We start from the raw sequence: 922,746 nt of genomic DNA, 5'->3' as shown, positions 1-922,746 counted from the left end.
TCCATTACTGCCAGTAACATACAGACTTTATGTGGGCTCTTTTGACCACCAGCACTATTCATTTTTAAATTTTGAAAACGTTCTAAATAATACTCCAGAGCCATCATTTACCTTCCGACGTTTTAATGTTTTCTAAAATCACGCTTTGCCATTTAACTTCCGGTCGATTTAAAGCGTCCTCTCCGTCAACAACATGACAGACAGAGAGCCCGAGTTTTCTACCCATATTTTCTATTTCAGCTACTGATACACCGTATGTCTCGCGTCCATCATCAAAACTCCCTTGACGCAACGTAATCACCAATTTTCCTCTGTCAGATAATAGAAGTGATAAAGCCCTCATCGCCTCAGTTCGCTGCCTAGTAGTTAAATGCATCCAAACTGCAGATAATAAAATAAGGTCGTACTGGTACGGCAATTCACTGACACGAACCAAGTCAGGCAGTGACTCCCCTACCCATACAATTTGCGCCGAGGAGTTTGAAATGGCTAATTGACGGAGATTACTGGCAGGTTCAACAGCAACAACAAAGCAGCCTTGATCAGAAAACCACTGAGCATCCCGACCAGAACCTGCACCAACATCCAAAACATTCGCGCCTTTTTCTGGCCAATACTGTTTCCATGAACGGTGCACTGACTCAAATGAAAGAGAGTCATATTGCTTCGCTAGCTCAACAGCATTTTTATCGTAATAAGAGATATTTGCAGACATGAACCAAGCCACCATCTACCATTCAATGATGATAAATAGCATGGTTGCATAAGGCGATTAAGTATTAATAAATAATGAGTTATTGTGATTTACCTCACAACAGCTAGTCAGAGAAGACAACGAAAAATCACTCGTTGTTTTTGAGATATAAAAAAAGACGTCCTAAGACGTCTTTTTTCAAGAATGTGGCGGTGAGTGAGAGATTCGAACTCTCGATACGTTGCCGTATACACACTTTCCAGGCGTGCTCCTTCAGCCACTCGGACAACTCACCGAATCAAATTGTGGTTAGCATCGTTGGCTAACGAGGCGCTAATTTAATGATTATGTGCCTTATGGTCAAGGCTAAAAATGAAAAAAAGTCCTGTTTTTCTGTTGTTTGCTCACTAAGTAACTAAATTGAACAAAACAGGTGCAGTTAAACACCTTGGTTGTAGCCAGGGACTCGGAACCAACGGCGGCACATGTCTAAGAAGTAGCCGTACAAAACGCCCATTCCACAAGATACAACCGCATTACTCGTAACTGCGGTAATGATTTGATCGGTCGATGCACCAACGGCTAATAGAATACCTGCGTAAACCGGAGATTGAAAAAGCACATAGGCGATAAGGTCAGACACGTTTTTCATAAATGAAGACGGTGAAACTTTACTACCTTGACGTAGTACCCAATCGCGGAAAACACCATAAGGCCAAGCGATAGCAATGTTAACTGGAATCGACAACGTACGTGATGCCAGAGACTGCTCAAACGTCATCCCTGAAATCAAAATCTCGATAATCATCCCTGTGACAAAGCAAAAAACCACCATAGCAAAAGTATCCGCTGCGGCATTACGAATACAAAATGGTCCACGAGACTTCATTTAGCAACCTCTAAAATCAAAAACTGCAATAAACAAAAAAATAAACATGATTAACTATGTAAATAGCAACCAACCAGATTATGTCGCTATTAGAACACAACGTTTGTAGTTTATGGTTCCATATTTAAAATGAAGATGTAAATTTATAACCAAATTTTGAAACTAAAGTAGTTTAATTCACCGATCCGGGCAAAAACTGCACTTTTTCGATCAAAAATGGCGTAAAAAACCAAAAATTTTCGTTATATAAGGAATTTAGAGGAGGAGAAAAGGTAATTTTACAGAACAAAATCTGGCACAATATGCGAAAAATAACTCGCTTATGCTACCTGCAGGGCATAATTCAGAGCTTCCCAATTTCTAGAACAATAGTCTTTACACAACAATGGCTAACGAGTTGGAAAGCCAGGTATGTTAAGGCGTGGCAAGCATGACTGTTAGCGCATCAACATCCGCTTGCTCTGGTGCTTGCTGACGCTGTAATTTACTTTCAATGCGTGCAGTAATTTGTGCAAGTTCCTGATTGGAGTGTGGTGTAATGTGCTTGATGATGTCAGAAAAGACCTCCAGAGCTTGGTGAAGGTTGTCATTATCAAGCGAAATGTAAAAGCTAAGTAGTAATGAGTCCGTGTTTATGTGATACGGATGCTTAGCCTTATTGCTTTTTGGGTCTTGGTACTGATAGAGCAAGTCTGCATGGCGATACAGGGCGTCGTCGAGTTCCGACACGACAACGGGTTTAGCAATGATATGGTCCACCCCAGCTTCCGTCATCAGTTCTTGAGTCTCTTTAAATACATCTGCGGTGCAACCAAAGATGAGAACTGACTTTGTTTCTGAATCCATTGCCCTGATAGCAGATATTGCACCAATACCATCTAGTACAGGCATGTGGTTATCCATCATTATTAGGTCAAACTGCTGCTTTCTCACTTGCTCTACGGCTAACTGACCATTCTCCACTCGTGTACATTCAAAACCCTTGGCTCGTAAAAACGTTTCCATGATCATGGCATTGGTTGTGTTATCTTCTGCGATTAATGCCTGTAAACCATTGCAGTCTAGTTTATGTTTAAGTGCCGTCCCCGTTTGGCTCGGCTCGCACGGTGTCAACTCAATCTCTACGGTGAATGTTGTACCAACATTTTCCCTACTTTCGAGCAAAACACTGCCGCCCATGTTCTCGGCAATTTCTTTTACAATCGCCAACCCTAACCCTGTGCCGCCAAAGCGTCTGGTTGTTGAAGATTCTGCTTGCTCAAACGGACGAAAGATCCGGTTCTGAGCCTCTTTTGGTATCCCAATACCGGTATCTTTAATCGCGATGCTCAGTTTGGTTGCACTTGGAGTAACATGTTCGCTTAATCTAACTTCAACTTCACCCTGTTCGGTAAACTTGACGGCATTATTTAGCAAGTTGAATAGGATCTGGCGCAATCGTGCTTTGTCGTTGTTATACCAGCGTCCGGATGGTACCTGTGAAACGACACGGAAGCGCAACCCCTTCTCTTCACATAAGGTGTGATAAACACTTTTCATGCTGCCAATAATCGATTCAATCGGAAATGGTGAATTAGAAAATTCAACGTGGCCATGCTCTATTTTCGAGTAATCCAGAATCTCGTTAAGCAATGTCATCATATGATCGCCTGATTCATACAGTGTACTTAACTGCTTTCTTTGCTCGTCGGTTAGCTTGGTCTTTAGAAGTATTTGCGCGGTACCCAAAACCCCGTTCATCGGTGTACGAATTTCATGAGACAACGTCGCCAGAAAGGCGGTCTTTGCGTTGGTTGATGCCTGTGCTTTTATCTTTTCATGTTCTAGATAAATGGTCTTTTCATTAAATTTATTGATGAGGTGCCCTATCTCATCTTCACTGTGATATTCGATATCGATGATTCCCCCCGTTTTAGAGTCATCAATTTTTGCCGCTATTTTGACAATGGGCTCAACGATATAACGGTTAAGTAAGTAGTAACCGACCAAAACACATAGAAGTAGAAACGGAATGATGCCGCTCTCAACACTCATCACCTGAGCAAAAACCTGATCGGCCACACGCTCTTTCGCATTCACCACTTCCATTCGCCAGTTGAACTCTCCAAAGTGAAGCTCACTAACATACATCTCATTCCGCAGCTGGAAGTTATGTTCGATAATCACGTTTGAGTTGGCATCTCTAATGTTAACGCCCAGAGAATATTGATTGGTATGCTCTCGAATAAACTGAAACAAAGCTGCCAAAGAGACATCCACAGTCGCTACACCTGCAAACTCACCGTCTCTATAGTAAGGTGCAGAAGCGGTGATCATTTGAACTTGGGTGAAAGTATCGATGTAAACCGAAGACCAGCGAATAGAGCCTGCTGACGCATTGGCAGCAACGACATACCAAGGTTCTTTATCGTATCCAGCCGATTGAGGGTTATTGTACGAATGAATTTGATCGATACTGCCATCCAGATTCTTGTTGAAAAACAGGCTGGTATACTTCCGTTGGTCAGCAAGTTGTTCAGGCTTTGGCCACAAACCACCGCTGACAAGCATGTCACCGCTTAAGCGTAAGATTTGAGGGATAGTCGTACTGAAAGAGCCAGTTTGATTGGGGCTTTGAGCCAGGCCTACGAGGCTGTTAAGGACACTGGTTGACGCAAGCAACGGTTCTTTAATCTGAGAAGCTAGCAGTTGCGTTCGTAAATCGAGGTTTTGTTCTAGTTTTTCACGCACTGGCGGCTCAAGCACAAAGTACACCACCGAGCCAACCGTTGCGATAAAGAAGCAAAGGTAAAGCGTCAGTGCGAAAATACTTTTTCGGCGGAGTGATGAGCGAATTTCCATAGGTGTTAACAAATCTTCCCTAATATCGATTTATCGTTAATTGATTGGTAAGATGGCCGCAACCAACCAGCCCATGAACAAATGGTATTCTATTTTGAAACTACAAGACATTCTTTCTCTTCCAGAACTTGATGGAAAACTACTAAATCTAGCGAAAACTCAAGGCTTTGTCACTGCGATGGCTTCAGCACCAAATGTATTGATGCCTCAAGAGTGGCTACCATTCTTGTGGGGTGGAGAAGAGACAGCACCTTTTAGTGATGGTGAACAATTAGAACTGTACATTGATGGAATTGTACAAATGTGGAACCAAACTCGCCCTGCGTTGCTAGAAGGTTCATGGGGCTGGCCGGAAGGCTGCGCGCTGGATGAAAAAGACATCGTAACCACCACCACTCGTGACTTCTGTGAGGGTGTATTACAAGGCTGGCAGTTGGCTCGTGACGACTGGGAAACACTGATGCCTGAAGAAAGCGAGGATAACGCGCTACTTGGTGGTGTGCTGCTTTCTCTGACTATGCTTTACGATCCAGAAACCACGATCGAAACATTAGCTGAACAAGGCATGGTCGGGCTTGAGCAATTCGAAGAGATCTTCAACGCAATGCCAGTCATGCTTTGTGGTCTGACTCAACGCGGCGTCGCGCTCGCTGAAGAGCAATAATCCTTTCTCATTAAGCCGCTGCCCATCAGCGGCTTTTTGTATTCTTCTTATCCTCCCCGTGAAAACCATTCACCGCATCGACATTTGTTTCAGTAAGTAATTCATCCCAATTACACATGTCACTATTTTGTAAAAACAATATTACAATTCCTTACTTTCTTTGTTAGTATCTGCGCCCAATTTTGGTTAATTGAATGTTGTGATGCAAATAGCGACAAATCGGCAGGTAATACAAAAAGTAATGGCGGTATACGTCATTACTGCTTTGCTGTTTCAGATATATTTGCTGGCGACAATGGCACTTAACCCATCACAAGTTCATAACAAAAACTGGCTCTCTGAAGCACAGGGAGAAAAGATACTTCTTTGTACTGCGGAAGGCTTTAAATGGGTCGACATCAAAGAGCTGATTGAAGATAACACTATCAGTTCACCTTCAAACTCTGATTTTCATGATCCACTTAAATTCAGTTGCCCGCTGTTAGACGTATGTCAGTTCTCAATCTCATTACTTGCGATTGTTATTGCTGCGGTCGCTCTGTGGCTATGCCGAGTAACCGCGCCCTTTGCTAACTACTCGCACATCCATTGCCAGCGCAAAATCTATCTCTCATTAGCGCCCAAGCAATCACCACCAACGGCTTTCCTTGCCTAGTCCGGCTCTCACGCCGCACGCCTAATTTATCTAAAACAAACCACTCTACCCGCCTTTGTTTATAAAGCTGCGGGAGGCATTTGTACGTCTGAATACTCATCGACGTCCAAGGAAAATAATTAGAAAGGAAAGTCCATGTTCAACAAAAAACAAACCCCAAAAGCGCTCATTACTGCACTTAGCTTTGGTTTACTCACCGCTTGCAACGGTGGTTCTGATTCAAGTTCGCCTGCAACAGCCGAACCTGCCATTCAAAATGTTACCCTCGAATTTGCGACGCGGGTTGGCGAGCAAGATATCCAATGCCAGGTGATGGACACTGCGATCGCTGGAGTCAAAAACACTCAGCCTGAATTTACCGATGTGCGTATGTATATCTCTGAAATAGAGCTGCTTGATGACGACGGCGCAGCTACCCCACTTGAACTAATCCAAGATGGTAAGTGGCAATACCAGAATGTCGCACTATTGGATTTTGAGACAGGCACGGATAGCTGCGCGAACGGTAACGAAGCGCTAAACAATCAAATCACAGGGCAAGTACCAAAAGGCAACTACACAGGTATTCGCTTTACGCTCGGCGTGCCTGCGGAGTTAAATCACGTTGGTATCGATGGTGACGATGCAATCTCTCCGCTCGATGTGATGGGGATGAACTGGAGCTGGCAGAACGGGCATAAACACCTGCGCATGGATGTAGCTGGCTGGAATATCCATCTGGGGACAACGGGTTGTGAAGTGATTGACGCCAACACCGAAACCGTTGATTGCGATTCATCACGCCCAAATCGCCCTAGCTACCAGTTCGATGATTTCAACCCATCAACTAACGTTATCGTGTTTGATTACCAACGCCTTGTTGCCAACAGTGATATCACATTTAACACCGCTGACACTCCGCTCGGCTGTATGTCATCCAGTGTTGATCCAGAATGCCAGGGCGTATTCGACAACCTCGGACTGGATTTAGTCACAGGTGAATGTACCGCGGGTGATTGCAGTAGTTCTCAATCCTGGGTATCGGTGGAGTAAGCCTTATGTCAGCAAACCACAAGTTCGGTTTGCTGGCATCGCTCACGATATTCACGATCGTAGGCTGTGACAGCGAATCAAGTTATGACGCCACCCCATCAAACCCGGTGAATGAGTTTGGTTTTGACTTTCAAACCGGCTCTCTTCCTAAGCCGAAAGAACCGTCAGATAACGTGGCAACTGAGGAAAAATTCCAACTTGGCAGACATCTTTTTTATGACACTAAGCTTTCTGGCAACCAAACAATGTCATGCGAATCCTGCCACCAGCAGGCACTGGCGTTTTCTGATGGGGTAAAACTACCAACTGGTTCAACGGGTGAAGTGCTGCATAGGAACTCCCAAACATTAACCAATGTGGCCTACAACGCATCTTACACCTGGGCGAACCCAATCTTGAAAGAGATTGAACAGCAGTTGGTGATTCCTCTCTTTGGAGAGTTTCCTGTCGAACTGGGCATTAACGATTCAAATCGAACCGAGATTCTGGAGCGCTTTGCTACTGATGTCAGGTACCAAAACTTGTTTAATGCCGCGTTTCCCGACCAGCAGGATACGGTGACCTTCCCTAACATCATCAAAGCACTCGGTGTGTTTACTCGCGCATTGATTTCTAAAGACTCTGATTTTGATCGCGGCACGATGAGCAGTGCTGCGATGCGTGGCCAAGATCTGTTCAACAACGAGAAAACGGAATGTTTCCATTGCCACAGCGGGTTTAATTTTAGTGATTCAACTCTGCACGATGATTCTGTGTTTGTCTCTCGGCCCTTCTTCAACACGGGCTTATACAACCTAGACTCGGAAGGGAGCTATCCCACAGAGGACAATGGCCTGTTCACCGTCACGCAAGATCCTAAAGACAAAGGAAAGTTCCGACCACCAACGCTGAGAAATGTCGCTTACACCGCGCCGTATATGCACGATGGAAGCATCGAAACTCTCGGTGAGGTATTGGATTTCTACGCCAATGGTGGGAGAAATATCACCTCAGGTGAGAATCAGGGAGACGGGCGTAATAACCCAAATAAAAGTGAATTTGTTAAAGGCTTCACGTTAAGCCAAGAGGAAAAAGAAGACATGCTGGCGTTTTTAAATGCGTTAAGCGATGAGGTGTTCATCTCCAACCCTCGCTATGCCAACCCATTTGTTGGGGAGGAAGCGCAATGATTCGTTTACTAGCTTTGCTCGCTTTATTGTTTATCGTAAATCCTCTACGAGCGGAACTCGAGGCAGAACCGAACCTACTGGACAAAGTGAATCTCCAGACCAATATTTTTGCTCAGTTTGGTTACTATCAAACGGACAGAGAGTCTGCCTACGCGATTCCCGGCGTGATAACCGACAATAGTGCTTTCCACTATGAAGAAGGCTTACAGTTTATGCATGGTGAACTCGGTTTTTTAGCCAGCTTAGATAACATTCTGGCGACCAAACTGATAATAGGCAGTCATCACGGTGAGTCTATCGAGTTAGAAGAGCTCTGGCTTCAGCCTTACCTACATCAGGATTGGACGTTACGCGTCGGTCGTCAACTCAGTCAAATTGGTCTGTATAACAGTACTCATGAGCATGACTGGCGATTTATAGATACGTCATTGACTCAGCAGGCCTTTTTAGGTAGCCAATATACCGATGACAGCGTGCAAATATCTTATGCTCGGAACAGTTACGATCTCACCTTCTGGGTTGGGCGGGGAAATAACTTCCCAGCGCAATTTGATGACAGTTCCGCTTCACCTTCGGCTTATGGCCTTCATTATCAATGGTTCCATTTTCGAAATGATTACCAACTGAAAATCGTCTCTAGTGCCGCCTACTTTGAAGCAACACAGCGAAGTCAGCAAGACTCCGACGGTCACTCACACTCTCTTCTGGAGACTGACGGGCTGATTTTTGATGGGGATACCACGTTGGTCAGTATTGGTGGCAGCCTGGAGTGGCATGACTTTAATTGGGAGCTTGAGTGGATGGGCCAATCTATTGATTCCACGCTAATCGACTCGCAACAGATCACAACAGAACTCGATGCATTTCAGCATGGTATTACCACACAGGTAAGTTGGCAGTACAACAATCTGGAGCTCGGCGCTCGCTATGACTGGCTTCTTACCGATAACGACGTCACCAATACAAGCGAAGAGATCGAAACAGTATTAAATTCAACAGGCCATACTCCACAGCGATTCAGTGCTATCGCTAACTGGCGTTTTGCCCCTTATCAACTGTTGCGATTGCAAGCCAGCTACGAATCCATTTTACAGACCGAACAAGCTGCGTTTTGGCTTGTGTATCAAGGCGGCGTGACATGGTCAACTCAATAAATCAGCTCAGTTTAGGTTAAATAAAAGAGACAGTTATGAAAAAATACCTCAGCCGCTTCACGTTATGTATCGCAGCACTGCTCACTTCCGCAGCCAGTGCCCATGAATACACGACAAACAGCATTAAAATCGACCATCCTTGGAGCCGGGAAGCGCCACCCAATGCAACCGTAATCGCGGGTTTCTTTCAGCTAAAGAACCTGTCCACCAGAGATGATTTTTTGATCAGCGCGACAACACCAGTTGCTGAGCGAGTGGAGATTCATCAGCATGAAATGAGTGATGGTGTGATGAAAATGAAGAAAATCGAAAATGTCCGGGTAGGCACAATGAAAAGTGTGATGTTTGAGCCAGGCGGCTATCACTTGATGATCTTCAATCCCGAGCAATCATTCAAACAGGGCGAGCGTTTTCCTATGACGCTTGAATTTAGAAACGCAGGAAAAGTAGAAATAGAACTCGCTGTAGAAGTGAATACCTACCTTCATTCACATTAACATTGAAGGAGCCTTTCGGTTGGGAAGGCTCCTTATATCCCTCTTCGTGAATTCGCCTCTTCTCATCCGACGGAGGAGCCTGGCACTATAGAATCACGTGAGGAATATAACGCGCCATATCCTGAGTAACTAAATTGCTGTCCTCACGAATCGAAATACCCGCGGCTCGGTCGTTAATCAGCCAGCTGCCGATAAGCGTATGACTTTGTCCAAACTTCGGTAACGGATGATATTGCTGAACAATGTTTTTGCTCGATTCATAAGGTCCTGGCGTTTTAACCACGCGCTGACCATTTTTCACTATCTCGATATTCGCGCCTTCACGTGAAAATAGCGGCTTTATCACATAGTCTTTTAAGCTTGCCGCTTTGGGATCCTCAGCAAAATAGGCAGGCAGTAAATTGGGGTGATTAGGAAAGCGTTGCCAAAGTAATGGCAGCAAAGCTTTATTCGAAAGAATGGACTTCCACATCGGCTCTAACCAGTTAACGTTCGCAGTTGAGAGATAAGTGCTGTACGCATCCTCAAACATAAACTCCCAAGGGTAGAGTTTGAACATCCAGCGAATAGCTCGGTTGTCCGCATCAACAAATATCCCCTCTTCCGTCACGCCAATGTCTTCAACGTAGACAAAAGCCGTTGATAACCCAGCCTCCCGAGCACAATCTTCAAGATATTGAACGGTACCTTTGTCTTCTTCGGTATATTTGCAGCAACTGAAATGCAGCGTTTGTCCCGGCTGTAGCTTGGCAATCTCAGCAAAGCGCTCGATAAGGAAATCTTGCAGTATATTGAATTGATCTGCACTTTGGTGAATTCGCCCTTTATTCACCACATCTTCAAGCCACACCCATTGCCAGAATCCAGTCTCAAATAATGACGTCGGCGTATCCGCATTGTTTTCCAGAAGCTTCGCTGGCCCAGATCCGTTGTAGGCGAAATCCATTCGTGAATAGAGGGAGGGTTCATTGCGTTTCCATGAGGAAGCGACCTGGGACCACATAACTTCAGGAATCGCACATTTCGTCAGTAACTCTTCACTGCGTACCACTTGGTCAACAATTTCGAGGCACATCTGGTGCAGCTCTTCTGTGGGATCTTCAAGATCCTGTTCGATCTGCGCCAGAGTAAACTGATAATACGCGGTCTCATCCCAGTAAGGTTGGTCGTACATGGAATGGAAGCCAAAACCAAACTGGCGTGCCAGTTCACGCCAGTTTTCTCTTTCTTGTATTTCTCTTCGAAACATAGTGTCTGTTAACCGCCGCGACTACCTGATACCGCTTTGCCAAAGCCGCCTCGAGACATAGCCTGACCAATCGTACCGCCGCCACGCTTGTTCAATCGGCTGCTCGCAACGCTAGTCGGCTGGTTTCGGTACGAGCCATAAAACTGCCCGGCACCGTTGTAATATTTCGACTTATAACGGTACATCGGCTCGGAGTAGTAACTCTTGTTGTATCCGCTCAGATTGCTAAGAGCGCGACTAAAGAAGAACCCACTGGCAAAGGGAACATAGGAGTTGTAGCGAGAACTGTAATAACAGTCATCTTGATAGAAGTCGTTCTCACACTCATGCTCTGTGGTATAGCGTGGTGCATTTTGCTCCGCTCTTTCCTTCGCTTCCTGATAGGCGATGTCACACTGCTCGCTGAACCCGGGTTCCGATGCTTTGCACTCACTGGCGTCAAGGTAAATAGCGCCTTCAGTCGTTGACTCCTGTGTCGCAAGATAAAATATCCCGCCAAAAGCTGCAAAAGGGATAAGGCGACTGACTTTAAAGCTCTTATCCATGGATGAACGTTTAACGTTAGAGCTGCGTTTCATCGTTTCTCCTAATACGTCATACAGGCGGCATTAAGTACACCGACAGAAACGGATACTGCAGCAAGTACAATACCCGCGGGTACCTCGTTGTTTTCAATCCGCTCTGATACTTTTGGCATCAGAATAAAACGAACAATTCCAAACGCAATCAGCTGAGCTAATAACGCGACAACACCCCAAACCATAAAATCAATGATGCTGACTGAGTTTTTCGCCGCGCCTGCAATTGCCAGACAGTAACCAAGAAAAGCACCACTTAACGCCACTGCTGCTGCTGTATTTTGCTCTTCTTTAATGAGTTGCCATTCATCATAAGGGGTCAGTTTTATATAAACGAATTTGAACGCCAAAACGAAAACAATCGACACTGAAAAATAGAGTAAGAAATTGGGAAATCCCGCTAACAAGTCTGCGATGATGTGCATTATTTGTCCTTTATCATTTTGTTCCATGCAAAATCTTCAATACGTTCATCTGCAATATAAAACAGTTTGCTTTTTGGTGGTACGTCAGTATCTAGGTCCGGATTTAGCTCGATGCCCTCACCTAAATCGATGGCAATAAGCGTTGCATGGTGATGCTTTTTAATAAACCCAAACAGGTTTTCAATCTTGGTCGTTGGTTGGTTTTCAGGATAGATCACGGAGTATTGTGTCATACCTCGAGTTGAGGCTAGCAGTTCCTGATGCAACGCACTCGAACCAGGATCCACGGCTGCCTTGGCTAACATTTCAGCCCCAACAGCTGGAATACACTCCGCTTTCGGGCAATGCTGGCTCAGTAAACGACCCAGCGCTTCATCTTTAAAATAGGCAAGCAAGTGTGCGTCAGGGTTCACAGAGGCACAATACAGTGCAGCAGACAAAGTGATATCATCCGATAAGTTATCGACGATGATGCAGCTCGCCTCTGTAATGTTCGCGTTTGACATCTCCTGTGAGTCGGTATAACTGGTTACTTTAATAAAGTGAATTTCACCCGGTAGAGGGTTTTCAATATCTGAGCGACTGCACAGTACTACCGGACGTTTTCCTGACTCTTCATGCTGCAACATACGAATCAGGTGCATGGTTCTTGACCCGTTCCAGCCCAATAATACGATATGGTTTTCCACTCTTACTCTCCGTTTACCGATAATTCCCGCTCGCCAATAATCTACCGCCGCACCTGCCACACGCCCCAAAAGTGCCGCAAACAGGCTCAATCCTCCCGGAATTACAAACAAGACCACAACCCACTTACCTAAATCGGTTACTGGAGAATGATCGCCGTAACCAACGGTGCTCGCCGTCACCATCAAGTAATAGATAAAGCTCGAAAAGTTTTCCGTAAGTTCCGTCTCGCCTGCCAGAACCAATAGCCCCCAAGAGAGGCTGATATATAAAAGGCTAATGACGACAAGGTTGCGGGTACTTAGTTTAAAAAAGTGCGAACTTAACCACTTTTTAACGACCAGCCACACTGCCATAAGTATTCAGTTCCTAAATGCATTACGTCTTTCAATAGTAACCCATTGATTGTAAGACACAAAAAAACCAGCCATATTCGGCTGGTTTTTGAGATTCATCTTAAGATAATGCGAAAAATTTACGCGTTACCCTTTACCTGCATATTAAGCTGTTCTGCAAAATCTAACATGCGGTTTAGTGGGATAAGCGACTTAACGCGAAGCTCTTCATCAACAAAGATTTCATGCTCTGCACCACCTTCACGAAGTGCTTGTTCAATCGCTTTCAAGCCGTTCATCGCCATCCAAGGGCAATGTGCGCAGCTACGACATGTCGCACCAGCTCCTGCTGTTGGGGCTTCGATAAGCTCTTTTTCAGGAACCAGTTGCTGCATCTTGAAGAAGATGCCTTTATCGGTTGCCACGATCATTTGCTTGTGAGGAAGCTCTTTCGCGGCTTTGATAAGCTGACTTGTAGAGCCAACAGCGTCGGCCAATTCAACCACGCTTGCTGGTGATTCTGGGTGAACTAGAATCGCAGCGTCTGGATAAACGCTCTTCATCTTGCGCAGTGCGTCAGCAGAGAACTCATCATGAACAACACATTCACCTTGCCACAGCAGCATGTCTGCGCCAGTCTTATTCGCAATGTACGAACCCAGGTGACGGTCAGGACCCCAGATGATTGGTTTGTCTTCTGCGTCCAGGTGTTCAACAATTTCAAGTGCAATACTTGATGTGACTACCCAGTCAGCACGTGCTTTAACCGCTGCAGATGTATTGGCGTAAACCACAACCGTATGGTCAGGGTGAGCATCACAGAACTCACTGAATTTATCCGCAGGACATCCAAGATCAAGCGAACATTCCGCTTCCAACGTTGGCATTAGAATGCGCTTTTCCGGAGTTAGAATCTTCGCCGATTCGCCCATAAAGCGAACGCCACCGATGATCAATGTGCTTGCCGGGTGACGGTTACCGAACTTCGCCATTTCTAGCGAGTCACCAACAAAACCGCCAGTCTCTTCAGCCAACGCCTGAATTTCAGGGTCAGTGTAGTAATGTGCGATAAGGACGGCATCTTTTTCTTTAAGCAGCTTTTTAATGCGCTCAATGTAAGACGCTTTCTCGTCTTCGCTCAACGGAACAGGTTTTGGAGGGAATGGGTAAACAGTGTCGATTTTATCTAGTATATGGCTCATTGCTCTTGCTCTACGCAACTTCCTTTAATCCGCGTATTGTAACCTCGTTAATTTTCAAAAACCAACCCATAGCGAGGATTTATAGAGCTCTAGCCGTATATCTTTGTTCCAATTAACACTTATTAACTTAATACACAGGCCAATAAAAGAAAAAGGAGCCAGAAGCTCCTTTTAGAAATAATCAAAGACAGTGGTTACAGTTTAGCGCCTGCAATTTTCGCTGAGGCACTATTTGGGTACTCATCGACCACTTGCTGATAAAACTTCTTCGCCTGCTCAGCATTGTTGTTACGCTCAGCGATATCGCCAAGTTTCACCAATGCATCTGCTCGCTTGTTAGAATCTTTGTAAGAAACCACTGCAATAAAGCTTTTCGCGGCTTCTTTATCCTGCTTTTTAGCGTAATACAATTGGCCTAACCAATAATGTGAGTTCGCTGTGTAAGTGGAGTCAGGATAATCCTTCTGGAATTGCTGGAATGCAGCAATTGCGCCAGCGTAATCGCGCTTTTTAAGGATAAGATCCACAGCGTCTTGGTAAGCCGTCTGCTCATCCGCATTCGGAGTGTATTGACCACCCGGTTCTGCTGACTCCGTCTCTTGAACGACGGGCGCTGACTTCATCTCACCACGCATGCGATCAAGCTCAACGAACAGCTCTCTCTGCCTCTGAAGCATTTGCTTCATTTCATGGTTGTTTCGTTCCAACTGACCTCTTAGATCACTGATCTCTCGTGACATTTGGTCAATTTGCTCTTGCATTTGGAACTGAAGACGGCTGCGACTTTGCAGTAGGCGTTCTAATCGCTCGACATCCGTCTCGGATGAACGACTTTTAGAAACTGAAGATGTGCTGTTGAGATCAGATACTGGAGCTGGTGCAGCGAACGCGAAGCTCGCTGCACTTGCCAGTAACGTAAGCGCAACAGCGCGCTTAGTGTTACTGAACAACATGAGGATTCCCTCGAATTAGTATACTAAAACCGCACGACGGTTTTTAGCGTAAACGTCATCAGACTGGCCTAGAAGAAGTGGCTTCTCTTCACCGTAGCTAACGATTGAAATTTGGTCTGCCTGAACACCCAGTGCTTGTAGGTAGTTTGCAACTGCTTGAGCACGACGCTCACCTAGCGCGATGTTGTACTCTGGAGTACCACGCTCATCAGCGTGACCTTCGATAGTTACGCGTAGTGATGGGTTTTTGCTTAGGTACGCCGCGTGAGCCGCTAGCATCTCTTCGTAATCACCAGCAATTGTTGAGTTATCAAATGCAAAGTAGATAGTTTGAGTTTCGCGTAGCGCTTGCTCTTTAAGCTCTTGCTCAGTCAGTTGACCAGCTTGATCGATCGGTGATACGACTGTTGTTTCAACAGCGCCGCTTTGGTTAGTTGCGTCACCTGTACTTGAAGCAGCGTCGTCACTTGAACTACACGCAGTCATAGCCATAACTGGAAGCGCGATAAGTAGCCCTTTTAGAACCTTGTTAAGTTGCATCTTATTTTCCTTTATTAATCTATCTTATTATTACAAAAACGGTGACCACGCAGGCGCTCTTACGCGTCCATTTGTCGCAGGTAATCTCGCTTTAAATCGACCATCAATGGAAACCATCGAAAGTACGTTTTTCTTATTGTACATGGAGCTATATACAACCATGCCACCGTTTGGAGCAATACTTGGTGACTCATCAAGTAAGGTCTTGGTAAGAACTTGAAGAGCACCCGTTTCTAAATCTTGTTTTGCCAAGTTGAAGCCTGAATCACTGCGATTCACCATCACCAGGAATCGGCCGTCAGGTGTGATTTGACCACTCAGGTTCTGACTACCTTGCCAAGTTAAACGATTAGTATCACCGCTGCCCAAATCTACTTGATAAATTTGAGGTTTTCCACCCCTATCCGATGTGAAAACCAACGATTTTCCATCTGGGTGCCAGAACGGTTCTGTATTATTTGATCTGCCACGCGTAATTTGTGTGAGCTGGCGAGATCTCAGGTCGAATGTGTAGACCTGCAATGAACCCGTCTTCGACAGAACAAGCGCAAGTTTGCTGCCATCCGGAGAAAACTTAGGTGCACCGTTGTGACGAGGATAAGAAGTAATCTTTTCTCGTTCGCCAGTGTAGATATTCATGATGTAAATTTCAGACTGACCGTTTTGGAAGCTTACATACGCTAGCTTCTGGCCATCTGGAGACCAAGACGGTGACATCAACGGCTGTTTAGAGCGAAGTACCAAACGTTCGTTGTAACCATCGTAGTCAGAAACACGCAGTTGGTAAGGAAAACGCTCAGTGTCACTCACCACTACATAGGCAATTCGGGTCATGAATGCGCCGCGGTCACCCGTCAGCTGCTCATAAACCAAATCGGAAATGCGGTGCGCGTATTCACGCATGCGAGACGCTTCTACGGTCGCAACTTTGTTGAACAACACATGGTCTTTCGATAGTACGAGTTCACCATCACTGCCTAATGCTTTACCCTGACCGCCGGTTAGCTGACCACGAACGATATCAACAAGCTGGTAGTTAACCACGTAATTACCCTGCTCATTTTGCGTGATAGAGCCTGTCAGTAAGGCATCAACACCAAGATTAGTCCATGAATCAAAGTTAACCTCAGATTCATTAAAAGGCGTCTGTGGCATTTTGTTCGTCGGTACCGGGCTGAATTTTCCACTGCGTTGTAAATCAGAGGCTATCACCGCAGAAATATCTGTTGGCAGCGCCGCAGCACCTTCCCATTTAAATGGAACTACAGCTATTGGTCGTGCTGAATCAATACCGTCGGTAATAACCAACTCTAGTGCAGCGTTCGCTACATTCGTCATACTGCTTAGCAGTACAAACATTCCTAGTAAAAGGCGTTTAATCACGTCTCTGTTCCTTTTAGTCCAAAGCAACCGTTAAGTTGATGTCTTTCAGTTTTTCATTGACCGCAGCTTCTGACGATTTAGGGAACGTCCCAACTTGTGCAATCGCTCTTTTTGCTGCCGCACAAACTCGCGTATCGCCACCCAGTACGGTAACACCAGCAACCATCATATCCGACCCGGTAGGAATCAGTTTGATGTTGACCCTACACTCCTTTCCCAGCAAATAGTCATCCTTAATCAACTTTTGCTGAATACTCTGAGTGTATATCGACGACATACGAGAAAGCTCGTCGTTGATAAATTGGTTACGAGCCGCACTGTTTTGGCTTGCTTCATCTTCTAAGCCAGCAAAAATGTCATCCAATGCTGCTTCTTGTTGTTTGCGTTCACGCTCGGCTTTCTCAGCAGCTTCACGAGCTTTACGTTCGCGTTCAGCCGCCTCTTTGGCTGCTTTTTCTTTTGCGATACGTTCTTGCTCGGCTTTTTGCGCGGCTTCACGTTCACGTTTGGCTTTTTCTTCAGCTTCTTTCGCTGCTTTCTCGCGCGCCACACGTTCTTGTTCCGCTTTTGCAATCGCCGCTTCTTTCGCTAAACGTTCCTGCTCCGCTTTACGTACCGCCTCTTCTTTGACTTTACGTTCTTGTTCAAGCTTAGCAGCTCGCTCTTGCTCTTTGCGAACACGTTCCTCTTCGGCTTTGCGTTCCTGCTCTTTTTTCTTGCGCTCGGCTTCCGCTTCACGCGCGGCTTGAGCATCTTTAGCCTGTTGCTCTTTCAGCTTGCGAATTTGCTCTTCTTCAGCTTTGCGATTTTTTTCCAGCTGCTCGGCTTCCCGTCTTAATTTATCCAGACGTTCTTGTTCCTTCTTAGCGGCCTTTTCGCGTTGCTGACGAATCTCTTTCGCTTGTTGCTGAACAAGCTTTGGATCGATAACAACGGCCTGAACCATCTGTCCTGTTGGTTCAGGTTTTGACATTGTTAGATCAGTACCCCAAAGCAATGCGACTACCAACAGGGCGTGCAAACCCACCGATATCATTATCGGCTTGGAGTACTCTTTGGTCTGGTTCTTTTTTTCTTTCATGAATAGTTGACGTTTATTCCCTGATATCGGTCAGGAGCCCTACTTTAGGGATACCGGCACGACTCAATTCATCAAGTAGAAGGACTACATCTGCATACGGGGTTGCTGCATCGCCACCTACCGCAACAGGTGAATCAGGTTTAAGCGATCGCTCAGCTTTCACACGTACAATCACGTCTTGCAGTGATAGGCCACGCTGAACTTCTTCATCGTTGACACTCAGACCTAAGTTACCATCGCGATCAATTTCGATAATGATGAAACTGCTATCAGTATCTCCGGCTAGCTCCTGAGCAGGGGTTGCGTTTGAGGTCTTTGGTAGCTCAACGTCAACACCTTGCGTCACGAATGGAGCGGTTGCCATGAAAATGATCAACAGTACCAGCATCACGTCGATATAAGGTACAACGTTGATCTCTGCCGTCATTTTGCGCTTTTTAGGTTGGTAACCCGCCATGCTTTATTCCTTATCCGCGCTGTCTCGGCCAGCCATCGCCTGACGATGAAGGATGCTGTGGAATTCTTCTGAGAAAGTCGCGTACGTGTGCTCAAGCTTACTTACTTTGTTGCTTAGTCGGTTGTAAGCCATTACCGCTGGGATAGCAGCAAACAGACCCATTGCCGTCGCGATCAACGCTTCTGCGATACCTGGTGCTACCATCGAAAGGGTTGCTTGTTTTACTTCACCCAGTGCGATAAACGCATGCATGATGCCCCAAACGGTACCAAACAGACCAATGTACGGGCTGATTGAACCTACCGTAGCAAGGAAAGGTAAGCTGGTTTCTAGCTCATCAACTTCACGAGCAACGGCAACGCGCATGGCACGTCCTGTCCCTTCCATAATGTAAGCTGGAGAGTTTGCGTTACTCTTACGCAGACGTGCAAATTCTGTAAAACCGGCGTAGAAGATCTCTTCTGTGCCGATGATTTCATCTTTACGAGCTTTTACTTTTTGGTAAAGCTGAGAAAGATCGGTACCTGACCAGAACTTATCTTCAAATGATTCTGCATCTTTTGATGCGTGTGAAAGCACTTTGCTGCGCTTAATGATCATCGCCCATGACGCAATCGACATACCAAGTAGTGTCAGCATCACAAGTTTTACCAACAGACTTGCCTGAAGAAAGAGATCTAAAATGGAAATATCAGCAGTCACTATTTGTTAGCTCCGAATTAATAAATGCTGGAATAGCTATTGGTTTCATTTTCTTATTATCGACACATGCTACCTTAACAAAGGTACTGCACAATATCCGCCCTTGATCATTGACCAACTCTTGACAGAATTGTAAAGACGCACGTTTTATTTCTGACACTCGGGTCAAGACTGTCAAATGTTCGTCCAGCTTTGCCCCTTGTTTGAAATCGATATCCATGTGTCGGACAACGAAACCGATGTTTTGTTCCAGTAACACTTGTTGAGAGATACCTTTTGCACGCAACATTTCAGTACGGGCACGCTCAAAGAATTTCAGGTAATTTGAATGATAAACAACGCCACCCGCGTCTGTGTCTTCATAGTACACGGTGATCGGCCAGCGGAATGAATTAGATGTGCCTTGCAAGAGAGTACCAATAGAGTCAATTCTTTAAAGTAGTTACTATAACTTAAGCAATATGAATTGGTACCAAGTGAGCGGAATATTTTTGATTTTTGTAGAAAAAATAAAAGCCAGGCAAAGAGCCTAGCTTTTAATCGATGATGAAATAACCGACTTTATTTCAGCTTATTTCAAGCTACATGAAATAGCGTACAGTTAAATACAATAAGATAGTCAGTGAAAAGTATGGGCTGAATAACACCTGCCAATACCAACTTCTCGGCTTGAAGCCAACGCCAAACACCATGCTTGAGCATACTGCCCAAATCAGTGCTGGAGCGATGACGGCGTTAAACCCGCCAATCGCCTGGCTGTAAGCTTCTGGCTCCCACATGACCAATCCAACATGCATAAAGCCGAGGATGAGAGATAAGACCCTCAGCAGAGTCTTATCTGTTGGTTCATGTAACTTCGCTACCTTATCAGCGAGATCACTCACTGTCTTTATCCATCATTTCTGAGTGCTCTAACCAAAGAGCGTTGATGATACCGAATGCACAAGCAAGTAGTACACCTAGAATCCATGCGAAATACCACATAGTGATTGCTCCTTAGTAAAGTGAGTTTTTGTTGTCTTCAATGTACTTATCATCCAAGCGGCCGAACATCTTGTAGTAAGTCCAAGACGTGTAACCCAGAATGATTGGTACCATAACAAACGCAACACCTGTCATTAGGTTAAGCGTCAGCTCAGATGAAGTTGCATCCCACATCGTCAAGCTGTGGCTAGGCACTAGATCTGACGGCATGATGAATGGGAACATCGCAAAACCAGCAGTAAAGATAATACCCGCAACACCAAGGCTTGAAGTGATGAACGAAGTCGCACACTTTTCAAGGCGAGAAGCCAGAACAGTAAGTAGTGGCATCGCAACACCTAGTACTGGTGCAGCCCATAGCAGTGGGTGGGTTTCAAAGTTCTTCATCCACGCACCTGCTTCACGAATCACCTCTTTGTTCAGAGGGTTAGACGCTGCATTGGTATCAATACCACCAACAATTACGTAGCCTTCAATGTTCTGAACCCAGAAACCAGCAACAACAAACGTTACCACAGTTAGCAGACCAGTAAGCTGAGCGACGTTACGCGCACGAGTATGCACTTCGCCAGTAGTCTTCATCTGTAGCCAGCTCGAACCCTGCATCAGAATCATGAACAAGCTTACTAGGCCACACAGCAACGCGAATGGGTTTAGCAGACCAAAGAATGAACCGTGATACGTTGGCATCAGGAAGTCACTCAATTGGAATGGAACACCTTGTAGAAGGTTACCAAAAGCTACACCGAAGATAATTGGCGGAACAAAGCCACTGATTGAGATACAAATATCCCAGTTTCTGCGCCATTTTGGATCTTCAATTTTCGAGCGGTAGTCCAGACCAAGAGGACGTAGCCACAGCGCTGCAAGCGTCAAGATCATCGCTAGGTAGAAACCAGAGAATGACGTTGCGTACACTAGAGGCCAAGCCGCAAACAATGCACCACCCGCAGTGATAAGCCAAACTTGGTTACCATCCCAGTGTGGGGCGATTGAGTTAATCATGACACGACGTTGTGTGTCGCTTTTACCGATAACAGGTACAAGCGCGCCTACACCCATATCGAATCCATCTGTTACTGCAAAACCAACTAGTAGAACACCGATCAGTACCCACCAGATGAATCGCAAGATTTCGTAATCAAACATCTTGTTGTCTCCTTGTCTTACGCTTCTACTTGGCGACTAACTTTGTCTTCAACAGAGTCAGCGTTTTGCTCGAAGTGGTAACGTCCAGTTTTCAGACTACTTGGACCTTTACGAGCGAATTTCACCATTAAGTAAACTTCTGCAATCAGGAATGCAGTGTAAAGCGCCAGAATCGCGAATAGTGAAGTCAAGATTTCACCGGCTGTCAGTGCTGAGGCAGCGACGTGTACTGGGAGAATCTCACCAACCGCCCATGGTTGACGACCAAACTCCGCAACAAACCAACCTGCTTCGATAGCAATCCATGGAAGTGGAATACTGAATAGCGCAGCTTTAAGCAGCCATTTCTTCTGTGTAATCTTCTGACGACACGTTTGGATGAATGCCAAGCCGAATACGAATAGCATAATGAAGCCACACGCAACCATGATACGGAATGACCAGAATAGCGGCCACACGGTTGGGATAGAGTCATCCGCTGCTGCTTGAATCTGCTCTTCTGTCGCATCAACAACATTTTCTGTGTAGCGTTTTAGAAGTAGACCGTAACCTAGGTCACCTTTCACTTCATCGAACGCAGCCATGTTCTCTTCAGACTTATCACCCGCACGAAGCTTCTCTAGCAGCTCGTACGCGTACATACCCGTGCGAATACGCTCTAAGTGTTGATCATGCAGGTCACGTAAGCCCGTGACTTCCTTATCGATAGAACGAGTTGCAATAATACCCATTACGTAAGGGATCTTAATTGCGTAGTCAGTATGCATGTCTTCTTGGTTAGGAATACCAAACAGCGTAAACGCAGCTGGTGCTGGTTCTGTGTGCCATTCAGCTTCTACTGCAGCAAGCTTCACTTTCTGAACTTCACCAAGCTCATAGCCAGATTCGTCACCAAGAACGATAGTAGAAAGAATCGCTGCCATACCGAATGAAGCGGCAATAGCAAATGAACGACGAGCGAATGCAACGTCACGACCTTTTAATAGGTAGTATGAACTGATGCCTAGAACAAACATTGCGCCACAGGTGTAGCCAGAAGCTACCGTGTGAACGAATTTAACCTGAGCAACTGGGTTAAACACAACTTCTGCAAAGCTGACCATTTCCATTCGCATGGTTTCGAAGTTGAATTCCGCGCCAACTGGGTTTTGCATCCAGCCGTTCGCAATAAGGATCCACAGTGCTGAGAAGTTAGAACCTAAAGCCACCAGCCAAGTTACCGCTAAGTGTTGACGTTTAGACAGTCGATCCCACCCGAAGAAGAATAAGCCTACAAACGTTGACTCCAGGAAGAACGCAACCAGTGCTTCGATGGCGAGTGGTGCACCAAAGATGTCACCTACGTAGTGCGAGTAATACGACCAGTTAGTACCAAACTGGAACTCCATGGTAAGGCCGGTAGCCACACCAAGTGCAAAGTTAATACCGAACAGCTTGCCCCAGAACTTGGTCATGTCCTTATAGATTTGCTTATTCGTCATTACGTACAACGACTCCATAATGGCCAGTAGGAAGGCCATACCAAGGGTCAATGGTACGAATAGGAAGTGATACATCGCTGTTAGTGCAAACTGCAACCGCGATAGATCAACTACGTCAATCATGGTAACTCCTATGTGTCGGCTGAATGACACTCTCTACATATTGCAATCCATAATCAAGTGTTATTCACACATGAAATATGTTGAATTGTCACAACTTTTTGTTGCGAAAATGTACTTCGTTGGTTAGTTAATTGTTAAGCATCAGCTAATATAGCTGTGGCTAATATTACTTGTAAAAACACATTGTTTCAAAAGATTTATAGCCAGAATGCGCTTTGATACACATCAATATTTATGCACAGAACGTGGACAAAAATCCATCACCTTGACGCAAATCAAACAACACCTGACGCAAATGTTAAGGCTGGGTAATCAGGGGAGTAAATAACGGGCTACAGGCAAACATTAGCGCAACAACTAGAACTTTTCTGTTAACTAAAAAGGAATTAAAGAAATTCAATAAATGAGACATAGATCACCAAAAGCAAAAAGGCTGAGCAATTTGCCCAGCCTTTTTACTTTCTATTTTTCGATTCCAAAGTGGAGATAAGCCCGATCAGTGGCAATTCTACCCCGTGGTGTTCGTTGTAAATAACCTTGTTGAATCAGATAAGGTTCCAGCACGTCTTCTATGGTGTCTTTTTCTTCACCAATAGCCGCTGCCATATTATCTAAGCCAACGGGACCTCCGCCAAACTTCTCCATAATCGCGAGGAGAAGTTTACGGTCCATATAGTCGAAGCCCTGAGCATCAACATCAAGCATGTTAAGTGCTTTATCAGCGACATCAGCACAGATGTGACCGTTGCCTTTCACTTCCGCATAATCACGCACACGACGTAATAAACGGTTTGCAATACGAGGTGTGCCACGAGCACGACGTGCGACCTCTAAAGCCCCTTCCGGGTCCATAGAGAGACCTAAACAATCCGCACTACGCTGAACAATGTCCTGCAGGTCTTTAATCTTATAAAACTCAAGACGCTGAGTGATACCAAAACGGTCGCGTAATGGTGACGTCAGTGAACCAGCACGTGTCGTCGCGCCGATTAAGGTAAATGGCGGCAAATCGATTTTAATTGAGCGAGCTGCCGGACCTTCACCAATCATAATATCTAGCTGGTAGTCTTCCATCGCGGGATAAAGCACCTCTTCAACCATTGGGCTCAAGCGGTGGATTTCATCGATAAAGAGAACATCGTTTTCTTCTAAGTTGGTGAGCAGCGCGGCTAAGTCCCCTGCTTTTTCCAGCACAGGACCTGAAGTGGTACGAATGTTCACTTCCATTTCGTTAGCAACGATATTGGCGAGTGTGGTTTTACCCAAGCCAGGAGGACCAAAAATCAGCAGGTGATCTAACGCTTCATTACGCAGCTGTGCCGCTTTAATAAAGATCTCCATCTGGCCTCGAACGTGATCCTGACCTTGGTAGTCTTCTAACTTTTTCGGACGGATTGCACGGTCAATGACGTCTTCTTCCTTAAACGCCGGGTTTTCTGGAGCGATTAAACGATCAGCTTCAATCATCTTGTTACCTTGAAAAAATGGTTACCTGAGAGAATAGATTACCTTAAGCAACTTATCGCAATCGGCAAACTGTTACTTTCGGACTGGCGTTACACCATTGATTTTAGCGCTTCACGGATCAGCTGCTCGCTGTTCATATCCGGTTTCGCGATTTGAGACACGACTTTCGAGGCTTGCGTTGGTTTGTAACCTAGAGCAAGCAGTGCACTCACCGCCTCTTCTTCTGCGTTGTTAGATGCAGCCATTGCGGAATCTGCCGGTGCGGCATCGGTAAATGGGGTGAAGAGATCACCAGCACCCCACCCTTTCAGACGGTCTTTCATTTCAACCACAAGGCGCTCAGCCGTTTTCTTACCAACGCCCGGCAGCTTAACGAGTGTTGAAACATCCTCTCGTTCAACGCATGTAACAAACTGACTTGCTGTCATACCAGACAAAATGCCCAAGCCCAATTTAGGACCCACGCCGTTTGCTTTAATCACTTCACGGAACAGCGCACGCTCTTTTACGGTATTGAAACCGTAAAGCAGCTGAGCATCTTCGCGAACAACAAAATGAGTATAAATGATGGCTTCTTCGCCGATGTTTGGCAGCTCGTAGAAACAGCTCATTGGCATCTGAACTTCATAACCAATGCCGTTAACTTCAATTAAAACTTCAGGAGGTTGCTTTTCTAGCAAGGTGCCGCGAAGACGTCCAATCACGATAAATACTCTTTGGAAATGAATTTGCGACAGGATAATAAAGAACTGGATAGACATCCAGTTAATTTTACCGGTAGCGCCCTTTTCGTGCGCTGGTCGCCTTTCCTGCCAATGCCACTAGCGTTTTGTTGGTATTGGCATGACAGATTGCCACACCCAAGGCATCGGCCGCATCGGCTTGCGGTTTTGCTGGCAGCTTCAACATATGTTGGACCATGTGCTGGACCTGAGTTTTATCTGCACCGCCGGTCCCCACAACGGCCTGTTTAATCAGGCGTGCGGCGTATTCATAAACAGGTAAATCCGCATTTACAGCCGCGACGATTGCACTGCCTCGAGCCTGTCCCAGTTTTAGCGCAGAATCGGCGTTTTTCGCCATAAAAACTTGTTCGATAGCGAAGACATCTGGCTGAAACTGAGTAATGATTTCCGTAACACCGGCATAAATTTGTTTGAGTCGACCCGGGAGCTCTTTTTCAGACATGCGGATACAGCCGCTGCCAAGATATTGCAAATGGCGGCCTTGCTGGCGGATGACACCGTAACCGGTAATACGTGAGCCTGGGTCAATGCCCAAAATAATTGACATTAAGTTTCCTAATCAACAACTCATTAAATTTATTAGACTTATTAGAATATATTTCATTAAAACAAAAACTCCCGCAATTGCGGGAGTTTTTCTTCAATTGTTGTGCGCTTATTCTGCGTCTTTTTCTTTTGCTACTGTTACCGCAACTGCCAGCTCTTCTAGCGCTGCAGGGTTTGCAATGCTTGGTGCGTCTGTCAGTAGACACGCTGCTGCTGTTGTTTTAGGGAACGCGATAACATCACGGATGTTCTCAGTACCACATAGCAGCATAACCAGACGGTCCAGACCGAATGCAAGACCTGCGTGCGGAGGCGTACCGAACTTCAGTGCGTCTAGAAGGAAGCCGAATTTTAGTCGTTGCTCGTCTGCATCGATACCTAGGATATCGAACACTGCTGCCTGCATTTCTGCGTTGTGGATACGTACAGAACCGCCGCCCACTTCGTAGCCGTTTAGAACCATGTCGTATGCGTTTGAGTTCGCTGCCGCTGGGTTCGCTTTTAGCTCTTCCGCATTAACACCAAGAGGTGCCGTGAACGGGTGATGCATTGCGTGTAGGTTGCCTTCGTCATCTTCTTCGAACATTGGGAAGTCAACAACCCATAGAGGTGCCCATGCAGACTCGTCCGTAAGTTCTAGATCTTTACCTAGTTTCAGACGTAGTGCACCTAGTGCTTCTGCAACGATGCCTGCTTTGTCAGCACCAAATAGGATGATATCGCCAGATTCTGCTTGAGTGCGGTCTAGAATGCCGTTGATCACGTCTTCGTTTAGGAACTTAGCAACTGGAGACTGGATACCTTCCACCCCTGCAGCGCGGTCGTTAACCTTCATCCACGCCAAGCCTTTCGCGCCGTAGATACCAACGAACTCAGCGTAACCGTCGATTTGCTTACGAGTCAGAGACGCGCCACCTGGTACACGGATTACCGCAACACGACCTTTCTCGTCGTTTGCCGGACCAGAGAACACTTTGAAGTCTACGTCTTTTACAAGATCAGCAACGTCTACTAGCTCTAGTGGGTTACGTAGGTCTGGTTTGTCAGAGCCGAAACGACGAATTGCTTCCGCAAACGGCATTACTGGGAACTGACCCAGGTCTACGTTTAGTAGCTCTTGCCACATATCGCGAACCATGTTTTCAGTCACTTCACGTACTTGATCAGCCGTCATGAATGACGTTTCGATATCGATCTGGGTGAACTCTGGCTGACGGTCAGCACGCAAGTCTTCGTCACGGAAACACTTAACGATTTGGTAGTAACGGTCAAAACCAGACATCATTAACAGCTGTTTAAATAGCTGTGGAGACTGAGGAAGCGCGTAGAAACTGCCCTTATGAACACGGCTTGGTACTAGGTAGTCACGAGCACCTTCTGGCGTCGCTTTAGTTAGTACTGGAGTTTCGATATCCAGGAAACCGTTGTCGTCTAGGAAACGACGAACAAAGCTAGACGCTTTAGCACGTAGCTTGATGCGGTCACTCATTTCTGGACGACGTAGGTCCAGGTAACGGTACTTAAGACGCTGCTCTTCAGAGTTCTTTTGGTTGAAGTCTAGAGGCAAAACGTCAGAACGGTTGATGATTTCAAGACCTTTTGCAAGGATCTCAACTTCACCGGTTGCCATGTCTTTGTTTACTTGGCTTTCTGGACGAACACGAACTTCACCCGTTAGTTTGATACAGAATTCATTACGAAGTGTGTTAGCCACTTCATACGCATCCGCCATATCTGGATCTACAACTACCTGAACGATGCCTTCACGATCTCGCATATCGATAAAAATAAGACCGCCTAAATCACGGCGACGGTTAACCCAGCCGCAAAGTTCTACAGTTTGTCCTGCAAGGGACTTGTTCAGGTGACCACAGTAATGGGTACGCATAATGAAATTCCCAATCTCTCAAAAGTTGTTGACTACGCTCTGTCGGCTTCATTGCCAAGCAGAGTAAAGATTCAGTTATACGCTGAAAGTCTATGAAAATCGACTACTCAGCGTACAATTAAGTGTGTTTTATCATTCATTGGTGCTTTTTAGTACTACAACTGTTCAAAACCGCACCAGAGCGAAAAAATTGCTGCTGATTATAACGTGAAATTACCTATTTCAGCAAAACTCTCGTAAAGTGATCGCAGGATTAAATGTAAAGAAGAATAATGGATAACTTACCCCTTCGACTTGGACTAACCATGTGGTCACATAACCTGTGGCAACAAAGCTTTTATGGTAGTGGCACAAAGCCAGCAGAGCGTTTAGAGAAGTACGCACAGGTATTCCATACGGTAGAAGGCAATACCACCTTTTATGCGACACCGTCACTTAGTACTGTTCAAAACTGGAAATCAGCAACAAACGACGATTTCAAGTTTACCTTTAAGCTACCAAAAGCCATTACTCACCAGCAAATGCTAAGAGGATGTGATGAGCAGCTGCGAGACTTCATGAAAGTGATGGAACCGCTCCATGAGCGAGTCGGTCAGTGGACAATCCAGTTGCCAGCCGCTTTTGGACCTGAATACCTCGACCGTTTAAAAAAGTTCTGCGCCAGCTTTCCACCGAATTTCCCTCTTGGTGTAGAAGTGCGTCATATGGCGTTTTTCTCCAAAGGTGACGATGAACGAGCGCTCAATCAATGGCTGATAGAAAATGGCATCGACCGAATCATTATGGACAGCCGACCTGTGTTTGCAGCTAAACCAAATAGTGAAGCAATCATCGATGCGCAGATGAAAAAGCCCAAAGTGCCAGTACACGCGATTGCCACTGCTTCTCACCCGATGATCCGCTTTATCGGCCACCCGGAGGAACAGCAGAATTATGACTTTTTTAAGCCTTGGCTGAGCAAACTTCCACAGTGGATCAATGAAGGTAAACAGCCTTATGTGATGATCCATACCGCCGACAACATCATCGCACCAGAACTGGCTGCAAACATTTATAAGAATCTACAAAAGCACATTACGCTCCCTGATTTGGAGCCCTTCCCTGCCAATGATGGCAACTCCCAATTACAGATGTTCTGATGCAATCTAAAGCAATGCATGACAGAGGCGCGAATTTCTCATAAAATACGCGCCTTTTTTGATGTCTGACGTTTTTTGAAGACTATATAGTCCCGTCAGCTTGTATGCAGAGATTTGGTTATGAACCCTAAGAGCAATCCAGATACTATTTTTTCGGCTCCAATCGATAAAATTGGGGATTTCACGTTTGATGAACGCGTAGCGGAAGTCTTTCCTGACATGATTCAGCGCTCGGTACCGGGTTACAGTAACATCATTTCTGCGATTGGCATGCTGGCTGAACGCTTTGTTAAGCCGCACTCCAACATTTATGACCTTGGGTGTTCTTTAGGTGCAGCGACACTTTCAATGCGCCGCCATATTAAACAAGAAGGTTGTAAAATCATCGCTGTCGATAACTCTCCAGCCATGGTCGAACGTTGTAAGCTTCACGTAAACGCATACCGCAGCGACACACCAGTAGAAGTCGTTGAAGAAGATATTCGTAATATCGAAATTGAAAACGCTTCGGTAGTCGTCCTGAACTTCACACTTCAGTTTCTTTCTCCAGAAGATCGCTACACGTTGTTAGAGAAAATCTACGCTGGTCTGCGCCCTGGCGGCATTCTGATTCTGTCTGAAAAATTCGTCTTTGAAGATGAAGTGTCTAATGAACTATTGATTGACCTTCACCACGACTTTAAACGTGCAAATGGCTACAGCGAGCTGGAAATCAGCCAAAAACGCAGCGCAATCGAAAATGTAATGCGTCCGGATTCTAAGAAAGACCATAAAGAACGTTTCGCCAAAATTGGATTCTCTAGCTACGACGTCTGGTTCCAGTGCTTTAACTTCGGCTCTATGTTTGCAATTAAGTAACCATTCGGATAAGTAAACATTCGAACTCAAACTCAATTTACTTTTACACCATCAACTCAGCGATTAACTAATTATGTTTAACTTTGCAAATTTCTATCAATTAATTGCCCAAGACACGCGTCTTCAACCGTGGCTAAACGTGTTACCACAACAGCTAACGGACTGGCAAAATGCAGAGCACGGTGACTTTGGTCGCTGGTTGAAAGCACTGAACAAAATTCCTGAGGGCTCACCGAATCAGGTTGACATTAAAAACTCAGTCACCATCAGCAATGACACACCTTTTCATGAAGGTGAACTGAAAAAACTAGAAAACTTGCTGCGTACATTCCATCCATGGCGCAAAGGGCCGTACACAGTACATGGTATTCACATTGATACTGAGTGGCGCAGTGACTGGAAATGGGATCGTGTACTTCCACATATCTCACCGCTCAAGAACCGCAGTGTGCTCGATGTCGGCTGTGGTAATGGCTACCACATGTGGCGCATGCTTGGTGAAGGCGCTCGTCTTTGTGTTGGCATTGATCCTTCCCACCTGTTCCTAATCCAGTTTGAAGCGATCCGCAAACTGATGGGCGGCGATCAGCGAGCGCACCTGCTGCCATTGGGTATTGAGCAACTACCAAAACTAGAAGCGTTCGATACGGTATTTAGTATGGGTGTTCTGTATCACCGCCGTTCTCCGCTTGACCATCTAATTCAGCTCAAAGACCAGCTGGTTTCGGGTGGTGAGCTTGTATTAGAAACCCTGGTGATTGAGGGTGACGAAAACGCCGTTCTTGTACCGACATCTCGCTACGCTCAGATGCGCAACGTATATTTCTTCCCTTCAGCAAAAGCACTCAAAGTGTGGTTAGAGCTGGTTGGCTTTGAAGATGTCCGTATCGTCGATGAGAATGTGACTACGGTAGGTGAGCAACGCACCACAGACTGGATGACTCACAATTCACTACCAGACTACCTAGATCCAAACGATCCGAGTAAAACAGTGGAAGGCTACCCAGCGCCACGCCGTGCAGTACTTGTGGCTCGTAAATCATAATTAACTTAGATTTCTGACATTGCTCTAACTCACTGCTTCTATTAAGACATTACCCTCTCATCTTATCTCTTCAAGGGTGTGGTTCGCACCCTTGATTCTAAGCTTTTCGTCACTATTCCTCACTCTATAAGAGATAGAGAAACATTCTTACTTGTGAGGCTTTGTTGATATAAGCTAAACTCTTAAAAATCAAACAACTTAATCCATCCCAAGGTTTTCAATGTTATTACGATTGACTCCGGTTGTTGCCATCGTCTTGCTATCTGGATGCACACTTACCAAAGGCGAACAGTACCACCAAGAAACGTTAGCCGCTATCCAATCCTCAGAAACGAATGTCAATAATCGTATTGCTACTCTGGAGCAGCAGCTCAGTAACCAATCGAACCATATCGACAACCTTGAAGGCGAAGTGACGACACTAAAAGGCGAGCTTCGTACATTCCGCGATGAAGCCATGGCCGAAGTCAAAAAGCCAAAAGATCCTATCATCGTTCAGGCTCCTACCCCTGTAGAACAGACGCCAACACATAACATTATTCTCGGTTCAATTGAGAAAGTGACCATAGATTCTATCAAGCAGACGTTCGATGCTCGTGTCGATACTGGCGCAGCCACTTCGTCTTTAAACGCTATCGATATTAAAGAGTTTGAAAGAAACGGAAAAAACTGGGTTCGCTTTCATTTGGCCGACAATACAAAGTCTGAAGAAGAAAAGAATATTTGGATTGAAGCTCCTGTCCTACGCTACGTGAAGATACGTCAATCCACGGCAGATGATCTTGATCGCAGAGCCGTTGTCGAACTGTGGGTCAAAGTTGGGAAAATCCATGAAAAAGCGCAATTTACGTTGGCAGATCGTTCCCATATGAACCATCCTATTTTACTAGGTAGAGAATTTATTCGCGACATCGCGTTGGTCGATGTTAGCCGCACATATATTCAAACAGAAGAAAACTAAGAATAATAAGGTAGATTATGACGTCAAAAATACCGTTTTACGTATCCGTCATTTTATTGGTGGTTGCGGGCATCGCTTTGAGTGTTTTCAGACACCAAAATTATGGCGTGCCATGGACTCCAGGTGAAACGCGTCAGGTATGGGATGTAGAAGCTCGTATAGAATTCAACGCTAACGGCAACGAAGTAAAAGCTTCCCTTGCCGCCCCTCATACTCAAAGTGGTTACACACTTATCGGCGAATCCGCTTCTTCTTCTGGTTATGGGGTCTCTTACATCAACTCAGACTCCGGACGTCGCGCAGAATGGTCAATCCGTCAGGCTCGCGGTCCTCAGACCATCTACTACAAAGCACAATTTCTGGTGGACCCACAAGCTCAGGTGACGCCTCTCCCACCAGCAGATGAGATTACCCCTCCAACGCTTTCAGCTCCGCAACAAGCTGCTGCAAACGCTCTGATTGAGCGAGCAATGAGCCGCTCTGCGGACAACGTGACATTTGCACGTGAACTGATCAAAACATTGAACGATCCGGACAGTCAAAACTCTGCGCTGCTACTGAACGATTTTGACCGTACCGATGCGTTACACAATATCCTTCTCTCAGCGGGTGTACAGAGCAAAATAGTGGGTGTTATTGAGCTGGAAGATGGACGCCGACGCCAAACCATTCAACCAATGGTACAAGTATGGTCTGGTAAAGACTGGGTTCTGTTCTCTCCAAACTCAGAGCAAAAGGCCGTGCAACCTAACCTGTTGGTTTGGGATGAATCCAACGTATCGCTGCTCGATTTAGTTGGCGGCAATAATAGCCAAGTTCATTTCTCAATGATCAAGCAGGATATGACTCCTCAACAGGCCACCAACAACAAGATTGAAGCCGATGGCCTGATGAACATTTCTATTCATAGCTTGCCACTTGAAGAACAAGCTATGTTTAAGACCATCATGCTGATCCCAATTGGCGCACTGATTGTGGTATTCCTGCGCGTGATTATCGGCCTGAAAACATCAGGTACCTTCATGCCAGTTCTGATTGCGGTCGCCTTCGTCCAAACGCAATTGATTACTGGTATTGTCGGCTTCTTGCTGATTGTCGGTACGGGCTTGATTATCCGAAGCTATCTGTCGCGACTTAATTTACTTCTGGTCGCTCGAATATCAGCGGTTATCATCACGGTAATCATGATCATCTCGGTATTCACTGTCGTCGCATTTAAGATCGGCCTGACAGAAGGTCTGACGATTACCTTCTTCCCGATGATCATCTTGTCATGGACCATCGAACGTATGTCGATTCTGTGGGAAGAAGAAGGGGCGAAAGAAGTGGCGATGCAAGGTGGTGGCTCACTACTTACCGCAGTACTGGTTTACCTGGCGATGACCAATTCGTACATCCAGCACTTGACGTTTAATTTTATTGGTCTGCAGTTAATCGTACTGGCAGGGATTCTACTACTTGGTACGTACACTGGTTACCGCTTGACAGAACTTCGTCGTTTCAAGCCGCTAGCGGAGGATTAAACGATGTTTGAACGTTATACCACGCCAGCAAAACTTCGCCACAAAGGCATCATGGGGATGAACAAACGCAACCATAGCTATATTGGTCGCTACAATGATCGTTCCAAATATCCTTTAGTGGATGACAAGCTGAAAACTAAAATCATCGCTCAGGCAGCAGGGGCGACCGTCCCTGCCCTCATCGGCGTCATCCATAACCAAGCTGAAGTAAAGACCATCCACAACATGGTTAAAGAGTGGCCAGGCTTTGTAATTAAGCCTGCTCAAGGTAGTGGTGGTAAAGGTATTTTAGTTGTCACCTCACACAAAGATGGCGTATACACCAAGCCTTCAGGTGCAACCATTGGCAAAGAAGAAGTAGAGCGCCACATCAGTAACGCGCTTGCCGGGCTATTTTCTCTTGGTGGCAAAAACGATGTTGCCGTCGTTGAAAACCTGATCAAGTTTGATGACTGCTTTGATGGTTTCAGTTATGAAGGTGTGCCGGATGTTCGAATCATTGTGTTTAAAGGCTACCCTGTAATGGCGATGATGCGTTGTTCGACTGCCGCTTCTGATGGTAAAGCGAACCTTCACCAAGGCGCTGTAGGTGTGGGTATTGATATCGCCACGGGTAAAGCGATCAGAGCTGTACAATTTGACCAACCCGTCACTCACCACCCTGATACGGGAAAGGACCTTTCAACGCTGGAAGTTCCACATTGGGAGCGCTTGCTTGAACTGGCTTCTAGTGCTTGGGAAATGACAGGTCTAGGCTACATGGGCACAGATATGGTGTTGGACAAAGAAGAAGGGCCGATGGTTTTAGAGCTCAATGCGCGTCCGGGCCTGGCTATTCAAATCGCGAATGGCATGGGCTTGCTGCCTCGTTTAAAACATATCGAAAGCCTTGGTACTCCTGCTGAATACCCAAAACCGAAAGAGCGTGTCGCCTACGCAGCAGCTCAGTTCGGCGTTAAACCGCAATTCTGATATCACTTTTGCTCACTGGACCTCGAACATGTGGTTCAGTGAGTGCAACTAGCATAAATTCCTCTGATTGCTAGGTCACCTTTCATATTTGAGCGACATACCTCGTTTTCAATTTAAAGCGCGAAAACGCTAGCCTCAATCAATGATCTATCTAACAAATTAAACATAGATCGTTTTTTTTATACTCAACATCTTGAGTATTATGAGTACTCCCCTTACTCAACTTATGAGGTTGAGACATGTTAACAAAAGATACAAATAATAAAGAACCATCGCTTGTTGACCATGAGACTCTAGACCAGCATTTACAACGCTTATCAGAGATTTCTATCCAGGCACTTGAAGAGCTTGCTGAAATGCTCGAAGTTACACCTGATGTTTCAGAAGATTAGCATTTAGTCTTGCTAAAGCTAAATGCTCAAAAAGCCGAGACTGCCGTCCTACTGTCTCGGCTTTTTTATTTTGGTTTTGGCACCAGTTATTTTCCTAGCGGCCTACCCCACCTTAGATATCGTCGTTTCAGACTCAGAATATCCGGCATATTGTGACTTGATTTGATCGGAGATTTTTTCCGCAATCATGATGGTAGGTGCATTGGTATTTCCACCGATAAGCGTTGGCATTATCGATGCGTCAACCACTCTTAGCCCCTCTACCCCATGGACGACTAAATGCTTATCCACCACCGCCAGTGGATCATCCGCCGTTCCCATTTTACACGTACCCACCGGGTGGTATTGGGTATCAGCCCGGTTACGGATATCCTGCTCAATGGCATGGTCATCGTCAGCATCAACTGGATAAAAATTATCTCCTCGAACGTCATCAAATGCCTGACTTTCCATCATCTGATGTTGCTTCTTCCACGCTTTGATCATGATGCTGATATCATCCGGGTGGTTTAAAAAAGCAGGGTCAATCAGCGGCGCGGCATAAGGGTCAGCACTTTTAAGTTTGACGGTACCCTTACTTTTTGGCCTTAGTAGCGTAACGTGAGAGCTATAACCGTGGCTGAGGTGGATCTTACGTGCATGATCATCAACCACTCCCACCACAAAGACGAACTCCAAATCAGGCACATCAATATTGTCATCAGAGTAAAGAAAGCCAATCCCTTCAGCAAAGTTACTGCTCATTTTGCCACTACGCTGGTTCATCCACTGAGGCAACGCTTTACCCATTTCAGAAACCATTCGTAGCGAGACGCCGAAAGACTCTCTCTTATCAAGGCATTTGTAGCTGTGTACCAAATCAATATGGTCTTGTAAGTTTTCGCCAACACCCGGTAGCTCATGAACTTGCTCAATATTGTGCTTATCGAGATCAGCTTTGGCTCCAATACCCGATAAAAGTAAGATCTGTGGAGAACCAAATGCGCCTGCCGATAGAATCACTTCACGATTGCATTTAATTTGGAAACGCTTCCCTTTCAAACCGTATTCGACGCCAACCGCACGCTTTCCTTCAAACAGAACCTTATGCGTGGTGGCTTTGGTCAGCACCGTAAGATTTGTCCGGCTTAAGTGTGGTGTCAGATACGCTTTTGCTGCGCTGCATCGCTCACCATCTCGTTGAGTCACTTGCGTGTAAGTCGCGCCAAACTGTTGTGCGCCATTAATATCTGCACTGCGGGGAACTCCGATGGACTCACAGGCCGACAAATATCGTTCAACAAGCTTACTCGGAGAACGCAAGTCAGTAACATTCAAAGGCCCGCCCTGACCATGATATTCATTGTGGTGAACCTCGTTGTTTTCCGCTTTTTTGAAATACGGTAAACATTCGTCGTAGCTCCAGCCAGTATTACCAAGACTTGCCCACAAGTCGTAATCGTACCTGTTCCCTCTCGAGTACATCATGGCATTAATAGAGCTCGAACCACCTAACGCTTTTCCTCTCGGTTGATAACCTTTACGACCATTTAATCCGGTTTGTGGCACCGTTTCAAAACCCCAGTTATGTAACTTGGTCGGCAGCATAGCCACCGTGCCGACAGGGGTCTGAATAAACGCACTGTTGTCTTTGCCACCAGCCTCTAACAGACAAACCGTCACCTCAGGATCTTCAGATAAACGCGAAGCTAAAACGCAACCTGCAGATCCACCACCGACAATAATGTAATCGTAGCTTTCCATTACCGGCCTCCCATAGGCAGTAAATGAGCTTTACTCTCTTGCCATTGATGCAGGTAAGTCATGCCTCTTGAAGAAAGACGCAACACGCAAATGCGTAATCCTTTCGCTGATTTCGTCATATTTCATCCTTGAATTGATTAGGTCGTTACAAACGTACGGCGCGGCAGTGCAGCGCCAAGGCGGTAGTCAGAAGGGCAAGGCTTCATATCCAGATGAATCCACTAACTGTCTCCCTCAACACCAAGAGGCGCGGTGTCAGCTATTTTTTATTATTTAATCGCGGGTCCGGCTTGCCGACAAAAACACGCAGTATCAGCTTTTGTACCCAACTTCCGTATGGAGGTGAAAAGAGCTGAACTGGAAACCAGTCTCGCATTTGCAATACAGAACGTGCATGACTCAACTCTCTGAACCCTTCTTCACCGTGGTAATTCCCTATCCCTGAATTACCTACCCCGCCAAACGGCACCGAGTGATTGAGAACATGCCAGCCCCAGTCATTCAAGGTGACGCCACCACTATGAGTCTGTGTCAGCACGGTTTCACGCTGCGTCTCATCGTTAGTAAACAGGTAGCAAGCCAGAGGACGTGGTTTGTCGGTAATGTATTGAATTACTTCTTCAATGGATTGATAGGTATGAACAGGAAGCAACGGGCCAAAGATCTCTTCCTGACAAATACGCATATCTGGTGTCAGGTTGATCGCGATATAGAGCGGCGTTTTACGTCCTTCTCCACCGTCCAGACATTGCGTAATCTCAGCGCCCTTTTCTTTTGCATCATTCAGTAAGTCATGGAATCGCTTATGCTGTGCATCATCCACAAGCGCGGTATAGTCCTGATTCGCTTTAATCTCGCCATACATGGATTGGTGAGCAGCCTTTAGTGCTTCGACAAACTCTTGCTGTTTACCCTCCGGTACAAAAGCGTAATCCGGGGCGATGCATATTTGTCCCGAGTTCATCCCCTTGCCGTGTGCAAGGCGTGCCGCCGCTTTTTTAACATCGTAATCTTCAAATACTATCGCAGGCGATTTACCACCTAGTTCAAGCGTTACCGGAGTTAAATTGGCAGCAGCATTTGCCATGATGGTTCTGCCACTTTTTGGCGATCCGGTAAAGACCAAATGGTCAAATGGAAGGTGGGATATTTCCATTGCTTCAGGATGCGTGCCGTCGACAACGCGCACCAAGTTATCCGGGTAAATCTCCGCTAACATGCGGCGTAGCTGTTTTGTCGTCGCAGGGCAATTGGGTGGCATTTTGATCATGCAGCGGTTACCAGCAGCCAATGCGGTAATCATTGGTCCAATCGACAGGTAAATAGGGAAATTCCACGGACAGATAATACCTACCACGCCTTTGGGCTGATAACGGACTTCAAGCTTATTGCCTTTAAACAACCATTCTGTTGGTCGTCTGCTTGGCTTCATCCAGCTTTTCAGGTGACGGAGCACATGGTTGATATCAAGAATCGGAGCAAGAACATCAGCCATGATTGATTCTGTGTGACTGCGTCCGCCAAAGTCTTCATTCATTGCTTCCGCTAAAACATTCTGATAGCGAGAAAGTTGCCTTTTTAAATCCACTAGCCGCTCCTTCCTAACAGCTAACGTTGCTAGCGGCTCCGCTTGATAGGCGGTTTTAAGTTCAGCGAACCAGGTAGCCAGTTCGCTAGAATTGAGGTTTTCAGGCACGTTCATGCTTTGGTTGTTATTAACCGTCTCATCTTGCTTTGCCAGCATATTCATATTTCTCTCCCACCATGCGATTTATTGCATTACAACATTTTGATAACATTAATCACAGGTTACAAAATGACAAAAACCGGTGATATTCGGACAACTTTGAGAACAACCTGACAGAAAGCCTCGGTCAGACCAGTTAGGATTATATCGAACGTAGAGGGAGAAACGATGGAATACACCGCGGTTTATGAGCCAGATACACAAGCTTTCGGCATTTTAGATTTACAGCTACTTAGGCGTTACTTAGAGCCCAGTGTCAGTGTCGAAACGCTACTTGATGGCAGCGGTATCAGTGCTTCTCAGCTTTATGCACCAGATACCCATATCACCCTGACGCAAAAGCTAATGATCTTCAGTAACGCCCTTAACCACTCAAAACAACCAAGTTTAGGGCTTAGTATGGGTCAACAAGCCAAGTTCAGTGATTTTGGGGTACTCGGCTATGCCGTGTTGAGTAGTAACACACTATTTGATGCGTTAGTGATGGGGTTTAAGTATCTGCGTCTCGCGGGGCCCGTTCTGAAAAAGAAGATGTGGGTTGAAGACAACTTAGGTTATTTCCGTGCCGAGCAATTAATTGACCTTCAATCCATGTTGCCATTTTGCTGCGAATACTGGTTTTCCACCATCCAGAACCTATGCGAAGAAGTCATGCAGCACCCATTCCCGTCCAAAGTCATTCGCTTTCCTTATCCTGAGCCTGAGTACAGCGCGTTATATAAACAAGTATTTCATTGTGACATCGAGTTCGATAGCGAGCGATTGGAATGGCAATTTGATGCGCAGAGCATTTACCAACCACTGCCTGCAGCGAACCCCATCACATTACAAATGTGCCTCAAATCTTGCGATGAGATGCTGGCAAAAGTCAGTGGCAGCAACGGCTTAAAAGACAAAATAACCCAGATATTTATTGAGCGTCCGGGTAACTACCCTTCTGTGGAAACGCTGTCAGCCGAGCTGGGAATGTCGTCAAGAACATTAAGTCGTCATCTTAAGCAGGAAAATACCAGCTATCAGCAAATTCTCGATCAAGTCCGCTTTCATCTCGCACGGCATTACCTTGCATCTACCCAAATCAGTATTGAAGATATCTCCGAACGTGTCGGTTTTTCGGACAGTGCAAACTTCCGTCATGCCTTTCGAAAATGGAGTGGCTGTTCGCCAAGGCAATATCGGCAAACCGCTTCTATAGAAAAAACGCAGGTTTAATTAAAGCGCTGCTGACTTAACTATAAAAAATGCCCGCTATCGTTAGCGGGCATTTAACTTCAAAACGGAAGATTAAGATTCAAATTCTTCTGCCATTTCCTGAGCTTCGCTCTTCGGCTTATCTGTCTTACCGAAGCCGCGCAGACCCACAACGTGTACATGCTCGTGATCTTTAAACACCTTACGCACCAGTTTGTAGGTTGTGCCTTTCTCCGGGCTGATGTTTTCTGGCGCTGCAATCAGAAGCTGCATATCCAGACGGTCACACAGTTCGAATAGTGTCGAGATAGATCTCGCATCCAGACGCGCAGCCTCATCAAGGAACAACAGACGACAAGGAATGATGTCTTTACTACGCAGACGTCGTGATTCTTCTTCCCAACTTTGCACCACCATCAGCAGGATTGACTGACCAGTACCGATCGCCTCACCAGTAGATAGCGCGCCAGATTCCGCCTGTAGCCAACCCTCTGAACCACGGTTCACTTCCACGCTTAGTTCCAGGTAGTTACGGTAATCAAGTAACTCTTCACCAAGAACCTGCGGAGAACGTTGACCCATATCGATATGTGGGTTTACACGTTGGAACAGCTTCGCCATCGCCTCTGAGAAAGTAAAGCGTGAAGACTCAAACAGGTCTTTATGTTGCTCCTGCTGAGAAGAAAGACCATGCAATAGCACTTCGTGGCTTTCGCGGATCTTCACGTTCAAACGAACCCCTTTCACCTGACCAAACGAGATGTTCGACAAGCCTTGGTTCAGCATACGAATACGGTTTTGCTCACGCTGAATCGTCTTCTTAATGATGCTTGCTGCAGACTCAGAACTGATTGCCAGACGGTTTTCACGTTGAGTCAGCTCTTCTGTCAGACGCGCCAGTTCCACTTCCATCTCTTCGATTGCTTCTACCGGATCATCGGTACGGATGATGTCCTGACGAATACGCTCGCGAAGATGCTGGTAAACAGCAATGTAGAACAGAACTTTACGCTCAGGACGTGAGTTATCTTCCGAAAGACGCAGTGAATCACGCAGGTCGTCATTGTTCGCAACCGCGAGACGCAGCGCACCCAACGATTTATCCGACATCGAACGCAGTTCGTCAGCAGACATGTACGCCAGTTCGCGTTTGTGAAGACGACGCTCAACATCGTTTTCACGCGCTAAACGAAGTACCGAACACCAGCCTGCTTTTGCGGCTACGACAAAAGTGCGAAGCTCAGCGTACTCTTTCTGAACTTTCTTCAGACGCTTCGCCAGACCTTTCATCTCTAGCTCCGTCGAAGTGATGGTGCGCTCGTATTCACTCTTACGGCTGCGTGATGAGTGTAAACGCTCGTGCAGCTCGTCACGACGACGCATTGCACGCTCTTCTGCGCCTTCATCCGCATTAACACCGAATTCTTGCAGCTCCTGCTTGAATTCCTGAACCGTTTCCAGTTTCGCTTGGTGTGAGCTTTTCAGCGAAGCCAATACTTGGTTGTACTGGTTCATCTGACCTTGCGCTTGTTTCAGCGCTTCACGAGAACGAGTACGCATTTGCTCAGCCTGAACCAGCTTCGCTTTTAGCTGCTCGCTCAACTCGCTGCTCTTGTTCAGCAGGTCGACCGAATCTGAGTACGCAAAGTAGTGACGACGCTCAACTAAATCGGACAACGCAAAAATTTGTTTCTTCAATTCCTGAAGCTGCTCGTCAGCCGCCTTGTATTCGGCTTCAAGCGCATCAAACTGCTCTGGGTCTGCATCCAGTGCTGAAACAACTTTCTCAAGCTCAGTCACGGCTTTCGCGTGTTGGTTGAGGAACGATTTTGCTTCTGACAGTTGCGAGATTTTCTCTTCCAGCTCGTCAAAACGGGCTTGAAGTGTGTCGTCTTCAATCAGTGCCATGTTTGGTGCAAGTTTGTCCAGTGAAGACAGAGCTTGCTTGCTGATTTGAAGCTGAGAACGTTGCTGTTGTTCTTTTGCTTCCAAATCAGCCAGTACACGTGCGATTTGGTTACGCTTTTCACGTACCTTTGCCAATGCTTGTTCAGGATCAGCTTCAAACGCAACCTGAATATGATGAGCCACAAACTGGTTAAACGCTTGGTACAAACGCTGCATTTTCTGCGAGTCGAATGCCGCCTTGGCATGCTTCTCAACCACTTCTTCACGTTCGTTACGCAGTAGCTCTAAACGTTGCTCGCGTGCCGCACGGCCGAACAGTGGGATTTCCGGGAAGCGTGAGTAACGCATTTGACGATCGTTCATACGAACGCATACAGCGCCTTCTAGCTCTTCTGCGTCGAATGAGCTGTCATCAAAGGCATCAATGTCGCCTTCAATGATGTACAAATCTTCCGGACAGTCGTCCAGCTCAACCAATTTTTCTTCGATGCCGGACAAATCTGAAACCACAATCGCATGACGAGCCGGGCCATACATCGCACTGAAGTATGGCGCGTCATCGATGGTAATGTCGTCGTAGATTTCAGATAGCAATACGCCGCCCAGCGTATCTGCAAGACCTTTAAGGCGGGGATCATTAGAACCACCCGGTGATGCAAGACGCTCGATTTCATTTTCTAGTTGAGAACGACGTTCAGCCAGTTTGTCTTTTGCCAGAGACTGTTCTTTCTCTTGCTCAAGAACCACCTGCATATGGCTCATTACTGCATGACGATCTTCTAGCTCAACACCGCTTTGCTCACGCAGCTTCTCCAATGCATCATTGGCTGCAATCCACGTTGGTGCAATGGCTTCAAGTTTTTTGATTTCTGCTGCAGAATCCTGTTCTAGTCGACGCTGTTCGCTGCGTTGTTCACGCACGTCTTCTTGCGTCAATTCCAGCGATTCAATTTGCATCGCGTGACGCTCACGCTCCTGCTCGAAGGTGATTTCGTCGGTCAGTTCAACATGGAATTGCTTCTTGTAATCGGACACCAACTCATTTGCCTGACGCTGCTGATTTAAGCTGCGCTCAAGATCGCGATGTTGTGCTCGCCACTGTTGCTCATTCTGTGCGATTTGCTGTGAGTCACGCGCTTTAGCGATGACTTTTTTCGCCTGTTCAGACGCATCTTTACGCTCAACTTGGCCAACGATGCTTTGTACTAGCTTCAGCGCCGTTTCGAACTGTTCCGCAGCTGCCGATGACATGTCCAGCTTGTGCTTAACAGACAGTAACGCATTGGTGCTTTCTGTTTCTTTGTTCTTAAGTTCAGCAACTAACGCTTGCGCCGACTCAGCCGTTAGGCTGTCATCACCCAGTAGCTGCTTCGCTTTATCCAGTGCCTGAACCGCTTGCTGGTATTGAAGAGCACGTGTTTGCTGAACGTCCAGCGCTTGCTGGTAATCAGCAAGTTGCGTTTTAAGGCTATCGACTTCTTCTTCAGAAACGGTCGCTTGCTCTTCAGCGTTCATCACGCGTTCTTGAGCTTCTTCAACGACCATCATCTGTTCTTCAAGACGTTCGCTGAGCTCTTCCAGATCTTCCTGGTAACGTTCGATCTTCTCTTGCTGACGAAGTGCATTTTGCACCAGTTGCAAGTGATCCGACGCAGCTTGGTAGTCCTGCTCTAACGCAGATTCTGAGTCAATCAGCAGCTCAAGCTCTTCTTGCACGCGGTTAAGAAAATTATTTTGCTCAATCAAGGTCTCGCGAGAGCCAAATAGCTCAGAACGCAGAGACAACGTTTGTTCTAGCTTGTTGCGACGATCGTTGGCGTGACGCATGTAGTCTGCAGCCACGTAGTTGGTAGACTCGGTGATCAAATGTTTGAATAAGTCACGGTCAGCCTGCGTGGTTTTGATCGCTTCTAACGTCATGCGGTTTTCGCGCAGCGCGGATTCCATATCTTGGAAGGCTTTCTTCACGCCACCGTTTTGTGGCAGAAGGTAGTCACGCAGCGAGCGAGTAATCGCACTCGAAATACCACCGTAAAGTGATGCTTCAATCAGACGGTAGAATTTTGAGCGGTCACCTGAGTTGCGCAGCTTCTTCGGAATCACACCGAACTCAAACATTTGCGCATGGTAATCGACGATAGATGAAAAGGCTTTAAATTGAACGCCTTCAAACTCTGAGATTACGTCTTTAACTTCGTTGATCTGACGCACACGAGCTTGTGTGGCAGAAACGCTCTCAACAAGAACATCCGTCGGTTTCACATGGCTAGGAAGGCCTTGAATAACAAACGGTTTGATGTCTACTTTCTTATCACGACCCGCGACTTGCTGCAGCTTTACTGCAAATAGTAAACGTTGGTTACGTGAGTTAACCACATCCAGCGCCGCATAACACGCGCCTGGTTGCAACTTACCGTACAAACCTTTATCGCGAGACGATTGGCTACTGCCCGCTTCTGTGGTGTTACGGAAATGAAGTAATGTTTGGTCAGGAATCAAAGCGGTGATAAACGCCGCCATCGTGGTTGATTTACCTGCACCGTTACCACCAGAAAGCGTCGTAACCAGACCATCGATATCAAAAGTACGGGCAAAGAAACCGTTCCAGTTGACCATGGTCAGCGATTGATATTTACCGCGTTCAATCATGCTCATGCTTCACCCTCTTCTGTCATTTCTTCTTGGGCTTGTTCTTCTTGATCGTCTTCAGACAACAGACTGCCTTGGCTTGGTTCTTTGGTATGAACCACGGCTTCACCGTCACGGATCAGACGCAGTTGAGCTTCACGCATATCGTCACCAACACGAACGTCGGCACCAAAACGGAATACTGCTTCACTGATACTGAATTTACCGGTTTCACCGATATTGATGATCATACCTAGACGACGCAGACGACGCAGTGAAGTGCGCACTTTTTCAAACAGCTTCTCTTTATCAAGGTCTGAACCCGTCGCGCGGTTGGTCACCAGCTTCATCAACTTGTTTTCATCCGCCAGCGCCAGCATCTCGTCGTAGAGTTCCTGATTGGTAAAGATGCCTTCATGAGCCAGACGCTCCGGGCTCAGGTAAAGGAAACACAACACCTTACCCACCAGCATATCCAGTTCAGACAGGACGCTACGGCCAATCAAAGACGTAGAGCGTGGACGAAGGTAGAAGAAACCTTCCGGTGCTTTCACCAACTCAGTGTTGTAACGCTGGTAGAAAGAAGACAACTCAAGTTCAAAATCCGACAACAATGCGTGGTTGTCCAAATCTTCACTTGAGATATGACGCCCCGCTCGTAGCATGCTGTCTAATGCTGGGAACAGAGGGTTAGAAATTGCTTTTGCCAGTTTATCTGACATGTATTCATTAGTATCGGTCGATGACATTCGCTTGTACCTTTGCCCCAAATTCGTTGATTGATTTCCAGTCTGGCTGAATGGCTTGATAATCCGATTCTGAATAGCCCAGACGAACGGCCTGATCAACAATAATTCGGGCTAAATCAAAGTGATGAGTAAATGGGTGTTGTGCAAGGTAATCTCGCAGTACTACGCTCAAGTCGATTGGTGTGCCCTGATCTTTATGGGCTTTTAGCATGTCACCAATACGCTCTGATAACTCATCATTGACTTGTTGAAATTCTTCGTATTCCACTTCCATCGGAACTTGGCCTGTTACCTCGTCATCACGCAGTACCAGAGCTTCGTCACGCAGGTCGGATAATCGCTCAGCATCTGCATAAGTCAGATACCAAGGCATATCAAAGTAATCTTTAATCGATTGACGCAATCGAGAACTGAACGCACGGTTCTTATCCATATCGATAGCGGTACGGATAAACTTGTGTACGTGTCGGTCGTAGCCAATCCAGAGATCGATCGCTTGCTGGCCCCAACTGGTGATTCGGTCCAGCTTCATTTGCAGACCAAACAGGGCTTCTTCAATAAACTCAAGCTCAGGATCGCCATAAACAAGCTCCTGAATATCGAGGATCTGAGTTTGCAGCTCATCACTTGCTGCCTGCAAGGTATCTTGAAGTTCACGCAGCGTGCTCGACGTTTCTGACAATAACGCTTCACAGTTATTAATCGCTTCGCGCCAATCTTTATTCAGCAGGTCAGCAATCTGCTGTTTTACAGATTGTTGCTGCTCGTCCATAACACGCTGGTTAAGATCGATTTGATCGAAGATCTCGCCTACGGAATATTTAAGTACTCCATACACGTTTTTCTTCCAATGACCCGGTGTGCCACCTTTTTGGGCTGCTTCAATTGCTTTCGCCATTTCATCCGCAACCATAGACAGCTGAATAGAAAGGCGAAGTTTTGAAAACTCACGGTGACGGACGTAATAGTCCGTGATGCCTATCGCCAGTGGCGACAAACGGTAAATACTCGCCCCATCCGTCACCTCGCTGACAAAGCGACTGATCAAACGCTGCTTAACCATCTCATTGATGGCATTGTTTGCTCTGAAAGCAGATGCTTCCCCCGTTTCATCAAATAATCGAGTAACGATAGCGAACGCATCGTGCAGTTCACCTTCACCCAATTCATCGTCAAACCTTTCATTACTTAGTACTGCGATGGCAATCAAGAATGCCAAGCGCTCTGTGGTCAGGTTCAACGAGAAATCTTGCTGCTTAACCCAGCCAACCAATTCATCAATAGGTTGTTCTGCAGCATCGAGAGTCATCTCACTCATTGTTATTCCTGTTTTTCTTTCTTTTTGGCCCACACGTGAATGTAGCGACCTAATGAGAGGTATGGCTCTTGTCGACAAAGTTGTTTTTCTAGCGCCAACACATCTTCAAACTCGTAATCACCCATGTATTGCATATTTCCTATGTAATCACTGAATGAGCGAATACCAGATTTACCACAAATACTGAACCCGGAGTCTTCTATCCATTGGTAAACTTCTTCTGGTTTCAGGCCTTTTTGCGGCTGTAGTTTAAATCTTTTTCGGTGGGGCATACCGTCCAAAATATGAGGAATGTTGCCACAAACCACATTTTTGTAGACTAAACCATGGTGGTTATAGAACATTATCGATGCAATGCCCCCCGGTTTGACTTGTTCCAGAACCGTTTCGAGCGCCGTCTTAGGATCGACCAGCCACTCCATCACAGCATGAAACATGACAAGATCCACCTGGCTGTCCATGTGCTCGCCAATGGACTGGACAGGTGAATGAATCAGGCGATACTGCTCAAGCAAACCATTATTTTCAATATCCTGTTTGGCTAGTTGCAGCATTTCCGAAGATAGATCACATAAAGCGACACGATGTCCGAGCTTAGCAAGCTTTTGAGACATTTGTGCTAAACCACCACCTGCATCTAAAACTTCTAGGGGTTGCTGGTCTGCCTCTAATTCACTTAGAATCTGTAGAAAATCTTCCCACACAATGATTTGGCGGATCTCCCCTTTATCGGAGCCGTAAATATTTTTTGCAAATTTGTGGGCGATATCGTCGAAATTGCGGTCTTCTGTCACTTCTGCTGAGTTATCATATCGGATTGTGTCGCTATTCTGGCACAAGGAAAGCAGGAATAAAGAGGAATACCCTCATTTTTATTTTCAATTGATGTTTTTTCGGACTATTTATGTATGTTTGAGCTGAAAAAAGTAGTGTCAGCTTTGCTCATGCCCCTACCAGCATTGCTGCTGATAGGATTATTGGGCCTGGCTCTCATTAGTTTTACCACTAAGCGTAAAACCGGCTGCTTCGTTGTTTTATTCTCATTTGTCGGCATTTTCCTTGTTGCCTTCCAGCCTGTTTCAAGCAAGCTTCTTATGCCATTGGAACGTGAACACAAAGCGTTTCTACCCGTTTCAGGGACCATCGACTACGTGATGGTACTCGGCAATGGTCATGTTATCGATGACGAAATTCCACCCACATCTCAGTTAAGTCGTGCCGCGCTCATGCGTTTGACCGAGGGAATCCGAATTTTGCGCATGTATCCTGGCGCCAAATTGATTCTTTCCGGCTATGACGGCGGTTCTGAAATCAGCCATGCGCGTATGATGGCAAACGTAGCTCTGGCGCTCGGTGTAGCGAAATCCGATATTATTTTATTGGAAGACGCCAAAGACACGTGGGAAGAGGCACGTCAGGCTGCGGCGTTTGTCCAGCAAAAGGAAATTGTTTTAGTTACCTCGGCGAGCCATATGAGCCGGGCGTTGTATGAATTTAATGCAGCAGGCATAAAACCAATCCCGGCGCCAACAAACTACTTGGCGATTGAGAATGTCAATCAAGCTTGGAATAAATACTCGCCAAAAGCACGTTACTTAGAACAAACGGAGCTTTTCTGGCATGAGTACCTTGGCAGCATCTGGCAACGCTTACGTGATGTCGTCGGCGAAACACCTATGGTTGAGCCACAGTAGTTAATGAGTTAACGCCATTACTCAATGCAATTTTACAGACAAAAAAGGAGAGCAAGCGCTCTCCTTTTTCGTTCTTATCTTGTCTCGTGGTGGTGATTAATCACCAGCAAACATGTAGCCCTCACCATGAACCGTAACAAAAATTTGCGGGTTTTTAGGGTCAAACTCCATCTTCGCACGCATACGACGAATCAAGACATCTATCGTACGGTCATTCGGTGCATCAACACGATGGCTGATCATATTCAAAATACGTTCGCGGCTTAGTACTTGATTCGGGTAAGACGATAACGCCACCAAAAGCTCGTATTCGGCTTTGGTTAGTTTTACTGGCTCACCATTACGACTCAGCGCTCGACGCTGGATATCAAACGTCCACTCGCCAAAACGAACAATATGTTGCTCGTTGGTTTCGTTTGCCTTACTTGATCCATCGCGAGCGATCGAAATGCGCCACAGCAGATTTTTGACACGAACTAATAACTCGCGCAGTTCAAAAGGTTTGGTGACATAATCATCTGCCCCCATTTCCAGGCCAACAATTTTGTCGATGCTATCCGTGCGTCCTGTAACTAATATGATACCAATATCCGATTGGCTACGTAATTCACGCGTAAGCATCAGGCCGTCTTCACCCGGCAAGTTAATATCCAGCATGACAAGATCAACATCACCAGCTTGCAGCACTTCACGCATTTGCGTGCCGCTCTCTGCTTCACTGACTGTATAACCTTCATTTTGGAAATAACCCGCTAGCTTACTACGCGTTACAACATCATCTTCTACGACTAATACGTGATAGCTCATTTACACCACTTTCTGTCATTTTATTATTCGAGATGTATTCTATTCATAACTATTAACATTTCTAGTCATTGGCTGACTAAAAAGCAAGATTTAGTGATTTTGTTGATTCAAGACAAGCTTAGCGAACCCTGTTAATAAATGGACATATTTCGCCATAAAACATCATAGTTATAGTTACTGCTGTTCATTTTAATTGATTACACTTAAAGGACATCTGAATTTGATTTTGTGATGCCAGAAAGAAGGCATCATTCAGGAGCCTAAAATGCAAGAAGTGAAAGCTTTTAACGAAAAACGCGCCGAAATTTATTGGTGGTTTTCTAGCTTATTCGCCAAAGAACTGACAGACAAAGAGCTGGAGGCTTATCACAGTGTTGAAATTCGCAGCTTTTTGGCGGGCTTAGGTGAAAATGAATCTCTCAAACCTTCCATTGATAGCCTCGTTGACGCACTAAATCGCCTGCAAGACCGCGAAGATGCTCAGCTAGAGCTTGCTGCTGACTTTTGTGAATTATTCTTGAAGACAGAAAAGTACGGCGCGCTTCCCTACGCTTCCATGTACATTGGTGAATCTGGTTTACTCAACGACAAACCCGCCGAAGAGATGGAAAAGTTGATGGCTGAGTTTGGTGTCCAAGTGGACGACCGTCTAAAAGAGCCAGCCGACCACTTAGCGGTAGAACTGGACTTCCTGGGTAACATGATCATTCGCTCTAATGAGTTTGAGCAAGAAAAACACATGGAAGAAGCCTTTGTTAAACAAAATGAATTCATCGAAAGCCAACTCATGTCCTGGTTACCAAAGTTCGCTCACAAGTGTCAGCAACTGGATGAATTTGGCTTCTACGCCAGCGTCGCGCAACTATTAATTGCATTTTGTAAACTGGACAGCGCTTACCTTCTTGGTGAATAATTGCCGCCTATTTTAGGGAGCCTGTCTTTTAGGTTCCCTATCTTTTATTCGTTAACTATATAAATCGTTCCAATCGCTCGCTTTTTAGCAATCAAAATGTGACTTATTAGGCACAAAACCATTGCTTAAATTATTGCCAGCTTGCCCGCATAGGGCTAAAATGTGAACGCAAACGATTAAATATGATTTTAATGTAAACCGCTGAAATAAAGCGGTTTTTGTGTTTTCTTAATAGGTTGATAACGATTCTTCATTCGATGGAAGAAATGAGCTTTATCAACCGCTGTCGCTACATACCCTCTACCGACTTCGGAGTAACCACTGCTAAACATACTCAGCGCCATTGTTTTTGTTGCGCTAAGTTTACAAAAGACGAACAGCACAAAGGTTTATCCTCCGCGGTATATTCGTAGCTCGAAACAGGACACCATGTATGGCCACTATAAAAGACGTTGCTAGATTAGCCGGCGTTTCTACAACTACAGTTTCGCACGTTATCAACAAGACGCGTTTTGTTGCAGAAGCAACACAAGAAAAAGTAATGAAAGCCGTTGATGAGCTTAACTATGCACCAAGTGCGGTTGCTCGTAGCTTGAAATGTAACTCAACTCGCACCATCGGCATGTTGGTGACACAATCTACCAACCTATTCTTCTCTGAAGTCATTGATGGTGTAGAGAGTTACTGCTACCGCCAAGGCTACACGCTTATCCTGTGTAACACTGGTGGTATCTATGAAAAACAAAGAGATTACATCCGCATGCTCGCTGAAAAGCGTGTAGATGGCATACTGGTGATGTGTTCTGACCTGACAGAAGAGCTGAAGCAAATGCTTGACCGTCATGCAGATATCCCGAAAGTTGTCATGGACTGGGGCCCAGAGAGCTCACAGGCAGACAAAATCATGGATAACTCGGAAGAAGGCGGTTATATCGCGACCAAATACCTGATTGATAATGGTCATACTGATATTGCTTGCTTGAGTGGTCACTTTGAAAAACTCGCTTGCCAAGAGCGTATTGCTGGTTACCGTCGAGCGATGGCAGAAGCCAATATTCCTGTCAATGAAGACTGGATTCTTGAAGGTAACTTTGAATGTGATACCGCAGTGTTGGTCGCAGACAAAATTACCGCGATGGAAAAACGCCCTACTGCGGTATTCTGTTTCAATGACACGATGGCGTTAGGCTTAATGAGCCGTCTACAACAAAATGGTATTAAGATTCCTGACGATGTCTCTGTTATTGGTTACGACAATATCGAATTGGCAGAGTACTTCTCTCCGCCATTAACAACGATTCACCAGCCAAAACGCCGTGTCGGTAAAAATGCTTTCGAGATTCTGCTTGAACGTATTAAAGACAAGGAACACGAAAAACGTATTTTTGAAATGCAGCCAGAGTTGGTCGTTCGAAATACTGTTAAAAAACTCAAATAGTACTAGGGTCTGTTGACCTTTCGCGGTTAAATTTTGTTCGAGATAAAAGCGTTTTAATCGCGGCGAGAGGTTTGTAGCTTAGTCATTCTAAGCAAAACACCTCTCAACAAAGAGTAAAACGCTTTTAGCCGAACCCTTCGGGCAGCGTTTGTGGCTCCTTTCTACTGCGTTATCGGCTTATCAGGTAGGTCAACTACAGTTCAAAGCCTCTGCCTTGTATAAAAAAACCACAAACCGCTGCAAAAATCAGCTCGAAAGGTCAACAGACCCTAATAAGCGCTCTCCGGAGCGCTTATTTTTTATCCGAAAATTAACTTTTATCGCACTCTTTGTTCACTACAGTCAGTAAACGTTTTATAAGTTACTGTTTTGTATAAACACAACCTATCTCACATAACCTAGCCACTCGCACTCAAACTTCAATCTTAAATATGAAACAAGCACCATAAAAACACAGCGTTTTACTGAAGCAATATCACACTTTGATCTCTAGATTGTGATGTTAATTCAAGATAAAAAGTATTCTCAACATGTCACGCACAGGGCAAACCATCCGAAAGGGTGGGACGCAAAGCTTCCGGCCTTAACCATTTTATAAATGGAAGGTAGCGGGGTTACCGATGGCAAATATGCATATGATGAGTTTACCCTTTAATGACATTGTGCTTGCATGTATTTGCTACTCTCTCGGACCTGACTTTTGGTGGCGTAATAATAATTACACCGAGATAACACATCATGGATAAACCGATACTCAAAGATTCTATGAAGCTATTTGAGGCACTTGGTACGATCAAGTCGCGCTCAATGTTTGGTGGCTTCGGACTTTTCGCTGATGAAACGATGTTTGCACTGGTTGTGAATGATCAACTTCACATACGAGCAGACCAGCAAACTTCATCTAACTTCGAGAAGCAAGGGCTAAAACCGTACGTTTATAAAAAGCGTGGTTTTCCAGTCGTTACTAAGTACTACGCGATTTCCGACGACTTGTGGGAATCCAGTGAACGCTTGATAGAAGTAGCGAAGAAGTCGTTAGAACAAGCCAATTTGGAAAAAAAGCAACAGGCAAGTAGTAAGCCCGACAGGTTGAAAGACCTGCCTAACTTACGACTAGCGACTGAACGAATGCTTAAGAAAGCTGGTATAAAATCAGTTGAACAACTTGAAGAGAAAGGTGCATTGAATGCTTACAAAGCGATACGTGACTCTCACTCCGCAAAAGTAAGTATTGAGCTACTCTGGGCTTTAGAAGGAGCGATAAACGGCACGCACTGGAGCGTCGTTCCTCAATCTCGCAGAGAAGAGCTGGAAAATGCGCTTTCTTAATCTGTAGGTATAAACCTATCGTACGTATAAAAACCGCAGCTTTGACTGCGGTTTTTTTTGAAATTTTTTCCAGGCTCAACCTGTCTATTACTCCATATATCAATCAAATAATATCAAGTAACATATTTCATCAATGGTATCTGTTAACCTTTTAGAACAAGGCTGTCCTTCTGGAGTACGACAATGAATAAAAAACTGGTTTTTGGGTTAATACTGCTGTTAACGATCATTTTATTAGCCGTTAACTTTAGCCAGTACCTCACTTTAGAGAACGCCAAAGCACAGCAAGAGGCTCTTAACGCCTATATTGACCAGAGATTTATCTTGGCGGTTACGGTTTATTTTGCGGCCTATGTGGCTATCACTGCTTTTTCTATTCCCGGCGCAGCGGTCGTCACTCTGTTAGCCGCAGCTCTATTCGGTTTTTGGACTAGCTTACTTTTAGTCTCGTTCGCCAGCACTATTGGGGCAACGCTGGCTTTTCTGAGTAGCCGTTACTTGTTACGAGATTGGGTCCAAAGCAAATTTGGTTCAAAGCTAACCGCGATTAACGACGGCGTCAAAAAAGACGGTTCATCTTACCTACTCTCATTAAGATTGATCCCTGTGTTCCCTTTCTTTCTAATCAACCTACTGATGGGATTAACCCCGATGTCTGTTGGCCGCTTTTATTTGACCAGCCAAATAGGAATGCTTCCAGGCACCGCTGTTTATCTCAATGCCGGTACTCAACTGGCAACGATTGAAAGCCTCTCAGATATCGTCTCACCGAGCGTGTTAGCTTCATTTGCGTTGCTTGGGCTTTTTCCTATCATTGCTAAATGGCTGATGAATAAATTCAGACCCACTCAAGTACAGCCAAATGGAAACCCTTGATGAAGATATTTATAGCGAAAAATCCGGCAGAAGCGCATATCGTTTGTGAGTTGCTGAGAACCGAGCAAATTCTTTGTGAAGTTCGCGGTGAAGGTCTTTTCGGATTGAAGGGGGAACTACCATTCGGGGACGATACCGACCCGTACGTGTGGTTATTGAATCCAGAACAGAAGATGAAATCCTTGGCTATTATTGAAGCCTATCAAAAACAGGCTCAGCCAAACACCTATCAAGATTGGAAATGCCCTCAATGTTCGGAAATCAATGAAGGGCAATTTGGCGCGTGCTGGCGTTGTGGCCACCACATTGAGTAAGCGTAATGGCGCCAGTCACCTAGAAACGTTAAGCAACTAATGTTTGCTGTTTGATAAACTCAATCGAGTACTGATTAAAGTCTTCCGGACGTTCTACATTACAAACATGGCCACAGTTTGGGATCTCACGGAGCACACTCAGTTTATGTGCCGCAACCATCTCTTTAACCGGTTGGATGAACATATAATCTCTGTCACCCATTAAGTAGAGAGTGGGAATCGCTAATTCTCGGTCTTTAAAGTACTTCATTAACGGATTCACATCCGCCGCCAAGATAAACCAGCGCTTAAACTCTTTTTGGCAGAGCTTTTTGGCTTCCCTGATAAACAGGTGGCGAGATTCGCGTTGATTGCGCTGTGGCATCACGATATAAGCGAACAGTTTGTACAGCCACATGTAAGGCAAGATATGTTTGCCAAAGTTGCCCAGCTTGACGAGGATTTGTGAGCGTGTATTGAGACGAGTCACCGCTCCACCTAACACCATTGAATTCACACGTTCAGACGCCAATTCCGCAATGTTTCGAACAATGATCGTCCCTAATGACATGCCGACAAAATGCGCGGATTGGATTTTTAAATGATCCAGCACTTTTAAAATATCTTGGGTAACTTCAGTAAAGGTATAGCGGCTGGTAATGAGTTCCTTTAGTAACTGATTTGACTTCCCATGCCCTCTTAGATCAATGAGTACTAAATTAAAGTGCTGCTTATAGGCTTTAATTTGCTTAAACCAAATCGAAGAACTGCCACCAGCACCATGCACGAAAACAACCCACTCATTACTGGTGGGGTGCAAGTAGGTTTTATGGAAAAGTAGTGGCTCAGTCATATACCAGTAATAATAGTATTGTTATTAATTTAGAGGAAGCAATCCTATCACACTAGAATTGCTCACGATAACAAAGGCACCGAATTAGGTGCCATTTGTTACAATTTTAGGCAAGGCTAATTGACTTTAACGCAGAATGGTAGAGTTCCAAATATTCTTCCGCAGCTTTTCGCCAGCAAAAGTCCTGTTGCATTGCATGCAATTGAACTCGTTTTACTTCGGCATTATTTTGCGTATACAGCAACAGTGCCCTAAGCATGGTTAACAACAAGGCTTGCGGTGTTGGATCATAAAACACAAAACCCGTTGCATCAGACGAGTCAACATCATAATCGTTCACACTGTCTTTTAGGCCGCCTACGCCTCGCACAATCGGTAACGTGCCATAAGCCATGCTGTAAATCTGATTAAGTCCACACGGCTCAAACTCAGACGGCATCAAAAAGAAATCAGACCCAGCCTCAACCAAATGAGCAAGCTCATTGTCATAGGCGTCAACAAAGACAAACTTATCTGGGAACTGTTCAGCGACCTCTTCTAAATGTGTAGCAAGAACTGGATCACCGGTTCCGACCACAACTAATTGCACGTCGTGCTTGAGGAAGTCCGTCAACGCTGGGAGTAAATAATGCAGTCCTTTCTGCATTGTCAGGCGACAAACCATGCCAAACATCGCACAGTCTTTCTCTGCTAAGTTCAGACGTTGCTGTAGCGCTTTTTTACACGCACTTTTGCCTTCAACCATACTTTGGTGACTAGGTTCGTAGTTCAACGGCAAATAAGCATCGGTTTTAGGATTCCAAGCGCTGTAATCACAACCGTTGAGTATACCAACTAAATCTTTAGCTCGTTGTTGGAACTCCCACGCCATGCCATGACTACCAAGCTCTGTCTGTAACTCTTCAGCATAAGTAGGGCTTACCGCGTTGATTTTGTCAGCGTTTAGCACGCCTGCCTTAAGCATCGCAATGTGCGTTGAACTAACCGCTGCGTCGGGTACATTTCTGCTCTGAAACTCTGGCAGACATTGCACCTCATCATAGCTAAATACCCCTTTAAATACTGCGTTGTGAATCGAGATCACGCTGCGAATATTTGCATAAAATGGGTCAGATCCGTATCGATGCTTCAACAAAAACGGCACAAGGCCAGTATGCCAGTCATTGGCATGTACGATGTCAGGTCGGAAATCCAGCTTAGGTAGCATGTCTAAGCAAGCTGCGCTGAAAAAGGCGAATCGCTCACCATTATCTGAATACGCTTCGTTGTTCTCAGCGTACATTGATGGGCGGTTGAAATACGGCTGGCAATCAATCAAATAAACTGGCGTATCACCGAGATACAGCCTTAATACTCGATATTCTGTATGCGGCCACGAGGTTAGCTGCGTTTCTAACAACACCTCCGCTTCAGAAAGCCTTTCAATACCATTGTATGCGGGAATGGTAATACGTACATCTTGCTGAAGTCCGTGGAGCGCTTCAGGCAGTGCCTTGGCTACATCAGCCAAGCCACCACTTTTAATCAATCCTTCGACTTCAGACGCTACAAACAGAATAGATAAGTTGTTAGTAGCCAACTCGTGCTCCTTTAGGAATAACAACAATACCGTCATCCGACACGTGGAAGTACTTCTTGTCTTCCTGAAGGTTCACTCCAATCTGTGTGCCAGGTGCAATATCAGCGTTCTTGTCCACTATTACTCGACGTAAAACACAGCCTTCACCGATTTTAACGTCACCAAGGAGTATACATTCGCTGATATCGCATGCAGATGCAATATTACTTCTGAAACCAAGTACAGATTTTTCTATACGGGAGCCTCGAATGTAGCTGCCATTACACACCAGACTATCGATAATTTGGACACGACCGTTGTCAGAGTCCGTGAACGTTGCAGGTGGTAAAGGCGGGTAATAGGTATGCAGTGGCCATTTGCGGTTATATAGCGAGAATGGTGCATCTTTTTCTAGCAAGTCCATATGTGCTTGCCAGTAGGCATCAATCGTACCGACATCTCGCCAATAAACTTGCTCTTTCTCACCATTGATCTTGTTGGTGCTAAAGTCATAAACAAACACATCCCCACGTGGGAACATTTTCGGAATAATGTCTTTACCGAAGTCATGGGAAGACTCTTCGTTGCTCGCATCTTCGATCAACTCAGAAAACAGTTCTTTCGCTTCAAAGACATAGTTCCCCATTGAGACCAGCGCGTAGTCAGGCTCGCCAGGAATCGACTTAGGATTTTCTGGCTTTTCTTCAAAGCCAATCATGCGCCCTTCGCTATCCACTTCGATAACACCGAACTGAGAAGCTTCTTTTAGTGGCATACGCAGAGCCGATACGGTCAATGAAGCTTGCTTGCTGATATGGAAATCCAGCATCTGCTTAATGTCCATTTTGTAGATATGGTCAGAACCAAAAATACAAACTTGGTCTGGCTCTTCCATTTCCATAAAACGAAGGTTCTGATAAATGGCATCTGCCGTGCCCTCATACCAACGCTTGCCGGTACGCATCTGAGCAGGAATCGGGTCGATGAAACGATCAGTGATGCCGTTGATGTTCCATCCTTTTTTTAAATGATAAAACAGGGATTGCGATTTAAATTGGGTCAGAACGTAAATGCGCATTAAATCCGCATTAACGAAGTTGTTGAGTGCAAAGTCAATTAGACGATAGCTACCACCAAAAGGTACTGCAGGTTTACTGCGAGATTCAGTTAAAGGTCTCAAACGTGAGCCTTCACCGCCAGCAAGAATCATTCCCAAAACACCAGCCATTGTTGTTCTCCGTATCGTTATAGCTTGGAATGGATGCTCACTTAATTGAACGTATTGTGGGGAATCAAGTGAACACATTGTCAGCCACATTCAGTACTTCTCTGAGCACCTATCATGTGGATTAAAAAGTTTCGGCATTGCTCTGCCAAATTACAGGATGTGTTAACTTTTCGTGGAGCGCGTTTGCGTTTTATCTCAGTTCAAAAATTCGTTTTAGTTTTAAACGCGAAAAAGAGGGTTTAAGGGGGCTCTATTCCATTTTCTTTTCAACAAAGAGTCAGCACTTTTTTAGTATAGGTACCTAGCCCACATCCATTGAGCTATCGATATTTGGCAACTCTAAATCGTGATTTGCTTCTCAATTAAAAAATGACAAATCCACGACATTATTTGTATTAATGCCTAATATCGAGATACCGATATCATCACGAAACAACACACCCTAAAATATTCTTATCTGTCGACACCGATTTAAATGCATTTTGTTGCACTTGCTTTGTAATAAACTATCTAATTTGAACCTTAATTACAATTTAAAATACGTCATTCTGTGTATAAGGTAAGCACGACTTACTCGATACGATATTCAGATCACATTAGAAAATGTAATAGATTACACTCTGAAAACAATTTACGAACGAAAACACTACATAGTTAGCGACGTAAATATGCACGGTTTATTCGCGCTGTATCGAACGCTTGTAAATATCATACGATTGTAAGCTTCACGCTACGACACACATGTTGCTAAAAAATGAATGAGACAAACCTGAAGATAAAGATTTGTAAAAATTGTGAGGCGAAAGGTGTGAGGATGAAATATCGCCGGAATCAGAGAAGGTAATTTGGAACCAATAATAAAAAGGCAGCGAATTCGCTGCCTTTTTGTTTACTGTGTACCGTTTAAGCTTTTGCTTTTTTACGTTTGTCGGTGACTTCCCATTTACCATCGACATAAAGCGCAGTCCAACCGCTTGGCTTGCCGTTCTCTTCAGAGCGAACGTAATTCTCTTTCGTTTTACGGCTAAAACGAACCACTGCCGGACGACCATCAGGGTCTTCCTGCGGTGCTGTCGCGAGATATTTGAACTTCTCTGGTAAGCGTTCTTCGTAAAGCGCAAGCTCTGAAACAAGTGGCGCTCGCGTTTCGCGTGATTTAGGGAAGTTGCTGGCTGCCATAAACAGACCAGATGCCCCATCACGCAACACAAAGTAAGCGTCCGAGTTTTCACATGGCAGTTCAGGGAAATGCACTGGATCTTCTTTCGGCGGCGCGACTTCACCGTTCTTTAGAATCTTACGGGTGTTTTTACATGTCTCGCTCGTGCAATCCATGTATTTACCGAAGCGACCATTCTTAAGCACCATGTCAGAACCACACTTGTCACACTCAACAACCGGTCCATCATAGCCTTTCACTTTAAACTCGCCGTATTCAACGATGTAACCTTCACAGTTTGGGTTGTTACCACAAACGTGCATCTTACGTTTATCGTCGATTAGGTACGCGTCCATCGCTGTTTCACAGATTGGACAACGTTTCTTGGCACGCAGCGCTGCGGTTTCTACGTCTTCTTCTAAGACGTTGATGATGCCTTCTTCATCGCCTAAGTTGATGGTGGTTTTGCAACGCTCTTTAGGTGGCAGTGCATAACCAGAACAACCTAGGAATACGCCGGTGGATGCTGTACGAATACCCATTGGGCGGCCACATGTCGGACATTCGATGTCTGTCATCACAATGTGGTTAAGCTTCATACCACCTTCAGACTCATCCAGGTCGGCTTTTTCAAGGTCACCGGTGAAGTCAGTAAAGAAGTTGTCCAGTACTGATTTCCAGTTGACTTCGCCTTCTGCGATTTGGTCCAGCTTTTGTTCCATACGCGCGGTAAAGTCGTAGTTCATCAAATCATTAAAGCTATCGTCCAGACGGTCTGTAACGATCTCACCCATTTTCTCTGCGTAGAATCGACGCTGGTCGACTTTCACGTAGCCACGATCCTGAATCGTCGAGATGATAGACGCGTAAGTCGATGGACGGCCAATACCACGCTTTTCAAGTTCTTTAACCAGTGCAGCTTCTGTAAAGCGTGCTGGCGGCTTGGTAAAGTGCTGTTTCGGGTCAAGTGACTCTAGGTTCAGCTTATCGCCAAGCTGCACCGCAGGAAGGATTGTGTCCTCGTTTTTGCCCATTGGACGTTGTACGCGAGTCCAACCGTCAAACTTCAGGATGCGGCCTTTGGCTTTTAATGTGAACTCTTCGGCTTTGACGCTGATGGTTGTGGAATCGTATTCTGCTGGCGTCATTTGACACGCAACGAACTGATTCCAAATTAATGCGTAAAGCTTGTGAGCGTCTGCGTCGACACCTTGCAGGTCTTCCGCTTTCACATCAACGCTAGACGGTCGAATCGCTTCGTGCGCTTCTTGAGCCCCTTCTTTGCTGCCGTATTTTAACGGTGAAGCTGGAAGGTACTTGTCACCAAACTCAGAACCGATGAAGTCACGGACAGCATCCACAGCTTCTGCACTCAAGTTAGTTGAGTCAGTACGCATATAGGTGATGTAACCCGCTTCATACAAGCGTTGAGCCAGCATCATGGTCTTCTTAACGCCATAGCCTAAACGGGTACTTGCTGCTTGCTGCAAAGTCGAAGTGATGTAAGGCGCTGACGGCTTACTTTTCGTTGGTCGGTCTTCACGCTTGCAAACTTCGTAGCTAGCTTTTTCCAGCACAGACATCGCTGCTTTGGTTTCTGCCTCATTAACTGGCTTAAACGCTACGCCGTCTTTCTGAGCAACCAGCAGTTTGAAATCCGCTTTGTCTTTAGTCTTGGTGTTTGCATGGATGTCCCAGAACTCTTCCGGAACAAATGCATTGATTTCGCGCTCACGCTCTACCAGCAACTTAACCGCAACCGACTGAACACGGCCGGCAGACAAGCCACGAGCAACTTTCTTCCATAGTAATGGAGAGACCATGAAGCCAACCACGCGGTCCATGAATCGACGAGCTTGCTGCGCGTTTACGCCATCCATATTTAACTCACCAGGCGTCTGGAAAGCTTGCTGGATAGCATTTTTCGTAATTTCGTTAAAAACAACTCGTTTGTATCGCTCTTCATCGCCACCGATGATCTCACGAAGGTGCCATGCGATTGCTTCCCCCTCGCGGTCCAAATCGGTTGCGAGATAGACGTAATCAGCATCTTTGGCTAATTTTTGTAATTCGCTAACTACTTTTTCTTTGCCAGGAAGAATCTGATAATTCGCTTCCCAGTCGTGATATGGGTTGATCCCCATTTTTTTGATCAGCGCTTTACGATCTTTCTCTTTTTTGACTCGTGCTTTCTCTTCAGCACTCATCCCTTTAGTTGAAATGGCAGCTGCTTTCTCACCAGTGCTTTGGCCGGCCGTAGGCAGATCACGCACATGACCAACACTAGACTTAACAACAAAGTCTTTACCAAGGTACTTATTTATTGTCTTTGCCTTGGCTGGTGACTCCACTATAACGAGTGATTTACCCATAACTGACTCTAACGTCCTTCATAATAATGCGGGTAAACCCCTGACTTGGAAGTCACCCGCATAATGTTCTATTTCATTGCCTCTTTTTTTACTATTGTGCGAGATGAAAAGAAGATCAACTGCTTTTTTGCAATTCAGATCCGATCGGTTGACAATTCATCGTCTTTATACTTCAAACAGACAGGGCTTTGAAAGGTCTGGTCGGCATATCTAAACAGGCAAAGTTTGCTACTGCTAATCGAATTAAGGAAATTTTGTTACCCATCACAAAATAACTTTTGTCTATTATCCGCAACCTTAGGCGACTACGATGAAAACCCGTCGCTAGAGAGTAACCTTTAATTGCATTCCATTGGGTATAATCCCCTGTTAATAATAGGTATACTTCTTCGCTCTGAGATTGTTATGAATGACGGGAACGTTATGTCTGATAGAAAATTTATTGAAGAATTTGACCTTCTTTTAATCGCTAACCAAATCATCCAAGAGCACGATGATTACATTGAGGGTATGCGCGCGACAAGCGTAGAAGAAAAAGACGACGTTTTAGTCTTTAAAGGGGAATACTTTCTTGATGAGAAAGGATTACCAACGGCAAACACGACTGCCGTTTTCAATATGTTTAAGTATCTAGCGCATCATCTTTCAAAAGAATTTACGCTGAAAAAATAGTCAAACAAGCCCCCTAAAAAAAGAAAAACCAGAGCCACATGACTCTGGTTTTTTATCTGTTTATTTATGTGGAATACTTACTAGCAACTAAGCGATTTAAGCTTGTCGAAGTAGTCCGGGAATGTCTTCGATGTACATTTCGGATCGTTGATGGTCACAGGTGTATCACTCAATGCAACCAGTGAAAAACACATCGCCATTCGGTGGTCATCATAGGTGTCGATCGCAGCATGTTTGAGCTGTGGAACTGGCTTAACGATGATGTAATCCTCACCCTCTTCCACTTCAGCGCCAACTTTACGAAGTTCAGTCGCCATCGCAGACAAACGGTCGGTTTCTTTTACGCGCCAGTTGTAAACATTGCGAATCGCTGTCGTACCTTCTGCAAACAGAGCCGTGGTTGCAATCGTCATCGCCGCGTCAGGGATATGGTTATAATCCATATCAATACCTTTCAGCTTACCCGCACGAGCAATCACATAGTCATCGCCCCATTCAATTTCAGCGCCCATTTTTTCAAGCGCATCTGCAAATTGAATGTCACCCTGAATACTGTTTTTGCCAATACCGGTAACTTTAACTTCGCCACCTTTGATCGCCGCAGCCGCCAAAAAGTAAGACGCTGAAGAGGCGTCACCTTCCACTAGAAAATCCCCAGGTGCAACGTAATGCTGACCGGCAGGTATCACAAATTCCTGATAATCATTGTTGATTACATTAACGCCAAACTGCTTCATGATATGCAGCGTGATATCGATGTACGGCTTAGACACCAGGTCGCCTTCGATATTGATGCGCACTTCGCCTTCAGCGAGTGGCGCAGACATAAGGAAAGCGGTTAAAAACTGACTCGAAATGGAACCATCAATCGATACCGTACCTGACTTCAAACCCGTTCCCACAATTTTCAATGGCGGGTAGTTTTCATTTTCGAGGTATTCGATATCTGCACCAGCATCTTGTAATGCAGTAACGAGGTGACCAATTGGGCGCTCTTTCATACGAGGCTCACCAGTCAAAACATACTCACCTTCACCAAGACACAGCGCAGCCGCTAGTGGGCGCATTGCCGTGCCAGCATTGCCTAAAAACAGCTCTACAGGCTCTGACACTGAGAATGGTTGGCCAAGTCCTTCCACAACACACTCGGTTTTGTCTTCAGACAACTGATATTGAACACCAAGCGTAGTAAGGGCGTTGAGCATATGACGGATGTCGTCACTATCTAGAAGGTTTGTCAGGCGAGTCGTGCCTTTTGCTAAAGCAGCTAGCAAAAGAGCTCGGTTAGAGACGCTTTTTGATCCTGGAAGATTAACTTCCCCTTGGATTTTATTGATTGGTTGTAACGTTAGGCTTTCCATTGAAAGTTGATAATCCTTTGTGCTCTCAGTTCACGTTTTTTTGAGAGCTGAACAATTCTTCGTGGATTCAGACTAACCAAAAAATCAATACAAAACCAGAGCAAATCTACGCTAATTTATGAATAATTAGTCAGCGTATCTATTTGCCTGAAAACTGGGGCCTAATAGACCATATCAACCCGCACACCGTCATCAAAATACAAAATACGAACCTCGTCGCCGCGGCCAAATAACATATTTCTATCAACGTCTTGAATAACATTGATAAGTTTGTCGCCATCAACCTTTATCAAAAGTTCAACCAACTGAGATTCAACCGTGTATTGCTCAGTACTTTGATTTTGTGCAACAGCTGCACCAGTAAGCGCACCAACGGCGGTCGCCACTTCTTTACCTGTTCCGCCACCAAACTGGTTTCCGACCAACCCACCGATTGTTGCACCTAGTAACGTTTTCCAGCCATTATTTTTTGATTTAACAACCTCTTGCTGCGTGATATAACGAACAGAATCCACTTTTCCATAGACAACTTCGTTGACGGGCTTTGCCACATTTCTTTCGTAAGCTGCATTGGCGAAAAATGGTAAAAGCAGTATGATCCAAAACCACAATTTCGCTCTATTTCGTGTTCGCGTCATCATAAACTCCTCTGGCTCAAATGTTGGTAATGACTTTTTATGGCAATCTATTTAACTGAACTTGGTAAGGCATTCACCTTCCCCTCTCCCTATAAAGCACTGAGCGACCCTAATGGGCTCCTAGCTTTTGGTGGCGACTTGGACCCGATGAGAATACTTAAAGGCTATCATCAGGGAATCTTCCCTTGGTACGGACCTGGTGAGCCTATACTTTGGTGGAGCCCTTCTCCTCGTGCGGTCTTTGATCCTTCGACTTTTAAACCATCAAAAAGTCTCAGAAAGTTTCAGCGAAAACATGATTATCAAGTCACCCTGAATCAAGCAACCCAAAATGTGATTCAGCTCTGTTCCTCCACTCGCCCTGAGAGTGAAACATGGCTCAACGAAGACATGCAAACGGCTTACATAGAACTTGCTGAGCTTGGGCATTGCCACTCAGTAGAAGTATGGCATGAAGATGAACTGATTGGCGGCTTGTACGGGTTAAGTGTCGGCCAGGTATTTTGCGGCGAATCTATGTTTAGTTTAAAGGATAACGCATCGAAAGTGGCTTTGTGGTATTTGTGTCATCACCTTAAATCCAATCAAGGTCAGTTGATTGACTGTCAGGTAATGAACTCTCATTTAGCTTCACTGGGCGCATTTGAACTTGATCGGGACGAGTTCATGCAAAAGCTACTATCTTTAAGAGAAAAGCAAATGGCTTCAGGCACTTTTGAGCCACAAGTTCTGCGGAATTCAGCATCATGAGCACGGATCTACAACATATTCGCATAGGATTGACCAACAACCACCCTTGTAGCTATCTACCAGAGCGACAAGAGCGTGTTGCGGTCGCACTTGATGAAAGCTTACATACAGAAAACAACTATCAGCTATTGATGGCTAACGGCTTTCGTCGCAGTGGTGATACGATATATAAACCACATTGTGAGCATTGCAACGCGTGCCAGCCTATCCGTGTGGCGATAAAAGACTTCACTCCTTCAAAAAGTCAGAAACGCCTGCTTAATAAAGGGCAAGGTTTGCGTTGGGAAATGAAACCGCAGATGGATCCCGACTGGTTTGAGCTCTATAGTCGCTACATTTGTAAACGTCATAAGAGCGGTACGATGTACCCACCCAAACGGGATGAGTTCGCTCGCTTTGCACAAACTAACTGGCTTACCACACTATTTTTGCACGTCTACAATGAATCAGAACAACTGGTTGCCATCGGCGTAACGGACGTCATGCCTCATTGTTCGAGTGCATTCTATACCTTTTTCGACCCTGATTACCCTCTATCGCTTGGTACATTAGCGGTGTTGTATCAAATAGAGTACTGCCAAAAAAGCAACCATCAATGGCTATACTTGGGTTATCAGATAGATGAATGTCCAGCAATGAACTATAAAACACGCTTTCAACGCCACCAAAGGCTAGTAAATCAGCGTTGGCGAGGGTAGAATACGCTCCAACTTTACATAATTACTATTTAGCGGCAAAATAAAGCCCGCTAAAATTTGCCTAATTTCTAAAGAGGATTAAATGGCTAAAGAAGACGTAATTGAGATGCAAGGCACTGTCCTTGACACTCTACCAAACACTATGTTCCGTGTTGAACTTGAAAACGGTCACGTTGTGACTGCGCATATCTCTGGTAAAATGCGTAAGAACTACATCCGTATCCTTACGGGTGACAAAGTAACTGTAGAGATGACTCCATACGACCTAACTAAAGGCCGCATCGTCTTCCGTGCTCGTTAATCTCTGATTTTCGGATGCAAATAAAAAACGGAGCCTGACGCTCCGTTTTTTATTTGTGGTCGATAAATCACAAGCAGAGCTATCGCGCATGATTCATGTTGCCCGAGTTTCATTAAAAAAGGATGCTAACGCATCCTTTTTTGTTTCATAGAACCGAGAGTTTATCAGTGCACTGCGGCTTCTTTCTCGCTCAAATACTCAAATTCCAGAGCATCGTTTACGAGTGAAACCTTCACGGTACCACCGTTAACCAAAGAGCCGAACAGAAGCTCGTTCGCCAAAGGTTTCTTAAGCTGCTCTTGGATAACACGTCCCATTGGACGAGCACCCATCGCTTTGTCGTAACCCTTGTGTGCCAACCAGTGGCGCGCGTCTTGAGAGACTTCCATCGAGACACCACGAGCATCCAGCTGCACTTGAAGCTCAACGATAAACTTATCGACAACTTGATGGATAACCGTCTCATCCAGGCTGTTAAACCAGATGATGTTATCAAGGCGGTTACGGAATTCAGGAGTAAATACTTTCTTAATTTCCGCCATCGCGTCATGGCTGTTGTCTTGTTGAATCAAGCCTATCGATTTTTTCTCGGTCTCCGCAACACCGGCGTTGGTCGTCATGACAAGAATCACATTACGGAAGTCCGCTTTACGACCGTTGTTGTCGGTCAGGGTGCCGTTATCCATCACTTGCAATAGCAAGTTAAAGATATCTGGATGCGCTTTCTCGATCTCATCCAACAGAACCACAGAGTGTGGGTGTTTTATCACCGCATCAGTGAGCAAGCCACCTTGGTCGTAACCCACATATCCTGGTGGAGCACCGATTAGACGGCTCACCGAATGACGTTCGCCGTATTCAGACATATCAAAACGCAGTAGCTCAATGCCAAGCAATTTAGATAGCTGAACAGTCACTTCCGTTTTACCAACACCTGTAGGGCCTGCAAACAAGAATGAACCGACAGGTTTATTGTCTACACCCAACCCTGCGCGGGTAAGCTTGATGGCTTCTGATAATGCATCAATCGCATTGTCTTGTCCGAACACCAGCATTTTCATCTTGCGGTCCAGATTCTTCAGAATATCTTTATCCGAAGAAGATACCGATTTTTCTGGAATGCGAGCCATTTTCGCAACCATTGCTTCAATGTCTGCTACACCGACGGTTTTCTTACGTCGGCTTGCTGGAGCCAAGCGGCTGCATGCGCCAGCTTCATCAATAACGTCGATTGCTTTATCAGGTAAATGACGCTCATTAATGTACTTAGCCGATAATTCCACAGCAGCACGAAGTGCTTTGTTTGTATAGCGAACTTCGTGGTGCGCTTCGTACTTCGGCTTAAGACCCATCAAAATCTTAGTTGTGTCATCAAGTGATGGCTCAACAATATCGATTTTTTGGAAGCGACGAGAGAGTGCGCGCTCTTTCTCAAATATGTTGCTGTACTCTTGGTACGTTGTTGAGCCGATACAACGAAGCTTGCCGCTGCTAAGCAGAGGTTTAATTAAGTTTGCCGCATCAACTTGACCGCCAGACGCAGCGCCCGCACCGATGATTGTATGAATTTCATCGATAAACAGAATAGCGTCTTCTTCTTTCTCAAGCTGTTTCAAAATGGTTTTGAAACGTTTCTCAAAATCACCGCGATACTTAGTACCCGCAAGCAAAGAACCAATGTCCAAAGAGTAGATTACGCTGTTTTCAATAACTTCAGGAACCTGCCCTTCAACAATTCTCCACGCCAGGCCTTCTGCAATCGCAGTTTTACCCACGCCAGCTTCTCCGACAAGCAACGGGTTGTTTTTACGGCGGCGACAAAGCACTTGAATAGTGCGTTCGAGCTCTTTGTCTCGACCGATTAGCGGATCAATATTCCCCGCTTTAGCTACCTGGTTTAAGTTGGTAGCAAAGCTCTCCAGACGCTCTTCCGAGTTCGAATCATCCGTACTTTCTGAACTGAAGGAATCTGGTGATGATGGATCTTCACTCGCGCCAGACGCTTTGGTAATGCCGTGGGAGATAAAATTGACGATGTCTAGGCGAGAGATATCATTTTTCTTAAGAAGGTAAGCAGCATGAGATTCTTGCTCGCTAAAAATAGCAACAAGTACGTTCGCCCCTGTCACTTCATTTCGACCCGACGACTGAACATGAAAAACTGCACGTTGTAGGACGCGTTGGAAGCTCAAAGTCGGCTGAGTTTCACGCGTCTCATCGCTTTCTGGGATGAGAGGCGTAGTTTGATCGATGAATATATCGAGTTCGTTACGCAAAGCATCTAAATCCGCTTTGCAGGCTAGAAGGGCTTCCTTAGCTGCATCATTTTCCAACAATGCAAGTAGGAGGTGTTCGACAGTCATAAACTCGTGACGTTTGTCGCGCGCACGAGCAAATGCACTGTTAAGGCTTGACTCTAGTTCTTTGTTTAGCATAAGTACCTCCCGAAAAAACAACTGGGGTTGTTCGAGCAAGTCTTCTTTTTACGCTTGCTCCATAGTGCAAAGCAACGGATGTTCATTTTCCCTTGCGTACATCGTAACTTGCGCTACTTTTGTCTCGGCAATTTCTGCGCTGTACGTCCCACAAACTGCCTTTCCTTCATAGTGTACCTTGAGCATTATTTGAGTCGCTCTATCTATATCATGAGAAAAGAATCGCTCAAGTACCTCTATGACGAAATCCATAGGTGTATAGTCATCATTGTTGAGTACAACGTTATACAGCTTAGGTGGCTGAATTTTTGTACTTTCTCGCTCCAGAAGATCAGAGTCTGGAGTGACCCACTCAAAATTTTTACTCATGGCAATTAAAGATATCGTATCAAAGGGTTGATGTTTTCGACCTATAAAAACAATCTACCACAAGCATGCTGCGCGGTGTAGTGAGAAGTGACACCGAAATAGAACTTTGATAGATAAAAGTTACTACCTATATAGAGACTAATGCACCTCTTGCGGGGGTGCAAATAAAAGATGCTTATCGATACGCTGTGATCTTTTACTTAAAATATTGCCGCTATCAACCCTAAGATTTCTTACTTATACGTTGCGATTGCGATACCAATGCACAGTCCGTATTAGATCACATTTCCCGATTTTTGAGGCGATATTTATCACGAAATCTTCATTTTTTATTCAATCAGAGGATTTCACTAACATAACAAACACAAATAGTATGGCTATTTTTCAACTTGTCATTTAGTAGCTAAAACATCTGAACATCAACGTACAGCCAGGAAAGTGTTTGCAAAATTGTTAATCTCAAAAGTGATTTGTTTTCAATAATGTTTCTGTTTGTTGCGAAACGCTATTGACTGTGTGGACTGATTGACTACAGTGGAAAGTGTTGATGCATAAATCATCATCTGAGCGGAGCTTTTTTATTTCGAAGGCTCGCAGAGTCGAGGATTCACATTGACGCGATGGACGAACAGAAATTCTTCTGTTAGCAGTCGTTAAAAGTTAATAGTAGTTTCAAGTTAAAGGTATAACTTGATTAAAGTAACAACATCAGTAAAAAATGCATGAGGGATGTAAAAGCATGGCTACAGGTACAGTAAAGTGGTTTAACAATGCCAAAGGATTTGGGTTTATCTGTTCTGACGAAGAAGAAGGAGATATCTTTGCCCACTACTCAACTATCCAGATGGACGGTTATCGTACACTGAAAGCAGGCCAACAAGTCTCATACGAGATAGAAAAAGGTCCAAAAGGTTGTCACGCAAGCAGCGTAGTACCGATTGAAGACCAAGCGAAATAATTAGAGCGCTGTAGAAACAAACCATTGCTCTCGTAACATAGATTAAAACACTGTTTATCGTTACGCAGAGAAAAATAAACCCGCCAAGTCAGCGGGTTTATTATTATCTGAACGACACACCGCGCACGGTGTGTCAGATTCACATTACTTATCGATAATTGAGTTCAGGATTGCACTTGGACGCATTAGTTTAGACGTTAACGAGTCATCAAGTAGGTAGTAACCACCTAGCTCGCCTTTCACGCCTTGTGCGTTGTTCAACTCGGCAACAATCGCTTCTTCTTGCTCTGATAGTGCTTTTGCAATCGGTGCAAATTCAGCGGCCAGATCAGCATCCGCTGTTTGCTCAGCCAACGCTTTTGCCCAGTATGATGCTAGGTAGTAGTGACTACCGCGGTTATCCAGCTCACCCACTTTACGTGATGGTGACTTGTTGTTATCCAGGAACTCACCTGTCGCTTTATCCAGTGTATCTGCCAGAACTTGTGCTTTCGCATTGCCTGTAGCTACGCTTAGGTGCTCTAAAGATGCAGCTAGCGCTAGGAATTCACCAAGAGAGTCCCAACGAAGGTGGTTTTCTTTTTCAACTTGCTGAACGTGCTTTGGAGCAGAACCACCAGCACCAGTTTCAAACAGACCACCACCATTCATCAGTGGAACGATTGATAGCATCTTAGCTGACGTACCAAGCTCAAGAATTGGGAACAAGTCAGTTAGGTAGTCGCGTAGTACGTTACCTGTAACAGAAATTGTGTCCAGACCTGCTTTGATACGCTCTAGTGAGTACAGACATGCGTCTACTGGTGACAGAATCTTAATTTCTAAACCGTCAGTATCGTGATCAGGTAGGTATGCGTTAACCTTCTTGATAAGCTCTGCATCGTGTGCACGGTTTTCATCTAGCCAGAACACTGCAGGAACGCCTGTTGCGCGAGCACGAGTCACCGCTAGCTTAACCCAGTCTTGGATTGGAGCATCTTTCACCTGACACATACGGAAGATGTCGCCTTCTTCTACAGCTTGCTCAAGTAGAACCTGACCCGCTGTATCAACAACACGCACTGTACCTGCTGCATCTAGGATAAACGTCTTATCGTGAGAACCGTACTCTTCTGCTTTTTGAGCCATTAGACCAACGTTTGGAACGCTGCCCATTGTTGTTGGATCAAATGCACCATGCTCTTTACAGAAATCAATTACTGCTTGGTAAATACCTGCGTAGCAACGATCAGGAATCAATGCTTTCGTATCTTTTTGCTTGCCGTCAGGGCCCCACATTTGACCAGAAGAGCGAAGCATTGCTGGCATAGACGCGTCAACGATGATGTCGCTTGGTACGTGAAGGTTGGTGATACCACGATCAGAATCAACCATCGCTAGCTCAGGCTGAGTTTGGTAAACCGCTTGAATTGCCGCTTCAATCTCTTCTTTTTGTGCTGCTGGTAGTGATTCGATTTTTGCGTAAACGTCACCAAGACCATTATTTACATCAACGCCAAGCTCTTCGAATAGCTTTCCGTATTTAGCGAATACGTCTTTGTAGTACACTTTTACAGCGTGACCGAAGATGACAGGGTCAGAAACCTTCATCATGGTCGCTTTCATGTGTAGAGATAGCAATACGTCTTGTGCTTTTGCTTCAGCAATTTCTTTTTCGAAGAACTCAACCAGTGCTTTCTTCTTCATTACTGAAGAATCGATTACTTCTTTGTCTAACAGCGGAAATGCTGCTTTAAGTTCTTTAACCGAACCGTCAGCACCAACAAACTCGATTTTTACGTCTGTCGCACCTGAAACGGTGGTAGATTTTTCACTGCCAAAGAAGTCATTGCCAGACATGCTAGCGACATGTGATTTTGAATCCGCAGACCATGCACCCATTGAATGAGGATTTTTCTTCGCATAGTTCTTAACAGAAAGCGGAGCACGACGGTCTGAGTTACCTTCACGTAGAACTGGGTTTACTGCACTACCCTTAATTTTGTCGTAAGCCGCTTTAATCGCTTCTTCTTCGTAAGTCGCTGGCTCATCTGGGTAATTTGGTAGATCGTATCCTTTGCTTTGAAGCTCTTTAATCGCCGCTCGTAGCTGTGGGATAGATGCAGAAATGTTTGGCAGCTTAATGATGTTCGCTTCTGGAGTTTGAGCTAGATTACCAAGCTCTGTCAACGCATCGCCAATACGTTGTTCTTCTTTCAAATGCTCTGGGAAGTTAGCGATAATTCGACCTGCTAGTGAAATATCACGAGTATCTACATTGATGCCAGACGATGCAGTAAACGATTGGATAATTGGTAGTAGTGAATAAGTTGCTAGCGCCGGTGCTTCATCAGTGATGGTGTAGATAATTGTAGGCTTTTCTGTAGGCATGAAATTTCCCTATATTTTAATCAACTTGTTGGTTGATCAACTCAATTTCTGAGTTGGTTTCTTTGACGCACTGCGCTTATGAGAAGTACGATTCAACTCGATAACGCAACATGCGGTGTGCACCCTTTGTTATAGTTTGAAGCGCTGGGCTCTGAATCCATGAGTGCACTGATATAATTAAACAATTAACACGAAATAGTCTATCATTCTGTGCGCGTTTATTAAATTTAGGCGCGCAAATGATATCCGATCATAAGAAAAGTTGAAACTTTCAAACACAGTTCATTTACATTTTTGTAGGGTAGTTAACATGTCATCTCGTACAGGTTATGAAAAAGGTCGTCGTAGTCATCAATCTAAAGAGGGGCATTTTAAACGTTCTGAAAAGTCTGACCGTCCCCGTACCACAACGAGTAATAAGCGCCGCTCTACCCGAGCAGCACAAAGTCAAAAGCCCCGCATCAACCCACAGGACCGCAAAGTGGTTGTGTTTAATAAACCTTATGACACGCTTAGCCAATTTACTGATGGTGATGGACGTAAAACACTCGCTGACTACATTCCGGTAAAAGATGTCTACGCCGCAGGACGATTAGATCGTGACAGTGAAGGCCTGATGGTGCTCACAAACGACGGTATTTTGCAGGCAAAACTAACACAGCCTAAATCTAAATCCCCTAAAACGTATTGGGTACAAGTCGATGGCGCGCCAGAAGAAGCCGATCTTGATAAACTGCGTAAAGGGGTAGAACTTAAGGACGGGATGACGCTACCAGCGAAAGTTGAAGTGATGGATGCGCCCGAGATCTGGGAAAGAACGCCAGCCGTGCGCTTCCGTGCCAATATTCCTACTACCTGGTTAGCGATAACCATCATCGAGGGAAGGAATCGCCAAGTGCGACGCATGACCGCTCATATCGGCTTCCCAACTCTACGTTTAGTACGTTTTTCAATGGGGAATATCGAGTTAGGCGATCTACAGCCAGGAGAGTGGAAAGAAATAGAGCTCTAAAGATTTTAAAGAAAAAAGCCAGTAGCATCAGCTACTGGCTTCCTGAAAGCAGTCATCTATGTTGAGCGATTGCGATTACTGTTGGTCAACCAACCACTTGCGGAAGGCTTTACGCTCGTTTGGAGACAATTTCAAATACGTCATTTTCGCTTTTTGCATTTCCAGGCTATCTGGGCCAGCAGACGTCGCTGCCTGCTGCGTACCGTTTACTATACTCGCGCTGGCAGCGGGTGCGATTGCACTGCCCGCAAAACTAATGCCGTTGGCTGCGTTATAAATAGCAAGTTGCTCATCAAGGTTTGAATAAGGGAACGTGCCCTTTTTTCCCACCATTTTGACTTGGTCGTAGTTTATATCGCTGTCATTAAGGCTGACATTCCAATCAATCTTATCGCCTTCAAACACTCTTTTGGCTTGAGTTAGCTCGTTCAGTTGCGGACCATCGATTTCCAATTCGCCACCATTAACATCCAGAGTAAGAATATAAGGCGCTGAAGTGAAGTTACCACGCTTTTCACCTCGACCTAACATCGTATTCATACGCAATACGATTTGATTCGACCCCGTCGCAAGCATAAATGGTTCATCCATCTGTTTTGCATCTTGGCTATTGATAAATAGCACTTCAACTCCTTGAGCCGCATCTAGTTCCGTCAATGAACTGGTATTCGCATACGCATTAGGGACACTCAGCGCTGAAAGCGCCATTAAAATCGAAGTCCAAATTGTACGTTTCATGATTTAACCCTTTTTTATCATTAAGTTTTATACCCAAATAATCTCGAAGCCTGATATCACCATGCCTATAAGCTCAGTTGGGTATAACGCTTACCTATATAATCAATCCCTATATAACCAAAAAGGCCGCATAAATGCGACCTTTGGATTACATTCAACTTGATATCAAGTTATTAGAATGTGTAGTACATACCAGCTACAGCACCATCAGCTTCTGTTTTGTTGTTGCTGTCTGTTTTGTTTTCGTAATCAGAGTATTCTACGAATGCTGCGATGTTGCTAGAAACTGCGTAGTCTGCACCAACAGTGTAGTAGTTGATTTCTTCGTCGTTGTCACCTTCAGTGAAACCGAATGAAGTGTAAAGACGTGCTTTTTCGATTTGGTAGTCTAGAGCAGCAGAAATTGTTTCTAGGTCAGTAGCGCCATCGATGTCTTCAGACACGTAGTTCACTGCCGCGCCGAAGTTAGCGATGCTCATACGTGCTGCTACACCCATGATTTGGTGATCATCACCATGGCCACGGTTACCTTGATCTTGGTAAGTAGCGCCTACAGTGAACATTTCGTTAAATGCGTACTGAGCAGATACACCGTATGCTACATCTTCATCTTCGTTAGAAGATAGGTAAGAGTCAGCAATTAACTTAAGACCGCCAGTTGTGTACTTAAGTGAAACTGCATGGCCAGCAGACTCTAGAGAGCTAACGAAGTCATCCATGTAACCGAAACCTTCGTTAGTGTTATCGATTGTGATTGCGTCTAGAGAATCACCGAAGTCACCAACTTCACCAGCAGCGATACCGAAGTTTTCACCAACGCTGAAGCCGAAGTAAAGGTCGTCAGTTTTCATTGAATGATCATCATCCAACTTGCCTTCCCAACCGTTGAAACCGTTGCCGTTTTCGATTTCGAAAGAACCGAATGCAGTTACGCTGTCGTTTAGCTTGTGTGTTGCATCGATCTGGATTTTAGCCCATAGGTCTACGTCAAGATCAGAGTCAGATTCAGTAGCTACACCAGCGCTAGTTACTGTTGTTTCAGCAGCACTTAGGTAAGTATCGATTTCACCTTTTACGTTGAACGCTGTAGTACCGTCGTCGTAGATGTTGCCTGCAGCAAGTGCAGAAGTAGATACAGTTGCAACTGCTAATGCTAAAAGAGTCTTTTTCATAATTAATCCACTGCCTTTTCTTAGTTTGGGATATCCTTTCCGAATTCCCTTTTTTTATTTTTTTGAGCGCTAGCGTTAACTGGTTGTTACGCAATGCTTTCCCAAAATCTGAACCTAGAGTGCAAAAGATTGTTCTGCCTGTCAAATTTTCTAAACTCGAATGTAAAAAAACAAAAAAGATCTTATTTAACAACAAGTTGATATTTTACATATCATTTTTTAGATTAACATCTAAACAATAAACTTGATTTTTTCACAATTACACAACCATTAATTACAAATATAAACACCACGTTCGGATTAAAAAATAACCACTAAATTAGATTTTTATTCTTTAATTTTTATAAAATAGAGTATTTTATATATAAATACTAATGAACTCGATTTCATTTAGATTAGGTTCAATCTTTTTTTGTGAAGAAGATCCATATTCCGAACAAAAGCATTCCATTTTGTGAACTACTTTACAGCTAGTGATGTGTGCTACTATTCGCCTCCAACGCATTTGAGGCCCGTATGCTGACCAGTAACATTCAAAAATCGATTCGCCATAGCTACCAGAACTTACAAGCTCAGCTTGATAACTTTGTTCCTAGAAGAGCGCAAAACTATCTCGTTGCTGAAATAGCAAAAACACTTTGTGGCCAATATCATAAATCTAACCGCATGCTGGTCGCAGAAGCAGGGACTGGTATAGGTAAGTCTCTCTCCTACCTGATGGCAGCCATTCCAGTCGCCGTTCACAACAATCGCAAAGTGGTGATATCTACTGCCACTGTCGCGCTACAAGAGCAGCTTATTAACAAGGATTTACCTTTATACCGCCGACTAACGGATAAAGAGTTTTCTTTTATTCTGGCAAAAGGTAGGCAACGTTATTGTTGTGCAGAAAAACTTGCTACGGCGAGCGGGGTCGATGGCGGCCAATTAGCAATGTTCGAAACCAAGCCTAAGAAAAAAGATATTGAGCTGTTGGAGACGATGTATCGCTCTCTAGCTCAAGGCAAATGGGACGGGGATCGTGACTCGTGGCCAAAACCTATTGATGACCAGCTGTGGCAGCTTATTGTCAGTGATAAGCACAGTTGCAATAACAGTTTGCCAGGACATCGTGGTTGTCCTTTTCAAAAGGCTCGCTCAGAGTTAGATAAAAACGACGTCATCATTGCAAACCATTCTCTAGTAATGGCTGATGCCGACTTAGGGGGTGGCGTGATTTTACCAGAGCCCGAAAACACCATTTATGTCTTCGACGAAGCGCATCACTTACCGCATGTCGCGCGCGATCATGCGTCTGCATCAGCGAGTTTGAAGGGTGCTGCCGCGTGGTTAGAAAAGCTCAATCAATCAATCAGCAAGTTTTCCTCGCTAGCGGATGAAAAACGCGTATCTCGATTCCGAAATGATTTACAGGAATCCGTGCAAACCTTGATACCTGAGCTTAGCCAGTTGGCAAAGCAGTTTGACCCTGCCCACTTTGACCAAGACATTTATCGCTTTGAGCACGGAGAGCTGCCGACGTGGTTGGAAAATCAATCAAAAGATCTAAAGCAGGCGAGTAAGAAAGCGAATCAAAGTGTCGCAAAAATCGCCGATCTTATCGCTGAGCGTGTAAAAGATGGGGAACTTTCGACCAGGTTAGCCGAACCTGCGCTTGCGGAGCTGGGGTTCTATATCCAACGTTTAGAAAACCTCGCCCAAGTCTGGCACCTGATGGCTGAACCGACACGTGAAAAAGGCGCGCCTCTGGCTCGATGGTTACAAAAACACCCAGATCGTGAAGGAGACTTCATCGTCAGCGTTTCCCCGTTGGAAATCGGCTGGCAGCTTGACCAACAAATTTGGAGTCGCTGTATTGGTGCGGTATTAGTATCGGCAACGATTAGAGCACTAAATTCGTTCCATTACTTTTGTCATCAAGCTGGCATTGATGGTAAACCAGAGTCTGGCACTCAGTTTTTAGCGTTGGCTTCACCATTTGATTATCAGAACCAGGCTGAGTTACTTATTCCAGCGATGAAATATGAACCGCCTGCACCTCAGTTTACTGAATATCTTATTGAGATATTGCCTAAGTACTTAGAAGACAATAAAGCCAACTTAGTATTATTCTCTTCTTACTGGCAAATGAACCAAGTCGCCGAGGCCTTGTCTACAGACTTTGTTAAGCGAGGCTGGGCGTTGCAAGTACAAGGTGAAAGCTCGCGCCAAGAAATTCTAAAAAAACATAAAAAGCTAATAGAAACAAATAAAACCAGTGTTCTATTTGGTACCGGAAGCTTTTCTGAAGGACTTGATTTACCGGGTGAGCTTCTCGAAAACCTGGTCATTACCAAGATACCATTTGGTGTTCCGACTTCTCCTGTAGAACAGGCTCATTCCGAATACATCGAAAAGAAAGGCGGAAATCCATTTATGCAGATCACAGTACCAGATGCGAGTAAAAAGCTGATCCAAGGCGTTGGTCGGTTACTGCGAAAAGAGCGTGATTCTGGTAGAGTAACCATTCTAGATAGACGCCTTGTCACAAAAAGATATGGGCAAGCGTTAATAGACTCGCTGCCGCCATTTAAACGTAAAATAGAATATTAGAAGAAAAACCATTTATGGAAATGATTGAGCCAGGCATGTTGCTGGTGTTGGCGCTTGTCGCTTTTGTTGCTGGATTCATCGATGCCGTTGCTGGTGGTGGTGGTATGCTAACCGTCCCAACGTTGTTATCTTTGGGGCTTCCTCCCCACATCGCTCTGGGAACAAACAAACTCGCCGCGACGTTTGCCTCTTCGACGGCGGCTTTCACCTACTACAAAAAGCGTTTATTCCGCCCAAGATGCTGGGGAAGAGCCTTCGTTGCCACCTTAATAGGAGCAACCGTTGGTACGCTGTTTGTCGACGCTATCAGTACCGAGTGGTTGGAGAAAGTATTGCCGCTGATCATCTTGGCAGCTGCTCTATATACCGTTTTCCATAAAACGCCGAAAACGACACACCAAAGTCCAATACCAGAGCCGTGTCCTCGACTACATAAAAAGCAATATGCACAAGGCTTTTCACTTGGCTTCTACGATGGGCTGGCAGGTCCTGGAACAGGTGCATTCTGGACGGTGAGTTCAATGGCACTCTATCGACTGAATATCCTACTTGCTTCTGGCCTGGCAAAAGCAATGAACTTTACCAGTAACTTTACTTCCCTCATTACTTTTGCAGTATTGGGGCATATCAACTGGGTGCTAGGCTTAACGATGGGGCTATGCTTAATGGCAGGTGCTTTTGTCGGCGCTCATTCTGCGATTCACTTTGGCGCTAAATTCATTCGCCCGGTATTCGTTACCGTGGTGAGCATACTTGCTATTAAATTGGCCTATGATGCTTGGTTTGTAGGGTTAACATGAACATCGATCAACTTTCAGCACACTTAGAGCAGATGGCAAAACAAGCCGCCATGCTTGATCGTCAAAGAGGCGAACATCATGTGCCGCTTTTTGATGAACGTCTGTTTAGCTGTCGTTCTCGATTACTCACACCATGCGTCAAAGAAGCCAAGTCGACACTGGGTGCCATCGTTCGAGAGCAGAACGAAGGCAAGTTAACCGCCCTGCGCGCTGAATATCTTACTGAACGTTTAGTCGCACAGATTGCCGCCATCCAGCGAGAAATCTCAACAACCAAAATCCGTAAAAACGAAATCAAGCACAGCAGCCATTTTCGAAAACCTATCAATGTTCTGTATCAAGAGCTTGCTCAGCATCAAGAGTGGGCTCGTCGTTTACGAGAAATGGTCCTTGAAAAAGAGAGAGCAGTAGCAACAGCTCCGAGTTTCATGCGCGCAGAAGCGCAGAAGGTTTTACTCGCTACAGAACAACGGCTGGAACGCTGCGAAGCGGCGTTAGTTAAGCTCGAAAACCAAATCACTCACAGGGAAAAACATCAGTAATGTCTGACCAACCAACCTCTCCTCTTGGCGATGCACCAGATGATGTAAAACTGGCCGTCGACCTCATCTACTTACTCGAATCAAACGAAGTTGACCCTGAAGTTGCGTTAAGTGCTTTGAAAATAGTGCAAATAGATTTAGAGAACAAATTAAAATCTAAACAGTAAGCTGGCTTTAACAATTGCCACTACATTTTGTTCGAGACAAACGCTTTTTAATCGCGGCGAGAGGCGGACGGCTAGTTGTTTGCAGCCTAGCCATTCTCAGCAAAACACCTCTCAACAAAGAGTAAAACGCTTTTAGTAGGGGCAGTGTTTGTGGCTCCTTTATACTGCGTCATCGGCTTATCAGTTAGGTCAACAGACCCAGAGCATGGATTATGAAAATACATTAATAAATGCCAACTGGGATTAGTATATGAGGTTTATGACATGATTAGGTTCCAACTGAAAAACCTTATTTACCATAAAAGATGGCCAATAACTGGTGCCAATAACACAGTAATCATACCAGCGAGCATCATCGCAACGCTGGATATGACCCCTTCAGAACTTCCCAGTTGATAGGCTTTTGCAGTACCCGCTCCGTGAGCAGAAGCTCCCAGACTTGACCCCTTACCCAAGCGTGAACGAATGGATAAAACGGTAAGAATTACTTCTCCAACAGCCATTCCGATGACACCAGTCATCACGACAAATAATGCCGTTAAATCTTCTTGACCACCTATCAATTTACTCGCTTCAACCGCAAAAGGCGTCGTAATAGAACGCATTGCTAAGCTTTTCTGCAAAATCGCTGACAGGCCAAAGATTTTGGCCAACAAAACAGAGCTTCCTATGGCTACAAAAATGGACGTAAGAACACCAATTGACATGGATAACCAATGCCGTTGAATAAGACGACGGTTGTCATACACAGGAATAGCAAAAGCAACAGTGGCAGGGCCAAGCATCCACAACAGCCAATGAGACTCTGACATATAAGATTGATAAGGAATATGAAAAGCGAACACGACCACAATCAGCAACAAGGGCGCCAGCAACAAAGGCATCAAAAAAATCGTTTTTTTACGCTGATAAAGTATTTTGCTCAAATAATAAAAAACAACCGTCATCAATAAACACAATATACCCAATCCAAAATCTGTTTCGAACATAGTTAGTGCTCCGTATGTTTTGTCAGTTTTTGGTAGTGTCTGTTGCTTTTTCTCCGGGACAACTGCAACTCAAAACGATAAACACGATCAACAACCGCAGCCGTAATTCCCAAAACTAAAACTGTACTAATCAGTAATACAACAAATATTCGTAATCCTTCCGTTTCCATCAGGGATTGGTATTTCACCACGGCAACTACAGCTGGTACAAAGAACAATAGCATTTCAGCTAACAGCCAAGTTGCACCTTTACGTAACCAGCTTGCTTTGATCACACCAAGAAACAGACACAACAGTAATATCAACATCCCAGCCAAATTAGCTGGCACCGGAAAATTAAACTGTTTAACCAAATACTCGGCAATCCACCATATCGCAGATAACAAGCCAATTTGCAGCAAGGTAAGCAATCCACCAGTAAATACCTTCATGACTTCTTACTCCATTCTGAGATTTTGATCACATTATATCCAGAACAAAAATAGTCATATAGTGAATTTTTATTATCAAAGTCATGCCAAAATGGAATAGTTTTCTAATAGCTAAATTGAGCAAAGCATGGACATTAAATCACTCCGTTATTTTGTCGAACTCATTGATCAAAAAAGTTTCACCCGGGCTTCAGAAAATTTATACGTGACCCAGCCAACAATCAGCAAAATGATACAAAGTCTCGAACAGTCTGTTGCACAACCACTGATACATCGTGAGGGGAGAAAGTTCTGGCTAACGGATGCAGGAGAAATCGTATATCTTCGGGCAAAACAAATATTAGAGACAACGGCACAATTAAACTCCGAACTCATTGATCTCAACAAATTAGAACGAGGTCATCTTCGCTTAGGCATCCCACCTATGGTTGGTCCCCTGTACGCTGGATTAATTCGCCAATATAAACAACTCTACCCGAATGTAGAACTAACGATCGTCGAATACGGAGGCAGGAGGATTGAGCAGGCACTTATCGAAGGCGATCTTGATGTTGCAATCACCATGTTAGCGACTCAGAATAGAGATTGCTTAACAAACCTTGTCCTTGATGAATATCCCATTCATGCCATTTTACCTGACACAACTTCTTGGTCAGAAAAAAGCTCGATCTCATGGGAAGAGCTAAAAGAGGAACCTTTCTATATCTACACAGAAGAATTTACTTTGAGTGATTACATTCTGAGCCAATGCCAACAAGCAGGGTATTCTCCGCAAATTTCAGCCCGTAGTAGCCAGTGGGACTTTCTCGTTGCTCTCGTGAAAAGTGGAGTTGGTGTGACCTTTCTTCCCCAACCTTTATGTAATCGTATTCTTGACGAAGATCTGCTGATAATACCTATTCAGCCCTCCATCAATTGGCAACTTGGCGTGGTTTGGAATCAAGAGAGATATATCTCTAAAGCTGCAGAGGCATGGATTAAACTTTGTCAGGAAAGTGGAAGGAGCCATGCATAGCCTAAAGCAAGGGCTTTCATGCGTAATGGCGGTAATATCCTCGATTTGAAAGCGGCACTAGGTCATGTCAAAATTGAACAAACGATGGTTTACGCCAGATCACCTTTCGTCGGTAGTCAATTTCAACCCGATCAGCGGCCTCAAAGTATAGCGATAAAAATGGCGACAAAGTGGCGGCGTTACTCAACAAACCTCGCCATCATCCATCAAAATACACTTTATTAGTTTTCAAAAACCCTTTAGCCAAAAGGCATTACAAGGGATAACAATAGGTTCAAAAGTATATGAAAGTAATCAGCTTTAACATCAATGGACTCCGTGCAAGACTGCATCAGCTCCAGGCGCTCATCGACAAACACCAGCCTGACGTTATTGGGCTTCAGGAAATCAAAGTCCACGATGAAGCGTTTCCAATAGCAGATGTCGAAGCCATGGGTTACAAAGTGTATTTTCATGGTCAAAAAGCGCACTACGGTGTTGCGATGCTTTGTAAGCAAGAACCTATCAGTGTGCAGAAAGGTTTTCCGACCGATAACGAGGAACATCAAAAGCGCATGATAATGGCGACCTTTGAAGACGAAAATGGTGAAAAGGTAACGGTACTTAACGGCTACTTCCCTCAAGGGGACAATATCAGCCACGAAACCAAATTTCCGTATAAGCGCCAGTTCTACAAAGACCTAATGACGTATTTGAATGATCATCATAGTAACGATGAACAATTAATTGTTATGGGCGACATCAACATCAGCCCAATTGATGATGACATCGGCATTGGCGAGCCAAATCGCAAACGCTGGCTAAAAACGGGCAAATGTTCGTTCCAACCAGAAGAGCGTGAATGGCTGAAAATTTTATTAGACTGGGGCTTTGAAGATACTTTCCGTAAACTGTACCCAGAAGTGAATGACCGTTTTTCGTGGTTTGATTACCGTTCTCGCGGTTTTGATGATAACCGTGGTCTACGAATCGATGTGATTTTAGCGACGCCTTCACTGGCACAGAAATGTATCGAATCAGGTATCGACTATGAACTGCGTGGGATTGAAAAACCATCTGACCACGCCCCTATCTGGTCAACGTTCAAGTAGTCCTTTCTCACCTAAATAAAAAGAGCGCATTGATGCGCTCTTTTTATTTGTTGCTGCCGTTGGTCTTATTGGCTTAGTGGTCGAGAATAGGCCAGCAATCGCTTTTCTGCCTGTTTAAAACACCACAGGATGATAAACGTCAGCGACATATAGAATAAACCCGCCGTTAAGAACGATTCAAATGGAGCGTAGTAACGTGAGTTAACCAAACGAGCTGCGCCGGTTAGATCCATGATGGTTACAATGCCCGCTACCGCGCTACCGTGCAGCATGAAGATCACCTCGTTTGAATATACAGGTAATGCTCTTCGTAATGCACTCGGTAAAATGATACGACGGTAAGTCTTAAATTTACTCATTCCATACGCTTTAGCCGCTTCTACTTCGCCTTTTGGTAAGCCATTAATTGCGCCTCGGATAATCTCCGCCGTGTAAGCTGAAGTATTCAATACAAAAGCAACCAGTGCACAAAACCAAGCGTTTTCCCAAAGGGTATCTTTGACCGGGAAGAACTGGTCCATACCGTAATAAATGAGGTATAGCTGAACCAGTAACGGTGTCCCACGGAAAAAGTAGATAAACGCCCATGCTGGCATGCTTAACGCGTAGTTTTTACTGTTTCTTGCTATCGCCATTGGGATAGACACACTCAGCCCAATGATAAGCGAAATGCCCACCAGCCATACCGTTGTCCAAAGTCCACTCAGATAAATCGGGAAGCTTTCAATAATCAGTGAAAAGTCCATAACTTACCTCGCGTGAATACTGAACTTGCGTTCAACAAGTTTAAGCAAACCTGTAGAAACACTGGTAAAGAATAGAAAGATGATCGCGACGGCCATGTAAAACGTAAATGGCATTTTCGTCGAGCCAGCGGCTAAAGAACTCATTCTCACCATATCATCCAGACCGATGATAGAGACCAGCGCCGTAGTTTTAAGCAGAACCAACCAGTTATTACCAAAGCCAGGTAAAGCATGGCGAATCATCTGAGGCAAAAGAATTCTTCTGAATGATAAAACAGCGTTCATACCATAAGCTTTCGCCGCTTCAAGCTCACCTCTGTCTACGGCCATGATCGCACCACGGAACGTTTCTGCCATGTATGCGCCAAAGATAAAGCCAATGGTCAGTACACCAGCAATAAATGGGCTCACGTCGATGTAATCTGGCAGATATGCCGTCCACTCATGGTTAGGATCACTCGATGCAAACCACTCATTTAGCGTTTCATTGATAGAATAAAGGCTGTTATTCAAAAGTATTTGTCCACCAAAGAAAATCAGCATCATCAGAACCAGATCTGGGATACCACGAATAATGGTGGTGTAGAGAGTGGCAATCGCTCTTGCCCATTTGTAAGGTGATAACTTGGCTAAAGCACCAAGCATGCCCAATATCACTGCAAGCAGCAGAGAAAGCACTGCAACTTCAATAGTTACTAAAGCTCCTGTAAAGATGGAAGCTTCGTATCCTTGTAAATCCAGCATAGGTGAGTTCCTAATCCCTAAACTCAAAAAATCGACCGTTGACTACTTCTAGGAACAGGCCAACGGTCGCTTAATTACGACTTATTCGCCGTACACATCGTAGTTGAAGTATTTACCAGCAAGTTGTTGGTAAACACCTTTCTCACGTAGTGACAGAATCGCAGCGTCTAGTTTTTGCGTTAAATCTTTGTCTTGCTTGCGAACCGCGATACCAAAGCCTTCACCAAACCATTTAGGATCCGTTAAAGATGGGCCAACAAACTCATACGCATCGCCACCAGCTTTGTTAAGAACGCCTTCTTCCAGAGCAGAAGCGTCACCTAGAACAGCAGCTACACGACCGTTAGCAAGATCAAGATAAGCTTCATCAAATGAGCCGTAACGTACGATCTCAACTTTGTCACCGTAGTTGTCAGTCAGGTATTTATCGTGTGTAGTTGCACGCTGTACCGCGATTTTCTTACCGTCTAGTTTGTCAAAGTCTAGATCAGCGCCTTTCTTCGCAATAAATTTGTTTGGAATAAGTGCGTATTTGCCAGTGAAATCAACTTTCTTCTTGCGCTCTTCTGTAATCGACATTGCCGCAATGATTGCGTCGTATTTGCGCGCCAGTAGAGAAGGAATGATGCCATCCCAGTCTTGAGCAACGATTTGACACTTCACTTGCATTTCTTCACAAAGTGCATTTGCCATGTCAACGTCAAAGCCTTTTAGAGAGCCATCAGTTTCAGTCCAGCTAAACGGAGGGTATGCACCTTCAACACCAAAGCGAACGGTTTTCCATTCTTTCGCTTGAACGGCGCCAGATACAGCCGTTGCAGCAAGCGTTGCTGCTAATAACCACTTTTTCATTTCCGTACTCCTGTGATTTCCATTTTATTTAATTTTGTATGTTGTGTTTACATAGGAGGCAAAAAACTGCCTCCCAAAGATCTCTTAATAAATCGATGAGATAAACTGTTGTAAGCGAGGTGAATCTGGATTGGTAAACAACTTGGCAGGATCACCCTGCTCTTCAACCAGTCCTTGGTGAAGGAACATGACGTGGTTCGATACATCACGAGCAAACGCCATTTCGTGCGTCACTACCAACATCGTACGACCTTCTTCTGCCAAATCTCTCATTACCCCTAACACTTCGCCTACTAATTCTGGGTCAAGCGCTGATGTCGGCTCATCAAACAACATGACTTCTGGATCAACGGCTAGCGCACGAGCAATCGCGGCACGTTGCTGCTGACCACCAGATAAATGTCCTGGGTAGTAATCCTTACGCTCATACAGACCTACTTTCTTAAGCAGTACCTCTGCGTTTTCAATAGCTTGAGCTTTAGGCACACCCAATACGTGAACGGGTGCTTCAATGACATTTTCTAGAACAGTAAGATGAGACCATAGGTTAAAACCCTGGAATACCATCGCTAGACGAGAACGAATTCGCTGAACTTGCTTTTCATTCGCGGGAACAGATTCACCAGCTCGGTTATTCTTCATTTGAATAAGCTCACCGTTAACCCAAATCTCACCAGCGGTTGGTGTCTCTAATAAGTTGATACATCTGAGAAAAGTACTCTTACCGGAACCGGAAGAGCCAATGATAGAGATAACATCCCCTTTGTGTGCAGAAAGAGAAATCCCCTTAAGTACTTCGTTTTGTCCAAACGTTTTGTGCAGGTCTTTTATATCTAGCGCTGGTACATCAGTCATGCGCTTTACTCCCTGTGTTTTTTTCACTGCTGTAAGGGACTCCGCCCTATCTATTTCGGAACAAATTAGCACCCCGGCTTGAAAGTTGCAACAAATGATTAACCTAAATAAACCGAATAGTTAGATAGGATAATCAAGTTAATATGCAATATTTAGCACTATATGCTTTATTACTTGAATATTATGTATAAAAAAGCCCCTACAGTGAGGGGCTAAATATATTATAAAAGTGTTAGTTAGTTCTCTCTAACAACAGTGTTTTGGTCTGAGCAACGCGGTTACTAATCGCTCTTACTTCTTGTTCATTCTTCACGATACCAAGTACATCTTCTGTCGTGTCTTTACCCTCACCATTCGCATAAGCTGCCAGAAAATCAGCCACTTGAATATCGCTATTTTCTTCAGTAAAAACATAACTTTGAGAGATTGAAGCACTATCTGAAATCACAAGACTGCTTTCTATATCAGATGGCACACTTGAATAATCAAGTTCAGGTACGATAACTCTATCATTGATGTGTGAGTAAACAGAGTGACGTACAACGTAAGGAGTTGAACCATCCCAAGCACCTTGCTGGTAGCTTACTCGTTGCAGACCACTTTCATTACCCAAACCAATACTGTCACTTAAATAGACCGTACGGTTAGAAACACCAGGTTTGGTATCTTGTGTGTTGCTTACGGCAAAAAGTGAGGTGTCATCAACGTCAATAGTCCAATCGTCGCCTACTACGTCCGTGTATTGCGCTTCCCACCCAGAAGTCACAATGGTTCCATCTACACTGAATGTCCAAACATCGCCATTTAGTTCGTCGGGGTGATAAAACGCGCTCGTTCTCGACACTTCCGCTAAGCGATATGAGAAGTTCTTATAAATCGTGTCAATATCAATGGTTGTAAAATCAATACCAGAGCTACTCACGGATGGCGTAGATGACGAACCCGCAAATACCATTCGGCTATCCGTCCAGTCCTCAAAGCCGTATTGATAAAGAGCAGAACGGGTGGAGGTTCGATACTGCGAAATCATCGTTTTTTCAGTGCTTACGGCTGACAATGTTTCACCTTTCGTGAAGCGTGATTCGTTTGCCGTGACGGTTTCATACTGAGAATCAAAGTAGAAAGTTGAATATGGGTTACCCGCCGCGTCTTCCGCAACTTTGTAGTCCAGGCTGGCCTTGCTAGCGATTTTATCGTTACTGCCCGTCAAACACGTTGTGTTGCTCACATTCGTTTGCGCGGAAAGGTAGACATTGCGTAATGAAGAATCAGACTCTAACAACTGTTTTGAAAATGTCAGCGCGTTAATTATCAAGCCGTTCGCTTCTTGGATCGTCACGCTCCCCTCATCCGGAATATCTTGCAGAGTGATCGTCAACAGATCATTGCTTGCCGTCACTACATCTCCGACACGCTCACCCGATGCATCTGAATAGTAAGCCGTTAGCTGGTTGTCGATCACACCACCTATTGCATGATAATTGAGGACTTGCTCTATACCATTAGTCGTAAACCTGTCGTAAATAGTACAAGAGCCATTGCTGCTTAACGCTTGAGTTTCAGGAGTCACAAAAGTGAATTTATATAGCGTTTTGGGTGTGCTACTGCCGCCACCGCCGCCTCCACAACCGACCATTAATCCCGAAATGATTGCCACTAACGGCACTATTTTAAGCTGTTTCATGTTTTCTTCCTAAACTGAGCGGCAATGATTAGCCAAAAAAGTTGTCTTTTCGGGTTTAAGCAAGATTGAAGCCAGCTTTATATGCATTTGATCGATGACTACATTTCACGTGCCACTAGTGTTATATCGTCTCAATAATTTCTAGTTTTATGCAACTTGTGTAATGAAATTACGTCCTATTTGGCCCTATTATTCGTGGAACTGACACATTTTGTAGTTTTATTTCACATCGATTATTTAAAGTGATCTAAATCAATCACCCAAAATGGCTATCTTGTTAGACTCCAGCCACCATTTGAGGAAAATTTTGTGCCTCAACACAACAAGTTATTAGCTATGCTTAGGCGCAAGGTTAACGTGCAACAAATCTAATAATAGCTAGCATAGGGCGCACCGTATTACGCGGGACAGCGCAACTTAGTTAAGAATTCATAACTTTTAAATATATGAGGAATCTATGTCAGACGCAGTGAATAAAGTGCACTCTGATTCAGATATCGAGACCAAAAGCTACCGTGAGCTTCATCGTCCAGCATCTGAATTCGACAGCCGTTCAGACTATCTAGACCACGAACTGCAAATCATGAAGCCACGTCGTTTTGGCTTAAACTTGCCGGGTCGTGATTTCCGTTTCGAGCTTGAGGATTTTGTTCCTGCGATTGCGGGTACTATCGGCATTATTGCAATGTACTCTGCGGTAATGATGTCTTGGGCTGAAGGTTTAACCCAAGCCTGGGATCATGTGCATTTAACAAAAGAGTTTGCTATCGAAGTCGCTCGTGTAGAAATGCTTATCCCTGCACTCCTTTTCTGTGTCTTAGCTTCAGGCGTCTTTAACCCTAAAGCTAATCTTGCTGGTAACCATGGTCCGATGATTCCATTGATCGGTACTATTGCGCTTGCAGGTGCACACCCTCTCGCACTCGCTATCTTAATCGGTATCTTTGGCCTTCTACTCTCCTTTTTTAAAGGCGGCTCAAAACTCGTCAACCTCACTTCTGAAGGCACAGCCGGTGGATTGCTTATTTTCTTAGGCTTGACGGGTACGATTAGCCAAATTAACTCGATTCAAGCGTGGGCGACTGGCTTACAGTCAGCGGATGTAGCTGCTGGCAGCATGGGCTACGTTGGCTTTGTCGTGCTTGGTATCACTGTTGCGATTTATGCTTACCTTGCAAAAATCAATAAACGCTGGTTAGCAATCCCTGTTTGTGCGTTTACAGGTCTGGCAATTGCTTTGGTTCTTGGTGCTGGCTTCGATATTAAATTCGAAACAGAGATGGGCCTGCCTAACCTAAACCCTGTTTACTGGTGGGGTAGCACGGAAGAAGGTTGGATGCTAGGTCTGCCAAATGCAGAACACTTCATCGCTTCTCTGCCATTCGCTATTCTTGCTGTTGCAATGTGGTCACCAGACTTCCTTGGTCACCGTATCTTCCAGGAAATGAACTACCCTCGTAAGACAGAAAAAGTACTGATGGACGTGGATGACACTATGACCATGTGTTCTTTCCGTCAAATGGTTGGTACTGCAGTCGGTGGTGGTAACATCACTTCATCTTGGGGTACTTACATGATCCCGGCAGCTATCGCGAAGCGTCCGATTCCAGCTGGTGCTATTCTTCTTGGTCTAATCGTTATGACGGTAGCGATTCTTGGCTTCCCAATGGATGTGGCGGTATGGCCACCAGTAATGCGCGTTGCTCTGCTAGTTGGTGTATCTCTTCCTCTACTTGAAGCCGGTATGCAAATGGTTCGTGACACGAAAGATTCACAAGCAGCAGGTATCTGTATCTTTGCATCGATTGTTGCTAACCCAGTATTAGCTTGGGCATTAACTATGTTCTTAGATAACAACGGTCTGATCGGTGATAAAGAGCGTGCATCACGCTTGTCATTCATGGATAAGATTATTATCCCTGTGACTGTGTTTATTATCTGTTTGGTTGCTATGCTAGCAGTTGGTATGCTAGAAGCTCAATATGGATTAAAAGCTTGGCTATAATGCTTAACGCTTAAAAAAATGTGTGGGTAGCGCTTGTCGCTACCCCATTTTTATCCGAAAAGTTGAGCATTTATTGATTTAGTTTAAGGTTTGCAAAAAAATTTTAGTTTAACCTGCAATTGTTGTTTCAAAAGGTAGACGTTTAAAGCAGTGACAATATTTATGGTTTTGTAACCCTAAAAAGTGATTTTAAGACTATAAATATTGTTATTCATAAGAGTGTACTGTTCCCCTTTATTTCTGGGGATAGCTGGCTCAACGGCGAAGCAGTACGTATTTTTTTCTACTAAAAAGGTAGGTATGTCATGGCAGAGCAATTTGCTAAAGCTTGGGAAGGTTTTGCTGCAGGTGATTGGCAAAACGAAGTAAACGTTCGTGATTTCATTCAGAAGAACTACACTCCGTACGAAGGCGACGAATCTTTCCTAGTTTCTGAAGGTACTGAAGCAACAAACAAGCTTTGGGCTAAAGTAATGGAAGGTATCAAACAAGAGAACGCGACTCACGCTCCTGTTGATTTTGATACATCTGTTATCTCTACCATCACTGCTCACGATGCAGGCTACATCGAAAAAGATCTTGAAACTATCGTAGGTCTACAAACTGAAGCGCCTCTAAAACGTGCGATCATCCCTAACGGTGGTATTCGCATGGTTGAAGGTTCATGCAAAGCATATGACCGCGAACTAGACCCACAAGTTAAGAAAATCTTCACAGAATACCGTAAAACACACAACGCTGGTGTTTTCGATATCTACACTCCTGATATCCTTGCATGTCGTAAGTCTGGTGTACTAACTGGTCTTCCTGACGCATACGGCCGTGGTCGTATCATCGGTGACTACCGTCGCGTTGCGCTTTACGGTATCGACTTCCTAATGAAGGACAAACTAGCTCAGTTCACTTCTCTTCAAGAGAAATTTGAGAACGGCGAAGACCTTCACATGACTATGCAACTTCGTGAAGAAATTGCAGAGCAACACCGCGCTCTAGGTCAGATCAAACAAATGGCTGCGAAATACGGTTTCGATATTTCTCGCCCTGCTGAAACTGCACAAGAAGCTATCCAATGGACTTACTTCGGCTACCTAGCTGCTGTTAAGTCTCAAAACGGTGCTGCAATGTCTCTAGGTCGTACTTCTACATTCCTAGACGTGTACATCGAGCGTGATATCGCTGCAGGTAAGATCACTGAAGACCAAGCTCAAGAAATGATCGACCACTTCGTAATGAAACTACGTATGGTTCGTTTCCTACGTACTCCTGAGTACGATGAGCTATTCTCTGGCGACCCAATCTGGGCAACAGAATCAATGGGTGGTATGGGTCTTGACGGTCGTACGCTAGTAACGCGTTCTAACTTCCGTTTCCTAAACAGCCTATACACTATGGGGCCTTCTCCAGAGCCAAACATCACTGTTCTTTGGTCTGAAGCACTTCCAGATGGCTTCAAACGTTTCTGTGCAAAAGTATCTATCGATACTTCTTCTATCCAGTACGAAAACGACGATCTAATGCGTCCAGACATGGAATCAGACGATTACGCTATCGCTTGTTGTGTATCTCCAATGGTTGTTGGTAAGCAAATGCAGTTCTTCGGTGCTCGTGCGAACCTTGCTAAAACTATGCTTTACACCATCAACGGCGGTATCGATGAGAAGCTGAAGATCCAAGTTGGTCCTAAGATGGACAAGATCGAAGGTGAATACCTAGATTACAACGAGCTATGGGAAAAAATGGATCACTTCATGGATTGGCTAGCTAAGCAGTACGTGACTGCACTAAACAGCATCCACTTCATGCACGACAAGTACAGCTACGAAGCGTCTCTAATGGCTCTACATGACCGTGACGTTAAACGTACAATGGCTTGTGGTATCGCTGGTCTATCTGTTGCTGCTGACTCTCTATCAGCAATCAAATACGCGAAAGTTAAACCAGTTCGTGACGAAGATGGTCTAGCAATCGACTTTGAAATCGAAGGCGATTACCCTAAATTCGGTAACAACGACGCTCGCGTAGATGACATCGCTTGTGAACTTGTTTCTGTATTTATGAACAAGATCCGTGAGCTTAAGACTTACCGTGATGCTATCCCTACTCAGTCTATCCTGACTATCACTTCAAACGTGGTATACGGTAAGAAGACTGGTAACACGCCTGATGGTCGTCGTGCTGGTACTCCATTTGCGCCAGGTGCAAACCCAATGCACGGCCGTGATGAGAAAGGTGCAGTAGCATCATTGACTTCAGTAGCGAAACTACCGTTTGCTGACGCTCAAGATGGTATCTCTTACACATTCTCTATCGTGCCAAATGCACTAGGTAAAGAAGAGACTAGCCAACGTGCTAACCTTGCAGGCCTAATGGATGGTTACTTCCACCACGAAGCTGGCATCGAAGGTGGCCAACACCTAAACGTGAACGTGCTTAACCGCGAAACTCTAGAAGACGCAGTTAAACACCCAGAGAAATACCCTCAGCTAACTATCCGTGTATCGGGTTACGCTGTACGTTTCAACTCTCTGACTGCTGAACAGCAAGCTGACGTTATCGCTCGTACATTCACTGAGTCACTATAAGACTGTCGCGAAATAACGTTATAGTAATACAACAAGAGCCGGTGCTGAAAAGCATCGGCTTTTTTTTCATTTCCACCGCCAATCTTGTGATATTTCAAAAGATTTAGTTGCCTTTCTTACGTATGATGCAAAGAAAAATATTCAATGCATTATATGAAATTTAATAAATTATTTATTCTTACTCTTTTGTCGCCAGTTGCTTTGGCATCCAACAAATCCACGGTTTCCTTTACGCTTGATAATGACGGTATCTTTGGTGTTGACCATGATTACACCAACGGCATATTTCTCTCTTACGCGACCGGACAATTAAGAAAAGAAAGTGAATGGAGCTGGCTAAGCCTAAACAACGCCTCCAACACGAATGTCGATAAAATAGAGCTCGTGCTTGGCCATAAGATGTGGACACCGAGTGATATAGAAGTCGATTACCCTCTGGCGAATGATCGCCCATACGCTGGTTATCTGCACACAGAAATCAATTACCTTTCATTAACTCAAGATAAAGCTGTTCGTTATAACTTTACCATCGGAGCAACGGGCGAAAGCGCTCTGTCAGAGAAAGCACAATCTCTGGTTCACAGCATTACTGGCTCTCCAGATCCTCAAGGTTGGGATTACCAAATTGACGACTATCTCGCGTTAAGCGTTGGATACCGCGCATTCAATAAGTTAATGCGCAGTGAAGGGAAAAGCACACAATGGGAGATCACCAACGTCAATGACATTAATGCCGGCAACTTCCGCAGTGATGTGTCTCAAGGAGTCATGTTTCGTTGGGGAACCAACTTAGGCAATAGCATCGGTGCAGCCAACATCAGTGTGGAAAGCCCCTTTTCAGCAAGCATGTTGTCCAATCACGCCAGCAGCTGGTTCTTGTTTACCGGGTTTGAAGGTCGCTACCGTTTTAATGACATCACACTCGAAGGTGATCGTTCCGGCATTCCAGAACCATCTGAGCCTTATGACGTGACATTGGAGCACTGGCAAACAACCGCCGTTGCTGGAGCAACTTGGTATAATCAAAGCTATGGAGCGAGCATAACCTTTACGGTGAAAACTCCAGAATATAAAGAGTCTCCAACCGATATTTATGGTACCGGATCGTTTTCTGTCTTCGCCTTCTTTTAAATAGAAAGCTCAAATGGTCAATAAACAACTCATTGACCATTTGATTAACCGTATTCCCTCACCTTCCTTGCTACAAGACTGTTTTAACCCTGCTTTTTGTAATAAAATAACAGCATTCTTATTTAAGTCATGAGAGCAAAAGATGTCAGCAACTGGTCGAATTCACTCGTTTGAGTCATGTGGTACCGTAGACGGACCTGGTATTCGTTTTATCGTCTTCTTGCAAGGTTGTTTGATGCGTTGTAAGTATTGCCATAACCGCGATACTTGGGATACGCATGACGGTAAAGAAGTTACCGTAGAAGAAATCATTGCAGAGGCGAAATCATACCGTCACTTCATGAAAGCGTCTGGCGGTGGTATCACTTGTTCAGGCGGTGAGGCTATGCTTCAACCGGAGTTTGTTCGTGACTTTTTCCGAGCGGCTAAAGCCGAAGGTATTCATACCTGCCTTGATACCAATGGCTATGTCCGTAAACACACCGATGTGATTGACGAAGTTCTCGATGCCACAGATCTCGTGATGTTGGACATCAAGCACATGAAAGATGAAGTTCATCAGGACTTAATCGGCGTGTCAAACAAGCGTACTCTCGACTTTGCTCGCTATCTGCATAAGATTGGACAAACGACCTGGATTCGCTACGTTGTGGTTCCTGGTTACACAGATGATCCAGAAGCAGCACACATGCTTGGTGAGTTTATCAAAGATATGGACAACATCGAGAAAGTCGAGCTGCTTCCTTATCACAAACTTGGTGCACACAAGTGGGAAGCGCTGGGCCTTGAGTACCCACTTGAAGGTGTGAATCCTCCGTCTAAAGAGACGATGGATGAAATCCAGTCCATTCTTTCTCAGTACCATCCAAATGTAAAATACTAGAGTGGTCCATTTTCTCTGATTAAAAATACCAGCCAAGCGCTGGTATTTTTTTATTCTGTTAAATCAAATAGGTTAAATACCTCATCCGTCCATGTAGAATAGCGCTCGCTGACGAACGTATAAGAAACAAAACAACGTTGTAGGAAATGAGTCATGGATTGGTTTAACTTAGGATCATTAATCGTTATCGCTTGGGTCGTTATTGCTTTTTGCATTCCCGACTGGAGAAAGGCCGTTTGGCCTAAGCTAGAGCAAGAGAAGTCATTTCAGCACATTGTTTTTGCCACTCTTTTTCTGTTAACGATTTTGTGGTCTGCGCAAGCAGGTGTGAAGGAAGGGCTGAAAATACACTTTCTCGCTTTGACGACATTAACCATGATGTATGGGTGGCGAATGGCGTTTTTGCTCAGTATTCCTGCAATGATTGTTAATCATTGGATACAAGGCACCTCGCTCATCCTGTTACCAAGCTCACTGGTACTTTCCGCCCTATTCCCTATTCTAATCAGTTACTTGGTATTTCTGCTAAGTTACCACTATTTGCCTCGTAATATCTTTGTCTTTATTTTCGTTGCGGGTTTCTTCAACGGGGCAATTACCGGCAGCTTGCATCTGCTGATCAATTCGTTCTATCACTTGTCTGTCGGTCATTACGACTGGGAAACGATTCAGCACAACTACTTTATTTTTGTCCCTCTTCTGGCCTTTCCCGAGGGCTTGCTCAATGGTATGTCTCTCGCTGTGCTGACCGTGTTTAAGCCAGAATGGTTGAGAGTTTTCTCCGATAGAGATTACATATACAACCACTATCACAAAAAATAGAGTCCGCTTGATAGAGATGGGGCTGAAAGCTAGATAAATTGAGAATTTGTTGTCATTTTTTCATATTAAATATGTGTTGAGATCATGTTTCACACGTGTCTGAAGCGTTAACCTAAGCACATTAAAAATGTATTAGATTATTTAGTGAGGTCATCATGGAAATGTCAAACGCTCAACGTTTGATTCTATCAAACCAGTACAACCTAATGTCTCAACTCGATCCAAGTAATGCGTCAAAATACAAACGCTTACAGACAATCGTCGAGCGTGGTTATGAACTACAAATGTGCGAATTAAACAAAGACTTTGGCCGTATTACAGAAGCAGAATGTCGTGAAATCATCGACATTATGGAGATGTATCACGCGATGCAAGAGTCTAACAACCTCCTCGACAGTGACGAGAAAGGCAAAGTCGACCAACGTCGCCTACAGTTCTTGGGATTCGATATCGCTTCGGAAGCGCAACAAGTACATTACGTACGTTTTCTAGTTGACTCTGAAGGCCTTTACCCACAATTTGACAAAGCAGATCACCATTTCAACAGCCAAATGCCAATGCTAGAGAAATACCGTCGTATGCTGCAAACATGGCGTAACTGCCCTCGTCAATACCACCTATGTCCTAACGAGCTGGCACAAATCTTCAGTGCCTAGTTATACAAACCATTGAATAGGAGAGCTGTGGCTCTCCTTTTTATTTGCCTTATCGCCCATTATCTTTTTCACGTCAGAGCAATTTTCTCAATCTTTCTCCAAGGCTAACGATGAATCACTAACATTGGCCACCTGATGCCAAACATTTGATTTATCAATACTGAACACACCACACAATCCTGCCATTTATGCAAGAGTGATAAATATGCCACTTTTACAATAAATTCATAATTGTTAAGCAAAATTGCAAATCCCCGACTAGGCTTAAGTAGAGAAAGGCTGTGATTGAATGATTCAAATCCACCGCTCACCGTTGTGATGATAAATCTGTACTTAAAGCAAAGTCTTTGGTGTCGCATAACTTACGTCCTGTACAAACCAAATCAGAGGTCAGTACGTATACATTCAGACAACCAAGAGCATGACAACAGGTGAGTAAGCCTTCATCAACGTTCGTCGGTAGACTGACTATTAAAGGGGAAAGCGACATGAGTATTTTCGACCACTATCAATCCAGATATGAAGCTTCTAAAGATGAAGAGATGTCGTTACAGGAGTTTCTAGCCCTGTGTAAGGATGACAAAAGCGCATACGCTAATGCAGCAGAGCGCCTACTGATGGCCATCGGTGAGCCAGAAGTAATCGATACAGCCAAAGATCCACGTCTAAGCCGGATCTTCTCAAACCGCGTTATAGCGCGTTACTCAACATTTAAAGATTTCTATGGCATGGAAGATGCGATAGAACAAATTGTTTCATATCTAAAACATGCTGCTCAAGGTTTAGAAGAACGCAAACAGATTCTTTACCTACTCGGTCCAGTAGGTGGTGGTAAATCATCACTTGCAGAAAAACTAAAAGCATTGATGGAACAAATGCCAATTTATGTGCTTACCGCGAATGGTCAGCGCAGTCCGGTCAATGACCATCCTTTCTGCCTCTTTAAAGCTTCCGAAGATGGCGAAATCCTGAAAAAAGAATACGGTATTGAACAGCGTTACCTACGCTCCATTATGTCTCCTTGGGCAGCCAAACGTCTGCATGAGTTTGGTGGCGACATCACCAAATTTAAAGTAGTCAAAGTCCGCCCTTCTATCCTCGACCAGATCGGGGTAGCGAAAACCGAACCAGGCGATGAAAACAACCAAGACATTTCATCACTCGTAGGTAAAGTCGATATCCGTAAACTTGAACATTACTCTCAAGACGATCCAGATGCCTACAGCTACTCTGGCGCGCTGTGTAAAGCGAACCAAGGCTTGATGGAATTCGTTGAGATGTTCAAAGCACCGATTAAAGTACTTCACCCGCTACTAACTGCGACTCAGGAAGGTAACTTTAACGGCACGGAAGGCCTGTCTGCGATTCCATTCGATGGCATGATCTTAGCGCACTCGAACGAATCAGAATGGCAAACGTTCCGTAACAACAAAAACAACGAAGCATTCCTTGACCGTGTGTACATTGTGAAAGTGCCGTACTGTCTACGTGTTTCTGAAGAAGTGAAAATTTACCAAAAACTTCTCGAAAACAGTGAACTGTCACAAGCACCATGTTCACCAAGCACGTTAGAAACGTTGGCGCAATTCAGTATTCTTTCACGCCTGAAAGAGCCTGAAAACTCGTCCATCTTCTCTAAAATGCGGGTATACGACGGTGAAACCCTGAAAGACACCGATCCGAAAGCGAAAAGCTATCAGGAATATCGTGATTACGCCGGGGTTGATGAAGGCATGAGCGGCCTGTCCACTCGTTTCGCGTTTAAGATTCTGTCGCGTGTATTTAACTTCGACCAAACCGAAGTAGCCGCGAACCCAGTTCATCTGTTCTACGTCATTGAACAGCAAGTTGAACGTGAACAGTTCCCAACAGAAACGGCAGAAAAATACCTTGAGTTCTTGAAAGGATACCTCGTACCTCGCTACGTCGAGTTCATTGGTAAAGAAATTCAGACCGCGTACCTAGAGTCATACTCTGAGTATGGTCAGAACATCTTTGACCGTTACGTGACTTATGCAGACTTCTGGATTCAGGACCAAGAGTACCGCGATCCAGAAACTGGCCAGCTATTTGACCGCGCTTCACTCAACTTAGAGCTAGAGAAGATCGAGAAAACAGCCGGTATTTCTAACCCTAAAGATTTCCGAAACGAAATCGTCAACTTTGTGCTTCGTGCGAAAGCCACTAACAATGGTCAGAACCCGGTTTGGACCAGCTACGAAAAATTGCGCACAGTTATCGAGAAGAAAATGTTCTCCAACACTGAAGAACTTCTTCCGGTTATCTCATTTAATGCGAAAACCTCTTCTGAAGATCAGAGGAAACATGACGACTTTGTCGCTCGCATGATGGAAAAAGGCTATACCGAGAAACAGGTTCGCCTACTTTCTGAGTGGTACCTACGAGTACGTAAGTCATCCTAACCAAATGTTGAGTTAGGTCGCTTGTGTGAAACATGAAGAGGGCTATTTCATGGCGCAATTTATAGACCGAAGGCTCAATGGCAAGAACAAGAGCGCTGTTAACAGACAGCGCTTCTTGAAGCGCCATAGAGAGCAAATCAAGGAGTCGGTGGCAGACGCAGTGAATCGACGCTCGATCACGAATACGGAAACGGGCGAAGACGTATCGATACCGCATAAAGACATAACCGAACCGATTTTTCATCAAGGTCAAGGTGGGCTACGTGAGCGTGTCCATCCAGGTAACGATCAGTTCATTACTGGTGACAAAATCGAGCGTCCAAAATCAGGAGGCCAAGGCAGTGGCTCTGGCGAAGGTAACGCAAGTCCAGACGGCGAAGGTCAGGATGAATTTGTATTCCAAATCTCGAAAGACGAATATCTGGATATTCTTTTCGAAGATCTCGAGCTGCCGAATTTAGAGAAAAACCAAATAGCAAAAATTACCGAGTGGAAAACACATCGTGCTGGCTTCCAGACTGCGGGTATCCCCTCTAACATTGCTGTTGTGCGCTCACTCCAACAATCTCTGGCTCGAAGAACGGCCATGACAGCAGGTAAAAAGCGACTTCTCAAAGAACTTGAGGATGAGCTCTCACGTATTAAAAATATGGAGCCTGCTCAACCGTTTGAAGAGACCCGGTTGAAGAGGGAAATAACCGAACTGCGTAAGAAAATCGACAGTGTTCCGTTTATTGATACTTTCGACTTACGTTTCAAAAACTACGAGAAACGCCCTGTTCCATCCAGCCAGGCCGTCATGTTCTGCTTAATGGACGTGTCAGGCTCAATGGATCAAGCAACCAAGGATATTGCAAAACGATTCTACGTACTGCTTTACCTATTCCTGACTCGTACCTATGAAAACGTGGAAGTGGTGTTTATTCGCCACCACACACAGGCAAAAGAAGTGGATGAGCACGAGTTTTTCTACTCTCAGGAAACGGGGGGTACCATTGTATCCAGTGCTCTAAAACTCATGGATGAGATAATCAAAGCTCGTTACCCTGTCGGACAGTGGAACATTTATGCAGCCCAAGCATCCGATGGCGACAACTGGGCGGATGACTCACCGAGATGCCGTGACTTATTAGTGGATAAGTTACTGCCTAACTGTCAGTACTACTCATATATTGAGATCACACGTCGTTCTCACCAAACTTTGTGGCATGAGTATGAAAAACTCACCGAGGAATTTCCTAACTTTGCAATGAAAAATATTCGCTCTGTTGAGGATATCTTCCCTGTCTTCCGTGAACTATTCCACAAAGAAACGGCGTAAGGAGGCTAGCGATGAGTACCGCAACGAAAAACCTCTCTGGTAAAGCTCCAAAAAAGCGCAGTAGCAAGTTGCTACCTGATGGTCCCGACTGGACCTTCGAGTTGCTGGAGCGATACCACAAAGAGATAAAACGTGTCGCTGAGCACTATCGCCTCGACACTTACCCAAACCAAATTGAGGTCATCACGTCAGAACAAATGATGGATGCATACTCAAGCATTGGGATGCCGATCAACTACAACCACTGGTCGTTCGGTAAGAAATTCATTCAGACAGAGCAAAACTACAAACACGGCCAAATGGGCTTGGCGTACGAGATAGTCATCAACTCCAACCCTTGTATCGCCTATCTAATGGAAGAGAACACGGTGACTATGCAGGCGCTGGTGATGGCGCATGCCTGCTATGGACACAACTCTTTCTTTAAAGGTAACTACCTGTTCCAGACTTGGACAGACGCAAGCTCTATCATTGATTATCTATTGTTCGCAAAAAAATACCTGGCAGAGTGTGAAGAACGCTATGGTGTTCTGGAAGTTGAAAAACTTCTCGATTCTTGTCATGCATTGATGAACTTCGGGGTCGACAGATACAAACGTCCAGAAAAAATCTCCATTACGGAAGAGAAAGCGCGTCAAGAAGAGCGTGAGGCGTACCTGCAATCACAAATTAATGATCTGTGGCGAACCGTGCCTAGGTCGAAAACCAAAGAAGAGGACATCGTAGAGCGCTTCCCAAGTGAACCACAGGAAAACTTACTGTATTTCTTTGAGAAACATGCACCGCTACTCGAGCCATGGCAGCGTGAAGTCATCCGTATTGTGCGTAAGATAAGCCAATACTTCTACCCACAAAAGCAAACTCAGGTGATGAACGAAGGTTGGGCAACGTTCTGGCATTACACCATTCTTAACCATCTTTACGACGAAGGTTTGGTGTCTGAAAAGTTCATCCTAGAGTTCTTACACAGTCACACCAGCGTAGTAGCGCAGCCTGCGTATAACAGCCCTTACTTTAGCGGCATTAACCCTTACGCGCTCGGCTTTGCCATGTTCCGCGATATCAAACGCATCTGTGAAGAGCCAACTGATGAAGATAAGGAATGGTTCCCAGATTTAGCGGGTACCGACTGGCTAGACGCAGTGCACTTTGCAATGCATAACTTCAAAGATGAAAGTTTTATCAGCCAATACCTGTCACCTAAATTGATACGTGACTTTAAACTGTTCGCTATCAAAGATGATGACCATAAAAACTTCATCGAAATATCGGCGATTCACGATGAGAGCGGTTATAAGAGCATCAGAGAAAAGCTCGCAGCGCAATATAACCTATCGAACCTTGAGCCTAATATTCAGGTCTTTAATGTTGATGTCCGTGGTGATCGTTCATTAACACTTCAATATGTTCCTCACAATCGCATCCCATTGGATGACAGTTATGAAGAAGTATTGAAGCACGTATATCGTATATGGGGATTTGACGTTGTACTCCAAGAAGTGAAAGATACAGGTCATAGAGAAACGCTGGCAACGTGCCCTAAGCGTAACCAATACGACAACAACATCTGATACCGATTCCTTTAACCCCTAAGCAATACCTCAAAAGCAAAAGGCTCCAAGATTGGAGCCTTTTTATTACAGTGAAACTGCAGCGGTTACTTAGCTTCGTTAGCGACTATCGCTCTTACGGCGTCTAAGTCTGCTTGAGTGTCAACACCTGCTGCTGGAGCTTCCTTCGCTACCGCAACATGAATTTTTTCGCCATACCAAAGTACGCGAAGCTGCTCAAGACATTCAATTTGCTCTAGCGCACTTGGTGCCCAGTTGATGTAAGTATTAATGAAACCTGCGCGGTAAGCATAAATACCAATGTGGCGCATCAACGGATTAGCAATGGTTTTATCTTGCTTGGCAAAATTGTCACGATCCCATGGAATCGTTGCTCGGCTAAAGTACATGGCATAGCCGCGCGAGTCCGCCACCACTTTTACCGCATTTGGGTTGAAGACTTCATCTTCGGAGTCAATTTCTACCGCAAGCGTTGCCATTGGAGCATCACAAGCTGCGAGATTATCAGCAACTTGACGAATGATTGATGGTGGGATTAATGGTTCATCACCTTGTACATTAACAATGATGTGATCTGCAGGAATCGCCATTTTCTCAACCACTTCAGCCAAACGCTCAGTGCCTGACTCATGGTTTGGTGACGTCATGCAGACTTTTCCACCAAACTGCTCTACCGCAGAAGAAACACGTTCGTCATCGGTTGCAATAATGACATCTTCAGCACCGGCTTGCATGGCTTGTTCGTAAACCCACTGAACCATCGGTTTACCACCAATATCAGCCAACGGTTTGCCCGGTAAGCGACTAGAAGAGTAACGAGCGGGAATAACGACTGTAAAAGACATTAACGCCCCTCATCCATGCTCATGGTTCTTGCTTCCGGCTCAAGCAGAACAGGAATGCCTTCTTTAATCGGATAAGCAAGACGATCCACTTTGCAGATCAGCTCTTGATTATCTTTATCGTACGTCAGCTTACCTTTACACACAGGGCAAGCTACAATCTCAAGCAGACGATGATCCATAAGTCGCTTTAACCTCTTTTATTCTATTTAAAATTCGCTCTGCATCGCTTGTTGCAAACTGAGCAGATACAGGCAGATACCACCAATTATCTTGTGCGTATTCACGACACTTGACGGCGTCTTTCTCTGTCATGATCACATTGGCTCCTTGTTGAGCCAATGTTTCTAATTCTTGCTGATCAAAATCTTGATGGTCTGCAAACCCTTTGGTGACTTTGACGTCAGCATCCAGCATATCCAGTGTATGAAAAAATCGCGGTGGGTGGCCAATGCCTGCAAACGCTACCAGGTCGTTTAACTCTGAGACTTCAACTTGCTGTTTCGTCTTCAGGTTAATCGCCTTCTCCGGCGCCAGTGACATCGCGATTTCACTTTGTTTAGCCTGACCACCATTCGTAATCACGAAATCGACTTCTTTTAGCCTTTCAACACTTTCTCGCAAAGGACCCAAAGGTATCAGACTTTCGTTACCAAAGCGTCGATTGCCGTCAACGATCACCAACTCAATGTCTCTCGCTAATGCGTAATGCTGGAGGCCATCATCCGTGATCACAATATCAACGCCAGTCGCCAACAGCGCTTTAACCGCATTTGCTCTCACCGGATCAACGGCAACGGGAGCCCCAGTGCGATTATAAATAAGTTTAGGCTCATCACCGCAATGTTTCGCGGGCGTATCAACATCTAAAACGAGTGGATAGTGAGGTGCTTTAGCGCCATAACCGCGTGAGACAACACCCGGCTTGTAACCTAGCTGTTGTAATTGCTCCACCAGCCAGACCACAACCGGCGTTTTACCATTTCCGCCAGCGGTAATATTACCGACTACGACAACAGGTACAGGGGCTTGATACGCTTGTTTGCTCCCTTGCTGGTATTGTTTTCGCTTCGACTGACTGATTGCACCAAATAACAAACTCAGTGGCCACAAAAGCGGCCACAAGAGATATTTTAATGGGTGGTTTTCAAACCAGATTTTTTCAATCACCGCTTAACCGCCAAACTGAATTCGGTGCAATTGCGCATACGCACCGTCTTTTGAGATCAGGTCAGCATGATTACCACGCTCGACAATCGCACCATCATCAACAACGAGGATTTCATCGGCTTTTTCAATCGTCGACAGTCGGTGAGCAATCACTAGCACGGTTTTATCTTTTTGCAGCTCATCTAATGCAGCCTGAATCGCACGCTCCGACTCGGTGTCCAGTGCCGAAGTAGCCTCATCCAAAATCAACACTGGTGCATCACGCAGCAATGCGCGCGCAATGGCAATACGTTGACGCTGACCACCTGAAAGACTCGCACCATTTTCACCAATCATGGTATCGAGGCCGTGCTCCATCTTGCTGACAAACTCCATTGCATGTGCGAGCTCAGCCGCTCTTTCAATATCACTGCGCTGGAAGTTATCTTCGGTTGCGTAAGCAATGTTGTTTGCGATCGTATCGTTAAACAAGTGAACATTCTGGGAAACCAAAGCAAACTGTTCACGCAGGTTTCTCAGCTCGTATTCACGGATATCGTGGCCATCAAGCTCAATCACACCGCTGTCCACATCGTAAAAACGGTTGAATAAGTTCGCGATGGTACTCTTACCAGACCCCGAACGACCGACCAGAGCGACCGTCTTACCCCGAGGAATATCAAAGCTAACATGTTCAAGTGCAGGCTTTTCTGAACCTTCGTAGGTGAAAGTGATGTCTTTTACAGAAATATCACCATTCGCACGCTCAACCTTGTGCTTACCTTCATTCTTCTCAGGTTCAAGATCGATAAGAGCAAACAACGTTTGGCTGGCAGCCATACCGCGTTGGAACTGAGAGGTCACGTTAGTCAGTGCTTTAAGCGGACGCATCAGACCAAACATCGCTGAAAATACTACGGTAAACGTACCAGGAGTCAGTTGCTCTTTAATGGAGTCAATACTCGCCAAGTACAGTACCGCCACAATCGCAACGGATGCGATCATCTGGATGATAGGGTTCGCAGCTGCCTGAGCCGTCACCAGTTTCATGCTTTGCTGACGCATTTGGTTGCTGACTTTTTCGAATCGTTGACGTTCGATATCCTGGCCACCATAGCTCAGTACAACTTTATGCCCTTTCAGCATTTGTTCTGCAGAAGCGGTTACGTTACCCATCATGGTTTGCATATTTTTGGAGATCTTTCTAAAGCGTTTAGAGACAACGCCAATCCCCCATGCGACAACCGGCGCTACCGCAAAAAGAACCAATGATAGCTGCCAACTGTTGTAAAACATCAGCGTCAACAGACCAATAATACTCGCCCCTTCACGAACAATACTCACTAAAGCACGGCTCGTTGCAGCGGAGACTTGTTCTGAATCATAAGTGATACGAGACAACAGGTTGCCTGTCTTTTCTTTATCAAAGTAAGACACGGGCATATGCATAAAGTGGTTGAATACCAGACGTCGTATCTGCATGACGACGTTGCCAGAAACCCAGCTCAAGCAATAATCGGAGACAAATCCACTGGTACCACGAATAAACATCATGGCAAAAATTATCAACGGAAGAGTGCGCAGGAAATCAGACTCAGCGCTGCCAAAACCTTCATCAAGCAAAGGTTTTAGTAAGGAGATCATATAGGTGTCTGAGACAGCATTAATAACTAATGCAATGATAGCAACGATTAGACCAGCTTTATAAAGGCGAATAAATTGCCATAGACGCTTAAACGTCTGCCAAGTCGTTTCATCAGTATTTATCGACATAGAAGTGCTTTATTTTCTTACATTAAGACTCTCATTCTAACCCCTTACGCAGCATCTGCCTATACCAAGGCTCAAATGTATCACTGCGTTTGGTTACAAAATCCCACTTATCTTTCGTTACTCGGATAGTAACTTGTCCACCCTCACCAGTATCAAGCCATAGCGCCCCTGCGTTGAGATACGAGGTCACTACCTTGTCAGCAGGCATTCCCCACTGATTATTTTTCGCCAGTGATGCTACCGCTAATGTTGGAGAGACTGCATGGATAAAAAGAGGATTGGAGGAACTTTTGCTACCGTGATGAGGAACGAGCATCACATCACTAGATAATTTTTCAGGCTCACGAAGAAGTATCCACTCACTAATCGACTCAATATCGCCCGTGAACAGCATGGAAAAATCAGATTCTCGATCTCTGAGTCTAAAGACACACGAGTGAGGGTTGTAGGCTCGAGTGACCATTTGGGGTGGCCAGAGCACTTCGATATCGAGTTGCTGCCACGTCCAATTATCACCGCTCACACAAGGTTGATACCCACTAAAATCTTGGCTGCTGCGTTTATGGCTCGGCTTGAGGTGCGTTTCAATCACTTGCCTCCCTCCTGCGTGGTCATTGTCCGAGTGACTGAGAACCAAGGTATCAACCTCTCTAAATCCTCTGCGATGTAACACGGGTATAATCACCTGCTCCGCAACACTGCCCTCAGGCCAGGATTTTCCAGTATCGTAAATCAGAGCTTTACCCTCTTTTTCTACCAGAATGGCAAGACCATGACCGACATCGAGAACATCGATTCGCCAACTGGTACTTTTTCGTCCATTTAGACCTGAAACGATGATGGTAATAACGCACAGCAATAACCAACCCTGCCAAAGCAATAACCGCTTCAAAACCAAGAAAGTACAGAGAGAAAACAGTATCCACGTAAGTTCTATCGACAATGGTTGCCACGTACCAAAGGCATACTGAAGAGATTCACTTAACGGCCATAAAGAGAAATCCATCAATTGCCAAACTATTGGCGAGAATGCGGGTAGTAATAAAGAAGTAGATAACGCGATAAACATTAAAGGAACGACGACAAACCCAAACCATGGAATAAACACAAGGTTATAAGCGATGGACGATAAGCTGAAGCCAGAGAAAAAATAGCCACTGATAGGTATGACAAATACACTCAAGGCAAGTTGAGTCACAAACAAGGTTCGCAGTTTTCCTCGCCAGCTACTGTTATTGAACCGCACAAAGTTAATGACCAACAGCACCATACCCACAGAGAGATAAGACAACCAGAAACTCATACTAAATGATGCGAAAGGCTGAATAAGTAACTGAAAAGCAACCGCCAGGAGCAACACTCGCCAGGTACTCCAGTGAACCAAAAAGTATTTTAGAACAATGTAGATGACACAAACCGATACGGCGCGAGTGGTTGGCAGAGAAAAATCAGCGAGCCAGGCATAACACAGCGCGACGGTTAACCCCGTGATTGAAGGCACCACTTGATAACGCGGGATAACGGAGCGAACACTGACACCGAGCAAAAAACCAAAGCTAAAAGCCATTCCAATGTGCAGCCCGGAGATAGAGGCCAGGTGCAATAATCCACTGTCTCTCAGCCCTTGCCAGTCATCACCAGAAAGCCAGCTTCTATCAGCAAATACCAGAGCACTGATTAACGGAAAGTGGTCTAGATGGGAAATATCATCCATTACCAGGTTGATTATCGACTGACGTACAGAACTTCCGTTACGAATAATCCAGTGCGCATCGCCAGTCACAATCATTCTGGCTAAAATACCACTTCCCATTGCCTGCTTTTCAGCGTCGAAGCCCGCTTCGTTACGTAACCCAATAATGGGCTTTACCTGAGCCGTGGTCGTAAATTCACTGTTAACAGGGATAGGAAAGGTGGTGATAAAACGGACTTTAGGTTTAAGAAAAGGTAACAGACTTTGATCATCCACTTGTTTTATCGTCACGAGTCCTTCATATCCATGACTTATTTGATTAAAAGAGCTGTCAACTTTGCCAGTTATGGTACTATTCTCCCCTACATTAAAAAGGGCTTGTCGCTGATACTCCAATACATTGCCGTGGATGATGACTACCATTAAGCCCAAAATTACGCCTATGCTAATTAAGCCACGACGTAATTTAATTATTGAACCAGTGGTAATTATTCCCAGCAGCAGCCAGCGCCAATCTGGCATTATCGGCCACCATGCCGATGAGACAATGCTTGCGACAAATAACGCCAAGGTGCAACTTTTTTCTGAGAGAGTCATGCAGTCCTATGCCTAGAAAGCTGATAAAACGCTTCATGCCAGATCACGAGTTGATCAAACGTCAAAAAGCATTAAAAGTCTTCGGCAATGTCCTATATAACCCGAACCTTTGGTGCCTTAACCGTCGCTCTGCGTCTGGCGCGTTTGCCGTTGGTCTTTTTATGGCGTTTGTACCGCTTCCTAGCCAAATGATTATGGCGGCAGGTTTAGCCATTTTAATGGGTGTCAACTTACCGCTTTCTGTTGCTCTAGTTTGGGTTAGTAACCCAATTACGATGCCGGTTTTGTTCTACTTCGCCTACAAGATTGGCGCATGGGCTATGCATGTTCCTCCGCAACCATTTCACTTTGAGCTATCGTGGGAATTTATCATGCAGCAAATGCATACTATCGGACCACCATTCCTGCTCGGCTGTATGATATGTGGCGTCGTCTCAGCTATCATCGGCTACTTTGGCATTCGCGGAGTATGGCGCTACTCTGTAGCCCGTAGCTGGAATAAACGTAAAGTAAGATAAGTCGTCGGCACAAAAAATTCAGCACTCTGATTAGCTGATGAGGGGCAGATAACGCTTAACCTGAAAAGCAATGTCGCTCAGGCATGTTAACCTGATAGCAAATACACAAAAGGACCGAATTCGGTCCTTTTTGTTTTTTGCCTGCTTTGATTTTACTTCGCACTTAAAACCGCAGCTGGGTTTAACTTAGCCGCGCGAGAAGCAGGATACCAAGTCGCTAACAAGCTGAGAACAATTGCCGTAATCGACACCAAAGCGACATCCGGCCAATGCAGTTGTGATGGTAAGAAATCAACAAAATAAATGTCACCAGATAAGAAATGATGTCCTATCAGTCGCTCTAATCCTGTGATAAGCGGCGTTAGGTTTAAGGCGACTAAAACACCAATAACGCTGCCGACCAAACTACCCAGCACGCCAGAAAATACGCCTTGCCAGACAAATATTCGCTTGATCAGGCTGTCTTTTGCGCCCATGGTTCTGAGAATTGCAATTTCTGCCGCTCTGTCTTTAACCGCCATCATTAAGGTCGAGACGATATTGAAACACGCTACGCCTATCACCAGCACCATCACCAGATACATGATCGTCCGTACTAACTGGATATCACGGTAAAGAAAACCAAACTGTTGCTGCCAGCTTTTCAGATAAACATACACATCGATAAGGCCGCCCACTTCACGAACAATTTCCGGTGCGTTAAGGACATCGTTTGTCTTCAGCGAAACACCAGTAACACCATCTCCTAAACGGGCATATTGCTGAGCATCCGCTAATGGCACTAACGCAAGAGAGTGATCAATCTGGCCATTCAAGGTCAAGAAACCTATAACCTGTACACGAACACGCTTTGGTGCCTGAACTTTTGTCCCCGTGCCCGTTTGGGGAATCATTAACGTGACATAGTCACCAACTTCGGCATTTAACTCAGTCGCTACACCCCGGCCTAAAATCACCTGCTGCTGACCCGCGTAAAAGTTCTGCCACGCATCCGGGTCGATAAAGTCAGACATATTGGAGACGGCTTGTTCAAATGAAGGTTCCACCCCGCGTACTTCAACCGCTTTGAGTTTACTGCCCTTCTCTGTTAACCCAGTGAAGCGAACATAGGGTGCAGCCGCAACCACATTTTTATGCTTCAAGGCTTGATTCATGGTCTTGGAGTAGTTCTGCAGCGGGCCATCTACCCCCTCTAACTCACCATGTGGAATCACCGACAATACTCGCGACTGTAATTCTCGCTCAAAACCATTCATCGCAGACAGGCCAATGATGATGACGGCGACACCAACGGCAATGCCAATGGTGGAGGACAAAGAAATGAACGAGACCATCTTGTTACGCTTTTTCGCGCGACTAAAACGACCACCGATCATTAATGCTAAAGATGAAAACAAAATTAGCCCTCCGCCACAGATGCTTGACTCGTTAAACGATCCACCAGCAAACCGTCTTGCATGTGCATTTGGCGATCCATCTTCGCAGCCAGTTCGTTATCGTGTGTCACTACCAAAAAGGCGATGTTCGATTCTTGGTTTAACTCCCGCATCAGGTCATAGATCGACAACGCGGTGTTATGGTCCAGATTACCTGTCGGCTCATCAGCCAGCACCAAGTCTGGCTTGTTGACCAGCGCACGCGCAATCGCCACACGTTGACGCTCACCACCAGACAACTCCGATGGACGATGATCGATACGGTGACCTAGACCGACTTTATCCAACAACGCTTGTGCTGCCGCTTTCGCTTCCGGGGCTTTCGTTCCGCCTATTAAAAGTGGCATTGCTACGTTTTCCAACGCCGTAAAGTCAGCCAACAAGTGATGAAACTGGTACACAAAACCGAGGTGCTTGTTTCGCAATGCAGCTTGCTTATTTGAACCGAGTGACGACAAGTTTTGACCTAAAAAGTCCACTTCGCCGTGCGTCGCATCATCAAGCGCACCAAGAATATGCAGCAAAGTGCTTTTACCCGAACCCGATGAACCAACAATAGAAACCAGCTCACCTTTCTCAATATCAAAGCTGACACCTTTAAGCACTTCCGTATCTAACGAACCCTCTCGGTAGACTTTACGAATATCACGACATTCTAATAGCTTATTCATAGCGAAGTGCCTCAGCAGGTTTAACAGAAGATGCTCGGTAAGAAGGGTAAACTGTCGCGGCCAGGCTCAGAGCAATTGCCAATACCACCACTAACAGAATCTGAAATGAATCAATTAAAATTGGCAGACGGCCACCAAAAGAGAACAACGCGACACCAGCCGCCTCAAGAATCGGATTTAAGTTGAGAGATAACGTCACGCCCGCCAAACCACCAACAATCGCACCAATCACACCACTGCTTGCGCCTTGAACCATAAAGATCGTCATCACTTGCGTTTGGGTCATACCCTGAGTTTTAAGAATCGCGACTTCGGCTTGTTTTTCCATCACCACCATGATCAGCGCAGAAATAATATTAAACGCTGCAACACCAACGATCAGCCCCAGCATTAAGCCCATCATGTTCTTTTCCATTTTTACTGCCTGAAAAAGTTCACCACGCTGGGCACGCCAGTCGCTCCACTGCCATCCCTCTGGCATTGGTTTATCAGAAAAATCCGTCACCATAAACGGATCAGAGAAAAAGACACGCCAGCCAGAAACGGTATCCTGCGGTAATCGCATCAGCTTGGCTGCATCGGTCATATTGACGATCATAAGCTGCCCGTCAACATCAGAGCCGGTATTAAAAATGCCAGCAACCGTAAAGTTACGCTGGCTGGGAATACGGCCAATTGGCGTAAACTGCGTCGCGTTTGTCACCATAAGGCGAACTTTGTCGCCGATAGAAACTTTCAGAGAACGGGCAAGGCTATGTCCCAAAAACACTTGGTATTCGCCTGCTTCTAGAGCAGAGAGTCGACCAGCGATTAAGTGGTTAGCGATTGGGTCTCCCTTTTTAGGCTCAATCCCAATCAAATACCCCGCAGTCAATTGTGCGGAGCTTTGAATAACGGCTTCGCCACGAACGACAGGTTCAGGCTTCGCGACCTTTGAAATGTTCTGAATAAATTCAGGTGCTGTTTCAGTCAATGGTGTATTGCCGTCGCTCTGAGAAATCACAGCATGAGGAAGTACACCAAGAATGCGTTCTTTAAGCTGCGCTTCGAAACCATTCATTACGGACAGAACGGTCACCAACGCCATCACTCCGATTGTGATGCCTGCGGTCGACATATAGGAAACAAATCGGCTAAACCTATCTCCGGAGCGACCCCGAAGATATCTCAAACCAATAAATAATGAGATAGGATGATACATATAAGACAAACCAACCGGCTGTTTTGATATAAGACTAAACTTTGTCGGCTATCTTACCTTACTCTTCTGGTGAAAAAGACAAGATAATCGCTAAATTTGTCAACGACATGCAATAAGTCCGCATTTAAAGCAAAAAGTTCAGGCCAAAAAACCGGTAAACTTGATAACTTCATTCAGTTAGCGATAATCAGTGCCTTACTCTCTGATTTGCAAATCAATCAGAGAGCGCTCGCAGGCCAAAGGACAACCATATGACAGAGCAAGAATATTTCACCGTTCACCACAGCATCACCATCAACGTGGAAGCGTTAGGTACCGATTTTGCTTTGCCAGATGAAGAAACCTTTGTTGCTGAAATTCCGGCGCCTTTCATTGTCGCTTGTGAGTTTAGCCAATTAGACATGTTGTCAGACAACGCTCGCTCGGAACTAAAAAATAAAGATTTAAAGCACGTTATCAGCTTACTCGACACGCAAAATACCAAGCTCAACCTCCTGTTAAGCTTTATGCTGTCACAGCAAGATGACGCCTCCGTCAGATATCAAACCACGCAGTTTGGAGCGAGCCAGCTAAGCTATCATGCCAATAGCAAATTAGACATAGAACAGTTAGTGCGTGTGAAACTGTTCCTCGATAATCCGGCCGCAGCAATATACTGCTACGCTAAAGTCGTAGAATGTGCTTCGTCGGATCAGGGCTTTCTCGTCACGCTGAAATACAAAATGCTCAGAGACGCCGATCAAGACTTACTGATCAAAGCCGCCTTATACCAACAACAAAAACTTTTACGTCAGCGCTCACTGGAGCGAGATAAAAAATAACTCCTATGACAAAAGCAACGATACTTTCCGTCACCAACCCATCTGAGCGTGGCGATAAAAAACAGTTAGGTAATTTACCTGGCGCTGCTCTGCCGCTTGCGATTGCAGAGCTCGCAAAACAGCATACAAGCCATTCACTGCTTGTTGTGCCAGATCCTCAAATCGCCCTGAAACTGCAAGCAGAAATAGAGCAGTTCACCGATCAGCCTGTCAGCCTTTTCCCTGATTGGGAAACTCTGCCATACGATAACTTTTCTCCACATCAGGAGATCATTTCTGATCGGATTGCGCGCTTATACCAGTTACCGACCCAACAAAACGGCATCACGATTGTTCCAGTCAGCACCGTACTGCAGCGTCAATCTCCGCGTGATTTCTTGTTGCAACACACTTTAATGGTAAAAACCGGCGATCAGTTTTCACTCGAAAAGCTGCGTGTTCAGTTAGAAAACTCAGGCTATCGTCACGTAGATCAGGTTTTTGGCCCTGGTGAGTATGCAAGCCGTGGTTCCATTCTTGATCTCTTCCCTATGGGTTGCGATGACCCGTACCGTATCGATTTCTTCGATGATGAGATCGACACCATCCGTACGTTCGATCCAGAGAACCAACGCTCGATAGAAGACATCAAACAGATTCAGTTGCTTCCCGCTCATGAGTTCCCGACCACCAAAGATGCGATTGAAGAGTTTCGTACCCGTTGGCGTACTCAATTTGAAGCGCGTCGTGAGCCTGAATCGATTTACATGCAGGTGACCAAAGGAACGTGGCCGGCAGGGATTGAATACTGGCAACCCCTGTTCTTTGACCATACAGAAACCCTGTTTGATTACTTGCCAGAAGACTCGCAACTGATCACTTATGGTGACATTGAAGCCGCGGTAGAAACTTTCTTAACTGACGTTGAGTACCGTTACGATCAGAAGAAAATCGATCCATTACGCCCACTGCTTGCACCGCATGATCTGTGGCTGAAGAAGGATGAACTCTTCACCCACTTCAAACAGCTTCCGCAAGCACAACTGCATCTGGACAAAATCGTCAAGCGTGCTGGTCGTCAGAATTTGGCGGTGCAGTCGTTAGCAGAACTGGGCGTTCAACAGCAGAACAAAGAACCACTTTCGCGTCTGCGTCAGTTCAGTGAGCAATTCACTGGCAAAATCATCTTCTCTGTTGAATCAGAAGGTCGACGTGAAGCGCTCACAGAGCTTCTACAAGGCATTAAAGTTCGCCCAGTCGTTCACCAATCGTTCTACCAGGCGCTCGATTCTAAAGATCGATTTAGCTTGATTCTGGGTGCGACTGAGCATGGTTTTATCCATGATGAGCTGAACTTCGCCCTTATCTGTGAAAGTGACCTGCTTGGTGACCGCGTCATACAACGTCGTCGTAAAGACAAAAAAACCGTCAACAGCGATACCGTCATTCGCCACCTCGCCGAGCTAAAACCAGGCCAGCCAGTTGTTCATATCGACCACGGCATCGGTCGTTATATCGGTCTGCAAACGCTTGAAGCAGGCGGTATGAAAACTGAGTACGTAACACTTGAATATCAAAACGACGCCAAGTTGTACGTACCTGTATCATCACTGAACCTTATCAGCCGTTATTCTGGTGGCGCAGAAGAGAGCGCGCCGCTGCATAAACTTGGCGGAGAAGCGTGGGTTAAAGCTCGCCGTAAAGCCGCCGAGAAAGTGCGTGACGTAGCAGCAGAGTTACTGGATGTTTACGCCAAACGTGAATTAAAACCGGGCTTTAAATTCGAATTGGATCGAGGTCAGTACGCCACATTCAAAGCAACGTTCCCATTCGAAGAAACCGATGACCAGGCAATGGCTATCAATGCCGTTATGTCTGACATGTGCCAACCAAAAGCCATGGATCGCTTGGTATGTGGTGACGTTGGTTTTGGTAAAACCGAAGTAGCAATGCGAGCAGCATTTGTTGCAACGGACAACAGCAAGCAAGTCGCAGTGCTGGTTCCCACTACCCTACTTGCCCAGCAGCACTTTGAAAACTTCCGTGACCGCTTTGCCAACTTACCGATCCGAGTAGAAGTGTTATCTCGCTTTAAATCGGCTAAAGAACAGAAAGCGATTTTGCAAGATGTAGCGGAAGGGAAAGTCGATATCGTCGTGGGAACACACAAACTGCTTTCTAACGACATTCGATTCAAAGATCTTGGCCTGCTCATTGTCGACGAAGAGCACCGTTTTGGCGTGCGTCAAAAAGAAAAAGTGAAAGCAATGCGTGCGGATGTCGATATTCTGACCCTAACCGCAACGCCAATCCCTAGAACGCTCAATATGGCAATGAGTGGAATGCGCGATCTGTCCATCATCGCTACTCCACCAGCGCGTCGACTAGCAATCAAAACCTTTGTCCGACAGCGTGAAGAGCCGGTTGTACGTGAAGCAGTACTGCGTGAAATCATGCGTGGTGGTCAGGTTTACTTCCTGCATAATCAGGTCGAAACCATTGAAAAGACCGCTGAAGATCTACAAAAACTGATTCCAGAAGCGCGTATCACTGTGGCACATGGACAAATGCGTGAGCGCGAGCTAGAACGCATAATGAACGACTTCTACCACCAACGTTTTAATGTACTGGTGTGTACTACGATCATTGAAACAGGTATCGATGTCCCAACGGCGAATACCATTATCATGGATCGTGCGGATAACCTTGGTTTGGCTCAGCTGCATCAGCTAAGGGGCCGTGTGGGTCGTTCTCACCACCAAGCCTATGCTTACTTACTGACGCCGCATCCAAAAGCGATGACCAAAGATGCCATTAAGCGTCTTGACGCCATTGCCTCTCTCGAAGATCTTGGTGCTGGCTTTACGCTCGCAACACACGATTTAGAAATTCGCGGAGCCGGTGAGCTACTTGGTGATGAACAAAGTGGGCAAATTCAATCAGTTGGCTTTACACTGTATATGGAGATGCTCGAACAGGCGGTTGAAGCATTGAAAGAAGGGAAAGAGCCATCGCTGGATGAGTTGCTGCGCGAGCAGACCGAAGTGGAAATGCGCATTCCTGCACTCTTGCCGGATGATTACATCCCCGATGTTAATACACGTCTTTCAATGTATAAACGTATCGCGAGCGTCACCAACGCCGATGAGTTGTCAGAATTGAAAGTGGAATTGATTGACCGCTTTGGTCTTTTGCCTGACGCAACAAAAAATCTGTTGGCTGTCTCAGAACTGAAATTTGCCGCAGGTAGTCTGAAAGCGAAAAAGATTGAAGCCCATGATAAAGGCGGATTTGTAGAGTTTTACCCTGATGCTGACATAAATCCAGCGTATTTAGTTAAACTCCTGCAATCACAGCCTCAAAAATTTGCGATGGAAGGTCCAACTAAGTTCAAGTTTAGCGTACCATTAACTGACCGACGCAAACGAGTTCAGTTTGTTAAAGACTTACTGAATGATTTTAAACAGAATTTATTACCAACGAGCTAATAGTCGAATGAGAATACTGATCCCGTTATTACTTCTTTGTGTCTCAATGCCCTCTTGGGCACAACGTCAATTTGATATTGAAGTGATCATTTTCAAGCGCACCGTCGACGCGGAAAACACGAGTGAGTCTTGGCCAGACCAACTACCGAAAATCGACATGACCAATGTCGGCAGTTTAGATAGTGACGCTTATCGCTCATCTAAAGGTGTCTCCTTACTGCCTAGCTCTTCGTTTCGCTTAAACCCGCAAGAGGCTGCGCTGAACAGTCACGCCGGATTTAGAGTATTAAAGCATGTAGCTTGGCGACAAGGTGATCAGGGACAAGGCAGTGCACCGACCTTCCGCATTGTGGCTGGCCGTGATTTTTCTGGCTCGTATTATTCCGATGGCAGCCCTATCGATGGTAGCCAAACCACGTTCGCTAGCGATGGTTACAGTGAGTCAAACGTAAATGGCCCGTTGTACGAGTTAGATGGCAAAATTCAGGTCTACGTTCAACACTACTTGTTTGCAGAGACAACCATGGATTTGCGTGCGCCGGGTGTCAGAGAAATTCGTTTTGAGCCTAAACCCGTTGAACAACTTGCAAACGAAATGGGTGAAGCTGACGGAAATGTTCAGGTTGGTAACTTAGCCGATGTATCGCCAACCGTGACTGAAGAGAAGTTTCTTAAGACTTACCGCCTTGATCAAAAACGCCGCATGCGAAGCAGCGAAACACATTACCTGGACAGCCCTTTAATGGGGATGATCATCCAGGTACGCCGTGTAAACTAAACCATAAAAATAATAAAAGCGCAGCTCAGGCTGCGCTTTTGTTTTATAACTAAAAAACGACCAGTAAGGGAGTCATATCAATTCATGAGCCCCGATTTTGAAATTATTACGCCGCGCTTAGCTTTACGTCTTATTCCTGCCGATGATGCAAATGCTCTGCATACGCTGCTTGCCGAATCTCCTTCACTGCATACCTGGTTAGACTGGTGTGGTGAAAACGTGTCACTCAAATACGCACAGGACTTCTTGCTTTCCACACGCTTGAACTGGGTGAAAACAGAAGCTTTTGGTTTTGGTGTTTATGACCGCGAAAGCAATGCCCTTCTTGGCATGGTGGCTATTAATGAGCTCTACCATACCTTTAACATGGCGAGTATTGGCTATTGGATTGCCGACCGTTATCAGCGACAGGGTTACGCACAAGAAGCGGTTTGTGCATTAGCCGAATTCTGTTTCGCTAAACTTAGCCTGACGCGTATCGAAATTGTCTGCGATCCAGATAATACTGCCAGTCAGGCACTGATCGAATCCGTTGGAGCACACCAAGAGGCAATTGCCAGAAACCGCTACATCTTTGACGGTAAGCCAAAAGATGGCATTGTCTATTCATTGCTACCAGAAGATCTAAAGTAACGTTTGGGACGCAACTGCAGAAAAACAAAAAGCCACCGACATGCGGTGGCTTTGTATTTATAACTGCGTATTTATAACTGATCAGAAACTTCGCACAGCTTTCGCTAAGCGAAGTTTACTCTATTAATGCAGCTTCAAATTAGGACGCAATACGCGGTTGATTCTACCAACCAGCATCATCAAACCAGTCTTGAAAAGGCCGTGCAACGCAATTTGGTGCATGCGGTAAAGTGAAATATACACCACGCGGGCGATACGACCCTCAACCATCATTGAGCCTTTGGTTAAGTTGCCCATCAAGCTGCCCACTGTCGAGAACTGGCTCAGAGAAACCAAAGAACCATGATCTTTGTACACATAGTCTTTTAGTTCACGACCGTTGATCATCGCGACAATGTTGCTGAATGCTCGGCTTGCCATTTGGTGTGCAGCTTGAGCTCTTGGCGGTACAAACGAACCATCTTCCTGAGTACACTGAGCCAAATCACCGATCACAAAGATGTTGTCATCACGCGTAGTTTGAAGGGTACTTTTCACCACGAGCTGGTTGATTCGGTTCGTCTCCAGACCCGCGATGTCTTTGATGAAGTCAGGCGCTTTAATACCTGCCGCCCAAACCATGATTTTAGCGGAAATCTTCTCACCGTCTTTGGTCGTTAAGCCGTCTTTCTCAGCTTTTGTCACCATCGTTGCGGTACGCACATTCACGCCAAGTTTCGTCAATTCTTGATGTGCTGCAGTAGAGATTCGAGAAGGAAGCGCAGGGAGAATACGTGGGCCAGCTTCAATCAAGTTTACATTGAGCTTGCTCGAGTCTAAGTCACCAAAGCCGTATGCACGAAGCTCTTTAATCGCATTATGCAGCTCAGCTGAAAGTTCAACACCTGTTGCACCTGCACCAACGATTGCGATATCAACGGTACCGTTACCATTTTTCGCGTGGAGCTTAAGAAACTCATTGTTCATTTCGCTGCGGAATCGATGAGCCTGTTCAGGGCTGTCGAGGAAAATACAGTTTTCACGAACACCCGGAGTATTGAAGTCGTTTGAAGTAGAACCTATCGCCATCACCAGAATGTCATATTCCAGCTCACGGCTTGGCATTAACAGTTCACCATGTTCGTCTGTAAGCTCACTCAACGTGATGACTTTACGCTCACGGTCAATGTCTTGAAGGCTACCCATCTGGAAGTCGAAACTATGATTTTTCGCATGAGCACGGTAGCTCAATGCATCAACACCCTCGTCTAATGATCCGGTTGCTACTTCGTGTAACAACGGTTTCCACAAGTGGCTCGCTTTACGGTCTACCAGCGTAATTTGCGCACGGTTCTTTCGACCAAGTGTACGGCCAAGCTTAGTTGCCAATTCCAGGCCACCAGCACCGCCGCCTACAACGATAATGCGTGTCACAATGATTTTCCTCTACAAAAATGAATAAATGGGTTCAGCTCGACCCTTCACTATCAGTCACACTGATGAGAAGCATCCAACCGATGAATTCTTGGTTCTTAGAGGTGTCTCAAGCTTTTGGGATTAAAATAGATGCTTAATTTTTCTTCATTTTTATCAATTGGTTATTGTGCATCTTTTGCTGAGTCTGATACCTAAAGTTCAGACGAAAATGGGCAAGTTTTTTACCTGCTCTCAATAATTTTTTTGATATTTGTCAAACAATTTTAATCCCGCTCATTATATAGAGCCATGTATTGAAGGCAACCAAAATCCTTGCTCTGAATACGGTTTGCCTACTTTATCGACCAGTCTACAACACCGCCTTCGTGCCACATAGAGCCTCTATGGTAAAACAATAGACAGAACACAATAATTGTTTAAAACAAAGGCAAATTTGGCTAAGTCATAGGTCCATATGGCAGAGCCACAGAAATCATAAATGAGGAGGGTTTGATAAAAAAATAACACTCCGCGGAGTGCCATTTTTTGTTTAACAACTGGATGAAGTAGACCGTATTAGGTGTTTTTAAATTCTTTCACGGCTTGTAAATGATGTGAGATCTTCTTGAACTTGTGTGTTTGAGTCTCATCCCAAATAATTGGGTAATGCTTTTCTAGCTCAGCGGCGGTTTCTTTGTTATCACGCACTTCGTCTTCTTTAGACAAAATAACCAGGCAATGCCCTTTATTCTTTGCTCGAAACTGATCGACACATTTAGTGGCAATGTCCTCGTACTCTTCAGGACGGTCAATACGCCCTGCCATGTTCTTCTCAGGATGCAGGTTCGGGTTGAAGATCACCTGTTTGATACCACATAAAAAACCAATTCGCTCTGACCAATAACCACCGAGACCAACACCACAAATCAATGGATTCGGATCATCGGATTGATCAATCACCTTCGAGACCTCTTTTAGCAAATGCTGCATATCGTGTTTAGGATGAAGCGTACTGTAATTAATAAAGCGAACGTCATCGTCGATAAATTGTAATTGAAGAACTTTTTCGTGGTTACCCGGGCTAGTACTATCAAAGCCGTGCAAGTAAATAATCATCTGTACCTCTCCCTGTATATATCTGGTACTTTTCTTAAAACTAACACTATTTCCTTACTCTTAAAGGGGAATATGTCACGAGTTATTAAAACAGTGATCGTCAATACACAATAAACCTTTAAACTCGTTGGCACTGCTTAAGTATTGTTCATCTCCCCACAATTGATAAGCCAGTAAGTACCAAAGCATTGCCATCACCAATGTTCTTGGCTGCCACGCTATCACCCCCTCCAGCCAGACAGAGACATCTTCGATATTACGAATTTGGCAATAGCGTTCTACCCCATCGTCGATAGGCACATCGGCAACCTGCAGTATCAGAGCCAAGTCTAATCGTGGATCCGCGAGCCCGGCATACTCCCAGTCGATGGCTTTGACACCCTCATCGCCCCGAACCAAGTTGTAGCTACCTAAATCAAAGTGACACAGTGCCAGCGGCAGTGGCTTTATGCTCGGTTCCGTGCGCCACTTTTGATACAAAGCCTCAAACTCTGTTCCTGTATAGCTACCGCCTAATTCTAGCCAATAATGATCGATTCGGGAGAGATAAGAGAACGGAACAACCGGTACGGCCTTAGATGGGAAGGTGTGAATCGTTGCAGCGAGAGAAAGTAACTCGTCCAATTCGATACCAATATGAGTGAGTGTTTCTCCTTTAACCCACTCAACGAGAAGACCTTGTTCATGGATGAATACCGGCTTGGGACCAACGCCAAGAGACCCGATGGCGCTTAGAACTTGATATTCATTGTGACGAGAAATGAGAAAAGCCTGACACACTTTACTCAACGGCCTCCAGACGTAAGCTTGCCCATCAGCCGTTTCTAAGCGCCAACAACGGTTTGTCAGCCCTCCTGTGAGGGTTTGAACTTTCACAGGAGGTTCAATAAAGAAGACATCAAGCGCATTAAGCGTCGGATCCAGCTGTTTAGCCTGCGGCCAAGAGAACAGTGCCATTGATGGCTTCTCCATTACTATCGGTTAGAGACCAAATAAACTCTTCGATTGCGCTTTACGGATTTCTGTTTCATCCGCCCATTCGATCAAGCCGGTTTCGAGATCCATCAGTCGCATTGTCATTTTGTAGTACACGTCTTTGTCACTTCCTGCATTCTTCACAATGCTTGAAAGGTTGCCGTACAGCATGTATTGCGCACCAACCATTTTACCAAACTGAATAGCAGTACTTTGATTGACTAGCTCATCGGTATTCTGGAAGTTCAGCTGCTGACGAACAGACTCAACGCGGTCCATATCGACAAAACGGAACTTACCTGAATTCAGCATCTTAGTTGAAATCGTGTCTGTAATAGACTCAGTATCAATATGCTCGCTGGTCTTATTTTTAATGCGTTCAACAAACACAATAGGACGCTGATCACGAGTAATTGCAGCTACAGAACCAGACATCATCATGCTATCGACCATTTCAGCGGCAATGGTTTGCAGGTCGGTAGAACCAAAATCAATGGTGGTGGTTTCTGTCGCTTGCGCATCACCATAAGAGACCTTGTTAGAACACCCCCCTAAAATGACGGCAAGACCTAAAAGAGCAATAATACTTTTCTTCATGAGAGTTCCTTAGTTTATTCAATACCTACGCACTCTAGGCGCAAGCTAAAAATTAATTGTCTTGTGCTTCTCTGATTTGTACTCGGAATCGAGTGCCATTTGGATTCACTGTCACTTCAGAAAGTGTCACTGATTCAAAACCACGCACGATCGCTTTTCGCCACGGCCCCGGTTTGGTATTCACTTCCAGGCCGTTATTGTCATACCAGTAAAAGCGGTAGAGGATATGCTGATCACCTTGATAGTTACTATTAAGCTGAACCACGCCTCTTGGCCGGTCGTCGACATACGTGGTCGTAATCTTGTCTACCAGTAATCGACTGCCCAACACATTGTCGTTAAAAAAGATTTGCTGCGTCTGACCATCAATTCGGATACCGGCAGTGTTGTCTGCACACCCTGCCAAACCTACGATCAACGCTAAGCCAATAAGCCAAGATCTCATTACAATCTCCCCAGTTGTTTATGCCAAACAGTCGAATGTGCCCCCTGACGTGAAACCCAAACTAATGTCGTTTGCTGCGCAGGCACATCAAATTGATAGACTTGATCACCCAAGTTTAAACGTTGTGTGCCGGGTTTCACGATTTGAGAAGCGGTTTTTACTCTCGCAGGCAGCGTTTGCCAGCTTCGGGTATCAGGCTGCTCGGTTAATGTGTTCCAGACGTTAAAAAGAATGTTACCAACATCATCACCTTTCGCGGCCGCTTCTTTACGAATACGATCTTTTGCCCAAACTCGGATAGCCTGACGAATAACAATCGTCATCAAACGCTCGTTGAGATCGTTTTGTGCCATGGCATTGATATCGGCCAAATTACTGGAATTAAGTTTAGTGTCATTCAGGCTCAAATCACTAAACCTCTGCGACCCTCGGTTGGGGTAATAAGGCAGTGCTAGTGAATAGATCGCCCATCGTTTTCGACTGTCGTAAATGGGCAGATCAATACGCCAGCCTTGTAAAGCTTCAACCACACCCTGCTCATCAAAAATGATCACGCGACCTTGTGACTTACTTAAACCAGAGGCCGCTTTACCATAGCGTTTTTCCAGCAAGCGAAGGTCTTCCCTCATGCCTAGCTTCTTAGCGGCATACAGTGTACTTTCTATCACTTGTTTATTGTCTGGCATTACCGCCAGAGCGCGCCGGTAATCGACATACGCACTATTCAGGTCTCGCGACGCTTCATATAAAAGACCCGAAAGATAAAACAGATAGCCGTTTTGTACCGCACTGAGTTTCCCCCCTGCATCGGGATAGTTTGCCAGTACGCTACCCAAATTAGCTGACATGCCTTGGTTTTTCAGATCTTCTTCTGCGGCTTGTAACGATTTCTCACGTGCTTTTCTGGCAGCTTCCTGTACTTGGTTAGCACGACGAACTTCAACTAACGCGCCTTCCAGATCATTTTTCTTCAGGTAATTTAGACCCAGATATAAGTGCAAAAAGCCAAGCTCATAGTCAGCGGGTTGATAGTCTTTGAGGTTATCATTGACAGCTAAAGCACCGACACTGGTCGTCGTCTCAGACAGTGAGATTGTGGCACGCTCTTGTTGGACGCGGACAGCACTATCGCTTTTTTCCAGCGCACTAAAGCTGGTTGGATAGTCTTGGGCGAGAAATGAAAGTCTGCCTTTTTCGAAATTGCCAAGTATCTCACCACCAACATCACTCGACTGAAGTTGCTTGGCTTTCACATATTCTCCAGCAACCACAGCTTGGTACATTTCTTGGTTTTGATCACTGTAGTGGCTAAACAAATTACCCGCAGACAAATTAGCACAGCCGGTCGCCATAAGAGCCCAACTGACCAGCCCTAATAGCTTCACACCTAATTTCACATTTATCTCCACAAATGTGTGCTCAGAAAAGAGTATAAATTGGGTGGCCAATTCACCACCCAATAAATGCAGGCTAACTCACCACCATTGGCCCTAAAGGACGGCCGCCCAGTAGGTGCATGTGAATGTGATACACCTCTTGGCCACCATGTGGGTTGCAGTTCACGATCAAGCGGTAACCGTCTTCAGCAATGCCTTCGTCTTTTGCAAGCTTTCTCGCGACGGTAAATAGTCGTCCCATCATCGCTTCATCTTCAGCTTCGACATCATTCACTGTCGGGATCAATTTATTTGGGATGATAAGAATATGGCTTGGCGCGCGCGGGTTAATGTCACGGAAAGCGGTTACTAAATCATCTTGGTAAAGAACATCAGCGGGGATTTCCTTACGAATAATTTTACTAAAGATAGTCTCTTCCGGCATGGGTACTCCATTTTATAAGTTGTGTAACGTAGTTAGTATGCGCCAACCCTAAGCAGAGCTCAATAAAAACAGTGTTCACTTAACATTATTCATTAAGGTGTTTAAAACAAAGCCTTTTTTGTAGCCTGCGTCATAAAATGCGCGTCGCATAGTCAATACAATCCGGTTAATTTTGTTACATTTTTAAGACAACTATAAATTATCTCCAAATCACTTATAGATACTGATCAGATATGGACTAAACCATTACGAATCCAGCATTTTGACGTCATTTGGAAACCTTTTTGTCTATTTTTGGGAGAGGACGCTCACGTATGCGAGGTTCAGTAATTAAACGGATGTATGCTGGTTTTGGACTTATCATCATCCTATTCGCCGTCACAATTGCCATAATGATGAGTGGAATGAATGACATTCATGGCAAGTTTCAGACCGTATCCGAGTCATCTTTACCGCTGGTTTCGCTATCGAACCAAACCAGTGTCGAGTTACTTTCAGCAGATAAATCTTTCAAAGACTTCCTGACTACTGAGAATAAACAGCGCATGGACGAGTTGCGTCAGGAATTCGCCAAATCTCAACAACGTTTTGAATCCACCCTGGAGCAATTAAAATCCGCGAGTGAAATCTACCCTTCTCTAGCCGAACCCTTTGCTGAGCTAAAAACATTAGAGCAAAGCTACTTTACAGAAGCTATCGAAGCTATGGATAACTACGAAGCCATGTTCGCAGCCCAAGACGCGGTTCAGAAATCTTCACGACGCTTCCAAAAGCTGAATACTGAGCTCTCTATCGGGCTGAAAGAATACGTTGATGATCAATCCAGTATCTCCGTGAAAGTGATGGCGAAAAGTTACTTCATTAAACTGAAAGACGCGGAAGTCATCACGTCAGATGCGCTGGCCAGCTCAAACTCTGACTTTGTTACTAAAGCCGTCGCTAAAAACCGTAAAGCGATATCGCACTTAAACGACGCGTTCCGTGGGCTGACAGCTCAATTACCAGAACTTAAAAAAGTCTTCGGTGATTCTGTCGAACAGTTCACCCGCGATGTGGGTAAACGTGGTGGCGTTCTGGATCAACACAACAGCTACCTCACCGCTCGCTCTGCGCTGTATGCCAACATAGCGAACCTTACCAGCAAAGTAGACGCAACCATGGCGATTCTTGAGCAGTTTACAACTACCGCCACGGATAAATTAAATGAATCTCTTGCTGACGCGGGCGATATCTACTCGGCAGGGGTTACAAAAGCCATGATCATTGGTGTTGTTGTGGTGCTGTTTGCTGCCGCTATCGGCTATCACATTGCTCACAGTGTGCGCGAACCTCTAACCAAGATCCTCAACGTACTTGAAAGCCTAACCGAAGGCGATATGACACAGCGAATAGATGTTCGTTACAAAAATGAATTCAGTCGGGTAAGCGGCCACATCAATTCGCTCGCGGATAGCCTGCACAACATTCTGGTTAAGTTGAATGATGCGTCTGAAAACTTAGCGTCTACGGCCGCCACTAACGAGCAAACCTCTTCCCTCGCTCAGAGACAATTAAACTCTCAACGTGAACAGACCGCTAATGTCGCGACAGCAATGACTGAAATGTCACATTCCGTTCAGGAAGTGGCACAAAATGCTCAAAGCTCAATGGAGATGGTACAGCGCGTTGAGTCGGCTTCAGAAGAAGGTCGCAATATCATGAGTGGCAATATCAGCACGATTAATCAGCTGGAGACGCGTTTACATGAGTCTGTCAGTGCGGTTTCTGAACTACAGAAGATGAGTGCACAGATTGGCTCTATTCTGGATGTGATTCGTAACATTGCCGAGCAAACCAACCTATTGGCGCTGAATGCTGCCATTGAGGCCGCTCGCGCTGGCGATCAAGGGCGTGGTTTTGCCGTCGTTGCGGATGAGGTACGTGTTCTTGCTTCCCGTACCACAGAATCAACAACCGAGATTGAGTCGATGATCAGCAATCTTCAATCGAGCTCCCAATCGGCTAACCATGTTATTCAAAGCTGTATGAACGATATGGAAGAGTCGGTGGAACAAGCTTCGAAGGCCAATAGTTCGATGGAAGAAATTCAGGCACTTATCATCGAGATTAGTCAAATGAGCACCCATATTTCGCAGGCAGCCGCAGAGCAAAGTGAAACATCGGCAGATATCGCTCGCAGTATTGAAGACATCAACAATATCGCAGATGAGAGCTATCAGGCCATGTCTAACATCGCGCAAACCAGTGAATCGCTGACTCATCTGGCACATCAACAAAACTCGCTGGTGCACCGATTTACGCTATAGCCATAGATAAAGGAACTGGTTCAACCAACTGTGTAAGGGCGACTTTTTATGATGTCGCCCTTGTTTTTTATCCGTCGTGTCTACATATCGTTAGTATGGCCGACTCATCCTCTTGCATATCTATTTTCGAGCGGCCGCATAAAAAGGAAAATCTATGGCTGTTCATGTTGGTATAATTGACCAAGACCCAGTGAGATTGGTTACCCCTCTATTGGATAATCGCACGCTAAGTTCGCATATTGTCTTCATCGGCGACTCTAGCCAAAAAGAAATGTACAACCGACTGAGCTCCGTATTAACGCAGCGAGAGATTACTTCCGAATTCTTTGAGATCCCTTCCGCAGTCAATACCACGTTAATTAAACAATCGATTCAGAAATTAGCGAAGGACCTTCACGATCGCGGCGAAGAAGTAAAACTCAATGCCAGCTGTGGCCTTCGACATCGTTTACTGTCTGTTTATGAAGTGTTCCGCACTTATCACTGGCCAATTTTTGTGGTTGAGCCAAACAGCGACAAATTATGCTGGCTTTACCCTGATGGCCAGGAAGACACTCAGGTAGAAGACCATATTAAGATTGCTGATTATCTGACAATTTTTGGTGCGCGAGGCGAGTTCCAGTACCTTGACCTTCCTCCTCTGCTTGATAAAAAGCTATACGATTTGGGTGAGCGTTGGGCTTCAAACGCCCTTGAGCTTGGTCCTGGCTTAGCCACACTCAACTACCTTGCAACGACGTGTCGTAAAGAGCAGAAGCTGGATGTAGAGCTGTCTGAAAAGCAACAAGGCTATCGCGAACTTAACATGCTGCTCAGTGATCTTGTTGAAGCGCAAATTGCCACCTACGAAAACGGCATTCTGACCTTTGCAAATGAAGATGCTCGTCGTTTTTCTAACGGCGAATGGCTAGAGACCTTGGTACACAGTACCGTTAAGCAGATTCAAGACACGATGCCAACGATTCAAGACCGCTCATTGAATGTTCAGGTCTACCGTAAGCTTGGAGAAAGTGAAGTTCGTAATGAACTGGACGTCGCGACAGTGGTAAACAATAAGCTTCACATCATCGAGTGTAAAACAAAGGGTATGCGTGATGACGGCGATGATACGCTGTATAAACTGGAATCACTTCGCGACCTTTTAGGTGGCTTGCAAGCCAGAGCCATGCTGGTCAGCTTCCGTCCACTACGTCATAACGACATTACTCGTGCCGAAGATCTGGGATTAGCTCTGATTGGCCCTGATGAGCTAAAAGATCTGAAAACACACCTTACTGCGTGGTTTAAAGCGGCAGGTGGTTCAGACGAGGTTTAATCAACACAAAATACAAAAAGCAGCGAAAACGCTGCTTTTTTCATGGTTGGTACAACCAAAAGCAAAAAGCCAGAGGTTTCCCTCTGGCTTTTTCAATTCTATTCCGTCAATGAAAGACGAATTAAAGCATTTTACGCGCTGCTTCTACGACGACTTTGATAGAACGAGCTTCTGTCTCTTTCAGAGTTGAGTGATCCGGGATCTCTTTCTGTGTACGGTTGATAATAACACCTGCAACACAACCCGCTTTCAGGCCAGAACTTGCACACATGGTTAGCAGTGTCGCTGACTCCATTTCAAAGTTCAGCACGCCCATGTCTTGCCACTCTTTCATTGAACCTTGGAAACGCTTAACAACACGGCCAGTAAATGTATCGTAACGCTCTTGACCTGGGTAGAAAGTATCACTTGATGCAGTTACGCCCATATGAACAGTGGCACCAGACTCTTCCACAGCAGCTTTCATCGCTGTTGCAACGTCAAAATCAGCAACCGCAGGGAACTCCATTGGTGCGAAGTGCAGGCTCGCACCATCCAGACGAACAGAACCCGTCGTCACAATCATGTCACCAACGTTTACGTTTGGTTGAATAGCGCCAGTGGTACCAACGCGGAGGAAAGTACGTACGCCAAGCTGAGCTAACTCTTCAACCGCAATAGAAGTCGAAGGGCCACCGATACCAGTTGAACAAACCACAACAGGCTTACCGTCCAACTCTGCACGGTATAGCGTGTATTCACGTTGGCTTGCAAGAAATACTGGGTTCTCCATTTGTTCAGCGATTTTTTGAACGCGGGCAGGATCACCTGGAATAATGGCTAGAGTCGCACCATTAAGATCAGCTTCAGTAACACCTAGATGGAATACAGCTTGAGACATAAGTCGCTCCTTATTGTGGCTTATTTTTTCGGCAATAAGCTCATTAATCTGTGGTTGGGTACAGAACCACTGTAACCAACCTTAAGGGGATATATAGTGATACTAGTCACATCTGCAAAATGTAATATAACCACACTTTCACACAAAATAGATTTGCATCACACTTTTAGTGAAATTTAAATCCAGTTGCATATAAGATAGACAACCATTACCACCCAGCTATCAAGCCGAGCAATACCGAGTGCAAGAAAATAAAAAACCCGAGACACCATCATGTCTCGGGTTAAATATAGTGCAACTTTGTTTCAATACTACATGTGCTTCGACTTAAAACGTAACAGCCTTAACGCATTCAGTGTCACCAATGCTGTCGCTCCACTATCGGCCAATACTGCCATCCAAAGTCCGGTAATACCAAACAGACTCGTCACAAGAAAAACGCCTTTAAGGCCAAGTGCTAACGCAACATTCTGGCGAATATTGTTCATTGTCGCACGTGACAATTCGATCATTGCTGGTAGTTCTGACAGACGATTATGAGTCAGAGCCGCATCTGCCGTTTCAAGTGCCACGTCCGTCCCGCCTCCCATGGCAATACCAATACTGGAAGCCTTCATCGCTGGCGCATCGTTGATTCCATCTCCCAACATTGCAACGGTATGCTGCTTCGAAAGCATTTCAACATAATGTACTTTGTCGGCAGGCAATAAGCTGGCTTGATAATCTAACCCTATTTGGCTGGCGATGGCTTCCGCACTACGAGGGTTATCTCCCGTTAACATCACAGAGCTGATACCTAACCCTTTCAGAGCAGAAACGGTAAGTTGCGCATCTTCACGTAACGTATCCTGCCAGGCAATCAAACCCACGATTTCTTGCTCAAAGCGTACGATAACCACCGTTTTCCCCGACGATTCCAGGTCAGTAACCTGATCTTGTATTTCCTGGGAAAGCTGGAATTCCGCTTTCGACGGGGCTATTACCTGAATTAGCTTACCTTCAACGAGCCCGGTTATGCCCGAGCCAACCTGCACAGTTTTTTCGCTTGCTTCTGGTATTGTGATACCCAACTCTTTGGCCTTATTGACCAACGATACGGCTAATGGGTGGCTTGACCCCACTTCAATCGACGCAGTATGGCTCATTAACTGCTCTTTAGTTACGCCATATGCCAACACATCGGTGACTTTAGGCTTACCCTCTGTCAGCGTGCCGGTTTTATCAAAAGCCACCGACTCCACTTTCCCAAGCAACTCTAATGCGGCACCGCCTTTGATTAATGCACCGCGACGAGCTCCCGCCGCTAAACCTGAAGTAATCGCAGCTGGTGTAGAGATAACCAAAGCGCACGGACAAGCGATCAGCAGCAGTGCCAACCCACGGTAAATCCAAGTCTCCCAAGGCTGAGCAAACAGCACTGGCGGAGCAACAACGACCACCAACGACACTAACATCATTAACGGCGTATACCATCGGCTGAACTTATCTAAGAAACGTTCCAGCGGGGCTTTTCGTGATTCTGCTTCTTCAATCAAATGTAAGATACGATCAATCGCATTATCACCTTGTCGAGAAGTAACTTGTACCTGCACTACCTTATCAACCACGACGGCACCCGCCATGATTTTGCCGCCTTCTTCGTATTCAACGGGTACGGATTCTCCAGTCAGCGCGCTTTCATCAAAGCTGGCCATTGAGTTCATTAGCATGCCGTCGGCAGGCATACGACCTCCGGGCGCGACTTCAATCACATCCCCCGGCTGAAGTTGAGAGGCAGGCACTTCTTTGCGCACCCCCTCTTGAATCAAGATCGTGTTTTCAGGAACCAAATCCATCAGGGCCTGAATGCCACTACGAGCACGCGATGATGCATACGCTTCTAACTTTTCACCAATAAGGAAAAGCAATAGCACCATCGCCGCTTCTGCGGTTTCACCTAAATATAATGCGCCTAACGCTGCAACGCTCATTAGGGTTTCAATCGCAAACGGCGTTCCCCCTTTTGCTAACTTCACCGCTTTGCGTGCGATAGGAAACAGGCCAAGCAGACAGGTGAGAGTGAATATCCATGAGCTCACTTGAGGGCTCACATTGGCAACCACAGCAGCGACTAGCATGGCTACAGAGATAGACAAAATTTGCAAATTGTCAGAAATAACACCACGCCAACCTTTACTTTGATTTTTCTTCGTTGGTTTATCGAGTGACGCAAGTGGAAAGCCCGTCTGACGAGCAGTTTGTTCAATAAGAGAGGTAAGTGAATGGTTGTCGAAATCCACAATCAGTTTCTCAGTAGCAAACAACACTTTTGCATTGCTGACACCGTCTAAACTGGTAATGGCTTTTTCAAGCTTTAAAGCACAGGACGGACAGTCCATATCAGAGACCAGCCAACTATTGCGAATAGAAGCACTGCGGATAGAAGCATTGGACAGTTTTTCGGGGGCCTCTTCTTCGGGAGAATCTGAGCTGCAACCACCACTACTACAGCAGGAGCCTTCTGCCGTATCAACACTCGCTTGCGAAATATTAACTGACGGTTTGGATGACTCACAACAGGAGTCAGTTGCACCTAGCGGCACCGCCGATTTGATTTTGCCTGATTGGCAACCTTGATGTTTCGTACACATAAGTTCATTCCTTACTGGTGAAAAACTCTTCATCTAACAATAAGGATAAGCCTTGGAGTAAGCTCCAAGGTCAAGTTGAATTACTAAAAATCTTTTACCCAAAAGACCAAACACAACCCCATTAAAAAACAAAAAGACGCCAGTGCGCCTTTCTGTTTTCATTTAAAAGTTAACTGACTATACCGGATGCATAAAGCACTCGTTGAGTGTTACACCCAATGCTCTCAAAACATCGCGTCTGGTAATAATGCCAACCAGTTTTCCCTTGTCATCAACAACTGGATATACCTTAGGCTTACCGACTTTCATCATATCCGCCAACTCTATAATCGACATTTCAGGCGAAACAGAAAGTACATCCTGGTGCATGCATTCCTGAACCGTATGCGTGTCTTGGCAGTGATAACTCGCTTTAACCAACTTATCCAACAAGTCCTGTTCTGATAAAAATCCCACTACCTTTTTATTCTCATCGATAACAGGACCACCGAGAGTGACACTTTTTATTACCTTGTTCAAAGCAGCCGAAAGCGACATGTCTTTGGTGAAAGTCACTGCTTGCAACGTCATGTAATCTTTTACTTTTAATGATCGCATTCTTATCTCCTTAGAACCATATTCTTGCGGCCTTAAGATAAGTGTCGTCTAATTTTTTGATTTTACTAAATGGAAAGTGCCAATTTTGCTCATAGGGCTAGACTATTGATCTTTCCACCAATTAACAGAGTGACGAAACCAACAAAAACGCAGTTGCATATTTATGTCATTCACTCCTCTCTTAGCCATTATTTTCCATACGATTAACTAAACCGAATGAACATAAATACGCTGCTTTTTAATGCATGTGTAGAGGTAGTGAACGAGGTCACAGTGCAATTAAACTAAATATAAAAAAAGCCAGTCAGAGAGACTGACTGGCTTTATTCACTTAATCAAGCGACTTAGAAATTAAGCGTTTTCCATCGCAGCAACGATATCACGTGCCACTGCTTCCGCGACTTTGATACCGTCGATACCAGCAGACAAAATACCACCAGCATAACCAGCACCTTCACCTGCTGGGTAGAAACCCTTCAAGTTAATGCTCTGGAAGTCTTTACCACGTTTAATACATACCGGTGAAGAGGTACGCGTTTCTACACCCGTCAACAAGCCATCGTCTGAAGCAAAACCTTTGATCTTACGGTCAAAAGCTGGGATCGCTTCACGAATCGCTTCAATTGCGAACGGTGGTAGTGCTTTCGACAAATCAGTCAGTTTAATGCCCGGTGTGAATGATGGTTCCACATCACCCAACTCACTTGGATCGCGACCTTTAAGGAAATCACCGATCTTCTGCGCTGGTGCATCGTACGTCTCACCACCTAGCTTGTAAGCGCCAGATTCTAGTTCACGCTGCAAGCGAATACCCGCTAGCGGATCACCCGGGTAATCTACCTCTGGCGAGATACCCACTACAATCGCACTGTTTGCGTTACGCTCTGAACGAGAGTATTGGCTCATACCGTTGGTTACTACACGGCCTTCTTCTGACGTAGCCGCAACCACAGTACCGCCCGGACACATACAGAAGCTGTAAACAGTACGACCATTCTTACAGTGGTGCACCAGTTTGTAATCCGCAGCGCCAAGAATCGGGTTACCTGCATTTGGACCAAAGCGCGCTTCGTCAATCATCGCTTGCTTGTGCTCAATACGGAAACCAACCGAGAATGGTTTTGCTTCCATGTAAACGCCACGATCATGCAACATTTCAAAAGTGTCACGAGCACTATGTCCAACCGCAAGAACGATGTGGCGAGACTTAATTTCTTCACCATTTGAAAGCGTGACGCCCGTAATCTGACCATCTTCCATGTGAAGATCATCCACACGTGTACTAAAGCGGATTTCACCACCCAGTTCGATGATTTTCGCGCGCATTTTCTCGATCATCGTAACCAGTTTAAAGGTACCGATGTGCGGCTTACTTACGTAAAGAATTTCTTCTGGTGCACCCGCATCGACAAATTCAGTGATCACTTTACGACCGTAGAAGTTTGGATCTTTTACCTGACTGTAAAGCTTGCCGTCAGAGAACGTACCTGCGCCGCCCTCACCAAACTGCACGTTTGACTCCGTATTTAGAGCACGCTTACGCCAAAAACCGAACGTATCTTTGGTACGTTCACGTACTTCTTTACCACGCTCAACAATGATTGGGTTAAAGCCCATTTGAGCCAGCACCAGACCAGCAAACAAACCACAAGGACCGAAGCCGATTACGACAGGGCGTTCTTGTAGGTTTTCAGGTGCTTTCGCGACAAACTTGTATTCCATATCTGGAGTTTGGCGAACATGTGGGTCTTTCGTAAACTTCTCTAGCAGCGCCGTTTCATCACCTTCAACAATGATGTCTAGCGTGTAGATAAGCTGAATATTCGTTTTCTTACGAGCATCGTAGCCGCGTCTAAAGACGTTAAAGGAGATAACTTTCTCAGCAGGAATGCCAAGCTTTTTAGTGATCGCGTCTAATAGCGCGCCTTCCTCATGATCAAGAGGAAGTCTAATTTCATTAATACGAATCATATCGATGTCTCGGGTAGTTGGTGTCTTAGCCAAAACCCTGCGAAATACAGGGTCAGCTCACAATGGCGCGCATTTTACGAGAAATTGAATTGTCTGTCATACTAAATCAAAGTGAGAGGGGCTATTTAACCTATCGAATGTTGAATTTTACCTTGGGATGAGTATTATCCCCTTTCTTTGATTTTGACTAACTTAAGAGCGGATTATCATGGCATTTGTCGTAACCGATAACTGTATCCAATGTAAATACACTGACTGTGTCGCAGTGTGCCCGGCTGATGCCTTTCACGAAGGGCCAAACTTCATGGTAATCAACCCAATAGAGTGTATCGACTGCGGCTTGTGTGTCGACGAGTGTGACGCTCATGCGATTTTTCAGGAAGATGAAGTCCCAGAAGATCAACAAATCTATACGGCATTAAATGCAGAGCTTGCTGAGATTTGGCCAGTACAGACTGAGGTAAAACCAGCAATGGAAGACGCCGAGAAATGGAATGGCGTGCCAAACAAGCTAGATATGTTGGAAAAATAAAAGCATCCAAAACGGAAAAAGCGTAACAACCGAAGTTGTTACGCTTTTTTTGTGTCTCAATTCAGCTCAATTAGCTGTGTTGACGACGCATGTTGTCCAGAATAATGCCCGTCGCCATGGCAACGTTAAGCGACTCTGCGCCACCAAAAGCTGGAATGGTGATTTTGTCAGTCACGAATTTCGACGCTTCTTCACGCACACCGTGTGATTCACTGCCCATCAGTAAGATACCTTCGGCAGAGAAATCGGTTTTATGTACGCTTTCCCCTTCCAGAAACGCGCCGTAGACTAGCAAGTTCGCTTGCTCTAAGTAGCTTGGCAGGTCAACAAGGCTAACCTGAACTCGGCCAAAGCTGCCCATCGTCGCACTAATGGTTTTAGGGTTGTACGGATCCGCACAGTCCGAACTCGCGACAATGTGCTTAATGCCGTACCAATCCGCTACGCGAATGATGGTACCTAAGTTACCTGGGTCAGACACACCATCTAGTGCAATCATCAGACCTTTTGCCTGAGGCACTTTTGTACTTGGAATTTCTACGACCGCAATTGCCGCGTTGTTACTGACCAGTGTGCTTGCTTTGGTCAAATCATCCAATGATGCTTCGATACAATCGAACTGACCAAGATCTTGGCGGTGCTGTTCAAGAAATTCCGCTGTAGCAAAAATCTGTTTAACCGTTAACGAACTCGTTGCTAGCTCCAGTACGTTCTTTTCACCCTGAACCAGAAATAAGCCGTGTGCTTTACGTTGCTTCTTTTGTCCCAAAGCACGAAGCAGTTTTAATTGGTTTTTTGAAATCATGAAAATATCCCGGGAGAAAATGGTTAAGTACCGAATAAAACGGAGGGATTATAGAGTAAAGACGTGCGCAGCTAAAGAGAGGTTGAAGTGAGAAGTTAAAGATAGCTAGCGAGTTTAAGCAGTTTCTGACTGGAAGGCCTTTGTCGTCATCTGTAACCGACGACATTCGAATCATTAATAATGCTGATATAGAATGCCGCGGTCACAATGGTAAACCATTCGTTATTAGCCGACTTTCTGCATTTCCTCAGAGCCTATCCTTTGCTGATCACGCGTGAAGAACGCATCCATCCAATGCAAAAAAAGCGCGGAATCGTTAGGTTTCTTCAACTGAGCAAACGCATCCTCATACTGACGTTCAGACAACAGATGTTGGCGCTTTCTCACCAGTAGCTCGGTAAACTCGGAGCTGAATTCGGGATGACCTTGTACGGTTAAAATGTGATTGTCTTTGACCAGCATGAAGTTAGGACAAAAATCGTTTCCTGCGATTACGCTCATCTCTTTGGGTACAATCACCACCTGATCTTGGTGGCTTACCAGCATACGCGCACTGTCAATGGCAAGATTCATCCATTTCTTAAGTGCCACGACTTTTACCTCATAACTGCCCAAACCCCAACCTTTCTCAGACTTTTTAACCACCCCACCAAGTGCTCTGGCAATTAACTGATGTCCGAAACAAATCCCGACCAGTGGTTTTCTTCTTGCTTCACAGCAACGAATCCAATCCGCTAAATCCAGAATCCATGGCAAATCGTCATAAGCGTTGTGCACACTACCGGTAATAATAAAACCGTGGCACTCATCAAAACTTGGTAACTCACCTTTTATCGCGTCAAAGTTTTGAAACGTCATCGCGTCATTCACACTAGCAAAAGCGCTCTCAATCATATCTGCATATTGGCCATGGCCATCAGACAAAGGTGGATCGACATATCCGCAGGTTATTATCCCAATTTTCATTATTCACCTATCATCCTTGAATTTACATTTCACTTGATTTTAAACCGTTCGATCACCAAGCGGCGATACTTTTCATTCTAGTATCAAATCGCACGTCATCTTTTCCAAGACCGTTATTTAATTAACGCACCCCAATATTTAACAAGATAGACTAAATACGCAGTTTTTATATCTAAAAATCATAAAATACTGAACACTTTGTTGATTTCTCTACATTCACTATCTACGTTTTGATTAGTTTATTTATCAAACTTTTCGTTCACTGCTATCAATTAGCTCGATTCAAGCACGATTTTTTAACTTTAACGCAATGGAGAGAAAACAGCGTTAAACCTTCTTTGCATATTTAATCGCTAAGCAGGTTTAGCACTTCATCAGGAATACAAAGACATAAAAGGAATAAGGACACAGAATGGACACTACAAACTGGCATGATAAAGCCACTGAGTTGAGGTTTAATACACAAGCCTACATTAACGGAAAACTCACTAACGCTATCAGCGATGATACCTTCGAGATTATTAACCCAGCAACGGGAAAACACCTCGCTCATGTAGCACGTTGCCGTGAGGAAGATGTCGAGATTGCGGTTAAAGCCGCGCGTGATGCCTTTCATTCCCGAGTCTGGGCAGGATTACCACCAGCGCAGCGTAAAACGGTATTACTCAACTACGCCAAGCTTATCGAACAACACCAAGAACAGTTCGCTCTTCTGGAGTCTTTAGATATGGGGAAACCCATTTCTGATGCCATGGGATACGATGCGCCAGCCACCGCTCGATGCATACAGTGGAACGCTGAAGCGATTGATAAAATTTACGATGAAGTCGCTCCCGTGACCGAAGAAGCGCTCGCGCTGGTGACAAGAGAGCCTTTAGGCGTCGTCGCTGCCATTGTTCCTTGGAACTTCCCTACCGTGATGGCGGCTTGGAAAATTGGCCCGGCACTCGCCACTGGTAACTCAGTCATCATCAAACCATCGGAAAAATCGCCTCTCACCGCTATTTTACTCGCAGAATTAGCTTCTCAAGCCGGGATTCCCGACGGTGTACTTCAAGTTCTGCCAGGCTTTGGTCATGAGGCGGGGCAAACACTCGCACTTCATCAAGACGTGGACTGCATTACTTTTACTGGCTCTACGGCTATCGGGAAGAAATTATTGACCTTTGCAGGTGAATCTAACCTCAAGCGAACCTTTATGGAATGTGGAGGCAAGAGCCCTCATATTGTCCATTACGATGTGAAAAACATTGAGAAAGCGGCTGCCACAGCAGCAAGTGCGATTTGCTATAACCAGGGCGAAGTCTGTACCGCTGGCTCTCGTCTTTTGGTTCACTCATCCATCAAAGATCAATTCATCAATCTACTAATGAAGAACATGGACAAATGGCAACCTGGCGATCCTCTTAACGACAGCTCACGTGTAGGCGCGATTGTCGATAAAGCTCAGTTTGAACGCGTACTCGATTATATAGAGGTAGGCAAACAGGAAGGTGCAACACTTCGATTTGGTGGCCAACCCGTTCTTGAACATACAGGCGGCTACTTTATTCAGCCTGCTGTCTTCACAGACGTAACACCTGACATGCGTATATTCAAAGAAGAGATATTTGGTCCTGTGCTTTGTGTGACGACATTCGACACGATTGATGAAGCGATCGAGCTTGCCAACGACAGTGAATATGGCCTAGCGGCTGGCGTGTGGACTTCCGATATTTCCACTGCGGTAAAATGCTCTCGCGCGCTAAGAGCCGGTACCGTATTTGTGAACAACTGGGACGGCGGTGATATGACAATGCCATTTGGCGGGTACAAACAAAGTGGGAACGGCAGGGATAAGTCTTTACACGCCTTAGATAAATACACAGAAATCAAATCGACATGGATCGAACTTGATTAGTCTTTTTGCCTCATAACCGCATTCACCGTGACTAAAAATGCACCGTGATTAAAAATGGCCTCGTAACAGAGGCCATTTTTTCGAAAGCGAGTATTTAAAACGTTGGTGGCGTCGAAGCGCTTATCAACTCACACTCCACTTTTCCCTTGTTACGAAATCGGTGTGGCTTACGCGTCTCAAAATAGTAAGAATCACCGGCTTTCAGCACTTGAGTGCGACTGCCTACCGTGATCTCTATTTCTCCGCGAATCACCACGCCGCCTTCTTCGCCTTCGTGCTGCATGAAATCAGTGCCGGTATCAGCACCTGGCGGGTAGACTTCATGCAATATGGCAAGTTTGCGACCTTCTCGTTTCGCACCCACTAACATCAGGTTAATCTTGCCGTCACCTAAATCCGTCATCTGTTCCGGACTAAAAAAGATGTCATCCTCGGATTCAACGTCTAAGGTAAAAAACTCGCCCATTGAGATGGGAATCGCTTCCAGTATCTTTTTTAGTGACCCAACAGAAGGGTTCACAAGGTTCTGTTCAATTTGAGAGATCATGGAGTTCGTCACACCGCTTCTCTTCGCAAGCTCTCGTTGAGATAAACCACGCATGGTTCGGATCGTCTTAAGTTGCTTGCCTACATCCATGTCTCTATCCATGTATCTCTCCTAGTTTGTCAGCGAATGCCTTTACTGCTGGCTCATTTTCGCCTCTTGTAATCGCCGTTTCTCCGCTTTAGCGAGCACCCACCACGCAATAAAGGTGGCACAGGAGACAGCTAAAATGATCAACGTCGCGAGGGCATTAATTTTAGGACTAACGCCTAGTCTAACGCTGGAGAATACCACCATTGGTAGCGTTGTAGCACTCGGACCAGATACAAAACTCGCAATCACCAGGTCATCGAGTGATAACGTAAACGCCAGTAACCAGCCTGCAACAATAGCAGGAGCAATCGTTGGTAAGGTAATTTGCAGAAATACCTTCCAGGGCGGAGCCCCCAAGTCCATCGCAGCCTCTTCAATTGAGCGATCGACCTCTTGTAATCTGGAGCTAACGACTACCGTAACGTATGCCGTGCAAAACGTAACATGTGCAATCCAGATAGTCATCATTCCACGTTGATTAAATAAATCAAACACTTGCCCCATCGCAATGAAGAGTAACAGTAAAGACAGACCGGTGATCACTTCTGGCATCACCAACGGCGCCGTGATCATAAACGCGAATCCGGTTTCACCTCTAAATTTCCCGAAGCGATTCAGGACAAACGCCGCGATAGTCCCCAGCACCACAGCGGCGCTGGCAGAGAGAAAACCAATTAACAAGCTCAGCTTTACCCCGCCCATTAATAAGTCATCGTCAAATAACTCTGAATACCACTTAAAAGAAAACCCAGACCAAACGGTCACTAAGCGGTTTTCATTAAAAGAATAAATAATCAAAATCAGAATGGGTAAATAGAGGAAAGCAAAACCTAACCCTAAAACCATCCACTTCCATTTGTTGTTGTAAACTGGAATATCGTTCATCCCTGTACCTCCAATTCACGTTTTTGATAACGGTGGAACCAAAGAATTGGCACCATTAGTATGAGTAACATCGTGGTGGCAACGGCCGAGGCAACAGGCCAGTCTCGGTTATTGAAAAACTCTTGCCATAACACTTTGCCGATTAGAATTGAATCTGGCCCGCCGAGCAGTTCAGGAATAACAAACTCCCCTACCGCAGGAATAAAGACCAGCATGGAACCAGCGATAATACCGGCGCGGGTTAAAGGAATTAAAACACTAAACAATGTGGTGATTGGTTTCGCGCCTAAATCACTCGAGGCTTCTATTAGTGAATAATCGACTCGCATCAGCGCGGTGTACAAAGGTAAAACCATGAAAGGCAGATAGGTATACACAATGCCGATATATACGGCGACGTCGGTATGCAATATCTTCAATGGCTCGTCAATCGCCCCAATGGTTAGTAGCACGTTATTAAGTAATCCATTGTTTTTGAGGATACCTATCCAGGCATAGACTCGAATCAAAAAACTCGTCCATGAAGGCAGAATGATCAGCATCAGCAGGACGTTACGCGTCGACGGCGTTGAATGCACAATAGCCCAGGCAATTGGAAAACCGACCACTAAACACAGTAACGTTGAAATGAATGCGATACGTATCGACTCTAAATAGGAAGACACATACAAATCATCTTCCAACAAATATTCGTAGTTACCGATATTCAGCAGTAGCTGCAATTGCTGCTCGGCATAACTGAGCAGTTCAGAATAGGGAGGAATCGAGACCTGAGCCTCGGCGAAGCTGATCTTAAATACGATCAAAAATGGGAGTAAGAAGAACAGTAACAACCATCCATAAGGGACAGCAAGCAGTAAGCACTTTGGCGTGGGTATGACACGCCAGATATCGAGTTTGGCTTTCTTTATCATATTTTAAGTACCACGCAGCTTTCCATTTCCCAACTTAGCGTGACCTTCTGTTCCCACGTCGGCATGTCTTTTCTCAAGCGAGTGGTATTTTGTAAGGTTGCCGTGACTAATTTTCCAGACGGTAAACGCACGTGGTAGATAGATTGATTGCCCATATAGGCAATATCTTCAACGACCCCTGTGCAGCTGTTGACCGAATGATTGCTATGTGTGCTCAACGTCATTTTCTCTGGCCTAACCGCAATCATCACGGGTACCCCTGTCACACCAGAAATGCCTTCATTAATACAAATCGGGTGTTCAAGATCCTGACTGCGCACGGTGCAACTGTCGTTTTGATTATTTTCCAATATGCCTTCAAAGATATTTACCGTGCCGACAAACTTGGCTGAGAATTTAGAATTCGGGTGTTCATAGATCGATTCTGGAGAGCCAATTTGCACAAACTGACCTTTATTCATAATCGCCATTCGACTGGCCATGGTCATGGCTTCTTCTTGATCGTGTGTCACCATCACACAAGTCACCCCCACACGCTCTAAGATATCCACCACTTCGAGTTGCATTTTTTCTCTTAAGTTTTTATCTAAAGCGCCCATTGGTTCATCCAGAAGCAGCAGTTTTGGCTTTTTGGCTAAACTACGAGCCAGTGCAACACGCTGTTTCTGACCACCAGAAAGTTGATGAGGTTTGCGTTTGGCATAGTCAGACATATGCACAAGTTCCAGCATCTGTTTGACGGTTTCATTGATTTCTTGGCGAGACATGCCGTCCTGCTTTAAACCAAATGCAATATTGTCTGCAACGGTCATATGAGGAAACAGCGCATAGGATTGGAACATCATATTGACCGGGCGACGATACGGAGGTATCTCGGCAAGATCTTCTCCATCTAAAATAATCTGCCCAGCTGAAGGTTGCTCAAAACCAGCAAGCATTCTTAGCAACGTTGATTTTCCACAGCCCGATGCGCCAAGCAGGGCAAACAGTTCACCTTGATTGATCGTCAAATCCAAACCATCAACGGCGACGTGACCATCAAAGCTTTTGGTGAGACCTTTGATTTCTAATAAAGGTTTTGGCGGATTGGAATCCACATGCATATGAGGAAGATCATTACAAATTGACATCACTGTCATGGCACTCTCCATAAAAGAGGCGACCCTAGGGTCACCTCTTTGTCTCTATCTAGTTTTTAACAAAATCAGTCCACGCACGAGTCATCGCACGAGCGGTTTTATGAGGTAACATTTTCGCGCTGTAGAGCTTCTCTTGTGTTTCCTCATTAGGGTAGATGCCTGGATCATCCAGAATCTCACTATCAATGAACTCACGTGACGGCGGGTTTGGATTCGCGTACCAAACGTAGTTACTGATTTCAGCGATGATTTCTGGTCTTAACAGGAAGTTAATGAAAAGGTGGGCATTTTCTGGATGCTTAGCATCTTTAGGAATGGCCATCAAATCAAACCAAGCTAAAGCGCCCTCTTTCGGAATTGAGTAAGCAATCTCAACACCGTTATCCGCTTCTGCCGCACGATCTGCCGCTTGAAGAACATCTCCGGACCAACCGATCGCGACACAAATGTCGCCATTAGCTAAGTCATTAATGTATTGCGAAGAGTGGAAGTAAGTGACGTATGGACGGACAGTTTTGAGTAACTCAAGCGCATCCTTTTTGTAATCATTCGGATCCGTACTATTTGGATCTTTGCCAATGTAGTTAAGTGACGCGGCCATGATCTCTGATGGCGCATTCAAAAAGCCCACACCACATTTCGCCAGTTTTTCCATGTTCTCTGGTTTAAAGACTAAATCCCAGCTGTTGACCGGAGCATCCTCTCCAAGTGCCGCTTTGACCTTCTCGACGTTGTAGCCAATACCTGTTGTGCCCCAAAGGTAAGGCACCGAATAAGCATTCTCAGGATCGACGGTGTCTGACAAGATTCCCATCAGTTTTGGGTCTAGGTTTTTATAGTTGCTGAGCTTTTCTTTATCCAGCTTCTGAAAAGCGCCGGCTTTTACCTGTCTGCCCAAAAAGTCGTTACTCGGGACAATAAGGTCGAAGCCAGTGTTACCTGACAGAACTTTTGCTTCCAGAACTTCATTAGAATCAAAAACATCGTAGACAACCTTGATACCTGTTTCCTGCTCAAATTTGGCGATGGTATCTTCAGCAATATAATCAGACCAGTTATAGATATTGAGTACTTTGTCTTCCGCAGCAATTGATGTTAACGGGGCTAACCCAAGAGTCATCCCCAACGCTACCCCACAATAAACCTTCATTTTCTCCATTTGGATCTCCATTCCTTGGTGAGTTTTGGTATTGCTCTCGTCGGCTACTGCTGAACGTCGGCGAGCGTGTTATCTAAAGCCAGTTTTGCAAGTGCAACTAATTCGTCTATTTCTGATTTAGTGATAATCAGTGGTGGTGAACAGATCATTGAGTCTCCGACGGCTCTCAATACCACGCCACTGTTAAAACAATGGTCGCGGCAACGAGTACCTACATCTAACTCTTTATCGAAACGTTGTTTGGTTTGTTTATCTTTAACAAGCTCAATTGCACCGACCAGACCAACGCTACGCGCTTCACCAACCATTGGGTGCTCAGCGAGCTCTGCCCAGCGTTTGGCAAAATATGGGCCGGTCTCTTCTCGTACTTGATTAACAACGCTGAGACGTTGCATCTCTTTAATGTTGGCGATGGCAACCGCACAAGAAGCAGGATGACCTGAGTAAGTAAAACCGTGGGCGAATTCCGTATCTGCATCGGTGAGTACTTTGGCAACATGATCACGAACCATCACACCACCTAGCGGCAGGTAACCTGATGTGATCCCTTTCGCCATACACATAAGATCTGGCTTTATATTGAAGGTCTGACTTGCGAACCATTCGCCAGTGCGGCCAAAGCCACAAATCACTTCATCAACAATCAATAGAATTTCATATTTGTCACAAATACGTTGGATTTCAGGCCAGTAGCTTGACGGTGGAATAATCACGCCACCAGCACCTTGAATAGGCTCTGCAATAAAAGCAGCGACATTTTCTTCACCGAGTTCTAGAATCTTCTCTTCTAGCTGCCTTGCACGCTCTAAACCAAATTCGGTTTCATCGACGCCATTTCCTTCACCAAAATAGTAAGGTTGATCGATGTGCACGATGTTAGGTAAAGGAAGACCACCTTGCGCATGCATCGCAGACATGCCACCGAGACTTGCCCCCGCCATAGTACTGCCGTGGTAAGCATTTTTACGGCTGATGATGGTTTGCTTTTGCGGTTTACCAAGGCTACTCCAGTAGTGACGAACCATTCTCACTACCGTGTCATTACACTCAGAACCTGAGCCCGTATAGAACACATGGTTCATGCCTTCTGGCGTGACCTCGGCCAATAAAGTAGAAAGCTCTACCGCTGGTGGATGTGCGGTTTGGAAAAACAAATTGTAGTACGGCAATTCTTGCATTTGCTTTGTCGCGGCATCAATAAGAGGCTGACAGCTGTAGCCCATATTCACACACCATAAGCCCGCCATACCGTCGAGGATTTTGTTGTCATCCTCGTCATAGATGTAAACCCCTTCCGCGCGCTTAATAATGCGAGAACCTTTGTCATTTAACGCCTTGAAGTTAGTAAAAGGGTGCAAGCAATGTGCACTATCTTGCTCAATCCATTTAGACATAGTTTCATTCCATGGTTTATTAATAACGTGAGCACTACTTTCCCTTTATCCGCAAAGATAAATGGTTCGACGGTAACGTTCGCTAAGAGAAAGTAGCTTTCACTTGGTAATTAAGTTTGACTTATACGTTTAAGAGTAAGAACTCACGCTCCCAAGAGCTGATAACTTGAAAGAACGTTTTGTACTCTTTTCGCTTAATTGCCACGTAAGCAGAAACAAATCGATCACCGAGAATTTCTCTCAGCTCGTTACTGTTTTCCAGCAGCAATAACGCATCTTCCAATGTATGAGGCAGTGAGTAAGGTTCTGTCGTCATGTCACCTGTACTCTGCGGTGTCGGGGTAAGTTTTTCTTTCATACCCAAGTAGCCACAGGCCAATGACAATGCCATCGCTAAGTAAGGGTTCGCATCCGCACCGGCGTAACGGTTTTCAATCCGGCGGGCATTCTTATCAGAGACCGGAACTCGAAGCCCAACCGTGCGGTTGTCTTCTCCCCAAGCTACGTTGGTAGGCGCTGACTCGCCGAAGACCAGTCGACGGTAGGAATTGACGTTTGGCGCAAAAAAGGCAATCGCAGCCGGGGTATATTTTTGCATGCCAGCAATATAATTGAGGAAGAGTTCGCTGTTAGAGCCGTCTTCATTGGCGAACAGGTTCTTGCCGTTCACGTCCACCAAACTTTGGTGAATGTGCATTGCACTGCCTGGTTCATGCTCCATTGGTTTCGCCATAAACGTCGCATAAACATCGTGGCGCAATGCGGCTTCTCGTACCGTGCGTTTAAAGAGAAACACCTGATCTGCCAAATCTAACGGTTCACCGTGATCGAAGTTCAACTCCATCTGAGCGGCACCCGATTCATGAACTAATGTATCAACGTCCAGGCCTTGCGCCTCACAGAAGTCATACATGTCTTCAAAAATAGGATCGAATTCATTCACAGCATCGATACTGAAGGATTGTCTGGCCGTTTCTGGTCTCCCATTTCGACCAATCGGCGGCTCAAGCGGATAGTCCCAGTCCAGATTTTTCTTAACCAAGAAAAACTCTAGCTCAGGTGCCACTATTGGGTTCCAACCCTCTCTTTCGTAGAACGATAAAACACGACGCAACACCGCTCTTGGGGAAACTTCTACTGGCTCACCATCCACTGTGAAACAGTCATGAATTACCTGACCTGTTGGATCTTTTGTCCATGGAACTAACCTGACCGTATTTGGATCTGGCTCGAGATTCATGTCTTTCTCGGTGAGATCAATCATGCTTTCATCGTCTGGCCAGTCACCGTTTACCGTCTGGAAAAAAATCACTTCGGGAAGATGCATCCCTCCTTCTCGAAGAAATTTTTTGGCGGGCATAATTTTGCCTCTTGCGTTACCAGTAATGTCAGGGATAAGACACTCGACTTCAGTAATACGGTTTTCTTCAATCCATTTCTTGAATGTTTCCATAAATCCTTCTTTGCAATAATTTCGGTCCATGAAATACAGCTTTATGTTTACAGCTTTGCGTCCGATCAAAAACGGCGAACAACAAAATAACACTCGTATGTTTTTCTAATCCCAACTACCGAACCAATCGGGTTGAGTACAAAATCGCCCGTTGCTAACCCACATCAAAAATCATGGATGTATCAATAAGCCCTATTTAGCATTGTGCCTAACTCGCCCAAAAGTCAACCAATCTGTTAAATATTTTATATCAAGATATAGCATCGGTGAGGTTAAAGTTACAAATGTGTTGCAATTTTCTAAACAATGTGTGTATGTTTAATAGGCAAGTAAAGCTGTCTGCGGGGCATTCCTGAGCCCATATAGAACAAGGGATTATTACGTTTAACGCCAAGGAGGCACAGCGGATATGACTAGTCTTGCCAATCAACCGATTAACATTGACCGACTAAAAACCAAGCAAGAGCAACAAGAAATTGCTCATTTTATCGAACAAAATCCAAACATCACGACGATTGATTTGATTCTGTTCGATATGAATGGTGTCGTCAGGGGAAAACGAATCAACACCGCCCAACTCAGCAAAGTTCTGGAGCAAGGTATCTGTTTGCCTGCGTCCGTTTTTGCACTGGATATCTGCGGCGAAACTGTCGAAGAAACCGGGCTGGGATTTGAAAAAGGTGATGGTGACCGTATTTGCCGTATTGTGCCAAACTCATTGCAGGTCGTACCGTGGCAAGAGAATAGCGCCCAAGCCATCGTTACGATGTACGAGCCCGAGACGAACCAACCTTTCTTTGCTGACCCCAGACACGTCCTCGATCTTCAAGTAAAAAAACTGAAAAGCAAAGGCTTTCATCCGTGTGTCGCGGTTGAGTTAGAGTTTTATTTGCAGGATCCTGAAACCGATGATACTGGCTGCCCCCAACCCCCTCTGATGCCAGTAAGCGGCGAGCGAATGACACAAACGCAAGTCTATTCACTGGATGAACTCGATGAATTTAAAACTTTTTTGGATGAAATCGTAAGCGCATGTCAAGAACAGGGCATTCCGGCAGAAAACATCACAGCCGAATATGCACCGGGGCAATTTGAAGTAAACCTAAAACATTCCACCGATGTATTACTTGCTTGTGACCATGCCATGCTACTAAAACGTGTCGTTCGTGCGATAGCGAAGAAACATGGATTTCATGCCAACTTCATGGCTAAACCTTATACCGAATATGCAGGCAGTGGTTGCCACGTTCATATCAGCTTGCAGGACGCCGATGGGATTAACGTGCTTGGGTATAATGACGATTTACTGCTCAATGCCATTGCTGGTGTCTTAGAACACATGGATGAATGCATGGCGATTTTTGCTCCTAATGCCAACTCCTATCGACGCTTACAACCGAATATGTTCGTACCAATGCATGCTTCATGGGGGTGGGATAACCGAACGGTTGCTGTGCGAGTGCCCGCCAGCGGAGAAGAAGACAAGCGAATCGAACACCGCTTATCAGGTGCCGATGTTAACCCTTATCTCACTGTATCTGTTTTATTGGCATCCATCCTAGACGGCATTGAAAACAATCTGGTACCGCCAGCGCCAATAGACGGAGACGCAACTCAGCTCGATCTGCCGACTCTGCCAAGCTCTTGGGACAGTGCTTTACATGCCTTCTCAGCAAGTGAATTTATGCAAAACAGCTTTGGAGAAGAGCTTTGCAAAGTTTACCTCGCCAACAAAAAACACGAGCAGGAAAGGTTTTCGGCTCAAGTTTCACCACTTGAATACCAATGGTACCGATAGTATTGAATCAAGATTAGAAGAAAAGGATGTCAAGATGAGTACGAAGCATACCCTCTCTTACTATGCTGCATCAAAAAACCAAGATTTGCGCTTTCCTACGTTGAAAGGAAGCCACGTTGCCGATGTTTGTATTGTGGGATCTGGTATAACCGGAGCAACAGCGGCATTGGAACTCGCCAACAAAGGCTATAGCGTCATCGTATTGGAAGCCAATCGTGTCGGTTGGGGGGCATCAGGGCGAAGTGGCGGACAGGCGATTTTTGGCTGGGCTTCAGAGCAACATACACTTGAAAAGCTCGTCGGAGAGTCTGACGCCAAGAAACTTTGGGAGCTGTCCATCGAGGCGCTCGCTCTGACCAAAAACAATATCAAAAAGTACAATATTGACTGTGATTGGCGGGATGGCATGGTTCATTTGGGCATGAAGTCGCGTCATGACAAAGAGCTAAAAGAATGGTATGCCAACCTGACAGAACGCTATCAATATGACTCTCTTGAACTGTGGGACAAAGAACAAGTCAGAGAGAATATTGATAGCGACAAATACACATCCGGCATGCTTGATCGCAATAGTGGTCACTTACACCCATTAAACTACACGCTTGGCTTAACTAATGCCGCCCAAGCCGCCGGAGCTCAGTTCTTTGAAGAAAGTGCGGTGATTAAAATTGAGCACGGTGATCCTGCGACTCTATTTACCAAGCATGGTGAGGTGAAAGCGAATCACGTTATTCTTGCGTGTAATGCTTATATGGAAGGGTTGGAAAGCTCGCTGGAAAACAAAGTCATGCCCGTGGGTACCTACATCTGTGCCACAGAACCACTTGAAGAAGACCTAACCAATAAACTGATGAAAAACCGTATCGCGGCGAGTGACATCAACTTTGTACTCGACTACTTCCGCTGCTCCGGTGACAACCGGATGCTATTTGGCGGGCGAGTCAGCTACTCTGGGGTTGCACCATTTAATTTAGAAAAGGCGATGCGCAACCGGATGGTAAGCATATTTCCTCAATTAACAAACGCTAAAATCGATTATGCGTGGGGCGGTAATGTGGCGATCACCATGAATCGCGCCCCTCACTTTGGCCGACTTAAACCCAATGTTTATTTTGCACAGGGGTTCTCTGGCCATGGCATTGCGGTAACAGGTCTGGCAGGCACTTTAATGGCTGAATGTGTTGCTGCGACCTCTGAACGCTTTGCCATTTTTGATAAAGTGCCTCATATGTCATTCCCCGGCGGACGTTTACTCCGGACCCCTGCACTTGTTCTGGCTATGTCTTACTACCGGGTTCGCGACTTGCTGTAAATATTGTGCCGTTAAAGGGCTTCAGCTGCGCAATCACTACCGAAGCCCCTGTAACTCATTCTGCCTTTGGTGGAGTCAGCGCTTCACCATTGGTTTGAATCACGTTTTGATACCAGTAAAAGCTCTTTTTCTTTAAACGATTTAACGTGCCTTGACCGTCGTTATCACGGTCTACATAAATCAGGCCGTAGCGTTTTGACATCTGTGCGGTTGAAGCACTGACTAAATCAATCGGGCCCCAGCAGGTGTAACCCATTATTTCGACACCGTCCTGAAGCGCTTCACCAACCTGATACAAATGGTCATTGAGATACTGAATTCGGTAATCATCCTCAATCTCTCCATTTTCATTGACGGTATCTGCCGCACCAAGACCGTTTTCTACGATGAACAATGGCTTTTGGTATCGGTCATAAAGTAAGTTCAAAACAATACGCAATCCTTTAGGGTCGATTTGCCATCCCCAATCCGTTGACTCCAGATACGGATTGCTCCCCATTTTGAAAGCTTCCTGATCCGTCATCTCTAGGTTTTCGTTCTGAACACTGACACAACCCGTCATGTAGTAACTGAATGAAATAAAATCGATGGTTTCTCTTAACGCCTCTTTATCCTCATCCGTGATATTAAGAACAACGCCCATTTCTTTAAATTTGCGCATCATATAGCCTGGGTAGTAACCACGGCTTTGTACGTCTCCGAAAAATAGCCATTCGCGGTTCTGTTGCATTGCTTCAAACACATCATCCGGATGGCTGGTCAATGCATACTGAATTGCGCCTAACATCATATTACCGATCTTGGCATCTGGCAGCAGCTCATGACAGACTTTGACTGCTTTTGCACTGGCCACCAACTGGTGATGTATTCCTTGGTAAAGAGCCTGAGCTTCACTGCCGCGTGGAATTCCGGCCCCCGTGAACGACTCATGTAAAGTGGCATTAATTTCGTTGAATGTCAGCCAGTACTTAACGCGATGCCCGAAGCGGGAGAATACCGCGGTAGCGTAACGCTCAAAGAAGCCGATAAGTTCTCTGCTTGTCCAGCCGTGATATTTCTCAGCTAAATGCAGAGGCATTTCATAGTGAGATAGCGTAACGACTGGTGTAATGCCGTGCTTTTCGAGCTCATCAAAAATTTTGTCGTAATAAGCCAGCCCCAACTCATTAGGCTCTAATTCATCGCCCTTGGGAAAGATTCGGCTCCAGGCAATCGAAAGGCGAAAACACGTAAACCCAAGTTCAGAGAACAGTGCGATGTCTTGTGGGTAACGGTGATAAAAATCAATAGCAATGTCTTTGATATTAAAGTCACCATCCTGTCGATGCTTTAGTTCCCCGAACGAGCCAAAAGGTTGTATATCGGATGTCGACAGTCCCTTCCCATCGGCAGTATGCGCACCTTCAATTTGGTTTGCGGCCGTTGCCCCACCCCACAGAAATTCATCGGGAAAACGAAAAGACATAGCTTGCTCCTTGAAACTGACAATTAAAATCACATAAGACAAGCTAATTAAAAAGGAATGTTTTGATCGTAACAACTCAATTCGAGTACAGTATGAATTAGCTGAACTAATAGATAAGAGCAAGATGGAAAACAAACAGCATGTCGTCTCAAACCTGTATACCTTCAACGTGGCCGCGAAGTGTTTAAGCTTTACCAACGCGGCCGAAGAGTTGCACTTAACTCAGGGAGCGGTAAGTCAGAGAATTAAACAACTGGAGCAGCAGTTAGGCTTCAAGCTATTTATCCGGCTGACCAGAAAGCTGGAGCTGACGGAGGAAGGAAAACGACTATACGAAACAGTAAGCGGCTCTTTTTCTACCATCTTTTCTGACATCGATGACATTCGCTTTAATGAGCTCACCGGAGAGTTATACATCGGGGTCGCACCAACGTTTGCTCAGTCATGGCTTTTACCTAAGCTGGCAAATTTTCAGGATCGCTATCCTAACCTGAACTTAAAGATCCGAGTGAAAGCCAGCTATCTGGACTTTCATCACGAGCCAGTGGATTTAGCTATCTACTACAGCCGCGAACCCCAATCTGATATGCATAACGAAATGCTGTTTGAAGAGTACCTTACTCCTGTTTGCACGCCGTTATACGCAGAAAAGCATAAGATTACGGACCAAGTGAGTAGCTTAACTAACGCCAATTTAATCCATTGCACAGAGTCTATTGATTCAGCCAATTACGATTTTGAATGGCAACATTGGCTCAAACAGCAAACAGAACCGATTACCCCAAACGCCAATTACTATGTCTTCAACCATGGTGAGATGGCGGTATCTGCGGTTAAAAACCATATGGGAGTGGGAATGGGACGTGTCGCGCTCATTCAGCCTTATCTTGATAGCGGTGAATTAATCGCACCATTTGGTGTTATTCCAGCCGACATGAAGTACTTACTTATTTGCCCGAAAGGAATGGAAGAACGCCCACGTTTCAAGGCATTCACATCGTGGTTACGTAGTCAGTTAGTTGAAGATCATTAAACGACTCAACGTTGCAAGAAGCAAAAACGAAAAAAGCCTGCAATGTATTTAAACACTGCAGGCTTTTCAATGTGATGCCTGCAACGTAATTTAGCATAGTCCGAACTAGCTTTCAAACAGCTACAAAACTATTTGCAGCATAAGTTCGCATAAAATTGCATCAAAAGCTTGCATATTTGGCTAACGATTTAAGTTCAACGTTGTTAAATTACCACATTACAATCAGTCCCTCGAGAGACATAGTGGATATGTATGTAACAAACTTTTGGACAAAACCGAGTTATGAACCAAAATACACTCCGGCTGTTCGGATTAGCACTGGTATTGCAACCATGCACTCAGCAGAAAAAGTGGCCAAATTCACTTATCCACTACACTTGACCGTTTACTAACTCCTGTATGTCAGAATAGAGCTGATACAAGCTATGAGCGGACATATCCAAGATTGGTTCATACATGAATGAGTTCAAATGAATGTTCTCTGGAGTCATCAAGTTAACTTGATCAAGCAAGCTAATGGTGTCTTGCTCAGCTTGGTGTAGCTCAATGAATTTATCGTAAAGTGCACGAGTTTGGTTTGAACTAATCCCCTCAACAAAAGCTGGGTCGGCTATTCTGGTGATCATAAAATGCTCAGCTTGTAACCTGATAGCCATAGCCAAAATAACTTTACATTCAAGCTCGGGTGATTCTTGAGGATCAGCTACAAGCGCATCACTATGCTCTATTATCTTATCAAACACCAACGACTCACTGTCTGGCAGCTCTAGTGCAGACTGATCTACAAAGATCTCACTATACATCGCTTGTATATCGCTAACTTTGATGTCTTTGGTACCTGCTTTTAGGTGCAAAAGAGATGTCAAACTACTGTAGTGAGCTTCATGACCACAATACTCTGCAAGATTTCGAGCAAATGGGATACTAGCTAACAGGTAAGCTTCATTTGTAGCTAAGTTTTGCTTCCAAGCATTAAATACATCTTTTTGATATTTTTCTGGCTTTAGAGCAATTTCCGTTGATGACTTTATTGCCATATGACGATTCTGACGCTTCGCACCGAGTCGACTACTCACAATTCGATGAAAATCGAAGTTGTGAGTAAGTAATAGCAAGCTGAAATGAGCCACTTTTGCAATATCACGGAGGTATTCAACAATGGCATACTTGTTCTTGTAGTCAAACGAATCAGCAATATCATCTATCACGACTAAGAGTGGCTGAATATTGTTTCGTTTCACTTCAATTTCAAAAAGTACGTTAAGGATATAAAGTGCACGCTTTTCGCCTTGACTCAAAGCGTCTACCAAACTTGATTGACTAACGAATTCTGACTCACCTCGTCCGTCATCAAATTCGAACTTTATAGCTGGAGCGGCGTTATTTAGAATCACTTCATCCTGATTTTCTACGCTAAGTTTAAATGGAACTTTGAAGCGTTTATTGAAAGTATCAACGACGGTTTCCCAAGTTGTTTTTTGTTGCTGTGCTTGATGGACAATATTTGCTACCAGTTCCTGATTAGACTTATATGTCGCAACTAAGTCATCCCAAGCAGATTGATTAGATTGTAAGTACCCGATTAGAACTTTTCTTTTAAACTCATCAACATCGGTAAATTCACCTAGCAAGTCTTGATGTTCTGAAATTAGATCTCGAAAAGCTTGAGTTTCTTTGTTTTTCAACTTGCTATCAACACGGCTGAACTTTTCTTTTAATTCGGGATTTTGTAGTACTTTATCTTGCTCGGATTGTAGTAACTCATTTAGCTCCTTTTTTGAAGACACCTCTTGCTTAGAACCATCAACCGAAATATTGACACTGTGCGAAGCATTGAAGAAGCCGTTATCTGTTAAACTTTTTGAAACGACATCAGCCTTTTGGTGATTAAAAGTTTTGGATAAAACTGTAGATTTTTCAATCAACTTGTCATAGGTGTCGACATAGTCTGCTAGGTCTTTGCTTAACTCTTCTGAGGCAATGAGCTGGAGAGCTTTTGGATTAAACAAAGTATCGTACTTATATTCTCCATATTGGGTATAGTCGGGGTTTGTCTGCTCAGAAAGTGTTACAAGTAAACCTAAAAGTTCTTTTTGAGGAATCCCAAAAGCTTCATTGAATAGGCTTGGGACATCTCGTTTCCCCGACTTTTTAACAATCCCGTTTATGAGAGTTGAGCGTTTGCCATCAACTTCCTTTAGAGCCGTGTCATATTGTTGTTTCAACTCTTCGTTAACCAATAAAGTTGAAAGTTGTTGAGAGCTATAGCTTTCATTATAAGAGTCAATCACCATCACTTGGGCTGACGTTATATCGGCACCATCAATTTTGATATTTCTTACAGTTGTACGACTTGGAAAGATAAGATCCTTTGTATCCTTGTTTTCTTCCACATCCTTAAAGGTCTTAGCTAGCGAAGTTTTTAGCGTTCCGTTTGGAGCGTAGAGCGAATTAATGCCATCGTTAGTAGCTGACTTTGTAAAGTCTAACTCTTTAGATAGTTGGTTGATGCCATAACAGTTAGCCAAATCAAGCTGAAGTTTCATGAATGATCCTCAATTTATCAGTTACTACCGAACATTTATCGTGGCGCCTTCAATACGAGACATGTGGCATAGTGCCATGTATTGCTCTTTATAACCATAATACAAGTAAGAGAACTTATGGCCCCAAAGGAATATGGTGCTTGTAGTGGGGTAGTAAATTTGGCTACATAGTTAGATGAGAAAAAGGTGGGTCAATCGTCACTTTGGTTGAGTGGGTGTTGAATCAGTCGAAACAAGGAATGGGGCATTTTCGTGTTTCATGCCCCGTCGGCACACCTTTGGACAAAAATGTGCCCGAGCATTTGCTAAATTAGCAAGGGATTGATAATTAAAGGCATGAAAAGTCGCTTAGCTTTAGTATAGATGGTGCAACTTTAACGCTGACGGGTTTTGTTTAAATATCATCGAATATACCTCTACGGATCAGTACAGTACGAAATGAGCTAAATCAAGGAATGACAGGAACGCTGGCTCCTATCAATTACTTTAGGTCGCATAAATAATACTCTACTCCATACAACGAGCAATGAGCTTTTCTACATCGTAATAGCAGAAGAAGTTATCAATTAGTATATATTGATACCGACGCGGTTTGTAGATATCAATACCCAAAAATGACTTTTGAATCTGGCTGACAATAGGAGACGTGGATGCTGTGAAGACAACTTTTTTATTAATATGGTCGGTATCTTCAACTTGATTTGTTTTTGATACAATAAGTCCATTTTTCAAGTACATTTCACCATCGATAGAAAACGTACTGTATTGATTTTCTTTATCGACATCCGTTATGGTAATAATAGAAGTGTATTTCATTTCTTTCGCAAGAAAATCAGCATTGGTATTCAGTTCAATTCGATCTTCTCCTTTAGTGATAATCACCTCACTTCTTTTGAAGTAACCGTCAATAGGCGAAGTTTTTTTGTCTAAAGGGAATAAGGTATAGGTGATAGTAGCTACAAAAAAAATCACGTTTAGCCATTTTAAATAATTCATAACTTACACCCCTTCTCATTCAACTCGCTAACAATCTTCTCAATATCGTCACCTGAGAAAGAAACCAATTGATCATTTACCAAACAATCTATTACTACCCGCTCTCCTGACGAGTTGATAAACAAAATATTCTTATTTTCATGTTTCGCTAACTTGAGGTCTTCTTCTATATCTTGAAATCTAAGAAGCATTGATTCTTGACTACTCTTCACACTTTCCAGCAGAGCCAATACTTGGCTATCACCAGTAAAAACCGCAATATAATCATCGTTATTTATTACATTTACCTTGGGAGGTTCTAATCTGGTATGATTGAAGAAGAGTACGATTAGAAGAAGAGCAATGTTTACAAAAAGAAGTGGGTATAATGCAATTTTAGATACAAACAATTTGGTTCTATTAATCTTGGACTCACTGAAAGCATCCAGTAACTCTGGTGAACTATCTTTCGTGATCGTGTCAGTAGACTTTTCTTGATTAGTGTTAATGTCAATAAATTTAATTTTATCAACTTGAACAACATAGCCTTTGTTTTTCTCATTGGATATAACGTCGATTTTGGTATGGTTCTTAAATATTTTTCTTAGATTAGCGATAGAAACCGGAACTGAGTTTTTTGAGACCAGCTTCCCCGGCCATCCAATTGACGCCAACTCATCTCTAGAGAAGAACTTGCCTTTATTGTTCAAAAAATGGCTTAATATGACCGACTCAGCATAAGAACACTTATACCGGGTCTCATCAACGGTAATAAAGTAGCTTCCTCCTTCTTCACCACAACTGACTTTGATATCGTTAACTTCCATTTCTCTCTCTTCTTTCTTCCATTTGATATAGTGATTTAGCTGAAACTCGAATAGCCTCTACAGACCTATACCATAGCCTATCATTAAGCACTAACTAAATTAGATCAATCGATAACATCGAGTCGTTCCAGCTTTGCAACGCCATCAAGAGTCAAGAGAAGATACGCTTGACCATGAGGGCTGCCGTAATAGCAAGATTATTTAAATGTTGTGTTCTACCACGTTTGGCTTGCTTCCACTGAGGCACCACATCTTTATCAATCAAAAGTGTGTGTGAACCACAATCGCATTGTACAGGCTCCAGTAGTGTTTTTGTCGCAAGATTTCAACAACAACGTACTCCATTTATCAATAAAAACGACTTAACTTAACTATCTGTTTTTATTTGGTTTTAATATTATTAATTTTAATAAAGATACATTATCGAGATACCTATTTAGCATTCACTCCATTGAAGGTGATCAATCAGCTTGTTTAAAAATGATTTTTGATTGTGGCTGGGGAGAACCTGCTAAAAATAATTATGAGTTATTAAAGGTAATGATAATGAAAAAACATTTAGTGATTGGTGCTGCTCTCAGCGCAATGAGCCTTGGTGGAGCTTACGCAGGTGAACTTAGCATCGGACTGGCTGGAGAAGGCTTCTCTTATGATCAGCCTAATGCTGGAGATGTTAGTGTTTCTACATCTGGCGTTGTAGTTCATGGTGATGCAAGCCTAGGTGACACAAACTTCGTAATCGGCGCAGAGACTTTCATCTCAATGCAAGGTGATGTCGAATCTGATCAATGGGATGATACTGGTGACGGTGACCTTCGTACGTTCAAAGCTACTATAGGTTATGATTTTAAGTTCTTCCAAGACACGTTCAAAGTCACCCCTGTGATCGGTTACCAACTCGGAAACGGGAAGTTGGATTACGACAGTTATGAGCTCGACGGTTTCGTAGCAGGTATGCGTGCTGATTATGCTATCGACGAACGTTTATCTGTCAACGCTGGCTTTTTGGTTGGCAAGAGCACCATTGACTTTGATGATGCAGACTCATTCGATGCAACATCAGGTAGCTTGTCATTTGGACTTGGCTACAACTTCTAACACCATACTAAATGTCGTTCTACTGTGTGTCATTTAAGAATACTGTTAACTAAACTCCAATAGGAAATTAATAATGAATAAAAGCCTGTTTACAATTATGTTTTCAATCTTATTTGTTAGTCTTACAGGGTGCTCCGCGCTAAAAGAAAAAGCCGCTAATGCTAGCACAGAGCGTGCCGCTAAGTTCTCGAATGAGGAACTGTGTGAACACTTTAAGGAAGACACCAATATTTACTATATGGAAGCAAACAAAGTCGAAGTAAAGAAAAGAGACCTAACCTGTAATTAATCGATAATCTTGCAGCCCTCAGAGTGGGTATCTCTTTTACGACATGAACAGGATTAATAATAACAAGATAAACCGGAAAACAAAAGCTAAAAACGTACTCATGAACCATTATGAAAATTAGTTAAGTTAACGCCCAGTTTAGTCGCGATTAAATCATTACTTTAGACTGGAAGAGGTATTTTTATCAGGAAAATATCACAAGCATTTATTATTTAATTTTCAAATAGTTTGACACTATCAAGTTATTCTTCTAAAGGTTATTAAGACTTGGTAAACATTGACTTAAATCCGGCATATTAATCTTATTTTAATAGGTTATTTTCTTAAGTCTAACTAATTGACAAAGGTATAAATAATATGAAAAAATTAATTCTCGCAGCGGCAGTTTCAGGTGTATTGGTAGGTTGCGGTTCAGATGATGTAGAGAAAGCTCTTTCCACAGAATTATCTAGTTTCGAAGCTAGAAATGCCGCAGAGGACATTTTAGAGGCAACCAGTTTACTGGTTAAAGATATTTTAGCTAAATGTAACATTACAGCAAGTACAGACACATGTAGTCAAAGCTATGATCCTGATGCACTCGATGACTTTGATGGTAATGAAGCAGGCTTAGAAATCACGACTAGCAACAGTGTCATAATGTTAACCTCAAATGATTCAGGTAAGTATTTTGAATATTCGCCATTTTTAGAAAAGTTGCGTATTTCATATTCAAGTGAGGGTGACTTAGATCACTACCTTAAAATAGATATTAGTAATTATCCTTCGATTAAAGTGGACTTCGACGCTCACAATATTAATGATGATGGCAATTTTGGCTCTTCAGCAGAAACGTTAGATTATGACTTTAATGGTACAAATCAACTTAGTGGGAAAATCAGCGTGTCTAAAGATGACTTTACTTGCTCGGATAACGACTGTTAGGTAATTTTTGCACGGGAGGTTACGATTAACCTCCCTAAAACTTATTTATATCCCTACCCACACTCTCTCTACAATCCGAAGTAGATAACACCATGACTAAGTAATTCTAATGAGTTGTAAAGCATCTGGTAAAGATTGTTTGCTCATTGTCAACCCATTTTGGGGCAGTTCTGCGTTACGATGATCTACCCCGTCAGCAAGCCGTTGGACAAAAGCGTGTTACGTTCTTCGGAACACTTCTACTATTCGGATTACTCCTAGTATTGTAATCATACGCCACCCTACACGTAGCAGGCCAAATTTTTGTATTTATGATTAGTAATGTGTGCAATACCAAAAATACAAAGTTAAGAGTGCTAGCTAGTAAGGTGATACTCCCAAAAACAATCAAGCATTATCTTCTCAAGATCTATAGAGGTTCACCTTTATTTCTTTAAATATATCGCTAATTTTCCAAGAGGAAATTATTTCCCTAGAATCGAGCCAGGAGACCAGTGCCTGATTCTCAGGTGCCTCTTTTAGTCTTGGCGTATGGTAACCACGGGTTATTTCGGAATATGGCTTCGGTAGATTCACCAATACATCACGTACTTCATCGTTACTCAAATGAGAGTGATATTTATTGAAGAGTGAAATTTGCGTTGCTATTGGAGAGGAGTTCTTTATCAGAGCACTAGTTATATCTCCGTCAATGTTTGGTAGATTTGCATCTGAATTGACGATGATTGAACCAACAAGTGCAGAACGCTCTGGAAGATCAACTAACGAATGTAAATCCATCAGTTCGACGACTTTTATCTTGTTTTTCTGCGAAATATCCGACTCAAGCAGTTCTTCCAAGAAATCATCTTCTAATGAAAAGTCTTCTGGCCCAGCCAGAAATGTATCGATATTATTTGCCGCAAACAATACTTGCAACTCTCTTTCGTTGAGCGCGTTTAGACTATCAGTACAAAATTCGATTTTCGCTTCCTGAATTAATATTATAAGCTTTGTTGGTTCAATCCCTTCTGGAAAATGTGTAAATGACTTGGGTAAAGCTCGCACATATTCTTTGTAGCTAATATCAGAAAGAGAATTCGCGTTAAGAAGAAAAGAACGTATAGACTTCGAATCACTATCACTGGGGACCGCTTGTTTCAGGATAACCGATCTAACGACGTCTCGATCGAGATACTCAACCAAGCTTTGTGCTTCAAAACCTTCACTTGCCATAAAGAAAAGGCAATTTTCCCAGTTTGGCACAATCATAGTTAAACTGAAGAGCATAGAATGTAATCTATCGGGTACATCTTCTAACGTCGGTAATTGTTGCGTCTGTTGCTCAAGAAACTCTTGGATCGTATTGAGGTCAATCTCTTCACGGCGAACTACGTCCAAAATAGCGGATGTTTCTTCTTCAGTATTAGTTTGGATAGCCAAAAGAATATTGCGTAAGTAATTGCCAAAATTACTCTCAATTCGATCTATCAAGACAGTACTGTTCGTCGCACGTATTGCCGTGAAGTTCCTTGTATGCAATGGGGTGATATCTTCCTCTCCCAATATCGCTTGATAAGCGAACTCTATGTTCGCTAACGTAAGGTCAAAAAGCCCCTCTTCAAACATTGAGTTCACAATGTCAAAGTGGTCTTTGATTGCTTCGAAGTCTTTAACGTCAAAATTGAGGCAAACGAGCCGCTCTGGATCAAGCTCAGGCGAACTAATCAGAATATCGGAGAGATTCTCTGATACAAAAACGGGGAATTCTTCAAAATCTCTTGAAATGGATTTAAGTGAACGTTCAGTTAATCCTCCAATCAGCTGAACAACATGTACAAGGCTATTTGGGCTAGAAAGTACAGTCAGTACAAAATCACTCCAGACATTAGCTAACTGTTGGAGAAATTTTGGGACATAACTCCCGCTGCTGTAATAAGCCATAAAGAAGTCTTCACAGTTGGAAAACTCTTCCATAATGTACCCTAAAAGCCTCTCTAATTGACTTTGGTAACGGTGTTGAACACTCAACAGAGCGTCAACAAGCGAGATGTTTAAAGCATAACTTTGTCCAAAGTCCTCATCTCTCATCGCCGCAATAACTTCGTTTGGATTATCAATAGGAAAATCTGGCTCTGGCGTAATAAATGCACGTATTTTAATGAGAAATTTATTGTCGTTGGGAGACAATCGACCAGAATGAAAAAGTGAGGTGTATTGGTAATAGGTATCGTCCAGATAACCTTCTAACAGCAGAAACCGAGCAAGCTCTCCATTCTGACCAAACTCCTCGAAAAACTCCCGTAGATGGTCGCCATGCAATCGTAATTGTTCATGGAATTTCGCAGTTCTAAGCCCTGCAACCTTTGGTCTAAGATCTCGTATTGCTAGTAGAGTTTTGGTTTTATTTTCCTCTGCCTTATGTTCTATCTCCTCTTTGCGTTGAAGATAAGTTTTGTGCTGGTCTACATTATCTTGGAGTGCAGAAACATCCAAGCGACTATTTTGACGATGAATGTTTCGAGAATAGATATATCGAGCCTCGATCAGCTCTTCAAACTTTTCAAAGCCTGTCAACTGGGCAGTAGCCACTTGATTATTTTGCTCGATACCCACGCTAATAGTGTATGGTGGCAGCATCTCAATTAGAGCCATCGCATATATTTGACGCAACTCTTTTAAGTCAGCAGGAGTTTGACGTTCAGCGATATCAAGTTGCTTTTCGAGTGAAGTAATTTCAGCTCTAAATTTTTTTTCTCCGTGACTTATTAACTCATCTTGGAAATTCAATATTGCGGCGAGGGTCCCTTCGCCTCGGTGTAATTTTTCGAAATCCCGTGGATAAACATTTTTGTAGATCAAAACGGCAAGGAGTTTATTGGCGTCGAGCAAGTATTCTCCATCTGTTTTCAAATTATCCACATAAATGCTGTATTCATTAAAGATGTTTTGAATCAACCGTAGATCGTTTAAATAACGTGATACCTCTCTAAGAAACTGACGATCAAGGCCTTCGTTAAGCGCAAGTCTCGCTCCAATCTTCAAGACCATGTCAATTGAGTTCGATGAGTTGATGATCGGAATAACTGGAATGATAAATTCGAAAAACTTGGTTCGCTCTGTGTTCGCAAATATGTCATCGCGTAGTGCATATAGGAATCGAATATGACGTTTTACGCCTGAATTTGCGTTAACAAGACCGTTAATTTCACGCAACGTAACGAAAATATCTGTGTTGTCGAATCGGTCTAGATCCTCAATGATTACAAGATCGTAACTAGTTTCCTGGAAAAAGTAGATTATCTCGTCTAAATGACGATTCAGTATTGAGGATTCATCATCACACGCGGGCTTAATTTCTACATTTTTTAGCGAAATCCCCTTGAGCGACAAACCAAAGCTCGCGACATAGAAGTGATGCAGTATCCGCCAGAGGAATGCTGTAGCAAACACAAAGAAACCTAAATTGACAGAGTTTTCCAACGCAATAGGTTTGAAATAAGTACCGCTGATGACTCCCTCCCGCTGCTGAAACACATACCAAAGCGCGAACATCCCCAACAAAATGTACAGTGACTTAAAGATCGACCCAACACCAGGCGACTGAATTCTCTTAAAGCGAGATAACGGGAGTTTGTTTGCATCCGCACCGTAAAGCATCTGCTGTAAAATACTCCTCTCGATCTCCTGACGATCCACCGTTTCTACCTTCGTTTCAGCTTCGGTAATGAAAGTCGCGAGAGAAATATGAAGAACTGGCCGTCGATACGTCTTCAGAAAAGATTGAATAATGCTGCTCTTTCCTGAGCCATAAGGGCCCGTCAGGGCTATATTTGAGATTTTAGAATTATTCGTTGCAAATCGTAACGCTTCTGAGTAGGTGCCTGTTTTATCCGCGTCATCTGTCGGAGCTAGATCTACGAACTTCGATTGCATATCGCTGGCGTTTTTTTGTTCCAACCAAGACACCGTTTTATCAAGCCCCTTGATGAGCCAACGTACAAATGAGGTAATTATTTTATTCATATATGTATAGTTATTAGATTTAAATGAATTGGGAGACACAATGACGGTACATGTATTTAGCTCTCTATATTATGAATCTCTGCTAAATCAAAGGACTTAATCCAATCAACATCATAATGCAATCAGTACGATACTGAATCATTAGGGAAATTTGGTCAAATGCTGATGGTTAAAAATGGGATTATTAGAAACTCTAAATTAAAAAGGGGCATTTATGTGTTACACATCCCGTCAACTCATTTCGGGAAAATTATGTTTCAGATACTACAAAAAACAAACCCACCAAGTATTTACTTAGTGGGTTTAATAAAAACTGCTTGTTCAGCAGGTAGGTTGTTTTCTTCCAGACCTATTCTTAGCTGCCTATGCGGCAGATCACAAAGAAATTGAGCAACATAAGAAACTTAGCCTTTTCTTGACTGCCTATGCGGCAGATACCTGTTAAGCATAGCCCATAGGCTTCTGATTTATTGACTAAGCCAAGTGACTCTTTGAAATTCCCCTTTTTACATCACGTCTTGTAACCTACTGCTTTATAGTTAATTACATTGATTCTTCAAAAAAGGGGTAAATACTAAGGTCTGGGACTGTCCCTCTTTTCTCTTGATTCGTTGCGAGTCCGTAACTATTGAAATTAGCCTGTTCTCTTGATTCAACAAACTCTTTTTGAATATGTAATAGGTATTCCTGACCTGATGAAGCACTTGAAATTGGAACTCGGTGAAAATGATCCACTACTCGCTCTTCTTTAGCGATTGGGGTGTGTTCTGTAGCAGACAAGTCCGCTCTCAACATGCTACGTTTCATCCGTCGTTGTTTAGACGCGATAAAACTCTTTCCGACAATCTGATTACGCACAAACCGTACTTCAGGAGTATTTACCGGAACCTCACACACTCTCGATAGTTCAAATCCCCCCTCTTTCACCATCATTGAAAAATAAGACTGAAAAGAGAGTCCTAACAGCACCTCTTTATCATCCATAACAAATGCAATAGTGTCCCCAATATTCGTCGCATTCCAGCGAGGAAAACAAACTCCCACTTTGTTCTTCGCCAGAGGGTTATTAACAATAAACATATGCATTTGTTGGATACAGCGACCCGCCAATAATCCGAAGTCTGCATGTAGAGGAACGTAACGTATCGAGAAGTAGTATCGTTTACTTATCATGCGTACCTCACTTAGCAGTACTCTTAGAACTATTAAACAACCCACCCTTAATGAGTACCGACATAATAAAATGAACATCATTAGGTATACTTTTCGATTTCTCCATTTCCTCTGTCCATGCTTCGGTACGACGAATCAACTGATAGAAATCGTTCCCTGATTGAGTATGACGCCTGGCAATGACATATTCTCGGTCAGCCCCATATTCATTAACTCTTAACGGTTTATCTGCTTTTTCATGCCACCAATCGTCAATCGACTGCAAAGCTGCACCAATTTTCTGAGCATGAAAGGCGGCAGTTTCTCGGCCATCGGCTAGTCGAACTTTAGCTAATTGTTTGGTCGGGACACCTTCTTGTTTATCATCTAAGAACTCCTGACTAGGGTGCACTTCATCTCCCCGCCCCACAGCCAGTAAGGCCTTCACATCCATATAGAAATATTGTGCACTATCAGACAATGCCCTAGACAAATAACTTGTTAACCTTTCTAAGCTCTCAGTCGATTGTTCATCCCAATGACCATACCAAGATAGCCTTGTAGCATCGCTGATGAGAATAATTTCGCCATCACTTGTTGTCACTTCAATAGCAACACCGCGGCACTCTCTATTTCGCCATAACCAAGTACCCAATAAAATATTTTTTGCATATCGATAGGCAAGCTCTTGGTAACCGTTTAGATCTTTATAAGTAGCGGCAAGTAAAGCGAGTTGTTCACGAACCGAATCATCATTGCAAACTTCAGGGTGCAACGAGTTAGCTTTAACACGAAGCGAAAACTCACAGACTATTTCATCAGTACTTGGGGGAACATAGCACTCCTCGATAAACTGAGGATTTGCATAGGCCAGGTCTTGAGGCGCTACATTCTTTTGATGGAACTGACTCCCTCTATACGCCTCTGAATAACCTCCCTTTGGGGCCCTCAAACGAGTTTTGTCGATAGACAAAGGACACATATCGCCACTTGGCGTTAGATAGTAAAAACACGCCTTACCCGCAGAAAGAGACCTGACATAATTCAGTTGGCTACACAGTTCCATAAGCAACTCATTCCTATAATTTTTTAATAAGGATAGTTGTAGGACTGCATTCTAGCGACCAAAAAGCCTGCTCAAAAAAGGGAGCTCTTCCAGAAAAACGCATTTCTATTGGGTTCACCTGGTTCGCGACGCTTAAGGTATTTTCGACATAAGCGTGCAGATCAGTAAGGGAGTTCTTTCGCTGCGTAGGCACTTCCAACAGGTGATAGCCATTAGAAACTGGAAGGTAGTTTTCATTCTCTAATAACATCAATTCAAGTTCATCAAAGCTTTCTGGTTGCCTCTCACTTGGGTACAACCAGCTTCCATAGGCAGGTAAACCTTTCAAAATATGAAGCAAACTAGAACGGCTACAGAAAGTTCTTAACCAGTCAATTTTGGAAGAAATACGAGGTTGAAACACAGAACCTCCAGCAAACGATACTGGCAGTGCATTTTTAAGTTCTGAAGAACAATCTGATAACCGGCCTCTACTTTGGACACGAATGACTAAATCAATCTCTAAATCAGCCAGCCTATCGCCCCGAATTGTGGAACGTTTTGCATTTGAAAGGGTTCTCGCTTTCGCTAACGAGCAGGGCTCAGTCAACTTGGCGGTAGCAATAATGTTTTGGCTACGTACATAAAATGCAAACCCCGTGAAATCATAAAATGCGTCGCCGTTAGTCAGCGTATTAAAGTCTCGTTGATATTGGTGAACAAACCCCCAAATTGCGGTCAATGAGGGGACGCCACATAAATAAGGGCTACTTACTGCGAGCGCATCTTGTACCCGTAGTGAAGACAGATAGATATACTGTTCCTCTGCACCACAACCGCCCTCTTGTTGTTGAGGCTTACTCAGCACATCTAGAATCCAAACAATCTGAGCCTTTATCAGTTGCATCAGCCTAGGGTGATAAGCAAATTTTCGAGTAAACTTATTGCCTTGCATTACCAAATGTAATTTTTGATTAAGTGATGTTGCCAGCGAAGACAATTCACGTTCAGGTAAAAACAAAAAATCGTGAATCAACTGATCACCATGCATGGTTCGCTCTCGCTCATCATTCACCATACGATCACGTAATTCAATTAAGGGCAGCATCCACAAAGCTATCTGCTTTCTTAATATCTTGCTTTGGTCTTTTCGCGCCTTCACTCTTTGTTTGTGTGTTTTAAGTGGCTCCGCCCCAACCAACCGATTTAGGATTTCACAAATTCTAATGTTCGTAATTTGGTAATCATCAAAATACCGACCATTCCTTTGCCTACTAGCGCCCAATGTCTGCTCAGATGATGCTCTGTTCACTTTAGGGCTGATATCCAATGGATAATTCAGCACTTTCATATAACCGCCTACACTGCCACACAAATTACCAATGCTCGCTGAGTTGGGTAACAACATAGTCACAAACTTCAGATGACTATCTTCAGATCGCTGACGATGCTCTAACTCACTTTGCATTGCATGGCTAACGACAGGAGTAACCGATAAGTAGTCACCATTCCAAGGGAATCGTAACTGTTTAGAGTAGGTGTTTACTTCAGTTGGAAATGTTGTCGATGAAAGCTGTAATTCTATTTCTTCGCTAATAAGATTAAGTGATTTAACACTCAGCCCAAATTCTTGTAGCAAGTCTAGCCAAACCGGATTTTGCTGCTGAATTAATGAAACAATACTGACGGTTCGCGACTGCCAACAAAAAGAACTCAGTAACCAAATGGTGTGTCTATAAGAAGCTGCATTATGCGCCCAGCCTAAACTCGGCGGTAACCCAGAACTTGAAATAAAGGCACCCTCTGCCGGAAGAGGTTCAGCAATAATTCGCTGTGCGCTTACACGGCAATCTGGATACTTCAAATTATGGGTATGAAACCATTTTATCTCCGCGAGTGATAAGTCTACGTTGGCTTCCTGAGACAGATAGCTTTTCGCTCTATCAATATCAAGCCAATCGGTGCACTTAGACCCTTTGTGGTGTGAACTCAAATTAATTAATACCGTTAACGCCTCTCTTTCATGGCCATCGATGTCAATGTTTTGCGAGTAAGGCATGAAAACCTTTTTCAAAGTCGCCTGCTTTACCTCGTCTTTTTCTATTGCTAATACATCGCCGAGTTTTATCATTTTCACCACTCCGGAAGATAAACACTTAAACCATCGTTTTCTGAGCACATTCTCGCTAACTTAGTCTCAACGACACTTCTCAAGGTGAATACTGATTCATGACTGGCAATTTTTACGTGCATTTGGGGTCGAACGGCCGCTTTGATTTCTCCGTATTCATACAAACGGTAGATTTCATCCGTCGTGCACGAAAGTAACGTCGAAGCTTCTAGTGGGCTCAATAGAATATCTGCGATGTTTCCTTTTACTGATGAAGGATGATCAGCAACTAGCCGATTGAAATAACGTAGCAATTCGGCAAGTACAATATTCTTACTCAACTGGCGACTTGGGAGATAACGACACTCTTTCAATAATGTTCCAAATATTTCAGAGAAAAACGTCTGTTTCCATTCCTTGATTCGAACCAATTCTGCTTTTTTGGCGAGCATATCCAAGTCTTGATGCAGTCTTTTGGGCCATATTGCGCAATATTGCACAAACTCATCAAGACTAAAGTCTTCCAATCTACCGTAGCGATTCACATACCAAAGCAACAAGCCATAACGCTCTGAAATGCTCATCGCTTTGCCCATGGGCCCAACCACGTCTAAATGGTCCCCTGTCAGCCAACGAGCAACTATTTGAGCAGATTTTGACGCTGGCTTAGGCAATGCTTCTGGCAAGTGAAAACCACATTCGCACTGAGTAATACTCTCGATTGACTGGTACTCAAGTAAAGCGTAACACTCAGGGCATCGATGAATGAGCTCGCAACCATGCTTCTCGCAAACTTGATGAGGTATCAAGTGCCAATGCTGGCGAATATACGAGGCTTCAGATAGACAAGAAGGACAAACTGGCGTGAAACGTTTACGAAGAAAAGCATAGGGGTAATCAACACCCAAACGATGTACTGCTTTGAAATCAGGAGAGAATTGAGATTTAGAATGAGTGAGTGTAAGGCGAAGCACACCAAAATTACTGAGCTTTAGCTGATTTTCAAGGTAAATGAAAACGCGCACCCGCATTTGGCTTGTCGTTTGTGCGTGGTAAACGTTGACTCGATTGAGCTCTAGTGGGAACGCACCTAACAATCCTGAACTATCATCAAGTGTTTGATACCAAAGTTCTTCCGCGAAGTGAGCGAATCGTTCGTAGCCTTGCTCTTGTGATAGCCGCAACAAAAAGCTTTCGAGTGATTCGTCTCGGTATAATTGGATATTTGAGTTCACATGCCACCACTAAAACTTAGAATAACTAAGTTTTAGTTTGGTATAAGTTTGTGATATTGCCAGTATTGAGGAGCTGAACACGTTATAACTTACAGAAAAGGCGACAAAAGTCGCCAATTAAAAACGCATCGATAAAAAGCTAAATATCAACTAACTCTGCGATCTTTTCAGCAATTTCAGCCATTGTGTCTTCTGAAGTGTCCAAGCCTGACCTAGATGCAAGTAAAGGACTTACATTGCGAAGAGCTTCATATGTCGTATTGTGTACAATAGGGATGAGTTGATTACCTGCTAATAGAGCTGAAAGCTCTTTATCAGCAACACTCTCTTTCGGTAGACGCTCCAACATTGCAGGGGTAACCAACACAAGCCCAACTTTGGAATTTGCTAAACCTTTATCAATGGCGCGCATCATTGGTACACCTAGTCCTAAATCTTTCTCACTAAACCAAACTTTAACACCTGCGGTTTCAAGTAAATCATGCAGTTCTTTGGCTGACTCTTTACGATCTGCCCATGCATGACATAAAAATGCATCACGAAGATCCGGCTGCGCGGCGGCTCGAACTTCAACGGCTTCCCTTATTGGTGTAAGTGATAGAATTTGAGATGAAGTATACGATACAGTCGAGCTAGGTTTAGACCAACGAGGTCTTGAACTTCTGGAAGCGCTACCACTGTTTCTTGGGTAGCTACTCGTACTGCTATACGATGGATAGGGTGAGCTGTAGCCGCTATAGTTACTATATCCACGACTTTTATAACGGCATGCAGGACAGTTTGCAGCCGCTGCTGCTGAACTGTGTCCTCTCACTGGTGCTGTGCATCTTGACATAATATTTGTCCCTTAATTAAATAAATAGTCTTACCGCGATGCGGCGCAAAAATGCTTTAGAACAATCTGTCAGATCAGGTTTATTCGGATACTGACAGATTGATTTGTAGATATTTCTATTTATGCAGCTTTGTTGTCAAAACAACTTTCAAGATAACTCTCTAAGCTATTTATATCTAAAGCATGCAACTTAGGGGCATCATCTTTATGCTCATTAAGGAAACGCACAGCCCTATTCTGTTTCAATAGCTCACCACCACCACAAACAACAATATAATGGTTGTGTGATGTGCGGGCGGCATCAAAAGGGATATAAGCAAGTTTTTCAATAGCAGTTCCGGTAACCTCTTGGAACCTTGCCATAACTTGAATAGTGCCTTTAGGTGTGTGAAGAAGGAAGTTAGCGTAATCGCTCTTTTCCGAAAAAATGCTTGGATACTTTACATTTCGTTGGTAAGTGAATGGCTTTTCAGATTGATTTTCTTCAAAGCCTAAGCCTTCAATAATACGTTGCGTATCTTTCAACAAATCGGTTCTACACATAGTGTTACCCTCATCTCTTTTTATTGGACTGTGAAAGAACTGAACCAGCAAGCGTTTTAGTGTCTTCACTGTATTTACTGCTTTTCAGAACTTTTGAGGCTTTTTCTTCGAGGTCGGCACCAGTCTGTTTATTTGTTGAGGACTGAGCTAATACTGACCCTGCAAGAGTTTTAGCCGTTTCAGATGCAGATGGATCCTGCAACGTTGTTGCCGCTAAAGAGGCAACCTGTTTCGAAGATTTCTTAGTGTTCATATCTCTATTTCCTGTGTCACACTGTAAAAATTCTCAGGTTGCGGAGGTGCCTAACTATGTATACTCTTCTAAGACCGCTCAAAAAAGTCGTATACTAATTAGTTTACTCCTAAACCTATTTTATACTCTTTCCCCTAATCTAAGCCTTAGCTTGGCTTAGGGGTTTTTACTTAAATCTTATCAATCAACATTCCCTCCATTGTGTATAAAGTTACTCACAACCAGAATACTATATATTGTGTTTCGGTTGTAAGCCCGTTCAAGATAGTGCTATTGATCTTTTTGATCAAGTTACAGTTCTAGGATGACTTGTGGATAACTACTCAAAAGAAAAAAATCAGTGAGTAAATACTAACCGATGAGGAAAGGGCAGACTTGAATAAGTAAAATCACAAGTATTGAGATCGGCTTATAAATAACCGCACGGAAAAATATTTTCCTTGATCTTACATGAAATATTTGAGTCAATCCTTGATGGAAATTAATATGAGTAACATCACAAATTAAGTGTAAAGACTGAAAGTAAACAACCTTTTATTTCAGTTATCAAAATAAAAGACACCTTTAAAAACTGCCTGTTCTTCAACATCCACTGCACTTTCACTTCTTCACAGTACACAAAATCATGCTGTAAATCGCAACCATGTTACTTGCCCGTATGAGTGCTTCTATTCTGTTTTCGGTCGAGTAGCAGATAAAGGGAACCAAGAACAAACTGAACCAGCGTCTTCTCGATACTTCAGAGTGCTAACTTTTTTGCATGTAGAAGCCTCAGTCCTCGTAGCATGTATACAGTTAGTCAACGCGTTGATTTTACCTAGTAGTTTGGCAGTTCTATCTTTAGTAGCATCAAACATGGGCTTTAATATCACTGTGTTGCTAGGAAAACGTACTAACAATGATTGATATTCTTCGAGCTCACTTAAGACAATTGATAGCTCCCCCTCATATTGTGTTTTCTCTTGGTTAAGCACACCAATCGTATTTTCTATCTCTTCGCTGCGCGCTGATATTGGTTTTTCCTTACTGCTTTTTCTTGGTTCAAAAGACTGAGAGTGAAATTTCTTTGTCAACAAATAGCGTTTATCTCTCCTAGAGCCCGTGGAAGCCAACCACCCCTTCCTCTCAAATGAAAGAAGTTGTCTGTATACGTACTTACGAGCTTGCTCTTTATCTTCAAAAATCTGAGCACATTCCATCAATGCATCTCTTATCTCTACGACTGAAAAATTATCCATCTCTCTTTCAATCAATAAGTTAAACATATAAGGATTCATTTTGAGTACTTTCTTCATTAGCCTATTCAAACCAGTAAAAACTTAGGATTGCTAAGTATACAAAAATCAGTAAAACTTAGACAATCTAAGTTATCGATAGGTTTGTTAGAAATGAGTAAGTGCAAAACCACAACCCAATCCCAGAGAGGCTCAAAGCTGCACGTAAAAAAGCCAAGATCACCCAAAAAGATCTAGGGGTGAAAATTGGTATGGAGCCGAGTTCTGCTAGTGGTCGAATGAACCACTACGAAAAAGGAAGACATGTGCCGGATATCGGTACTCTACGTCGTATGGCTGAAGAGTTAGATGTACCACTCAACTATTTCTTTTGTGAAAATGAGTTGAGTGCGGAGCTTGCGTGTGTAATTGAAAAGATGAGTGATGAAGATAAGGCGGCCCTGCTTGCGTCTTTAGTTCGAGACTAAACCTTCATACCTCCTTTGCTTAACAACATACTTAAGGGGAAATCGTCTGTAAAACGTGGAGCTAAGATCCTATCTTCTATTGAAATAGCTTTTGTGTTGTAAAATGAATTGGTATCAATTTGGCTCAGTTTGATCTCACTAAGAGAGCAAATAAAAGGGTTCGCCATGTGCGGAAACTTAAAGGCAAAAGTACGAGACAAAGTTTCTTTGTCAATCGTATCTGTACTGTCTTTAAAGCTCATAATCATTGCATCTGACAGAAAGTGTTTCAGTCTCCGGCACTCGCCTCGGCACATTACAAACAACGGATATAGGATGTCATTATTAGTAAGCTTCGGAGGGTTGTCATATCCCATTCTAGATGCTAACCCAGCGACAAATTTAGCAAAATGTTTCTTTTGGGCGACATCGATTTCATATGATTGAGCGGTATTTCTTTCATCGACTTTACTCTTGAACAGCTTAAAATAGTTGAGATTTCTTCTCCAACTCAATCGTGAATCCCATTGCGGCTCTTGTGCTAATACACTCGCATAAGGCATACCGACTAACACAAACGAAACCCTTGCCTCTTCACTTATATATTTAAATGTATTGGCAATAACTTGCCTTTCTTGAGCCGTTGAAAACTCGACCAGCTCTTGCACTTCGTTAACAATTATAAGCTCTACCAATTTACGCTTTAGTTGCGCCACAACCGCTTCCGCTAAAGCAATTTCATTGCGCCGCCGTACACCTCTTCCACCGGATTTTACATCTAAATCGACCAAGAACTGAGTCAACGTATTTTGCTCATTTACTCGGCTAGGAATTCGAGTGCTCAGTATGGTTTGCTGAGACCAACTATTCGCACTGACTTCAAAACGACTAAGATAATTATCGATCAACGCTGTCTTACCACTTCCAGCTTCGCCCGTAAGGAGAAACGACTCCGGCTCTCCACCTAATGATTGATTAAAACGAAGCTGGTCAAAGATTGAGTAGATCTCAGTGATTTCGGGATACTCAATAAAACAGTTCTCATAAGCAGCTAATTGTGCCCTTTGATCTGGAGTAATATTCACTATCAATACCCCTCAATTTCATCAAAATCCTCGTCATCTAAATCGATAACGCTCTCATCGTATGAATTGGTTAAAGGTTCGTTAACTGACTTAGTAATAATGGAGCTTGGCCCTGTAGTTCCAACATCCCTAAACTTCGCCAATTTTGATGTGTTTCCAATCTTGGGTTGCGACCGCTTCTTATTCCCATAATTACGCAGTCGTTCGGTCTCTGCTTCAATCCTGCTTTCCATATAGAGATAGGTATCAGCTAGCGCTTCTTCATCAACCATACGCTTCGTGTTTAGACGGCGAACTCGTTGGATTCGTTCATGTTCAAACAGAGAAAGTCCTTGTGTATAACCGCTATTATCAACTGCAGGGACTCTAATGTAGCGATTTTCAAACTCAAGGTAGACATAAATGGAACTGATATCAGAGGGGTCTGTTTTTGTTTTTACAAACAACTTCCTTTCATATTTTACAGAGCAATATTTCCGATACTCGATTAGCTCGTCTGATTGATAACGTAAGTTATGCAATCTAATACCTGCAAGCCCTATTGTTCGGTGCCGGAGTAACCCAAGCTCTATTTTTAACCTAGATTTCTCCTCACCTTCATAAGTATTAGGACGCCACTTCGATTCATGCCACTTGTGGTATGGGACATCACGTTCTCGTGCGTCAGGAGACATATGGTAATAGTCGATTACCCACTTATGTAGTAGTTCCAAAAATACAGATACTCGAACAACCGACTCTTTTTTAGGGTCGTAATCTTCTAATTGGGTTGGATTTGTAAATGTTTTTCCAGGTAAAGAATTAGTCAAACCTTTATTAAGCTGATCAAAAAGTTTCTCTATACCCGATTTTCGCCATGGCTTAGCGGCTTGACTGTACTGAATGTCTGACACTAGGGGTTTCAGCGAGTCTTCCAAGCTATTACTCCAAAACTCCGCTCCATTATCAACCACCAAGTAATCAATTTTCCCACAGCAAGGCCAATCATTCTTAACTGACGGATACTTGTCCTTAACCCAATTTTTATTTAAAAGAGCGTTAAGCAAAGCTTTTCGAACAGAATCAAAACTAGGTTCTCGGAAATTAACACTCAAACCTACAATACACTTGCTAAACCTGTCGTAGAGCATTGTTAAGTAAGGACGCCCTAATGGCACGTCTAACTCATCATCGATCAATATAACTGGCACCGGAGTATGGTCTATTTCTACGTACTCCATGGGCTTAGTCGCAGGGATTTGCTGACCTACAGAGCGAAATGCCCTATCAGCATAGCGCTTACCATACCTTGCCACTGCTACATCATAAGCAGGTAAACTATTCACCCGATCATAAAAGGCCCGCTGGCTAATCAGGTCTATTTTTCCTTCTACAATCGTTTGATTGGTCTTTATCACACGGCTTTTATAGTACCTGTATGTTTCAGCGACACTTAAACGCTCTCTCGTCAGATACTTTCTTTCAATTGCTTCATCAATAAGGAATTGGGAATCTGTATGAGCAGTTCGATTCCCCTTTTGGGTATGCTTCGGGATTAAAGAGAGCCACTTTTTTCCCGACTCATAATAGTCTTTTTTCCAACTAGCGAGAGTTCGCCAGCTTGGACGAGGTAGTTCTAAAGCATTTTCGACCATATTTAATATTGGGTCGAGGTTCTTTTCTGTCCATCCACCTTTAAGACGGACTTCTACAAACTGAATAATTTTGAGACGACGAAGTACTTCTTTTTGTGTTTTTTCAGGAAGAGAATCAAATGAAGATGAGCGGTCAGTATCACTTTGAAATAACTCAACGGGAATTTGTGACTCCATTTGAGCTTCTGATCTTGAAGCTTCCACTTCATCAAAAAAGCCGACAAAGTTATCAAGTTCTGATGCCACCATTAGCACCAAACATAACTATTTAAGCTAAAATCAGCACTTTTAAAATCCGTCTTAACCTTACCCGATGACAGCCAGCAAAGTGCCGATGTTAATGTTTCATGCTCAGATAACCCAAGGTATTCAGACACTTCATACAGTTTTACTCTTTGCTTACGTTGAATATAACCTAATACGCTTTTTTGTACTTTGGTCACCGAATGAAGACCTGAGTATCGATGCAAGAGCTTCAGATTATTGAATATTGGGTTGATTCTGATTTGTTTCTCGGTGATTAAAATTAGACGTTTATCATGCTCTTCTCGTGCAACACGCTGTTTTTCCGCAAACCTTGCTCTAAAGTCAGGTTTCAGAATTTGGCTAGAATGCTTGATCTCAATAAATGAAGAACGTTCTTGGCGATCAAAGACTAAAAAATCAGGAGTGTAACGACATTTACGATTGTTGAACTGGTAATGATAACCATGTGGTTGAGAAAGGTATTTTTCTACGTCGGGGTTATATTCGAGATGGAAACAAAAGTCGAACTCTAAAATAGAGAGCGTTCGAACAACAGCATCATTCTTCAAGCTCATGAACTTACAGATGTTGTGTACGTGAGATGACTTCTTGGTTTGGTCGAACATAGCAAAATCACTGTTGTTGTAAACCTACAACAAAAAAATAGACTATGAAGACTTATGGTGCAAATATGAAGAAAGCCTGCAATTTATGCGAACATATATTGCAGGCTTCACAATGGGTGGGACCCCAGCCACATCCCGGCACACAAGTCACACGCTGCGGCTGCTTCCTTCCGGACCTGACCGAGTTCACGAGCTATTGTTGCGAGAGGACCAGAGCCCCATAATTCTTTTGTTGAGGACTTGCCTCAAACGATGGGGCGATTATTCAGTATCGGACCTCATAATGCAAGGGCAAAAACCTTTAATTTCACCAATTAGCGATCGTTTGAACAAAACTCGGTCAATCTAGGATCTACTGAGAACTTACAGCTCTGCTTGCTCATCACCACTGCGCAGGATGTAATCCGTCATCCACGCCGTACCCAATAAACAGATCCAAACAACAAAAACGGGCTTAGGCACATCGGTCGCAGGGCTGACAACCAATGCGGCAAAACCAACTGTCGGAAGCGTCCAACAAAGCAGCTTACTCCAGTGAATGGATTGCTTTATCTTTGTCAGTGTCTCCATGGAGGCAAGCATACCGGTCAGACAGAGTGCAACCAATGCGGCATAGGTTAAATCTGCCACCCACAGTGGTAATAACAACAGCAATGGCCACCAGCTGTGCTTATTCGAAGCCTTCCAATGAGTAATTGCCCACCACATGACGATGACAGCAAGCGTCTGCACAACGGTTACTGATGCTGAACCTGCCAATTTTCCACCCTGCTGAGTGACCATAATGCCGACTTGCAAAGTCAATACAATTAACCCGGTGGTGAGCAATACACCAAGAGAACTACGATGAGAGAACACTACCATTAACAGTGGGAATAGAATTAACACCCCAATTGATAACGCAATGGGCTGCATCGAGAGTGTGGCTCCGTATGCCATCATAGCGCCAAGCAGCACCAAACCCGCTAGTCCGCCTTGAGGGAGTAGCCATAATGCAGGGATCATGAGAGCGAGAACAGGGAGCTCACCGCCACTTAAACTCATTGCTCTGGCACACACTACCGCGAGTAGAATCGTGATAAAAAACTGGATTGTAGAAAAAATCATAGCGCCTCCTGGCTTCCCCACCAACTTTGGAACTCAACGACAAATAAGGCACGAACTCGTTCATCGTTAAGTGGGTCTAGACATCATTTTGAATCTCACAGAGTTCACCAATATCGTTACTGCGCTGCGAAAATGTAACGGCGTTCAAACGCGAAAAACTGGGGTGCTACACACGTCAATAACTAATGGCGAAATACTGGCCGTCTGTATTACCATTCCTTGGCAATCCACAACGGACACTTTGAGTATGGACCAATTCTTAGCGCAAATCTTTGCTGTGATTCACCAAATTCCATCTGGGAAAGTCTCAACTTACGGGGAGATCGCAAAAATGGCAGGTTATCCCGGCTACGCTCGGCATGTTGGTAGAGCATTAGGTAACTTACCTGAAGGCAGCAAACTCCCATGGTTTAGAGTCATCAACAGCCAAGGCAAGATTTCATTAAAAGGTCGGGATCTGGATAGGCAAAAAGCCAAGCTTGAGGCAGAAGGGATAGAAGTGTCTGAAATTGGAAAAGTATCGCTCAGAAAATACAAATGGCAGCCTTAACTAAAGCTGCCATCTTTTGTTCGCTTGGTTCTTTTATCGAACGTAAATTAACGAACACCAACCAATCGGATGTCTACCTGATGAGTTTGTGCTTCATCAGTAATAACCGCGTGATGGGTATCGCTGATGAAACGCAACTTACCGTCAACTTCAATACGAGCACGAACGCTGTATCTGTGCTTCGCTTGAATTTCATTGCTGTCGTAGCTAAGTTCAAAAGCAATAGGAACTTGTTTACCTTCAGTATTAAAGGTTTGCTTCGCGATCACTTTTGATGGTGCATCCGCCAGAGACACATCTTCTAGAGATACGCTAACCAAAGCGTTTGGCGGTAAAGCAATACGTTCACGGTAAGCCACTGTACCTGTAATGGTCTTCATTGACACCTCAGCAGAATCCACTTCTGTTGTTTGAGAAGTTTGGCAACCCACAAGAGCAGCACCAAAAAATAAAGATGTAACAAGCAATAGTGTTTTTTTCATATATTCCTCAGGATGAATATTAAGCCAAGGTAAGTATACGGCCGAATCACGAGGCTGTCTTTGATTAGTTACTTGATTTAACAATAGTTTGACGAACTCAAGAGATACCAACCATTTGATTTTGTTTCATATTTGTTACAAGGTATACTCTTAGTAGTTTAAGATCCACTTCACAGACCTGTGGGAAATGGGTTAACTTGATGTTCAACACACACGGTGAGGAGACACAATGAGTAAACCACTAAGAGAGTTGCTCAGCCTGCTACAACTCGAACAATTAGAAGAAGGCTTGTTCCGCGGACAAAGCGAGAACTTAGGTTTACCTCAAGTGTATGGTGGTCAGGTGATTGGACAGGCACTTTCTGCCGCTCGTTACACCGTAGAAGAGACACGCACTGTACACTCATTTCATAGCTACTTTCTCTATCCGGGCGATTCTGAAAAACCGATTATTTACGACGTGGAAAACCTGCGCGATGGGCGTAGTTTTAGTACCCGCCGAGTTAAAGCAATTCAAAATGGTCGCCCTATTTTCTACCTGACGGCTTCCTATCATGGCGATCAACCTGGATTCGACCATCAGAAAACCATGCCTGATATTCCGGGGCCAGAAAACTTTCCTTCCGAAAGCGAGCTGGCAAGCCATATTGCGGAATATCTGCCTGAACGGCTGCGTAAAACGTTTTGTGGTGAAAAGCCGATTGAGACGCGACCAGTTACGGTGATCAATCCGCTAAAGCCCACCAAAGCCGAACCTAAACAATACCTTTGGATTCGCGCTAATGGTGAGATGCCAGACAACCAGCTGATCCACCAGTACTTGTTGGCGTACGCATCGGATTGGGGCTTCCTAGTCACTGCGTTACATCCACATGGTGTTTCTTTAATGACACCAAACTTCCAGGTGGCAACCATCGACCACTCTATCTGGTTCCATCGCCCGTTTAAGATGGATGAATGGTTGCTTTACGCTATAGAAAGCCCAACCGCAAGCCACACTCGTGGACTGGTTCGCGGAGAAATCTACAACCAACAAGGTCACCTGGTCGCAACAGCGGTTCAAGAAGGCGTGATGCGTTACACGAAATAGATTGGCTTTTAAATACGACAAAGGAGCGGCTCGCGCTCCTTTTTAGTAACGGGTTGCCGTTGATTAAATACGGCCAATCGGGAGCTCTGTGGTGTACTTGATCGACTCCATGGCAAACGTAGAGGTCACATTTGAAAGCCCTTTCACACTATTCACCAAACGCTTATAAAACTTATCAAAGCACTTCATGTCTTTGACCAGCACTTTCATCATGTAATCGTACTCACCCGCCATTCGATAGAATTCCATGACTTCGGGGAAATCACTCACAGTAGTGACAAAATGGTGATACCACTCTTCAGAGTGATCGATGGTCTTAAGTTGCACAAACGCAATGAACGACAGATCCAGTTTTTCCGCACTTAACAGCGCAACTCGCTTTTCAATGAACCCGTCGTCCTCCAGTTTCTTAAGGCGCTTCCAACATGGCGTTGTGGTGAGGTTAACCCGTTCAGCCAATTCGTTTAAAGACAGTGTTCCGTCGGTCTGGAGTAAAGCAAGTAACTGCTTGTCAATTTTATCTAAATTATTTTCCATAAAACCTATTTTCAAGAGAATTTATTTCTACAAAATAATCATCATCAAACAAATATAGCAAAGTTTTTCTCCCAGGTTATAGGTAAATTATTTTTAAACAAAACCTAATTTATCACTTCCAAGGAGAGACGCTATGTGTACTGACCACCAGTGGATCAATAATGCAGTACGTAAAATTGAAGCGGATTTTCAACGCTCTGCAGACACTCATCTGTTTAAACTCGACCTTCCTTCTCTTGATGGTATCGATATCTACTTGAAAGATGAGAGCACACACCCTACTGGTTCATTAAAACACCGTTTAGCGCGTTCTCTTTTCCTATATGCGATTTGCAATGGCTGGATTGGCCCTGAGACTACCGTCATTGAAGCCTCTTCAGGAAGCACTGCTGTATCTGAAGCCTACTTCGCGCGTCTGCTTGGCCTGCCATTTATTGCCGTTATGCCAAAAAGTACGGCCCGAAAAAAAATAGAACAAATCGAGTTTTATGGTGGTAAAGCCCATTTAGTCGAACGCTCAGATCAAATCTATGACGAGTCCCGACGTCTCGCAAAAGAGTTAAACGGACACTACATGGATCAGTTCACCTATGCGGAACGTGCAACTGACTGGCGTGGGAACAATAACATTGCAAACTCGATCTTTAGCCAAATGAAATTAGAAGACCATCCCATTCCAAGTTGGGTGGTAATGAGTCCGGGTACGGGTGGCACATCGGCAACCATAGGTCGATTTATCCGTTACCAAAAATATGAGACGAAATTGTGCGTTGCTGACCCTGAAAATTCGGTGTTCTATGAAGCTTTCCAGTCCGGGAATTCGGATTTGAAGTGCGAGAGCGGAAGCAAAATTGAAGGCATTGGTCGCCCTCGGGTAGAGCCTAGCTTTATCGCTGGCGTGGTCGATGAAATGCGCAAAATACCAGATACGGCAAGCGTAGCTACCGCACACTGGGTTTCTCACTTGATCGGTCGCAAGGTAGGTGCTTCTACGGGAACCAACCTGTATGCGGTGCTTCAGCTTGCTTGTGAGATGAAGCTGCGTGGTGAGACGGGATCTATCGTGACCCTGCTGTGTGATTCTGGTGACCGCTACTTGGATACTTACTTCAATATGGAATGGGTTAAGGCAAACATCGGCGATATTCAGCCTTATCTAACCCAGCTCGAAATTATTCAGGCGAAAGGCTGTGTTGAGCCTGCATGCTGTGAGCCGGTCGTTGCCTAGAGATTCTAAACAACGAGATAGGAAAAACAAAACAGCCCGCACGACGCGGGCTGTTATCTATAAATGTCCGTTTATAGCACTATTTTTTCTGACGCGCTTCAAAAGCCGCTAGCTGCTCTGGTGTCGCTGCTGGTTGGTGGTTTTGCTTCCACTCATCGTAAGTCATACCGTAAACACGCTCACGAGCATCATCGATGTCTAAGTCGACACCCAGTTTTTCTGCCTCTGCGGTGTACCACTTGCTAAAGCAGTTACGGCAGAAGCCCGCGAGGATCATTAAGTCAATATTCTGTACGTCTTTATTTGCATCCAAGTGGGCTAAAAGACGACGGAATGTCGCTGCATCAAGTTTATCTTGCTCTTCTTGCGTAAGATTTTTGTATTTAAATTCAGCCACTTTACTTTCCTTCTCGACTATTTTACTTGCTGCTGTCGGCATATGTTGGCGTAGCGTAATCTCATCCAGCGCTAAAGCGAGAACAACAAGTACTATTATTGTAAAAATGAATCGTCACACAGGGTAACGCCAAGTTGCCAAAAACGCCATTGCGTCATACGCAAAACGGGTTTAGACAAAACAAAAAAGCACCGAATGGAAAATCAATCGATGCTTCTTGTCATCAACAACTTAGTCTTTCTAAGGGTGAGCAATACGCCCTTTGGTGTCCTGACTCAATGCTTTATTGAGTTCCGCTTCAACATGACCTGGTGCGCGCGTATTCGCTGCAATCAATCGGTACATTGCCGGAATAACGAATAGAGTAACCATTGTCGCGAAGCCCATACCAAAGAAAATCACCGTACCAACGGCGACTCGGCTTTCATAACCCGCCCCTGTTGACGAAATCAATGGGATAGCACCAGCTAGAGTAGTAAATGCCGTCATCAAGATTGGACGCAAACGGCGAGCCGCTGCATCAATGATGGCTTTTTCAAACTCAACCCCACGGTCACGAAGCTGGTTAGCGAATTCAACGATCAAAATACCATTTTTCGTTACCATACCGATCAACATGACCATACCAATCTGGCTGTAAATGTTCATGCCCTGGCTCATTACGATTAAGCCTAAGAAGCCACCAAATACCCCCATTGGAACGGTAAACATCACCACCAATGGGTTGACGAAACTCTCAAACTGAGCCGCCAGTACGAGATAGGCAACCAGCAAGGCCAGTGCAAAAACAACCGCTACGCTGGACTGATTCTCTTTAAAGTCTTTTGACTCGCCAGAGTAACTTACTGAGATATCACCCGGTAGAGAATCAATCGCTTCTTGGTCAAGGAAGTTCAGCGCTTCACCTAAGGTGTAGCCTTCTGACAAGTTTGCCGTAATGGTGATTGATTTTTGCTTGTTGTAGTGAGACAGACGAATGGAAGCGGCCACCTCCTCTATTTTGGTAACCGTATCAAGCGTCACTAGCTCACCACTATTGGTGCGCAAGTAGATCTGGCTTAGATCTGCCGCATTGTTAAAGCTATTCTCGTCACCGCGCAGATACACGTCGTATTCTTCGCCGCGATCGACATACGTTGTCTCACTTTTACCGCCTAACATAATTTCAAGCGTATCAGAGATGTCTTTCACGCTGACACCGAGTTCCGCTGCACGCTGTCTATCGACGGTCACTAATAGTTCAGGCGTCTTCTCAGAGTAATCAATCTCTGCGCCTTCCATCATTGGTGACTCTTCCGCTTTGTTTTTCAGTGCTTCAGCCCAGACCAGCAGCTCATCATAATCTGAGCCGCCCAACACAAACTGAACGGGTTCGCTTGATCCGCCGCGGAAACCAGGCATGAATGGGAACACACGCACGTCAGGAATTCCGGCTAACGCGCCACGCACTTGACCTAAAGCCTGTTGAGCAGTGATGTTTCGCTCGTTCCAATCTTCCAGAATCATGATGACAAAACCCGTTTGGTCACCCGCCTGACCTCCAAATGCCGGGGTTTGGATACTGAATGATTTGAGGAACCCTTGTCCTAATAAAGGCATTAGTCGGTCTTCGACAATATCCATGTTCGCGGACATTCGGTTGTACGAAGTCGCATCGGCACCACGAACAAAGGCAAAAATCACGCCCCTGTCTTCTTGCGGTGTCAACTGCGCAGGAACCTGATTCATCAGAACATAGCTTCCGCCCATACAAGCTAAGATAACCAAAGGCGCAATCCAACGCACTTTTAACGCGCCTTTTAATGCACCGCGATAACCAGCCTCAAGTTTGGCAAACATTCGATCGACGGTTTCATTGAAACGATTTGGTTTGACGTTCGCTTTTAGAATCTGACTGCCCAATACTGGCGTCAACGTCAGTGCTATCAGCGAAGAGAAAATTACCGACATCGCCAGCAATACTGAAAATTCGGTAAACAGCAAGCCAACCATGCCATCCATAAAGGAGATTGGCAGGAATACCATCACCAGAACGAACGTAGTGGCGACAACCGCAAAGCCAACTTCTCGAGTCCCTTTATAGGCGGCAAGCAACGGAGACTCTCCCCGCTCTATGTGGTGGAAGATATTCTCCACGACCACAATGGCGTCATCGACCACCAGACCGATAGATAGAATCAATGCCATTAGCGTGATCAAGTTGATAGAGAAACCGAAGTAATACGCGGCGATGAAAGACGAGATCAACGAGACTGGCACCGTCACGGCTGGTATTAACGTCGCTCGAGCTTGACCAATAAAGATATACAGCACCAGAATCACCAGACCGCCAGTAATAAACAGCGTGCTATACACTTCTTCTATCGAGCGCTCGATAAACACCGTCGCATCATAGTCAATCGCAAGGCGAGTACCTTCCGGTAAGAATTTCTGGATATTATCCACTTCAGAGCGAACGCGTTCAGCCACCTCCAGCGGGTTAGCATCCGACTGAGGCACTACTCCTAAACTGATGTTTACCACACCATCACTTTTAAACGTCGAGTTTTCGTTTTCTGCGCCGATAAAGACATCTGCAACATCTTTAAGGTAAATTGGCGTACCATTACTCGCGCGCTTAACAACTAGGTACTGAAAGTCTTCTGGCGTTTTATAGGTTCGTGCAGTGCGTACCGACATGACGGTAGAATCATTTCGCACTTCCCCACCCGGACTCTCGAGGTTTTCATTACGCAATGCGGTGGTAATATCCGAAGCCGTCACCGCTCGACCAGCCATAAGATCTGGTTTTAGCTTTACGTACATCACTTTGTACAAACCACCAGAAAGATCGATGGAACTCACCCCAGAAATCAAACTGAAGCGATCCATCAACACGCGCTCTGCATAATCCGTCAGCTGGGTGCGATCCATTTCTGACGAACTAAGGTTGATATAAAGAGAAGCCTCGCCAGAACCATTGTTCTTATAAACAATTGGGTCATCTGCTTCGTCAGGTAATGAACGCTGAGCTCGGGCAACCGCATCACGCACATCGCTGACGCCAGTGTTGAGATCATACCCGAGGTCAAAAGTGATGGTGATTCGTGAGGAGCTGTTACGTGTTGTTGAACTGATCTCATCTATGCCACTGATGCCGGAAAGCTGATCTTCGAGAACCGACGTAATCTGGCTCTCGATGATTGTGGCGGAAGCCCCTTCGTAACGTGTCGTAATTGACACGACAGGGCTTTCGATATCTGGCATTTCGCGTACAGAAAGCTTGCTGAATGACACAAAGCCAAACACGCAAAGCAGCATACTCAATACCAATGACGCGATAGGGCGTTTTACGGAAATGTCAGAAAGTAACATTAGTTTTCTTCCTTATCCGAATCGTTGCTCTGATTAGTAGACGTCATTTTTGGCGACTTGAGCGGAGCGACGATTTCTTCGACCTGAACACCATCACGCATGTTAACGATGCCTTGCACCACGATCTTGTCACCGACTTTTACGCCTGACTCAATCACAACTTCGTTGTCCACGCGAGCGCCAAGCAGCACCTCTGTACGTGTGGCTTTGTTGTTTTCATCAATGACGTATACGTATCGCTTGGTACCAGAATATTCCAATGCCTGTACTGGGATAATCGGCGCTTCAATCGCTGGAAACGCTAAAGATGCATTCACCAGCATTCCCGGCTTCAAGCGATTTTCCGGATTATCAAACTGAATACGAACACGTAAATTCAATGTCGCTGTGCTAATACGAGTATCAATACCTGTCACTTTACCGATAAAAGTTTGATCACCCCATGCGCTTGTCTTGGCTTGGACTTCCATACCAACAGAAAGCTTCGACAAGTATCGTTCTGGTACCTGTAGGTCTAATTCCATCACCGAAAGATCATCCAGCGTTAAAAGTTCAGTACCCGCACTGACCATTTTTCCTCGGCTGAAATCAATAAATCCAACAGTCCCGGAGAATGGTGCTGCAATATGGAGATCGGCAAGGTTAGCTTTTGCAGCATCTAAGCGAGCATCTGCAATTTGAACACTGGCTTTCTGAGCATCAATTTCCGTCGGCGTAATTGCATTTCGTGCGACTAATCGCTGAAACTCTTTGAGCTTACGTTGCTCATCTTTAAGGTATGCCTGAGCCTCAACAAGCGCTGCTCTTGCTTTGTCATCATTTAACTTAATCAACAATTGCCCTTGTTGGACATTCTGATTCGCTTTTACGGCAATTTGCTCGACTTTTCCGGAAACCTCAGAAGCAACAACTACAGACTCTGCAGCTTCTAATTTACCAATAAGAGATAAAGACTGATTGATTTCATGCGTTTCTACTTGCTCAGTCACAACCGTAACAGCAGTTGGGCCGCGCTGCGCTGCTAAAGTAGTTTGCGATGCCAATAATAGAGAAAGCGTTAAAACAGATAAGGATAAAGTGGCTTTCATATTCATATTCTTAGTCAATTAGCGAATAAACTTAGGTCATTAAACTTCATACAGTTTATCAATAGTTACGAGCCTCAACGTCAAGTAGTGTAAATTCCGGAAGAAATGAGGATTTATTCTGTATAAATGACAAACAAAACGCTGACTTTCTAGCATCTTTGCATAAAAAGACAGCATTCGACGTATAAACGCAAGAAAAATACTTTACAGTCGGAGCGAGTTTGCTATGATTCGCTCCGCACTTGGGAGATGAGTTGGGAAAACAGCTTCTAAGTATAAAAATACCCTGGAGGGGTTCCCGAGTGGCCAAAGGGAGCAGACTGTAAATCTGCCGGCACTGCCTTCGATGGTTCGAATCCGTCCCCCTCCACCATATTTCTTCTGATGTTTATTCCTTTTAAACGTTAGAACAACTTGAACGATGTGTTGGGAAATCATCTTTTAAGTATAAAACACCCTGGAGGGGTTCCCGAGTGGCCAAAGGGAGCAGACTGTAAATCTGCCGGCACTGCCTTCGATGGTTCGAATCCGTCCCCCTCCACCATATTCTTCTGATGTTTATTCCTTTTAAACATTAGAACAACTTGAACGATGTGTTGGGAAATCATCTTTTAAGTATAAAAACACCCTGGAGGGGTTCCCGAGTGGCCAAAGGGAGCAGACTGTAAATCTGCCGGCACTGCCTTCGATGGTTCGAATCCGTCCCCCTCCACCATATTCTTCTGGTGTTTATTCCTTTTAAACATTAGACAAACTTGAACGATGTGTTGGGAAATCATCTTTTAAGTATAAAAATACCCTGGAGGGGTTCCCGAGTGGCCAAAGGGAGCAGACTGTAAATCTGCCGGCACTGCCTTCGATGGTTCGAATCCGTCCCCCTCCACCATATTTTTTCTGACGTTTATTCCTTTTAAACGTTAGAACAACTTGAACGATGTGTTGGGAAATCATCTTTTAAGTATAAAACACCCTGGAGGGGTTCCCGAGTGGCCAAAGGGAGCAGACTGTAAATCTGCCGGCACTGCCTTCGATGGTTCGAATCCGTCCCCCTCCACCATATTGAAAAGCCAGCTCATTGAGCTGGCTTTTTTCGTTTTGCCCTTCGTTAACCTACAGACTTATAAACGTTATTTCCCTTCATTCACCTTCTCACTGCTCATTCAGATACTGAGCTCCTTCAACACAGCTAAATACAAAGTAACAGACGGTTATTTATCCCCCTATGGCTAATACCCATAGTCCAAAATAACAGCAAGTTATTGAGCGAGAAAAAGCATTGAGAACAAGGTGTAAATTGCAGTAACGAGTTTATCGCATTACTAGGCATAACGTGGCTAACACCAAGTGTAACCAAACACATCAATGAGAGTTTTCTGGTGCTGGCATTACTAGGCTGGCATTACTAGACTACCCACCAAAATTTAATGGTAACTTTCAGGTACAAAAAATCCCGCTATAAAAGCGGGATTTTATTGATACTAAATTGAACGCTGTTGAAGATTAACCTTGAATACCAACAATCAGCCAAGGTGCGTTAGGTACAGTTAGATCACGTTCAAGGTGCCAGATATCAGTGATATCTTCTTCGATACCTTCGACAGCATCGCGGTAACGGCCACTAAACTGCAAGCTAAGCTCAGCTTTGTTTGCGTCGTAATCCGCACGAACAATCTCTGCATCAACGTACATCACATCAGTGTGCTGTTCGCCATCCAGTTTCGCGCGCTCTGCTTTTAGATCATCAAGTAAGCTCGGAGAAACATATTCTTCAATCGTTTCTAGCTGGTTATGGTTCCACGCACCTTGTAGAATTCGGTAGTGTTCGCGAGCACCATTCACAAAACCTGCCTGATCAAAGCCCGGTGGAAAGTTATGTGGAACATCAGTTTGCGCACCGAAGCCACCAAAACCACCAGCATTTACGTTTGGCTGCTGCTCAAAATTTTGTGTGTTCGGCTGTTCGAACTTCGAGCTGTTACCACCAAATGCAGGCTGCTGACGATGCTGATTCATACTGCCCTGCTTCGCAGCCAACATGCCTCGCATCAGTTTAAAGATCAGGAAGGCAATCAAGCCAATAATAAGGATATCCATAAATTGGATACCTTCAAAAGCACCACCAAAGAATGCTGCCAGAAGGCCACCAGCTAAAAGACCTCCGAGTAAACCACCCATCAAGCCTTTCTTGCTCGAAGATTTGGCGGTTTGATCTTTACCGACGGTACTCGTGTTTGTTGTTTGCTTCTGTGTTGGCGCAGGCGCAGTCTTGTAGCTCTTACCAAAAGACTTACCACCACCAAACTTTTTCGCTTCTGCAATAGGTGTTACAGCAACGGTGAACATTAGCAGAGCAACAATCGAAAATATGCGTTTCATCGTTATCCTTACAATTGACGATAGTTATCCAAGAATGTGCCCAACTGAATCATCATTTCTAGTGTTCAGATAGTGGCACGTCAAAGATGAGTGTTGAATCATCATACTCCGTATGCATGCTCATTAAAACAATCTAACCCGTCTGACATGTATCAGAATATTGCCAAAGTTACACTCGCTGATCATTTCTTATGCAAGTATCAGTAACAACAGACAAATCCACCTCTTGTTATGCTCATTTGGATACAGGATTTATTGACGGTGAATAACTAGCCGACTATCATATTGAACAATGTTCAATAAAGCAGTTTGAAGTATGGCGCGCAGAAACGATCACACCAGAGAAGAGTTAATAAACCTAACCTTAGCAACCGTTAAAGATTTTTTAGAAGAGAACTCTTATCACGAGCTTAGTCTTCGTAAGATCGCTAACATGATCGGTTACGTGCCAAGTACATTAGTTAACATTTTCGGTAACTACAACTTACTACTTTTACATGTTGTTGCTCAGACTCTGGATGAGTTATCCCAGGAGTCAAGAAAAGCGACAAGTGATTGTAAAAACGCAAACGAAGCACTGTTTGAACTGGCCTATTGTTACCACGATTTTGCCCTTAAGCATCCTTATCGCTGGCAGTTGGTCTTTGAGCATAACATGAACGGCGCAGAACTCCCTGAATGGCAAGCAAAACGCATTGATGGTATGACGGGGATATTAGAGTCACTTCTCGCGGAAATTGCGCCTCACCGCACAGACTCTGAAGTAATTCAAGCCAGTCGTGTGTTGTGGTCTGGAGTACATGGCATTACCCTACTCAGCGTAGACGATAAATTTTTCTCGAGTGAACCAGTGGACGGTAAAGTTTTAATAAGTAACCTGCTATCTAACTACCTCAATAACTGGTAATAAAGGATTCGACATGTCATCGGACAGACATCCCTCCTTACTTAGACAAAGAAAGTTCCTGCCTTATTTCATTACTCAGTTTTTCGGCGCTTTCAATGACAACATTTTTAAGAACGTTTTACTGCTTTTTGTCGCCTTTGCTGGTGCGGGTGCCTTACCTATTTCCAGCAACCTGTTCATCAATTTAGCCGCGGGTTTATTCATTCTTCCTTTCTTTCTGTTTTCAGCCTCAGCAGGTGTGTTAGCAGACAAGTACGAAAAGTCCTGGTTTATCCGCAAGGTAAAGTTATTTGAAATTGCGATAATGGCTTTAGGCGCCATTGGCTTTGTTACCGAAAGTTATGGCGTGTTATTACTGCTGCTGTTTTTGATGGGCACTCAGTCCGCATTTTTTGGCCCGGTAAAGTACGCTCTGCTGCCACAAAACCTGAATGACAAAGAATTGGTTCCGGGTAACGCCTTAGTCGAAGCCGGTACCTTTATCGCGATTCTGATTGGGACGCTGGGAGCCGGCATTATTGCCTCATCAGAGAATGCCAAATACCTCGCGGCATTTTGTGTGGTGCTATTTGCGCTGCTCGGTTATTTATCGAGTCGTTTTATCCCATTTTCGGCCGCTAGTGCACCGAACCTGACCTTCCGCTGGCAACCATATCAACAAACTAAGCACACTCTCTCGATCTGTAAGTCTGATCGGGTGGTCTTTCAGTGTATTATGGCGATCAGTTGGTTCTGGTTCCTGGGTGCTGCTTACCTGACCCAATTTCCAAACTTTACGAAAGTGTATCTGAACGGCACAGAAAGCGCGGTTTCCTTCTTACTTGCCCTCTTTTCAATCGGTATTGCGCTTGGGTCATTGCTTTGTAACTGGATTTCCAATCACCGAATTGAAGTCGGCATCGTGCCAATTGGCGCGCTGGGTATCACAATATTCGGTTACTTGATGGCGACCTCGATTCCAGGCGACTTACCTCAATTTCAAACTTTTAGTGAATTCATCGCCTTCCAGGATTACTGGCTTCTGTTTTTCTACCTATTGATGATTGGTGCATCAGGCGGGTTATTCATTGTTCCTCTTTACGCGTTAATGCAGCACCGAGCAAAAGAAACCGAACGTGCTCAGGTCATTGCTGGGCTCAACATCTTTAACTCGTTCTTTATGGTCGGTAGCGCGGTGTTAGGTATTGTCTGCTTAAGCGTGATTGAAATGACGATTCCGCAGTTGTTTGCGTTACTTGCAGTACTCAACCTCCTTGTCACTGTGTACCTATTTATGCAGGTACCTATCTTCGTCGTCCGTTTTGTTGTTTGGATGCTGACTCACACTATTTACCGAGTCAAACACAAGAACCTGCATCATTTGCCAGAAAGCGGCGGTGCCTTGATTGTGTGTAATCACGTCAGTTATATGGACGCATTACTTTTAAGTGCGGTATGCCCTCGCCTAATTCGCTTTGTAATGGAAGAAGATTACGCCAACCTGACGCCGATACGCGGCTTCTTGCGCCGAACGGGTGTGATACCTATTTCAGCCAGTAATCGAAATTCAATCCGAAGAGCGTTCAATGACGTCGAACAAGCATTAGCCGAAGGCGATATCGTGTGTATTTTCCCGGAAGGTAAGCTGACCTCTGACGGAGAGATCCAAGAGTTCATGCGCGGTATTGATATTATTCTGCGCCGCAGTCCAGTCCCTGTTATTCCAGTAGCATTAAAAGGGCTTTGGGGTAGCTACTTTAGCCGATGCAAAGGCAGAGCCTGCAAAGGGCTTCCAACCAGATTCTGGTCGAAGCTGGAAATAGAAGCAGGCTCGCCAGTCCAGCCAAACGACGCAACGGCTCAATTGATGTTTGAGAAGGTGCGAGAATTACGCGGTGATTGGCGCTGATAAGCCCCATTGAATCTATTCATTTGAACACATGTTTAGGATAACTGAACATGTGTTCAAATCATTAAGACAAACTGACCATAAGTGATGCGATATACTCACACTTTCACAAACAATAACGAATAATAAACCTTGAATAAAAAGTATCTTCTTTTTGGATTAGCGCTGCTGTTTTGCCTGACCCCTTTTGTATCCTCACCTATCGCGCTGGTTATTGGCTTTCTACTCGCTAGCTTTGGCTTTGTGCCAGGCGAACTGCCTATCGCGTCTTTCACCAAAAAGCTACTTTCTTATTCCATTATCGGTTTAGGGTTTGGGATTAATTTCGATCAGGCTCTGGCGGTTACGTCTGATGGTATCGGTCTAATCATCGCAACCATACTTGGTACATTGGTGATCGGTTCGCTCATTGCCAAAGCCATCAAACTTGAAACAACGACGGCGTATTTAATTTCTTCTGGCACTGCTATTTGTGGTGGCAGTGCTATCGCCGCCGTTGCGCCCGCGATCAGAGCCAAAGATGAACAGATTGGTTTGGCACTGGCAACTGTCTTCGTCCTAAACTCGGTCGCCCTATTCGTATTCCCCGTAATTGGCCATGCGCTGGAACTAGACCAACATACGTTTGGCACATGGGCAGCCATTGCCATTCATGATACCTCTTCTGTGGTCGGTGCCGCATCGGCTTATGGTGAGGAAGCGCTTACCACAGCAACGACCCTCAAATTAGCTCGCGCGCTTTGGATCATTCCGGTTGCATTAATTAGTGCTGTGATTTTCTCGCGAGATAATGGAGAAGATGGTTCAAGTAAGATTGCGATTCCTTACTTTATTTTTTGGTATTGCGCGGCCATCGCGTTCAGTGACTTTTTACCTCAATTCGAGATGCTCTATCACGGTATCTTTACCGTTGCCAAGCAGGCATTGGTGGTGTGCTTATTCTTGATAGGATGCAGTATTTCTGTTTCCAAGCTGAAGTCTGCTGGTGCTAAGCCATTGCTGTTTGGTGTCAGTTTGTGGGTTTTAGTTTCCGTATCATCACTGATATGGCTATTGATTCACTGAGCCAATCAACCGTAGAAAGTATTAATCAAACGCTTTCTGACTCAGTTCTGCCTGACGCACGATCACTTCGTTGCTTATGAATAAAAACTAAAGCGATCGCGATAAGAAATGCGGTCAGTTCAGCTAAAGAGCGTGCTAACCCTTCACTGTTGAGTGAGATGCCTATTTGTAGCAGAACTGCCGCTACTAACGCAGTCTTGACCATACTGAACCTTATGCTTTTATTCTCTAGAATGAAGCGTAATTATGATTCAGTGTTATAAGGATACAAAATTCCCTTTCTGACTAACACATAGCAAAATTGACTAACCTTACTTAAGATTGGTCAATTCCCCTGCAGCCACTCTTTTACCGCTTTGCGAGAGACCTTTATTCCACCCGCTAATAATGTCTTTGGCATCGAGTGATACGCGATTGGCCACTTGAACTTCTCAAGTTTGGCCTGCAGAAAATGTTCGTAGTACTCTGAACTCATCAACTGGTCGGTTTGAATCACCGCTACAGGTCGATAACCGAACTCCTTATCTTCAACGGGCACCACAATACTTTGCACCACAGTCTCGATCTGGTTCAGAACCGCCTCTATCTCTTCGCAATGAATGTTTTCACCACCAGAGATAAACTGATTATCAGCCCGACCAATAATCTTCAGCTCATTGCCCTGCCACTCTCCTAAATCCTTGCTGTCAAACCAACCTGATTCGTCCACCAACGGCGTAATGTCACCCTGGAAAAAATAGCCAGATGCTAAGGTTTGCCCACCGATAAAAATACGGCCATCCACTATCTTGATGTCGCGATTTTGGAGCACGTGGCCAGCATTGCTGGTTTTGTCGATTTGCTTTGCTGTCACTGTAGACGCCGCTTCTGTCATGCCGTAACCCAGCCAGGTTTCAATCCCCTGACTTGCTGCACGCAAAGCCAACTCATGATCGACATGGCTCCCACCCAGCAAGACATGAGACAAAGACAGCTCTGCCTTGTCATCCAATAATCGTTTAAGTTGTGTAGGCACTAGTGAGGCATGAGAGACACCTAAAATATCCTCTGCCAACTGACCATCACCAACCTTCAGCGTTGCACCAGCAAACAACCAACGATACATAATCGCCAGCCCAGACACGTGATAAAGAGGCAGTGACAACAACCAAGTATCCTGCTGAATGAACGTAAACTCACTCAGCAAACCTTGTGCTGAGGCGTAATGTTGTCGATGAGTATGCACCACGGCTTTCGGTACACCAGTTGAGCCGGAAGTGAAGACAATCGACGCCGCATTGTCATGGCGATAACCGCTCTCTTGCTTGGCGTTTAATGGTTGAGATGTATTATTGGGACAGGTCAGTAATGTGCCGTTCAGAGCGGTTTGATCTTGTTTACAATAAGAGGCCAATACCTCTTCGGTAAACCACATGAAACGCGGCTGTTTTGGCTGGTACAAAGTGTGCAACTTGCCGTTAAGAGCCTCGAACGGCTGTGGCATAGTTAATGCCGCAATAGCGCCTATCTGTTGTGCCGCCAGATATATCAACACCGTCTCAGCTTGATTCTTGCCGACGAGCGTAACAACACTTCCGCATCCTACTCCTTGCTCCCGCAAATAGTGAGCATAATCTTCAATACGAGATTCAAGCTGCTGCCAGGTTAAGGACTCTTCTGGAGTCACTAATGCAGTAGAAAATGGGCTCGTCTGAGCCCAGTAATTCCAAGGTGCAATCGCGCTATTTTCTGTCGCGAATGGCTCTACGCTGATTGCCACACTAATTCCTGCTCAGCGAGAGGAGCAATTGGAAGTTCACACTCTGGCCAACCTTGCTCTAACTGTGATTTAAACAGTCCGATGGTGTCTAATCCCGGAACTTCATCAGGAAGTTGCCATTTCGCAAAACGTGCAAGTTGAGTCAATCCTAAGCTGGATTCGATACTTGAACTGATCACCGCTTTCATGCCCAGAGACTTTGCTTTTTCGATTAGCTTAATACAAAAATCAACGGAGCCAATCAGAGTCGGCTTAATGATGATAGCTTTTACGCCGGTTAGATCTTCGAGACGGAAATCTTCTCGGCGAGACGCATCCTGTAGGGTTTCATCCCAAGCGATCGCAATGCCAGTGTTAATAGCGAACGATAGGCTATCGCCCGGCGAACGGCAAGGCTCCTCTAAGAATGAGATCCGTTGACGCAACGATGGTGTTACATACTTGGCGAACTGCTGAGCTTTTTCTGGTGTCCACGCTCGATTAGCATCAAGTCGCAAAGTGAGCTGAGGAATGGATTCCAGAAACAGGTTCACCAACATACCATCGCGAATAGGCTCATAAAGCCCTACTTTGATCTTGGCGACTTTGTCCCCTTCCATCTCGTTCAATTTTGGAATCAGTTCGTCAGGATCACCAGTACAAAGTGGCGCTGCTTGATATTGACCATCTCGAGGCAACTCTCCAGCTAATTCAAGCTGAGCCATTGATAAGCCGAAAGCAACCGACGGCACCATATTGGCGTAATCAATCGGCAATCCGGCAACCCAACGTTCAGCCTGGTCCTGAAGCTGCATACCCGCCTCATCGCTGGTTTCGTGGCTAAACCCTACAAGAGGGGCCACTTCACCAAGGCCAACCTGCTCACCATCAGTTAACTCAATAACGTAACCGACACGCTCGGTCAATTTGTTATCACGCAGTATTACGCCACTATCCATGGGAAGGCAGTAACGGTAAATTTTAGCTTTACGCATAATCCTCTCCTAGTCGTCCGTATAGCCCAAGCACGCTAAAAGAAAAATCAGCGTCCTCCCAAAGGACAAGATCCTTGGGCTCTAAATTTAATTCAGAGAAGCCCTATGGCTTCTCTTCTATACGGATTAAGGGTTACGAGGGAATTTATCGAAGTCTGGGCGACGCTTCTCGTTAAAGGCGTTACGGCCTTCCTGACCTTCATCGGTCATGTAGAACATCATGGTCGCGTTACCTGCCAGTTCTTGTAAGCCTGCCTGACCATCACAGTCAGCATTCAACGCCGCTTTCAGACAACGCAGCGCCATTGGGCTGTGCTGAAGTACTTCACGACACCAGCGAACGGTTTCTTTCTCAAGATCTTCCAGTTGTACAACGGTATTCACTAAGCCCATATCTAATGCTTCTTGCGCATTGTAGAAACGACACAGGAACCAAATTTCGCGTGCTTTTTTCTGACCGACGATACGAGCCATGTAAGAGGCACCCCAACCGCCGTCAAACGAACCGACTTTAGGACCAGTCTGACCAAACTGCGCATTATCAGCGGCAATGGTTAAATCACACATCATGTGCAGAACATGACCACCACCGACAGCCCAGCCAGCAACAGAAGCAATGACTGGTTTTGGACAAGTGCGGATGTCACGTTGGAAGTCCAGAACATTCAAATGGTGAGTGCCCTGGTCATCTTTGTAACCGCCGTAATCACCACGGATCTTCTGGTCACCACCAGAACAGAACGCATCTTCACCCAAACCGGTTAAAATAATCACACCAACAGCAGAGTCATAACGTGCGTCTGCTAATGCATCAATCATCTCTTTCACTGTTTGAGGGCGGAACGCATTACGCACTTGTGGACGCGCGATGGTTATTTTCGCAATGCCATCTACAGACTTGTGATAATGGATATCATCGTATTTTTCGCTGCAATCTTTCCATTCAACCGGAGCGTAAAGTTCTTCTTCAGAAATGCCTACTGTTTTTGCCATGGTGATTCCCATTGTTATCGTTACTCTCACTTTAAGTGAGATTCAATTATTTGCTTTATATACATCGCAAATTGTTTGGGTTGCTCATGATGGACGTTGTGCCCGGCTCCCTCAATTTGTCGATACATCAACCCGCTATTTGCTGCCAGTTGACAGAATTTTTTATCTTTCGCACCACAAAGGTAATAAACTGGTACTGGTTGCGCTTGTAATGCTGGTAACAGATACGACTGTGTTGCCAGCGATGTCGCACGTAACATCTTCGCGACAGCATCGCCAAGATTAGCACTACGCTTCGCAATCAATGTTTGTCTTTGCTCATGGTTTAGTGAAGAAAACACCGTTTGCTGATACCAATCGCTCAAAACATGTTCAATAGGTTCGATTTCAAAGCGCGACGCCCAGCGATAGTCGTTTTCAAACCTCGCTCGTTTCTCTGACTCTGTTTGAAGCCCGAAGTTTCCCCCCTCAATAAACGCGGCGCAAATATTGAGATCTGGAAAGCAGTTCTTGGCTAATCCATGCATGGCAATTCGGCCACCCATGGAGTAACCAATCAAAACAAGCGGTTGGTGAGAAGAAAATAATAAAGATAGTGTGGAATTAAGGGATTTGCAGCAATCATCTAAATCGGAGCAACAGGTAGCCTGGCTAGCCCCATGGCCGGGTAGGTCTATGGTCACCCGTTCAAACTCGGTCAACTCATCGATACAGGTTTGCCAATCCTCCCCACTTCCTAACAAGCCATGCAAAAACACCAAAGTAGGGAGTTTGACGCTTTGGTGTTTTCCAGTTGCCGTAAAGTATTTAGAACTTAGCATGCAGGTTTTTATTATATATTTTAATCAGTTCCACCGCTTGGCTAGGTGGTGTTTGTACTTCTATTACCAGTGTACCTTGCCCATGCTCAAAGTGATCGGAGACCAGTGCCTGATACTGTTCTAACGTTTTGGGCTGTTGGTAACTCAAGCCAAATTGTTTTGCCGCATGTTCAAACTGATAACCATGAGGCATTTGGTAATAGGTCTGGCGATGTTCCTGTGGCACAGGGAGAATATCAAATATGGCGCCGCCGTCATTATTAGTAATAACAATAACAGCAGGCCGCTTCGAATGAGTAAACAGCGACAGAGAGTTAAGATCGTACAACGCGGATGTATCACCAATATAAACCAGTAATGGATTGTCACGAGAGCGCTGTACGCCAGATGCCGTAGCCAGAATTCCATCAATACCAGAAGCGCCACGATTAGAAAACACCTCACTTTTGCCCAGACGACCAAACATATCGACTAAACGGACGAACAGGCTATTGCCAAGAAAGACGTCTACGTTTTTCGCTCTTTCTTCGATATCAACCGCCACGGCAACTTCATTTAAGTCGAAGGTCGATGCACTTAAAAACGAGTGTCTAATGTGCTGGCTGATTTGCTCAACGTCTGTTTTTAGCTGGCTTGCCCATCCAGACTCAATTGAATTTTCAGCAGAGACACGTTCCACCCAACTTTTTGGCGACTCAACCCAATGCAGTTGCGGCAGATGGCTTTGGTTATTTCGGCCTGGGCGCTGGGAAATATACCAATATTCAGTTTCTCGCTCTTCAATTCCCCGGGTAACCTGAGTTTCAATCCAATGATTCAGACGCTTGGAGATGATGCGACTGCCGAACTGAATTATCAGATCACACAATTCAAGCTGTTGTGCCAGATTCGGCAAGGTCAACCATAAATCGTAGTGTCCCCACTCGGAGCTGACGCCACTTTGCGGATCAGCCAATACTGGCCAACCCATCTTTTGAGCAAATGAAAGCGCAGCTTCGGACTCTTCTAAAGGCAAGCTACCAATGATCACAACACCCTTTTTCTGTTCTAAACAAGGGATGTCGCTGACTGCGAGAGACGAAAAACGCTGAGTGTAAGTACGGCGGCTCTCCCTCCAAGCGGTGACAGAGCTGAGATAGTGCTGATATTCGCGTTTAGAGCCTGTGGAATAGAGAGGCTCAGGGAAAGCACAGTTAATATGTACAGCGCTCCCTTCCAGCAGCTGTGTATACATCACTTCATCAACGGATGTAAGCAACCAGTTAAGCGGCGTAGTTTCTGTCGGACTTGGCAGATTCAAGCTCGCAGACACATGTTGAGAAAAAATGCCCAATTGATTGATGGCTTGATTCGCTCCACAGCCAACCAGTTCTACCGGACGATCTGCGGTTAACAGCACCAGCTTCTCACCGGTTAATTTAGCTTCCGCAATCGCTGGCAGTAAATTCGCGACAGCAGTACCAGAAGTCACAATGACCGCTACCGGACTTTGACTGGCTTTCGCTAAGCCCAACGCCATAAAGCCTAATCCACGCTCATCAAAATGGGTATGAATCGTAAAATTAGGATTATCGGCGGCTTCTAGCGTTAACGGTGTTGAACGTGAACCAGGCGCGATGCACACATGCTCAACACCAAATCGATTCAGCTCTATCAACAGTGTTTCAGACCAAATACGATTTAGTACGGCTTGATCATGACTCATGATGCCACTCCAAGTGGCGGGTGCTCAGAGATGAGCGTTAACAACGTTGACATTTTCTTATCCAGTTCAGCCCATTCATGCTCGGCAACCGAGCCAGGTACGATCCCTGCCCCGGCAAACAACTGAACTTGATCACCAAGTACCAAAGCACTTCTTATCGCAACACAAAACTCCGCGCGTTCGTGACTAATGTACCCCATAGAACCTGCGTACCAACCTCGAGCAAACGGCTCATTTTCAAGTATGAACTGCATAGACTCTTGACGAGGTAAACCAGCAACGGCCGCAGTAGGCTGTAATGCAGAAAGCAGCTGCACACCATTTATGCCAGCTTTGAGGCTTGCGTGGATATTACGTTTGAGATGCTGCACTTTTCTCAGTCGCACCAATCGGGGCTCCGTTTCCACCTCGACTGATTCAGAGTGAGGGGATAAACGCTCAACAATATCATCCACAACATACTGATTTTCTTTCAGGTTTTTTATGTCTTGCGATAGCCAGTTAGCCAGTTCCATATCATGGGTCGCATTATCCCCACGACCAATGGTTCCAGCTAAAGCTTCAGTATGAAGTTCATGCCCCACCCGCGCATAGAGACGCTCTGGGGTAGAGCCCATAAAGCTGTGCTTACGATCCAAACTGAACAGAAAATGGAAGCTATGATGATTTTGGCTGGCACTTGCTTTGAGCAATTGTGCTGCACTCAACTCTCTATCGAGGTGAAGCGTGGAACGACGTGCCAGAACAACCTTTTTGAAGTCATCATTTTCAATACCATTCAGTACTTTGTCTACCAGGTCTCCCCACTCAGGCTGAGTCGGAGTATGCTCTATTAACCGTATGTGAGTAGAAATTGGCGTTAAGGCTGCGACATCACAAGCCAGCTTGTGTAATCCAGCTAATGTACGTGAAGTATCTTCAGCAATATTAACCGCTAAAGACCATTGTTCATCAAAGCGAATCAGTTCTATTTGCGGCAAAAAGAAAAACGAGGTCATGCAGCGACGGTTTTTCTCATGCTGACCGTCAAAAGAGCGCCCGCCCCAAACTCGCTGGCCCTCTCCCAGAATCGTATAGGCTGAACCAGGGTCGACAAAAGAATGCAATTGTCCTAAAGCGACAACTTCTTCACGAGTATCACGGGATTGCCAATAAAACTTGGGAAAAAGAGGTTGCGCATCAAGCCAATCAATCAATGAAAAGTGTGGTTTCTCGCCAAGAGGCTCGACCAAACGCATTGGATTGCCTTGTATTTTCTGAACTCGCTTGATAATTCTTTGTACGGCTTGATGGAACTGTGACAAATCAACCTCGTAGTATGTGAGGATAAAGGGTAACTTATGGCTACTCTAAGTTTAGACCTAAAGCAAATCAAGGCTGTATGCGATCTTTTGCAAACTCGTAGAACAGCAAAGGTGCAAAACAAAGACTATAAACAGATAATTTACAGATATATATTCTATTAAAATACAAATTATTGTATTTTAATAAAGAAATTAACGAATTTTTAGGAATTAAACAATGCAAAATATCGGGATGTCGTCAAAACTCGATAATGTCTGCTACGACATTAGGGGTCCTGTACTCAAACATGCTAAGCGCATGGAGGAAGAAGGGCATAAAATCCTAAAGCTAAACATTGGTAACCCCGCCCCATTTGGTTTTGACGCCCCTGATGAGATTTTAGTCGATGTAATCCGAAATCTGCCAACTTCTCAAGGTTACTGCGATTCCAAAGGGATCTATTCGGCTCGTAAAGCCGTAGTTCAGCATTATCAGCGTAAAGGCATTCGCTCTCTAGACGTAGAAGATGTCTATGTAGGCAATGGTGTATCAGAATTGATCATGATGTCGATGCAGGCGCTGTTAAACAATGGTGACGAGCTGCTTATTCCTGCCCCAGATTACCCATTGTGGACTGCTTCTGTGGCACTATCGGGTGGTAAACCGGTTCACTATATTTGTGATGAGGAATCAGACTGGTATCCAGATTTAGAAGATATCAAGAGTAAAATCACGCCGAAAACTCGCGGCATCGTTTTAATCAACCCGAACAACCCAACGGGTGCGGTTTACAGCCGTGATTTCCTACTTGAATTCATTGAAATTGCACGTCAGCACAATCTTATTATTTTTGCAGACGAAATCTACGATAAAGTTCTTTACGACGGAGCGACACACACCTCTGTTGCGACACTGACTGAAGACGTACTTGTGATGACGTTCAACGGCCTGTCAAAAGCATACCGTGTATGTGGTTTCCGCGGTGGCTGGATGTTCCTTACAGGGCCGAAGCACCTCGCACCTGGCTATATAAAAGGTCTGGAACTGCTCTCGTCAATGCGCTTGTGTGCAAACGTGCCAATGCAGCACGCAATCCAAACTGCACTGGGTGGATACCAGAGTATCAATGAACTGATTTTACCTGGTGGTCGCCTGCTCGAGCAGCGTAATCGCGCTTATGAGCTGATCACGCAAATCCCGGGAGTATCGTGCGTTAAGCCGAAAGGCGCTATGTATCTGTTCCCGAAAATTGATACCAAGATGTACAACATCAAAAACGATCAGCAAATGGTGTTGGACTTCCTGAAACAAGAAAAAGTGCTTTTGGTTCAGGGCACCGGCTTTAACTGGCCAAAACCGGATCACTTCCGCATCGTGACACTCCCACATGTCGAAGATCTTGAAACCGCAATCGGACGATTCGAGCGCTTCTTAACGACTTATAGCCAGTAATGAATCACTGGTAGTAATTAGTACTGATCTCTCATATGCTTAGAGGAACTCCTAGTGAGTTCCTTTTTTACACCAGAAACGGAGAAAGCTATGAAAGAGAGCCATTTTTTCGCCCACTTGGCAAGAATGAAGCTGATCCAACGCTGGCCTTTGATGCGCTCTGTATCACCAGAAAACGTTTCGGAACATAGCTTACAAGTCGCTTTTGTTGCCCATGCCCTCGCGTTAATCAAAAACAAGAAGTTCGGCGGCGCTCTGAACCCTGAACGTATTGCCCTTCTCGCGATGTATCACGATTCAAGTGAAGTGCTTACTGGCGATTTACCAACGCCTGTTAAGTACTACAATCCAGAAATCGCGAAAGAGTATAAAAAGATTGAAGCCGCTGCTGAGCAAAAGCTTCTGTCTATGCTGCCTGAAGAATTTCATGAAGACTTTGCCCCATTTCTTCTCTCTCACTCTGCACACGAAGAAGACGCAAAAATTGTCAAACAAGCTGATTCCATTTGCGCCTATTTGAAATGCTTAGAGGAATTGAGTGCAGGTAACCACGAGTTTGCTTTAGCGAAAAAGAGACTTGAAGTGACATTGCAAGAGCGTCACACACCAGAAATGGATTACTTTCTGACTACCTTTGCACCAAGCTTTGAGTTGTCACTGGATGAAATCAGTTAAGGTCTTAGTCAAAGGAGATATTCGTGTCATTTGAATTGCACTCACAATGGCAACAACGCCATGACGATGAACATAAGATCCGTCGAGATGACCACAGAAGCCCGTACCAACGTGACAGAGCCCGAATCCTGCACTCTGCCGCTTTTCGTCGCCTGCAGGCCAAAACCCAGGTGCACGGTAACAGCCTAGAAGACTTTCACCGCACCCGCTTAACCCATTCACTGGAAGCAGCTCAGCTGGGAACGGGAATCGTTGCTCAGCTCAAAAAGAAACAAGCGGAATTTCGCGATCTATTACCATCAGATAGCCTGATAGATTCGCTCTGTCTGGCGCATGACATCGGTCATCCTCCATACGGACATGGTGGTGAAATCGCGCTAAATTACATGATGCGAGAACATGGTGGCTTTGAAGGTAATGCACAAACTTTTCGCATCGTGACCAAGCTGGAGCCGTATACAGAACACTTTGGCATGAACTTGTCGCGCCGAACTCTGCTTGGCCTAATAAAGTACCCCGCCCTAATAAGCCAGACTCGCTCAACCGTTTTACCTGCGCCAGCAGAACACCAACGAAAACTGAAAGCGCACGAATGGTACCCAGCGAAAGGAATATACGACTGCGACAAAGCGCTGTTCGACTGGGTTTTAGAGCCTCTTACAGACAATGACAAAGCTCAACTTAGCCAAATGCGCAATGAGCCAGAATCCGATTTGGAACACAGCAAAACGCGCTTTAAATCACTTGATTGCTCCATCATGGAGTTAGCCGATGATATCGCTTATGGCGTTCATGACTTAGAAGATGCGATTGTTCTCGGCATGGTAACGCGCCATCAATGGCAAGAAGGTGCTGCCAGCCAATTAGCCGACTGTGGTGACCCGTGGTTTGAGGCACATATCGACTCTATTGGCCAAATGTTGTTCAGCGGTAAACACCATGAACGAAAAGACGCGATTGGCGGTATGGTCAATGCGTTGCTGACCAGTATTTCAATTAAGCCTGTGGATGTCGCCTTCACTAGTCCGCTTCTCGCCTGGAATGCTTGTTTAGAGCCGCAAACAGCAAAAGCCCTCGATGTTTTGAAACACTTCGTTAGCCAGTACGTCATCCAGGTTCCACAAGTGCAAATTGTGGAGTACAAAGGTCAACAAATCATCATGGATATCTTTGAAGCGCTGACGACCGCGCCTGAACGTTTACTTCCGATACACACCAAAGAGCTTTGGTGTCAGGCTGACACTGAAAGCGACAAAATGAGGGTCATAGCTGACTACATTTCAGCTATGACCGACAGCCATGCGCAGAAACTGCATCGACAATTATTCTCGTCGATCGTGCTTTAGTCGTTACTGTCCTTCAGATAATTCTTTTCAAAAACGCCCGGAGGCATCTGGGCGATTTGAAACTCAATCATCTTTTCAAACACATTCAGCAGAGGCGTAAAGTTCTGTTGAGGTTCAAGTATGCTTAGTGCATAAAAGCCCGCTTCTACCGTCGATAAACTGTTCTGAGAAGGTGCTTTTCGAATCGTATACCCGCCTTGAAGGTTTTCAGGCAACTTCACCGTTGGTAAGCCATGTAGATTGGTTGAAAGCTGCCACATCTTGTACGCTTTCTTCCAGGTTCCATCCAACAAGATAAGACGAATTTTCTTGTTGTTTATACGCTTCTCTTCTTCAACTTCAGACAGGCATACGGATTGCTCCGATGGGTAGAGAATCAAATGCTCATAATCGCCATCCGCCAGTAAGTTGTTTAAGGTTTCATCCTGAGAAAAATCTTCACCGATCAAACAAGTACAGTTGTCTAAGCTTAATTTTAGAATCCGTGCCGTACCAAGTGGCCGATGCTCTTCACTACTATGTTGAAGAATGATAAGTTCGACTTCGCTTTCTAGCGGTACAATCCAAGAGCAAATACAAGCTTTGCGCGATTTTCCACACTGAGAACAATAACGAGACATAGAGTGAACCTTTATACTTTGCTGACTATCATCAGCGTTATCTGCGTAGCACTGCAATTTGAACCAATGGCGAGCCTGAGCGAGTGGCACGCCTATAATATTCGCCACGGTGAATGGTGGCGAATCGTAACAGGAAATTTAACTCATACCAACTTTGCTCATTTAGGCATGAACCTGGCCGGACTATGGATTATTAGCTTTGTTTTCCGCCCGAGTACAAAAAACTTCCTCATTGTCTTTCTACTGCTGTGTACTTTCGTCGGTGCTTTGAATTTGTTCACCAACATGAAAGTCTATGTGGGACTTTCTGGTGTGCTGCATGGTCTGTTTGGCTTTTGGGCGCTAAGAGAAGTGTTCGAAGCCAGAAGAAGCAGCTTATTACTCGTTGGCGGTTTGATAGCTAAAGTGGTTTGGGAACAGCTTTACGGCCCATCAACAAGCACGGCAGCAATGATTGGTGCACGCGTCGCAATTGATGCCCACCTATTTGGGACGATTGGCGGGCTGGGCATGGCACTGCTGGAAAAAGGCAGTCGTCGCCGTTTGTTTGGGTAAATAAACTGAGCCAAGAAAAAACTTGGCTCGAAAAACAGTAACCGGATACAAAACTCAATAACACAATGAACAATAGCCGTGGCTAGAGGATGATGCGACCTTCGTTTTTCTTCAAAGTAGCATCTCCGATTCCCTTAACATTCCCCAGGTCACTCACTGTTTTAAATGGGCCATGCTCGGTACGATAATCGACAATATCTTGCGCTTTCTTTTCACCAATCCCTTTCAGCATTGTTGCAATCTCTTCTGCTGTCGCTGAATTGATGTTTACGGTAATTTCAATTCCTTCATATTTATCCGCTGTTGTATCTGCTGCCAACCCAAACGGTGCAAATACGCATAACAATAAAGTTAAAACCCATTTCATATTAAACATATGCTCTCCCTATTAGTTGAGATATAAATTTCAACGATGGTCTCAGTATTGTTGCTGGTAAAAACATCGGAACTAATTTAGGTAAAGCTCGCTATTCATTGAAGTTTGTTGAGCAGAAAATAAAACGGGCCGCTTGCGCGACCCGTTTTAGTTGACATGCAAATTACATTATTAATGCTTAGTTGCTCACAACAAAGTATTCGATGTCGGTATTCGCTCGTAGTACTGCCAGTACAGAAGACAGATCTTGTTGCGAAGATGAACGCTCCATCTGCATTGCTACTTGATCCTCTAGGGCACTATCTAGCTCAGAGTTAACCGCATCCAGTTCAATAACAACAACGTTGCCTTCTAGATCTTTCGATTGAGCGTATACAGGCTTACCTTCAACTGGTTTTGCCATAGCAAATACAGTCTGTGCAAACGGAGAGCGACGATCGACAGTTTCTTTCTCGCCGAACGCTAAGTTATTTTCAGCAAGAACTTCCGTTTTGCCTTCTTTCAGAGCCGCGACAACTTTTGTACCAAGCTCTAATGCACCCTGCTCACCTTTCACTCGTGAAAGTTCAGTAACCACTTGGTCTTTCACTTCGTCAAGAGGAAGAACCGTCTCAGGGCGAGCCTCTTCAACACGAACAACGACAATGTGTTCAGGTGCCACTTCGATCGCTTCAGAGTTAAGGCCGTCTTCTTTAACTTCAGGGCTTAGAATAGCTTGCATCACAGCAGGGTTACGAAGCACTTCTGGTGCATCCGCTTGAGAAACAAAGCCAGTCGTTTTCACTTCTTGATCTACCGCTTTCGATGCGTCGTCCAGTGAATCAGGGTATTCAAAGGCAACACGTTCAAGCTCATTCTGTAGCTCATAGAATTTATCAACCGCTTTCTGATCAACCAGTTCTTGTTTGATTTCAGCAGCTACATCAGCAAATGGTTTTGCAACTGAATCTTTTAGCTCTTCAAGCTTGATAATGTGGTAGCCGAAATCAGACTTCACTAGCTCTGACACATCGCCAACGTTCTCAAGTGCGAAAGCCGCTTCCTCGAACGCCGGGTCCATTACATCACGCTCAATCCAACCTAAGTCACCACCAATTTCAGCGCTGCCAAAGTCATCAGATTTTTCTTCTGCAAGTGTTGCGAACTCAGCACCGTTATTTAACTCATCCAAAATAGCTTGTGCTTTCGCTTCATCATCACCTTCTACCAGAATATGAGCGACACGACGCTGCTCTTCTGAAGAGTATTTATCAAGGTGCTCGTCGTAGTACTTTTGCACTTCTTCATCAGATACTTCGATCTGTGTTTTCAGTGCTTCAGCAGACAGTTCAATGTAAGCCACTTTAGCTTGCTCTGGGCGAGTAAAGTTATCTTGGTTTGCTTTGTAGTAGTCTTGAATTTCTTCATCGGTTAGTTCTACGTTTTTCGCAAACTCTTCGAAATCGATAGCAACAGTGCGGATATCACGAGTTTGAGTGAAAAGCTCACCTTGAACTTGTACTTCACCAGGAAGAGTGAACTCACTGGTTTGTAGAGCATTAAGCAGCTGCTCACGAACGAGCTCACGACGCATGTATTCAGCAAAAGTATCTGGAGAGAAACCTGCGCGACGTAAAGACGCTTGGTAGATTTCCTGATCGAATTGGCCGTTTGACTGGAACTGAGGCATTTCCAGAATCATGCTACGAACCTGCTCATCGCTGATTCGAAGACCAAGTGCTTCTGCTTGCTGATCAAGCAACACATCATTGATCATACGATCAAGAACCGATTTGCGGAAAGATTCAACGTAGGCCGGATCTGCCAGCATTTGAGAGAAGTAGTCACCCAATTGAGCTTGCATGCGGTTACGCTCATTTTGGTAAGCCATCTCGAACTCGCCACGAGGGATATCCGTGTTACCAACTTTCGCTGCTGCGTTGTTAGTGCCACCAACAATGTAGCTACCTACACCTGCGAATACGAAAGACAGGATGATAAGCCCAAGGATAATTTTGACCGCGATGCTATTCACGCCTTCGCGTAGTCGATCCATCATAATTTAATTGCTCTCCACAATTGAAGCCTACTGCTTCTATCTAATAGAAATAATGCCGCAATAGTACCAGAAAAAGAAATGCGCATCAGTATGATGCGCATAATTTAAGAAAGTTCGGCCCGAAGATTGTAAATTTTTGTTCGAAACGAATTGTTTGAGCAAAAGTTATTCAAATAGCCTTTATAGAGTCAAAGCCCTATGAATTAGTTCACTGAATCTTTTAGTGCTTTACCAGCTTTGAATGAAGGCACTTTTGCTTCTGCGATTTGGATTTCTTCACCAGTTTTTGGATTACGACCAGTACGTGCAGCGCGAGTACGAACGCTGAAAGTACCGAAACCAACTAGAGCAACTTGGTCACCTGTTTGAAGCGTACCGCTTACTGCTTCAATGAATGCATCTAGTGCACGACCTGCTGACGCTTTAGAAATATCTGCATTTTCTGCGATTTGTTCAACTAACTGAGTTTTATTCACTGTAATTTCCCCTTTGTGCCATCTGTGATTATTTTTGTGATGACTTTTCGTTCCATAATTAATAAATATGCTTCAACCCTTATACATAAAGGGCTGAGAGCTATCAAAACTAACTTAGCGCCCAAAAAAAACGCTGACAAGCCTTTTTAGGCTTATCAGCGCAAACTTTTACTTATTTTTGCTACACATCACTATTTTTTAGCTTCAAACTCAACGCCCGTCGGGTCTCGCTCGAGTGCAACTTTCAGTACTTCATCAATCCACTGAACCGGGATAACTGTCAGATCTGCGATAACATTCTCTGGAATCTCTTCCAAATCACGCTCGTTATCTTTTGGAATCAGTACCGTTTTAATGCCGCCACGATGTGCCGCAAGTAATTTTTCTTTTAGGCCACCGATAGGCAAAACTTCACCACGTAGTGTGATTTCACCCGTCATTGCCACTTCCGCTTTCACTGGGTTACCAGTTAACGCAGAAACCAAAGCAGTGCACATTGCTGTACCAGCACTTGGGCCATCTTTTGGTGTCGCACCTTCAGGAACATGCACGTGGATGTCTTTCTTCTCGTAGAAATCGGTGTTGATACCCAGCTTTTCAGCACGAGAGCGAACAACTGTCATGGCCGCTTGGATAGACTCTTGCATCACGTCGCCAAGAGACCCCGTCTGTGTCAGTTTACCTTTACCCGGCATAGACTGAGTTTCAATAGTTAGCAAATCACCACCGACTTCAGTCCAAGCCAAACCCGTCACCTGACCAATACGGTTGCTTTCATCAGCTTTACCATAGTCAAAACGCTGAACACCCAGGTACTCTTTCAGGTTGTCCATAGATACGGTCACAGACTTGATATCTTTATCCAGCAGGATATTCTTCACCGCCTTACGACAGATCTTAGAAATTTCACGCTCTAGGTTACGTACACCCGCTTCACGAGTGTAGTAACGAATAATGCCGACAATCGCTGAGTCCTCGATAACAATCTCGTTTGGCTTCAGTCCGTTACGCTTCAACTGCTTATCTACCAAGTGGCGTTTCGCGATGTTCAGTTTTTCATCTTCTGTGTAACCAGAAAGACGGATAACTTCCATACGGTCAAGAAGCGGACCTGGGATATTCATCGAGTTAGACGTCGCAACGAACATTACATCCGACAGATCGTAATCTACTTCTAAGTAGTGATCGTTGAACGAGTTGTTTTGTTCAGGATCCAGAACTTCTAGCAGTGCAGATGCTGGATCACCGCGCATGTCAGAAGACATCTTATCGATCTCATCAAGAAGGAATAGCGGGTTTTTAACCCCAACTTTAGACATTTTCTGGATAAGCTTACCCGGTAGTGAGCCAATGTAAGTACGACGGTGGCCACGAATCTCAGCTTCGTCACGCACACCACCAAGCGCCATACGCACGTATTTACGCCCAGTCGCAGATGCGATCGAACGGCCAAGAGAGGTTTTACCCACACCTGGAGGACCAACAAGACAAAGGATTGGGCCTTTCAGCTTGTTAATACGGTTTTGTACTGCCAAGTATTCCAGAATGCGCTCTTTGACGCGCTCCAGACCGTAATGATCTTCGTTTAGAATCTCTTCTGCCTTAGCCAGGTTCTTTTTCACTTTAGAACGCTTAGCCCAAGGAACGCTCACCATCCAATCGATGTAGCTACGCACCACTGTTGCTTCCGCAGACATTGGAGACATCATCTTAAGCTTTTGTAGCTCTTGCTCTGTCTTTTCGCGCGCCTCTTGAGGCATTTTGGACTCTTCGATTTTATTCTGCAGCGTTTCAAATTCATCCGGCGCATCTTCCATCTCACCTAGCTCTTTCTGAATCGCTTTCATTTGCTCATTCAGATAGTACTCGCGCTGAGACTTCTCCATTTGCTTTTTAACGCGGCCACGGATGCGTTTTTCAACTTGCAGCAGATCGATTTCCGACTCCATTTGGCCCATCAGGAATTCCAAACGCTCGGTAACGTCTATGATCTCAAGTACTTGTTGCTTGTCGACCAATTTCAAAGGCATGTGAGCTGCGATGGTATCGGCTAGACGCGCGGCTTCATCAATCCCATTTAGCGAAGTCAGAACTTCTGGTGGGATTTTTTTGTTCAGCTTGATAAAGCCTTCGAACTGGTTGATCGCACTACGAACAATAACTTCTTGCTCACGCTCATCCAGCTCAGGTGTCACGATGAATTCAGCTTCAGCTAAGAAAAAATCGCTCTCTTTAAAGTGATTAATCTTCGCACGCTGCTGACCTTCAACCAGTACTTTTACTGTGCCATCAGGAAGCTTTAAAAGCTGAAGAATGGTGGCTACCGTACCTACCTCAAATAGGTCGTCAACCGTTGGCTCGTCTGTATCCGCTTGCTTTTGTGCCACAAGCAGAACTTGTTTGTTTGTTTCCATCGCCGTTTCTAGACAGCTAATCGATTTTTCACGACCAACAAACAATGGAATGACCATGTGCGGGTAGACCACTACGTCACGTAGAGGTAGTACCGGGATCTCGATACTCTCGGAACGTTCCAAGTTCATATAATTCTCTCTTCCGCTTTCACGTTTAACGTATTACTTAAGGCAGTATATGGGGGCTAATTGTTTGGATTCAATAAGAGAAATAAAAAAAGGAGGTAATTACTTACCTCCTTTTTATTCATGGCTTGATTTACTCTGCTCCAGCGGCCTGATTATCGGCGTTGCTGTAAATAAGCAGCGGTTCTGACTCGCCATTGATGACTGATTCATCAATAACCACTTTGCTCACATCTGTTGCAGATGGTAGCTCGTACATGGTTTCAAGTAGAACACCTTCCAGAATTGAACGTAGACCACGAGCACCCGTTTTACGCTCCATCGCTTTCTTAGCAATCGCGCGTAGTGCGTCTTCACGGAACTCAAGCTCAGCATTTTCTAATTCAAACAACGCTGCGTACTGCTTAGTCAACGCATTCTTCGGTTCACATAGAATCTGAATAAGCGCTTCTTCATCAAGCTCTGTCAATGTAGTAGTTACTGGCAGACGGCCGATGAATTCAGGAATCAGACCGTATTTCACTAGATCTTCAGGCTCAACCTGAGTAAATAGCTCACCGACAGTTTTGGTTTCATTCTTAGAACGAACTTCAGCACCAAAACCGATACCAGTACCTGTAGCTACACGTTGTTCAATCACTTTATCAAGGCCTGCGAATGCACCACCACAGATGAACAGGATCTTAGACGTGTCCACTTGTAGGAATTCTTGCTGAGGATGCTTACGACCACCTTGAGGTGGAACAGAAGCAACCGTGCCTTCGATAAGTTTTAACAGTGCCTGCTGAACACCTTCACCAGATACGTCACGCGTAATGGATGGGTTTTCAGCTTTGCGTGAAATTTTATCAATTTCATCAATGTATACGATGCCGCGTTCAGCCTTAGCTACATCGTAATCACATTTTTGCAGAAGCTTTTGGATGATGTTTTCTACGTCTTCACCCACGTAACCTGCTTCGGTTAACGTAGTTGCGTCAGCCATTGTAAATGGCACATCCAAGAATCGAGCTAGTGTCTCAGCAAGCAATGTTTTACCACTACCTGTAGGACCAATTAGAAGGATATTACTCTTACCAAGCTCTACACCTTCGCTCGTTGTATCACCATTGCGTAAACGCTTGTAGTGGTTATATACCGCAACTGCAAGCACTTTTTTCGCGTAATCTTGCCCGATCACATAGTCGTCAAGGTGTTCGCGGATCTGTTTTGGCGTTGGTAACGCTTCAGATTCTTTCTTAGGGAGAACATCCTTAATTTCTTCGCGAATTATATCGTTACATAAGTCGACACATTCGTCGCATATGTACACTGACGGACCTGCGATTAGCTTGCGAACTTCGTGCTGACTTTTGCCGCAGAAAGAACAGTACAGCAATTTACCGCTGCCACTTTCTTTGCTTTTATCTGTCATTCGCTAACCTCTTAGCCTTTACTCTTCATGAATGAGTGTATATCAATTTTTGCCAAAATGCGCTGGCAAATTACTCGCCGCGATGGCGTAACACTGCATCCACGATACCGTATTCCACAGCCTGCTCTGCTGACATGAAGTTGTCACGATCAGTATCGCGCTCAATCACTTCAAGTGGCTGGCCTGTATGTTCCGCTAACAACTTGTTTAGCTTCTGCTTGATAGTCAGGATTTCCTGAGCATGGATTTGGATATCAGAAGCCTGACCCTGGAAACCACCTAGCGGTTGGTGGATCATCACACGTGAGTTAGGCAGAACGTAACGCTTACCCGGAGCACCACCAGCAAGTAGGAAGGCACCCATTGAGCATGCTTGGCCCATACATACTGTGCTTACATTCGGTTTGATAAACTGCATGGTGTCATAAATAGACATACCTGCTGTTACGCTGCCGCCTGGAGAGTTGATGTATAGGAAAATATCTTTATCTGGATTTTCAGATTCTAGGAAAAGTAGTTGAGCCACGACAAGGTTTGCCATGTGGTCTTCCACTTGACCTGTTAAAAAAATCACACGCTCTTTTAGCAATCGGGAATAGATGTCGTAAGAACGTTCGCCTCGGGAAGTTTGTTCAACCACCATTGGTACTAGTGCGTCCATAATTGGCGACATTGCATTTTTTTCTTGGTAGCTCATATTCTTATGTCCCTAAAATAAATGGCCCGGATGATGAGTATCATACGGACCATTGTTAGCAGAATAGTTAACGTGAAGTCAACCTTCTACGCAAGATATTGCTTATTAAGCAGGTTGTTGCTGGTTAAGTAGCTCGTTGAAGCCTACTTCTTTCTCAGAAACTTGTGCTTTAGCGATGATCGCGTCGATTGCTTGCTCTTCTAGCGCTACGTTACGCATGTTGTTCATCATTTGCTCGTTTTGCTCGTAGTAAGCAATAACTTCTGATGGATCTTCGTATGCAGTCGCCATTTCTTCGATTAGCGCTTTAACTTTCTCGTCGTCCGCTTTTAGCTCTTCAGACTTGATTACTTCACCAAGTAGAAGACCTACAACTACGCGACGTTTAGCTTGCTCTTCGAACAGTTCACGTGGAAGCTGTGCAGCTGCTTCTGGGTTACCACCGAAGCGTTGTGCAGCTTGCTGACGTAGAACTTGGATTTCTTGATCGATAAGTGCAGCAGGTACGTCGATTTCGTTTTGCTCAACTAGACCGTCAAGAGCTTGCTCTTTGATGCGGTTCTTAACAGCTTGCTTAAGTTCGCGTTCCATGTTCTTACGAACTTCAGCTTTAAGCGCTTCTACACCGCCTTCAGCAACACCGAACTTAGAAACGAATTCGTCGTTAAGCTCTGGAAGTTCACGTGCTTCAACTTTGTTCACTTTGATAGCGAATTTCGCTGCTTTACCTTTTAGGTTCTCAGCGTGGTAGTCTTCTGGGAAAGTCACGTCGATGTCGAATTCCATACCAGCAGTCTTACCTGCGATACCGTCTTCGAAACCAGGGATCATGCGACCAGCGCCCATTTCTAGTGGGAAGTTCTCAGCTTTACCGCCTTCGAACTCTTCACCGTCGATAGAACCAACGAAGTCGATGCTTACGCGCTTGCCGTCTTCTGCTGCTTCTTCAACTTCAGTCCAAGTTGCTTGCTGCTTACGTAGAGTATCGATCATCTCTTCTACGTCTGCATCTTTAACTTCAGTTACAGGCTTCTCTACAGAAATGTTTTCTAGGCCTTTAAGCTCTACTTCTGGGTAAACTTCAAAAGTTGCTGTGAAAACTAGGTCTGCACCTTCTTTGTTTTCTACAGGAGCGAAAGTTGGCGCGCCAGCTGGGTTAATTTTCTCTTTTACGATCGCTTCGATGAAGTGACGTTGCATAACTTCACCAAGAACGTCTTGACGTACTGCTTTGCCGTACATCTGAGCAACCATTTTTAGAGGCACTTTACCCTTACGGAAACCATCGAAACGACGGTTTTTAGCGATGTTGCGTAGTTCAGCTGTTACAGCGTCTTCGATGTTTGCAGCTGGAACAGTAATGTTTAGACGGCGCTCTAGGCCCTCTAGCGTTTCAACAGTAACTTGCATTATATATAAACCTCTAAAGTGGCTCGGTTTTCCGAGCGTATGAGCGTAACTCACCTGAGTTAACGCTTCATCCTTGTGTTGTGTTCTGTCCGAGCACCTAATTTAAATCGAGTATCGATACTGTTCATCAGTACCGGACTAATCAGTGATATCTTCAGCGTCATCACCAAAGGTATCTCCTATTAGCCTCAAGACAGATTTTTAGACGCGACATTCTAGCGATCTGTTACTACCCTGTCGAGCCAATAGCCACTATGTGGACATTGTCTGCACTAAATTCTCGAATGTTGCCTCATTTTTTGTAAAAAATGCGATAAAACACCCGCATCAGAAACATCGGCATATCTAGAATGGGGACAATAGCGACTTTTTCAAGGGAATCGACCGCTTTTTTTATTGAAAAGCGTAAAAAGAGATCTTGCTCTTGTTTTACTCCACAGACTTGGCAACTAAATCCCCAATCTAACCTACAAGCCATTAACATTTCTTAATTACGAAGAAGTAGCAAAGTCAGGAACGAAGGAATGTCACAACGAAACCGTATTCTACTGATTTTTTTCGCCTTATATTTCCTGTGTGCGTTTGTTGGTGCCCACTGGGTCTGGAAAAACAGTTATCAATCGCTACTGGATAAACACCAGTCTCAGCTTGAACAGTTTTCTAGCCATATTAAGAACAAATTGGATAAGTACGCTCATATTCCTAACCTATTGGCAAAAGATGCACCTTTGTTTGAGGCATTGCTGCACCCGAAAAATAGCGCCCAACTTGAAGTAACGAATCGCTATCTGGAATCGGTAAATCAAGTTATCGCCGCTTCCGACACTTATCTCATTGATCAATGGGGAACCACCATCGCCTCTAGTAACTGGCGGCAAAGGCATTCATTTGTCGGGCGCAATTTTGCTTTTCGTCCTTATTTCAAACAAGCTATCATCGGTGAGCAGAGCCAATACTACGCACTTGGGTCAACGTCTGGTAAGCGGGGCTACTACTACTCTTCTCCCATCGTTTACGCAGGCGGCGTGATTGGCGTTGTGGTCGTAAAAATGGATTTGAGTAAAATCGAAGATAACTGGCAGCAACCAGATAGCGTATTTGTCGCCAGTGATCCTAACGGCATTGTGTTCATGAGCAGCAGAACGGACTGGCTACTCAAAAGTTTACAACCGCTTAGTGAGGTAGAAAAAAAACAAGTTTGGGCCAGCCGACAATATCTTGAAACGCAAATTCGTAGTTTAAATTTCGTCGGAGATCTGAGCCTACCTATTAGCGAATTGAAGCAAGGTTACCCATACAATAAAGGCACTCTGGTGGTTTCTTCTCTCGCTCTTCCCGAGATAAAACTGACCATGAGGGTATTGTCACCTAAACAATCTATCGTTTGGATAACCTTAGGTTACCTGCTGGTACTTACTCTCATTTTTACCATTCTATTCCTTATCGGCCAGCTGATTTATCACCGCCAACAGCGCCATTTACAACTCGAGCTGATTCAGCAAGAAGCCAATCAAAAACTGGAATATCAAGTAATGGCTCGTACTGCAGAATTGCAAGCAGAGATCGCTCAACGAACAGAAGCTGAGCAAACACTGCGTGTCACTCAGGATGAGTTAGTTCAGGCCGCAAAGCTGGCTGTACTGGGTCAAATGTCCGCAAGCATTAGCCATGAGCTGAATAATCCCCTTGCGGCAATTCGCAGTTTCGCGGAAAACGGTAAGCTATTTTTACAAAAAGAAAAATTTGAACGAGTCGAAGACAATTTAAGCCGTATTTCAGCGCTCACTGAGCGTATGGCGAATATCAGCCAACAACTGCGCTCATTTGCCAAGAAAACCAGCGGTACTGAGCTAACCAAAACTCGGCTGTTGCCTGTCGTCGCCTCTGCTAAAGAGTTAATGAAGCCTGCTTTCAAGTCAGCCCGCGTAAACTTGTCGACCGATCTAATGGCACAGGATGCAGAGGTTTTTATCAACACGATTCAGCTGGAACAAGTCCTAGTCAACCTGCTGAGTAACGCGATTGAAGCGGTCAAAGATCAAGAGAATAGACAGGTCTGGCTTTCGATAGAACATGACCAGAATCGAAATCAAATCATGGTTCATATCGATGATAATGGCCCAGGGATAGGACAACGCTCCCTCACCGAGCTTTGTGAGCCATTTCTAACTACCAAGAAAAATGGCCTGGGTTTGGGACTGTCGATATCACAGCAAATATTGAGTGGAATGAACGGCCAATTAAGTGCTTACAACCAAGCGCAGGGTGGCGCTCGATTCTCAGTTTGTTTACCTGTTGTAGCAATACACGCTGAAAAAGGTTCAGAGGAATAATTATGTGTCAGGTGTTTTTTATTGATGATGAAGCGGATCTCAGGCTAGCAATAGAACAGACGTTCGAACTGGCCGATATCGACGCACAGTTTTTCCCCGATGCAGAGTCCGCTCTGCTGGCGATGAAAAACGGAGAGGAACCTGGCGTTGTTATCACTGATATTTGTTTACCCGGCATATCAGGAATGAATCTACTTAATACTCTGGTGCAAAGAGACAACCACCTGCCAGTGATCATGATTACCGGGCATGGTGACATCTCAATGGCGGTGAACGCATTACATCAAGGTGCCTACGACTTTATTGAAAAACCATTTTCTCCCGAACAGTTGGTTGAAACGGTCAAGCGCGCGATCGAAAAGCGTCAGCTTACGAATGAAAACGAGAAGTTACGGCAATCACTCAAAGCCAGTCAGGCTCTCGGCCCCCGAATTATCGGCGAAACGGTCAGTATCCAGATGCTACGCGATACGATTTCTCACATTGCCGATACCGATGCCGATATTTTGTTGTTTGGTGAGACAGGTACAGGTAAAGAGCTCGTCGCTCGCTCATTACATGAACAAAGCTTGCGCAGAAATCACAACTTTGTCGCCGTAAACTGTGGTGCGGTACCGGAAAACCTGATCGAAAGTGAACTCTACGGCCATGAAAAAGGCGCATTTACTGGCGCAGAAAGTCGCCGGATTGGTAAATTCGAATTTGCTCAAGGCGGGACGTTATTCCTGGATGAAATCGAATCCATGCCCATTCAAGCACAGATTCGACTACTGCGCGTTCTTCAGGAGCGGGTTATTGAGCGAGTAGGCTCAAACGAACTCCTTCCCCTTGATATTCGTGTGATAGCGGCGACCAAAGTGGATTTAAAACGTGCCGCCGAAGAAGGAACATTTCGCCAAGATCTCTACTATCGACTGAATGTGGTCACGCTGGATTTACCCCCTCTGCGGCTGCGCAAAGAGGATATCCCAGCTCTCTTCCATCACTTTTTGCTCGTGGCGGCCTCTCGATACGGAAAAAGCTCTCCGAGCTTGTCGTCTCAAGATCTGGCAACATTGATGGCGCATGACTGGCCCGGCAATGTACGAGAGCTGAGAAATGCAGCAGAGCGCTTTGTGCTACTTGGGAAATTGATTCAACTCGGAGATACAAGCCCAGTTCCGGCTCCTTCCTCTAGCTTGGCTGAGCAAGTGGCAGAGTTTGAAAAAGCAGCCATTGAGCGCGCATTGCTCGAGCATAATGGCAGTATTAAGCAAACCATGACGCAATTGAATGTTCCTCGCAAAACACTGTATGACAAAATGCAACGCTACCAGATTGATAAAGATCTGTATAAATAAAACCTGACATCACATTTGTCGCCTTAGTCAACCTGTCTCATACTATTTATAGTTCCATGGTTGGTAGTGCTAAGCATGAATGAGAAAACGAAGATACCTGTGATTAGGGAAACAGTGGTTGTCGACGGACATTATCAGGAAGAACGACGCTCCGGTGAGGATCGCAGAAAGAATAAACAAAAATGGCATGGCTACGAGCGAAGAATAAACTCTCAACCCAGAAGACATGACCACAAATCAATAGACGAAGAGGTGTGACATGTCACACCTCTTGTTGCCTTAATGAGTCTGAGCCCGTTATTTGGTAATAATCTCCGGCCCCATCAACATCGTCGGTAACCATGTTGAAACCCAAGGAATGTACGTTACGATAATGAGGAACAGGAACATTACCGCCACCCAAGGCAACGCCGCTTTAACAACACTCATCATCGACATTTTAGCCACCCCTGCAGTAACAAAGAGGTTAAGCCCGACAGGCGGCGTGATCATCCCAATCTCCATGTTCACCACCATCATGATACCCAAATGAATAGGGTCAATCCCTAAAGCAATGGCGATAGGAAATACCAGTGGCGCCACAATGATCAACAAACCAGAAGGTTCCATGAACTGGCCGCCAATCAAGAGCAGAACGTTTACCACGATCAAAAATGTGATTGGACCTAAACCAGCAGAAAGCATCGACTCGGTGATCATCTGCGGGATGCGTTCTTCTGTCAGAACATGCTTCAGTATCAGCGCGTTTGCGATGATAAACAGCAGCATGATCGTCAACTTACCGGCTTCAAACAGCGTTTGCTGAGTGTCTTTGTGAACAAAACTCTGAATGACTTTCACCACGGCAGGCTTAGTATTCTGTTTATCGGCAAACGGCCCCATGTCCTTGTAAACAAAGTTTGCTATTAAGAAGGAGTAGACCGCTGCCACTGCCGCCGCTTCGGTTGGTGTAAAAATACCGCCGTAAATACCACCGAGAATAATGATTACCAGCATTAATCCCCAGATTGCATCCTTAGCGGCTGCGATGGCTTCTTTCCAGCCAACAAAGGGTTGTTTCGGTAAGTTCTTAACTCGGGCAGCAATGTAGATGGCAATCATCAGCATGACACCAGCTAACAACCCCGGAATAACACCACCTAAGAACATACGACCTACCGACACATCTGTCGCTGCTGCATACACAACCATTACGATAGAAGGTGGGATCAAGATACCAAGTGTGCCGGCGTTACAAATAACCCCTGCGGCAAAATCTTTGGAATAACCGTTTTTGATCATGCCTGCAATAACGATGCTACCAATCGCAACTACCGTCGCCGGTGACGACCCTGACAGCGCGGCAAACATCATACATGCCACAACCGAAGCCATAGCAAGACCACCACGGAACCAGCCGACCATTGCAATTGCAAAACGAATGATGCGTTTTGCTACGCCGCCAGTGGACATAAAGCTCGATGCGAGAATGAAAAACGGGATAGCAAGTAAAGTGTAGTGTCCTTCAAACGCATTAAAAAGCGTTTGAGCAACCGATGCCAGAGACGCATCTGAGTGCCACATCAAAAATAAAATACTGGATAGGCCCAGTGAAACCGCGATCGGAACGCCCAACAGCATGAAGCCAATCACCATCAAGAATAACCATAAAATATCCATCGGTTAGTGCTCCTTGTTCTTGTTGTTATCTTGGCTATTGTCTTTGCCCTGCGTGGGTTCCATCACATCACCCGCATCTTTAAGCTCTTCTTTAAGTGCTTCTAACTCTTCTTCACCTTCATGGCTGGAAATCAGACGGTCAAGCTTGCCAGTCAGTATTTGGTAGGCCGCCTGAGCAAAACGAAACGTCAGTAACGCCATACCAATTGGCAGTGCCATGTAAGGAATAAATCGAGGCAGCTTCTCGTAGCGCTCGCCTTCATTGAGCCAGTCAGCCATAAACTGCAACATCTCTGGCATCGGAATATCATCCGTCTCGTACCATGCTCGCTCTGTGGCAAACGGGTACCAGTAATTCCATGAACCAATGAGAAGTAGAATTGAAAACGTCAAACAAAATGACACGGCAAGCAAAGCACAAGCTTTTCTAAACCGTTCAGGTAATAAGTTAATCACCACGTCAACACCGATGTGAAAATGCTTTTTCACGCCGTATGAAGCGCCTACGAGAACCATCCAGGCAAAAAGAAAAACGGTAACTTCAAGCGCCCAAAGAATATTGTCATTGAATAAGTAACGCATCACGACGTTGACAAATGTCAGCATCGTCATCGCTCCGAGGAAGAAAGCAATTAAAGTTTCTTCAACCTTGTCGGTAAACTGACCGACTTTCGAAAAAAATGAGTGTTCCATAACGGTACATCGCTCGAATCAGGTAAGTTTGGCTCCCGACGAACGGGAGCCGCTTATCATTATGTTGAGTTATTTTTGGTTGGCCGCTAATGCCGCTTCAATTAACTCTGAACCAATGTCTTTTTCAAACTTGTTCCAAACTGGTTTAAGCGCTGCTACCCATTCTTCACGCTGTTCTGGCGTCAGCTCGCGAACCACACCACCAGCTTCGATAACGTACTCTTTGTTTTGTTGTTCTACGCGGTTTGACTCCGCATTACGGGTTTGAGTCACTTCTTTAAGAATGGTCGCAAGCTGGTCACGTACGTCGTCTGGAAGTCCATCCCACCACTTGGTAGAAGTAACCACTAGGTAATCCAAAATTCCGTGGTTGGTTTCAGTCGTACCGTCTTGAACCTCGAAGAACTTTTTACCGTAGATATTCGACCAGGTATTTTCCTGACCATCGATAACTTTAGTTTGTAAGCCACCGTACACTTCGGCAAATGACATTTTTTGTGGGTTAGCACCTAATTGCTCAAACTGTGCAACCAATACATCGGAAGCCTGTACGCGGAATTTAAGGCCCTTAGCATCTTCCGGGTGAACCAGTGGTTTGTTGGCTGAGATTTGCTTCATACCGTTGTGCCAGAACTCTAGTCCTCGAATACCACGTCGGTTCATCGCATTCTTAAGCTTTTCACCCGCCTCAGAGTTTTGGAAGCGGTCAACAGCGTCTACGTCATCAAAAAGGAAAGGAAGGTCGAACAAACGGAATTTTTTGGTGAACTTTTCAAACTTAGACAGTGAAGGTGCAGCAAGTTGTACGTCCCCATTCAACATGGCCTCAAGTACTTTGTCATCATCGTAAAGCGTCGAGTTAGGGAACACTTGCATACACGCCTTACCGTTCATCTCTTCATTGACACGCTTTTCAAGCAGCGACGCCGCGATACCTTTCGGGTGCTTATCGGTGTTGGTTACGTGACTGAATTTGATGACCAGCTCACCTGGGTCACAGTTTGCGGCAGCGTTAAAACTGGTAACAGCAAGAATTGAGGCAGTTAGTAGGGTAACAGGCTTAAACATTATTATTCTCCTTGATAAATGAACAACCCCATCACTGGGTATTGATGCATCTACTAAAGCAAGGACCGAACCACTTTCTTTAACTACGTTTTTATTTTTATAAATCAAAAACTTAAAAATATACCATTCACAGTGTATTTACCTAGATCACAAAATTATTTTTGAAATGGGTGAAATCTACCCACGCCAAATGATTAAGTGGGTGGATTTAGACACATTAGTGAATCAGCAAATAAAAATGGCAGCCGCTTGGCTGCCATTTAAAAGTTACGAGTTGTTGATTTGCCTTGCTCTTATCGTTAGTGAAACTCGATGCGTTGCTCAGTTGAAGCGTCAAAGAAAACCGCCTTGGACAAATCAAAATGCAGCGGCGCGACCTGACCGACCTTTACATCAAACTCCGGAGACAAGCGACAAGCGACTTCTTGATCGTTGACCTTAATCATCGCGATGGTATCTGGCCCCGTTGGCTCAAGGACTTCAAGCTGTAAATCAAGCTTGGTAGATGCGGCAGACTCTTGGTTCTCACTGTCCGTAATATGTTCCGGACGCAAGCCAATCACAATCTCTTTGCCGTCTTGTTTTCGCATCGAAGCTGGCAGCTTGATGTGATGCTCCTGCGCGTTACTGCCTGTCACTTTTATTACGGGGTTATCCTGAGCATCCAAATCGACCATGGTTTTAATGAAGTTCATCGAAGGTGAGCCCATAAAACCTGCAACAAACATATTATTAGGCTTGTTGTAGATTTCTTGTGGTGTTCCGAGTTGCTGTAACTCACCGTCTTTCATTACCGCAATACGGTCCGCGAGTGTCATCGCCTCAATCTGGTCATGCGTTACGTACACAATCGTCGTATTCAGTTGCTGGTGAAGACGCTTGATCTGGTGGCGCATTTCAACACGCAGCTTCGCATCTAAGTTCGAAAGTGGCTCGTCAAACAGATACAACTTCGGGCGACGAGCAAGCGCACGTCCCATCGCAACTCGCTGGCGCTGACCACCTGATAATTGCGAAGGCTTACGGTCAAGCAGATGATCAATCTGTAGCATTTCCGCCACTCGCTCCACTTCGGCATCAATTGCCTCTTTCGCCATTTTACGAATCTTGAGACCAAATTCGATGTTGCCTCTTACCGTCATATTTGGATATAGCGCATACGATTGGAACACCATCGCAATATCGCGATCTTTCGGTTCCACATTCGACACATTATTACCATCAATCACGATGTCACCGGAGCTGATGTTCTCTAAACCCGCAATGGTGTTCATCAGTGTCGACTTGCCACAACCAGATGGGCCAACCAAGATAAGAAACTCTCCCGAATCGATACTGATATCGATACCTTTTAACGTCTCTTGTTCCGCTTTTGGATAGGTTTTACGGATTTGTTTAAGTTCGAGTGTTGCCATGATAATTATCCTTTTACCGATCCAGCCGTAAGGCCACGAACAAAGTATTTTCCTGCTAATACATAAACGAGTAGCGTTGGTAACGCCGCAATGATCGCCGCCGCCATATCGACGTTGTACTCTTTCACCCCTGTACTGGTGTTCACTAAGTTGTTCAGGGCAACCGTAATTGGCTGTGTTTCGGAACCTGAATAGACAACCCCAAACAAGAAGTCATTCCAAATAGCGGTAAACTGCCAAATCACCGTCACCATGATGATTGGCGTCGAGATTGGCAGAAGAATTTTAAAGAAAATGGTAAAGAAACCTGCCCCATCCAACTTCGCAGCTTTGACAAGCTCATCCGGAATACTGATGTAGAAGTTACGAAAGAACAGCGTGGTAAACGCCATACCATAAATCACATGAACGATAACCAAGCCAGTGGTGGTATTTGCCAAACCTAATTTGCCGAGCACCGCCGCCATTGGTAACAAAATCACCTGAAACGGAATAAAGCAGCCAAACAGCAGCAAGCTGAAGAACAAGTTTGAACCTCGGAATTGCCACTTAGTCACCACATAACCATTAAATGCGCCCAGCAGCGTAGAGATCGCCACTGCAGGAATCACCATTTGGAAAGAGTTCCAGAAATACCCTTTCACCCCTTCACATTTCACGCCCGTACAAGCGCTGTCCCACGCTTTATACCAGGCATCAAAAACCCATTCGGTTGGTAAACTCATCAAGTTACCGGCTTTAATATCCGGCAGGGTTTTGAATGAAGTCACCACCATCACGAACAATGGCATCAAGTAGAACAAACAAAAAAGCGCTAACCCGAAGTAGATAAACAGCCGAGAGAAATTCACACTGCGCATCATGATTTTTTCTCCCTAAGCTCTGAGTACAAATAAGGAACTAAAATGGCGAGAATACCTGCCAACATCATCATCGCGCTTGCAGCCCCCAAACCTATCTGACCACGAGTAAATGAGTGCGCGTACATAAACAGTGCGGGCAAATCTGAAGAGTACCCCGGGCCACCGGCCGTCATCGCTGTTACCAGGTCGAAGCTCTTAATCGCAATATGTGAAGTGATGATGACTGAGCTAAAGAAGACAGGTCTTAAGCAAGGCATAATGATGCGCCAGTAAATGGTTGGCAGACTTGCGCCGTCGATTTGTGCCGCTTTGATAATGGATGAATCAATGCCGCGCAAACCCGCCAGAAACATCGCCATGACAAAACCAGACGACTGCCAAACAGCGGCTATCACCAAGGTGTACACAGACAGGTCAGAATTTACTAACCAGTCAAATTTGAAATTGGTAAAACCCCAGTCTTGCATCAACTTCTCAATACCCAAACCAGGATTGAGAATCCATTTCCAGGCGGTACCCGTCACAATAAACGAGAGTGCCATCGGATAAAGATAAATGGTCCGAATTGCGCCTTCCTGACGAATATTTTGATCGAGCAAAATGGCTAAGCCCACGCCAAGAACAATAGCGATGAGCATAAACAGCAGCCCAAAAATACCAAGGTTGCTAATAGAAGTGATCCAGCGATCGTTATCCATCAGCTTTTCATACTGAGTAAAACCAACAAAATTAAAGCTTGGCAGAAAACGGGAGTTGGTCATTGATAATGCCGCCGTCCAAAAGATGTAACCATAGATACATACCACAGTTACCAGAACGGTCGGGGCAAGGACGATTTTCGGCAACCAGTGCTGAAGTCTGTCCGCCAAACTAAGTTTCGCGTGGGACTTCTTTAGATACCGATTCACAACATGCTCCATAACGAATCCTTACGTCTTAAAGGAAGGGCGCATAGGCTCCCTACAAGCCTGTACGCCCTTTAGGGTGTGATCTGTCAATGGATTAGATAGCGGCTTTCACTGCTTTCGCTAGCTTTTGTGCTGCTTGTTTCGGATCCGCATTGTCGTCGTTGAAGAAGTTGGTCACAACATCGTAGATTGCACCTTGTGCATAGCTTGTAGTCGACAGGCCGTGTGCCATGCTCGGCACTAAATCACCGGACTGCGCACTGGCTTTGAAGGTTTCCATTGAGTCCAGAGCACATTGGTCAAATTTCGCCATATCCATATCAAGACGAACTGGAATGGAGCCTTTGTTCAGGTTAAAGACTTCCTGGAACTCTTTGGTCAGTATGGTACGAGCTAAGTCTTGCTGTGCCTTCTTGTTCTCTTCGTTGCTGAGTTCAAAGAAAGCAAAGCTATCAATGTTGAACGTAAATTGACCGTCAGTACCTGGCGCAGGCGCACAAATGTAGTCTTTACCCGGCACTTTACCCGCCGCAGTAAATTCACCTTTCGCCCAGTCACCCATGATCTGCATAGCCGCTTCACCGTTAATCACCATCGAGGTCGCAACGTTCCAGTCACGCCCTGGTGAGTTAGCGTCAATGTAGTCGTGGATCTTCTTAAACTTGGTGAAAACTTCGACCATTTTATCGCCAGACAATACGTCCATATCTAGGTCTACAAACGCTTTGTTGTAGTCTTCACTTCCCAGCACGTCCAGTGCGACGGCTTCGAACACGGTCGCGTCTTGCCAAGGCTGTCCACCATGAGCAAGTGGGATAAAGCCGGCCGCTTTAATTTTGTCTGCCGCAGCAAAAAACTCGTCCAGTGTTGTTGGAAGTTCTACACCTGATTTTTTCAGTACTTCAGGGTTTGCCCACAGCCAGTTAACACGGTGGACGTTAACCGGTACAGCCACATACTCATCTTTGTACTTCATCACTTTAGTGACAACTGACGGTAGTAGGTCATCCCACTTTTCCTGCTTCGCCGTACTTTCCAGTGAAGTAAGGAAACCTAAGCTGCCCCACTCCTGAATATCGTGTCCTTTGATTTGAGCCGCAGATGGAGGATTGCCAGATACCGCGCGAGTTTTAAGCACAGTCATCGCTGACTCGCCACCACCGCCAGCAACTGCAAAGTCTTTCCAGGTATGATTTTGTTCTTCCAGCATTTGTTTCAGAACAGCCGCAGATTTTGCTTCACCACCAGCCGTCCACCAGTGAAGCACTTCGACTTCACCCGCGTTAGCCATGTTTGCCGCAGAGAGCAGAGAAAGAGTTAGTAGGGTTTTATTTAGTTTCATTATTATCTTCCGTGTATTGGATTAGACATTCAGGTCGACGACTCGATGACCTCAAGCGTTCATACTTGAACTAAAGTCAGTCTATCCAACGAGAAAATTTTGATTGAAACAAAGCGTAACCTTAACGTAACAACTATGTTACATTAAGATTTTAGTTGATATTAAACAAACACTTGAACACGCAAGCCGCGACTAGGCAAGTTGTCAATTATGAGATCTCCGCCATGACCGTGGAGAATATTACGGCAAATTCCAAGCCCTAACCCGTGGCCCTGATCATCATCAGCCAACCGATAGTACGGCTCAAATACCATGTCGAGCTGATCTTCTGGAATGCCAGGCCCCTGATCACAAATCTCGATTTTGACCCGGCCATCAAAGTTGGTGAGGGTTATTTCCGCTTTTTCCCCATATTTCACCGCATTATCAACCAAGTTGCCGATAACGCGTTTTATCGCCAATGGCTTTGCAACGATTGATTTAATAGGACTAGGCGAAAACGTCACCCGTGTTTGTTGCTGATTATAAGGCTCAATCACGCTAGTAATGACGTCATTCAGGTCAACATTGACCGTATTTTCATGCAACTCTGTATCTCTTACGGTCTGAAGTGCCCCTTTCACCATCATTTCCAGATCATCAAGATCACGGTTAAATTTTTCACGTTTGATATCACTTTCCAGCAGCTCAGCGCGCAGCCTTAGGCGGGTAATGGGCGTTTTTAAATCGTGGGAGATTGAAGAAAACAATTGTTCCCGATCAGAAATATAATGACGAATTCGCTGCTGCATCCGATTAAATGCTCGTGTGGCGGTGACAAGCTCACTCGCGCCCTCTTCTTGTAGCGGAGCCTGCTCTACGTTCATACTCATTTCATTGGCGGCTTTTGCCAATCGCTTTAACGGCTTCACCTGCCTTTTCATCAGCAAATAAGTGAGAACCAATAAAATCGTGGTAGAAAAAATCAGAAACAGGATCTGCTCTCGCTCAATTAAGGTATCGTCTAGATTGACGTAAGGGGCTGGCAGCAAAGCGGCGATATAGAGCCACTCATCTTTGGCTAGTTCGAGTTGCACAACCAACACAGGAGGATCGATTGGGCTCAACGTTAGGGTGTGATGTGCCCACGACTTGGGTAAATCGCTCAAATAGATATCGTTTTTCAGCAAACGTAGGTTTTCGGGCAACGAGAAGTCGACCAAAATCGTGTCTACTTTTGGGAGCTTCTTTTTCAGCACCTCTTCTATCGCTTCGAGAGAAGCCAACTTAAGCGGAGTATCTTTAATTGGTTCAACAATGAGCTGCTCTCGATTAAACGACACAAAAAAGCGCGTCCCGCCCATATTACGGATCTGGTCGAGCACAATATGACGATAGCTGACAGGCAACGACTGAAAGAAGGTTACCGTTGAGGAGAACATATTCGCCATGCTTTGAGACGCATCGCGAATCCCCGCCAGTTCTTTCTGTTTTGACTCGGTATACCAAATGGTTGTTGCCACACCTTGAGCCAAAATCACCGCCAATAACGTTAAGCCTAATGTACGATTAACTAACGAGTTTGGCTTAAATCGCCGGAGAAAACGCCACCATTTATTGTTCATAACTGACTGGCACAGCGAGTAAGTAACCGTTGCCTCGCATCGTCTTTATGTAATGTGGATATTTGGTGCTTTCACCGAGACGTTGACGCAAACGGCTGAGCTGAACATCGATGCCTCGTTCAAAGGGTAACGCTTCTCGACCTCGCGTCTCTACTGAGATCGTATCTCGGTCGATTATTTGATTCGGACGTTTTAGAAAAAGCATCAACAGCGAAAAATCACTGCCGGATAAATCGTGCGATTGTTGGGTTTCTTGGTGGGTTATTCTGTGTGACAAAGTGTCCAACAGCCAATCACCAAAACGAATAGGCTTGGCTGTTAAAGGGCTGACTTGCTCTTCTTTGGTCACTTTCACTCGGCGCAATACGGCTTTAATGCGCGCATTAAGATGACGCGGATTAAATGGCTTGGCGAGATAATCATCAGCGCCGATTTCTAAGCCGATGATCTGGTCGGTGTCATCTGAAACTGCGGTCAACATAATGATTGGTGTAGACGAATGCCGACGAACCGCCTGACATAAAGAAAAACCATCTTCACCGGGTAACATCACATCGAGCAAAATAAGGTCTGGGTACCCATGTTGCTCAATGTGAAGGTGCATTTGCTCACCATCATTCACGGCACTGACGATATATCCTTGTTTCGTCAGATACTCCTGTAGCAATTCACAAATTTCTTGATCATCATCTACGACCAGAATTCTAGCTGACATTTTTCCATCCAATGTATCACTTATATTTCAGAGCAAGTGTAATCGGTACCAGAATTCATATTCAGCGACAATTTATAAATACTTTGAACCTGTCGCGGATAAATGTCACATCTTATTAACAAACCACTAAAATAAATCCCTTATGATGAGCAGCTTATTTCCATTTTTTTGCCCCACTCTGGTGGCAATTTCGCGTACTCTTCAAACTCCGGCTGAGAATCGTAAGGGTGACGCAGTAGTGCGGCCAACCGATTGACTTCACTGAAATCGCCTTCTTCGGCTTTATCTATTGCTAGTTGGGCCAAGTAGTTACGAAGAATGTATTTCGGATTCGCACGACGCATTTGTTCACAACGCTGTTCTGTGGTGACTGGTCTGCCTAGCTCATCGACTTCTAACTCGCATCGTGCCAGATAAAGATCTAACCACGCTTGGGCCGCTTCACGATCAATAAACAAATCAATCACGTCTTGAGGCGACTTTTTGTCTAAGTTAGATAGCGTTCTAAAAAAGCGCGTATAGTCTGTTTTGTTCTGATTGAGTAGCTCAAACATAGATTCAAACAAGCGCGAATCTTCATCGATTCTGTTTTTTAAACCAAGCTTACTGCGCATCAAGCGACTAAATTGCTGGCTTAAACGAACCTCAAACTGGCCAAGTGCAGCTTCTAAATCTGTACGCTCCACCAGCGGAGATAACGCGTGTGCCAGTGCCGAAAGGTTCCAAAGTGCAACTCGCGGCTGCTGGTCAAACGCATAACGCCCCTGATAGTCGGAATGATTACAGATATAGCCAGGATCGTAGTCATCCAAAAATCCAAATGGTCCATAATCGAAAGTTTGACCAAGGATAGACATGTTGTCGGTGTTCATAACGCCGTGGGCAAAGCCAAAAGCTTGCCATTTCGCAATCATGTCCGCCGTTTTCTCCACAATATTGGCAAACATCGCAGCGTATGGTTTTTCGGCTTGAGCGCATTCAGGCAGGTGCCACTCTATGACCTTATCCGCCAACAGCTTCTGCTCTGCCAGTTGATTGGTGTAAAAGAAGTGCTCAAAGTGACCGAATCGAATATGAGTTTCCGCCATACGAATTAACATCGCGCCGTTTTCCGTTTTTTCACGGTAAACCGGCGTATCGCTGACCATCATACCCAGAGCGCGGGTTGTCGGTATTCCGAGCCCTTGCATGGCTTCACTGCACAAATACTCACGAATCGTCGAACGCAGCACTGCTCTGCCATCACCCATGCGCGAATAAGGAGTAAGACCTGCGCCTTTAAGGTGGATATCAAACCAGGTACCATCCTGTCGCTGAATTTCAGCCAGTAACAACCCTCGACCATCGCCTAAATCCGGATTGTAAGTACCGAACTGATGCCCTGCATATTTCATCGCTAATGGACGAAATTCATCAAAGTTTGCTTGGCCAGAAAACACCTCAAGCAACGTTTCATCGGCTATAGGGGGCAAACCAAACTGCTGGGCAAAATCCCCATTCCAAACCACCCATTGAGTGTTCAATAACGGTTGTGGCTCTATGAAAGTGAAAAATGCCGAAGGCAGTTGGCTGTAACGATGGGTGAAATTGACCCCTTGCCAAATGGACATATTGGGTTCCTTATCTAAAAAGACTAACTACTAGTCAGTATACGTCCGATCCCAATCACCATTCAGCCATGAATTAAACATGGGTATTTATGGCTTCTATCGCTCGAAAACAAATAAGCCACTCGAGGTGAGTGGCTTACGTCTAAAACGAAATTGGTATTAGTGACGACGTCTCCAACCTAACAGTGCAAGTAACAGAAGTGACCAGTTACCGACACTTCCGCCGCCACCTGAGCTCTTACCTTTATTACTACTGGCTGCGACAACTTCAACGCTTATAGCACCTTTTGCTGTCGCGCCTGTACCATCAGAAATCACGTACTCCAACGTGACATTATCGGCTGCGCTATCTGGTGCCTGATAAGTCACCTTACCATTTTCAATATACGCAGAACCAATACCTGAAACGTTATCCACACTTTGAACCACAAGGCTGTCGCCGTTCATATCGGTGTCATTCGCCAGTACGTCGATAACAATGCGTTCATTCACCGCTACCGTCACCGCATCAGCTGAGGCAATCGGTGCGCTGTTTTGAACTTCAAGCTCGACCAAAGCGATAGATAAAGCTGCACTCACATCTGTCACCGTCAGTTGGAATGTGAAAACGTCCCCTGCTTTAGCTCCCTTAGGAATCTCGAAACTGGCAGTCACATCACTCGGATTACTCAAAGATAGAGTATCGCCAGCAACCTGCTTCCACTGATAAGTCAAAGCGTCACCATCGGGGTCACTGCTGTTAGCGGCTGATAACGATACACGGTTCCCAGCTTTCAACTCGGTGTTAATGACATCTATAACAGCATTTGGGGCAGCATTGAAACCTATTACTTCAATCGAAACATTGACTGCAGAGGAAGCGAGTGAACCGTCTGCCGACACCAAGCGGTATTGGAAGCTGTCAAATCCGACAAAGTTATGATCAGGTTGGTACTGATTGTCTGTAAAGGTGCCGTGGACAGGCTGTTGAAATACCTCGACCTCAAACTGGTAGTCGGAAGCAACGACGTCGTTAGACATCAAGTTCAGTGACAGTACTGTGTTCTTATCCGTCTGGTAACTATCTGGCTGTGCTTCAACAATCTTAGCGCTTTCGTAGTTCAGCAATACAGCAAACGGAACCGTTGAGAAGCTAGACTCAAGCAAACCTTCAGAATACTGCTCACTGCTCTTGCCAACCCACATCTTGGGTTGAGTTGCTTTCTCCATATCCAATAAGCGGCTAAAGTTGAAGCTTTCTTCGAATTCACCGCCTTCAATTTCAACCACAATAATATGTTGACCAGCACTTAACTGTGTCGCGTGCGGAAATAGAATCCGAGATGACTTCTTGAAACTACCTTGTTGCAATAGTTCCGCATTTTGTTGATTCAATACCAAGCTATATTCATTATTACCCTCGTTAGGGAAGCGCCACACGCGAAAGGTCATATCGCGCTGTGGTGAACTTTTCTCAGCATAGATCTGTAATCCATCCAACTCTGTATCTCGACTTAAATCAAGCAGCACTGCCAACACATTTTCATCATTTGAGAAGACGAATTCTTGATGGAAGGTGTTTAACCACGCCGATTTATTCGCATCATTCAGTTTAGTTAGTAAAAAACTGCCGCCATTTGCACTGCTAGAGATATCTGAAATCGAAACATCAGTGTCGAACCCTGTGATGACATTCAACCCTGGGTTAGAGAAATCAGAAATCTCGCTGCCGCCATTAGGGTATAAATCCCCCTGATCGCTTCGTTCGCCCTTTTCCAATTCACCTCTGCCATCCGCTTGCATCACTTGAACTTGCATATCTCCCAATCCATTGAACTGATTGAGAATGTTGACAGACATGGCAAGTACACCTTCAGCCGCCAAAGCTTGGTCATAATCTTTGAAAGTTCGATTTTCTAAATAAACTCGCGGACCATATTCTTTGAGGTATGGATCAAGGTAGACCAGCTTAACTTCATCATCTGTTAATCCGTGAGGCATGTTACTTTGATGAGCAATTGTCGGCACTACAAAACCAGCGGCATGCCTGCTCCATGCAGTCATATTGACTGGCGTTTCACCAGGATAAGAATCGCCGGGCTTCATCGCCCATGAGCCTGCACCCATGACGCCCCAGGTACCGATCGATGCCTTACTGTATCGAGCGTAAAGATCAGGCAATCCGAGCATTAGGTGCCCTAGTTCATGAACGATAACCCCTAAGGTAGATTGGTGCGTTGCCTGATAGTCAGCAAACAAGCAGTAGTCTTTAATAGTCGTGCCATCGATTTGAACATCGTTATGAAAGTACCTATGAGGCCAGATTGCCGGCTTGTTTAGAACTCCCGTCGAACGGTCACCACCAGCAAACACAAACATGACCGACAACTCTGTCGCATCCACGGTGCCATCCCGATCACGATCGTAACTCGACAAATCTATATATGGGTCAAGCTTGCGATACGCTTCTGCGAACACAAGGTTCATTTTATCTGTACAAAGGCTATCGCTGGTACTGGCATGACAATCTGGATGACGAAGTGGTACAGTCACGTCAATCACACCATCGTTCACCGTGCCGTAGCTTTCAATCGCTGGGATAACCTTATATTTCCCCAAAGAGTTCTTGTCATAGTAGTCAACGACACTTTGCCCGTTTTGATCGAAGACTCGTTGCTCAAAATCATGCTTCATAACCTGATTAGTAAACGAAACCTGGACAACTAAGAGAGGTTGCTGCGTCACTCCAGAGCTACTCATTGCCCTATAAACTACATTTGTATCTGAAGCTGCACGTAATAGGTTCTTACGCGCCATAGGCTCCATGGTTCGTAATGAGGAAAGGTGGGGCTGGATAGATAAATCTGGTCGAGACTTGGAAGATTCGGGCGCTACAGTAGTTTGCGTTTTCTTTATACCAGTAGACACTAATTCTAGGGCGTCTGATTCACGTAAAACTTGCGCAAAAAACCACTCTCCGTCTCTCTGTATAAGTGCGTTACCTTGCTTATCTTCAAACCAGTGAAAATCTGGGGTCCCTCTTAAAATCGCTTCGCTTGACGTTCCGTCAGTTAACTTGATTTCATGCCAGATAGGTGACGGTGGTGTGGTTGCCATGCTCTTTCCTGCCAGTAAAGCAGATAACACGGTTAACGCAACTAGGTTGAATTTCAAAATACGACTCCTTGTTCTCAATTCGCTTTCAGCACGCTACATCAACGCCTATAGTCACAGTTTCCATTGGTGGAGCTTATGCCTGAAAGATAAGTCCGGCCGTTAATATAGATTTTTCGAATGCATGGTACAGAAAGGTGAAAACGATGGCATATAAGGTTCGAAATTTCACAAACAAATTTGCGTGGCAGACCTCGTATTTGATCCAGATGGGAGATCGCTGCTTTTTAAACAGCGATCAAAGTAAGATCCTGATGTTTCTCTTATAAATCAACCGGTCAATACCGTATCTTCAGGGTATTTAATCAGAGTAGGTTCTGGGCGAGCTAACATATAAGCCAAAGTCAAAGGACCGATACGGCCAATGATCATCACCACGATCATGATGTATTTGCCCGGTTCCGATAGTTCTGCCGTCAGACCTGCGCTAAGGCCGACTGTGGCAAAAGCAGATATCGTCTCAAACATAACTCTATCAAACGCCGCATCCTCAGTGATCATCAGTAGAAACATTGCGGTTGTCAGTATTGCTCCGCTCACCACGATAATCGCGAGCGACTTAGTGACAGTTGGCCAGTTGACGGTGCGTTTGAATATCACGACGTGTTTCTTTTGGCGTAAAAAAGTCCAGGTCGCCAAAAAAGCAACGGTAAAAGTCGACACCTTAATCCCGCCGCCTGTTGAGGTAGAACCAGCACCAATCAGCATCAGAATAATCATGATGAGTAAGGCAGGCTGAGAGAACTGAGATAAATCAACACTATTAAAACCTGCAGTACGGGCACTGGCAGATTGGAAAAACGCTGCAAGCCACTGCGCTGACAAAGGTAGCGATTCCATCGTATTCGGATTGCTTCGCTCTAACAGCCAAAACAGTAACGTGCCCACCAACAATAGTACTGGCGTCGCAATCAGCATGATTCGAGTATGAAGATGGAAGGAGTTAAACCCTTTACGCCAGTTTAACCAGATATCCCCGACAACAGTAAAACCTAAGCCACCGAAAATGAACAACCCTGCAAGGGTAAAGATCACCAAAGGGTCATTCACAAATCGGGTCATGCTATCTGAGAATAGGGCAAAGCCTGCGTTATTAAATGCGGAAATTGAATGGAACAACGCGTAGAACATTCCAGTCTGCCAGCCCATTTCCGGCACCCAACGAAAAGACAGAACGATAAAACCCAGCGTCTCTGCCACTAGGGCAAATACCATGATTTTTTTAATCAGATTACGCAGGTTAACATGCCGATCCTGACCAAGCGCTTCTTTGGCCAATGCTTGCTGACGTAAACTCAACCGCATACCGAATAAATAGAGCAGCACAGCAGACAAAGTCATTTGCCCTAATCCACCAATTTGCATTAGGCACATTAAGAGAATTTTACCCGCCAACGTGAAGTGCTGACCGGTATCCACAACGCCGAGGCCCGTTACACTGATCGCAGAAGTCGCCGTAAATAAAGCATCGGTGATTGATAATCCGCTGACAGAAAAGACGGGAAGCGTGAGAAGTATCGCAGAGGGCAATAGCACTCCGAGAAAACTCATTAGGATAATCCGAGGCTCGCTGCCCTTCTCTTTTGTCCTTTGGCTATCTGGAACGTAAAATAAGCCTTTTTGGTGAAAATGCATCATAGTGACTTCAATGTGCGGGCCAGTTTTTCCTCTGGGCCAACCACAATCATAAGGTCGCCAATTTCTAAGGTCACATCCATGCTGGGCGCTTTAGTGATCTCCGGCCCACGTTTAAAGCCAAGAACTTGCACACCTTCAACCTGACATAGAGACAGCTCGCCTAGCTTTTTGCCCATCCAGCGAGAACCAATCACAAACTCGGTCATTGCCAAGTCGCTGCCTAGTGGATGGAAGTCTAGCACTCTTCTGTCGAGCATTTTACGCGCGACGCGAATCCCCATGTCACGCTCAGGCATGATGACATGATCAGCACCAATCTTTTGCAGAACTCTGGCCTGGAACCGGTCGTTGGCTTTGACCCAAATCGATCTGACCCCGGCTTCTTTCGCAATTAAGGTGGCAAGAATACTGGCATTCACATCGGTGCCAATCGCAATCATCACCATATCGTAATCGTCGAGTTTTAGCTCCGCGACGGTCTCTTCATGAGTGCAGTTTGCTACGATAGCCTGACTGACAAACCCAGCAGCTTCTCTTACTTTATCTTCGTCAATGTCGACGGCTAAAACTTGAGAGCCCGCATCTTGCAGCTCTTTACATACAGCCAAACCAAATCGACCAAGGCCGATAACAGCGAATTGCTTATCACCTTTTTTCATTTATGCCTCTTTTATGCATTTAGTAGCAAGAGAAAAAGTCTGCGCCTATTTTTTCCCCTGTGCAAACCAGACGACAGAAAATTAACCAAAGCCTTACCAAGCTTAGGTTACAAATGTTAAGCGTATGACATGATTTGTTTTTTTTCATCGTTATGCTTAACAAAAGATAGATATCTAAAGATCAAGAATATAAAAAAAGCCGCATTAAAATGCGGCTTACTATCAAGAGGTATTTACCCTGCTATCAATCTCTCGTCTGACGTTTATCAGATTGAGAACGGTCTTCCTGAGGTTTGCGCTTATTCTTTGGCACATAGTTAAGAATAGAAATTGGTACTGGTTTTCTTGGTGCAAATCCGTCAATTTCAACACGCTCAAGCAAGTGGCCTAATCGGCTTTCAATCATGCATAAGTTTTTGAAGTCGTCCTTTGATACCAGTGAAATAGCTTCACCTTGCGCACCAGCACGACCTGTACGTCCAATTCGGTGTACGTATTCATCCGCCGGGTAAGGTAAGTCGTAGTTAATAACCACTGGCAGATTATCGATATCGATACCGCGAGCCGCAACGCCTGTCGCGACCAGGTACTGGATCTCCCCGGCTTTAAACTGCTCAATCAGCTCCTGACGCACACGCTGATTACGCCCACTGTGGAACGCTTCTGCAACAATGCCACGCTTCTCCAGCTGGCTGACCAATTTCGCAGCGCCGTGTTTGGTTTCGATAAAGATCAGAACTTGTGACCAGTCATTCTCTTTGAGCATGTGACTCAACAATGACGATTTCATGTCTTTATCGACAGTAGTAATCCACTGCTTAATATTTGATTTAGAAGCACTATGTTTCGCAATCGTAATCTCTTCAGGATCGACAATCGCATTCTTCGCTAGATCACGAACAGGGTTAGAAAGCGTGGCAGAAAACAGCAGGCTTTGCACATCCTCTGGCATGCAATCAACGATTTTATCTATTGCATCGATGAAGCCCATATCCAGCATCTTGTCTGCTTCATCTAAGACCAGCATTTCTACTTCATCAAAGTGAATCGAGCGTTGACCGTACAGGTCAATCAGACGACCCGGAGTACTGACTACAATGTCCACACCGTCAATCAATGCTTGCTTCTGCGGTGCGTACTCAACGCCACCAAACATCGCCATTGAGCGTATTGGCAGGTTCTTACCGTAGGCTTCAATGCTTTGATGTACCTGAAGCGCTAGCTCACGCGTTGGCGTAAGAATGATGGCACGCGCACGTTTTTTACGCTGCGTTTCGCCCTGACTGAGCTTCTCTAAGATTGGTAACACAAAGCTGGCTGTTTTACCGGTACCGGTTTGCGCTGCTGCGATCAAGTTACTCCCGCGCAGTACAATAGGAATGGCTTTTTGCTGAATAGAAGTCGGTTTTTCATAACCTAGCGCCATCACTGCATCAGTGATTGGTGCGCTTAAACCAAGCTTAGAAAATGGCATAGAAACGTCTCAACGGAGGAAATGGGCGCGTAGTGTATCAGTAACAGAGTGATTAATCAGCTTAGCTGTACTGAGAAGTTCTACCCTTTAAATAAAACATAAGCTTAGCAAGAAAACGGGATTTATCCGCTACTTCACATTTACTCAGCCGGAATCTCGCTATGCTACTAACGTGTGGATGACTGGAAGGCTTCATGGATATTTTATTGCTAGTAGGATTGATAGGTTTAATTACGCTCAATGGCGTCTTTGCGATGTCGGAAATTGCATTGGTCGCAGCCAAAACAAGCCGTCTAAAAACGATGGCAGAAAACAGCAAACGCGCAACACTGGCTTTGGAACTCAAGAATAATCCGACACAGTTTTTATCAACGATCCAAATCGGCATCACTGTAATTGGTCTACTAAGCGGCATCTTTGGCGAAGCCACACTCTCCGTTCCTTTAGGACAATGGTTAGTGAGCCAGGGTATAGAAAAAGAGATTGCCAACTTTGTAGCCACGTTTAGTGTGGTTTTGTTGATCACATACTTCGCCATTGTGATAGGTGAATTGGTTCCCAAACGTATTGCGCAAAATAATGCAGAAATGATTGCGATCAATGTGGCTTACCCAATTCATTGGTTAGCCAACTTAGCCCGACCATTTGTTTTTCTTTTGACTTTTACCACCGATACCTTGCTCAGGATATTGGGGCAAAATGAGAGTAAAAGTGAGGTCGTCACAGAAGAGGATATCGTCGCCATCGTCAGCGAAGGTTCCGAATCTGGCGCTATTGAGCCTCAGGAACAATTGATGATCCAAAATCTTCTCCATCTTAACGATCGCCTTGCACTCTCGTTAATGACGCCTCGCTCTGAAATTCATTATCTCGACGCCACACTACCCATTGACGCAACCCTAAAAAGCCTTCGACAAACCCAGCACTCGGTTTGGCCAATATGCAAAGGCGGCCTGGATAACATCATCGGTACGATTTCTTCCAAAGTGCTGCTGGATGAATATGACAAGCTCTCGATCGAACGGCTTAATAAACGTCTAAAGCAACCGCGTTTTGTACCCGAGTCGATGAAAGGGCTGCCTTTACTGAACTATATGCAACAAACCAGTACCGAGATGGTATTTATCGTCGACGAATATGGTGATGTTCAAGGATTAGTGACCTTCTATGACTTACTCAAGTCAATCGCCGGAGAGCTGGGTATGGAGCCTCAGCACATATGGGCCAAACAGCAAAAAGACGGCAGTTGGCTGATGGACGCACTCATCCCATTAAATGAACTCAAAAACAAACTCCAGCTGAGCAACATTGAAGGAGAAGAAAGCGAAGGTTTTCAGACCCTAAACGGCTTCCTCACTTGGTTAATAGACCGTGTGCCTGCTCAAGGAGAAATCATCGAGTACCAGAACTGGCGATTTGAAGTACTGCTGATGAAAAGTAACCGCATCGTGCAGGTTAAAGCATCCCAACAAGTGCCTGCGGAAACACCCGAAGAGCCTGAGACTTAGAAGTAAGCGGCATAAAAAACGCCTCCAGTGGGAGGCGTTCTTTATTGATGTGAAGTCTACTGAATTAGAACAAGTAAGTTGCACTTACGTATGCGCTGCGGCCTTTCTCTGAGTAACCGTAGTAGTCGTCTTCATCATCCAGCTCAACGTCAAAGATGTTGTTCAAACCCGCTTTCAGGTTCACTTGCTGGAGGTCATAAGAAACGCCCAGACCAACCAATGTGTAGCCGTCCACAGTTTTATCTTCGCTACTTAGATTTGTGATCACCTGCTTACCGATGTAGTTGACGCGAGCAAAAGTGGTCAACGAGTCGAATACTTGCCAGTTCACATCCAAGTTTGCTAAGTGTTCAGGCGTATCTGTTAGCTTTTCGCCAGAGCTCTTATCCTCTGCATCCGTGTATGTGTAGTTCGCTGACAAATTGATGTTCTTAGTAATGTCATACCAAGCTTCCAGCTCTATACCTTTGATTTCTGCTCGGCCAATGTTTTGGTAAGTGATGATTGGCATGGTGCCATCCATACCTACCGCAGTACTGGTGTCTCGCTCGATTTTGTTCTTCAGCTTAGAGTAGTAGTAGGTCAAGCCCAGACCTAGCGAGTCCGTCTCGTAAGCCAGGCCCGCTTCATAGCTTTCTGACTCTTCTGGTTTCAAATCATCATTACCGGTTAACCAACAGCGGTTACCACAACTTATCACACGAACTTGGTCGCTACTCTCCATCATACCCGGAGCACGGAAGCCACCGCCGCCGCCCGCTTTTGCAACAAACTCATCAGTAAAACTGTAGACGGCATAAGCACGTGGGCTGAAGTGACTGCCGTAGACCTCATGGAAGTCTTCACGACCACCCAGTGTTAGCGCCAGCTTATCCAAATCGAACTCACTCTGCAGGAATACTGCACCTTGGTGGTAATCGATATCACCAGAAGGAATGTCGCGACTGTTGGTCAGTTCTGAGGTACGGAATTCGCCACCAAACACCCACTCGTGACTGTCTCGCCATAAACCAGACAGTTTGAAATCGGCGTAATTATTCTGCAACTCCACGTCCGCTGAGCCATTGGTGTACGCGGTACTGCCGTCATTCAAATCCATGGTTTCGCCATACAAACGAGCCTGAGAGTCAAACCCCGACCAATTACCTTCATGCGTTAAACCGTAATTCCAGCGCGTAGAATCCTGAGTATTGGTTTGGTCTCCGGAACGAGGGTGCACCCACTCGGCTTTTCGTTCGTCCTTGGTGTACGTTACATCGGCAATCAGCTTTTGCTCGTCTGTCAGTTGCCATGACATTTCACCGAACACGTTTGTGGTATCTTTTTTCTCCAAAGCATCGTAATCAGGCGTCGCATCGGTGCGCCATGGGTCACGAGTCGAGCTTTCAACGATGATGCTACCTGCCAGTTCTGACGTCAATTCGCCACTTGCGTAAGCATGGCCTTTCCAGCCATCGCCGCCATTACCTTCTAGCAAACTTTCATATTCAAGCCCTAGCGAGCCAGCCATCTCTTCTGTTGGTGTTTTTAGAATCACGTTCACTACGCCACCCATCGCCTCTGAGCCGTACAGAGAAGAAACCGGGCCGCGCACCACTTCGATACGTTCAATGGCCGTCAAAGGAATCGTCGATAGATCAAAGTCGTTACCACGAATTAATGCATCTTGAGAATTGATACGACGGCCATTAATCAGGATCAGAGTATGCTTTGACTCAAGACCACGAATACGAATGGTGTTACGACCGTACGCGGCACTGCTTAAAACACTAACGCCTGTAGCACTACGTACTGCTTCAGAGATGTCTTTCACTGGCATCTTTGCGATGTCTTCCGCAGTAATAACCGACACAGATGCAGGAGCAGTAAGCTCAGAATGTTGAGTTAATGACGCGGTAACAACCACGCGTTCCATTTCTGGATTTTCACTCTGCTGCGCTGCATTAGCTTGACCACTAAAAGCAGTCACTACTGCTGCTGCCAAAATGGAAGGCATAAACGAAGGCTTTTTCACTTGAGTATTCACTGCATATCCTTATATCTATTTTTTGTATTAATTAGGCTCGCCAACTTTAATAAATAACTGTATAAATAGCAATAATTATCAGTTGCATTATCATTTATGTTTTTTGGTTGGTTTTTACTGTGAATAAAAAGAGTTTGAAAAATATTAAGTTAGATGAAATTCTCTCCCCTAACTGCTTCCACTTTAGGACAACCAGTCCGCTGATTCAGATGGTGAAAGCCACACCAGATATGTACGCCAAAGCAGGCTTACCTTTAGAAGAGGAACATATCCAGAAATCAGTACGAAAACGGCAGGAAGAATTTAGAGCTGGGCGCCACGCCGCACGTGCCGCAATCAGAAAACTGACTTCAGACAATGCTTTTGCGGATCAATCCCCCATTTTGGTTGGCGCATCTAGAGAACCCGTTTTCCCTAACACTGTTAGCGGTAGTATTAGTCATACAGACTCCCTGTGTTTGGCGGCGTGTGCGGTTAAAAATGATGTGCCAAGTATTGGGATTGATGTTGAAAACAATCAAAATCTTGCCGCTCACCTTCTTCCTGCGATTTACACACCCAATGAACAACATCGCCTACAGAAATCAGACGCCATCCCAAACATTCTTATCTTCAGTATCAAAGAGAGTTTATTCAAATGTCTGTTTCCTTTCGTGAGGGTATATTTCGACTTTTTAGATGCCGAAATTGCGCTGCACCCCGAGACGGAAAACAGCGGGCAGTTTCAGTTTGAGTTGATTGGAGATAACCGAAGTGATCTCCAATCCGCCCTGCCAGATTTAACGTTTCACGGTTATTATTGCTTTACCGAACAAACCGTTTTCTCGCTGTGCTTTTTTACTCCTTAAATTACCAAGAGTCCCTATTCAATCACCTTTTGAATTACCACTCTCTGGCGCTGATTCACAAGCGGTAGCCTCTTCTTTAGCTGCGCTTTCCACTTCTGAGGAATTTCAACGCCAGCCGCACTCAACTGCCGGGTTTGTGGGCCTAAATACCAGTAAGCATCCACCAACTGATCAACGGGTGTCTCAGAGTAAGGATTCACCGTAGGTTTGTTAGGAACCAGATCGGCAAAGTTCATCTGGCTAAACCTTGGCTGTTGGGTGGAATAGATACCCAATTCCAGCGAGTCTTGTTCAAGCGTTGTCGGCAACATATGTGGCCATACCGAAACGTATTGGACACCAAATCTCTGTGCGGCTAACACCCCAAAAGGATGATGGCGAGTTGAGCCAAATGTAGGAGAACGCTTGAGAATATGCCTTGCGCCGACGAGCACGACCACACCTTTGTCATTTTGGCGCTTGATGACTTCAATACCTTCAACCAGAGCCTGGTCTCGCTCTGCATTAAGCTGGGCAAGCTGTGACGGATGACGAAGTTCTTGCCAATCGAACGGAGGCTCGGTCAGTACAACTTTGATAGGAGTGTTACGCTGTGCGTTTGCTTGCTTTAAGCGTCGGAAAAACTCGCCATAGCAAGGGTGCATCCAGGCAGGAAAAGCGATGGAATCTAGCCAGACTGCAGCCAGCTCATCATCAGAAATGTCACCTCCTGACAGATAATCATCCAACATTTTTTGATGCTTGGCGTTACCAAACTCGACAAACAGATGAGTAAACACACCATCCAACGCCTCAGAGAGCAAAACCTGCGTCATTTGCTCAAAAAGGTCTGCATACCAATGCGCTTCACCAATAGCCAAAACAGAGCCAGACTCCAGTTTGCCTTTGAAGAAAGTCAGAGGGGAAATGCTCCCCTCCCACTTATTCTCTGGTAACAACGGATGACCAGAATTAAACATCAAATTTCGCTCTCAGTTCTTCAACCATTCGGGTTCCAATAAGACGTAACATGTCTGGTCGCATCATATCTCGGTGAATACAATCAACATCCACGACATTGATTTCACCATCCATGTAATTAAACCAACCATTGCGATCCAAGAATGACTCTTCTGGTGGCTTCTCAGCATTGAAGAACAACATATCACCCTGATAGCGATAATCTACCGAATCTCGTACGCGATGGTTGTTGTTGATCACCACTTCGATCATCGCAGAGATGGTCTCGGAGCTCAGGTGAGCCATCGACGATCCCGCATCTTGTAAGATGTCGATAACTTCTGGCTTAGTAATGCTGCTATGCGCTGATTCATCAAACTCAACGCCCGCCATTCGAATCAATGCCCCCAGAGCTTGCTCTTCACCAGGTGGATTCATGGTCTGCCACTGCTCTGTAGGGTAGGAATCAAGCAAAGTAAGTAAACCGACTTCTTGTCCTTGCTGCTGCAAGATACCCGCCATCAAGTGCGCAATCATGCCACCAATAGACCAGCCAAGTAGATGGTAAGGACCGAAAGGCTGTTCTTCACGGATAGCAGCGACATAATCTTCTGCCATCTCCTTCATCGTTTTCGGCAAAGCCAAAGAAGGATCGCCAAGGTTACGAGCCTGCACACCATATAGAGGAATGTTAGATGGAATAATTGGCGTCAGCGCCGCATAACACCAGCTTAGACCACCTGCAGGGTGAACACAGAATATGGCGGCTTTACCCTCGCGTTTACGCAGTGGCAATAGCATATTAAGCGCTTCATCACTTTCGCTACCATTTAGTTTGGCTGCAATGCCAGCAACGGTCGGAGACTCAAACACCGCGGCCAGTGATAGCTCAATGCCCATGATCTCTTTTACATGCGCAATAAGCTGCGCCGCTAACAGAGAGTGTCCGCCAAGCTCGAAGAAATTATCTTCAACGCCCACAGCAGGAAGCTCCAATAACTGGCAGAACAGCTTACACAAACGTTCTTCGACCAAATTACTCGGCCCTTTTGTACCGACCTGACCAGATAGATCGGGTTTTGGCAGCGCATTACGGTCAAGTTTTCCGTTTGGCGTTAACGGAAACGCATCGAGCTCAACAAAATAGCTCGGTACCATGTATTCTGGCAGAGGATCTGCGAGATATTTCTGCAGTTGGGCGGCATCAATAGCTTGTTCCGCATCTTCTGCCGTCACGTAAGCCACCAGACGTTTATCGCCATCACTGTATTCTTGAGCCAACACCGCAACTTGTGCCACATCGGGATGGCTGGCTAACGCATTTTCGATCTCTTCTAGTTCAATACGAAAGCCGCGGATTTTGACCTGAAAATCACTGCGACCACAGTATTCTATCGCCCCATCTTCACGCCAACGTGCGAGATCGCCCGATAAGTACATTCGGCTTCCTGTTGGGCCAAATGGATTGTCAATAAACCGCTCTGCCGTCAGTTCTGGCTGACCATGATAGCCGAGCGCAAGCTGACGCCCCGCAATATAAAGATGACCAACCACGCCCGGTGGAACCGGATTAAGCGCATCATCCAGAATGTAGATTTGTGTATTCCAAACCGGGCGACCAATTGGGGTCGAGCTGCCTTGCGTATTGGCTTCACTCGGCCAGTAAGTCACATCGACGGCAGCCTCGGTTGGGCCATATAAGTTGTGTAGCGGCGCATCGAAGGATTGGTAATATTGGTTTACCAACTCAACCGGCAAGGCTTCCCCACTACAAAACACCTGGCGCAAGCTTTGACATAGTTGCGCATCCGCCTGTTGCACAAAAATCTGCAGCATCGATGGAACGAAATGCATTGTGGTGATCTTTTGGTTTTGGATCATTTCCTGCAGATAAACCGGATCTTTGTGCCCATCTGGTTTCGCCACCACCAAACAAGAACCGACGATCATTGGCCAGAAGAATTCCCACACTGACACATCAAAGCCCGCTGGTGTTTTTTGTAACACGCGGTCGTTGGCATCAATCGGATATTGATCGTGCATCCATAGCAATCGGTTCACGATAGCATCATGACTCACTACCACGCCTTTTGGCTTACCAGTCGAGCCGGAGGTATAAATCATATAAGCCGGCGAATGTGGTTCTGGATGAACTTGGGGTGGTAACGGCTCTACATTCTTATAAATAGCAGGAAATGTTTCACCATCGACAAGTTTACTCTCGTACTCGTGTGGCAACTTGGATTGTAATGCCGAAGTCGAGAACACGAGCTTAGGTGCAGAAGATTCCAGCATGTAATGAATGCGACCTTCTGGGTAGTCCGGGTCAATCGGCACATACACCGCACCAGCAGCGAGAATGGCTTGTTGTACAACGATTAACTCTTCACTTCGCGGTACACAAACAGCAATGCGATCTCCTGCTTCCACACCTTGGGCAAACAGCCAGTTCATCAAAGAGTAGACCTTTCGACTTAACTGCTCATAGGTGAGTGTTTGATTCTCAAAAATCAGTGCAGGAGCATGAGGCGTCAAGATTCGTTGTCTTGCCATCAAGGCTGATAAGGAAGTTTCTGGAACAGAATGAGCGGTATCGTTCCAGGTATTGATCACTTTTTCTCGTTCACCAGCAAGCAAAATGCTGACATCACTGATCTTACACTGACTCGCACCCTGCTCACGAGCAGCCGCAAAAAAGTCACTCATAAAATGGAACAGACGCTGCTGGTGTTCTTGAATTTCACGCTCTGAATAAAGCTCGGGGTTGGCATCCATATCCACATGCAACTCGCCGCCAAGATCATAACAGTACAGAGAAATGTCATCCACGGGCCCCGCTGAAAGGTTATGTGCCTTAGAATTTAGCTCTCCAAACTTATGCTCATACTCAAACGGCATAATGTTCACCAGCGGACCAAACAGGTTACGGTTGTCTTTGACCAGATTAAGTTCTCGGTGTAACTCTTCATAACGGTAGCCTTGATGACGACGTACAGAAGAGAACTCTTGGTTGACCTGCTTGACCAAGGTTTTGATATCCAGCCCCTCATCAAAGCTGACTCGTACTGGCAGAATATTCACTCGCATTGCAGGCGTTTGAATTGCCACGGAGCCTAACCGCCCCATGAGTGGCACACCAAGCACCACTTCCTTCGAGCGAGTCATACGATGAACATACGCCGCAATAGAGGCGATAAGAACACTGTACCAGTGTGTACGGCACTGCTTCGCCAATAATTCCATCTGCTGAAAATCGCTGACTGGCATCACACCCTTGAGGCGCAGAAAGTGATCGGAAGTGACCGTTGGCTGACCTGCTAAGTTGACCGTGTCTGAGTGGTCTGCATAGCGTTGTAAGTAAAAAGCGCGATCGTTTTGATATTTCTCTGAGGCTTTGTAGTTGTCGTCTTCTGTTAGCATCGCTTGCTGGTCAACAAACTCAACCTTATCAAATGGTTTGCCTTTGATAAGCTGGCTGTAAATATGCGCGACTCGGGACACAATTAATGACATGCTGTAACCATCAATTGCGATATGGTGCAGTGATAAAAACCAAACGAATTTGTCTTCCGCCAGCTTAAGCAGCGCCATAGAAAAAAGTGGCCCCTGCTCTAGGTTGACGGGTTGTTTCAATTGCACTTTCATCCAGTCAATCGCGGCATTCAAAGGCTCTGATTCAGAAGAAAAATCAAATCGGTCCACTTGCCAAGGCTGTCGCTCTATCACCATGCGAGGCCCTTCGGTCGTCGTGACAAATTTAGCATGCAATGAGTCAACTTCTTCAATAGCGGCTTTGACTGCCTCGACGAAACACGGCTCATCTACCGCACCGTCAATCAGTAGATATTCGCCAGTTTTATAAATTGGGTTTTCTGGATCTCGAAGCTGCGCAAACCAAATCCCTGCTTGCGCATCCGTTAGCGGTAGCAACTGCTCCGCCGTATAAGGTAAATCGTACATTTCCGTTCCTTTACTACTTGTCCTTGCCAGGCACTAGGTGCGCTTCTTCTCAATCAATTGCCACCAGTGAGCCAAACAAGGCTGAGCAGCAAGCTCCATAAAACTTAAATCCAGCCCCGCCTGTTGCCAGTCACCGACCAGAGACATAATTCGAACCGAATCCAGACCGAAATCGAGCAAGCTATCCTTCGGTTCGATTTCTTCAGCAGGAACGTCAAGCAAAGTCGCCAGTTGCAGAGCTAACTCTTGCTCAGATTGAGGAATCTCGTGAGTAATTGGCATATCGCTGACCTGGCTCAGTAGCTGTTGTTTATCCAAGACATAGCCACATCGGCCCGCGACATAATTCAGTGCCATTTCATGCTCGCTCTCTGAAAAGTCCGCCACCGCATCAGAAACCATAAAGGCTTGAATGTCGGTCATGAACGCTTCAGAAGCGGTCTGTAAACAACCAATATGCGCGTATACACCAACGATGATCAGCTGGTCTCGCCCGGTTTCATCCATCATGGATTTAAGCGGCGTGCGCTGGAATGCACTGTAGCGCCATTTGGTATAAACGATATCTTGCTCTGTAGGCGCAAGTGCAGGCATGATTCTCGTAATCGTGTCATCAGCTTTTAGGCCCGGGCCCCAGAAGTCCGTCAATAATGCTCTATCGTCCTGACACTGATCGCCAGGTTGCGCGGTATATACCACTGGAATGCCCACTTCAATACAGGCTTGTTTGATCTGTTGGATGTTCTGCGTCAAGGTTTGAATCAGTTCGCTGTCCAAATCGTAAAAGTTCAGAAAATACTGCTGCATATCGTGGATCAGTAATACGGCACGCTCTGGATCTACCGACCAAGATACGCGATTTTGGGGGATCGCTTTAGATAACGGATAACCCGCAATAGCTGGAATTGCCATGAGGCATTTCTCCTAAAATTCGTAGATAAAAGTCAGGTTTGGTTGAGTGGGTTAAACCAACTCAAGGAGTTTGTTCTTGTTGATCTTTCCGACAGGGGTTTTCGGCAATACATCGACGAAAATGACGCGATCTGGGATCTTAAATTCGGCCAACCCTCGATTTCTCAGGAAGCGCTTTATTTCGATCGGTTTTGGTTTATCTTCAAGACAAACTAATGCGGCACAACTGCGCTCACCCAGATAATCATCTGGTATCGCGATAACAGCCGCATCATGGACGGCGTCATGCACCATCAAATGATTTTCGATCTCTTGTGCTGCGATTTTCTCTCCGCCGCGGTTGATCTGTTCTTTATCGCGCCCGACGACTTGTAAGTTCCCTTCTTTGCTTAACACCACCACATCGCCTGTTCGGTAATAGCCCCCCGCAATAAAGGAACGTTGATTGTGCTCCGGTGCGTTGTAGTAGCCGCGAATCGTGTACGGGCCTCGTGCGCATAACATGCCAGCCGTACCCTGAGGCACAGGTTCGCCCATTTCGTTAACAACGAGTATCTCATCAGCGGGTGACATCGGCCGGCCTTGCGTGGACACAATGACGGAGTCTGGATCGTCCAACCTTGTGTAGTTCACCAGCCCTTCAGCCATACCGAACACCTGTTGCAACGTGCAGTTTAATGTCGGTTTGACACGTCTCGCAGCCGCTTCACTAAAGCGCGCACCACCGACCTGAAGCACTTGTAACGAGCTGATGTCATATTTGGTCCGAGGCGCTTCATCTAGCCACAACAACGCCAAAGGTGGCACCAGTGCTGCTACGGTAATCTGATGGTTTTCAATCAATTGAAATGCGGTCTGTGGACTCGGATCAGGCGAAAGCACCACCGTTCCACCAGCCATAAAACATCCTAGAGCACCAGGCGAGCTCAACGGAAAGTTGTGCGCAGCGGGTAGGACACACAAATAGCGAGTTTGATGTGAAAACTTGCAAACATCATTGCTGGCGCGAACACTGTAGAGGTAATCCGTATGGGTACGCGGAATCAACTTTGGCGTGCCGGTTGTGCCACCAGATAACTGGAAGAAAGCAAAGTCTTGTTCCTGCATCGGCTCGGTTGCCGCGTTCGATAAGAAAAGTGAGTCTAGGTCGACACTACCCGTTGGTTTTAGACTGTTATCACCGGCCCAGACAATGGTCTCCAACGTTGGTAATTCATTCGCGACTTTTTGCGCAATATCGGCGGTATCAACACCTATTTGTGGCGCAGTAATTAACGCTTTTGCCTCAGTAAAATGACAAAAGTATCGAATCTCATAATATCGGTGGGCCGGTAAAGCTAATACAGGCTGAACACCAATTTTCAATAGAGCAAAAAAGCTCAGGTAAAACGCGCCGATATTAGGTAAGTGCAAGACGGCTTTATCGCCAGCCTTCAGTTTCAGCATTTGTTGGAAGCCTGCTGCCAGTTCATCAACCTGAACGGCTAACGCTTGGTAAGTCCATTGCTGGTCACCGGATACAAGTGCAATCTGTTCGGGATATGTTCGAGCGCTGACTTCAAGCATCTCCGGTATAGTTTGCGCCGTCCAATAGCCTGCTTCCTGATACTGGCGTACGGTCTCTTCTGGCCAAGGTGTAAACCCAGCCGCTTTCATGCTTGGCAGTTTCACACCACTACCTCCATGTTGTCCTGAACTTCAATGCCAATTGCATTCAGTACGGTACGCATTTTGTTGCCCGTTTCTTCTAGCTCACTTTGTGGCTCAGAACCACTGACAATTCCCGCCCCGGCGTAAACGCGCAGACGCATTTTTTCCACTTCCGCGCAGCGAATCACTACGACCCATTCACCATTACCGCGGGCATCCACCCAGCCGACCAGGCCAGTAAAGTAACCACGATCAAAAGGCTCAATTTTTTCGATAAAATCGTAGGCCTGAGCAGTCGGATAACCACATACCGCAGGCGTTGGATGAAGTGCACTGGCAAGCTTAAGCACACTGGTGGCAGAGTCCGAAATCGTACCTTCGATGCGAGTCGACAGGTGCAGCATCGCTTTGGTTTCAATAACCGAAGGCACCATTGGCACATAAAGATTGTGGCACCAAGGCTGAAGTGCTTTTTCTACTGCATCAACAACCACTGCATGTTCATGGAGATCTTTACTGCTCTCCATCATCAGTTCGCCTTGTTGCTGGTTCATCGTTTCGTTATCACTGCGTCTGCGTGAACCAGCCAATGGGTTGGCGCAAACATGCGGCCCTTTGCGTGAGACCAATAGTTCAGGGCTCGAGCCCATTAAGTAAGTATCACAACCTTCGCCCCCTAAACGGGTTGAAAAGGTATAACCGCCCGGATTTTGTTTTAGCAGCGTTTTAAGAAATTGAGCCCGATCTATCTCTTGTTCGGTATCCACTTGCATTGTTCGTGAAAGAACAACCTTCTCCAAATCAAACTCTTTTCGGGAACAGGCATTCGCTGCTTGAGCGACACTGCGCATGTATTCTTCAGGAGCTGGAATTGGCTTTATCGAAGACGGAACGCACTGGTTAGAACCATCCACGGTTGCCACTTTGTCCGGACGAATCGGTGATGTCGTACATAGACGTTCAGGCACAATAAAATGCACAGGATTGTGCTCAGAAAACGGGATGACACCAACCGCAATAGGGTTGTCGCTTTCATCTTCCTTGACCGATTCGAGTAGCTGACTAATACAAGAATCTAATTCTGAGAACCTGATTTTTTGGGAAAACTCTGCAGCAATGCCTTGTGTCAGTAACGTCACAGTCGGTGAACTGAAGAAAAACGAAGCATCATCCGAATGAGCGTTAAGAAACTCTGTGAGCATAGTACTGCTCCCCATTGAGTTACGAAGCATAATCATCTCTCAAATTATATTAAACATAGGACCACAAATGAGAATCCCTCTCAATTGCGATGTAAGAGTACACATACTGTTACATTTGATCAAATGCTTTTAATAACTATTATCATTCGTATTATTTACAAATTAGAGGTTTGTTCCATTTTGGTAACATATGAAAAGAGTTCGGAAACCATCATTGAGATATAAGGAGAAACAAAAACGGCTGATGATGTCACCACTCAGCCGCTTGCGTTGGTACTACTTGTATAGATAACAGGGTTGAACACTACCCCTTGCTGGTAAAACCGTACTGTTCATCACTGCGTTCAATAAGCTCATTAAAGCTCTCTTGCATTTTGCCGCCGATGATATCAACTCGGCGCTGCATCTCTTCAACCCAGTCACGATCTGCGACTACGTCACGAGGAAGAACCATGGTTCTCTGGTTTTCGCCTAGATAAAGAAAGGCATCAAACAGGTCACCAACCTGTGCATCCATATCGTCCATTGCGGCAAGTTTGTAACGTGCTTTTGGCAAAAAATCGATCAAACGTAGATCCCGCATTGGTCCCTGATCCACTTCCAATACGGCTGGTGATTTCAGTGAACTAAACGTCTTTACTACCTTTGGGTCAGTCATCGGCCAAATCAAATAAGTGCTGTCAGGAAAGGCTTGCTGCAGACGCGTTGCCAGCGGCCAGTCTGTTTCCTGTGTTTTCTTTACATAATCTGCTGGCGCATTAACCAAATGAAACGCACCAAAAATCATCAATGCTTTTTCATTATTCTTGATTCGTTCAGACGCGACTTGATAGAAATGATCGGTCTTATTCTTCGCTGCTTTCTTCCAGACTGTAACGTCCTGCAAGGCATCCCAGTCAAAAGGCGCTTCAGCCAGATGCACTTGAATTTTCTTGCCCTCAGGTAAAGCTTCGTTGCGCTGCTTTATGGCTTTGAAAAAGTCTCGATAGACATCTGGCATCCAAGCCATAAAGTACAACGAACCTCTTAGCATCGTATTCAATTGGCTCTCACTGACTTCCCCTCCAGCAAGGTAATCATCCAGAATCGATTGGTATTTAGCGTTACCAAACTCCACGACGATATGATTCACCTGCTCGGAAAACTCTGGCTTAGAGACTAACTCGGTCGCATAACGAATAAACGCGTCATTCCAGTGATAATCTCCAATCGCGACAAAGTTATGCGTGTCAAAGGCCTGCAAAATGGCATCATCTGCGGACTTTGCTTGCTTAACCACTTGCGCCACTTCTTTTGGTGGTAAATCAACCTTAGCCGAGTGAGGTAAATACTCACATCCAACTAAACTCACGAGCCCTACACTTAGTAGCCATGGCTTTATTTTTCGACTTAATTTCCTCATGACCTAATCATTTCCTAGTTAACAAGATGACAACGATAACAAAAATAATTATCATTTACACAATTAAAGTTACCCATCTGTATCACGAAAAGGATGTTTAGATGAATGAAAACCGTTCAGAATTCAATGGCAAGTTATGCCTGGTCACTGGCGCTGGTCAGGGAATTGGTCTCGCATGCGCCAAAAGTTTATTAGCACAAGGCGCACAAGTGATTGCCTGTGATGTGAGTGAACAGACGCTAATGAATTTGATGAGTTCGATTCCCGGCGAACAACAGGTCAGAACCACCCTTTTACCATTTGATCTGGCAAGTCCTGAATCTATCCAATCTGCCTGCCAACGTTTAGAAAATGACAAAATCATTCCAGAATATATTGCGACCTGCGCAGGTACCTTACACCTCTCCCCTATTCTTGACCTGCCTTTGGACGCACTCAGTAAAACATTGGATGTAAACCTAAAAGGTACTCTACTTTTAACCCAGCATATAGCTAAGCTATTAGTTAAAAACGGGAAAAGAGGCGCTATCGTAGCGGTCGGTTCAAATGCAGCCGATACTCCAAGAAGCAATATGTCTGCTTACTGCACATCGAAAGCTGGGCTCCATATGTGGATGCAGTGTTTGGGGCTAGAATTGGCTGAGCATGGTATTCGCTGCAATATCGTCAGTCCGGGGTCAACCAGAACTCCAATGCAGGAGCAAATGTGGAATGAGTCTTACGGAGAAAAAGAAACGATTCGCGGCAATCTGGAATCCCACCGAATTGGCATCCCCCTGAATAAAATAGCCGAAACCAAAGACATCACCAATGCGATCGAGTTTCTGCTCAGCGACAAATCAGGACATATCACCATGCATGATTTAAGAGTCGATGGCGGCGCTACTTTTTAGCCGTATAAACGACAAAGCCCCGACAACTCATCGAGTTATCGGGGCTTTTGAATAAATGGCACGCCCTATAGGATTCGAACCTATGACCACATCCTTAGAAGGGACGTGCTCTATCCAGCTGAGCTAAGGGCGCGCTACAGGGAAAGGATTATACGAGTTAAAATGGGTAAATCAACGGCTTTTAGTAACATTCTGATCTGAATGCCTAAAAAAAGGTCACTGAAGCAATGAATGCTCAAAAACACCTCAGAGCAAACGTTTGCGTATGGATGTTAAATAGAAATTCTGCGACAATGCGCCGCAGATTATCTGCCTTCTAAAATTTATAAGGAAAGTCATGACTGCTCAAAATATTGATGGGACTCTCATTTCCCAAACTGTTCGTTCTGAAGTTGCAGCACGAGTAAAAGCTCGCGTTGAAGCTGGATTACGTGCCCCTGGCCTTGCAGTTGTTCTAGTTGGTGAAGACCCTGCTTCTCAAGTTTACGTTGGCAGTAAACGCCGCGCTTGTGAAGAAGTGGGTTTTGTTTCCAAGTCTTTTGACCTTCCGGCATCAACCACTGAAGCAGAATTGCTAGCGTTGATCGATGAGTTGAACAATGACAACGAAATTGATGGCATTTTAGTTCAGCTTCCACTTCCTGCTGGAATTGATAGCACTCATGTTTTAGAACGTATTCATCCAGAGAAAGACGTGGATGGCTTCCACCCTTATAACGTAGGTCGTCTTGCTCAGCGTATCCCTAAACTACGCTCTTGTACGCCGAAAGGTATTATTACTCTGCTCGACCGCTACAACATTAATCTTCGTGGTAAGCATGCTGTGGTTGTTGGTGCTTCAAATATCGTTGGTCGTCCAATGACACTTGAGTTGCTATTGGCGGGCTGCACAACGACGACCTGTCACCGCTTTACTAAAGACTTAGAGAGCTACGTTCGTCAAGCCGACGTCGTTGTTGTCGCAGTAGGTAAACCAAACTTCATTCCTGGCGAATGGATTAAGAAAGGCGCTGTGGTTGTCGATGTGGGTATCAACCGTCTTGACTCTGGTAAGCTGGTTGGCGACGTGGAATACGATAAAGCACGTGAAAGCGCGAGCTTCATTACTCCAGTACCTGGTGGCGTTGGTCCAATGACAGTAGCAAGCCTGATTGAAAACACAATGCTGGCTTGCGAGCAGTTCCATACGGACAAGTAATCTCAGATCGCTAAATACTAAAAAGGCTCCTCTCGGAGCCTTTTTCCTTTATGTTGTGTAAATTTAGTCTAAATCGTTAAAGACTCAAAATCACACCGGCAATGGACGCACTCATCAAGTTCGCCATCACACCTGCGACAATCGCGCGAAATCCATGCTTAGAAACAAACGCACGCTTCTCTGGCACCAATGATCCCAAACCACCAATGAGCATTGCCATGCTTGAGATGTTCGCAAAGCCACATAGTGCAAAAGTCACAATCGCTTGAGAATGTGCACTTAGCTGCGACTTCACTTCTGCAAGTTGAATAAAAGCAACAAACTCATTTACTACGATTTTATTACCGATCAGAGACCCTGCCGTGATCGCCTCTGCCCATGGAACACCTAACAGCCAAGCAACTGGCGCAAATACGTAGCCCAAAACGAGTTCGAAGCTTAATGGTGTGCCAATAAGATCGCCAAACCATCCCAAAATACCGTTAAGCAATGCAATCACACTGATGAAAGCCAACAGCGTGCCACCAACTGCAACCGCGATACGAACACCCGCCATCGCACCATCTGCCAATGCTTCAACTACATTGGTTGCTCGTGGGATTTCAACTTGGCTAAGATCGATTTCCTCAGCTTGGTTTGTGTCTTCCGGCATCAGAATTTTAGCCATCAACAAACCGGCAGGAGCAGACATAAACGCCGCCGCGATCAGGTAATTTAAGTCTACACCCAAAGATGCATAACCGACCAACGTACCACCAGCAACCGAAGCCAAACCACCAGTCATTACTGCAAAGAACTGAGAATCCGTCATGTGCTTTAGATAAGGTTTAACCATTAATGGCGCTTCAATCGTACCAACAAAGATATTGGCTGTAGCAGATAAAGACTCAGCACGACCAATGCCTAACAGCTTTTGGATACCACCACCGATAAAGTTAATCATTCTTGGCATAACACCAATGTGGTAAAGGCCAGCAATAAGCGAAGAGAAGAAAACAATAATGCCAAGTACATTGATAGCGAAAGTGAATCCGCCCGTCGCCAAATTGCCGAATAAAAACGCGATGCCTTCCTGACCATAGTTGATTAAGTTCGATACTACGCTGCTCACTGAGTTTAGAGCGTCTCGCCCTGCTGGTACATACAGAACCAATAGTGCAAACAATACCTGTAAGGCAAAAGCAAGTGAGACGGTTCTGAGCTTTATATTTTTTCTATTTGTAGAAAGTAGCCATGCTACGAAGAGTATGGCTACGATACCAATAAGTGAGTTCATAAATTGGGTCCGACAGAAGGGGAATGGTAAAGGCGTCGGATTGTATAGCGGACTCAAAATGCTGCAACTTGAGGTTGTTAACAGTGTGAAAAGTTTCAGTGGTCAATATTTAAACTAAACATTAAGCCATTGAATTTAATAATGATAAACGTTTGCTTTTTGTTATTATTTCCATATGGAAAAATTGTTTATAGATTCAGAAAAATTTTTGTGACAAAAATCACCTTATGTATACGATCGTCATGACTTAGGAATGGAGATATACGGTGCTAATCTTTGATCCCAATGACATGGGTTACCGATCTTCTGTTTTATAAAGTTGATCACCGCAGATATTTTTTTCGGCATGTGCTGTCGGCTCGGATAAACCGCATAGAATGGCATCGACTGACTGGCTTTCCATTCCGGGAGTAATTGAATTAGCTTCCCAGTTCTGAATTCATCGCCAAGCAAATACGTCGCGAGATAAGCAATTCCCCACCCTGCGATTGCAGCGTCGCGAACCGCTTCCGCCAGATCGACAGAATAGTTACCGGAAACTTTTACGTTGAGTTCCTGCTGATCTTTTGTAAATGCCCATCCGGTGTAATCACGTTCCCAGCTTCTATAGATCAGGCAGTTGTGCAACGATAGATCGTCAGGTTCCACTGGCTTATCATGTTTAAGCAGGTAGTCTGGAGACGCCGCGACAACAAACTGGCAATCCGTTAATCGCTGGGCAATGTAACCCTCGGGCAAGTGTTCGTTGTTGGTTACCCATAAATCCAAGCCTTCGGCTAACATATCCACTTTATAGTCGAACAAGTGCACTTCAACCTCAAGTTGAGGATACCGTTCCCTTAGCTCCTGAATAGCAGGAATGATATGTAGAGTGCCGAATGATTGCGAGATGCCCAACCGCACAAGACCAGCCACTTCATCTCTCTGGCTTTCCATTTCCAGCGTCGCGCTGCTGACAGCCTGAACGACCTGCTCACAATGATGATAAAAGGTTTTGCCCGCCTCAGTCGGAGTAAAACTTCGCGTGGTGCGTTGGACCAGCTTGATACCAAGTGAGTTCTCTAATTGGCTAAGTTGTTTACTCACATGGGAGACGGATACGCCGAGGCTTTTTGCTGCCGCCGTAAAGCTTTTATGTTTGATCAATGCAGAGAAAATGACCATTTGAGCAGCACGTTCAGATAACACGAATTACCTCGATTTAAATGCAGTAAAAACTAAGGGCTCCGAAGAGCCCTTAACAACGATAATTTATTCAGAAACTAGTATGTGATGCGATCAGCTAAGTGGCTAACAGCTAGAGCGAAGTAGTAAGAGCGGTTCCACTTCATCAACACATTGTAGTTATTGTAAACTAGATAAGTTCGACCGTTTTCATCGTCAGGCATAATCAGCCAAGCTTTGATATCGTCATCCAGTTTAGGTAGCGGGCTGCCATCAAACTTGGTGATACCTAATTTGCTCCACTCCTGCAGGTACTTACCTTTCTCTTCGGTTCGACCTTCCAAGTTATGATCAATGCCTTTCGGAACTTTTACCTGACGTCCCCAAGTGTAATTGTCATCCCAGCCGGATTTGCTCAGGTAATTCGCTGTTGAAGCAAACACGTCCGCTTTGGTTTGCCAGATGTCTTTCTTGCCGTCACCATTGCCATCCGCTGCAAAGCGAAGGAATGAGCTTGGCATAAACTGACACTGCCCCATCGCACCCGCCCATGAACCTTTAAAATTCTCCAATTCAATATGGCCTTGATCCAGAATCTGAAGGGCAGCCATGGTTTCTTTACGGAAGAACTCTTCACGGCGACCTTCAAATGCCATGGTAGAAAGCGCGTCTATGACACGGAAGTTACCCGTAAACTTACCGAAATTACTTTCCACGCCCCACAACGCAACAATAAAACGTGGCTGAACGCCAAAGGTCTCACCAATGCGTTTAAGTTCCGTGTAATGCTCTTTGTATAATTCTTTTGCTTGCTTAACCTTCCACTCTGGGACTGCACGCGGAATGTACTCATCCAGCGTCAGTTTTTTCTCAGGTTGGTTTCGGTCTGCTTTCACTGCTCGTGGCTTATATTCAACATTAGCGAAAGCGGCGCTGATGACCTGCTCGGAGATGCCTTGAGCACGCGCTTCTGCACGCAACTTATCCAGGTATTCCTCAAAACCTTCACTACTTGCAAAGGCTGAGGCACACATGCCAACGCTAAGCAGTGTAGCCAGTATTTTTTTCATATTCCCCTCCTTGAGCAAGGCAGAAGTCTCAGCAAGATATGGAATTATTTCCTGTCTTTTTGCTGAGCTTTTTGTTCTTTATATTTTTCTAACAGATTTTCCGGTGGTGGCGGAACCTGCAGGAAGAAACCATCGTTAATTAATGAGGCTTTCACTTTCTCGATATCCACCTGCGCCAATGTACGACCATCAAGTTTAATCGTCATGACAGCGATAGGCTTACCGAACATCTGCATCAAGGTGTCAGGAACCTGTGAAAAATCATCCTTTTTCGGAATATAGAGATAAGTACCTTCTTTTTTAGAGCTTTTATAAATAGAACAAAGCATGACACGCCTTTTATGCTGATTTAGCCGTTTTTATTACGGATTTAGTTGGAAACGTAAAATTGCCGCAAACTTAATAGCAAATTTGAGATTAATTCACCGAATTGCTTGTTAGAGAACTTGCTGCGCCAAAAGATGAAATATAACATGATAGACCTAGTTTAAGGCAACGCTCTTTCAACAGAGGTAAGAAGTCCACGATGACCCATTCACCAGACCTTAAAGGTAGCAGCTTTACTTTGTCAGTTTTACACCTTTCTGACAGCAAGATAGAAAAAACTATCGAATTTTTGCAAGAAAAAGTGTCTCAGGCACCGTCATTCTTTGCATCAGCACCTTTAGTTATCAATATATCGAAAGTCGAAGGCGACATTGATTTTCCTAAACTCAAGCAAGGTATTGCCGACGCTGGGTTCATTCCGGTCGGTGTAACGGGCTGCAAAGATAAACGTGTACAGAACCTTGCTTCTGAAGCTGGCTTCGCCATCATGTCCGCTAGTAAATCGCCGAGCCAGGCACCCGCGAAAATGGCGCCGACTAAGTTCGTTCGTACACCGGTTCGCTCTGGTCAACAAATCTACGCGAAAGACGGTGATTTAGTGGTACTAGCACATGTTAGCGCTGGGGCAGAAGTTATTGCCGATGGTTCTATCCATATTCACGGAACTTTGCGCGGGCGCGCAATTGCAGGCGCTAGTGGGCAGCATGAAGCGCGGATTATTTGCCACGATTTACAAGCAGAACTAGTATCTATTGCTGGAGATTACTGGTTAAGCGATCAAATTGAGAGTGAGTATTGGCAGCAGAAAGTAATGATCAGTAGAGCCGAAGAATCATTACATCTCGAAACACTCACGATTTAGTATAAAAAGGAAAACAAATGGCACGCATTATTGTAGTAACGTCTGGTAAAGGTGGCGTCGGTAAGACCACTTCAAGCGCAGCCATCGCCTCTGGCTTGGCTTTAAAAGGCAATAAGACTGCGGTAATCGATTTCGATATCGGTTTACGTAACCTCGATCTTATTATGGGCTGTGAGCGTCGCGTAGTTTATGACTTTGTGAACGTCATTAACGGTGAAGCGACACTAAACCAAGCGCTGATCAAAGATAAGCGCACAGAAAACTTATTTATTCTTCCTGCATCACAAACGCGCGACAAAGACGCACTCACGAAAGATGGCGTACAGCGTGTATTTACCGAATTGGACGAGATGGGTTTTGATTTCATCATCTGCGATTCACCAGCAGGTATCGAGCAAGGTGCTCTAATGGCGCTCTACTACGCGGATGAAGCCATTGTGACCACCAACCCTGAAGTCTCATCTGTACGCGACTCAGACCGTATTTTGGGTATTCTGGATTCGAAGTCGCTACGAGCAGAGCAAGGTTTAGAGCCTGTGAAGCAACACCTTCTGTTGACTCGATACAACCCGATGCGCGTAAACCAAGGTGAAATGCTGAGTGTTGAGGACGTTGAGGAGATCCTTCACATCCCGCTTCTGGGCGTGATTCCTGAAAGCCAGGCGGTGCTTAACGCATCAAACAAAGGTGTGCCAGTAACGTTTGATGAAGAGACAGACGCGGGCATGGCTTACTCTGACACAGTAGACCGCTTACTTGGTAACAAGGTAGATTTTCGTTTCCTTACAGAGGAGAAGAAAGGGCTCTTTAAACGACTGTTCGGAGGATAGACATGTCACTATTAGAATTTTTCCGCCCACAGAAGAAAAAATCCGCAAGTCTAGCCAAAGAGCGTTTGCAAATTATTGTGGCAGAACGCCGCAGCCAAGATGATCCGGCACCGTCTTATCTGCCTCAGTTAAAAGAGGATATCCTGAGGGTGATCGGCAAATACGTAGACATTGACCCGAACATGGTTGATTTAACGTTTGAGCATAAAGACGATGATATCTCGGTGCTTGAGTTAAATGTAAAACTGCCTGACGACGAGAAGTAATTCGGATTTAGGTGTTTGTGAAGTGAAATCAGTCATTGGTTTACTAACAAACACCTACATTTCTACATTGCACACTGCATAAAAAAGGTTGGCTACATGGCCAACCTTGTTCTATCTACATCTTGCACTACTTAAGCGCTTTATTCATTTTTTCGCCGATAAGTTCAAGACGCCAGTTTTGCATCACATCAGGCATTCTTGCTGGATCACGGTCCTTTTTCCATACCCAACTAAGCAACTGATTGATCTGCTTTTTAGATGCAAGAAACTCAGTCGCTAAGCCAGATTTCTGTGATGCACTTTTCACAATATCTTTCATGTTCTTGAAGACCTGCTTATAGCCTGGGTAGTCCATAAGACGTTCAATTTTCTCAGGGTATTCATCCGCAGGTGTCTGCTTGGCTTTTTTAACGATATCAGCAATCTTTGCACCGTGACGGTTAACGGCTCGGATATCAATGCCTTCCGCTTCCATTTTCTTAAAGCTTGTTAAACCAAGGCGGGCAACCGTTAATAAGTCCCCTTCTTTGAAAACAAAGTTCAGAGCGAGGTCACGTTTGATTGCCTGACGGTAACGCCAAGTGGCCAACGGCTTTAAGATAGCCAACTCTGACGGTTTCAGTTGCCATGCACCTTTGATATCAAGATACGCATTTTCTTCGTTCACTTCACGAATACGCTTCGAAACCAGTAAATCGCTCTCCTGCTGCACCGCATGCCACCAGCCAGCTTCGGTGACTTTATCGAGCAAAATTTCGTAAAGCGGCAGCAAGTAGTGTACGTCAGCCGCAGCATAATCAAGCTGCTTTTGCGTCAGCGGGCGAGCCATCCAGTCTGTGCGAGACTCGCTCTTATCCAGTTCAACACCCAGATATTCTTCCACTAGCGTTGCAAAGCCAGTTGATAGCCCATGCCCAAGAAACGCTGCCATAAGCTGGGTATCGACCATCGGAAATGGCGTGCAACCAAACGCATTCTGGAACACTTCGAGATCTTCACCACATGCATGCAGAACTTTTAATACCGAGGTATCTTTCAAAAGTTCAACAAACGGTGACATGTCCGTCAGTTCTGTCGGATCGATTAAGGAAAGATTATTGCCGTCGAAAAGCTGAATCAAACCTAGCTGTGGATAGAAAGTTCTGATCCGTACAAATTCCGTATCCAGCATAACGACATCTGCGTCTCTGGCTTGAGCGCAAACTTCTTCTAGGTCTTTGTTTTTAATAATAATCTTATAATTCACATGCTTCTCGCTATAAAAAATGCCAGCAAAACGCTGGCATTCTATCATTTTTTAATTCCGGCGACTTCACGAAATCGACTTATGCGCTCTTCTTCGCAAGCTCTGCATCGTTTTCTTCACGAAGAACACGGCGTAGAATTTTACCTACGTTAGTCTTCGGTAATTCTTCACGGAATTCAACCAGTTTTGGCACCTTGTATCCCGTTAAATGTTCGCGACAATGCGCAATCACTTCATCTTTCGTTAAGCTTGGATCGCGTTTAACGACATAGATTTTCACCAGCTCACCAGAAACATCGTTAGGCTGACCAATCGCTGCAACTTCCAGAACTTTACCATGCAACGCGACAACATCTTCGATTTCGTTCGGATATACGTTAAAGCCAGAGACCAGAATCATATCTTTTTTACGGTCAACAATATGCAGGAAGCCTTCGTCGTCAAACTTAACAATATCACCGGTTGATAACCAACCTTCTTGGTTGATGGTGTCTTTGCTGGCCTCCGGACGCTGCCAGTAACCTTGCATCACTTGAGGACCACGAACCTGAAGCTCACCCGTTTCTGTATTTGGCAGAGCATTGCCCTCTTCATCAACGATACGAACTTCTGTCGACGGAACAGGTAAACCAATAGAACCATTATATTCGATAAGGTCATGCGGGTAAGCGGCCACCAGAGGAGAACACTCTGTCAGGCCATAACCTTCTAGCAGATAGCAACCTGTTGTCTTCAGCCATTTTTCCGCAACGGCGCGCTGAACGGCCATACCACCACCAACAGACAGTCGCAGATTGCTAAAGTCCAGCTCATGGAAGTCTTCATTGTTAACCAGAGCGTTAAACAGCGTATTAACCCCGGTGATAGCAGTAAATGGATGCTTTTGTAACTCTTTTACAAAGCCCGGAATATCACGTGGGTTGGTAATCAGCAGGTTACGGCCACCCATTTCGATAAACAGCAGGCAGTTAACGGTTAATGCAAATACGTGATAAAGCGGTAACGCGGTCACAACCAGTTCTCTACCAGGAGTCAGCACCGGGCCATACGCACCTTTCGCCTGCAATACGTTTGCAATCATATTGCGATGGGTCAGAATCGCGCCTTTCGCCACACCCGTCGTACCGCCAGTGTATTGTAAAAATGCAATATCATCGCCAGACATAAATGGCTTCACGTACTGTAAACGACGGCCTTTGCCTAACGCTTTACGCATTGAAATCGCACCAGGCAGGTTATATTTTGGCACCATACCTTTAACGTATTTCACGACAAAATCGACAATCGTACCCTTCGCTCGCGGCAACATCTGCCCAAGGCTGGTCAGCACAACATGTTTTACAGAGGTGTTCTCAACAATTTGCTCTAACGTATTAGCAAAGTTAGAAACAATCACGATCGCTGTCGCACCAGAGTCGTTGAGCTGGTGTTCAAGTTCACGAGGAGTGTATAACGGGTTCACGTTTACCGCGATGCAACCTGCACGCAAAATACCAAACAGCGCAACGGGGTATTGAAGCAAGTTAGGCATCATCAGAGCAACTCGGTCACCCTTTTTTAGCTTTAACTCATTTTGTAGGTAAGCGGCAAATGCACGACTACGCTCTTCCAGCTTTCGGAAGGTCATAACCGAGCCCATGTTCATAAATGCTGGTTGGTCTGCGTACTTTTGTACAGACTGCTCAAACATTTCAACCAAAGACTCATATTGGTCTGGGTTAATGGTTTCAGGTACGTCACTTGGATAACGTGAAAGCCATGGTTTATCCACGATATTACTCCTCGTTCATCGCTGTCTTACGATAACAGCCTTTTTATTTTGAGGGCTATTACAGCACAGCGAAGGTGCTTGAGCACGAAACTCCCAAACACTTGTTTAAATTTTGTTAACTACACCAAGAATTCCGTCTGAAACTTCGAGTATTTGCTCTAAATGACAGTGATGACCTCCCGAGACAGTAATCACTTGTGGTGAATTCTGCCCCCAATCAGCTTGGCTGGAAGGTAAATTTTTGAACCCTTGGTCGCCCAATACGATCAGGTGTGGACAACGTATTTGGCTGGTGATTGAGTCCGCATGCTCTTGCGCCATTCGGTAAAGCGAAGCGCATTTTAACTTAGCGTCATGTCGCCAAAACCAGACATTTTCACGCTGTACTGTTCCGCGTTCTACGATTGGCAGAAGCTGTTCAGCGGTCAGCTGGTTGGCTTGCATGCGTAACTTTAGAGCCAGTTCAAAAGAAGATAGGGATCGTTCAGGCTTATTTTGTTGCCGATGTCGACTCAACACGCCATCACGAAGTCTTTGCAAACTATTGGAAGGCACCTCGGTAAGAGGACCAGCACCTTCGATTTGCACTAACGCTTCGACCTGCTCAGGAAACGCAGCACTATAGCAACTTGCGACTAAAGCACCAAGTGAATGACCTACTAACACCAGCCTGTTTGGCGATAATTCATCCAACAACTCATATAAGTCGGCAATATAATCGTGGAAGAGGTAATAATTGTCGGATGATTTGTGGCTGGACAAACCATGCCCAAAGTGATCAATGGCTAATAAATGGAGAGTTGGGTTGAGCTGATGCATTTGCCCCATCAACGCTTTGAAGCTACCTGCGTTGTCTAGCCAACCATGAAGAAAAACGACTGACAAGTCAGCCGTTTTTTCATTACCTATTTCAAGGGCTGCCATTGTTCCGGCAGCAAGTTCAAATCGACGCTCATGCATAGCAGATTATTTGACCTGTTTGATGATTCTGCCATCTTGCGGGAAATCGTGACGCTCCATACGGCAGTTAATTGAATAGCAAGGGTAAAGGAAAAGTGGTGTATCGTAAGTTCGTACTCGCTCTTCTATCGTCCATAAACGGTAGCCCTGACCTTTCATCAGAGGGAAGATGTATTCACGCTCGCCGATTTTCCCTTCTTCTTCACCCGCACTTTTTCCGACCACTGTGACTAAACGCCCTTTGCTAAATGCCACTGGCTCTAAATAACCATCGAAGTAAACGGCAAAACGGCCTGCTGGTTCAGCACTAATATCGGGCTTGCCCGTCTCGCTAATGGGTAAATTCACGATTTCTACGCGCGTTTTGTCTTTGAAGTTGTCGACTTTAGCGATGATCCCCCCTAAACGGACATCACTATTTACAAGCCCTTGCGACTCAGCAAACGTTTTATAGTCTGTGAGAACTTGCTCAGTTGTTGCATTCAATTCTTCAGGAAGAGAACTGCACGCCGACAGCCCAAACGCAGCTAACAAAACCAGAAAAATGTGTCGAGAAAATGTCATAAGCTACCATTGAAATCTATTTATCGGGAACGAATGAGTTTCGTCCATTACACATAAATATCGACACCAAGCAATTGAGCCAGTTCCTCTTTTTTCGCTCGATTCATGACATCCATGTACTGTTCCATCGCTTTTCGTGCATTTCCCTCGGGAAGATCGTACTGCACTTGTGCTCTGTGAATCTGGGATTCATCCACTTGCTTTATGGAATGCGCGACCGCATTAGCAACTTTAGACGTCTGACCGACAGGTTGCTTAATCTGAGATTCTTTTACCTGCTTCTTTTTACTGACTTTGTTCGTGCGAGTCGAACCTGCTATCAGCGAGGGCGGTAATCCATTAATCGACGCCATAACGTTCCATAAAAAAGCGGGGTAATCCCCGCTTTTATCTCAATCTAAATTATTCGCGGCCCGGAAGTTTCTTCCAGGTCACATTATCGCGCAGATAAACCGGACTTGATTCTTCAACCGGAACCGTGTTTCCTTTTTCTAACTCTTGCTTGGCCAGAATCACGATGTCTTGTGAATCAGGGTAAAGTACGTCACTTGAAGTAACACTGAATGGCAAATTGGCCAGCTCTTCCTGATAAGCACTCCAACCGGTACCTGCCGTTGTCCAGGTTTTATCGTCGGCTTGAGCTTCTTCAACCAGACGTGCTGGAGGAATCACACACTCTTCATCCACACCTGTCCACTCACCATTTTCCTGGCGAGAATAACGCGCCCAGTACACTTCACTCATGCGTGCATCAATCGCAACGGCAACTTCAGTCGAACCATGAAGACGGTAGCTTGCTTGTGCCATCGCAGCGAGTGTTGACACACCAATCATCGGCAATTCAGCACCAAACGCTAAACCTTGTGCAATGCCGATACCGATACGAACACCTGTGAAGCTACCCGGACCACGACCAAATGCCAGTGCATCCAGTTCTTGTAGAGTCAGACCCGCTTCTTTCAACACTTCATCAACCATAGGTAAGACTTTTTTCGTATGGTCACGAGGTGCAACTTCACTGCGTGAAATCACTTGATCATTAACCAGTAGTGCAACTGAACAGTTTTCAGTTGATGTATCGATGGCAAGAATTTTTGCGCTCATTTAACTCTCTACAACTCTATTTGATTTGATTATGCCACAACACAGGTCTGTGGCTGATTATCCTGCTTTAAGGAAAGCTTTGATTCGTTCTAAATCTCGTGTTCTTGGAATCGGCGGTAAGCTTCCCAAGAAGGTGCCACCATAATCTCGGGTCACCAAGCGATTATCACAAATGATCAATGCTCCATGATCTTTCTGATCCCGAATCAAGCGTCCTACGCCCTGCTTTAACGTAATCACCGCATCTGGAATTTGCACTTCAGCAAAAGGCTCTCCACCACGCAGTCGACAATCTTCGATTCGGGCTTTGAGGAGCGGGTCATCAGGGGCGGTAAACGGTAATTTGTCGATGATAACACAGCTCAGTGCATCACCTCTAACATCGATCCCTTCCCAAAACGCACCCGTTGCCACCAGCAACGCATTTCCGAGCTCCATAAACTCTGCCAAGGTTTTTTGTTTACTCATTTCACCTTGCATCAGAACAGGCAAATCCAGTGTTTCACGGAACTGTTCACCCAACTCACGCATCATGCTGTGAGAGGTACACAGAAAGAAGCAGCGTCCCTGGTTCTCTTCAATGACTGGCGCTAACATTCTCACCAGTTTATCTGCGAGTCCCGGACTGTTTGGCTCTGGTAAATAACGAGGTACACATAAGCGCGCTTGTTTTTCATAATCAAACGGCGATGGCAACGAAAACTGCTGTTTGGGCTTCAGACCTAAACGCTCGGTAAAATGTTTAAAATCTCCCGACACCGCCAAGGTTGCGGAGGTAAAGATCCAAGACCCCTGCTTAATTTCAATTTGCTCATGAAACTTATCGGCAACGGAAAGCGGAGTGATGTGCAACGCAAAATGACGGGGTGAAGTGTCATACCAATAGGAATAACCAGTGATGTCGACGTCGCAAACACGGTTGATCCGACCTTTAATTAAATTGGCACGTTCAAATGCGGCATCCAGCAGTTGGCTACGGCCTAATGCAATTTTGAGAACATCAATGGCAAGATCGAGACTGTCGGTTAGCCGAACCAGTTCACGCTTGATAGATTCCGACTGCATCGCTTCTCGCCAGTTGCCTCGAAATCCAGGTTCGCCAAGCACAATTCTCATGTCCATGGCACTTTGCAGTAACTTATCCCCGACCTTCTGCAATTGACGCATGTCTTTCGCTTCGGTTCGGTAAGCAATTTCAATGTCTTTAGCCAGATCATGAATTTGACGGCTAGAGACCGTCTGCCCAAAATATTCACTGGCAATGTCGGGTAACTGATGCGCTTCGTCGAAAATAAAGACGTCCGCCTCTGGGATCAACTCACCAAACCCGGTTTCTTTAATCGCAAGGTCAGCAAGAAACAGGTGATGGTTCACCACAACCACATCAGAATCCATGGCTCGTTTGCGTGCTTTTAGTACAAAACAGTCGGTATAGCTTGGGCATTCTTTGCCCAAACAATTGTCGTTCGTCGATGTAATCGTCGGAATGATCATGCTGTCTTCCGGCAAATCTTCGCAGTCACCTAAGTCACCCGTTTTGGTTTCGGAAGACCACGATCTCACCTTAACTAATTGAGTCAGCAACGTCGGATCCGACTCGTTAGTGTGGCTTTCCACCATCTGACGGCTAAGGCGATCCAGACAAAGGTAGTTGGAGCGCCCTTTCAACAGCGCTACCTGACCATAAAAGCCCAGTGCATTCACCATGAGTGGTAAATCTCGATGGTACAGCTGCTCCTGCAGGTTTTTAGAACCGGTACTGATGATGACTTTCTTGCCGCTTAACAGAGCAGGAACCAGGTAAGCAAAGGTCTTGCCTGTTCCTGTCCCGGCTTCCACCACCAGTTGACTCTGATCTTTGATCGCACTACTGACGGCTTCTGCCATATCAATTTGGGGCTGGCGAGCCTGAAAGCCCGGTATAGCTTTACCTAAAGCGCCCTCAGAGGAGAATGTTTTTGCGATCATATCTGGGTCTGATTAGAAAAATTGCCGAGATTATAACAGACGATTGGCGCAGACATCAGCCTACAATATGACCTGCTTATTACTCATCGTAGATATTTTGTTGAAACCAGTCCCAGAATAGATTATTTATGGTGGAACATTGCGGTACGGTTGGTTCCTGTCAGCCAACGCACTTTTCGTACGCTTCATTTTTATTGCATGGAAGTCCCTAGTTTATGGAAAAGAAAACCCTGTTAACCCATTGTTCAGACGCTCCGGGTTTAATCTCAAAAATCACTAACATTTGTTACAAGCATCAACTAAATATCATTCACAATAACGAGTTTGTTGATAACACCAGCGGGCACTTTTTCATGCGAACAGAGTTGGAAGGTTACTTCAACGATCACACTCTTCTCGCCGATTTAGACCAGGCTTTACCTGCCGGAGCAAAACGCACATTGGTTAGCTCCCGCCGTAAGCGCATCGTTATCTTGGTAACGAAAGAAGCGCATTGTCTGGGCGATATTCTGATGAAAAATTACGATGGTGGCTTAGATGTTGAAATCGCGGCGGTCGTTGGTAACTACGACAAACTGCAAACGCTGACTGAGCGATTTGATATTCCTTATCACTATGTGACGCATGAGGATCTCAGCCGCGAAGAGCACGAACAAAAAATGCTCGAAGTCATCGGCCAATACGATGCGGACTACATCGTTCTAGCGAAGTACATGCGCGTATTAACTCCATCATTTGTTGAGAAATACCACCACAAAATCATCAACATTCACCACAGTTTCTTGCCAGCGTTTATTGGTGCGAAGCCTTACCAACAAGCCTATGACCGTGGGGTTAAAATCATCGGTGCTACAGCGCACTTTGTGACCAATGATTTGGACGAAGGCCCGATCATTAAGCAGGACGTAATTCCTGTCGACCACAACTTTAGTGCACAGGACATGGCGCAAGCAGGTCGTGATGTCGAGAAGAACGTCTTAAGTAAAGCGCTTAATAAAGTGTTGAATGACCATGTATTTGTCTACGGCAACAAGACCGTGATCCTGTAATAACCTCTTCCATCATATACCAGAACGAAAAATAAACCCGCCTCATTGGCGGGTTTTGTCTTTTCAGCACTATCCTGGGCTTTTAGCGTTTTAACGAAGCGATCTGCGCCGAAATTTTTCCATTTACTTACAATCATTTACCTCACGAATAATTTGGTTTATAAATCAATCTCCTTATAATAAACCAATTTAATAACGAGGAATTAAAATGAAAAAAACGTTAGTGGCTTTTCTGATTGGGATGACTTTACCTGCAACCACAATGGCAGATACTGACACTCTTAATCCTTTTCAGAATGATGTATCCACACGAATTATTGGCGGAGAGCCAGCCAATACAACAGACTGGAGATTTATTGCTTCAATCGTACATAAAGACCAGCCAGCCTACCTTGGTCACTTCTGTGGTGGTAGTTTTCTTGGCGGAAAATACGTATTAACCGCAGCGCACTGTGTTGCAGACACCAATGCAGATGATATCGATATCGTGCTTGGCCTCCACGACCAAACAAATGAGTCTCAAGCGCAGCGTATCGCAGTTCAAAATATCTATACACATCACGCCTATAATAGTTATACAACGAACAACGATATCGCCCTTATCGAACTTGCACATAGTGTCGATAGCGCGACTATCGAATTAGCAACGCCTACAGTGTTAGATAGTGTGCAAGCAGGGGACAAGCTCCATGTCGCGGGCTGGGGCAATACCTCGACCACAGGTACAGTATTCCCAACCGTGCTACAACAAGTGGATCTGGAATATGTAGACCGCGCTACGTGCCAAAATCTGGAGGGAAATTATTCCAATGTATCAGATGATGGCATTTGTGCTGGGTACATCTCGGGAGGAAAAGACAGCTGTCAAGGAGATAGCGGCGGACCACTCATTGTCGATGATAACGGCATCAACAAACTGCTGGGTGTGGTTAGTTGGGGTGAAGGGTGTGCTCAACCTGAGGCCTATGGCGTTTACGCCAACGTGGCCCACTTTCAACAAAACGGCTGGATAGATAGCCATCGTAATACCATCAGCTATACCCAGTATCGAGATCTTCGTCTGGTTGACAGAAAAGCTCAACAGGAGACCTTTACCATTCGTAATGACGAGGTAGATTCTCCACTCAACATCACCGATGTTACCCTATCAAGCGGACTAACGATTGCCGAAAACACTTGTATAGAGACCTTGAGTCCTTCTGAAAGTTGTCAAATTACGGTGGGCTACTACCCAACTTATGCTGCTTCAGTAGAAACGATTGAAGTCACCACCGATCACCCGAAACTACCAAAGCTTTCGACCACCTTTGAATATATGGGTGTTGATAAGGCCAGCAACTCGTTGAGCAGTGCCGTTTCGCTGACAAACGCGAAGGTCTTTACTAATGAATATGCTTGGACAGCCGTAAATGGAGAACTTCAATCGGCAGATATGGGGACTTATACCGGTGCATCCATCTTATATCTCACCGATCTACCGAAAGGTAAACTGTCTGCAGATCTAAAAGTTTTGTCTAATACCAGCGACTATTTTGTCGTTTTAATCAATGGCCAGGTGGTCGATTACACCAACCAGCTTCTCGATTACACCGAGGTATCCGCCGATCTTTATAGAAAGTCAAATACGGTTATGTTGGCTTACGTGAAAAACAATGCATCAAGTGGTGGTTATAACGCACAAGCGTATATTCGTAATATCAAAATCGCTGCTAGCGCGGATAACGATGACGATAATAGTGTTAAGAGCAAATCCAGCTCAGGTGGCAGCTTCTCTATTGGTCTGTTAATGCTGCTGGCTGCTGGCTCATTCCTTCGCCGAAAAAGAGGATAATCAGATGAAATATGCATTCAAAACAGTACTGCTAGGTTTGAGTTCTATCGGCTTGGCCGCTTGCTCGGCGAATGCAGAGATGCAAGAAGGTCTCACATCTGAGCACCAAGCAATGATGGTTGAAGCTTACCGAATGAGTGAGAATACGATTTCATTTATCGCCGAATCGACCGGCTGTAGTCAAAACGATGACTTTAGCCTGAGAGTGGAGCAAAATTCTCAAACAGAGGTTCTGGTCACCATCGTCAGAGACAAAATGGATCATTGTAAACGAATGCCGTTTTCAAAGACCTTCACATTACCTTTGGGCGAAGAGTTGCAAGGTAAAAAGCTTTCCATCTCAAACCCAATGGGTAAGTCACTGACTAAGAAATAATTCGCTAATTTAAAGGGAGCCTCAGCTCCCTTTTCATCTTCTACAACAGAGGAGATCACCAACGAACTTGTTGAGACGGCAGTAATAAGCCAACCTCTCAACTCTAACGTTCTTGCTTTTATGCTTCAGACTCGACAATCGCCTTTAGTGAATGCGGATGAAGTTTGATACACACCCCTTGGTATTTAAATGCCACCGTTGGGTTGTTGAGGCGTTCCCCTTCCCCTTTCGGACTCGATAATTTGGTTTTCACGCCAATTTCTTCCAACTTTTCAAACTGCGCACCGAAATCCGGGTAAGTGTGTCTTAGATCAGCGAGAAACTCATCCGCCGTATCCGCATGAGACGGGACGACAAACTCTACATGCTCCCAACCTTCTGTTGGGTAAACTTTACCTTCTGCGGGATACGGTAATTCCAAACATTCAATTTTCCAGCCCCGGCTTTCTAGCATGTTTTCAAACTCAATCACGATGATTGGACGGCCATTGATATGCGCCTGAGAAATGACTTTACCGTACTGAGCCCATGCTTGATGGGCTTGTTGCGCCGTTTGAGTGTCGTTGATACGCAACGCAATATGGTCAGCTTGAGCCAAACTCAAATCCAAGTGGAGCATTGAAGCCAGTGCTTCAATTTTTTCCACAAACGCGTCCAAGTCTTGGAGCATCAATTCGGGTGTTAAGCGTTTTTCTACTAATTCAGTCGTCATCGGTATTCTCTGAAAGGAGGATTTTGTCTTTTATAGAGTCGCAATAGTAAACCTAAAGCGCCTTATACCCAAATAGCTTCACTATGATGGGTTCAGCGAGGCAGGGCTTGTTTGGATGTACATTTCCATTCAGTCGAAAAAGTATAAATTTCCCCAAATCCTCTCTGTATGAAAAGCAATAAAGTTGTTATCATTAGCGCCATTTTTGTGAACTCCAACAGAACTCGACTCCGATTATAACGGGTTCTTAGTCCTCGAATTGAAGGAAACTCGTGTGAATATCCAAGCACTTATTAATGACAAAGTATCTCAGGCTCTAGAAGCCGCTGGCGCACCTGCAGGCAGCCCTGCAGCCGTTCGTCAATCAGCAAAGCCACAATTTGGTGACTACCAAGCAAACGGCGTAATGGGCGTTGCTAAAAAGCTGGGTACTAACCCACGAGAATTTGCACAGAAAGTACTGGATGTTCTAGACCTTGACGGCATCGCGAGCAAAACAGAAATCGCTGGCCCTGGTTTTATCAACATTTTCCTAAGCGAAGAGTTCTTGGCGAAACAAGCAGATGCAGCACTAGCAGATTCACGTCTGGGTGTGGCAGAAGAAGAAGCACAAACTATCGTCGCTGACTACTCGGCTCCAAACGTTGCAAAAGAAATGCACGTTGGTCACCTGCGTTCAACCATCATCGGTGACGCTGTTGTACGTACTCTTGAGTTCTTAGGCCACAAAGTGATTCGTGCGAACCACATCGGTGACTGGGGTACTCAGTTCGGTATGCTTATCGCTAACCTTGAGCGTGTACAACAAGAATCTGGCGAAGTGTCTATGGAGCTGGCTGACCTTGAAGCCTTCTACCGCGAATCTAAAAAACTGTATGATGAAGACGAAGAGTTCGCAGTTAAAGCGCGTAACTACGTGGTGAAACTACAAAGCGGCGACGAGTTCTGCGCAGAAATGTGGAAGAAACTGGTTGACGTAACCATGATCCAAAACCAACGCAACTACGACCGTCTAAACGTTTCACTAACTCGTGAAGACGTTATGGGCGAGAGCATGTACAACGACATGCTACCTAAGATTGTTGCAGACCTAAAAGAGCAAGGTCTTGCGGTTGAAGATGACGGCGCGCAAGTTGTTTTCCTAGACGAGTACAAGAACAAAGACGGTGAGCCTATGGGCGTTATCGTTCAAAAACGCGATGGCGGCTTCCTGTACACCACAACAGATATCGCATGTGCAAAATACCGTTACGAAGAACTGGGCGCGAACCGCGTACTTTACTTCATTGACTCTCGTCAGCACCAGCACCTAATGCAGGCTTGGACTATTGTTCGTAAAGCTGGTTACGTGCCTGAGTCAGTTTCTCTTGAGCACCACGCATTCGGCATGATGCTAGGTAAAGATGGTAAGCCATTCAAGACTCGTGCGGGCGGTACAGTACGTTTAGCGGACCTTCTTGATGAAGCAGAAGTTCGTGCAGCGCAGCTGATCGAATCTAAGAACCCAGAGCTAGATGCAGAAGAGAAAGAGAAGATCTCTAAAACAGTTGCGATGGCAGCAGTTAAATACTCAGACCTTTCTAAGCACCGTACGACTGACTACGTGTTTGACTGGGATAACATGCTTGCGTTCGAAGGCAATACTGCACCATACATGCAGTATGCATACACTCGTGTTGCTTCTATCTTTGCAAAAGCAGGGGTTGCCATGGATGACCTTCAAGGTGATATCCAGGTTACTGACGAGAAAGAAAAAGCGCTCATCGCAAAACTTCTACAGTTCGAAGAAGCGGTTCAATCTGTCGCTCGCGAAGGTCAACCACACATTATGTGTAGCTACCTGTTTGAACTAGCTGGTCAGTTCTCAAGCTTCTACGAAGCGTGCCCTATCCTAGTTGCAGAAGACGAAGCCGTTAAACAAAGCCGTCTGAAGCTTGCTGCACTAACAGCGAAGACCATCAAGCAAGGTCTGTCTCTACTAGGTATCGAAACGCTAGAGCGCATGTAAGCGAATCTTAGCTAACGCTTAAAAACAAAGGCTGACGTGAGAGCGTCAGCCTTTTTGTTTATACTGAATTCAATCAATACAATTAAAAATGAATTGGAAAACAAAATGAGTTTTGAACTGCACCCTCAACTAGCAAAAGACACTACTGTTATTGGTCATTTTCCACTTTGCGTTGCTCTGCTACATAAAGATAATGCCGTACCTTGGGTAATTCTGGTTCCCAAGCGTGCAAACTTAAAAGAGTTGCACCACTTACCCATGCACGATCAGAGACAGTTCTTGTTAGAGTCTCAGGCGGTGAGCCAAGCTCTTGAAGCGACATTCCTTCCAGACAAGCTCAACATGGGAGCACTGGGTAACATGGTGCCTCAACTGCATATTCATCATATCGCACGCTTTAAAGATGACGTCGCTTGGCCCGGGCCTGTGTGGGGCAACACCAAAGGTGAGTTCCGCAGTGACGAAGAGCAAGATGAAGTCCTTGGGCGCATTCAGAATGTATTGTCACTCAGTTCTATTTTCCAAAAAGTATAGATCTGGCGCAGACTCCAGAGACGAAAAAGCCGCCCGTTAATATGGCGGCTTCTTTATGTCCGACGGTTTACATCGTCACTGTCAGTGATAGTCCATCTTGCCGCGTCACCGCATAACGCACGCGAGTCACATGATGCGCTTTATTGGTGTCAACCAAACGGGTAATACGACCTTTGTTAATCCACACACTCAGCATTGCGTCGGCGCCATCTTCACTCATACCAAACTGCTTTGCCAACTCTGACTGCGACACCGCGCCGTTATCTTCAATATATTGATAAAGCTGTTTTAAGATCATGCCACTTGTACCTCCAGCGAACCTTGCTGCTTCTTACCAATGCGCTTAAAGACACGATAAGTACCAAAGAAGATCGCCACGATCACTGCCATCCATATACCGCTTGTAACTGGACTGTCCGCAAAGTGCATCATTTGATGATAGAAAGTAGCCGTTAGGTAAGCCAGCCCCATCGTCCAAACCGCAATAAAACGAGCAAAGTTATTACCAAATTCACGCACATACGCCCCCATTGCAGCAACACATGGCGTGTACAGCAGAATGAAAATTAAGTACGCAAACGCAGCATGGCCAGAAACAAACTGAGATTTAATGTTGCCAAAAATAGAGGCATCAATTTCTTGCTCTTCTGCTACCGCATATGAATCGGTTAAGTCACCAACCTCGATGCCTAATGGATCTGAGTAACTAAGACCAGCAAGGTTCTCAGGTATACTCATTACTGCTTCTTCTAAGCTACCTATTAGGTCGTATTCCGCTTCGTCACCGTCAGTTGGCGTGGTATATAAGCTGTTCAGCGTACCGACTACGGCCTCTTTCGCGAAGATACCGGTAATAATACCCACTGTCGCAGGCCAGTTATCCTTTTCGATACCAATTGGCGCAAACACGGGGGTGACAACCTGTGACGCTTTTGAAAGTACAGATTTCTCGCTATCTTCATTACCAAAGCTGCCGTCAGTGCCAAGTGAGTTTAGGAAGCTAAGTAGCGCCACCACAATAACAATGGTTTTACCTGCCCCAAGTACAAAACGCTTGAGCTTTTGCCAGGTTTTAATCACAACATTCTGCAGTGTCGGTAGCTCGTAGTTAGGCATTTCCATGACAAAACTGTCACTGCTACCCGGGTAAAGGGTATTTTTAAGGAACAGGCCGGTGAAAATGGCAGCCACAATACCAAGCAGGTAAAGCGCAAATACAACGTTTTGACCTGAATCAGGGAAGAACGCTGCTGCAAACAATGCGTAAACAGGTAAGCGAGCACCACAAGACATAAACGGAACCATAGATGCTGCCAGCTTACGTTCACGTTCTTGATCAAGAGTTCGGGTAGCCATAATAGACGGGACATTACAGCCAAACCCTAAAACAAGCGGTACAAAGGCTTTACCTGGCAAGCCGATTTTCTGCATCACTTTATCCAGAACAAACGCCGCCCGAGCCATGTAACCAGAGCTTTCTAGTACTGCGAGGAATAAATATAGACAAGCAATGACTGGAATAAAGGTAGCGACCGTTTGAATACCACCACCAATACCATCTGCAAGCACAGTCACTAGCCATACAGGTAAGTGATCATCAAGTAGGTAATGGCCACCATCAACCAGTAACGCACCGACTCCGATATCAAAGAAGTCAATAAATGCGCTGCCGATGTTAATCGAGAACATAAACATCAAATACATGACAGCAAAGAAAAACGGAATGCCTACCCACTTATTTAAGATAAATTGGTCTAGCTTTTCTGTCACACTGCGACTGAGTTTGCCCTCACTACGGCGAATCTTCTTACACTGCTCATGCAAATGCGTATATTTGATATCCGCAACATGTAAATCAATATCCAGATCAAGCTTTGCAATCGACTCTAAAACCGTGCTTCTATCACTTTCTGAAAGACTGTTTAGAACCAGGGTGTCTTTTTCTAAAGCACGAATAGCAAGCGCACGATGAGAGACGGTTTGATCACTAAATAGCGTTGAGACTTTTTCAATCGCCGCTTCCATTTGTTGACCATAGTTCAACGACATCTCTTTAAGCGCAACACCCTGAATAATGGATTTGTGCAATCGTTCTTTAAATTCTGCGACTTGTTTTTTGTCCGTCGCCGACAAACTGAGAACCGGGCACCCCAATGTCTTCTCTAACTCGGCCACGTTAATTACTTGACGTTCGCGCTTTAGCGCATCCATCTTGTTCAGAACGACAATCATCGGGCGACCGAGCTCGCGAAGCTGCAGCGTCATGTATAGACTGCGCTCCAAACTTGTGGCGTCGACAACATTGATGATCAAATCTGCTGGATGAGTTAGTACCGCACGTGAAGCAATTGATTCATCGATACTATTGCTATCATTTCCGCTGTCTAATGAGTAAATGCCAGGAAGGTCTGTAAGCAAAAACTGGTCACCGGCATGTTTAAATTGACCCGTCTTTTTCTCGACAGTCACACCAGCCCAGTTACCGACCTGTTGCTTTGCGCCTGTTAAACCATTAAAAAGAGTCGTTTTGCCACTATTGGGATTACCTACCGTAAGTACTTGATACTGCATTACACCCTCTCCACTTCGATTTTTTGAGCAATCGTCTCTCTTACTGCAACAGACACACCACGAACTTCAACTTGTAATGGGTCACCCATTGGAGCGCGCCTAATAACTTTGACTACTGTGTTAGGCAATAGCCCCATTACCATTAGCTTTTTTCTTACGTCAGGTGAAAGACCATCTAATAAACGAATAGTCACCGAATCGCCGGGTATAATTTCTGATAGCTTCATTATGGCTCCAACATGATTATTGCTAATGATAAATATTTTCATTTAATAAATTGATGCTGCAATATTACTCCTATGTCTCCATTGATTTATTGTGTGAAATCAAAGTTACCATAATTGTTGTCACCCTCCTTTAAACGTCAACTTCGTCAAGTTTGGACACGTCAATTTCGTCAAAACTATCTTTATTGGCGTTTTTTATCTTTATCAAAACGATAAGAATCAAAGCTGAAAATATAATTATTTCTTATATATCATTAAGTTAAATTAACCACCCAAATATTGTCGCTTTTTTCACATCAATGTGTCGTTATTTTTATAAGAAAAATAAGTAACCCCTCGTATAGTTAACTCATCGAGAGGGCGACCTCTCAAATGTATTCCAGAGGTGGCATGTCTCATGCCACTCCGGCAGCAAGCGAAGGTGTCCTTGACACCCGTGGTATAGTCCCCCCGGCTATACCACGATATTTTTTTTCATTGTTCCCTCCCTATTAAACCACTACTCAAACCACACATTTACTTCCCTAATCGATATAGCTTTACACTAATAGACAAAGACACACGTTAGCTTTAGACATGTCAGCAACTTAAATAATCTGGCACTAACCAAGTGAGCGTTGGAAAGCGTAATGACACAATAATGTCTCTTTCTAAGACAACACCATCCAACGACGACTGCATGATGCCAAGCCGTGAAGACGTTGAGTTGAATTACTAGATAGGGAGAAGCGCTGAGCTTAAAAAAGAAAAATGGGGACAGTTCTGAGAGGCAAAAATTAGCTTTAATTTTCGCCAGAAAAGAACCGAGAGATAAATATCGGCCACTTAACTCAGAGAGCTATCGGGAGCCAAAACGGCAAGTAGCATGACGTGACTTATTGGTTCTCTTGAGTCAGTGCAAACTTAGAAGGAGGCAAGCCAAAATATAATCTGAACTTCTGGCTAAAGTAAGACGGGTCGTTGAAACCACAATTAAATGCAACTTCACTGATTTTCTCTCCGGCGAGTAGCTGCTCACAGGCGGTTTCTAAGCGTACTTCTGTTAGATAATCTTTTAACGTTCTTGACGAGGCTGATTTGAAACGCCTTTGCAAACTGCGTTCCGACATAAATAACATTTTTGCCGCAGATGCAGTACCGAACTCAGCATCGTGGTAATGCTCAGCCACAAGCTGGTAAACCTTTTGCAACCACTCATCTTCCGGGCTAACTAAGTCTTCAAGCTCTTTATCTGGCGCAAACTCTGATAAAGGCTCATCTACATGACTAAGCTCTTGAGCGACTGGCCATGTGATCTCAATTTTGTTCTGCGACTCGGAAGTAAATACCGCTAAATGCCCCCCACTCTCACTGACTAATTGTGAGATGCTGTCTATTCCCAGATCGTTAGCATTCCCACTTGAAGCCCGACTTAACGATACCTTGTTCGTCAATTGGCTACCGTAGTCTATAAAATTTAACCATACCGATTCACTTCCTTCAGACAGCATGATTTTGACCGTTTGTCCGCGATATGAACGCTTAATGATATTGGCAAAAATACTGTTAAAAATGACGTCTAGGTTGAAGCTCTCCAGAGCGATTCTACTCGATTTGTTTTCGTCAATAATCTCAACCAGGATACCCGCTTTCGAAAAGTCTTCTTTCCATACATCCACTACAGATTGGGTTATTTGGCTCAAATTGTAGTTTTGGCTGCCGCCACAAGATTCATCCGGAACACTTCTCAATTCATTTAATTGCCAATAGGCTTTAGCAAAATGATCTTGCGTTAGCGCATCAATTGCCTGGGGATATTTAGAAGCAAGATGATCAACGCTTGATTTGATTGATTGAGCAACATGATCAACCAACAGGTTTCTCACTTGGATCTGCTTGCGAAGTTGTTGGTTACTGGCTAGCAGTACACGGCTTTGGTGTCTGAGCTGATTGGTTTTGAGAGTAACTTGTGCGGCCAATGCACGATTGACTTGCACCATATAGCGAGAGCGCCAATACGTGAGTAAACCCATAATAATGAGCGTGGCCGCTAGGAAACCAAATATCGCCAGAGAAGATAAATACCATGGTTGCTTTACCTTAAAGCGAGACTCTAATCCAATCAGACCCGCAGCAACTTGAGACTGGCTACTTACCTGAAGATGATACTCGCCAGAATTAAGGTGTTCTAAGGTAAGTTGTCCGCCTTCCAATGTTTGCCAAGGCTCACCATCACTCAATCGATAATACAAGTTTTGGCTATCGGGCCTTGGCATGGTGCCAAAGCGGAAGCTTAATGATGAGCCATAAGGTAATTCAACGTCATCAAGGTTGGCACTTCCTACCTGAATAACTTCATTTTCATGCACTACCTGGCTAACGATAAACGTGGACTCAGGGGCGTTGGAGACCCTCAGAGTTGAGGCTTTGGCTTTTACCAGACCATACTTCGAGCCAAGCACTAGCTCGCTATCCTGATTTTCATCTCCCTGTATTACAGTACATATTCCTGGCAGAAACTCATTGTTTATCAAACCGGATGAAGAAGAGAAATGCTTTACCAACTCTCCAGAAAGATGGTAGTAGCTCAACCCGACAGACGAAGCAAGCCAGACACCTTGAGCGTCACTGATCATGCAGGCAGGTTTGGCATTAGAAACGCTCAACTCTACAACTTGCTCTGAATCACCGACATTAACCGTTTTAAATAAACCATAAGACGAAGCAAACCAAAGATTTCCGTCAGAGGCAGTTAGAATATCTAGAGATTCACCGAATTTTTCCGAGAAACGCTTGAAGCGAATTTGTTCATTGTCATATTCATAAACACCGTGATCAGTACCAATCAATAATCGATCTTGTGTATCGTACAAGCTTGTTATTTTTGCAGGTAAGTACTGGCTAACCAACCATTCACTGCCTAGGTTCCTTACCCGTTGATTGGCGATATCAACGTTATACAATTGATAACCGCTTGCAACCCAAAGACGTGAAGCATCATCAGCAGCAAGGTGTTCAACCGCGTGCCCTGCCATTACTTGTAAGTAAGGAAAAGTGACATCTTTTAAACCATCAAGATCGAATACTTTCAACCCTTCCGAGGTTGCGAGCCAAAGCAATCCTTCTTGAAACACGAGATCATTGATTGGAGTGTGAGACTCGAGGATTATTTCGTTTCCGTGCAATCCTCTCCGGTATAGTTTGTAATCATCTGCAAACCACAAGGCACCATCAGGTCCCGTCACTGTTTTTCGGATTCTTCCCGATAGTGTTTGTGAATCGTAACTACTGAAGGTAATTCGCTCAAACTTTTTACTGAACATGGAGTAGTAACGGATCCCCTGTCCCGTTGCTATCCACATCCCCCCCATGTTATCACTCAACAGTGAGAAAATCTTATTACTGTCCAGCTCTAACTCTAGGAAACTCGAGGATTCAACTTCCGTCACCTCCCCAGTCAAAAACGAATATAAGTACAACCCGTGCTCCGTCCCAACCCAATACTCTTGGTTGGTCTCAGCAAACGTTAATACATGTGATCCGCCGACTTGGGTAACTTGCTTATTCGGCTCATTGATATTGAAAACCAACGCTCCCCGAAGCGTCCCAACCAATATTTCCCGTCGTGTAGGAGAGTAGTAGATTTTTTCAATGTAGTTCTGACCAGATTCAGCGACATGATCAAAGGCGTTTCCTTCAGACAGATAGAAGCCCGAAGTCGTGGCAAGTGCCCATTTATTTTCTATAAAAATCGCATCATTAATATAGACGTAACTGTTGTTACTATGATGATAAAGATGGAGTAATGAATACGTTTTTAACTCACTGGTTTCTATATTATAAGTATAAAAGTGTGCACCATCACTAACCCAGATATAGTGGTTAGAAGCGCCGATCTTTCTGATTTGGGAGCCGGGGTTAAGGCTGAACACCAAACGCCGCTCTTGATTTGGATAGGTTTGGTAGACTTCATTCTCAACGAAAGTCCAAAACGCACCTTTATTGTAGGCAAGTTGCTTGACGGGGCTCTTCAAAAAACTGCCTGATTTAGGAAGTATATTCTGGCCATCATAGAATAAAACGCGTCCATGCACGTCGTGTATCCAAAGGCCACCTTGCTCGCCTAAATACAAATTTTCCGCCGCAACAAAAGTCCCCTTAACCTGCGTAGGCAAAGGGTAAAAAATCGCATTGGCTTTATTAAACGCAAATGCATGACATGAAATAGCGGCTCCAACGAGCAAAAGAGCCAGATAGCGTAGCAAGACGAAACCTTTAATATCTAAACTTATGCCGACTCGTCACATTTCATGTCTTCCTCGACATGGTTATTTCGAGTCGCTAATTATTGGATAATAATATCTCAATTGGCTGTTGATAAAAGGCTCGCCTCACCAAAGGTTGCAATTCTTACTGCTGGATCACGTAAAAAAAGAAAATTCCGACAGAGAATAACAACCCTATAACTATTTGTTGCCTAAACACTGCTCGAAGCTATCTGCCATACCTGACAGAAAAGTGAAGTAACTTCCCGGTTTAGATTCAACTGAGCTGCCTAACGGATCTAACTCACCTTTAGCCACATTACTGCCACGCATTACGCTTTCAACGACTGCTGGGGTAAATTGTGGTTCCGAGAACACACAGGCAACATCTCCAGAACTGAGCGCTTTACGTATTTCAATCAATGTTTTTGCACCTGGCTTGCGGTCTGGACTTACAGTAAAGGCACCAAGTTGATTCAGTTGATAGCGCTGTTCAAAGTAGCCGTAAGCATCATGAAATACAAAATAGCCTTTATCTTTTACTGTATCGAGCTTGCGCTTAATTTCACTATCCGTTGCGGCTAATTGCGCTTCGAAATGAGAAAGGTTTTCTCTATATTTATTCGCGTTAGTAGAGTCAATCTCGATAAGCTTTTCCGCCAATGCGTTAGCGACTTGTTTGACTGGTTCAACGCCAAGCCAAAAATGCGGGTCGTAAGAGCCATGGTTATGCCCGTCGTGATCATGATTGTGCTCATTATCAAATTCACGTAATGATAAATTAGGGATATCACTGATCGTCATTGTATTGGCTTTTTCTGCCACGACTTTTTCAAGAAAAGGCTCTAAGTCATGTCCGTACCAAATGACCAGATCAGCTGAGGCGACTTTCTTCACGTCTGAAGGACGCAGAGCGTAATCATGCGGGGAAGTATTTGACTGGAGCAATACCTCTGGCTCCGTCACGCCTTGGGTTAGCTCTGCCACCACCAATTGAATAGGTTTTATACTGGTAAGCACTGTCACCGCCTGCGCAGGTAACGTTAGCATTGCCAAAGCAATAAGAATTAAAGCTCTTTTCATAGTTTTACTTGGGATATCGAGTGGAAAGTGCAATAATGTTACATTATAACATTATTGATTTGCAAACGAGTTTCATTCATGTCCTCATTAGTCCATCTGGAACACTTATGCGTCGAATTCGATGAGCGCAAAGTTCTGGACAACATCAGCATGGAATTAACCAAGGGTAAAATAACGACCCTGATTGGCCCCAACGGCGCTGGGAAATCAACTCTAGTAAAAGTCATTTTAGGGCTCCAGAAGCCAACTAGTGGGAAATTATCTAAAAAAAAGAAATTAAAAATTGGTTACGTCCCACAAAAGTTAAAGCTCAATGACTCTTTACCATTAAATGTCACTCGCTTTTTAAATTTGGCAGGCAAATACAGCAAGCAAGAGTGCATTGATGCACTGAGGCTTGTCGGAGCTGAACACCTAATCAGCAGCAATATGCACAGTCTGTCTGGTGGTGAAAATCAGCGTGTCCTCCTCGCACGAGCTTTGCTTCAGCGTCCTGAGCTTCTTGTTCTTGATGAACCCGCTCAAGGTGTGGATATTCAGGGACAAATCGACCTGTATGATCTAATAGAGAGCATTCGTCACCGCTTTGATTGCGCTATTTTTATGGTTTCCCATGATTTGCATTTAGTGATGGCTAAAACTGATGATGTGATTTGCTTGCATCACCACGTTTGCTGCTCCGGCTCTCCTGCGACAATTACCCAAGATCCATCTTACATCGCCTTATTTGGCAATGCGGGTAGAGAATCACTAGCCTTTTATCATCACGACCATCATCACCATCACGATCTGTCCGGTGATCCGGTTTCCGGTGATGCATCATCTTGCGCCAAGCATAACCACGGACACCATCACCATGATTGAGTTTCTTCTCCCCTCTATTCTTGCCGGTATTGGCATCGCAATTATCGCAGGGCCATTAGGCTCATTCGTCGTCTGGCGAAAAATGGCCTACTTTGGCGACACACTAGCCCACGCCTCTCTAATGGGTCTGGCGCTAGGTTTTTTGCTTAATGTGAACATTTACCTGGCTCTACTCGTGTGCTGTTTGGCGCTCGCCGTACTGCTGGTAACGCTACAAAAACAACAATTGGTCGCCACTGACACCTTACTCGGTATTCTGGCGCACAGCTCACTATCAGTAGGCTTAGTATCGGTTAGCTTTCTGGATAACGTGCGCGTTGACTTGATGAGTTACTTATTTGGTGATTTGCTCGCTGTTTCATTGCAGGACTTGATATTTATTTATGCGGGTGTTGTTGCCGTTAGTGCATGTTTATACATTTTCTGGCGCCCATTGCTATCGAGCACAGTCAGCGAAGAGCTTGCTGCAGTAGAAGGTGTGAATACCGATCTTGTGCGTCTGGTACTGATGTTGATGGTAGGTGTTGTGATTGCAGTGGGCATGAAGTTTGTCGGTGCGTTGATCATGACATCACTGCTTATTATCCCAGCGGCAACGGCTCGAAAACTGTCTTCCACACCAGAACAGATGGCGCTGTTTGCCTCCATTATCGGTTCGATTTCTGTATTGATGGGGTTAAGCCTGTCCTGGCACTTTGACACACCAGCTGGCCCTTCCGTTGTGATAAGCGCAACTTCGCTGTTTATGCTAAGCCAAATCATCCAACGTAAAGCATAAGAATGTTGTCTGTTTGAGTTTGATTATTGCGAAGTTTCACTTGCTTTACTTGTTTTCATTCTTAACCAAACTCCACGATCAAAAAAGCCTGGCAATTGCCAGGCTTTTGTATTCTAACAAGTTGGAAATTACCAGCCTGTTACTTCGCGTAGACCTTTACCGATCTCTGCTAGAGATTTAACTGTCTTAACGCCAGCTTCTTCTAGTGCCGCGAACTTGTCTTCAGCAGTACCTTTACCACCAGAGATGATCGCACCAGCGTGACCCATACGCTTACCTGGAGGCGCAGTTACACCAGCGATGTAAGAAACAACTGGCTTAGTCACGTTCTCTTTGATGAACGCTGCCGCTTCTTCTTCTGCTGTACCACCGATTTCACCGATCATTACGATCGCTTCAGTTTCTGGGTCTTCTTGGAACAGTTTCAGGATATCGATGAAGTTTGAACCTGGGATTGGGTCACCACCGATACCAACACACGTAGACTGACCGAAGCCTTCGTCTGTCGTTTGCTTAACTGCTTCGTAAGTAAGTGTACCAGAACGAGATACGATACCCACTTTACCTTTCTTGTGAATGTGACCAGGCATAATACCGATCTTACACTCATCAGGAGTGATAACACCCGGACAGTTAGGACCGATCATGCGAACGCCAGTTTCTTCTAGCTTCACTTTTACGTCGATCATATCTGTTGTAGGGATACCTTCCGTGATAGTTACGATTAGCTCGATACCTGCGTCAATCGCTTCTAGGATTGCATCTTTACAGAAAGGTGCTGGTACGTAGATTACTGTCGCTGTTGCGCCAGTTGCTTCTACTGCTTCGCGAACTGTGTTGAATACAGGTAGACCTAGGTGAGTTTGGCCGCCTTTACCTGGAGACACACCACCAACCATTTGCGTACCGTATGCGATAGCTTGCTCTGAGTGGAAAGTACCTTGACCACCAGTGAAACCCTGACAGATTACTTTAGTGTCTTTGTTAATTAATACAGACATTATTTAGCCTCCGCAGCAGCAACAACTTTCTGAGCAGCATCTGTTAGCGACTCAGCAGCAATGATATCAACATCAGAATTAGCAAGAACTTCGCGACCTAGGTCTGCGTTAGTACCTTCTAGACGAACAACAACTGGTACGTTTACACCTACCTCTTTAACCGCACCGATAATACCTTCTGCGATCATGTCACAACGTACGATACCGCCGAAGATGTTTACTAGTACTGCTTTCACGTTGTCATCAGATAGGATGATCTTGAATGCTTCTGCAACACGTTCTTTAGTTGCACCGCCACCTACGTCTAGGAAGTTAGCAGGTTTGCCGCCGTGTAGGTTTACGATATCCATCGTACCCATTGCAAGGCCAGCACCGTTAACCATACAGCCAACGTTACCGTCTAGTGCTACGTAGTTCAGTTCCCACTGAGCTGCGTGCGCTTCACGCTCATCTTCTTGTGATGGATCGTGCATTTCACGAAGTTTAGGCTGACGGTATAGTGCGTTTGAGTCGATGTTGATTTTGCCATCAAGACATAGCAGATTGCCTTCGCCAGTAACAACAAGCGGGTTGATCTCTAGTAGAGCAAGGTCGTACTGAGCGAACATCGTGCCAAGACCCATGAAGATCTTAACGAATTGTTTGATTTGGTCACCTTCAAGACCAAGTTTGAACGCAAGCTCACGACCTTGGTAAGCTTGTGGGCCTACTAGTGGATCGATTGCTGCTTTGTGGATTAGCTCCGGAGTTTCTTCCGCAACTTTTTCGATTTCCACACCGCCTTCAGTAGAAGCCATGAAAACGATCTTACGGCTAGCACGGTCAACTACCGCGCCTAGGTAAAGTTCGTTTGCAATGTTTGATGCTTCTTCAACAAGGATTTTTGTAACAGGCTGACCATTTGCATCTGTTTGGTAAGTTACTAGGTTCTTACCTAGCCACTTTTGCGCAAACTCTTTTACGCCATCTTTTGTATCGTGTAGCTCTACGCCGCCCGCTTTACCGCGGCCACCAGCGTGAACCTGACACTTAACGACTTTCTTAGCTGTACTAATACGGCCTGCTGCTTCAAAAGCTTCTTGTGGTGTATCACACGCGTAGCCTTCTGGCACAGGTAAACCGAATTCTGCAAACAGCTGTTTGGCTTGGTATTCATGCAAATTCATTTCGATATTCCGTTTGTTTTTTCCCAAAGGGATTTATTATTTCCATAACGCTGCAGTCTTGGCTGCTTGTACGTCTGTAGGGTCTTCTCAAATCAATCACTTAGTGATTCAGATGAAGGCCAGACGTCGAGCTAGTCTAGCCATTGAAATTTTTAACGTCTAGCTACGCAAGGCAACTAGACGTTTTAGCGATATTAAACGTCTAATAGGAGACGTGCTGGATCTTCTAGTAGCTCTTTAATGGTTACTAGGAAGCCAACTGACTCACGACCATCGATTAAACGGTGATCGTAAGATAGCGCTAGGTACATCATTGGCAGGATTTCAACCTTACCGTTCACAGCCATTGGACGCTCTTGGATTTTGTGCATACCAAGAATCGCCGATTGCGGTGGGTTGATGATAGGCGTAGACATTAGTGAACCGAACACACCACCGTTAGTGATAGTGAAGTTACCGCCCATTAGCTCATCTACTGTTAATTTGCCGTCACGACCTTTAATCGCTAGCTCTTTGATACCTTTTTCGATATCAGCAAAACCTAGCGTGTCACAGTCTTTCAGTACTGGAGTTACCAGACCACGTGGCGTAGATACCGCCATGCTGATGTCGAAGTAGTTGTGGTAAACGATATCATCGCCATCGATAGACGCGTTTACTTCTGGGTAACGTTTTAGCGCTTCAGTTACGGCTTTCACGTAGAAAGACATGAAGCCTAGACGTGTACCGTGACGCTCTTCGAACTGGTCTTTGTACTGCTTACGAAGATCCATGATTGGTTTCATGTTCACTTCGTTAAACGTCGTTAGCATCGCTGTGCTGTTTTTCGCTTCTAGAAGACGGTTAGCAACAGTCTTACGTAGGCGCGTCATCGGTACGCGTTTTTCACTACGTGCCGCTGCAGGAGCTTCAACTACTGGCGCTTCAGCTTTTGTTGCAGCTTTTGCGTTTGCTAGGTGTGCTTCAATGTCTTCACGAGTGATACGACCGCCAACACCAGTGCCTTTCACTTGGCCAGCTTCTAGGTTGTGTTCAGCCAGAAGACGACGAACTGCTGGGCTTAGCGCATCATTGCTCTCTTCAGTAAGTGCCGCTTTGTGACGCTTATCTGGAGATGCTTGTGTACCTTCCGTTTTATCTGCTGTTGGTTCACCAGCAACTGCACCCGGCTTGATTTTAGCCAGAAGCTGTTTTGAAAGTACCGTCGCACCTTCTAATTCAACAATAGCTTCTAAAACACCAGCTTCCGGAGCTGGTACTTCTAGCACTACTTTATCTGTTTCGATATCAACCAGTACTTCATCACGCTCAATAACGTCGCCTGGTTGTTTGTGCCATGTCGCAACGGTTGCATCTGCAACTGATTCAGGTAAATCTGGAACCAGAATTTCAATTGTCATATCTGTTTCTTCCTTTAACTTCTAGTTCTTAATTCGAAGTTTTTGAGTTCACGTTCAGAGCGTCTTCAACCAACGCTTTTTGTTGTTTCAAGTGCACCGACATGTAGCCAACTGCTGGCGAAGCAGAAGCTGGGCGACCTGCGTATTTAAGATCTGCACCTGCAGGAATAGCGGCACGGAAGTTATGTTGACTACAGTACCAAGCACCTTGGTTCTGAGGCTCTTCCTGACACCACACAAAGTCTTCAACATTTGTGTATTGAGCAATAGCGGCTTGTACTTCTTCCATCGGGAATGGGTAAAGCTGTTCAATACGCACAATTGCGACATCTTCTTGCTCGTTGTTGCGACGCTGCTCAAGTAGGTCGAAGTAAACCTTACCAGAACAGAATACAACGCGTTTCACTTTGCTTGCTTCCAGATTATCGATTTCTGGAATAGCCGCCTGGAAAGTACCTTCTGCAAGGTCTTCGATAGTAGACGTACAAAGTGGATGACGAAGCAATGATTTAGGAGACATTACAATCAGTGGTCGACGCATTGGGCGTACAACCTGACGTCGAATCATGTGGTAAACCTGCGCTGGAGTTGAAGGAACAACTACCTGCATGTTTTGCTCTGCACACAACTGTAGGTAACGCTCTAGACGCGCAGATGAGTGCTCAGGACCCTGACCTTCATAGCCGTGAGGCAGAAGCATCGTTAAGCCACATAGACGAGCCCACTTCTGTTCACCAGAAGAGATAAATTGGTCGATAACAACTTGAGCGCCGTTCGCAAAATCACCGAACTGTGCTTCCCAAATCGTTAGGCCGCCTGGCTCTGCGGTTGCGTAGCCGTATTCAAACGCCAATACCGCTTCTTCTGACAATACAGAGTCGAATACCTGGAAAGGACCTTGCTTGTCATGAACGTTTGCTAACGGAATGTATGTGCTTGCGTCTGTTTGGTTGTGAAGAACCGAGTGACGGTGGAAGAAAGTACCACGACCCGAGTCCTGACCAGAAATACGGATACGCTTGCCATCGTCAACCAAAGTTGCGTAAGCCAGTGTTTCAGCCATACCCCAGTCAATCGCTTTTTCACCAGTCATCATTGCCAAACGGTCGTTGTAAAGCTTGTTTACTCGACTTTGTAACTTATGACTTTCTGGGTACTGACATAGACGAGTACCAAGTTCAACCAAACGTTGTTTGTCGTATTGAGAGTCCCATTGCATGTCCCACTCGTGACCTAGGTATGGAGACCAGTCAACAGAGTGCAATGCCATTGGACGCCACTCTTTCACCACAACTTCACCGCGGTCAAGCGCATCACGGTATTCGTTGACTAACTGAGTTGCAGTCTCAATATCTGATTCGTTTTTGTCGATCAAAACATCGGCGTAAAGCTTACGTGGTGTTGGGTGTTTCTTGATCTTTTGGTACATCAAAGGCTGAGTTGCATTTGGCTCATCTGCCTCGTTGTGGCCATGACGGCGGTAACATACCAAGTCAATAACTACATCACGTTTAAACTCGTTACGGTAATCCAATGCGATACGCGTAACAAACGCAACCGCTTCTGGATCATCAGCATTAACGTGGAAAATCGGTGCCTGTACCATCTTAGCGATATCAGTACAGTACATGGTCGAGCGAGTATCACGTGGGTTAGATGTCGTGAAACCTACTTGGTTGTTAACAACAACGCGAACCGTACCACCAACGCAGAAACCACGTGACAGAGACATGTTGAATGTTTCCGCAACCACGCCCTGGCCAGCAACAGCTGAGTCACCGTGAATAGTGATAGGAAGAACTTTACTGCCTTCTTTATCACCCAAACGGTCTTGACGAGCGCGCACAGAACCGATAACCACTGGGTTTACGATTTCTAAGTGCGATGGGTTAAATGCTAGCGCTAAGTGAACATCGCCACCCGGAGTCGCGAAGTCGGCAGAGAAACCTTGGTGGTATTTAACGTCACCCGTTCCCCACGTTTCATCATGCTTGCCTGCAAATTCATCAAACAGATCTTGTGGTTTCTTACCGAGTACGTTCACCAACATGTTCAAACGACCACGGTGTGCCATACCAATAACCACTTCGCGCATGCCACTGTTACCTGCATGACGGATCAATTCTTTGGTCATTGGGATAAGCGCGTCACCACCCTCTAGAGAAAAGCGTTTTGCACCCGGGAATTTTGCGCCTAAGTAACGCTCAAGGCCTTCAGCTGCTGTTAGCTCTTCTAGGAAAGTACGTTTCTCATCGTTGTTGAATGATGGCTGGCCTACGACAGACTCAAGACGTTGTTGAATCCAACGCTTTTGCTCTGTGTCAGTCATGTGCATGTATTCAGCACCGATGGAACCACAGTAAGTTTTTTTGAGGGCTTCGTAAATGTCTCTCAACTTCATGGTTTCTTGCCCAATAGCAAAAGAACCTACGTTGAAAGTTTCTTCGAAATCTTCTTCGGTAAGATTATGAAATGCTGGATCCAACTCAGCAACGGTTGGACGTTGCCATAGACCTAGTGGATCTAATTCTGCAGCCTCGTGTCCGCGGAAACGGTATGCGTTGATTAGCTGTAGAACTTTTACTTGTTTTGCATCGACATCTGGGTCACTAACTTGGACATTGTAATGCTTTGTTTCTTGAGCGAGTCGTCGGAAGTAGTCACGGACACGTGAGTGCGGCTGTTCTGCCACTTCTTTTGAAGGCTTAGGCAAGCCATCAAAAACACGTTTCCACTCCTCACTTACCAGATCGGGATCACTTAGATACAGTTCGTAGAGTTCCTCTACATACGTTGCATTGGCGCCAGCCAAGTGTGAAGACTCGAGCCATGCCTTCATCACGCCGTTGTGCATATTTTCCCTTAACCAGTAGTTTTCACGTTTGCTTCGGTCTACGCCGAGCTATAAATAGCCGACTTAAAAAATCGGCAATTTTAATATTCGTCTACTCGAGTTATGCAGTTGCAGCGCAGTGATGGGGTTTACTTTACACAACACTGCAACTGGTTCATCTACGAGTAAATTACACCGAGCGATTTACCAGCATCGACTTGATATGGCCGATTGCTTTCGTCGGGTTAAGTCCTTTCGGACAAACACTTACACAATTCATGATGCCATGGCAACGAAAAACGCTAAATGCGTCATCAAGATCAGACAAACGTTCATCTGTTGCCGTATCGCGGCTATCAATTAACCAACGGTAAGCCGCTAGAAGACCTGCAGGACCGATGAATTTGTCCGGGTTCCACCAGAATGACGGACAAGAAGTTGTACAACATGCACACATGATACATTCGTACAAACCATCTAAATGAGCACGGTCATCTGGTGACTGCAGATTCTCACGAGAAGGTGGTAATGCACCATCATCGATCAAGAATGGCTTAACTTTCGCATAGTTATCATAGAACTGCGTCATGTCAACAATAAGATCACGTACCACAGGTAGACCTGGTAGTGGACGAATTACGATCTTGTCACCTTGTAGTGCAGACAATGGTGTGATACATGCCAAGCCGTTTTTACCGTTCATGTTCAGGCCGTCAGAGCCACAAACACCTTCACGGCATGAACGACGGAATGCGATGCTTGGATCTTGCTCTTTAAGCAGAATCAACGCATCCAGAACCATCATGTCTGAGCCTTCTTCTACATCAAGTGTGTAGTCTTTCATGTAAGGCTTAGTGTCTACATCCGGGTTGTAACGGTACAAAGAGAAGTTCAGTTTCATAGTCATATCCTCCCTTAGTATGTACGTACTTTCGGCGGGAACGCGTCACGGTGTACTGGCGTCATGTTAACATCACGCTTAGTCATCGCTTCAGTTTCCGGGTTGTAGATTGAGTGGCATAGCCAGTTCTCGTCATCACGATCTGGGAAGTCGAAACGAGCGTGCGCACCGCGGCTTTCCGTACGGTAGTTCGCAGCAACTGCTGTTGAGAACGCTGTTTCCATCAAGTTATCTAGCTCTAGACACTCAATACGCTGAGTGTTGAACTCTGAAGACTTGTCCGCTAGGTGAGCATCTTTTAGACGTTCACGGATAACTTTAAGCTCTTCCAGACCTGTTGCCATCGCATCACCTTCACGGAATACCGAGAAGCTGTTTTGCATGCAGCTTTGCAGATCTTTACGGATTTGTACTGGATCTTCGCCACCTGTGCTGTTTTCCCAACGCATAGTACGCGCCAGAGAAGCTTCGATGTCAGATTCAGTTGCAGGACGAGCTTCAACTTGGGCTGCAAGTGTTTCACCAAGGTGAAGACCTGTCGCACGGCCGAATACCACCAAGTCTAGTAGTGAGTTACCACCTAGACGGTTTGCACCGTGAACCGATACAGAAGCGATTTCACCACAAGCGAATAGACCTTGAACTTCCGCTTCGCTGCCATCAGCAAGCTGTTTAATTGCTTGACCAGAAACCTGAGTTGGAACACCACCCATCATGTAGTGACAGGTTGGGATTACAGGAATTGGTTCTTTAACTGGATCAACGTGTGCGAATGTACGAGACAGTTCACAGATACCAGGTAGACGTGACTCAAGCACTTCTTTACCAAGGTGATCCAGTTTCAGTTTAATGTGTGGACCCCATGGGCCATCGCAACCACGACCTTCACGGATTTCGATCATCATTGAACGCGCAACCACGTCACGACCAGCAAGGTCTTTCGCGTTTGGAGCGTAACGTTCCATGAAACGTTCGCCGTCTTTGTTCAGAAGATAACCACCTTCACCACGACAACCTTCTGTTACAAGAACACCTGCGCCAGCGATACCCGTCGGGTGGAACTGCCACATTTCCATATCTTGCATCGGAACGCCCGCACGTAGAGCCATACCAACACCATCACCAGTGTTGATGTGTGCGTTAGTTGTTGAAGCGTAGATACGACCTGCACCACCAGTAGCAAGAATGGTTGCTTTTGATTTGAAGTAACAGATTTCGCCTGTTTCCATACAAATCGCTGTACAACCCATGATCGCGCCATCTTGGTTTTTCACCAAGTCTAGTGCATACCACTCAGAGAAAATGGTTGTCTTGTGCTTAACGTTTTGTTGGTAAAGCGTATGAAGAAGCGCGTGACCTGTACGGTCTGCCGCTGCTGCTGTACGTGCAGCCTGCTCACCACCAAACTCTTTTGACTGACCGCCAAATGGACGCTGATAGATAGAACCATTGTCAAAACGAGAAAATGGAAGACCCATTTTTTCTAGTTCGATAACAGACTCAGGACCATTCTTACACATGTATTCGATAGCGTTTTGGTCACCAATGTAGTCAGAACCTTTTACGGTATCGTACATGTGCCACTGCCAATCATCCTTATGCGAGTTACCTAGAGCAACGGTGATACCACCCTGCGCAGATACTGTATGAGAACGAGTTGGGAATACTTTAGATAGCAAAGCACATGAAAGGCCTTGCTCTGAAATTTGTAGTGCAGCGCGCATACCTGCACCACCAGCGCCGATTACTACGGCGTCAAACTCACGAACTGGAATAGACACTTACGCACCCCACAAAATAAATAGACCAGAGAAGACATAACCGAATAGAACGGCAATAACACCAAGTTGTAATGCGCCACGAAGTTTCGCGCACTTAATATAGTCGGTGAACACTTGCCACATACCAACCCAAGCGTGAATCAGTACAGAAACAAGAGCCAACATGGTGAATACTTTGGTGAAAGTGCCACCAAAGAATTGGGTCCAAGATGCGTAAGAGATATCTGAGAATGCACAGAAGCTAACCAGATAAATCGTGTATAGAGTCATAATGATGGCAGTAGCACGAATCAGTAGGAAATCGTGTACACCGTTACGACCAAATGAAGAAACGTGTTTTACCATACCATTATCCCCGCCAATAGTGACAATACTGCAGTCGCACCAAAAGCAGCTTTCGCGCTCATCGTGCCTGAATCTAGCTCTTCAAAGTAGCCTAGATCCATCATCAGGTGACGGATACCACCAGCAATGTGATATGCAAGTGCAGTTAAAATGCCCCATAGGATGAATTTTACGAAGAAGCTATCGACGATATCGGCGGCTTCCATAAAACCCATTGGGGATGACAGAGAAATGGACAGTAACCAAAGTAGTATACCTACCGCAACAAACGTGATTACCCCGGACACACGGTGCAGGATGGATGCGATTGCTGTGATAGGAAAGCGGATGGTCTGTAAATCTAAATTAACAGGTCTTGACTTTCTTTCTTTCACGGGCTTGCTCACTCAGCTCCATTGAGCATTTATTGTTATAACCAATTTCAGCGTCCAAATGTACAAAAGTTAACATTTATTTAACAGATACGACCGATAATCACCGAGAATACTGTAAACAAGTTGTTAACACCGGGAGCCATCACCAAACCTCACACTTTGTTATAGCCCCGAATTTATAAGGATTTAACTAAAATTTTCTTTGCCAATATACGGCGAGCAACATTCTAATACAATTGGTGTAACAAATTATGCTACATAGAACAGATTTTTAACGATTTTCAAAGAAAAAATCATAACAAGTGCACACAAAGATGTAGAAAAATTGACTTTACGCCTTAACAACAGTAAAAACATTGCACACAAACATCCTGGACGGATTAAATAATAAACAAAGGAGATTGTTATGGCGGATAAGAAAGCGACCCTTCATGTTGAAGGCAAAGCGCCAATCGAACTGCCAATTATGGAAGGTACTTTAGGTACTCCTGTAATTGATGTTCGTAAACTAGGAGCTAATGGTTACTTTACTTTTGACCCTGGTTTTCTTGCCACTGCATCTTGTGAATCATCAATCACATATATCGATGGCGGCAAAGGTATTCTTTTGCACCGCGGTTACCCGATTGATCAATTAGCCAATAACGCAGATTACCTAGAAGTATGTTACATCCTTCTTTATGGTGAAGCCCCTACCCGAGACCAATACGAGCAATTCAAGAAAACCGTTACTCGTCATACTATGGTACATGAGCAAATCGCAAGCTTTTTCCACGGCTTCCGACGTGATGCTCACCCAATGGCGGTAATGTGTGGCGTAGTCGGTGCATTAGCAGCCTTCTACCACGATTCGCTCGATATTAATAACGACGAACACCGCGAAATTGCGGCGTACCGTCTAATTTCGAAAATGCCTACACTGGCGGCAATGTGTTACAAATACTCTATCGGCCAGCCATTTATCTACCCACGCAACGATTTAAACTACGCGGAAAACTACCTACACATGATGTTTGCAAACCCATGTGAAGAGTATGAAGTGAACCCTGTCGTTGCACGTGCTATGGATAAAATCTTTACACTTCACGCGGATCACGAACAAAACGCGTCAACATCAACAGTACGTCTTGCTGGTTCTTCTGGCGCTAACCCATTTGCATGTATTGCCGCTGGCATTGCATCTCTTTGGGGCCCAGCGCACGGTGGTGCTAACGAAGCATGTCTGAAGATGCTGGAAGAAATCGGCAGCGTCGATAACATTCCAGAGTACGTAGAACGTGCGAAAGATAAAGATGACCCATTCCGTTTGATGGGCTTTGGTCACCGTGTTTACAAGAACTACGATCCACGTGCAACAGTAATGCGTGAAACGTGTCACGAAGTTCTTAAAGAGCTAAACATCCAAGATCCTCTACTAGACGTAGCGATGGAACTTGAGCGTATCGCTCTTTCTGATGAGTACTTCGTTTCTAAGAAACTGTACCCGAACGTAGACTTCTACTCAGGTATCATTCTTAAAGCGATTGGTATTCCAGTATCAATGTTTACGGTTATCTTCGCTCTATCTCGTACCGTTGGTTGGATTGCTCACTGGAACGAAATGCACAGCGATCCACTAAACCGCATTGGTCGTCCTCGTCAGCTTTACACTGGTGAGGCACAACGTGAATTTTCTCCGCTTCATGAGCGTGAATAATCACTGAGTGAAATGCTAAAAAAAGGGTTGAGATGTGAATCTCAACCCTTTTTTATTTTTTCTTATAGTTCTGCGCTAGACCGGATTATCAATATCCACAAACTCGACTTGCAAACCGTACTCATCGGCTAACCACTTACCAAGCGCTTTAATACCGTAACGCTCTGTTGCATGATGTCCGGCGGCGAAGTAATGAATGTCCATTTCTCTCGCAGTGTACGTTGTGCGCTCAGATATTTCACCGGAGATAAAGGCATCTAACCCGTGCTGCACGGCCAATTCAATAAAGTCTTGCCCGCCACCGGTGCACCACCCTACGGTCTCAATCATTTTATCTGCATTTTCTGGTGCAATATGCAGGGGTTCTCTCTCAAGTACTTGATTGATCTTGCTCGCAAAATCAGCACCTGACATCGGCTTTTTCAAACGTCCATACATCGCGACTGACTGCGGATGACCTTCTAGGCCGCCTTCAACGTCAATTTCCAACAATTTTGCCAGCTCAGCGTTGTTGCCAAGTTCAGGGTGAATATCAAGAGGAAGATGATAACCGTACAAATTAATATCATTTTTAATTAAACTGCGGATTCGCTTTCCTTTCATACCGCGAATTGGTTCAGGTTCACCTTTCCAGAAGTATCCATGATGGACAAGCAATGCGTCAGCATTAAGTTCAACTGCTTTATCGATCAAAGCCTGTGAAGCCGTAACACCAGTAACTATGCGGTTTACGGTTGGAATCCCTTCTACCTGCAGCCCATTCGGTGCGTAATCTTTAATTAACTGTGGTGATAGTTTATCGTTAAGAATCTGTTCTAGCTTTAAGTTATTCATCATCACTTCCAATTTCTAATGCATGTTTAAAGTGTATATCGAACCTAGATACTGATGCCAGACATCGTGTCCCCATCGTTGGCAAATTTCGTTACAATAATACTGCTTCGTCACTTTATTGCTAAAGCTAAGGGTTAAAAGGAAACGGGATGAATCAATTGCAACGCTTTTATGATTGGATCGCAACATCGCCACCACTTTTCCAATTGCGTCCACCATTTGCAACACTTGAAGATTTATCCGTAGCGCCGTTATGCGAATCTGAACAATATAGTGGTAATCCAAGACTGGGCTTTTTATATCAGCATTTGTGTACTGCTGTGCTTTCTCATTCCGAACGATACCAAGTTGTCGCAGAGGAGATTCAACTCAATGACCACACTGGAAGAACGATTGGTGCAGTGGATTTAGTGTTGCAAAATACGGAGTCAGGTCAGTTGGAACATTGGGAAGTTGCCATTAAGTTCTACCTGCTTCATCAAGGCGTTTGGTACGGCCCCAATGCCCATGATCAATTACATAAAAAACTGGATAGAATGCTGACTCATCAATTAAAAATGAGCGAAAGGCCTGAATTCCAGCAAATTCTCCCACTAGATACACCACCAAAAGAGCGATTGCTGATGCAAGGCCGTCTCTATATTAATCCGTTTTCTTCGGAGACAACGCCAACGGAGTGTTTGGGTTATGAGCTTAATGCCTCTCAAATAAGCGGATATTGGTGCTACCAAAGTCAATGGGACTTGATTCCAAAGCCGCTTTATCATCTGAGCAAACCTTGTTGGGCGATGGGTACCGATGACTTTTCCCACCCTATTGAGAAACCGTCGGGCCGATTTGAGCATGCACAAACTGAAGATGGTGAGTTCTGGTTTATTGTACCGGATCACTGGCCAAACTAGCTTTGAGGCGCTGAACGCTATCTTCTTTAATCTATGAAAAATCAAAATAAAAAGGGTTGATGCTTACACATCAACCCTTAGCTTTACGATTTAGAAAATTGTCTCATTTACAAGCCAGCTGCTGCAAATACCTGATTAACAATTTCTTGCGCTTCGGCTTCGATTTGTTTTAGGTGCTCTTCACCCTTGAAGCTTTCGCAGTAAATTTTGTAGATGTCTTCTGTACCAGATGGGCGAGCCGCAAACCAACCGTTTTCAGTGGTGACTTTTAGACCGCCGATCGCCGCACCGTTACCAGGAGCGTGAGTGAGGCGTGCCGTAATTGCATCACCAGCCAGTGTTTCTGCAGAGACCATTTCCGGAGACAGTTTTTTCAGTACGTCTTTTTGAGGACCGTTTGCTACTGCTTGAATTCGGTTGTACTTAGATTCACCATGCTTCGCCGCCAGCTCTTCGTAGTACTCTTGAGGGTTTTTACCCGTTACTGCTGTGATTTCTGCTGCTAGTAGACAAAGCAGGATACCATCTTTATCTGTTGACCAAGGAGTGCCATCTTTGCGTAGGAAAGAAGCACCTGCACTTTCTTCACCACCGAAGCCGAACTTACCCGTGTAAAGGCCATCAACAAACCATTTAAAACCAACAGGTACTTCACATAGCTCGCGACCAAGATCCGCCACAACACGGTCGATCAGTGCGCTCGAAACCAGTGTCTTACCAACCGCGACGTCTTTACCCCACGCATCACGATGACGGTATAGGTAGTCGATACATACAGCCAGGTAATGGTTCGGATTCATCAAACCTTTTGGTGTCACAATACCGTGGCGGTCATAGTCTGGGTCATTACCAAACGCCAAATCGTATTCATCTTTCAGCGCCAACAGACCTGCCATTGCGTATGGTGAAGAACAGTCCATACGAACAACGCCATCTTTATCCAGTGACATAAATTGGAATGATGGGTCAATCGCTTCACTAACCAGAGTCAGATCTAGGTTGTAAGCCTTGCCAATTTGACGCCAGTAATCGATACCGCTACCACCTAATGGATCAACACCAATCTTTAGGTTCGCTTTTTGGATAGCTTCCATATCGATTACGTTAACCAGATCATCGATATATGGTTTGACTAAATCGACTTCCACAAACAAGTCAGACGCTTTTGCTTCTTGCAGAGGCAGACGTTTCACACCTTTTAGATCTTCTGCAATCAGTGCATTCGCACGGTCTTCAATCGCTTGAGTCAATTCCGCTTCCGCAGGTCCACCATGAGTCGGATTGTATTTGATACCGCCGTCTTGAGGTGGGTTGTGCGAAGGAGTGATCACAATGCCATCTGCTTTCTCATCGTGTTTGATGTTGTAAGTCAGAATAGCGTGTGAGATACCTGGGGTTGGTGTGTAACCATTGTCTTGCTGAACGATCACTTTTACGCCGTTCGCAATCAATACTTCGATAACACTAGAAAAAGCTGGCTCTGATAATGCGTGCGTATCTTTACCGACAAACAGTGGCCCTGTCGTGCCCTGCTCTGCACGGACTTCTGCAACCGCTTGTGCAATAGCCAATATATGATTTTCGTTAAAGGTATGCTTGTCTGCAGTACCACGGTGACCTGATGTACCGAATTGAACCTTGTGGTCTGGGTTGGTCGAATCAGGTTGAAGTAAGAAATAATTCGCAACTAACGCCGGAATATTATGAAGATCTTCCTGCTGCGCTTTTTGCCCAGCACGAGGGTGCATAGCCATGTCTGACATCCTTTCTATAAAAATCACAAACTAAAAAGCCTCATAATATCCGCTAAATGCTAAACATTATGAGGCTTCTATCAGGTTTCTTAGATTGAACCTGTTACTTTTTCTATCAAGTCCGGTTGGAATCCCATGTGCGCCATCACTTGTTCAACCATTTGTCTCTTGCGGCTGGTATTATTATTTGTGATAACCCAGAACGGTGTTTCTGGAATGGCCTTAGGTTTGGTTGTATTGCCGTTAGCCAGCAGGGTTTCTTCATTATCAGCAAAGTAAACGCGCTTGCGTCCCTTCACATTTGTCGCTTGTGCGAATCCTTCTGGATTTAATTTGTGTAATGTTGATAGAACCAACATGAAGCGATCAATCGCTTTCTTAAGATCAGCAAACTCATCAGATATTAGCAGTGAACGCATTTCTTTCACTGTATCTATTTGCTCTGTTTTACCTGCATCTTTACTTACTACAATCCCTTGTGGCTTCTCTACTACAGGCGCAACTTTTGCTTCCTGCAACTCACCATCAAGGTTTAAAAGGCGTCGCAAAATATCCGAGGCACTTTCGCCGATATGCTTAGTTTGACCAGCAATGTAACGGTATAGATCCTCATCAACCTCAATTGTTTTCATTCGCTTTTCACATTCTCAATGTTTAAACTCTGTGGAATTATACCCAAATAACTTCAAGAAGCTAGGTTCAGCGAGAATGACTTGGAGTCATTTGGCTATACAATGAGATCCTTGCGGATACTCCACGTTAAACCCATCACGAATAAGATAAAATGTCAGCATTACTCAACTATAAGCAGGAAGGCCAAGGCCAAACAGTTGTTTTGATTCATGGATTGTTTGGTAGTTTAAGTAATCTGGGCCTTTTGGCTCGTGATCTTGTCCAAGATTACTCGGTGATCAGTATTGATCTACGCAACCATGGCCTCTCTTTCCACTCGGATACCCACACGTACAGCGATATGGCACAAGACGTTGCCGAGTTGCTTCACCACTTAAACATTGATCCGGCCATCATTATTGGGCATTCGATGGGTGGTAAAGTTGCGATGAAACTTGTCGACATCGCCCCACAATTTGTCAAACAACTGGTTGTATTAGACATCGCTCCGGTCGCCTATACGACGAATCGTCATGACAACGTTTTTAACGGTCTTCAAGCGGTCATAGCCCAAGAACCAACGAGCCGCCAGCAAGCGATGGATGTGCTGGCGCAACACGTTGAGATAGATGGCGTGAGACAGTTTCTGTCGAAGTCGCTATATAAAGACGGTGATAAAATGTCATGGCGCTTTAACGTAGAAGGCCTGTTGAAAAATTACGCGGAAATTATTGGCTGGCAAGAGATAACACCAACCGAGATCCCAACCCTCTTTATTAAGGGTGGAGATTCTGATTATTTAATGCCAGAGCATCAGCCTGCCGTACAAAGACAATTTAAGCGTGCCAAAGCACATATCATCGCCAACACAGGGCATTGGTTACATGCAGAAAAGCCAGCCGAAGTCATGCGAGTGATCAGGAAACACATTTCGGCTTAACAAATTCACCAACAACCATTGATTATTGGAATAACCACTCTGGTATTGCATTAACTTTACTGGTTAACAGTGGTATAGTGCGCGCAATAATTTTCGGCATGAAGGACTACAATGCTCTACGACTACATGGATATGCTCGAATCTATCGGGCTCGATCTTCTTTTTGCTGCTATCTTCTTCTTCATCGGGATGGCAATAAAAGATGTGCTAAAGCAAGGCAATGTACCTGTTTTTGGTCGTCGTATTGTATGGTTAGTCCTTTTTCTAGGCTGCGCTGGTTTTATCGCAAAAGGGATAATTCAGCTAACGTGGGAAGGCTCGGGGTTAGGCTAAACCCTTAGTACCATCGCCAACAACAAACAATGTAAAGGTATAGACTCTATGGCAAGTGTAGGTATCTTCTTCGGTAGCGACACAGGTAATACTGAAGCCGTTGCAAAGATGATTCAAAAGCAACTAGGTAAGCAACTAGTTCACGTTCAAGACATCGCGAAAAGCAGCAAAGAAGACATTGATAACTTTGATCTTCTACTTCTAGGTATCCCAACTTGGTACTATGGTGAAGCTCAGTGTGATTGGGATGACTTTTTCCCAGAGCTTGAGCAAATTGACTTCTCTACGAAGTTAGTTGCTATCTTTGGTTGTGGTGACCAAGAAGACTACGCAGAGTACTTCTGTGATGCGATGGGCACCGTGCGTGACATCGTTGAGTCAAAAGGCGGCACTATCCTTGGCCATACATCAACTGAAGGCTATGAATTCGAAGCGTCTAAAGCGCTTGTTGAAGGCGACGATAGTCAATTCGTCGGTCTGTGTATCGATGAAGACCGTCAACCAGAGCTAACCGATGAACGTGTTGAGAATTGGGTAAAACAGATTTACGAAGAGATGTGTTTAGCTGAGCTTGAAGGCTAATCGCAAAATCTTATTTAAGACCTCCGCTCTGGAGGTCTTTTTGTATGTAACGTTTATGAGGATTCCGTTACGACCTCCTCCTCTCGGTACTGAGGCTTTTTACGAACATAGAGCTTGCGTTTTACCTCCGACACCACGTTCCCATCCTTATCCTTGATATAAATAGTGAACTCGGGAAACCATTTGTCTCCATTACGTGTCTTTTCAAATATATCTTCAATCATCCCTTCTGAGATTTCAAAATCTGCGTACAAGTCACTGTGTCCGGGCTTAATGAAGTTAATGCTGGCTTCTTTATCCCACACATAATATTCCTCCCGCAGAATCCCAATCAGCATCATTGAGTAAATGGGATCTGTAAGAGAAAAAATACTTCCCCCATATTGAGTCCGATTGGCGTTCTTATTCCACCAGCTCAATTTCAAACGTACTTTCACCAAACGAAAGTCTTCAGAAATATGTAAGATTTTAATTCCAGCTCCCCAGAATGGGGGCCAAAGATTGAGCCCAAATTTTATGATTCCTGGTTTGTAAATTTTGGCAATCCGCTTATCCATTGCAATCCCTGCTCTCTGCGCGATTTATGTTACTAAAATGTAACTGGTAAGAGGTCTAATATAATTGACCAATTTCTAATTTACAAAGAAAGAATATATTAACCCTTTGAAGTTCGTGGTTTAATGTTTTTGGCCATTCGCCTATAATGGTAGGAATATTGAATTCTGTTAAATCGCTGCAGATGATCCAACGGGAAAGTATATGTCAGATAATAATCAGGCGCTGAAGGATGCGGGTTTAAAAGTAACCCTTCCAAGGCTAAAAATTCTAGAAGTACTTCAGCAGCCAGACTGCCAGCACATCAGTGCTGAAGATTTGTACAAAAAGTTGATTGATCTAGGTGAAGAAATCGGTCTAGCAACCGTTTATCGAGTACTCAACCAATTCGACGATGCAGGTATCGTCACTCGTCACCACTTCGAAGGTGGTAAATCAGTTTTTGAACTGTCGACTCAACACCACCATGACCACCTAGTTTGTCTAGACTGTGGTGAAGTTATTGAGTTTTCAGACGATCTTATCGAAGAGCGTCAAAAAGAAATTGCGTCTAAATACAACGTTACTCTGACTAACCATAGCCTTTACCTATACGGTAAATGTGGTGATGGTAGCTGTAAAGACGATCCAAACGCACACAAGCCAAAGAAATAATCACTAAATATAAATAAAGCGCTCAATGAGCGCTTTTATTTTAACAGTTATCTCTTCACCAAATATAAAAAATGCCAGTCTCAGGACTGGCATTTTTATTTTTAGCTCAATTATTTAGCTTCAATTTTCGCCCAAGTATCGCGAAGACCAACTGTGCGGTTGAACACTAGATTATCTGCGCTTGAGTCTTTCGAATCAGCACAGAAGTAGCCCATACGCTCAAATTGGTAGCCTTCCTCTGCTTGTGCAGACGCTAGACTTGGCTCAACGAAACCATTAATCACAACAAGTGAGTCAGGGTTAATCGTCGAAGCAAAATCTTCAGCAGCAGCAGGATTCGGAACCGTGAATAGACGGTCGTATAGACGAATTTCCGCTGGTAATGCTTTATCCGCTGATACCCAGTGGATTACACCTTTTACTTTACGGCCGTCAGCAGGGTTCTTACCCAGAGTATCAGCATCGTAAGTACAGAAAATGGTAGTGATGTTGCCTTCTGCGTCTTTTTCAACACGCTCAGCTTTGATCACGTAAGCACCACGAAGACGCACTTCTTTACCTAGCACCAAACGCTTGTACTTCTTGTTCGCTTCTTCGCGGAAGTCTTCACGCTCAATCCAAACTTCACGAGTAAACGGTACTTCGCGCTCACCCATTTCTGGTTTATTTGGATGGTTAGCAAGAGATAAGCTTTCTACCTTACCCTCTTCAAAGTTCTCAATAACAACTTTTACAGGATCAAGTACAGCCATTGCACGCGGTGCATTTTCGTTCAGGTCATCACGAATACAAGATTCTAGTGAGCCAAACTCAATCATGTTGTCTTGTTTTGTAACACCAATACGTTTACAGAACTCACGAATAGATGCTGGCGTGAAGCCACGACGACGTAAACCAGAAACAGTTGGCATACGCGGGTCATCCCAGCCGTTTACTAACTTTTCAGTCACTAGTTGATTCAGCTTACGCTTAGACATTACTGTGTATTCTAGGTTTAGGCGGCTGAACTCGTACTGATGAGGACGACAATCAATGGTGATGTTGTCTAGTACCCAGTCGTAAAGACGACGGTTATCCATGAACTCAAGCGTACAAATTGAGTGAGTGATGCCTTCTAACGCATCTGAGATACAGTGGGTAAAGTCGTACATTGGGTAAATGCACCACTTGTCACCTGTTTGATGGTGAGTAGCAAAGCGAACACGGTATAGTACCGGATCACGCATGACCATGAATGAAGAACCCATGTCGATCTTAGCGCGAAGACAAGCTTTACCTTCTTCAAACTCACCCGCGCGCATTTTTTCAAACAACGCCAGGTTTTCTTCTACAGGGCGATCACGGTACGGGCTAGGCTTACCTGGCGCTTTTAGTGTGCCGCGGTATTCGCGAATCTGCTCTGGACTTAGCTCATCTACATACGCTAAGCCTTTATTAATCAATTCAATTGCATATTCGTAAAGCTTATCGAAGTAGTTTGATGAGTAACATACTTCACCACTCCACTCGAAGCCTAACCAGTTTACATCTTTCTTGATAGACTCAACGTATTCGATGTCTTCTTTTTCAGGGTTTGTATCATCAAAACGTAAGTTACATTGACCCTGGTAGTCCTGAGCAATACCGAAGTTCAAACAGATAGACTTAGCATGACCGATATGCAGGTAGCCATTCGGCTCCGGCGGGAATCGAGTATGCACGCTAGTGTGTTTACCATCCGCTAGATCCTTATCAATGATCTGGCGAATAAAGTTTGATGGACGAGCATCAGCTTCACTCATCTATAGCACCTCAAAATATTAGTATTGTCAGAGAAAACGGCACTCTGCATCCAAGTATGGAAATGCAGAGTGAATTACTTCTAATGATCCACAATTCTAAGCAATTAGACAACAAGAACTCGTGCTAAATCGGCAATATTTATCGAGTTAGCATGAAACCGCAGCAGAATAGAAGCCACAATATAAAAAAAGACCTCCCAAGGGAGGTCTTCTTCGATTCATTCGTACAATGTGATTATGGTAATTTCACATTCGAAAGGTCTTCGTTAGCACCGATTGCTTTCATTTCGCCAGCAACGATTTCTGCTAGAGGACCAAGGATAACTTGAAGGTTGTTCTCACCTAGTTTCACAACACCTTTAGCACCAAGTTTTTTCAGTACAGCTTCATCAGCTACAGAACGGTCTTTCAGAGTCAAACGTAGACGAGTGATACAAGCATCGATTGCCGTTAGGTTCTCGTGACCACCAAGAGCTTTTAGGTATTGGCGAGCCAAGTCACCGCTCTTCGCTTCACCAGATGGCGCAGCTGCTGTCTCTTCATCACCTTCACGACCAGGCGATTTCAGGTTGAAAGCGCGGATAGCGAATGTGAAAGTGAAGAAGTATAGAGCACCAAAGCCAAGACCAACTGCACCAAGTAGTAGAGGTTTAGTTGCTAGACCGAAGTTCAACACGTAGTCAATTAGACCAGCAGAGAATGTGAAGCCGTGTAGCGTACCAAGCATGTTAGCAACAACTAGCGACAGACCAGTGAACACTGCGTGAATCGCGTAAAGTGCAGGAGCTAGGAACATGAACATGAACTCTAGTGGCTCTGTGATACCAGTTAGGAATGCACAGAATGCTACTGAGAACAGTGCACCACCAACTTGGCCACGTTTTTCAGCAGGCGCTGCAAAGTACATAGCAAGTGCCGCACCAGGAAGACCGAACATCATGATTGGGAAGAAGCCGTTCATGAATGCGCCAGCACCTTTGTCGCCACCAAAGAAGCGATGTAGGTCACCAGATTTAATTGTCTCTGTCACTTCTTTCACTGTTGCTGTGATTTCAGGTGTTACTGAGTTAGCAAATTCAAATGTGTGAGTTTGACCAACAACAAGCGTCTTAGCTAGAGCTGGGTCTACACAAAGCTGCTGTACTGTAGGCAGAGCTTGACCTGCAGCAGAAGCACCCGCAATTAGGACTTCCTGACATGAACCCATACCGAACCAGAAGAACGAGTTTAGTACGTGGTGTAGACCGACAGGAATCAGCGCACGGTTAAGCGTACCGTATACAAACTGACCGATAGCACCAGATGTAGAGATAGCGTGAGCAAGTGCGTCCAGACCACCTTGGATCGTTGGCCATACAATACCACCAACAGCACCAGCGGCTAGAGCAAAAAGGCCCGCCATAATAGGCACTAGACGTTTACCAGAGAAGAATGCCAACCACTCAGGAAGACGGGTAGCATGAAAAGCATTGTAAGAGTGACCGGCAATGATACCTGCAATGATACCGCCGAAGAATGACATGTTAACTGAAGCATCAATTGTTGACGCTGTAGCAGTGAGTACGAAGTACGCAACCGCACCAGCAAGACCTGCAGCACCTTGGCCGTCTTTTGACAAACCGATAGCGATGCCGAGACCGAACAGTAACGGAAGGTTAGAGAAGATTGAACCACCCGCTTGCGCCATAAACGCAATATCAAGTACATCAGGTTGGCCCAAACGCAATAACAAACCTGCGATTGGCAAGGTCGCGATAGGAAGCATAAGAGCTTTACCCAACTTCTGCGCGTATCCGAGAATATTCACCTTTAGTTCCCCCTATAGGATTAGATGTTATGTTGAATAACTTATTTTAGTCGTTCAATTTAGTCCTCTTCAGTTTATGACATTAATTTTGCTCCGCAAATTAAAAGCTCACTGTTTGTGATCCTAATCACCAGAATTCACCCTAAAAGGAGGTTTTTGCTAGCGGGATCATAAAACTTATTTTATCATACAAAAAAATGGCATTTGCAAGATAACATCCTCGCACTTTATGTAAGGAAGAATCAGTGTTATTTTAGTCTACAGCGAGTAACCACGGTAACTTCGCTCTGAAAAAGAATCAGTAAAAAAGTTCATTTATCATTTTTCAGTCCGTTATAGTTAGTTACTCCACCATGGTCGAAATAAACACAACTTGCCTTATGTAACTCGTTATCTAATTTCTTGGTAAATACTAAGTAACCACATGACTCAAATCGTCATCCTTTAGATAGCATTACAGACATGAATTCTCACTATAAGGACTAGCTGACTATGTACGCGCTAACTAACTGTAAAATCTATACCGGTAGTGATGTTCTACAAGAACATGCGGTCATCATCGAAAACGACCTAATTCAATCCGTTGTACCAGTTGCCGAACTACCGAAAGGCATCGAGGTGAAAGATCTAAATGGTGCGAACCTAAGTCCAGGATTCATTGACCTTCAACTAAACGGTTGTGGCGGCGTTATGTTGAATGACGACATCACACCAAAAACAATGCAAATCATGCATGAGGCAAACCTCAAGTCTGGTTGTACTAGTTACTTGCCGACACTGATTACCTCTTCAGACGAAGACATGCGTGCCGCGATCACGGCAGCTCGCGAATACCACGATAAATACCAAAATCAATCACTAGGTCTACACTTGGAAGGACCGTATCTTAACGTCGCGAAAAAAGGCATCCACAATGTCGACTTTATTCGCACCTCAGATGAAGACATGATTGATCTGATTTGTGCTAATAGTGACATCATCGCGAAGGTGACGCTTGCACCAGAGCAGAATGACCCTGAGCATATTCGACGCTTAAAAGCGGCTGGTGTGGTTGTTTCTATCGGACATACTAACGCTACGTATAAAGAAGCTCGTCAAGGCTTTGAAGCTGGTATTTCCTTTGCGACTCACCTGTTTAACGCGATGACACCGATGGTTGGACGCGAACCTGGAGTGGTTGGTGCAATTTACGACACGCCAGAAGTTTATGCTGGAATTATCGCCGATGGTTTCCACGTAGACTACGCAAACATCAGAATTGCTCATAAAATCAAAGGTGAGAAGCTTGTTTTGGTGACGGATGCCACAGCTCCAGCAGGTGCTAACATTGATCACTTTATTTTTGTCGGTAAGAAAGTATATTACCGAGATGGTAAGTGTGTTGATGAAAATGGCACACTAGGCGGCTCAGCCCTGACTATGATTGAAGCAGTTCAGAATACGGTTGAGCACGCAGGTATCGCTTTAGACGAAGCTCTACGTATGGCCACATTGTATCCAGCAACCGCTATTGGGGTTGAAGATAAACTTGGCCGAATTCGAACAGGCATGGTAGCAAACCTGACTGTTTTCGATCGTGACTTCAATGTAAAAGCGACGGTTGTTAACGGACAATACGAGCACAATTAAGCATGAATGGCGGACAAATTGGTAATGTAGATTTAGTAAAACAGCTTAACAGCGCTGCGGTATACAGGCTGATAGATCAGCAAGGTCCTATCTCCCGTATTCAAGTCGCGGACGTTAGCCAGCTGGCTCCCGCGAGTGTTACCAAAATAACCCGCCAACTTTTAGAGCGTGGCCTGATTAAAGAGGTCGCGCAGCAAGCTTCTACCGGTGGTCGCCGAGCTATCTCACTGACCACTGAAGTAAAACCTTTTCATTCAGTCGCCGTTCGTCTGGGACGTGACTACATTCAGTTCTGCTTGTACGACTTGGGCGGTACCGCACTTGCCGAAGATCAGCATGAGCTGCACTACACCAATCAGGAAGACTTGATTGCTGGTTTAATCGATTTACTGAAAAGTTTCATGAATCGCAACCAGGATAAAATCGAGCAGTTGATTGCCATTGGTATTACCCTGCCAGGCTTAGTTAACCCATCTACCGGTGTGGTTGAGTACATGCCAAATACGGATGTTGATAACCTGGCCCTTGGTGAAATTGTTAGCGAGAAGTTTAATACCGCTTGTTTCGTTGGTAACGACGTTCGCGGAATGGCTCTAGCAGAGCACTACTTTGGCGCAAGCCAAGATTGTCAGGATTCAATTCTGGTCAGTGTCCACCGCGGCACGGGTGCAGGTATCATTGTTAATGGCCAGGTGTTTCTTGGCTTTAACCGTAACGTTGGTGAAATTGGTCATATCCAAATCGATCCATTGGGTGAACAGTGTCAATGCGGTAACTTTGGCTGTTTAGAAACAGTTGCTGCAAACCCAGCAATCATACACCGTGTAAAGCAGCTAATCGCGCAAGGTTACGAATCCAGCCTAACTGAGCTGGAAAATATCACCATTCAGGATGTGTGCGAACATGCAGTTAACGGTGATGAACTCGCCAAGCAAAGCTTAGTTCGTGTTGGTAACCAGCTAGGTAAAGCGATTGCTATCACCATCAACCTATTTAACCCACAGAAAATTGTTATCGCTGGTGATATTACCGCAGCGCAAGAAATTGTATTCCCGGCCATTAAACGTAACGTTGAAAATCAATCGCTAAAAACGTTCCATAACGCTCTTCCTATTGTTGCCTCACAAATCGACAAGCAGCCAACTATGGGTGCATTCGCCATGATCAAGCGTGCAATGTTAAACGGGGTTTTGTTACAAAAGTTATTGGAAGACTAAGTATATTCCAACAGTTGAGTTACAATCTCGGGCTGTGCTTGCACAGCCCGTTTTTGCATATCAGGAAACTCAACCCAATTACTGCAAATTAGCCTTGCTCTAAGCGATTTTTCCTGCGCAATTACCTGACAATAATTTACTGGCATAGGTATTACTTATCAGTATGGAAATAATTCTAATAACAACGGCATTTTTGGCTGGCTTCCTTGCGCTAAAGTGCTCACTCCCTCCACTCGTTGGCTTCTTACTCGCAGGATTCGGATTACACGCATTTGGCTACCAAAGTAATGAGCTGATCGTTGACCTAGCCGACCTCGGCGTTACCCTTTTATTGTTTACTATCGGCCTAAAACTCGATGTAAAAACACTGCTATCAAAAGAAATCTGGGGAGGTGCGACCGCACATAACATCCTCTCCACAGCGGTGTTCACCATTACACTTGGTGGTTTAAAACTACTCGGCATTACCTCTATGGCGGGTATGGATCTTGGGCAGATTCTTTTACTGGCGTTTGCTTTGTCATTTTCGAGTACCGTTTTTGCAGTTAAAACACTGCAAGAAAAAGGTGAGATGAGTGCCACTTACGGCACCATCGCGATCGGTATTCTGGTAATGCAAGACATCTTCGCAGTTGTATTTCTGACGGCTTCTACCGGTAAAATTCCTGAATGGTACGCCATAGCACTGTTCGGTCTTCCCCTCCTTCGACCAGTTTTTTACAAATTACTAGACAAAGTAGGCCACGGTGAGATGTTGGTCCTATTCGGTATATTCTTCGCGCTTGTCGTCGGAGCAGGTCTATTTGAGCTAGTAGGCATGAAGCCAGATCTTGGTGCCCTGATTTTAGGCATGTTACTGGCTGGTCACCGAAAAGCCTCTGAGCTCTCAAAATCCCTGTTTAACATGAAAGAGCTCTTCTTAGTTTGCTTCTTCTTAAATATTGGCTTATCGGCATCGCTGAGTTTTACTGGCATCGCACTCGCCATTTTATTCATTCTGCTGCTGCCGATTAAGGGCTTGCTGTACTTTTTAACCATTAACTACTTTAACTTTCGGGTCCGCACTTCATTGCTCGCGTCACTATCCCTGTTTAACTACAGCGAATTTGGCCTGATAGTTGGTGGTCTAGCGTATAAAATGGGCTGGATGCCAAGTGACATGCTCGCTGCCATTGCTGTTGCTGTGTCACTTTCATTTATTATCGCTGCGCCACTAAACCGTTTGAGCAATAAAATCTATCAACACTCAGGCAAGTGGCTACAAGAGACCGCCGCGGAGAAACTGAATCAACGTGATCAGTTAATCAATCCAGGGCATGCTCAGGTACTAATCCTTGGTATGGGCCGTATTGGCACGGGAGCTTACGATGAGTTATGCGCTCGTTACGGGAAGATATCGCTTGGGGTCGAAATTCGCGAGGATGGCGCAGTTAAGCACCGTGAAGAAGGTCGTAATGTCATTTCCGGTGACGCAACTGACCCAGATTTTTGGGAACGAATCCTCGATACAGGACACGTCCAGCTGGTGCTACTGGCAATGCCTCACCACCAAGGTAATCAGACCGCATTGGAACAGCTGCAACGTCGTAACTATAAAGGCCAGATAGCCGCGATTGCAGAGTACCCAGACCAACTAGATGGCCTTCTGGAAAACGGCGTACATGCCGCATTCAATATCTATAATGAGGCTGGTAGTGGTTTCGCAAGACATGTTTGTCAGCAATTGCAGCCTAAATTCACACCAATAAAGTAAGCACTAATGTGAATAAGCAATAAAGCCTTCGTTCAAAAAGAAGGCTTTTTTTGTGTTCTTTTTATACCAAACCTTAATTTCATTCATTAAAATGGAGGAATAATTAGAAATTATTCACCAGCAAGGGTCTTTTATAAATTTTTTCATCACAAAGCGTTGCTTTTTTTACTCAAACTGGCAAATTGAAGCCATACCGATTAGAAATTGTTTAGTTTAAAAAGGAAGTTGTATGTGTTCAGTATTTGGCATTTTAGACATTAAAAGTGACGCAGCAGCGTTACGCCCTATCGCATTAGAAATGTCGAAAAAGCTTCGTCACCGAGGCCCAGACTGGTCTGGTATCTACTCTTCAGATAGAGCGATTCTGGCTCATGAACGCTTGGCAATTGTTGGCCTAAATAGCGGAGCTCAGCCACTGTACAGCCCTGATAATAAGCTAATCCTTGCGGTAAACGGCGAAATCTACAACCACAAAGAGATCCGCGCACGCTACGAAGGCAGATATGAATTCCAAACGGATTCAGATTGTGAAGTTATTCTAGCGCTTTACCAAGACATGGGCGCAGATCTTCTTGAAGAACTAAACGGTATCTTCGCTTTCGTTCTTTACGATGAAGAGAAGGACGAGTATCTGGTTGGCCGTGACCATATCGGTATTATTCCTCTTTACCAAGGTCACGATGAGCACGGTAACTACTACGTGGCTTCTGAGATGAAAGCGCTAGTGCCTGTGTGTAAAACAGTGAGCGAATTCCCTCCAGGCAGCCACTACAGCTCTAAAGACGCAGAGCCACAACGCTACTACGTTCGTGACTGGAACGAATACGCTGCAGTTCAAGGGAACAGCACAAGTAAAGAAGAGCTAACTGAAGCGCTTGAAGCAGCAGTTAAACGCCAGCTAATGACTGATGTACCATACGGTGTACTTTTGTCAGGTGGTTTAGACTCTTCTATCACTTCTGCGGTCGCTAAACGTTTTGCGGCGATGCGTATTGAAGATGACGAACAATCAGAAGCTTGGTGGCCACAACTGCACTCTTTTGCGGTTGGCCTTGAAGGCGCACCAGATTTGAAAGCAGCGCGTGAAGTTGCAGACCAAATCGGTACTGTTCACCATGAAATGACTTACACAATTCAGGAAGGTCTTGATGCGATTCGTGATGTGATTTACCACATCGAAACGTATGACGTAACCACAATCCGTGCTTCAACGCCAATGTTCCTGATGGGACGTAAAATCAAAGCGATGGGTATCAAAATGGTACTTTCAGGCGAAGGCGCAGATGAGATCTTTGGTGGTTACCTATACTTCCACAAAGCACCAAACGCGCAAGAGTTCCACGAAGAAACCGTTCGTAAACTGCTTGCTCTAAACATGTTTGACTGTGCTCGTGCAAACAAATCACTTGCAGCATGGGGTGTTGAAGGCCGTGTACCTTTCCTAGATAAAGAGTTCATTGATGTAGCAATGCGTCTGAACCCGGCCGACAAAATGTGTGGCAACGGTAAAATGGAAAAACACATCCTACGTGAGTGTTTTGAACATTACTTACCAGAATCAATCGCTTGGCGCCAGAAAGAGCAGTTCTCTGACGGTGTAGGTTACAGCTGGATTGATACTCTGAAAGAAGTAGCAGAACAGAAAGTAACGGATCAACAAATGGAAACGGCTAAATTCCGCTTCCCTTACAACACGCCAACCACTAAAGAAGGTTATGTGTACCGTGAAATCTTTGAAGAACTATTCCCACTGCCATCAGCAGCAGAATGTGTTCCGGGCGGCCCATCTGTCGCTTGTTCTTCAGCAAAAGCGATTGAATGGGATGAGTCATTCCAAAACTGTGTAGACCCATCTGGTCGAGCAGTACAGGCCGTTCACAACGACGCTTACTAATTAAAAGACACAAATGAAAAGCAAAAGGGCTGGTTTAACCAGCCCTTTTATTTATATATCAACATGTTATTTTAAGTCTAAATCATTATTGTCAATACTGACTGGAACACGTTTGGTAATCATCTGCACGAGCATAATTGAACGCTTCTCCCCATCTTGCTCCTGGAAAATAGCATCAATGCCAGCAAACTGACCACTTTTGACCCGAATCTGATCACCGCGCTTGGGCATGCCTTCACAGGCCACTTTTTCATGAACGCACTTTTCTATTTTCTTCAGTTCAAAAACCAAATCGCCCTGAATTTCTTTTGGCTGAGCGCCAAAGCGGACAAAATCAATAACCCCACGGGTGGAACGAACTGATGTAAAGTTCGGCCCTTCCTCGTAATCAAAACGAGCAAACATATAAGAAGGGAACAGTGGTTCTTCGACTTTCTGTCTTTTACCACGTAATATTTTTTCGACTTCGACAGTCGGATAAAAGCACTCCACCCCTTGATTTTCAAGGTGTTGCTTCGCCCTAACCTGCTCTCCTCGTTTACAATAAAGTAGATACCAACGTTTCATTTTTTACTAGCCATTTATCTTTTTCATGCATCCTAGCATTAAGCCAAAGATGAGTCATGAGCAATTCATTCATCTATATAATTATAAATAAATATCGCTCGCATAACCCAATTTCTCTTTGATGGTTGTATGAATATTACACACAACCAAAAATGAAAAATTAGTTTTAACTACATGCCAATCCTTCAATTATTCCATAAATAAAATTAAAAACAGAGACTTATACAGGTACAGATGCAATTGTATAAAATTTTTTGTTTGTTAATTGTTAAATTTAAAGGTATATATTTTCCCCGAAAAATGTAACAACTATTATTAAAAGATCCTATGACAAACCAACATCAATATTTTGGCCACCCTCGTGGCTTATTTTTACTGTTCGGCACAGAATTGTGGGAGCGCTTCTCTTACTACGCAATGCGTGCCATTCTCGTACTTTATCTCACAGATACCACAATGAATGGCGGTCTGGGCTGGTCGACTAAAGACGCACTAGACCTATACGGCATTTATACTGGCCTTGTTTACATCACACCTCTGATCGGTGGCTACCTGGCAGATAACTACTTAGGCCAACGCCGCTCCATTTTACTCGGTGGTGCATTAATGGCTATTGGTCAATTTACCTTGGCATTGCCAGCCGATGCACTGGGCCTTGGCTCTCTTCACACCTTTTATTTAGGTCTTGCGCTTCTGATCTCAGGTAACGGCTTGTTTAAGCCGAATATCTCAACGATGGTGGGTGACCTATACAACGAAGGTGACAACCGTCGTGATGGCGCATTTACCATCTTCTACATGGGTATCAACCTTGGCGCTCTGCTCGCTGGTGTCGTTTCTGGCTCGGTGACCAACTCATTCGGCTGGAAAGCTGGTTTCGTTGCTGCGGGCATCGGTATGCTTATGAGCCTTGTGATGCAAATAAGCTTCGCTCAATCCTGGCTAGGTGATATCGGCCGCGAACCAGCAGCCAAACGCGCACTAGCAAATCAGAAATCAACCAAGAAGCAGCCACTTACTAAAGAAGAAGTGGACCGCATTAAAGTCATTCTGGTCATGAGTCTTTTCACTATCGTATTCTGGGCTGGCTTTGAGCAAGCAGGTGGCCTGATGAATATCTACACCCAGCAATACACTGACCGTATGATTGGCAGTTTCGAAGTCCCTGCGGCTTGGTTCCAGTCACTTAACCCGTTCTTTATTATCACGCTTGCACCTGTGCTTGCGGTGCTGTGGGTTAAGCTAGGCAAACGTGAGCCAAACTCACCAGTGAAGTTTGCAATGGCGATGTTCTTCCTGGCTCTGGGTTTCCTATGTATGGTTGGTGCGGTACTTGAGCAAGGCGGTGATACCACAGTGAAAACATCAATGCTGTGGTTAGTGGGTGCTTTCTTCTTCCATACACTGGGTGAACTTTGCCTGTCTCCAATCGGCTTGTCTCTGGTAACCAAACTTGCGCCTCTGCGTTTGGCATCATTAATGATGGGTGCATGGTTCGGCTGTAATGCGATTGCAAACTACGTAGCTGGCTATGTGGGATCCCATGTTGGTGAGCTAGGTGCGATGGCTATCTTTAGCGGTATCGCAGCGAGCGCGACGGTCAGTGGTCTAATTTTGCTGTTGTTCTCTAACACGCTCGTGCGCTGGATGCACGGTGCTGAAAGTTCAGCGAGCAACGCGGAACAAGTAGAAGAGCAACAAGTACAAGTTGCTTAATACATCATTCAAACTAAAAAGGGTCGCACTTGCGACCCTTTTTGTTAAGAACATTTCATGACAACGATTAAAGCTTATTGCGAACCAACTCCGCCATCATCTCAATATGTCGCTCATCATCATTCAGGCAAGGAATGTAATTAAACTGCTCACCGCCTGCTTCTAAGAAAATGTGTTTGTTCTCTCCCGCGATTTCTTCTAGCGTTTCCAAACAATCCGAAGAAAATGCTGGTGTCATGATATCAATCTTTTTAATACCTTTGGCAGGCAACGTTTCCAGAGTTTTATCAGTGTATGGCTGTAACCACTCTTCACGCCCAAAACGGGACTGATAAGCCATCCCTATCTGCGTTTCATTCAACCCAAGTGCTTCACCCAGCAAGCGAGTCGTCGTTTCACAATGTTGAGGATAAATGTCACCGTTATCTGCAAAACGTTTCGGTATGCCGTGATAGGAACATAGCAGATACTCCCCTTGTCCATGTTCAGCCCAATACGCTCTTACGGATTGAGCCAAGGCATCAATGAACATTGGATGGTCGTGATAATCACGAATTAAGCTATATGCCGGTATGACGGGTAATTTCTTAAAAGCTTTGGTTATCCCATCAGACACCGCCGCTGTTGTTGTACCTGAATACTGAGGATACAAAGGCAATACGATGACCTCATCGACCCCTTGCGATAGTAAGGCTTCAAAACCCGCGTGTAAACTTGGATTACCATAAGTCATGCCAAGCTCTACGGGCATATCTAACTGCTTAGCCAGTTTCTTCGCTTGGCGCTTTGAGTACACCATCAGAGGGGAACCCTCTTCCATCCAAACGGACTCATAAAGCTTGGCAACTTTTGGCGCACGTATTGGCAAAATAACCCCGTGCAAAATTGGACACCAAAGCCATCGTGTCATGTCGACCACTCGGTGATCATGAAGAAACTGGCTCAAGAAGCGCTTTACAGCAGGAGCAGTTGGTTCATCAGGTGTACCCAAGTTAACCAGAAGCACACCTTGTTTTTTTATTTTTTGCATAGCGTCCCTTTGTTTCCAGCGTGTACCAATGCCAGCTATTTTAACCAGCAAGAATGATAAGATATGACTGGAATTGGTATTATAAAAATGTATAAAAAAAGCGACCTTACGGTCGCTTAACTATAACAAAATTCTTAAAAATTTTGATAATAGGTATTACCTATTATGCTAATGCCTTCTCGATATCAGCACTTACTTCAGAAACTTGCTTAGTACCATCGAATTTTAGGTACGTAGTTTTACCAGCTTCTGCTTCTTTACCGTAGTAGTTGATAAGTGGCGCAGTTTGCTCATGGTAAACACCTAGACGTGCACGTACTGTTTCTTCTTTGTCGTCATCACGAACAACAAGATCTTCACCAGTTACGTCATCTTTACCTTCCACTTTAGGCGGGTTGTAAACAACGTGGTAAGTACGACCTGAAGGAAGGTGAGCACGACGACCAGCCATACGCTCAACGATCACGTCATCAGCAACGTCGAATTCAATAACGTAATCAACGTCAACACCCATTTCTTTTAGGCCATCAGCCTGAGGGATAGTGCGAGGGAAACCGTCTAGTAGGAAGCCTTTTGCGCAATCGTCTTGAGCGATACGTTCTTTGATAAGGCCAAGGATGATTTCATCAGAAACTAGCTGACCAGCGTCGATAACAGCTTTCGCTTGTTTACCAAGCTCTGTACCTGCTTTGATCGCCGCACGAAGCATATCACCAGTAGAGATTTGTGGAATACCGTATTTATCCATGATGAAGTTTGCTTGTGTGCCTTTACCTGCACCTGGAGCACCTAGAAGAATGATGCGCATGATTTATCCTCTTTAATATTTAAGATTTATACCGAAGCTCACAATAGCCTGCCTACTCAAGTTTCAAACCTAAGAAGCAATCGCAACGATAAGTTTCGGTATAACGTTAGGCGGCAAAAATACACGCCTTGTGACTGACATTCAAGTCACAGATTCTACCACAGGTTATGTGAGCAAAGAGTGAATTAAGACTAAAGAATGTTAACAACCGCATCTTTATGCCACTATTGACTATTAACTCAACACCTACAATGCAAATTTATGCGATAACAAACAAAAAGCTCGCGATACGCGAGCTTTTTAATGAGTATTGACTATTAAACCTTAGTCAAAAGCTGATTGATCGCACCTAAGAACTGGGCAGGGTCTTCCATTGAACCGCGTTCAGCAAGCATCGCCTGCCCTAAAAGTACCTCAACCCAGCGGCCAAACGCTTCCTCGTCAGCTTCATCAGCCATGCGTTTAACCAGTTCATGCTCCGGGTTGATTTCGAAGATGTATTTCACTTCTGGCACTGCCTGACCTGCTGCCGCAAGAAGCTTCGCCATTTGAGTCCCCATCTCGTAATCATCCGTCACCACAACCGCCGGTGTTGAAGCCAATTTGAACGTTGTGCGAACTTCTTTTACGCGATCGCCTAAGTAAGACTTAGTGCGTTCCACAACTGACTTAAACTCTTCCTCAGTCTCTTTCTGCTTTTCTTTCTCGGCTTCATCTTCGAAGTTGCTCAGATCCAGACCCGCTTTAGTGATTGACTGGAACTGCTTACCGTCGAACTCAGTCAGGTAGTTCATTAACCACTCATCAATGCGGTCGTACATCAGGATAACTTCGATGCCTTTTGCTTTGAACTGCTCTAAGTGCGGGCTGTTTTTCGCTGCGGCGTAGCTGTCTGCTGTCAGGTAGTAGATCTTGTCCTGACCTTCTTTCATGCGCTCCACGTAGTCAGCCAGTGCGACAGTTTGCTCAGCAGAGTCAACTTCAGTAGACACGAAACGTAACAGACCAGCGATCTTCTCTTTGTTTGCGAAGTCTTCAGCCGGACCCTCTTTCAGTACAAGGCCAAACTCTTTCCAGAATGACTGGTATTTTTCTGAGTCATTCTTTGCCATGCGCTCTAGCATCGTCAATACGCGCTTGGTACAAGCATTGCGCAATGACTGAGTCACTTTGTTGTCTTGCAGAATCTCACGCGATACGTTTAGCGGAAGATCGTTTGAATCTATCAGACCGCGTACAAAACGCAGGTAAGACGGCATAAACTGCTCCGCGTCATCCATGATGAATACACGTTGTACATACAGTTTCAGACCAGATTTATGGTCGCGGTTCATCATGTCCCATGGTGCTTTAGACGGGATGTAAAGAAGACTCGTGTAGTCGTTTTTACCTTCAACGCGGTTATGACTCCAGGTCAGTGGATCCGCGAAGTCATGCGAAACGTGCTTGTAAAACTCTTGATACTCTTCTTCTGAGATATCAGATTTATTGCGAGTCCATAGCGCTTGAGCCTTGTTAATTTGCTCCCACTTTTTCTCGCCAGTTTCATTGCCTTCGTCATCACGTACCGCTGTTTGGATAGAAACCGGGATACCGATATGGTCAGAATACTTACTGATCACTTCGCGCAGACGCCATTCACTCAGGAACTCTTTACCTTCTTCACGCATGTGCAGAATGATGTCGGTACCGCGAGCGTCTTTTACGATGTTTTCAATCGTGTACTCACCTTCACCCGCAGAGTGCCATTGCACGGCCTCTTCTGCTGAAACACCTGCAGCACGAGTGCGAACCGTAACAGCATCTGCCACGATAAACGCAGAATAGAAGCCGACACCAAACTGACCAATCAATTGTGAGTCTTTGCTTTGATCTTCAGACAGTTTTGAGAAGAAATCTGCCGTGCCAGATTTCGCAATAGTACCCAGATGCTCGATCACATCATCACGGCTCATGCCGATACCATTGTCAGAAATCGTTAAGGTATTTGCGCTCTCATCAAATGACAGTTTTACGCCAAGGTCAGCGTTACCCTGATACAAATCTGGGTTAGATAGCGCCTGAAATCGCAATTTGTCTGATGCATCTGATGCGTTAGAAATCAGCTCACGCAAAAAGATCTCTTTGTTGGAATAAAGAGAATGGATCATTAAATGCAGTAGTTGTTTTACTTCTGATTGAAAACCACGAGTTTCTTTATTTTGAGATACAGTTTCGCTCATGTTTGCTCCATAACATCTAATCTAACAAACCATCTCAGGGAGAAAAGTAAACACCTCAACTCCATGAAATAGCGTTTCTAATATGTCATGTAACATGTGGCTGACAAATGTAAATTCAAGGTCAATCCAACTAAAAACAGTGTTTTTTTACAAAAATTTAATTATCCTACCCGGCTAAAAGCATCTAAAACGTCGTGCATATCCTACGCGCATAGCATGAATTTGTGATATAAATCACCATAATTTCAACATCATCCATCTAAGAAGAACTAAATGACTAGCATTGGCACCAAATTTCTACTTGCTCAAAGGTTTACTTTTGACCCAAATAGTAATTCGCTTGCTGACCAACAAAACGACAACGACGTTGTACGTTTAGGAAGCAACGAAAGTCGCATTCTCCTGATGTTGGCAGAAAGACCCAACGAAGTGTTAACCCGTAACGAACTCCACGAGTTTGTCTGGCGTGAGCAAGGTTTTGAGGTGGATGACTCAAGCCTTACTCAAGCGATCTCTACCCTGCGTAAGATGTTGAAGGACTCAACAAAATCTCCAGAGTATGTAAAAACCGTACCAAAGCGTGGCTACCAGTTAATCTGTTCTGTAGAACGATTGAATCCGCTTTCCTCTGTTGTTAACTCAGACTCTGAAGAGCTAGCTTCAGACGTTGAGCCAGACAAAGCGAAAAGCACGGATATTTCTGACGAGCCACCAGCTGAGCCGATCTCCGAAACAAAAGTAGAGCACGAGTTTCGTAGTGAACAAGCTCAGGTTCAGCCGCAAAAGAAACCAAATATGTGGTTGCCACGGCTGATTTTATTGGTAGCTATATTGTTTCCAGTTGGCGTACTGCTATTCACGAATCCCGCGGAGTCCCAATTCCGTCAGGTAGATATTTATCAAAATGTACCTGTGCTAACGCCTGTGAATCACCCGCAAATTAATGACTGGTTGCCGTCTATCAAGCAATGTGTGGAACGCTACGTTGACCATCACACAAAAGATTCATTGCCTGTGCAGGTCATCGCAACCGGTGGCCAGAACAACCAACTGGTGCTGAACTATATCCATGACATCGACCACTCTTATGAGAATGTCACTTTGCGTATAGTTTCTGGTCAAAGTGACCCAGCCGATATCTGTAAATAAGGGGAGGCCATTATGAAGATAAAATTTGCATCTGCGGTTTTGGCCGTATCCATGCTTTTCAGTGGCTGGTTATACTGGGGCAGCGACCTCAAAATTGAACAGGTTCTGACTGCAAACGAGTGGCAATCTGCCATGGTGACACTCATTACTGATAAGTTGCCGAATGACACGGTAGGTCCGCTGCGTAAGGTCAATGTCGAGTCCAACGTGAAATATTTGCCTAATGGCGAATACATCCGTGTAGCGAACATTAAGCTGTTTGCCCAAGGTTCGACGGCGGAATCAACCATCAATATCTCAGAGAAAGGTCGCTGGGAAGTGAGCGATAATTACCTGCTCGTTTCACCGTCTGAATTCAAAGACATTTCGTCTTCTCAGTCGAGAGACTTCTCTGAAGAACAGCTTCGCTTGATTACTCAAATTTTCAGGCTGGATGCCGAGCAAAGCCGCCGTATTGATGTGGTTAACGAGAAAACTCTGTTATTAACTAGCCTGAATCACGGTTCTACGGTACTGTTTAGAAACTGATTTTCTGATTAAAGGGGGCAAAATGTCCCCTTTGTTGTGCACATGGACTGGCTAGATACCCTCACGCTCTTTTTGGGCTCTCTTATCGCAAACACGTTAGCGTCACTTTCTGGTGGCGGCGCAGGTTTGTTGCAATTCCCCCTACTGATTTTTTTAGGTTTGCCTTTTTCTGTTGCTCTTGGCACTCATAAAGTCGCGTCCGTTGCCTTAGGTTTAGGCGCAGCCAGTACGCATTTAAAAGCTGGCACAATAAAACTTCCCGTAGCGCTGTATTTAATACTGGTCGGCAGTATTGGTGTCATTATTGGCGCTAATATCATCGTTCATATTCCTGATGGTATTGCTGAGAAGATGTTGGGCTCCATGATCCTTGCTTTGGGCATTTACTCACGGCTTAAAAAGCAGTTAGGACAATCCGAGGTGAAGATGCATCGCGATCGAGCCGGTTGGATCGTTGGTGGTTTTGGCATCATGCTGATTGGAATCATTAATGGTTCACTCACCGCTGGTTCTGGACTGCTGGTTACTCTATTTTTGGTTCGCTGGTTTGGGTTTGATTATAAACAGGCAGTCGCTTACACCATGATTTGCGTCGGGTTGTTTTGGAATGGCATTGGAGGCGTCGCTGTCGTTCAAGCCGGTGCCCCTATTCACTGGGCATGGTTACCCGTATTGCTGTTAAGTTCCTTTTTAGGCGGAAGCTTGGGTGCTTGGGCTGCCACCCGATATAGTAACCGAGTGATAAAAATTGCGTTTGAAATTCTCACCTTTGCCGTTGGGTTTAAGCTACTGGTTTAATGCCAGGCTTAAGAATTAACGGGCTATTCTAGTTAAAAGGAAAATAAAATGGAAAAAGCTGTGATTAACATCTACTACTGTCGTCAGTGTAATTGGATGTTACGTTCAACCTGGCTTTCGCAAGAGCTGCTACATACGTTCAGCGAAGAAATCGAATCTGTTACCTTGCATCCAGATACTGGTGGTCGATTCGAAATCTTCTGTAATGGACAGCAAATCTGGGAGCGTAAAAAAGATGGCGGTTTTCCGGAAGCAAAGGTATTGAAACAGAAAGTCAGAGACATTATTGCACCGGACAGAGATCTAGGACATTCGGATACAAAATAAGGGAGTGCTGTACTCCCCTAATCATGTAAACAAAACCATTCTCTCAGTCGGATCTCAAACACTATATCTCTGTCTGAGCCAACACTTCGCCCTCTGGCGTCTGTACTGTCAGTGTCTTCCCATTCATCAAGCCGTAGCTTCGAGGTAAGTCATTGCGCGGAAACGTCATAGAACCAGGGTTGAAGATAGTAACGCCATCTTGTAACTCTGCGACAGGTATGTGAGTGTGACCATGGGCGATCACATCCCCTTCTTTCAGCTCTGGGCGATGGCTACTGTTGTATATATGACCATGGGTTAAAAACAGACGCTGACCGGATTCAAGCAACACCCAAGCATAATCCATCATCATCGGAAAGCTTAATAGCATCTGATCCACTTCACTATCGCAGTTACCTCGAACCGCAATAATCTGCTTGCTGTACTGATTTAAAAGCTCAGCCACTTGTGCTGGGTTATAACCTTCTGGAATTGGGTTTCTTGGTCCGTGGTAGAGAATGTCTCCCAACAGAACCAGATGATCCGCTCCAGATTCAACAAACAAATCGATGGTTTCTCTCGTCGCAGGTAAAGAGCCATGCAAATCTGAGGCAAAAAATAGTTTCAAAGCATTATCTCCTCATAAAAACAGAGGCTATTCTACGCCATTCTGACTACAGCTCAACTTACTGGTTACGAACAAAATCGATCAACATTGGCAGTAAATAAACCCACGCCGCATAACCAGCGCCTACAAGTACCAACAACCAAAAAACCATTGAGATAAACTTCGACTTTGCTAAGTGATTCAGCGGATCCGGCTCCCCACACCCAGGACAGGTATGAGCTCGTTTAGAAATCTGTTTCTCACAGACCGGACAAGCAACTAAAGGCATGATAAAAATCCTCGACTATAAGCGTAAGGCACAAAGGATAAGTGCCAACGGACACATATGCAACATCACAAGTAATCAATGCATTATAGATGGATAACTGTCGCCGATCTGAGAGAAGTAAAGCTGAGCCTCGATTTACCTTTCGACTTAATCTCTTACCATGCCATTGATTACGATATTGTTGTAACTGACCATACCAATCACCTCGCCGTCTTCAATAACCGGAGCGCGACTAATACCAAACCGTTCAAACAATCTGGCGCAATATTTCACGTTCATGTCCGGCCCAACACACAGAGCTGGCTTGGTCATAATCTCATAAATATTGGTTCGTTGAGGTGCACGGTTATTCGCCAGCACTTTTTTGGCAATATCATTCATTAATACTATGCCGAATTCATCATTGTCATCGCGCTTTTTAACCACCAGCGCTTTCACTTGATATTTTTTGGCTAGTGTAATCCCTTCGTACACCGTCATCAGCCCATCTACCATAACGTAAGTTGCAGCCATGACGTCTCGAACCCGTACTATCGCCTGATTACTCATAACTCGTCCTCTACAACCTTAGCCAATGTCTCTACCTGATGGGCGACGCCGACCGCATCTTCAATATCAATTTGAATCGCAATGCCCTGTCCGGATTCCTTGTCAAATTCACCGACATCGCTGATGGTTTCTAAAATGTGTCGAGAGAGATGCTCCTCGACCACAAACAGCAGAACATCTTTTTGTACTTCCAAGGTCAATCCAAAAAAAGTTCGCTTCTGGTTTAACCCTTGCCCTCGAGCATTATTAATTACCGTAGCACCCGTTGCTCCAGCTTCCCGAGCAGCATCAAGCACCTTATCTGTTCTGGCATCCTCAACAAACGCAAGTATCAATTTAAAGCGCATTTTCTTCGTCCTCCGAGGTGTCTTTATTAAGCCATTGAGTAATTTGCGCATATCCCATGACGGATATCATCGGAAACAAACTGGCAAAGGCAATCAAACCAAAGCCATCTATCATAGGGTTTCTCCCCGGCACAGTAGACGCCAGGCCTAATCCCAGAGCGGTCACGAGCGGTACAGTAACAGTCGATGTCGTCACACCGCCAGAGTCATAAGCCAAAGGGACGATCATCTGAGGGGCATAAAAGGTCTGGGCGACGACTACGATGTAACCAGCCATGATGTAATAGTGAATAGGGTCCCCGACAACAATCCGGTAGCTGCCCAATGCAATACCAATCGCCACACCTAATGCAACCGCGACACGCAGACCATTCACGCTAATACTGCCACCGGAAACTTGATTCGCCTTGATTGCTACCGCAATTAATGACGGCTCTGCAATCGTTGTACTGAAACCAATAAAAAATGCGAAGGTGTACACCCAATAATAGTCGATCCACTCCAGTTGCTGCCCTACTGATACTTTGAACTCTCTGACAAAATCCGGGGTAGTAAGTTGTACCGCCATGGTTTCGCCAAGCGGAAACAATGCCATTTCCAACCCGAGCAAGAACAGGGATAAACCCAAAATAACGTAGGCAAAACCAAACAGCACTTTTCTCAGGTTATTCACCGGACGGCGAAGTACCGCGAGTTGAAAACCAAAAATGATGGCAGCAATTGGGATAACATCGCGAATGGTGGATAGAAGCGTGTCAAAAAAGTGCTCGAACGAAATCATGCCACGACCATCCCATAAACCATGACAAACATCATTGGCAGCAACGATGCAAAAGCAATCAACCCAAATCCATCGACCATGGGGTTGCGTCCTTTAATTGCTGAAGCGAGACCGACCCCGAGCGCGGTCACCAATGGAACCGTGATGGTCGATGTCGTTACTCCTCCCGAATCGTATGCCACGCCAATAATCGACTCAGGTGCAAACCAAGTTAACACTACGACGCCCACATACCCGCCTATGATCATGTAATGGATAGGCCAGCCTTTCAGAATACGAAGTACACCAACCACAATGGCAATACCGACAGACAACGCCACAGTTACCCTAAGCCCAGTACCATACTCCTGGATCGCCAACTCCGAGTTGTTAATCATTCCTCCCTCGGCCGCCACCCGAGCCGCTTTATCTGCAACGGCAGTCAGTGCAGGCTCGGCGATTGTGGTGCCAAACCCTAAACAAAACGCGAAGACTAAAAGCCAAAAAACGCTGCCTTTTTTCGCAAACGCCTGAGCCATGCTCTCGCCTATCGGAAAAAGACCAAGCTCTAATCCAAAGATAAAAAACGTCAATCCTAGTACGACAAGCAATAAGCCAAAAAGAATAGAGACTAGGTTAGGTAGAGGTTCCTGTAATACCACCAGTTGAAAAAAAGTGATGACAAGAACGATGGGCATCAGATCGCGCGCACTATTAAGGAGGGCTCGAAAAAGAGCAATAAATGCTTCCATATCTTCTCCTTATTGAATGCTTTTGAATAAACTAGCGATAATTAATTGAAATGATTTAACCGACTCATATCAGTCTGACATAAAATTCTTGATGCAAATGTGAAGGAACCAATGTCACCAATAACAACTAGTTACAATTTTTCAATATGTGAAGTTGGTGCGGAGCAAAAGCTTTCTAATCGAATGGTGATTTACGGCGAATACACGGGAGAATATGATCATGCAGCAAACAAAGTGACTATAATGTTTTCATGTTTTTGTCATTCAATGAGACGCCATGAAGATATTATTAACAGGCGGAACAGGATTTATTGGCTCTGAGTTGCTCAAGCTACTCACCACTCATCACGTGGTGCTATTAACGCGTTCACCACAAAAAGCGAAACAGCATCTTCAGCATGCTGATGTCGGTAATATCGACTATATAGACTCTCTTGACCAACTTGCCGATCTTAATCACATTGACGCGATCATCAATCTCGCGGGTGAACCAATCGCAGATAAGCGTTGGACTCAAAAGCAGAAGGACAAAATTTGTAAAAGTCGCTGGAAAATAACCGAACAAATTGTCGAACTTATCCATGCGAGCACAAAACCACCATCCGTGTTCATTAGTGGATCGGCTGTGGGCTATTATGGCGACCAACAAGAGCACCCTTTTGATGAATGCCTTCATGTTAACAGTGAAGCGTTTACTCACCTTGTTTGCGAAAAATGGGAACAGATTGCTAAACGTGCAGAATCCGAGGATACACGAGTGTGTTTATTGCGGACTGGCGTGGTTCTCGGCCCAAACGGTGGCGCTTTGGCAAAAATGTTACTCCCTTATAAGCTAGGATTAGGCGGACCACTTGGAAACGGCAACCAATACCTGCCCTGGATTCATATCCTGGACATGGTGCGTGCCATCATGTATTTACTGAATACCCCTCATGCCCATGGCGCGTTTAACATGTGTGCCCCGCATCCAGTAAGCAATCGCATTTTCAGTGCGACATTAGCAAAAACCCTGAAACGACCGCACATACTGTTCACACCTCAGTGGCTCATGGAGTTGGTGATGGGAGAATCTGCTTGTCTGTTGTTTGACAGCATTAGAGCGAAACCAAAAAAACTGACAGAATTGGATTTCCAGTTCAGCTATTCGAGAATTGAACCCGCACTTAAGCACTTGCTTCATGAGCGAAGCTGTTGAATGATAAACGTTAATATACGTTTATTCTGAGCTTAATTTATGAACAAGTCGATTCTTATCACTGGTTGCTCAACCGGTATTGGTTATGTGTGCGCTCATGCCCTGAAAGCACAAGGCTTTAATGTTATTGCCTCGTGCAGAAACCCTGACGATGTCCAGCGACTGCAGGCCGAGGGCTTAACCTGCATACAACTCGACCTCAATGACCCCATCAGCATCACGCAAGGCGCTGAGCAGGCGATAAGTTTAGCTCAGGGGAAACTGTACGCTTTGTTTAACAACGGCGCATACGGTCAGCCAGGAGCGTTAGAAGACCTTCCAACCGAAGCGCTCAAAGCTCAATTCCAAACCAACTTTTTCGGCTGGCATCAACTGGTACAAGAGATTCTTCCACACATGCGCGCCCATGACGAAGGCCGCATCATTCAAAACAGCTCAGTACTTGGCTTTGCCGCAATGAAATATCGCGGGGCTTATAATGCGTCAAAGTTTGCTCTGGAAGGTTGGACAGATACCTTAAGACTTGAACTGGCCGACACCAATATCAAAGTTGCGCTTATAGAGCCGGGCCCTATAGAAACTCAATTTAGACAAAATGCGCTTGCCGCCTTTGAAAAGTGGATCGACATTGAATCCAGTCCACATCGCGTCGCCTATGAAGCTCAGAAACAGCGCTTGGATAATGACAAATCAAACAATAAGTTTGTGCTACCAGCAGAAGCATGTATTGACCCGGTCCTACATGCACTCACCAGTAATTCACCCAAAATCCGTTACCGTATTACCACACCAACCAAGCTGTTCGCAGTGTTGAAGCGGGTGTTACCAACTCGACTGCTCGATAAAATTTTGCGACAAGCAGCATAAAATTCTTTTGTCGTAGTGTAATTTCATCGTAACAATGTGATGTCATTATGAACATGTAGGTTAAAAAAACCTCACCCGTTCGAATCAATATCTAGGCAAACCTCACGCCAAAATGAATGCATTTTGTGTACAGGTTTGATTAGATTTGGTATCGCCACCCGATCTGTTTTGTAGCAATACTTTGTTCCAATGCGAGACAATAATGACATTAAATCAGCTTAACTGGCTTAGTGTGGGTGTAGTGGTGACCTTGTTCATCCTATTCTGATACCACACCCTGCATAATAAAAACGATAATCACAGTGCAGGAATCGCCACTTTAATACGCTATTAGGACAGCGCTGCTTGGGCAGCGTTTTTCCTTTCTACGCAATCTAAATCTCACCAATTCATACATCTCGATGTTATTTAGCGATACTGCTTGATTTTCCACTAAATCAACTCCATATCTACAAGCAACGACAAGAAACAAAAGCAAGGATACTCTGATGCAATCCCCATTTATCGTTGAGATCACAGAACAGAACTTTCGCGAAACGCTTGAAGGATCAATGAACACGCCCGTTCTGATCCACTTTTGGGCTAATGCTCAGCCAGAAAGCGCACAAATACTCCCTGAGTTACAAACGCTTGCTCAACAGTACAATGGTGCTTTTACCCTTGCTCTACTTAACTGTGAAGACCAGCCAGCCTTAGCATCTCAGTTTGGCGTTCAGGTACTTCCGACGATTGCATTGTTTATTAATGGTCAAGCTGTCGATGGATTAGGTGGCCCTCAACCGATAGACGCCATCGCAGCCATGCTCCAAAAGCACCTGCCAAGCCCAGATGAGCAACTACTTAAACAAGTTACTGAACTATTGCAACAAGGTCAGCACGCAGAAGCTTTGAGTATCATCCACACACTGCCTGCAGAGCTGCAATCTCGTGGTGATGTCAAACTTGCTACGGCAGATTGCTTGTTGGAAACGAAACAGTTTGATGTTGCTCAAGAGCTATTAGGATCTATTCCACTTGAGTATCAGGATAATTACTACAAGGGCTTAATCGCCAAGCTAGAATTGCATCTTCAAGCGGCAGACAGCCCAGAGCTTCAGCGCTTAGAACAAGAGTACGCAGCAAATACAGACAATCTAGAACTGGCCTGTGAGTTAGCGGTTCAGTACAACCAAGTTGGTCGTGATGAAGAAGCATTAGAACTCCTTTGGAACATTCTTAAGGTGAACTTAGGTGCTCAGGATGGTGAAGTGAAGAAAACCTTTATGGATATTCTTAGCGCGTTAGGTCAAGGAAATGCTTTAGCGGGTAAGTACCGCCGTCAACTGTACTCGATTTTATACTAAGTTCGTCAAAATATAGATTTGAGATAAAGGCCGGACTATTTCGGCCTTTATTTTGTCTCACATCAAACTACTTTACCTGTTCTCACTTCTTAAATTGTCTAATCGTGATAAATGAGTAAAAATGAATCAGACTTTATGCATTTAAGGGAATATTCCATGCCAATTGATTCGTTGATTACTATCGGTATTTTTGTTGTCCTTGCCATTATTATTCTTTCATCCGCGATAAAAACCGTTCCTCAGGGGAGCAACTGGACCGTTGAGCGATTTGGACGTTATACCCACACACTCAAACCCGGGTTAAATTTAATCATCCCTTTCATCGATCGTGTTGGTCATAAAATAAGTATGATGGAGCGCGTATTAGATATCCCGGCACAAGAGGTCATTAGTAAAGATAACGCCAATGTCACTATTGATGCCGTCTGTTTCGTACAAGTCGTCGATGCAGCAAAAGCTGCCTATGAAGTTAACGATCTGGAGCATGCGATTAGAAACCTCACTCTTACAAATATTCGTACTGTATTAGGCTCAATGGAACTCGATGAGATGCTCAGCCAGCGCGATATGATCAACTCAAAGCTCCTGCTCATTGTAGACCAGGCTACCAACCCTTGGGGTGTAAAAGTGACGCGTATTGAAATAAAGGATGTACAGCCACCAGCAGATCTAACCGCCGCGATGAACGCCCAAATGAAAGCCGAGCGGAACAAACGCGCAGAAATCCTTGAAGCGGAGGGTGTGCGTCAAGCCGAGATCCTAAAAGCAGAAGGTCACAAGCAATCACAAATACTGAAAGCTGAAGGCGAGAAGCAGTCTGCTATTCTTCATGCAGAAGCTCGTGAGCGAGCTGCACAGGCAGAAGCCAAAGCGACCTACATGGTTTCTGAAGCAATAGCAAAAGGTGACATGCAAGCTGTGAATTACTTTATCGCTCAGGGCTACACAGACGCAATTAAGAGCATTGGACAAGCTGAAAACGGTAAGATTATCATGCTGCCTCTGGAAGCAACGGGGCTAATGGGATCCGTTGCAGGTATTGCTGAAATGTTTAAACAACAAAACAAAGAATAAGACCTGCCTATGGATTTTATAAGCTTACTTGATGGGATCACCTTTTGGCATTGGCTCGCACTGGGGTTTGGTCTACTTGCTGTAGAATTACTCGGAACCGCGGGTTATTTTCTCTGGCTTGGTCTGTCTGCCCTGTTGGTTGGTATTTTATTGTCTCTGATGCCGATTAGCTGGCAGCTACAATGGTTGTCTTTTGCCACGTTCAGTCTTGTCACCACTTGGTTGTGGTGGCGACGTCAATGGAAAAAAGACGAACAAGATGATCTATCCAGAGAGCTAAATCAGAAGTACAAGCAACTGATTGGACAAACTCTCACAATAGATGAAGACTTTTCTGTTGGAGTGAATAGAATCCATGTTGCAGATACCACCTGGTCTGCCCAAAGTGACCAAGCCCTTCCTGCAGGGACCAGAGTAAAAATCGTTGCTGTAAAGGGTATTATTTTAGTCATCGAACCTGTTGATGATTAATTTATGTCAAAATAATGGAGCTTACATGGCTCCACTATTATTCCCCCTCACTACTTCTTTTATTTCATCACCTTAATTTAATTCCCAATAAAAATTAAGTTAAAGGTTACTATTATTATCCTATCTATAAATTAAAAATTAATATTAGTCTATGTTATAAAATCAAATAGATATTAAAGAGTCTCGTAACTATATTTACTCTATTTTAAAATTAAAAAATTAACTAATCATGAATAATTTTTTGATCTTTATTGGTCTACATACATACTTAATGAATAAGCATTGTCATTTAGTGCTTATATTTTAGGTAAGTAAAAGATGTACTATGAAATATGATATTGTTTTAGCTTAACGATGTGTACCACTCGTCACCATGAGCATATACCAATAGCCGTGATAGAAACATCATCACACAAGCACTAGTTCAACCCCTTAATGCAATGGCATGCTTATAGTGAAATACGAATACTTAACATCCTAACGAAGCTATATTCAAGCTTAGTCTTCTTTTAAGAATTAATCTGGTTATAAATTAATAGTATAGAGACGACTCTATACTCATTAATAAGTATGAGGTTTACCATGAAACGAATTATTACTTTAATTTTTGCTTGCTTGGTATTTTCTTCTCCTATTTCGTTAGCTCAAAATGCCGGTCATGTATTTGGTGCAGGTGTAGACTGCACTTTTAGTGACGGCACGGTTAAGCAACTTCCTCGAGAATTGTGCAAGATGTATGGTGGAGTATTTAAATAAAGATGAATGTTAATTATACGAAGTTTATCTAAGAGCAACTAAGGCACTCAGATAAACTTCATCATCCTCGCCAAAAATGCCGCTTCATTGTTAGGAGTAAACTAGAGCTTGTAAAAGTCAGAGCCGATAAAAGCTTCCCAACCTCTCTGCCACTCAGCTTTAATCATGATTTCTTGAGGTTGACCGCTACACTGTCCATCATAGCGGATGCCTTGTCTACCCCTATCAAAAGCTTTAAACGGGTCACAATACTCCGCTTTACCCGCTTTATAGCCATTTTTATATGACTGCTCATCAAAAGCCACCGACTCTTTGAGCGTCTCTAAAATTCCGTTGTCATACGAGTATCCGTTAGCTCCGAATCGCTCGCCTTGACCATACCAGTATTCTTCGGCTGTTTTAGGATTACTGCTGCATGCTTGTAGAGTAAGAACTAAGACTGAAACTAAAAGAACTTTCTTCATAAAACCACCTAATTACATAATGAAGAGGTACAGTGAAAAACTGATGGCTAAGAACAAAAAAAGCTGGGCGATTGCCCAGCTTCTCCTTTATTCACTAATTATTTTACGCCGAATGGCATAGTTAGAATTAGTTTAAAGTCTGTCTCATCGTTAAATGCGTTTGAGTATGGACCCCAATCTGGCGCATCTGAATCATTGTAGAAGTTAGTGTAGTAGAAGCTAATGTTAGCATCTTTAAGCGCGCCACCTTGAATAGCGTAGTTTGCGAAGAAGCTGTATGCGTACTCTACCAACTCATCGTAACCTGAAGCTTTCGCTCCAGCACCGTATGCACCGCTTAGACCCGCGCTAAACCCGTTACCACCGATGTCAGCAAAGTCACGAGAAGCAGATAGGAAGAACGCGTACTCACCATCGTGGTTAAAGTCAGAACGGTTGTTCCACCAAACGTCGTATGAACCGTTTGAACCACCGTATTGCTCAGTCAGACGGTAAGCCATGTTACCTACTTGACCACGCTTGTCATCAGAGTCTGCTGATGTGTATGTTGCGTCAGCACGGAAGCTGTATTGACCCATTGATTTAGACGTTATAAGCGCTACCTGGAATGCAGTGCTGTCGTATTGGTTGTCATCATCAACTACGTACAATTGCGGAGACCAGTATAGACCACCGTCTGTTGTACCTTTCACTTTGAAATGGAAGTTCTTACGGTCGCCATCAGTCAGGGCACCGTAACCTGCGTCAAAAGAAATGCCGTTGTCTAGCGCGTAACGAGCACCGAATGAGTAAGCATCACCTACGTCTTTACCTGCACCACCCCAGAACGTACCTTCGTTGAACTCGTAAGTTTCTTTGAACCATGGAGCCTTGTATTCATCTGCGTAAACAAAGCCTAAAGCAAGTTTGCCAAAGTTCGCGCCAATTTGACCACCACGGTATGTACCTGGAGCAAATGACCAGTTCACACCTAGCGTGCTAGGAACAGATGGTTGGAAATAACCTAATTTAGCGTTAAAGTTTTCACCGAACTTGAATTTCAGTGCCGCTGACGCGAAAGATACACCGTTGTCAGTTTTGTATGAATCACATGAGTCACCAGCACCGTAAGGAGAATCACAGTCAAAGAAGTTCATTTCGTGTTCAAATGAACCACCTGTATCTTCACCAGCCCACATGTCGAATGTAGAGTAAATTACTGTATCGAAACCGATTGTGTCAGCCACGTAGCCAGAGTGGAAGCCGAGGTTGGCAAAAATTGAGCCGTGGTCTAGGTTTGTAACTTTAGAAGTATCATTTCCGTTTGCATCCATACCCGCGCGGTCACGTGCACGCATAAAGAAGTTAACGTTACCGCTGATAGTAGATTCAGAGAAAAACTCTGAAACTGATTCCGCGTAGGCTGGGCCGACTGGATCTTCAGCCATTGCAGGAGCTGCAACTACTGCCCCCATCATTGCCGCAGTTAGGGCAGATACCTTAAAAAATTTGTCCATGGATAAACTCCTAAAAATAGATATAGCTGTTTTTTTATCTCACCTTTAGTTGGCCGCCGAAGGAGAGAAGTAATTTCGTGGTAAAGCTTCGTTATTTCTAACTGGGCTTTTTTTAGTTCCTGCATACACACCGTGTATAACACGTTATTAAGACTAACTTCGCGACTAAAAACATCCAAATGGAACTTATTTTTTTTCTAAAAAAATATGAGCCACAACAAAGTTCCATATAAGTTATTGATCCAGATCTTACTTTTACAACCCTTACGTCAATAAAGAAAAATAGCTTTATAAATCAATAATATAAATACAAACACAAAACTCAACATGAAGTGCCTCGCAGAGTATGAAACAAAACAATTTCAATCCGCAAAGGGGAGATCTTGATCACTGAAAAGATTAAATCATTCTAATAATAGAAATATTAGAACTTAATAAGAGGCATTAAAAATGCCCCAGAAGCTTAGCTACTGGGGCTTATTAGAAAGGTATTTAGGTTTTGGCTAAACTTAATTCATTAAGTCGAGTAAGTCTTGTTCGGTTTTAATTTCAATTCCCAAGTCTTGCGCTTTTGCTAATTTAGAACCCGCATTTTCACCTGCGAATAAAATATCCGTTTTCTTCGAAACACTGCCGGTAACTTTAGCACCCAGCGCCTGTAGTGCCTCTTTTGCTTCGGATCGCCCTAGTTGAGAAAGAGTACCAGTTAGTACAACCGTTTTACCTTCTAACGGCAGTTCAACACCTTGCTCAGGAGCACTAATTTCTGGCCAGTGAATACCTTGCTCTAGCAAGTCTTTCACTACTGCTTGGTTTTGCTCTTCACCAAAGAAAGTGGTGATATGCTTAGCAACAATGACGCCGATGTCCTGAACTTCAATCAACTGTTCTTCTGTCGCAACCTGGATCGCTTCTAGCGTTTTGAAATGCTGCGCTAAGTTAGCGGCTGTCGCTTCGCCGACTTCTCGAATGCCTAGTGAGTATAAAAAGCGAGGCAATGTGGTTAACTTCGACTTGTCTAACGCATTCACAATGTTTTGCGCTGATTTTGGCCCCATACGCTCTAAAACCGTCAAAATGCCTGCAGACAACTTAAACAGATCCGCTGGAGTTTCGACCATTTCTCGATCAACAAGCTGTTCTATCACTTTATCGCCAAGACCATCGACATCTAACGCTTTACGCGACACGAAATGTTTTAGAGCTTGTTTACGCTGCGCTTGGCAAACCAAACCACCCGTACAGCGAGTCACGGCCTCTCCCTCAATACGTTCGACATGCGAATCGCAAACAGGACAGAGCGATGGAAACACAATCTCGCGCGCGTTTTCTGGACGACGCTCGCGGATCACTGAAACAACTTGGGGAATCACGTCACCTGCACGGCGGATCACAACTTGATCACCGATTTTTACTTGAAGACGTTCAATTTCATCAGCGTTATGCAGAGTAGCATTACTTACCGTCACACCGCCGACAAAAACAGGTTCCAGTTTAGCGACTGGCGTAATCGCACCAGTACGCCCTACCTGAAATTCCACATCATTCAATGTGGTGATTTCTTCTTGCGCCGGGAACTTATAAGCAATAGCCCAGCGAGGAGCTCGAGCAACGAAGCCCAGTCTTTCTTGGATCGCAATATCGTCGATTTTTATAACAACACCATCAATCTCATATGGCAAAGCATCACGTCGCTGTAAAATATCTTGGTAGTACGCTTTGACATCCGCCAGGCTATCTACACGCTTAGTCTCAGGGCACATTGGCAGCCCCCATGACTTAATTTGCAGAAAGCGTTCATAGTGACTAGACGCTAATTCCGCTCCCTGAACAACACCCACACTGTAGGCATAGAAACTAAGCGGACGCGAAGCGGTAACACGTGAATCTAACTGACGTAAGCTACCAGCTGCGGCATTACGAGGGTTAACAAAAACTTTGTCTCCCTTTTGACGAGCCAGTTCGTTGAGTTTTTCAAAACCCGCCTTAGGCATGAAAACTTCACCACGAACTTCAAGACGCTCAGGCCAATCATTGCCTCTTAATTTGAGAGGGATGGCGTTGATGGTACGAACGTTTTCAGTAATGTTTTCACCGGTTGTACCGTCACCACGCGTCGCGGCCTGGACGAGAACACCGTTTTCGTACAATAGGCTTACTGCTAAGCCATCCAGTTTTGGCTCACAACAGTATTGTTTAACACTTTGATTGCCAACTCTGTCTTGTGCTCGTTTGTGGAAGCTGTCCAGCTCGCTGTCGTCAAAGGCATTGTCTAACGACAACATCGGAACTTCATGCTGAACTTCGCTAAATTCAGATAAAGGTTTTCCACCAACACGCTGGCTAGGCGAATCTACTGTAACTAGGTCTGGGTGTTGAGCTTCAATATCCAGCAATTCACGCATGAGTCGATCATATTCAGCATCCGGAATCTCTGGGTTATCTTCCACGTAGTAACGAACGGCATGGTAATGCAACGACTCTTTTAATTCTTCTAGTCGTTGAAGTACTGATTCAGACATATTAAAGCCCCGTGTGTTGTCAATCGATGAGGTTGGGAATCGAAGAAAAAGGGCTCCAATCGGAGCCCTTTTAAAAATTGGTGTTAAGATTATGCGTTCGCCGTCTTAAACTCAACTATTTGACGTCGATAAGCCGCTAATCGGTCAGGAGTCATCAAGTTTCTTTGGTCATCAAGAACATTACCTCCCATGTCGTCAGCAATCTGTTGTGCTGTACGAAGCATCAGGTTGAAGTTCTGTTCCGCTTCACCAAAACAAGGTAGCGTCATAAAGAATGAGATGCCTTTAGTCGTAAACTCCGCAGGGTCTCCATGCTCTAAGGTTCCCGGCTGCATCATATTAGCAACGCTGAACAACACTTTTCCGTTACCCGACAGATCAACGTGTCGATGGAAGATATCCATCTCGCCATAAATTAGGCCATTTTGCTTCATGCTATCAAATAGCTCAGTGCCAACGAATGGTTCTTCACCCGCACAATGCACATTGAGAACAATCACCTGCATTTCTGGCTCAGGTTTAGGCTCTTCTTGCGACTCAGAAACTGCTGCAGGTTGCTCTGCGACATGCATTTCAGCCTTCGGTTCTTCAAACGCTGAAGGTACCGTTTCCTCAACTACTGGCTGAGCTGGCTCTTGCATCACAGGTTCTTGAACTACGACGTCGTCATCATGACTCTTCTGCGCAACAAATGAAGGGATCTCTTCCGGCTCTTGCTTAAATGGCTTGTCTTCCGGGACACCGCCAAGCAAAGGATCCGCCTCAAACTTCGAATCAAACGCATTGTCCATACCGAAGTCTGGTTCTTTGCGGTCTTTACGAATAATTTCAAAATCGTCTTCAGGAGCAGAGGCGAAGCTTCGCTCTTGCTCTACTGAATCTGCATCCCCTTGGTCAACCTCTAATTTACCCAGAGGCTTGTTACCAAATTTCGCTTTGCCTTCCTTCTTACTGCTCCATAAACCATGAAACAGTAATGCCGCAATGGCTAAAACGCCAACAACAATGAGTACGAATCGCAATTCCTGCATTATTTACTCTCAATATACTTGTTTGTACTACTCGCAGTTCCTTGAGCAGCAACCCAAGTGTAATTATTCTGAATGATACGTTTACTTTACCAAAACTATATGGAGGTTTAGAACAACTTAATGCAAGAAGTTCACTTTTTTGTTGTGATTCTTGCCACGATTCCACTTTACGAGAGGCCTTTTGTTAAGGCATTGAAAGAAAAGTCGCGACAGGTACAATGAGTTTTCTTTCTCTCAACACGAAATGGATATGACGCTAAATAATCAGCCAAGAACCGGATTCGGTTATTTCCTGTATGGAATAAAGCTAGCACTATCTCCAAAGATCAGACGCTTTGTTGTATTACCACTATTAGCGAACGTTCTCCTTGTCGGTGGTGCCATTTTTTATCTGTTCTCTCACCTAAATGCATGGATTGAGAACTGGATTGGTCAATTGCCAGAGTTTCTATCCTGGCTAACTTATGTGCTTTGGCCTCTGCTCGCGCTAACCATACTTGCCACGTTCTCGTATTTCTTTAGTACTTTAGCAAACTTTATCGCCGCGCCGTTCAACGGACTGCTGGCTGAGAAAGTAGAAGAATACCTGACCGGACAAAAAATCAATGATGACGGCTTCACTGCTGTGATTAAAGATGTTCCTCGAGTCTTAGCACGAGAGTGGCGTAAACTGCTTTATGTGCTGCCTAAAGCGATTGGTTTATTTTTGCTACTGTTGATACCCGCGCTCGGTCAAACGGTTGGTCCAATCCTTTGGTTTATCTTTACAGCCTGGATGTTAGCTATCCAGTACTGTGATTACCCGTTTGATAACCACAAAATTCCATTCAACGATATGCGTTACAAATTGAAACAAAAACAAGGCAAAGCTTATGGGTTTGGCGTTCTTGTTTCTGTGTTCACCACCATCCCAATTTTGAACCTTATCGTCATGCCCGTTGCGATATGCGGTGCGACTGCAATGTGGGTCGTTGAGTTCAAGCACCAAAGATAAGCTATGCTTTCCCTGAAGCACGGGAAAGGCATCTGCTTTTCCCGGTTCCCTAGCTGAAATCTGGACAACCTAATAAGATATAACTTTTTAATCCTTTTCCCTTTTTTTTAGACCGAATATTCTTCTAACTATATTCACAAAACGTGTAATGAAGGAACATAACTATGAGCAAGATCTACGAAGATAACTCTCTTACTATTGGTAACACTCCCCTAGTTCGCTTAAACAAAGTGAGCAAAGGCAACGTTCTAGCAAAAATCGAAGCGCGTAACCCAAGCTTCAGTGTTAAGTGCCGTATCGGTGCGAACATGATTTGGGATGCAGAGAAGTCAGGCAAACTTAAGCCAGGCGTAGAGCTAGTAGAACCAACCAGTGGTAACACAGGTATCGCATTAGCGTTCGTAGCAGCGGCTCGCGGTTACAAACTGACTTTGACAATGCCTGAATCGATGAGCCTAGAGCGTCGTAAGCTACTTAAAGCACTTGGTGCAAACCTTGAGCTGACTGAAGCGGCAAAAGGCATGAAAGGTGCGATTGCTAAAGCAGAAGAAATCGTTGCTAGCAACCCAGACAAGTACCTACTTCTTCAACAGTTCAACAACCCAGCGAACCCAGAGATTCACGAGAAGACGACTGGCCCAGAAATCTGGGAAGCAACTGACGGTGAAATCGATGTGCTTGTAGCAGGTGTTGGTACTGGCGGTACGATTACAGGTACAAGCCGTTACATCAAAGGCGAAAAAGGCAAAGCGATTACTTCTGTTGCTGTAGAACCTGCAGAATCACCAGTGATTGCACAAGCACTAGCAGGCGAAGAAATCCAACCAGCACCACATAAAATTCAAGGTATCGGCGCAGGTTTCATCCCAGGCAACCTAGATTTAGAGCTTTTAGACCGCGTTGAGCCAGTGACTTCTGAAGAAGCGATTGAGATGGCTCGCCGTCTAATGGAAGAGGAAGGTATCCTTGCTGGTATCTCTTCTGGCGCAGCAGTAGTAGCAGCGAACCGCATTGCAGAACTTCCTGAATTTGAAGGAAAAACTATCGTAACAATTCTACCAAGCTCTGGTGAACGTTACCTAAGTACAGCACTGTTTGCTGGCATCTTTACGGAAAAAGAGAACGAACAGTAATATGTGTTCAAATCAATTTTTCGTCTAAAAAAGCCCCGTTCAGGGGCTTTTTTGTTGATCCCTGCCCCACCTTTGGTAATATCAGGGCGTTTTATTTCTAGCTTCAAAATAAAGAAGCAGAACACAAAAAGGTTTCAAAGTGATTACGCACGCAAACAGTTGCGCAATCGCAAATCTTTTGACTAGTATCAGAACTAACGCGCTTTGAACTCTCCCGTGCTAGCGCACAAGGTATAAAGCAGTTAAGCTCAAACTAGTCACTACTAACAAAAAAATACATTTATTGGGGTATATCACATGTACGAGAAGCAAGTAGAAATCACAGCAGAAAACGGTCTTCACACTCGTCCAGCTGCACAGTTTGTAAAAGAAGCAAAAGCATTCGATGCAGACATCACTGTGACTTCTAACGGTAAAAGCGCTAGCGCGAAGAGCCTATTCAAACTACAAACACTAGGCCTAGTAAAAGGTACTCAAGTAACTATCTCTGCTGAAGGCCCACAAGCTCAACAAGCAGTTGATCACCTAGTTGCTCTAATGGACCAGCTACACTAATCGGTGTCACCTACTCCAAAAGCCATTTTGTGAAAACAAAATGGCTTTGTTGGAAATAGGCTCAAAACTAAGCTAAAACTATTCGTTAGCACACCCATTATTCTCCCGTTTTATAAAGTTGACCAAACTTAAGGTAAGGCTATGATTTCAGGCATCCTAGCATCTCCTGGTATTGCAATCGGTAAAGCACTACTACTTCAAGAAGATGAAATTGTCCTAAACACAAACACTATTTCTGATGATCAAGTAGAAGCTGAAGTTCAGCGTTTCTTCGACGCTCGTGAAAAATCTTCCGCTCAACTAGAAACTATCAAGCAAAAAGCGCTTGAAACGTTTGGTGAAGAAAAAGAAGCGATCTTTGAAGGTCACATCATGCTTCTTGAAGACGAAGAGCTAGAAGAAGAAATCCTAGCACTAATCAAAAACGACAAGCTGACTGCAGATAACGCTATCCACACCGTTATCGAAGAGCAAGCATGCGCTCTTGAGTCTCTAGACGACGAATACCTGAAAGAACGTGCAACTGACATCCGTGATATCGGTTCTCGTTTTGTTAAGAACGCACTAGGTATCAACATTGTTTCGCTAAGCGACATCAATGAAGAAGTTATCCTGGTTGCTTACGACCTAACTCCATCTGAAACAGCGCAAATTAACCTGGACTACGTTCTTGGTTTTGCTTGTGATATCGGTGGTCGTACTTCGCACACTTCAATCATGGCTCGCTCTCTTGAGCTTCCTGCGATCGTTGGTACTAACGACATCACTAAGCAAGTTAAGAACGGCGACATGCTGATTCTTGACGCGATGAACAACAAGATTCTTGTTAACCCATCTGAAGCTGAAGTAGAAGAAGCGAAAGCAGTTAAAGCGGCATTCCTAGCTGAAAAAGAAGAGCTAGCAAAACTGAAAGATCTGCACGCAGAAACGACTGATGGTCACCGTGTAGAAGTTTGCGGCAACATCGGTACAGTTAAAGACTGTGACGGCATCATCCGTAACGGTGGTGAAGGCGTTGGTCTGTACCGTACAGAATTCCTATTTATGGACCGTACTGCGCTACCAACTGAAGACGAACAGTACCAAGCGTACAAAGAAGTTGCGGAAGCAATGAACGGTCAAGCTGTGATCATCCGTACTATGGATATCGGCGGCGACAAAGATCTACCATACATGGATCTACCTCAAGAGATGAACCCGTTCCTAGGCTGGCGTGCAGTACGTATAAGCTTGGATCGTCGTGAAATCCTTCGTGACCAGCTACGTGGTATCCTACGTGCATCTGCACACGGCAAACTACGTATCATGTTCCCAATGATCATCTCTGTTGAAGAAATCCGTGAGCTTAAGAAAGCAATCGAAGAGTACAAAGCAGAACTACGTGCTGAAGGTCATGCTTTCGACGAAAACATCGAAATCGGTGTAATGGTTGAGACTCCAGCAGCAGCTGCAATCGCGCACCACCTAGCGAAAGAAGTGTCATTCTTCTCTATCGGTACTAACGACCTGACTCAGTACACACTAGCGGTTGACCGTGGTAACGAGATGATTTCTCACCTATACAACCCACTATCACCAGCGGTACTAACTGTGATCAAGCAAGTTATTGATGCATCTCACGCTGAAGGTAAATGGACTGGTATGTGTGGTGAGCTTGCAGGTGATGAGCGTGCAACACTGCTACTTCTAGGTATGGGTCTGGATGAGTTCTCTATGAGCGGTATCTCAATCCCTAAAGTGAAGAAAGTTATCCGTAACTCTAACTTCGCAGAAGTGAAAGCAATGGCGGAAGAAGCACTTTCTCTACCAACTGCTGCTGAGATTGAAGCAGTCGTTGAAAAGTTCATTGCTGAGAAAGTTCAGTAATACGTAGTACCAAGTAATTCAATACTTAATGGCCATTAGACGGCGAAAAAAGTCGTCTAATGAGCTATATTGGTATACTATAATTCGACAGAATAAAACTAAACCTTAGGAGCATGACACAATGGGTCTGTTTGACAAACTTAAGAAGCTTGTATCTGATGACAGCGCTGACGCTGGTGCAATCGAAATCATCGCACCACTATCTGGTGAAATCGTAAACATTGAAGATGTGCCAGATGTTGTTTTCGCTGAGAAAATCGTTGGTGACGGTATTGCTATCAAGCCAGCAGGCGACAAAATGGTAGCTCCTGTAAACGGTACTATCGGTAAGATCTTCGAAACTAACCACGCATTCTCTATCGAGTCTGACGACGGTGTTGAACTTTTCGTTCACTTCGGTATCGATACAGTTGAACTTAAAGGCGAAGGCTTCACACGTATCGCTGAAGAAGGTCAATCAGTTAAAGCTGGCGACACTATCATTGAATTCGATCTAGCTCTTCTAGAAGAGAAAGCGAAATCAACGCTAACTCCAGTTGTTATCTCTAACATGGACGAAATCAAAGAGCTGAACAAGCTTTCTGGTTCTGTAACTGTTGGTGAAACTCCAGTTCTACGTGTAACTAAGTAATTATTACTTAAGTTCAAACACGGATAAACGCTGCCAAATGGCAGCGTTTTTTATTGCCTGTTATTTACGTCAGGTCTGTAACTCCAGACTACTGGAACAGTAAATGGTCAGCGTCTCGCCCTGAGATCAAACTGCAGATACTCATACCCCATAGCCTCCTCCGCAACCTATCACGCTTTACATTGGTATCGCGACTGACAGAGATGTTAACCAGAGAATAGTACGGACTTGTTTTGATTAGACTTAGAAGAGAGGGAAAAGAAAAAGCCCCTTTTCCTTTGAGAGAACTGGGGCTAGGTTGGTTGCCAGAGCCTATGTGGAGATCAAGAGAAATGAACACATTTCCGGCATACCGGGTGCAACTTTACATTGAAAATGATTGGCAGGTGAGAGATGAGAGAGCCGCTCATTCTGTTATAAAGTTGCTTGCCAAAAGCCCATACTCGTATCCACGTCTGGATATGTTGAATACAGGCTCGATAAACTACTGCAATAGTGTCATTGCAGAGTTTGGCAACTGTTTCGCTTGAGCAAGAATCGATGTACCTGCCTGTTGCAAAATTTGTGCTTTAGTCATTTGCGTGGTTTCTTTCGCAAAATCAGTATCTTTAATTCGGCTGTTTGAAGCGTCAACATTTTCCTGGATGTTCGCCAGGTTATTGATACTGTGGCTCAAACGGTTCTGTTTCGCGCCTAAATCAGCACGTTGCGAGTCGACATACTTCAGCGCAGAATCCAATACAGAAATCGCATTTTGAGAGCCCTGAACCGTCGTCATATCAATATCTTGTACCGATGTTCTAACTGGTTCGCTGTTTAAGCCTAACTCAGATGCGAGACCACCGGAGATAGAAATATCGCCTTGAACATTTGGATGAGCCACAAAAATCTGTAGCTTGCCATCTTCGCTCACTGACGCGTTAATCATATCAGACTGGCCGTTGATATACGTCGCAAGCTCTTCAATGTCATCACCCGCTTTAGCCGTAATGCTAATGTCTAGATCATCAACATTTCCGTTCTCATCCTTGCCCATACCCGGCAGGGTAATGTTGAGATCTGCTTTAGTCGAATCGACACTCCAATCTTTGCCCTTACCAGATTCAGAGAAGAAGGTTACGCCACCCATACGCGTATCGTCAGCACGGATACTGGTGAGGCCCATGATCATGGCTTCACCCGAGCTAGCACCTATCTGGAATGCCGCGTCACCAAATGAGCCGTTAAGTAGACGACGGCCACCGAATGAAGTCGTTTCTGCAATTCGGTTTAACTCATCAATCAGAGCTGAAGATTCTTGGTTAATCGCTTGGCGCTCTGCCGGAGAGTTAGTTCCGTTCGATGATTGAATCGCAAGATCGCGCATACGTTGCATCACGGATGAGGCTTCATTCATCGCACCTTCAGCCGTCTGCGCAATCGAAATACCATCGTTCGCGTTACGCATAGCCACATCCAGACCACGAGATTGCGCAGTAAGACGGTTCGAGATCTGTAAACCAGCCGCATCATCTTTCGCACTGTTAATCTTATGACCTGTAGATAAACGCTCCATCGAAGTATTTAACTCGTCAGTCGCTTTGTTTAAATAACGCTGCGCGGTCATCGCGGAGACGTTAGTACTAACTGTTACAGCCATTTTGCTCTCCTTTTGAGTTCGCAAGCTTTTGCGAAGCGGCCAGCTTTACTCTCATTTGGATAAGCACTGACCGTAAAAATTACCCGCTAAATCTACCTGGATGCAGGGTTTAGAATTTAGAAATCCATACTGACAATCTCAATACAATTTGTATGCCAACTTATAAGTCACATAAAAATTAAACAACAATCCAATTTGAAACAATCAGTTACATCAACAAAGTCGCCTGCTCCATCCACCCAGTAGCGAACACGAGTCACGTATGTTTGCCGCTTTCGGTAACAATATGCCGCTCAAATACTTTAACGCTGGTTGGAAATTTCTCGCACTTAAGGCATGGCACATAAGGCATTAAAAACTTTCCAAACCATTCAGATAAAGCTGAGTATCGCACCTAGATATAATTAAATAACGTCAGGTCTTTGGTTTTACCAAAAGCTTGTTGTGAGGCTTGCAAAGCACGTGAATTCTCACTGAATTCAATCACGGCTTTCGAGTAATCTAAATCTTCAAAATTGCTCTTTGCCTTGGCCAGCGACAGATTAAAGTCTTCGTGGTTTTGCTCCTGAATATCGAGGGTACTTAACCTTGCCCCGACATCGGTGCGCGCCTTGTTGAGATGAATAAACGCCGCCTGAAATTCTTCGGTCATTTGATGTAATTTCGCTGTTGAGGATGTATCCGAAACAGATTGTTCAGACCATGACATGGCTTGCTTAAAGGTGTCGAAAATATTGAAAGATTCACGCTTTTCAATACCAATGCTGTCGCCGGGCGTAATCTGCCCTTTTACCTGCATTTTTAACTCTTTGTACTCAATGCCTTTCTCAGGTGAAAATTCATCCGCTTTAACGACCGAACCATTACGCTCTAACTGATAGCCAAACTTACCGTTATTCATATCAACAAATGTCACCCGGTAAGAAGCCGTATCTTCTGTGTCAGCATTGGTAGCTTTACCTAACAACAACTCTGAACCGTTCTGCAACTCGTAATTCGGCTGATAATCACCAAACGGGTTAGGGATCTCCATAAACAATTTGCTGCCAGGGTCGTTCATCGGCATCTCAAGCATGTTGGATACTTTCATCTTGCGCTGATAGTCATCACCGGCGTACTGCACACTGCCGTCTTTGTCGCGATAAAAAGGCTGACTTTTCGACTTTGTACCGGCAAATACATAATTCCCCGACTCATCTTGCGCATTCACCAAACTCAGAAAGTTATTGGCAATTTCTTCCAGTTCACGCTTTTTGGCTTGTCTGTCCTCGACAGAGAGCGCACCGTTAATCATTTCCATCGTGAGACGTTTTGATTCGTCAGCGAAACTCTCTGCGTTGGCGATGTTCACTTCGTGGTTTTCTAGCCGGTTACGTACCAAAGTTATCGAGCTTAAATACTGCTGTATTTGCTCTTGCTGCTGACCAATATTCTGAACGTAATGCGCAGCCAAAGGGTCATCACTTGGCTTAAGCAACTTCTTACCCGATGCAAGTTGTTCTTGATTGTGATGAACCTTGTTCTCCTGGCGGCGCAAGTCATTTTGTACGGACTGATAGTTATGGAAACTAGAAATTCGGGTTAACACTTATTTCTTCTCCTTACCTCAGTTGTAAAATGGTGTTGAAGGTATCATTCGCCGCCTGCATCACACGTGACGACGCCATATAAGCCTGCTGAAATTTCATCATGTTGGCGGCTTCTTCATCTAAGTTGACGCCAGAAATGGACGCTACACGTTCTTGTGCGGATTCATGTTCCAGCTGAGCAACCGATGCCAAACGGTTAGCCGTTGCCGATTTCAGCCCCACCTCGGTATTTAGATTGTGGTAAACATCAATCAGAGTGCTTGACTGGCCATCCATCATTTTGTCAGTCTGCAACTGCTGCATTTTCCTCAAGTTGCCGTTGCCACCTGGCGAAGGTACTAAGTTGGCCGTAAATTTGTCGTTCAGCAGTGCGCCTTCCGAGAGCTCAAAGATCGTTGCATCACCATTTTTATACAACGGATGGTTCTTTGGCACTGAAATTTCGATGATTGGATTGTCTTTATCCAACGGATAGTCGTAGTTATCGGACAATAAATTGCCTTTGTTATCGGTAATTTTTAGCCACGCTTTGTCATGTTTTTCGTCCGCAGGCTGTACCGTTACCTCAAACTCTCTAACGTCACCGGCTTCATGAATTTTGAATTTGGCGCTGCCTTGAGCAAACGTGGTAGACGCTTCATAGCTTTGCGCCGCAATGGATTTTGCGTCGTTGGTTTCCATTTTAATGATGGCGGCACCGCTGCGGGTAGGACGTAAAAGTACACGTTCGCCAGTGGCAAGGCCTTCACCAATTTGAACGTTCATACCGTCCAACACGAAGGAAGAATCCGACTGATCGATATCAAGCTTAAGCTGCTCACCCTTAGGGGTCGTGACGCTGTACTGGTCGCCATCATAGCGCAACGTATATTCCCCGCCTTTGAGTGCAGAGATATCATCCACATAAACCGCGACTTCTGCCTGAGAGTCAGGCGCGGCGAACACTCGTGATTGTGCGACCAGTTCCGAGTTAATATCGGTAAACACCTCTTTACCAATTTTGCCATTTAGGTCTAAACCTTGGGATTGCAGCTGATTCACTTTGTATGAAAAACCGGTAGCCAATCGGCCCATCTCATCAAGTAACTGTGGAATGTGCTGGTCACGCATATTGAGAAGAGCACCCATTTTTCCGTCGATGTCGTCTGATTGAATCGCCTTGATGCCGCCACCTTCCACCATCGCCAAACGTCTCTGGAGAACGTCTGGATACCCATCAATCATTTTTAACTGACTGGCTTCGGTGCCTGAGACTAAAGTGTGGCCATTACCAATGTGGACGTTAAACCCTTCCGCATTTTTGCGCGGGGTAACCGTGACCTTGGTGTATTCAGACAGTTCCTTAATCAGCTTCTCATGTTGGTCCATCAGATCATTGTGCGGCCCCGGAGTACGCATCATGAGACGATGAGTATCGCGAATCTCCAGCGCGATCTGGTTAATGCGCTCTATCCCCATATCCAACTTTTTGTTGGTTACATCAGACTGTAATCGAACCGTTTCATGGAAATCGTTCAATGTGTCAGAAAAGATCTTTGACTTCTCAAGCACCACTTTACGCGCGCCTAAATCATTTGGGGTGTCAGACATGGTTTTAACTGCATCAAACCATTCATTGAGGTTTTCAGGGATCTTCTTCGAGGCAACCGAGCTCAGCATGCCTGAAAGCATGTCGAGATTATCTTGGGTATCGGTTTTGTTGGCATTGTTGGTCGATGCCATATTGAGTTCATTGACGGCAAACTGATCCCAAGAGCGGCGAACATTTTCCACATGTACGCCCATGCCATAAGTGGCTCCGCCAAACTGACGCGGATCGTTAGTGCCTTGAACCACAGACTGACGGCTATAACCCTCTGTATTAACATTAGAAATGTTATGACCAGTGGTATTCAATTGTCTCTGAGCGGTAAGCACACTTTGAGTACCTACATTCAGAAGATCCGACGCCATACATGCCCCCAAAAACGAAAAAATCGGTAAAAGTCCGATTGCCTACACAAACAAAGCAAAAGGTATGCCAAGCAAAGAAACAAGTAGGAACTATCGATAAAATAAAGGCTTGCACAATGGCAAGCCTTAAAGATGAGAAAAAACAACGAGGGGCTACATGCTTTCTATTTTCTGCTGCACTTGCAGAACTTTATCCGCGTAGTCAGGGTCAGTGGCGTAACCAGCATGTTGAATGTCACGAATGAATGATTCGGAATCGCCACGTCTTTGCAGAGCGACCTCATAACGCGGATTATCGTTTAAGAATCGAACGTAATCGTTGAAGCTGTCTTGGTAGCTTGAGTACGAGCGGAACGCGGCCGTTTCTTTCACTGGCGTATTGTCATGAAACTCTAATGTCTGAGTGGTGACTTTCTCCCCCTGCCAACTGCGATCCGCTTTGATATTAAACAGATTGTTGCTGCTGCCACGTGCGTTCTTAACTACTTTTTGTCCCCAGCCTGTTTCTAACGCGGCTTGAGCAAGAAGCAGAGATGGCTCAACCCCTAACGCTTTAGCTGCCTTTTCTGCATAAGGCTTCATTGAACTGACAAAAGATTCTGGAGAGTCAAATCGAGTCGGTGTTTGAGTGTCAGCTAGAGTACGGTTTGGACGTTCTAACTCGCCAGATTCAATCAAACGCTGCTCTGTTTCACGTGCTTTTTTCGGGTCAACACGGCGATACTCCACGGCATTATTTGCCGCATCACGCACAGCAGTTTCACTCTTATCGCCGCCCTGTCCTGCTGTCAGCTGAGCGACAATCATATCTGCGAGGCCCATTGAGCCCGAAGCACTCAGTTCACTTGCCATCTGCTCGTCCAACATCTGACGGTAAAACTTTTCGTTCTGACTGTTCATGAAGTTCGACTCGAAACCTTCGTTTGCTTCACGCATCGACTTGAGCATCATTGAGGTAAAAATGGATTCGAACTGACGCGCTGCTGCACGCAAGGCTTCGTGCTCACCATCTTTGCCCTCTTTGACGGCTTTTTGTCTTAGAGTATCGAGTGAGCTGATGTCGTGGATAAAACCGATATCGTTAGGATTCTTAATCATTGCCGCCTCCTAACGACTTAGATGATGATCAACTGGCCTTCAATCGCACCAGCTTGCTTTAATGCCTGTAAGATAGCCATCAAGTCTGAAGGCGCAGCGCCGACTTCATTGACTGCGCGAACCAAATCGTCCAGCGTCAGACCCGGCTCAAACTTGAACATCTTGCCCTGCTCTTCGTTCACTTCAATGTCAGAATCCGGAACAACTACCGTCTGGCCGCCCGAGAAGGCATTCGGCTGACTCACACTGAGGTTTTCTTTAATGGATACCGTCATACCACCGTGCGTCACAGCAGCTGGCTTAAGGCGCACATGCTTGCCGACAACGATGGTACCCGTACGGGAATTTACGATGATTTTTGCGGCACTATCCGCTGGGTCGAATTCCAGATTTTCAATCGCAGACAGAAACGCTACGCGCTGGCTCACATCTCGCGGCGCGCGCACACGAACGGATGTCGCATCGACCGGACTCGCCATTTGAGGCCCTAGGAAATTATTAACCGCATCGGCCATGCGTTGCGCCGTGGTGAAATCAGACTCTAGCAAGTTGAAAGTGATGTAGTCGCCACGGCCAAAAGGGTTAGGAATTTCACGCTCTACCGTCGCACCACTAGAGATAAGACCGACGGTTGGGTTATTACCGACAATCTTTGAGCCATCGGCACCTTCCGCACTGAAGCCACTAACGACCAAATTACCTTGTGCAACAGCATACACCTGGCCATCTAAACCTTTTAAGAAGGTTTGCAGTAGCGTGCCACCACGCAGGCTTTTCGCGCTTCCGATGGATGACACCGTGACGTCTACTTGCTGACCTGGCTTAGAAAAAGGCGGCAATGTTGCCGTTACCATCACAGCGGCAACGTTTTTGATTTTTGGCTTGGTACCCGGCGGCAGTTGAATGCCGAAGTTTTGCAGCATGGCCGCGAAGCTTTGTTCCGTAAACGGGTTAGACTCCCCAGTACCCGGCAAGCCTGAAACTAAACCATAACCTACAAGTTGGTTGCTACGTACCCCTGCCACTTGCGCGACGTCTTTGATACGTGCGGCTTGAGCAGCAGTTGAAAACAGCGCAGCGCTCAGTAGGAGTAAAAAGATTTTTTTCATGCTTACCTATCTCTCGCAATTAAATTGCCGCAGTACGGCACCTTAAAGCGCTACATTAAAGAATCGTGCCAAGAAGCCAGGCTCTTGCATATCTTGTTGCAATCCGGTGCCTGAATACTGAATGCGGGCATTCGATACCCGGTTGGAAGCAATCGTATTGTCAAAATTAATGTCGTCAGGGCGAATGGTGCCACTTAAGCGAATGTACTCATCGCCCGTATTCAGGGTCATCCACTTCTCGCCACGGATAACCAGATTACCGTTGGCAAGTACTTCAATCACTTCGACAGTAATGTAACCGCTGATGCTGTTACTCTGTTTCGCTGACGAATCACCCACAAAGCTGTTACTGCTGTTTAAGTCATAAGAAAAGTTGTAATTGCCGCCGATTTGCAGCTCTTGCCCACCAACTGATAACGGGTCCATGGTCGAATCATTACTTTTCGACAAATCCGCGTTAGCACTCTTAGTCGCGCTCGTGGTTTCATCTAACGTTACAGTGATGATGTCACCAATACCTCGAGGTTTGGAGTCGTCGTAAAGATCGGTAATGTGCTCTGGACTGAATAATGACCCGGTTGCCGCAGCATAGTGTTCCGGTTTCTGTTTTGGATGAATTGGAGCCCACGCAGGATCGCCAGCCACCGGATCAGTTCTGCCACGTAAAGTGTCTACAATGCCGCTGCTGTCTTCTGATTTATCGCCTTCAACGGCATCAACCACCGTGGTTGCTTGAGAGACTTCATCGGTTTCAATTGGCTCTAGCATGGCACAACCAGACATGGTGCTAATAAGTGCAAGCAGGTAAATACGTTTCATCATAAGATCCTTAATCTCGATGCTTAAGCGTTACAGCTGCTGGTTCACGAAGCTCATCATCTTATCGACGGATGAAATCACTTTAGAGTTCATTTCATACACACGCTGCGCTTCGATCATATTGACCAACTCTTCGGTCACGTTAACGTTCGAAGCTTCAAGCATGGATTGGCGAATTTCACCCAAACCGTCCAGCCCTGGTACCCCTTCTTGTGGGTCACCACTCGCGCCAGTCGGCAAATAAAGGTTCTGACCAATTGGCTCTAAACCTCCCGGGTTGACGAAATCGGTAATGGTGAGCTGACCGACGACTTGGTTGTCTTGCTGACCACGAACGCGAACTGACACTTCACCGTCCGTACCCACAGTGATTGAGATTGCGTCTTCAGGAATGACGATTTCTGGCTCTACCGGGTAACCAGAGCCTGACGTCACTAGCGTACCTTCACCATTGAGCGTGAATTGACCATTACGCGTATAACCGATGTTGCCATCCGGCAAAGTCACCTGAAAGAAACCATCGCCTTCCACCATCATATCCAGCGCATTCGTGGTCGTTTGCGCGTTACCATGGGTGTGCACTTTTTGCGTGGCAACCACTTTAGAACCGGCACCCAACATCAAACCACTTGGTAATTCTGTGTTCTGAGAAGACTGACCGCCTGGCTGGTTAATGTTCTGATAAAACAAGTCTTCAAATACGGCACGGCTTTTTTTGTAGCCAACCGTTGAGGCGTTCGCCAGGTTGTTTGAAATCGTTGCGATGTTGGTTTGTTGGGCGTCTAAACCGGTTTTACTAACCCATAGTGCTGGATGCATTGTGAACCTCTAACTCTGTTAACTCATACGAAGCAGTGAATCTGAAGACTTGTCCATCTCTTCAGCGGTACTCATCATCTTGACTTGCATTTCAAACTGACGCTGAAGGTCAATCAATGCCGTCATTTCACCCACGGCATTGACGTTACTTCCTTCAATAGCACCGGTCTGGATGCCGATGGTTGCGTCTGCTTCGTAAGGCTGGTTTGGAGTTTTATGGCGAAATAAGCCATTGGTGTCTTTAAATAAATTGCGGTCGTCAGTTTTCACAAGCTTGATACGATCAACCACTTGTAATTCTTCTGCTGGAGCACCTTGTGGAAGTACAGAGATGGTGCCGTCACGACCGATTTCAATTTTAGATAGAGGGATAGGTAAAGTAATCGGGGCGTCATTCTCACCCAATACGGCATGGCCACTCGCATTAGTCAGCAAGCCATTTTGATCGACTTTTAAGTTGCCGTTACGGGTCAACCCTTCTTTGCCCGTGTGGTCTAAAACAGACAACCAACCGCTGCCTTCGATAGTAATATCCAAATCGCGGCCAGTGGTGATCACACTGCCTTGAGCAAAGTTATGTCCCGGACGCTCAGTCATGCTAAACACACGTGAAGGGAGCCCTTCTCCATACGCTTGCATCGAACGAGCCTGTGCCAAATCCGCACGAAAACCCGTGGTGCTCACGTTGGCCAGGTTGTTGGCACGCAATTGCAGAGCCTGCATGTTTTGCTTGGCGCCGCTCATTGCGAGAAACAGTGCGCGATCCATAAATTACTCCCTAAAGTCCTCTGTACTTGAGAGTAAAAGCAATACTTATGCCAAAATAAAATACACTTAATATTCAACGATATGATTTAAAAACGAACCAGATAAAGGAAAATTTTCGAGGATAAATCCGGAAAGAGGCAAGTTTTTGATTCTCTGAGCGGCAATGGCGGCAACGTAGAGATCAAATAATACCTAGCCCAAAGTGAAGACTTTTAGGGCTAAGCATCTGATGAATGTCATAAAGTAATCAAGTGAGCTGCCGAGCAGCGTCACTTGATAAAGCAGATTATCCGGCTCGCGATTTAGCGGATCTGCAGAATATTTTGTTGTAGCTGGTTATGCACTTCTAGCGAACGCGAGTTAGCCTGGAAGTTACGCTGAGCCGAAATCAGATCCACCAGCTCCTGAGTCATGTCAATGTTTGACTGCTCCAGTACGCCGTTATTAAGGGTACCAAACGAACCTTTATTGGATTCGCCCCAGATTTTGTCACCAGAGAACTGAGTTGAATCCCACTGAGTGCCGCCTTTTTTATCCAGACCTTGTTCGTTAGGAACACGGACGAGCGCAACGCGGCCCAGGGTGACGTTTTCACCGTTTGAGTATGTGCCCAACACGCTGCCGTTTTCATCAAAGTCAACTTTGGTCAAGAAACCCGTCGTAGCACCATCTTCATCAAATTTGGTCAGTTCAAATGGCGCCGCAAACTGAGTTGATGCATCTAAACCAAAGTTCAGAGTTTGCATCGGATCAGCGCCGTTAAGATTGATACCGGCATTTTCTGCCGCCGCACCACCTTCACCAACCGAAGCACCTAACGCCACTGAGCGAATAGGGTTGCCACCGTTTAGGCTCGCCAGAGTACCATCATTGTTGAACCTCATCGTGTGACCAACATGGCCAGATGCGGTTGTTGCATCACCTTGAGCAATGTTAACCGGCTTCTCACCATCTTTGTCCGTTACCGTGTAATAGGTATTCCAGGTATTCGGCTGAGTCTGGTCTTTCAGGTAGTAAGTGGTCAACTTGTAAGACTGACCCATTGAGTCGTAAATGGTTGAAGACGTTGAACGGTTGTAAGTATCTGGATCAGAAAAATCAAACTGAGTCGGATCTTTCAAATCACCATTAGCAGGTAAGTTTACGCCCACTTCAATGTTCGCCGTTTGTTTTGGCTTACCAAACTCGGCAGGAATATTGATTGGCTGTGGCTCGTAAGATGACACCTCACCAGAGTCTGGATTTACCTCATAACCAAGCAGAAACTCATCGTTCGCCGTTACCATGTAGTTGTCTCTGTTCAGATGAAATGCACCGTTACGTGTCATTTCATTTTGCTGCGGCACGAGACGATCTTTCGCCACGGCGAAGAAGCCCGTTCCTGATACACGCAAATCCATCGGGTTATTGGTGTAAACACTTGAACCTTCGTGGAATTGCTGAGCAACCTGGCCAGCCTGAACACCACCACCCGGTGTGGTTTTGGCGTTGGTGAACAAAGAGTTTGAGTAGACATCCGCAAACTCGGCACGAGACTCTTTAAAGCCATACGTATTGGCGTTCGCAATGTTGTTACTGGTGGTGTTTAAATCCAATTGAGCGGCGGACAAACCGCTTAAAGATACATATGACATTCCAAAGTCTCCTGATCTCGCGTGTTATGCGTTACGCTTTGCCGACTTCCAATACTTCTGCAAGTCGAACTGGCGATTCAAAACCCGCCAGATTAAGTAATACGTTTCCGTCACCCTTACCGAGTAATACGCTGTTTACATTGGCATAAGTGGAGACTGGGAACTCTTGCGACGCCCCATCAACTAAGCCAGATGCTTTCACTTTGTATTTACCGGCAGGCAATGGATTCCCGCTTTCATCATTACCGTCCCAGAGTACACGGGTGTCACCAGCTGGTTTCGCCCCTACCTCAAAAGTACGAACCAGTTGGCCAGCCTCGTTTTCGACACGAACAAATAAATTGTCGATAGACTGCGAAAGCTTAACCATGGCTGCCATTGGGGCTTCGTCTTGCTTCACACCCGCAGCGCCTGGGACCAACACATCGCGCCCAACCAGAGAAGAAGCCTGTAATGCTTGGTTCGATGTCATCGACGAGTTCAAACTCTCAAATTGAGTGTTCATTTTGCCGATGCCATCAACGGTCGCAAATGACGCCATCTGCGCGATCATCTGGTCATTGCTGACTGGCTTAAACGGGTCCTGCTGAGACAATTGCTTGGTGAGCAAAGATAGGAAGTCTTCCTGTTTCAGGTCCTGCTTACCTGTGCTCTCTTCCGCTTTTTTGTTCTCTTGTAGGCTTTTGAGCTGGTCGATGTAGGACAAGCCGCTTTGACCAACGTTGTTAAATCCGGCCATACGCTACCTCCTTATCCTTATTGACCCATCTGCAGCGTACGCAGCAGCATTTGTTTACTTGAGTCGGCAACTTGAACATTGGTTTGATATGCGCGAGAAGCCGAAATCATGTTTGCCATTTCTTCCATTACATTAACGTTTGGCTTGTAGATGTAGCCTTGTTCGTTTGCAAGAGGATGATCAGGGTTGTACTCCGCATTTAACGGTTTATCACTTTCTACAATTCCCAACACTTTCACTGGTACCGTATTACCGTTACGCATGGCGTTACCTAACTCGGCGCCAAATACAGCATGACGCGCTTTGTAAGTGTCTTTCGCAGAGCTACTGACACTATCCGCATTCGCCAGGTTGCTTGAGGTAGTATTCAGACGAACAGACTCAGCGCTCATTGCGGAACCTGTCACATTGAAAACGTTAAATAAGCTCATCTAAATTAATCCCCTTTGATTGCCTTGGTTAAGTTCTTAAATTTGCCACCTAGAAAGTCGAGTGATGCCTGGTGTCTGATTTGGTTCTGCATGAACAGGTTACGTTCTAAATCCAAATCTACCGTGTTGCCATCACCCGTATCAGGTTGGGTAGGAAGACGATATAGCTTGTCCCCTGTCAATGTTGTAGTGGCAGGAATATGCCGACCATCGGTTCGATTAAGACTAATACTTGCCCCAGATGTTGCCGCTTGTAATTCCTTTGCAAAGTCTAAACCTCTTGCTTTGTAGCCAGGCGTGTTTGCTTGCGCGATGTTGGTGGAAATCACCTCAGCATTGCGCTCACGTACGCCCACCGTGTGTTGGTGGATGCCTAGTGCATTGTCAAAAGATATAGCCATGTTTGCCTCTACAATTAGAACTGACCGGTATAAATAACTAAATAGCAATTACTATGCCAAAAACTGGCACACGTTTACGGCTAAAAGTTATCGATGCTTTGAATTGCAATATGTAAGCCAAGGTGATTGATGGAATGTCAGTGTCAATCCACTCGGCTTAAGCGTAAAGATACCTTTGTTTGAGGGAGTAGGCAAAAATGAAGGGGAAGATCAGGTATTGGGTTAAGAGAGATCCTAGGTCTTGACCCTAGGATCTTTAAACTATTTCAATTTATAAATGATACCCGGATTACAACGCACCATTTCAAAACGATCCGTCAGCCCGGTTAACGACTCAGATGCCCCCAGCAGTAGATAACCACCCGGATTGAGCTGGTTTGCCATTTGATTGAGTACTTTCGATTTCATCTCCGGTGAGAAGTAAATCAGGACATTACGGCAAAAGATAATGTCAAACTTACCCACCAGCGCGTAGCTGTCGAGCAAGTTTTGCGGGCGAAAGTTGACCAGACGTTTTACATTGTCTTTCACTTTCATGCGGCCATCTCCGTTGTCTTCAAAAAAGACTCGACGACGTTCCGGAGAGAGACCACGCCCCAACGCTAAATTGTCATACACGCCAGCGCGACACATCTCCAGCATACTGCTCGAAATGTCGGTTGCGGTGATAGAAACGCTTGGCAACAATCCCGGTTTACGCTGCTGCGTTTCCAAAATCGTCATTGCGATGGAGTACGGTTCTTGACCCGATGAACTGGCGGCTGACCAGATTTTAATTGGCCGTTTGTTTGCCGCGACTTCCGGCAATAATTTCTCAGCTAAAACCGTGAACGGATACGTATCTCGAAACCATAACGTTTCGTTGGTTGTCATCGCATCCACAGCCGCAATACGTAGTTCCCGATTGCGGCCTGAGACCACATCACGCAGTAAATCAGACAACGAAGTGAGCTTAAACTTGGTCACTAACGGACTTAATCGACTGCGCACTAAGTACTGCTTACTATCGCCTAGCACAATTCCACATTGCGCTTCGAGAAAACGGCTAAAGTCACGATACTCTTGATCGCCAATTGTAATAGCAGTCATTCATGTCTCTTTATTGTATTAATGCAGTTTTAACCGCGTTACCCAGTTCGTCTGGATTAAATTTCGCAATGAAGGTGTTCGCTCCCACGCGATCAACCATAGCTTGGTTAAATACGCCACTTAAGGAAGAGTGGAGAATAACATAAAGGTCTTTCAAATCCGCATTTCTGCGAATTTCAGCGGTTAGGGTGTAGCCGTCCATCTCTGGCATTTCGATATCAGAAATCACCAAAGAAATTTGCTCGTAGATGTCACCCTCTCGAGCCATCTCAAGCAAGGTGTTGTATGCCTCTTTACCATCTTTCACCGACAACACCTCGAAACCGATCGAACGGATAGCTCGCTCGAGTTGTTTACGTGCAACAGTAGAGTCATCGGCAATCATGATACGACGTACAATTGGTTTCACCTGCTCTGCCTGAGCGATTTCTTCACCAATCGAAGCGTCCATTGTTTCATCCACTGGCGCAATTTCAGCCAAAACTTTTTCTACATCGAGAATTTCAACGAGCTCGTTATCAATGTTGGTTACCGCGGTCAGGTAATGTGCTTTACCCGCGCCTTCCGGAGGCGGCAAAATCGCTTCCCAGTGCATGTTTATAATACGCTCAACCGACGATACTAAGAACGCCTGAATGGAGCGGTTGAACTCCGCAATCACCACAAAGCACTTATCAATTTCCGTGGTTGGGCGGCCACCAATTGCCAGGCTTAAATCAATAACGGATACGGTATGGCCACGAATATGAGCAACACCTTTTACTAACGGATGCAGATTTGGCATTACTGTCAGCTTTGGACATTGCAGCACTTCCCGAACTTTAAATACGTTAATGCCATAACGCTGCCGGCCCATCAATCTAAAGGTCAACAATTCCAATCGGTTCTGACCGACGAGTTGCGTACGCTGATTCACTGAGTCAAGAATCCCCGTCATATGCTCATCTCCATCTCAAACTTTTTGTTTTTAAATGATACTCTACCACTGGCAAGCATTGTTCCAGGGAGACCTTATGGCGTATTTCACTATCACTTCGACTACATTGACTAAAACAATATGTAGATCGGTATTCACAAAGTACGCTAAGGCTATCGGCATTTTGCTCAGTATATTTAGCTTTTTTGTTCATTCAGCCACTGATAATCAGCTCGAGCAGATAAAAATGGCAGCAGAACAACATGTTTTAGCCACCGTCGAGCAACCTGCAGGCGGTGAGTTAACCGTCAATGCAGCAAATATCGACTCACGGATTAAAGCTACCGACTGCCCAGAACCTCTCGACACTTCGGCTTCAACCACCAACAGCACGCGCAGCAATATTAATGTATTGGTTGAATGCTCTGCTGATGACTGGAAAGTCTACGTCCCAGTGCGTATGTCAGTTTCGGTCCCGATGCTTGTCAGTACTCGCCAACTCGTTCGAGGAGAAATCATCAGTGCTTCAGACGTCACCACGTCAATGATTGAGTTACAACGCTTTCGCAAAGATGGCTTTACCGACCTTTCTCAAGTCGTGGGCGCGAAATTAAAGCGTAGTGTTCGCCTTGGAGATGTCGTGGAGCGAAATGATGTGTGCGTGGTGTGTCGTAACGAGAGAGTGACAATTCAAGCGGTAAAAGCGGGGATGACGATCTCGACCCAAGGCACCGCATTGCAAGACGGCGCAGCAGGTGATCAAGTGAGAGTGAAAAATGATAAGTCACAACGTATAATAGAAGGCATAGTGACTGGCATTGCAGAAATCACCGTCAACTTTTGACCTTCGGCGAACAACAGCACGAGATGAAAATCGATCAATAAAAGTGCACAAAATGATTAAAGTTATTTTGGCGTTGGTCGATAGTCTGAGTACCAGTATTACGATACAAGGCAAAGGTAAAACATGGCAGGTATAGACAATATACGTTCAGGTCAGATAATGACGACTAATAAAAGTCGCGCACCTGCACGTAATGAATCGAATGCGACCAACACAACAGATTCGCATAAAGTGTCAGCGCAACAAGATGCAGTATCTTTGAGCCAACAAAGTAAAGACGTCAATAAACTCCAAAAGGATATGGCAGCTTCACCGGCTTATGACACCGCAAAAGTGGCCGCAATCAAAGAAGCAATCGCAAACGGCTCATACAAAGTTGATCCAGAAAAACTGGCCGACAACATGATTAAGCTTGAAAGCGAATTGCAAGGCAAAATCTAACTGACTTAGGCTCAAGGTAAGTATTCATGGCAGCATTAGTCGATCTCGTAAACTTCCAACTAGAAAATGCAAAAGCACTTTCTGTCGTTTTACGTCAGGAAACACAAGCCATCACTGCGCGTGTTTCTGCTGATATCGAAAGTATTGCCAAACAAAAGATGACACTCATTGATCAATTAAAGACGACTGATCAGCGAATCGCCTCTCACCCGCATGTCAATCAGCTTACCGAAGATGAACACCTAAGTCAGGTGGTAAACCAGATTCAATCTATCGTTATTGATTGCCAACAGGTCAATCAAATGAACGGTGAATCGCTCAATCGAGCGCAGCTGAGCTTCACCAAGCTCAATAACATGCTTCAACGCACCCACGGTAAAGTCGGTATGACTTACAACGCCGGTGGGCAAACCCACACCATTTCGACTTTAGGCACCAACATCAAAGCCTGATTTTTCTCTTCGTGATACCCCTATCGTTTATCTACTCTGACTTATACGCATAAAAAACGACCCATTGTTACCAATGAGCCGCTAAAGAGATTATCTGACGTTATTTAGATGTCAGAACAGGGTCTGCTGACGCTTCTCAGGTACCTGCTGAACTTCACCATAGTCTCGTAGCTTATCCATTTTGCGGATATCCAGACGAAGCTCTGTTACATAACTGTCTTCGACCAAGTAGCTTCTCACCACTTCTGCGCCGCGAATAACGCCGTCAACCGCACCGGTTGTGCTTTCCGTCCCTAAACGCTGATCTTGCAGCTCTGCTCGGCCACTGACACGCATACCATAGACCTGCTCTGCCAGTTCACGGTAAGCATCAATTTTCGATGCGCGCATTGCTCGAACACGTTTTTCTTCTACAGTGCGACCAGTTTGTTCACTCACGCTGGCATAACCTACGGCAACGAGCAGCTCATCCTGACGCATCTGCTGTAATGGTTGGCAACCCACCAGCACCAAGGTGGCGATAATAAATAATAATTTTTTCATGGCTCTGTCCTATGGGCGGAGAATCACAGTGTATGGCTGACGAATCGTCGGGTCTGAACGAATCAGCACGCCATCTTGAGTACGAATACTGTTCAGCGTATCTAAGTCGCGGCCAATACGATCCGCAGGCAAAAAGCCCTGTGCCGTTGCTACAACAATTCGGCTTTGCATCCCAACCACGCGAGCGTTTACAAGCACACCACCTTCTTGGCGTAGCATAGTGCCAGTTAATACGTATTGGATTTCCTGCTCTTGCGCGAGATCGCTCCAGTCTCTGCTCAATGCAAAGTCACCTTGTTGAGTGACCTGGATCGAGCCCGTCGTTTTAAAGTCCACCACTTTAAATCCACGACGCTGGAACTGATGGATGAATCCTTCAGATACCGAGTTCCCCAACCAATTGGTTGCATCCATATTCTGTAAATCAACGAATGATGTGATCGCAATAGGCGTACGCGCAGAGACCGCGACGTTAGAAACCATCAACTCTTCCGTCATGCTTTCAATAAAAAAGTCCATCGTATGACGCGGGCTATCCATCAGCATGAACTGACTGCCTGAATAGGGTTCTTTACCATTGTAAATTGGTGAATACGCGCACGATGTCAAAAGCGTCATCATCGATGCGGCAGCAAGCCATTTTTTCATGGATTGATTCTCCAGATAATCTTGGGTGTCACTGTTCCTTGTCATTCATGACAAGAAACGAAATCTTGGAACAGTCTTTGCTTTTCTTTTGCCTGTCCAAACTAGAAAGCGCTACCAAACTTCACTGATGTTTGTTTTAGCAATATTTATACCTGAACGGTTACAAGCCATGAAAAAAATATTAATCAGCGTATTATCAATCACTTTCGTTCTGCTTCTGCCTTTTCGCGCAGTCGCCGCGTGGTACGAAGTGACAGGCGTTGCCACGATCGTATCTTCGGACGATGCGGCAAGGCTACACGCCTTAGAGGATGCGCTTTTTAAAGCCGTCAACTTTTCGGGGGCAGATATTGGCAGCATCAGTAATTTAATGCCGCTATTGGAAGAAAACCGCAAAGAGTATCAGTTCACTAACCATGAAGTACGCTACATCCTGGTTGAATCAGAGCGAAAGCGAAGTGGTAAGATGGAGATAAAGCTCCGTGTCGACATCTACCCATCGGCAATGGGTTGCCACACGGCTCAATACAAAAAAACCATCCTGGTTGGGAATATTGATGTCGCCTCTCCTCAACAAGCCGTGATGGGACAAATTTATCAAGTTGGTGATGACTTTAGCCACGTTGTGAATCGTCAGCTCGATCAGACCTCGCACAGTTTCGTTTCTGTCGGCACTACCGACTACTCGATTAGCCGCAACTACCCTGCTCGCACTCAGATGATTGCCGAGGACAATGGAGCACAGTACATCATTGGTGGCGTCATTACTGACTTAACCGCGACAATTGAATCTAAAGTACTCAAAGATGACATCATCAACCGGCAGTTTGCCTTAGAGATGAAAGTTTATGATGGCAAAACTGGCCATGAAGTCTTTTATAAAACCTACCGCGAAGTCGCTCGCTGGCCGTTTGCAAAAACCAGTCAGGTCGACACACGAAGCGCGCGATTCTGGGCCTCTACTTATGGTGAAATGATGCTGCGCGTAAGCCGTAACATCATGTTAGATTTGGAATCAGAACTGTCTTGTAAGATAACCTTGCCGGAAGTAGTGGCTGTCTACGGAAACACCGTCACTATGGATTTAGGCCGTATGCACGGTGTTAAAGAGGGCGACAAATTGCAATTGTGGCACACCGCGTCTTTTATCGATCAAAGTGGTTTACCACGTAACAAAGTATCGCAAAGTGAAGTGACCTTAACCGTGTCGCGCGTTTATGAACACGAAGCAGAACTGAGCATCGATCAACCCAACCTGTCATCAAGCGTTCAAATTGGCGATGTAATGAACAAGATACTCTAAAAGACAACATTAGGCCTTGAGATATGCGTACTTTTGAATATTATAGATGACGCATCTTATTTGATTATACCAACTGCAGTAGCTGGTATTACGCCCTCATGGCACAGCTGGATAGCGCAGTCCCCTCCTAAGGGACAGGTCGTAGGTTCGAATCCTACTGGGGGCGCCACATCAGAACCTTAGTTCGCGATTGAACTAAGGTTTTTTTCTTTTCCCTTGATCTGACATCACTTGAGACGATTCATTAGAAGCTCACTCAGCGTCTTTTTCTAGAACATTCACTAACGGCACAAAACCAATTTTAAACGCAGCTATTTACAGTTTTATATTTTATGACTTTAATTATTGATGAGTTTTGCTTACCCTTTTTGGCTATTAATAAGAATATTAGTTAGCACTATGTCTAAGAGCAATTTAATTACAAATACCGGACACCGTTTTATATCCAAAGGCAAAACAGCCTTTAAGATCCACATCCACACCCCAGAGGATACGGTACTTCACCGCTCTGTAGGGTTCGTGCGCATTGGAGAGGAGAAGGGACTAAAGAAAGCCATTAAATTGAGAAATGAATTGGGACAGCAGATGTGGGGCAAGTTTTGGCGGCGCCTTTTGAAAGATCCCTATCTGATGACAAGATTACCGCACAGTGTTGAACCGAAAATCGTTCATAAACCCAATCCAACTCTAGAGAATCCAGACAATCGAGACACTTGTTACATTGCCAAGTGGCGAGAGTTTAACGAACGCGGAGAATATAAGTACAAGACGGTTGTGCGCTCAATCAGTAAATACGGCAAGCTTGCCGCATACATGCAAACCAAAAAAGCACTGCTGGAAGCTCACAAGGAAAATCTGGAAATACTTACGTTCATGGGACGCCTAAACAGTATCGATCTTAAATAACCCAATGTACTAAGTCATTTTAGGCTGTTACTGGTTTTTGCATCGACAGTAGTTATAAAAATGCCCCAAAGCGCTAACGCTTTGGGGCATTTAAATTCAGGACTCTATTTGTTTAAATAGTATCTTATTGCTGAACTTGGTATTCAAATTCAGGAACAATCACTTCTACGCGACGGTTTTGTTGACGACCTTCACGCGTTTCGTTTGATGCGATAGGGTTGTTTTCACCTTCACCACGAGCGTGGATGCGTGATGCATCAATGCCTTTTTCTACTAGCGCGTTAGCAACAGATTCTGCGCGTTTCTCAGAAACTTTTTGGTTGTATGATGCAGCGCCAGAAGCATCTGTGTAGCCTACCACTTCAACATTCGCTTGTGGATGCTCGTTTAGGAAAGCAACCAAGTTGTCTAGTTTAGCTGCGCTTTCAGGTTTTAGTGTTGTGCTGTTTAGATCGAAGCCACCAGTACCGATAGTTTGAGTTTCAAATGTTTTCGTTACAACGACTGGCTCTTCTACAACAACCACTTCTTCAACGATTGGCGCTTCTTCAACAACTGGCTCTTCGCTGCCACCGAATTTGAATGAAACACCTAGGGTCGCTGTATTGCCTGTTGCGCGAACTATATCGTTGTTGATGTCAGTGATAGTTTGGTATTCCGCACGAGCTGTAACATTTTGGCTTAGGTTGAACTCAAGACCTGCCGCACCAAGGTAAGAGTAATCGTCTTTACCATCGAACATTACGTAAGCGCCACCCACTTTACCGTAAAGTGCGATGTCTTCAGTGATTGGTAGGCTGAATTTAGGCGCAAGGGTGATAGCTTCTACGTGACCACCGAAAGAGGTGTTATCAAAATCACCAACATTGTCAAAACCTGCTTCAACTGCAATGTAGTCATTGAATTCGTAACCAACAAAAGCACCAAGAGTCGAGTCATCTTTATCGCAAGATTGACCTGCTACACAAGCATCTTCCAACCAAGATTTACCCATTTTACCGCCAACATAAACTTCGGCTTGAGCCGCTGATGCCATAAGTAAAGATGCTGAAATTACCGCTGCTAGTTTTTTCATTATTGATTCCTATTAAGAATTACTTTTATTAGATCACGAAATGCGTCGCCGACTGACGTTGTATTCCAATTTGATTCATTCCTTGAGCGTATTACCGAAGCCAACTTCGTGCATATACATGCAAATTATTTATCAAAAGTTGCTCGGGTAGCATTCCTGTACAGTATTCGGGACCGCTATTTGGGTCCCACTGACGAGATGAACTATAACGCTAAGAAATCTCGAGAAAAATCCCAAAACTGTCAGTTTAGTGTCATCAAAACCGCAAACATTATGTGATATAGAGCACCAAAAGCCTATCGTGACAACGACGCAAACGTTTGCGCCAAAAGTCACAACAAAGTAACTAATGCAGATATTTGTCTCACTATTGAGATGCCACTTGGGGAACTTTATAGATAGTAGATATTAATCAGAGGGATAGTTTGAAAATCAGCCATTGAATAAGCACTAAAAACCACGATCTTTAATTACAAAAATTTATCAAAAAACAAACATCAACACGCCGACATAGCATGTACATCAGTCAAATCTGTTCACTACTTTCGCTTTTATTACATTCTTTAGACATAAAAAAACCGCGGAAATTACCGCGGTTTTTGAATATCTATGCAATTGAATTATGCATTAGCTTCACGTTCAGCAATAAACGCTAAGGCCATTTTAATACGAGCAATACAACGCTCTTGACCAATTAGAGCCATAACTGCGTCAACAGATGGAGACTGACCACCGCCTGTTACTGCTACACGTAGCGGCATACCAATTTTACCCATGCCGATTTCTAGCTCTTCGCAAACAGCTGTAATTACACCATCTTTGATGCTTTCAGTTGTCCACTCAGTTAACGCTTCTGCTTTTGCAAGTGCAAGCTCTAGAGGCTCTTTTGCTACACCACGTAGGTGTTTCTTCGCAGCGCCCGCTTCAAACTCAGAGAAATCTTCGTAGAAGTAGCGAATCTGCTCAGCCAGTTCAACAAGGGTATTACAACGCTCACCAACCAATTTGATCACTTCAGTGATTGCAGGGCCGTTTGTCACGTCCAGCTTCTGTTGGTCTAGGTGCCATTGTAAGTGCTCTGCAACGTACGCTGGATCAGAGCTCTTGATGTAGTGGTTGTTTAGCCACTGCAGCTTATCTGTGTTAAATGCAGACGCTGACTTAGATACGGCGTCCAGACTAAACAGATTAATCATTTCTTCTTGAGTGAAGATTTCTTGGTCACCGTGAGACCAGCCCAGACGAACAAGGTAGTTGTTTAGGGCAGCTGGTAGGTAACCCATATCGCGGTACTGCATTACCGATACAGCGCCGTGACGTTTAGACAGTTTCGCACCGTCGTCACCCAGAATCATTGCACAGTGAGCAAATGTAGGTACTGGTGCACCTAGTGCTTCGTAAATGTTGATCTGACGAGGTGTGTTGTTGATGTGATCCTCACCACGAACAACGTGTGTGATGCCCATATCCCAGTCATCAACCACAACACAGAAGTTGTACGTTGGTGAACCATCAGTACGGCGAATGATCAAGTCATCCATCTGCTCGTTACGGATTTCGATACGACCACGGATTTGGTCTTCAAATACAACACTACCCTCTTTCGGGTTGCGGAAACGAATTACGCAAGGATCACCATCTTTCGCCGCATCGTTTGCCGCTTTGATTTTAGGATGGTTAGCATCGTAGCGAGGCATTTCTTTGTTCACTTCTTGCTCTGCACGAATCTCATCCAGTAGCTCTTTAGATGCGTAACATTTGTATGCTTTGTCTTCAGCAACCAGCTTATCAACCATTTCGTTGTAACGGTCAAAACGTTGAGTTTGGTAGTAAGGACCTTCATCCCACTCCAGACCTAGCCATTCCATACCTTCCAGAATCGCATCAACCGCTTCTTTAGAGTTACGCTCAAGGTCTGTATCTTCGATACGCAGAACGAATTCACCACCTTGGTTTTTAGCATATAGCCAAGAATACAGTGCCGTACGCGCACCACCAACGTGTAGATAGCCAGTTGGGCTAGGAGCAAAACGAGTTTTAACCGTCATTTGAGTTCCTTAGGGTTAATGTTCAACGAGAGGGTTCTCGTTGTATTGTCAAGGATAAAAGTGGCGACATTTTACCATCGTAAGTCAATACTACAATCCTTCCGTGTTCATATACCCAAATAACCTCTCGATGCGGGGTTCAACGAAATTAACTTCATTGATAACAAACCTTGACCTTACCCTTGCAGTAAGGTTTAAGCTCACTATATTGCGATCAGTGAGGAAAAGTTATGAATCAGTTTGTAGTACCGTTATCAGGGCTTAACTGCATGGGTTGTGCAAGGAAAGTTGAGAAAACTTTACATGCAAACCATAGTGTTGAAATCCTCAACTTGTCCCCGACCTCTGTGGAAGTCAAAACCGATGCCTCTTTAAACGAGATTGTTGAGTCTATAGAATCCTTGGGCTATCAGGCTGGTCACGCCTATGACTTTAACTTGTCCAGATTAAGCTGTGGCGGCTGTGTCAGAAAGCTCTCTACTTTATTAGAGTCAAATGCAGACGTTATCTCATTTGAAGCTTCGACGACGCAATTAAATATCCGAACTCTTCTTTCTGAACAGCAAGTCATCGATCTTGTCGCGAGCTTAGGCTACACCGCGAGTAAAGAAGTCATCACAGGCACCGAAAGTACAGAAGTTAAAAGTGCCGAGCCTGAAGATGAAACCCAACCAGCACAAAGCGAAGCACCAGATAAACCACTGGAAGACATTCCACCAGCCAGCAGCACTCAACTGCAAATGCTAATCCAGGGAATGACCTGCGCAAGTTGCGTTTCTTCAGTCGAAAAAGCATTAACTAAGGTTGAAGGTGTAGAAAAAGCTCAGGTAAATCTTGCTGAACAAAGTGCCTTAGTGTTCGCGATTCAGGATTCAGAAGACTTACACCAAGCGATTGTCGAGTCAGTAAAACAAGCAGGATACCAAGCGGAAATCCTACAAGACGCCGCAACACAACAAGAAAAGCAAGCGCAGCAGCAATTGGCACAGCAAAAACGCTTTAAATTTGATGCCATTGCTGGCTTAGTGGTGGGTGCTCCCTTAATGCTGTGGGGTGTGGCTGGCGGTAACATGATGATTCGCCACACCAGTGATCAGTTCATTTGGGGTGCGGTCGGTCTTTTATGTTTGCTGCTTCTGGCAACTGCTGGTCGCCACTTCTTCAGCAACGCTTGGTTAGCGGCGACTCACAAACGCGCAACCATGGATACACTGGTTGCATTGGGCACAGGTGCTGCTTGGTTCTACTCCATGCTCGTAGTGGTTTTCCCAAACTGGTTCCCGCTCGCATCACGTCACGTCTATTTTGAAGCAAGTGCAATGATCGTTGGTTTGATTTCTCTCGGTCACTATATAGAAGCCAAAGCCAAGGCCAACACGACTCGCTCATTACAAGCTTTAATTAACTTGCAACCACAACAAGCGACGGCTATTACAGAGAAAGGCGATCAGACCATCAGCATTGAGCAAATAACGCTTGGTATGAAATTAAGAATTAAGCCCGGCGAGAAAGTGCCAGTAGATGGCACCGTACGCGAAGGCGAATCCTATATAGACGAGTCAATGCTAACCGGAGAGCCTGTCCCGGTGCTAAAAGGGCTGGATGCAGAAGTCTCTGCTGGTACGCTAAACACCGACGGTAGCTTGGTTATCGAAGCCACTGGCATTGGTACAAATACGATGCTTGCGCGCATCATTCGTATGGTTAGAACCGCTCAAAGCAGTAAACCAGCCATCGCCAAATTAGCCGACCAAATCTCAGCGGTATTTGTACCTGTCGTGGTTGGTATTGCCTTACTTGCTGCGTTGGTTTGGTTTGCAGTAGGTCCAGAGCCTAAAGCCAGCTACATGCTCGTGGTGACAACAACCGTACTCATCATCGCCTGCCCTTGTGCACTTGGCTTGGCTACACCTCTTTCCGTCACAGTTGGCGTAGGCAAAGCCGCCGAGTTGGGCATCTTAATTAAAGATGCTGATGCACTGCAGTTAGCCAGTAAAGTCGATACGGTCGTCTTCGATAAAACCGGCACGCTGACACAAGGAAAACCATCGGTTCAGCAAGTTTTTACTCACGCGACCAGTCAAGATGAGCTGCTTGCTATGGCCTATTCGGCAGAGCGTCAGTCTGAGCATCCACTTGCCAAAGCCGTGTGTGATTTTGCGAAACAACAAGACGCGCGAGAAGTCACGTTAGACAAATTCGAAAACGTCCGTGGACGTGGCATCTTAGCGACTTACCAAGGTAAACCATTGCTGATCGGTTCTTTGCAATTTATGCAAGCCGAGAACATTGACACAAGTAACCTAAAACAAGCGATAGAAGAGAGTGCAAAAAACGCTTGGACGCCTGTCGCTGTGGCTCTGGATAACGAGTTAGTCGGACTGATCGCGATTGCCGATCCAATCAAGTCAGACGCTAAAGAAGCACTTTCAGCTTTAAAAGCTCAGGGAATCAAAACCGTGATGTTAACGGGTGATAACCAGCACGTTGCTGATGCGATCGGTAAAGAGCTCGGCATTGATGAAGTGATTGCACAAGTTTTACCAGATGAAAAAGCCCAGCACATCGAGCAACTTCAATCTAAAGGCCATATTGTGGCGATGGTCGGAGACGGCATTAACGATGCGCCTGCTCTTGCACTTGCCAACCTTGGCATTGCAATGGGAAGCGGCTGTGATGTCGCGATAGAAAGTGCGCAAATGACGATTCTCAACACTTCACCAATGGCCGTGGTGCACGCAATAGAGTTGTCGCGCGCTACACTTAAAAACATGAAACAAAACTTGTTTGGTGCCTTTGTTTATAACTCGTTGGGCATACCTGTTGCGGCAGGTGTACTTTACCCAGCATTTGGCTTTTTACTCAGTCCCGTAGTTGCAGGAGCAGCGATGGCACTGTCTTCAATTACTGTCGTTAGTAATGCAAACCGACTACGACTGTTTTCAGTAAAATGACGACTTCTTTCTGAGGGTATTATGAAATTGAAACTTGTAACTTTTGCAATGCTTGCGACCGTATCCGCCAATGTATTGGCAGCCGATGTCATTAACCACAAGTCGCCATATTGTGGCTGTTGTGGTGACTGGACAAAACACATGGAAGAGAACGGCTTTACGGTCGAAGAAAAACTGCATGATGATATGAATGCCATCAAACGCGAATTAGGCATGAAAAACCAACAGCTCTACTCTTGCCATACGGCAGAAATAAACGGTTATCTGTTTGAAGGACACGTGCCAGCAGCCGATATTAAAGCCTTCTTGGAAAACCCACCGAAGAATGCGAAAGGTCTGACGGTTCCTGGAATGCCAGTAGGCTCCCCAGGTATGGAGTATGGCGATAAAAAGGACAGTTACACCGTTTACGCTTTCAATGAACAAGGACAGGTTTCGGCCTTTAGTCACCACAAAGGTAACGACAAATAAAATAAAGCCCAGCTCTTAAAACAGATGCTGGGCTTTTTCTTAGCAACTTAATGGACAATTAAGACGAAATCGTTAGAAACCGTAAGAAGCACCAAATACAAAGGCGTTGTTCACTAGGCTGTCTCCATTCGCATTTTCTGCGCCATGAGCCTGAGAGCGAAGTTCAAAGTATGGTTGAACACCTTTACGAGTCCATGTCGCACGGAACTCGTGGTCCATTGTATCGGCATCAATCATGTATACATTGTTGTAGCTTAGCGTCACATCTTCATTCATCACGTAACCGATGCGGTTATCCATGCGGTAGTCCGTATCTGCATCTGCGTCTGTTGCATCAATGTGTGCACGCGTGCGGTTGCTCAGAGAAATGCCGTTATCGAAGTTATAACCAATTTTCACCAGTGGACGGTATTGAATGTTTTCGCCCGCTGAGAACAAGTGTTGGTAACCTGCTGCAACCCAAAGACGATCAGTGATGTTAAATGACTGCTCACCCCCTACCGTAATGTAAGGTGTTATGTTCCCTGCGCCACCATTTTTACTTTCTAGTTTGCCAAGTTGAATACCATCAAACTCAGTGTAAACCGTAAAGCCACCAAATGAATTATCGAAAGTATGACCAGCTTCGAGTGTAGAAGTCACGTCCGAGCCGTGAATTCGGCCATCATCGTGAAATTGAACGTTACCTGTTACGTAAGAAGAACCAGCAAATGCGCTAGACGCGAAAGCGAGAGAAAGAGCACTCAGTGCAAAAATGTATTTCATAATTACTGCCTTTATTTATTCACGTTATGTGATGGTTCCAGACTCGTAGGTTCCTTTACATAACAAAATTTGGAATCTGCCTTAGTGGGCGGAGGCAATACTGAAACAATTAATTTTTGATGAAAAATAAATCCTTTAAAAAGGTGATCATGTTCAAAACGGGAAACCAGACAATAAATAAAACCCATAAAATACAGTCAATTACAACTGGACTGAAAAATCTTTCAAAAAATCCATATCCGACCTACATCACAACAAACTACATAAATCAGAACGATTTACCAATTAAGATCACATTATTAATTTAAACTTTCACTCCAATCTTTTTTATCAGAGCGAAATAATTAGATTTCGATCACACTTAATTTACGCATAAAAATAAATAGCACGTCGCAAAATGGTGAGTTTATCGTGACAATTCTATCTGCCCCCTATTAAACGGCTCGTATACACACGAGTTATTGAAAACGTGTTCTATGCTCAATATGGCATCTTGCTCTAGTTTCGGTATAAAGTGATGTGCAGATGCGCTTTCAAGATGCTGGATACAAAATGTTATCCGGGATTCAGTTCGAGGATAATAATATGTTCCGCATAATGACCTTTGTATCATCGTTTTTCGTTCTTTTTACTTCCTTTTCGTCCAGCGCTGAGCCACAACATTGGTTAGCCAAAAAAGGCGAGACAGAATATATGATTATCGGCTCAGTACATGTGGGGGATAAAACCATGTATCCCTTGCCTAAAAACCTACTGGAACACCTTAGCGAAAGTTCGGGGCTGATCATTGAAGCGGACGTAAGAAGTAATGAGGGTGCTGTTTACCCGCCAGTGTCTAAGAGAACCAAAACGATACTGAACAAAACGCAGCGTCAACAACTGATCAAAATAGCAAAAGATTTGCAGATACCAGAAACTCAGCTGCTGAATGCCCCACCATGGAATACCGCTCTCACCATCCAACTCGCTTTAGTGAACAAACTGGGGTATGTCTCAACAGAAGGCGTCGATATGCACTTAATTGGCTTGGCCGACAAAAACGGCATTCCTGTCATTTCACTCGAAACCGTACAGTTTCAAATCGATTTAATTACTGGTCAGCCTGATGAAGGTAAAGAAATGCTGCTGTCATCCATCAATGAATATGAAGCAGGAGAAGAACTCGTCGAATGCCTGATTGAAAGCTGGAAAAGTGGCGATGGTAGCATGTTGGAAGAAGCCTCTTTAACTGACAAAGCAACAGAAGAGTTCAATGAGGCCTTTTTGTATGCACGTAATAAAGACTGGGCAGAAAAGCTCGACATCGGCAGCATACTCCCGCAAAAGCAAGGCCGCTATACCGTTGTTGTTGGTAGCCTGCATCTCGTCGGTAAAGATAACCTAATTGATTTGCTGGCCGAGCGAGGTTTTGAAATTACACCGCTTGGTAATACACGCAAAGCAAAGTGCAATATCCAACAGATGTAGATACAGTAAGCTCAATGCAAAAAGCCGCAACATTTCTGCTGCGGCTTCTTTTAATATGGTCGGTGAAGAGGGATTCGACGCGGCTGGGCTTCCAGACCCCGACCCTCAGATAATGCATACTATAGATGCAAAAAAGCTCTATATTTCTAAAGAGCCTTTTTTAGAAAGTGGTCGGTGAAGAGCCATATTCTAACTTCAGGCGAACCCCCGCTTTGGTTCGAATCCGTTAGTATGAATTTTATGAACTCTAAAACGACGAAAGCCTGCTTTAAAAGCAGGCTTTCTTAATGTGGTCGGTGAAGAGGGATTCGAACCCCCGACCCTCTGGTCCCAAACCAGATGCGCTACCAAGCTGCGCTATTCACCGAGATGTTTAACTGAGGACTTGTCCCCGTCAACGAGGTGGTATATTACGGATTCTGATCCGAGACGCAAGTGCTTTTTCTAAAAAAACGTAATGTCTTAATCCGTTTGGTGAATAACTGAACACAAGCACGCAAAATGTGACTGACAACCCACAATAAAATACAGTTTATTAACCTCAGCAACATAATTGATCCAGATCAGTGTGCGAAAAAACACCAACAATTAATTTGTGTCTATCGGGAATATCTTGGAGGAAACATATGGACTTTTGGCTTGATCTCCTATTTGGTAATGCAGTAGGTCTATCATCGATGATAGTAATCTTCGGAGCGATCGGTCTAATGTTGTTTTATGGCGGTTTCTTCATGTACAAGATCATGAACGATAAATCTCCTCACTAGATCTCGCTTAGCCCTATAAACGCTTTGCACCGGAGTCGGTTACTTGCCTACTCCGGTTTTTTATTGATCTTTTCCCTCATCTCATTGATATAATCACCTGTACCTATCCTGTTCTTTATGAGATCGCCACTATGTCTCACGATGACGATTTTGAGTTGTTCCAACAAATGATGGGTGATGTAAAGCCAATCACTCAAGACACCGCAGAGCACAAGAAAGTTCACCAAGTAACCGATGCACACCTTGCTAAGCGAGAAGCGGCTATATGGTTAACAGAGGACGACCCAGAGTATCTCTCTCTCGAACATGCAGAAATGCTCAAGCCCGACGACTTTGTCGAGTTCAAACGTGATGGTGTGCAAGACGGCGTATACCGCAAACTACGCTTAGGCAAGTACCCGATTCAGGCACGTTTAGACTTGCACAGAAAAACTCTGAAAGAAGCACGTGATGAAGTCGTAAAATTCCTGAAACAATGTATATCAATGGACATCCGCACGGTTGTCATTGTTCATGGTCGAGGTGAACGGTCTAATCCACCAGCGTTAATGAAGAGCTTCGTCAGCAGTTGGCTACAGCAAATTAAAGAAGTGCAGTGTGTTCACAGTGCGCAGCGCTTTCACGGTGGTAGCGGAGCCGTTTACGTATTGTTAAGAAAGAGCGCAGATAAGAAGCTGGAAAACCGAGAACGCCATCAAAAACGGTTAGGCTAAGTTTCTTGTCGGTGCTAGAATGCCCGACCTTATTTTCCCCTTCGCTAGCATTAGCTGGGATACTTTATTCACCGCCGTTGTGAAACGTTAGGAGTACAACATGTCACAAGATAATTCAAAACGCTTAAATAAGTTTATTAGTGAAACAGGCTTTTGTTCACGCCGAGAGGCCGACAGACTGATCGAGCAAGGTCGTGTCACAATTAATGGTAAACAGCCAGAAATGGGGTCAAAAGTCTTACCAGGTGATGATGTTTGTGTCGATGGCAAACCTGTCGCTGCAAAAGAGAAACCTGTTTATATCGCGTTAAACAAACCGACCGGCATTACCTGTACTACAGAACGTGATGTACCGGGCAACATTGTCGACTTTATTGGACATAAAAAACGCATTTTCCCTATTGGTCGCCTAGATAAACCGTCTGACGGTCTGATCTTTTTGACGAACGACGGTGACATCGTTAACAAAATTCTTCGTGCAGGTAACAACCACGAAAAAGAGTACGTGGTGCGCGTCGATAAACCAATCACTGGCGAGTTTCTTAAACAGATGTCGAGCGGTGTGAAAATCCTCGATACGGTAACGCTTCCTTGTAAAGTGACCAAAGAAACCAAGTTCTCGTTCCGAATTGTGCTGACTCAGGGTTTGAACCGTCAGATCCGCCGTATGTGTGAAGCTCTGGGTTATGAGGTATACAAACTACGTCGCGTGCGTATTATGAATATCTCCCTAGATGGTATTCCGAACGGTAAATGGCGTTACCTGACAGATGCGGAAGTCGCTGAAATCATGGCGATGTGTGATGGTTCGGTTGGTACTGAAGAAGCCTCTAAAGTGGATTCTAAAGGGCGTAACATTCGAAAAGCAACAGACGCTAAACTGTTTGACAGTCGTGACGAAAACCAAGATTCAACCGCTCGTCGTAACCAAAAGCCACGTACATTCCGTGGTAATAATGCCGATGAGTTCCGTCATGCACCTAACTCTAAGAAAGGCCAACAAAGACGCCGTCCGGACAATGACAACCCTCGTCCAAACAAAGAGAGCTTTAAAGCGAAAGCGCAGGACTCCGATCGTAAACCGACGAAACAAAAAGTGCGTTACGACAATCCAAACGCGACTAAGCCATCTCAACCAGTAAAACGTAGTGGCAATACATTAAGCTTGAAAAAATAATTTATTGCAGCATGAAGAACAGAAAGGACGCCAGTGCGTCCTTTTTATTTATCTGTCACTCTTAGGTTGCCACTTATAAACACAAAGGTGCAAATTGACCACGAGTTAAGGTCAGCAAATCTTGTGGGGCCAGCTCTATTTCCAACCCACGCTTACCAGCACTCACACAAACGGTTTCTTGCTCTTTGGCGCTTTCGTGTAAAAAAGTGGGGAGCGCTTTCTTTTGTCCAAGCGGGCTAATACCGCCCACCACATAGCCCGTTGTTTTCTGAGCGATGTCTGGGTCTGCCATGTCCGCCTTCTTTCCCTTTGCCGCTTTTGCTGCCAGTTTAAGATTCAATTTCTGGTCAACAGGAATGATGGCTACTGCAAGATTTCTAGGCTCGCCGTTTAAACAAAACAGCAAGGTTTTAAATACTTTTTTTGGATCTTGTCCCAATACTTCAGCAGCTTCCAAGCCGTAGCTATCGGCTCTTGGATCATGTTCATACTGATGTATGGTATGTGGCACTTTTTTCTTTTTCGCAAGATTAATGGCCGGAGTCATCAAGATTCTCCTTATCAAAATAAAAAACGCAGCTTGCGATAAATGAAGCTGCGTTTTTAGTTAATGATATCAGCGATTTTGAGTCAATCGCTTTTTCGCTATCTGGCGTTATTGATAAATAACATTGTCAGTTGCGTATTTGATTTGCCCGGTAGGTGCGTAACGGTTGACATCGATCGGACTGTGAGACTCGAGATAATCTTTTAATACTTCAGCATCGGTAAAGCCCGTATTCACGTAGCCTGCATGGTTATCAATTTTCGGATAACCATCACCACCCGCCGCGTTATAACTTGGTACGGTAAAACGATAGTTGCCATCCAAACGAAGCTGTTGGTCACCAATAAAGACGTTGGTCACCTCGCCATTTTCAATAGTTAAAGCGATGCCTGCAAACTGAGCGTATGCGCCCGAGTCAACAGGTTTGGTCGCGACAACATTCAGATAGTCCAGAACTTCTTGGCCCGACATGTCTACGTAAGTCACCATATTGCCGAATGGTTGAACCGTCAGGACGTCTTTATAGGTAATGTCCCCTTTCTCAATCGAATCGCGAACACCACCCGAGTTCATCACCGCAAAGTCTGCTTTGGCGCGTTCCATATGAGCAGTTGCAATCAGACGGCCAAGATTGGTTTGCTTAAATCGCACCACATCACGATCGCCTTCCAGCTTGCCATTTGACTCTGCAATTTTTACGTTTAGCTGGCCCTGACCTTTCTCTTGATACGGACGCAGGAATTCCAGCATCGATTCATCCTGAGCAATTTCATCTTCAACCAGAACGCGCTCTGATTGCCCATTAATTTCCACTTTCTTCTTCAAGTTGACCGGAATAAGGTCGTAACTCACCATCGAAAGCTCACCGTTACGAAACTCGTAATCTGCACGACCGACATACTTACCCCACTCATAGGCTTGAACGATGTAAGTCCCGTTTTGTTGGTCTGGCTGGCACTCATCACCCGGCTTGAAGTTTTGCTTCATGACGTTTGGGCCTTCCATACAAACAGGCTCTTGCGAGTGGCCGCCGACAATCATGTCCAAATCACCTTCACTTAAATAACGCGCTAACGCTACATCACCCGGCGCATTAATGCCACGGTTGCCGTTTTCATAGTGTCCCATATGAGTGACAGCAAAGATCAAATCAGGATATTCGGTCTTTTTCAGCTCAGCGATCAGTTTTTTCGCTTCCTCTTTTGGATCACGGAAGTCCACTTGACCTATGTATTCAGGGTTACCTAACTTCGCAGTATCTTCTGTTGTCAGGCCAATAACGGCGATCTTAATGCCTTGCTTATTGAACATCGCATAAGGCTGGAACATGCGTTTACCGGTTTCTTTCGAATAGATATTGGCGGACAACATTGGGAAAGTCGCCCATTCCTGCTGCTTAAACAAAACGTCTAACGGATTATCAAACTCATGATTGCCGAGTGCCATCGCATCATAGCCAATTTTGCTCATGCCTTTAAAGTCAGGTTCCGCATCTTGTAAATCTGACTCAGGAACACCCGTGTTAATATCACCACCAGAGAGAAGCAAAAGACTTCCCCCCTCCGCTTCTACCTCTTCACGTAAATCATCAATCAGTGTTTTACGTGCTGCCATACCGTACTCTGCATATTTGTTCTGCCAAAAACGACCATGGTGATCGTTAGTATGCAGTACCGTTAACCGGTAAGTGATATCTGTTTTCCATTCATGGGCGGGTTGGGTTGCACATCCGGCAAGAGTAGCCAGAATGACCGCACTCAAGGCGGTTTTTACCATCAGACGCTGCTTCATTGTTTTACCTTTTCTTTTATGAATCCACTGCTGTTGTACTTTATTAAATACGTTTATCGGCCACTTCACGAAAGTACGAAACGACAAGTGGGCTATTCTAACGTATTGATTTTTAATTATGGCCAATTGTCATCTGATCTCAAATTTAACAATGATAGTTTGAGACTTCTGTTATTCCAGACAAAAAAATAGCCAACATAGAGTTGGCTATTTTCTCGTTTGGTAACATTAATTATTTAATGTCGATGTCCGCAAAGCTCTTGATAAGGTCGTCAAGTGACTTCATTTGCGCCAAGAATGGTTCTAGCTTGTCCAGTGGCAGCGCAGAAGGGCCATCACAACGTGCTTGATCTGGGTTCGGGTGCGCTTCAATGAACAAACCAGCAATACCCGTTGCAAGGCCTGCTTTTGCCAGCTCAACCGTCTGTTCACGACGGCCACCAGATGCCGCACCTGATGGGTCACGCATCTGTAGAGAGTGCGTCACGTCAAAAATGATTGGGCTGCCTTTTGATGCGTTTTTCATTACGCCAAAACCAAGCATGTCTACCACTAGGTTGTCGTAACCATGGCATGAACCACGTTCACATAGAATGATTTTATCGTTACCACACTCTGCAAACTTTTCAACGATGTTACCCACCTGACCTGGGCTCATGAACTGAGGCTTTTTCACGTTGATAACCGCGCCTGTTTTTGCCATCGCTTCAACAAGGTCAGTCTGACGTGCTAGGAATGCAGGAAGCTGAATAACATCCACAACGTCTGCAACTGGCTGTGCCTGAGCTTCAGTGTGAACATCCGTGATAATTTTCACGCCAAAGGTGTCTTTAAGCTCTTGAAAGATCTTCATACCTTCTTCAAGGCCAGGGCCACGGTATGAGTGAACAGAACTGCGGTTTGCTTTGTCGAACGACGCCTTAAATACGTAAGGAATACCCAGTTTTTCAGTTACTTTTACGTAGTGCTCACAGATCTGCATCGCAAGATCACGAGACTCGAGAACGTTCATACCTGCAAATAGGGTGAATGGCTTGTCGTTAGCAACCTGAATGTCGCCAATATTAACGATTTTCTGTTCCATTTTGATTCTCTTTTTCTATTCACGATAAGCTTCAGAGCGCCTATCGGTAACATTAGTGTAGTGTGGTGTGCTTCTCAGTCATCACGTTTACTTGTGATTTTAGTAGCTCTGAAGCCGGATCATCCGGGCACTGGTCAATAAAGTACTGGAAATCAGACGCCGCGACCTGATGGCACTCTAACTGCTGAAAGATAAACCCGCGATCTCGAATCTCATATGGGTCATCTGGTACAAACGTCAGTGCGAGGTTGGTACAACGCAGTGCCAGCGTGTAGCGCTCTTCACGCAGCATGGCACTTTTGATCAGCGCAAGCCAACGGCCAATAACGGTCGGATTGTCCGCTTCTTCGAAATGCTCCGGCTTGAGCTGCGCGAGTGGGCCGTCTTGGCCAATTAGCCAAGCCTGAAGAATTCGCTCACCTACGTATTCGCCGTTAAACGGATTAATGTAATCTGGCGTCTTGTGCATCCAATCAATTTTCAGCAAAAACTGCGTTGGAAAAGTAATGCCTTTTAACGGGAAACCGAGCTTGTTACCCAGATACAATAAAATCGAGCCCAAACTGACTGGAATGCCTTTTTTACGCTCTAACACTTTATCGATAAAGCTGTTGTCAGAGTTAAAATACTCTTGGTCATCGCCTTTAAAGCCCCACTCCTGGAAGAATAGGCGTAAAAACGAATCGAAGCGCTGCTCTTCATTCGTTTCATGAACCAAAGCCACTTCGGCTTCTTGGTACAGGCGTTCCAGCTCTTGTTTTGCCCAATGTACATTCGTCTCAGGATCGACAGACTTGTTAAGCTCTAACGCGCCTTCCACCAACGCCATATTGTCAAAATCTTCGTCAAAAAACTCAACCATGACTGTTACCCAAATAAAGTCGGACTCTTAGACACTGCAATATTAGCGGCCATCACTAACCAGCCTAATGCGCCGAAGAAACCGAAAATTTGTAGTAGTTTGTTTTTGGCTAACTTCAAAGCGAAGAAGCCCAGAGCAATGTACGCTAACACGCAAGTGATCTTGTTGGTTAACCAAGGCGCTGCGTCAGTAAATGGAATGAAGCCAGTTACGAAGATCAGAGCGATACCCGATAGTAGTAGCGCAGTATCAACAATATGCGGGAACACTTTCAAAAAACGGTTGTTACGTTTTGGCGAGTTCATCATCATCAACACAAAGCGAATCGACAACAATGTCGCACTAAGTGCAATGGTCACGAGGTGAATATGTTTTAGAGCTACGTACATTTTTCTTCTCTTAGTTTAAATTTGCTGACTTTCTCGTTATTGTTCAGCGGCAAAACAACCAAGGGTCACCCGGTCATTGCCAGCGTAATCTTGTTCAGTAACGACGTGTTGATAGCCAAAGCTACCCATGATGTCCCTCACCGCTTGCCCCTGATCGTAGCCGTGCTCGAAAACAAGCCAACCACCCTCTTCAAGGTACTGACGAGCAGCATCAGAGATATGACGAATATCCGCCAACCCGCCTTCATCAGCCACAAGTGCAGATTTGGGTTCAAAACGCACATCACCTTGAGCTAAATGCGGATCTTTCTCATCGATGTACGGGGGATTAGAAACAATAAGAGCAAACTTTGTTCCCGGAGCAACAGGTTCGAACCAACTTCCCTGAGCGAACGTCACATTTTTGATATTGAGTTGCTCAGCATTGTACTCGGCTAACTCTTTCGCTTCTTGCTTAAGATCGACACCCATCACCTGACGATTTGGCATCTCAGAAGCCAAAGCTAAAGCGATAGCACCCGTCCCAGTACCCAAATCTAGGATAGAACCACTCTGCTCAAAAGTTTTATCTAAGGCGACTTCCACCAAGCGCTCGGTATCCGGTCTTGGAATCAAAGTAGAAGGGGAAACTTTCAGTGGCAAAGACCAGAACTCACGCTCACCAATAATATAAGCAACCGGTTCACCTGCTAAACGTCTATCAAGCAAAGCATCAAACTGCACTTGTTGTTCAGCTTTTAGGATTCGTTCAGGCCAGGTAAGTAGATAACTTCTTGGTTTGCCAAGGACATGACAAAGCAGGACTGCCGCATCGAGAGAAGGCGACTCTTTGCCGCCCTCTGTCAGTTTTGCTGTGGCACTTTTCAGTGCTTGCTCAATAGATTGAACTTGAGTCATCGATTAAGCGTTCTCAGCTAGCGCCGCTAGTTGGTCTGCTTGGTGCTCTTGAACAACAGGGTCGATCAAGCTTTGTAGGTCACCTTCCATCACTTCATTCAAACGGTAAACCGTCAAGTTGATGCGATGGTCTGAAACGCGACCTTGAGGGTAGTTGTAAGTACGAATACGGTCACTACGGTCACCAGAACCTAGCAAGTTACGACGCGTGTCTGACACTTCAGCCGCGCGCTTCGCTTCTTCAGCCTGAATAATACGTGCAGCAAGAACGGCCATCGCTTTCGCTTTGTTTTTGTGCTGTGAACGCTCGTCCTGACACTCTACCACGGTACCCGTTGGTAAGTGGGTAATACGGATTGCAGAATCTGTGGTGTTAACGTGCTGACCACCCGCGCCAGATGCACGGAAAGTATCGATTTTAAGGTCTGCTGCTTTAATCTCTGGGATTTCAGCTTCAGGAATTTCAGCCATAACCGCAACGGTACAAGCAGAAGTATGCACTCGGCCTTGAGATTCAGTTGCAGGAACACGCTGTACACGGTGGCCGCCTGACTCAAATTTCAATACACCGTAAGCACCATCGCCGCTTACTTTGGCAATCATCTCTTTGTAACCGCCGTGCTCAGCTTCATTTGAAGACATCACTTCAATGCGCCAGCCTTTTTTCTCCGCGTACTTGCTGTACATACGGAACAGGTCACCCGCGAAAATACCCGCTTCATCACCACCGGCACCTGCACGGATTTCTAGGAAACAGTTGCGATCGTCGTTTGGATCTTTTGGCAGAAGAAGAATTTGCAGTTCATCAGCAAGGCGCTCGATAGTAGCTTTCGCCTCTTTGATTTCTTCTTGCGCCATTTCACGCATTTCTTCGTCGTCTTCGTTAGCCATCTCTTCAGCGGCGATAAGATCATCTTGCGCTTGTTGATAAGCCTGGAAGCACTTAGTTACTTCTTCTAGCTGAGAGTACTCTTTAGATAGAGCACGGAATTTATCCTGATCTCCAATTACGTCAGGATCACCAAGAAGATGTTGAACTTCTTCGTAACGTTCTACTAGCGTTTCTAGCTTAGTCAGAATAGAGGCTTTCATAGTGTCGTTTTCTTAATAAAAAGCGTGAGTTATAGATCATCCAAACCGAGTGTTTGGCGGATAATCGTTAATTTTGCTGGTTCGCCTTGCTCCGCTGCACTCTGAAGTGCTCGAGTTGGGGCGTGAATCAGTTTATTGGTGAGTTTATTACTGAGCTCGCGCAGAACTTTTTCCGGGTCTGTGCCAGCCGCCAATGATTGCAGGCTTTTGCTCAATAAATCTTCACGTATATTGTTTGCTGACTCGCGATAATCGCGAATACTGTCGACCGCTTGTAGTGAACGCAACCACGTCATAAACGCAGCACTTTCCTCACTCACAATCGCTTCTGCCTGAATGGCTTCTACTTTTCTCTGCTCAATATTGCTGTCAATAATCGACTGCAGGTCATCAACAGAGTACAAGTAAGCGTCATTAAGCTCACCAACTTGAGGCTCTACGTCGCGCGGTACCGCAATATCAACCAGTAAGATAGGTTGATGACGACGTTTTTTCAGCGCCGTTTCGACCATACCTTTACCAATAATAGGCAACGGGCTTGCCGTAGAACTAATAACAATATCTGCTCTGGCAAGGTGATCAGGAATTTCGTTTAAGCTGATCACCTCTGCTCCAAATTCATCTGCGAGGCCTTGCGCACGCTCTTTGGTGCGGTTAGCCACAATCATTTTAGAGCAGCCGTTAGAGGCTAAGTGTTTGGCAACCAGTTCAATGGTTTCTCCCGCACCAACCAAAAGAACCGTAGAGTCAGACAGTGATTCAAAAATATGTTTCGCCAGTGTACATGCCGCATAGGCCACCGACACGGCATTGCCGCCAATATCCGTCTCTGTACGCACACGTTTCGCAACAGAAAAAGTTTTTTGGAAAAGCTTATCAATCGACGCATCAACCGTTTGGTGTTCACGCGAGTCGGAAAAAGATTGCTTCACTTGTCCTAAAATCTGCGGCTCACCCAATACCAGAGAATCGAGACCGCATGAGACGCGCATTAAATGCTTGATAGCAGATTGCTCTTCGTGCACATACAAACTTGGCATCAGCTCTTCTCGGCTCACGTCATGAAACTCGACCAGCCAATCGATTAACTTGTTACGTGCCCCTTGCTTTACGTCGCAATACAACTCGGTTCGGTTACAGGTTGAAATAATAACACTGCCGTTTACCGCTTCGTGCTTTCTAAGTTGCTCGAGGGCCGGGCCGAGTTTATCCGGTCCAAACGCCACCTTCTCGCGCAAGTCGACAGACGCTGTATTGTGATTAATTCCAATAGCAAGCAAGGACATCTAACGTGGTATCTCTGAGATCGATTATGAAATAGGTTCAGAATTTTACTGTAAGCACGCATTTATTGAAAGGGCAAGCCGGATTTGTTTTCCTAACTGCGACTTTTCAATGCTATAGTTGTGAGCGAATACCGATGAAACTGATTAATAAGCCATCAAACATGACCTTACGCTCCTTTATAATATTTGTCTTGTCGAGTCTGATACTCGCTGGCTGTAGCTCTGTTCCGGAAAGTATCACCAGCGTGGAATGGCAAACACACGAAAAAAAACTTGAAGCGATTCATGATTTTCAAGTAACTGGCAAACTTGGCTATATTGGGCCAGACCAAAGACAAAACCTTAATTTCTTCTGGAAACACTCAACGGCACTCAGTCAACTGCGTTTGACGACGATTCTTGGTCAAACCGCATTAAACCTAACCATCACTCCAGACGGTGCTACGGTAGAGACTTACGATGACCAGGTGCTTTCTGCGCGTCATGCCAACCAACTAATATTCCAATTGACCGGATTAATGATGCCGGTAGAGCATATGCCTGACTGGCTACTCGGTTTACCAACCAACGCAGACACGTTCAAACTCTCCTCAACCAATACACTGCAAGCCTTGAATAAGCAGATTGGCTTAAACGACTGGAACATCGATTACCAACGCTACAGCGATGTAAAATGGCATGAGCAAGCACTGCCGCTACCAAACCGATTAAAGCTGACTACGTCGGACGTTAAAATAAACCTCCTGATCACCAAATGGAACATCACCCAATGATCGACATTTCAACCCGCTGGCCTTCACCGGCGAAATTGAATCTCTTTCTTTACATCAATGGCCGAACTGAAAACGGTTATCACGAACTCCAAACGCTTTTCCAATTCGTGGATCATGGTGACGAACTCACCATTCAAGCCAATAAAACAGGAAACATCACTCTAACTCCGGAAATTGAAGGTGTTCCTCTTCAAGATAATTTGATTTGGAAGGCCGCGACTGCGCTGCAAGAATACGCACAATGTCATTTAGGTGCGCACATTGATCTTAAAAAAGTTTTGCCGATGGGCGGTGGGATTGGTGGAGGTTCATCGAACGCCGCGACAACTCTGGTGGCACTTAATTACCTTTGGCAACTGAATCTCAGTGATGATGAACTTGCTCAAATTGGCTTGAAACTTGGCGCTGACGTGCCAGTATTTGTACGTGGGTTTGCTGCCTTTGCTGAAGGTGTCGGAGAAAAACTTTCTCCGGCTTATCCGGAAGAAAAGTGGTACCTCGTCGTAAGACCTAACGTCTCGATCGCGACCGTTGACGTATTTCGTCACCCAGATTTAACACGAAACACCGCAAAACGAGATCTAGCCACACTTTTGGACACACCAAACGTAAACGATTGCGAAAAAATTGTCCGAATGCTCTATCCGGAGGTTGATAAGCAACTTTCTTGGCTGCTACAATACGCGCCGTCAAGATTGACTGGGACAGGATCTTGCGTTTTTGCTGAATTTTCGAGCAAATCAGAAGCAGAAACTCTCCTTGCGCAACTCTCTGATGATGTCTCGGCATTTGTCGCTCAAGGGCGCAATATTTCGCCATTAAAAGAGACTCTGGCTGAATACCAATCAGCCACACACCGACCTAATTAAAACTGGACGCAAACCCGAGGTTTCCACCGTGCCTGATATGAAGCTATTTGCTGGTAATGCAACACCTGAACTAGCCCAACGTATTGCTGATCGTCTTTACATCTCTCTTGGTGATGCATCTGTTTCTCGCTTTTCTGATGGCGAAGTTGCAGTTCAAATCAATGAGAATGTTCGTGGTAGCGATGTTTTCATCATTCAATCCACTTGTGCACCGACTAACGACAACCTAATGGAATTGGTTGTTATGATTGATGCAATGCGCCGTGCTTCAGCAGGCCGTATCACTGCAGTTATCCCTTACTTTGGTTACGCTCGTCAAGACCGTCGTGTACGTTCTTCTCGTGTGCCAATTACTGCAAAAGTTGTTGCTGATTTCCTATCTAACGTTGGTGTTGACCGCGTTCTGACTATCGACCTACACGCAGAGCAGATTCAAGGCTTCTTCGATGTACCTGTAGACAACATCTTCGGTACTCCAGTACTACTAGAAGACATGCAAGCTCGTGGCCTGGAAAACCCTGTAGTGGTTTCTCCTGACCTTGGTGGTGTTGTCCGTGCTCGTGCAACGGCAAAAGCGCTAGGTGATATCGATATCGCTATCGTTGATAAGCGTCGTCCACGTGCAAACGTTTCTGAAGTGATGAACCTAATCGGTGATGTTGAAGGTCGCGACTGCGTGATCGTTGATGACATGATCGACACTGGCGGCACACTATGTAAAGCAGCAGAAGCGCTGAAAGAGCGCGGTGCTAAGCGTGTATTCGCTTACGCAACTCACGCTGTATTCTCAGGTAACGCGGCACAAAACATCGGCAACTCTGTACTAGACCAAGTGATTGTAACTGACTCAATCACTATGTCTAAAGAGATGGAAGCGACAGGTAAAGTAACTACACTAAGCCTATCTCGCATGCTGGCTGAAGCGATTCGTCGTATCAGCAACGAAGAGTCAATTTCTGCAATGTTCAACTAATTCGGACATTTCAGTTACACTGATTTTTAAAACACCCCTTTTGGGGTGTTTTTTATTTGTGCGCAGGACACAGCCAATGGTAGCTCATTGAGGAAATGATCAATCTCAACCGAGTTCCCCCACTGTCAGTTTTCTGTGCTATCATACTGCGCTTTTTGAGATTCCAGAGAGATCCTAACCTTGAGTCAACCAATCAAACTTCTCGTTGGTCTTGCTAATCCGGGACCAGAATACGCCAAAACTCGCCATAATGCGGGCGCTTGGGTTGTAGAAGAATTAGCACGCGTTCACAACATTACGCTGAAGAACGAACCAAAGTTCTTCGGATTGACCGGACGTATCATGGTCAACGGACAGGATCTCCGTTTGCTTATCCCAACCACTTTCATGAATCTTTCGGGAAAATCCATCGCTGCGATGGCGAAGTTTTACCAAATAAAACCAGAAGAGATCATGGTTGCTCATGACGAGCTAGACTTACCGCCAGGTGTCGCTAAGTTTAAAAAAGGTGGCGGTCACGGTGGTCACAATGGCCTGCGTGACACAATAAGCAAATTAAGCAACAACAAAGATTTTTATCGTCTTCGTATCGGCATTGGCCATCCGGGACACAAAGATAAAGTGGCAGGTTTTGTACTAGGTAAAGCTCCAGCTAAAGAACAAGAGCTTTTGGACGCCGCGACCGATGAATCGGTACGTTGTCTAGACATTCTGATCAAGGATGGCCTATCAAAAGCACAAAATCGCCTCCACACGTTCAAAGCTGAATAAGGTTACTATCATGGGTTTTAAATGTGGCATCGTTGGTCTACCTAACGTTGGTAAATCAACTCTGTTTAACGCACTAACTAAAGCAGGCATCGAAGCAGCAAACTTCCCGTTCTGTACGATCGAACCAAACACTGGTGTAGTTCCTGTGCCAGATCTACGTCTAGATGCACTAGCAAAGATCGTTAACCCACAGAAAGTGCTGCCTACTACAATGGAATTCGTCGACATCGCAGGTCTGGTAGCGGGTGCATCACGTGGTGAAGGTCTAGGTAACAAATTCCTGGCAAACATCCGTGAAACTGACGCGATCGGTCACGTTGTACGTTGTTTCGAAAACGACAACATCGTTCACGTAGCAGGTAAAGTATCTCCAATTGAAGATATTGAAGTTATCAACCTTGAGCTAGCAATGGCTGACCTTGACTCTTGTGAGCGCGCGATCCAGCGTAACGCAAAGAAAGCAAAAGGTGGTGATAAAGACGCGAAATTCGAGCTAACTGTTCTTGAAAAGCTGCTTCCAGTGCTAACAGAAGGCGGTTCAGCGCGTACCGTTGAGCTTGCTAAAGAAGAGCTAGCTGCAATTGGCTACCTAAACTTCCTGACGCTAAAGCCAACCATGTACATCGCTAACGTGAACGAAGATGGCTTTGAAGACAACGCATACCTAGATGCTGTACGTGAATTTGCAGCAAAAGAAAACAACGTTGTTGTTCCTGTATGTGCGGCTATCGAGTCAGAAATGGCTGAGCTAGAAGATGACGAGCGTGAAGAGTTCCTGGCTGATCTAGGTATCGAAGAACCAGGTCTGAACCGCGTGATTCGCGCAGGTTACGAACTGCTAAACCTACAAACTTACTTTACCGCTGGCGTAAAAGAAGTTCGTGCATGGACAATCCCTGTCGGTGCAACCGCGCCAAAAGCAGCAGCGAAGATCCACACTGACTTTGAAAAAGGCTTCATCCGTGCGGAAGTTGTTGGTTACGACGACTTCATCGAATTCAACGGTGAAAGTGGTGCGAAAGACGCAGGTAAATGGCGTCTAGAAGGTAAAGAATACATCGTAAAAGACGGTGATGTTATTCACTTCCGCTTCAACGTTTAATTAAATGAATGAATTTTAAACACTTCATTTACATAAAAAGCCAGCATGATTGCTGGCTTTTTTTATCCCTTCAACAAAAGACCTGAAGTTAACTACCCAGCTGCAAGCGATTTTTTTTCCAGTTTTAGATCATAAACACGCCTCTTTGTTTAAAAAGGAAGCGAACGAGGTTTTTTCCGAGATTTATTTAAAAAAACTGTTGACGGATCTTACTCAACTTCGCATAATGCGCGCCGTTCCCGACAACAAGGCAACGAAGTGTTGAGAACGAAAAATATGGTTTTGGCTACGTAGCTCAGCTGGTTAGAGCACATCACTCATAATGATGGGGTCACAGGTTCGAATCCCGTCGTAGCCACCATTCCTAAATACTCTTTGAAAGAGTGATTAGGAATAGATGCGGAAGTGGCGGAATTGGTAGACGCACCAGATTTAGGTTCTGGCGCCGCAAGGTGTGAGAGTTCAAGTCTCTCCTTCCGCACCATATTTTAAGTAGTTGTAAGACTACTGCCTGCAGGTCTATCGCCAAGCGGTAAGGCAGCGGCTTTTGATGCCGCCATTCCCTGGTTCGAATCCAGGTAGACCTGCCACTATTCAAAGTGGCGATTCCTTGATAAAGGGGTTGTCACTTAGAGCGCGAAGGTTTATATTGTCTCGCTCAAAAAGATGGCTACGTAGCTCAGCTGGTTAGAGCACATCACTCATAATGATGGGGTCACAGGTTCGAATCCCGTCGTAGCCACCATTCTTTCTTTTTGAAAGAACTATCTTTGTGATAAAGAAAAACAACTATTAGTTTTTACCAATTAACTGATGGTTTATAGAGTTCAAGACGCGGAAGTGGCGGAATTGGTAGACGCACCAGATTTAGGTTCTGGCGCCGCAAGGTGTGAGAGTTCAAGTCTCTCCTTCCGCACCATCTTGATTTAACTCTATTGAAGAATATATGCGGAAATGGCGGAATTGGTAGACGCACCAGATTTAGGTTCTGGCGCCGCAAGGTGTGAGAGTTCAAGTCTCTCTTTCCGCACCATATTTTAAGTAGTTGTAAAACTACTGCCTGCAGGTCTATCGCCAAGCGGTAAGGCAGCGGCTTTTGATGCCGCCATTCCCTGGTTCGAATCCAGGTAGACCTGCCACTATTTAAATTATTGAGTTTTCTCAGTAATTATGCGGAAGTGGCGGAATTGGTAGACGCACCAGATTTAGGTTCTGGCGCCGTAAGGTGTGAGAGTTCAAGTCTCTCCTTCCGCACCATATTTAAAGTAGTGAAAACTACTGCCTGTAGGGCTATCGCCAAGCGGTAAGGCAGCGGCTTTTGATGCCGCCATTCCCTGGTTCGAATCCAGGTAGCCCTGCCATATACAACGACGTTGAGATTTTACCAATTATCTTGATGTCTATAGATTAAGTTGCGGAAGTGGCGGAATTGGTAGACGCACCAGATTTAGGTTCTGGCGCCGTAAGGTGTGAGAGTTCAAGTCTCTCCTTCCGCACCATTCTTTCTTATAGAAAGACATAGTCTTAGGACTATACCTGTAGGGCTATCGCCAAGCGGTAAGGCAGCGGCTTTTGATGCCGCCATTCCCTGGTTCGAATCCAGGTAGCCCTGCCATACAAAATGATATTGAGATTTTACCAATTATCTTGATATCTAAAAATCAAGATGCGGAAGTGGCGGAATTGGTAGACGCACCAGATTTAGGTTCTGGCGCCGCAAGGTGTGAGAGTTCAAGTCTCTCCTTCCGCACCATTCTTGATTAAACAATTTGAGTTGGCTACGTAGCTCAGCTGGTTAGAGCACATCACTCATAATGATGGGGTCACAGGTTCGAATCCCGTCGTAGCCACCATTTATAACGTTATTTAGGTTTTACCAATTACCTTTATAACTACAGAATAAGTTGCGGAAGTGGCGGAATTGGTAGACGCACCAGATTTAGGTTCTGGCGCCGCAAGGTGTGAGAGTTCAAGTCTCTCCTTCCGCACCATTTATTCATAATAAGTAGTTGTTGACTATTTATTTGTAGGGCTATCGCCAAGCGGTAAGGCAGCGGCTTTTGATGCCGCCATTCCCTGGTTCGAATCCAGGTAGCCCTGCCATTATTTTCCTTGAAATACAGGAATGATATTGAGATTTTACCAATTATCTGAATATCTAAAGATCAAGATGCGGAAGTGGCGGAATTGGTAGACGCACCAGATTTAGGTTCTGGCGCCGCAAGGTGTGAGAGTTCAAGTCTCTCCTTCCGCACCATTCTTGATTAAACAATTTGAGTTGGCTACGTAGCTCAGCTGGTTAGAGCACATCACTCATAATGATGGGGTCACAGGTTCGAATCCCGTCGTAGCCACCATTGATTAGATTGAAAGCCTAGGCTTACAGTCATGTAGATTTAAGATGCGGAAGTGGCGGAATTGGTAGACGCACCAGATTTAGGTTCTGGCGCCGCAAGGTGTGAGAGTTCAAGTCTCTCCTTCCGCACCATCTTAAACTCATCTACAATATCAAAATATGCGGAAGTGGCGGAATTGGTAGACGCACCAGATTTAGGTTCTGGCGCCGTAAGGTGTGAGAGTTCAAGTCTCTCCTTCCGCACCATTCTTTCTTTTTAGAAAGACATAGTCTCATGACTATACCTGTAGGGCTATCGCCAAGCGGTAAGGCAGCGGCTTTTGATGCCGCCATTCCCTGGTTCGAATCCAGGTAGCCCTGCCATACAAAATGATATTGAGATTTTACCAATTATCTTGATATCTACAGATTAAGTTGCGGAAGTGGCGGAATTGGTAGACGCACCAGATTTAGGTTCTGGCGCCGCAAGGTGTGAGAGTTCAAGTCTCTCCTTCCGCACCATTATCGGAAAACCCAGCATTAGTTTGCTGGGTTTTTTCTTTTTTCTGTTTCTGGACTCGATGAATCTCTGATTTGTCGAATTAAAAAAGCGAGCTCTTGGCTCGCTTTTTTTCTATCTGCTATTTATTTCTGATCACATACCCAACGCGTATTTCAACACTTGCGCTTTAATTGGCCCTGAATGTTCAGCCAACTTTAATGCCGCATTGCGTGCAAGCTTCAAAGGCCCTAAATCATTGCTAAAGCCTTTGTAGAAAAAGTCCATACCCGTTTGCATTAACAGATTATCAGGACGACGTGCTCGCTCATATTTGGCCAAAAGCGGCTCAGTGAGTTCTTCCTGACCTTGTGTAACCGACAACAACACATCAACATCTTTAAAGCCTAGGTTCACACCCTGCCCAGCTAACGGGTTAATGGTATGAGCGGAATCTCCGACGAGTACGCAGCCTCTATTCGAATATGACTGAGCATGACGGCGAGTTAAAGGGAACGAACCAAACTGCAGAACCTCTATATCCCCTAATTCTTTCGGGAAGTAAATTATAATTTCGTTTTTTAATTGTTGCTTGGTCATGGCACCAAGTTGCTTGATGCGTTTTGGCGAATCATACCAAACCAGAGAGCCTTGGCCTACTTCCTGACCATCTTCAGTAAGTGAACATAAAGGTAAGAAAGAGCGGGGACCACTTGGCGTAAACTGTTGCCAGGTAATATCTTGTTGAGGCAACTCGGTCTTTACGTTGATCAGCATACAGTGTTGGCGATAATCCCAAGCCGTGATCCCGATTCCGGCAAGCTGACGCACTTTTGAGTTAGCACCATCGGCGCCAATCACCCATTGGGCCTCAAATTGCTTACCACTCTCTAAAGTCACTCGATTAACGTCACCAAATTCGATTGTTTTTAGGCGTTCAGGACACTCTACAGTGAGGTTGTTATGGTTATCGAAGGCTTGCCATAAACCTAACTGAATCAGGCGGTTTTCAACAATATAACCAAGTTGCTCTAGAGACAGTTCATCGGAATGGAATCGTGTGCGACACTCTGGGTGCTCCCATGTTTCCAAACGACGGTAAGGACAGACACGCATCGCTTGGATCGATGCCCATGCACCTAGTGATTCAAGCAACTTAACGGATTGGTGTGAGATGGCGGATACACGAATGTCCATCGCTTGTGACGGTTCAAACGCCTTTGGCTCTGAGCCTTCGACGACAACAACACTTCTGCCCTGCTGTGCGAACCCTATCGCGATTGCCGCTCCAACCATGCCTCCACCGATTACGGCGATGTCATATCTGTTCATTTTTTGTTCTTCATTATCTTGATTAAATTGCCTTTTCAATTGTACTTTCAGCCAATCCATTTACAAAACGGTTTATTTTCCCTCTTCCTAAAGATGCGGACTCTGCGTAAATTTACCCATTTGTAAACCGAGTGTTTCTGCCTGATTTGCGAGCTAAAAAACCTTGTTCGATATAAGGCAAAAGCCTAGATTTCATCAGGCTTTGCAGAGAATTAGCCAGATCACTAGTCAGGTGCTTTTTAAAGCAGTACAATACGCCGCTTACCGCCGTGATGGCGGCTATAATTTGAGCAATAGCTCTCCGATTTAAGTACAACTGAACGAGCGAAAGTGAGATGAGTAAGAAACTGCTAATTAAAACCTGGGGCTGCCAGATGAACGAATACGATTCATCAAAAATGGCCGACCTGCTTAATGCTGCAAACGGCTATGAGCTGACGGAAGAGCCAGAGGAAGCAGACGTACTTCTACTTAACACCTGTTCGATCCGTGAAAAAGCGCAAGAAAAAGTTTTCCACCAGCTTGGCCGTTGGAAAACACTAAAAGATAAAAAACCTGGCGTAGTCATCGGCGTGGGTGGTTGTGTAGCAACACAAGAAGGCGACCACATTCGTGAACGTGCACCATACGTTGACGTTATTTTTGGTCCACAAACTCTGCACCGCCTGCCAGAGATGATCAAACAGTCTCAATCTGACGATGCTCCAGTCATGGACATTTCTTTCCCAGAAATTGAGAAGTTCGACCGCCTGCCTGAGCCACGCGCGGAAGGTGCAACGGCATTCGTTTCAATTATGGAAGGCTGTTCTAAGTACTGTACTTACTGCGTAGTACCATACACACGTGGTGAGGAAGTTAGCCGTCCGATGGATGACGTATTGTTCGAGATCGCTCAGTTAGCGGAACAAGGCGTACGTGAAGTTAACCTACTAGGTCAAAACGTAAACGCATACCGCGGCCCAATGCACGACGGTGAGATTTGTTCATTCGCTGAACTGCTTCGTCTGGTTGCATCTATCGATGGTATCGACCGTATTCGTTTCACGACTAGCCACCCGCTAGAGTTTACAGACGACATCATTGCTGTTTATGAAGATACACCAGAGCTAGTAAGCTTCCTGCACTTGCCAGTACAAAGTGGTAGTGACCGTATCCTAACCATGATGAAACGTCCGCATACAGGCATCGAGTACAAGTCTATCATCCGTAAATTGCGTAAAGCGCGTCCTGATATTCAGATCAGTTCTGACTTTATCGTTGGTTTCCCTGGTGAAACAGACAAAGACTTCCAAGACACGATGAAGCTGATCAAAGACGTAGACTTTGACATGAGCTTCAGCTTTATCTTCTCTCCACGTCCTGGTACACCAGCAGCGGATTACCCATGTGATGTATCTGAACAAGAGAAGAAAGAGCGTCTATACGAACTTCAACAAACGATTAACCAACAAGCTATGCGTTACTCTCGCTTAATGCTTGGTACAGAGCAGCGTGTACTGGTTGAAGGCCCTTCTAAGAAAAACCTAATGGAACTGCGCGCTCGTACAGAAAACAACCGTGTAGTAAACTTTGAAGGTAGCGCCGACCTAATTGGTCAGTTCGTAGACGTGAAAATTGTAGACGTATTTGCAAACTCATTGCGTGGTGAGCTAGTACGTACTGAAAAAGACATGGACCTTCGTAGTGTGATTTCACCAACGCAAATGATGGCGAAAACACGTCGCGAAGATGAGCTGGGTGTAGCTACTTTTACGCCTTAAGCTCGTACAAATAGCCATGGAGAGCCTGGTCGTTATCAGGCTCTCAGTAAATGGCAAAAATGAGAGGCAACATTGAGCAATAAAATAGTAACTCTAGAAATCAACCTAGAACCTTCAGACAACCGCCGACTAGCTAGCCTGTGCGGTCCTTTCGATGACAACATCAAGCATTTAGAACGCCGTCTGGGCGTTGAAATCAACCACCGTAGTGACCACTTTACCATTGTTGGTAAACCACACACTTCTGCTGCTGCTCTGGATATCCTGAAATCACTTTATGTCGATACCGCACCTGTGCGTGGCGAGATCCCAGACATCGAACCTGAGCAGATCCATTTATCGATTAAAGAATCAGGCGTTTTAGAACAAAACACTGAATCAAACATTGAACACGGTAAAGAAGTGTTCGTGAGAACCAAAAAAGGCGTGATCAAACCACGTACTCCTAACCAGGCTCAATACCTGGTTAACATGGTGACTCACGATATCTCGTTTGGTATTGGCCCGGCAGGTACAGGTAAGACTTACCTTGCAGTAGCGGCAGCGGTTGATGCTTTAGAGCGTCAAGAAATCCGTCGTATTCTTTTGACTCGTCCAGCGGTTGAAGCGGGTGAAAAACTGGGCTTCTTGCCTGGTGATCTCAGCCAGAAGGTTGACCCATACCTTCGTCCACTGTACGACGCACTGTTCGAGATGCTAGGCTTTGAGCGCGTGGAAAAACTGATTGAGCGTAACGTGATTGAAGTTGCACCGCTGGCTTACATGCGTGGTCGTACCCTGAATGATGCCTTTATCATTCTGGATGAAAGCCAAAACACGACGGTTGAACAGATGAAAATGTTCCTGACGCGTATTGGTTTTAACTCACGTGCAGTCATCACTGGTGACGTGACTCAGATTGACTTGCCACGCGGTGCAAAATCAGGCCTTCGTCACGCCATTGAGGTACTGAGCGAAGTCGACGACATCAGCTTTAACTTCTTCCAGGCAGATGACGTTGTGCGTCACCCTGTTGTGGCTCGTATTGTTAACGCGTACGAGAAATGGGAAGCGCAAGACCAGAAAGAGCGTAAAGAGTTTGAAAAGCGTCGTCGTGAAGAGCGTGATGCCAAACTGCTTGAAGCGGCAAAAGCTGAGCTAAGCGCTCAAGTTACTGCGACTAAGGAATAAAGATGGCGATTGAACTTGATCTTCAACTGGCAGTCGAAAACGAAGAAGGCTTGCCTTCTCAGGAAGACTTTCAACTGTGGCTGGATAAGACTATTCCTCTGTTTCAGCCGCAGGCAGAAGTCACCATTCGTATTGTCGATGAGCAAGAGAGTCACACTTTAAATCACGACTATCGTGGTAAAGATAAACCGACTAATGTGCTATCTTTCCCATTTGAAGTCCCTCCGGGTATGGAAATGGATCTGCTTGGTGACTTGATTATTTGTCGTCAAGTAGTTGAAAAAGAGGCGATAGAACAGAATAAACCTCTGTTAGCACATTGGGCGCATATGGTTGTACATGGCAGCTTGCATCTGCTAGGTTATGATCATATCGAGGATGACGAAGCCGAAGAGATGGAGTCCCTCGAAACAGAAATCATGCAGGGTATGGGTTATGAAGACCCTTACATTGCTGAAAAAGAGTAACCTCGGTTGCTCAACAGGGAAAGGCGAATCACCTACATTACCCTCGTGTTCGTCTTTCTACGTGAGCTATCACACTTCTGATAGCGTTACTTAATTGAGAAACAATGAACGAAGATAATTCTCCCTCTTCTAGCGAAGGTAAGAAAGAAAAGGCAGAAGGTCCGAGTAGAAAGTCCTTCTTTGAACGTCTAGGTCAACTTTTCCAGGGCGATCCTAAAGACCGCCAAGAGCTTGTGGATGTTATCCGCGACTCAGAAGAAAATGACCTGATTGACCACGACACCCGCGATATGCTCGAAGGTGTTATGGAAATCTCCGAAATGCGCGTGCGTGACATTATGATCCCGCGTTCGCAAATGGTTACTGTTGAGCGCACTTACGATTTAGATACGCTAATCGCGCTAATCACGGATGCTCAACACTCGCGTTACCCTGTTATCAGCGAGGATAAAGACCATGTGGAAGGCATTCTACTTGCGAAGGACTTACTCAAATACTTAGGCTCAGGCAGCAACCCATTTGATATTGAAGAAGTAATTCGACCTGCAGTCGTGGTTCCGGAAAGCAAACGGGTCGACCGCCTGCTAAAAGAGTTCCGCGAAGAACGCTATCATATGGCGATTGTTGTCGATGAATTCGGCGGCGTTTCAGGCCTCGTAACCATTGAAGATATCCTTGAAGAAATCGTTGGCGATATCGAAGATGAGTTTGACGAGTCGGAAGAGACTGACATCCGTAAGCTAAGCAAACATACGTTTGCTGTCAGAGCTCTGACAACGATTGAAGAGTTTAATGAGACATTCGGCACCAACTTCAGCGATGAAGAGGTGGATACCGTAGGTGGTATGGTAATGACTGCCTTTGGTCACCTGCCTTCTCGTGGTGAACTGGTTGAAATTGAAGGCTATAACTTCAAAGTCACCGCTGCCGATAACCGTCGTGTCATTCAACTCCAAGTGACTATTCCAGACGAAGAAACACTGGTTGAAGCCACTCAAGAGTAACGCGATACCCTACCGGGAATATCAGAAAAATATAATGATGAATGTACTCTTTCATCGCCTCAAGCGGCCTTTAGTGGCCGCTTTTGTTGGCGCTTCCACAACACTGGCTTTTGCTCCTTACCAACTATGGCCTATCGCTATTCTTAGCCCTGCGATACTGCTTATCCTTCTTGCCAACCAAACGCCCAAACGCGCACTTTGGATTGGTTATTCATGGGGCCTTGGCCAATTTGCTACCGGCGTCAGCTGGGTATACGTCAGTATTGCTGGCTTTGGCGGTATGCCGCTGATTGCCAATCTATTCTTAATGGGTCTGTTAGTTGCCTATCTGGCGATCTACTCGGGTCTGTTTGCCTGGCTGAAAAACAAGTTCTTTCCTCAATTCACCTTAACTACCGCACTGCTTGCCGCGCCTGCTCTTTGGTTGATTACCGATTGGCTTCGTGGCTGGGTAATGACAGGTTTCCCATGGCTATGGCTCGGATACAGCCAGATTGACGCCCCGCTGGCGAGCTTTGCTCCAATTGGCGGTGTAGAGCTTCTGACTCTGTTTATTATCATCTCTGCTGGCGCATTGGCATACGCTTGGTTACATAAACAGTGGCTAGTGGTGGTAATACCGGCTGTACTTTTGAGCACAGGTTTTGGTATCCGTCAGTATGATTGGGTGACGCCTCGTTCTCAGGACGTCACCAAAGTCGCGCTGATCCAAGGCAATGTCGACCAAAAACTGAAATGGCTGCCAACACAGCGCTGGCCAACCATTATGAAGTACACCGATCTGACTCGCGAAAACTGGGATGCGGACATCATTGTCTGGCCAGAAGCCGCGATTCCGGCGTTTGAGATTGAAGTGCCTTCATTCCTGCAGAATCTGGATAGTGCTGCGAAAATAAATCATAGCGCCATCATTACAGGGGTAGTAAATCAAGCGGAAGATCGCCAGTTCTACAACAGCATCCTTTCTCTCGGTGAAACTCCTTACGGTGATTACAGTTTTGATTTGAATGAGCGCTACAATAAGCATCATTTGCTGCCATTTGGTGAGTTTGTGCCATTTGAGGACATCTTACGCCCACTTGCGCCTTTCTTTAATTTGCCTATGTCTTCATTCAGTCGTGGGGATTTTGTGCAGCCAAACATCGTCGCGAATGGCATGCATATGGCACCTGCGCTATGTTATGAAATCATTTTTAACGAGCAGGTTCGTCAAAACGTCAACGACGAAACAGATTTCATCCTCACGCTTTCTAACGATGCGTGGTTTGGGCATTCGATTGGTCCACTTCAGCATATGGAAATCGCCCGTATGCGTGCACTGGAGCTAGGCAAGCCTCTGATCCGCTCAACGAATAACGGATTAACTGCCGTCACCGACCACAAAGGTAAGATTATCGAGCAGGTACCGCAGTTTAAAACGGCAGTGCTGCGTGCAGAACTGACTCCAACCGATGGGAAAACGCCCTATCGACTCGTTGGCACCTGGCCATTGTATATTTGGGTAGCATTAAGTTTGATGCTCGCTTGGTGGATACCAAGAAAGAAAAACTAATCAACTAAAAAGAGGCCAAACGGCCTCTTTTTTCATACTTGTTAAGGTTTTAAAGACTGACGACTAAAGCCAGTATGACCACATTTGATACACGGAATAATAACGGTTGGATGGTTATACGTGGTTTTATGACCACATTCATCACACACTAAAGTACCCAAACCAATCACATCACCAGCTTCATACAGGCCTTGATGCTCGAGGTCATCAAATAACTCAACCCATTCAACCTTGGTCCGGTCAGTAATTTCTAACAATCCTTGCCAGATTGAATCTGCAATCGTTAGGTAAAAAGGGCCACTTTTACTGTCTTCGTAATTTTCTGAAAACTCTTTTAAGTCAGATTTGACGTACGCTTTAATCAAAGCCAACTCATCTTTGGTCAGGTCATTCGCGGCTTCCACCACTTTGCCTGACGTCTCTATCGCTTTGTTAACTTCTTCAGGACTGTGCTTCAAGGTTTCGATCACATCCTCGAGCATTTCCTCATAACCTGTTTTACGTTTAGGCATAACTGACCTCCATCTTTCTCCTACCTGCGTGACTTGAGTACGCAAGGGTACAGATTGGCTATTGTTGTGATCCCTAGCTTTAGGTATTCTATGACGATCTATTTAAGTCTGTTCTAACCGAACTCACAAATTCCAAGATAACCGGATATCATCGATGCAAGAGCAATACAACCCACAAGACATTGAACAGAAAGTTCAAAAGCACTGGGATGACAACAAGACCTTTGTTGTAAGTGAAGACCCAAATAAAGAAAAATTCTACTGTCTATCTATGTTCCCATACCCAAGTGGTCGACTGCACATGGGTCACGTGCGTAACTACACCATCGGTGACGTAGTATCTCGTTTCCAACGCCTACAAGGCAAAAACGTGATGCAACCTATCGGTTGGGATGCATTCGGTCTGCCTGCAGAAAACGCAGCAGTAAAAAACAAGACAGCACCAGCGCCATGGACTTACGAAAACATTGAGTACATGAAGAACCAGCTTAAGCTTCTAGGCTTTGGTTACGACTGGAACCGCGAATTCGCGACCTGTACGCCAGAATACTACCGTTGGGAACAAGAGTTCTTCACTAAGCTTTACGAAAAAGGCCTGGTTTACAAGAAGACCTCATCAGTGAACTGGTGTCCAAACGACCAAACCGTTCTAGCGAACGAACAGGTTGAAGATGGCTGCTGCTGGCGTTGTGACACGCCTGTAGAGCAAAAAGAGATCCCTCAGTGGTTCATTAAGATCACTGAGTACGCTCAAGAGCTACTAGACGATCTAGACAACCTTGACGGCTGGCCTGAAATGGTGAAAACCATGCAGCGTAACTGGATTGGTCGCTCTGAAGGCGTTGAGCTTAAGTTCCAAGTGAAAGATCAAGCTCAAGATCTAGAAGTTTACACAACTCGTCCTGACACACTTATGGGTGTGACTTACGTGGGTATCGCAGCAGGCCATCCTCTTGCAGCATTAGCAGCAGAGAACAACCCAGAGCTTGCAGCATTTATCGACGAATGTAAGAACAACAAAGTTGCTGAAGCTGAGCTAGCGACAATGGAGAAGAAAGGTATGGCGACTGGCCTTACTGCGATTCATCCATTGAACGGCCGTGAAGTACCAGTATACGTAGCAAACTTCGTACTGATGGACTACGGTACAGGCGCGGTTATGGCTGTACCTGCTCACGACCAACGTGACTACGAATTTGCAACTAAGTACGGTCTGGACATCGTTCCTGTCATCAAACCAGTTGACGGTAGCGAGCTAGATGTTTCTGAAGCAGCATACACAGAGAAAGGCGTTCTGTTCGATTCTGGTGAGTTCGACGGTCTTGAATTCCAAGCAGCATTCGATGCAATCGCAGCGAAACTAGAAGCAGAAGGTAAAGGCACTAAGACTGTTAACTTCCGTCTACGTGACTGGGGTGTATCTCGTCAACGCTACTGGGGTGCACCAATCCCAATGGTAACGACTGAAGACGGTGAAGTTCACCCAGTACCAGCTGACCAACTACCAGTGATTCTTCCAGAAGACGTGGTGATGGACGGCGTAACGAGCCCAATCAAAGCAGACAAAGAATGGGCGAAGACGACATTCAACGGCGAACCAGCTCTACGTGAGACTGACACGTTCGATACGTTCATGGAATCTTCTTGGTACTACGCGCGTTACTGTTCACCACAAGCAGACGACATCCTGGATCCAGAAAAAGCAAACTACTGGCTACCAGTAGACCAGTACATCGGTGGTATCGAGCACGCTTGTATGCACCTGTTGTACTCACGCTTCTTCCACAAGCTTCTGCGTGATGCGGGCTACGTAACGTCTGATGAGCCGTTCAAGCAGCTACTATGTCAAGGCATGGTACTGGCAGACGCGTTCTACTTCGAGAACGAGAAAGGCGGCAAAGAGTGGGTTGCACCAACTGACGTGAAAGTTGAGCGTGACGGTAAAGGCCGTATCACCTCAGCTACCGATAACGAAGGTCGCAACGTTGAGCACTCAGGCATGATCAAAATGTCTAAGTCGAAGAACAACGGTATTGACCCTCAAGAGATGGTAGACAAGTACGGTGCTGACACAGTACGTCTGTTCATGATGTTCGCTTCTCCAGCAGACATGACGCTTGAGTGGCAAGAGTCTGGCGTAGAAGGTGCAAACCGCTTCCTGAAACGTGTTTGGAAACTAGTGAAAGAGCACACAGCAAAAGGTGCAGCAGAAGCGGTTAACGCAGATGCACTTTCTGGTGATCAAAAAGCACTACGTCGTGACGTTCACAAGACCATTGCGAAAGTAACCGATGATGTGGCTCGTCGCCAGACATTCAACACGGCTATCGCAGCAATCATGGAACTGATGAACAAGCTAGCGAAAGCGCCTCAAGAGTCAGCACAAGACCGTGCTATCCTTGATGAAGCTCTTAAAGCAGTAGTTGCAATGCTTTACCCTATCACTCCGCACATTTCATACGAGCTATGGACTGCACTGGGTGAGACTGACATCGACAACGCGACTTGGCCAACTTTCGATGAGAAAGCACTGGTTGAAGACGAAAAAACAATCGTTGTTCAAGTTAACGGTAAGCTACGTGCGAAACTGACAGTTGCAGCAGACGCAACTAAAGAGCAAGTTGAAGAGCTTGGTCTGAACGATGAGAACGTAACTAAGTTCACCGAAGACAAAACCATCCGTAAAGTCATTTACGTTCCGGGTAAACTTCTGAACATCGTTGCAAACTAATCATAGTCTGCAATTTCTCTCAGCTTAGCGAACTTATTCGCTAACCAAGAGTCATTAAACAGGGTAGTCCTCTACCCTGTTTATTTACCTCAAACCATTCCCACTGAGTGGTTTAAGGTAAATATCCCCCTTATGCAATTTAGGATGAATACAATCAATGCGCTTTTTCTCTTTGATTAAACTACCTGTGGTATTGGTATTAGCCGGACTTCTCTCTGCCTGTGGTTTTCACCTTCGCGGCGAATACTCTGTACCGGAAGAGCTGCACACCATGTCATTCACCAGTTACGATGAATACAACCAGCTAACCCGCTACGTGAAATCTCAGCTCACGCTGAATAAAGTAGAATTAGTTCAACCATCGTCAAGCGTACCAAACTTACATCTGATTGAGACAAGCCTTGAAGAGCGCACGCTATCGCTTTACCAAAACAGCCGTGCGGCAGAGAAAGAACTGACTTACGTTGTACAATACCGTGTCACGATCCCGGGTTATGGCACGAAGAACTACACCACTACAGTCAATCGCAACTATCTGGATAACCCACTGACAGCCTTGGCTAAGTCGGTTGAACGCGACGTGATTAAAGATGAAATGCACTTACAAGCTGCCAAGCAAATGATGCGTCAGTTAGGACGAGTGCGTGCAGAATACGAGTCTGGCGAAATTAACCAGCCAACTGCGAACACGAATTCTTAAGTAACATGCGAGTATATGCTGACAAGCTGGCGGATCATTTAGCCAAGCACATCAAGCCGATTTACCTGATCTTTGGTAATGAACCACTATTAATTCAAGAAAGCCGTCAAGCAATCCAAAAAACCGCATTCCAACACGGTTTTGAAGAAAAGCATCGCTTTGCGGTTGATGCGAGCTTAGATTGGAATCAGGTTTATGACTGCTTTCAAGCGCTCAGCCTGTTCTCCAGCCGCCAACTCATTGAGCTCGAAATACCAGAAAGTGGCATCAACACCGCAATAAGCAAAGAACTGCAGGCACTGTCAGACATGATGCATGACGACATCATGCTGGTCATCATCGGTAGTAAGCTGACTAAGGCGCAGGAAAACAGTAAATGGTTTAAATCGCTCAGCGCGAAAGGTGACTGGGTAAGTTGCCTGACACCAGACCTCCAGCGCCTGCCAATGTTCATTCAGGCTCGTTGTCGCAAACTTGGAGTAAAACCGGACCAGCAATCGCTGCAAATGCTCGCTCAGTGGCACGAGGGCAACCTGTTTGCACTGTCGCAAAGCTTAGAGAAACTCGCTCTACTTTACCCTGATGGCGAACTCACCATCGTGCGTTTAGAGGAAGCGTTAAGTCGGCACAACCATTTTACAACCTTCAACTGGATTGATGCTTTGCTGGCAGGAAAAGCTAACCGTGCCCAACGTATCTTACGTCAGCTTGAAGCTGAAGGCGTGGAGGCGGTGATTCTTATTCGTAGCGTGCAAAAAGAGTTCAACCAACTGCTGAGCATGCATCAGGATTTGACCAAGATGAACATAAACCAAGTGTTTGAAAAATACCGTGTGTGGCAAAATAAACGCCCTTTGTATAACGCAGCCTTGACTCGTCTTTCAGCCAGAAAAATCTTTAAGCTTGTGTCTCTTCTTACTCAGGCAGAGATAAAAGCTAAAACCCAATATGACGAATCCGTCTGGCCAACTATGCATCAATTGAGCCTGGAAACCGGCTCTCCTGATATTAAGCTGGCAATTTAAAAACCAAAGCGTGATATAGTGCGCGACCCGTTTTGCCAGATTAGCGCAAAACTATTTAGAGATAAGAGACAAACCGAGGAAAACCGAGTGCTTCGCGAAGAACTGAAAGACTTTCTAGCTGATAAAGCCGACGATATGAAAGCGGAAGATATCATCATCCTGAATGTGGAAGGCAAATCAAGCGTGACAGATTACATGATCATCTGCACGGGCACATCTAAACGCCACGTTTCATCCATCGCTGATCACGTTGCGACTGAAGTAAAAAAAGCAGGTCTTGAACCTTTGGGCATGGAAGGTGAGAACGAAGGTGAATGGGTAGTTCTGGATATGGGCGATGCCATGCTGCACGTGATGCAAGAAGAACACCGCGAGCTGTACCAACTAGAAAAACTCTGGGGTTAATCTTTTGAAAATTCAACTCATTGCTGTTGGTACAAAAATGCCAAAGTGGGTCGAGGAAGGCTTTCAAGAGTATCGCCGTCGTTTCCCGCACGATATGCCACTTGAACTCGTGGAGATTCCTGCCGGAAAACGTGGCAAGAACGCCGACATAGCGCGCATTCTGCAAAAAGAAGGCGAAGCGATGCTGGCCGCAGTGCCAAAAGGGAGCCGTATCGTCACTCTGGATATCCCTGGCAAAAAGTGGGATACCCCACAACTGGCTGAACAACTGGAAGCCTGGAAACTCGATGGGCGTGACGTATCGATTTTAATCGGTGGCCCTGAAGGTCTGGCTCCAGCATGTAAAGCAGCCGCAGACCAAAGCTGGTCATTATCAGCCTTAACGTTACCACACCCTCTGGTACGTATTGTTATGGCTGAAAGCTTATACCGAGCGTGGAGCATTACCGCTAACCACCCTTACCATCGCGAATAATCGCTGTTTAACTTTAGAGCCAAGCGTTAATGATTCATAGACGCCGCAGTCAAATTCGAGATTATCAAGCCGAAGCGCGCCTGTTTGCCAGCCGCGCTATCGTTGCATTTATCGGTATCGTCATTTTGATGGGAGCCCTGGTCGCCAACATGTACAACATTCAGGTGAACCAGTTCCAAGATTACCAAACTCGCTCTAACGACAACCGTATTAAAATCGTACCAATTGCGCCCAACCGCGGGCTTATTTACGATCGCAACGGTGTGTTACTGGCGGAAAACCGCCCTGTCTTTAACCTGGAGCTGACTCCAGAAAAAGTGAAAGACATTGATGAGACCATCAAAGAGCTGCAAACTATTCTGGAAATCACACCAGAGCAAATTGAACGCTTTCATCGTGAGCGAAAGCGTACCCGTCGCTTTAAATCTGTTCCTCTTCTCACTCAGCTGGATGAAAAGCAGGTTGCCGTATTTTCAGTCAACCAATATCGCTTTCCCGGCGTAGAAATCAGTGCGACCCTAAAACGTTACTACCCATTTAGTGAAGTGCTTACCCACGTGATTGGCTATGTTTCTCGCATCAACGATCGAGACATACAACGCCTGATTCGTGAAGAAAAAGCCTCGAACTATCAAGCGACCCGTGACATCGGTAAGCTCGGTATTGAGAAATATTACGAAGATATTCTCCATGGAACTGCTGGCTACCAAGAGGTCGAGGTGAACAGTCGTGGTCGGGTGATCCGCACACTGAAATATGTCCCACCCGTTCCTGGCAAAGATATTGTTTTGAACCTGGACATTAATCTGCAGCTTTATGTGCACCAGTTGCTTGATGGTCGTCGCGGCAGTGCCGTGGTTATCGACCCAAGAGATAACGGTGTGCTAGCGATGGTATCTAGCCCGAGCTACGATCCCAATGCCTTCGTTCATGGTATTTCTGGTAAGGCTTATCGTGCGCTACTTAACGATAAAAACCGACCTCTGGTTAACCGAACGACATTAGGTATTTATCCACCAGCGTCAACCATCAAACCATTTATGGCCGTTGCCGCGCTGCAAGAAGGCGTTGTGACTCCACAAACAACCCGTAATGATCCTGGCTACTGGCGTATTCCAAATTCCGACACTCGCCCTTTCCGCGACTGGCTGCGTTGGGGACATGGCCGTGTTGATATCATCAAATCAATTGAAGAGTCCGTGGATACCTTCTTCTACCAAGTGGCTTACGATATGGGCATCGATCGAATTTCCAGCTGGATGATGATGTTCGGCTTTGGTGATTACACCGGAATTGATATTTACGAAGAAAGTAAAGCCAACATGCCGACTCGTGAGTGGAAAATGTCTCGCCACAGAACACCTTGGTATAAAGGCGATACGATCCCGGTAGGTATTGGTCAGGGTTACTGGACTGCAACGCCGATGCAAATCGCTAAAGCGACCTCAGTGCTGGTCAACGACGGAGCCGTTACCGCCCCACACTTGCTTAAAGCTTCCATCAACAATGGTGGCGATTTCGACGAGCAGCACTCAGAGGAATACCTGAGTTATCCGCCGATTAAAGACGTACCGAAAAAGTACTGGGATATGGCGAAAGAAGGCATGCGCCGTGTAAACCATGGGGTTCGAGGTACAGCTCGTCGTTCGTTTTACGACATGAGCTACGAAACCGCCGGTAAATCCGGTACCGCTCAGGTATTCGGACTGGCTGAAGACGAAGAGTACAAGGCAGATGAAGTCGCCGAACATTTGCGTGACCACGCCTTATTTACTGGTTTTGCACCGTTTGATGATCCAAAAGTAGTCGTGACTGTGGTTCTTGAAAACGCGGGTGGCGGCTCAAGTAATGGTGCGCCTGTAGCAAGAAAAATCTTTGACCGTGTCGTACTTGGCCCGGAAAAAATCGAGCCTGAAGAAGATGAAAACAACGTTAAGCAAGAGGCAACGCAATAATGAAAATGGATCCCTCTACAGGTAAAAACCGAGCCCTGTTTGAACGCTTCCATATTGACTTGCCACTCTTACTTGGCATTTTAGCGTTGATGGCATTTGGCTTGGTGATCATGTACAGCGCGAGCGGCCAAAGTCTGGCGATGATGGATCGTCAGGCCATGCGTATGGTGCTCTCTCTTGTGGTGATGGTAGTGCTTGCACAACTTTCTCCACGCACCTACGAGAGTCTCGCGCCCTTGATGTTTGCGTCAGGAGTCATCCTGCTTTTTGGCGTGCTGTTTTTTGGTGAAGCGTCCAAAGGTGCCCAACGTTGGCTAAACCTTGGTTTCGTCCGATTCCAGCCATCTGAATTACTCAAGCTGGCCGTGCCGCTAATGGTGGCTCGTTATATTGGTCGTCAGCCACTTCCGCCAACCTTCAAAACCTTGATGGTTGCCTTAGTCATGGTGTGTGTACCGACCATATTGATTGCGAAACAGCCTGATTTAGGCACCTCGATCCTGATCGCGGCATCCGGTATTTTCGTTATCTTCCTTGCGGGCATCAGTTGGAGAATCATTGCGGCTGCGGCTGTTGCTCTGGGTGGCTTTATTCCAATTCTTTGGTTCTTCCTGATGCGTGAGTATCAGAAAACGCGTGTACGAACCTTGTTTAACCCAGAGTCTGACCCCTTAGGTGCGGGCTACCATATCATCCAGAGTAAAATTGCGATTGGGTCCGGTGGTATTTCAGGTAAGGGCTGGTTACACGGGACACAATCTCAGTTGGAATTTTTGCCAGAGCGACACACTGACTTTATCTTTGCAGTAATTGCTGAAGAATGGGGTATGATTGGTTTTCTTTGCTTATTAGCCATCTATCTCTTCATTATTGGTCGAGGCCTGTACCTTGCTAGCCAAGCACAGACCGCATTTGGACGAATGATGGCAGGCAGTATTGTACTTAGCTTTTTTGTGTATATTTTCGTAAATATCGGCATGGTAAGTGGCATCCTGCCCGTCGTAGGCGTACCGTTACCTCTCATCAGTTACGGTGGCACTTCAATGGTGACCTTGATGGCTGGCTTTGGTATTTTAATGTCAATTCATACGCACAGAAAAGCATTCTCTAAGGCGACCTAGACATGCAAAAACGCGCTTTATATTCCTTAGTTTTTTCTGCAGTTATTTTGGCTGGATGCTCATCAACCAGCCAGAAAACTCAGCAAGATGGCCGCTACGAACTTGAGTCTGATGTCGCGCCAGACACACCACTTTCAGTGGATCATATTGAAGACGCCTACCCTAAGTACGAACCATACAGCTTAGGCGGCAACAGAGATTACCATCTCCTTGGTAAGAACTACCAAATTGTACGCGACGCGAAAGGCTTTACCGAACAAGGACGAGCGTCCTGGTATGGTAAGAAGTTTCAGGGTCATTTGACGTCCAACGGTGAGATCTACGACATGTACTCAATGACAGCGGCACACAAAACACTGCCTCTGCCTAGTTACGTCAAAGTGACCAACACCGATAACGGCAAAACAACGGTAGTACGCGTGAATGACCGAGGTCCATTCCATGATGGCCGAATTATTGATTTAAGCTACGCGGCGGCACATAAGTTAGATGTACTTAAAACAGGCACCGCGAATGTCAAAATTGAAGTCATCAGCGTAGATAAACCGACCGACAAAAAGTCTTTGGACGAGCATCCTAAATACGTAATTCAGGTCGCATCTTCAAAAAATGAAAATCGCGCCCGAACTTTAGGCTCAGAACTCGGTCAAAAGCTGGATACGGATACTTTCCTTGAAAATGCGAAAGAGTCGTATCGCTTGTTATTAGGCCCGTTTAGTGACTATTCCCTGACGCAAGCCACACTGGATAAAGTAAAATTGCTCGGCTATTCGTCTGCATTTATTAAAAAACACAACACTGTAAAATGACGTAGGTTCATGGATTTCTCATTGAATCCCCTCTGATTATCGCTGGGGATTCTGATAAGATGTCCGCAGTTAAACCCAAAAATTTGAATTACCATGAATAAAAATAAGTTTGTGAAATCTATTCTCGTCTCATCCGTTGTTCTTTCAGCAACCTTTGCTCAATCAGCTCTTGCCGCACCGATCGTGGTACCAGACTCTCCTCAAATCGCAGCGAAAGGCTACGTACTGATGGATTACCATTCAGGTAAAGTACTGGCAGAGAAAGAGATGAACACAAAGTTGTCTCCTGCTAGTCTGACCAAAATGATGACCAGCTACGTTATTGGCCAAGAGCTAGCGCGTGGTAATATTTCAGAAGATGATGATGTAACCATCAGTAAAAACGCATGGGCGAAAAACTTCCCGGACTCTTCAAAGATGTTCGTCGAAGTTGGCACCACTGTAAAAGTAAAAGACCTGAACCGTGGCATTATCATCCAATCAGGTAACGATGCATGTGTGGCAATGGCAGAGCACATCGCCGGTTCGGAAGATGCTTTCGTTGATCTAATGAACGCATGGGCAAACACGCTGGGTATGAGTAACTCTCATTTTGCCAACGTGCACGGTTTAGATAACCCAGAACTTTACTCAACGCCATACGACATGGCACTGCTAGGTAAAGCGCTTATCCGTGATGTACCAAACGAGTACCGCGTTTACGCTGAGAAGAAGTTCACCTACAACGGCATTACCCAATACAACCGTAACGGCTTGCTTTGGGATAAGAGCATGAACGTTGACGGTATCAAGACAGGCCACACAAGTAACGCTGGTTACAGCTTGGTAAGCTCTGCAACTGAAGGCCAAATGCGTCTGGTTGCGGTAGTGATGGGCACTAAAGATGCTAACGCTCGTAAATCAGAGAGTAAAAAGCTGCTAAGTTACGGCTTCCGCTTCTTCGAGACTGTTGCTCCACATAAAGCTGGCGAAACATTCGTAGAAGAAAAAGTATGGATGGGTAACAAAGACACGGTTGCACTTGGCCTGGATAAAGATACTTACGTAACCCTTCCACGTGGTGAAGCTAAGAATCTAAAAGCAAGCTTCGTACTTGAAAAAGAGCTAGAAGCCCCAATTAATAAAGGTGATGTAGTTGGTAAGCTATACTATCAAATCGATGGTGAAGATATTGCCGAATACCCGCTAATGGCACTGGAAACCGTAGAACAAGGCAGCCTATTCAGCCGTATGTGGGATTACATCGTATTGTTAGTTAAGAGCTTCTTCTAAAGACAGCTAAAGATTAACAAACCGATTCATTAAGCCGCCGATTATGGCGGCTTTTTAAGTCAATAATCCTTGCCTTGAGTTCACCTTAAATTGACTGTACTATTTCGCACCGCAACGAATACCAACTGGAGTTACCGATATGCTAACCATCAACTCTGATGCTAAATTAAAAGACCTGCTTGAGTTCCCTTGTTCTTTTACTTACAAGGTAATGGGTCATGCAAAGCCTGAGCTTCCAGAACTTGTTCTTGAAGTGATTCAGCGCCATGCACCTGGTGACTACAGCCCAACAGTAAAACCTAGTGCGAAGGGCAACTACCACTCGGTGTCTATCAATATCACAGCGACCTCAATCGAGCAGGTTGAAGTCCTATATAAAGAACTGGGCGAAATCGACATCGTTCGTATGGTTCTATAAAAATTTGATAAATTAAATTTTTTTTGAAAGCAGCTTCGGCTGCTTTCTTTTTACATATCAACAAGATAGTAGAAAAATACTTACCTTTGAGTTAAAAAACTGTTACTCAATGGTAGAGTAGAAGGATTATCCAGTTTATAATCCAAACACTTTATATAATCGCGACAGGAAATGCCATGCAACACCAACTTGTTGTAAAACGACTTGGCCGCCAGGACTATGAGCCCGTATGGAAGGCAATGCATGAGTTCACAGACCAACGTACAGAAGAAACACCTGATGAAGTTTGGTTGGTGGAACATAACCCAGTATTTACTCAAGGTCAGGCAGGTAAAGCCGAGCATCTGATCAACACTGGTGATATTCCTGTCGTGCAAAGCGACCGCGGCGGTCAAGTGACTTACCATGGTCCGGGCCAGTTAGTCGCATACTTCCTGATTAACCTGCGTCGCAAAAAATTAGGAGTACGAGATCTCGTTACCAACATAGAGAACCTCGTGATCAACACGCTAAAAGCATACAATATCGACTCTGCAGCAAGACCAGACGCTCCTGGTGTCTACGTCGATAGTAAAAAAATATGCTCTCTCGGCTTACGTATTCGTAAAGGCTGTTCCTTTCATGGCCTCGCCTTAAACGTCAATATGGATTTAACACCATTCCTGCGCATTAACCCTTGCGGGTATCAAGGCATGGAAATGGTTCAGGTAAGCCAATTTGGTGGACCGGACGATGTGGAAGCTGTAGAAAAGCAACTAATAGAAGAACTCGTTACTTTGCTCGACTACGAGCAAGTGGAATTCAGCACAGAAGCACCTTCTCAAGGTAATAAAGCATGAGCAAACCAATCCAGATGGAAAAAGGCGTTAAATATCGTGACGCCGACAAAATGGCATTGATTCCAGTAAAGAACATGCCTACAGAGCAGAAACAAGTGCTGCGTAAGCCTGATTGGATGAAGATCAAGCTACCAGCCGATAGCCAACGAATCCAAGACATTAAAGCAGCAATGCGTAAGAACAAGCTTCACTCTGTATGTGAAGAAGCATCTTGCCCGAACCTGGCTGAATGTTTTAACCACGGTACTGCGACCTTTATGATTCTGGGCGCAATCTGTACTCGTCGTTGTCCTTTCTGTGATGTTGCTCATGGCCGTCCATTACCACCAGAAGCGGAAGAGCCACAAAAGCTGGCGAAAACCATCGCTGATATGAAGCTGAAGTATGTAGTAATCACTTCTGTAGACCGTGATGATCTGCGTGACGGTGGTGCACAACACTTCGCTGACTGTAACCGCGAGATCCGTGCGTTGAACCCTAACATCAAGATTGAAACTTTGGTTCCTGACTTCCGTGGCCGTATGGACGTCGCTCTTGATCTGATGAAAGATAACCCGCCAGATGTTTTCAACCACAACTTGGAAACTGCGCCACGTCTTTACCGCAAAGCTCGTCCGGGTGCAAACTACAAGTGGTCTCTACAACTGTTGAAGAAATTCAAAGAACAGCACCCAGATGTACCGACTAAGTCAGGTCTGATGATGGGTCTTGGCGAGACTAAAGAAGAGATCGTCGAAGTACTGAAAGATCTGCGCGAACACGGCGTAACGATGCTAACGCTTGGTCAGTACCTGGCGCCAAGCCGTCACCACCTGCCAGTAGAACGTTACGTTCCACCATCAGAGTTTGATGAGCTTAAAGAGATCGCGCTGGAACTTGGTTTTACACACGCAGCGTGTGGCCCATTTGTTCGCTCTTCATACCATGCCGATATGCAGGCTCAAGGTATAGAAATCAAGTAATCCATTGATTCTGAAAGTTAAAAAGGTTGGCACTTCGCCAACCTTTTTTTGTGTCTGGCATTTTTTTGTATCTAGCAAATGATGATAAAAAGCCATTCCAAACGCCAGACAAACAAAAAGGCCCTCAATTGAGGACCTTTAATATATCAATGTTCAAAGTAGATGAGTCGAGTTCTAGGAGAACACACGGAGTTTGCGCGAGCAAATGAGTATGTTCGACACCGAAATCGGCTCACTCTATGAAGAACAATTATGCGTAAACTGGTAGACGCTTACAAATATCTAGCACTTTCTGTTTTGTCGCTTCGATAACTTCTTCGTTGTCGATGTTATCAAGAACGTCACACATCCAGTTCGCTAGCTCTTTTGCGTCTTCTACTGTGAAGCCACGGCGAGTGATTGCTGGCGTACCTACACGGATACCAGACGTTACGAATGGGCTACGTGGGTCATTTGGTACTGAGTTTTTGTTTACTGTGATGTTCGCTGCGCCTAGTGCTGCGTCAGCTTCTTTACCAGTAATGTTCTTGTCGATTAGATCAACTAGGAACAGGTGGTTTTCTGTACCGTTAGAAACGATTTTGTAACCGCGCTCTTGGAACTGAGCAACCATTGCTTTCGCGTTTTCAACAACGCGAGCTTGGTATGCTTTAAATTCAGGTTCCATAGCTTCTTTGAACGCTACAGCTTTACCAGCGATAACGTGCATTAGAGGACCACCTTGACCACCAGGGAAAACAGCTGAGTTCAGCTTTTTGTACATGTCTTCGCCAGCGTTAGACAGGATAAGACCACCACGTGGACCTGCTAGTGTTTTGTGCGTCGTTGTTGTTACAACGTGTGCGTATGGTACTGGTGTTGGGTAAACGCCTGCTGCGATAAGACCAGCAACGTGAGCCATATCTACGAATAGGTAAGCATCAACTTTGTCTGCGATTTCACGCATGCGTTTCCAATCAACGATTTGAGAGTAAGCTGAGAAACCACCGATGATCATCTTAGGCTTGTGCTCAATCGCAAGCGCTTCCATCTCGTCGTAGTTGATTTGACCAGCTTCGTCGATACCGTAAGGGATAACGTTGTAGTGCTTACCAGAGAAGTTTACTGGTGAACCGTGAGTCAGGTGACCACCGTGTGCCAGGCTCATGCCTAATACTGTATCGCCTGGGTTCAGAAGCGCCATGTATACTGCGCTGTTTGCTTGAGAACCAGAGTGAGGCTGTACGTTTGCGTATTCACAACCGAATAGTTCACATGCACGATCGATTGCTAATTGTTCCGCTTTATCTACGTACTCACAACCGCCGTAGTAACGCTTGCCTGGGTAGCCTTCAGCGTATTTGTTCGTTAGCTGAGAACCTTGAGCTTCCATTACACGTGGGCTTGTGTAGTTTTCAGAAGCGATAAGTTCAATGTGTTCTTCCTGGCGAAGAGTTTCTTCCTGGATAGCTGCGAACAGTTCCGCATCGTAATCTGCGATGTTCATATCACGCTTAAGCATCTGTATCTCCTGACTCAGATTAGTACTGAAATTGGCAAAAAAACTGTTTAATGACCGAGCGCAAACGTTTCCGTCACCCTAATGGCGCGCATTCTACATAATTTGATCTGGGTCATAAAGAGAAAATTTAAATTTTTCTCATGCAGTTTCTTCATGATGACAAGTAATAAATATCATGTCGATGTTGCAATCATTTAAACAACAGTCATTACTGTCAATTTTGTGCTTTACACCCTGTAAAACAGCAATTACATAGGTTTACCGTAAATTTTAGCCTCTAGCTACCGAAAAGATCATCTTTTTACTATGATGCCAGCCTTATTTCTCACCTATGACTGTAAATTGATGGAAAAACACTCGTTAAAAGAAGACTGGATAGCAATTCTCACAGGTACCTTTTTGGTTGCTCAAGGCGTTTTCTTTCTCCAATCCGCGCAACTCCTTACTGGAGGAACCACCGGGTTGGCTTTGCTCATTAGCCAATTTACACCTTTTACCTTTGGTGTGCTGTACTTTTTAACTAACTGCCCTTTTTATCTGTTAGCTTGGAAACGCTTTGGACGTCACTTTGCCATCAATAGTGTTATTTCTGGTGCTTTAGTTTCAATTTTTGCCGATCATCTTTATTTACTGATTTCATTAGAGTCAGTCAATGAAATCTATTGTGCTGTCGCGGGCGGGCTACTGATGGGGTTAGGCATGCTAATCTTGTTTCGTCATCGCTCTAGCCTGGGCGGCTTTAATGTTTTGTGTTTGTTTATCCAAGATAAATTTGGCATTTCTGTCGGCAAGAGTCAGATGGCGATTGATGTGTGTATTGTATTGGCGTCGATGTTCTTCGTCTCACCTTGGGTAATCGCTTTGTCAGCCTTAGGGGCGTTTGCGCTCAATCTGGTACTCGCCATGAACCACAAACCACATCGATACTCTGTTACCTACGGCTCTCAGTAACCTCTACGAAAAAAGGCTTTGGGGAGCATTCCAAAGCCTTTAGTGGGGGAGATAATCTCAGGAAAATTTAAGTTACTCTTCAATCAATAAAATTCGTGTTTCATACGGACGCAGTGTCTGATGTCGAGAGGCAACCGAACTTACCGAATTATGGTAGTTGGACAACAAACACTTCGCTTTCGCTATCTCAAAACGCTCTGGCAAGACACATTCCACCTCTTCCCCATAGTAATTATTGATACACAACAACGTCTGGGATTCATTCTGGCGAGCGTAAGCAAAAATACGCAAATGCTCTGGCAGCAAATCTTCATAGCTGCCGTCCGTGATGACCGGGATCTGTTTGCGCAGTTCAATCAAGCGCTTGTAGAAATAAAATACGGAGTTTAAATCTGCTACAGCAGACTCGGCATTGATTTGCGGATAATTCTGCGCGACCTCGAGCCAAGGCGTTCCTTTGGTGAAACCAGCATGCGGTTGGCCATTCCATTGCATAGGCGTTCGCGAGTTATCACGGGACTTCTGAGCCAGAATAGCCATCATTTCTTGGTGTGAAACACCATCACGATTCACCATGATGTCGTACATGTTGGTACTTTCGACATCGCGATACTGACTGATCTCCGTATAACCCGGATTGGTCATGCCAATCTCTTCACCCTGATAAACATAAGGCGTGCCCTGCATCATGTGAACAGACGCAGCCAGCATCTTCGCCGATTCAACACGGTAGTGCTGATCATCACCAAGTCGGCTGACCACACGTGGTTGATCGTGGTTACACCAGAACAGCGCTCCCCAACCTTTACCGTTTAACCCTGTCTGCCAGTGATTAAAGATTTGTTTGAGCTGAAGAAAGTCAAACGGTGCTTTGGTCCACTTTTCACCATTGGGGTAATCCACTTTCAAATGATGGAAATTGAACACCATAGAAAGCTCTTTACCGTCTAAAGAGGAGTATTGCTGACAGTGCTCAAGGGTTGTCGAAGACATTTCTCCAACCGTTACACTGCCGTACTTCTGAAATACCGCTTGGCTGATTTCCTGTAAATACTCATGCACTCGTGGACCATCGGTATAAAAACGACGTCCATCGCCACGCTCATCATTCGGGAAGTCTTGCTGTTTAGATATCAGGTTAATGACATCAAGACGGAAACCATCCACGCCCTTCTCTGCCCAAAAGCTGATCACGTCTTTGACTTCTTCACGCACTACTGGGTTTTCCCAGTTTAAATCCGCTTGCTCCTTGGCAAACAGGTGCAAGTAGTACTGACCGGTTGCTTCATCCAGTTCCCATGCGTTTCCACCAAACTTGGATTGCCAATTGTTGGGCTCTGCCCCCTCTACCGGATCTTTCCAGATGTAATAATCGCGATATGGGCTATTTTTATCACCCAGCGCAGACTGGAACCATTTGTGCTCAGTCGAGGTATGATTGACGACAATATCCATGATAATTCGGATACCCAGCTGGTGCGCTTCCACCAGTAACTCATCAAAGTCAGCCATTGTGCCGAAGTCAGGATTGATCGAGTAGTAATCGGATATATCGTAGCCGTTGTCGATCATTGGCGATGCATATACAGGCGTTAGCCAAATCGCATCCACACCAAGGTGTTTTAAATAATCCAGTTTAGAAATGATCCCTTTGATATCACCCGTGCCTTTGCTGTCACTATCGCAAAAACTCTTCGGGTAAATTTGGTAGATTGTTGCGGTTTTCCACCAGCTGTTATCTTGCTTGGTCATTGCCATTTCTAACACCCACTTACCATTAAATTAAAAAGTCACCATGACAGTCATGGTTAAAGATCAAGCACTCCTGAGCTCAAAAGGACGTAGTCAGGAATGGCTGTTTTAAATTGGGAAAAAAGCGATGGCATGACATTCTCCATTGCCATCGCTGATTTAAGTTTGTTATGCGTTTGCCGTTTCAAGTTCACCTTTCGCTTTTGCGCGCTTATAAAGAATCAGCGTCAAGCCAGCTGGGACCACTATCGCCACCAACATTGCTAATGCGAACACACCCCAGAACTGAGGCTGAATAGATAAGATGCCCGGCAAACCACCCACACCGATACCGTTCGCCATTACGCCGGCGCTACCACAAACTGCCGCCGCACAAGCACTACCAATCATTGCGCTTAGCATTGGGAATTTGTATTTCAGGTTGATGCCGTACATTGCAGGCTCAGTCACACCCAGATAAGCGGAGATTGCCGCCGGAACGGAGATTTCACGCTCATCTTGTTTTTTACTGATGATAATGATGCCAACCACTGCTGATGCCTGAGCAATGTTTGAAAGTGCAATCAAAGGCCAGATTGGGGTGCCGCCAAGCTCTTGCATTAACTGTAAATCCACGGCGTTGGTGGTGTGGTGAATACCGGTGATAACCAATGGCGCGTACAAGAAACCGAAGACTGTCGAGCCAATGATGGCAAAGTCTCCCGTCATGGCAGCCTTAGCAGCGAATGCCACACCGTTACCTAACATGCGGCCAAATGGACCGATGATAGAGTGTGCAAGAATCACCGAAATAATGATGGAAACAAATGGCACCACAACCAGATACAAGTAAGACGGAGTGATACGTTTAAGGTATTTTTCGATATACGCCAGTGCGATACCCGCGAGCATGGCAGGAATCACCTGTGCCTGATAACCCACTTTTTCAATCACAAACCAACCGAAATCCCACACTTCCGGTACTTGTTTACCAATCAAATAGGCGTTCATTAACTGCGGAGAGACCAGAGTCACACCGAGCGTGATCCCCAGAATCGGCGTACCACCGAGCTTTCTCACTGTTGACCAACAGACGCCAACAGGCAGGAAGAAGAAGATCGCTTCACCAATCAGCCATAGGAATGAATGGACCGTCGCCCAGAACTGACTGATTTCGGTCAGCGTTTGGCCATCAAACATCTTGATGTCACCAATCACATTACGGAAGCCAAGAATCAGACCACCAGTGATGATAGCTGGTAGCAGAGGCACGAAGATTTCAGCAAGGTGAGAGATGCCACGCTCAACGATGTTCATGTTCTGACGCGCGGCATTTTTTGATTCATCTTTGCTGGCTTCGCTTTTACCCGTCATCTCGATCAGTACCTTGTACACTTCATCGACTTCAGTACCGATAACGACCTGAAATTGACCTGCGTTGGTAAAACAGCCTTTTACTATAGACAGAGCTTCTAACTGCTTGATGTCAGCTTGCTCAGTATTATTAAGTACAAAACGTAAACGAGTTAAGCAGTGACTCACACTTGCAATATTGTCTGGCCCACCGACCAGCTCAATAAGACGCTGTACATCTTGACGCGCAATCTTACTCATAACTTTGCCCACCCTGTATTGGATATGTTTAACTTTTCTTTGTATTTATTATTAATGGGAACATTCCCACGAAGTGGTTTTATATTGCCACCTGAAGATAAAAAACAAAATGGGAACAGTCCCATTAATTGAAAAGGATCACAAACTAAGTCTAGAGCAGAACACTCATTATGCGACTATGGCATATACATCTAGCCGTGGTGGCTGACAGGTTTCTGGGTGAAGTGGAGTAAAGAGTCATTGCCGCTCAACTGATTAATCAGCATGTTAGCGGCTTTTTTGCCTGCATGCGTATAACCAGGATCGACACTGAAGATATTCGGGAAAAGAAAAGAAAGGAGTTCATTGCCGCCCACGCCAGTGACGACAACATCTTCACGTCCTAACTCTTGTAGACGTTTAATAACCCCAAGTGCAAGCGTATCACTGGCACAAACAATGGCTTGGGTGTCTTGTTGTAATACGTGATCGACCAACTGATAAGCACTCTCATGGCTAAGTGCTCCGGTCTTAAAGCAAGGCTGGATATTTCTGCTCTGGCACCACAACTGGTAAGCATTCAAACGGGCAAACCCCGTGGTTCTGTCATCAGAATCTACACCGATATAGGCAATACGAGAAAGCGATTGCTGCTCTAGGTGAGAGAGCGCCATATCGATAATGCCCTGGTTATCATAATTAATAGAGGAAACCTCATTCGTATCCATGGCAATCACCACAATACGACTGCCCCACTCAGCGAGGGCCTTCTCATCGCAACCTGTAAAACCAAATACAATCACGCCATCTACATTGCGACGTCTAAGAACCTCAAGATGCTCAATGGTTTTTTGGCGATCAAACTGGCTTTCCATGATCACCACATCATAACCAGCAGAATATAACTCACGAAGCATGGTGCCTACGGCTTGGTTTTCTGATGGTGAATCTAAACGAGAAATGATCACGCCCACCACCTTTTGACTTCCTCCACGCATCGACTGAGCGGATTTGGAAGGAACATAACCTGAATCACGAATGATTTTTTCAACCTTCTCACGCGTTTCTGGCTTTACCTTGGGATCGTTCGTGAGCACACGACTTACCGTCGACTTACCAACGCCAGCCAGTTTTGCGATATCAAGAATGGTGAGTTTTTTGTTCATAGGTGATCAAATAAAGTGGGTAGAAACTTAGGTAAATGAACTTTAACAACAAATAGAGAAAAGGGAAGCCAGTGCTTCCCTTTAAAAATATAGCGATGATGTTATTTGTTTAAATATGCAGGAACGTCAGCAATGCTATCCAATACTACAGTCGCTAGCGCTTCACCCTGCTCAGTAATTGGTTTGCCGGTACGTACAAGAATCTTGGTCCCTACGCCAGCGGCTTCTGCTGCCATCATGTCTTCCGCTTTATCGCCAATCATGACCGATTTTTCCATGTCGATCTTCAGGAAGTCACGTGCAGAAATGAACATACCCGGCTTTGGCTTACGGCAGTCGCAATCTTGCTTGTATTCGCCAATGCCCTCTTCAGAGTGATGCGGGCAGTAATAGAAGCCGTCAAACTCAACGCCGTGATCAACAAAGTTCCAATCCATCCATTGAGTCAGAGATAAAAATCGGTCTTCACTGAATTTACCGCGTGCGATACCAGATTGATTCGTCACAAGAACCAACATGTAACCTTGGTCTTTCAGCGCTTTCGTCGCTTCAAACACACCGTCAATGTACTCAAAATCATGTTCGTCATGAACGTAACCATGATCGACGTTAATCACGCCATCACGGTCGATAAAAACAGCAGGTTTTGCCAAAACGTATTTCTCTATTAGCTCGGTTTAAGCAGATTATTACATACCTTATAAGCTTCAACACTATCTATTTAGATTGACATTGAGACAAATCAGCACGCTACGTCTCAAGAATCGTTGAATCTCGGGGGCTTTCATCTTATGTTCGAAAATACACCTCTGACAGAACCAAGTTCCGATATCAGAACGTTTGCACATTTAGACGTCTAGACGTAAAAATATCTATTGACTTAAATCATCTTAACCCATAGCATCAACTGAAAATTGAGATAGAGCTCAAAATTAAGTTCTGTCAAAAGCCGTTTTTGACAACGAAGTTCCCCATATCTCTATGCAGGTTGAAACATGATAGAAATAGAAAACGTCAATAAAGTGTTCTACCAGGGCAGCAAAGAAATTCTGGCTCTGAAAGACATTAACCTACATATCGCCAAGGGCACCATCTTTGGGGTGATCGGCTCGTCAGGTGCTGGTAAAAGTACTCTGATTCGCTGTGTGAACATGTTAGAGGCTCCGACCTCTGGCTCCATCATCGTAGATGGCGTTGACCTGACCAAACTAAGCAAAACACAACTAGTAGAAACACGTCGTAACATCGGCATGATTTTCCAGCACTTTAACCTGCTGTCGTCTCGTACCGTTTTCGACAACGTTGCCCTACCTCTTGAACTCGCAGGTAAAGATAAATCGCATATCAATGCGAAAGTCACTGAACTACTGAAACTAGTAGGATTAGAAGACAAACATGAAAGCTACCCAGCGAACTTAAGTGGCGGCCAAAAGCAGCGTGTAGCCATTGCTCGTGCATTAGCCTCTGATCCAAGCGTTCTACTTTGTGACGAAGCCACCAGCGCATTAGATCCGGCAACGACTCAATCAATCCTTGAGTTATTAAAGAAGATCAACCGTAAACTCAACATCACTATTTTGCTGATCACTCATGAAATGGAAGTGGTTAAAAGCATCTGTCACGAAGTGGCGATCATCGGTGGTGGCGAACTGGTTGAGAAAGGCACCGTGGGTGAAATTTTTGCTCACCCGAAAACAGAACTGGCGCACGAGTTCATTCGCTCGACTCTGGATCTGTCTATTCCTGAAGATTACCAGGCTCGACTTCAATCAAGCCGTGTTGAGGGTAGCTACCCGCTAGTCCGTATGGAGTTCACTGGCGCAACGGTTGACGCTCCATTGATGTCTCAGATTTCACGCAAATACAATATTGATGTGAGTATCCTAAGTTCAGATCTTGATTACGCCGGTGGCGTGAAATTCGGCATGATGGTCGCTGAACTGTTTGGTAATGAACAAGATGACAACGCAGCAATCGAATACCTGCGTGAACACAACGTGAAAGTAGAGGTACTTGGTTATGTCCTTTAATACGGCTTCTGAATGGCTGAGCCTAAATAGCAATCTACTTCTTGGGGCAACCTGGGAAACGGTATACATGGTTGCAGTTGCGGGTATTGTCGGCTTTGCTATTGGTATTCCTTTAGGCGTTATTTTGCACATCACTAAAAAAGGTGGTCTGCTAGAGAATACTAAGCTTAATAGCACTCTAGGCGCGATTGTTAACGTGGGCCGTTCTGTGCCATTCCTTGTACTGATGGTTGCGATTATCCCAGTGACTAAAATGCTGGTCGGCACCTTTATTGGTACAACCGCAGCAATCGTACCGCTCACCATTGGTGCCATTCCGTTTGTTGCGCGCCTTATCGAAGGTGCCCTACTTGAGGTACCAACTGGCTTAGTGGAAGCGGCACAATCTATGGGTGCCACACCTGTACAAATCATTACAAAAGTTCTGCTACCTGAAGCAATGCCGACTATTGTTAACTCAGTGACAATTACACTCGTAACCTTGGTCAGCTACTCTGCAATGGCAGGTACCGTTGGCGGCGGTGGTTTGGGAGACGTTGCAATCCGTTACGGTTTCCACCGTTACGATGTGACAATCATGGCTGTTACCGTCGTCATGCTCATTGTTCTAGTACAAATTATTCAGTCTATCGGCGACGCAGTGGTACGCCGCGTGGATCACAGATAAGCATCAAATTACATAAATTATAAGGAGATACCGATGAAATTTAGCCTTAAAGGTCTTTTGACTGTCGTAACAGCCGCTTCTGCTCTAGCACTTACTGGTTGTGGTGATAAAGAAGTTGATGTGAACAAAGTAAAAGTGGGTGTTATTGCTGGCGCTGAAGCACAGGTTGCGGAAGTTGCAGCTAAAATCGCAAAAGAAAAGTACAACCTAGACGTTGAGTTGGTGACATTTACTGATTACGTTACACCAAACGCAGCGCTAGACGACGGTTCAGTTGACGCTAACGCATTCCAACACAAGCCATACCTTGATCAACAGATTAAAGACCGTGGCTACAAACTGGCTATCGCAGGTAACACATTCGTTTACCCAATCGCTGGTTACTCAAAGCAAGTTAAATCTGTTGATGAAATCCAAGATGGCGCGCGTATCGCAGTACCAAACGACCCAACTAACCTAGGTCGCGCACTGATCCTTCTACAACAACAAGGTTTGATTGAACTACGTGACGGCGTTGGTCTGCTTGCAACGGTACGTGACATCGTTGGCAACCCTAAAAACATCGAAATCATCGAACTTGAAGCGCCACAACTTCCACGTTCACTAGACGATGTAACGCTATCTATCATCAACACAACATACGCAAGCTCTATCGATCTGTCTCCAGAGCGTGACGGTGTGTTCGTTGAAGACAAAGAATCTCCATACGTAAACCTAGTTGTAGCGCGTGAAGAGAACGTTAACGCTGAGAACGTACAAAACTTCGTGAAAGCTTACCAAACTGAAGAAGTTTACGAAGCAGCGAAAGAGCTATTCAAAGGCGGCGTTGTAAAAGGCTGGTAATATAACCCGTCTTAGCAAACATCTCTGCTGACCATTGCAGAAAGGGCTGATGTGAAAACATCAGCCCTTTTTCTTTTCGATTCAGCAGGAGATACAAAAACCGTTACTTGAGATGGTCCCAAGAGATATTCGAAACAATTCTGCAGTCATCGCACTTAAAGTAGAAGATGTCATGCAAGGGCTCGTCTAATAGCCAGTCACCACCACACTTAGGACACTTACGTGCTTTTTCACTTTCAAGTGACTGGCCACCAACGCGGTATTGATAGTAGTACGTCGGAATTTTAGTGATGTATTCAATACGGCCACGTAAATCCCAACCACGGCGAAACAGGACACTGTCAGAATCACATATCTCGTGCAGCGCGGCATGCTCAGCACGGCATCCGCCCGCCATTTGAATTTCATCACACGCCTGCCATTCCGTTTGCCACTTAATGACCGCTTTATGGTCGCCGTTGAGTGTTGGATCATTGCGGTACAAAGGGATTGGTAATAAGGTTTCACCGCTTCGCAGTGGCGAACAAGTATGTACGTAAGTGGTATAAAGCACCTGCCAGCTTGGTGTCTCTTCTTCTGCTGCTTGTTCAGAGTTCAGATCACGACCAAGCAAGCGCATTTTCGGCGCGAGCAAAGAGGCTTCCGACAAACGATTCATACACACTTTGACAAAGTCTGAATGGTAACGCGGGTGTAGGCTGTCCTGCTCCGGGCAAACCACACGTACAAAAAACTCGCCATCGCCCATCACAATAGGAAACTCACGACCAAGTACCTGGCCGTTATAACGCAGTGCGTCCATTAACCCATTAATCGCCTTATCAACCGCGCTTACGGTAGTGTTATCAAAACACTCAAACTGCAATTCAACAACGTACATGTTTACACCGCAGCTTCTAAATTGGTCAGGAACTCACTGACATTATCGGCAAGAACATCACGCTGAGAAGTACCCAGACGCTCAAGAATGACATTGCCCGTCAAGTTACAGATAGAAATAACATCCAGCTCTGCGTCTGTTGCAGCAATAAAAACGGTTGGTTTAAGCTTGAGACGACGCTGTGTCACCAGATGACCAAGAATGTTCTCTTGTAGGCGGTCGAAATCGTCGTCGCTCCACACCTGCAACAATGTCAGTTCGTTACCCTTCCAGATCGCTTCCATGTCTGCGCTGTATTGCGAACCATAAAAAGCTTTAATGTCATCATGCAACGTCAGCTCAATCGCATTTTCAACATTGGTGAAATCAGCTTGCTCTTCACGCAGACACGCTTTCCATAAGACCGCCCCATCTCGTTTCTCTTCAACACATGGAGATACAAGATCAGCAAGCTCTTCACTGAATGGCAATTCATTGTGCTTATTTTGCCAAGCTTGTTGATAGCGTAGGCTAAAATCTTGTAGCGCCTGAGTAACGGTTTGGGTCATGAAGGTCTCCTATTCCTTGTTTATCTGCCTGCAATATTTGCCAGATAGCAATTAATCAGCGGATTCAGTAAAATTCTCTCCATTCTAATCGAAAACGACCACAAAGTATGAGCAAATATTCCAACGCTAAAGAGCTTGCAGGGCTGACTCTGGGTAAAAAGACCGAGTACGCGAACCAATATGATGCGAGCTTGCTGCAACCTGTACCGCGTAGCCTTAACCGCGATGACCTTGAGTTAGGTGAATCCCTGCCGTTTATGGGTCATGACATCTGGACCTTGTATGAACTGTCGTGGCTCAATAGCAAAGGCCTGCCACAAGTGGCCGTTGCAGAAGTTTACATTCCTGCGACCAGCGCTAACTTAATTGAGTCCAAGTCATTTAAGCTGTACCTGAACAGTTACAACCAAACTCGCTTTGCAAATTGGCAAGAGGTGACCGAGCGTTTAGTACAAGATCTTTCGGCTTGCGCTGGTGAGCAAGTCATTGTTGAAGTAAATCCGGTCACTCATTACACCAATCAGCCTATCGTCACGATGGAAGGTGAATGTATTGATGATCAAGACATCGAAATCAACAGCTACGATTTTGATGCATCCTTACTGGAAGGCGCTGCTGGTGAAGAGCAAGTCGAAGAGACGCTACATAGCCACTTGCTGAAATCAAACTGCCTGATCACCAACCAGCCAGACTGGGGCAGCGTTGAAATTCGCTATCAGGGTGCGAAGCTAGACCGTGAGAAGCTGCTGCGCTACCTCGTTTCTTTCCGTGAGCACAATGAGTTTCATGAGCAATGTGTCGAGCGTATTTTCACTGACCTGATGAAATATTGTCACCCAAGCAAACTGACCGTGTTTGCTCGCTATACTCGCCGTGGTGGTTTGGATATCAACCCTTACCGCTCCACCGAGAACGCCAAGCCAGAGCACAACCACCGCATGGCTCGTCAGTAATTATTCAGTGGTAAAAACAAGTTCGGCAATCTATTGGATTGCCGAACGTTTTTAATACCTAAGCATGGTATTATCAAAAAATCTAAACCAGTTCGAGGGAACGAAAGGATGTTTTGGGACAGATCGCGTATATTCAAATTGATTGGCTTTTTCTGCTTACTGCTGGCACAGCCGCTTCACGCGACCATTTTATCTTCAACTTTACTTAATGAAGCCCAACAACTGGCGGAAATCGATCCCTCACAAGCAAGACAAGCAGCAACCAACTACCTTTTGCAGCGAGAGTTGATAGAACGCAGTGAAAGTGATGGTCCTTCTGCCATGTCCCGTGAAGAAACCGACCGTAGCATCCGAACCCCAAACAGCACCATCGAAGCACATAAAATTATTGCCCAAGCAAACTTCGCTTTGGGGGATGTCAGTGCAGCAATCAAAAGCCTCAATGAAGCGCAAACTCTGGCACAAAAATACGAGCTTCCATACCTGTATCTGGATGTGCAACTGATCCGAAACCAGATGATCTGGACTGGAAATAAAAATTACGCTGCTGCGGAAGAAGCTCTGGACCAAATAGAGAATACGCTTAATCAAGAAGATGCCGTTTTACAGCGTGCTGATAGCATTCGTTATCGCTTGGTCATGCAACGTGCGCTTTTAGCGTCCTATCGTGGTGATAGTGTCAAAGCAGAAAGTTATTATGCCGAAGCAAAAGAGATGCTGGAACAAACTCGCTCCAGCTTGGCACTCATCGATTACTACACCACGGTTGGCGAGTTTTACCTCAACGAGAAAAAATACAATCTTGCGCTTTCTGAGCTTTTATACGGTTACTGGCAATCGATTGAAAGCGATAGTGGGGCCAGGCTGGCCAAAGTAAACCGATTACTGGCAAGACTATTCCAAGAGCGACGCGTATACGATAAAGCAGTCGAGTACTTATCTCAGGCTGCAGACTTTTACGACTCTTACCCAAACTCACCTATCCTGGCGGATGTGCTTGAGCAGATGGGTGACATTTACTTTTATCAGGGTAAATTTAACTTGGCACTGGTCCACTACTTCAATGTATTGGATCACGAGAGTACGAGTAAAAGTATCAACCGCATGATCAATATTCGTCTGAGCCTTGCCGCGACTTACCTTCAACTCTATAACTACGCTCTGGCGGGGCAATATCTGGATAGCTCGACTGAACTGCTCGAATATGCCGACATTCCAGCGCTTAAGGCCAAAGCTGCCCTGCTTCACTCGGGTCTTGCTTATCATCAGAATGACAGTAAAAGCGTAATTGAAAATGCGCAAAAAGCGCTCATGTTCATTGACGCGACGGCTACAGGAAATAACTTTATCAAGCAGCAGTCTTACCGTTATCTTGGGCTTGGCTACGAGCAAGCCGGTGAATACCAGCTTTCGTTACAGGCATATAAAAAATACACCAACTTAGTAAAACTGGAGCAGGTGCAGTTAAACCAGATCAGCGAAGATGCATTCCGTCAGCAAAAAGAGTTCGCAGAGCAGACTATTCACTACGTTGGCTTAACTGAACGCTTGGCACAAGTCGAAGGAGAACACCGTAAATTCCAAAAAATCTCTTTCGCTCTATTTATTACCGTCTTAGTGATGTTTTTGTTCATCATGCGCCGTGGCGTCATCATTCAGCGCCAGTCAGGTCAGATAGATAAACTACGTAATGACCTGTTCACACACTCACGCTCTCGCCTGAATAACTTGCGCATGTTGAATGTAAAACTGTCGCGCTCTTTGAAGAAATCGAGTGACACCTTCGAACAGTGGCAGCTTGGCGAGTTAATCCACGAGCCTCTCAATGACCGTCTGCGCTTTGTGATGATCGACCTGCCTTTCTTACGCAGTATGTACGTTCAAAATGGTTACAAAGCAGGGCTGGAGTTAGAGCGAGCGTTTGGTGAGTTCCTGGCAGAAAAGATCAAAAAGCCCGCTCGTTTGTATCACTTCTCAGATGCGAACTTGCTTTACATCGAACCCAACGCTGATAGAGACGCGTCAGCAGAAATGATGTTTGATAAGTTTCAGGCTTGGGTGGATGACTTTGCTAATCAGCATAATGTTAATCGTACTATTCGCATGGGAATCAGTGACTACCCGTTCCTGCCACGAGCCTACACGGCAATTAATGATGCAGAGCTGCTGGATTTACTCCTACTGGCAACGCATATTGCGCGAGAAATCAGCTTGCAAGATAAACAAAGCCATTGGGTATTCCTCAAAGCTATTGATAACGCGCCAGCAGCGAGCTTTGCAACCGGCGACATAAGAAAAGCGTGTCAGCACGCTATCAATCAAGGGTTAATCAAGATTCACTCTTCATACAAGAATGAGGATGACATCAAGAAAATATTAAAAAATGGATAATTAAGCGCCACTTAGGATTAATAACTGATGACGCTATAAGGTTTTTTGTTATTATCAAGTGACCGTCATCTCACATGGATTTAAACGTAGTCGTTTCATGGGAATCTTGGAATCCGATATTCAGGCACAGCTGCATCAGTTAAGTTGTCAACTTGATCAACTTAAACTGACACATCGCGATAGTTCGCTGAAGTTTAAACGTGAGCAACAAATCCTTAAACGCGTTCTGGCGTCTTTGTCGTCTGCATGTCCCGGTTCTGATGCGCAACTATCCAGCTACTTATCAGAAATTCAGCAAGAGCTACAGCATAAAACGGATATCAGTGCGTTAATCCCTCGTTTAGCGATATTAGAGAGAAAGCTTAAACAGCAATCCAGAGCCATGGAAAAACAGAGCGACCATCTCGACGAACAGATCAAACGCAGTGGTGAAACGCTGCAACGAGTGACTGGTTTACCCGCCCAGCTAAAGCGCGAACTGCGTAATCTGATGAGCTTTTCTGAAGCGAACTCTGTGACCAATGTCGATCAAGCGACCAAACTGCTCAGTATTTATGAACGTGCGCTGAAAATCATCGCTTCTAACTCACGTTTGCATTTAACTGAGTTTGAGAATACTCCAGAGAAGTCTCAGCTTGAGTCTCTTGCGAGCGATCTGCAGCACACCATTACGGAGCTGGATTTTGAGGGTGAGTGTGGCGAAAAACTACTCGATATCCGCGCTAAGCTCCTGATGGGAGTGAATGCAGAGTCTTTAGTGGAACTAACTCTGGTAACCTTAAAGTTAGTGGTAGAAGCCACTAAATTTGAACGAGAAACCTCCAGTCAATTTCTCGACCAACTCAATACAGCCCTTGCAAGTAACCTGAAAACTATCCATCAAAACGCCGATCAGCATCAAACCTATTTTGAGCACCGCCACGAGCTAAACTCGGAAATGAATAGTTTGGTTGAGCGCAGTCAACGCTCGTTGAATCAAGCTCAGGATTTATCAGAGCTCAAGAAAGAGATGGCACCACTGCTGGCTAAAATGGCATCACTATCGGAACGTTTGGAAATGACGGAAGCTCGTGAACAAGCATTGCAAGAGCGAATGACTTACAGCAAAAACCAGCTGGAAGCCGTCTTTGAAACCACACAAGACTACCGCCGCCGCTTGGATGACCAGACTCAGCGCCTGCTGCTTGATCCATTGACCAAGGTATACAACCGCACCGCATTTAACGATCGCCTCGAACTGGAATATCGACGCTGGGTACGTTCTCAAAGAAACTTACGTCTGGTCATGTTTGATGTCGACAACTTTAAAGCTGTAAACGATAGCTATGGCTATACCGCCGGCGACAAAGCACTCAAAATCATTGCCCGTACCATCAGTAAACGAGTCTCCGAATTAGAGACGGTTGCTCGCTTCGGCGGAGAAGAGTTTATCTTGCTTATTCCGGAGCAGTCGGAAGAGTACACATTAGAATTAATGAAAAGCATCCAGCGTGAAATCGGCCAGCTGCCGTTTAAATTCCGAGAGCAAAGCATCATGATCACCCTAACCGCGGTTTCTACTTCATTTCGAGAGTCTGACTCTCCGGAGCAGGTACTCGGTCGTCTCGGAAAAATGGTACGCGAAACTAAAAAGCTTGGAAAAAACCAGCTCAACTGGAGCTGAATCGTTCAAAATATAAGCAAACAAACAGATTTCATCCCTTAAGTTTACTTATATCCACCATTTTTCAACGAGTTATCACATTTCTTCCATTCCAGTCTGCTAAGCTTCAATTATCCAGCCTTCCAATCACCACTCACAAACGACACGTATAAACCAAAGGTGATGGAGTACTTTACCTCAAATATAATCACAACAAGGAGGCGCTATGATTACCCATATCAGCCCCGCAGGTAGCATGGATTTGCTATCCCAACTGGAAGTTGAGCGTTTAAAAAAGACCGCATCGAGTGATCTTTACCAACTTTACCGAAACTGTACATTAGCGGTCTTGAACTCAGGCAGCCATACCGATAATTCAAAAGAGCTGTTAGACCGATACCAATCCTTTGATGTTGATGTGCTTCGCCGTGAACGTGGCATCAAATTAGAGTTGACCGATCCACCAGAGCACGCTTTTGTCGATGGTGAAATGATTAAGGGGATACAGGAGCATCTGTTTTCAGTCTTACGCGATATCGTGTATGTGAATATGCACCTGGCTGACAGTCAACGTTTAAACCTGACGAATCCTGTTCATATTACTAACCTGGTATTTGGTATCTTACGCAATGCCAGAGCACTTACGCCAGGCATCGCCCCTAATCTGGTGGTTTGCTGGGGCGGACACTCTATCAACGCAGTAGAGTATCAATACACCCGAGAAGTGGGTAACGAGTTAGGCCTACGAGAACTGAATATTTGTACCGGTTGTGGACCTGGTGCGATGGAAGGGCCAATGAAAGGGGCAGCCATCGGCCATGCTAAACAGCGTTATACCGAGCAGCGCTACTTAGGCCTGACCGAGCCGTCTATCATCGCGGCTGAACCGCCAAATCCGATCGTGAATGAGTTGGTGATCATGCCAGACATTGAAAAACGTCTGGAAGCCTTTGTCCGTATGGCACATGGCATTGTGATATTTCCGGGTGGTCCTGGAACCGCAGAGGAGCTGCTCTACATTCTGGGTATTATGATGCACCCAGAAAATGCCGATCAACCAATGCCAATCGTACTGACTGGGCCTAAGGAAAGTGAGGACTACTTCCTTGCGATCGATGAATTTATTCGTGACACGCTTGGAGAAGAAGGTCGTAAACATTACCAGATCGTGATTGATAATCCGTCAGAAGTTGCCCGGATTATGAAGCGCGGCATGGATGATGTTCGCACACATAGAAAAGAAAAAGGCGATGCCTACAGTTTCAACTGGTCACTAAAAATCGAGCCGCACTTCCAGTTACCATTTGAGCCAAATCATGACGCAATGGAACAATTGGATCTGCATATGGATCAGGAACCTCAAGTTCTCGCAGCAAACTTACGTCAGGCGTTTTCAGGCATTGTTGCTGGTAACGTAAAAGCGGAAGGCATTAAAGAAATCGAAGCGAAAGGTCCGTTCACCATCCATGGGGAACCAATACTGATGAAGAAGCTCGACAAATTACTGCAAGACTTCGTCGATCAACATCGGATGAAATTACCCGGTGGCACCGATTATGAACCTTGCTACCGAATCGCTCATCCTGAAAATGATGGTCGATAGTCAGGCTAGCATTCGTTACACTAGGGGCATTACGCCCCTTTTTTACTGCTAAGTCATTATGTCTATTCATCTTGTTATTATTGATGCCCTAAATCTGATCCGTCGAGTGCACTCCGCTCAACCCGATCCCACTGACATAGCAAGAACCATTACCACTACCCAAAGAACGCTGACTCGGATCCTGTCTGAGGCGCAGCCAACCCATATCATTGCGGTATTTGATCATCATGAGCAAGACCGAGGTTGGCGTGCCGAGATACTGCCGGACTACAAACAAAACCGAAAGCCAATGCCGGAGCCGTTAATGCAGGGCCTCGATGCGATTCAGCAAGCTTGGTGGGAACAAGGTATTGACTCATTGTTGTCTGACGGCGATGAAGCCGATGACTTAGTAGCAACACTGGCAACCAAAGTCGCTGGGCATGGAGAAAAGGTCACCATTGTTTCGACCGACAAAGGCTACTGCCAACTGCTTTCTCCGACATTACAAATCCGTGATTACTTCCAGCACCGTTGGCTAGATGAGCCATTCATTGAAAAAGAGTTTGGGGTGAAACCAAGTCAGTTGGCTGATTATTGGGGGCTGGCTGGCATCAGCTCTAGTCAGGTTCCGGGCGTTCCGGGTATCGGGCCTAAAGCCGCAAAAGAAATTCTGACCCAATACGACGATATTGAAGCAGCTTACGCCAGTGACGAATTAGTACCAAAGTATCGAAAAAAACTGGATGAGCATATCGAGTCGGCCCGCCTATGTAAGAAGGTCGCAGCACTAAAATGCGATATTGAGCTTGGCTTCAATCTGCAAGATATTCGCTTTACCGGGCCAAACAAAGCCGAATAAAATTGTTCCAGCCAATAAAAAAGCTCCTGAAAATAGGAGCTTTTTTAATATCCGTTCAACTCGCTTAATTAGTATGGCGAGATGTTCGATAAGCACTGGATGTGAATAGTGATCTCTTCACGGTCATGGTACAGGTGTTTAGCTTGCAGCTTGAACTTCACCTTGTTCTCAATCAGGAACATTTTCAGGTTTTCAAGATCTTGCAAAACCTCGTCATAACGACCTTTCATTGGCAGCTTGAGGTTAAAAATGGCTTCTTTTGCCCAACCTTTTAGTAACCACTGTCCCATAAGATGTGCCACGCGCGCTGGTTTCTCAACCATGTCACACACAATCCAGGTGACATTCTTGCGGTCTGGTTCAAACTTAAAGCCATCCACCATGTGGTGTTTGATCTGGCCAGTTTCCATCAGACTGTCTGCCATCATGCCATTATCAACACAGTGCACAAACATCGAGCGCTTGACCAGTTGGTAGGTCCAGCCACCCGGACACGCACCTAAGTCTACACCCCACATACCCGGAGCCAAACGCTCATCCCACTCTTCACGTGGAATAAATACATGGAAGGCTTCTTCAAGCTTTAACGTTGAACGGCTTGGTGCATCTGCTGGGAACTTCAGACGAGGAATCCCCATGAAGAATTGTGAGTTATTACCCGGGAATGAGTAACCCACGTAACAATGACCCGGTGCAACAAAGCAAATATGTAATACTGGCTTCTTAGCGTTGTCTTTATCCCACATCAGGCCTTTTCCACGCATAGCCTGACGCATCGGCACAGTAAACTTACGGCAGAATTTTAGTAGCTCTTTCGCTTCATTGGTGTCCGGCGTTTCAATACGCAGATCACCACAGCGAGGGAAGTCTTCGACTTCAGACAACGCCTCAAGAATTGGACTGATACGATCTTCGCTTGGCAAAGATTCACATTCGGCTGCAACAGCAAACATTTGGCGAGCAAAGATCAACGAACTGAAGTCGAGACCTTTTACCAGTTTGTCTGCGTCTCCATCTTGGTAACACTCGAAGACAACATAACCTGAGTTTTTCTTCACACGAGGGAAGCCGTACACTTCCAACTGTGTCGCTTTGTCCTGAATTTCACCAGCACACTCTTTCTCAAAGCCTGAACGGCAATAGAGCATTAGTTGTTTCACTTGGAGACCTCTTTGATATTAAACGCAGCAAAAAAGAACAAACACCAGCCGATCATGAACATCAACCCTCCCAATGGAGTAATCGGTCCAAACCATTTAATGCCTGTCAGCGCCAGCGCGTATAGACTGCCGCTAAAACAAAAGATGCCGATGATAAAGCAAATTGCAGCGATGAAAAAATACTTTTGCGCTTTTTGTTCTAAATTCACCAACAGTAGAATGGCACAAAATGCGATCGCTAAAGTATGGATGAACTGATACAGCACACCCGTTTGAAATACATCAAGAAGATACGGCGCAAGTATTGCTTTTAAACCGTGGGCAGCGAATGCCCCTAGCGCAACAGAAACTAATCCAGACAAACCTGTAAAGGAGAGTAACCACTTACTTTTCACTGTACACCTCGTTAATAAAACGCGCTAAGTGTTCAACCGCTAAAGCAATATTGCCCTCTTCGGTATACCCCGAGCGCTTGCGTGGTTTAAAACTGTGGTCACCATCTGGTACAAAAGTGACTGACACCTGATCAGATAACGTGAAGTTTTCAAACTCTTCACGCTTTCCAAAGGTATCTCGCTCGCCTTGAAGAATCAGTGTTGGTTTCTCAAGCGTTGCCAGATGTTCACCTTTGTAGTTTTCTGGCTTGCCCGGTGGGTGAAAAGGAAAACCTAAACAGGCAATACCCGCCACCAGCGTATTTTCAGCCAACAAACTCGACATACGCCCGCCCATAGATTTACCGCCAATAACAACTGGTGTACTAGCAAAGTGAGTGATCAATTCTTCGTAGGCTTCGAGCAGCTTTGGCGCACGATCTGGCGGACGCTTTTTGCCATCTTCGGCACGTTTCATCATGTAAGGGAAATTAAACCGGACGACACGAATGCCCTGTTCGACTAATCCTTTAGCAACTGCGGCCATGAAGTCGTGCTCCATCCCTGCCCCAGCGCCATGGGCAAAAATAAATAACGGTCCACTTTCCGGCCCCTCAACTATCCACTGGCTCATCCAATACTTCCTCTTGTTCTTTTCTCGCTGTTGCAAGCATCCAGTCACGGAACGTTGCGATACGCCCCATGTCCGCTTGCTGCTCATGACAAACCACGTAGAACGCATTCTTCGATATCAACACCTCATCAAATGGTGCGATAAGTCGTCCTGCTTCCATTTCTGGCTGAGCTAACACGTTATTTCCTAGCGCAACACCTTGTCCATGCACAGCCGCCTGTAACACCATTGTTGAATGGCTAAAAATAGGGCCATGATTTACATTGATGCCTTCGATGTTGTAGTGGCGAGTAAACTGCTTCCAATCTTTACGCGAAGTATCATGTAACAAAGTGTGTAATCTAAGGTCATTGAGAGATTCTAACGGCTTCGTCCCCAATAGTAATGAAGGCGAACAAAGCGGAATCAAAAATTCTTGATACAACTTGTCTGCACGTAAACCAGGCCAGTTACCACGTCCGTAATAGATAGCGACATCGACGTCGTCGGTCAGTGAGCCTTCATCCATGTCTACCGCTTTAATCCTGACATCAATGTCTGGCTCCTGAGCGTTAAAGTCGGCCAACCGTGGCACGAGCCACTGAATAGCAAAACTTGGCGGCAAACTGATCGTCAAAGCACCTTTTTCACTACGTTCCAATACTTTATCGGTCGCTTCTGCAATAGAAGTAAAAATATCCTTGATGTCTAAAAAGTAACTTTGCCCTTCTTCCGTGAGTAGCAAAGAGCGGTTTCTGCGGCGAAATAGCTTGAGTGATAGAAACTCTTCCAGCGCTTTGATCTGGTGACTCACTGCAGCTTGGGTGACGAAAAGCTCTTCGGCCGCACGAGTAAAACTAAGATGACGTGCTGCTGCTTCAAATACTCGAAGAGAATTCAAAGGAGGCAATCTGCGAGACATAAGGAACCTCAAATAGGATTAGTTTTTTTTATCTGAAACATTATAAAATCTCCGTTGCCGAACAGCCAGATAAATTCTATATTTCACCCCGCAACACGGGCCTGAACGGCTTGATTTCTCTATAAATCAATTGGCTTCGTTGTTGCGATGTTGTGTTTGCAAACTCGTTTTTCGAGTTAGGTAGATTTCTACCAAAATGTTTTGTCTACTATCCCTGGGACAAAACAATACTTCCTGTATTTATTTTTGACCTGTCTGTCAAATTTCTTACACCGCCTGTTTAGGCGGTGTTTTTTTATCTGAATTATCTAAGTTTAACAAAATAACAAACTAATCCATAAAATAATGTCAGTTTGATTCACTGCTTGGTCAACTCAACCTTGCAAGGCTGCCTTAGTGACACTTCAACTATCCCCACAGCGTCATTACACTAACTAGCATTGTGATAGATACTGAACAACCTAGCATCTCTCCTACCTAGATAAAACTCTCTCGACTTCATCCTTGGAATAGAGCTCATCGTTTTTCGCTCTGTTCGGATTAATTAACGTTATATCAGTAGTCATGATAAAGATTGCGAGTCACTTCAATTTAACGACTCGGAAACCTTTCCAAAGACTGAATAAAAGACATAAAAAAACGCAAACTGATCACTCAGTTTGCGTTTAGAAAGTCTTCTTGTTTTCGCCTTACTATGGGCGGTAAACCTTCACGTTGTTAAAGCCCTGCTCTTGCAAGTAAAGCGCTTGCAGTCGGCTCATCACACCACGGTCACAGTACAACAGGTAAGTCTTGTCTTGGTCCAAGTCACCAAACTGAGTACCCAGTTTGTAGAACGGGATGTGTTTGATATCAACACCGTCGATTTCGAGAGGGTTGTCGTCTTCCTCTTCAGGACTACGGATATCAAGAACAATCGCATGCTCTTCAACAGCCTGAACCTGTTCGACTTCTGGTGCCGCTTTTTCAGATTCTTTCGCGATATCACGAATATCCATAACACGCGCTTCTTTCACCACATTTTCCAAAATGGTGAAATCAAAATTCGCTTCTTCAGCTTCCAGCTTCGCTTTGACTGCTTTAACTGTCGGCTTCTTAGAAATGACACCACAGTATTCAGGCATCGTCTTCGCGAAGTCTTCAGTACCAATTTCACGCGCCAGGTTGATGATGTCTTCTTTGTCCCAGTTAATCAGAGGACGCAGAATCAGAGTGTCTGTCACGTTATCAATGTGGCGAAGGTTTGTTAGCGTTTGGCTAGAAACCTGACCCAATGCTTCACCTGTTACCAGAGCTTCAATCTTGAATTTCTGAGCAACCATACCTGCGGCACGCATGAACATACGCTTCAGAATGACGCCCATCTGGCCATCATCTACTTTCTCAAGAATCTCAGCCACAACAGGTTCGAAATCAATCGAGATAAAGCGAACTTTTGCTGAAGAACCGTACTTATTCCATAGGTAGTGGGAAACCTGTTTAACACCGATTTCGTGCGCAGGACCACCTAAGTTAAAGAAGCAGTAATGTACTTTTGAGCCACGCTTAATGTGCAGGTAGCTTGATACGCCTGAGTCAAAACCACCCGAGATCAGGCTTAACACATCTTCTTGTGTACCTAGCGGGAAGCCACCAAGACCTTTATGGCGCGCAAGAACCTGGTTCAGTTTGTCACCCGACACTTCTACCTTAACGGTTACGTCTGGGTTGCGCAGTTTCACGCTCGCGCTTTCGACAGCTTGGTTCAAACCACCACCAACGTAACGTTCCAGCTCAATCGAGGTAAAGTCATGTTTGCCACGACGCTTAGCGCGAACCACGAAAGTTTTGTTTTCAATCAGAGGACGGCTTAGCTCAAGCACTTGCTCAAAGATATCGTGCAGATCTTTAAACTCAGACTGTTTTACTTCCAGTACATGATGGATACCTGGAGTGTGAGTCAGAATTTCTAGCACTTCCGCGTAGTATTCGTTGCTCTCAGAGGTCACTTCAATGTGATCGCGACGGTTAAATACTGCGACAGATTCCGTACGGCTCTTGACGATATTACGAATGTTACACTCTAAAATCTTTGTGAAGCGCTTACGCACAGATTCACTTTTTACAAAAATTTCTGGATGGGGCTTTACAATAAATTTCATAGTCTTGTTCGCAGGTTAGTTTCGCAATCAACAGAGAGTGATACTCAACTTCGATACTTCATACGCAGTAACACCACGTCTTGGTCACAAAAGATTGTCTGAGCTCACTTCAAAGGCGCAAGATTATATACCCAAATAGCCTCAAGATGCTAGGTTCAGCGAGATTGACTTGGTTCACAGGCGCGGCAACGATTTGAAGATCTAGTGGTTCTAAATCAAAAAGCGTTAACAAAGTCTGTGGACCTAGTCAGCTCGCCCTTCGGGAGCGTGTCACGGACACAATTTCTGTGTCAAATAACTAGGAAAGAGCTCGCTATTCCACTGCGTTATTTTCCTTGAACTTGAGTCAGTGACAACGTTCTGAAACCTGTATCTTGAAGCCATTTGGGTATACACCCAAGCGGTTTGGAAAGACAAAAAAAGCGAGCAATCTGCTCGCTTTCTTATCTCTCCGCTGACTTTAAAGCCAAGCCGAGTTATTGAATAACCGGCACTTCATCGCTGTAGAGTGGTTCACCCTGCATAATGCTGATTTCCACACGTCGGTTAAGGGCACGATTATCATCGGAGTCATTTGGAACCAGCGGTTCAGTGTCAGCCATTCCTCGCACTCGTAAACGTTGATGAGAAAACCCTCTCACCTTCTCCATCTCCTGCGCGACAGAGACTGCACGTTGAGAGGAGAGATCCCAGTTAGAGCGGTACAGTTCAGAATCCAGCACTTGGTTATCGGTGTGGCCAGAGATTCTCACAATGCCCGGTACGTCTTTGACCAGTTCAGCAATTTGGCGTACCAAAGGACGGAATTTAGGTTGTAAGAACGCGGAGCCTTCTGGGAACGCGCCCTTTTCACGCATGCGAATCACGATCTGTTGACCTAAGTTTTCGACTTCGATCGCCCCCTGATCGATCTCTCGCTCTAGCGCTTTCTTGATGCTCTCCATCAAGGTTTCCATCTCTTGCGACATCATCTGCGACTGCTGCTGTTGCACGTCGGATTCTGCTGCCTGGTTGTCTCTTGTCGATGTCTCCGGTGACTGGCCACCGGTTAATTTTCCTTGATCACGCTTACTTCCACCTGAACGATCCGATTCACCTTCATGGAATTCCAATGTTTGCTGCGTGATGTCCATGGTTTGCTGCATAATCACGTCGATCGGCGTTGGTTCTGGACGTCCCGGTCTGAACTCCTGAGCAATAATGCTGGTTCCTTTCGGGATATCTTTTACTTCGAGCTGACTTTGTACCCCAAAGGCGAATTTCATTGAGCCTGCAATCTGCTTAAATTTGAGCACATCCATCTCCGAGAACGAGAGCAGCAGTACAAAGAAACACATCAATAGTGACATTAAGTCAGCGAATGTCCCCATCCACAAAGGAAGTCCTGGTGGCGGACAATCACATTTATTATCTTCATCATCCATCACAACGCTCCTGATTACTCACCTATCTCTAGGGCGCGCTTGCCTTCATTGAGATAGTTCTTCAGGTAACTGTCGATGACTCGCGGGTTCTGACCGTCCTGTATGGCGAGAACTCCATCCATAATAAGACGACGATTCAACGTTTCTTGATCACGTCGTAAAGAGAGTTTGTCAGCTATCGGGAAAAACACCATGTTGGATAAAATAGCGCCATAAAGCGTGGTCAAAAGAGCAACGGCCATCGCGGGTCCAATGGATTTAGGGTCATCCATATTAGACAGCATCGCAACCAGACCCACTAACGTACCAATCATTCCCATCGCGGGCGTAACATCACCAAATGCACGGAATACGCCAGTACCTTGTGTGTGTCGCTCACCAGTCAGCGCAATATCTTTTTTTAAAGCAGCACGAACCACATCAGCATCGTGACCATCCACCAACAGGTCGATGCCTTTTTGCATAAAGCTGTTATTTATTTCCATCTCTTCTAATGCGAGAAAGCCACCTTTACGTGCCGCATCTGCCATCTCTACAATTTTCGCAATCAAGTCTTCTGGCTCATCCGCCTTGAAAAGAAATGCTTTACCCGCAATTTTTGCCGCCCCAAAGAACTGCCCGATGGTGAACTTCATCAGCACGACAAAGGTAGAGCCGCCAACAACGATAAGGATTGATGTTACATCGACGAACATACCGATGCTGCCACCGAGCACCATCGCCATCACAACGAATGCAATACCACCTATCAAACCTATTAGGGTTGCTAAATCCACAAAGCACTCCTCTCGCTCTTTTTATCTATTGCTAACGAATTACTCCTTGTATCGACAACTTGCGGAGAACTTTTAGAAAAATCTTAGCTAGCAGATCACAAATTGATACCAGTAATCTTTAGTAAAATGGGCACTTTCGTCGCTTAGACACATTTAGAGCCAATTTTGTGACAATTATGTAAGGTTAAATTTGACCAAGTTACTAGGCTAAGGTAACTTTCGTGCATCTTATGAGAGGCTGACTTAAGGCAGAGAAGAGATGGCGGTTAAGAAACCAGAAAACATGACCTTCGAAGCAACCATTGAAGAGCTTGATAGCTTGGTTGATCAATTAGAAAATGGCGATCTTGCTCTAGATGATGCCTTACGTAAATTTGAACGAGGTATTGCCTTAGCTCGTGCTGGCCAAACAAAGCTAAGCGACGCTGAACAACGCGTAAGTATTCTTCTCAGCGAAGATGATGAAGCACCACTGAGTGACTTCAATCCAGATTCAGAATAATTATTAGTAGTGAGCGATGTGATGCAACAGACATTGACTTCTTTCCAACAAAGAAACAATCAGCAATTAAACTTGTGGCTAGAACAGCTTCCTTATCAAGAACTTCCATTGATTGATGCAATGAAATATGGCCTTTTGCTAGGCGGGAAACGCGTTCGCCCTTTTCTTGTTTACATCACAGGCCAAATGTTCGGTTGTAAACCTGAAGATCTGGACACACCAGCCGCAGCGATTGAATGCATTCACGCTTACTCACTTATTCATGATGACCTGCCAGCGATGGATGACGATGAGTTACGCCGTGGTCAACCGACTTGCCATATTAAGTTCGATGAAGCGACCGCAATACTGACTGGTGACGCTCTACAAACGCTCGCCTTTACTATTTTGGCAGATGGTCCTTTAAATCCAGAAGCAGAAAGCCAGCGTATCAATATGATAAAAGCTCTGGCTCATTCGTCTGGCTCTAACGGCATGTGTGTCGGACAAGCACTGGATTTAAGTGCAGAGAATCGTCAAATTTCTCTCGAAGAAATGGAAGAAATCCATCGTAAAAAGACCGGAGCCCTAATTGACTGTGCGGTTAAATTAGGCGCTTTGGCCGCTGGTGATAAGGGTATCGCAGTTTTACCTCATTTAGAGCGCTATTCGAAAGCAATTGGTTTGGCGTTTCAGGTTCAAGACGATATTCTTGATATCATTAGTGACACAGAAACATTGGGTAAGCCTCAGGGTTCTGATCAAGAACTCAATAAGAGCACTTACCCTTCCCTGCTGGGTTTAGAGGGAGCGATAGAGAAAGCTCACTCTCTGTTACAGGAAGCACTTCAAGCATTGGAAGCTATCCCATACAATACTCAGTTACTTGAAGAGTTCGCCCGATATGTCATCGAGCGCAAAAATTAACACTATAAGCGCGCATTTATATGACTCTTGATATTTCAAAATACCCAACACTGGCGTTAGCAAATACACCGGAAGAGTTGCGTCTTCTTCCTAAAGAAACATTACCTGCTCTGTGTGATGAGCTTCGAACGTATCTGCTAAATTCAGTGAGCCAATCAAGCGGACACTTAGCGTCTGGCTTAGGCACAGTAGAGCTCACAGTTGCCCTGCATTATGTATATAACACACCAGTAGACCAGTTAATCTGGGATGTTGGTCATCAGGCTTACCCACATAAAATCCTGACCGGACGTCGTGACAAAATGCCGACCATCCGTCAGAAAGGCGGGCTTCACCCATTCCCTTGGCGCTCAGAGAGCGAATACGACACGCTGTCGGTTGGTCACTCTTCCACTTCAATCAGTGCTGGACTTGGCATGGCCATCAGTGCACAGAAAGAAGGTAAAGGGCGTAAGGTCGTGAGTGTTATTGGTGACGGCGCCATTACCGCGGGTATGGCATTCGAAGCAATGAACCACGCTGGCGATGTTCATCCAGATATGCTGGTGATTCTGAACGATAACGAAATGTCGATTTCAGAAAACGTTGGTGCGCTAAACAACCACTTAGCGAAATTACTGTCTGGTAGCCTGTATACGTCGATTCGCGAAGGCGGTAAAAAAGTGCTTTCTGGCGTTCCGCCAATCAAAGAGCTGGTTCGCCGTACTGAAGAACACCTCAAAGGCATGGTTGTCCCTGGCACGCTATTCGAAGAGTTCGGATTTAACTACATCGGCCCAATTGATGGGCATGATGTCAATGAACTGGTTCAGACTCTGAAGAACATGCGTGAGCTGAAAGGCCCTCAATTCCTGCACATCATGACCAAAAAAGGCAAAGGTTATGAGCCAGCAGAGAAAGACCCTATCGGTTACCATGCTGTACCAAAGTTCGCACCATCAAATAACAGCTTGCCAAAGAGCAGCGGTGGTAAACCAACGTTCTCAAAGATCTTTGGTGACTTCCTATGCGATATGGCCGCGCAAGATCCTAAGCTGATGGCGATTACGCCAGCAATGCGTGAAGGTTCTGGCATGGTGCGTTTCTCTAAAGAGTTCCCAGAACAGTATTTCGATGTTGCTATCGCTGAGCAGCATGCAGTGACGCTCGCTACTGGTATGGCGATTGCTGGCAATAACCCAATCGTTGCCATTTACTCGACCTTCTTACAACGCGGTTATGATCAGCTCATCCACGACATCGCAATTATGGATTTGCCTGTCATGTTCGCTATCGACCGAGCAGGTTTGGTTGGTGCTGATGGTCAGACTCACCAAGGTGCGTTTGACTTGAGCTTCATGCGCTGCATTCCAAACATGGTGATCATGGCACCGAGTGACGAGAATGAATGTCGTCAAATGCTATACACTGGTCACAAGCACACGGGTCCGAGCGCAGTTCGTTACCCTCGTGGAAACGGTATGGGAACCGACATCGAAAGTGAATTTACCGCACTTGAGATCGGTAAAGGCCGAATAGTGCGTCAAGGTGAGAAAGTCGCGATCCTGAGCTTTGGTACCTTCTTGGGGAATGCGTTAGAAGCGGCTGAAAACCTTAATGCAACGGTTGCTGACATGCGCTTTGTTAAGCCGTTAGATGAAGAACTGATTCGTCAGCTAGCGAGCGAACACGATGTACTCGTGACACTGGAAGAGAATGCGATTGCTGGCGGTGCCGGTGCAGGTGTTCTTGAATTCATGATGAAAGAAAAAATCATCAAGCCAGTACTCAACCTTGGCTTACCTGATAAGTTTGTTCATCAAGGCACTCAGGATGAGCTGCATGAAGAGCTTGGTCTGGATGCGAAAGGGATTGAACAATCCATCAACGATTATCTGGCGAAGTAATCTTCACTGAAGCATATAAAAACAAAGGGATGCACTATCGCATCCCTTTTTAATTCACTTGCGTTTAATGACTGACTAACTCATCCAACCTGCGTAGTGGGCGACTAAAAACAGTACAATGCCCGCCATAATGCCCGCGACAATGTCATCGATCATGATGCCTAATCCACCATGCACTCGCTTATCAAGCCAGCCGATAGGCCAAGGCTTAACCATGTCGAAGAAACGGAACAAGATGAAACCAGTGAGTAGCCACTTCCATTCGGTTACCGGGATATTCAGTGCCGGCATAATACTCATCGTAATCCAAAAGCCAGCGAATTCATCCCAGACGATCGAACCATGATCGTGAACTTTCATGTCATCAGACGTCACCTGACAGATTTTCACGCCAATTACGCATGATATGAGTACCACGACGACATAAGCAGAAAACGGCAGTTGAGCTAACAACAAAAAGAAAGGTACCGCAGCTAATGTCCCCATCGTTCCCGGAACAACAGGCGACAAACCGCTACCAAACCCTGTTGCCAATAAATGCCACGGATTCTTTAACGAAATAAGAGAAAGAGGGTTGGTCATATCCTTAAACCTATAACTGCTAGTTTGGTTTCAATCGTGGTTACTTAAAGTGGTCGAAACCGCTTAAGTCCCAGTCAAGAGGTTGATTGTTGTCGTGAAGCTCAAAAGTACCATTCGGTCGAATCTGACCAATGCATGTCACCTTACAGCCAATATGGGACAGAGTACTTTGTAACGAGCCATGGTTTTGCTCTGAGACGGTAAAACACAACTCGTATTCTTCACCACTCGATAAAGCATACTGCTGTGCGCTGACCTTATCATCTAAAAACTGCGCCAGATCCGAAGATATAGGCAATTGAGAGACATCGATACTGACACCGACCTGTGACCGCTTCAGTATGTGCTTGATATCGGATATCAAGCCATCGGAGATATCGATAGCAGAAGATGCAAGACCAACTAGTGCTTGTCCCGCTAAAACACGTGGCGTACTCAAGTAATGCGCTTTTTCCAAACTCTCCGCACCTACGCGTGTACGAAGAGAGTTGTCTAAGATAACATCCAGTCCAGCTTTCGCATCGCCAAGACAGCCTGTTACATAAACCCAGTCGCCTACTTTCGCCCCAGAACGAGTTAACGCTTTTCCTTGCGGGACAAATCCCTGCACAGTCAATGTTAAACTCAAAGGCCCTTTGGTGGTATCCCCGCCGATAAGTTGAATACCAAAATAATCAGCAAGTTCAAAGAAGGCATCACAGAAAGGCGCAAGCCACTCTTCGTCAGGCTCCGGCATCGTTAACGCAAAACTCACCCACGCAGGCGTCGCGCCCATCGCGGCTAAGTCGCTGATGTTTGAAGCGAGTGCTTTGTGCGCGACCCAAGCAGGGTTCGCGTCAGGAAGAAAGTGTGTCCCCGCAACTAAGGTATCGGTGCTGATCGCAATATGCACATTATCTGGTGCTTTGACCAGTGCACAATCATCCCCTGCAGCAAGGTGAACATCTTTTCGTTGGTTTTGACGACCAACAAAGTACTTGTCTATTAAGCTAAATTCACCAGACATAATTTGTTTTTCTTTTTATATAAACGCTTTTGATATAAAAAAGGTCAGCATATGCTGACCTTTTTACTGAAGAAATCGTTATTTCTTACGTACGTGAGGTGCTGCTTTATCCAGCACACCATTCACAAATTTGTGACTGTCTTCGGCAGCGAACACTTTTGCAAGTTCAATCGCTTCGTTGATCACGACTTTGTAAGGCACATCTTCGCGACGAGTCATCTCGTACATAGCAAGGCGAAGAAGAGCAAGTTCCATCATATCCAGATCCTGCATTGGACGCGAAATGTATGGACGAATTTTACTATCTAGCTCAGCGTGGCTAAGTACAACACCGCCTAGTAGTTCACGAAAGTACTCTACGTCAGTTTCTGGCGCTGCTAGAGCTGGCTCTGATGCGTGAAGTTCTTCTTCATCGTATTTGTCACCAGACAAAAACTGTTCTTCAATCTTGGCAACATTCTCTTTAGTAATTTGCCATGAGTAGATCGCTTGTAGAGCGAATTGACGTGCATTACGACGTGCGGCTGGTTTCACACTGGCCCCCATTAGGAATCAATTTCAGATAGTACATTAATCATTTCAAGTGCGCTTAGTGCAGCCTCTGCACCTTTATTACCAGCCTTGGTTCCTGCGCGTTCAATCGCTTGATCGATAGTATCAACAGTCAAAACACCAAATGCGACTGGAATGCTGTATTCCATAGACACTTGTGCCAGACCTTTGTTCATTTCACTACAAACATAGTCAAAGTGAGGCGTTCCACCGCGAATAACTGACCCTAAAGATACGATAGCGTCGAATTTACCGGTTTTAGCAACACGTTGAGCTACTAGAGGTAGTTCTACGGCACCTGGACAACGAACAACGGTAATGTTGTCATCGCTTACTTGCCCGTGACGCTTTAGTGTATCGATCGCACCAGAAAGTAGGCTTTCGTTAATAAAACTGTTGAAACGAGAAATAACGATAGCAATTTTTGCATTTGGCGCTGGGAAGCCACCCTCGATCACTTTCATAAGCTTTCCTTTAACTCTATTTTTAAGTGAAATATGTTCATCAAGTGAGAATCGCCGGATTCTAGCACAATTGTGTGAGCAATATCTAATGGAAATTGGCGGGAGCAACGAGTTACTGGCCTAGGACAGCATAAGACTATTCAAGACCAGTTACTTATCGTTCAGTCGTTACTCACAGACGTATTCAACGACATTTAGGCCAAAACCGCCTAACGCGTGGTATTTTTTATTGCTTGACGATAACAGACGCATGTCATTCACGCCAAGGTCAGCAAGAATTTGAGAACCTACCCCTACACGACGAGAAGTGCCTTGTTTCTTCGCAAGCGTCGGAGCTTCACCTTTATCTTGCGCTTCAAACATCTTCACGCGATGGATAAGAAGCTCACTGGAGTCTTCATGACCAAGCACAACTAAAACACCGCCTTCTTCGCCGATGCGCTTCATCGCTTTATCCAGTGTCCAGCTGCGTTCAGCATTGCGGTCACTGCGAAGTAAGTCGGTAAACACATCTTGAAGATGTACGCGAACTAATGGTGTGTTTGCTTTCAAATCGCCTTTACACATCGCGTAATGGACTTGGTTATCAATCGTGTCTTTGTAAGTCACCAGATTAAACTCACCAAATTCGGTCGGCAGCTTACATTCAGCAACACGCTCAATGGTTGTCTCGGTATTGTTGCGGTATTCGATTAAATCAGCGATCGTACCCAGCTTGATGCCGTGTTTTTCACAGAAGATCTCAAGATCTGGTCGGCGAGCCATCGTGCCGTCATCATTTAGAATCTCAACAATAACCGACGCAGGTTCCAAACCAGCAAGACGAGCTAAATCACAGCCTGCCTCAGTGTGGCCAGCGCGCGTTAACACACCACCATCTTGAGCCGCTAGTGGGAAGATATGGCCTGGTTGAACTAAATCCGCTGCTTTTGCATTTGGCGCTACAGCCGCTTGAACAGTGCGTGCTCGATCCGCAGCCGAGATACCCGTTGTTACCCCTTCTGCTGCTTCAATAGAAACCGTAAAGTTTGTCGTGTATTGCGCGTTATTGTCTTGCACCATTGGCGGCAAACCAAGACTTGAGCAACGCTCCTTAGTCATTGTAAGACAAATCAAGCCACGTCCATGGGTAGCCATAAAATTGATCGCTTCCGGCGTGATATGCTCGGCAGCCATGATCAAATCACCCTCATTCTCGCGGTCTTCGTCATCCATCAAGACGACCATTTTACCTGCGCGAATGTCATCAATAATTTCTTGTGGTGTACTGATTGGCATATTCTGTTTCCCGTTATTCTAAATTTATTTTCGGCAACAATTTGTTGGGGCTTGAGTACAAGCAAACTTACGGCAATAGTTTGAGCTTTACAAACGGTAAGTCAATTGCCCCACGGATGTTCTGTGAATACTGTCTTAGGCGAATCCGTTCTGCTGCAAGAAATCCATAGTAATACGCGACTCTTGCTTCTCTTCTTGCTGCCCCTGAAGTAATCGCTCCATATAACGAGCTAATACATCCACTTCTAAGTTAACTTTGCGACCGACCTGAAATTGATCAATCGTGGTTTCTTCGCTCGTGTGAGGAACAATCGTTAACTTGAATGCATTTTTACGTAAGTCATTTACCGTAAGACTAATACCGTCTACGGTGATCGAGCCTTTTCCTGCAACATATTTGCTGATTTCGGCAGGCATCGCCACCCAAAACTCGATTGCTCGACCCACTTGATTACGTTCTACAATTTCGCCAACACCGTCAACATGACCAGACACGATATGTCCACCAAAGCGCGTGGTGGGCAGCATGGCTTTTTCTAGATTAACCTTGTCACCGACTTGATATTGTGCAAAACCCGTCATTTTCAGTGTCTCTAACGACAGATCCGCACTGTAATAATTGCTGCCAAAATCAATAACCGTCAAGCAAACGCCATTAGTCGCGATGCTGTCGCCTAACTTAACGTCAGACATATCTAAATTGCCCGTTTCGACGGTTACGGTGATGTCTTCGCCTTTCGGCGTAATCGCAGTAAGTTTACCTACTGCTTCTACAATGCCTGTAAACATAATTGCTTCTTTTCTATCTATTTTCGTATAAGCGTTGCGGTAATTCGAATATCTAACCCAACCATACGAGCATCGGTAATGTTCAGATCGATAACGTGATCCATTGACGTTAAACCAAGTGCCCCAATCAGCCCGCGACCATCACTGCCCATCAACTTTGGAGCAAGATAAACGATCAATTCATCTACAAGATTAGCCTGTATGAGTGCACTCGCGAGCGTCGCTCCCGCTTCAACCCATAAATGATTGACTTGATGCTGAGTGGCAACGGCTTTCAACATCGTCGCGAGGTCAATCTGGCCATCTTCATTCAATTGAGGGGCGATATCACCGTCTTGACTGACAATGATGCGCTCACCATCGGTATTAAACAACTTGAGATCATCTGTCAGCTGGCATTGGCGATCTAAAATGATGCGTACTGGCTGACGTACAGCTTCAGGTTGATACTGCTCTCGTATCGTTTGAGGCAAATCGTCCCAGCGAACATTCAATGAGGCATTATCGTCGATCACCGTTTTGCTGGTCGATAATATCCCACCACTCATGGCACGATAACGCTGAACATCCTGACGAGCCCGTGGGGAGGTAATCCACTGGCTCTGTCCATTACTGAGTGCGGTTTGACCATCGAGACTGGCCGCCATCTTTAATTGGATGAAAGGCATACCCGTCTGCATAAATTTGATGAATCCTCGATTCAACTCGAGAGCATCGCTTTCCAGTAATCCTACCTGAACCTCGATTCCTGCATCGCGAAGCATTTGAATGCCTCGCCCTGCGACTTTGGGGTTCGGGTCTTGCATCGCGCAAACAACTCTCGCCACCTTCGCTTTAATCAGCCCTTCGGCACAAGGAGGCGTTCGCCCATGGTGAGAACAAGGCTCGAGAGTAACGTAGGCAGTCGCGCCTTCGGCTTTACCTTCAGCCATTCGCAAGGCATGGACTTCGGCATGTGGCTCTCCAGCTCGGAGATGATAACCTTCTCCGACTATCTGTCCATCACGAACGATGACGCAACCAACATTTGGATTAGGAGCCGTGGTATAGATGCCGCGCTTAGCGAGCCTGATGGCGCGCGACATCATTGAGAAATCTTGAGGGGAGAAGGTAATTTGAGGCGTGTTTTGATCCATGTTTAATCAGTCTTCCAGACGGGCAATCTCTTCGCCAAATTCGCGGATATCTTCGAAACTGCGATAAACAGACGCAAAACGGATGTAAGCCACTTTGTCCAGTTCTTTCAGCTGATCCATCACCAAGTTGCCAATCATCTCACTTGGTACTTCACGCTCACCCGTAGCGCGTAGCTGGGATTTAATCATACTGATCGCCAGCTCAATTGCATCAGCGCTGACCGGACGTTTTTCTAATGCACGCTGAATGCCACCGACCATTTTATCTTCGTCAAACGGTTCGCGGTTGCCATTGGATTTAATCACCTTAGGCATCACCAGCTCAGCGGTTTCAAACGTCGTAAAGCGTTCACTACAAGTCAGACACTGGCGACGACGACGAACCTGATGGCCATCTGCAACCAAGCGAGAATCAATAACTTTTGTTTCGTTTTCCGAACAAAAAGGACAATGCATATCACCTCCAATCAATGCGCTCTTAAAAGCCAAACTAGTGTAGCGGAATTGGTATGCGAGAGAAAACAAAAAGGGGCGTTATCGCCCCTTTTTCAATCAATATCGAGTGGAATATGTTAACTACGTACTAAGTAGTTGGCTTTACCTACCCATTTGTAGCTGGTCAGCTCTTCTAAGCCCATTGGACCACGCGCATGAAGCTTCTGAGTAGAAACGGCAACTTCAGCGCCGAGACCAAATTGTGCACCATCGGTAAAGCGTGTTGCCGCGTTAACGTATACTGCCGCAGAACCCACAGAGTTGATGAACAGCTCTGCATTTTCTAAGCTGTTAGTCATGATCGCATCTGAGTGGCTGGCGTTATGTACTCGCATGTGGTCAATGGCATCTTTTACATCATCAACGACTTTCACACCAAGCGTGTAGCTCAACCATTCTGTATCAAAATCACCTTCGCCCGCATCGCGAATTTGCTGCGCGTTTGCCATCAGCGCTTTGGCTTTTGGTTCAGCAACAAAAGTAACCTTCTCGTTCATGCGCTCAACCAGCAAGGCCAAGAATTCAGCCGCCACTTTTTTGTGCACTAATAAGGTATCAAGTGAGTTACATGCCGATGGACGCTGTACCTTTGAGTTTTCAACCACGTTAAGTGACTTCTCAAGATCCGCCGATTCATCAACAAAAATATGGCTGATGCCAAAACCACCAATAATAACGGGAATGGTACTGTTTTCTTTACACATTTTGTGTAGGCCAGCACCACCACGTGGAATGATCATATCCACGTAGTCGTCCAATTTTAGCAATTGAGAAACAAGCTCTCGGTCTGGCTTTTCAATGTATTGAACGGAAGCCGCAGGCAGGTTCGCTTTAGCTAATGCAGACTGGATAACTTTGACCAGCTCCATGTTAGAGAAGAAGGTCTCTTTACCACCACGTAAAATGCTGGCGTTTCCGGTTTTCAGACACAAGGCTGCGATATCAATCGTTACGTTCGGACGTGCTTCGTAAATCACACCAACAACACCAAGGGGAACGCGGCGACGAGCCAAAGACATGCCATTTTCTAGCACTTTACTGTCGATTTCGCTACCAACAGGATCGTTAAGGCTGATCACGTTACGTACGTCATTCGCGATACCCGTTAAGCGCTCTTCATTCAGCAGCAGACGGTCCAGTAATGCATCCGTCAGACCTGCTTCACGGCCAAGTGCGATGTCTTTTGCATTCGCAGCCAGAATAGCCGCTGAGTTTGCTTCCAGCTCATCGGCAATGATAGCCAGAGCTTGGTTTTTCTGTGATGTTGACGCTGTCGCCAATTCAAAAGCTGCATCTTTAGCAGCTTTACCCATGTTCGTTAAATCCACTGTGCTTCCCTTAATTTCTATTCCTGAATGACGACAAGATCATCGCGGTGAATGACTTCTGAGCCGTAATCGTGCCCCAAGACAGTGATGATATCTTTGCTGTGCTTACCAGAGATTTTAGTTAAATCCTCGCTTGAGTAAGCACTAATACCACGAGCCACTAACTTACCATGAGTATTGGTAACACGTACCACCTCACCACGGGCAAAATCGCCACTGACCTTAGTCACCCCTTTGGCTAACAAGCTGCTGCCTGTGCCAATCACTGCGTTTACTGCACCATCATCGATAATAATATCGCCTGATGCAGCAGGACCAGCCAAGATCCAACGCTTACGGTTTTCCAGAGCTTCAGAACAAGGTAAGAAACGTGTGCCATGTGGCTGTGGGCTCAATGAATCAAAAATCACGTTAACGGCACTACCCGCAGCAATGATAACTTCAATCCCTGCGCGACGAGCGATATCTGCCGCTTGAAGCTTAGTCGCCATACCACCAGTACCCAGCGTCGTGCCACTGCCACCTGCAATTTTGCGTAGCGTGTCATCAATCGTCTTAACTTCTTTGATCAGCTCGGCATTTGGGTCTTTACGTGGGTCGGCAGTAAACAGTCCTTTTTGGTCTGTAAGGAGCAGTAATTTATCTGCACCACATAAAATTCCCACTAGAGCCGACAAGTTGTCGTTATCTCCGACTTTAATTTCGCTTGTCGCTACGGCGTCATTTTCATTAACGATCGGAACGATATCGTTTGCGACTAAAGCGTTAATCGTATCGCGCGCGTTTAGAAAGCGCTCACGATCTTCCAGATCTGCACGAGTCAGTAGCATTTGGCCGATCTTGATATCGTAAATACTAAACAGAGACTCCCACGTTTGAATCAAACGAGTTTGCCCGACTGCAGCAAGTAATTGTTTACTCGCCATTTCGTTGGGCAATGCGGGGTATCCAAGATGCTCACGGCCTGCTGCAATTGCACCAGACGAAACCATTACCACTGAATGGCCTTGTTTCTTAAGTTCAGCACACTGGCGCGCCAGCTCAACCATATGAGCACGGTCTAGCGCGAGTGTCCCGCCTGTAAGCACACTTGTACCCAGTTTCACAACGACGGTTTTTGGATGTGAAACGACTGCATTTTGTTGATTCGTTGTCATGATGTCTTCTGAAGTGAAAAACAAATTAAAGGAGAGTTTTAACAATCAAATTGGGATTTAACAAGAGAAAAGGTGCGAAAACGCACCTTTTTGTTTTTCAGCGAAGAAAAAGGGCTGAATCAAGCAAAGTCAAACGACTCTGTATGGTATTCAACCTCTAATTTGAAATGCTCTTCGAGGGTATCGACCAGTTTCTGATGGAAGGTACTTTGTGTTAAGTAAACTTCCTCTACCGATTTTTTAGGCAATGCTTCCGAGTCCCATTGCCCTTCTTTATTGTATTTGCCAATGTGGTATTTGGCAGTAAAGCCCCCTTCGATGGCCTCTAAGTCCATCCACCAGCCCCAAAACTCTCGTTTTTCTGGTGATTTCTTATCGTCGACGCACACCGACAAACAATCAAAATAGTAACGACCTTCTTCTGATTGCGGTTCTCGTAGATAAGGCCCTATCGCCTTTAACTTAGACATCAAGCGAAAGTGAGTTGGCCCCTGAGTCGTCTCTGGCATATGAATCTCCGTTTCCATAATAAAAAGTGAATACTCAAGAATGATTATTATTTGATTATCATGAGCTTAATTTTTGCTCAGGTATTCACTTTAACTCAATGGGAAGGTTTGTCATCTTAATAATTCATCTTCCAACCACTTTATGGCCAAATCGAGGGATTGCTCATAACCTTTTGAAATAGACTTGGCGCTGATTTTTTTCGCCTGCCCATACTGACTAAACAATGCAACTAACTGGTTATCACTATGTGGTGAGACCGGATCGCCTTCCAAGCCCAATGCCAGAATTGGCACCTTCGTTCTACGGTTGGTTAGAAAGCCTTGAACTTTCAACGACCAGGCCTTCATTTGCCCTGCCATGCTGTTGATGTCTACCGCACTCTTGCCTAATCGTGATGCCAATAAATCCAGGTACATTTTCGGCATCTGCTGTAATTTTTGAGACGAGGTAAAAAGATCGTGTACAGGCGCGCCCATCGCAACGCAGGCTTTGATCTTTTCCTGCTCAAGAAATGAGAGACGAACCATTGCATTGCCGCCAAAGCGAAATCCAACTAAACCCACTTTATGGTGATCAACGTAAGGAATCGAATAGAGCTCATTCAAGACTGCCTGATGGATACAGCTTGTGTCTTCAGTTAGAGGCCAGTGTGAACTGTGTCCAATCGAAGGCATATCAACCGTTAGCATCGCAATATCTTTCGGCGCAAAATGATGACGGAACAGTTGCCACATGTCAGTTTGCAGACTATCCAACCCCGCACTAACCATCACCACAGGCAATTGTTTATCCGTTCTAGGCAGATGTAAATTCGCAATAATTTTGCGATTCTGGTACGGCACTTCAATTTGTTTGATCGTGTATTGGGTTTTCTCTGCCCCTTCCGAATACGCTTTGTTGGCCAGTACTTGAGCCTGCAACGCTAAATTATCGTTCTTTAAATGCGGGTAGCCAGCGATACTGAAACACAAAGAGGCAGTAAAAAGCTCATCAGCAGCTGCTTCTCCTTGCAAATTTTCAGAGCGCTTTTGATGCTCCATGCCCAACTTGATCCACTCGAACGTCCAGTTTCCACTGTGGTAACCCATAACGGTATCTAACCATTCATCTTTAGTACGAGAGTGCTTTGATGACGCTATTTTAGATAATACCGATTCTATATCGATAGGAGGTACACCTTGCCATGCCCATTGCAGACGGAGTAAATGACGATACCAGGCACTATCTCCCTGCTCTTCTCTTTCATCGAGGATTTTCTGGCTAGTTGGCATGTACTGAGTCAATGCCGAGGTTTCTTTGGCTTGCTTGTGTTTGACAAACAAAGTTTCGGATAGGTTTTTACTGATATCTTCCGGCATACGAAGCGCTCTAGACTATTTGCAATATTTACAATGATAATAAAAAAAATGCCCCTAAACAGGGGCATTTCTCAATATTCTTTGACTGCAATTATTTTTGCTTGCGGTTTACCGGCTCAACGTACTGGATAGACATATCCCACGGCTGCTCGATCCAAGTATCTTGCTCAATATCAACAACGTAGTCATCAAGAAGCTCTTTACCTGATGGCTTAGCGCATACAGCAATCATTTTTGCTTTAGGGTACATTTCACGCAATTGACGTGCTGTATCACCGCTATCTACTAGGTCTTCAACGATTAGGTAACCTTCACCGTCACCTTCTGGTGCTTTAAGCACAGACATATCACGCTGATGGTCATGGTCGTAGCTTGAAATACAGATAGTATCAACGTAACGAATGCCCAGTTCGCGAGCCAGAATTGCACCAGGAACCAGACCGCCACGGCTTACTGCCCAGATACCTTTCCACTGCTCAGCTGGCATTTGCTTTTCAGCCAGTTCACGACAGTAAGTCTGCATCGCATCCCAAGTGATAATGAATTTTTTACTCATTGTAATAACCTAATAATTTAAAAATATGTATCCCCAATATTCAGTGAAAAAGGCGGATAAACGACATATTCACTAAGCTCTCAAACTAAATTTGAGGCGGGGTTTAAAGCAGCGCAAACGATTATTCTACCGAAAGCTAATATTAATACCAATGGTGATATCAAATTTCTCCACATAGAGCGCAGAAACATCGATTTCGGTGAACAAATTCAAAATAAAAAGCCAGTAAGAACAGATGTCCTCACTGGCTTGGAACCAAATAGAATTAACCTACAAGGTATTTCACGATAAAGATGGCTGACATCACCCAAACACTGAGCGATACATCACGGCCTTTACCACTAAATAGCTTGATAGCAGAGTAAGCGATAAAACCTAGAGTGATACCTTCAGCAATTGAGAAAGTCAGTGGCATAACCAGACAAGTAACAACCACTGGTGACGCTTCAGTCAGGTCGCGCCAATCGATACTTACTAAGCCAGACAGCATTAGGATCGCTACGTAAAATAGAGCGCCTGATGTTGCGTATGCTGGAATCATACCTGCAAGAGGTGAAAAGAATAGAGCCAGTAGGAATAGTACGCCAACAACCACAGCCGTCAGACCAGTACGACCACCAGCAGCTACACCCGCAACACTCTCAATGTACGAAGTGGTGTTTGATGTACCCAGTAGAGCACCTACCGAAGTTGCAGTTGAATCAGCAAGCAAAGCTTTATTCAGGCGAGGAATGTTACCGTTTTCGTCGGTTAGACCTGCTTTTTGAGAAACGCCAACCAGCGTACCTGCAGTGTCGAACAAGTCAACGAATAGGAAAGCAAATACAACGGAGATCATGCCAACTTCAAACAAGCCAGAGAAGTCTAGTTGTAAAAACGTAGGAGCAATACTTGGTGGTGTCGACATCACACCGCCCCACTGAACGTCACCGAAAAGTAGGCCTAATGCAGTCACACCAAGAATGGCAATCATTACCGCACCTTTCACACCACGGTGAACAAGCGAAATCGTCAGGAAGAAGCCGATTGCAGCAAGTACTGATGGTAACGACGTAATATTACCCATCGAAACCAGTGTCGCTGGGTTATCAACTACGATACCTGCATTTTTGAGTGCGATAAACGCAAGGAACAGGCCGATACCCGCTGAAATGCCTGTACGTAGAGAGTGAGGAATTGAGTTGATGATCCATTCGCGGATCTTGAACACACTTAATAGAATGAACAAAACACCAGAGACAAATACGGCAGCCAGTGCCACTTGCCATGTGTAACCCATTCCCAATACTACAGAGTAGGTAAAGAACGCGTTAAGCCCCATACCCGGAGCCTGTGCGATTGGGTAGTTTGCTACCAGACCCATAATGAAACAGCCAATGGCCGCAGCAAGACAGGTTGCGACAAAAATAGCGCCACGATCCATGCCTGTGTCAGATAGGATAGCTGGGTTTACAAAGATGATGTAAGCCATGGTCAGGAAGGTAGTAACACCTGCGATGATCTCAGTGCGCACATTTGTGCCATTTTCACTGAGCTTAAAGAGCCTTTCGAGCATGATCGAATCCTGTTAAAGGTAAAAAGTAAACGGTTGCGTAATCGATTGTGTGAATTATAAAGTTATCAAATAGCAAATTCTAGATAGAATCTTCACTCTAAATGGATTTTTTTGCAGGATATGAAACCCATTCGCTAGGATTCTTCACACGAAAAAAAATTAAGACTTAATAAACAATGACTAGCGAGTTAGGATACAAAACGTACAAAGAATACAAACTGAACAATGTTCTAAACTTTCAAAAGGAAAGCTCGATTTCTAGTTAGCTTTTAGAGCGTATTGCGTGAAGATATCGCATTAGACAGGACAAGCGATAAGGGAATTGGCACTTAGTGATGAATTTTTAGACAAGCCACGAAAAAGAACATAAAAAAACGCCACTCAAAATGAGTGGCGGCGAATCATGTCAGAACTATTACTGAAAAAAAATTCCAAATTATAGGGGTGAACAAACTGTTCAAGTCACATGCGTTGACAACTTACTTAGTAGCCAAAGCTTGTTGGGTATACAAAGTTACCGGTATATACAGATTTGCTATTCCAGAACATTGTACTTGGTAAACCTTTCATAACTATCACCTTCTTAATCAATTAATGCAGTCGTTGATTCTCAGTTCCTTGGAGGCGATTAACGGACTCATCCTTTGAGCATTTTATTCTTCTCTCTGAAGATGGTTATAAATATACCACCAAGAAATTTTATTACAAGATCTTTAGTGACTCAAATCACAAAAATTAGTCCAACACACAGATAAATTGCGATTAATGTAACTAAATTACACTTTTATAAATAAACGTGTGAGGAAATATGACAAAAATCTCATTGTGTCGTGATTCTCATTCATAAACTGTGACAATACTGAAAGAAATCGTGCGGTCACCGACTACTAGTCGCGTTCTTCAGGTGGTATCCTTGGGCTATTCAAGCCAGATGGCACTAGCAGTTTATGCTAACCATATGTAATTTTCACAATGCATATCTGGAAATATAGATAAAAAGGAGCTTTCCGTGTCTGAATTCCATTCTGAAATCAGTACCTTGTCACCCACTCCACTTTGGCGCTTTTTCGATAAGATTTGTTCTATCCCTCATCCATCGAAGCATGAGGAAGCACTGGCACAATACATTATCGGTTGGGCAACAGAGCAAGGATTTGACGTACGCCGTGATCCTACTGGTAACGTCTTCATCAAAAAGCCAGCCACTCCAGGTATGGAAAACAAAAAAGGTGTGGTTCTTCAAGCACACATCGACATGGTGCCGCAAAAGAACGAAGACACTGACCACGACTTTACTAAAGATCCAATTCAACCATACATCGATGGTGAATGGGTAACCGCAAAAGGCACAACTCTCGGTGCTGACAACGGCATCGGTATGGCATCTTGTCTTGCGGTTCTTGCTTCTACCGACATTAAGCATGGCCCGATTGAAGTACTGCTGACCATTGATGAAGAAGCAGGCATGACAGGCGCATTCGGGCTTGAATCTGGCTGGTTAGAAGGTGAAATTCTGCTAAACACCGACTCTGAGCAAGAAGGTGAAGTCTACATGGGTTGTGCTGGCGGTATCGACGGTGCAATGACATTCGATATTACTCGTGATGCGATCCCAGCAGGCTTTGTCACTCGCCAACTCACACTAAAAGGCTTAAAAGGCGGCCACTCTGGTTGTGATATTCACACGGGTCGCGGCAATGCCAACAAATTACTGGGTCGCTTCCTGGCAGGTCACGCTCGTGAATTAGACCTTCGCTTGGTTGAATTCCGCGGTGGTAGCTTGCGTAATGCGATTCCTCGTGAAGCATTCGTTACTGTTGCACTTCCAGCAGAAAACCAAGACAAGCTTGCAGAGTTATTCAACTACTACACTGAGCTACTGAAAGCAGAGCTAGGTAAAGTAGAAACCGGTATTGTTACTTTCAACGAAGAGATTGCAACCGACGCTCAAGCGTTTGCTTCTGCAGACCAACAGCGCTTTATCGCGGCGCTTAATGCATGTCCAAACGGCGTTATTCGTATGAGTGACGAAATTGAAGGTGTCGTAGAAACCTCTTTGAACGTGGGTGTCATCACCACCGAAGAGAACAAAGTAACCGTACTTTGCCTAATCCGTTCTTTGATTGATTCTGGCCGTAGCCAAGTGGTTGGTATGCTGCATTCTGTTGCGGAACTGGCTGGCGCTCAAATCGAGTTCTCAGGTGCCTACCCTGGCTGGAAACCAGATGCGGATTCAGAGATCATGGCAATCTTCCGCGACATGTACGAAGGTATCTACGGTCACAAACCAAACATCATGGTGATCCACGCAGGTCTGGAGTGTGGCCTATTTAAAGAGCCTTACCCTAATATGGACATGGTATCTTTTGGTCCTACGATCAAATTCCCTCACTCTCCTGACGAAAAAGTGAAGATCGATACCGTTCAGCTATTTTGGGATCAAATGGTCGCTCTACTGGAAGCGATTCCTGAAAAAGCATAATCACTTATTGCGTGAAAATAAGATAAAGTCAAAAAAAGGGTGCAATCGCACCCTTTTTTATTGCAGATAATGCTAGCTGATTACACACGCGTTTGTGCGTAGGCTGCCAACTCATCCATTGAAGTCTTAGCTACCACTTCACCATCAATGTAGTAAGTAACAAAGTCGCCTTCACGTACGCCAGTCAACAATGCTTTGTCACCATTACTGTAAGTAATGTCCATTTGAATGGTGTTTTCGTCGATTTGTTCCATTTGGCCTTGCTCAATCACGCGATTATTCGCCAGAGGGCTAATTGGAGCAGTAGTCAGAGACTTATCTAATTGGTGGTTTACATCAATGTAAGTGTCCACCTTAGAATCAAAAATATGCGGCTTACCGTTTAACGGGTTTTTACCTGTCCAAAATTCCAATGAGTTAAATACGATATAATCAGCTGCGATCGCTACACCATAAACGGGTGCCATAAGCATGTTCAGACCACCACGAGCATAACGGTTATCAACAGCTTTTAAGTTAAAGCCCATAACATAACCAGTCACTGCATTACTGCCCACACAACCTGAAAGCGCAACTGCCACAGCAGTCATTACGCCAATTTTAGCTATTGCCTTTTTCATCAAAACCTCAGAGTAAAGTTTATTCGGTCAAAATCCGGCGCGGATATTAGCTAAATAAAAATGAGGAAAAAAGCCATATTTTGTCACTAAAAGTTTTATTATTACTTTTAAGACTCAATTAGTTAGAGGCTAAATAGTTACCTGCCAATATATAGAAATAACAAGATAAAACCGTTATAACTGGCGTCATATTTACAACATAAATCTCACACAAGAGTGATTACTCGCGTTAATTAAAATAATTTGTCGTATCCTTAATCAAAATGATTAGTTTGATTATGACGCGATTGTTACATTGTTGAAAAACTATTGGAAAGAGATGGTTTTATGGTTAGAAGTAAAAGAAGCAAAACCTTTGAGCTCCTCGGATATCAAGTACAACCAGGTCAGCGATTAGAGATCGAATTCGAAGCTGCACAGCTTTATACGCACTCTCCTTTGTCGATTCCCGTAGAAATCATCCACGGAAAACAAGACGGCCCAGTACTGATGGTTAACGCTGCCATTCATGGCGATGAGCTCAACGGCGTTGAAATAGTACGTCAGATGATTAACCAATTAGATCCACAGAAGCTGAAAGGCACAGTCATCGCTGTTCCAATAGTGAACGTATTCGGATTTATCCATAAGTCTCGTTACTTACCAGACCGACGCGATCTCAACCGTTGCTTTCCGGGTAGTGAGAAAGGCGCACTAGCATCGCGAATGGCATATGGCTTCTTTAATAACATCGCAAAACGTTGCAACTATATTATTGATTTACACACTGGTGCTATCCATCGTACCAACCTGCCACAAGTACGGGCGAATCTTAGTAACCCGGAAACATTACGAATAGCGAAAGCCTTTTCCACCCCAGTCATCATCGACTCAGCATTGCGCGACGGATCTTTGCGCAGTGAAGCGGAAAAATGTGATATTCCGGTGCTCACCTACGAAGCCGGCGAAGCGTTACGCTTTGATCCTCTCTCAATCAGTGCAGGTGTGTTGGGTATTCGCCGTGTTATGCAGGCAATAGGTATGCTGCGTGCAAGCCGTAAAAAATTCCCAGAGCCAGTGATCGCGAAATCCACCAGTTGGGTTCGTTCACCAGGAAATGGCATTTTGCGTACTGTGGTGAATTTGGGAGATAAAGTTGAACAAGGTGAAACTCTCGCCTATATCAGTTCTCCCCTTGGGCATATTGAGCTGGAACTCACCGCGCCTAAAAGCGGTCTGGTCATTGGCCAACACACGCTACCTTTAGTAAATGAAGGTGATGCTATTTTCCATCTGTCTTACTTCAAACATGGTGACGATGAAGTTGGTCAAGCCGTGGAAAACTATATTGAAGAGCTGAACGAGTATGATGTTGAACAAGTCACGACTGGTCAAATCCCACTCGACGTTCAGTAAAGTACAAAGTTAGAAAATCGAAGCCTAGTTGTGTTAACGCTGGGCTTTTCCCTCCCAAAAGTAAAACTATGCTTCCTCATCAGATTGCCAAGCTATTAAAACAAAAGTTAGCCTCTGACTAGCTCTCAACTCCCAACAGAGATACCTCGTGCAAAGAAACACAATTGCACAGTGTTTTATTTATTTGTATGATACCTGTATTTGCTTGCATTCATACTATGTACAAAACCTTTTCTATTACTCTGATGAGTTTCGTATTCTCTACGTACAGTTTTGCCCAGTCATCAGACCTTATCGCCCAATACTTACAAGAACAAAACCAGCAGTCATCTTATGACGATCACTACGCCCATCCCGTTGCAGCGCAGTTAGATACAGAGGCTAAATCCACAGGGGTAATCTGGCGCGAAGATGGCAAACCAGATCACTGTCAATACGTTAAAAACCGATCTACAGCTATAGATAATTTTGACTACGGTGAAGCGACCGATCTGTCCGATGGCTTACATCATTTCGATTTACCGCCAGTACATTCACCCAATATAAAAGTATCGCATCGCGTTTATGCCAATTCGCCAAATTTATTGCCAGGCAACCAGCAGTTCTCGACACCATCAGAAGGTTCAATCAGCCTTTCAATCTCATCGGACTGTTTTTGACTAACATAACACCTATAAAAAAGCCCTGAACAATACGTCAGGGCTTTTTAACATCACAAGTTAACTTGTCTAAATCGAAGTCTTATTCTTCGTCAGCTTCTGCTTCAGCATCACGCGCTTTACGAGCTTCTTCTTTACGAACTTTAGCTGCAAGTTGCTCAGCTTCACGCTCTTGACGTTGAGCTGCTTTACGTTCGTTGCGAACTACTTGGTTTTGAACAAAACCAGCCAGCTCTTGTTCAGCCCAAGCTTGAGCTTTCTCTTCACTTTCAAAACCAGTTTCACGCTTTGATACTACAGTTTTACGAGAAGTTACTTGGCGAGTGATCTCTGCGCTCCAGCCGTTACGTTTTTCAGTTACGCGGATAGCAAATTTTTGATTTTTTGACATTTAATTCATTTCCTAAGGGATTAATCAGGGATTCGGTCAACTTGATAACTCCATCTAAGCTGAGCTGTTTAACACCATCCCTTGGTAAGCGCGGTATTAGAGCATAAATCACCGTTGTTGGCTGCAAATTTTTTCCTTACTTTTTAACTTCAGCGATTCATGGGGAATAGCCATGATAACAACGCGACTCAAGCTCATTTGATTTTTTCAAAGAGATACGCCACTCCGCAATTCCGTATACGCCCCGCTTAGAACCCACAAGGTAATTTCACTTTAACCGCTTTAAGTTCTCAGTGTCCATACAGATGCAGTGATGTAATCAAGGGAATATATGCAGAAACGAGTAAGACTGACACGGTTAAATTTAACCCAACCGAGTTAAAGGCAGGTTAAAAATGTGAAGAGAAACACAATAAACCATCATCCATATGGATTAATTACTCTAAAAAACATATATAACCAACCGTAATAAAAACAATTCTCAGTTAGATTATCAAATGAAATTAACAAAGACACTTTTGGCAGTACTCGTTACTGCCCTTGCAGGTTGCGATTCTAATGACGAAGCGACCACTGCTAACTCTGGACCAGATACTCAACTAACCAAATCGTGGGATGCCCATAGTACCTATGCTTCGGAGACAACCGTTTCCGGGACCAGTAGCGACACTGACGGTGTGGAGTCAGTGACCGTTTCAATCAATGGTACTGTTCATTATGCTGACTTCGATGGCCAAAACTTTTCACTGAAGATCAACTTGGTACCGGGCTTAAATAACTACACCGTGACGGCAACGGATTCGCTAGGCAATCAAACATCATTGGAAGATCAAGTCTATTTCGGTCATCAAGTATCTGCTGGCGGCGCTCATAGTGGCGCTATCTTAGACGGAAAACTATGGACTTGGGGTCGTAATAACAAAGGACAAACTGGCCACGGGTATGTCAGTACTCTTGATGAAGAAAACCACCCAACTACTCCAACGGAACTGACCGTTATTAGCGAGGAACAAGCCGTCTCATTTGTATCATTGGCATTCAACCAAAATGCCTCTATTGCACTTGATAGCACAGGTCAGGTTTGGGCTTGGGGTGACGGCGACGGAGGCCAACTTGGTTTGGGTGAAGACGATGACATATTGAGCGAAGAAGATGTATTAAGTCCGCAAAAAATATCCTCTTTGGAGAATATTATTTCTGTCGCTCGTGGATATGACCACACTGTAGTTCTCGACGAACTAGGCCAAGTGTATACCTTTGGTGAAAACGACAAAGGACAATTAGGTAACAACTCGCTAGAGGACTCCGACTTCCCGGTAAAAGTTGAGATATCAGATATTATTCAAATTGAAGCTGGATCAGACAGTACTTACGCACTGGATATTAACGGCAACCTATACGGATGGGGGCAAAACAACAATGGTCAGCTTGGACAGGGACAAGACTATGTTGAAGATATCCTTATCCCTACTCTGATTAACTTACCTGAGAAAATCACCTCATTTTCAGCAGGTAAAGCACATGTCATCGCAATTGGAGAAAGTGGTCAGCTTTATGGTTGGGGTCTGAACGCAAGCAATCAATTAGGTAATGATGAGGACGAATCATGGCCAAGAGAGCTTTATGAAGCAACAGTATTACCTTGGGTTGAAGATGGCGTCATGGTTTGGGCAAACGGCAACCAAAGCTTTGTTGAAAGATCAGATGGCCAAATATACCCGTGGGGTAACAATGGTATGGGTACATTAGGACTAGAAACTGATGAGAGCCCTATCGCTCCGACGGTTGCAATTACAGACCTGTCTTCGGTATTAGACATCGGTGCTGGCGCATTACACACCGTGGCTCTAAGATTTGACAGCGTATTGTTCACTTGGGGCTGGAGCTTTGAAGGGTCATTAGGGATCCCTGATCCAATAAATGCTTGGGGCTACTCTCTGCCACAGAAAGTGAAATGATGAAAAAGTCTTTATTATTTCTGTGCAGTATTTGGCTTTTTGGTTGTGACGGTTCATCGTCACAATCAGAAGATCAGCCAGCATACGTTGAACTTGGGCCTGCAGGTGGCGTAGCCACTGTTAGCTATGATGCAAACAACGGCTTTTTGCAATTTATTCCTGAATTAGACCTCCAAGACTATCACGGGGCCTCTCAAGGCAGGGAGCTGTTTATCGCTACATGGCTTCCTGCTCCCGGAAGCCGTGAACTGCTCGATGGTTTCGGCCCTTTGGCAATAACGGATTCATGTACAGGTTGTCATGAAACATCAGCCAGAGCTGAATCACTGAAAAGTGATGGCAGTACGGGAGACGGCATTTTATTCCGCTTGGCAGATAAAAACGGTGCCGTCGACCCATTCCTTGGTGGACAGTTGCAAACTTTTTCTGCCGATGGGTCTCCAGAAGGCTCCGTGACTTGGACTAAAGGCAGCAGTGACGAAATTCTCTTTCATCTAAATGATGCAATGAATCCTCTAGCGGAAGGGGTGTCTTTAGGGCCTCGCCTCTCACCACAGCTGATTGGCATGGGGTTGCTGGATTTGGTTCCAGAATCAGTCATTCTTGACTATCAAGATATCGAAGACAGTAACTCTGATGGTATTTCAGGACGGGCACATCAGCTAGAAACATGTATCGGACGTTTCGGCTGGAAAGGCGTTCACTGTACTTTAGAAAGCCAAGTAGCAGGTGCTTTCCATCAGGATATGGGACTCACATCCAGCTACAACCCTGCAGAGCCTTGTACTGAACAACAAGAGGTTTGCGAATTGATGCCATCTGGCGGTTCGCCGGAAGTATCCGATGCTTCACTCGAAGCAATTAATGACTTCTTGACCATTCTTGCAGTGCCTGAACGACGCAACGGAAGCAGCATTGCTTTCCAGCAAGGTCGAAAGCTGTTTATGGATGTAGGCTGCAACGCTTGCCATCGAGAGTCACTGACGACAGGTGAAGTCACTCGTTTCCCTATTTTAAGCAATCAAACCTTCTACCCATATACAGATTTGTTATTGCACGATATGGGAGCTGACTTAAGCGATGGTGTGAAAGAAGGCAGTGCAGAACCAGCAGAATGGAAAACCCCACCCTTATGGGGACTTGGTCTTATCGAAGGTGATGGTCAGAGCCGATTTTTACATGATGGTCGCGCCGAAGATCTGCAAAGTGCCATTTTGTGGCATGGAGGAGAAGCGCAATCCGCTAAACAAGCGTTTGTAGAGCTTACTGAAGAAGACAAACAGTTACTCTTAGATTTCCTTCGCTCCATTTAGCTAACAGCCGCGTTTAAATGCCAGTAAGCAATTGCTTACTGGCATTTTTTATTGCGTAACAACTAGAAAATACGCTGTAAACCAGTCACTCATACACAGAAGCAGAAGTCATCACCATCAAAATTGCAACGAAACTATCGAGCATACTATTGGTGAATAGTTTTGTTGGTAAAAACAAAAAGCGCAGACCTTTCGATCTGCGCTTTACGGTTTGTTAGCTGTTTATATAAAAACAGAATTAACCGATGTTCTTACGTGCGTTTTGGAACATACGCATCCAAGCGCCGTTTTCACCCCAGCCTTCTGGAGACCAAGAGTTTGCAACCGTACGGAATACACGCTCTGGGTGAGGCATCATAATGGTTACACGGCCATCTGCTGTAGTCAGACCGGTAATCGCATTTGGCGAACCATTCGGGTTGTTCGGGTATTGTTGCGTTGGGTTACCGTTATTATCAACGTAACGTAGTGCCACAGTACCTGACGCTTCAATTGCGTTTAGGTGCTCACCGTCACGTACTTCTACACGACCTTCACCGTGAGAAACCGCGATAGGCATACGTGAGCCAGCCATGCCGTCGAAGAACACAGAATCAGACTTCTGTACTTCAACCAGGCTAAAGCGTGCTTCAAAACGCTCAGATTCGTTGCGAACAAAACGTGGCCACAAGTCTGCACCCGGGATAAGTTCTTTCAGGTTAGAAAGCATCTGACAACCGTTACAAACACCTAGAGAGAATGTCTCTTCACGATTGAAGAACGCTTGGAACTGCTCACGAGCTTGTGCGTTAAACAGGATAGACTTCGCCCAACCTTCACCCGCACCTAGTACGTCACCGTAAGAGAAACCGCCACACGCTACCAGACCTTGGTATTCATCAAGTACCGCTTGGCCTGTCAGAATATCGCTCATATGGATGTCGGTTGCTTCAAAGCCAGCACGGTCAAAGGCTGCTGCCATTTCAACGTGAGAGTTTACGCCTTGCTCACGAAGAATCGCCATCTTAGGTTTCGCGCCTTTCGCAATGTAAGGTGCTGCGATATCTTCATTCACATCAAAGCTTAGAGATACGTTCAGACCTGGGTCCGTGTTGTCTTTCTTCGCTTCAAATTCTTGGTCTGCACATGCTGGGTTATCACGTAGCGCCTGCATTTTGTGCGTTGTTTCTGCCCAGATAACACGTAGTTCAGTACGTGAACGCTCAAGTACAACTGCATCACCAGACGTGATAACAAAGTCGTCTGAAGCTTCAACAGAACCAATCACATGTGAACATGCTTCTAAGCCATTCGCTGCTAGCGTAGACAGAACTGAATCCAGCTCTTCGTTCTTAACCTGAACAACTGCACCTAGCTCTTCGTTAAATAGAACTGCCAGCGCATCTTTGCCCAGACCTTCGATGTTCGCTTTCACACCACAGTGACCAGCGAATGCCATCTCAGCAAGTGTTACAAATAGACCGCCGTCACCTTTATCGTGGTAAGCAACAAGCTTGTCATCACCAACCAGTGTTTGCATTGCATCGAAGAAGCGTTTTAGCTGCTCTGCGTTGTCTACGTCTGCAGGCTTGTCACCAAGTTGCTTGTAAACCTGTGCCAGTGCTGTTGCACCCAGACGGTTTTTGCCGTTACCCAGGTCAACAAGAACAAGTGAAGAATCACCTTTGTCAGTGCGTAGCTGAGGCGTTACTGTCTTACGTACGTCTTCAACACGGCCAAACGCAGTGATTACTAGCGATAGTGGCGAAGTAACTTCTTTGCTTTCACCATTTTCTTCCCACTTGGTCTTCATTGACATTGAGTCTTTACCAACAGGGATAGTCAAACCTAGCGCCGGACATAGCTCTTCGCCCACAGCTTTCACTGCTTCGTAAAGACCTGCGTCTTCACCTGGGTGACCCGCTGGAGACATCCAGTTCGCAGAGAGTTTAATGCGCTTGATATCACCGATGTCAGTCGCCGCGATGTTAGTTAGTGACTCACCAACAGCCAGACGAGCAGACGCGCCGAAGTCTAGTAGAGCAACCGGAGTACGCTCACCCATCGACATCGCTTCACCGTGGTATGTGTCGTAACTTGCCGCCGTAACTGCACAGTTCGCTACAGGAACCTGCCAAGGACCAACCATCTGGTCACGAGCGACCAAACCTGTTACTGAGCGGTCACCGATAGTAATCAGGAACGTTTTCTCAGCTACAGTTGGAAGACGAAGTACGCGATCTGCCGCTTCGTTGATTTCAATACCGTCACGTGCAATCGCTGGGCTATCTACTTTCAATGTCGTTGCTTCACGGTGCATCTTCGGTGTTTTACCAAGCAAGATATCCATTGGCATATCAATTGGCGTGTTGTCGAAGTGAGAGTCTTCTAGTGTCAGATGACGTTCTTCTGTTGCCACACCAACTACTGCGTAAGGTGCACGCTCACGCTTACAGATTGCATCGAATGCTTCCATATGTTCTGGCGCAACTGCAAGAACGTAACGTTCCTGAGATTCGTTACACCAGATTTCCAGCGGGCTCATGCTCAATTCATCATTTGGTACATCACGTAGCTGGAACTTACCGCCACGCTCGCCATCGTCACAAAGCTCAGGAAGTGCGTTAGAGATACCGCCCGCGCCCACATCGTGGATAAATGCGATTGGGTTCTCTTCACCTAGCTGCCAACAACGGTCGATAACTTCCTGACAACGACGTTCCATCTCTGGGTTTTCACGCTGTACTGAAGCAAAGTCCAGATCTTCTGCTGACTGACCAGACGCCATTGAAGACGCCGCACCGCCACCAAGACCGATGTTCATTGCCGGACCACCAAGTACGATTAGGCTCGCACCAACTGGGATCTCTTTCTTCTGAACGTGCTCGTCACGGATATTACCCATACCACCAGCAATCATGATTGGCTTGTGGTAACCACGAATTTCTTCACCCGCGTGGGAAGTCACTTTCTCTTCGTAGGTACGGAAGTAGCCTAGGAGGTTTGGACGACCAAATTCGTTGTTGAATGCCGCGCCACCCAGAGGGCCTTCAAGCATGATGTCTAGTGCGTTTACGATACGACCCGGCTTACCGAAGTCCGTTTCCCAAGGCTGTTCAAAACCAGGAATACGCAAGTTAGACGTTGTAAAACCAACCAGACCCGCTTTAGGCTTACCACCGATACCTGTCGCGCCTTCGTCACGGATTTCACCACCTGAACCGGTTGATGCGCCTGGCCATGGAGAGATAGCCGTTGGGTGGTTGTGCGTCTCTACCTTCATCAAGATGTGCGCATCTTCATGGTGGTAAGTGTATTGGCGTGATTTAGGATCTGGGAAGAAACGACCCACTTTAGAACCTGTCATTACCGCTGCGTTATCTTTGTAAGCAGACAGAACGTGGTCTGGCGTCGTTTCAAATGTGTTTTTGATCATCTTAAACAGAGACTTCTCTTGGTCTACGCCATCGATAGTCCAGTCTGCATTAAAGATCTTATGACGACAGTGCTCTGAGTTCGCTTGAGCAAACATCATCAGCTCGATGTCGTTTGGATTACGACCTAACTTAGTGAAGTTCTCCACTAAGTAATCAATTTCATCTTCTGCTAGCGCTAAGCCAAGTGAAACGTTTGCTTCTTCAAGCGCAAGACGACCACCAGCTAAGATATCAACGTGCGCCACTGGAGCTGGCTCTGCCACAGTAAATAGTGCAGAAGCGGCTTCAAGCTCGGTAAACACCGTTTCCATCATGCGGTCGTGGATTAGGGCTTTAACTGTGTCGATTTGAGCATCAGAAAGTGTCGCAGACGTTTCTACGTAGTACGCTGTACCACGCTCCAGACGCTTAACATTGTCCAGACCACAGTTGATAGCAATATCGGTAGATTTAGAAGACCAAGGCGAAATAGTGCCAGGACGAGGCGTAACAAGAAGTAGAAGACCTTCAGGCTCGTGCTCTTCGATCGTTGGACCGTAAGTCAGCAACTTTTCAAGCTTTTCTAACTCTTGGTCATCAAGGTCAGATTTTAGATCCGCAAAGTGCATAAACTCGGCGTAAATGCCGGTTACAGGCAGATCTTGTTCACGACAAAGTTCCAATAGTTTGTTAACACGGAACTCAGAAAGAGCTGGGGAGCCACGCAAAATTCTCATGTGCTTAGGTCTCTTATGCAATTGATTAAGGTGATATTGGAATAAATTCAGCCACTTAGGCGTAAAAACCCGAACTTATACCGATTCCACCTCTCCTTTGCGAGCGCATTATATAGCAATTGTTTTTGTGATGTAACACCAAAAGCAACCGTTTGCGTCAATTTTTTTATCAAATTTGAATTATAACCAAAATGTCGATAAAACACGCAATGTCGCACTCTATGTGTGCGATTCCCTTTGCCCCACCACTTCCCTTTGATATAAAGGTAGTTAGAAATTTCTCGAGAAGTACCAATTAATGCAAATTAGCCAGCTCAACCGACTTAAGCGCAGCGTCCTACTTTTCGCTTCTGTGCTACTACTTTCTGCCTGCCAAATTGAGTCGACCCCAAAAAGTGAATTCCAAAAAATCCAGGAACGTGGCGTTCTTCGAGTTGGCACACTGAATAACCAGCTCTCTTATTACATTGGTCCCGATGGCCCTGCCGGCCTGGATTATGAGCTTGCACGTCAGTTCGCAGAAGAACTCGGGGTGAAGCTAGAAATTAAACCCGCTTTTCGCCAAGCCGATCTTTTTCCGGCACTCAAGAAAGGCGACATTGATATTATTGCCACAGGTTTGAACCAGACTTCTCAAGCGGTAAAGCGTTTTCGACCTGGCCCTGCCTACTACTATGTCAGCCAGCAAGTCGTGTATAAAAAGGGGCAGCTGAGGCCTCGTAGTATTGAGCGATTGATAAAATATCAAGCGACTCAGGCTGACGAAGCCGATGCCGATAGCAACGCGGCAGCTAATACACTGCAAATCGTCGAGCAATCACAATATGTTCCGACACTAACGGCATTAAAAAAGCAGTATCCTGAGCTACAGTTCGAAATCGTTGGCAATGCAGATACCAGAGATTTGCTGAAACGCGTATCCACAGGCGAATTGCGCTTCACGGTGACGGACTCAGTTGAGCTTTCACTGGCCCAGCGCCTTTACCCAGATTTAGCTTTAGCATTTGAGTTAACGGAAGACCAACCGGTGTCTTGGTTTACCCGTCGTTCCGAAGATGAAAGCTTATACGCGATGCTGATAGAGTTTTTCGGCAACATCAAGCAGTCAGGTGAACTCGCTTCCTTAGAAGAAAAATACATTGGCCATATTGAAGCCTTTGATTATGTGGATACTCGGGCCTTCATTCGTGCACTGGATGACAAACTCCCTAAATGGTCTCCCCTATTCCAAAAGTACAGCGAAGAGTTTGATTGGCGCTTAATCGCAGCGTTGGCTTATCAAGAATCTCACTGGAAACCAAAAGCGAAGTCTCCAACTGGCGTGCGCGGAATGATGATGCTCACCTTACCTACAGCGAAAAGCGTCGGCGTGACCAACCGTCTCGATCCTGAGCAATCTATCCGTGGTGGTGTCGAGTACCTGCGCCGGATTGTCGCTCGCGTACCCGAAACGATTAGCGATCATGAAAAGATTTGGTTCGCGCTGGCGTCTTATAACATTGGTTATGGTCATATGCTGGACGCTCGGCGCCTGACAAAAGCTCAGGGCGGCGATCCAAATGCGTGGGCGGACGTAAAAGACAGGCTACCATTATTGCGTCAAAAGCGTTTCTACAGCCAAACGCGTTACGGCTATGCCCGAGGAGATGAGGCTCGTAATTACGTTGAAAATATTCGTCGTTACTATCAGTCAATTATCGGCCACGTCAGTCAGAAGCCAGCTACCGATGAAAGCACTGAAGATCTGCAAGTCATCCCACCGCTCAATCCCGACACCCTCACGTCAGGTGCAGTAGAAAGTATCGCTGAGACAGTATCGGGCGCAGTTGAGAGTGTATCGGAACCAACAACAGAGCAGATAGAGGATGAAAAGACCGAGGTTTCAGGCGCTTCTGGTACGACAGAAGAAAACGAAACAGCGTTAGAAGTCATTCCCGAATAAGGCTCAAACATCGAATTAAAAATGGCGAGTGAATAGCTCGTCATTTTTTGTTGAGTCTTTGAACAAACTTATCTAGAATCGATCTTTCCGAGTTCGGTCAGCATCATAAAGTAAGTGCAAACAAACTTAATGACCAATATTGTAACCCCTTAATATTTAAACGTTAGTTAGATATTTTGAGCGCAATATACTCGGCTGGCTACCCTCTCCCGATTAAACATGACGCTGATTATTAGAATGTCAGCTAATGGTTGTCCACTAATCTGAGGTCGGGATATGAACGTCTTTGCGATTGAAAATTTCATCGATGACGCTCGGCCCATTATCAGTGTTGCAATTTCCCATGCCTAACTGGACGCCGACTACACACCACGTTTTGTGTAAGTGGGGTTGATTACGTTGTGCATGAAAAAGTGAATTGTTGCACGTGATAACGATGAGTTTAGGTTAGTTAGACACAATCAGTGTCTACTTGAGGGTGTTCGTAGTCTTGTCTGCTAGAGGTTTAGAATATGAGAAGACGTAAGGTTCAGTCAAAGCGTTTGCATAATACAGTGGCGGCAATTCGTCGTAAGCGCAAACTGACGAGCATGAAAAAGAAAATCAGTGAACGCCATCGTGTTTTCATTCACTTAGTGAATCACTGATACAAGAAGCAAACATCTACCCGAACGTAGATGTTTGCTGAATCTCTCTTCCTTAATTCCCATTCTTTGTCTGATCACTCTGTAACGCTTTTTCAGCCTGCTTCTTTGCCTTAATCTCTTTACGGCGGCGTTTAAAAAAAGCTTGGAGCTGATCTCGGCACTCGGCTTCTAACAGCCCTTTTTCAACCATTGCATAATGGTATGCGGCCTGACTTTCGAACAGGTTTAACACTGTCCCTGCTGCCCCGGCTTTCAGGTCCGGCGCACCGAATACCACTCGCTTAACACGGCTGTGTAACAGCGCTCCAGCACACATCGGGCAAGGTTCTAATGTCACATAAAGCGTAGTATCCAATAAACGATAGTTCTCTAATACTTGTCCCGCTTTGCGCAGAGTCTGAATTTCTGCATGGGCAGTCGCGTCATGAGTACAAATAGAGCGGTTCCAGCCCTCTGCAATAACCTCTCCATCTTTTACTAAGACGGCCCCAACAGGCACCTCTCCTTCCGCTTCAGCCAGCTCAGCCAATTCGATGGCTCTACGCATAAATTGTTCGTCTTGGGGAGTAAATTGAAGGTCTGACAAAGGGACTCCAGATTAGTGAATGTGCGACGGGCCAATATTACCACTAACTTTCGACACGCTACAGTCACGTTAGAGATTACATGTTCCTCTTTCCCCATCAAAAAAGAAAGAATAAAAAAAGCGCAGACCTTGCGATCTGCGCTTTCAAATTTAAGCTGTTGCGACTTACATGGTGTAAGTGTACGGCGCTTGAATACCTAGAGGAATACCAATCATCCAGTAAACAATCAGGAAGATTGACCAGCCGATCAGCATAGCGATCGAGAATGGCATCATTAGTGATGCAAGCGTACCAATACCGGTCGACTTCACGTAACGCTGACAGTACACCACCACTAGTGGGAAGAATACCATCAGAGGTGAAATGATGTTCGATACAGAGTCACCAACACGGTATGCAGCCTGAGACAACTCAGGAGAGATGCCAACCGCCATTAGCATAGGAACCAGAATTGGACCAATTAGAGCCCATTTCGCAGACGCAGAACCAATAAGCAGGTTTACCGAAGCCGTTAGCAGAATCATACCAATGATCGTAGCTTCACCCGGAAGGTTCATTGCTTTCAGACCTTCAGCACCGTATAGCGCCAGCATCGTACCAATGTTTGACTGAGCAAATGCTGATAGGAACTGAGCACAGAAGAAAGACATAACGATGTAAGCACCCATCGTCGACATGGTGTCTGCCATCGCCTTAATGATGTCGTTGCTGGATTTGAATGTACCAGAAACTTTACCGTATACGTAACCAGGGATGATAAACAGAATGAAGATCAGTGGAACGATCGACTTCATGATTGGTGCTGAGAATGCTGTAATCTCGCCTTCAGGTGAGCGTAATGCTGAAGTTTCAGGAATTAACGCCACAACAAGAAGAGCAATACCAGCCAGCATCGACCAACCCGCGTAGCGGAATGCTTTTGATTCAATTTCAGAGAATGAACCTAGGTCAGGAGCGGCTTCTGCATCTTCATCTACTGGGGTTTTCGCTAAACGTGGCTCAATAATTTTCTCAGTAACGTACCAACCGATAGCCACAATGATTACTGATGAGATACCAGTAAAGAAGATGTTTGCTAGAGGGTTAACAACGTATTCAGGATCGAGAACTTGTGCTGCTGTTTGCGTGAAACCAGCCAACAGTGGGTCGATACCAGAAGGAATAAAGTTTGCAGAGAAACCACCAGATACACCCGCGAACGCTGCCGCAATACCCGCTAGAGGATGACGGCCTGCTGCATGGAAAATAATACCACCCAGAGGGATAACCAGAACGTAGCCAGCATCTGCTGCAGTATGCGATACAATAGCAACCAGAATAAGCATTGGAGTAAGAAGCTTCGCAGGTGTAAAGCTCAGCATCTTCTTAAGGCCCGTGGTGATAAAGCCTGAAGAGTCAGCAACACCCACGCCTAACATAGCGACCAATACGATACCTAGTGGTGCAAAGCCAGTGAATGTCGTCACCATATTTGCAAGGAAGCTAGCCAACGCTTCCCCTGTCAACAAGTTAGTGATGATTAAAGTTTCACCAGTTCTAGGGTTTACAAGGTCGAAAGAGACATTCGATAAAAGTGCAGATGCCGCCCAGGTAATGACTAGTGCCCAAAAAAACAAAATCGCAGGATCAGGAATTTTGTTACCTGCACGCTCAATAAAGTTTAGAAAGCGATCCATCCCACTCGGCTTAGAAGATGGCGCCTTATTAATTGCTTGGTTACTCATGGTAACTCCATAATGAATGATGTTGGTGCTATGGCCTTTTGGAATAATTTATTGCGGCCTGTTTTCAGCCAAGTATTCTAGTTAAAACCAAGATAAAAAGTACAAGATGCTAGTATTTTTTCATATTTGGAGACACATTTTGCAAAAATGGCAACCGGATGAAACATAATAAAAACAGCAGCACATCATTCACGTTAACAGTTCTAAAACCCTCCATTAACTGATGGAAATAAACCTGAAAAGGACGTAGGAAAAAAGCGACGATACTTTTTAAAGCGATGATGACGCACTGGAGAAGCGTTATTTATCAAATTCACTATAACGAGAGATCATCGTTTTCAACTGAACAGACTGGGTCTGCCCCATCCTGTCTTCCCAGCTTGAAGTAACAGTAATCGTTTTAAGCGACCCAGAGATTGTTGCGGAAGGCACCTGCCATTGAAGACTGTAAGCGCCTGAAATTGAAGAGCCCGTTGCGATAGAATCGAAATCGGCGATAGGTATTACAGAAACGGCAGAAGATGCACCTCGGGTGCGAAACCATTCGAGTTTGTTTTCGGCCAGACGAAGAGCCTCGATACTTTGAATCGCATAGTCCGATTCGCGCTCTAAGTACACATTTAGCTTTGTTAAACCTAATGCCCCTACTCCGAGAAGCAAAAAAGCAATCAAGACTTCGAGTAAACTAAATCCTTGCTGTTTAGAGATCATTCCAGGAGCCTTTTTTCCAATATACTTTTTTGATCTTTTTCAATGGTTCATCAATCACATCACGATTGTACTGAAAATCTAATGCGGCGTTGAAAAGAGCGAAAGTGCCAGGAGCATCCATTACAAAACCTCCTAGAGGGTTAAAAGAGCCATGTTGGAAGTAGCCGACTCTTTCCTTTTTCATTGGTACGGTAGCAGCAAGTGAAGAAATCACCCCTTTTAAATCTTTATGGTTCTCAAGTTTATCCCAACCAGCAAAGTCCGGAACAACCCCCTTCGGATCAGCATACAGGGGGGAAATAAAGTGATAGAGCATGCCAGTAAAGTCCTGAGTTCCTCTCGTAGATAAAATCCCGTCTTGAACGACTAAAATAATGCCACTACCACTTAAGTGTTTATCAATAGCAGATTTGATGCTGGAAAAGCCCGCCGTATCTATTTCACATCCACCGTAGACCCAAACCAGATCTTTGCCGGCTTTAATGTTGTCTACGATATTTTCCGCACACTTGTCGTTGAAACTAGGCTTAGGTAAATCTTTCTCAGAGTCCAATTTGGCAGGGTTTAATGAGAGTGGCACATAACCAAACAGCGAGTTGTCAGACATCACATCAAACCATTCGCTTCGTGGCACATCAAATACATCCTTAAAAGGATCCATGCTTGAAGATTTTCGATAGTCATCTTCAGAGTTAGCAACGCTCTTTGCCCAACTGTAATGAGTTGTAGCACATTCTTGCAATTGTCCAGGATTGCTATCTGGAAATTTTGCATAAGGCTTTTTAGACATTTGATAGGGATGACGTGTGCTCACGCTTGTAGCATAGAAATAATTGGAGTAGAGAACCGACGTGCATTTCCATAAATTATTTCCGAGACTTTTTCCGGGATCAGCAGAACTCGTATAGGAACCATTAATAACAAGATCAGAAGTAGATTTTATAGCCCCAGCCCCGCCAACAGCTGGAAACTTGATGATTTTCCGAAGCCTTGCGTTTTCTAATTCAGAAGTAACGACACTAAATTCTCCAGCAGAAAAAGTTAATCCATTGAGTTCCATTGCAGTTTTACAATCATCTACCGTGGCGGGTATCTTTTTCTCTAGTTTAGCTTTAGAAAATGCACATTCCAGCCCACCCTCAGCTTTCCAATGTGCCTGTCGAGCTCTTAACTCATTCTGAGCAACTTTGATTTGAAAAAAGATACCTTTTGATGAAGCAAGAACCACAATCAAAGCAAGCAGCAAAAGAATGGAAGTCACCAGCAGTGCGACATAGCCTGATTGATTAGACTTAAATTTCATTGCCAGTTCCTTTGCTTAATTGAGACTGTTTCCACTTTGCTAAAAGAGCCATCAACCGTTTGTAAACCTAATTGGATGTCGGTTAATGCACTTGTCGTTTTTCCATTCGTAACGGTTCCTGAACTCACTGAAAATTGAGTGACGTGCAAAATATCTTCATCAAATAAAGATCGACAAAAATCTATACCATCAAAAGTTAATATTTGAGCTTGTGAAACCACACCTTTTTCGCATATTAAAAGTCGAGTATCGCGCTTCTCATACTTAATATTTCGATAGTCTTTGTTATCCGGAGAGCCTTGTTTGAAATAAACAAAACCAACAGAAGAAGCGCCGCTCAACGTTATTGTATTTATAGAGCCAGATACCTTGAGCGAATTACCGTTTCCGCCATCGTAACCAGCTCGTTGAATATCTTCTTTCATCATTGAAAAAGTAAGGTTAATCCCCTGTAGGAGATGCAACTCCAAACTTTTATCTCTTGCTGTTTTTTGCAAGCTAAGAAAGACCGAGCCAATCACACCTAATAGAATTAAACCAATTAAAGAACTGATCATTAACTCGATTAAAGAGCTGCCTCTTTGATAGCGCAGCCTAACATTTAGAGTAGTCATATAATTTTGCTCCCGACATACTGCAAACTTTAATACGACCAGGAGGGTTAGAAAGTTTGATTTTCAGTTTGGAGTTCTGATTGTTAGTCGAAAAGAACTCTATATTCCCAGAGTTCGGCCTTCCTCTTACTTCTTCAAAGCTAATATATTTCGCGTTATAGTTATGATTTATCGATAGCTCTGAATAAGGTGAACCGGATAAATGTAAAATGCTCGTTCCGCCAGCAACGGAGGAATCCGTCAAGTTAAATGACCAATTGCCTTCATTGATGGTGTTGTCTTTATCCATCGAAAAATGTACATACAACTTTTTATTTCTCATGACCGCTTCTGACCTACTTTGATTCAGAAAACCAAATAGTTCTGTTGCAAGGCCTTGCATCTGTACTGTTTGCGAAACACGACTAAACCTTGGCGCAGCAGCAGCCAGCAAAATACTCAACACCGATACCGTAATAATTAGCTCCAATAACGTAAACCCGCGAGGCATTTCCCAAATTCCTATGCAAACATCTAGTCAACTGTAATTCATCTTGCACAGATGCTATCACCTGCGAAAAATAGCCGTAAAAGTGAAAAGGGAACTACTCGTAATGATTCGAATATATTGTTGTAACAGAGACAAAATAAGATTAAGTGGGATGACATTGATCGAATTACTGATAGCGGTCGTGATTGTCGGGATCATTTCTGCTATCGCTTATCCCTCGTACACAAATCATGTCATTAAGTCGCACCGAACGGTGGCACTGAGCGATATCAGCCGTATCCAACTGGCTTTGGAAACCTCTTATGATGGAGGGTATGACTGGAGCTCTATTATTTCGGGAGGCAATTGCTCGATCTGTGATTCTGCAAATGATCGCTTTACTTTTTCTATCGTGAGTTCCGCAACCACGTCTTATACCATCACGGCAACAGCGAAATCCGATCTTGGCCAAGATGAGGACAGTTGCTTCCCCTCAGGAATCAATGCACTCAAACTTACTGCAACCAATGTTGAGTCACCAAGTACATGCTGGAACTGAGCTTCGTCTAAAAACAAAAAGGCCTGCATCTCTGCAAGCCTTTGTGATTTTGAATTGTGGGTCGCTTTAGCTCGTTAGGTCATCGAAGAACTTTTTAACGCCATTGAAGAAACCTTCTGACTTAGGCTTGTGTTTTGTCGCCGCTTCGCCACCACAAGATTCTTCAAACTCTTTTAGCAACTCTTTCTGACGTGAACTTAGGTTCACCGGAGTTTCTACAACCAACTTAACGATGAGATCACCGATACCGCCGCCACGAACACCTTTCACACCTTTACCGCGCATACGGAACATACGGCCAGTTTGCGTTTCTGATGGTACTTTCAGGCTAACTCGGCCATCCAATGTTGGTACTTCTACTTCACCACCTAGTGCTGCCATGGCAAAACTTACTGGTACTTCACAGTATAGATTGTTGCCATCGCGCTCAAAAATATGGTGGTCTTTTACGTGTACCTGAACATATAGGTCACCTGCTGGTGCGCCCATTTCTCCCGCTTCACCTTCGCCAGACAGACGAATGCGATCACCCGTATCCACACCGGCAGGGATCTTAACGTTAAGTGTTTTAGTTTTCTGTTTGCGGCCCTGACCATGACACTCATTACAAGGGTCTTTGATGATCTTACCTTTACCATGACAGGTTGGACAGGTTTGCTGAACCGCGAAGAAACCTTGACGCATTTGTACTTGGCCGTGGCCATGACAAGTACCACAGGTTTCAGCTGACGTGCCTTTTTTCGCACCGCTACCATCACAAGTATCACAGTGTACCAGTGTTGGAACTTCGATTTCTTTTGTTACACCGCGAACGGCTTCTTCTAGAGTCAGTTCCATGTTGTAACGAAGGTCAGCACCACGTTGTGCACGATGACCGCCACCACCACCACGGCGACCGCCACCAAAGATATCACCGAAAACATCGCCAAAGATGTCGCCGAAATCAGCACCGCCGCCACCAAAGCCGCCGCCACCGAAACCGCCGCCTTGTTCAAAAGCAGCATGACCGTACTGGTCGTAAGCCGCTTTCTTCTGAGGATCAGTGAGAATTTCGTACGCTTCTTTTACTTCTTTAAACTTATCCGCAGCAGAATCATCACCCTGGTTACGGTCTGGGTGGAATTTCATTGCAAGACGCTTATACGCCTTTTTGATATCACGTTCTGATGCATCACGGCTTACGCCTAATACTTCGTAAAAATCACGTTTTGACATGTTCTTCGTCACCAATGTAGTACTGCAAACGGCCGCTGCCGCTTGGTGTTAATATCGTTTTAGATAAAAGCTTTCTCTGAAAAGCGCTTAGCTAGAAAGACTGGGCTATTTACAAACATGCGGGCGTTAGAGTCACCTCAAACGCCCGCAAAGATTCCAATAAGTGTTTCCAACAGGGTAATTTTCTACCAAAGTATCAAATTACCCTAATGTTGAATTACTTCTTATCGTCTTTAACTTCTTCGAACTCTGCATCTACAACATCGTCATCTGCAGACTTTTGAGCGCCAGCTTCAGCACCTTGTTGTGCTTGAGCTTGTTGCTGAGCGATTTCCATCAGTTTTTGAGCAGCAGTCATTAGCGCTTGAACTTTAGCGTCGATAGCTTCTTTATCTTCGCCTTTACGCGCTTCTTCTAGCTCAGAAATTGCAGCTTCAATCTTCTCTTTCTCTTCAGCTGGAAGTGCTTCACCCGCTTCTTCCACTTGCTTACGAGTACCGTGAATCATTTGGTCTGCTTGGTTACGTGCAGTTGCTAGCTCTTCGAACTTTTTGTCCGCTTCTTTGTTAGCTTCTGCTTCTTGTACCATTTTCTCGATGTCTTCGTCGCTTAGACCGCCAGAAGCCTGGATAGTGATCTTCTGCTCTTTACCAGTCTGCTTGTCTTTCGCTGATACGTGTAGGATACCGTCCGCATCAAGGTCGAAAGTTACTTCGATTTGTGGCATGCCACGTGGTGCAGGCTGGATGCCTTCTAGGTTGAATTGACCTAGAGACTTGTTGTACATCGCTTGCTTACGCTCACCTTGTAGAACGTGGATAGTTACCGCGCTCTGGTTGTCTTCTGCTGTAGAGAAAACTTGGTTCGCTTTAGTTGGGATAGTTGTGTTCTTCTCAACTAGCTTAGTCATTACGCCACCCATTGTCTCGATACCTAGAGACAGTGGAGTTACGTCTAGAAGCAGTACGTCTTTAACGTCACCTGCAAGTACACCACCTTGAACTGCAGCACCCATCGCTACTGCTTCATCAGGGTTCACGTCACGGCGAGCTTCTTTACCAAAGAACTCAGCCACTTTCGCTTGAACCATAGGCATACGAGTCTGACCACCAACTAGGATTACATCAGTGATTTCGCTTACTGATAGGTCAGCGTCAGCTAGAGCTACTTTTAGAGGCTCAAGAGAACGTTGTACTAGGTCTTCAACTAGAGATTCTAGTTTCGCACGAGTTACTTTGATGTTCATGTGCTTAGGACCAGTCGCATCTGCAGTAACGTAAGGTAGGTTTACGTCAGTTTGAGTAGTAGAAGAAAGCTCGATTTTCGCTTTTTCTGCTGCTTCTTTAACACGCTGCATTGCTAGTGGATCGTTCTTAAGGTTGATACCTTGCTCTTTGTTGAACTCGTCAACTAAGTAGTTGATCAGACGGTTATCAAAGTCTTCACCACCTAGGTGAGTGTCACCGTTAGTTGCTAGAACTTCGAAAGTTTTCTCGCCTTCAACTTCATCGATTTCGATGATTGAGATATCGAATGTACCACCACCAAGGTCATATACAGCGATAGTGCGGTCACCGCCTTTCTTGTCTAGACCGTAAGCTAGCGCTGCTGCAGTTGGTTCGTTGATGATACGTTTAACTTCTAGACCTGCGATACGGCCAGCATCTTTTGTTGCTTGACGCTGAGCATCGTTGAAGTAAGCAGGTACTGTGATAACTGCGCCAGTTACTTCCTCACCTAGGAAGTCTTCAGCAGTTTTCTTCATTTTCTTAAGAACTTCAGCAGAAACCTGAGGAGCAGCCATTTTTTGGCCTTTCGCTTCTACCCAAGCGTCACCGTTGTCAGCCTTAACGATTTTGTAAGGCATGATTTCGATGTCACGCTGAACTTCTTCGTCTTCAAAACGACGACCGATTAGACGCTTAATTGCAAATAGCGTGTTTTCAGGGTTAGTTACTGCTTGACGTTTTGCTGGCTGACCTACTAGTGTCTCACCATCAGTGTAAGCAATAACCGATGCAGTAGTACGTTCACCCTCTGCGTTTTCAATTACACGAGGTTTGTCGCCGTCTAATACAGCAACACATGAGTTAGTAGTACCTAAGTCAATACCAATGATTTTACCCATCTGGCTATCTCCGAATAAATTCTATTTTCGTTTGGTTATAACCCCAATGTGGGGGGAGGAGAATCGGGTTTCAACCCTTGCTCACAAACAAAAATAATCAATGTTTGCTTCTCTATGCCACATAGATAAGGGCGGTAAAATGCTTTTCAAGGGCAGAATTGAAAAAAAGCGTTTTTTTTCTGATTTAATCGCTTTCTTTCTGATTAGTTAGGATTAGGTCACATCACTGTCGTTCAATAAAGCAACACTAACCAAGAGAAAATGGGCACTCATGGCCCAGAAAACAAGAAAGCGAGCCGTAATAGCTCGCTTTCTTGTTTATTGAGTAACGCTACTATGCATTTGCCTGTACTGGCTCAGCATCAACGCTCTCCTCTTTACCAATCTCACCTTCTGTTTTTGCAACAATAGTGTTGACTGCAGTATCACCCACCACGTTTGATGAGGTACAGAACATGTCATTAATACGGTCAACCGCAGCAATAATTGCCAGGCCTTCTGGTGGCAAACCGAGTTGGTGAAGCAGAACCCCAACCATCACAACACCACCGCCAGGAACGCCACCCGCACCAATCGATAATAGAAGAATCGTCAAGCCTAAGGTGAAAATGTCCGAAGTATTAATTGGCTGGCCAAAAGCGTTCGCGACAAACAATGTAGCCAGAGCAATATAGATAGACACACCTGACATGTTCATTGTCGCGCCTAGTGGCACACCAAAACCAGCAACTGATTTAGACACCTGTAGCTTGTCTGTCAGAGTACGCATCGTTACAGGAATGGTCGCGTTTGAGCTTGCCGTAGATAGAGAAAATAAAATCTGCTCGCGAGTCGCACGAAGAAATGTCTTCGGAGACGTGCCTGTAGCAATACCTACCGCCATTGGATAGAAAACGAAAATCCAGAACACAAGCATAGTCACAACCAAAGCAACATAACCTGCAACGGACATTAGCGTGTTTGCATCCAGCGTCGCACCTAATTGAATCATCAGCGCGAATACACCGTAAGGCGCAAGGCTCATCACCAACCCAACAAGCTTCATCATGATCTCATTAGCCATCTTAAAGGTGCGGATAGCAGGACCACCACGAGAATCCAAAGCTTGAATCGCCAAACCGGTCAGAATTGCCATAAAAATGATTTGTAGCATGTCGCCATTAGCAAATGCCTGAACTGGATTGCTAGGAACAATGTTAACTACGAGAGAAAAGATATCTGGCGTTTCAGTTGTGGTCAGTTTAACGGTTTCAGCAACGGTACCGGCTAAATTAGCACCTGCACCAGGTTGGAAAATAAGGCCGACTGTCAGAGCAGCTGTAATCGCAATAATTGTGTTAACGATATAAAGCGCAAAGGTTTTACCACCAAGGCGACCAAACGCGCTGATATCTTTAAGATCAACAATGCCACATACGATTGAGACATAAACCAAAGGAACAACCAACAATTTAATCAGCGAGACGAACATGCCGCCCACACCTTCTGCCGTTCCAAGTAAGTAAGTGTCAAAAATCGCAACACCGTTAAATAAGTATTGGATTGCAGTTCCCAAAATGAGGCCGGCAAACAAGCCGACAAAAATCTTACTAGAAAGCGATTTATCCATCGTAAATCTCCGATATGTTGTGTTTGCTATTAACGCTTTTGTAGTTATATATGCTTACTTTTAAAGCATTCGTCGCAAATCATACACAGAGAAGTTACAAAATAAAGAGAAAGTTTACAAATTTGTTAACGCTGAATATCAGCAAAAATCACTAGATACTTCCCCAACATCCAGCACAAGCTTTCACAAAGTAAGTAATTACAGGAAGTTATGAAGCTTGAGTTCGAAACACAGAATAAAAACTGAACAAATTTTCACTATAAGAGAAATAATCCCTAATAAGAAAATATTTGAAGAAGATCAACTTTCAATTTCTAGGGGAAAAATAAAACAGTGCAACTGATGGAATAAAAAATGCCCATCATCAATGTGATGGGCATTTTCAAATTGTTTTCAGCGGTAGTAAAAAGCTTACTTAGCAACCATAACCATTGCTGGACGAACAACACGGCCGTTTAGTTCGTAACCTTTTTGCATAACGAACATAACCGTGTTTGATTCGTGATCTGGGCTCTCTTGGATAGACATAGCCTGATGGAATTCAGGGTTGAATGCCTCACCTTCTGGATTAATTTCCTTCAGGCCAAATTTAGAAACCACATCAACGAAGGTTTTGTGAGTCAGTTCCACACCTTCAAGGATCGGCTTAATGACCTCATTTTCTGTGTCTGCCGCCTGAATTGCGCGCTCTAAGTTGTCAATAACAGGAAGCAGTTCCTCTGCGAACTTGTTCAGAGCGTATTTACGCGCTTTATCGATCTCTTGCTCAGTACGACGACGCATGTTCTCGACATCAGCTTTTGCACGCAGAACCGCGTCTTGCTGATCTTTCACTTTTGTCTCGCTAGACAGTAGTGCTGCTTCTAGTTGAGCAATTTTAGCGTCTTTCTCGTCACCAACTTCTTCCAGCTCCGCTTCAGCTTCCTGAGCTGCTGCTTCCACTTTCTCAGCCTCTTCGATGATTTGATCAAGCTCTTCTTCTGTAACTTTGTTTTCTTCGTTGCTCATGATATCTCCAGAATTCAACGTAATGCCCTTCAAGCCATGCGTTTTTTGCGGGCTTTAAACACATAAAAATTCGCATATTTAGGTAACTTGCCATTATTATGGGGATGAAGATTCCTGATTCAAGCCTCTTTAATGCGGAAATGCTATGAAAAATCCATGTAACGTGATCGCGATTATCGGTAAACCTAGAGATCAACAAGCTATTCAGACTCATAGTGAGCTGTACCAATGGCTGACATCAGAAGGTTACCAAGTATTTATTGACGATCGTCTTACTGCAATTTTAGACGAGATCCCGCCAAAGCAGTTTGCGAGCTTAGTTGAGCTAGGACAAAACGCAGATCTGGCGATTGTGGTCGGTGGTGACGGTAATATGCTCGGAGCCGCACGAATTTTATCTCGTTTTGACGTTCCCGTAATTGGAGTCAACAGAGGTAACTTAGGCTTTCTGACGGATTTAAACCCAGACGATTTCCAAGCCGCTCTTAAAGCTGTACTGGACGGTGAGTATATTGAAGAAGAGCGCTTTCTACTTGAAGCTGAAGTGCATCGACATGGCCAAATTAAAAGTCACAACGCCGCTTTAAACGAAGCTGTACTCCACCCTGGCCAAATCGCACATATGATTGAATTTGAAGTTTATATCGATGAAAGCTTTGCTTTTTCATTGCGTGCAGATGGTTTGATCGTATCGACTCCGACAGGTTCTACCGCCTACTCGCTTTCTGGTGGAGGTCCAATTCTTTCACCAAGCTTGAACGCGATCTCTTTGGTACCGATGTTCCCGCACACACTTTCCAGCCGACCTTTGGTCGTCGATGGTAACCGCCGTATCAAATTGCTGGTATCTCCAGAAAACCGTGGCACGCAAGAAGTCAGTTGTGATGGTCAGGTATCTTTGCCTGTTTCTCCGGGCGACGAGATCCACATTTACCAGAGCCCTAATGTGCTAAAACTTGTTCATCCAAAAGACTACAGTTACTACCACGTTCTGAGAAACAAACTAGGCTGGTCGAGCAAGCTCTTTTAACCTCTGTTATTCTATTTACAAACGCAGGTATCCACATGCCTGCTTTTTAATCTCTGTAGTTAGAAAGCATTAAAACCTCCCAATTACCGTCGCCTATCTTCCTAAGTCCTTTTATTCAATATCCCCCTAACTCTTTCAATTTAAATAAGTCGTTGCCTCTCATAGACTCGTTTTTCCTAATCCATCACAAAAGTCCATTTCACCAACAAAAAATTTAAAGACCACCTTTACTGTATGAACAAACAGTATATACTGTTTTCTTATACAGTATTGTTCAGTTATACAGGTAAATAAAAATGCTGGCTCATCTAAGTGTTAATAATTTTGCGATTGTTAAGTCTTTACAACTCGAGCTGTCTAAGGGCATGACCACCATTACGGGTGAGACAGGTGCGGGTAAATCTATTGCTATTGATGCGCTCGGTCTCTGCTTAGGTGGGCGTGCTGATGCAGGCATGGTTCGACAAGGTGAAGAAAAAACCGAAGTGAGTGCCGCTTTTTTACTGGATAACAACTTACATGCAACGCGTTGGCTAGAAGATAATGATCTGCTCGATGGCAGTGAGTGTATTTTACGTCGCATCATTACAAAAGAAGGCCGTTCAAGAGCCTTCATTAACGGCAGTCCGGTACCACTTTCACAACTCAAATCTCTCGGGCAGCTTCTGATCAATATTCATGGTCAACACGCCCACCACCAGTTGATGAAAAGTGATCATCAAATGGCCATGCTGGATCAATATGCGGGTCACCTTAATCTACTAAAAAGTACTCGCAGTGCTTATCAGCACTGGCGTCAAGCTGACAACAACCTCAAGCAACTAAAGGAAAACAGCCAACAGAATCAGGCACAAAAGCAATTGCTTGAATACCAAATCAAAGAACTGAATGAGTTATCGCTAGGTGAAGAAGAATTTGCAGAACTCGAACAAGAGCACAAACGACTGTCCAATAGCGGTGAACTCGCCGCTACCTGTCAACAAGCCATCGAACTTATTTACGAAGGTGAAGAAGTCAATGCGCTTGGTATTTTGCAATCGGCCAATCACTCCCTGATTCAATTAGCTGAGTTAGATGAAAAATTAGCAGAACTGCCAAATATGCTGGCAGAAGCCATGATTCAGTTGGAAGAAACCAAAAACGAACTCCGCAGCTACCTTGACGGCATTGATGTCGATCCGGGTCGCATGGCTTATGTGGAAGAACGTTTCTCCAAAGTCATGTCTATGGCACGTAAACATCATGTTATGCCAGAGGAACTTTACCAGCATCATCAAGACCTTCTGGCCCAAATAGAAGCCTTAGATTGTTCTGATGAACGATTGGATGAACTCGCACAGGAAGTGGAACAAAAGTATCAAAGCTTCTTAACTGCAGCGGAAAAATTACATAAATCACGCAGTCGTTACGCTAAAGAACTGAATAAACTAATTAGCCAAAGCATGCACGAACTAAGCATGGAAAAAGCCGTGTTCAGCATTGCAGTCAATAACGATAATGCCCATCCTTCTCCATTGGGTATGGACAGCGTTTGTTTCCTAGTTTCAACAAACCCGGGCCAGCCACTGCAACCAATCGCTAAAGTCGCGTCCGGTGGTGAGCTATCACGCATATCGTTAGCGATTCAGGTTATCACCGCTCAGAAAGTCGATACTCCAAGCCTCATCTTCGATGAAGTCGATGTAGGTATCAGTGGCCCGACCGCCGCCGTAGTAGGTAAAATGCTGCGTAAATTGGGAGAGTCAACTCAGGTACTATGTGTCACTCACCTTCCTCAAGTGGCAGGCTGTGGACATCAGCAAATGTTTGTAGCGAAGCAGACTAAAAAAGGTCAGACGGAAACCCAGATGCACGCTCTGGATGAACAACAACGCGTGGCAGAATTAGCCCGTCTGCTAGGTGGCAGCCAGATCACCGACTCGACCCTTGCAAATGCTAAAGAGCTACTTATCGCCGCTTAAAAAACATTCCCTGGAGCCATGGAGAAAACATCCATGGCTTTTTGCTTTCTACTCACTTTGAACTTTGGTTTGGTCTTGCATTCAAATTATCTGACAGAATAGACACAAATGAATATCTGCCAATAAATGCAACTCAACTCAAAATTCGTTGTCAGATTCCCTACCATACGACGCATAGCTTTTTACATCTGCGTCGAGCTTGTTTATTATCAGCGCAGTATTTTAAAGGTTAGTAAGAAATTATTATGCAATTAAAGAAGTGGTTAGTTGCCGTACCATTAGCAATGACATTGCTTACAGGATGTTCGGTAGTAGAAAAACTGGTTTATCGCATTGATATCAACCAAGGCAACTATGTAGAACAAAGTGCGGTAGATAAATTAAAGTTTGGGATGACTAAAGCACAAGTTCGCTTCGTACTTGGCTCACCAATGCTTATCGAAAACGGCTATCCAAACACATGGTATTACATATACCACCATACTCCGGGCCATGGCGATCCAGTGCAAAAAGACCTTGTTGTTAATTTTGATGATCAAGGCACACTTGCTGATATTGCTGGCGACTTCCCGAAAAGTGACGCGTTTTACGAGCAAATTCAATAACAAAACCTTTATACAAAAAAACCTCCCATCTGGGAGGTTTTTTAATGTTTGGCATTTACAAGTTAATCGCTTTTACGCATAGCGTTAGGCTTGCCACCTGTAACGGGATCAGCATTACCTGCGGCTTTAGCTTGTTCAGCACGTTTACGGCGAATCTCTTTGGGATCGGCGAGAAGCGGACGATAAATCTCTATACGGTCTCTGTCGCGTACAGTAGCATCCAATTTTACATTTCGGCTAAAGACACCAACTTTATTCTTCGATAAATCAATCTCAGGGTACAACTCAAGTACGCCAGATTGACTAATAATCTCTTCCACCGTTTCGTGTTTGTTCACAACTAAATTGAAAACACGTTGCTCATGCGGTAAGGCGTAAACGACCTCAACATGAATCATGTCTGATTCAATACTCATAACACTCGTATACCTGTTTCGCGCGTTTTGTAAAAGCATTGACCATGTTACTGGTTAACTCATTAAAAATCTTACCAAAAGCCATTTCAATCATTTTACTAGAGAATTCAAATTCAAGCTTAAGTTCAACCTTACATGCTTGCTCATCTAGTGCAGTAAAAAACCAGCCACCACGTAGCGTCTTAAAAGGACCATCGACCAGATTCATCATAATGGACTGACCAGGAATAAGTTCATTAGACGTGGTAAAGGTTTTACTGATCCCAGCTTTCGCGACATCCACAGAAGCCACCATACCATCGCCAGAAGCGTCAATGATTCTGGAACCTGAACAACCAGGCAGAAACTCTGGGTACTTAGCAACATCATTGACCAGATCAAACATCTGCTCTGCACTAAACGACACCAACGCAGAACGGCTGATTTGCTTCATACTTACTCCTATCGATACATGTCCAGATGAAAAGCGAGCCCCAATTTTACTTTTATTCCGCGATTGCGCAAATAAAAGGATTTCCTAACCGATATCCAGGCCGTATAATGACGCCATTATGGCAAAGAAAAAATCAAAACAAAAAGCGGGTAGTAACACTATCGCGCTGAACAAAAAAGCTCGCCACGAATATTTTATCGAAGATGAAATCGAAGCTGGCATGGAGCTCCAAGGTTGGGAAGTGAAAGCCCTTCGCCAAGGTAAAGCCAATATTTCTGAAAGTTACGTATTTATGCGTGACGGTGAAGCCTTTGTGAGTGGCATGACAATCACTCCTTTGAATCAGGCATCGACACACGTAGTGGCGAACCCTACTCGTGTGCGTAAACTACTCATGAGTCGTCGCGAACTTGATAACCTACTCGGACGTGTTAACCGTGAAGGTATGACGTTAACGGCACTCTCTCTGTACTGGTCTCGCTCTTGGGTGAAACTAAAAATCGGCGTAGCAAAAGGTAAAAAGCTGCACGATAAACGTACGGATTTAAAAGAAAAAGATTGGGCAAGAGAAAAAGCGCGCGTAATGAAGAGTTCACTGCGTTAATCTTGACCACTTAAACGCATAGTGCTGGACAGCTAATACTTTTCTGTTACTATGCGAACAATACCTTGGGGCTGATTTAGGATTCGACGGGAATTCAGAAGTCTGAGGTGCATGCCGAGGTGCGGTAGGCCTCGTTAACAAACCGCAAAAAAATAGTCGCAAACGACGAAAACTACGCACTAGCAGCTTAATACCCTGCTCAGAGCCTCTTTGCCCTAGCTTCCGCTTGTAAGACGGGGAATTACAAAGAGTCAAACCCAAACTAGCTAGCCCGGATTCTCCCGCCTGAGAGATGAACGGCGAATTATAATTCAGGATAGTCATTCATTAGCGTGTCGGTTCGCAGGTGGGTGGTGAATTTAAAGATCGACTAAGCATGTAGTACCAATGATGAAAGGTTTTCGGACGGGGGTTCAACTCCCCCCAGCTCCACCAAACGTTTGGAAAGGGCGATAACTCTTAGAGTTATCGCCCTTTTTGTTTTTTTATTATTGTTTTGTGCCAACTGAACTAAAAGGGTTACCGAAATACTTTGCATCCACTGGGTGGCAGCGTTGCTCTCAGTAGCGCCCTTTTCGTTGTTGTTCTTAACATTCCCCCTATTACCAAAAACATCATACTCTTTGCATTAGGAGGGATGATTCACAGCCTGGTACTCACGTTGTTGGAACCAAGAGTTTGTTCTCAATGGCAAAGCGAACAAGATTTGGAATATCTTTAATATTCAACTTCTTCATGATGTTGGATCTGTGTGTTTCAACGGTTTTGATACTAATGCATGTATCGTCAGCTATTTTGTTTGTGGAATACCCTTCGACGATTAACTGAAGTATTTGCCGCTGTCTGCTTGTCAGTAAATCCAAAGGTACTGCATCTTGCGTTTTTCCTAGCAAGTCCTTCAGCATAGGCTTGTCGATTTTTTGGCTGATATAGCTTCCACCACTCATAACGGATCCAACCGCTAGCTCCAGCTCTTCCACTGCAGAATCTTTAAGTAAATAACCTTGAGCACCATTTCTTAAGCACCTTGCAACATACTCAATATTTTTATGCATCGATAGCATAAGGATGTTAATCGGTATCTTGTGCTTTCGGATCATACTAATCAGCTCTATTCCATTAATCCCCTTAATTGAGACGTCCAGAATAAGTAGGTCTGGTTTAGACTTTTTCAGATTTGGGATCAAGTTGAGCCCCGTTCCACTTTCACCAACCACTTCAACACTTGATAAGGTGTTTAAAATACTGCATATACCCGCTCTGACGATATCATGGTCATCAACAATAAATACTCTACTCTTATAGATCATATTTAAATTCCGCCAATATTCTTGTTCCAGTATTTAGCTCTGATTGGATATGGATTTTTCCGTTATGACGCCCAGCCCTTTCCTCCATTCCCAGCAATCCTAGGTGTAGGTTGGTGTTTACTTTGCGTTTTATTTTGGTTATTTCAAAACCATTACCATTATCCGAGATAGATACTGTTACTTTTTCTCTGTCAAAGTCTAAATTAACGAAGATGTTTGTCGCTTTAGCGTGGCGGATTGCATTATTTACGGCTTCTTGGATTATTCTGAACACGTCAACCTTTAATTGTTGACTGACATCAGGGAAGTTATCTCTATATTTAAAATCTATTTTATTCTCTTGAGATATAGACATTTTTTCAAGAAGACGTTTAATTGCATCAATAAAACATAGCTCACTAATAACACCGGGTCTTAACTCGGCAGATTTATGGCGAACTTTCTCTATAATGTCTTCAATTAACTCTATTGAGTCATTGACGTGGTCACTACGATTACAACACTCCTTCCGGTGCAATTGTAAGTTGATTTGAATAGCGGTTAATATCTGCCCGAGATCGTCATGCAGTTCCCTAGATATACTTGCTCTTTCTTCCTCCTTACTGTTTTGTAATTTTTGATTAAGAAAACGTATCCATCTATCTGGATCTTCAAAACTTACACAATCCATGTGGCTCTTACCCCGATTCATAGAACCATTTTACTAGCAAAAAACTTAACACTCTACTAAACTAGTGCGCTAGTACACTTACAAATTATATGTATCTATAGAGTGATGCATTAATCCTTTAATGCATTGATTAACATTTGAATAACACCATTATTTTTTTACATCAACTTAAATAAATAGAAGAAGAACCATTATTGTCACAGCAATAAGTAGTGATAAATCTATTTTTATAGAACTACTATTCCCTGAAATAAATAATTTTTGATAATTCCAACTAATTATAGGGAGAAAAATAGATATTTATAACACTCAAATTTCAATTGGTAATCGCTATTTTATGGAAGCAAGGTCAACACTTGCGTAGAGTAAAATCTGAGCAAGAGCTCTAGCCTTAAAAAGCAGATAAAAAGAGAGGAAAATTCACCATAACGGTTATCCCTTTCAAAAACAAGCATATATCTAATAACAGTGCATATGTAGCCCGTAATATTCCCATCTACCCTTCAAACAATCCCTTTGTAAATAAAGCCATCATGGTTATGTAGTTTTTAAAAAATCAGGGAATCCCTGATATCGCAATTTAATACCATTCGCTATTTTGATTCGATGGTAGAGGATCTACCTGAATAAATTGCTAAAAAATATATAGTCAAGGATAACTAATGAAACTCAGATCAAAGATGGCTGTGCTGCTATCAGCGTTTACGCTGTTTGCACCTATCGCACAAGCAGCCCAACTCCAATCGCAAAACCTTAAGCAACTCATTGCCGAATCTGAAAGCATTATTTCAGGTCAGGTTCAAACCGTCACTGATGGTATTTCTGAGCAGGGCTTACCGTACACAGAAGTTACTATCAAAGTTAGCGACGCGGCATTAGGTAAACACGCCGAAGGTTCTGAATACACGTTTCGTCAATTTGGCTTACTAAAGCCTCGCACTCTGCCAAATGGCAACCAAATGCTAGCGGTAGCGCCAGAGGGTTTCCCTCGCTGGAACCAAGATGAAGTCGTTGTCGTATTTATGCATAAACCAGCATCACTGACTGGTCTTCAAACAACGGCAGGCATGGCTAACGGTAAATTCGTCATCCAAGGTGGCAAAGTAGCAAACGAGTTTGATAACCAAGGCATTTTCGAAAACCTAGAGTTTGCTGAAGGCGCGCTTGCTCCATCTGAGCAACAAATGGTGAATACAGAAGGTGCTTACAACGCAGTGGCTTTCATGAGCCTACTAGGTAAAGCAGTGTCAGAGCAATGGATCAGCAATGGGAAGATGAAATAATGAAACACAGTACATTAACAGTTGCGATTGCCGCTCTACTCTCTGCAGGTGCCGTTCAAGCAGGTGGTCCACTATATACGACCGAGGATGGTAACCCGACTCCTTTCCTATGGGACACGTCTAATGGCTCTATTCCAGTCTATGTTGACGGCGGCGACGCTTTTACTTACGACTACGACGGTTCAGTATTTTTATCGATTGAGCGAGCACAGCAAATAACTCAATTTGCTTTCAGTCAATGGAATAATGTTAAAACTTCTACATTCCAAGCAGATGTAGCTGGCACCATTGAAGAACAAACGGGTATCGCTGACGTAGATGGATCTAACGCCCTTCAGTTTTATACTCAGCAGAATGGCTACGGCTTCTGGATGCTTTACGATACAGATGGCAGCATCCTAGAAAACGTGTTCGGTGTTCCTAAAACAGCAGTACTGGGTATCGCCTTCCCTGAGATTGCGGACGGAAACAACGTGATTATCGAAGCAACCGCGGTAATCAATGGCTGGAACGTGTACGCCAACGATAATGCGGGTCTCCAAATTGCTGGCGTGTTCACTCATGAAATCGGGCACGCAATTAACTTATCTCACTCTCAAACCAACGGTCATATTGGTTACAGAAGTAACCCTTCTACACCATTATTCCCAGGTGTGAAAGGCTGTAACGTAGAAGCAGTTCATGCACATGATACGGGTAACTGGTATTTAGGTGAGATTAACCGCGCCGACCCAGAAGTGATTGAGACTATGTACCCGTTCATCGGTCACCACGGTGCAGGAGCGGTAGCACAAAGTACCGTTAACATCACTGATGACCGCGTGGCTATCTCTAACCTTTACCCTACTCAAGAGTACTTGAGCCAATTTGGCTCTATTGAAGGTACGCTTCGCTTAAAAGACGGCTCTACTGAATACAGCGGTGTAAATATCATCGCTCGTAACATCGATGATCCTTTATTTGATGCGGTATCAGCACAGTCAGGTAACTTGACACAAGGTAAAGTCGGTCCTGATGGCTACTTTAAAATTAACGGTCTGACTCCTGGCCAAAGCTATGTGCTTTACACCGAAGAAATCAACAGCGGTGCTTATCCTACCGCTACATCTGAGATCCTATCGGTAGCAGAATACTGGAACGACAACGAAAGCAGTAACCCAGCGTCTGATGATCCATGTGACGTAACACCAATCGTTGCGGAAGCAGGCCAAACCAAAACCGCGGATTTAGTATTTAACGGCTATCAAGATGGTGTTGACTTCAAACAAGTGGTTTATGCACACCTAAGTGACTTAGCAAAAAATGGTAAGTCTTCAATAGGTATGGCAGGCAGCACTCCATTTATTTGGGATGAAAGTAAAGGCTTTAAGCTTCTTCCTGATTATCTAAGCACTGGCTCAGCCAAAATGAGCGCGAATGGTAACAAACTTCTGGTCAACTCAGATCACGACAGAAACGGGATTAATGCACCAGTTATCTGGACGGATGCAAATGGTGTAATGCCATTAGGTGACCTTACGGGCAATGCGTGTGGTGGTTCAAGTGAGCAAGGTAAATCAGCAGCAACAGGTTGGGATATTGATGCATCAGGAAATACGGTAGTTGGTACCGCTTATAAAGATGCTGATGGTAATGGAACCTGTACTACTTACTTTACCGGTGATGTTGTGCCGTTCATCTGGACACCTAAGGAAGGCATGCGCGAACTAGATACCAGAAATGTTGACTGGTCAAATGCAGCTTGGGCTCGTGCACATGCTGTTTCAGGTAACGGTGAAGTGGTAATGGGCGCTCTTGGCGGCTACAAAGCAGTTGCATGGGTCAATGAAGGTGAAATGATCAACCTTTATGACGCTGTTGGTGCAATGGGCGCGTACACCTCTTCTCACGATGGCAAGCAAGTAGCACTACAAACGAGAACAGGTAACGTTCTGTTGTGGGATCACACTAAAGAAGGCGATGCAGCATTTACTGATATTGGCGGCTTAGAATGGTGTAAAGATGTACCGCTAGTCATGCTAGGCAGTGACTTCTGTGAAACGCGAGGTATTGATTGGGTTCATGCTGCGATTGGTAAATACACTGGATTAATGCCTGCTGACATGAGCGACAACGGCGACGTAATCATCGGCCGTGCTGGTGATATCCGTACTGGATTCACAGGTGCAATCTATATCAAAGGCCTAGGCTGGATGAAACTGGATGAGTTCTACGCAAAACAAGGTGTATTAGAAGCTCAAGACGCCTACATGGATAACCCTATGTCACTTTCTGGCTCTGGCGCAAAAATGACAGGTGGTGTAACTGGTTATTCTGTTGCTTTCCATGTCGATATGTCTCACGTATACGTTTGTGAAAACGGTGCTTCTGTCAAAACAGGCTTCCCGAACGGATTAATTAACAAGATGAACTCTGGCGCGGAATTTGGCCGCTGTGAGCATCTAAACGATTAATTTTACGATGAAATAGCAAGGTGGCTAACAGATTGATAGCCACCTTTTTCAAAAGAAATAATTTCGACGGACACCTTATTACTCCTTAGAAAAGGAGTAATGAATAGAAGAAACACACCAAGCCGCTTTGATTAAAGATCAAGCGGATAACTGGACGTTACAATCTTTAGGGATGATTATGAAAATATTAAATAAGTCGCTAATTGCAATGGGTATTTGTTTATCTTTTAGCGCGCATGCAGCCGATGACCGTTACATCATTCAAGTTGATAGCGCAAATAAAGGCGTTGTTAAAAACCTGGCCAAAAAACTGGGTGCAGATATCAATGTCGAAGGTGAAGAGTTTTTTGCCGCTACCTTCACTGGCAAAGACTTAGAAACCGTTAAAGGGCTGCTTAACAACCCACATATCCAACTTATCGAAGAAGACGCTAAGCGTAAGCTGCTTAGCTACAGCGATGACATCGGTGACGCACGTGAAACTCAGCTAACACCATATGCCGTATACCAATCTCAAGCTGATCAACTCACTTTACAGCCTAATGACTTCATTAAAGTTTGTGTTATTGACTCGGGCTTAGACCGTTCAAACAATGACTTTGAGTGGACAAATATTACTGGCGACAACGACTCTGGCACTGGTAACTGGGATGAAAACGGCGGTCCACACGGCACGCACGTAGCTGGTACTATTGGTGCGGCAGACAACGGCTTTGGTATTATTGGTATGGCACCAGGCGTACCAATGCATATCGTTAAAGTCTTTAACTCTGATGGTTGGGGATACTCTTCAGATCTGGCGTACGCCGCAGAAAAATGTGCGGATGCTGGTTCGAATATCATCAACATGAGTTTGGGTGGCGGTGCGCCAACAACGGCAGAAGAGAATGCGTTCAAAGCCTTCACTAACGACGGCGGTTTAGTCCTCGCAGCAGCAGGTAACTCTGGTAATGATGTTCTTTCATTCCCGGCAGGATACCAGTCAGTCATGATGGTCGGTGCAAACGACAATAACGATCAAATCGCGGCATTTTCTCAGTTCCCTGAATGTACCATCGTGTACAACGGCAAGAAAGGCAAAAACAGCCAGGAAATCATTGATTCTACCTGTGTTGAAGTCACAGCAGGCGGCGTGAACACACTTTCAACTTACCCGGCAAACATGGCCTCTACGTCAGTCTTAGCGGCGGGTGAGCAAATCATTGCTTCCTCTAGTTTTACCTTTTCAGGTCAGGGTGATGTTTCAGGTGAAGTTCACTACATGGGGCTAGGCAACGCGGTTGATACCGACGCTAACGGCAAGATTTGTTTGATGGACCGTGGTGAAATCACCTTTGATGAAAAAGTACTTAACTGTGAAAACTCAGGTGGTATTGGTGCCGTTGTCGTAAACAATGTTGATGGCATGCTTAACGGTACATTGGGTGAGGCAACCACGACCTCTATTCCAGCTGTGGGTACCGACCTAAAAGATCGTGCTCTATTGCATGCATCTTCGACTATTGGTGTTGAGGTTAGCACTTCTGATTACGGCTTTATGAGCGGTACGTCAATGGCGACACCTGGCGTAGCGGGTATGGCTGCGTTACTTTGGTCAAATCATCAGGAATGTACTGGTACTCAAATCCGTGATGCACTAAAACAAACTGCGTTTGATGCAGGTGCGTCAGGCCGAGATAACTACTTCGGTTATGGCATTGTGAAAGTTGCTGATGCTAACGAATACTTGTTAGCGAATGGCTGTGATCAACAGGCAGCAGCGTACATTGAACTGGCTACGTCAACTTACACTGCAAAACAGGGTCAGAAAGTTAACCTAGAATGGTCAAACGCTACAGCACGTAAAGTAGACGTTTACCGTAACGGTGTGATTGTATCTACAACTGGTAATGATGGTTCATTTACAGATACATTAACAAGTGACGCCTTCGGCATGTACACATATAAAGTATGTGACCAATCAAGCGGTAACTGTTCAAATCCGTCAAGTGTCTCATTTGAGTAAAGATACCTGAGCGTCAGGCAATGACGCTCAATTCTATTTTCATTTGATAGTTACCCCGGCTATCACAATCCGCTCCAATTATTTAGCCCACATAAACTAAAGACCACCCTAGGGTGGTCTTTTTATTTGTTCATTGTCTTACATCCGGATTTTATAATTAAGCTCAGGCAATTAGAGGCTAGGATAAAAGATTAATTACCGGAATGGCGCATTCGTGCTTCTCGTGGAGTCTGATTAAAAACTTGCTTGAATTTAGTCGAGAAGTAATTACTGTCCTGATACCCAACCCCAAAAGCAATATCTGTAATAGATTGATCAGTGTATAGAATATCTGAAAACGCTTTGCTGGTTCGCGTATAATGTAAGTACTGATTAAAGTTCATTCCTGTCAGTTTTTTTATACTGTTTGTTAATTGACGCGATGAAAGCTTAACGGCATCCGCTACTTCTTCTATTTCATTCACTCCAGCGTAATGCTGTTGAATATGGGATAAGGCATAAATCACTTTATCATTGTTATTTAACAGATCGACGTCTTTTATTTTTCCTCGCCAAAGCTCAACAATAATCTGCTGGAAAATGAATTGAGCAATCATTCTCGACTCTTCACTATTAATATGAGACTCAATATGCAATCGATCTATTAGTTGACTCACTTGCTGTGCCGTCTTTTGATTAATAAACCAGCCCGTTTCTTTATCTGATTCACTAGGCATAAATCGCTTAAGCTCCGAGCAAACTTGGAGTTTCTCTTTTTCAAACAGGATATTACTCAAATACAGATCATCGACGGAATCAAATAAGTGACGGTCTTCTTTCTTAACAAAGCAGACGTAATTTTTGCTCAGATTCATAGGCACATCATTCATGACATGTGTACCACAACCCTCTGAAACAATAATGATTTCTTCAAAGGAGTGCGCATGCTCAGGATAAGGTTCCTGAGGAGCTCTAAGCTCGGTAGTGACCGGACTATTTGAGTTCATAAAGAACTCTCTCGATTTAAGATAGATCATTTTACACCTCTTTATTCTACGGGCTAAATGTAGAGGCTTAGACTTCTGTTTACCTAGTCTAACATCTCACTTTTGCTCACTCTTTTATTGATATTTTCAAAAGTGTGAAGGCAAAGTTGCTCACCTTAAAAAACTCACCAAAATACCCTCTTATCTATGTTAATTCTCCAAGGTTAAAATTTGCCAGGTTTGTAAGCTGACCTTAATCCTTCTGATGACAAACATTACGAACGTCAGCATTTCAGAGGGAAACGTAAAATAAAAGTTTAAACAATAAATATAAAGACATAAGAAACAAAAGCTTACGAATAGCAAGGAGACAATCATGTCTGAAACTATTACCTCTACACAAACACAAGAAACAGAAGCTGCCTTAAATGAATATGAACAAGAGCGAGTGCCCAAACATAAACTACTTGGTTGGCGGCACTTTCTCGGCTCTTATTCCGGCGAACACGTAGCGGGTACCGAATTTGTTATCGGTGCCGCTTTTGTCGCATGGGGAGCAAGTACCTTTGATATCCTGATGGGTCTGCTGGTTGGTAACCTAATGGCAGTACTTACCTGGGCATTGATCACCGCGCCTATCGCAACCCAATCTCGATTAACAGTTTACGAATATCTGCGCAGAGTGGCTGGCCCTGGATTTAACAAAGTCTACAACGTGGTCAACGCCGTGTTGTTCTGTGCATTAGGCGGGGCAATGATTACCGTGTCAGCCTCTGCAGTACGTATTTTATTTGATATTCCAGCGCAAACTCACTGGTATCCAAATAGTGCTGCGTTTATTGCAGTTGCACTCGCTGTGGGTGCTATCGTTGTCGCCATTGCGGTACTGGGTTTTCAAAAATGTGCTCAGTTCGCAACGGTTTGTTCACCTTGGCTGCTGATTATCTTTGTGACTGGTGGCATGGTCGCCCTTCCAGCACTGAGCAACGTTGGCAATGGTGAAACCTTTACTGGGTTTGGTCAGTTCCTTTCTCTGGCGGATCAATACATCTGGACAGGACAAACACCAGATGGCTCACCATCAATGACGTTCTGGCAGATCGCAGCTTTCGCTTGGGTATGTAACCTGGCAATGCACGGTTCTCTGGGTGATATGGCGCTGCTACGTTTTGCGAAAAGCGCAAAATACGGTTACTTCTCAGCATTTGGTATGTTCTTCGGCCACTACATTGCATGGATTTGTGCTGGTGTAATGGGCGCAGGTGCCATGCTACTGATGCAAACCAGCATGTCTAACTTAGACGCAGGCGGTATCGCGTACGCTGTGCTTGGTTCAACGGGTATTATTGCTGTAATTATCGCAGGCTGGACAACATCAAACCCAACTATCTATCGTGCAGGCTTAGCAATTCAAAGTATCTTCCCGAATAAATCGCGTGCATACATCACGACTATCGTTGGTGTAGTTACTGCGGTTATTGCTTGTTTCCCATTTGTATTTACTCGCCTATTAGACTTTGTAGGTTACATGGGCCTATTGCTTGCACCAGTTGGCGCGATCATCGTTTCGGAGCATTGGGTATTTAAGAAAATTGGTCTGACGCCACTATGGTCAAAATACCAAGGTAACGACCTAAACAAAGCCGCTCTTATCACTTGGGCAATTGGCGTCGTCTTCGCCGTGACTTGTGAACAGTTAGGCTTCTTGCACCTGTTCTTCCTATTCGTCCCAACTTACCTGCTATCGATGGCGATCTACATCATGCTAGCAAAATCAATGGGCGCAGGCGATGACTACACTCAGCAGGAAGCGGAGTACCAAGAAGAGCTAAAACAGCGTGAAACGTACCATGCGGAGCTAGCGAAACGCGAAGAAGCACAGCAAACAGAAGCGAAACCAGCCAGTATGCTGGAGAAGGTATCTGGCGCAGTTGCCCTGGCTTCCTTGGCTGCCATCGTGATTTCTGCGCTGAACGTGTGGGGAGCAGGCGCTGACTATCAAGTCGCCTTCGAATCCTTTAAATCTTTCGCGATTTATCCGACCATCATTTACTTTATCACCGCAACCACCTGGATCACGCTACGTGATAAAGCATAGGAGACTCAGCTAGTGGAAAATCTGATTCGAAAAGCCTTTGTCATGCAGTTAAATGAAGGCTGTAAGGCGGAATACAAAAAGAGACATGACGAGATCTGGCCAGAGTTGGTGGATGTATTAAAAAGTCACGGTGGTCACAATTACTCCATCTTTCTCCATGAAGATACCAACCAACTGTTTGGCTATGTCGAAATCGAGAACGAGGAAAACTGGCAGCAAGTTGCCGAAACAGAAGCCTGTCAAAAATGGTGGTCCTTCATGCAGGACATTATGGCAACCAACCCGGACAACTCTCCTCAATCGATTGAGTTAGATTCCGTTTTCTATCTTGCCTGAGACACACTCTAATAACCAAGCCCCGCAATTCGCGGGGCTTATTATTTTTAGCCAGCCAAATGTTACGCCCTCCCCGTTATTTCAAACAGTAAATAGCTTGAATAAATAAGAAAAACCACACCTTTTACACGCCTACTCCACTTCACTTAAACCCAGGTTTTATCTGGCCTCACGCACGAGTTGTCAAAAGTTTGAATTACCGCAAGAGCTTCTTGAGAAAAACGCATCGAATACGTTTTTTCAGGGGGATTTTTGAAGTTATTTAGTGCGGAAAAACGGTGTAATACCTCTAAAGAACAAGAGGTGTTAATCATGATGAAGGCTGTGATTGCAATAGACCTTGGGGCGTCAAGTGGACGTGTCATGGTCGGTTATCTGAACAACGGAAAAATCGAACTCGAAGAGTTTCACCGTTTTCAAAACCAGCAAGTGATGCATGGTAATGAGTCGTGCTGGGATCTCTACTCAATCTTGGAAGAGATTAAAGTAGGCATCAATAAAGTACTCGCGACGGGTGTAGAAATAACTTCTCTGGGCATTGATACCTGGGGCGTAGATTTTGTCTTGCTGGACAAGTTTGGCCGCCACCTTGGCGAGTTCGTCAGCTACCGTGATGCACGAACTGAAGGTACGTTAGAGAAACTACTTGAAGACAGTCAACTTACCCGTGAGCAAATCTATCAGCAAACTGGGATTCAGTTTTTACCGTTCAACACACTTTACCAGTTAAAAGCGATTGCTGACCAGCAACCGGAATGGTTCTCAGAAATCGATACGTTGCTATTTATTCCAGATTACCTGAACTACAAGCTCAGTGGCGTTAAGCATTGTGAGTATACCAATGCGTCCACCAGCCAATTGCTGGAATGCAAAGATAAGATCTGGAACAAGCCATTACTGGATGCTTGTGGCGCGAAGATGGAATGGTTCCTGCCACCTAAAATGCCTAACCGCATTATTGGCCAATACCATGTAGGCGACGTACAAATCCCTGTGTGTTCTGTAGCAAGTCACGACACTGCTTCAGCGGTGGCAGCAACGCCAATCGCACATGACACCATGGCTTACCTGAGCTCAGGTACATGGTCTCTGGTAGGGATTGAAAGCTTCGAACCGTACACAGGTGAGCTTGCTTATCAATACAACCTGACTAATGAAGGTGGTGTCGACGGTCGTTATCGCGTGCTGAAGAACATCATGGGTTTATGGCTGATTCAGCGTATTAAAGCAGAAAACCCATCACTGACTTTCCCTGATATTGCCAGTCTTGCTCGTCAAGCCGAGCCGTTTAAGTTCATCGTGAACCCAAATGACAACGATTTCTTAAACCCGGCATCCATGACGCAAGCGATTAAAAACTGGTTTAAAAAACGTGACCTTGAAGCGCCAGAAACCCTGTCCGAAGTCATTCGCTGTATCTACGACAGCTTAGTTCTGGCTTACGACAAGGTATTGACTGAGCTATCAGAAGTCACCGGCAAACCAATTACTGAATTACGCATCGTCGGTGGCGGTACACAAGACCAGTTCCTTAACCAACTTTGTGCGGATGTCTGTCAAATCAAGGTTTCGACCGAACCGACAGAAGCCTCCGCATTAGGCAACGTGATTAACCAATTTATCGCGTCCGACATTATTACCTCACTGGAAGAAGGCCGCCAAATTATCGATGCCTCTTCTGATGTGAAGAACTTTACTGCAAACCCTATTGAGGGATTGGAACAAATCAAATCCCAATTCCAACAAATTACTAAATAAGGTACCTGACCATGAGCAAAGAGCAGATCATTTCAGCTTACGAGCAAGCAAAAGCGGTTTTCGAAAAGTACGGTGTGGATACAGACAACGCACTAGAACTACTTAACCAAACGCCAATCTCTATGCACTGCTGGCAAGGCGACGATGTACGTGGTTTTGAATCTCCAGATACGGCATTAAGTGGCGGTATCCAAGCAACAGGTAACTACCCTGGCGCGGCAAAAACACCAGCGCAACTACGTGCGGACATGGAAAAAGCCTTCTCGCTAATTCCAGGTAAAAAACGTGTCAACCTGCACGCTATCTACATCGACGCTGATGAATACGTAGAACGTGATCAAATCAAACCTGAACACTTTGCACGTTGGGTAGAGTGGGCAAAAGAAAAAGATCTGGGCCTGGACTTTAACCCGACTCTGTTCTCTCACCCGAAAGCGGATGACGGCCTGACGCTGTCTCACCCAAATGAAGAGATCCGTCAGTTCTGGATCGACCACGTAAAAGCGAGCCGTAAGATTTCTGAATACTTCGGTCGTGAGCTTGGCTCGGCTTCATTCATGAACATCTGGATTCCTGATGGCATGAAAGATCAACCCGTTGACCGCCTGTCTCCACGTGCTCGTCTACAAGACTCTCTGGATAAAGCTCTGGCTGAGAAAATCGACACGGCATTCCATAAAGATGCAGTAGAAAGCAAACTGTTCGGCATCGGTGCAGAAGCGTATACGGTTGGTAGCAACGAGTTCTACTTAGCTTATGCAGCAACTCGCGGTACGGCTCTATGTCTGGATGCGGGCCACTTCCACCCAACAGAAGTCATCAGTGACAAAATCAGTGCATGTTCACTGTACGTAAACGACCTGCAACTGCACGTTACGCGTCCGGTACGCTGGGACTCAGACCACGTAGTTTCTTTCGACGATGAAACTCAGGCGATTATGCGTGAAATCGTACGTAACAACCTGCTCGACCGCGTCGCTATCGGCCTGGACTTCTTTGATGCATCAATCAACCGCGTCGCTGCTTGGGTTATCGGCACCCGTAACGCGCAAAAAGCTTTGCTAAAAGCCCTGCTAGAACCAGTAGCGCAATTAAAAGCGGCAGAAGAGTCATTCGACTACACCACTCGTTTGGGTCTAATCGAAGAAACACACTCTCTACCATGGGCAGCAGTATGGAACTACCACTGCCTACAAAACGAAGTCCCTGTTGGCTTTGATTGGATCAATGACGTGAAGGACTACGAAGCAACCATTCTGGAAACACGTTAATTCAAATCGCTCAACAACAAACAAGTCAGATTCACTATCTGGCTTGTTTGGTTAACTAGATATAAGAGGCTAATACTATGATTCAATTAAACGATGCAGTAATGCTCGAAATCGAGAAAGTCAGCGAAGTTTCTCAATACCTTTGGCAACGTGAATGGGCAGAGCGCAACGGTGGTAATATCTCTGTTGATGTGACTGATCTGTTCGATGAAATTCCTCAAGTCGACGTGCAAGAAAAAGCACTACCAATGCAGTTACCAATCGAAAGTGCGAACCGTATTTACTACGTAAAAGGTACTGGTCAGCGTATCCGTGAATTACGTGATCCTGCCTACGCGGGTTGCGTGCTTAAAATCAACTCAGCAGCTAACGGCTACCAAATTCTTTGGGGTGGTAAAGCGAGTGAGGATTTCGCACCGACCTCTGAGTTCATCAGCCACATCAAGATCTTGGTTGATAAAATCAAAGCAGGCTCTGACCACAGATCAGTAGTTCACACTCACCCACTAGAGCTGATCGCTTTATCTCATCATCCAGATATCTCTAAGAGCAGCGAACTGTTCACGCATACCTGCTGGAAAATGCTGCCAGAAGTACGCGCATTCGTACCTCGTGGTATCGGTATGATTCCGTACTGCCTGCCTTCTTCAGAAGAGATGGCAGATGGCACAACCGCGTCACTGCAAGAACATGATGTCGCTATCTGGGAAAAACACGGTGCGACCGCTTCTGGCGCAGATGTACTACAAGCATTTGATTACATTGATGTAGCAAACAAAGGTGCCAAGCTGTACCTGATGTGTACCTCAGCAGGTTATGAGCCAGAAGGTGTCACTAAAGAAAACATGGAAATCCTGAAGCAAGAATTCAACCTATAAGGTGTTAAGGTTGGCTCTTGGTGATGTAAGGGGCACAGAGAGCAAACCATCAACATCCGTTGAAGCGTAGGGGGCAAGGTCTGGTATTTATCCAGACCTTTGCTTTTTAGCCTCCCTCATTATTTACCTCTACTGACACTCCAATGTCTGATTCAGTTACTTTGCTTCAACAGACAAATCCTCTACTCTGTGAATAATTACCTCTCAATGGACCTGAAGGCATGTTAAAAGGCAGTGAGTACCCTTCCATCCGAGCATTAAGAGCTTTTATTGCCGTCGCTAACCACCTAAGCTTTTCCAAAGCCGCAGATGAACTGTGTTTGACGCAAGGTGCGGTAAGCAAACAAATCGCCTCGTTAGAGCAGCTGGTGGGATTACCATTGATTAAACGTGGTCTGAGTGGCGTGGAACTCACCGCTGAAGGTAAACGGTACTTACCACAGATAACGGAAGCGCTGGAGATCATTCAGCATGCCACTGCGAGCCTTATTCAGTTCAATACGGAACAGGAGCTGTTGACAGTTGATGTTACGCCTTCTTTTGCCAGTTTGTGGCTCGTGCCCAATATTGACGACTTCCACCAGCAACATCCGAATATAAGAGTCAAAATTCGCACGGGTGATGGTGCCATCACGAATCTCAACAATGACAGCGATCTCAACGTGAGGTGCCTACCGCTTTCAACACACTATGATTACAGCTACTTATTGTGTGAAGAAACCTTACTACTGGTTGGCAGTACCAACATGCCACCGTTGCAAAGCCAACAAGCGGTAAGTGATTATCCGTTTATCCCCCAAACCACTCGCCCTCAGCTTTGGGAACAGTTCAAGATTGAACACGCACTAGAAAACCCGATTACCTATCATTCGGTCGGATTTGAGCATTTCTATTTAGCTTGTGAAGCCGTAAGGATGGAAAAAGGTCTGGCACTGTTGCCTGATTTTATGGCGCAATTTTCTATTCAGCGCGGCGACATTCAGCATATCCAGAACATGACCCTGCAAAGCGGGTACGGCTATTATGTGGTCATTCCAAGTTACCGCTTAAACACCAGAAAAGTGTCGCTGTTCTACGATTGGCTAAAAAGTAAATTGATGCACAACGTCTAAAAGCGAAGGCAGTGATTACATAACCTTAACCGTGGTCGGGTGTATGTATGGTTAAAAATATGGCATTCTCATCCATACTGTTTGAAAAGGATAAATGGAAAGTAGTATATGGACAGCAACACGCCGAAACTCTCTTTACGCACCATTGAGCCTACGGACTACCCAGAGCTCGCGGAATTGATGGACCTGGTATTTCCGGATGTTGGAGGCTCGTGGCCGCGTCTGACCATCATGGATCTTATTCATCAGTTTCCTGATGGGCAAATTTGTATTGAAGATAACGGTAAGATTGTCGGTGCCGCGCTGACGATGAAAGTCGATTACAATCGAATCTCACTCCCTCACCTTTACAGTGACATCATCACTGAAAACAACGTCATTCAAAACAAAGTCACTGGCGATGCCATGTACGGGCTTGATGTGTTTGTCCATCCAGATTATCGCGGATTGCGCTTAGGACGTCGTCTGTATGATGCGCGTAAAGAGTTGTGTCGCAGTAAAAACTTTAAAGCGATATTAGCCGGTGGGCGTATTCCTAATTACCATAAATACGCGGATGAACTCAGCGTTGCCGAGTACATCGATAAAGTTAAGCGACGTGAACTTCACGACCCGATTCTGTCATTCCAACTGGCCAACGATTTTGATGTAAAGCGTATTATGCGTGGTTATCTGCCGGAGGACGATGCGTCCATGGGCTACGCGACGCTACTTGAATGGGACAATTTTTTCTACGAAGAGGATATTCAGTCTGTCCACGATGTCGAAAAAACGCTGATTCGTATTGGTGTTGTGCAATGGCAAATGCGCGCAATGAACGATTTGGAAGATTTGCTGGATCAAGCGGAATTCTTCATCTCTTCTTTGGCTAATTACAAAGCTGACTTTGCGCTCTTCCCTGAGTTCTTTAACGCCCCGCTGATGGGCCTACAAAAAGATCAAAACTCCGTCGAGGCAATCCGTTTTCTCGCCAGCTTCACAGAAGAAATTAAAAATCGCTTCTCACAAATGGCGGTCACCTACAACATCAACATCATTGCGGGAAGCATGCCGGTAATTGAAGAGGACGGAAAACTCTACAATGTCGCCTACCTGCTCCAGCGCGACGGCGAGATCAACGCCCAATACAAAATTCACATCACACCCCACGAGCAAAAAGACTGGGTCATCGACGGGGGTGACAATGTTCAGGTATTTGAAACCGATGCAGGTAAAGTCGGCATTCTGATTTGCTACGACAGTGAGTTCCCGGAATTGGGTCGAATGTTGGCCGAGCAAGGCGCTCAAATCGTATTTGTGCCATTTTGGACGGATACCAAAAACGGCTATCAGCGCGTACGAATTTGTTCTCAGTCTCGTGCGATCGAAAACGAGTGTTATGTGGCGATTGGCGGCAGTGTAGGTAATTTGCCTCGCGTCGACAACGTGGATATTCAATACGCCCAGTCAGCCGTATTTTCACCTTCTGACATTTATTTCCCACACGATGCAACGTTGACAGAAGCAAGCGCGAATACCGAAATGATCATTTTCGCAGATGTAGACTTAACTAAGCTGAAGCAACTCAATACGGAAGGCTCAGTGACGAACTTACGTCATCGCCGACTGGATTTGTACGGTGGTTTTACCAAAGCAAAAGATCAATAACAAACTTACGCCAGCTTCTTTTACTTAAAGCGGCTGGCGGATATTCTCTGCAAACTTTATCGGCCTGTCTTCGAGACGCGATGCCAACACACTATGACAACCAGACGCTAAGGCTTCGCGGCCTTTGTCTTTATTCCGAGACAGTACGGGAAAGCTTTTGGAACAGATTAACGAACTACTCATCTCTATGAAGCCCCTGCTTGAGCAGTATGGTTACTTAGCGCTTTCTGTCAGTATTTTCCTTGAAGGTATCGGAATTCCTATGCCCGGTCAGTCTCTCATGGTCGCGGCTTCGATTCTCTCTTCAGAACAAGTGATGAACCTCACTTTAGTGATGGCGGTATCCTGGCTGAGCTGCTTTATCGGTAATACCTGTGGTTACTTAATTGGCTACTACTTTGAAGGCTGGTTAGATGAAAAAGGCTATATCTCTGGACCAAAAATGCAGAAACTTCAAGGAGCGATACTAAAATACGGGCCTGCTTGTCTGGTCGTCAGCCGATTTATTGAAGGTATGAAGCAGTTTATGCCGTTGGCCTGTGGTATCGCCAAAATGCCCCGTAAAGAGTTCTTACTTGGCAATGCCCTCGCAGCCACCATTTGGGTTATGGTATTTAGCTTGCTTGCGCACTTTGCGTTTGAGCACATGAGTTCACTCAGCCATCTTTACACTCAATACAAGTACTTTGTCTGGGTAATAACTGCCGCCTTATTTGTATGGATGGTACTCTGGATTATTAAACGAAAAAAATCAAAAACTGCTGAATAATTAGACTCATAATTAAAACGAATAGTATCAATAAGATAAACTCCAAATCTTTATGTTCTATTCTCTCTGAGCACACATTTACCCAGCCATTTAGACGTCTAGACGTTGACTTCTCTTGGCTGTGAGATTAGTCTTCACGCCTTTCTCGTTTTAAGATTTGTCGTTTACATGTCCGGTTCTCAGCACACTACTAAAGCAGTTGCACCTTCTGCGGTCGCACTCATTCCACTTCTTGTCTTTCTTGCTCTATTTATTGGTGTAGGTACCTACCTATCGCTACAAGGCGTAGAATTTGCGTTCTACCAACTACCAGCGCCAATCGCTGTGTTGCCAGCGATCATCATCGCCTTTTTGTTGAGTAAAGATAAGCTCAATCGCTCTATCGAACACTTTATGCGTGGTGTAGGTCACCAAGACATCATTGCTATGTGCATGATCTACCTGCTTGCGGGCGCATTTGCGGCGGTAGCTAAAGCCTCTGGTGGTGTTGATGCAACAGTGAATCTGGGGTTGTCAGCGATTCCGACCAGCATGATCTTGCCGGGTCTGTTCCTGATCTCGGCATTCATTGCGACGTCAATGGGTACTTCGATGGGTACCATTGCGGCAGTGGCTCCGGTTGCGTTAGGTATTGCGGAATCGGCGGGAATGAGCTTGCCATTAACGGCAGGTGTCGTACTCAGTGGCGCCATGTTTGGTGACAACTTGTCGATCATTTCTGATACCACCATTGCAGCAACGCGCTCTCAAGGCTGTGAAATGAAAGACAAGTTCAGAGAGAACATCCGTATTGCCCTGCCAGCAGCACTGGTTGCGATTGCGATTTTTGCTTACAACAGCACAGCAACACAAGTACCAGAAGCGGGACCAATTGAGTGGCTGAAAGTGCTGCCATACGTCACTATTTTGGTGTTAGCGGTATCTGGCCTGAATGTATTTGTGGTTCTGACTATCGGCATTTTACTGGCGGGTGGTGTTGGCCTTATCTCTATCGATGGTTATGGCCTGACGAATATGGCGCAAGATGTTTACACTGGCTTCGGCAATATGCAGGAGATCTTCCTGTTGTCGATGCTTATTGGTGGCCTGAGTGAACTGATGCGTCGCCAAGGTGGTCTTGCATTCTTGACTAACTTAGTAAGCAGCATGATCAAGACTTTTGGTTCAAGCCACTCTAAGCATGCAAACAGCCGTGCAAGTGAACTGGGTATCGCCGGACTAGTTTCTCTGGTTAACGGTTGTACCGCGAACAACACGGTGGCGATTATTGTATCGGGTAGCGTTGCACGTCAGTTAGCCGAAGAGAACAATGTCTCTCCTCGCCGCTCAGCAAGCTTGTTGGATATTTTCTCGTGTGTTGTGCAAGGTGTCTTACCTTACGGTGCGCAGGTGCTGCTGCTAGGCTCAGTATTTAATTTGTCACCGCTGGAAGTGGTAGCGAATTCTTACTACTGTTTTGCACTGGCCATTGCCGCTATTGCTGCAGTATTTGTGAAGCACAAAGCTCGACAGCCAGAAGCGCAAACCGAACAATAACGACAAATTCAGAAGAGGCTCCAACAGGAGCCTTTTTTCATTCTGATAGAATATCTTTGCTTAACTGCAGATAGAAGATCTCAAGCTACAGGCATCTTCCAGAGGAATATTCAAGAGTTGGCTTAGTTCGCTGAGCAGGCTGACTTGAGCCGCATTACTCTCGGCCAATCTTCCATTAGCGTCGAGATGGTTATTCTCAAAACCAACCCGAACATCGAGACCAAGCAGCATCGCAGACGTCAAACAATCCAATTCTTTTGCCCCAAAAGCACAAACGGCGCAGCGAATGCTCTCTTGTTTAAATCGCTCTAAATTCAGTCCTCGTAAATCCCACGCTGAAGACTGTTGCTGTTTATGATACCGACCCAGTACAACAAGCGCATGTTGGTTAAAATTAGGCAACGCGCCCAATTTACGTAGGTGAAAATAACGTTCAATATCCGCCTCATCGTAGAGAATAATTTGGCTGAGTATATTTTGCTCAGCAACCCAGTGGAAAAAGGCACTGCCTTCTCTTTCACTCTGCTTGTCAGGAAACAACTCTCTTAATGCAAATGAAGCCGCTTCCGGCTGCACCGCTTTAATCAACGCTATCTGCTGCTTTGGGGAATACTGACCGACCGCTTCTGTGGTTAACTGAACCAGCATTTTCTCACCAACCGCTTCTTTCACGGCATGATAAAGCGGCTCATTATCCTCAACCTCCAAAGAGTGTTTACCGAGACCATCACGCGCATGCAAATGGATCATCGCAGCTCCTGCCGACTGACAGGCTCGCGCTTCAGTAATCAACTCCTCAGTGGTCATCGGCAAACTGGCATGATCTTGCTTGGTCTTTCTCGCGCCATTCGGTGCCACTATTATCGCGACGGCCTCTCGATGAGGTGCTGAATCTATTGCCATGTACTTGATACCTCATTCAACGTGCGGGTCAGTTTTTCTATCAGTTCATCGACGTGAGCTGGCTGAAAAATGAAAGCCGGAGCGAGCAAAATATGGTGTCCGTTTACGCCGTCAATAGTGCCGCCCATGGGATAGCACATTAAGCCATTTTCCATCGCTCGCTGTTTAATTCGCTTATCTGCCATCGTGGCTTTGTTTAAAGGTGCTTTGCTCTCTTTATCCGCCACCAGCTCAATCCCTAAGAATAGACCTTTACCTCGAATATCACCGATAAAAGGCAACTCAGAAAGCGCTAAGCTGAGCTCATTTCGCAATAACGTACCTTGTCGATTCACGGCAGTGAGTAGCTCTTCCTCAAAGATCGTTTTAACCGTCCCAACCGCTGCTGCACAAGCAACGGGATGAGCCATAAAAGTATGACCGTGCTGGAAAAAACCACTCCCCGATTCAATCGCCCGGTACACTCTGTCGTTAGCCACAACAGCACCAATTGGTTGATAGCCCGCACCTAACCCTTTTGCCATGCAGACTAAATCTGGCTCGGCTTGCTCTTGTTCAAAAGCGAAGAAGCTACCACTACGACCAACGCCACACATGACTTCATCCATGATCAGAAGCACATCATATTGGTCGCAGATTTCTCGAATACGTTTGAAGTAACCGTCGGTTGCAGGTACCGCCCCGGCAGTCGCCCCCACGATTGGCTCAGCGATAAACGCCATCACATTTTCCGCGCCCAGTTGAAGAATTTTGACTTCTAACTCGTTCGCAGCGCGCAGTGAATATTCCAGCTCTGACTCATCCGCTTTCTGATAGCGGTAAGCGTAACAAGGCGCAATATGTTGGCCAGAGTGAAGAATTGGCCTGAACGGTTCACGTCGCCACTCATTCCCTCCTACCGACAATGCCCCGAGGGTATTGCCGTGGTAACTCTGTTGGCGGGCAATGAAATATTTTTTCTCTGGCTTGCCGGATTCAACAAAGTACTGGCGCGCCATTTTTAGCGCCGATTCCACCGCTTCAGAACCACCACTAACAAGGTAAACATGGTTGAATTGTTCTGGCATGTGCTGGCAAATTAACTCAGCAAGCTGCTCTCCGCTTTCGCTGGTAAAAAAGCCCGTATGAGCAAAAGGAACTCGCTCTATCTGCGCTAGCATCGCTTGTTTAACCGCTTGATGGCTGTGACCAAGGTTCGATACCGCAGCGCCGCCACACGCATCTAAATATTGTTTACCTTGTTTATCAAACAGGTACACCCCTTCTCCGCGGTCGATTACTGGCAACGTATTGTGACAATGACGATGAAAAACATAAGACATGTGAGTTCCTTCAAGTGAATGTCGTCTCGTCACATCATCTTGAACAAACGAGATTCTCACAAGGGAATAAAATTCGACCGGTATGAGCTTTTGGAATACAGGAAACCAAAAGCCATTAATTCATTGAAAATAAAAAATAAAAACAAAAAAAGGCCAGCTTTATTAAAGGCTGGCCTATGGGTGACTAAAAGCTCTGTTCAGGTACGATGTTAGGCGTTTAGTGCCTGCTCTAAATCGGCCAAGATATCATCAATATGCTCAATACCCACTGACAGGCGAATCATCTCTGGCGACACGCCGGCTTGCTTTTGTTCTGCTTCGCTTAATTGGCGGTGAGTCGTAGATGCCGGATGACAAGCCAGTGATTTGGCATCACCGATATTGACCAAGCGCTTAAAGATTTTTAGTGCATCATAAAAACGAACGCCCGCTTCGTAACCGTCTTTGAGCCCGAACGACAAAATCGCTGAAGGCTTGCCTTTCATATATTTCTGCGCTAGTTCATGGTGCTCTGATTCTGGCAAACCTGCGTAGCTGACCCAACTGACTTTCTCATGCTGGTTGAGATATTCCGCCACTTTCAGCGCGTTTTCGGTGTGGCGCTCCATACGTAAAGATAAGGTTTCTAATCCCTGCATCAACATAAATGCATTCATAGGAGAAAGCGCCGACCCCGTATTGCGCAGTGGTACCGTTCGCGCGCGACCGATAAAGGCCGCATCACCAAATGCTTCGGTATACACCACACCATGATAGGACGGTTCAGGTTGATTAAACACCGGGAAGCGGTTGCTGTGCAGTGCCCAAGGGAACCTACCCGAATCGACAATCACTCCACCTAATGTCGTACCATGACCACCGACATATTTGGTCAGAGAGTGCACCACAATATCGGCTCCAAATTCGATTGGCTTACACAGAACCGGCGTTGCAACGGTGTTGTCCACTATCACAGGTACACCCTGTGCGTGAGCAAGATCGGCTACATGCTCTAAATCAATGATGTTACCGGCAGGATTACCAATGCTTTCGCAGTACACAGCTTTGGTATTTTCATCGATAAGTTCAGCCAGGCTTTCCGGTTTGTCGTCTTTGGCAAACTTCACTTGGATGCCCTGATTAGGCAACATGTGGGCGAACAAGGTGTAAGTGCCACCGTAAAGTTGTGGAGTCGATACGATGTTATCGCCCGCCTGTGCCAAGGTCAGAATCGCATAGTTAATCGCTGCACTGCCTGCGCTCACAACCAAACCTGCAATACCACCTTCCAAGGCGGCCATACGCTTTTCCAGAACATCATTGGTTGGGTTCATAATACGTGTGTAAATATTGCCAGGTACTTCCAGGTTAAAAAGATCCGCACCATGCTGAGCGTTATCAAATTCATAAGCGACGGTCTGGTAAATTGGGGTCGCCACGGACTTAGTGGTAGGATCCGTTTCATAACCAAAATGGATCGATAGCGTTTCGTCTTTCATGTTCTTCCTTGTGCGTTATCTCTAAAAATAGCGGTATTTATCATGCCTATTTTTCGCTCAAAGAACCTCGCTATTGGTCACAATGCATATCATTAACCCTGTCACTGTTATGGTAATGGGCGGCAGAAAATCACTTACCCAGTAGCCACTTGCTGTAGTAGCCAATGACGAAACTTTTCTGTCGAGTCATTTTTGGTATTGGTGATCAAATAGTAACCGGCGTTGGCAGGTATTGGGTCAAAAGGCGATACCAAGCGTCGAGTGTCCAATTCATCTTCGATTAGCGCCATCCTTGCCATTGCGATTCCCACCCCCGCTTCAGCCGCAGACATGGCCATGTCAGTACGGTTAAAAAAGTGTCCGACATCGGTTTTAAAATCGAGCCCCATTGCCGAAGCCCAATAAAGCCACTCATAATCACGGGTCGCCTTGTCCCACGGCAGAGCATCATGCAATAACGTCGCCTCTTTCCACTGAGCACTTGAAGCTAAAGTATTATTTTTATCTGACGTAGCTTTCAGCCATGCATGATCCTCAAGGTATTTAGGGCTCATCACTGGCAATAACTGTTCGTCTAACAGCAATTCAGCGTCTTTATGTCGGTAAGGGTGTAACCCGTAATCGATAGCGACGTCGTAATCTTTCAAATCGCTGTTAACCAATGCCACTTCTGCAAAGATCTGCACTTGGATATCTGGGTGTTCCAGATGGAAACTCTCTAGCTTTGGCACCAGCCATTTGAAGGCAAACGACGGCGTCAGTTTGAGTTTAATTTCATTGTTTTGCTTGTCGACTTTCAACTCATCAAGCAGTTTTCCCAGCTCATTAAAGTGAAACTGAGCCGCTTGTTGCAACTGAACTCCCTTTGCCGTTAAGCGGATACCACGAGAGTGGCGTTCAAATAGATTAAAACCTAATGTCTCTTCTAAGTGAATAATTTGTTGACTAATTGCCCCCGTCGTCAGGTGCAAAGACTTTGCAGCACCAGTAAAACTGCTATGTTCAGCAACTTGACTAAATAACCACAAACCGCTTACTAGATTACCTCTCATACACAACCCTATAGTTTTTCTAAACTCTATATGTAATTTATATCGATTGTTAACAAAAGGTAAGCAAAAGAAACTAGCGACAAATAATTATTGTGTGTGGAGTGCAAAATGGAAGTCATCGTATTAGGCAGCGGCGTTATCGGTTTAACATCGGCTTGGTATTTATCTCAGGCAGGTTACCAAGTAACTGTCATTGACCGTCAAGCAAGCAGTGCTATGGAAACCAGCTTTGCCAACGCTGGGCAAATTTCTTATGGCTACTCTTCGCCTTGGGCTGCGCCGGGTATTCCGCTTAAAGCGATCAAATGGCTAATGGAAGAGCATGCTCCGCTGAAAATAAAGCCAACGCTAAATTCGGACATGATCAGCTGGGCATCAAAAATGGTCGCTAACTGCACTTTGCCACGTTATCAAGTTAACAAAGCGCGTATGCTTTCTATCGCGAATCACAGCCGCGCTTGTCTTGAGCAGCTACGTAAAGACCATGCAATTGAATACCAAGGTCGCCAGTTCGGTACTCTACAAGTATTCCGTACAGAGCAGCAGCTAAAAGCTATTGAAAAAGACCTCAAACTACTTGAGCAAAGCGGCACACGTTTCCAGTTGATGGACGTTGAACAGTGCATTAAACAAGAACCTGGGCTTGCTCTAGTGCAAGAGAAGATCGTGGGTGGTTTGTACCTTCCAGATGATGAGACGGGTGACTGCTTCCAGTTCTGCCAACAGCTTACTGAGCTGGCAAAAGCACATGGTGTTAGATTTGAATTCAATACTGAAGTGAGCAATTGGGTTACTGAAGGCAAAAAGATCACAGGTGTCCAAACGAACCGTGGCCTGTTCAAAGCGGACCAGTTTGTCGTGGCTTCAGGAAGCTATTCAACAGCGTTGCTTAAACAGCTAGATGTGAATATTCCGGTTTACCCAGTCAAAGGTTATTCACTGACGGTTCCAATCGAAAACGAGCAATACGCACCTCGCTCTACGGTAATGGATGAGACGTACAAAGTCGCCATGACACGTTTTGACGACAGAATTCGTGTTGCAGGTACTGCAGAACTTGCTGGTTTTGATGGCTCTATCCCACAGAAAAGAAAGAACACGATTGAAATGGTCATTCGTGATCTATTCCCTCGTAGCGGAGACTTTAGCCAAGCTGAATTCTGGACAGGTTTCAGACCGATGACACCAGATGGCACGCCAATCATTGGAGCAACGCCGTACGAGAACCTGTTTACGAATACCGGACATGGTACATTAGGCTGGACAATGGCATGTGGTTCAGGCCAGCTTTTAGCAAGCATAATGACGAAAGAAAACTCCAAGGTTATTGAACAATCAGAGCTTAACTTATTCCGTTACGCCTGATTAATAAATAGCCTATTAAACCACAATATGCATTTACGTTAGCATAATTAACTTTTGCATTTTTGAGTAAATTTTAATAAAGATATACTGCATACTTAGTCAAACAAGGAATCTTAGCTAGGAAATACATTGAATAAGCAATGGTAACCAGATATGAATGGTAGTCTATCATTCTGTGTTCACCGTCACGCTATCAAGGATTTTAAGCTAAAAAGGTTAACAATTACGTTACAAAAAAAGGTAATGTGTTGTTGGGAAAATAACCGCAAACACAACTAACAGGGAAAATACTCATGCAGTCATTAGTTGATTTTCTGAATGGAATTATCTGGAGCCCAGTACTTATCTACTTGTGCCTTGGTGCTGGTTTATTCTATTCAATCATGACTCGTTTCGTTCAAGTTCGTCATTTCTTCGAAATGTGGCGTTTATTGCTATCAGGAAAGAGTTCAACAAAGGGGATTTCATCATTTCAGGCACTTGCCGTATCGCTATCTGGCCGTGTAGGTACAGGTAACATTGCCGGTGTTGCAGCCGCTATCGGTTTTGGTGGCCCGGGTGCCGTATTCTGGATGTGGGTAGTTGCGTTCTTCGGTGCTGCAACTGCTTACGCAGAATCAACACTAGCTCAAATTTATAAAGAAGAAGACGAAGGCGAATTCCGTGGTGGCCCTGCTTACTACATTGAAAAAGCAATGGGACAAAAATGGTACGCTTGGGTCTTCGCAATCTCGACTATCTTTGCGTGTGGTGTTCTACTTCCAGGCGTTCAATCGAACAGCATTGGTAACGCAGTAGAAGCAGCATTCGGCACTGGTGACATGATCGAAACCGCTATCGGTACCATCAGTTTTGCTAAAATTTTAACTGGTACGGTTGTCTGTGTCATTCTTGCTTTCATCATCTTTGGTGGTGTAAAACGTATTGCAAGCTTTACTCAAATCGTTGTTCCGTTTATGGCACTGGCTTACATCGTTACTGCCTTTGTTATTATTCTTCTGAACATCGGTGAGGTTCCACGCATCTTCGGTATGATCATTGGTGACGCGTTCACACCAATGGCAGGTATCGGTGCAGCTATCGGTTGGGGTGTAAAACGTGGTGTTTACTCTAACGAAGCTGGTCAAGGTACTGGTCCTCATGCAGCGGCAGCAGCAAGCGTAGAGCACCCAGCTCAACAAGGTCTTGTTCAGTCGTTCTCTATCTACATCGATACACTGCTTGTTTGTTCAGCAACAGCATTCATGATTCTTATCACTGGTGCTTACAACGTTCACGGTGCAGTGGAAGGTGCCTTCCTGGTACAAAACCTACCAGCAGATATTGGCGCTAACGGTCCTGTATTTACTCAGATGGCGATTGAAAGTGCGCTTCCGGGCGTGGGCAAATCATTTATTGCTGTTGCTCTGTTCTTCTTCGCATTTACAACGATTCTGGCGTACTACTACATCGCAGAAACAAACATCGCTTACATTCGCCGCACGTTTAAAGTGGATGGTCTAATGTTTGTTCTGAAGCTAATCCTTCTGTCAGCGGTATTCTACGGAACAGTGAAAACCGCAAACCTGGCATGGGCGATGGGTGACGTAGGCGTAGGCTTGATGGCATGGTTAAACATCGTCGGTATTCTGATTATCTTCTTCATGTCTAAGCCAGCACTTAAAGCGCTGACCGATTACGAAAGACAACAGAAAGAAGGCGTGGCTGAATACACGTTCAACCCAGTAGCGCTTGGTATCAAAGGTGCTGATTACTGGGAAGAGAAATACAAACGTAAGACAGGTAAATCTGCTCACACTGCCGCTGTTGAAGCGACACAAAAAACAGCAGAAGAAACGTCTCTATAAATTTACAAAAATAAATACAGCATTACACAACAACAAGGGCCAGCAATTCGCTGGCCCTTTTATTTTCTTCATCAGAAACCGGCAGACTAGAAGTCGGGGTAGATATCTCGCATATCCTGCAAAATGCCATCAAACAGTGCTGTCGCGCTCTGCGTCATAATATCCCTCTTCGGACGTACGACTGAAATGACGCTATCTGGGATATTGTCCAGCAGTGGCACTACCGCAAATTCATTTTTGATGTAATCCAAATCAAGCGATTCCGTAGAAAACAGGGCGGCAAAATCTGCGTTTTGAATCAGTGAACGGGCTAACGTCATCGAAGTACATTCACGAATACGCGATGGCAATGGTAGGCCATTAACGGAAAACAACTGGTAAAAATAGGTACTCGGATCATCGGGAGAGTCCAGCGTCAGCCAGTCACTCTGATGTAATGTCCTCAACGACCGAGTATTACACAGCGGATGGGACTTACGGGTCACCACGACATTAGGGATACGACAAACCGCTTGCCACTCCAGCGCACTATCAATCACCGGTATTTGCGATGTGATAGCAAAATCCACTTCTCCCTGACGCAAATGTGTCAGTAGAGGAGCAGGACGCAACTCTACGATACGCAGAGAAACTTCAGGATAACGCTGCATGAACGTGTTCAAACTGGAAGCCAATGATTTAAGTAGTGAAGCAACGGGTGTCACTCCTATAGTCACGCTGCCGTTGGGAACCCCGCGCATGGTGTCAATCTCTTGCTTGGCTCGTCGGGCGGTTTCGTTCATTAAACGTGCGTATCCCATCAAGCGCTCACCATATGGCGTGAGAGTTAACCCACCAGCAGAACGCTCGAATAGAGCAACACCATATTGCTGTTCCAGTTCTTTAATGGCTTTGCTTAGGGCGGGCTGCGTCAGATGCAGTTGTTCTGCTGCTGCTTTCAGGCTCCCCGCCTGACTCACAGCCAGAAATGCTCTAACTTGATGTAACTTCATCTGTTATATACCCTCATTGTCCTTAATCAAAGCCATTCTACACCACTTATTCGGTGCTCAGGTATTCACTCACCAGCTCAACCCAACAAGCCGCACCAATCGTAACTAGCTGATCATTAAAATCATAGCCAGGGTTGTGTACAGAACAGCCATGCCAGTCGCCTACCCCATTAGCGAGGAAGAAATAACATCCCGGACGTTCTTTCAGCATCCAGGCAAAATCTTCACTGCCCGGAACAACTGGTGCTTCATCGCCAGCAACATTGTCTTCACCAAGCACAGCCTTGACCACTTTGCGAGCTCGAAGAGTTTCCTCTGATGAATTGAACACTGACGGCACCTGACGTAGGTATTCAACTTCTCCCTGGATACCAAACGCCTGACACTGTCCAGCCACTACCTCACGAATTCGCTGCTCAATCAAATCCTGATTCGCTTCACTGAAGTTACGTACTGAAAGCTTCATTAACGCATCATTTGGAATCACATTCGCTGTTTTTCCTGCCTCAATCTGACCAATACTGATAATACTTTGGTCAGCTGGGTTTATATTGCGCGACACAATACTTTGCAACCCAAGAATGATATGACCAATGGCAATGGTGACATCATTTGATAGATGAGGCATTGCTGCATGACCACCTTTACCTGTGAGACGAATAGTCACCTTATCTGATGATGCTAACGATGCTCCACTTCGTACGGTTGCCTGCCCGACCTCGTTGCCCGGCATATTGTGCAAAGCGAAAACCGCATCACAAGGGAAGCGATCAAACAAACCATCGTCAATCATCGCTTTTGCTCCCGATAACCCTTCTTCATCAGGCTGGAAGATGAGGTTAATCGTGCCGTCAAAAGAAACATGCTTCGCGATATAATGGGCAGCTGCCAGCAAGATTGCGGTATGACCATCATGACCACAAGCGTGCATGTGTCCATCTATCTTACTGGCGTAAGGTAACCCTGTTTCTTCCTGAATAGGCAGAGCATCCATATCTGCACGGATACCAATACAGCGTTGCGAAGTGCCCTGCTTTAGCACACCGACCACACCATACCCGCCAATACCAGTATGAGTTTCATAGCCCCACTCTGTTAACAGTTCCGCCACCAGCTTAGCCGTGTTAGGAACTTCTGCTCCCAGCTCTGGATGGGCATGAATGGCATGGCGAGTCTGAATAAATGGCTCACAACTGGCAACAAAATCGGCGTTTTTGAGTAGCGATAATTCAGGTAATGTCATCATCAATTCCTTTTATTAATTCGTTTCTTTTAGCAGAGAGGATTATTGAGGCGCTTTCGCAGGGAAACGCCACATAGCCAAAGAGCTCACCACAATCGCAGTCATCAGATAAAACGCAGGGGCCATTTTATTGCCGCTAAACTCGATCAAAGTAGCGACTAACAGTGGAGTGAAGCCACCGAAAACGGTCACGCCAAAGCCATAAATCATTGAGATGCCACTCGCGCGGTACTGCTGAGTAAAGGCTTCCATAATCAGCACAAGTAGAGAGGCATTAGCCAGAGCAAATAACGTGATTAAACCACCGATGATCAGTAATGCTTTAGGTAGAGAGGCTTCACCACCAAGCAACGCGAACGCAGGATAAATACAGACAAAAGCACCAAACATACCAACCAGCGGCAAGGTTTTACGACTTTGCAAACGATCCGCCCATTTACCAAATAAAGGCATCAGCATCATCAACATAAAACCCGCCATCACTGAGACCGCAAAAGCCGTCGTCGGCGCGTAGCCCAACTCTTTAATCAGGTAAGTTGGCATGTAGAACACTTCAATATACATACATGCAGTACCACCCCAAATCATTAACATGCCAGTTAAGATCGTACGGCCTTGTTTACGCAGAACGGTTTTAAATGGAGTATCATTCGCGTGGGAATCTGCCTGATGTGACTCTTTTAGATGACGACGGATGTACCAACCTACAGGACCGATCAATAAACCAAGGATAAATGGAATACGCCAACCCCAGCTATGTACATCCTCGGGTGTGAGCAGACCATTTACTGCAAAAGCAACGAGTGCACCAAACAGCGCGGCTGCACCTTGGCTTGCGAGCTGCCAACTCACCATGTAACAACGGCGCTTGTAGTTGTTTGACTCCATCAATGCCGCAGACGCAGCGCCAATTTCACCACCAGCAGACAAGCCCTGTAACAGGCGTCCAACCACCAAAATAATGGTTGCGGCTATACCGATACTTTCATAGGTAGGCGTCAGTGCAATCATGCCAGTACCGATCGTCATTAAAGCAATCGTGAGGGTCAGAGCGGCTTTACGTCCATGTTTATCCGCATAGTTACCAATCAGTACCGCACCGAGTGGACGCATAACAAACCCAACACCAAACGTAGCCAGTGATAACAATAACCCGGCCGCTGCACCACCGACGTTAAAAAATAACTCGCCAATAATGACGGCAAAAAAGCTGTAGACCGTAAAGTCATACATCTCTAATCCATTGCCAAGTGAGATGGCAAAGATCGCTTTACGAGGTTCTGAAGAAGACTTATCGGCTTGACCAGCCACGGTGGTCAATTCTGGTTCCAGTGAACTTGATAGTGTGCTACTCATGGTTTCCCTTCCTTGTACTAATGGCGACTCATTCGACATTGACTGTCTAGATAATAGCCAAGACAAGAAGCCTCACCACAAACCAAAAGTTATCCTCATAACCAAACATAAAAAACAAATACTCTTCTAAATGATCGCTCAGTGATCACGCGCTCTTGAACGGTGCAAACCCAATAGAGCAACAGAAGAAAAATCTGTGTAAGCAAAATAAAAACAGCAAAATAAACAAAAACACAAAATAAAAACTAAAGCGCAGTAGATTAACTAAAACTCATACTGATAAAAAAAAGAAAGGGGTTACCCTATGGATAACCCCTTTCTTATACAGAGATAGCACAAGCTATTTCGACGGATATATTTGTACCCAATCATTTTTCATATCCGCAACTAACCAGCCTTTCTCTTTTGCTTCGTCGAGACCCTTATCGAGTTTGCCTACGCTGGACTCACGATCGTACTTCCACTCTCGTTTCTCATCAGTATGGTGAACATACATTGCAAGACGCGGTCCCGGACCAGAGGTGGTCCACTGCAGCATTTGCAGGTCACCATCCGAGTTGCCAAATGAAGCAATTGGACGCTTACCGATGTGTTGATAAATCTGCAGTGGTTTTTCTACTTTGTCATTATTCACCACAACGCCCGGCATTCGCTTAACTTGATAGCTTCCGTCCACATTCACAAACTCAGTTGCAAGTTGGGTCCCAATAATTCGCTCCGACGGAATGTTATAGACATCGGAAGCCCAAGCGCGCATAAAAGCATTTCCTCCGCCGGAAACGATAAAGTTTTTGAATCCATTATCTTCCAAGAAATCTAAAAGCTCTAACATCGGCTGGAAAACCATGTCGGTGTATGGCGCGCCTGTTACTGGGTGTTTTGCCGTATTGATCCAGCTTTTAACCACAGCGGTAAATTCATCACTGATCACACCTGTATGAGTTTGTAGCACTAATTTTATGAGATCGTCTGCCGTCAATTTATCCAACTGGTCGTTCAATACGAGGGAGTAAGGCGTAGTGGTTTTCCACTCTGGATGGTCCGCAGCTTGTGCTTTAATTTGGTCCAGAGCAAACAGTATCTGGAAGTACATCGGCTTTTCGGACCATAGTGTTCCATCGTTATCAAACGTAGCAATGCGATCCGCTGGAGCAACAAAATTAGCAGAATCTGAGTCGGTAACTTCGCTAACAAATTGGATGATAGCTTGTTTTGTCGAACCTTCATTCCAAGAAGGTAATGGATCGCTACTCTGAGCTAAGAGTGGAGATGAGATCACCGCAAAGGCGAATGTGAGAATAACTGACAAATGCTTTTTCATAGAATGTAACTCGTTGTATATGGATACGTAAATAATGAATTATTCTTTGAGAAAAAGCTCGCGTAATGTCACAACAATATATAAATCAGATAATTCCCACTTTGTGCAGTTAAGTTCAGACAATAAAAAAGCGGACCTGAGGTCCGCTTTTGAAATCTGCAAAATGTAGCGTTTAAGCCATTGCAACCGCTTCAACTTTACGAGCGATTTTAGCTTTGCCAACAGGTAGAACTTCACGACCAAACTCATTGTTTAGTACTTGAGCCATTGCGAAGTAAACCGCACTAGCACCACAGAAAATACCTTCAAAGCCAGCAATTGTACCGATCAGCTCGCTACCAGTGAAATCGCGCGCGGCAAGCAAGAAGAACAGAATAGTCAGAGAACCAAACACAACCTGTTTTGCTGTTGGGTAGCAAAGAGAGCCAATGAACATAAAGCCAGTAAAGATACCCCATAGCGCTAGGTACCAACCCATGAAGCTCGCTGGGCTTGCTGGTAGTCCCATGTGAGGCATAACAATCAGACCTACTAGAGTCAGCCAGAATAGGCCGTAAGATGTAAATGCAGTTGTACCGAACGTGTCACCGCGCTTAAAGCACATGATGCCAACGATAACTTGACTAAGGCCACCATAAAAGATGCCCATCGCTAGAATCATTGAGTCCAGTGGGAAAAATCCTGCATTATGAATGTTTAGCAGAATCGTGGTCATACCGAAACCCATTAGACCTAGCGGTGCTGGGTTAGCCAGTTTTGTCGACATGTACAAATACCTTTAAAAAAAGTTGATAAAAAATGCGCGCAAATTTTAATGGAGGCAGTCACAAAAGAGAAAAGCCGTTACTGGAAACTTAGATTTCACAAATACAGTCAAAACTCTGACTAAGCATAACTGTTGGCCGTAAATTGATTTTGAAGGTTTATGATTCAATACTTAATCATTAGATGGAGGTTATACCGTACATTTATATTGAATTACGGAGGGTGGAGATGGCTATATTATGGCGAAGCTGGTTCGCGTTTGTAACTATCCTTGCTGTCATTCTGTCTACTTTCTCGCTGCTCTTCTGTCTTCAATTTAACTCGACTTTATCTGAACTCATTGCACACCGGCTGTCAGTCATTGCCCATACTACAGCAACCACGTTTAAGTCAGTGACAGATCTTGGTTTGCCGCTGGAGATGATGAATAACGCCCAAGCGATCTTAAACCATGCGCAAGAAACTGATGACACTATCAGAGACATTCACACCTTTACTCCTACTGGAAAAATTATTTACTCGACCGCTCAACGGCCTAATACCGTAATTAACGAGCATGTATTACAGACACTACACCATGCAGATCATCAAGAATGGAGACTGGAAACCCAAGATACAATATTCAGTGGTTCTTCAATTTATAATCGCCATTACCAATTGGTTGGAGGTATTGTCCTTGACTACCCCAAACACAACTTTAATTCGAACAATCAGAAGTTAATCATCTTCGTTTTATTCACTTCAATATTGATATTTTGTAGCTTTGCAATCGTTTCATTCGTTATTTTCAAGTTAATGTTATCCAAAGCTATCAGAGGGATGAGATATCTGGATACTATTTCTAAAGTATTGCATTCAGACCGAAGCCGCCGCCCTTTCAGCAGCAGATATGTAAATCATAAAAAAGAAAACTTTGGGCTGTTGGCTCCCATTATTTCCAGTTTGGATGCTCAAATTGAACAAGCTAATGCACACTTTAATTCAACTAGGATCGCTTTAACCACACATAGAAAAACACATAAAAGAGCTCAACCACCGAGTGGTATTAGCCTTGCTCTCCCACATAAAAAAGACGCTCCTGCGATTGATGAAAGTAACCTCAGTGAGACATTCGCTAAAAAACTGCTCCCATTGATAACACTTTTACTGATACTTGCGGTTGCCATACTAGGGACGCTTTCTATTCGATATATGAGTCAATTCATCGAACCAGAAATTATCAATCGAACCCAGTTAATTGGAAAAACCATCAACAGTGACATACAGCGGGCCGTCAACGCGGGTATCCCCATCAGCAAAATAGCCGGGGCCGAAGAGTACCTGTCAGCACTGATTCAGGACTTCAAGGAAGTGTCTTATATTGGTATTTTTAGTGATGGGAATGTTATCGAATCAGGTAACAAAGAAAGTTCTTCTTTCTCCGCGACGAACATTGAACAAACTGACCTTCAATACATTATCAATTATGCTGAAAGAAGTGTGGGAAGGATCATCATCGATATCGATTCTCATTTTATTCGCAAGCAATTCAACGAAGTTTACCTCGATATCTTCGTCATTATCATCGTGACGATAATGATAACGTTTGAGTCGATGGTGGTCATGATCTGGCGAACCGTTACTTCTCCTATTATGAAGTTGCATACTTTGGCCTCTCAGCAAGCTTTGGGCGACTTTTCCAAATTTGTGATAAGCAAAAGTAACAACAGCTTTGAACACATTATGGATGTGCTATCTCAACGCTCATTTGAGTTATATCACCTGTCACAACGGCGAACACTTTCCTCCCAGCCAGAATATCAATACCATCTATCAGCGAGACATGACGGCCAAAACCAGCATTACACAGTACTGACTAAACCACAATTGCTCACGTTCTCGCACCTTAATGATATCCGCTGGCCTCTGTTTCTGTTTATTGTAGCCGATGAATTGCCACTTTCTTTTTTTCCGTTGTTTACCAGAGCGGCAGAAAACCCTTGGGACTGGGTAGATCAAAGTATCATTATCAGTCTTCCGTTAGTCGGTTACTTGATCGCCATATTCATCTGTTCCCCATTTGCCAAACGCCTAACGTTACTATTCGGCTATAAAAAACTCTTATTATGGGCCATGGTACCAGCGATATTTATCCAAATCGGTTTATATTTTTCTACCAGCGTTACAGAGATAATTTTCCTTAGAACACTGTCTGGGTTAGGCTATGCCATCGCCACCTTAACTTATCAAGATTACGTGATCGATATGATCTCCCCACAACGCAGAACTCGGTCACTGGGTAGCTTTACCGCGGTGTTAGTTGGTGGCATTTTTTGCGGTACGGCGACTGGCGCAATCTTAGCTGACAGACTGGGGCAACATTCGGTATTTCTAATCAGTTCTGCACTTGTGGCTCTCGCATGCCTATTAATTATATTTCTACTCCCTGCAAATACGCTATCCACAGTGAACAGACAGCATCACGAGTTCAAACTTTCTTCAATTATTCATCTCGTAACGAACAAAAGGTTCTTCTCATTCGCAGTAGGAATTGCGATGCCATGTAACGTTATCATGCAAGCTTTCATCGCCTTTATTGTTGCTTTATATATGAATCAACTGGGAGCTACCACAGCGGAGACAGGTCGCACACTAATGGGCTACTTTCTTATGACATACTTTATCGCCCCTGCTTCGACAAAGTACTCTGAACATAAAGTATCACCCTCTAATATCACTATTATCGGAGCACTAATTACAGGTATTGCACTATTGTTTGCAGGCATCGCAAATACTCAGCAGGAGTTCCTCCTTGCAGTATTGGGAGTAGGCTTAGGTCACGGTTTAGTTCGTAGTCATCAGCTCCCGGTGTTAATTCAACTTACCGAATCCTCATTGGCTCAGATCAGCCAATATGTAGTACTAGGCGCGACACGAACCATTGAGCGCGGTGGAAGCATCATTGGTTTACTGATTGCAGCATGGCTTTCCGGTGTAATTGGTTACCGAAGTACTATAATCCTGTTAGGCACTTTGTCACTTTGCGGTGTCTTACTGTTCTCATTGACACATCTTATTGAAAAACCAATACACAATGGTGATTAGATGGCTCGTTATCATCTGCATCTTTTGATACTAGTTATTATCAGTGCATACTTTCCTTTATCTGCGCAAGAAAAGACGGCTAATGATGAAGATAACAAACTGATTTATATGGTGCTTTGGAGAGGCTGTGAAGAAGCATGTACCTCGTTCATTGCGTCCCTAAAAAGCAATGACTTAAAAACCAAGATCATTCAGAGAGACGCGAAAGGCGATAAGTCTCAATTCCCAAAGTGGGTCAAAGAAGCAAGAGAACTCAATGCCGACCTTATTGTCACTTGGGGAACGAGCGCGACACTGGGTATGGCTGGTAGAATCAATAAGGAAAAAAAACAAGACTTCATAACTAAAATTCCGCTGGTATTTATGATCGTTTCAGACCCTATTGGTTCGGGTATTATTAAAAGTTTTGCACAGACTGGTCGAGATAATATCACTGGAACTCGAAACAGACCTGATGACATCGTTTATATAAACGCGATTCGCTCCTATCTTCCGAGGTTTAATAAGCTTGGCATGCTTTACAATAGTAATGAGCCAAATTCAGAGCTAAAAGTAAAACAAATTAAAGATCTCGCAAAGAGCATGAATTTTGTAGTGATAGCACTTCCTCTCGCTCTCGATATGGATGGTAATCCCCGCAAAAATGACATTGCTGTCAAAATGGAAAAGCTTAAGTCTCAAGAGGTCGATTTTATTTATATGGGATCTAGTTCATTCTTACGAAGTCACCAGGATTTATTTACTCAATCAGCTATGAACCGGGGGATACCTGTTCTAAGCCCCTATCACAATACAGTCACCGATTCTCATGCATTACTTTCTGTCGCCGCCAGATATAAAGATATTGGCCAGCTAGCAGCCAATCAGGCACTACTCATTCTGAAAGAAGGCAAGAAACCTGGGGATATTCCAGTACGCTCTGTTAGCCATTATAGCTATCTGATCAATATGAAGGTAGCTCGAAGGCTGAGTATCTATCCGTCGGTAGAGATCCTTCAATTTGCCCATTTAATCGACTAGAGCAGAGCGATGATAAACACACTGGTGGTGAACATCTCTTGAAAGAATAAAAAACCCTCTGACTAGCAGAGGGTTTTAACTAAGCGTTAGAGATTAAGAACTGTGTTCTTACTTATTCCCACTCAATTGTCGCTGGTGGCTTACCAGAAATGTCGTAAACAACACGTGAAATGCCATCAACTTCGTTGATAATGCGGTTAGAAACTTTACCTAGGAAGTCGTATGGTAAATGTGCCCAATGTGCTGTCATGAAGTCGATGGTTTCTACTGCACGTAGAGATACAACCCAATCGTACTTACGGCCATCGCCCATTACGCCAACTGAACGTACAGGTAGGAATACCGTGAACGCTTGAGATACTTTGTTGTATAGGTCTGCTGCGTGAAGCTCTTCAATAAAGATAGCGTCAGCGCGACGTAGCAAGTCACAGTACTCTTTCTTGATTTCGCCAAGAACACGAACACCTAGACCAGGACCCGGGAATGGGTGGCGGTAAAGCATGTTGTAAGGAAGACCTAACTCAAGGCCAATCTTACGAACTTCATCTTTAAATAGCTCACGTAGAGGCTCAACCAGACCCATTTCCATATCTTCAGGTAGGCCGCCCACGTTGTGGTGTGATTTAATCACGTGCGCTTTACCAGTTTTAGAAGCTGCTGATTCGATTACGTCTGGGTAGATAGTACCCTGCGCTAGCCATTTTGCGTTAGCCAGTTTCTTAGACTCTTCATCGAATACGTCTACGAATACGTGACCGATTGTCTTACGCTTATCTTCTGGGTCAGACTTGCCTTTTAGCGCGTCAAGGAAACGATCTTCTGCGTCAACTTTGATGATGTTTAGACCGAACTTGTCGCCAAACATATCCATTACTTGCTGACCTTCGTTTAGACGAAGCAGACCGTTGTCAACGAATACACACGTTAGCTTGTCGCCAATAGCGCGGTGAACCAACATAGCAACAACCGATGAATCCACACCACCAGACAGACCAAGGATAACTTCGTCGTCACCTACTTGCTCTTTAATGCGAGCGACTGCGTCTTCGATGATAGATTCAGAAGTCCAAAGACGCTCACAACCACATACACCAAGAACAAAGTTCTCTAGAATTTGTAGGCCTTGTTTTGTGTGCGTTACTTCTGGGTGGAACTGAACGCCGTAGTATTTCTTCTCTTCATTCGCCATCGCAGCGTAAGGACATGTATCTGTCTCACCTACTTTTACGAAGTCTGCTGGGATTTCTACTACTTTGTCACCGTGGCTCATCCATACGTCTTGAGTTGCTTCAAGATCTTTGAATAGTGCAGATTCGCCAGAAACTTTAACTTGTGCGTAGCCAAACTCACGCTCGTTTGAGCCTGCAACTTTACCACCTAGCTGCTCTGCCATGGTCTGCATGCCGTAACATACACCAAGAACAGGAACACCTGAGTCAAATACATATTGAGGAGCGCGTGGAGAGTTTTCTTCCGTTACGCTTTCAGGACCGCCAGATAGGATGATGCCATCTGGGTTGAATTCGCGAATATCCGCTTCTTCTACGTCCCAGCTCCATAGTTCACAGTAAACGCCGATTTCACGTACGCGACGAGCAACTAATTGAGTGTACTGAGAACCGAAGTCCAAGATCAGAATACGTTGGTCATGGATATTTTTAGTCATTTTGAGCAGTCTTTTTAGGCTAAGTGATTAAAACCGAGGCGAGTGTACTCGCCTCTTCTTAATGCTTCAAGGAAAAAGCAAACGTTTACTCTAGGCAATTAGTTACCTAGGCGGTAGTTTGGCGCTTCCTTAGTAATCTGAACGTCATGTACATGAGACTCTTGCATACCTGCACCAGAGATACGTACAAATTCAGCTTTAGTACGCATATCTTCGATAGTTGCAGAACCCGTTAGACCCATGCTTGAACGTAGACCACCCATTTGCTGGTGTACGATCTCTTTCAGACGACCTTTGTATGCGATACGACCTTCGATACCTTCAGGTACAAGCTTGTCTGCAGCGTTGTCAGACTGGAAGTAACGGTCAGAAGAACCTTGAGACATTGCGCCCAAAGAACCCATGCCGCGGTAAGCTTTGTAAGAACGGCCGTTGTAAAGAATCACTTCGCCCGGTGCTTCTTCTGTACCTGCAAACATAGAACCAACCATCACACATGATGCGCCAGCTACGATTGCTTTACAGATGTCGCCTGAGAAACGGATACCGCCATCTGCGATAACAGGAACACCGTATTCATTCGCTACTTCAGCCGCATCTGCGATTGCTGTAATTTGAGGAACACCAACACCAGTTACGATACGAGTCGTACAGATAGAACCAGGGCCGATACCAACTTTTACTGCGCTTACGCCAGCTTCGATAAGAGCTTTCGCGCCAGCACCTGTTGCAACGTTACCGCCGATGATATCTAGATCTGGGTAAGCAGCACGAGTATCACGAATACGTTGTAGAACGCCTTCAGAGTGACCGTGAGAAGAGTCGATTAGCAGTACGTCAACGCCAGCTTCAACTAGTGCAGCAACACGTTCTTCGTTACCTGCACCAGCACCAACTGCTGCACCAACGCGTAGACGACCACGTCCATCTTTACATGCGTTTGGTTTACGCTCTGCTTTGTGGAAGTCTTTCGCTGTGATCATACCAGTCAGTTTGAAATCATCATTTACAACCAGTACTTTCTCTACACGTGCTTCGTGCATTTTTTCCTGCACTTCTTCACGAGTCGCACCTTCTTCTACAGCCGCCAATTTTTCTTTTGGCGTCATAACAGAAGATACTTTCTTAGAAAGGTCAGTAACAAAGCGAACGTCACGGCCAGTGATGATACCAACAAGTTCATTGTGCTCAGTGACAACAGGGAAGCCAGCAAAACCGTGTTTTTCAGTCAGTGCGACTACGTCAGCGATGGTTGCATCAGGGTTTACTGTCACAGGGTCTGTAACAACACCTGATTCGAATTTTTTAACTTTACGAACTTCAGCTGCCTGCTGCTCAATAGACATGTTTTTGTGGATAAAGCCAATGCCACCTTCCTGCGCAAGCGCAATAGCGAGACGAGCTTCCGTCACGGTATCCATAGACGCAGAAATCATTGGAATATTCAGAGCAATATTTTTCGTTAGCTGAGTGCGAAGATCAGCTGTGTTTGGGAGAACGGTGGAGTGTGCTGGCACTAGCAGTACGTCGTCGAATGTCAGCGCTTCTTTGGCAATTCTTAGCATTTGCAATATCTCACAATTAGAGGAGTAAAAAAAAACAATCCAAAGTCTCATCGTTTCGCATAATGAGGGTAACCGTTTTGGTCAACGAGTTACATTTGGATTAGATATTGCGGAGGGATTATACGTTCAAGACAATCGATTGACTACAAGTTTTTTAATTTTTTTCTTGCAATTACCCCCTTGCTATGTATTATATTGCCGCTAATTTCCATACTCACGTCTACGAGATTAGCTGTGCTCTCCCAGACCAATCAAAACATTTTCACCGTTTCTCGTCTTAATGCAGAAGTCCGCCTCCTGTTGGAAAATGAAATGGGGATCGTCTGGCTTGTCGGAGAGATTTCAAACTTCTCAGCCCCTGTCTCTGGTCATTGGTACCTCACGCTAAAAGACTCTCGCGCGCAAGTTAAATGTGCCATGTTTCGTGGCAACAATCGTCGTGTGACTTTCAAGCCAGCAAACGGTAACCAAGTATTAGTAAAAGCACGCCTGTCTCTGTATGAGCCTCGTGGCGACTACCAACTTATCATCGAAAGTATGCAGCCAGAAGGCGATGGTCGTCTGCAGCAAGAGTTTGAAGAACTCAAGATGAAACTGGCAGCAGAAGGTTTGTTTGCCCAAACGAACAAACAGATTTTGCCAGAGCACCCAAAACGCGTGGGCGTAATCACCTCTAAAACCGGTGCGGCACTTTACGATATCCTCGATGTATTAAAACGCCGTGACCCTTCTCTTCCCGTTGTAATTTATCCGACTATGGTTCAGGGAGAAGATGCCGCTATTCAAATCGCACAAGCAATTGGTCGTGCAAACAGCCGTAATGAATGTGACGTGCTTATTGTTGGCCGTGGTGGTGGTTCATTAGAAGATTTATGGTGCTTTAACAACGAGATCCTTGCACGTACGATCTCGGCCAGCCAAATCCCAATCATTAGTGCCGTAGGCCACGAAGTCGATGTAACGATTGCTGACTTTGTTGCCGACGTTCGAGCACCAACGCCTTCGGCAGCTGCGGAGCTGGTGAGCCGCGATAATAGTCATAAAGATCAAGCCCTCGTTACTCGTCAACATAAATTGGCGAGCGCAATGCGTTACTATTTGGCGGAACAAAAACAGCAAGCAGCGCAACTTCTCCACCGTTTAGAGCGTCAACATCCTAGCTATCAGTTGCAGCGTCAATCGCAGCAATTAGATGAACTAGATGTACGACTGCGCAGAGCAATGCAACGCTTCATCGATACTCGTCAGCAAGCGATTGAGCGTAAACACCATCGTCTGCAATTGAATTCTCCTGTCAGGCACTTAGCTCAACAAAAATCGAGACTAGACCGTGTCGAGCAAAAGCTGTTGGACGCCATGGATCGCAAATTACTGACTGTGCGTCATCAATTGGCAATGGCTGCAGAAAAGCTGGAGGCAGTGAGCCCTCTTGCAACCCTCAAACGTGGCTATTCCATCACGCAAACAGAGCAAGGCAAGGTGATTACACAAGCTGAAGATGTGAAAACGGGCGACCGTCTGGTCACCCGTTTAGCAAATGGCGAGATTCGCTCGACCGTGAACTAACCCAGTTTAACGTTAGTCTATCTTTTGAAACTCAAATCGAACTCGAGATTTTGATTTGAGTTCATTACAAGTATTACAGAAGTAATTCGCCGCCCCACAAGCCTGAAGCTTTTCCAGTTCAGCGTCACAATCGGGACAAAACCCTACCTTTTTGAAATCGGACTCACACTGGTTACAGTGATACTGACCCGTCCACTCTAATTCAACGTCACAAGTCGGACAAATATTCTGCTGCATACGCCTTTACCTTACTCATTTCTTAATCTCATTATTCAAAATTTGCCACACTAAACAATGATCGCCGTCACTGCTTTTGAGATCTCGGATTGATGCGTCATTCGTTCAGGCATATAAAGATCTTATTCTGATCGTCGGATATTACCCACTTGATCAGCGATCACCCCCTAAAAGAATATTTATATAACCACACACCGAAAGCATAAGTTACATATTCTGCATTTCAATTTAAATTAGATAAAAAACCCAAATGGAAAGTAAAAAAACCAGATAAAAAGAATTTAATAAAAAGATCTAATTGTCTGAAAACGCTTTTACTTCGGTGTGCATTTCAATGGTTTGTGGGTCACATTCTATTAAGGTTACTTGTATTGAGGCAAACTCATTTAAATGACTGGCATGCGTTCCGCCACAAGGGATCACAGCGATTTCCCCTTCTCCCAGATCGCACTTCCAATAGCGAGAATCGGTAAGATTATCACCATGACACTCTATAATGATCGTCTCTTTGCGCTGAAGCCATTCTGACAACTGAGCATTGACCTTATGTTCTATGTCACTAAGGTCCGACAGCATATCTGCGCTGTTTAGCCCTCTTTTTCGGAGTGTTTTACCTAAACGATACGTATCCACGCACTTGTCCGGCGTAACGAAGCTTGTCTCCTGAGCATAGCTGTTAAAATCATAATAACCATGAGGGTCTTTACGGTCGGCGTCTTTACGCCAATAACCATCGGCCAGTACTTTATTTAATGCTAAGTAAGCAAGATGTCCGGCACTGTGACCACGACTCAGAGAAAGCTGATAGGGTTTATCCACTTGCAAAGCAATCATCATATCTGGCTCAAGTGACTCGACTCTCGGTAGCACATGCACGACAACAAACGTCCAGCCTGCTGTATCTCGTTTTACAGGAATTGCAGTTCCAACATACAGTGTGTTTGTGGCTTGCTCTACCGCACCAACCTGACAGTCGAGAACCGTGAATAACGTTCCGTCTATCTCAATCGAGCCTTTATCAGCAGGGTGATCGGGCCAAATGTGGCTTACGGGATGAAAAGGCGTGGTTTCAGTCACCAGATAGCTTACTTCATCGTTATGCTCGATGAGTTGAACAGGAGATTCTAGCTGCCATGTCTGATGACAGAAGCGAATTTTAGTCGCAGTAATCGTCATAGTTGTTGTTCTGTGTTTTGAAGATAAAAAAATACCCAAGCAAAACTTGGGTATTTTTGAACTCGATTATTTATTACGGTTTTTAACCGCAGACATCATACGCTTGCGCTTACGTTCCTGAGAAAGCGTAAGTTTGTTGGTACGGTTCTCAAATGGGTTCTCACTGTTCTGGAAGTTAATACGGATTGGTGTACCCATGATTTCCAGAGACTTGCGGAAATAGTTCATCAGATAGCGCTTGTACGAATCTGGTAGCTCACGAACCATATTACCGTGAATGACCACGATTGGTGGGTTATAACCACCAGCGTGCGCGTATTTCAATTTAATACGGCGACCGCGAATCATAGGTGGTTGGTGATCATCAACGGCCATTTTCATGATACGAGTCAGCACTGAAGTACCGACACGTGTCGTTGCCGATTTATAGGCTTCCTGAATTGACTCAAACAAGTGACCAACACCAGTACCGTGCAACGCTGAGATGAAGTGAATGCGAGCGAAGTCTACAAAGCCCAGACGACGGTCTAGCTCTTTCTTCACGTTCTCTTTCACATCGTTATCTAGACCATCCCACTTGTTTACAGCAAGTACGATAGAACGACCAGCGTTCAGAGCAAAACCAAGCAGGCTCAAGTCTTGATCCGAAATGTTCTCACGCGCGTCGATAACCAGCAGAACCACGTTGGCATCTTCTACAGCTTTCAACGTTTTAACTACTGAGAATTTCTCAACCGTTTCATTGATACGACCACGACGACGTACGCCCGCTGTATCAATAAGTACGTATTCACGCCCATCACGTTCCATTGGAATGTAGATAGAGTCACGTGTGGTGCCTGGCATATCGTAAACAACAACACGCTCTTCACCCAAAATACGGTTGGTCAACGTTGATTTACCAACGTTTGGACGGCCAATGATTGCAAGCTTGATTGGCTGATCTTGCAAACGTTGAAACTCTTGTTCCGCTTCTTCTTCGCTGTACTCTTCTTCTAGGATTTCCGCATCTTCAAATTCAGTCAGATCTTCAATCTCACCTTCTTCTGACTCGCTGCCCAGCAAGTCATCAAAGAACGGCGCAAGAGCACGCTCAAGAAGAGCAGTCACACCACGGCCATGAGCGGCAGCGATCTGGTACATGTCGTCGACACCCAACTGCCAGAAATCGGCACAAGCAGCATCGGCATCAATACCGTCAATTTTGTTTACTACCAGCATGGCTGGCTTTTCAATTTTACGCAGGTGCGCCGCAATCGCTTCATCAGAAGGCGTAAGACCAGCACGACCGTCAACTAGGAATAGCACAACGTCAGCTTCATCAATGGCCGCTAAAGACTGCTCCGCCATCTTTGTTTCAACGCCTTCTTCCGTACCGTCAATACCACCGGTATCGATGACGATGAATTCGTGCTCTTCACCAAGTTTAGCTTGGCCATATTTACGGTCTCGCGTCAGGCCAGGAAAGTCCGCAACCAAAGCGTCACGAGTGCGTGTCAATCGGTTAAATAGTGTAGATTTACCTACATTCGGACGCCCGACTAGGGCCACAACAGGTACCATAACAACCTCTACAATAATCTTTCTTCTGTAGTTATAGGTAACGACTTGCCCAATGCCAAATCAAACCAGGTTTTACCTATAACCACGTCAGGAATAACTTTTAATAAATAAACAATAATTTCAAACAACAAAACGGCTCCTAACTGTCACCAGCCAGGAGCCGAATGTGAATTATATCACGATATTATTCGTTAATGGTTAGTTTCTTTACATCGCCGTTGCGAGTAGTAAGGACATAACCATCAGACAGCAACGTTGGACCAACAGCAAAACCACTGTCATCAATATATTGCTGTGCTACGAATTCACCAGTTGAGCGATCCATCCAGTGCAGGTAACCCAATGTGTCACCAACAACCAGATAGTTACCTATCACAACAGGCGCCGTCAGTTGACGGTGCTCTAGCAAGCTGTTTTCCCACAACTCAGTGCCACTTCGCGCATCAACGGCGACAACATGATCTTTTTCAGTAATGACAAACAGACGGCTACCATCCGTTGCCATGTCATTCGCCGATGAGTAATTACGCTTCCAAATCGGGTTTGCAGAGCGCAAGTCAACCGCAACTAGCTGACCATTAAAACCGATGGTGAAAAGAGTGCCGCCAAGTACGATTGGTGAAGCGTCAACGTCAACCAGACGGTCGATTTCCGTTGCACCTTTTGGCGTACCGATTGGTTGTTGCCAAATAAGCTGACCACGTTCCACAATCGCTGCTGCCAATCGGCCATTTGCCGTGCCCCAGAAAACACCACCACCAATCGCCACAGGTGTACTGTCACCACGTAGAGTCAGGTTAGGAACTTCAGTGCTCAATGCCCAGCGTTGTTCACCAGTGCTTTCGTTAAGAGCAACAAGCGTGCCTCGGCTGGTATTAATGATGATCAAACCAGAGTCAGCAACCGGTTTTGCGAGTACTTCTCCGCCGACCTTAACACGCCAGTTCACTTCACCAGTCTCTTGGGAAAGTGCAATAACATCACCGTTGTCAGAACCTATGTATAGGCTTCCGTAAGCGGCTGTGATACCTCCAGATAGACGAGCAACAACGCTCTCTTCTAGATCAACTTCCCAAAGCGGCTTGCCGTTTTCTGGATCCAGCGCTTTGACAACACCGTCACGACTTGCAACAAATAAAGTACCGTTGGCATAAACTGGAGACAGTTTAGAGAAGTAATGACCAACGCCATCACCCACCGACGTGCTCCATTCGGTATGAGTCGTAAACTCACTATCGACTTGAGGTAGCGGCGCCATAACAATGGTATCTTCTTCACTCGCACAACCTGCGAGGATGCCCATCGTTAACGCCCCTAACAAGGCTTTTTTAAAGACTCTTTTCATCCAATGCGGTCCTTATTTCGCCAGATCGTCCAATTTCATTTGCAGTGTCGGGCTTGCATCTGTCGCTTGCTGCGCTTCAGTATAAGCGGCATAAGCGGCATCTTCGTCACCTTGACGAAGCGCGATATCACCTCGAAGCTCCGCAATACGACCATTCCATGCGGCATCGGTTACTTTGCTTAGTTCAGACGTTGCTGCATCAAAGTTACCCAGTTCCGCTTCAATACGAGCAATGCGGTAACTGATAAGTGGTGACAATGCGGCATCTTTAGTGCTGCTTTGTGCCCACTTTAGTTGCTCAAGCGCAGCAGAAAGCTCCTGTGCTTCAACTTGTGATTTCGCGAGTTGCAGAGCGGCCAATACTGAATATTCTTTTACTTCGCTTGAATCGATGAATGCCTGAACTTCAGCCTGTGCATCAACACCTTTTTCTTGCAATGCACTAATCGCTGTTGTGTAGCTCTGTGAAGCTGCTTCACTCGCCTGAATCACTGAATCCTGGTAGTAACGCCAACCAAATAGACCACCTAAACCAACAACAGCACCGATGATGACGGCTTTACCGTTCTCTTTCCACCAGTCTTTAATGGCTTCAACTTGTTGTTCTTCAGTATCGTAAAGTTCCACTTCCTGTCCTCTTAAAACATGTAAATGGCAGCAAAGCTGCCATTGTTCCCATCTCGTTTAAAGGCTCCACATGTGGGAGCCTCAAATAACGAACCAGGATAAAATTACTAGCTTACTAAAAGACTTAAATCAGTGCTGCGATCTTTTCAGCAACTTCTGCTTGGTTGTAAGTGTGTTGCTCACCACCAGCCAAGTCTTTCAATACTACGGTGTTATCCGCAACTTCATTCTCACCCAGAACCAATGCTACTACAGCACCAACTTTATCTGCGCGTTTAAACTGTTTCTTGAAGTTACCGCCACCAAAGTGATTCATCACACGTACGCCAGGTACTTCTTCACGAAGCTGCTCGGCAAGTTTCATCCCTGCCATCATGGTACCTTCGCCCGCGGTCACAACGTATACGTCAACGCTACGACGTACTTCCGTTAACTCTAGTGTTTCCAGCATAAGCACTAGGCGCTCAAGGCCCATAGCAAAACCAACTGCTGGCGTTGCTTTACCACCTAGCTGTTCAACCAGACCGTCATAACGACCACCACCACATACTGTACCTTGTGCACCTAAGCTTTCAGTGATCCACTCGAAAACAGTACGGTTGTAGTAGTCCAGACCACGAACAAGACGTTCGTTAACAGTGTATTCGATGCCTGCAGCATCAAGAAGTTCACACAGACCTGCAAAATGTTGCTTAGATTCTTCGTCTAAGTGCTCAGAAAGACGAGGAGCGTCACCTAAAATAGCCTGAACATCAGGGTTTTTAGAATCAAGAACACGAAGAGGGTTAGTGTGCATACGACGTTTGCAATCGTCATCCAGTACATCGATATGTTGTTCCAGAAACGACACTAAAGCTTCATTGTAGTTTGCACGAGCTTCAGGCGAACCAATAGAGTTCAGCTCAAGACGAACGTGCTTGTCGATGCTAAGTTCACGCCACAGACGAGCGGTCATCATAATAAGTTCAGCATCTACATCAGGTCCATTCAGGCCAAATACTTCCACGCCACACTGGTGGAACTGACGGTAACGGCCTTTCTGAGGACGCTCGTGACGGAACATCGGGCCCATGTACCAAACGCGTTGTTCTTGGTTGTACAGTAGACCGTTTTCGATCCCAGCACGTACACAACCTGCAGTACCTTCCGGACGAAGCGTCAGGCTATCGCCATTGCGATCTTCGAACGTGTACATCTCTTTCGAAACCACGTCTGTCTCTTCGCCAACAGCGCGGCTGAATAGATGGGTCATCTCAACGATTGGCATGCGCATTTCGTTGTAACCGTACGCGCTAATTACATTTTTCACTGTGTTTTCTAGCTTTTGCCACAGCGGTGATTGAGTTGGGAGGCAATCGTTCATGCCTCGAATTGCTTGAATTGTTTTTGCCACAATACTTACCGTAATTCTCGTTGAGATTAATCTTGTACTTTTACTTCGATGCGACTTTCGCTGTCCATCATAGACGCTTTCGCACGGATTTTAGCTTCTAGCTGATCCACAAGGTCGTTGTTATCAAAGCGCTCTTTCTGACGTTTACCATCTTCATAAAAAGCACTCTTCTTGTTACTACCCGCCAAGCCTAAATGAGAAACTTCCGCTTCACCTGGGCCATTGACGACACAACCGATAATCGAAACATCCATTGGGGTGATGATATCTTCTAAACGCTCTTCAAGTGCGTTGACAGTCCCGATAACATCAAATTCCTGACGAGAACAACTCGGGCACGCAATGAAGTTGATTCCACGTGAGCGAATGCGTAGGGACTTCAGAATATCGAAACCTACTTTGATTTCTTCGACAGGATCCGCAGCAAGAGAGATACGCAAAGTATCACCAATACCTTCAGCCAGCAGCATGCCCAAGCCTACAGAAGACTTCACGGCACCTGCTCGCGCACCACCGGCTTCGGTAATGCCCAAGTGGAGAGGCTGGTCAATTTTCTTAGCTAACAGACGGTATGAATCTACCGCAAGGAAAACATCAGATGCTTTCACGCTTACTTTGAATTGATCAAAGTTAAGACGATCTAGGTGATCCACATGACGCATTGCCGACTCAACCAACGCTTCTGGGGTTGGTTCACCGTACTTCATCTGCAGATCTTTTTCTAAAGAACCACCGTTGACACCAATACGGATTGGAATGTTTTTGTCACGGGCACAATCAACTACAGAACGAATACGCTCTTCATTGCCGATGTTACCTGGGTTGATACGCAGACAGTCAACACCGTACTCTGCTACTTTAAGCGCAATACGATAATCGAAATGAATATCAGCAACCAACGGAACAGACACTTGCTGTTTGATCAGTTTGAAGGCTTCAGCTGCATCCATTGTAGGTACAGAAACACGGACGATGTCTGCGCCCACTTTTTCTAGTGCTCGGATTTGTGCGACTGTCGCTTCCACGTCAGTCGTGCGAGTGTTGGTCATTGACTGTACAGCAATTGGAGCACCATCACCAATTGGCACATCACCCACATAAATACGCGTCGATTTACGACGAATAATAGGAGATTCGTGTTGCATAATTTTTTATAACGGTAAAGTGAATCTAGCGACTTTGCCTGAAGTATACCCAGAAAGGTCGACAGGTTCACTCGCAAATGTCATTGTAACCCCTTCCGGTGCGCCCAAAATCACTTTAAATGGTGCTTTTCCGGTAAGTTCTACATCCTGACCTGGTTTATGGGTGCCGCTCACCAGAGTTTTGCCATTGGTATCTTTCACCTGAATCCAGCAGTCTGCTTTAAATGTCATAGTGAGAAGGCTCATTCCCTCCGGCACGATGATAGCTGGCTCTTCAACGACCTCAGCCTCTTCAATCACTGCTACAGGCTCTTCAATATCTGTACTTGCCAGTTGATCACTAGGCAATAAGTCCGTTGCTTCAGCAGAACTTAACGCTTCATCTGCTGCTACAGGCTGTTCAGCGGAAACTGTAATATCAGCGGGAGCGCTTGCGATTAATTCATCGGCACTCATCTGATCTATGTCCGCCAACTCTTGTGCGCTAGGCTCTGGCCCTTCTACACTGGAATCCGTCACAACCTGAGTCAGGCTATTATCTTGTTGGTTCTGCCACCACCAGGCAGCAGAGATCCCGGTAATCACGATGGCGATAACCCAGGTCAGGAACATAATACGGCTGTTGTGCTTTTCATGCTTAGTTTTGCGAGAAAAGCTCTGCATTTCGATTTCTTGATCTTTCGGCTGGATATCGGCGGTTTGCTCTAGTGCTGTTAGTACTACTTTTTCATCAAGACCAACCACTTTGGCATACGAGCGCAAGTAACCACGAGTAAAGGTCGCTACTTGTTGTGATTCAAATCGATTGTTTTCAATATCTTCAATAACAGAAACGCGAAGTCTCAGGCGATCAGCAACTTGCTTTTGTGTCATTCCTAAAGATTCGCGTTTGTTTTTCAATAGTGTGCCCGCTTCAATGGAAAGCGGTACTTCATTCGTGTTTTCGTGTTCTGTCATAATGATGGTTTTTAGTCTGTTTTAGTGGCTAACACTGTTATTTATTTTCGTTATTTTTCTTAAGACTCACTTAAAGATAGCCAGCCTAATCGTGTTAACCAAAGTAATAATTTTAAGAAATTCTCTGAGCTTTGAATGTGAATACTCGCCCTGCCGATATCTGCAAAACGTATGAGAGAATAAGCCGAGATTTCCCGATGCTGTCGTAAATGCTATACAACATGATAAGACAATGTATAACAAAGACAAAAACTCTTTCCACTCAAACTAACAGATTGCTCAAGCTTTTGTCCAAACTTTGACACTGTAATTGGAAATTATACGCAATTCCACTCTAAGCACAGGGTTATGATGCGAAACAACCTTCAGTAACCGCCTCAGCATCGTTATTTTCCCACTATTAATGTAGTTGAAAAAACTATGCATCACCTATCATGACAGCTATTTGCTTATCGCAATCTCTCTAAACAAAATAGCCAGAGCAAAAGGCTCTGGCTATTTTAAAATTCACACAGCTTATACTGCTTTGACTTCAATGGTATCCGCGCCACGTGCCGCTTTTAACGCAGCGGTACGCTTGGTACGGTCAATAACGTCACCAACAAGCTGACCACATGCCGCATCGATATCGTCACCACGAGTCTTACGAATGGTAACAGTATGCTCGTACTGCATCAGAGTCTTTTGGAAGCGGTCAATACGAGAGTTGCTTGGCTTCTTATACGGTGAACCTGGGTACGGGTTAAACGGAATCAAGTTGATCTTACATGGCGTGTCTTTCATCAGTTCAGCAAGCTCACGCGCGTGGTCCATGTCGTCATTGACATGATCAAGCAATACGTATTCTACCGTCACTTTGCCACGGTTTGCGTTAGACGAAGCGATGTAACGACGCACAGAGGCTAAGAAATCTTGAATATCCCAACGATCGTTGATTGGCATGATTTCACTGCGCAACTTATCGTTCGGCGCATGAAGAGAGATTGCCAATGCAACATCGATTTTACCTGTCATCTGATCAAGACCAGATACAACACCCGATGTCGATACCGTCACACGGCGCTTAGATAAACCGAAGCCTAAGTCATCCAACATGATTTCCAGCGCAGGGATCAAGTTCTTCATGTTCAGAAGAGGCTCGCCCATGCCCATCATTACCACGTTGGTAATTGGACGACGTCCTGTTTCCTTCTCAAGGCCAACTTCACGTGCAGCACGCCACACCTGACCAATGATTTCAGACACTTTAAGGTTACGGTTAAAGCCTTGTTGAGCCGTTGAACAGAACTTACATTCCAGTGCACAACCAACCTGAGAAGACACACACAATGTAGCGCGATCATCTTCAGGGATGTAAACCGTTTCTACGTCTTGATCGCCAACCTTCATAGCCCATTTAATAGTGCCATCAGAAGAGTGTTGCGCTTCAGCTACAGTCGGTGCTTTGATTTCACACTTGTGCTGCAGTTTTTCACGTAGTTTCTTGTTGATGTTCGTCATGTTGTCGAAGTCATCAACACCGAAATGGTAGATCCACTTCATAACCTGATCAGCACGAAACGCTTTCTCGCCTAGTTCTTCCGCGAAAAATTGACGCATGCCTTTGCGATCAAAGTCGAGTAGATTAATTTTTTCAGTAGTCATGTTGCCTCTCAATGACTGAAACAAGAATAAGGGCGCGAATTGTACAGCCTTTATGCAGCTACAACAAGGGGTCTAAAACCCTGAGTTTGCTAAGGCATTAAAATTATTCTGATTAAAATTTAAACAATTTTACCGTTAAAGCGGGTCTTCCTTCATAAACTAAAAAGCCCCGGAATTATCCGAGGCTTACTATCTTTACGAGCACAGGTTAATCCAAGATTAACGTGGGCAAATCTCCGACTCAGGGAAGAAGAACTCAATCTCACGAGCCGCCGACTCAGGGCTATCAGAGCCATGTACTGAGTTGTGGCGCATGCTTAGCGCGTAATCACAACGAAGTGTGCCAGCAGCCGCTTCTTCTGGGTTAGTTTTGCCCATCAGTTCACGGTAACGTGCAATTGCATTTTCTCCTTCTAGAACCTGAACCATAATAGGACCAGAGGTCATAAACTCTTTTAGAGGAGGGAAAAATTCTTTGCCTTCATGTTCTGCGTAAAAACCGCTCGCCTGCTCTTCAGTCAGATGAACCATCTTTGCAGCCACAATACGCAGACCCGCTTTTTCAATACGATTGTAGATTTCACCGATTAGATTTCGTTCCACAGCGTCAGGCTTAACAATTGAAAACGTTCTTTCTAGAGCCATAAAGTTTCCTTTTTTGTACTTGTAATAATAGTTTTATATCAAAGTGACTGATTAATGCGGCATCGGCAAGCCCAATGCCGCACATTAATTACTTGTCAGCTTGCTCGTTAAGAAGGCGAGCAAGAGTGCGAACACCCATACCAGTTGCACCAGCAGCCCATTTTTCAGACGCTGATTTGCGGTACGTGCCCGCGCAGTCAAAGTGCAGCCAGCCTTTCTTGTAATCTTCAACAAAGTAAGACAGGAATGCCGCAGCGGTACTTGCGCCAGGTGAGTAATCACCAGAGCTGATGTTTGATAAATCCGCGAAGTTTGATGGCAGCATGCCACGGTGGAAATCAGCCAGAGGCAGTGGCCATAAGCCTTCTTTCTCTTGATTTGCCGCGGTCAGTGCTTGATGGGACAGCTCGTCATCGAAGCTCATTAACGCGTGGTAATCATTACCCAGTGCGTTTTTCGCCGCGCCAGTCAATGTTGCGCAGTCAATAATGAGTTCAGGGTTCTGCTCGCTTGCGTAGATTAGACCATCTGCCAATACCAAACGACCTTCCGCATCGGTATTCATGATCTCAACGGTTTTACCATTTTTGTAGGTAATGATGTCACCCAGTTTAAGGGCACGACCTGATACCATGTTTTCCGCACAGCAAAGGATCAGTTTCACACGTTTATTCAAACCACGCAGAATCGCTAGGCCTAAACCACCGGTGATGGTACCAGAGCCGCCCATATCCGCTTTCATTGCGCTCATAAAGTTAGAAGGCTTTAGGCTGTAACCGCCCGAATCAAAAGTGATGCCTTTACCAACTAAACATGCGAATACTGGTGCGTTTTCATCGCCAGTTGGGTTGTAGTCCAATTGCAGCATTGCAGAAGTGCGCTCAGAGCCACGGCCAACGGCATAAATACCTTCCCAGCCTTCTGCTAGAAGATCTTTGTCTTTAACGATACGTGCGGTAACGGTGCCTTCTGGCGCGACAGATTTAATAAATTCCGCCGCCATGGTCGCAAGTTGACGAGGTGCAACCTCTTCGGCTGTTTTGTTGATGATATCGCGAGTGAAATCAGTAGCGGTAATACGCCCCTGAAGCTCAGCTTGATCGTCTTCAGATAACGCAACCCACTCTAGAGAGCCGTGTTTTTTCGGGTTACGGTAGCCTTGATGGAAAGCCCAGATACTCTCCAGATCCCAGTTGTCACCAGAAAGTAGAATCGAATGAATTCCCTGACCATCGAGCTGACGAGCTGCGCGTTGAATTGCACCAAGATCATGGCCTTCACCTAAATGAATAGTCGCGCCTGTCTCGGCGAACGAAAGCAGGGCCTTTTCACCCCAATGTGGAGCTGCAGAATCTTGGCTTAAAAATACAGACATCTGTGTAGACATGGTTTCTCCTTGTCTTATAACGGCGTTGCCTACGCCGCTTGTTTTTTAGTAACTCACGGATGTTAGCATTATGTAGGGCAAAAATGTCAAAATGATAAAAAAACGGACCGAAGGGTCCGCTTTTTTTAGTAAAAATTGTTAACTCGGCTACGTTTTACCGCCGAATTGAGCATCAGTCAGCTTCATCCATCCAGCACATAATAACGGCTTCCAGAATCTTTTCGTTGCAATGGTTTGGGTCATCCTCAAACTCATCCAGCTCCATGATCCATTGATGAAGGTCGGTAAAACGTACGGTTTGTGGGTCCACATCTGGAAACTTGTCACAAAGCTCAATCGCGATATCGCGAGAATCTGTCCATTTCATGCTCATCTTCCTTTTCTTTCCCTTATAACTTAAGGGATAGTTTTTAGTGATCTTCTGACGCGTGGTTTAGCGTGTATTTCGGAATCTCTACAACTAAGTCTTCATCCGCAATTCTTGCCTGACAACCAAGACGAGATTCAGGCTCAAGACCCCATGCTTTATCTAGCATGTCATCTTCTAGCTCTTCACTCTCTTCAAGAGAATCAAAACCTTCACGAATGATCACGTGGCAAGTGGTACAAGCACAGGATTTTTCACACGCGTGTTCAATACCGATACCATTCTTTAACGCTACGTCTAGAACCGTTTCACCAGTATTAGCTTCCAGCACAGCACCCTCTGGGCACAAATCTTCGTGTGGTAATACAATAATCTTAGGCATAACTACTTATCTCTTATATATTGTCTACTGATTGACCTGACAACGCAGCTCGAATCGATTTATCCATACGACGCGATGCAAAGTCTTGGCTCGCTTTATCGGTATCTTTAATGCCCTGCTCTATCGCATCAGCACTATCACCATTGCGCAGCTCAATCAGTGCTTCAATGGCTTTTATTAGATCTTGTTTCTCTTGCTCTGATAGTAGTTCATCACCATCAGCTTGCATTGCAGCGATCAGACCTTCAATAACGCGGTCAGCTTCGACGCGCTGCTCTGCTAACGCACGTGCTTGCATGTCTTCTTTCGCATGACTCATTGAGTCTCGCAACATGTTAGCCACTTCTGTGTCGCTCAAGCCGTATGAAGGCTTCACTTGAATTTCAGATTGCACACCAGTGCTCTTTTCCATTGCCGTAACAGAAAGAAGGCCATCGGCGTCGACTTGGTAGGTTACACGAATGTGCGCCGCACCTGCCGCCATTGGTGGAATCCCTTTAAGCGAGAAACGAGCCAGTGAACGACAATCATCAACCATTTCACGCTCACCTTGCACAACATGCACACTCATTGCCGTTTGACCGTCTTTGAATGTGGTAAATTCTTGTGCGCGTGCAACAGGAATCGTGGTGTTGCGAGGAATGATTTTTTCAACCAAACCGCCCATGGTTTCAATGCCCAATGACAATGGAATCACGTCCAGCAGCAGCATTTCAGAATCTGGCTTGTTACCTGCCAAAATATCCGCTTGGATACCTGCGCCAATTGCAACGACTTCATCCGGGTTAATGCTTGTCAGAGGTGTACGGCCAAAGAATTCGCCAACCATATCGCGAACCAATAGGGTACGAGTTGAACCACCAACCATGACTACTTCAAGTACTTCGTCGGCATCAACGTCAGCATCTTTCAGTGCACGGCGGCAAGACATGAGTGTCTTCTTCACTAGCGGACGGATCAGCTCTTCGAACTGCTCACGAGTCACTGTGCCTTTCCAGCCAAATACATCAACTTCTACGCTGTCTTGCTCGGAAAATGCAATTTTAGTTGCGGTTGCGATGTTCAGCAGTGTGCGGTTTTTCTCTGCAGAAAGAGGCGCTTCAAGACCAGCTTGCTCCATTAGGAAGTCAGCAAACAGATGGTCAAAGTCATCACCGCCTAGCGCTGAATCACCACCAGTTGCCAATACTTCAAAGACACCTTTAGACAGACGCAGGATAGAGATATCAAAGGTACCACCACCCAAATCGTAAACCGCAATCACGCCTTCCTGACCCGAGTCGAGACCGTAGGCGATTGCCGCTGCGGTTGGTTCGTTAAGAAGACGAAGAACGTGCAGACCAGCCAATTTAGCGGCATCTTTGGTACCCGCGCGCTGCGCATCATCAAAGTATGCTGGCACTGTGATCACCACACCAGCAAGCTCACCGCCTAATGATTCTTCAGCACGTTTACCAAGAACTTTTAGGATATCAGCAGAGACTTCAATCGGGTTTTTATCACCTTGAGGCGTTTGTAGAACTGGTAGACCGTTATCGCTCTCTTTAAACTGGTAAGGTAACGACGGGTAACGAGATTGAATGTCTTTCAATGAACGGCCGATTAAACGTTTTACCGAGATAATGGTATTTTCTGGTTCAAACTCTGCCTTCGATTTTGCGTCATCACCTACGATGGTCGCTTCTGCTGAGTAGTTCACCACGGACGGCAGAATGCTGCGGCCCTGCTCATCCTGTAAAGTCGTTGCATCGCCACTGCGCACGGAAGCAACCAATGAGTTGGTCGTGCCTAAGTCGATACCTGCAGCTAACTTATGCTCATGAGGTGCCGAGCTTTGGCCCGGTTCTGCGATTTGAAGTAGTGCCATGATTGGTCCTTGTCACACTAACTAGCCGAGGAGTCTCTCTTCAGCCAGCTCAATTTCGTTCTTTAGTTTGGCAATGAATTTCAGCTTACGGACGCGGTCTGCGGCTTCTGCCCAAAGACCGTCATTGAGCTCTTGCTCGACGCTTGCCAAATGCTGTTTGTACATTTTGCTGACCTTAGAATCGAAGTCAAAGAGCGCTGATTCAGGATCAGAGCCGCCAGCAATATCTTCCAGTTCTTCACGCAGTTCCATTTGCTCCATTAAGAACATAGGATCTTGCATGGTTTGTTGTTCGCCACGAATTTCCGTACCCTGCTCAGCCAAGATGTACTCCGCTCGAGAGATTGGGTTTTTCAGGACTTGGTACGCATCGTTAATCTGCGCCGCTTTTTGCACGGCCATCAAGCGATCACGCTCAGACGCAGTAGCAAAGTTATCCGGGTGGAAACGTTTTTGTAGTTCTCGGAACTGAGAAGAAAGAAGGCTACCATCCAGCTTAAACTGACTTGGTAGCCCAAATAATTCAAAGTGATTCATTAAGTTCGGGTCCTAGTAAAGCCTTCCGGACTCGTTTGCCCAGAAGGACAATCAATTAGACGTTGAAGCTTTCACCACAACCACATTCACTTTTCGCGTTAGGGTTGTTGAACTCAAAACCTTCATTCAACCCTTCTTTCACGTAATCCAATTCGGTACCGTCTAGGTACACTAAGCTCTTTTTGTCGATGATGATCTTTACCCCTGAGAGGTCAAATACTTCATCTTCTTCAGCATTAAGCTCGTCAACAAACTCAAGCACATACGCCATACCGGAACAACCAGTCGTCTTCACTCCAAGACGTAAACCGATACCTTTACCTCGGTTATCCAGGAATGCTTTTACGCGACTTGCCGCTGTTTCTGTCATTGTGATGGCCATACTGCACCTTAGTCTGTCTAAATTTCGATTGGAATGGGAGCGTTAAAGGCTCCCATTATATTACGGAATAATTATTGTTGGTGTTTTTTCTTGTAGTCTGCAACCGCTGCTTTGATTGCATCTTCAGCAAGAATTGAACAGTGAACTTTCACAGGTGGAAGTTCTAGCTCTTCTGCAATTTCAGAGTTTTTGATTGCAGCTGCTTCATCAACAGACTTACCTTTAACCCATTCAGTTACTAGTGAGCTTGATGCGATTGCACTACCACAACCGTATGTTTTGAACTTCGCATCTTCAATGATACCTTCTGGTGTCACTTTGATTTGCAGTTTCATCACGTCACCACAAGCTGGAGCGCCAACCATGCCGCTACCTACTGATGGGTCTTCTTTGTCAAATGAACCAACGTTACGTGGGTTCTCGTAGTGATCAATTACTTTTTCGCTGTATGCCATGATAAATTACCTCGAATCCTCTATCTATCCCTGAGATTAATGGTGAGCCCATTCAACTGTGCTCAAATCAACCCCTTCCTTGTACATATCCCATAGAGGAGACATGTCGCGTAGCTTAGTCACTGCAACGCGGATCTGTTCAATTGCGTAATCAATTTCTTCTTCCGTCGTGAAACGACCGAATGAGAAACGAACCGAGCTGTGAGCCAATTCGTCGTCCATGCCCAGGGCACGTAGAACGTAAGATGGCTCTAGACTCGCAGAAGTACAAGCACTACCAGAAGATACCGCTAGATCTTTTAGCGACATAAGCAGTGATTCACCTTCTACGAAAGCAAAACTGATGTTCAGGTTTTGTGGTACGCGTTGCTCTAGGTCGCCGTTCACTGTCACAGCTTCTAGATCTTTCACACCATTCAGAAGACGGTTGCGAAGTGCAAGTGCGTGATCGTAGTCTTTCTGCATTTCTTCTTTTGCAATGCGGAAAGCTTCACCCATACCAACAATTTGGTGAGTCGCAAGTGTACCAGAGCGGAAACCACGCTCGTGACCACCACCGTGCATTTGCGCTTCAAGGCGAATACGTGGCTTACGACGTACGTAAAGCGCACCAATACCTTTAGGGCCGTAAATCTTGTGAGCTGATAGTGAAATCAAATCAACTTTCATTTCTTGAACGTCGATTGGCAATTTACCAGCAGATTGAGCCGCATCGACGTGGAATACGATTTTACGCTCACGACATAGCTCACCAATAGTTGTGATGTCTTGAATAACGCCGATTTCGTTGTTCACGTGCATGATAGAAACCAGTACGGTGTCATCACGCATTGCTGCTTTAAGTTTTTCTAGATCGATTAGGCCGTTTGATTCTGGCTCTAGGTAAGTCACTTCAAAACCTTCGCGCTCTAGTTGACGACATGGGTCAAGAACGGCTTTGTGTTCTGTTTTACAAGTGATTACGTGCTTACCCTTTTTAGAGTAAAAGTGAGCTGCACCTTTGATTGCAAGGTTGTCAGACTCAGTCGCACCAGATGTGAATACGATTTCGCGTGGATCTGCATTTAGAAGGTCAGCAATTTGCTCACGAGCAGTATCCACTGCTTCTTCTGCCTGCCAGCCGTAACGGTGCGAACGAGACGCTGGGTTGCCAAATGTGCCATCCATTGTCATGTACTGAACCATTTTTTCAGCAACACGTGGATCAACTGGACATGTAGCGGAATAATCAAGATAAATCGGCAGTTTCATTCTCTACTCCAATGTAAAATGCTGACCGCTAAGAGCGGACGTTGATACCGATGGGCGCGGTAGTTGTATTTTTGTTGGAAAGCCCATTAGTCACCGCCAGATCAATATCCTGACGATCAGAAATTTCTAGTACTTCGTTGTCTTTCATCAACTCGCCGAGCGTGATGTTATTCAAGAAGTCACTGATACGAGAGCTTAAGTCACGCCAAAGTGTATGAGTAAGGCAACGAGTACCGCCTTGGCAGTCTCCTTTACCTTGGCATTTAGTTGCATCGACTGACTCATCTACAGCAGCAATCACAGTACCAATTGCGATGTCGTTTGCGTCAGTACCAAGTCGATAACCACCACCAGGACCGCGAACACTGGCAACAAGGCCCGCTTTACGCAATTTCGAAAACAGCTGCTCTAAGTAAGAGAGCGAGATCCCCTGACGTTCTGAAATATCAGCAAGAGGTACAGGGTTTTGTTGCGAATGCAGTGCCACATCCAGCATGGCTGTCACCGCATATCTTCCTTTAGATGTAAGTTTCATACCACACCGTATCCACATGGTTTGTAATGATTATGATTTTTCCATACCCGAGTGTTTTAGTCAAGTATTTATCTGACCATTTTACTCAGGTATTTACCCTTACACTATAGGTGGCTATTTTTCACTCAGCGCTTCTTCTCTATTGAGGTCAGGATGCCTCGAAGAATATTAAGCTCTTGAGCTTCAGGTCGAGCTCGATTGAACAAGCGACGCAGTTTATTCATCACCTGCCCCGGCTGTTCTTTACTAATAAACTGGGTTTCCACGATCACCTTTTCAAGGTGTTCAAAGAACATTTCTAGTTCTTTATGACGTGGGTACTCTTCTTGCTCAGCCGGAGAAAACTGACTTTTTTCCAGATTAAGATGAGCAACGCGAACTTCATAGCTGAGGGTTTGCACCGCCATAGCTAAGTTCAAGGAACTGTATTCCGGATTAGCTGGAATGCAAACATGATAGTGACATTTCTGTAACTCTTCGTTGGTCAAGCCTGTTCTCTCACGCCCAAATACCAGCGCTACTGGGTGCTTTTGACCTTCAATAGCGAACATCTCACCACACTCTCGCGGCTCCAACATTGGCCACTCTAAGGTACGTGAGCGCGCACTTGATCCTACGACCAGTCCACAATCCTGAACGGCTTCATCCAGCGAGCTAACAATCGTCGCATTTTGAGCGATATCACCGGCTCCGGCCGCTAACGCCAACGCTTGTTCATCCACTTCACATTGCGGATCAACCAATACAAGCTGGCTTAACCCCATGACTTTCATTGCACGGGCTGCAGAGCCAATATTGCCTGAATGAGAGGTACCTACGAGTACGATTTTTACTTGATCCAACATCTGTGTTTGCTACCTAATTAAAAACCGCAGGATATTAACATAATTTTTTAACACACCCTAGGGCGAAGCCGTGCCCTATTCGCATTCTCGTTAATTGATGTCGTATACCAAACAATAACAACTCTTCCCTGTTGCTTTTTAGCGCAAAAAATAACCACTTCCTTTTTCGTTTATCTTTGGTATACTCGCCGCCGCTTTTATTCGTTCTTTAACATCCGTTGGGAAATTCGTATGCATCCAATGCTAAACATTGCTATTCGCGCTGCGCGAAAGGCAGGCAATCATATTGCTAAATCATTAGAAAACACAGATAAAGTAGAATCTACACTTAAAGGCACTAATGACTTTGTCACTAACGTAGACAAAGAAGCAGAATACATCATCATCGATACAATCAAGCAGTCTTACCCTGAGCACTGTATCGTTGCTGAAGAACAAGGTCTTATCGAAGGTAAAGATAAAGACGTACAATGGATCATCGACCCACTGGATGGCACTAATAACTTTGTAAAAGGTTACCCACACTTCGCTGTTTCTATTGCAGTTCGTATCAAAGGCAAAACTGAAGTTGCTTGTGTATACGATCCAATGCAAAACGAGCTATTCACAGCTCAACGTGGTGCTGGTGCACAGCTAAACAGCGCACGTATCCGTGTTACTCCGCTAAAAGACCTTCAAGGTACTGTTTTAGCAACTGGTTTCCCATTCAAGCAGAAGCAACACTCTGAGTCTTTCATCAAGATCATTGGCTCTCTATTCACTGAGTGTTCTGATTTCCGTCGTAGCGGCTCTGCTGCACTTGACCTATGTTACGTGGCTGCTGGCCGTGTTGATGGTTACTTCGAGCTAGGTCTAAAACCTTGGGATATGGCTGCTGGTGAGCTTATTGCTCGTGAAGCTGGTGCAATCCTAACTGACTTCTCTGGCGGCACTGACTACATGAAGTCTGGCAACATTGTTGCTTCTAGCGCTCGTGGCGTGAAATCTATCCTTAAACACATTCGCGAAAACGGTAACAGCGCGATCCTTAAGTAATAGATTTTGAAGTCATACTAAGCCCGTCACGCTGATGACTTTGAATAGCCCTGCTCTTTGAGCGGGGCTTTTTTATATCTGAATATCACTATTTAGGGCTGGCCATCTAAAAGCTTCCCCGATAGTTTTTCCTTTAGGTACAAAAAAACCGCTGATTGCTCAGCGGTTTTTAAACTTCGATTCTTAATCTGCCTTATGGCATTTCGTCGAACTCTGCACCTTCTTTTTCTACTTGAGGTGGCATTAAGTGCTCTTTCTGGATGCCCAGTTTTAGCGCTAGTGCCGATGCAACGTAGATAGAAGAGTAAGTACCTACCGTGATACCAAGTAGCAATGCGGTTGCGAAGCCGTGAATCATAGCGCCGCCCTGAACGAACAGTGCGATAACTACGAACAACGTAGTACCAGAAGTAATCAATGTACGGCTCAATGTTTGGGTGATGGAAGCGTCCATAATGTCAGCTGGTTCACCTTTACGCATTTTGCGGAAGTTCTCACGGATACGGTCAAATACAACAATGGTATCGTTGAGCGAGTAACCGACAACCGTTAGTAGTGCTGCAACGATAGTCAGGTCAACTTCGATTTGCATGAACGAGAACACACCAAGCGTAATAATGATATCGTGCGCCAGTGCCAATACTGCACCCGCCGCTAGACGCCATTCAAAACGCATTGATACGTAGATCAGAATACAGATCAGCGACACAAGTATTGCCAGACCACCTGCTTCTGTCAGCTCATCACCAACGTTTGGACCGACGAACTCAATTCGGCGCATCTCTACGCTTTCACCGGTACCATCTTTGATTGCACCAATGATTTGGTTACCCAGCGTTTCACCAGATACATCATCACGAGGACGAAGGCGAACCATCACATCGCGTGCGCTACCAAAGTTCTGTACTGTTGCGTCACCGAAACCTTGTGCATCCAAAGCCGTACGGATTTTTTCCAGATTAGCTGGCTTTTCAAAACCAACTTCAATCAGCGTACCGCCTGTGAAGTCCAGACCCCAGTTCAGCCATTTGGTTGACAACGTGAAGATAGAAGCAGCAATCATAAAGATTGAGAATACGAAGGCTACTTTCGACCAACGCATAAAGCCGATCGTCTTCTCTGCTTTTAGAATTTGAAACATATTAATTCCCAGCCTTAGATCGACAGTTTATCAACGCGTTTGCCACCATACAGTAGGTTCACGATACAACGTGTACCAATGATAGCGGTGAACATTGAAGTTAAGATACCGATGGATAGCGTTACCGCGAAACCTTTCACTGCACCTGTACCGACGGCAAACAAGATGATTGCAGTGATAAGTGTCGTGATGTTCGCATCGGCAATGGTACTGAACGCGTTCGCGTAACCTTGGTGAATCGCTTGCTGCGGATTGCGGCCATCGCGAATCTCTTCCCGGATACGTTCAAAGATCAGCACGTTTGCATCGACAGCCATACCAACGGTTAATACGATACCGGCGATACCTGGCAGCGTCATCGTTGCACCTGGAATCATCGACATCACACCGATAATTAGTACCAAGTTAGCCATCAGTGCAATGTTGGCAATCAGACCAAAACCACGGTAGTAAAGCAGAGTAAATAGCATTACCGCTACCATACCCCAGATACATGCCTGAATACCCATATCGATGTTTTGCTGACCCATTGATGGACCAATGGTGCGCTCTTCAACGATAGAAATAGGTGCAATTAGAGCACCAGCACGCAGTAGTAGCGCAAGGTTGTGAGCTTCTGCCGCAGAGTCGATACCGGTAATACGGAAGTTACGGCCAAGCGCAGACTGAATCGTCGCTTGGTTGATGACTTCTTCGTGCTTAGTCAGGATTACTTTGCCTTCAGGCGTCTTACGACCGCTGTCTTTGTACTCAGCAAACACGGTAGCCATCAGCTTACCGATGTTCTTTTTCGAGAACGCAGACATCTTGTTACCACCTTCGCTGTCTAGCGAGATGTTAACTTGAGGACGACCATATTCATCAACACTTGAGCTTGCATCCGTGATGCTTGAACCACCCAGGATAACACGCTTTTTCAATACAACAGGACGACCATCGCGATCTTGTTTGATTTCGCTGCCAGCTGGCGCACGACCATTGGCTGCCGCTGATAAATCAGCTTTATCATCAACTTCGCGGAATTCCAGTGTTGCTGTCGCGCCCAAAATTTCTTTCGCACGAGCGGTATCCTGAACACCAGGAAGCTCAACCACGATACGGCTTGCGCCTTGACGTTGAACAAGTGGTTCCGCAACACCGAGTTCGTTTACACGGTTACGTAGAATAGTAATGTTTTGTTCTACTGCGTAGTTACGAATCTCTTGTAGACGTTGCTCAGTGAAAGTAGCGACAAGTGCAAAACGACCATTAGAATCAGAATCGACAAAGTTCATGTCAGGGTGATTCTTTTCTAATGTACTTTTCGCTTCAGCCAATTGCTCTTCATTACGAAGTAGTACTTCAACTGATTCATTTCCTGAAGGGCGAATAGCACGGTAACGAATCTTGGCATCGCGAAGTTCGCTACGAAACGCTTCTTCTTGCTGACCAACCAGTTTTTCCATAGCGGCATCCATATCCACTTCCATTAAGAAGTGAACACCACCACGCAGGTCAAGACCCAGTTTCAGTGGAGACGCGCCAATCGCTTCTAACCAGTCTGGAGTAGAAGGAGCAAGGTTAAGTGCAACAATTTTGTCTTTGCCAAGCGCTTCGCTGATGACATCACGGGCACTAATCTGAGTATCAGTGTCGGTAAAACGGACAAGAATTGAACCATTCTCTAGAGCAATGGATTTATGAGAGAGTTGCTCTTTATCAAGAGCAGTAGTGACAGCATCCAGCGTTGACATATCTACAGAGGCGCCACGCGCCCCTGTAACTTGAATAGCCGGATCTTCACCGTAGATATTTGGAAGTGCATATAATGCAGCGGTAATGATGGCAAAAAACACCATCAAATACTTCCATAATGGGTAACGGTTTAGCACAGCGAGGACCCTTTAGCTGTTTTATAGAGACTTAAGCGTACCTTTAGGCAGCACTGCAGTTACGAAGTCTTTTTTGATTACAACTTCATTGTTTGCATTAAGCTCGATTGAAATGAAATCATTGTCTTCAGCAATCTTAGTAATTTTACCTACTAGACCACCGCTTGTTAGGACTTCGTCACCTTTGCCCATTGAAGACATTAGGTTCTTGTGTTCTTTTACACGCTTGCTTTGCGGGCGGTAAATCATGAAGTAAAAGATCACTGCGAACATGCCAAGCATGATTAGCATTTCAAAACCGCCGCCTGCTGGTGCGCCTTCTGCTGCTGCGTGAGCCTGAGAAATAAACATTAATACATCCTCATTATATTTTATTGATAATCCAACAAATTGGGCTTTCGCAGTTAAGATTCAAGTCTGAATGTGACTAATAGAGATCACTCTCTCAAAAATAACGTGCGTTAGCCTACTTTATTAGCAAAAGCCTTTGGCGACATGCCAAAGGCTTTAATTCTTTTAAGCTTTGCTTAGTGGTGGAACTTCGCGGTCACGACGAGCGTAAAACTCTTCAACGAACTCATCGAAACGATCTTCATCAATCGCCTTACGAATACTTTCCATCAAGCGCTGGTAGTAGCGCAGGTTGTGAATGGTATTCAGACGAGCACCCAGAATTTCATTACAACGCTCTAGATGGTGAAGATACGACTTGCTGTAGTTTTGACAAGTGTAACAGTCACAGTGCGGATCTAGCGGTGTTGTATCCGTTTTATGTTTCGCATTACGGATCTTGATCACACCACCAGTCACAAACAGGTGACCATTACGCGCGTTACGCGTTGGCATTACACAGTCAAACATGTCGATACCGCGGCGTACACCTTCTACTAAATCTTCTGGTTTGCCAACACCCATTAAGTAACGAGGTTTGTCTTCTGGCAATTGTGGGCAAGTATGCTCAAGAATACGGTGCATGTCTTCTTTCGGCTCACCAACGGCAAGACCACCAACCGCATAACCATCAAAACCGATTTCTGTTAAGCCTTTTACAGAAACATCGCGCAAATCTTCGTAAACACCGCCCTGAACAATACCGAACAGGTTATTCGGGTTTTCTAGCTTATCGAAATGGTCGCGTGAACGTTGAGCCCAACGAAGTGACATTTCCATCGATTTTTTCGCTTCGTCGTGTGTCGCTGGGTATGGCGTACACTCATCGAAGATCATCACGATATCAGAGCCCAGGTCTTTTTGGATTTCCATCGACTTTTCTGCGTCCATGAAAATCTTGTCACCGTTTACCGGGTTACGAAAATGCACACCTTGTTCAGTGATGGTACGCATTTTACCCAGGCTGAATACCTGGAAACCGCCTGAATCAGTAAGAATAGGACCATGCCAGTTCATGAAATCATGCAGGTCACCGTGCATTTTCATTACTTCTTGACCAGGACGTAGCCATAGGTGGAATGTGTTACCTAGCAGAATTTCTGCGCCTGTACCTTTTACTTCTTCAGGCGTCATACCTTTAACGGTACCGTATGTACCTACTGGCATAAACGCTGGAGTTTGCACAGTGCCACGTTCGAAAGTCAATTGACCACGACGAGCAGTGCCGTTTTTCTTTTTAAGATCGAATTTTAATTTCACGATGCCTCCGGATGTCAGAGAAACAGTCTGACGATATTTTCGGGGTAATCCCCACTAAGGAGCGGTCGCCTTTCCTTGCGAGAGACAAAGCCGATGTTCTGCTTTATTTCCTAGCCTACTGCTAGCACTCGTAAATCTATTTTTAACTACGCAGTTTTCTTCTTGATGAACATTGAGTCACCGTATGAGAAAAAGCGATATTTATTTTCTACCGCATGCTTATAGGCATTCATGGTGTTGTCATAGCCTGCAAACGCACTCACCAACATGATCAAGGTTGATTCTGGTAGGTGGAAGTTAGTGATCAGACAATCTACCAGCTGGTATTCGTAACCTGGGTAGATAAAGATCTCGGTATCTCCAAAGAACGGAACCAGTTCGGTACCTTTTTTCAGCGCATCTTGCGCCGCACTTTCTAGCGAGCGAACTGAAGTCGTACCCACTGCAATGATGCGACCGCCACGAGCCTTAGTTGCATGAATAGCATCCACCACTTCTTGCGGTACTTCTACATACTCTGCATGCATGTGGTGATCATTGATATTGTCGACTTTAACTGGCTGGAACGTACCTGCACCGACATGCAAGGTAACATACGCAAACTCGGCACCTTTTGCTTTGATTTTGTCTAAAAGCACATCATCAAAGTGTAGACCTGCTGTTGGCGCTGCAACTGCACCCGGCTTTTGGTTATAAACCGTTTGGTAGCGTTCTTTATCGGCGTCTTCATCTGGGCGGTCGATATACGGTGGAAGCGGCATGTGGCCGATTTCTTCCAGAATCTCCAGAACCGTCTTATCAGAGTTAAACTTCAGCTCAAATAGTGCGTCGTGACGAGCCACCATTTCAGCAGCATATTCATCGTTCTCGCCAACAATAATGGTTGTGCCTGGCTTTGGTGACTTTGAGCAGCGAACATGCGCTAAGATGCTCTTTTCATCCAGCATACGCTCCACCAGCACCTCTAACTTACCGCCAGACTCTTTACGGCCAAACATACGTGCAGGAATAACACGGGTATTATTGAAAACCACTAGGTCACCCGGTTGAACTTGATCCAACACATCGGTAAATGTGCCATCAACAATCTCACCAGTATTGCCGTCCATTTGTAGTAGTCGGCTGGCAGTACGCTCCGGCTGTGGGTAGCGAGCGATGAGTTCATCTGGAAGGTCGAAATGGAAATCTGATACTTGCATGTTACTTGTCTTATATATTGGTCAAATCACGTCTAATACGACGATAAAATTGCGACGAGTTTTTCGCAGCAGACTAGTATATGGTTAGATGCTGCAATAGCAAGTGAATCCCCAGAATATCGCTGTAAAAGCTGCCCTAAAGAGTGTAATAAACAGTGAAATTAGAAGTTATGCAGGCAATAAAAAAGCAGCGTTCATCGCTGCTTTTCGATTGAAGCTTGAAGAACAAGCTTTAGGTGTTTTGTTGTCTACGCCATGCTAGCAGCCCCAACAAGGATAAGAAGCCAAAGTTTAGACTCCCACCGCCGTCACTCGTGTCTCTGAAGTTACAATTATTGGTCGCAATACCGTCGTTACAGTCATCGGTATTACCGTCTTCGATATCAGTAATAAACTCAGGTGCAATAATGTAACGGCTTGGAGGGCCATCAGCCGTAATGTATGACTGCACCCAGTCATAATACTGACTGACTTTGGTATAAAAGCTCGGAATAGTCAGTGAGCCACAGGTCGGCAAAATCAACGGCGCACCGCTGACAATGCCAATTTGTTTTCCAGTTGTAATATCCACAAGCGGACCGCCGCTATCCCCTTTACACGCCGAATTTCCATATTGAGTGCGGCTCTCCTCTTCCAGAACGTTGTTGAAAGTGGGCAGCGTACAGATTTTTGTAACGTTTTTTCGGGAGTTAATGGTCCCAGGAAAGCTGCTGCCAATTTCCAAACGTTCATAACATTTATCCATTGGCAAAAAGCCAATCGCCGTCTTTTTCAATGTTATTGAAGCTTCATCTGCCATTGGCGTTGTCGCCCCCCAGCCAAAGACTTGCACATTGGCGGTTCGCTGATTGGTTTCATAGTTGTCGTTCCAATCGGCCGTAAGCCGAGCTTCTATGTCGACCATATCTTCTTTGGTCGCCAGTTTCGCAAAGGTGGCGTTGTTAACGGGACGAGTCAGATACAACAACGCAATATCGCTGTCTAATGCGGTCTGAATAGGTTTGGTGTCACCATCACTGTCTATTTCAGCTTTCGCTATACGAGTGTATTTGGGATGCACGACTACGTGAGAAACCGAGTAATAGTTATCGATACTGGTGTCGTTTAGATCATGGACCTTCGCGGTAACGGCGAGTTCTCCTGGCTGAGTAACGTAGTAGCTCGCTTCGTTGGCTCCCTCCCCCATCACCACGCAGTGCGCTGCAGTCAACACCCATTGCTCGGTTAACAGGGTGCCACCACAAATCGGAAACTCAGCCATATTGCTGGCGCGAATTGACACTCGATCAGCCGGATTGGTTTCCTCTTGCCCCAGAATAATGGCATGCGCCGATTGCACACTTAGTGCAGTAGCCACTATCGCAAATAGTTTTTTGTACATAGTCGTCTTCAATTTAGTAAGCCTGAGCTTATCTTCTTCGACAGACCAAACAGGGAACATCGGACAAATACAAATGTGCGATTCAATTCATTGGATTACATTTTCCGCACATTCAATATCAGGTAGAAATGCAAACTCGGTCGCACAGAAATCAACCAACTACAAGTGACAAAATTATAGATAATTCGTCCATTACTTAGCCAAAATATGATGTTATTTCATCGTTCTATTTAATTGATAAAAAACGGGGTGGCTCTCAGATATACAGCAAAATATTCTCTATATTTAAGTAAGGACAATGCTGCTGGAGGTTTCTATGATCAAGGTTGAAGACATGATGACTCGCCACCCTCATACCCTGTCGAAAGCGCATACCTTGCGTGACGCAAAAGAGATGATGGAGGCGCTTGATATTCGACACATTCCGGTTGTTGATGCCAATACACATTTACAAGGCTTGGTAACTCAACGCGATATTCTTGCGGCTCAAGAATCTAGTTTACACCCGGATCAGGCTGAACAATCTTTTACCCTCGATACGCCTCTCGAAAAAATGATGCACACCAATATCATGACTGCTGAACCGCGTGCCGGTTTAAAAGAGAGTGCTATCTATATGCAAAAGCACAAAGTTGGCTGTTTACCTGTTGTGAATAAAGGGCAATTAGTCGGCATTATCACAGACAGTGATTTTGTGACCATTGCAATTAATTTGCTCGAACTTCAAGAAGAAGTTGAACCAGAAGAAATCGAGCCAGACGAAGAAACACAATAACACCTGCATTGTGTCTAAGTTGGTGGGGCTGAGAATCGATCCGCTCATAAATTAAAAAAAAGAGCGGCAATTAATGCCGCTCAATATGCCACTACTGGCGTCGTTTTGGGAAATCGAAATTTTGCCTAAGTAAGAAATTTGCCTAACTAATTAAAATTGGTCTTCTTCAGTCGAACCCGTTAGTGCCGTAACTGATGAGTTACCACCTTGGATCGTATTGGTCATTCTGTCGAAGTAACCTGTACCAACTTCTTGCTGGTGAGCTACGAATGTGTAACCTTTTTCTGCAGCCTGGAACTCAGGGCGCTGTACTTTCTCAACGTAGTGACGCATACCTTCACCTTGAGCATAAGCATGTGCTAGTTCAAACATGTTGAACCACATGTTGTGAATACCCGCTAGAGTAATGAACTGGTACTTGTAGCCCATGTCTGCAAGCTCTTGCTGGAATTTAGCAATTGTCTCTGCATCCAGGTTTTTCTCCCAGTTGAACGATGGCGAACAGTTGTAAGCTAGCAGCTGATCTGGGTACTCTGCGTGAATTGCTTCTGCAAACTTACGCGCTTCTTCCAGACAAGGTGTTGCTGTTTCACACCAGATCAAATCTGCATATGGTGCGTAAGCAAGACCACGAGAGATTGCTTGGTCAATACCAGCACGTACACGGTAGAAACCTTCTTGAGTACGCTCACCTTCGATAAAGTCTTTATCGTATGGGTCGCAATCTGACGTTAGTAGGTCTGCTGCGTTCGCATCAGTACGAGCGATAACGAGTGTTGTTGTACCCGCTACGTCTGCAGCCAGACGAGCCGCAACCAGTTTTTGTACCGCTTCTTGAGTCGGAACCAGTACTTTACCGCCCATGTGACCACACTTCTTCACTGAAGCAAGTTGGTCTTCGAAGTGAACGCCCGCCGCACCTGCTTCAATCATAGATTTCATCAGTTCGTAAGCATTTAGTACACCACCAAAGCCCGCTTCAGCATCCGCTACGATAGGTAGGAAGTAATCGATACCACCTTCGTCTTCTGGAGACTTGCCGCCAGCCCACTGAATTTGGTCAGCACGACGGAAAGAGTTGTTGATACGCTTAACAACAGAAGGTACTGAATCTACTGGGTATAGCGATTGGTCTGGGTACATTGTCGATGCAGTGTTGTTATCTGCAGCAACCTGCCAACCTGAAAGGTAAATCGCTTCGATACCTGCTTTCGCTTGTTGAACCGCTTGGCCGCCAGTTAGCGCGCCCAGACAGTTTACGTAACCCTTTTTCGCGCTACCGTTGACCAGTGACCACAATTTGTCTGCACCACGCTGTGCAATTGTGTTTGCAGGAACCATAGAGCCACGAAGTTCAACAACTTCTTCAGCAGTGTAAGTACGTTTCACGTTTTTCCAGCGTGGATTCGTTGCCCAGTCTTTTTCTAGAGCTTCAATTTGTTGGCGGCGAGTTAATGTCATTGGTCTATCCCTCTTTATAATTTGCACTTTTTGTATGTGCGTTGAGTTCTCGTTCTCAGGCAGTACATCCTTATCTGCCGTCAAATTTCTTCACGTTATTGGTTTTGTATTGTTTTCTGGTATTCGTATTCTTAGTCCAAGTAGTCATAACCTGGAATGGTTAAGAAGTTCGTTAGCTCATCGCTGGTTGTCAGCTTCGCCATCAATTGCGCAGCTTCCTCAAAGCGACCGGCTTGATAACGCTCTTCTCCAATTTCTTGTTTCACAACTTCTACTTCTTCTTTCAGGTAGGATTCGAACAGCTCTTTTGTAACTTGTTGGCCGTTATCCAGCGACTTACCATGTTGAATCCACTGCCAGATCGAAGCGCGAGAAATCTCTGCGGTAGCGGCATCTTCCATCAAGCCGTAGATTGGCACACAACCATTGCCTGAAATCCAAGCTTCGATGTACTGAAGCGCAACACGGATGTTATGACGCATGCCCTGTTCTGTACGCTCGCCTTCACAAGGCTCAAGCAATTCAGCAGCGGTAATAGGCGCGTCTTCAGAGCGGCTGACTTCCAGCTGATTTGAACGCTCGCCAAGGATATTGCTGAATACTTCCATTGCAGTATCTGCCAGGCCTGGGTGAGCAACCCAAGTTCCGTCGTGGCCATTGTTCGCTTCTAATGACTTATCGTTATGAATCTTATCCAGAACCTTCTGGTTCTCTTCCTGGTCTTTTGCAGGAATGAAAGCTGCCATGCCGCCCATCGCAAACGCACCGCGTTTATGACAAGTACGTACCAGTAGTCGTGAGTAGGCATTTAGGAACGGCTTATCCATCGTCACAACCTGACGGTCAGGTAGTACGCGGTCTGGGTGGTTCTTTAATGTTTTGATGTAGCTGAAAATGTAATCCCAGCGGCCACAGTTCAGACCTACGATATGCTCTTTAAGCGAGAACAGAATCTCATCCATTTCAAACACAGCAGGCAGTGTCTCGATAAGCACCGTCGCTTTGATCGTTCCGGTTTCTAGACCAAAGTATTCTTCGGTGAAATGGAACACTTCACTCCACCACTTCGCTTCGTGGTGAGATTGCAGCTTAGGAATGTAGAAGTAAGGGCCGCTGCCTTTTTGTAGTAGCGTTTTGTAGTTGTTGTAGAAGTACAACGCGAAATCAAACAGTGCGCCTGGAATGATCTGACCGTGCCACGTAACGTGTTTTTCTTTTAAATGAAGGCCGCGTACACGGCAGATCAACACCGCTGGGTCGTCTGCCAGCTGATAATGCTTACCGTTGCCAGGATTGGTGTAACTGATGGTGCCATTTACGGCATCACGCAGGTTCACCTGACCATCCAATACCTTGGTCCAAGCTGGAGACATCGAGTCTTCGAAGTCTGCCATAAATACTTTTACGTTCGCATTCAGAGCGTTAATCACCATTTTACGATCCGTTGGACCTGTGATTTCTACTCGGCGATCTTGCAGATCTTGCGGAATCCCTAAGATCTTCCAGCTTCCTTCGCGAATGTCTTGTGTTTCTGGCAAAAAGTCTGGCAGTTCACCCGCATCGATGCGTGCTTGTTTTTCTTCTCGAGCTTGCAGCAGTTGTTCTACACGTCCGGCATATTTTTCACAAAGCAGTGATAAGAAGGTTTGGGCCTCTGAAGGGAAAATTGCCTGATGTTCCGGAGCAAGTGCACCAGTAACCTCAAGCATGCCTTGGGTCTGCTTCGTTGGTTGTGTTTTTTGTTCTGTCTGAGCAAGCATAATCATTCATCCTTAACGTGCTTTATCAATCTTGGGCAGTCAGCGAAAAGCTACATTTGTAAGTTACGAACAACAAACTACATCCTGAATATTTGTGTTCATCTCTTGAGGCCGTGTCTAGAGATTGCGTAAAAATGAGTGCGTTTGCAATCTAGACATAAGTCTTACCGGCCGTTAATTAAGCTATATCAACAAAGGGTTTAGAGGAACCCCCAAGATAAACAAAAGTTGAAATTCGAAGTTTTATTCGGCGCGGATCAAACGGTTGATTTTTGATGGTGTTTTGTAAGTTATTACGTAATTAAATTACATGATTTTTTTGATACAAATGTCACTTCAAACAGGTGTATGAATAGTTTGGTAGGGAGGAGATCCTTGTATTCACAAGGGTGGGCGCTAAGAATTCAAACAAAGATTAAACACTATGCATAAGTAGATGTGTAAAATTAACATTGTAAAATTTCACTATTTTATGAAATCTTCATCAAAGAAAAGCTGTAAAATTTTACAAGTCAAAGTTTACGAACAGCATAAAATGCTAAAAAGCACACCATTTACAGTGTGCTTTTGGAAGGATATCAGGACAGATTAGGCTAATACTAATAGCTAAAGCAGTTCAGAAACGACATCTGCAAGCTGATTAAAGGTGTTCGTACGTGACGAACTTGGACGCCAGACCAAACCAATTTCTCGATAGGCTTGTGTACCTGGTGGGTCGATAACCACTAAATTTTGGTTATGTAGCAGTCCGTGCTCAATGGCCATCTGAGGAATAAAAGTCGTCCCCAGACCGTTAGCCACCATTTGTACCAAGGTATGTAGACTTGTCGCCGTGAATGGATTGATTTTTTCTTTGTCCGTTAATTTACACGCAGAGACCGCATGTTCCGTGAGACAGTGTTCTTTCTCTAGAAGAAATACCGACTCATCTGGCAGATCCGCATAACGAATAGGTACCGGTACTGATGACGCTTGGCTTGCACTGATCACCATGCGGAATGGGTCTTTACCGACCACTCGGCTTTCCATTCCCTCAATTTCTACTGGTAACGCCAATATCAGCACATCCAACTCTCCATGCCTGAGGGCCTGTAACAAGTTGCTTGTCGTATCTTCTCTGAGTAGCAGGTTGAGTTGTGGGAAACGATAATTAACTTCCTGAACCAGATCACTCAGCAAAAAGGGAGCAATGGTTGGGATGCAACCGACTTTTAGCTGCCCCTGCATATCATCGCCCTGGCACATCCGTCCTAGCTCAACTAAGTCCTGTCCTTTCGCCAGCAGTTCACGACCGCGCTTCACGACCATTTCACCGGTTTGAGTGAAAACCAACGGGCTTTTTTTATCTTTCTTTTCATATAAAGGGCAGCCAATCAAATCTTCTAGATTCTGAATGCCTTTACTCAGGGTAGACTGGCTGACAAAACAACGCACCGCCGCATCGCTAAAATGACGTGTTTCATGTAATGTCACCAGATAATACAGCTGCTTTAAACTAGGCCACTTATTCATAATTTTATTACTACCTACCACTACGGAAGTGATCAAGTTAAGAGTTTTGTGATTATCGCTTTTTTCGATTAACTCAATCTATTTAATTCGCTTTTTTCAATACTACAATCTGTACTATAGTTTGTCTCGATTTAATACGGACCAGGACGGCATAACTCTATTCGTCTTGGAACAAACCATACTTTTTAGGAGCAAAAAAATGGTACTAGTAGGTCGTCAAGCCCCTGATTTTACTGCTGCAGCTGTTCTAGGTAACGGTGAAATCGTTGATAACTTCAACTTTGCAGAATTCACTAAAGGTAAGAAAGCCGTTGTGTTCTTCTACCCACTAGATTTCACTTTCGTTTGCCCATCTGAGCTAATCGCATTCGACAACCGTCTAGCTGATTTCCAAGCTAAAGGCGTTGAAGTAATCGGCGTTTCTATCGATTCTCAGTTCTCTCACAACGCATGGCGTAACACTGCAATCGCAGATGGCGGTATCGGTCAAGTTAAGTACCCACTAGTTGCTGACGTTAAGCACGAAATCTGTAAAGCTTACGACGTTGAGCACCCAGAAGCAGGCGTTGCTTTCCGTGGTTCTTTCCTAATCGACGAAGAAGGTACTGTACGTCACCAAGTAGTTAACGACCTACCACTAGGCCGTAACATCGACGAAATGCTACGTATGGTTGACGCTCTTAACTTCCACCAGAAGCACGGCGAAGTATGTCCTGCACAGTGGGAAGAAGGTAAAGCAGGTATGGACGCATCTCCAAAAGGTGTTGCAGCGTTCCTATCTGAGTACGCTGGTGACCTAGCGTAATCAACTAGACCTCACCCAAGCTCAACGGGTGAAATGGTTGGATATATATAAAGCAAAAGCTATAGCGGAAAACCGCAAACGCCAATCAGTCTAAGTAAAGTCTTATAAAAGCCCAGGGCATCTGCTCTGGGCTTTCTTTTTTCACTTTATAAACACAAACGAGGTAATACCCTAGCGCTAACTTTACCTCTATTTCCCGAAGCGACCGTACAGATTCTCGCTCTTGTCCTTGTTACTATTTATCGAGAACATGCATTTGAGAAAACCACATGATTACTCAATTAGAAGTCTGTATCGACAACATTGAATCTCTTCACCATGCCATTTCTGGCGGTGCTACGCGTATTGAACTCTGCTCCTCACTTGCTTTAGGCGGACTAACCCCGAGTTGCGGTTTTATGCAGCAAGCAGCAAAGCTTTCCACGGTTCCCGTCTACGCCATGATTCGCCCGCGTCAGGGAGACTTTCTCTATAACCAACAAGAAATCGAAATGATGCGTTGGGATATCGAAGCGGCATACCAGGCAGGCTTAAACGGGGTGGTTCTCGGCGTACTGACTCAAGACGGTGATATTCATATTCAGTATGCGACAGCTTTGTGTGAATTTGCGCGGGCACTGGGACTAGGCGTTACATTCCACCGAGCTTTTGATCAGTGCCGTAACGCAGAGCAAGCTCTGGAGGATGTCATAAGCTTAGGTTGTGAGCGTATATTGACATCTGGGCTGGCACCATCAGCGCCAGCAGGCAGCGAAGTGATTAAATCATTAGTACGACAAGCGAATGGACGCATTCATATCATGGCTGGCGCTGGCATTAATTCTGATAACGTGCGCGCTTTAGTAGAGAGGACTCTCGTACAAGAAGTGCACCTTTCAGGCAAGAGTACACGCCCAAGTGAGATGAACTTTATCGCCGATCAGAGCAAAATGGGCGCAGCCGATGTTGATGACTTTGCGATTCCTGTCACCAGTACTGCCGCCATTGCCAGCGTGGTCTCAGCTCTCAAATAAAAGCCTAGATACTCCACCACCCGCAATTGAATGCTAACATATTGATAATCAAGGATTGAGGAATAAAGTATGTCTAAGCTGAAAAACAAGGAATACGAAAAAGAGCTCAAAAAGCTGCAAATCGAACTGGTTAAGCTCCAGGAATGGGTGAAACACAAAGGATTAAAAGTCGTTGTCCTGTTCGAAGGTCGAGATGCAGCGGGAAAAGGTGGAGTCATCAAGCGAATTACCGAGAAGCTCAACCCACGTGTATGTCGAGTCGTCGCTCTGCCTGCTCCAACAGAGAAAGAAAAAACACAGTGGTATTTTCAACGTTATGTCACGCATTTGCCTTGCGCCGGGGAGATAGTCTTGTTTGACCGCAGTTGGTATAACCGCGCTGGCGTTGAAAAAGTAATGGGCTTTTGCTCTGCGGATGAATACGAAGAATTCCTGCGTTCTTGTCCTGAATTTGAGCGTATGCTGCAGCGCTCAGGCATCATCTTGATCAAATATTGGTTCTCCGTCTCAGATGAAGAACAGGAGAAGCGATTCCTTGGGCGTATTAACACGCCGATAAAACGCTGGAAGTTCAGCCCGATGGATTTAGAATCCCGTCACCGCTGGGCGGAATACTCAGAAGCGAAAGATAAGATGTTTGCCTATACCGACACTAAAAACTGTCCTTGGTGGGTTGTGCCGTCCGATTCTAAAAAGAAAGCTCGGCTAAATTGCATCAGCCATCTTTTGAGTCAGATTGATTACAAATCGCTCGAATATCCACCCGTTGAGCTTCCTGAGCTCAACAAAGAAGGTTACGTCAGAGCGCCAATCGACGATCAAACCTTTGTGCCAGATAAGTATTAGTCTTTCAGTTAAGATAAAAAAAGACCAGCTCTACGCTGGTCTTTTTTATTTGATTTCATTTACTTCAAGACATCATCAATGCTCTGATCACCAAGGTGTCTCACATCTTTACCTTTTACGAAGTAGATGATGTATTCACAGATGTTCTGACAGCGGTCTCCCACTCGCTCAATAGCACGTGCTGACCACATCACCTGCAGAATATGTGGGATGTTTTTTGGATCTTCCATCATATAAGTCATTAACTGACGGATTACCGCTTCATATTCCGCATCGAGTTTATCATCCTGCTTGTGTACTTCGGCAGCGGCTTCCACATCCATACGTGCAAACGCATCAAGTACCTGATGCAGCATTTGAATCGCCTGACGGCAAAGTGGCTCTAACGACACCTGGAACTGGCGTTCTTTAGACGAAGGGCTTTCGATGGCGACATAAGCAATGCGCGTTGCTACATCCCCAATGCGCTCTAAATCGGTGATCGTTTTGATGATAGCCATGATTAAGCGTAGGTCTTTCGCTGTCGGCTGACGCTTGGCGATAATACGAGTGCACGCATCATCGATAGACACTTCCATCGCATTCACTTTGTGGTCATCACGCACAACCTTTCGCGCAAGCTCGATATCTTCTTTATTTAAGGCTTGAATAGCATACGACAGCTGCTGCTCAACCAAACCACCCATAGTTAAAACATGAGTACGAATCGATTCTAGCTCTACGTTAAATTGTCCTGAAATATGACGTCCAAAGTGCATAATTGTCCTTCTGTTTAATCTCGTCGCAGGCCTTAGCCATAACGACCGGTAATGTAATCTTCAGTCTGAGTCTTGACCGGCGACGTGAAGATTGAGTCGGCATCGGAATACTCTATTAGCTTACCCATGTGAATGAATGCCGTATGGTCGCTAACTCGCGCCGCTTGCTGCATGTTGTGGGTAACAATAACCACAGTATATTGAGTTTTTAGCTCATTGATAAGCTCCTCAATAGTCAAAGTGGAGATTGGATCAAGTGCTGATGTCGGTTCATCCAATAAAAGGACTTCTGGCTCAATCGCGATTGCACGAGCGATGACCAAACGTTGCTGCTGACCGCCAGACAAACCAAATGCGTTCTCATGCAAACGGTCTTTCACTTCATCCCACAAAGCCGCTGAACGCAGAGAACGTTCAACCGCGTCATCCAAAGAGCGGCTATTCTTCACTCCTTGTAAGCGAAGTCCATAGACCACATTTTCGTAGATCGATTTAGGGAATGGATTTGGTCGCTGGAAGACCATACCAACCCGGCGTCTGAGCGTTGCTACATCCACATTAGGATGATAGACGTTCTTGCCATGCAGACGCACTTCGCCAGTGACCTTACAGCCTTCAACTAAATCGTTCATACGGTTAATACAACGCAACAGAGTCGATTTACCACAGCCTGATGGTCCGATAAACGCCGTTACTCTGCCTTTAGGAATGCGCATTGAGATATCATGTAACGCCTGCGTTTGTCCGTAGAAAAGATTAAGGTTCTCTATTGAGATGGCTGTCTGTTCATCCGTCAGGTTATGCACGTCTAACGGCGGCTCATAACCCAATGTATTATCAAAATTAAACATACTTAATCTTGTCCTAACGTTCTGTATTTTTCACGTAAGTCATTACGAATACTGATTGCTGTTAAGTTTAGTCCGACAATCACAGTAATGAGCAGGAAAGAGGTGGCATACACCAGCGGACGCGCTGCTTCAATATTGGAGGTCTGGAAGCCGACATCATAAATATGGAAGCCCAAGTGCATGAACTTTCGGTCTAAGTGTACATACGGAAACTGTCCATCAACGGGTAAGCTCGACGCTAACTTCACGACCCCCACCAGCATCAATGGTGCTACCTCACCCGCTGCACGAGCGATTGCCAGTATGAGTCCGGTAATAATCGCCGGCGTCGCCATCGGTAAAATTACACGCCAAAGCGTTTCAAATTGAGTTGCCCCAAGCGCTAATGAACCATGACGAACTGAGCTTGGAATCCGAGTTAATCCTTCTTCTGTCGTCACAATCACGACTGGAAGCGTTAACACGGCTAAGGTTAACGCAGACCACAACAAGCCTGGCGTACCAAAGGTCGGTGCTGGTAACTTCTCACTATAGAACAGGTTATCGATCGAACCACCGATGGTGTAAACGAAAAACCCTAAACCAAAGACGCCATAAACAATCGACGGAACACCAGCCAGGTTAATAACCGCAATCCGAATGACTCGTGTCAACGCATTGTTCTTGGCGTATTCATGAAGGTATATCGCCGCAATCACGCCCAACGGCATGACGATGATCGACATAATGAGCACTAAGAAAACCGTGCCAAAAATTGCAGGGAAAACACCGCCTTCCGAATTAGACTCGCGCGGATCGTCCGATAAAAACTTCCACACCTGCTTGCCCCAGTGAGCGACTTTTCCTGGCAGCGACATTTGGTTTGGATACCAGTAGTCCAGAATATCTTCGAGTGGAATCGAGACTTGTTCACCAGTCATGTCTTCGACAATCAGAGCATAGCCAGATAGCTGTAAACGAAGACCATCAAGCTGCAAGTCCAGACTAGCCAGCTCTTGCTCTATTTGTTCCTTTTGCTTCTGGTTATCCGCTAAAAACGCATCGGTAATAGAGTTGTTCAGTTCATGTTTGCGCTTGTTCAGGCGCAATTGTTCCAACTGCCAGCCGAGATCCTGGAGTTGATTGACCACCAGCGAATCAATCTCATGACGCAATGTTTCCGCGTCATCTATCTTTTCGTCAAGTATCGTCCGAATATCTTTGTCATATCGCTTGTCTCCATCCTGGAAGGCAAGCATTTTGCCAAAGAAATATCCCCCGCTGCTGCGTTCGATAACCGCTAACTCTTCAGGTGTGGTCGGTTCATCCAACTGCATTTGTAAAACTGAAATGAAGTCCGCTGGATAAAGCTCTCGGTTGGCAATTTTAATACTCAAACGAGTGGCAAAATCCTCATCTTCATCGAGTTTTTGCGCGGCCTCATCTGGTAAGTAACTTTTGGGAACAAAGCTTCGTTCGTAAACCTGACCAATGAGTTTACTGTTTTCCTGCAACACTTCCCCTTGCACAGGTGTCAGCGCCGCTACATTCCATTGATACAAGGGTGCAGGCCAGAAAAAGGTTAACCCTTTCCAGCCTATAAGCAGGAGCAAACCTAAAACGGAGAGCAAACTGATACTCACCGCTCCACCCGTTAGCCATATCCAAGGTGCGCCTGAACGAATCCAATTTAACACGCGATTACTCGCTCTTTGTTCAAACTACTATTACAACGCACGGTACTTATCTCTCAATCTTTGGCGGACAAACTCGGCAAGCGCATTCACCGCAAAAGTAAATAAAAACAATATTAATGCTGCAAGGAACAGCAGGCGGAAATGCGTACTGCCTACTTCTGATTCTGGCAACTCAACCGCAATCGTTGCCGACAAGCTGCGCATTCCCTCTAAGATGTTCCAATCCATTAGTGGTGTGTTGCCCGTCGCCATTAGCACGATCATGGTTTCACCTACAGCACGCCCTAACCCCATCATAATGGCAGAGAAAATACCAGGACTCGCTGTCAGCAGAACCACATAAATCAGGGTCTGCCATGGTGTCGCTCCCAAGGCTAAAGAGCCATCCGACAAGTGCTTTGGCACCGAGAAAATCGCATCCTCAGCAATAGTGAAAATCGTTGGTATAACCGCAAACCCCATCGCAAGCCCGACGACCAATGCATTACGCTGATCAAAACCAACACCATGCTCCGTCAAGAACAAGCGCATATCACCACCGAAGAAACTCTGCTCGATAGTTGGAGATAGCCATACTCCCAATACAATCAGCACTAACAATACCGGCATCAGTACTAAAGCATGCCAACCATTTGGCAGCCTGTTTCTTAGCGACTGCGGGAGTAAAGCCCAAAGCCCACCCATGATCATAGTACTCAGCGGCAATATAAAGAGCATCACCACAACCGTAATCAAATGGTCTTCGACAATTGGGGCAAACCAGAGTCCGGCAAGGAAACCGATGATCACGGTCGGAAGCGCTTCCATTAGTTCTATAGACGGCTTAACCACTCTTCGCATGCGCGGTGACATAAAATAAGCGGTATAAATTGCCCCTAATACTGCCAGCGGCACTGAGAACAACATGGCAAACATCGCAGCTTTAATTGTACCAAACGCGATGGGTACTAAACTGAACTTCGCTTCAAAGTCATCACTTGCCGACGTCGATTGCCAGACAAATTCCGGTTCGGGATACCCTTCATACCACACCTCTTGCCACAGAGAAGAAAGCGACACTTCCGGATATGGGTTGTCTACAACGGCAATATCAAGCTCATCATCTTGCCAAGTAATTAAGTAACGTTCATTACTCGACATCGCGGCTAAAGCGGGCGCTTGCTGATAGGCGCGCTTAAATAACACCAATTTTTCACTGGTGGTGTAATGACTTTGCACGGTGCCATTGGTGTAAAAGCTATAGAACCCTTTGCGGTGAGAGTCTGGTAACAAATACTTGAGTTCTGAAGCCAGCTTAAAACTACGAATGTAAGTCAGCGTTCGATTGTCTCCCTGAAGCGTATCGAACCATTGAGAAACCGTGCCATCATTGTGAGTGACGAGCAAAGAATAGGCGCCAGATAACAAATCGATATTTCGTACCGAATGCTTGCTATCACCTTGTGTCAGGTCAATGACCTCACGTACTACAAACGTGAACTTTTCTTTCTTCAAAATGATCAGCTCTGAACCATCTCGCAGATACAGCGTCTCACCACCCGGTGTTAGCAAAATTTGGTCGGGAGAGTTGAAGCCGGCAGAAAAGGTAAAATCAATCGTAGTTGGCTCGTCACCCAACAAAGAAGATGAGAACTGCCAACGTGCGTGAACCTGACCACTTTGTGTTTGCCAGACAATCGTTGGTGCTTGTTCGGAAGCACTGAAAGCAAACTGAACCACTGGATCGGAGGCGTCGGTTAAAGCCAGATTCATACTGGTGTGGAACGCGACGATCTCTGGTGGACGCGCATTCTCTTTTAAAGTCGCATTAAACTCAGGTTTGAATATATGTGCTTGCCCTTCTTCATCGACCAGACCGTACCAACCTCGGCCCGGCGCTGATTGAGAAAAAGAATTAGGATGAGTGACGAGTTTCTTCGAATACACTGGAGACGATGCACTCTCATCCATCGAGAGGAATTGAGCCACACCATCATCGGAAAGAACAAAAGCCAGTTGGGCATAATCATCAACAGAAATCGCTAACGGCTTACCTACCTGAACGCTTCTGGACGCTTGATTTGTCTCTATTTTCGCATCCGAAAACAGAGGAATAATAACCATAGCGAGATAAACAAAAATCAAAATCAGCGCAGCCAGTACGCCCACTCCACCTGTCGTCACTGCAAGCCTGACCAAACGATCTTTAATCAGTCGCTTCTTATCTTTTTCCTGCAATGAAAACTCGGCTTGTGCCATTTATCTCTCTACCTTTTTTTACTCAGTACCAGAATATGTCTTTTAGATGACAATTATATTACAGATCACATTAACCAACTGAAAAGAAAACAACTCTGGAACCCAACAAGCATGCTGAAATAAAACTGTAACAAAAATCTCATAATGTTCTCATTCAACTATATTTTCCTTGATGAATATGCAAATTTCACCTTTTGGCTAGGTAAGATAATGAGCACTGAAAAACTATATGTAGAAAAAGAGCTTAGTTGGTTGTCTTTTAATGAACGAGTATTGCAAGAAGCCGCAGACAAAACGGTTCCATTGATCGAGCGAATTCGATTTCTGGGGATCTTTTCCAACAACCTTGATGAATTCTATAAAGTCCGTTTTGCGGACGTAAAACGCAGAATCTTAATCAATCAGGAGCGAGGAGGAAATGACAGTTCCAAACGCCTGCTATCAAGGATGCAAGCGAAAGCCTTCAAGCTTAACGAAAAATTCGACGAACTTTACAGTGAATTAATACGAGAAATGGCTCGACGTCGCATTTTCTTGGTGAACGAACAGCAACTTGATGAAGTGCAACAAAAGTGGATAACCAAATACTTCCGTAACGAAGTTATGCCACATATTACGCCGCTTCTGATGAAAGACGAAATCGACGTCCTGCAATTCCTCAAGGACGAATACGCTTATATCGCCGTAGAGTTGCGCAAAGAACAACATTCACAGTACGCACTGATCGAAATTCCAACCGATCACTTGCCTCGCTTCGTGATGGTTCCTGAGCAAAAAGGCAAACGCCGTAAGACCATCATTTTACTCGATAACATTATTCGCTACTGCTTAGACGAACTGTTTAAGGGCTTCTTCGACTATGACGAGTTGAGTGGCTATGCCATGAAGATGACACGGGATGCGGAGTATGACTTACGTAATGAGATCGAATACAGCTTGCTGGAACAGATGTCAGAAGGTGTGAATCAGCGCCTTACTGCAATGCCAGTGCGTTTTGTCTATGAGCGGGAAATGCCCCAGAATATGCTCGACTTTTTGTGCAGTAAGATGAGAATTTCGAGCTACGATAACCTTATTCCTGGCAGCCGTTACCAGAACTTCAAAGACTTTATATCCTTCCCTAACGTTGGACGTGACTACTTAGAAAACAAACCCATGCCGCCAATGAAGTGTGCTGATTTCGAAGGTTATCCCAACAGTTTCGAGGCGATTAAAGCCAAAGATATTCTGCTTTACTACCCGTATCATACTTTCGACCACATCACGGAACTGGTTCGCCAAGCATCGTTCGATCCGAAAGTCATTGGCATCAAAATCAATGTGTATCGTGTCGCTAAAGATTCACGATTAATGAACTCATTGATCGACGCCGTACATAACGGAAAGAACGTTACCGTGGTTGTTGAGCTGCAAGCAAGGTTTGATGAAGAGGCCAACATTGAATGGTCTAAAGTGCTCACAGAAGCCGGCGTGCACGTTATCTTTGGCGCTCCGGGCCTGAAGATACACTCTAAGTTATTGCTCATCAGCCGTCGTGAAGATGACGACATCGTTCGCTATGCACACATCGGTACGGGTAACTTCCACGAAAAAACGGCGCGAATTTATACCGACTTCGCGCTACTTACCGCTGACCAAGAACTCACCACAGAAGTTCGTAATGTATTTGGTTATATAGAGAACCCGTATCGTCCGGTAAAATTCAATCATCTGATGGTGTCTCCACGAAACTCGCGTTCACAAATTTATCGTCTCATCGATGGTGAAATCGCCAATGCAAAAGCAGGAAAAAAAGCCAGCCTGACGATCAAAATTAACAATCTGGTCGACAAGGGCATCGTCACCCGACTTTACGCGGCAAGTAATGCTGGCGTAAAAATAAATATGATCATTCGTGGCATGTGTTCTCTAGTACCGGGGCTCGAAGGAGTGAGTGAGAATATCCGTATCATCAGTATCGTGGACCGTTTTTTGGAACACCCAAGGGTGATCATCGCCCACAATGACGGCGATCCTCAGGTTTACATCTCGTCGGCAGACTGGATGACTCGTAACATCGATCACCGCATCGAGGTCACGACCCCAATCCGCGATCCTCGCTTGAAGCAAAGAATTATTGATATAATTAACATTCACTTTACTGATACCGTAAAGGCACGCTTGATAGATAAAGAGATGAGCAATAGCTACGTACCTCGCGGTAACCGCAAAAAAGTTCGCTCACAAGTTGCCATCTATGACTATCTTAAAAATATAGAAAAGCAAACCAGAAGACAAAGGCCAGATGTCTCAGATACTTGAACAAGATGAACGTTATATTGCCGCGATTGATCTCGGCTCGAATAGTTTCCACATGGTGGTGGCAAAAGTTGTCGGTACTGACCTGCAATTAGTCAGCCGTCACAAACAACGAGTTCGTATGGCTTCGGGCCTGGACAATGAGCTGAACTTAAGCCATGCATCGATGGAGCGCGCTCTTGAGTGCCTGGCTATGTTTGCCGAACGTCTGCAAGGCTTTGACGAGTCTAACGTGCGCATTGCCGCGACGCATACGCTTAGAAGAGCCAAAAACGCACACTTGTTTATCAACCGCGCCAAAGAGGTGATGCCATTCCCGATTGAAATCATCCCGGGAGAGGAAGAAGCACGCCTGATTTATTTGGGCGTGGCACATACTCAGGTCGAGTCAAATTCTAAACTCGTTGTTGATATCGGTGGCGGCAGTACCGAGATGATCATCGGTCAGGGCTTTGAACCTGAGCTGCTCAACAGTAAACAAATGGGCTGTGTCAGCTTTACTGAACAGTTCTTCAAAAACGGTAAGTTATCGGGGAAAAACTTTAGCAAAGCCATGCTGGCTGCTGAACAAAAGCTCGAATCTATCGCGAGTAAGTATCGCAAAAAAGGCTGGGACATTGCGCTTGGTTCATCGGGGACGATAAAAGCCATTCAAGAAGTATTGATTGGTCTGGGCTATGAAGACGGACTAATTACGTTAAAACGTCTCAATAAACTCATTGAGGCTTTATGCGCCTTTTCCTCCATTGATGACATTGAACTCACCGGATTAACTGACGAGCGTAAGCCCGTTTTTGCAGCTGGTGTCGCGATTCTTACCGCCATTTTTCAGGCATTAAAAATCGAACAGATGTTCTTTTCCGATGGGGCACTAAGAGAAGGATTGTTGTATGAGATGGAAGAGCGCTTTGCCCGTTCTGACATTCGCATGCGCACCACTGAAAACTTAGCTCAGAAACATCGAGTCGACCTTGAACATGCGGCACGTGTTAAAGGCCATGCCAGAGACATGTTAGAGCACGTTCATTCCGAGCTGGGTATTAAGAAGAAAAGTGATCTGTTTGACTTATTAGAGTGGGCAGCACTACTACACGAAGTCGGCCTGAGTATTAACCTACGCAGTTTTCATCGCCATTCATTCTATATCCTCTTGCACTCAACACTGCAGGGCTTTAACCGAGAGCAGCAGTTGGTGTTAGCAACGCTGGCTCGCTTTCAGCGCAAAGCTTTAAAGCTCAATGAATTGCCTGAGTTTAATCTTTACAAACAAAGTGATGTGCTTAGCTTGATTAAAATACTGCGGATTTCGATCGTGCTAAATGGCCAACGCAACGACGAGCCACTACCCGACATCACTCTGTCGATCAAAGATGATGTCTGGACGTTAACCTGTACGGATGAAGAGTGGCTGGAAAACAACAAGTTGCTTCATGCAGACTTACAAGAAGAGCAACAGCGTTGGGAAAACGCGAAGTGGGTACTCACCTTTTAAAATAAAGCAAAGTTCATCACTAAAAAGTCGGCTTATAAGCCGACTTTTTTTAACTCTTCTTTTGCAAAATCAGCCGTGATTGGCACGTAACCATCTTTCTCAACTAGCGCCTGCCCTTGAGCAGAGAAGATAAACCGGATGAATTCTGCTTCGATAGGTGAGAGCGGAAAATCCGGATGCTTGTTTACGTAGACATAGAGAAAGCGCGAAAGTGGGTACTTACCCGTCACGATGTTATCCCGAGTTGGACTGATGTAGTCTGTGCCCGTTTTAGCGATAGGTATCAGGCGTACTCCCGATACACGGTAGCCAACACCAGAATAACCGACACCACTTATTGTGGATGCCACAGACTGCACTACAGAAGCAGAGCCTGGCTGCTCATTAACACGGGTTTTAAAGTCACCACCACACAAGGCGTTGCTTTTAAAGTAGCCATAAGTACCCGACACCGAGTTACGACCAAATAATTGCACATTACGCTTGGCCCATTCCGCCTGTACTCCGAGTTGTTGCCAGTTAGTGATGAATTGGCTTTCACCACAACGCAACGTTGCTGAAAACATCGCATCCAGCTGCTTAAAGTTCAGCCCCGATATTGGGTTATCCTGATGGACAAAGATACCAATAGCGTCAATCGCAACACGCAAAGCCGTCGGCTTGTAACCGTGCCCACTTTCAAACGCTTCAATTTCTCTTAAGCGCATAGGACGACTCATCGGCCCAAACTGGGCAGTTTGTTCTGCTAAAGCGGGTGGCGCAGTTGACGATCCTGAAGCTTGAACCTGGGCATTAATGTTTGGATAAATGGACTTGAACTCTTCGACCCAAAGCGTCGTCATGCCCGCTAATGTATCGGACCCAACAGACAACAAATTGCCGACAATACCCGTTGTTTTCTGGTAACTAGGCAACGGCTTATCTTTTGCTAAAGACGCACCTGAGCTCATCAATGCAATTAACGCCACAAGTACTGATTTACTCACTCGGTATACCATTACTTCGCCACCAAACGGCCAGGAAGTACAAACGAGAACTTACTCCCTACGCCGACCTCACTCTGGATTTCTAAATGAGAGTCATGATGGCTGAGAGCATGCTTCACAATCGCCAAGCCCAGGCCACTGCCACCCGTATCACGCGATCGAGCCTTGTCTACACGATAAAAACGTTCCGTCAGTCGGTGTAAGTGTTGAGGCTCGATACCATCACCACTGTCTTCCACTTCCAGACAGGCTCCTTGAGCATTCTGATACCAACGCACATTAATATTGGCGCCTGGAGGGGTATATTTCACGGCGTTATACACTAAGTTAGAAATTGCACTGCGAAGCTGGTCGTCATCCCCGAACACGCGCAGGCTTTCGTCTACATCGAACTTCAGTTTATGATGATCGTCGCCACTTAAGCTTGCCGCTTCTTTTTCCAGTACTTCGAGCATTGCAGGAACATTGACGATATCTTCGAGTTCATGCATCGGTGCTGCTTCGATTTTCGATAACGTTAGTAATTGATTAACCAATGCGTTCATGCGGTTAAGCTGTTCGGTCATAACACCGTGAGCTTTGGTCCACATTGGACCTACGATCATATCTGGATCTTCCGTCATCTCCAGATAACCTTGCAGAACCGTCATTGGCGTGCGCAGTTCATGAGAAACATTGGCAAAAAAGTTGCGGCGCATGCCTTCCAGTTGTTTTAACTGACTGACATCACGCACGACCATCAGGTGCTCGCCTTCAGTGTAAGGTACGATACGCAGCTCTAGCATACGCTCCACATTGATAGGTGAACGCATTTCTAGAGGATCAGAGAAATCTTGTTTATTGAGGTACTTAATGAAGTCGGGCGTGCGAATCAGGTTTGAAATCGGTTGACCGGAGTCTTCTGGCCAGTGAAAACCCAAAAGGTGCTGTGCAAGTTTGTTACACCAGACAATATTGCCTTCCGCACGGAATACCACCACAGCATCCGGCAGTGATTCTGCACCATTTCTAAAACGACGAATGAGGTTAGTTAGCTCTTTGCGCTTACGGCGTTGACGTTGTTGCAAACGGTATAAGCCATTAAAGAGCGACTCCCAATTGCCACTACCAGAAGGAGGCGTAAGACGCTTTTCGTCCCATAACCAAGAGGACAACCGAACTTGATTATGTAAATGCCACACAAGCTGCAACGCCGTCGCTGCTAATAGCAACCACGGCATATAACCGAATATCCAACCTACTATCACCCAGGGGGTGTAAAAAAAAGCCAGCTCCCAGGCCAGCTTTTTCCACGTTAATCTTTCAACCACTCATTACTCCAAAAATGGGACCGATCAGCTGACTACCAACTTATGCCTTAGTCGAGAAACGGTAACCCGCACCACGAACCGTTTGAATCAATTTATCATGGCCTGCGGCTTCTAAAGCTTTGCGTAGACGACGGATGTGCACATCAACAGTACGATCTTCAACATACACGTTAGTACCCCATACGTTGTTCAGTAGCTGTTCACGACTGTAAACACGCTCTTGGTGTGTCATGAAGAAGTGCAACATTTTGAATTCAGTCGGACCCATATCAACAGCACCGTCATTAGCAGTCACACGGTGTGATACAGGATCAAGCTTCAAGCCTTGTACGTCAATTACGTCTTCTAGTGCAGTTGGAGTGACACGGCGGATGACAGCTTTCAAACGAGCGACCAGCTCTTTAGGCGAGAAAGGCTTAGTGATGTAATCATCTGCGCCCACTTCTAAACCACGAACCTTGTCTTCTTCTTCGCCACGCGCCGTCAGCATGACTACAGGAATATTGCGCGTCAGCTCTTCACGTTTCATGTGCTTGATAAAGTTAATACCGCTACCGCCTGGTAGCATCCAATCCAGTAAAACTAAATCAGGGAAGGGTTCAGCCAGTTTGGTTACTGCAGTGTCGTAATCTTCTGCTTCCACCGCTTGGTAACCTTTCTGTTCAAGTACGAAGCAGAGCATTTCACGAATCGGAGCTTCGTCTTCAACAACCAGAATCCTTCTAGACATAATTGAATAACCTTATGTTTGTTGAGCTAATGAATTTTAAGAGACAAAGCGCCCCTCGATGCATAAGCATTATCACTACCAATTATGACACTTTTGTGACCTTTGAAAACAAATTTTCATATAACTTTCTTTTGGGGTTCATCCTGATATTTTTCATTTCTATTAAGACATCAGCAAAAAAATTCCCTATGATTAGTCCCTTGTCATCAAGCCTAGAGAAGATTTATGTGGTTTAAAAACTGTCTGGTATACCGCGTTAACCGCGAGATTAACTTCAATGCAGATCAACTAGAAACTCAACTTGCTGAGTTTCAATTCACCCCTTGTGGCAGCCAGGATAAGCAGAAGTTTGGCTGGGTCAGCGCAATGGGTAGACATGGCGACATGATGACTCACGTATCAGAAAACCGCATTCTGATTTGCGCCAAGAAAGAAGAAAAGATGCTGCCAGCATCCGTGATCAAAGATTCTCTAAATGCGAAAGTAGAGGCGATGGAAGCGCAAGAAGGTCGCCCGCTAAAGAAAAAAGAGAAAGACAACCTCAAAGATGACATCGTGATGGATTTACTGCCTCGTGCATTTAGCCGCAGCAGCCACACTCATGTGTTAATCATGCCAAAGGAAGGTTTTATTCTTGTTGATGCTAGCAGCTACAAGAAAGCAGAGGATGTTCTTGCACTGCTACGTAAAACTATGGGCAGCTTGCCAGTTGTTCCTGCTATTCCAGAAGTAGCAATTGAAACAACATTGACTGAATGGGTGAAAACCGGTGATACGCCACAAGGCATCACTATGATGGACGAGGCTGAGCTGAAATCCGTATTAGAAGAAGGCGGTGTGATCCGTTGTAAGAAACAAGAGCTAACCACGGATGAAATCCGTAATCACATCGCAGCAGACAAAGTTGTTACTAAGCTTGCACTTAACTGGCAAGATCGAATCGAATTCATCATGGCAGAAGATTCAGGCATCAAACGTCTGAAGTTCTCCGATGAGTTGAAAGACCAAAATGATGACATCCCACGTGAAGATCAAGCCGCTCGATTCGATGCCGACTTTTCACTGATGTGTGGTGAATTCAGTGCGTTCCTACCAAGTCTGTATGACGCATTAGGCGGGCTACCAAACCCGAACGCCTAAAATAACCCTACTTTTCACTCGCTACGCCCCTACTTTTTATGGGGCGTTTGTTCACCAAAAGCACAATTCCCCTAGTCACAGTTCACATTTTGACGTAAAATTTGCGCCCCATTTCCATAAGGTGGAATTGGCCTGACTTGTGATCAGATATAAGAGAATTGAGCAATGACAACTGAGAAAGCATTCGTACCCGAGCTACTGTCTCCTGCGGGCAGCCTTAAAAACATGCGTTACGCGTTCGCCTATGGCGCTGATGCTGTATACGCTGGCCAACCTCGCTACAGCCTTCGTGTACGTAATAACGAGTTTAACCACGACAACCTAAAAATCGGTATTGATGAAGCGCATGCCCTAGGCAAAAAGCTTTACGTGGTATGTAACATTCAGCCGCACAACTCGAAGCTAAAAACTTTCATTCGCGATCTAAAACCAGTCGTAGAAATGGGCCCAGATGCACTCATCATGTCTGATCCTGGTCTAATTATGATGGTTCGTGAAGCTTTCCCAGAAATGCCAATTCACCTTTCAGTTCAGGCTAACGCAGTTAACTGGGCAACGGTTAAGTTTTGGGCAGCAAACGGCGTAGAGCGCGTAATTGTATCTCGTGAGCTTTCTCTGGAAGAAATCGAAGAAATTCGTGAGCACTGCCCTGAAACTGAACTCGAAGTATTCGTGCACGGCGCGCTATGTATGGCTTACTCTGGCCGTTGTCTACTTTCTGGTTACATCAACAAACGTGACCCGAACCAAGGCACTTGCACTAACGCATGTCGTTGGGAGTACAAAGTTGAAGAAGGCAAAGAAAACGACACTGGCGATATCGTTGAGAAATTTGATCCGTCTGAAGCGCAGCCTGTAGAAGTTCAAGACGAACGCCCTGAAACCACGATCGGTCGTGGTAAACCAACTGACGAAGTGGTTCTTCTTTCTGAAGCTCACCGCCCAGAAGAAAAAATGGCCGCTTACGAAGACGAGCACGGCACTTACATCATGAACTCTAAAGACCTTCGTGCCATCCAGCACGTTGAGCGTCTGACTAAGATGGGAGTTCATTCTCTTAAGATTGAAGGCCGTACTAAATCGTTCTACTACTGCGCTCGTACCGCTCAGGTTTACCGTAAAGCCATCGATGATGCTGTCGCAGGCAAACCATTCGATGAAAGCCTAATGGGCACGCTAGAAAGCCTGGCTCACCGCGGCTACACAGAAGGCTTCCTTCGCCGTCATACTCATGACACATACCAAAACTACGACTACGGCTACTCAGTGTCTGATGCTCAGCAGTTCGTTGGTGAGTTTACAGGTAAGCGTCGTGGCGACATGGCTGAAGTAGAAGTGAAGAACAAGTTCCTTGTTGGTGATAGCCTTGAGCTAATGACGCCAAAAGGTAACGTTGTTTTCACTCTGGAAGCAATGGAAAACCGTAAGTCACAATCAATCGAAGACGCAAAAGGTAACGGCCACTTTGTATTTATCCCAGTACCAGAAGATATGGACTTAGAATACGGCCTGTTAATGCGTAACCTAAACTCTGGTCAGGATACCCGTAACCCAACTGGTAAGTAATCATGGCATTACTCATTACAGATAAATGCATTAACTGTGACATGTGTGATCCAGAATGCCCAAACGGCGCGATCAGCATGGGAGACAGCATCTTCGAAATCGACCCGGATTTATGCACTGAGTGTAAGGGTCATTATGATAAGCCGACGTGTCAGTCCGTTTGTCCTATAACAAAATGCATTATCACCGATCCGAATCACGTTGAAACAGAAGAGCAATTGCTAGAGAAGTTCGTGATTATCCAAGGGTTGGCATAAATCAATAAGGTTCAACTTTGCTCTCAAAGTTGAACCTTAATTTTAGCCCGATTTTTCGATGGGATAGATATTGCAGAATAACTCTTTCTCAAAATGATACTCTAGCCTCTCACGCCAGTTTTCCGCTTGAGATACCGGAACTAAATAGAAATTCTCTCGGCTCGTATCGGTAACGAAAGCCATCCCGTATTGCATCAGTTCGTAATGCACATCATTAACAAACCCCGGATCAAGACGCTGACGCCCTGTCAGGTGATTCAAATCCTCTCGAGTCAAGAAGACTCCCTTGGTCTCACTGCTAAATCTGTGTCTTAACCACTCTGCAAACTCTTTTGCACAAATCATAGTCATGGTTTTATCCTTGATTAACTCTATTGGTGGGTAACACCACTAGGCCCACCTCAATACAATTGTCTGCGTTGCTATTTTTCGTTTTACCAGCGACAGACATATTGAACAGAAATCAGAGTATCGCGACAAAAGAACTTAAAAAAACAGAGGTACTAGTAAAATCCATAACCCTTTGTTTATTTGAGATTCCTATAACATGCCACCCAAACTAATTAGGTTAATTTTTGTATTCGTATTATTCACTGTAGACAAAAGTATGATGTTTCTCCAGTTTCATAACGGAGATTCGCTCAAGGTCATAAGAAGCTAAACAGTCTTTTAATTAGTGCGAATAAGTGGCTGACATTGCGATGGAATCACTTTTGCCCGTTTTGGTTTTGCCACCACTTTTTTAGCTGAAGGGGTTGCAGGCACTACCGCTTTAGGTTTCCAGCTCGCTAACTCATAGCCACAACCATCGCCAGCTGGCGGAGGAGCTTGGTCAACGCAGTTTCGACTGGAGTCCGGGCAAGATAATCTGACATGAAAGTGATAGTGGTGCCCCCACCAAGGGCGAACCTTGCGCAGCCAAGAGCGATCTTTACCCTCTTCCTGCGAACATAGTTGCTCTTTAATGACAGGGTGTACAAAGATACGTGCAACGCCTTTACTCTGAGCCGCATAACGAATAAGTTCAAAATGTCGTTCATCCCAGCGATGATCAAGTATCGAGTACCCTTGAAGGTCTACCACACTCATTGGCTTGGGAAGTTGTAATTCATTATAAGAAAGCGGCTGGTCGGCTAAACGAAGCCATATATCAATATCTAAGCCAGTTTGATGGCTCGAGTGGCCAGAAGAGAAACGCCCTCCTCGAGGTAACGATAAATCACCGATCAACAAATTAGTGCTTAACTCTTTATTCGCTTTCAAGGCGAGGCTTTCAATAAATGAGATCGTGTTAGGATGACCATAGTAGCGGTTCGTTCTACTGCGCAGGACTTGATACCCAGTTCCCTCTAGAGGTAAGGGATAGGCACCATCCAAACAGCCATTAGCATAGCTGCCTATAGCAGAAGAGGAATTATGCGTGGGAGTCGACACCCGCTCCCACGGAGTTGCATATAGTGATGCTGAGAAAATCAAACTCAAACAGGAAAAAACTCTCAGCTTCATGGAACTCACTCCTTAATAGTGCTCACCATTATCATAGTAAGCCTTAGGAGAGAGTGCTGTGAATATCACTGCGACATCAATATCTTCACCCACGATACCTCTGACTTGCTGAGTAATGGTTTTAGCAACTTTATCCTGAACATTCTGGCCACGATCAAACCAAAGCACTTCTACAAAAGGGTATGCCGCGCTAACTTCTCCCTCACTAAAAAACGTCGTATAGATGTATTCAAAAGTAAAGTCCTCACGTGGACATTCCATCAGAGGTTGCAGTTCATCAGTGAGAGGTTTTGATAGAGCCTGAACCGTTTGAGGCTCTACAGCACGAAATCGAAAATGTGGCATAAACGTACTTTCCATTATTAGAATTAAGCCGTGATCATAACAAGAAGTCCGTTTTTTATCACCCGGCACACACTATGGTCTCATTCAAGCTCCAAGTAGAGCAAAGAATAGACTAAGTTTAGAACTATTTAGGTAAAGGGGAAATGAAACCACCGCGGTATCGATAGTATGGCGAAGAACAAAAAGAAGAAAGGTTGAGATTAAACCGCTAGGACACGATCGGTAATATCTGGTTCAGCTAGTCGGGAAAGAATGCTCTGACAATAGCTATATTCGACATCCCCCTATGTGACTCTACACCCCCCAACCTACAAACGTAAAAAAGCCCCAGACTTTCGTCGGGGATGCCCAGCCAGAGGCTCTTAATAATGGCAGTGAGGGAGATTCGATGGGACTTGCCTCCAAGCTCCCAACATGCGCTGATCTTTTGGTATTGGCGGAATCCACTGCTCTACCAATTGGAGCGACTCTACAATCTCCAAACTACAGATGCAAAAAAGCCCCGTTCTTTCGAACGAGGCTTCTTAATAATGGCAGGGGTGGAGAGATTCGAACTCCCAACACGCGGATTTGGAATCCGCTGCTCTGCCAATTGGAGCTACACCCCTGTAGTTCGTGTTTAATGAGACGACTCTCAAATAAGTGGCGGAGTGGACGGGACTCGAACCCGCGACCCCCGGCGTGACAGGCCGGTATTCTAACCAACTGAACTACCACTCCGCAGTGGTATCATCCGCTTTAAAGCGAACGTCCAAAATTTAAAGCCTGGCGATGTCCTACTCTCACATGGGGAAACCCCACACTACCATCGGCGCTATTTCGTTTCACTTCTGAGTTCGGAATGGAAGTCAGGTGGGTCCAAAACGCTATGGTCGCCAAGCAAATTCTTTAATTCGGAAAGCTGTTTTTAATTCTCGTTTTTACACATTCAACGTTCTTACATTGAGTCCATCAAAACCCCTTGGGTGTTGTATGGTTAAGCCTCACGGGCAATTAGTACAGGTTAGCTCAACGCCTCACAACGCTTACACACCCTGCCTATCAACGTCGTAGTCTACGACAACCCTTTAGGATACTTAAAGTATCAGGGAGAACTCATCTCAAGGCTCGCTTCCCGCTTAGATGCTTTCAGCGGTTATCGATCCCGAACTTAGCTACCGGGCAATGCGTCTGGCGACACAACCCGAACACCAGAGGTTCGTCCACTCCGGTCCTCTCGTACTAGGAGCAGCCCCTTTCAATTCTCCAACGCCCACGGCAGATAGGGACCGAACTGTCTCACGACGTTCTAAACCCAGCTCGCGTACCACTTTAAATGGCGAACAGCCATACCCTTGGGACCGACTTCAGCCCCAGGATGTGATGAGCCGACATCGAGGTGCCAAACACCGCCGTCGATATGAACTCTTGGGCGGTATCAGCCTGTTATCCCCGGAGTACCTTTTATCCGTTGAGCGATGGCCCTTCCATTCAGAACCACCGGATCACTATGACCTGCTTTCGCACCTGCTCGAATTGTCATTCTCGCAGTCAAGCGGGCTTATGCCATTGCACTAACCTCACGATGTCCAACCGTGATTAGCCCACCTTCGTGCTCCTCCGTTACGCTTTGGGAGGAGACCGCCCCAGTCAAACTACCCACCAGGCACTGTCCGCAACCCCGATAAGGGGTCAACGTTAGAACATCAACACTACAAGGGTGGTATTTCAAGGACGGCTCCACAGATACTGGCGTACCTGTTTCAAAGCCTCCCACCTATCCTACACATGTAGGGTCAATGTTCAGTGCCAAGCTGTAGTAAAGGTTCACGGGGTCTTTCCGTCTAGCCGCGGGTACACTGCATCTTCACAGCGATTTCAATTTCACTGAGTCTCGGGTGGAGACAGCGTGGCCATCATTACGCCATTCGTGCAGGTCGGAACTTACCCGACAAGGAATTTCGCTACCTTAGGACCGTTATAGTTACGGCCGCCGTTTACCGGGGCTTCGATCAAGAGCTTCGACCGAAGTCTAACCCCATCAATTAACCTTCCGGCACCGGGCAGGCGTCACACCGTATACGTCATCTTACGATTTTGCACAGTGCTGTGTTTTTAATAAACAGTTGCAGCCACCTGGTATCTGCGACTCTCAATAGCTCCATCCGCGAGGGACTTCACCGTCGAGAGCGTACCTTCTCCCGAAGTTACGGTACCATTTTGCCTAGTTCCTTCACCCGAGTTCTCTCAAGCGCCTTGGTATTCTCTACCCGACCACCTGTGTCGGTTTGGGGTACGATTCCTTACAATCTGAAGCTTAGAGGCTTTTCCTGGAAGCATGGCATCAATGACTTCACACCCGTAGGTGCTCGACATCGTGTCTCAGCCTTAGAGAGAGCCGGATTTACCTAACTCTCAAGCCTACGCACTTGAACCTGGACAACCGTCGCCAGGCCCACCTAGCCTTCTCCGTCCCCCCATCGCAATTGTAAGAAGTACGGGAATATTAACCCGTTTCCCATCGACTACGCCTTTCGGCCTCGCCTTAGGGGTCGACTTACCCTGCCCCGATTAACGTTGGACAGGAACCCTTGGTCTTCCGGCGAGGAGGTTTTTCACCCCCTTTATCGTTACTCATGTCAGCATTCGCACTTCTGATACGTCCAGCATGCGTTACCACACACCTTCAACCGCTTACAGAACGCTCCCCTACCCAATATACAAAAGTATATTGCCGCAGCTTCGGTTTACTACTTAGCCCCGTTACATCTTCCGCGCAGGCCGACTCGACCAGTGAGCTATTACGCTTTCTTTAAATGATGGCTGCTTCTAAGCCAACATCCTGGCTGTCTGAGCCTTCCCACATCGTTTCCCACTTAGTAGTAATTTGGGACCTTAGCTGGCGGTCTGGGTTGTTTCCCTCTCCACGACGGACGTTAGCACCCGCCGTGTGTCTCCCGGATAGTACTTACTGGTATTCGGAGTTTGCAAAGGGTTGGTAAGTCGGGATGACCCCCTAGCCTTAACAGTGCTCTACCCCCAGTAGTATTCGTCCGAGGCGCTACCTAAATAGCTTTCGGGGAGAACCAGCTATCTCCAGGTTTGATTGGCCTTTCACCCCTAGCCACAAGTCATCCGCTAATTTTTCAACATTAGTCGGTTCGGTCCTCCAGTTGATGTTACTCAACCTTCAACCTGCCCATGGCTAGATCACCTGGTTTCGGGTCTATATCCAGAGACTGAACGCCCAGTTAAGACTCGGTTTCCCTACGGCTCCCCTAGATGGTTAACCTTGCCACTGAATATAAGTCGCTGACCCATTATACAAAAGGTACGCAGTCACAGGACAAAGCCTGCTCCTACTGCTTGTACGTACACGGTTTCAGGTTCTATTTCACTCCCCTCACAGGGGTTCTTTTCGCCTTTCCCTCACGGTACTGGTTCACTATCGGTCAGTCAGTAGTATTTAGCCTTGGAGGATGGTCCCCCCATATTCAGACAGGATATCACGTGTCCCGCCCTACTCGATTTCACTGAACACACATCGTCAACTACGGGACTATCACCCTGTATCGTCGGCCTTTCCAGACCGTTCGTCTAACGTGTGTAAAGCTTAAGGGCTAGTCCAATTTCGCTCGCCGCTACTTTCGGAATCTCGGTTGATTTCTTTTCCTCGGGGTACTTAGATGTTTCAGTTCCCCCGGTTCGCCTCCTGCTGCTATGTATTCACAACAGGATACTTACTTATGTAAGTGGGTTTCCCCATTCGGAAATCCCAGACTCAAGTGGCTTTTACTGCCTAATCTGGGCTTATCGCAAGTTAATACGTCCTTCATCGCCTCTGACTGCCAAGGCATCCACCGTGTACGCTTAGTCACTTAACCATACAACCCGAAGGAGTTTCGAATTGAAGTTAAACAACCAAAGTTGCTGTCTCATTATTTGAATGAGCGAGACAGCTTTCGATTTTGCCGGACTCAAATTCCAAGAACACTTGAATGTGTTTTTAGTTGTATTCAAATACATGAATACTTTGAGAACTTTACAAATAATCTTAAAGATTATTTTGTCAGCTTTCCAAATTGTTAAAGAGCTAGATTTTCTGATGAAAACCATTTTTAAAAGCACTATTTCTAATACGCTTAAAGATGGTATCCCGTAGGGGAGTCGAACCCCTGTTACCGCCGTGAAAGGGCGGTGTCCTAGGCCTCTAGACGAACGGGACACAGAAAGTCAGTGGTGGAGCTAATCGGGATCGAACCGATGACCTCTTCGCTGCCAGCGAAGCGCTCTCCCAGCTGAGCTATAGCCCCACATAAAATTGCTTTGCATTTTATGCAGAACCAATTTTTTGCTCTGAATTAAAACCATATCAATCTGTGTGGACACTCATCGTGAGTAATCATCGTATAAGGAGGTGATCCAGCGCCAGGTTCCCCTAGCGCTACCTTGTTACGACTTCACCCCAGTCATGAACCACAAAGTGGTAAGCGTCCCCCCGAAGGTTAAACTACCTACTTCTTTTGCAGCCCACTCCCATGGTGTGACGGGCGGTGTGTACAAGGCCCGGGAACGTATTCACCGTGGCATTCTGATCCACGATTACTAGCGATTCCGACTTCATGGAGTCGAGTTGCAGACTCCAATCCGGACTACGACGCACTTTTTGGGATTCGCTCACTTTCGCAAGTTGGCCGCCCTCTGTATGCGCCATTGTAGCACGTGTGTAGCCCTACTCGTAAGGGCCATGATGACTTGACGTCGTCCCCACCTTCCTCCGGTTTATCACCGGCAGTCTCCCTGGAGTTCCCGACATTACTCGCTGGCAAACAAGGATAAGGGTTGCGCTCGTTGCGGGACTTAACCCAACATTTCACAACACGAGCTGACGACAGCCATGCAGCACCTGTCTCAGAGTTCCCGAAGGCACCAATCCATCTCTGGAAAGTTCTCTGGATGTCAAGAGTAGGTAAGGTTCTTCGCGTTGCATCGAATTAAACCACATGCTCCACCGCTTGTGCGGGCCCCCGTCAATTCATTTGAGTTTTAATCTTGCGACCGTACTCCCCAGGCGGTCTACTTAACGCGTTAGCTCCGAAAGCCACGGCTCAAGGCCACAACCTCCAAGTAGACATCGTTTACGGCGTGGACTACCAGGGTATCTAATCCTGTTTGCTCCCCACGCTTTCGCATCTGAGTGTCAGTATCTGTCCAGGGGGCCGCCTTCGCCACCGGTATTCCTTCAGATCTCTACGCATTTCACCGCTACACCTGAAATTCTACCCCCCTCTACAGTACTCTAGTCTGCCAGTTTCAAATGCTATTCCGAGGTTGAGCCCCGGGCTTTCACATCTGACTTAACAAACCACCTGCATGCGCTTTACGCCCAGTAATTCCGATTAACGCTCGCACCCTCCGTATTACCGCGGCTGCTGGCACGGAGTTAGCCGGTGCTTCTTCTGTCGCTAACGTCAAATCTATACGCTATTAACGCATAAACCTTCCTCACGACTGAAAGTGCTTTACAACCCGAAGGCCTTCTTCACACACGCGGCATGGCTGCATCAGGCTTGCGCCCATTGTGCAATATTCCCCACTGCTGCCTCCCGTAGGAGTCTGGACCGTGTCTCAGTTCCAGTGTGGCTGATCATCCTCTCAGACCAGCTAGGGATCGTCGCCTTGGTGAGCCCTTACCTCACCAACTAGCTAATCCCACCTAGGCATATCCTGACGCGAGAGGCCCGAAGGTCCCCCTCTTTGGCCCGTAGGCATCATGCGGTATTAGCCATCGTTTCCAATGGTTATCCCCCACATCAGGGCAATTTCCTAGGCATTACTCACCCGTCCGCCGCTCGACGCCGTTAACGTTCCCCGAAGGTTCAGTTAACTCGTTTCCGCTCGACTTGCATGTGTTAGGCCTGCCGCCAGCGTTCAATCTGAGCCATGATCAAACTCTTCAATTTAAGATTTTGTCGGCTCAATGAATACTGAACATTACATAAAGTAATGTTTGAATTGACTGTGCTGAATCCGAAGATTCAATGGTCACTTCGTATCATTGAAACCTAATTTGATACCGAGGTATCTAATTGGATTATCATCAACGAGTGCCCACACAGATTGATAGGTTCTTATTTTTAAAGAGCGTTTCGACTGAGGCTTGCTCAAATCGGACGGCCATTTTAGCGAGATAACTTTTGGTGTCAAACACTTTTTTCAGTTATTTCTCTGTGAGTTATTTTTTAACTCAACCGTCTTGTTATCTCGCATTGCTTTGCTAGACAACGGAGGCGAATTATAGGGAGAAAATTTAACTTGGCAAGGGGAATTCAGCCTAAAAAAGACATTTTTAGACTGAACGTTTAAATAAGCATCAATTTGAGGATTGTATAGCCGATTAATGGGCTTATGACTCTAATTTCGCCACTCGTTGATTGAGTTCAGCGATCGAATTTCTTACTTCTTCGACTAAATAGCCGTACTGCGCATCTTGCTCTTGCTGATAGACAATGCGCCCATTGACAAAGCTCACTTTAACCGACGCAGGTTCACCACACATAATTGGAGCCATTAGTGAAGAGTGACAGCCTGACAAACGAGGCTGATTGAGATCATAAAGGACGAGGTCTGCCGCGTAACCTTCTTTTATTTCCCCCACATTGGTAAGACCTAAGATATCAGCTCCTCCTTTACTGCCCCATTCCAGGACTTGTTCCAATGTTGTCGCATCTGGACCATTTTGTGCTCTGTGTATTAACCAAGTCAGGTTGAGCTCTTGCAGCATCGATCCTGATTCAGCAGACGCGGAGCCATCGACTCCCAGTGAAATAGGCATGCCCGCTTTGGCCATATCAATGACTGGTGCGATGCCACTCCCCAGACGGCAGTTAGATGTTGGGCAATGAGCGATTCCCGTTTTCGTCTCCGCTAACCGCTGAATATCAGCCTCACTCGCTTGGACCAAATGAGCAAACCATACATCATCACCCAGCCAGTCACAGCTCTGTGCAAACTCAACCGCACTCATTCCGTACTTAGCGAATGCTTGCTCATTATCAAAGTCCACTTCTAGAAGATGGGAGTGCATTCTCAATTTTTGACTTCTGGCATACTCAGCCATTAATTTGAGATCGCTAGGCGTTGCAGAATGAGCGATTGTGGTTGGTGCAACGACCAGCTTACGCATCGCAGATCCACCTTCTTGATGGTAACGACTACGAGTATGCTCTAAACGTGAAATCATTTGCTCTGCAGATTCTGGAACAACACCAGCTTTCGCTAACCCTTTGTGCGTGCCTTTAACTGTTGCCCCTCCCCGACATAAGACCAAGCGTATTCCCATTTCGTCAGCAGCCTGCCAAAGAACATCTTCTAACTCTTGGCTGGAGCTCGCATGATAAAGATAGTGGTGGTCAGCACAGGTCGTCGCACCAGAGCGAAGTAACTCATAGAAACCCAACTTAGCAGCGGAATACATGATCTCCGGTGTAATTTGAGGCCAATAGCGATATGGAACGCTCGCTAGCCAATCACCTAAGCCATGATTCATGCCTGCCGGGATCCCTTTTAATATGGATTGAGCGATATGGTGATGCGTATTAACCATTCCCGGGTAAACAACACAATTTGTCGCATCGACCAATTTTTCGCTTTCATTAGGAAGTAAGTTCTGTCCCAGCTCAGTAATGACACCATTCTGAATTCGAATATCTTTTACATCTTGTTGAGGAGAAAACACACTATTGGCATTTTTAATTAAGTAGTTCATATAAAGATCCTTTTTAATGAACAATCGGTATCTAAGTTCAAACAACTAGAATGGATTAACCTTTGAGCAATGTCCCAGAGATTCAACTCTTAACCGCTTCTACTCAACTAATAATGAGGGTATGAGAACTCACTCCCCCCTACTCTGTATACAATGCAATAACTGAACCATATTCAGAATATGTAATCCTCAATGTTTAGTACCGTTCAAATGCACCAAAATATTTTTTTTGAGGCCAAAATGCACACCTTTAGTGCAACATAGTCCATATCATCTCCTCGAATTAACATTTATTGTATACAACACTGATTTTGTAATTTCTCACTCAAACCCAAGGTTAATCATTCGTTACTTACAAGTTACATTACGTGGGAAAGCAAGTTATCAACGAATGGCACAGTGTTTGCTAAATGTTAATTGAAAGCGTGAGTAGAAGCGGTTAGATACCTAAACATAAGGTGTCGGGACATTGCTCATAGTTAACCTAAAGATGCGTACCCAACAATACGGTCGCGTCTTTAGGGAAGTGAAAAGGAAGACACGGAGTAACTATGAAAACTATTTCAAAATTCAACAAACTTGCCCTTTCGTTATCTTTGCTATGCGCTTCAGGAAGTAGCCTTGCAGCAGATAAAGTAACTTTCCAGCTCGACTGGTTACCAGGGGGAGACAAAGCACCAGTATTCGTTGGGGTTGAACAAGGATTTTTTGCAGCAGAGGATCTGGATGTCACCATTCTTGGTGGTAAAGGTTCTACAGATGCAATCACCAAAGTAGCGACGGGTACCGCCGACATTGGCTCGGCTGATATTGTTGCTCTGATGGTTGCAAAAGCGAATGATAATGTGCCGGTAAAAGCCATTTACTCAATTTTCAATAAAGCACCTTATGCTTTCTACGCACTGGATGATTCTGGTGTTGAGTCGGTTAAAGATGTCGCAGGCAAAACCATCGTCACCTCTCCCTTCACTTCTGCGAACGTTTTCCTGCCAATCATGCTTAAGAAAAATGGCATCGATGAAAACAGTGTAAAAGTCCTCAAAGCAGATCCAGGCGCACTCAACCCAATGCTGATTACAGGGCGGTCTGATGTGATGATTTCCTGGATGACAGATCGAGTGAAAAATACGGAGCAGGCAGAACAAGCGGGTAAAAAGCTGAATGTACTGCCTTGGTATGACGCCGGCCTTGAGTTCTATTCTTCATCTATTATCGCCAGCGATAAGTTCATGTCTCAAAGTCCTGACGTAGTGAAGCGATTCGTAAAAGCTTACGCGAAAGCCGTTGAATACACCTGGGCAAATCCAGAGCAAAGTGGCGCTGCCGTCAACAAAATCGTTCCAGATGTCGATGCTGCCCAAGCGACCGATACGATTAAATCCATTCGTGGTTTAGTGATGAACGAAGTTTCGGAAAAAGATGGCGTGGGTGTATTTACTCCAGATCGCCTGAGTGAAACATGGGCGTGGACAGCGGAAGCTCAAGGCCTTGATATTGGTAAGTTAGACCCTGAAAGCGCCGTTGCTCGTCAATTTTTCCAAGAGGTGAACTAATGCAGCCATTTGTTTCGTTCAAGAACATAGGGCATACCTATCACTCTGACAAACATTCGGTTACGGTTCTCAACGATGTCAACTTCAATGTTAATAAGCATGAATTTGTTGCCATCGTTGGTCCTTCAGGTTGCGGCAAGTCTACCTTGCTGCGCCTGCTGTCAGGCCTGATATTGCCAACCCAAGGTGAGATTTCCGTTTTTGGTCAGCCAGTGACTGAGCCAAGAGAAGATATCGGTATCGTGTTTCAAAAACCAACGCTATTGCCTTGGAGAAACATCCTCGACAATGTGTTATTTCCGCTCAAGCACAAGTTCAACTATGTCAGTCAAAAAGAAAAGCAGCATGCCGAAGTTCTCTTAGACACGGTAGGTCTGGCTGGCTTTGAAAACAGCATGCCAAACCAGCTTTCAGGGGGGATGCAACAACGAGTCGGGATTGCCAGAGCTTTGCTACTTAATCCGGATATTTTGATCATGGATGAGCCGTTCTCCGCGCTTGATGCATTGACTCGTGAAGAGATGGGCTTTGAGTTGCAAAAAATTTGGATGGAGAAACCGAAAACCGTCTTATTCATTACTCACTCGATCTCCGAAGCGGTGCTACTCGCCGATAAAGTATTAGTCATGGGCCCACGACCAAGTATGGTGTTAGAGGAAATCAACATTGACTTGCATCGCCCACGTGACATTCACACACTGCAAGATCCAACGTTTGGCTCTTATACCAACAAAATTCGCGAATACTTTTATCGTTCAGAGAAAAAGAATGAGGCGGATAGCAAGGATACAGGCAACGTTGAACCAATACGCAGAACGGTTGCGTAATCGAATTTATCTAAAGGAATAGATATGAAACAGTATTTGTCACAATGGTCACAAAACTGGCTTCCGCTCGTCGCGATACTAGCACTCATTCCTATGTGGGAAGCGACGTGCCGGATCTTCTCGGTACCAACATTTATACTCCCCGCGCCATCAGATATTGCACTGGCTTTCAGCCAAGTTCCGATGGAAAGGTGGTTAGACAATTTATGGGCAACACTACGCATCGCCCTGCTTGGTTTTGGAATTTCATTTTTAGTGAGTATTCCTTTGGCCATCATGATGGTGAACTCTAAATTTCTCACTAAAGCGCTGTTTCCAATATTAGTTGTTATCCAATCAACACCCGTAGTGGCGATTGCTCCACTGTTGATTGTTATTTTGGGGACCGGTGATGCGCCGCGTCTCACCATTACCTGCCTGATCACTTTCTTCCCACTTGTGGTATCCGCGACAACTGGAATGCTAGCAACCCCACCGGAGTTGATTGAGCTATCTCGCTCGTTGAGCGTAAAAAACAGCAAAACAATTTGGCAAATTCGCCTTCCTTACGCCATTCCACATATCTTCAGTGGTGTAAAGGTCGCTATTACTTTAGCCGTGATCGGCTCTGTGATTGCTGAATTCGTCGCTGCGGAAAAAGGCTTAGGCTATCTGGTTCAATTCTCTACGTCGTATTTCAAGATCCCTCAAGCTTTTGCTGCACTGGTGTTCTTGTCTTTGGTGAGTATGTTGCTGTTTAAAGCCGTTAGCTGGGTGCAACGAGCTTGCTTCTCATGGAGCCTGACCGAAGAAGAAAAACAAAGATAGAAACCGTAAATAACAACGCAATGGCTTTCACAATCACCGGGCGAGGAAACAAGACGGCGTTTAATAAGAAATTTAACAAGGTGAACTCACTCCAGCTTAGGGTTTGAGTTCATTGAGGTTAACTTAACTAGGAGTAGAAGCGGTCTGTAATAGCGAGCCATTGAGACTCTCAAGCTATTGCTGGACATTGCTCCAATAACAAGCACGTATTTAATTGTTAATTGGAGAAAAACAATGACTCAATCATACCTTTTAGATGAACTTAACTTTGAAACGACCATTGGTGGACAAGGTTTAGAATCAAACGATACCGCTATCCCTTTGATCAACTTACACGATTTTGAAAACCGTCGCGAAGAGATCACAGAACAACTCTGGGAGGCAGCCACTCAAGTCGGTTTTTTCCAGCTGGCTGATCACGGGATCAGCTTAGCGGACATTGAAAAGTCCTTTAAGCTCAGTGAGCAATTCTTTGCCCTGCCAATGGAAACAAAGCAAAACTTCTCGTTGAAAGAAGGCTTAAACGCAGGCTGGGAGTTCAAACAACAAGTTCGTCCATCCACCGGCACAGCGGATCAAAAAGAGTCGTATCAAATTACGTTGCCTCATATGAGTGATTTGTGGCCGAGCAATGCTCAAGTGGAAGAGTTTGAATCGCATCTGTTGTCATTCGAGCATCAGGCGTGGCAGCTCGGGATGAAGATTCTTTCCTGCTTTGCCGATAAGTTGGGGTTTGAACGTGACTTTTTTACTAAAGCACACCTAAGAGAGTCAGAAAACTATTTGAGCACCTTACGTATGTTGCATTACCTACCGATGAAAGAAGTACCAGAAACAGGTACATTCTGGCGCGCTGGTGCACATACAGATTTCGATTGCTTGACGATGGTATTCCAGCAGGAGAATCAGGGCGGCTTGCAAGCTGCTGCTGGGAAAGACGCCAAAAACAATCTGGTGTGGAGCACGGTTGAACCAAAAGCAGGTGTCATCACTTGCAACATTGGCGACATGCTGATGCGCTGGAGTGACGACTTATTAAAATCAACCCTGCACCGCGTGCGTATGCCGACAGCCGAAGAGAACCAAGACTCTCGTTATAGCATGGCGTTTTTCTGCCAAGCGAACCGAGACCAAATCATTCAGGGTCCACTGAAGGTTTACGAGCCGATTACGGCTGAAGACTACTTGAAGATGCGCATTAACGCGAACTTCTCTTAAAGAGTTCGGCAATTGGAATGACAGTTCGAGCCCTGTTATTCCAATACTCCGAAGACGAAAAAGCCATGCAGATGCATGGCTTTTATTTCGTTCTATTGGTGAATCACTATTGGTTGGCGATGATATTGCCGTCTTTGACACCCAGGACAATCGGTTTTCCTGGCAAGAACTGCCCAGAGAGAATCGATTTCGCTAGTGGGTTTTCAACATTTTGTTGAATTGCACGTTTCAAAGGACGTGCGCCATACACCGGGTCAAAGCCGACTTGTGCGATCAACTCTAACGCCTCGTCACCGACTTCCAGATCGTAGTCTTTCTCAGCCAGACGTTTATGCAGACGTTCCAACTGAATGGAGGCAATCGACTTAATGTGCTCTTTACCAAGTGGATGGAATACCACGGTTTCATCAACACGGTTCAAGAACTCAGGGCGGAAGTGTTTGCTGACCACTTCCATCACTTCATTCTTAATGCCTTGATAATCCAGTATTGCGAAGTTTTCCTGAATTCTCGAAGAACCTAAGTTTGAAGTCATGATCACCACAGTGTTACGGAAATCCACCGTACGACCTTGGCCATCGGTCAGACGTCCGTCATCCAGCACTTGAAGCAGAATGTTGAACACATCTGGGTGCGCTTTTTCTACCTCATCCAATAGAATGACCGAATAAGGTTTGCGACGAACCGCTTCTGTCAGATAACCGCCCTCTTCATAGCCAACGTAACCCGGAGGCGCACCAACCAGTCTCGCCACAGAGTGTTTCTCCATAAACTCAGACATATCAATACGCACCATTGCGTCTTCACTATCAAACATGAAGTTTGCCAGTGTTTTACACAACTCGGTTTTACCCACACCCGTTGGACCTAAGAACAAGAAAGAGCCAATTGGTCGGTTTGGATCCGACAACCCGGCACGGCTACGGCGAATCGCATTCGCAACCACTTCAACCGCTTCTACCTGGCCAATAACACGTTGATGCAATACATCTTCCATGCGAAGCAGTTTTTCTTTCTCTGCTTCAAGCATCTTCGAGACCGGAATGCCCGTTTGTTTGGACAGCACTTCCGCGATTTCGTTATCAGTAACTTTGTTACGCAACAACGTCATCTCTTGCATTTCGGCTTGTGCAGCCAAGTCCAACTGTTTTTCAAGCTCAGGAATACGACCGTATTGCAACTCAGACATACGGTTTAGATCACCAGCACGGCGAGCAAACTCCATATCCATCCGTGCTTGCTCAAGCTCGGATTTAATGTGTTGCGTACCCGATAGTGCGGCTTTTTCTGTATTCCATACCTCTTCTAACTCAGCATATTCGCGCTCTTTCTCAGTCAACTCTTCATTTAAAGTCGTCAGGCGCTTTTCACTCGCTTCATCATGCTCGTTACTTAACGCTTGCTGCTCAATTTTTAACTGAATGATTTTACGCTCAAGCTTATCCAAAGACTCTGGTTTCGAATCGATTTGCAGACGAATGCTTGATGCCGCCTCATCGATTAAGTCGATCGCCTTATCAGGTAATTGACGATCAGAAACGTATCGATGTGACAAACTTGCTGCCGCAACGATAGCCGGGTCGGTAATTTCTACATGGTGATGCAGCTCATAACGCTCTTTCAAACCACGTAAAATGGCGACCGTATCTTCAACGGTTGGCTCATCCACCAGCACTTTTTGGAAACGACGCTCTAATGCCGCGTCTTTCTCAATGTACTTACGGTATTCGTCCAATGTTGTCGCACCAACACAGTGAAGTTCACCGCGAGCCAATGCTGGTTTCAGCATGTTACCCGCATCCATAGAACCTTCACCTTTACCAGCGCCCACCATGGTATGCAGCTCATCAATAAACAGAATGATGTTGCCTTCTTCTTTAGCTAACTCATTCAATACTGATTTCAAGCGCTCTTCGAACTCACCACGGTATTTTGCACCGGCAACCAGTGCGCCCATATCTAACGCGAGCACTCGACGACCACGTAAACCTTCTGGCACTTCATTGTTAATAATGCGCTGTGCCAGACCTTCAACGATCGCTGTTTTACCCACACCAGGTTCACCAATGATAACCGGGTTATTCTTGGTGCGACGTTGCAGAACTTGGATCGTACGACGGATTTCATCATCACGGCCAATCACCGGATCCAACTTACCCTGCTCTGCTCTTTCGGTAAGGTCTATGGTGAACTTTTCCAAAGCCTGACGAAGCTCTTCCGCATTCGGATCATCGACCTTTTGACCACCTCTGATCTTTTCGATCGCCTGGCTTACTTTCTGCTCGGTTAAACCGACTTCTTTCAATAATTGACCAAGCGGACCTTTGTCTTCAATGGCGGCTAGGAGGAAGATTTCAGACGAAATATACGAGTCCTGGCGTTTTTGAGCGACTTTGTCACAAAGATTGAACAAAGTCCCCATTGCACCCGAAAGCTGCACATCACCACCAATGCCGCTGACTTTTGGTAATCGATCAAGGATTTCGCTCAACTTAGAGCGTAAATGTGTCACGTCCACATCCAACATTGTCAGCAATGGACGAATTGGACTGCCATTTTGATCAAGCAAAGCCACCATCAGGTGAACTGGCTCTATATATTGATGATCGCGCCCCAACGCTAATGATTGAGCATCAGAGATAGCGATTTGAAACTTACTTGTGAATCTATCAAGACGCATATCGACCTTCCTAACCTCATATAAGAGAATACTAATAACAGTAGAAAGATGGATACTCAGTAGGGGAATTTCAAGGGAGGATGTAAATAAATATAAACAGTGATGCAAACTCAGGGAATGCATCACCCATTTCAATTACTGGTTAAAACCTAATCTTCCAGCCAGATAAAGGTCGCTTGGCGCCCGGTCACCCCGTCACGACGATAAGAGTAAAAATCATCACCGTTTTGGTATGTACACAAACCCGAGTCAAACACTTGGGAGACTCCAGCTTTGTTTAGACGCTGCGTTGCGAGCTTGGACATATCAGCAAACCACTTGCCTTGAATGTCTCGCGGAATAAACGCTTGCTCAGCCTTAGGATCAAAATCAACAAAAGCTTGCAGAACATCTTCACCGACTTCAAATGCTTCTGGACCGATAGCAGGTCCAAGCCATGCCATAACATCGCCAGAAAACATCTCTAAAGCATTTTCGACGATGCCATTGGCTAAACCTCGCCAGCCAGCATGGACTGCCGCAACTTGTGTGCCTTGACTATTGGTTAAAATCACCGGCAGACAATCTGCGGTCATCGCAGAACATACCACGTAACCAGAATTGGTGAACACGCCATCGGCATCGAGCACTTTAGACGTTGGCTCTGAAACCTGAGTGACAACGGTAGAGTGAGTCTGATTCAACCAAACCGGCGCACTTGGCATTTCGGCCTGCTTCATCAACCAGTCACGGTTTTGTTCTACTAATGACAAATCGTCCCCAACGTGAGCGCCAAGATTAAGCCCTTGATAGGCTCCCGTCGAAACGCCTCCCACTCGCGTGGAAGCAAACGCTTTTACATTTTTAGGCGCTGGCCAGTTAGGAACAATGATCTTCATATTAGAATTCGTCCGGTAAACCGTGTTCTTCAGTATCTTTACGCAATGCTTCGGTCATTGCCACCATGTCATCTGGCACTGGAGCATGGAACTCCAACTCTTCACCAGTGACAGGATGTTCGAAACGTAACATCACAGCGTGAAGTGCCTGACGGTCGAAGCCACGGATCATATCTGTCAGCTCTTGCGATGCTCCAGTAGGAATACGTGCGCGACCACCGTAAGCCGTATCGCCCAAAAGTGGGTGCTGAAGGTAAGACATATGAACACGGATCTGGTGAGTACGACCTGTCTCAAGACGCAGGCGAATACGCGTGTGCTCACGGAAGTGTTCCGCAACACGGTAGTGAGTAACCGCTGGTTTACCCATTGGCGCTACTGCCATCAATGTACGCTTAGTCGAGTGACGGCCAATCGGTTGATCGACTTTACCACCCGCAGTCATACGGCCAATAGCAATCGCCTCGTATTCACGAGTGATATTACGCTTTTGAAGTGCACGAACTAAACGCGTCTGCGCTGGTACCGTTTTCGCTACCACCATCAAACCGGTAGTATCTTTATCAAGACGGTGAACAATACCTGCACGCGGTACTTCAGCAATATCTGGGTAATGATGTAGTAATGCATTTAGCACCGTACCATCCGGCGTACCCGCACCTGGGTGTACAACAAAATCACGAGGCTTATTGATTACGATGATGTCATCATCTTCGTAGACGATATCTAGCGGGATATCTTGCGCTTCCCAGCGTTCTTCATCTTCCAGCTCGGCTTGCAATGTAATTTCCTCGCCGCCCATGACTTTGGTGCGAGGTTTGGTGACAACTTCACCATTCACTTGAACTTTCCCCTCAAGAAGCCATTCTTTCAGGCGAGAGCGAGAGAAGTCCGCGAATAATTCTGCGATAGCTTGGTCTAAACGCTGACCTAATTGACTATCTTTTACGGTATTTGTTAATACTATCTGCTGAGCCATATCGAACTTTTTTAAAAACTGTGAGACTAATGCTCACGACTGTGGAAAAATAGACTATTACGTCATTGTATCTGTTACTGGAAAGAAAGTAACGGCAGCTTAAGAAATATTTAGATTCAAGGAACAGACTCCTGATATGAAACGTCAGACTTTAACAGGCCTTTTAGCGGTATCCCTTCTGTTTGGATGTGCAAGCAAAGAAGAAATCGTTCCTGATGTGCCACCTTCGGAACTGTATGCAGACGCACAAACCTCGCTTCAAACCGGCAATTGGCTTACTGCGATTGAAAAACTGGAAGCATTAGACTCACGCTACCCATTTGGTGCGTACTCCGAGCAGGTACAACTTGATCTCATTTACGCGTACTACAAAAACGACGACCTAGCACTTGGCTTGGCAACCATCTCACGCTTTATGCGCCTAAACCCAACTCACGAAAAAATGGACTGGGTGTTGTACATGCGCGGCCTAACTCATATGGCGCAAGATCGTAACTTTATGCACGATCTGTTTAATATTGATCGTAGCGACCGAGATCCAGAGCCAGTTAAACAAGCCTTTGATGATTTCAAAAAGCTACTTCAACGTTACCCAAACAGCCATTATGCGGAAGATTCGCAAAAACGCATGATCGCCTTGAAAAACCGTTTGGCCAATTATGATCTGGCAACGGCAGATTTCTACCTACGCCGTGAAGCGTGGATTGCCGCGATCAACCGCAGCCAAGAACTGCAAAAGACCTTCCCTGATACAGAAGCAGCGCGTAAGTCGCTTGATATACAGCTAGAAGCTTACAAGCAGCTTGGTCTGGAAGACTCTATCGCCAGAACGGAAGAGTTGATTAAGCTTAATCCAGTCGATTAAACCAAACTGCCGCAAAACTTCTCGCCACAGTCTCAACAACTGTGGCGTTTTTCTATCATAGTCACTTCCCCCCGCCCTCACTTGATGGTTTTTTGAGCACAATATATGCTTAAAGCTCCCCCACCATTAACCTGGACGTGAACGTGAGATTATCTAAGCTATGGGCAATATTACTGATCCTGCTGTCAGCATCCGTTTGCGCATTACAAATTTCACCGTTGAAACAGCCACCGTATACCGGTGATTTAGACGTCATAAAAGAGAAGAACTTGCTACGCGTGCTTGTCTCTGCTGACCTGGGTTTTTACTACATTGAAGGCGGAACTCCTAAAGGAATTGGTGCAGAGCTTCTGGCTCATTTCGAGAAAGATTTACGCAAAATCAAACCGAAACTAAACGTACAAATTATCCCTCTTGCTCGTGACCAGTTGATTCCCGCTCTAAACAAAGGCTCTGGCGACTTAATTGTCGCAAACCTGACGATTACTGATAGCCGTAAAGAAAAAGTCGATTTTAGTTCCCCAATAATCTCGGGAATTCAAGAGTGGATCGTTACCAACAAAAAAACACCTGCCATCACAAAGCTAGAGCAACTGAGTGGAAAAGAGATATGGGTCCGAGCTAGCTCCAGTTATTTTGAAAGCATTCAATCTCTTAATAAAACTTTAAACAAGAAAGGATTGCCCCCCGTCATTGTCCACTTCGTTGAAGAAACCCTCCAAGACTACGAACTGGTTGGCATGGTGAATAATGGCTACGTCAAAGCCATCGTGTTAGATAGCCACAAAGCAAGCCTGTGGCTCAAGGTAATGGATGACATTCGGGTACACAAAAAGGTTCCACTGCGTAAAAGTGGCAAAATCGGCTGGGCAATGCGTAAAGACAGCCCGCAGTTGAAAGCTGTGGTCAATAAGTTCATCAAGAAATCACGCTCCGGCACCCTGCTCGGAAACGTCATCTACGGCAAGTACATTGACAATACCAACTGGCTCAATAAAGCGCTCAACCCGAAAAAAATTGCTCAGTTAGAAAAACTGTCCGCGTTGTTTTCGCGCTATGGGGAGAAGTACAACTTTGACTATCTGCTGATAGCGGCCGTCGCTTATAAAGAATCGGGCTTTAATAATAATCTGGTCGGCAGTCGAGGCGCGGTGGGCATTATGCAAATCCTACCCAGTACCGCACAAGATCCGAATATCAACATCAAAAATGTTCGACAATTGGAAAACAACGTTCATGCAGGCGTGAAGTACATGGCGTTTTTACGTCGGCAATACTTCAACGACAAGGCCATATCCGCCGAAAACAAAATCTACTTCACTTTGGCCGCCTATAACGCTGGGCCGGGCAACGTCGAGAGAATGCGTAAGCTCGCCGCCAGACAGGGATATAACCCAAATGTGTGGTTCAATAATGTTGAAGTCGTGATGAGAAAGAACATCAGCGCAACCGTCGGTTATGTCACTACCATCAACCGTTACTACGTCATATACAAACAATTAGAGAGTTTGGACCACGCTAAATCGTTAAAGAATGTTTTGTTGGCTCCGGACGATCCGGTTTTCATGACCCCATTACTCAAGGTGAGTCAAACACCAGAAAGCAAAAAGCCGCTTGTTAACTAAGCGGCTTTTCAAAACTCTCTTTGATTACATACTCTGGCGTGATTTCAATCACGTATTTTGTTCAGTTAATTTTTGACCAAACTAAATTATGGGCTGTACAACGCCCCTAAAAACGAGGTGGTTTTCAGCTGAGTACTCTATCCAATCTAATGATTTGCTAACCGATAACAAGCTATTTAACGATAAATCTCGATACTTCTTGAGTGAGATCACATTCATTTTTCCTTTTAAAAACCTCGAACCAAATAGTGATTTAGATCACATTTATTTATCCATAAAGCAGTAATCTGAACTTAACCCATGAGGGATGCAACAGAGGAAAAATACTTATGACAATGAATATCACTGGCAAAAACATCGAAATCACCTCTGCAATCCGAGCTCATATTGAGAGCAAATTTAAAAAACTGGAGAAATGGCAAGTCGACCTAATTGGATGCCAAGCAACTTTCAGTGAGGAACCAAATAAACAGAAAAAATTCGAAGCGGTTATCAAGGTTCCAAAAGGCCAACTTATCGCCTCAGCGACTCACGAAGATCTTTACGCAGCTATCAATGAAGTGGAGCAAAAACTAGAACGACAATTGAATAAGCTGACCCACAAGCCTGAAGCTCGCAGAGCTACCAAGCCAGAGCTTGAAGTAGAAGAAGAGTAAATAGACCAGATTGAGGAAATAGCGCCGTAAGGCGCTATTTTTTTGCTTGACGCTCTACGCCTGCTTGCTTATTGTGTTTAAACACTCATAAATTGCGCACTAATTATGCATTTAACCCCTCTGTTTATTTTTGACTTCTTTTTCCTCCCATAGATGGAGGGGCGAACTCGTTTGTGAAAGAAAAGTCAAAAACAAACAGAAAGCCTCCCAAACCGGGAGGCTTTTTTATAAGGAAAGAATTGATGACTGACCAACCCATTTCTCTGGAAGATATTCGTGTACGTTTAAACGAACTTGATGACGAGCTACTTAGCTTGTTGTCTGAGCGCCGCAGACTCAGCATTGAAGTCGCCAAGAGCAAAGTACAAACCTCAAAGCCGGTTCGCGATGCTGTCCGTGAACAACAGTTGTTGGTGAAGCTCATTTCTAATGGCCGCGAAAAATATGATTTAGACGCTCAGTACATCACCAAACTTTTCCACACAATTATTGAAGACTCAGTTCTTCTGCAGCAAAGTTATCTCCAGAATCTAGTCAATCCTCAACAAAGCCGTAAACCTCTCGCACGTGTTGCTTTCCTTGGTGCGAAAGGCTCATATTCACATTTGGCAAGCCGCGAATATTTTAGCCGTAAAAATACTGAACTGATTGAACTGAACTGTGAACACTTCAGGGAAGTAACTCAGACGGTAGAATCAGGTCACGCCGACTACGGTGTCCTACCGATTGAAAACACGAGTTCTGGCTCTATTAACGAAGTGTATGACTTGCTGCAGCACACCACGTTGTACATCGTTGGTGAGTTAACGCAGCCTATTGAACATTGCTTGGTTGCGACAAAAGACATCCGTCTCGAAGACATCAAAACGCTTTACTCTCACCCTCAGCCACATCAACAATGCAGTGAGTTCCTTAGCCGCATGAAAGGCGTGAAACTAGAGTCGTGTGCCAGCACAGCCGATGCAATGCAGAAGGTACAAGAGCTAGGCCGAGATGATGTAGCTGCTATCGGTAATGCATCAAGCGGTAAGTTGTACGGCCTACAAGCGATTCAGGGCAACATCGCCAACCAAACAGAAAACCATACTCGCTTTATTGTAGTAGCTCGTAAACCAGTCGAGGTTTCTACCCAAATACCAGCCAAGACGACGCTGATTATGTCCACGTCTCAACAAGCGGGTTCACTGGTTGAAACACTACTGGTACTGCAACGCTATGGCATCAATATGACCAAGCTTGAGTCGCGTCCTATTATGGGCAATCCATGGGAAGAAATGTTCTACGTTGACCTAGAATCTCATTTGGATTCGCAAGAGATGCAGCAAGCGTTACAAGAGCTCACTAAGATCACTAAGCACCTGAAAGTACTAGGTTGTTACCCTAGCGAAAACGTAAAACCAACCCAAGTTAAATTGAGTTAATAGACACCTGTGAGCAAAAAGATCATGGCAACCCAAAAAGTCGTTATTGCCTCTTTAAATCCAGCAAAAATCAATGCGGTTAAGAGTGCGTTTCAAAGTGCATTTCCAAATCAGGCTTTTGAGTTTGAGGGAGTAAGTGTACCCAGCGAAGTTGCGGATCAGCCGATGAGCAACGAAGAAACGTATACAGGCGCATTGAATAGAGTAAAAAATGCCAAAGTCGAAGCTCTAGGCGGGGATTTTTATGTTGGACTAGAAGCTGGTATCGAAGGCAATGTTACCTTCGCCTGGATGGTGATCGAGTCGCAGACTCATCGTGGCGAATCCCGCTCAGCAAGTTTGATGTTACCGCCAGAAGTGTTGGCGCAACTTGAACATGCCAACGAACTTGGCGATGTTATGGACAGCGTGTTTGGCACAGAAAATATTAAACAGAAGGGTGGCGCAATTAGTCTATTGACCCAAAACCAATTGACGCGCAGCTCGGTATATCATCAAGCCTTAATTCTGGCTTTGATTCCTTTTACCAACACAGAGCACTTTCCAGCTAACCTTTAAAGCTGACGTTCCTATTCTAGTGATAATAAAAAAGGGCGGAATCTCCGCCCTTTTGTTTTACTCTGTTGGCTCTAATAATGCCTTGAGCTGGTCTTTCTCTTCATCCGATTTGGATTTCAACTCATTTGAGCCACGTGTGATGGTTGCAATGCCCACGCCCAGCATCTGGCTGATCTGACGTTGAGATAACTCGCCTTTGAGCAGTTCATTAAGAATGTTCACTCGGGCAATTAATGAATCTCGTTCATCAGGCGTCATCAGCATCGTTAAAAACATTTCATGCTGCTGACTATCGACACTTGTTCGAATTAGCTCAAGAATCTGCTGCCAGTCTGTGTACTCGGGTTCGTGTGACATCAAGTTACCTCACTCAATACTTGGTATTGATCTCATGTTGATTCAAGAACGCGCCATCGATACCCAAAAGATCACGGTAGTAAGTTTCAAACATTAAGATGTTCTGAACATAACCACGTGTCTCTTTAAATGGAATCGCCTCGATAAAGGCATAAGCATCCACTTTTCCTTGGGTTCGCTCTCGCCACGTTTTCACTCTGTTAGGGCCAGCATTATAAGCCGCTAGAGCAAAAATACGATTATTATCGTAATCCTCCAATAAACCTTGCAGGTAATGGCTGCCAATTTCGATATTTTTACCGACGTTATACAACTCTTCAGTACCTTGATACTTTAACTTGTACTTACGTGCGGTGTATTTTGCAGTTTCAGGCATTATCTGCATGATACCGCGTGCACCAACGGGTGAACGAGCCTCTACATCCAACGCACTCTCTTGCCTTGCCAAAGACATCATAGTAACCGGGTCGATGTCATGCTTCTTCGCATAGAAATTAAACCACCACTGATGCGCAACAGGGAACCGTAATTCAATATTGTCCCACATTTGAGCTTGAATACTTGCGGTAACAGTCAGGTGATGCCAATGCTTCGAAGAGGCATAAGCCGCTAGCATGGCTTTGTCGTCTTTATTCACTCGACGGAGCAAATGCGCCCATTCGCTTTTTGCTGCAGAAATCTTGTCTGTCGCGATCATCTCCGAAATACGGGCCAGAGCATCGTGATAAGGCTGAACTGCCTTAATGTCTAATTTGATTCGGTGACTTGGATATTTGATCGACTGCCCTATCGCGTTTGCGGCTGCGACACTATAAAAGTTACGCTCTCCAACCAATGTTGCTAAACGCTTCTTACCCGCAATGTCATCTCCCAGTGCAATCTCACTTCGACCCAACCAATATTGCCATCGCAGCGTCGCCTGCTCTTCTTTGTTAAGAACCGCTATCCACTCCTGAACCCCTTTCCAGTCTGCATTTTGCACCGCGAGGCGAATACGAGTCTCGATGAGAGGCAGGTCCTGACTGGTTTTTGTCTTGTCATCTCGCCATTTAGCCAGACTGGCCGACTCTGTACGCGTCAGCCTGAAGGCAATGTAATCCGCCAAAGACTGTGCTTTTTCAGGAGAGAATTTCTGCCCTTTTACCACCGAGTCATACGCTTGTTGTGCCTGCTCGATATTCATGCGAGCTAACTTTTCTAACGCATATTGACTCTGAGCACGATTAAAATCGTTCGCGGGCTTTTTCTTGGCAAATTCAGCGACCGTGGCAGGCTTATCAAACAACGCCTTCATATCTTGGGCTTGTTGTTTCGCTTTGGCCGACTTTGGTAGCTTTTGCAGATAACTAATCAGGCTGCCGTTACGTGCATCAAACGCCAGTAACATTCGCTGTAATATCAAATCGTCAGTTCTTCCGCCCGCTTTATCCCAGGCAGAAAATAGCGGGTCACACTCAGAAGCGATACTTGAACCGCTTAACCACATATCTTCCGCGCCTTTAAACGCCGCAACTTGTTTACCCTGCTTCAAATTCGCCTGGTAAAAAATACACTGGTAACGCTCGCCACTGGGTATCACTTTTTGAAACTCAGTAATGGCCTTCCAATCTTTCTCTTTGTAGAGATGATTCAGATAAGGAGCGCTAACACGGCGAGAAAAAGGAAAAGTCTCGTACTCGGAGATAAAGTCATTAACTTGTTTTGGGGACTTACTCGGTAACTGTCGAATGAAAGTACGGTAGTCCACATAAGGTGTCAGCGGATAGTCCGCAATTTTGGGACGGATCACTAAGTACCCGTTGATGTCATTTTTATCTAATAGATTTTGGGCCTGCTCATACACTTCGCGCTGTTTTTCTAAGCTAAGCGCGGCGTTCGCTGTCAGACTAACCGCACATAAAGCAGCAGCACAGCATACACTTTTAGCCAATTCCGTAACGTTGAATCTCATTTGTATATTTTTCCCCAGACATTTATTGCCTCAAAGCCTAGTTTTCTTAGAGTTTATGTTTCAAAGGCACTTTAAGTATATGCATACATTTACACAGAAATATGCAACCAATGTAAAGTGAATTGATGTATTAAAATTTATACTCGTTAACTTTTGCAGCAATGAGGACGAGAAGTTCATAATGTGCAAAGAAATCCATTCTTCACTTCAAGCGAATAACAAAAGTGTATACCGTAACCATGTAAGTTTCCGGTCAGCTGAGAATAAGAAATCGTATAACAGGTAAAATTCTTGCAGCGCGGTAACAAATAGCCCCAGGTAAACGATTTATGCCAGTCAGTGACAAGGCTCTGAATTGGGTATCCTGAAGTCATTTGGGTATATCAGGCAGTTGGTATAAAATAGTGGGTTTGAATAACAGTTAATTTAGGAACGATCGGCAATGGCTGAATACGTATATACCATGTCGCGGGTGAGCAAAATCGTGCCACCTAAGCGTCAAATTCTTAAAGACATCTCTCTGAGCTTCTTCCCTGGTGCGAAAATCGGTGTTTTAGGTCTGAACGGTGCAGGTAAATCAACTCTGCTACGTATCATGGCGGGTATCGACACGGATATCGACGGTGAAGCACGTCCACAACCTGGGCTTAATGTTGGCTACCTGCCTCAGGAGCCGGTACTTGATGAATCAAAAACCGTTCGTGAGATCGTAGAAGAAGCGGTATCAGACGTTGCAGGCGCGCTTCAACGTTTGGACGCGGTATATGCAGCATACGCTGAACCAGATGCGGATTTCGATGCTCTGGCAAAAGAACAAGGCGAGCTGGAAGCTCTGATTCAAGCGAAAGATGGCCATAATCTTGATAATGCTCTGGAACGTGCAGCGGATGCTTTGCGTCTTCCTGAGTGGGATCAAAAGATTGCCCATCTGTCAGGTGGTGAGCGTCGTCGTGTCGCTATTTGTCGTCTTCTACTAGAAAAGCCAGACATGCTTCTTCTCGACGAACCAACCAACCACTTGGATGCTGAGTCTGTTGCTTGGCTAGAACGCTTCCTGGTTGATTACACAGGTACTGTTGTAGCGATTACCCACGACCGTTACTTCCTTGATAACGCTGCTGGCTGGATTCTTGAACTTGACCGTGGTGAAGGTATTCCATGGGAAGGTAACTACACCTCTTGGCTAGAGCAAAAAGATGCACGTCTACAGCAAGAAGCATCACAAGAAAGTGCTCGTCAAAAGACCATCGAGAAAGAACTTGAGTGGGTACGCAAAAACCCTAAAGGTCGTCAGGCGAAATCGAAAGCGCGTATGGCTCGTTTTGAAGAGCTTCAAAACACTGACCATCAAAAACGTAACGAGACCAACGAACTATTTATCCCACCAGGTGAGCGCCTAGGTGACAAGGTTATCGAAGTGAATAACCTGACGAAATCGTTCGACGGCCGTGTACTGATTGATGACTTGTCATTCAGCATCCCTAAAGGTGCGATCGTCGGTATTATCGGTGCCAACGGTGCAGGTAAGTCAACGCTATTCAAAATGCTAAGCGGCACAGAGCAACCAGATTCAGGCACTATTGAACTGGGTGATACTGTGAAACTGGCATCGGTTGAGCAGTTCCGTGACTCAATGAACGACAAGAACACTGTATTCCAAGAGATTTCTGAAGGCGCTGATATCATTAAGATCAACAACTTCGAAATCCCTGCACGTGCATACTGTTCACGTTTCAACTTCAAAGGCTCTGATCAACAGAAAGTAATCGGTGAGCTATCTGGTGGTGAGCGTAACCGTGTACACCTTGCGAAACTACTGAAAGCGGGCGGCAACGTACTGTTACTCGATGAACCAACCAACGACCTTGACGTTGAAACGCTACGTGCACTAGAAGAAGCGCTACTTGAATTCCCGGGCTGTGCAATGGTTATCTCGCACGACCGTTGGTTCCTTGACCGTATCGCAACACACATCATCGACTACCGTGACGAAGGTCAGGTTAACTTCTACGAAGGCAACTACACCGAGTACATGGACTGGTTGAAGAAGACGCTTGGTCCTGAAGCTGCAGAACCTCATCGCATCAAATACAAACGTATCGCGAAGTAATCTCTACAGATTCATGGTCGCTACCTGAAACAGTCAGGAAAGTCCGATTGTAATTTGAACAAAGGCCGCTATCATAGCGGCCTTTCGTTTTCTGAAGGCTGAACCAACATCACTTTTTAGCTATCCCGACACTTTCAGATAATATTCGCACACTTTTTGTGCTTTTTGATATATGATTCAGTCCGTTCGAGTCATTGGTAAGAAAAATAATAAAGTGGAGAGACGACTTTTTTCATCAATTGTCGACCAAACTCCTCTGCCCATCGAACCAACTAATTAGGCTGATGCTCATTGAAAGTACAGCCAACAAAAGTAATTTTCAGAATTGAATGTAGGCAATAACGAACTTCCATACGAAAGTTAACGCTGCTTTCGCTTTAGGAAATAAATAATCAAATGCCTACTTAAGTAACTATCACTATGTCTAAAAAAATCATCATTCAGATCCCGACAAAAAACGGCGATCAGCAATTTTACTTTGGCCGCATTTCGGTCGTCACAGTGCTGGCTTCGGTCATCGCGTTACCTGCCGTTATTGGTGGTGCATGGTATATGAACCAGCAACAGCGCTATGATCAAGATGTACTGGTTCAAGCCGTCGCTAAACTGGAGAGTGAGAAAAACGAAATCACCGCACTTTACGAAGAACAGCTTGATACCAACCACTCGTTATCTCAATCTTTGACTGACAGAAATAACCAAATTCAGCTGCTGGGTAAACGTGTATTCGATGTCGAGTCGGTACTTGGATTAGCCGACGAAGAGCTGATGCTTGATGAAAACAATTTGGCACTGGAAGAGAGAATTGACGCTGCGGCAATAGATTCTGCCGTACGTGCAACCATGTTCCGCCTTATTCCTAACGACAGCCCAATCACTTATCAGCGCATCTCGTCCTCTTATGGCACTCGAATCAACCCGATTTCAGGGAAAAAACACGTTCATACTGGTATCGACCTAACCTGTAAGCGTGGTGAAGAGGTGCTGGCTCCTGCCGATGGGGTTGTAGAGACGGTTCGTCCGGGTAATCGAGGCTATGGCAACTACCTGACTTTACGCCATTCGTTCGGTTTTATGAGCTCTTATGCGCACCTGCAAAAATTCAAAGTGAAAAGCGGGGAATTTGTCAGTAAAGGGGATGTTATTGCTCAATGTGGTAACTCTGGTAATTCGACCGGACCTCACCTGCATTATGAAGTGCGCTTCCTCGGGCGAGCATTGAATCCTCAATACTTGATGGACTGGACACCAGAGAATTTCAACTACGTGTTTGAAAAAGAGAATAAAGTTAAATGGGGTCCATTAGTTCAGTTGATTGACAACGTTGTTCGTCTGCAAATCAACTTAACTAATTCGCCTTACCGAGACACCAGCATCAACACCGTGTCCAGTGAAGAAGGTAACGAGACAGCCGTTAACTAATTTTCTTCAAATAAAAAAAGAGCAGCCAACGCTGCTCTTTTTTTATATCAGGCTGTTAGCCACGATGAATATTATCATTGGCTTGCTTGAGCAGGTTCTGGCTCTCATTCATAAATTGTTGAGAGTAAGTACCAAACCAATCGCTCACCTGCTTGAAACTTTCGATGAATCGCGCTTTGTCTTTGCTATCCAGGATCGCTACCGCATCACCCAAACGCTGATGGAATCGCTTGATCATGTCAATATTCTCTTGAGAAGAGAAAATGATATCACCGTACAAATTCGGGTCCTGACCAAACAGTCGTCCAACCATCGCCAATTCAAGGCGGTAGATAGGCGAGCTTAGTTTGAGCAACTGATCGATATTCGGGTTCTCTTTACTTAAGTGCATGCCGTAAGCAAACGACGTAAAGTGGCGCAGTGCCTGAATCAGAGTCATGCCATGATCGTGCTCTTCTGCGTCAATCTGACACAAACTTGCGCCCCAAATACCAAATTGTTGGAGTAGCCATTGGTAATGCTCGTTCCCACGGCCATCACAGTACACAATAACCTGCTTCGCAAGGCTAGGAACATCAGGACCAAACATCGGGTGAAGACCAACAACCGGGCCAGCGTGCACCTTGAGCATCGCTTGCAGTGGCTTCGACTTAATCGAGGTTAAATCACACAAAATGCAATCTTCTGGCAAATTACCCAGCTTCTCGATAACACCTTCCGTCAGATGAATCGGTACCGTGACCACGACTAAACCCGCGTTGTCCAGGATTTCATCCGCACGATCCCAATCTTTACTGCCCAGAACTTTGACCTGGTAGCCCGACAATTTGAACATGCGGCCAAACAGACCGCCCAGTTGACCATTACCACCGATAATCACAACTGAGCGTAATTCTGGGTTCAAACACTTAAATCCGGAATCTTTCTCACTGGCATAAGACTCACGCATAGTACGACGAAGAATGTCTTCGATTAGCTGTGGGGGTACCCCAATTTTTTCAGCTTCAGCTCGACGAGACGCTAACATCGCGGCCTCTCGGTCGGGGGCATAAATTGGCAAACCGTGTTCGCTTTTTACTTCACCCACTTTTTCTACCAGCGATAAACGCTGGGCTAGAAGCTCAAGCATTTGCTTGTCGACTGCATCAATCTGATCGCGTAATGCGTTAAGTTCAACTGCCATTGATGTTCCTTTAAATAAGTTCCGTTTTTTAGCCTTTTAGGCGATTCTCTAAGAAAGGCACCAGCTCTTCGTGTGCATGACGTAATAGTGCCTCAGTTGACTCCCAATTGATACATGCATCGGTGATAGATACACCGTATTCCATCTCTTCAAGCTTCAAGTCAGAAGACTGGTTGCCTTCGTTGATGTGGCTTTCAATCATCAGGCCGATAATAGACTTGTTGCCTTCACGAATTTGATGGATCACGTCTTCAGCAACCAGTGGCTGACGGCGGTAGTCTTTACGTGAGTTCGCGTGGCTACAGTCCACCATCAGTGAAGCATCAAGACCTGACTTCGCCATTTCTTGTTCACACTCAGTCACGGATACTGAATCGTAGTTCGTCTGCTTACCGCCACGAAGAATCACGTGACCATTCGCGTTGCCCTGAGTCGTGAGCAGTGCAACTTGTCCTTCACGGTTAATACCCATGAAACGGTGGCTAGATGATGCTGCTTGCATCGCATTGATTGCTGTCGCCAAGCTACCATCAGTACCGTTTTTAAAACCAATTGGCATAGACAGGCCACTCGCCATTTCACGGTGAGTTTGCGATTCGGTAGTACGCGCACCAATTGCAGCCCAACTAAAGGTATCTGCGATGTACTGCGGGCTGATTGGGTCAAGAGCTTCTGTCGCTAGCGGAATTTCCATCTCTGCCAGGTCAACCAGCAGTTCACGGCCAACATGCAGACCATGTTCGATATCAAAACTGCCATCCAGATGCGGGTCGTTAACTAAACCTTTCCAGCCAACGGTAGTACGAGGCTTTTCAAAGTAAACACGCATTACAATATACAGTTGGTCACTTAGTTGTTCTGAAAGCGCTTTAAGACGTTTTGCGTAATCTTTCGCCGCATCAATATCGTGGATAGAACAAGGTCCACACACAACAAGCAAACGGTGATCTTTCTTATGAATGATGTCAGCAATAGTTTGACGAGATTCTTGGATAAAGCGGCGTGCTTTGTCACTCAGAGGCAATTTCGCTTTTAACTCATCTGGAGTGATAAGAACCTGTTCTTCGACGATGTTAATGTCGCTCAATTCACTTTTTTTCATAACCTTGACCTGTATATTATTTTTTACACCCAACCAAATCCTTGGTGAGACAACTAAGCTTTAACGACAAGATAACAGGCTAAACGATAAAAACAAGTGTACATTTTAAAAAACATTTACTGTAAATTTAATTTTACACAAAATAAAAGCCAAACTTAACTTAAGTTTGGCTTGAGTTCGGTGTTTTTAGCAGTTTACGTGCTTACAAGTATTGAAGTTTATGGAGTTAAACGCTTCATCGCTTCGCTGGCTTGTTTCCACTCTTGTGACAACTTGAGCTCACTCAGAGAAAAGCTCTGTTTTTTCAGTAACGCGCTGGCTTGCGGCACTCTCGTGATAGGTAAGTTATCCAGAGCTTCGACCTGAGCCTCTCTTTTATTGCACATCAACAGCATATCGCACCCTGCATTCAAAGCCTGAATGGAGCGTTCTGCAGGACCGCCCATGATAACTGCGCCTTCCATGGTTAAATCATCAGAGAAGATCAAGCCTTTGAAACCAAGTTGCTGACGCAGAATTGTTTTCAGCCAATATTCGGAACCGCTGGCAGGTTGAGAGTCGTAGTTCGGAAAAATGACGTGGGCTGGCATCATGGCATCCAAAATACCCGCCTCGATTTGAGCTTTGAAAATCGCCATGTCTTGCTCAAAAATATCACTGCGCTCGTCATAGGGCGTTTCCAGATGAGAGTCAGCAATCACGCCACCATGTCCGGGAAAGTGTTTGCCTGTTGTCGCCATGCCGATACTTTTCATCCCTTGCATGTAGGCAGTGCTATGACGAAGGATGGTATTGGCGTCTTCCCCAAAGGCTCGGCTACCAATCGCTTTACACTGATGGCCTTTATCCAATACAGGGGCGAAGCTCAAATCAATGTCATGAGCAATCAGCTCCGCTGCCATAAGCCAGCCGCCCATTCGAGCAAGCTCTTCACTATTTTGATGTTTTGCATATTCATCAGCAGCAGGGATAAGAGAAAAGCCCTCACGAAATCGCTGTACGCGCCCTCCTTCCTGATCGACACCAATCAGTAGCGGACGTTTCGCCGCTTTGCGGATAGACTGGGTAAGCGCCTGAAGTTGCTCGCTATCATGATAATTCCGTGTAAACAGAATCAAGCCACCAACCGTTGGATGCTCCAAAATTTCTTTGTCTTCAGCAGTCAGCTCATAGCCTGCAACGTCAACCCATAACGGACCCATGTTTTCTCCTCAAATATCTGGTACCAAATGAGGTTATTCGCTTCAGATTTGCTTTACAATAAGCGAATGAAGAATTGACGAGATCGGCTGTGAATTTTAACGAACTTTACATTGGCGTGATGTCTGGCACGAGTATGGATGGTGTCGATACGGCTTTGGTTGAGATTAAAGGAAACCACGTTCAGCTTATTGCCCACGATGATTATCCAATGCCTGCCCAGCTGAAACAGGCTTTATTGTCCGTTTGCACTGGTCAGGAGACGAACCTGAAAGCCATTGGTGAACTCGACCACCAGCTTGGTCACCTGTTTGCAAATTCCGTTCTCCAGCTGTTGGATAAATCAGGCTATTCCGCTGAGCAAGTTCGGGCTATTGGCAACCATGGTCAAACCGTTTTCCACCAGCCAACTGGCGAGTATCCATTTACCACTCAATTGGGTGATGCCAATATTATCGCGGTGAAAACCGGTATCGACACCGTGGCGGATTTTCGTCGTAAGGACATGGCACTCGGCGGGCAAGGCGCTCCTCTTGTACCAGCTTTCCACAAAAGTATCTTCGCGATGCAAGACTCGACAACCGTGGTTTTAAACATCGGTGGTATTGCCAATGTTTCCGTTTTGCACCCACAGCAACCGGTGATTGGTTACGATACTGGGCCTGGTAATTTGTTGATGGATGCCTGGTGTGAGAAGCATACGACGCAAGGGTTCGATAAAGACGCACAATTTGCACTGCAAGGTACAGTCAATCCGGTACTGCTCAATCAATTACTTCAAGAGCCTTATTTAACACGCGCAGCACCCAAAAGTACCGGCCGCGAACTATTCAATATCAACTGGTTACAATCCCAACTGACAGGGCATTCACTCTCTGCAGAAGATGTTCAGCGCACATTATGTGAATACTCCGCCGTCACCATCGCCAGTGAAGTAGAGAAATTTACTTACGGCACATCTCCGCTACTGCTGGTTTGTGGTGGCGGAGCGAGAAACCCACTGTTGATGCAACGCTTAAGCGAATTAATGCCTCAATGGCAAGTGACCACAACCAACGAAAAAGGCGTTGATGGCGACTATATGGAAGCAATGGCGTTTGCCTGGTTAGCTCAGCGCCATATTCACGGTTTGCCGAGCAATTTACCGGAAGTCACCGGAGCAAGCCGACTGGCTTCACTCGGTGTACTGTATTCAAAAAATTAATAATGAAGGCTTAATTATGACAAACGACGCACTTATTGCCGCTTTATCACAGCTCGTTTCTGAAGGTCGTAACCCAGAAACAATGGATATCGACTTGCTGCCTTCACTGGATATTGTTCAGCGCATTAATCAGCAAGACAAACTGGTTCCTCTTGCCGTAGAAAAGGTCCTTCCTGAGATAGCATTGGCGGTCGATAAGATTACAGCAGCATTTAAAGCGGGCGGCAGGCTGGTTTATATGGGTGCTGGTACCAGTGGTCGTTTAGGCGTTTTGGATGCATCAGAGTGCCCGCCAACGTTTGGGGTATCAGACAAAATGGTCATTGGCTTAATAGCAGGCGGACCAAAAGCTATTCTCAAAGCGAAAGAAGGTGCTGAAGATTCTCCTTTGCTCGGCGAGCAAGATTTAAAGAATATCAACTTCAATAAAAGTGATGTGGTTGTCGGCATCGCAGCAAGTGGCAGAACGCCTTATGTGATTGGTGGATTAGAGTATGCCAATGAGATTGGCGCAACAACAGTAGCACTGTCTTGTAACCCTGACTCTCCTATTGCCGATATCGCTGACATTGCAATCAGTCCAGTCGTCGGCCCCGAGGCATTAACAGGCTCGACCCGCCTGAAGTCAGGAACGGCACAGAAACTGGTGCTGAACATGCTGACAACAGCAAGCATGATCCGCATTGGTAAGAGCTACCAAAACTTAATGGTGGATGTGAAAGCCACCAATGACAAACTGGTCGCACGCGCCGCTCGTATCGTGATGCAAGCGACGGACTGCAGTAAAGATCAGGCAACTGCCGTGCTCAAACAAACAGACTATGAGGTAAAATTGGCGATCTTAATGATCCTGACCGATCTTGATATCGACTCCGCTCGCCAGCAGCTGGCGCATCAGGATGGCTTCCTGCGTAAAGCGGTAGAAAACCACCAGCCGAAATAATCACAAACAGGTAAGCATAAAAAAGGTGACTTCGTGTCACCTTTACTCGTCTATTTAACGTTGATTAATCTTCATAGAGCCATTCATCAAACTGGCGATTGAGCTCATTATTCGCTTTACGTTTAATATGTTCGGGGTCGGTGGCGTTTTTGACGTTTTCCACTTTATTGGTGTACTTGCTCGTCGCTTTCTTGGCCTCACGTTTGGCCTGATTCTGTACGTAGGTGCCACTGGTGATCTCTTCGATATCACGCTTAGTGTTATCAAGCGTATTAGTAATATGGCTTTTGCTATGCTCGTATTTACGTTTAGCTTTAATGGTATCCTTTAGCGCATTAGATGCACTGGCGGTCAGCGGCAATAAAACTAAGGTGAGCAGGAGGTACTTTTTCATCGTCGGAATCACTCTGAATTAAAATTCAATGGCAAAAGTAGACCAAACAAACCCTCCCCATTTGTCAGAAGATTAACAAGTCAGACTGTCGTCTTGATTATGAAACTGCGTTAGTTACTGTATTCGTTCCAGCCACGCTGCCATTCCATTCGGAATTTTTGGGCTTGTTTCGTCCCTTCGCACACCCCTTCGTAATACTGACCAGATAGTCCAATCTGATACGCAAAATCAGGGTTACAGTATTCAGACAAACCTTCGAGATAACCTTGGTCGTAATCTCCTTGTTTTACATTGCCCATGGCGCTTAGCTCTTTCACTGTGCGTGATGTATGACCCGCGATGCCATCCTGATAACCGATTTGATACCAGTCGCCTGACTGAGCGAGATCTTCTGTAGTAGCGGAACACCCTGCCAGTAAAGCCAGCGCTAACCCTAACGTTGCCTTTTTCATATTTCCCCTTAACTCTTTGTTTTAAAAATTTGTTTTCAAAATAAGCTTACCACTAAATTCTCACTTTGACCGTTTATCTGCGTATTTAACCCCTGACAGTGGTAACCACCGCTAACCATGAAATCAGAACCACTCATCCCATCCAAATACCATTCACGGCTAAGAGCAACCACTGAACACTGCCCAAAACCACTCAAAGGCCATATCGACCACTCGTAGTCCTATTCGACCACTTACCGACTAAGCGAATGCAATTAACAAAAGCAGCCCTTAACATGCATCCTGAAATTAAAACAATTACCCTATCCTACTAACCAAGGACAATAGTTATGATGTGGTTTCTAACCTGTGTCGCAGCCCTAATCGGCGGATACTTCATCTACGGCGCTTTCGTCGAGAAAATTTTCGGCATCAATGAAAAACGCCAAACGCCTGCTCACACTAAAGCAGATGGTGTTGACTATGTTCCAATGTCAACCAAGAAAGTTTACCTAGTTCAGCTACTTAACATCGCTGGCGTAGGTCCTATCTTTGGCCCAATCATGGGTGCGCTATACGGCCCAGCGGCAATGTTATGGATTGTTATCGGCTGTATTTTTGCTGGCGCGGTACACGATTACTTCTCAGGTATGCTATCTGTTCGTAACGGCGGTGCTTCTGTACCAACCATTACTGGACGTTACCTAGGGAATGGCGCAAAACACTTTATGAACATTTTTGCCATTGTCTTACTGCTTCTTGTAGGTGTTGTATTCGTATCAGCACCAGCTGGCATGATCACAAACCTAATCAACGATCAAACAAGCCTAAACGTAAGCATGACTACAATGGTTATCGCAATCTTTGCGTACTACATCATTGCGACTATCGTTCCTGTTGATAAGATCATCGGCCGTTTCTACCCACTATTTGGCGCACTACTAATTTTCATGTCTGTTGGCCTGATGACTGCTGTAGCATTCTCTAGCGAGCACACGGTAATGGGTGACTTCCAAGTTTCAGACATGTTCAGCAACCTAAACCCGAATGACATGCCTCTATGGCCAGCACTGTTCATCACTATCGCATGTGGTGCAATCTCTGGCTTCCACGCGACTCAGTCTCCACTGATGGCGCGTTGTATGGAAAACGAGAAAAACGGTCGCTTCGTATTCTACGGTGCAATGATCGGTGAAGGTGTTATCGCACTAATCTGGTGTGCTATCGCACTGTCTTTCTTCGGCTCTCTAGACGCACTGTCAGAAGCAGTGAAGAACGGCGGCCCTGGTAACGTAGTTTACAGCGCATCATTTGGTCTACTAGGTGTGTTCGGCGGTATCATCGCGTTCCTAGGTGTGGTTATCCTACCTATTACTTCAGGTGACACAGCGTTCCGTTCAAGCCGTCTGATCCTTGCTGAATACTTCAACATGGAACAGAAAACACTGCGCAACCGTCTACTAATGGCGCTTCCACTGTTCGTTATCGGTGGTATCCTGACTCAAGTTGACTTCGGTATCATCTGGCGTTACTTCGGTTTCGCAAACCAAACTACAGCAGTAATGATGCTTTGGACTGCGTCGGCTTACCTACTACGTCACAACAAACTGCACTGGATTACTACTATCCCTGCAATGTTCATGACAACGGTGTGTGTAACGTTCATTCTGAACAACAGCTCACTAGGTTTCGGTCTGCCAATGCAAGTGTCGACTATCGCGGGTATCATCTTCTCACTAGTTGTTACGGGTTACGTTATCAAAACCTCTAAAGGTAAAGGCGAAACTGAACTGGCTGACGAAGAGAAACCACAAGCGGTATCTGAAACTGCTTAATATCAGCGCATTTTCATCGACTGATTAAGTTAGAGAGCCTGCCCGATGCAGGCTCTTTTTGTTTTATACCCAAGTGACTTCAACATACTGGCTTAGAGCCTTGTCGCTGAACCAAGCATCTTGAGGTTACTTAGGTATACAATAACAACATTGATTTCAGGTTAGGTTCGCTATGGAACTGGTTATTTCTCTATTACAGCAAATGTGTGTTTACTTAGTACTGGCGTACATGCTGAGTAAAACACCCATTATATTGCCTCTGTTGAGCATCTCTTCTCGCTTAAGCCACCGCTTAATTTGTTACGTACTTTTCTCGGGCTTCTGTATTCTCGGCACCTATTTTGGTCTGCATATTAACGATGCAATTGCCAATACTCGTGCTATCGGTGCAGTCATGGGCGGGCTATTTGGTGGCCCCGTGGTTGGTTTCGCGGTAGGACTTACTGGTGGTATTCACCGCTACACACTCGGTGGTTTTACCGATCTGGCTTGTGCAATCTCAACCACGGCTGAAGGGGTTATCGGTGGCCTGCTTCACGTATACCTAATCAAACGCAACAAAGGTGCCCTGCTATTTAACCCAAGCGTCGTGTTCAGCGTGACTTTTGTGGCTGAAGTTGTACAAATGATCTTACTGCTCGCGGTCGCAAAACCGTTCGACCAGGCTTATGAACTGGTATCAGCGATTGCTGCTCCGATGATCATTGCCAACTCGTTTGGTGCTGCTCTGTTCATGAGCATTCTTCAAGACCGAAAAACCATTTTTGAAAAGTACTCGGCAACCTTTTCACGCCGAGCGTTAACCATTGCCGACCGCTCAGTGGGCATTTTAAGTAACGGTTTTAACACTGAAAACGCAGAAAAAATCGCCCGTATTATTTATGAAGAGACAAAAGTAGGCGCGGTCGCGATTACCGATCAGGAGAAAATCCTCGCCTTTGTTGGTATCGGTGATGATCACCACAAACCCAACACCCCGATTTCATCGCAAAGTACCTTAGACTCGATGGAAAAGAACGACATTATTTATCTGGATGGCTCCGAGCGCCCTTATCAGTGCTCCATTGCGAAAGACTGTAAACTGGGTTCAGCGCTTATTATTCCACTTAGAGCGGGCAAGGAAGTAATCGGTACTATCAAACTCTACGAGCCGAAGCGAAAACTGTTTTCGACGGCAAACATGTCGATGGCAGAAGGGATTGCACAACTGTTATCCAGCCAGATTTTATATGGAGATTATCAGCAACAACAAACCTTATTAGCTCAGGCAGAAATCAAATTGCTGCACGCGCAGGTTAATCCACATTTCTTGTTTAATGCGCTCAATACCATCAGCGCGATTACACGACGTGACCCGGATAAAGCTCGAGAACTGATCCAAAACTTATCGCACTTCTTCCGCAGTAACTTAAAACAGAACATCAACACGGTAACGCTAAAAGAAGAGCTTGCTCATGTGAATTCTTACCTGAGTATTGAAAAGGCTCGTTTTACTGACCGACTCGAAGTCGAGATAGATATTGAACCAGAATTACTGGACATCAAGTTACCAAGCTTTACACTTCAGCCTTTGGTAGAAAATGCCATTAAACACGGCGTCTCTAATATGCTGGAAGGCGGCAAGGTGAGAATATACAGCCAAGCGCATCCACAAGGTCATCTGATTACCGTGGAAGACAATGCAGGCAGTTTTGAGCCACCTAAAGACAACCACTCTGGTTTAGGTATGGAGATTGTCGACAAACGTCTCACAAATCAGTTTGGGCGTGATTCAGCGCTAAAAATTGCGTGCGAGAAGCATCAATTTACTAAAATGAGTTTTATTATTCCCACAACTTCGTAAAGGTCAGTCGCAATACTACAAGGTAAGAATGGATGTTAACCGCACTCGTCATTGATGATGAACAATTTGCTCGTGAAGAATTGGCCGAATTGTTGTCCGAAACAGGCCAGGTAGAGGTGATAGGTGATGCCTCCAACGCCATTCTTGGCCTGAAGAAAATCAATGAGCTTAAACCAGATGTGGTGTTCCTGGATATTCAAATGCCACAAGTCACGGGCATTGAGCTGCTTGGTATGCTTGATCCGGAAACCATGCCCTACGTGGTCTTTGTGACCGCTTATGACCAGTATGCGATTCAGGCTTTTGAAGACAACGCGTTTGATTATTTGCTGAAACCCGTCGATCCAGAGCGACTCAACAAAACAGTGAAGCGTCTGCATAAGACCATTAGCCAGTCGACACTGACTCAACAGCTCTCCGCGATAACGCCTGATACGTTAGACCAAATACCTTGTATTGGTCACAACCGCATAGTGATCATGGCAACTGACACAGTGGAATGCGCCTATAGTGATATCAGCGGTGTACACGTTCGCTCAATTAACCAAACTGCCAGTACGCAGTTAACACTGAAAACAATTGAAGAAAAAACGCCACTGGTGCGATGTCACCGTCAGTACCTGGTCAGTATCAAAGCGATTAGCGAAATAAAATTATTAGAAAATGGCTTAGCGGAAATCATCACTAAAACTGGCTTTGAGATCCCAGTGAGTCGTCGCTATCTGAAAGTACTCAAAGAGATGCTCGGTATCAGCCATTAAGCACCAAGCTATTTAATCAAAAAAGGCGACCCTGAGGTCGCCTTTTGCCTATTCGAAAACTGGATATCAGTCTACTTGCTTGATTTGCAGCTCTTTTGGTACTTCAAAGAACATGTTCTCTTCGCGGCCTAAAACCTCATCCACAGCGCGCGCACCGACCATCTCTTTAATACGCTCAAGGATTTGGTTAACCAGTTCCTCGGGCGCTGAAGCACCAGCAGTAACACCGACTTTCGTTTTGCCATCAAACCATTCAGGTTTAATGTCTTCAGGGCAATCCGTCAAATAGCCCGGTGTACCCAGTTTCTCTGCTAGCTCTTTTAGACGGGTCGAATTTGATGAGTTCTTCGAACCAACAACGACCATCACATCCACTTCACTTGCCATTTCTCGAACGGCATCCTGACGGTTTTGAGTCGCGTAGCAGATGTCGTCTTTTCGCGGCCCCTGAATATCAGGAAATACGCGGCGCAGCTCTTCAATCACGTCTGCCGTCTCATCAACGGAAAGCGTGGTTTGGCTTACGTAATGCAGATCGGAAGGATCTTTAACAATCGCTTTTAGCTTCTCTACATCAGCAGGTGTTTCCACTAAGTACATACCGCCAGTTTCACTCGCGTACTGACCCATCGTGCCTTCCACTTCAGGGTGACCGGCGTGGCCGATCAGTACTACTTCCATATTACGACGGCTGGCGCGAGCCACTTCCATATGAACTTTAGTCACCAACGGACACGTTGCATCAAACACAGTAAGGTCACGTTGTTTGGCTTCTTGGCGAACCGCTTGCGATACACCATGAGCAGAAAAAATCACAATGTTGTTATCAGGCACTTCATGCAACTCTTCTACGAAGATCGCACCACGTTGTTTTAGCCCTTCAACGACAAAACGGTTGTGCACCACTTCATGACGGACATAAATCGGTGGCTGATACATTTCAAGCGCACGCTCTACGATGCTAATCGCACGGTCAACGCCAGCACAAAAACCGCGTGGGTTAGCTAATAGGATTTTCATTTCATTGCTCATGGAAGTTATCTTTACTTGGGTTCGCTATTCTACTGACAAAATCTCAACTTCGAAAGTCACGTCTTGCCCTGCCAGAGGATGGTTGAAGTCAACCGTTACTGAATCACCAGCAATTTCAGTGATGATACCTGGGATTTCCATACCATCAGGGCCACTAAATGCCATGATGGTACCCACTTCCACTTCTGCGTCACCGACAAATTTGGTGCGATCCATGTGGTGGATATGATCTGGGTTTGGCATACCAAACGCATCTTCCGCTTTTAGTTCAATCGCTTTTTGCTCACCAGACTGCAGGCCAACCAGACATTGTTCAAAGTTTTCGCTCAGGCTACCATCACCCATTACAAATTTAGCGGGCTTACCCATGTTATGGGTGCTGTCTGCAACTGAACCATCTTTCATTTTAATGGTGAAGTGTAGAGTTACTACAGATTCTTTAGTAATTGTTGTCACGTTACTGCTTCCTTTTTCTTGGATAATACCAATCCACGGTAAACAACTGGTCACTTATTTACTGTGATCGGTTTAAGCGCTTTTCACTTTATTTATTAAGATGCGCCAGTTTGCGCTCCAACATAATAAAAAGCGCCGCTCGAATCAACGGGCGACGCTTAGGGTTATTTTAATATTGTCGGCAAGCGTTACTTCTCAGCATCTTTTTTACGAAAACCATCAAGAATGATCATCGCAGCACCTATACAGATCGCCATGTCTGCAAGGTTGAATGCTGGCCAATGGTAATTACCCCAGTAGAAATCTAGATAATCAACCACAAAGCCATGAATCACTCGGTCGAAGACATTGCCTACCGCGCCACCAATAATCATGGCATACGCAATATTATTCCACTTTTCATTCGCTGGTAACTTGCTCATCCAGTAGGTCAACAGACCTGACACGATGAAGGCAATGCCAGTGAAAAACCAACGTTGCCAGCCAGCTTGATCACTCAAGAAGCTAAATGCTGCACCATAGTTGTGGACATATAGAAGGTTAAAGAAAGGCAAAATTTCAATGCGGTTTGCCCAACCGAACCCCATGTTGTTCATCACAACGTACTTGATGCCAATATCAGCTAAAAAAATCACAATCGCCAGCCATAGCCAACGTACACCAGATTGCTTTAATGGAATATGACTCATTTCTATCCCTATCTCAATCAACTAACCCATTGCACTCAGACCATCCCCTAAATAGAGAACGAGTACGATAAGGAACCTAATCCGTCATTAATACCAAAGAGTTTTAATTCGCTGGTTATCCTCTTGCAAGGATAATGCGAAATTGGGCAATAAAAATAACCCCAGTAGATACTGGGGCTATAAAATTGTGAAAAAGTTCAGTCGTTACTTTGCTAATTATGCAAACTTACGTACTTCGCCTTCACCTTCAACGTTCGATACACAACGACCACAGATTTTCTCGTGACCAGCGATTGTGCCTACGTCTGGAGTGTGGTGCCAACAACGGTCACATTTCTCAGACTCTGTTGCTTTCACTTCAACGAACAGGCCTTCGATATCTGTCGCTTGTGCTGCGTCTGACTTCTCGCTTAGTGGCTTCACTGTTGCTGCAGAAGTTAGTAGTACGAAACGTAGTTCATCGTCCAGCTTATTGATTTTCGCTTCTAGCGCGTCATCAGCAAACAGCGTCAACTCAGCTTGCAGTGCACCACCGATGGTTTTCTCTGCACGTGCTGCTTCTAGCAGTTTGTTCACCGCACCACGAACTTTCTGGATTTCAGTCCAGAAGTCGTTGTTTAGCTCTTCACCTTCATTCAGACCAAACAAGCCTTCGTACCATTCATCGCAAAGTACAAACTTCTCACGCTTACCTGGCATTTCGTTCCAGATTTCGTCAGCAGTAAACGACATGATAGGCGCCATCCAGCGAACCAAAGCTTCTACGATGTAGTAAAGCGCAGTCTGACAGCTACGTTGCGCATGACCGCCACGTTTTGCTGTGTACTGACGGTCTTTAATAACGTCTAGGTAGAAAGAACCCATTTCGATTGAACAGAAGTGCATTAGACGCTGCATTACCGCATGCGTGTTGTACTCGCCGTATGCTTTTACGATCTCTTCTTGAGCAGCAAGTGCACGACCTACAGCCCAACGATCCAACGCAACCATCTCTTCTGCAGGAACGATGTCTGTTTCTGGGTTAAAGCCGTTTAGGTTAGCAAGGAAGAAACGTGACGTGTTACGGATACGACGGTACGCATCTGCACTACGTTTTAGGATTTCATCAGAAACTGCAACTTCACCAGTGTAGTCTGTAGAAGCAACCCATAGACGCAGGATATCTGCACCTAGCTTGTTAGTTACGTCTTTTGGCGCAACAACGTTACCGATAGATTTCGACATCTTGCGGCCGTGGCCATCAACAACGAAACCGTGAGTCAGTACTTGTTTGTACGGCGCTTCGTCTTTCATCGCGATAGATGAAATCAGAGAAGACTGGAACCAACCACGGTGTTGGTCAGAACCTTCTAGGTATAGGTCAGCACTGTGGCCGTTGTACTCTTCACGAGCATCAACAACTGAGAAGTGCGTAACACCAGAGTCAAACCAAACGTCTAGCGTATCCAGTACTTTTTCGTACTGCTCTGCTTCGTCGCCTAATAGTTCTGCTGCGTCTACATCCCACCATGCCTGGATGCCTTTTTCTTCAACCAGCTTCGCTACTTTTTCGATCAGTTCAAGCGTGTTTGGATGAAGTTCTGCTGTCTCTTTATGTACAAACAGAGCGATTGGCACACCCCAGGTACGTTGACGAGAGATACACCACTCAGGGCGGCCTTCAATCATACCTTCAATACGGCTTTGACCCCATTCAGGCATCCATTGCACGCCTTTGATTGCTTCTAGTGCTTTTGCACGTAGACCAGCCTGGTCCATAGAAACGAACCACTGAGGTGTTGCACGGAAAATGATTGGAGTCTTATGACGCCAGCAGTGTGGGTAGCTGTGCTCGTAAGCGTGGTGATGTAGTAGCGCGCCTTTTTCTTTTAGCGTTTCAACCACAGCATCGTTCGCTTTAAATACGTGCTGGCCAGCAAATAGCTCAGTGTCCGGCAGGTAAACGCCGTTTGAGCCCACTGGGTTTGCTACTTCTAGGTCGTATTTTTGACCAACTGCGAAGTCTTCTTGACCGTGGCCAGGCGCAGTGTGAACAACACCCGTACCTGAGTCAGTTGTAACGTGATCGCCAAGGATCGCCGGTACAGTGAAATCGTAGAATGGGTGTTGGAACTGAGAAAGCTCTAGATCCGCACCTTTAGCAAAGCCAAGGTTGTGGAAATGCTCGATACCAGCTCGATCCATGACATCTTTCGCAAGTTCAGCGGCAACGATGATACGCTCAGGGTTGTCACCTTCAACTTGGATTAGCACGTACTCAAGATCATCACGTAGACATACAGCGCGGTTTGCTGGCAGAGTCCAAGGTGTTGTCGTCCAGATAACAATAGAGATGTCACCTTTACCTTCATGACCTTCAGTCAGCTCAAACTTAGATAAAAGTGCCGCTTCGTCCGCAGTTTTAAAACGTACGTCGATAGACGGAGAAACTTTATCTTTGTATTCCACTTCTGCTTCAGCAAGAGCAGAACCACAATCTGTACACCAGTGAACCGGTTTGAAACCTTTTAGCAGGTGACCTTTGCTCGCGATTTTACCAAGCGCACGAATGATGTTCGCTTCAGTATCAAAATCCATAGTGCGGTATGGTTTATCCCACTCACCCAAGATACCAAGACGCTTGAAGCTCTCTTTTTGACCTTCAACCTGGCCTGCTGCGTATTCACGACATTTTTCGCGGAATTCAGCTGCAGTCACTTTTTGGCCTGGTTTGCCCACTTTCTTCTCTACCATCAATTCGATAGGTAGACCGTGGCAGTCCCAGCCTGGGATGTAAGGTGCGTCAAAACCTGAAAGTGTTTTGGATTTAATAATAATGTCTTTAAGAATCTTGTTTAGTGCGTGACCAATGTGAATGTCACCATTTGCGTAAGGAGGGCCATCGTGCAGTACGAATGACTTTTTGCCTTTCTTAGCTTTACGGATTTCACCGTAAAGATCTTCTTTGTACCAACGCTTAAGCATTTCTGGCTCACGATTGGCCAGGTTGCCGCGCATTGGAAACCCTGTTTCAGGTAAGTTCAGGGTATCTTTATACTCACTCATCGATTCTTAATTCCGTTATATTGGGCGAAAATTAGACATTATGTTGAACGGTGGAATAAACCGCTCAACTCTTAAGCTGACGCAGCCACACCCTTGCTGCTTCAGCATCCAATTCGATTTGTTGTTTAAGTGCTTCAAACGACTCAAACTTTTGCTCATCTCGAAGTTTGTGCAAAAGTTCCACTTCTAATTGCTTGCCATACAAATTGGCATGAAAGTCAAATAAGTGTACTTCTAACTGTTGGCGAACGCCATTTACCGTTGGTCTTTGGCCAATGTTAGCCACGCCATCAATTGGCTTATCACCAATGCCTAGCGCTTGAACAACATAGACTCCGGATACCGGAGATACACAGCGTTTCAAAGGAATATTCGCTGTAGGAAAACCAATGGTTCTGCCTAGCTTTCTTCCATGAGAAACACGACCGCTGATGCTGTAATTTCTTCCCAGCATCTCATGTGCGGAATGCAAATCATCACGAGCCAGGGCTTCCCGAATAGCGGTACTGCTCACTCGTAATCGTTGTAAACAAAAGCTTTGGGTACTGACGACTTCAAAGCCGTACTTTTCCCCAGCTTCCTGCAACATGGCAAAGCTCCCGCTGCGGCCTTTACCAAAGCAGAAGTCATCACCAACGACAAGAAACTTAACACCCAATCGCTCTACCAACAAGTCACGGATAAACTCTTCCGCCGTCAAGCTGGCAAAATGTCGATTAAAATTGACACACAGCAATCGATCAATGTCTAGTTTACTTAACTGGACAAACTTATCGCGCAGTCGTGTCAACCTTGCTGGTGCCTTGCCTTTAGCAAACAGCTCCATTGGTTGAGGTTCAAAGGTCATCACAACCGAAGGTAACGAAAGTTCCTTTGCCTGTTCAGACACTTGTTGCAACACTTGCTGATGTCCTCTGTGGACACCATCGAAATTGCCAATAGTCAGAACACACCCATAGTGACGCGATGTGATATTGTGAATGCCTCTGATCAGTTCCATTGGATACTGCTTTTTGCCTCTGTTTTTACTTTGCACTGTGTGAAACTGACGGATTATATACTAATCACCCTTACTCTGTCCCAGCTTTTAGGTCTTTTAAGCGCACACCTGTTAAAAATAGAACGACAAGGTAAACCGCCGCTCCCAACGCGATCAACATTCCTAACACACCGCTACGGTATGCAAAACTCCACTCGAGCCAGACAGACATATCTTCCAATTGCCACAAAATCGCTGCAACCATCGCAGCCCCGGCAATCACCAAGCGTATAATAAAGAAGACAGTGCGCTTAGTTATCTGATAAACCTCAGCTAAGTGCAAACCTCGGTATAGCAGCACCATATTGACGAGAGCAGATAACGCGGTTGCGATAGCCAAACCAACATAGCCATAGAAATAAGCGAAAATGGCATTAAATACCATGTTCGTCACCATAGCTATGATGCCGTATTTCACCGGCGTTTTAGTATCCTGACGCGAGTAGTAGCCCGGTGCGAGTACCTTGATCAACATAAAGTTCAGTAAGCCAGATGCGTAGGCTAACAGAGAAAGTGAAGCTTGGTGTACGTCCTGCGGCGAAAACTCACCACGCATAAATAGCACCATCAGCATTGGTTTCGCCAACACCATCAACCCCAACATGGCTGGAATACCGAGTAGCGTAACCATGCGTACACCCCAGTCCATGGTATGAGCAAATCCTTCGCTGTGGGCATCAACGTGCTTACGAGAAAGTGCCGGTAGAATCACGGTTGCAATAGCAATACCAAAGAGCCCAAGAGGAAACTCCAGCAAGCGATCTGAGTAATACAGCCAGCTGATTGACCCTGTCTGGAGAAAACTGGCAATAAAGGTATCAAACAATAAGTTGATCTGGCTGACTGAAACACCAAACAAAGCAGGGATCATCAAGGTACGTATCTTTACTACCCCCGGATCGCGCCAACCCCATTTAGGTTTGACCATCACGCCTGCTTTAATAAGGAAAGGAATTTGAAACAGGAACTGAACTAAGCCACCTAAGAAAACACCAATCGCAAGGCCAATCTCAGGCTGTGACATCTGCGGCGAAATAAACCAAGCCGACAGTATGATCATGACGTTCAAAAATACGGGGGTAAATGACGAAACGGCAAACTTACCGAGTGTATTGAGGATCGCGCCAGACAGTGCGACGAAAGTAATGAACCATAAATATGGGAACGTAATTTTGAGCATCATACTAGCGAGCTCAAACTTTTCGGCAGATGGCCCGCCGTTCATCCAATCTAAAAACCAGCCGAAGCCGAATAGTGCGGTGACGACGCCAGAGCCAAGTACGCCAAGCAGGGTCACTACCGAAACGATGACCCCGAGAGTCCCCGCGGCTCGGGCGATGAGCTCCCGTGTTTTGTCCATATCGCCTTGAGCATGGCTTTCGGTTAGTACTGGTACAAATGCTTGAGAAAATGCACCTTCTGCAAACAAACGACGTAAGAAGTTTGGAATTTTATTAGCAAAGAAAAAGACGTCTGCGCTTGCTCCTGCCCCCATTAAATTCGCCACTACCACATCACGGACTAAGCCTAAAACGCGCGAAATAAGAGTCATAGCACTGACGATCATGCCTGACTTGAGTAGTCGTTTACTCACTGTAACCTCGGAATATCACTATAAGACAGCCAACCCTATACCGTTAAGCTTGTGGAGGCTCTAAATAGACGTCAAAAATTTATCCACCTATTGTTAGTTCTGAGTGGATAATTATTAGCATTGGTATAAAAATGCTGTTAGAATCCCCGCCATCTTAACCGCGATGACCTCTCTTACCAAAACTTGTTTTGGTTTAGAACGGTTTTTGCACAAATCATTTGACATTTAAGCGCAAATGAGGGATATTCCTCGCCCTTAAATTGTCACAGAACTAAGTTTTTGGGAGTTAGACCCTTGGCAAATAGTAAATCTGCTAAGAAGCGCGCTATCCAAGCTGAGAAACGTCGTCAGCACAATGCTAGCCGTCGCTCAATGATGCGTACTTACATGAAGAAAACTGTTGCTGCTATCGAAGCAGGCGACAAAGAAGCTGCAACTGCTGCATTCGCTGTAGTTACACCTATCCTAGACCGCATGGCAACTAAAGGCCTTATTCACAAGAATAAAGCAGCTCGCCATAAGTCTCGTTTCACTGCACAAATCAAAGCTCTTTAATAGAGTCCTGATTTTAAAGTGAAGAAAAAACCGACTTTATGTCGGTTTTTTTATATCTGAAATTCGTCAAAATCGATATCAAGATAAAAAAAGCTGGCACTGCCAGCTTTTCTTTTTCTGATGACCAATCTAGTGGCTTCTCAACGCTGCCAGACTGAAATCACCATGTCACATTCTTTAATCAAAATGATTAATTGGCACAGTATAGGCCGTGAAGCGTTTTGATCAGTGTTTTGACCTCGTCACTCTTCAAGGTGTAATACACCGTTTGCGCTTCTTTTCTTGTTGCCACTAACTCATCACGTCGTAGCCAAGCAAGGTGCTGTGACAACGCCGACTGGCTCAGCTCCAATTTTGCACACAGCTCTCCAACAGAAAGCTCTTGGTTATGCAGCATACAAAGAATTTGTAAGCGTCTTTCGTTCGCCATCGCTTTAAGCAATACGACAGCTTTAGCGGAGTTTTTCTCCATGTCTTGTAAATTCATGTGTTGGACCTCTAGCTACAACTTACTCATTCCAACTCGGGCTAGCTAGTTGTGATACAAAAATTTTCTCGTGACATCCAGATAAATAATCAGAGTCTCAATATTGATAACTTTAACCTAGGTTCTCGATTACAGGTAAAGCTAGTAAGTCTTAACCACCAGCGTTCATTCACCCTATCTCGATACGCCATTTGCACGTTCAAAAAACCAGTCGAAGTTATTTAAGTCTCATTTAGATTTAGGTTTATATTTTTGTCGATAGTAATCTATTTATTTGCGCAACGATACGTGTTTATTCAAACATTTGGCTAAAATCAGCGTCACAAACATTCTTTACTGCGGGATGCTGGATCATCCGCTCCGCAAAAATAACATAATACTCTTCTTTTAAATCATCCACATGACCGATTAGTTGTAACTTTCGGTCGTCTTCAATTTCGGACATGTACATGGTCGGAGCCAGAAATATCACATCATCATGGTATCGTGCGAAGGCCTTCATCAAGGCAACATCGTCAAACTCACCTAAAATATCAGGCTGTAAACCTTGTCGGTCAAACCACTGAATGACTTTGCGCCCCATTGCTGTACGACTTGCTGGTATCAACAGTTTTTTCTGTTCCAATATTTCGGGGAAATTCACCTCTCCAATTTCAAACGAGGCAAAGAAACTCATGCGGCTTTCCCCGAGTTTCTTACTATAGAGGCCTGGGCTTTGAGTTGAGTCGACCGGGCAGTCAGATAAGATCATATCCAGTTTGTGTTGAGATAATCTTTCTAATAAGAGTTCATGGGTCGATTCATAACAGCGCAGATGGATACTGTTATCTTCAGGAACGGTTGTCATGAGTACTTTACTAACCAGACGCTTTGACAATGCATCAGCCACACCGACCTCAAACAAAATATTGGAGTGCTGGCTATAATTCACGATATCTAGCATCTCATAGCTCAAACCGAACATTCGGTCGGCGTATTTAAACACCAGCTGACCTAATTCTGTGGGCTCAACGGTTCGCCCATTGCGCTTTGTCAGCTTCCCTTTCATTCGCTCTTCGAACGCTTTAATTTGTCCGGTCACCGTTTGCGGTGTGAGGAAGAGCGCATCTGCTGCTTTAGTAACAGAGCCTTGTTTACAGACCATCCAGAAGTAGTAAAGATGATTATAATTTAGATGTGACATACCCATTTCCCGAAATGATGGTGATGTTTTTATATCAAATGTGACAGGGATAGACAATTAACTCGGCAAAACCGACAAAATAATCATTTAAACTCAGGTTTTACCGAATATGTAATATTCACATTGTCATAAAACTTGCGATAAAACCCATTTTTACGAAATTAGCCCCGCATAACGCCACCAGAAATCAAAAATAAAAACCATTTAAAAACAGCAACTTAAAATAACAAAAACAACCACAAACTTGCAACTGTCAAAAATGACAATAAAAAATCCAAACCGCCATCAATCTGTAATATTACTGAAATATTTCTTCTCTAACATCGCCCTCAGTTTCAACTAAAGACCAAGAAAGAACTGAAAGGTCACGGAGAAAATTATGATGAACCAAGCTACTTCAACAGCGGCGCCGATCTCGAGTACGACTCGCTGGTTACGCTGGGCTAACTTGGCATTCATGCTATACCTGCTTCTTCTAGCAGTATCGATGGTTGGTAGCGGCTTTAAATGGGCCACTGGCGATCAAGCAAAAGTACTGTTTGAATTTGCATCGCACCCTGTAGCTGGTCTTATGATCGGTCTGGTAGCGACAGCCCTAATCCAATCTTCTAGTACTGTAACTTCTATTATTGTGGGCTTAGTTGCGGGCGGTTTGCCTGTAGAGACGGCGATTCCTATGGTAATGGGTGCCAACATTGGTACAACGGTTACTAATACTCTTGTTTCTCTAGGTCACGTTCGTTGTAAAGAAGAGTTCAAGCGTGCATTTGCTAGTGCAACCATCCATGACTTCTTCAACTTACTTGCTGTGGCGATTTTCCTTCCTTTGGAAATGATGTTCGGCATCTTAGAGAAGATTTCTCATTGGCTTGTTTCGCCGTTACTTGCAACTGGCGACATGAGCATTAAAGGCTTTAACTTCATTAAACCAATGACGAAACCTGTTGTGAGTGCAATCAAAGAGCCTCTTTCAACATTCGGTGACACAGTTGGTGGCGTGATGCTTATCATCCTTGGTATTGCAACTATCTTCGTTGCTATCACTGTGATGGGTAAACTGATGAAGAGCCTAATGGTTGGCCGAGCTCGTGACATTCTTAAGAACGCAATTGGTCGTGGTCCAATCCACGGTATCCTTTCTGGTTCTATCGTTACTGTTCTTGTGCAATCATCTTCAACAACCACGAGTTTGATGGTTCCACTAGTGGGTACTGGCGTGCTAAAAGTACGTGATATCTACCCATTTACACTAGGTGCTAACATTGGTACATGTATCACAGCTCTACTGGCAGCAACGGCTGTATCTGGTGAGTTCGCAGTATTTGCACTACAAATCGCTCTGGTACACCTAGTATTCAATATTGCAGCAACGCTACTTATCTTCGGTATTCCGTTCCTACGTGAACTACCACTGAAAGGCGCTGAAATGATTTCAGAGATGGCAATTAAGAACAAAGCCGTTGTTGGTGGCTACTTGATGTCTGTATTCATTATTTTGCCAGGTGCGATTCTTGCTCTGACTGCATAATAATAACGAATTACCATCGCTTTACTTTAGGCTCCACATTGTGGAGCCTTTTTTGTATCCGCCATTTTCACAAGTATTGTTCAATGTTAAAGAGGATGAACAACAAATATTTGTTGTTCAAGTCACGTGCCTGGTGATAATTTGAGCCTTACCACTCGAATCAATCACGATGACGGTTGGTGTTGCCTTTACACGGAGTTAAACAGTATGGCTCAAGCTCACGAATCGATTTCCAGCCAGCTATTAGCAATAGACGAACAACTAACCCAATTGGTTAGTGATATTGATATCCTCAGTAGCGTAAACCCTCTCAATTACGCATTAGAAAGAGAAAGCTTCATCAACAACAAGTATTCTCAAGAGCCTAACTTTGAATACCAAAAGACGCCTCTTATCACCCACCAATCCAAACGTCTTTTGTATGAGTTACCATTAGAAAATATCAAGGATACACAACTGCAAAAACTTTATGCGGACGTGATTCAATCCTATGCCGATAAGCTTGATCAGGTAGATACCATTGGTACCCAAGATTTTCTGTATAACTCGTTGCGTTACTACGGTGAGCCTAGTGCAAAGGATATCGCCAATGCACACTTCATCTTGCACTTACCAACGGAAGAAGAAAGCCAGCCAGAGCATGACAGCCATTCCATCGCTCAGTTCATGGGGAGCTTTGCAGATAGACATGGCTATGATTGTGAAATACAGGTGCTTGATGGCATGCTAGCAAATGCCCTTGTTTCTGGCTTACGCGTAAAAATAAACAGTGCTGCATACATCACGACTGACGAGCTAGAAGCATTGGCTCATCACGAGATGGGGGTTCATTTACTGACAACCATTAACGGCCGTAGACAACCACTTAACGTCTTAAGTTTAGGTTGCCCTGCCAATACCAATACGCAGGAAGGTTTAGCGATTTTATGTGAGTACCTTTCCGGGCACTTTAGCATCAAGCGATTACGTACACTGGCTCTTCGTGTGTTAGCGGTTGAATCAATGATCAAAGAACGTGATTTCCGCCAAACCTTCAGGCTGCTTAAAGAGCAATACCATACTTCCGATACACAAGCCTTCACGATTACCGCTCGTGTTTACCGCGGTGGTGGCCTGACAAAAGACTACTTATACCTACGTGGGTTTCGAGAAGTGCTCAACGCTTACGATAATCTGGGGAACGATTTCTCATTACTCTTGTGTGGTAAAACAGAGCTGAAATACTTCGATATGATTCGCTCACTGGTTAACAAAGGCATCTTTGCCCAACCAGAATTCATCAGCCCTGCACTGTCTCATCCTCAGCAAACTGACCCAATACACCGGTATATAGTCAGCGCGCTAAAATAATTGCCGTAAACGAAAAAAAGCTCCATTCGGAGCTTTTTCATCTTATGACCAACAGAGCAGACTACACAGAGAATGGGTAGCGAATTGCGTCATGATATTCGTAACCTTCGACCCAGAAGTCATCCAGCGTGACCCAAGTTTCCAAATCTTCCAGAGATTTGATTTCAGGATTGATGTGGAAAGTTGGTGCTTTAAGTGGTTCACGTTTTAGTTGCACATCACGCATCAACTCCAGCTGATCTTCATAAATATGTGCATTCACAATCTTATGATACGCCTGACCCGGCTTCTTACCGGTAATTTGCGCCATGATAGCCAGGAAAACATAAACCTGAACCATGTTGAAGTTCAGCCCCAACGGCACATCACATGAACGTTGTGTGCTGTTGAGGTACAACGTGTCACCGAGAAGTGAAAAGTGATGGCTGTACATACATGGACGTAAACAACCCATGTGAAATTCACCAGGGTTGTAAAAGTTAAGGATCTCACCACGGTCGTCTACGCCGCGCGTTAAATCATCAACAATCTTACGCAGTTGGTCAATGTGGCCGCCATCAGGCTTAGCCCATGCACGACCTTGAACGCCGTATACACGGCCCATGTCGTCTTCACCTTTACGGTAAGGGTTATTCAGCCATGCGTCATTCTGGTTAGCATTTGCATCCCAGGTTTTGGTGCCCAATTTGCGAAAGTCTTCTGCGTTGTCATAACCACGGATGTAACCCAGTAGCTCAGCAACAGCCGCTTTCCAGAAGCTTTTACGTGTCGTCACTAAAGGAAATTGGTTGTTCGCAACATCGTAGGTCAAATCCGCGTTGATCACCGTCAGACAACGCTTGCCTGTACGCTCATTTTCAACCCAAACACCTTGGTCAACGATACGCTGACACAAATCTAAATACTGTTTCACACCAATACCTTACTTCGTTTTAATTGGAGCTTTATCTTGGTAAAGACCACGTTTGTACGCCCAAACCATCATCAGGATTCCCAGCACGATCATCGGCGTAGACAGGATTTGTCCCATCGAAATAAAGTCACCAAACAGACCAAGCTGAGCATCCGGTTCACGTACAAACTCTACTAGGAAGCGGAATGTACCATATCCAGCTAAAAATAGCCCTGATACTGAACCGAGAGGACGCGGCTTTTTGATAAACCAGTTCAAAATGAAGAAGAGAACCACGCCTTCCAGCGCCATTTCATACAACTGGGAAGGGTGACGAGGCAGAGGACCACCGTTCGGGAAGATAATCGCCCAAGGCACATCGGTGACACGCCCCCACAGCTCACTGTTCATGAAGTTACCCAGACGCCCCATTCCCAAACCAAACGGCACAAGTGGAGCAATAAAATCGGCCACACCAAAGAAAGTACGGCCGTTTTTGCGTGCGTACCAGAACATTGCGGTAATCACGCCGAGTAAGCCGCCATGGAATGACATGCCACCCGTCCAGACTTTAAACAGGTATAAAGGATCAGCCAGGAACAACTCAAAATTGTAGAAAATCACGTAACCTACTCGGCCACCAATCACTACGCCGAGAAAGCCCGCAAACAATAGATCGGACACCTGCTCTCTCGTCCAGCCACTGTTCGGTTTATCAGCACGGCGGTTCGCCAGCCATAAGGCAAAGATAAAGCCAACCAGATACATTAAGCCGTACCAGCGGATTGAGACAGGACCAATAGAGATTAAAACCGGATCAATATTGGGAAATTCGATGAATCCCTGAGACATAAATCATTCTCTTCTTAATACAAATAAAACGGATAAAATTTACAGTAACATGGTCGCCGCAATGATAATCAAAAATACGGCAAAAACTCTTTTTAATACTGCTGTAGGAAGACGGGTCGCCAGCTTCGCGCCAACTTTGGTGGTGAGCATAGAGGTCATGGCAATCGCTAATAAAGCCGGAAGATAAACATACCCAATACTGTACGCAGGTAAATTCTCAGCTTTGTAGCCGTGCAAGATAAAACCGATCATACCTGAAATAGCGATGACGCAGCCGCACACCGAAGACGAGCCCACCGCTTTTCGCATTTCAACACCATGTTTGTTGAGGAAAGGAACGGACAGTGAACCACCACCAATCCCAGCCAAACTGGACACGACACCAATGCCAGCGCCATACATTACGGTAACCGGGCTGCTCGGCATGGGTTTAGATTTCAGTACTTTTATTGAGCGGAACATTTGTACTGCAAGAAGCAGCACAATCACACCAAAGAGCTTTGGCAAATAATGCGTGGGAATTAATTCAGCTAAACTGGCACCGACAAAACCACCAATTACCACTCCCGGCATCAACCACTTGACCACAAACATATCGACATTACCGAGTTTGAGATGATGCATGGCCGATGAGCCAGAGGTAATAATAATGCTCGCCAGTGAGGTTGCCAGCGCAATATGCATACTCAGCTCAGGCGAAATACCTGCAAAAGGAAGAAGATACAGCAAGGCAGGTACCACAATTAACCCGCCGCCGATACCTAACAGACCCGCCATGACACCGACAAACGCGCCCAATGCCAGCAATAACAAAAATAAAGAGACAGTCACGATTACCTACTACTTTTTGCCTGCCCTAATAAAGCCAGCGAATCCTTGTTGGATAAAGAAATCATGCATCATTTGATGAATTTCTTCTCCATATGAAAGTGTCATAGCTTGTTCCGCTAATTTTTTAAGTTCTTCTTGTTGGCTGTGACGAATCAAATACTTAACCTTAGCGACGTTAGACGTGTTCATGCTCAGACATGTATAGCCCAAGCCCAATAACAAGAGCGAACCAAACGGATCACCAGCTAACTCACCACAGATGCAAACCGGTACGTGATATTGCTGACAAACGTCATGAATCTGCTTTAGCGCCAGCAACACGGCTGGGTGCATGGATTCATAGACATCAGAAACACGGGAATTGTTCCGGTCCACGGCTAATAAATACTGTGTTAAGTCGTTGGTACCCACTGAAACGAAATCAACGCGATGCGCGATGGTCGGTAACAAATACACCATCGATGGCACTTCGATCATAACCCCGACTTTCGGTGCCTGAATACGATCATCAATCAACACGGCTTCAGTATATGCCTGATTAATTAAAGTAATCGCATCATCCAACTCTTTCACACCAGAGACCATTGGCAACAAAATACTTAAGTTACCGCTATCAGCGCTTGCTCTTAACATCGCGCGTAACTGGATAAGAAAAATATCCGGGTGATCTAAGGTAAAGCGAATACCGCGCCAACCTAAAAATGGGTTGTCTTCATCGATCGGTAAATACGGCAGTGGTTTATCCCCACCGATATCTAATGTACGCATTACCACACGCTGATGTGCGTAACTGTTTAGTATCGCTTTGTATTGATGATACTGCTCATCTTCAGATGGAAAGTGATGCTGAAGTAAAAATGCAATTTCAGTTCGATATAACCCTACCCCATCCACACCTGTGTTGATCGCAATATTGCTGTCCGCGCTGAGACCCGCATTGAGCATCACTTCAATCTGGTGGTTATCTTGCGTAATCGCAGGTAGTGCGAGATCTTTGTTCACCATTGCGGCGAGCTCAGTCTCTTCGCTGACTAAACTGCGGTATTCACGTAATAACTGACGGTTTGGCTCGAGGAAAATCTCTCCGGTATAACCATCAACAATGCCCAACTTACCATTGACCACTTCTGTGTTGATGTTTGCGCCCATAACAGCAGGCACACCTAGTGCGCGAGATAGAATCGCCGCGTGAGAGTTTGCTCCCCCTTCTAGCGAAACCACCGCCAATAAGTGTTCTTTAGGAACCGACGCAAGTAAGGTTGCAGTAAGCTCATTCGCCACCATAATGACTGGTCGGTCAATGGCAGAATTCTCTTGTTCACTATTGTGCAAGAAATAAAGCAATCTTTGGCCCAACTCTCTAATGTCCTGCGCTCGCTCGCGCATATACACATCAGACATTCGGGCAAATCGATTTGAATACGACTCCACCACTTGGCGCAATGCCCAATCAGCTCTGTCGCCTTTCTCAATTTGTTTCTTGAGATCACCGCGCAACATCGGATCGTTCAACAAGTGAGTAAACAAATCGAAGATAGCTAACGCGTCTTTATTGATTTCACTATCCAGCTTCTTACGCATTCGGCGGAAGTCATTTAAGGCGCCTTCGATCGCCACCAGCAAGAGTTCATATTCTCGCTCTTTGTCTAACGTAGAGGCAGGAAAAACATCGGACAAGCTAGGTTGAGTATTATCAAACCAGAACTCGCCAATCGCCACGCCAGTAGACGCTGGTACGCCTTTAAGAACAGTAGGTTTAGAAGCTAACTGCCAATGGCCAAGACTTTGCGCATGAGCAATCAATACCGCTAACTGAGCGGAGAGCGTCACGAGGAATGACTCTTCCATCTCGCTGAACAAACGCGGCGTTTTCTGTTGAATAACTAAAACACCCAGAACTTGTTTGCGATGGATAATAGGAGTGGCTAGGAAGGAGTGGAAAATTTGTTCTCCGAGCTGAGGGAAAAATTTAAACTCGGGATGTTTAGACGCTTCAGCAAGGTTGAGCGGCTCAGCGCTACGTTTTACTAACCCGACCAAGCCTTCATTGAAGTTGATATGGATGCTATCACCTTCAAAAGTCAGGCCTTGAGTTGCCATTAACTCAAGGCGCTGCATCTCTTCATTAGCAAGATAAATAGTACAACACTCTGTGCGAAGGGCAGCACAAGTCTCTTTAACCAATATATCGAGAGCCAGATGGACATCGTCGACTCTGGAGACTTTTTCAACTATTTCCCTTAGCTGGCTGAGCATGACTATCCTCTACGTTGCTTTTTTCTTTTCCCTTTCGCTTTTCTTTCTCGAAAAGGCATGGCTAAAGAAGCAAACTCTTTCATTGCTCGACGGTATACGTCTCGCTTGAAAGAAACAACTTGCCTAACCGGGTACCAATAACTTACCCACCGCCAACCATCAAATTCAGGGGATTTCCCACGTTGCATATTAATGCGAGATTCATCGCATTCCAATCGCAACAGAAACCATTTCTGTTTTTGGCCGATACAAACAGGCTTGGAGTCCCAACGCACCAGTCGCTTTGGTAGCTTATATCTTAACCAATGACGACTTGTTGCAATGATTTTAACGTCTTTTTTCGTTAAACCGACTTCTTCATATAACTCCCTGAACATTGCTTGCTCAGGTGTTTCACCTTCGTCAATTCCACCTTGTGGAAATTGCCATGAGTGTTGCCCGTATCGTTTAGCCCAGAAGACCTGACCATGGTTATTACATATCACAATACCAACATTCAGTCGGTAACCATCGCCATCTATCACTGGCTAACCTCTATGAATAATTTTTTATTACCGTGATTTTTCCACATATCCCCATGACTAGCAAACTTACTGATGTGATATGAGCAAGATTTATTACTTTTCCACCATCATTGGATATCTTTTAGCCATAAAATACTTTATCAACACAAGAGTGAGACATTGCCCACATTTATTCACCTTTTCTGTGAATAACTTTGTGAAGAATTCGATAGCAAAAAGTATTTCTGTTCAAAACATTCGCAAACCACTTGGTTAATATTAATGACAACTGAAAATAAATATTTGATTAATATCACTTTAAACCCAAACTCGATGATTAAATGATCAAAAATCAACTGATGATCTTTTCATCAAAAACAGATCGGTTAAAGATCCACCAACCTGCAATTTATCCACACTTATCCAGCGTAGCTTCACGACATCCTAATAAAATCAAGCCTAAAAACCGTTTAAAACCCCTGTTAATTCATCCAGCACCGGCTTAGATCCAATCACTACCCCATCTACCTGTGGATAAGTTATGAATTGATCATTCTTAATCCACCTCGATGAAATCTTAAACAGTGCTTTTTTGCGGAATTTGTTAAACTGTATGTTTTGAAATAATCCCCATTCATTATGAAACCAGAACCACAAACAGAATCAGAGCTTATGGAGCGTGCTCACGATATCGCCGGTCTCAGCTTTGCGGAACTTGCAGCAGAAGCCGATATGATCGTTCCTGAGAATTTAAAGAGGGACAAAGGCTGGGTGGGTCAGTTACTTGAATGGCATTTAGGCGCACCAGCGGGCAGTAAACCCCAACAAGACTTTTCCAAACTGGGGATCGAACTCAAAAGTATTCCAATTGGTTATTCAGGCAGACCGTTAGAAACCACGTTCGTCTGTGTCGCCCCCCTAACTGGCGTGCAAGGCCTGACATGGGAAACAAGCCACGTACGAAACAAGCTCTCTCGTGTACTTTGGGTGCCCGTTGAAGGAGAGCGAGAAATTCCTCTTGCTGAGCGTCGTGTCGGCAGCCCTCTGATTTGGTCGCCCGATGAAGAAGAAGAGCGCATTTTACGTTGCGACTGGGAAGAATTGATGGAAATGATCGTACTGGGCAAATTTGATCAAATATCCGCCAGACACGGAGAGGCACTGCATCTGAGACCAAAAGCCGCCAATGCCAAAGCACAAACAGAAGCTTACAGCTCAAATGGCAAGCCGATAAAAACTCTGCCCCGAGGTTTCTACCTAAGAACACAATTTACCGAGCAGATTTTGTTGAAGCACTACATCAACGCCCAATCGGAGTAAGGCAGCTTACCGACATTTAGTGTGTGATGAGTGACAATTCAATATCACAATATGAAGCGACCTCATCACTGCCGCACTCGTCGTACGCATTGTGCAACCTCAAATATGCTTTGTCGAACCCCAACCTGAGCAGCTCTTCTTTCACCAATTCTAACGATCCGAAATGAATAGGTTCTTCGCCATCTTTGATCGGTTCCAGTTGGTGTTTGTATTCCACTGCTAGCAAATAGTCAGAGACATCAGAGCAACCTATCACAAAGACCTTAGGCATTTTATAGCTGTCTTTGTGCTGACCATGTAACCACATGTCCAATTGATGCTTCTGCATGATTCACCTCCTTTACCACTTGCTCTAAGTGTAGTTACGGTATGAATAGCTTTCGAGTCATCGATATGGTTAAACGTAAATCATTTGCGAGAGCGCCTAAAAATCCCCTATATTGGAAGAACTTATTAAGTCGGTAACTCAAGGAAGTGAAATGCAATACACCAAACTACCGCACTCATCGCTCGAGATAAGTAAGATTTGTCTTGGGACCATGACGTTCGGAGAACAAAATACAGAAAAAGAAGCGTTTGAGCAGCTCGACTTTGCCCTGGATCATGGGGTGAACTTCATCGATACCGCTGAGATGTACCCTGTGCCACCACAAGCATCGACACAAGGACTGACCGAACAATACATTGGAAATTGGCTAGCAAAATCAGGCAAACGAGAAAAAGTCGTACTGGCAACAAAAGTCGCCGGACCGAGAAGCGTTCCCTATATTCGCGACAACATGAGCCTGAATCGTCGTAATATTCACGATGCCATTGATACAAGCCTGGAACGACTACAAACGGATTACGTTGATCTATACCAATTGCACTGGCCACAACGTCAAACTAACTGCTTCGGACAACTGAATTACCCTTACCCAGACAAACAAGAAGAAGTGACCTTAATCGAAACACTAGAAGCATTAACCGAGCTGGTCAATGCGGGTAAGGTTCGCTATATCGGCGTATCAAATGAAACACCTTGGGGCGTAATGTCGTTGCTACGCTTAGCAGAAAAGCACGACTTGCCACGTATCGTATCCATTCAAAACCCGTATAACTTACTCAACCGCAGCTTTGAAGTGGGCTTATCCGAAATTAGCCACTACGAAGGCGTCCAACTACTGGCCTATTCCCCTCTCGCATTTGGTTGCCTGAGCGGTAAATATCTCAACGGAGCGAAACCAGAAGGCGCCCGCTGTACTAAATGGGAGCGCTTTGCTCGTTACTTTACGCCTCAGGGCCTCAAAGCAACCGAAGCGTATGTGAATCTGGCGAGAGAGCACGGTTTAGATCCGGCTCAAATGGCTCTGGCCTTCGTTAATCAGCGTCCGTTTGTCGCTTCAAATATTATTGGTGCCACTAACCTAGATCAGCTAAAAGCCAACATTGATAGTATTGATCTCCAACTCAGTGAAGAGCTGCTAACTGAAATTCAAACCATAGGCACCACTTATTCCAACCCTTGTCCATAAATGCAAACAGGCTGACCATAAAGGTCAGCCTGTTTCGTTCTATTTGGATTAACTCTTTCAAAGTTCTGTATTTATAGCGTGCCGAACTTACGTCTCATAGATAGCAACAGACAAAGCCCAACACGCTATAAATTACGTCGGTATTCGCGCAGTTAAAACACGACGAAGATGACGAACTCGACGCTCAACCATAACAGTGTCAGGAACACTTACGCGTGTAGAGCGACCTTCAGGATCCATACCAATATCCTTCAATAAGTGCACATTAGTCCACGGAATATCATGAGCAGAGCGGCGAACTTTGCGTTGCCATTCCTTTTCTTCACGTCTTAAGTCTGCTTTCAAAAGTAGAGTGGCAAGTTTCAAGTAAATAGAGTGACGCATAATATTTTCTCCAAGTATCAATAGAGGTCGACTGGGAAAAATAGTGCGCAGAGAAACAGATTGAACTGTGGTACTAAACCGCCATTTTTCCGCAGCCTAGTAAAAAATAAGATAGGTTACGGGTTAATTTTTATCTCGTGAGCCAGTGGTAGTATTGGTATCTGCCGATTTTAGAGGTGTCGGTGCGATAGAAATACAATCAGCGCAAGTCATGGTGTTATCAACGTAATGTTTCATCTTGCGCCTCCTAGCTAAAAAATTAATCCGTTTATGAAGTGATATAACTCTTTGAGTTACGGTTAAATTGTAAGCTCTGGTGTTTATTTATCAAACAATTTTTGCCGTCTCGATAAAAAACAAATCAATAACCTGAAATCAAGTTGCATATGTTTTTTTGAATAACATATTCATCTAGGGAATATATAAATCATCGAATTTTATAAATCATAAATATAGAAAAACAAAAGCGACCATTGGCCGCTCTTGTTATTTCAATCTATTCCGAATCAATGAAGACATATGGCTTAGATAGTTTGGTCTGAAATTAAATTATGCTTGTTGAGAAGGCGGTACATGGTTGCACGCGAGACACCCAGCTCTTTAGCAGCATTCGACACTTGGCCTGAGTGCGACTCCAAAACTACAAGCAATGCATCACGTTCGCTCTTTTCGCGAATCGATTTCAGGCTTCGTTTGGAGTCATTGCGTTGAGGCAGATCTAAATGATGCTCGTCAATCACAACGCTGTCAGACATTAATACTGCACGTTTGACTTGATTCATTAGCTCGCGCACATTGCCAGGCCAGTAGTAACGCGTCAGAGCTTTTAGGGCATCTTCTGAGAAGCTTTTCGCTTGAGAGTTGTACTCTTTTGAAAACTCTTGCAAGTAGAAACGCGCCAATAACGCAATGTCGCTGGCACGCTCTTTAAGGCTAGGAACACTAATTCGCAACACGTTAATGTAGTGATAAAGCTCTTCGTTGAAGTCACCGTTAATCAGCGCTTTCTCTACATCAGATGAGTTCGCCGCAAGAATACGAACGTTAACACTTTTCACACCGTCAGCGGTTTCGACAGTGCCTTCTTGCAAAAATCTCAACAAATTCATTTGTTGTTGCTTAGAGATGGTAAGCACGTCATTAAAAAGAACGGTACCACCATCAGCCTGTTCCAGTAAGCTTGGACCTATTGAACTGTTCGCTGCCATACCAAACACTTCCGCTTGGAATCTCTGCTCGTTCAAAGCTCGGCAATTAATCGACATAAACGGTTTGTGAGAACGGGAAGAGACCTTATGAATCGCTCGGGCGACCGCTTCTTTTCCGGTACCGCTTTCTCCAGAAATAAGGATACTGACGTCTGTTGGACCAATACGCTTCACCTGATCTCTCAAACGTTTCATTGGGATTGATTCTCCCAACAGGCCCATATCAAGACTGTTACCAAAACTTGGCCACACTTTCTTTTCTAATTTCAGCATACCAAGCTGGTGACCGATGGTGCTTAATAGTTGCGCGTCAGGAATTGGAGCAGTGAAGAAGTCGATACAAAAGTTGACGATAAACTGGCAGATCGTATCAGCACCCAGCTGAGACTCTCTGATGAATGCCAGCCAACGCACGTGCTTATGAGAGCTCACCAAATTAGCCAAACCGTTTAAGCTGAACTCATCATGGCTAAGGTCTACGATACCAATACAGGGACCAATATCTTCCAACAACGCATTAGCTTTACGTAAATCACCTACCTGGTGACACTTCCAGCCAACTTGCTCTAATACTGATAACCAAGGCTCATACGTGCCGCCAACGACGACAAGCGACCCCGGAATGGAATCCATCTTAAACTGCCCAGCCATTCTCTAACCCTTATTATTTATTGTTGATAAAATATTTGTGAAAAGCCCATCTGTGCGAACGGGTAACATTATCGAGACTCCGATCGCTCAAGTCTGTCTCAATATTAAGACTATGCAATAGATTGAGTTTTGGCGAATGTTTATTTGCATATCCTATAAAGAATTTAATGCAATTGTCTGAATTGGTTTAAATTAAAGGCAAAAAAAAACCACCCTAAGGTGGTTTTTATTTTATTTCTCAATCAATTACGCTTGTGGGCGCATCGCTGGGAATAAAATCACGTCACGAATGGTGTGCGTGTTAGTAAATAGCATTGCCAGACGGTCGATACCGATACCTTGACCAGCTGTTGGCGGAAGGCCGTGCTCAAGTGCAGTGATGTAGTCTGCATCGTAGAACATTGCTTCGTCATCGCCTGCGTCTTTCGCGTCAACTTGTGCTTTAAAGCGCGCGTCTTGGTCTTCAGCATCGTTAAGCTCAGAGAAACCGTTCGCCACTTCACGACCACCGATAAAGAACTCGAAACGGTCAGTGAAGAATGGGTTGTCATCGCTACGACGTGCCAGTGGAGAAATATCCGCTGGGTAGCCAGTGATGAAAGTCGGTTGAATCAGTTGAGGCTCAGCCGTTTCACCAAAAATTTCTTCAAGAAGCTGACCACATGTCCAGAATGTTTCCACTTCAACGTGTACTGATTTCGCAATCGCAACCATCTTCTCACGGTCTTGTAGATCCGCTTCTGTTAGTGCTTGGATTTCTGCATGCTCAGGGTTGTAGTGTTTGATTGCTTCAAACATGCTCATGCGAGCGTAAGTACCGCCAAATTCAACAGTCTCTTCGCCGTAAGGCATTGATGTAGAACCCAGAACTTCCATCGCCACTGTGCTTAGCATCTCTTCAGTCAGATCCATCAGATCTTTGTAGTCAGCGTAAGCTTGGTAGAATTCCATCATTGTGAATTCTGGGTTGTGACGAGGAGACAGACCTTCGTTACGGAAGTTACGGTTGATTTCGAATACACGATCAAAACCACCTACAACCAGACGCTTCAGGTACAGCTCAGGAGCAACACGTAGGAACATGTCGATGTCCAGAGCGTTGTGGTGAGTGATGAATGGACGCGCAGTCGCACCACCAGGGATCACATGCATCATCGGCGTTTCCACTTCTAGGTAGCCTTTTGAGCTCATGAAGTTACGAATCGCAGACACTAGCTTAGAGCGAATGATGAACGCTTTACGTGAATCTTCGTTCACGATTAGATCTACGTAACGCTGACGGTAACGCATTTCCTGGTCAGTCAGACCGTGGAATTTTTCTGGTAGAGGACGCAGCGCTTTAGTTAGCAGTTCGTACTCTTCCATGTTTACGTATAGGTCGCCTTTACCAGACTTGTGTAGGGCACCTTTCACACCGATGATGTCACCGATGTCTAAACCTTGGTATTTAGCTTTAAGCTCTTTCTGTACGTCTTTTGCAGCGTACGCTTGAATACGGCCAGAAGTCTCTTGAATTACTAGGAAAGGACCACGCTTAGCCATGATACGGCCAGCGATTGCAACAACGTGGTTAAGCTCTTCTAGCTCTTCCTTAGTCTTCTCACCGAACTCTTTTTGAAGGTCGCCCGCTAGTGCGTCACGACGGAAGTCGTTTGGGTGGCCGTTTGCTTTGCAGCTCTTACGGATCTCGTCCAGTTTCGCGCGGCGTTCAGCAATCAGCTTGTTTTCTTCTTGTACGTTGTCGTTTTGAACAGCATCAGTCATTTTTCGATGTATCCTGTTTCGATTTGAGTGTCGGTGAAAAGCTTAAAGACCTGACTTCAGGCTAGCTTCAATAAATTTGTCTAGGTCGCCGTCAAGAACCGCCTGAGTGTTACGGTTTTCAACGCCTGTGCGTAAATCTTTGATACGCGAGTCATCCAGTACGTAAGAACGGATCTGGCTGCCCCAACCGATGTCAGATTTCGCATCTTCATTTGCTTGCTTCTCGGCATTCTGTTTTTGAAGTTCAAGTTCAAACAGTTTTGCACGAAGCTGCTTCATTGCTTGATCTTTGTTCTTATGCTGAGAACGGTCATTCTGACACTGAACCACAGTGTTGGTTGGAACGTGCGTAATACGTACCGCAGATTCTGTGGTGTTAACGTGCTGACCACCCGCACCAGACGCTCGGTAAACGTCGATACGTAGATCGGACGGGTTAATGTCGATATCAATGTTGTCATCAATCTCTGGGTAAACAAACGCAGAAGCAAATGATGTATGACGACGGCCGCCTGAATCAAATGGCGATTTACGAACCAAACGGTGAACGCCCGTTTCTGTGCGTAACCAACCGTAAGCGTACTCACCAGAGATACGAACCGTTGCTGACTTCAGACCCGCAACTTCACCTTCAGATACTTCGATCACTTCCGCTTTAAAGCCTTTTGCTTCAGCCCAACGTAAGTACATACGTAGCATCATGTTGGTCCAGTCTTGAGCTTCTGTACCGCCCGAGCCAGCTTGCAAGTCGATGTAACAATCAGAGCTGTCGTGATCGCCTGCGAACATACGACGGAACTCAAGCTGCTCTAGCTTCTCTTCTAGCTCAGCAAGTTCTGGTTCGATTTCGTCAAACGTTTCTTGATCTTCTTCTTCAACCGCAAGCTCCAGAAGACCTTCAACATCTTCCACACCTTGCTCAAGTTGATCAATGGTTTCAACAACCGCTTCTAGCGATGCACGCTCTTTACCTAGTGCTTGCGCACGTTCAGGCTCGTTCCATACATCTGGTTGTTCTAGTTCTGCGTTTACTTCTTCTAGACGCTCTTTCTTAGCGTCATAGTCAAAGATACCCCCTCAGGACATTTGTGCGCTCAGACACGTCCTGTAGACGGTTTTTAATTGGATTGATTTCAAACATGTTTACTCAACATTTTAGAATAGAATTTAACCGAGGAATTCTACTGAAAAATGTGACGGAGATACAGGAAAATTTCGAATGGAAAGGCAGATTAAGTCAAGAAAAAGTACGGTCCCGCGCGTAAAGGAGACCGTACTCGATATCTGAGAAGAACTTAGTTCTTACTTAGCTTCAATGTGATCAATCATAAGTTGCAGAGATTGATTTCCACGGAATTCGTTCACATCCAATTTGTATGCTAAACGCACCGTTTTTACCGACGCATCCGGCCAGCGACGCAAATCGACATTGAACGCGATTCCATCAATCATCACGTTGGTTGGATGACCTTTATGCAGTGGCTCTAACATTAATTTCAGGTGTTTTTCTCCCACCAACTTTTGATGTAATACCTTAAACTCACCATCAAAAACCGGTTCAGGGAACGCCTGTCCAAACGGGCCACCAGCGCGCAGAAGCTCAGCAACATGCATCGAAAATTCTTCCGGCTTAAGTTCGCCGTCCGAAAGGATCACGCCTTTTAACGCGGCGTCATCAAGCTCTTTCTTAACCACTTCATCGAATAAACGGCTAAAGCGCTCAAAATCCTGTTCTTTAATGGTTAATCCAGCCGCCATCGCATGGCCACCGAACTTGATGATCAACCCCGGATTTTGTGTATCGATAAAATCGAGCGCATCACGCATGTGCAGACCAGGGATCGAACGGCAAGACCCTTTGATCGTCCCTTCACCACCGTCGGCAAAGGCAATCACTGGGCGATGGAATTTTTCTTTAATACGCGAGGCAAGAATACCAATCACACCCTGATGCCAGTCGCGCTGAAACAGAGCCAAGCCATAAGGTAACTCACTGTTTTCACCAAACTGCAGGCGCTCACAAAAGGCCATGGCCTCCTGCTTCATTCCTTCTTCGATCTCTTTACGGGTTTGGTTGAGGCCATCAAGTTCACTGGCCATTCGGCGTGCGGCATGGATGTTGTTACACATCAGCAGCTCGACCCCGAAAGACATGTCGTCCAAACGACCTGCCGCGTTAATCCGCGGGCCAAGAGCAAATCCAAAATCCGACGCAACCAGACGACGGGCGTCGCGTTTAGCCACTTCAATCAGCGCTTGAATTCCCGGACGAGCTTTACCAGCACGAATACGTTGCAGGCCTTGATGAACCAGAATACGGTTATTCTCATCCAGTGGCACAACATCCGCCACCGTGCCTAATGCAACAAGATCAATCAGTTCCATCAGTTTAGGCTCTTGCATCCCTTGCTCGGCAAACCAGTTCAGTTTGCGCATGTGAACGCACAGCGCCATCATCAGATAGAACGCAACTCCAACCCCAGCCAAAGCTTTAGATGGGAACGCGCAGCTTTCCAAGTTTGGGTTGACCATAGCATCCACGTCAGGAAGAACTTGCCCTGGCAAGTGGTGGTCAGTGACGAGTACCGTGATGCCATTTTCTTTGGCATAGCGAACCCCTTCAATCGAAGAGACGCCATTGTCCACGGTCATGATCATCTCAGCGCCAAGTTCCAGAGCTTGATCAACCACTTCCGGACTAAGGCCGTAACCGTCTTCAAAACGGTTTGGCACCAAGTAATCCACATTGGCACTGCCCAGCATTCGTAACGCCATCACTGACAATGCGGAACTGGTCGCGCCATCGGCATCAAAGTCCCCTACGACGATAATGCGCTTTTGTTCTTTAATAGCTTGGAACAAAAGTGCAACCGCCTGATCAATACCACCCAGTTTTTGATACGAGTGTAAACCACGTGCTGAGGTTTCCAGCTGTGCCATATCCGTGATGCCACGATTGATATAGATGCGCTTCAAAATCGGGGGGATGGAATCCGGCAGAAGGGAAAGATCCGGTTCCGGACGTCGTTGAATTTCTATCATGCTTGAAAAGAGCCAGCGGTGCGGCTGGCTCTGCTCCTAAAGGATTATTGTTGCTCTAAACGGTTTAGTAGATCAGCAGGAGGCAGATAGCCGCCTACCATTTCACCGCCAGGTAGGAAGATTGCTGGCGTACCAGAAATACCAAGCTGTCGACCTACATTGTAATGTGCCTGAACCGTTTCTTTACACTGATTCAAGTCCTTCGCAGGGTTGTCGAAAGTACGATTTACTTTCGCATTGTGGATAGCGGCTTTCGGATCATCTGCACACCAAATTGTTGCCATTTGATCAGCAACTGGCCCCGTCGCGCCTTGGCGTGGGTAAGCCATGTAGCGGACGGTAATACCTAAATCATTGTAGCCCTGCATTTGGTTATGCAGACGCACGCAGTAACCACATGTAATGTCGGTAAATACGGTCACTGCATACTTTTCATTATCAGCCTTGAACTCAATCATGCTGTCAGAAAATTCTGCAATCTTCGCAGCATTGAGTGGTGCCTGACGCTCGGCCAGCACATCTTTATAACCACCATTTTCATCAATCGCATACAAGGTGCCAGCGATGAAGTGATTGCCATCATTAGACGCGAATAAAATGCCACCATTGGTTTGGATTTCTAACAAACCTGTGACGTCTGATGGTTTGATATCCACAATCGATAAGCCAAGTTTTGAAAACTTTGCTTTTAATGCTGCTTCATCAAAGTGTTGTTGCGCCATTGGGGCAACTTGTTGTGCTGGAGTTTCCGTTTTAGCCTGACTTTCTTCCGCCCCACAAGCGGTAACAAAAAATGGTAAAGTCAGCAGAGTTAGTCGGCGTAATACGCTCATTAAAATCACCTTAAAAATACGTTCTTTCGTCCAATGAGAAGGGATGAATAAACCATCACTATGCTCTTGGGTGGTGTTGACTGTGGATCTGCTTCAGTCGTTCAGTCGCCACGTGAGTATAAATTTGCGTGGTCGATAAGTCACTATGCCCTAGTAGCATCTGTACGACCCTGAGATCTGCGCCATAGTTCAGTAAATGTGTTGCAAAAGCGTGACGTAACACATGCGGCGATAATTGATCGGTATCGATTCCCGCTATCACAGCATAGTATTTAATACGATGCCAGAACGTCTGACGAGTCATTTGCCGTGCGCGTTTACTTGGGAAAACCACATCCGAAGAGGTCTCTCCCAGCAGTGCTGGCCGACCTTGCTGAATAAAAGTTTCAATCCAGTCCACGGCGTTCTCACCCATCGGTACCAAGCGCTCTTTGCCGCCTTTACCCGTCACTCGGACCACGCCCTGACGCAAACTGACGTTTTCCATCGTCAGGCTTACCAGTTCAGTAACACGAAGCCCTGTCGCGTAAAGTAACTCTAACATCGCTTTATCGCGCAATTCTACCGGGTCATTAGGATCAGGCGCATCCAGCAAAGCATCGACTTGCTCTTCGCTGATATCTTTCGGTAAACGCTGCGGTAGTTTAGGGCTAACTAACAATGCACTTGGGTCATCGGCGCGTACTTTTTCGCGATGAAGATACTGAAACAGACGGCGAATCGCCGATAACATTCGTGCACGGGAAGTCTGTTTGTAATCTAAATCGACCAAGTAGCTTTGATACTCTTGAAGGCCAGCTAAGCTTATAAAATCGAGACGGTAACGCTGTTGCTCCATCCAGGTAAGAAGTTTAATTAGATCATTTCGGTATGAAGCTAGCGTGTTCTCAGACAGTCCTCGCTCCATCCACATCGCGTCTAAGAATTGCTCCACAAAAGCAAAATCTTGTTGATTGACAGGCAGCTGTGCTGTCATTCGCGCTTCCTTTTTTGTTTTTTTAATTAACCTCTGAGGGTAAGACAGCCCCTGTTTGAATACCATAAAAAAATAGCTTCGTGCGTTAATCTAACGATATTCGCTGCATTCGCAGGCAGTTTAAGGTTAAAATCCTCTATAACAGCAACATAAAATACGACGAATATAATGAAAATCGGACTCTTTTACGGCTCTACGACCTGCTATACCGAAATGGCAGCAGAGAAAATTCGTTCCATCATTGGAGAAGATCTTGTCGACATTCACAATGTGAAAGAGACACCGCTAGCTTTGATGGCTGACTACGATTTATTGCTCATTGGTATTTCTACCTGGGACTTTGGTGAAATCCAAGAGGACTGGAGTGCTATTTGGCAAGACATCGCAACGACGCCATTAAAAGGAAAAGTGGTCGCATTATTTGGTTTGGGCGATCAAGAAGGCTACGGTGAATGGTATCTGGATGCTATGGGTCTGCTCCATGATGAGCTGAAAGAAACTGGCGCACAATTTATTGGTTACTGGCCTAATGAAGGCTATGAATTCGAAGCCTCTAAAGCACTCACTGAAGATGGCAGCCAATTTGTAGGTCTGGCATTAGATGAAGATTCTCAGTACGACTTGAGTGACGAACGCATTGAGAAGTGGTGTGAACAAGTTCTAGTCGAATTCCACGATACGCTTTAATCGCTATTCGGTTTCCACGCCAAAAATAAAAAGCCCGATGAATCACTTCATCGGGCTTTTTGTTATTCGTCGTTATGTAAACTTACGCCGTTTCTTCTACCAGCTCATTCTGAGGCTTAGAAATGAAGAACATACAAATGATCGCAGCCAGCGTTGGCAGAACCCAACCCATACCGATTTCAAATAGAGGTAGCATGTTGAAAGCCGATACATCCATACCTGCTACTTTTGCTGCATCTAGTAACGCAAACAACAAAGAAACAAGCAGTACTGCGCGGTAAGCAAAGCGAGTGTTAGGCAGTTTGCTACGCACAAACGTTAACGCTACCAATGCAATTGCTACAGGGTACAGTGCGAACAACACTGGAACAGACAGAGAAATCAACTGCGCAAGACCAACGTTAGCAACCAACGCACACACAGAACCGTTAATCAGAACCCAGTGTTTGTAAGACAGCGACGTTTTAGAACTGAAGAAATCAGAACACGCAGAGATAAGACCGATCGCCGTAGTCAAACATGCCAGTAATACGATCACTGAAAGTACGATTTGACCGTAAGGACCAAACAGTGCCTGAACGTATTGGCTCAGAACCAAACCACCATTATCAGCACCCGCAGCTACTGTTGCACTGGTTGCGCCTAAGTAGAACAGCGAAATGTATACGAACGCCAGACCAGCAGCTGCAATACAGCCAGCAAAAATCAGGTATTTTGTTGTTGCCGCGCGCTCTGTAATGCCTTTACCACGAAGCGCATCCACCATCAGCATACCGAACATCAGTGACGCGAAGGTATCCATGGTGTTGTAACCTTCTAGGAAGCCTTTCGTTAGCGGTTGAGTTAAGTACTCGCCTGTTGCACCGATCATTTCACCTTGAGGATCAATAAATACTGCAAGAGCAAGAACAATCAAACCAAGGAACAGGACAGGAGTCAGCACCTTACCAATCAAGTCGATCAAACGTCCCTGGAACCATGAGAATAGCATCGCGACAACAAAGAACAGCACTGAGAATGCCGTCAGGTTTGTTTGAGACGCTTCAATAAAAAATGGTTTAACAGCCATTTCGTAGGCCACAAGGCCAGTACGAGGAGCCGCAAATGCAGGGCCAATAATAATGAAGATCAACGCTGCCATCACAACCGCTGCTTTTTTCGGTAGATCTTGCGTTAGATGATCCCAAGTTCCGCCAGCTACAGCGATAGCAACGATAGTAATAAGAGGTAGACCTACCGCTGTTAGCAAGAAACCGAACATCGCTGGCATTAGGTTTTCACCAGCCAATTGGCCAGCCAACGGTGGAAAGATGATGTTGCCAGCACCTAAAAAGAACGCAAACAGCATAAAGCCTACTGCGATAATATCTGTTAGTTTTAATGTCTGTTTCACAGATAACCCTTGTCTAAAAAATGTGTGAATGTTGTGTTATGCATCGACCACTTTTGGAGTCTTTGTTATTAACAAGTACTCGTGGTTCAATCTATAAAATAGCGCCGCATAATGACGAAAGAATCATCATTTGGCAACCTATGAGAAAAAAACACCATATTAATTTATATATAGAATTAAAAACCAGTTAATCTAACCAATATAAAACAAAAATCTAGAAATTTATCTCGATCAAACAACGATACAATTTACTAACCTACAACACAACAAACCACACAATTAATAAACATTAGATGAAAGAACTGAAATATAGAGCATATATAAAATAAACATGAATAACGAAAAACATAAAACTAAGAGCTTCAAGTTTAAGCAGTTTTTCATCGAAGGTGGTGAAAGTGGCATGCCGGTCAGTACAGATGGCGTGATGCTAGGAGCCTGGGTTGAAAGCCCTGAAGATGCTGAGATACTCGATATAGGCACAGGCACAGGTTTGTTGGCATTAATGTGTGCCCAACGCTTTAGCCGAGCGAAGATAACGGCCGTAGATATTGAAACCACAGCAATCGATGCCGCTCAGAAAAACTTTACTCACTCTCCATGGCAAGAGAGGTTATCTGTTTTTCATGCCGATGTGCTGACCTTCACACCATCTCAGTTATTCCAGCGAATCATTTGTAACCCACCCTATTTCAATAGTGGCGAGCAATCCAAACAGAGTCAGCGAGCGACAGCAAGACACACAGACTCTCTGCGCCATGACGCCTTGCTGCATCGTTGTTACCAACTGTTAGAAGAGGATGGAAAAGCCAGCTTTGTGTTACCTGTCACCGAAGGTGAGCAGTTTATCGAGTTAGCATTACAACAGGGCTGGTATTTATCTCGTCTTTGCCGTGTGCAGCCATCAGAGAGAAAGCCAGTTCATCGTGTGCTGTTTGAGTTAGCGAAGCAGCCTTGTGACACTAAAATATCTCACTTGATCATTCACTCATCAGACGGGTACAGCGACGATTTTGTCCAGCTAACCCGTGAGTTTTATCTTAAGATGTGAAATAACATGTGATCCTTATCACCAATCACTTTATAATGTGCGACCTTTTCGTATTTTAAGCTGTTGCGGCGAACCATTAACCAAGCCTTGCTTGTGGAGAACTCATTGTGATCAGAACCTTTGCTGAACTTGATCTAGACTCAAACTTACTTGATGCCATTGAAGAAATGGGCTTCGAACGCCCAACAAAAGTCCAGGCAGAAGCAATCCCACAAGCGTTGGATGGTCGTGACATTCTAGCGTCAGCACCGACTGGCACAGGTAAAACAGCAGCATTCGTATTGCCTGCTCTGCAATACCTGCAGGATTTTCCACGTCGTAAACCTGGACCTGCGCGTATCCTTATCCTAACTCCAACGCGTGAGTTGGCGATGCAGGTTGCGGATCAAGCCCGTGCGCTGGCGAAAAATACTAAGCTCAATATTTTTACCATCACCGGTGGTGTTCAGTACCAAGAGCACGCTGACATTCTTGCTACCACGCAAGACATCGTTGTTGCGACACCAGGTCGTCTGCGCGAATACATTGAAGCTGAACGCTTTGATTGCCGTGCGATTGAATGGTTAATCCTAGACGAAGCTGACCGCATGCTAGACATGGGCTTTGCGCCAACAGTCGATCGTCTATCGAACGAGTGTCGCTGGCGTAAGCAAACCCTTCTGTTTTCTGCAACATTAGAAGGCAGAGGCGTTGAAGGCTTTACTGCGGACCTGCTGAATGAACCTGCAGAGATCGATGCGAAGTCACCGCTACGCGAACGTAAGAAGATCGCACAGTGGTATCACCGAGCGGACGACGCAGAGCATAAACTCGCGCTACTCAAGCACATCATCACGGAGCAGGCAGAACGTACTATCGTATTCCTGAAAACGCGTGAACGTCTGGCTGAACTGCGTAGCCAGCTTGAAAGCGCACAGATTCCATGTTCATGGATCCAAGGCGAAATGCCACAAGATCGCCGTAATAACGCGATTGCACGTTTCCGTGATGGTACGGTTAACGTTCTACTCGCAACAGACGTTGCAGCTCGTGGTATCGACCTTCCTGATGTGTCACACGTGATCAACTACGACTTGCCACGTACAGCAGATGTTTACCTGCACCGAATTGGCCGTACCGCTCGTGCTGGAAAAAAAGGTAACGCTATCTCAATTGTAGAAGCGCACGACCAGCCGATGATGGATCGCGTCGCTCGTTACGTTAAAGAAGACATCAAAGAGCGTTTCATCAAAGAGATGCGTCCAAAACACAAAAAACCTGTGTTTAAGAAGAAAAAGAAAAAAGACGATAAGAAGAAAACTGCGAAAAAGAAAGTCGCTAAAAAGAAGTAAGCTTGTAAGTCTAAAATAGCGAAAGGGTTGGCAATGCCAACCCTTTTTTGTGTCCGGAGTTTGAGCTTAGTTCTGCTCTTCTCGTTTAAAGACCAGCTCAGTTGGCGTCGACTCTTCTTCAACAAAGTAGTAACCCGCCGTATCAAACTTGGTCAGGTCAGCCACACTCTCAATACGATTTTCGATAATGTAACGCGCCATCATGCCACGCGCTTTTTTCGCGTAGAAGCTGATCACTTTGTATTGGCCATTCTTACAATCTTTAAAAATTGGCGTAATAACCTGAGCGTCAAGGTTCTTAGGTTTCACCGCTTTAAAGTATTCATTTGATGCAAGGTTAATAAGCACATTGTCACCTTGCGCTGAAATCGCCTCATTAAGCTTGTCAGTGATGATATTGCCCCAGAACTGGTACAAGTTAGTGCCCTTGTCGTTCGCAAGCTTAGTACCCATTTCCAGACGGTATGGCTGCATCAAATCCAATGGCTTCAACAAACCGTAAAGGCCAGATAGCATACGCAGATGATCCTGAGCGTAATCAAAGTCAGCTTCAGACAAGGTTTCCGCTTCAAGACCCGTATAAACATCCCCTTTAAACGCGAGGATCGCCTGACGCGAGTTTTCAGTCGTGAAGGTTTCACTCCACTCTTGGAATCGCCCTACGTTCAGATCTGCAATTTTGTCGCTCACCTTCATTAACGACGCAACATCAGCAGGCGTCAATTTACGGCAAACTTCGATCAGCTCTTTGGAGAATTCAATTAACTCAGGTTGAGTAAACTTTTCCGTTGCTAACGGAGACTCATAATCCAGTGTCTTAGCAGGAGAAACTACGATAAGCATGACTTTGACTCTATCCTTTTAATTTTATATACCGTTAAGGGTACAAAAAAAGCCATGCATTGTCTGCATGGCTTTATAAATAGTGCTAATAGCTTTTAACTATGACACTCAGTCTTTTTTGTCGTTGTACCAGATGCCTTCTTCCAGCTGAGATTTCAGCTCTGGGAAATCGTTAGCATCAAATGTTGGTACCTTACCAGCGTCTAGCTGACGGTTGTAGTCTTTAGCCAGCTTGATAACGATGCCCGATAGCAGAATAATCGCCACCAAGTTCACAATCGCCATTAGACCCATTGACACATCAGCCAACGACCAGACCATTGGTAACGAAGCTACCGCGCCAAACATCACCATACCCAGGAAGATGATTCGGAAAATACCGATACCCGCTTTATGGTTATGCTCAAGGAAGACTAAGTTAGTCTCAGCGTATGAGTAGTTTGCAATGATCGAAGTAAACGCGAAGAAGAAGATTGCGACAGCAACAAAAATGCCACCCCAGTCGCCCACTTGCGAGCTCAATGCGCGCTGTGTCAGTTCGATACCGGTAACCTCTGTCGCCTGACCTACGTATTCACCAGACATCAGGATGATCGCTACCGTAGAAGAACAGATCACGATTGTATCCATAAACACACCCAGCATCTGAACGTAACCCTGAGACGCAGGATGCGGCGGGTACGGCGTTGCTGATGCCGCTGCGTTAGGCGCCGAACCCATACCAGCTTCGTTCGAGAATAGGCCGCGTTTTACACCGTTAATCATCGCTTGTGCGATAGCGTAACCTAAACCACCAGCCGCTGCTTCTTGCAGACCAAAGGCACTCTTAACAATCAGAGCAAGTACCGCAGGAAGCTTCTCGATGTTGGCAAACACAACCACTAGCGCGAGCGCAAGGTAAAGCAGTGCCATAAGTGGAACAATCATTTCCGCGACTTTAGCGATACGCTTGATACCACCAAAGATAACCGCAGCAGACAAGGCAACAACACCAATACCAACGTATAAAGAGTTCCAGCCAAATGCCGTACTCATCGCATTAGCAATAGAGTTAGCTTGAACGGCATTGAATACCAAACCAAAAGCGATGATTAGGAAAACCGAGAACAAGACGCCCATCCAGCGCATGCCCAAACCTTTTTCCATGTAGTAAGCAGGACCACCACGGTAGTTGCCATCATCATCTTTGGTTTTGTATAGCTGTGCCAGCGTACTCTCTGCAAACGATGTTGCCATACCCAGCATCGCGATCAGCCACATCCAGAAGATAGCGCCTGGTCCGCCCGCTGTTAGTGCAACTGCCACACCGGCCATATTACCGGTACCAACACGTGCTGCGAGACTGGTACAAAGTGCTTGGAAAGAAGAAATACCAGCTTTGTCTGCTTTGCGACTGTTCTTTAGAACCGAAAACATGTGCCCGAAGTGGCGGAACTGGATGAATCCCAATCGAAAGGTGAAGTAAATACCTACACCAACAAGAAGATAAACCAGAATCGAACCCCAAAGGAGATCGTTCATCAAATTGATTAAGTCTGTCATGCGTACCTCAAAGTGAGTTGCGCCGGTCTATGCATCCTAGCCATCCACCAGATTGCTGCTAAGTGTCAAAGTGTGCTTAGCTAATTAAGTAGTGTTTGTTTTTAAGGGCAATCTAGAATCGTAAATGTCGCTTCATGCATCCATTTTACGTACCAGCGTATTTTTTGACGGGCGGATAATGCAACCTAGAGACACAAAAATCAATATGAAACTTAATGCTTAATGTTGTTATATTTCACTATAAAGTCACCAAAAAATAACATAAATAGAAGACTCAACCATCACATAACGCAACATATCTCTTACCTAAAGATAACAATGATATTCAATTTATAACCAATAGAGTTTCAGTCCATGTTTTCGGTTTAAGGCTAGTATTCATAAGGTGTAACAGAAAGTTACCTCCTTAATAAAATCGTTAGTCGACCACTATTTAACCAAAGTGGTTTTATGCAACTTTTACCTTGGCTTTATGCTCTAATTCCAGCCTTCTCGTTAACACAGAAAATCTCTTCATTTAATCGTTTTCACTGGCTCGTTTGGGCATTTTTTATGCAAGAAAGACAAACTAAAGTGTGATTGTGGAAGTGTTTTTGCACGAAAATGTCATGATACAGACACAAATTCGAAATATGTCATGGCTATTCTCACAATTATTGTGGTAATTAAAAATCTCCACAAGGACTGGTTACAACAGTTTAGATAAACAAGGTAAGGTGGCTTATGGACGGCTTTCAACTAGATGACATTTTTAATCTGGATACTACCTCAACAACCAAATCTCGTGCCAAACCAATGAAACGTAAATGGCGAGAAATTGAAGAGATGAACGACAGACGCAATTTATTAAAAGAGCTGCGTGAACTTGATGTCTGTAACGATTACAACCTAGACGACATCAAACTCTAATTCGAACAAAAGGCACCTTACGGGTGCCTTTTGTTATTTCGAAAAGAGCGATTCATCAAGGGGGCTAAGAGCACTTAGAACGCACTTGGCCTTCGTTCTCATATATTGAGAATTTTGAGCACGTTAAACCTATATTCAGGCTTAACTTTATTTCTCGTTAATTCTTATTAAATAAGAAAAGTAGTGAGAAAACCCGAGCAGATTCCACATTTGCCCGGGCGAATGTTACTTTAGATGTATTCCATATCGCTCTGACGCACACGCTCCGCCAACTGTTTATAGCGGTCAGCAATGGTATCGCCAAATACCGGATCATCCTCATTTTCACTCCAGAGACTTTCTACGTACTGCCAGTCTTCAGTCGTAAACAGCTCTTCTATTAACGGCAGGATCTTCCGCTCTTCAAGTTCGAGGTGGCGTTTCTGTGAATCAATGAAATCTTCGAGATGTCTTACAAACACATCTTGAGGTACCACAGCATCTTGCAGAATCATCTCGATCACCGTTGAGAATTCTTTGGTCTTTTCGGCGAGATCTTTATGTTCCTGCTCTAGGTTCTCCATGGTTCGTTGCTTACCATAATGTTCTAGAAAATGATGGTAGAGGATGTCCTCTTTTGGATGGTGAACTTGTTCTGAATGAGTAGAGAGGTAGTCAACAATCTCCCCCACTAACGCATAGTTAATGGCTCGTTCTTGTTTTATTTCATTAAGTTTGTGGCGCAATATAGCCAACAGGCGAACCATGTAGCCGTGTTCGCGTCGAATTCTTTCGATCATCATAGCGTCTCTCCTTAACACCTGCTTCTAATAAGTGTACATGAGAAATGCATTACCAGCTTGAGCCTGCTCAAAAAAACAGCGATAAGAAAACCTTAATCGCTGTTGTTAGCTTTACACCGTCATCGGCAAATGCCAATTTATCGGCTCTTTACCTTGGGCTGTAAGTAGTTGGTTTGCTTGAGAGAAGTGCTTACACCCCAGAAAGCCTCGATGGGCAGAGAGCGGAGAAGGATGAGGAGCAGTAAGGACATGATGCTTGGAACGATCAATAAATCGTCCCTTTTTCTGCGCGTGCGCGCCCCATAACAGGAACACAACCCCCTGCTGATGCATGTTTATCGCTTCAATCACTTTATCAGTGAACGCTTCCCATCCCGTTTTCGAATGTGAATGTGCTTTGCCCTGCTCAACCGTCAGCACGGTATTAAGCAGTAATACACCTTGCTCGGCCCAACTTTGCAAGAATCCATGTTGAGGGATTTCAAAACCGTCGATATCCTGAGCGAGCTCTTTGTATATGTTCACCAATGAAGGCGGAGTTCTCACGCCTGGCAAAACCGAAAAGCACAACCCGTGCGCCTGATTCGGACCGTGATAAGGATCCTGACCTAAAATCACCACCTTAACATCGCTAAACTCGGTATAGCGAAACGCATTAAACACATCTTTGCTTGGCGGATAGATCGTTTTCCCCGCCGAACGTTCCGATTCAACAAAGTTTAAGGTGTCGACAAAGTAGCTGAGTTTTTTTTCTTCGCCGATCACATCGTGCCATGTCGGTGACTGATTCATAGAAAGTTCCTGTCCGAAAGTGTTGCTCTATTCTAACCAGCAACACTTAAACAGACAAAAACTTCCCCCAACTTGAGAGCGGTAATTCGAATTTAGTGTTTCTGCGGCGTTCGGAAGTGACCTTGGCCCGTGATATGACGGTTAGGTGCAGGTAAACGAACCGAACGTCTGGTATGTGAAAAAGGAGTAAAAGTGTTTGGTCGAGACATAATGCAATCCTTCTTTGTATGGCCCCAGTAACCACTAAGAAAGAAAAGTGCCAACTATGACAACGGCATTAATTTTTGTTGAATTCTTCCAAATGGTAACCACGAAGAGTATCAATTTCTCGATGCCAAATGTCAGGATCAATTGTCTCTAAAATCAGAGGGATACCATCAAAACGAGAGTCTCTGGCAATATACTCAAAGCAGTCCCAACCGATTTCACCTTTCCCTAGAGAATGATGACGATCAACTCTGCTAGCAAATTCGACTTTTGAATCATTTAAATGCATCGCCCTTAAATAGTGCATACCAACGATACGGTCGAATTCCGCAAACGTGTGTTGGCAATCTTCTTTCGTTCTTAAATCGTAGCCTGCGGTAAAAGTATGACAAGTATCGATGCACACACCCACGCGCTCTTTATCGTCCACTTGCTCAATGATTTCAGCGAGATGCTCAAACTTCCAGCCTAGGTTGGTACCCTGACCCGCCGTGTTCTCAATAACAGCAATAACATCTGGTACTGCTTTATGCGCAAGATTAATTGATTCTGCAATCGTCGCTAAACACTCTTGTTCAGATACTTTCTTTAAGTGACTTCCTGGGTGAAAGTTTAAAAGTGTCAGACCAAGCTGATTACAACGCTCCATTTCATCGATGAATGCCGCTCGAGATTTATCAAGCTTCTCTTCTTCTGGTGCACCTAAGTTAATCAGGTAGGAGTCATGCGGTAAAATGCTTTCAGTACCAAACCCGAGCATTTTGCAATTGGCTTTAAATGCACTGATGGTTTTAGCTTCAAGAGGTTTTGCCACCCACTGACGCTGGTTTTTGGTAAATAAAGCAAAAGCATTAGCGCCAATCTCACGCGCACGCAAAGGGGCCTGATCGACACCACCAGCCGCAGAGACGTGAGCGCCGATCATCTTGTTCCCAAACTTGTTTTTCATGTTTGTCATTTAATCACTTCAGACTTTCAGTGTGCGTACCTAAATACAATTAGTTACACATCACAGGTTAAATTCAAATCAACAATATGTAGTAAATTAACAACATAAATGCATTTAAAATATTTTTTATCTTATCAAAAATAGTGTAATCAGTATGTTTTTAAACACTTTATTGATTTACCTCAACAAAACAACCTTAATAAAATTAATGTTTTTGGTTGTTTTTTGACTTAAATCAATATTAAAATAGTGGTTATTAGCTATATAATACTCAGCTCAATAAAAGTTTGAAAACTAACACCAATAAACACCACGTAAGTGGACTAGGAGACAGTGATGATCCAAGGTATCCAAATTACTAAAGCAGCGAATGACGAACTACTAAACTCTATCTGGCTACTAGATGGTGAAAAAAACGAAGCTCGTTGTATTGCAGCATCAGCAGGCTATGAAGCTGACCAAGTTATTGCAATCAGCGACCTAGGTGAATACGAAAGCCGCGAAGTAGCAATCGAAACGGCACCTAAAATTGAAGGTGGTCAGCACTTAAACGTGAACGTGCTTAAGCGTGAAACACTAGAAGATGCAGTCGCTAACCCTGAAAAATACCCTCAGCTAACCATTCGTGTTTCTGGCTACGCAGTGCGTTTCAACTCACTAACTCCAGAACAGCAACGTGATGTAATCGCACGTACGTTTACTGAGTCTCTATAATAAAGAGACACCCCAGTAAGTTTTGAAAGCGGCGCTCACTGAGCGTCGTTTTTTATTGCCTCTATAAAATAAAAAAGGTGGAGACTAAGCTCCACCTTCTCATTTAGCTTGCATTTAGCTTATTGTACGCGACGCAGTACTGTTTTTAGTGCATCAAAATCCGCATCTAAATCTTCAGACAATAGGTCCATCACAGCATGCTTAGCCAGTGGTGCTGGTAGGTCGATATCAGATCCTAAGATATCATCCACCACTTCTTTGAACTTCGCAGGGTGAGCAGTACATAGGAACAAACCAGTCTCACCGGCTTGAAGCTGCTCATCCAGTACGCGATAAGCGATTGCACCATGCGGCTCGCATAGGTAACCCAGTGAGTTCAGCTCTTTTACTGACTCGGCACTTTGCTCATCAGAAACTGCACCTTTGCCCAGCGTTTCCAAGCCCCACTCTTTTACGCGGCAAAGCTCTTCGATACGTGGCCAGTTGTTTGGTTGGCTTACGTCCATCGCGTTAGATGTCGTTGCAACCGTTGGTTTTGGATCCCACTGTCCTGTTTCTAGGTAGCGAGGTACTGTATCGTTCGCATTTGTTGCGGCAATAAAACGTTTAATTGGTAAACCAAGCGCTTTTGCCAGCAAACCAGCGGTTAGGTTACCGAAGTTACCACTTGGTACAGAGATAACCAGGTTCTCACGCTCTTGTTTACTCATTTGCGCTGCTGCTTCAAAGTAGTAGCAGATTTGCGCCATCAAACGGCTGATGTTGATTGAGTTCGCTGAGTTTAGTCCGATTTCTTCACGCAGAGCGGCATCATCAAATGCCTGCTTAACAAGTGCCTGACAAGCATCGAAGTCACCGTTAATTGCTACTGTATGGATGTTCTTACCTAGCGTACAGAACAGCTTTTCTTGTAGCGGGCTGATTTTGCCTTTAGGGTAAAGAATCACAACGTTGATGTCTTCCATACCGTAGAAAGCATGTGCAACCGCAGCACCTGTATCACCGGATGTTGCTGTAAGAATCGTGATCTTACCACCAGTAGATACCGCAGCCAGTGATTGCGCCATAAAACGACCACCGAAGTCTTTAAACGCCAGTGTCGGACCATGGAAAAGCTCTAACGCATAAACGCCATCTTTTACTTGTTTGATAGGCGCTGGGAATTGGAAAGCCGCATCAACCATAGAGTTCACTTGGTCTTCTGTCAGCTCATCACCAATCAATGCAGAAAGAATTTTTGTACTACGCGAGACAAAGTCTTCTTCTAGCAGCGCATCAATATCATCAAATTTTGGTAATTCCGATGGAAAAAACAGGCCTTGGTTACGACCTAATCCTTGGCGAACGGCTTGGCCAAAGGAAACTTGTTCATCATTTTCTTTTATATTGTAAAGCTTCATAGCTCACTTCCTGTTACTTTCGAACCCTGTTTATCCAGACGACAAACGTGGACGAATCCTTCTTCGTTTTGTACGTAGTTTTGTTCTAACCAGCGAGCAACTCGCTCAGCGACATCTTTCTCTTTGCAAATACTGAACAGTGTTGGGCCACTGCCAGAAATACCGGTTGCTAACGCGCCTGCAGATGCTGCGTATTGGCGAGCGTTTGCAAAACCTGGTAGCAGTTTCTCACGATACGGTTCTGCGATCACGTCTTTGATCATTTTCGCCGCAAGTTCCGGTTGACCAGAATGACACGCGTGAATAAAGCCTGCAAGGTGTCGACCGTGAGCTATGATATCTTGTCGACGGTACTGAGATGGTAGGATCTCTCGAGCTTCAGCAGTAGACACTTTGATTCCCGGATAAGCCATTACCCAGTACCAGTCATCAAAACATGGCACTTCCTGGCTAATGATACCAAGCTCTTCAAGCATCAACTGCACGCCACCTAAGTAACAAGGTGCAACGTTGTCATAATGGATACCACCAGAAATTTTACCTTCCATCTCGCCCATTAGCGCTAACAGCTCAGTTTCATTAAGTGGTTGCCCGTGAAAACGGTTCAAAGCATCTAATGCAGCAACAATAGAACAAGCACTGGAACCAAGACCAGAACCGATAGGCATGTTCTTCTCGAGTGTCATTTCCAATGGTTTCAGCTCTGCGCCCTTTCTATCTAGCTCGCGAGCAAATACAACCCAACAGTCGTAAACGATGTTTTCTTTTGGTTCTGTAGGTAACTTCGAGACGAAGTTACCTGCGGTTTTCAAGCTAAATGGCTCAGAACCAGATTTCACTAGGACTCGATCACCCAATAAGGTGCCATCGATAGGAGAGACAGCCGCTCCCAAAACATCAAAACCTACGCTTACATTACCAATTGATGCTGGGGCATAAACCACTACATCCATATCACTTGAACTCATTACTGTTATACCCCTAGTTTCCAACCTAAAGTACGCATCACATCTGAAAATACGCCTGCTGCGGTAACTTCCGTACCTGCACCGTAACCACGAAGTACCAATGGGATTGGTTGGTAGTAACGGCTGTAAAACGCCAGAGCGTTCTCACCATCTTTAATTTTGAACATTGGATCATTTTCATCAACGATAGCAATGCTGACTTTGCACTTACCATCATTGATTTCACCAACATAACGTAAAACTTTACCCTCTTCAGCGGCTTTTGCGACAAGATCTTTAAAGTACGCATCAGCTTCAGGAAGTCTCGCCATAAACTCATCAACACTGCCTGAATCATCAAAGCCCGGTGGCAGCGCTTGATCAACCACAACGTCTTCCAACTCTAGCGACATTCCCGCTTCACGCGCCAGAATAAGAAGCTTACGAGCCACATCCATACCCGATAGATCATCACGAGGATCCGGTTCGGTGAAGCCGTTTTCTTTCGCGATGTTGGTCGCTTCGCTCAAGCTCATGCCTTCGTCTAGCTTACCGAAGATGTAAGATAGTGAACCAGACAAAATGCCGGTGAATCGTTCAAGCTCATCACCCGCTGAAATGAGATTCTGCAGGTTTTCGATAACCGGCAAACCCGCACCAACCGTTGTCTCGTACATCAATTTACGACGAGAGCTGCGTGCTACATCGCGAAGCTGGTGGTAGTAAGCCATGCTTGCTGTATTGGCTTTCTTATTTGGAGTAACAACGTGGAAACCTGCCGCCAAGAAATCAGCGTACTGGTTAGCAATGGCTTCACTCGAAGTACAATCAACCAAAACAGGGTTAATGATGTGGTTACGTTGCACAAGTGCAATCAGGCGCGCTAGGCTGAACTCTTCAGTGGCTGAAGACATGCGGTCGCGCCAGTGTTCCAGTGGCAGCCCTTCACTATCCAGAAGCAGACCCTTACTGTTTGCCAGACCACATACGCGAATGATGATGCCTTTTTCTGCCAGTTTAGCTTGTTGGCGTTCAATCTGATCCACCAGCTCGCCACCAACACCGCCGATGCCTACGACGAAAACATCAAGGAAGTGTTTAGAATTGAACAGGTTCATGTGACAGGCTTTGATTGCTTCAGAGATCTTATCTTCTGGGATTACCGCTGAGATAGCGCGCTCTGAAGAACCCTGTGCGATTGCAACAATGTTGACGTTTACTTCAGCAAGAGATGAGAAGAAACGTGAAGCCACACCACGTGATGTACGCATGCCGTCACCAACAAGGGTCACGATAGCAACATCATCGATAAACTCTACTGGTTCAAGCAGACCATCTTTCAGTTCAAGCTCAAACGCTTCTGCCAGTGTCTGCTGCGCTTTTGCTTTATCTTCTGCTTCGATACAGAAGCTGATGCTGTATTCTGATGATGACTGAGTGATCAGTACGATTGAAACACCCGCTGAAGACATAGCACCAAATACACGGCTCGCCATGCCAACCATGCCTTTCATACCTGGCCCAGAAACGTTCACCATGGTCAGGTCATTCAGAGTAGTAATACCCTTGATAGCCAGGTTATCTTCACCAGTATCTTGGCCAATCAGCGTACCTGCACCTTGCGGGTTAAAACTGTTCTTGATTAAGCATGGAATGTGGAATTGAGCAATTGGAGCGATGGTTTTCGGGTGCAGAACGGACGCACCGAAGTAAGACAACTCCATCGCTTCCTGATAGCTCAGTGATTTTAATAGTCGTGCATCTTCTACCAAGCGAGGATCACAGTTGTATACGCCATCAACGTCAGTCCAGATTTCACAACAATCGGCGCGAAGACAAGCAGCCAAAACCGCAGCCGAATAGTCTGAACCGTTACGACCTAGAGTAACCAGTTCTCCTTTCTCATTGCCGGCAGTAAAACCAGGCATGATGTTGACATGACCTTGAGGAAGAGGCTTTTGGCGGAAGTTTTGTGTAGAAATATCAACATCAACCATCGCTTCAAGATGATCGCCTTGAGCATAAAGGTATTCAACCGGATCAATTAGGCTGGCTTTTTGACCTTTTGCTTCAAGTACCGCTTTCATTAGTTGAATAGAAACACGTTCACCTTTACTGATGATGCGCGCATTCACATTGTTTGGACACATGCCTAACAGGCTGATGCCATGGACAAATTGACGTAATTGAGAGAGCGAGGTTTTAACTTGATTGTCGTAGCCAGTCCCATCCAGATTAGGAACCAAGGCTTGGATATCGGCAAAAAGCGTTTTAAACGATTCTTCTAACTCGTTAATTTGTAATTCTGCTTCACCATTTCGCAAAGCGCCTTCAATCACAGCAACCAGTTTATTAGTTGTTTTACCCGGTGCAGAAAGCACGACTGCGACTTCTTCCTGTTGAGCATTATTCGCAATGATATCTGCTGCTCTTAAAAAGCGATCTGCATCAGCCAATGATGAACCGCCAAACTTCAATACTCGCATCCCTTCCTCCAGTGTATCTTCTTAAACTTGTCTAAATTTTGTATTAAGAAAGCATAAAAAAAGGCCTGTATCTTGTTGGATACAGGCCTTTTTTGTGAATTTCTTTCGCTCAGCAGCCTGCCCCTACAATTGTAATGTCGGTAATAATAATGGTGGTGGTCATTACAACGAGGCTGTTAACTGGCATAAATTAATATTCTACGAATTGTGTGTTTGCTTAACCCTACGTTTACCGAGTTTCTGTAACAGAGTCAACAAAAAAATTGTTTATTTTCCAGTCTTGCAGAGATAAATTCTGCTATATATCACTGAAAACAAAGAAATAAATTAAAATTCAATTTTTTTAATAAATTTATCTTAGTATTTCATTCCCGAAATAGCTTTGCATAGAAAAAGTTACATTCCACCCACATTCATGGCGATCTTGGCTAAAACGGCAAAGATCAAAGAAAATGCAGAGCAACCACTCTTGCACAACAATTTAAGTGTGATCACACTCCACGAGAGTTAATTATTTGGGAAATAAATGAGCTGCATTTCATATTATATGCTTTAATATTGGGAAGCGTTGAGCACATACCAATAAAAAGTTCTGAAACACAAGGAGTGGTGAGCATGAAAAAATGGCTTTTTCTGTTACTTTTTGCCATGCCTGGTGTTTCTTTAGCGACTGAACTACCTACCCTTCCTGGAGCAGCAATAACTTCCCCACACAAGTTATTTATCTCAAGTGACAGTTATCAAACCGATAGCTTCGATGTATGGAACATCGACGGCGGTTACTCGTACGAGTTATTTGATTCGGTTGATCTTTATGTTGGTGCACGCGTCAACAATTCGCCAGTCCAAAATCAAAGCGGCTTTTTGAGTGGCGTTAGCTACCACTTTAATGATCGTGTCACTGTTAAGAGTACGCTGCGTTCTTTCAAAGCTGACACCAACGAGCGTGTCGATGAAGAAGATACGGGCCTTGCTGCCGAGGTGTCTAGTCGTGTGAAAATTACTGACAAGTTAGATATTCACGCAACTCTAGATTATCAAGATTGGCAACAAGGCTTTGAAGTTGGGTTAGGGTTTCGCTTCTAAAAATCCAGTTTCTCTTTTGAGATCAACACCCCATTCCAGTCTGCATAAACATAATGCTTCGGCTGCACTAACTGATTTTGCATCGTTACTGTCACATTGACCTCACCCAGGCCTCGCTTTTCTGTTTTAAACGGACATGTGCCAAGCGCTTGAATGCCAATATCCATTTGTGACATTTGCGCCACATCACGCACCGCACCATAGACAATAATACCTTCCCATCCATTCTCAATACCAAGGATGGCCAATTGATCACCGAGCAGTGCTTTTTGACATGAACCATGGCCATCAACAATTAACACTTTGCCTGTGCCGTCCTGCCCAAGCACCTCTCTTACCTTGGAGTTGTCGTGATAACAGCGCACTGTGACAATTTCGCCAAAAAACGCGGAACGTTGCCCAAAATTCTGTAGTGGCAGATTCAGTAACGTTACTTGGTCTTCAAATTGGTCACATATATCTGGTGTTATATCGTTCATATTTCCTCCGTGAATTTTCTCGTCCGAGTACACTCCAACGAGTAGTATCCTGTTTTCGTTATACGAGTCGCTCACTCATTTTAGCTACTTTGTGTCGATTGCTCGGATCACCGCAGACAATAAGGTAGATGTCGTCATGAGAGATATAATAAATCGCATTCTGCTGAAACTCGTTTGCCAATGTAATCGCGTCGTCTATTGAGATCTCCGCCGCAAAACTCTCTTCGTACCATTCAAAGGTACGGTCACCTACAGTAACTGGCACATAGTTAACGTGTTTTAGGCGCTTTTCTAGCTTTTGATTAATTATGCAGTTATCTTCTTTTGACCGCAAATTACTGTAAGGGTTCCAAGCAGTTATCACAACATAGCTCAAAACATTCCATTTCGTTTCAAAGCGAAAAAAAGAATTTGCATAAGCATTCCATAACGATGCGTCGATGTTCGTATTATTTTTTTCTATCATAACTCTTAAATGATTAATAACAGTTAAATTTCATCAATTGATGTAAATCAACAAACTGCATGGAATTAACATTTGAGCATTGTTAGCATGCTGTTAACAATATAAAATTCGCCCCATATCTAGGGTGTTTACGTTTCCTCCCCCAATAAGAAACTGGAAATGAAAGGTAAATATCCCATTAGAATAAAAGTCACCACGGGATGTAGGTGAGCTGGTAAATCTCCATGGAAGGCGGATAACTGAAAGAAGTGTAATTTTGATTAACTTGATTTATTATCAAAATTTCATTACCTGTATGTTATATTTTTGCCTAGAATTTATTCTATTAGCACAATTTTGTCACAAATTTAGGTACCGCCAATGCAAACCCCGCAGATTCTGATCGTTGAAGATGAGCAAGTAACTCGTAACACTCTTAAGAGTATTTTTGAAGCAGAGGGATACGCTGTTTTTGAAGCCAGTGACGGTGAAGAGATGCACCAAGTATTATCAGACAACTCTGTCAACTTGGTCATTATGGACATTAACCTTCCAGGCAAGAATGGTCTTCTACTTGCACGTGAATTGCGCGAACAAGCAAACATCGCACTGATGTTTTTGACTGGCCGTGACAATGAAGTGGACAAGATTCTAGGCCTTGAGATTGGTGCTGATGATTACATCACTAAACCATTCAACCCACGTGAGTTGACTATCCGTGCGCGCAACTTGTTGAGTCGCTCAATGAGCGCAAGTGCTGTTCAAGAAGAAAAACGCTCGGTAGAAAAATACGAGTTCAACGGTTGGGTGCTAGATATCAATAGCCGTTCACTGGTGAGCCCGTCAGGTGATAGCTACAAACTGCCTCGTTCTGAATTCCGTGCGCTACTGCACTTCTGTGAGAACCCAGGCAAAATCCAAACACGTGCCGATCTTCTGAAGAAGATGACAGGCCGTGAACTTAAACCACACGACCGTACTGTTGACGTAACCATTCGTCGTATTCGTAAACACTTCGAATCTGTATCAGGTACACCAGAAATCATCGCAACGATTCATGGTGAAGGTTACCGCTTCTGTGGTGATTTAGAAGACTAATTCTTCATTCCACGAGAAACATGAAGGGCTTGCTCATTGGAGTAAGCCCTTTTTCTATACCGCTTTTTAAGCAGAATAAGCGCTAGTAGACCTTGTTTACCTTTACATACTTTTCTACCAGCCAACGTTTTTTACCGGCATCATCCAGCAGTATTGCCAGCTCAACCCACTTTTCAGTGTTAAGTTGATTTTGCCAGGTAAACGCGACTTCCCACTGGTTTTCGCTATGCGTCCGAGTTTCTAAAGCGTCTTCGTCCAGCATCCATTGCTCGTCACCTTGTTTAATTATCAAAGCTTCTACTGTCAGATTGGCCGGTAACTCCGTATCACTTTCCAAAGAGAGAGAGCCGTGAAGGTTGGGTTCCTGAGACTCACCTATTGTCGGCATCAGATTTACCCAGAGGTTACTCTTGAGTTCAATATTGACTTGATTAATTGTTATCTGGCTGTCTTGTTTCCAATTCACTTCAGGAACAGCACTACAACCCGACAGCAGTGCAGTAGCAATGGCCACTGATGCAAGTTTCTTCATGTTATTTCCTTTGTTCTAACCAACTTTTTAGTACTTGGATATCGTTGAGGTATTCATTTTTTATTTCTTCAACCCAATCTGAAATATTCTCCCACCAGGCAGGCATATCCGGAGACTGGGCTTTCTGCGCGACACTTTGAATACGTTTCAAACCAATGGAACCTGCTGCTCCTTTTATTTTGTGCGCTTCGGAGACGATGCCATCTTTATCTTTCGCGATCATATTGGAGTCCAGTACTTCAATATAATCTGGCATCATATCTTCAAACATTTTGATGCTGTCATAAACGGGCTTCGCCCCCACAATATCAACGTAAGACTCCAGCATATCGAGGTCAAGCAGATGCGTCTCAATCACTGGTGATGGAGCAGGTTCTTCCTTAACTTCAAGAACCTCAACCGGCTGTGGTTTTTCCACTCTATGCACAAAAAACTTATCAATCACAGACTGAATAGCATGCACAGCCAACGGCTTACTGATTGCATCATCCATGCCGTTTTGCAGATATTCTCTACGGTCTTTCAGTACGTTTGCCGTCAACGCGACTAACGGTGGCAAGTTATCGTAGTGCTCTCGGTAGTATTTCGCCACATCGAAGCCAGTCATATCAGGCAACTGAATATCCAGTAAAACCAAGTCATACTGATCCGGAACGAAATTGACTAACGCCTCTTGTCCTGTCATGGCAACAGTGACTGAATGGCCTAAGCTTTCCAATAGCGATTTCGCCACGGTCACGTTCAGTTCGATATCTTCAATCATAAAGATATTTAAGTGAACATTATCGCGTTGCGCGTCGATAATAGGTTCTTCTAGAGCCACGACTGGAACATGAATAGAAACGGTAAATGTACTGCCGTAGCCCTCTTCACTCGCTACGGAAATATCACCATCCATCATATTAATCAGCTGTTTAGATACAGCCAGTCCAATACCAGTACCAACTGCGTGTAAGTTATCTTTGCCTGACTTCACTTGGTAATACATGGCAAAAATCTTATTCAGCTCTTCTTCAGGAATACCGATACCGGTATCTTCCACTTCGATAATAATCGTCGCGAAATCATCTTCGACATCCGCACTCACCGTCATTACCACACCGCCTTCTTTGGTGAACTTCATGGCGTTGTTGACCAGGTTCCAGATAACCTGACGTAAACGGGTGGCATCAACTTCAATCGCTTTCGGTAAATCGCTCAAACGTTCTAAGTCGAAGCGCAAACCTTTCTGTTCAGCCATCAACGCGGAGATACTCTCTATTTCTGCGACAAAGTCTTCGAAATTAAGTGGCTCAGGTAATAATTCTAGTTTGCGACGGTCAAACTTATCCATGTCGATAATATCGTTGAAAATATTTCCAAGCGTAATCGCGCTGACATTGATGGTTTGCATGTACTTACGCTGCTCTTCGGTCAGTTGAGTATCAAGCAACATTCGGCTCAAGCCGACGATACCGTTGAGTGGAGTACGAAGTTCATGACTGATAGTAGAAATGAAGGTGGTTTTGTCTCGGCTGGCTTTTTCCAGAGACTCCTCATGGCGTTTACGCTCGGTGATATCACGACCAAAACCAACTAGGCCAAGGTGACGGCCGTCCTTACTGTAAAAAGGAACTTTACGCAGTTCGAAGTAGTGTTTACGACCATCCGGGTATTCCAGCCATTGCTCATAGGTAATGGCTTGATTATCAGTGAAAACCTTCTGGTCCGTATCAACGATTGGCTGTGCAATTTCTTTGCTGTAGACGTCCCAAGGGCTCAAGCCCACCAACTGATGCTCTTTCTTACCCGTCAGCTCTTCCATCGCTCGGTTACAACCTGAAAACACACCATCCGCATTTCGGTAGTAAATCAGATCCGGAGACGCATCAATGAAGGAGCGCAATAAGGCGGTTCGCTCCGCAAGCTCTAACTGTGTGCGCTCACGCTGAAAGACCTCATTTTCCAGATCCTTCATCGCTTCTTCGCGAGCTTCTTCGGCTTTAATACGCTCTTCAATCTCTTGATTGAGCTTTTCAATATTCTGTTGTAACTGGAAGTTCAGTTCTTGGTCGCGCGAGCGCATGTCTTTCAGCTTGGAAACCAGCTTAGTTAACCTTTGGCGAGACTCTTCCAACTGATCAACCACCACCGACAGAAAATACACCGCCCAAGGAGTAATCAGCAGACCAAAGAACACAGAGCGTACGATATCAATATCGTCAACTCGCCCCTTAAGTGCCAAGGTAATACCAACTTGTACCACGACAGCTAACGCCACCAGCGCAAGTGCTAGCAAAATTGAAAAACGGACAATCCCCAGTTTCACCAGAAGGTCGACATAATACTGGGCAAGATTTTTCATCGGTTTCATTCACGACTCCACGGCGTAAAGCTAGATATCATCCCTGAACATTAGACATGAACCTTGGTATACAACTTCAGGGTAATAATGGAAAAACACCAAGTACCAGCAGTTTAACGTGTTTGATACGGTGATTTAAACTTCTCACTATCAACTTAGAGCAAGAGGTCACAAAGCGTTGACAATAACTTCTCTTTCATCGTTCGTATGTTTAATAATGAACGATGAAACAGACATTGGAAAAAACTTAAAAAGCGATGAGAAGCGCTAAGGGTAGAATGGTAAACCACAGACCCAAGTAGGAATAAAATACTTGGGCCTGTAGAATTTTATGCTAGCAGTAAGAAATCAGAGATGAGTAGATACTTTAAGTTTAAGCTCAGGCTTTTTATAGATAAACGGCTTACCGGTTAAACTCCCCTGAGAACCTTCTATGTCCAACGCACGACCAATCTCGGTCATCGCCAACCAGCGATTTTCACACCAGAGTGGCGACAACAGCGTCGGGCGACGTGCCGCAGAAGAAACCCTGTGATAAACAATCTCCTCCGGCGTCATGCGGATTAATTCACTGGCAATGGCGACATACTCTTCTAGCTCAGGTGCTTCCAGCTTACCGGCTCGCCACGCTTTAGCCATAGTGCTGCCTTCAACAATGTGCAAACCATGCAATTTGATGCCATCCGTCCCCACTTCAAGAACTTTACTCATGGTTTCCACGTTATGTTGGCGCGTTTCTTTGGGTAAACCAACGATCAAATGCGTGCACACCTTAATGCCTAAAGCACGCGCTCGCTTGGTGATCTCCGCATAACATTCGAAATTATGGCCGCGGTTAATTCGCTTCAGCGTGTCGTCATGAGCTGTTTGTAAACCGAGTTCTAACCATATTTCGTAACCTTGCTTGACGTAATCAGAGAGTAAGTCCAGCACGGCATCAGGAACGCAGTCAGGTCGGGTACCAACACATAAACCTACGATATCCGCCGCTTTGAGCGCCTCTTCATACATGTTCTTGAGAACTTGAACTTCGGCATACGTACTGGTGTACGCCTGAAAATAGGCTAAATACTTTTTCGCGCGTTGGATCTCCCCGGCACGATCACTCAGTTGCTCATGAATGCTTTTAACCTGTACTTCCTCGTCAGAAAAAGACGCAACATTACAGAATGTGCACCCTCCACGTCCGATCGTACCGTCTCTGTTTGGGCAGCTAAATCCACCATGCAATGTTAATTTATGAACTTTTTCACCATATCGGCGCTGAAGATCCTGGCCTAATGTGTTGACCAACTCATGTAACTGCATAAAATTCCACCAAACCAAAATCGTAATCAATATCACTACGATTAGTGTAAATAAATTACATACCTGCAAGAAAAATCACAGAATCTTAATCAATCCAAACGAGTCACAGACTAGTCAAAATCAATAAACCTGCATAAATACATACAAAAACTGGCAATGTTACGTAATTGTTAAACAAAATATGCATAATTAAACAAAAAAAATGGGTCACAACGTCGACTTTTCGTTGCATTACGAAGTAACAAAATTGTAGGATACTTACGTATCCACGTGGTTTTTGTCATTTTGATTACAACACGGACTGCGGGGATTATCGGTGTTATCCCACTCCTACCTATATAAGTCACCAATAAGTGGCAAATAATAAAGAGATAACACCAAGGAATGTTTTTCTCGCAACACTTTTCCTGCGAGATACGGAAAGGAATCAAGACTGGTCAACCTCGACCGGTGGCGAATCATAAATATAAAGGACAAGACGCAAATTAAATTTCGCTAGACAGGCTTAGTCTGTCTGGGGTTTTCGCGTCTACATTGAACTGGAAGGATGTATCTATGGTAGATAGAGAGCACAATTCACAGGGTCTGTACACTCCAGAGCTGGAGCATGACGCTTGTGGTATCGGTTTTGTTGCTCACCTTAAAAACCGTAAATCTCATGAAGTAGTAACGCAAGCATTGGATATGCTGGCGCGTATGGAACACCGTGGCGGTCAAGGTTGTGACCCATGTAGCGGTGACGGCGCTGGTATCTTGCTGCAGAAACCTCATGAATTTCTATTGGAAGAAGCCGTTAAACAGGGCATTAAACTGCCTTCGTTCGAAAAATATGGTGTTGGTGTCGTTCTTTTCCCGAAAGACGAATACAAACGTGAACAGTGCCGTGACATTCTAGAGCGCAATGCCAAGCGCCTGGATCTTGAAGTTATCGGCTACCGCGTACTTCCAGTAGATAACTCTATGCTTGGTGCCGACCCGCTTAGCACGGAGCCGCAATTCGAACACGTATTTATCTCAGGTGGCCCGGGTGTTACACCTGAGGAACTGGAACGTAAACTGTACGTTCTGCGTAACTACACTGTACGTGTCTGCCTGGAAAGCGTATCGAATATCAAAGACGAGTTTTATATCAACTCTATGTCGTACAAGACTCTGGTATATAAAGGCCAGCTGACGACAGAACAGGTACCACAGTACTTCCTTGACCTGCAGAACCCAACCATGGTGACTGCACTGGCACTGGTACACTCTCGTTTCTCTACCAATACATTCCCAAGATGGCGTCTGGCTCAGCCTTTCCGCTACATTGCTCACAACGGTGAAATCAATACAGTTCGCGGTAACCTGAACTGGATGAAAGCCCGTGAAGCGATTATTGAATCAGACCTGTTCACGCAGGCTGAGATCGATATGCTGCTGCCTATCTGTCAAGAAGGCATGTCTGACTCAGCAAACTTTGATATGGCTCTGGAACTGCTGGTTCTTTCTGGTCGTACCCTGCCTCACGCGCTGATGATGATGATTCCTGAAGCATGGCAAGAAAACAAAAACATGGATCCTAAGCGTCGTGCGTTCTATCAGTACCACGCAAACATTATGGAACCATGGGATGGCCCTGCCTCTGTATGTTTTACTGATGGTGTTCAAGTAGGTGCAACGCTTGACCGTAACGGTCTGCGCCCTTCTCGCTACACAGTAACGAAAGACAACTTCCTGGTAATGGCATCAGAGTCTGGCGTAGTCGACATTGCACCAGAAAACGTTGAGTTCCGTGGTCGTCTGCAGCCTGGTCGTATCTTTGTTGCTGACCTTGAGCAAGGTCGTATCATTTCTGATGAAGAAGTGAAAGATACCATTGCTACCTCTCAGCCATACGAAAAATGGGTTGAAGATAACCTTCTCAGTCTGAAAAACTTGCCAGATGCAAGTAACCAGTTTAGCCAACCTTCTCCAGAGCGTTTGTTACACCGCCAACAAGCATTTGGCGTAAGCTCAGAAGAAGTGAACGAAATCATCGTTCCAATGGCAAACGATGGCAAAGAGCCACTATCTGCAATGGGTGCTGACTGGCCGCTAGCCGTTCTGTCTCACCAATCACAGCATTTATCAAACTACTTCAAGCAACTGTTTGCTCAGGTAACTAACCCGCCGATCGACCCGATCCGTGAGCGTATGGTTATGTCCCTGAACACCTACTTGGGTAAAGACCAAAACCTACTGACAGAAACACCGCTTCACTGTCAAAAGGTAGAACTGGAATCTCCAGTACTGGCTAACTCTGAGCTTGAGAAGCTACGTGCTATCGATAACGAGCACTTACAAGCTAAGACACTGGACATCGTATTCCAGGCAAGCGAAGAAAAAGGAAAACTTGAGCGCGCACTTAAACGTATCTGCCAATACGCAGAAGACGCAGTGATCGACGGCTACTCAATCATCCTACTGACAGACCGTGCAGTAAACTCAAACCACGCGGCTATCCCAGCAATGCTGGCGGTTGGCGCAGTTCACCACCACCTGATCCGTAAAGGTCTGCGTGCTAAGTGTGACATCGTGGTAGAGACGGGTGACGCACGTGAAACTCACCACTTCGCGACTCTACTTGGTTATGGTGCAAACGCGGTTAACCCTTACTTGGTAATCGAAAGCATCATCGAACTACAGCGTACGAAAAAGCTCGATCCTGAAGCAAATCCAAGCGATTTGTTCAACAACTACCGTAAAGCCGTTAACGGTGGTCTGCTGAAGATCTTCTCTAAGATGGGTATCTCAACGCTGCAGTCTTACCACGGCGCACAGATCTTCGAAGCGCTTGGTATTCACAAATCCGTTGTAGACAAATACTTTACTGGTACGGTTTCTCGTATTCAGGGTCTGACTCTGGATGACATCGCAAAAGAAGTCGTGGTTCGTCACCGTATTGGCTACCCACAACGTGAAATCCCAATTCAAATGCTTGATGTTGGTGGTGTTTACCAATGGAAACAACGTGGTGAGAAACACCTGTTCAACCCAGAAACGATTTCTCTGCTTCAGCAATCGACTCGTAACAAAGACTACTCTCAGTTCAAGCAGTACGCGAGCGCAGTAGATAAGCAAGGCGACAATGCTGTTACGCTTCGTAGCCAACTAGAGTTCATTAAGAACCCAGCAGGTTCTATCTCTATCGACGAAGTTGAACCAATTGAGAGCATCGTAAAACGCTTTGCAACGGGTGCAATGTCATTTGGCTCAATCTCTCACGAAGCACACTCAACACTGGCTGTTGCGATGAACCGCTTAGGCGCAAAATCCAACTCAGGTGAAGGTGGTGAAGACCCAATTCGCTTCGAGCGTAAAGAAAACGGCGACTGGGAACGCTCAGCAATCAAACAGGTTGCATCAGGTCGTTTCGGTGTGACGTCTTACTACCTGACTAACGCAGAAGAGCTTCAAATCAAGATGGCTCAAGGTGCGAAACCAGGTGAAGGTGGTCAGCTACCTGGCGATAAAGTCGATGACTGGATCGGTGCGACTCGTCACTCAACTCCGGGCGTCGGTTTGATTTCTCCACCGCCACACCACGATATCTACTCTATCGAAGATTTGGCTCAGCTTATCTACGACTTGAAAAACGCGAACCGTGCGGGTCGTGTAAACGTGAAACTGGTATCTGAAGCAGGCGTTGGTACCATCGCATCAGGTGTAGCGAAAGCAAAAGCAGACGTTGTACTGATCGCTGGTTTCGATGGCGGTACAGGTGCATCGCCAATTTCTTCGATTCGTCACACTGGTCTTCCTTGGGAGCTAGGTTTGGCAGAAACACACCAAACACTTCTGAAGAATGGTCTGCGTAACCGTATCGTTGTTCAGGCTGACGGACAGATGAAAACACCTCGTGACCTTGCAATCGCAACTCTACTAGGTGCGGAAGAATGGGGCGTGGCAACAGCAGCATTGGTTGTTGAAGGTTGTATCATGATGCGTAAGTGTCATAAAAACACCTGTCCTGTTGGTATCGCAACTCAGAACAAAACTCTGCGTGAACGCTTTGATGGCCGCGTAGAAGACGTAGTGACTTTCTTCCAGTACATGGCTCAGGGTCTACGCGAAATCATGGCGGAACTTGGTTTCCGTACTATCGATGAAATGGTTGGCCAAGGCCAGAAACTGCGTGTTCGCCAAGACATTTCTCACTGGAAATACAAGAACCTGGATCTGTCTCCTGTTCTACACATCGAGCAGCCACGTGAAGCCGATGGTGTATACAACCAAACAGTGCAGAACCACAACCTTGAATCGGTACTAGACCGCAAACTTATCCAAGCCGCTATTCCGGCGCTTGAGAAAGGTGAAGCAGTGAACGCTGAGTTCCCTATCGTCAACACTGACCGCTCTGCGGGTACTATGCTGTCGAACGAGATCTCGAAAATGTACAAAGACCAAGGTCTGCCACAGCCAATGAACGTGAAGTTCAAAGGCTCTGCTGGTCAGTCTTTCGGTGCATTCCTGGCGAAAGGTGTGAAGTTCGAAGTTGAAGGTGACGCGAACGATTACTGGGGTAAAGGCTTGTCTGGCGGTACCTTAGTACTGTACCCAGATGCGAACTCTAGCATTGTTGCTGAAGACAACATCATCGTAGGTAACGTATGTTTCTATGGTGCAACGTCTGGTGAATCTTTTATCCGCGGTATGGCTGGTGAGCGTTTCTGTGTTCGTAACTCTGGCGCGAAAGTTGTGGTTGAAGGCGTGGGTGACCACGGCTGTGAATACATGACTGGTGGTGCAGCTATCATCCTAGGTTCAACAGGTCGCAACTTTGCTGCTGGTATGAGCGGTGGTGTAGCGTACGTATGGGATAAATCAGGTGACTTCGAGTCCAAACTGAACCCAGAACTCGTTGACTTGGATCCTATCGAACAAGAAGACAAAGATCTGTTACTAGACATGTTAACTAAGCATGTTCAATTCACAGGAAGTGAAGTTGCTCAGTCTTTCCTAGACAACTTTGAAGCTAGCCTAGCCTCTATGGTTAAGGTCATGCCGCGCGATTACAAAGCGGTACTTCAAAAGCGTAAAGCTGAGGCACAACAAACTGAAGCGGAGGCAGTGTAATGGGTAAGCCTACTGGATTTTTAGAGCATGGTCGTGAACTTCCACAGAAGATCGATCCCGCTGAACGTATCAAGAACAACAAAGAGTTCGTTCTGAACGAGGAGTTTGGTAGCAAGATCAATACTCAGGCTTCTCGCTGTATGGACTGTGGCGTGCCGTTTTGTCATAACGGCTGCCCGATTGGTAACATCATCCCAGAATTTAACGATGCGGTTTACCGCGATAGCTGGGAAGAAGCATGGAACATTCTGAGCTCGACTAACAACTTCCCTGAATTTACGGGTCGTGTATGTCCTGCACCGTGTGAAAGTTCTTGTGTACTTGGTATTAACCAAGACCCAATAACCATCTGTAACATTGAGAAAACCATCGTGGAAACGGCGTATCGTGAAGGATACGCCAAACCAAAAACGCCACGCTCTCGTACAGGTAAAACCGTTGCAATCATCGGTTCAGGCCCAGCGGGTCTGGCTGCAGCTGAACAGCTGAACAGCGCGGGTCACTCAGTGACGGTATTTGAACGAGACGAAAAAGTCGGTGGTCTGCTACGTTTTGGTATCCCTGACTTTAAGCTCAGCATGGAAGTGATTGATCGTAAGATCAACCTGATGGCTGAAGCGGGTGTGGAATTCAAAGTGAACCAACACGTTGGTGTTGACGTGAACGCTCAGCAGTTACGTCAAGAATACGATGTGGTACTACTGACTGGTGGCTCTACGGTTCCTCGAGACCTTCCGGTACCAGGACGTGAACTAAACGGCGTTTACTTCGCAATGCAGTTCCTTGGTCAAAACAACCGCCGTGCAAACAACATGGACCTGAAAACTGAAGAAATTCACGCAGCAGGCAAGCATGTGGTAGTTATCGGTGGTGGTGATACAGGTTCTGACTGTGTTGGTACCTCAAACCGTCACGGTGCAGCGAGTGTGACTCAAGTTGAGATCATGCCAATTCCACCAGAAAAACGCCCTGCGAATATGCCGTGGCCTCAGTACCCAATGATCCTTCGTACTTCAACTTCTCACGAAGAAGGGGTAGATCGTCACTGGAACATCCTTACTAAAGAGTTCATTGGTAACGATAAAGGTGAAGTAACGGGTCTGCGTATTGCTGACATCGTATGGGAAGATGCAAAACCTGGCGAGCGCCCAAGCTTCAAAGAAGTCGAAGGCAGTGAGCGAGTAATTCCATGTGACATGGCTTTCCTAGCAATGGGCTTCTTACACCCTGAACCAACAGGTGTGCTGGCTCAGCTAGACATCGCTCTTGATGATCGTGGCAATGTAGCAACTCAGGGCTTTGCGACTAACCAAGAAGGTGTTTTCGCTGCAGGCGATATGCGTACAGGTCAATCACTTGTCGTTCGTTGTATCAACGAAGGCCGTGAGTGTGCTCGCTCTATCGATGAATACCTGATGGGCGGTACACACCTAGAAGCAAAAGCAAACTCGCTGATGCTTTCAGCATAATAGGAGGAGATGCACTCCTCCCTCTTTCTGAGTGCGAGCAGCCAATAATTATATTGTTGGCTGTTCAACAAGAAAGAAAACAATTCCTTCCAGTCTTTTTATTTTGACCAGCATTTTATGCTGGTCTTTTTTATTCCAGCCAGTAGTAAATGTTACTTTATTGTAACAATCAAATTCATATCTAATTGAAATCATTGAATAATTTCAGCCAATTAAATGGTAAATCCCTGATTAGCGTGATTATCCACTAATAACTTGACCTTTTTTACAATAACCTATAGCTTGTGAAGTTGATGAAAATAAAACAGTCAAAAATTGTTAAATATTTCACGCCTTTTATTGAATAAATATACATAAAAACAAAAAAATGACGCATAGTTAGTCATCACTATCAACATAAGCAGTGTTGATGTATCTGTCGGGATGACAGATAAGCAAAGGGAGAATTGCAATGGCTCTTTATGATCCAAGTCTTGAGAAAGACAACTGTGGATTTGGCTTGATCGCTCATATGGAAGGCGAGCAAAGTCACAAGCTGGTTCGTACAGCAATTTCTGCGCTTGACCGTATGACCCACCGTGGTGGTATTGCCGCCGATGGTAAAACTGGTGATGGTTGTGGTCTTCTACTACAAAAGCCCGATTCCTACTTACGCCTAGTCGCTGAAGAAAATGGTTTTAACCTTGGTAAGCAATATGCCGTGGGGATGATTTTCTTTAGCCAAGATCCTATCAAAGCTCAGCAAGCGCGAGAAATCGTTAACAAAGAACTCGCTCAAGAAACTCTGACTGTTGCGGGTTGGCGAGAAGTACCAACAAATTCCGAAGTGCTGGGCCCGATTGCCCTTCACTCTGTGCCAAATATCCAACAGGTATTTATCTCCGCTCCAGCGGGATGGCGCGAGCGAGATATTGAACGCCGTCTATATATAGCTCGACGTCGCATTGAAAAGCAGATCACGGAAGATCCAGATTTTTATATCTGTAGCTTATCAACCCAAGTGTTAGTCTATAAAGGACTTTGCATGCCGGCGGATCTACCGCGCTTCTATCTGGATCTTGCTGATCTTCGTATGGAATCTGCGATTTGTCTGTTCCACCAGCGTTTTTCTACTAACACGCAACCTCGTTGGCCATTAGCCCAACCGTTCCGCTATCTGGCACATAACGGTGAGATCAATACCATTGAAGGTAACCGTCAGTGGGCGAGAGCTCGTGCTTACAAATTCTCATCTCCGCTGTTACCCGATCTGCAAACTGCTGCACCATTTGTTAATGAAACAGGCTCAGATTCTTCCAGCTTAGATAACATGCTGGACCTATTCCTGGCAGGTGGTATGGATATCTTCCGTGCGATGCGCATGCTTGTGCCGCCAGCATGGCAAAACCACCCAGATATGGATCAGGATCTGCGTGCTTTCTACGATTTCAACTCGAAGCACATGGAACCATGGGACGGCCCTGCGGGCATCGTATTATCTGATGGCCGTTACGCTGCATGTAACTTAGATAGAAACGGCTTGCGTCCGGCACGTTATGTGATCACCAAAGACAAGTTGATCACGCTTGCTTCAGAGGTTGGTATTTGGAATTACGCGCCAGATGAAGTGGCGCAAAAAGGCCGTGTAGGTCCGGGTGAACTGCTGGTTGTCGATACCCGAAAAGGTAAATTATGGCAATCAAGCGAGATCGACAACGATCTGAAAAGTCGCCACCCATATCGTGAATGGATGGCGAACAACGTCCGCAAACTAACGCCGTTTTCAGAACTGTCTGAAGATCAGGTTGGTGAACGTAATTTTGATGAAGACTTGCTTAAGACTTATCAAAAGCAATTCGCCATGACCAACGAAGAAGTCGACCAAGTACTGCGTGTTCTTGGTGAAATGGGACAAGAAGCGGTTGGCTCGATGGGTGATGACACTCCGATGGCCGTGCTGTCGTCAAAAGAGCGTCTAGTAACCGATTACTTCCGTCAGAAATTTGCTCAGGTCACCAACCCACCAATCGATCCGCTACGCGAGCAACACGTCATGTCGCTGGCAACCAGCATCGGTCAGGAGATGAACGTCTTCTGTGAAACCGACGGGCACGCACATCGTGTGACGTTCGATTCACCCGTTCTGCTCTATTCGGATATGCAGCAACTGCTGGGATTGAGTGACGATCACTATCGCAATACGATTCTCGATATCAATTACGATCCGGAAGAAAGGGACCTCGAACAAGCCATCAACTTCCTGTGTGATCAAGCGGAACAAGTGGTGCGTGAAGGAACCGTTCTGGTCGTCCTATCTGATCGCGCCTTAGTAAAAGGCAGACTACCAATTCCTGCGGCAATGGCGGTAGGGGCAGTACAAACTCGCCTCGCTAATGCCAATTTGCGCTGTGATGCAAACATTGTCGTCGAAACAGCAACGGCGCGAGATCCACATCAATTTGCAGTACTGCTTGGCTTCGGTGCCACGGCGGTTTATCCATACTTAGCTTATGAAGCGCTAGGTAAGCTGGTTGATGATGGCGTACTAAACAAAGACTACCGCGACGTGATGCAGAACTACCAGTACGGCATCAATAAAGGTCTGTACAAAATCATGTCGAAAATGGGCATCTCGACCATCGCCTCATACCGTTGCTCTCAACTTTTTGAAGCTGTGGGTTTGAGCCAACAAGTCGTAGACCTGTGCTTTAAAGGTGTGACCACTCGAATTGCCGGCGCGAACTTTGAAGACTTCCAGCAAGATCTGACTAACCTTTCCCGTAAAGCTTGGACGAAACGTAAATCACTCGAACAGGGTGGCTTGCTGAAATACGTGCACGATGGTGAATACCATGCCTACAACCCAGATGTTGTCGGTACGCTGCAAACGGCCGTGAAATCAGGCGACATCAATGACTATCATAGTTACGCGAAGCAGGTAAACCAACGTCCGGTTGCGATGCTGCGTGACTTAATGACACTGAAGAAAGCCGATTCCCCGTTATTACTAGATAAAGTGGAACCGAAAAACGACCTGTTCAAACGTTTCGACTCTGCTGCGATGTCTATCGGCGCATTGAGTCCAGAAGCACACGAAGCACTTGCAACCGCGATGAACCGACTCGGTGGTTACTCAAACTCTGGTGAAGGTGGTGAAGATCCTCGCCGTTTTGGTACCGAGCGTAACTCGCGTATTAAACAGATTGCCTCGGGTCGCTTTGGTGTAACGCCACATTACTTAACTAACGCGGATGTGCTGCAAATCAAAGTAGCTCAAGGCGCAAAACCGGGTGAAGGTGGCCAGCTTCCTGGACATAAAGTCACGGCGGAAATCGCTAAGTTGCGTTATTCCGTGCAGGGCGTGACGCTGATCTCCCCTCCTCCTCACCACGATATTTATTCGATTGAGGACTTGGCGCAGCTGATCTTCGACCTGAAACAGGTTAACCCGAAAGCATTGGTTTCGGTGAAGCTTGTATCTGAACCAGGCGTTGGCACTATCGCTACGGGTGTGGCAAAAGCCTATGCTGACCTTATCACTATCTCTGGTTATGACGGTGGTACAGCGGCAAGCCCACTAACCTCGGTGAAATACGCTGGTAGCCCTTGGGAGCTAGGCCTAGCTGAAACTCAACAAGCTCTGGTTGCCAACGGTCTGCGTCATAAAATTCGCTTGCAGGTTGACGGTGGTCTGAAAACCGGTTTAGACGTGGTTAAAGCCGCTATTTTAGGTGCTGAGAGCTTTGGTTTTGGTACCGCGCCAATGGTAGCAATGGGCTGTAAATTCTTGCGTATCTGTCACCTAAATAACTGTGCGACAGGTGTTGCGACTCAGGATGAAACCCTGCGTAAAGAGTACTTCAAAGGCTTACCTGAAATGGTAATAAATTACTTCACTGGTTTGGCTGAAGAAGTACGCGGTCTGCTTGCAGAGCTTGGCGTCGAGAAACTGACTGACTTGATTGGTCGCACTGACCTACTTGAAGCTGTTGAAGGATTCACCGCAAAACAAACCAAACTGGATCTGTCCAATATTCTCGAAGCACCAGTTTCTCCAGAAGGACATCCGCTGTTCTGGACTGAGCCAAATGCACCATTTGACAGAGCAGAGCTGAACCAACGCATCGTTGATGACGCTATTAATGCTGTCAAAGAAGGTCGTTCAGCCAGCTTCTACTACAATGTGATCAACACCGACCGCTCAGTGGGCGCGCGCCTGTCAGGTGAAATTGCAAAACGCTACGGTAACCAAGGGCTGGCGGCTTCACCAATTAAACTGCATCTCGATGGCACTGCAGGTCAGTCATTTGGTGTATGGAACGCTGGTGGTGTAGAACTTTACCTTACTGGTGATGCCAACGACTACGTCGGTAAAGGTATGGCGGGAGGCAAGATTGCCATCAAGCCACATTTAGGTACTGCGTTCAAATGTAATGAAGCGACCATCATCGGTAACACCTGTTTGTATGGCGCAACGGGCGGAAAACTGTTTGCGGCGGGTAAAGCGGGTGAACGCTTTGGTGTCCGTAACTCTGGCACCATCGCGGTCATTGAAGGTGCAGGTGATAACGCCTGTGAATACATGACAGGTGGTATTGTCGCGATTCTTGGTGCGACAGGCGTGAACTTTGGAGCAGGTATGACAGGCGGTTTTGCCTATGTGCTGGATGAAAACCAAAGCTTCCAAGGCCGTGTAAACAACGAGTCGGTTGAAGCCATTTCGCTGTCTGACTTGTATATACATCAAGAACATCTTCGCGGTCTGATTGCAGAGCATTTAGAAGAAACCGGCTCTAGCCACGCAGAGCATATTTTGGCGAACTTTGACGAATGGATTCCGAAGTTCTACTTGGTGAAACCTCAAGCGGCAGATTTGAATACTCTGCTTGGTCACCAAAGTCGTAGCGCTGCTGAACTGCGCGTTCAAGCCCAATAAATCATGGAGGATGTTTGAATCATGAGCCAGAACGTTTATCAATTTATCGATGTTCAACGCGTAGATCCGGCGAAAAAGCCAATTAAAATTCGTAAGATTGAGTTTGTCGAAATCTACGAACCGTTTACTAAACAACAGGCAACGGCACAAGCTGACCGTTGTCTGGATTGCGGTAACCCATACTGTGAATGGAAATGTCCGGTACACAACTACATTCCTCAATGGCTAAAACTGGCCAACGAAGGACGTATTCTGGAAGCGGCAGAGCTGTCACATCAAACCAATAGTTTGCCAGAAGTGTGTGGACGTGTTTGTCCACAAGACCGCTTGTGTGAAGGGTCCTGTACACTGAATGATGACTTTGGTGCGGTAACCATCGGTAACATCGAAAAGTACATCACCGACAAAGCCTTTGAAATGGGCTGGAAGCCGGATATGTCTAAGGTCGAATGGACCGACAAAAAAGTCGCCATCATCGGTGCTGGACCAGCGGGTTTGGCGGCTGCCGATATTTTAGTCCGTAACGGTGTAAAGCCTGTAGTGTTTGACCGTTACCCAGAGATTGGCGGTCTGCTGACCTTTGGTATCCCTTCTTTCAAACTCGAAAAAGGGGTGATGGAAAATCGCCGCCGCGTTTTCACTGAGATGGGCGTCGAGTTCCGCATGAACGTAGAAGTCGGTAAAGACGTGCAGATGCAAGAACTTATCGATGATTACGATGCAGTCTTCCTGGGTGTAGGTACCTACAAAAACATGCGTGCCGGTTTGGAAAATGAAGATGCACCGGGTGTTTATGACGCTCTGCCATTTTTGATTTCCAACACCTATAAAGTGATGAACCTGAAAAATAGCCAGCCTTATATCGATATGGCCGGTAAAAAAGTCGTGGTACTCGGTGGTGGTGATACCGCAATGGACTGTGTACGTACTTCTATTCGTCAGGGTGCATCAAACGTAATCTGTGCGTATCGTCGTGACGAAGCCAACATGCCGGGCTCACGTCGAGAAGTCAAAAATGCCAAAGAAGAAGGCGTGAAATTCATGTTCAACCTTCAACCTCTGGGACTAGAAGTCAACGCATCGGGTAATGTAACTGGCGTGAAAGTGGTGAAAACAGCACTTGGTGAGCCAGATGAAGCAGGCCGACGTCGTCCTGAGCCTGTTGAAGGTAGTGAGCATGTTTTAGCTGCTGACGCTGTGATCATGGCATTTGGTTTCCAACCGCATCAAATGGATTGGTTAACACCTTTCAATGTTGATCTTGACCAGTGGGGCCGAATTAAAGCGCCTCTGAAGCAAGAGTTTCAGTACCAAACCAGTAACGAAAAAATCTTTGCTGGTGGCGATGCGGTACGCGGATCAGACTTAGTGGTAACCGCGATTGACGAAGGTCGAAAAGCAGCCGAAGGTATCCTCGACTACCTGGACGTCTAACGTTCAACACGTTAAATCTCTCAAAAGGACCCGATTATTGGGTCCTTTTTTCTTTTATTACATATAATTACATAACAAAAAATTTTAACGACTAAATTCCTACCACAAGGAATCAATACCATGAAAAAATTCGCTCTCCTTTCTATCGTTCTTTTCAGCTTAACCGCGTGCAGCCAAGGAGTACCAACCATGACCGATCGCTCTCAAACACCATGTGGTAATAAGCCAAATTGCGTATCCACCCAAGATTCTCGTGAAGAGCACTACCTTGAACCTTTCCTGCTGACAGAGTCCGCAACACTCGATGCGATTGAGCAAGCGGCTCTCAAACTGCCGGGGGCAAAAACGGCGGTCAAAGAAGGCGATTACCTACGTATTGAATGTACTTCCAAAATCATGCGCTTTGTTGATGATCTTGAGCTAAAAATTAGTGACGATAAGCTCATCGTTCGCTCTGAATCGCGTATTGGCTACTCCGATTTTGGCGTCAACAGAAAGCGAGCAAAACAATTACGCACTGAACTCTCTGACGCAGGGCTCATCAAATAGAAAACTGACTCTGGTGAGTGTTATACTCTCGCCCGAATGAATATTTTATTACCCAAAGAGAGTGTTATGAAAGTTGGTATCATCGGCGCGATGGAACAAGAAGTGACCATCCTGAAAGAAGCAATGACAAACTGCCAGACGGTTAACAAAGCAGGCTGTACGTATTTCTCTGGTCAAATTAACGGTGTAGATGTAGTACTTCTGCAATCGGGCATCGGTAAAGTAGCCGCTGCTGTGGGTACGACTATCTTACTTGATGAATACCAACCTGACGTTGTAATCAACACGGGCTCTGCTGGCGGTTTCGACTCCAGCCTGAACCTCGGTGATGTGGTCATCTCAACTGAAGTTCGTCACCACGATGCAGACGTAACAGCATTCGGCTACGAAATAGGCCAAATGGCTGGCCAACCTGCGGCATTCAAAGCGGACGAAAAGCTGATGGAGCTGGCAGAAAAAGCATTAGCTAAGATGGAAAACAAACACGCGGTACGCGGCCTTATTTGTACTGGTGATGCTTTCGTTTGCACCGCTGAACGTCAAGCATTTATCCGCGAGCACTTCCCATCAGTGATCGCAGTAGAGATGGAAGCATCAGCAATTGCTCAGACTTGCCACCAGTTCAATACGCCATTTGTGGTGGTACGTGCCATTTCAGACGTAGCAGACAAAGAATCACCAATGAGCTTCGAAGAGTTTTTACCGTTAGCGGCGAAAAGCTCCTCAGAAATGGTGTTCAAAATGCTAGAGCTAGTAAAGTAAGTCGAGTCGGTTAAATAAATCGAACCATTCATGGAAGAAACTTTTCAGCAACTTTACGCCAATGGTGCGCTCCTTGTCATGTGGGGCGCACTGTTGTTTCACCTCGTTTTACCTATCCCTCACTCCGCTCATCCTTTCACTTTATGGCGAAAAATAGCAGAGCAGCTGACCATAAAGGTGAACCGACATCATAGCTATTCGCAAAGCATACTGGCAGGCTGCCTTTCCATTCTCATCATGATATTGCCTTGTTTGGTGCTTTTGATTGCGTTAAAGCCTCTGGTATGGAAAGCGCCACTATACGAGTTAGCATTATTGCTGCTCGCGTTAGATTGGCGAAGCAGCGAGAGGTTAACCAAACAGCTCGTTAGCGCTATGTCCAATGAGGACAAACCTTTATGTCGCCAACGATTAAAACCGTACCTCAATCGTGATACAAACAGCCTTTCTCTGTTAGGGATAGGAAAAGCGGGAGCGGAAACGATCATTATGGGCTACGGCCGAAATGTTGTCTGTGTTCTGTTCTGGTACGCACTTGCAGGTGGTATTGGTGCTTTCCTCTACCGACTTATCGCAGAGCTTGCACGTACCTGGTCACCAAGCCGAAAACAATACTCACCATTTGGCAAACCCGCCATTCAACTTCTCGCTGCACTTGAAATCATCCCGTTGCGCTTGTTCGCTCTGTTTATCGCATCTGGGAAGAGTTTGTCTGCTGTGATGAGCGGAATAAGCCAACAAGCACAATCCTGGCCGTTACCCGGACCAGCGTGGTTACTATGTAGCGTCGGGAACAAGTTACAACTCTCTTTAGGTGGCCCAGCTATTTATCAGGGAACACGAGCAGAGCGAGCTAAAATAGGTGGGCGTATTGCGCCGTCTGCTATACATCTCGCGCAGATCCAAGCTCTCTTGGTTTGGCGTATTTTTGCTTGGATTGTTATCCAAAGCCTTCTTCTAGGACTGATTTATCAAGGATTATGATGTCTAAAATTGCCGTATCAATTTCAATTTTGTTTTCATCAATCGTACTGGCTAACGAGCCAGCGCAACGTGTAATTAGCTTAGCTCCACACGCAACCGAGATTGCCTATGCTGCTGGGCTTGGGGACAAATTAATCGCAGTAAGCGAAATGAGCGACTACCCTGAACAAGCGAATAAGCTGGAGAAAGTCTCCAATTACCAAGGAATAAAGCTCGAACGTATCATTGCGCTTCGTCCGGATTTGGTCATTGCCTGGCCTTCAGGTAATCCAGCCAAAGAATTGGAAAAGCTCGCTCAGTTTGATGTACCCATTTATTACTCTACTTCCAGCTCACTGATGGACATCGCCAACAACATCGAACAATTGAGTCAGTACAGCGAAAATCCACAAATAGGTCAGAAAGCCGCTGATGACTTTCGAACCCAGTTAAATGTTTTGAAAGACAAATACAACACCGAAGACAAGGTCCGTTATTTTTATCAGCTCAGTGAAAAACCAATCATCACGGTCGCAGGAAAAAACTGGCCGAGTGAAGTGTTTAGCTTTTGTGGCGGCGAAAACATATTTTACAGTGCGGGCTCTCCCTACCCTCAGGTCAGCATCGAGCAAATCATCACTCGCCAACCAGACGTCATTTTTACTTCGCGTCATGCAATGAGTAGTGACGGGATGTGGTCTGAATGGAAGAATGAAGTGCCTGCTTTAAAAGATGGACATATTTGGTCATTGAATGCTGACTGGATTAACCGTCCGACACCGAGAACACTTAACGCCATCACAGAAGTGTGTGATTACTTTGAAAGCGTACGCCAAAAACGCTAACGTTTTCGTGGCAAATACCGTACAATTTGCGCCCATTTTTTATCACTTTGCTTAAAGGTACCAAGTAACATGGACTCCATGCTGCTTTACATGATCGACTTATTCGGCACTGCTATATTCGCCATTTCAGGTGTATTACTGGCTGGCCGGTTAAAGATGGATCCATTCGGCGTGATTGTACTCGGTAGCGTCACCGCTATTGGTGGTGGAACAATCCGAGATATGGCACTGGGTGCCACACCTGTATTTTGGGTCACTGACCCGACCTACCTCTGGGTTATCTTTATCACCTGTCTATTAACCATGTTGATAGTCCGCCGTCCCAAGCGCCTTCCTTGGTGGGTTTTGCCCGTTTGCGATGCTATTGGTCTTGCTGTCTTCGTCGGTATCGGAGTAGAAAAAGCCCTGGCTTATAATGCTTCAGGAATGGTCGCTGTGATTATGGGCGTGATAACCGGATGTGGTGGTGGCATCATACGTGATGTACTGGCGCGAGAGGTGCCGATGGTACTGAGGAGTGAAGTGTATGCAACAGCCTGTATTATTGGAGGGATATTCCATACAACCGCGATTGCAATGGGCTATGACCACTCAACAGCGCTGATCGCTTGTGTAAGTTCAACATTGATAATCCGTCTTGGTGCGATCCGCTGGCACTTGTCTTTGCCTACGTTCGCCATCAATCGTTAACTCCCCTTCTCCAAGAACACTTTTAAGAGCCGGTCGTAACATCGGCTCTTTTTATTTGTCCTGTTATGCTCGCTTACTGTTCTATATTTGGTTAAATTAGCTCTACTATTCCTCATTTTCATCAATTGGTATGTTACTAGAAGGCATTGAGACGTTACTTGTTCTGAGTAGAGAAAAAACCATGAGCCGAACTGGCAGTCAGTTGTACATTAGCCAGTCTGCGGTGAGTAAACGTATTGCCAACCTGGAAAAGAAAATCGGGAAAAAGCTTATTGAGCCAAGCGGCAGGCACATCAAACTGACCTCAGATGCACTTGCACTCATTGCTACCATTGAACCAACCTTCAACGAGTTAATCGGTCAAATCCACGATCAACAAGTGCTCGAAGATACGTCGCTGATTAAGCTAGATTGCTCTGAAACGTTAGTTGCGGGCTATCTGAGTTTGATCATGGAAGAGCGATTTTCAGACGATCCCTATCTGCGCATCTCCACCAACCATACGCCAAGAATCATAGAAAATGTAAAGTCAGGCAAAGCAACGCTTGGGTTCTGTGCCGGCTATTTACCCCCTCATCACGGCCTGATGAGCTTTCACCTCGCCGATGAGCCTTTCTCGATCATTAGTAAACATCCACTGACCACTTTACCAACAGCAGTGCTGACTAATGATTTGAGTAATCCGGCCAATACTTATCAGCAAGCAATTCTGTCTAAGTACAATATTGAACCCATCATGGAAATGGACTCCTATACCGCAGCGGCACAATTAGCATTAGCGGGTATGGCACCCGCTTTGATTCCAAAATCCATCATCAACACACTCAAAATCGACGAAAAATACCGCTTTGAGTTCGAACAGCTAGCGCATCTTATCCGCCCAATTCACGTTTGCCTGCGCCATAACACCTATCGAAACCAACGGGTTAAAACACTGATAGAATCCATTGCTGATGTTGTTGCCAAAGAAGTTTTAGTGCCATCAACATCGACATGGTGATCACTAGGGGACGAATCCACTTTTGTCCCTTCGTCACTACCACCTTTGCCCCAAGTTGAGCACCAATAAAACCACCAACAGCCATAGTTAAGCCTATCTCCCATACGGGCAGACCAGCTAGTACAAAAAACAACAGTGCTGCAATATTAGAAGTGAAGTTGAGGATCTTGGTCCGTGCGGTAGCATCAACTAAAGAGAAATGGCCGAGAACAACAAAACAAACCGTAAAGATAGACCCGGTTCCAGGGCCAAAGAATCCGTCATAAAAACCTACGCCACCACCGATACAAAGCGCAAACATTGCCTCTGAAATCCTTGGTTCGCCGCCTGTTTTTTTCGTTGTTGGCGCAAGTAAAAAATAGAGTGAAATAGCAATGAGAAGGACCGGAATTAAGCTGGTCAGCACGCCGGCATCGACAAATTGCACCGCCTCAGCGCCAATTGCAGAACCAACAAAAGTACACAAGATAGCAATGCGCATCTCTTTTAGGCTGACGATGCCATTGCGCACAAAGTACCAACTCGCGGAAAAACTACCGAATGAGCTTTGCAGTTTGTTCGTTGCTAACGCCTGAGTCGGGCTAAGCCCTGCAGCCAGTAACGCAGGAAGTGTCAACAAACCGCCTCCACCCGCCATAGCATCAATAAAGCCTGCTGCAGATGCTACAACAAACAGTGCGACTAAAACCTCAAACGTGATTTCCACTTATGCTTCCTTGTCAATGAGATACCAAAAGGAAGGCAACGGTAGCATTAATCAGACTAAGCGCAAAAGGAAAGGCAAGATACCAACCTATTCCAGATTTTCATCAATTGTAATTGCGTACGTCAAAAATAAAAAAGCCCGCTCGAATGAGCGGGCAATGAGGTTGTCATATAAGCTCTCATTAACGAGCTTACTGATTTTTTATCTATTACGCTTCTAGACTCGCTTTCACTTTAGCGTGTAGCTCTTGAACAGAAGTCACAGACGCTTTTGCATCAGCTGTGTGAGACATACACGTAGCGAACGCTGCGTTCAAAGTCGTTGTGTAGTTCACTTTCTCAGCTAGGGCACCGCGACGCAGAACTTTCGAATCTTCAATTGCTTGACGACCTGCCGCCGTGTTCACGATGTAGGTGTATTCGTTGTTCTTAATACGGTCAAGAATGTGAGGACGACCTTCGTGTACTTTGTTTACTAGACGAGGGTTGATACCCGCTTCGCCTAGAATCACAGCTGTACCGTGTGTCGCATCCAACTGGTAGCCTAGTTTCACTAGCTTAGAAGCCAGGTCAACCACACGCTCTTTATCGCCTTCACGTACTGATAGTAGCGCACGACCACCTTCAGGGTAAACGCTGCCACAGCCTAGTTCTGCTTTTGCATAAGCTTCTGCAAACGTTGCACCAACACCCATTACTTCACCTGTTGAGCGCATTTCTGGGCCCAATAGTGGGTCAACACCAGGGAATTTGTTGAACGGTAGAACCACTTCTTTCACTGAGTAGTAAGGAGGAATAATCTCTTTAGTAAAGCCTTGCGACTCTAGAGATTGACCCGCCATTACACGTGCAGCGATTTTCGCTAGTGGTGCGCCTGTAGCTTTCGAAACGAATGGTACCGTACGCGCAGCACGAGGGTTAACTTCGATTAGGTAAACGTCGTTGCCTTTCACTGCAAACTGCGTGTTCATCAGACCGCGTACACCTAGTTCAAATGCTAACTTCTCAACTTGCTCACGCATCTTATCCTGGATTTCCTGGCTTAGCGTGTAAGCTGGAAGTGAACATGCTGAGTCACCTGAGTGAACACCTGCTTGCTCGATGTGCTCCATGATACCGCCGATAACAACACGCTCACCATCACAGATAGCGTCGATATCAACTTCAGTTGCATCATCAAGGAAACGGTCTAGAAGAACTGGAGACTCGTTCGATACGCTTACCGCTTCGTTGAAGTAGCGACGTAAGTCTTGCTCGTCGTATACGATTTCCATCGCACGGCCACCTAGTACGTAAGATGGACGAACAACCAATGGGAAGCCGATTTCTTTAGATTTCTCAACCGCTTGCTCCATCGTTGTAACGGTAGCGTTTTGTGGTTGAAGAAGGCCTAGACGCTCAACAGCAGCTTGGAAACGCTCACGGTCTTCTGCACGGTCGATTGCATCAGGGCTAGTACCAATGATTGGCACGCCAGCCGCTTCTAGTGCGCGAGCCAGTTTAAGTGGCGTTTGACCACCGTACTGAACAATCACACCTTTTGGCTTTTCAACGCGAGCGATAGACAGTACGTCTTCCAGCGTTACTGGTTCGAAGTACAAACGGTCAGACGTATCGTAGTCAGTAGATACCGTTTCTGGGTTACAGTTAACCATAATAGTTTCGTAACCGTCTTCGCGTAGTGCTAGCGATGCGTGTACACAACAGTAATCGAATTCGATACCTTGGCCGATACGGTTTGGACCGCCGCCAAGAACCATGATCTTGTCTTTGTCTGTTGGGTTTGCTTCACACTCTTCATCGTAAGATGAGTACATGTAAGCCGTGTCAGAAGAGAATTCTGCTGCACACGTATCCACACGTTTGTAAACCGGGTGAATGTCGAACTGTTCACGAGCGCGACGAATTTCGCTTTCAGCAACACCAAGTAATTTAGACAGGCGAGCATCAGAGAAGCCTTTGCGCTTAAGTTGACGAAGAACGTCTTTGGTCAAGCCCGCGTAACCGCCAGCTTTCACTTCTTCTTCTAGTTTCACTAGTTCTTCAATTTGAACCAGGAACCAGCGGTCGATGTTAGTCAGGTTGAAAACACCATCAACAGACATGCCCGCACGGAATGCGTCAGCGATGTACCAGATACGCTCAGCGCCCGCTTCTTTCAGCTCGTGACGAATCTTAGTCAATGCATCTGGCGCTTCTAGGTCAACCATCTCATCAAAGCCAGTCGCGCCAACTTCTAGGCCACGTAGAGCTTTGTGAAGAGATTCTTGTTGGTTACGACCAATCGCCATCACCTCACCAACTGACTTCATCTGTGTTGTCAGACGGTCGTTAGCACCTGCAAATTTCTCGAAGTTAAAGCGAGGAATCTTAGTTACTACGTAGTCGATAGTTGGTTCGAATGATGCTGGAGTTGCACCACCAGTGATGTCGTTTTGTAGCTCGTCCAGAGTAAAGCCAACAGCCAGTTTCGCTGCAATCTTAGCGATTGGGAAACCCGTTGCTTTCGACGCTAGAGCAGAAGAACGAGATACACGTGGGTTCATCTCGATGATAACCATACGGCCATCTTTTGGGTTGATACCAAACTGTACGTTTGAACCACCTGTTTCCACACCGATTTCACGCAGAACCGCTAGCGATGCGTTACGCATTAGCTGGTATTCTTTGTCAGTCAGTGTTTGTGCTGGCGCTACTGTGATTGAGTCACCCGTGTGGATGCCCATTGGGTCGAAGTTTTCGATTGAACATACGATGATACAGTTGTCCGCTTTGTCGCGAACTACTTCCATTTCGTACTCTTTCCAACCGATTAGAGATTCATCGATAAGCAGTTCGTTAGTCGGAGAAAGATCCAGACCACGACGACAGATTTCTTCGAATTCTTCTTTGTTGTAAGCGATACCGCCACCAGTACCACCCATCGTAAATGATGGACGGATGATACAAGGGAAGCCAACCATGTCTAAAACTTTGTAAGCTTCTTCCATGCTCTTCGCAGTATCTGCGCGAGGACACTCAAGGCCGATAGACTTCATTGCTTTATCGAAACGAGAACGGTCTTCCGCTTTATCAATCGCGTCAGCGGTTGCACCAATCATTTCTACGCCGAACTCTTCAAGAACGCCGTGCTTCTCTAGATCAAGAGCACAGTTAAGCGCAGTCTGACCACCCATTGTCGGTAGAACCGCATCTGGACGCTCTTTTTCGATGATCTTGCGTACCACTTCCCATTGGATTGGCTCGATGTAAGTCGCATCAGCCATCTCTGGGTCAGTCATGATTGTCGCAGGGTTCGAGTTAACCAGAATAACTCGGTAGCCTTCTTCACGAAGTGCTTTACACGCTTGTGCGCCAGAGTAGTCAAACTCACATGCCTGACCGATAACAATCGGACCAGCACCAAGAATTAGAATACTTTGAATGTCAGTACGTTTTGGCATTATCTACTACTCCGAATTAAGCGCTGTGTTGTTTGATTAGTTCGATAAAGTGGTCAAAAAGCGGTGCTGCGTCATGTGGACCTGGGCTCGCTTCTGGGTGACCTTGGAAGCTAAATGCTGGCTTATCTGTACGGTGGATACCTTGCAGAGAGCCATCAAATAGAGATACGTGAGTTGCACGTAGGTTTTCCGGTAGCGTTGCTTCGTCCGCTGCAAAACCGTGGTTTTGAGAGGTAATCATTACAACGTTACGATCTAAATCTTTAACTGGGTGGTTCGCACCGTGGTGACCAAACTTCATTTTCACAGTTTGTGCACCAGACGCTAGCGCCAGGATTTGGTGACCCAGACAGATACCAAAGATAGGTAAACCTTTTTCTAGGAACACTTTTGTTGCTTCAATCGCGTAAGTACATGGTTCTGGGTCACCAGGGCCGTTTGATAGGAAAACGCCATCTGGATTAAGAGCCAGTACTTCTTCTGCTGAAGTTTCAGCAGGTACAACCGTCAAGCGGCAACCACGGTCAACCAACATGCGTAGGATGTTTCGCTTTGCGCCAAAGTCGTATGCTACAACGTGGTACGGCAACTCGCTGTCATCTTTCGCTTCAGGCAGTCCACCTTCAAGCGTCCACGAGCCTTGCTTCCACTGGTACGCTTCTTTTGTTGTCACAACTTTCGCAAGATCCATTCCTTTCAGACCCGGGAATTCTTTTGCTTTCGCCAGTGCCAAAGCTTCATCTAAGCTGTCACCAGCAACAATACAACCATTCTGCGCACCTTTCTCACGCAAGATACGAGTCAGTTTGCGCGTATCAATGTCAGCGATGCCAACAATATTTTGAGATTTAAGGTAGTCAGAAAGAGATTGTTCATTACGGAAGTTAGAAGCGATAAGAGGAAGATCGCGAATCACAAGGCCTTGTGCATGAATAGAAGAGGATTCTTCATCTTCGGAAGTGGTTCCGGTATTGCCAATGTGAGGATAAGTAAGAGTAACGATTTGCTGAGAATAGGAAGGATCAGTGAGGATTTCTTGATACCCCGTCATCGAGGTATTGAAAACGACTTCACCGACGGATACGCCATCTGCCCCAATGGACACTCCGCGGAACACTGTCCCATCTTCTAGGACTAACAGTGCTAATTTACCCAAGACAACCTCCAGAATAAAAATGCAAAAAAAATAAATCAAAGTGCAAACATGCCTTCCTTTACCTATAAAATCTACATAAATAGGTACTTCAGACAAATTGGCGGTATTCTAAAGACGGACAGGAAACCTGTCAACAAGCAATTAAAAATAAATTATGCTTTTCTAGCAAGTAAGGACGTTTAGGTAGAATAACCCCCAAAACAACAAGTTTTAGACATCTCTATATGGAAAGGGATGACTTTTTTGTGAATTTTACAAATTTGAACTTTATACAGATCACAAAATCAGATGAGATTTTTACGCAAACGTTAACCAACCAAAAATAACTATACTTTTTAAGCCATATAGACAGCATAGACAACAAAACCGCTAAAAACACCACTAAACTAACGTGAGAATGGTAGCGTTATTAAATCATTTATTTTACATCTATACCTAGAGATATAAAAAAGCCGGCTTACGCCGGCGAATAATTATGTAATTAGAGTTCATTCAAACCCAGTACATCGGTCATGGTATAAAAACCTGCAGGTTTAGCACTCAACCAAACCGCAGCCTTCACCGCACCGTTAGCAAAGGTCATGCGATCCGTTGCTTTGTGTGTAATTTCAACGCGCTCGCCAATATCAGCAAACATCGCCGTGTGTTCACCAACAATGTCACCAGCACGAATAGTGGCAAAACCAATCTCATCTTTAGTACGTTCACCCGTAATGCCTTCACGAGCATAAACCGCTACGTCATTAAGATTGTTACCCATCGCTCCTGCAATCGCTTCTCCCATACCAATGGCAGTACCTGATGGTGCATCCACTTTATGGCGATGATGTGCTTCAACAATCTCGATATCGCAGTAGTCACCCATGACTTTGGCTGCTTTTTCCAGCAGCTTGAAAACTAGGTTAACACCAACAGAGTAGTTAGGAGCCATTACCACAGGAACTTGCTTTGCTGCCTCATCAATAAGTGCACGTTCTTCGTCACTAAAACCAGTGGTGCCAATCACCATGCTTTTGCCATGCTGCTTGCAAAGCTCAAGGTTAGCCAAAGTGCTTACTGGTGCAGTAAAGTCGATAATGACATCAAAGTTATCCACGTCTTTAGCAAGATCATCCGTGAGAACGACATCAAATTTGCCTTCACCACATAGTTCACCGATATCGACACCGACGAGTGATGATTCCGGACGCTCAGATCCCGCTGTTACTGACGCTTCTTGATGATGGTGTGAAGCCTTAACCAAGTTGCGACCCATGCGGCCAGCTGCTCCTGCGATTGCAATACGAACCATTGCGTTTTATCTCCTTCTCTGGATAACGAGACCTATACTCGTTTCTCTCGTTTCGCTCAATCTTTTTAAACTAACAACATACCTTGCGAACCACAAGATGATTAATGTCGAAACTATGAAGAAAACTCTTGTACAACACGCTCAAGGATTGGCACATTGGCTTCCGGAAATGCATATTCAGGCAAGCTCTTGATATCAACCCAGCGCCCTTCCTGACCTTCTTTACCGTATGGTTCATTTTCAAAAGAAGTGACGGAGATAAAATCGAACTTCAGAGATTTGTCTGGATAGTCGTACTCAAGGTGCTCAAACAAAGACTGTTCTGTCACGTTGATCCCGACTTCTTCTTCCAGCTCACGAATCATCGCCTGCTCCACAGACTCTTCCGGCTCTACTTTTCCACCAGGAAACTCCCAAAATCCGCCTTTATGTTTATCGTCAGGACGTTTAGTAATGAAGATCTGCGATTTATCTTGGTTAAAAATGATCGCCGCAACGATGTGAATTCTTTTCATGGAGAACGTTTCCTAAAAATGAACTGCTTCCCGCCCTGCATTAAGATGGCACTATGGGGAGCAATAAAATTTACTTAAAAAAAGAGCCGCCTAAGCGACTCTTTATCAATATGTGACTAAACTCTGTTAGTCAATTTTTCCGTGGCACTGTTTGTACTTTTTACCGCTGCCACATGGACAAGGCTCATTACGACCTACTTTGCGCTCATCACGAACGACAGGTTGGTGTGCGCCTTCAGATTCTTCACCATCAGCAAGCTGGTTTTCTGCAGCCGCATGTTGAGCTTGTGCACGGCGCGCCGCTTCTTCTGCTTGCGCACGACGTTGCTCTTCCATACGCTCAACTTCTTCTTGCTGTTGAACACGTACACGAGATAGAACAGTGATAACATCAGATTTCAACGCATCTAGCAAACCTTCGAACAACTCAAACGATTCACGCTTGTACTCTTGTTTCGGGTTCTTCTGTGCGTAACCACGTAGGTGGATACCTTGACGCAAGTGATCCATTGCTGCCAAGTGTTCTTTCCAAAGCGTATCCAACGTCTGTAGCATGACAGATTTTTCGAAGTTACGCAGTACTTGCTCACCAACGACTTCTTCTTTCGCTTTGTAGACTTCAACAGCCAGTGAAATGATCTTTTCACGAAGTGCTTCTTCGTAAAGTTTGTCATCTTCTTCAAGCCATTGCTTAATTGGAGCATCCAGATCGAAGTCCGCTTTCAGGCGTTCTTGCAGACCTTCAACATCCCACATATCTTCCAGAGATTGTGGTGGAATGTATTCATCAATGATCGCCGTCATCACGTCTTCGCGGTTCTGCTCGATCATGTCGCTGATATCGTCAACGCTCATCAACTCATCACGTAGCTCGTAAACGACTTTACGCTGATCGTTCGCAACGTCATCGTATTCAAGTAGCTGTTTACGGATGTCGAAGTTACGACCTTCCACTTTACGCTGCGCTTTTTCAATCGAGCGAGAAAGCATTTTAGATTCGATCGCTTCGCCTTCTTCCATACCACTTTGGATCAAACTTGCCATGCGGTCTGAAGTGAAGATGCGCAGTAGTGAATCTTCCATTGATAGGTAGAAACGTGAAGAACCTGCATCACCCTGACGACCAGAACGACCACGTAGCTGGTTATCGATACGACGAGATTCGTGGCGCTCTGTACCGATGATGTGCAGACCACCCGCTTCCAGCACTTTATCGTGTACGACTTTCCAATCCGCTTTAATCGCGTCGATTTGCTCTTGAGTCGGATTTTCTAACGTTTCAACTTTAGATTGCCAGCTACCACCAAGCACGATATCGGTACCACGACCCGCCATGTTTGTAGCGATAGTCACCGCTCCCGGCATACCTGCTTCAGCAACGATCTCTGCTTCTTTCTCGTGGAATTTAGCGTTCAGTACGTTGTGCTTAATCTTAGCTTTCTTAAGTGCATTAGATAGCAGTTCAGATTTCTCGATCGATACTGTACCTACTAGTGTTGGCTGGCCTTTTGCTACGCGATCTTTGATATCTTCAATGATTGCGGCAAACTTTTCAGCTTCTGTACGGTACACCACATCCGGCATATCATTACGAATCATTGGTTTGTTGGTTGGAATAACAACCGTTTCCAAACCATAGATAGACTGGAACTCAAACGCTTCAGTGTCGGCAGTACCTGTCATACCTGACAATTTCTCGTATAGACGGAAATAGTTCTGGAATGTAATAGATGCCAGCGTTTGGTTTTCGTTCTGAATCTTAACGCCTTCTTTTGCTTCTACAGCTTGGTGCAAACCTTCAGACCAACGACGGCCTGGCATAGTACGGCCCGTGTGTTCATCAACGATGACAACTTCACCGTCTTCAGTAACGATGTAATCAACATTGCGTTCAAATAGTACATGAGCTCGCAGCGCTGCGTTCACGTGGTGAAGTAGGCTGATATTGGTTGGAGAGTAAAGCGTGTCACCCTCTTCCATCAAACCGTTCTTAACCAGAAGCTCTTCGACAAACTCTTGACCCGTTTCAGTCAGGTAAACTTGTTTCGATTTTTCATCTAACGTGTAGTGGCCATCACCACGGTATTCTTCTGAATCTTCTTGATCTTGTCTCTCAAGATGTGGAATCAGCAAGTTGATTCGAGTATATAGCTCAGAGCTGTCTTCAGCAGGACCAGAAATGATAAGAGGCGTACGAGCTTCATCGATAAGGATTGAGTCAACCTCATCGACTACGGCAAAGAAGCGCTCGCGCTGTACGCGGTCTTCATTGCGGAAAGCCATGTTGTCACGAAGGTAATCAAAGCCAAACTCGTTGTTGGTTCCGTAAAGGATGTCAGCTTGGTACGCTTCTTTTTTCTCTTGAGGTGGCATGTTTGGCACGTTGATGCCAACGCTCATACCTAAGAATTCAAATAATGGACGGTTTGTCTCTGCGTCACGTTTAGCCAAGTAATCGTTCACGGTTACCACATGAACGCCTTTACCCGCTAGTGCGTTTAGGTAAGCTGGAAGAGTTGCAGTTAAAGTTTTACCTTCACCTGTACGCATTTCCGCGATTTGACCTGCATTCAGGACCATACCACCAATAAGCTGTACATCGAAGTGACGCATGCCGTAAACACGCTTAGACGCTTCACGAACGGTAGCAAACGCTTCTGGAAGGAGTTGATCGAGAGTTTCACCTTTGTCCAGACGCTCGCGGAATTCAACAGTCTTTGCTTTTAGTTCTTCATCAGATAGAGCTTCAAATGTCGGCTCATAGTTATTAATTTCTTTTACAATTTTTCTAAGGCGGCGCAGTGTTCGATCGTTGCGACTGCCAATAACTTTTGTCAGTAGCTTAGTTATCATTTTTCGTGAATCTCTCTTTCATCAGACCGTTCCCGATCTACTCGTAATGCCTTCAGTCTCTGCCAGTTTGGTACTAAGAATACTGATATAAATCATTTAACAAATGATATTGAGTCCAAACATCCATATTTCAAGGCTAAATTTAGAAACATTGGGGCTTAGTGTAAGGATTTTTAATCGATACAACCATAAATAGACCTATTTGTTTGAAGCACTCTGTAAATTTTATTGAAAGTGGTGATAGATTAGCCAAATTTTTATTTGTAAGTCTCCAAATCTATCAATTTGCTTTCATTATGCGGCGTCCAAATCAATTGTAATAAAGACGCTAATGTAAACTATACCTAGATAGAAAGCTGCTCTAGAATAGCGGTATATCCACAAAATTAGATTTTACCTATGCGTGATCATCGACCAACCTCAACAGAGGATGTTATTGCTGAATCTCAGTTTAAGAAGATTCAAGAGCATGCTGGAGAAATCTTGCAGCTCAACAAAGCCTTACAGGATATCTTGCCTAAAGGCACGGCTGATCATTGCCGAGTTGCTAATGTCCGTAACGGTCATCTATTGATCGATGTGTCTAGCGCTGCCATCAAGATGAAGATCGACTACGATCGCCTAATGATCCTCAATAAACTACGAACTCAAGGCTATGCAAAGTTGATCAGCGTGGATGTCCGAATTAATCCATCCCTTTATCGCAACCGGTACGAGCAAGACGATAGACCCAAGCGACCGCCGTTAACTGAGTCAGCGGCCAAATCATTAATGATTATTGCGGATATGGCGCCACCTAAAATTCAAGAGCGCCTGAAAAGGCTGGCTGACATGGCTGATAAGTCAAAGTAATAATGCGCTGAAAAGATTGAATTTTGGATAGAAAAAAACCAGGTCGAGACCTGGTTTTTTTAAATTCAGTTTAAGCTTATGCTAATACCATATTTGGCTCTGCAAATGCGACTGGAGAACCCGCTTCTTCTTCGAATGTAGTCCATTCCCATGCTTCCTGATCAGCCAGAACAGCACGTAGAAGTTGGTTGTTTAGACCGTGACCTGATTTGAATGCACGGAACTCACCAATAATTGGGTGTCCACACATGTAAAGGTCACCAATTGCGTCCAATACTTTATGAGTAACGAACTCATTATCAAAACGCAGACCTTCTTCATTAAGAATTCGGTAATCATCCAGTACGATAGCGTTATCAAAGCTACCACCCAAAACTAAGTTCTGAGACTGTAGATATTCAATATCACGCATAAAACCAAACGTACGTGCACGAGAAATCTCGCGAACAAACCCTTTAGATGAGAAGTCAAACAACAGGCGCTGCTCGTCAGACTCAATTGCAGGGTGGTTAAATTCAATCTCGAAGTCCATACGGAAGCCGTTAAATGGAACAAACTCTGCCCACTTATCGCCATCTTCGAAACGAACTGGTTTTTTAATGCGGATAAAACGCTTGGGAGCATTTTGCATTTCGATACCTGCTTGTTGAAGCAAGTATACAAATGGGCTTGCGCTACCATCCATAATTGGAATTTCAGGAGCGTCTACTTCAACAACAATGTTGTCGATACCCATACCAGCGAGCGCAGCATTCAAGTGCTCAACTGTTGAAATACGCACGCCTTCGTCGTTAACTAATGCAGTACATAGCATAGTGTCACGCACAGACGCAGGATCAGCTGGAAAATCTACAGGTGGATTTACATCTGTACGACGGTAAATGATACCTGTATTTGCAGCAGCCGGGCGCAGAGTAAGCGTGACTTTACGACCAGAGTGGAGACCCACACCAGTTGTTTTCACTATTTCTTTCAGAGTACGTTGTCTGATCATCTGCTTGCCTCTCTAAAGTGTGCTACAAAACACGGTCGTCTGTAACGTCGACCGTGAATGCTACCATAATTTTGAACCATGTCAAATTTATGGGTTAAAGATTAATCAGCCTGGCGACGCAAGAATGCCGGAATATCTAAATAACCGCTCTCTTTCTCTTGCTTTGGTGCCGCGGAGCTTTGGCTCGACGAAGCAGGAGCAGAAGACGCTGTATTTGTCGGCTGAGGAGTTACCTGTGGCTTCTCTTGCACTTGAGGTTGCAGAGTTTGTGCCGGCTTCTCTTCAGCTTGAGTTGCCATTGCTTGTTGTTGTGGCTGAGCTTGTGTAGTTGGTGCTACTTTCGCTTTACCACCAGCAACAAGGGTGATATCTGGTTTTCTCTCGTTACCAATACCTGTCGCTACAACAGTTACGCGGATTTCATCCGTCATATCTGGGTCTAGAGAAGTACCGATAACTACAGTTGCATTATCAGAAGCAAATGCCTTAACTGTATTACCCACTGTCTCAAACTCGTCAAGACGCATATCCAAGCCAGCAGTAATGTTAACAAGAACACCACGTGCACCAGCTAGATCGATGTCTTCCAGAAGTGGACTAGAAATTGCCATTTCAGCCGCTTCTTCAGCGCGGTCTTCGCCTTTCGCGATACCGCTACCCATCATTGCGTGGCCCATTTCAGACATAACAGTACGTACGTCAGCAAAGTCGACGTTGATCATACCCGGACGAGTAATTAGTTCCGCAATACCTTGTACTGCATTTTTAAGAACATCATTCGCACTTGCAAACGCTTCTAGCAACGTCACGCCACGACCAAGAACTTTAAGTAGCTTTTCGTTTGGAATCGTAATCAATGAGTCAACGTGTTTAGAAAGCTCATCGATACCTTGTTCAGCAAACGCCAAACGCTTCTTACCTTCAAAGCTGAATGGTTTAGTTACCACTGCAACAGTAAGAATGCCTAGCTCTTTGGCTACTTCAGCGATAACAGGAGCTGCACCAGTACCTGTACCACCACCCATACCTGCTGCGATAAAAACCATATCGGCACCAGTTATGGAATCTTTAATTCTGTCTCTATCTTCGAGAGCTGCCTCACGGCCGACCTGTGGATTCGCACCTGCACCCAGACCTTTGGTGATATCACCACCAATCTGAATAACATTGCCAACGCTTGTCTTACGAAGTGCTTGCGCATCAGTGTTAACGCTGATGAATTCCACACCTTCGATGGATTCACGCACCATGTGTTCAACAGCGTTACCACCGCCGCCACCAACTCCAACGACCTTGATTACTGCATCGTCAGACATTTCCATCATCGGTTCAAACATGTGTTGTCTCCGTTTATCCTGCAACTCAGGTTAAAACTCTTTTTGTATCCAGTTACGCAATTTACCGAAAAAGCCAGTAACAGATGAGCGTTTAGGTTCATTGTAATCGCTATCGTCGCTGGACTGCATGTCTCTTGCGTAATGAAGTAATCCAACTGCCGTAGAATGGTACGGCTCTTTTACATAGTCAGTTAAGCCGCTGACTTCGAGCGGTTTGCCGACCCTTACTTGGTTGCGGAATACGCGTTCCGCACATTCGACGACCCCGTCCATTTGCGCAGCGCCGCCAGTCAGTACTACACCGGCTGCCAGATGGTGCTTAATGCCCTCTGCGCGTAATTTTGCCTGAACGGTATCGATCGTTTGGTTAACCAGTCCCATAAGCTCAGAGTAGCGTGGCTCTATCACTTCTGACAATGTTTGACGTTGCAGACTACGTGAAGGTCGCCCACCTACGCTTGGAACGTTAACCGTGTCATCCTTACTGACCAGTTCACTTAAAGCACAGCCATATTTTACTTTTATTTCTTCAGCATCGCTTACTGGCGTACCAAAAGCAAAAGCAATATCGCTTGTTACCGCATTTCCCGCGTACGAAAATACTTCTGTGTGACGTAGCGCACCACCCGTCCAGATTGCAACATCCATCGTGCCTGCGCCAATATCGACCACACAAACTCCAAGCTCTCTTTCATCCTCGGTAATTACTGCATTACTTGCAGCAAGCCCAGAAAATACAAGTTGCTCTACCTTAAGGCCGCAACGTTCTACCGCCTTAATGATATTGCGCGCCATGTCATTATGGCAGGTGATAAGATGGACACTTACTTCCATTCTTACCCCAGAGAGACCAAGCGGGTTTTTAATCCCTTCCTGGTAGTCGATGGTAAACTCTTGTGGAATCACATGAAGGATTCGCTGTTCATCACCGATTTTAATTGATTTTGCGGTATGGATAGCTCTGTCCATATCCTCTTGAGAAACTTCCTCATCAGATATCGTACCCATACCTTTTTCGATTCGGCTTGCGATATGCTTACCAGACAACGAAATGAATACTCGGCTGATTTGGCACTCGGCCATTAACTCAGCTTGATCAATTGCGCGTTGTACTGATTTTACAACCGACTCCAAGTCATTCACGCCACCTTTGTCCATGCCGCGCGAAGGGCTACTACCCGCACCAATTATATTAATTTGGCCATCTGGTAAAATTTCGCCCACTAGAGCTGATACGGTTGCAGTGCCTATATCAAGACCAACAATAATGTTGTCGTCTGCGGCCTTAGTCATCTGTACTCTCTTCTAACTCTTCTTCAGGAAACCAACCGACTGCAGCTCCTGTATCGTACCTGAGATCGATATAACTGATTCTTTGCGTGTCACTACCAAGCTTGTTATAGAGTGAGAAAAAACGCTCTATACGCTCAAGAAGAGACTCTTTACCGAGCTCTAATCGAATACCGTTTTCAAGGATGATTTGCCAAGCTCGTCGCTCATTTAATACCAGAGACGATATCGCTAAACCTAGTTGCTGAAACTTAGGACTCAAATCACGGTAGGTTTGTAAAACCTCAGGGCCGCTATCTTTAGGTCCATACAGCTTAACTTTATCTTCCTTTACCAGACCAACATCCCCGTCGAATACCAAGCCGTTTTTATCCAACAACTCGTTGCCATTCCAAATGGCTTCAGGATGATGCTCTGTCAAAAAAACTTTTACTGTATCTGGCCATTGCTTTCGAATTGCTGCATGAGCAACCCATGGCAAGGCTTCAACACTTTGCTGTAATACATCGATGTCTTGTGACATAAACGTACCAATGTGGTCAATTCTGCTGAATGCAGTTTGAACATCATCAGCTTTGATATACTCCAACTCTCCTTGGAGCACTATTTTGGATAGAGGAAGTCTTTGGTCATCCCACATCCAACTGATCGCCGAGTACAAAACAGAACTAATTAAAGTCAAAACTACGACAAAAAATAGCGCACCTAAGATTTTATTTTTGCGACCACGATTATTATCTGTGTTCAGTCGCTCTTCATTTAGTGCAATATTCAACAACGTCTTCGTTTCCTGACCTTTGTCGTCTACCTTGCTCATGTTAATAACACACTAACAAAAGCAATGACTTTAACCTTGAGATTATACTGAGCTCTAATAAACTATCAAACACTGATAACAATAAATCACAACGTTGTTGGCGCAAAATCGAGATCTAGGTCTTTATCTTAAAGCTCACAACGAATTTCAGCTTATCCCATCATTTTATTAACATTTAGCTCAAGAGCTGCCAGCTGTTTAGCTACTTTACCAACATCACCAGCACCCTGAGTTAAAATTAGGTCTCCGTCTTGTATAACGTTAGCCAAAACTGACGGTAATTGCTCGATTTCTGGAACAAAAATTGGATCTAGCTTACCTCTACTGCGAATTGTGCGGCATAATGCGCGTCCATCTGCGCCTGCAATAGGCTTTTCACCTGCAGAATAAACATCCAACATAATCAGCACGTCGACCTGCTCAAGTACGTTAGCAAAATCATCATACAAATCACGGGTTCGGCTGTAACGGTGCGGTTGGAAAATCATTACCAAGCGCTTGTCTTGCCAACCACTGCGCGCTGCATTAATCGTTACGCCGACTTCCGTTGGGTGGTGACCGTAATCGTCCACCAGCATCGCATGGCCGTTGCCCGTATCAAATTCACCAAGGTGATCAAAGCGACGTCCCGTACCTTGCGTTCCCGCCATTGCTTTCAGGATCGCGTCATCTTCAATGTCATCTTCAGTTGCAACTGCGATTGCAGCTGATGCGTTGAGTGCATTATGACGACCCGGAATATTAAGAGTGATATTAAGATCAGCTCTGCCTTTACGAACCACCGTAAATTTACCTTGCTGGCCTTCTTGGCGGTAATTCTCGATACGTACGTCCGCGTCTTCAGAGAAACCATAGGTAATCACCTGACGGCTAATACGCGGAATTAACTCGCGAACGACAGGATCATCAATACAAACAATCGCTTGACCATAAAATGGAAGATTATGCAGAAAGTCGATGAAGGTTTGCTTCAGGGTTTCAAAGTCACCACCATAAGTATCCATATGATCGGCTTCGATGTTGGTAACAATACTCACCATTGGCTGAAGGTGCAGGAATGACGCATCGCTTTCATCCGCTTCTGCAATAAGAATACGGCTAGAGCCAAGACGTGCGTTAGTACCTGCACTTTTTACCAAGCCACCGTTAACAAACGTTGGATCAAGACCCGCTTCTGAATAAATTTGCGTCACAAGTGCCGTGGTTGTTGTTTTGCCATGCGTACCAGCCACAGCAATGCCATGACGAAAACGCATCAACTCGGCCAGCATCTCTGCGCGACGAACAATAGGAATACGTAGCTCACGAGCCGCCATCACTTCTGGGTTTTCTTCGTTGATAGCTGTAGAAACAACAACCACACTTGCTTGCTCAACATTGCTTGCCTGATGCCCGATATAGATGGTTGCGCCTTTAGCGGCTAATCGTTCAGTTACCGCATTCTTTGCAAGATCAGAACCGGTAATTTGATAACCTTCGTTTAGGAGCACCTCAGCAATGCCGCTCATCCCCGCACCACCAATACCGATGAAGTGGATTGATTTCACGCGACGCATTTCTGGAACCATGGCGCGAATCTGAGCTAAGTCTTGTGTATGTTCAATAGTCATCTGTTTCTATTCTCGATAATTCATTAACGCTTTTCAGTCAAAGCGACGATGGCTTGTGCGACAGTCTTGTCGGCGTCCAGTTTAGCGGCGCCACGTGCATGTTGAGCCATCTCTAGTAAAGTTTTGCGATCTAACTGCTGGATTTGCTCAGTGAGTGATTCAACCGTAAACACTGGTTGTTCAATCATTTTCGCCGCTCCGCATTCGACTAAGTGATCCGCATTGAGTGCCTGTTGGCGGTCTTTGTGCATAAACGGTACGAAAATAGCACCGACACCAGCAGCAGAAACTTCAGATACCGTCAAAGCGCCTGAGCGACACACTAACAGGTCAGCCCATGCATACGCTTCCGCCACATCATCAATAAATTCGGTCACTTCGGCATTAACCACATTGTGTTTCTGATAGGCGGCTTGCACCTCTTGTGCTGATCCTTTACCCGCTTGATGACGAATACAGTAGTGTTCACCTAAGTTAGCCATAACCTCAGGTAACGTTTGGTTAAGAATACGAGCGCCTTGGCTACCACCCATTACCAAAATCCGAATCGGTCCTTGGCGGCCTTGCATACGAAGTGCTGGTTCAGCCAGTTGAGTCACATCTTCACGTACAGGATTACCGACAACCTCAGCCTTGGGGAAAGCACCAGGAAAAGCCTGAAATACTTTTTTAGCGATCTTAGACAGCCATTGATTAGTCAAACCTGCAACGGCATTTTGTTCATGCAGCACAACCGGAATACCACTTAACCAAGCCGCAACGCCACCAGGTCCACTCACGTAACCACCCATGCCCAAAACCGCATCCGGCTTCCACTGTTTCATGTGAGTACGCGCTTGCATAATGGCATTGATAATTTGGAATGGCGCAGCCAGAAGACGCTTAACGCCCTGACCACGCAAACCTTTCACTTTGATGAAGTCGATTTCAATACCATGCTTAGGTACCAAATCCGCTTCCATTCGATCCGCCGTACCTAACCAGCGAATCTCCCAACCTTGTTCCTGCAATTGCTTAGCAACGGCAAGCCCCGGAAATACGTGACCGCCAGTACCACCAGCCATCACCATCAAACGTTTAGTTTTCTTCATTAGTTTGTTGTTCTGATTGTTGTTGCTCGCGTTTCAAGCGGCATTCGTGATCGATACGCAGCAATATGGATACTGCAACGGACATAATAATCAGACTGGAACCACCATAACTGATTAGCGGAAGGGTCAAACCTTTGGTTGGTACGATACCTGCGGCAGCGCCGACGTTAACCAGTGTCTGGAACGCGAACCAAATGCCAATACCGAACGCGAGGTAGCCACCAAAGATTTCGCCGTCTTCAAAAGCACGCTTACCAATGTAAACGGCTTTCAGTACCAGACTAAATATCAACATCAGCACCAGCACGACGCCGACAAAACCAAGTTCCTCGGCCAAAACGGCAAACACGAAATCAGTGTGCGCTTCTGGTAAGTATTCGAGTTTCTGAATAGAGTTACCCAGCCCTTGGCCAAACCATTCACCACGACCAAACGCCATCAAAGATTGAGTCAGCTGATAGCCACTGCCGAACGGGTCTTCCCAAGGATCGAGAAATGACGTTACGCGTCGCATACGGTAAGGCTCGACCAGAATCAAACCGACGACGGCGCCGATACCAGCGACCATCAGTGCAAGAAACTGGGTTAACTTTGCGCCCGCAATAAACAGCATGCCGAATAAGGTCACAAGCATTACCACAACCGTTCCCAAGTCTGGCTGTCCCAACAATAGTACGGCAAAAAATGCAAACACCATGATTGGCTTCATAAAGCCGCCAAAGAAGGTTTGACGCACTTCGTCTTGCTTTCGGACTAAATAGCCAGACATAAAGATAAACAGGGCCAGCTTCGCGACCTCGGCAGGCTGCAGGTTAAACAGCCCCAGAGGGATCCATCGAGAGGCACCATTTACAGACTTACCCGCTAGCAACACGATGATAAGCAACGTAAAAGAGAGCCAAAGCAAATAGTGACTGCGCTTGAACCACTCTTCCAAAGGAACTTGGAGAATCACCGCTGATGTGATCAACGCAAGCACAAGAAAAGTGGCGTGACGGAACATAAAATGAAAAGGCTGATCAGTCAGGCGTGAGCTTATAGGAAAAGAGGCCGACGTTACCATGATCAATCCCGTCAACATCAACCCCAACGCAATCCACACCAATTGGCGATCAAACAGAGCCTCTGGTGCAGGCTGCCTGAGCCAATTACTGATGTTGTGTTTAACGTTACCTAAACTCACGAAACGAGTGACCTTCAATTGTTATGCGTATTTTTTAGCAAGCGCGGCGAATACATCACCTCTTGCCATAAAGTTGTCGAATTGATCAAAGCTAGCACATGCAGGAGAGAGCATCACCATATCACCCGCTTTTAACTGTGAAGATATTTGCTGAATCACATCTTCCATCGTATCGAAACGAGTCGCAGATGGATGCAATGGTAAAAACTCATCACCATCTTTTCCAAAGCAGCACAACTGTAAATTGAGCGTCGCGAAAATCGGTTCTAATGGAGTGAAATCTGCGCCTTTACCAACACCACCAACCAGTAGATACAACTTGCCAGTCAGCTCCAACCCCGATAGTGCCGCCATAGTGCTCGCAATATTGGTTGCCTTGGAATCATTGACCCATTTAACACCTTGATTATCTTCAACAACCTGGCAACGGTGTGTCAGTCCGGTGTAATTTTTTAGTGTATTCAATGTGTTGTGACAATCAACACCCGCAGCCTTAAGCAGTGCTAATACAACCAGTACGTTCGCTAAATTGTGCTTACCGACAAGCTTGAGTTCATCACTGGCAATCACGCGCTGGCCGTGATCAAGTAACCAGGTTTTCTCACCATCGGTTTCTAAACCAAATGCTTGCTCATCGCAACCAAAGGTAACCCCAGGCATGTCATGATCTGGGAAGGTCTCCTGATCATCTCGATTCACTACCGCAAGCTCAGCATGATTAAAAATACGCAATTTTGCTGATCGGTAGTCGGCCATGCTTTCATAGCGATCCATATGATCTTCAGAAAGATTCAGAAACGCTGCCGCTTTTAACTTGAGGCTAGACGTGGTTTCCAGCTGGAAGCTAGAAAGTTCAAGCACATACAAGTCTGCTTCTTGATCAAGTAGATCGAGTGCAGGAACGCCAATATTTCCGCCAACACCAACGCTTAACCCAGCGGCTTTTGCCATTACGCCAGTCAAATCTGTTACCGTGCTTTTACCGTTTGAGCCGGTAATTGCAACGACGGGCTTAGTGACTGCCCAGGCAAACAGTTCAATATCACCGACAACGGGGGTTCCCTGGCCTAGTACAGACTGAATTTCAGGCGTCGCAAGTGCGATACCAGGGTTCGTCACCACCAAGTCAGCCTCTGCAAGCCACGCGGCATTCCAGCCACCGCTGTGCAGTTCAACCCCTTCAGGAAGGCGTTCAGCCCCCGGAGGATTAGCTCGAGTATCAATGACTTTAACCACCAGCTGTGGTTGATATTTTCTTAGGTGTTTAACGACAGAGAGCCCGGTAATACCGAGCCCTACGACGACAACACTATGTATGTTTTGCCAACGTTCCATATTTGTTCACACTGTAACTCTTGTCTGAGAAGGCGCGATTAACGCACCTTCAGTGTAGCTAGACCAATCAGAACAAGAACAATAGAAATAATCCAGAAACGCACGATAACACGAGGCTCTGGCCAACCTTTAAGTTCATAGTGGTGATGGATAGGTGCCATGCGGAAAATACGCTGACCACGTAGTTTGTAAGAACCCACCTGAAGAATAACCGACAGGGTTTCCATCACAAATACACCACCCATGATAACCAGTACAAATTCCTGACGAACCAATACTGCGATGGTACCTAGCGCACCGCCCAAAGCAAGTGAGCCTACATCGCCCATGAATACTTGCGCTGGGTAAGTGTTGAACCACAAAAAGCCAAGACCAGCACCAACAATCGCCGTACAGACGACTACAAGTTCAGAAGCGTGAGGAAGGTAAGGGATATGCAGGTATTCAGAGAAGTTAACGTTACCTGTCGCCCAAGAAATAACTGCAAAGCCTGCAGCTACCAGAACCGTTGGCATAATCGCCAAGCCATCCAGACCATCAGTCAGGTTTACCGCGTTACTCGTACCGACAATCACAAAATAAGTGAAGATAATGTATAACATGCCCATTTGCGGCATGACATCTTTAAAGAATGGCACCACAAGTTGAGTTGCAGCAGTATCTTTGCCGTAAGCGTAAAGCGCGAACGCCACCACAAATGCAATTAACGACTGCCAAAAGTATTTCCAGCGCGCGATCAAACCATCGGTATTCTTACGCACTACCTTGCGATAATCGTCGACAAATCCGACAGCACCATAGCCGAGTAGGACTGCAAGTACCGCCCAGACATAAGGGTTTGATAAATCGGCCCAAAGCAGAATGGTGATAGAAATTGCAGCCAAAATCATGATACCGCCCATGGTCGGCGTACCACGTTTACTAAAGTGGGATTCAGGGCCTTCGTTACGTACTACCTGACCGATTTGCAGCATTTGCAAACGCTTGATCATGATAGGTCCCATCCAAAGTGACAGGCCTAAGGCAGTTAATACACTTAATATTGCTCGAAAAGACAGGTATTCAAACAAGCGAAAAAAAGAAAAATATGGCTGTAGCAGCTCGGCAAGCCAGATAATCATTAAAAATACTCCTTCAAAGCAGCAGCGACTTCAAACATACGAGCACCGTTCGCTCCTTTAACCAACATAGTGTGGTTGTCAGAAACGGTTTGGTCTAGATGCTGCTTGATGTAGTCAATCATATCTTGATGTGTCTCAAAGTGGGTGCCGTCGCACAGGTCACTGATTACCTTTGCGTCCGCCCCATACGTGAGAACGTGTTCAAATTTTTGTGGGGCAGCATGTTCCCCGACTTGACGATGAAGTGCAAGACTTTCCTCGCCCAATTCAGCCATATTGCCTAAAATCAACCAACGTTGTCCCTTGAAAGCAGCCAATAAGTCCACTGCGGCTTTCATCGCGGGAACACTGGCATTATAGCTGTCATCAATCAGCTTGACAGATTGACTCAGTTGCTCAACGTCTACTCGGCCTTTTACCTTATTAAGATTCAGCAGGCCAGATTGAATTTCTTCAATCGATGCTCCCATTTGTAGAGTAATAATTGCAGCCGCAATCGCATTCGCAACATTGTGTTGACCAATAATACCGAGCGATAGTTCAATTTCTTGTCCATCTTCGGCTAGGTGCAGAGTGAAGCTGGCTTTACCTTCTTCATTCATTACTATATCGGAAGCATAGAAATCAGCTTGAGTGTTACTTTGCGAAAAAGTGATCACCTTCTTATCGGCAAGGACTGATTGCCATAACGCATCACCCTGACTATCCAGGTTAACAATTGCGACTCCGCCAGCTGATAAGCCTTGGTAGATTTCACCTTTCGCTTGCTTAACGCCTTCAATGGAACCAAATCCTTCAAGGTGTGCCGCTGCAACATTGTTGACCAGCGCGATATCCGGTTTCACTAATTGAGTGGTATAGGCAATTTCACCGATATGGTTAGCGCCCAGCTCAATGACGGCATAGTCATCGTCGGCTTGCGAACGTAAGAGCGTTAATGGCACACCGATATCGTTGTTGAAGTTACCAGCCGTAAACAACACCTGACCTTTCAACTGAAGAATGCTCGCCACCATTTCTTTTACTGTGGTTTTACCGCAGCTACCCGTAATAGCTACCGTTGGAGTTTGGCAAGATTGGTGAACCCAGGCTGCGATTTCACCCAAAGCAATTTTGCTGTCAGTGACCACCACTTGTGGGACACTCACATCGAGACGTTTTTGCACCAGCAGAGCACCTGCTCCAGCGTCAACTGCTTGCTGGCAGAAATCATGCGCATCAAATCGTTCACCCACTAATGCAACAAACAGGGAACCACTCTCGATTGTTCTCGTATCGGTTGAAACCGCCGCAATAGTGATGTCTTCACCGACTAATTCACCATGCGTAATTTCTGCAAGTTGAGATAAAGTTACTTTAATCATGATGACAGTCCTAATAGCTGCATTGCAGATTCTCTATCCGAATAATGGATCGTCTCGCCATTACGAATTTGATAGTCTTCGTGGCCTTTACCTGCCAACAAGATAATGTCTTGGGCTGAGGCATTGTCGAGCGCATATGACAAAGCCTTGAAGCGGTCATGCTGAACAATCGCCTCGTCTGGTTTCGATAATCCAGCCAGCATATCTTTAATGATGAGTTCAGGGCTTTCGCTGCGCGGGTTATCGTCAGTTAACACAACCTTATCACCCAAACGCTCTGCAATTTCAGCCATCATTGGACGTTTACCTGGATCACGATCTCCGCCACATCCGACGATCGCCCAGAGCTGACCGTCACAATGCACACGCAGCGCCTGCAACGCTTTTTCTAATGCATCCGGGGTGTGCGCGTAATCAACCACAACTTTGGCTCGGTTATCTGTCTGGAACAGTTCCATTCGGCCTAATACCGGCTGCAATTGATTCGCCGTCGCCAAAAGCGCTTGTTTGTCAAAACCTAAGCTTAGCAAAGTCGCAAACGCTAACATCAAGTTAGCCGCGTTGAACTCCCCAATCAAAGGTGCGTATAAGGTGCCGCTGCCAAACATACCGTCAAAATCGATAGTAATACCAGATTCTGCATACGTGACGTTGCTGGCCCATAATGCGTTTGTAAACTCAGTTGTCGGCACTAAAGAAACTGCAATCGGATTTGGAAGATCTTTAGCCCACGCTGCACCGACTTCATCATCAACGTTAATGATGGCTTTTTCACACTGGTGCTGGGTAAAGAGGCTAAATTTAGCGCTCGCGTAATCTTCCATCGTGCCATGATAGTCGAGGTGATCACGGCTCAGATTGGTAAACACGCCAGCCGAAAATGACAGAGCTTTCACTCGTCCTTGCACTAAGCCATGAGAAGAAACTTCCAGCGCCGTGTACTTCGCGCCCTGCTCAGCTAATGACGCAAGCGTATGTTGAATTTCCACCGCGTTGCCGGTGGTGTTCGCTGCTGCTTGCAAATTATCTAAGAAACCATTTCCTGTCGTCCCCATCACGGCCGCTTTCGAACCGATGAGTTCAATCCACTGCGCAATCAGTTGTGTGATGGTGGTCTTGCCATTGGTTCCTGTAACACCAATAAGATCCATTGTTGGATAGCGATAAAGTTGACCTGCCATTTCAGACAGACACTTATCCAAAGCACTCAAATAAATAACCGGAATGTCATCAACCCACTCTATGGTGCCATGCGTTTTGTTCTCACAGGCTTGTGCAATAACTGCATTCGCACCTTGCTGAATTGCCGCCGGAATAAACTTCCTTCCATCCACGACGTGCCCGACAATCGCAACAAAAGTGGTACCGGGTTGAACTCTTCGGCTGTCGAGTTCCAGTTCAGAGACAAGAACGGACGCTAAACTTGGGCAATCAACCCAAGAGGACAGCAATGCGTCCATACTGATGGCTTTAGTCATATTTGTTCTCCGAGCTTTGGCTCAGGTTTACTCAAGTTATTTGGCAGTAAGCTAACTTTGCTTACTGCTGGAATTTATTTTCATCTGGTGCCACGTTCAGGATCTGTAGCGCCCCTTTCATAATTTCAGAAAAGACCGGAGATGCCACAGAACCACCGTAGTAATCATCACCTTGCGGCTCATTGACGATCACAACGAGTGCGATTTTAGGGTCACTAACGGGGGCGAGACCTGCGGTGTAAGTAATGTACTCATCACTATATCCACCCGCAGAAGCTTTACGAGAAGTACCCGTTTTTGCCCCGATTCGATAGCCCGGCACGGCCGCACGGCGAGCGGAACCACCTTGCTGAGTTACCGTTTCCAGCATATTAAGTACCTGACGCGCATGCTCAGGGCTAACGACCTGGCGAGACATATTGTTGTCGTTACTTTTTATAATATGTATCGGCTCGTATTTACCAAGATTACCCAGCGTCGCGTACGCGTGAGCAAGCTGAATTGGTGTAATGGAAAGACCATACCCGAAAGAAATGGTCGCTCTTTCAATTGGTGACCAACGCGAACGACTAGGGAAAATACCTGTCACTTCACCCACCAGATTCAAGCCAGAAAGCTCACCAAAACCGACCGAACTGTATAAGCCCAGTAGCGCTTCAACAGGCATTTGCATCGCCAGTTTAGTCACACCGACGTTACTGGATTTTTTCAGGATCATCTCCAGGCTAGCTTTACCTACGGGAGAGACATCTTTTACCCGGCTTCCGCCTAATCGAAGCACACCGTTCCCTGTATCAACGATGGTATCAGTATCTGCGATGCCATTTTCTAACGCAGCCAGAATCACAAACGGCTTAATGGTCGAGCCCGGCTCCATCGAGTCGGTAATCACGCGGTTCCGCATTTTGTAACTTTGCCAATCACTACGATTATTCGGGTTGTACGATGGTGCATTAACCATCGCCAGTACCGCCCCCGTTTTTACGTCCAACATCACAACAGAGCCAGAGGTTGCGCGGTGGTCCGCCACGGACTGTTTAATGGCACGATAAGCAATGGCTTGTAAACGCTGGTCAATCGTCAGTTGCAACGACTTGCCTTCTTGCTTGTCCTGCCAGGCTATATTCTCTACCACTCGACCATAACGGTCTTTACGGATAGTTTTTTTACCTTCTTGGCCAGTCAGCCATTCATCATAGCTGCGCTCTACGCCTTCTAAACCATGGCCATCGATACCCGTTACTCCCACTAAGTGAGCACTAACCTCACCTGCCGGATAATAACGACGCGACTCAGATTTAAGCCCTACGCCCGGTAGTTTCAACTCACGGATGTAATTCGCCATGGCGGGACTTACCTGACGCTGCAGGTAAATGAAACGACGCTTTTCATTGCGCTTGATCTTGTCAATAAGACCTTGGCGCTCAACGCCAAGAACGTCCGCCAGCGCGTACCAACTTTGAGTCTGACTCAGAGCATTTTCTTTAAAGATGGTCGCCGGATCGGCCCAAACCGCTTCAACAGGTACACTGACGGCAAGAGGCTCTCCGTTTCTATCAGAGATAATGCCTCGTGCAGAAGGAATCGACTTAACTCGAACAGAACGAAGGTCACCTTGCTTGATCAGGTTATCAGGCTCGATGATTTGAATGTACGCCACACGCCCAATGAGGAGTGCAAACGCACAAAAGACGAAAAACAGTAACAGATGGAAACGCCAACGAATCAAAAATGACTCTTCTACCTCGACTTTTGCCGCTTTTTTTTCGATTTTCTTCTCATCGACTGCAGCTTTTGTTTTTGCGGGAACCTTCCGCTTATTTCCTTGTTTGGTACTGGTTTTCTTTCTAATCATTTTAGTGTGATAACCACTTCTTTATCGCCATCAGGTCGTTTCATTTCAAGCTCCTTTTTTGCAAGGTCTTGAACTCGACTGTGTTCTGCCAGGGCGGTTTCTTCCAACATCAGGTTGCGCCATTCGCTGTCTAGTCGCTCTCGCTCAACCAGAGTATGGTCTTTTTCGGTGATCGCTTGACGCGCATGGTGGGTAGCAAACACCACTCCCATTGCTGATGCCAGAATAAGAAGCAACAACAATAATGGCCAACGACCAACTGTGAATAAGTCCGTGGCAATCAACTTAGCAAGGTTAGGAGTGGATTTCGTCATAATAATTAAAGCTTTTCAGCAATTCTTAACACTGAACTGCGTGAACGAGGGTTTATGTCAATTTCTTGTTTACTTGGCTTAATCGCTTTGCCAATGGGTTTCATGTTCGCACTGCCCAGCTCTTTGATTTGAGCTTCGGTTAGTGGAATACCATGCGGGACTTCCGGCCCTTTGCTCTCTTTGCGAATAAAGCGCTTAACCATGCGGTCTTCCAATGAATGGAAGCTGATTACAGACAGACGCCCTTGTGGAGCAAGAATACTTGCCGCCCCTTTTAGCGCGGTATCGATCTCTTCTAACTCACTGTTGATGTAAATACGGAATGCCTGAAATGCACGTGTCGCAGGGTGTTTTTTCTCTTTAAAGCTTTTTGGCGCAGCTTCTGAAATTAGCTTCGCCAACTGGCCTGTACGAACCATTGGCTCGTTTTCTTCGTTTTCACGGTATTCCACAATCGCGCGCGCAATACGACGGGCGTGTTTGTCTTCACCAAATTCGCGAATAACCCAAGTGATGTCATCCAAATCCGCTTCCATTAGCCACTGAGATACCGGAATGCCCGTGGTTGGATCCATACGCATGTCCAGTGGGCCATCTTTCATAAAGCTAAAACCACGCTCAGCGTCATCTAGTTGAGGAGAAGATACGCCAAGATCTAGCAATACACCGTCTACTTTGCCAACCAGATCGTAGTCTTGTGCGTATTCAGCCATGCCAGAGAATGGACCATGAATAATGGTAAAACGAGGATCGTCAATCTTACCCGCTTCTGCGATTGCCTGTGGGTCGCGGTCAATACTGTAAAGTCGGCCGTTTTCACCTAGCTTAGATAAAATCGTACGGCTGTGACCGCCTCGGCCAAATGTTCCATCGATATAGATACCGTCAGGTTTGATAGCCAGGCCATCAATGGATTCATTTAATAACACGGAAATATGTTGAAAGGTTTCGGTCATAGCTTTCTCGTTGAATAATCTTGAAGCGATTTTTAGGGCGTGTTGTTCTCTCATGCTGATTTAATCAGCGAGTGAATAATAGTTCCTAGTGTACTGATTTCCCACATCATCGCCACCACAAGTCTAGAGTTAGACGTGATTTAACGCCAAGTTTATTGGTAATGACGCAGTCTGAGTCAATAAAATGCAAAAAACCCATCATTACTATAAAGTAATGATGGGTCTCGAATAGTTGGAGCCGACACATAAGCCGGGTTCTGTTCCGCTTGCGCGGCGGTAGCCATTCGTCTAGGCCAGCAATCACTCACTGGCTCGAGCAACCTACCCGCCTCCTTACGCGAGCAACGCAATGTGGAGGCCTATTTGGTCTTGCTTCAGGTGGAGTTTACCCTGCTACGAACTATTACTAGTCGCCCGGTGCGCTCTTACCGCACCCTTTCACCCTTACCTGATCCCTTACGGGCCATCGGCGGTCTTCTCTCTGCTGCACTTGTCGTAGGCTTGCGCCCCCCAGGCGTTACCTGGCACCTTGCTCTATGAAGCCCGGACTTTCCTCCCCTTTGTCAGTCTCCCGAAGGACGTCAACGTCAGTTTCCCGAAGGACCTCAACGTCAGTCTCCCGAAGGACATCAACAAAGCAGCGACTACCCAGTCAGCTCCGGAGCGGATTGTATAGAGTTCTCACTTCAGAGTCTAGTTAGATCACAGATATGATGTAAGGAATGCATCAAGTGGTGCTTTTTTGCTCTAACAACGCCCAGCATGACGTCGGTCCGCAGAAAAAAGGGCTAATGAAAATCATCAGCCCTAATCCATTTTGCTAGGTAAACCTGTTTAGACAGAAGTCGCCTGACTAATCCAGATTTTCTAAACCCCACTTATACAGAGCATTCTTTTTAAGGTTATGGATTTCTGCCACCAACGCTGCCGCCTTTTTGAGTGGCAACTCTTTGGTCAAAATACCCAGTGTGCGCAACGCGTCATCAGGCAAAGAGTCATCCGCAGTTTCACGATGGCCATGAATCAATAACACCATTTCTCCGCGCTGTTGGTTATCGTCGCTTTTCACCCACTCGATTAACTCTCCAAGCGGCATACCTTGAATAGTTTCAAACGTTTTGGTCAACTCTCGCGCCAAAACTACTTCTCGTTCAGGGCCAAGAACGTCTAACATATCTTGTAGAGAGTCTAAAATGCGATGTGGCGACTCATAAAAGATACAGGTGCGTTCTACCGATGCGATTTCTAAGAACTTGTCTTTACGTCCTTTGCTTTTAGGCGGTAGAAACCCTTCAAAACTGAAGCGGTCAGACGGCAAACCAGAAGCACTTAACGCCGTAATAACCGCGCACGCACCAGGAAGAGGCACAACTCTTACGCCCGCTTGACGACATTTTGTCACCAGATGGTATCCTGGATCGCTGATTAAAGGTGTACCCGCGTCAGAAACCAGAGCGATGGACTGGCCTGAAAGTAGCTTTTCTACCAAAACCTGTGCTTTTTGCTGTTCGTTGTGATCATGCAACGCAAAAGTTTTGGTTTGAATATTGAAGTGAGACAGTAATTTACCCGTATGTCGGGTATCCTCAGCAGCAATGATGTCCACATTCGACAGAACTTCGATAGCACGTTGGGTGATATCTGCTAAATTTCCGATTGGAGTCGGTACGATAAAGAGAGTTGGCCCCTCATTCGGCAAATTATTTTTATCTGTCATTTGTTTACCATCACTTCAACGATTAATATAAAGACAATTTTGTACAAAATTATAGAGAACTCACGGCAATGATTAACCATAAGAGACTCAGTGTACCACGCATACTCACTCCTGTTGCACTAGCAATTACACTCGCCGCCTGTTCTTCAGGTCCGAGACAACCTGATGGTGTAGATGTCACACTGGAGCCTACCCAGTCAGTGCAGAGCTACATGATTCAAGCTGACAGTTCGGAAGGCAGCGTGCAAAACGACTGGTTGATCATGGCAGCCAAAGCCGCAATTCAAGCCAACCAATTTGATCAGGCTGACCTGCTGATCACGCGACTTTCTCGCCAACAGTTGTCAGAAGTGCAACAGGCAGAGTGGCAACTGGCGCGAGCGACCATACAGCAAAAGCAAGGCAATTACTCTCAGTTACTTCAACTACTGAACTTTAAGCCTTGGTGGAAACTACCAAACGACCAATGGAAGGATTACTACGCGTTACGTGCAGACGCTTACCAAAGCCTGAACCAGTCATTTGAAGCAAACCGTGAACTGGTCATGCTAGGTCATTACTCTTCGTCTCCTGAGCAACGTGAGATTTCCAGCCGTATTTGGATGAACTTCGGTAGTTACTCAGAAGCAGAATTGTCGTCGCTAAGCACCGCTCCAAACGAAGAAGTTTTGAGTGGCTGGTTGCAACTGGCGATTTACTCTAAAGCCATGTCGGGTAACCTTTCTCAGCTAAGAAATACTCTGGATCGTTGGTTAACGGAAAACCCTTCACACCCGGCTGCGGTTTACACGCCTGAAGAAATTCAAAATATTCTGTCTCTCAACATTGTTAAGCCAAATAATACTGCGTTACTACTGCCGCTGACGGGGAAATTTGCGCCTCAAGCACAGCTGATCCGTGAAGGCTTCATGTTTGCGATGATGAATGATGAGAATCGTGACGAGAGCACAAGCTTAACCGTTATCGATACGCACGCGTACACTCCCGAGCAAATCAAGCAGCGCCTAATCAACGAGAATATTGATTTTGTTGTCGGTCCTCTGCAAAAAGAAAATGTGGAACTACTGCAAACTTCAATGGATGGCTCTGCAGCTGGCCCGACGATTCCAGCCCTAGCTTTGAACATTCCTGAAGAAATCCAACCGGGCAGTAATATCTGCTATCTGGCACTTTCTCCAGAGCAAGAAGTGGCTCAAGCAGCTAAATACCTGTTCAATCAAGGCTACAATTTCCCGCTAATTCTTGCGCCTAAAGGCAGTTACGGCGAGCGAGTAGTTGAAGCGTTTAATGAAGAGTGGAATAAATACAGCTCAAACAAAGTCGCAACCAGCTACTTTGGTGATAAACGCCAGCTGCAAAAAGACATCAATGACGTATTCGGCCTGCAGGAAAGTAAACAGCGTATCGCTCAGATGCAATCGCTGATGAAAATTAAACTTGAAACTCAGCCACGTAGCCGCCGCGACGTAGATGCGGTTTACATTGTAGCAAGAAGTTCAGAGCTGACTTTGATTAAACCATTTATCGAAGTCGCGATTAACCCGGACGCCAAGCCACCACAAATCTTCTCTAACTCTCGTAGTAATAGCGGTGGCGCAACGTACGATGATTTGACTGGCATTATTTACAGCGACATCCCGCTATTGATTGACCCAGATCCGACGGTTGCAGCTGAAATGAAAGAGCTGTGGGCAGAACAATCCAATATGGAAGTTCGCCTAAAAGCACTCGGAATGGATGCCTACAAGTTGATTGGCGAACTGCCTCAGATGAAGCTTGTTCCGGGGCTATCGATACGCGGTCAGACAGGTGTGTTGAGCCTCGACAACAACTGTGTTGTACAACGTGAGCTAAGTTGGACCGAGCGTGGGGCTCTTCAGTAAACGTCAGATAGGTAATCAATATGAAACCCTGGCCAAGCAATACTTGCTTCGCCAGGGTTTACGCTTTGTCGAGCAAAATTTTCTGACAAAAGTTGGCGAAATTGATTTAATCTTCCAACAAGGTGAAACTATCGTCTTCGTCGAAGTCAAATATCGCAACAACGATCGTTTTGGCTCGGCAGCGGAAATGGTCACTCACGCCAAAATGCGTAAGCTGATAAAAACCGCCAACATTTGGCTAAGCCGCCAAAAACAGTCCATACATACAATCGATTACCGGTTCGATGTTATCGCCATTCATGACAGTGGCCGAGATATTAACTGGATACAAAACGCAATATCTGAAGGATAAGCGATGCTAGATAGCATTAAAGACAGCTTTACAGAAAGTATTCAAATTCAAATTGCAGCTGCTGAAGCACTGCCAGACGCTATTACTCATGCGGCTCAAGCCATGGTTTCGAGTTTGCTTAATGGTAATAAAATCCTATGTTGTGGGAACGGTGGAAGTGCCGCAAATTCACAACAGTTTGTCTCTTGCCTTTTAAATCGCTTTGAGACAGAACGTCCAAGCCTGCCAGCGATGGCGCTGACCGCTGATAATACTACCCTTACAGCCGTTGCTAACGACTACCATTATCAGGAAATCTTCTCTAAGCAGGTCCGAGCGTTTGGCCAACCGGGTGATATTCTTCTGGCGCTGTCGACCAGCGGTAATAGCAAGAACATTATCAAAGCAATGGAAGCGGCGGTAACACGCGACATGACCATTATTGCTCTGACAGGCAAAGACGGCGGTGAAATGGCGGGGTTACTGGGTGAAAATGACGTCGAGATTCGAATTCCGTCTCATCGTACGGCACGCATTCATGAGGTTCACATGGTGACCTTACATTGCTTATGTGACCTTATAGACCAAGTACTTTTCCCTGCTCACGAAGAATAACTCAGATTGAGAGTCAGAATCATGCTACGTAGCCTCATCCTTTTACTTACCGTGTTTAATCTCAGTGGTTGTGCGGGTTTGTTCATTGCTGGCGCCGCAACGACAGCCAATATCGTCACGGACACCCGTACTACCAAACAGATCTGGCAAGATAACAACATTGAGTTTGAAGTCGCCGCCATTGGTAATAAACAGCCATTCAAAGGCCAGGCTCGTGTTTTTGCCAGCTCATACAATGGTACCGTGGTGCTGATGGGTCAGGCTCCAACTCAGGACTTAATCAGTGATCTTGAGAAAAGAACTCGTGCAGTCACCGGCGTGAAAGTGATTCACAACCAAATGAAGCAAAAAGAGCCGCTGACAGTAACTCAAATCAGCAATGACAGCTGGATCACCACGAAAGTAAAATCCTCACTGCTTACTGATGAGCAGCTTAATGCTGTTAAAGTGAAAGTGATTACTGAAGATAGTGAAGTTTTTCTGTTTGGCTATGTAACAGAAGCACAGAGTCAGAGAGCAATAGAAATCGCACGTAACGTCTCTGGTGTAAAGCAAGTCATTAATGGGTTCCAGTACGGAAAGACAGAGCCCGTTGAAGTTGACTTACCGAATAGTGGTACACAGCCAATTCAAAGTGACACAGACGAAGATAACGAAGAAAATGTTGAAGTGTTCACGATAACTCAGTGATTACTAAAGCATCAACTCAAGTATCAAGCAATAAAAAAGCAGCGGAATCGCTGCTTTTTTTATTTAATAACTCTTAAGCTTGGTTTGCCTTTCGGACGAGGTGCTTCACTTTCGCTGTCACCTGATTCCGAGTCCGCAACTTGAGCGTCATCACTAACCGTAGTAAACGACGGAGATTGCTCTTCTTCCATCGTTTCTTCTTCGATATTGGTATAAGCCTCTTCAGGTTCAAACATCGTACCTGCACCATTTTCACGTGCGTAGATAGCTTGAACCGCATAAACAGGCACAATTACTGAGTGCGGACGACCGCTAAAACGAGCATGGAAAGTAATCGCATCATTGCCCAACTCAAGATTACCAACGGCACGAGGGGCAATATTCAGGATAATCTGACCATCTTGAATAAACTCAACAGGTACACGTACACCTGGCATGGTTGCATCAACAACCAAATGAGGAGTTAAGTCATTGTCTACCAGCCAATCATAAAATGCTCGAAGCATATACGGGCGGCGGGCAGTCATTTTTGCAATATCCATAATGTATCTAAATCGCTTAACGAACTAGACGCATTTCACGTTCAGCTTCAGTCAAAGAAGCAAGGAATGAATCACGTTCAAATACGCGGTTCATGTAAACCTTGATCTCTTTAGAGCCAGGACCAACAAGCTCAATACCAAGTTGAGGTAAACGCCACAACAATGGTGCCAAGTAACAATCGATCAAGCTGAATTCTTCACTCATGAAGTACTCATATTCAGCAAAGATTGGCGCTAGAGTCAGAAGATCGTTACGAAGTTTCGTACGCGCTTTTTCCGATTCTTCAGCGTTACCTTTCATTACTTTTTCAGCTAGTGAGTACCAATTACGTTCGATACGGTACATCATCAAACGGCTGTTACCACGGGCAACAGGGTAAACCGGCATTAGAGGTGGATGAGGAAAACGCTCGTCCAAGTACTCCATGATAATTTTTGAATCGTAAAGCGCAAGCTCACGATCCACAAGAGTTGGCACTGATTTATATGGGTTTAGCTCGATAAGTTCAGCAGGAAGGTTAGCTTCATCAACAAGCTCAACTTCAACACTTACACCTTTTTCAGCCAGTACAATGCGAACCTGATGGCTATACAAATCTGATGCACTTGAGAAAAGAGTCATCACAGAACGTTTATTGGCAGCTACAGCCATGGAGCCCTCCAGTACACTTACAAATAAAAACAATGGAGGCTAAGCCTCCATTGTACAGTCAATTAAAATTGGGAATTAGCACGATATTTTAGCACAATTAATGCACATCACGCCAATACTCTTTCTTAAGCAACACAACGATGATAGTCAGGATGACTAAGAAGCCCATCACCCACCAACCAATTGCGTGACGCTCTAGTTGTACCGGGTCACCAGAGTAAACCAGGAAGTTAACCAGATCACCCACAGCTTTGTCGTATTCGCCTGTGCTTAGTTCGCCAGTACCATCCGTTTCAGTACCAATAACAACTTTAACTTCTTCACCATCAACGTGGTGAGTCTCGTAGACTGGTGTTGGGATACCTTGCAGCTCTTCGAGAACATGTGGCATACCAACACTTGGGAATACAATGTTGTTTACGCCAAACGGACGTGATGGATCCACATAGAACGAACGTAAGTAAGTGTATAACCAATCCGCACCACGAACTCGAGCAACCAGCGTCAAATCTGGCGGTGGAGCACCAAACCAGTTTGCCGCTTGCTTAGGTGGCATAGAGTTAACCATCAGATCACCGATTTTCGCTTCTGGATTGAAAATCAGGTTCTCTTTCATTAAGTCTGTTGGAATTTCCAAATCTGTTGCGACACGCTCATAACGCTGGTACTGCGTAGAGTGACAGCCGAAACAGTAGTTCATGAATAACTTCGCGCCGTTTTGCAGCGAAGCTTTATCCGACAGGTCCACGTGTGCTTTATCAAGCGGCACACTGGCCCCCGCTGCCATCGCTAGAGATGGCAACATAGCAAATAGAATTACAATCCACTTCTTCATTTGAATGTCACCCTCTCTGGTAATGGTTTAGTTGCTTCATTTTTGCTGTAGAAGAACAGCAGTACAAAGAACATGAAGTAACCCAAACTAAAGATTTGTGCTAGTAGTGTGTATGTTGGCGTTGCTGGTAACGCACCCAAAATACCTAGCGCAATGAAGCTGATAGTGAATTGGATAATATTCAACAGATGAAGTTTGCTACGGTAACGGTAAGAACGCACTTTACAACGGTCTAACCACGGTAGTACAAACAGAACTGCAATCGAAGCACCCATCAGGATTACGCCCAACAGCTTGTCTGGAACCGCACGCAAGATTGCATAGAACGGTGTGAAGTACCATACAGGCGCGATGTGCGCAGGTGTCTTAAGCGGGTTCGCTGCTTCAAAGTTAGGCGGCTCAAGGAAGTAACCACCCATTTCTGGGTTGAAGAACAACACGTAACAGAAGAAGAACAAGAAACCAGCTACACCCACCAAATCTTTTACCGTACCGTAAGGGTGGAACGGAATAGAGTCGATGATGTCGTATTTCTTCGAGTAGTAATCGTGGAACTTGAATTGCGTTTGGTAATCATCGCCCATAGTGCCTTTCGGTAGTTTAGTCTCGATACCGTCAGGGTTGTTTGAGCCAACTTCGTGCAGTGCCAATACGTGAAGTACGATAAGCAGTAGCAGTACGATTGGTAACGCAATAACGTGAAGCGCGAAGAAACGGTTCAACGTTGCACCAGAGATGATGTAGTCACCACGGATCCAAAGAGTTAGATCATCGCCAATAACAGGAATCGCACCAAATAGAGAAATGATTACCTGTGCACCCCAGTATGACATCTGACCCCATGGTAATAGGTAACCCATGAAAGCTTCAGCCATAAGAACCAAGAAGATCAACATACCGAAGATCCACAGTAGTTCACGAGGCTTTTGGTACGAACCGTAGATCAGACCACGGAACATGTGTAGGTATACAACCACGAAGAATGCTGAAGCACCGGTAGAGTGCATGTATCGCAACAACCAACCGTACTCAACATCACGCATGATGTATTCGATAGAAGCAAATGCACCTTCGCCAGAAGGAACGTAGTTCATCGTTAACCAAATACCCGTTAGGATTTGGTTGACAAGAACCAACATAGCCAGAGAACCAAAAAGGTACCAAAAGTTGAAGTTCTTCGGCATTGGGTATTCAGATAAATGCTTTTTATAAGCATTCATGGCTGGAATACGTTTTTCTACCCAGTCTAACATTGCTTGCATTATGCATCCCCCTCATCAACACCAACTATGAGCTTCGTGTCACTCAGATACATGTGCTTAGGAATCACAAGGTTCAACGGCGCAGGAACACCCTGGAACACTCGGCCAGCCATATCAAACTTAGAGCCATGACATGGACAGAAGAAGCCAGATTTCACACCCTGAACTTGCTCTGAGAAAGAATCAGGCAGGTAGCTAGGTGAACAGCCTAAGTGAGTACAGAAACCAACTGCAACAAAGAACTCCGGCTTAATTGAGCGGTACTCATTCTGAGCGTAAGCAGGTTGCTGCTCCATTTCAGACTTAGGATCACGAAGTTTATCGTCGATAGTTTTGAGGTTATCTATCACTTGCTGAGTACGGCGTACAATCCATACAGGTTTACCCTGCCACTCAACACGAACCAATTGGCCCGGTTCGATTTTACTGATATCCACTTCCACCGGTGCACCAGCAGCTTTTGCTTTAGCACTCGGATTCCATGATTTTATAAAAGGAACGGCGACGGCAGCTGCCCCTAACCCACCCACAACTGCCGTTGTAGCGGTTAGAAAACGCCTGCGACCGTTATTTAAAGGCGCGTTGCTCATCCAAACATTCTCCCATTTGCTCCCTTGGATCGTTATTATTCCGCTTATAAGAGCATGGCTAACACATAATGAATTTCGTTATATTTATTGGGAGGAAATGATAAAGAAAACCCTACTTTTTGACAAGATAAAGCTACCTTTTTGTAACATTTGTGAGGCAAATCGCCCGTGTCGTCACAAAAGCAGTAAAATAATAAATGTTTGATGTGATTTGTAACAAGAAAGCGAAAGGAAGAGACACGAAATAACGAGGTTTATCCCTTTTATATCGGTTGTTTTCAGTAAATTAAGTCTGCTGAAGAAGAAATAAAATAGCCGGACTAATGACGAGAGTTATTAAAATTTTGTAGCACATGAAATTAAGAAAAAACTTAATAATGGCTCAGCTAAATATTGCGTGGGTATTAAGTTAGGTCCGGGATAAAAATATCAAATTAATAGCGTATTTTTCAGCCGTATAAAAAACAAAAAGCTCGGCATATAGCCGAGCTTTTGGTGCACAGTATCCAGAATAACTCTGGAAAGCATAATTCCCGTAAGGAAATTAACGCTTAGAGAACTGTGGACGACGACGTGCTTTACGTAGACCAACTTTCTTACGTTCAACGCAACGAGCGTCACGAGTAACGTAACCAGCTGCACGTAGAGCAGGACGTAGAGACTCATCGTATTCCATAAGCGCGCGAGTGATACCGTGACGGATAGCACCAGCTTGACCAGAAATACCGCCGCCTTTAACTGTTACGTAAAGGTCTAGCTTGTCAGTTAGTTCAACTAGCTCTAGAGGTTGTTGTACAACCATGCGTGCTGTTGGACGACCGAAGTATTCGTCAAGGTTACGCTTGTTTACTACAATGTTGCCGCTGCCTGGTTTGATGAAAACACGCGCAGCTGAGCTTTTGCGACGGCCAGTGCCGTAGTATTGATTCTCTGCCATTTTCGAAATCCCCAATTAGATGTCTAGTACTTGTGGTTGTTGAGCAACATGGTTGTGCTCAGCGCCTGCGTAAACTTTAAGCTTACGGTACATAGCACGGCCTAGAGGACCACGTGGAAGCATGCCTTTAACTGCAAGCTCAAGAACCATCTCAGGTTTACGATCGATCAACTTTTCAAAAGTGATAGATTTTAGACCACCTGGGAACTCAGAGTGACGGTAGTACACTTTGTCTTTAGCTTTGTTACCAGTTACAGCAACTTTCTCAGCGTTGATAACGATGATGTAGTCACCAGCGTCAACGTGAGGAGTGTATTCAGCTTTATGTTTGCCACGTAGGCGAGATGCAATTTCACTTGCTAGACGGCCAAGAGTTTTACCTTCAGCGTCTACAACGTACCAGTCGCGTTTTACAGTTTCTGGTTTAGCAACGAAAGTTTTCATGCTAATAATAACCCGTTAATTAAAATTTAAACTTTAAAGGAACACCCTTTTGGTGCTCCCACACTGTCTAAGAGCCCAGTCATCACCCCTTCGAGTCGGTGGTACTCTCGACCTTCATTGTCGAAATAACTTCGATAATCAGGTCTGCAGTAACGGTGGGTCGCAGGATTATAGAGAAGACCGAAGAAAAAATCACCTTTTTTTGCGCCAAATCACTAATTTTTTCTTCAGTTTTTTTGAAACAAGTAGATTTAAGCCAAATGCTCTCTTGCGAGATACTCATGACTCTGCATCTCAGTTAAACGAGATAGACAGCGCTTAAATTCAAATTCAAGCTGGCCTTGAGTATATAAGCTATCCATCGGCACTTCCGCAGAAATAATGAGCTTAACATGTCGCTCATAAAACTCATCGACCAGAGCAATAAAACGTCTCGCTGCGTCGTCTATTTTGCCGCTCATCTGCACAACATCAGCCAGCAATACGGTGTGATAAATGCGTGAGAGTTCTATGTAATCATTCTGGCTTCGAGTCGTTTGACATAACTGAGCAAAAGAAGCATGCAATACACCGTCGCTGGCTTCGATAACCTCGATATTACGGTGGTTAATTTCTATCTGATGCGCCACGTGCTGCCGCTCACCTGTCAGTTGCTGGTAGTACTTATTCAGGTTAATGGTCGCTTGTTCGTCTAAAGGATGATGATAGATTTCTGCCTGCTCGAGCGTTCTTAAACGGTAATCCACTCCACTGTCGACATTCAAAACATCGCATCGAGCCAAAATCATATCGATTGCAGGCAAGAATCGCGCTCGCTGTAAACCGTTACGGTACAAATTTTGCGGTTCAATATTCGACGTCGCAACTAAGATCATCTGACGCTTAAACATTTCTTGTAGCAATGTAGCCAGAATCATTGCATCGGTAATATCAGAGACAAAGAATTCATCAAAGCACACCACGTCCGCTTCTTTTTTAAACTTGTCAGCCACTTTCGATAATGGGTTTTCAACATCACCCAGTTGCTTCAGTTCATCGTGTACTCGGTACATAAAGCGATGAAAATGCACTCGCATCTTTCTTTCTGTTGGCAACGCATCAAAAAAAGCATCCATCAAATAGGTTTTACCTCGACCGACCCCTCCCCAAAAATACAAACCTTTCGGAGGTTCAGGCAATTCAACCTTTTTACCCATGAGTTTTTGCCATTTGGAAAGTTGAGGTACAGGTGCAGACTGAAAATTGACAATAGCGTGGTAGAGCTTATCCAAAGCAGTTACTGCCTGATGTTGGGCTTCATCACGCTGGAATCCATGTTCTGCTATATCTTTTTGATATCGTTGTAGTGGTGTCATCGCATTAAGTCGTTTTAGAGGTACAAAGGAAAGTGTCACCTCGGGGGCAATGTCTGATTACAGAGAATTAGTTATCAGTCCCCGAAGACATACTGCTATTTTTCTTTATCGGCTGTTCAAGCCATAGTAACATGGACGAGCACCGCGTGTAACTAAGTAGTAAAAGACTTGTTAAAACAAATATAAGGAGCAGTTATGCCTTGGATTCATGCCATTGTGGGTTTGCTGGTCGGTACAATCGTAGGCGTAGTCATTAGTAGACTAACCACACCTGAATACAAAAAACAGAAGTCTGTACAGAAAGAATTAGAGTCGGCGAAGTTTGAACTAGAGCAACAACGCCAAGAGCTCGTTGACCACTTTGCCCAAACCGCAGAAATGTTGGATACCCTAGGTAAAGATTACACCAAGCTGTATCAGCATCTAGCGAAGACGTCTTCAGAACTTTTGCCTAATCTACCTGAGCAAGATAACCCGTTTGATAAGAAGACAGCGATGGCTTCAGAGCAGATCAAAGAAGATCAGCCAAATGTCAACGAACAACCTAAAGACTACGCCAATGGCGCAACAGGTCTTTTAAAAGATCAAGAGAAAGAAGTAATTACAGCACCTGAAGCGGTCACCGCCAAAGCATCATAACACCTCTTATCTCCCCTATCAGGCCGATACAAATCTCATTTTGTATCGGCCCTTTTTGAACTTTTCTGAAACAGCCATCTCTAACTTACTTGTGAACTGCTACCCCTTTTGATTATCCCAACTAATCCCTATATTACTAACAGTTAGGATATTTCTTTTTGGCAGACATGTTTCAAGAGGAGTTATTGGATGAAAAAACCACTGCTTGCACTGACCGTTCTATCTCTAAGTTTGAGTTCTATCTTCACGCCAATCCAGGCGACGGCAGCCTTGCCGCTCAGCATGGATGGTCAGCAACTACCTAGCCTCGCACCAATGCTGGATAAAGTGACCCCAGCGGTAGTCAGCATTGCGGTAGAAGGCAAACAGGTGCAAACCAGCCGTATTCCAGAGCAATTTCAATTTTTCTTTGGCCCAGATTTTCCAATGGAACAAACGCGAGAGCGCCCGTTCCGTGGTTTAGGGTCAGGTGTCATCATTGACGCGAACAAAGGTCATATCGTAACGAACTATCACGTAATAAAAGGGGCGGATGAGATTCGAGTACGCTTATATGACGGACGAGAGTATGACGCCGAATTAGTCGGTGGTGACGAAATGGCCGATGTGGCACTGCTCAAATTGGAAAAAGCAAAGAACCTGACACAAATTAAAATTGCCGACTCCGACAAGTTGCGCGTCGGTGACTTTACCGTTGCGATTGGTAACCCGTTTGGTCTGGGTCAAACCGTCACTTCAGGTATTGTTTCCGCACTTGGCCGTAGCGGCTTGAATGTTGAAAACTTCGAGAACTTCATTCAAACCGATGCAGCGATTAACAGCGGCAACTCAGGTGGTGCCTTGGTCAACTTAAATGGTGAGCTGATCGGCATCAACACCGCTATTTTGGGTCCAAATGGTGGTAACGTCGGCATTGGCTTTGCGATTCCTTCCAACATGATGAAAAACCTTACCGAGCAAATTTTAGAGTTTGGTGAAGTGAAACGCGGTATGTTGGGTGTTCAAGGCGGCGAAGTCACGTCGGAGCTAGCAGAGGCACTCGGCTACGAGTCCAGCAAAGGCGCATTTATTGGTCAAGTAGTGCCTGACAGCGCTGCTGATAAAGCGGGCTTGAAAGCAGGTGATATCATCGTTTCCGTGAATGGTAAGTCGATTGACACCTTCTCTGAGCTACGTGCCAAAGTCGCAACATTAGGTGCAGGTAAAAAGATCACGCTCGGTGTGGTGCGTGATGGTAAAAACGAAACCTTTAATGTGACGCTTGGTGAGTCAACCAATATCAAAGCGAAAGCAGAAACCCTGCATGATGGTCTAAAAGGGGCTGAGTTAAGTAACACAAATCCGAGTGACTCCGTTCAAGGTGTGAAGGTGACAAGCGTTGCTGAAAACTCACCTGCAGCTCAATACCAGTTGCAAGAAGGTGACATCATCATCGGAGTTAACCGTCAGCGCGTGAAAAACCTTGCTGAACTTCGAGCCATTGTTGATAAGCAAAAAGGCGTACTCGCACTCAACATTCAGCGCGGAGACCGTACCATTTATCTGGTAATTCGATAACAGTATTGGCCCAAAGGTGGTTAAGTAAAAGTGCTTTGGATACACAACATTCGGTGACAGAGCTCTAATACTTTGACGAACTTTTAGTCGGACAATTAAAAGGACAGCACAATCACGTGCTGTCCTTTTGTTATTTTTCAATGTAATGCTATTCTTCACCTTCTTATGCCACTTTGGCGTTCACATATGGAGAGGATATGCTTAGCTTTTTATTACGTTCTGTCTTTCTAGGCTTGGCAACCGCCGCCGTTGTCCTACTTGCGGTTCCATCTTTACGTAATAACGTAATTCCAGCTGCGCTTGATCCACAACCAAGCAACATCGCCTCTCTTGAACTCTCTTTCAATCAGGCTGTTAGAAAAGCCGCTCCAGCCGTGGTGAATATTTACAGCCGCAAGTATGTAGAAAATGATCGTAGCAAGCTTTCTACACAAGGGCTGGGATCTGGTGTGATTGTCAGTGAGAAAGGCTACATCATTACCAATTACCATGTTGTTGCGCAGGCTGACCAAATCGTCGTAGCACTGCAAGATGGCAGAGCTGCCGCGGCACAACTTGTCGGTACCGACAAACGTACCGATATCGCCGTGCTGCGTGTTGAGGGTACCAATCTCCCCGTGATACCTCTGAACTCAGAATACAAACCTCAAGTTGGTGATGTGGTACTGGCCATTGGCAATCCATACAACTTAGGACAAACCACGACCTTTGGTATAATCTCCGCAACGGGACGTTCTTCTATCAGCGACGGGCGACAAGCCTTCATTCAAACCGATGCGGCAATCAACGAAGGTAACTCTGGTGGTGCACTGGTTAATACCCAGGGTGAGTTAGTCGGAATTAATACCGCCTCCTTCCAGCAAGCAACCGATTTGGAAACTTACGGCATTTCATTCGCGATTCCGGCACCACTCGCGAGCAAGATCATGCAAAAGATCATTGCGGATGGCCGTGTGATCCGTGGCTATATCGGCATTGATGGTCAAGATATTAATGCGGTCACCGCCCGATTATTGGGTAATCAACATGTCGGTGGCATTGTCGTTCTCGGTATCGACCCTAATGGTCCCGCTAGCGCAGCAGGCTTCGAGAAACAAGACATCATAATTAGTATTGATGGCAATAAAGTTCAGGGACGACAAAGTGTGATGGATATTGTCACCGATTTACGTCCCGGTACGACTGTTGAAGTGGGCATTATTCGTAAAGGCAAAGAGATAACGTTAAAAGTCACTATTGCTGAAGACAAACAAGAAGCATAAAAAAGTCCCAGCCACTGGCTGGGATTTTTGTTTTATTCGCTTTCGCTCGATTCTTCAGTGTTGCTCGACTCACCGAGCTCAACGTCGATTCGTGTCACTCGCTGTAAGCCTCTTGGCAGCAGACTGCCTCGACGGCCACGCTCTCCACGGAAGTTATCCAAGTCAGTTGGTTTTAAGCCCAGCTTACGCTTGCCAGCATAAAGTGTCAGAGAAGCTCCCTGTGGCAGAGCCATCAGATGAGATAATACTTCTTCACGATCTTTCGCTTTCGCCGCAGGAATGTTGATGATCTTATTCCCTTTACCTTTGGCTAATTGCGGCAGGTCTTTAATTGGGAACAACAACATACGTCCCTGGTTAGTGATCGCCAGAATTTCATCAGAGTCTAAATCTTCAACTTCTTTAGGTGTCATCACTTCAGAGTTCGCAGGTAAGGTGACCAGAGCTTTACCGCTGCGGTTCTTCGACAACAGATCGGAACCTTTACATACAAAGCCGTAACCCGCGTCAGAACCCACCAGCCATAACTGATCTTCTTCACCCATAATCACCTGGCGAATGCTGCTGCCTGCGGTGATGTTCAGGCGGCCGGTAATTGGCTCACCCTGACTACGAGCAGACGGTAAAGAGTGCGATTCAAGCGAGTAGCTGCGACCATCACTACCAAGGAAAACGGCAGGTTGGTTACTCTTGCCTCGGGCATGCGCCAAGTATTTATCACCAGACTTGTAGTTCAGACCTTCAGCTTCAACTTCGTGGCCTTTCGCGTGACGAATCCAGCCTTTTTCAGACAGAACAACCGTAATCGGTTCACTCGGCACTAGGTCACGCTCAGTTAGCGCTTTCGCTTCTGCACGTTCTACTAGTGGCGAGCGACGATCATCGCCGTATTTCTCTGCATCTGCTTTGATTTCTTTCTTCAGCAATGTATTCAGACGGCGCTCAGAACCTAATAGCAGCTCTAGCTTCTCACGTTCTTTTTCCAGCTCTTCTTGCTCACCACGGATCTTCATCTCTTCCAGTTTGGCAAGATGACGAAGCTTGGTATCCAGAATCGCGTCGGCTTGGATATCGGTGATACCAAAACGCTCCATCAGCACCGCTTTTGGATCGTCTTCAGTACGGATGATCTCAATCACTTCATCAAGGTTCAGGTACGCAACCAGCAAACCTTCTAAGATGTGCAGGCGAGCCATCACTTTGTCTAAGCGATATTGCAAACGACGGCGAACCGTCGTGCGGCGGAACTCAATCCACTCCGATAGAATCTGAACCAGACCTTTAACCTGAGGACGGTTATCCAGGCCAATCATGTTCAGGTTAACGCGGTAGCTACGTTCTAGATCAGTAGAAGCGAACAAGTGATTCATCAACATATCGCAATCGACTCGGTTAGAACGAGGAACGATAACGATACGAGTTGGGTTCTCATGATCCGATTCATCACGAAGATCTTCGACCATTGGTAGCTTCTTCGCACGCATTTGGTTTGCGATTTGCTCAAGTAGCTTAGAGCCTGACACTTGGTGCGGAATCGACGTGATGACGATGTCCGCCCCTTCTTTATGCCAGACAGCACGCATCTTGATACTGCCGCGTCCGTTACGATAGATCTTTTCAATTTCCGCTTGCGGGGAAATGATCTCAGCTTCCGTTGGGTAATCCGGGCCTTTCACGTACTGCATTACGTCCGGCAGTTCCGCTTTAGGGTTATCAATCAGATGGATTGTTGCGTCAGCTACCTCACGTACGTTATGCGGAGGAATATCCGTCGCCATACCAACCGCGATACCCGTTACGCCGTTAAGCAGGATATGAGGCAGACGTGCAGGCAGCATTTGCGGCTCTTTCATCGTGCCGTCAAAGTTTGGCTGCCACTCAACCGTGCCCTGACCTAGTTCACCCAATAATACTTCAGCAAATTTAGACAGTTTCGCTTCGGTATAACGCATCGCTGCGAAGGATTTCGGGTCATCCGGCGCACCCCAGTTACCCTGACCGTCAACCAATGGGTAACGGTAAGAAAACGGCTGCGCCATCAATACCATCGCTTCGTAACACGCAGAGTCACCGTGCGGATGGTATTTACCCAACACGTCACCGACGGTACGTGCTGATTTCTTGTATTTTGCGGATGCCGAGAGACCTAGCTCCGACATCGCGTAGATGATACGTCGTTGAACCGGCTTCAAACCATCGCCAATGTATGGCAATGCACGATCCATAATTACGTACATCGAGTAATTCAGATAAGCGTCTTCGGTGAACTTGCGCATCGGCAACTGTTCAACGCCATCGTAAGTAATTTCTGTAGACATTCGTTAAACCTCTGCCAAATCGCCGTTGTTTTGTAACCAAGAACGACGGTCATCTGCACGCTTCTTACCAAGCAACATGTCCATCATTTCCATGGTCGCTGCAGAGTCATCAATGGTTAACTGAACCAGACGACGCGTATTTGGATCCATGGTGGTTTCACGCAGCTGTAATGGGTTCATCTCACCCAGACCTTTGAATCGCTGTACGTTGATTTTGGCTTTCTTCTTCGACAAGCGCTCTAGTACGCCATCTTTTTCATCGTCATCAAGTGCGTAGAACACTTCTTTACCGCAGTCGATACGATACAGTGGCGGCATGGCAACATAGATATGACCCGCTTCCACTAGTGCGCGGAAGTGACGAGTGAACAGAGCACACAGCAGCGTCGCGATATGAAGGCCATCCGAGTCCGCATCGGCAAGAATACAGATCTTACCGTAACGAAGGCCGTCGAGGTTGTCGTTATCCGGGTCGATACCCAACGCAACAGAAATGTCGTGCACTTCTTGAGACGCCAGGACTTGGTCAGCAGACACTTCCCAGGTATTCAGAATCTTACCGCGCAGTGGCATAACCGCCTGGAACTCACGATCACGTGCCTGTTTTGCCGAGCCACCCGCCGAGTCACCCTCCACGAAGAAGATTTCGGTACGATTTAGGTCTTGCACAGAACAGTCGGTTAGCTTGCCTGGCAAGGCAGGGCCTGACGCAACTTTCTTACGTACGACTTTTTTGCTCGCACGCATACGACGGTGCGCGTTAGCGATACAAACTTCAGCAAGTTGTTCTGCCAGTTGCGGCTTTTCGTTCAGCCATAGGCTGAAGGCATCTTTTACCACGCCTGAAACAAATGCCGCCGTTTGACGAGATGAAAGACGTTCTTTGGTCTGGCCAGCAAATTGCGGATCTTGGATTTTCACCGATAGCACATATGAACAACGATCGAAGACATCATCGCCGGTCAGTTTGACGCCACGTGGAAGCAAGTTACGGAATTCACAGAACTCACGCATTGCGTCCAGCAAACCTTGGCGCAGGCCATTTACGTGTGTACCGCCCTGAGCAGTAGGGATCAGGTTGACGTAACTTTCGGTGATCATCTCGCCGCCTTCTGGCTGCCAGATCACAGCCCAGTTTGCGGCTTCAGTTTCTGCAGAGAATTCACCAGTAAACGGTTCTTCTGGCAGAACGGTGTATCCTTTAACGCCTTCAGCCAGATAGTCTTTTAAACCATCCTCGTAGTGCCACTTGTAGTCTTTGTTGTTCACTTTGTCTGTGAACGTGATTTCTAATCCCGGACAAAGAACCGCTTTCGCACGTAGGTTATTGACCAGGCGCGTCACAGAGAAGTTTGCAGAGTCAAAGTACTTCGCTTCTGGCCAGAAGTGCACACTAGTACCACGATTACGGCGGCCACATGTGCCGGTTACGGTTAGATCCGAAACTTTATCACCGTGCTCAAAGGCAATCTCATAGACCTGACCATCACGGCGAACGGTCACTTCAACACGCTTAGACAACGCGTTTACTACCGAAATACCTACCCCGTGGAGACCACCGGAGAATTGGTAGTTTTTGTTCGAGAATTTACCACCCGCGTGAAGCTTACATAAGATCAGCTCAACACCAGAGACTTTCTCTTCTGGGTGGATATCAACAGGCATGCCTCGACCATCATCGATCACTTCCAGTGATTGGTCAGCATGTAGGATGACTTGTACTTTTGAGGCATGTCCGGCTAGCGCTTCATCGACACTGTTATCGATAACTTCTTGGCCCAGGTGGTTCGGGCGCGCTGTATCCGTATACATCCCTGGTCGGCGACGTACTGGCTCTAAGCCATTCAGTACTTCAATGGCCCCAGCATTATATTGTTCAGTCATAATACGGAATTGTTCTCAAAGTTTATTTGTTACCTGCAAAACACAGTTCAGAATGTGTTTTCTCAGGAAACGAAAAAGCCACCCTGTTAGTATCTTTAAATGTTTGTAAATCTGATACATAACAAAGTAGCCAGAGTCTATGACCCTTAAGATCTTTCAGCAAAATATAGTCGGAAAGCAAACCGCCTATGTCAAGCAACGGTTGGATATATCAGCAAAAACTATGAGCGTATTCCAATCGTTCCTATCCATTACAGTTCTAGAAATTCGATAATCTTTGCAGGATAACGCTCAAAGCCTACAAAACTGTGATCACCGCCTTGTTCTACCGTTTGCTTGGATTGCGCAAACTTATTTACCGCCTGGCGATAGTCCAGAACCTCGTCTTCGGTTTGCTGCAGTAGCCAAAACGCGTCTGGCGATGCGATGCTTTGTACATCAAGAGCTTTCAACTCGTCAATATGGCAAGTCTCAAGTGTATAAGTTTCATTCGTGTAGGGGTTAGTTTGTTCACCTAAATAGTCGACTAGCAACTCATAAGGTTTGACGGCCGGATTGACCACTACAGCTTTGAATCCAAATTGGCTGTTCAACCAAGTAGACATAAAGCCTCCTAACGAACTGCCTACTAATCCAATTCGGTAATCATTTTGATATTGCTCGACGATGTCCAGTAACAGTTGAGCGGCTAGTTGCGGAAAACACGGCAACTGCGGAATGATCACTTTGATGTCCGGGCGATGCTGCTGACAATACTCTCTCATCAGATTCGCTTTCATTGAGAGTGGTGAGCTATTAAAACCGTGGATGTACAGCAATAATGAAGGTTTCATCATAAAAGTCTCACATAAAAAGAAAGCCCGAACATAATGTTCGGGCAGGATTAGTATCCGTTCGAGGAGAAATCTGGTTGGAACTGACCTTCCGGCAATCGATTAACCTGGGTCGTAATCTCGCCAGTCGCATGCAGCTCTAATTCTCGCCAGCCTGGCGAAGTGGTATCTAATGCAAAGTCATCTGAGTTAGGCTTGAATTGCACACACGTAGAAGGTGTCGCCATGACTCGAATGCCTTGATGTAGCACATTCATATCTTGATGAACATGCCCGCACAGAATCCCTTTAACACCATCAAAACGTTCGACAATCTGCCAGAATGCTTCTGCATCTTTCAGAGTGTGTTGGTCTAGCCACGCGCTACCAACAAGAATTGGGTGGTGATGCAATAATACCAGCGTATAACGCTCAGGGTACTCGGCTAATTTTTCTTCAAGCAATGCCAGCTGCTTATCGCTTAAACGACCGTGCGGAACGCCGACTACTTGAGAATCAAGCAGGATCACTTGCCACTTATCACCAAGCAACACATGCTCCGTCGCTTTGATCTGTTGTGATGGAAGTACACTGCCCATATTGGGTTTGTAGTCATGATTGCCCGGCAGCCAGAAACAATCTTTCTCGAGTGGCGCAATACCTGCGGCGAATCGTTGATACGATCCCGCGCTGTGATCTTGCGAAATATCCCCGGTTGCTAAAATGTAATCAAACCCCACTTCGCGGCGCAAAACCTCATCAACCACAGCAGAAAAGCTGTCGGCCGTTTTTACGCTCAGCAAACTTCCCTCATCTGCCTCAAACAGATGAGTATCCGTGATTTGTAAAAGTTTGATGCTGTCACTAGATGATTGCAAAATGAAAACCTGATTCGTCCACTATATTGTTATTTGTTATTTTCCTTTAGCGACGTGACGAGCAATTGAAGGCAAGTGGTGTTCTACTGATTCCACTTCTTAAACAAAACGTCAGCCATTCACCAAGGAACGTGTTTAGTTGATGCTTTTCATCTCGTTGCATCAATTTGTCGTTGGGATAATCATATTTAGCTTTGATACGAGAGAAGTCTCCGCTTGAGCATACTTCCGCTACTCTCGCATCGTGGTAAAGCCTGACAGACATTGTCGGTAAAGGAAACACTGGTGTTTCATCACTCTGACATATCTCAACAACTGTGGTGTATTTTGTGACTTCATTCACGGTCAATTGATAAACCATATGCGCGGCTTGATAACAGCGCACGTCACCAACCTCAGCAGAGACAGGCAGCAGGGCATTTAATTTAGCGTAATTGGTCTCATAGGTTCTCATTAGACCCGCTAAATCAACATGATATCGCTGTTTTTCAGCTATCTGCGCCATTACTTACTCTCCACCGTTATGGGGGCTTACCCACTGTGATTTCAACTCAAGATGGTTTAATTGCAACCATTGCACTGCAATAATTGAAGCAGCATTTTCAAGTTTTCCATCTTTCACCCATTGATATGCTTCTTCACGGCTGATGACGTGAACTCGAATATCTTCATCTTCATAGTCTAAACCATGAATGCCTTCCGCTTTAGAAGCATCGACTTCTCCGACAAAAATATCCAACTTTTCTGAGCATCCGCCTGAAGAGGGATAGTAAGACGTCATCGGAATCACTCGCCCCACCTCAAGCCCCGCCTCTTCGTGAGCTTCGCGGCGGATCACATCTTCAACGGACTCATCTCGATCAATCATGCCGGCAACAATTTCAAGCTGCCAAGGATGATCGTGTTCTAATGCACCAACTCGTATCTGTTCAATGATAACAACCTGATCCTTTATTGGATCATAAGGCAACATCGCCGCAGCGTGTCCACGTTCGAACATTTCTCGCTCGACAACATCACTCCAACCACCAGCAAAGAGCCGATGTTTGAAACGGTACTTCACCATTTTAAAGAAGCCCTTAAAGAGGGTCTCTTTCGAGATGATTTCCACATCTTGTGAAGTAAACTCGTCTTGTCGCTTGTCACACTGTTGCATTAAACACCTCTCTGAGTGAATCTTGTAGTGTACTCATTGTTAATCACTTGCTCAAAGGACTTGGCTCAACTTTTTGTATAATAGTTATAATTTATTTTAAGTATTGTACAAATTTTTATTGCACAACTGGATAATTACGTGTAAAAAAATGCAAAGTTTAGAGTAAATATCGTCCAAATTGAGTTAAACTACTGAGAATTAACCAATCTATTGACCGCGGGAATAGAAAATGAAAAAATTGCTTCCACTTTTTATCAGTGCAGCGCTAGGTAGCATAAGCGTATCGGCTTATGCGGACTCATTAGCTGACATCTACGACTTAGCAAAACAAAACGATCCACAATTGCTTAGCGTAGCAGCACAGCGTGACCAAGCTTTCGAAGCAATCACCTCAAGCCGTAGTGCCCTTCTACCACAAATCAACTTAACAGCGGGTTACGATGTGATCCGCGGTGATATCGATTACGATTCAGCGGGTAAAACGACTTATGATAAGAATGACCTGACCGCTGGTATCAACTTCACTCAAGAACTTTACAACCGCGCATCTTGGATTACGTTAGACACGGCAGAGAAAACAGCTCGTCAAGCAGACGCAACTTATGCGGCAACACAACAAAGTTTGATCCTTCGAGTGTCGCAAGCTTACTTTGAAGTACTACGTGCTCAGGATAACCTAGTGTTTGTCCGTGCCGAAAAAGCCGCTGTTGGCCGCCAACTTGAGCAAACTAAACAACGTTTTGAAGTGGGCCTTTCTGCTATCACCGACGTACATGATGCACAAGCGCAATACGATGCAGTACTTGCTGATGAAGTATTGGCAGAAAACGATCTGATCAACAGCTACGAATCATTGCGTGAAATCACCGGTCAGGAACACAAAAATCTGAACGTGCTTGATACAGCTCGCTTCTCTGCAAGCCGCTCGGATAGCCCTGCTGAAGACCTAATTGAAATTGCAAAAGAGCAAAACCTAAGTTTGCTGTCTTCTCGCATTTCACAGGATATCGCTCGTGACAACATTTCCCTGGCTAGTTCTGGTCACTTACCAACGTTGAGCTTGGACGGTGGTTACAACTATTCTGACCGTGGACAGAGTTCAGCAGACTATGATCTAGACGCATTGAGCGTTGGTATTAACCTATCGGTTCCTCTATACACCGGCGGTAACGTAACTTCGCAAACTAAACAAGCTGAGTACGCTTATGTTGCTGCAAGTGAAGATCTCGAAGCTCAGTACCGTAGCGTAGTGAAAGATGTTCGCGCGCAAAACAACAACATCAACGCATCAATCGGTGCATTGAAAGCTTACGAGCAATCTGTAGTTTCTGCTCGCTCTGCACTAGAGGCGACAGAAGCAGGTTTTGATGTAGGTACTCGTACGATTGTTGACGTACTGGACGCGACTCGCCGTTTATACGATGCAAACCGCAACCTATCTAATGCTCGTTACGACTACATCATCAGTGGTCTGCAACTGCGTCAGGCGGTAGGTACACTGAATGAGCAAGACATTCTAAATATCGATGCGGGTCTGAAAGCTGTAAACTAATCAGTAAACAAGACAAGCAAAACGCCAGTTGCTAAACAACTGGCGTTTTTTATTGCCTGTAAAAAAGCGGAAGATTAGGTATCGCAGGCAGATGCAAAAAAGGCCACCCTAGGCAGCCTTCTCATTACGATTTAGTTTAGATGTTAAAGGACTTAGCCTTTGCCACCTTTAATCGCATTAATAATTTCACTAGTTGAACAACCATCTTCAAAGTTCAGTACACGAACTTCACCGCCAGCAGCAATCACCTCTTTGCCACCTGCAATCTCTTCTGGTTTGTAGTCTCCGCCTTTGACCAATAAGCTTGGCAGCACTTCTGAGATCAAGCGTTGCGGTGTATCTTCACTAAATGGTACCACCCAATCTACCGCACCTAAGCCAGCCAATACCGCCATACGACGATCGGTTGGGTTTACCGGACGGCCAGGACCTTTAAGACGCTTAACTGACTCGTCAGTATTCACGGCTACGATTAGGCGATCGCCCAGTTCAGCAGCATGGTTTAAGTAAGACACATGGCCTGCGTGAAGAATGTCAAAGCAGCCATTGGTCATCACAACCTTCTCGCCTTTAGCACGTGCTTTCTTCACCGCTTCGATCAAAGCTTTTTCTGAAATCACACCAAAGTCGGTATCTTTACTACCATGTACCGCTTCAGCCAGTTCAATTTCAGACAAGGTTGATGTTCCTAGTTTACCAACCACAACGCCGGCAGCCGCATTCGCGAGAGCACATGCTTCTTCAAATGATTTACCCGCAGCAACTGAAGCCGCCAGTACAGAAATAACGGTGTCGCCTGCACCCGTTACGTCATACACTTCTTTTGCTTGTGTTGGCAGATGGAACGGTTCCGCACCTCGGCGAATTAACGTCATACCATGTTCACTTCGGGTAACCAGCAGCGCATCAAAGTCAAATTCTTCCACAAGCGCCAGTGCTTTTTCCACCAGCTCCTGATCAGATTTCACTTTGCCAACCACATCTTCGAACTCTTTCATATTTGGCGTCAGAAGTGTCGCACCACGATAGCGTTCAAAGTCGGCACCTTTTGGATCGATGAAAACAGGAACGTTGGCAGCGCGCGCTTTCTGAATGTACGCCTGTACATGTTCAAGAGAGCCTTTTGCGTAATCTGACATGATCACGGCTTTGACAGTTGGCAGAGCAGAATCCATGCGCGTAAGCACAGGTTCTGGGTCTGTATTTTCGAACTTGTCTTCGAAGTCCAGACGAATCAACTGCTGACCGCGGCTCATTACACGTAACTTAGTGATCGTTGGGTACTCTGGCAGCGGCACAAAGTCACATTTTACTTTGAGCGAGCTGAGTTTTTCTGTCAGAACTTTTGCAGGTTCATCCATTCCTGTCAGACCAACAATGTGAGCGTGACCACCCAATGACGCGATGTTCATCGCAACGTTTGCAGCACCACCCGGACGCTCTTCATTGTTTTCTACTTTTACAACAGGAACTGGCGCTTCCGGTGAGATACGTCCAGTTGGGCCATACCAGTAACGATCTAGCATGACATCACCGATGATAAGCACACCAGCGTTGTTGTAATCAGGTAGAATTGGTTTCATTATTGGTCTCCAAAAATTAAATCGTGCAGAGTTTACCACAGCGCTTGGCGTGGCTAAATAACTCGCCTTAACTGAACCACTGATTCCATGCCTGTTTCACCCACTCTCTTTCCGCAACAAATTTATTCTCGGCAACATCAGCGTCCAGATTGAGTAAGTTTCTATGGTGTATCTCATTACGCATGGAGGTATAGGCGTTTATCAGCTGCATCGCTTGGTCTTCGTCCATCACCTGTTGTGCAATTAACGTTTCAAAAATTCGTACGTTATCGCACCAACGCGTAAGTTTAGGTTTATCATGGCTGTAGTTGAGCACCAGATACTGAGCTAAGAATTCAATGTCGGTGATGCCGCCAACATCTTGTTTAAGCATAAAACGCCCGGCTTTCTTTCCACCGAGATGATCGCGCATTTTCTCACGCATCTCGACGACTTCTTTTTTGAGTGTCGCTTGGTCGCGCGATTTACACAGCACATCATGTCGAGTGTTATGGAAAGCGATAGCCAAAGGTTCGTCTCCATAGATCATTCGGGCACGAACCAAAGCTTGGTGTTCCCATGTCCAGGCTTCCTGATGCTGATATTCGTCAAATGCGTCAGTAGGACTCACCAGTAAACCCGAGGCTCCAGACGGACGTAAGCGAGTGTCCACTTCGTACAGAATCCCTGATGCGGTGCGGGTTGAGAAAATATGGATAATGCGCTGTGCCAAACGAAGATAGAACTGGCGACCATCGATTTCTTTCTTACCATCAGTGTATACGCTGACCGGACAGTCATGCATAAATACGATGTCCAAATCAGAGTTGTAACCCAACTCCCAGCCGCCAACTTTTCCATAGCCAATAACCGCAAACCCTCGGCCTTCACGATCTTTAACATGGGTAGGCTCACCGTACTTTTCTGATACCTGCAACCAGGCCTGACTGACAACCGCTTCCACGATGGCTTCTGCCAGATAAGTTAAGTGGTCACTCACTTTCATGACTGGCAGAGCACCAGCGATATCTGCCGCTGCAATACGCAGAATACAAATTTGCTTGAATTGACGCAGTGCTTCCATCTGCTGTTCCATATCATCTTCTGGAATTCGCGCCAGAAAATCACGCAGCTCAGTTCGGTAACTGTCTAAAGGAATCGGATTATACAGTTGCTGCGGATCAATCAGTTCATCAAGCAGGATTGGATAACGCGATAACTGCTCAGAAATCATCGGACTTGCCGTACACAGCCTCACGAGTTGCACCAGAGCTGCCGGGTGTTCATCCAATAACTCTAAGTACGTGGTTCGGGTACAGATTTTGTGCAATAAATGCAACACTCTAGGTAAACCAAATTGAGCGTCTGGATGCGCGAAAACCGCATCGAAGACTTTAGGCATCAGTCTATTGAGCACTTCTCGACCGCGTGGACCCAGTGTTTTCTTGGCAATGTCTTGCTTGAAATCGATAATGGTTTTTGCGCAGGAGGAAAAATCTTCCACCTGAATATCTTGTTGCAGGATATGCTCTAGTACATCTTGCTTTTTAGCCATATCCCATAGCTCATGGAAATGGCGCGCAACATTACTGCCTTCATCTTCTTCGTCATCGCCAATCAAAGAATCGAATACCTGATGAACCTTGCCCATGTGCAGCTGAGTCTGAGTGATCAACTCATCCCAGGAGTCAAATCGCATTGCAGTCGCCAGCTTCATACGCTCTATGTCGCAATCAGGCAGTGTCTGCGTCTGCTTGTCCGCCATGGCTTGCAGTAAGTTCTCTAGTTGGCGCAAATACTTATACGCGGCTTCCAGACTTTGCACATCTTGTGGTGTTAGCAAGGCAAGTTCTTCAATCCCTCGCAGGGTTTCCAGCAAGCCTCGATTACGCAGAGAAGGCTCGCGTCCGCCGCGGATTAGCTGGAACACCTGAGCGATAAATTCAATTTCACGAATACCGCCCGCACCCAGCTTGATGTTGTTATTCAGCCCACGACGACGCACTTCGCTGCTTATCATCGACTTCATACGGCGTAATGACTGAATCGCACTGAAGTCGATGTAACGTCGGAACACAAATGGACGCAACATCTTACGCAGCTCTTGATACTGTGGGTACATTTCACATCCCATCACACGAGCTTTAACCATTGCGTAGCGTTCCCAGTCGCGGCCTTGTTCCTGATAATAGTCTTCCAGCGCCGCATAGCTCATCACCAAGGGACCACTTTCACCAAATGGACGTAAACGCATGTCAACGCGGTAGCAGAAGCCATCAAAGGTTTGCTGGTCTAATGCTTTAATAATGCGCTGGCCAAGGCGGGTAAAGAATTGCGCATTGGCAATGCTGCGGCGCGCACCCTGAGTTTCACCGTTATCTGGATAGGTAAAAATAAGATCAATGTCGGAAGAGAAGTTCAGCTCGCCACCACCAAGCTTACCCATACCAATGACTAGCATCGGTTGAGCTTCACCTTCAGCATTGGTTGGTGTCCCCCACTCTTTGCAACAAGCCTGATATTGCCATTGGTAAGTTTCGAAGATCAGCGCCTCTGCCAGTTGAGAAAGGTGACTCAGTGACTCTTCCAGTGTCCAGGCATGAAGGAAATCTTTCCACGCAATATAAACCATCTCACGATTACGGAACTGACGTAATACACGATGGCCTGACACTTCATCCTGACAATCTGCCAATAACTCCGCGAGTCTTGTACGGTAAGACGCTTGTCGGCTTGGCTCCGCCACCATCTCAGGCAAGTCCTGAGCGAGCTTTTCATCTCGATGAATAGTTTCGGTTATGAACTGGCTCAAGCCAGATACATAGTAAAATTGCTCTGCGATTTCACTTGGCCACAATTGAAAGTAGCCAGCTTGCTGAGCATTTTGAACGGCAGATTCAGCGACAGAAATCAAAGACGAAGGCAGCTGCATTTTTCTTCCTTGTGAAAAGCACGATGAATGAGCTTTAAGTTATACCAGAGTTGCAGCAAATAAAAACGCCCACAAAAGGTTTGTGGGCGTATTATCAAAAGCTATATGCATTAAACACTGAATGACTTGATTTTCTTGTCTAATTCTCCAGCGTTATTTTGCATGGTTTCAGACGTTTCCAGTAACTCGGTCACCACAATCACAGATGCTTCAACCAGCTCTCTTACGTTAGTCAGGTTTTGGCTCATTTCCTCTGCGACACTACTTTGCTGACCAGAAGCCGTGGCGATTTGGAAGTTCATATCATTGATTTGTGTGACCTGAGTGACAATGCCATCCAACTCTGTGCCAGCATTTGAGACCAGTTCATTGCCCTCCGCGGCCTCAACCACGCTTTTCTCCATCAGTTCAACGGCTGATTCTGCGCTGGTTTGCAGGTGAGTAATCATTTCCTGAATCTCAATCGTCGCCTGCTGCGTGCGCTGTGCTAAGTTGCGAACTTCATCTGCGACTACCGCAAAACCGCGTCCCGCTTCACCCGCTCGTGCGGCTTCAATCGCAGCGTTAAGTGCCAATAGGTTGGTCTGTTCAGAAATGCCCTGAATGGTTCCTACAACACTGCCAATCGCTTCCACGCGTTCTTCCACCTGATTAACAGCCTGAGCAGAAGAGGCAATGTCCTTAGAAAGTTCACTCATCTTAGCGACAGTGCTCTGTAAGAATTGTTGACCAGAAACCGCTTGAGACGACGCCTGTTCGGTGAGAATCGATGCCTGCTGGGCATGTTCTGCCACCGTTTGAACCGTAGAAGACATTTCGCTCATGGCGGTCGCAAGCTGGTCTATTTCATTGAACTCTTCCTGAGCCGACTCTTTGGTTTCTGACATGCTTATTGTCATCACTTCAGTCAGCGCAGAGAGCTCATCTGAGGCGTTGATTTGCATTTGGATTACGTCATGCAATTGGCGACGTGTTTTTTCCAGCTCGCGTGCCACGTCTCCGTATTCATCCTTACAATCCATACCAAATGGTACCGATAAGTTTTTGCTCGCCATCAGTTTTATCGCATCATTCAGGTATTGAGTTTGACGTAACATGACACGTGCTGCGGCTAACAACAAAACAACAAAGACAATGATGAGCAGCGCTGTCTGCCAAACAACCTGAGTCAGGTAGGCCTCATAATGCTGCTGAGCAATATCCGTATTCTGCGTCGCAGCCAACAATGAATCGTAAAACGTGTTGGCATCCCAAAGTTGCTTTGCCACAATCAAAATAGTACTGAAGACCATCAACATGACCATCTTTGGTACCAGTCGAATGTCGGATATGACTCTTTCCCACGGCTTAAATGCCAGTTTTTCCATTGTCAGTTCTCCACCGAGTCTTATATAGTTTTTGTCATTCTGTTACGCGAATTAATTCGAGATTTGTATGAAAAACAACGATATCAAAGACAGTACCCGCCCAATGGGACTTTTGTCATTAGTCCTGTCCTTTCTGGCATTATTTGTGACCTCAGGTCTGTTATTTTTTTCGATCGATCGCGAAACCCGTCAAGTACTTATCGGTCTCGACTTCATAATCTGTAGTATTTTTCTCTTACAACTGACCATTGATTTGATCCGCGCCACAAATCGGTGGAACTTCCTTAAACTACACTGGATAGATTTTGTGGCCAGTATCCCAATGATCGAGCCACTACGCTTTGCCAGAGTTTTCCATATTTTACGCATGGTACTGGTACTGCGCTCTTCTAGATTCATTCTCCATCAACTCAAGGAGAATCGCCGAGAAACAACCGTTGCTTCCATTCTGTTACTAATGGTGATTTTAATAACTCTGGGTTCCAGTACGATGCTGTTCATTGAAGCCAAAGATCCTGCAGCCAACATTCGGACCGGGGCTGACGCTTTGTGGTGGGTGTTTGTCACTATCTCTACCGTAGGGTATGGGGACCATTATCCGGTAACCAGTGGTGGCAAATTTCTCGCCGTAGTGATCATTGTTTGTGGTGTGGGGATCTTCGGCATGATCTCTGGTTTGGTCACGTCAATCGTGACGGCTCCAACGAAGAAAGAAGATCATCGAACCAAGCATACAGAGCATATGTTGAACAAACTCGTTGAACAGCAAGAAACGATCCTTAATCGGATAAATGAGCTTGAACTGCGACAACAAGAGCAACAGAGCCAAAAAGAAAAATAGGGCCTGGAGGCCCTAATTGTTTTCAATACGCAGTTGATGAGGTGCTATCACTCTCGCCAGTAAGGCTGTGTCTCAACGCTGATGGCTCGGGTTTGATCCATAGCATGTAGGATAGAGCGCTCTTGACGGTGCAACCATCGTTCTAGCTGCTCTTTTTCATCAGCTTGTAGCATGTCCACCAGCGGCAACAAATGATTCAGCATCAACAAATCATCGATACCGTGAACCAGATCCGCCCATGGAAGACGGAAGCTATTACGCTCGTCGCTGTTATACAGGCTCGCGAATCCGATTCCGGTGTAGAGATTGCGAAGTAAGCGATAACGCTGGTCAACATAATCCTGCGCAGACAAATCACGCTCTGCGGGGAACGCTTCCATCAACTCTGCCCAAGTGCGATCCAGTTGCGTGACAGAAAATGGCAAGATGTTGCTCGCCATTTTTTCTCGTGCTTTTTCATCCAAAAATGGCTGCCAGCCGCGAGCAAGGATCCAACGGCTCAGATCAAGCAATAAGCCGGTGTAACGAGCTGAACTTAACAGCTCTAGCACTTCTTCACGGCTTGGGAGTTCTTGCAGTTGCTGGGTTAGCTCCGAAACCAAGAACTTGCGGGCATCAAGCTTACGTAACACGTTACCTTTGTCATCAAGTAACTCTTCAAGGTGAGCATGTTCGTCTAACCATGTAAGCTCTTCTTCCAGCCATTTTAGTTCCTGACGCAGAATAGCACTGGCTCGACGTGGGACAACGCCACCAAATATGGTTAAGGTCTGACGAATAAATCGAAGCGCATTGCTGATTTCGCGAAGTGCTTCGACACAATCACGTTCCGAATAGATTTGCTCATGGTAGTGCCAGTGGGACAACGCGTGCTCTAACGAGTTGATCAGACAATATTCCACGGTGTCTGTGCTGCGGCTGTCGACTAACGCCAGCGGTTTTACCTCATCACCCGTGTATCCGGTTGCCAAGCGATAACCTTTGGCCGCTTTGCTTAAATTCCCGAGACGCATGCCACCTTGCTCGCAAAAGCTACGAGCCAATGTAAACAGAGCATCGGTTTGTCCCGATTTGAGTTCCAGTTCGACTTCGCAAATCGGCTCTTGTCTGTCTTCTCCATCATCACCTTTAGCGATAACCATACCTTGGTCAAAGGCCACTTCAACCTGGCTGCCATCAGGCATACCAATTAGCCACTGCTCGCGAGTGAAATTAGTCGAAAATAACGGAGTGAGTTCGGATTGTAAGGTCTCGACATCTTTACCAGCAGGCCAGATATCAGAAGGATGAAGTGTGAGATCGGGCTCATCGCTCGTGTGCTCAGCATTGTATTCTGGTCTTTGGTGTAAACCAGCGACGACGCGTCCTGCGGTTTTCACTGTTTGAACAAATACATCATCAAAACGGCGAATTCTTAAACCAATGTCATGCTTTCTTAACCATTTATCGGCAGTATCAAAGTAGGTGTTACCCAAGTCACGACAACTATGCTGAAGTACTTTTGTCTCAGAAATTTTTTCCTTTAAAGTTTCTGAAAATTCAGGAGAAACAAAAAACTTCAGTTCTATTTCGGTTTCCATAGCTATACCTTTCAAAGCAGATAGAAACAGGATATTGCGTATTTTCTTACACGGCAAGAAAGAAATATCACTCGAATGATGATCTAAAACAGTTTTAAAGAGCGATTTAATGCGTTAACATGCGCGCCTTTATAGCCATCGCTCAACATTTCGCCAAGACCAAAGAAATGGTGTATGTTTTTTTTAGGTTATAGTTATTAGGTTGAATGACCATGCCAGTAAATACAATTATGGGGTTATTTGCAAAGTCCCCTATTAAGCCTTTGCAACGCCACGTTGTGTGTGTCAACGAATGTTGTTCACACCTGGTGAAGTTCTTTGAAGTTTCTTCAAAGGGAGACTGGGAAAAAGCAGCAGAGATCCGTGCTCAAATTTCTCACCTTGAGAAAGAAGCGGATGTTCTGAAACGTGAAATCCGTCTAAAACTGCCTCGCGGTTTGTTTATGCCAGTAGACCGTACTGACATGCTTGAGCTTCTGACTCAACAAGACAAACTTGCCAACTTGGCGAAAGACATTGCTGGCCGTGTATATGGTCGTCAACTTGTCATTCCTGAGGCTCTCCAGCCAAATTTCCTCGCTTACGTTCAACGTTGTCTTGACGCGGCTAATCAGGCGCAAAAGGTAATTAATGAACTTGATGAACTATTAGAAACAGGCTTTAAAGGCCGTGAAGTAACACTCGTTGCTGAAATGATTCATCAGTTAGACGTCATCGAAGATGATACCGATGCTATGCAGATTGAACTTCGTCAACAATTGATGGCGATTGAATCTGACATGAACCCTATCGATGTCATGTTCTTGTATAAGATTCTTGAATGGGTAGGTGGTATTGCCGACCAAGCGCAGCGCGTAGGTGCTCGTTTGGAAGTCATGCTATCTCGATCTTAAAACATAAGTTAACGACATAACGAAGAGCATAATACACACGTGTCATAAGGACGATGACTGTTTTCATCGTCTTTCGATTTGGCGCGCGTAAAATTTTGTTCCGCTTGTTATAAAACAACTAGGTATTACGATGGATATCCTTGCGAACTACGGCACTGTCCTGATTATTGTTGCAGCGATTTTTGGTTTCATGATGGCGATTGGTATTGGCGCGAACGACGTTGCCAATGCGATGGGTACATCGGTAGGTTCAAAAGCGCTAACCGTAAAACAAGCTATCATCATTGCGATGATCTTTGAATTTGCGGGTGCATATCTTGCAGGCGGTGAAGTAACCGACACTATCCGTAAAGGTGTTATCGAAACATCTCTATTTGCTCACCAGCCTGACGTTCTTGTCTTCGGTATGATGTCTGCGCTACTTGCTGCCGGCACATGGCTACTGCTAGCGTCTTACATGGGCTGGCCAGTATCAACCACTCACTCAATCATCGGTGCGATCATCGGTTTTGCGTGTGTATCTGTAGGTACAGAAGCCGTGGACTGGGGCAGCGTTCAGGGCATTGTGGGTAGTTGGATCATTACACCAGTTATCTCCGGCTTCTTTGCATACGTGATTTTTGTCAGCGCACAACGCCTGATTTTTGATACAGAAAATCCGCTATTTAATGCAAAACGCTTTGTGCCTGTTTACATGTTTATCACCACAATGGTGATTGCACTGGTTACTATCAAAAAAGGTCTTAAGCACGTTGGTCTTCACCTGAGCAACGGTGAAGCCTGGATGTGGGCGGCTGCGGTATCGGCAATTGTAATGGCTGGCGGCTACTTCTACATTCAGAAGAAATTTGCTAACCGCGAAGATGACCACAGCTTCTCTGGTGTTGAAGGCATCTTCAGTGTGCTAATGGTTATCACAGCTTGTGCGATGGCATTTGCACACGGTTCGAACGACGTAGCAAACGCGATTGGCCCTCTTTCAGCGGTAGTATCAACAGTTGAGCACATGGGTGAAATCACATCTAAGAGCACAATCGCATGGTGGATTCTTCCACTAGGTGGTATCGGTATCGTTGTGGGCCTTGCGACTCTGGGCCACAAAGTAATGGCAACCGTTGGTACAGGTATTACTGAACTAACACCAAGCCGTGGCTTTGCAGCGCAGCTAGCGACGGCATGTACCGTTGTTCTGGCGTCTGGTACAGGTCTGCCAATTTCAACCACTCAAACACTGGTTGGTGCGGTTCTGGGTGTAGGTTTTGCTCGCGGTATTGCAGCACTAAACCTAGGTGTGGTTCGTAACATCGTTGCTTCATGGATTGTTACTCTACCAGCGGGTGCACTATTGGCAGTGGTCTTCTTCTACGGCATTCAAGCAATGTTTTCGTAATTAAGACATCCGTCAATAGAATGTAAGCGCTTTGTCATTATTGACCCAAACGCACAGAAAGGGAGGCTTTGCCTCCCTTCTTTGTTGCACCAAAGTTTGAAACTGCATACTATTCGTCTAATTCCGGCTCCAATAATTCGGTGCCAACGCTGTATCCAAGAAAAATCGTTAAGGGATTTACTGTGAAAAAACTAATCATCACGGTTTTGTTTACTTTGCTAGCAGCGCCAACGGCCCTAGCTGCAAACCGTTATATTTCTGATGACCTATTCACTTTTATGCACTCAGGTCCAAACAACACTTACCGAATTATTGGTAGTGTCGACGCAGGTTCGCAAGTACAACTACTAAGCGCGAATAAAGAGACCGGCTATACACAAGTTCGTGACTCCCGCGGCCGTACTGGCTGGGTGCAAAGCAAATTTGTCACTAACAAAGAAAGCATGGCAATTCGCCTACCTCGTATTGAAAAAGAGCTTGCTGAAGTGAAAGAACAACTGGCCAATGCTCGCCAGACTTCAGACACAGAAAAAGCGGGCCTTGTGACCTCACTAGAAACGCGTAATCAACAAATCTCTGATCTTGAGAACAAGTATTCAGAGATCAGCGACCAACTGACTTCGATTGAAACAGAAAATCGTGAGCTGCGCGCTAAACTTGATACGCAAAAAGATGACATGCTGCTGAAGTACTTCACCTACGGTGGTGGTGTTGCAGGTCTTGGCCTGCTGTTTGGTTTGGTCTTGCCTCATCTAATGCCACGCAAAAAGCGTTCTCCAGCAGGTTGGGCATAATCGCTCCCTCGCATTGAATACTAAAAAGGCCACATGATTGTGGCCTTTTGCTTATTTGGACTCAGTTACCCTTCCCACTCATAAAGTGCCGGGATCCGAATCTGTTCTCCCTCAAACTCAACAATCACCGCTTGTGGCTGAATCTCTTTCAGTGTGACCTGACCATCCACCACATCACCTTGGTGATATTCCACATTATTGATTTTCACCCAACGTCGTTGGGAATCACTGGCGTACATGTGTGTTTGTAAGTTGAGTGCTGGAAGACGACCCTGCCACTGCTGGGCATTCCCCTCCAAATCGTTAACTGGCGTTGAGCGCTGCGACGTTGCACTTCCGCTCTTGGACAATGCGTTCTCCACCTTCATTGCCAAATCCGGCGACAGTGACGATAAATCGATATCATCCAAAGTGAAGTCTAAATCGTCATCGCTGGCTTGATTTTGTGCCACCGGGGATGCAGTGCCCTGATTGCTGCTGACATACTCTTCTGATGGCATGTAGCTTCCCATATCACCTGATAATTCCGCACTAGGCCACTCTCTTGGCAGTTGCGCCAGTTGGCTGACATCTGGATAGTCCAATACTTCAAACGGCTGTACAACCTCCGCTACGGCAACAGCCACAGGTGTCGCAGCTTGAGTTTTAGGAGTCAGCTTTTCCAGATACCAGGCAGTGCCAAGGGCAGAAATACCTATAGGCAAAAGCAGCAAACTTGCATGCTTGGCTAAAGACATTACGCATCCTCCTTATCTATGCTTGCCAGAGTTGGCGCGTTAGGCTGCACATTTTGCTGTAATCGCTCTAGCGTGCGCTGACCCGCGATACCGTCAACACCAATGCCTTGCCAGCGTTGAAACAGTTCGACGCGTTCTTTCATTTCTGAATCAAAAATGGAGGTGCCTAAAGGTAATTCGCTTACCGCCTCAGCAAGTAGCTGGTCTAAAACTTCTATAGCAGGCCCTTCCATATCTAACCGCAAGGTTTCTTTAAGCGGCGATTGCCACAGCTCGATAATATTTCCCTGCCACATCGGTTTTAACCAGGAGAGAGGGAGGCGCAAACGCTGCTTACCGTTAAGTACTTCGACTTTATCGTTCCCTACCGCGTAGAGAATCACATAACCAATATCGCCTTGATAATTCAGCTCCAAGATCACGGGTCTATTTTGCTTCATCAACAGCGGCCAAGTCGCCATTTTCCTCTCACAAACCATGGTCGATTGTGCCTCAGATAAGCAGAGGTTATCGCGTACCGAAGCTCGGTAGCCCCACAATTTATACAGGTCGTTCACGGCAAGGTTCGATTGTTTTTGTGAAAGCAGTAACTCGCGTTGCTCATTGCTTAGCTGATCGCGCACGACGACAGGTTCAACTGACTCAACCGGCTCAGGAGCATTGATGGCAACGGTCTCTTCGACAAACTGGGAAATGGGCTTCATCGGCATATGATTAATGACCGCCCAACCGACTCCAAGCGCGGCAGCTACCCCAATGGCAGCGGTTCCCCAAGCTGGCCAGCTAAATGAACGACGAGATACCATTTGTCCAGATTTGTTGTCTTGCTGATAAATATCGGCCTGAAATTGCATAACCTCTTCACAAGCGCGCAAAACGGTCTGCTTGTCTACAACTGTGCTGCCCTGGTGATAGCTCATGTTAAGAGCTTTATCGCAAATGAGGTTAATCAGCCTGGGAATACCATGACTGTACTTGGCGATCAGTTTGGTCGAACTACGATTAAATAACTGTTGATTGCCACCCGCCGTATGAAGCCGGAACGCGATGTAATCCTCGGTTTCTTTTTCATCCAAAGGCAAGAGGTGGTAACGACCGGTAATTCTCTGAGCTAGCTGGCGTAGCTGGGTGGTTTGTAATAAGCGTTGTAACTCTGGCTGACCCACCAAAAGGACTTTAAGCAGCTTGCGGGTCTCTGTTTCTAAATTCGTCAGCAAGCGAAGTTGCTCTAACACATCCGCGACCAGATGCTGCGCTTCATCAATAACCAACAAGGTTTGCCAGCCAGCATTATGGTTGTGCAGCAGGTATTGATGAATCACTTGGTTTAACTGTTTTAACGTCGCACCTTGCGGATAGACAATTTTAAATTCATCACAAATCGCCTCCAGAAGATCTCGAGTCGAAAACGTTGGATTAAGAATCAAACCCGCCTTGGTGGTCTCGTCCAAGTTGGCCAACATGGCTTTCGCCACGGTGGTTTTCCCCGTCCCTACTTCTCCGGTCAACATGGCAAATCCGCCCCCATCACCCAATCCGGCTTTGAGGTGCGTAATCGCTTCTTTATGACGTTGACTCAGATACAAATAACGAGAGTTTGGAACAATCGAAAAAGGTTGCTCTACAAACCCAAAAAAGTCCTTATACATAGGATCTCCAGCTAAAAACCCGCCCACTTTGAAACTGCCCCTAATAAACATAGATGCATCTTCTATTGGGAGTAAAGAAAAGTACCATTGCTTGCTACAATGTCCAACGACATATCAGTAAATTAAGAGGTTGTTCGTGCAAGTTTACTTAGTAGGTGGTGCAGTCCGGGATCAATTACTTGGAATTGATCACTATGACAATGATTGGGTGGTGGTTGGTGCCACCCCAGAAATGATGCTTGAACAGGGGTATACCGCCGTCGGTAAAGATTTCCCTGTGTTTCTTCACCCTAAAACCAAAGAAGAACATGCACTAGCACGAACAGAGAGAAAATCAGGCTCGGGTTATACTGGCTTTGAATGCTTCTTCGATCAAAATGTCACCTTGGAAGAAGATTTGATTCGTCGAGACTTAACCATCAACGCCATGGCAATGGATGACCAGGGAAAGCTGTACGATCCCTACGGCGGCCAAGACGATCTCAACAACCGCCTTCTACGCCACGTCTCTGATGCGTTTATCGAAGATCCGCTTCGAGTCCTGCGTGTGGCCCGCTTTGCAGCCAAGCTCGCGCCATTGGGTTTTAAGGTGGCAGACGAAACCATGCAACTGATGCGTGATATGTCTGCATCCGGGGAGCTCGACACACTGACACCAGAAAGAGTGTGGCAGGAATGGCATAAATCTTTGTCTTCTCCTCGACCGGATGTCTTTCTTTCCGTACTGCGTGAATGCGGAGCGCTAGCGGTTGTCCTGCCAGAAATTTACGCCCTGTTTGGGGTGCCTCAACCTGAGAAATGGCACCCTGAAATCGACACCGGTATTCACACCTTAATGGTCGCCGAACAAGCCGCGAAACTCAGCGCGTCTCTACCAGTACGCTTTGCGGCACAAGTGCATGATCTCGGTAAAGGCGTGACGCCAAAGCGTGAATGGCCAAGTCACAAAATGCACTGCCATACAGGCCTCAAGCTGATTAAAAAGCTGTGTGAACGCGTTCGCGTACCCAATGAGTTTCGTGATTTAGCCTTAATGGTCTGCGAACAGCATTCCAACATTCACCGAGCAGCAGAGTTAAAACCGCAAACCATCATCAAAGTTCTCAACAAGTTCGACGTATGGCGTAAAGCCGATCGACTGCAAGACATTTTAATCTGCTGTCAGGCTGACCATGCAGGTAGAAAAGGCTTAGAAGATCAGCCTTATCCTCAAGCGGAGATTTTTACCCGAGCCTATCAAGCCGCAGCAGCGGTGGATGTTCAGGCTATCATTCAGGATGGATTTAAAGGGCCAGCGATTCGAGATGAACAAGAAAAGAGACGGATTGAAGCGGTAAAAATCGCGCTTAATAAATAGCGACCAAACAAAATCGCCCGCTCAACATGGAGCGGGCGCTTGATTAAATAAGAACTCAGGCACTAAGTAAGAAAGCAAATAGGCCCACACCTAGAATCAGACGGTAAATAACGAATGGTGTCATCCCCATACGTGAAATCATCTTGAGGAAGAAGTGGATACAAATGTACGCACTCACAAAAGACGTCACGATGCCCGTCAGTAAAAACCCAATGTGCACGGGTTCGCCACTGGTAACCAGCTTCATACCAAGGTAGCTACCTGCAAGCGCGATAATTGGAATCGACATCAGGAACGAGAAACGCGCAGCGGCCTCACGAGTAAAGCCAAGGTACAGCGCTGCGGTAATCGTCGCGCCAGAACGAGAGGTTCCCGGAATCATCGCTAATGCTTGAGCGATACCAATAAATAGCGCTTTCTTCCAGCCAGTCTGATATTCGTTTGCCACTTGTTTGGCGTGTTTATCCGCCCACCACAGCAATAAACCAAACACGATTGTCGTCGTCGCGATCACATAGGCACTGCGCAGGTACACTTCGATGATATCTTTCATCAGTAGACCAAACACACAAGCCGGAATCGTTGCCAGAACGATCATCCACGCCAGTTTCGCTTCTTTGCCACGATCACCTTTAAAGATAGAGGCAAACAACGCCCGAAATAACGTGATCACTTCATAACGGAAATAGATCACCACGGCCATCAAGGTTCCGACGTGAACGGCAACATCAAATGCAAGACCTTGGTCTTCCCAACCAAGAATAGCGGAAGGCAGGATCAAGTGTGCGGAGCTGGAAATCGGCAAAAACTCCGTCAGACCCTGAATCAGAGCCAAAATAAAGGCTTCCAAATAACTCATGTAAACAACTCAAATTTAAAGTGAAAAAGAAACTGGTTTGAGAGAATCAACTGGTTGCATCGCGTACCATATATCCGCGACCGTGCGTCCATCACCAGGAATAACCAAATGTGGGTTGAGATCATACAAAGGCTTTGTGACAAAAGGATATTTGTAGATATCACTGCGAGGCAGTTCGGGCTTTTGTGTAGAGATGAGCTCACCGAACAACACTATATCGAGATCGAGTGTTCGATCCTGATACTTTTGCGCATTTTCTTCTCGCCCCCACTTAAATTCAATCTCACGAAGGCGATGACTAAACTCTTCTAATGACAATGCAGTGCGAAGAGTAATCACAAAGTTGTAGAAATTCTGGCTGCTGAAACCAATTGGCTCACATTCATATATCGGGGATACAAGAAGATCTTCTCCAAGCTGTTGCAGCTCTTTGTAAGCAACCTTTGCGTGTTGCTCTCTGTCTATGTTCGTACCAACACCGATATAAGCGGTGATCATGCCTGACCTCGCTCAATAACGACGCCAACAGCGCGAGCTTGTGGAACCGCGCCTGGTTTTGCCAAGCGAATTTTAATCCAAGGCACTGAGAAACGTTGCATGATCAACTCTGCAATTTCTTCCGCCACACGTTCTACCAGCAAGAAACGGCCGTTCTCTATGTGATTTAATACCGCTTCACTCACTTGTGAGTAATCTAATGCATCTTGAACATCATCACTTTTGCCAGCTGGCTTATTGTCGTGTGCCATTTCGATATCAAGTACCAGCTTTTGTTTAATTTGCTGTTCCCAATCGTACACGCCAATTGTGGTGATCACTTCTAATTGTTCAATAAACACTTTATCCAGAGCCATCTTATGTCCTTCTATTTCAGAGGTCGGATACCCATTGAGGGTAATTTGATCGTAATATTCTATACCTAAGCAACTTATGATCAGGTCAGCATAAAGTTGCTTAGGTATAAAAACTGCAAAACACCTTTATATACAGGAACTCACATAATGCAAGCTCCTTCGTAGAGAGTGTTTCTGCTAGCAGCAGATTCACGCTATGATAGCAATTACGCTGGAACTGAGCATTAAATTCCAATCCATCAAGGACTTCTATGGACGCACTGGCACTGATAATGACGATGGCCGCCTATTTACTGGGTTCTATTTCCAGTGCGGTGTTGATTTGTCGTCTCTTAAAATTGCCAGATCCGCGCAAAGTTGGCTCTAATAACCCAGGCGCGACCAATGTATTACGCATTGGTGGTAAAGGTGCTGCCCTCTCTGTCTTGCTGTGTGACATGCTCAAAGGCACCATTCCTGTTTGGGGAGGCTACTTCCTTGGGATTAACCCGATCATCCTTGGTGTCATAGCGATCGCCGCCTGCCTTGGCCATATGTACCCTATTTTCTTCCATTTCAAAGGCGGAAAAGGCGTTGCCACTGCGTTCGGGGCAATTGCACCAATCGGGCTCGACCTTACAGTTTTAGTGATGCTGACCTGGCTCTGCGTTGCGGTTATATTCCGCTATTCGTCCCTTGCAGCACTGGTCACTGTATTGCTCACGCCATTTTATACCTGGATGTTCAAGCCCCAGTACACTTTACCTGTAGCGATGTTGTGTTGCTTGATCGTATTCAAACATCACCAGAACATCCGGCGTTTACTGTCCGGCGAAGAGCCTAAAATTGGCCAAAAGAATCTGACAGAAAAAAACTCGGCATAGTGCCGAGTTTTTGTTGAATGCAACTTTAAGAGTAAACTTTGTTTAAAAAGTTCAACAACATCTGATTGACGAACTCAGGCTGCTCAAGAGAACTGATGTGACCCGCTTCTGGAATCTCAACCAGCTGACTGCCTGTAATGCAATCATTCATCAAATAAGATTCGAACACGGGACGAGGCTTATCTTCACGTCCTACGGCAATTAACGTAGGCAAAGCAAACTTCTCCGAATCTTCAATCACATCACGTCGACCGAAGACCATTCGACCAATTCGCGCTACTTCAACCGCACGCTCACCCTGCAGAGCTTGCAAGCTTTGCTTAAATGATGCGATGAGCTCTGGGTTTGCTTGCTCAACATTGTTGGCAAAGAACAGCGGCGCAACCACTTCAACAATCGGCTCAGGTACCGATTGAACTTGAGTGATGGTATCGAGCATTGCGAAGTACTTTTTGTGTGTGACTTCTGGCTCCCAGCCAATAAAAGTATCCAGCAATACTAGCGACTTCACGCGCTGTGGTGCTTGAGCAGTTAACTCCGCGCCCCACATGCCACCAACAGACAAACCAACAATAGAAAACTCTTCCACTTCAAGGTGATCCATCAACGCTATCATATGCTGGGCATAGTCCACTAAAGAGCGTGTTGATGCAGGTGCCGCCTCAGACTCACCATGTGCCCATAAATCCGGCACGATACAGCGATAAAACTGACTAAGAACTTCAACCTGAGGTGCCCACATTTGGTTATCCCACAAATAGCTGTGACCAAATAGCAAAACTGGCCCTTCACCTTTATCCAGGTACGCAAGTTGCTGACCTTCAATTTCAAATTTATTCATTGCTATATCCATTACTTATTTTTCTATCCGATGTTGTCAATGAACTAAGCAGCCCGAGGTTATTGCAAAATACAATCACCTGTTATTGATGTGCTCTGTTATCAAAAACAAAGGCCTCTATGAATAGAGGCCTGTATATACCCAAATGACTTCAAGATGCAGGATTCAGAGCGTTGTCACTGATACTAGTTCAAGGAAAATAATGCAGCGGAATAGCAAGCTCTTTCCAAGTTATTTGACGCAGAAATTGTGTCAGTGACACGCTCCCGAAGGGCGAGTTGTCTTGACTCACAGCCTTTGTTAACGATTTTTGATTTAGAACCACTAGATCTTCAAATCGTTGCCGCGTCTGAGAGCCAAGTCATTCTCGCTGAACCAAGCATCTCGAGGTTATTTGGGTATAAGATAAATACGCTTACGCAATCGGCGTTAGTTGATCGATTGGCCAGCGAGGACGGGCTTCGACTGCCATATCCGATACTTCACCGTTTTTCAGACGCTGCATGCCCGCATAAGCGATCATTGCGCCATTGTCGGTACAAAACTCTGTACGTGGGTAATAAACTTCACCACCGACTTTCTTCGCCAGTTTTTCCAACTCTGCACGTAGACGACGGTTCGCACTCACACCACCTGCGATAACAATACGCTTCATACCAGTCTGATCCAGTGCTCGCCTACACTTGATCGCCAACGTTGCACAAACCGCTTCTTCAAATGCCAGCGCGATATCTGCGCGAGTCTGTTCGTCTTCGCCGTTCGCCGCAATGGTATTCGCCGTGAATGTCTTCAGGCCTGAGAAGCTCATATCCAGACCCGGACGATCTGTCATTGGGCGTGGGAATTTAAAGCGCCCCGGCGTGCCTTTTTCAGCCAGCTTTGAAAGCAGCGGACCACCAGGGTAATCCAGACCCATTAACTTCGCTGTCTTATCAAAAGCTTCACCAGCCGCATCATCAATCGACTCACCCAGGATTTGGTATTCACCAATGCCTTTTACTTCAACCATCATAGAGTGACCACCAGATACCAATACCGCTACAAACGGGAACGGTGGTGGGTTGTCTTCCAACATTGGCGCCAGTAAGTGGCCTTCCATATGATGAACAGGTACCGCAGGCACACCCCAAGCGTAAGCAATACTGCGACCAATGGTTGCGCCAACCAATAACGCCCCAACCAAACCTGGGCCAGCGGTGTACGCCACACCATCAATGTCTTTTGAAGTGAGGTTCGCTTCTTTTAACGCCTCTTTAATAAGAGGAATGGTTTTCTTCACATGGTCACGTGAAGCCAACTCAGGCACCACACCACCATAATCCGCGTGAAGTTTTACTTGGCTGTAAAGCTTGTGTGACAACAGACCCTTTTCATCGTCATAAATCGCGATGCCAGTCTCGTCACAAGAGGTTTCAATACCAATAATACGCATGGTTATCTCAGTATGCTTTCTATATAGAGGAAATTTGGGCGTCATATTACCTTGCCTTGGTGCTGCAAACAAATTTTGTACAGACAATAATCGATAAAAGGCTTTACAAAGCAGTTGTGATCGGATTAAAATTCCGCACCATTTTTGATCAGCTGGTAAGTGACCAAATAATTGTGATTTGGTCTGTTGAATGCCAGCATTAACGAATAACCCCTGAGGTGAAAGGCATATGCCAGTAGTTAAAGTACGTGAAAACGAACCGTTCGACGTTGCTCTACGTCGTTTTAAGCGCTCTTGCGAAAAAGCAGGTATCCTTTCTGAAGTGCGTCGTCGTGAGCACTACGAAAAACCAACTACAGTTCGCAAACGCGCTAAAGCAGCAGCTCAAAAGCGTCACGCTAAGAAGCTAGCTCGCGAAAACGCTCGTCGCGTTCGCCTGTACTAATAACTGAGCTCCGTAGAGGAATTTAGTTATGGCTCTGATTGAACAACTCAAAGAAGAGCAAAAATTAGCGATGAAAGCCAAGGACAAATTGCGCCTTGGTACTATTCGTTTAGCCTTAGCAGCAATTAAGCAACGTGAAGTTGACGAGCAGATTACTCTGAACGACGACGACATTATTGCGGTATTGACTAAGATGGTTAAACAACGTCGCGACTCTGTAACGCAGTATGAAGCAGCGGGTCGTCAAGATCTTGCTGATGCGGAGAAAGCAGAAATTACGGTTCTTGAGGACTTTATGCCTCAACCACTGACAGACGATGAAGTTGCGACTCTTATCGAGAATGCAATTGCAGAATCTGGTGCAGCTGGCATGCAAGACATGGGTAAAGTAATGGGCGTTTTGAAACCGCAAATTCAAGGGCGTGCAGATATGGGTAAAGTAAGCGGTTTAGTTCGCGCTAAATTGGCTTAATACCCCACCCAATTGCAGCAAGCCGTGCTATCCTTTGGAACGCACGGCTTGTTTGTATCTGAATGAAGCAACTCAAAGTCGCACGCAAACTTTCTCAGTAACTCATTCACACCAATCATGATTTTTCTTTTTTGTTAGGTTTTATGGCTGGACACATCCCTCGCAGTTTTATCGATGACCTTCTAGCTCGGCTTGATATTGTCGATATCGTCGACGCACGCGTGAAACTTAAGAAAAAAGGCAAAAACTACGGCGCTTGTTGCCCATTCCACAATGAGAAAACGCCCTCTTTCAGCGTTAGCCAAGAGAAGCAGTTTTATCACTGTTTTGGTTGTGGTGCTCATGGCAACGCCATCGACTTTATCATGGAGTTTGAACGCCTGGACTTTGTGGAAGCCATTGAAGAGCTTGCCTCGTATTTAGGTCTGGACGTTCCTCGTGAGCAGCGCAGTGGCGGAGGCCAGTTTAAATCGGGCCCACAAGCCAGCAGTAGCGAGAAACGTAATCTTTACGATTTAATGGGCAGCATCGCTCAGTTTTATCGTAATCAACTTAAGCAGCCAGCAAACAAAGTTGCTATTGAGTACCTTAAAGACCGTGGCTTATCTGGCGAAATCGTGCAGAAATTTGGCATCGGTTACGTGGCTGACGAGTGGGATTTAGTCCGTAAAAACTTCGGCCAGCAAAAAGACGCTCAAGACATGCTCGTGTCTGGCGGCATGTTGATTGAAAACGACAAAGGCAACCGCTACGACCGATTCCGTGGCCGTGTGATGTTTCCGATTCGCGACCGCCGCGGCCGAGTGATTGGTTTTGGTGGCCGAGTGCTGGGCGACGGTACACCGAAATACCTTAACTCTCCGGAAACGCCTATCTTCCACAAGGGTAAAGAGCTTTATGGCCTTTACGAAGTACTGCAGGCATACCGAGAGCCACCACAAGTTTTAGTGGTTGAAGGTTATATGGACGTGGTCGCTTTAGCGCAATATGGCGTCGATTACTCTGTCGCTTCGCTAGGCACCTCGACCACAGGCGATCACATTCAAATGCTGTTTCGCCAAACAAATACGGTGGTGTGTTGCTACGATGGAGACCGAGCTGGTAAAGAAGCCGCTTGGCGAGCTCTAGAAAACGCGCTTCAATACTTAAAAACTGGTAACACATTGAAATTCCTGTTCTTACCAGATGGAGAAGACCCAGATAGCTTTGTTCGAAAATACGGCAAAGCGGCCTTCGAACAGCAAATTGAACAAGCGACGCCACTATCGAGCTATCTATTTGATAACCTGATCGAATTGCACCAAATAAACTTGGGCAATAATGAGGGTAAGTCAGCACTCAGAGCTTATGCTAGTGCCTTGATAGACAGGATTCCTGATCCATACTTTCAGGAGCTACTCGAAAAGCTACTTGATGAACGTACAGGCTTTGATAACCGCCTGCGTCAATCACGTAAAAAAGTAAACGAAACTCGACCTCAACCGCACAAAGAGATCAAACGAACTCCAATGCGTGAGGTTATTGCTCTACTTATTCAAAATCCGAGCTATGCTCAAATGGTACCGGACCTTTCCACAGTGAGAGATTTATCCATACCAGGCCTCAGTTTATTTGTAGATGTACTTGATAAATGCCAGGCGCATCCCCATATAAACACAGGCCAATTATTAGAGCACTGGCGAAATAGCCAGAATGAGGCACTTCTGTCTCGTCTTGCGAGCTGGGACATTCCACTCGATGAAGACAACCAAGAAGAAATATTTTTAGACTCACTGGACAAAATTATCGCCCAGTGCGTAGAAAAGCAAATTGAAAACCTGCAGGCCAAAGCAAGAAGTGTCGGTTTATCAGCCGAAGAGAAAAGGGAGCTGCTAGCACTTATGCTAGATTTAAAAGCGTAACCCTGTTTAATTAGTCAGCATCAATTTAATTTGTTATAGTTAGTGGTTTGCATTTCGCATACTGATTCCTTCACCAGATTACGAAGTTGGATACCGTCTATGGATCAAAATCCGCAGTCACAGCTAAAGTCACTTGTTATTAAAGGCAAGGAACAAGGCTATCTGACCTACGCCGAAGTAAATGACCACCTACCTGCTGAAATCGTAGATTCAGAACAGGTAGAAGACATCATTCAGATGATCAATGACATGGGCATTAAGGTAGTAGAAACTGCTCCTGATGCTGATGATTTAGCACTAAATGATGACACAAATATTACCGATGAAGATGCAGCCGAAGCTGCAGCCGCTGCACTTTCTAGCGTAGAAAGTGAAATTGGTCGTACTACAGACCCAGTGCGTATGTACATGCGTGAAATGGGTACAGTAGAACTACTGACTCGCGAAGGCGAAATCGACATCGCAAAACGTATTGAAGAAGGTATTAACCAAGTTCAATCATCTGTTGCTGAATACCCAGGAACGATCCCGTACATTCTTGAACAGTTTGATAAAGTTCAAGCAGAAGAGCTTCGCCTTACGGATCTAATTTCTGGATTTGTAGACCCAGATGCAGAAGATACAGCTGCACCTACTGCAACACATATCGGTTCTGAGCTATCTGAATCTCAATTAGAAGATGAAGATGACACAGACGTAGATGATGATGACGAAGACGAAGATGGCGACGACGATTCAGAAGACACTGAAGAAGATGTTGGTATCGATCCAGAACTTGCTCTGGAGAAGTTTAATCAGCTACGTAGTACATACCAAAATCTGCAGTTAGCGATAAACGAATACGGCTACGAAAGCCCGAAAGCAACCGTTGCTAATGAAATGATGCTAGACGTGTTCAAAGAATTCCGTCTAACACCAAAACAGTTCGATCACTTGGTGAATGAGCTTCGTACGTCTATGGATCGCGTTCGTACTCAAGAACGCTTGATCATGAAGTCAGTCGTTGAATACGGCAAAATGCCGAAGAAATCATTCATCGCTCTGTTCACTGGTAACGAATCAAGTGATGCTTGGTTAGATGAGATTCTAGCGTCTGACAAACCATACGCAGAGAAAATCAAACGTAACGAAGAAGAGATCCGTCGTTCAATCACTAAGCTAAAAATGATTGAAGAAGAAACGTCTCTGAGCGTACAAAACGTTAAAGACATCAGCCGTCGTATGTCTATCGGTGAAGCAAAAGCTCGCCGTGCGAAGAAAGAGATGGTTGAAGCGAACTTACGTCTGGTAATTTCTATCGCGAAGAAATACACCAACCGTGGTCTACAGTTCTTGGATCTAATCCAGGAAGGTAACATCGGCTTGATGAAAGCGGTAGACAAGTTCGAGTATCGTCGTGGTTACAAGTTCTCGACATACGCAACGTGGTGGATCCGTCAGGCTATCACTCGTTCAATCGCAGACCAAGCTCGTACGATTCGTATTCCGGTACACATGATCGAAACGATCAACAAGCTAAACCGTATCTCTCGTCAAATGCTACAAGAGATGGGTCGTGAGCCGCTACCGGAAGAACTTGCTGAACGCATGCAGATGCCAGAAGACAAGATTCGTAAAGTGCTGAAAATCGCTAAAGAGCCAATCTCAATGGAGACACCAATCGGTGACGACGAAGATTCGCATCTAGGTGATTTCATCGAAGATACGACGCTTGAACTACCATTGGATTCTGCAACAGCGACAAGCTTGAAAGGCGCGACAAAAGACGTGCTTGCAGGTCTAACGCCACGTGAAGCAAAAGTACTTCGTATGCGTTTTGGTATCGACATGAACACCGACCACACTCTAGAAGAGGTTGGTAAACAGTTCGACGTTACTCGTGAACGTATTCGTCAGATCGAAGCAAAAGCACTACGTAAACTTCGTCACCCAAGCCGCTCAGAAACACTGCGCAGCTTCCTGGACGAGTAAGCAAAGCGCTAATAAGCTTTAAAAAATCAAAAAAGGTGACCCTAGGTCACCTTTTTTATTATCCACTGTGCTAAGTGGATAAAAACTAAGCGCAATTAGCCATGTTGGTATCTAGACACCTCGCAGCGCTTCCCCTATAATCGTTGACCTATCAGGCCCCTTAGCTCAGTGGTTAGAGCAGTCGACTCATAATCGATTGGTCCGCAGTTCAAGTCTGCGAGGGGCCACCATATTCTATAAGGCTCGTAGAGAAATCTACGGGCCTTTGTCTTTTCTGGTTGTGAACTTTGCCAAGTAAGTAGCACGCCCGTCGTATACCAATACCAGCCGTTTAGTAAGCATAAAATCGCACAAGAACAACTAATTCGTTGCTTGGTATTGGCATTCTAAGTTTTCTCATCAATAGATACCCATGTGCATTACAAACACATGAGCAGCCATTGAGATACAAATATCAAGTCACACACTATTAATTCAGCAGGTTCAAAGCTGCATTAGGAATTACTCTGGCTTGAGCTAACATAGATGATGAAGATTGTTGAAGAATTTTAGCTCGAGTCATTTCAGTTGTTTCTTTTGCGAAATCTGTATCAGTACGATTTCCTTTCGATGCACTAATATTTTCATGCATATTAGTTAAATTAGAGAGCATGCGATCAAATCGATTATGAAGTGCTCCCATATCTGCTTGATGTCCATCCACATAATTCAATGCAGAATCAATGACAGCGACCGCTTCGTGGGCTCCTCCTGTACTGGTTACATCGATGTTCTCAACAATCGACTTACGGCCATTGTCGAAGTTCAACTCTTTAGCCAGACATCCAGAAAAACAAATCTCATCTTCTGCAATATCAGAACCAACAAACATTTGCAGTTCACCACTACCCGATACCGATGCTGTAATAAACTCTTGCTGTCCGTTGATATAAGTTGCAAGCTCTTCAATATCATCTCCAATTTTAGCTTCGATGTTAAGGCTCACATCGTTCCCAGATTTGTCGATGAAATCAATGCTGAGCTTGTGGCCATCTTCCCCGACAACCCAGTCTGCACCTTTGGCTTCTTGTGCAACAAATATCTTTCCACCCATCGATGAAGCGCTAGAGCGCATATCCTTTAGCTCAAGGAGAATCGTTTCATTGTTGGAACCCACTTGAAGTGCTTTCTTACCATATGTGCCATCGAGCAAGTTAGTGCCAGCAAAGTTGGCTGAACTCGCGATACTATGAAGCTCATCCTTTAAAGCTTGGACATTTTTTTGAATAGCTTGCCTATCCGCTATTGAGTATGCTCCGTTGGCTGCTTGTAAGGATTGGTCTCTCATATCTTGTAGAATATGAGATATTTCTCTCATAGATCCTTCAGCAGTCTGAACTATGGCTACTCCGTCATTAACATTCTTAGCTGCTACATCTAACCCTCGAGTTTGTACATGTAATCGATTCGAAATTTGTAAACCAGCCGCATCATCTTTAGCACTGTTGATCTTTTTTCCCGAAGAAAGTTTAAGTATTGAAGAATTAAAATCTTCAGATGCATCAGCAACGTGACGTCGTGTTGCTAATGCAGCGGTGTTGTTGTGTAGGCTCAATGTCACGCATGGCCCTCCTTTCCATTATTACTGCTTGAAATTATGGAACTAAAGTCTCATTTTAAATATCGACCAAAACCATCTGCACTTTAGTGACTTTATGCATAATTAGTTGAATAATTTAACTTTATTACATTCGTCGCATAAATGATTAACCAACCTTTAAAGACAGAGAGGCAACTGGTAGGGGATACGCTAGCAGAAGCAAAATTCTCAAAGACGGGAGACATTAGTAGTTGACCGAGCGATCAAACATTGACGGGTTTTATAATTATGATAGATTAGCCGTATAGACGTCCAAAAAATATAAATGGAGTTATTATGGAAAGTTTTAGCCAAATTAAGCAGTTACCTTTTATTTTCATAGCAGCATTGAGCTTAGCGGCGTGCGGGCAAAAAGAAGACTCTGTCATTAAGGTTGGAGCAACCGTTGGACCTCATGCACAAGTTGTAGAAGCGGTCGCCAAAGAAGCAGAAAAACAAGGACTTAAAGTAGAGGTGGTTGAGTTTTCCGATTACGTAACACCAAACGCAGCATTGAGTGATGGCAGTATCGACATCAACAGCTATCAGCATCAACCGTTTCTAGATAACTTCAACAACAGCCACAACGCTCACTTAGTCTCTATCGGCCAATCTATTCTGATGCGTATGGGAGTTTACTCAAACAAGTTCCGTTCTCTTGAAGACCTACCTGAGAATGCGCGCATTGCGATCCCGAATGATCCAACCAACGGTGGTCGCGGCCTACTCCTACTTGCTGATGCGGGCTTAATTACATTGAGACCGGGTGTCGGCCATAAAGCGGCGTTGACAGACATTACGGAGAATCCAAAAGCATTTCAGTTCATTGAAGTTGATGCAGCCCAGTTGCCAAGAACATTAGACGATGTCGATGCGGCAACCATTACGATGAACTATGTGATGTCATCAGGGCTTGATCCTAAAAAACAAGGGATCTATCTAGAATCGAAAGAAGCACCTCTGGCTGTTATGGTTATCGCAACACGCGAAGCAGATAAAAATAAAGAAGAGTACAAGAAGTTTGTGTCGATCTACCAGTCTCAGGAGATTCGTGACTTTTTAGATAAAACCTTTAAGGGCACGATTGAGCCTGCATTTTAAGGATTAGAAACAGCATAACGCTTGATAGTACTCTGCCATCACCTTTCGCATAGGTAATGGCAATATTGAAAAAGGCTCGTGGAAACATCCATGAGCCTTTGTGCTTTTTAGATACTGGCTTGAGGTCAATAGCCAACTGCTCTTAAAGATGATCAGCGTATTGACGACGTTCTGCTTCAAGCTTCATTGCCAAGTAACTTTGCCTAGCGACGACTAGATCTGGGCGATTGATAAGTTTCCAGAGAAAATACGGCGGGATGAAGAAAATAACAAAGTATAAAGACTCATGGAAAAAGACATCAGCAATAGAGTTTTGATGCTCAAAATATGCTGTTAGAGCAAAAACATCCAGCAGTACACCCAATACTCCGAAAACAACACAGACCACAATGGCTAAACCCAATATCTCTCGAAGAAAATATTTGTATATCATGGCACTACTTCCTTTTAGCAGTATGTCTGACCAACATACTCCTCTATCCGAGCCCTTAACTTGATTATAGTCAATTTAGCCTTAATTTAGAGCCGCAAGTAATCAACTCATAGCTCACCTTAAATATTAGAAGTGTCAGTAATAATGATGTGGGTGTACGTCAGTATATTGCTTTCCAAACTGATTCTCTGATAGCAACTTGAGCTTTTTTAATTATTGAAAAAAACTTACATTCAAAGTGCCATGATCTTGTTGACTGGTTTTACAATAATCACAAAGTGGTATTTTTGGAGGGTTATGAGGAGATATTTAGGCTAGCGCTCTAATCTAAATAAATCTCCATAAGATTATTAAATAATATGTGCTTTACATTGTTTAGCCAGGAAAAATTAATCGCCTACTATTGTTATTTATTCATTGCTAGTATCTTTCGGAATTGCCTGGGACTAAACCCATGGGCTTCTTTAAACTTTTTACAAAAATAAGAAGTGCTATTAAATCCAGATTGCATAGAAATCTCATCGACGCTCAAACTCGTATTCGTTATAAGTACCGTTGCATACTCTAAGCGAGCGTTTGAAATTATCTGACCCATGCTTGTTTGGCTGTTTTTGAGTTTTCTAGTGAGAGTGGATTTAGAGGTGTATGTGAGATTGCAGATATCTTCTAGTGACCATTTCCTTTTTAGATCTTTGTTTATAATTTCATTAATCTTTTTTTCTAAAGGCTCATAGTTACATAGAACTTTATTATTCTTTATTTTATCTAACTTTAGGTTTATCAATTCTATTAGTGTGTTTTTATTCTTTAAATCTAGTATGTTGACCTCAATATAAGCATTGATCAGATTCATAGTCTTTTCTTGCCTACAAGACAAATTCATTCCATCAACATGATAAGTGGTTAAAATTAGATCACTTTTAGATATAGACTTTAATGAAAACCTCACTAATACATTAGGTGGAATAAAAATAGCCACATTAGGCTGTACTTTTTTTATCCCTCCATTATAGAAGATTATCCCTTCACCACTGATGCTTATAATATGGCTATTGCGAGTAAATAGAGAACCTTCAATTTTATGACTAAGATTTATTACTCTTTTCCTAATCATTTTTATTCCTGTATATCTTTAATTTATTCTTATTAAAATGATCTGCTGCTAAAGAATAGACTATAAAATGAGACAAAAAGGGTTTTAATTCATTAGCATACAGTAAATTAGAGTCTACAATTATTCATGTGATTAAACAATACTAACACACGAACACTCTTAGTTTGGAATCGGTTACGCGAGGGGATGACCTAGAGGACAAGTGCCAAATCTATCAGATTACACATTCTAAAATGTCAATGATAAGTGTTTGCTTTTGATTTTTTCTTCATTAACTCTGATTCTTGATGATCCTCTCGTTCGTTAGTCACCTTTCTTGGTCTAGAGTAAAAATAACCTTGAGCTAAAATATTATATTTTTTAAGGTATTCATTCTGAAAGTAAGTCTCGACTCCTTCAATTATTAAACCGTGTTTACAATAAGGTCGTAAAACAAAAATAAGAGACTTTAAACAATCATCATCACCAGAATTGTATAATAAGAATGACCTATCTATTTTAATATAGTCCCATTCAATTAACCCTAAAGATAAGTGAGCCGCTATATTTTCTTCATAATAATCGTCAAGAACGATAAACATACCTAACTTTTGAAGTCGTTTTATATTTTTTAGTATTTTACTATATTTAATAGAAGTGCTTATTTCATTTATTTCTATATGAAATTTATTGTAGATGTTTTTATTTATAACCTTCTCTACAAACTCATCATCTTCTAATGCAGATAGATTTAAATTCAAAAAAATACCTTTAGACGTTTTTATGCCACTAAAATATTCCATCTGTAGTAAAAAAACAGTCTTAATGAATTCATCGTCAATATTATCGAAGAAGGATTCACTATTTAATGTCTCTCCTGATTCATTAATTACTCTTGAGAGGCATTCGCAATAGATCGTTTCTCCAGATTTAGGGAGGTATATTGGCTGCAATAAAAACTCTAGGGTTACATAGCTATTTTTGTTGCTTATTGTAACGCCACCACACGTTGAATATTCAACAGTAAACATACGCACTCCTACTTTTACACAGTTTGTAAATATAGTTGAGTTTTTGTTGCAATCCTATAGTTGCGTAATAAATTTAAAAAATATGAGTTTTTTCTTTTATTTAAATTTAATCCGTCAAAAAAATAACATTGTGATGAGAGTAGTAAAGCTATGAATGATTACCTTCAGACTAGTTAATAATGTTCAAAAAAAAAGAAAATTATGACTAAATATTGTCGGGCGAGAGAAGATTCAAGACCCAATATAAACCCACCAAATCGCCTTGGTAATGACATTGATTACACTGATAATTTACCCGCACATCACTCTTTGATGACATTCATTCTCGTTTTTAAGACTACGCTTTGCATTTATCAGCAATGTGAATGAAAGAGGAAATATGAAAAAATACACCTACCCTATCCTCGCGATTTCAGGTGGTCTTTTACTGACTGGCTGTAATGGCGGTGACTCTTCATCCGACACAGAAGCAGCAACTTTTTCTCTTGCGGTTTCAGATGCTCCTGTCGATGATGCAAATAAAGTCGTTTTAGCTTTTGAAGATGTGGTTTTAATCCCGTTTGACCCTGAAACAGGTGATAAGACTGGCGACGCTATCATTATGAACGTCAGCGAAGACGGTGCATTACGTCAAGTAGACCTGATGCAGTATCAAGGTAGCAATGCAGAAACCATCATTAGCGAGCAAACTATCGCACCTGGCGATTATGCGATGTGCTTGTACGCAAAAGATGGCAGACAGCTAAACGACACAACACTTTCTTACGTCGAAAAAACTGACGGCACAGTGAAAGGCCTTGTAGTGAACAGCAAAGGCAGCTGTTATGGAACGAAGCCTGATACCAGCGATCAAGGCCGCCTGAAGTTCTCGCAAAAAGGTCAGTACGTAAAAGTACATACTGGTCATAACAGCTACGTCGTTGAGTTTGATCTACGTAAAGGCCTGGCAGATCCAACGGGTCAGGATCATATGAACATGAACTCGAATGCGGTGAGCTTGGTTAACGCATCAGAGGCTGGCCATATTGGCGGTGTAGTTAGCTCCGTACAGTACAACGCGTGTGAAGCAGACAGTGCAAGTTGGAACGCAATTAACGACGTGCCAGCTGTACACTCAGTTTACCTATATGCTGGTGAGATGGATCGCAGCACGATGGGTGACTTAGGTGCGCCAGCAGAATTTAACACACCAGTTGCGATTGCTGATGTAAATGAGACCGAAGATGAACTTGGCAATTTAACTTACGATTACGAGTTTGGTTTTATTGGTCCAGGAACTTACACCATTGGCTACACATGTACTTCATACATCGACAGCCCGGATACCCATGAAACTTCTGAAGACGGTTTCTTAATGTACCAACACTATACGCCTGTAGAAGTGGTTGAGGGTGAACACACAGAACAAGACATCTACCCGATTCTGTAGTTCTCACACTTAGAATAGAGAAAGCCGCTTACTGGTTTGTAAGCGGCTTTTTATTTTTGGTCTGTCAGACATTAACTGGCGGACAGCTCTGCCAGTCGCTTCGCGGCGCGGCTATGACGAACCATCAAGTCCTGTAAATCCACACCGATCACTTCACCATCATGGACCCGCCATTGGCCAGCTACCATCACTCGGTCAGCCTGTTGTGCGCCACATAGCAGTAAAGCCGCCAGCGGATCATGACTCCCTGAGAAGCGAATATCATCCAGCTTAAACATGGCAATGTCAGCCTGATAACCGATGTTTAGTTCTCCAATATCTTGTCGCCCCATCGCAAGAGCAGAACCTTTTGTCGCCCAGCGCAGAGCATCAAAATGCGTTACTTTTGCTGAGCCATACTGAAGGCGTTGCAGGTACATCGCCATGCGGACTTCAGCAATCATATTGGAGCCGTCGTTTGAGGCAGAACCATCCACGCCAAGGCCAACTTTCACACCGGCCTGTTCAAGCTCCAAGTTTTTACACATACCAGAGGCCAGCATCATATTGGATGTCGGACAATGACTGACCCCAACGCCCGCTTTACCTAATCGTAGAATCTCTTCAGAGTTAAAATGAATACCATGAGCCAGCCAGGTCCGCTCGTTTAACCAGCCAACATCTTCAAGGTAATCGACCGGACGTAATCCAAACTGCTTGATACAGAAGTTCTCTTCATCAATGGTTTCACACAAGTGAGTATGCACCATAACATTCTCATCTTGAGCGATTCGCGCAGTCTCTTTCATCAGATCCGTGGTCACCGAGAATGGGGAACATGGCGCAAGCGCAATTTGAATCATCGCACCATCATGATCTTGGTGATATTCATTGATCAGTCTTTTGCTGTCATCGACTATCGTTTGCTCTGTTTGGATAGTATGCCTTGGCGGTAAACCGCCCTGATCTTCTCCCAAACTCATTGAACCCCGAGTAAAAATAGCGCGTACGCCAAGGCTGTGTGCAGCTTCAACTTGCAGATCGATGGCATGTTCCAGACCATTGGGTAATAAGTAGTGATGATCCGAAGCGGTCGTGCACCCTGAACGCATAAGCTCAACTAAAGCCAATTCAGTGGCGACACTCATCATTTCCTGATCAAGGTTCGCCCACACCGGATAAAGGCTTTTCAACCAGTGAAACAGCTCTTTATTGAGAGCATCGGGATAAGCGCGAGTCAAAGTTTGATAAAAGTGATGGTGGGCATTGATTAGCCCTGGAGTGATAACGTGCTGGCTGGCGTTGACCACCGAGTCGACTTGTACATCAGGCGTGGCATTAAGGGCCACCAGCTCAACAATTTTATTTCCGCGAATCACCAGACCTCCGCGAGCGTCCTGCTCATTGCCAGTGTAAATCGCGAGTGGATTCTTAATCCAGATTGTTTCCATTCATAAATATCCTTAGCCGTTTCAACCATTTCAGGGGAATCGGACTTGTACCAACACCTTCACGTGAGAAGATGTTGAGTGATTTTATTTGATTAATAATACCGATATGACGGCATGTAATAAGCCCATAGAATGAGCTTTAGCTACCATAGCATAAGCTCAACTAAAGCGGATAAAAAACTCCGCACCGACCTCTGAATCTAACCTCAGCGTTCAATAAATCGTCACCCTTTTGTCACCAAAGACTCACTGTTTTGCCGCTGAACTGTCATCTGTAATTCCTACTATCCAGTTAGAAACTTGCACGCTGAGGTAAATATGGATAGCACTACCCCTTTTCGTCTCCCTCGTAAAACGCCATTTGGCATTGGTGAAAATGTCGCTGAGTGGGCTACTGGACTAAGCCAGCTCGATAAGTTCTATGCGCAAAGACCCGTTAATGCAGATATTCAAACCTTCTTACGCTTTACGCTGTCGATTTTAGGTATCGATTACCGAATTGCTCATGGCTCACTCGACGCCGTTCCAAAACAAGGCCCTACCGTCATTGTTGCCAACCACCCTCTCGGCTGCGTCGAAGGCGTCATACTGGCTGAATTACTGCTCATGGTTCGAGATGACATCCAAATCCTGGCGAATCAATACCTTAAAACCGTCCCGGAACTCGACCAGTTATTTATTGGTGTAGATGTGTTTGAAGGTAAGGATGCGGTCAAGTCCAACATGAAAGCACTGCGGGCGGCGAACAGACACCTAGCAAACGGCGGATTGTTGTTAGTTTTCCCTGCGGGTGAAGTATCGCAACTGGTTGACGCTAAGCAGCAGCGTTTAGAAGACAAAGAGTGGAGCCGCAGTGTCAGTAGCCTGATTCGTAAAAATAAGGCGACGACGGTACCCGTATTTATTAACGGACAAAACTCAAAACGCTTCTACATGGCGGGTAAAATTCATCCTTTGCTAAGAACCTTAATGCTGGGAAGAGAGCTGCTCAATAAGAATGCGCAGACGATTGAATTATCGTTTGGACAAGCGATTAAATTTAAAGAGCTGAATAACCTCAGTGATGATCAGGTGGTCAATTATTTGAGGCTCAATACCTACCTGCTTAACCGTGATCCCAGCACTCCTGGGCAAACCACATCGATGAATGCTTTGCTGCCTATTGCGGCAGGGTTACCGATAAGCCAATTACTCGATGAGCTGCACAGCTTACCTGCAGAAGCCAAACTTCTTGAAAGTGGTGAGTTTGAGGTCTACTGCACATCCGCTTATCAGATCCCATCTCTACTGCATGAAATCGGTCGTCTACGTGAATACAACTTTCGTCAGGTGGGCGAAGGCACAGGGCAAGCGATCGATATCGATCATTTCGATCATGATTACCTGCACCTATTTGTCTGGGATCGTGAAAATCAATGTATGGTAGGCGCTTATCGTCTGGGGTTAGTCGATAAATTAATGACAAAATATGGCGTTGAAGGGTTGTACTCCCGCACCCTGTTTAACTATGACCAGCGCTTTATCGACAAGATGGGTAAATCGATTGAGATGGGACGCTCGGTGATTGCGGAGCAATACCAAAAGAGCATGAGTGCGCTACTGCTGCTTTGGAAAGGCATTGCAACATTCGTACATAGAAACCCAGAGTACACGCACCTGTTTGGTCCGGTCAGCATAAGTAACGATTACAGCCAAACCGCACGTCAATTACTGGCTCAGTCCATGACACTACATCACTACGACAATGCCTGTGCTGAACACGTTACCCCATCCAACCCGCTTCCCGAGACTAACCTGAACTGGAACACCAGCATGCTCACCGCGTTAGGCGATTTGCAGCTGCTTTCGCGTGTGATCGCTCGAATTGATGAAGGCAAAGGGGTTCCTGTTTTACTGCGTCAATATTTGAGCTTAAACGGCAAACTGGTCTGCTTTAACGTTGATCCTGCCTTTAACAACGCACTAGACGGATTAATTATGGTGGACTTACGCGAAGTGCCAGAAAAGACACTGGCACGTTACATGGGGCTGGAAAATACGCGAACATATTTAGCACAACACCTCGATAAATAACTTACCAGAGAAATAGTGCATTGCTGATACAAGCAGTGCACTATCCTTTTAATTTGTAAGAAATATAACCGAAATTTTCCGATATTTCTGACATCGCACTCATTTGCCCAGCCAATCAGTCGCTATGTGCTGATATTGCGCAGCATATCTCGTTACAAAATTTCAAAAAACCACAACCAGACGCAGGTCACATTTTTACCAACAACCAAACCAAGACAAAATGTGACATTGATCGATCGAAATATTTAATTCGATCCCAGAAATAAATCATAAGTGATTTTGATCACATTATATTTTCAATTCAAATTTGTAATAAGATCGACATGATCACTAAGATTTTTATTGACAGATTTAAAACCTGCATTTTGTTATTAAGTTACATATCAATAAATTGATCGCCATCACTTAAAAAATGCTTTTTATCTGAAGAAGTGCGGGTGTAGATCACGAAAAGCCCGTTGTCAGTTCTAATTGGAAATTGTGTGATAAATTGATTGGGTACTAAGCAATCAAACAAGCGGTTTTGGCGAACCGTTTACGACAACAATATTCATCAGAACATCGAACGGGGAATTGTTATGATATCACCAGATGCTAAGATCAAGATACAAAATTTTGGTCGCTTTCTGTCTAACATGGTAATGCCTAACATTGGCGCATTTATCGCGTGGGGCTTTATCACTGCACTATTCATCCCAACCGGATGGTTGCCAAATGAGACTTTGGCTTCAATGGTTGGTCCTATGATCACTTACTTGCTGCCACTACTTATCGGTTATACCGGTGGTAAATTAGTCGGCGGCGATCGCGGTGCTGTAGTCGGCGCAATCACCACAATGGGCGTGATTGTCGGTACAGACATCCCTATGTTCATGGGAGCGATGATCGTCGGTCCAATGGGCGGCTTGGCGATTAAAAAATTCGACAACTACATCGATGGCAAAGTGAAAAGTGGCTTTGAGATGTTGGTAAACAACTTCTCTGCAGGCATCATCGGTATGCTGTGTGCCATTCTTGCTTTCTTCCTGATAGGTCCTTTTGTAAAAGTACTTTCTGGTGCTTTAGCAGCAGGCGTAAACTTCCTTGTATCAGCGCACCTTCTACCTCTGACTTCTATTTTTGTTGAGCCAGCGAAGATTCTGTTCCTGAACAACGCAATTAACCACGGCATCTTCTCACCACTAGGCATTCAACAGGCGTCAGAAACAGGTCAATCTATTTTCTTCCTGATTGAAGCAAACCCAGGTCCGGGTCTAGGTATTCTTCTGGCGTACATGGTGTTTGGCAAAGGTACTGCTCGTCAGACTGCTGGTGGTGCTTCTATCATCCACTTCTTTGGTGGTATCCATGAGATTTACTTCCCATACATTCTGATGAACCCACGCCTCATCCTAGCGGCTATCGCAGGTGGTATGACAGGTGTGTTCGTTCTCACTATGTTCAACGCAGGTATCGTTTCTCCAGCGTCTCCAGGTTCTATCTTCGCGGTACTATTGATGACGCAAAAAGGCTCGATCGTTGGTGTTCTAGCCTCTATCGCGGCGGCAGCGGGCGTGTCGTTCACCGTAGCATCTCTGTTAATGAAGACTCAAACATCGACAGAAGAAGACGGCGATAAAGCAGCGCTAGAAAAAGCAACGTCACAAATGAAAGACATGAAATCTGCATCAAAAAACAATGCAGCGGTAAACAGTGAAAGCAAAGGCGACGTAGACCTTGCGACAGTTCAAAGCATTATTGTCGCTTGTGATGCCGGCATGGGCTCAAGCGCGATGGGTGCGAGCATGCTACGCAAGAAAGTTCAGGACGCAGGTCTGAACATCCACGTCACTAACCTTGCTATTAACAATTTATCAGAGAGTGCAGATATCGTGATTACTCATAAAGATTTGACGGATCGTGCACGTAAGCATGCTCCTAACGCACACCACATTTCACTGACTAATTTCCTGGACAGCGAAATGTACAACCAACTCGTCACCAAACTGCTGGCGGCACAAACTTCATCTGCCAATGACGATCAGATGGTAAAAGTATCGGTTCTTGCAGCAAACGACGACAATTTTGAACAACAGCAACCATCTGTATTCCAGATTCAACGTGAAAACATCCACTTAGGTTTAAGCGCGGCTAACAAAGAAGAAGCGATTCGCTTTGCGGGCAACAAGTTAGTTGAACTTGGCTACGTTGAACCAGAATACGTAGAGGCGATGTTTGATCGTGAAGCACTGGTTCCGACTTACCTTGGCGAATCTATCGCGGTGCCACACGGCACGATTGAAGCGAAAGATCGCGTTAAAAAGACTGGCATTGTTATCTGCCAATACCCATCGGGTATCCAATTTACTGAAGACGAAGACGATGTAGCGAAACTGGTTATCGGCATTGCCGCTAAAAATGATGAGCACATCCAAGTTATTACCACCATTACGAACGCACTCGATGAGCCAGAAGCAATTGAGAAGCTAACCAGCACTACGGATGTAGAAGAGATCCTCAACATCCTTGGCCGCGAACAAGCCGCTTAATTACTTCACTTAATTTGCTCCTGAGCAAACCGAGGTCAGCTGTCACCCCCTATGCGGTTGGCCTCACCCTAGATTCGTTAGTCAATATTTCAGACATTGGTAGGTAACAGTTATGAAAAATGCAGTTCATTTTGGCGCAGGTAACATTGGTCGTGGTTTCATCGGTAAACTTTTAGCAGACGCAGACGTCGAGGTCACTTTCGCTGACGTTGATGCCCCGTTGGTAGACCAACTCAGTCATAAACAAGAATACAAAGTTAAAGTGGTGGGCACGGAGTGCCAAATCGACACAGTCACGCATGTCACCGCAGTTAACTCAGCAAGTGAAGACGTGATTGACCGCATCGTAAAAACCGATTTAGTGACAACCGCTGTTGGTCCAAACGTGCTGGACATCATTGCGAAAACCATCGCAACCGGCATCACCAAACGTTTCGAAGCGGGTAATGAATCACCACTGAACATCATCGCCTGTGAGAACATGGTTCGCGGGACGACCCATTTAAAGGGCGAAGTGTACAAACATCTTGATGCGTCACTGCACGCAAAAGCCGATGAGCTCGTTGGCTTCGTCGATTCTGCAGTAGACCGTATCGTGCCACCAGCAGAAGCTGCCAACGATGACCCACTGGAAGTAACGGTAGAAAGCTTCAGCGAGTGGATTGTTGACGAGCAGCAATTCAAAGGGGAAATCCCGGACATCGCTGGGATGGAAAAGACCAACAACCTGATGGCGTTTGTGGAACGTAAACTGTTCACCCTAAATACCGGTCACTGTATTACGGCTTACTTGGGCTGCTTGAAAGGACACCGCACCATTCGAGAAGCGATTGAAGATCCTGAAATTCAGGCAGAAGTAAAACAGGCCATGATCGAGAGTGGTGAAGTGTTGATTCGTCGTTATGGCTTCGACCGCGACATGCACAATGCCTACATCGAGAAGATTCTGGGCCGCTTTGCCAATCCATACTTAGTTGATGAAGTTGACCGCGTTGGACGTCAGCCAATTCGCAAATTAGGTGCAAATGATAGATTAGTGAAGCCATTACTCGGTACAATTGAATATGGCACTGAAAATCAAACACTTTTAAAAGGGATAGCGGCGGCGTTGAAGTACACTAACGACACCGATCCTCAAGCGGTTGAATTACAAACTTCATTAAAAGAAGTCGGCGTGAAGCCAACGCTCGCGAAATACACAGGTCTTGCAGAAGACAGCGCTGAGGTGGCTCATATTGAGGCACTCTACAACCAGCTGTAATTAACTCAGAGGGGGGCAATGCTCCCCTTATAATAACGACTTAACAACTACTCAGTATATGGCAGATAACATCAACGAAACCGAGATCATTGAACGACTCAACGGCGCACCCTCAGTGCGGGGCTTCTTTATTGCCACGGTCGACGTCTTTAACGAGTCGATCGACGGTCTGATACAAAGAATTTTCCGTAAAGATAACTTCGCTGTTCAATCGGTTGTTGGCCCGCTACTACAAGACTCAGGCCCACTGGGCGATCTGTCTGTTCGTCTAAAATTACTGTTTGGTTTGGGCGTACTACCTGACGATATTTACCACGATATTGAAGATATCATTAAGCTCAAAAACCAACTCAACAGCGACGCATCCGACTACGAGTTCACTGACCCAAACATTCTCGATCCGATCAAAAAGCTGCATTTAGTTAAGAAAATGGGCATGGTGCAACTGGAAGTCAATGAACCGGATGACGACATCGATCTGGAGTTCTATCAGCTTCAACTTCAGCGCCAACAACAAATCATCAAATCAGGGCTTTCCCTCGCCATTGTCGAAATCTGCAATGAACTTGGCAAGGAAAGTCCTTTTTAATAGTTAAACATTACTAACGCTATCTTTGTGCAGTACTGACTACTGCTTTGAATTATTGCTACCTCTGCCCACCGACTCCTCGACCGGGTGTTTTGTTTAGAGAATGTCACTTCTCGACATTCTCACTCGTTAATACAACCATTCACTCCCCGTCAAGTCTCCTACCAATAAGTAGTCGAACCACAACAAAAATAAATGAAACATCGTTTTACATATGTGACTCCAATCTATAATCCGTACTATTTAAATTGTCGGAATTCGACATTTAATTATTATCTATCCGTCGATTATCAACGGAGAGAGTTATGAGTGAGTTGTCGTCAACCATTAATAAAGAGCAAAACCCCGAGACAGAGCAGCTGTCCGAGTTGCCATTAATGGAAGTGCTGGAATTACTCAATGCCCACGATGCCAGCGTTGCGGTGTCGATTAATAAAGTGCTGCCAGATGTCGCCAAAGCGGTTGAACTGATTGCCTCGCAGATGAGACAAGGCGGCCGTTTATTCTATGTTGGTGCAGGAACCAGCGGCCGACTTGGTGTTTTAGACTCAGCAGAATGCCCCCCTACTTTTGGTACCGATCCTGCTCTGGTCCAGTCCATTATCGCAGGCGGTCTTGACGCTATGCTCGCGGCTGTAGAAGACATTGAAGACTGCAAAGAGTCCGCTCCTGCCGAACTTCGCCAGCGCCAACTGACTTCGCAAGATGTAGTCGTTGGGATTGCCGCAAGTGGAAGAACGCCCTTCGTCATTTCAGCACTGGATTACGCCAGACAGATCGGCGCGAAAACCATTGCACTCAGTACCCGAGGACCAGGGCTTATTTCGCAACACGCGGATGTGTCTATTGCACCGGATGTCGGCGCAGAGGTACTGGCAGGCTCGACACGGATGAAAAGCGGCTCAGCACAAAAGATGTTACTGGGCATGCTGAGTACCTCGGTCATGCTTCAACTGGGTAAAGTGCACGGAAACCTGATGGTAGACGTCAAAGCGAATAACCAGAAGCTGCGCATTCGTGCCCAGCACATGGTGCAGCAAATTTGTGAAGTGGATGATCTCACCGCCGCCAAGCTATTGGATTCGGTGGAATACAATGTTCGTGCTGCGGTATTGCTGCACACGTTGGACACTTCACCTTCTAAAGCGTTGGCTCTTGCGGCACAACCCTTCCAACCTCTGAAACAGCAGTTACTGCAAGGAAAATAGCATGGCAAATAAGATAGAACATCTGGAACTCATTGCCGATCACATTGAACGGCATATTGGCGGCTTTGATAACGTCGCGACCCTGACCAACTGCATGACACGCGTACGTATCGTGCTTAAAGACCACTCCCAATTTAATATGGATGCACTACGAGAGGTTGAGGGTATTAAAGGTGTCGTTGATGCCGGAGAACAATATCAAATCATCGTCGGCATGGGCACTGCGGCAAAAGTCGCTGGCGTTCTGAATAAACGAATGAAAGGTGCAGGTATTGAGGAAGGTTCGGCGGAGGCCCCTGTCGCGCAACCATTTTCGATTCGTCGCGCTCTCAACACCTTAGCCGCGATTTTTGTGCCGACCATTCCAGCTTTGATCGGTTGTGGTTTAGTTCTGGGGATGGTGAACATCTTCAAACTCGTCGCTCCGGAATTTGTCGCAGCCAACCCAGATATCTTCTCGCTATTCACTGTCGTTGGCAAAGCCGTATTCGCGGTGCTTTCTGTCATGATCGGTATGAATACCGCTAAAGAACTTCAGGCGTCTCCTGCGATTGGTGCGGTGATGGCTGCAGTTTTGGCTGCGCCGGGCCTTGCAAATATCGAGTTATTTGGTAACGCGTTAGTTCCGGGCGGCGGCGGCATGTTTGCTGTATTGTTGGTCTGTGTCTTTTCTTCTAAGTTTGAGCTTTGGTTCCGTAGCCACTGTAAAGAAAGTCTCGACCTTATCTTTACTCCGACCGTAACTATTTTGGTGTCGTCGGCAGTGGCTTTGTTCATCTTGCAGCCTATCGCCCACTCGGTAAACGTGTGGCTAGGCAACTTGGTTTCGGTTGCACTGCTTAATGAATCCGCAGGTTCCGTAGCGGTTGGCGGTGTCCTGGGTGGTGGCTTCCTGTTCCTACTATTAACAGGCTTACACCAAGGTCTTATCCCTATTCATGCACAAATTCTTGAGACTTTTGGTCTTAACTACCTGTTCCCGATTTTAGCGATGGGTGGCATGGGGCAAGTCGGCGCAGCGGCGTACGTCTACCTTAAGTCGAAGAATGAACGCCTGAAGAAGACCATCACTGGAGCTCTGCCTGTTGGTATTCTGGGTGTTGGCGAACCACTGTTGTTTGGTGTGTCACTACCGCTAGGTAAAACCTTTATTGCAGGCTGTATTGGCGGTTTTGCTGGTGGTGCCATGATGGCCGCGTTCAAGATTGGCATCATCATTCCATTTGGTACTGCTGGGCTTTCTCTGATTCCACTGGTTGGCGAGGGGCAGATTCCATCATTCCTTCTTGCGGTGGTGTGTGCATGGATAGTCGGTTTTATCGCGTCGATGCTCTTAGGGTTTACCGATCCAGTCGAAAAGACAGCGAAAAGTCGCTAATATCATCCCGTCGTACGATTCGTTGCGGCGGGACGAATTCACTGTAGAGGCATCAATGGAAAGCATCATCAATAAAGTCAAAGTACTCGCTCATTCCACTAACCTGAACGAACAAAGAATTTCGCACTTTATTATTGAGCAACAGTTTGACCTCTCCAAGTTTAGCGCCACCAAAGTCGGCGCTAAACTGGGTATCAGCGACTCCTCGGTGATTCGCTATGCCAAGAGCATCGGCTGTAGCGGCTTTCCCGATTTAAAACTGAAGCTCGCAGCACTTGCTCCACAAACACAAAAGCTGCCCACTCAATCTGTGTATGCAGAAATCGAAAGCAGTGACTCAACCCAAACCATCATTGAGAAATCAAAAAACTTATTTACCAGTAAGATAGAACAATCTCTAAGCCTGATTGATACCGATACCATTGAGCGCAGTGCTGAGTTACTGCTCAAGGCAAACAAGATTCTGCTCTCGGGTATTGGGGCTTCTGCGGTGGTCGCCGCCGACATCAACCACAAGCTGATTCGCTCTGGTTTTAACGTTCAGTTCAACCTGGATTACCACATTCAAATCGTCCAGGCTTCACTGCTGAAAAAAGACGATGTATTGCTGGTGGTATCGGCGCGAGGCAATACACAAGAAGTGTTGGCCACGATTGAAAAAGCACGCGCCAACGGTGCCAAAGTGATCGCACTGACTCGTTACGGAAAAGGCAAAGTGGCTCAGCTATCGGATTTCGTCATTCCTTATAGCTACACCGAAGAGCACAACCAATTAGGTATGGTCACGCCACAACTGCTGCAGATGATTGCTTTCGACATCCTGTTTTTCAAACTCAATACACTGACCGACTCTGTCAGCATGAACACGGCGTTGGACTCACTTCGTCAAATTCAGCCTTAACGCTGTCCATCGAACAATGTGAGCAAGCAGACTGGGTTTATTCGCGGCAATGTGAAGATCCTTCCCCTATTTTGTCTAATAGCATAAAAGAAAAAGCCACCTATCACGCGCGGCGTAATAGGTGGCTTTGTAATTCACTTGGTAAGGAGTAGTGTTATTCCACGGTAACTGCTTTTGCCAGGTTACGTGGTTGGTCAACGTCAGTACCTTTGATCAGAGCAATGTAGTAAGACAGCAACTGCATTGGAATGGTGTAGTAAATCGCTGCAGTGATTTCGCTTACGTGTGGCATTGTGATGATCTTCATTGTGTCATCGCCTTCAAAGCCTGCATCAGCGTCAGCAAATACGTACAGTAGACCGCCACGTGCACGAACTTCTTCAACGTTTGATTTCAGCTTCTCAAGCAGATCATTACTTGGCGCAACCACAACCACTGGCATGTCGGCATCGATCAGAGCCAAAGGACCGTGTTTTAGTTCACCTGCTGCGTAAGCTTCAGCATGAATGTAAGAGATCTCTTTTAGTTTCAGAGATGCTTCCATCGCGATTGGGTAGAACTCACCACGGCCAAGGAACAGAGTATGGTGCTTATCAGCAAAATCCGTTGCCAGAGCTTCGATCTCTTTTTCAAAAGACAACGCCTGATTGATTTGCTCTGGTAGTGCGTGCAGCGCTTCTACGATCTCTTTTTCTTTCTCTTTGCTGATACGGTTTTGTTGCTTACCAAGCGCAGTAACCAGCATTAACAGTGCAGATAGCTGAGTGGTAAATGCTTTGGTAGAAGCCACACCGATTTCAACACCAGCGCGAGTCATAAAGGCAAAATCAGATTCACGAACAAGAGAAGAACCAGCCACGTTACAGATGGTCATTGCCGCCATGTAGCCTTTCTCTTTCGCAAGACGAAGCGCTGCTAGCGTATCGGCCGTTTCACCAGACTGAGATAGCGTGATAAGAAGGCTGTTTGGACGAGTAACAAACTTGCGGTATCGGAACTCAGATGCGATTTCTACGTCACAGCTTACGCCAGCAATATCTTCAAACCAGTAACGAGCGGTCATACCCGCGTTGTAAGAGGTACCACAAGCTACGATTTGTACGTGCTCGACTTTGCTTAGAATGTCTGCCGCATGTACACCAATCGCATCCGTCACAACAGAATCGGCAGTAATGCGACCTTCCATTGTGTTGATTAGCGCTTTTGGCTGCTCGTAGATTTCTTTCTGCATGAAGTGGCGGTACTGACCTTTATCACCCGCATCGTGCTCAGCATTGGACTCAGTAATTTCACGCTCTACACGCTCACCTTTTTCATCGTAAACGGTCACTTCACGGCGAGTGATTTCAGCTACGTCACCTTCTTCCAGGTACATGAAGCGGCGAGTAACGTTAAGCAATGCCAATTGGTCTGAAGCCAGGAAGTTTTCACCCACGCCAAAGCCAATAACAATCGGGCTACCAGAGCGAGCCACAACAATGCGAGAAGGATCTTTACGATCCAACGCTACAGTGCCGTAAGCGCCTTCCAGTTGCTTCGCTGTTTTTTGTACCGCTTCAAGCAGCGTTTCTGACGTGCGAAGTTCCCACTCAACAAGGTGTGCAATCACTTCAGTATCAGTTTGAGATTCGAATACGTAGCCACGCTCACGAAGTATTTCACGCAGTTCTTCGTAGTTTTCGATGATGCCGTTATGCACAACAGTGATATCACCTGACATGTGTGGGTGCGCATTGATTTCTGAAGGCTCACCGTGTGTCGCCCAGCGCGTGTGCGCAATACCAGTGCCGCCAATCACTTTCTCTTGATCAACCGCATCAGCCAGCTCTTGCACTTTGCCTAGACGACGAACGCGAGTCAGATTATTTTCAGCATCGACGATCGCTACGCCCGCCGAGTCATAGCCACGGTACTCCAGACGACGTAGACCTTCGACCAAAATTTCTGCAACATCTCGTTGTGCCACTGCACCGACGATTCCACACATGTTTTTTCTCCGATTTTAGTTTTGTTCTTCCCTAGCCATGATTTCATATAGAGGCAGCAAGCAAAGGCCCGTACATGAGGGAAGTAAATTTAAAAATGTTAGTTTGAATATAAGTTTGTTAGGCGCAAATGACTTTCACGCCATGCTGTTCAATCTGTGATTTATGCTCAGCTTGTATATCCGCATCAGTTACCAGCACATCGATCTGTTGCCATGCGAGCTCAAGATTCGGAATACGGCGACCAATTTTTTCAGACTCAATCATTACGATGACTTCGCGGGACACTTCTGCCATCACATTACTTAAGCCAACAAGCTCATTAAATGTGGTCGTTCCGCGCTCCAGGTCGATACCATCAGCACCAATAAAAAGCTGGTCAAAGTCATAAGCTCTTAAAACAGACTCAGCCACTTTGCCTTGAAAGGATTCAGAGTGTGTATCCCAGGTCCCGCCTGTCATCAACAAAGTCGGTTCACTTTCCAGCTCATTAAGGGCATTTGCCACATGCAATGAGTTGGTCATTACCACTAAACCACGCTTGTCGTTTAGCTGCTGTATTAATGCTGCGGTTGTACTGCCACTGTCGATAACAATGCGATTGTGGTCTCGGATCAGCGATGCGGCCGCTTTGGCTAAATTTAACTTTCGAGTCGAAACATTTGGACTCAATTCTTCATGGATAACTTCCGTTGGGATCGCGATCGCTCCACCATAACGACGCAAAAGCTGTCCATTTTTCTCTAAAGAAGCTAAGTCCTTTCTAATCGTGACTTCAGAGGTCTCAAACTGATGAGCCAATTCATCTACACTGACTTCGCCCAGTTCAGAAACCAGGTTAGAAATAGCGTGTCTTCTTAGTTGAGTGTTTCGTTTCGACATTTACATTTTGATTTTAAGTTTCGTTTCGAAAGTTATTATAGTCAAATCGAAACTTTTAAGTCCATTTATTTCGATCCAAAAAATTAATATTTCTCGATAAAACCTTGTCCTAAGACAATTCTTAAACAGTGATATTGGATTCATTCGGTGGTAGAATTCGCCACCGAAAAGAAAAAAAATTACAGAAATGACGGCTATTTTTTTGCAACTTTCTGCATATAAAGTGGGATTAGTCACAAAAAGGTAACCAAAATCACCGATCTTTAAGTCATAAAATGACTAAACTTGGTGAAAGACTTTCAGAATCTGAAGTTCAATAATGTGGCGGAAAATCGGTGGGTGACAGGCACAAAATGTCATCAAAAACGCCCTGACTTCAGAGTAAATAACCGACTTTCAAATTGTAACTATACTTACCGGAGAGTATCTTCCATGAAAAAGACCAAAATCGTTTGTACGATTGGCCCTAAAACTGAATCTGTAGAGAAGCTAACTGAACTAGTAAACGCAGGCATGAACGTTATGCGTCTTAACTTCTCTCACGGTGACTATGAAGAGCACGGCACTCGTATTGCGAACTTCCGCCAAGTAATGGAAGCAACTGGCAAACAACTGGCAATCCTTCTTGATACTAAAGGTCCAGAAATCCGTACTATCAAACTAGAAGGCGGTAACGACGTTGATCTAGTTGCTGGTCAAGAATTCACTTTCACAACTGACACTTCAGTTGTTGGTAACAAAGACACTGTAGCAGTGACTTACGCTGGTTTCGCAGCAGACCTAAACGTTGGTAACACTATCCTTGTAGACGACGGTCTAATCGAGATGGAAGTTATCGCGACTACTGAAACTGAAGTTAAATGTAAAGTACTTAACAACGGTGCACTAGGCGAAAACAAAGGTGTTAACCTACCTGGCGTTTCTGTAAACCTACCAGCTCTATCTGAAAAAGATAAGAACGACCTTAAGTTTGGTTGTGAGCAAGGCGTTGACTTCGTTGCGGCTTCTTTCATCCGTAAAGCTTCTGACGTTCAAGAAATCCGTGACGTACTTGCTGCAAACGGCGGCGAGAACATCCACATCATCTCTAAGATCGAAAACCAAGAAGGTGTTGATAACTTCGATGAGATCCTAGAGCTTTCTGACGGCATCATGGTTGCACGTGGTGACCTAGGTGTTGAAATCCCAGCAGAAGAAGTAATCTTCGCTCAGAAAATGATGATCGAGAAGTGTAACCGTGCACGTAAGATGGTTATCACTGCAACTCAAATGCTTGATTCTATGATCAACAACCCACGTCCTACTCGTGCGGAAGCAGGCGATGTTGCTAACGCTGTAATGGATGGCACTGACGCAGTAATGCTTTCTGGTGAAACTGCAAAAGGTAAATACCCTGTTGAAGCAGTAACTATCATGGCGCAAATCGCTAAACGTACTGATTCAGTTCTTAAAGCGGAACTAGGTTCTCGTCTAGACAGCCCACGTCTACGTATCACTGAAGCGGTATGTAAAGGCGCTGTAGACACTGCTGAGAAACTGGCTGCTCCACTTATCGTTGTTGCAACTGAAGGCGGTAAGTCTGCACGTTCAGTACGTAAGTACTTCCCAACTGCAAACATCCTAGCACTAACAACTAACACTAAGACAGCTGCACAGCTTGTTCTTACTAAAGGTGTTACGCCAATCGTTGTTGACTCTATCGAAAACACAGACGCGTTCTACGTGACTGGTAAAGAGCTTGCTCTAGAGTCTGGCCTAGGTAACAAAGGCGACATCGTTGTGATGGTTTCTGGTGCTCTAGTAGCTTCAGGTACTACAAACACTGCATCTGTACACGTTCTTTAATTCGAAACGTTTACAAGATAAATAAAAAGAGGGCTTCGGCCCTCTTTTTTGTTTTTGCTTATCACGAAAATGATTCGCCGGTTGGCTGGTACCAAATTTAAAAAGCCACCGATTTTAACGGTGGCTTTTCTTGGTAGCAAGCTATCGGTTAGCGCTAAGGCTTCAGCGCACGTTCTCCACGCGCAATGCCAACTACCCCACTACGAGCAACTTCCACTACTTCCGTAACTTCCGAAATCGCTTTAATAAACGCATCCAGTTTCTCGCTGGTGCCTGCCAACTGAACGGTATATTGAGAAGCAGTGACATCAACAATCTGTCCGCGGAAGATGTCTGCTGTGCGTTTTACTTCAGCACGAGCAAAGCCACTCGCTTTCACCTTCACCATCATCAGTTCACGTTCAAGGTGCTCAAGCTCTGTTACTTCCTGAACTTTTAGCACATCAATTAACTTATGTAGCTGTTTCTGAATCTGCTCAAGTTGCATCTCGTTTGATGTCGTTGTGATATTCATACGAGAAAGAGTTTCGTCGTCTGTAGGAGAAACCGTCAAAGACTCAATGTTGTAACCACGTTGAGAGAACAAGCCTACAACGCGAGACAACGCACCAGGTTGGTTTTCCAATAGCAATGAAATAATGTGTCTCATATTAAGTTCTCTCCGTTTTGCTTAGCCACATTTTGTCCATACCCTCACCTTTAATCTGCATAGGGTAAACGTGCTCAGTTTCATCGACGTTAATGTCAACGAACACTAAGCGGTCTTTCATATCGAGTGCTTTTTGCAAACCAGCTTCTAGCTGATCTGGCGTTTCGATACGAATACCAACGTGACCATAAGCTTCTGCAATTGCTGCAAAATCAGGAACAGAACTCATGTATGAATTAGAGTGACGACCTTGGTAAATAATGTCTTGCCACTGTTTTACCATGCCTAGGAAACGGTTATTCAGGTTGATGATCTTCACTGGGATGTCGTACTGCATTGCGGTCGACAACTCTTGAATGTTCATTTGAATACTGCCGTCGCCTGTAACCACAACCACTTCTTCTTCTGGCATAGCGAATTTAACACCCAAACCAGCAGGAAGACCAAAGCCCATCGTGCCCAAACCACCAGAGTTGATCCAACGGCGTGGTTTATTAAATGGGTAGTAAAGCGCAGCAAACATTTGGTGCTGACCTACATCTGAAGCAACATAAGCATCGCCATTGGTCAGTTTGTGCAGAGTTTCAATAACTTGCTGAGGCTTAATAATCTCTGAAGAGGTTTCATAGGATAAGCACTGACGATCGCGCCAAACTTGAATGTCTTCCCACCACGCTTTGATCGCTTCTTCGTCGTTTGCACCTTCTTGCTCAGCCAGCAAACCTAACATGGTCGTAAGCACTTTTTCTGCCGAACCAACGATTGGTAAATCTACTTTCACGTTTTTTGAAATCGACGATGGGTCGATATCAATATGCATAACTTTCGCATTCGGACAGTATTTTTCCAAATTGTTCGTCGTACGGTCATCAAAACGAACCCCGATACCAAAAATCAGGTCAGCTTCGTGCATTGCCATGTTGGCTTCGTAGGTACCGTGCATACCCAACATGCCCAGCGAGTTTTTGTGCATGCCAGGGAATGCTCCCAAGCCCATCAAGGTACTCACTACAGGAAGGTTCAGCTTGTCTGCCAGTTCAAAGATATGCTCGTGTGCGCCGGAAATCACCGCACCACCACCGACATAAAGCACAGGTTTTTTCGCTTCAAGTAGAGACTTGAGTGCTTTCTTGATTTGGCCTTTGTGCCCCGAAGTGGTTGGCTTGTATGAACGCATCGAAATGCTTTCTGGATACTGGTAAGGCAGTTTGATTTGCGGATTCATCACATCTTTTGGCAAATCAATCACAACTGGACCAGGGCGACCTGTCGTCGAAATGTAAAACGCTTTTTTGATGGTTTCAGGAATATCTTCCGCTTTCTTTACTAAAAAGCTGTGTTTTACCACTGGGCGAGAGACACCAACAATGTCACATTCCTGGAATGCATCGTTACCAATCAGGTTGTTCGGTACGTTACCTGAGATAACGATCATTGGGATAGAGTCCATATAAGCGGTCGCAATACCAGTAATTGTATTGGTCGCGCCAGGACCTGAACATACCAGTACGACACCCGGCTTGCCAGTAGCACGAGCATAGCCATCGGCCATATGCGTTGCGGCTTGTTCATGTCTTACTAGTACGTGTTTAATTTGGTCGGTTTTGGCGTGCAGTGCGTCATAGATATCTAGAACGGAACCGCCAGGGTAACCAAAGATCTGCGATACATTCTCTTCGATCAGAGATTGCACAACCATCTCTGCACCTGACAACATTGCTGTCATAATTGCTCTCCTTACCCAGTTTCCACACCGTAAGGTCAACGGATAGGTCTGGTTTTACATAGTTTAGGGCTTATTCGTAGCCTAATCGAAATACTTCCACGTTTTCGGCTATGTCTTGCGTTCGTCATAACATCCCGCAAGGTTACCCAACAAATGTAACGTTTTATTATCAACGGGTCTAATGAGATCTAGGTCTCATTTCTTAACAAGATACCAAGAATTGGATTGATAGAAGGAAGAGCAGCCAGAGAAGCGAAAATAGACAGTATGATCAATGAGCGTATTGGTTAAAAAAAGAATATTATTTCATATGCAACTCTATATTTGTCGAAAAATCACCCTTAACCAGGCGAAAATACAGTAGGAACACTGGTAAATAAAAAAGTCCCCAGACATGAACGAGGCATCTCTGGGGACTTTTTAATCAATTTGAAATCTAAGCGAGTTCAAGTTAAGCGAACTAGTGCTTTTCCTTGTACATTTCTTCGATTTCATCTTGGTATTTGTCGTTGATAACTTTACGACGCAATTTTTGTGTCGGTGTCAGCTCACCATCATCCATCGAGAAAGCCTTTGGCAACAGTTTAAACTTTTTAACTTGTTCAAACTTAGCCAGCTCTTTTTGCAGTTCATTAACTCGCTTTTCGAGCATTTCTACGACTTGGTGATGTTTGATCAACTCAACGCGATCGTGATACGCAATGTTCAATTCTTTGGCATACTCTTCCAACGAATCAAAACACGGCACAATCAATGCTGAAACGAACTTACGTGTATCAGCGATAACCGCAATATGCTCGATAAAGTGATCTTTACCGATGGCACCCTCGATCATTTGTGGCGCAATGTACTTACCACCCGAGGTTTTCATCAACTCTTTAATACGATCAGTGATAAAGAGATTGCCGTTTTCATCAATATGACCCGCATCGCCAGTTTTCAGGAAACCGTGCTCATCGAACGTTTTTTCAGTCTCTTCTGGCATTTTGTAGTAGCCACGCATGACCATAGGGCCACGAACCAGAATTTCGTTGTTTGCACCGATTTTTACTTGCGCGCCAGGCATCGATGTACCGATAGAGTCAGGATCGAAGCAGTAATCATCCCAGCATGATACGGTCGCGGTTGTTTCCGTCATGCCGTAGCCTAACTTAACGTTAATGCCCATCGCATGGAAGAAACGGCCGATGGTTTCATCCAGCTTCGCGCCGCCACAAGGCATGAAGTTAATACGCCCACCTAATAGCGCACGTAGCTTACTCAATACCAGCTTATCAGCCAGAGCATGAGCTTTACGTAGTATGATTGAAGGCTGACGCTTTTCCTGATGGCATAACGCCATTTTAGCGCCCATGTTCACCGCCCAGGTAAACATGATCTTACGGTGGATCGGTGCACGAGACACCTTCTCATGAATCGCAGAAAAAATCTTTTCGTAGAAGCGAGGCACTGCACACATCACAGTTGGACGAACCTGACTGAGCGCGTCTCGCACTTGCGCTGTGTCTTTGAGGTAACAGTTGGTTGCGCCTTTATACAGGACATAGAATGTCCACGCTCTCTCGAACACATGAGACAATGGCAGGAAACACAGCGAGACGTCATCCTGAGATAGGCTCAAGCGTTTATCATGACCTTCTAGCTGCGCGGCAATATTGGCATAATCCAGCATTACCCCTTTCGGTTGTCCTGTTGTACCAGAGGTATAAATCAGGGTAAGCAAATCATCTTCACAAGCCTGTGCAACACGAGCGTCCAACTCTTCTTGGTAACCGCTGTTGCCCTTGGCAATAAAATCCTTCCAAGAAGCAACAAATGGATGATCTCCAAGCTCGATATCGTCAGACATCGCCACGATCAGTTCTAGCTGACTGCATTGCTCGAAAATACTGACGGCTGCATCAAACTGAGGCTGCTCACCCACAAACAGAACTTTCACGTCTGCATTGTCGAGGATATACGCCGACTGCGCAGCCGTATTAGTCGGATAGATAGGAACCGTCACACTGCGTACTTGCAGTGCGGCGAAATCAGCAATCGTCCATTGCGGCATGTTATTTGAGAAAATGCCGACCTTATCTTGAACTCTCAATCCCTGAGCCAAAAGTGCAAGCGATAGTTCATCCACTTGCTGACCAAATTGCTGCCAAGTAATACCTTGCCATTCATTGCCCACTTTGTGTTTTAGAGCAACGCGAGTATCACCTTTCGCAATTTGTTCACGAATACGTTTAACGATATGAAAATCTAACTTGGCCATTTTTACTTACCTTTGGCTTACAGGTGTAAGCTAATTGAGCGAGCAAGTGTACTCACAGGGCGGCAAAACGCAACTGACGAATATCAAACTTCTCTTTATTAAGAGATCGGCTTCACTAATGAGTGCGAACCACCCCATCAATAGTCGGATAGAAAAGCACTTAACTTTCTGTTTGTATTAACCATTGTAAAAAATAAAAAGCCCCGAAAGAGCAAACCTTCCGGGGCTTTGTAATTGTAAAATTTGGTGAGTATTTGAGGAATCTACCGCATCAAACACTCAGTACTTACTGAGTTACCGGATTCAACCGGTAGCTCATACTTCACTTATTTTTGTGCGACAACTTCGCCACAGATAATCATCAACTGATCACGAAGCCAGATGTGACCTTTGTCTTTCTCACTAGACTCATGCCAGCTCAGATATCCACTGATTTCTTTACTTGCAAATGGCAGTTCCAGAATTTGCAGCTGATCGCTGTTTACCGCATTTTCTGCCATCCAGCGTGGCGCAATCGTCACAAGCTCAGATTGACTTACCACATAAAGCAGGTTGCTCAGGCTTGAACCTTCATACGCAGCCAGACAATCAAGCTCGCGGTACGCTTGCTCAGAGAAGCTACGTTGACCATGCACTCGTGAAAGTTTCGCGTGTTTTTCGTTAATCAGCTGCTCTTCAGTGACCATGCCCTGAATACGTGAATGCGTTTTAGAAGCAATCACCACCAGTTCATCTTTAAAAATTTCTGTGCTCGAGAAACCTTGCTCATCAAAGCGAGCGTAGTCGATCACAAAATCAATCTCCTGGTAACGCATGCGTTCAGACAGAAGACGGTCGAATTCAGCGTCTAAATGAAGCTGAACGCTCGGTGCCTGTTGCGCCACTTTAGACATAATCTTTGGTGCAAAACGTAAGTCACATGGGCTACAGATCGCCAGTTTAAATAAGCGCGTTGAAGACTCCGGTTGGAATACAGAGCTTGGCAGCTCATTGCGGATCAATTGCAGCGCCTGACGGATGGGACCAAATAGCTGACGAGCACGTTGGGTTGGCTGAATGCCTCGACCCTGACGCATGAATAGTTCGTCATTAAACATCACTTTTAAACGTGCGACTGCGTTACTTACTGCTGGTTGAGACATACCTAAGTTGTGTGCTGCGCGAGTGATATTTTGCTCCTGCATTACGGCATCAAATACCGTTAACAGGTTTAAATCTACACCACGCAAAGTACTTTCCATACGGTAGCTAGCAATTGCGCTCATCGCGTCTTTTTTATCTAACATTGAGTGCGCCTCTTTTGTAATCGTCAATTTGGTTCAATGAATTCATAGCGAATAGAATCCCATCTCGCACAAAAGACGGCGGCTGGATTCAATTATCTCACGAATAGAAAACCTGATTTTTATTATATTTATCGGCCGCATAATTCCGGCTCGAACCGTACTATCAACGAATTGATTAGGGTTTCGCAACTAGATTGACAATTAATCAGTAAATTTTAGCCCTTAATTTATTTATCCTTTAAAAATCAATATATTGATAAAAACATAAAAAAATATAAAATCGCTAAAATCAGGCAAATCAAGCCCATGGGTCGTGTTTTCAACAGTGAGAAAAATGAGCCCAAAACCCATTCACTGAGAATATGAATAAATTTTTTAAGAGAAACACAGTCAATAACCCTGAGTAATTTGGCTTAGAAAAGCACAGTAGCAACGACAGCACGATTGAATCAAAACTAACATAAAGTGAATAAAAATGCAGCAGTAATTATTACACTGCTGCATTAAAAATTTCTTGGTTCTGGCTTTTTAGATATGAGAGACGTAACTCGGAAAGTCCACTTGCTCCCACAACTGCCTGGACAACTCTTCTTGAGAATCCCATGAGCCTTGCAGCACCCAATGAACGATCGCCTGAGCCACATCCGGATACTTAACGCTCTCCGCTTGTTGCTCTTTCAGCCAATGGCGAACCGCTGAAATGTCTAAGCTGTCCATCGAAGAAGCAAGCCCTAAATCTTCAAGTGTTGCGACATTACTTTGCTGTTCAAATTGACCCGCTAATGGTTTCAACAATAACTTCTTGCCGAGAGAAAGCGCCTCTGACGGCAGCTCAAAACCACCATTGGCGATGACGCCACTACAACGATGTAGGTGATGCTGAAAATTGGTATGGCACAGTGGACGCAGCTCGATATTCTCGATCACTTCACTTTCTATCACATCAGGGTGATAACAAATGAATGACTGCTGATTAAAGTGGAACAATAGATCAGCAATGTCCTCAATAGATTCAAAAGGCAAGTAAACCAGCACGAAATTATCGCAGTGTTCCTGACTGTCCAATGTATGAATGATAGGAGGCAGTATGGGCTGATCGAAATGATACCAGTGCAAACCCAGATGATGTTGTGAGGGAGCAAAGTGTTCAATCACTGACTTATCCAGCCAACTTGCGCCTTTAAGCGGAACAGGATAACGGAAGGCATTCTGATGACTGATCCCAATACATGGCTTGTTCTGCTTACGGGCAGCCCATGCCGTCACAGGTTCAAAATCATTAATCACCAGATCATAAGTAGAGAGGTCTAACTGATTCACTTCTTTAAAAAACTGAATCAAATTGTTGTTAAGTGCCGTTTTTGCGTAGTTTACCGATCCTTTTTCGGTCACAAAAGTGAGCCCTCGACGCGTTTGATAATCACCAAACGCTTCCATTGAAAAGTACTTGTTTGGGTCACGACCAGAAAACAGAAAATCGACTTGCACATCTCGCATTCCAAATGCTTTGCTCATGGCTCTGGCGCGAGCAATATGACCATTTCCGGTGCCTTGCACACCGTATAGGATTTTCATCAATTAAACTCCGATCATTGAAATAGCGAGCCCACCACACAAACTTCCCAACAGCGCACCGATGATGATGTCCGTAAAAAAGTGCACCCCGAGGAAGATACGCGCAGAGCCGATCAAGCTCGCCCAGAAATAAGCAGCAAATCCCAGCTGTGGGTAGAAGTGATCAATAAGTGTTGCCATGACAAAAGCGGCAGCAGTATGTCCGGACGGTAAACTGTAGCGATCAGAAGGGGTAATAAAAGCAGGTAATAAAGCGCTCAGTTCTTCAGGACGGCGACGCTTAAAACTGTTTTTCAGCGTCCAATAGATTGGCAGTTCGACGGCAAATGCCAGCAGCCCGGCAAGCAGAAACCATAACCCCTGCTCCTTATCCAGGTACCACGCCAGTACTCCAAGAACTAAGTAAAGATGGCCATCACCACTGTGTGAAATCCCTTTGCTAATATTTGCTACTTGCTGATTAAAGCGGTGTTGTAAACAAACGCTAGAAAGTGCTAAGTCGAACTTAGCGATGGCCGTTATTGGCTGAGTAATTGTCTCTATCGTTCTCATATGACCTTCCCTCACTTTGACAACGCCTTGTACGCAAATTAGGTGTTTTTAGTGACAGCCACATGACGGGAAGTTGGACAATTAATGACAGGCGTAACGTAGAAGTGATTTACCCGGCCTCAAGACAGCCGAACAAATCAATATTTTTACGTGCCATTTATGGACGTATTGGGACATGATGGGGGTTAGGCTTGCGGTGCGTCGATATACCAGACCTTTCTCTTTTTACGACAGGCCCGCAAGGCACCAGTGGTAAACTCACCATTTTTACTCAACTCATAGCTGAGTACCCGGCAAGTGTAGCTTCCCTGAAGCTCATACCGATATTCAAAGTTATCATCGGCAACCTTAGCGGACGCGAGTAAAGGATTGGGTGGTGTAGAAAGAAGATCACGCTCGCCGACATTACTCCGCGCATAATCTTGATGGAGATAGCCTTTGATCACCCCTCGTTTCTCAACCAAATACCATGGCAGGTCGGAGACTTTAGCGACAACATTAAATACTTCCCCTTTACTGACTGAGCTCAGTTCTTCTCCATCCGAACTGGGCTTGGAGCGCAAGTGCAATGTCGACTTTGAGCGATAAGGTACATCCATAAACTCTAATCCCTGGTATACCTCAATGCCCTCTTCCATCGGCCTGACGACTTCAGCCTGATGCAATTCGTTAGGCTGAACATGAATCTTCCACCATGCATAGGTTTCTGGGTCTTTCCCCTTAAACCTATTGCGACTGTCAGACTCCAGCGCAACCAACATCTGATTTAAGAAATACTCTCGGCCTTCGTAGCTCAGGTACATATCCATTTGATCACGAATTATCGCGACGACCTGAGCCTGATCATTCGTAACGGTAGGTGGAACGATCAGAGTTGTTTGTGATTGAAACAGCTGACAACCTGATAAGCTGATCAATGTTAGTGCTAGTGCTGAACATCCAAATTGTTTTGCTTTAGCCATTAATCCTCTGCCTTTGTAACTTTCACTTAGTTCAAGAACTACCTCAGAAACTGAACACAGAGACGCCTCATTGTCTTGTCGAACCAATCTAAGCAATAGGCAGTGTTATCATCACTTCGAGATAGACTATAAACTCTATCTATCGATTCTCAACCAACAATTCAATGCTTGTCTGGATAGCTTGTAAGCCTGATCCCTCTATTTAATGATCAACCTAATGAACCCGTGATCTTTATCGAGAGTTTGACTGAATCATGGAACCCCCTATCAGCTCACTTTTTACGGGATGAAATACTCCTCTTTGCAATCGACTCATCCGATATGAATAAAAAATCGACTTTAGGGTTGACGTAGTTCATGGAGTGCGGTACTAATTTGTTAACTTAATTTTGTGGAAAGCTTAACAATTATGTCAGCTCATTTTTCTATCCTGCTTAGCCTCCTCCTGATCGTGACCAGTTCGCGCGGGTAGGCTGTGGAAGAAAAATAACCACACCAAGTTCTAAGAACCCGCATGCAAATGCGGGTTTTTTTATACCTAAATACCGGAAGTAAACGATTAACTCACACGAAAGTGCAGAAATCATTAAGGAAGCAAACATGAACGATCAAGTCATTATATTCGACACCACTTTGCGTGATGGCGAGCAAGCGTTATCAGCAAGCTTGACGGTTAAAGAAAAACTGCAAATTGCCTATGCGCTGGAAAGGCTGGGCGTTGATGTCATCGAAGCAGGTTTCCCTATCTCTTCTCCGGGTGATTTCGAGTCAGTACAAACCATTGCTAAAAACATTAAAAACAGCCGAATTTGTGCTCTTTCGCGTGCCGTTGCGAAAGACATTGATGCTGCTGCAGAAGCATTGAAAGTCGCTGATCAGTTCCGTATTCATACATTTTTGGCTACATCGACCATTCACGTCGAAGACAAGCTACGCCGCAGCTATGACGATGTGTTAGAAATGGCGGTGAATGCGGTCAAACATGCACGTAACTACACCGATGATGTTGAGTTTTCTTGTGAAGATGCCGGTCGTACACCAATCGACAACCTATGCCGTATGGTTGAAGCTGCAATCAATGCAGGTGCGACAACCGTAAACATTCCTGATACTGTGGGCTACACGGTACCAAGTGAGTTTGGCGGCATCATTGAAACGCTATTTAACCGCGTACCAAACATCGATAAAGCCATCATTTCGGTTCACTGCCATGATGATTTAGGTATGTCCGTTGCTAACTCTATTGCCGCTGTTCAGGCAGGTGCGCGTCAGGTAGAAGGTACAATTAATGGTATCGGTGAGCGTGCGGGTAACTGCTCTCTTGAAGAAATCGCGATGATCATCAAAACGCGCGAAGAACTAATGGGCGTTCGCACTGGCATCAAACACGATGAAATCCACCGTACCAGTAAGTTAGTCAGCCAACTATGTAATATGCCTATCCAGAGTAACAAAGCTATCGTCGGTGCCAACGCGTTTAGCCACTCCTCAGGCATTCACCAAGATGGCATGCTTAAGAACAAGAATACCTACGAGATCATGACTCCTGAGTCGATTGGTCTTAAGAACCAAGCACTTAACTTAACCAGCCGTAGCGGTCGTGCAGCAGTGAAGAGCCACATGGAGACCATGGGTTATAAAGAAGATGAGTACAACCTAGATGCGTTGTACGCTGACTTCTTGAAGCTAGCAGACCGTAAAGGACAAGTTTTCGATTACGACTTGGAAGCGCTAATGCACTTCTCTAACCTTCGTGAAGAAGACGACTTCTACAAGTTGAACTACTTGAGCGTGCAATCAGGCAGCGTGATGGCAACCACCAGCATTAAAATGCAATGTGGCGATGAAGAAATGTGTGAAGCAGCAGTCGGTAATGGTCCTGTAGATGCGCTATACCAGTGTATTTACCGCGTAACAGGCTACGAAATCGTGCTAGACAAGTTCGACTTAACAGCAAAAGGTGAAGGTGAAGATGGTTTAGGCCAAGCTGATATCATCGCTAACTACAAAGGTCGTAAGTACCATGGTACTGGTGTTTCAACGGATATCGTAGAAGCGTCAGGTCAGGCTCTACTGCACGTAATCAACAGCATTCACCGTGCCGACAAGATTGCCGAAATCAAGCAAAAGAAAATTGCGACTGTTTAATAGCTAACGTTACTTCCAAGCACACAACAGAATAACTTCGATATAAAATTTAGCTAAAAATTAGAATATTAAAGGATTAACATGACAGACAAATCATACAAAATCGCCGTTCTACCTGGTGACGGTATTGGCCCTGAAGTGATGGCACAAGCGCACAAAGTTCTTGATGCAATCGAGAAAAAGCATGGCCTTTCTTTTGAGCGTGATGAGCACGATGTCGGCGGTATTGCTATTGATAATCATGGCTGCCCACTTCCTGAAACAACGGTAAAAGCGTGTGAAGAGTCTGATGCGGTTCTATTTGGTTCAGTAGGTGGCCCTAAGTGGGAACACCTACCACCAAACGACCAACCAGAGCGCGGCGCTCTGCTTCCACTGCGCAAACACTTCCAACTGTTCTGTAACCTACGTCCAGCTCAGATTCACAGCGGCTTAGAGGCATTTTCTCCTCTTCGTGCTGATATCTCTGAGCGTGGTTTTGACATTGTGGTGGTTCGCGAACTGACTGGCGGTATTTACTTTGGCCAACCAAAAGGTCGTGAAGGCGAAGGCGCAACAGAGAAAGCGTTTGATACCGAGGTTTACCACCGCTTTGAGATCGAGCGTATCGCTAAAATTGCCTTTGAATCTGCACGTCTACGTCGTAAGAAAGTTTGCTCAATCGACAAAGCGAACGTACTACAAAGCTCTATCTTGTGGCGTGAAGTGGTAGAAGAGATCGCGAAAGACTACCCAGATGTCGAGCTGTCTCACATGTACATCGACAACGCCACCATGCAGCTAATCAAAGATCCAGCTCAGTTCGATGTCATGCTATGTTCAAACATCTTCGGTGACATCATCTCGGATGAATGTGCAATGATTACTGGCTCGATGGGCATGCTACCTTCTGCAAGCCTTAACGAAAGCAAGTTTGGTCTTTACGAACCAGCGGGCGGCAGTGCACCAGATATCGCAGGTAAAAACATCGCTAACCCAGTGGCGCAAATTCTTTCAGCTGCGCTAATGCTACGTTACAGCCTGGGTGAAGAAGCAGCGGCTCAAGACATTGAATCCGCAGTATCGAAAGCACTTTCTGCTGGCGAACTTACCGCAGATTTAGCAAGCGACAAGCCTGCACTGACCACGTCAGAAATGGGTGACAAGATCGCCGAGTACATCTTGAACTCATAAGTTAAACTAGATTGATAATAATTATTCGCCTCTGATAAGCCGTTATCAGAGGCAGCACACAGGATTAGTGATAATGGGCAAAACACTTTACGAGAAGGTCTACGACGCACACGTTGCTGTCGCAGCTGAAGGGGAAAACCCGATTCTTTATATTGATCGTCACTTGGTACACGAAGTTACCTCTCCACAGGCTTTTGATGGCTTGCGTGAAAAGGGCCGTCAAGTGCGTCAGGTAAGCAAAACGTTTGCAACAATGGACCACAACGTTTCGACCACAACCAAAGACATCAACGCTTCTGGTGAGATGGCACGTATCCAGATGGAAACGCTATCGAAAAACTGTGAAGAATTCGGTGTAACCCTTTACGACCTAAACCACAAATACCAAGGCATTGTCCACGTTATGGGCCCTGAGCTAGGTATTACTCTGCCGGGCATGACCATTGTTTGTGGTGACTCTCACACAGCAACACACGGCGCGTTCGGTTCACTGGCTTTCGGTATCGGTACATCTGAAGTTGAACACGTACTAGCGACTCAAACGCTAAAACAAGCACGTGCGAAAACGATGAAAATCGAAGTGAAAGGTAAAGTCGCTCCGGGCATTACAGCAAAAGATATCGTACTGGCGATCATCGGTAAAACGACAGCGGCGGGCGGTACTGGCTACGTAGTTGAGTTCTGCGGTGAAGCGATTACGGACCTTTCAATGGAAGGCCGTATGACAGTATGTAACATGGCTATCGAATTGGGCGCGAAAGCAGGTCTGATTGCACCGGATGAAACCACGTTCGAATACATCAAAGGCCGTAAATTCTCACCACAAGGTGCAGATTTTGACGCGGCAGTTGAATACTGGAAAACACTAAAAACTGACGATGATGCTGAATTTGATGCCGTAGTAACGCTGAACGCAGCGGACATCAAACCGCAAGTAACTTGGGGTACAAACCCAGGTCAGGTTATCGCGGTTGACCAACCGATCCCTTCACCAGAAAGTTTTTCAGATCCAGTGGAAAAAGCATCGGCAGCAAAAGCACTGGCTTACATGGGACTAGAAGCGGGTAAATCACTGTCAGACTACCCAGTTGATAAAGTGTTTGTTGGTTCTTGTACTAACTCACGTATTGAAGACATGCGCGCAGCAGCAGAAGTGGCTAAAGGCCGCAAAGTCGCGTCGCACGTTCAAGCATTGATTGTTCCAGGATCTGAGCAAGTGAAGGCACAAGCGGAAGCAGAAGGCTTGGATGTCATCTTTAAAGAAGCGGGCTTTGAATGGCGTCTACCGGGCTGTTCAATGTGTCTGGCGATGAACAACGACCGCCTAGGTCCTCAGGAGCGTTGTGCATCGACTTCAAACCGTAACTTTGAAGGTCGTCAAGGCCGTGATGGTCGTACCCACTTGGTTAGTCCTGCAATGGCGGCGGCGGCGGCTATCGCTGGTCACTTTGTTGATATTCGTGAACTAGATTAAGGAAAAAACAGATGTCAGGTTTTAAACAACACAAAGGCTTAGTTGTTCCTCTAGATGCAGCGAACGTTGATACTGATGCCATCATACCAAAGCAGTTCTTACAAAAGGTGTCTCGCCTGGGTTTCGGTAAACACCTATTCCATGACTGGCGCTTCCTTGATGATGCTGGTGAACAGCCAAACCCTGAGTTTGTGATGAACGCACCACGTTACCAAGGTGCTTCTATCCTACTTGCGCGTGAAAACTTCGGTTGTGGCTCTTCTCGTGAGCACGCACCTTGGGCGTTAGCCGATTACGGCATTAAAGCGATGATCGCACCAAGCTTTGCGGATATCTTCTATGGCAACTCAATCAACAACCAAATGGTACCAGTGCGTCTGACTGAGCAAGAGGTTGATGAACTGTTCCAATACGTTGAAGCGAATGAAGGTGCACAGATTGAAGTGGATCTTGAAGCGAACAAAGTGCGTGCCAATGGCAAAGAGTACGATTTCGAAATCGATGAGTTCCGTCGCCACTGTCTACTGAATGGCTTGGACAACATCGGTTTGACGCTACAGCACGAAGATAAAATTGCGGAATATGAAGCGAATATTCCAAGCTTCCTGCGCTAAGACGCTTTAGTCAATAAACAAGTAAAAGGCTGACCATTGTCAGCCTTTTTCATTTTTACGTGTCGATAAAAGTAAGAAAACAAACACTAATCCGGTCTACACTAACTACAAACTTTAACCAACGGTATCGCTATGATGCGTTTTTTATTGCTCCTTTGCGCCCTATTTTCTTTTTCCGTATTCTCCGCTCCCAAAGCCGATTTATGGCCCTACTGGAACCACTCAAATGAGGCCAGCCAAACACAGGTCTCTCATCAAGAGTGGCAACAATTACTCGACCGCTATCTTGTCACTCAGGGAGAAAATACGTTATTTCGCTACCGCGCTGTGTCGGCAGCGGATAAAGCAACACTCAAACAGTACATTCAGCGCCTGGCAAAACTCGATCCTTTGCAGTACCGCAAAGCTGAGCAATATGCTTACTGGGTGAACCTGTACAACGCCATCACTGTGGATCTGATATTGGATAATTACCCGATAAAGTCCATCACTAAGTTAGGAGGGCTGTTTAGTTTTGGGCCCTGGGATGAAGACGTCATTACCATTAATAATCAAAACTTAACTCTGAATGATATTGAGCATCGAATTCTTCGCCCCATCTGGCAAGATCCTAGAACACATTACGCAGTTAACTGTGCAAGCCTAGGCTGTCCGAACCTGCAAGCTCAGGCGTTTACCGCTGACAACACACAGACCTTGTTAGACATCGCAGCGAAAACATTCATCAACAGTAAGAAAGGCGTTTCTATAGAAGGAGACACGGCGAAAATTTCTTCAATTTATGATTGGTTTTCGGTGGATTTTGGTGGTGAGAACAACGTGTTTAATCACATAAGGCAATACGCCCCACGTTACAACAGTTTTTCTGGACGGGTGAAATACGACTACGATTGGAATTTAAATCAAGCCAACTGATTTTACTGAGTGGAATAGTTTGAAGAGCTTTGAGTTACCTGTAACCCCAAAACTCAAAAAGGGCACCAAGTGCCCTTTTTACTTTCATCTCTGATAGAACTAAAAAAGATTACTTAAAGCCTTTTACTTTCTTAATCAGATCATAAGCATTTTGAATTTCTTGCGATTTTTCTTTAGCTACATTCATCATTTCTGGAGGCAGACCTTTCGCCATCAGCTTATCTGGGTGGTGCTCGTTCATCAGCTTACGATAAGCACGCTTAACCGTTTTACTGTCGGCATCCGCCGAAACATCAAGGATTTTATACGCATCCGCTAACTGATCAGCTTGAGATGCTTGCTGCCACCCTGCACCAGACGACTGGTACTGGCCTTGATGCTGACCGCCCTGATGCTGGAAGCGAAACGCCGCTTCTTGCATGTGTAGTCGTCGCTCTAGCTGCTCAGAAGAAAATCCTAAAGCGCGAGCAATTTTGTGCAGCACATTGCGTTCACTTGGATGAATCTCGCCATCGGCAAAGGCGGCTGAAATTTGCAACTCCAAGAAAAATTGCAGTAAATCGAAACGACCCGCAGTCGAGATCTTAACCCTAACCAACACCTCTTCCAGCGGGAAATCACTTTCCTTACCTTCACGAAATGCGTCTTGCGCTGCACGGCGCTGTTCACCATGCAGGTTCATGCGGTCCATCATTGCGGACGCAAGCTGAATCTCTTCTTTAGTGACCTGACCTTTCGATTTTGCCACGTGTCCCATGACCGCAAAGGCCGCTTTGAAAAATTCTTCCTGACGTTGCGCCTGACTCGGTCCTTTGCCGAACCCACCAGTAGAGAACCCCGCCTGACTCAAACGGCGTGCTTTATCAAACTGATGGCCAACAAATAAGCCAAATAGCAAGCCGAGTGGCCCGCCAAGTAACAAGCCAAAAAAGGCACCTAATATTTTGCCAAAAATATGCATTATGTGTTCTCTATCAATGAATTTTTATCGACGAAAGCGGTCTTATAGTGCCGTATGCAACGATTTCCTTTATGATAATGGAATTAGTTTTATTTCGGCTAGGCCATTCGCCTGCTTATCTTTGCAGCTACTTTATCTCGATTATGCCACAGCGAGTCAATGAGCTGGGACATTTACGACGATAGTAGTTGATTCATTTGGCTATTACGCTAGGGTACAACGAGCCCTATAGCCATCGAGTAATATCAATTACCGTAAGTAAGTGAGTAGTTATTTACTACGATTGGTATAACAGTGACACAGGAAAGTTCGATTCAATGCAACATTTTTCCCGCACATTTTTAGCGGCCTCTATCAGCACCGCCTTGTTTGTACCTACCACTCAAGCTGACGCGAATATCCATGATAGTGTGCAGGAAATGCCCACCACAGATCAATGTTTGGTCGAAACGAGTGGTGAGCAGGACGCTTTAAATGCACCCGTAGTAGTCGAAGCTGACAGACTGCAAGCCATTAGTGGCGATAAAGCACAGTACTCTGGTAACGTCCAAGTCACGCAAGGTCAAAAGAAAATCACCGCAGATAGCGTAACGCTGCACCAACAAGACAACGTCGTGGTTGCTGAAGGTAACGTCACCTTCAATGACGGTCAGGTCGAAGCCCGATCGGATCGCGTCACCAGCGATATTGATCAAGACACTTTCTCTCTCGAGAACACAGACTACCACTTCATTTGCCAACAAGGCCGAGGAACAGCGGCTTATATTGCGCGTACTGGTCAGTCGATTTATGAACTGGAAGACGGTTCTATCACCTCCTGTCCTCAGGGGGATAACTCTTGGCGTCTGGTTGCGTCGGGTATCGATGTCGACCAGGATGAAGAGACGGCAACACTGCACCACCCTCGTTTTGAAGTTTTAGATGTTCCAATCTTCTACGTCCCTTACCTGACAATGCCAATTGGCAATACACGTAAATCGGGTCTGCTATTCCCTTCTCTATCGTACGGTTCTAGCGATGGTATGGAAGTAGAAGTGCCATTCTACTGGAACATTGCGCCTCAATACGATATGACCCTGACCACGCTCTACATGCAACAACGTGGTACCAAATTCGACACCGATTTCCGCTATCTAACCGATGGTTGGGGAGAAGGTGAAATCAAAGGCGAATACCTAAATTCAGACAGAAAGTACGCCGATGAAACACGCTGGGGCTACCAGTTTAAGCATGAAGGCATTATCGACAAGCATTGGGTTGTCGATGTCGATTACTCAGAAGTGAGCGATATCGATTACTTCCTGGATCTCGACTCTGATATCGGTAACCGTGAAGACGGTCAACTGATGCAGGAAGGAGAAGTCCAGTACCGTTCAGATTTCTGGGACGCCTCATTATCGGTTCGTGACTTCCAGGTCTTGTTGCAAGAAGAAAACAAACCTTACCGTTTGATGCCTCAGTTGGCATTAAACTATTACACGCCAGTGTGGGGAAATTACCTGAACTTTGATGTTAAAAGCCAACTTAGCCGCTTTGACACCAGTGATAACGCAAAGCCTGATGCAACTCGCTTTCATATCGAGCCAGGCTTTACTATCCCACTGTCAAACTCTTGGTCGGCCTGGACCACAGAAGCACGCGTACTTGCGACTTACTACTCTCAAGACTTAAATGGTCTTACCGACTCTGATCTAGAGCTTCAGCTGGATGAAAAAGTGTCTCGTGTGATTCCAGAGTTCCGTAGTAATGCGCAGATTTACCTTGAACGTGATACCAGTTGGGTCGAAGGTTACACCCAAACTCTGGAACCGCAGGTCCAGTACTTGTACGTACCGAAAGAAGATCAAACCAATATCTACAACTATGATACAACGTTGCTGCAAACCGATTACTACGGTCTATTCCGCAGCCGTAAATACAGTAGTATTGATAAGATCGCATCCGCAAACCAGCTAAGCTACGGTGCGAGCACACGTTTCTTTGATGACGATTATAAAGAACGTCTCAATATTTCATTTGGTCAAATCTACTACTTTGATAAAAAGACCAAGCTCAGCAACAACCCAACCGATCCAGATGAAACAACAAACTATTCGTCTTGGGCGATTGAAGCTGATTTCAACTACAACGATTCCGTGTTCTATCATGGCGGTATTCAGTACGACATCGACCTAGGCTCAATGCAACTTGCGAACAGCACGTTAGAGTACCAGTTCGACGGCGGCTTTATTCAAAGTAACTACCGTTATGTCACTCGTGAATACATTGAAGATACGATCATTCTCGAAAACCTGGACACCATTACTCGTAAAGGTATTTCTCAGGCAGGTATTGTTGCCGCTTACGAATTCAACCAGAACTGGTCCGCCAGTGGTCAGTACTACTATGACCTAAATGAAAATAACGACTTAGAATGGCTAGCAGGCTTACGCTATCAATCTGATTGTTGGTATATCGGTTTAACCTATTCTAACCAACTGTTAGGCTGGGAAGACCAGATTATCGGCGGCTCAGGGGCATCAGCAGAATACGAAAGCAACTTCAGTGTTAGCGTCGGTATTCAAGGGTTTGCCACCAACCAAACCAACGGCACTGCTGCCAAAGAATTGGAAGGCTCAGATAACACAATCAAATATGGTCGCCCATTCTATCTGAACAATTAATCGAATTAAGCGTCTTAAAGTAGATAAGACACTAATTAAAAATACTGACGGAATTTTAAATGAAAATTTGGAAATCAATCTTATTTACGACCCTACTCTCTTGCGGAGCCGTTGCAGCACCAGTAGAGCTTGATAAGGTTGCTGTTATCGTTAATGACGGTGTCATTCTACAAAGTGATATCGACACAGCATTAAAAACGCTACAAGCCAATGCTCGCCAAAGTGGTAAAAGCCTACCTTCTGCCCAGGTTTTGCATGATCAAGTAGTAGAAAAACTGATTCTTGATACGCTTCAAGGCCAGGAAGCGGATCGTATCGGCGTTCGTATCGACGATAGCCGCCTTAATCAGGCAATTGCAGAGATTGCACGCAACAACAATCAAAGTGTGGAGCAACTGACGGCATCGATTGCAAGCGAAGGGCTAAGTTACACAGAATTCCGCGAGCAAATCCGTAAGGAAATTGCAGCGTCAGAAGCACGTAACGCGCTTGTGCGTCGTCGTGTAAACATTCTGCCTGCGGAAGTAGACAGCCTTTCAGAACAGTTATCACAAGAAACCAACGCCACGGTTCAATACAAAATCAGCCATATCCAGCTGCGCTTCTCTGATGATCAAGAAAAGTCGGCAGTAGAAGCAGAAGCAAAAGCGCTGGCCAAAAAACTCAATGACGGCGCTGATTTCACTGAAATGGCTTACACCTACTCTAAAGGGCCAAAAGCCTTGCAAGGTGGTGACTGGGGCTGGATGCGCAAAGAGGAAATGCCAACCATCTTTGCCGACCAAATCAATATGCAGAACAAAGGCAGCATCATCGGTCCATTCCGTAGTGGTGTTGGTTTCCATATCCTGAAAATTGACGATGTAAAAGGTCTGGAAACTGTTGCAGTAACGGAAGTTAACGCACGCCACATCCTGATCAAACCAACGGTTATCCTGAGTGATGACGGTGCTAAAAAACAATTAAATGAATATGCTCGTCGCATTAAAGCAGGTGAAGCAACGTTTGCTCAGTTAGCGTCTCAATACAGCCAAGACCCTGGCTCTGCTGCTCAGAACGGTGAACTTGGTTACCAAACTCCGGACCTTTACGTACCTGAATTTAAACATCAGGTAGAAACACTACCAGTGGGTTCGATCAGTGAACCATTCAAAACCGTTCACGGCTGGCATATCGTAGAAGTGCTGGATCGCCGTCAGGTTGACCGTACAGACTCTGCATTGAAGAATAAAGCTTACCGCATTCTCTTCAACCGTAAGTTTAATGAAGAAGCAGGCGCATGGATGCAGGAACTGCGTGCAAGTGCGTTTGTTGAAATCGTGGATGACAGCAATGACAACTAATTTAGTCCGCAGAATTGTCGTGACCGCAGGGGAACCTGCGGGTATCGGCCCTGACCTAGTGCTTGCTCTCTCAAAAGATGACTGGGCACACCAAATCGTCGTCTGCGCAGATAAGAACATGTTAATGGAGCGAGCCAAATTACTTGGTATCGATGTCCAACTCTCTGATTATAATCCAGAAGAAGCGCCACAAGCACAGAAAGCCGGCACGCTTATCGTTGATCATGTTGAAATATCAGAAAGCGCGGTTGCTGGCCAGCTCAATGAAGCGAATGGCCACTATGTATTAAAAACGCTAGAAAGAGCCGCTTTAGGCTGTATGAATGACGAATTTGATGCTATTGTCACCGGCCCTGTTCATAAGGGGGTGATCAATCGCTCTGGCGTTGCATTCAGTGGACATACTGAATTCTTTGCCGAGAAGTCTAATACGCCGTTAGTTGTGATGATGCTGGCGACGGAAGGACTGCGTGTTGCGCTGGTAACCACACATATTCCTTTGGCGTATGTGTCAAAAGCCGTCACTGAAGAGCGATTAGAGAAAATCATCGATATTCTTCATAAAGACCTCGTTGAAAAATTTGCCATCAAGCAACCAAACATCTATGTTTGCGGGCTTAACCCACATGCGGGAGAAGATGGTTGTTTAGGTCGTGAAGAGATCGAAACCATCACTCCGACACTGGAAAAGATTCGACAAGAAAAAGGGTTTAATCTGATCGGCCCATTGCCGGCAGATACCATTTTCAATGACAAATATTTAAACGATGCTGATGCTGTTTTAGGCATGTACCACGATCAAGTATTGCCAGTTTTAAAATACAAAGGCTTTGGTCGTTCAGTAAACATTACGCTTGGTCTACCTTTTATTAGAACATCGGTGGATCACGGTACTGCATTAGATCTGGCAGGGACAGGTCAGGCGGATACAGGGAGTTTCCGAACAGCGCTCACGCATGCGATAGAATTGGTAGAGAAGAAACAATGAGAAATGATGTCCATTTAGGACACAAAGCGCGTAAACGTTTTGGTCAAAACTTCCTGAACGATCCATACATTATTGATGGTATCGTATCAGCGATTAACCCAAGACCAGGCCAGAATCTGGTTGAAATCGGTCCAGGTCTGGGCGCTATTACTGAACCTGTCGGCCGTGAAGTCGACAAGTTCACCGTTATCGAACTTGACCGAGATCTGGCAGAGCGTTTACGTAACCACCCAGAGCTGGCGGACAAGTTAACGATTCATGAAGGCGATGCGATGCGTTTCGACTTCACACAGCTCGTAAAACCGAACAACAAGCTACGTATCTTCGGTAACTTGCCGTACAACATCTCTACCCCGTTGATGTTTCATCTTTTTGAATTCCATAAAGACATTCAAGACATGCACTTTATGCTTCAAAAAGAAGTGGTTAACCGTTTGGCAGCAGGTCCAGGCAGCAAAGCTTACGGCCGTCTGACGGTCATGGCTCAGTACTACTGTAAAGTGGTACCAGTACTGGAAGTGCCACCAACAGCATTCGTACCGCCACCGAAAGTAGACTCAGCCGTCGTTCGTCTGGTTCCTTACGAAGTACTACCATGTCCAGCTAAAGACTTACGCTTACTGGATCGAGTATGTCGTGAAGGCTTTAACCAACGCCGTAAGACCGTACGTAACTGCTACAAATCACTGTTGAGTACAGAAGTGCTGGAAGAGTTGGGAATCAACCCAAGTATGCGTCCAGAGAACCTGACGCTAGAGCAATTCGTCGCGATGGCGAACTGGCTGGCGGATAACCCACAGCACTAAGTAAACCAAACAATAAGCCAAACCCTGTCGGTTTGGCTTATTGCTAATTTTTCCAAGGAGTGTACATGGACGTCATTCAACCCTGCATTAAAATTCAAGTTCACACCAAATACATCGAAGAACAGTCTAATCCCGAGCTACAACGCTACGTTTTTGCCTACACCATCACGATTAAAAACCTGAGCCACCAAACTGTGCAATTGATTAGCCGTCGTTGGTTGATCACCGACTCTAATGGCAAACAGATGACCGTTGAAGGCGATGGTGTGGTTGGCCAGCAACCGTTTATTCCAAGTAACGATGAATACACCTACAGCAGTGGGACTGCGCTAGAAACACCCGTCGGTGTTATGCAGGGACACTATAAAATGCTAGATGAACATGGTCAGGAGTTCATCGCTGAAATAGAACCGTTCCGTCTTGCCATTCCGAATGTTTTAAATTAATAAGATTGGAGAGTCAGTGGCTACCTATATTGTTGGTGATATCCAAGGCTGCTTTGAAGAACTGCAGCGTCTATTAGAACAAGTATCTTTCTCTCCCAAGAATGATCAACTCTGGCTAGCGGGTGATCTCGTCGCCAGAGGACCTAAGTCGTTAGAAACCTTACGTTTTGTTAAATCATTGGGTGACAGTGCGAAAGTGGTACTTGGCAATCACGACCTGCATTTACTTGCCGTCGCTCATGGCGTTAAGAAATTGAAAGATAAAGACAGAACCGCCCCAATCTTTTCGGCCCCAGACTGTAAAAAGTTATTGCAATGGCTCTCTAAGCAACCGCTTCTTGCGGAGCATGATGACTTCGTTATGTGCCATGCCGGAATTTCACCACAGTGGAATTTGGCAACAGCCCGCCAATGCGCACGCGAAGTAGAAAACATCCTGCAAAGTGATCACCTATCGTGGCTACTGCACAATATGTACAGTAACAAACCTGATTACTGGGATGATTCTCTGACAGGGTTAGATCGCTATCGCTATACCATCAATGCATTTACGCGTATGCGCTTTTGTTTTCCGGATGGACGCCTGGACATGGATTGCAAACTTCCGCCACAACAAGTGACAGATGAAGAGTTAATTCCTTGGTTTGATCTTCCACAGAGAGTGGAGCTAGGCAAGACGGTCCTATTCGGACATTGGGCGGCATTACAAGGCCATATCGATGAAGAAGTGATTGGTCTGGATACTGGCTGTGTTTGGGGTGGAGAACTGACCATGATCCGTTGGGAAGATAAACAAATCTTTACCCAACAGGCATTAAGTTAAGCGATTCATTCTCTTAACATAAACCTACACGACAAACAAAAAGCACCGCATTCGCGGTGCTTTTTTATAACCATTATTTTTCCAGAATCGTAAAGCGCATGTTGTAGGCGTTTTTCTCATCCGCTTGATACGCTTCAGAATAAGTTTCTTTAAACTCATTCCCCCAATCAGGGAACTGCGTATCACCTTCGATAGCGGCCTCAATATGTGTCACATACAACTTCGTCGCAAGTGGTAGACAGGCTGAATAAATAGCTCCACCACCAATGATCATCACTTCTTCCACATCACCCGCAACCTCTAATGCTTGATCAATGGACGTCACTGTCGTCACTCCTTCGATACTTAGAGATTCATCACGACTGATAACGATATTAAGACGACCTGGCAACGGACGTCCGATAGACTCATACGTTTTGCGTCCCATGACGACAGGCTTACCCATGGTGCAACGCTTAAACCATACGAAGTCAGCCGGCAAGTGCCATGGCATTTGATTATCTTTACCAATGATACGATTGTCTGCCATCGCGGCAATCATGCTAATGATCATGTTGGGTCCTTATACTATCGGTCTGCGGCGATAGAATAACAGCCCCGGAACAGCAAGGCCAATGGCTAAACCTGCAATAATAAACATGGCCTTAAGAAAATTTTCCATGCACGTCGCAAGTAGCTCAGGTGAGTAACCTAAATGGTTTATCTCTACCATCGCAATCATGGCTTTGTAGGCAAACACGCCGGGAACCATAGGGATCAGAGCAGCAACGGTGAATACTTTTGGGTGGGCCAAAAAGCGACGAGACCAATACACACCAATCATCCCAACTAAGGTCGCAGCGAAGAAGGTTGCCCACTCAATAGGAATCCCAAACTGCATCATTAAATAACGACTACCATGACCAATCGCGCCGCCTACTGCACAATAGATTAATGCTTTATGCGGCACATTGAAGACCAATGCAAACCCCACTGCCGGAATAGCGGCAAAAAACATGTCGTTTAATAATCCAACCAGCAAATCGACAGTACTCATCTGATGCTCCATCCCCAAATCCCGGTCACACTCATCGCTGCCACAATGCCTAAACAGGTCGCAAGCGTTAATAAACTCGCCATGACAAAGCGGGCAATCCCCATATTGATATGACCTTTGAGCATGTCGGCTACTGAGTTAATCAATGGGAAGCCCGGCACTAGCATCAACACTGACGATGCCATCGCGACCGTAGGCAAGTTACCAATCTGATAGATTTCCGCCTGCGCAGAAATTAAGGTCGTCACAAATGCCGTAGCGGCAAAATTGAGTAAAGGATTGAAATGACGGTGGCCAATTTCCTGGCGAACAATCATGCCGACAGCAGAGGCCAAGAAAGTCATGAAAAATATGCTTATATCCCCTCCCGCTAAATGACTGAATGCCGCACACGATAGTCCGATCATAAAGACCACCAGCCAGCGGTTATAGCGCTCAGGACTGATATGATTAAGCTTTTTCTGCGCCATGGTTGAATCGAGCAACCCTCGTTCCATCATGATACAAATACGCTGAATTTGCGTGATAACTCGCATATTGATACCACGATCGACGCAACTTCGTGTCGTGGTAATACAATGCCCATCCATCAGCGTGGTTACAACAAGTGCATTTGCAGAGAGTGCTACCGCGACTTCATGAACACCACAAGCAAGGCCAATGCGGCGCATGATATCGCTCACTAAGGTACTTTCAGCACCATGAGCAAGCAACATCTGTCCAGCTTGAGCAACAAGGCGAGAAATCGCCCTTTGATTTGATACCGATACCTTTGTGGTAGGTATAGTTTCTAATGCCATAGATACATCTAAGTCCTTTTAGGGTCTGCATAATTAATGATACTAGTTCCAGAAATTAATAAATCATTCTTGCTGGACCAAATCGCCTATAGTCGCGTGAGAATATTAGAATTAGAACCACTAAATACCGCACATTCTTCCTTGCTTTAAACGATGTTTCCTACGCAATTTTATGATCACACATTACTGGCATGAGTATTATTGTGCCGTAAATCACATCATCTAAATATGATTAGATACAAAAAAAGCCGCAATAGGCATTGCGGCTTGATTAAATTTTCTTGGTAATTATTACCGGATGATAAAATTAGTCACGAACGTAGACAACGTGACCGTCATCTTCTTCATCGTCCCAGTCATCCCAATCGTCGTCATCATCTTCAGTAACAACGTCTTTACCAGCCATTGCGTCTTTATGGTAGTCATCCCACATGAAGTTAACTTTATCTTCTTCAGCAACTTCTTCCTCTTCACGAGGTAGGTTTTCCATAAAGTCTGCCAGCTTGTAACAAAGTTCTTTCGTACCAGAACGGTTGATTGCCGAGATCTTAAAGTATTCGTCTTCCCAACCTAGCGCATCCAAGATCTCTTGGATCTTTTCATTCGCTTCTTCTTCCGGCATTAGATCAACTTTGTTGAACACCAACCAACGAGGTTTATCAGCTAGCTTTTCACTGTACTGTTCCAACTCATCGATGATCGTTAGTGCGTTTTGCACTGGATCAGACTGATCAATCGGCATGATATCGATCATGTGCAGTAAAACGCGGCAACGTTCTAGGTGTTTCAGGAATCGAATACCTAAACCTGCACCATCCGCAGCACCTTCAATCAGACCAGGGATATCCGCAACTACAAAGCTTTTCTCAGGTACAACACTAACCACACCTAAGCTTGGGATAAGCGTCGTAAATGGGTAATCCGCCACTTTTGGTTTTGCAGCAGATACAGCGCGAATAAAGGTTGATTTACCGGCGTTTGGCAAGCCAAGCATACCAACGTCAGCAAGCAGTAATAGCTCTAGACGAATTTCACGAACTTCACCTTTAGTACCCAACGTTCTCTGACGAGGAGCGCGGTTTACAGAAGACTTAAAGCGCGTGTTGCCCAGACCGTGCCAACCACCTTTAGCTACCATTACTTTTTTGCCGTGTTCAGCAACTTCTGCAACGATTTCGTTAGTGTGAATATCGACTGCACGAGTACCAACTGGCACACGCATCACAATATCTTTACCACGCTTACCAGTACAGTTACCACCGCGGCCATTTTCTCCACGCTCTGCTTCGTAAAAGCGTTGGAAACGGTAATCGATTAGGGTGTTTAGGTTTTCGTCAGCTTGGATATATACATCGCCGCCGTCACCACCGTCACCGCCATCAGGACCACCTTTAGTGATGAATTTTTCACGCCAGAAACTAACAACGCCGCTACCGCCGTCGCCTGCCTGAACTTTTACTACAGCTTCATCTACGAACTTCATCTTTTACTCCGACTACTTCGTGCGTGGATTAAATCTACTTTGTCATCCGACAATTTTAGCAGATGACAGATCTAAACTCCCAGATTCGAATCGCTTTGGATCTACCGAGAAGTTTCGATATGTCGACTGCCTACAAATAAAAAACCCCGCCGATTCGGCAGGGCTTTTGAATTCAGCTTAAAGCTATTAAGTAATTAAGTTAAAAACTAATTACTCAGCTTCGATGCTAACAAACTTACGGTTCTTAGGACCTTTCACTTCGAACTTCACTTTACCTTCAGTAAGAGCGAATAGAGTGTGGTCTTTACCGATACCTACGTTGTTACCAGCGTGGAACTTAGTACCACGTTGACGAACGATGATGTTACCTGCAAGTACAGATTCACCACCGAAACGCTTAACACCTAGACGTTTGCTTTCTGAATCGCGGCCGTTACGAGTAGAACCACCAGCTTTTTTGTGTGCCATTGTTAAACTCTCCTAATAGATTAAGCGTTGATACCAGTGATCTTCACTTCAGTGAACCACTGACGGTGACCCTGTTGCTTACGAGAGTGCTTACGACGACGGAACTTAACGATTTTAACTTTATCGCCACGACCGTGTTGTACAACTTCAGCAACAATTTTGCCGCCCTCTACAAGAGGAGCACCAACTTTGATGTCTTCGCCGTTAGCAACAAGAAGAACTTTATCAAATTCTACAGTTGCACCAGTTTCAACGTCTAATTTCTCTAAACGAAGAGTTTGACCTTCGCTTACACGGTGTTGTTTACCACCAGATTGGAAAACAGCGTACATATTTTACTCCGCTTTTTCCGCACAGCCTTTCGTGAGGGTGTGCGCTAAACTAATCATCAATAGGGCGCAGATTCTACAGAAGAGATGTCCCTATGACAAGCCATATTTTGAAAAAATTGGCGAAAAGCTAATCGCCAAAGAAAAGTGCGGCAATCATGCCCTTTAGTAATGTATTAATCAACGTTTTTTAGTGTATTATTCGACAATTATATAAATCGAATAAGCCTTGCAGGGTCTAACTTCAGCCGGATATACAATGGATTTTAAAACTATCCAAGCGCTTACTGCCAATGACATGGCAAAAGTGAATGAAACAATTCAAGCCCAACTAAATTCTGATGTCTCTTTAATCAATCAGCTCGGTTTCTATATCGTCAGTGGTGGAGGCAAACGCCTAAGACCACTATTGGCGATTTTGTCGGCCCGTGCACTTGGTTATCAAGGCAGCGGTCATACCATGGCTGCTGCCTTTATTGAGTTCATCCATACAGCAACGCTGTTGCACGATGATGTGGTAGACGAGTCAGATATGCGCCGTGGTAAAGCGACCGCAAATGCTGCCTTTGGCAACGCAGCAAGCGTGCTAGTTGGGGATTTTATCTACACTCGCTCATTCCAGATGATGACTGAGCTAGGATCCATGAAGATCCTTCAGTTAATGAGTAACGCCGTAAACGTGATCGCCGAAGGTGAAGTTCAGCAATTAATGAACTGTAACGATCCTGACACGACCGAAGAAAGCTACATGCAGGTCATCTACTCTAAGACGGCACGCCTGTTTGAGTCTGCGACACAAATTGGTGCCATCCTGAATGATGCCCCTGAGCACGTTGAAATTGCATTACAGAATTACGGTAAGTACTTAGGTACCGCATTCCAACTGATAGACGACGTCATGGACTACACATCAGATGGCGAAGACATGGGTAAAAATGTTGGCGATGATTTAGCAGAAGGTAAACCTACCCTTCCTCTACTTCATGCGATGAGAAACACGACACCTGAAAATGCTCAGATGATCCGCGAAGCGATCGAGAAAGCAAACGGAATGGATCGTCTTGACGATATCCTCGCTGTCATGAAAGAAGCAGGTTCTTTAGAGTACACTACTCAAAAAGCCCTCGACGAAGCCGACAAGGCAATCGCGGAGCTGTCTGTACTGCCTGAGTCAGAGTATAAAGAAGCACTCGTTACACTGGCTCATGTAGCGGTTAAACGCACTCGATAAGCACTGCTAACTGGACCAGCAAGGCGATCAATTATAACTACCGACCAACGTTGGTGGTTTAAGGCTGAAAAGAAAAAGGAAGAGCACGCTCTTCCTTTTCTCGTTCCAGTGTTGTTTGCTCAGCTAATAATAACGGTCGCTCCCTCCGTGTAGCTGCGGGTCATCTTCTATCTCGTCAAACGTGACTGCGATTTGCTGGTCAGTTCCCTGTTTAGCCAGTAAAACGGTTTCTGCTTCACGATCAACGACAAGAATCGTACCGACACCTTGTTGGCACTCTACAACCATGCCTTTACGGATTCGACTTGCTTCCATACCCTACTCCTGATTGACATTGTTGGCGTTACACCTTTTACGTCAGACAGAATGAAGGGATCAAAAAAGCCGACCCTAAGATCGGCTTTTTATAAACGTATAAACGCTTAAACTTACTTAGCGAACTCAACACCGATGTTGATATCACCATTTAGCGTTTCTAGCATGTTGTCTAGAGCAGACTTTTCGTAGTCGCTTAGTGCACCGTAGCTTAGTACTTCCTCAACACCTTCTTTACCTAGCTTCACTGGCTGAGCAAAGTATGGTGCGTGCTCACCGTCACCTTCAACGTAAGCACACTCAACAACGCCTTCTTCACCTTGAAGAGCACGTACTAGAGACAGACCAAAGCGACACGCTGCTTGCCCCATAGATAGAGTTGCACTACCGCCACCCGCTTTCGCTTCAACGACTTCAGTACCCGCGTTTTGGATACGCTTAGTCAGTGCTTCAACTTCTTCAGCAGTAAACTCAACGCCTTCTACTTGAGAAAGCAGAGGAAGAATAGTCACGCCTGAGTGACCACCGATAACTGGTACACGAACATCACTTGGATCTTTGTCTTTCAGCTCAGCAACGAAGGTTTCTGAACGAATAACGTCAAGTGTAGTTACACCGAATAGTCTGCGCTTGTCATAAACGCCAGCTTTCTTAAGTACTTCTGCAGCGATTGGCACAGTAGTATTCACAGGGTTAGTGATGATACCAACACATGCTTTCGGACAAACTACAGCAATTTTCTCAGCCAATGCCTTAACGATACCAGCATTAACGTTAAATAGATCCGCACGATCCATACCTGGCTTACGTGCAACACCAGCAGAAATTAGAACCACATCTGCGCCTTCCAGTGCAGGTGTTGGATCCTCACCTGCGTATCCTTTGATCGATACTGGTGTTGGGATGTGGCTCAGATCAGCGGCAACACCTGGAGTTACAGGGGCAATATCATATAGGGCTAAATCAGAACCAGCAGGAAGACGGTTCTTTAGTAAAAGGGCAAGGGCTTGACCGATACCGCCAGCGGCACCAATAACGGCTACTTTCATGTAGTTCTCCTTGAGAGTATTTTTTTATAAATGTATTTGTAGGGTAGTTTTTAACCAACCAAGTAAAGCTATAGGAATCACAACTTGATTACAATCAATTAACGCCAGCTTTGCGACCTCGCGCAAATCCGCATTTTCGTGCTACACAAACGGTTGGATTATTCTTTTATTCATTTGAAATGACAATAGATTACGGGAAATAAAACAGATGTATGATTCACCGTTAAATGGAATACTATTCTGTTTATAATTTACAGTGATGTAACTAGCATTATCTCGGGACTTTTTGGAACTGTCTGAATATATATGCGAGAATATGCAAAATTGCTGATCCGTAATTAAGAGAATCATAATGACTATGCGCAATACTGAAAAACAAGATAACCTAGTTCGAGCTTTTAAAGCCCTATTAAAGGAAGAAAGCTTTGGCTCACAGGGCGAGATTGTTGATGCTCTAAAACTGCAAGGTTTTGAAAGTATTAACCAATCTAAAGTGTCTCGCATGCTGACTAAGTTTGGTGCTGTTCGTACCCGTAATGCAAAAATGGAAATGGTTTACTGTCTTCCTGCAGAACTGGGTGTCCCAACGACAAGCAGTTCTTTGCGTGAACTCGTGTTGGATATCGACCACAATGCTGCGTTAGTTGTTATCCACACTGGTCCTGGCGCTGCGCAGCTTATCGCTCGTATGCTGGACTCTCTTGGCAAATCTGAAGGCATCTTGGGTGTTGTCGCTGGTGATGACACTATCTTTATCACTCCGACGTTGCCAGTATCGACAGAGCAGTTGTTCAAATCCGTGTGTGAACTGTTCGAATACACTGGCTAACAACTGTAGGTTGAAGTCACCTAACTGATTGTGAGCTATAAGATAAATCCTATTCTGTAGCTCACAATTTCCTTCCCCTATCGCGTTTTAAGGTTATTTTTTAATCATTTTTTTGTGATGTATATCACGCTATTAATTTTTCCTTCCTTTCCCCTCATTCAATCGTAAACTACTGTTATAAAAGAAATAAAATAACAACTTAATCACTGGCTATTAACGCAATCTTCAGGTTTATTCGCTATAACTTTTAACAGTCGGATAATTTTCTGCCAATTTTTTGTTATGATTTGTTCGCTTTTTCAAACAATTGGATTGGAAAAGATGCCGTTTCCAAACAGGAAACTCCAGAAGTGATTGATGGTTATTTCCGGGTAAATAATGAAATATAAGGAAGGGAATTTCATGGCATTTAACAAACTACTCAAAGTAGGCGCTATCGCTGCAGCCGTTATGGGTGCAGGCGCAGTTAACGCTCAAGAGTTTATTACTATCGGTACGGGCTCGGTGACAGGTGTTTACTATCCTACTGGCGGTGCTATCTGTAAATTGGTCAACAAAGGTCGTAAAGATCACAACATTCGTTGTTCGGTTGAGTCGACTGGTGGTTCTATTTACAACGTTAACACTATCCGTGCTGGCGAATTAGACTTCGGTATCGTTCAGTCGGATTGGCAGTACCATGGCTACAACGGTACGAGTGAGTTTGCTGCACAAGGCCCGTACAATAAGCTACGCGCAATGTTCTCTCTGCATACTGAACCTTTCAACATCATTGCTCGATCAGACTCTGGCATCGAAAACGTTAAAGACCTGAAAGGTAAACGCGTCAACATCGGTAACCCAGGTTCTGGTGACCGTGCAACAATGGGCGTAGTGATGGACGCGATGGGCTGGACCCTAGATAGCTTCCAGTTAGCTTCAGAGCTTAAAGGTTCTGAGCGTTCTCAAGCACTTTGTGACAACAAAATCGACGCGTTCATTTACATGGTTGGTCACCCAAATGGTTCAATCAAAGAAGCAACCACGTCATGTGATGCGAAGCTAGTTCCAGCGACTGGTCCTGAGATCGACAAGATCGTTTCAAGTACCCCTTACTACGCGTACAGCACAGTACCTGCCGGCATGTATCGTGGTACGGATCAAGATGTGAAGAGCTTTGGTGTAGCTGCAACAATGGTTACTTCAACAGACGTTTCTGATGAAGTGGCATACAATGTTGCAAAAGCAGTATTCGAAAACTTCGACACATTCAAACGCCTGCACCCAGCTTTCGCGAACCTGAAAAAAGAAGACATGGTGAAAGCAGGTCTTTCAATTCCTCTTCATCCAGGCGCGGCTAAGTACTACAAGGAAGTGGGACTGCTAAAATAAGCACCACGGACTCTAAACCAAGGCAGAAACACGTGGTTTCTGCCTGATTAAGTATGCTGGTTGTCGCAGGATCGCCAGCATACTTTGTTTATTACCTAAGGCGCTTCTGGATGCCAAACTTAATGTGACTGACTTGTTCTGATTTTTGAGAGCCTGCAACATTCCAAAGTCATGGTAAGTCACCCGACATTTGTCAGTTTTGCCGTTGATTCATTTCTCCATGAAGACAGCGATAAACCCTGCATCTGGAAATCATCTGGGTATATTCGTCGGTTTTTCTAAAACCTCACACTCATGCCAAGAAAACACTTTAACGCCGCCAATTCAGAGCTTCTAACGAGCCTCATTTAAATTTCAGGCAGCGGAATACTCGACTGCAAACTTCGCTCAGTTCACTACACTGATAGAGGCGAAGTGAGTTTTCGACATATAAAACAGGCAGAACCATCAATAATAAGGAAAAAGTACATGGCGACGAACAAAGCCCCGTCACAAGATGTGCAAGATATGGTGGCTCAGGCAGACACAGGGGCACGTAGCCCATCTGGCATACAAGGACGAATCCTCTGGTTTGTCCCACTGTGTTGGTCACTATTTCAGTTATGGTATGCATCACCATTACCATTTATTTTTAATTTTGGCGTACTTAATGACACTGAAGCTCGTGCGATTCACTTAACGTTTGCGATCTTTCTGGCTTTCACTGCTTATCCTGCAATGAAAAATTCCCCACGCGATCATATTCCGGCTGTCGACTGGATTCTTGCGCTTGCTGGTAGCTTTTCAGCGTCTTATATCTATCTCTTTTATACGGAACTCGCCGGACGTTCAGGCGCGCCAACCACGCCTGACATTGTTGTCGCCGTGATTGGTATGGTGCTTCTTCTGGAAGCAACACGACGTGCACTTGGTCCACCACTGATGCTTGTCGCTGCGGTATTCCTTACCTACACCTTCGCCGGTCCATACATGCCAGACGTCATTGCCCATAAAGGCGCGAGCTTGAATAAAGCGATGTCTCATTTATGGCTAACAACTGAAGGTGTATTTGGTGTGGCTTTGGGCGTTTCGACTTCCTTCGTATTCTTGTTCGTACTCTTTGGTGCGATGTTAGAACGAGCTGGGGCTGGTGCTTACTTCATTAAAGTGGCCTTTTCACTATTAGGTCATATGAGAGGTGGTCCGGCAAAAGCGGCCGTTGTGGCTTCAGGTCTTTCAGGCCTTGTATCAGGCTCTTCGATTGCGAACGTAGTAACTACCGGTACCTTTACGATTCCTTTGATGAAGCGCGTTGGTTTCCCGGGAACCAAAGCAGGTGCGGTAGAAGTAGCAGCATCTACTAACGGTCAGTTGACGCCTCCTATCATGGGTGCCGCTGCATTTTTGATGGTGGAATACGTTGGGATCTCGTACGTTGAAGTTATCAAAGCGGCAATCCTGCCAGCGCTTATCTCGTATATCGCATTGATTTACATCGTTCACCTTGAAGCATGTAAAGCAGGCATGACGGGGTTACCTCGTCGTCATAACCCAACCATGCTGCAAAGCATGTTGTCGTTCACCGGAACCATTTTAGGGCTTTGTGTCATCAGTGCGCTGGTTTACTACGGCGTAGGCTGGACGAAAGATGTCTTTGGTGAGGCTGCAACACCTATCGTGATGGTTGCTCTTCTTATTGCTTATGTTGCTTTAGTTAAAGTATCGGCGAATCACACCAAAGATGGCGCGATCAATATCGATGAAGAGCTGACTGAAGTACCTGAACCGGGGCCAACAGTAAAATCGGGTCTTCATTTCTTACTGCCAATTGTGGTTCTGGTTTGGTGTTTAACCGTCGAGCGATTCTCTCCAGGCTTATCTGCATTCTGGGCGACCGTGTTCATGATTTTCATCCTGTTAACGCAACGCCCGCTGATTGCGTTGCTATCTAAACAAGGTGGTATTGGAGAACAGACGAAAGAAGGCTTTATTGATCTTCTGGAAAGTTTGGTTTCTGGTGCGCGTAACATGATTGGTATCGGTGTGGCGACAGCCGCTGCTGGTACGGTGGTAGGTGTGGTAACACTGACAGGTATCGGTCTGGTCATGACTGACTTTGTCGAGTTCATCTCTGGTGGTAGTGTGTTCCTGATGCTGCTGTTCACCGCAGTGATCAGTTTGGTATTAGGTATGGGCCTTCCTACCACGGCAAACTACATCGTCGTATCGACGCTGATGGCTCCAGTAATTGTCACGCTTGGCGCGGCACATGGGCTTATCATCCCACTGATTGCCGTTCACCTGTTCGTGTTCTATTTCGGTATTTTGGCCGACGATACACCACCAGTGGGCTTAGCCGCCTTTGCTGCTGCAGCCATTGCGAAATCAGATCCGATCCGTACCGGTATTCAGGGCTTCACCTATGATATCCGTACCGCCATTTTGCCATTCATGTTCGTCTTCAATACCCAACTGCTATTGATGGGTATTGACACATGGTGGCATTTAGCCCTGACCATCATATCCTCCATTATCGCGATGCTGATATTTTCCGCCGCTACTCAAGGTTGGTGGTTTACTCGCAATAAGTGGTGGGAAACCGTCCTATTATTGGTACTGACATTTTCCTTCTTCCGCCCGGGATTCTGGTGGGACATGATGTTCCCTGCCAAAGTACTTTCCCCAGGGGTTGAAGTGGCTCAAATTGTCGAGGGACTAAGTGTGGGACAATCAATCGAGCTGCGTGTCGCTGGACAGAACCTAGAAGGTGAGAACGTTGAAAAAACCGTACTGCTGCCGTTTGACGACAATGCAACAACCGCAGAAGAACGTATCTCATCAATGGGTCTGATGCTGGTCGAAAACGACGGCAAAATGATCGTTGATATGGTGGAATTTGGTAGCCCTGCTGAATCCTCTGGTATCGATTTTGACTGGGAGATCAAATCGGTCGTTCAAGACGCTGATCGCCCAATGAAAGAGTGGGTGTTTGTGCCTTGCTTATTGATTCTGCTGGCACTAGCGATGAACCAGAAACGTCGTATGCGCAAAGAACAACTGAGCGCCTAAACGATTCCCCCCGGGAGACCGGGGGCTGAGTGAGAGAAATTGAATGTATAAACAAATTCTTGTTCCGGTAGACCTTAATGATCAAGGCTTCTCAGACCGAGCGGTTGAACTGGCTGTTTGGCATGCGAAGCAAGCGAATGCGGTCATCCATTTGCTGACGGTTGTACCTGGAATCCATATGTCGATGGTCGCGACTTACTTTCCGAAAGATGCTGCCCTAAAGATGAAGCAAGATGTCGAAAAGCAGTTAACGACGTTTGCGGAAGACAACATCAAGGAAGACGTCACCTATAGTATCCACGTGGCAGAAGGTAAACCGTACACGACCATTATTGAACACGCTAAGCGTTTAGGGATTGACCTGATCATCATGCCAAGCCACAAGCGTTCGAAAATCAATAAAGTGATGCTCGGCTCTGTAGCCAGCAAGGTGGTGGAGTATTCTCCCGTCAACGTGATGGTAGTGAAGCCACAAAGCTAAAGTCACTAAACGATCGAGACAAAAGAAAAAGGTTGATGTTTACATCAACCTTTTGTTTTTCTAACCCAATAGAGCTTACCCAGCGGCCCGAACGAAGGCTTGTAAAGCCTCACTTGAATGTGTCACGCAGAGCTGACCTATCTCACCTGCCGCCTCAATTTTTCCACCCGCAACAAACGCAAAGTGACTTGCTATGGCTTTTGCATCATTGAGATGATGGGTCACCATAAGTACGGTAATTCTCCGCTCTGCAGCCAACCTTTTCACTAAGCTAAGCATCTCTTCACGTAGCACAGGATCGAGCGCAGAGAAAGGTTCATCTAACAGCCACACTGGATGAGGCTGGACAAAACAACGTGCTAACGCAACACGTTGGCGTTGACCACCAGAGAGATGCTCAGGCAAGCGTTCGAGGTACTCTGCAACACCAACCTGCTGTGCGGCTTGCTCAACCTGAAGCTTTTGGTCTGCGGTGAGCTTTAAGCCCGGATGCAATCCTAAACTGATGTTGTCGCGCACCGACAAATGAGCAAACAAGTTATGCTCCTGAAACAACATTGAGAATGGACGCAGATAAGGTTCTTTACCGACAATGGATTCGCCATCAACTTGGATATCCCCTTGGTCAGGATGGATAAAGCCAGCGACCAGTGCCAACAATGTCGATTTACCCGCCCCACTCGGCCCCATCAACGAGACAATCTGACCGTGCTCAATGGTCAAATCAAAACGAAACAGTTCACTTTGATAGGTGTATTGCACATCATCTAACACTAACATTGTGCGCTCTCCTTCGTTTTTAATACTTTTTCAATCAGAGTAAAGCAGCCAACACTAAGCAAGAGTAAGGTGACCGAAACCACCGCTGCCGCTTCCATCTGATAACTGCCGAGCAGTTGGAATAAATACAGCGGCAAGGTTCTGAATTCTTGTCCGCCAAATAGCGCAATCGCACTTAAGTCCCCTATCGCAAACATAAAGCTGATTGCGAAAGCGTGAGCAAAAGGTTTACGTAGTGCTCGCCATTCCACAACTTTAAATCGCTGCCAGCCTCGCATTCCTAAGCTGGCACAAACGTATTGATATTGCTGTTCAATGTGTAACATCGGCTGTGCTAACGTCTTAATCACATACGGCAGCGCCATCAAACCGTTGACAAGTATGACGACAAAAAATGCCAGACTGAAAACATCGGTAAAGGAACGGAGCAACAAAAACAAACCAGTGCTGATCACCAGACCCGGCGTTACCAAAATAATGGTACCAACCAACTCAATGTGATCCGCCCGTGAGTTTTTATACTCCAGACGCCAACGCCGACTGGTGAGCAAAATGGAAACGCCAGCAGCCACTGCAAGAGTGCTCGCCATTGCTGCAACTTTTAAAGAGTTAAATAGCGCAGACCAAAAACGTTCGTCATTTAATACCGAGCCAACCTGTTGATTTATTCCGCTTAGAATCACCATCGCAAGTGGTGGGATAACCAGTAAAAATGCACCCATGATCCAAAAGCTATCCCAAGCTTTTGACCACCCATGATCCTTCGTTAAGTATTGCTGTACCGATGTGCTGCCAGAGCTTATAGAAACTGGCTTTGTCAGCTTCTGAACGCCTATCGCGATACCTCCGCACAACAACATTTGCCACAGTGCTAGTAGCGCGCCGGCCTGCAGGTCAAAGTCAAATTTTATCGCTTGGTAAATAGCCAACTCAATGGTGGTTGATTTAGGCCCGCCTCCCAGAGCCATCACCGTGGCAAAACTGGTAAAGCACAGCATAAAAACGAGGCCGCTTACATGTGGCAATTGTTGTCTTAATCGAGGCCACTCAACCCAACGAAACTTATCCCAATGGCTCATGCCGAGATGAGCACATAGCTTATGTTGCTCAGCAGGAATCGACTCCAGTGTTTGCAACAATAACCGCGCAGCATAAGGCAGATTAAAGAACACATGCGCAAGTAAAATACCGTTCAAGCCATAGATAGAAAATGGCAGCTTGGCATCAAGGGTTTGTAACCATTGGGCAATCAAACCGCTGTTGCCATATATCGACAACAATCCAAAAACACCGACTAAAACAGGCAGAACTAAGGTGGAAGCGAACAGTTTGAGCAGTAATGACTTACCGAAAAATTCACGGCGGGAAAGCGAATGGGCGACGGGAATCGCTAAACCCACACTAATCAACGTGGATAAAAAAGCCTGATAGAAGCTGAACTTAGTAACGTGCTGATAATAGGGATCATGCCAAATCAGCAACACATCCAGAGACGGAGCCTGAAAAGCTAAAGCACTCAGCGCAGAAAGAACAAAGGCCGCGATGACTATCGCGACCCCTATGCCTAATTTGGGTACAGTATTCAAAGGTAACTCTTAGAAAGTCAGGGCGCTTTGCCATTCACGAATCCAAGTCTTACGCATTTTCGCCACTTCTTCGGCGCTAAAGCTCAGTGGCTTACTTGGTACGTTCAAGGTTTCAAAGCCTTTTGGAAGCGCAACGTCAGTGACTGGGTACATCCAGTTACCCGTTGGCATTGCTGACTGGAATTCATCACTCAAAATGAAATTCATGAATTCGTCAGCCAACTCAGCATTCTTCGAATCTTTCACTTTGGCAGCAACTTCCACTTGCATGTAATGCCCTTCAGCAAAATCAGCGGTAGCAAACTTAGCGTCTTGCTCTGCAATCAGGTGGTAGGCTGGTGATGTCGTGTAAGAAAGCACTAAGTCAGACTCACCATTTAGGAACATGGAATATGCTTCAGACCAACCTTTAGTCACGGTAACGGTTTTGCCAGCCAATTGCTGCCAAGCTTGGGTAGCATTGTCGCCATAGATTGATTTCATCCACAGCATCAAACCCTGCCCCGGAGTTGAAGTACGAGGGTCCTGATAAATCACTTTAAGATCATCACGCTCTTCCACCAGCTCTTTCATGCTTTTTGGCGGGTTTGCCAATTTTTCTTTATTGTAAACGAACGCGAAATAACCATAGTCGTAAGGCACGAATGTTTTATCGTCCCAGCCCGTTGGTAAAATGGTTTTAGAGGTATCGACCTTGTGCTCTGTAAGTAGACCCGTTTTCTGTGCCTCGACCATCAGATTGTTGTCCAGACCCAGAACAATATCGGCTTTGCTATTACTGCCTTCTAAGCGAAGACGGTTCAAAATCGATACGCCATCATCAAGAGCAACGAAATTTACGTCACAACCACATTTCGCTTCAAAAGCTTGTTCGAGTTTAGGACCCGGTCCCCAATCCGCAGTGAATGAGTCGTAGGTGTAGATGGTTAATGTGTTTTCAGCAGCAAACGCTGAAGTTGTTGTCATTGCAGCAAGGGCAATTAGGCTTAGAGTGGTTTTCACTGCTCGCTCTCCACGTGTATTTCAGAGAAATTAGTTGAGCGGCACAGGTATGAGGTGGCTATTTGGGATTGCTAATATCCAGACTCAATTCCTACGCCAGCATTATCTGGTTCAGGTATTACGGGTCCCCGTAGCCTAACTAGGTTAAGCCATTAGGTCTCAGCGCCCTTAAGTATTGATCAACACAATACAAAATGGGGTTGCTCCCCGATGAGTTGGATGGATTGTATACCCAAACCCCCTCGCGATGCTAGGTTACGCGAGGGGGTTTGGGACTTAGATGAAGATCAGGCTACGTAGCAAGATAACTATTTATGAACGTTGGTCGTATCCCCAGCGCGGAACCAATCCTTGCTCAATCCCCAGATGGTCGAGAATTCGCGCCACCATAAAGTCGATTAAGTCTTCGATAGTCTTTGGCTGATGATAAAAACCCGGCGCTGCAGGCATGATGGTTACGCCCATTTGCGATAGCTTGTGCATATTTTCCAGATGCAGGGTCGAAAATGGCGTTTCACGCACTACCAGAAGTAGCTGGCCACGCTCTTTCATCACCACATCAGCGGCACGCTCAATCAGGTTATCCGACATACCGTGTGCAATCGCCGCGACGCTGCCCGCCGAACACGGACAAACCACCATTTGTTTTGGAGCCGCAGAGCCTGAAGCCACTGGCGAGAACCAATCATCTTTACCACAGACAGTAATGTTGTCAGGGTTACACTTCAGGTGCTCCACCAGCGCTTTTTGCGCCGCTTCAGGACCACTTGGCAGCTTCAGGTCATGCTCGGTTGCCATCACAACCCTCGCTGCGGAAGATATCAACACATAGACGTGATAATCCGCAGCGACCAAACATTCCAGAAGTCTCAAGCCATAAGGCGCACCAGAAGCACCAGTAAGTGCTAGGGTAATGGCTTTTTTTTGTTGATGTTTTTTGTGAGACATAAGGATTAAGCTTTTTGTTTTAATTGTTCGAGAAGTTTACCGTGAATACCGCCAAAGCCACCATTGCTCATAACCAGAATTTGATCATCAGGCTTTGCACGTTCAACGATTTTCGCAACAAAACGGTCCAAATCAGCGTCAACAAAAGCTGGTTGCTGGCATTGGTCTGCAATTTCCTGTACCGACCATTCAATATTGTCTGGCTGGAACAAGAACACTTCATCGGCACTGTGCAATGAGTCCGCCAGCGTATTCTTGTGCACACCACGCTTCATGGTGGCAGAGCGAGGCTCCAGTACTGCTAAGATACGTTTGTTACCCACTTTGTTACGCAGGCCACCAACCGTTAGTTCAATAGCGGTAGGATGATGAGCAAAATCGTCGTAAACCGTCACACCTTGCTCTTCACCCTTAAGCTCTAAGCGGCGTTTGGTATTGATAAAGCGGCCCAATGCCTGACAGGCTAACTCTGGAGTCACACCGACGTGCCTTGCAGCAGCTATTGCCATCAGTGCATTATCCACGTTGTGGTCGCCCACTAAGTCCCACTCAACAACACCGACTTTCTCACCTTGCAGCGATACTTCGAACTTCGAGCCATCGACGACCAGTTTATGCGCTTGCCAGTCGCCATCTTCACCAGAAAACTGCTTTTCTGTCCAACAACCGCGCTCAAGTACATCAGCAAGTGCCTGATCTTGTTTAGGAGACAGAATAAGACCATTGCCCGGAACAGTACGTACCAAATGGTGAAATTGACGCTTAATCGCCTCAAGATCGTCGAAGATGTCTGCATGATCAAACTCAAGATTGTTCATGATTAACGTACGTGGGTGGTAATGGACAAACTTAGAACGCTTGTCGAAAAAAGCACTGTCGTATTCATCTGCTTCAACAACGAAAAACATGCTTTCTCCCAGTCGAGCAGAAACGCCAAAGTTACCCAATACGCCCCCGACCAGGAAACCAGGTTGGTAACCACAGTCTTCGAGTATCCAAGCCAGCATGCTTGAAGTGGTCGTTTTGCCATGCGTCCCAGACACCGCTAGCACCCAGCGATCGTGAAGTAAAAACTCATTCAACCACTGCGGACCGGAGGTATAACGCATGTTGCTGTTGAGTACATGCTCTACGCATGGGTTGCCACGACTCATGGCATTGCCAATCACGACTAGGTCAGGTTCAGGATCAAGCTGAGAAGGGTCGAAGCCTTCAATAATTTCAATACCTTGAGACTCCAGTAATGTGCTCATCGGAGGGTAAACATTCGCATCAGAGCCCGTTACTTTGTGGCCGAGCTGGCGAGCTAAAATTGCCGCGCCACCCATAAACGTGCCGCAGATACCCAAGATATGGATGTGCATAAACTTAACCTTGTAATGCCGTGTTTGATGCTTTCATTATCGCGATAACCACCAGAAAAGCGAGAGACTTTCACCTTGTTCTTACTGTCACTTTCAAAAAAATGACAAGCCTGAACACGGACTGTACAGTCACTGAACTAAATGATGAACTCGTCAGTGACAAGACAAATAAATTGAGATCTCAGACGGTTACTTCATTACCATTAAAAAGATCTTCGACATAAAATTACGTTTAGCGCAAACGTTTAACATCCATAAAGAGATGCCCCGTTGCGCAACACCCCCAATAAATGAAAATGTAAGGATTGACCATGTCTGGATTGCGCACCCTAGGCGAATTCATTGTCGAGAAACAAGCGGATTTCCCCCACGCTAGCGGTGATCTATCATCTCTTTTAGCATCCATTCGTTTAGCTGCGAAAATCGTTAACCGCGAAATTAACGCTGCTGGCCTTGGCGATATTACTGGTGCTGTTGGCACAGAGAATGTCCAAGGTGAAGCTCAGCAAAAGCTAGACGTTTATGCAAACGACAAGTTTAAAGCGGCACTTGAAGCTCGTGACCAAGTTTGTGGCGTAGCCAGCGAAGAAGAAGATGAGGCGGTTGCATTCAATAAAGAACTCAACCAAAACGCCAAGTACGTTGTATTAATGGATCCACTTGATGGTTCATCTAATATCGACGTGAACGTTTCTGTAGGTACTATTTTTTCAATTTACCGCCGTGTATCACCAATTGGTACGCCAGCAACAGAAGAAGATTTCCTTCAGCCAGGTCACAAACAAGTTGCGGCTGGTTACGTGATTTACGGCTCTTCAACCATGTTGGTTTACACAACAGGTAACGGCGTGAATGGCTTCACGTACGATCCTTCTATCGGCAGCTTCTGCCTTTCTCATGAAAACATGATGATCCCTGAAGAAGGCAAAATCTATTCTATCAACGAAGGTAACTACATCCGCTTCCCACTTGGTGTGAAGAAGTACATCAAGTACTGTCAGGAAAATGTACCTGAAGATGGTCGTCCATACACGTCTCGCTACATCGGCTCTCTAGTAGCAGATTTCCACCGCAACTTGCTAAAAGGTGGAATCTACCTATACCCAAGCACGCAAAGCCACCCGCAAGGTAAACTGCGTCTGCTTTACGAGTGCAACCCAATGGCATTCCTAATCGAGCAAGCAGGTGGTATCGCTTCTGACGGCGTGAATCGCATCATGGACATCAAGCCAACAGAATTACACCAACGTGTGCCGTTCTTTGTCGGTTCAAAAAACATGGTACGTAAGGTCGAAGAATTCCTTGAGAAGAATCGCGACGAATAGACCTTTGTCCAACGCGGCAGGTGTTTACCTGCCGTGTTTTTGTCGCTAAAGTGAGTTGCGAATAAATCGTAATAAGATGAGGTTCCCTCATCCTCAATGAAAAGGAAGTTTCAAATGAGCCTAAACCATGTACCAGCAGGTAAATCTCTGCCTGAAGATATCTATGTCGTTATCGAAATTCCTGCAAACGCAGACCCAATTAAATACGAAGTAGATAAAGACTCTGGTGCTGTATTTGTTGACCGTTTTATGTCTGCACCAATGTTCTACCCATGTAACTACGGTTACGTGAACAACACACTGTCTCTAGATGGTGACCCTGTAGACGTACTTGTTCCGACTCCATACCCATTGATGCCAGGTTCAGTGATTCGTTGCCGCCCTGTTGGTGTGCTTAAAATGACTGATGAATCTGGTGAAGATGCTAAAGTTGTCGCGGTTCCTCACTCTAAAATCTCTAAAGAGTACGAGCACATTCAAGACGTCGGTGACATCCCAGAGCTACTGAAAGCGCAAATTACGCATTTCTTTGAGCGTTACAAAGAACTGGAATCCGGTAAATGGGTGAAGGTTGATGGCTGGGCAGACGTGGAAGCCGCAAAAGCTGAAATCCTGGAATCTTACGATCGCGCACAAAACAAATAAATGCGACCAGAATGAAAAAAGAGCTGCAAATACGCAGCTCTTTTTTATGCCTGAACGTCACATAAGCTTCAGTCGATTTGTACACCAACATAGTATGCGACTAACGTCGTAGCCATGATAAGACTCAGCAGTGACACTCGGCCGACCTATACTCTTTGGCACCAATCCCCGGATGCAATCTCTTCCGTCAGCTGCTCGGTATCTTGATAAATGTAAATCCAAGCCTGACCAAACGGCGTGCTAATGCTCTCACGTCGGTACTCTACCGGAACATCTTCCAGTTTATCCAGCGCCGTTAGCGTATCGTCATCAATCAGATAGACTTCACCTTGTATGGTTTGGTGACCTTGAGACACCCCAGGGTATGGACCTAAATCATACAAGGTATATTGAGCATCACTTTCATGCAGCCCCAGGAATTGCCCCGAGCTCAAGTAGTGATGGTTGTACTCTCCTTTGCGTAACGTTCCGTATACAAAGACTAAATGCTGCATAACCACTCCTTAGTTATGAGTTACGCTTTAATCAAACTCGAATTGATAGAGTAGATCAACTGCACTGTCTACACCAGAAACCGCTTCTAAATACAGATCCTGCATTAATCGGTAACGAACAGTAAATTCACCTAGAGAGTTAAAGATACCGACTCCATATTTCACCTGAAGACCCGGGAATATATAACCACTCACCGTCACCTGTGAGTCATCACCCGATCCCGCAGTATCAAGTTGCAAGTCTTGAACGCCAAAGGCTTCACCTATCTGCCCAACAACACGACCACTTTTCGCCAGACTCAAGCCAATCAAGGTAGTGGTCATGGCATTACCACCAGATTCTGCATCGATGTCTTGACCTCGTAATAGGTAGGACAGCGCGTTTGCCTGAGGCATAGCTGGATCTGAGAAGATCTCCAAACTTGGGTCAGATGCAGGGCCAGTAACACGAACACCTGCGGTCACATCATCTTGCGTGTTATCAGGATTACGGATGGCAGAAATCGACAGATAAGGCTCATCCGCTGGGCCATTCATCATGATTTTACCTTCATCAATCACCAAATCTTGGCCAAATGAGCGGTAGGAACCATCGACAATGTTAACTTCACCAACAATAAATGGACCTTTGTCTTTTTGGGTGACATTGAGGTTACCCCTCAGACCACCTTTCAGACCAAATGCCGACAGCTGAAAATCGTCGCCAATCTTAATATTAATATCGGTCTCGACATTAAACGGTACTGCCACAGTGTCATCAACTGGCTGTAAGTTTTCATCCAAAATGACTACGTCACTCGAAACGCCAACCGCGCTTGGTGGTAACTCTTCAACGACAATACGTCCCCAAGGCAGATTAATATTACCTTGTACTTTGGCTAAATTTGGCGTCACCTCAAGCGTCATATCTGGCTCAACTTTGATTTTCACCATCGGAGGCATATCTACTTTCAGCTCTTTAGCGAACACTCGAGCTTTGGTATGCCAGTCCTGTAGGTCTTGCCAGTCCGCATCACCGGTAATTTCCAATTTGCCATCTGGGGTGTTGATGCCAGCGTTGAGGTCAGCTTGATGGCCTTTAAAGTTGATTTCTACCTGACCTGAGTCGATATCAATTGGCGTCACTTCACCGTTCAGTTTAATTTGGTCAATCAGGAACTGGCCGTTCACCCTAGGGTGCATGACATCACCAGATAACGCCAAATCGGTATTCATATTGGCTTTAAACAAGCTGTATTCGCCAATCAATGGCGCTAAGAAATCCAGATGGAGTGTCGAAAGTGACACGTTACCCGCGATCTCAGGAGACTCAGCAGAGACATTAATCAGTGACACATTACCGGAGAGATCACCGTTATCCGCCACATCGACGAGCCACTGAGCATCGAGCTTGTCTTTTGCTAACGCAGCTTTAAAGCTAACACTTTCCCAACCAACCGTAATTGGTTGTTCCAGCGCTTGTTCCACCTGGCCTTGTGGCATATCGACATTCAACGTCACTTCAGGCTTCATGTTTGGAGCCCATTTAGCAAAGGCTTGTGCGTTCACTTCACCTTGCAGTTTCGTTTCTGCCGGCAATAGTGTCTTGATTTGGCTAAAGTCAAAGTTATTCACCGCTAACTTCGCCTCACCACTTTTGCCTACACTAATGTTTTCAGATAAACACACACTTGAATCAGCTTGTAACCAACAGTGCGCCTGAACATCCGCGATCTGCTTGTCGATATTGACCTTCACCGCCGTCGACTTTTCCAGAGCCCAAGGCCCTTGAATGGTATCAAGCGACAAACGAGTTAGCGCACCGTCCCAGATCATTTCAGGCTTCTGAGTAAATGCGCCCTGAATCTCCAGGCTGGTTGAGACGATATCCGAAGCCACATCTAAGGTTAGTTGATGCTGCTTTTCATCACCTGAGACATCGAGGTCAGCGCTATCAATCTTGATGCCGTCATAGTTAATGTTATTTGCTACTAAGCTCACGTTAGCTTTTGGTACGGGTAACGGTGAAACATCCCCTTTCAGCGTGACCGTTTCTACTTTGGCTAACTGCTGCCAGTTCGCTTTATTGACGGCAAGATCCAGGTTGATGTTCGGCTCTTTTAAGCTGCCTCGTACCGCAATTTTACCGTTCATATTGCCGCTAAGATCAGGCACACTTTTCGCAAAATCAGGGAAGTTAACCTCAACGTCCATCAAGATTTGTTTATCGATCTTACCCTTGGCACTCAACTGGTTAGGACCATGAGCCAATACTAAACCTTGAGTTGTAAGCTGGATATCTTCGGCTTTGCCATTTTTATCAGAGGCTTCTAACTGCCCCTTCACTTTTAGTGGGTAACCACGTAAAACACCATCAATATCAAGGGTAGGAAGACTAACCTGCCAGCCGCCTTGCTCCGTCAGCGACCCAGAGGTTGATAAGCTACCGCTGATGTCCCCTTCCGCTTCCTGCCACTGAAGATCCGGCTGGATGTGTTGCAAATTGAGATCGGCTTGCCAGTTGATTGGTGCCGCCCAGTTAGCCATAACCTTGCCCGACAGTTCGCCGCCTAAGGTTTTCACCACAAGACTTTCCAGATCAATTTGCTCTAGGGTGCCCTTTCCGTTTAGCGCCACATCTACCGCAGGAATATCCTTACCAGATGCTTTAGTTTCCAGCGCCACCTCGTAGCCCTCTAACGAACCTTTAGCGGTAAGACTCGGTACAGCAACCTGATAGTCACTTTCTCCCAACAAAGGCCACTGAGCTTCGACATTGTTGAGGGTTACATCAAACGGTAACTGCACTTTCAGTGGCTGAATTTTGGCTTGGATTTCGGCTTTAGTCAGTTCAGACAGTGTTGCCTGCAGCGATAAATCGCCTGCTGAGCCAGATGCTGACAGCGACAACTTCTGTCCTTTCGCTTCGGCATGTTTCACTAGCGCATCCAGTTGGGCACTAAGAGGGTAGTCTGCAGAAAGTGTCACTTGCGTACTCAGCGTAGCCTCAACTTCAGGCATGTCGAGCTCAAGTGTTTGCAAATCAACACGATCACGGCCCGCCTTCGCCACCAAACCGAGATGATGAACAATAACCGGCGTTTCACCAGCTAACTTGAAGTGATGAATATCGAGACGTCGGACATCGACGGTCAACGGAATCCAGACTTCAGGTAAAACAATATCTTGCGGCTCTGCATCGGCTGTTTTTACTATTTCCGAATCCGTTGCGTTAGTTGCATCGGTCTGGGAATCAGCGACTTCAGTATCAGTGCCAGCGACTGGAGCACTCTGGGACTCATCCCCCTCGCTTTCACCCCCTTCGGCTGTAGCTTTCTCGACTTCTGCAACGTCAGTTTCAGTAGGTGCTTGTTCGGTGTCCGTTGGTGCCAATGCAACATTGATCTCATTTAATGCTGTTGGCGCAATGACTAAGCGGTCGCCTTGCATCGATAACGCGGTTGTGAAATCCTGCCAGTCAACTTGATTACCCAAAACATTCAGGTTGATATCATTGAAGCTAACTTTGTTGACGAAAATTGGCACTGGCGTACTGATTGAACGCAGCGGAGGCGTCTCTTCTTCTGGCTCGTCACTCGCAGGTGGCAGTTCCGGCATCTGGAAGTTTACGCCCTGCAATGAAAGCTCATCGACACACACTCTAGGATCGAAAAAGCAACGGAAGTTAACCGCTAAGGTCAGGCGTTCGACTTTCGCATCAACATTCAGTGTTTCATCAACAAAGCTGACGTTTTCCAATGCAAAACGTGGAAATAACGAGCCCTGGACGTTCTCCACTTTCAATTGTGGCACGGCTGTTTCTACCCCCCATATGGCGAGCTTTAATCCAGGGTGAGTAAAGAGAACTGTTGAGACTAAAATGATGATCAACAACAGAAGACCAATCAAACCTAGCGATAGCCATTTGGTCCACTTAAACATCTTTTGCATCATAGTTCAGGCCCCAATGAGAAATGGATACGAAATTCGTTCTTCTGTGGGTCATCCAATCCCCATGCAAAATCAAAGCTGACCGGACCAACCGGCGAAGCCCAGCGGATACCTACCCCGGCACCCGCTTTCCATACGGGGGTATCATCAAATGCATCACCAATATCGTAGAAAGTCGCCCCCCACCAGTTACCAGTAAGACGATATTGATACTCAAGCGTGCTACTCAGGATATATTTTGCCCCCGTTAACGCTCCACTTTCATCGACCGGCGAGATAGATTCATAACCATAACCACGGATGTTATTGTCACCACCAGCAAAGAAACGCAACGATGGAGGCAGCTTATCAAACTCGTCCATAAAGTTAGCGCCGCCTTCTAAGCGGAAAAGTCCACGATGGTTTTCACCAATCCCACGGATCCAAGAGGTTCGGCCCAAAAAGCGAAAGACTCGGGTCGCAGATAAAACGGCCGGGTCACCATACTCAAACGTGATGGTTTGCTTGTCGCCCCACATTGGCATGCTGCCGCCACGACTTCTTGTACGTGAGAACGTTGCGCCAGGAAGCAAGAACTGCACACCGTCTTCCTGTAGACCCTGAGAGAAGTTTTCGTACAAGTGACGTATATACAAAGTCTTACGCCAGCCACCATCAACGATCCAGTGGCGTTCTACCGCTAAATTCGTTTCTAAACTTTCGGTATCACGGTTGTCCAAATGCTTTAAGCCAAACTGGAGCTGGTAGTATTCATGCAAAACGTCATCAAGCGGTATTTTGTAGCCTGCTGTGATGGTTTGTTCCGGTTGGGACAGGGAAAGTGCGGTATCTAGACTGTGGCCACGGGAACTGATCCAGGGCTTTTTCCATTTCAACGTGCCACGTACGCCAGTATCAGTGGAGTAACCAAGACCGGTTTCTATCTGGTTTTTGGCCGCCGGAGCAAGAGAAACCTTAACTGGTAACTCACGTCCTTCCTCCAGCATTGCCAGATCAGGCTCAACAAATACAGACGAAAACCAGTCAGTATTAGACAAGTTCTGGTTGTACTCACCAACACTCGAAACTAAGTACGGTTCGCCCTCCTCAAAAGGACTTAACGAAGCGACGCGCTCATCCCAAATCTGGCTGCCGGTGATATTGATGGAACCAAAGTGATAGCGGATACCACTGTCATAATGCAAACGAATGTTCGCTTCATTGAATGCAGGTACCACCTCCAAACGACTGAGTAGATAATCCCCTTTGAAGTAACCACGCTGCAACGCTAAATTACGTATTCCTGACTTGAGGCTATCGTATTCGCTTTGATTCAGTACCCGGCCAACTTTTAAAGGAGACGCCGCGAGAAGCGCTTCAAATGCTTCATCGTCTTGCGCTTCACCAGTGATCACGACATCCATAACTTTGATCTTGACTGGTAAGCCTTTTGCAATATCGATGATCAGTTCATCATTATTTTCAGTAACAGAATATGAGATATCTGCGTGATAATACCCAAGCGCGTTGAGTGCTTCAGTGATGCTTTCATCTAATCGCGCTTGAAAACGCAACGAAGTCGAGTAATCTTCTTCAGGAATCGAAGTCAGATAAGCGTTGACATTTTCTTCTAACGCGCCGTCTATACCTTGTAGCTTAATAGATACTTTGGCAGAGGCGTTATGGGAAAAGGCAAACAAGCCAACAACAATGATCGGGAGAGCTTTTTTTATCATGCGTTTTAGATGCGTGAGATTCGTGAGATTAAAGAAACTTGTGTCATAATAGCGCCAATTAAAGGCTAAGTCTGTAATATTCATAACTTTACCGCAGCCTTTGTAAATCCGTATTCACATAAAGACGAACTGGGAAAAGTTCGCAAATTTAAGACAAATTTAAAGGACAGATAGCATGCTCAACAAACAGACACTAATCAGTATAGAAGATGCTCTACCAGGTCGAGAGCAGCCAATGCAAATTGAAGATACGCATTTTGTTAATCAATCCAGTTTAACGGCACCATTGCAGTCTAACCAACAGCAAATTCTATTAGGTATGGGTTGTTTTTGGGGAGCGGAGCGCCTGTTCTGGCAACTGGATGGCGTCATCTCAACATCAGTAGGTTACGCTGGTGGGTACACGAAAAACCCGACTTATGAAGAAGTATGTACAGGACAAACCGGCCATGCTGAAGTCGTTAGAGTGGTATTTGATGAGCAAGTTATCTCTCTGGAGCAACTTCTGGCTGCATTTTGGGAAAAGCACGATCCTACTCAAGGGATGCGTCAGGGGAACGACCTCGGCACGCAATATCGTTCCGCTATTTATACTTTTTCGCAAGAACAACAAGACATTGCAGAGCATTCAAAGCATCAGTACCAGCAAGCACTGCAAGAAGAACAAAGAGCTTCTATCACCACAGAAATCCAACCGGCAGGGACGTACTACTTTGCTGAAACATACCACCAGCAATATCTGGCGAAGAACCCTGAAGGCTACTGCGGCCTTGGTGGTACAGGTGTGTGCTTTCCACCAAGTTTACAAAGCTGATTGAGAAACAACTTAAAATCAACAGCTATTAACGAAAAAGAGCGACCTTAGTCGCTCTTATCATAACTTTGCTTTTAACCTGCTCATCGTAGTTTCAACGATGCGATCTCCTGGTTCACTTCTTTGAACACAGAGAGTCTTTTCTGATCTTTCACGTCTGGTAGAAGAACCTTGCCATTATCAAAATCAAAGTTCCCGACGCCTGCGATGAAAAACTGACCTTTAAATAGCGTCTTAACAAAACGAGCCACCTGGAGTGGTCGGTATACCGCGAATTCACGTAGCATAATTCACCTCAATTCCTTTGAGAAAGTACAGATTGTCTATCCTTAACAATCTTGTAGCGCAATTTGCGAACGACTTCATTCTAGCAAATCCTAAAAACAACGCAATATTACATCACCTCAAACGTTAAATAAATGTTAACAAGCTCGCTGTAATTTTACTTGTTCTACTTATATACTGGCGACATCCAGATGGTTCCTATAAACCAAGCTCGTCTGATTGTATCCATCATCCAGAGGTGACTTGGTTATAAAGCTCTCACATATATGGAATATAACAATATGAAAATTAAGACTCTCCTACCACTTCTGCTGGCTATGACGCCAAGCCTTTCATTCGCAAATAATTTAACCATCGGCGAAAATGTTCCAGACGTTCGAGTTGGTGCTTATGGTGAAATTGTCATGCAGGGCGAAGGCGTTGCGTATCAACCATGGGCTGCGCAAAACATGCTGGGCAAAGTACGCGTTATTCAGGCGATAGCCGGACGCAGCAGTGCGAAAGAGATGAACGCCCCGCTAATGTCTGCCATTACTGCCGCGAAGTTTCCTCAAGAAAGTTACCAAACCACAACCATCATCAATCAGGATGATGCGATTTGGGGTACTAGCTCCTTCGTCAAGTCTTCAGCACAAGACAGCAAGAAGGAATTTCCTTGGTCATCAATGGTATTGGATGAAAATGGCTTAGTCGCAAAAGCTTGGGGATTAGAGCAAGAGAGTTCAGCGATCATCGTTCAGGATAAGCAAGGAAAAGTGCTTTTCAGCAAAGAAGGACCTTTAGAACAAAACGAGATCACGCAAGTGATTGAGTTAATCAAACAAAACATCTAACCCATATCAATAGGCTCCTTGTTTCGGCAAGGACAAGGAGTCCGTTCCTCAGCATTGTCTGAATTTTCCCTTAACTGACAAAAGAGTGAACTTTTACCAAAAATGAGTGTTATATTATAACACTCAATTGGGTCTCAGGCGCTATGATGGTTCTCTCCAGGCAAACAACAATTCAACATTGCTATCGTACTGTTGTACTTTTCAGTACGGCTTTGCTGATCGTATGGAATTTTGCCAGCCTATTTCATCAAATGGATGTAACGCCTGAGCATCACACGCACCATCACTGTCAAATGTTTGCCGGGACTCACCATGGTCTGGCAAAAGCTCAACCCACCATACCAGCCCAGACTTACACTCGGCTCAAGTTTCATGATGTAGTTGAAAACTCACTCCACCTAGAAGAAATACGCAGTTCTGCCCGCGCACCGCCTAATTTTGCTCAAGTTTCATTAACCCAAACCATTTAGTGTTATTAACTCGCACATTCGCGATTTTTAATAATGTATTAAAAGACTTAGTATCAATTGGGATGCATAATCATTCAAATTGATAGACGCAAAATTAGGAAAATAAAATGCCATCTAAACACACTTTGGCTCTTGTTATCGGCTTGTCTCTGTCTACTACAGCAATGGCAGAAGAATATCGCCAACACGATGCGCACGAGCATGGCCATGTAGAGTTTAACATCGCACAAGACGGCAAAGATTTGTTAGTTGAAATCACCGCTCCGGGTGCCGATGTGGTTGGTTTCGAACACGCTCCAGAGAACGCAGAGCAAGAGCAGCAATTAAAACAAGCGGTCGCAAAGCTGGAAGACACCAGCAGCCTTTTTACTATCAATTCACAAGCGGAATGTGACATCGCAGATGTACATGTAGAGCATACCCTTGGTGGCGCGCATGACGAACATGAAGGTCATGACCATGATGAACATCATGATGAACATAAAGACCATGATCACAGTGACCATGACGAACATGAACACCACGATGATCATGCAGATCATGCGAACCACGATGACCATGATGATCACGAAGGTCACGACCATGATGCGCACAGCAGCCATGGTGAGTTCTCAGCACAGTACCGCTTCAACTGTGAAAAGGTCAGCGAGCTGAGCACAATCAAAACGGCTTGGTTCAATCAATTCCCAAATACAGAATCAGTCAGCGTTAACCTGTTCACGGATACCACGCAATCAGCGACCAGTTTGAACAAAGACAACGCCGAAATCGTAATCAAATAAACCACATAGCGTGTAAGTACCCACTTACACGCTATTACTTTGGTAACTTTCTATGACTGATTCAATATCAAGCGTTGTTGAACTCAATAACGCCCAGTTTATTTGGCCGAGTTCAGACATCGCTACCATCGATATACCTCACTTACGCATCACGCCCGGTGAACATGTATTCATCAAAGGACCGAGCGGGTGTGGTAAGTCGACGCTTCTCGCGCTGCTAACCGGCATTAATACATTGAGTGCGGGTTCTCTATCGGTACTCGACACCGACTTATCGACTCTGTCTGCCAGCCAAAGAGACAAATTTCGAGCAGACCATATTGGCTATATTTTCCAGCAATTCAATCTGTTGCCCTACCTAAACGTAATCGAAAATGTCTTGCTGCCATGCCAATTTAGCAAAGTCAGACGTAATCGTATTGCAGCGAATGCCAACAATCAGGCGTTAGCTGAACAGGCTTCGGCATTATTAGAAAGGCTGCATTTGCCACAAAGCCTGCATTCGCGTCCGGTATCCGAATTGAGTATCGGCCAGCAGCAGCGTGTTGCAGCAGCCAGAGCTCTGATGGGGCATCCCGCGTTAGTCATTGCTGACGAACCAACCTCCGCTTTGGATCATGACAATAGAATGGCTTTTATTGAGCTGCTCATGGAGCAAGCCAATCAAGTCAACGCGACCTTGGTATTTGTCAGCCATGATCCAACTCTGGAGCCTCTATTCAACCGGACCATTAACCTTCCTGATATTAACCAATGTAGTAGCGCTGGAGGTTTGTCATGACAGCGGTAGTGACACTCGCCTGGAAGAGCCTGATGAACCGTAAGGCGACGGCATTGCTCACCGTGATGACCGTTGCAATTTCTGTGGTTTTGCTACTTGGCGTTGAGCGAATTCGAACACAGGCCAAAGACAGTTTTGCCAATACGATTTCTGGTACCGACCTAATTATTGGTGGCCGTTCAGGTCAGGTAAACCTATTACTTTATTCAGTATTTCGAATTGGTAATGCCACCAACAATATCGACTGGAAGAGCTACCAAGAGTTCAGTCAGCACCGCTCCGTTGATTGGGCTATCCCAATTTCGCTGGGTGACTCCCACAAAGGCTTTCGTGTCATGGGCACCAACCACAGCTACTTCGAGCATTTCAAGTATGGAAGTAAGCAACCACTTACTTTCGAAAAAGGTCGAGAGTTCAATGGATTATTTGAAACCGTTATTGGGGCAGATGTTGCGAAAGCACTGGGTTACCAAATAGGTAGCGAGATCATCATAGCTCATGGCATCAGTGATGTGGGCTTTAGCCGCCATGACAATCTGCCTTTCAAAGTCGTGGGCATTTTAGCCCCAACGGGGACACCAGTAGATAAAACCGTTCACGTATCTTTAGAAGCGATCGAAGCCATTCACGTAGGTTGGGAAAGTGGTGCGAATCTAGGGGCAGCGCCAAAAGCCGAAGTTTTAAAAACCGTCGACTTTCAACCAAAGCAGATCACGGCGATGCTCGTCGGTTTAAAATCACGCATCCAAACGTTCGCCTTGCAACGACAAATCAATACCTACCCGCAAGAGCCGCTCAGTGCCATCATGCCGGGCGTTGCACTGCATGAATTGTGGGGAATGATGTCCGTCGCAGAGCAAGCGTTGATGGCTGTATCCGGTTTTGTCGTCGTAGCCGGGTTACTTGGCATGCTAAGCAGCCTACTGACAAGCTTGCAGGAGAGACGCCGGGAAATGGCTATTCTGCGTGCCATGGGCGCAAGACCACGCCATGTGTTTTCACTATTGATAAGCGAAGCCAGTTTACTGACCGCTGCGGGTATTATCTCTGGAGTTGCGGGGCTTTATTCCATTCTGGCTCTATTGCAACCGATCATGCAGCAACATTATGGTATACATCTGACACTAAGCTTTCTTTCTTCATATGAATGGATGCTACTCGGTTTTGTCCAGTGCGCTGGTATTATGATTGGTTTCATCCCAGCACTACGCGCTTATCGACAATCTCTGAGTGATGGAATGACAATAAGGATATAAACAAATGTGGAAAAAAATACTCGCTAGCTGCTTGCTGGTGATTTCTTTTACGGCCCCGGTAATGGCGAGTGAAGATCCATTGAAGATCGACTGGCTTGATCTGGTTCCAGAATCAGAACGGAAACTGTTTGATAGTGTCGGCATGCCTTCGGCGTCAGAGCATAGTGGTGGCGCAGCACAACAATCTAAGATTGGCAGTGTGAGAACGGAGCTGAATGGCAGTCTGGTAAAAATACCAGGATTTGTCATTCCGCTAGAAGGTGACGCCAACACAGTGACTGAGTTTCTGTTGGTACCCTACTTCGGGGCATGTATTCACGTTCCACCGCCACCACCAAATCAAATCATTTACGTGAAGTTCCCAGAGGGAGCGCCAGTTCAGGAGCTTTGGGATGTGGTTTACGTGGTCGGAACGCTTAAAACCGAAGTCATTAGCCATGAGCTAGCTCAAACAGCGTATTTGATCGAAGGGACAAAAATAGAAAGTTACGACGATATGTAATATCGCGTATTTTCAGGTAAACCCATGGCGTCGCTTAGGCGCCATTTTCATATGTGAAGAGGTACCAGTCTGGATAAATAAGTAGTCAGGCTCTGCGTTGGAAAAATCGCTTAGGTCAAAGTACAACTTGCGGTAACTGGTTATTCTAATGACAAAACATATAACGCAGCTATCAGTGATCTCCACCCGAATGAACAAGCAAATGCTTATTTAGATTGGTGTTACATAATATAGCGAGACAGGTACGCTAGAACGCCCACATAGAGAATCAAAAGAAACGCTATCGACAGGTGCTTTTTCAGTTTGCTTGCTTCCGAGAACTTCATTGCCCCTCCAAAATAACGATAACAATTTTAACAATTTGTTATCATCTTGGATAGCCTTAATTTGATCAAATTTTGATAGTCACTTTCTGGTCGTTAAGCGGATTAAGATGTAAATTGAGGCAAGCGTGACTCGTCGCTACCTGAGTAGGAACATAAATGGCAGAATCAGCAAAGCAACCTAGCGTAATGGTACAACAGCCCAACTCCCAACAACGTCCTAAAAACGACACAAAAAGCAGCTATATCAAAGACAGTGCCAGTCGAATTCAAAACATTGCACAAAGTTATGGGCTCGATGCCTTGCTTCAAGCCGATACTCCAAAGCAATCGACCTTTGAGAGAGCTCAGCTACGCGAGCAACGACGTCAGGAGCAACGGCAACAGAACCTTGAACAGGTATTAAAATTAGCCCACAGCGCCTGCCGAGACGAAACTGCGGGCGAGCCGGAACAGGATTGGTTGTATCGCTTTTTCGATATGGCTCAGGATATTCACAACAGTTCGATGCAAAAGCTATGGGCTCAGGTACTCAAGCGTGAAGTCACGAACCCCGGCTCAACATCGATGAAGGCGCTTAAAGCCCTCAAAGATATGTCACCTAAAGAAGCACAAACACTACAAAGAGCGGCCTCTTTGGCTTGCAGCTTTGGTGGTGATGGCAGCCGTAAGTTGTTGATTGGTTATAAAGCTCAGAACGGTATTTTCAGCTTTGGCAAGCGAGATACCACCAGCAATCTGAACATGGGGACGTTCCAGCTCCCCTACTCCAGTTTATTGATGTTAATTGAGTTGGGACTGCTGCACAGTGCCGAGCTCGAGTCTGGAGAAATCAGTGTTGAAACACCCTTAATTCTCACTTACCAAGGTAAAAACCTATCACTCCACGCCAACACCAAAGGAGTAAGATTGCTTTATTATCGATTTACCTTAACGGGCAACGAGCTGTGTAAGCTGCTTGGCAACAAGCCTAACACAGAGTACTACGACCAATTAATAGCACTTATAAATCATAAGTTTACTGTGAATATAGAATCACACAGTCGCGTAGACCACACCGTTTAGTTATACTTTAAGAGCTTTTGGTCACCTATGTTCCAAAAGCTCTTTAAACACTTTCACGACTTTTTAGTCACCCATGATCTAAATGCTTATTTAGCGGATCACACCACGCTGTTTTAAGTCATTGATACACAGTTCTACCAACTCATCGACACTCTTTTCTCCCGCTGGTAGATCTATTTCTGGGTTTTTAGGTGCTTGATATTCCGAATCAATACCCGTGAAGTTTGGGATTTCCCCAGCGCGAGCTTTACGGTACAACCCTTTAGGATCACGTCCTTCACACACCTCCAAAGAAGCATTGACAAACACTTCGATAAACTCACCTTCCGGTAATAGATCGCGTACCAGTTGGCGCTCAGCTCGATGAGGAGAAATAAAGGCAGACAGCACAATCAAACCTGCGTCGGCCATCAACTTAGCCAACTCCCCGATACGGCGAATATTCTCGCGACGATCCTGCTCAGAAAAGCCTAAATCACTGCACAACCCGTGACGAACATTATCACCATCAAGTAAATAGGTATGGTAACCAAGCTCAGCAAGACGATTTTCCAATGCGCCCGCTACGGTTGATTTACCCGCACCAGATAAGCCCGTAAACCAGAGTACTGCTGGTTTTTGTTGCTTTAAGTCAGCTCGAAACTTTTTATCAACCGAGTGCTGATGCCAAACAATGTTTTCATCTTTTACCGTGGTGTCGGCTGTCATAACGTATCCTTGTAAATATCGGAATTAAAACGGAAAGAAGACCGGAATCAGTGTCAGTACTAATACGGAATACACAATAGAAATCGGCACACCAATTCGCACATAATCGGTCAATTTGTAATTACCTACGCTGTAAACCAACAAGTTAGTTTGATAACCGTAGGGAGAAATAAAGCTCGCACTTGCGCCAAACAGTACCGCCATAATAAATGGCATTGGATCGACGCCATATCCTATCGCCATACTGTAGCCGATAGGAAAAGAGAGCGCTGCAGCTGCGTTATTGGTGACTAATTCAGTTAACACCAGCGTCATGATATACGTCGCCACCAGCGCGCCGAAAACGCCCCAGCCATTAAAGGCCTGGATAAACATCTCACCCATCCTGACGGATAACCCCGAGGAGATCATTAGTTGAGCTATGGAAAGCGCAGAGCCAACAATCACAGCAATGTCGATCGGAAAACGTCGGCGAAGTTCAGAAACTTGCACAATGCCAAATGCCAGCAGGGATAAAATGTAAACCGCCAGCCCTTTTATGATTGGCACCAGATCCAGTAACGCACAGCCAATGACTGCCGCGAAACCAAGCAATACAATAGAAGATTTGTTTGCGTCCAGACGTGCGCTCGAGTCCAAATCATGAACCAATACGAACTCTTTACGATGCGCACGACGCTCAGATTCAAATCGCTTACCCGGAACCAACACTAAGGTGTCACCCGGGGCGAGTTTAATACTGCCCAACCCGCCTTCTAGTCGCTCATGGCCACGGCGGATAGCGACAACAACCGCATCAAAACGGTCACGAAATCGGCTCTCTTTCAGCGTTTTATGACAAAAAGTAGCCGAAGAACTGACGACAACTTCTCGGAAGTTTTGTCCATTCAAGTGCTGATGACCAAACAGCGTCAGGCCAGGGATTTCCTGCAACGTCGCGACACTTTCGACATCGCCACAAAACAGTAAGCGGTCTTTTGCATTAAGCACAAACTCAGGCCCGACTGACGAGACAGTAACGCCATCGCGTATGACTTCTGCCAAAAACAGTTTACGTAACGCTCGTAAATTATTTTCGCTAACCGTGCGCCCAACCAATGGCGAGCCCAGCTCAACGCGTGATTCAAGGAAATAAGGCAGATCTTCCTGAGTTTGATCATCATAATTCGGCAGCAGGTAGCTCAGTGGAATCAAGATCAGTAAGCCACCAGCCAGAACTGCTAAACCAATCAGCGTCGGGGTAAAGAACCCTAAGCTAGGTAAGCCTGCATCTTCCACGAAGCTATTGATGATGAGATTGGTCGACGTACCGATCAAGGTCAATGTGCCGCCCAAAATAGCCGCGTATGAAAGTGGGATTAATAGCTTTGACGGCGCATGCTGCTGGTTTCGTTTGATAGCGCCAATCAGAGATACGACAACAGCCGTATTATTGGTAAACGATGATAGCAACGCCGTAGAGAGTCCCAACTTAGCGATAACACTACCTAATTGTCCTTCTGAGATACTGCGACTGACCCAGCTGATAAGAAGCGTTTTTTCTAAGGCACACGACGCAAGTATTAGTAACACTAAGGTTAGTAATGACGAGTTGGTAAAGTTAGAGGCAATGGATGTCAAATCCATCATACCAGCTAGAAACGAAATAAAGGCTGCACCAGCAAAAACATAACTAGGCTTAATTTTCGTGACAAGCAAACAAGTGATAATGCCAAGCAAAATCGCTAATACAAATCCTTGTTCCCACATAGCCTTTCCTTACCAAATAGCCCGAACAGGGCGAAAACAGCGACTGCACATCAAATGTTGCAGAGCGAGAAAATAAGTAACCAGAGCAAAGCAAGCGAAAAAGAAAGCCAGAATGACTCACACTTCATCGTGCATTCTGGTTTCTGGGGGAAAGAGCCTGACTGCATTTCGCAACTCAGTCGGGCTAAAAACCTGAGCAGAAAAGAGGCAACATTGGCTCCTTCACTGCTCAGGAACAGCAATTACTTTTTAAGTAATTGGCTTAGGTCTTTAGCTTCCCAATGCGGGAAGTGTTTGCGAACCAGTGCATTAAGCTCCAGTTCAAATGCAGAGATGTCAGTCAGATCACGCTCTACCAATGCCAGGCTTTCTTTCACCATACCGGCACCAACAGTAACGTTAGTCAGACGGTCGATAATGATGAAACCACCCGTGTCTGCACAATCTTGGTAATTATCAAGTGCAACAGACTCGTTCAATGACCACTCACACAAACCAATACCATTCAGTGGCAACTCAGCCGCACTATGGCTAGAAAGGTTGTTGATGTCGTATTGATGGCGAATAGTCTCAACGTGACCAACAGTTTTCTTGCCCGCGATCTTAATATCGTAATCACGACCTGGTTGAAGTGGCTGTTCAGTCATCCACACAACGTCTGCAAGAAGATGGTTTGTGGTTTCTACCTGAGCATTTTCTAAAACAATCAAATCACCACGGCTAATATCGATTTCGTCGTTCAAAGTCAGCGTTACTGCAAGACCTGCGCGTGCTTCTTCGATATCGCCATCGAAAGTTACGATTCGTGCAACTGTCGACGTTTTGCCTGATGGAAGCGCTTTGATCTTGTCTCCCACTTTCACTGAACCTGAAGAAATCGTGCCAGCGAAACCACGGAAATCTAGGTTAGGACGGTTAACGTACTGAACCGGGAAACGGAATTCACCGCTGCCTTTCTCGTGGTCAATATCAACGTTTTCCAGTAGCTCAAGCAGTGACGGACCTTCAAACCAATCCAGGTTTTCACCTTTGTCGACCACGTTATCGCCTTCAAGTGCTGAAATCGGAATAATTTGAATATCAATATCACCGGTCAGCTTTTCAGAGAACTCAAGGTACTCATCACGAATCTCTTCAAAACGTGCTTGCGAGTAGTCAACCAAGTCCATTTTGTTGATTGCAACAACGAAATGCTTCAAGCCCAATAGGTTTGAAATGAATGAGTGACGACGAGTCTGATCAAGAATGCCTTTACGTGCATCAACCAGAATCACGGCTAAATCACACGTCGAAGCGCCTGTTGCCATGTTTCGAGTGTATTGCTCATGCCCTGGAGTATCAGCAATGATGAACTTACGCTTCTGTGTAGAGAAGTAACGGTAAGCTACATCGATAGTGATACCCTGCTCGCGCTCTGCCTGCAGACCATCAACAAGTAGGGCTAAATCAGGCTTCTCACCTGTTGTACCTACGCGTTGGCTGTCTGAGTGCACTGCCGCTAGTTGATCTTCATAAATTTGTTTTGAGTCATGGAGTAAGCGACCAATAAGGGTACTCTTACCGTCATCAACAGAACCACAAGTCAGAAATCGAAGTAAAGACTTGTACTGGTGTTGTGTTAAATAGCCTTCGATACCAAGCTCGGCTAATTGAGCTTCAACTGCACTGTTCATTATCTTTCCTTAGATCCTTTAGAAGTAACCTTGACGTTTTTTAAGTTCCATCGATCCTGATTGATCATGGTCGATCGCTCGCCCTTGACGCTCACTCGATGTCGCCACCAGCATCTCTTCAATGATGCCCGTCAGCGTATTGGCTTCGGATTCGATCGCGCCGGTTAACGGGTAGCAACCTAAAGTACGGAAACGAACACTCTTCTCTTCTACTACTTCACCTGGCTGAATTTCCATGCGGTCATCATCAACCATGATCAACATGCCATCGCGCTCGACAACCGGACGCTTGTCAGCAAGGTAAAGCGGTACGATCTCAATATTTTCTAGATAGATGTATTGCCAAATATCCAGTTCTGTCCAGTTTGATAGAGGGAACACACGAATGCTCTCGCCTTTGTTCACCTGACCGTTGTAGGTTTTCCAAAGCTCTGGACGTTGGTTTTTTGGATCCCACGTATGGTTCTTATCGCGGAATGAATACACACGCTCTTTCGCACGTGATTTTTCTTCATCACGACGCGCACCACCGAAAGCCGCATCAAAACCGTATTTGTTTAGTGCTTGCTTAAGACCTTGAGTCTTCATGATGTCAGTGTGCTTTGAAGAACCGTGAACAAATGGGCTACAACCCATCGCAAGACCTTCTGGGTTCTTGTGAACCAAAAGCTCAAAACCGTATTTTTCTGCAGTACGGTCACGGAACTCAATCATCTCGCGGAATTTCCAGTCCGTATCGACATGCAAAAGTGGGAACGGGATTTTGCCCGGGTAAAACGCTTTACGCGCTAGGTGCAACATCACTGATGAGTCTTTACCAATCGAATACATCATGACTGGGTTACCAAACTCAGCCGCAACTTCACGGATAATATGAATACTCTCCGCTTCGAGTTGTTTAAGGTGAGTTAAACGTTGTTGGTCCATGTTTTGTATTTCCTTTTAAGCTTGAAGGCGCATTACGTCTCTAATCTTTGGACTGAAATTATATGGAGTTGGCAATAGCACTTTTGTTGATTTCAGTACTAGACAAAAACCAGTCTAACTTTTGAGACAATCGCACCACTTCACCTACCACGATTAAAGAAGGAGATTGAGCGTCCTTCGATAAATCAGATAGTTGGGACAATTCTCCCGTAAATACTTTCTGTTCTATTTGCGTACCACGTTCGATAATAGCTATCGGTGTTGAGGCTGAGCGACCATGTTTAATAAGCTGACTCTGAATATAGTGTGATTTCATCAGCCCCATGTAGATCACTAAAGTCTGATTGCCGCGAGCCAGTGTCGACCAATCCATCTCATCACTTTCTTCTTTCAAGTGGCCAGTGACAAAAATGGCTGATTGAGCGTAATCACGGTGAGTCAGAGGAATCCCAGCATAAGCTGTTGCTCCAGCCGCCGCGGTAATGCCAGGCACAACCTGAAAGCGCACACCTGCATCAGCCAGAACTTCGAGCTCTTCACCACCACGACCAAACACAAATGGATCGCCACCTTTTACTCGTACAACTCGGTATCCTTGTTGAGCGAAATCTACCAGCAGTTGATTGGTTTTCTCTTGCGGTACGCTATGGTGTCCAGCGCGCTTGCCAACACAAACCAAGATAGTATCGCTTGGGATCAACGCCATGATCTCTTCAGAAACAAGGTAGTCATACAAAACTACATCGGCTTGCTGTAAGCAGTTCAGTGCTTTGACAGTCAAAAGTTCAGGGTCACCCGGACCCGCACCAACGAGTGCAACTTCACCAGGCTGCAGTGAGCGCTTTGCAAATCGCGTTGTCACTGCCGTTGGGTTATCAGAAACCAAACGAGGCTTTGATGTGGGAAAAGTGGTGACTGTATCTTTCGCTGCCATGTGTTTGCTCATCGTCCATAGATTTTGGTATGCGTGCATTATGGCGGGGCGTTTATATTACCTGAAATTCTAAAATTTCATTTTTTATTCAAAAATCTGCTAAGAAGTTTTTGTTTGGTCTCATTCAAAAGCGTGAAAAAGCGGGCGTTTTATATGAAAAGGGTTCAGTAAAATGCGTTTGTTCACAATTTTCTGCACTTAAATCATCATGTTGCAAAGAATTTCGTTACATTTATCTTTTACCCCTTGAATTGGAGCACCTAATGAAATTGGCTGTTAATCCTATTTCCGTCGCGGTTTTGAGCGGAATGTTAACGCTTGCCGGACCAGCAATGGCTGACACGATCAAGCTACGCATCATCGAAACGACTGACATTCACACCAACGTAATGGACTACGACTACTACAAAGACCAGCCGTCTCAGCAAATTGGTCTAAGCCGAGCCGCTACTCTGGTTAAACAAGCTCAATCAGAATCCGTAAACAACGTGTTAGTGGATAATGGTGACCTCATTCAGGGCAGCCCTATGGGTGACTATATGGCGGCAAAAGGGATTGAAGATGGCGAAATTCACCCCGTCTACAAAGCCATGAACCAACTTCATTATGAGGTCGGCAATATCGGTAACCATGAATTCAACTACGGTTTGGACTTTTTGCAAAAAGCGCTCGCAGGTGCCAACTTCCCCTACATCAACGCCAACGTCTTTGATAAAGAAACCGGTGAGCACTTGTTCAAACCTTATCTAATCAAAACCTACACCATGAAAGACACAGATGGTGAAACGCACCAAATCAAGGTCGGGTACATCGGTTTTGTGCCGCCGCAGATCATGGTCTGGGATAAAAAGAACCTGGAAGGAAAAGTCTTCGCCAAAGACATTAAAGAAACCGCGCAGAAGCTTGTCCCTCAAATGAAAGCGGAAGGCGCAGACGTGATTGTGGCCATCCCCCACTCTGGCGTTTCGACAGATCCATATAAGCTAGGGGCAGAAAACTCGGTTTACTACTTAACCCAGGTTGAAGGGATTGATGCGATTGCTTTTGGTCACTCTCATGCAGTCTTCCCAGGAAAAGGGTTTGAAAACCTGCAAGGTGTAGACAATAAGAGTGGCACTATTAATGGTGTAACTGCGGTGATGCCAGGCCGCTGGGGAAGTCATGTCGGCGTCATGGACTTGGTCCTAAAACAAAAAGATGACAAATGGCACGTGGTTGACGGGCAATCTGAAGCACGTCCAATCTTTGATAAGGCCAACAAGGCATCTTTGGCAGAAGCTGACCCGGACATCGTAAAGGCATTAGAAGATGACCATAAAGGAACTCGCGAATTCGTTAATCAACCGATTGGTAAGGCTAATGACGTGATGTACAGCTTCCTGTCTTTGGTTCAGGACGACCCGACGATCCAAATCGTGAATTTAGCGCAAAAAGATTATGTTGAACGATTTATTCAGGGCGACCCGGATTTAGAAGGCATTCCTGTACTCAGTGCAGCTGCGCCATTTAAAGCCGGCGGCCGTAAAAACGATCCCAATAACTTTACGGAAGTGGAATCAGGTCAGCTGACTTTCCGTAACGCTGCCGATCTGTATTTATACCCAAATACGCTGGTCGCGCTAAAAGTGAAAGGCGAACAAGTTCAGGAATGGTTAGAGTGCAGCGCTGGTCAGTTTAATCAGATTGATGTTGCTAACACCCAACCTCAGTCTCTGATTGACTGGGATAATTTCCGTACCTACAACTTCGACGTGATTGACGGGGTTAATTATCAAATCGATGTAACCAAAGCACCTAAGTATGATGCAGGCTGTAAAGAGATAAACCCAGATTCACAGCGTATTGTGAATCTGACTTTCAACGGCAAACCACTCGATCCTAAACAAGACTTCCTTATCGCCACCAACAACTACCGAGCATACAGCAACACCTTCCCAGGTACAGGGCCAGACTTTATCGCGTTTGACTCACCAGATGAAAACCGTTCGGTCGTGGCGGCTTATATTTCACGAGTCAGTGAAGAACACGGCGAAGTCACACCAAGTGCAGACAACAACTGGTCATTCGCGCCAATTAAATCGGACAAACCACTGGATATTCGCTTTGAGACTTCACCAAGTGATAAAGCAGCGAAGTTCATCAAAGACAAAGCGCAATACCCGATGAAGCAAGTGGCGACCGATGAAATCGGCTTTGCAATCTATCAAATTAATCTGAACCAGTAATCAAGGTTCTATAGCTATTAGCGGCTCTTCAGGGCCGCTTTTTTTATTAAGCGACTTTCTGTTGTTGAGCAAGAAACGTTAGAATGTATCAACGACTTTTAGACTTTTCTCCCCTTGATGCCAAACGACGTATTTTCTGACCTGACTAAAAATGGCTTTTCCGAACAAGAAGCCGCACAACTGATAGAGCATGGGCAAGAACTCGAATTGCCGACCAGACATATTCTCTGCAATCAGGGAGAATTTGGCTCGCATATCTATTTCATTCTCGAGGGACTATGCCATGCTAGCTACCTCACTGAACAAGGTAAGGAATTCAGTAAAGAATTCTATTGGGAAAAAGACTGGGTAATTGGTTTCGAAAGCGTCATCAACAACCAGCCTTCTCTCTATTTATTGGAAACACTCACTGCCTGTCGTTTATTTTGCTTACCTATCGAGACACTTCACCGTTGGCGTTCAGACAAGCATTCTATTTATCTCAAACTGCTGGAAACACAGTTGCTAAATAAAGAGCACAAAGAACGCTTTATGCTGCTTTACTCGCCGGAAGAACGTTATCAGTTGTTCTGCCAGCACTACCCCGATTTAGAACAACGAATTACCGATAGCCAAATTGCCGCCTATCTAGGGATTACAGCCATCAGTTTGAGCAGAATTAAAACGCGGTTAGCAAAAGACAACCAGTAAGCCAAAAACAAAAAAGGCTCTTCAAGAGAAGAGCCTTTACTTAAAATTAAATACTTATTTAAGAAGACGAGCTCGGAACTGACGTCCTTTCATCTTACCCGTGCTGATGGTTTGCAGAGCTTTCTTCGCCGCAGACTTCTCTACCGCCACATAAGCACGCATTGGGAACAAATGAATTTTGCCCACTTGAGCTCCCGGAATACCATTTTTCCCGGTTAAACAGCCTAGGATATCGCCCGGACGCACTTTTTGTTTTTTGCCACCGTCGATATTTATCGTCACCATTTTTGCTTGGTAAGGCTGTTGTTTTGATTTCTCTGGCAATGTCGCAGGAAGGATATCCATATCTAAATATTCTTCGATACGTGCAACACGTAAACCATCTTTCTCACCAAAGAAGCTGAACGCCAAACCTTTACTGCCCGCTCGGCCTGTACGACCAATGCGATGCACGTGTACTTCTGGGTCGCGAGACAATTCAAAGTTAAATACTGCATCCAGGTTATCAACATCCAAGCCGCGCGCCGCAACGTCTGTTGCAACCAGAATAGAAACGCTCTTATTCGCGAACTGAACCAAGGCCTGATCGCGCTCACGCTGTTCTAAGTCACCATGAAGATCAATCACACTGAAGCCACGGTGATGCAGCTCATCCGCCACACTCTGCACTTCTTTTTTGGTGTTACAGAATACAACCGCAGATTCAGGTTGATAAGTAAGAAGAAGGTTTGCCAATGCTTCATCACGCGCTTCCGAGCCTTCGACTTTGTAGAAATACTGGGCGATGCTCGAGGTATCGTGTGTCGATTCCACTTTGATCATCTCAGGTGACTGCATGATACGTTGGGCAATTTGCTCGATTTTTTCAGGGAAAGTGGCACTGAAAAGCAACGTTTGACGTTTTTTCGGCGCTGCATCAATGATAGCGTCCAGCGCATCCTGGAAGCCCATGTCTAGCATGCGGTCAGCCTCATCCAGTACCAGCGTATTGAGCTCAGAAAGATCAATTCGGCCTTTCTCAAGGTGATCAAGAATACGCCCAGGAGTGCCAACCAGAATATGAGCGCCATGCTCCAGTGAACCAATTTGTGGTCCCATTGGCATACCGCCACACAATGTCAGAACTTTAATGTTATGGATACCACGCCCTAAAGTGCGGATTTCTTTCGCCACCTGATCAGCCAGTTCACGTGTGGGACATAACACCAAAGACTGCACACGGAATCGCTTCACATTTAGGTTAGATAAAACCCCAAGACCAAACGCAGCGGTTTTGCCCGAGCCAGTTTTACCCTGACCAATCACATCACGCTGGTTCAGGATCGCCGGCAAGCTTAATGCCTGAATTGGCGTCATGTGGGTGTAATTCATTGAATCAAGCGTCGCGAGTAACGCCGGGCTTAGCCCTACGTGGTCAAAAGTTTGTTTGCTCACAGGGGAATATCCTCAGGTGGGATGAAAAAGAGGGCACATTATCGCCAGATTTGTCAGGAAGACCAGTTAAAATTAACCATTGTTAATGAGTATTAGCAGAAAACCGAGTAAAGTCAGTAACACAAAATAAATAACGGAATAGAGAAATGCTTACCTGGATGACTTTGCCTTTCGCTCAACTGACCACACTACAACTCTACGAGCTAATGAGATTACGTGTCGATGTGTTTGTTGTAGAGCAAACCTGCCCATATCCGGAGCTAGATGGCAAAGACACACTGGACGGAGTCTATCACCTGCTCGGCTATCACAATGATGAATTAGTTGCTTGCGCTCGCTTATTACCGGCTGGAACAACCTACGACAACGTCAGTATTGGTCGCGTCGTTACTAAAAAGACGGCTCGCGGCGGAGGATTAGGTCATAAACTGCTCGAAGAAGCACTAACACAGTGTGAAGCACTTTGGCCTGAACAAACCATCGATATTGGCGCTCAGGAACACCTCATTGAGTACTACTCACGCCACGGGTTTAATGTCATTTCAGACAGCTACCTTGAAGATGGTATTCCACATGTCGACATGCGTAGAGAAGCAGCGACGAAGTAACCCGAGACAATGACCTTCCAGCTATCTTCCAACAAAAAAGACGCGACTTGAGCGCGTCTTTTTTACAACATGTCTTTTAGCCGATATAGCTATTTATTGCGTCCGAAGGTTCCATCAGATAAGCGGAAGAACATAACCGAATGGTCGCCCTTTTCGAGCTGTAACATATCAAGCTGACCATCATCAGAGAACTTAAAGCGAATCAACTGTCCCTGCCTGATATGACTCAGTGGCTTGTCGCTACCCTCAATTTTGACCAACGAGCTGAGATCAGCCATAGACAACTGGTTATTACGGAAAACCTGCGCAAGCGTGTCGCCATTCTTCACTTGATACTCTTTCCAATTTTCAGACTTTGGACCAGAGTTCTGGGACGTGCGTTGCTGGCTCAAACTTTGGGTGTTCAAATTAATCGCAACACGTTGATGATCAACAGACTGAGTTTGCTCAACTAACTCTTCGGTTTTCTTTGGCATCGGGACAATTAGAATCAAAAGCAGCAGTGGCACCAACACCATCAATGCTCGTTGATGGAATTTAGGTAGACGTTGCCAAAACGCAGTAACTGGCTGTACGCGTTCTAACCACTTAGTTTTGTCGAACGGCTGCTTCCAGTCGATAGCAGCGTATTTTTGTTTGATCAACTCGACGTAGTCGACTTGCTGCTTTTTCTTTCTGCGACGATTCATTGCGATAGACCCCTTAATGCTTACTGCCAGTATAAAAATACCAGCGCGGAGAGTATATGTTTTTCACTCAAGTAAAATGGAATTTGGATTAAATTAGCAGAAAATTCACTTGGAGTAAGAGATAAGTCACACCCTCAATGGTCAGACGAGACAATCTGAGCCAATCATTTAAACCTTAGCTCGAAACTGATATCCTGTGACCTTTAACACTCCTAATAAGAGCGACATTTATGTCTGAAATTAAATTTGAAACTGCAGAACAAAAAGCAAGCTACGGCATAGGTCTGCAAATGGGTCAGCAACTAGCAGGTTCTGGTCTAGAAGGTCTTAGCGTTGATGCAATCGCAGCAGGTATTGCTACTGCACTAGTTGGTGACATGCCAGCAATTGAAATCGACGAAATCAACAAAGCGCTACAAGAGCTACACACTCGCGCTGAAGCAGTTCGTCAAGAAGCAGCTAAAGCTGCAGCAGCTGATGGCGAAGCGTTCCTAAAAGACAACGCTCTACGCCCAGAAGTTAAAGTTCTAGAATCTGGCCTACAGTACGAAGTTATCTCTGAAGGTACTGGCGAAATCCCAACAGCAGACAAATCTGTACGTGTTCACTACCACGGTGAGCTAACAGACGGCACTGTATTTGACAGCTCTGTTTCTCGCGGTCAACCAGCTGAGTTCCCAGTAACGGGCGTAATTAAAGGTTGGGTTGAAGCACTACAACTAATGCCAGTTGGTTCTAAGTGGAAACTATACGTACCACAAGATCTTGCGTACGGTGAGCGTGGCGCAGGTGCTGCAATCCCTCCATTCGCAGCACTAGTATTCGAAGTAGAACTACTAGATATCCTATAATTGAAATTCATTTCAATTACGGTTTCTAAAGCGGCGCTCTTGCGCCGCTTTTTTTGTTTAAGTTAAAAGTCGTTGTTCTCTTAAACATAAACTGTCACTCTAACGACCTAATAATTAAAAACACGCTCAACCGTTGGAGGTACTATGCGTAAAACACTCCTAACTCTAGCACTGCTATCGATGAATATCGGCAGTGCACATGCTTTCCTTGATTCAGTAGTAGAAAAAAGTAACGAGAGCGGACTGATGGACATGGTCGGTAAAAGTTTAAGTACCGAGTCTTCACCATTAACTGAATTGCTGACAAGTCAATTACCAGTATCCACTGAACAAGCTGCAGGTGGCAGCAGTGCATTACTAGCGCTGGCACAAAGCCAACTGTCTGGTGAAAATAGCAGTGAGTTAGCGTCCCTTATTCCTGGACTATCTAGCCTGAGCGGAGCACAAAGCTTGTTAGGTAATGTCGAAAGCCTAAGTGCGGTACAAAGTGCATTTGATACGCTAGGACTTGATGCTTCGATGATTAGCCAGTTTGCGCCAGTTATTCTGCAATACCTAAGCGAACAGGGCGCAAGCACAGGCTTGCTCGACTCTTTAACTGGTTTATGGTCTGGTGAATAAGTAAGAGTTACGAAGTAATAAGAGCTAAGCGTTGTTATTCAAGATTCTAACTAGAGTGAATTTCTTAACGTCACAAAAGTTATAACGCGCTTAGTTTTTTACTTATTTGAAAAGTTATAGATACAAAAAAGCCGAGCTAACGCTCGGCTTTTTCGTTCTTACGAACTGATTACTCAGCAGCTTCTTCAGCAGCTGGGCGATCTACAAGCTCAATGTAAGCCATTGGAGCTTTGTCACCAGCACGGAAGCCAGCTTTTAGGATACGAGTGTAACCGCCCTGACGAGCAGCAAAACGTGGACCTAGTTCGTTAAATAGTTTTGCAACTACTTCGTTGTCACGAGTACGTGCAAATGCTAGACGACGGTTAGCAACACTGTCAGTCTTAGCTAGTGTAATCAAAGGCTCAACTACGCGACGTAGCTCTTTTGCTTTTGGCAAAGTAGTCTTGATAACTTCATGACGTACTAGAGAGCTAGCCATGTTGCTGAACATCGCTTTGCGATGTGAGCTGTTGCGGTTGAGTTGACGACCACTCTTACGATGGCGCATGACCTAATCCTTCTAACTAGTATCGATTAATCTTCAGCGATTGATGCAGGTGGCCAGTTTTCTAGGCGCATGCCCAGAGACAGACCACGTGACGCAAGTACGTCTTTAATCTCAGTAAGAGATTTTTTACCAAGGTTAGGCGTTTTAAGTAGCTCTACCTCAGTACGTTGTACTAGATCACCGATGTAGTGAATCGCTTCTGCTTTCAGACAGTTAGCAGAGCGAACTGTTAGTTCAAGATCGTCTACAGGACGCAGTAGGATCGGATCGAATTCTGGCTTCTCTTCCTTCTCCTCAGGAACACGTACATCACGAAGATCTACGAATGCATCCAATTGTTCAGCTAGGATAGTAGCTGCACGACGGATTGCTTCCTCAGGTTCTAGAGTACCGTTTGTTTCCATATCGATAACAAGCTTGTCTAGATCAGTACGCTGTTCTACACGAGCTGCTTCTACAGCGTAGGCAATTTTGTCTACTGGGCTGTAAGTAGCATCTACTAGTAGGCGACCGATTGGACGCTCGTCTTCTTCAGTATGGATACGCGCAGAAGCTGGAATGTAACCACGACCACGTTCTACTTTAATACGCATAGCGATTTCAGCATTGTCATCAGTTAGGTGACAAATAACGTGTTCAGGGTTAGCGATCTCTACATCACCATCATGGGTGATGTCACCTGCAACCACAGGGCCCGAGCCTGATTTGTTCAAAGTAATGAACACTTCATCTTTGCCTTCAGCCACACGCACTGCCAAACCTTTAAGGTTTAGAAGGATTTCAAGAATATCTTCTTGTACGCCTTCTTTAGTGCTGTATTCGTGAAGTACGCCCTCAATCTCTACTTCTGTCACTGCACAACCAGGCATAGAAGATAGAAGAATGCGGCGAAGTGCATTACCCAGAGTATGACCAAAGCCACGCTCTAATGGCTCAAGAGTTACTTTTGCGTGAGTCGAGCTGATTTGTTCGATGTCAACTAGACGTGGCTTAAGAAATTCTGTTACAGAACCCTGCATTGTGTCCTCTCTTTAGTTTAAACCTTACTTAGAGTAAAGCTCGACGATCAATTGTTCGTTGATGTCAGCTGATAGATCAGAACGCTCAGGCATACGCTTGAATGTACCTTCCATCTTGCCACCATCTACTTCAATCCAAGTTGGTTTTTCACGTTGTTCAGCAACTTCTAGAGCAGCTTTGATACGAGATTGCTGTTTAGCTTTCTCGCGGATAGAAACAACGTCATTAGCCGCTACTTTGAAAGAAGGAACGTTTACAACTTTACCGTTTACTAGGATAGCTTTGTGGCTAACTAGTTGACGTGCTTCTGCGCGAGTTGCACCAAAGCCCATGCGGTAAACTACGTTATCAAGACGACCTTCAAGAAGCTGAAGTAGGTTTTCACCAGTGTTGCCTTTTAGGCGAGCAGCTTCTTTGTAGTAGTTACGGAATTGTTTTTCTAGAACGCCGTACATACGACGAACTTTTTGCTTCTCACGAAGCTGAACGCCATACTCAGATAGACGACCGCGACGAGCGCCGTGTACACCTGGTGCGTTATCAATTTTACACTTGGTATCGATCGCGCGAACACCAGACTTAAGGAATAAGTCAGTGCCTTCACGACGGCTAAGCTTCAGCTTAGGACCCAAATATCTTGCCATGATTCTTCTCCAATTGTCCTAGAAACGTTATACGCGACGTTTCTTAGGTGGACGACAACCGTTATGAGGGATTGGTGTAGCATCAACGATGTTTGTGATGCGGAAACCAGCAGCGTTCAGTGCACGAACAGTTGATTCGCGACCTGGACCTGGACCCTTAACCATAACTTCCAAGTTCTTTAGGCCGTATTCTTTAGCCATTTCAGCACAACGCTCAGCAGCAACCTGTGCAGCGAACGGAGTAGACTTACGAGAACCACGGAAACCAGAACCACCTGCAGTAGCCCATGCAAGAGCGTTACCTTGACGGTCAGTAATGGTTACGATTGTGTTATTGAAAGAAGCATGGATGTGCGCAACGCCATCTGCAACTTGCTTGCGTACGCGCTTACGAGCGCGAGTTGGTTGTTTAGCCATTGTACTCTACCTTCCCGATTATTTCTTGATCGGCTTACGCGGACCCTTACGAGTGCGAGCGTTGGTTTTAGTACGCTGTCCACGTAGTGGTAGACTGCGACGATGACGAAGACCACGGTAACAGCCAAGGTCCATAAGACGCTTGATGTTCATAGATACTTCACGACGTAGATCACCTTCTACAGTGTACTTAGCTACACCATCACGCAGTTGATCGATCTGCTCTTCAGTTAGTTCACTGATCTTAACATTTTCAGCAATACCCACTTCAGCTAGGATAGCTTGAGAGCGAGTTTTACCGATGCCGTAGATCGCAGTTAGTGCGATTACAGCATGCTTCTGATCAGGAATGTTAATGCCTGCTATACGGGCCATTATTCACTCCTAAGTGTTTCTATAAAAGAATTAGCCGCAGCAAAGCCCGTTATGGATACGCTGCGGAGTACTACTTCTTTTGCACGCAAAAGGTAGGCCGAGGAATATACTCGACCTAACCTTCGTTTTCAAGTAAAAATTTCTGCTAATTAGCCTTGGCGCTGTTTGTGCTTTGGCTCACTGCAAATCACGCGAACGACACCGTTACGCTTGATTACTTTACAGTTACGGCAGATTTTTTTAACGGAAGCACGAACTTTCATTGCTAAACTCCGTAAATGAAACTGAGTCTACCGCCGGATTAACGGCCGTAGCCTTTCAGATTCGCTTTCTTCAACACAGAATCATACTGTTGAGACATCATATGAGTCTGTACCTGTGCCATAAAGTCCATAATTACAACCACTACGATTAGTAGTGATGTACCGCCGAAGTAGAAACGTACGTTCCACGCGACCATCATGAACTCGGGAATCAGACAGATAAAGGTAATGTACAGTGCACCTGCAAGGGTAAGACGTGTCATCACTTTATCAATGTATTTCGCTGTCTGCTCACCTGGGCGGATGCCGGGTACGAATGCACCTGACTTCTTCAAGTTATCTGCTGTTTCGCGAGGGTTGAAAACCAACGCTGTGTAGAAGAAACAGAAGAAGATAATTGCTGCTGCATAAAGCATTACATACAGCGGTTGACCTGGGCTAAGAGCCAAAGACACGTCAGTTAACCAACCGAACGCGCTGCTCTCACCGTTCTGACCAAACCACTGAGCCAGTGTTCCTGGGAACAGGATAATGCTTGATGCGAAAATCGCTGGAATAACACCTGCCATATTAATTTTAAGTGGCAGATGCGAGCTTTGTGCAGCAAATACTTTACGACCTTGTTGACGCTTCGCGTAGTTAACAACGATTCGACGTTGACCACGCTCCATGAAAACAACGAAGTAAATGACTGCAAAAGACAATACCGCGATTAGCAACAGAAGAAGTACATGCAATTCACCTTGACGCGCTTGCTCGATTGTTTGACCGATTGCAGAAGGCAATCCAGCAACAATACCTGCAAAAATTAGTAACGAAATACCGTTACCAATTCCACGCTCTGTAATTTGTTCACCTAACCACATTAGGAACATGGTGCCGGTTACTAAACTTACGGTAGCAATAAGCGTAAACATGGTTTGGTTGATAACAACCAGATTATCGACCATGTTTGGTAAGCCCGTTGCAATACCTATAGCCTGGAAGGTTGCAAGTACAAGCGTGCCGTAGCGTGTGTATTGGCTTATCTTACGACGGCCTGCTTCACCCTCTTTTTTGAGTTCAGCTAACGCTGGATGAACTACAGTTAGCAATTGGACAACAATAGATGCCGAAATATACGGCATGATGCCCAATGCTAATATAGATGCACGCTCAAGAGCACCACCGGAGAACATGTTAAACATTTCTACGATGGTACCTTTTTGCTGGTCGAACAATTCGGCAAGTACAGCAGCGTCAATACCAGGGATCGGCACAAAAGAGCCTGCTCGGAATACTAAAAGTGCACCAATTACGAATAATAAGCGCGACTTCAGCTCACTTAAGCCGCTCTGAGCACTACGAAAATCTTGTCCTGGTTTCTTAGCCATCTGTACCTCGTTCCTCGAGATTATTCCTCGATTTTACCGCCTGCAGCTTCGATTGCAGCTTTAGCGCCTTTAGTCACACGTAGACCTTTTACAGTCACTGCTTTGTTGATTTCACCAGAAAGAACAACTTTTACGAATTCGATGTTCTTAGTGATGATGTTAGCAGCTTTAAGACTGTTAAGATCAACTACGTCACCAGAAACTTTCGCTAGCTCAGCTAGACGAACTTCAGCAGACACTAGGCTCTTACGAGAAGTGAAACCGAATTTTGGTAGACGTTGTTTCAGAGGCATCTGACCGCCTTCGAAACCTGGACGAACGCTGCCGCCAGAACGTGATTTTTGACCTTTGTGACCACGGCCACCAGTTTTACCTAGGCCTGAACCGATACCACGACCTACTCGCTTCGCAGAAGTTTTCGCGCCAGCAGCCGGTGCTAGAGTATTCAAACGCATTCTGATTACTCCTCAACTTTAACCATGTAGTAAACCTTGTTGATCATACCGCGTACGCACGGAGTATCTTCAAGTTCTACTGTGTGGTTGATTTTACGAAGACCTAGACCGCGCAAAGTAGCTTTGTGCTTAGGTAGACGACCAATTGAGCTTTTAGTTTGAGTTACTTTAATAGTTGCCATGGTGTTCTTACTCCGAAATAGATTCAACAGTTAGACCACGTTTAGCAGCAACCATTTCTGGTGACTTCATGCTACCTAGTGCATCGATCGTAGCACGAACGATGTTGATAGGGTTCGTAGAACCGTATGCTTTAGATAGTACGTTGTGTACACCAGCAACTTCTAGTACTGCACGCATCGCACCACCTGCGATAACACCAGTACCTTCTGCAGCAGGCTGCATGTAAACTTTAGAGCCCGAGTGGCGACCTTTCACTGGGTGGTGAAGAGTGCCTTCGTTTAGAGCGATCGTAGTCATGTTACGACGCGCTTTTTCCATTGCTTTTTGAATCGCTGCAGGTACTTCACGAGCTTTGCCGTAACCGAAACCTACACGACCATTACCGTCACCAACTACTGTTAGTGCAGTGAAGCTCATGATTCGACCACCTTTAACCGTTTTAGAAACACGGTTAACTGCGATTAATTTTTCTTGCAAATCATTCGCTTGAACTTGTTGTTCTTTAGCCATCTTCCAACCCTACCTTAGAATTTCAGACCAGCTTCGCGAGCAGATTCTGCTAGCGCCGCTACTCGACCGTGGTATTGGAAACCAGAACGATCAAATGCAACTGCAGTTACGCCTTTTTCAAGAGCGCGCTCTGCAACAGCTTTACCTACTGCTTTAGCTGCATCAACGTTACCAGTGTATTTCACTTGCTCACGGATCGCTTTTTCTACAGTAGAAGCTGCTGCGATAACCTCAGAGCCATTAGCCGCGATAACCTGTGCGTACACGTGACGAGGAGTACGGTGTACAACTAGGCGAGTCGCACCCAGTTCTGCAATCTTACGACGTGCACGTGTAGCACGACGGATGCGAGATGCTTTCTTATCCATAGTGTTACCTTACTTCTTCTTAGCTTCTTTAGTACGCACATTTTCATCTGCGTAACGAACACCTTTACCTTTGTAAGGCTCAGGTTGACGGTAAGAACGAATGTCAGCCGCAACTTGACCAACTAGTTGCTTGTCAGCACCAGTGATCACAATTTCAGTTTGGCTTGGACATTCAGCTTTAATACCCGCTGGCAACTCGTGCTCAACTGGGTGTGAGAAGCCTAGTGTTAGACCTACAGCGTTGCCTTTGATAGCAGCACGGTAACCAACACCTTTAAGAGTTAGCTTCTTAGTAAAGCCTTCAGTAACACCAACAACCATGTTGTTTACTAGTGCACGAGCAGTACCTGCTTGTGCCCAAGCGTTAACAACACCTTCTTTAGGACCGAAAGTTAGGTTGTTTTCTTCCTGAGCGATAACAACTGCATCGTTAAGAACGCGAGTTAGTTCGCCTTTAGCACCTTTTACAGTGATTTCTTGGCCGTTTAGTTTCACCTCTACGCCAGCTGGAATAGCGACAGGTGCTTTTGCAACACGAGACATAGTCTACTCCTTATTAAGCTACGTAGCAGATGATTTCACCACCAAGACCTGCTTTACGTGCAGCGCGGTCTGACATAAGACCCTTGGAAGTAGAAACGATAGCAATACCAAGACCACCCATTACAGAAGGAAGTTGATCTTTCTTCTTGTAAACACGTAGACCTGGACGAGAAACACGTTTAAGTTGCTCGATTACTGGTTTAGCTTGGAAGTACTTAAGTGTAACTTCTAGCTCAGGTTTTGCTTCGCCTTCAACAGCGAAGTCAACGATGTAACCTTCAGCTTTTAGTAGTGCAGCAATTGCAACTTTAAGCTTTGAAGAAGGCATTTTTACAGCAACTTTGTTTGCTGCCTGACCGTTACGAACGCGGGTCAGCATATCCGAAATCGGATCTTGCATGCTCATATGATTTACTCCAAATGATTAAGTGGCAATTACCAGCTAGCCTTACGAAGACCCGGAATCTCGCCTTTCATGCAAGCTTCACGAACCTTAATACGGCTTAGACCGAACTTACGTAGGTAACCGTGTGGACGACCAGTTTGGTTGCAACGGTTGCGCTGACGTGATGCACTTGAATCACGTGGAAGAGATTGCAATTTAAGAACTGCATTCCAACGATCTTCTTCAGATGCGTTTACATCGCTAATGATAGCTTTTAGCGCTGAACGCTTTTCAGCGAACTTAGCTACTAGCTTTGCACGTTTTGCTTCACGTGCTTTCATTGAATTTTTAGCCATAACAGTAACCCTTCACCTTACTTACGGAATGGGAAGTTAAAGGCAGCCAGCAGAGCACGGCCTTCCTCATCAGTACCAGCAGACGTCGTAATAGTGATGTCTAGACCGCGTACTCGATCAACTTTATCAAAGTCGATTTCCGGGAAGATGATTTGCTCGCGAACGCCCATGCTGTAGTTACCGCGTCCGTCAAAAGACTTAGCGCTAACGCCACGGAAGTCACGTACACGTGGAAGAGCGATGTTAATTAAACGCTCAAGAAAATCCCACATACGTTCGCCACGCAAGGTTACTTTACAACCGATAGGGTAGCCTTCACGGATTTTGAAACCTGCAACAGATTTGCGCGCTTTTGTGATAAGTGGCTTTTGACCAGAGATCGTTGCCATATCAGACGCTGCATTTTCTAGCAGTTTCTTATCGTTGATTGCTTCACCAACACCCATGTTTAGGGTGATTTTCTCGATTCTAGGGACTTGCATGACGCTTGTGTAGCTAAACTGTTTGGTCAGTTCAGCGACTACAGACGACTTGTAGTAATCATGCAGTTTCGCCATAGTAGAACTCCAAATTACTTCTAATTAGTTAGAAACGGTTTCGCCGTTAGACTTAAAGAAACGAACTTTCTTACCATCTTCAAAACGGAAACCGATACGGTCAGCTTTACCAGTAGCTGCGTTAAAGATTGCAACGTTAGAAGCATCAATTGCTGCTTCTTGTTCAACGATGCCACCTTGTTGACCTAGAGCCGGAACCGGCTTTTGGTGCTTCTTAACAAGGTTGATACCTTCAACGATAACTTTACCGGTTGCTAGAACCTTAGTTACTTTACCTTTCTTGCCTTTGTCTTTACCAGCAAGAACGATTACTTCGTCGTTACGACGGATTTTAGCTGCCATTTCTACGTGCTCCTTACAGAACTTCTGGAGCCAGTGAAACGATCTTCATGAACTTATCGCCACGAAGTTCGCGTGTCACAGGACCAAAGATACGTGTACCGATTGGTTGCTCTGTATTGTCGTTCAACAATACGCAAGCATTTCGGTCGAAGCGAATGACAGAACCGTCAGGACGACGTACGCCTTTACGGGTGCGCACTACCACCGCCTTCAGAACATCACCTTTTTTTACTTTACCGCGAGGAATTGCTTCCTTCACAGTAACTTTGATGACGTCACCGATATGTGCATAACGGCGGTGAGAGCCACCCAGAACCTTAATACACATTACGCTGCGTGCGCCTGAGTTATCAGCTGCGTCCAGCATACTTTGCATTTGGATCATGTTAGTGCTCCGCTAAATATTAATAACTAGACCCATCACGGGTCGGGCTGCCTCTTTAAAAGGGACGCGAATTGTACCACCCTTTTTTGTGATTGGGTAGTCAAAAAATAAACGGCTCCAAAAAATATTTTGGAGCCGCTTTAGTTTCATAGAATTAACGAGATTAAATCTTCGCCTTTTCTAGAACTTTTACCAAAGTCCAAGACTTAGTCTTAGACAGTGGACGACACTCTGCGATTTCAACTGTGTCGCCTAGGCCACACTCGTTGTTCTCGTCATGTGCGTGTACTTTAGTCGTACGTTTAACGTATTTACCGTAGATAGGGTGTTTTACGAAACGCTCGATAGCAACAGTGATAGACTTGTCCATCTTATCGCTAACAACACGACCTTGTTGAGTACGTTTTACTTCGCTCATTATGCGCCTGCCTTCTCAGTCAAAACAGTTTTCACACGTGCGATATCACGGCGTACAGCTTTCAGAGTATGAGTTTGCTGTAGTTGACCAGTTGCAGCTTGCATGCGCAAGTTGAACTGTTCACGTAGCAAATTCATTAGCTCAGCGTTAAGCTCTTCAACGCTTTTCTCGCGTAGATCTTGTGCTTTCATCACATCACCTGCTTAGTTACAAATGTAGTTTTGAAAGGCAGTTTACGTGCCGCAAGACGGAACGCTTCACGTGCCAATTCTTCAGGTACACCACCCATTTCGTACATAACCTTACCAGGTTGGATTTGGGCTACCCAGTACTCAACGTTACCTTTACCCTTACCTTGACGAACTTCAAGTGGTTTTTCTGTGATTGGTTTGTCTGGGAACACACGGATCCAGATTTTACCTTGACGCTTAACGTGACGTGTCATTGCACGACGTGCCGCTTCGATTTGACGAGCAGTTAGACGACCACGGCCAACAGCTTTAAGACCGAATTCGCCGAAGCTTACATCAGTACCTTTAGCTAGACCACGGTTACGACCAGTCTGAACCTTACGGAACTTAGTACGTTTAGGTTGTAGCATCTGTCGACTCCTTACTTACGGCCTTTACGCTGCTTCTTAGGCTTGTCGCCTTTAGGCTCTACAGCGTTAGCTGCTGGCATACCACCTAGGATCTCACCTTTGAAGATCCAAGTTTTAATGCCGATCACACCGTATTGAGTGTGAGCCGAAGAAGTTGCGTAATCAATGTCAGCACGTAGAGTGTGTAGAGGCACACGGCCTTCACGGTACCACTCAGAACGTGCGATTTCAGCGCCGCCTAGACGACCACTTACTTCCACTTTGATACCTTTAGCGCCTAGACGCATTGCGTTTTGTACCGCGCGCTTCATAGCACGACGGAACATAACACGACGCTCTAGCTGAGACGCGATGCTGTCACCAACAAGTTGCGCATCTAGTTCAGGCTTACGTACTTCAGCGATGTTAATTTGCGCTGGTACACCTGCAATTTTAGCTACAGCTGCGCGTAGCTTCTCTACGTCTTCACCTTTCTTACCGATAACAACGCCTGGACGAGCAGTGTGAATAGTCACACGGATGCTCTTAGCAGGACGCTCGATAACGATACGTGATAGAGACGCTTTTTTCAGTTCACCTGTAAGGAACTGACGTACCTTGAAGTCGCCGTCTAGGTTGTCAGCGAAATCTTTGGTGTTAGCAAACCATGTAGCATTCCAAGGCTTAACGATGCCTAGACGAATACCATTAGGATGTACTTTTTGACCCATTGCTTACTCTCCTAGTCTCTAGCGATCTGCTACAACAACAGTGATGTGGCTTGAACGCTTCAAGATACGATCCGCACGACCTTTAGCACGAGGCATAATACGCTTCATGGTTGGGCCTTCATCTACAAAGATTTTTGCGACATTCAGATCGTCAATATCTGCACCTTCGTTGTGCTCCGCGTTAGCGATAGCAGACTCAAGAACTTTCTTAACTAGTTCAGCAGCTTTTTTGTTGCTGAAAGTTAGGATTTCTAGAGCTTGGTCAACAGATTTACCACGGATTTGATCCGCAACTAAGCGAGCTTTCTGAGGCGAAATGCGAGCAAAGTTATGTTTAGCAATTGCTTCCATTATCTACTCCTTAGCGCTTCTTAGCTTTCTTATCCGCAGCGTGACCGCGGTAAGTACGTGTAGGTGCGAATTCACCCAGTTTGTGACCGATCATTTCATCAGTTACAAATACTGGTACGTGCTGACGACCATTATGGACAGCGATGGTCAAACCGATCATCGTAGGGATGATCATTGAACGACGGGACCAAGTCTTAATAGGCTTTTTGTCTCCGCTTTCCACCGCTTTCTCTACCTTCTTCAGCAAGTGTAGGTCAATAAAAGGACCTTTCTTGAGAGAACGTGGCATGGCGATTCCTCTTTATATAGATTACTTGTTACGACGACGTACGATGTACTTGTCAGTGCGTTTGTTCTTACGAGTCTTGTAGCCTTTAGTTGGCATACCCCAAGGAGATACTGGATGACGGCCACCAGAAGTACGACCTTCACCACCACCGTGTGGGTGATCAACCGGGTTCATTACCACACCGCGAACGGTTGGACGAACACCGCGCCAGCGAGTAGCACCAGCTTTACCAAGTTCACGTAGCATGTGCTCAGAGTTACCAACTTCACCGATTGTTGCACGGCCTTCAGAAAGAACTTTGCGCATTTCGCCAGAACGTAGACGGATAGTTACGTACGTACCGTCGCGAGCAACGATTTGAGCGTAAGCACCAGCTGAACGAGCTAGCTGACCACCTTTACCAGGCTTAAGTTCAACGTTATGTACTGTTGAACCTACTGGGATGTTACGCATTGGTAGAGTGTTACCAGCTTTGATAGGTGCATCAACACCAGACTGAACAACATCACCAGCTACAACACCTTTAGGTGCTAGGATGTAGCGACGCTCACCGTCTTTGTAAAGAACTAGAGCAATGTTTGCGCTACGGTTTGGATCGTATTCAAGACGCTCAACTGTCGCTGGGATACCGTCTTTAGTACGTTTGAAGTCAATTACACGGTAGTGATGCTTGTGACCACCGCCGATATGACGTACTGTGATACGACCGTTGTTGTTACGACCACCATTCTTAGAGTTTTTCTCTAGAAGAGGTGCGTATGGCTTGCCCTTGTGTAGGTCAGCGTTAACAACTTTAACAACGTGACGACGACCAGGGGAAGTCGGCTTACATTTAACAATAGCCATTTTTAACTACTCCTGTTATTCCGCGCCGCCAACGAAGTCAAGATCTTGACCTTCTTTCAAAGTAACGTACGCTTTCTTAACGTCGCTGCGGCGACCTTGGCGTAGACCTTGACGTTTGGTCTTACCCTTAGTGATAAGAGTATTTACAGACTTAACTTCAACTTCAAATAGCTTTTCTACAGCTGCTTTGATCTCTTTTTTAGTTGCATCTTTAGCTACTTTGAAAACGATAGTGTTCGCTTTCTCAGCTGCCATAGTTGCTTTTTCAGAGATGTGCGGTGCACGTAGAACTTTTAGGATACGCTCTTCAGTGATCATGCTAGCATCTCCTCAACTTGTTTAACTGCTTCAGCAGTCATTACAACTTTGTCGAACGCGATTAGTGAAACTGGATCAATACCAGCTACGTCACGTGCGTCAACTTTGTATAGGTTACGAGCCGCTAGGAATAGATTCTCATCTACTTCGCTAGTCACGATTAGAGCGTCAGTTAGCTCAAGCTCTTTAAGCTTAGCAACTAGCTCTTTAGTCTTTGGTGCTTCAACTGAGAAGTTATCAACAACGATTAGACGCTCTTGACGAACAAGCTCAGAAAGAATGCTCTTCATAGCACCGCGGTACATTTTCTTGTTTACTTTTTGGCTGTGATCTTGTGGTTTCGCAGCAAAAGTAACACCACCCGAGCGCCAGATTGGGCTACGGATTGTACCAGCACGCGCACGGCCAGTACCTTTTTGACGCCATGGCTTAGCGCCACCGCCAGAAACTTCTGAACGTGTTTTTTGAGCACGAGTACCTTGACGAGCACCTGCTGCGTACGCAACAACTACTTGGTGTACAAGAGCTTCGTTAAACTCACGTCCGAAAGTAGTTTCGGAAACAGTTAGTGCATCAGCACCTTTAACCATTAGTTCCATTACTTACTCCTGAGACGTTATGCTTTAACAGCTGGTTTAACGATCACGTTGCCGCCAGTTGCGCCTGGGACTGCACCTTTAATAAGAAGCAGGTTGCGCTCAGCGTCAACACGTACGATCTCTAGGTTTTGAGTCGTTACACGCTCTGCACCCATGTGACCTGCCATTTTCTTGCCTTTAAATACGCGACCTGGAGTCTGACATTGACCGATAGAACCAGGAGCACGGTGAGACAATGAGTTACCGTGAGTCATATCTTGAGTACGGAAGTTCCAACGCTTAACAGCGCCTTGGAAGCCTTTACCCTTAGATGTACCAGTAACGTCTACTTTCTTAGTTTCGTTGAATAGTTCAACAGTTAGTTCAGAACCAACTTCAAACTCTTCGCCGTTTTCTAAACGGAATTCCCAAAGACCGCGACCAGCTTCAACGCCAGCTTTAGCAAAGTGACCTGCTTCAGCTTTGTTTACGCGGTTAGCTTTCTTTGCACCAGCAGTAACCTGGATTGCAGCGTAGCCGTCAGTTTCTAGAGTTTTCACTTGAGAAACGCGGTTAGCTTCAACTTCAACAACAGTTACTGGGATAGAAACGCCGTCTTCAGTAAATACGCGGGTCATGCCCACTTTACGACCGATTAGACCAATCATTCTTCTAATCTCCCTTAACCTAGGCTAATTTGAACGTCAACGCCCGCAGCAAGGTCTAGACGCATTAGAGCATCAACAGTTTTGTCTGTTGGCTCAACGATGTCGATTAGACGCTTGTGAGTACGGATTTCGTACTGGTCACGTGCTTTCTTGTTAACGTGTGGAGAGATAAGAACTGTGAAACGCTCTTTACGAGTTGGTAGTGGGATTGGACCACGAACCTGTGCGCCAGTGCGCTTAGCTGTTTCAACGATTTCCGCTGTAGAAGCGTCGATTAGTTTGTAATCGAAAGCTTTTAGGCGGATACGGATACGTTGGTTCTGCATGAGACAGAGCTCCAAATTAAATAAATTACACAAACAATATCGCCACTCAAACTCGTCAAGACGAGAGAATGCCGATTGATTTATGTGAAACCGTAGCATCCAAGATTAGGACGCATTGTCAGTTAATTTTCGATTAACTATCCCTACATACCAAAGTCACCTTTGGGGATAGTTTTTCCGAAGAAAAGATAGCTAATTGTATTAACCGCGAACATAAGCTGAGTCTACATTACCTAATAAATCCTTGGATTTATTAGCTCCTCACTGCTCATTGGTTCACAACTGGCTTAACCAGTGCGCTGCATTATACAGATCACATTTTAGGTTGCAAGCATTGAGTGAAAAATAATCGAGACAATTTTTAACTCACTGATTTACTGCCACCAGCCAGTGTTGCAATAAACAAAAAGGACGCCGAAGCGTCCTTTTCTAAACTGTAATCGTAATAGCAGTCGCTATTATTTCTTACCGCTTGATAGTGCACCGAAACGCTTGTTGAAGCGATCAACACGGCCGCCTGTATCAACGATACGTTGCTTACCAGTGTAGAATGGGTGGCACTTGTCACATACGTCTAGGTGGATAGACTCTTTACCTAGAGTAGAGTTGAACTCGAAAGAGTTGCCGCAAGAACAAGTAGCTTGTACTGCTTTGTATTCTGGGTGGATACCAGCTTTCATGGGATAACCTCAATAGTAGGCCGTGTCGCTATACGAGTCTAAGCCGCACACCACACGTAATTAATATCAAAAGTGCGATACCGCATCAGCATAATGCTGAAGCCATATCTCAAGGCGCGATATACTAATGAATCGCACTGATGGGATCAACACATTTGGCAATTTTTTCGCCACTTTTTTAGCCAGTCTACTGCTCATCGCCTGTTTGAACGGAGATCAGTGAGCTTTACTCGAATTTTCATTCCAACTTTAATAGACTCTAAGCTCCTTTCCCTCTTTATATTACAGCTGAACTTTATGCGTCCATCCATTGCCAGAGTGGCATTACCCGTTCCACTCGACAAACAGTTTGATTATGCCATCCCGGGGCACCTGTTCCCGATCATTGGTGGGCGCGTTTCCGTACCTTTTGGACGCCAGACCTTAATCGGTATCGTTACTGCGATGGTGAATCACTCTGATTTTCCTAAAGAGCAGCTTAAACCAATTAAAGCCGTATTGGACTCACAACCTATCTGGTCAGAAAAGCTGTATTCATTGCTCACATGGTGTAGCCATTTTTATCAGTATCCATTGGGCGATACGCTTCACAATGCGATGCCAGCCGCGCTGAGAAAAGGAAAACCAGCCGATTTTGCCACCTTGCAGGAATGGCAGATTACCGAAGCGGGTAAAGACAAACTGATGCAAGGGCTTGATCGTCGGGCCGTGAAGCAACAAAAAGTTCTGCAAATCCTGGTAGACGGAGCCGTACCGCACCAAGAATTTGTAGAGCAAGAGATCGCCTCAACAGTGCTGAAATCGGTCGAAGAGAAAGGTTGGATTGAGCGAATTGAGAAGATGCCAACGATTTCAAACTGGCCTCAGCAAGTCGAAAACGACGTCGACAAACCCAAACTTAACCATGAGCAGGCGTTAGCTATCGCCAGCGTCAATAGCCAAAGTGGTTTTGCCTGCTATTTATTAGAGGGCGTAACAGGCTCTGGTAAGACCGAGGTTTACCTCAATCTGATCAAGCCGGTGTTGGAAAAAGGACGACAAGCGTTAGTTCTGGTACCAGAAATTGGCCTGACACCACAAACTATCAACCGCTTTAAGCACCGCTTTAACGTGCCGGTTGATGTTATCCACTCAGGATTGAATGATACCGAACGTTTAAACGCTTGGTTATCGGCTCGTGATAAAGCGGCTGGAATTATCATTGGGACACGCTCCGCCCTACTGACGCCATTTGCCGATCTCGGCATTATTATTGTCGACGAAGAACACGACTCTTCATATAAACAACAAGACAGTTTGCGCTACCACGCTCGTGATGTTGCTGTAATGCGTGCGTACAAAGAGCAAGTGCCTATTGTGTTGGGCTCTGCGACTCCGGCTCTTGAAACGCTGCACAATGCGTTGACGGGTAAATATCATCACCTGACACTAACTCAGCGTGCAGGCTCTGCGGTGCCGACCACCAATAAAGTGCTCGACGTTAAAGGTCAGTATTTAGAAAGCGGATTGTCTGCGCCGCTGATTGCCGAAATGCGTAAACACCTAAAAGCAGGCAATCAGGTGATGCTGTTTCTTAACCGCCGAGGTTTCTCTCCTGCCCTAATGTGCCATGAGTGTGGCTGGATAGCCGAGTGTAAACGCTGTGATGCCTACTACACCTTCCATCAATACAGTAACGAAATACGCTGCCATCATTGCGGCTCACAGCAGCCTGTAATTCATCAGTGTCAGGGATGTGGTTCCACTCAGTTAGTAACGGTCGGTGTCGGCACAGAGCAGTTAGAGCATCAATTGGCGCAACTCTTCCCAGAATACAAAGCCATTCGTATCGACAGAGACAGCACCCGCCGCAAAGGTAGCTTAGAAGATGCCCTTGAATCGATTCGTAAAGGTGAATACCAGATTCTGATTGGTACGCAAATGCTTGCCAAGGGACACCACTTCCCCAACGTAACGCTGGTTGCCTTGTTGGATGTGGATGGCTCTTTATACAGCAGTGATTTCCGGGCATCTGAACGCCTCGCGCAGCTTTTCATTCAGGTTGCGGGGCGGGCTGGTCGAGCAAGTAAACCTGGTGAAGTGATTTTGCAGACTCACCATCCCGAGCACAGTTTGTTACAAGCTCTCTTGCAAAAAGATTACCGCCACTTTGCCATGACCGCATTAGAGGAGCGGAAGTTAGCGCAATTGCCTCCCTACAGTTACCTGACTCTATTTAAAGCAGAGGCAAACCAAAGTGAGGTAGTCGAAGACTTCCTGCGCCAAGTTCGTTTTACGCTGGAGTCTCACCCACTATTTGACGACACTTGCATGGTACTTGGCCCGACCCCCTCACCTTTGGCTAAACGGGCGGGCAAATATCGCTGGCAACTCTTGCTGCAAACTCAACACCGGTCATCAATGCAAAAGTTATTAACCAGTGCCAAACCTGCTATTGAGTTGTTACCTAATGCCAAGAAAGTACGTTGGAATTTAGACATAGAACCACAGGATCTCAGCTAGCAAACGATTAGCTATGTAATGAATTACCTTTTAATGTGATACACATCACGTTGTCATTGTGGATTTTGTTAAACAGACCGTAACTTTCGCTATAGAAATGAATAGACTATCCCAATTAGTAAAGTCTTAAGTGCTTTGCAGAAAAAGACTTTAAATGAACACCATAGCGATTCCCCAAATTTGAAGTGTTGTTCTGGTAATAAAGACGTACTTTACTCGGCAAATAAACACCCTAAATGTGATGGTAAAGTGCGAATATATCTGTACTCAATGACAGTAATTTCACTAAAGGGAATAACGTCACCTTGGCGAACAATTTGAGAGGTTAAAAAACTATGGCGACAATGAAGGATGTTGCCCAGCTTGCGGGAGTATCTACCGCGACGGTATCTCGAGCATTAATGAATCCGGAGAAAGTCTCCTCTTCAACCAGAAAAAGAGTTGAAGACGCGGTACTCGAAGCAGGTTACTCACCAAATTCATTAGCGCGTAATTTACGACGAAACGAATCGAAAACCATTGTTACGATCGTTCCTGACATCTGCGACCCTTACTTTTCCGAAATCATCCGTGGTATCGAAGATGCGGCCATGGAGCACGGCTACCTGGTTTTGCTGGGAGACAGTGGCCAGCAGAAGAAACGCGAAAGCTCATTCGTAAACCTGGTATTTACAAAGCAAGCAGACGGGATGCTGCTACTTGGTACTGACTTACCGTTTGATGTTAGTAAGCCAGAGCAGAAAAACCTGCCACCAATGGTCATGGCGTGTGAATTTGCGCCTGAGCTCGAACTGCCAACCGTTCATATCGATAACCTGACTTCTGCCTTTGAAGCGGTCAATTATCTGACTCAGCTTGGCCACAAACGTATTGCGCAAATTTCAGGTCCTGATACCGCGGTATTGTGCCAATTCCGTCAACAAGGTTACCAGCAAGCACTGCGTCGTGCAGGGATCAATAAAGACCCGCAATACAGTATTGTCACCGAGTTCTCTTTTGACGGCGGAGCAAAAGCAGTGCGTAAGCTGCTGGAACTAGCGGAACCACCAACCGCGATTTTCTGCCACTGTGACACGATGGCAATCGGCGCCATTCAAGAAGCGAAAAAACTCGGCTTCCGTGTACCACAAGATCTATCGGTTGTAGGTTTTGATGACATCAATTTCGCGCAGTACTGTGATCCACCGTTAACGACGATCTCTCAGCCTCGTTACGAGATTGGCCGACAAGCGATGCTAATGATGTTAGAGCTTTTAAAAGGCCACGATGTGCATTCTGGATCTCGTCTTCTGGAGACTAACCTGATTGTGCGCGGAAGTGCTGCGCCTCCTCAACGAGCGTAAACTTTTCTCGCTAAGAGCAGTTAAGTTTCTGTCCATTAAAAGCAGCACTCATTTGGTGCTGCTTTTTTATATGTACCTATCAAGATTAGAGAAACAGGGTGTTTTCTCAACTCGTTCTGGATTAACATATTTGGAAGAATTCTTGATGACCAGAAATGACCGTGGCAAACAAAGATTATGTAAGAAGGGGGCGTGGTACCCCAAAAAAGTCGACAAAAAAACAGCCTTCAAGAAAGAAACCTTGGCGTAGTGGTCTACTGGCAATCGTGCTAGTGGGTGGTTTTGGCTATGGGCTATATTTGCTAAACAATGATCCAGAGCCCCAGCCACAAGTTGTGCAGCAATCAACGGCTCCAGTCAGCAAGCCTAAGGCAAAGACAGATTTACCTCCCCCACCCGAAGAGAAATGGGAATACGTAGAATCTCTCCCAAATCGCGAAGTGGAGGTGGTAGCCAAAGAGATTCAAGTATCGAAAATCCCTTACATCATGCAGTGCGGCGCTTATAAGACCCAAGCTCAGGCAGAAGAGCGTAAGCTCGCCATCGCTTTCCAGGGCTTAACCAGCAAAATTGTTAAGAAAGAAGGCAGCTCTTGGTACCGAATTATTCTAGGCCCATACAAATTTAAGCGCGATGCAGAGAAAGATCGCCATAAATTGCAACGAGCTAAAATCGAACCGTGTGCGATTTGGAAAGAGAATTTCTAGCGATAAAGTACAACCTAGGGCCCAGTTTAATCGGCCCTAGGTCACTAGAAACCTACTCCACCGAAACCCCATCCTTTAATTTCCCCTTGAATCCCCTTTTCCTCTCCCCCATATACAATATTACTTCCAAAGAGAAATAATTAAGAGGTCGACTGTGACTACCATTGTATCTGTACGTCGAAATAATAAAGTCGTCATCGCGGGTGATGGCCAGGTATCTCTAGGCAATACCGTAATGAAAGGTAACGCGCGTAAAGTTCGCCGCCTTTACAACAATAAAGTACTGGCTGGTTTTGCCGGCGGTACTGCGGACGCCTTCACCCTTTTCGAGCGCTTCGAAAGCAAACTGCAAATGCACCAAGGCCATTTGACCAAAGCCGCTGTAGAGCTGGCGAAAGACTGGCGTAGTGATCGCGCGCTTCGTAAGCTAGAAGCACTACTTGCTGTTGCAGACGAAACCGCGTCTTTAATCATCACCGGTAATGGTGATGTGGTTCAGCCAGAAAATGACTTGATTGCGATCGGTTCTGGTGGTGCGTACGCACAAGCGGCAGCAACGGCACTGTTAGAGAACACAGATCTGGATGCTCGTGAAATCGCAGAAAAAGCATTAAACATTGCTGGCGATATTTGTGTATTCACCAACCACAATCACACTGTAGAAGAGCTAGAATCAACTGCAGAGCTAACCGCTCCAGCCGAGTAATCGTAACGAAGTAAGGAAAGAATATGTCTGAAATGACCCCTCGCGAAATCGTTCATGAACTGAACCGCCATATTATTGGTCAAGACAAAGCAAAACGTTCGGTTGCGATTGCTCTTCGTAACCGCTGGCGTCGTATGCAACTTGAAGAAAGCCTACGTGTCGAAGTTACACCTAAAAACATCCTGATGATCGGCCCAACTGGTGTTGGTAAAACTGAAATTGCACGCCGCCTCGCTAAGCTTGCAAATGCGCCGTTCATTAAAGTAGAAGCGACTAAGTTCACTGAAGTAGGTTACGTTGGTAAAGAAGTAGAAACCATCATTCGTGATCTTACCGATGTTGCAGTGAAGCTCACTCATCAACAAGCGATGGAAAAAGTAAAATTCCGAGCTGAAGAGCAAGCTGAAGAGCGTATTCTTGATGCACTACTGCCACCAGCTCGTGACAGCTGGGGACAAGCAGAACAGAGCGATGATAGCTCTCACACTCGCCAGATTTTCCGTAAAAAATTACGTGAAGGTCAGCTGGACGATAAAGAGATTGAAATCGATGTCGCCGCGCCGCAAATGGGGGTCGAGATCATGGCGCCTCCTGGTATGGAAGAAATGACCAACCAACTTCAAGGTATGTTCCAGAACCTAGCGGGCGATACCAAGAAGAAGCGCAAGCTGAAAATCAAAGACGCGATGAAAGCCCTTGCCGAAGAAGAAGCAGCGAAGCTTGTGAATCAGGAAGAGCTAAAAGAAGCAGCGATTTACAACGTTGAAAACAACGGTATCGTCTTCATTGATGAGATCGACAAGATCTGTAAACGTGGTGAGAGCTCTGGCCCTGACGTCTCTCGTGAAGGTGTTCAGCGTGACCTGCTACCTCTGATTGAAGGCAGCACTGTTTCAACCAAACACGGCATGGTAAAAACAGACCATATCTTATTTGTGGCTTCTGGTGCATTCCAGGTCGCGAAGCCTTCTGACCTTATCCCAGAGCTGCAAGGCCGTCTGCCAATTCGTGTTGAACTTGAAGCACTAAGCAGTAACGACTTCAAACGTATTCTGACCGAACCTAAAGCGTCATTGACTGAGCAATACATCGCGTTGATGAAGACAGAAGATGTAGACATTGAATTTACTGAAGACGGTATCACGCGAATTGCTGAAGCCGCATGGACAGTAAATGAAACCACCGAAAACATCGGTGCTCGTCGTCTGCATACCGTTATGGAACGTCTGATGGACGAAATCTCTTACGATGCAGCAGAGCAATCTGGCGCTAAGTTTGTGATTGACGCAGCCTACGTGCAAGCTCGTCTGGGCGATACCATTGAAGATGAAGATCTAAGCCGCTTTATTCTTTAATAAGCACCCTAATCAACAAAGCCCAGAGATTCAGTCTCTGGGCTTTTTAGTTCTGCATAGACAATTCAACATCAGTGTATTTGTGCAATCGCCGGGCAATCGTACTTGAAATGCTATTCTCATACTTCAAAGTCCAGAACCTCGCTTTTCAACCAACCCTCCACTTCCTGACTCTCTTTGACTTGCTTTAGGTCAATAGCGCATCTGCTTCTTTATGCTTATACTGGACACATCGGTTACTAGCACGAAATATCCATGAAACAATCTTTACAGATCTGGCTCGACGCCGCTCGTCCCAAAACATTACCACTGGCATTAGTCTCTATTCTTACTGGTAGTGTGCTTGCGTATGCTGCGGGTCAATTTTCTCTGCCTATTTCCTTGATGGCGTTTATCACCGCGACTCTGTTACAGATCCTTTCCAATCTGGCCAACGATTATGGCGACGCAGTAAAAGGAACCGACAATGAAAAACGTCTCGGTCCACTGCGTGCTTTGCAGTCTGGCGCAGTAACGAAAGAGCAAATGAAGCAGGCAATTGGCTTCAACATCGTGCTCACCGTCATTTCCGGCCTGATCTTAGTGTTTTACTCTTTGAGCTCTCTTGAAAGTATTCTCACCTTCATCGGATTGGGTATTTTTGCCATCCTCGCCGCCATCGCCTACACCATGGGCAGCAAACCGTACGGTTATGTCGGACTGGGTGATATTTCTGTCTTTCTGTTTTTTGGCTTGCTTGGCGTATCCGGCACCTATTTCCTGCATACCGGACATGTCGATACCACCCTATTCTTACCCGCTCTAGGATGCGGCTTATTGGCCGTCGCAGTGCTGAATATCAATAACATGCGTGACATTGATAACGACCGAGAGTGTGGAAAAAGGACCGTAGCGGTGCGCTTAGGACAACAGAAGGCCAAGCAGTACCATTTCATCTTATTAGGTGGTGCTATTCTCGCTTTCGCTGTTTACCTACTTATTCAGGACAAACCGGTTTGGATCAGCCTGCCATTCTTATTAAGCATTTATTTTGTCGCCCATCATGGCAAAGCCGTTTGGGAAACCGAAAAGCCTGCACAGATCGCACCTATGATGCCAGTGATCGTAAAATGCTCGCTGGTTACCAACGTTTTATTTGCAACAATTGTGGTAGCTCAAACTCTGGTAAGTTAAAAAAGGATTGTCATTGCATTGACTTAATGCCCAGATATACTCAAAGACAACCAGTTTCTGTTTAGAAAGGTACGCTATGGAATACAATACCTCAGCCCTCTGTGATATTTACCTCGAGCAGGTAGATGTGGTTGAACCAATGTTCAGTAACTTTGGCGGTCGCGCTTCCTTTGCCGGACAAATCACCACCATCAAGTGTTTTGAAGACAATTCTCTGATCCGTGAAACGTTAGAGCAAGATGGCCTAGGTCGCGTGCTGCTAATTGACGGTGGTGGTTCCTTACGCAAAGCCCTTGTCGACGCAGAAATCGCAACCATCGCAGAAGAAAATGAGTGGGAAGGCATTGTCGTATACGGCTGCGTTCGTGAAGTCGACGAACTCGAAGATATGAACCTTGGCATTCAGGCTCTCGCCTCTATTCCTGTCGGCGCATCTAGCCAGGGTATAGGTGAACTCGACGTACCTGTGAACTTTGGCGGCGTTAGCTTTCTACCAGAAGACTACATTTACGCGGACAGCACTGGCATCATTCTGTCTCCAGAACCGCTCAATATCGACCTAGAACTGGACGAGGAAGTTGAGGAAGAAGAGTTAGAGGAACAAGATCCTAGGCTTTAGCGCTTTTCCCGACTCCAAATACACAAACACCCGCTTATAGCGGGTGTTTTCAATTCTGGACAGAAAAGTAGAATTATTCCACTTCTTCCATTTTGCCAAGTAGTGCACGAATGCGCTCTTGCCACTGCGCGTGCTCTTGCTGTGCTTGCTCAGCTTTTTGCTCAAGCTCTTCGCGTTGCGTGCGAAGCTCGTTTGCTTGTGCTTCTAGCTTTACTTTATCTTCTTTCAGCTCTTCAACTTCCATTTGAAGAAGAGTGATTGTGTCAACTGCAGTTTGAATTTTAGATTCTAGTTGTGCTAATACTTCAAAAGACATCTTGGCCTACCTATGTTGTTCCGTTGGGATGATGCACGAGACAGGCGCGCACCTTACCTATATGAGGTTCATTCTACTCAGCGTTGCGACGAGAAACACTCACTATATTCGATATTTTGCATCATTCGGTTAAAAAACCGGCGCAATCTCACTAAATGCTGACTTTTCTGATCACCGAAGCATTTTTGAGCAAGGTATTTGCCTCTCGCCACGAGAAAAACTCACTCAGTATTGATCAAATTCAACTTAACCAAAGTAAAAGCTCGGCAAAAACGCAAACGTTTAACACTCGTTATGGTAAAATCGCCGCGCAAATTCTTCTTCCCTCTTGCTTACTTGGAGACATCATGAAACGTGATTTAGCAATGGCATTTTCCCGTGTTACTGAAGGTGCAGCACTGGCTGGTTATAAATGGCTTGGTCGCGGCGATAAAAACGCAGCGGACGGTGCAGCCGTTGAGGTTATGCGCACACTACTGAACAAAACAGAAATCAGCGGTGAAATTGTTATTGGCGAAGGTGAAATCGATGATGCACCAATGCTGTACATCGGCGAGCAAGTGGGTATTGGTGGCGATGAAGTCGATATTGCAGTCGATCCTATTGAAGGCACACGCATGACGGCCATGGGTCAATCAAATGCTTTAGCGGTTCTCGCGGCCGGTGAAAAAGGCAGCTTCCTTAAAGCGCCTGACATGTACATGGAAAAACTGGTGGTTGGCCCAGGAGCAAAAGGCGTCATCGATTTAGAAAAGCCACTAAAAGAAAACCTAGAGAACATCGCCAAGGCGCTGAACAAAACTCTAGACACTTTAGTTGTGATCACGCTGGCTAAGCCTCGTCACGACAAAGTGATCGCAGAAATGCAGGCAATGGGCGTACGCGTATTTGCTGTGCCAGACGGTGACGTGGCCGCTTCAATCCTGACTTGTATGCCAGACAGCGAAGTGGACGTCATGTACTGCATTGGCGGCGCACCAGAAGGCGTAGTTTCTGCGGCGGTCATTCGTGCACTAGATGGTGACATGCATGGCCGTCTACTTCCTCGTCATGAAGTGAAAGGTAATACCGAAGAAAACCGCATCTACGGCGCAGCCGAACTAAAACGCTGTGAAGAGATGGGTGTGAAGGCAAACGTCGTGTTGAAAATGGACGACATGGCACGCAGCGACAACGTTGTGTTCTCCGCGACAGGCATCACCAAAGGTGACCTGCTAGAAGGCATTACTCGCCAAGGCAATATCGCGACAACAGAAACGCTACTTATTCGTGGTCGCTGCCGCACCATTCGTCGCATCAAGTCGATTCATTACTTAGAGCGTAAAGATCAAGAAGTACGCGATATTATTCTTTAATAAATATCAGAGATTTTAGGGCCTGGATAAACGGCCCTAAAATCTCGGCTCTCTCACCAAAACTAAGTCAACACTTTTCTTTACAAAACCTATCGCGCATAATATGTCATGACATATAAATGGTGGGAATATGAAAACCGTAGATAGGATATTGCAAATCGTTAAGCGTGACGGCTCTGTCACGGCAAAACAACTCTCTTCTGAACTTGGAATGACCACCATGGGTGCTCGACAGCATCTGCAAGGTTTAGAAGATGATGGCATCCTGTCTATCTACGACGTCAAAGTCAAAGTCGGTCGCCCGACCAGACACTGGGCTCTTACTCAAAAAGGCCATGAGCAATTTGCCGATCGCCATGGTGAACTTACCGTACAATTCATCGAAGCCGTCGAACACATCTTTGGTAAAGATGGCCTCGAGAAAGTGACCTCTGAGCGCGAAAAGCTCACGTTACAAAACTATCGTCAACATCTTGATCAATGTGACACGCTGGAAAGCAAATTGAAAACGCTCGTCTCATTACGAGAACAAGAAGGCTACATGGCAGAACTAGAGCAAGATGAGCACGGTTTTATCTTAATTGAGAACCACTGCCCTATTTGTAAAGCTGCTACACGTTGTCCTAGTCTCTGCCAGTCAGAGCTAAGTGTGTTCCAAGCACTACTTGGCGATGAAACTCGTGTGGAACGCACTGAGCATATCATTAGCGGCCAGCGACGTTGCGTATACCGTATTCAAGCGTAGGCAATGATTAGAATCACGCTGCTCCTGCCTACAACTCACCTATGAAAATGCTCTCTTATATCTGAGACTAGAGAGTCATTTCGCCGTTCTCCCCTTCTCCGTGATATACGCTTTTAATATCGAAGTGTAACTATCCGTATGGATTGGGAGACAAACGATGGCCAATCTGCGTACTCACAAACCGCAACCTCTGCCCTCTTTCGACGAACTGATGCAAATGGCACAAGATGACCCGGAAGCTTTTGAGCAATTCCGACAAGATAAGGCCCGCGAAATGATAGAAGGCGCATCGAAAAGCATGCAGTCACGACTTTGGGCGCAGCAAAGCCATATAGACCGAGTAATCAACAACTGTAAAAACCCAAACCATGTCAACGTGTTATTGATGAATGAGTTACAGAAACAAGTGATGAAGTTCAGAGAAGCGTTGCAAGGAACACCACAACCTGAAAAGACACGTAATGTGGTTCAATTCAGGTCAATGAGGGACAATGACGATTATTGTTGATGACTCTCGGATCCTGTAATAATCGCCCTTAAACTTATCAATCCGCTCACTGTCGCCCTAGCGAACGGCATCATTTATCCAACCGGATCAGGGCCGTACTTATTAGGGCCTTTCGTTCCTTTTAATAAACCACATTCAACCAAAATCCATACGCCACAAATTAAAGATATAGAAGCAATGAACAGTTGCGGCGTAGCCGACTCTTGTGAAACTGGACTCGTCGTTGGTGTAGCGAGCCGGCCTAAAACCAAAGGAATATTCAGCGCTAACCAATAAATCGATTTATCACGATCATGCCAGCGCTTCGTTGTGATCGCGAGATCAGGAATAAGCATGACCAAGAGAAAAATAGGCAGCAGAAGGTGAGAAAACGCGGGAAACAGCTGATTGATACCCACACCAAAACCTAAGATAGAAACGTAATAGACAATGTTCCATATCCAAAACGTTTTACGCCCGATGCGCCCTCGAAAAGAAAACAATAGCTCTTTAGTTAGCATTCGCAATTACCCAAAAAAATAAACATGTCATTCAAATAGCACTGGTAGCCTAAAAGTTTGTCTTTACTACTAGCATAGAGCAGACGAGCCTTCATGTTTTAAAATATCAATAAAAATCAGCGATTAGTGATAGAGAAATACTTTTCCAACGTTTTGATACAGACAAGGTCTTCTCTATTTTTATCTTGGAACTGCGCAACATGCTCATGGGCATTATCCAAAATTTTCTTGGCTTCAGCTGGGTTCTTTAAGTAGTAATTGACCTTATCTTCAAAGTCAGACCAATCATCTTTAACTTCTATATAATGTACACCCGGCTTAAGTGCCCCCTCCATAAACCAGGTTTCGAATCGCATTTTCGGCGTGATAACGACTGAGTTTGAAGACATCGCCCATTTTAAGTTAGAAGCCACGTCATTCCCTTCTAGGCAAATGAGAAATTTATATTGCAGCTGCTCCTCAATGGACATAAACGGCTGCTTCCACTCAGGGTGCTCTTTAGACGGGTTTGATTGACCCGCATCTACCAGTGGATGGCCAAACATGGCGTTCATAAAACGAATGCGATGTTTTTGTTTAACAGCGCCGCGGAAAACCGCCATATCTTTCTTATCCAGATATTCTGTTTTGTCTTCAATAAAACGAAAGTGGCGCATTTTATCTAACTTAAACAACACCGACGTTGAGTTGTCACCCTGTGTCGGCCTGGCTTTATACAGAGTTGGCTGTGGCTCGACTTTTACGTGGTCGCCAAAGTAGTACGCGAACTTAAGGTGTTTAGGAAAATAGTGCAGGTACTGCTTTAAGTCATAGAAATAAGCACTCTTGCCACGACGCTGATAGGAGTGTTGCGTGATAGCATCACTTGGTAACTCATGCAATTCATTCGGCTTACAGTAATAATCAACACGAGCCTGAATCGCGTCTTTATCCTGTTCAAAATGGCGCTCTAATTGAGCTTTACGCCGTTGAAAAACAAAGGACGGAACGACGTTGAGTAGTAAGTTGTTAAGATAGTAGAAAAGTTTCATTAAATAGACCTAGAAGTCAATGCCGTGCAATAGGTTAGCAGAATCACAAAACTAGGGGTAGATGAACTAAGGCTTCACTGCGTGAGAAAGGTCACCACGCAGCGAGTTAACAGAAGAAGATGGTCGTTAGTTCACCACTTTCTGAAAACATTCCACATCCATATCGCGAATGTTCACCGTTAAGCTATGAACATGGCTGGCTTGTTCTTGAAGTACAACCATTAAGTCCCGGGATAACGCGCGTTTTTGTTCTGACGTTCTCCCTGCCAGTAACTCAAAGTTTACATGGATAAAATCCAGACTGTCGCCTTCTTCACCTATTAGCCAGTTATGACAGCGGAGTGTTCTTGACTTCACTGATGCCAATTCAAAAAGGCCGCAATCCAACGCTGCTCTATGTAAATCTTCTAGTAAACCTTGAACGTTGACGCGCTCTTCCACTGAGTTCGAATACTCTAAAACCAAATTTGGCATTTTGATTCCTTTCTACAACATTAAAATCCAGTGCGTAGTAATACCAATCCAGGCTGCAATTTCCGAGGAATGAACTATCATTCTGTCTACGTGATCACCAATCGATTGCTTTTGATAGAACTGACAGAAACAAGTGCTACGCTGACCAGATGTACAAAGCCGAACAAGACATGATACCAATCATGATCTGTTCAAATTATTCTGTTATATTCTTTCGTAGATTTTTTACATTAATCATTAATAGATAATACGGAGATATTCCTATGCGTCGTCCTGTAGTTATGGGTAACTGGAAACTAAACGGCAGCAAAGCGATGGTAACTGAGCTGCTAACTGGTCTTAACGCTGAGCTTGAAGGCGTTGAAGGTGTTGACGTAGCAGTAGCTCCACCAGCACTTTACATCGATCTAGCTGAGCGCGTAATCGCAGAAGGCGGTAACAAGATCATTCTAGGTGCGCAAAACACTGACCTAAACAACAGCGGTGCTTTCACTGGCGACATGTCTCCAGAAATGTTGAAAGATTTCGGTGCTACTCACATCATCATCGGCCACTCTGAGCGTCGTGATTACCACAACGAATCAGACGAGTTCATCGCGAAGAAATTTAACTTCCTAAAAGAAAACAGCCTAACACCAGTTTTCTGTATCGGTGAATCTGAAGCACAAAACGAAGCAGGCGAAACTGAAGCAGTATGTGCTCGTCAAATCAACGCAGTTATCGACGCTTACGGCGTTGAAGCTCTAAACGGCGCAATCATTGCTTACGAACCAATCTGGGCAATCGGTACTGGTAAAGCAGCAACAGCTGAAGATGCACAACGCATCCACGCTTCTATCCGTGCACTAATCGCAGCGAAAGACGAAGCAGTTGCTGAGCAAGTAATCATCCAATACGGCGGTTCTGTTAAACCAGAAAACGCAGAAGCATACTTCTCACAACCAGACATCGATGGTGCTCTAGTTGGTGGTGCTTCTCTAGACGCGAAGAGCTTCGCAGCAATCGCTAAAGCAGCGGCAGCAGCAAAAGCTTAATTTTGTTTTTAAACAAGTAAAAATAACAAAGGGATGCGTGATGCATCCCTTTTTGTATTCCTAGATATCTATCTAATCAACCACCAACACTCGCAACTTAGAACAGCTGGTTATTTCAGATATAAAGACTCAAACTCATCAACTTTACGATTGTACGTTGCTAACTCTTCATCCTTATCTCTAATCTGCATACTTAGGTGTAAGTTCTTTCTCAGAAATTTCTTAAACTTACGATTGATTTTTTTACGTGTCAGGTAAGGGATAAAATCAGATATCGGGATAAACTCTGTATTGCCAAATCCATCAATCAGATAAAGTGTGATATCGCTTTCTGCCTGCCTCACCAATATATTTGTCATCACCAAGTCGCTTGGTATGACCCTGTTCTTAAGCAAGTAATCTTTGAGAACTCGAATTGCCAACAGCAACTTATCGATATCAAGATTATCTCCTTGCTGCACAAGATATTGTGCGAGATTCTTTGAGACTGACAAATTGTCATCCAAAACCACTTGCTGCTTAAATCCAACACGTGTCTCTGTTGTGACCTCCCCTAAGAAATTAGGGATATGTGCGAATTGAACGTTTTTCTTTTTTAATCGCTCAAAAAACTCAATTTCTCGATACGTTTGCTTTGCAGCGTCTTTCTGACTTAACTTTACACACTGAGCAGGGTTGCTGGGATTTTGATAACAAACTCGCTCGGTACCCTTACCAATGACCGCCCAGTTTTGGAACTCATGATCTGATTGCATCTTTAACCTTTACATGTTTTCTCTTGTAATCGATAGCAGAAAGCGCTTACGTTGTGTTTACGAGAGGAACTCTTTGAACTTAATGCTAATTGTATCACGAACTTGGAAACTGTGACGAGTCGCTCGGATATTAGGGTTAAAGTTGCTAGGTTTTAGTATCTAGGTCCTTCCCTCAAGAGCATCATTCCGAGGAGCCTAAGCGGCATCAGGAATCTACTAACTGTGAATACATAAACCAAGGCAAATACACTAACGATAAAAACTTTGTACGTAACTCCTAAATCACGCTTCTTTGTCGCTTTTCTCTATTACAGTGTTTATTGATGCTAACTTAATCGCATTTCAGTACTTTTCCAACTTATTACATCTAATCTACTGAAACATAAGCCTTACTCTTTCACAGCCTGCTCGCCTATGCTGAATAGATAAGGAGAAAGCATGACGACACCAATATCAGACATCGCCAGTGTGATCCATCATGGCGGGAAGCATACTGTTACTGGATCCTGTCATGAGCTTAAGCTCGCCAATGGCAGTATTTTGATTGATTGTGGACTCTTTCAAGGCAAGGACCTCAGTTTTGGTGGACGCAATGCCTCACTGAATATCGAGTTTCCTACCGATCAGATAAAAGCTCTCGTTCTAACTCACGCTCATATAGATCACATTGGCCGGCTGCCATGGTTACTGGCTGCTGGATTTAAAGGGCCAATATATTGCACGCAAGCAACGGCGGAGCTCGTCCCTTTAATGCTTGAAGACGGTCTGAAACTGCAACTCGGTTTAAACTACCGCCAGCGACAACAAGTCCTCAATATCATCAAGAAGCAACTCAAACCTTGTGATTATCAGCAGTGGGAAGAACTCCCTGCTCTCGCAAATGTCCGCTTCCAACCTGCTGGGCATATATTGGGCTCTGGGTATGTCGAATTTAAACTGTCAAATAATGAAGTTGTCGTTTTCTCCGGTGACTTAGGGCCATCGAATACGCCACTTTTGCCTGATCCACAATCGCCAGAGCGCGCGGACTACCTATTTATAGAATCCACCTACGGCGATAGACAACATGAAGACATTGCAACACGTACAAAGCGTTTAAACGACATCATTACTCATGCGTTGAAAGATGGTGGTGTGATTCTGATCCCTGCTTTTAGTGTCGGTCGAACACAAGAGCTGCTATTTGATATAGAGCAATTGATTAACCAGCATGAATTGGCATCGTCATTACCCGTCATCCTAGACTCCCCTCTAGCAAGAGAAGTGACAAAAACGTATCGACGTTTTAAAACCTTATGGAGTCAGGAAGCAAAGCAAAGATTAGACAATCAACGCCATCCACTTGCTTTCGACCAGTGTATTACAGTTGAAAGTCACACCGAGCATAAAGCCCTAGTAAACCGACTCGCTTCAACTGATGAACCCGCCATTGTTGTAGCCGCTTCCGGAATGTGTGAAGGCGGCAGAATCGTCAATTATTTAAAAGCACTTCTTCCCGATGAAAGAAACGATGTGCTATTCGCAGGTTATCAAGCTCAAGGTACGTTAGGTGAGGCGATACAATCAGGCAATTCAGAGGTTGAGATAGATGCTCAAGAAATCCAGGTTAATGCTCAGATTCATACTATTTCTGGTTATTCCGCCCATGCAGACAAAAGTGATTTACTCAAGTTTATTACTGGCATTCCCACACAACCAAAAGCTATTCATTTGATTCATGGGGAAGACGAGGCCCAACAAGCATTATGCAAGGAGTTAGAGAAGAAAGGATTTAAGGTGGTTTATTGATGGCGGAGTTTATAAGACCTAAGACTTAAGTACCTAGGCCCTTCCATCGTTACCGTCATTCAATATGCGAAACACGTCGTAATTCAACCGAGTGAATAACAATGCCTAAGCGCTTACAAGGCTATCCACCTTCGTTAAGTTTTCCAATTCGGTTTGGTTAACCTCTGTTTGGCTTACCTGGCTCTGGTTCCAAACTAAATCACTAATCCCATCGGTAGGGTTGAAGTCAGTTGGAGCGGCCAATAGGAGCTCTCGAATACGGACGTGATCCATGTTATGACAAGCAAAATCCAGTTCATCTAGTAAGGATTCATATTCATCAAGAGGTAAGTAAACTTCATGGGCAGTCATGATCCGCTCATGGGAAGTGTTCTTAACGTTATCGCCAATCAGTAATTCCTCGTATAGTTTCTCACCAGGTCTTAGGCCCGCAAACAGAATTTCAATATCACCATGAGGATTCGATTCTGATTTCACTTCAAGACCAGAAAGGTGGATAAGGTTGCTCGCAAGATCGGTAATTTTAACTGGTTCACCCATGTCTAGTACGAAAACATCCCCGCCCTTACCCATGGCTCCAGCTTGTATCACTAATTGAGCCGCCTCTGGAATGGTCATGAAAAAGCGCGTGATTTCTGGGTGTGTCACGGTAACTGGACCGCCACGTTCAATTTGCTTTTTAAACAGGGGAATAACTGAACCAGATGAGCCTAATACGTTGCCAAATCGAACCATACAGAAACGTGTACCATTAGGCTTTTTATTTTCACGCTCCGCGAGTGCCTGTAGCCCAAGCTCAGCCATGCGTTTGGTTGTCCCCATGACATTGGTTGGACGCACAGCTTTATCAGTCGAAATCAGAACAAAAGACTCGACTCCTGCTTTGATCGCTGCGCATGCCGTGTAATAGGTGCCATAGATATTATTTCGTACGCCTTCTACGACGTTGTATTCCACTAAAGGAACATGCTTATACGCAGCGGCATGATAAACGGTTTCCACCTTGAACGATTTCATCGCCGTTTCGAGGCGGTGCTGGCGCTGGACAGAACCTAATAGAGGAATGATATCGCAACTTAAACCATGTTCTTGCTTGAGAAGATTCAATTCCCTGTCGATTTGATACAAACCAAATTCCGAAAGCTCGAACAACACAATCGAGGTCGGTTTCTGCAGCAGAATCTGACGACATAATTCAGAACCAATCGAACCACCCGCCCCCGTTACCATAACAACTTTATCTTTGATGTTTGCTTCTAGCAGCACCTGCTGAGGCGCGACCGGATCACGACCTAGCAAATCTTCAATAGGTACCTCTTTTAGCTCATCGATCTTCGCTTTACCTGACACGATATCAGTCAACTCAGGTACAGTGCGAATCTCGACTAACAGCTTAGACAACTCATCGATTATCTCTTTACGACGAGAACGCTTGGCGCTCGGTACCGCGAGTAATACTTGTGAGACATCGTGCTTGTTGATCATGTTCATCACATCACTCATCGGTATCACTGGTAGCCCTAAAATAACCGTGTTGGTTAACGTCGAATCACCATCAATGAAGGCACGAACTCGGTAATCACCAGAACCACGTAGTGCCATCGCAAGCTGCCTTCCCCCAGAGCCTGCTCCGTAAATCAACACATTTCTACTTTTGTGAGCGTAACTTTTTGCCACAAGAGAACGGATCACAGCGCGAGCCCCACCACATAATAACGCTAAAAATGCGCCATAAATAATCGGTACTGTGCGTGGAAATGGATGACCGCTATAGAAACCCAATGCCGCAAGTAACAGTGCCGATATCACCGCGCCAATAGTGATGACAGACAGGGCCTGAAAGGTAAGATAGCGAAGCACCGCACGGTATAAACCAAGACGAGTAAATACCGCCACGGTCATAATAGCGACACTAACTAAAACACCTAAAACGGTAGGATTAGAAAAGTTCTCGATATTGCCAAGACGTACTAAGAGTGCGAGATGAAAAGCAATGAAGATAATACCTACATCAGTCACCACACTCACGATGCGCTTATTGGCTCGGGATAATTGCCAGAAGAATTGTAGACGTTGCATAATGTTTTTTATTTAATGTTATAAAAGATTTGCTCATCTAGACGATGAAACTATCCCTCAATGTACAAAGGTTTTTAGAATCATTGAGGGGAAGGAAGGTGTTAAACCTGAATAGAAAACCTATAAAAAGGCAAATGATCGCTTTGTGCTAAACACTTGCGTCGCTATCGCACTGAGATGCTCAGTGTGAGCTCAAGATAGCGTATTATTACGCTTGCGCCTGAATCAGTACCTCGCGTAAAACCAGACACGTTTTTTCCATTTCCGCTTCGGTAAGCGTCGGATGCACTAAAAACATCAAACTTGTTTCACCGAGCTGAACCGCATTAGATAAGCGTTCTTTCGGCCTCCAAGGCGTGTTATCAAACGCTTTTTCCAGGTAGACCTCTGAGCAACTGCCTTGAAAAGCAGGTACACCTTTCTCAACCATCGTCTCCACGATGCGATCTCGCGTCCAATCTTGTGCCAAATGTTGTGGTTCAACAAAAAGGTAATGTTTGTATTCTGCATGCTCAGCATAATCAGGAACCTGAACGCGACGCACTACTTTTAATCCCTCTACAGCCTTATCTATTTGGGCAGCATTGGTTTGACGATTTTCTGTCCATTCGGCCATACGCTGAAGCTGAATGCGACCAATCGCACCTTGAATTTCTGTCATACGCCAGTTGGTGCCAAAGCTCTCATGAAGCCAACGAAAGCCCGGCGGGTGCTGACGGTTATAAATTACGTCATAGTTTTTACCGTGATCTTTGTAAGACCACATCTTCGACCATAGCTCTTTATTGTTGGTAGTCACCATGCCTCCTTCGCCGCCTGTTGTCATGATCTTATCTTGACAGAAAGACCAAGCGCCGATGTGACCAATTGTCCCTACACTACGACCTTTGTATTTAGCGCCGTGTGCCTGAGCGCAATCTTCGATCACGTAAAAACCATACTTATCAGACAGTGCCATAATGGCATCCATTTCGGCAGGCATACCGGCAAGGTGTACGACAATCACAGCTTTGGTATTCGGCGTTAGCACCGCCTCAATAGACTCCGCTGTAATGCCTTGGCTGTTTAGGTCCACATCAGCAAACACAGGATTAGCGCCAGCCGTAACAATAGAAGATGCTGAAGCAAGAAAAGTACGAGGAGTAGTGATAACCTCATCGCCCTCGCCTACGTTTAACGCCTTAAGCGCCACATCAAGCGCAAGGGTGCCATTGCTCAGCGCAACCGCATGTTCACACCCAGCCCACACTGCGAATTCTTTTTCAAATTCACGACACTCACTACCGGTCCAGTAGTTCACTTTGTTTGACAGCAGCACTCGGCTCACTGCATCGGCTTCCTCTTGAGTAAAAGAAGGCCAAGGAGAAAATGGAGTATTAAGCACGCTTTCACCTGAATAGAGATTATTTATAGATAGTTTTTTAAGGATGTTTTTTTATTTATTTAAAACTTGCGCAGGCGTACCCACGACAGTTTGGTGATCGGGTACGTTAGCAACGACAGTCGCTCCTGCCCCCACCATTGCACCAGAACCAATCGAAATAAGCTGTCGAACCTGACTGCCAATGCCTAGCCACGCACATTCACCTATGGAAACACCACCGGCAAGGTTGCTGCCAGGGCTAACATGTACGCCGTCTGCTAGTTTGCAATCATGATCGATTGTTGAAGAAGTGTTGATAATGCAGGCATCACCTATATGAGCAAAAGGGTTGATAACCGCATTCGCCATTACAACCGTACCAAAACCTAATTCAGCATACTGGCTAACCGTTGCACGAGGGTGTACTAGCGGAGAAAAACACGCACCAACGGAGATTAACTGTGTCTGCTTTTCTAGCCTTACGTTGTTATTGCCAATCGCAATAATTGTGAGGTCAAAACTCGATGCCGTAGTCAGCAATGATTCTGAATTACCTTGCACGGACCAATGTTCGACGTTTTGTAGTTCTGGCCAGCGGTCATCAAAAAATACAATGTCCTGATAACCGTTTAGTTCGGCAATTTCAGCCACCACTTTGCCATGACCACTCGCACCTAAAATTGCGCAGGTTTTAGTCATTTGCTCCACCTTGCACTGACTGACCAGTAAAGGGCTCGATGGTTACGTGACCATCGGCTGAGATTCCCTCTTTTACAAAGACTTTTTTTACGGTTAGGAATAGAATTTTGATATCTAGCCACAAACTGCGATTATCGACATACCAGACATCTAACTTGAACTTATCTTCCCAGCTAATTGCATTACGCCCATTAATTTGTGCCCATCCCGTTACGCCCGGTCTCACATCATGACGTCTTGCCTGCTCTTTATTGTAGAGGGGCAAGTATTGCATTAACAAAGGACGCGGACCAACTAAGCTCATTTCACCTTTTAATACGTTCCATAACTCTGGTAGCTCGTCTAAGCTAGAGTTTCTTAGCTTATCGCCAAATGGCGTCATACGCTCAGAATCAGGTAGAGGGTTCCCTTCCACATCGACGGCATCCTTCATGCTACGAAACTTAACCATATCAAACGGTTTACCGTTTAAGCCAGGACGTGTTTGACGAAACAATACGGGCGAGCCAAGATTATTACGGATTTTCCAGGCGATCAGCACCATTACTGGAGCAAAAATGATTAAAGAAATAAATGAAGTAAAGAAATCAAATAGTCTTTTTAACATTATTTTGAATCCTTTCAGAAATGTGATTCACAATATCTGCTAGCTTTATTTTATTTTCAACTAGTTCCTTGTCAGAAAGCAACTTCAGCTTGCTTTCCTTATCCTTCAATTTAGATACTTCCAGCTTCAAATCAATTTTTTCGGAGGAACTTGACACTGCGGGATCATTTTTAAATGTTCTTGATAAAATAACAGAATGAGAGTTTAGGCGAACATGTTCTGAAAGTATTAATTCGGCAGGAAGATCTCCTTCACCTAGTTTAGCGATACCACCAAACCCAACAGTACCGCCTGCGCTTTGAATCTTTTCTACCATATATTCTACAAGTCCTCCTGAGAGAACTTCGAACATAAAGTTTAGACCTAAACTAATTTTTAAATCGTTCAATCCAATAAAAAACTCATCAATTCCTTCTACAGAAATTAGATCATCAATTCTCGATAAGGCTTGGGCGGTTTCAATCATTACAATTGTTTTCGCTCGCCCATTAACCATTTCTACAAAATCTCTAGCGTCGTTAGCATCAAACGCCATAGGCAACATAATAATATCGGCACCATTTTCAATCACGCTGTCGATTTCATTTTTAGATGTAGGATTAATAGGATTAATTCTAACAAGTAGATGAGAGTGTCGTAATACAGAGCGTACTAACTTTACATCTTCAATAGTATGATTAGAGAGGACGGTGTTTAGACCTCGTTGTCTTTCAGCTTTATTTAAATGCTCTAGATCAACAAATATTCTATTTACACCAGCTAATTCAGCTTCAAGTGCAAACTTAGGTTCATTAGTAAGAATCATTAATTGCATAGTAATACCTTTATGACGCGATAATTTTTAATCGATCTTCATGAGTTAATCGAAGCATTTTTTCTCTACCGAAATACTTAACACATCGTTTAAAACCATTTTCTGATAAAACACTTCTCATTTCACTATCTAGATATAGAGTTACCATAGCGGCTCTAAGTTGTGCTGAGTCTCGAGGAGCAACTAATAGGCCAGATATATCTTTCACGACTACTTCTGAAGGCCCAGGTATATCCGTTGTTATAACTGGTATTTTAAGAGCCATAGCTTCTTGAAGCACCATACTAAATCCTTCACGGTAAGAAGGATGCACATGTACACTAAAACTAGAAATAAAAAGTGATGTATCCTTTTGCCTTCCGGTAAAGAGCACCTTATCTGATGACTTGGCCCAATCTAATAAATCTTTTTGTATCGGGTCTCCATCGAAAGTACTACCAACAAGCACTAACTTTACATTGTCATATAAACTAGAAATAGTTTTAAAAGCATCAATAAGTTCGTTGGTACCTTTATCTCCTCGTAAGCTACCTACATAACCAAAAATAAAGTCATTCTTATTTATTCTATAATTTTCATAAAACGACGCTTTATGAGATTCTTTCATTTCTATGTTAAATTTTTCCAAATCAACACCAATTGTCCCCCCCTTTCCGACGACATCACTTTTCTCTTTCTTATATAATTTTTCTGAGATTGAAAATTGTCTATTTTTTTCACTGGCAGGCCGTATGTCTGTAGATAAAGAACAAGTAATGAACTCAATAAACTTGAATAACTTTCTTTTAATTCCTACATCAAAGCCAACGTATCTAATTCCCCACTGGCAATATAATCTTTTCGGAACAAGAGCGAAATAGCTAGCTATGGAGGCATAAAATGCAGCATTTGGCGTTGCATACTGAACCATATCAAACTTCTTATTTTTGAATATTTTATATAATTCGTATGTGTTTTTTAAAACATCTAAGACAGAAGAACCTCGATTCATATCTATGTTGATGCAATTAAATTCATCTCTATATTCAGAATAGAAGCCATCGGACATATTACATATTAAAGTAATATTAAAGCCATTTTTTTTGTGAAACCTAGCTGCGTCAATGATAAACGCTGACATTGTCATATCAACAGTTGTCACTATACAATAATTTGTCATATAATTTAAGAATCTATACCAGGGACTTTAATTTTAAGAATACTATCTATTTCATTTTGAACAATTAACTTTTTCTCGTGTTCTTTTTCATCATCTCTAAGTATGCTAGTTTTTATTTTTCCATACATATTTAAACGTGATACAGCTTTCAAGGCTAGCTTCTTTATATTATTTCTATAAAGTATTTTATTTAATTCATTTTTTGATAACACTTTAGCACCATAAGTAGCTATTATTTCATTCCTTTCTTTGAAACTAACATCAATTTGATGTGTGCTTACATTTGCGTCATCTCGATAAAAATACAATGGTTCATTTAATCTCGCGTGGTCTCGTTCAGATAATTCTCCAGACGATATAGCTCTAACCCATAACTCATAATCTTCTGTTCTTTTGTTTTTTGTGGAGTAGATATTATTCTTAGACCATGAAGACTTGGTCATAATTGTCGGGTGCCCGATTGTACTTCCATACTTCAAGTAATTTTTCAAAGTTATTTTGTGATTCGGTGCCCTTCTAAAATTTAAGACTCTATTATTAGAATCTATAACTGCCATTTCAGAAGAAACAATATTAAAGCCATACTCTCTGATAAAACTCAATTGCCTATCTATTCTTCTGGGAGAGCACATATCTCCACTATCCATTCTTACAATGTATTCTGTTTGCGCTCTTTCATTTATTTCATTTAATCTATGCGCAAGTTTTTTGTTCTCTCCATCATGATAAACCTTAACCCTAGGGTCATTGATACTCATAAGAATATCTAAGGAGCTATCTTTAGAACCATCATCAACAGCAATAAGTCTCCAATCTTCGTAAGTCTGTGAAAATATAGACCTTAATGTATCAAGCAAATCCTCTTCATTGTTATATACCGGCAATCCAATCGTAATCATGCTTTCTCCAATGCGTTTATAAATGAAGTAACTTGTTTTTCTAAGGTAAATTTATTTTTTGAAAACCGATATGCACTTTCTATGATATGTAAAGTATCTTCTCGATTATTTTTAACTTTAAATATGCACTCCGATAAAAGCTCATAATTATCAACATCGACTAGATATCCTGTAATACCATTTACTAATGCATCTGGTATTCCACCTACAGGTGTTGATATAACAGGTGTTTTTAAAAGCATACTCTCAATAATAACTCGAGGAAAACCTTCAGTATGCGTAGGAAGAATCATTAAATCTGACGAGTTTATCATATCTAGTATGTCGTTCCGCCATCCAGTAAACTCTATAAGATCTTCAATCTCATAATTTTTTATTAAATTTTTTAACTCTTCAGAGAAGTCACTGGTATGACCTATTGGCACATCTCCCGTTAATATTAGCTTTATATCTCGCCCATATCTCTGTGAATAATCTTTAATAGCTTTTATTGCACAGTCATAACCTTTCAGTTTAGTAGGCCTGGATGCAGGAAGAATTATAGTAAAGATATCATTTTTTTTATGTACTGGTTCTATTTCTAACTCAACCGCGTTTGGAATATAACTTACTTTTTTTTGGGGGAATAATTTTGATAATGTTTTAACACTATCCTGAGCATGAGAAATTATATTTTCACAAAAAAATCTCATTAAAAGTAAATACAACAAGTCAATATCATGTTCTTGAACCCAAACTCTATGATATATAATTATTTTTGCCTTTGTTCCTATTGATGCTATTGCCACAGGTAATAAGGTTTTTTTGTTATTCACTAAAACATAATCATAGTTTTCAGATTTAATCAGCCGTCTTATTCCTAATATTACTTTCACTTGATCTGGAAGATGGGATATAAACTTAAAAAATCTTTTAATTACTCCTCCTTTGCCTAGTATATAATTACGACTATCTTGAAGTAAAACCGTATATGAAATATCATTACTTTCAAGTTCTTTAAGATATTTATCATTTATACCAAAAAAATCACATGCCTTGCATAGATAACCTTTCTGTGAAAGAGAACTCAAAAGATTGATTGTACCCTTTAAAGAGCCACCATAGTTGACATTACTATCTACGAACAAAAATCTATACATAAGAACGCCATTTATTGTAAAGAAAAACTTTTCTGCCTGTCATTTAAAAGCCTTAAATAAAAACCTAGCTAACAATTTAATTATTAAGATTGGAACAAATACAAACAATATTGTTCTTGATATATATGCGTAAAAGCTACCTATATTTAACATAAACACTAATGAGAAAGTACTTGCAAGACTAATATAGATATACTTGTAACCTATATAGTTAATTTTTAATGCGCAGCGCTCAAAATAAAGAGCTATCGTGACAAAAAAAGAAGAGTAAAAAAATAATCCTATATACCCAAAATGGAATAAACCACTTATAGAAAGTGGAATTATTTGGTCTGCATAGTCTCTATGCTGGTAAATAAATTCATTGAATTTGATTGTCCCTTTATAATTGTCATAGGTTAACTTTGATAATATAGGTATATTCTGAAATGTATCATTGACGAGATACAGTATAGAATCATCTATAGTTAATTCATCATAAGCCTCAAACCCTAACGAAACATTACCGACACCAGAAAAATACGCGTTTAATGTTGAAGCAGTTACTATTGAGTTTAGTGTTAACGTATTACCGTATTTTGAAAACTTTGCTAGAGTTGTTATAACGATCATGAACACAAAAATAAACAAAGTAAAAATCAATATTTTCCTAATATCTTTAGGCTCGACCATTTGCGAGATTAATACCACTAATGGAAGCGAGAACAAGACTACACTAAACCTGCTAGTCCCTACTATAAATAAACTCGAAAAAAACACAACTAGTAAGTAATAGTAAGATTTATTTATTACCTTACTTGAATTATATATTATACTTATTGCTAATAGTGATAATATTATTTTAAAAGGAGTTAATAGTACAGCCCCAAATTTATTGCTATTAATTTCATCTTCGCCGGTAACATACTTGCTTACATAATCTCCCAAGTTCCAAATAAAATTCACAACCTCAAATGAACCGGTATAATATAGATAACAAAATATTACCAGTAACAAGAATGATACTATAGTATAATTTTCGACTGGCTGTATCGTTCTATTCACCCGTCTTATAACAGACTCTTGTTTCTTAGAAAAAATCTCAAAAATTAAAAATATTGATACAATTTCCAAAACACTAACTATAATTGCTATATTTGTGTAACGTGACTCAAACCCTACTTTTAAGTATTGATCATGAATGATAAAAATAGGGATAAGTGAATATCTTATAATAGCTTGAAAGACTACTAATTTAAATACAACACTGTTTCTCAATCTATAATACACTCGATTATAGATTAATGTCACTGTTAAAAAAGACAAAGGTAATATAATTAGAAAATTGTATTTATAGCTATCAATTACATATATAGAAAATGAGATAGAAATAACACATAATAGTATAACTATTTTTAGCATTGCATTAACTTTCGTGATTTTCTTTAATAATATTCGATATTATGAACTCTTGTGGATTAAAAAACCCTTCATGCCAGTTCATTTTACTATCCCAATAGCCTGGACACTTATCATAAGAACTTACATGAAAACCATAACTAATCTCGATAATTTTTGGATTTCCTTCTTGATCATACACAAAATCATAAGCCAATGACTGTGAATTTAATTTTTCACTAACCTCAAAAGCGATATTAATTAACTTTTCATCTATATCAAATCTCTCGTAACTAATTATACCACTACCGGAAGCTCTAAAATCATTCTCTCTAACGCTTCTTTTAATTGCAAAAGCTTTATCTCCTATAACAATGACTCGAGTGTCAAATTCATTACCCGGTAGAAACTCTTGAAAGTAAATATACCCTTTATCTCTAGGTCTAGAGTTCGAGTAATTTTTTCCAATAAATAATCGTACTAAACCTTTAAAAACAGCTGAAACACCTTCTTTACCACTCTTAAAATTCCCTAGCCTATATTTAAAATGGGTCATTCTGTCAAACTGAGAAAATCCTCTTCCAAAGGACTTTGAGATAAGTTTCTCAGCTTCCTTTTTAGTTCTAACTAATTTTACATTAGCACTTCCAGAACCACCTCGTAATTTAAAAACCAACGGAAAATCAGCATCTTCTATCCATTCTATAGCGTCTTTTTTTGTATAAAATACATAACTAGGTACTAGAGGTGCTCCTATCGATTCAAGTAAATATTTTTGAGCTACTTTGTCATCAAAATGCCATGTCGTATTTATATTGGGGAATGTTTTTATCCCAGATAAACTTAGAGAGAATAACAATTCGTTAGCAAAGTTAGTATCTCGAGAGTCATCATTATTATGGTGCCACATAAAAACGTCTACTCCATTTAACTTTTTAACTATTCCATTGTCATATGCGTTAACTTCAATATAATTCAAGTTGTTTTTTTTACAATATTCAATCCAACGTTCAGAAAAACTACCAGCACGTTTATGAATTGCAATTAACATTTAAAACCTCCATTTTTCCTTTGATTTTTTTAGCATAAATCATAACAGTTAAGCCAAGCATACTTCTGGTAAGTGCAATCGTAATAGCAGCTCCAATATAGTCATATGCAAAAACTAATGGAAAAGAAATACAAAACCCGAAAGCCGAGACAAAGAATGTAATATTTCTTAAAAGCTTATCCCTACCAATAATTATTAAATAATTTGTACCATACACACTATTCATTGTTAGAAAAAATAGGGATATAGACATTATTTCTATAATAATTTTGGCTTCATAAAACTCTGATGTAAACAATATTCCGACAATAGCCTCAGCTAATAAATACAATGTTAAAGACAGTATAAAAGAAATTATCAAATTGATTTTTTCATATAATTCATGCCCATCAATCCTTCTAGATAAGTAAGGAAAGAAAACTCTAGATATCATATTAACAAAAATTTGCACAATATTAGGCACTTTCATTCCGGCATCTAATATACCATTAGAACCATTTCCACCATAAAATCCTAACAGAACATGAGAAAAACTGTTATATAGATTTGGCACTATATTATTTATAAATACATCTTTACTATCTGAGATGGACTTTATTACTCTTGAATATCGAGGTCTCAATATTTTCAACTTATATTTTCTAATAATTATTATCATTGAGAAAATCCCAACAAAAATATATCCAACTCCAAAAAATAATGGCTGGTAAATATAATCCTCTTTATTAGTTACAAATATAAAAATTAGTAAAGTAAAAATAACCTTAGATATAAATGAAAGATACGTAATATATTTCATATCTTCCACAGCTTGAAAAAACCACTCAGGAAATAGTATATTTCCAGGAATAACAAGGAATGTAAGTAGTAAGATTAACTTGTAATCAGAAAAGTAGCTCACAGTTTCTATCATCAGAAATAGAATCATAAACGATACTATAGCAAGTAAACACCGTGCCCATAATATGGATGAAAATATTTCTGACATTTTATTTACATCGTCTTTATTTCTTGCAATATCTCGCGCACCTGTAAAATTAAACCCCCAATCAGATATAGTTTGAAACCACACTATAATTGCAGCGGAAAATGCTATTTTACCAAACCCTTCAACACCTATAACTCTGGCTAGATAAGGGATTGTTATTAGTGGAAATATGTAGCTAACAACTCTTAAAAACAATAAATAACCAAAATTAGTGACTAAGCTTTTTCTATCTGAGTTAGAAATATGGTTACTCTTCAAAAATCGATTATTAACCTTCATGTTCTACAGTACCAACATACCATGGTAGTGCATATTTAAGACCTCTTTTTATAGAAAATTCCGGTCTGTATTCTAACTTGATCTCTGCCTTATTTATATTTGCTTGAGAATGCCTAACATCACCCGCACGAAAATCACGATATTTAGGCTCGGCTTCTACCTTTACACCATTCTTGTTTAATGCACTTTTAATTGCGTAGTACAGATCATTCAGCGTTGTTCTATCACCAACCGCTACGTTATAGACTTCGTCTTTTGCTTCTTCATCAGCCGTTGCTGCTAACAGGTTCATTTGTACTACATTGTCGATGTAGCAAAAATCTCGGCTTGTTTGTCCATCACCATTAATGTAAACATCTTCACCATTGATCATTGCCGCCGTCCACTTTGGAATTACCGCTGCGTAGGCTCCGTTTGGATCTTGTCTGCGACCAAATACGTTAAAGTAACGTAGGCCAATAGTCTTAAAACCATAAGTACGTGCGTATACACCTGCATAAAGCTCATTTACGTATTTGGTAACAGCATAAGGAGAAAGTGGGTTACCAATATTTTCTTCTACTTTTGGTAGTGCAGGGTGGTCGCCGTATGTCGAGCTGCTTGCAGCATAGGTAAAGCTGCTTACCCCTTCTTCTTTTGCTGCATCCAGCATATTTAAAAAGCCCGTAATGTTCGCAGCGTTTGTCGTTAGTGGGTCAGCGATAGAGCGAGGTACAGAACCTAGTGCAGCTTGGTGTAATACGTAGTCAACGCCTTTTACGGCTTTTTGGCATGTTTTCGGTTCGCGGATATCACCTTCTATAAAAGTAAAACGATCCCACTGGGCCTGGCTTACTAAGCTTTTTACTTCATCTAAATTGTGCTGGTGCCCCGTTGCAAAGTTATCTAAACCCACAACGGTTTGATCAAGCTTAAGTAGTTTTTCAAGTAGATTTGAGCCAATAAAGCCCGCAACACCAGTTACTAACCATGTTTTTGGTGATTCTAGTAACTCTTGTTGGATTTGTTCGTATTTGGTCATTGTGTTTTCCGTGTGGGAAGGGTCTAGGGTCTAGGGTCTAGGGTCTAGGGTCTAGGAGTCATAATCTCCACTATCTTCCCTAACAAAACCTTTCCGGATTTTAATCAAAGCGGCGATCATTGCTGCTATCTCTTTGCATTCTGCAACAATGACTAGCCACTTTCTTTGTCGAAGTAACCTATGTCTATGCCAATATAGGTTTGCGTTAGAAGTTCACCTAAAGAGCCTTTTGCGTAATAGAGAAATCTTGACTCTTCTTTCGAGGTTTCTCTTTCCAGGCCTTCAGCGATATTCGAAGGAACAGATAAAGCCGAGCGAGTTATTTGATCTTTAAATCCATAATCTTGGCAATCGCGCATCAGTTTATAGACATTACTCGCCAAACGTGATGAACGTTTCCAAACATCAAATTGCTCGAATTTCATGGGTTCTTTAGGTTCACTGAGAGATTTCTAGGTTCTAGGTTCTGGGTTCTGGGGCCTAGGATCTAGGACCTTAATTTCTTAAAGACGCATATCTACGCATTCTTTATCTAGGACATATTTTAGGTCGTACAGTACGTGTTCTGGCTTGCCCAGAGTACGAATTTTTTCGACACCCATTTCTTTAAATTCGTTGTGAGAGACGGCCATGATGATGGCGTCGTAGTGGTCTTGCTTTTCTTTTTCACAAAGCGTTAAGCCATATTCATGCTGAGCTTCGGCATTGGAACACCAAGGGTCCATAACATCAACGTTGATGTTGTACTCTTTTAGCTCAGAGATAATATCAACCACTTTAGTATTACGAAGGTCTGGGCAGTTTTCTTTAAATGTTAAACCCATCACTAGGACGTTCGCGCCTTCTACGTGAATACGTTTTTTCAGCATTTTCTTCACTAGCTGAGAAACAACGTATTGGCCCATACCATCGTTTAGGCGACGACCAGCCAAAATCATTTCAGGGTGGTAACCCACCGCTTGCGCCTTGTGCGTTAGGTAGTAAGGGTCAACACCAATACAGTGACCACCCACTAGGCCAGGACGGAATGGTAAAAAGTTCCATTTCGTGCCTGCCGCTTCTAACACCTCTAAAGTATCGATACCAAGTTTGTTGAAGATGATTGATAGCTCGTTGATCAATGCAATGTTTACATCACGCTGCGTGTTTTCAATGACTTTTGCAGCCTCGGCTACTTTAATTGCTGATGCTTTATGTGTACCCGCAGTGATGATCGATTTATATAGTTGGTCTACAAATTCTGCTACTTCAGGTGTCGAGCCACTGGTTACTTTTAGGATGTTTGTGACTCGGTGCTCTTTATCACCCGGGTTGATTCGTTCTGGTGAGTAACCGGCAAAAAAGTCTTGGTTAAACTTAAGACCAGACACACGCTCTACGACTGGGATACAATCTTCTTCTGTCGCACCAGGGTACACGGTCGATTCATAAACGATAATGTCACCTTTGCTAACCACACTACCCAACGCTTCAGAAGCTTTGATCAGTGGTGTTAGATCTGGCTGTTTATGCTCATCAATTGGGGTAGGAACGGTAACAATGTAAACATTGCACTGCTTTAATTCTTGAAGAGAGGAAGTGTAAGAAAGGTATTTTGCTTCTGCTAATTCATTATCGCTGCATTCTAATGTGCTATCACGACCTGCGGATAGCTCATCGATACGTGACTGGTTAATATCAAAACCGATGGTTGGTGATTTTTTGCCAAACTCTACCGCAAGCGGTAACCCAACGTAACCTAAGCCGATAATACCAACGTTAGCATTTGAAACATCAAACTGCATTATACTAATTTCCTTGATTTAATTTGAAATTTCTTTTATTAGCCTCAGACATTTCAGCTCTGAGGCCTTTTATATTCTTTTTTAATTATTCTTATAGAGCCTTGCGCACTATTGTAATTAACGAGAGGCGTGCTCTCGTTCTAATCACATCAACCGGCTCGACATCAACTCTATTTACGCTCAGAGCTTTTAGGAGTTACTGCTTGAGTATTCATAGTTGTAATACCCATAGCCGTAAGCGCTTGAGGCTTTTTTCTCAATCGCGTTAAAGATAACGCCTTTCACCTCAATGCCTGATTGCTGGAATCGGCTACGCGCGACGTCTATTTCTTTTGCTGTATTTTGACCAAAGCGGGCAACCATAAGGGTCGTACCAGCAAAAGCACCGACAATACTTGGGTCTGTCACGGCTAAAACTGGTGGCGTATCGAAAATCACTAAGTCATAGTTTTGGGAAGCCCATTCCACTAACTCTTTAAGTCGTGGGTGCATTAAAAGTTCTGAAGGGTTTGGTGGTATTTGACCACGGGTGATAACGTCTAAGTTCTCAATTTGGGAGTGTTTTACTGCCTGATTGGTATCAATTCTGCCACTTAATAAGTCTGACAGTCCGTTATCCGCACTTACTCCTAACGAGTGTTGTAAGTGACCTTTGCGCATATCCGCATCTATAAGTAATACTCGTTGTCCAGTTTTTGCCGTCACTGCCGCGAAGTTAGTAGAAATAAACGACTTACCAATGCCTGGCGCTGGGCCAGAGATCATCAGTACGTTGTTTTTCGCTTCCATCATTGCAAAATGGAGGCTGGTGCGTAACCCACGTAGTGCTTCAATCGAAAGATCAGCAGGGTTAAGCTCTGCCAGTAATGATTGCTCCTTACTTTGCTTTTTACGCTTAGCGTTATTGGCGATTTCAAGTTGCAGCACCGATTTTGGCACACTGGCGTAAACCGCTAAGCCGATTGCTTCAATCTGATCCGGAGATTCCACACCTTTGTGAAGTGCAGCCTTAACCAGTACAAATGCTACGCTTAGCATTCCTCCAAGCAAAATTGCTAACACAACAATTAATGGTTTTTTCGGCTTCACTGGTGCTGCATAAGCTTGCGCGGTATCGAGAATGCGGACATTACCCACCGTACCCGCTTTAATAATGCTTAGCTCCTGAACCTTATTAAGCAGTTGAATGTAAATTTGTTGGTTTACTTCAACATCACGCGTCATGCGCAGTACTTCACGTTGAGTTTTTGGTAGCTTTTGAATTTGCTGGTTTAAACGGTCTTTTTCGTTTAATAAGGTTACTCGCTTATCGAGTAAAGATTTGTAGGCTGGGTGGTCTTTGGTAAAGCGCTGACTAATCTCGCTCTCTTTGAATGTCAGTTCGTTTAACTGAGCTTCAAGCTCGACCATCACTGTCAATGTTGACTGCGCTTCTAAACCTAAGTCAATCGATTCATTGGCCTGACGATATTGATTAAGCGCGTCTTCGGCTGTCGTTAAGCTGTTCTTGATGTCAGGCAAACGATCTTTTAGAAATACCAGACTCTTTTCTGCTTCAGCCGATTGGCGCTCTACATTTTGTAGAAAGTAAGTTTGGCTAATATGATTCAGAATATCGGTGATTTGGGTACGGTCTTCACCCGTAAAGCTTAGTTGTAAGATACCTGTCTGCTTACCGCGTTCACTAATTGAAAGGTTTTGCTTTAACCACGAAATTGCATCTAAACGGCTGCGCTTAGTGATATTAAATTCTTGACCATTTTTCGCGTGGACGGAGGTGATAAACAGCTCATAGCCGTTGTTTTTAGCTAACTTACCGGCTTCTCCCTCTAGGACTACCTGATCATCTTCACGAACTAACTGATAAGTTTGCTTTTCGGCGTCGACCACCAATAAACGATGTTTTAATCCCATGGCAAAGTCAGGCGTTACAAAACGGCTGACCGCAACCTGATTAACTGCGCCCGACATGCGCGCTAGGCCTTTACCTATCACAGGAAAGTAATCTGGCGTAACAACGGTGGTTAAGTTATATTTATCAACCGTATCGCCTAAGATCATACGCGATTTGATGATCTCTATTTCTGTAGTGGCAGAAGACTCTTGGGTGAAAAGTTCGCCCATGTCCCCGACCAAAGAGCCAATGCCTCCCGAGTTTTTAGACTCAATTTGCAGCAGCGCGTCTGCTTTATAAACGGGCGTAGATAGCAGTGCGACCGCGACGCCGCCGACTGCAAATAAAAAGGTGGTGACTAAGATGGTCCATTTCGCGTCTAACAAGATGCCAAACAGCTTACCTAAGTCGATCTCATCGGAAACGGCTTCGGCTGAAGATCTTTGTTGTGGTGTTGTCATAATCGATGCTAATTCTTATTTTGAAACAATCGCCCCTGGTGGGGCAATTTAATAGGTAACCTTGTGGGTTAAATTCGGTGAGATAATCTTTATTTCAACTTTTCCGCCCAAGATTGGGCAGATTCTTCAATAAGCTTGTAAGCGTGATCAAACGCCTCCCTACTCTGACGATAAGGGTCCGGAATATCACTTTGCCCAATCCATTGACCAAATAACATGGTTTTTCCTCGGGCTTCTGGCGCAATTTCTGTTAACGCTTCTTTATGCGCTTTCTCCATGACTAGGATGAGGTCATATTGAGCACATAGTTCAGAAGTGAGTTGCTTGGCTTGATGTTCTGCTAAGTCCAAACCATGCTCAGCAGCCACTTGCTGGGCCATAGAGTCCGCTGGTTTCCCGACTAAGCCACTCTTTTTGGCCGCAATGCCTGAAGAGTCGACCGATTTATTGGGTAATAGTTTTTTGAGAATCGCCTCGCCTGTTGGAGAACGGCAAATATTCCCAACGCACACGACTAAAATTTTGTTAAACATGACTCACGCCTATAGTAAAAATGGTCTAGAATAATCCGGAACTCAGTCCAATGAAACTTGGAACTACTTTCGCTCTATGGCCAATTTCTAACTCGCAACACACCTTCCGTCAGCTCATTAAAGCCGGAGATTGTTGGGATTAGCTGAGAGACAACGCGGTTCCATCGCGTAATTGGCGCGGCTGTCACATAAACCACATCATAAGGTTTGAGATTAAATTCCGTTCCGACCACAAGCGCAGACGCATCTTGAATGTCTAACTGATAAATATCGGCCATGCGTTCTGACTTATTGTCGGAAGGGCGTATCACAAACACACCTGTCGCATCAGCAGAAAGCTGGTCAATACCTCCAACATTACTCAGTGCTTCGGTCAAACTCATCCCTGCGCGGTCAATTTTGAGAAGTTTAGGACTATTCACTTCACCCATCACAAAGACTTTTTGACCATCGTTACGCGGTACATGAATAATATCTCCCGCCTCTAACAAACGGTTTTGGGTTAAATCACCACGTTGCATTAAGGCATAAAGAGATATGGGTTGCTCTTCACCGTTTCGAGTTAAGGTTACATTTCTCCAATCTGCGTCCTCAGCTAAACCGCCAGCGCGGTTCACGGCATCCAATACCGTTAGAGGAATATTGGTGATCGCCTGCTGACCGGGCTGACCAACTTCACCTGTTACGTAAGCTTTTTTCGATCGAAATGCCGCGACATTCACGTCTACTTGAGGGCTCTCAATATACTTAGCCAGGCGATCAGCAATATCAGCGCGAATTTCACGCACGGTCTTTCCTGCCACTTTAACTACACCAATATAGGGATAGAAGATGGTGCCATCAGCATGTACCCAGTTACCAGCTTCCGACGCGCTACGGTAAGAACCAGCAGGAATGGTTAGCTCTGGGTGGTCCCAAATCGTCACGTTTAGGATGTCACCCGCTCCTACTCGGTATTCATATTGGGCAATCTGTTGATCAAGCTCAGCGTTGGCTTTAGAAGAAAAATGAGTCATTCCACCATAGGTAGCAACTGTTTTAGCGCTGAGCGTATACAGATTAATGACTTGGGAAATGTCGGCCTTCTGATTAGCCTCTATAATAGTTACAACATTTTCACTATTTTCAGACAAGTGTGAGCCTGGCAAAGTACAGCCGACTAATAAAGTGGGTGCTAGCATCACTAGCATAAATTTTGATTTCAGTTCCATGTAAGCCAAATCATCAAGAGTTGAACAGTGTTGGCGGGTAATTTTACGGAAAACACACCAGCATCAGCTATAGTTATGTAAGGGTTAGGGATCCTCTCGAGTTGTGACTTCCATTGCAAGGATCATCACAACAAGGTATAAGCGGTTGATTTATTGGGAAGTAACATTTGCATTGATGCTCACCCGAAAAAGTTAACCAAAAACTGACATTTATTGACATTTTTCAAAATAATGTCAAGTTTCTAGTTTGCAGCTTGAGCACACGTAATCTGTGTGTATTATGTAGTTGAGTAAAGTATTTTTAAGACGCTACCGCCCATTGGCTGTACGCAAACCACATAGCGCTACACTCGCCACAGTTTAAAAATTGGTGATGAGTGATACTGACGTTTTTATCTTTATAAAGACGCGCTTTTTTGCGTCTATTTTTCATAGTTCTCAAACGCAAACATTATCCATATTGGGCTCAAGATCACAATAGTATTATGGGACCAAGCTCGCAAAACCGTTCAAACACGGTAGAAAACAACTCACCCTTCGAACCAAAAGAAGTAATGGCTGTATCTGTTGCAATTTTGCACAAATATCAGAATAAAAAAATATAATGCTGCCAAGCACAGTTAACTCACTCTAAAGGCAACCAAAATTACAGTGGACATTGGGAAAGGTATTTTAGGGAAAGGATTAATGTTCTTTATTGAAATTTCGATGAAGTTTTAAAGTAAGACGAGGCTCTCACCTCGCCAAATTATTTTTAGCCTCAAGTTATTTCACAAAAGGGACTATATTAAGCACCAAGTTAATTAGTGATATATCTATTTAAGAAATAAATTAATCACTACCAAAAAGATCTCGAGTATAAACTTTATCAGCGACGTCAGTTAGCTCTTCCACCATACGGTTCGACACGATAACATCAGCAGTTTGTTTAAACTCATTTAAGTCTTTAACGACACGAGAGTTAAAAAACTCCTCTTCTTGAAGAACAGGTTCATACACCACAACTTCAATTCCTTTTGCTTTGATGCGCTTCATGATGCCCTGAATAGAAGAAGCACGGAAGTTATCAGAGCCAGCTTTCATGATCAGACGGTATATTCCCACTACTTTAGGTTGACGCCTGACGATAGACTCTGCAACGAAGTCTTTTCGTGTGCGGTTAGCTTCCACAATCGCACCAATGATGTTGTTCGGCACATCTTGATAGTTCGCTAATAGTTGCTTAGTGTCTTTTGGCAAACAGTAACCACCGTAACCAAAGGATGGATTATTGTAGTGATTACCAATACGTGGGTCTAAACCAACCCCCTCTATGATTTGACGCGCATCTAAGCCATGAGCTTCCGCATAAGAATCCAGCTCATTAAAGTATGCAACACGCATCGCTAAGTATGTATTTGAAAACAGCTTAACTGCCTCTGCTTCTGTTGAATCAGTAAACAGGACTTGGATATCTTCTTTTACTGCGCCTTCAACGAGCAAGTGAGCAAAGACCTTAGCACGCTCACTACGCTCACCAACAATAATACGAGATGGGTGCAAGTTATCGTAAAGCGCCTTACCTTCACGCAGGAACTCCGGAGAGAAAATGATATTATCACACTCCAACTCTTGCTTGATACGAGCGGTATAGCCGACCGGTACAGTAGACTTAATGACCATTACGGCATCTGGATTAATCGATAACACCTCTTTAATCACCGCTTCAACTGAGGAGGTATTAAAATAATTACTAATTGGGTCGTAATCAGTAGGCGTTGCAATGACTACATACTCTGCATCTTTGTATGCCAACTCTTTGTCCATGGTCGCCATAAAATTGAGGCTTTTATTCACTAGAAAGTCTTCAATTTCCATATCTGCGATAGGCGACTGTCTGTTGTTTAAAAGTTCAACTTTTTCAGGAACGATGTCGACAGCGATGACATCGTGATGTTGAGCCAACAACATTGCATTAGATAGCCCTACATAGCCAGTTCCTGCAACTGCAATTTTCATAAAATTTACCTTGAGACTAAAACTGAAGCGAACTGAGCAGAAATCGCAAGACTGCTCATAATCGTCATACTCTAGCAGATAAGAGTGATAAGCCAACCCCTAACCACTTACTACTAGTATCGCTACTAAATGCACAGATATACAATTGATTGACAGTGAGAATACAACTATCAGACAACCATCCACATAAAATGATTCAAACGAACTATTTCAAACTAAAAGTACATTAATAATACAAAGCTGTTAACAGCAGAAAATAACTTAGATAAGAATTAACACTACCTTCACGATTTGACATTAAAATCATATCAAACTTGCATAAACTGCGGGTTTTGTAGTAATTTTCTCGTTCTTAAATACATGGAAGCATTATCATGTGGAGAAATTAATTTTCTCCACTGAGACGACGAGCTTCATTGAGAAATATATACACTTTAGGACGCCCGGCGTGTTATGGATAGCGCACAACCGTAGGGCGGTAGCGTGTCAAAATGAGATTAATTCTTCCTTCATACAAGCTTATTACTGCAGTTTTATTCACTCTATTTCTTTCTGCCTGCAGCAGTAAACCACGAGAGGTATCAGCCCAAGTACCGTTGGTTAACCCAATCCAACAAAATGTTGAGGGCGAACTTATTCCTGAAAAATATTGGCTTATTCTCTCCAACCCATCATCTTTATATCTACAACACTCTAGCGCAACCGTTTATCTAGGCGAGTTTTATACGTCAGCGCTTGGAAACCGGTGTAGAACGATGGATGTAGTGAAAGGAGAGAAAAAAACTGTATACATCGCTTGTTTACTAAAAAATCAGCAGAACAACGACACTCAGTGGTATATAACAAAAAACATTGTTGAAAATGCCTCTTTTTTAAAACTTTAATGAATGAGTATGATGATAAAAGAATTCAACAAGTGGCTAGGTACAGCGACCCTCTCTTTGGTATCTCTATCAGTCTACTCTAATGACCTTAGTAGCCTCACTTTAAACCAAACTTCTTCAGCTCTAGCGGGAACGAATGTAATTCCAGCAACGCCCAATGAAGAGCTTGAGAATGGAAGCTTTACGAAAAATAACCGCAATAACTTACTATTGCCCGGTGAGACTGATGTAAGACTATTATTACCCTCATCAGGCGAAGCCCTCCCTCCTCCATACGGCGCTAACTTATTTGCTGGCGGATATGAAACCGAACGAACCGATGGTCTGAATGACAACTACCTCGTTGCTCCAGGTGATAAAATTAATATATGGCTTTGGGGAGCAGTAAGTTACTCAGATGTAGTCACGGTAGATAACCAAGGCAATATTTTTGTACCCGAGATTGGCCCAATAAAAGTCGAAAATGTTAAAGCCAGTGAAGTAAATAGCTATGTAGCGAGCCAAATTAAGAAAGTCTACACTAATAACGTCAGTGTATACGTAAACTTACTGACCGCGACTCCAGTGAGTATTTTTCTTTCAGGCCCAGTGATTCGCCCTGGTCAATACGCGGGAATGGCTTCAGATAGCTTGCTCTACTTCCTCAAACGAGCTGGGGGGATCGACCCTGAACGCGGTAGCTATCGCTCCATTCAAATTAAGCGCAATAGTAGTATCATTGCTGACGTAGACTTGTACGATTTTATCCGTACTGGCCAATTGCCTAATGTTAGCTTTAAAGATGGAGATATCATTTTAGTTACTCCTCAAAAGCCAGCCATCACCGTTTCAGGCGGAGTAAGAAACCCATTCCGCTTCGAATTAAAAGAAGCGAAATCATCGGGCTCTAAACTGATTGACTTCTCTAGACCTTTAGCCAAGATCAGTCACGTAGGTGTGATTGGTAATCGTGACAGCGGGCCATTTTCTTTATACATGCCTTACAAAGACTTCCAATCTTTCGAACTTGAAGATGGCGACAAAGTCATTTTCAACGATGACCTTCATGCTCAAGTGATGGATATCCAAGTATCAGGGAGTTATTTAGGTCCATCTTATTTTGCAGTTCAAAAAAGAACCAAATTACATGATCTGCTGAATTATATTCCAGTCGATCCTGTACTCGCTAATACAGATTCCATTTACATTCTTCGCCAAAGTGTTGCTGAGCGTCAGAAACAAATGATCGAGGAATCTCTAGACCGACTGGAACGCAGTGTTTTTACTTCTCCAGCCTCTTCAGATGGTGAAGCGACAATACGAGCAAAAGAAGCAGAAATGGTCTTGCAATTTACCGAGCGTGCCAGAAAAGTAGAGCCTCTTGGCAAAGTTGTAGTATCAGACAAGGGTCATGTAGCGAATATCCTTCTCGAACAAGGGGATGTTATCGTCATACCGAACAAAACCGACCTAATACAAATTGGCGGTGAAGTATTAATGCCTCAAGCCGTTGTCTACAATAAAGATGCCACGATTGATGACTACATTGCGTGGGCTGGTGGTTTTACCGAACGCGCAGAGGATGCACGCATCGCAATCGTACGCGCTAATGGTCTGGTTGAATTTGACAGCGAAGATCCTATTGAAAAAGGGGATCAAGTCTTGGTTCTACCAAAAGTGGACACCAAAACCATGCAGGCAGTTAAAGACATCACGCAAATTATTTATCAAATTGCGATTGCAGCTAACGTTGCGGTCAATTGATGTATAAGCGTCATTTATTCGTAAATTGGGTTAACAAAAACAAATATCGAAAGGTGGATGTGATTCATTCAGCATCCACCCGTTCTTTAGGTCAACATCATGGCTAAGGTACAAAAACGCTCCACTCTTAAGATCTGGGGGGACGTCATTTTCGCAATATTTTTGCGCGAAATTAAGAGTTCTTTCGATGACAAATTTGGCTTAAGCTGGGCTTTAATTAGCCCAATGATCATGATTGTAGTCATGGTGGGTATACGAGGGGCTCTCAGCGGTGGAACGAGCCATGGCATGCCAGTGATATTTTTTGTTCTTTATGGTGTTGTACTTGTGCAGTTTTTCTTGGGTGTACTTGAGAAAACCTCTCGCTCGATCAAAAAGAACAAACCACTGTATGCATTTAGGCAGGTACAACCCATCAGCTCTGTACTGGCCATTTCAGGCTTTGAACTACTAACTAAGTTCTTCCTTATCTTATTACTGGCGGTCATTGCATTCATTGGTCGCATAGAAGTAAATATACATGACCCACTAGAAATCATATTTATTATATTGCGCGTCTGGTTGATAGCTACCTCACTTGGAATGATGCTATCTCTTGCGGCTTGTTATGTACCTGAAGTGTCCAAACTACAACAACTGATCATGAGACCGATGTTTTTCATCTCGGGTATCTTTTTCAGCTTGCAAGACTTGCCACAAGAGTGGTGGCCATATCTGACCTGGAATCCTCTGTTACATGCGGTCGAGCTAACAAGGTATGCTGCGTATCCCGCTTACGGTGATGCTGGCGTGAGCTATTTTTATCTTGATTCAGCTACCATTATCTGTGTGTTTTTTGGGCTGGCGTGTTATCAAGTCAGTTGGAAGCAAGCCATCAGTCGATAATCGACTTAGATAGCGTTATAAAACAGCAAAGCAAGGGTCATTGACCTCCATATTCATTACTTTGGCTTCTTAGGCATCATGATTGAAAAAAAATTTCAACAATTTAGAAAAAGCATTACACCACAGCAATTTAATAACCTTGACTTTCTAAATAGCCAAGCAGATAAATTTGAGGCTGACGATCCTGCTTTGGCAAAAAGAATTCGTTTGCGAATTCAAAACCTGAAAAAGCAGAAACAGCAAGTACCTCCACACCCTCAGGTTAAACCAGAGTCCTCAGCAGAAAAAACCGAGCCTGTATCAACAAGCAATAAGAATACGCCAGAGGTAAGCTCAGAAGGAAACACTCTGCAGTCTAACTGGTGGCAATCAGGACAAGGGGTATGGAAAAAACTCAAAACATCACCATTTCTTGCGTTAGTCGTTTTACCCACGCTGCTTTTTGCATTTTACCAAATAGTTTGGGCGACAGAACGCTACGAAAGCCAAGCAAAAGTAACGGTTCAGCAACCTGATAGCACCGCAACAATGGATGCCTCTATGGCGATTCTGAGTGGCTTAGGTGTATCCGGTTCCAGCACATCGGATACCGAGTTAATCAAAACCTACATTTACTCCAACGATATGTTGAAGTATTTAGAAAAAGAGGTGGACCTCACCAGTCATTACACTAACTCAGACATCGATGTGTTTAGTCGTTTTGAAGAAGATGGCAGCCAGGAAAAGTTGCTTGAGTATTATCTCAAACATGTTTCTGTTGAAATTGATGATAAATCAGGTGTTGTTAGTATCTACACCCAATCCTTCACACCCGATTTTTCACAAGAATTAACAAACAAAATAGTAAATCGAGCTGAATGGTACATCAACTCCATCGGACACCAGCTTGCTCAGGCACAATTAACCTTTATCCGCGGTGAACACGCACTGGTAGAAAACAAACTCAACAAAGCACAAACAGAGCTACTGACATTCCAACAACGTTATAATCTACTCGACCCAACAGCAGAAGGCGCAGCAATGCAGCAAATTGCCTATCAACTAGAGGGGCAGATTTCGGCCAAGGAGGCCGAGTTAAAAGGTTTAAGACACGTTATGAGTGCCAGTGCTCCTCGTGTAATTGCGACTCAAAACGAATTGAACGCATTGCGTGCACAGCTAACTAACGAGCGGGAACGTTTAGCACAATCTGGTGATGAATCACTTCCAGTAAGTGAAATCATGGCTAAATTCGCAGATTTAAAAATCAAGGTGGAGCTTGCACTTCAGGCTTTCACTTCATCTCAGGTTTCTTTAGAAAAGTCACGTATTGAGGCATATCGACAGCTGAAATACTTGGTCGTGGTCGAAGGCGCGACGCTACCTCAAGACAGCAAATACCCAGATGTATTTTACAACATCAGCTTATTTGCCATTTTGGCCTCGATGCTGTTCGCCATTGGCCGCATAGTCCAATCAACGATCCGAGAACTCAAGTAAACGTGATACAAAATAAAACGATGTTAAAGGCTAATCCCATGTTAAACCCAGTAAAACGTAAAGGTATTATTCTTGCCGGCGGTTCAGGTACACGCCTCTACCCACTGACTAAAGTAGTCAGCAAACAGCTCATGCCTGTTTATGACAAACCGATGATTTACTACCCAGTATCTAATCTTATGATGGCTGGCATCACTGAAATTTTGATCATCGCTACACCAGAAGAAATCCATCGCTTCCAACGACTACTTGGTGACGGTTCCGACTGGGGAATTTCATTCGAGTATGTTGTCCAGCCTTCTCCGGATGGATTAGCCCAAGCTTTTATCCTTGCAGAAGAATTTTTAGATGGCGCTCCAGCAGCGTTAGTTCTTGGCGATAACTTGTTTTATGGCCATGATTTAGCAATATCTCTACGTAACGCTAACCAACAACAAAGTGGGGCAACCGTATTTGGCTACCACGTATCCAACCCAACTTCATATGGGGTGGTAGAGTTTGATGCAGATGGTAAAGCTATTTCGATAGAAGAAAAGCCAACGCAGCCAAAATCTAACTACGCCGTTCCTGGATTGTATTTCTTTGATAACAACGTTGTTGAATACGCCAAAAACGTTAAGCCTTCAGCCCGTGGTGAGTTAGAGATCACTGATGTTATTGATCAATACTTATCGACAGGAACACTACAGGTTGAAGTGATGGGTCGCGGTACTGCCTGGCTTGATACTGGTACACTCGACGACTTATTAGATGCAGCTCTGTTTATCCGAGCTATCGAGAAGCGACAAGGTTTAAAAATCAGTTGCCCAGAAGAAATTGCATACCGCATGGGGTATATCGACGAAGCTAAATTGAGAGACATCGCTCAACCTTTGGTCAAATCTGGCTATGGTAAATACCTACTCGATTTGCTAGAGAATAAAGTGTTTTAATTTTTCTCTATTCATCGTGATGGGAAATAAGATTAAACCATACGGCTCCATCACTTATCTAAAGAATAACAATGGTTGATTATGAAATTTATTGAAACGTCTATTCCGGATGTGAAAATTATTGAGCCTCAAGTATTTGGCGACGAGCGTGGTTTCTTTATGGAAACCTTTAGAACCTCTCTTTTCAACGAGCATTGCGGTGAGCGAACATTCGTTCAAGAAAATCACAGCAAATCGAGTCATGGTATTTTACGTGGTCTCCACTACCAGACAAAGAATACTCAAGGCAAACTGGTACGAGTTACAAAGGGTGAAGTATACGATGTCGCGGTAGATATGCGCGCAGACTCTCCCACATTTGGCCAATGGGTTGGCGTTTTGCTTTCTGCAGAAAACAAACGTCAGCTATGGGTACCCGAAGGCTTTGCTCATGGATTCTACGTCACAACTGAAGAAGCTGAATTCGTGTATAAGTGCACAGACTACTATAATCCAACAGCAGAAGTTTCTGTTAAGTGGAATGACCAAGAGCTAGGAATTGACTGGCCATTGGTTAATGACGTTGCACCTAAACTATCTGCAAAAGATGAGTCAGGGCTGAATTTCAAAGACGCTCCTGCGTTTTAATCAATCGCTCTTCCAACGCCATTTTCTGTCTGATATGTTTATCAATTGTAAATGGCATCTGTTTATCCAGTGATTTTGACCATTAAGTACTAATATTGATAACGCCCTCGGTCGAGCAACTTATTTGTGAAATTCTACTTCTCCGTTATATCTCATAAACACCAAGACATTATTATCCGTTTGGGATCGTTGCGACGACTATCGGCGCTAAAACAGGTTACCGTGATTTGTCGTGACAATATAGTGACGCCTAAGTTACGAGAATACTGTAAAAAACATGCTATTCACTACTGCCCCAATACGAAGCTGCATGGATTTTCTACAAACAACAACCTCAATTTTCTTGAAGCAGAATCATTGGGAATGGAAGATCAGGACTACTTTATTTTACTTAACCCTGATGTTCATATCAGCAACCAGATGATAAAGCAGCTCCTGAAAGAGCTAGAACAGAAAGCGTACCCATTTGCGGTACCAAATCTTTTTTTAGACAAACGCTTGTCACTTTTTGACGACAACTTACGTCGTTACCCGAACTTTAAAAGCTTTATCAAAAATTATCTATTTAATGACCGGGCAACGGTAATCGACAAATCTTCCCCAGAACAGTTACCAAAACATTACTGGGCGAGTGGCGCATTTTTAATCGTCAGGGCTTCACTTTATCGGGGGGTCAATGGATTTGATGAACATTACTATATGTATTGTGAAGACATCGACTTTTGCTTGAGAGCACACCGAGCGGGACAAGACCTTAACTTTTTACCAGAAATTAAAGCTGTTCATTACCGTCATCGCTGTAGCCAAAAATTTCTATCCGTCGCTTTTTTCAGGCATGTGTTTAGCGTGTTTCTTTATCACCTAGCGTCTAGAAAGTTAAGGTCGAACAAAAGCTGCTTAGCTCGTTCAAAAAACCGAGAAAATATTGACTCTCCCTGCGCAAAATAACCGCTACGGAAAGACATCAGAATCGACGATACAGAAGATGATAACCTCCATTTCTCGACAAGATATATGTGCAGTCATAGTGCTGTACCGACCAAGCCCATCAGCTCTAGAACATGCGAAACGACTCAGTACGCGTTTACCTGTCATCGCCATCGATAATACAGAAGCGGGACATCAACTATCACACACGAGCTTTGACTTTTGTCATCGCTATTTGGCTAATAACCAAAATTTAGGCATAGCCACCGCGCTAAACATTGGGATAAAGCTTGCTAAAAGACAAGACAAGCATTGGTGTTTACTCCTTGATCAAGATAGTATTATTGACGATGACTTTCTTGATGCAATAAATACCTATCCCTCAGATTCAACCAATATTGCCGCGCTAACCCCCATCTACTACGCACAAAACTTAGATAAGTATGGTGATTTGATTCAGGTGAGATCTTGTTCTATTCATCGTATCAAGCTTGACGACGAATCAACGCAAAAAAAAGCACCTTTTATCCCCGTCTCATATGCCATAACCTCTGGCAGTTTGGTTAACTTATCAATAATGGACAAAGTCGGCTTGCACGACGAAGACTTATTTATTGACTTTGTTGATATTGAGTGGGGGCTAAGAGCCAATAACAAAGGCTATCAGGTTTTAGCCAACACCAATGCGATACTGATTCAGCAGTTAGGTGATAAACCGATCATGCTGATGAATAGGAGAATAGTGAATCACTCCGCCACTCGGCATTATTACTATTTCCGTAACGTGATGTTGATGTTGCGAAAGCCCCACGTTCCTCGGGTTTGGAAAATCTATGAGTTTGCTAAACTACCTGCTCGATTTCTTCTTTACTCACTATTTGCACATCCAAGAACCAAACAGTGTAGATCCATGCTAAAAGGAATATGGCATGGCATAAACAACAAAAAAGGTATAAAACCACAATGAAAGTAATTGTCACGGGCAAAGGTGGTCAACTAGCTTGGGAGCTGGGACAAACCAAACCGGCTAAAGTAGAACTGATCAGTTTAGGCATTCAGGAGTTGGATATCTCGAACGCAGCTCAAGTAAATGAGGTGCTAACGGCTCACTCACCTGACATCGTAATCAACGCTGCCGCTTACACAGCTGTTGATAAAGCGGAGTCCGAACAAGAGGTAGCTTACGCGGTCAACCAAACAGGAAGTGAAAACTTAGCCAATACTTGTAAAGAAATAGGGGCTCGTTTGATTCAAGTTTCAACTGACTTTGTCTTTGATGGAGCAAAGACCACACCATATCAAACTGATGACACACCAAATCCTATTAATGTCTATGGCGATTCAAAACTCCAAGGGGACAAGGCGATTGCGAACATTTTGGGTGACCAAGCGACGATCATCCGTACCGCTTGGGTATACTCGACAAACGGCAATAACTTTGTAAAAACCATGCTGCGTTTAATGACAGAAAAAGACCGACTTGGCATCGTTTACGACCAAGTTGGGACACCGACATGGGCAAAAGGTTTAGCGCAAATGATTTGGGCTTTAACAGCAAAGTTAGCCAAGAATGCTCTAACGCAAGACAGGCAAACTCAAGTCCTACACTGGACCGATGCGGGCGTTGCTTCTTGGTATGACTTCGCGGTAGCGATACAAGAACTGGCAATAGAGAAAGGGATGCTCTCTCACAGAATACCAGTGCGTCCAATTCCAGCGAGCAGCTACCCTACTCCGGCGAAGCGCCCAAGCTTTAGTGTCATCGATAAGTCGAAAGCTGAACTCGCTAGTGGTGTCGAGACCGTTCACTGGCGCGAGCAGCTTTCTGCGATGCTGGATGAACTTTCTTTACACTCACAAAATAGTTAATCTATATCCAAGTCTATCAATCATCTAAATTTAATTTTTACTAACGACAAAGAATAATCATGAAACAACGTAATCTATTAGTGACCGGCGGAGCTGGCTTTATTGGCGCAAACTATGTTCATTACTGGCTAGGACAATACCCAAATGACAAAGTCGTGGTACTGGATGCTCTAACTTATGCGGGTAACAAAGCAAACCTTGATAGCGTAGAAAGCAACCCTAACTTTATATTTGCACACGGCGATATCTGTGACACAGGCTTAGTTGAGCAGCTATTGAAAGAGCACCACCTTGATACCATTGTACACTTTGCGGCTGAATCACACGTCGATCGCTCTATCACAGGCCCTGATGCATTTATCGAAACTAATATTTTGGGCACCTACAGCCTGCTAAAAGCAGCAAAGAAAGTTTGGATTGATGAACCAGCATCGGCAGGTAAATCTCCTCTACAACACCGTTTCCACCATGTTTCAACCGATGAAGTTTACGGAACACTAGAGCCAAACGACCCGGCATTTACGGAAGAAACGGCTTACGCGCCAAACTCCCCTTACTCTGCCTCTAAAGCAGCATCGGACCACTTAGTACGTGCTTACCACCATACATATGGCTTAGAAGTAACCACTTCAAACTGCTCAAATAACTACGGTCCGTTCCACTTCCCAGAAAAACTGATCCCACTCATTATAACTAATATCCTGCATGACAAACCATTGCCTATTTACGGCGACGGCCAACAGATTCGTGACTGGCTATTCGTTACCGATCACGCTCGTGGCATTGATTTAGTACTGAATAAAGGCCGATTAGGCGAAAACTACAACATCGGCGGCCACAATGAGTGGGCCAATATCGATATTGTAAAAGTAGTATGCAAATTAATGAACGAAGCGTTCGCAGTTGATACCACATTGGCTAGCCGTTACCCTCTTGCTCAAGCAGCAATGAAAGGTGAAAGCGAAACGCTAATTACTTACGTAACCGACCGTGCTGGTCATGATCGACGTTATGCTATTGACGCAACTAAAACCAACAATGAACTAGGTTACAAGCCTACTGAGTCTTTTGAAACAGGGATAGCAAAAACTGTGAGTTGGTACCTAAACAACTCAACCTGGTGGAGTAAGTTACTGTAAGGAGTATTCCAATAATGATGGAAAAACAATTAAAAGTAACGCTTTTAGGTGCTACAGGATTCCTTGGTTCAGCACTATCTGATTCGTTGGAACGTAAAGGTATCGAGTGGATCGGCGTCACCGTAGAACCAACTCAACACCCTAAAATAGTTACAATATCACCCAATGATACTAGACGACTTATACAGACTATAAATGACTACCCTATTGTTATAAATGCAACAGGAGCTCTAAAACCCAAAGATTTTGAAAGAAACACAAAAGAGTCATTAGAAAAGTTTTGGAAACTAGTCGAACACTTTTCAGCGATCTATGCCTCATCGAAGCTCGAAAAACTGGTACATATTTCATCTGGTGGAACAGTTTATGGTGAGGGAAGTTTTAATCATTCACATAAAGAAAAAGACATCCTATCGCCTATATCTTGGTATGGTAGAGCCAAGTTATTTGAAGAGCTACATTATGAAAAGCTAGCAAATACTATTTCTGCCGACTACTTGTGTGTAAGGGTTTCCAATCCATATGGCAACCCTAACAAATCTAATCATGGCTTCATCGATGTACTAATTAACAATATATTATCAGGAAAAGATACCGTCATATATGAGGATAGTGACCCCATCCGCGATTTTGTCTATGCTTCTGATATGGCAGATACTATTGTCAATAATTTGATAAAAAATGAATTAGGGACATTTAATATTGCTTCCGGGTGTTCATACTCTTTAATGGAAATAGTAGGCTTTGCTAAGCAGTTCTCTAGTAAAGTAAACGTGATTCGTTCAGGAAAAAAACCTGAATATGATGTTCTTAATAATATGTTAGATATTAGAAAAACAAAGAATAACAATACATATATTAGAACAACAAATGTTGTTAATTATATAGAATCAAAACTTAATTTTGTTGAGAAATTTGAGAATGAAGCAAGCTGATAGTGATAAAGTAAAATTTATTACAAACCAATTATTAAGTAACAAATATGTTGTTGAAAAGCTTAGTCTTAGTAATGAATCCCTAGAGTCTCAAACAACGACCATTAATAACATCATCAATAATGACCTATTGATACCAGGCTATTTTGACTCAGAATTCTATCTATCAGAATATGTTGATGTGTATGATTCTGGCATGCTTGCCATAGAGCACTATCTGCTATTCGGAAGGGAAGAAGGAAGAATTGGATATGAGTCCAGATGGTCTTCAATAGTAGATCAGATGTTTAAAAATGGTGAATGTAAAGCTGTTTTAAACTTTGAGAATGGCGAGAAGAAAGTTAAGTACGAAACCATTTTTGACAATTATACCAAATATGGAAAATCTTTTTATACATGTAAAAAACTGAGCTGCAAATGGTTTCAAGATATAGATTCAGGAACCTTAAGATCACCGATAATTAGTTATACAACACTAGAAAGACATAATATTTATGAAAAAGTCGAAACTTTACTAAATATTAAACGCTTGATGAAAAGAGTTACTTTTTATCATAAGCATGAACTGAACCTTCTATTAGAGCTTGCTTTTAGTTCTGATTGGAACATCAACGAACTAGATAAATCATTAGCTATTTCAGAGTCCAATCATTATGATCTTTTTGATTTAAACTTTGTGCAAAAAGAGTTAAATATAAAGGGTAACTCTATAGTAGAAATATATTCAAATTGGTTTTCCAGCTTTAGAAAATTAACACCAAACAAGTATTTCTTATCTACTTACTATACCTCCGAATATGGTGACTTAAAACAACTAGAGTATCCATTTGAACACTATGCTTTAAATGGAAGGTTTGAAGGAAGAAAACCGAACCAGTTTGTATCAAAGATACAATTTGGCAGTCACAAAACTTGTCAATATAAATCACTATCTATTTTAGATAAATATCCTTTTTTAAGCTATTTTGAAGAAAGCTCGGTAGACTCTTTAAACTTACTCATTGATAATATTAGTGGTCTAGTTAAAAATGAGAGAGATATTAACGCTCTCATATCTTTAATAAACAATCAATTTTTTATTGACTTTTTTAAATCTAATAACTTAAAAGATGCTATTGTTTCATGGAAAGAAAATGATTTCACAGACAAAGCGATAATTCTCTTTGATATAGATTATCTGTCTAAGAAGTTAGATACAAACTTAGTCAACTTTGAAGATGCATTCTTAGCATGGAGAGAAATAGCAAAAGCTGAGTCTATCTCAACAAGCCCTCTATTTGATCAGCATTATTACTTAGACCGATATCTTGACTTAAAATATTCAAATATCAATGCTTTTGAGCACTACCTACATCATGGTCAACATGAGAATAGATCACCATGTAGATATATAGACCCTTTATGGATACGTAACACGTATACTATTGGTACTCTCTCAGGACTAGATTTCTTTGCTTGTAGTGATAAGAAAATAAAACCATCTCCAGGGCTCATGCCTATAGACATTTATGAGCTTCAAGAAATTGCTAAGAGTTCATATGAAAGTTCTTGGTTTGATACCACGCACAATCAAGTTCTTAAAAATCAACTAGAAAAAGCAAATAAAATAGATCCTAGAATAAAGCTTCACGATCCTAGTCGCATTTATACTTTGATGCCATATAATATGGATTTTTATGCTGAAATTAAAGGACTGGAAAGTAAAATACCCAGCGCAGATATACTAATATTTCGTGACTCTATAAACTTTGGTGGAGCAGATGTAGTACTAAGTCACTTATATCGAGCATTGAAAATTATCGAACCAACTAAAAATATAAAAATTATTTCATTTGGCGAAGTAGAAGATAAAGTTGTTTCTAGCCGTGACATTAATCCTAATGACGTCATCAACTTAAAGCAACTAAAAGGTATGATCCCTTTGGAACATCAAGCTAATGTTGTTTATGATATAATAATTGGTACGAAAGCAGATCAGGTTTATAACGTAAATAGTTACGGGGCTTGGGAAGCATTTAAGAAATATGGTAAGAGCCTGACTCAAGAAACAAAACTATTTGGTTATCTTTTTTGTGATGATAGAGATGAGTTTGGTAATATAGCTGGATATCCTGCCTCATACTTCTTCCCAACAATCGAGCATCTGAGTCGTGTATATTTAGATAGTGAGAGCTTGCTTTCAGAGTTAGTAGGTCGTGGTGTTATCATCAATAGATACGCCTCTAAGATCAAAGTATTAAAAACACCATTTGAGCCCTTCAATAACATAAATGATACTATCCAACCTAAAATAAGTAAGAAAATTGCGTGGGCTGGTAGATTTGACGAGCAGAAGAAACCTGAATTATTAATAAAGATCGCAAGATTAATGCCTGAATATGAATTCCATGTTTGGGGTAAGGCTGTATTGTCAAATAAAGAGTATAATTTTTCCAAGTGTAAAAATATTATTCTTCATGGTTTATATGATGATATTAATGAACTACTTCATCAGGATTGTAGTCTTTATCTATACACTTCAGGGTGGGATGGTATCCCAACAATCTTGTTAGATGTAGTTAATCTAGGCCTGCCAATTGTAGCTAGCAATGTTGGAGGAGTAGCAGAAGCAGTCCCATCTTGGTCATTAGTTGATGAAATAGATAATCCAGCACAGTATGTAGATAAAATCAACAGCATTTTAGCTAACTATGAAAATAGTCTTAACCATATGGGGCAGTATAAAGAAATGCTTTTAGAAAAATGCTCTTTTGAAAATTATTGCTTTGAAATAGGAAATAATTAATGACTAAGCTACCATCATTAGATGTCGTTATAACAGCACACAAGGAAGGAGACCTCTTACTGCCAACCTTTATTAGTGCTCAAGACTCTATCAATAGACTAAAATCTGATTTTGATTTAGACATTAATATAGTACTGTACTTAGATAATCCTGATAGTATTACTTTATCTGTTGCTGAAGAATTAGCTAATAAATTCAATCTAAATCTATTCACAGGAAAAAATGGTGACCCAGGCATTTCAAGAAATCAGGCTATATCTCTTTGTCAAAGTGATTACATTGCCTTATTAGATGGTGATGACTTATGGTCAGAGAACTGGTTGCACTCAGTATATTCGGATATTTCAGTTAGACTCTCTCATGGAAAATCTATAACTAATATAGTCTACCACCCTGAATATAACTTAATTTTTGGTGGACATAATGCCTTTGTAAGACAAGGAAATATCAATGACTCCTTTTTTGATACGCGCTTCCTAAGAGCCTCTAACTACTGGGATGCACTTTGCGTTGCACCAAGAAAGCTACTATTAAACTTTCCTTATAAGAAGAATGATCTGAGTAAAGGCTTTGCTCATGAGGATTATCATTGGGTTTGTGTCACTATAGAAAATGGTGTGACACATTTGACTACAGAAAATACCATTCACTTCAAACGTCGTCGCGAGAATAGTGTATCCGTTATAGCGAACAATCAAAATGTTAAATGCTATACTACGGGGCTTCAAAGGTACAGCTAATGAAACGTAAATTAACTCTACATATAGGTACTGAAAAAACTGGTACTACTTCCATCCAAAACACTTTAAAAGCCAATTATGATAATCTTAATCAACTCGGTATACTTTATCCGAAATGTTTCAAGTTATCTAACCATGTAGAAATGGCAGTTTGCTTCCAAACTTACAATCCAGATTCTGAACTTTACAGCGTAGTTGGTTTGAGTAACAATAAAAGTGATGTAGAAAATTTCAAGGTTAATTTTTTAAAAAAATTAGAACGTGAAATTATAGAATCTAATTGCGAGCATGTAGTAATATCTAATGAACACTTACATAGTCGTATTACTAGCTTAGAAGAAGTTGAAAATATATATCATTGGGCATCATCAATTTTTGATGAGATTGAAGTATCACTTTATCTCAGAAAACAAAGTGATTTGGCTATTTCTCACTTCTCTACGGCAATAAAGTCCGGCAGTACAATCACAAATCCTTTCCCACACGATGTAATAGATAGTTATTACTATAATTATCAAATATTAACAGAACTATGGGGAAGTAAATTTAAACAATTAACAGTAAGAGCATTTTCAAGGAACTCTCTAGAGTATGGTGATGTAGTAAAAGACTTTCTCTATAACGTAGTAGTTATTGATGAGCCATCTCTAAATAAATTTGAATATCCTAATGACTCTAACATCTCTTTAGGAATTCGTGCTTTGGCCTTTTTGTCTTATGTAAACCAAAAGATACCACTTATTGAAAATGGCCGATTAAATCCCCTAAGACGAAGACTAGTATCTTACTTAGAAAATTCAGCCAAAAAAGATAAGAACCTAGTCATGCCTTATAATATCATTTCTGAATTTCAAGATTTATTTAAAGAATCGAATAAATCTTGCAAGTATATAAGCGATGAGGTTAGAGATTACCTTTTGTCAAAGGTATCTCGCAAAGAGTCTACGTTTGAAGAATTTTCATTATTACTAAAAGACACTGAATCCCACCAGTTTACTCTTGATCTTTGGCTAGACTCCATAAGATTTTCAAACTTTGCTGAAGTTAGAAACTCTATATTTCAAGCAGAGATAGCACTTCATAACAACAATCGTGAAGAAGCTTTACAGCTACTTAGTTTAGCTGAAAGTATAAATCCACAACAGCCAATTGTAGAAGCCATGCGAAAGAAGTTAACCTCTTAAATAACTTTAATTATAAAACAGTTATCTAACTTTTAAAAACATAGAGGCATTAATATTCTTTTAATAACATTGATGCCTTCTACTCATTTCAAGATAAAAGATATACATATCTATTATCTAATAAACCCAATTATAAATTAGTTACGAACCGTCATGATAAAGAAATGTCTATTCCCTGCCGCAGGCTACGGCACTCGCTTTCTTCCAGCCACTAAATCCATGCCGAAAGAAATGATGCCTGTTGTTAACAAACCACTCATTGAGTATGGTGTTGAAGAGGCCATCAATGCGGGTATGGAAAGTATGTGTATCGTAACCGGCCGCGGCAAGCACACCTTGATGGATCACTTCGATAAAAACTATGAGTTAGAGCACCAAATCGAAGGGACCAATAAAGAAGAACTGCTTGTCGATATACGCAATATCATTGAATCTGCGAATTTTACCTACATTCGACAACGAGAGATGAAAGGTCTCGGCCATGCGATTTTAACTGGTCGAGAACTTGTTGGGGACGAGCCTTTTGCAGTGGTATTGGCGGATGATCTCTGTCTTAACATTGATGGCGATGGTGTCTTACAACAAATGGTCAACCTCTATAAGCAATTCCGCTGCTCTATTGTTGCCGTGCAAGAAGTCCCTAAAGACCAAACCCATAAGTATGGTGTCATCGCTGGCGAAGAGATCAAAGATAATCTAATCCGAATCAATGATATGGTTGAAAAACCAGCCCCAGGCACTGCACCAAGTAATTTGGCGATCATTGGTCGCTACATACTCACTCCAGACATTTTCAAACTCATTGAAAGCACCGAGCCAGGAAAAGGTGGAGAAATTCAAATCACAGACGCACTTATGCAGCAAGCTCAAAAAGGGTGTGTGATAGCATATAAGTTTAATGGTCAGCGATTCGATTGCGGTTCTGTAGAAGGATATATCGAAGCCACCAATTTTTGCTACCAGAATATCTATAAGCAAAACAAAGAAAGCAAAGAGTCTACTCGACTCAATCAGCCGACTATTTCAATCTCGGAACCAGAACTAGCGTAGATAGACACAAATTAGTGGGGAGAAAAACGCCCCACTTTTTGCTATTCCTAGTTAATCACTGAAATACCAAAGAGCAGTGAATAAAACGTTATGGTGTTCTGTATAGGGATGGATCCCGATTAAGTTATAACACCAATCTCTAAAGAAGACTCAGCCTAAGGAAAAGCAGCATGAAACTTTCTGTCAGTAACTTTGCTTGGCCTCAGCATGAAGCGCTTTGGTGCTACGAGCAATTAGCACAGAGAGGCATAAAAGGGGTCGAGATAGCGCCAACCAAAGTCTTTGGTGAAAATTGGGTTATCGATCCAGACACCGTTTTGTCACTCAGGGAAACGTTATGCTCATTTGATCTTCATATCAGCTCTTTTCAAGGTCTTACTTATGCAAAAGAAGATGTAGCACTGTTTGGGGAAGGCAGTGACAATTTCCTTTCGCATATGGAAACCATCGCTCAACTTCTCGTCGAATGTGGGGCAGATTATGCCGTGTTAGGCGCTGTAAAACTCCGTCAGCATCTACCCGCCGATTATCACGAGATGAGTGCACTCTTCGAGGCTGTAGCAAAACGCTTTTCTACCGTATCGAAAGCGTTGGCATTAGAGTCAATTCCACCTGTATATGGCGCACGATTACTTCGCAACCTAACGGAATGCACACATTTAATTAATGATGTTGATAGTGATGGCTTGGTACTCAATTTTGATACCGCTAACCAATTTTTGTGTGGTGACCTACTCTCTGGCAATTATCGGCACGCGTTAGCAAAAGCGAAACATATTCATATATCCGAACCAGATTTATGCTATTTTCATCAACCATCTAAATACAATGTCGAGCTAGCAAGCCAAGTAAAGCGTATTTATCAAGGGAAATGGGGAGTGCTGGAAATGGGTGAAAAATATTTTACGCGCAGTGGATTTCAGCGTTCATTAGATACATTTTTAAAACTGTACGGCCCCCTATCTTATTCAGCAACTTTATAGTGTGGAACCTAGAGTATTTACATTCCTTCGCTTGATCGACCTACAGCAATGAGAAGATCCATGTCTTTCCTAACAATCTTAAGAAAAATCAAAAACAAACTAACTAGCGATGGTGTTCATCCTTCCACACATTATGAATATCACCTAGATGCGTGTTTTAACCACGTAGTAAACGGCTGGGCCTATAAAAAAGCATCACCACAACAACCCGTTCATGTCGCATTTAAAGTGGGTAATCGCACGTTTTGTGAGGTCATGGCGAACGATTTTAGAGACGATCTCATTACCTCGAACCTTCCAAGCAAAAGCTGCGCCTTTTCTGTATCGCCAGACTTACCTCAGGCATCACTAACCCCTACTCTGGCAGACTTATACTTAGATGATGTAAAGGTAAATATAGAACCGATTGTATTTGCAATGGACTATCAACAACTCTTATTAGCTCTGAAAGATCAGGAGCTCCCTAATATCGCTTCAAGTACAAACAAATAACAATGGTTAGTAAGGAATAAATCCT

811 protein-coding genes, 35 tRNA genes, 3 rRNA genes, 3 other RNA genes, 1 pseudogene, 1 riboswitch and 2 other annotated features (1 of these 856 only partly in view) are annotated in these 922,746 nt (G+C 45.0%); of the genes and pseudogenes, 350 read left to right on the top strand and 503 right to left on the bottom strand.

Annotation, left to right across the window (positions count from 1 at the left end):
* The 5 genes from VER99_RS05310 to VER99_RS05290 form a co-directional block, all read right to left on the bottom strand.
* Positions 1–104 carry the 5' end (the start) of an HNH endonuclease gene (locus VER99_RS05310; protein WP_024372721.1) on the bottom strand. 1,024 nt of this gene lie to the left of the window's left edge, so only the first 104 of its 1,128 coding nucleotides appear in the window; the start codon lies at positions 102–104; its stop codon lies off the left edge, out of view.
* Complete coding sequence (locus tag VER99_RS05305) at positions 104–715, bottom strand: class I SAM-dependent methyltransferase (protein WP_024372720.1); 612 nt, start codon at positions 713–715, stop codon at positions 104–106. Before VER99_RS05305 ends, VER99_RS05310 begins: the two co-directional genes overlap by 1 nt.
* Positions 716–901: 186 nt before the next feature.
* Positions 902–989 (bottom strand) — tRNA-Ser (locus VER99_RS05300).
* 144 nt (positions 990–1,133) lie between these two features.
* On the bottom strand, positions 1,134–1,583 hold the full coding sequence (locus VER99_RS05295) for an L-alanine exporter AlaE (RefSeq protein ID WP_014231378.1): 450 nt from the start codon (positions 1,581–1,583) through the stop codon (positions 1,134–1,136).
* A 414-nt stretch (positions 1,584–1,997) separates the two neighbouring features.
* Complete coding sequence (locus VER99_RS05290; RefSeq protein WP_020332905.1) at positions 1,998–4,424, bottom strand: hybrid sensor histidine kinase/response regulator; 2,427 nt, start codon at positions 4,422–4,424, stop codon at positions 1,998–2,000.
* 52 nt (positions 4,425–4,476) lie between these two features.
* Between VER99_RS05290 and VER99_RS05285 the strand changes: the two genes are divergently transcribed.
* From VER99_RS05285 to VER99_RS05260, 6 genes are all read left to right on the top strand, one after another.
* Positions 4,477–5,088 carry a YecA/YgfB family protein gene (locus VER99_RS05285; RefSeq protein WP_024372719.1) on the top strand — a complete coding sequence of 204 codons (612 nt, stop codon included), beginning with the start codon at positions 4,477–4,479 and terminating at the stop codon, positions 5,086–5,088.
* A gap of 241 nt (positions 5,089–5,329) precedes the next feature.
* A complete protein-coding gene (locus VER99_RS05280; RefSeq protein ID WP_020332903.1) occupies positions 5,330–5,743 on the top strand; it encodes a hypothetical protein in 414 nt (137 codons plus the stop codon).
* A 135-nt stretch (positions 5,744–5,878) separates the two neighbouring features.
* Positions 5,879–6,775, top strand: coding sequence for an MbnP family copper-binding protein (locus tag VER99_RS05275; RefSeq protein ID WP_020332902.1), 897 nt, complete (start codon positions 5,879–5,881; stop codon positions 6,773–6,775).
* A 5-nt stretch (positions 6,776–6,780) separates the two neighbouring features.
* Complete coding sequence (locus VER99_RS05270) at positions 6,781–7,944, top strand: methanobactin export MATE transporter MbnM (RefSeq protein ID WP_020332901.1); 1,164 nt, start codon at positions 6,781–6,783, stop codon at positions 7,942–7,944.
* Positions 7,941–9,098, top strand: a complete 1,158-nt coding sequence (locus VER99_RS05265) for a TonB-dependent receptor (protein ID WP_020332900.1) — start codon at positions 7,941–7,943, stop codon at positions 9,096–9,098. Before VER99_RS05270 ends, VER99_RS05265 begins: the two co-directional genes overlap by 4 nt.
* A gap of 35 nt (positions 9,099–9,133) precedes the next feature.
* Entirely contained in the window at positions 9,134–9,595 is a 462-nt protein-coding gene (locus VER99_RS05260) for a copper chaperone PCu(A)C (protein WP_014231371.1), read from the top strand.
* A gap of 85 nt (positions 9,596–9,680) precedes the next feature.
* Here VER99_RS05260 and VER99_RS05255 read toward each other — a convergent pair whose 3' ends face one another.
* The 20 genes from VER99_RS05255 to aspS form a co-directional block, all read right to left on the bottom strand.
* Positions 9,681–10,844, bottom strand: a complete 1,164-nt coding sequence (locus tag VER99_RS05255; protein WP_020332899.1) for a glutathionylspermidine synthase family protein — start codon at positions 10,842–10,844, stop codon at positions 9,681–9,683.
* An 8-nt stretch (positions 10,845–10,852) separates the two neighbouring features.
* Positions 10,853–11,422 carry a DUF1190 domain-containing protein gene (locus VER99_RS05250; RefSeq protein WP_020332898.1) on the bottom strand — a complete coding sequence of 190 codons (570 nt, stop codon included), beginning with the start codon at positions 11,420–11,422 and terminating at the stop codon, positions 10,853–10,855.
* Between the two features lie 8 nt (positions 11,423–11,430).
* The gene (locus VER99_RS05245) at positions 11,431–11,847 is read right to left on the bottom strand and encodes a DUF350 domain-containing protein (protein ID WP_014231368.1); all 417 of its coding nucleotides are present in this window, start codon (positions 11,845–11,847) and stop codon (positions 11,431–11,433) included.
* A complete protein-coding gene (locus tag VER99_RS05240; protein ID WP_020332897.1) occupies positions 11,847–12,890 on the bottom strand; it encodes a potassium channel family protein in 1,044 nt (347 codons plus the stop codon). The genes VER99_RS05245 and VER99_RS05240 overlap by 1 nt, the downstream gene beginning before the upstream one ends.
* 119 nt (positions 12,891–13,009) lie before the next feature.
* Positions 13,010–14,071 carry a quinolinate synthase NadA gene (gene nadA / locus VER99_RS05235; protein WP_020332896.1) on the bottom strand — a complete coding sequence of 354 codons (1,062 nt, stop codon included), beginning with the start codon at positions 14,069–14,071 and terminating at the stop codon, positions 13,010–13,012.
* Between the two features lie 194 nt (positions 14,072–14,265).
* Complete coding sequence (ybgF, locus tag VER99_RS05230) at positions 14,266–15,021, bottom strand: tol-pal system protein YbgF (protein ID WP_024372715.1); 756 nt, start codon at positions 15,019–15,021, stop codon at positions 14,266–14,268.
* Positions 15,022–15,039: 18 nt separating this feature from the next.
* Entirely contained in the window at positions 15,040–15,564 is a 525-nt protein-coding gene (pal, locus tag VER99_RS05225; RefSeq protein ID WP_014231364.1) for a peptidoglycan-associated lipoprotein Pal, read from the bottom strand.
* Positions 15,565–15,594: 30 nt separating this feature from the next.
* Positions 15,595–16,947: a Tol-Pal system beta propeller repeat protein TolB gene (gene tolB, locus VER99_RS05220; protein WP_014231363.1), complete on the bottom strand. Its 1,353-nt coding sequence runs from the start codon at positions 16,945–16,947 to the stop codon at positions 15,595–15,597.
* A gap of 13 nt (positions 16,948–16,960) precedes the next feature.
* Complete coding sequence (tolA, locus tag VER99_RS05215; RefSeq protein ID WP_014231362.1) at positions 16,961–18,028, bottom strand: cell envelope integrity protein TolA; 1,068 nt, start codon at positions 18,026–18,028, stop codon at positions 16,961–16,963.
* Between the two features lie 13 nt (positions 18,029–18,041).
* Complete coding sequence (locus VER99_RS05210; protein ID WP_014231361.1) at positions 18,042–18,485, bottom strand: ExbD/TolR family protein; 444 nt, start codon at positions 18,483–18,485, stop codon at positions 18,042–18,044.
* Positions 18,486–18,488: 3 nt separating this feature from the next.
* The gene (gene tolQ, locus VER99_RS05205; protein WP_014231360.1) at positions 18,489–19,187 is read right to left on the bottom strand and encodes a protein TolQ; all 699 of its coding nucleotides are present in this window, start codon (positions 19,185–19,187) and stop codon (positions 18,489–18,491) included.
* Complete coding sequence (ybgC, locus tag VER99_RS05200; RefSeq protein ID WP_014231359.1) at positions 19,177–19,596, bottom strand: tol-pal system-associated acyl-CoA thioesterase; 420 nt, start codon at positions 19,594–19,596, stop codon at positions 19,177–19,179. Before ybgC ends, tolQ begins: the two co-directional genes overlap by 11 nt.
* Positions 19,597–19,768: 172 nt before the next feature.
* Entirely contained in the window at positions 19,769–20,071 is a 303-nt protein-coding gene (gene ybgE, locus VER99_RS05195; RefSeq protein WP_014231358.1) for a cyd operon protein YbgE, read from the bottom strand.
* The gene (cydX, locus tag VER99_RS05190; RefSeq protein WP_000270284.1) at positions 20,064–20,171 is read right to left on the bottom strand and encodes a cytochrome bd-I oxidase subunit CydX; all 108 of its coding nucleotides are present in this window, start codon (positions 20,169–20,171) and stop codon (positions 20,064–20,066) included. The genes ybgE and cydX overlap by 8 nt, the downstream gene beginning before the upstream one ends.
* 12 nt (positions 20,172–20,183) lie before the next feature.
* Positions 20,184–21,320 (bottom strand): cytochrome d ubiquinol oxidase subunit II, encoded by a 1,137-nt coding sequence (gene cydB, locus VER99_RS05185; protein WP_020332892.1) that lies wholly within the window; start codon positions 21,318–21,320, stop codon positions 20,184–20,186.
* Between the two features lie 17 nt (positions 21,321–21,337).
* Positions 21,338–22,924 carry a cytochrome ubiquinol oxidase subunit I gene (cydA, locus tag VER99_RS05180; protein WP_014231356.1) on the bottom strand — a complete coding sequence of 529 codons (1,587 nt, stop codon included), beginning with the start codon at positions 22,922–22,924 and terminating at the stop codon, positions 21,338–21,340.
* A gap of 462 nt (positions 22,925–23,386) precedes the next feature.
* Positions 23,387–24,391 (bottom strand): Holliday junction branch migration DNA helicase RuvB, encoded by a 1,005-nt coding sequence (gene ruvB, locus VER99_RS05175; protein WP_014231355.1) that lies wholly within the window; start codon positions 24,389–24,391, stop codon positions 23,387–23,389.
* Positions 24,392–24,480: 89 nt separating this feature from the next.
* Positions 24,481–25,095, bottom strand: coding sequence for a Holliday junction branch migration protein RuvA (ruvA, locus tag VER99_RS05170; protein WP_014231354.1), 615 nt, complete (start codon positions 25,093–25,095; stop codon positions 24,481–24,483).
* A 67-nt stretch (positions 25,096–25,162) separates the two neighbouring features.
* Complete coding sequence (gene ruvC / locus VER99_RS05165; protein ID WP_014231353.1) at positions 25,163–25,684, bottom strand: crossover junction endodeoxyribonuclease RuvC; 522 nt, start codon at positions 25,682–25,684, stop codon at positions 25,163–25,165.
* 108 nt (positions 25,685–25,792) lie between these two features.
* Positions 25,793–27,571 (bottom strand): aspartate--tRNA ligase, encoded by a 1,779-nt coding sequence (gene aspS / locus VER99_RS05160; RefSeq protein WP_014231352.1) that lies wholly within the window; start codon positions 27,569–27,571, stop codon positions 25,793–25,795.
* A gap of 272 nt (positions 27,572–27,843) precedes the next feature.
* Between aspS and VER99_RS05155 the strand changes: the two genes are divergently transcribed.
* The 7 genes from VER99_RS05155 to VER99_RS05125 all read left to right on the top strand — a co-directional run bounded on the left by VER99_RS05155 (position 27,844) and on the right by VER99_RS05125 (position 34,461).
* Complete coding sequence (locus VER99_RS05155) at positions 27,844–28,710, top strand: DUF72 domain-containing protein (RefSeq protein WP_014231351.1); 867 nt, start codon at positions 27,844–27,846, stop codon at positions 28,708–28,710.
* Positions 28,711–28,830: 120 nt separating this feature from the next.
* Entirely contained in the window at positions 28,831–29,568 is a 738-nt protein-coding gene (cmoA, locus tag VER99_RS05150; RefSeq protein WP_020332891.1) for a carboxy-S-adenosyl-L-methionine synthase CmoA, read from the top strand.
* Between the two features lie 73 nt (positions 29,569–29,641).
* Positions 29,642–30,613, top strand: coding sequence for a tRNA 5-methoxyuridine(34)/uridine 5-oxyacetic acid(34) synthase CmoB (gene cmoB, locus VER99_RS05145; protein ID WP_014231349.1), 972 nt, complete (start codon positions 29,642–29,644; stop codon positions 30,611–30,613).
* Positions 30,614–30,833: 220 nt separating this feature from the next.
* A complete protein-coding gene (locus VER99_RS05140) occupies positions 30,834–31,574 on the top strand; it encodes an ATP-dependent zinc protease family protein (protein WP_020332890.1) in 741 nt (246 codons plus the stop codon).
* A 17-nt stretch (positions 31,575–31,591) separates the two neighbouring features.
* Entirely contained in the window at positions 31,592–33,097 is a 1,506-nt protein-coding gene (locus VER99_RS05135; protein ID WP_020332889.1) for an inactive transglutaminase family protein, read from the top strand.
* A gap of 3 nt (positions 33,098–33,100) precedes the next feature.
* Positions 33,101–34,069: an alpha-L-glutamate ligase-like protein gene (locus VER99_RS05130; protein ID WP_020332888.1), complete on the top strand. Its 969-nt coding sequence runs from the start codon at positions 33,101–33,103 to the stop codon at positions 34,067–34,069.
* A gap of 239 nt (positions 34,070–34,308) precedes the next feature.
* On the top strand, positions 34,309–34,461 hold the full coding sequence (locus VER99_RS05125; RefSeq protein WP_020332886.1) for a hypothetical protein: 153 nt from the start codon (positions 34,309–34,311) through the stop codon (positions 34,459–34,461).
* A gap of 102 nt (positions 34,462–34,563) precedes the next feature.
* Here VER99_RS05125 and VER99_RS05120 read toward each other — a convergent pair whose 3' ends face one another.
* Together VER99_RS05120 and VER99_RS05115 are read right to left on the bottom strand one after the other, a co-directional pair.
* A complete protein-coding gene (locus tag VER99_RS05120; protein WP_020332884.1) occupies positions 34,564–36,204 on the bottom strand; it encodes a GMC family oxidoreductase in 1,641 nt (546 codons plus the stop codon).
* Positions 36,205–36,463: 259 nt separating this feature from the next.
* Positions 36,464–37,954, bottom strand: coding sequence for a coniferyl aldehyde dehydrogenase (locus tag VER99_RS05115; RefSeq protein WP_020332883.1), 1,491 nt, complete (start codon positions 37,952–37,954; stop codon positions 36,464–36,466).
* Between the two features lie 165 nt (positions 37,955–38,119).
* Between VER99_RS05115 and VER99_RS05110 the strand changes: the two genes are divergently transcribed.
* Entirely contained in the window at positions 38,120–39,163 is a 1,044-nt protein-coding gene (locus VER99_RS05110) for an AraC family transcriptional regulator (protein ID WP_020332882.1), read from the top strand.
* A gap of 72 nt (positions 39,164–39,235) precedes the next feature.
* On the opposite strand, the gene mukB is transcribed toward VER99_RS05110, so the two are convergent.
* The 4 genes from mukB to cmoM are packed head-to-tail and all read right to left on the bottom strand — an operon-like array spanning position 39,236 to position 46,539.
* Complete coding sequence (gene mukB / locus VER99_RS05105) at positions 39,236–43,699, bottom strand: chromosome partition protein MukB (RefSeq protein WP_031779173.1); 4,464 nt, start codon at positions 43,697–43,699, stop codon at positions 39,236–39,238.
* Positions 43,700–43,701: 2 nt separating this feature from the next.
* On the bottom strand, positions 43,702–44,427 hold the full coding sequence (mukE, locus tag VER99_RS05100) for a chromosome partition protein MukE (RefSeq protein WP_014231340.1): 726 nt from the start codon (positions 44,425–44,427) through the stop codon (positions 43,702–43,704).
* A complete protein-coding gene (gene mukF / locus VER99_RS05095; protein ID WP_020332880.1) occupies positions 44,408–45,745 on the bottom strand; it encodes a chromosome partition protein MukF in 1,338 nt (445 codons plus the stop codon). Before mukF ends, mukE begins: the two co-directional genes overlap by 20 nt.
* A gap of 2 nt (positions 45,746–45,747) precedes the next feature.
* Positions 45,748–46,539: a tRNA uridine 5-oxyacetic acid(34) methyltransferase CmoM gene (gene cmoM, locus VER99_RS05090; protein WP_014231338.1), complete on the bottom strand. Its 792-nt coding sequence runs from the start codon at positions 46,537–46,539 to the stop codon at positions 45,748–45,750.
* A 114-nt stretch (positions 46,540–46,653) separates the two neighbouring features.
* Between cmoM and elyC the strand changes: the two genes are divergently transcribed.
* A complete protein-coding gene (gene elyC / locus VER99_RS05085) occupies positions 46,654–47,439 on the top strand; it encodes an envelope biogenesis factor ElyC (protein WP_020332878.1) in 786 nt (261 codons plus the stop codon).
* 96 nt (positions 47,440–47,535) lie between these two features.
* On the opposite strand, the gene torR is transcribed toward elyC, so the two are convergent.
* Positions 47,536–48,246, bottom strand: coding sequence for a two-component system response regulator TorR (gene torR, locus VER99_RS05080; protein ID WP_020332877.1), 711 nt, complete (start codon positions 48,244–48,246; stop codon positions 47,536–47,538).
* A 265-nt stretch (positions 48,247–48,511) separates the two neighbouring features.
* On the opposite strand from torR, the gene torD reads away from it, so the two are divergent.
* The 5 genes from torD (at position 48,512) to VER99_RS05055 (ending at position 53,116) form a co-directional block, all read left to right on the top strand.
* On the top strand, positions 48,512–49,159 hold the full coding sequence (torD, locus tag VER99_RS05075) for a molecular chaperone TorD (RefSeq protein ID WP_014231335.1): 648 nt from the start codon (positions 48,512–48,514) through the stop codon (positions 49,157–49,159).
* A 433-nt stretch (positions 49,160–49,592) separates the two neighbouring features.
* On the top strand, positions 49,593–50,597 hold the full coding sequence (purR, locus tag VER99_RS05070) for an HTH-type transcriptional repressor PurR (protein WP_014231334.1): 1,005 nt from the start codon (positions 49,593–49,595) through the stop codon (positions 50,595–50,597).
* A gap of 533 nt (positions 50,598–51,130) precedes the next feature.
* Positions 51,131–51,219: riboswitch (cyclic di-GMP riboswitch) on the top strand.
* 116 nt (positions 51,220–51,335) lie between these two features.
* Positions 51,336–51,926, top strand: a complete 591-nt coding sequence (locus tag VER99_RS05065) for a TfoX/Sxy family DNA transformation protein (RefSeq protein WP_020332876.1) — start codon at positions 51,336–51,338, stop codon at positions 51,924–51,926.
* Between the two features lie 183 nt (positions 51,927–52,109).
* Positions 52,110–52,802: a TVP38/TMEM64 family protein gene (locus VER99_RS05060; protein ID WP_020332875.1), complete on the top strand. Its 693-nt coding sequence runs from the start codon at positions 52,110–52,112 to the stop codon at positions 52,800–52,802.
* Positions 52,802–53,116 carry a hypothetical protein gene (locus VER99_RS05055; RefSeq protein WP_020332874.1) on the top strand — a complete coding sequence of 105 codons (315 nt, stop codon included), beginning with the start codon at positions 52,802–52,804 and terminating at the stop codon, positions 53,114–53,116. Before VER99_RS05060 ends, VER99_RS05055 begins: the two co-directional genes overlap by 1 nt.
* Before the next feature lie 28 nt (positions 53,117–53,144).
* Here VER99_RS05055 and VER99_RS05050 read toward each other — a convergent pair whose 3' ends face one another.
* The 4 genes from VER99_RS05050 to topA all read right to left on the bottom strand — a co-directional run bounded on the left by VER99_RS05050 (position 53,145) and on the right by topA (position 60,265).
* Complete coding sequence (locus tag VER99_RS05050; RefSeq protein WP_014231330.1) at positions 53,145–53,948, bottom strand: alpha/beta fold hydrolase; 804 nt, start codon at positions 53,946–53,948, stop codon at positions 53,145–53,147.
* Positions 53,949–54,054: 106 nt separating this feature from the next.
* Positions 54,055–55,527 (bottom strand): glycogen synthase GlgA, encoded by a 1,473-nt coding sequence (glgA, locus tag VER99_RS05045; RefSeq protein ID WP_020332873.1) that lies wholly within the window; start codon positions 55,525–55,527, stop codon positions 54,055–54,057.
* Entirely contained in the window at positions 55,517–56,734 is a 1,218-nt protein-coding gene (glgC, locus tag VER99_RS05040; protein WP_014231328.1) for a glucose-1-phosphate adenylyltransferase, read from the bottom strand. Before glgC ends, glgA begins: the two co-directional genes overlap by 11 nt.
* A 903-nt stretch (positions 56,735–57,637) precedes the next feature.
* Positions 57,638–60,265, bottom strand: coding sequence for a type I DNA topoisomerase (gene topA / locus VER99_RS05035; protein ID WP_014231327.1), 2,628 nt, complete (start codon positions 60,263–60,265; stop codon positions 57,638–57,640).
* 423 nt (positions 60,266–60,688) lie between these two features.
* Here topA and VER99_RS05030 point away from each other — a divergent pair, with 423 nt between their 5' ends.
* Positions 60,689–60,937: a YciN family protein gene (locus VER99_RS05030; protein ID WP_014231326.1), complete on the top strand. Its 249-nt coding sequence runs from the start codon at positions 60,689–60,691 to the stop codon at positions 60,935–60,937.
* A gap of 80 nt (positions 60,938–61,017) precedes the next feature.
* Here VER99_RS05030 and aroA read toward each other — a convergent pair whose 3' ends face one another.
* Positions 61,018–62,298, bottom strand: coding sequence for a 3-phosphoshikimate 1-carboxyvinyltransferase (gene aroA, locus VER99_RS05025; RefSeq protein ID WP_014231325.1), 1,281 nt, complete (start codon positions 62,296–62,298; stop codon positions 61,018–61,020).
* A 161-nt stretch (positions 62,299–62,459) separates the two neighbouring features.
* Positions 62,460–62,936 (bottom strand): outer membrane lipoprotein, encoded by a 477-nt coding sequence (locus VER99_RS05020; RefSeq protein WP_014231324.1) that lies wholly within the window; start codon positions 62,934–62,936, stop codon positions 62,460–62,462.
* A gap of 39 nt (positions 62,937–62,975) precedes the next feature.
* Between VER99_RS05020 and aat the strand changes: the two genes are divergently transcribed.
* From aat to infA, 3 genes are all read left to right on the top strand, one after another.
* The gene (aat, locus tag VER99_RS05015) at positions 62,976–63,686 is read left to right on the top strand and encodes a leucyl/phenylalanyl-tRNA--protein transferase (protein WP_020332872.1); all 711 of its coding nucleotides are present in this window, start codon (positions 62,976–62,978) and stop codon (positions 63,684–63,686) included.
* The gene (locus tag VER99_RS05010) at positions 63,683–64,384 is read left to right on the top strand and encodes an arginyltransferase (RefSeq protein ID WP_020332868.1); all 702 of its coding nucleotides are present in this window, start codon (positions 63,683–63,685) and stop codon (positions 64,382–64,384) included. The genes aat and VER99_RS05010 overlap by 4 nt, the downstream gene beginning before the upstream one ends.
* An 82-nt stretch (positions 64,385–64,466) precedes the next feature.
* Positions 64,467–64,685: a translation initiation factor IF-1 gene (infA, locus tag VER99_RS05005; RefSeq protein ID WP_006075347.1), complete on the top strand. Its 219-nt coding sequence runs from the start codon at positions 64,467–64,469 to the stop codon at positions 64,683–64,685.
* Positions 64,686–64,849: 164 nt separating this feature from the next.
* Here infA and clpA read toward each other — a convergent pair whose 3' ends face one another.
* Both clpA and clpS read right to left on the bottom strand, forming a co-directional pair.
* The gene (clpA, locus tag VER99_RS05000; protein WP_014231321.1) at positions 64,850–67,120 is read right to left on the bottom strand and encodes an ATP-dependent Clp protease ATP-binding subunit ClpA; all 2,271 of its coding nucleotides are present in this window, start codon (positions 67,118–67,120) and stop codon (positions 64,850–64,852) included.
* A 48-nt stretch (positions 67,121–67,168) separates the two neighbouring features.
* Complete coding sequence (clpS, locus tag VER99_RS04995; RefSeq protein ID WP_014231320.1) at positions 67,169–67,489, bottom strand: ATP-dependent Clp protease adapter ClpS; 321 nt, start codon at positions 67,487–67,489, stop codon at positions 67,169–67,171.
* A 739-nt stretch (positions 67,490–68,228) separates the two neighbouring features.
* Between clpS and cspD the strand changes: the two genes are divergently transcribed.
* A complete protein-coding gene (cspD, locus tag VER99_RS04990; protein WP_014231319.1) occupies positions 68,229–68,447 on the top strand; it encodes a cold shock domain-containing protein CspD in 219 nt (72 codons plus the stop codon).
* 144 nt (positions 68,448–68,591) lie between these two features.
* On the opposite strand, the gene VER99_RS04985 is transcribed toward cspD, so the two are convergent.
* On the bottom strand, positions 68,592–70,817 hold the full coding sequence (locus VER99_RS04985) for an NADP-dependent isocitrate dehydrogenase (RefSeq protein WP_014231318.1): 2,226 nt from the start codon (positions 70,815–70,817) through the stop codon (positions 68,592–68,594).
* A 310-nt stretch (positions 70,818–71,127) separates the two neighbouring features.
* Between VER99_RS04985 and VER99_RS04980 the strand changes: the two genes are divergently transcribed.
* Positions 71,128–71,829, top strand: a complete 702-nt coding sequence (locus tag VER99_RS04980) for a pseudouridine synthase (RefSeq protein ID WP_020332867.1) — start codon at positions 71,128–71,130, stop codon at positions 71,827–71,829.
* Between the two features lie 75 nt (positions 71,830–71,904).
* On the opposite strand, the gene VER99_RS04975 is transcribed toward VER99_RS04980, so the two are convergent.
* Both VER99_RS04975 and VER99_RS04970 read right to left on the bottom strand, forming a co-directional pair.
* Positions 71,905–72,567: a DUF2057 family protein gene (locus VER99_RS04975; RefSeq protein WP_020332866.1), complete on the bottom strand. Its 663-nt coding sequence runs from the start codon at positions 72,565–72,567 to the stop codon at positions 71,905–71,907.
* Positions 72,568–72,740: 173 nt separating this feature from the next.
* Positions 72,741–73,739 (bottom strand): porin, encoded by a 999-nt coding sequence (locus VER99_RS04970; protein WP_014231315.1) that lies wholly within the window; start codon positions 73,737–73,739, stop codon positions 72,741–72,743.
* A 516-nt stretch (positions 73,740–74,255) separates the two neighbouring features.
* On the opposite strand from VER99_RS04970, the gene dinG reads away from it, so the two are divergent.
* From dinG to rsmS, 4 genes are read left to right on the top strand one after another with little or no spacing between them, the layout of a single operon-like run.
* The gene (gene dinG, locus VER99_RS04965; protein ID WP_020332865.1) at positions 74,256–76,331 is read left to right on the top strand and encodes an ATP-dependent DNA helicase DinG; all 2,076 of its coding nucleotides are present in this window, start codon (positions 74,256–74,258) and stop codon (positions 76,329–76,331) included.
* Positions 76,332–76,345: 14 nt separating this feature from the next.
* On the top strand, positions 76,346–77,131 hold the full coding sequence (locus tag VER99_RS04960) for a sulfite exporter TauE/SafE family protein (protein ID WP_020332864.1): 786 nt from the start codon (positions 76,346–76,348) through the stop codon (positions 77,129–77,131).
* Positions 77,128–77,673: a primosomal replication protein gene (locus VER99_RS04955; protein WP_014231312.1), complete on the top strand. Its 546-nt coding sequence runs from the start codon at positions 77,128–77,130 to the stop codon at positions 77,671–77,673. The genes VER99_RS04960 and VER99_RS04955 overlap by 4 nt, the downstream gene beginning before the upstream one ends.
* Positions 77,673–77,840, top strand: coding sequence for a pleiotropic regulatory protein RsmS (rsmS, locus tag VER99_RS04950; protein WP_020332863.1), 168 nt, complete (start codon positions 77,673–77,675; stop codon positions 77,838–77,840). The genes VER99_RS04955 and rsmS overlap by 1 nt, the downstream gene beginning before the upstream one ends.
* A 293-nt stretch (positions 77,841–78,133) precedes the next feature.
* On the opposite strand, the gene VER99_RS04945 is transcribed toward rsmS, so the two are convergent.
* Entirely contained in the window at positions 78,134–78,829 is a 696-nt protein-coding gene (locus tag VER99_RS04945) for an LrgB family protein (protein ID WP_020332862.1), read from the bottom strand.
* Between the two features lie 2 nt (positions 78,830–78,831).
* Complete coding sequence (locus VER99_RS04940; protein WP_020332861.1) at positions 78,832–79,260, bottom strand: CidA/LrgA family protein; 429 nt, start codon at positions 79,258–79,260, stop codon at positions 78,832–78,834.
* Positions 79,261–79,387: 127 nt separating this feature from the next.
* On the opposite strand from VER99_RS04940, the gene VER99_RS04935 reads away from it, so the two are divergent.
* Positions 79,388–80,275 (top strand): LysR family transcriptional regulator, encoded by an 888-nt coding sequence (locus VER99_RS04935; protein ID WP_020332859.1) that lies wholly within the window; start codon positions 79,388–79,390, stop codon positions 80,273–80,275.
* A gap of 284 nt (positions 80,276–80,559) precedes the next feature.
* The gene (xthA, locus tag VER99_RS04930) at positions 80,560–81,366 is read left to right on the top strand and encodes an exodeoxyribonuclease III (protein WP_020332858.1); all 807 of its coding nucleotides are present in this window, start codon (positions 80,560–80,562) and stop codon (positions 81,364–81,366) included.
* Positions 81,367–81,431: 65 nt separating this feature from the next.
* On the opposite strand, the gene VER99_RS04925 is transcribed toward xthA, so the two are convergent.
* From VER99_RS04925 to VER99_RS04905, 5 genes are all read right to left on the bottom strand, one after another.
* Positions 81,432–82,112 (bottom strand): ABC transporter permease, encoded by a 681-nt coding sequence (locus VER99_RS04925; protein ID WP_014231305.1) that lies wholly within the window; start codon positions 82,110–82,112, stop codon positions 81,432–81,434.
* Between the two features lie 3 nt (positions 82,113–82,115).
* Positions 82,116–82,856: an ABC transporter permease gene (locus tag VER99_RS04920; RefSeq protein ID WP_014231304.1), complete on the bottom strand. Its 741-nt coding sequence runs from the start codon at positions 82,854–82,856 to the stop codon at positions 82,116–82,118.
* Between the two features lie 81 nt (positions 82,857–82,937).
* Positions 82,938–83,708, bottom strand: a complete 771-nt coding sequence (locus VER99_RS04915; RefSeq protein WP_014231303.1) for an ABC transporter substrate-binding protein — start codon at positions 83,706–83,708, stop codon at positions 82,938–82,940.
* Between the two features lie 84 nt (positions 83,709–83,792).
* Positions 83,793–84,563 (bottom strand): ABC transporter ATP-binding protein, encoded by a 771-nt coding sequence (locus tag VER99_RS04910; protein WP_014231302.1) that lies wholly within the window; start codon positions 84,561–84,563, stop codon positions 83,793–83,795.
* Positions 84,564–84,795: 232 nt separating this feature from the next.
* Positions 84,796–86,247, bottom strand: coding sequence for a hypothetical protein (locus VER99_RS04905; protein ID WP_020332857.1), 1,452 nt, complete (start codon positions 86,245–86,247; stop codon positions 84,796–84,798).
* Positions 86,248–86,704: 457 nt separating this feature from the next.
* Between VER99_RS04905 and VER99_RS04900 the strand changes: the two genes are divergently transcribed.
* The 9 genes from VER99_RS04900 to VER99_RS04860 all read left to right on the top strand — a co-directional run bounded on the left by VER99_RS04900 (position 86,705) and on the right by VER99_RS04860 (position 99,641).
* Positions 86,705–88,252, top strand: a complete 1,548-nt coding sequence (locus tag VER99_RS04900) for a DUF3360 family protein (protein WP_020332856.1) — start codon at positions 86,705–86,707, stop codon at positions 88,250–88,252.
* A 305-nt stretch (positions 88,253–88,557) separates the two neighbouring features.
* Positions 88,558–90,834 (top strand): formate C-acetyltransferase, encoded by a 2,277-nt coding sequence (gene pflB, locus VER99_RS04895; protein WP_020332855.1) that lies wholly within the window; start codon positions 88,558–88,560, stop codon positions 90,832–90,834.
* A 153-nt stretch (positions 90,835–90,987) separates the two neighbouring features.
* Positions 90,988–91,965 carry a lipid A deacylase LpxR family protein gene (locus tag VER99_RS04890; RefSeq protein WP_024372712.1) on the top strand — a complete coding sequence of 326 codons (978 nt, stop codon included), beginning with the start codon at positions 90,988–90,990 and terminating at the stop codon, positions 91,963–91,965.
* Positions 91,966–92,107: 142 nt separating this feature from the next.
* Positions 92,108–92,848, top strand: coding sequence for a pyruvate formate lyase 1-activating protein (gene pflA, locus VER99_RS04885; protein WP_014231297.1), 741 nt, complete (start codon positions 92,108–92,110; stop codon positions 92,846–92,848).
* 153 nt (positions 92,849–93,001) lie between these two features.
* Complete coding sequence (locus tag VER99_RS04880; RefSeq protein WP_020332853.1) at positions 93,002–93,670, top strand: energy-coupling factor ABC transporter permease; 669 nt, start codon at positions 93,002–93,004, stop codon at positions 93,668–93,670.
* A 155-nt stretch (positions 93,671–93,825) separates the two neighbouring features.
* Entirely contained in the window at positions 93,826–94,326 is a 501-nt protein-coding gene (locus VER99_RS04875; protein WP_014231295.1) for a YfbU family protein, read from the top strand.
* A 488-nt stretch (positions 94,327–94,814) separates the two neighbouring features.
* Positions 94,815–96,749, top strand: a complete 1,935-nt coding sequence (locus VER99_RS04870) for a PrkA family serine protein kinase (RefSeq protein WP_020332851.1) — start codon at positions 94,815–94,817, stop codon at positions 96,747–96,749.
* Positions 96,750–96,798: 49 nt separating this feature from the next.
* On the top strand, positions 96,799–98,070 hold the full coding sequence (locus tag VER99_RS04865; RefSeq protein ID WP_014231293.1) for a YeaH/YhbH family protein: 1,272 nt from the start codon (positions 96,799–96,801) through the stop codon (positions 98,068–98,070).
* An 11-nt stretch (positions 98,071–98,081) separates the two neighbouring features.
* Complete coding sequence (locus VER99_RS04860) at positions 98,082–99,641, top strand: SpoVR family protein (protein ID WP_014231292.1); 1,560 nt, start codon at positions 98,082–98,084, stop codon at positions 99,639–99,641.
* 86 nt (positions 99,642–99,727) lie between these two features.
* On the opposite strand, the gene kdsB is transcribed toward VER99_RS04860, so the two are convergent.
* The 5 genes from kdsB to VER99_RS04835 are packed head-to-tail and all read right to left on the bottom strand — an operon-like array spanning position 99,728 to position 105,695.
* Positions 99,728–100,486, bottom strand: coding sequence for a 3-deoxy-manno-octulosonate cytidylyltransferase (gene kdsB, locus VER99_RS04855; RefSeq protein WP_014231291.1), 759 nt, complete (start codon positions 100,484–100,486; stop codon positions 99,728–99,730).
* Positions 100,486–100,665: a Trm112 family protein gene (locus VER99_RS04850; RefSeq protein WP_014231290.1), complete on the bottom strand. Its 180-nt coding sequence runs from the start codon at positions 100,663–100,665 to the stop codon at positions 100,486–100,488. Before VER99_RS04850 ends, kdsB begins: the two co-directional genes overlap by 1 nt.
* Positions 100,646–101,653: a tetraacyldisaccharide 4'-kinase gene (gene lpxK / locus VER99_RS04845; RefSeq protein WP_020332849.1), complete on the bottom strand. Its 1,008-nt coding sequence runs from the start codon at positions 101,651–101,653 to the stop codon at positions 100,646–100,648. The genes VER99_RS04850 and lpxK overlap by 20 nt, the downstream gene beginning before the upstream one ends.
* 3 nt (positions 101,654–101,656) lie before the next feature.
* Positions 101,657–103,405, bottom strand: a complete 1,749-nt coding sequence (msbA, locus tag VER99_RS04840) for a lipid A ABC transporter ATP-binding protein/permease MsbA (protein ID WP_014231288.1) — start codon at positions 103,403–103,405, stop codon at positions 101,657–101,659.
* A gap of 31 nt (positions 103,406–103,436) precedes the next feature.
* Positions 103,437–105,695 (bottom strand): DNA internalization-related competence protein ComEC/Rec2, encoded by a 2,259-nt coding sequence (locus tag VER99_RS04835; RefSeq protein ID WP_024372711.1) that lies wholly within the window; start codon positions 105,693–105,695, stop codon positions 103,437–103,439.
* 8 nt (positions 105,696–105,703) lie between these two features.
* Here VER99_RS04835 and VER99_RS04830 point away from each other — a divergent pair, with 8 nt between their 5' ends.
* Positions 105,704–106,213 (top strand): DUF2062 domain-containing protein, encoded by a 510-nt coding sequence (locus VER99_RS04830; protein ID WP_014231286.1) that lies wholly within the window; start codon positions 105,704–105,706, stop codon positions 106,211–106,213.
* A gap of 152 nt (positions 106,214–106,365) precedes the next feature.
* Here VER99_RS04830 and lolE read toward each other — a convergent pair whose 3' ends face one another.
* Genes lolE through lolC form a run of 3 tightly spaced genes read right to left on the bottom strand, consistent with a single transcriptional unit; the run spans position 106,366 to position 109,521 of the window.
* A complete protein-coding gene (lolE, locus tag VER99_RS04825) occupies positions 106,366–107,610 on the bottom strand; it encodes a lipoprotein-releasing ABC transporter permease subunit LolE (protein WP_024372710.1) in 1,245 nt (414 codons plus the stop codon).
* Between the two features lie 2 nt (positions 107,611–107,612).
* Positions 107,613–108,320: a lipoprotein-releasing ABC transporter ATP-binding protein LolD gene (lolD, locus tag VER99_RS04820; RefSeq protein ID WP_020332845.1), complete on the bottom strand. Its 708-nt coding sequence runs from the start codon at positions 108,318–108,320 to the stop codon at positions 107,613–107,615.
* The gene (gene lolC, locus VER99_RS04815; RefSeq protein WP_029791328.1) at positions 108,313–109,521 is read right to left on the bottom strand and encodes a lipoprotein-releasing ABC transporter permease subunit LolC; all 1,209 of its coding nucleotides are present in this window, start codon (positions 109,519–109,521) and stop codon (positions 108,313–108,315) included. Before lolC ends, lolD begins: the two co-directional genes overlap by 8 nt.
* 251 nt (positions 109,522–109,772) lie before the next feature.
* Here lolC and VER99_RS04810 point away from each other — a divergent pair, with 251 nt between their 5' ends.
* The 4 genes from VER99_RS04810 (at position 109,773) to VER99_RS04795 (ending at position 115,220) form a co-directional block, all read left to right on the top strand.
* The gene (locus tag VER99_RS04810; RefSeq protein ID WP_014231282.1) at positions 109,773–110,342 is read left to right on the top strand and encodes a PilZ domain-containing protein; all 570 of its coding nucleotides are present in this window, start codon (positions 109,773–109,775) and stop codon (positions 110,340–110,342) included.
* A 5-nt stretch (positions 110,343–110,347) separates the two neighbouring features.
* Positions 110,348–113,809 (top strand): transcription-repair coupling factor, encoded by a 3,462-nt coding sequence (gene mfd, locus VER99_RS04805; RefSeq protein WP_020332843.1) that lies wholly within the window; start codon positions 110,348–110,350, stop codon positions 113,807–113,809.
* 7 nt (positions 113,810–113,816) lie between these two features.
* The gene (locus VER99_RS04800; RefSeq protein ID WP_076633415.1) at positions 113,817–114,587 is read left to right on the top strand and encodes a peptidoglycan binding protein CsiV; all 771 of its coding nucleotides are present in this window, start codon (positions 113,817–113,819) and stop codon (positions 114,585–114,587) included.
* Between the two features lie 84 nt (positions 114,588–114,671).
* Positions 114,672–115,220 carry a GNAT family N-acetyltransferase gene (locus VER99_RS04795; RefSeq protein ID WP_014231279.1) on the top strand — a complete coding sequence of 183 codons (549 nt, stop codon included), beginning with the start codon at positions 114,672–114,674 and terminating at the stop codon, positions 115,218–115,220.
* Positions 115,221–115,343: 123 nt separating this feature from the next.
* Here the strand turns inward: VER99_RS04795 and VER99_RS04790 are convergent, their stop codons facing one another.
* The 7 genes from VER99_RS04790 to hinT form a co-directional block, all read right to left on the bottom strand.
* The gene (locus VER99_RS04790; protein WP_014231278.1) at positions 115,344–116,633 is read right to left on the bottom strand and encodes an NAD(P)/FAD-dependent oxidoreductase; all 1,290 of its coding nucleotides are present in this window, start codon (positions 116,631–116,633) and stop codon (positions 115,344–115,346) included.
* Between the two features lie 558 nt (positions 116,634–117,191).
* Positions 117,192–117,731 carry an alpha/beta hydrolase YcfP gene (gene ycfP / locus VER99_RS04785; RefSeq protein WP_014231277.1) on the bottom strand — a complete coding sequence of 180 codons (540 nt, stop codon included), beginning with the start codon at positions 117,729–117,731 and terminating at the stop codon, positions 117,192–117,194.
* A 75-nt stretch (positions 117,732–117,806) separates the two neighbouring features.
* Positions 117,807–118,688: a thiamine kinase gene (thiK, locus tag VER99_RS04780; protein ID WP_020332842.1), complete on the bottom strand. Its 882-nt coding sequence runs from the start codon at positions 118,686–118,688 to the stop codon at positions 117,807–117,809.
* A gap of 24 nt (positions 118,689–118,712) precedes the next feature.
* Complete coding sequence (gene lpoB / locus VER99_RS04775) at positions 118,713–119,303, bottom strand: penicillin-binding protein activator LpoB (RefSeq protein WP_014231275.1); 591 nt, start codon at positions 119,301–119,303, stop codon at positions 118,713–118,715.
* Between the two features lie 52 nt (positions 119,304–119,355).
* Positions 119,356–119,748, bottom strand: coding sequence for a YcfL family protein (locus VER99_RS04770; RefSeq protein ID WP_014231274.1), 393 nt, complete (start codon positions 119,746–119,748; stop codon positions 119,356–119,358).
* The gene (locus VER99_RS04765; RefSeq protein ID WP_020332841.1) at positions 119,748–121,145 is read right to left on the bottom strand and encodes a COG3014 family protein; all 1,398 of its coding nucleotides are present in this window, start codon (positions 121,143–121,145) and stop codon (positions 119,748–119,750) included. Before VER99_RS04765 ends, VER99_RS04770 begins: the two co-directional genes overlap by 1 nt.
* Positions 121,146–121,218: 73 nt before the next feature.
* Positions 121,219–121,569 (bottom strand): purine nucleoside phosphoramidase, encoded by a 351-nt coding sequence (hinT, locus tag VER99_RS04760; RefSeq protein ID WP_020332840.1) that lies wholly within the window; start codon positions 121,567–121,569, stop codon positions 121,219–121,221.
* Between the two features lie 314 nt (positions 121,570–121,883).
* Between hinT and VER99_RS04755 the strand changes: the two genes are divergently transcribed.
* Positions 121,884–123,875, top strand: coding sequence for a methyl-accepting chemotaxis protein (locus VER99_RS04755; RefSeq protein ID WP_024372709.1), 1,992 nt, complete (start codon positions 121,884–121,886; stop codon positions 123,873–123,875).
* 154 nt (positions 123,876–124,029) lie between these two features.
* Positions 124,030–125,190: a DUF1887 family protein gene (locus tag VER99_RS04750; protein WP_014231270.1), complete on the top strand. Its 1,161-nt coding sequence runs from the start codon at positions 124,030–124,032 to the stop codon at positions 125,188–125,190.
* Between the two features lie 121 nt (positions 125,191–125,311).
* Here VER99_RS04750 and udp read toward each other — a convergent pair whose 3' ends face one another.
* The 4 genes from udp to VER99_RS04730 all read right to left on the bottom strand — a co-directional run bounded on the left by udp (position 125,312) and on the right by VER99_RS04730 (position 131,268).
* Positions 125,312–126,070, bottom strand: coding sequence for a uridine phosphorylase (gene udp / locus VER99_RS04745; protein WP_014231269.1), 759 nt, complete (start codon positions 126,068–126,070; stop codon positions 125,312–125,314).
* Positions 126,071–126,381: 311 nt separating this feature from the next.
* Positions 126,382–128,700 carry a zinc/cadmium/mercury/lead-transporting ATPase gene (locus tag VER99_RS04740; RefSeq protein WP_020332838.1) on the bottom strand — a complete coding sequence of 773 codons (2,319 nt, stop codon included), beginning with the start codon at positions 128,698–128,700 and terminating at the stop codon, positions 126,382–126,384.
* A gap of 177 nt (positions 128,701–128,877) precedes the next feature.
* Positions 128,878–129,297, bottom strand: coding sequence for a CBS domain-containing protein (locus VER99_RS04735; RefSeq protein WP_014231267.1), 420 nt, complete (start codon positions 129,295–129,297; stop codon positions 128,878–128,880).
* Between the two features lie 351 nt (positions 129,298–129,648).
* Complete coding sequence (locus tag VER99_RS04730) at positions 129,649–131,268, bottom strand: NAD(P)/FAD-dependent oxidoreductase (protein ID WP_020332837.1); 1,620 nt, start codon at positions 131,266–131,268, stop codon at positions 129,649–129,651.
* Positions 131,269–131,476: 208 nt separating this feature from the next.
* Here VER99_RS04730 and fdxA point away from each other — a divergent pair, with 208 nt between their 5' ends.
* Positions 131,477–131,800: a ferredoxin FdxA gene (gene fdxA, locus VER99_RS04725; RefSeq protein WP_014231265.1), complete on the top strand. Its 324-nt coding sequence runs from the start codon at positions 131,477–131,479 to the stop codon at positions 131,798–131,800.
* Positions 131,801–131,870: 70 nt separating this feature from the next.
* Here fdxA and VER99_RS04720 read toward each other — a convergent pair whose 3' ends face one another.
* Both VER99_RS04720 and VER99_RS04715 read right to left on the bottom strand, forming a co-directional pair.
* Entirely contained in the window at positions 131,871–132,605 is a 735-nt protein-coding gene (locus VER99_RS04720; protein ID WP_020332836.1) for an RNA methyltransferase, read from the bottom strand.
* 225 nt (positions 132,606–132,830) lie between these two features.
* Complete coding sequence (locus tag VER99_RS04715) at positions 132,831–133,571, bottom strand: GMP synthase (RefSeq protein WP_020332835.1); 741 nt, start codon at positions 133,569–133,571, stop codon at positions 132,831–132,833.
* A 412-nt stretch (positions 133,572–133,983) separates the two neighbouring features.
* Between VER99_RS04715 and VER99_RS04710 the strand changes: the two genes are divergently transcribed.
* Positions 133,984–135,471, top strand: coding sequence for an aldehyde dehydrogenase (locus VER99_RS04710; protein ID WP_020332833.1), 1,488 nt, complete (start codon positions 133,984–133,986; stop codon positions 135,469–135,471).
* A gap of 94 nt (positions 135,472–135,565) precedes the next feature.
* Here VER99_RS04710 and VER99_RS04705 read toward each other — a convergent pair whose 3' ends face one another.
* The 7 genes from VER99_RS04705 to VER99_RS04675 form a co-directional block, all read right to left on the bottom strand.
* On the bottom strand, positions 135,566–136,108 hold the full coding sequence (locus tag VER99_RS04705; RefSeq protein ID WP_024372708.1) for a cupin domain-containing protein: 543 nt from the start codon (positions 136,106–136,108) through the stop codon (positions 135,566–135,568).
* Positions 136,109–136,150: 42 nt separating this feature from the next.
* Positions 136,151–136,993 (bottom strand): ABC transporter permease subunit, encoded by an 843-nt coding sequence (locus tag VER99_RS04700; protein ID WP_014231260.1) that lies wholly within the window; start codon positions 136,991–136,993, stop codon positions 136,151–136,153.
* Entirely contained in the window at positions 136,990–137,907 is a 918-nt protein-coding gene (gene potH, locus VER99_RS04695) for a putrescine ABC transporter permease PotH (protein ID WP_014231259.1), read from the bottom strand. The genes VER99_RS04700 and potH overlap by 4 nt, the downstream gene beginning before the upstream one ends.
* Complete coding sequence (gene potG / locus VER99_RS04690; RefSeq protein WP_020332831.1) at positions 137,904–139,046, bottom strand: putrescine ABC transporter ATP-binding subunit PotG; 1,143 nt, start codon at positions 139,044–139,046, stop codon at positions 137,904–137,906. Before potG ends, potH begins: the two co-directional genes overlap by 4 nt.
* Before the next feature lie 49 nt (positions 139,047–139,095).
* Positions 139,096–140,205: an extracellular solute-binding protein gene (locus tag VER99_RS04685; RefSeq protein WP_014231257.1), complete on the bottom strand. Its 1,110-nt coding sequence runs from the start codon at positions 140,203–140,205 to the stop codon at positions 139,096–139,098.
* 44 nt (positions 140,206–140,249) lie between these two features.
* Positions 140,250–141,599 carry an aspartate aminotransferase family protein gene (locus VER99_RS04680; RefSeq protein ID WP_020332830.1) on the bottom strand — a complete coding sequence of 450 codons (1,350 nt, stop codon included), beginning with the start codon at positions 141,597–141,599 and terminating at the stop codon, positions 140,250–140,252.
* Positions 141,600–141,720: 121 nt separating this feature from the next.
* Entirely contained in the window at positions 141,721–143,052 is a 1,332-nt protein-coding gene (locus tag VER99_RS04675; protein WP_020332829.1) for a glutamine synthetase family protein, read from the bottom strand.
* Positions 143,053–143,461: 409 nt separating this feature from the next.
* Between VER99_RS04675 and VER99_RS04670 the strand changes: the two genes are divergently transcribed.
* Entirely contained in the window at positions 143,462–144,850 is a 1,389-nt protein-coding gene (locus VER99_RS04670; RefSeq protein ID WP_014231254.1) for a glutamine synthetase family protein, read from the top strand.
* A 34-nt stretch (positions 144,851–144,884) separates the two neighbouring features.
* Positions 144,885–146,162 carry an NAD(P)/FAD-dependent oxidoreductase gene (locus VER99_RS04665; protein ID WP_020332828.1) on the top strand — a complete coding sequence of 426 codons (1,278 nt, stop codon included), beginning with the start codon at positions 144,885–144,887 and terminating at the stop codon, positions 146,160–146,162.
* 55 nt (positions 146,163–146,217) lie between these two features.
* Here the strand turns inward: VER99_RS04665 and VER99_RS04660 are convergent, their stop codons facing one another.
* A complete protein-coding gene (locus VER99_RS04660) occupies positions 146,218–147,627 on the bottom strand; it encodes a glycoside hydrolase family 1 protein (RefSeq protein ID WP_020332827.1) in 1,410 nt (469 codons plus the stop codon).
* A gap of 124 nt (positions 147,628–147,751) precedes the next feature.
* Between VER99_RS04660 and VER99_RS04655 the strand changes: the two genes are divergently transcribed.
* The gene (locus VER99_RS04655) at positions 147,752–148,660 is read left to right on the top strand and encodes a LysR substrate-binding domain-containing protein (RefSeq protein WP_020332826.1); all 909 of its coding nucleotides are present in this window, start codon (positions 147,752–147,754) and stop codon (positions 148,658–148,660) included.
* Between the two features lie 371 nt (positions 148,661–149,031).
* Here the strand turns inward: VER99_RS04655 and VER99_RS04650 are convergent, their stop codons facing one another.
* The 3 genes from VER99_RS04650 to VER99_RS04640 form a co-directional block, all read right to left on the bottom strand.
* Positions 149,032–151,206 (bottom strand): ATP-binding protein, encoded by a 2,175-nt coding sequence (locus VER99_RS04650; protein WP_020332824.1) that lies wholly within the window; start codon positions 151,204–151,206, stop codon positions 149,032–149,034.
* A gap of 507 nt (positions 151,207–151,713) precedes the next feature.
* Positions 151,714–152,202: a hypothetical protein gene (locus VER99_RS04645; protein WP_020332823.1), complete on the bottom strand. Its 489-nt coding sequence runs from the start codon at positions 152,200–152,202 to the stop codon at positions 151,714–151,716.
* Complete coding sequence (locus VER99_RS04640) at positions 152,199–153,008, bottom strand: winged helix-turn-helix domain-containing protein (protein WP_020332822.1); 810 nt, start codon at positions 153,006–153,008, stop codon at positions 152,199–152,201. The genes VER99_RS04645 and VER99_RS04640 overlap by 4 nt, the downstream gene beginning before the upstream one ends.
* Positions 153,009–153,554: 546 nt before the next feature.
* On the opposite strand from VER99_RS04640, the gene VER99_RS04635 reads away from it, so the two are divergent.
* The 3 genes from VER99_RS04635 (at position 153,555) to VER99_RS04625 (ending at position 155,319) form a co-directional block, all read left to right on the top strand.
* On the top strand, positions 153,555–154,106 hold the full coding sequence (locus VER99_RS04635) for an outer membrane protein (protein ID WP_005495317.1): 552 nt from the start codon (positions 153,555–153,557) through the stop codon (positions 154,104–154,106).
* A gap of 73 nt (positions 154,107–154,179) precedes the next feature.
* Positions 154,180–154,395 carry a hypothetical protein gene (locus VER99_RS04630; RefSeq protein WP_020332820.1) on the top strand — a complete coding sequence of 72 codons (216 nt, stop codon included), beginning with the start codon at positions 154,180–154,182 and terminating at the stop codon, positions 154,393–154,395.
* A gap of 357 nt (positions 154,396–154,752) precedes the next feature.
* Positions 154,753–155,319 (top strand): hypothetical protein, encoded by a 567-nt coding sequence (locus VER99_RS04625; RefSeq protein WP_005495314.1) that lies wholly within the window; start codon positions 154,753–154,755, stop codon positions 155,317–155,319.
* Between the two features lie 402 nt (positions 155,320–155,721).
* Here the strand turns inward: VER99_RS04625 and VER99_RS04620 are convergent, their stop codons facing one another.
* The 9 genes from VER99_RS04620 to VER99_RS04580 form a co-directional block, all read right to left on the bottom strand.
* Positions 155,722–159,267, bottom strand: a complete 3,546-nt coding sequence (locus VER99_RS04620) for a YobI family P-loop NTPase (protein WP_236614639.1) — start codon at positions 159,265–159,267, stop codon at positions 155,722–155,724.
* Between the two features lie 600 nt (positions 159,268–159,867).
* Positions 159,868–160,494 (bottom strand): type I-F CRISPR-associated endoribonuclease Cas6/Csy4, encoded by a 627-nt coding sequence (gene cas6f, locus VER99_RS04615; RefSeq protein ID WP_024372705.1) that lies wholly within the window; start codon positions 160,492–160,494, stop codon positions 159,868–159,870.
* 10 nt (positions 160,495–160,504) lie between these two features.
* Positions 160,505–161,542, bottom strand: a complete 1,038-nt coding sequence (gene csy3, locus VER99_RS04610) for a type I-F CRISPR-associated protein Csy3 (protein WP_020332816.1) — start codon at positions 161,540–161,542, stop codon at positions 160,505–160,507.
* A gap of 13 nt (positions 161,543–161,555) precedes the next feature.
* On the bottom strand, positions 161,556–163,652 hold the full coding sequence (locus tag VER99_RS04605; protein WP_020332815.1) for a type I-F CRISPR-associated protein Csy2: 2,097 nt from the start codon (positions 163,650–163,652) through the stop codon (positions 161,556–161,558).
* Positions 163,653–163,654: 2 nt separating this feature from the next.
* Entirely contained in the window at positions 163,655–164,866 is a 1,212-nt protein-coding gene (locus VER99_RS04600; RefSeq protein ID WP_020332814.1) for a TniQ family protein, read from the bottom strand.
* 139 nt (positions 164,867–165,005) lie between these two features.
* The gene (locus tag VER99_RS04595) at positions 165,006–165,701 is read right to left on the bottom strand and encodes a toll/interleukin-1 receptor domain-containing protein (RefSeq protein ID WP_020332813.1); all 696 of its coding nucleotides are present in this window, start codon (positions 165,699–165,701) and stop codon (positions 165,006–165,008) included.
* A gap of 120 nt (positions 165,702–165,821) precedes the next feature.
* The gene (locus VER99_RS04590; protein ID WP_306764218.1) at positions 165,822–166,229 is read right to left on the bottom strand and encodes a PD-(D/E)XK nuclease superfamily protein; all 408 of its coding nucleotides are present in this window, start codon (positions 166,227–166,229) and stop codon (positions 165,822–165,824) included.
* A gap of 25 nt (positions 166,230–166,254) precedes the next feature.
* Positions 166,255–166,497 carry a hypothetical protein gene (locus tag VER99_RS04585; RefSeq protein WP_020332809.1) on the bottom strand — a complete coding sequence of 81 codons (243 nt, stop codon included), beginning with the start codon at positions 166,495–166,497 and terminating at the stop codon, positions 166,255–166,257.
* Positions 166,498–167,165: 668 nt separating this feature from the next.
* Positions 167,166–167,792, bottom strand: a complete 627-nt coding sequence (locus VER99_RS04580) for a hypothetical protein (protein WP_020332807.1) — start codon at positions 167,790–167,792, stop codon at positions 167,166–167,168.
* Between the two features lie 101 nt (positions 167,793–167,893).
* Here VER99_RS04580 and VER99_RS04575 point away from each other — a divergent pair, with 101 nt between their 5' ends.
* On the top strand, positions 167,894–168,199 hold the full coding sequence (locus tag VER99_RS04575) for a helix-turn-helix domain-containing protein (RefSeq protein ID WP_020332806.1): 306 nt from the start codon (positions 167,894–167,896) through the stop codon (positions 168,197–168,199).
* On the opposite strand, the gene VER99_RS04570 is transcribed toward VER99_RS04575, so the two are convergent.
* The 5 genes from VER99_RS04570 to VER99_RS04550 form a co-directional block, all read right to left on the bottom strand.
* Entirely contained in the window at positions 168,196–169,263 is a 1,068-nt protein-coding gene (locus tag VER99_RS04570) for a TniB family NTP-binding protein (protein WP_024372704.1), read from the bottom strand. The two genes, VER99_RS04575 and VER99_RS04570, sit on opposite strands and share 4 nt — an antisense overlap.
* A 2-nt stretch (positions 169,264–169,265) precedes the next feature.
* Complete coding sequence (locus tag VER99_RS04565) at positions 169,266–171,143, bottom strand: Mu transposase C-terminal domain-containing protein (RefSeq protein WP_024372703.1); 1,878 nt, start codon at positions 171,141–171,143, stop codon at positions 169,266–169,268.
* A gap of 2 nt (positions 171,144–171,145) precedes the next feature.
* A complete protein-coding gene (locus VER99_RS04560) occupies positions 171,146–171,769 on the bottom strand; it encodes a TnsA endonuclease N-terminal domain-containing protein (protein ID WP_020332803.1) in 624 nt (207 codons plus the stop codon).
* 119 nt (positions 171,770–171,888) lie between these two features.
* Positions 171,889–171,985, bottom strand: an RNA gene (gene ffs, locus VER99_RS04555) — signal recognition particle sRNA small type.
* Between the two features lie 147 nt (positions 171,986–172,132).
* Positions 172,133–172,876 carry a VP0952 family biofilm-associated protein gene (locus tag VER99_RS04550; RefSeq protein WP_014231250.1) on the bottom strand — a complete coding sequence of 248 codons (744 nt, stop codon included), beginning with the start codon at positions 172,874–172,876 and terminating at the stop codon, positions 172,133–172,135.
* A 247-nt stretch (positions 172,877–173,123) separates the two neighbouring features.
* Between VER99_RS04550 and VER99_RS04545 the strand changes: the two genes are divergently transcribed.
* Positions 173,124–173,426 (top strand): DNA base-flipping protein, encoded by a 303-nt coding sequence (locus VER99_RS04545; RefSeq protein WP_024372702.1) that lies wholly within the window; start codon positions 173,124–173,126, stop codon positions 173,424–173,426.
* Positions 173,427–173,473: 47 nt separating this feature from the next.
* Here the strand turns inward: VER99_RS04545 and VER99_RS04540 are convergent, their stop codons facing one another.
* Entirely contained in the window at positions 173,474–173,908 is a 435-nt protein-coding gene (locus VER99_RS04540; protein WP_020332801.1) for a YbaY family lipoprotein, read from the bottom strand.
* A gap of 229 nt (positions 173,909–174,137) precedes the next feature.
* Here VER99_RS04540 and tesB point away from each other — a divergent pair, with 229 nt between their 5' ends.
* Positions 174,138–174,998, top strand: coding sequence for an acyl-CoA thioesterase II (gene tesB, locus VER99_RS04535; protein ID WP_020332800.1), 861 nt, complete (start codon positions 174,138–174,140; stop codon positions 174,996–174,998).
* 63 nt (positions 174,999–175,061) lie between these two features.
* Here tesB and VER99_RS04530 read toward each other — a convergent pair whose 3' ends face one another.
* Positions 175,062–175,535, bottom strand: a complete 474-nt coding sequence (locus VER99_RS04530; protein WP_014231246.1) for an Lrp/AsnC family transcriptional regulator — start codon at positions 175,533–175,535, stop codon at positions 175,062–175,064.
* 133 nt (positions 175,536–175,668) lie between these two features.
* Between VER99_RS04530 and VER99_RS04525 the strand changes: the two genes are divergently transcribed.
* Entirely contained in the window at positions 175,669–176,763 is a 1,095-nt protein-coding gene (locus tag VER99_RS04525) for a PLP-dependent cysteine synthase family protein (RefSeq protein ID WP_024372701.1), read from the top strand.
* Positions 176,764–176,842: 79 nt separating this feature from the next.
* Here VER99_RS04525 and VER99_RS04520 read toward each other — a convergent pair whose 3' ends face one another.
* The 3 genes from VER99_RS04520 to VER99_RS04510 all read right to left on the bottom strand — a co-directional run bounded on the left by VER99_RS04520 (position 176,843) and on the right by VER99_RS04510 (position 181,608).
* On the bottom strand, positions 176,843–177,160 hold the full coding sequence (locus VER99_RS04520; protein ID WP_014231244.1) for a DUF1244 domain-containing protein: 318 nt from the start codon (positions 177,158–177,160) through the stop codon (positions 176,843–176,845).
* A 240-nt stretch (positions 177,161–177,400) separates the two neighbouring features.
* Entirely contained in the window at positions 177,401–180,514 is a 3,114-nt protein-coding gene (gene vmeF, locus VER99_RS04515) for a multidrug efflux RND transporter permease subunit VmeF (RefSeq protein WP_020336162.1), read from the bottom strand.
* Positions 180,514–181,608, bottom strand: a complete 1,095-nt coding sequence (locus VER99_RS04510; protein WP_024372700.1) for an efflux RND transporter periplasmic adaptor subunit — start codon at positions 181,606–181,608, stop codon at positions 180,514–180,516. The genes vmeF and VER99_RS04510 overlap by 1 nt, the downstream gene beginning before the upstream one ends.
* 282 nt (positions 181,609–181,890) lie before the next feature.
* On the opposite strand from VER99_RS04510, the gene VER99_RS04505 reads away from it, so the two are divergent.
* The 5 genes from VER99_RS04505 to VER99_RS04485 all read left to right on the top strand — a co-directional run bounded on the left by VER99_RS04505 (position 181,891) and on the right by VER99_RS04485 (position 182,659).
* A tRNA-Tyr gene (locus VER99_RS04505) sits at positions 181,891–181,975 on the top strand.
* A gap of 86 nt (positions 181,976–182,061) precedes the next feature.
* Positions 182,062–182,146: transfer RNA gene (locus VER99_RS04500), tRNA-Tyr, on the top strand.
* Positions 182,147–182,232: 86 nt separating this feature from the next.
* Positions 182,233–182,317 (top strand) — tRNA-Tyr (locus VER99_RS04495).
* Between the two features lie 86 nt (positions 182,318–182,403).
* Positions 182,404–182,488, top strand: a tRNA-Tyr gene (locus VER99_RS04490).
* 86 nt (positions 182,489–182,574) lie between these two features.
* Positions 182,575–182,659: transfer RNA gene (locus tag VER99_RS04485), tRNA-Tyr, on the top strand.
* Between the two features lie 443 nt (positions 182,660–183,102).
* Here VER99_RS04485 and VER99_RS04480 read toward each other — a convergent pair.
* Positions 183,103–183,978 (bottom strand): Tim44 domain-containing protein, encoded by an 876-nt coding sequence (locus tag VER99_RS04480; protein ID WP_020336160.1) that lies wholly within the window; start codon positions 183,976–183,978, stop codon positions 183,103–183,105.
* 316 nt (positions 183,979–184,294) lie between these two features.
* On the opposite strand from VER99_RS04480, the gene VER99_RS04475 reads away from it, so the two are divergent.
* The 3 genes from VER99_RS04475 to VER99_RS04465 all read left to right on the top strand — a co-directional run bounded on the left by VER99_RS04475 (position 184,295) and on the right by VER99_RS04465 (position 187,838).
* Positions 184,295–184,885 (top strand): TetR/AcrR family transcriptional regulator, encoded by a 591-nt coding sequence (locus VER99_RS04475; RefSeq protein WP_014231240.1) that lies wholly within the window; start codon positions 184,295–184,297, stop codon positions 184,883–184,885.
* Positions 184,886–184,898: 13 nt separating this feature from the next.
* Entirely contained in the window at positions 184,899–186,773 is a 1,875-nt protein-coding gene (locus tag VER99_RS04470; protein WP_020336159.1) for an MFS transporter, read from the top strand.
* Between the two features lie 132 nt (positions 186,774–186,905).
* Complete coding sequence (locus tag VER99_RS04465; protein ID WP_020336158.1) at positions 186,906–187,838, top strand: YeiH family protein; 933 nt, start codon at positions 186,906–186,908, stop codon at positions 187,836–187,838.
* Positions 187,839–187,863: 25 nt separating this feature from the next.
* On the opposite strand, the gene VER99_RS04460 is transcribed toward VER99_RS04465, so the two are convergent.
* The 7 genes from VER99_RS04460 to VER99_RS04430 all read right to left on the bottom strand — a co-directional run bounded on the left by VER99_RS04460 (position 187,864) and on the right by VER99_RS04430 (position 195,394).
* A complete protein-coding gene (locus VER99_RS04460; RefSeq protein ID WP_020336157.1) occupies positions 187,864–188,043 on the bottom strand; it encodes a hypothetical protein in 180 nt (59 codons plus the stop codon).
* 120 nt (positions 188,044–188,163) lie between these two features.
* Positions 188,164–189,597 (bottom strand): o-succinylbenzoate--CoA ligase, encoded by a 1,434-nt coding sequence (gene menE, locus VER99_RS04455; protein WP_020336156.1) that lies wholly within the window; start codon positions 189,595–189,597, stop codon positions 188,164–188,166.
* Complete coding sequence (menC, locus tag VER99_RS04450) at positions 189,582–190,571, bottom strand: o-succinylbenzoate synthase (RefSeq protein ID WP_020336155.1); 990 nt, start codon at positions 190,569–190,571, stop codon at positions 189,582–189,584. Before menC ends, menE begins: the two co-directional genes overlap by 16 nt.
* Positions 190,572–190,697: 126 nt before the next feature.
* Positions 190,698–191,564 (bottom strand): 1,4-dihydroxy-2-naphthoyl-CoA synthase, encoded by an 867-nt coding sequence (gene menB / locus VER99_RS04445; RefSeq protein ID WP_020336154.1) that lies wholly within the window; start codon positions 191,562–191,564, stop codon positions 190,698–190,700.
* 26 nt (positions 191,565–191,590) lie between these two features.
* Positions 191,591–192,385: a 2-succinyl-6-hydroxy-2,4-cyclohexadiene-1-carboxylate synthase gene (menH, locus tag VER99_RS04440; RefSeq protein WP_024372723.1), complete on the bottom strand. Its 795-nt coding sequence runs from the start codon at positions 192,383–192,385 to the stop codon at positions 191,591–191,593.
* A complete protein-coding gene (menD, locus tag VER99_RS04435) occupies positions 192,372–194,090 on the bottom strand; it encodes a 2-succinyl-5-enolpyruvyl-6-hydroxy-3-cyclohexene-1-carboxylic-acid synthase (RefSeq protein ID WP_020336152.1) in 1,719 nt (572 codons plus the stop codon). The genes menH and menD overlap by 14 nt, the downstream gene beginning before the upstream one ends.
* Positions 194,087–195,394, bottom strand: a complete 1,308-nt coding sequence (locus tag VER99_RS04430; protein WP_024372724.1) for an isochorismate synthase — start codon at positions 195,392–195,394, stop codon at positions 194,087–194,089. The genes menD and VER99_RS04430 overlap by 4 nt, the downstream gene beginning before the upstream one ends.
* Before the next feature lie 217 nt (positions 195,395–195,611).
* Here VER99_RS04430 and VER99_RS04425 point away from each other — a divergent pair, with 217 nt between their 5' ends.
* From VER99_RS04425 to VER99_RS04415, 3 genes are all read left to right on the top strand, one after another.
* On the top strand, positions 195,612–196,826 hold the full coding sequence (locus tag VER99_RS04425; RefSeq protein ID WP_014231230.1) for a pyridoxal phosphate-dependent aminotransferase: 1,215 nt from the start codon (positions 195,612–195,614) through the stop codon (positions 196,824–196,826).
* Between the two features lie 90 nt (positions 196,827–196,916).
* The gene (gene yfbR / locus VER99_RS04420) at positions 196,917–197,501 is read left to right on the top strand and encodes a 5'-deoxynucleotidase (RefSeq protein WP_014231229.1); all 585 of its coding nucleotides are present in this window, start codon (positions 196,917–196,919) and stop codon (positions 197,499–197,501) included.
* A 23-nt stretch (positions 197,502–197,524) separates the two neighbouring features.
* The gene (locus tag VER99_RS04415) at positions 197,525–198,847 is read left to right on the top strand and encodes an anti-phage deoxyguanosine triphosphatase (RefSeq protein WP_020336148.1); all 1,323 of its coding nucleotides are present in this window, start codon (positions 197,525–197,527) and stop codon (positions 198,845–198,847) included.
* Here VER99_RS04415 and VER99_RS04410 read toward each other — a convergent pair.
* Positions 198,844–199,467 carry a tRNA-uridine aminocarboxypropyltransferase gene (locus tag VER99_RS04410; RefSeq protein ID WP_020336147.1) on the bottom strand — a complete coding sequence of 208 codons (624 nt, stop codon included), beginning with the start codon at positions 199,465–199,467 and terminating at the stop codon, positions 198,844–198,846. The genes VER99_RS04415 and VER99_RS04410 overlap by 4 nt on opposite strands.
* Positions 199,468–199,470: 3 nt before the next feature.
* Here VER99_RS04410 and rrtA point away from each other — a divergent pair, with 3 nt between their 5' ends.
* Positions 199,471–200,022: a rhombosortase gene (gene rrtA / locus VER99_RS04405; protein WP_020336146.1), complete on the top strand. Its 552-nt coding sequence runs from the start codon at positions 199,471–199,473 to the stop codon at positions 200,020–200,022.
* Positions 200,023–200,104: 82 nt separating this feature from the next.
* Here the strand turns inward: rrtA and VER99_RS04400 are convergent, their stop codons facing one another.
* From VER99_RS04400 to VER99_RS04365, 8 genes are all read right to left on the bottom strand, one after another.
* Positions 200,105–200,389 (bottom strand): ComEA family DNA-binding protein, encoded by a 285-nt coding sequence (locus tag VER99_RS04400; protein ID WP_031779272.1) that lies wholly within the window; start codon positions 200,387–200,389, stop codon positions 200,105–200,107.
* Between the two features lie 187 nt (positions 200,390–200,576).
* The gene (gene ppiD / locus VER99_RS04395) at positions 200,577–202,436 is read right to left on the bottom strand and encodes a peptidylprolyl isomerase (protein ID WP_020336144.1); all 1,860 of its coding nucleotides are present in this window, start codon (positions 202,434–202,436) and stop codon (positions 200,577–200,579) included.
* Positions 202,437–202,639: 203 nt separating this feature from the next.
* Entirely contained in the window at positions 202,640–202,912 is a 273-nt protein-coding gene (locus VER99_RS04390) for an HU family DNA-binding protein (RefSeq protein ID WP_014231223.1), read from the bottom strand.
* 191 nt (positions 202,913–203,103) lie between these two features.
* Positions 203,104–205,455: an endopeptidase La gene (gene lon / locus VER99_RS04385; protein WP_020336143.1), complete on the bottom strand. Its 2,352-nt coding sequence runs from the start codon at positions 205,453–205,455 to the stop codon at positions 203,104–203,106.
* 130 nt (positions 205,456–205,585) lie between these two features.
* Positions 205,586–206,866, bottom strand: coding sequence for an ATP-dependent protease ATP-binding subunit ClpX (gene clpX, locus VER99_RS04380; protein ID WP_014231221.1), 1,281 nt, complete (start codon positions 206,864–206,866; stop codon positions 205,586–205,588).
* A gap of 70 nt (positions 206,867–206,936) precedes the next feature.
* The gene (clpP, locus tag VER99_RS04375; RefSeq protein ID WP_014231220.1) at positions 206,937–207,563 is read right to left on the bottom strand and encodes an ATP-dependent Clp endopeptidase proteolytic subunit ClpP; all 627 of its coding nucleotides are present in this window, start codon (positions 207,561–207,563) and stop codon (positions 206,937–206,939) included.
* Between the two features lie 105 nt (positions 207,564–207,668).
* Positions 207,669–208,973, bottom strand: coding sequence for a trigger factor (gene tig, locus VER99_RS04370; protein WP_014231219.1), 1,305 nt, complete (start codon positions 208,971–208,973; stop codon positions 207,669–207,671).
* A 292-nt stretch (positions 208,974–209,265) separates the two neighbouring features.
* Positions 209,266–209,451 (bottom strand): hypothetical protein, encoded by a 186-nt coding sequence (locus VER99_RS04365; RefSeq protein WP_020336142.1) that lies wholly within the window; start codon positions 209,449–209,451, stop codon positions 209,266–209,268.
* A gap of 46 nt (positions 209,452–209,497) precedes the next feature.
* Here VER99_RS04365 and VER99_RS04360 point away from each other — a divergent pair, with 46 nt between their 5' ends.
* The 3 genes from VER99_RS04360 to VER99_RS04350 all read left to right on the top strand — a co-directional run bounded on the left by VER99_RS04360 (position 209,498) and on the right by VER99_RS04350 (position 212,904).
* On the top strand, positions 209,498–211,306 hold the full coding sequence (locus tag VER99_RS04360; RefSeq protein ID WP_020336141.1) for an ATP-binding protein: 1,809 nt from the start codon (positions 209,498–209,500) through the stop codon (positions 211,304–211,306).
* A gap of 2 nt (positions 211,307–211,308) precedes the next feature.
* A complete protein-coding gene (locus VER99_RS04355) occupies positions 211,309–212,646 on the top strand; it encodes a sigma-54-dependent transcriptional regulator (protein WP_020336140.1) in 1,338 nt (445 codons plus the stop codon).
* Between the two features lie 75 nt (positions 212,647–212,721).
* On the top strand, positions 212,722–212,904 hold the full coding sequence (locus VER99_RS04350; protein ID WP_020336139.1) for a hypothetical protein: 183 nt from the start codon (positions 212,722–212,724) through the stop codon (positions 212,902–212,904).
* Positions 212,905–212,943: 39 nt separating this feature from the next.
* Here the strand turns inward: VER99_RS04350 and VER99_RS04345 are convergent, their stop codons facing one another.
* The 14 genes from VER99_RS04345 to VER99_RS04280 form a co-directional block, all read right to left on the bottom strand.
* Positions 212,944–214,305 (bottom strand): TRAP transporter large permease, encoded by a 1,362-nt coding sequence (locus VER99_RS04345; protein ID WP_014231214.1) that lies wholly within the window; start codon positions 214,303–214,305, stop codon positions 212,944–212,946.
* A 3-nt stretch (positions 214,306–214,308) separates the two neighbouring features.
* On the bottom strand, positions 214,309–214,998 hold the full coding sequence (locus VER99_RS04340; RefSeq protein WP_020336138.1) for a TRAP transporter small permease: 690 nt from the start codon (positions 214,996–214,998) through the stop codon (positions 214,309–214,311).
* 69 nt (positions 214,999–215,067) lie between these two features.
* Positions 215,068–216,066 carry a TRAP transporter substrate-binding protein gene (locus tag VER99_RS04335; protein WP_020336137.1) on the bottom strand — a complete coding sequence of 333 codons (999 nt, stop codon included), beginning with the start codon at positions 216,064–216,066 and terminating at the stop codon, positions 215,068–215,070.
* A 299-nt stretch (positions 216,067–216,365) separates the two neighbouring features.
* Positions 216,366–217,481: an ABC transporter ATP-binding protein gene (locus tag VER99_RS04330; RefSeq protein WP_014231211.1), complete on the bottom strand. Its 1,116-nt coding sequence runs from the start codon at positions 217,479–217,481 to the stop codon at positions 216,366–216,368.
* 5 nt (positions 217,482–217,486) lie between these two features.
* Entirely contained in the window at positions 217,487–218,344 is an 858-nt protein-coding gene (locus VER99_RS04325) for a carbohydrate ABC transporter permease (protein WP_020336136.1), read from the bottom strand.
* Positions 218,341–219,264, bottom strand: coding sequence for a carbohydrate ABC transporter permease (locus tag VER99_RS04320; protein WP_020336135.1), 924 nt, complete (start codon positions 219,262–219,264; stop codon positions 218,341–218,343). Before VER99_RS04320 ends, VER99_RS04325 begins: the two co-directional genes overlap by 4 nt.
* Before the next feature lie 82 nt (positions 219,265–219,346).
* Complete coding sequence (locus tag VER99_RS04315; protein ID WP_014231208.1) at positions 219,347–220,594, bottom strand: ABC transporter substrate-binding protein; 1,248 nt, start codon at positions 220,592–220,594, stop codon at positions 219,347–219,349.
* A 161-nt stretch (positions 220,595–220,755) separates the two neighbouring features.
* Positions 220,756–222,198: an ATP-binding protein gene (locus tag VER99_RS04310; RefSeq protein WP_014231207.1), complete on the bottom strand. Its 1,443-nt coding sequence runs from the start codon at positions 222,196–222,198 to the stop codon at positions 220,756–220,758.
* On the bottom strand, positions 222,188–222,913 hold the full coding sequence (locus tag VER99_RS04305; RefSeq protein ID WP_020336132.1) for a response regulator: 726 nt from the start codon (positions 222,911–222,913) through the stop codon (positions 222,188–222,190). Before VER99_RS04305 ends, VER99_RS04310 begins: the two co-directional genes overlap by 11 nt.
* Before the next feature lie 140 nt (positions 222,914–223,053).
* Positions 223,054–224,523, bottom strand: coding sequence for a protein adenylyltransferase SelO (locus VER99_RS04300; RefSeq protein ID WP_020336131.1), 1,470 nt, complete (start codon positions 224,521–224,523; stop codon positions 223,054–223,056).
* Between the two features lie 159 nt (positions 224,524–224,682).
* A complete protein-coding gene (locus VER99_RS04295) occupies positions 224,683–227,676 on the bottom strand; it encodes a M6 family metalloprotease domain-containing protein (protein ID WP_020336130.1) in 2,994 nt (997 codons plus the stop codon).
* Positions 227,677–227,946: 270 nt separating this feature from the next.
* Positions 227,947–229,314, bottom strand: coding sequence for a TrkH family potassium uptake protein (locus VER99_RS04290; protein ID WP_020336128.1), 1,368 nt, complete (start codon positions 229,312–229,314; stop codon positions 227,947–227,949).
* Positions 229,311–229,973, bottom strand: a complete 663-nt coding sequence (locus VER99_RS04285; RefSeq protein ID WP_020336127.1) for a potassium channel family protein — start codon at positions 229,971–229,973, stop codon at positions 229,311–229,313. The genes VER99_RS04290 and VER99_RS04285 overlap by 4 nt, the downstream gene beginning before the upstream one ends.
* Before the next feature lie 244 nt (positions 229,974–230,217).
* Complete coding sequence (locus tag VER99_RS04280; protein WP_020336126.1) at positions 230,218–231,447, bottom strand: DEAD/DEAH box helicase; 1,230 nt, start codon at positions 231,445–231,447, stop codon at positions 230,218–230,220.
* A gap of 194 nt (positions 231,448–231,641) precedes the next feature.
* Here VER99_RS04280 and VER99_RS04275 point away from each other — a divergent pair, with 194 nt between their 5' ends.
* Positions 231,642–232,955, top strand: coding sequence for a hemolysin family protein (locus tag VER99_RS04275; RefSeq protein WP_020336125.1), 1,314 nt, complete (start codon positions 231,642–231,644; stop codon positions 232,953–232,955).
* A 64-nt stretch (positions 232,956–233,019) separates the two neighbouring features.
* On the opposite strand, the gene VER99_RS04270 is transcribed toward VER99_RS04275, so the two are convergent.
* On the bottom strand, positions 233,020–234,981 hold the full coding sequence (locus VER99_RS04270) for a TonB-dependent receptor plug domain-containing protein (protein ID WP_020336124.1): 1,962 nt from the start codon (positions 234,979–234,981) through the stop codon (positions 233,020–233,022).
* A 119-nt stretch (positions 234,982–235,100) separates the two neighbouring features.
* Between VER99_RS04270 and VER99_RS04265 the strand changes: the two genes are divergently transcribed.
* Complete coding sequence (locus tag VER99_RS04265; RefSeq protein ID WP_020336123.1) at positions 235,101–235,829, top strand: 4'-phosphopantetheinyl transferase family protein; 729 nt, start codon at positions 235,101–235,103, stop codon at positions 235,827–235,829.
* Positions 235,830–235,843: 14 nt separating this feature from the next.
* Here VER99_RS04265 and VER99_RS04260 read toward each other — a convergent pair whose 3' ends face one another.
* From VER99_RS04260 to VER99_RS04235, 6 genes are all read right to left on the bottom strand, one after another.
* Positions 235,844–236,788, bottom strand: coding sequence for a hypothetical protein (locus tag VER99_RS04260; protein WP_020336122.1), 945 nt, complete (start codon positions 236,786–236,788; stop codon positions 235,844–235,846).
* Positions 236,781–240,728 (bottom strand): enterobactin synthase subunit F, encoded by a 3,948-nt coding sequence (locus tag VER99_RS04255; protein ID WP_020336121.1) that lies wholly within the window; start codon positions 240,726–240,728, stop codon positions 236,781–236,783. Before VER99_RS04255 ends, VER99_RS04260 begins: the two co-directional genes overlap by 8 nt.
* 33 nt (positions 240,729–240,761) lie before the next feature.
* Positions 240,762–241,640, bottom strand: coding sequence for an isochorismatase (locus tag VER99_RS04250; protein ID WP_020336120.1), 879 nt, complete (start codon positions 241,638–241,640; stop codon positions 240,762–240,764).
* A 51-nt stretch (positions 241,641–241,691) separates the two neighbouring features.
* On the bottom strand, positions 241,692–243,296 hold the full coding sequence (locus VER99_RS04245) for a (2,3-dihydroxybenzoyl)adenylate synthase (RefSeq protein WP_024372725.1): 1,605 nt from the start codon (positions 243,294–243,296) through the stop codon (positions 241,692–241,694).
* An 11-nt stretch (positions 243,297–243,307) separates the two neighbouring features.
* Positions 243,308–244,492: an isochorismate synthase gene (locus VER99_RS04240; protein ID WP_020336117.1), complete on the bottom strand. Its 1,185-nt coding sequence runs from the start codon at positions 244,490–244,492 to the stop codon at positions 243,308–243,310.
* Positions 244,493–244,796: 304 nt separating this feature from the next.
* Entirely contained in the window at positions 244,797–245,894 is a 1,098-nt protein-coding gene (locus VER99_RS04235) for a hypothetical protein (RefSeq protein ID WP_024372727.1), read from the bottom strand.
* 101 nt (positions 245,895–245,995) lie between these two features.
* Between VER99_RS04235 and VER99_RS04230 the strand changes: the two genes are divergently transcribed.
* Positions 245,996–246,787: a 2,3-dihydro-2,3-dihydroxybenzoate dehydrogenase gene (locus VER99_RS04230; protein ID WP_020336115.1), complete on the top strand. Its 792-nt coding sequence runs from the start codon at positions 245,996–245,998 to the stop codon at positions 246,785–246,787.
* A gap of 56 nt (positions 246,788–246,843) precedes the next feature.
* Here the strand turns inward: VER99_RS04230 and VER99_RS04225 are convergent.
* Positions 246,844–246,920 (bottom strand) — tRNA-Arg (locus VER99_RS04225).
* 204 nt (positions 246,921–247,124) lie between these two features.
* Between VER99_RS04225 and folD the strand changes: the two genes are divergently transcribed.
* Complete coding sequence (gene folD, locus VER99_RS04220) at positions 247,125–247,985, top strand: bifunctional methylenetetrahydrofolate dehydrogenase/methenyltetrahydrofolate cyclohydrolase FolD (RefSeq protein WP_014231181.1); 861 nt, start codon at positions 247,125–247,127, stop codon at positions 247,983–247,985.
* Positions 247,986–248,061: 76 nt separating this feature from the next.
* On the opposite strand, the gene VER99_RS04215 is transcribed toward folD, so the two are convergent.
* The 4 genes from VER99_RS04215 to VER99_RS04200 all read right to left on the bottom strand — a co-directional run bounded on the left by VER99_RS04215 (position 248,062) and on the right by VER99_RS04200 (position 251,824).
* The gene (locus VER99_RS04215) at positions 248,062–249,261 is read right to left on the bottom strand and encodes a NupC/NupG family nucleoside CNT transporter (RefSeq protein WP_014231180.1); all 1,200 of its coding nucleotides are present in this window, start codon (positions 249,259–249,261) and stop codon (positions 248,062–248,064) included.
* 240 nt (positions 249,262–249,501) lie between these two features.
* Positions 249,502–250,449, bottom strand: a complete 948-nt coding sequence (locus tag VER99_RS04210; RefSeq protein ID WP_014231179.1) for a LysR family transcriptional regulator — start codon at positions 250,447–250,449, stop codon at positions 249,502–249,504.
* Between the two features lie 74 nt (positions 250,450–250,523).
* A complete protein-coding gene (locus VER99_RS04205; protein ID WP_014231178.1) occupies positions 250,524–251,495 on the bottom strand; it encodes a lytic murein transglycosylase in 972 nt (323 codons plus the stop codon).
* 44 nt (positions 251,496–251,539) lie between these two features.
* Entirely contained in the window at positions 251,540–251,824 is a 285-nt protein-coding gene (locus VER99_RS04200; protein ID WP_014231177.1) for a YcgL domain-containing protein, read from the bottom strand.
* A 197-nt stretch (positions 251,825–252,021) separates the two neighbouring features.
* Here VER99_RS04200 and minC point away from each other — a divergent pair, with 197 nt between their 5' ends.
* From minC to minE, 3 genes are read left to right on the top strand one after another with little or no spacing between them, the layout of a single operon-like run.
* Positions 252,022–252,684, top strand: coding sequence for a septum site-determining protein MinC (gene minC, locus VER99_RS04195; protein ID WP_020336114.1), 663 nt, complete (start codon positions 252,022–252,024; stop codon positions 252,682–252,684).
* Between the two features lie 17 nt (positions 252,685–252,701).
* Complete coding sequence (gene minD / locus VER99_RS04190; RefSeq protein ID WP_014231175.1) at positions 252,702–253,514, top strand: septum site-determining protein MinD; 813 nt, start codon at positions 252,702–252,704, stop codon at positions 253,512–253,514.
* Between the two features lie 2 nt (positions 253,515–253,516).
* On the top strand, positions 253,517–253,780 hold the full coding sequence (gene minE, locus VER99_RS04185; protein WP_020336113.1) for a cell division topological specificity factor MinE: 264 nt from the start codon (positions 253,517–253,519) through the stop codon (positions 253,778–253,780).
* A 127-nt stretch (positions 253,781–253,907) separates the two neighbouring features.
* Here the strand turns inward: minE and rnd are convergent, their stop codons facing one another.
* The 7 genes from rnd to VER99_RS04150 form a co-directional block, all read right to left on the bottom strand.
* Positions 253,908–255,026, bottom strand: coding sequence for a ribonuclease D (gene rnd, locus VER99_RS04180; RefSeq protein ID WP_031334809.1), 1,119 nt, complete (start codon positions 255,024–255,026; stop codon positions 253,908–253,910).
* A gap of 79 nt (positions 255,027–255,105) precedes the next feature.
* The gene (gene fadD / locus VER99_RS04175) at positions 255,106–256,797 is read right to left on the bottom strand and encodes a long-chain-fatty-acid--CoA ligase FadD (protein WP_020336111.1); all 1,692 of its coding nucleotides are present in this window, start codon (positions 256,795–256,797) and stop codon (positions 255,106–255,108) included.
* A 105-nt stretch (positions 256,798–256,902) separates the two neighbouring features.
* The gene (locus VER99_RS04170; RefSeq protein ID WP_020336110.1) at positions 256,903–257,757 is read right to left on the bottom strand and encodes an alpha/beta hydrolase; all 855 of its coding nucleotides are present in this window, start codon (positions 257,755–257,757) and stop codon (positions 256,903–256,905) included.
* Positions 257,758–257,763: 6 nt separating this feature from the next.
* Entirely contained in the window at positions 257,764–258,321 is a 558-nt protein-coding gene (locus VER99_RS04165) for a Slp family lipoprotein (RefSeq protein WP_020336109.1), read from the bottom strand.
* 47 nt (positions 258,322–258,368) lie between these two features.
* Positions 258,369–258,674 (bottom strand): hypothetical protein, encoded by a 306-nt coding sequence (locus VER99_RS04160; RefSeq protein WP_014231169.1) that lies wholly within the window; start codon positions 258,672–258,674, stop codon positions 258,369–258,371.
* A 49-nt stretch (positions 258,675–258,723) separates the two neighbouring features.
* Entirely contained in the window at positions 258,724–259,425 is a 702-nt protein-coding gene (tsaB, locus tag VER99_RS04155; RefSeq protein WP_020336108.1) for a tRNA (adenosine(37)-N6)-threonylcarbamoyltransferase complex dimerization subunit type 1 TsaB, read from the bottom strand.
* A 57-nt stretch (positions 259,426–259,482) separates the two neighbouring features.
* A complete protein-coding gene (locus VER99_RS04150; protein WP_014231167.1) occupies positions 259,483–261,393 on the bottom strand; it encodes an ATP-dependent DNA helicase in 1,911 nt (636 codons plus the stop codon).
* A 215-nt stretch (positions 261,394–261,608) separates the two neighbouring features.
* On the opposite strand from VER99_RS04150, the gene purU reads away from it, so the two are divergent.
* The 3 genes from purU (at position 261,609) to VER99_RS04135 (ending at position 264,649) form a co-directional block, all read left to right on the top strand.
* Positions 261,609–262,442: a formyltetrahydrofolate deformylase gene (gene purU / locus VER99_RS04145; RefSeq protein ID WP_014231166.1), complete on the top strand. Its 834-nt coding sequence runs from the start codon at positions 261,609–261,611 to the stop codon at positions 262,440–262,442.
* 208 nt (positions 262,443–262,650) lie between these two features.
* Positions 262,651–264,273: a trypsin-like serine protease gene (locus tag VER99_RS04140; RefSeq protein ID WP_020336317.1), complete on the top strand. Its 1,623-nt coding sequence runs from the start codon at positions 262,651–262,653 to the stop codon at positions 264,271–264,273.
* A gap of 4 nt (positions 264,274–264,277) precedes the next feature.
* Positions 264,278–264,649 carry a hypothetical protein gene (locus tag VER99_RS04135; protein WP_020336315.1) on the top strand — a complete coding sequence of 124 codons (372 nt, stop codon included), beginning with the start codon at positions 264,278–264,280 and terminating at the stop codon, positions 264,647–264,649.
* A 118-nt stretch (positions 264,650–264,767) separates the two neighbouring features.
* On the opposite strand, the gene VER99_RS04130 is transcribed toward VER99_RS04135, so the two are convergent.
* Positions 264,768–265,361 (bottom strand): VOC family protein, encoded by a 594-nt coding sequence (locus VER99_RS04130; RefSeq protein ID WP_020336313.1) that lies wholly within the window; start codon positions 265,359–265,361, stop codon positions 264,768–264,770.
* A 274-nt stretch (positions 265,362–265,635) separates the two neighbouring features.
* On the opposite strand from VER99_RS04130, the gene argS reads away from it, so the two are divergent.
* Together argS and VER99_RS04120 are read left to right on the top strand one after the other, a co-directional pair.
* Positions 265,636–267,369, top strand: coding sequence for an arginine--tRNA ligase (gene argS, locus VER99_RS04125; RefSeq protein ID WP_014231162.1), 1,734 nt, complete (start codon positions 265,636–265,638; stop codon positions 267,367–267,369).
* Positions 267,370–267,474: 105 nt separating this feature from the next.
* Positions 267,475–267,903 (top strand): HIT domain-containing protein, encoded by a 429-nt coding sequence (locus VER99_RS04120; RefSeq protein WP_014231161.1) that lies wholly within the window; start codon positions 267,475–267,477, stop codon positions 267,901–267,903.
* A gap of 67 nt (positions 267,904–267,970) precedes the next feature.
* On the opposite strand, the gene VER99_RS04115 is transcribed toward VER99_RS04120, so the two are convergent.
* The 5 genes from VER99_RS04115 to znuA form a co-directional block, all read right to left on the bottom strand.
* Entirely contained in the window at positions 267,971–268,201 is a 231-nt protein-coding gene (locus VER99_RS04115; protein WP_014231160.1) for a FeoC-like transcriptional regulator, read from the bottom strand.
* On the bottom strand, positions 268,198–270,474 hold the full coding sequence (gene feoB, locus VER99_RS04110) for a Fe(2+) transporter permease subunit FeoB (protein WP_020336312.1): 2,277 nt from the start codon (positions 270,472–270,474) through the stop codon (positions 268,198–268,200). The genes VER99_RS04115 and feoB overlap by 4 nt, the downstream gene beginning before the upstream one ends.
* Positions 270,474–270,701 (bottom strand): FeoA family protein, encoded by a 228-nt coding sequence (locus VER99_RS04105; RefSeq protein WP_014231158.1) that lies wholly within the window; start codon positions 270,699–270,701, stop codon positions 270,474–270,476. The genes feoB and VER99_RS04105 overlap by 1 nt, the downstream gene beginning before the upstream one ends.
* 875 nt (positions 270,702–271,576) lie before the next feature.
* Positions 271,577–274,945 (bottom strand): helix-turn-helix domain-containing protein, encoded by a 3,369-nt coding sequence (locus VER99_RS04100; protein ID WP_020336310.1) that lies wholly within the window; start codon positions 274,943–274,945, stop codon positions 271,577–271,579.
* Between the two features lie 201 nt (positions 274,946–275,146).
* Entirely contained in the window at positions 275,147–276,028 is an 882-nt protein-coding gene (gene znuA / locus VER99_RS04095; RefSeq protein ID WP_020336309.1) for a zinc ABC transporter substrate-binding protein ZnuA, read from the bottom strand.
* A gap of 78 nt (positions 276,029–276,106) precedes the next feature.
* Here znuA and znuC point away from each other — a divergent pair, with 78 nt between their 5' ends.
* Positions 276,107–276,892 carry a zinc ABC transporter ATP-binding protein ZnuC gene (gene znuC, locus VER99_RS04090; RefSeq protein ID WP_014231155.1) on the top strand — a complete coding sequence of 262 codons (786 nt, stop codon included), beginning with the start codon at positions 276,107–276,109 and terminating at the stop codon, positions 276,890–276,892.
* Complete coding sequence (znuB, locus tag VER99_RS04085; RefSeq protein WP_020336308.1) at positions 276,885–277,670, top strand: zinc ABC transporter permease subunit ZnuB; 786 nt, start codon at positions 276,885–276,887, stop codon at positions 277,668–277,670. The genes znuC and znuB overlap by 8 nt, the downstream gene beginning before the upstream one ends.
* Positions 277,671–277,798: 128 nt before the next feature.
* Here znuB and sucD read toward each other — a convergent pair whose 3' ends face one another.
* The 8 genes from sucD to sdhC form a co-directional block, all read right to left on the bottom strand.
* A complete protein-coding gene (gene sucD / locus VER99_RS04080) occupies positions 277,799–278,671 on the bottom strand; it encodes a succinate--CoA ligase subunit alpha (protein ID WP_014231153.1) in 873 nt (290 codons plus the stop codon).
* Positions 278,671–279,837 carry an ADP-forming succinate--CoA ligase subunit beta gene (gene sucC, locus VER99_RS04075; RefSeq protein WP_014231152.1) on the bottom strand — a complete coding sequence of 389 codons (1,167 nt, stop codon included), beginning with the start codon at positions 279,835–279,837 and terminating at the stop codon, positions 278,671–278,673. The genes sucD and sucC overlap by 1 nt, the downstream gene beginning before the upstream one ends.
* A gap of 194 nt (positions 279,838–280,031) precedes the next feature.
* The gene (gene odhB / locus VER99_RS04070; protein ID WP_014231151.1) at positions 280,032–281,237 is read right to left on the bottom strand and encodes a 2-oxoglutarate dehydrogenase complex dihydrolipoyllysine-residue succinyltransferase; all 1,206 of its coding nucleotides are present in this window, start codon (positions 281,235–281,237) and stop codon (positions 280,032–280,034) included.
* A gap of 28 nt (positions 281,238–281,265) precedes the next feature.
* Positions 281,266–284,091 carry a 2-oxoglutarate dehydrogenase E1 component gene (gene sucA / locus VER99_RS04065; protein WP_020336307.1) on the bottom strand — a complete coding sequence of 942 codons (2,826 nt, stop codon included), beginning with the start codon at positions 284,089–284,091 and terminating at the stop codon, positions 281,266–281,268.
* 169 nt (positions 284,092–284,260) lie between these two features.
* The gene (locus VER99_RS04060; RefSeq protein WP_014231149.1) at positions 284,261–284,971 is read right to left on the bottom strand and encodes a succinate dehydrogenase iron-sulfur subunit; all 711 of its coding nucleotides are present in this window, start codon (positions 284,969–284,971) and stop codon (positions 284,261–284,263) included.
* A 14-nt stretch (positions 284,972–284,985) separates the two neighbouring features.
* Complete coding sequence (gene sdhA / locus VER99_RS04055) at positions 284,986–286,752, bottom strand: succinate dehydrogenase flavoprotein subunit (protein ID WP_014231148.1); 1,767 nt, start codon at positions 286,750–286,752, stop codon at positions 284,986–284,988.
* A complete protein-coding gene (gene sdhD / locus VER99_RS04050; protein WP_014231147.1) occupies positions 286,753–287,097 on the bottom strand; it encodes a succinate dehydrogenase, hydrophobic membrane anchor protein in 345 nt (114 codons plus the stop codon). It lies immediately after the preceding gene.
* Complete coding sequence (gene sdhC, locus VER99_RS04045) at positions 287,091–287,483, bottom strand: succinate dehydrogenase cytochrome b556 subunit (protein WP_014231146.1); 393 nt, start codon at positions 287,481–287,483, stop codon at positions 287,091–287,093. Before sdhC ends, sdhD begins: the two co-directional genes overlap by 7 nt.
* 394 nt (positions 287,484–287,877) lie before the next feature.
* Here sdhC and VER99_RS04040 point away from each other — a divergent pair, with 394 nt between their 5' ends.
* Positions 287,878–289,167 (top strand): citrate synthase, encoded by a 1,290-nt coding sequence (locus VER99_RS04040; RefSeq protein WP_020334027.1) that lies wholly within the window; start codon positions 287,878–287,880, stop codon positions 289,165–289,167.
* A gap of 75 nt (positions 289,168–289,242) precedes the next feature.
* On the opposite strand, the gene VER99_RS04035 is transcribed toward VER99_RS04040, so the two are convergent.
* On the bottom strand, positions 289,243–290,001 hold the full coding sequence (locus VER99_RS04035) for a Nif3-like dinuclear metal center hexameric protein (protein ID WP_014231144.1): 759 nt from the start codon (positions 289,999–290,001) through the stop codon (positions 289,243–289,245).
* Between the two features lie 149 nt (positions 290,002–290,150).
* On the opposite strand from VER99_RS04035, the gene VER99_RS04030 reads away from it, so the two are divergent.
* The gene (locus VER99_RS04030; RefSeq protein ID WP_020334024.1) at positions 290,151–290,903 is read left to right on the top strand and encodes a DUF1853 family protein; all 753 of its coding nucleotides are present in this window, start codon (positions 290,151–290,153) and stop codon (positions 290,901–290,903) included.
* 107 nt (positions 290,904–291,010) lie between these two features.
* On the opposite strand, the gene pgm is transcribed toward VER99_RS04030, so the two are convergent.
* Both pgm and seqA read right to left on the bottom strand, forming a co-directional pair.
* Positions 291,011–292,657, bottom strand: a complete 1,647-nt coding sequence (gene pgm / locus VER99_RS04025) for a phosphoglucomutase (alpha-D-glucose-1,6-bisphosphate-dependent) (RefSeq protein ID WP_020334023.1) — start codon at positions 292,655–292,657, stop codon at positions 291,011–291,013.
* 89 nt (positions 292,658–292,746) lie between these two features.
* A complete protein-coding gene (gene seqA, locus VER99_RS04020; RefSeq protein ID WP_020333373.1) occupies positions 292,747–293,289 on the bottom strand; it encodes a replication initiation negative regulator SeqA in 543 nt (180 codons plus the stop codon).
* Between the two features lie 152 nt (positions 293,290–293,441).
* Here seqA and VER99_RS04015 point away from each other — a divergent pair, with 152 nt between their 5' ends.
* The 3 genes from VER99_RS04015 to fldA all read left to right on the top strand — a co-directional run bounded on the left by VER99_RS04015 (position 293,442) and on the right by fldA (position 295,124).
* Complete coding sequence (locus tag VER99_RS04015; RefSeq protein ID WP_020333372.1) at positions 293,442–294,209, top strand: alpha/beta fold hydrolase; 768 nt, start codon at positions 293,442–293,444, stop codon at positions 294,207–294,209.
* A gap of 111 nt (positions 294,210–294,320) precedes the next feature.
* The gene (locus tag VER99_RS04010; RefSeq protein WP_005461613.1) at positions 294,321–294,542 is read left to right on the top strand and encodes a DUF2788 domain-containing protein; all 222 of its coding nucleotides are present in this window, start codon (positions 294,321–294,323) and stop codon (positions 294,540–294,542) included.
* 48 nt (positions 294,543–294,590) lie between these two features.
* The gene (gene fldA, locus VER99_RS04005; RefSeq protein WP_014231139.1) at positions 294,591–295,124 is read left to right on the top strand and encodes a flavodoxin FldA; all 534 of its coding nucleotides are present in this window, start codon (positions 294,591–294,593) and stop codon (positions 295,122–295,124) included.
* 53 nt (positions 295,125–295,177) lie between these two features.
* Here fldA and VER99_RS04000 read toward each other — a convergent pair whose 3' ends face one another.
* On the bottom strand, positions 295,178–295,681 hold the full coding sequence (locus VER99_RS04000; protein WP_020333371.1) for a DUF4442 domain-containing protein: 504 nt from the start codon (positions 295,679–295,681) through the stop codon (positions 295,178–295,180).
* A 202-nt stretch (positions 295,682–295,883) separates the two neighbouring features.
* Here VER99_RS04000 and fcrX point away from each other — a divergent pair, with 202 nt between their 5' ends.
* On the top strand, positions 295,884–296,333 hold the full coding sequence (gene fcrX / locus VER99_RS03995) for a ferric iron uptake transcriptional regulator FcrX (protein WP_014231137.1): 450 nt from the start codon (positions 295,884–295,886) through the stop codon (positions 296,331–296,333).
* Between the two features lie 110 nt (positions 296,334–296,443).
* Here the strand turns inward: fcrX and glnS are convergent, their stop codons facing one another.
* Together glnS and nagE are read right to left on the bottom strand one after the other, a co-directional pair.
* Entirely contained in the window at positions 296,444–298,114 is a 1,671-nt protein-coding gene (gene glnS / locus VER99_RS03990) for a glutamine--tRNA ligase (RefSeq protein ID WP_020333370.1), read from the bottom strand.
* A gap of 235 nt (positions 298,115–298,349) precedes the next feature.
* On the bottom strand, positions 298,350–299,921 hold the full coding sequence (gene nagE, locus VER99_RS03985; RefSeq protein ID WP_014231135.1) for an N-acetylglucosamine-specific PTS transporter subunit IIBC: 1,572 nt from the start codon (positions 299,919–299,921) through the stop codon (positions 298,350–298,352).
* Positions 299,922–300,413: 492 nt separating this feature from the next.
* Here nagE and nagA point away from each other — a divergent pair, with 492 nt between their 5' ends.
* The 4 genes from nagA to asnB all read left to right on the top strand — a co-directional run bounded on the left by nagA (position 300,414) and on the right by asnB (position 306,414).
* Positions 300,414–301,550 (top strand): N-acetylglucosamine-6-phosphate deacetylase, encoded by a 1,137-nt coding sequence (gene nagA, locus VER99_RS03980; RefSeq protein WP_014231134.1) that lies wholly within the window; start codon positions 300,414–300,416, stop codon positions 301,548–301,550.
* A 2-nt stretch (positions 301,551–301,552) separates the two neighbouring features.
* Positions 301,553–302,767, top strand: coding sequence for a DNA-binding transcriptional regulator NagC (gene nagC, locus VER99_RS03975; protein ID WP_020333369.1), 1,215 nt, complete (start codon positions 301,553–301,555; stop codon positions 302,765–302,767).
* A 163-nt stretch (positions 302,768–302,930) separates the two neighbouring features.
* Positions 302,931–304,520 (top strand): cation:proton antiporter family protein, encoded by a 1,590-nt coding sequence (locus VER99_RS03970; RefSeq protein ID WP_020333367.1) that lies wholly within the window; start codon positions 302,931–302,933, stop codon positions 304,518–304,520.
* Positions 304,521–304,749: 229 nt separating this feature from the next.
* Complete coding sequence (asnB, locus tag VER99_RS03965) at positions 304,750–306,414, top strand: asparagine synthase B (RefSeq protein ID WP_020333366.1); 1,665 nt, start codon at positions 304,750–304,752, stop codon at positions 306,412–306,414.
* Positions 306,415–306,480: 66 nt separating this feature from the next.
* Here asnB and rfaH read toward each other — a convergent pair whose 3' ends face one another.
* A complete protein-coding gene (gene rfaH, locus VER99_RS03960; protein ID WP_014231130.1) occupies positions 306,481–306,981 on the bottom strand; it encodes a transcription/translation regulatory transformer protein RfaH in 501 nt (166 codons plus the stop codon).
* 327 nt (positions 306,982–307,308) lie between these two features.
* On the opposite strand from rfaH, the gene VER99_RS03955 reads away from it, so the two are divergent.
* A complete protein-coding gene (locus VER99_RS03955) occupies positions 307,309–308,697 on the top strand; it encodes a peptide MFS transporter (protein ID WP_014231129.1) in 1,389 nt (462 codons plus the stop codon).
* A 67-nt stretch (positions 308,698–308,764) separates the two neighbouring features.
* Here VER99_RS03955 and hemH read toward each other — a convergent pair whose 3' ends face one another.
* From hemH to htpG, 3 genes are all read right to left on the bottom strand, one after another.
* Entirely contained in the window at positions 308,765–309,727 is a 963-nt protein-coding gene (hemH, locus tag VER99_RS03950; protein WP_020333364.1) for a ferrochelatase, read from the bottom strand.
* A 163-nt stretch (positions 309,728–309,890) separates the two neighbouring features.
* Positions 309,891–310,535, bottom strand: a complete 645-nt coding sequence (gene adk / locus VER99_RS03945) for an adenylate kinase (protein WP_014231127.1) — start codon at positions 310,533–310,535, stop codon at positions 309,891–309,893.
* A 317-nt stretch (positions 310,536–310,852) separates the two neighbouring features.
* Entirely contained in the window at positions 310,853–312,757 is a 1,905-nt protein-coding gene (gene htpG / locus VER99_RS03940; protein ID WP_014231126.1) for a molecular chaperone HtpG, read from the bottom strand.
* Between the two features lie 273 nt (positions 312,758–313,030).
* On the opposite strand from htpG, the gene VER99_RS03935 reads away from it, so the two are divergent.
* From VER99_RS03935 to VER99_RS03920, 4 genes are read left to right on the top strand one after another with little or no spacing between them, the layout of a single operon-like run.
* Positions 313,031–313,906, top strand: coding sequence for a transcriptional regulator (locus tag VER99_RS03935; protein WP_014231125.1), 876 nt, complete (start codon positions 313,031–313,033; stop codon positions 313,904–313,906).
* Positions 313,907–313,918: 12 nt separating this feature from the next.
* Positions 313,919–314,434 carry a regulatory protein ToxS gene (locus VER99_RS03930; RefSeq protein WP_014231124.1) on the top strand — a complete coding sequence of 172 codons (516 nt, stop codon included), beginning with the start codon at positions 313,919–313,921 and terminating at the stop codon, positions 314,432–314,434.
* 42 nt (positions 314,435–314,476) lie between these two features.
* Positions 314,477–315,232, top strand: coding sequence for a sulfite exporter TauE/SafE family protein (locus VER99_RS03925; protein WP_020333363.1), 756 nt, complete (start codon positions 314,477–314,479; stop codon positions 315,230–315,232).
* 48 nt (positions 315,233–315,280) lie between these two features.
* Positions 315,281–315,559 carry an Rdx family protein gene (locus tag VER99_RS03920; protein WP_020333362.1) on the top strand — a complete coding sequence of 93 codons (279 nt, stop codon included), beginning with the start codon at positions 315,281–315,283 and terminating at the stop codon, positions 315,557–315,559.
* 61 nt (positions 315,560–315,620) lie between these two features.
* On the opposite strand, the gene yfcE is transcribed toward VER99_RS03920, so the two are convergent.
* From yfcE to VER99_RS03890, 6 genes are all read right to left on the bottom strand, one after another.
* On the bottom strand, positions 315,621–316,166 hold the full coding sequence (yfcE, locus tag VER99_RS03915; protein WP_020333361.1) for a phosphodiesterase: 546 nt from the start codon (positions 316,164–316,166) through the stop codon (positions 315,621–315,623).
* A 58-nt stretch (positions 316,167–316,224) separates the two neighbouring features.
* Positions 316,225–316,434 carry a hypothetical protein gene (locus tag VER99_RS03910; RefSeq protein WP_014231120.1) on the bottom strand — a complete coding sequence of 70 codons (210 nt, stop codon included), beginning with the start codon at positions 316,432–316,434 and terminating at the stop codon, positions 316,225–316,227.
* 147 nt (positions 316,435–316,581) lie between these two features.
* Positions 316,582–316,983, bottom strand: a complete 402-nt coding sequence (locus VER99_RS03905) for a CBS domain-containing protein (protein WP_014231119.1) — start codon at positions 316,981–316,983, stop codon at positions 316,582–316,584.
* A complete protein-coding gene (locus VER99_RS03900; protein WP_020333360.1) occupies positions 316,980–317,330 on the bottom strand; it encodes a P-II family nitrogen regulator in 351 nt (116 codons plus the stop codon). Before VER99_RS03900 ends, VER99_RS03905 begins: the two co-directional genes overlap by 4 nt.
* Positions 317,320–318,111 (bottom strand): DUF1538 domain-containing protein, encoded by a 792-nt coding sequence (locus VER99_RS03895; protein WP_014231117.1) that lies wholly within the window; start codon positions 318,109–318,111, stop codon positions 317,320–317,322. Before VER99_RS03895 ends, VER99_RS03900 begins: the two co-directional genes overlap by 11 nt.
* Positions 318,108–318,842 (bottom strand): DUF1538 domain-containing protein, encoded by a 735-nt coding sequence (locus VER99_RS03890; protein ID WP_014231116.1) that lies wholly within the window; start codon positions 318,840–318,842, stop codon positions 318,108–318,110. The genes VER99_RS03895 and VER99_RS03890 overlap by 4 nt, the downstream gene beginning before the upstream one ends.
* 277 nt (positions 318,843–319,119) lie before the next feature.
* Between VER99_RS03890 and VER99_RS03885 the strand changes: the two genes are divergently transcribed.
* The 6 genes from VER99_RS03885 (at position 319,120) to VER99_RS03860 (ending at position 324,548) form a co-directional block, all read left to right on the top strand.
* Positions 319,120–320,037: a TIGR01777 family oxidoreductase gene (locus VER99_RS03885; protein ID WP_020333359.1), complete on the top strand. Its 918-nt coding sequence runs from the start codon at positions 319,120–319,122 to the stop codon at positions 320,035–320,037.
* Between the two features lie 39 nt (positions 320,038–320,076).
* Complete coding sequence (locus VER99_RS03880; RefSeq protein WP_020333358.1) at positions 320,077–320,904, top strand: SDR family oxidoreductase; 828 nt, start codon at positions 320,077–320,079, stop codon at positions 320,902–320,904.
* Positions 320,905–321,392: 488 nt separating this feature from the next.
* Entirely contained in the window at positions 321,393–322,247 is an 855-nt protein-coding gene (locus VER99_RS03875) for a co-chaperone YbbN (RefSeq protein ID WP_020333357.1), read from the top strand.
* A gap of 156 nt (positions 322,248–322,403) precedes the next feature.
* Positions 322,404–323,321 carry an SPFH domain-containing protein gene (locus VER99_RS03870; RefSeq protein WP_014231112.1) on the top strand — a complete coding sequence of 306 codons (918 nt, stop codon included), beginning with the start codon at positions 322,404–322,406 and terminating at the stop codon, positions 323,319–323,321.
* A 9-nt stretch (positions 323,322–323,330) separates the two neighbouring features.
* Complete coding sequence (locus VER99_RS03865) at positions 323,331–323,792, top strand: NfeD family protein (RefSeq protein WP_020333356.1); 462 nt, start codon at positions 323,331–323,333, stop codon at positions 323,790–323,792.
* Positions 323,793–324,374: 582 nt separating this feature from the next.
* A complete protein-coding gene (locus VER99_RS03860; protein WP_014231110.1) occupies positions 324,375–324,548 on the top strand; it encodes a hypothetical protein in 174 nt (57 codons plus the stop codon).
* 101 nt (positions 324,549–324,649) lie between these two features.
* Here VER99_RS03860 and VER99_RS03855 read toward each other — a convergent pair whose 3' ends face one another.
* The 4 genes from VER99_RS03855 to zipA form a co-directional block, all read right to left on the bottom strand.
* The gene (locus tag VER99_RS03855) at positions 324,650–325,012 is read right to left on the bottom strand and encodes a DUF2799 domain-containing protein (RefSeq protein WP_020333355.1); all 363 of its coding nucleotides are present in this window, start codon (positions 325,010–325,012) and stop codon (positions 324,650–324,652) included.
* A 98-nt stretch (positions 325,013–325,110) separates the two neighbouring features.
* Positions 325,111–326,508, bottom strand: a complete 1,398-nt coding sequence (locus tag VER99_RS03850; RefSeq protein WP_020333354.1) for an OprD family porin — start codon at positions 326,506–326,508, stop codon at positions 325,111–325,113.
* Between the two features lie 509 nt (positions 326,509–327,017).
* On the bottom strand, positions 327,018–329,030 hold the full coding sequence (gene ligA / locus VER99_RS03845) for an NAD-dependent DNA ligase LigA (RefSeq protein WP_020333353.1): 2,013 nt from the start codon (positions 329,028–329,030) through the stop codon (positions 327,018–327,020).
* A gap of 89 nt (positions 329,031–329,119) precedes the next feature.
* Entirely contained in the window at positions 329,120–330,061 is a 942-nt protein-coding gene (gene zipA, locus VER99_RS03840) for a cell division protein ZipA (RefSeq protein ID WP_020333352.1), read from the bottom strand.
* Positions 330,062–330,311: 250 nt separating this feature from the next.
* Between zipA and cysZ the strand changes: the two genes are divergently transcribed.
* From cysZ to crr, 5 genes are all read left to right on the top strand, one after another.
* On the top strand, positions 330,312–331,055 hold the full coding sequence (cysZ, locus tag VER99_RS03835) for a sulfate transporter CysZ (RefSeq protein WP_024372734.1): 744 nt from the start codon (positions 330,312–330,314) through the stop codon (positions 331,053–331,055).
* Between the two features lie 164 nt (positions 331,056–331,219).
* On the top strand, positions 331,220–332,188 hold the full coding sequence (cysK, locus tag VER99_RS03830) for a cysteine synthase A (protein WP_061778637.1): 969 nt from the start codon (positions 331,220–331,222) through the stop codon (positions 332,186–332,188).
* 297 nt (positions 332,189–332,485) lie between these two features.
* Positions 332,486–332,743: an HPr family phosphocarrier protein gene (locus tag VER99_RS03825; protein ID WP_005382043.1), complete on the top strand. Its 258-nt coding sequence runs from the start codon at positions 332,486–332,488 to the stop codon at positions 332,741–332,743.
* A 141-nt stretch (positions 332,744–332,884) separates the two neighbouring features.
* Positions 332,885–334,609: a phosphoenolpyruvate-protein phosphotransferase PtsI gene (gene ptsI / locus VER99_RS03820; RefSeq protein ID WP_020333346.1), complete on the top strand. Its 1,725-nt coding sequence runs from the start codon at positions 332,885–332,887 to the stop codon at positions 334,607–334,609.
* 121 nt (positions 334,610–334,730) lie between these two features.
* Positions 334,731–335,240, top strand: coding sequence for a PTS glucose transporter subunit IIA (gene crr, locus VER99_RS03815; RefSeq protein ID WP_014231102.1), 510 nt, complete (start codon positions 334,731–334,733; stop codon positions 335,238–335,240).
* 484 nt (positions 335,241–335,724) lie between these two features.
* On the opposite strand, the gene VER99_RS03810 is transcribed toward crr, so the two are convergent.
* From VER99_RS03810 to VER99_RS03745, 14 genes are all read right to left on the bottom strand, one after another.
* Positions 335,725–336,879: a flagellin gene (locus VER99_RS03810; RefSeq protein WP_020333345.1), complete on the bottom strand. Its 1,155-nt coding sequence runs from the start codon at positions 336,877–336,879 to the stop codon at positions 335,725–335,727.
* 394 nt (positions 336,880–337,273) lie between these two features.
* Entirely contained in the window at positions 337,274–338,467 is a 1,194-nt protein-coding gene (flgL, locus tag VER99_RS03805) for a flagellar hook-associated protein FlgL (RefSeq protein ID WP_014231100.1), read from the bottom strand.
* A gap of 13 nt (positions 338,468–338,480) precedes the next feature.
* The gene (flgK, locus tag VER99_RS03800) at positions 338,481–340,421 is read right to left on the bottom strand and encodes a flagellar hook-associated protein FlgK (protein ID WP_020333344.1); all 1,941 of its coding nucleotides are present in this window, start codon (positions 340,419–340,421) and stop codon (positions 338,481–338,483) included.
* Positions 340,422–340,574: 153 nt separating this feature from the next.
* Entirely contained in the window at positions 340,575–341,519 is a 945-nt protein-coding gene (gene flgJ / locus VER99_RS03795; RefSeq protein ID WP_020333343.1) for a flagellar assembly peptidoglycan hydrolase FlgJ, read from the bottom strand.
* 17 nt (positions 341,520–341,536) lie between these two features.
* Positions 341,537–342,628: a flagellar basal body P-ring protein FlgI gene (locus tag VER99_RS03790; protein WP_020333342.1), complete on the bottom strand. Its 1,092-nt coding sequence runs from the start codon at positions 342,626–342,628 to the stop codon at positions 341,537–341,539.
* A 42-nt stretch (positions 342,629–342,670) separates the two neighbouring features.
* Positions 342,671–343,447: a flagellar basal body L-ring protein FlgH gene (gene flgH / locus VER99_RS03785; RefSeq protein WP_014231096.1), complete on the bottom strand. Its 777-nt coding sequence runs from the start codon at positions 343,445–343,447 to the stop codon at positions 342,671–342,673.
* A gap of 30 nt (positions 343,448–343,477) precedes the next feature.
* Positions 343,478–344,266, bottom strand: a complete 789-nt coding sequence (flgG, locus tag VER99_RS03780) for a flagellar basal-body rod protein FlgG (protein ID WP_005382032.1) — start codon at positions 344,264–344,266, stop codon at positions 343,478–343,480.
* 18 nt (positions 344,267–344,284) lie between these two features.
* Positions 344,285–345,034: a flagellar basal body rod protein FlgF gene (locus VER99_RS03775; RefSeq protein ID WP_014231095.1), complete on the bottom strand. Its 750-nt coding sequence runs from the start codon at positions 345,032–345,034 to the stop codon at positions 344,285–344,287.
* 302 nt (positions 345,035–345,336) lie between these two features.
* Positions 345,337–346,668: a flagellar hook protein FlgE gene (gene flgE, locus VER99_RS03770; protein ID WP_020333340.1), complete on the bottom strand. Its 1,332-nt coding sequence runs from the start codon at positions 346,666–346,668 to the stop codon at positions 345,337–345,339.
* A gap of 31 nt (positions 346,669–346,699) precedes the next feature.
* Positions 346,700–347,407, bottom strand: a complete 708-nt coding sequence (flgD, locus tag VER99_RS03765) for a flagellar hook assembly protein FlgD (RefSeq protein WP_014231093.1) — start codon at positions 347,405–347,407, stop codon at positions 346,700–346,702.
* Between the two features lie 17 nt (positions 347,408–347,424).
* Positions 347,425–347,838 (bottom strand): flagellar basal body rod protein FlgC, encoded by a 414-nt coding sequence (flgC, locus tag VER99_RS03760; protein ID WP_014231092.1) that lies wholly within the window; start codon positions 347,836–347,838, stop codon positions 347,425–347,427.
* A 5-nt stretch (positions 347,839–347,843) separates the two neighbouring features.
* Entirely contained in the window at positions 347,844–348,239 is a 396-nt protein-coding gene (flgB, locus tag VER99_RS03755) for a flagellar basal body rod protein FlgB (RefSeq protein ID WP_014231091.1), read from the bottom strand.
* A gap of 261 nt (positions 348,240–348,500) precedes the next feature.
* A complete protein-coding gene (locus VER99_RS03750; protein ID WP_020333339.1) occupies positions 348,501–349,328 on the bottom strand; it encodes a protein-glutamate O-methyltransferase in 828 nt (275 codons plus the stop codon).
* A 10-nt stretch (positions 349,329–349,338) separates the two neighbouring features.
* On the bottom strand, positions 349,339–350,265 hold the full coding sequence (locus tag VER99_RS03745; protein ID WP_014231089.1) for a chemotaxis protein: 927 nt from the start codon (positions 350,263–350,265) through the stop codon (positions 349,339–349,341).
* Positions 350,266–350,341: 76 nt separating this feature from the next.
* Between VER99_RS03745 and flgA the strand changes: the two genes are divergently transcribed.
* The 3 genes from flgA (at position 350,342) to VER99_RS03730 (ending at position 351,981) form a co-directional block, all read left to right on the top strand.
* Positions 350,342–351,088, top strand: a complete 747-nt coding sequence (gene flgA / locus VER99_RS03740) for a flagellar basal body P-ring formation chaperone FlgA (protein ID WP_020333338.1) — start codon at positions 350,342–350,344, stop codon at positions 351,086–351,088.
* A gap of 123 nt (positions 351,089–351,211) precedes the next feature.
* On the top strand, positions 351,212–351,529 hold the full coding sequence (gene flgM, locus VER99_RS03735; protein ID WP_020333337.1) for a flagellar biosynthesis anti-sigma factor FlgM: 318 nt from the start codon (positions 351,212–351,214) through the stop codon (positions 351,527–351,529).
* Positions 351,530–351,555: 26 nt separating this feature from the next.
* Positions 351,556–351,981: a flagella synthesis protein FlgN gene (locus tag VER99_RS03730; RefSeq protein ID WP_014231086.1), complete on the top strand. Its 426-nt coding sequence runs from the start codon at positions 351,556–351,558 to the stop codon at positions 351,979–351,981.
* A 111-nt stretch (positions 351,982–352,092) separates the two neighbouring features.
* On the opposite strand, the gene flgP is transcribed toward VER99_RS03730, so the two are convergent.
* Together flgP and VER99_RS03720 are read right to left on the bottom strand one after the other, a co-directional pair.
* Entirely contained in the window at positions 352,093–352,524 is a 432-nt protein-coding gene (gene flgP / locus VER99_RS03725; RefSeq protein WP_014231085.1) for a flagellar assembly lipoprotein FlgP, read from the bottom strand.
* A gap of 9 nt (positions 352,525–352,533) precedes the next feature.
* The gene (locus VER99_RS03720) at positions 352,534–353,172 is read right to left on the bottom strand and encodes a FlgO family outer membrane protein (RefSeq protein WP_014231084.1); all 639 of its coding nucleotides are present in this window, start codon (positions 353,170–353,172) and stop codon (positions 352,534–352,536) included.
* A gap of 169 nt (positions 353,173–353,341) precedes the next feature.
* On the opposite strand from VER99_RS03720, the gene VER99_RS03715 reads away from it, so the two are divergent.
* The 3 genes from VER99_RS03715 (at position 353,342) to VER99_RS03705 (ending at position 355,381) form a co-directional block, all read left to right on the top strand.
* Complete coding sequence (locus tag VER99_RS03715) at positions 353,342–354,475, top strand: flagellar assembly protein FlgT (protein WP_020333336.1); 1,134 nt, start codon at positions 353,342–353,344, stop codon at positions 354,473–354,475.
* A 92-nt stretch (positions 354,476–354,567) separates the two neighbouring features.
* Positions 354,568–354,644, top strand: a tRNA-Arg gene (locus VER99_RS03710).
* Between the two features lie 230 nt (positions 354,645–354,874).
* Positions 354,875–355,381 carry a hypothetical protein gene (locus VER99_RS03705; protein ID WP_020333335.1) on the top strand — a complete coding sequence of 169 codons (507 nt, stop codon included), beginning with the start codon at positions 354,875–354,877 and terminating at the stop codon, positions 355,379–355,381.
* Positions 355,382–355,505: 124 nt separating this feature from the next.
* Here the strand turns inward: VER99_RS03705 and VER99_RS03700 are convergent, their stop codons facing one another.
* On the bottom strand, positions 355,506–356,456 hold the full coding sequence (locus tag VER99_RS03700; protein ID WP_020333334.1) for an OmpA family protein: 951 nt from the start codon (positions 356,454–356,456) through the stop codon (positions 355,506–355,508).
* A gap of 620 nt (positions 356,457–357,076) precedes the next feature.
* Entirely contained in the window at positions 357,077–358,504 is a 1,428-nt protein-coding gene (gltX, locus tag VER99_RS03695) for a glutamate--tRNA ligase (protein WP_020333333.1), read from the bottom strand.
* Between the two features lie 230 nt (positions 358,505–358,734).
* Between gltX and VER99_RS03690 the strand changes: the two genes are divergently transcribed.
* Positions 358,735–361,458, top strand: a complete 2,724-nt coding sequence (locus VER99_RS03690) for a heavy metal translocating P-type ATPase (RefSeq protein WP_020333332.1) — start codon at positions 358,735–358,737, stop codon at positions 361,456–361,458.
* 21 nt (positions 361,459–361,479) lie between these two features.
* Positions 361,480–361,929, top strand: coding sequence for a DUF411 domain-containing protein (locus tag VER99_RS03685; protein WP_014231078.1), 450 nt, complete (start codon positions 361,480–361,482; stop codon positions 361,927–361,929).
* A gap of 72 nt (positions 361,930–362,001) precedes the next feature.
* On the opposite strand, the gene VER99_RS03680 is transcribed toward VER99_RS03685, so the two are convergent.
* Positions 362,002–362,694: an oligogalacturonate-specific porin KdgM family protein gene (locus VER99_RS03680; RefSeq protein WP_014231077.1), complete on the bottom strand. Its 693-nt coding sequence runs from the start codon at positions 362,692–362,694 to the stop codon at positions 362,002–362,004.
* 585 nt (positions 362,695–363,279) lie between these two features.
* Here VER99_RS03680 and VER99_RS03675 point away from each other — a divergent pair.
* Positions 363,280–364,161, top strand: a complete 882-nt coding sequence (locus VER99_RS03675) for a TraB/GumN family protein (RefSeq protein ID WP_024372739.1) — start codon at positions 363,280–363,282, stop codon at positions 364,159–364,161.
* 290 nt (positions 364,162–364,451) lie between these two features.
* On the opposite strand, the gene VER99_RS03670 is transcribed toward VER99_RS03675, so the two are convergent.
* Positions 364,452–364,528, bottom strand: a tRNA-Pro gene (locus tag VER99_RS03670).
* Between the two features lie 259 nt (positions 364,529–364,787).
* Between VER99_RS03670 and VER99_RS03665 the strand changes: the two genes are divergently transcribed.
* The 3 genes from VER99_RS03665 (at position 364,788) to rluF (ending at position 366,818) form a co-directional block, all read left to right on the top strand.
* Positions 364,788–364,928, top strand: coding sequence for a DUF3149 domain-containing protein (locus tag VER99_RS03665; protein ID WP_014231074.1), 141 nt, complete (start codon positions 364,788–364,790; stop codon positions 364,926–364,928).
* A gap of 131 nt (positions 364,929–365,059) precedes the next feature.
* Entirely contained in the window at positions 365,060–365,641 is a 582-nt protein-coding gene (smrA, locus tag VER99_RS03660) for a DNA endonuclease SmrA (RefSeq protein WP_020333330.1), read from the top strand.
* 100 nt (positions 365,642–365,741) lie between these two features.
* Positions 365,742–366,818: a 23S rRNA pseudouridine(2604) synthase RluF gene (gene rluF / locus VER99_RS03655; protein ID WP_020333328.1), complete on the top strand. Its 1,077-nt coding sequence runs from the start codon at positions 365,742–365,744 to the stop codon at positions 366,816–366,818.
* Positions 366,819–366,891: 73 nt separating this feature from the next.
* Here the strand turns inward: rluF and ybaK are convergent, their stop codons facing one another.
* From ybaK to hemA, 8 genes are all read right to left on the bottom strand, one after another.
* The gene (ybaK, locus tag VER99_RS03650) at positions 366,892–367,365 is read right to left on the bottom strand and encodes a Cys-tRNA(Pro) deacylase (protein ID WP_014231071.1); all 474 of its coding nucleotides are present in this window, start codon (positions 367,363–367,365) and stop codon (positions 366,892–366,894) included.
* A gap of 108 nt (positions 367,366–367,473) precedes the next feature.
* Entirely contained in the window at positions 367,474–369,156 is a 1,683-nt protein-coding gene (gene ushA, locus VER99_RS03645; protein WP_020333325.1) for a bifunctional UDP-sugar hydrolase/5'-nucleotidase UshA, read from the bottom strand.
* A 232-nt stretch (positions 369,157–369,388) separates the two neighbouring features.
* Positions 369,389–370,240, bottom strand: coding sequence for a 3-deoxy-8-phosphooctulonate synthase (gene kdsA, locus VER99_RS03640; protein WP_005384095.1), 852 nt, complete (start codon positions 370,238–370,240; stop codon positions 369,389–369,391).
* A 52-nt stretch (positions 370,241–370,292) separates the two neighbouring features.
* Positions 370,293–371,102 (bottom strand): SirB1 family protein, encoded by an 810-nt coding sequence (locus VER99_RS03635; protein ID WP_014231069.1) that lies wholly within the window; start codon positions 371,100–371,102, stop codon positions 370,293–370,295.
* 5 nt (positions 371,103–371,107) lie between these two features.
* Entirely contained in the window at positions 371,108–371,491 is a 384-nt protein-coding gene (locus tag VER99_RS03630) for a SirB2 family protein (protein ID WP_020333324.1), read from the bottom strand.
* 36 nt (positions 371,492–371,527) lie between these two features.
* Positions 371,528–372,388, bottom strand: coding sequence for a peptide chain release factor N(5)-glutamine methyltransferase (gene prmC, locus VER99_RS03625; RefSeq protein WP_020333323.1), 861 nt, complete (start codon positions 372,386–372,388; stop codon positions 371,528–371,530).
* 3 nt (positions 372,389–372,391) lie between these two features.
* Positions 372,392–373,480: a peptide chain release factor 1 gene (gene prfA / locus VER99_RS03620; RefSeq protein ID WP_014231066.1), complete on the bottom strand. Its 1,089-nt coding sequence runs from the start codon at positions 373,478–373,480 to the stop codon at positions 372,392–372,394.
* Positions 373,481–373,509: 29 nt separating this feature from the next.
* Positions 373,510–374,766, bottom strand: a complete 1,257-nt coding sequence (gene hemA / locus VER99_RS03615) for a glutamyl-tRNA reductase (protein ID WP_020333322.1) — start codon at positions 374,764–374,766, stop codon at positions 373,510–373,512.
* A 134-nt stretch (positions 374,767–374,900) separates the two neighbouring features.
* Here hemA and lolB point away from each other — a divergent pair, with 134 nt between their 5' ends.
* The 26 genes from lolB to VER99_RS03485 all read left to right on the top strand — a co-directional run bounded on the left by lolB (position 374,901) and on the right by VER99_RS03485 (position 382,111).
* Positions 374,901–375,539, top strand: a complete 639-nt coding sequence (gene lolB, locus VER99_RS03610; protein ID WP_014231064.1) for a lipoprotein insertase outer membrane protein LolB — start codon at positions 374,901–374,903, stop codon at positions 375,537–375,539.
* Positions 375,536–376,408: a 4-(cytidine 5'-diphospho)-2-C-methyl-D-erythritol kinase gene (ispE, locus tag VER99_RS03605; protein WP_020333321.1), complete on the top strand. Its 873-nt coding sequence runs from the start codon at positions 375,536–375,538 to the stop codon at positions 376,406–376,408. Before lolB ends, ispE begins: the two co-directional genes overlap by 4 nt.
* Positions 376,409–376,436: 28 nt before the next feature.
* Positions 376,437–377,381, top strand: coding sequence for a ribose-phosphate pyrophosphokinase (locus VER99_RS03600; protein WP_014231062.1), 945 nt, complete (start codon positions 376,437–376,439; stop codon positions 377,379–377,381).
* A 180-nt stretch (positions 377,382–377,561) separates the two neighbouring features.
* Positions 377,562–378,152 carry an aminoacyl-tRNA hydrolase gene (gene pth, locus VER99_RS03595; RefSeq protein WP_014231061.1) on the top strand — a complete coding sequence of 197 codons (591 nt, stop codon included), beginning with the start codon at positions 377,562–377,564 and terminating at the stop codon, positions 378,150–378,152.
* A 10-nt stretch (positions 378,153–378,162) separates the two neighbouring features.
* Positions 378,163–379,254, top strand: a complete 1,092-nt coding sequence (gene ychF, locus VER99_RS03590; protein ID WP_014231060.1) for a redox-regulated ATPase YchF — start codon at positions 378,163–378,165, stop codon at positions 379,252–379,254.
* Between the two features lie 284 nt (positions 379,255–379,538).
* Positions 379,539–379,615 (top strand) — tRNA-Met (locus VER99_RS03585).
* 38 nt (positions 379,616–379,653) lie between these two features.
* A tRNA-Leu gene (locus tag VER99_RS03580) sits at positions 379,654–379,738 on the top strand.
* A gap of 31 nt (positions 379,739–379,769) precedes the next feature.
* Positions 379,770–379,844: transfer RNA gene (locus VER99_RS03575), tRNA-Gln, on the top strand.
* 78 nt (positions 379,845–379,922) lie between these two features.
* Positions 379,923–379,999 (top strand) — tRNA-Met (locus VER99_RS03570).
* A gap of 89 nt (positions 380,000–380,088) precedes the next feature.
* Positions 380,089–380,173 (top strand) — tRNA-Leu (locus VER99_RS03565).
* A 29-nt stretch (positions 380,174–380,202) separates the two neighbouring features.
* A tRNA-Leu gene (locus VER99_RS03560) sits at positions 380,203–380,287 on the top strand.
* A 31-nt stretch (positions 380,288–380,318) separates the two neighbouring features.
* Positions 380,319–380,393, top strand: a tRNA-Gln gene (locus VER99_RS03555).
* A gap of 33 nt (positions 380,394–380,426) precedes the next feature.
* A tRNA-Leu gene (locus tag VER99_RS03550) sits at positions 380,427–380,511 on the top strand.
* A 29-nt stretch (positions 380,512–380,540) separates the two neighbouring features.
* A tRNA-Gln gene (locus VER99_RS03545) sits at positions 380,541–380,615 on the top strand.
* 53 nt (positions 380,616–380,668) lie between these two features.
* Positions 380,669–380,753, top strand: a tRNA-Leu gene (locus tag VER99_RS03540).
* A 41-nt stretch (positions 380,754–380,794) separates the two neighbouring features.
* Positions 380,795–380,869: transfer RNA gene (locus VER99_RS03535), tRNA-Gln, on the top strand.
* Between the two features lie 53 nt (positions 380,870–380,922).
* A tRNA-Leu gene (locus VER99_RS03530) sits at positions 380,923–381,007 on the top strand.
* 23 nt (positions 381,008–381,030) lie between these two features.
* Positions 381,031–381,107 (top strand) — tRNA-Met (locus VER99_RS03525).
* A gap of 53 nt (positions 381,108–381,160) precedes the next feature.
* Positions 381,161–381,245: transfer RNA gene (locus tag VER99_RS03520), tRNA-Leu, on the top strand.
* Positions 381,246–381,282: 37 nt separating this feature from the next.
* Positions 381,283–381,357 (top strand) — tRNA-Gln (locus tag VER99_RS03515).
* A 69-nt stretch (positions 381,358–381,426) separates the two neighbouring features.
* A tRNA-Leu gene (locus VER99_RS03510) sits at positions 381,427–381,511 on the top strand.
* 23 nt (positions 381,512–381,534) lie between these two features.
* Positions 381,535–381,611 (top strand) — tRNA-Met (locus VER99_RS03505).
* A 46-nt stretch (positions 381,612–381,657) separates the two neighbouring features.
* Positions 381,658–381,742 (top strand) — tRNA-Leu (locus VER99_RS03500).
* 29 nt (positions 381,743–381,771) lie between these two features.
* A tRNA-Leu gene (locus VER99_RS03495) sits at positions 381,772–381,856 on the top strand.
* A gap of 42 nt (positions 381,857–381,898) precedes the next feature.
* Positions 381,899–381,973 (top strand) — tRNA-Gln (locus tag VER99_RS03490).
* A gap of 53 nt (positions 381,974–382,026) precedes the next feature.
* Positions 382,027–382,111: transfer RNA gene (locus tag VER99_RS03485), tRNA-Leu, on the top strand.
* Between the two features lie 133 nt (positions 382,112–382,244).
* On the opposite strand, the gene VER99_RS03480 is transcribed toward VER99_RS03485, so the two are convergent.
* Positions 382,245–383,420: a 2-octaprenyl-3-methyl-6-methoxy-1,4-benzoquinol hydroxylase gene (locus VER99_RS03480; protein WP_024372685.1), complete on the bottom strand. Its 1,176-nt coding sequence runs from the start codon at positions 383,418–383,420 to the stop codon at positions 382,245–382,247.
* 335 nt (positions 383,421–383,755) lie between these two features.
* On the opposite strand from VER99_RS03480, the gene miaB reads away from it, so the two are divergent.
* The 5 genes from miaB to lnt all read left to right on the top strand — a co-directional run bounded on the left by miaB (position 383,756) and on the right by lnt (position 389,373).
* Positions 383,756–385,180 (top strand): tRNA (N6-isopentenyl adenosine(37)-C2)-methylthiotransferase MiaB, encoded by a 1,425-nt coding sequence (miaB, locus tag VER99_RS03475; RefSeq protein WP_014231058.1) that lies wholly within the window; start codon positions 383,756–383,758, stop codon positions 385,178–385,180.
* Positions 385,181–385,252: 72 nt separating this feature from the next.
* Positions 385,253–386,350, top strand: coding sequence for a PhoH family protein (locus tag VER99_RS03470; RefSeq protein WP_014231057.1), 1,098 nt, complete (start codon positions 385,253–385,255; stop codon positions 386,348–386,350).
* A 2-nt stretch (positions 386,351–386,352) separates the two neighbouring features.
* The gene (gene ybeY / locus VER99_RS03465) at positions 386,353–386,817 is read left to right on the top strand and encodes an rRNA maturation RNase YbeY (protein WP_014231056.1); all 465 of its coding nucleotides are present in this window, start codon (positions 386,353–386,355) and stop codon (positions 386,815–386,817) included.
* A gap of 104 nt (positions 386,818–386,921) precedes the next feature.
* On the top strand, positions 386,922–387,821 hold the full coding sequence (gene corC, locus VER99_RS03460; RefSeq protein ID WP_014231055.1) for a CNNM family magnesium/cobalt transport protein CorC: 900 nt from the start codon (positions 386,922–386,924) through the stop codon (positions 387,819–387,821).
* 34 nt (positions 387,822–387,855) lie between these two features.
* The gene (gene lnt / locus VER99_RS03455) at positions 387,856–389,373 is read left to right on the top strand and encodes an apolipoprotein N-acyltransferase (RefSeq protein WP_020333725.1); all 1,518 of its coding nucleotides are present in this window, start codon (positions 387,856–387,858) and stop codon (positions 389,371–389,373) included.
* A 41-nt stretch (positions 389,374–389,414) separates the two neighbouring features.
* On the opposite strand, the gene VER99_RS03450 is transcribed toward lnt, so the two are convergent.
* Entirely contained in the window at positions 389,415–389,885 is a 471-nt protein-coding gene (locus tag VER99_RS03450; protein WP_014231053.1) for a zinc ribbon-containing protein, read from the bottom strand.
* A gap of 154 nt (positions 389,886–390,039) precedes the next feature.
* Here VER99_RS03450 and leuS point away from each other — a divergent pair, with 154 nt between their 5' ends.
* From leuS to lipA, 12 genes are all read left to right on the top strand, one after another.
* On the top strand, positions 390,040–392,616 hold the full coding sequence (gene leuS, locus VER99_RS03445; protein WP_020333724.1) for a leucine--tRNA ligase: 2,577 nt from the start codon (positions 390,040–390,042) through the stop codon (positions 392,614–392,616).
* A 157-nt stretch (positions 392,617–392,773) separates the two neighbouring features.
* Entirely contained in the window at positions 392,774–393,316 is a 543-nt protein-coding gene (locus tag VER99_RS03440; RefSeq protein WP_014231051.1) for an LPS-assembly lipoprotein LptE, read from the top strand.
* A gap of 5 nt (positions 393,317–393,321) precedes the next feature.
* Complete coding sequence (gene holA, locus VER99_RS03435) at positions 393,322–394,341, top strand: DNA polymerase III subunit delta (protein WP_020333723.1); 1,020 nt, start codon at positions 393,322–393,324, stop codon at positions 394,339–394,341.
* 87 nt (positions 394,342–394,428) lie between these two features.
* Positions 394,429–394,746 carry a ribosome silencing factor gene (gene rsfS, locus VER99_RS03430; protein WP_020333722.1) on the top strand — a complete coding sequence of 106 codons (318 nt, stop codon included), beginning with the start codon at positions 394,429–394,431 and terminating at the stop codon, positions 394,744–394,746.
* A gap of 4 nt (positions 394,747–394,750) precedes the next feature.
* Positions 394,751–395,221, top strand: coding sequence for a 23S rRNA (pseudouridine(1915)-N(3))-methyltransferase RlmH (gene rlmH, locus VER99_RS03425; protein WP_010446437.1), 471 nt, complete (start codon positions 394,751–394,753; stop codon positions 395,219–395,221).
* Positions 395,222–395,250: 29 nt separating this feature from the next.
* The gene (gene mrdA / locus VER99_RS03420) at positions 395,251–397,176 is read left to right on the top strand and encodes a penicillin-binding protein 2 (RefSeq protein ID WP_014231048.1); all 1,926 of its coding nucleotides are present in this window, start codon (positions 395,251–395,253) and stop codon (positions 397,174–397,176) included.
* Positions 397,176–398,297 (top strand): rod shape-determining protein RodA, encoded by a 1,122-nt coding sequence (gene rodA, locus VER99_RS03415; protein WP_020333719.1) that lies wholly within the window; start codon positions 397,176–397,178, stop codon positions 398,295–398,297. The genes mrdA and rodA overlap by 1 nt, the downstream gene beginning before the upstream one ends.
* A 2-nt stretch (positions 398,298–398,299) precedes the next feature.
* Positions 398,300–399,106: a septal ring lytic transglycosylase RlpA family protein gene (locus VER99_RS03410; RefSeq protein WP_014231046.1), complete on the top strand. Its 807-nt coding sequence runs from the start codon at positions 398,300–398,302 to the stop codon at positions 399,104–399,106.
* A gap of 93 nt (positions 399,107–399,199) precedes the next feature.
* Positions 399,200–400,378 carry a serine hydrolase gene (locus tag VER99_RS03405; RefSeq protein WP_014231045.1) on the top strand — a complete coding sequence of 393 codons (1,179 nt, stop codon included), beginning with the start codon at positions 399,200–399,202 and terminating at the stop codon, positions 400,376–400,378.
* A gap of 139 nt (positions 400,379–400,517) precedes the next feature.
* Entirely contained in the window at positions 400,518–400,796 is a 279-nt protein-coding gene (gene ybeD, locus VER99_RS03400; protein WP_014231044.1) for a DUF493 family protein YbeD, read from the top strand.
* Between the two features lie 176 nt (positions 400,797–400,972).
* Complete coding sequence (gene lipB, locus VER99_RS03395) at positions 400,973–401,635, top strand: lipoyl(octanoyl) transferase LipB (RefSeq protein WP_014231043.1); 663 nt, start codon at positions 400,973–400,975, stop codon at positions 401,633–401,635.
* Positions 401,632–402,597, top strand: a complete 966-nt coding sequence (gene lipA, locus VER99_RS03390) for a lipoyl synthase (protein WP_014231042.1) — start codon at positions 401,632–401,634, stop codon at positions 402,595–402,597. Before lipB ends, lipA begins: the two co-directional genes overlap by 4 nt.
* A gap of 250 nt (positions 402,598–402,847) precedes the next feature.
* Here the strand turns inward: lipA and glyA are convergent, their stop codons facing one another.
* Complete coding sequence (gene glyA / locus VER99_RS03385) at positions 402,848–404,098, bottom strand: serine hydroxymethyltransferase (protein ID WP_020333718.1); 1,251 nt, start codon at positions 404,096–404,098, stop codon at positions 402,848–402,850.
* Positions 404,099–404,443: 345 nt separating this feature from the next.
* On the opposite strand from glyA, the gene VER99_RS03380 reads away from it, so the two are divergent.
* Positions 404,444–405,049 (top strand): YitT family protein, encoded by a 606-nt coding sequence (locus tag VER99_RS03380; RefSeq protein ID WP_014231040.1) that lies wholly within the window; start codon positions 404,444–404,446, stop codon positions 405,047–405,049.
* Between the two features lie 72 nt (positions 405,050–405,121).
* On the opposite strand, the gene treC is transcribed toward VER99_RS03380, so the two are convergent.
* The 4 genes from treC to gmhB all read right to left on the bottom strand — a co-directional run bounded on the left by treC (position 405,122) and on the right by gmhB (position 410,192).
* Positions 405,122–406,807, bottom strand: a complete 1,686-nt coding sequence (gene treC / locus VER99_RS03375; RefSeq protein WP_020333716.1) for an alpha,alpha-phosphotrehalase — start codon at positions 406,805–406,807, stop codon at positions 405,122–405,124.
* A 162-nt stretch (positions 406,808–406,969) separates the two neighbouring features.
* Positions 406,970–408,394, bottom strand: a complete 1,425-nt coding sequence (gene treB / locus VER99_RS03370) for a PTS trehalose transporter subunit IIBC (protein WP_014231038.1) — start codon at positions 408,392–408,394, stop codon at positions 406,970–406,972.
* Positions 408,395–408,585: 191 nt separating this feature from the next.
* Positions 408,586–409,539 (bottom strand): trehalose operon repressor TreR, encoded by a 954-nt coding sequence (gene treR, locus VER99_RS03365; RefSeq protein ID WP_014231037.1) that lies wholly within the window; start codon positions 409,537–409,539, stop codon positions 408,586–408,588.
* 101 nt (positions 409,540–409,640) lie between these two features.
* Complete coding sequence (gene gmhB / locus VER99_RS03360; RefSeq protein WP_020333715.1) at positions 409,641–410,192, bottom strand: D-glycero-beta-D-manno-heptose 1,7-bisphosphate 7-phosphatase; 552 nt, start codon at positions 410,190–410,192, stop codon at positions 409,641–409,643.
* Between the two features lie 342 nt (positions 410,193–410,534).
* Between gmhB and metN the strand changes: the two genes are divergently transcribed.
* The 3 genes from metN to VER99_RS03345 are packed head-to-tail and all read left to right on the top strand — an operon-like array spanning position 410,535 to position 413,079.
* Positions 410,535–411,569, top strand: a complete 1,035-nt coding sequence (metN, locus tag VER99_RS03355) for a methionine ABC transporter ATP-binding protein MetN (RefSeq protein WP_014231035.1) — start codon at positions 410,535–410,537, stop codon at positions 411,567–411,569.
* Complete coding sequence (locus VER99_RS03350; protein WP_020333714.1) at positions 411,559–412,236, top strand: methionine ABC transporter permease; 678 nt, start codon at positions 411,559–411,561, stop codon at positions 412,234–412,236. The genes metN and VER99_RS03350 overlap by 11 nt, the downstream gene beginning before the upstream one ends.
* Before the next feature lie 33 nt (positions 412,237–412,269).
* A complete protein-coding gene (locus tag VER99_RS03345) occupies positions 412,270–413,079 on the top strand; it encodes a MetQ/NlpA family lipoprotein (RefSeq protein WP_014231033.1) in 810 nt (269 codons plus the stop codon).
* A gap of 103 nt (positions 413,080–413,182) precedes the next feature.
* Here VER99_RS03345 and VER99_RS03340 read toward each other — a convergent pair whose 3' ends face one another.
* Together VER99_RS03340 and syd are read right to left on the bottom strand one after the other, a co-directional pair.
* Positions 413,183–413,959, bottom strand: a complete 777-nt coding sequence (locus VER99_RS03340) for a Zn-ribbon-containing protein (RefSeq protein WP_014231032.1) — start codon at positions 413,957–413,959, stop codon at positions 413,183–413,185.
* Between the two features lie 2 nt (positions 413,960–413,961).
* Positions 413,962–414,507, bottom strand: coding sequence for a SecY-interacting protein (gene syd, locus VER99_RS03335; protein WP_020333713.1), 546 nt, complete (start codon positions 414,505–414,507; stop codon positions 413,962–413,964).
* Positions 414,508–414,614: 107 nt separating this feature from the next.
* Here syd and queF point away from each other — a divergent pair, with 107 nt between their 5' ends.
* The 5 genes from queF (at position 414,615) to xni (ending at position 421,937) form a co-directional block, all read left to right on the top strand.
* Complete coding sequence (gene queF / locus VER99_RS03330) at positions 414,615–415,460, top strand: NADPH-dependent 7-cyano-7-deazaguanine reductase QueF (protein ID WP_020333712.1); 846 nt, start codon at positions 414,615–414,617, stop codon at positions 415,458–415,460.
* A gap of 108 nt (positions 415,461–415,568) precedes the next feature.
* Positions 415,569–417,851 (top strand): tetratricopeptide repeat protein, encoded by a 2,283-nt coding sequence (locus VER99_RS03325; protein WP_020333711.1) that lies wholly within the window; start codon positions 415,569–415,571, stop codon positions 417,849–417,851.
* Positions 417,852–417,948: 97 nt separating this feature from the next.
* Positions 417,949–419,514 (top strand): GGDEF domain-containing protein, encoded by a 1,566-nt coding sequence (locus VER99_RS03320; protein WP_020333710.1) that lies wholly within the window; start codon positions 417,949–417,951, stop codon positions 419,512–419,514.
* Positions 419,515–419,719: 205 nt separating this feature from the next.
* Positions 419,720–421,096, top strand: a complete 1,377-nt coding sequence (ppnN, locus tag VER99_RS03315) for a nucleotide 5'-monophosphate nucleosidase PpnN (RefSeq protein WP_014231027.1) — start codon at positions 419,720–419,722, stop codon at positions 421,094–421,096.
* Positions 421,097–421,154: 58 nt separating this feature from the next.
* On the top strand, positions 421,155–421,937 hold the full coding sequence (xni, locus tag VER99_RS03310) for a flap endonuclease Xni (RefSeq protein WP_020333709.1): 783 nt from the start codon (positions 421,155–421,157) through the stop codon (positions 421,935–421,937).
* A 68-nt stretch (positions 421,938–422,005) separates the two neighbouring features.
* Here xni and rlmM read toward each other — a convergent pair whose 3' ends face one another.
* The 7 genes from rlmM to pomA form a co-directional block, all read right to left on the bottom strand.
* Positions 422,006–423,097 carry a 23S rRNA (cytidine(2498)-2'-O)-methyltransferase RlmM gene (gene rlmM, locus VER99_RS03305; RefSeq protein WP_020333708.1) on the bottom strand — a complete coding sequence of 364 codons (1,092 nt, stop codon included), beginning with the start codon at positions 423,095–423,097 and terminating at the stop codon, positions 422,006–422,008.
* Positions 423,094–423,492, bottom strand: a complete 399-nt coding sequence (locus tag VER99_RS03300) for a DUF423 domain-containing protein (RefSeq protein ID WP_020333706.1) — start codon at positions 423,490–423,492, stop codon at positions 423,094–423,096. Before VER99_RS03300 ends, rlmM begins: the two co-directional genes overlap by 4 nt.
* Positions 423,482–424,105, bottom strand: a complete 624-nt coding sequence (locus VER99_RS03295) for an alpha/beta fold hydrolase (RefSeq protein ID WP_020333704.1) — start codon at positions 424,103–424,105, stop codon at positions 423,482–423,484. The genes VER99_RS03300 and VER99_RS03295 overlap by 11 nt, the downstream gene beginning before the upstream one ends.
* Entirely contained in the window at positions 424,086–425,006 is a 921-nt protein-coding gene (locus tag VER99_RS03290) for a transcriptional regulator GcvA (protein ID WP_014231022.1), read from the bottom strand. The genes VER99_RS03295 and VER99_RS03290 overlap by 20 nt, the downstream gene beginning before the upstream one ends.
* A gap of 692 nt (positions 425,007–425,698) precedes the next feature.
* Positions 425,699–427,147 (bottom strand): tRNA uracil 4-sulfurtransferase ThiI, encoded by a 1,449-nt coding sequence (thiI, locus tag VER99_RS03285; protein WP_014231021.1) that lies wholly within the window; start codon positions 427,145–427,147, stop codon positions 425,699–425,701.
* Positions 427,148–427,623: 476 nt separating this feature from the next.
* A complete protein-coding gene (locus tag VER99_RS03280) occupies positions 427,624–428,571 on the bottom strand; it encodes a flagellar motor protein MotB (RefSeq protein WP_014231020.1) in 948 nt (315 codons plus the stop codon).
* A 14-nt stretch (positions 428,572–428,585) separates the two neighbouring features.
* Positions 428,586–429,347 (bottom strand): flagellar motor protein PomA, encoded by a 762-nt coding sequence (pomA, locus tag VER99_RS03275; protein ID WP_020333703.1) that lies wholly within the window; start codon positions 429,345–429,347, stop codon positions 428,586–428,588.
* Between the two features lie 259 nt (positions 429,348–429,606).
* On the opposite strand from pomA, the gene xseB reads away from it, so the two are divergent.
* The 3 genes from xseB to dxs are packed head-to-tail and all read left to right on the top strand — an operon-like array spanning position 429,607 to position 432,641.
* Positions 429,607–429,849, top strand: coding sequence for an exodeoxyribonuclease VII small subunit (gene xseB / locus VER99_RS03270; RefSeq protein WP_014231018.1), 243 nt, complete (start codon positions 429,607–429,609; stop codon positions 429,847–429,849).
* A gap of 21 nt (positions 429,850–429,870) precedes the next feature.
* A complete protein-coding gene (gene ispA, locus VER99_RS03265) occupies positions 429,871–430,755 on the top strand; it encodes a (2E,6E)-farnesyl diphosphate synthase (RefSeq protein WP_014231017.1) in 885 nt (294 codons plus the stop codon).
* 20 nt (positions 430,756–430,775) lie between these two features.
* Positions 430,776–432,641, top strand: coding sequence for a 1-deoxy-D-xylulose-5-phosphate synthase (gene dxs, locus VER99_RS03260; protein WP_014231016.1), 1,866 nt, complete (start codon positions 430,776–430,778; stop codon positions 432,639–432,641).
* A gap of 75 nt (positions 432,642–432,716) precedes the next feature.
* Here dxs and pgpA read toward each other — a convergent pair whose 3' ends face one another.
* The 14 genes from pgpA to VER99_RS03190 all read right to left on the bottom strand — a co-directional run bounded on the left by pgpA (position 432,717) and on the right by VER99_RS03190 (position 445,407).
* Positions 432,717–433,223: a phosphatidylglycerophosphatase A gene (pgpA, locus tag VER99_RS03255; RefSeq protein ID WP_020333702.1), complete on the bottom strand. Its 507-nt coding sequence runs from the start codon at positions 433,221–433,223 to the stop codon at positions 432,717–432,719.
* A gap of 40 nt (positions 433,224–433,263) precedes the next feature.
* Complete coding sequence (gene thiL, locus VER99_RS03250) at positions 433,264–434,229, bottom strand: thiamine-phosphate kinase (protein ID WP_020333701.1); 966 nt, start codon at positions 434,227–434,229, stop codon at positions 433,264–433,266.
* Between the two features lie 78 nt (positions 434,230–434,307).
* Positions 434,308–434,775 (bottom strand): transcription antitermination factor NusB, encoded by a 468-nt coding sequence (gene nusB, locus VER99_RS03245; protein WP_020333700.1) that lies wholly within the window; start codon positions 434,773–434,775, stop codon positions 434,308–434,310.
* Positions 434,775–435,245 carry a 6,7-dimethyl-8-ribityllumazine synthase gene (gene ribH / locus VER99_RS03240; RefSeq protein ID WP_014231012.1) on the bottom strand — a complete coding sequence of 157 codons (471 nt, stop codon included), beginning with the start codon at positions 435,243–435,245 and terminating at the stop codon, positions 434,775–434,777. Before ribH ends, nusB begins: the two co-directional genes overlap by 1 nt.
* Before the next feature lie 168 nt (positions 435,246–435,413).
* Positions 435,414–436,523: a bifunctional 3,4-dihydroxy-2-butanone-4-phosphate synthase/GTP cyclohydrolase II gene (ribBA, locus tag VER99_RS03235; protein WP_014231011.1), complete on the bottom strand. Its 1,110-nt coding sequence runs from the start codon at positions 436,521–436,523 to the stop codon at positions 435,414–435,416.
* A 135-nt stretch (positions 436,524–436,658) separates the two neighbouring features.
* Complete coding sequence (locus VER99_RS03230; protein WP_020333699.1) at positions 436,659–437,312, bottom strand: riboflavin synthase; 654 nt, start codon at positions 437,310–437,312, stop codon at positions 436,659–436,661.
* A gap of 17 nt (positions 437,313–437,329) precedes the next feature.
* The gene (gene ribD / locus VER99_RS03225) at positions 437,330–438,448 is read right to left on the bottom strand and encodes a bifunctional diaminohydroxyphosphoribosylaminopyrimidine deaminase/5-amino-6-(5-phosphoribosylamino)uracil reductase RibD (RefSeq protein ID WP_020333698.1); all 1,119 of its coding nucleotides are present in this window, start codon (positions 438,446–438,448) and stop codon (positions 437,330–437,332) included.
* A gap of 6 nt (positions 438,449–438,454) precedes the next feature.
* Positions 438,455–438,904: a transcriptional regulator NrdR gene (nrdR, locus tag VER99_RS03220; RefSeq protein ID WP_014231008.1), complete on the bottom strand. Its 450-nt coding sequence runs from the start codon at positions 438,902–438,904 to the stop codon at positions 438,455–438,457.
* Positions 438,905–439,020: 116 nt separating this feature from the next.
* A complete protein-coding gene (locus tag VER99_RS03215; RefSeq protein ID WP_020333697.1) occupies positions 439,021–440,271 on the bottom strand; it encodes a glutamate-5-semialdehyde dehydrogenase in 1,251 nt (416 codons plus the stop codon).
* 17 nt (positions 440,272–440,288) lie between these two features.
* Positions 440,289–441,428: a glutamate 5-kinase gene (gene proB, locus VER99_RS03210; protein WP_014231006.1), complete on the bottom strand. Its 1,140-nt coding sequence runs from the start codon at positions 441,426–441,428 to the stop codon at positions 440,289–440,291.
* A gap of 119 nt (positions 441,429–441,547) precedes the next feature.
* Positions 441,548–441,937, bottom strand: a complete 390-nt coding sequence (gene crl / locus VER99_RS03205) for a sigma factor-binding protein Crl (RefSeq protein WP_014231005.1) — start codon at positions 441,935–441,937, stop codon at positions 441,548–441,550.
* 111 nt (positions 441,938–442,048) lie between these two features.
* Positions 442,049–443,296 carry an esterase FrsA gene (frsA, locus tag VER99_RS03200; protein WP_014231004.1) on the bottom strand — a complete coding sequence of 416 codons (1,248 nt, stop codon included), beginning with the start codon at positions 443,294–443,296 and terminating at the stop codon, positions 442,049–442,051.
* 91 nt (positions 443,297–443,387) lie between these two features.
* Positions 443,388–443,852 (bottom strand): xanthine phosphoribosyltransferase, encoded by a 465-nt coding sequence (gene gpt, locus VER99_RS03195; RefSeq protein WP_014231003.1) that lies wholly within the window; start codon positions 443,850–443,852, stop codon positions 443,388–443,390.
* Positions 443,853–444,117: 265 nt separating this feature from the next.
* The gene (locus VER99_RS03190; protein ID WP_014231002.1) at positions 444,118–445,407 is read right to left on the bottom strand and encodes an NCS2 family permease; all 1,290 of its coding nucleotides are present in this window, start codon (positions 445,405–445,407) and stop codon (positions 444,118–444,120) included.
* 1,009 nt (positions 445,408–446,416) lie between these two features.
* Here VER99_RS03190 and VER99_RS03185 point away from each other — a divergent pair.
* Complete coding sequence (locus VER99_RS03185) at positions 446,417–447,889, top strand: aminoacyl-histidine dipeptidase (protein WP_020333696.1); 1,473 nt, start codon at positions 446,417–446,419, stop codon at positions 447,887–447,889.
* Between the two features lie 80 nt (positions 447,890–447,969).
* Here the strand turns inward: VER99_RS03185 and VER99_RS03180 are convergent, their stop codons facing one another.
* The gene (locus VER99_RS03180; protein ID WP_014231000.1) at positions 447,970–448,509 is read right to left on the bottom strand and encodes a DUF3332 domain-containing protein; all 540 of its coding nucleotides are present in this window, start codon (positions 448,507–448,509) and stop codon (positions 447,970–447,972) included.
* 327 nt (positions 448,510–448,836) lie between these two features.
* On the opposite strand from VER99_RS03180, the gene VER99_RS03175 reads away from it, so the two are divergent.
* Both VER99_RS03175 and VER99_RS03170 read left to right on the top strand, forming a co-directional pair.
* Entirely contained in the window at positions 448,837–449,904 is a 1,068-nt protein-coding gene (locus VER99_RS03175; RefSeq protein ID WP_014230999.1) for a succinylglutamate desuccinylase/aspartoacylase family protein, read from the top strand.
* Between the two features lie 218 nt (positions 449,905–450,122).
* Complete coding sequence (locus tag VER99_RS03170) at positions 450,123–450,563, top strand: hypothetical protein (RefSeq protein ID WP_024372691.1); 441 nt, start codon at positions 450,123–450,125, stop codon at positions 450,561–450,563.
* A gap of 82 nt (positions 450,564–450,645) precedes the next feature.
* Here the strand turns inward: VER99_RS03170 and VER99_RS03165 are convergent, their stop codons facing one another.
* On the bottom strand, positions 450,646–450,954 hold the full coding sequence (locus VER99_RS03165; RefSeq protein WP_014230997.1) for a DUF3622 domain-containing protein: 309 nt from the start codon (positions 450,952–450,954) through the stop codon (positions 450,646–450,648).
* 497 nt (positions 450,955–451,451) lie between these two features.
* Between VER99_RS03165 and VER99_RS03160 the strand changes: the two genes are divergently transcribed.
* Complete coding sequence (locus VER99_RS03160; RefSeq protein ID WP_020333692.1) at positions 451,452–452,912, top strand: RCC1 domain-containing protein; 1,461 nt, start codon at positions 451,452–451,454, stop codon at positions 452,910–452,912.
* The gene (locus VER99_RS03155; RefSeq protein ID WP_236614648.1) at positions 452,909–454,225 is read left to right on the top strand and encodes a di-heme oxidoredictase family protein; all 1,317 of its coding nucleotides are present in this window, start codon (positions 452,909–452,911) and stop codon (positions 454,223–454,225) included. Before VER99_RS03160 ends, VER99_RS03155 begins: the two co-directional genes overlap by 4 nt.
* A gap of 238 nt (positions 454,226–454,463) precedes the next feature.
* On the opposite strand, the gene purL is transcribed toward VER99_RS03155, so the two are convergent.
* Positions 454,464–458,357: a phosphoribosylformylglycinamidine synthase gene (purL, locus tag VER99_RS03150; RefSeq protein ID WP_020333690.1), complete on the bottom strand. Its 3,894-nt coding sequence runs from the start codon at positions 458,355–458,357 to the stop codon at positions 454,464–454,466.
* A gap of 298 nt (positions 458,358–458,655) precedes the next feature.
* Here purL and mltF point away from each other — a divergent pair, with 298 nt between their 5' ends.
* Together mltF and VER99_RS03140 are read left to right on the top strand one after the other, a co-directional pair.
* Positions 458,656–460,299, top strand: coding sequence for a membrane-bound lytic murein transglycosylase MltF (gene mltF, locus VER99_RS03145; protein WP_020333689.1), 1,644 nt, complete (start codon positions 458,656–458,658; stop codon positions 460,297–460,299).
* 512 nt (positions 460,300–460,811) lie between these two features.
* The gene (locus tag VER99_RS03140; RefSeq protein WP_086027116.1) at positions 460,812–460,946 is read left to right on the top strand and encodes a hypothetical protein; all 135 of its coding nucleotides are present in this window, start codon (positions 460,812–460,814) and stop codon (positions 460,944–460,946) included.
* Positions 460,947–460,998: 52 nt separating this feature from the next.
* On the opposite strand, the gene tadA is transcribed toward VER99_RS03140, so the two are convergent.
* The 6 genes from tadA to VER99_RS03110 all read right to left on the bottom strand — a co-directional run bounded on the left by tadA (position 460,999) and on the right by VER99_RS03110 (position 466,375).
* Positions 460,999–461,532 carry a tRNA adenosine(34) deaminase TadA gene (gene tadA / locus VER99_RS03135; protein WP_014230992.1) on the bottom strand — a complete coding sequence of 178 codons (534 nt, stop codon included), beginning with the start codon at positions 461,530–461,532 and terminating at the stop codon, positions 460,999–461,001.
* Between the two features lie 165 nt (positions 461,533–461,697).
* The gene (locus tag VER99_RS03130) at positions 461,698–463,257 is read right to left on the bottom strand and encodes an AbgT family transporter (RefSeq protein ID WP_014230991.1); all 1,560 of its coding nucleotides are present in this window, start codon (positions 463,255–463,257) and stop codon (positions 461,698–461,700) included.
* A gap of 300 nt (positions 463,258–463,557) precedes the next feature.
* Complete coding sequence (locus tag VER99_RS03125) at positions 463,558–463,968, bottom strand: type IV pilus modification PilV family protein (protein ID WP_020333687.1); 411 nt, start codon at positions 463,966–463,968, stop codon at positions 463,558–463,560.
* A complete protein-coding gene (locus VER99_RS03120; RefSeq protein WP_020333686.1) occupies positions 463,958–465,271 on the bottom strand; it encodes a hypothetical protein in 1,314 nt (437 codons plus the stop codon). Before VER99_RS03120 ends, VER99_RS03125 begins: the two co-directional genes overlap by 11 nt.
* Positions 465,268–465,885, bottom strand: coding sequence for a PilW family protein (locus VER99_RS03115; protein WP_020333685.1), 618 nt, complete (start codon positions 465,883–465,885; stop codon positions 465,268–465,270). Before VER99_RS03115 ends, VER99_RS03120 begins: the two co-directional genes overlap by 4 nt.
* Positions 465,866–466,375 (bottom strand): GspH/FimT family pseudopilin, encoded by a 510-nt coding sequence (locus VER99_RS03110; protein ID WP_020333684.1) that lies wholly within the window; start codon positions 466,373–466,375, stop codon positions 465,866–465,868. The genes VER99_RS03115 and VER99_RS03110 overlap by 20 nt, the downstream gene beginning before the upstream one ends.
* A gap of 103 nt (positions 466,376–466,478) precedes the next feature.
* On the opposite strand from VER99_RS03110, the gene VER99_RS03105 reads away from it, so the two are divergent.
* A complete protein-coding gene (locus VER99_RS03105) occupies positions 466,479–466,913 on the top strand; it encodes a type IV pilin protein (protein ID WP_024372692.1) in 435 nt (144 codons plus the stop codon).
* A 66-nt stretch (positions 466,914–466,979) separates the two neighbouring features.
* Here the strand turns inward: VER99_RS03105 and dnaJ are convergent, their stop codons facing one another.
* The 4 genes from dnaJ to grpE all read right to left on the bottom strand — a co-directional run bounded on the left by dnaJ (position 466,980) and on the right by grpE (position 472,873).
* Entirely contained in the window at positions 466,980–468,128 is a 1,149-nt protein-coding gene (gene dnaJ, locus VER99_RS03100; RefSeq protein ID WP_020333682.1) for a molecular chaperone DnaJ, read from the bottom strand.
* A 217-nt stretch (positions 468,129–468,345) separates the two neighbouring features.
* Positions 468,346–470,256 (bottom strand): molecular chaperone DnaK, encoded by a 1,911-nt coding sequence (gene dnaK, locus VER99_RS03095; RefSeq protein WP_014230984.1) that lies wholly within the window; start codon positions 470,254–470,256, stop codon positions 468,346–468,348.
* Between the two features lie 334 nt (positions 470,257–470,590).
* On the bottom strand, positions 470,591–471,865 hold the full coding sequence (locus VER99_RS03090) for a dicarboxylate/amino acid:cation symporter (RefSeq protein ID WP_020333679.1): 1,275 nt from the start codon (positions 471,863–471,865) through the stop codon (positions 470,591–470,593).
* 411 nt (positions 471,866–472,276) lie between these two features.
* Positions 472,277–472,873 (bottom strand): nucleotide exchange factor GrpE, encoded by a 597-nt coding sequence (gene grpE, locus VER99_RS03085; protein WP_020333678.1) that lies wholly within the window; start codon positions 472,871–472,873, stop codon positions 472,277–472,279.
* Positions 472,874–473,018: 145 nt separating this feature from the next.
* On the opposite strand from grpE, the gene nadK reads away from it, so the two are divergent.
* The 3 genes from nadK to bamE all read left to right on the top strand — a co-directional run bounded on the left by nadK (position 473,019) and on the right by bamE (position 476,469).
* Complete coding sequence (gene nadK / locus VER99_RS03080; RefSeq protein ID WP_014230981.1) at positions 473,019–473,903, top strand: NAD(+) kinase; 885 nt, start codon at positions 473,019–473,021, stop codon at positions 473,901–473,903.
* A gap of 296 nt (positions 473,904–474,199) precedes the next feature.
* Positions 474,200–475,864: a DNA repair protein RecN gene (gene recN, locus VER99_RS03075; protein ID WP_014230980.1), complete on the top strand. Its 1,665-nt coding sequence runs from the start codon at positions 474,200–474,202 to the stop codon at positions 475,862–475,864.
* Between the two features lie 245 nt (positions 475,865–476,109).
* Positions 476,110–476,469: an outer membrane protein assembly factor BamE gene (gene bamE / locus VER99_RS03070; RefSeq protein WP_014230979.1), complete on the top strand. Its 360-nt coding sequence runs from the start codon at positions 476,110–476,112 to the stop codon at positions 476,467–476,469.
* 62 nt (positions 476,470–476,531) lie between these two features.
* Here the strand turns inward: bamE and VER99_RS03065 are convergent, their stop codons facing one another.
* On the bottom strand, positions 476,532–476,885 hold the full coding sequence (locus VER99_RS03065) for an RnfH family protein (RefSeq protein ID WP_014230978.1): 354 nt from the start codon (positions 476,883–476,885) through the stop codon (positions 476,532–476,534).
* The gene (locus tag VER99_RS03060) at positions 476,875–477,318 is read right to left on the bottom strand and encodes an SRPBCC family protein (protein ID WP_014230977.1); all 444 of its coding nucleotides are present in this window, start codon (positions 477,316–477,318) and stop codon (positions 476,875–476,877) included. Before VER99_RS03060 ends, VER99_RS03065 begins: the two co-directional genes overlap by 11 nt.
* Before the next feature lie 118 nt (positions 477,319–477,436).
* Here VER99_RS03060 and smpB point away from each other — a divergent pair, with 118 nt between their 5' ends.
* Together smpB and ssrA are read left to right on the top strand one after the other, a co-directional pair.
* Positions 477,437–477,922, top strand: coding sequence for an SsrA-binding protein SmpB (gene smpB / locus VER99_RS03055; RefSeq protein WP_014230976.1), 486 nt, complete (start codon positions 477,437–477,439; stop codon positions 477,920–477,922).
* Between the two features lie 67 nt (positions 477,923–477,989).
* Positions 477,990–478,357, top strand: a transfer-messenger RNA (tmRNA) gene (gene ssrA / locus VER99_RS03050).
* Between the two features lie 221 nt (positions 478,358–478,578).
* Here ssrA and VER99_RS03045 read toward each other — a convergent pair.
* Both VER99_RS03045 and VER99_RS03040 read right to left on the bottom strand, forming a co-directional pair.
* Positions 478,579–479,232, bottom strand: a complete 654-nt coding sequence (locus tag VER99_RS03045) for a response regulator (protein WP_020333677.1) — start codon at positions 479,230–479,232, stop codon at positions 478,579–478,581.
* The gene (locus VER99_RS03040; protein ID WP_020333676.1) at positions 479,222–479,902 is read right to left on the bottom strand and encodes a sensor histidine kinase; all 681 of its coding nucleotides are present in this window, start codon (positions 479,900–479,902) and stop codon (positions 479,222–479,224) included. Before VER99_RS03040 ends, VER99_RS03045 begins: the two co-directional genes overlap by 11 nt.
* A 662-nt stretch (positions 479,903–480,564) precedes the next feature.
* On the opposite strand from VER99_RS03040, the gene VER99_RS03035 reads away from it, so the two are divergent.
* The 3 genes from VER99_RS03035 (at position 480,565) to VER99_RS03025 (ending at position 485,643) form a co-directional block, all read left to right on the top strand.
* Positions 480,565–481,185, top strand: a complete 621-nt coding sequence (locus tag VER99_RS03035) for a hypothetical protein (protein WP_020333675.1) — start codon at positions 480,565–480,567, stop codon at positions 481,183–481,185.
* Complete coding sequence (locus tag VER99_RS03030; RefSeq protein WP_236699355.1) at positions 481,158–483,638, top strand: zinc metalloprotease; 2,481 nt, start codon at positions 481,158–481,160, stop codon at positions 483,636–483,638. Before VER99_RS03035 ends, VER99_RS03030 begins: the two co-directional genes overlap by 28 nt.
* Before the next feature lie 178 nt (positions 483,639–483,816).
* A complete protein-coding gene (locus VER99_RS03025) occupies positions 483,817–485,643 on the top strand; it encodes a S8 family serine peptidase (RefSeq protein WP_024372693.1) in 1,827 nt (608 codons plus the stop codon).
* A gap of 191 nt (positions 485,644–485,834) precedes the next feature.
* Here VER99_RS03025 and VER99_RS03020 read toward each other — a convergent pair whose 3' ends face one another.
* Positions 485,835–486,629: a helix-turn-helix domain-containing protein gene (locus VER99_RS03020; RefSeq protein WP_049794657.1), complete on the bottom strand. Its 795-nt coding sequence runs from the start codon at positions 486,627–486,629 to the stop codon at positions 485,835–485,837.
* Between the two features lie 355 nt (positions 486,630–486,984).
* On the opposite strand from VER99_RS03020, the gene VER99_RS03015 reads away from it, so the two are divergent.
* The 9 genes from VER99_RS03015 to VER99_RS02975 all read left to right on the top strand — a co-directional run bounded on the left by VER99_RS03015 (position 486,985) and on the right by VER99_RS02975 (position 498,013).
* A complete protein-coding gene (locus VER99_RS03015; RefSeq protein WP_014230969.1) occupies positions 486,985–488,706 on the top strand; it encodes a purine-cytosine permease family protein in 1,722 nt (573 codons plus the stop codon).
* A 12-nt stretch (positions 488,707–488,718) separates the two neighbouring features.
* Positions 488,719–489,042 (top strand): L-rhamnose mutarotase, encoded by a 324-nt coding sequence (gene rhaM, locus VER99_RS03010; protein WP_020333672.1) that lies wholly within the window; start codon positions 488,719–488,721, stop codon positions 489,040–489,042.
* 312 nt (positions 489,043–489,354) lie between these two features.
* Entirely contained in the window at positions 489,355–490,800 is a 1,446-nt protein-coding gene (gene rhaB, locus VER99_RS03005) for a rhamnulokinase (RefSeq protein WP_020333671.1), read from the top strand.
* A gap of 11 nt (positions 490,801–490,811) precedes the next feature.
* Positions 490,812–492,071: an L-rhamnose isomerase gene (locus VER99_RS03000; RefSeq protein ID WP_020333670.1), complete on the top strand. Its 1,260-nt coding sequence runs from the start codon at positions 490,812–490,814 to the stop codon at positions 492,069–492,071.
* 77 nt (positions 492,072–492,148) lie between these two features.
* On the top strand, positions 492,149–492,949 hold the full coding sequence (gene rhaD / locus VER99_RS02995) for a rhamnulose-1-phosphate aldolase (protein WP_020333668.1): 801 nt from the start codon (positions 492,149–492,151) through the stop codon (positions 492,947–492,949).
* 221 nt (positions 492,950–493,170) lie between these two features.
* On the top strand, positions 493,171–494,061 hold the full coding sequence (locus tag VER99_RS02990; protein ID WP_020333666.1) for a LysR family transcriptional regulator: 891 nt from the start codon (positions 493,171–493,173) through the stop codon (positions 494,059–494,061).
* Between the two features lie 108 nt (positions 494,062–494,169).
* Complete coding sequence (locus VER99_RS02985; protein ID WP_014230963.1) at positions 494,170–495,708, top strand: bifunctional GNAT family N-acetyltransferase/carbon-nitrogen hydrolase family protein; 1,539 nt, start codon at positions 494,170–494,172, stop codon at positions 495,706–495,708.
* A 181-nt stretch (positions 495,709–495,889) separates the two neighbouring features.
* Positions 495,890–496,477, top strand: a complete 588-nt coding sequence (locus tag VER99_RS02980; protein WP_031779197.1) for a DedA family protein — start codon at positions 495,890–495,892, stop codon at positions 496,475–496,477.
* A gap of 168 nt (positions 496,478–496,645) precedes the next feature.
* Positions 496,646–498,013: a Na+/H+ antiporter NhaC family protein gene (locus VER99_RS02975; protein WP_020333664.1), complete on the top strand. Its 1,368-nt coding sequence runs from the start codon at positions 496,646–496,648 to the stop codon at positions 498,011–498,013.
* Positions 498,014–498,073: 60 nt separating this feature from the next.
* Here VER99_RS02975 and VER99_RS02970 read toward each other — a convergent pair whose 3' ends face one another.
* From VER99_RS02970 to VER99_RS02955, 4 genes are all read right to left on the bottom strand, one after another.
* A complete protein-coding gene (locus tag VER99_RS02970; RefSeq protein ID WP_020333663.1) occupies positions 498,074–498,916 on the bottom strand; it encodes a beta-keto acid cleavage family enzyme in 843 nt (280 codons plus the stop codon).
* Positions 498,907–500,238 (bottom strand): aspartate aminotransferase family protein, encoded by a 1,332-nt coding sequence (locus tag VER99_RS02965; protein ID WP_020333662.1) that lies wholly within the window; start codon positions 500,236–500,238, stop codon positions 498,907–498,909. Before VER99_RS02965 ends, VER99_RS02970 begins: the two co-directional genes overlap by 10 nt.
* 209 nt (positions 500,239–500,447) lie before the next feature.
* On the bottom strand, positions 500,448–501,716 hold the full coding sequence (locus tag VER99_RS02960) for an O-acetylhomoserine aminocarboxypropyltransferase/cysteine synthase family protein (RefSeq protein WP_020333661.1): 1,269 nt from the start codon (positions 501,714–501,716) through the stop codon (positions 500,448–500,450).
* A gap of 134 nt (positions 501,717–501,850) precedes the next feature.
* Positions 501,851–502,768: a LysR substrate-binding domain-containing protein gene (locus VER99_RS02955; protein ID WP_020333660.1), complete on the bottom strand. Its 918-nt coding sequence runs from the start codon at positions 502,766–502,768 to the stop codon at positions 501,851–501,853.
* Positions 502,769–502,876: 108 nt separating this feature from the next.
* On the opposite strand from VER99_RS02955, the gene VER99_RS02950 reads away from it, so the two are divergent.
* Positions 502,877–504,133: a D-amino acid dehydrogenase gene (locus VER99_RS02950; protein WP_020333659.1), complete on the top strand. Its 1,257-nt coding sequence runs from the start codon at positions 502,877–502,879 to the stop codon at positions 504,131–504,133.
* Positions 504,134–504,426: 293 nt separating this feature from the next.
* Positions 504,427–505,980, top strand: coding sequence for an alanine/glycine:cation symporter family protein (locus VER99_RS02945; protein WP_020333658.1), 1,554 nt, complete (start codon positions 504,427–504,429; stop codon positions 505,978–505,980).
* An 86-nt stretch (positions 505,981–506,066) separates the two neighbouring features.
* Here the strand turns inward: VER99_RS02945 and VER99_RS02940 are convergent, their stop codons facing one another.
* The 5 genes from VER99_RS02940 to VER99_RS02920 form a co-directional block, all read right to left on the bottom strand.
* Positions 506,067–506,972 carry a LysR family transcriptional regulator gene (locus tag VER99_RS02940; RefSeq protein WP_020333657.1) on the bottom strand — a complete coding sequence of 302 codons (906 nt, stop codon included), beginning with the start codon at positions 506,970–506,972 and terminating at the stop codon, positions 506,067–506,069.
* Between the two features lie 46 nt (positions 506,973–507,018).
* Positions 507,019–508,218 carry a M20 aminoacylase family protein gene (locus VER99_RS02935; RefSeq protein ID WP_231119375.1) on the bottom strand — a complete coding sequence of 400 codons (1,200 nt, stop codon included), beginning with the start codon at positions 508,216–508,218 and terminating at the stop codon, positions 507,019–507,021.
* A gap of 39 nt (positions 508,219–508,257) precedes the next feature.
* Positions 508,258–509,571, bottom strand: coding sequence for an MFS transporter (locus VER99_RS02930; protein WP_020333655.1), 1,314 nt, complete (start codon positions 509,569–509,571; stop codon positions 508,258–508,260).
* A 340-nt stretch (positions 509,572–509,911) separates the two neighbouring features.
* The gene (locus tag VER99_RS02925) at positions 509,912–510,892 is read right to left on the bottom strand and encodes an HAD family hydrolase (RefSeq protein WP_020333654.1); all 981 of its coding nucleotides are present in this window, start codon (positions 510,890–510,892) and stop codon (positions 509,912–509,914) included.
* Between the two features lie 172 nt (positions 510,893–511,064).
* The gene (locus tag VER99_RS02920; RefSeq protein ID WP_014230950.1) at positions 511,065–511,658 is read right to left on the bottom strand and encodes an acetate uptake transporter; all 594 of its coding nucleotides are present in this window, start codon (positions 511,656–511,658) and stop codon (positions 511,065–511,067) included.
* Between the two features lie 227 nt (positions 511,659–511,885).
* Here VER99_RS02920 and VER99_RS02915 point away from each other — a divergent pair, with 227 nt between their 5' ends.
* On the top strand, positions 511,886–514,741 hold the full coding sequence (locus tag VER99_RS02915; protein WP_020333653.1) for an MFS transporter: 2,856 nt from the start codon (positions 511,886–511,888) through the stop codon (positions 514,739–514,741).
* Positions 514,742–515,761: an ABC transporter substrate-binding protein gene (locus tag VER99_RS02910; RefSeq protein ID WP_020333652.1), complete on the top strand. Its 1,020-nt coding sequence runs from the start codon at positions 514,742–514,744 to the stop codon at positions 515,759–515,761.
* A 112-nt stretch (positions 515,762–515,873) separates the two neighbouring features.
* Here VER99_RS02910 and guaA read toward each other — a convergent pair whose 3' ends face one another.
* On the bottom strand, positions 515,874–517,427 hold the full coding sequence (gene guaA, locus VER99_RS02905) for a glutamine-hydrolyzing GMP synthase (protein WP_014230949.1): 1,554 nt from the start codon (positions 517,425–517,427) through the stop codon (positions 515,874–515,876).
* 98 nt (positions 517,428–517,525) lie between these two features.
* Positions 517,526–518,992, bottom strand: a complete 1,467-nt coding sequence (gene guaB / locus VER99_RS02900) for an IMP dehydrogenase (protein ID WP_020333650.1) — start codon at positions 518,990–518,992, stop codon at positions 517,526–517,528.
* Positions 518,993–519,226: 234 nt separating this feature from the next.
* On the opposite strand from guaB, the gene xseA reads away from it, so the two are divergent.
* Positions 519,227–520,558 (top strand): exodeoxyribonuclease VII large subunit, encoded by a 1,332-nt coding sequence (gene xseA / locus VER99_RS02895; RefSeq protein WP_024372697.1) that lies wholly within the window; start codon positions 519,227–519,229, stop codon positions 520,556–520,558.
* A gap of 12 nt (positions 520,559–520,570) precedes the next feature.
* Here the strand turns inward: xseA and VER99_RS02890 are convergent, their stop codons facing one another.
* The 20 genes from VER99_RS02890 to trmJ form a co-directional block, all read right to left on the bottom strand.
* Positions 520,571–520,795 (bottom strand): zinc ribbon domain-containing protein, encoded by a 225-nt coding sequence (locus VER99_RS02890; RefSeq protein WP_014230946.1) that lies wholly within the window; start codon positions 520,793–520,795, stop codon positions 520,571–520,573.
* Between the two features lie 294 nt (positions 520,796–521,089).
* A complete protein-coding gene (locus tag VER99_RS02885) occupies positions 521,090–521,971 on the bottom strand; it encodes a metal-dependent hydrolase (RefSeq protein WP_020333648.1) in 882 nt (293 codons plus the stop codon).
* A 66-nt stretch (positions 521,972–522,037) separates the two neighbouring features.
* Entirely contained in the window at positions 522,038–523,534 is a 1,497-nt protein-coding gene (gene der / locus VER99_RS02880) for a ribosome biogenesis GTPase Der (protein WP_014230944.1), read from the bottom strand.
* A 184-nt stretch (positions 523,535–523,718) separates the two neighbouring features.
* On the bottom strand, positions 523,719–524,879 hold the full coding sequence (gene bamB / locus VER99_RS02875) for an outer membrane protein assembly factor BamB (protein WP_014230943.1): 1,161 nt from the start codon (positions 524,877–524,879) through the stop codon (positions 523,719–523,721).
* Positions 524,880–524,891: 12 nt separating this feature from the next.
* Positions 524,892–525,506, bottom strand: coding sequence for a YfgM family protein (locus VER99_RS02870; protein WP_020333647.1), 615 nt, complete (start codon positions 525,504–525,506; stop codon positions 524,892–524,894).
* Positions 525,507–525,630: 124 nt separating this feature from the next.
* Positions 525,631–526,899 (bottom strand): histidine--tRNA ligase, encoded by a 1,269-nt coding sequence (gene hisS, locus VER99_RS02865; RefSeq protein WP_020333646.1) that lies wholly within the window; start codon positions 526,897–526,899, stop codon positions 525,631–525,633.
* 26 nt (positions 526,900–526,925) lie between these two features.
* Positions 526,926–528,044, bottom strand: a complete 1,119-nt coding sequence (gene ispG / locus VER99_RS02860) for a flavodoxin-dependent (E)-4-hydroxy-3-methylbut-2-enyl-diphosphate synthase (RefSeq protein WP_014230940.1) — start codon at positions 528,042–528,044, stop codon at positions 526,926–526,928.
* Between the two features lie 6 nt (positions 528,045–528,050).
* A complete protein-coding gene (rodZ, locus tag VER99_RS02855; RefSeq protein ID WP_020333645.1) occupies positions 528,051–529,001 on the bottom strand; it encodes a cytoskeleton protein RodZ in 951 nt (316 codons plus the stop codon).
* A gap of 516 nt (positions 529,002–529,517) precedes the next feature.
* Positions 529,518–530,645 (bottom strand): bifunctional tRNA (adenosine(37)-C2)-methyltransferase TrmG/ribosomal RNA large subunit methyltransferase RlmN, encoded by a 1,128-nt coding sequence (locus tag VER99_RS02850; RefSeq protein WP_014230938.1) that lies wholly within the window; start codon positions 530,643–530,645, stop codon positions 529,518–529,520.
* A 219-nt stretch (positions 530,646–530,864) separates the two neighbouring features.
* The gene (gene ndk, locus VER99_RS02845) at positions 530,865–531,290 is read right to left on the bottom strand and encodes a nucleoside-diphosphate kinase (RefSeq protein ID WP_014230937.1); all 426 of its coding nucleotides are present in this window, start codon (positions 531,288–531,290) and stop codon (positions 530,865–530,867) included.
* Positions 531,291–531,378: 88 nt separating this feature from the next.
* Positions 531,379–532,677 carry an aminopeptidase PepB gene (gene pepB / locus VER99_RS02840; protein ID WP_014230936.1) on the bottom strand — a complete coding sequence of 433 codons (1,299 nt, stop codon included), beginning with the start codon at positions 532,675–532,677 and terminating at the stop codon, positions 531,379–531,381.
* Positions 532,678–532,849: 172 nt separating this feature from the next.
* Positions 532,850–533,044, bottom strand: a complete 195-nt coding sequence (gene iscX / locus VER99_RS02835; RefSeq protein ID WP_005391546.1) for a Fe-S cluster assembly protein IscX — start codon at positions 533,042–533,044, stop codon at positions 532,850–532,852.
* Between the two features lie 43 nt (positions 533,045–533,087).
* Complete coding sequence (fdx, locus tag VER99_RS02830; protein ID WP_014230934.1) at positions 533,088–533,426, bottom strand: ISC system 2Fe-2S type ferredoxin; 339 nt, start codon at positions 533,424–533,426, stop codon at positions 533,088–533,090.
* 13 nt (positions 533,427–533,439) lie between these two features.
* Positions 533,440–535,293 (bottom strand): Fe-S protein assembly chaperone HscA, encoded by a 1,854-nt coding sequence (gene hscA / locus VER99_RS02825; protein ID WP_020333644.1) that lies wholly within the window; start codon positions 535,291–535,293, stop codon positions 533,440–533,442.
* Between the two features lie 21 nt (positions 535,294–535,314).
* On the bottom strand, positions 535,315–535,830 hold the full coding sequence (hscB, locus tag VER99_RS02820) for a co-chaperone HscB (protein ID WP_014230932.1): 516 nt from the start codon (positions 535,828–535,830) through the stop codon (positions 535,315–535,317).
* A gap of 55 nt (positions 535,831–535,885) precedes the next feature.
* Positions 535,886–536,212 carry an iron-sulfur cluster assembly protein IscA gene (iscA, locus tag VER99_RS02815; RefSeq protein ID WP_014230931.1) on the bottom strand — a complete coding sequence of 109 codons (327 nt, stop codon included), beginning with the start codon at positions 536,210–536,212 and terminating at the stop codon, positions 535,886–535,888.
* A gap of 71 nt (positions 536,213–536,283) precedes the next feature.
* Complete coding sequence (gene iscU / locus VER99_RS02810; protein WP_014230930.1) at positions 536,284–536,667, bottom strand: Fe-S cluster assembly scaffold IscU; 384 nt, start codon at positions 536,665–536,667, stop codon at positions 536,284–536,286.
* Between the two features lie 36 nt (positions 536,668–536,703).
* Positions 536,704–537,918, bottom strand: a complete 1,215-nt coding sequence (locus VER99_RS02805; protein WP_014230929.1) for an IscS subfamily cysteine desulfurase — start codon at positions 537,916–537,918, stop codon at positions 536,704–536,706.
* A gap of 28 nt (positions 537,919–537,946) precedes the next feature.
* Complete coding sequence (gene iscR, locus VER99_RS02800) at positions 537,947–538,453, bottom strand: Fe-S cluster assembly transcriptional regulator IscR (protein WP_014230928.1); 507 nt, start codon at positions 538,451–538,453, stop codon at positions 537,947–537,949.
* 125 nt (positions 538,454–538,578) lie between these two features.
* Positions 538,579–539,298, bottom strand: coding sequence for a tRNA (cytosine(32)/uridine(32)-2'-O)-methyltransferase TrmJ (gene trmJ / locus VER99_RS02795; protein WP_020333642.1), 720 nt, complete (start codon positions 539,296–539,298; stop codon positions 538,579–538,581).
* Between the two features lie 231 nt (positions 539,299–539,529).
* On the opposite strand from trmJ, the gene suhB reads away from it, so the two are divergent.
* Positions 539,530–540,333 (top strand): inositol-1-monophosphatase, encoded by an 804-nt coding sequence (gene suhB / locus VER99_RS02790; RefSeq protein ID WP_014230926.1) that lies wholly within the window; start codon positions 539,530–539,532, stop codon positions 540,331–540,333.
* A 193-nt stretch (positions 540,334–540,526) separates the two neighbouring features.
* Here suhB and secF read toward each other — a convergent pair whose 3' ends face one another.
* From secF to VER99_RS02760, 6 genes are all read right to left on the bottom strand, one after another.
* A complete protein-coding gene (secF, locus tag VER99_RS02785; protein WP_014230925.1) occupies positions 540,527–541,474 on the bottom strand; it encodes a protein translocase subunit SecF in 948 nt (315 codons plus the stop codon).
* A gap of 14 nt (positions 541,475–541,488) precedes the next feature.
* Positions 541,489–543,345, bottom strand: coding sequence for a protein translocase subunit SecD (gene secD / locus VER99_RS02780; protein WP_076633417.1), 1,857 nt, complete (start codon positions 543,343–543,345; stop codon positions 541,489–541,491).
* A gap of 21 nt (positions 543,346–543,366) precedes the next feature.
* Entirely contained in the window at positions 543,367–543,696 is a 330-nt protein-coding gene (yajC, locus tag VER99_RS02775; RefSeq protein ID WP_005424903.1) for a preprotein translocase subunit YajC, read from the bottom strand.
* A 165-nt stretch (positions 543,697–543,861) separates the two neighbouring features.
* Positions 543,862–544,995: a tRNA guanosine(34) transglycosylase Tgt gene (gene tgt / locus VER99_RS02770; protein WP_020333638.1), complete on the bottom strand. Its 1,134-nt coding sequence runs from the start codon at positions 544,993–544,995 to the stop codon at positions 543,862–543,864.
* 146 nt (positions 544,996–545,141) lie between these two features.
* On the bottom strand, positions 545,142–546,194 hold the full coding sequence (queA, locus tag VER99_RS02765) for a tRNA preQ1(34) S-adenosylmethionine ribosyltransferase-isomerase QueA (protein WP_014230922.1): 1,053 nt from the start codon (positions 546,192–546,194) through the stop codon (positions 545,142–545,144).
* A gap of 232 nt (positions 546,195–546,426) precedes the next feature.
* Positions 546,427–547,575 carry a S1 family peptidase gene (locus VER99_RS02760; RefSeq protein ID WP_020333637.1) on the bottom strand — a complete coding sequence of 383 codons (1,149 nt, stop codon included), beginning with the start codon at positions 547,573–547,575 and terminating at the stop codon, positions 546,427–546,429.
* A gap of 316 nt (positions 547,576–547,891) precedes the next feature.
* Here VER99_RS02760 and VER99_RS02755 point away from each other — a divergent pair, with 316 nt between their 5' ends.
* Positions 547,892–548,350, top strand: a complete 459-nt coding sequence (locus tag VER99_RS02755; protein WP_014230920.1) for a CBS domain-containing protein — start codon at positions 547,892–547,894, stop codon at positions 548,348–548,350.
* 150 nt (positions 548,351–548,500) lie between these two features.
* Here VER99_RS02755 and aceA read toward each other — a convergent pair whose 3' ends face one another.
* The 3 genes from aceA to VER99_RS02740 all read right to left on the bottom strand — a co-directional run bounded on the left by aceA (position 548,501) and on the right by VER99_RS02740 (position 553,083).
* Complete coding sequence (aceA, locus tag VER99_RS02750) at positions 548,501–549,811, bottom strand: isocitrate lyase (protein ID WP_020333635.1); 1,311 nt, start codon at positions 549,809–549,811, stop codon at positions 548,501–548,503.
* Positions 549,812–549,942: 131 nt separating this feature from the next.
* Positions 549,943–551,571, bottom strand: a complete 1,629-nt coding sequence (gene aceB / locus VER99_RS02745; protein WP_014230918.1) for a malate synthase A — start codon at positions 551,569–551,571, stop codon at positions 549,943–549,945.
* Positions 551,572–552,177: 606 nt separating this feature from the next.
* A complete protein-coding gene (locus VER99_RS02740; protein ID WP_014230917.1) occupies positions 552,178–553,083 on the bottom strand; it encodes a hydrogen peroxide-inducible genes activator in 906 nt (301 codons plus the stop codon).
* 199 nt (positions 553,084–553,282) lie between these two features.
* Here VER99_RS02740 and VER99_RS02735 point away from each other — a divergent pair, with 199 nt between their 5' ends.
* The 3 genes from VER99_RS02735 (at position 553,283) to ppk2 (ending at position 555,747) form a co-directional block, all read left to right on the top strand.
* Positions 553,283–553,888, top strand: coding sequence for a peroxiredoxin C (locus VER99_RS02735; RefSeq protein WP_014230916.1), 606 nt, complete (start codon positions 553,283–553,285; stop codon positions 553,886–553,888).
* A 269-nt stretch (positions 553,889–554,157) separates the two neighbouring features.
* Positions 554,158–554,901, top strand: a complete 744-nt coding sequence (locus tag VER99_RS02730) for a copper homeostasis protein CutC (protein ID WP_020333634.1) — start codon at positions 554,158–554,160, stop codon at positions 554,899–554,901.
* Between the two features lie 69 nt (positions 554,902–554,970).
* Entirely contained in the window at positions 554,971–555,747 is a 777-nt protein-coding gene (ppk2, locus tag VER99_RS02725) for a polyphosphate kinase 2 (RefSeq protein WP_014230914.1), read from the top strand.
* Between the two features lie 59 nt (positions 555,748–555,806).
* Here ppk2 and phoU read toward each other — a convergent pair whose 3' ends face one another.
* The 5 genes and pseudogenes from phoU to VER99_RS02705 form a co-directional block, all read right to left on the bottom strand.
* The gene (gene phoU / locus VER99_RS02720; protein ID WP_014230913.1) at positions 555,807–556,505 is read right to left on the bottom strand and encodes a phosphate signaling complex protein PhoU; all 699 of its coding nucleotides are present in this window, start codon (positions 556,503–556,505) and stop codon (positions 555,807–555,809) included.
* Positions 556,506–556,537: 32 nt separating this feature from the next.
* Positions 556,538–557,356 (bottom strand): phosphate ABC transporter ATP-binding protein PstB, encoded by an 819-nt coding sequence (gene pstB / locus VER99_RS02715; protein WP_020333633.1) that lies wholly within the window; start codon positions 557,354–557,356, stop codon positions 556,538–556,540.
* A gap of 2 nt (positions 557,357–557,358) precedes the next feature.
* Positions 557,359–558,213 (bottom strand): phosphate ABC transporter permease PstA, encoded by an 855-nt coding sequence (gene pstA, locus VER99_RS22990; RefSeq protein WP_372378656.1) that lies wholly within the window; start codon positions 558,211–558,213, stop codon positions 557,359–557,361.
* 374 nt (positions 558,214–558,587) lie between these two features.
* Positions 558,588–559,032, bottom strand: a pseudogene (locus VER99_RS22985) (phosphate ABC transporter permease PstA); the annotation flags it as partial.
* 30 nt (positions 559,033–559,062) lie between these two features.
* Positions 559,063–561,270, bottom strand: coding sequence for an ABC transporter permease subunit (locus tag VER99_RS02705; protein WP_020333631.1), 2,208 nt, complete (start codon positions 561,268–561,270; stop codon positions 559,063–559,065).
* Positions 561,271–561,480: 210 nt separating this feature from the next.
* On the opposite strand from VER99_RS02705, the gene ppk1 reads away from it, so the two are divergent.
* On the top strand, positions 561,481–563,571 hold the full coding sequence (gene ppk1 / locus VER99_RS02700) for a polyphosphate kinase 1 (protein WP_020333630.1): 2,091 nt from the start codon (positions 561,481–561,483) through the stop codon (positions 563,569–563,571).
* Complete coding sequence (gene ppx, locus VER99_RS02695; protein WP_014230908.1) at positions 563,555–565,060, top strand: exopolyphosphatase; 1,506 nt, start codon at positions 563,555–563,557, stop codon at positions 565,058–565,060. The genes ppk1 and ppx overlap by 17 nt, the downstream gene beginning before the upstream one ends.
* A 32-nt stretch (positions 565,061–565,092) precedes the next feature.
* Here the strand turns inward: ppx and VER99_RS02690 are convergent, their stop codons facing one another.
* The 3 genes from VER99_RS02690 to phoB are packed head-to-tail and all read right to left on the bottom strand — an operon-like array spanning position 565,093 to position 568,086.
* On the bottom strand, positions 565,093–566,058 hold the full coding sequence (locus tag VER99_RS02690; protein ID WP_014230907.1) for a PstS family phosphate ABC transporter substrate-binding protein: 966 nt from the start codon (positions 566,056–566,058) through the stop codon (positions 565,093–565,095).
* Positions 566,058–567,356, bottom strand: coding sequence for a phosphate regulon sensor histidine kinase PhoR (gene phoR, locus VER99_RS02685; protein WP_014230906.1), 1,299 nt, complete (start codon positions 567,354–567,356; stop codon positions 566,058–566,060). Before phoR ends, VER99_RS02690 begins: the two co-directional genes overlap by 1 nt.
* A 40-nt stretch (positions 567,357–567,396) precedes the next feature.
* A complete protein-coding gene (gene phoB, locus VER99_RS02680; RefSeq protein ID WP_014230905.1) occupies positions 567,397–568,086 on the bottom strand; it encodes a phosphate regulon transcriptional regulator PhoB in 690 nt (229 codons plus the stop codon).
* A gap of 225 nt (positions 568,087–568,311) precedes the next feature.
* Between phoB and rdgC the strand changes: the two genes are divergently transcribed.
* The 3 genes from rdgC (at position 568,312) to VER99_RS02665 (ending at position 571,049) form a co-directional block, all read left to right on the top strand.
* Positions 568,312–569,226 (top strand): recombination-associated protein RdgC, encoded by a 915-nt coding sequence (gene rdgC / locus VER99_RS02675; RefSeq protein ID WP_020333628.1) that lies wholly within the window; start codon positions 568,312–568,314, stop codon positions 569,224–569,226.
* A gap of 165 nt (positions 569,227–569,391) precedes the next feature.
* Positions 569,392–570,792: a prephenate-dependent tRNA uridine(34) hydroxylase TrhP gene (gene trhP, locus VER99_RS02670; protein ID WP_014230902.1), complete on the top strand. Its 1,401-nt coding sequence runs from the start codon at positions 569,392–569,394 to the stop codon at positions 570,790–570,792.
* Positions 570,793–570,794: 2 nt separating this feature from the next.
* On the top strand, positions 570,795–571,049 hold the full coding sequence (locus VER99_RS02665) for a YfhL family 4Fe-4S dicluster ferredoxin (RefSeq protein ID WP_014230901.1): 255 nt from the start codon (positions 570,795–570,797) through the stop codon (positions 571,047–571,049).
* A gap of 42 nt (positions 571,050–571,091) precedes the next feature.
* Here VER99_RS02665 and VER99_RS02660 read toward each other — a convergent pair whose 3' ends face one another.
* The 11 genes from VER99_RS02660 to VER99_RS02610 form a co-directional block, all read right to left on the bottom strand.
* Complete coding sequence (locus VER99_RS02660; RefSeq protein WP_014230900.1) at positions 571,092–571,400, bottom strand: hypothetical protein; 309 nt, start codon at positions 571,398–571,400, stop codon at positions 571,092–571,094.
* A 318-nt stretch (positions 571,401–571,718) separates the two neighbouring features.
* Entirely contained in the window at positions 571,719–572,555 is an 837-nt protein-coding gene (gene mepA, locus VER99_RS02655; protein WP_020333626.1) for a penicillin-insensitive murein endopeptidase, read from the bottom strand.
* Between the two features lie 12 nt (positions 572,556–572,567).
* Complete coding sequence (locus VER99_RS02650; RefSeq protein WP_014230898.1) at positions 572,568–572,900, bottom strand: DUF1904 domain-containing protein; 333 nt, start codon at positions 572,898–572,900, stop codon at positions 572,568–572,570.
* A 531-nt stretch (positions 572,901–573,431) separates the two neighbouring features.
* Positions 573,432–573,508, bottom strand: a tRNA-Trp gene (locus VER99_RS02645).
* Between the two features lie 35 nt (positions 573,509–573,543).
* Positions 573,544–573,620, bottom strand: a tRNA-Asp gene (locus VER99_RS02640).
* A gap of 43 nt (positions 573,621–573,663) precedes the next feature.
* Positions 573,664–573,780, bottom strand: a 5S ribosomal RNA gene (rrf, locus tag VER99_RS02635).
* A 92-nt stretch (positions 573,781–573,872) separates the two neighbouring features.
* Positions 573,873–576,763 (bottom strand): 23S ribosomal RNA (locus VER99_RS02630).
* Positions 576,764–577,028: 265 nt separating this feature from the next.
* Positions 577,029–577,104, bottom strand: a tRNA-Glu gene (locus VER99_RS02625).
* Positions 577,105–577,116: 12 nt separating this feature from the next.
* Positions 577,117–577,192 (bottom strand) — tRNA-Ala (locus tag VER99_RS02620).
* A 97-nt stretch (positions 577,193–577,289) separates the two neighbouring features.
* A 16S ribosomal RNA gene (locus VER99_RS02615) occupies positions 577,290–578,842 on the bottom strand.
* The 16S, 23S and 5S rRNA genes sit together here with 4 tRNA genes alongside, the layout of an rRNA operon.
* A gap of 443 nt (positions 578,843–579,285) precedes the next feature.
* Positions 579,286–580,647 (bottom strand): amidohydrolase family protein, encoded by a 1,362-nt coding sequence (locus VER99_RS02610; protein ID WP_020335951.1) that lies wholly within the window; start codon positions 580,645–580,647, stop codon positions 579,286–579,288.
* Positions 580,648–581,198: 551 nt separating this feature from the next.
* Between VER99_RS02610 and VER99_RS02605 the strand changes: the two genes are divergently transcribed.
* The 4 genes from VER99_RS02605 to VER99_RS02590 all read left to right on the top strand — a co-directional run bounded on the left by VER99_RS02605 (position 581,199) and on the right by VER99_RS02590 (position 585,052).
* Entirely contained in the window at positions 581,199–582,200 is a 1,002-nt protein-coding gene (locus VER99_RS02605) for an ABC transporter substrate-binding protein (protein ID WP_020335950.1), read from the top strand.
* Positions 582,200–583,027 (top strand): ABC transporter ATP-binding protein, encoded by an 828-nt coding sequence (locus VER99_RS02600; protein WP_020335949.1) that lies wholly within the window; start codon positions 582,200–582,202, stop codon positions 583,025–583,027. The genes VER99_RS02605 and VER99_RS02600 overlap by 1 nt, the downstream gene beginning before the upstream one ends.
* Before the next feature lie 24 nt (positions 583,028–583,051).
* The gene (locus VER99_RS02595) at positions 583,052–583,834 is read left to right on the top strand and encodes an ABC transporter permease (protein ID WP_014230894.1); all 783 of its coding nucleotides are present in this window, start codon (positions 583,052–583,054) and stop codon (positions 583,832–583,834) included.
* Positions 583,835–584,068: 234 nt separating this feature from the next.
* Positions 584,069–585,052, top strand: coding sequence for an isopenicillin N synthase family dioxygenase (locus VER99_RS02590; RefSeq protein ID WP_020335948.1), 984 nt, complete (start codon positions 584,069–584,071; stop codon positions 585,050–585,052).
* Positions 585,053–585,158: 106 nt separating this feature from the next.
* On the opposite strand, the gene clpB is transcribed toward VER99_RS02590, so the two are convergent.
* The 3 genes from clpB to rluD all read right to left on the bottom strand — a co-directional run bounded on the left by clpB (position 585,159) and on the right by rluD (position 589,589).
* The gene (gene clpB, locus VER99_RS02585) at positions 585,159–587,732 is read right to left on the bottom strand and encodes an ATP-dependent chaperone ClpB (RefSeq protein WP_014230892.1); all 2,574 of its coding nucleotides are present in this window, start codon (positions 587,730–587,732) and stop codon (positions 585,159–585,161) included.
* A gap of 149 nt (positions 587,733–587,881) precedes the next feature.
* On the bottom strand, positions 587,882–588,610 hold the full coding sequence (gene pgeF, locus VER99_RS02580) for a peptidoglycan editing factor PgeF (RefSeq protein WP_020335947.1): 729 nt from the start codon (positions 588,608–588,610) through the stop codon (positions 587,882–587,884).
* A gap of 1 nt (position 588,611) precedes the next feature.
* The gene (gene rluD, locus VER99_RS02575; RefSeq protein WP_020335946.1) at positions 588,612–589,589 is read right to left on the bottom strand and encodes a 23S rRNA pseudouridine(1911/1915/1917) synthase RluD; all 978 of its coding nucleotides are present in this window, start codon (positions 589,587–589,589) and stop codon (positions 588,612–588,614) included.
* A 136-nt stretch (positions 589,590–589,725) separates the two neighbouring features.
* Between rluD and VER99_RS02570 the strand changes: the two genes are divergently transcribed.
* From VER99_RS02570 to yjjX, 5 genes are all read left to right on the top strand, one after another.
* Positions 589,726–590,454, top strand: a complete 729-nt coding sequence (locus tag VER99_RS02570; RefSeq protein ID WP_020335945.1) for an outer membrane protein assembly factor BamD — start codon at positions 589,726–589,728, stop codon at positions 590,452–590,454.
* A 143-nt stretch (positions 590,455–590,597) separates the two neighbouring features.
* A complete protein-coding gene (locus tag VER99_RS02565) occupies positions 590,598–592,079 on the top strand; it encodes an MltF family protein (RefSeq protein WP_020335944.1) in 1,482 nt (493 codons plus the stop codon).
* Positions 592,080–592,408: 329 nt separating this feature from the next.
* The gene (gene hpf / locus VER99_RS02560; protein ID WP_020335943.1) at positions 592,409–592,735 is read left to right on the top strand and encodes a ribosome hibernation-promoting factor, HPF/YfiA family; all 327 of its coding nucleotides are present in this window, start codon (positions 592,409–592,411) and stop codon (positions 592,733–592,735) included.
* A gap of 108 nt (positions 592,736–592,843) precedes the next feature.
* Positions 592,844–592,965, top strand: a sequence feature (Phe leader region).
* A gap of 12 nt (positions 592,966–592,977) precedes the next feature.
* Positions 592,978–594,156, top strand: coding sequence for a prephenate dehydratase (gene pheA, locus VER99_RS02555; protein WP_020335942.1), 1,179 nt, complete (start codon positions 592,978–592,980; stop codon positions 594,154–594,156).
* Positions 594,157–594,180: 24 nt separating this feature from the next.
* Entirely contained in the window at positions 594,181–594,714 is a 534-nt protein-coding gene (gene yjjX / locus VER99_RS02550) for an inosine/xanthosine triphosphatase (RefSeq protein ID WP_014230885.1), read from the top strand.
* Positions 594,715–594,771: 57 nt separating this feature from the next.
* Here the strand turns inward: yjjX and trpR are convergent, their stop codons facing one another.
* Both trpR and sltY read right to left on the bottom strand, forming a co-directional pair.
* Positions 594,772–595,071: a trp operon repressor gene (gene trpR, locus VER99_RS02545; protein WP_020335939.1), complete on the bottom strand. Its 300-nt coding sequence runs from the start codon at positions 595,069–595,071 to the stop codon at positions 594,772–594,774.
* Positions 595,072–595,084: 13 nt separating this feature from the next.
* Positions 595,085–597,022 carry a murein transglycosylase gene (gene sltY / locus VER99_RS02540; RefSeq protein WP_020335938.1) on the bottom strand — a complete coding sequence of 646 codons (1,938 nt, stop codon included), beginning with the start codon at positions 597,020–597,022 and terminating at the stop codon, positions 595,085–595,087.
* 442 nt (positions 597,023–597,464) lie between these two features.
* Here sltY and ettA point away from each other — a divergent pair, with 442 nt between their 5' ends.
* Positions 597,465–599,132 (top strand): energy-dependent translational throttle protein EttA, encoded by a 1,668-nt coding sequence (ettA, locus tag VER99_RS02535; protein WP_020335937.1) that lies wholly within the window; start codon positions 597,465–597,467, stop codon positions 599,130–599,132.
* Positions 599,133–599,552: 420 nt separating this feature from the next.
* On the top strand, positions 599,553–600,554 hold the full coding sequence (locus tag VER99_RS02530) for a M23 family metallopeptidase (protein WP_014230881.1): 1,002 nt from the start codon (positions 599,553–599,555) through the stop codon (positions 600,552–600,554).
* 55 nt (positions 600,555–600,609) lie between these two features.
* Here VER99_RS02530 and tyrA read toward each other — a convergent pair whose 3' ends face one another.
* The 3 genes from tyrA to nagZ form a co-directional block, all read right to left on the bottom strand.
* Positions 600,610–601,737 carry a bifunctional chorismate mutase/prephenate dehydrogenase gene (gene tyrA, locus VER99_RS02525; RefSeq protein WP_014230880.1) on the bottom strand — a complete coding sequence of 376 codons (1,128 nt, stop codon included), beginning with the start codon at positions 601,735–601,737 and terminating at the stop codon, positions 600,610–600,612.
* Between the two features lie 28 nt (positions 601,738–601,765).
* The gene (locus VER99_RS02520) at positions 601,766–602,839 is read right to left on the bottom strand and encodes a 3-deoxy-7-phosphoheptulonate synthase (protein ID WP_020335936.1); all 1,074 of its coding nucleotides are present in this window, start codon (positions 602,837–602,839) and stop codon (positions 601,766–601,768) included.
* A 218-nt stretch (positions 602,840–603,057) separates the two neighbouring features.
* On the bottom strand, positions 603,058–604,041 hold the full coding sequence (gene nagZ / locus VER99_RS02515; protein ID WP_020335935.1) for a beta-N-acetylhexosaminidase: 984 nt from the start codon (positions 604,039–604,041) through the stop codon (positions 603,058–603,060).
* 89 nt (positions 604,042–604,130) lie between these two features.
* Between nagZ and VER99_RS02510 the strand changes: the two genes are divergently transcribed.
* Together VER99_RS02510 and murQ (VER99_RS02505) are read left to right on the top strand one after the other, a co-directional pair.
* Positions 604,131–605,243 carry an anhydro-N-acetylmuramic acid kinase gene (locus VER99_RS02510; protein ID WP_020335934.1) on the top strand — a complete coding sequence of 371 codons (1,113 nt, stop codon included), beginning with the start codon at positions 604,131–604,133 and terminating at the stop codon, positions 605,241–605,243.
* Positions 605,244–605,259: 16 nt separating this feature from the next.
* A complete protein-coding gene (gene murQ, locus VER99_RS02505; protein WP_020335933.1) occupies positions 605,260–606,186 on the top strand; it encodes an N-acetylmuramic acid 6-phosphate etherase in 927 nt (308 codons plus the stop codon).
* A gap of 64 nt (positions 606,187–606,250) precedes the next feature.
* Here the strand turns inward: murQ (VER99_RS02505) and VER99_RS02500 are convergent, their stop codons facing one another.
* On the bottom strand, positions 606,251–606,580 hold the full coding sequence (locus VER99_RS02500; RefSeq protein WP_014230875.1) for a hypothetical protein: 330 nt from the start codon (positions 606,578–606,580) through the stop codon (positions 606,251–606,253).
* 110 nt (positions 606,581–606,690) lie between these two features.
* Complete coding sequence (locus tag VER99_RS02495; protein ID WP_014230874.1) at positions 606,691–607,032, bottom strand: DUF2799 domain-containing protein; 342 nt, start codon at positions 607,030–607,032, stop codon at positions 606,691–606,693.
* A gap of 329 nt (positions 607,033–607,361) precedes the next feature.
* On the opposite strand from VER99_RS02495, the gene VER99_RS02490 reads away from it, so the two are divergent.
* The 3 genes from VER99_RS02490 to btsR all read left to right on the top strand — a co-directional run bounded on the left by VER99_RS02490 (position 607,362) and on the right by btsR (position 611,450).
* A complete protein-coding gene (locus VER99_RS02490; RefSeq protein ID WP_020335932.1) occupies positions 607,362–608,846 on the top strand; it encodes a carbon starvation CstA family protein in 1,485 nt (494 codons plus the stop codon).
* Positions 608,847–609,018: 172 nt separating this feature from the next.
* Positions 609,019–610,689, top strand: a complete 1,671-nt coding sequence (locus VER99_RS02485) for a sensor histidine kinase (RefSeq protein WP_014230872.1) — start codon at positions 609,019–609,021, stop codon at positions 610,687–610,689.
* Positions 610,690–610,721: 32 nt separating this feature from the next.
* Positions 610,722–611,450 (top strand): two-component system response regulator BtsR, encoded by a 729-nt coding sequence (gene btsR / locus VER99_RS02480; protein WP_014230871.1) that lies wholly within the window; start codon positions 610,722–610,724, stop codon positions 611,448–611,450.
* A 66-nt stretch (positions 611,451–611,516) separates the two neighbouring features.
* On the opposite strand, the gene ispH is transcribed toward btsR, so the two are convergent.
* The 6 genes from ispH to murJ form a co-directional block, all read right to left on the bottom strand.
* Positions 611,517–612,482, bottom strand: coding sequence for a 4-hydroxy-3-methylbut-2-enyl diphosphate reductase (gene ispH, locus VER99_RS02475; protein WP_020335931.1), 966 nt, complete (start codon positions 612,480–612,482; stop codon positions 611,517–611,519).
* A 24-nt stretch (positions 612,483–612,506) separates the two neighbouring features.
* Entirely contained in the window at positions 612,507–612,938 is a 432-nt protein-coding gene (gene fkpB / locus VER99_RS02470; protein ID WP_014230869.1) for an FKBP-type peptidyl-prolyl cis-trans isomerase, read from the bottom strand.
* Between the two features lie 188 nt (positions 612,939–613,126).
* Complete coding sequence (gene lspA / locus VER99_RS02465; protein WP_020335930.1) at positions 613,127–613,627, bottom strand: signal peptidase II; 501 nt, start codon at positions 613,625–613,627, stop codon at positions 613,127–613,129.
* Between the two features lie 216 nt (positions 613,628–613,843).
* Positions 613,844–616,672 carry an isoleucine--tRNA ligase gene (gene ileS / locus VER99_RS02460; RefSeq protein ID WP_014230867.1) on the bottom strand — a complete coding sequence of 943 codons (2,829 nt, stop codon included), beginning with the start codon at positions 616,670–616,672 and terminating at the stop codon, positions 613,844–613,846.
* A gap of 64 nt (positions 616,673–616,736) precedes the next feature.
* Entirely contained in the window at positions 616,737–617,672 is a 936-nt protein-coding gene (gene ribF, locus VER99_RS02455) for a bifunctional riboflavin kinase/FAD synthetase (RefSeq protein WP_020335928.1), read from the bottom strand.
* Positions 617,673–617,742: 70 nt separating this feature from the next.
* A complete protein-coding gene (gene murJ / locus VER99_RS02450; RefSeq protein WP_024372783.1) occupies positions 617,743–619,305 on the bottom strand; it encodes a murein biosynthesis integral membrane protein MurJ in 1,563 nt (520 codons plus the stop codon).
* A gap of 294 nt (positions 619,306–619,599) precedes the next feature.
* Here murJ and rpsT point away from each other — a divergent pair, with 294 nt between their 5' ends.
* Positions 619,600–619,860: a 30S ribosomal protein S20 gene (gene rpsT, locus VER99_RS02445; protein WP_014230864.1), complete on the top strand. Its 261-nt coding sequence runs from the start codon at positions 619,600–619,602 to the stop codon at positions 619,858–619,860.
* A gap of 190 nt (positions 619,861–620,050) precedes the next feature.
* Here rpsT and VER99_RS02440 read toward each other — a convergent pair whose 3' ends face one another.
* Positions 620,051–620,347, bottom strand: coding sequence for an ArsR/SmtB family transcription factor (locus tag VER99_RS02440; RefSeq protein WP_014230863.1), 297 nt, complete (start codon positions 620,345–620,347; stop codon positions 620,051–620,053).
* Between the two features lie 292 nt (positions 620,348–620,639).
* Positions 620,640–621,530, bottom strand: a complete 891-nt coding sequence (gene nhaR, locus VER99_RS02435) for a transcriptional activator NhaR (protein ID WP_014230862.1) — start codon at positions 621,528–621,530, stop codon at positions 620,640–620,642.
* A gap of 382 nt (positions 621,531–621,912) precedes the next feature.
* On the opposite strand from nhaR, the gene VER99_RS02430 reads away from it, so the two are divergent.
* Both VER99_RS02430 and VER99_RS02425 read left to right on the top strand, forming a co-directional pair.
* A complete protein-coding gene (locus VER99_RS02430; protein ID WP_024372782.1) occupies positions 621,913–623,058 on the top strand; it encodes a Na/Pi symporter in 1,146 nt (381 codons plus the stop codon).
* A 207-nt stretch (positions 623,059–623,265) separates the two neighbouring features.
* Positions 623,266–624,408: a flavohemoglobin expression-modulating QEGLA motif protein gene (locus tag VER99_RS02425; RefSeq protein ID WP_020335924.1), complete on the top strand. Its 1,143-nt coding sequence runs from the start codon at positions 623,266–623,268 to the stop codon at positions 624,406–624,408.
* A 61-nt stretch (positions 624,409–624,469) separates the two neighbouring features.
* Here VER99_RS02425 and VER99_RS02420 read toward each other — a convergent pair whose 3' ends face one another.
* Genes VER99_RS02420 through rppH form a run of 5 tightly spaced genes read right to left on the bottom strand, consistent with a single transcriptional unit; the run spans position 624,470 to position 629,763 of the window.
* Entirely contained in the window at positions 624,470–625,321 is an 852-nt protein-coding gene (locus VER99_RS02420) for a thymidylate synthase (protein ID WP_020335923.1), read from the bottom strand.
* A 9-nt stretch (positions 625,322–625,330) separates the two neighbouring features.
* A complete protein-coding gene (gene lgt, locus VER99_RS02415) occupies positions 625,331–626,152 on the bottom strand; it encodes a prolipoprotein diacylglyceryl transferase (RefSeq protein WP_020335922.1) in 822 nt (273 codons plus the stop codon).
* Between the two features lie 39 nt (positions 626,153–626,191).
* Positions 626,192–626,983, bottom strand: a complete 792-nt coding sequence (locus VER99_RS02410; protein ID WP_014230857.1) for a sulfite exporter TauE/SafE family protein — start codon at positions 626,981–626,983, stop codon at positions 626,192–626,194.
* Between the two features lie 9 nt (positions 626,984–626,992).
* Entirely contained in the window at positions 626,993–629,239 is a 2,247-nt protein-coding gene (gene ptsP, locus VER99_RS02405) for a phosphoenolpyruvate--protein phosphotransferase (RefSeq protein ID WP_020335921.1), read from the bottom strand.
* A gap of 2 nt (positions 629,240–629,241) precedes the next feature.
* Complete coding sequence (gene rppH / locus VER99_RS02400) at positions 629,242–629,763, bottom strand: RNA pyrophosphohydrolase (protein ID WP_005381953.1); 522 nt, start codon at positions 629,761–629,763, stop codon at positions 629,242–629,244.
* Positions 629,764–630,381: 618 nt separating this feature from the next.
* On the opposite strand from rppH, the gene mutH reads away from it, so the two are divergent.
* Complete coding sequence (gene mutH, locus VER99_RS02395) at positions 630,382–631,062, top strand: DNA mismatch repair endonuclease MutH (RefSeq protein WP_014230855.1); 681 nt, start codon at positions 630,382–630,384, stop codon at positions 631,060–631,062.
* Positions 631,063–631,078: 16 nt separating this feature from the next.
* On the opposite strand, the gene VER99_RS02390 is transcribed toward mutH, so the two are convergent.
* On the bottom strand, positions 631,079–631,390 hold the full coding sequence (locus VER99_RS02390) for a DUF6482 family protein (RefSeq protein ID WP_014230854.1): 312 nt from the start codon (positions 631,388–631,390) through the stop codon (positions 631,079–631,081).
* Between the two features lie 151 nt (positions 631,391–631,541).
* Here VER99_RS02390 and VER99_RS02385 point away from each other — a divergent pair, with 151 nt between their 5' ends.
* Positions 631,542–632,576, top strand: a complete 1,035-nt coding sequence (locus tag VER99_RS02385; RefSeq protein WP_020335920.1) for an NADP(H)-dependent aldo-keto reductase — start codon at positions 631,542–631,544, stop codon at positions 632,574–632,576.
* 132 nt (positions 632,577–632,708) lie between these two features.
* Here the strand turns inward: VER99_RS02385 and VER99_RS02380 are convergent, their stop codons facing one another.
* The 7 genes from VER99_RS02380 to xerD all read right to left on the bottom strand — a co-directional run bounded on the left by VER99_RS02380 (position 632,709) and on the right by xerD (position 641,434).
* A complete protein-coding gene (locus VER99_RS02380; RefSeq protein WP_020335919.1) occupies positions 632,709–632,960 on the bottom strand; it encodes a hypothetical protein in 252 nt (83 codons plus the stop codon).
* 524 nt (positions 632,961–633,484) lie between these two features.
* Positions 633,485–634,819 carry a cyclic-di-GMP-binding transcriptional regulator VpsR gene (gene vpsR / locus VER99_RS02375; RefSeq protein ID WP_014230851.1) on the bottom strand — a complete coding sequence of 445 codons (1,335 nt, stop codon included), beginning with the start codon at positions 634,817–634,819 and terminating at the stop codon, positions 633,485–633,487.
* 246 nt (positions 634,820–635,065) lie between these two features.
* Positions 635,066–636,583 (bottom strand): lysine--tRNA ligase, encoded by a 1,518-nt coding sequence (lysS, locus tag VER99_RS02370; RefSeq protein ID WP_014230850.1) that lies wholly within the window; start codon positions 636,581–636,583, stop codon positions 635,066–635,068.
* 42 nt (positions 636,584–636,625) lie between these two features.
* Positions 636,626–637,724 (bottom strand): peptide chain release factor 2 gene (prfB, locus tag VER99_RS02365; protein ID WP_118117739.1). Its coding sequence is split into 2 segments (ribosomal slippage): positions 636,626–637,648 and positions 637,650–637,724, totalling 1,098 coding nucleotides; the frame shifts between segments, so codons are not numbered across the junction.
* A 161-nt stretch (positions 637,725–637,885) separates the two neighbouring features.
* A complete protein-coding gene (recJ, locus tag VER99_RS02360) occupies positions 637,886–639,625 on the bottom strand; it encodes a single-stranded-DNA-specific exonuclease RecJ (RefSeq protein ID WP_014230848.1) in 1,740 nt (579 codons plus the stop codon).
* A gap of 44 nt (positions 639,626–639,669) precedes the next feature.
* A complete protein-coding gene (dsbC, locus tag VER99_RS02355) occupies positions 639,670–640,458 on the bottom strand; it encodes a bifunctional protein-disulfide isomerase/oxidoreductase DsbC (protein ID WP_020335915.1) in 789 nt (262 codons plus the stop codon).
* A 58-nt stretch (positions 640,459–640,516) separates the two neighbouring features.
* Positions 640,517–641,434, bottom strand: coding sequence for a site-specific tyrosine recombinase XerD (xerD, locus tag VER99_RS02350; RefSeq protein ID WP_014230846.1), 918 nt, complete (start codon positions 641,432–641,434; stop codon positions 640,517–640,519).
* 168 nt (positions 641,435–641,602) lie between these two features.
* On the opposite strand from xerD, the gene fldB reads away from it, so the two are divergent.
* Positions 641,603–642,121 carry a flavodoxin FldB gene (gene fldB / locus VER99_RS02345; protein ID WP_014230845.1) on the top strand — a complete coding sequence of 173 codons (519 nt, stop codon included), beginning with the start codon at positions 641,603–641,605 and terminating at the stop codon, positions 642,119–642,121.
* Positions 642,122–642,203: 82 nt separating this feature from the next.
* Here fldB and brnQ read toward each other — a convergent pair whose 3' ends face one another.
* Positions 642,204–643,514, bottom strand: coding sequence for a branched-chain amino acid transport system II carrier protein (brnQ, locus tag VER99_RS02340; RefSeq protein WP_014230844.1), 1,311 nt, complete (start codon positions 643,512–643,514; stop codon positions 642,204–642,206).
* A gap of 331 nt (positions 643,515–643,845) precedes the next feature.
* On the opposite strand from brnQ, the gene VER99_RS02335 reads away from it, so the two are divergent.
* Together VER99_RS02335 and srmB are read left to right on the top strand one after the other, a co-directional pair.
* Complete coding sequence (locus tag VER99_RS02335) at positions 643,846–644,565, top strand: tRNA1(Val) (adenine(37)-N6)-methyltransferase (RefSeq protein ID WP_020335914.1); 720 nt, start codon at positions 643,846–643,848, stop codon at positions 644,563–644,565.
* Positions 644,566–644,672: 107 nt separating this feature from the next.
* Positions 644,673–645,896, top strand: a complete 1,224-nt coding sequence (gene srmB, locus VER99_RS02330) for an ATP-dependent RNA helicase SrmB (protein WP_014230842.1) — start codon at positions 644,673–644,675, stop codon at positions 645,894–645,896.
* Between the two features lie 66 nt (positions 645,897–645,962).
* Here srmB and yaaA read toward each other — a convergent pair whose 3' ends face one another.
* Entirely contained in the window at positions 645,963–646,739 is a 777-nt protein-coding gene (gene yaaA / locus VER99_RS02325; RefSeq protein WP_014230841.1) for a peroxide stress protein YaaA, read from the bottom strand.
* Positions 646,740–646,847: 108 nt separating this feature from the next.
* The gene (locus VER99_RS02320) at positions 646,848–648,281 is read right to left on the bottom strand and encodes an alanine/glycine:cation symporter family protein (RefSeq protein ID WP_014230840.1); all 1,434 of its coding nucleotides are present in this window, start codon (positions 648,279–648,281) and stop codon (positions 646,848–646,850) included.
* A 723-nt stretch (positions 648,282–649,004) separates the two neighbouring features.
* On the opposite strand from VER99_RS02320, the gene VER99_RS02315 reads away from it, so the two are divergent.
* Positions 649,005–649,190 carry a DUF3545 family protein gene (locus VER99_RS02315; protein ID WP_014230839.1) on the top strand — a complete coding sequence of 62 codons (186 nt, stop codon included), beginning with the start codon at positions 649,005–649,007 and terminating at the stop codon, positions 649,188–649,190.
* A 230-nt stretch (positions 649,191–649,420) separates the two neighbouring features.
* On the opposite strand, the gene VER99_RS02310 is transcribed toward VER99_RS02315, so the two are convergent.
* From VER99_RS02310 to nfo, 3 genes are all read right to left on the bottom strand, one after another.
* On the bottom strand, positions 649,421–649,972 hold the full coding sequence (locus VER99_RS02310; RefSeq protein ID WP_014230838.1) for a hemerythrin domain-containing protein: 552 nt from the start codon (positions 649,970–649,972) through the stop codon (positions 649,421–649,423).
* A 111-nt stretch (positions 649,973–650,083) separates the two neighbouring features.
* Entirely contained in the window at positions 650,084–650,764 is a 681-nt protein-coding gene (gene ung / locus VER99_RS02305; protein WP_020335913.1) for a uracil-DNA glycosylase, read from the bottom strand.
* A gap of 277 nt (positions 650,765–651,041) precedes the next feature.
* A complete protein-coding gene (gene nfo / locus VER99_RS02300) occupies positions 651,042–651,929 on the bottom strand; it encodes a deoxyribonuclease IV (protein WP_014230836.1) in 888 nt (295 codons plus the stop codon).
* 327 nt (positions 651,930–652,256) lie between these two features.
* Between nfo and grcA the strand changes: the two genes are divergently transcribed.
* Complete coding sequence (gene grcA / locus VER99_RS02295; RefSeq protein ID WP_014230835.1) at positions 652,257–652,634, top strand: autonomous glycyl radical cofactor GrcA; 378 nt, start codon at positions 652,257–652,259, stop codon at positions 652,632–652,634.
* A 119-nt stretch (positions 652,635–652,753) separates the two neighbouring features.
* Here the strand turns inward: grcA and thrC are convergent, their stop codons facing one another.
* The 3 genes from thrC to thrA are packed head-to-tail and all read right to left on the bottom strand — an operon-like array spanning position 652,754 to position 657,467.
* A complete protein-coding gene (gene thrC, locus VER99_RS02290; RefSeq protein WP_020335912.1) occupies positions 652,754–654,034 on the bottom strand; it encodes a threonine synthase in 1,281 nt (426 codons plus the stop codon).
* Positions 654,031–654,987 (bottom strand): homoserine kinase, encoded by a 957-nt coding sequence (gene thrB / locus VER99_RS02285; protein ID WP_020335911.1) that lies wholly within the window; start codon positions 654,985–654,987, stop codon positions 654,031–654,033. The genes thrC and thrB overlap by 4 nt, the downstream gene beginning before the upstream one ends.
* Before the next feature lie 20 nt (positions 654,988–655,007).
* Positions 655,008–657,467, bottom strand: a complete 2,460-nt coding sequence (gene thrA, locus VER99_RS02280; RefSeq protein WP_020335910.1) for a bifunctional aspartate kinase/homoserine dehydrogenase I — start codon at positions 657,465–657,467, stop codon at positions 655,008–655,010.
* 54 nt (positions 657,468–657,521) lie between these two features.
* Positions 657,522–657,641 (bottom strand) — a sequence feature (Thr leader region).
* Between the two features lie 441 nt (positions 657,642–658,082).
* On the opposite strand from thrA, the gene VER99_RS02275 reads away from it, so the two are divergent.
* On the top strand, positions 658,083–658,553 hold the full coding sequence (locus VER99_RS02275; protein WP_020335909.1) for a ribonuclease activity regulator protein RraA: 471 nt from the start codon (positions 658,083–658,085) through the stop codon (positions 658,551–658,553).
* Here the strand turns inward: VER99_RS02275 and VER99_RS02270 are convergent.
* Both VER99_RS02270 and VER99_RS02265 read right to left on the bottom strand, forming a co-directional pair.
* Positions 658,550–659,032 carry a putative 4-hydroxy-4-methyl-2-oxoglutarate aldolase gene (locus VER99_RS02270; protein WP_020335908.1) on the bottom strand — a complete coding sequence of 161 codons (483 nt, stop codon included), beginning with the start codon at positions 659,030–659,032 and terminating at the stop codon, positions 658,550–658,552. The two genes, VER99_RS02275 and VER99_RS02270, sit on opposite strands and share 4 nt — an antisense overlap.
* 58 nt (positions 659,033–659,090) lie before the next feature.
* Positions 659,091–659,498 carry a DUF3293 domain-containing protein gene (locus tag VER99_RS02265; RefSeq protein ID WP_020335907.1) on the bottom strand — a complete coding sequence of 136 codons (408 nt, stop codon included), beginning with the start codon at positions 659,496–659,498 and terminating at the stop codon, positions 659,091–659,093.
* A gap of 360 nt (positions 659,499–659,858) precedes the next feature.
* On the opposite strand from VER99_RS02265, the gene arcA reads away from it, so the two are divergent.
* A complete protein-coding gene (gene arcA / locus VER99_RS02260) occupies positions 659,859–660,575 on the top strand; it encodes a two-component system response regulator ArcA (RefSeq protein WP_020335906.1) in 717 nt (238 codons plus the stop codon).
* An 82-nt stretch (positions 660,576–660,657) separates the two neighbouring features.
* Here arcA and VER99_RS02255 read toward each other — a convergent pair whose 3' ends face one another.
* The 3 genes from VER99_RS02255 to VER99_RS02245 form a co-directional block, all read right to left on the bottom strand.
* Positions 660,658–661,107 (bottom strand): putative periplasmic lipoprotein, encoded by a 450-nt coding sequence (locus tag VER99_RS02255; RefSeq protein WP_014230827.1) that lies wholly within the window; start codon positions 661,105–661,107, stop codon positions 660,658–660,660.
* Position 661,108: 1 nt separating this feature from the next.
* Positions 661,109–663,460, bottom strand: coding sequence for an aerobic respiration two-component sensor histidine kinase ArcB (gene arcB / locus VER99_RS02250; RefSeq protein ID WP_020335905.1), 2,352 nt, complete (start codon positions 663,458–663,460; stop codon positions 661,109–661,111).
* Positions 663,461–663,799: 339 nt separating this feature from the next.
* On the bottom strand, positions 663,800–664,759 hold the full coding sequence (locus tag VER99_RS02245) for a TIGR01212 family radical SAM protein (protein ID WP_020335904.1): 960 nt from the start codon (positions 664,757–664,759) through the stop codon (positions 663,800–663,802).
* A gap of 555 nt (positions 664,760–665,314) precedes the next feature.
* On the opposite strand from VER99_RS02245, the gene gltB (VER99_RS02240) reads away from it, so the two are divergent.
* From gltB (VER99_RS02240) to VER99_RS02195, 10 genes are all read left to right on the top strand, one after another.
* Positions 665,315–669,853, top strand: a complete 4,539-nt coding sequence (gltB, locus tag VER99_RS02240) for a glutamate synthase large subunit (RefSeq protein ID WP_020335903.1) — start codon at positions 665,315–665,317, stop codon at positions 669,851–669,853.
* A complete protein-coding gene (locus VER99_RS02235; protein WP_014230823.1) occupies positions 669,853–671,322 on the top strand; it encodes a glutamate synthase subunit beta in 1,470 nt (489 codons plus the stop codon). The genes gltB (VER99_RS02240) and VER99_RS02235 overlap by 1 nt, the downstream gene beginning before the upstream one ends.
* A gap of 451 nt (positions 671,323–671,773) precedes the next feature.
* Positions 671,774–676,237: a glutamate synthase large subunit gene (gene gltB, locus VER99_RS02230; protein WP_020335901.1), complete on the top strand. Its 4,464-nt coding sequence runs from the start codon at positions 671,774–671,776 to the stop codon at positions 676,235–676,237.
* Positions 676,238–676,258: 21 nt separating this feature from the next.
* Positions 676,259–677,671 carry an FAD-dependent oxidoreductase gene (locus VER99_RS02225; protein ID WP_014230821.1) on the top strand — a complete coding sequence of 471 codons (1,413 nt, stop codon included), beginning with the start codon at positions 676,259–676,261 and terminating at the stop codon, positions 677,669–677,671.
* Between the two features lie 120 nt (positions 677,672–677,791).
* The gene (locus VER99_RS02220) at positions 677,792–678,220 is read left to right on the top strand and encodes a DUF1499 domain-containing protein (protein WP_020335900.1); all 429 of its coding nucleotides are present in this window, start codon (positions 677,792–677,794) and stop codon (positions 678,218–678,220) included.
* Between the two features lie 66 nt (positions 678,221–678,286).
* Positions 678,287–678,982: a 5'-methylthioadenosine/S-adenosylhomocysteine nucleosidase gene (mtnN, locus tag VER99_RS02215; RefSeq protein WP_014230819.1), complete on the top strand. Its 696-nt coding sequence runs from the start codon at positions 678,287–678,289 to the stop codon at positions 678,980–678,982.
* A 30-nt stretch (positions 678,983–679,012) separates the two neighbouring features.
* Positions 679,013–679,966, top strand: a complete 954-nt coding sequence (locus VER99_RS02210; protein WP_020335899.1) for a cobalamin biosynthesis family protein — start codon at positions 679,013–679,015, stop codon at positions 679,964–679,966.
* Positions 679,966–680,790 (top strand): vitamin B12 ABC transporter substrate-binding protein BtuF, encoded by an 825-nt coding sequence (gene btuF, locus VER99_RS02205; RefSeq protein WP_020335898.1) that lies wholly within the window; start codon positions 679,966–679,968, stop codon positions 680,788–680,790. Before VER99_RS02210 ends, btuF begins: the two co-directional genes overlap by 1 nt.
* 69 nt (positions 680,791–680,859) lie before the next feature.
* On the top strand, positions 680,860–681,480 hold the full coding sequence (locus tag VER99_RS02200) for a TRIC cation channel family protein (protein WP_020335897.1): 621 nt from the start codon (positions 680,860–680,862) through the stop codon (positions 681,478–681,480).
* 130 nt (positions 681,481–681,610) lie between these two features.
* Positions 681,611–682,480, top strand: coding sequence for a LysR family transcriptional regulator (locus VER99_RS02195; RefSeq protein WP_014230815.1), 870 nt, complete (start codon positions 681,611–681,613; stop codon positions 682,478–682,480).
* Here the strand turns inward: VER99_RS02195 and VER99_RS02190 are convergent.
* From VER99_RS02190 to secA, 6 genes are all read right to left on the bottom strand, one after another.
* Positions 682,407–683,186 (bottom strand): TSUP family transporter, encoded by a 780-nt coding sequence (locus tag VER99_RS02190; protein ID WP_014230814.1) that lies wholly within the window; start codon positions 683,184–683,186, stop codon positions 682,407–682,409. The genes VER99_RS02195 and VER99_RS02190 overlap by 74 nt on opposite strands.
* A gap of 208 nt (positions 683,187–683,394) precedes the next feature.
* A complete protein-coding gene (carB, locus tag VER99_RS02185) occupies positions 683,395–686,628 on the bottom strand; it encodes a carbamoyl-phosphate synthase large subunit (RefSeq protein WP_014230813.1) in 3,234 nt (1,077 codons plus the stop codon).
* 16 nt (positions 686,629–686,644) lie between these two features.
* Positions 686,645–687,784 (bottom strand): glutamine-hydrolyzing carbamoyl-phosphate synthase small subunit, encoded by a 1,140-nt coding sequence (gene carA, locus VER99_RS02180; protein ID WP_014230812.1) that lies wholly within the window; start codon positions 687,782–687,784, stop codon positions 686,645–686,647.
* A gap of 481 nt (positions 687,785–688,265) precedes the next feature.
* Positions 688,266–689,075 carry a 4-hydroxy-tetrahydrodipicolinate reductase gene (dapB, locus tag VER99_RS02175; RefSeq protein ID WP_020335893.1) on the bottom strand — a complete coding sequence of 270 codons (810 nt, stop codon included), beginning with the start codon at positions 689,073–689,075 and terminating at the stop codon, positions 688,266–688,268.
* 113 nt (positions 689,076–689,188) lie between these two features.
* Positions 689,189–689,590: an 8-oxo-dGTP diphosphatase MutT gene (mutT, locus tag VER99_RS02170; RefSeq protein WP_014230810.1), complete on the bottom strand. Its 402-nt coding sequence runs from the start codon at positions 689,588–689,590 to the stop codon at positions 689,189–689,191.
* Positions 689,591–689,716: 126 nt separating this feature from the next.
* On the bottom strand, positions 689,717–692,443 hold the full coding sequence (gene secA / locus VER99_RS02165) for a preprotein translocase subunit SecA (RefSeq protein ID WP_014230809.1): 2,727 nt from the start codon (positions 692,441–692,443) through the stop codon (positions 689,717–689,719).
* Positions 692,444–692,842: 399 nt separating this feature from the next.
* Between secA and VER99_RS02160 the strand changes: the two genes are divergently transcribed.
* Positions 692,843–693,295 (top strand): DUF721 domain-containing protein, encoded by a 453-nt coding sequence (locus VER99_RS02160; protein WP_014230808.1) that lies wholly within the window; start codon positions 692,843–692,845, stop codon positions 693,293–693,295.
* A 76-nt stretch (positions 693,296–693,371) separates the two neighbouring features.
* Here the strand turns inward: VER99_RS02160 and lpxC are convergent, their stop codons facing one another.
* The 16 genes from lpxC to rsmI form a co-directional block, all read right to left on the bottom strand.
* The gene (gene lpxC, locus VER99_RS02155; RefSeq protein WP_014230807.1) at positions 693,372–694,289 is read right to left on the bottom strand and encodes a UDP-3-O-acyl-N-acetylglucosamine deacetylase; all 918 of its coding nucleotides are present in this window, start codon (positions 694,287–694,289) and stop codon (positions 693,372–693,374) included.
* A 101-nt stretch (positions 694,290–694,390) separates the two neighbouring features.
* Entirely contained in the window at positions 694,391–695,626 is a 1,236-nt protein-coding gene (ftsZ, locus tag VER99_RS02150; protein WP_020335892.1) for a cell division protein FtsZ, read from the bottom strand.
* 30 nt (positions 695,627–695,656) lie between these two features.
* Entirely contained in the window at positions 695,657–696,919 is a 1,263-nt protein-coding gene (gene ftsA / locus VER99_RS02145; RefSeq protein ID WP_014230805.1) for a cell division protein FtsA, read from the bottom strand.
* Complete coding sequence (locus tag VER99_RS02140) at positions 696,912–697,694, bottom strand: cell division protein FtsQ/DivIB (RefSeq protein ID WP_024372778.1); 783 nt, start codon at positions 697,692–697,694, stop codon at positions 696,912–696,914. Before VER99_RS02140 ends, ftsA begins: the two co-directional genes overlap by 8 nt.
* A 191-nt stretch (positions 697,695–697,885) precedes the next feature.
* A complete protein-coding gene (murC, locus tag VER99_RS02135) occupies positions 697,886–699,343 on the bottom strand; it encodes a UDP-N-acetylmuramate--L-alanine ligase (protein ID WP_020335891.1) in 1,458 nt (485 codons plus the stop codon).
* 23 nt (positions 699,344–699,366) lie between these two features.
* Positions 699,367–700,434: an undecaprenyldiphospho-muramoylpentapeptide beta-N-acetylglucosaminyltransferase gene (gene murG, locus VER99_RS02130; RefSeq protein WP_020335890.1), complete on the bottom strand. Its 1,068-nt coding sequence runs from the start codon at positions 700,432–700,434 to the stop codon at positions 699,367–699,369.
* The gene (gene ftsW, locus VER99_RS02125; protein ID WP_014230801.1) at positions 700,421–701,617 is read right to left on the bottom strand and encodes a cell division protein FtsW; all 1,197 of its coding nucleotides are present in this window, start codon (positions 701,615–701,617) and stop codon (positions 700,421–700,423) included. The genes murG and ftsW overlap by 14 nt, the downstream gene beginning before the upstream one ends.
* Positions 701,618–701,638: 21 nt before the next feature.
* A complete protein-coding gene (gene murD / locus VER99_RS02120; RefSeq protein ID WP_020335888.1) occupies positions 701,639–702,952 on the bottom strand; it encodes a UDP-N-acetylmuramoyl-L-alanine--D-glutamate ligase in 1,314 nt (437 codons plus the stop codon).
* 38 nt (positions 702,953–702,990) lie between these two features.
* Positions 702,991–704,073 carry a phospho-N-acetylmuramoyl-pentapeptide-transferase gene (gene mraY / locus VER99_RS02115; RefSeq protein WP_014230799.1) on the bottom strand — a complete coding sequence of 361 codons (1,083 nt, stop codon included), beginning with the start codon at positions 704,071–704,073 and terminating at the stop codon, positions 702,991–702,993.
* Positions 704,073–705,437, bottom strand: a complete 1,365-nt coding sequence (locus VER99_RS02110; RefSeq protein WP_020335886.1) for a UDP-N-acetylmuramoyl-tripeptide--D-alanyl-D-alanine ligase — start codon at positions 705,435–705,437, stop codon at positions 704,073–704,075. The genes mraY and VER99_RS02110 overlap by 1 nt, the downstream gene beginning before the upstream one ends.
* Complete coding sequence (murE, locus tag VER99_RS02105; protein WP_020335885.1) at positions 705,434–706,915, bottom strand: UDP-N-acetylmuramoyl-L-alanyl-D-glutamate--2,6-diaminopimelate ligase; 1,482 nt, start codon at positions 706,913–706,915, stop codon at positions 705,434–705,436. Before murE ends, VER99_RS02110 begins: the two co-directional genes overlap by 4 nt.
* A 61-nt stretch (positions 706,916–706,976) precedes the next feature.
* Positions 706,977–708,770 carry a peptidoglycan glycosyltransferase FtsI gene (locus tag VER99_RS02100; protein WP_020335884.1) on the bottom strand — a complete coding sequence of 598 codons (1,794 nt, stop codon included), beginning with the start codon at positions 708,768–708,770 and terminating at the stop codon, positions 706,977–706,979.
* Positions 708,767–709,084: a cell division protein FtsL gene (gene ftsL, locus VER99_RS02095; protein ID WP_020335883.1), complete on the bottom strand. Its 318-nt coding sequence runs from the start codon at positions 709,082–709,084 to the stop codon at positions 708,767–708,769. The genes VER99_RS02100 and ftsL overlap by 4 nt, the downstream gene beginning before the upstream one ends.
* 5 nt (positions 709,085–709,089) lie before the next feature.
* A complete protein-coding gene (rsmH, locus tag VER99_RS02090; RefSeq protein ID WP_014230794.1) occupies positions 709,090–710,040 on the bottom strand; it encodes a 16S rRNA (cytosine(1402)-N(4))-methyltransferase RsmH in 951 nt (316 codons plus the stop codon).
* Positions 710,041–710,270: 230 nt separating this feature from the next.
* Positions 710,271–710,700, bottom strand: an RNA gene (rnpB, locus tag VER99_RS02085) — RNase P RNA component class A.
* Positions 710,701–710,893: 193 nt separating this feature from the next.
* Complete coding sequence (gene rsmI, locus VER99_RS02080; protein WP_020335881.1) at positions 710,894–711,757, bottom strand: 16S rRNA (cytidine(1402)-2'-O)-methyltransferase; 864 nt, start codon at positions 711,755–711,757, stop codon at positions 710,894–710,896.
* A 68-nt stretch (positions 711,758–711,825) separates the two neighbouring features.
* On the opposite strand from rsmI, the gene VER99_RS02075 reads away from it, so the two are divergent.
* Genes VER99_RS02075 through VER99_RS02060 form a run of 4 tightly spaced genes read left to right on the top strand, consistent with a single transcriptional unit; the run spans position 711,826 to position 715,276 of the window.
* A complete protein-coding gene (locus tag VER99_RS02075; protein ID WP_020335880.1) occupies positions 711,826–713,640 on the top strand; it encodes a penicillin-binding protein activator in 1,815 nt (604 codons plus the stop codon).
* On the top strand, positions 713,624–713,992 hold the full coding sequence (locus VER99_RS02070) for a YraN family protein (protein ID WP_020335879.1): 369 nt from the start codon (positions 713,624–713,626) through the stop codon (positions 713,990–713,992). The genes VER99_RS02075 and VER99_RS02070 overlap by 17 nt, the downstream gene beginning before the upstream one ends.
* 3 nt (positions 713,993–713,995) lie before the next feature.
* Positions 713,996–714,586: a phosphoheptose isomerase gene (locus VER99_RS02065; RefSeq protein WP_014230789.1), complete on the top strand. Its 591-nt coding sequence runs from the start codon at positions 713,996–713,998 to the stop codon at positions 714,584–714,586.
* A gap of 21 nt (positions 714,587–714,607) precedes the next feature.
* Positions 714,608–715,276 (top strand): BON domain-containing protein, encoded by a 669-nt coding sequence (locus VER99_RS02060; RefSeq protein WP_020335878.1) that lies wholly within the window; start codon positions 714,608–714,610, stop codon positions 715,274–715,276.
* A 59-nt stretch (positions 715,277–715,335) separates the two neighbouring features.
* Here the strand turns inward: VER99_RS02060 and sspB are convergent, their stop codons facing one another.
* From sspB to zapE, 8 genes are all read right to left on the bottom strand, one after another.
* Positions 715,336–715,818 carry a ClpXP protease specificity-enhancing factor gene (gene sspB / locus VER99_RS02055; RefSeq protein WP_020335877.1) on the bottom strand — a complete coding sequence of 161 codons (483 nt, stop codon included), beginning with the start codon at positions 715,816–715,818 and terminating at the stop codon, positions 715,336–715,338.
* A 16-nt stretch (positions 715,819–715,834) separates the two neighbouring features.
* Positions 715,835–716,470 carry a stringent starvation protein SspA gene (gene sspA, locus VER99_RS02050; protein WP_014230786.1) on the bottom strand — a complete coding sequence of 212 codons (636 nt, stop codon included), beginning with the start codon at positions 716,468–716,470 and terminating at the stop codon, positions 715,835–715,837.
* A 97-nt stretch (positions 716,471–716,567) separates the two neighbouring features.
* Positions 716,568–717,305, bottom strand: a complete 738-nt coding sequence (locus VER99_RS02045; RefSeq protein ID WP_014230785.1) for a cytochrome c1 — start codon at positions 717,303–717,305, stop codon at positions 716,568–716,570.
* Entirely contained in the window at positions 717,302–718,567 is a 1,266-nt protein-coding gene (locus VER99_RS02040; RefSeq protein ID WP_014230784.1) for a cytochrome b, read from the bottom strand. The genes VER99_RS02045 and VER99_RS02040 overlap by 4 nt, the downstream gene beginning before the upstream one ends.
* A complete protein-coding gene (gene petA, locus VER99_RS02035) occupies positions 718,567–719,157 on the bottom strand; it encodes a ubiquinol-cytochrome c reductase iron-sulfur subunit (RefSeq protein WP_014230783.1) in 591 nt (196 codons plus the stop codon). Before petA ends, VER99_RS02040 begins: the two co-directional genes overlap by 1 nt.
* Positions 719,158–719,701: 544 nt before the next feature.
* Positions 719,702–720,094, bottom strand: a complete 393-nt coding sequence (rpsI, locus tag VER99_RS02030) for a 30S ribosomal protein S9 (RefSeq protein ID WP_014230782.1) — start codon at positions 720,092–720,094, stop codon at positions 719,702–719,704.
* Between the two features lie 15 nt (positions 720,095–720,109).
* Positions 720,110–720,538: a 50S ribosomal protein L13 gene (gene rplM / locus VER99_RS02025; RefSeq protein WP_005396465.1), complete on the bottom strand. Its 429-nt coding sequence runs from the start codon at positions 720,536–720,538 to the stop codon at positions 720,110–720,112.
* Between the two features lie 251 nt (positions 720,539–720,789).
* Positions 720,790–721,893, bottom strand: coding sequence for a cell division protein ZapE (gene zapE, locus VER99_RS02020; protein WP_014230781.1), 1,104 nt, complete (start codon positions 721,891–721,893; stop codon positions 720,790–720,792).
* A gap of 195 nt (positions 721,894–722,088) precedes the next feature.
* Between zapE and zapG the strand changes: the two genes are divergently transcribed.
* The 3 genes from zapG to degS all read left to right on the top strand — a co-directional run bounded on the left by zapG (position 722,089) and on the right by degS (position 725,351).
* On the top strand, positions 722,089–722,532 hold the full coding sequence (gene zapG / locus VER99_RS02015; RefSeq protein ID WP_014230780.1) for a Z-ring associated protein ZapG: 444 nt from the start codon (positions 722,089–722,091) through the stop codon (positions 722,530–722,532).
* A 189-nt stretch (positions 722,533–722,721) separates the two neighbouring features.
* Positions 722,722–724,089, top strand: a complete 1,368-nt coding sequence (locus VER99_RS02010) for a DegQ family serine endoprotease (RefSeq protein WP_014230779.1) — start codon at positions 722,722–722,724, stop codon at positions 724,087–724,089.
* Between the two features lie 197 nt (positions 724,090–724,286).
* On the top strand, positions 724,287–725,351 hold the full coding sequence (degS, locus tag VER99_RS02005; RefSeq protein WP_014230778.1) for an outer membrane-stress sensor serine endopeptidase DegS: 1,065 nt from the start codon (positions 724,287–724,289) through the stop codon (positions 725,349–725,351).
* Between the two features lie 32 nt (positions 725,352–725,383).
* On the opposite strand, the gene parC is transcribed toward degS, so the two are convergent.
* The 6 genes from parC to nudF all read right to left on the bottom strand — a co-directional run bounded on the left by parC (position 725,384) and on the right by nudF (position 732,399).
* Positions 725,384–727,669 (bottom strand): DNA topoisomerase IV subunit A, encoded by a 2,286-nt coding sequence (gene parC, locus VER99_RS02000; protein WP_020335875.1) that lies wholly within the window; start codon positions 727,667–727,669, stop codon positions 725,384–725,386.
* Between the two features lie 3 nt (positions 727,670–727,672).
* Positions 727,673–729,553, bottom strand: coding sequence for a DNA topoisomerase IV subunit B (gene parE / locus VER99_RS01995; RefSeq protein WP_020335874.1), 1,881 nt, complete (start codon positions 729,551–729,553; stop codon positions 727,673–727,675).
* 251 nt (positions 729,554–729,804) lie between these two features.
* Positions 729,805–730,389, bottom strand: a complete 585-nt coding sequence (gene yqiA / locus VER99_RS01990; protein ID WP_014230775.1) for an esterase YqiA — start codon at positions 730,387–730,389, stop codon at positions 729,805–729,807.
* A 47-nt stretch (positions 730,390–730,436) separates the two neighbouring features.
* Positions 730,437–731,243 carry a 3',5'-cyclic-AMP phosphodiesterase gene (gene cpdA, locus VER99_RS01985; RefSeq protein WP_014230774.1) on the bottom strand — a complete coding sequence of 269 codons (807 nt, stop codon included), beginning with the start codon at positions 731,241–731,243 and terminating at the stop codon, positions 730,437–730,439.
* A 46-nt stretch (positions 731,244–731,289) separates the two neighbouring features.
* Positions 731,290–731,748: a DUF1249 family protein gene (locus tag VER99_RS01980; RefSeq protein WP_014230773.1), complete on the bottom strand. Its 459-nt coding sequence runs from the start codon at positions 731,746–731,748 to the stop codon at positions 731,290–731,292.
* Positions 731,749–731,751: 3 nt separating this feature from the next.
* Complete coding sequence (nudF, locus tag VER99_RS01975; protein WP_014230772.1) at positions 731,752–732,399, bottom strand: ADP-ribose diphosphatase; 648 nt, start codon at positions 732,397–732,399, stop codon at positions 731,752–731,754.
* 229 nt (positions 732,400–732,628) lie between these two features.
* On the opposite strand from nudF, the gene tolC reads away from it, so the two are divergent.
* Complete coding sequence (gene tolC, locus VER99_RS01970) at positions 732,629–733,951, top strand: outer membrane channel protein TolC (protein ID WP_014230771.1); 1,323 nt, start codon at positions 732,629–732,631, stop codon at positions 733,949–733,951.
* A gap of 152 nt (positions 733,952–734,103) precedes the next feature.
* Here tolC and hldE read toward each other — a convergent pair whose 3' ends face one another.
* The 3 genes from hldE to VER99_RS01955 all read right to left on the bottom strand — a co-directional run bounded on the left by hldE (position 734,104) and on the right by VER99_RS01955 (position 739,812).
* On the bottom strand, positions 734,104–735,534 hold the full coding sequence (gene hldE, locus VER99_RS01965) for a bifunctional D-glycero-beta-D-manno-heptose-7-phosphate kinase/D-glycero-beta-D-manno-heptose 1-phosphate adenylyltransferase HldE (protein WP_014230770.1): 1,431 nt from the start codon (positions 735,532–735,534) through the stop codon (positions 734,104–734,106).
* Between the two features lie 67 nt (positions 735,535–735,601).
* Entirely contained in the window at positions 735,602–738,445 is a 2,844-nt protein-coding gene (gene glnE / locus VER99_RS01960) for a bifunctional [glutamate--ammonia ligase]-adenylyl-L-tyrosine phosphorylase/[glutamate--ammonia-ligase] adenylyltransferase (protein ID WP_020335873.1), read from the bottom strand.
* Positions 738,446–738,555: 110 nt separating this feature from the next.
* Positions 738,556–739,812 (bottom strand): methyl-accepting chemotaxis protein, encoded by a 1,257-nt coding sequence (locus VER99_RS01955; RefSeq protein ID WP_014230768.1) that lies wholly within the window; start codon positions 739,810–739,812, stop codon positions 738,556–738,558.
* Between the two features lie 67 nt (positions 739,813–739,879).
* Here VER99_RS01955 and VER99_RS01950 point away from each other — a divergent pair, with 67 nt between their 5' ends.
* A complete protein-coding gene (locus VER99_RS01950; protein ID WP_014230767.1) occupies positions 739,880–740,653 on the top strand; it encodes an ion transporter in 774 nt (257 codons plus the stop codon).
* A 47-nt stretch (positions 740,654–740,700) separates the two neighbouring features.
* On the opposite strand, the gene VER99_RS01945 is transcribed toward VER99_RS01950, so the two are convergent.
* The gene (locus tag VER99_RS01945; protein ID WP_014230766.1) at positions 740,701–742,233 is read right to left on the bottom strand and encodes a CYTH and CHAD domain-containing protein; all 1,533 of its coding nucleotides are present in this window, start codon (positions 742,231–742,233) and stop codon (positions 740,701–740,703) included.
* Positions 742,234–742,445: 212 nt separating this feature from the next.
* On the opposite strand from VER99_RS01945, the gene VER99_RS01940 reads away from it, so the two are divergent.
* The 3 genes from VER99_RS01940 to VER99_RS01930 all read left to right on the top strand — a co-directional run bounded on the left by VER99_RS01940 (position 742,446) and on the right by VER99_RS01930 (position 745,310).
* Entirely contained in the window at positions 742,446–743,126 is a 681-nt protein-coding gene (locus VER99_RS01940) for a TIGR00153 family protein (RefSeq protein WP_014230765.1), read from the top strand.
* Between the two features lie 130 nt (positions 743,127–743,256).
* Positions 743,257–744,516 (top strand): inorganic phosphate transporter, encoded by a 1,260-nt coding sequence (locus tag VER99_RS01935; protein WP_014230764.1) that lies wholly within the window; start codon positions 743,257–743,259, stop codon positions 744,514–744,516.
* Positions 744,517–744,698: 182 nt separating this feature from the next.
* On the top strand, positions 744,699–745,310 hold the full coding sequence (locus VER99_RS01930) for a TIGR04211 family SH3 domain-containing protein (protein WP_020335871.1): 612 nt from the start codon (positions 744,699–744,701) through the stop codon (positions 745,308–745,310).
* 65 nt (positions 745,311–745,375) lie between these two features.
* Here the strand turns inward: VER99_RS01930 and VER99_RS01925 are convergent, their stop codons facing one another.
* Entirely contained in the window at positions 745,376–746,047 is a 672-nt protein-coding gene (locus tag VER99_RS01925; RefSeq protein ID WP_020335870.1) for a general secretion pathway protein GspB, read from the bottom strand.
* Complete coding sequence (locus VER99_RS01920; protein ID WP_020335869.1) at positions 746,047–747,696, bottom strand: ExeA family protein; 1,650 nt, start codon at positions 747,694–747,696, stop codon at positions 746,047–746,049. Before VER99_RS01920 ends, VER99_RS01925 begins: the two co-directional genes overlap by 1 nt.
* 136 nt (positions 747,697–747,832) lie before the next feature.
* Here VER99_RS01920 and VER99_RS01915 point away from each other — a divergent pair, with 136 nt between their 5' ends.
* Positions 747,833–749,053 carry a multifunctional CCA addition/repair protein gene (locus VER99_RS01915; RefSeq protein WP_020335868.1) on the top strand — a complete coding sequence of 407 codons (1,221 nt, stop codon included), beginning with the start codon at positions 747,833–747,835 and terminating at the stop codon, positions 749,051–749,053.
* 55 nt (positions 749,054–749,108) lie between these two features.
* Here the strand turns inward: VER99_RS01915 and VER99_RS01910 are convergent, their stop codons facing one another.
* From VER99_RS01910 to folB, 3 genes are read right to left on the bottom strand one after another with little or no spacing between them, the layout of a single operon-like run.
* The gene (locus VER99_RS01910; protein WP_014230759.1) at positions 749,109–749,912 is read right to left on the bottom strand and encodes an undecaprenyl-diphosphate phosphatase; all 804 of its coding nucleotides are present in this window, start codon (positions 749,910–749,912) and stop codon (positions 749,109–749,111) included.
* A 15-nt stretch (positions 749,913–749,927) separates the two neighbouring features.
* The gene (gene folK / locus VER99_RS01905; RefSeq protein WP_020335867.1) at positions 749,928–750,410 is read right to left on the bottom strand and encodes a 2-amino-4-hydroxy-6-hydroxymethyldihydropteridine diphosphokinase; all 483 of its coding nucleotides are present in this window, start codon (positions 750,408–750,410) and stop codon (positions 749,928–749,930) included.
* Positions 750,407–750,766 (bottom strand): bifunctional dihydroneopterin aldolase/7,8-dihydroneopterin epimerase, encoded by a 360-nt coding sequence (gene folB, locus VER99_RS01900; protein WP_014230757.1) that lies wholly within the window; start codon positions 750,764–750,766, stop codon positions 750,407–750,409. The genes folK and folB overlap by 4 nt, the downstream gene beginning before the upstream one ends.
* Before the next feature lie 251 nt (positions 750,767–751,017).
* Here folB and plsY point away from each other — a divergent pair, with 251 nt between their 5' ends.
* Positions 751,018–751,629: a glycerol-3-phosphate 1-O-acyltransferase PlsY gene (plsY, locus tag VER99_RS01895; RefSeq protein ID WP_020335866.1), complete on the top strand. Its 612-nt coding sequence runs from the start codon at positions 751,018–751,020 to the stop codon at positions 751,627–751,629.
* 25 nt (positions 751,630–751,654) lie between these two features.
* Here the strand turns inward: plsY and VER99_RS01890 are convergent, their stop codons facing one another.
* Together VER99_RS01890 and tsaD are read right to left on the bottom strand one after the other, a co-directional pair.
* Positions 751,655–752,470, bottom strand: a complete 816-nt coding sequence (locus VER99_RS01890; protein WP_020335865.1) for an alpha/beta fold hydrolase — start codon at positions 752,468–752,470, stop codon at positions 751,655–751,657.
* A 415-nt stretch (positions 752,471–752,885) separates the two neighbouring features.
* Complete coding sequence (tsaD, locus tag VER99_RS01885; protein ID WP_020335864.1) at positions 752,886–753,902, bottom strand: tRNA (adenosine(37)-N6)-threonylcarbamoyltransferase complex transferase subunit TsaD; 1,017 nt, start codon at positions 753,900–753,902, stop codon at positions 752,886–752,888.
* 229 nt (positions 753,903–754,131) lie between these two features.
* On the opposite strand from tsaD, the gene rpsU reads away from it, so the two are divergent.
* From rpsU to VER99_RS01860, 5 genes are all read left to right on the top strand, one after another.
* Positions 754,132–754,347 carry a 30S ribosomal protein S21 gene (gene rpsU / locus VER99_RS01880; protein ID WP_001145625.1) on the top strand — a complete coding sequence of 72 codons (216 nt, stop codon included), beginning with the start codon at positions 754,132–754,134 and terminating at the stop codon, positions 754,345–754,347.
* A 28-nt stretch (positions 754,348–754,375) separates the two neighbouring features.
* Positions 754,376–754,819, top strand: a complete 444-nt coding sequence (locus VER99_RS01875) for a GatB/YqeY domain-containing protein (RefSeq protein WP_020335862.1) — start codon at positions 754,376–754,378, stop codon at positions 754,817–754,819.
* 143 nt (positions 754,820–754,962) lie between these two features.
* Positions 754,963–756,720, top strand: a complete 1,758-nt coding sequence (gene dnaG, locus VER99_RS01870) for a DNA primase (protein WP_020335861.1) — start codon at positions 754,963–754,965, stop codon at positions 756,718–756,720.
* Positions 756,721–756,819: 99 nt separating this feature from the next.
* Positions 756,820–758,691, top strand: a complete 1,872-nt coding sequence (gene rpoD / locus VER99_RS01865) for an RNA polymerase sigma factor RpoD (RefSeq protein WP_014230751.1) — start codon at positions 756,820–756,822, stop codon at positions 758,689–758,691.
* Between the two features lie 154 nt (positions 758,692–758,845).
* Positions 758,846–758,921, top strand: a tRNA-Ile gene (locus VER99_RS01860).
* Between the two features lie 239 nt (positions 758,922–759,160).
* Here VER99_RS01860 and VER99_RS01855 read toward each other — a convergent pair.
* Positions 759,161–760,291, bottom strand: a complete 1,131-nt coding sequence (locus VER99_RS01855) for a flagellin (protein WP_020335860.1) — start codon at positions 760,289–760,291, stop codon at positions 759,161–759,163.
* 315 nt (positions 760,292–760,606) lie between these two features.
* Between VER99_RS01855 and VER99_RS01850 the strand changes: the two genes are divergently transcribed.
* Entirely contained in the window at positions 760,607–761,410 is an 804-nt protein-coding gene (locus VER99_RS01850; protein WP_020335859.1) for a MetQ/NlpA family ABC transporter substrate-binding protein, read from the top strand.
* 142 nt (positions 761,411–761,552) lie between these two features.
* Here VER99_RS01850 and VER99_RS01845 read toward each other — a convergent pair whose 3' ends face one another.
* The 3 genes from VER99_RS01845 to VER99_RS01835 all read right to left on the bottom strand — a co-directional run bounded on the left by VER99_RS01845 (position 761,553) and on the right by VER99_RS01835 (position 763,967).
* Positions 761,553–761,843 (bottom strand): hypothetical protein, encoded by a 291-nt coding sequence (locus VER99_RS01845; protein WP_014230748.1) that lies wholly within the window; start codon positions 761,841–761,843, stop codon positions 761,553–761,555.
* A 406-nt stretch (positions 761,844–762,249) separates the two neighbouring features.
* Positions 762,250–762,957 carry a helix-turn-helix transcriptional regulator gene (locus VER99_RS01840; protein ID WP_014230747.1) on the bottom strand — a complete coding sequence of 236 codons (708 nt, stop codon included), beginning with the start codon at positions 762,955–762,957 and terminating at the stop codon, positions 762,250–762,252.
* Positions 762,958–763,193: 236 nt separating this feature from the next.
* Positions 763,194–763,967, bottom strand: a complete 774-nt coding sequence (locus VER99_RS01835) for an EAL domain-containing protein (RefSeq protein WP_020335858.1) — start codon at positions 763,965–763,967, stop codon at positions 763,194–763,196.
* Between the two features lie 379 nt (positions 763,968–764,346).
* Between VER99_RS01835 and VER99_RS01830 the strand changes: the two genes are divergently transcribed.
* Positions 764,347–765,396 carry a DUF4382 domain-containing protein gene (locus VER99_RS01830; RefSeq protein ID WP_014230745.1) on the top strand — a complete coding sequence of 350 codons (1,050 nt, stop codon included), beginning with the start codon at positions 764,347–764,349 and terminating at the stop codon, positions 765,394–765,396.
* Between the two features lie 71 nt (positions 765,397–765,467).
* On the opposite strand, the gene VER99_RS01825 is transcribed toward VER99_RS01830, so the two are convergent.
* Positions 765,468–766,826, bottom strand: coding sequence for an 8-oxoguanine deaminase (locus VER99_RS01825; RefSeq protein ID WP_020335857.1), 1,359 nt, complete (start codon positions 766,824–766,826; stop codon positions 765,468–765,470).
* 318 nt (positions 766,827–767,144) lie between these two features.
* On the opposite strand from VER99_RS01825, the gene VER99_RS01820 reads away from it, so the two are divergent.
* From VER99_RS01820 to VER99_RS01790, 7 genes are all read left to right on the top strand, one after another.
* Positions 767,145–768,899, top strand: a complete 1,755-nt coding sequence (locus VER99_RS01820) for a lysophospholipid acyltransferase family protein (protein ID WP_020335856.1) — start codon at positions 767,145–767,147, stop codon at positions 768,897–768,899.
* 578 nt (positions 768,900–769,477) lie between these two features.
* Entirely contained in the window at positions 769,478–771,427 is a 1,950-nt protein-coding gene (locus tag VER99_RS01815; RefSeq protein WP_020335855.1) for a PTS mannitol transporter subunit IICBA, read from the top strand.
* A 112-nt stretch (positions 771,428–771,539) separates the two neighbouring features.
* On the top strand, positions 771,540–772,688 hold the full coding sequence (locus VER99_RS01810) for a mannitol-1-phosphate 5-dehydrogenase (RefSeq protein ID WP_014230741.1): 1,149 nt from the start codon (positions 771,540–771,542) through the stop codon (positions 772,686–772,688).
* A gap of 58 nt (positions 772,689–772,746) precedes the next feature.
* The gene (locus tag VER99_RS01805) at positions 772,747–773,277 is read left to right on the top strand and encodes an MltR family transcriptional regulator (protein WP_014230740.1); all 531 of its coding nucleotides are present in this window, start codon (positions 772,747–772,749) and stop codon (positions 773,275–773,277) included.
* 305 nt (positions 773,278–773,582) lie between these two features.
* Positions 773,583–774,485, top strand: a complete 903-nt coding sequence (gene murQ / locus VER99_RS01800; RefSeq protein ID WP_020335854.1) for an N-acetylmuramic acid 6-phosphate etherase — start codon at positions 773,583–773,585, stop codon at positions 774,483–774,485.
* 1 nt (position 774,486) lies between these two features.
* Complete coding sequence (locus VER99_RS01795) at positions 774,487–775,863, top strand: PTS transporter subunit EIIC (protein WP_020335853.1); 1,377 nt, start codon at positions 774,487–774,489, stop codon at positions 775,861–775,863.
* 55 nt (positions 775,864–775,918) lie between these two features.
* Complete coding sequence (locus tag VER99_RS01790) at positions 775,919–776,764, top strand: MurR/RpiR family transcriptional regulator (RefSeq protein ID WP_020335852.1); 846 nt, start codon at positions 775,919–775,921, stop codon at positions 776,762–776,764.
* A gap of 154 nt (positions 776,765–776,918) precedes the next feature.
* Here the strand turns inward: VER99_RS01790 and glmS are convergent, their stop codons facing one another.
* Both glmS and VER99_RS01780 read right to left on the bottom strand, forming a co-directional pair.
* Positions 776,919–778,751, bottom strand: a complete 1,833-nt coding sequence (gene glmS, locus VER99_RS01785; RefSeq protein ID WP_020335851.1) for a glutamine--fructose-6-phosphate transaminase (isomerizing) — start codon at positions 778,749–778,751, stop codon at positions 776,919–776,921.
* Positions 778,752–778,869: 118 nt separating this feature from the next.
* On the bottom strand, positions 778,870–779,631 hold the full coding sequence (locus VER99_RS01780; protein ID WP_014230735.1) for a DeoR/GlpR family DNA-binding transcription regulator: 762 nt from the start codon (positions 779,629–779,631) through the stop codon (positions 778,870–778,872).
* Positions 779,632–780,063: 432 nt separating this feature from the next.
* Here VER99_RS01780 and pykF point away from each other — a divergent pair, with 432 nt between their 5' ends.
* The gene (pykF, locus tag VER99_RS01775; protein WP_014230734.1) at positions 780,064–781,476 is read left to right on the top strand and encodes a pyruvate kinase PykF; all 1,413 of its coding nucleotides are present in this window, start codon (positions 780,064–780,066) and stop codon (positions 781,474–781,476) included.
* Positions 781,477–781,630: 154 nt separating this feature from the next.
* Here the strand turns inward: pykF and ilvN are convergent, their stop codons facing one another.
* The 7 genes from ilvN to VER99_RS01740 all read right to left on the bottom strand — a co-directional run bounded on the left by ilvN (position 781,631) and on the right by VER99_RS01740 (position 790,486).
* A complete protein-coding gene (gene ilvN, locus VER99_RS01770; RefSeq protein ID WP_014230733.1) occupies positions 781,631–782,125 on the bottom strand; it encodes an acetolactate synthase small subunit in 495 nt (164 codons plus the stop codon).
* Position 782,126: 1 nt separating this feature from the next.
* Positions 782,127–783,851: an acetolactate synthase 3 large subunit gene (locus VER99_RS01765; RefSeq protein ID WP_020335849.1), complete on the bottom strand. Its 1,725-nt coding sequence runs from the start codon at positions 783,849–783,851 to the stop codon at positions 782,127–782,129.
* A gap of 460 nt (positions 783,852–784,311) precedes the next feature.
* Positions 784,312–786,111: an AMP-dependent synthetase/ligase gene (locus VER99_RS01760; protein ID WP_020335848.1), complete on the bottom strand. Its 1,800-nt coding sequence runs from the start codon at positions 786,109–786,111 to the stop codon at positions 784,312–784,314.
* A 326-nt stretch (positions 786,112–786,437) separates the two neighbouring features.
* Positions 786,438–787,397 (bottom strand): LysR family transcriptional regulator CalR, encoded by a 960-nt coding sequence (gene calR, locus VER99_RS01755; RefSeq protein ID WP_020335847.1) that lies wholly within the window; start codon positions 787,395–787,397, stop codon positions 786,438–786,440.
* Between the two features lie 528 nt (positions 787,398–787,925).
* Positions 787,926–788,972, bottom strand: a complete 1,047-nt coding sequence (locus VER99_RS01750; RefSeq protein ID WP_014230729.1) for an MJ1255/VC2487 family glycosyltransferase — start codon at positions 788,970–788,972, stop codon at positions 787,926–787,928.
* A gap of 3 nt (positions 788,973–788,975) precedes the next feature.
* Positions 788,976–789,524: a phosphatase PAP2 family protein gene (locus VER99_RS01745; RefSeq protein WP_020335846.1), complete on the bottom strand. Its 549-nt coding sequence runs from the start codon at positions 789,522–789,524 to the stop codon at positions 788,976–788,978.
* Between the two features lie 185 nt (positions 789,525–789,709).
* Positions 789,710–790,486: an SH3 domain-containing protein gene (locus VER99_RS01740; RefSeq protein ID WP_020335845.1), complete on the bottom strand. Its 777-nt coding sequence runs from the start codon at positions 790,484–790,486 to the stop codon at positions 789,710–789,712.
* A 600-nt stretch (positions 790,487–791,086) separates the two neighbouring features.
* On the opposite strand from VER99_RS01740, the gene leuA reads away from it, so the two are divergent.
* The 5 genes from leuA to VER99_RS01715 all read left to right on the top strand — a co-directional run bounded on the left by leuA (position 791,087) and on the right by VER99_RS01715 (position 796,810).
* A complete protein-coding gene (leuA, locus tag VER99_RS01735) occupies positions 791,087–792,634 on the top strand; it encodes a 2-isopropylmalate synthase (RefSeq protein WP_014230726.1) in 1,548 nt (515 codons plus the stop codon).
* Between the two features lie 81 nt (positions 792,635–792,715).
* Positions 792,716–793,807: a 3-isopropylmalate dehydrogenase gene (leuB, locus tag VER99_RS01730; protein WP_020335844.1), complete on the top strand. Its 1,092-nt coding sequence runs from the start codon at positions 792,716–792,718 to the stop codon at positions 793,805–793,807.
* A 73-nt stretch (positions 793,808–793,880) separates the two neighbouring features.
* A complete protein-coding gene (leuC, locus tag VER99_RS01725) occupies positions 793,881–795,281 on the top strand; it encodes a 3-isopropylmalate dehydratase large subunit (protein WP_014230724.1) in 1,401 nt (466 codons plus the stop codon).
* A gap of 11 nt (positions 795,282–795,292) precedes the next feature.
* Positions 795,293–795,895 (top strand): 3-isopropylmalate dehydratase small subunit, encoded by a 603-nt coding sequence (gene leuD, locus VER99_RS01720; protein WP_014230723.1) that lies wholly within the window; start codon positions 795,293–795,295, stop codon positions 795,893–795,895.
* Positions 795,896–796,027: 132 nt separating this feature from the next.
* Positions 796,028–796,810: a DUF547 domain-containing protein gene (locus VER99_RS01715; RefSeq protein WP_020335843.1), complete on the top strand. Its 783-nt coding sequence runs from the start codon at positions 796,028–796,030 to the stop codon at positions 796,808–796,810.
* A gap of 109 nt (positions 796,811–796,919) precedes the next feature.
* On the opposite strand, the gene djlA is transcribed toward VER99_RS01715, so the two are convergent.
* A complete protein-coding gene (gene djlA, locus VER99_RS01710) occupies positions 796,920–797,771 on the bottom strand; it encodes a co-chaperone DjlA (protein ID WP_020335842.1) in 852 nt (283 codons plus the stop codon).
* Positions 797,772–798,088: 317 nt separating this feature from the next.
* On the opposite strand from djlA, the gene lptD reads away from it, so the two are divergent.
* The 6 genes from lptD (at position 798,089) to apaH (ending at position 804,840) form a co-directional block, all read left to right on the top strand.
* On the top strand, positions 798,089–800,434 hold the full coding sequence (gene lptD, locus VER99_RS01705; RefSeq protein ID WP_020335841.1) for an LPS assembly protein LptD: 2,346 nt from the start codon (positions 798,089–798,091) through the stop codon (positions 800,432–800,434).
* A gap of 59 nt (positions 800,435–800,493) precedes the next feature.
* Positions 800,494–801,777 carry a peptidylprolyl isomerase SurA gene (gene surA / locus VER99_RS01700; protein ID WP_014230719.1) on the top strand — a complete coding sequence of 428 codons (1,284 nt, stop codon included), beginning with the start codon at positions 800,494–800,496 and terminating at the stop codon, positions 801,775–801,777.
* On the top strand, positions 801,767–802,765 hold the full coding sequence (pdxA, locus tag VER99_RS01695; protein WP_020335840.1) for a 4-hydroxythreonine-4-phosphate dehydrogenase PdxA: 999 nt from the start codon (positions 801,767–801,769) through the stop codon (positions 802,763–802,765). The genes surA and pdxA overlap by 11 nt, the downstream gene beginning before the upstream one ends.
* A complete protein-coding gene (gene rsmA, locus VER99_RS01690; RefSeq protein ID WP_014230717.1) occupies positions 802,762–803,571 on the top strand; it encodes a 16S rRNA (adenine(1518)-N(6)/adenine(1519)-N(6))-dimethyltransferase RsmA in 810 nt (269 codons plus the stop codon). Before pdxA ends, rsmA begins: the two co-directional genes overlap by 4 nt.
* 65 nt (positions 803,572–803,636) lie before the next feature.
* Positions 803,637–804,017, top strand: coding sequence for a Co2+/Mg2+ efflux protein ApaG (gene apaG / locus VER99_RS01685; RefSeq protein ID WP_020335838.1), 381 nt, complete (start codon positions 803,637–803,639; stop codon positions 804,015–804,017).
* 16 nt (positions 804,018–804,033) lie between these two features.
* Positions 804,034–804,840, top strand: a complete 807-nt coding sequence (apaH, locus tag VER99_RS01680; RefSeq protein WP_014230715.1) for a bis(5'-nucleosyl)-tetraphosphatase (symmetrical) ApaH — start codon at positions 804,034–804,036, stop codon at positions 804,838–804,840.
* Between the two features lie 73 nt (positions 804,841–804,913).
* Here the strand turns inward: apaH and folA are convergent, their stop codons facing one another.
* The 6 genes from folA to rplU form a co-directional block, all read right to left on the bottom strand.
* Positions 804,914–805,393, bottom strand: a complete 480-nt coding sequence (gene folA, locus VER99_RS01675; RefSeq protein WP_014230714.1) for a type 3 dihydrofolate reductase — start codon at positions 805,391–805,393, stop codon at positions 804,914–804,916.
* Between the two features lie 9 nt (positions 805,394–805,402).
* A complete protein-coding gene (locus tag VER99_RS01670) occupies positions 805,403–805,876 on the bottom strand; it encodes a threonine/serine exporter family protein (RefSeq protein ID WP_014230713.1) in 474 nt (157 codons plus the stop codon).
* On the bottom strand, positions 805,873–806,676 hold the full coding sequence (locus VER99_RS01665) for a threonine/serine exporter family protein (RefSeq protein WP_020335835.1): 804 nt from the start codon (positions 806,674–806,676) through the stop codon (positions 805,873–805,875). The genes VER99_RS01670 and VER99_RS01665 overlap by 4 nt, the downstream gene beginning before the upstream one ends.
* 307 nt (positions 806,677–806,983) lie before the next feature.
* A complete protein-coding gene (cgtA, locus tag VER99_RS01660; protein WP_020335833.1) occupies positions 806,984–808,159 on the bottom strand; it encodes an Obg family GTPase CgtA in 1,176 nt (391 codons plus the stop codon).
* Between the two features lie 210 nt (positions 808,160–808,369).
* Positions 808,370–808,627 (bottom strand): 50S ribosomal protein L27, encoded by a 258-nt coding sequence (gene rpmA, locus VER99_RS01655; protein ID WP_005383095.1) that lies wholly within the window; start codon positions 808,625–808,627, stop codon positions 808,370–808,372.
* 20 nt (positions 808,628–808,647) lie between these two features.
* Entirely contained in the window at positions 808,648–808,959 is a 312-nt protein-coding gene (rplU, locus tag VER99_RS01650; RefSeq protein ID WP_005383096.1) for a 50S ribosomal protein L21, read from the bottom strand.
* Positions 808,960–809,215: 256 nt separating this feature from the next.
* Here rplU and ispB point away from each other — a divergent pair, with 256 nt between their 5' ends.
* Complete coding sequence (ispB, locus tag VER99_RS01645; RefSeq protein ID WP_014230710.1) at positions 809,216–810,187, top strand: octaprenyl diphosphate synthase; 972 nt, start codon at positions 809,216–809,218, stop codon at positions 810,185–810,187.
* A 123-nt stretch (positions 810,188–810,310) separates the two neighbouring features.
* Here the strand turns inward: ispB and VER99_RS01640 are convergent, their stop codons facing one another.
* Together VER99_RS01640 and mdh are read right to left on the bottom strand one after the other, a co-directional pair.
* On the bottom strand, positions 810,311–810,502 hold the full coding sequence (locus VER99_RS01640) for a hypothetical protein (RefSeq protein WP_014230709.1): 192 nt from the start codon (positions 810,500–810,502) through the stop codon (positions 810,311–810,313).
* A gap of 113 nt (positions 810,503–810,615) precedes the next feature.
* Positions 810,616–811,551, bottom strand: coding sequence for a malate dehydrogenase (gene mdh / locus VER99_RS01635; protein WP_014230708.1), 936 nt, complete (start codon positions 811,549–811,551; stop codon positions 810,616–810,618).
* Positions 811,552–811,909: 358 nt separating this feature from the next.
* On the opposite strand from mdh, the gene argR reads away from it, so the two are divergent.
* The 4 genes from argR (at position 811,910) to VER99_RS01615 (ending at position 817,280) form a co-directional block, all read left to right on the top strand.
* Positions 811,910–812,380, top strand: coding sequence for a transcriptional regulator ArgR (gene argR / locus VER99_RS01630; RefSeq protein WP_014230707.1), 471 nt, complete (start codon positions 811,910–811,912; stop codon positions 812,378–812,380).
* A 402-nt stretch (positions 812,381–812,782) separates the two neighbouring features.
* Positions 812,783–813,751, top strand: coding sequence for a TAXI family TRAP transporter solute-binding subunit (locus tag VER99_RS01625; RefSeq protein ID WP_014230706.1), 969 nt, complete (start codon positions 812,783–812,785; stop codon positions 813,749–813,751).
* 468 nt (positions 813,752–814,219) lie between these two features.
* Entirely contained in the window at positions 814,220–816,799 is a 2,580-nt protein-coding gene (locus tag VER99_RS01620; protein ID WP_020335831.1) for a TRAP transporter permease, read from the top strand.
* Positions 816,800–816,842: 43 nt separating this feature from the next.
* Positions 816,843–817,280 (top strand): universal stress protein, encoded by a 438-nt coding sequence (locus VER99_RS01615; RefSeq protein ID WP_014230704.1) that lies wholly within the window; start codon positions 816,843–816,845, stop codon positions 817,278–817,280.
* A 75-nt stretch (positions 817,281–817,355) separates the two neighbouring features.
* On the opposite strand, the gene thiQ is transcribed toward VER99_RS01615, so the two are convergent.
* The 5 genes from thiQ to mpl all read right to left on the bottom strand — a co-directional run bounded on the left by thiQ (position 817,356) and on the right by mpl (position 822,960).
* On the bottom strand, positions 817,356–818,060 hold the full coding sequence (thiQ, locus tag VER99_RS01610; protein WP_020335830.1) for a thiamine ABC transporter ATP-binding protein: 705 nt from the start codon (positions 818,058–818,060) through the stop codon (positions 817,356–817,358).
* Positions 818,054–819,646, bottom strand: coding sequence for a thiamine/thiamine pyrophosphate ABC transporter permease ThiP (thiP, locus tag VER99_RS01605; RefSeq protein WP_020335829.1), 1,593 nt, complete (start codon positions 819,644–819,646; stop codon positions 818,054–818,056). The genes thiQ and thiP overlap by 7 nt, the downstream gene beginning before the upstream one ends.
* Positions 819,647–819,655: 9 nt before the next feature.
* A complete protein-coding gene (gene thiB / locus VER99_RS01600; protein WP_020335828.1) occupies positions 819,656–820,648 on the bottom strand; it encodes a thiamine ABC transporter substrate binding subunit in 993 nt (330 codons plus the stop codon).
* A gap of 312 nt (positions 820,649–820,960) precedes the next feature.
* Positions 820,961–821,596, bottom strand: coding sequence for a flavin prenyltransferase UbiX (locus VER99_RS01595; protein ID WP_014230700.1), 636 nt, complete (start codon positions 821,594–821,596; stop codon positions 820,961–820,963).
* Between the two features lie 5 nt (positions 821,597–821,601).
* Complete coding sequence (gene mpl / locus VER99_RS01590) at positions 821,602–822,960, bottom strand: UDP-N-acetylmuramate:L-alanyl-gamma-D-glutamyl-meso-diaminopimelate ligase (RefSeq protein ID WP_020335826.1); 1,359 nt, start codon at positions 822,958–822,960, stop codon at positions 821,602–821,604.
* Positions 822,961–823,271: 311 nt separating this feature from the next.
* On the opposite strand from mpl, the gene fbp reads away from it, so the two are divergent.
* On the top strand, positions 823,272–824,285 hold the full coding sequence (gene fbp, locus VER99_RS01585) for a class 1 fructose-bisphosphatase (protein ID WP_020335825.1): 1,014 nt from the start codon (positions 823,272–823,274) through the stop codon (positions 824,283–824,285).
* Between the two features lie 114 nt (positions 824,286–824,399).
* Positions 824,400–824,930 carry an inorganic diphosphatase gene (ppa, locus tag VER99_RS01580; protein ID WP_014230697.1) on the top strand — a complete coding sequence of 177 codons (531 nt, stop codon included), beginning with the start codon at positions 824,400–824,402 and terminating at the stop codon, positions 824,928–824,930.
* Between the two features lie 146 nt (positions 824,931–825,076).
* Here ppa and VER99_RS01575 read toward each other — a convergent pair whose 3' ends face one another.
* From VER99_RS01575 to tamA, 3 genes are read right to left on the bottom strand one after another with little or no spacing between them, the layout of a single operon-like run.
* On the bottom strand, positions 825,077–825,424 hold the full coding sequence (locus VER99_RS01575) for a gamma-glutamylcyclotransferase family protein (protein WP_020335824.1): 348 nt from the start codon (positions 825,422–825,424) through the stop codon (positions 825,077–825,079).
* A gap of 27 nt (positions 825,425–825,451) precedes the next feature.
* The gene (gene tamB / locus VER99_RS01570; RefSeq protein WP_020335823.1) at positions 825,452–829,357 is read right to left on the bottom strand and encodes an autotransporter assembly complex protein TamB; all 3,906 of its coding nucleotides are present in this window, start codon (positions 829,355–829,357) and stop codon (positions 825,452–825,454) included.
* Entirely contained in the window at positions 829,354–831,069 is a 1,716-nt protein-coding gene (tamA, locus tag VER99_RS01565; RefSeq protein WP_024372773.1) for an autotransporter assembly complex protein TamA, read from the bottom strand. Before tamA ends, tamB begins: the two co-directional genes overlap by 4 nt.
* A gap of 175 nt (positions 831,070–831,244) precedes the next feature.
* On the opposite strand from tamA, the gene msrA reads away from it, so the two are divergent.
* Positions 831,245–831,883 (top strand): peptide-methionine (S)-S-oxide reductase MsrA, encoded by a 639-nt coding sequence (msrA, locus tag VER99_RS01560; protein ID WP_020335821.1) that lies wholly within the window; start codon positions 831,245–831,247, stop codon positions 831,881–831,883.
* Between the two features lie 83 nt (positions 831,884–831,966).
* Here msrA and VER99_RS01555 read toward each other — a convergent pair whose 3' ends face one another.
* Positions 831,967–832,170: a DUF1107 domain-containing protein gene (locus VER99_RS01555; RefSeq protein ID WP_014230692.1), complete on the bottom strand. Its 204-nt coding sequence runs from the start codon at positions 832,168–832,170 to the stop codon at positions 831,967–831,969.
* Positions 832,171–832,449: 279 nt separating this feature from the next.
* Between VER99_RS01555 and VER99_RS01550 the strand changes: the two genes are divergently transcribed.
* The 7 genes from VER99_RS01550 to VER99_RS01520 all read left to right on the top strand — a co-directional run bounded on the left by VER99_RS01550 (position 832,450) and on the right by VER99_RS01520 (position 838,180).
* Entirely contained in the window at positions 832,450–833,001 is a 552-nt protein-coding gene (locus VER99_RS01550; protein ID WP_014230691.1) for a YtfJ family protein, read from the top strand.
* Positions 833,002–833,144: 143 nt separating this feature from the next.
* Positions 833,145–833,471: a DUF2607 family protein gene (locus VER99_RS01545; RefSeq protein WP_373423022.1), complete on the top strand. Its 327-nt coding sequence runs from the start codon at positions 833,145–833,147 to the stop codon at positions 833,469–833,471.
* 107 nt (positions 833,472–833,578) lie between these two features.
* Positions 833,579–834,253 carry a zinc uptake protein ZrgA gene (zrgA, locus tag VER99_RS01540; protein ID WP_020335819.1) on the top strand — a complete coding sequence of 225 codons (675 nt, stop codon included), beginning with the start codon at positions 833,579–833,581 and terminating at the stop codon, positions 834,251–834,253.
* 52 nt (positions 834,254–834,305) lie between these two features.
* Complete coding sequence (locus tag VER99_RS01535; protein WP_020335818.1) at positions 834,306–835,034, top strand: ABC transporter ATP-binding protein; 729 nt, start codon at positions 834,306–834,308, stop codon at positions 835,032–835,034.
* The gene (locus VER99_RS01530) at positions 835,031–836,290 is read left to right on the top strand and encodes an ABC transporter permease (protein ID WP_020335817.1); all 1,260 of its coding nucleotides are present in this window, start codon (positions 835,031–835,033) and stop codon (positions 836,288–836,290) included. The genes VER99_RS01535 and VER99_RS01530 overlap by 4 nt, the downstream gene beginning before the upstream one ends.
* Positions 836,291–836,294: 4 nt before the next feature.
* The gene (locus VER99_RS01525; protein WP_020335816.1) at positions 836,295–836,792 is read left to right on the top strand and encodes a DUF3299 domain-containing protein; all 498 of its coding nucleotides are present in this window, start codon (positions 836,295–836,297) and stop codon (positions 836,790–836,792) included.
* A 482-nt stretch (positions 836,793–837,274) separates the two neighbouring features.
* Positions 837,275–838,180: a TIGR03899 family protein gene (locus VER99_RS01520; protein ID WP_020335814.1), complete on the top strand. Its 906-nt coding sequence runs from the start codon at positions 837,275–837,277 to the stop codon at positions 838,178–838,180.
* A gap of 90 nt (positions 838,181–838,270) precedes the next feature.
* Here the strand turns inward: VER99_RS01520 and cysC are convergent, their stop codons facing one another.
* The 5 genes from cysC to cobA all read right to left on the bottom strand — a co-directional run bounded on the left by cysC (position 838,271) and on the right by cobA (position 844,171).
* Positions 838,271–838,888 (bottom strand): adenylyl-sulfate kinase, encoded by a 618-nt coding sequence (gene cysC / locus VER99_RS01515; protein ID WP_020335813.1) that lies wholly within the window; start codon positions 838,886–838,888, stop codon positions 838,271–838,273.
* Between the two features lie 24 nt (positions 838,889–838,912).
* Positions 838,913–840,637 (bottom strand): SLC13 family permease, encoded by a 1,725-nt coding sequence (locus VER99_RS01510; protein WP_020335812.1) that lies wholly within the window; start codon positions 840,635–840,637, stop codon positions 838,913–838,915.
* A 242-nt stretch (positions 840,638–840,879) separates the two neighbouring features.
* Positions 840,880–842,310: a sulfate adenylyltransferase subunit CysN gene (cysN, locus tag VER99_RS01505; RefSeq protein WP_014230682.1), complete on the bottom strand. Its 1,431-nt coding sequence runs from the start codon at positions 842,308–842,310 to the stop codon at positions 840,880–840,882.
* Positions 842,311–842,328: 18 nt separating this feature from the next.
* The gene (cysD, locus tag VER99_RS01500) at positions 842,329–843,237 is read right to left on the bottom strand and encodes a sulfate adenylyltransferase subunit CysD (RefSeq protein WP_014230681.1); all 909 of its coding nucleotides are present in this window, start codon (positions 843,235–843,237) and stop codon (positions 842,329–842,331) included.
* A gap of 58 nt (positions 843,238–843,295) precedes the next feature.
* Positions 843,296–844,171 carry a uroporphyrinogen-III C-methyltransferase gene (cobA, locus tag VER99_RS01495; protein WP_020335811.1) on the bottom strand — a complete coding sequence of 292 codons (876 nt, stop codon included), beginning with the start codon at positions 844,169–844,171 and terminating at the stop codon, positions 843,296–843,298.
* A 263-nt stretch (positions 844,172–844,434) separates the two neighbouring features.
* Here cobA and VER99_RS01490 point away from each other — a divergent pair, with 263 nt between their 5' ends.
* Positions 844,435–846,396 (top strand): bifunctional 2',3'-cyclic-nucleotide 2'-phosphodiesterase/3'-nucleotidase, encoded by a 1,962-nt coding sequence (locus tag VER99_RS01490; protein WP_020335810.1) that lies wholly within the window; start codon positions 844,435–844,437, stop codon positions 846,394–846,396.
* A 117-nt stretch (positions 846,397–846,513) separates the two neighbouring features.
* Positions 846,514–847,086, top strand: coding sequence for a Crp/Fnr family transcriptional regulator (locus VER99_RS01485; RefSeq protein WP_020335809.1), 573 nt, complete (start codon positions 846,514–846,516; stop codon positions 847,084–847,086).
* A gap of 54 nt (positions 847,087–847,140) precedes the next feature.
* Here the strand turns inward: VER99_RS01485 and dbpA are convergent, their stop codons facing one another.
* Complete coding sequence (gene dbpA / locus VER99_RS01480) at positions 847,141–848,520, bottom strand: ATP-dependent RNA helicase DbpA (protein WP_020335808.1); 1,380 nt, start codon at positions 848,518–848,520, stop codon at positions 847,141–847,143.
* Positions 848,521–848,666: 146 nt separating this feature from the next.
* Here dbpA and VER99_RS01475 point away from each other — a divergent pair, with 146 nt between their 5' ends.
* Positions 848,667–849,128 (top strand): GNAT family N-acetyltransferase, encoded by a 462-nt coding sequence (locus VER99_RS01475; RefSeq protein ID WP_020335807.1) that lies wholly within the window; start codon positions 848,667–848,669, stop codon positions 849,126–849,128.
* Positions 849,129–849,217: 89 nt separating this feature from the next.
* On the opposite strand, the gene VER99_RS01470 is transcribed toward VER99_RS01475, so the two are convergent.
* Positions 849,218–849,817 carry a LysM-like peptidoglycan-binding domain-containing protein gene (locus VER99_RS01470; RefSeq protein WP_020335806.1) on the bottom strand — a complete coding sequence of 200 codons (600 nt, stop codon included), beginning with the start codon at positions 849,815–849,817 and terminating at the stop codon, positions 849,218–849,220.
* 230 nt (positions 849,818–850,047) lie between these two features.
* On the opposite strand from VER99_RS01470, the gene VER99_RS01465 reads away from it, so the two are divergent.
* Positions 850,048–850,668 (top strand): FKBP-type peptidyl-prolyl cis-trans isomerase, encoded by a 621-nt coding sequence (locus VER99_RS01465; RefSeq protein ID WP_014230674.1) that lies wholly within the window; start codon positions 850,048–850,050, stop codon positions 850,666–850,668.
* 144 nt (positions 850,669–850,812) lie between these two features.
* Positions 850,813–851,289: a DUF2780 domain-containing protein gene (locus VER99_RS01460; RefSeq protein ID WP_020335805.1), complete on the top strand. Its 477-nt coding sequence runs from the start codon at positions 850,813–850,815 to the stop codon at positions 851,287–851,289.
* A gap of 169 nt (positions 851,290–851,458) precedes the next feature.
* On the opposite strand, the gene rplQ is transcribed toward VER99_RS01460, so the two are convergent.
* From rplQ to rpmE, 29 genes are all read right to left on the bottom strand, one after another.
* Entirely contained in the window at positions 851,459–851,839 is a 381-nt protein-coding gene (gene rplQ / locus VER99_RS01455; RefSeq protein WP_005383141.1) for a 50S ribosomal protein L17, read from the bottom strand.
* A gap of 26 nt (positions 851,840–851,865) precedes the next feature.
* Positions 851,866–852,858, bottom strand: a complete 993-nt coding sequence (locus VER99_RS01450) for a DNA-directed RNA polymerase subunit alpha (protein ID WP_014230672.1) — start codon at positions 852,856–852,858, stop codon at positions 851,866–851,868.
* Positions 852,859–852,882: 24 nt separating this feature from the next.
* On the bottom strand, positions 852,883–853,503 hold the full coding sequence (gene rpsD, locus VER99_RS01445) for a 30S ribosomal protein S4 (RefSeq protein WP_014230671.1): 621 nt from the start codon (positions 853,501–853,503) through the stop codon (positions 852,883–852,885).
* Between the two features lie 27 nt (positions 853,504–853,530).
* The gene (gene rpsK / locus VER99_RS01440) at positions 853,531–853,920 is read right to left on the bottom strand and encodes a 30S ribosomal protein S11 (RefSeq protein WP_001118870.1); all 390 of its coding nucleotides are present in this window, start codon (positions 853,918–853,920) and stop codon (positions 853,531–853,533) included.
* An 18-nt stretch (positions 853,921–853,938) separates the two neighbouring features.
* Positions 853,939–854,295, bottom strand: coding sequence for a 30S ribosomal protein S13 (gene rpsM / locus VER99_RS01435; protein WP_005383154.1), 357 nt, complete (start codon positions 854,293–854,295; stop codon positions 853,939–853,941).
* A 149-nt stretch (positions 854,296–854,444) separates the two neighbouring features.
* Positions 854,445–854,558: a 50S ribosomal protein L36 gene (gene rpmJ / locus VER99_RS01430; protein ID WP_000868186.1), complete on the bottom strand. Its 114-nt coding sequence runs from the start codon at positions 854,556–854,558 to the stop codon at positions 854,445–854,447.
* A gap of 38 nt (positions 854,559–854,596) precedes the next feature.
* Complete coding sequence (secY, locus tag VER99_RS01425) at positions 854,597–855,931, bottom strand: preprotein translocase subunit SecY (protein WP_014230670.1); 1,335 nt, start codon at positions 855,929–855,931, stop codon at positions 854,597–854,599.
* 20 nt (positions 855,932–855,951) lie between these two features.
* Positions 855,952–856,386, bottom strand: a complete 435-nt coding sequence (gene rplO, locus VER99_RS01420) for a 50S ribosomal protein L15 (protein ID WP_005383155.1) — start codon at positions 856,384–856,386, stop codon at positions 855,952–855,954.
* A gap of 5 nt (positions 856,387–856,391) precedes the next feature.
* Entirely contained in the window at positions 856,392–856,568 is a 177-nt protein-coding gene (gene rpmD, locus VER99_RS01415) for a 50S ribosomal protein L30 (protein WP_000201159.1), read from the bottom strand.
* 7 nt (positions 856,569–856,575) lie between these two features.
* Entirely contained in the window at positions 856,576–857,079 is a 504-nt protein-coding gene (gene rpsE, locus VER99_RS01410) for a 30S ribosomal protein S5 (protein WP_004745894.1), read from the bottom strand.
* Positions 857,080–857,093: 14 nt separating this feature from the next.
* Entirely contained in the window at positions 857,094–857,447 is a 354-nt protein-coding gene (gene rplR, locus VER99_RS01405) for a 50S ribosomal protein L18 (protein ID WP_005435088.1), read from the bottom strand.
* 9 nt (positions 857,448–857,456) lie between these two features.
* Positions 857,457–857,990, bottom strand: a complete 534-nt coding sequence (gene rplF / locus VER99_RS01400; RefSeq protein WP_014230669.1) for a 50S ribosomal protein L6 — start codon at positions 857,988–857,990, stop codon at positions 857,457–857,459.
* Positions 857,991–858,003: 13 nt separating this feature from the next.
* Entirely contained in the window at positions 858,004–858,396 is a 393-nt protein-coding gene (gene rpsH / locus VER99_RS01395; RefSeq protein ID WP_005450567.1) for a 30S ribosomal protein S8, read from the bottom strand.
* A 29-nt stretch (positions 858,397–858,425) separates the two neighbouring features.
* Entirely contained in the window at positions 858,426–858,731 is a 306-nt protein-coding gene (gene rpsN, locus VER99_RS01390; protein ID WP_004745888.1) for a 30S ribosomal protein S14, read from the bottom strand.
* A 17-nt stretch (positions 858,732–858,748) separates the two neighbouring features.
* On the bottom strand, positions 858,749–859,288 hold the full coding sequence (gene rplE, locus VER99_RS01385) for a 50S ribosomal protein L5 (protein WP_005455660.1): 540 nt from the start codon (positions 859,286–859,288) through the stop codon (positions 858,749–858,751).
* Positions 859,289–859,312: 24 nt separating this feature from the next.
* Positions 859,313–859,630 carry a 50S ribosomal protein L24 gene (rplX, locus tag VER99_RS01380; RefSeq protein ID WP_014230668.1) on the bottom strand — a complete coding sequence of 106 codons (318 nt, stop codon included), beginning with the start codon at positions 859,628–859,630 and terminating at the stop codon, positions 859,313–859,315.
* Between the two features lie 13 nt (positions 859,631–859,643).
* Positions 859,644–860,015 carry a 50S ribosomal protein L14 gene (gene rplN, locus VER99_RS01375; RefSeq protein ID WP_004410450.1) on the bottom strand — a complete coding sequence of 124 codons (372 nt, stop codon included), beginning with the start codon at positions 860,013–860,015 and terminating at the stop codon, positions 859,644–859,646.
* Positions 860,016–860,178: 163 nt separating this feature from the next.
* The gene (rpsQ, locus tag VER99_RS01370) at positions 860,179–860,433 is read right to left on the bottom strand and encodes a 30S ribosomal protein S17 (RefSeq protein ID WP_005379575.1); all 255 of its coding nucleotides are present in this window, start codon (positions 860,431–860,433) and stop codon (positions 860,179–860,181) included.
* The gene (gene rpmC / locus VER99_RS01365) at positions 860,433–860,624 is read right to left on the bottom strand and encodes a 50S ribosomal protein L29 (protein ID WP_005379576.1); all 192 of its coding nucleotides are present in this window, start codon (positions 860,622–860,624) and stop codon (positions 860,433–860,435) included. Before rpmC ends, rpsQ begins: the two co-directional genes overlap by 1 nt.
* The gene (gene rplP, locus VER99_RS01360) at positions 860,624–861,034 is read right to left on the bottom strand and encodes a 50S ribosomal protein L16 (protein ID WP_005379577.1); all 411 of its coding nucleotides are present in this window, start codon (positions 861,032–861,034) and stop codon (positions 860,624–860,626) included. Before rplP ends, rpmC begins: the two co-directional genes overlap by 1 nt.
* An 11-nt stretch (positions 861,035–861,045) precedes the next feature.
* Positions 861,046–861,744 carry a 30S ribosomal protein S3 gene (gene rpsC, locus VER99_RS01355; RefSeq protein WP_014230667.1) on the bottom strand — a complete coding sequence of 233 codons (699 nt, stop codon included), beginning with the start codon at positions 861,742–861,744 and terminating at the stop codon, positions 861,046–861,048.
* Positions 861,745–861,762: 18 nt separating this feature from the next.
* Positions 861,763–862,095 (bottom strand): 50S ribosomal protein L22, encoded by a 333-nt coding sequence (gene rplV, locus VER99_RS01350; protein WP_014230666.1) that lies wholly within the window; start codon positions 862,093–862,095, stop codon positions 861,763–861,765.
* A 10-nt stretch (positions 862,096–862,105) separates the two neighbouring features.
* A complete protein-coding gene (gene rpsS / locus VER99_RS01345; protein ID WP_004394525.1) occupies positions 862,106–862,384 on the bottom strand; it encodes a 30S ribosomal protein S19 in 279 nt (92 codons plus the stop codon).
* A gap of 21 nt (positions 862,385–862,405) precedes the next feature.
* Entirely contained in the window at positions 862,406–863,230 is an 825-nt protein-coding gene (gene rplB / locus VER99_RS01340; RefSeq protein ID WP_014230665.1) for a 50S ribosomal protein L2, read from the bottom strand.
* 15 nt (positions 863,231–863,245) lie between these two features.
* Positions 863,246–863,548 (bottom strand): 50S ribosomal protein L23, encoded by a 303-nt coding sequence (gene rplW / locus VER99_RS01335; protein WP_004398471.1) that lies wholly within the window; start codon positions 863,546–863,548, stop codon positions 863,246–863,248.
* Entirely contained in the window at positions 863,545–864,147 is a 603-nt protein-coding gene (gene rplD / locus VER99_RS01330) for a 50S ribosomal protein L4 (RefSeq protein ID WP_014230664.1), read from the bottom strand. Before rplD ends, rplW begins: the two co-directional genes overlap by 4 nt.
* A gap of 17 nt (positions 864,148–864,164) precedes the next feature.
* Complete coding sequence (gene rplC / locus VER99_RS01325; protein ID WP_014230663.1) at positions 864,165–864,794, bottom strand: 50S ribosomal protein L3; 630 nt, start codon at positions 864,792–864,794, stop codon at positions 864,165–864,167.
* A gap of 14 nt (positions 864,795–864,808) precedes the next feature.
* Entirely contained in the window at positions 864,809–865,120 is a 312-nt protein-coding gene (rpsJ, locus tag VER99_RS01320; RefSeq protein WP_004410492.1) for a 30S ribosomal protein S10, read from the bottom strand.
* A 458-nt stretch (positions 865,121–865,578) separates the two neighbouring features.
* Positions 865,579–865,800 (bottom strand): 50S ribosomal protein L31, encoded by a 222-nt coding sequence (gene rpmE, locus VER99_RS01315; protein ID WP_014230662.1) that lies wholly within the window; start codon positions 865,798–865,800, stop codon positions 865,579–865,581.
* Positions 865,801–866,097: 297 nt separating this feature from the next.
* Here rpmE and priA point away from each other — a divergent pair, with 297 nt between their 5' ends.
* The 7 genes from priA to rraA all read left to right on the top strand — a co-directional run bounded on the left by priA (position 866,098) and on the right by rraA (position 874,205).
* Positions 866,098–868,302 (top strand): primosomal protein N', encoded by a 2,205-nt coding sequence (priA, locus tag VER99_RS01310; protein WP_020335801.1) that lies wholly within the window; start codon positions 866,098–866,100, stop codon positions 868,300–868,302.
* Between the two features lie 335 nt (positions 868,303–868,637).
* Positions 868,638–869,645, top strand: coding sequence for a DNA-binding transcriptional regulator CytR (gene cytR / locus VER99_RS01305; protein ID WP_014230660.1), 1,008 nt, complete (start codon positions 868,638–868,640; stop codon positions 869,643–869,645).
* A gap of 161 nt (positions 869,646–869,806) precedes the next feature.
* Positions 869,807–870,352, top strand: coding sequence for an SPOR domain-containing protein (locus VER99_RS01300; RefSeq protein WP_014230659.1), 546 nt, complete (start codon positions 869,807–869,809; stop codon positions 870,350–870,352).
* Positions 870,353–870,506: 154 nt separating this feature from the next.
* Complete coding sequence (gene hslV, locus VER99_RS01295) at positions 870,507–871,058, top strand: ATP-dependent protease subunit HslV (RefSeq protein ID WP_020335799.1); 552 nt, start codon at positions 870,507–870,509, stop codon at positions 871,056–871,058.
* Between the two features lie 23 nt (positions 871,059–871,081).
* Positions 871,082–872,413 carry an HslU--HslV peptidase ATPase subunit gene (hslU, locus tag VER99_RS01290; RefSeq protein WP_014230657.1) on the top strand — a complete coding sequence of 444 codons (1,332 nt, stop codon included), beginning with the start codon at positions 871,082–871,084 and terminating at the stop codon, positions 872,411–872,413.
* Positions 872,414–872,668: 255 nt separating this feature from the next.
* Positions 872,669–873,586, top strand: coding sequence for a 1,4-dihydroxy-2-naphthoate polyprenyltransferase (locus tag VER99_RS01285; protein WP_020335798.1), 918 nt, complete (start codon positions 872,669–872,671; stop codon positions 873,584–873,586).
* Between the two features lie 76 nt (positions 873,587–873,662).
* The gene (rraA, locus tag VER99_RS01280; RefSeq protein WP_014230655.1) at positions 873,663–874,205 is read left to right on the top strand and encodes a ribonuclease E activity regulator RraA; all 543 of its coding nucleotides are present in this window, start codon (positions 873,663–873,665) and stop codon (positions 874,203–874,205) included.
* A gap of 73 nt (positions 874,206–874,278) precedes the next feature.
* Here the strand turns inward: rraA and zapB are convergent, their stop codons facing one another.
* Entirely contained in the window at positions 874,279–874,521 is a 243-nt protein-coding gene (gene zapB / locus VER99_RS01275; RefSeq protein ID WP_014230654.1) for a cell division protein ZapB, read from the bottom strand.
* A 347-nt stretch (positions 874,522–874,868) separates the two neighbouring features.
* On the opposite strand from zapB, the gene glpX reads away from it, so the two are divergent.
* From glpX to VER99_RS01260, 3 genes are all read left to right on the top strand, one after another.
* Positions 874,869–875,876: a class II fructose-bisphosphatase gene (gene glpX / locus VER99_RS01270; RefSeq protein ID WP_024372772.1), complete on the top strand. Its 1,008-nt coding sequence runs from the start codon at positions 874,869–874,871 to the stop codon at positions 875,874–875,876.
* A 130-nt stretch (positions 875,877–876,006) separates the two neighbouring features.
* Entirely contained in the window at positions 876,007–876,621 is a 615-nt protein-coding gene (locus tag VER99_RS01265; protein ID WP_020335796.1) for a helix-turn-helix transcriptional regulator, read from the top strand.
* Positions 876,622–876,778: 157 nt separating this feature from the next.
* Entirely contained in the window at positions 876,779–877,129 is a 351-nt protein-coding gene (locus tag VER99_RS01260; protein ID WP_020335795.1) for a DUF3135 domain-containing protein, read from the top strand.
* A gap of 74 nt (positions 877,130–877,203) precedes the next feature.
* Here VER99_RS01260 and VER99_RS01255 read toward each other — a convergent pair whose 3' ends face one another.
* From VER99_RS01255 to VER99_RS01245, 3 genes are all read right to left on the bottom strand, one after another.
* Positions 877,204–877,629, bottom strand: a complete 426-nt coding sequence (locus VER99_RS01255) for a DUF805 domain-containing protein (RefSeq protein ID WP_020335794.1) — start codon at positions 877,627–877,629, stop codon at positions 877,204–877,206.
* Between the two features lie 116 nt (positions 877,630–877,745).
* A complete protein-coding gene (locus VER99_RS01250; protein WP_020335793.1) occupies positions 877,746–878,660 on the bottom strand; it encodes a glycosyl transferase family 90 in 915 nt (304 codons plus the stop codon).
* A gap of 126 nt (positions 878,661–878,786) precedes the next feature.
* On the bottom strand, positions 878,787–879,134 hold the full coding sequence (locus VER99_RS01245; protein ID WP_020335792.1) for a 5-carboxymethyl-2-hydroxymuconate Delta-isomerase: 348 nt from the start codon (positions 879,132–879,134) through the stop codon (positions 878,787–878,789).
* Between the two features lie 263 nt (positions 879,135–879,397).
* On the opposite strand from VER99_RS01245, the gene tpiA reads away from it, so the two are divergent.
* The gene (tpiA, locus tag VER99_RS01240; RefSeq protein WP_020335791.1) at positions 879,398–880,168 is read left to right on the top strand and encodes a triose-phosphate isomerase; all 771 of its coding nucleotides are present in this window, start codon (positions 879,398–879,400) and stop codon (positions 880,166–880,168) included.
* Between the two features lie 110 nt (positions 880,169–880,278).
* On the opposite strand, the gene VER99_RS01235 is transcribed toward tpiA, so the two are convergent.
* Positions 880,279–880,923 (bottom strand): YrbL family protein, encoded by a 645-nt coding sequence (locus tag VER99_RS01235; protein ID WP_020335790.1) that lies wholly within the window; start codon positions 880,921–880,923, stop codon positions 880,279–880,281.
* Positions 880,924–881,361: 438 nt separating this feature from the next.
* Between VER99_RS01235 and VER99_RS01230 the strand changes: the two genes are divergently transcribed.
* Positions 881,362–882,711, top strand: coding sequence for an MBL fold metallo-hydrolase RNA specificity domain-containing protein (locus VER99_RS01230; protein WP_020335789.1), 1,350 nt, complete (start codon positions 881,362–881,364; stop codon positions 882,709–882,711).
* A 105-nt stretch (positions 882,712–882,816) separates the two neighbouring features.
* Here the strand turns inward: VER99_RS01230 and VER99_RS01225 are convergent, their stop codons facing one another.
* The 18 genes from VER99_RS01225 to VER99_RS01140 all read right to left on the bottom strand — a co-directional run bounded on the left by VER99_RS01225 (position 882,817) and on the right by VER99_RS01140 (position 904,067).
* Complete coding sequence (locus VER99_RS01225; protein ID WP_020335786.1) at positions 882,817–884,790, bottom strand: polysaccharide biosynthesis protein; 1,974 nt, start codon at positions 884,788–884,790, stop codon at positions 882,817–882,819.
* Between the two features lie 208 nt (positions 884,791–884,998).
* Positions 884,999–886,174: a DegT/DnrJ/EryC1/StrS family aminotransferase gene (locus tag VER99_RS01220; RefSeq protein WP_020335785.1), complete on the bottom strand. Its 1,176-nt coding sequence runs from the start codon at positions 886,172–886,174 to the stop codon at positions 884,999–885,001.
* 51 nt (positions 886,175–886,225) lie between these two features.
* The gene (locus tag VER99_RS01215) at positions 886,226–886,852 is read right to left on the bottom strand and encodes an acetyltransferase (RefSeq protein ID WP_020335784.1); all 627 of its coding nucleotides are present in this window, start codon (positions 886,850–886,852) and stop codon (positions 886,226–886,228) included.
* Complete coding sequence (locus VER99_RS01210; protein WP_020335783.1) at positions 886,845–887,459, bottom strand: sugar transferase; 615 nt, start codon at positions 887,457–887,459, stop codon at positions 886,845–886,847. Before VER99_RS01210 ends, VER99_RS01215 begins: the two co-directional genes overlap by 8 nt.
* Positions 887,440–888,273, bottom strand: a complete 834-nt coding sequence (locus VER99_RS01205) for an aldolase/citrate lyase family protein (RefSeq protein WP_020335782.1) — start codon at positions 888,271–888,273, stop codon at positions 887,440–887,442. The genes VER99_RS01210 and VER99_RS01205 overlap by 20 nt, the downstream gene beginning before the upstream one ends.
* A gap of 10 nt (positions 888,274–888,283) precedes the next feature.
* A complete protein-coding gene (locus tag VER99_RS01200) occupies positions 888,284–889,393 on the bottom strand; it encodes a glycosyltransferase (RefSeq protein WP_161624426.1) in 1,110 nt (369 codons plus the stop codon).
* A 44-nt stretch (positions 889,394–889,437) separates the two neighbouring features.
* Positions 889,438–890,331, bottom strand: a complete 894-nt coding sequence (locus VER99_RS01195) for a glycosyltransferase family 2 protein (protein ID WP_020335780.1) — start codon at positions 890,329–890,331, stop codon at positions 889,438–889,440.
* A complete protein-coding gene (locus VER99_RS01190) occupies positions 890,328–891,470 on the bottom strand; it encodes a glycosyltransferase family 4 protein (protein WP_020335779.1) in 1,143 nt (380 codons plus the stop codon). The genes VER99_RS01195 and VER99_RS01190 overlap by 4 nt, the downstream gene beginning before the upstream one ends.
* A gap of 39 nt (positions 891,471–891,509) precedes the next feature.
* Positions 891,510–892,871: an O-antigen polymerase gene (locus VER99_RS01185; protein WP_020335778.1), complete on the bottom strand. Its 1,362-nt coding sequence runs from the start codon at positions 892,869–892,871 to the stop codon at positions 891,510–891,512.
* 4 nt (positions 892,872–892,875) lie between these two features.
* Positions 892,876–893,898, bottom strand: a complete 1,023-nt coding sequence (locus VER99_RS01180; protein WP_020335777.1) for an ATP-grasp domain-containing protein — start codon at positions 893,896–893,898, stop codon at positions 892,876–892,878.
* Entirely contained in the window at positions 893,879–895,165 is a 1,287-nt protein-coding gene (locus tag VER99_RS01175; RefSeq protein ID WP_020335776.1) for a flippase, read from the bottom strand. Before VER99_RS01175 ends, VER99_RS01180 begins: the two co-directional genes overlap by 20 nt.
* Positions 895,155–896,186, bottom strand: a complete 1,032-nt coding sequence (locus VER99_RS01170; RefSeq protein ID WP_020335775.1) for an NAD-dependent epimerase/dehydratase family protein — start codon at positions 896,184–896,186, stop codon at positions 895,155–895,157. The genes VER99_RS01175 and VER99_RS01170 overlap by 11 nt, the downstream gene beginning before the upstream one ends.
* A 152-nt stretch (positions 896,187–896,338) precedes the next feature.
* The gene (locus VER99_RS01165; RefSeq protein ID WP_020335774.1) at positions 896,339–896,611 is read right to left on the bottom strand and encodes a four helix bundle protein; all 273 of its coding nucleotides are present in this window, start codon (positions 896,609–896,611) and stop codon (positions 896,339–896,341) included.
* A 78-nt stretch (positions 896,612–896,689) separates the two neighbouring features.
* Positions 896,690–897,970, bottom strand: a complete 1,281-nt coding sequence (gene tviB / locus VER99_RS01160) for a Vi polysaccharide biosynthesis UDP-N-acetylglucosamine C-6 dehydrogenase TviB (RefSeq protein WP_020335773.1) — start codon at positions 897,968–897,970, stop codon at positions 896,690–896,692.
* 189 nt (positions 897,971–898,159) lie between these two features.
* Complete coding sequence (locus tag VER99_RS01155; protein WP_020335771.1) at positions 898,160–900,325, bottom strand: polysaccharide biosynthesis tyrosine autokinase; 2,166 nt, start codon at positions 900,323–900,325, stop codon at positions 898,160–898,162.
* An 89-nt stretch (positions 900,326–900,414) separates the two neighbouring features.
* Positions 900,415–900,858: a low molecular weight protein-tyrosine-phosphatase gene (locus VER99_RS01150; protein WP_020335769.1), complete on the bottom strand. Its 444-nt coding sequence runs from the start codon at positions 900,856–900,858 to the stop codon at positions 900,415–900,417.
* 74 nt (positions 900,859–900,932) lie between these two features.
* Entirely contained in the window at positions 900,933–902,069 is a 1,137-nt protein-coding gene (locus VER99_RS01145) for a polysaccharide export protein (RefSeq protein ID WP_020335768.1), read from the bottom strand.
* 831 nt (positions 902,070–902,900) lie between these two features.
* Complete coding sequence (locus VER99_RS01140) at positions 902,901–904,067, bottom strand: nucleotide sugar dehydrogenase (RefSeq protein WP_020335767.1); 1,167 nt, start codon at positions 904,065–904,067, stop codon at positions 902,901–902,903.
* A 491-nt stretch (positions 904,068–904,558) separates the two neighbouring features.
* On the opposite strand from VER99_RS01140, the gene VER99_RS01135 reads away from it, so the two are divergent.
* The 17 genes from VER99_RS01135 to VER99_RS01055 all read left to right on the top strand — a co-directional run bounded on the left by VER99_RS01135 (position 904,559) and on the right by VER99_RS01055 (position 922,721).
* On the top strand, positions 904,559–904,951 hold the full coding sequence (locus VER99_RS01135; protein ID WP_020335766.1) for a hypothetical protein: 393 nt from the start codon (positions 904,559–904,561) through the stop codon (positions 904,949–904,951).
* Between the two features lie 9 nt (positions 904,952–904,960).
* Positions 904,961–906,694, top strand: a complete 1,734-nt coding sequence (locus tag VER99_RS01130) for a polysaccharide biosynthesis/export family protein (RefSeq protein WP_020335765.1) — start codon at positions 904,961–904,963, stop codon at positions 906,692–906,694.
* A 99-nt stretch (positions 906,695–906,793) separates the two neighbouring features.
* Positions 906,794–907,579: an ABC transporter permease gene (locus VER99_RS01125; RefSeq protein ID WP_020335764.1), complete on the top strand. Its 786-nt coding sequence runs from the start codon at positions 906,794–906,796 to the stop codon at positions 907,577–907,579.
* Positions 907,580–907,786: 207 nt separating this feature from the next.
* Positions 907,787–909,058 (top strand): lipopolysaccharide biosynthesis protein, encoded by a 1,272-nt coding sequence (locus VER99_RS01120; RefSeq protein ID WP_236614674.1) that lies wholly within the window; start codon positions 907,787–907,789, stop codon positions 909,056–909,058.
* 38 nt (positions 909,059–909,096) lie between these two features.
* A complete protein-coding gene (gene rfbA, locus VER99_RS01115; protein ID WP_020335762.1) occupies positions 909,097–909,990 on the top strand; it encodes a glucose-1-phosphate thymidylyltransferase RfbA in 894 nt (297 codons plus the stop codon).
* An 81-nt stretch (positions 909,991–910,071) separates the two neighbouring features.
* Positions 910,072–910,617 (top strand): dTDP-4-dehydrorhamnose 3,5-epimerase, encoded by a 546-nt coding sequence (rfbC, locus tag VER99_RS01110; RefSeq protein ID WP_020335761.1) that lies wholly within the window; start codon positions 910,072–910,074, stop codon positions 910,615–910,617.
* Positions 910,618–910,743: 126 nt separating this feature from the next.
* Positions 910,744–911,565 (top strand): glycosyltransferase family protein, encoded by an 822-nt coding sequence (locus tag VER99_RS01105; RefSeq protein WP_024372771.1) that lies wholly within the window; start codon positions 910,744–910,746, stop codon positions 911,563–911,565.
* Positions 911,543–912,511, top strand: coding sequence for a glycosyltransferase family 2 protein (locus tag VER99_RS01100; RefSeq protein WP_076633418.1), 969 nt, complete (start codon positions 911,543–911,545; stop codon positions 912,509–912,511). The genes VER99_RS01105 and VER99_RS01100 overlap by 23 nt, the downstream gene beginning before the upstream one ends.
* Positions 912,508–913,413, top strand: a complete 906-nt coding sequence (gene rfbD / locus VER99_RS01095) for a dTDP-4-dehydrorhamnose reductase (RefSeq protein ID WP_020335758.1) — start codon at positions 912,508–912,510, stop codon at positions 913,411–913,413. The genes VER99_RS01100 and rfbD overlap by 4 nt, the downstream gene beginning before the upstream one ends.
* A 59-nt stretch (positions 913,414–913,472) precedes the next feature.
* A complete protein-coding gene (rfbB, locus tag VER99_RS01090; protein ID WP_020335757.1) occupies positions 913,473–914,552 on the top strand; it encodes a dTDP-glucose 4,6-dehydratase in 1,080 nt (359 codons plus the stop codon).
* Between the two features lie 14 nt (positions 914,553–914,566).
* Positions 914,567–915,487 carry an NAD-dependent epimerase/dehydratase family protein gene (locus VER99_RS01085; RefSeq protein WP_020335756.1) on the top strand — a complete coding sequence of 307 codons (921 nt, stop codon included), beginning with the start codon at positions 914,567–914,569 and terminating at the stop codon, positions 915,485–915,487.
* On the top strand, positions 915,474–918,272 hold the full coding sequence (locus tag VER99_RS01080) for a glycosyltransferase (RefSeq protein WP_020335755.1): 2,799 nt from the start codon (positions 915,474–915,476) through the stop codon (positions 918,270–918,272). The genes VER99_RS01085 and VER99_RS01080 overlap by 14 nt, the downstream gene beginning before the upstream one ends.
* On the top strand, positions 918,272–919,012 hold the full coding sequence (locus VER99_RS01075) for a glycosyltransferase (protein ID WP_020335754.1): 741 nt from the start codon (positions 918,272–918,274) through the stop codon (positions 919,010–919,012). The genes VER99_RS01080 and VER99_RS01075 overlap by 1 nt, the downstream gene beginning before the upstream one ends.
* Entirely contained in the window at positions 919,012–920,196 is a 1,185-nt protein-coding gene (locus VER99_RS01070) for a hypothetical protein (protein ID WP_020335753.1), read from the top strand. The genes VER99_RS01075 and VER99_RS01070 overlap by 1 nt, the downstream gene beginning before the upstream one ends.
* Before the next feature lie 153 nt (positions 920,197–920,349).
* Positions 920,350–921,246: a UTP--glucose-1-phosphate uridylyltransferase GalU gene (gene galU, locus VER99_RS01065; protein WP_020335752.1), complete on the top strand. Its 897-nt coding sequence runs from the start codon at positions 920,350–920,352 to the stop codon at positions 921,244–921,246.
* Between the two features lie 170 nt (positions 921,247–921,416).
* A complete protein-coding gene (locus VER99_RS01060) occupies positions 921,417–922,229 on the top strand; it encodes a sugar phosphate isomerase/epimerase family protein (protein ID WP_020335751.1) in 813 nt (270 codons plus the stop codon).
* Between the two features lie 60 nt (positions 922,230–922,289).
* Positions 922,290–922,721, top strand: a complete 432-nt coding sequence (locus VER99_RS01055; protein ID WP_020335750.1) for a hypothetical protein — start codon at positions 922,290–922,292, stop codon at positions 922,719–922,721.
* Positions 922,722–922,746: the final 25 nt, after the last annotated feature.

The sequence above is a fragment of the Vibrio natriegens NBRC 15636 = ATCC 14048 = DSM 759 genome (genome assembly GCF_035621455.1).
GTDB lineage: Bacteria > Pseudomonadota > Gammaproteobacteria > Enterobacterales > Vibrionaceae > Vibrio > Vibrio natriegens.
The sequence above is the reverse complement of the archived record's forward strand: the minus strand, read 5'-3'. Positions and strand labels throughout refer to the sequence as shown.

Bases quoted from the DNA above. Each gene is read 5' to 3' on its own strand.
- VER99_RS05305 (WP_024372720.1), bottom strand. From the start codon at position 715: ATGTCTGCAAATATCTCTTATTACGATAAAAATGCTGTTGAGCTAGCG.
- VER99_RS05295 (WP_014231378.1), bottom strand. From the start codon at position 1,583: ATGAAGTCTCGTGGACCATTTTGTATTCGTAATGCCGCAGCGGATACT.
- VER99_RS05290 (WP_020332905.1), bottom strand. From the start codon at position 4,424: ATGGAAATTCGCTCATCACTCCGCCGAAAAAGTATTTTCGCACTGACG.
- VER99_RS05285 (WP_024372719.1), top strand. From the start codon at position 4,477: ATGGCCGCAACCAACCAGCCCATGAACAAATGGTATTCTATTTTGAAA.
- VER99_RS05280 (WP_020332903.1), top strand. From the start codon at position 5,330: ATGGCGGTATACGTCATTACTGCTTTGCTGTTTCAGATATATTTGCTG.
- VER99_RS05275 (WP_020332902.1), top strand. From the start codon at position 5,879: ATGTTCAACAAAAAACAAACCCCAAAAGCGCTCATTACTGCACTTAGC.
- VER99_RS05270 (WP_020332901.1), top strand. From the start codon at position 6,781: ATGTCAGCAAACCACAAGTTCGGTTTGCTGGCATCGCTCACGATATTC.
- VER99_RS05265 (WP_020332900.1), top strand. From the start codon at position 7,941: ATGATTCGTTTACTAGCTTTGCTCGCTTTATTGTTTATCGTAAATCCT.
- VER99_RS05260 (WP_014231371.1), top strand. From the start codon at position 9,134: ATGAAAAAATACCTCAGCCGCTTCACGTTATGTATCGCAGCACTGCTC.
- VER99_RS05255 (WP_020332899.1), bottom strand. From the start codon at position 10,844: ATGTTTCGAAGAGAAATACAAGAAAGAGAAAACTGGCGTGAACTGGCA.
- VER99_RS05250 (WP_020332898.1), bottom strand. From the start codon at position 11,422: ATGAAACGCAGCTCTAACGTTAAACGTTCATCCATGGATAAGAGCTTT.
- VER99_RS05245 (WP_014231368.1), bottom strand. From the start codon at position 11,847: ATGCACATCATCGCAGACTTGTTAGCGGGATTTCCCAATTTCTTACTC.
- VER99_RS05240 (WP_020332897.1), bottom strand. From the start codon at position 12,890: ATGGCAGTGTGGCTGGTCGTTAAAAAGTGGTTAAGTTCGCACTTTTTT.
- nadA (WP_020332896.1), bottom strand. From the start codon at position 14,071: ATGAGCCATATACTAGATAAAATCGACACTGTTTACCCATTCCCTCCA.
- pal (WP_014231364.1), bottom strand. From the start codon at position 15,564: ATGCAACTTAACAAGGTTCTAAAAGGGCTACTTATCGCGCTTCCAGTT.
- tolA (WP_014231362.1), bottom strand. From the start codon at position 18,028: ATGAAAGAAAAAAAGAACCAGACCAAAGAGTACTCCAAGCCGATAATG.
- VER99_RS05210 (WP_014231361.1), bottom strand. From the start codon at position 18,485: ATGGCGGGTTACCAACCTAAAAAGCGCAAAATGACGGCAGAGATCAAC.
- cydX (WP_000270284.1), bottom strand. From the start codon at position 20,171: ATGTGGTATTTCGCATGGATTCTAGGTGTACTACTTGCTTGTGCATTC.
- cydB (WP_020332892.1), bottom strand. From the start codon at position 21,320: ATGTTTGATTACGAAATCTTGCGATTCATCTGGTGGGTACTGATCGGT.
- cydA (WP_014231356.1), bottom strand. From the start codon at position 22,924: ATGATTGACGTAGTTGATCTATCGCGGTTGCAGTTTGCACTAACAGCG.
- ruvB (WP_014231355.1), bottom strand. From the start codon at position 24,391: ATGATTGAAGCTGATCGTTTAATCGCTCCAGAAAACCCGGCGTTTAAG.
- ruvC (WP_014231353.1), bottom strand. From the start codon at position 25,684: ATGTCAATTATTTTGGGCATTGACCCAGGCTCACGTATTACCGGTTAC.
- aspS (WP_014231352.1), bottom strand. From the start codon at position 27,571: ATGCGTACCCATTACTGTGGTCACCTGAACAAGTCCCTTGCAGGACAA.
- VER99_RS05155 (WP_014231351.1), top strand. From the start codon at position 27,844: ATGGATAACTTACCCCTTCGACTTGGACTAACCATGTGGTCACATAAC.
- cmoA (WP_020332891.1), top strand. From the start codon at position 28,831: ATGAACCCTAAGAGCAATCCAGATACTATTTTTTCGGCTCCAATCGAT.
- cmoB (WP_014231349.1), top strand. From the start codon at position 29,642: ATGTTTAACTTTGCAAATTTCTATCAATTAATTGCCCAAGACACGCGT.
- VER99_RS05140 (WP_020332890.1), top strand. From the start codon at position 30,834: ATGTTATTACGATTGACTCCGGTTGTTGCCATCGTCTTGCTATCTGGA.
- VER99_RS05135 (WP_020332889.1), top strand. From the start codon at position 31,592: ATGACGTCAAAAATACCGTTTTACGTATCCGTCATTTTATTGGTGGTT.
- VER99_RS05130 (WP_020332888.1), top strand. From the start codon at position 33,101: ATGTTTGAACGTTATACCACGCCAGCAAAACTTCGCCACAAAGGCATC.
- VER99_RS05125 (WP_020332886.1), top strand. From the start codon at position 34,309: ATGTTAACAAAAGATACAAATAATAAAGAACCATCGCTTGTTGACCAT.
- VER99_RS05120 (WP_020332884.1), bottom strand. From the start codon at position 36,204: ATGGAAAGCTACGATTACATTATTGTCGGTGGTGGATCTGCAGGTTGC.
- VER99_RS05115 (WP_020332883.1), bottom strand. From the start codon at position 37,954: ATGAATATGCTGGCAAAGCAAGATGAGACGGTTAATAACAACCAAAGC.
- VER99_RS05110 (WP_020332882.1), top strand. From the start codon at position 38,120: ATGGAATACACCGCGGTTTATGAGCCAGATACACAAGCTTTCGGCATT.
- mukB (WP_031779173.1), bottom strand. From the start codon at position 43,699: ATGATTGAACGCGGTAAATATCAATCGCTGACCATGGTCAACTGGAAC.
- mukE (WP_014231340.1), bottom strand. From the start codon at position 44,427: ATGTCATCGACCGATACTAATGAATACATGTCAGATAAACTGGCAAAA.
- mukF (WP_020332880.1), bottom strand. From the start codon at position 45,745: ATGAGTGAGATGACTCTCGATGCTGCAGAACAACCTATTGATGAATTG.
- elyC (WP_020332878.1), top strand. From the start codon at position 46,654: ATGTTTGAGCTGAAAAAAGTAGTGTCAGCTTTGCTCATGCCCCTACCA.
- torR (WP_020332877.1), bottom strand. From the start codon at position 48,246: ATGAGCTATCACGTATTAGTCGTAGAAGATGATGTTGTAACGCGTAGT.
- torD (WP_014231335.1), top strand. From the start codon at position 48,512: ATGCAAGAAGTGAAAGCTTTTAACGAAAAACGCGCCGAAATTTATTGG.
- purR (WP_014231334.1), top strand. From the start codon at position 49,593: ATGGCCACTATAAAAGACGTTGCTAGATTAGCCGGCGTTTCTACAACT.
- VER99_RS05065 (WP_020332876.1), top strand. From the start codon at position 51,336: ATGGATAAACCGATACTCAAAGATTCTATGAAGCTATTTGAGGCACTT.
- VER99_RS05060 (WP_020332875.1), top strand. From the start codon at position 52,110: ATGAATAAAAAACTGGTTTTTGGGTTAATACTGCTGTTAACGATCATT.
- VER99_RS05055 (WP_020332874.1), top strand. From the start codon at position 52,802: ATGAAGATATTTATAGCGAAAAATCCGGCAGAAGCGCATATCGTTTGT.
- VER99_RS05050 (WP_014231330.1), bottom strand. From the start codon at position 53,948: ATGACTGAGCCACTACTTTTCCATAAAACCTACTTGCACCCCACCAGT.
- glgC (WP_014231328.1), bottom strand. From the start codon at position 56,734: ATGGCTGGTGTTTTGGGAATGATTCTTGCTGGCGGTGAAGGCTCACGT.
- topA (WP_014231327.1), bottom strand. From the start codon at position 60,265: ATGGGTAAATCACTCGTTATAGTGGAGTCACCAGCCAAGGCAAAGACA.
- VER99_RS05030 (WP_014231326.1), top strand. From the start codon at position 60,689: ATGTCTGATAGAAAATTTATTGAAGAATTTGACCTTCTTTTAATCGCT.
- aroA (WP_014231325.1), bottom strand. From the start codon at position 62,298: ATGGAAAGCCTAACGTTACAACCAATCAATAAAATCCAAGGGGAAGTT.
- VER99_RS05020 (WP_014231324.1), bottom strand. From the start codon at position 62,936: ATGACGCGAACACGAAATAGAGCGAAATTGTGGTTTTGGATCATACTG.
- aat (WP_020332872.1), top strand. From the start codon at position 62,976: ATGGCAATCTATTTAACTGAACTTGGTAAGGCATTCACCTTCCCCTCT.
- VER99_RS05010 (WP_020332868.1), top strand. From the start codon at position 63,683: ATGAGCACGGATCTACAACATATTCGCATAGGATTGACCAACAACCAC.
- infA (WP_006075347.1), top strand. From the start codon at position 64,467: ATGGCTAAAGAAGACGTAATTGAGATGCAAGGCACTGTCCTTGACACT.
- clpA (WP_014231321.1), bottom strand. From the start codon at position 67,120: ATGCTAAACAAAGAACTAGAGTCAAGCCTTAACAGTGCATTTGCTCGT.
- clpS (WP_014231320.1), bottom strand. From the start codon at position 67,489: ATGAGTAAAAATTTTGAGTGGGTCACTCCAGACTCTGATCTTCTGGAG.
- cspD (WP_014231319.1), top strand. From the start codon at position 68,229: ATGGCTACAGGTACAGTAAAGTGGTTTAACAATGCCAAAGGATTTGGG.
- VER99_RS04985 (WP_014231318.1), bottom strand. From the start codon at position 70,817: ATGCCTACAGAAAAGCCTACAATTATCTACACCATCACTGATGAAGCA.
- VER99_RS04980 (WP_020332867.1), top strand. From the start codon at position 71,128: ATGTCATCTCGTACAGGTTATGAAAAAGGTCGTCGTAGTCATCAATCT.
- VER99_RS04975 (WP_020332866.1), bottom strand. From the start codon at position 72,567: ATGAAACGTACAATTTGGACTTCGATTTTAATGGCGCTTTCAGCGCTG.
- VER99_RS04970 (WP_014231315.1), bottom strand. From the start codon at position 73,739: ATGAAAAAGACTCTTTTAGCATTAGCAGTTGCAACTGTATCTACTTCT.
- dinG (WP_020332865.1), top strand. From the start codon at position 74,256: ATGCTGACCAGTAACATTCAAAAATCGATTCGCCATAGCTACCAGAAC.
- VER99_RS04960 (WP_020332864.1), top strand. From the start codon at position 76,346: ATGGAAATGATTGAGCCAGGCATGTTGCTGGTGTTGGCGCTTGTCGCT.
- VER99_RS04955 (WP_014231312.1), top strand. From the start codon at position 77,128: ATGAACATCGATCAACTTTCAGCACACTTAGAGCAGATGGCAAAACAA.
- rsmS (WP_020332863.1), top strand. From the start codon at position 77,673: ATGTCTGACCAACCAACCTCTCCTCTTGGCGATGCACCAGATGATGTA.
- VER99_RS04945 (WP_020332862.1), bottom strand. From the start codon at position 78,829: ATGTTCGAAACAGATTTTGGATTGGGTATATTGTGTTTATTGATGACG.
- VER99_RS04940 (WP_020332861.1), bottom strand. From the start codon at position 79,260: ATGAAGGTATTTACTGGTGGATTGCTTACCTTGCTGCAAATTGGCTTG.
- VER99_RS04935 (WP_020332859.1), top strand. From the start codon at position 79,388: ATGGACATTAAATCACTCCGTTATTTTGTCGAACTCATTGATCAAAAA.
- xthA (WP_020332858.1), top strand. From the start codon at position 80,560: ATGAAAGTAATCAGCTTTAACATCAATGGACTCCGTGCAAGACTGCAT.
- VER99_RS04925 (WP_014231305.1), bottom strand. From the start codon at position 82,112: ATGGACTTTTCACTGATTATTGAAAGCTTCCCGATTTATCTGAGTGGA.
- VER99_RS04920 (WP_014231304.1), bottom strand. From the start codon at position 82,856: ATGCTGGATTTACAAGGATACGAAGCTTCCATCTTTACAGGAGCTTTA.
- VER99_RS04915 (WP_014231303.1), bottom strand. From the start codon at position 83,708: ATGAAAAAGTGGTTATTAGCAGCAACGCTTGCTGCAACGGCTGTATCT.
- VER99_RS04910 (WP_014231302.1), bottom strand. From the start codon at position 84,563: ATGACTGATGTACCAGCGCTAGATATAAAAGACCTGCACAAAACGTTT.
- VER99_RS04905 (WP_020332857.1), bottom strand. From the start codon at position 86,247: ATGAAACAGCTTAAAATAGTGCCGTTAGTGGCAATCATTTCGGGATTA.
- VER99_RS04900 (WP_020332856.1), top strand. From the start codon at position 86,705: ATGTCAGACGCAGTGAATAAAGTGCACTCTGATTCAGATATCGAGACC.
- pflB (WP_020332855.1), top strand. From the start codon at position 88,558: ATGGCAGAGCAATTTGCTAAAGCTTGGGAAGGTTTTGCTGCAGGTGAT.
- VER99_RS04890 (WP_024372712.1), top strand. From the start codon at position 90,988: ATGAAATTTAATAAATTATTTATTCTTACTCTTTTGTCGCCAGTTGCT.
- pflA (WP_014231297.1), top strand. From the start codon at position 92,108: ATGTCAGCAACTGGTCGAATTCACTCGTTTGAGTCATGTGGTACCGTA.
- VER99_RS04880 (WP_020332853.1), top strand. From the start codon at position 93,002: ATGGATTGGTTTAACTTAGGATCATTAATCGTTATCGCTTGGGTCGTT.
- VER99_RS04875 (WP_014231295.1), top strand. From the start codon at position 93,826: ATGGAAATGTCAAACGCTCAACGTTTGATTCTATCAAACCAGTACAAC.
- VER99_RS04870 (WP_020332851.1), top strand. From the start codon at position 94,815: ATGAGTATTTTCGACCACTATCAATCCAGATATGAAGCTTCTAAAGAT.
- VER99_RS04865 (WP_014231293.1), top strand. From the start codon at position 96,799: ATGGCGCAATTTATAGACCGAAGGCTCAATGGCAAGAACAAGAGCGCT.
- VER99_RS04860 (WP_014231292.1), top strand. From the start codon at position 98,082: ATGAGTACCGCAACGAAAAACCTCTCTGGTAAAGCTCCAAAAAAGCGC.
- kdsB (WP_014231291.1), bottom strand. From the start codon at position 100,486: ATGTCTTTTACAGTCGTTATTCCCGCTCGTTACTCTTCTAGTCGCTTA.
- VER99_RS04850 (WP_014231290.1), bottom strand. From the start codon at position 100,665: ATGGATCATCGTCTGCTTGAGATTGTAGCTTGCCCTGTGTGTAAAGGT.
- msbA (WP_014231288.1), bottom strand. From the start codon at position 103,405: ATGTCGATAAATACTGATGAAACGACTTGGCAGACGTTTAAGCGTCTA.
- VER99_RS04835 (WP_024372711.1), bottom strand. From the start codon at position 105,695: ATGACTCTCTCAGAAAAAAGTTGCACCTTGGCGTTATTTGTCGCAAGC.
- VER99_RS04830 (WP_014231286.1), top strand. From the start codon at position 105,704: ATGCCTAGAAAGCTGATAAAACGCTTCATGCCAGATCACGAGTTGATC.
- lolD (WP_020332845.1), bottom strand. From the start codon at position 108,320: ATGAATAAGCTATTAGAATGTCGTGATATTCGTAAAGTCTACCGAGAG.
- lolC (WP_029791328.1), bottom strand. From the start codon at position 109,521: ATGTATCATCCTATCTCATTATTTATTGGTTTGAGATATCTTCGGGGT.
- VER99_RS04810 (WP_014231282.1), top strand. From the start codon at position 109,773: ATGACAGAGCAAGAATATTTCACCGTTCACCACAGCATCACCATCAAC.
- mfd (WP_020332843.1), top strand. From the start codon at position 110,348: ATGACAAAAGCAACGATACTTTCCGTCACCAACCCATCTGAGCGTGGC.
- VER99_RS04800 (WP_076633415.1), top strand. From the start codon at position 113,817: ATGAGAATACTGATCCCGTTATTACTTCTTTGTGTCTCAATGCCCTCT.
- VER99_RS04795 (WP_014231279.1), top strand. From the start codon at position 114,672: ATGAGCCCCGATTTTGAAATTATTACGCCGCGCTTAGCTTTACGTCTT.
- ycfP (WP_014231277.1), bottom strand. From the start codon at position 117,731: ATGATTATTTACTTGCACGGCTTTGATAGTACTAGCCCGGGTAACCAC.
- thiK (WP_020332842.1), bottom strand. From the start codon at position 118,688: ATGGCACTGTTCTCTTGGCCGCAGGCTAAACAGCTGGATCCGACGCTT.
- lpoB (WP_014231275.1), bottom strand. From the start codon at position 119,303: ATGAAGAAAAGTATTATTGCTCTTTTAGGTCTTGCCGTCATTTTAGGG.
- VER99_RS04770 (WP_014231274.1), bottom strand. From the start codon at position 119,748: ATGAGATCTTGGCTTATTGGCTTAGCGTTGATCGTAGGTTTGGCAGGG.
- hinT (WP_020332840.1), bottom strand. From the start codon at position 121,569: ATGCCGGAAGAGACTATCTTTAGTAAAATTATTCGTAAGGAAATCCCC.
- VER99_RS04755 (WP_024372709.1), top strand. From the start codon at position 121,884: ATGCGAGGTTCAGTAATTAAACGGATGTATGCTGGTTTTGGACTTATC.
- VER99_RS04750 (WP_014231270.1), top strand. From the start codon at position 124,030: ATGGCTGTTCATGTTGGTATAATTGACCAAGACCCAGTGAGATTGGTT.
- udp (WP_014231269.1), bottom strand. From the start codon at position 126,070: ATGTCTCAAGCTGTATTCCATCTAGGTGTTACTGAAGCTGATCTTAAT.
- VER99_RS04740 (WP_020332838.1), bottom strand. From the start codon at position 128,700: ATGTGTACGAAACATCAAGGTTGCCAATCAGGCAAAATCAAATCGGCG.
- VER99_RS04735 (WP_014231267.1), bottom strand. From the start codon at position 129,297: ATGCGATCATTAAAAGTAAAAGATTACATGACGTTGCAAGCAGTGACT.
- VER99_RS04730 (WP_020332837.1), bottom strand. From the start codon at position 131,268: ATGATTCGTATTAATGAAATTAGACTTCCTCTTGATCATGAGGAAGGC.
- fdxA (WP_014231265.1), top strand. From the start codon at position 131,477: ATGGCATTTGTCGTAACCGATAACTGTATCCAATGTAAATACACTGAC.
- VER99_RS04720 (WP_020332836.1), bottom strand. From the start codon at position 132,605: ATGATTTCAAAAAACCAATTAAAACTGCTTCGTGCTTTGGGACAAAAG.
- VER99_RS04715 (WP_020332835.1), bottom strand. From the start codon at position 133,571: ATGAAAATTGGGATAATAACCTGCGGATATGTCGATCCACCTTTGTCT.
- VER99_RS04710 (WP_020332833.1), top strand. From the start codon at position 133,984: ATGGACACTACAAACTGGCATGATAAAGCCACTGAGTTGAGGTTTAAT.
- VER99_RS04705 (WP_024372708.1), bottom strand. From the start codon at position 136,108: ATGGATGTAGGCAAGCAACTTAAGACGATCCGAACCATGCGTGGTTTA.
- VER99_RS04700 (WP_014231260.1), bottom strand. From the start codon at position 136,993: ATGAACGATATTCCAGTTTACAACAACAAATGGAAGTGGATGGTTTTA.
- potH (WP_014231259.1), bottom strand. From the start codon at position 137,907: ATGATAAAGAAAGCCAAACTCGATATCTGGCGTGTCATACCCACGCCA.
- potG (WP_020332831.1), bottom strand. From the start codon at position 139,046: ATGACAGTGATGTCAATTTGTAATGATCTTCCTCATATGCATGTGGAT.
- VER99_RS04685 (WP_014231257.1), bottom strand. From the start codon at position 140,205: ATGGAGAAAATGAAGGTTTATTGTGGGGTAGCGTTGGGGATGACTCTT.
- VER99_RS04680 (WP_020332830.1), bottom strand. From the start codon at position 141,599: ATGTCTAAATGGATTGAGCAAGATAGTGCACATTGCTTGCACCCTTTT.
- VER99_RS04675 (WP_020332829.1), bottom strand. From the start codon at position 143,052: ATGGAAACATTCAAGAAATGGATTGAAGAAAACCGTATTACTGAAGTC.
- VER99_RS04670 (WP_014231254.1), top strand. From the start codon at position 143,462: ATGACTAGTCTTGCCAATCAACCGATTAACATTGACCGACTAAAAACC.
- VER99_RS04665 (WP_020332828.1), top strand. From the start codon at position 144,885: ATGAGTACGAAGCATACCCTCTCTTACTATGCTGCATCAAAAAACCAA.
- VER99_RS04660 (WP_020332827.1), bottom strand. From the start codon at position 147,627: ATGTCTTTTCGTTTTCCCGATGAATTTCTGTGGGGTGGGGCAACGGCC.
- VER99_RS04655 (WP_020332826.1), top strand. From the start codon at position 147,752: ATGGAAAACAAACAGCATGTCGTCTCAAACCTGTATACCTTCAACGTG.
- VER99_RS04650 (WP_020332824.1), bottom strand. From the start codon at position 151,206: ATGAAACTTCAGCTTGATTTGGCTAACTGTTATGGCATCAACCAACTA.
- VER99_RS04645 (WP_020332823.1), bottom strand. From the start codon at position 152,202: ATGAATTATTTAAAATGGCTAAACGTGATTTTTTTTGTAGCTACTATC.
- VER99_RS04640 (WP_020332822.1), bottom strand. From the start codon at position 153,008: ATGGAAGTTAACGATATCAAAGTCAGTTGTGGTGAAGAAGGAGGAAGC.
- VER99_RS04635 (WP_005495317.1), top strand. From the start codon at position 153,555: ATGAAAAAACATTTAGTGATTGGTGCTGCTCTCAGCGCAATGAGCCTT.
- VER99_RS04630 (WP_020332820.1), top strand. From the start codon at position 154,180: ATGAATAAAAGCCTGTTTACAATTATGTTTTCAATCTTATTTGTTAGT.
- VER99_RS04625 (WP_005495314.1), top strand. From the start codon at position 154,753: ATGAAAAAATTAATTCTCGCAGCGGCAGTTTCAGGTGTATTGGTAGGT.
- csy3 (WP_020332816.1), bottom strand. From the start codon at position 161,542: ATGGAACTGTGTAGCCAACTGAATTATGTCAGGTCTCTTTCTGCGGGT.
- VER99_RS04605 (WP_020332815.1), bottom strand. From the start codon at position 163,652: ATGATAAAACTCGGCGATGTATTAGCAATAGAAAAAGACGAGGTAAAG.
- VER99_RS04595 (WP_020332813.1), bottom strand. From the start codon at position 165,701: ATGTCAAGATGCACAGCACCAGTGAGAGGACACAGTTCAGCAGCAGCG.
- VER99_RS04585 (WP_020332809.1), bottom strand. From the start codon at position 166,497: ATGAACACTAAGAAATCTTCGAAACAGGTTGCCTCTTTAGCGGCAACA.
- VER99_RS04580 (WP_020332807.1), bottom strand. From the start codon at position 167,792: ATGAAGAAAGTACTCAAAATGAATCCTTATATGTTTAACTTATTGATT.
- VER99_RS04560 (WP_020332803.1), bottom strand. From the start codon at position 171,769: ATGTTCGACCAAACCAAGAAGTCATCTCACGTACACAACATCTGTAAG.
- VER99_RS04550 (WP_014231250.1), bottom strand. From the start codon at position 172,876: ATGATTTTTTCTACAATCCAGTTTTTTATCACGATTCTACTCGCGGTA.
- VER99_RS04545 (WP_024372702.1), top strand. From the start codon at position 173,124: ATGGACCAATTCTTAGCGCAAATCTTTGCTGTGATTCACCAAATTCCA.
- VER99_RS04540 (WP_020332801.1), bottom strand. From the start codon at position 173,908: ATGAAAAAAACACTATTGCTTGTTACATCTTTATTTTTTGGTGCTGCT.
- tesB (WP_020332800.1), top strand. From the start codon at position 174,138: ATGAGTAAACCACTAAGAGAGTTGCTCAGCCTGCTACAACTCGAACAA.
- VER99_RS04530 (WP_014231246.1), bottom strand. From the start codon at position 175,535: ATGGAAAATAATTTAGATAAAATTGACAAGCAGTTACTTGCTTTACTC.
- VER99_RS04525 (WP_024372701.1), top strand. From the start codon at position 175,669: ATGTGTACTGACCACCAGTGGATCAATAATGCAGTACGTAAAATTGAA.
- vmeF (WP_020336162.1), bottom strand. From the start codon at position 180,514: ATGTTACTTTCTGACATTTCCGTAAAACGCCCTATCGCGTCATTGGTA.
- VER99_RS04510 (WP_024372700.1), bottom strand. From the start codon at position 181,608: ATGAATATGAAAGCCACTTTATCCTTATCTGTTTTAACGCTTTCTCTA.
- VER99_RS04480 (WP_020336160.1), bottom strand. From the start codon at position 183,978: ATGAAACGCATATTTTCGATTGTTGCTCTGCTAATGTTCACCGTTGCT.
- VER99_RS04475 (WP_014231240.1), top strand. From the start codon at position 184,295: ATGGCGCGCAGAAACGATCACACCAGAGAAGAGTTAATAAACCTAACC.
- VER99_RS04470 (WP_020336159.1), top strand. From the start codon at position 184,899: ATGTCATCGGACAGACATCCCTCCTTACTTAGACAAAGAAAGTTCCTG.
- VER99_RS04460 (WP_020336157.1), bottom strand. From the start codon at position 188,043: ATGGTCAAGACTGCGTTAGTAGCGGCAGTTCTGCTACAAATAGGCATC.
- menC (WP_020336155.1), bottom strand. From the start codon at position 190,571: ATGCGTAAAGCTAAAATTTACCGTTACTGCCTTCCCATGGATAGTGGC.
- menB (WP_020336154.1), bottom strand. From the start codon at position 191,564: ATGGCAAAAACAGTAGGCATTTCTGAAGAAGAACTTTACGCTCCGGTT.
- menH (WP_024372723.1), bottom strand. From the start codon at position 192,385: ATGCTAAGTTCTAAATACTTTACGGCAACTGGAAAACACCAAAGCGTC.
- menD (WP_020336152.1), bottom strand. From the start codon at position 194,090: ATGAGTCATGATCAAGCCGTACTAAATCGTATTTGGTCTGAAACACTG.
- VER99_RS04425 (WP_014231230.1), top strand. From the start codon at position 195,612: ATGCAAAATATCGGGATGTCGTCAAAACTCGATAATGTCTGCTACGAC.
- yfbR (WP_014231229.1), top strand. From the start codon at position 196,917: ATGAAAGAGAGCCATTTTTTCGCCCACTTGGCAAGAATGAAGCTGATC.
- VER99_RS04410 (WP_020336147.1), bottom strand. From the start codon at position 199,467: ATGTCTCGTTATTGTTCTCAGTGTGGAAAATCGCGCAAAGCTTGTATT.
- VER99_RS04400 (WP_031779272.1), bottom strand. From the start codon at position 200,389: ATGAAATGGGTTTTAACTTTATTGTTATGCGTATTTGCACCGTTTGGG.
- ppiD (WP_020336144.1), bottom strand. From the start codon at position 202,436: ATGATGGATCGACTACGCGAAGGCGTGAATAGCATCGCGGTCAAAATT.
- lon (WP_020336143.1), bottom strand. From the start codon at position 205,455: ATGAACTTGGAACGTTCCGAGAGTATCGAGATCCCGGTACTACCTCTA.
- clpX (WP_014231221.1), bottom strand. From the start codon at position 206,866: ATGACAGATAAAAGCAAAGAAAGTGGCAGCGGTAAATTGCTGTACTGT.
- clpP (WP_014231220.1), bottom strand. From the start codon at position 207,563: ATGAGCTACCAAGAAAAAAATGCAATGTCGCCAATTATGGACGCACTA.
- tig (WP_014231219.1), bottom strand. From the start codon at position 208,973: ATGCAAGTTACTGTTGAAACGCTAGAGGGCCTAGAGCGCCGTCTAAAC.
- VER99_RS04365 (WP_020336142.1), bottom strand. From the start codon at position 209,451: ATGGCTTGTAGGTTAGATTGGGGATTTAGTTGCCAAGTCTGTGGAGTA.
- VER99_RS04360 (WP_020336141.1), top strand. From the start codon at position 209,498: ATGTCACAACGAAACCGTATTCTACTGATTTTTTTCGCCTTATATTTC.
- VER99_RS04355 (WP_020336140.1), top strand. From the start codon at position 211,309: ATGTGTCAGGTGTTTTTTATTGATGATGAAGCGGATCTCAGGCTAGCA.
- VER99_RS04350 (WP_020336139.1), top strand. From the start codon at position 212,722: ATGAATGAGAAAACGAAGATACCTGTGATTAGGGAAACAGTGGTTGTC.
- VER99_RS04345 (WP_014231214.1), bottom strand. From the start codon at position 214,305: ATGGATATTTTATGGTTATTCTTGATGGTGATTGGCTTCATGCTGTTG.
- VER99_RS04340 (WP_020336138.1), bottom strand. From the start codon at position 214,998: ATGGAACACTCATTTTTTTCGAAAGTCGGTCAGTTTACCGACAAGGTT.
- VER99_RS04335 (WP_020336137.1), bottom strand. From the start codon at position 216,066: ATGTTTAAGCCTGTTACCCTACTAACTGCCTCAATTCTTGCTGTTACC.
- VER99_RS04330 (WP_014231211.1), bottom strand. From the start codon at position 217,481: ATGGCAACACTCGAACTTAAACAAATCCGTAAAACCTATCCAAAAGCG.
- VER99_RS04325 (WP_020336136.1), bottom strand. From the start codon at position 218,344: ATGATGCGCAGTGTGAATTTCTCTCGGCTGTTTATCTACTTCGGGTTA.
- VER99_RS04320 (WP_020336135.1), bottom strand. From the start codon at position 219,264: ATGGAGCATGTTGTGAATCGGTATCTAAAGAAGTCCCACGCGAAACTT.
- VER99_RS04315 (WP_014231208.1), bottom strand. From the start codon at position 220,594: ATGAAACTAAATAAAACCCTACTAACTCTTTCTCTGCTCTCTGCGGCA.
- VER99_RS04310 (WP_014231207.1), bottom strand. From the start codon at position 222,198: ATGAACAATAAATGGTGGCGTTTTCTCCGGCGATTTAAGCCAAACTCG.
- VER99_RS04305 (WP_020336132.1), bottom strand. From the start codon at position 222,913: ATGTCAGCTAGAATTCTGGTCGTAGATGATGATCAAGAAATTTGTGAA.
- VER99_RS04300 (WP_020336131.1), bottom strand. From the start codon at position 224,523: ATGTCCATTTGGCAAGGGGTCAATTTCACCCATCGTTACAGCCAACTG.
- VER99_RS04290 (WP_020336128.1), bottom strand. From the start codon at position 229,314: ATGATGCATTTTCACCAAAAAGGCTTATTTTACGTTCCAGATAGCCAA.
- VER99_RS04285 (WP_020336127.1), bottom strand. From the start codon at position 229,973: ATGAAAAAAGGTGATAAGCAATTCGCTGTTATCGGCCTTGGTCGATTT.
- VER99_RS04280 (WP_020336126.1), bottom strand. From the start codon at position 231,447: ATGCCATTTTCTAAGCTTGGTTTAAGCGCACCAATCACTGATGCAGTG.
- VER99_RS04275 (WP_020336125.1), top strand. From the start codon at position 231,642: ATGGATATTTTATTGCTAGTAGGATTGATAGGTTTAATTACGCTCAAT.
- VER99_RS04260 (WP_020336122.1), bottom strand. From the start codon at position 236,788: ATGTTTAATTCTGGTCATCCGTTGTTACCAGAGAATAAGTGGGAGGGG.
- VER99_RS04255 (WP_020336121.1), bottom strand. From the start codon at position 240,728: ATGTACGATTTACCTTATACGGCGGAGCAGTTGCTACCGCTAACGGAT.
- VER99_RS04250 (WP_020336120.1), bottom strand. From the start codon at position 241,640: ATGGCAATTCCAGCTATTGCGGGTTATCCGTTATCTAAAGCGATCCCC.
- VER99_RS04245 (WP_024372725.1), bottom strand. From the start codon at position 243,296: ATGAAAGCGGCTGGGTTTACACCTTGGCCAGAAGAGACCGTACGCCAG.
- VER99_RS04240 (WP_020336117.1), bottom strand. From the start codon at position 244,492: ATGCTCACAGAGTTTCTTAACGCTCATTCGGATGATGCTTCGTTTTTC.
- VER99_RS04235 (WP_024372727.1), bottom strand. From the start codon at position 245,894: ATGAGGAAATTAAGTCGAAAAATAAAGCCATGGCTACTAAGTGTAGGG.
- VER99_RS04230 (WP_020336115.1), top strand. From the start codon at position 245,996: ATGAATGAAAACCGTTCAGAATTCAATGGCAAGTTATGCCTGGTCACT.
- folD (WP_014231181.1), top strand. From the start codon at position 247,125: ATGACTGCTCAAAATATTGATGGGACTCTCATTTCCCAAACTGTTCGT.
- VER99_RS04215 (WP_014231180.1), bottom strand. From the start codon at position 249,261: ATGAACTCACTTATTGGTATCGTAGCCATACTCTTCGTAGCATGGCTA.
- VER99_RS04205 (WP_014231178.1), bottom strand. From the start codon at position 251,495: ATGAAAAAAATACTGGCTACACTGCTTAGCGTTGGCATGTGTGCCTCA.
- VER99_RS04200 (WP_014231177.1), bottom strand. From the start codon at position 251,824: ATGCTTTGTTCTATTTATAAAAGCTCTAAAAAAGAAGGTACTTATCTC.
- minC (WP_020336114.1), top strand. From the start codon at position 252,022: ATGACCCATTCACCAGACCTTAAAGGTAGCAGCTTTACTTTGTCAGTT.
- minD (WP_014231175.1), top strand. From the start codon at position 252,702: ATGGCACGCATTATTGTAGTAACGTCTGGTAAAGGTGGCGTCGGTAAG.
- minE (WP_020336113.1), top strand. From the start codon at position 253,517: ATGTCACTATTAGAATTTTTCCGCCCACAGAAGAAAAAATCCGCAAGT.
- VER99_RS04170 (WP_020336110.1), bottom strand. From the start codon at position 257,757: ATGCATGAGCGTCGATTTGAACTTGCTGCCGGAACAATGGCAGCCCTT.
- VER99_RS04165 (WP_020336109.1), bottom strand. From the start codon at position 258,321: ATGACATTTTCTCGACACATTTTTCTGGTTTTGTTAGCTGCGTTTGGG.
- VER99_RS04160 (WP_014231169.1), bottom strand. From the start codon at position 258,674: ATGGCGTCGATTAATGGATTACCGCCCTCGCTGATAGCAGGTTCGACT.
- tsaB (WP_020336108.1), bottom strand. From the start codon at position 259,425: ATGAGCGCAAAAATTCTTGCCATCGATACATCAACTGAAAACTGTTCA.
- VER99_RS04150 (WP_014231167.1), bottom strand. From the start codon at position 261,393: ATGATCGCAAAAACATTCTCCTCTGAGGGCGCTTTAGGTAAAGCTATA.
- purU (WP_014231166.1), top strand. From the start codon at position 261,609: ATGGAAAAGAAAACCCTGTTAACCCATTGTTCAGACGCTCCGGGTTTA.
- VER99_RS04140 (WP_020336317.1), top strand. From the start codon at position 262,651: ATGAAAAAAACGTTAGTGGCTTTTCTGATTGGGATGACTTTACCTGCA.
- VER99_RS04135 (WP_020336315.1), top strand. From the start codon at position 264,278: ATGAAATATGCATTCAAAACAGTACTGCTAGGTTTGAGTTCTATCGGC.
- VER99_RS04130 (WP_020336313.1), bottom strand. From the start codon at position 265,361: ATGACGACTGAATTAGTAGAAAAACGCTTAACACCCGAATTGATGCTC.
- VER99_RS04120 (WP_014231161.1), top strand. From the start codon at position 267,475: ATGAGTTTTGAACTGCACCCTCAACTAGCAAAAGACACTACTGTTATT.
- VER99_RS04115 (WP_014231160.1), bottom strand. From the start codon at position 268,201: ATGATCTTAAAACAGCTTTATCAATATATTGAAGATAACGGCGCGGTG.
- feoB (WP_020336312.1), bottom strand. From the start codon at position 270,474: ATGCAGTATCAAGTACTTACGGTAGGTAATCCCAATAGTGGCAAAACG.
- VER99_RS04105 (WP_014231158.1), bottom strand. From the start codon at position 270,701: ATGAAGCTATCAGAAATTATACCCGGCGATTCGGTGACTATTCGTTTA.
- znuA (WP_020336309.1), bottom strand. From the start codon at position 276,028: ATGAAAAGAGCTTTAATTCTTATTGCTTTGGCAATGCTAACGTTACCT.
- znuC (WP_014231155.1), top strand. From the start codon at position 276,107: ATGTCCTCATTAGTCCATCTGGAACACTTATGCGTCGAATTCGATGAG.
- znuB (WP_020336308.1), top strand. From the start codon at position 276,885: ATGATTGAGTTTCTTCTCCCCTCTATTCTTGCCGGTATTGGCATCGCA.
- sucD (WP_014231153.1), bottom strand. From the start codon at position 278,671: ATGTCTGTATTAATTAACAAAGACACTAAAGTAATCTGTCAGGGTTTC.
- sucC (WP_014231152.1), bottom strand. From the start codon at position 279,837: ATGAATTTGCATGAATACCAAGCCAAACAGCTGTTTGCAGAATTCGGT.
- odhB (WP_014231151.1), bottom strand. From the start codon at position 281,237: ATGACAATTGAAATTCTGGTTCCAGATTTACCTGAATCAGTTGCAGAT.
- sucA (WP_020336307.1), bottom strand. From the start codon at position 284,091: ATGCACAACGGCGTGATGAAGGCATGGCTCGAGTCTTCACACTTGGCT.
- VER99_RS04060 (WP_014231149.1), bottom strand. From the start codon at position 284,971: ATGAAACTGAACTTCTCTTTGTACCGTTACAACCCGGATGTAGACACT.
- sdhD (WP_014231147.1), bottom strand. From the start codon at position 287,097: ATGGTAAAACACGTTTCTTCATTTGGTCGTAACGGTGTACACGATTTC.
- VER99_RS04040 (WP_020334027.1), top strand. From the start codon at position 287,878: ATGGCGGATAAGAAAGCGACCCTTCATGTTGAAGGCAAAGCGCCAATC.
- VER99_RS04035 (WP_014231144.1), bottom strand. From the start codon at position 290,001: ATGAATAACTTAAAGCTAGAACAGATTCTTAACGATAAACTATCACCA.
- VER99_RS04030 (WP_020334024.1), top strand. From the start codon at position 290,151: ATGAATCAATTGCAACGCTTTTATGATTGGATCGCAACATCGCCACCA.
- pgm (WP_020334023.1), bottom strand. From the start codon at position 292,657: ATGGCTATGCACCCTCGTGCTGGGCAAAAAGCGCAGCAGGAAGATCTT.
- seqA (WP_020333373.1), bottom strand. From the start codon at position 293,289: ATGAAAACAATTGAGGTTGATGAGGATCTATACCGTTACATTGCTGGT.
- VER99_RS04015 (WP_020333372.1), top strand. From the start codon at position 293,442: ATGTCAGCATTACTCAACTATAAGCAGGAAGGCCAAGGCCAAACAGTT.
- VER99_RS04010 (WP_005461613.1), top strand. From the start codon at position 294,321: ATGCTCTACGACTACATGGATATGCTCGAATCTATCGGGCTCGATCTT.
- fldA (WP_014231139.1), top strand. From the start codon at position 294,591: ATGGCAAGTGTAGGTATCTTCTTCGGTAGCGACACAGGTAATACTGAA.
- VER99_RS04000 (WP_020333371.1), bottom strand. From the start codon at position 295,681: ATGGATAAGCGGATTGCCAAAATTTACAAACCAGGAATCATAAAATTT.
- fcrX (WP_014231137.1), top strand. From the start codon at position 295,884: ATGTCAGATAATAATCAGGCGCTGAAGGATGCGGGTTTAAAAGTAACC.
- glnS (WP_020333370.1), bottom strand. From the start codon at position 298,114: ATGAGTGAAGCTGATGCTCGTCCATCAAACTTTATTCGCCAGATCATT.
- nagA (WP_014231134.1), top strand. From the start codon at position 300,414: ATGTACGCGCTAACTAACTGTAAAATCTATACCGGTAGTGATGTTCTA.
- nagC (WP_020333369.1), top strand. From the start codon at position 301,553: ATGAATGGCGGACAAATTGGTAATGTAGATTTAGTAAAACAGCTTAAC.
- VER99_RS03970 (WP_020333367.1), top strand. From the start codon at position 302,931: ATGGAAATAATTCTAATAACAACGGCATTTTTGGCTGGCTTCCTTGCG.
- asnB (WP_020333366.1), top strand. From the start codon at position 304,750: ATGTGTTCAGTATTTGGCATTTTAGACATTAAAAGTGACGCAGCAGCG.
- rfaH (WP_014231130.1), bottom strand. From the start codon at position 306,981: ATGAAACGTTGGTATCTACTTTATTGTAAACGAGGAGAGCAGGTTAGG.
- VER99_RS03955 (WP_014231129.1), top strand. From the start codon at position 307,309: ATGACAAACCAACATCAATATTTTGGCCACCCTCGTGGCTTATTTTTA.
- hemH (WP_020333364.1), bottom strand. From the start codon at position 309,727: ATGCAAAAAATAAAAAAACAAGGTGTGCTTCTGGTTAACTTGGGTACA.
- adk (WP_014231127.1), bottom strand. From the start codon at position 310,535: ATGCGCATCATTCTTCTAGGTGCTCCAGGTGCAGGTAAAGGCACACAA.
- htpG (WP_014231126.1), bottom strand. From the start codon at position 312,757: ATGAGCGAAACTGTATCTCAAAATAAAGAAACTCGTGGTTTTCAATCA.
- VER99_RS03935 (WP_014231125.1), top strand. From the start codon at position 313,031: ATGACTAGCATTGGCACCAAATTTCTACTTGCTCAAAGGTTTACTTTT.
- VER99_RS03930 (WP_014231124.1), top strand. From the start codon at position 313,919: ATGAAGATAAAATTTGCATCTGCGGTTTTGGCCGTATCCATGCTTTTC.
- VER99_RS03925 (WP_020333363.1), top strand. From the start codon at position 314,477: ATGGACTGGCTAGATACCCTCACGCTCTTTTTGGGCTCTCTTATCGCA.
- VER99_RS03920 (WP_020333362.1), top strand. From the start codon at position 315,281: ATGGAAAAAGCTGTGATTAACATCTACTACTGTCGTCAGTGTAATTGG.
- VER99_RS03910 (WP_014231120.1), bottom strand. From the start codon at position 316,434: ATGCCTTTAGTTGCTTGTCCGGTCTGTGAGAAACAGATTTCTAAACGA.
- VER99_RS03905 (WP_014231119.1), bottom strand. From the start codon at position 316,983: ATGAGTAATCAGGCGATAGTACGGGTTCGAGACGTCATGGCTGCAACT.
- VER99_RS03900 (WP_020333360.1), bottom strand. From the start codon at position 317,330: ATGCGCTTTAAATTGATACTTGCGTTTGTTGAGGATGCCAGAACAGAT.
- VER99_RS03895 (WP_014231117.1), bottom strand. From the start codon at position 318,111: ATGATTTCGTTCGAGCACTTTTTTGACACGCTTCTATCCACCATTCGC.
- VER99_RS03890 (WP_014231116.1), bottom strand. From the start codon at position 318,842: ATGGAAGCATTTATTGCTCTTTTTCGAGCCCTCCTTAATAGTGCGCGC.
- VER99_RS03885 (WP_020333359.1), top strand. From the start codon at position 319,120: ATGAAGATATTATTAACAGGCGGAACAGGATTTATTGGCTCTGAGTTG.
- VER99_RS03880 (WP_020333358.1), top strand. From the start codon at position 320,077: ATGAACAAGTCGATTCTTATCACTGGTTGCTCAACCGGTATTGGTTAT.
- VER99_RS03875 (WP_020333357.1), top strand. From the start codon at position 321,393: ATGCAATCCCCATTTATCGTTGAGATCACAGAACAGAACTTTCGCGAA.
- VER99_RS03870 (WP_014231112.1), top strand. From the start codon at position 322,404: ATGCCAATTGATTCGTTGATTACTATCGGTATTTTTGTTGTCCTTGCC.
- VER99_RS03865 (WP_020333356.1), top strand. From the start codon at position 323,331: ATGGATTTTATAAGCTTACTTGATGGGATCACCTTTTGGCATTGGCTC.
- VER99_RS03860 (WP_014231110.1), top strand. From the start codon at position 324,375: ATGAAACGAATTATTACTTTAATTTTTGCTTGCTTGGTATTTTCTTCT.
- VER99_RS03855 (WP_020333355.1), bottom strand. From the start codon at position 325,012: ATGAAGAAAGTTCTTTTAGTTTCAGTCTTAGTTCTTACTCTACAAGCA.
- VER99_RS03850 (WP_020333354.1), bottom strand. From the start codon at position 326,508: ATGGACAAATTTTTTAAGGTATCTGCCCTAACTGCGGCAATGATGGGG.
- ligA (WP_020333353.1), bottom strand. From the start codon at position 329,030: ATGTCTGAATCAGTACTTCAACGACTAGAAGAATTAAAAGAGTCGTTG.
- zipA (WP_020333352.1), bottom strand. From the start codon at position 330,061: ATGCAGGAATTGCGATTCGTACTCATTGTTGTTGGCGTTTTAGCCATT.
- cysZ (WP_024372734.1), top strand. From the start codon at position 330,312: ATGACGCTAAATAATCAGCCAAGAACCGGATTCGGTTATTTCCTGTAT.
- cysK (WP_061778637.1), top strand. From the start codon at position 331,220: ATGAGCAAGATCTACGAAGATAACTCTCTTACTATTGGTAACACTCCC.
- VER99_RS03825 (WP_005382043.1), top strand. From the start codon at position 332,486: ATGTACGAGAAGCAAGTAGAAATCACAGCAGAAAACGGTCTTCACACT.
- ptsI (WP_020333346.1), top strand. From the start codon at position 332,885: ATGATTTCAGGCATCCTAGCATCTCCTGGTATTGCAATCGGTAAAGCA.
- crr (WP_014231102.1), top strand. From the start codon at position 334,731: ATGGGTCTGTTTGACAAACTTAAGAAGCTTGTATCTGATGACAGCGCT.
- VER99_RS03810 (WP_020333345.1), bottom strand. From the start codon at position 336,879: ATGGCTGTAACAGTTAGTACTAACGTCTCCGCGATGACCGCGCAGCGT.
- flgK (WP_020333344.1), bottom strand. From the start codon at position 340,421: ATGGCGTCGGATCTTCTGAATGTAGGTACTCAAAGTGTGCTTACCGCT.
- flgJ (WP_020333343.1), bottom strand. From the start codon at position 341,519: ATGATTAAGAATCCTAACGATATCGGTTTTATCCACGACATCAGCTCA.
- VER99_RS03790 (WP_020333342.1), bottom strand. From the start codon at position 342,628: ATGAAAAAAATCTTTTTACTCCTACTGAGCGCTGCGCTGTTTTCAACT.
- flgH (WP_014231096.1), bottom strand. From the start codon at position 343,447: ATGAAACGTATTTACCTGCTTGCACTTATTAGCACCATGTCTGGTTGT.
- flgG (WP_005382032.1), bottom strand. From the start codon at position 344,266: ATGCATCCAGCACTATGGGTTAGTAAAACCGGTTTAGACGCCCAACAA.
- VER99_RS03775 (WP_014231095.1), bottom strand. From the start codon at position 345,034: ATGGATCGCGCACTGTTTCTCGCAATGAGCGGCGCCAAGCAAAACATG.
- flgE (WP_020333340.1), bottom strand. From the start codon at position 346,668: ATGTCATATGTATCTTTAAGCGGTTTGTCCGCCGCTCAATTGGATTTA.
- flgD (WP_014231093.1), bottom strand. From the start codon at position 347,407: ATGGCCGGATTTAACAACGTTGGTCAAAGCGGCTTGTCCTACATCGAC.
- flgC (WP_014231092.1), bottom strand. From the start codon at position 347,838: ATGAGCTTATTTAACGTTTTCAATGTGACAGGTTCCGCAATGAGCGCT.
- flgB (WP_014231091.1), bottom strand. From the start codon at position 348,239: ATGGCTATATCTTTTGACAATGCACTAGGCATCCACCAACACACGGTG.
- VER99_RS03750 (WP_020333339.1), bottom strand. From the start codon at position 349,328: ATGACTGCTATTACAATTGGCGATCAAGAGTATCGTGACTTTAGCCGT.
- VER99_RS03745 (WP_014231089.1), bottom strand. From the start codon at position 350,265: ATGACGGGGATTCTTGACTCAGTGAATCAGCGTACGCAACTCGTCGGT.
- flgA (WP_020333338.1), top strand. From the start codon at position 350,342: ATGGCGTATTTCACTATCACTTCGACTACATTGACTAAAACAATATGT.
- flgM (WP_020333337.1), top strand. From the start codon at position 351,212: ATGGCAGGTATAGACAATATACGTTCAGGTCAGATAATGACGACTAAT.
- VER99_RS03730 (WP_014231086.1), top strand. From the start codon at position 351,556: ATGGCAGCATTAGTCGATCTCGTAAACTTCCAACTAGAAAATGCAAAA.
- flgP (WP_014231085.1), bottom strand. From the start codon at position 352,524: ATGAAAAAATTATTATTTATTATCGCCACCTTGGTGCTGGTGGGTTGC.
- VER99_RS03720 (WP_014231084.1), bottom strand. From the start codon at position 353,172: ATGAAAAAATGGCTTGCTGCCGCATCGATGATGACGCTTTTGACATCG.
- VER99_RS03715 (WP_020333336.1), top strand. From the start codon at position 353,342: ATGAAAAAAATATTAATCAGCGTATTATCAATCACTTTCGTTCTGCTT.
- VER99_RS03705 (WP_020333335.1), top strand. From the start codon at position 354,875: ATGTCTAAGAGCAATTTAATTACAAATACCGGACACCGTTTTATATCC.
- VER99_RS03700 (WP_020333334.1), bottom strand. From the start codon at position 356,456: ATGAAAAAACTAGCAGCGGTAATTTCAGCATCTTTACTTATGGCATCA.
- gltX (WP_020333333.1), bottom strand. From the start codon at position 358,504: ATGACGGTTAAAACTCGTTTTGCTCCTAGCCCAACTGGCTATCTACAC.
- VER99_RS03690 (WP_020333332.1), top strand. From the start codon at position 358,735: ATGAATCAGTTTGTAGTACCGTTATCAGGGCTTAACTGCATGGGTTGT.
- VER99_RS03685 (WP_014231078.1), top strand. From the start codon at position 361,480: ATGAAATTGAAACTTGTAACTTTTGCAATGCTTGCGACCGTATCCGCC.
- VER99_RS03680 (WP_014231077.1), bottom strand. From the start codon at position 362,694: ATGAAATACATTTTTGCACTGAGTGCTCTTTCTCTCGCTTTCGCGTCT.
- VER99_RS03675 (WP_024372739.1), top strand. From the start codon at position 363,280: ATGTTCCGCATAATGACCTTTGTATCATCGTTTTTCGTTCTTTTTACT.
- VER99_RS03665 (WP_014231074.1), top strand. From the start codon at position 364,788: ATGGACTTTTGGCTTGATCTCCTATTTGGTAATGCAGTAGGTCTATCA.
- smrA (WP_020333330.1), top strand. From the start codon at position 365,060: ATGTCTCACGATGACGATTTTGAGTTGTTCCAACAAATGATGGGTGAT.
- rluF (WP_020333328.1), top strand. From the start codon at position 365,742: ATGTCACAAGATAATTCAAAACGCTTAAATAAGTTTATTAGTGAAACA.
- ybaK (WP_014231071.1), bottom strand. From the start codon at position 367,365: ATGACTCCGGCCATTAATCTTGCGAAAAAGAAAAAAGTGCCACATACC.
- ushA (WP_020333325.1), bottom strand. From the start codon at position 369,156: ATGAAGCAGCGTCTGATGGTAAAAACCGCCTTGAGTGCGGTCATTCTG.
- kdsA (WP_005384095.1), bottom strand. From the start codon at position 370,240: ATGGAACAGAAAATCGTTAATATTGGCGACATTCAGGTTGCTAACGAC.
- VER99_RS03635 (WP_014231069.1), bottom strand. From the start codon at position 371,102: ATGGTTGAGTTTTTTGACGAAGATTTTGACAATATGGCGTTGGTGGAA.
- VER99_RS03630 (WP_020333324.1), bottom strand. From the start codon at position 371,491: ATGTACGTAGCTCTAAAACATATTCACCTCGTGACCATTGCACTTAGT.
- prmC (WP_020333323.1), bottom strand. From the start codon at position 372,388: ATGACTCAAGTTCAATCTATTGAGCAAGCACTGAAAAGTGCCACAGCA.
- prfA (WP_014231066.1), bottom strand. From the start codon at position 373,480: ATGAAAGCCTCTATTCTGACTAAGCTAGAAACGCTAGTAGAACGTTAC.
- hemA (WP_020333322.1), bottom strand. From the start codon at position 374,766: ATGTCCTTGCTTGCTATTGGAATTAATCACAATACAGCGTCTGTCGAC.
- lolB (WP_014231064.1), top strand. From the start codon at position 374,901: ATGAAACTGATTAATAAGCCATCAAACATGACCTTACGCTCCTTTATA.
- ispE (WP_020333321.1), top strand. From the start codon at position 375,536: ATGATCGACATTTCAACCCGCTGGCCTTCACCGGCGAAATTGAATCTC.
- ychF (WP_014231060.1), top strand. From the start codon at position 378,163: ATGGGTTTTAAATGTGGCATCGTTGGTCTACCTAACGTTGGTAAATCA.
- VER99_RS03480 (WP_024372685.1), bottom strand. From the start codon at position 383,420: ATGAACAGATATGACATCGCCGTAATCGGTGGAGGCATGGTTGGAGCG.
- miaB (WP_014231058.1), top strand. From the start codon at position 383,756: ATGAGTAAGAAACTGCTAATTAAAACCTGGGGCTGCCAGATGAACGAA.
- ybeY (WP_014231056.1), top strand. From the start codon at position 386,353: ATGGCGATTGAACTTGATCTTCAACTGGCAGTCGAAAACGAAGAAGGC.
- corC (WP_014231055.1), top strand. From the start codon at position 386,922: ATGAACGAAGATAATTCTCCCTCTTCTAGCGAAGGTAAGAAAGAAAAG.
- lnt (WP_020333725.1), top strand. From the start codon at position 387,856: ATGATGAATGTACTCTTTCATCGCCTCAAGCGGCCTTTAGTGGCCGCT.
- VER99_RS03450 (WP_014231053.1), bottom strand. From the start codon at position 389,885: ATGCCTAAACGTAAAACAGGTTATGAGGAAATGCTCGAGGATGTGATC.
- leuS (WP_020333724.1), top strand. From the start codon at position 390,040: ATGCAAGAGCAATACAACCCACAAGACATTGAACAGAAAGTTCAAAAG.
- VER99_RS03440 (WP_014231051.1), top strand. From the start codon at position 392,774: ATGCGCTTTTTCTCTTTGATTAAACTACCTGTGGTATTGGTATTAGCC.
- holA (WP_020333723.1), top strand. From the start codon at position 393,322: ATGCGAGTATATGCTGACAAGCTGGCGGATCATTTAGCCAAGCACATC.
- mrdA (WP_014231048.1), top strand. From the start codon at position 395,251: ATGATTCATAGACGCCGCAGTCAAATTCGAGATTATCAAGCCGAAGCG.
- rodA (WP_020333719.1), top strand. From the start codon at position 397,176: ATGAAAATGGATCCCTCTACAGGTAAAAACCGAGCCCTGTTTGAACGC.
- VER99_RS03410 (WP_014231046.1), top strand. From the start codon at position 398,300: ATGCAAAAACGCGCTTTATATTCCTTAGTTTTTTCTGCAGTTATTTTG.
- VER99_RS03405 (WP_014231045.1), top strand. From the start codon at position 399,200: ATGAATAAAAATAAGTTTGTGAAATCTATTCTCGTCTCATCCGTTGTT.
- ybeD (WP_014231044.1), top strand. From the start codon at position 400,518: ATGCTAACCATCAACTCTGATGCTAAATTAAAAGACCTGCTTGAGTTC.
- lipB (WP_014231043.1), top strand. From the start codon at position 400,973: ATGCAACACCAACTTGTTGTAAAACGACTTGGCCGCCAGGACTATGAG.
- lipA (WP_014231042.1), top strand. From the start codon at position 401,632: ATGAGCAAACCAATCCAGATGGAAAAAGGCGTTAAATATCGTGACGCC.
- glyA (WP_020333718.1), bottom strand. From the start codon at position 404,098: ATGCTTAAGCGTGATATGAACATCGCAGATTACGATGCGGAACTGTTC.
- VER99_RS03380 (WP_014231040.1), top strand. From the start codon at position 404,444: ATGGAAAAACACTCGTTAAAAGAAGACTGGATAGCAATTCTCACAGGT.
- treC (WP_020333716.1), bottom strand. From the start codon at position 406,807: ATGGCAATGACCAAGCAAGATAACAGCTGGTGGAAAACCGCAACAATC.
- treB (WP_014231038.1), bottom strand. From the start codon at position 408,394: ATGAGTAAGATTGCGCGTCAAGATGTACAGCGTCTTATTGAGCTGGTC.
- treR (WP_014231037.1), bottom strand. From the start codon at position 409,539: ATGAACAAAAAACTCACCATTCTTGATATCGCAAAACTGGCTGGCGTT.
- metN (WP_014231035.1), top strand. From the start codon at position 410,535: ATGATAGAAATAGAAAACGTCAATAAAGTGTTCTACCAGGGCAGCAAA.
- VER99_RS03350 (WP_020333714.1), top strand. From the start codon at position 411,559: ATGTCCTTTAATACGGCTTCTGAATGGCTGAGCCTAAATAGCAATCTA.
- VER99_RS03345 (WP_014231033.1), top strand. From the start codon at position 412,270: ATGAAATTTAGCCTTAAAGGTCTTTTGACTGTCGTAACAGCCGCTTCT.
- VER99_RS03340 (WP_014231032.1), bottom strand. From the start codon at position 413,959: ATGTACGTTGTTGAATTGCAGTTTGAGTGTTTTGATAACACTACCGTA.
- syd (WP_020333713.1), bottom strand. From the start codon at position 414,507: ATGACCCAAACCGTTACTCAGGCGCTACAAGATTTTAGCCTACGCTAT.
- queF (WP_020333712.1), top strand. From the start codon at position 414,615: ATGAGCAAATATTCCAACGCTAAAGAGCTTGCAGGGCTGACTCTGGGT.
- VER99_RS03325 (WP_020333711.1), top strand. From the start codon at position 415,569: ATGTTTTGGGACAGATCGCGTATATTCAAATTGATTGGCTTTTTCTGC.
- VER99_RS03320 (WP_020333710.1), top strand. From the start codon at position 417,949: ATGGGAATCTTGGAATCCGATATTCAGGCACAGCTGCATCAGTTAAGT.
- ppnN (WP_014231027.1), top strand. From the start codon at position 419,720: ATGATTACCCATATCAGCCCCGCAGGTAGCATGGATTTGCTATCCCAA.
- xni (WP_020333709.1), top strand. From the start codon at position 421,155: ATGTCTATTCATCTTGTTATTATTGATGCCCTAAATCTGATCCGTCGA.
- VER99_RS03295 (WP_020333704.1), bottom strand. From the start codon at position 424,105: ATGAGCCAGTGGATAGTTGAGGGGCCGGAAAGTGGACCGTTATTTATT.
- VER99_RS03290 (WP_014231022.1), bottom strand. From the start codon at position 425,006: ATGTCTCGCAGATTGCCTCCTTTGAATTCTCTTCGAGTATTTGAAGCA.
- thiI (WP_014231021.1), bottom strand. From the start codon at position 427,147: ATGAAATTTATTGTAAAGCCCCATCCAGAAATTTTTGTAAAAAGTGAA.
- VER99_RS03280 (WP_014231020.1), bottom strand. From the start codon at position 428,571: ATGGATGATGAAGATAATAAATGTGATTGTCCGCCACCAGGACTTCCT.
- xseB (WP_014231018.1), top strand. From the start codon at position 429,607: ATGGCGGTTAAGAAACCAGAAAACATGACCTTCGAAGCAACCATTGAA.
- ispA (WP_014231017.1), top strand. From the start codon at position 429,871: ATGCAACAGACATTGACTTCTTTCCAACAAAGAAACAATCAGCAATTA.
- dxs (WP_014231016.1), top strand. From the start codon at position 430,776: ATGACTCTTGATATTTCAAAATACCCAACACTGGCGTTAGCAAATACA.
- pgpA (WP_020333702.1), bottom strand. From the start codon at position 433,223: ATGACCAACCCTCTTTCTCTTATTTCGTTAAAGAATCCGTGGCATTTA.
- thiL (WP_020333701.1), bottom strand. From the start codon at position 434,229: ATGTCTGGTGAATTTAGCTTAATAGACAAGTACTTTGTTGGTCGTCAA.
- nusB (WP_020333700.1), bottom strand. From the start codon at position 434,775: ATGGGGGCCAGTGTGAAACCAGCCGCACGTCGTAATGCACGTCAATTC.
- ribH (WP_014231012.1), bottom strand. From the start codon at position 435,245: ATGAAAGTGATCGAGGGTGGCTTCCCAGCGCCAAATGCAAAAATTGCT.
- ribBA (WP_014231011.1), bottom strand. From the start codon at position 436,523: ATGCCAATCAGTACACCACAAGAAATTATTGATGACATTCGCGCAGGT.
- VER99_RS03230 (WP_020333699.1), bottom strand. From the start codon at position 437,312: ATGTTTACAGGCATTGTAGAAGCAGTAGGTAAACTTACTGCGATTACG.
- ribD (WP_020333698.1), bottom strand. From the start codon at position 438,448: ATGGATCAAAACACGCCTCAAATTACCTTCTCCCCTCAAGATTTCTCA.
- nrdR (WP_014231008.1), bottom strand. From the start codon at position 438,904: ATGCATTGTCCTTTTTGTTCGGAAAACGAAACAAAAGTTATTGATTCT.
- proB (WP_014231006.1), bottom strand. From the start codon at position 441,428: ATGACAACGAATCAACAAAATGCAGTCGTTTCACATCCAAAAACCGTC.
- crl (WP_014231005.1), bottom strand. From the start codon at position 441,937: ATGCCAGAGACGACTCAGGGGCCAACTCACTTTCGCTTGATGTCTAAG.
- frsA (WP_014231004.1), bottom strand. From the start codon at position 443,296: ATGCCGGAAGATATCAGTAAAAACCTATCCGAAACTTTGTTTGTCAAA.
- gpt (WP_014231003.1), bottom strand. From the start codon at position 443,852: ATGAGTAAAAAATTCATTATCACTTGGGATGCGATGCAGACTTACTGT.
- VER99_RS03190 (WP_014231002.1), bottom strand. From the start codon at position 445,407: ATGCTCGAAAGGCTCTTTAAGCTCAGTGAAAATGGCACAAATGTGCGC.
- VER99_RS03180 (WP_014231000.1), bottom strand. From the start codon at position 448,509: ATGAAAAAGGCAATAGCTAAAATTGGCGTAATGACTGCTGTGGCAGTT.
- VER99_RS03175 (WP_014230999.1), top strand. From the start codon at position 448,837: ATGGTTAGAAGTAAAAGAAGCAAAACCTTTGAGCTCCTCGGATATCAA.
- VER99_RS03170 (WP_024372691.1), top strand. From the start codon at position 450,123: ATGTACAAAACCTTTTCTATTACTCTGATGAGTTTCGTATTCTCTACG.
- VER99_RS03165 (WP_014230997.1), bottom strand. From the start codon at position 450,954: ATGTCAAAAAATCAAAAATTTGCTATCCGCGTAACTGAAAAACGTAAC.
- VER99_RS03160 (WP_020333692.1), top strand. From the start codon at position 451,452: ATGAAATTAACAAAGACACTTTTGGCAGTACTCGTTACTGCCCTTGCA.
- VER99_RS03155 (WP_236614648.1), top strand. From the start codon at position 452,909: ATGATGAAAAAGTCTTTATTATTTCTGTGCAGTATTTGGCTTTTTGGT.
- purL (WP_020333690.1), bottom strand. From the start codon at position 458,357: ATGAGAATTTTGCGTGGCTCCCCAGCTCTTTCTGAGTTCCGTGTTAAC.
- mltF (WP_020333689.1), top strand. From the start codon at position 458,656: ATGCAAATTAGCCAGCTCAACCGACTTAAGCGCAGCGTCCTACTTTTC.
- VER99_RS03140 (WP_086027116.1), top strand. From the start codon at position 460,812: ATGAGAAGACGTAAGGTTCAGTCAAAGCGTTTGCATAATACAGTGGCG.
- VER99_RS03130 (WP_014230991.1), bottom strand. From the start codon at position 463,257: ATGAGTAACCAAGCAATTAATAAGGCGCCATCTTCTAAGCCGAGTGGG.
- VER99_RS03125 (WP_020333687.1), bottom strand. From the start codon at position 463,968: ATGATCTCTAAACAGCAAGGATTTAGTTTACTCGAAGTCTTGATTGCT.
- VER99_RS03120 (WP_020333686.1), bottom strand. From the start codon at position 465,271: ATGAAATTTAAGTCTAATCAATCAGGCTATGTCGCACTGCTGGTGACT.
- VER99_RS03115 (WP_020333685.1), bottom strand. From the start codon at position 465,885: ATGACTACTCTAAATGTTAGGCTGCGCTATCAAAGAGGCAGCTCTTTA.
- VER99_RS03110 (WP_020333684.1), bottom strand. From the start codon at position 466,375: ATGCCTCGCGGGTTTACGTTATTGGAGCTAATTATTACGGTATCGGTG.
- VER99_RS03105 (WP_024372692.1), top strand. From the start codon at position 466,479: ATGATTCGAATATATTGTTGTAACAGAGACAAAATAAGATTAAGTGGG.
- dnaJ (WP_020333682.1), bottom strand. From the start codon at position 468,128: ATGTCAAAACGTGATTTTTACGAAGTATTAGGCGTAAGCCGTGATGCA.
- dnaK (WP_014230984.1), bottom strand. From the start codon at position 470,256: ATGGGTAAAATCATTGGTATTGACTTAGGTACTACTAACTCATGTGTT.
- VER99_RS03090 (WP_020333679.1), bottom strand. From the start codon at position 471,865: ATGGATAAATCGCTTTCTAGTAAGATTTTTGTCGGCTTGTTTGCCGGC.
- grpE (WP_020333678.1), bottom strand. From the start codon at position 472,873: ATGAGCAACGAAGAAAACAAAGTTACAGAAGAAGAGCTTGATCAAATC.
- nadK (WP_014230981.1), top strand. From the start codon at position 473,019: ATGAAAAATCCATGTAACGTGATCGCGATTATCGGTAAACCTAGAGAT.
- recN (WP_014230980.1), top strand. From the start codon at position 474,200: ATGCTGGCTCATCTAAGTGTTAATAATTTTGCGATTGTTAAGTCTTTA.
- bamE (WP_014230979.1), top strand. From the start codon at position 476,110: ATGCAATTAAAGAAGTGGTTAGTTGCCGTACCATTAGCAATGACATTG.
- VER99_RS03065 (WP_014230978.1), bottom strand. From the start codon at position 476,885: ATGAGTATTGAATCAGACATGATTCATGTTGAGGTCGTTTACGCCTTA.
- VER99_RS03060 (WP_014230977.1), bottom strand. From the start codon at position 477,318: ATGAAGCAAATCAGCCGTTCTGCGTTGGTGTCGTTTAGTGCAGAGCAG.
- smpB (WP_014230976.1), top strand. From the start codon at position 477,437: ATGGCAAAGAAAAAATCAAAACAAAAAGCGGGTAGTAACACTATCGCG.
- VER99_RS03045 (WP_020333677.1), bottom strand. From the start codon at position 479,232: ATGATCTATAAGAGTAGAGTATTTATTGTTGATGACCATGATATCGTC.
- VER99_RS03040 (WP_020333676.1), bottom strand. From the start codon at position 479,902: ATGGATTGTGTAAGTTTTGAAGATCCAGATAGATGGATACGTTTTCTT.
- VER99_RS03035 (WP_020333675.1), top strand. From the start codon at position 480,565: ATGAAACTCAGATCAAAGATGGCTGTGCTGCTATCAGCGTTTACGCTG.
- VER99_RS03030 (WP_236699355.1), top strand. From the start codon at position 481,158: ATGGATCAGCAATGGGAAGATGAAATAATGAAACACAGTACATTAACA.
- VER99_RS03025 (WP_024372693.1), top strand. From the start codon at position 483,817: ATGAAAATATTAAATAAGTCGCTAATTGCAATGGGTATTTGTTTATCT.
- VER99_RS03020 (WP_049794657.1), bottom strand. From the start codon at position 486,629: ATGAACTCAAATAGTCCGGTCACTACCGAGCTTAGAGCTCCTCAGGAA.
- VER99_RS03015 (WP_014230969.1), top strand. From the start codon at position 486,985: ATGTCTGAAACTATTACCTCTACACAAACACAAGAAACAGAAGCTGCC.
- rhaB (WP_020333671.1), top strand. From the start codon at position 489,355: ATGATGAAGGCTGTGATTGCAATAGACCTTGGGGCGTCAAGTGGACGT.
- VER99_RS03000 (WP_020333670.1), top strand. From the start codon at position 490,812: ATGAGCAAAGAGCAGATCATTTCAGCTTACGAGCAAGCAAAAGCGGTT.
- rhaD (WP_020333668.1), top strand. From the start codon at position 492,149: ATGATTCAATTAAACGATGCAGTAATGCTCGAAATCGAGAAAGTCAGC.
- VER99_RS02990 (WP_020333666.1), top strand. From the start codon at position 493,171: ATGTTAAAAGGCAGTGAGTACCCTTCCATCCGAGCATTAAGAGCTTTT.
- VER99_RS02985 (WP_014230963.1), top strand. From the start codon at position 494,170: ATGGACAGCAACACGCCGAAACTCTCTTTACGCACCATTGAGCCTACG.
- VER99_RS02975 (WP_020333664.1), top strand. From the start codon at position 496,646: ATGTCCGGTTCTCAGCACACTACTAAAGCAGTTGCACCTTCTGCGGTC.
- VER99_RS02970 (WP_020333663.1), bottom strand. From the start codon at position 498,916: ATGGCAATAGATTCAGCACCTCATCGAGAGGCCGTCGCGATAATAGTG.
- VER99_RS02965 (WP_020333662.1), bottom strand. From the start codon at position 500,238: ATGTCTTATGTTTTTCATCGTCATTGTCACAATACGTTGCCAGTAATC.
- VER99_RS02960 (WP_020333661.1), bottom strand. From the start codon at position 501,716: ATGAAAGACGAAACGCTATCGATCCATTTTGGTTATGAAACGGATCCT.
- VER99_RS02955 (WP_020333660.1), bottom strand. From the start codon at position 502,768: ATGAGAGGTAATCTAGTAAGCGGTTTGTGGTTATTTAGTCAAGTTGCT.
- VER99_RS02950 (WP_020333659.1), top strand. From the start codon at position 502,877: ATGGAAGTCATCGTATTAGGCAGCGGCGTTATCGGTTTAACATCGGCT.
- VER99_RS02945 (WP_020333658.1), top strand. From the start codon at position 504,427: ATGCAGTCATTAGTTGATTTTCTGAATGGAATTATCTGGAGCCCAGTA.
- VER99_RS02940 (WP_020333657.1), bottom strand. From the start codon at position 506,972: ATGAAGTTACATCAAGTTAGAGCATTTCTGGCTGTGAGTCAGGCGGGG.
- VER99_RS02935 (WP_231119375.1), bottom strand. From the start codon at position 508,218: ATGATGACATTACCTGAATTATCGCTACTCAAAAACGCCGATTTTGTT.
- VER99_RS02930 (WP_020333655.1), bottom strand. From the start codon at position 509,571: ATGAGTAGCACACTATCAAGTTCACTGGAACCAGAATTGACCACCGTG.
- VER99_RS02925 (WP_020333654.1), bottom strand. From the start codon at position 510,892: ATGAAAAAGCATTTGTCAGTTATTCTCACATTCGCCTTTGCGGTGATC.
- VER99_RS02920 (WP_014230950.1), bottom strand. From the start codon at position 511,658: ATGTCGACAAAACTGGCTAACCCAGCACCGCTAGGTCTAATGGGTTTC.
- VER99_RS02915 (WP_020333653.1), top strand. From the start codon at position 511,886: ATGGCTATATTATGGCGAAGCTGGTTCGCGTTTGTAACTATCCTTGCT.
- VER99_RS02910 (WP_020333652.1), top strand. From the start codon at position 514,742: ATGGCTCGTTATCATCTGCATCTTTTGATACTAGTTATTATCAGTGCA.
- guaA (WP_014230949.1), bottom strand. From the start codon at position 517,427: ATGACTAAAAATATCCATGACCAACGTATTCTGATCTTGGACTTCGGT.
- guaB (WP_020333650.1), bottom strand. From the start codon at position 518,992: ATGCTAAGAATTGCCAAAGAAGCGCTGACATTCGACGACGTACTGCTA.
- VER99_RS02890 (WP_014230946.1), bottom strand. From the start codon at position 520,795: ATGCAGCAGAATATTTGTCCGACTTGTGACGTTGAATTAGAGTGGACG.
- VER99_RS02885 (WP_020333648.1), bottom strand. From the start codon at position 521,971: ATGACGATTACTGCGACTAAAATTCGCTTCTGTCATCAGACATGGCAG.
- der (WP_014230944.1), bottom strand. From the start codon at position 523,534: ATGGTACCTGTTGTGGCCCTAGTCGGGCGTCCGAATGTAGGTAAATCT.
- bamB (WP_014230943.1), bottom strand. From the start codon at position 524,879: ATGAAAAGAGTCTTTAAAAAAGCCTTGTTAGGGGCGTTAACGATGGGC.
- ispG (WP_014230940.1), bottom strand. From the start codon at position 528,044: ATGCAACACGAATCTCCTATTATTCGTCGTAAATCGACGCGTATTTAT.
- rodZ (WP_020333645.1), bottom strand. From the start codon at position 529,001: ATGACAGAACACGAAAACACGAATGAAGTACCGCTTTCCATTGAAGCG.
- VER99_RS02850 (WP_014230938.1), bottom strand. From the start codon at position 530,645: ATGACTACTGAAAAAATTAATCTACTCGACTTTGATCGCAAAGGCATG.
- ndk (WP_014230937.1), bottom strand. From the start codon at position 531,290: ATGGCTCTAGAAAGAACGTTTTCAATTGTTAAGCCTGACGCTGTGGAA.
- pepB (WP_014230936.1), bottom strand. From the start codon at position 532,677: ATGTCTACACAGATGTCTGTATTTTTAAGCCAAGATTCTGCAGCTCCA.
- iscX (WP_005391546.1), bottom strand. From the start codon at position 533,044: ATGAAATGGACAGATTCTCGCGATATCGCGATTGAGCTTTGTGACAAG.
- fdx (WP_014230934.1), bottom strand. From the start codon at position 533,426: ATGCCTAAGATTATTGTATTACCACACGAAGATTTGTGCCCAGAGGGT.
- hscA (WP_020333644.1), bottom strand. From the start codon at position 535,293: ATGGCACTACTTCAAATCGCAGAACCGGGCCAAAGCTCGGCACCTCAT.
- hscB (WP_014230932.1), bottom strand. From the start codon at position 535,830: ATGAATCACTTTGAATTATTTGGGCTACCAAGTCAGTTTAAGCTGGAT.
- iscA (WP_014230931.1), bottom strand. From the start codon at position 536,212: ATGGCCATCACAATGACAGAAACAGCGGCAAGTCGCGTAAAAGCATTC.
- iscU (WP_014230930.1), bottom strand. From the start codon at position 536,667: ATGGCATACAGCGAAAAAGTAATTGATCACTACGAGAACCCACGTAAC.
- VER99_RS02805 (WP_014230929.1), bottom strand. From the start codon at position 537,918: ATGAAACTGCCGATTTATCTTGATTATTCCGCTACATGTCCAGTTGAT.
- iscR (WP_014230928.1), bottom strand. From the start codon at position 538,453: ATGAAACTTACATCTAAAGGAAGATATGCGGTGACAGCCATGCTGGAT.
- trmJ (WP_020333642.1), bottom strand. From the start codon at position 539,298: ATGTTGGATCAAGTAAAAATCGTACTCGTAGGTACCTCTCATTCAGGC.
- suhB (WP_014230926.1), top strand. From the start codon at position 539,530: ATGCATCCAATGCTAAACATTGCTATTCGCGCTGCGCGAAAGGCAGGC.
- secF (WP_014230925.1), bottom strand. From the start codon at position 541,474: ATGTTTCAAATTCTAAAAGCAGAGAAGACGATCGGCTTTATGCGTTGG.
- yajC (WP_005424903.1), bottom strand. From the start codon at position 543,696: ATGTTTATTTCTCAGGCTCACGCAGCAGCAGAAGGCGCACCAGCAGGC.
- queA (WP_014230922.1), bottom strand. From the start codon at position 546,194: ATGCAAGTATCAGATTTCCATTTCGACCTTCCAGATGAACTCATCGCT.
- VER99_RS02760 (WP_020333637.1), bottom strand. From the start codon at position 547,575: ATGTACAAAAAACTATTTGCGATAGTGGCTACTGCACTAAGTGTGCAA.
- VER99_RS02755 (WP_014230920.1), top strand. From the start codon at position 547,892: ATGATCAAGGTTGAAGACATGATGACTCGCCACCCTCATACCCTGTCG.
- aceA (WP_020333635.1), bottom strand. From the start codon at position 549,811: ATGACATTAACTCGCCGCCAACAAATTGAAGCTCTAGAAAAAGACTGG.
- aceB (WP_014230918.1), bottom strand. From the start codon at position 551,571: ATGCTTGCTCAGACAGAACAAAAAACACAACCAACGAAGCAGACCCAA.
- VER99_RS02740 (WP_014230917.1), bottom strand. From the start codon at position 553,083: ATGAATAAGTGGCCTAGTTTAAAGCAGCTGTATTATCTGGTGACATTA.
- VER99_RS02735 (WP_014230916.1), top strand. From the start codon at position 553,283: ATGGTACTAGTAGGTCGTCAAGCCCCTGATTTTACTGCTGCAGCTGTT.
- VER99_RS02730 (WP_020333634.1), top strand. From the start codon at position 554,158: ATGATTACTCAATTAGAAGTCTGTATCGACAACATTGAATCTCTTCAC.
- ppk2 (WP_014230914.1), top strand. From the start codon at position 554,971: ATGTCTAAGCTGAAAAACAAGGAATACGAAAAAGAGCTCAAAAAGCTG.
- phoU (WP_014230913.1), bottom strand. From the start codon at position 556,505: ATGCACTTTGGACGTCATATTTCAGGACAATTTAACGTAGAGCTAGAA.
- pstB (WP_020333633.1), bottom strand. From the start codon at position 557,356: ATGTTTAATTTTGATAATACATTGGGTTATGAGCCGCCGTTAGACGTG.
- pstA (WP_372378656.1), bottom strand. From the start codon at position 558,213: ATGTCGCTGCCAGGAAAAGTCGCTCACTGGGGCAAGCAGGTGTGGAAG.
- VER99_RS02705 (WP_020333631.1), bottom strand. From the start codon at position 561,270: ATGGCACAAGCCGAGTTTTCATTGCAGGAAAAAGATAAGAAGCGACTG.
- ppk1 (WP_020333630.1), top strand. From the start codon at position 561,481: ATGAGCACTGAAAAACTATATGTAGAAAAAGAGCTTAGTTGGTTGTCT.
- ppx (WP_014230908.1), top strand. From the start codon at position 563,555: ATGTCTCAGATACTTGAACAAGATGAACGTTATATTGCCGCGATTGAT.
- VER99_RS02690 (WP_014230907.1), bottom strand. From the start codon at position 566,058: ATGGTATACCGAGTGAGTAAATCAGTACTTGTGGCGTTAATTGCATTG.
- phoB (WP_014230905.1), bottom strand. From the start codon at position 568,086: ATGTCTAGAAGGATTCTGGTTGTTGAAGACGAAGCTCCGATTCGTGAA.
- rdgC (WP_020333628.1), top strand. From the start codon at position 568,312: ATGTGGTTTAAAAACTGTCTGGTATACCGCGTTAACCGCGAGATTAAC.
- trhP (WP_014230902.1), top strand. From the start codon at position 569,392: ATGACAACTGAGAAAGCATTCGTACCCGAGCTACTGTCTCCTGCGGGC.
- VER99_RS02665 (WP_014230901.1), top strand. From the start codon at position 570,795: ATGGCATTACTCATTACAGATAAATGCATTAACTGTGACATGTGTGAT.
- VER99_RS02660 (WP_014230900.1), bottom strand. From the start codon at position 571,400: ATGACTATGATTTGTGCAAAAGAGTTTGCAGAGTGGTTAAGACACAGA.
- mepA (WP_020333626.1), bottom strand. From the start codon at position 572,555: ATGAAGCTGAGAGTTTTTTCCTGTTTGAGTTTGATTTTCTCAGCATCA.
- VER99_RS02650 (WP_014230898.1), bottom strand. From the start codon at position 572,900: ATGCCACATTTTCGATTTCGTGCTGTAGAGCCTCAAACGGTTCAGGCT.
- VER99_RS02610 (WP_020335951.1), bottom strand. From the start codon at position 580,647: ATGAACTACTTAATTAAAAATGCCAATAGTGTGTTTTCTCCTCAACAA.
- VER99_RS02605 (WP_020335950.1), top strand. From the start codon at position 581,199: ATGAAAACTATTTCAAAATTCAACAAACTTGCCCTTTCGTTATCTTTG.
- VER99_RS02600 (WP_020335949.1), top strand. From the start codon at position 582,200: ATGCAGCCATTTGTTTCGTTCAAGAACATAGGGCATACCTATCACTCT.
- VER99_RS02595 (WP_014230894.1), top strand. From the start codon at position 583,052: ATGAAACAGTATTTGTCACAATGGTCACAAAACTGGCTTCCGCTCGTC.
- VER99_RS02590 (WP_020335948.1), top strand. From the start codon at position 584,069: ATGACTCAATCATACCTTTTAGATGAACTTAACTTTGAAACGACCATT.
- clpB (WP_014230892.1), bottom strand. From the start codon at position 587,732: ATGCGTCTTGATAGATTCACAAGTAAGTTTCAAATCGCTATCTCTGAT.
- pgeF (WP_020335947.1), bottom strand. From the start codon at position 588,610: ATGAAGATCATTGTTCCTAACTGGCCAGCGCCTAAAAATGTAAAAGCG.
- rluD (WP_020335946.1), bottom strand. From the start codon at position 589,589: ATGGCTCAGCAGATAGTATTAACAAATACCGTAAAAGATAGTCAATTA.
- VER99_RS02570 (WP_020335945.1), top strand. From the start codon at position 589,726: ATGAAACGTCAGACTTTAACAGGCCTTTTAGCGGTATCCCTTCTGTTT.
- hpf (WP_020335943.1), top strand. From the start codon at position 592,409: ATGACAATGAATATCACTGGCAAAAACATCGAAATCACCTCTGCAATC.
- pheA (WP_020335942.1), top strand. From the start codon at position 592,978: ATGACTGACCAACCCATTTCTCTGGAAGATATTCGTGTACGTTTAAAC.
- yjjX (WP_014230885.1), top strand. From the start codon at position 594,181: ATGGCAACCCAAAAAGTCGTTATTGCCTCTTTAAATCCAGCAAAAATC.
- trpR (WP_020335939.1), bottom strand. From the start codon at position 595,071: ATGTCACACGAACCCGAGTACACAGACTGGCAGCAGATTCTTGAGCTA.
- sltY (WP_020335938.1), bottom strand. From the start codon at position 597,022: ATGAGATTCAACGTTACGGAATTGGCTAAAAGTGTATGCTGTGCTGCT.
- ettA (WP_020335937.1), top strand. From the start codon at position 597,465: ATGGCTGAATACGTATATACCATGTCGCGGGTGAGCAAAATCGTGCCA.
- VER99_RS02530 (WP_014230881.1), top strand. From the start codon at position 599,553: ATGTCTAAAAAAATCATCATTCAGATCCCGACAAAAAACGGCGATCAG.
- tyrA (WP_014230880.1), bottom strand. From the start codon at position 601,737: ATGGCAGTTGAACTTAACGCATTACGCGATCAGATTGATGCAGTCGAC.
- VER99_RS02520 (WP_020335936.1), bottom strand. From the start codon at position 602,839: ATGAAAAAAAGTGAATTGAGCGACATTAACATCGTCGAAGAACAGGTT.
- nagZ (WP_020335935.1), bottom strand. From the start codon at position 604,041: ATGGGTCCGTTATGGGTTGACGTTGCAGGCTATGAGCTGACTGCTGAA.
- murQ (WP_020335933.1), top strand. From the start codon at position 605,260: ATGACAAACGACGCACTTATTGCCGCTTTATCACAGCTCGTTTCTGAA.
- VER99_RS02500 (WP_014230875.1), bottom strand. From the start codon at position 606,580: ATGAAAAAGTACCTCCTGCTCACCTTAGTTTTATTGCCGCTGACCGCC.
- VER99_RS02495 (WP_014230874.1), bottom strand. From the start codon at position 607,032: ATGAAAAAGGCAACGTTAGGGTTAGCGCTGGCTTTACTGGCAGGGTGT.
- VER99_RS02490 (WP_020335932.1), top strand. From the start codon at position 607,362: ATGATGTGGTTTCTAACCTGTGTCGCAGCCCTAATCGGCGGATACTTC.
- VER99_RS02485 (WP_014230872.1), top strand. From the start codon at position 609,019: ATGGAACTGGTTATTTCTCTATTACAGCAAATGTGTGTTTACTTAGTA.
- btsR (WP_014230871.1), top strand. From the start codon at position 610,722: ATGTTAACCGCACTCGTCATTGATGATGAACAATTTGCTCGTGAAGAA.
- ispH (WP_020335931.1), bottom strand. From the start codon at position 612,482: ATGAGCAATGAAATGAAAATCCTATTAGCTAACCCACGCGGTTTTTGT.
- lspA (WP_020335930.1), bottom strand. From the start codon at position 613,627: ATGAGTCATATTCCATTAAAGCAATCTGGTGTACGTTGGCTATGGCTG.
- ileS (WP_014230867.1), bottom strand. From the start codon at position 616,672: ATGAGTGAGTATAAAGATACCCTGAACTTACCTGAAACAGGGTTTCCA.
- ribF (WP_020335928.1), bottom strand. From the start codon at position 617,672: ATGGAACTGATCAGAGGCATTCACAATATCACATCGCGTCACTATGGG.
- VER99_RS02440 (WP_014230863.1), bottom strand. From the start codon at position 620,347: ATGAATTTACAAGACATGGAGAAAAACTCCGCTAAAGCTGTCGTATTG.
- nhaR (WP_014230862.1), bottom strand. From the start codon at position 621,530: ATGTCACATCTAAATTATAATCATCTTTACTACTTCTGGATGGTCTGT.
- VER99_RS02430 (WP_024372782.1), top strand. From the start codon at position 621,913: ATGAACCAAGCTACTTCAACAGCGGCGCCGATCTCGAGTACGACTCGC.
- VER99_RS02425 (WP_020335924.1), top strand. From the start codon at position 623,266: ATGGCTCAAGCTCACGAATCGATTTCCAGCCAGCTATTAGCAATAGAC.
- lgt (WP_020335922.1), bottom strand. From the start codon at position 626,152: ATGTCTCAGGGATTCATCGAATTTCCCAATATTGATCCGGTTTTAATC.
- ptsP (WP_020335921.1), bottom strand. From the start codon at position 629,239: ATGCTCAGCCAGCTAAGGGAAATAGTTGAAAAAGTCTCCAGAGTCGAC.
- mutH (WP_014230855.1), top strand. From the start codon at position 630,382: ATGAAACCAGAACCACAAACAGAATCAGAGCTTATGGAGCGTGCTCAC.
- VER99_RS02390 (WP_014230854.1), bottom strand. From the start codon at position 631,390: ATGCAGAAGCATCAATTGGACATGTGGTTACATGGTCAGCACAAAGAC.
- VER99_RS02385 (WP_020335920.1), top strand. From the start codon at position 631,542: ATGCAATACACCAAACTACCGCACTCATCGCTCGAGATAAGTAAGATT.
- VER99_RS02380 (WP_020335919.1), bottom strand. From the start codon at position 632,960: ATGCGTCACTCTATTTACTTGAAACTTGCCACTCTACTTTTGAAAGCA.
- vpsR (WP_014230851.1), bottom strand. From the start codon at position 634,819: ATGGCTGGGCAGTTTAAGATGGATTCCATTCCGGGGTCGCTTGTCGTC.
- lysS (WP_014230850.1), bottom strand. From the start codon at position 636,583: ATGACTGATGCTGTTCAAAACGACAACGTACAAGAAGAAAACAAGCTG.
- recJ (WP_014230848.1), bottom strand. From the start codon at position 639,625: ATGATAGAAATTCAACGACGTCCGGAACCGGATCTTTCCCTTCTGCCG.
- dsbC (WP_020335915.1), bottom strand. From the start codon at position 640,458: ATGAGCGTATTACGCCGACTAACTCTGCTGACTTTACCATTTTTTGTT.
- xerD (WP_014230846.1), bottom strand. From the start codon at position 641,434: ATGACAGCACAGCTGCCTGTCAATCAACAAGATTTTGCTTTTGTGGAG.
- fldB (WP_014230845.1), top strand. From the start codon at position 641,603: ATGAAAATCGGACTCTTTTACGGCTCTACGACCTGCTATACCGAAATG.
- VER99_RS02335 (WP_020335914.1), top strand. From the start codon at position 643,846: ATGAATAACGAAAAACATAAAACTAAGAGCTTCAAGTTTAAGCAGTTT.
- yaaA (WP_014230841.1), bottom strand. From the start codon at position 646,739: ATGCTTATCGTAGTTTCTCCTGCTAAGACACTGGATTATGAGTCTCCG.
- VER99_RS02320 (WP_014230840.1), bottom strand. From the start codon at position 648,281: ATGACAGACTTAATCAATTTGATGAACGATCTCCTTTGGGGTTCGATT.
- VER99_RS02315 (WP_014230839.1), top strand. From the start codon at position 649,005: ATGGACGGCTTTCAACTAGATGACATTTTTAATCTGGATACTACCTCA.
- VER99_RS02310 (WP_014230838.1), bottom strand. From the start codon at position 649,972: ATGATGATCGAAAGAATTCGACGCGAACACGGCTACATGGTTCGCCTG.
- ung (WP_020335913.1), bottom strand. From the start codon at position 650,764: ATGAATCAGTCACCGACATGGCACGATGTGATCGGCGAAGAAAAAAAA.
- nfo (WP_014230836.1), bottom strand. From the start codon at position 651,929: ATGACAAACATGAAAAACAAGTTTGGGAACAAGATGATCGGCGCTCAC.
- grcA (WP_014230835.1), top strand. From the start codon at position 652,257: ATGATCCAAGGTATCCAAATTACTAAAGCAGCGAATGACGAACTACTA.
- thrC (WP_020335912.1), bottom strand. From the start codon at position 654,034: ATGAAGCTTTACAATATAAAAGAAAATGATGAACAAGTTTCCTTTGGC.
- thrB (WP_020335911.1), bottom strand. From the start codon at position 654,987: ATGGATGTAGTGGTTTATGCCCCAGCATCAATTGGTAATGTAAGCGTA.
- thrA (WP_020335910.1), bottom strand. From the start codon at position 657,467: ATGCGAGTATTGAAGTTTGGCGGTTCATCATTGGCTGATGCAGATCGC.
- VER99_RS02275 (WP_020335909.1), top strand. From the start codon at position 658,083: ATGAAAAAATGGCTTTTTCTGTTACTTTTTGCCATGCCTGGTGTTTCT.
- VER99_RS02270 (WP_020335908.1), bottom strand. From the start codon at position 659,032: ATGAACGATATAACACCAGATATATGTGACCAATTTGAAGACCAAGTA.
- VER99_RS02265 (WP_020335907.1), bottom strand. From the start codon at position 659,498: ATGATAGAAAAAAATAATACGAACATCGACGCATCGTTATGGAATGCT.
- arcA (WP_020335906.1), top strand. From the start codon at position 659,859: ATGCAAACCCCGCAGATTCTGATCGTTGAAGATGAGCAAGTAACTCGT.
- VER99_RS02255 (WP_014230827.1), bottom strand. From the start codon at position 661,107: ATGAAGAAACTTGCATCAGTGGCCATTGCTACTGCACTGCTGTCGGGT.
- arcB (WP_020335905.1), bottom strand. From the start codon at position 663,460: ATGAAACCGATGAAAAATCTTGCCCAGTATTATGTCGACCTTCTGGTG.
- VER99_RS02245 (WP_020335904.1), bottom strand. From the start codon at position 664,759: ATGCAGTTACATGAGTTGGTCAACACATTAGGCCAGGATCTTCAGCGC.
- gltB (WP_020335903.1), top strand. From the start codon at position 665,315: ATGGTAGATAGAGAGCACAATTCACAGGGTCTGTACACTCCAGAGCTG.
- VER99_RS02235 (WP_014230823.1), top strand. From the start codon at position 669,853: ATGGGTAAGCCTACTGGATTTTTAGAGCATGGTCGTGAACTTCCACAG.
- gltB (WP_020335901.1), top strand. From the start codon at position 671,774: ATGGCTCTTTATGATCCAAGTCTTGAGAAAGACAACTGTGGATTTGGC.
- VER99_RS02225 (WP_014230821.1), top strand. From the start codon at position 676,259: ATGAGCCAGAACGTTTATCAATTTATCGATGTTCAACGCGTAGATCCG.
- VER99_RS02220 (WP_020335900.1), top strand. From the start codon at position 677,792: ATGAAAAAATTCGCTCTCCTTTCTATCGTTCTTTTCAGCTTAACCGCG.
- mtnN (WP_014230819.1), top strand. From the start codon at position 678,287: ATGAAAGTTGGTATCATCGGCGCGATGGAACAAGAAGTGACCATCCTG.
- VER99_RS02210 (WP_020335899.1), top strand. From the start codon at position 679,013: ATGGAAGAAACTTTTCAGCAACTTTACGCCAATGGTGCGCTCCTTGTC.
- btuF (WP_020335898.1), top strand. From the start codon at position 679,966: ATGTCTAAAATTGCCGTATCAATTTCAATTTTGTTTTCATCAATCGTA.
- VER99_RS02200 (WP_020335897.1), top strand. From the start codon at position 680,860: ATGGACTCCATGCTGCTTTACATGATCGACTTATTCGGCACTGCTATA.
- VER99_RS02195 (WP_014230815.1), top strand. From the start codon at position 681,611: ATGTTACTAGAAGGCATTGAGACGTTACTTGTTCTGAGTAGAGAAAAA.
- carB (WP_014230813.1), bottom strand. From the start codon at position 686,628: ATGCCAAAACGTACTGACATTCAAAGTATTCTAATTCTTGGTGCTGGT.
- dapB (WP_020335893.1), bottom strand. From the start codon at position 689,075: ATGGTTCGTATTGCAATCGCAGGAGCAGCTGGCCGCATGGGTCGCAAC.
- mutT (WP_014230810.1), bottom strand. From the start codon at position 689,590: ATGAAAAGAATTCACATCGTTGCGGCGATCATTTTTAACCAAGATAAA.
- secA (WP_014230809.1), bottom strand. From the start codon at position 692,443: ATGATAACTAAGCTACTGACAAAAGTTATTGGCAGTCGCAACGATCGA.
- VER99_RS02160 (WP_014230808.1), top strand. From the start codon at position 692,843: ATGCGTGATCATCGACCAACCTCAACAGAGGATGTTATTGCTGAATCT.
- lpxC (WP_014230807.1), bottom strand. From the start codon at position 694,289: ATGATCAGACAACGTACTCTGAAAGAAATAGTGAAAACAACTGGTGTG.
- ftsZ (WP_020335892.1), bottom strand. From the start codon at position 695,626: ATGTTTGAACCGATGATGGAAATGTCTGACGATGCAGTAATCAAGGTC.
- ftsA (WP_014230805.1), bottom strand. From the start codon at position 696,919: ATGACTAAGGCCGCAGACGACAACATTATTGTTGGTCTTGATATAGGC.
- murC (WP_020335891.1), bottom strand. From the start codon at position 699,343: ATGACTATTGAACATACACAAGACTTAGCTCAGATTCGCGCCATGGTT.
- murG (WP_020335890.1), bottom strand. From the start codon at position 700,434: ATGAAGAAAACTAAACGTTTGATGGTGATGGCTGGTGGTACTGGCGGT.
- murD (WP_020335888.1), bottom strand. From the start codon at position 702,952: ATGGAACGTTGGCAAAACATACATAGTGTTGTCGTCGTAGGGCTCGGT.
- mraY (WP_014230799.1), bottom strand. From the start codon at position 704,073: ATGATTATCTGGCTTGCCGAGCTGCTACAGCCATATTTTTCTTTTTTT.
- VER99_RS02110 (WP_020335886.1), bottom strand. From the start codon at position 705,437: ATGATTAAAGTAACTTTATCTCAACTTGCAGAAATTACGCATGGTGAA.
- murE (WP_020335885.1), bottom strand. From the start codon at position 706,915: ATGACTAAAGCCATCAGTATGGACGCATTGCTGTCCTCTTGGGTTGAT.
- VER99_RS02100 (WP_020335884.1), bottom strand. From the start codon at position 708,770: ATGATTAGAAAGAAAACCAGTACCAAACAAGGAAATAAGCGGAAGGTT.
- ftsL (WP_020335883.1), bottom strand. From the start codon at position 709,084: ATGACGAAATCCACTCCTAACCTTGCTAAGTTGATTGCCACGGACTTA.
- rsmH (WP_014230794.1), bottom strand. From the start codon at position 710,040: ATGACCGAAACCTTTCAACATATTTCCGTGTTATTAAATGAATCCATT.
- rsmI (WP_020335881.1), bottom strand. From the start codon at position 711,757: ATGACAGATAAAAATAATTTGCCGAATGAGGGGCCAACTCTCTTTATC.
- VER99_RS02075 (WP_020335880.1), top strand. From the start codon at position 711,826: ATGATTAACCATAAGAGACTCAGTGTACCACGCATACTCACTCCTGTT.
- VER99_RS02065 (WP_014230789.1), top strand. From the start codon at position 713,996: ATGCTAGATAGCATTAAAGACAGCTTTACAGAAAGTATTCAAATTCAA.
- VER99_RS02060 (WP_020335878.1), top strand. From the start codon at position 714,608: ATGCTACGTAGCCTCATCCTTTTACTTACCGTGTTTAATCTCAGTGGT.
- sspB (WP_020335877.1), bottom strand. From the start codon at position 715,818: ATGGATATTGCAAAAATGACTGCCCGCCGCCCGTATATGCTTCGAGCA.
- sspA (WP_014230786.1), bottom strand. From the start codon at position 716,470: ATGGCTGTAGCTGCCAATAAACGTTCTGTGATGACTCTTTTCTCAAGT.
- VER99_RS02045 (WP_014230785.1), bottom strand. From the start codon at position 717,305: ATGAAGAAGTGGATTGTAATTCTATTTGCTATGTTGCCATCTCTAGCG.
- VER99_RS02040 (WP_014230784.1), bottom strand. From the start codon at position 718,567: ATGCAAGCAATGTTAGACTGGGTAGAAAAACGTATTCCAGCCATGAAT.
- petA (WP_014230783.1), bottom strand. From the start codon at position 719,157: ATGAGCAACGCGCCTTTAAATAACGGTCGCAGGCGTTTTCTAACCGCT.
- rpsI (WP_014230782.1), bottom strand. From the start codon at position 720,094: ATGGCAGAGAATCAATACTACGGCACTGGCCGTCGCAAAAGCTCAGCT.
- rplM (WP_005396465.1), bottom strand. From the start codon at position 720,538: ATGAAAACTTTCGTTGCTAAACCAGAAACTGTAAAACGCGACTGGTAC.
- zapE (WP_014230781.1), bottom strand. From the start codon at position 721,893: ATGACACCACTACAACGATATCAAAAAGATATAGCAGAACATGGATTC.
- zapG (WP_014230780.1), top strand. From the start codon at position 722,089: ATGCCTTGGATTCATGCCATTGTGGGTTTGCTGGTCGGTACAATCGTA.
- VER99_RS02010 (WP_014230779.1), top strand. From the start codon at position 722,722: ATGAAAAAACCACTGCTTGCACTGACCGTTCTATCTCTAAGTTTGAGT.
- degS (WP_014230778.1), top strand. From the start codon at position 724,287: ATGCTTAGCTTTTTATTACGTTCTGTCTTTCTAGGCTTGGCAACCGCC.
- parC (WP_020335875.1), bottom strand. From the start codon at position 727,669: ATGTCTACAGAAATTACTTACGATGGCGTTGAACAGTTGCCGATGCGC.
- parE (WP_020335874.1), bottom strand. From the start codon at position 729,553: ATGACTGAACAATATAATGCTGGGGCCATTGAAGTACTGAATGGCTTA.
- yqiA (WP_014230775.1), bottom strand. From the start codon at position 730,389: ATGATGAAACCTTCATTATTGCTGTACATCCACGGTTTTAATAGCTCA.
- VER99_RS01980 (WP_014230773.1), bottom strand. From the start codon at position 731,748: ATGGCGCAGATAGCTGAAAAACAGCGATATCATGTTGATTTAGCGGGT.
- nudF (WP_014230772.1), bottom strand. From the start codon at position 732,399: ATGCAACAGTGTGACAAGCGACAAGACGAGTTTACTTCACAAGATGTG.
- tolC (WP_014230771.1), top strand. From the start codon at position 732,629: ATGAAAAAATTGCTTCCACTTTTTATCAGTGCAGCGCTAGGTAGCATA.
- hldE (WP_014230770.1), bottom strand. From the start codon at position 735,534: ATGAAACCAATTCTACCTGATTACAACAACGCTGGTGTGCTTATCATC.
- glnE (WP_020335873.1), bottom strand. From the start codon at position 738,445: ATGCAGCTGCCTTCGTCTTTGATTTCTGTCGCTGAATCTGCCGTTCAA.
- VER99_RS01955 (WP_014230768.1), bottom strand. From the start codon at position 739,812: ATGGAAAAACTGGCATTTAAGCCGTGGGAAAGAGTCATATCCGACATT.
- VER99_RS01950 (WP_014230767.1), top strand. From the start codon at position 739,880: ATGAAAAACAACGATATCAAAGACAGTACCCGCCCAATGGGACTTTTG.
- VER99_RS01945 (WP_014230766.1), bottom strand. From the start codon at position 742,233: ATGGAAACCGAAATAGAACTGAAGTTTTTTGTTTCTCCTGAATTTTCA.
- VER99_RS01940 (WP_014230765.1), top strand. From the start codon at position 742,446: ATGCCAGTAAATACAATTATGGGGTTATTTGCAAAGTCCCCTATTAAG.
- VER99_RS01935 (WP_014230764.1), top strand. From the start codon at position 743,257: ATGGATATCCTTGCGAACTACGGCACTGTCCTGATTATTGTTGCAGCG.
- VER99_RS01925 (WP_020335870.1), bottom strand. From the start codon at position 746,047: ATGTCTTTAGCCAAGCATGCAAGTTTGCTGCTTTTGCCTATAGGTATT.
- VER99_RS01920 (WP_020335869.1), bottom strand. From the start codon at position 747,696: ATGTATAAGGACTTTTTTGGGTTTGTAGAGCAACCTTTTTCGATTGTT.
- VER99_RS01910 (WP_014230759.1), bottom strand. From the start codon at position 749,912: ATGAGTTATTTGGAAGCCTTTATTTTGGCTCTGATTCAGGGTCTGACG.
- folK (WP_020335867.1), bottom strand. From the start codon at position 750,410: ATGATCACCGCTTATATCGGTGTTGGTACGAACATAGACAGAGAGCAA.
- folB (WP_014230757.1), bottom strand. From the start codon at position 750,766: ATGGCTCTGGATAAAGTGTTTATTGAACAATTAGAAGTGATCACCACA.
- plsY (WP_020335866.1), top strand. From the start codon at position 751,018: ATGGACGCACTGGCACTGATAATGACGATGGCCGCCTATTTACTGGGT.
- VER99_RS01890 (WP_020335865.1), bottom strand. From the start codon at position 752,470: ATGAATAAATTTGAAATTGAAGGTCAGCAACTTGCGTACCTGGATAAA.
- tsaD (WP_020335864.1), bottom strand. From the start codon at position 753,902: ATGCGTATTATTGGTATTGAAACCTCTTGTGACGAGACTGGCATCGCG.
- rpsU (WP_001145625.1), top strand. From the start codon at position 754,132: ATGCCAGTAGTTAAAGTACGTGAAAACGAACCGTTCGACGTTGCTCTA.
- VER99_RS01875 (WP_020335862.1), top strand. From the start codon at position 754,376: ATGGCTCTGATTGAACAACTCAAAGAAGAGCAAAAATTAGCGATGAAA.
- dnaG (WP_020335861.1), top strand. From the start codon at position 754,963: ATGGCTGGACACATCCCTCGCAGTTTTATCGATGACCTTCTAGCTCGG.
- rpoD (WP_014230751.1), top strand. From the start codon at position 756,820: ATGGATCAAAATCCGCAGTCACAGCTAAAGTCACTTGTTATTAAAGGC.
- VER99_RS01850 (WP_020335859.1), top strand. From the start codon at position 760,607: ATGGAAAGTTTTAGCCAAATTAAGCAGTTACCTTTTATTTTCATAGCA.
- VER99_RS01845 (WP_014230748.1), bottom strand. From the start codon at position 761,843: ATGATATACAAATATTTTCTTCGAGAGATATTGGGTTTAGCCATTGTG.
- VER99_RS01840 (WP_014230747.1), bottom strand. From the start codon at position 762,957: ATGATTAGGAAAAGAGTAATAAATCTTAGTCATAAAATTGAAGGTTCT.
- VER99_RS01835 (WP_020335858.1), bottom strand. From the start codon at position 763,967: ATGTTTACTGTTGAATATTCAACGTGTGGTGGCGTTACAATAAGCAAC.
- VER99_RS01830 (WP_014230745.1), top strand. From the start codon at position 764,347: ATGAAAAAATACACCTACCCTATCCTCGCGATTTCAGGTGGTCTTTTA.
- VER99_RS01825 (WP_020335857.1), bottom strand. From the start codon at position 766,826: ATGGAAACAATCTGGATTAAGAATCCACTCGCGATTTACACTGGCAAT.
- VER99_RS01820 (WP_020335856.1), top strand. From the start codon at position 767,145: ATGGATAGCACTACCCCTTTTCGTCTCCCTCGTAAAACGCCATTTGGC.
- VER99_RS01815 (WP_020335855.1), top strand. From the start codon at position 769,478: ATGATATCACCAGATGCTAAGATCAAGATACAAAATTTTGGTCGCTTT.
- VER99_RS01810 (WP_014230741.1), top strand. From the start codon at position 771,540: ATGAAAAATGCAGTTCATTTTGGCGCAGGTAACATTGGTCGTGGTTTC.
- VER99_RS01805 (WP_014230740.1), top strand. From the start codon at position 772,747: ATGGCAGATAACATCAACGAAACCGAGATCATTGAACGACTCAACGGC.
- murQ (WP_020335854.1), top strand. From the start codon at position 773,583: ATGAGTGAGTTGTCGTCAACCATTAATAAAGAGCAAAACCCCGAGACA.
- VER99_RS01795 (WP_020335853.1), top strand. From the start codon at position 774,487: ATGGCAAATAAGATAGAACATCTGGAACTCATTGCCGATCACATTGAA.
- VER99_RS01790 (WP_020335852.1), top strand. From the start codon at position 775,919: ATGGAAAGCATCATCAATAAAGTCAAAGTACTCGCTCATTCCACTAAC.
- glmS (WP_020335851.1), bottom strand. From the start codon at position 778,751: ATGTGTGGAATCGTCGGTGCAGTGGCACAACGAGATGTTGCAGAAATT.
- VER99_RS01780 (WP_014230735.1), bottom strand. From the start codon at position 779,631: ATGTCGAAACGAAACACTCAACTAAGAAGACACGCTATTTCTAACCTG.
- pykF (WP_014230734.1), top strand. From the start codon at position 780,064: ATGAAAAAGACCAAAATCGTTTGTACGATTGGCCCTAAAACTGAATCT.
- ilvN (WP_014230733.1), bottom strand. From the start codon at position 782,125: ATGAGACACATTATTTCATTGCTATTGGAAAACCAACCTGGTGCGTTG.
- VER99_RS01765 (WP_020335849.1), bottom strand. From the start codon at position 783,851: ATGACAGCAATGTTGTCAGGTGCAGAGATGGTTGTGCAATCTCTGATC.
- VER99_RS01760 (WP_020335848.1), bottom strand. From the start codon at position 786,111: ATGGCCAAGTTAGATTTTCATATCGTTAAACGTATTCGTGAACAAATT.
- calR (WP_020335847.1), bottom strand. From the start codon at position 787,397: ATGTTAGATAAAAAAGACGCGATGAGCGCAATTGCTAGCTACCGTATG.
- VER99_RS01750 (WP_014230729.1), bottom strand. From the start codon at position 788,972: ATGAAAATCCTATACGGTGTGCAAGGCACCGGAAATGGTCATATTGCT.
- VER99_RS01745 (WP_020335846.1), bottom strand. From the start codon at position 789,524: ATGAGAACGATAGAGACAATTACTCAGCCAATAACGGCCATCGCTAAG.
- VER99_RS01740 (WP_020335845.1), bottom strand. From the start codon at position 790,486: ATGGCTAAAGCAAAACAATTTGGATGTTCAGCACTAGCACTAACATTG.
- leuA (WP_014230726.1), top strand. From the start codon at position 791,087: ATGAACGATCAAGTCATTATATTCGACACCACTTTGCGTGATGGCGAG.
- leuB (WP_020335844.1), top strand. From the start codon at position 792,716: ATGACAGACAAATCATACAAAATCGCCGTTCTACCTGGTGACGGTATT.
- leuC (WP_014230724.1), top strand. From the start codon at position 793,881: ATGGGCAAAACACTTTACGAGAAGGTCTACGACGCACACGTTGCTGTC.
- leuD (WP_014230723.1), top strand. From the start codon at position 795,293: ATGTCAGGTTTTAAACAACACAAAGGCTTAGTTGTTCCTCTAGATGCA.
- VER99_RS01715 (WP_020335843.1), top strand. From the start codon at position 796,028: ATGATGCGTTTTTTATTGCTCCTTTGCGCCCTATTTTCTTTTTCCGTA.
- djlA (WP_020335842.1), bottom strand. From the start codon at position 797,771: ATGCATATTTTTGGCAAAATATTAGGTGCCTTTTTTGGCTTGTTACTT.
- lptD (WP_020335841.1), top strand. From the start codon at position 798,089: ATGCAACATTTTTCCCGCACATTTTTAGCGGCCTCTATCAGCACCGCC.
- surA (WP_014230719.1), top strand. From the start codon at position 800,494: ATGAAAATTTGGAAATCAATCTTATTTACGACCCTACTCTCTTGCGGA.
- pdxA (WP_020335840.1), top strand. From the start codon at position 801,767: ATGACAACTAATTTAGTCCGCAGAATTGTCGTGACCGCAGGGGAACCT.
- rsmA (WP_014230717.1), top strand. From the start codon at position 802,762: ATGAGAAATGATGTCCATTTAGGACACAAAGCGCGTAAACGTTTTGGT.
- apaG (WP_020335838.1), top strand. From the start codon at position 803,637: ATGGACGTCATTCAACCCTGCATTAAAATTCAAGTTCACACCAAATAC.
- folA (WP_014230714.1), bottom strand. From the start codon at position 805,393: ATGATCATTAGCATGATTGCCGCGATGGCAGACAATCGTATCATTGGT.
- VER99_RS01670 (WP_014230713.1), bottom strand. From the start codon at position 805,876: ATGAGTACTGTCGATTTGCTGGTTGGATTATTAAACGACATGTTTTTT.
- VER99_RS01665 (WP_020335835.1), bottom strand. From the start codon at position 806,676: ATGGCATTAGAAACTATACCTACCACAAAGGTATCGGTATCAAATCAA.
- cgtA (WP_020335833.1), bottom strand. From the start codon at position 808,159: ATGAAGTTCGTAGATGAAGCTGTAGTAAAAGTTCAGGCAGGCGACGGC.
- rpmA (WP_005383095.1), bottom strand. From the start codon at position 808,627: ATGGCACACAAAAAAGCTGGTGGTTCTACTCGTAACGGCCGCGATTCA.
- rplU (WP_005383096.1), bottom strand. From the start codon at position 808,959: ATGTACGCTGTTTTCCAATCTGGTGGTAAACAACACCGTGTAAGCGAA.
- ispB (WP_014230710.1), top strand. From the start codon at position 809,216: ATGGATTTTAAAACTATCCAAGCGCTTACTGCCAATGACATGGCAAAA.
- VER99_RS01640 (WP_014230709.1), bottom strand. From the start codon at position 810,502: ATGGAAGCAAGTCGAATCCGTAAAGGCATGGTTGTAGAGTGCCAACAA.
- mdh (WP_014230708.1), bottom strand. From the start codon at position 811,551: ATGAAAGTAGCCGTTATTGGTGCCGCTGGCGGTATCGGTCAAGCCCTT.
- argR (WP_014230707.1), top strand. From the start codon at position 811,910: ATGCGCAATACTGAAAAACAAGATAACCTAGTTCGAGCTTTTAAAGCC.
- VER99_RS01625 (WP_014230706.1), top strand. From the start codon at position 812,783: ATGGCATTTAACAAACTACTCAAAGTAGGCGCTATCGCTGCAGCCGTT.
- VER99_RS01620 (WP_020335831.1), top strand. From the start codon at position 814,220: ATGGCGACGAACAAAGCCCCGTCACAAGATGTGCAAGATATGGTGGCT.
- VER99_RS01615 (WP_014230704.1), top strand. From the start codon at position 816,843: ATGTATAAACAAATTCTTGTTCCGGTAGACCTTAATGATCAAGGCTTC.
- thiQ (WP_020335830.1), bottom strand. From the start codon at position 818,060: ATGTTAGTGTTAGATGATGTGCAATACACCTATCAAAGTGAACTGTTT.
- VER99_RS01595 (WP_014230700.1), bottom strand. From the start codon at position 821,596: ATGTCTCACAAAAAACATCAACAAAAAAAAGCCATTACCCTAGCACTT.
- mpl (WP_020335826.1), bottom strand. From the start codon at position 822,960: ATGCACATCCATATCTTGGGTATCTGCGGCACGTTTATGGGTGGCGCG.
- fbp (WP_020335825.1), top strand. From the start codon at position 823,272: ATGTCTGGATTGCGCACCCTAGGCGAATTCATTGTCGAGAAACAAGCG.
- ppa (WP_014230697.1), top strand. From the start codon at position 824,400: ATGAGCCTAAACCATGTACCAGCAGGTAAATCTCTGCCTGAAGATATC.
- VER99_RS01575 (WP_020335824.1), bottom strand. From the start codon at position 825,424: ATGCAGCATTTAGTCTTTGTATACGGAACGTTACGCAAAGGAGAGTAC.
- tamB (WP_020335823.1), bottom strand. From the start codon at position 829,357: ATGATGCAAAAGATGTTTAAGTGGACCAAATGGCTATCGCTAGGTTTG.
- tamA (WP_024372773.1), bottom strand. From the start codon at position 831,069: ATGATAAAAAAAGCTCTCCCGATCATTGTTGTTGGCTTGTTTGCCTTT.
- msrA (WP_020335821.1), top strand. From the start codon at position 831,245: ATGCTCAACAAACAGACACTAATCAGTATAGAAGATGCTCTACCAGGT.
- VER99_RS01555 (WP_014230692.1), bottom strand. From the start codon at position 832,170: ATGCTACGTGAATTCGCGGTATACCGACCACTCCAGGTGGCTCGTTTT.
- VER99_RS01550 (WP_014230691.1), top strand. From the start codon at position 832,450: ATGAAAATTAAGACTCTCCTACCACTTCTGCTGGCTATGACGCCAAGC.
- VER99_RS01545 (WP_373423022.1), top strand. From the start codon at position 833,145: ATGATGGTTCTCTCCAGGCAAACAACAATTCAACATTGCTATCGTACT.
- zrgA (WP_020335819.1), top strand. From the start codon at position 833,579: ATGCCATCTAAACACACTTTGGCTCTTGTTATCGGCTTGTCTCTGTCT.
- VER99_RS01535 (WP_020335818.1), top strand. From the start codon at position 834,306: ATGACTGATTCAATATCAAGCGTTGTTGAACTCAATAACGCCCAGTTT.
- VER99_RS01530 (WP_020335817.1), top strand. From the start codon at position 835,031: ATGACAGCGGTAGTGACACTCGCCTGGAAGAGCCTGATGAACCGTAAG.
- VER99_RS01525 (WP_020335816.1), top strand. From the start codon at position 836,295: ATGTGGAAAAAAATACTCGCTAGCTGCTTGCTGGTGATTTCTTTTACG.
- VER99_RS01520 (WP_020335814.1), top strand. From the start codon at position 837,275: ATGGCAGAATCAGCAAAGCAACCTAGCGTAATGGTACAACAGCCCAAC.
- cysC (WP_020335813.1), bottom strand. From the start codon at position 838,888: ATGACAGCCGACACCACGGTAAAAGATGAAAACATTGTTTGGCATCAG.
- VER99_RS01510 (WP_020335812.1), bottom strand. From the start codon at position 840,637: ATGTGGGAACAAGGATTTGTATTAGCGATTTTGCTTGGCATTATCACT.
- cysN (WP_014230682.1), bottom strand. From the start codon at position 842,310: ATGAACAGTGCAGTTGAAGCTCAATTAGCCGAGCTTGGTATCGAAGGC.
- cysD (WP_014230681.1), bottom strand. From the start codon at position 843,237: ATGGACCAACAACGTTTAACTCACCTTAAACAACTCGAAGCGGAGAGT.
- cobA (WP_020335811.1), bottom strand. From the start codon at position 844,171: ATGGCAGCGAAAGATACAGTCACCACTTTTCCCACATCAAAGCCTCGT.
- VER99_RS01490 (WP_020335810.1), top strand. From the start codon at position 844,435: ATGAAATTGGCTGTTAATCCTATTTCCGTCGCGGTTTTGAGCGGAATG.
- VER99_RS01485 (WP_020335809.1), top strand. From the start codon at position 846,514: ATGCCAAACGACGTATTTTCTGACCTGACTAAAAATGGCTTTTCCGAA.
- VER99_RS01475 (WP_020335807.1), top strand. From the start codon at position 848,667: ATGCTTACCTGGATGACTTTGCCTTTCGCTCAACTGACCACACTACAA.
- VER99_RS01470 (WP_020335806.1), bottom strand. From the start codon at position 849,817: ATGAATCGTCGCAGAAAGAAAAAGCAGCAAGTCGACTACGTCGAGTTG.
- VER99_RS01465 (WP_014230674.1), top strand. From the start codon at position 850,048: ATGTCTGAAATTAAATTTGAAACTGCAGAACAAAAAGCAAGCTACGGC.
- VER99_RS01460 (WP_020335805.1), top strand. From the start codon at position 850,813: ATGCGTAAAACACTCCTAACTCTAGCACTGCTATCGATGAATATCGGC.
- rplQ (WP_005383141.1), bottom strand. From the start codon at position 851,839: ATGCGCCATCGTAAGAGTGGTCGTCAACTCAACCGCAACAGCTCACAT.
- VER99_RS01450 (WP_014230672.1), bottom strand. From the start codon at position 852,858: ATGCAGGGTTCTGTAACAGAATTTCTTAAGCCACGTCTAGTTGACATC.
- rpsD (WP_014230671.1), bottom strand. From the start codon at position 853,503: ATGGCAAGATATTTGGGTCCTAAGCTGAAGCTTAGCCGTCGTGAAGGC.
- rpsK (WP_001118870.1), bottom strand. From the start codon at position 853,920: ATGGCTAAACAACCAACTCGCGCTCGTAAGCGCGTACGCAAGCAAGTT.
- rpsM (WP_005383154.1), bottom strand. From the start codon at position 854,295: ATGGCCCGTATAGCAGGCATTAACATTCCTGATCAGAAGCATGCTGTA.
- rpmJ (WP_000868186.1), bottom strand. From the start codon at position 854,558: ATGAAAGTTCGTGCTTCCGTTAAAAAAATCTGCCGTAACTGTAAAGTA.
- secY (WP_014230670.1), bottom strand. From the start codon at position 855,931: ATGGCTAAGAAACCAGGACAAGATTTTCGTAGTGCTCAGAGCGGCTTA.
- rplO (WP_005383155.1), bottom strand. From the start codon at position 856,386: ATGCGTTTGAATACTCTAGCACCGGCTGCTGGCGCGAAAACTTCTGCG.
- rpmD (WP_000201159.1), bottom strand. From the start codon at position 856,568: ATGGCAACTATTAAAGTAACTCAAACTAAAAGCTCAATTGGTCGTCTA.
- rpsE (WP_004745894.1), bottom strand. From the start codon at position 857,079: ATGGCTAAAGAACAACAAGTTCAAGCGAATGATTTGCAAGAAAAATTA.
- rplR (WP_005435088.1), bottom strand. From the start codon at position 857,447: ATGGATAAGAAAGCATCTCGCATCCGTCGTGCTACACGTGCACGTCGT.
- rplF (WP_014230669.1), bottom strand. From the start codon at position 857,990: ATGTCTCGTGTTGCAAAAGCACCTGTCGCTATTCCAGCTGGCGTAGAG.
- rpsH (WP_005450567.1), bottom strand. From the start codon at position 858,396: ATGAGCATGCAAGATCCGATTTCGGATATGCTGACCCGCGTTCGTAAC.
- rpsN (WP_004745888.1), bottom strand. From the start codon at position 858,731: ATGGCTAAAAATTCAATGAAAGCACGTGAAGCAAAACGTGCAAAGCTA.
- rplE (WP_005455660.1), bottom strand. From the start codon at position 859,288: ATGGCGAAACTGCATGATTACTACAAGTCGTCTGTAGTCGCTGAACTG.
- rplX (WP_014230668.1), bottom strand. From the start codon at position 859,630: ATGGCAGCTAAAATCCGTCGTAACGACGAAGTAATCGTTCTTGCTGGT.
- rplN (WP_004410450.1), bottom strand. From the start codon at position 860,015: ATGATCCAAATGCAAAGTATGCTGGACGCAGCTGATAACTCAGGCGCA.
- rpsQ (WP_005379575.1), bottom strand. From the start codon at position 860,433: ATGAGCGAAGTAAAACGTACTCAACAAGGTCGTGTTGTTAGCGATAAG.
- rpmC (WP_005379576.1), bottom strand. From the start codon at position 860,624: ATGAAAGCACAAGATCTACGCGAGAAAAGCGTTGAAGAGCTTAACGCT.
- rplP (WP_005379577.1), bottom strand. From the start codon at position 861,034: ATGCTACAACCTAAACGTACTAAGTTCCGTAAGGTTCAGACTGGTCGT.
- rpsC (WP_014230667.1), bottom strand. From the start codon at position 861,744: ATGGGTCAAAAAGTACATCCTAATGGTATTCGTCTAGGCATCGTTAAG.
- rplV (WP_014230666.1), bottom strand. From the start codon at position 862,095: ATGGAAGCAATTGCTAAACATAACTTTGCTCGCATTTCGCCTCAGAAA.
- rpsS (WP_004394525.1), bottom strand. From the start codon at position 862,384: ATGCCACGTTCTCTCAAGAAAGGTCCTTTTATTGACCTACACTTGCTG.
- rplB (WP_014230665.1), bottom strand. From the start codon at position 863,230: ATGGCTATTGTTAAATGTAAGCCGACTTCCCCTGGTCGTCGTCACGTT.
- rplW (WP_004398471.1), bottom strand. From the start codon at position 863,548: ATGATCACTGAAGAGCGTATCCTAAAAGTTCTACGTGCACCGCACATC.
- rplD (WP_014230664.1), bottom strand. From the start codon at position 864,147: ATGGAACTAATGGTTAAAGGTGCTGATGCACTAACTGTTTCCGAAACT.
- rplC (WP_014230663.1), bottom strand. From the start codon at position 864,794: ATGATTGGTCTAATCGGTCGTAAAGTGGGCATGACCCGCGTATTTACT.
- rpsJ (WP_004410492.1), bottom strand. From the start codon at position 865,120: ATGCAGAACCAACGTATCCGTATCCGCCTAAAAGCTTTCGATTACAAA.
- rpmE (WP_014230662.1), bottom strand. From the start codon at position 865,800: ATGAAAGCTGGTATCCACCCAGAATACAAAGCAGTACAAGCTACTTGT.
- priA (WP_020335801.1), top strand. From the start codon at position 866,098: ATGCGTCCATCCATTGCCAGAGTGGCATTACCCGTTCCACTCGACAAA.
- cytR (WP_014230660.1), top strand. From the start codon at position 868,638: ATGGCGACAATGAAGGATGTTGCCCAGCTTGCGGGAGTATCTACCGCG.
- hslU (WP_014230657.1), top strand. From the start codon at position 871,082: ATGTCTGAAATGACCCCTCGCGAAATCGTTCATGAACTGAACCGCCAT.
- VER99_RS01285 (WP_020335798.1), top strand. From the start codon at position 872,669: ATGAAACAATCTTTACAGATCTGGCTCGACGCCGCTCGTCCCAAAACA.
- rraA (WP_014230655.1), top strand. From the start codon at position 873,663: ATGGAATACAATACCTCAGCCCTCTGTGATATTTACCTCGAGCAGGTA.
- zapB (WP_014230654.1), bottom strand. From the start codon at position 874,521: ATGTCTTTTGAAGTATTAGCACAACTAGAATCTAAAATTCAAACTGCA.
- glpX (WP_024372772.1), top strand. From the start codon at position 874,869: ATGAAACGTGATTTAGCAATGGCATTTTCCCGTGTTACTGAAGGTGCA.
- VER99_RS01265 (WP_020335796.1), top strand. From the start codon at position 876,007: ATGAAAACCGTAGATAGGATATTGCAAATCGTTAAGCGTGACGGCTCT.
- VER99_RS01260 (WP_020335795.1), top strand. From the start codon at position 876,779: ATGGCCAATCTGCGTACTCACAAACCGCAACCTCTGCCCTCTTTCGAC.
- VER99_RS01255 (WP_020335794.1), bottom strand. From the start codon at position 877,629: ATGCTAACTAAAGAGCTATTGTTTTCTTTTCGAGGGCGCATCGGGCGT.
- VER99_RS01250 (WP_020335793.1), bottom strand. From the start codon at position 878,660: ATGAAACTTTTCTACTATCTTAACAACTTACTACTCAACGTCGTTCCG.
- VER99_RS01245 (WP_020335792.1), bottom strand. From the start codon at position 879,134: ATGCCAAATTTGGTTTTAGAGTATTCGAACTCAGTGGAAGAGCGCGTC.
- tpiA (WP_020335791.1), top strand. From the start codon at position 879,398: ATGCGTCGTCCTGTAGTTATGGGTAACTGGAAACTAAACGGCAGCAAA.
- VER99_RS01235 (WP_020335790.1), bottom strand. From the start codon at position 880,923: ATGCAATCAGATCATGAGTTCCAAAACTGGGCGGTCATTGGTAAGGGT.
- VER99_RS01230 (WP_020335789.1), top strand. From the start codon at position 881,362: ATGACGACACCAATATCAGACATCGCCAGTGTGATCCATCATGGCGGG.
- VER99_RS01225 (WP_020335786.1), bottom strand. From the start codon at position 884,790: ATGCAACGTCTACAATTCTTCTGGCAATTATCCCGAGCCAATAAGCGC.
- VER99_RS01215 (WP_020335784.1), bottom strand. From the start codon at position 886,852: ATGACTAAAACCTGCGCAATTTTAGGTGCGAGTGGTCATGGCAAAGTG.
- VER99_RS01210 (WP_020335783.1), bottom strand. From the start codon at position 887,459: ATGTTAAAAAGACTATTTGATTTCTTTACTTCATTTATTTCTTTAATC.
- VER99_RS01205 (WP_020335782.1), bottom strand. From the start codon at position 888,273: ATGCAATTAATGATTCTTACTAATGAACCTAAGTTTGCACTTGAAGCT.
- VER99_RS01200 (WP_161624426.1), bottom strand. From the start codon at position 889,393: ATGTCAGCGTTTATCATTGACGCAGCTAGGTTTCACAAAAAAAATGGC.
- VER99_RS01195 (WP_020335780.1), bottom strand. From the start codon at position 890,331: ATGATTACGATTGGATTGCCGGTATATAACAATGAAGAGGATTTGCTT.
- VER99_RS01190 (WP_020335779.1), bottom strand. From the start codon at position 891,470: ATGTATAGATTTTTGTTCGTAGATAGTAATGTCAACTATGGTGGCTCT.
- VER99_RS01185 (WP_020335778.1), bottom strand. From the start codon at position 892,871: ATGCTAAAAATAGTTATACTATTATGTGTTATTTCTATCTCATTTTCT.
- VER99_RS01180 (WP_020335777.1), bottom strand. From the start codon at position 893,898: ATGTTAATTGCAATTCATAAACGTGCTGGTAGTTTTTCTGAACGTTGG.
- VER99_RS01175 (WP_020335776.1), bottom strand. From the start codon at position 895,165: ATGAAGGTTAATAATCGATTTTTGAAGAGTAACCATATTTCTAACTCA.
- VER99_RS01170 (WP_020335775.1), bottom strand. From the start codon at position 896,186: ATGACCAAATACGAACAAATCCAACAAGAGTTACTAGAATCACCAAAA.
- VER99_RS01165 (WP_020335774.1), bottom strand. From the start codon at position 896,611: ATGAAATTCGAGCAATTTGATGTTTGGAAACGTTCATCACGTTTGGCG.
- tviB (WP_020335773.1), bottom strand. From the start codon at position 897,970: ATGCAGTTTGATGTTTCAAATGCTAACGTTGGTATTATCGGCTTAGGT.
- VER99_RS01155 (WP_020335771.1), bottom strand. From the start codon at position 900,325: ATGACAACACCACAACAAAGATCTTCAGCCGAAGCCGTTTCCGATGAG.
- VER99_RS01150 (WP_020335769.1), bottom strand. From the start codon at position 900,858: ATGTTTAACAAAATTTTAGTCGTGTGCGTTGGGAATATTTGCCGTTCT.
- VER99_RS01145 (WP_020335768.1), bottom strand. From the start codon at position 902,069: ATGGAACTGAAATCAAAATTTATGCTAGTGATGCTAGCACCCACTTTA.
- VER99_RS01140 (WP_020335767.1), bottom strand. From the start codon at position 904,067: ATGAAAATTGCAGTTGCAGGAACTGGCTATGTAGGGCTATCTAATGCA.
- VER99_RS01135 (WP_020335766.1), top strand. From the start codon at position 904,559: ATGAGATTAATTCTTCCTTCATACAAGCTTATTACTGCAGTTTTATTC.
- VER99_RS01130 (WP_020335765.1), top strand. From the start codon at position 904,961: ATGATGATAAAAGAATTCAACAAGTGGCTAGGTACAGCGACCCTCTCT.
- VER99_RS01125 (WP_020335764.1), top strand. From the start codon at position 906,794: ATGGCTAAGGTACAAAAACGCTCCACTCTTAAGATCTGGGGGGACGTC.
- rfbA (WP_020335762.1), top strand. From the start codon at position 909,097: ATGTTAAACCCAGTAAAACGTAAAGGTATTATTCTTGCCGGCGGTTCA.
- rfbC (WP_020335761.1), top strand. From the start codon at position 910,072: ATGAAATTTATTGAAACGTCTATTCCGGATGTGAAAATTATTGAGCCT.
- rfbD (WP_020335758.1), top strand. From the start codon at position 912,508: ATGAAAGTAATTGTCACGGGCAAAGGTGGTCAACTAGCTTGGGAGCTG.
- rfbB (WP_020335757.1), top strand. From the start codon at position 913,473: ATGAAACAACGTAATCTATTAGTGACCGGCGGAGCTGGCTTTATTGGC.
- VER99_RS01085 (WP_020335756.1), top strand. From the start codon at position 914,567: ATGATGGAAAAACAATTAAAAGTAACGCTTTTAGGTGCTACAGGATTC.
- VER99_RS01080 (WP_020335755.1), top strand. From the start codon at position 915,474: ATGAAGCAAGCTGATAGTGATAAAGTAAAATTTATTACAAACCAATTA.
- VER99_RS01075 (WP_020335754.1), top strand. From the start codon at position 918,272: ATGACTAAGCTACCATCATTAGATGTCGTTATAACAGCACACAAGGAA.
- VER99_RS01070 (WP_020335753.1), top strand. From the start codon at position 919,012: ATGAAACGTAAATTAACTCTACATATAGGTACTGAAAAAACTGGTACT.
- galU (WP_020335752.1), top strand. From the start codon at position 920,350: ATGATAAAGAAATGTCTATTCCCTGCCGCAGGCTACGGCACTCGCTTT.
- VER99_RS01060 (WP_020335751.1), top strand. From the start codon at position 921,417: ATGAAACTTTCTGTCAGTAACTTTGCTTGGCCTCAGCATGAAGCGCTT.
- VER99_RS01055 (WP_020335750.1), top strand. From the start codon at position 922,290: ATGTCTTTCCTAACAATCTTAAGAAAAATCAAAAACAAACTAACTAGC.